845 protein-coding genes, 14 tRNA genes, 3 rRNA genes, 7 pseudogenes and 3 riboswitches (2 of these 872 running past the window's edge) are annotated in these 918,144 nt (G+C 69.7%); of the genes and pseudogenes, 518 read left to right on the top strand and 351 right to left on the bottom strand.

From position 1 onward, the window contains the following. On the top strand, positions 1-863 hold the 3' portion of the coding sequence (locus tag OHA61_RS29105) for a 6-phosphofructokinase (protein ID WP_406305522.1). 166 nt of this gene lie to the left of the window's left edge; 863 of the gene's 1,029 nt are visible here — the last part of the coding sequence; the start codon falls outside the window, past its left edge; its stop codon occupies positions 861-863. Between the two features lie 153 nt (positions 864-1,016). On the opposite strand, the gene OHA61_RS29110 is transcribed toward OHA61_RS29105, so the two are convergent. Together OHA61_RS29110 and OHA61_RS29115 are read right to left on the bottom strand one after the other, a co-directional pair. Further along, positions 1,017-2,891, bottom strand: coding sequence for an anthranilate synthase family protein (locus OHA61_RS29110; protein ID WP_406305523.1), 1,875 nt, complete (start codon positions 2,889-2,891; stop codon positions 1,017-1,019). A 106-nt stretch (positions 2,892-2,997) separates the two neighbouring features. Then, entirely contained in the window at positions 2,998-3,054 is a 57-nt protein-coding gene (locus OHA61_RS29115; RefSeq protein ID WP_071528813.1) for a trp operon leader peptide, read from the bottom strand. A gap of 109 nt (positions 3,055-3,163) precedes the next feature. Here OHA61_RS29115 and OHA61_RS29120 point away from each other — a divergent pair, with 109 nt between their 5' ends. Further along, the gene (locus OHA61_RS29120) at positions 3,164-4,516 is read left to right on the top strand and encodes a class II 3-deoxy-7-phosphoheptulonate synthase (protein ID WP_406305524.1); all 1,353 of its coding nucleotides are present in this window, start codon (positions 3,164-3,166) and stop codon (positions 4,514-4,516) included. 170 nt (positions 4,517-4,686) lie between these two features. After that, positions 4,687-4,944 carry a (2Fe-2S)-binding protein gene (locus OHA61_RS29125; protein ID WP_324990401.1) on the top strand — a complete coding sequence of 86 codons (258 nt, stop codon included), beginning with the start codon at positions 4,687-4,689 and terminating at the stop codon, positions 4,942-4,944. 31 nt (positions 4,945-4,975) lie between these two features. Here the strand turns inward: OHA61_RS29125 and bfr are convergent, their stop codons facing one another. Continuing rightward, complete coding sequence (gene bfr / locus OHA61_RS29130; RefSeq protein WP_142216594.1) at positions 4,976-5,455, bottom strand: bacterioferritin; 480 nt, start codon at positions 5,453-5,455, stop codon at positions 4,976-4,978. 155 nt (positions 5,456-5,610) lie between these two features. On the opposite strand from bfr, the gene OHA61_RS29135 reads away from it, so the two are divergent. Further along, on the top strand, positions 5,611-6,243 hold the full coding sequence (locus tag OHA61_RS29135) for a sulfite oxidase-like oxidoreductase (protein ID WP_406305525.1): 633 nt from the start codon (positions 5,611-5,613) through the stop codon (positions 6,241-6,243). A gap of 103 nt (positions 6,244-6,346) precedes the next feature. Next, positions 6,347-6,922, top strand: coding sequence for an HD domain-containing protein (locus OHA61_RS29140; protein WP_406305526.1), 576 nt, complete (start codon positions 6,347-6,349; stop codon positions 6,920-6,922). Positions 6,923-6,944: 22 nt separating this feature from the next. Here the strand turns inward: OHA61_RS29140 and OHA61_RS29145 are convergent, their stop codons facing one another. The 6 genes from OHA61_RS29145 to thiO all read right to left on the bottom strand — a co-directional run bounded on the left by OHA61_RS29145 (position 6,945) and on the right by thiO (position 12,806). After that, positions 6,945-7,421 (bottom strand): DUF4396 domain-containing protein, encoded by a 477-nt coding sequence (locus OHA61_RS29145; protein ID WP_406305527.1) that lies wholly within the window; start codon positions 7,419-7,421, stop codon positions 6,945-6,947. A gap of 83 nt (positions 7,422-7,504) precedes the next feature. After that, entirely contained in the window at positions 7,505-8,353 is an 849-nt protein-coding gene (locus OHA61_RS29150; RefSeq protein ID WP_406305528.1) for a deoxyribonuclease IV, read from the bottom strand. Between the two features lie 5 nt (positions 8,354-8,358). Next, entirely contained in the window at positions 8,359-10,302 is a 1,944-nt protein-coding gene (pknB, locus tag OHA61_RS29155; RefSeq protein ID WP_406305529.1) for a Stk1 family PASTA domain-containing Ser/Thr kinase, read from the bottom strand. Between the two features lie 316 nt (positions 10,303-10,618). After that, positions 10,619-11,413: a thiazole synthase gene (locus OHA61_RS29160; protein ID WP_406305530.1), complete on the bottom strand. Its 795-nt coding sequence runs from the start codon at positions 11,411-11,413 to the stop codon at positions 10,619-10,621. 5 nt (positions 11,414-11,418) lie between these two features. After that, complete coding sequence (gene thiS / locus OHA61_RS29165) at positions 11,419-11,637, bottom strand: sulfur carrier protein ThiS (protein WP_406305531.1); 219 nt, start codon at positions 11,635-11,637, stop codon at positions 11,419-11,421. Further along, positions 11,634-12,806 carry a glycine oxidase ThiO gene (gene thiO, locus OHA61_RS29170; RefSeq protein WP_406305532.1) on the bottom strand — a complete coding sequence of 391 codons (1,173 nt, stop codon included), beginning with the start codon at positions 12,804-12,806 and terminating at the stop codon, positions 11,634-11,636. Before thiO ends, thiS begins: the two co-directional genes overlap by 4 nt. Next, a riboswitch (TPP riboswitch) is annotated at positions 12,804-12,916 on the bottom strand. (Overlaps the previous gene by 3 nt.) 131 nt (positions 12,917-13,047) lie before the next feature. Between thiO and OHA61_RS29175 the strand changes: the two genes are divergently transcribed. The 5 genes from OHA61_RS29175 to OHA61_RS29195 all read left to right on the top strand — a co-directional run bounded on the left by OHA61_RS29175 (position 13,048) and on the right by OHA61_RS29195 (position 17,381). After that, on the top strand, positions 13,048-14,286 hold the full coding sequence (locus OHA61_RS29175) for an NAD(P)/FAD-dependent oxidoreductase (protein ID WP_406305533.1): 1,239 nt from the start codon (positions 13,048-13,050) through the stop codon (positions 14,284-14,286). 52 nt (positions 14,287-14,338) lie between these two features. After that, complete coding sequence (locus tag OHA61_RS29180) at positions 14,339-14,704, top strand: Rv2175c family DNA-binding protein (protein WP_266477341.1); 366 nt, start codon at positions 14,339-14,341, stop codon at positions 14,702-14,704. 130 nt (positions 14,705-14,834) lie between these two features. Then, complete coding sequence (thiE, locus tag OHA61_RS29185; RefSeq protein WP_406305534.1) at positions 14,835-15,485, top strand: thiamine phosphate synthase; 651 nt, start codon at positions 14,835-14,837, stop codon at positions 15,483-15,485. Positions 15,486-15,560: 75 nt separating this feature from the next. Then, positions 15,561-16,478, top strand: a complete 918-nt coding sequence (gene metF, locus OHA61_RS29190; protein WP_406305535.1) for a methylenetetrahydrofolate reductase [NAD(P)H] — start codon at positions 15,561-15,563, stop codon at positions 16,476-16,478. Positions 16,479-16,529: 51 nt separating this feature from the next. Continuing rightward, positions 16,530-17,381, top strand: coding sequence for a hypothetical protein (locus OHA61_RS29195; protein ID WP_406305536.1), 852 nt, complete (start codon positions 16,530-16,532; stop codon positions 17,379-17,381). A 24-nt stretch (positions 17,382-17,405) separates the two neighbouring features. On the opposite strand, the gene OHA61_RS29200 is transcribed toward OHA61_RS29195, so the two are convergent. The 7 genes from OHA61_RS29200 to OHA61_RS29230 form a co-directional block, all read right to left on the bottom strand. Beyond that, positions 17,406-18,893: a phytoene desaturase family protein gene (locus tag OHA61_RS29200; protein WP_406305537.1), complete on the bottom strand. Its 1,488-nt coding sequence runs from the start codon at positions 18,891-18,893 to the stop codon at positions 17,406-17,408. A 48-nt stretch (positions 18,894-18,941) separates the two neighbouring features. After that, the gene (locus OHA61_RS29205) at positions 18,942-19,559 is read right to left on the bottom strand and encodes a DUF4126 domain-containing protein (protein ID WP_324991008.1); all 618 of its coding nucleotides are present in this window, start codon (positions 19,557-19,559) and stop codon (positions 18,942-18,944) included. 320 nt (positions 19,560-19,879) lie between these two features. Next, positions 19,880-20,509: a TetR/AcrR family transcriptional regulator gene (locus OHA61_RS29210; protein ID WP_266477352.1), complete on the bottom strand. Its 630-nt coding sequence runs from the start codon at positions 20,507-20,509 to the stop codon at positions 19,880-19,882. A gap of 29 nt (positions 20,510-20,538) precedes the next feature. Then, positions 20,539-22,626: a YhgE/Pip family protein gene (locus OHA61_RS29215; protein ID WP_406305538.1), complete on the bottom strand. Its 2,088-nt coding sequence runs from the start codon at positions 22,624-22,626 to the stop codon at positions 20,539-20,541. Next, on the bottom strand, positions 22,598-23,332 hold the full coding sequence (locus OHA61_RS29220) for an ATP-binding cassette domain-containing protein (protein ID WP_406305539.1): 735 nt from the start codon (positions 23,330-23,332) through the stop codon (positions 22,598-22,600). Before OHA61_RS29220 ends, OHA61_RS29215 begins: the two co-directional genes overlap by 29 nt. Positions 23,333-23,410: 78 nt before the next feature. Beyond that, positions 23,411-24,373, bottom strand: coding sequence for an MASE1 domain-containing protein (locus OHA61_RS29225; RefSeq protein WP_406305540.1), 963 nt, complete (start codon positions 24,371-24,373; stop codon positions 23,411-23,413). A 54-nt stretch (positions 24,374-24,427) separates the two neighbouring features. Then, positions 24,428-25,258, bottom strand: coding sequence for a PP2C family protein-serine/threonine phosphatase (locus tag OHA61_RS29230; protein ID WP_406305541.1), 831 nt, complete (start codon positions 25,256-25,258; stop codon positions 24,428-24,430). Positions 25,259-25,422: 164 nt separating this feature from the next. Between OHA61_RS29230 and OHA61_RS29235 the strand changes: the two genes are divergently transcribed. The 3 genes from OHA61_RS29235 to OHA61_RS29245 all read left to right on the top strand — a co-directional run bounded on the left by OHA61_RS29235 (position 25,423) and on the right by OHA61_RS29245 (position 27,484). Continuing rightward, entirely contained in the window at positions 25,423-25,962 is a 540-nt protein-coding gene (locus OHA61_RS29235; protein WP_324977357.1) for an SAV_6107 family HEPN domain-containing protein, read from the top strand. A 105-nt stretch (positions 25,963-26,067) separates the two neighbouring features. Beyond that, entirely contained in the window at positions 26,068-26,826 is a 759-nt protein-coding gene (locus OHA61_RS29240) for a methyltransferase (RefSeq protein WP_361912985.1), read from the top strand. A gap of 250 nt (positions 26,827-27,076) precedes the next feature. Continuing rightward, positions 27,077-27,484 (top strand): DUF3040 domain-containing protein, encoded by a 408-nt coding sequence (locus OHA61_RS29245; protein WP_266477362.1) that lies wholly within the window; start codon positions 27,077-27,079, stop codon positions 27,482-27,484. Positions 27,485-27,686: 202 nt separating this feature from the next. Here the strand turns inward: OHA61_RS29245 and OHA61_RS29250 are convergent, their stop codons facing one another. From OHA61_RS29250 to OHA61_RS29265, 4 genes are all read right to left on the bottom strand, one after another. Further along, complete coding sequence (locus OHA61_RS29250) at positions 27,687-30,209, bottom strand: transglutaminaseTgpA domain-containing protein (RefSeq protein ID WP_406305542.1); 2,523 nt, start codon at positions 30,207-30,209, stop codon at positions 27,687-27,689. Then, positions 30,206-31,561, bottom strand: a complete 1,356-nt coding sequence (locus tag OHA61_RS29255; protein ID WP_324977366.1) for a DUF58 domain-containing protein — start codon at positions 31,559-31,561, stop codon at positions 30,206-30,208. Before OHA61_RS29255 ends, OHA61_RS29250 begins: the two co-directional genes overlap by 4 nt. Next, positions 31,561-32,607: a MoxR family ATPase gene (locus OHA61_RS29260; RefSeq protein WP_324977368.1), complete on the bottom strand. Its 1,047-nt coding sequence runs from the start codon at positions 32,605-32,607 to the stop codon at positions 31,561-31,563. The genes OHA61_RS29255 and OHA61_RS29260 overlap by 1 nt, the downstream gene beginning before the upstream one ends. 199 nt (positions 32,608-32,806) lie before the next feature. Next, positions 32,807-33,349: a carbonic anhydrase gene (locus OHA61_RS29265; protein WP_324977371.1), complete on the bottom strand. Its 543-nt coding sequence runs from the start codon at positions 33,347-33,349 to the stop codon at positions 32,807-32,809. A gap of 332 nt (positions 33,350-33,681) precedes the next feature. Here OHA61_RS29265 and rsmH point away from each other — a divergent pair, with 332 nt between their 5' ends. The 16 genes from rsmH to OHA61_RS29345 all read left to right on the top strand — a co-directional run bounded on the left by rsmH (position 33,682) and on the right by OHA61_RS29345 (position 51,213). Then, positions 33,682-34,635, top strand: coding sequence for a 16S rRNA (cytosine(1402)-N(4))-methyltransferase RsmH (gene rsmH / locus OHA61_RS29270; RefSeq protein WP_361912977.1), 954 nt, complete (start codon positions 33,682-33,684; stop codon positions 34,633-34,635). Further along, entirely contained in the window at positions 34,632-35,168 is a 537-nt protein-coding gene (locus tag OHA61_RS29275) for a cell division protein FtsL (protein WP_406305543.1), read from the top strand. Before rsmH ends, OHA61_RS29275 begins: the two co-directional genes overlap by 4 nt. Positions 35,169-35,172: 4 nt before the next feature. After that, positions 35,173-37,101, top strand: coding sequence for a peptidoglycan D,D-transpeptidase FtsI family protein (locus tag OHA61_RS29280; protein WP_406305544.1), 1,929 nt, complete (start codon positions 35,173-35,175; stop codon positions 37,099-37,101). Between the two features lie 17 nt (positions 37,102-37,118). Further along, positions 37,119-38,810 (top strand): UDP-N-acetylmuramoyl-L-alanyl-D-glutamate--2,6-diaminopimelate ligase, encoded by a 1,692-nt coding sequence (locus tag OHA61_RS29285; RefSeq protein WP_406305545.1) that lies wholly within the window; start codon positions 37,119-37,121, stop codon positions 38,808-38,810. Next, entirely contained in the window at positions 38,807-40,222 is a 1,416-nt protein-coding gene (murF, locus tag OHA61_RS29290; RefSeq protein ID WP_406305546.1) for a UDP-N-acetylmuramoyl-tripeptide--D-alanyl-D-alanine ligase, read from the top strand. The genes OHA61_RS29285 and murF overlap by 4 nt, the downstream gene beginning before the upstream one ends. Continuing rightward, a complete protein-coding gene (mraY, locus tag OHA61_RS29295; protein ID WP_266477373.1) occupies positions 40,219-41,289 on the top strand; it encodes a phospho-N-acetylmuramoyl-pentapeptide-transferase in 1,071 nt (356 codons plus the stop codon). Before murF ends, mraY begins: the two co-directional genes overlap by 4 nt. Next, complete coding sequence (gene murD, locus OHA61_RS29300) at positions 41,286-42,704, top strand: UDP-N-acetylmuramoyl-L-alanine--D-glutamate ligase (RefSeq protein ID WP_406305547.1); 1,419 nt, start codon at positions 41,286-41,288, stop codon at positions 42,702-42,704. Before mraY ends, murD begins: the two co-directional genes overlap by 4 nt. A 45-nt stretch (positions 42,705-42,749) precedes the next feature. Then, entirely contained in the window at positions 42,750-44,135 is a 1,386-nt protein-coding gene (ftsW, locus tag OHA61_RS29305) for a putative lipid II flippase FtsW (protein WP_406305548.1), read from the top strand. Between the two features lie 6 nt (positions 44,136-44,141). Continuing rightward, positions 44,142-45,236, top strand: a complete 1,095-nt coding sequence (murG, locus tag OHA61_RS29310; protein ID WP_266477378.1) for an undecaprenyldiphospho-muramoylpentapeptide beta-N-acetylglucosaminyltransferase — start codon at positions 44,142-44,144, stop codon at positions 45,234-45,236. Positions 45,237-45,251: 15 nt separating this feature from the next. Continuing rightward, entirely contained in the window at positions 45,252-46,049 is a 798-nt protein-coding gene (locus tag OHA61_RS29315) for a cell division protein FtsQ/DivIB (protein WP_406305549.1), read from the top strand. A gap of 275 nt (positions 46,050-46,324) precedes the next feature. After that, positions 46,325-47,527 (top strand): cell division protein FtsZ, encoded by a 1,203-nt coding sequence (gene ftsZ, locus OHA61_RS29320; protein WP_266477380.1) that lies wholly within the window; start codon positions 46,325-46,327, stop codon positions 47,525-47,527. Continuing rightward, complete coding sequence (gene pgeF, locus OHA61_RS29325; RefSeq protein WP_406305550.1) at positions 47,524-48,261, top strand: peptidoglycan editing factor PgeF; 738 nt, start codon at positions 47,524-47,526, stop codon at positions 48,259-48,261. Before ftsZ ends, pgeF begins: the two co-directional genes overlap by 4 nt. After that, entirely contained in the window at positions 48,258-48,977 is a 720-nt protein-coding gene (locus OHA61_RS29330) for a YggS family pyridoxal phosphate-dependent enzyme (RefSeq protein ID WP_406305551.1), read from the top strand. The genes pgeF and OHA61_RS29330 overlap by 4 nt, the downstream gene beginning before the upstream one ends. A gap of 125 nt (positions 48,978-49,102) precedes the next feature. Beyond that, positions 49,103-49,708: a cell division protein SepF gene (locus tag OHA61_RS29335; protein WP_266477384.1), complete on the top strand. Its 606-nt coding sequence runs from the start codon at positions 49,103-49,105 to the stop codon at positions 49,706-49,708. A 71-nt stretch (positions 49,709-49,779) separates the two neighbouring features. Continuing rightward, positions 49,780-50,070 carry a YggT family protein gene (locus OHA61_RS29340; RefSeq protein WP_266477386.1) on the top strand — a complete coding sequence of 97 codons (291 nt, stop codon included), beginning with the start codon at positions 49,780-49,782 and terminating at the stop codon, positions 50,068-50,070. A 54-nt stretch (positions 50,071-50,124) separates the two neighbouring features. Continuing rightward, the gene (locus OHA61_RS29345; RefSeq protein ID WP_324971601.1) at positions 50,125-51,213 is read left to right on the top strand and encodes a DivIVA domain-containing protein; all 1,089 of its coding nucleotides are present in this window, start codon (positions 50,125-50,127) and stop codon (positions 51,211-51,213) included. A gap of 363 nt (positions 51,214-51,576) precedes the next feature. Here OHA61_RS29345 and ileS read toward each other — a convergent pair whose 3' ends face one another. Then, positions 51,577-54,714, bottom strand: coding sequence for an isoleucine--tRNA ligase (gene ileS / locus OHA61_RS29350; RefSeq protein WP_406305552.1), 3,138 nt, complete (start codon positions 54,712-54,714; stop codon positions 51,577-51,579). A 570-nt stretch (positions 54,715-55,284) separates the two neighbouring features. Here ileS and OHA61_RS29355 point away from each other — a divergent pair. From OHA61_RS29355 to OHA61_RS29370, 4 genes are all read left to right on the top strand, one after another. Then, a complete protein-coding gene (locus OHA61_RS29355; protein WP_406305553.1) occupies positions 55,285-56,430 on the top strand; it encodes a TraR/DksA family transcriptional regulator in 1,146 nt (381 codons plus the stop codon). 175 nt (positions 56,431-56,605) lie between these two features. Then, positions 56,606-57,166, top strand: a complete 561-nt coding sequence (lspA, locus tag OHA61_RS29360; protein ID WP_406305554.1) for a signal peptidase II — start codon at positions 56,606-56,608, stop codon at positions 57,164-57,166. Between the two features lie 17 nt (positions 57,167-57,183). Beyond that, entirely contained in the window at positions 57,184-58,125 is a 942-nt protein-coding gene (locus tag OHA61_RS29365) for an RluA family pseudouridine synthase (protein WP_361912122.1), read from the top strand. Then, positions 58,122-58,595 carry a GNAT family N-acetyltransferase gene (locus OHA61_RS29370; RefSeq protein ID WP_406305555.1) on the top strand — a complete coding sequence of 158 codons (474 nt, stop codon included), beginning with the start codon at positions 58,122-58,124 and terminating at the stop codon, positions 58,593-58,595. Before OHA61_RS29365 ends, OHA61_RS29370 begins: the two co-directional genes overlap by 4 nt. A 122-nt stretch (positions 58,596-58,717) precedes the next feature. Here OHA61_RS29370 and OHA61_RS29375 read toward each other — a convergent pair whose 3' ends face one another. Continuing rightward, entirely contained in the window at positions 58,718-59,854 is a 1,137-nt protein-coding gene (locus OHA61_RS29375) for a mechanosensitive ion channel family protein (RefSeq protein WP_406305556.1), read from the bottom strand. 36 nt (positions 59,855-59,890) lie between these two features. On the opposite strand from OHA61_RS29375, the gene OHA61_RS29380 reads away from it, so the two are divergent. Continuing rightward, a complete protein-coding gene (locus OHA61_RS29380) occupies positions 59,891-60,469 on the top strand; it encodes a dienelactone hydrolase family protein (protein ID WP_406305557.1) in 579 nt (192 codons plus the stop codon). Between the two features lie 54 nt (positions 60,470-60,523). On the opposite strand, the gene OHA61_RS29385 is transcribed toward OHA61_RS29380, so the two are convergent. From OHA61_RS29385 to OHA61_RS29405, 5 genes are all read right to left on the bottom strand, one after another. Next, complete coding sequence (locus tag OHA61_RS29385; RefSeq protein WP_406305558.1) at positions 60,524-61,507, bottom strand: zinc metalloprotease; 984 nt, start codon at positions 61,505-61,507, stop codon at positions 60,524-60,526. Between the two features lie 285 nt (positions 61,508-61,792). Further along, on the bottom strand, positions 61,793-63,445 hold the full coding sequence (locus OHA61_RS29390; RefSeq protein WP_406305559.1) for an alkaline phosphatase D family protein: 1,653 nt from the start codon (positions 63,443-63,445) through the stop codon (positions 61,793-61,795). 425 nt (positions 63,446-63,870) lie between these two features. Beyond that, positions 63,871-64,686 (bottom strand): DsbA family protein, encoded by an 816-nt coding sequence (locus tag OHA61_RS29395; RefSeq protein WP_406305560.1) that lies wholly within the window; start codon positions 64,684-64,686, stop codon positions 63,871-63,873. A gap of 62 nt (positions 64,687-64,748) precedes the next feature. Further along, positions 64,749-65,438: a hypothetical protein gene (locus tag OHA61_RS29400; RefSeq protein WP_406305561.1), complete on the bottom strand. Its 690-nt coding sequence runs from the start codon at positions 65,436-65,438 to the stop codon at positions 64,749-64,751. An 81-nt stretch (positions 65,439-65,519) separates the two neighbouring features. Further along, positions 65,520-66,854, bottom strand: coding sequence for a DUF2252 domain-containing protein (locus tag OHA61_RS29405; protein WP_406305562.1), 1,335 nt, complete (start codon positions 66,852-66,854; stop codon positions 65,520-65,522). A gap of 170 nt (positions 66,855-67,024) precedes the next feature. Between OHA61_RS29405 and dnaE the strand changes: the two genes are divergently transcribed. After that, positions 67,025-70,564 (top strand): DNA polymerase III subunit alpha, encoded by a 3,540-nt coding sequence (gene dnaE, locus OHA61_RS29410; protein ID WP_406305563.1) that lies wholly within the window; start codon positions 67,025-67,027, stop codon positions 70,562-70,564. An 80-nt stretch (positions 70,565-70,644) separates the two neighbouring features. Here the strand turns inward: dnaE and OHA61_RS29415 are convergent, their stop codons facing one another. Next, positions 70,645-70,824, bottom strand: a complete 180-nt coding sequence (locus OHA61_RS29415) for a hypothetical protein (RefSeq protein WP_266477406.1) — start codon at positions 70,822-70,824, stop codon at positions 70,645-70,647. Positions 70,825-71,067: 243 nt separating this feature from the next. Between OHA61_RS29415 and OHA61_RS29420 the strand changes: the two genes are divergently transcribed. Genes OHA61_RS29420 through OHA61_RS29435 form a run of 4 tightly spaced genes read left to right on the top strand, consistent with a single transcriptional unit; the run spans position 71,068 to position 74,869 of the window. Next, positions 71,068-72,306 carry an NYN domain-containing protein gene (locus OHA61_RS29420; protein ID WP_406305564.1) on the top strand — a complete coding sequence of 413 codons (1,239 nt, stop codon included), beginning with the start codon at positions 71,068-71,070 and terminating at the stop codon, positions 72,304-72,306. 37 nt (positions 72,307-72,343) lie between these two features. Next, positions 72,344-73,318, top strand: coding sequence for an ABC transporter ATP-binding protein (locus OHA61_RS29425; RefSeq protein WP_324989595.1), 975 nt, complete (start codon positions 72,344-72,346; stop codon positions 73,316-73,318). Then, a complete protein-coding gene (locus OHA61_RS29430) occupies positions 73,315-74,157 on the top strand; it encodes an ABC transporter permease (protein WP_406305565.1) in 843 nt (280 codons plus the stop codon). The genes OHA61_RS29425 and OHA61_RS29430 overlap by 4 nt, the downstream gene beginning before the upstream one ends. A gap of 34 nt (positions 74,158-74,191) precedes the next feature. Next, entirely contained in the window at positions 74,192-74,869 is a 678-nt protein-coding gene (locus OHA61_RS29435; protein WP_406305566.1) for an ABC transporter permease, read from the top strand. Between the two features lie 364 nt (positions 74,870-75,233). Here the strand turns inward: OHA61_RS29435 and ybaK are convergent, their stop codons facing one another. The 4 genes from ybaK to OHA61_RS29455 form a co-directional block, all read right to left on the bottom strand. Further along, the gene (ybaK, locus tag OHA61_RS29440) at positions 75,234-75,737 is read right to left on the bottom strand and encodes a Cys-tRNA(Pro) deacylase (protein ID WP_406305567.1); all 504 of its coding nucleotides are present in this window, start codon (positions 75,735-75,737) and stop codon (positions 75,234-75,236) included. 14 nt (positions 75,738-75,751) lie between these two features. After that, entirely contained in the window at positions 75,752-76,492 is a 741-nt protein-coding gene (locus OHA61_RS29445) for an LON peptidase substrate-binding domain-containing protein (protein WP_266477410.1), read from the bottom strand. Between the two features lie 21 nt (positions 76,493-76,513). Continuing rightward, on the bottom strand, positions 76,514-77,527 hold the full coding sequence (locus OHA61_RS29450; RefSeq protein WP_406305568.1) for a hypothetical protein: 1,014 nt from the start codon (positions 77,525-77,527) through the stop codon (positions 76,514-76,516). Positions 77,528-77,630: 103 nt separating this feature from the next. After that, positions 77,631-79,232, bottom strand: coding sequence for an oxidoreductase (locus tag OHA61_RS29455; RefSeq protein ID WP_406305569.1), 1,602 nt, complete (start codon positions 79,230-79,232; stop codon positions 77,631-77,633). Between the two features lie 194 nt (positions 79,233-79,426). Between OHA61_RS29455 and hisD the strand changes: the two genes are divergently transcribed. From hisD to hisF, 8 genes are read left to right on the top strand one after another with little or no spacing between them, the layout of a single operon-like run. Beyond that, a complete protein-coding gene (hisD, locus tag OHA61_RS29460) occupies positions 79,427-80,749 on the top strand; it encodes a histidinol dehydrogenase (protein ID WP_406305570.1) in 1,323 nt (440 codons plus the stop codon). Beyond that, positions 80,746-81,852 (top strand): histidinol-phosphate transaminase, encoded by a 1,107-nt coding sequence (locus OHA61_RS29465; protein ID WP_406305571.1) that lies wholly within the window; start codon positions 80,746-80,748, stop codon positions 81,850-81,852. The genes hisD and OHA61_RS29465 overlap by 4 nt, the downstream gene beginning before the upstream one ends. Next, positions 81,849-82,442 carry an imidazoleglycerol-phosphate dehydratase HisB gene (gene hisB / locus OHA61_RS29470; RefSeq protein ID WP_142216534.1) on the top strand — a complete coding sequence of 198 codons (594 nt, stop codon included), beginning with the start codon at positions 81,849-81,851 and terminating at the stop codon, positions 82,440-82,442. Before OHA61_RS29465 ends, hisB begins: the two co-directional genes overlap by 4 nt. A 4-nt stretch (positions 82,443-82,446) precedes the next feature. After that, positions 82,447-82,614 carry a hypothetical protein gene (locus OHA61_RS29475; protein WP_175258652.1) on the top strand — a complete coding sequence of 56 codons (168 nt, stop codon included), beginning with the start codon at positions 82,447-82,449 and terminating at the stop codon, positions 82,612-82,614. Then, a complete protein-coding gene (gene hisH / locus OHA61_RS29480; protein ID WP_406305572.1) occupies positions 82,611-83,252 on the top strand; it encodes an imidazole glycerol phosphate synthase subunit HisH in 642 nt (213 codons plus the stop codon). The genes OHA61_RS29475 and hisH overlap by 4 nt, the downstream gene beginning before the upstream one ends. Continuing rightward, positions 83,252-83,977 carry a bifunctional 1-(5-phosphoribosyl)-5-((5-phosphoribosylamino)methylideneamino)imidazole-4-carboxamide isomerase/phosphoribosylanthranilate isomerase PriA gene (gene priA, locus OHA61_RS29485; protein ID WP_266477418.1) on the top strand — a complete coding sequence of 242 codons (726 nt, stop codon included), beginning with the start codon at positions 83,252-83,254 and terminating at the stop codon, positions 83,975-83,977. Before hisH ends, priA begins: the two co-directional genes overlap by 1 nt. Continuing rightward, positions 83,974-84,372: a RidA family protein gene (locus OHA61_RS29490; RefSeq protein ID WP_324976433.1), complete on the top strand. Its 399-nt coding sequence runs from the start codon at positions 83,974-83,976 to the stop codon at positions 84,370-84,372. Before priA ends, OHA61_RS29490 begins: the two co-directional genes overlap by 4 nt. Then, a complete protein-coding gene (gene hisF / locus OHA61_RS29495) occupies positions 84,369-85,124 on the top strand; it encodes an imidazole glycerol phosphate synthase subunit HisF (RefSeq protein ID WP_406305573.1) in 756 nt (251 codons plus the stop codon). Before OHA61_RS29490 ends, hisF begins: the two co-directional genes overlap by 4 nt. 7 nt (positions 85,125-85,131) lie before the next feature. Here the strand turns inward: hisF and OHA61_RS29500 are convergent, their stop codons facing one another. Continuing rightward, positions 85,132-85,767 carry a TIGR03085 family metal-binding protein gene (locus OHA61_RS29500; RefSeq protein WP_361918055.1) on the bottom strand — a complete coding sequence of 212 codons (636 nt, stop codon included), beginning with the start codon at positions 85,765-85,767 and terminating at the stop codon, positions 85,132-85,134. 84 nt (positions 85,768-85,851) lie between these two features. Here OHA61_RS29500 and hisI point away from each other — a divergent pair, with 84 nt between their 5' ends. The 11 genes from hisI (at position 85,852) to lgt (ending at position 94,974) form a co-directional block, all read left to right on the top strand. After that, complete coding sequence (hisI, locus tag OHA61_RS29505) at positions 85,852-86,214, top strand: phosphoribosyl-AMP cyclohydrolase (RefSeq protein ID WP_406305574.1); 363 nt, start codon at positions 85,852-85,854, stop codon at positions 86,212-86,214. 11 nt (positions 86,215-86,225) lie between these two features. Next, positions 86,226-87,710: an anthranilate synthase component I gene (locus tag OHA61_RS29510; protein WP_406305575.1), complete on the top strand. Its 1,485-nt coding sequence runs from the start codon at positions 86,226-86,228 to the stop codon at positions 87,708-87,710. A gap of 17 nt (positions 87,711-87,727) precedes the next feature. Next, positions 87,728-88,369: a TIGR02234 family membrane protein gene (locus OHA61_RS29515; RefSeq protein WP_406305576.1), complete on the top strand. Its 642-nt coding sequence runs from the start codon at positions 87,728-87,730 to the stop codon at positions 88,367-88,369. A gap of 305 nt (positions 88,370-88,674) precedes the next feature. Further along, complete coding sequence (locus OHA61_RS29520) at positions 88,675-88,953, top strand: HGxxPAAW family protein (RefSeq protein ID WP_406305577.1); 279 nt, start codon at positions 88,675-88,677, stop codon at positions 88,951-88,953. A 94-nt stretch (positions 88,954-89,047) separates the two neighbouring features. Then, a complete protein-coding gene (locus tag OHA61_RS29525; RefSeq protein WP_406307520.1) occupies positions 89,048-89,488 on the top strand; it encodes a DUF2752 domain-containing protein in 441 nt (146 codons plus the stop codon). A 126-nt stretch (positions 89,489-89,614) separates the two neighbouring features. Beyond that, the gene (trpC, locus tag OHA61_RS29530; protein ID WP_266477427.1) at positions 89,615-90,424 is read left to right on the top strand and encodes an indole-3-glycerol phosphate synthase TrpC; all 810 of its coding nucleotides are present in this window, start codon (positions 89,615-89,617) and stop codon (positions 90,422-90,424) included. Positions 90,425-90,431: 7 nt separating this feature from the next. Then, on the top strand, positions 90,432-90,665 hold the full coding sequence (trpM, locus tag OHA61_RS29535) for a tryptophan biosynthesis modulator TrpM (RefSeq protein ID WP_328678848.1): 234 nt from the start codon (positions 90,432-90,434) through the stop codon (positions 90,663-90,665). Between the two features lie 255 nt (positions 90,666-90,920). Then, a complete protein-coding gene (gene trpB, locus OHA61_RS29540; RefSeq protein ID WP_361911647.1) occupies positions 90,921-92,162 on the top strand; it encodes a tryptophan synthase subunit beta in 1,242 nt (413 codons plus the stop codon). Beyond that, complete coding sequence (gene trpA, locus OHA61_RS29545) at positions 92,159-92,974, top strand: tryptophan synthase subunit alpha (protein ID WP_324985671.1); 816 nt, start codon at positions 92,159-92,161, stop codon at positions 92,972-92,974. The genes trpB and trpA overlap by 4 nt, the downstream gene beginning before the upstream one ends. A 62-nt stretch (positions 92,975-93,036) precedes the next feature. Continuing rightward, positions 93,037-93,873, top strand: coding sequence for a DsbA family protein (locus OHA61_RS29550; protein ID WP_406305578.1), 837 nt, complete (start codon positions 93,037-93,039; stop codon positions 93,871-93,873). Positions 93,874-93,981: 108 nt separating this feature from the next. After that, positions 93,982-94,974, top strand: a complete 993-nt coding sequence (lgt, locus tag OHA61_RS29555; RefSeq protein WP_406305579.1) for a prolipoprotein diacylglyceryl transferase — start codon at positions 93,982-93,984, stop codon at positions 94,972-94,974. Between the two features lie 61 nt (positions 94,975-95,035). Here lgt and OHA61_RS29560 read toward each other — a convergent pair. The 7 genes and pseudogenes from OHA61_RS29560 to OHA61_RS29590 all read right to left on the bottom strand — a co-directional run bounded on the left by OHA61_RS29560 (position 95,036) and on the right by OHA61_RS29590 (position 103,297). Next, positions 95,036-95,852, bottom strand: a pseudogene (locus tag OHA61_RS29560) (HpcH/HpaI aldolase/citrate lyase family protein). Next, positions 95,849-97,060: a CaiB/BaiF CoA transferase family protein gene (locus OHA61_RS29565; RefSeq protein ID WP_406305580.1), complete on the bottom strand. Its 1,212-nt coding sequence runs from the start codon at positions 97,058-97,060 to the stop codon at positions 95,849-95,851. Before OHA61_RS29565 ends, OHA61_RS29560 begins: the two are co-directional and overlap by 4 nt. After that, complete coding sequence (rbsK, locus tag OHA61_RS29570) at positions 97,057-97,941, bottom strand: ribokinase (protein WP_406305581.1); 885 nt, start codon at positions 97,939-97,941, stop codon at positions 97,057-97,059. Before rbsK ends, OHA61_RS29565 begins: the two co-directional genes overlap by 4 nt. After that, positions 97,938-99,308, bottom strand: coding sequence for an ADP-ribosylglycohydrolase family protein (locus OHA61_RS29575; protein WP_406305582.1), 1,371 nt, complete (start codon positions 99,306-99,308; stop codon positions 97,938-97,940). The genes rbsK and OHA61_RS29575 overlap by 4 nt, the downstream gene beginning before the upstream one ends. Beyond that, positions 99,305-100,468: an ADP-ribosylglycohydrolase family protein gene (locus OHA61_RS29580; RefSeq protein ID WP_406305583.1), complete on the bottom strand. Its 1,164-nt coding sequence runs from the start codon at positions 100,466-100,468 to the stop codon at positions 99,305-99,307. Before OHA61_RS29580 ends, OHA61_RS29575 begins: the two co-directional genes overlap by 4 nt. Then, positions 100,434-101,627: an ADP-ribosylglycohydrolase family protein gene (locus tag OHA61_RS29585; RefSeq protein WP_406305584.1), complete on the bottom strand. Its 1,194-nt coding sequence runs from the start codon at positions 101,625-101,627 to the stop codon at positions 100,434-100,436. The genes OHA61_RS29580 and OHA61_RS29585 overlap by 35 nt, the downstream gene beginning before the upstream one ends. Before the next feature lie 635 nt (positions 101,628-102,262). Further along, the gene (locus OHA61_RS29590) at positions 102,263-103,297 is read right to left on the bottom strand and encodes an ADP-ribosylglycohydrolase family protein (protein ID WP_406305585.1); all 1,035 of its coding nucleotides are present in this window, start codon (positions 103,295-103,297) and stop codon (positions 102,263-102,265) included. A 222-nt stretch (positions 103,298-103,519) separates the two neighbouring features. Between OHA61_RS29590 and OHA61_RS29595 the strand changes: the two genes are divergently transcribed. The 10 genes from OHA61_RS29595 to OHA61_RS29640 all read left to right on the top strand — a co-directional run bounded on the left by OHA61_RS29595 (position 103,520) and on the right by OHA61_RS29640 (position 118,660). Then, positions 103,520-104,248, top strand: a complete 729-nt coding sequence (locus tag OHA61_RS29595) for a VIT1/CCC1 transporter family protein (protein ID WP_406305586.1) — start codon at positions 103,520-103,522, stop codon at positions 104,246-104,248. Between the two features lie 408 nt (positions 104,249-104,656). Further along, positions 104,657-109,219, top strand: coding sequence for a glutamate synthase large subunit (gene gltB / locus OHA61_RS29600; RefSeq protein WP_406305587.1), 4,563 nt, complete (start codon positions 104,657-104,659; stop codon positions 109,217-109,219). Next, positions 109,212-110,672, top strand: coding sequence for a glutamate synthase subunit beta (locus tag OHA61_RS29605; protein WP_406305588.1), 1,461 nt, complete (start codon positions 109,212-109,214; stop codon positions 110,670-110,672). Before gltB ends, OHA61_RS29605 begins: the two co-directional genes overlap by 8 nt. Before the next feature lie 181 nt (positions 110,673-110,853). Beyond that, complete coding sequence (locus OHA61_RS29610) at positions 110,854-111,873, top strand: LacI family DNA-binding transcriptional regulator (protein ID WP_324977931.1); 1,020 nt, start codon at positions 110,854-110,856, stop codon at positions 111,871-111,873. 415 nt (positions 111,874-112,288) lie between these two features. Further along, the gene (locus OHA61_RS29615; protein WP_406305589.1) at positions 112,289-113,587 is read left to right on the top strand and encodes an ABC transporter substrate-binding protein; all 1,299 of its coding nucleotides are present in this window, start codon (positions 112,289-112,291) and stop codon (positions 113,585-113,587) included. Positions 113,588-113,673: 86 nt separating this feature from the next. After that, entirely contained in the window at positions 113,674-114,696 is a 1,023-nt protein-coding gene (locus OHA61_RS29620; RefSeq protein WP_406305591.1) for a carbohydrate ABC transporter permease, read from the top strand. After that, the gene (locus OHA61_RS29625) at positions 114,693-115,562 is read left to right on the top strand and encodes a carbohydrate ABC transporter permease (protein WP_406305592.1); all 870 of its coding nucleotides are present in this window, start codon (positions 114,693-114,695) and stop codon (positions 115,560-115,562) included. Before OHA61_RS29620 ends, OHA61_RS29625 begins: the two co-directional genes overlap by 4 nt. A 46-nt stretch (positions 115,563-115,608) precedes the next feature. Beyond that, positions 115,609-117,270, top strand: a complete 1,662-nt coding sequence (locus OHA61_RS29630; protein WP_406305593.1) for a glycoside hydrolase family 13 protein — start codon at positions 115,609-115,611, stop codon at positions 117,268-117,270. Positions 117,271-117,380: 110 nt separating this feature from the next. Next, entirely contained in the window at positions 117,381-118,100 is a 720-nt protein-coding gene (locus OHA61_RS29635) for a vWA domain-containing protein (RefSeq protein ID WP_406305594.1), read from the top strand. After that, complete coding sequence (locus OHA61_RS29640) at positions 118,097-118,660, top strand: HutD family protein (RefSeq protein WP_406305595.1); 564 nt, start codon at positions 118,097-118,099, stop codon at positions 118,658-118,660. The genes OHA61_RS29635 and OHA61_RS29640 overlap by 4 nt, the downstream gene beginning before the upstream one ends. A gap of 6 nt (positions 118,661-118,666) precedes the next feature. Here the strand turns inward: OHA61_RS29640 and OHA61_RS29645 are convergent, their stop codons facing one another. Continuing rightward, positions 118,667-118,954 (bottom strand): hypothetical protein, encoded by a 288-nt coding sequence (locus OHA61_RS29645; protein ID WP_389369832.1) that lies wholly within the window; start codon positions 118,952-118,954, stop codon positions 118,667-118,669. Positions 118,955-119,088: 134 nt separating this feature from the next. On the opposite strand from OHA61_RS29645, the gene OHA61_RS29650 reads away from it, so the two are divergent. Beyond that, the gene (locus tag OHA61_RS29650; protein ID WP_406305596.1) at positions 119,089-119,562 is read left to right on the top strand and encodes a pyridoxamine 5'-phosphate oxidase family protein; all 474 of its coding nucleotides are present in this window, start codon (positions 119,089-119,091) and stop codon (positions 119,560-119,562) included. 15 nt (positions 119,563-119,577) lie between these two features. Here OHA61_RS29650 and OHA61_RS29655 read toward each other — a convergent pair whose 3' ends face one another. Both OHA61_RS29655 and OHA61_RS29660 read right to left on the bottom strand, forming a co-directional pair. Next, positions 119,578-120,588, bottom strand: coding sequence for an acyl-CoA dehydrogenase family protein (locus OHA61_RS29655; protein WP_406305597.1), 1,011 nt, complete (start codon positions 120,586-120,588; stop codon positions 119,578-119,580). Then, positions 120,588-121,733, bottom strand: a complete 1,146-nt coding sequence (locus OHA61_RS29660; RefSeq protein WP_406305598.1) for an acyl-CoA dehydrogenase family protein — start codon at positions 121,731-121,733, stop codon at positions 120,588-120,590. Before OHA61_RS29660 ends, OHA61_RS29655 begins: the two co-directional genes overlap by 1 nt. A 46-nt stretch (positions 121,734-121,779) precedes the next feature. Here OHA61_RS29660 and OHA61_RS29665 point away from each other — a divergent pair, with 46 nt between their 5' ends. The 5 genes from OHA61_RS29665 (at position 121,780) to OHA61_RS29685 (ending at position 126,456) form a co-directional block, all read left to right on the top strand. After that, positions 121,780-122,568 (top strand): SDR family oxidoreductase, encoded by a 789-nt coding sequence (locus OHA61_RS29665; RefSeq protein WP_406305599.1) that lies wholly within the window; start codon positions 121,780-121,782, stop codon positions 122,566-122,568. 15 nt (positions 122,569-122,583) lie between these two features. Further along, the gene (locus OHA61_RS29670) at positions 122,584-123,201 is read left to right on the top strand and encodes a TetR/AcrR family transcriptional regulator (protein ID WP_406305600.1); all 618 of its coding nucleotides are present in this window, start codon (positions 122,584-122,586) and stop codon (positions 123,199-123,201) included. 16 nt (positions 123,202-123,217) lie between these two features. After that, positions 123,218-124,375: an acetyl-CoA C-acetyltransferase gene (locus tag OHA61_RS29675; protein WP_406305601.1), complete on the top strand. Its 1,158-nt coding sequence runs from the start codon at positions 123,218-123,220 to the stop codon at positions 124,373-124,375. Positions 124,376-124,573: 198 nt separating this feature from the next. After that, entirely contained in the window at positions 124,574-124,777 is a 204-nt protein-coding gene (locus OHA61_RS29680) for a cold-shock protein (protein WP_003969786.1), read from the top strand. 95 nt (positions 124,778-124,872) lie between these two features. Then, positions 124,873-126,456, top strand: coding sequence for a DEAD/DEAH box helicase (locus tag OHA61_RS29685; RefSeq protein ID WP_406305602.1), 1,584 nt, complete (start codon positions 124,873-124,875; stop codon positions 126,454-126,456). 160 nt (positions 126,457-126,616) lie between these two features. Here OHA61_RS29685 and OHA61_RS29690 read toward each other — a convergent pair whose 3' ends face one another. From OHA61_RS29690 to OHA61_RS29705, 4 genes are read right to left on the bottom strand one after another with little or no spacing between them, the layout of a single operon-like run. Beyond that, positions 126,617-127,687, bottom strand: coding sequence for an NAD(P)H-dependent flavin oxidoreductase (locus tag OHA61_RS29690; protein WP_406305603.1), 1,071 nt, complete (start codon positions 127,685-127,687; stop codon positions 126,617-126,619). Next, complete coding sequence (locus OHA61_RS29695) at positions 127,687-128,400, bottom strand: CoA-transferase subunit beta (RefSeq protein ID WP_406305604.1); 714 nt, start codon at positions 128,398-128,400, stop codon at positions 127,687-127,689. Before OHA61_RS29695 ends, OHA61_RS29690 begins: the two co-directional genes overlap by 1 nt. Then, positions 128,397-129,248, bottom strand: coding sequence for a CoA transferase subunit A (locus OHA61_RS29700; protein WP_406305605.1), 852 nt, complete (start codon positions 129,246-129,248; stop codon positions 128,397-128,399). The genes OHA61_RS29695 and OHA61_RS29700 overlap by 4 nt, the downstream gene beginning before the upstream one ends. Beyond that, positions 129,245-130,006, bottom strand: a complete 762-nt coding sequence (locus OHA61_RS29705) for an enoyl-CoA hydratase family protein (RefSeq protein ID WP_406305606.1) — start codon at positions 130,004-130,006, stop codon at positions 129,245-129,247. Before OHA61_RS29705 ends, OHA61_RS29700 begins: the two co-directional genes overlap by 4 nt. Before the next feature lie 56 nt (positions 130,007-130,062). Between OHA61_RS29705 and OHA61_RS29710 the strand changes: the two genes are divergently transcribed. The 4 genes from OHA61_RS29710 to OHA61_RS29725 all read left to right on the top strand — a co-directional run bounded on the left by OHA61_RS29710 (position 130,063) and on the right by OHA61_RS29725 (position 132,668). Further along, a complete protein-coding gene (locus OHA61_RS29710) occupies positions 130,063-130,815 on the top strand; it encodes an SDR family oxidoreductase (protein WP_406305607.1) in 753 nt (250 codons plus the stop codon). Position 130,816: 1 nt separating this feature from the next. Next, positions 130,817-131,740: an SDR family oxidoreductase gene (locus OHA61_RS29715; RefSeq protein ID WP_406305608.1), complete on the top strand. Its 924-nt coding sequence runs from the start codon at positions 130,817-130,819 to the stop codon at positions 131,738-131,740. Between the two features lie 115 nt (positions 131,741-131,855). Then, positions 131,856-132,263, top strand: coding sequence for a ribonuclease domain-containing protein (locus tag OHA61_RS29720; protein ID WP_324990410.1), 408 nt, complete (start codon positions 131,856-131,858; stop codon positions 132,261-132,263). Between the two features lie 18 nt (positions 132,264-132,281). After that, positions 132,282-132,668 carry a barstar family protein gene (locus OHA61_RS29725; protein WP_406305609.1) on the top strand — a complete coding sequence of 129 codons (387 nt, stop codon included), beginning with the start codon at positions 132,282-132,284 and terminating at the stop codon, positions 132,666-132,668. Between the two features lie 18 nt (positions 132,669-132,686). Here OHA61_RS29725 and OHA61_RS29730 read toward each other — a convergent pair whose 3' ends face one another. Beyond that, positions 132,687-134,195: an ankyrin repeat domain-containing protein gene (locus tag OHA61_RS29730; RefSeq protein WP_406305610.1), complete on the bottom strand. Its 1,509-nt coding sequence runs from the start codon at positions 134,193-134,195 to the stop codon at positions 132,687-132,689. 23 nt (positions 134,196-134,218) lie between these two features. After that, positions 134,219-135,127, bottom strand: a complete 909-nt coding sequence (locus OHA61_RS29735) for a hypothetical protein (RefSeq protein WP_406307522.1) — start codon at positions 135,125-135,127, stop codon at positions 134,219-134,221. Between the two features lie 223 nt (positions 135,128-135,350). On the opposite strand from OHA61_RS29735, the gene OHA61_RS29740 reads away from it, so the two are divergent. Next, entirely contained in the window at positions 135,351-136,124 is a 774-nt protein-coding gene (locus OHA61_RS29740) for a S1 family peptidase (protein WP_406305612.1), read from the top strand. 103 nt (positions 136,125-136,227) lie between these two features. Here OHA61_RS29740 and OHA61_RS29745 read toward each other — a convergent pair whose 3' ends face one another. Beyond that, a complete protein-coding gene (locus OHA61_RS29745) occupies positions 136,228-137,967 on the bottom strand; it encodes a glycoside hydrolase family 35 protein (protein ID WP_406305613.1) in 1,740 nt (579 codons plus the stop codon). A 167-nt stretch (positions 137,968-138,134) separates the two neighbouring features. Here OHA61_RS29745 and OHA61_RS29750 point away from each other — a divergent pair, with 167 nt between their 5' ends. From OHA61_RS29750 to OHA61_RS29770, 5 genes are all read left to right on the top strand, one after another. Continuing rightward, positions 138,135-139,013 carry a helix-turn-helix domain-containing protein gene (locus tag OHA61_RS29750; protein WP_406305614.1) on the top strand — a complete coding sequence of 293 codons (879 nt, stop codon included), beginning with the start codon at positions 138,135-138,137 and terminating at the stop codon, positions 139,011-139,013. A gap of 66 nt (positions 139,014-139,079) precedes the next feature. Next, the gene (locus tag OHA61_RS29755; RefSeq protein ID WP_324975600.1) at positions 139,080-139,406 is read left to right on the top strand and encodes a chorismate mutase; all 327 of its coding nucleotides are present in this window, start codon (positions 139,080-139,082) and stop codon (positions 139,404-139,406) included. Positions 139,407-139,485: 79 nt separating this feature from the next. Further along, positions 139,486-141,975, top strand: a complete 2,490-nt coding sequence (gene pepN, locus OHA61_RS29760; RefSeq protein ID WP_406305615.1) for an aminopeptidase N — start codon at positions 139,486-139,488, stop codon at positions 141,973-141,975. A gap of 245 nt (positions 141,976-142,220) precedes the next feature. Next, the gene (locus OHA61_RS29765; RefSeq protein ID WP_406305616.1) at positions 142,221-143,621 is read left to right on the top strand and encodes a pyridoxal phosphate-dependent decarboxylase family protein; all 1,401 of its coding nucleotides are present in this window, start codon (positions 142,221-142,223) and stop codon (positions 143,619-143,621) included. Next, positions 143,618-145,027 carry a lysine N(6)-hydroxylase/L-ornithine N(5)-oxygenase family protein gene (locus OHA61_RS29770; protein ID WP_406305617.1) on the top strand — a complete coding sequence of 470 codons (1,410 nt, stop codon included), beginning with the start codon at positions 143,618-143,620 and terminating at the stop codon, positions 145,025-145,027. Before OHA61_RS29765 ends, OHA61_RS29770 begins: the two co-directional genes overlap by 4 nt. On the opposite strand, the gene OHA61_RS29775 is transcribed toward OHA61_RS29770, so the two are convergent. After that, positions 145,028-146,821 (bottom strand): bifunctional metallophosphatase/5'-nucleotidase, encoded by a 1,794-nt coding sequence (locus OHA61_RS29775; RefSeq protein WP_406305619.1) that lies wholly within the window; start codon positions 146,819-146,821, stop codon positions 145,028-145,030. Positions 146,822-146,975: 154 nt separating this feature from the next. Between OHA61_RS29775 and OHA61_RS29780 the strand changes: the two genes are divergently transcribed. Further along, the gene (locus OHA61_RS29780; RefSeq protein WP_328679030.1) at positions 146,976-147,689 is read left to right on the top strand and encodes an SIMPL domain-containing protein; all 714 of its coding nucleotides are present in this window, start codon (positions 146,976-146,978) and stop codon (positions 147,687-147,689) included. 169 nt (positions 147,690-147,858) lie between these two features. Then, the gene (pyk, locus tag OHA61_RS29785; RefSeq protein ID WP_406305620.1) at positions 147,859-149,292 is read left to right on the top strand and encodes a pyruvate kinase; all 1,434 of its coding nucleotides are present in this window, start codon (positions 147,859-147,861) and stop codon (positions 149,290-149,292) included. A gap of 34 nt (positions 149,293-149,326) precedes the next feature. Here pyk and OHA61_RS29790 read toward each other — a convergent pair whose 3' ends face one another. Next, positions 149,327-150,091 (bottom strand): transcriptional regulator, encoded by a 765-nt coding sequence (locus tag OHA61_RS29790; RefSeq protein WP_406305622.1) that lies wholly within the window; start codon positions 150,089-150,091, stop codon positions 149,327-149,329. Positions 150,092-150,200: 109 nt separating this feature from the next. After that, positions 150,201-150,275: transfer RNA gene (locus tag OHA61_RS29795), tRNA-Leu, on the bottom strand. Between the two features lie 100 nt (positions 150,276-150,375). Here OHA61_RS29795 and OHA61_RS29800 point away from each other — a divergent pair. Further along, positions 150,376-151,026 (top strand): ANTAR domain-containing response regulator, encoded by a 651-nt coding sequence (locus OHA61_RS29800; protein WP_406305623.1) that lies wholly within the window; start codon positions 150,376-150,378, stop codon positions 151,024-151,026. A gap of 133 nt (positions 151,027-151,159) precedes the next feature. Here OHA61_RS29800 and OHA61_RS29805 read toward each other — a convergent pair whose 3' ends face one another. From OHA61_RS29805 to OHA61_RS29840, 8 genes are all read right to left on the bottom strand, one after another. Beyond that, positions 151,160-151,876: an ABC transporter ATP-binding protein gene (locus OHA61_RS29805; protein ID WP_142216481.1), complete on the bottom strand. Its 717-nt coding sequence runs from the start codon at positions 151,874-151,876 to the stop codon at positions 151,160-151,162. Continuing rightward, positions 151,876-152,769: an ABC transporter ATP-binding protein gene (locus OHA61_RS29810; protein WP_389369856.1), complete on the bottom strand. Its 894-nt coding sequence runs from the start codon at positions 152,767-152,769 to the stop codon at positions 151,876-151,878. The genes OHA61_RS29805 and OHA61_RS29810 overlap by 1 nt, the downstream gene beginning before the upstream one ends. 3 nt (positions 152,770-152,772) lie before the next feature. Further along, positions 152,773-154,599 (bottom strand): branched-chain amino acid ABC transporter permease, encoded by a 1,827-nt coding sequence (locus OHA61_RS29815; RefSeq protein ID WP_406305624.1) that lies wholly within the window; start codon positions 154,597-154,599, stop codon positions 152,773-152,775. A 5-nt stretch (positions 154,600-154,604) separates the two neighbouring features. Next, positions 154,605-155,534: a branched-chain amino acid ABC transporter permease gene (locus OHA61_RS29820; protein WP_361917247.1), complete on the bottom strand. Its 930-nt coding sequence runs from the start codon at positions 155,532-155,534 to the stop codon at positions 154,605-154,607. A gap of 95 nt (positions 155,535-155,629) precedes the next feature. Next, positions 155,630-156,862 carry a branched-chain amino acid ABC transporter substrate-binding protein gene (locus tag OHA61_RS29825; RefSeq protein WP_406305625.1) on the bottom strand — a complete coding sequence of 411 codons (1,233 nt, stop codon included), beginning with the start codon at positions 156,860-156,862 and terminating at the stop codon, positions 155,630-155,632. Between the two features lie 874 nt (positions 156,863-157,736). Then, complete coding sequence (locus OHA61_RS29830; protein WP_406305626.1) at positions 157,737-158,132, bottom strand: hypothetical protein; 396 nt, start codon at positions 158,130-158,132, stop codon at positions 157,737-157,739. Between the two features lie 48 nt (positions 158,133-158,180). Next, positions 158,181-158,651: a PaaI family thioesterase gene (locus tag OHA61_RS29835; RefSeq protein WP_389369858.1), complete on the bottom strand. Its 471-nt coding sequence runs from the start codon at positions 158,649-158,651 to the stop codon at positions 158,181-158,183. A gap of 123 nt (positions 158,652-158,774) precedes the next feature. Continuing rightward, the gene (locus tag OHA61_RS29840) at positions 158,775-161,048 is read right to left on the bottom strand and encodes an FdhF/YdeP family oxidoreductase (RefSeq protein ID WP_406305627.1); all 2,274 of its coding nucleotides are present in this window, start codon (positions 161,046-161,048) and stop codon (positions 158,775-158,777) included. Between the two features lie 100 nt (positions 161,049-161,148). Here OHA61_RS29840 and polA point away from each other — a divergent pair, with 100 nt between their 5' ends. Next, positions 161,149-163,860, top strand: a complete 2,712-nt coding sequence (polA, locus tag OHA61_RS29845) for a DNA polymerase I (protein WP_406305628.1) — start codon at positions 161,149-161,151, stop codon at positions 163,858-163,860. A gap of 260 nt (positions 163,861-164,120) precedes the next feature. On the opposite strand, the gene OHA61_RS29850 is transcribed toward polA, so the two are convergent. Then, positions 164,121-164,939, bottom strand: coding sequence for a DUF4184 family protein (locus tag OHA61_RS29850; RefSeq protein ID WP_406305629.1), 819 nt, complete (start codon positions 164,937-164,939; stop codon positions 164,121-164,123). Between the two features lie 240 nt (positions 164,940-165,179). Here OHA61_RS29850 and OHA61_RS29855 point away from each other — a divergent pair, with 240 nt between their 5' ends. The 3 genes from OHA61_RS29855 (at position 165,180) to OHA61_RS29865 (ending at position 168,125) form a co-directional block, all read left to right on the top strand. Beyond that, on the top strand, positions 165,180-166,838 hold the full coding sequence (locus OHA61_RS29855; protein WP_406305630.1) for a lytic murein transglycosylase: 1,659 nt from the start codon (positions 165,180-165,182) through the stop codon (positions 166,836-166,838). Positions 166,839-166,985: 147 nt separating this feature from the next. Beyond that, positions 166,986-167,123: an SPW_0924 family protein gene (locus OHA61_RS29860; protein WP_324977293.1), complete on the top strand. Its 138-nt coding sequence runs from the start codon at positions 166,986-166,988 to the stop codon at positions 167,121-167,123. Positions 167,124-167,135: 12 nt separating this feature from the next. Next, positions 167,136-168,125: a DUF3068 domain-containing protein gene (locus OHA61_RS29865; RefSeq protein ID WP_406305631.1), complete on the top strand. Its 990-nt coding sequence runs from the start codon at positions 167,136-167,138 to the stop codon at positions 168,123-168,125. Positions 168,126-168,129: 4 nt separating this feature from the next. Here the strand turns inward: OHA61_RS29865 and hrpB are convergent, their stop codons facing one another. Together hrpB and OHA61_RS29875 are read right to left on the bottom strand one after the other, a co-directional pair. After that, positions 168,130-170,664 carry an ATP-dependent helicase HrpB gene (hrpB, locus tag OHA61_RS29870; protein WP_406305632.1) on the bottom strand — a complete coding sequence of 845 codons (2,535 nt, stop codon included), beginning with the start codon at positions 170,662-170,664 and terminating at the stop codon, positions 168,130-168,132. Positions 170,665-170,675: 11 nt separating this feature from the next. Continuing rightward, the gene (locus OHA61_RS29875) at positions 170,676-171,479 is read right to left on the bottom strand and encodes a class I SAM-dependent methyltransferase (protein WP_324977303.1); all 804 of its coding nucleotides are present in this window, start codon (positions 171,477-171,479) and stop codon (positions 170,676-170,678) included. A gap of 365 nt (positions 171,480-171,844) precedes the next feature. Between OHA61_RS29875 and rpsA the strand changes: the two genes are divergently transcribed. The 4 genes from rpsA to OHA61_RS29895 all read left to right on the top strand — a co-directional run bounded on the left by rpsA (position 171,845) and on the right by OHA61_RS29895 (position 175,599). Further along, on the top strand, positions 171,845-173,356 hold the full coding sequence (rpsA, locus tag OHA61_RS29880) for a 30S ribosomal protein S1 (protein WP_361917014.1): 1,512 nt from the start codon (positions 171,845-171,847) through the stop codon (positions 173,354-173,356). Positions 173,357-173,557: 201 nt separating this feature from the next. Continuing rightward, positions 173,558-174,496, top strand: coding sequence for a PAC2 family protein (locus OHA61_RS29885; RefSeq protein WP_406305633.1), 939 nt, complete (start codon positions 173,558-173,560; stop codon positions 174,494-174,496). A 23-nt stretch (positions 174,497-174,519) separates the two neighbouring features. After that, the gene (coaE, locus tag OHA61_RS29890) at positions 174,520-175,137 is read left to right on the top strand and encodes a dephospho-CoA kinase (RefSeq protein WP_324979085.1); all 618 of its coding nucleotides are present in this window, start codon (positions 174,520-174,522) and stop codon (positions 175,135-175,137) included. Positions 175,138-175,230: 93 nt separating this feature from the next. Beyond that, complete coding sequence (locus tag OHA61_RS29895; RefSeq protein WP_361917008.1) at positions 175,231-175,599, top strand: tetratricopeptide repeat protein; 369 nt, start codon at positions 175,231-175,233, stop codon at positions 175,597-175,599. Positions 175,600-175,624: 25 nt separating this feature from the next. Here the strand turns inward: OHA61_RS29895 and OHA61_RS29900 are convergent, their stop codons facing one another. Then, positions 175,625-175,909: a DUF6343 family protein gene (locus OHA61_RS29900; RefSeq protein WP_406307524.1), complete on the bottom strand. Its 285-nt coding sequence runs from the start codon at positions 175,907-175,909 to the stop codon at positions 175,625-175,627. A gap of 95 nt (positions 175,910-176,004) precedes the next feature. On the opposite strand from OHA61_RS29900, the gene OHA61_RS29905 reads away from it, so the two are divergent. The 8 genes from OHA61_RS29905 (at position 176,005) to OHA61_RS29940 (ending at position 186,366) form a co-directional block, all read left to right on the top strand. Next, positions 176,005-176,922: an acyltransferase domain-containing protein gene (locus OHA61_RS29905; RefSeq protein ID WP_406305634.1), complete on the top strand. Its 918-nt coding sequence runs from the start codon at positions 176,005-176,007 to the stop codon at positions 176,920-176,922. Between the two features lie 152 nt (positions 176,923-177,074). Continuing rightward, positions 177,075-177,524 (top strand): DoxX family protein, encoded by a 450-nt coding sequence (locus tag OHA61_RS29910; RefSeq protein ID WP_406305635.1) that lies wholly within the window; start codon positions 177,075-177,077, stop codon positions 177,522-177,524. A gap of 166 nt (positions 177,525-177,690) precedes the next feature. Next, complete coding sequence (locus OHA61_RS29915; protein ID WP_406305636.1) at positions 177,691-178,701, top strand: slipin family protein; 1,011 nt, start codon at positions 177,691-177,693, stop codon at positions 178,699-178,701. Positions 178,702-178,822: 121 nt separating this feature from the next. Beyond that, a complete protein-coding gene (locus OHA61_RS29920) occupies positions 178,823-181,690 on the top strand; it encodes a DEAD/DEAH box helicase (protein WP_406305637.1) in 2,868 nt (955 codons plus the stop codon). Continuing rightward, positions 181,687-182,949: an SWIM zinc finger family protein gene (locus tag OHA61_RS29925; protein ID WP_406305638.1), complete on the top strand. Its 1,263-nt coding sequence runs from the start codon at positions 181,687-181,689 to the stop codon at positions 182,947-182,949. The genes OHA61_RS29920 and OHA61_RS29925 overlap by 4 nt, the downstream gene beginning before the upstream one ends. 280 nt (positions 182,950-183,229) lie before the next feature. After that, positions 183,230-183,604: a hypothetical protein gene (locus OHA61_RS29930; RefSeq protein WP_406305639.1), complete on the top strand. Its 375-nt coding sequence runs from the start codon at positions 183,230-183,232 to the stop codon at positions 183,602-183,604. Between the two features lie 332 nt (positions 183,605-183,936). Next, entirely contained in the window at positions 183,937-185,355 is a 1,419-nt protein-coding gene (locus OHA61_RS29935) for a selenium-binding protein SBP56-related protein (protein ID WP_406305640.1), read from the top strand. A 243-nt stretch (positions 185,356-185,598) separates the two neighbouring features. Further along, positions 185,599-186,366, top strand: a complete 768-nt coding sequence (locus OHA61_RS29940; protein WP_406305641.1) for a hypothetical protein — start codon at positions 185,599-185,601, stop codon at positions 186,364-186,366. 105 nt (positions 186,367-186,471) lie between these two features. Here OHA61_RS29940 and OHA61_RS29945 read toward each other — a convergent pair whose 3' ends face one another. Together OHA61_RS29945 and OHA61_RS29950 are read right to left on the bottom strand one after the other, a co-directional pair. Then, positions 186,472-186,678, bottom strand: coding sequence for a DUF397 domain-containing protein (locus tag OHA61_RS29945; protein WP_406305642.1), 207 nt, complete (start codon positions 186,676-186,678; stop codon positions 186,472-186,474). After that, complete coding sequence (locus OHA61_RS29950; RefSeq protein WP_406305643.1) at positions 186,675-187,535, bottom strand: helix-turn-helix domain-containing protein; 861 nt, start codon at positions 187,533-187,535, stop codon at positions 186,675-186,677. The genes OHA61_RS29945 and OHA61_RS29950 overlap by 4 nt, the downstream gene beginning before the upstream one ends. Positions 187,536-187,688: 153 nt before the next feature. On the opposite strand from OHA61_RS29950, the gene OHA61_RS29955 reads away from it, so the two are divergent. After that, the gene (locus OHA61_RS29955; RefSeq protein ID WP_406305644.1) at positions 187,689-188,183 is read left to right on the top strand and encodes an ATP-binding protein; all 495 of its coding nucleotides are present in this window, start codon (positions 187,689-187,691) and stop codon (positions 188,181-188,183) included. Here OHA61_RS29955 and OHA61_RS29960 read toward each other — a convergent pair. Further along, positions 188,161-188,694 carry a hypothetical protein gene (locus OHA61_RS29960; RefSeq protein ID WP_406305645.1) on the bottom strand — a complete coding sequence of 178 codons (534 nt, stop codon included), beginning with the start codon at positions 188,692-188,694 and terminating at the stop codon, positions 188,161-188,163. The two genes, OHA61_RS29955 and OHA61_RS29960, sit on opposite strands and share 23 nt — an antisense overlap. 82 nt (positions 188,695-188,776) lie before the next feature. On the opposite strand from OHA61_RS29960, the gene OHA61_RS29965 reads away from it, so the two are divergent. Then, positions 188,777-189,964 (top strand): cytochrome P450, encoded by a 1,188-nt coding sequence (locus OHA61_RS29965; protein ID WP_406305646.1) that lies wholly within the window; start codon positions 188,777-188,779, stop codon positions 189,962-189,964. 218 nt (positions 189,965-190,182) lie between these two features. On the opposite strand, the gene OHA61_RS29970 is transcribed toward OHA61_RS29965, so the two are convergent. Then, on the bottom strand, positions 190,183-190,635 hold the full coding sequence (locus OHA61_RS29970; protein WP_406305647.1) for a peptidoglycan-binding protein: 453 nt from the start codon (positions 190,633-190,635) through the stop codon (positions 190,183-190,185). A gap of 240 nt (positions 190,636-190,875) precedes the next feature. Here OHA61_RS29970 and OHA61_RS29975 point away from each other — a divergent pair, with 240 nt between their 5' ends. Continuing rightward, positions 190,876-192,237: an amidohydrolase gene (locus tag OHA61_RS29975; RefSeq protein ID WP_406305648.1), complete on the top strand. Its 1,362-nt coding sequence runs from the start codon at positions 190,876-190,878 to the stop codon at positions 192,235-192,237. Between the two features lie 139 nt (positions 192,238-192,376). Then, the gene (locus OHA61_RS29980; protein ID WP_406305649.1) at positions 192,377-192,826 is read left to right on the top strand and encodes a chaplin; all 450 of its coding nucleotides are present in this window, start codon (positions 192,377-192,379) and stop codon (positions 192,824-192,826) included. Here OHA61_RS29980 and OHA61_RS29985 read toward each other — a convergent pair. Continuing rightward, positions 192,823-193,479, bottom strand: a complete 657-nt coding sequence (locus tag OHA61_RS29985; protein WP_406305650.1) for a DUF2293 domain-containing protein — start codon at positions 193,477-193,479, stop codon at positions 192,823-192,825. The two genes, OHA61_RS29980 and OHA61_RS29985, sit on opposite strands and share 4 nt — an antisense overlap. A 15-nt stretch (positions 193,480-193,494) precedes the next feature. Here OHA61_RS29985 and OHA61_RS29990 point away from each other — a divergent pair, with 15 nt between their 5' ends. Further along, positions 193,495-194,478 carry a D-2-hydroxyacid dehydrogenase family protein gene (locus OHA61_RS29990; protein WP_406305651.1) on the top strand — a complete coding sequence of 328 codons (984 nt, stop codon included), beginning with the start codon at positions 193,495-193,497 and terminating at the stop codon, positions 194,476-194,478. Here OHA61_RS29990 and OHA61_RS29995 read toward each other — a convergent pair. After that, positions 194,447-194,905: a hypothetical protein gene (locus tag OHA61_RS29995; RefSeq protein ID WP_406305653.1), complete on the bottom strand. Its 459-nt coding sequence runs from the start codon at positions 194,903-194,905 to the stop codon at positions 194,447-194,449. The two genes, OHA61_RS29990 and OHA61_RS29995, sit on opposite strands and share 32 nt — an antisense overlap. A 94-nt stretch (positions 194,906-194,999) precedes the next feature. On the opposite strand from OHA61_RS29995, the gene OHA61_RS30000 reads away from it, so the two are divergent. The 3 genes from OHA61_RS30000 to OHA61_RS30010 all read left to right on the top strand — a co-directional run bounded on the left by OHA61_RS30000 (position 195,000) and on the right by OHA61_RS30010 (position 197,294). Continuing rightward, positions 195,000-195,731 carry a hypothetical protein gene (locus tag OHA61_RS30000; protein ID WP_406305654.1) on the top strand — a complete coding sequence of 244 codons (732 nt, stop codon included), beginning with the start codon at positions 195,000-195,002 and terminating at the stop codon, positions 195,729-195,731. A gap of 456 nt (positions 195,732-196,187) precedes the next feature. After that, positions 196,188-196,652, top strand: coding sequence for a cupin domain-containing protein (locus OHA61_RS30005; protein ID WP_406305655.1), 465 nt, complete (start codon positions 196,188-196,190; stop codon positions 196,650-196,652). Positions 196,653-196,655: 3 nt separating this feature from the next. Next, positions 196,656-197,294 carry a uridine kinase gene (locus OHA61_RS30010; RefSeq protein ID WP_406305656.1) on the top strand — a complete coding sequence of 213 codons (639 nt, stop codon included), beginning with the start codon at positions 196,656-196,658 and terminating at the stop codon, positions 197,292-197,294. Here the strand turns inward: OHA61_RS30010 and OHA61_RS30015 are convergent. From OHA61_RS30015 to OHA61_RS30030, 4 genes are all read right to left on the bottom strand, one after another. After that, a complete protein-coding gene (locus OHA61_RS30015) occupies positions 197,267-198,199 on the bottom strand; it encodes a PfkB family carbohydrate kinase (protein WP_324979145.1) in 933 nt (310 codons plus the stop codon). The two genes, OHA61_RS30010 and OHA61_RS30015, sit on opposite strands and share 28 nt — an antisense overlap. After that, positions 198,196-199,098, bottom strand: a complete 903-nt coding sequence (locus tag OHA61_RS30020; RefSeq protein WP_406305657.1) for a pseudouridine-5'-phosphate glycosidase — start codon at positions 199,096-199,098, stop codon at positions 198,196-198,198. The genes OHA61_RS30015 and OHA61_RS30020 overlap by 4 nt, the downstream gene beginning before the upstream one ends. A gap of 118 nt (positions 199,099-199,216) precedes the next feature. Beyond that, positions 199,217-200,476, bottom strand: coding sequence for an MFS transporter (locus OHA61_RS30025; protein ID WP_406305658.1), 1,260 nt, complete (start codon positions 200,474-200,476; stop codon positions 199,217-199,219). Between the two features lie 191 nt (positions 200,477-200,667). Next, positions 200,668-201,198, bottom strand: coding sequence for a methylated-DNA--[protein]-cysteine S-methyltransferase (locus OHA61_RS30030; RefSeq protein ID WP_406305659.1), 531 nt, complete (start codon positions 201,196-201,198; stop codon positions 200,668-200,670). Positions 201,199-201,424: 226 nt separating this feature from the next. Between OHA61_RS30030 and OHA61_RS30035 the strand changes: the two genes are divergently transcribed. From OHA61_RS30035 to OHA61_RS30055, 5 genes are all read left to right on the top strand, one after another. Beyond that, on the top strand, positions 201,425-202,318 hold the full coding sequence (locus OHA61_RS30035; protein ID WP_406305660.1) for an MHYT domain-containing protein: 894 nt from the start codon (positions 201,425-201,427) through the stop codon (positions 202,316-202,318). Positions 202,319-202,374: 56 nt separating this feature from the next. Further along, positions 202,375-204,495 (top strand): excinuclease ABC subunit UvrB, encoded by a 2,121-nt coding sequence (uvrB, locus tag OHA61_RS30040; protein WP_406305661.1) that lies wholly within the window; start codon positions 202,375-202,377, stop codon positions 204,493-204,495. A gap of 132 nt (positions 204,496-204,627) precedes the next feature. Next, on the top strand, positions 204,628-205,206 hold the full coding sequence (locus tag OHA61_RS30045) for a TerD family protein (protein WP_026237542.1): 579 nt from the start codon (positions 204,628-204,630) through the stop codon (positions 205,204-205,206). Positions 205,207-205,326: 120 nt separating this feature from the next. Then, positions 205,327-207,300: a TerD family protein gene (locus tag OHA61_RS30050; protein WP_406305662.1), complete on the top strand. Its 1,974-nt coding sequence runs from the start codon at positions 205,327-205,329 to the stop codon at positions 207,298-207,300. Positions 207,301-207,521: 221 nt separating this feature from the next. Continuing rightward, positions 207,522-208,529, top strand: a complete 1,008-nt coding sequence (locus OHA61_RS30055) for a TerC family protein (RefSeq protein WP_406305663.1) — start codon at positions 207,522-207,524, stop codon at positions 208,527-208,529. Between the two features lie 91 nt (positions 208,530-208,620). On the opposite strand, the gene OHA61_RS30060 is transcribed toward OHA61_RS30055, so the two are convergent. Continuing rightward, positions 208,621-209,667 carry a S66 peptidase family protein gene (locus OHA61_RS30060; RefSeq protein ID WP_406305664.1) on the bottom strand — a complete coding sequence of 349 codons (1,047 nt, stop codon included), beginning with the start codon at positions 209,665-209,667 and terminating at the stop codon, positions 208,621-208,623. Between the two features lie 69 nt (positions 209,668-209,736). Between OHA61_RS30060 and OHA61_RS30065 the strand changes: the two genes are divergently transcribed. After that, on the top strand, positions 209,737-210,429 hold the full coding sequence (locus tag OHA61_RS30065; RefSeq protein WP_406305665.1) for an alpha/beta hydrolase: 693 nt from the start codon (positions 209,737-209,739) through the stop codon (positions 210,427-210,429). A gap of 11 nt (positions 210,430-210,440) precedes the next feature. Here the strand turns inward: OHA61_RS30065 and OHA61_RS30070 are convergent, their stop codons facing one another. After that, a complete protein-coding gene (locus OHA61_RS30070; RefSeq protein ID WP_406305666.1) occupies positions 210,441-211,097 on the bottom strand; it encodes an MBL fold metallo-hydrolase in 657 nt (218 codons plus the stop codon). A 9-nt stretch (positions 211,098-211,106) separates the two neighbouring features. Further along, complete coding sequence (locus OHA61_RS30075; protein WP_406305667.1) at positions 211,107-211,814, bottom strand: maleylpyruvate isomerase family mycothiol-dependent enzyme; 708 nt, start codon at positions 211,812-211,814, stop codon at positions 211,107-211,109. Positions 211,815-212,016: 202 nt separating this feature from the next. On the opposite strand from OHA61_RS30075, the gene uvrA reads away from it, so the two are divergent. Next, a complete protein-coding gene (gene uvrA, locus OHA61_RS30080) occupies positions 212,017-215,031 on the top strand; it encodes an excinuclease ABC subunit UvrA (RefSeq protein WP_406305668.1) in 3,015 nt (1,004 codons plus the stop codon). A gap of 228 nt (positions 215,032-215,259) precedes the next feature. On the opposite strand, the gene OHA61_RS30085 is transcribed toward uvrA, so the two are convergent. Together OHA61_RS30085 and OHA61_RS30090 are read right to left on the bottom strand one after the other, a co-directional pair. Beyond that, positions 215,260-216,252 (bottom strand): IS481 family transposase, encoded by a 993-nt coding sequence (locus tag OHA61_RS30085; protein ID WP_406302827.1) that lies wholly within the window; start codon positions 216,250-216,252, stop codon positions 215,260-215,262. 124 nt (positions 216,253-216,376) lie between these two features. Further along, a complete protein-coding gene (locus OHA61_RS30090; protein ID WP_406305669.1) occupies positions 216,377-217,270 on the bottom strand; it encodes a carbohydrate kinase in 894 nt (297 codons plus the stop codon). Between the two features lie 123 nt (positions 217,271-217,393). Between OHA61_RS30090 and OHA61_RS30095 the strand changes: the two genes are divergently transcribed. Continuing rightward, a complete protein-coding gene (locus OHA61_RS30095; RefSeq protein WP_266477571.1) occupies positions 217,394-217,822 on the top strand; it encodes a Rieske (2Fe-2S) protein in 429 nt (142 codons plus the stop codon). A 6-nt stretch (positions 217,823-217,828) separates the two neighbouring features. Here OHA61_RS30095 and OHA61_RS30100 read toward each other — a convergent pair whose 3' ends face one another. Continuing rightward, positions 217,829-218,761, bottom strand: a complete 933-nt coding sequence (locus OHA61_RS30100) for a hypothetical protein (protein WP_406305670.1) — start codon at positions 218,759-218,761, stop codon at positions 217,829-217,831. A 302-nt stretch (positions 218,762-219,063) separates the two neighbouring features. Here OHA61_RS30100 and uvrC point away from each other — a divergent pair, with 302 nt between their 5' ends. From uvrC to OHA61_RS30165, 13 genes are all read left to right on the top strand, one after another. Next, positions 219,064-221,046 carry an excinuclease ABC subunit UvrC gene (gene uvrC / locus OHA61_RS30105; RefSeq protein ID WP_406305671.1) on the top strand — a complete coding sequence of 661 codons (1,983 nt, stop codon included), beginning with the start codon at positions 219,064-219,066 and terminating at the stop codon, positions 221,044-221,046. After that, positions 221,043-221,981, top strand: coding sequence for an RNase adapter RapZ (gene rapZ / locus OHA61_RS30110; RefSeq protein ID WP_406305672.1), 939 nt, complete (start codon positions 221,043-221,045; stop codon positions 221,979-221,981). Before uvrC ends, rapZ begins: the two co-directional genes overlap by 4 nt. Then, on the top strand, positions 221,978-223,012 hold the full coding sequence (gene yvcK / locus OHA61_RS30115; RefSeq protein ID WP_406305673.1) for a uridine diphosphate-N-acetylglucosamine-binding protein YvcK: 1,035 nt from the start codon (positions 221,978-221,980) through the stop codon (positions 223,010-223,012). The genes rapZ and yvcK overlap by 4 nt, the downstream gene beginning before the upstream one ends. Then, entirely contained in the window at positions 223,003-223,992 is a 990-nt protein-coding gene (whiA, locus tag OHA61_RS30120; protein WP_215093490.1) for a DNA-binding protein WhiA, read from the top strand. Before yvcK ends, whiA begins: the two co-directional genes overlap by 10 nt. A 166-nt stretch (positions 223,993-224,158) precedes the next feature. Beyond that, the gene (locus tag OHA61_RS30125; protein WP_406305674.1) at positions 224,159-227,104 is read left to right on the top strand and encodes a M14 family zinc carboxypeptidase; all 2,946 of its coding nucleotides are present in this window, start codon (positions 224,159-224,161) and stop codon (positions 227,102-227,104) included. 191 nt (positions 227,105-227,295) lie between these two features. Further along, a complete protein-coding gene (gap, locus tag OHA61_RS30130) occupies positions 227,296-228,306 on the top strand; it encodes a type I glyceraldehyde-3-phosphate dehydrogenase (protein WP_266477587.1) in 1,011 nt (336 codons plus the stop codon). A 117-nt stretch (positions 228,307-228,423) separates the two neighbouring features. Next, complete coding sequence (locus OHA61_RS30135) at positions 228,424-229,635, top strand: phosphoglycerate kinase (RefSeq protein ID WP_361914345.1); 1,212 nt, start codon at positions 228,424-228,426, stop codon at positions 229,633-229,635. A 5-nt stretch (positions 229,636-229,640) separates the two neighbouring features. After that, entirely contained in the window at positions 229,641-230,417 is a 777-nt protein-coding gene (gene tpiA, locus OHA61_RS30140) for a triose-phosphate isomerase (protein WP_406305675.1), read from the top strand. 108 nt (positions 230,418-230,525) lie between these two features. Continuing rightward, positions 230,526-230,762, top strand: coding sequence for a preprotein translocase subunit SecG (gene secG, locus OHA61_RS30145; protein ID WP_186357070.1), 237 nt, complete (start codon positions 230,526-230,528; stop codon positions 230,760-230,762). 134 nt (positions 230,763-230,896) lie between these two features. Continuing rightward, the gene (locus OHA61_RS30150; protein WP_003957010.1) at positions 230,897-231,232 is read left to right on the top strand and encodes an RNA polymerase-binding protein RbpA; all 336 of its coding nucleotides are present in this window, start codon (positions 230,897-230,899) and stop codon (positions 231,230-231,232) included. Positions 231,233-231,421: 189 nt separating this feature from the next. Then, entirely contained in the window at positions 231,422-233,074 is a 1,653-nt protein-coding gene (pgi, locus tag OHA61_RS30155; RefSeq protein WP_406307526.1) for a glucose-6-phosphate isomerase, read from the top strand. Between the two features lie 4 nt (positions 233,075-233,078). After that, positions 233,079-233,579 (top strand): PH domain-containing protein, encoded by a 501-nt coding sequence (locus tag OHA61_RS30160; RefSeq protein ID WP_406305676.1) that lies wholly within the window; start codon positions 233,079-233,081, stop codon positions 233,577-233,579. Then, positions 233,576-235,129: a PH domain-containing protein gene (locus OHA61_RS30165; protein ID WP_406305677.1), complete on the top strand. Its 1,554-nt coding sequence runs from the start codon at positions 233,576-233,578 to the stop codon at positions 235,127-235,129. Before OHA61_RS30160 ends, OHA61_RS30165 begins: the two co-directional genes overlap by 4 nt. A 253-nt stretch (positions 235,130-235,382) precedes the next feature. Here the strand turns inward: OHA61_RS30165 and pgl are convergent, their stop codons facing one another. Genes pgl through tkt form a run of 5 tightly spaced genes read right to left on the bottom strand, consistent with a single transcriptional unit; the run spans position 235,383 to position 241,962 of the window. Next, positions 235,383-236,165, bottom strand: coding sequence for a 6-phosphogluconolactonase (gene pgl / locus OHA61_RS30170; RefSeq protein WP_389369905.1), 783 nt, complete (start codon positions 236,163-236,165; stop codon positions 235,383-235,385). Then, on the bottom strand, positions 236,162-237,187 hold the full coding sequence (gene opcA, locus OHA61_RS30175; RefSeq protein WP_406305678.1) for a glucose-6-phosphate dehydrogenase assembly protein OpcA: 1,026 nt from the start codon (positions 237,185-237,187) through the stop codon (positions 236,162-236,164). The genes pgl and opcA overlap by 4 nt, the downstream gene beginning before the upstream one ends. Continuing rightward, positions 237,184-238,716, bottom strand: a complete 1,533-nt coding sequence (gene zwf / locus OHA61_RS30180; RefSeq protein ID WP_406305679.1) for a glucose-6-phosphate dehydrogenase — start codon at positions 238,714-238,716, stop codon at positions 237,184-237,186. The genes opcA and zwf overlap by 4 nt, the downstream gene beginning before the upstream one ends. A gap of 5 nt (positions 238,717-238,721) precedes the next feature. Then, complete coding sequence (gene tal / locus OHA61_RS30185) at positions 238,722-239,840, bottom strand: transaldolase (RefSeq protein WP_324986841.1); 1,119 nt, start codon at positions 239,838-239,840, stop codon at positions 238,722-238,724. Positions 239,841-239,874: 34 nt separating this feature from the next. Continuing rightward, entirely contained in the window at positions 239,875-241,962 is a 2,088-nt protein-coding gene (gene tkt, locus OHA61_RS30190) for a transketolase (RefSeq protein WP_406305680.1), read from the bottom strand. 347 nt (positions 241,963-242,309) lie between these two features. Here tkt and OHA61_RS30195 point away from each other — a divergent pair, with 347 nt between their 5' ends. From OHA61_RS30195 to OHA61_RS30205, 3 genes are all read left to right on the top strand, one after another. Beyond that, the gene (locus OHA61_RS30195) at positions 242,310-243,257 is read left to right on the top strand and encodes a heme o synthase (protein ID WP_406305681.1); all 948 of its coding nucleotides are present in this window, start codon (positions 242,310-242,312) and stop codon (positions 243,255-243,257) included. A 45-nt stretch (positions 243,258-243,302) separates the two neighbouring features. Beyond that, positions 243,303-243,632: a hypothetical protein gene (locus tag OHA61_RS30200; protein WP_266477634.1), complete on the top strand. Its 330-nt coding sequence runs from the start codon at positions 243,303-243,305 to the stop codon at positions 243,630-243,632. A gap of 65 nt (positions 243,633-243,697) precedes the next feature. Next, positions 243,698-244,801 (top strand): amidohydrolase family protein, encoded by a 1,104-nt coding sequence (locus tag OHA61_RS30205; RefSeq protein WP_406305683.1) that lies wholly within the window; start codon positions 243,698-243,700, stop codon positions 244,799-244,801. Here the strand turns inward: OHA61_RS30205 and OHA61_RS30210 are convergent. The 4 genes from OHA61_RS30210 to OHA61_RS30225 all read right to left on the bottom strand — a co-directional run bounded on the left by OHA61_RS30210 (position 244,787) and on the right by OHA61_RS30225 (position 248,718). Beyond that, complete coding sequence (locus OHA61_RS30210) at positions 244,787-245,779, bottom strand: COX15/CtaA family protein (protein ID WP_406305684.1); 993 nt, start codon at positions 245,777-245,779, stop codon at positions 244,787-244,789. The genes OHA61_RS30205 and OHA61_RS30210 overlap by 15 nt on opposite strands. Positions 245,780-245,815: 36 nt before the next feature. Further along, positions 245,816-246,934 carry a hypothetical protein gene (locus OHA61_RS30215; protein WP_406305685.1) on the bottom strand — a complete coding sequence of 373 codons (1,119 nt, stop codon included), beginning with the start codon at positions 246,932-246,934 and terminating at the stop codon, positions 245,816-245,818. Positions 246,935-247,027: 93 nt separating this feature from the next. Beyond that, positions 247,028-247,795 carry an ABC transporter permease gene (locus tag OHA61_RS30220; protein WP_406305686.1) on the bottom strand — a complete coding sequence of 256 codons (768 nt, stop codon included), beginning with the start codon at positions 247,793-247,795 and terminating at the stop codon, positions 247,028-247,030. After that, positions 247,795-248,718, bottom strand: a complete 924-nt coding sequence (locus OHA61_RS30225) for an ABC transporter ATP-binding protein (protein WP_406305687.1) — start codon at positions 248,716-248,718, stop codon at positions 247,795-247,797. Before OHA61_RS30225 ends, OHA61_RS30220 begins: the two co-directional genes overlap by 1 nt. A gap of 432 nt (positions 248,719-249,150) precedes the next feature. Here OHA61_RS30225 and OHA61_RS30230 point away from each other — a divergent pair, with 432 nt between their 5' ends. The 9 genes from OHA61_RS30230 (at position 249,151) to OHA61_RS30270 (ending at position 256,133) form a co-directional block, all read left to right on the top strand. After that, complete coding sequence (locus OHA61_RS30230; protein WP_406305688.1) at positions 249,151-249,891, top strand: helix-turn-helix transcriptional regulator; 741 nt, start codon at positions 249,151-249,153, stop codon at positions 249,889-249,891. Continuing rightward, positions 249,888-251,309 (top strand): Fe-S cluster assembly protein SufB, encoded by a 1,422-nt coding sequence (gene sufB / locus OHA61_RS30235; protein ID WP_406305689.1) that lies wholly within the window; start codon positions 249,888-249,890, stop codon positions 251,307-251,309. The genes OHA61_RS30230 and sufB overlap by 4 nt, the downstream gene beginning before the upstream one ends. A gap of 69 nt (positions 251,310-251,378) precedes the next feature. After that, positions 251,379-252,560 (top strand): Fe-S cluster assembly protein SufD, encoded by a 1,182-nt coding sequence (gene sufD, locus OHA61_RS30240; RefSeq protein WP_361906907.1) that lies wholly within the window; start codon positions 251,379-251,381, stop codon positions 252,558-252,560. Next, entirely contained in the window at positions 252,560-252,880 is a 321-nt protein-coding gene (locus OHA61_RS30245; RefSeq protein ID WP_266477649.1) for a non-heme iron oxygenase ferredoxin subunit, read from the top strand. Before sufD ends, OHA61_RS30245 begins: the two co-directional genes overlap by 1 nt. Before the next feature lie 7 nt (positions 252,881-252,887). After that, the gene (sufC, locus tag OHA61_RS30250; protein ID WP_406305690.1) at positions 252,888-253,652 is read left to right on the top strand and encodes a Fe-S cluster assembly ATPase SufC; all 765 of its coding nucleotides are present in this window, start codon (positions 252,888-252,890) and stop codon (positions 253,650-253,652) included. Beyond that, positions 253,649-254,905 carry a cysteine desulfurase gene (locus tag OHA61_RS30255; protein WP_361906911.1) on the top strand — a complete coding sequence of 419 codons (1,257 nt, stop codon included), beginning with the start codon at positions 253,649-253,651 and terminating at the stop codon, positions 254,903-254,905. The genes sufC and OHA61_RS30255 overlap by 4 nt, the downstream gene beginning before the upstream one ends. Before the next feature lie 11 nt (positions 254,906-254,916). Beyond that, positions 254,917-255,372 carry a Fe-S cluster assembly sulfur transfer protein SufU gene (sufU, locus tag OHA61_RS30260; protein ID WP_324990233.1) on the top strand — a complete coding sequence of 152 codons (456 nt, stop codon included), beginning with the start codon at positions 254,917-254,919 and terminating at the stop codon, positions 255,370-255,372. After that, entirely contained in the window at positions 255,369-255,707 is a 339-nt protein-coding gene (locus OHA61_RS30265) for a metal-sulfur cluster assembly factor (protein ID WP_266477654.1), read from the top strand. The genes sufU and OHA61_RS30265 overlap by 4 nt, the downstream gene beginning before the upstream one ends. 60 nt (positions 255,708-255,767) lie before the next feature. Further along, entirely contained in the window at positions 255,768-256,133 is a 366-nt protein-coding gene (locus OHA61_RS30270; protein WP_406305691.1) for a VOC family protein, read from the top strand. A gap of 173 nt (positions 256,134-256,306) precedes the next feature. On the opposite strand, the gene OHA61_RS30275 is transcribed toward OHA61_RS30270, so the two are convergent. The 3 genes from OHA61_RS30275 to OHA61_RS30285 all read right to left on the bottom strand — a co-directional run bounded on the left by OHA61_RS30275 (position 256,307) and on the right by OHA61_RS30285 (position 259,077). Then, on the bottom strand, positions 256,307-257,389 hold the full coding sequence (locus OHA61_RS30275) for an IS630 family transposase (RefSeq protein WP_406307235.1): 1,083 nt from the start codon (positions 257,387-257,389) through the stop codon (positions 256,307-256,309). Positions 257,390-257,453: 64 nt separating this feature from the next. Further along, positions 257,454-258,464: an oxidoreductase gene (locus tag OHA61_RS30280; RefSeq protein ID WP_406305692.1), complete on the bottom strand. Its 1,011-nt coding sequence runs from the start codon at positions 258,462-258,464 to the stop codon at positions 257,454-257,456. A 151-nt stretch (positions 258,465-258,615) separates the two neighbouring features. Continuing rightward, a complete protein-coding gene (locus OHA61_RS30285) occupies positions 258,616-259,077 on the bottom strand; it encodes a MarR family winged helix-turn-helix transcriptional regulator (protein WP_406305693.1) in 462 nt (153 codons plus the stop codon). 113 nt (positions 259,078-259,190) lie between these two features. Here OHA61_RS30285 and OHA61_RS30290 point away from each other — a divergent pair, with 113 nt between their 5' ends. The 3 genes from OHA61_RS30290 (at position 259,191) to dapD (ending at position 261,117) form a co-directional block, all read left to right on the top strand. Continuing rightward, positions 259,191-259,511, top strand: coding sequence for a DMT family transporter (locus OHA61_RS30290; RefSeq protein ID WP_406305694.1), 321 nt, complete (start codon positions 259,191-259,193; stop codon positions 259,509-259,511). Continuing rightward, on the top strand, positions 259,511-260,059 hold the full coding sequence (locus OHA61_RS30295; RefSeq protein WP_361906922.1) for a TetR family transcriptional regulator: 549 nt from the start codon (positions 259,511-259,513) through the stop codon (positions 260,057-260,059). Before OHA61_RS30290 ends, OHA61_RS30295 begins: the two co-directional genes overlap by 1 nt. Positions 260,060-260,127: 68 nt before the next feature. After that, complete coding sequence (gene dapD, locus OHA61_RS30300; RefSeq protein ID WP_406305695.1) at positions 260,128-261,117, top strand: 2,3,4,5-tetrahydropyridine-2,6-dicarboxylate N-succinyltransferase; 990 nt, start codon at positions 260,128-260,130, stop codon at positions 261,115-261,117. A 49-nt stretch (positions 261,118-261,166) separates the two neighbouring features. Here dapD and dapA read toward each other — a convergent pair whose 3' ends face one another. Beyond that, on the bottom strand, positions 261,167-262,054 hold the full coding sequence (gene dapA, locus OHA61_RS30305) for a 4-hydroxy-tetrahydrodipicolinate synthase (protein WP_406305696.1): 888 nt from the start codon (positions 262,052-262,054) through the stop codon (positions 261,167-261,169). A gap of 189 nt (positions 262,055-262,243) precedes the next feature. Here dapA and OHA61_RS30310 point away from each other — a divergent pair, with 189 nt between their 5' ends. Further along, positions 262,244-262,870, top strand: a complete 627-nt coding sequence (locus OHA61_RS30310; protein WP_406305697.1) for a DUF4232 domain-containing protein — start codon at positions 262,244-262,246, stop codon at positions 262,868-262,870. A gap of 60 nt (positions 262,871-262,930) precedes the next feature. On the opposite strand, the gene OHA61_RS30315 is transcribed toward OHA61_RS30310, so the two are convergent. Beyond that, the gene (locus tag OHA61_RS30315) at positions 262,931-264,766 is read right to left on the bottom strand and encodes an endonuclease/exonuclease/phosphatase family protein (protein WP_406305698.1); all 1,836 of its coding nucleotides are present in this window, start codon (positions 264,764-264,766) and stop codon (positions 262,931-262,933) included. A gap of 270 nt (positions 264,767-265,036) precedes the next feature. On the opposite strand from OHA61_RS30315, the gene OHA61_RS30320 reads away from it, so the two are divergent. Beyond that, the gene (locus tag OHA61_RS30320; RefSeq protein ID WP_406305699.1) at positions 265,037-266,488 is read left to right on the top strand and encodes a hypothetical protein; all 1,452 of its coding nucleotides are present in this window, start codon (positions 265,037-265,039) and stop codon (positions 266,486-266,488) included. Positions 266,489-267,054: 566 nt separating this feature from the next. On the opposite strand, the gene OHA61_RS30325 is transcribed toward OHA61_RS30320, so the two are convergent. Genes OHA61_RS30325 through OHA61_RS30335 form a run of 3 tightly spaced genes read right to left on the bottom strand, consistent with a single transcriptional unit; the run spans position 267,055 to position 268,959 of the window. Further along, positions 267,055-267,507, bottom strand: coding sequence for a hypothetical protein (locus tag OHA61_RS30325; RefSeq protein ID WP_266477670.1), 453 nt, complete (start codon positions 267,505-267,507; stop codon positions 267,055-267,057). A 14-nt stretch (positions 267,508-267,521) separates the two neighbouring features. After that, complete coding sequence (locus OHA61_RS30330) at positions 267,522-268,661, bottom strand: hypothetical protein (RefSeq protein WP_406307528.1); 1,140 nt, start codon at positions 268,659-268,661, stop codon at positions 267,522-267,524. 58 nt (positions 268,662-268,719) lie between these two features. Continuing rightward, positions 268,720-268,959, bottom strand: coding sequence for a hypothetical protein (locus OHA61_RS30335; protein ID WP_406305700.1), 240 nt, complete (start codon positions 268,957-268,959; stop codon positions 268,720-268,722). Between the two features lie 318 nt (positions 268,960-269,277). Between OHA61_RS30335 and OHA61_RS30340 the strand changes: the two genes are divergently transcribed. The 4 genes and pseudogenes from OHA61_RS30340 to OHA61_RS30355 all read left to right on the top strand — a co-directional run bounded on the left by OHA61_RS30340 (position 269,278) and on the right by OHA61_RS30355 (position 273,285). After that, complete coding sequence (locus OHA61_RS30340) at positions 269,278-270,732, top strand: alkaline phosphatase PhoX (protein WP_406307530.1); 1,455 nt, start codon at positions 269,278-269,280, stop codon at positions 270,730-270,732. 441 nt (positions 270,733-271,173) lie between these two features. Next, complete coding sequence (locus OHA61_RS30345; RefSeq protein WP_406305701.1) at positions 271,174-272,751, top strand: TROVE domain-containing protein; 1,578 nt, start codon at positions 271,174-271,176, stop codon at positions 272,749-272,751. Positions 272,752-272,767: 16 nt separating this feature from the next. Further along, positions 272,768-273,012 (top strand): annotated as a pseudogene (locus OHA61_RS30350) (hypothetical protein); the annotation flags it as partial. 42 nt (positions 273,013-273,054) lie between these two features. Then, positions 273,055-273,285, top strand: a complete 231-nt coding sequence (locus OHA61_RS30355) for a hypothetical protein (RefSeq protein WP_215093417.1) — start codon at positions 273,055-273,057, stop codon at positions 273,283-273,285. Between the two features lie 79 nt (positions 273,286-273,364). Here OHA61_RS30355 and OHA61_RS30360 read toward each other — a convergent pair whose 3' ends face one another. The 3 genes from OHA61_RS30360 to OHA61_RS30370 all read right to left on the bottom strand — a co-directional run bounded on the left by OHA61_RS30360 (position 273,365) and on the right by OHA61_RS30370 (position 275,772). After that, complete coding sequence (locus tag OHA61_RS30360; protein WP_406305702.1) at positions 273,365-274,582, bottom strand: TerD family protein; 1,218 nt, start codon at positions 274,580-274,582, stop codon at positions 273,365-273,367. A 71-nt stretch (positions 274,583-274,653) separates the two neighbouring features. Next, entirely contained in the window at positions 274,654-274,872 is a 219-nt protein-coding gene (locus OHA61_RS30365; RefSeq protein ID WP_324990203.1) for a hypothetical protein, read from the bottom strand. A 90-nt stretch (positions 274,873-274,962) separates the two neighbouring features. Beyond that, positions 274,963-275,772, bottom strand: a complete 810-nt coding sequence (locus tag OHA61_RS30370) for an NAD-dependent epimerase/dehydratase family protein (RefSeq protein WP_406305703.1) — start codon at positions 275,770-275,772, stop codon at positions 274,963-274,965. A 238-nt stretch (positions 275,773-276,010) separates the two neighbouring features. On the opposite strand from OHA61_RS30370, the gene OHA61_RS30375 reads away from it, so the two are divergent. The 4 genes from OHA61_RS30375 to araD all read left to right on the top strand — a co-directional run bounded on the left by OHA61_RS30375 (position 276,011) and on the right by araD (position 280,833). Then, positions 276,011-276,955 (top strand): 5-dehydro-4-deoxyglucarate dehydratase, encoded by a 945-nt coding sequence (locus OHA61_RS30375; protein WP_406305704.1) that lies wholly within the window; start codon positions 276,011-276,013, stop codon positions 276,953-276,955. Beyond that, positions 276,952-278,115 carry a hypothetical protein gene (locus tag OHA61_RS30380; RefSeq protein WP_406305705.1) on the top strand — a complete coding sequence of 388 codons (1,164 nt, stop codon included), beginning with the start codon at positions 276,952-276,954 and terminating at the stop codon, positions 278,113-278,115. Before OHA61_RS30375 ends, OHA61_RS30380 begins: the two co-directional genes overlap by 4 nt. A 70-nt stretch (positions 278,116-278,185) precedes the next feature. Further along, complete coding sequence (locus tag OHA61_RS30385) at positions 278,186-279,097, top strand: dihydrodipicolinate synthase family protein (RefSeq protein ID WP_406305706.1); 912 nt, start codon at positions 278,186-278,188, stop codon at positions 279,095-279,097. Continuing rightward, positions 279,094-280,833 (top strand): L-arabinonate dehydratase, encoded by a 1,740-nt coding sequence (gene araD / locus OHA61_RS30390; protein WP_406305707.1) that lies wholly within the window; start codon positions 279,094-279,096, stop codon positions 280,831-280,833. Before OHA61_RS30385 ends, araD begins: the two co-directional genes overlap by 4 nt. A gap of 51 nt (positions 280,834-280,884) precedes the next feature. Here araD and OHA61_RS30395 read toward each other — a convergent pair whose 3' ends face one another. The 6 genes from OHA61_RS30395 to OHA61_RS30420 form a co-directional block, all read right to left on the bottom strand. Next, the gene (locus tag OHA61_RS30395) at positions 280,885-282,336 is read right to left on the bottom strand and encodes a peptidoglycan D,D-transpeptidase FtsI family protein (protein ID WP_406305708.1); all 1,452 of its coding nucleotides are present in this window, start codon (positions 282,334-282,336) and stop codon (positions 280,885-280,887) included. A gap of 80 nt (positions 282,337-282,416) precedes the next feature. Then, positions 282,417-283,034, bottom strand: coding sequence for a response regulator (locus OHA61_RS30400; protein ID WP_406307532.1), 618 nt, complete (start codon positions 283,032-283,034; stop codon positions 282,417-282,419). 35 nt (positions 283,035-283,069) lie between these two features. Next, the gene (locus OHA61_RS30405) at positions 283,070-284,320 is read right to left on the bottom strand and encodes a sensor histidine kinase (protein ID WP_406305709.1); all 1,251 of its coding nucleotides are present in this window, start codon (positions 284,318-284,320) and stop codon (positions 283,070-283,072) included. Then, positions 284,317-285,306: a hypothetical protein gene (locus OHA61_RS30410; RefSeq protein ID WP_406305710.1), complete on the bottom strand. Its 990-nt coding sequence runs from the start codon at positions 285,304-285,306 to the stop codon at positions 284,317-284,319. Before OHA61_RS30410 ends, OHA61_RS30405 begins: the two co-directional genes overlap by 4 nt. A 79-nt stretch (positions 285,307-285,385) precedes the next feature. After that, complete coding sequence (locus OHA61_RS30415) at positions 285,386-285,862, bottom strand: GNAT family N-acetyltransferase (RefSeq protein WP_406305711.1); 477 nt, start codon at positions 285,860-285,862, stop codon at positions 285,386-285,388. Next, the gene (locus OHA61_RS30420; protein ID WP_406305712.1) at positions 285,863-286,633 is read right to left on the bottom strand and encodes an IclR family transcriptional regulator; all 771 of its coding nucleotides are present in this window, start codon (positions 286,631-286,633) and stop codon (positions 285,863-285,865) included. A gap of 131 nt (positions 286,634-286,764) precedes the next feature. Between OHA61_RS30420 and OHA61_RS30425 the strand changes: the two genes are divergently transcribed. The 4 genes from OHA61_RS30425 to OHA61_RS30440 all read left to right on the top strand — a co-directional run bounded on the left by OHA61_RS30425 (position 286,765) and on the right by OHA61_RS30440 (position 290,887). Then, on the top strand, positions 286,765-288,303 hold the full coding sequence (locus OHA61_RS30425) for an aldehyde dehydrogenase (NADP(+)) (protein ID WP_406305713.1): 1,539 nt from the start codon (positions 286,765-286,767) through the stop codon (positions 288,301-288,303). A gap of 5 nt (positions 288,304-288,308) precedes the next feature. Then, positions 288,309-288,923, top strand: a complete 615-nt coding sequence (locus OHA61_RS30430) for a DUF1349 domain-containing protein (RefSeq protein WP_406305715.1) — start codon at positions 288,309-288,311, stop codon at positions 288,921-288,923. A gap of 128 nt (positions 288,924-289,051) precedes the next feature. Then, positions 289,052-289,771 (top strand): DsbA family oxidoreductase, encoded by a 720-nt coding sequence (locus tag OHA61_RS30435; protein WP_406305717.1) that lies wholly within the window; start codon positions 289,052-289,054, stop codon positions 289,769-289,771. 69 nt (positions 289,772-289,840) lie between these two features. After that, positions 289,841-290,887, top strand: coding sequence for an aminotransferase class V-fold PLP-dependent enzyme (locus tag OHA61_RS30440; protein WP_406305718.1), 1,047 nt, complete (start codon positions 289,841-289,843; stop codon positions 290,885-290,887). On the opposite strand, the gene OHA61_RS30445 is transcribed toward OHA61_RS30440, so the two are convergent. Further along, on the bottom strand, positions 290,836-291,420 hold the full coding sequence (locus OHA61_RS30445) for a MarR family winged helix-turn-helix transcriptional regulator (protein WP_406305719.1): 585 nt from the start codon (positions 291,418-291,420) through the stop codon (positions 290,836-290,838). The genes OHA61_RS30440 and OHA61_RS30445 overlap by 52 nt on opposite strands. A gap of 136 nt (positions 291,421-291,556) precedes the next feature. On the opposite strand from OHA61_RS30445, the gene OHA61_RS30450 reads away from it, so the two are divergent. After that, complete coding sequence (locus tag OHA61_RS30450; protein ID WP_406305720.1) at positions 291,557-292,636, top strand: alkene reductase; 1,080 nt, start codon at positions 291,557-291,559, stop codon at positions 292,634-292,636. An 87-nt stretch (positions 292,637-292,723) separates the two neighbouring features. On the opposite strand, the gene thpD is transcribed toward OHA61_RS30450, so the two are convergent. From thpD to ectA, 4 genes are read right to left on the bottom strand one after another with little or no spacing between them, the layout of a single operon-like run. Continuing rightward, positions 292,724-293,620 carry an ectoine hydroxylase gene (gene thpD / locus OHA61_RS30455; protein ID WP_406305721.1) on the bottom strand — a complete coding sequence of 299 codons (897 nt, stop codon included), beginning with the start codon at positions 293,618-293,620 and terminating at the stop codon, positions 292,724-292,726. A gap of 3 nt (positions 293,621-293,623) precedes the next feature. Then, positions 293,624-294,028 carry an ectoine synthase gene (locus OHA61_RS30460; RefSeq protein WP_406305722.1) on the bottom strand — a complete coding sequence of 135 codons (405 nt, stop codon included), beginning with the start codon at positions 294,026-294,028 and terminating at the stop codon, positions 293,624-293,626. Between the two features lie 30 nt (positions 294,029-294,058). Next, positions 294,059-295,327, bottom strand: a complete 1,269-nt coding sequence (gene ectB, locus OHA61_RS30465; RefSeq protein ID WP_324990167.1) for a diaminobutyrate--2-oxoglutarate transaminase — start codon at positions 295,325-295,327, stop codon at positions 294,059-294,061. Positions 295,328-295,353: 26 nt separating this feature from the next. Then, positions 295,354-295,890 carry a diaminobutyrate acetyltransferase gene (gene ectA, locus OHA61_RS30470; RefSeq protein WP_324990165.1) on the bottom strand — a complete coding sequence of 179 codons (537 nt, stop codon included), beginning with the start codon at positions 295,888-295,890 and terminating at the stop codon, positions 295,354-295,356. 396 nt (positions 295,891-296,286) lie between these two features. Here ectA and OHA61_RS30475 point away from each other — a divergent pair, with 396 nt between their 5' ends. Continuing rightward, entirely contained in the window at positions 296,287-297,372 is a 1,086-nt protein-coding gene (locus OHA61_RS30475) for an amidohydrolase family protein (RefSeq protein ID WP_406305723.1), read from the top strand. Positions 297,373-297,815: 443 nt separating this feature from the next. Here OHA61_RS30475 and cobC read toward each other — a convergent pair whose 3' ends face one another. The 4 genes from cobC to cobM form a co-directional block, all read right to left on the bottom strand. Beyond that, positions 297,816-298,871, bottom strand: coding sequence for an Rv2231c family pyridoxal phosphate-dependent protein CobC (cobC, locus tag OHA61_RS30480; RefSeq protein WP_406305725.1), 1,056 nt, complete (start codon positions 298,869-298,871; stop codon positions 297,816-297,818). Next, positions 298,855-299,781: a sirohydrochlorin chelatase gene (locus OHA61_RS30485; RefSeq protein WP_406305726.1), complete on the bottom strand. Its 927-nt coding sequence runs from the start codon at positions 299,779-299,781 to the stop codon at positions 298,855-298,857. Before OHA61_RS30485 ends, cobC begins: the two co-directional genes overlap by 17 nt. Positions 299,782-299,923: 142 nt before the next feature. After that, positions 299,924-301,609, bottom strand: coding sequence for a precorrin-3B C(17)-methyltransferase (gene cobJ / locus OHA61_RS30490; protein WP_406305727.1), 1,686 nt, complete (start codon positions 301,607-301,609; stop codon positions 299,924-299,926). Continuing rightward, positions 301,606-302,427 carry a precorrin-4 C(11)-methyltransferase gene (gene cobM / locus OHA61_RS30495; protein WP_406305728.1) on the bottom strand — a complete coding sequence of 274 codons (822 nt, stop codon included), beginning with the start codon at positions 302,425-302,427 and terminating at the stop codon, positions 301,606-301,608. The genes cobJ and cobM overlap by 4 nt, the downstream gene beginning before the upstream one ends. Positions 302,428-302,511: 84 nt before the next feature. Here cobM and OHA61_RS30500 point away from each other — a divergent pair. Next, a pseudogene (locus tag OHA61_RS30500) lies at positions 302,512-303,178 on the top strand (ZIP family metal transporter). 5 nt (positions 303,179-303,183) lie between these two features. Here the strand turns inward: OHA61_RS30500 and cobI are convergent. The 9 genes from cobI to OHA61_RS30545 form a co-directional block, all read right to left on the bottom strand. Beyond that, positions 303,184-303,912, bottom strand: coding sequence for a precorrin-2 C(20)-methyltransferase (cobI, locus tag OHA61_RS30505; protein WP_406305729.1), 729 nt, complete (start codon positions 303,910-303,912; stop codon positions 303,184-303,186). Next, positions 303,909-305,306, bottom strand: a complete 1,398-nt coding sequence (locus tag OHA61_RS30510) for a cobyrinate a,c-diamide synthase (RefSeq protein ID WP_406305730.1) — start codon at positions 305,304-305,306, stop codon at positions 303,909-303,911. The genes cobI and OHA61_RS30510 overlap by 4 nt, the downstream gene beginning before the upstream one ends. Next, entirely contained in the window at positions 305,300-305,908 is a 609-nt protein-coding gene (gene cobO, locus OHA61_RS30515) for a cob(I)yrinic acid a,c-diamide adenosyltransferase (RefSeq protein ID WP_406305731.1), read from the bottom strand. The genes OHA61_RS30510 and cobO overlap by 7 nt, the downstream gene beginning before the upstream one ends. Continuing rightward, a complete protein-coding gene (locus OHA61_RS30520) occupies positions 305,908-307,914 on the bottom strand; it encodes a putative cobaltochelatase (RefSeq protein ID WP_406305732.1) in 2,007 nt (668 codons plus the stop codon). Before OHA61_RS30520 ends, cobO begins: the two co-directional genes overlap by 1 nt. Before the next feature lie 77 nt (positions 307,915-307,991). Beyond that, a complete protein-coding gene (gene cobN / locus OHA61_RS30525) occupies positions 307,992-311,657 on the bottom strand; it encodes a cobaltochelatase subunit CobN (protein ID WP_406305733.1) in 3,666 nt (1,221 codons plus the stop codon). Beyond that, positions 311,654-313,234: a cobyric acid synthase gene (locus OHA61_RS30530; RefSeq protein WP_406305734.1), complete on the bottom strand. Its 1,581-nt coding sequence runs from the start codon at positions 313,232-313,234 to the stop codon at positions 311,654-311,656. The genes cobN and OHA61_RS30530 overlap by 4 nt, the downstream gene beginning before the upstream one ends. Further along, entirely contained in the window at positions 313,231-314,196 is a 966-nt protein-coding gene (locus tag OHA61_RS30535) for a cobalamin biosynthesis protein (RefSeq protein WP_406305735.1), read from the bottom strand. Before OHA61_RS30535 ends, OHA61_RS30530 begins: the two co-directional genes overlap by 4 nt. Before the next feature lie 105 nt (positions 314,197-314,301). Further along, positions 314,302-314,444: riboswitch (cobalamin riboswitch) on the bottom strand. A 108-nt stretch (positions 314,445-314,552) separates the two neighbouring features. Further along, positions 314,553-314,774: a hypothetical protein gene (locus tag OHA61_RS30540; RefSeq protein WP_266477759.1), complete on the bottom strand. Its 222-nt coding sequence runs from the start codon at positions 314,772-314,774 to the stop codon at positions 314,553-314,555. A gap of 12 nt (positions 314,775-314,786) precedes the next feature. Beyond that, on the bottom strand, positions 314,787-316,031 hold the full coding sequence (locus OHA61_RS30545) for an anion permease (protein ID WP_406305736.1): 1,245 nt from the start codon (positions 316,029-316,031) through the stop codon (positions 314,787-314,789). A gap of 225 nt (positions 316,032-316,256) precedes the next feature. Here OHA61_RS30545 and OHA61_RS30550 point away from each other — a divergent pair, with 225 nt between their 5' ends. From OHA61_RS30550 to OHA61_RS30560, 3 genes are all read left to right on the top strand, one after another. Continuing rightward, on the top strand, positions 316,257-316,925 hold the full coding sequence (locus tag OHA61_RS30550; RefSeq protein WP_406305737.1) for a class II aldolase/adducin family protein: 669 nt from the start codon (positions 316,257-316,259) through the stop codon (positions 316,923-316,925). A gap of 54 nt (positions 316,926-316,979) precedes the next feature. After that, the gene (locus OHA61_RS30555) at positions 316,980-318,107 is read left to right on the top strand and encodes an alpha/beta hydrolase (RefSeq protein WP_406305738.1); all 1,128 of its coding nucleotides are present in this window, start codon (positions 316,980-316,982) and stop codon (positions 318,105-318,107) included. Positions 318,108-318,229: 122 nt separating this feature from the next. Next, positions 318,230-319,693, top strand: coding sequence for a hypothetical protein (locus OHA61_RS30560; RefSeq protein ID WP_406305739.1), 1,464 nt, complete (start codon positions 318,230-318,232; stop codon positions 319,691-319,693). A gap of 19 nt (positions 319,694-319,712) precedes the next feature. On the opposite strand, the gene OHA61_RS30565 is transcribed toward OHA61_RS30560, so the two are convergent. Next, positions 319,713-320,117 (bottom strand): VOC family protein, encoded by a 405-nt coding sequence (locus OHA61_RS30565; protein ID WP_406305740.1) that lies wholly within the window; start codon positions 320,115-320,117, stop codon positions 319,713-319,715. A gap of 284 nt (positions 320,118-320,401) precedes the next feature. Between OHA61_RS30565 and OHA61_RS30570 the strand changes: the two genes are divergently transcribed. The 3 genes from OHA61_RS30570 (at position 320,402) to OHA61_RS30580 (ending at position 323,522) form a co-directional block, all read left to right on the top strand. Then, positions 320,402-322,000, top strand: a complete 1,599-nt coding sequence (locus OHA61_RS30570) for an ABC-F family ATP-binding cassette domain-containing protein (RefSeq protein ID WP_406305741.1) — start codon at positions 320,402-320,404, stop codon at positions 321,998-322,000. Positions 322,001-322,383: 383 nt separating this feature from the next. Beyond that, positions 322,384-322,602 (top strand): helix-turn-helix domain-containing protein, encoded by a 219-nt coding sequence (locus tag OHA61_RS30575; protein WP_019060653.1) that lies wholly within the window; start codon positions 322,384-322,386, stop codon positions 322,600-322,602. Between the two features lie 128 nt (positions 322,603-322,730). After that, positions 322,731-323,522, top strand: a complete 792-nt coding sequence (locus tag OHA61_RS30580) for an enoyl-CoA hydratase/isomerase family protein (protein ID WP_406305742.1) — start codon at positions 322,731-322,733, stop codon at positions 323,520-323,522. Between the two features lie 50 nt (positions 323,523-323,572). On the opposite strand, the gene OHA61_RS30585 is transcribed toward OHA61_RS30580, so the two are convergent. Then, positions 323,573-324,238 carry a hypothetical protein gene (locus tag OHA61_RS30585; protein ID WP_406305743.1) on the bottom strand — a complete coding sequence of 222 codons (666 nt, stop codon included), beginning with the start codon at positions 324,236-324,238 and terminating at the stop codon, positions 323,573-323,575. Between the two features lie 92 nt (positions 324,239-324,330). Here OHA61_RS30585 and OHA61_RS30590 point away from each other — a divergent pair, with 92 nt between their 5' ends. From OHA61_RS30590 to amaP, 5 genes are read left to right on the top strand one after another with little or no spacing between them, the layout of a single operon-like run. Then, positions 324,331-324,825 (top strand): Asp23/Gls24 family envelope stress response protein, encoded by a 495-nt coding sequence (locus OHA61_RS30590; RefSeq protein WP_406305744.1) that lies wholly within the window; start codon positions 324,331-324,333, stop codon positions 324,823-324,825. 11 nt (positions 324,826-324,836) lie between these two features. Further along, positions 324,837-325,028 (top strand): hypothetical protein, encoded by a 192-nt coding sequence (locus OHA61_RS30595; RefSeq protein WP_266477809.1) that lies wholly within the window; start codon positions 324,837-324,839, stop codon positions 325,026-325,028. 6 nt (positions 325,029-325,034) lie between these two features. Further along, complete coding sequence (locus OHA61_RS30600; protein WP_266477811.1) at positions 325,035-325,382, top strand: hypothetical protein; 348 nt, start codon at positions 325,035-325,037, stop codon at positions 325,380-325,382. Beyond that, positions 325,379-326,017 (top strand): DUF6286 domain-containing protein, encoded by a 639-nt coding sequence (locus OHA61_RS30605; protein WP_406305745.1) that lies wholly within the window; start codon positions 325,379-325,381, stop codon positions 326,015-326,017. Before OHA61_RS30600 ends, OHA61_RS30605 begins: the two co-directional genes overlap by 4 nt. A 6-nt stretch (positions 326,018-326,023) precedes the next feature. Further along, a complete protein-coding gene (amaP, locus tag OHA61_RS30610) occupies positions 326,024-326,602 on the top strand; it encodes an alkaline shock response membrane anchor protein AmaP (protein ID WP_361914007.1) in 579 nt (192 codons plus the stop codon). Positions 326,603-326,650: 48 nt separating this feature from the next. On the opposite strand, the gene OHA61_RS30615 is transcribed toward amaP, so the two are convergent. The 6 genes from OHA61_RS30615 to OHA61_RS30640 form a co-directional block, all read right to left on the bottom strand. Then, on the bottom strand, positions 326,651-327,406 hold the full coding sequence (locus OHA61_RS30615; RefSeq protein WP_406305746.1) for an SDR family oxidoreductase: 756 nt from the start codon (positions 327,404-327,406) through the stop codon (positions 326,651-326,653). 4 nt (positions 327,407-327,410) lie between these two features. Continuing rightward, positions 327,411-329,195 carry a glycoside hydrolase family 15 protein gene (locus OHA61_RS30620; RefSeq protein WP_406305747.1) on the bottom strand — a complete coding sequence of 595 codons (1,785 nt, stop codon included), beginning with the start codon at positions 329,193-329,195 and terminating at the stop codon, positions 327,411-327,413. A gap of 63 nt (positions 329,196-329,258) precedes the next feature. Then, the gene (locus OHA61_RS30625; protein WP_406305749.1) at positions 329,259-330,047 is read right to left on the bottom strand and encodes an SURF1 family protein; all 789 of its coding nucleotides are present in this window, start codon (positions 330,045-330,047) and stop codon (positions 329,259-329,261) included. A gap of 132 nt (positions 330,048-330,179) precedes the next feature. Further along, the gene (locus tag OHA61_RS30630) at positions 330,180-330,401 is read right to left on the bottom strand and encodes a hypothetical protein (protein ID WP_406307534.1); all 222 of its coding nucleotides are present in this window, start codon (positions 330,399-330,401) and stop codon (positions 330,180-330,182) included. 919 nt (positions 330,402-331,320) lie between these two features. Then, positions 331,321-331,527: a DUF397 domain-containing protein gene (locus OHA61_RS30635; protein WP_406305750.1), complete on the bottom strand. Its 207-nt coding sequence runs from the start codon at positions 331,525-331,527 to the stop codon at positions 331,321-331,323. Continuing rightward, positions 331,524-332,333: a Scr1 family TA system antitoxin-like transcriptional regulator gene (locus OHA61_RS30640; RefSeq protein WP_406305751.1), complete on the bottom strand. Its 810-nt coding sequence runs from the start codon at positions 332,331-332,333 to the stop codon at positions 331,524-331,526. The genes OHA61_RS30635 and OHA61_RS30640 overlap by 4 nt, the downstream gene beginning before the upstream one ends. 963 nt (positions 332,334-333,296) lie before the next feature. Here OHA61_RS30640 and OHA61_RS30645 point away from each other — a divergent pair. The 12 genes from OHA61_RS30645 (at position 333,297) to OHA61_RS30700 (ending at position 348,560) form a co-directional block, all read left to right on the top strand. Beyond that, positions 333,297-334,217 carry a radical SAM protein gene (locus OHA61_RS30645; RefSeq protein WP_406305753.1) on the top strand — a complete coding sequence of 307 codons (921 nt, stop codon included), beginning with the start codon at positions 333,297-333,299 and terminating at the stop codon, positions 334,215-334,217. A gap of 12 nt (positions 334,218-334,229) precedes the next feature. After that, positions 334,230-335,360, top strand: coding sequence for a protein-L-isoaspartate(D-aspartate) O-methyltransferase (locus OHA61_RS30650; protein ID WP_406305754.1), 1,131 nt, complete (start codon positions 334,230-334,232; stop codon positions 335,358-335,360). 525 nt (positions 335,361-335,885) lie between these two features. Continuing rightward, positions 335,886-336,818, top strand: coding sequence for an HNH endonuclease (locus tag OHA61_RS30655; RefSeq protein WP_406305755.1), 933 nt, complete (start codon positions 335,886-335,888; stop codon positions 336,816-336,818). 2,368 nt (positions 336,819-339,186) lie between these two features. Beyond that, complete coding sequence (locus OHA61_RS30660) at positions 339,187-339,708, top strand: hypothetical protein (protein ID WP_406305756.1); 522 nt, start codon at positions 339,187-339,189, stop codon at positions 339,706-339,708. 358 nt (positions 339,709-340,066) lie between these two features. After that, positions 340,067-340,477, top strand: coding sequence for a hypothetical protein (locus OHA61_RS30665; protein ID WP_406305758.1), 411 nt, complete (start codon positions 340,067-340,069; stop codon positions 340,475-340,477). 859 nt (positions 340,478-341,336) lie between these two features. Next, on the top strand, positions 341,337-342,101 hold the full coding sequence (locus OHA61_RS30670) for a hypothetical protein (protein WP_406305759.1): 765 nt from the start codon (positions 341,337-341,339) through the stop codon (positions 342,099-342,101). Positions 342,102-343,686: 1,585 nt separating this feature from the next. After that, a complete protein-coding gene (locus OHA61_RS30675) occupies positions 343,687-344,253 on the top strand; it encodes a hypothetical protein (protein ID WP_406305760.1) in 567 nt (188 codons plus the stop codon). Between the two features lie 10 nt (positions 344,254-344,263). Continuing rightward, positions 344,264-344,575: a hypothetical protein gene (locus OHA61_RS30680; protein WP_406305761.1), complete on the top strand. Its 312-nt coding sequence runs from the start codon at positions 344,264-344,266 to the stop codon at positions 344,573-344,575. Between the two features lie 103 nt (positions 344,576-344,678). Beyond that, a complete protein-coding gene (locus tag OHA61_RS30685; protein WP_406305762.1) occupies positions 344,679-346,142 on the top strand; it encodes a DUF3987 domain-containing protein in 1,464 nt (487 codons plus the stop codon). A gap of 21 nt (positions 346,143-346,163) precedes the next feature. Next, complete coding sequence (locus OHA61_RS30690) at positions 346,164-346,859, top strand: hypothetical protein (RefSeq protein ID WP_406305763.1); 696 nt, start codon at positions 346,164-346,166, stop codon at positions 346,857-346,859. A 296-nt stretch (positions 346,860-347,155) separates the two neighbouring features. Then, positions 347,156-347,497, top strand: coding sequence for an Lsr2 family protein (locus tag OHA61_RS30695; protein ID WP_406305764.1), 342 nt, complete (start codon positions 347,156-347,158; stop codon positions 347,495-347,497). 490 nt (positions 347,498-347,987) lie between these two features. Beyond that, positions 347,988-348,560 carry a hypothetical protein gene (locus OHA61_RS30700; protein WP_406305765.1) on the top strand — a complete coding sequence of 191 codons (573 nt, stop codon included), beginning with the start codon at positions 347,988-347,990 and terminating at the stop codon, positions 348,558-348,560. Between the two features lie 98 nt (positions 348,561-348,658). Here the strand turns inward: OHA61_RS30700 and OHA61_RS30705 are convergent, their stop codons facing one another. The 16 genes from OHA61_RS30705 to OHA61_RS30780 all read right to left on the bottom strand — a co-directional run bounded on the left by OHA61_RS30705 (position 348,659) and on the right by OHA61_RS30780 (position 363,353). Beyond that, a complete protein-coding gene (locus OHA61_RS30705; RefSeq protein WP_406305766.1) occupies positions 348,659-348,787 on the bottom strand; it encodes a hypothetical protein in 129 nt (42 codons plus the stop codon). Positions 348,788-348,921: 134 nt separating this feature from the next. Beyond that, the gene (locus tag OHA61_RS30710; protein WP_406305767.1) at positions 348,922-349,128 is read right to left on the bottom strand and encodes a hypothetical protein; all 207 of its coding nucleotides are present in this window, start codon (positions 349,126-349,128) and stop codon (positions 348,922-348,924) included. 8 nt (positions 349,129-349,136) lie between these two features. Further along, entirely contained in the window at positions 349,137-349,982 is an 846-nt protein-coding gene (locus tag OHA61_RS30715) for a peptidoglycan-binding protein (protein ID WP_406305768.1), read from the bottom strand. Next, positions 349,982-350,266, bottom strand: a complete 285-nt coding sequence (locus tag OHA61_RS30720; protein ID WP_406305769.1) for a hypothetical protein — start codon at positions 350,264-350,266, stop codon at positions 349,982-349,984. Before OHA61_RS30720 ends, OHA61_RS30715 begins: the two co-directional genes overlap by 1 nt. A gap of 68 nt (positions 350,267-350,334) precedes the next feature. Continuing rightward, the gene (locus OHA61_RS30725) at positions 350,335-351,762 is read right to left on the bottom strand and encodes a glycosyl hydrolase family 28-related protein (protein WP_406305770.1); all 1,428 of its coding nucleotides are present in this window, start codon (positions 351,760-351,762) and stop codon (positions 350,335-350,337) included. 155 nt (positions 351,763-351,917) lie between these two features. Beyond that, positions 351,918-352,991 carry a hypothetical protein gene (locus tag OHA61_RS30730; protein WP_406305771.1) on the bottom strand — a complete coding sequence of 358 codons (1,074 nt, stop codon included), beginning with the start codon at positions 352,989-352,991 and terminating at the stop codon, positions 351,918-351,920. Positions 352,992-352,995: 4 nt separating this feature from the next. Then, on the bottom strand, positions 352,996-354,213 hold the full coding sequence (locus OHA61_RS30735; RefSeq protein WP_406305772.1) for a siphovirus ReqiPepy6 Gp37-like family protein: 1,218 nt from the start codon (positions 354,211-354,213) through the stop codon (positions 352,996-352,998). A gap of 26 nt (positions 354,214-354,239) precedes the next feature. Beyond that, the gene (locus OHA61_RS30740) at positions 354,240-355,238 is read right to left on the bottom strand and encodes a phage tail domain-containing protein (protein WP_406305773.1); all 999 of its coding nucleotides are present in this window, start codon (positions 355,236-355,238) and stop codon (positions 354,240-354,242) included. A 9-nt stretch (positions 355,239-355,247) separates the two neighbouring features. Then, on the bottom strand, positions 355,248-359,774 hold the full coding sequence (locus OHA61_RS30745; protein WP_406305774.1) for a transglycosylase SLT domain-containing protein: 4,527 nt from the start codon (positions 359,772-359,774) through the stop codon (positions 355,248-355,250). 10 nt (positions 359,775-359,784) lie between these two features. After that, the gene (locus OHA61_RS30750; RefSeq protein ID WP_406305775.1) at positions 359,785-360,198 is read right to left on the bottom strand and encodes a hypothetical protein; all 414 of its coding nucleotides are present in this window, start codon (positions 360,196-360,198) and stop codon (positions 359,785-359,787) included. Continuing rightward, positions 360,198-360,503 carry a hypothetical protein gene (locus OHA61_RS30755; protein WP_406305776.1) on the bottom strand — a complete coding sequence of 102 codons (306 nt, stop codon included), beginning with the start codon at positions 360,501-360,503 and terminating at the stop codon, positions 360,198-360,200. Before OHA61_RS30755 ends, OHA61_RS30750 begins: the two co-directional genes overlap by 1 nt. 557 nt (positions 360,504-361,060) lie before the next feature. Next, positions 361,061-361,648 (bottom strand): hypothetical protein, encoded by a 588-nt coding sequence (locus tag OHA61_RS30760; protein WP_406305777.1) that lies wholly within the window; start codon positions 361,646-361,648, stop codon positions 361,061-361,063. Positions 361,649-361,725: 77 nt separating this feature from the next. Continuing rightward, entirely contained in the window at positions 361,726-362,112 is a 387-nt protein-coding gene (locus OHA61_RS30765) for a hypothetical protein (protein WP_406305778.1), read from the bottom strand. Beyond that, on the bottom strand, positions 362,109-362,471 hold the full coding sequence (locus tag OHA61_RS30770; protein ID WP_406305779.1) for a hypothetical protein: 363 nt from the start codon (positions 362,469-362,471) through the stop codon (positions 362,109-362,111). The genes OHA61_RS30765 and OHA61_RS30770 overlap by 4 nt, the downstream gene beginning before the upstream one ends. Further along, positions 362,468-362,776: a hypothetical protein gene (locus tag OHA61_RS30775; RefSeq protein WP_406305780.1), complete on the bottom strand. Its 309-nt coding sequence runs from the start codon at positions 362,774-362,776 to the stop codon at positions 362,468-362,470. Before OHA61_RS30775 ends, OHA61_RS30770 begins: the two co-directional genes overlap by 4 nt. A 4-nt stretch (positions 362,777-362,780) precedes the next feature. After that, positions 362,781-363,353, bottom strand: coding sequence for a phage gp6-like head-tail connector protein (locus tag OHA61_RS30780; protein ID WP_406305781.1), 573 nt, complete (start codon positions 363,351-363,353; stop codon positions 362,781-362,783). 650 nt (positions 363,354-364,003) lie between these two features. Between OHA61_RS30780 and OHA61_RS30785 the strand changes: the two genes are divergently transcribed. Continuing rightward, on the top strand, positions 364,004-364,450 hold the full coding sequence (locus OHA61_RS30785) for an RICIN domain-containing protein (protein ID WP_406307536.1): 447 nt from the start codon (positions 364,004-364,006) through the stop codon (positions 364,448-364,450). Between the two features lie 6 nt (positions 364,451-364,456). Here OHA61_RS30785 and OHA61_RS30790 read toward each other — a convergent pair whose 3' ends face one another. The 6 genes from OHA61_RS30790 to OHA61_RS30815 all read right to left on the bottom strand — a co-directional run bounded on the left by OHA61_RS30790 (position 364,457) and on the right by OHA61_RS30815 (position 369,925). Beyond that, the gene (locus tag OHA61_RS30790) at positions 364,457-365,542 is read right to left on the bottom strand and encodes a hypothetical protein (RefSeq protein ID WP_406305782.1); all 1,086 of its coding nucleotides are present in this window, start codon (positions 365,540-365,542) and stop codon (positions 364,457-364,459) included. A gap of 68 nt (positions 365,543-365,610) precedes the next feature. After that, a complete protein-coding gene (locus OHA61_RS30795; RefSeq protein ID WP_406305783.1) occupies positions 365,611-366,162 on the bottom strand; it encodes a hypothetical protein in 552 nt (183 codons plus the stop codon). 40 nt (positions 366,163-366,202) lie between these two features. Then, the gene (locus tag OHA61_RS30800) at positions 366,203-367,627 is read right to left on the bottom strand and encodes a phage portal protein (RefSeq protein ID WP_406305784.1); all 1,425 of its coding nucleotides are present in this window, start codon (positions 367,625-367,627) and stop codon (positions 366,203-366,205) included. 10 nt (positions 367,628-367,637) lie between these two features. Then, positions 367,638-369,200: a hypothetical protein gene (locus OHA61_RS30805; RefSeq protein ID WP_406305785.1), complete on the bottom strand. Its 1,563-nt coding sequence runs from the start codon at positions 369,198-369,200 to the stop codon at positions 367,638-367,640. A 13-nt stretch (positions 369,201-369,213) separates the two neighbouring features. Then, complete coding sequence (locus tag OHA61_RS30810; RefSeq protein WP_406305786.1) at positions 369,214-369,639, bottom strand: hypothetical protein; 426 nt, start codon at positions 369,637-369,639, stop codon at positions 369,214-369,216. 210 nt (positions 369,640-369,849) lie between these two features. Then, positions 369,850-369,925 (bottom strand) — tRNA-Pro (locus OHA61_RS30815). Positions 369,926-369,944: 19 nt separating this feature from the next. Between OHA61_RS30815 and OHA61_RS30820 the strand changes: the two genes are divergently transcribed. Beyond that, positions 369,945-370,325 (top strand): GntR family transcriptional regulator, encoded by a 381-nt coding sequence (locus OHA61_RS30820; RefSeq protein ID WP_406305787.1) that lies wholly within the window; start codon positions 369,945-369,947, stop codon positions 370,323-370,325. A 155-nt stretch (positions 370,326-370,480) separates the two neighbouring features. On the opposite strand, the gene OHA61_RS30825 is transcribed toward OHA61_RS30820, so the two are convergent. The 8 genes from OHA61_RS30825 to OHA61_RS30860 all read right to left on the bottom strand — a co-directional run bounded on the left by OHA61_RS30825 (position 370,481) and on the right by OHA61_RS30860 (position 373,160). Continuing rightward, entirely contained in the window at positions 370,481-371,026 is a 546-nt protein-coding gene (locus tag OHA61_RS30825) for a hypothetical protein (protein ID WP_406305788.1), read from the bottom strand. Positions 371,027-371,049: 23 nt separating this feature from the next. Beyond that, a tRNA-Trp gene (locus tag OHA61_RS30830) sits at positions 371,050-371,115 on the bottom strand. Beyond that, the gene (locus OHA61_RS30835; protein ID WP_406305789.1) at positions 371,111-371,893 is read right to left on the bottom strand and encodes a hypothetical protein; all 783 of its coding nucleotides are present in this window, start codon (positions 371,891-371,893) and stop codon (positions 371,111-371,113) included. Before OHA61_RS30835 ends, OHA61_RS30830 begins: the two co-directional genes overlap by 5 nt. Beyond that, the gene (locus OHA61_RS30840) at positions 371,890-372,291 is read right to left on the bottom strand and encodes a hypothetical protein (protein ID WP_406305790.1); all 402 of its coding nucleotides are present in this window, start codon (positions 372,289-372,291) and stop codon (positions 371,890-371,892) included. The genes OHA61_RS30835 and OHA61_RS30840 overlap by 4 nt, the downstream gene beginning before the upstream one ends. 154 nt (positions 372,292-372,445) lie before the next feature. Next, a tRNA-Leu gene (locus OHA61_RS30845) sits at positions 372,446-372,516 on the bottom strand. Between the two features lie 56 nt (positions 372,517-372,572). Beyond that, positions 372,573-372,650: transfer RNA gene (locus OHA61_RS30850), tRNA-Ile, on the bottom strand. Between the two features lie 77 nt (positions 372,651-372,727). After that, positions 372,728-372,805 (bottom strand) — tRNA-Phe (locus OHA61_RS30855). Positions 372,806-372,827: 22 nt separating this feature from the next. After that, the gene (locus tag OHA61_RS30860; RefSeq protein WP_406305791.1) at positions 372,828-373,160 is read right to left on the bottom strand and encodes an HNH endonuclease; all 333 of its coding nucleotides are present in this window, start codon (positions 373,158-373,160) and stop codon (positions 372,828-372,830) included. A gap of 502 nt (positions 373,161-373,662) precedes the next feature. Between OHA61_RS30860 and OHA61_RS30865 the strand changes: the two genes are divergently transcribed. Beyond that, a complete protein-coding gene (locus OHA61_RS30865) occupies positions 373,663-374,139 on the top strand; it encodes a hypothetical protein (protein WP_406305792.1) in 477 nt (158 codons plus the stop codon). Positions 374,140-374,196: 57 nt separating this feature from the next. Here the strand turns inward: OHA61_RS30865 and OHA61_RS30870 are convergent, their stop codons facing one another. Continuing rightward, positions 374,197-374,916 carry a hypothetical protein gene (locus OHA61_RS30870; protein WP_406305793.1) on the bottom strand — a complete coding sequence of 240 codons (720 nt, stop codon included), beginning with the start codon at positions 374,914-374,916 and terminating at the stop codon, positions 374,197-374,199. 532 nt (positions 374,917-375,448) lie between these two features. Between OHA61_RS30870 and OHA61_RS30875 the strand changes: the two genes are divergently transcribed. The 16 genes from OHA61_RS30875 (at position 375,449) to OHA61_RS30950 (ending at position 386,343) form a co-directional block, all read left to right on the top strand. Continuing rightward, entirely contained in the window at positions 375,449-375,652 is a 204-nt protein-coding gene (locus OHA61_RS30875; protein WP_406305794.1) for a hypothetical protein, read from the top strand. A gap of 548 nt (positions 375,653-376,200) precedes the next feature. Continuing rightward, positions 376,201-376,965, top strand: coding sequence for a RecB family exonuclease (locus OHA61_RS30880; RefSeq protein WP_406305795.1), 765 nt, complete (start codon positions 376,201-376,203; stop codon positions 376,963-376,965). Positions 376,966-377,071: 106 nt separating this feature from the next. Continuing rightward, entirely contained in the window at positions 377,072-377,929 is an 858-nt protein-coding gene (locus tag OHA61_RS30885) for an AAA family ATPase (RefSeq protein WP_406305796.1), read from the top strand. Between the two features lie 54 nt (positions 377,930-377,983). Further along, positions 377,984-378,316, top strand: a complete 333-nt coding sequence (locus OHA61_RS30890; protein WP_406305797.1) for a hypothetical protein — start codon at positions 377,984-377,986, stop codon at positions 378,314-378,316. Next, on the top strand, positions 378,316-378,753 hold the full coding sequence (locus OHA61_RS30895; RefSeq protein ID WP_406305798.1) for an endonuclease VII domain-containing protein: 438 nt from the start codon (positions 378,316-378,318) through the stop codon (positions 378,751-378,753). The genes OHA61_RS30890 and OHA61_RS30895 overlap by 1 nt, the downstream gene beginning before the upstream one ends. Positions 378,754-378,958: 205 nt before the next feature. Further along, complete coding sequence (locus tag OHA61_RS30900) at positions 378,959-379,288, top strand: CHC2 zinc finger domain-containing protein (RefSeq protein ID WP_406307538.1); 330 nt, start codon at positions 378,959-378,961, stop codon at positions 379,286-379,288. After that, the gene (locus tag OHA61_RS30905) at positions 379,215-379,814 is read left to right on the top strand and encodes a topoisomerase (RefSeq protein ID WP_406305799.1); all 600 of its coding nucleotides are present in this window, start codon (positions 379,215-379,217) and stop codon (positions 379,812-379,814) included. Before OHA61_RS30900 ends, OHA61_RS30905 begins: the two co-directional genes overlap by 74 nt. Next, positions 379,811-380,260 carry a DUF3310 domain-containing protein gene (locus OHA61_RS30910; protein ID WP_406305800.1) on the top strand — a complete coding sequence of 150 codons (450 nt, stop codon included), beginning with the start codon at positions 379,811-379,813 and terminating at the stop codon, positions 380,258-380,260. The genes OHA61_RS30905 and OHA61_RS30910 overlap by 4 nt, the downstream gene beginning before the upstream one ends. Before the next feature lie 51 nt (positions 380,261-380,311). Beyond that, complete coding sequence (locus OHA61_RS30915) at positions 380,312-381,121, top strand: metallophosphoesterase (protein ID WP_406305801.1); 810 nt, start codon at positions 380,312-380,314, stop codon at positions 381,119-381,121. Next, positions 381,118-381,672, top strand: coding sequence for a hypothetical protein (locus OHA61_RS30920; RefSeq protein ID WP_406305802.1), 555 nt, complete (start codon positions 381,118-381,120; stop codon positions 381,670-381,672). Before OHA61_RS30915 ends, OHA61_RS30920 begins: the two co-directional genes overlap by 4 nt. Further along, a complete protein-coding gene (locus tag OHA61_RS30925) occupies positions 381,669-382,184 on the top strand; it encodes a hypothetical protein (protein ID WP_406305803.1) in 516 nt (171 codons plus the stop codon). Before OHA61_RS30920 ends, OHA61_RS30925 begins: the two co-directional genes overlap by 4 nt. A 397-nt stretch (positions 382,185-382,581) precedes the next feature. Beyond that, positions 382,582-382,989, top strand: coding sequence for a hypothetical protein (locus tag OHA61_RS30930; protein WP_406305804.1), 408 nt, complete (start codon positions 382,582-382,584; stop codon positions 382,987-382,989). Positions 382,990-383,003: 14 nt separating this feature from the next. Then, the gene (locus OHA61_RS30935; protein WP_406305805.1) at positions 383,004-384,812 is read left to right on the top strand and encodes a DNA polymerase; all 1,809 of its coding nucleotides are present in this window, start codon (positions 383,004-383,006) and stop codon (positions 384,810-384,812) included. A 6-nt stretch (positions 384,813-384,818) separates the two neighbouring features. Then, positions 384,819-385,100, top strand: a complete 282-nt coding sequence (locus OHA61_RS30940) for a hypothetical protein (protein WP_406305806.1) — start codon at positions 384,819-384,821, stop codon at positions 385,098-385,100. Continuing rightward, entirely contained in the window at positions 385,040-385,471 is a 432-nt protein-coding gene (locus OHA61_RS30945; protein WP_406305807.1) for an SLOG family protein, read from the top strand. The genes OHA61_RS30940 and OHA61_RS30945 overlap by 61 nt, the downstream gene beginning before the upstream one ends. Positions 385,472-386,091: 620 nt before the next feature. Further along, positions 386,092-386,343 (top strand): hypothetical protein, encoded by a 252-nt coding sequence (locus OHA61_RS30950; RefSeq protein ID WP_406305808.1) that lies wholly within the window; start codon positions 386,092-386,094, stop codon positions 386,341-386,343. Positions 386,344-386,393: 50 nt separating this feature from the next. Here the strand turns inward: OHA61_RS30950 and OHA61_RS30955 are convergent, their stop codons facing one another. The 3 genes from OHA61_RS30955 to OHA61_RS30965 form a co-directional block, all read right to left on the bottom strand. Further along, entirely contained in the window at positions 386,394-387,878 is a 1,485-nt protein-coding gene (locus OHA61_RS30955) for a recombinase family protein (protein ID WP_406305809.1), read from the bottom strand. Between the two features lie 212 nt (positions 387,879-388,090). Beyond that, positions 388,091-389,083: a DEDDh family exonuclease gene (locus tag OHA61_RS30960; RefSeq protein WP_406305810.1), complete on the bottom strand. Its 993-nt coding sequence runs from the start codon at positions 389,081-389,083 to the stop codon at positions 388,091-388,093. A gap of 358 nt (positions 389,084-389,441) precedes the next feature. Beyond that, positions 389,442-390,062 carry a TetR/AcrR family transcriptional regulator gene (locus OHA61_RS30965; RefSeq protein ID WP_406305811.1) on the bottom strand — a complete coding sequence of 207 codons (621 nt, stop codon included), beginning with the start codon at positions 390,060-390,062 and terminating at the stop codon, positions 389,442-389,444. A gap of 93 nt (positions 390,063-390,155) precedes the next feature. Here OHA61_RS30965 and OHA61_RS30970 point away from each other — a divergent pair, with 93 nt between their 5' ends. The 8 genes from OHA61_RS30970 to OHA61_RS31005 all read left to right on the top strand — a co-directional run bounded on the left by OHA61_RS30970 (position 390,156) and on the right by OHA61_RS31005 (position 397,865). Continuing rightward, the gene (locus tag OHA61_RS30970) at positions 390,156-390,953 is read left to right on the top strand and encodes an acetoacetate decarboxylase family protein (protein ID WP_406305812.1); all 798 of its coding nucleotides are present in this window, start codon (positions 390,156-390,158) and stop codon (positions 390,951-390,953) included. Next, a complete protein-coding gene (locus OHA61_RS30975) occupies positions 390,953-391,837 on the top strand; it encodes an SDR family NAD(P)-dependent oxidoreductase (RefSeq protein ID WP_406305813.1) in 885 nt (294 codons plus the stop codon). Before OHA61_RS30970 ends, OHA61_RS30975 begins: the two co-directional genes overlap by 1 nt. A gap of 10 nt (positions 391,838-391,847) precedes the next feature. Then, entirely contained in the window at positions 391,848-393,137 is a 1,290-nt protein-coding gene (locus tag OHA61_RS30980) for an amidohydrolase family protein (protein ID WP_406305814.1), read from the top strand. Then, positions 393,134-394,369, top strand: a complete 1,236-nt coding sequence (locus tag OHA61_RS30985; RefSeq protein WP_406305815.1) for an amidohydrolase family protein — start codon at positions 393,134-393,136, stop codon at positions 394,367-394,369. The genes OHA61_RS30980 and OHA61_RS30985 overlap by 4 nt, the downstream gene beginning before the upstream one ends. Positions 394,370-394,393: 24 nt before the next feature. Then, positions 394,394-395,104 carry a VIT family protein gene (locus OHA61_RS30990; RefSeq protein WP_406305816.1) on the top strand — a complete coding sequence of 237 codons (711 nt, stop codon included), beginning with the start codon at positions 394,394-394,396 and terminating at the stop codon, positions 395,102-395,104. Between the two features lie 104 nt (positions 395,105-395,208). Continuing rightward, entirely contained in the window at positions 395,209-396,093 is an 885-nt protein-coding gene (locus OHA61_RS30995) for a sterol desaturase family protein (RefSeq protein WP_406305817.1), read from the top strand. An 89-nt stretch (positions 396,094-396,182) separates the two neighbouring features. Then, on the top strand, positions 396,183-396,788 hold the full coding sequence (locus OHA61_RS31000; protein WP_406307540.1) for a lysoplasmalogenase: 606 nt from the start codon (positions 396,183-396,185) through the stop codon (positions 396,786-396,788). An 18-nt stretch (positions 396,789-396,806) separates the two neighbouring features. Continuing rightward, a complete protein-coding gene (locus OHA61_RS31005) occupies positions 396,807-397,865 on the top strand; it encodes a zinc-dependent alcohol dehydrogenase family protein (protein ID WP_406305818.1) in 1,059 nt (352 codons plus the stop codon). Positions 397,866-397,922: 57 nt separating this feature from the next. Here OHA61_RS31005 and OHA61_RS31010 read toward each other — a convergent pair whose 3' ends face one another. Continuing rightward, the gene (locus OHA61_RS31010) at positions 397,923-399,455 is read right to left on the bottom strand and encodes a S8 family peptidase (RefSeq protein ID WP_406305819.1); all 1,533 of its coding nucleotides are present in this window, start codon (positions 399,453-399,455) and stop codon (positions 397,923-397,925) included. Between the two features lie 253 nt (positions 399,456-399,708). On the opposite strand from OHA61_RS31010, the gene OHA61_RS31015 reads away from it, so the two are divergent. The 3 genes from OHA61_RS31015 (at position 399,709) to moaA (ending at position 402,864) form a co-directional block, all read left to right on the top strand. Further along, positions 399,709-400,074, top strand: a complete 366-nt coding sequence (locus OHA61_RS31015) for a DUF485 domain-containing protein (RefSeq protein WP_266477849.1) — start codon at positions 399,709-399,711, stop codon at positions 400,072-400,074. Further along, entirely contained in the window at positions 400,071-401,711 is a 1,641-nt protein-coding gene (locus OHA61_RS31020; protein ID WP_406305820.1) for a cation acetate symporter, read from the top strand. Before OHA61_RS31015 ends, OHA61_RS31020 begins: the two co-directional genes overlap by 4 nt. Positions 401,712-401,874: 163 nt before the next feature. Next, on the top strand, positions 401,875-402,864 hold the full coding sequence (gene moaA / locus OHA61_RS31025) for a GTP 3',8-cyclase MoaA (protein WP_406305821.1): 990 nt from the start codon (positions 401,875-401,877) through the stop codon (positions 402,862-402,864). 22 nt (positions 402,865-402,886) lie between these two features. Here moaA and OHA61_RS31030 read toward each other — a convergent pair whose 3' ends face one another. Both OHA61_RS31030 and OHA61_RS31035 read right to left on the bottom strand, forming a co-directional pair. After that, a complete protein-coding gene (locus OHA61_RS31030; protein ID WP_406305822.1) occupies positions 402,887-403,123 on the bottom strand; it encodes a hypothetical protein in 237 nt (78 codons plus the stop codon). Positions 403,124-403,303: 180 nt separating this feature from the next. After that, the gene (locus OHA61_RS31035; RefSeq protein WP_406307542.1) at positions 403,304-403,678 is read right to left on the bottom strand and encodes a DUF3099 domain-containing protein; all 375 of its coding nucleotides are present in this window, start codon (positions 403,676-403,678) and stop codon (positions 403,304-403,306) included. A gap of 216 nt (positions 403,679-403,894) precedes the next feature. On the opposite strand from OHA61_RS31035, the gene OHA61_RS31040 reads away from it, so the two are divergent. Then, positions 403,895-404,170 (top strand): GlsB/YeaQ/YmgE family stress response membrane protein, encoded by a 276-nt coding sequence (locus OHA61_RS31040; protein WP_406305823.1) that lies wholly within the window; start codon positions 403,895-403,897, stop codon positions 404,168-404,170. A gap of 67 nt (positions 404,171-404,237) precedes the next feature. On the opposite strand, the gene tyrS is transcribed toward OHA61_RS31040, so the two are convergent. The 3 genes from tyrS to OHA61_RS31055 are packed head-to-tail and all read right to left on the bottom strand — an operon-like array spanning position 404,238 to position 408,473. After that, positions 404,238-405,506: a tyrosine--tRNA ligase gene (gene tyrS, locus OHA61_RS31045; RefSeq protein ID WP_406305824.1), complete on the bottom strand. Its 1,269-nt coding sequence runs from the start codon at positions 405,504-405,506 to the stop codon at positions 404,238-404,240. 55 nt (positions 405,507-405,561) lie between these two features. Then, on the bottom strand, positions 405,562-406,953 hold the full coding sequence (locus OHA61_RS31050) for a metallopeptidase TldD-related protein (protein ID WP_406305825.1): 1,392 nt from the start codon (positions 406,951-406,953) through the stop codon (positions 405,562-405,564). After that, positions 406,950-408,473, bottom strand: a complete 1,524-nt coding sequence (locus OHA61_RS31055) for a TldD/PmbA family protein (RefSeq protein WP_406305826.1) — start codon at positions 408,471-408,473, stop codon at positions 406,950-406,952. Before OHA61_RS31055 ends, OHA61_RS31050 begins: the two co-directional genes overlap by 4 nt. Before the next feature lie 183 nt (positions 408,474-408,656). Between OHA61_RS31055 and fabG the strand changes: the two genes are divergently transcribed. The 3 genes from fabG (at position 408,657) to OHA61_RS31070 (ending at position 410,702) form a co-directional block, all read left to right on the top strand. Beyond that, positions 408,657-409,361, top strand: a complete 705-nt coding sequence (fabG, locus tag OHA61_RS31060; RefSeq protein ID WP_324973265.1) for a 3-oxoacyl-[acyl-carrier-protein] reductase — start codon at positions 408,657-408,659, stop codon at positions 409,359-409,361. 4 nt (positions 409,362-409,365) lie between these two features. Next, entirely contained in the window at positions 409,366-410,133 is a 768-nt protein-coding gene (fabI, locus tag OHA61_RS31065) for an enoyl-ACP reductase FabI (RefSeq protein WP_324973262.1), read from the top strand. 200 nt (positions 410,134-410,333) lie between these two features. Continuing rightward, complete coding sequence (locus tag OHA61_RS31070; RefSeq protein ID WP_406305827.1) at positions 410,334-410,702, top strand: hypothetical protein; 369 nt, start codon at positions 410,334-410,336, stop codon at positions 410,700-410,702. Here OHA61_RS31070 and OHA61_RS31075 read toward each other — a convergent pair. Beyond that, complete coding sequence (locus tag OHA61_RS31075) at positions 410,665-411,351, bottom strand: FadR/GntR family transcriptional regulator (RefSeq protein WP_406305828.1); 687 nt, start codon at positions 411,349-411,351, stop codon at positions 410,665-410,667. The two genes, OHA61_RS31070 and OHA61_RS31075, sit on opposite strands and share 38 nt — an antisense overlap. Before the next feature lie 69 nt (positions 411,352-411,420). Here OHA61_RS31075 and OHA61_RS31080 point away from each other — a divergent pair, with 69 nt between their 5' ends. The 4 genes from OHA61_RS31080 (at position 411,421) to OHA61_RS31095 (ending at position 413,861) form a co-directional block, all read left to right on the top strand. Next, complete coding sequence (locus OHA61_RS31080) at positions 411,421-412,707, top strand: CynX/NimT family MFS transporter (protein WP_406305829.1); 1,287 nt, start codon at positions 411,421-411,423, stop codon at positions 412,705-412,707. A gap of 17 nt (positions 412,708-412,724) precedes the next feature. Next, on the top strand, positions 412,725-412,841 hold the full coding sequence (locus tag OHA61_RS31085) for an SGM_5486 family transporter-associated protein (RefSeq protein ID WP_266477891.1): 117 nt from the start codon (positions 412,725-412,727) through the stop codon (positions 412,839-412,841). Positions 412,842-413,029: 188 nt separating this feature from the next. Further along, a complete protein-coding gene (locus tag OHA61_RS31090) occupies positions 413,030-413,236 on the top strand; it encodes a hypothetical protein (RefSeq protein ID WP_406305830.1) in 207 nt (68 codons plus the stop codon). A 73-nt stretch (positions 413,237-413,309) separates the two neighbouring features. After that, positions 413,310-413,861 carry a SixA phosphatase family protein gene (locus OHA61_RS31095; RefSeq protein WP_406305831.1) on the top strand — a complete coding sequence of 184 codons (552 nt, stop codon included), beginning with the start codon at positions 413,310-413,312 and terminating at the stop codon, positions 413,859-413,861. Positions 413,862-413,924: 63 nt separating this feature from the next. Here OHA61_RS31095 and serB read toward each other — a convergent pair whose 3' ends face one another. Further along, complete coding sequence (gene serB / locus OHA61_RS31100; RefSeq protein ID WP_406305832.1) at positions 413,925-415,142, bottom strand: phosphoserine phosphatase SerB; 1,218 nt, start codon at positions 415,140-415,142, stop codon at positions 413,925-413,927. A 516-nt stretch (positions 415,143-415,658) separates the two neighbouring features. Continuing rightward, a complete protein-coding gene (locus OHA61_RS31105; RefSeq protein ID WP_406305833.1) occupies positions 415,659-417,272 on the bottom strand; it encodes a streptophobe family protein in 1,614 nt (537 codons plus the stop codon). Between the two features lie 233 nt (positions 417,273-417,505). Here OHA61_RS31105 and OHA61_RS31110 point away from each other — a divergent pair, with 233 nt between their 5' ends. After that, positions 417,506-420,046, top strand: coding sequence for an FHA domain-containing protein (locus OHA61_RS31110; protein ID WP_406305834.1), 2,541 nt, complete (start codon positions 417,506-417,508; stop codon positions 420,044-420,046). 98 nt (positions 420,047-420,144) lie between these two features. Here OHA61_RS31110 and OHA61_RS31115 read toward each other — a convergent pair whose 3' ends face one another. From OHA61_RS31115 to OHA61_RS31125, 3 genes are all read right to left on the bottom strand, one after another. After that, a complete protein-coding gene (locus OHA61_RS31115; RefSeq protein WP_406305835.1) occupies positions 420,145-420,876 on the bottom strand; it encodes a transglycosylase SLT domain-containing protein in 732 nt (243 codons plus the stop codon). 286 nt (positions 420,877-421,162) lie between these two features. Next, positions 421,163-422,248 (bottom strand): S-adenosylmethionine:tRNA ribosyltransferase-isomerase, encoded by a 1,086-nt coding sequence (locus OHA61_RS31120; protein ID WP_406305836.1) that lies wholly within the window; start codon positions 422,246-422,248, stop codon positions 421,163-421,165. Next, the gene (locus OHA61_RS31125) at positions 422,245-422,946 is read right to left on the bottom strand and encodes an SDR family NAD(P)-dependent oxidoreductase (RefSeq protein WP_406305837.1); all 702 of its coding nucleotides are present in this window, start codon (positions 422,944-422,946) and stop codon (positions 422,245-422,247) included. Before OHA61_RS31125 ends, OHA61_RS31120 begins: the two co-directional genes overlap by 4 nt. A gap of 189 nt (positions 422,947-423,135) precedes the next feature. On the opposite strand from OHA61_RS31125, the gene OHA61_RS31130 reads away from it, so the two are divergent. The 3 genes from OHA61_RS31130 to OHA61_RS31140 all read left to right on the top strand — a co-directional run bounded on the left by OHA61_RS31130 (position 423,136) and on the right by OHA61_RS31140 (position 425,302). After that, the gene (locus tag OHA61_RS31130) at positions 423,136-424,281 is read left to right on the top strand and encodes a GAF domain-containing sensor histidine kinase (RefSeq protein ID WP_406305838.1); all 1,146 of its coding nucleotides are present in this window, start codon (positions 423,136-423,138) and stop codon (positions 424,279-424,281) included. Continuing rightward, positions 424,274-424,918 (top strand): response regulator, encoded by a 645-nt coding sequence (locus OHA61_RS31135; RefSeq protein ID WP_389369993.1) that lies wholly within the window; start codon positions 424,274-424,276, stop codon positions 424,916-424,918. Before OHA61_RS31130 ends, OHA61_RS31135 begins: the two co-directional genes overlap by 8 nt. Positions 424,919-425,056: 138 nt before the next feature. After that, positions 425,057-425,302, top strand: coding sequence for a chaplin family protein (locus tag OHA61_RS31140; protein ID WP_324971992.1), 246 nt, complete (start codon positions 425,057-425,059; stop codon positions 425,300-425,302). 199 nt (positions 425,303-425,501) lie between these two features. On the opposite strand, the gene OHA61_RS31145 is transcribed toward OHA61_RS31140, so the two are convergent. Beyond that, positions 425,502-426,290, bottom strand: coding sequence for a hypothetical protein (locus OHA61_RS31145; protein ID WP_406305839.1), 789 nt, complete (start codon positions 426,288-426,290; stop codon positions 425,502-425,504). A gap of 135 nt (positions 426,291-426,425) precedes the next feature. Between OHA61_RS31145 and OHA61_RS31150 the strand changes: the two genes are divergently transcribed. The 4 genes from OHA61_RS31150 to OHA61_RS31165 all read left to right on the top strand — a co-directional run bounded on the left by OHA61_RS31150 (position 426,426) and on the right by OHA61_RS31165 (position 429,610). After that, positions 426,426-427,217, top strand: a complete 792-nt coding sequence (locus tag OHA61_RS31150; RefSeq protein ID WP_406305840.1) for an ABC transporter ATP-binding protein — start codon at positions 426,426-426,428, stop codon at positions 427,215-427,217. Between the two features lie 88 nt (positions 427,218-427,305). Then, complete coding sequence (locus OHA61_RS31155) at positions 427,306-427,734, top strand: NfeD family protein (protein ID WP_406305841.1); 429 nt, start codon at positions 427,306-427,308, stop codon at positions 427,732-427,734. Between the two features lie 91 nt (positions 427,735-427,825). Beyond that, positions 427,826-428,785: an SPFH domain-containing protein gene (locus tag OHA61_RS31160; protein WP_406305842.1), complete on the top strand. Its 960-nt coding sequence runs from the start codon at positions 427,826-427,828 to the stop codon at positions 428,783-428,785. A gap of 57 nt (positions 428,786-428,842) precedes the next feature. Beyond that, positions 428,843-429,610, top strand: coding sequence for a sulfite exporter TauE/SafE family protein (locus OHA61_RS31165; RefSeq protein WP_406305843.1), 768 nt, complete (start codon positions 428,843-428,845; stop codon positions 429,608-429,610). A gap of 49 nt (positions 429,611-429,659) precedes the next feature. Here OHA61_RS31165 and OHA61_RS31170 read toward each other — a convergent pair whose 3' ends face one another. The 3 genes from OHA61_RS31170 to OHA61_RS31180 form a co-directional block, all read right to left on the bottom strand. Then, a complete protein-coding gene (locus OHA61_RS31170; protein ID WP_324971977.1) occupies positions 429,660-430,166 on the bottom strand; it encodes an HNH endonuclease in 507 nt (168 codons plus the stop codon). A 149-nt stretch (positions 430,167-430,315) separates the two neighbouring features. Then, positions 430,316-430,852: a YbhB/YbcL family Raf kinase inhibitor-like protein gene (locus OHA61_RS31175; RefSeq protein WP_406305844.1), complete on the bottom strand. Its 537-nt coding sequence runs from the start codon at positions 430,850-430,852 to the stop codon at positions 430,316-430,318. 57 nt (positions 430,853-430,909) lie between these two features. Next, a complete protein-coding gene (locus tag OHA61_RS31180) occupies positions 430,910-431,692 on the bottom strand; it encodes a sporulation protein (RefSeq protein ID WP_405596335.1) in 783 nt (260 codons plus the stop codon). 74 nt (positions 431,693-431,766) lie between these two features. Between OHA61_RS31180 and OHA61_RS31185 the strand changes: the two genes are divergently transcribed. The 6 genes from OHA61_RS31185 (at position 431,767) to OHA61_RS31210 (ending at position 440,354) form a co-directional block, all read left to right on the top strand. Then, positions 431,767-432,408 (top strand): DNA-3-methyladenine glycosylase, encoded by a 642-nt coding sequence (locus tag OHA61_RS31185; RefSeq protein ID WP_324971966.1) that lies wholly within the window; start codon positions 431,767-431,769, stop codon positions 432,406-432,408. Positions 432,409-432,947: 539 nt separating this feature from the next. Further along, positions 432,948-434,472: ribosomal RNA gene (locus OHA61_RS31190) — 16S ribosomal RNA — on the top strand. Positions 434,473-434,785: 313 nt separating this feature from the next. After that, positions 434,786-437,909 (top strand): 23S ribosomal RNA (locus OHA61_RS31195). A 118-nt stretch (positions 437,910-438,027) separates the two neighbouring features. Then, a 5S ribosomal RNA gene (gene rrf, locus OHA61_RS31200) occupies positions 438,028-438,144 on the top strand. The 16S, 23S and 5S rRNA genes sit together here, the layout of an rRNA operon. 246 nt (positions 438,145-438,390) lie before the next feature. Next, positions 438,391-439,686 (top strand): hypothetical protein, encoded by a 1,296-nt coding sequence (locus OHA61_RS31205; protein ID WP_406305845.1) that lies wholly within the window; start codon positions 438,391-438,393, stop codon positions 439,684-439,686. After that, the gene (locus OHA61_RS31210) at positions 439,671-440,354 is read left to right on the top strand and encodes a hypothetical protein (RefSeq protein ID WP_406305846.1); all 684 of its coding nucleotides are present in this window, start codon (positions 439,671-439,673) and stop codon (positions 440,352-440,354) included. The genes OHA61_RS31205 and OHA61_RS31210 overlap by 16 nt, the downstream gene beginning before the upstream one ends. 53 nt (positions 440,355-440,407) lie before the next feature. Here OHA61_RS31210 and OHA61_RS31215 read toward each other — a convergent pair whose 3' ends face one another. Continuing rightward, a complete protein-coding gene (locus OHA61_RS31215; protein WP_406305847.1) occupies positions 440,408-441,688 on the bottom strand; it encodes a DUF1015 domain-containing protein in 1,281 nt (426 codons plus the stop codon). Between the two features lie 72 nt (positions 441,689-441,760). Between OHA61_RS31215 and OHA61_RS31220 the strand changes: the two genes are divergently transcribed. From OHA61_RS31220 to OHA61_RS31235, 4 genes are all read left to right on the top strand, one after another. Beyond that, positions 441,761-442,789, top strand: a complete 1,029-nt coding sequence (locus OHA61_RS31220; protein WP_406305848.1) for an HAD-IIA family hydrolase — start codon at positions 441,761-441,763, stop codon at positions 442,787-442,789. 167 nt (positions 442,790-442,956) lie between these two features. Further along, complete coding sequence (locus tag OHA61_RS31225) at positions 442,957-443,937, top strand: FecCD family ABC transporter permease (protein ID WP_406307544.1); 981 nt, start codon at positions 442,957-442,959, stop codon at positions 443,935-443,937. Beyond that, positions 443,934-444,971 carry a FecCD family ABC transporter permease gene (locus OHA61_RS31230; RefSeq protein ID WP_406305849.1) on the top strand — a complete coding sequence of 346 codons (1,038 nt, stop codon included), beginning with the start codon at positions 443,934-443,936 and terminating at the stop codon, positions 444,969-444,971. The genes OHA61_RS31225 and OHA61_RS31230 overlap by 4 nt, the downstream gene beginning before the upstream one ends. A 35-nt stretch (positions 444,972-445,006) precedes the next feature. After that, positions 445,007-445,807, top strand: coding sequence for an ABC transporter ATP-binding protein (locus tag OHA61_RS31235; protein WP_406305850.1), 801 nt, complete (start codon positions 445,007-445,009; stop codon positions 445,805-445,807). A gap of 18 nt (positions 445,808-445,825) precedes the next feature. Here OHA61_RS31235 and OHA61_RS31240 read toward each other — a convergent pair whose 3' ends face one another. Then, positions 445,826-446,173 carry an SCP2 sterol-binding domain-containing protein gene (locus tag OHA61_RS31240; RefSeq protein ID WP_324990544.1) on the bottom strand — a complete coding sequence of 116 codons (348 nt, stop codon included), beginning with the start codon at positions 446,171-446,173 and terminating at the stop codon, positions 445,826-445,828. Positions 446,174-446,215: 42 nt separating this feature from the next. On the opposite strand from OHA61_RS31240, the gene OHA61_RS31245 reads away from it, so the two are divergent. The 6 genes from OHA61_RS31245 to OHA61_RS31270 all read left to right on the top strand — a co-directional run bounded on the left by OHA61_RS31245 (position 446,216) and on the right by OHA61_RS31270 (position 452,127). Then, positions 446,216-446,572, top strand: a complete 357-nt coding sequence (locus OHA61_RS31245; RefSeq protein ID WP_406305851.1) for a hypothetical protein — start codon at positions 446,216-446,218, stop codon at positions 446,570-446,572. A 7-nt stretch (positions 446,573-446,579) separates the two neighbouring features. Continuing rightward, positions 446,580-447,395 carry a TlyA family RNA methyltransferase gene (locus tag OHA61_RS31250; protein ID WP_406305852.1) on the top strand — a complete coding sequence of 272 codons (816 nt, stop codon included), beginning with the start codon at positions 446,580-446,582 and terminating at the stop codon, positions 447,393-447,395. Further along, a complete protein-coding gene (locus OHA61_RS31255) occupies positions 447,392-448,309 on the top strand; it encodes an NAD kinase (RefSeq protein WP_266477930.1) in 918 nt (305 codons plus the stop codon). Before OHA61_RS31250 ends, OHA61_RS31255 begins: the two co-directional genes overlap by 4 nt. 177 nt (positions 448,310-448,486) lie before the next feature. Next, entirely contained in the window at positions 448,487-450,217 is a 1,731-nt protein-coding gene (recN, locus tag OHA61_RS31260) for a DNA repair protein RecN (protein ID WP_406307546.1), read from the top strand. Continuing rightward, a complete protein-coding gene (locus OHA61_RS31265) occupies positions 450,214-450,957 on the top strand; it encodes a hypothetical protein (protein ID WP_406305853.1) in 744 nt (247 codons plus the stop codon). The genes recN and OHA61_RS31265 overlap by 4 nt, the downstream gene beginning before the upstream one ends. Before the next feature lie 90 nt (positions 450,958-451,047). After that, a complete protein-coding gene (locus tag OHA61_RS31270) occupies positions 451,048-452,127 on the top strand; it encodes a glycosyltransferase family 4 protein (protein WP_406305854.1) in 1,080 nt (359 codons plus the stop codon). Between the two features lie 448 nt (positions 452,128-452,575). On the opposite strand, the gene OHA61_RS31275 is transcribed toward OHA61_RS31270, so the two are convergent. From OHA61_RS31275 to OHA61_RS31285, 3 genes are all read right to left on the bottom strand, one after another. Further along, entirely contained in the window at positions 452,576-454,201 is a 1,626-nt protein-coding gene (locus OHA61_RS31275; protein WP_324976259.1) for a PucR family transcriptional regulator, read from the bottom strand. A 99-nt stretch (positions 454,202-454,300) separates the two neighbouring features. Beyond that, on the bottom strand, positions 454,301-455,698 hold the full coding sequence (locus OHA61_RS31280; RefSeq protein ID WP_406305855.1) for an FAD-binding oxidoreductase: 1,398 nt from the start codon (positions 455,696-455,698) through the stop codon (positions 454,301-454,303). 141 nt (positions 455,699-455,839) lie between these two features. Then, positions 455,840-457,642 (bottom strand): glycoside hydrolase family 15 protein, encoded by a 1,803-nt coding sequence (locus tag OHA61_RS31285; RefSeq protein ID WP_406307548.1) that lies wholly within the window; start codon positions 457,640-457,642, stop codon positions 455,840-455,842. Between the two features lie 466 nt (positions 457,643-458,108). Here OHA61_RS31285 and OHA61_RS31290 point away from each other — a divergent pair, with 466 nt between their 5' ends. The 14 genes from OHA61_RS31290 (at position 458,109) to OHA61_RS31355 (ending at position 472,994) form a co-directional block, all read left to right on the top strand. Next, positions 458,109-459,758, top strand: a complete 1,650-nt coding sequence (locus OHA61_RS31290; protein WP_406305857.1) for a CTP synthase — start codon at positions 458,109-458,111, stop codon at positions 459,756-459,758. 116 nt (positions 459,759-459,874) lie between these two features. Continuing rightward, entirely contained in the window at positions 459,875-460,501 is a 627-nt protein-coding gene (locus OHA61_RS31295) for an NUDIX domain-containing protein (protein ID WP_406305858.1), read from the top strand. Between the two features lie 164 nt (positions 460,502-460,665). Continuing rightward, complete coding sequence (locus OHA61_RS31300) at positions 460,666-462,711, top strand: tetratricopeptide repeat protein (RefSeq protein WP_406305859.1); 2,046 nt, start codon at positions 460,666-460,668, stop codon at positions 462,709-462,711. A 142-nt stretch (positions 462,712-462,853) separates the two neighbouring features. Beyond that, complete coding sequence (gene ald, locus OHA61_RS31305) at positions 462,854-463,969, top strand: alanine dehydrogenase (protein ID WP_324976278.1); 1,116 nt, start codon at positions 462,854-462,856, stop codon at positions 463,967-463,969. A gap of 379 nt (positions 463,970-464,348) precedes the next feature. Then, the gene (locus OHA61_RS31310; RefSeq protein WP_324976271.1) at positions 464,349-465,503 is read left to right on the top strand and encodes a ParA family protein; all 1,155 of its coding nucleotides are present in this window, start codon (positions 464,349-464,351) and stop codon (positions 465,501-465,503) included. Continuing rightward, positions 465,500-466,066 (top strand): hypothetical protein, encoded by a 567-nt coding sequence (locus tag OHA61_RS31315; RefSeq protein WP_406307550.1) that lies wholly within the window; start codon positions 465,500-465,502, stop codon positions 466,064-466,066. Before OHA61_RS31310 ends, OHA61_RS31315 begins: the two co-directional genes overlap by 4 nt. Before the next feature lie 48 nt (positions 466,067-466,114). After that, the gene (locus OHA61_RS31320) at positions 466,115-467,530 is read left to right on the top strand and encodes a segregation/condensation protein A (RefSeq protein WP_406305860.1); all 1,416 of its coding nucleotides are present in this window, start codon (positions 466,115-466,117) and stop codon (positions 467,528-467,530) included. A 32-nt stretch (positions 467,531-467,562) separates the two neighbouring features. After that, the gene (scpB, locus tag OHA61_RS31325; protein ID WP_360881515.1) at positions 467,563-468,129 is read left to right on the top strand and encodes an SMC-Scp complex subunit ScpB; all 567 of its coding nucleotides are present in this window, start codon (positions 467,563-467,565) and stop codon (positions 468,127-468,129) included. Beyond that, on the top strand, positions 468,129-469,229 hold the full coding sequence (locus OHA61_RS31330) for a pseudouridine synthase (RefSeq protein WP_361907993.1): 1,101 nt from the start codon (positions 468,129-468,131) through the stop codon (positions 469,227-469,229). Before scpB ends, OHA61_RS31330 begins: the two co-directional genes overlap by 1 nt. A 136-nt stretch (positions 469,230-469,365) precedes the next feature. Beyond that, a complete protein-coding gene (gene pnuC, locus OHA61_RS31335; RefSeq protein WP_406305861.1) occupies positions 469,366-470,019 on the top strand; it encodes a nicotinamide riboside transporter PnuC in 654 nt (217 codons plus the stop codon). Continuing rightward, a complete protein-coding gene (locus OHA61_RS31340) occupies positions 470,016-471,104 on the top strand; it encodes an AAA family ATPase (RefSeq protein WP_406305862.1) in 1,089 nt (362 codons plus the stop codon). Before pnuC ends, OHA61_RS31340 begins: the two co-directional genes overlap by 4 nt. A gap of 13 nt (positions 471,105-471,117) precedes the next feature. Further along, the gene (locus OHA61_RS31345) at positions 471,118-471,837 is read left to right on the top strand and encodes an NUDIX hydrolase (protein ID WP_406305863.1); all 720 of its coding nucleotides are present in this window, start codon (positions 471,118-471,120) and stop codon (positions 471,835-471,837) included. After that, complete coding sequence (locus OHA61_RS31350; protein ID WP_406305864.1) at positions 471,834-472,865, top strand: ADP-ribosylglycohydrolase family protein; 1,032 nt, start codon at positions 471,834-471,836, stop codon at positions 472,863-472,865. Before OHA61_RS31345 ends, OHA61_RS31350 begins: the two co-directional genes overlap by 4 nt. A 3-nt stretch (positions 472,866-472,868) precedes the next feature. Further along, the gene (locus OHA61_RS31355) at positions 472,869-472,994 is read left to right on the top strand and encodes a hypothetical protein (protein ID WP_406305865.1); all 126 of its coding nucleotides are present in this window, start codon (positions 472,869-472,871) and stop codon (positions 472,992-472,994) included. Here the strand turns inward: OHA61_RS31355 and OHA61_RS31360 are convergent. From OHA61_RS31360 to OHA61_RS31380, 5 genes are all read right to left on the bottom strand, one after another. Continuing rightward, positions 472,983-473,663, bottom strand: a complete 681-nt coding sequence (locus OHA61_RS31360) for a DNA polymerase beta superfamily protein (RefSeq protein WP_406305866.1) — start codon at positions 473,661-473,663, stop codon at positions 472,983-472,985. The two genes, OHA61_RS31355 and OHA61_RS31360, sit on opposite strands and share 12 nt — an antisense overlap. A gap of 23 nt (positions 473,664-473,686) precedes the next feature. Beyond that, positions 473,687-474,154 (bottom strand): Rieske (2Fe-2S) protein, encoded by a 468-nt coding sequence (locus tag OHA61_RS31365; protein ID WP_406305867.1) that lies wholly within the window; start codon positions 474,152-474,154, stop codon positions 473,687-473,689. Between the two features lie 12 nt (positions 474,155-474,166). Beyond that, positions 474,167-474,772: a DUF6529 family protein gene (locus OHA61_RS31370; RefSeq protein ID WP_406305868.1), complete on the bottom strand. Its 606-nt coding sequence runs from the start codon at positions 474,770-474,772 to the stop codon at positions 474,167-474,169. Between the two features lie 21 nt (positions 474,773-474,793). After that, positions 474,794-475,441: a hypothetical protein gene (locus OHA61_RS31375; protein WP_406305869.1), complete on the bottom strand. Its 648-nt coding sequence runs from the start codon at positions 475,439-475,441 to the stop codon at positions 474,794-474,796. Positions 475,442-475,523: 82 nt separating this feature from the next. After that, complete coding sequence (locus OHA61_RS31380) at positions 475,524-475,856, bottom strand: DUF952 domain-containing protein (RefSeq protein WP_389370831.1); 333 nt, start codon at positions 475,854-475,856, stop codon at positions 475,524-475,526. Between the two features lie 133 nt (positions 475,857-475,989). Between OHA61_RS31380 and aroH the strand changes: the two genes are divergently transcribed. The 5 genes from aroH to der all read left to right on the top strand — a co-directional run bounded on the left by aroH (position 475,990) and on the right by der (position 480,434). Then, positions 475,990-476,352 carry a chorismate mutase gene (gene aroH / locus OHA61_RS31385; RefSeq protein WP_142216291.1) on the top strand — a complete coding sequence of 121 codons (363 nt, stop codon included), beginning with the start codon at positions 475,990-475,992 and terminating at the stop codon, positions 476,350-476,352. Next, a complete protein-coding gene (locus OHA61_RS31390) occupies positions 476,349-477,434 on the top strand; it encodes a prephenate dehydrogenase (protein ID WP_406305870.1) in 1,086 nt (361 codons plus the stop codon). Before aroH ends, OHA61_RS31390 begins: the two co-directional genes overlap by 4 nt. Positions 477,435-477,554: 120 nt before the next feature. Continuing rightward, positions 477,555-478,238 (top strand): (d)CMP kinase, encoded by a 684-nt coding sequence (cmk, locus tag OHA61_RS31395; RefSeq protein ID WP_361908026.1) that lies wholly within the window; start codon positions 477,555-477,557, stop codon positions 478,236-478,238. Continuing rightward, on the top strand, positions 478,196-478,897 hold the full coding sequence (locus OHA61_RS31400) for a lysophospholipid acyltransferase family protein (protein WP_406305871.1): 702 nt from the start codon (positions 478,196-478,198) through the stop codon (positions 478,895-478,897). Before cmk ends, OHA61_RS31400 begins: the two co-directional genes overlap by 43 nt. Before the next feature lie 70 nt (positions 478,898-478,967). Next, positions 478,968-480,434 (top strand): ribosome biogenesis GTPase Der, encoded by a 1,467-nt coding sequence (gene der / locus OHA61_RS31405; protein WP_406305872.1) that lies wholly within the window; start codon positions 478,968-478,970, stop codon positions 480,432-480,434. Positions 480,435-480,531: 97 nt separating this feature from the next. Here der and OHA61_RS31410 read toward each other — a convergent pair whose 3' ends face one another. Both OHA61_RS31410 and OHA61_RS31415 read right to left on the bottom strand, forming a co-directional pair. Beyond that, positions 480,532-480,831: a hypothetical protein gene (locus OHA61_RS31410; protein WP_361908035.1), complete on the bottom strand. Its 300-nt coding sequence runs from the start codon at positions 480,829-480,831 to the stop codon at positions 480,532-480,534. Between the two features lie 184 nt (positions 480,832-481,015). Next, on the bottom strand, positions 481,016-481,813 hold the full coding sequence (locus OHA61_RS31415) for a hypothetical protein (protein WP_406305873.1): 798 nt from the start codon (positions 481,811-481,813) through the stop codon (positions 481,016-481,018). Between the two features lie 523 nt (positions 481,814-482,336). Here OHA61_RS31415 and OHA61_RS31420 point away from each other — a divergent pair. Both OHA61_RS31420 and OHA61_RS31425 read left to right on the top strand, forming a co-directional pair. Then, the gene (locus tag OHA61_RS31420) at positions 482,337-482,990 is read left to right on the top strand and encodes a transglycosylase family protein (protein ID WP_406305874.1); all 654 of its coding nucleotides are present in this window, start codon (positions 482,337-482,339) and stop codon (positions 482,988-482,990) included. Between the two features lie 101 nt (positions 482,991-483,091). After that, a complete protein-coding gene (locus OHA61_RS31425; RefSeq protein WP_406305875.1) occupies positions 483,092-483,598 on the top strand; it encodes a transglycosylase family protein in 507 nt (168 codons plus the stop codon). Here OHA61_RS31425 and OHA61_RS31430 read toward each other — a convergent pair. The 3 genes from OHA61_RS31430 to OHA61_RS31440 are packed head-to-tail and all read right to left on the bottom strand — an operon-like array spanning position 483,585 to position 487,301. Continuing rightward, complete coding sequence (locus OHA61_RS31430) at positions 483,585-484,244, bottom strand: ATP-binding cassette domain-containing protein (protein ID WP_406305876.1); 660 nt, start codon at positions 484,242-484,244, stop codon at positions 483,585-483,587. The genes OHA61_RS31425 and OHA61_RS31430 overlap by 14 nt on opposite strands. Next, the gene (locus OHA61_RS31435; protein WP_406305877.1) at positions 484,241-486,877 is read right to left on the bottom strand and encodes an ABC transporter permease subunit; all 2,637 of its coding nucleotides are present in this window, start codon (positions 486,875-486,877) and stop codon (positions 484,241-484,243) included. Before OHA61_RS31435 ends, OHA61_RS31430 begins: the two co-directional genes overlap by 4 nt. Before the next feature lie 4 nt (positions 486,878-486,881). Continuing rightward, positions 486,882-487,301 carry a hypothetical protein gene (locus OHA61_RS31440; protein ID WP_406305878.1) on the bottom strand — a complete coding sequence of 140 codons (420 nt, stop codon included), beginning with the start codon at positions 487,299-487,301 and terminating at the stop codon, positions 486,882-486,884. Positions 487,302-487,406: 105 nt separating this feature from the next. On the opposite strand from OHA61_RS31440, the gene OHA61_RS31445 reads away from it, so the two are divergent. The 5 genes from OHA61_RS31445 to OHA61_RS31465 all read left to right on the top strand — a co-directional run bounded on the left by OHA61_RS31445 (position 487,407) and on the right by OHA61_RS31465 (position 492,513). Next, positions 487,407-487,934 (top strand): hypothetical protein, encoded by a 528-nt coding sequence (locus OHA61_RS31445; RefSeq protein WP_361908055.1) that lies wholly within the window; start codon positions 487,407-487,409, stop codon positions 487,932-487,934. Then, on the top strand, positions 487,912-489,192 hold the full coding sequence (locus OHA61_RS31450; RefSeq protein WP_406305879.1) for an ABC transporter substrate-binding protein: 1,281 nt from the start codon (positions 487,912-487,914) through the stop codon (positions 489,190-489,192). The genes OHA61_RS31445 and OHA61_RS31450 overlap by 23 nt, the downstream gene beginning before the upstream one ends. Positions 489,193-489,246: 54 nt before the next feature. Next, the gene (locus OHA61_RS31455) at positions 489,247-490,530 is read left to right on the top strand and encodes a glycosyltransferase family 4 protein (RefSeq protein ID WP_406305880.1); all 1,284 of its coding nucleotides are present in this window, start codon (positions 489,247-489,249) and stop codon (positions 490,528-490,530) included. Beyond that, entirely contained in the window at positions 490,530-491,321 is a 792-nt protein-coding gene (locus OHA61_RS31460; RefSeq protein WP_406305881.1) for a hypothetical protein, read from the top strand. Before OHA61_RS31455 ends, OHA61_RS31460 begins: the two co-directional genes overlap by 1 nt. Before the next feature lie 235 nt (positions 491,322-491,556). Next, the gene (locus OHA61_RS31465) at positions 491,557-492,513 is read left to right on the top strand and encodes a helix-turn-helix transcriptional regulator (RefSeq protein ID WP_406305882.1); all 957 of its coding nucleotides are present in this window, start codon (positions 491,557-491,559) and stop codon (positions 492,511-492,513) included. On the opposite strand, the gene ctaD is transcribed toward OHA61_RS31465, so the two are convergent. Then, positions 492,473-494,182, bottom strand: coding sequence for a cytochrome c oxidase subunit I (gene ctaD, locus OHA61_RS31470; protein ID WP_406305883.1), 1,710 nt, complete (start codon positions 494,180-494,182; stop codon positions 492,473-492,475). The genes OHA61_RS31465 and ctaD overlap by 41 nt on opposite strands. Positions 494,183-494,600: 418 nt before the next feature. On the opposite strand from ctaD, the gene OHA61_RS31475 reads away from it, so the two are divergent. After that, entirely contained in the window at positions 494,601-494,816 is a 216-nt protein-coding gene (locus tag OHA61_RS31475) for an I78 family peptidase inhibitor (protein WP_324987470.1), read from the top strand. Between the two features lie 88 nt (positions 494,817-494,904). Here the strand turns inward: OHA61_RS31475 and OHA61_RS31480 are convergent, their stop codons facing one another. Continuing rightward, a complete protein-coding gene (locus OHA61_RS31480) occupies positions 494,905-495,882 on the bottom strand; it encodes a phosphatase PAP2 family protein (RefSeq protein ID WP_361915358.1) in 978 nt (325 codons plus the stop codon). Between the two features lie 432 nt (positions 495,883-496,314). Between OHA61_RS31480 and OHA61_RS31485 the strand changes: the two genes are divergently transcribed. Then, on the top strand, positions 496,315-497,952 hold the full coding sequence (locus OHA61_RS31485; protein ID WP_406305885.1) for an MFS transporter: 1,638 nt from the start codon (positions 496,315-496,317) through the stop codon (positions 497,950-497,952). Positions 497,953-498,032: 80 nt separating this feature from the next. Next, positions 498,033-499,223, top strand: a complete 1,191-nt coding sequence (locus OHA61_RS31490; RefSeq protein WP_389370850.1) for an acyl-CoA dehydrogenase family protein — start codon at positions 498,033-498,035, stop codon at positions 499,221-499,223. A 27-nt stretch (positions 499,224-499,250) separates the two neighbouring features. On the opposite strand, the gene OHA61_RS31495 is transcribed toward OHA61_RS31490, so the two are convergent. Continuing rightward, positions 499,251-499,685: a cell division protein SepF gene (locus OHA61_RS31495; protein WP_324987457.1), complete on the bottom strand. Its 435-nt coding sequence runs from the start codon at positions 499,683-499,685 to the stop codon at positions 499,251-499,253. A gap of 249 nt (positions 499,686-499,934) precedes the next feature. Between OHA61_RS31495 and OHA61_RS31500 the strand changes: the two genes are divergently transcribed. The 3 genes from OHA61_RS31500 to OHA61_RS31510 all read left to right on the top strand — a co-directional run bounded on the left by OHA61_RS31500 (position 499,935) and on the right by OHA61_RS31510 (position 503,161). After that, positions 499,935-501,194 carry a DUF5685 family protein gene (locus OHA61_RS31500; RefSeq protein ID WP_406305886.1) on the top strand — a complete coding sequence of 420 codons (1,260 nt, stop codon included), beginning with the start codon at positions 499,935-499,937 and terminating at the stop codon, positions 501,192-501,194. Positions 501,195-501,652: 458 nt separating this feature from the next. Beyond that, positions 501,653-502,555: a S1 family peptidase gene (locus tag OHA61_RS31505; protein WP_406305887.1), complete on the top strand. Its 903-nt coding sequence runs from the start codon at positions 501,653-501,655 to the stop codon at positions 502,553-502,555. Positions 502,556-502,681: 126 nt separating this feature from the next. Next, positions 502,682-503,161 carry a hypothetical protein gene (locus OHA61_RS31510; protein ID WP_324987446.1) on the top strand — a complete coding sequence of 160 codons (480 nt, stop codon included), beginning with the start codon at positions 502,682-502,684 and terminating at the stop codon, positions 503,159-503,161. A gap of 13 nt (positions 503,162-503,174) precedes the next feature. Here the strand turns inward: OHA61_RS31510 and OHA61_RS31515 are convergent, their stop codons facing one another. Continuing rightward, on the bottom strand, positions 503,175-504,077 hold the full coding sequence (locus tag OHA61_RS31515) for a DUF4231 domain-containing protein (protein ID WP_324987443.1): 903 nt from the start codon (positions 504,075-504,077) through the stop codon (positions 503,175-503,177). 231 nt (positions 504,078-504,308) lie between these two features. Between OHA61_RS31515 and fxsA (OHA61_RS31520) the strand changes: the two genes are divergently transcribed. The 5 genes from fxsA (OHA61_RS31520) to fxsT all read left to right on the top strand — a co-directional run bounded on the left by fxsA (OHA61_RS31520) (position 504,309) and on the right by fxsT (position 512,942). Beyond that, positions 504,309-504,473: an FxSxx-COOH cyclophane-containing RiPP peptide gene (gene fxsA, locus OHA61_RS31520; protein WP_266478029.1), complete on the top strand. Its 165-nt coding sequence runs from the start codon at positions 504,309-504,311 to the stop codon at positions 504,471-504,473. 9 nt (positions 504,474-504,482) lie between these two features. Continuing rightward, the gene (gene fxsBH, locus OHA61_RS31525) at positions 504,483-506,690 is read left to right on the top strand and encodes a radical SAM/SPASM protein FxsBH, inactivated beta-hydroxylase extension form (protein WP_406305888.1); all 2,208 of its coding nucleotides are present in this window, start codon (positions 504,483-504,485) and stop codon (positions 506,688-506,690) included. A 163-nt stretch (positions 506,691-506,853) separates the two neighbouring features. Then, a complete protein-coding gene (locus OHA61_RS31530) occupies positions 506,854-507,564 on the top strand; it encodes an aminoglycoside N(3)-acetyltransferase (RefSeq protein ID WP_406305889.1) in 711 nt (236 codons plus the stop codon). A 112-nt stretch (positions 507,565-507,676) separates the two neighbouring features. After that, the gene (locus OHA61_RS31535; protein WP_406305890.1) at positions 507,677-509,017 is read left to right on the top strand and encodes a TIR-like protein FxsC; all 1,341 of its coding nucleotides are present in this window, start codon (positions 507,677-507,679) and stop codon (positions 509,015-509,017) included. Then, positions 509,001-512,942, top strand: a complete 3,942-nt coding sequence (gene fxsT, locus OHA61_RS31540; protein WP_406305891.1) for an FxSxx-COOH system tetratricopeptide repeat protein — start codon at positions 509,001-509,003, stop codon at positions 512,940-512,942. The genes OHA61_RS31535 and fxsT overlap by 17 nt, the downstream gene beginning before the upstream one ends. 193 nt (positions 512,943-513,135) lie before the next feature. Here the strand turns inward: fxsT and OHA61_RS31545 are convergent, their stop codons facing one another. After that, positions 513,136-514,002, bottom strand: a complete 867-nt coding sequence (locus OHA61_RS31545; protein WP_406307552.1) for an alpha/beta fold hydrolase — start codon at positions 514,000-514,002, stop codon at positions 513,136-513,138. A gap of 198 nt (positions 514,003-514,200) precedes the next feature. On the opposite strand from OHA61_RS31545, the gene OHA61_RS31550 reads away from it, so the two are divergent. After that, positions 514,201-515,052, top strand: coding sequence for a slipin family protein (locus OHA61_RS31550; RefSeq protein WP_406305892.1), 852 nt, complete (start codon positions 514,201-514,203; stop codon positions 515,050-515,052). A gap of 222 nt (positions 515,053-515,274) precedes the next feature. Beyond that, positions 515,275-516,360, top strand: a complete 1,086-nt coding sequence (locus OHA61_RS31555; RefSeq protein WP_406307554.1) for a S1 family peptidase — start codon at positions 515,275-515,277, stop codon at positions 516,358-516,360. A 76-nt stretch (positions 516,361-516,436) separates the two neighbouring features. On the opposite strand, the gene OHA61_RS31560 is transcribed toward OHA61_RS31555, so the two are convergent. Next, the gene (locus OHA61_RS31560) at positions 516,437-517,471 is read right to left on the bottom strand and encodes a DUF3533 domain-containing protein (protein WP_406305893.1); all 1,035 of its coding nucleotides are present in this window, start codon (positions 517,469-517,471) and stop codon (positions 516,437-516,439) included. Positions 517,472-517,625: 154 nt separating this feature from the next. Between OHA61_RS31560 and OHA61_RS31565 the strand changes: the two genes are divergently transcribed. From OHA61_RS31565 to OHA61_RS31575, 3 genes are all read left to right on the top strand, one after another. Next, entirely contained in the window at positions 517,626-521,069 is a 3,444-nt protein-coding gene (locus OHA61_RS31565; RefSeq protein WP_406305894.1) for a DNA polymerase III subunit alpha, read from the top strand. After that, on the top strand, positions 521,066-522,046 hold the full coding sequence (locus OHA61_RS31570; RefSeq protein ID WP_406305895.1) for a DNA polymerase thumb domain-containing protein: 981 nt from the start codon (positions 521,066-521,068) through the stop codon (positions 522,044-522,046). Before OHA61_RS31565 ends, OHA61_RS31570 begins: the two co-directional genes overlap by 4 nt. Positions 522,047-522,220: 174 nt before the next feature. Next, positions 522,221-523,087, top strand: coding sequence for an esterase/lipase family protein (locus OHA61_RS31575; protein ID WP_406305896.1), 867 nt, complete (start codon positions 522,221-522,223; stop codon positions 523,085-523,087). A gap of 66 nt (positions 523,088-523,153) precedes the next feature. On the opposite strand, the gene OHA61_RS31580 is transcribed toward OHA61_RS31575, so the two are convergent. Next, on the bottom strand, positions 523,154-524,116 hold the full coding sequence (locus OHA61_RS31580) for a lytic polysaccharide monooxygenase (protein WP_406305897.1): 963 nt from the start codon (positions 524,114-524,116) through the stop codon (positions 523,154-523,156). Between the two features lie 404 nt (positions 524,117-524,520). On the opposite strand from OHA61_RS31580, the gene OHA61_RS31585 reads away from it, so the two are divergent. Further along, entirely contained in the window at positions 524,521-525,048 is a 528-nt protein-coding gene (locus OHA61_RS31585) for a hypothetical protein (protein ID WP_406305898.1), read from the top strand. Positions 525,049-525,159: 111 nt separating this feature from the next. Here the strand turns inward: OHA61_RS31585 and OHA61_RS31590 are convergent, their stop codons facing one another. Then, positions 525,160-527,028 carry a TerD family protein gene (locus OHA61_RS31590; protein WP_406305899.1) on the bottom strand — a complete coding sequence of 623 codons (1,869 nt, stop codon included), beginning with the start codon at positions 527,026-527,028 and terminating at the stop codon, positions 525,160-525,162. Positions 527,029-527,270: 242 nt separating this feature from the next. Beyond that, the gene (locus tag OHA61_RS31595) at positions 527,271-527,645 is read right to left on the bottom strand and encodes a hypothetical protein (RefSeq protein ID WP_406305900.1); all 375 of its coding nucleotides are present in this window, start codon (positions 527,643-527,645) and stop codon (positions 527,271-527,273) included. A gap of 139 nt (positions 527,646-527,784) precedes the next feature. Between OHA61_RS31595 and OHA61_RS31600 the strand changes: the two genes are divergently transcribed. Beyond that, positions 527,785-528,528 carry an aquaporin gene (locus OHA61_RS31600; RefSeq protein WP_406305901.1) on the top strand — a complete coding sequence of 248 codons (744 nt, stop codon included), beginning with the start codon at positions 527,785-527,787 and terminating at the stop codon, positions 528,526-528,528. Positions 528,529-528,593: 65 nt separating this feature from the next. Here OHA61_RS31600 and OHA61_RS31605 read toward each other — a convergent pair whose 3' ends face one another. Genes OHA61_RS31605 through OHA61_RS31615 form a run of 3 tightly spaced genes read right to left on the bottom strand, consistent with a single transcriptional unit; the run spans position 528,594 to position 530,608 of the window. Continuing rightward, entirely contained in the window at positions 528,594-529,136 is a 543-nt protein-coding gene (locus OHA61_RS31605) for an NUDIX hydrolase (RefSeq protein WP_406305902.1), read from the bottom strand. 8 nt (positions 529,137-529,144) lie between these two features. Beyond that, the gene (locus OHA61_RS31610; protein WP_406305903.1) at positions 529,145-530,269 is read right to left on the bottom strand and encodes an adenosylhomocysteinase; all 1,125 of its coding nucleotides are present in this window, start codon (positions 530,267-530,269) and stop codon (positions 529,145-529,147) included. Next, entirely contained in the window at positions 530,270-530,608 is a 339-nt protein-coding gene (locus OHA61_RS31615) for an ATP-binding protein (protein WP_406305904.1), read from the bottom strand. It lies immediately after the preceding gene. A gap of 219 nt (positions 530,609-530,827) precedes the next feature. Between OHA61_RS31615 and OHA61_RS31620 the strand changes: the two genes are divergently transcribed. After that, positions 530,828-531,361 (top strand): GntR family transcriptional regulator, encoded by a 534-nt coding sequence (locus tag OHA61_RS31620; protein ID WP_406305905.1) that lies wholly within the window; start codon positions 530,828-530,830, stop codon positions 531,359-531,361. Further along, positions 531,358-532,137, top strand: coding sequence for a GntR family transcriptional regulator (locus tag OHA61_RS31625; RefSeq protein WP_406305906.1), 780 nt, complete (start codon positions 531,358-531,360; stop codon positions 532,135-532,137). The genes OHA61_RS31620 and OHA61_RS31625 overlap by 4 nt, the downstream gene beginning before the upstream one ends. 74 nt (positions 532,138-532,211) lie before the next feature. On the opposite strand, the gene OHA61_RS31630 is transcribed toward OHA61_RS31625, so the two are convergent. Beyond that, positions 532,212-532,790, bottom strand: a complete 579-nt coding sequence (locus tag OHA61_RS31630) for a dihydrofolate reductase family protein (protein ID WP_406305907.1) — start codon at positions 532,788-532,790, stop codon at positions 532,212-532,214. On the opposite strand from OHA61_RS31630, the gene OHA61_RS31635 reads away from it, so the two are divergent. Beyond that, entirely contained in the window at positions 532,777-533,412 is a 636-nt protein-coding gene (locus tag OHA61_RS31635; RefSeq protein WP_406305908.1) for a hypothetical protein, read from the top strand. The two genes, OHA61_RS31630 and OHA61_RS31635, sit on opposite strands and share 14 nt — an antisense overlap. 47 nt (positions 533,413-533,459) lie before the next feature. Here the strand turns inward: OHA61_RS31635 and OHA61_RS31640 are convergent, their stop codons facing one another. Both OHA61_RS31640 and OHA61_RS31645 read right to left on the bottom strand, forming a co-directional pair. Then, positions 533,460-534,476: an alpha/beta fold hydrolase gene (locus tag OHA61_RS31640; protein WP_406305909.1), complete on the bottom strand. Its 1,017-nt coding sequence runs from the start codon at positions 534,474-534,476 to the stop codon at positions 533,460-533,462. Between the two features lie 112 nt (positions 534,477-534,588). Further along, positions 534,589-535,185, bottom strand: coding sequence for a DUF2867 domain-containing protein (locus OHA61_RS31645; protein WP_406305910.1), 597 nt, complete (start codon positions 535,183-535,185; stop codon positions 534,589-534,591). A gap of 97 nt (positions 535,186-535,282) precedes the next feature. On the opposite strand from OHA61_RS31645, the gene OHA61_RS31650 reads away from it, so the two are divergent. Further along, a complete protein-coding gene (locus tag OHA61_RS31650; RefSeq protein ID WP_406305911.1) occupies positions 535,283-535,843 on the top strand; it encodes a TetR/AcrR family transcriptional regulator in 561 nt (186 codons plus the stop codon). Positions 535,844-535,886: 43 nt separating this feature from the next. Here OHA61_RS31650 and OHA61_RS31655 read toward each other — a convergent pair whose 3' ends face one another. The 5 genes from OHA61_RS31655 to OHA61_RS31675 form a co-directional block, all read right to left on the bottom strand. Then, complete coding sequence (locus OHA61_RS31655; protein ID WP_406305912.1) at positions 535,887-537,023, bottom strand: DUF475 domain-containing protein; 1,137 nt, start codon at positions 537,021-537,023, stop codon at positions 535,887-535,889. Between the two features lie 95 nt (positions 537,024-537,118). Beyond that, positions 537,119-537,514 (bottom strand): universal stress protein, encoded by a 396-nt coding sequence (locus OHA61_RS31660; protein WP_406305913.1) that lies wholly within the window; start codon positions 537,512-537,514, stop codon positions 537,119-537,121. 13 nt (positions 537,515-537,527) lie between these two features. Then, entirely contained in the window at positions 537,528-539,027 is a 1,500-nt protein-coding gene (locus tag OHA61_RS31665) for a tripartite tricarboxylate transporter permease (protein WP_406305914.1), read from the bottom strand. After that, positions 539,027-539,560: a tripartite tricarboxylate transporter TctB family protein gene (locus OHA61_RS31670; RefSeq protein ID WP_406305915.1), complete on the bottom strand. Its 534-nt coding sequence runs from the start codon at positions 539,558-539,560 to the stop codon at positions 539,027-539,029. Before OHA61_RS31670 ends, OHA61_RS31665 begins: the two co-directional genes overlap by 1 nt. Continuing rightward, on the bottom strand, positions 539,557-540,558 hold the full coding sequence (locus OHA61_RS31675; RefSeq protein WP_406305916.1) for a Bug family tripartite tricarboxylate transporter substrate binding protein: 1,002 nt from the start codon (positions 540,556-540,558) through the stop codon (positions 539,557-539,559). The genes OHA61_RS31670 and OHA61_RS31675 overlap by 4 nt, the downstream gene beginning before the upstream one ends. Before the next feature lie 97 nt (positions 540,559-540,655). On the opposite strand from OHA61_RS31675, the gene OHA61_RS31680 reads away from it, so the two are divergent. Further along, positions 540,656-542,302 carry an ATP-binding protein gene (locus OHA61_RS31680; RefSeq protein ID WP_406305917.1) on the top strand — a complete coding sequence of 549 codons (1,647 nt, stop codon included), beginning with the start codon at positions 540,656-540,658 and terminating at the stop codon, positions 542,300-542,302. Next, positions 542,302-542,976 carry a response regulator gene (locus OHA61_RS31685; RefSeq protein ID WP_328679635.1) on the top strand — a complete coding sequence of 225 codons (675 nt, stop codon included), beginning with the start codon at positions 542,302-542,304 and terminating at the stop codon, positions 542,974-542,976. The genes OHA61_RS31680 and OHA61_RS31685 overlap by 1 nt, the downstream gene beginning before the upstream one ends. Before the next feature lie 52 nt (positions 542,977-543,028). Here the strand turns inward: OHA61_RS31685 and OHA61_RS31690 are convergent, their stop codons facing one another. Further along, entirely contained in the window at positions 543,029-543,523 is a 495-nt protein-coding gene (locus OHA61_RS31690) for a DUF402 domain-containing protein (protein WP_406305918.1), read from the bottom strand. Next, entirely contained in the window at positions 543,504-544,424 is a 921-nt protein-coding gene (locus OHA61_RS31695) for a GNAT family N-acetyltransferase (protein WP_406305919.1), read from the bottom strand. Before OHA61_RS31695 ends, OHA61_RS31690 begins: the two co-directional genes overlap by 20 nt. 70 nt (positions 544,425-544,494) lie before the next feature. On the opposite strand from OHA61_RS31695, the gene OHA61_RS31700 reads away from it, so the two are divergent. Continuing rightward, complete coding sequence (locus tag OHA61_RS31700; RefSeq protein ID WP_406305921.1) at positions 544,495-544,869, top strand: GntR family transcriptional regulator; 375 nt, start codon at positions 544,495-544,497, stop codon at positions 544,867-544,869. Between the two features lie 33 nt (positions 544,870-544,902). Here OHA61_RS31700 and OHA61_RS31705 read toward each other — a convergent pair whose 3' ends face one another. Together OHA61_RS31705 and OHA61_RS31710 are read right to left on the bottom strand one after the other, a co-directional pair. Beyond that, the gene (locus tag OHA61_RS31705; protein ID WP_406305922.1) at positions 544,903-545,997 is read right to left on the bottom strand and encodes a DUF5925 domain-containing protein; all 1,095 of its coding nucleotides are present in this window, start codon (positions 545,995-545,997) and stop codon (positions 544,903-544,905) included. A 78-nt stretch (positions 545,998-546,075) separates the two neighbouring features. Then, positions 546,076-546,543, bottom strand: a pseudogene (locus OHA61_RS31710) (polysaccharide deacetylase family protein); the annotation flags it as partial. Positions 546,544-546,724: 181 nt separating this feature from the next. On the opposite strand from OHA61_RS31710, the gene OHA61_RS31715 reads away from it, so the two are divergent. Continuing rightward, positions 546,725-547,534, top strand: a complete 810-nt coding sequence (locus tag OHA61_RS31715) for an SGNH/GDSL hydrolase family protein (RefSeq protein WP_406305923.1) — start codon at positions 546,725-546,727, stop codon at positions 547,532-547,534. On the opposite strand, the gene OHA61_RS31720 is transcribed toward OHA61_RS31715, so the two are convergent. The 4 genes from OHA61_RS31720 to OHA61_RS31735 are packed head-to-tail and all read right to left on the bottom strand — an operon-like array spanning position 547,518 to position 553,748. After that, a complete protein-coding gene (locus OHA61_RS31720; RefSeq protein ID WP_406305924.1) occupies positions 547,518-549,173 on the bottom strand; it encodes a protein kinase domain-containing protein in 1,656 nt (551 codons plus the stop codon). The two genes, OHA61_RS31715 and OHA61_RS31720, sit on opposite strands and share 17 nt — an antisense overlap. Positions 549,174-549,215: 42 nt before the next feature. After that, the gene (locus OHA61_RS31725) at positions 549,216-550,775 is read right to left on the bottom strand and encodes a sulfite exporter TauE/SafE family protein (protein WP_406305925.1); all 1,560 of its coding nucleotides are present in this window, start codon (positions 550,773-550,775) and stop codon (positions 549,216-549,218) included. Then, positions 550,772-552,178, bottom strand: a complete 1,407-nt coding sequence (locus OHA61_RS31730) for a tetratricopeptide repeat protein (protein ID WP_406305926.1) — start codon at positions 552,176-552,178, stop codon at positions 550,772-550,774. Before OHA61_RS31730 ends, OHA61_RS31725 begins: the two co-directional genes overlap by 4 nt. A 37-nt stretch (positions 552,179-552,215) precedes the next feature. Next, entirely contained in the window at positions 552,216-553,748 is a 1,533-nt protein-coding gene (locus tag OHA61_RS31735; RefSeq protein ID WP_324974662.1) for a DUF4331 domain-containing protein, read from the bottom strand. A gap of 258 nt (positions 553,749-554,006) precedes the next feature. Between OHA61_RS31735 and OHA61_RS31740 the strand changes: the two genes are divergently transcribed. Beyond that, a complete protein-coding gene (locus OHA61_RS31740) occupies positions 554,007-554,270 on the top strand; it encodes a hypothetical protein (RefSeq protein ID WP_266478115.1) in 264 nt (87 codons plus the stop codon). Positions 554,271-554,342: 72 nt separating this feature from the next. Here OHA61_RS31740 and OHA61_RS31745 read toward each other — a convergent pair whose 3' ends face one another. The 4 genes from OHA61_RS31745 to hmgA are packed head-to-tail and all read right to left on the bottom strand — an operon-like array spanning position 554,343 to position 558,877. After that, the gene (locus OHA61_RS31745; protein ID WP_406305927.1) at positions 554,343-555,539 is read right to left on the bottom strand and encodes a CaiB/BaiF CoA transferase family protein; all 1,197 of its coding nucleotides are present in this window, start codon (positions 555,537-555,539) and stop codon (positions 554,343-554,345) included. Between the two features lie 59 nt (positions 555,540-555,598). Continuing rightward, on the bottom strand, positions 555,599-556,762 hold the full coding sequence (locus tag OHA61_RS31750) for a type ISP restriction/modification enzyme (protein ID WP_406305928.1): 1,164 nt from the start codon (positions 556,760-556,762) through the stop codon (positions 555,599-555,601). A gap of 32 nt (positions 556,763-556,794) precedes the next feature. After that, the gene (locus OHA61_RS31755) at positions 556,795-557,544 is read right to left on the bottom strand and encodes a GntR family transcriptional regulator (RefSeq protein ID WP_406305929.1); all 750 of its coding nucleotides are present in this window, start codon (positions 557,542-557,544) and stop codon (positions 556,795-556,797) included. A 13-nt stretch (positions 557,545-557,557) separates the two neighbouring features. Beyond that, positions 557,558-558,877: a homogentisate 1,2-dioxygenase gene (hmgA, locus tag OHA61_RS31760; RefSeq protein WP_406305930.1), complete on the bottom strand. Its 1,320-nt coding sequence runs from the start codon at positions 558,875-558,877 to the stop codon at positions 557,558-557,560. A gap of 82 nt (positions 558,878-558,959) precedes the next feature. On the opposite strand from hmgA, the gene OHA61_RS31765 reads away from it, so the two are divergent. The 6 genes from OHA61_RS31765 (at position 558,960) to OHA61_RS31790 (ending at position 567,652) form a co-directional block, all read left to right on the top strand. Next, positions 558,960-559,577 carry a TetR/AcrR family transcriptional regulator gene (locus OHA61_RS31765; RefSeq protein WP_406307556.1) on the top strand — a complete coding sequence of 206 codons (618 nt, stop codon included), beginning with the start codon at positions 558,960-558,962 and terminating at the stop codon, positions 559,575-559,577. 287 nt (positions 559,578-559,864) lie between these two features. Beyond that, positions 559,865-562,048, top strand: coding sequence for a molybdopterin oxidoreductase family protein (locus OHA61_RS31770; RefSeq protein ID WP_406305931.1), 2,184 nt, complete (start codon positions 559,865-559,867; stop codon positions 562,046-562,048). A gap of 119 nt (positions 562,049-562,167) precedes the next feature. After that, a complete protein-coding gene (locus OHA61_RS31775) occupies positions 562,168-563,556 on the top strand; it encodes a CitMHS family transporter (RefSeq protein WP_406305932.1) in 1,389 nt (462 codons plus the stop codon). 162 nt (positions 563,557-563,718) lie between these two features. Beyond that, a complete protein-coding gene (locus tag OHA61_RS31780; RefSeq protein WP_406305933.1) occupies positions 563,719-565,062 on the top strand; it encodes an ABC transporter ATP-binding protein in 1,344 nt (447 codons plus the stop codon). A 96-nt stretch (positions 565,063-565,158) separates the two neighbouring features. Next, positions 565,159-566,553 (top strand): aldehyde dehydrogenase family protein, encoded by a 1,395-nt coding sequence (locus OHA61_RS31785; protein ID WP_406305934.1) that lies wholly within the window; start codon positions 565,159-565,161, stop codon positions 566,551-566,553. Between the two features lie 19 nt (positions 566,554-566,572). Next, the gene (locus tag OHA61_RS31790) at positions 566,573-567,652 is read left to right on the top strand and encodes a Zn-dependent alcohol dehydrogenase (protein ID WP_406305935.1); all 1,080 of its coding nucleotides are present in this window, start codon (positions 566,573-566,575) and stop codon (positions 567,650-567,652) included. Between the two features lie 334 nt (positions 567,653-567,986). Here OHA61_RS31790 and OHA61_RS31795 read toward each other — a convergent pair whose 3' ends face one another. Genes OHA61_RS31795 through OHA61_RS31805 form a run of 3 tightly spaced genes read right to left on the bottom strand, consistent with a single transcriptional unit; the run spans position 567,987 to position 570,389 of the window. Further along, positions 567,987-568,967: a DMT family transporter gene (locus OHA61_RS31795; protein ID WP_406305936.1), complete on the bottom strand. Its 981-nt coding sequence runs from the start codon at positions 568,965-568,967 to the stop codon at positions 567,987-567,989. 32 nt (positions 568,968-568,999) lie between these two features. Continuing rightward, positions 569,000-569,695, bottom strand: coding sequence for an ArsR/SmtB family transcription factor (locus tag OHA61_RS31800; RefSeq protein ID WP_406305937.1), 696 nt, complete (start codon positions 569,693-569,695; stop codon positions 569,000-569,002). Positions 569,696-569,744: 49 nt separating this feature from the next. Then, the gene (locus tag OHA61_RS31805) at positions 569,745-570,389 is read right to left on the bottom strand and encodes a TetR/AcrR family transcriptional regulator C-terminal domain-containing protein (protein ID WP_361918443.1); all 645 of its coding nucleotides are present in this window, start codon (positions 570,387-570,389) and stop codon (positions 569,745-569,747) included. A gap of 162 nt (positions 570,390-570,551) precedes the next feature. On the opposite strand from OHA61_RS31805, the gene OHA61_RS31810 reads away from it, so the two are divergent. Continuing rightward, the gene (locus tag OHA61_RS31810; protein WP_406305938.1) at positions 570,552-570,848 is read left to right on the top strand and encodes a YiaA/YiaB family inner membrane protein; all 297 of its coding nucleotides are present in this window, start codon (positions 570,552-570,554) and stop codon (positions 570,846-570,848) included. A gap of 56 nt (positions 570,849-570,904) precedes the next feature. Further along, positions 570,905-571,540 (top strand): TetR/AcrR family transcriptional regulator, encoded by a 636-nt coding sequence (locus OHA61_RS31815; RefSeq protein WP_406305939.1) that lies wholly within the window; start codon positions 570,905-570,907, stop codon positions 571,538-571,540. Positions 571,541-571,553: 13 nt separating this feature from the next. Here OHA61_RS31815 and OHA61_RS31820 read toward each other — a convergent pair whose 3' ends face one another. Continuing rightward, the gene (locus OHA61_RS31820; RefSeq protein ID WP_324989827.1) at positions 571,554-572,015 is read right to left on the bottom strand and encodes a MaoC family dehydratase; all 462 of its coding nucleotides are present in this window, start codon (positions 572,013-572,015) and stop codon (positions 571,554-571,556) included. A 109-nt stretch (positions 572,016-572,124) separates the two neighbouring features. Between OHA61_RS31820 and soxR the strand changes: the two genes are divergently transcribed. Beyond that, complete coding sequence (gene soxR, locus OHA61_RS31825; protein ID WP_266478147.1) at positions 572,125-572,604, top strand: redox-sensitive transcriptional activator SoxR; 480 nt, start codon at positions 572,125-572,127, stop codon at positions 572,602-572,604. 69 nt (positions 572,605-572,673) lie between these two features. Here the strand turns inward: soxR and OHA61_RS31830 are convergent. Both OHA61_RS31830 and OHA61_RS31835 read right to left on the bottom strand, forming a co-directional pair. After that, positions 572,674-573,258 (bottom strand): annotated as a pseudogene (locus OHA61_RS31830) (RNA ligase (ATP)); the annotation flags it as partial. 260 nt (positions 573,259-573,518) lie between these two features. After that, positions 573,519-574,130 carry a hypothetical protein gene (locus OHA61_RS31835; RefSeq protein ID WP_406305940.1) on the bottom strand — a complete coding sequence of 204 codons (612 nt, stop codon included), beginning with the start codon at positions 574,128-574,130 and terminating at the stop codon, positions 573,519-573,521. A 272-nt stretch (positions 574,131-574,402) separates the two neighbouring features. Here OHA61_RS31835 and OHA61_RS31840 point away from each other — a divergent pair, with 272 nt between their 5' ends. Further along, entirely contained in the window at positions 574,403-577,201 is a 2,799-nt protein-coding gene (locus tag OHA61_RS31840; RefSeq protein WP_406305941.1) for a penicillin acylase family protein, read from the top strand. 37 nt (positions 577,202-577,238) lie between these two features. Here the strand turns inward: OHA61_RS31840 and OHA61_RS31845 are convergent, their stop codons facing one another. The 3 genes from OHA61_RS31845 to OHA61_RS31855 all read right to left on the bottom strand — a co-directional run bounded on the left by OHA61_RS31845 (position 577,239) and on the right by OHA61_RS31855 (position 580,081). After that, positions 577,239-578,543: a serine-threonine protein kinase gene (locus tag OHA61_RS31845; protein ID WP_406305942.1), complete on the bottom strand. Its 1,305-nt coding sequence runs from the start codon at positions 578,541-578,543 to the stop codon at positions 577,239-577,241. A 117-nt stretch (positions 578,544-578,660) separates the two neighbouring features. Beyond that, positions 578,661-578,801, bottom strand: a complete 141-nt coding sequence (locus tag OHA61_RS31850; RefSeq protein WP_406305943.1) for a hypothetical protein — start codon at positions 578,799-578,801, stop codon at positions 578,661-578,663. Between the two features lie 41 nt (positions 578,802-578,842). Then, positions 578,843-580,081: an exo-beta-N-acetylmuramidase NamZ domain-containing protein gene (locus OHA61_RS31855; protein ID WP_406305944.1), complete on the bottom strand. Its 1,239-nt coding sequence runs from the start codon at positions 580,079-580,081 to the stop codon at positions 578,843-578,845. A gap of 183 nt (positions 580,082-580,264) precedes the next feature. On the opposite strand from OHA61_RS31855, the gene OHA61_RS31860 reads away from it, so the two are divergent. The 3 genes from OHA61_RS31860 to OHA61_RS31870 are packed head-to-tail and all read left to right on the top strand — an operon-like array spanning position 580,265 to position 583,322. Continuing rightward, a complete protein-coding gene (locus tag OHA61_RS31860; RefSeq protein ID WP_406305945.1) occupies positions 580,265-581,029 on the top strand; it encodes an SDR family oxidoreductase in 765 nt (254 codons plus the stop codon). Next, on the top strand, positions 581,026-582,678 hold the full coding sequence (locus tag OHA61_RS31865; RefSeq protein ID WP_406305947.1) for an AMP-binding protein: 1,653 nt from the start codon (positions 581,026-581,028) through the stop codon (positions 582,676-582,678). Before OHA61_RS31860 ends, OHA61_RS31865 begins: the two co-directional genes overlap by 4 nt. 50 nt (positions 582,679-582,728) lie before the next feature. Further along, positions 582,729-583,322: a TetR/AcrR family transcriptional regulator gene (locus OHA61_RS31870; protein ID WP_324987416.1), complete on the top strand. Its 594-nt coding sequence runs from the start codon at positions 582,729-582,731 to the stop codon at positions 583,320-583,322. A gap of 162 nt (positions 583,323-583,484) precedes the next feature. On the opposite strand, the gene OHA61_RS31875 is transcribed toward OHA61_RS31870, so the two are convergent. The 4 genes from OHA61_RS31875 to OHA61_RS31890 form a co-directional block, all read right to left on the bottom strand. Then, positions 583,485-584,699, bottom strand: coding sequence for an acyl-CoA dehydrogenase family protein (locus OHA61_RS31875; RefSeq protein ID WP_389370910.1), 1,215 nt, complete (start codon positions 584,697-584,699; stop codon positions 583,485-583,487). A 6-nt stretch (positions 584,700-584,705) separates the two neighbouring features. Beyond that, positions 584,706-585,728 (bottom strand): phosphotransferase family protein, encoded by a 1,023-nt coding sequence (locus tag OHA61_RS31880; RefSeq protein ID WP_406305948.1) that lies wholly within the window; start codon positions 585,726-585,728, stop codon positions 584,706-584,708. A gap of 168 nt (positions 585,729-585,896) precedes the next feature. Then, positions 585,897-586,811, bottom strand: coding sequence for an MBL fold metallo-hydrolase (locus OHA61_RS31885; protein ID WP_406305949.1), 915 nt, complete (start codon positions 586,809-586,811; stop codon positions 585,897-585,899). Positions 586,812-586,893: 82 nt separating this feature from the next. Continuing rightward, entirely contained in the window at positions 586,894-587,190 is a 297-nt protein-coding gene (locus tag OHA61_RS31890) for a hypothetical protein (protein ID WP_324987406.1), read from the bottom strand. Positions 587,191-587,359: 169 nt separating this feature from the next. Between OHA61_RS31890 and OHA61_RS31895 the strand changes: the two genes are divergently transcribed. Continuing rightward, a complete protein-coding gene (locus OHA61_RS31895) occupies positions 587,360-588,295 on the top strand; it encodes an NADP-dependent oxidoreductase (RefSeq protein ID WP_406305950.1) in 936 nt (311 codons plus the stop codon). 8 nt (positions 588,296-588,303) lie between these two features. On the opposite strand, the gene OHA61_RS31900 is transcribed toward OHA61_RS31895, so the two are convergent. Genes OHA61_RS31900 through OHA61_RS31910 form a run of 3 tightly spaced genes read right to left on the bottom strand, consistent with a single transcriptional unit; the run spans position 588,304 to position 589,533 of the window. Then, positions 588,304-588,621 carry a DUF202 domain-containing protein gene (locus tag OHA61_RS31900; protein WP_361915942.1) on the bottom strand — a complete coding sequence of 106 codons (318 nt, stop codon included), beginning with the start codon at positions 588,619-588,621 and terminating at the stop codon, positions 588,304-588,306. After that, positions 588,618-589,016 (bottom strand): DUF202 domain-containing protein, encoded by a 399-nt coding sequence (locus OHA61_RS31905; RefSeq protein WP_324987397.1) that lies wholly within the window; start codon positions 589,014-589,016, stop codon positions 588,618-588,620. The genes OHA61_RS31900 and OHA61_RS31905 overlap by 4 nt, the downstream gene beginning before the upstream one ends. A 10-nt stretch (positions 589,017-589,026) precedes the next feature. Next, positions 589,027-589,533 carry an NUDIX hydrolase gene (locus OHA61_RS31910; protein ID WP_406305951.1) on the bottom strand — a complete coding sequence of 169 codons (507 nt, stop codon included), beginning with the start codon at positions 589,531-589,533 and terminating at the stop codon, positions 589,027-589,029. 96 nt (positions 589,534-589,629) lie between these two features. Between OHA61_RS31910 and OHA61_RS31915 the strand changes: the two genes are divergently transcribed. The 4 genes from OHA61_RS31915 (at position 589,630) to OHA61_RS31930 (ending at position 594,596) form a co-directional block, all read left to right on the top strand. Continuing rightward, positions 589,630-591,285 carry an FAD-binding dehydrogenase gene (locus OHA61_RS31915; protein WP_406305952.1) on the top strand — a complete coding sequence of 552 codons (1,656 nt, stop codon included), beginning with the start codon at positions 589,630-589,632 and terminating at the stop codon, positions 591,283-591,285. 356 nt (positions 591,286-591,641) lie between these two features. Further along, the gene (locus OHA61_RS31920) at positions 591,642-592,307 is read left to right on the top strand and encodes a molybdopterin-dependent oxidoreductase (protein ID WP_406307558.1); all 666 of its coding nucleotides are present in this window, start codon (positions 591,642-591,644) and stop codon (positions 592,305-592,307) included. Further along, on the top strand, positions 592,279-592,911 hold the full coding sequence (locus tag OHA61_RS31925; protein WP_361918825.1) for a cytochrome b/b6 domain-containing protein: 633 nt from the start codon (positions 592,279-592,281) through the stop codon (positions 592,909-592,911). The genes OHA61_RS31920 and OHA61_RS31925 overlap by 29 nt, the downstream gene beginning before the upstream one ends. Positions 592,912-593,135: 224 nt before the next feature. Beyond that, positions 593,136-594,596 carry an amino acid permease gene (locus OHA61_RS31930; protein ID WP_406305953.1) on the top strand — a complete coding sequence of 487 codons (1,461 nt, stop codon included), beginning with the start codon at positions 593,136-593,138 and terminating at the stop codon, positions 594,594-594,596. Here OHA61_RS31930 and OHA61_RS31935 read toward each other — a convergent pair. Further along, complete coding sequence (locus OHA61_RS31935) at positions 594,593-595,552, bottom strand: pseudouridine synthase (protein WP_406305954.1); 960 nt, start codon at positions 595,550-595,552, stop codon at positions 594,593-594,595. The two genes, OHA61_RS31930 and OHA61_RS31935, sit on opposite strands and share 4 nt — an antisense overlap. A gap of 89 nt (positions 595,553-595,641) precedes the next feature. Further along, positions 595,642-595,729, bottom strand: a tRNA-Leu gene (locus tag OHA61_RS31940). Positions 595,730-595,913: 184 nt separating this feature from the next. Between OHA61_RS31940 and OHA61_RS31945 the strand changes: the two genes are divergently transcribed. From OHA61_RS31945 to OHA61_RS31955, 3 genes are all read left to right on the top strand, one after another. After that, a complete protein-coding gene (locus OHA61_RS31945; RefSeq protein ID WP_389370918.1) occupies positions 595,914-597,239 on the top strand; it encodes a M20/M25/M40 family metallo-hydrolase in 1,326 nt (441 codons plus the stop codon). A gap of 166 nt (positions 597,240-597,405) precedes the next feature. Next, the gene (locus OHA61_RS31950) at positions 597,406-597,639 is read left to right on the top strand and encodes a chaplin (RefSeq protein WP_266478203.1); all 234 of its coding nucleotides are present in this window, start codon (positions 597,406-597,408) and stop codon (positions 597,637-597,639) included. Between the two features lie 141 nt (positions 597,640-597,780). Continuing rightward, positions 597,781-598,530: a chaplin family protein gene (locus tag OHA61_RS31955; protein WP_406305955.1), complete on the top strand. Its 750-nt coding sequence runs from the start codon at positions 597,781-597,783 to the stop codon at positions 598,528-598,530. A 102-nt stretch (positions 598,531-598,632) separates the two neighbouring features. Here the strand turns inward: OHA61_RS31955 and OHA61_RS31960 are convergent, their stop codons facing one another. Then, positions 598,633-598,821, bottom strand: a complete 189-nt coding sequence (locus OHA61_RS31960; RefSeq protein WP_005319466.1) for a DUF5703 family protein — start codon at positions 598,819-598,821, stop codon at positions 598,633-598,635. 47 nt (positions 598,822-598,868) lie between these two features. Here OHA61_RS31960 and OHA61_RS31965 point away from each other — a divergent pair, with 47 nt between their 5' ends. Next, positions 598,869-599,528 (top strand): hypothetical protein, encoded by a 660-nt coding sequence (locus OHA61_RS31965; protein WP_406305956.1) that lies wholly within the window; start codon positions 598,869-598,871, stop codon positions 599,526-599,528. A gap of 97 nt (positions 599,529-599,625) precedes the next feature. Here the strand turns inward: OHA61_RS31965 and OHA61_RS31970 are convergent, their stop codons facing one another. Together OHA61_RS31970 and OHA61_RS31975 are read right to left on the bottom strand one after the other, a co-directional pair. Beyond that, complete coding sequence (locus OHA61_RS31970) at positions 599,626-601,758, bottom strand: helix-hairpin-helix domain-containing protein (protein WP_406305957.1); 2,133 nt, start codon at positions 601,756-601,758, stop codon at positions 599,626-599,628. Next, positions 601,755-602,738 carry an aldo/keto reductase gene (locus tag OHA61_RS31975; RefSeq protein WP_361917217.1) on the bottom strand — a complete coding sequence of 328 codons (984 nt, stop codon included), beginning with the start codon at positions 602,736-602,738 and terminating at the stop codon, positions 601,755-601,757. Before OHA61_RS31975 ends, OHA61_RS31970 begins: the two co-directional genes overlap by 4 nt. Before the next feature lie 129 nt (positions 602,739-602,867). Between OHA61_RS31975 and OHA61_RS31980 the strand changes: the two genes are divergently transcribed. Both OHA61_RS31980 and OHA61_RS31985 read left to right on the top strand, forming a co-directional pair. Beyond that, complete coding sequence (locus OHA61_RS31980) at positions 602,868-603,917, top strand: LLM class F420-dependent oxidoreductase (RefSeq protein WP_361917214.1); 1,050 nt, start codon at positions 602,868-602,870, stop codon at positions 603,915-603,917. Between the two features lie 437 nt (positions 603,918-604,354). Further along, the gene (locus OHA61_RS31985) at positions 604,355-605,140 is read left to right on the top strand and encodes a ferritin-like domain-containing protein (RefSeq protein WP_406305958.1); all 786 of its coding nucleotides are present in this window, start codon (positions 604,355-604,357) and stop codon (positions 605,138-605,140) included. Between the two features lie 23 nt (positions 605,141-605,163). On the opposite strand, the gene corA is transcribed toward OHA61_RS31985, so the two are convergent. Continuing rightward, positions 605,164-606,147, bottom strand: coding sequence for a magnesium/cobalt transporter CorA (gene corA / locus OHA61_RS31990; protein ID WP_361917209.1), 984 nt, complete (start codon positions 606,145-606,147; stop codon positions 605,164-605,166). A gap of 67 nt (positions 606,148-606,214) precedes the next feature. Between corA and OHA61_RS31995 the strand changes: the two genes are divergently transcribed. From OHA61_RS31995 to OHA61_RS32015, 5 genes are all read left to right on the top strand, one after another. Then, entirely contained in the window at positions 606,215-606,901 is a 687-nt protein-coding gene (locus tag OHA61_RS31995) for a histidine phosphatase family protein (protein WP_406305959.1), read from the top strand. A 94-nt stretch (positions 606,902-606,995) separates the two neighbouring features. Continuing rightward, a complete protein-coding gene (locus OHA61_RS32000) occupies positions 606,996-607,586 on the top strand; it encodes a DUF3090 domain-containing protein (protein ID WP_266478233.1) in 591 nt (196 codons plus the stop codon). Beyond that, on the top strand, positions 607,550-608,368 hold the full coding sequence (locus OHA61_RS32005) for an SCO1664 family protein (RefSeq protein ID WP_406305960.1): 819 nt from the start codon (positions 607,550-607,552) through the stop codon (positions 608,366-608,368). Before OHA61_RS32000 ends, OHA61_RS32005 begins: the two co-directional genes overlap by 37 nt. Positions 608,369-608,910: 542 nt before the next feature. Continuing rightward, the gene (gene mshC / locus OHA61_RS32010) at positions 608,911-610,140 is read left to right on the top strand and encodes a cysteine--1-D-myo-inosityl 2-amino-2-deoxy-alpha-D-glucopyranoside ligase (protein WP_389370925.1); all 1,230 of its coding nucleotides are present in this window, start codon (positions 608,911-608,913) and stop codon (positions 610,138-610,140) included. Between the two features lie 93 nt (positions 610,141-610,233). Further along, positions 610,234-613,278 (top strand): NPCBM/NEW2 domain-containing protein, encoded by a 3,045-nt coding sequence (locus tag OHA61_RS32015; protein WP_406305961.1) that lies wholly within the window; start codon positions 610,234-610,236, stop codon positions 613,276-613,278. Positions 613,279-613,351: 73 nt separating this feature from the next. Here the strand turns inward: OHA61_RS32015 and OHA61_RS32020 are convergent, their stop codons facing one another. After that, on the bottom strand, positions 613,352-613,831 hold the full coding sequence (locus tag OHA61_RS32020) for a hypothetical protein (protein ID WP_406305962.1): 480 nt from the start codon (positions 613,829-613,831) through the stop codon (positions 613,352-613,354). Between the two features lie 61 nt (positions 613,832-613,892). Beyond that, positions 613,893-615,674, bottom strand: a complete 1,782-nt coding sequence (locus OHA61_RS32025; protein ID WP_406305963.1) for a S8 family peptidase — start codon at positions 615,672-615,674, stop codon at positions 613,893-613,895. A gap of 272 nt (positions 615,675-615,946) precedes the next feature. Between OHA61_RS32025 and OHA61_RS32030 the strand changes: the two genes are divergently transcribed. Further along, a complete protein-coding gene (locus tag OHA61_RS32030; RefSeq protein ID WP_406307560.1) occupies positions 615,947-616,912 on the top strand; it encodes a superoxide dismutase in 966 nt (321 codons plus the stop codon). 71 nt (positions 616,913-616,983) lie between these two features. Here OHA61_RS32030 and OHA61_RS32035 read toward each other — a convergent pair whose 3' ends face one another. Next, the gene (locus tag OHA61_RS32035; protein WP_324972115.1) at positions 616,984-617,976 is read right to left on the bottom strand and encodes a PAC2 family protein; all 993 of its coding nucleotides are present in this window, start codon (positions 617,974-617,976) and stop codon (positions 616,984-616,986) included. 255 nt (positions 617,977-618,231) lie between these two features. Here OHA61_RS32035 and OHA61_RS32040 point away from each other — a divergent pair, with 255 nt between their 5' ends. Together OHA61_RS32040 and OHA61_RS32045 are read left to right on the top strand one after the other, a co-directional pair. Beyond that, positions 618,232-619,551 (top strand): enolase C-terminal domain-like protein, encoded by a 1,320-nt coding sequence (locus tag OHA61_RS32040; RefSeq protein WP_406305964.1) that lies wholly within the window; start codon positions 618,232-618,234, stop codon positions 619,549-619,551. Next, a complete protein-coding gene (locus OHA61_RS32045) occupies positions 619,548-620,345 on the top strand; it encodes an SDR family NAD(P)-dependent oxidoreductase (protein ID WP_406305966.1) in 798 nt (265 codons plus the stop codon). Before OHA61_RS32040 ends, OHA61_RS32045 begins: the two co-directional genes overlap by 4 nt. 160 nt (positions 620,346-620,505) lie before the next feature. Here the strand turns inward: OHA61_RS32045 and OHA61_RS32050 are convergent, their stop codons facing one another. The 5 genes from OHA61_RS32050 to OHA61_RS32070 all read right to left on the bottom strand — a co-directional run bounded on the left by OHA61_RS32050 (position 620,506) and on the right by OHA61_RS32070 (position 626,232). Next, positions 620,506-621,177, bottom strand: a complete 672-nt coding sequence (locus OHA61_RS32050; protein ID WP_324972122.1) for a FadR/GntR family transcriptional regulator — start codon at positions 621,175-621,177, stop codon at positions 620,506-620,508. Between the two features lie 101 nt (positions 621,178-621,278). Continuing rightward, a complete protein-coding gene (locus tag OHA61_RS32055) occupies positions 621,279-622,880 on the bottom strand; it encodes a glycerol-3-phosphate dehydrogenase/oxidase (RefSeq protein ID WP_324972125.1) in 1,602 nt (533 codons plus the stop codon). 6 nt (positions 622,881-622,886) lie between these two features. Next, complete coding sequence (glpK, locus tag OHA61_RS32060; protein ID WP_328679782.1) at positions 622,887-624,422, bottom strand: glycerol kinase GlpK; 1,536 nt, start codon at positions 624,420-624,422, stop codon at positions 622,887-622,889. A 30-nt stretch (positions 624,423-624,452) separates the two neighbouring features. Next, positions 624,453-625,241 carry an MIP/aquaporin family protein gene (locus tag OHA61_RS32065; protein WP_406305967.1) on the bottom strand — a complete coding sequence of 263 codons (789 nt, stop codon included), beginning with the start codon at positions 625,239-625,241 and terminating at the stop codon, positions 624,453-624,455. A 226-nt stretch (positions 625,242-625,467) separates the two neighbouring features. Further along, entirely contained in the window at positions 625,468-626,232 is a 765-nt protein-coding gene (locus tag OHA61_RS32070) for an IclR family transcriptional regulator (protein WP_324972135.1), read from the bottom strand. 240 nt (positions 626,233-626,472) lie between these two features. Here OHA61_RS32070 and metH point away from each other — a divergent pair, with 240 nt between their 5' ends. From metH to OHA61_RS32085, 3 genes are all read left to right on the top strand, one after another. Continuing rightward, positions 626,473-629,985 (top strand): methionine synthase, encoded by a 3,513-nt coding sequence (gene metH, locus OHA61_RS32075; RefSeq protein ID WP_406305968.1) that lies wholly within the window; start codon positions 626,473-626,475, stop codon positions 629,983-629,985. A 96-nt stretch (positions 629,986-630,081) separates the two neighbouring features. Next, positions 630,082-630,783, top strand: a complete 702-nt coding sequence (locus tag OHA61_RS32080; protein ID WP_406305969.1) for an HAD family hydrolase — start codon at positions 630,082-630,084, stop codon at positions 630,781-630,783. Between the two features lie 504 nt (positions 630,784-631,287). Then, the gene (locus tag OHA61_RS32085; RefSeq protein ID WP_406305970.1) at positions 631,288-632,883 is read left to right on the top strand and encodes an ABC transporter substrate-binding protein; all 1,596 of its coding nucleotides are present in this window, start codon (positions 631,288-631,290) and stop codon (positions 632,881-632,883) included. A gap of 86 nt (positions 632,884-632,969) precedes the next feature. Here OHA61_RS32085 and OHA61_RS32090 read toward each other — a convergent pair whose 3' ends face one another. Further along, on the bottom strand, positions 632,970-633,641 hold the full coding sequence (locus OHA61_RS32090) for a response regulator transcription factor (protein ID WP_142216181.1): 672 nt from the start codon (positions 633,639-633,641) through the stop codon (positions 632,970-632,972). A gap of 13 nt (positions 633,642-633,654) precedes the next feature. Further along, positions 633,655-634,515 carry a RecB family exonuclease gene (locus OHA61_RS32095; protein ID WP_406305971.1) on the bottom strand — a complete coding sequence of 287 codons (861 nt, stop codon included), beginning with the start codon at positions 634,513-634,515 and terminating at the stop codon, positions 633,655-633,657. Positions 634,516-634,635: 120 nt separating this feature from the next. On the opposite strand from OHA61_RS32095, the gene OHA61_RS32100 reads away from it, so the two are divergent. The 3 genes from OHA61_RS32100 to OHA61_RS32110 all read left to right on the top strand — a co-directional run bounded on the left by OHA61_RS32100 (position 634,636) and on the right by OHA61_RS32110 (position 637,659). Beyond that, the gene (locus OHA61_RS32100) at positions 634,636-635,886 is read left to right on the top strand and encodes a site-2 protease family protein (protein ID WP_361918703.1); all 1,251 of its coding nucleotides are present in this window, start codon (positions 634,636-634,638) and stop codon (positions 635,884-635,886) included. 83 nt (positions 635,887-635,969) lie between these two features. After that, positions 635,970-636,857, top strand: a complete 888-nt coding sequence (locus OHA61_RS32105; protein ID WP_324972158.1) for a tRNA (adenine-N1)-methyltransferase — start codon at positions 635,970-635,972, stop codon at positions 636,855-636,857. A 226-nt stretch (positions 636,858-637,083) separates the two neighbouring features. Then, the gene (locus OHA61_RS32110) at positions 637,084-637,659 is read left to right on the top strand and encodes a hypothetical protein (RefSeq protein WP_389373105.1); all 576 of its coding nucleotides are present in this window, start codon (positions 637,084-637,086) and stop codon (positions 637,657-637,659) included. Positions 637,660-637,663: 4 nt separating this feature from the next. Here the strand turns inward: OHA61_RS32110 and OHA61_RS32115 are convergent, their stop codons facing one another. Continuing rightward, entirely contained in the window at positions 637,664-637,975 is a 312-nt protein-coding gene (locus tag OHA61_RS32115) for a ferredoxin (protein WP_361911027.1), read from the bottom strand. 253 nt (positions 637,976-638,228) lie between these two features. Between OHA61_RS32115 and arc the strand changes: the two genes are divergently transcribed. The 5 genes from arc (at position 638,229) to prcA (ending at position 643,940) form a co-directional block, all read left to right on the top strand. Further along, positions 638,229-639,995, top strand: coding sequence for a proteasome ATPase (arc, locus tag OHA61_RS32120; RefSeq protein WP_361911030.1), 1,767 nt, complete (start codon positions 638,229-638,231; stop codon positions 639,993-639,995). A 236-nt stretch (positions 639,996-640,231) separates the two neighbouring features. After that, the gene (gene dop, locus OHA61_RS32125) at positions 640,232-641,743 is read left to right on the top strand and encodes a depupylase/deamidase Dop (protein WP_324972170.1); all 1,512 of its coding nucleotides are present in this window, start codon (positions 640,232-640,234) and stop codon (positions 641,741-641,743) included. A 137-nt stretch (positions 641,744-641,880) separates the two neighbouring features. Beyond that, a complete protein-coding gene (locus OHA61_RS32130) occupies positions 641,881-642,099 on the top strand; it encodes a ubiquitin-like protein Pup (protein ID WP_011027899.1) in 219 nt (72 codons plus the stop codon). A gap of 171 nt (positions 642,100-642,270) precedes the next feature. Then, on the top strand, positions 642,271-643,116 hold the full coding sequence (gene prcB, locus OHA61_RS32135; protein ID WP_324972176.1) for a proteasome subunit beta: 846 nt from the start codon (positions 642,271-642,273) through the stop codon (positions 643,114-643,116). Positions 643,117-643,166: 50 nt separating this feature from the next. Continuing rightward, a complete protein-coding gene (prcA, locus tag OHA61_RS32140; RefSeq protein WP_406305973.1) occupies positions 643,167-643,940 on the top strand; it encodes a proteasome subunit alpha in 774 nt (257 codons plus the stop codon). Positions 643,941-644,028: 88 nt separating this feature from the next. Here prcA and OHA61_RS32145 read toward each other — a convergent pair whose 3' ends face one another. Together OHA61_RS32145 and OHA61_RS32150 are read right to left on the bottom strand one after the other, a co-directional pair. Continuing rightward, positions 644,029-645,084, bottom strand: a complete 1,056-nt coding sequence (locus tag OHA61_RS32145; RefSeq protein ID WP_406305974.1) for a hypothetical protein — start codon at positions 645,082-645,084, stop codon at positions 644,029-644,031. A gap of 90 nt (positions 645,085-645,174) precedes the next feature. Continuing rightward, complete coding sequence (locus tag OHA61_RS32150; protein ID WP_406305975.1) at positions 645,175-646,206, bottom strand: LacI family DNA-binding transcriptional regulator; 1,032 nt, start codon at positions 646,204-646,206, stop codon at positions 645,175-645,177. Positions 646,207-646,347: 141 nt separating this feature from the next. Here OHA61_RS32150 and OHA61_RS32155 point away from each other — a divergent pair, with 141 nt between their 5' ends. The 11 genes from OHA61_RS32155 to OHA61_RS32205 all read left to right on the top strand — a co-directional run bounded on the left by OHA61_RS32155 (position 646,348) and on the right by OHA61_RS32205 (position 657,675). Then, on the top strand, positions 646,348-647,628 hold the full coding sequence (locus OHA61_RS32155; RefSeq protein WP_406305977.1) for an MFS transporter: 1,281 nt from the start codon (positions 646,348-646,350) through the stop codon (positions 647,626-647,628). A 9-nt stretch (positions 647,629-647,637) separates the two neighbouring features. Further along, positions 647,638-648,999 (top strand): Pup--protein ligase, encoded by a 1,362-nt coding sequence (gene pafA, locus OHA61_RS32160; RefSeq protein ID WP_266478305.1) that lies wholly within the window; start codon positions 647,638-647,640, stop codon positions 648,997-648,999. Positions 649,000-649,164: 165 nt separating this feature from the next. Continuing rightward, positions 649,165-650,103, top strand: a complete 939-nt coding sequence (locus OHA61_RS32165; protein WP_324972192.1) for an FKBP-type peptidyl-prolyl cis-trans isomerase — start codon at positions 649,165-649,167, stop codon at positions 650,101-650,103. A gap of 57 nt (positions 650,104-650,160) precedes the next feature. Then, positions 650,161-650,535: an FKBP-type peptidyl-prolyl cis-trans isomerase gene (locus tag OHA61_RS32170; RefSeq protein ID WP_266478309.1), complete on the top strand. Its 375-nt coding sequence runs from the start codon at positions 650,161-650,163 to the stop codon at positions 650,533-650,535. A gap of 112 nt (positions 650,536-650,647) precedes the next feature. Further along, on the top strand, positions 650,648-651,604 hold the full coding sequence (locus OHA61_RS32175; RefSeq protein WP_406305978.1) for a helix-turn-helix transcriptional regulator: 957 nt from the start codon (positions 650,648-650,650) through the stop codon (positions 651,602-651,604). 17 nt (positions 651,605-651,621) lie between these two features. Continuing rightward, the gene (locus OHA61_RS32180) at positions 651,622-652,578 is read left to right on the top strand and encodes a helix-turn-helix transcriptional regulator (RefSeq protein WP_389373111.1); all 957 of its coding nucleotides are present in this window, start codon (positions 651,622-651,624) and stop codon (positions 652,576-652,578) included. 24 nt (positions 652,579-652,602) lie between these two features. Then, positions 652,603-652,848, top strand: coding sequence for a hypothetical protein (locus OHA61_RS32185; RefSeq protein WP_406307561.1), 246 nt, complete (start codon positions 652,603-652,605; stop codon positions 652,846-652,848). A gap of 19 nt (positions 652,849-652,867) precedes the next feature. After that, positions 652,868-653,065, top strand: a complete 198-nt coding sequence (locus OHA61_RS32190) for a hypothetical protein (protein ID WP_406305979.1) — start codon at positions 652,868-652,870, stop codon at positions 653,063-653,065. 263 nt (positions 653,066-653,328) lie between these two features. Then, a complete protein-coding gene (gene tatA, locus OHA61_RS32195) occupies positions 653,329-653,622 on the top strand; it encodes a Sec-independent protein translocase subunit TatA (protein ID WP_324972209.1) in 294 nt (97 codons plus the stop codon). 98 nt (positions 653,623-653,720) lie between these two features. Continuing rightward, positions 653,721-654,611: a twin-arginine translocase subunit TatC gene (gene tatC / locus OHA61_RS32200; protein WP_324972236.1), complete on the top strand. Its 891-nt coding sequence runs from the start codon at positions 653,721-653,723 to the stop codon at positions 654,609-654,611. 235 nt (positions 654,612-654,846) lie between these two features. Further along, on the top strand, positions 654,847-657,675 hold the full coding sequence (locus OHA61_RS32205) for a DEAD/DEAH box helicase (RefSeq protein ID WP_406307562.1): 2,829 nt from the start codon (positions 654,847-654,849) through the stop codon (positions 657,673-657,675). A 96-nt stretch (positions 657,676-657,771) separates the two neighbouring features. Here OHA61_RS32205 and OHA61_RS32210 read toward each other — a convergent pair whose 3' ends face one another. Both OHA61_RS32210 and OHA61_RS32215 read right to left on the bottom strand, forming a co-directional pair. After that, on the bottom strand, positions 657,772-658,170 hold the full coding sequence (locus OHA61_RS32210) for a nuclear transport factor 2 family protein (RefSeq protein WP_406305980.1): 399 nt from the start codon (positions 658,168-658,170) through the stop codon (positions 657,772-657,774). Positions 658,171-658,422: 252 nt separating this feature from the next. Then, positions 658,423-659,346, bottom strand: coding sequence for an ADP-ribosylglycohydrolase family protein (locus OHA61_RS32215; protein WP_406305982.1), 924 nt, complete (start codon positions 659,344-659,346; stop codon positions 658,423-658,425). Positions 659,347-659,522: 176 nt separating this feature from the next. Here OHA61_RS32215 and OHA61_RS32220 point away from each other — a divergent pair, with 176 nt between their 5' ends. Further along, positions 659,523-660,752, top strand: coding sequence for a class I SAM-dependent methyltransferase (locus tag OHA61_RS32220; RefSeq protein ID WP_406305983.1), 1,230 nt, complete (start codon positions 659,523-659,525; stop codon positions 660,750-660,752). Between the two features lie 6 nt (positions 660,753-660,758). Here the strand turns inward: OHA61_RS32220 and OHA61_RS32225 are convergent, their stop codons facing one another. The 3 genes from OHA61_RS32225 to OHA61_RS32235 form a co-directional block, all read right to left on the bottom strand. Then, positions 660,759-662,129, bottom strand: a complete 1,371-nt coding sequence (locus OHA61_RS32225) for a cryptochrome/photolyase family protein (RefSeq protein ID WP_406305984.1) — start codon at positions 662,127-662,129, stop codon at positions 660,759-660,761. Positions 662,130-662,190: 61 nt separating this feature from the next. Further along, the gene (locus OHA61_RS32230; protein WP_406305985.1) at positions 662,191-662,940 is read right to left on the bottom strand and encodes an anti-sigma factor domain-containing protein; all 750 of its coding nucleotides are present in this window, start codon (positions 662,938-662,940) and stop codon (positions 662,191-662,193) included. After that, entirely contained in the window at positions 662,937-663,521 is a 585-nt protein-coding gene (locus tag OHA61_RS32235) for a sigma-70 family RNA polymerase sigma factor (RefSeq protein ID WP_361911084.1), read from the bottom strand. Before OHA61_RS32235 ends, OHA61_RS32230 begins: the two co-directional genes overlap by 4 nt. 206 nt (positions 663,522-663,727) lie before the next feature. Here OHA61_RS32235 and OHA61_RS32240 point away from each other — a divergent pair, with 206 nt between their 5' ends. The 3 genes from OHA61_RS32240 (at position 663,728) to OHA61_RS32250 (ending at position 666,373) form a co-directional block, all read left to right on the top strand. Further along, positions 663,728-664,387: a PadR family transcriptional regulator gene (locus OHA61_RS32240; protein WP_361911087.1), complete on the top strand. Its 660-nt coding sequence runs from the start codon at positions 663,728-663,730 to the stop codon at positions 664,385-664,387. Positions 664,388-664,571: 184 nt separating this feature from the next. After that, the gene (locus OHA61_RS32245) at positions 664,572-665,597 is read left to right on the top strand and encodes an ATP-binding cassette domain-containing protein (RefSeq protein WP_406305986.1); all 1,026 of its coding nucleotides are present in this window, start codon (positions 664,572-664,574) and stop codon (positions 665,595-665,597) included. Beyond that, a complete protein-coding gene (locus tag OHA61_RS32250; RefSeq protein ID WP_406305987.1) occupies positions 665,594-666,373 on the top strand; it encodes an ABC transporter permease in 780 nt (259 codons plus the stop codon). The genes OHA61_RS32245 and OHA61_RS32250 overlap by 4 nt, the downstream gene beginning before the upstream one ends. Positions 666,374-666,408: 35 nt before the next feature. Here the strand turns inward: OHA61_RS32250 and OHA61_RS32255 are convergent, their stop codons facing one another. Then, positions 666,409-666,870: an ABA4-like family protein gene (locus tag OHA61_RS32255; RefSeq protein ID WP_328679870.1), complete on the bottom strand. Its 462-nt coding sequence runs from the start codon at positions 666,868-666,870 to the stop codon at positions 666,409-666,411. Beyond that, the gene (locus OHA61_RS32260) at positions 666,867-667,823 is read right to left on the bottom strand and encodes a hypothetical protein (RefSeq protein ID WP_406305988.1); all 957 of its coding nucleotides are present in this window, start codon (positions 667,821-667,823) and stop codon (positions 666,867-666,869) included. Before OHA61_RS32260 ends, OHA61_RS32255 begins: the two co-directional genes overlap by 4 nt. A gap of 108 nt (positions 667,824-667,931) precedes the next feature. Between OHA61_RS32260 and OHA61_RS32265 the strand changes: the two genes are divergently transcribed. Beyond that, the gene (locus OHA61_RS32265) at positions 667,932-668,735 is read left to right on the top strand and encodes a MerR family transcriptional regulator (RefSeq protein ID WP_406305989.1); all 804 of its coding nucleotides are present in this window, start codon (positions 667,932-667,934) and stop codon (positions 668,733-668,735) included. Positions 668,736-668,765: 30 nt separating this feature from the next. On the opposite strand, the gene OHA61_RS32270 is transcribed toward OHA61_RS32265, so the two are convergent. Together OHA61_RS32270 and OHA61_RS32275 are read right to left on the bottom strand one after the other, a co-directional pair. Beyond that, positions 668,766-669,608: a siderophore-interacting protein gene (locus tag OHA61_RS32270; RefSeq protein ID WP_406305990.1), complete on the bottom strand. Its 843-nt coding sequence runs from the start codon at positions 669,606-669,608 to the stop codon at positions 668,766-668,768. A 49-nt stretch (positions 669,609-669,657) separates the two neighbouring features. Beyond that, on the bottom strand, positions 669,658-670,563 hold the full coding sequence (locus tag OHA61_RS32275) for a 5'-3' exonuclease H3TH domain-containing protein (RefSeq protein ID WP_406307563.1): 906 nt from the start codon (positions 670,561-670,563) through the stop codon (positions 669,658-669,660). Positions 670,564-670,896: 333 nt separating this feature from the next. Here OHA61_RS32275 and OHA61_RS32280 point away from each other — a divergent pair, with 333 nt between their 5' ends. From OHA61_RS32280 to OHA61_RS32290, 3 genes are all read left to right on the top strand, one after another. Further along, positions 670,897-671,475: a helix-turn-helix domain-containing protein gene (locus tag OHA61_RS32280; protein ID WP_406305992.1), complete on the top strand. Its 579-nt coding sequence runs from the start codon at positions 670,897-670,899 to the stop codon at positions 671,473-671,475. Between the two features lie 9 nt (positions 671,476-671,484). Next, the gene (locus OHA61_RS32285) at positions 671,485-672,204 is read left to right on the top strand and encodes a helical backbone metal receptor (RefSeq protein WP_406305993.1); all 720 of its coding nucleotides are present in this window, start codon (positions 671,485-671,487) and stop codon (positions 672,202-672,204) included. A gap of 130 nt (positions 672,205-672,334) precedes the next feature. Next, positions 672,335-672,616, top strand: coding sequence for a hypothetical protein (locus OHA61_RS32290; protein WP_406305994.1), 282 nt, complete (start codon positions 672,335-672,337; stop codon positions 672,614-672,616). Here the strand turns inward: OHA61_RS32290 and OHA61_RS32295 are convergent, their stop codons facing one another. Continuing rightward, on the bottom strand, positions 672,617-673,747 hold the full coding sequence (locus tag OHA61_RS32295; RefSeq protein ID WP_406305995.1) for a TDT family transporter: 1,131 nt from the start codon (positions 673,745-673,747) through the stop codon (positions 672,617-672,619). A 70-nt stretch (positions 673,748-673,817) separates the two neighbouring features. Between OHA61_RS32295 and OHA61_RS32300 the strand changes: the two genes are divergently transcribed. Beyond that, positions 673,818-674,744 (top strand): LysR family transcriptional regulator, encoded by a 927-nt coding sequence (locus tag OHA61_RS32300; protein WP_406305996.1) that lies wholly within the window; start codon positions 673,818-673,820, stop codon positions 674,742-674,744. 506 nt (positions 674,745-675,250) lie between these two features. Here the strand turns inward: OHA61_RS32300 and OHA61_RS32305 are convergent. The 3 genes from OHA61_RS32305 to OHA61_RS32315 all read right to left on the bottom strand — a co-directional run bounded on the left by OHA61_RS32305 (position 675,251) and on the right by OHA61_RS32315 (position 678,248). After that, entirely contained in the window at positions 675,251-675,928 is a 678-nt protein-coding gene (locus OHA61_RS32305; RefSeq protein WP_406305997.1) for a gamma-glutamyl-gamma-aminobutyrate hydrolase family protein, read from the bottom strand. Between the two features lie 28 nt (positions 675,929-675,956). Further along, a complete protein-coding gene (gene eat, locus OHA61_RS32310) occupies positions 675,957-677,402 on the bottom strand; it encodes an ethanolamine permease (protein ID WP_406305998.1) in 1,446 nt (481 codons plus the stop codon). A gap of 117 nt (positions 677,403-677,519) precedes the next feature. Beyond that, a complete protein-coding gene (locus OHA61_RS32315; RefSeq protein WP_406305999.1) occupies positions 677,520-678,248 on the bottom strand; it encodes a FadR/GntR family transcriptional regulator in 729 nt (242 codons plus the stop codon). A 78-nt stretch (positions 678,249-678,326) separates the two neighbouring features. Between OHA61_RS32315 and OHA61_RS32320 the strand changes: the two genes are divergently transcribed. The 4 genes from OHA61_RS32320 to OHA61_RS32335 are packed head-to-tail and all read left to right on the top strand — an operon-like array spanning position 678,327 to position 682,851. Next, complete coding sequence (locus OHA61_RS32320) at positions 678,327-679,691, top strand: glutamine synthetase family protein (RefSeq protein WP_406306000.1); 1,365 nt, start codon at positions 678,327-678,329, stop codon at positions 679,689-679,691. An 8-nt stretch (positions 679,692-679,699) separates the two neighbouring features. Then, the gene (locus tag OHA61_RS32325; RefSeq protein WP_406306001.1) at positions 679,700-681,064 is read left to right on the top strand and encodes an aldehyde dehydrogenase family protein; all 1,365 of its coding nucleotides are present in this window, start codon (positions 679,700-679,702) and stop codon (positions 681,062-681,064) included. Positions 681,065-681,070: 6 nt separating this feature from the next. Next, positions 681,071-681,856: a 3-oxoacyl-ACP reductase gene (locus OHA61_RS32330; protein ID WP_406306002.1), complete on the top strand. Its 786-nt coding sequence runs from the start codon at positions 681,071-681,073 to the stop codon at positions 681,854-681,856. Between the two features lie 41 nt (positions 681,857-681,897). Next, positions 681,898-682,851, top strand: coding sequence for a DUF2510 domain-containing protein (locus OHA61_RS32335; protein WP_406306003.1), 954 nt, complete (start codon positions 681,898-681,900; stop codon positions 682,849-682,851). A 216-nt stretch (positions 682,852-683,067) separates the two neighbouring features. On the opposite strand, the gene OHA61_RS32340 is transcribed toward OHA61_RS32335, so the two are convergent. Beyond that, complete coding sequence (locus tag OHA61_RS32340) at positions 683,068-684,270, bottom strand: amino acid deaminase/aldolase (protein WP_406306004.1); 1,203 nt, start codon at positions 684,268-684,270, stop codon at positions 683,068-683,070. 814 nt (positions 684,271-685,084) lie between these two features. Between OHA61_RS32340 and OHA61_RS32345 the strand changes: the two genes are divergently transcribed. Beyond that, entirely contained in the window at positions 685,085-686,113 is a 1,029-nt protein-coding gene (locus tag OHA61_RS32345) for a hypothetical protein (RefSeq protein ID WP_406306005.1), read from the top strand. Then, on the top strand, positions 686,110-687,282 hold the full coding sequence (gene mycP / locus OHA61_RS32350; RefSeq protein WP_406306006.1) for a type VII secretion-associated serine protease mycosin: 1,173 nt from the start codon (positions 686,110-686,112) through the stop codon (positions 687,280-687,282). Before OHA61_RS32345 ends, mycP begins: the two co-directional genes overlap by 4 nt. Here the strand turns inward: mycP and OHA61_RS32355 are convergent. Beyond that, the gene (locus OHA61_RS32355) at positions 687,269-688,162 is read right to left on the bottom strand and encodes a serine hydrolase (protein ID WP_406306007.1); all 894 of its coding nucleotides are present in this window, start codon (positions 688,160-688,162) and stop codon (positions 687,269-687,271) included. The two genes, mycP and OHA61_RS32355, sit on opposite strands and share 14 nt — an antisense overlap. Before the next feature lie 95 nt (positions 688,163-688,257). On the opposite strand from OHA61_RS32355, the gene OHA61_RS32360 reads away from it, so the two are divergent. Continuing rightward, positions 688,258-688,989 (top strand): SseB family protein, encoded by a 732-nt coding sequence (locus OHA61_RS32360; protein ID WP_406306008.1) that lies wholly within the window; start codon positions 688,258-688,260, stop codon positions 688,987-688,989. Positions 688,990-689,007: 18 nt separating this feature from the next. Here the strand turns inward: OHA61_RS32360 and OHA61_RS32365 are convergent, their stop codons facing one another. After that, a complete protein-coding gene (locus tag OHA61_RS32365) occupies positions 689,008-689,370 on the bottom strand; it encodes a DUF1844 domain-containing protein (RefSeq protein ID WP_266478368.1) in 363 nt (120 codons plus the stop codon). 350 nt (positions 689,371-689,720) lie between these two features. Between OHA61_RS32365 and infC the strand changes: the two genes are divergently transcribed. The 10 genes from infC (at position 689,721) to OHA61_RS32415 (ending at position 700,943) form a co-directional block, all read left to right on the top strand. Then, entirely contained in the window at positions 689,721-690,392 is a 672-nt protein-coding gene (gene infC / locus OHA61_RS32370) for a translation initiation factor IF-3 (protein ID WP_361907558.1), read from the top strand. Positions 690,393-690,510: 118 nt separating this feature from the next. Then, the gene (gene rpmI / locus OHA61_RS32375) at positions 690,511-690,705 is read left to right on the top strand and encodes a 50S ribosomal protein L35 (RefSeq protein ID WP_142216133.1); all 195 of its coding nucleotides are present in this window, start codon (positions 690,511-690,513) and stop codon (positions 690,703-690,705) included. A gap of 101 nt (positions 690,706-690,806) precedes the next feature. Further along, on the top strand, positions 690,807-691,199 hold the full coding sequence (gene rplT / locus OHA61_RS32380; RefSeq protein ID WP_266478373.1) for a 50S ribosomal protein L20: 393 nt from the start codon (positions 690,807-690,809) through the stop codon (positions 691,197-691,199). Between the two features lie 415 nt (positions 691,200-691,614). Then, positions 691,615-692,454 (top strand): RNA methyltransferase, encoded by an 840-nt coding sequence (locus OHA61_RS32385; RefSeq protein WP_361907561.1) that lies wholly within the window; start codon positions 691,615-691,617, stop codon positions 692,452-692,454. 98 nt (positions 692,455-692,552) lie between these two features. Continuing rightward, positions 692,553-693,674, top strand: coding sequence for an ATP-binding protein (locus OHA61_RS32390; protein ID WP_406306009.1), 1,122 nt, complete (start codon positions 692,553-692,555; stop codon positions 693,672-693,674). 125 nt (positions 693,675-693,799) lie between these two features. Continuing rightward, a complete protein-coding gene (pheS, locus tag OHA61_RS32395) occupies positions 693,800-694,927 on the top strand; it encodes a phenylalanine--tRNA ligase subunit alpha (protein ID WP_406306010.1) in 1,128 nt (375 codons plus the stop codon). Further along, positions 694,927-697,440 carry a phenylalanine--tRNA ligase subunit beta gene (pheT, locus tag OHA61_RS32400; protein ID WP_406306011.1) on the top strand — a complete coding sequence of 838 codons (2,514 nt, stop codon included), beginning with the start codon at positions 694,927-694,929 and terminating at the stop codon, positions 697,438-697,440. Before pheS ends, pheT begins: the two co-directional genes overlap by 1 nt. Before the next feature lie 178 nt (positions 697,441-697,618). Next, positions 697,619-698,725 carry a PP2C family protein-serine/threonine phosphatase gene (locus OHA61_RS32405; protein WP_406306012.1) on the top strand — a complete coding sequence of 369 codons (1,107 nt, stop codon included), beginning with the start codon at positions 697,619-697,621 and terminating at the stop codon, positions 698,723-698,725. Between the two features lie 295 nt (positions 698,726-699,020). After that, positions 699,021-700,361 carry a transcriptional regulator gene (locus OHA61_RS32410; RefSeq protein ID WP_361907568.1) on the top strand — a complete coding sequence of 447 codons (1,341 nt, stop codon included), beginning with the start codon at positions 699,021-699,023 and terminating at the stop codon, positions 700,359-700,361. Positions 700,362-700,412: 51 nt separating this feature from the next. Continuing rightward, positions 700,413-700,943: an NUDIX domain-containing protein gene (locus OHA61_RS32415; protein WP_324982600.1), complete on the top strand. Its 531-nt coding sequence runs from the start codon at positions 700,413-700,415 to the stop codon at positions 700,941-700,943. 26 nt (positions 700,944-700,969) lie between these two features. On the opposite strand, the gene OHA61_RS32420 is transcribed toward OHA61_RS32415, so the two are convergent. Together OHA61_RS32420 and OHA61_RS32425 are read right to left on the bottom strand one after the other, a co-directional pair. After that, positions 700,970-701,227 (bottom strand): hypothetical protein, encoded by a 258-nt coding sequence (locus OHA61_RS32420; RefSeq protein ID WP_324982598.1) that lies wholly within the window; start codon positions 701,225-701,227, stop codon positions 700,970-700,972. Between the two features lie 132 nt (positions 701,228-701,359). Next, complete coding sequence (locus tag OHA61_RS32425; RefSeq protein ID WP_406306013.1) at positions 701,360-702,220, bottom strand: 3-hydroxybutyryl-CoA dehydrogenase; 861 nt, start codon at positions 702,218-702,220, stop codon at positions 701,360-701,362. Positions 702,221-702,403: 183 nt separating this feature from the next. Between OHA61_RS32425 and OHA61_RS32430 the strand changes: the two genes are divergently transcribed. Continuing rightward, complete coding sequence (locus OHA61_RS32430; protein WP_406306014.1) at positions 702,404-703,666, top strand: glycoside hydrolase family 10 protein; 1,263 nt, start codon at positions 702,404-702,406, stop codon at positions 703,664-703,666. Between the two features lies 1 nt (position 703,667). Here the strand turns inward: OHA61_RS32430 and OHA61_RS32435 are convergent, their stop codons facing one another. Then, positions 703,668-703,859, bottom strand: coding sequence for a DUF1918 domain-containing protein (locus OHA61_RS32435; protein WP_307664545.1), 192 nt, complete (start codon positions 703,857-703,859; stop codon positions 703,668-703,670). A 101-nt stretch (positions 703,860-703,960) separates the two neighbouring features. After that, positions 703,961-704,932, bottom strand: a complete 972-nt coding sequence (locus tag OHA61_RS32440) for a DMT family transporter (protein ID WP_406306015.1) — start codon at positions 704,930-704,932, stop codon at positions 703,961-703,963. On the opposite strand from OHA61_RS32440, the gene OHA61_RS32445 reads away from it, so the two are divergent. Together OHA61_RS32445 and OHA61_RS32450 are read left to right on the top strand one after the other, a co-directional pair. Continuing rightward, entirely contained in the window at positions 704,931-706,430 is a 1,500-nt protein-coding gene (locus OHA61_RS32445; RefSeq protein WP_406306016.1) for a PLP-dependent aminotransferase family protein, read from the top strand. The two genes, OHA61_RS32440 and OHA61_RS32445, sit on opposite strands and share 2 nt — an antisense overlap. Before the next feature lie 94 nt (positions 706,431-706,524). Next, on the top strand, positions 706,525-707,100 hold the full coding sequence (locus tag OHA61_RS32450; protein WP_406306017.1) for a histidine phosphatase family protein: 576 nt from the start codon (positions 706,525-706,527) through the stop codon (positions 707,098-707,100). A gap of 52 nt (positions 707,101-707,152) precedes the next feature. On the opposite strand, the gene OHA61_RS32455 is transcribed toward OHA61_RS32450, so the two are convergent. The 5 genes and pseudogenes from OHA61_RS32455 to OHA61_RS32475 form a co-directional block, all read right to left on the bottom strand. After that, a complete protein-coding gene (locus OHA61_RS32455) occupies positions 707,153-707,563 on the bottom strand; it encodes a PPOX class F420-dependent oxidoreductase (RefSeq protein ID WP_406307564.1) in 411 nt (136 codons plus the stop codon). A gap of 12 nt (positions 707,564-707,575) precedes the next feature. Continuing rightward, a pseudogene (locus OHA61_RS32460) lies at positions 707,576-708,772 on the bottom strand (RNA polymerase sigma factor); the annotation flags it as partial. 8 nt (positions 708,773-708,780) lie between these two features. Beyond that, positions 708,781-709,134, bottom strand: a complete 354-nt coding sequence (locus OHA61_RS32465; protein WP_406306018.1) for a YciI family protein — start codon at positions 709,132-709,134, stop codon at positions 708,781-708,783. 144 nt (positions 709,135-709,278) lie between these two features. Further along, entirely contained in the window at positions 709,279-710,922 is a 1,644-nt protein-coding gene (locus tag OHA61_RS32470; RefSeq protein ID WP_406306019.1) for an FAD-dependent monooxygenase, read from the bottom strand. A 111-nt stretch (positions 710,923-711,033) separates the two neighbouring features. Then, positions 711,034-712,152 carry an FAD-dependent oxidoreductase gene (locus OHA61_RS32475; RefSeq protein WP_406306020.1) on the bottom strand — a complete coding sequence of 373 codons (1,119 nt, stop codon included), beginning with the start codon at positions 712,150-712,152 and terminating at the stop codon, positions 711,034-711,036. Positions 712,153-712,280: 128 nt separating this feature from the next. Here OHA61_RS32475 and OHA61_RS32480 point away from each other — a divergent pair, with 128 nt between their 5' ends. The 6 genes from OHA61_RS32480 to OHA61_RS32505 all read left to right on the top strand — a co-directional run bounded on the left by OHA61_RS32480 (position 712,281) and on the right by OHA61_RS32505 (position 717,790). Beyond that, entirely contained in the window at positions 712,281-712,862 is a 582-nt protein-coding gene (locus tag OHA61_RS32480) for a TetR/AcrR family transcriptional regulator (protein WP_406306021.1), read from the top strand. A gap of 94 nt (positions 712,863-712,956) precedes the next feature. Beyond that, positions 712,957-713,985 (top strand): N-acetyl-gamma-glutamyl-phosphate reductase, encoded by a 1,029-nt coding sequence (argC, locus tag OHA61_RS32485; RefSeq protein ID WP_406306022.1) that lies wholly within the window; start codon positions 712,957-712,959, stop codon positions 713,983-713,985. Next, on the top strand, positions 713,982-715,151 hold the full coding sequence (gene argJ, locus OHA61_RS32490; RefSeq protein WP_406306023.1) for a bifunctional glutamate N-acetyltransferase/amino-acid acetyltransferase ArgJ: 1,170 nt from the start codon (positions 713,982-713,984) through the stop codon (positions 715,149-715,151). Before argC ends, argJ begins: the two co-directional genes overlap by 4 nt. Continuing rightward, positions 715,148-716,053, top strand: coding sequence for an acetylglutamate kinase (argB, locus tag OHA61_RS32495; protein ID WP_406306024.1), 906 nt, complete (start codon positions 715,148-715,150; stop codon positions 716,051-716,053). Before argJ ends, argB begins: the two co-directional genes overlap by 4 nt. After that, positions 716,050-717,246 (top strand): acetylornithine transaminase, encoded by a 1,197-nt coding sequence (locus OHA61_RS32500; protein WP_406306025.1) that lies wholly within the window; start codon positions 716,050-716,052, stop codon positions 717,244-717,246. Before argB ends, OHA61_RS32500 begins: the two co-directional genes overlap by 4 nt. A 7-nt stretch (positions 717,247-717,253) precedes the next feature. Next, positions 717,254-717,790 carry an arginine repressor gene (locus OHA61_RS32505; RefSeq protein WP_406306026.1) on the top strand — a complete coding sequence of 179 codons (537 nt, stop codon included), beginning with the start codon at positions 717,254-717,256 and terminating at the stop codon, positions 717,788-717,790. Positions 717,791-717,809: 19 nt separating this feature from the next. Here the strand turns inward: OHA61_RS32505 and OHA61_RS32510 are convergent, their stop codons facing one another. The 8 genes from OHA61_RS32510 to OHA61_RS32545 all read right to left on the bottom strand — a co-directional run bounded on the left by OHA61_RS32510 (position 717,810) and on the right by OHA61_RS32545 (position 725,063). Further along, a complete protein-coding gene (locus OHA61_RS32510) occupies positions 717,810-718,586 on the bottom strand; it encodes an FAD:protein FMN transferase (RefSeq protein WP_406306027.1) in 777 nt (258 codons plus the stop codon). Beyond that, a complete protein-coding gene (locus OHA61_RS32515) occupies positions 718,586-719,431 on the bottom strand; it encodes an FMN-binding protein (protein WP_406306028.1) in 846 nt (281 codons plus the stop codon). The genes OHA61_RS32510 and OHA61_RS32515 overlap by 1 nt, the downstream gene beginning before the upstream one ends. 38 nt (positions 719,432-719,469) lie before the next feature. Then, the gene (locus tag OHA61_RS32520) at positions 719,470-720,801 is read right to left on the bottom strand and encodes a ferric reductase-like transmembrane domain-containing protein (RefSeq protein WP_406306029.1); all 1,332 of its coding nucleotides are present in this window, start codon (positions 720,799-720,801) and stop codon (positions 719,470-719,472) included. 147 nt (positions 720,802-720,948) lie between these two features. Next, a complete protein-coding gene (locus OHA61_RS32525; protein WP_406306030.1) occupies positions 720,949-721,701 on the bottom strand; it encodes a L,D-transpeptidase in 753 nt (250 codons plus the stop codon). Positions 721,702-721,756: 55 nt separating this feature from the next. After that, positions 721,757-722,341 carry a pyridoxamine 5'-phosphate oxidase family protein gene (locus OHA61_RS32530; protein WP_406306031.1) on the bottom strand — a complete coding sequence of 195 codons (585 nt, stop codon included), beginning with the start codon at positions 722,339-722,341 and terminating at the stop codon, positions 721,757-721,759. Positions 722,342-722,348: 7 nt separating this feature from the next. Next, on the bottom strand, positions 722,349-723,074 hold the full coding sequence (locus OHA61_RS32535; protein ID WP_406307565.1) for an FAD:protein FMN transferase: 726 nt from the start codon (positions 723,072-723,074) through the stop codon (positions 722,349-722,351). A 25-nt stretch (positions 723,075-723,099) separates the two neighbouring features. Continuing rightward, a complete protein-coding gene (locus tag OHA61_RS32540; protein ID WP_406306032.1) occupies positions 723,100-723,693 on the bottom strand; it encodes an FMN-binding protein in 594 nt (197 codons plus the stop codon). Then, positions 723,690-725,063, bottom strand: a complete 1,374-nt coding sequence (locus OHA61_RS32545; RefSeq protein WP_406306033.1) for a ferric reductase-like transmembrane domain-containing protein — start codon at positions 725,061-725,063, stop codon at positions 723,690-723,692. Before OHA61_RS32545 ends, OHA61_RS32540 begins: the two co-directional genes overlap by 4 nt. Before the next feature lie 316 nt (positions 725,064-725,379). On the opposite strand from OHA61_RS32545, the gene OHA61_RS32550 reads away from it, so the two are divergent. Beyond that, positions 725,380-726,573, top strand: a complete 1,194-nt coding sequence (locus OHA61_RS32550; RefSeq protein WP_324982517.1) for an argininosuccinate synthase — start codon at positions 725,380-725,382, stop codon at positions 726,571-726,573. An 82-nt stretch (positions 726,574-726,655) separates the two neighbouring features. After that, the gene (argH, locus tag OHA61_RS32555) at positions 726,656-728,083 is read left to right on the top strand and encodes an argininosuccinate lyase (RefSeq protein ID WP_406306034.1); all 1,428 of its coding nucleotides are present in this window, start codon (positions 726,656-726,658) and stop codon (positions 728,081-728,083) included. A 23-nt stretch (positions 728,084-728,106) separates the two neighbouring features. Here the strand turns inward: argH and OHA61_RS32560 are convergent, their stop codons facing one another. After that, on the bottom strand, positions 728,107-728,610 hold the full coding sequence (locus OHA61_RS32560) for an HAD domain-containing protein (protein ID WP_406306035.1): 504 nt from the start codon (positions 728,608-728,610) through the stop codon (positions 728,107-728,109). An 85-nt stretch (positions 728,611-728,695) separates the two neighbouring features. On the opposite strand from OHA61_RS32560, the gene OHA61_RS32565 reads away from it, so the two are divergent. Next, on the top strand, positions 728,696-729,247 hold the full coding sequence (locus OHA61_RS32565) for a helix-turn-helix domain-containing protein (protein ID WP_361907613.1): 552 nt from the start codon (positions 728,696-728,698) through the stop codon (positions 729,245-729,247). Continuing rightward, positions 729,244-730,791 (top strand): MFS transporter, encoded by a 1,548-nt coding sequence (locus OHA61_RS32570; protein WP_406306036.1) that lies wholly within the window; start codon positions 729,244-729,246, stop codon positions 730,789-730,791. Before OHA61_RS32565 ends, OHA61_RS32570 begins: the two co-directional genes overlap by 4 nt. Positions 730,792-730,852: 61 nt before the next feature. Here the strand turns inward: OHA61_RS32570 and OHA61_RS32575 are convergent, their stop codons facing one another. Further along, positions 730,853-731,515: a lysophospholipid acyltransferase family protein gene (locus OHA61_RS32575; RefSeq protein WP_361907617.1), complete on the bottom strand. Its 663-nt coding sequence runs from the start codon at positions 731,513-731,515 to the stop codon at positions 730,853-730,855. Between the two features lie 249 nt (positions 731,516-731,764). On the opposite strand from OHA61_RS32575, the gene OHA61_RS32580 reads away from it, so the two are divergent. The 3 genes from OHA61_RS32580 to OHA61_RS32590 all read left to right on the top strand — a co-directional run bounded on the left by OHA61_RS32580 (position 731,765) and on the right by OHA61_RS32590 (position 734,076). Continuing rightward, a complete protein-coding gene (locus OHA61_RS32580) occupies positions 731,765-732,931 on the top strand; it encodes a glycerophosphodiester phosphodiesterase (protein ID WP_406306037.1) in 1,167 nt (388 codons plus the stop codon). A 95-nt stretch (positions 732,932-733,026) separates the two neighbouring features. Continuing rightward, complete coding sequence (locus OHA61_RS32585) at positions 733,027-733,536, top strand: sigma-70 family RNA polymerase sigma factor (protein WP_406306038.1); 510 nt, start codon at positions 733,027-733,029, stop codon at positions 733,534-733,536. A gap of 36 nt (positions 733,537-733,572) precedes the next feature. After that, a complete protein-coding gene (locus OHA61_RS32590; RefSeq protein WP_406306039.1) occupies positions 733,573-734,076 on the top strand; it encodes a GNAT family N-acetyltransferase in 504 nt (167 codons plus the stop codon). Positions 734,077-734,082: 6 nt separating this feature from the next. Here the strand turns inward: OHA61_RS32590 and OHA61_RS32595 are convergent, their stop codons facing one another. Continuing rightward, positions 734,083-734,514 carry a hypothetical protein gene (locus OHA61_RS32595; RefSeq protein WP_361916602.1) on the bottom strand — a complete coding sequence of 144 codons (432 nt, stop codon included), beginning with the start codon at positions 734,512-734,514 and terminating at the stop codon, positions 734,083-734,085. Between the two features lie 2 nt (positions 734,515-734,516). Then, positions 734,517-734,876 (bottom strand): hypothetical protein, encoded by a 360-nt coding sequence (locus tag OHA61_RS32600; protein WP_324982489.1) that lies wholly within the window; start codon positions 734,874-734,876, stop codon positions 734,517-734,519. Positions 734,877-734,947: 71 nt separating this feature from the next. Here OHA61_RS32600 and OHA61_RS32605 point away from each other — a divergent pair. The 9 genes and pseudogenes from OHA61_RS32605 to OHA61_RS32645 all read left to right on the top strand — a co-directional run. Next, positions 734,948-735,165 (top strand): annotated as a pseudogene (locus OHA61_RS32605) (HAD family hydrolase); the annotation flags it as partial. 392 nt (positions 735,166-735,557) lie between these two features. Further along, on the top strand, positions 735,558-736,631 hold the full coding sequence (locus OHA61_RS32610) for a methionine ABC transporter ATP-binding protein (protein WP_406306040.1): 1,074 nt from the start codon (positions 735,558-735,560) through the stop codon (positions 736,629-736,631). Continuing rightward, positions 736,628-737,299, top strand: coding sequence for a methionine ABC transporter permease (locus tag OHA61_RS32615; RefSeq protein WP_406306041.1), 672 nt, complete (start codon positions 736,628-736,630; stop codon positions 737,297-737,299). The genes OHA61_RS32610 and OHA61_RS32615 overlap by 4 nt, the downstream gene beginning before the upstream one ends. 77 nt (positions 737,300-737,376) lie before the next feature. Next, positions 737,377-738,237: a MetQ/NlpA family ABC transporter substrate-binding protein gene (locus OHA61_RS32620; RefSeq protein WP_406306042.1), complete on the top strand. Its 861-nt coding sequence runs from the start codon at positions 737,377-737,379 to the stop codon at positions 738,235-738,237. A gap of 104 nt (positions 738,238-738,341) precedes the next feature. Continuing rightward, complete coding sequence (locus OHA61_RS32625) at positions 738,342-739,034, top strand: GNAT family N-acetyltransferase (protein ID WP_324982630.1); 693 nt, start codon at positions 738,342-738,344, stop codon at positions 739,032-739,034. Between the two features lie 101 nt (positions 739,035-739,135). Then, positions 739,136-740,368 (top strand): precorrin-6y C5,15-methyltransferase (decarboxylating) subunit CbiE, encoded by a 1,233-nt coding sequence (cbiE, locus tag OHA61_RS32630; protein WP_406307566.1) that lies wholly within the window; start codon positions 739,136-739,138, stop codon positions 740,366-740,368. Between the two features lie 334 nt (positions 740,369-740,702). Continuing rightward, on the top strand, positions 740,703-744,086 hold the full coding sequence (cobT, locus tag OHA61_RS32635) for a nicotinate-nucleotide--dimethylbenzimidazole phosphoribosyltransferase (RefSeq protein WP_406306043.1): 3,384 nt from the start codon (positions 740,703-740,705) through the stop codon (positions 744,084-744,086). Positions 744,087-744,622: 536 nt separating this feature from the next. Beyond that, positions 744,623-745,885, top strand: coding sequence for a uroporphyrinogen-III C-methyltransferase (cobA, locus tag OHA61_RS32640; RefSeq protein ID WP_406306044.1), 1,263 nt, complete (start codon positions 744,623-744,625; stop codon positions 745,883-745,885). A gap of 81 nt (positions 745,886-745,966) precedes the next feature. Further along, positions 745,967-746,842 carry a TrmH family RNA methyltransferase gene (locus OHA61_RS32645; protein WP_406306045.1) on the top strand — a complete coding sequence of 292 codons (876 nt, stop codon included), beginning with the start codon at positions 745,967-745,969 and terminating at the stop codon, positions 746,840-746,842. Positions 746,843-746,988: 146 nt separating this feature from the next. Here OHA61_RS32645 and OHA61_RS32650 read toward each other — a convergent pair whose 3' ends face one another. Beyond that, positions 746,989-748,182 carry a serine/threonine-protein kinase gene (locus tag OHA61_RS32650; protein WP_406306046.1) on the bottom strand — a complete coding sequence of 398 codons (1,194 nt, stop codon included), beginning with the start codon at positions 748,180-748,182 and terminating at the stop codon, positions 746,989-746,991. 232 nt (positions 748,183-748,414) lie between these two features. Between OHA61_RS32650 and OHA61_RS32655 the strand changes: the two genes are divergently transcribed. The 4 genes from OHA61_RS32655 (at position 748,415) to OHA61_RS32670 (ending at position 751,178) form a co-directional block, all read left to right on the top strand. Then, positions 748,415-748,672 carry a hypothetical protein gene (locus OHA61_RS32655; protein ID WP_266478540.1) on the top strand — a complete coding sequence of 86 codons (258 nt, stop codon included), beginning with the start codon at positions 748,415-748,417 and terminating at the stop codon, positions 748,670-748,672. A 189-nt stretch (positions 748,673-748,861) separates the two neighbouring features. Beyond that, positions 748,862-749,068, top strand: a complete 207-nt coding sequence (locus tag OHA61_RS32660; protein WP_406306047.1) for a hypothetical protein — start codon at positions 748,862-748,864, stop codon at positions 749,066-749,068. A gap of 797 nt (positions 749,069-749,865) precedes the next feature. Next, positions 749,866-750,831, top strand: a complete 966-nt coding sequence (locus OHA61_RS32665) for a phosphotransferase family protein (protein WP_406306048.1) — start codon at positions 749,866-749,868, stop codon at positions 750,829-750,831. A gap of 68 nt (positions 750,832-750,899) precedes the next feature. After that, on the top strand, positions 750,900-751,178 hold the full coding sequence (locus OHA61_RS32670; RefSeq protein WP_328680020.1) for a zf-TFIIB domain-containing protein: 279 nt from the start codon (positions 750,900-750,902) through the stop codon (positions 751,176-751,178). A 54-nt stretch (positions 751,179-751,232) separates the two neighbouring features. On the opposite strand, the gene OHA61_RS32675 is transcribed toward OHA61_RS32670, so the two are convergent. From OHA61_RS32675 to OHA61_RS32695, 5 genes are all read right to left on the bottom strand, one after another. Further along, a tRNA-Val gene (locus tag OHA61_RS32675) sits at positions 751,233-751,307 on the bottom strand. Between the two features lie 42 nt (positions 751,308-751,349). Beyond that, positions 751,350-751,421, bottom strand: a tRNA-Val gene (locus OHA61_RS32680). Between the two features lie 20 nt (positions 751,422-751,441). Beyond that, positions 751,442-751,513: transfer RNA gene (locus tag OHA61_RS32685), tRNA-Val, on the bottom strand. A 1-nt stretch (position 751,514) separates the two neighbouring features. Continuing rightward, a tRNA-Cys gene (locus OHA61_RS32690) sits at positions 751,515-751,588 on the bottom strand. 40 nt (positions 751,589-751,628) lie between these two features. Beyond that, a tRNA-Gly gene (locus OHA61_RS32695) sits at positions 751,629-751,701 on the bottom strand. A 145-nt stretch (positions 751,702-751,846) separates the two neighbouring features. Between OHA61_RS32695 and OHA61_RS32700 the strand changes: the two genes are divergently transcribed. From OHA61_RS32700 to OHA61_RS32710, 3 genes are read left to right on the top strand one after another with little or no spacing between them, the layout of a single operon-like run. Beyond that, on the top strand, positions 751,847-752,905 hold the full coding sequence (locus OHA61_RS32700) for a chorismate-binding protein (RefSeq protein ID WP_406306049.1): 1,059 nt from the start codon (positions 751,847-751,849) through the stop codon (positions 752,903-752,905). After that, entirely contained in the window at positions 752,902-753,732 is an 831-nt protein-coding gene (locus tag OHA61_RS32705) for an aminotransferase class IV (protein WP_406306050.1), read from the top strand. Before OHA61_RS32700 ends, OHA61_RS32705 begins: the two co-directional genes overlap by 4 nt. 42 nt (positions 753,733-753,774) lie before the next feature. Next, positions 753,775-754,614, top strand: coding sequence for a GNAT family N-acetyltransferase (locus OHA61_RS32710; protein WP_406306051.1), 840 nt, complete (start codon positions 753,775-753,777; stop codon positions 754,612-754,614). A 6-nt stretch (positions 754,615-754,620) separates the two neighbouring features. Here OHA61_RS32710 and OHA61_RS32715 read toward each other — a convergent pair whose 3' ends face one another. Continuing rightward, entirely contained in the window at positions 754,621-755,127 is a 507-nt protein-coding gene (locus tag OHA61_RS32715) for a DsbA family protein (protein ID WP_406306052.1), read from the bottom strand. Positions 755,128-755,293: 166 nt separating this feature from the next. On the opposite strand from OHA61_RS32715, the gene OHA61_RS32720 reads away from it, so the two are divergent. Together OHA61_RS32720 and OHA61_RS32725 are read left to right on the top strand one after the other, a co-directional pair. Further along, the gene (locus OHA61_RS32720) at positions 755,294-755,740 is read left to right on the top strand and encodes a hypothetical protein (protein WP_324973400.1); all 447 of its coding nucleotides are present in this window, start codon (positions 755,294-755,296) and stop codon (positions 755,738-755,740) included. A gap of 103 nt (positions 755,741-755,843) precedes the next feature. Next, positions 755,844-755,996 (top strand): hypothetical protein, encoded by a 153-nt coding sequence (locus tag OHA61_RS32725; RefSeq protein ID WP_186357054.1) that lies wholly within the window; start codon positions 755,844-755,846, stop codon positions 755,994-755,996. Between the two features lie 15 nt (positions 755,997-756,011). Here the strand turns inward: OHA61_RS32725 and OHA61_RS32730 are convergent, their stop codons facing one another. After that, complete coding sequence (locus OHA61_RS32730; protein WP_361918136.1) at positions 756,012-756,569, bottom strand: CGNR zinc finger domain-containing protein; 558 nt, start codon at positions 756,567-756,569, stop codon at positions 756,012-756,014. A gap of 243 nt (positions 756,570-756,812) precedes the next feature. Further along, complete coding sequence (locus tag OHA61_RS32735; RefSeq protein WP_003959770.1) at positions 756,813-757,226, bottom strand: SsgA family sporulation/cell division regulator; 414 nt, start codon at positions 757,224-757,226, stop codon at positions 756,813-756,815. A gap of 190 nt (positions 757,227-757,416) precedes the next feature. Here OHA61_RS32735 and OHA61_RS32740 point away from each other — a divergent pair, with 190 nt between their 5' ends. After that, a complete protein-coding gene (locus tag OHA61_RS32740; protein ID WP_406306053.1) occupies positions 757,417-757,875 on the top strand; it encodes a TIGR02611 family protein in 459 nt (152 codons plus the stop codon). Positions 757,876-757,929: 54 nt separating this feature from the next. Continuing rightward, a tRNA-Val gene (locus OHA61_RS32745) sits at positions 757,930-758,001 on the top strand. 65 nt (positions 758,002-758,066) lie between these two features. Here OHA61_RS32745 and OHA61_RS32750 read toward each other — a convergent pair. Continuing rightward, positions 758,067-760,709: an SCO7613 C-terminal domain-containing membrane protein gene (locus OHA61_RS32750; protein WP_406306054.1), complete on the bottom strand. Its 2,643-nt coding sequence runs from the start codon at positions 760,707-760,709 to the stop codon at positions 758,067-758,069. A 103-nt stretch (positions 760,710-760,812) separates the two neighbouring features. Here OHA61_RS32750 and OHA61_RS32755 point away from each other — a divergent pair, with 103 nt between their 5' ends. From OHA61_RS32755 to OHA61_RS32765, 3 genes are all read left to right on the top strand, one after another. Beyond that, complete coding sequence (locus tag OHA61_RS32755) at positions 760,813-761,259, top strand: SRPBCC family protein (RefSeq protein ID WP_361918823.1); 447 nt, start codon at positions 760,813-760,815, stop codon at positions 761,257-761,259. Positions 761,260-761,298: 39 nt separating this feature from the next. Further along, positions 761,299-761,370: transfer RNA gene (locus OHA61_RS32760), tRNA-Val, on the top strand. 205 nt (positions 761,371-761,575) lie between these two features. Further along, complete coding sequence (locus OHA61_RS32765) at positions 761,576-763,246, top strand: carbohydrate binding domain-containing protein (protein ID WP_406306055.1); 1,671 nt, start codon at positions 761,576-761,578, stop codon at positions 763,244-763,246. A gap of 65 nt (positions 763,247-763,311) precedes the next feature. Here OHA61_RS32765 and OHA61_RS32770 read toward each other — a convergent pair whose 3' ends face one another. Beyond that, a complete protein-coding gene (locus OHA61_RS32770; RefSeq protein WP_406306056.1) occupies positions 763,312-764,037 on the bottom strand; it encodes a 3'-5' exonuclease in 726 nt (241 codons plus the stop codon). 172 nt (positions 764,038-764,209) lie between these two features. Between OHA61_RS32770 and OHA61_RS32775 the strand changes: the two genes are divergently transcribed. The 4 genes from OHA61_RS32775 (at position 764,210) to OHA61_RS32790 (ending at position 768,970) form a co-directional block, all read left to right on the top strand. After that, positions 764,210-764,806 (top strand): DUF4365 domain-containing protein, encoded by a 597-nt coding sequence (locus OHA61_RS32775; RefSeq protein WP_406306057.1) that lies wholly within the window; start codon positions 764,210-764,212, stop codon positions 764,804-764,806. Beyond that, positions 764,806-766,026 (top strand): hypothetical protein, encoded by a 1,221-nt coding sequence (locus tag OHA61_RS32780; protein ID WP_406306058.1) that lies wholly within the window; start codon positions 764,806-764,808, stop codon positions 766,024-766,026. The genes OHA61_RS32775 and OHA61_RS32780 overlap by 1 nt, the downstream gene beginning before the upstream one ends. 304 nt (positions 766,027-766,330) lie before the next feature. Beyond that, positions 766,331-768,307, top strand: a complete 1,977-nt coding sequence (thrS, locus tag OHA61_RS32785) for a threonine--tRNA ligase (protein ID WP_324978465.1) — start codon at positions 766,331-766,333, stop codon at positions 768,305-768,307. 102 nt (positions 768,308-768,409) lie between these two features. Continuing rightward, entirely contained in the window at positions 768,410-768,970 is a 561-nt protein-coding gene (locus OHA61_RS32790; protein WP_406306059.1) for an HIT family protein, read from the top strand. Positions 768,971-769,007: 37 nt separating this feature from the next. Here the strand turns inward: OHA61_RS32790 and OHA61_RS32795 are convergent, their stop codons facing one another. Continuing rightward, positions 769,008-770,663 carry a hypothetical protein gene (locus OHA61_RS32795; RefSeq protein WP_406306060.1) on the bottom strand — a complete coding sequence of 552 codons (1,656 nt, stop codon included), beginning with the start codon at positions 770,661-770,663 and terminating at the stop codon, positions 769,008-769,010. A gap of 164 nt (positions 770,664-770,827) precedes the next feature. Then, positions 770,828-773,032 carry an elongation factor G-like protein EF-G2 gene (locus tag OHA61_RS32800; protein ID WP_406306061.1) on the bottom strand — a complete coding sequence of 735 codons (2,205 nt, stop codon included), beginning with the start codon at positions 773,030-773,032 and terminating at the stop codon, positions 770,828-770,830. A 266-nt stretch (positions 773,033-773,298) separates the two neighbouring features. Here OHA61_RS32800 and pgsA point away from each other — a divergent pair, with 266 nt between their 5' ends. The 15 genes from pgsA to OHA61_RS32875 all read left to right on the top strand — a co-directional run bounded on the left by pgsA (position 773,299) and on the right by OHA61_RS32875 (position 788,734). Beyond that, positions 773,299-773,964 (top strand): phosphatidylinositol phosphate synthase, encoded by a 666-nt coding sequence (gene pgsA / locus OHA61_RS32805; protein WP_324978456.1) that lies wholly within the window; start codon positions 773,299-773,301, stop codon positions 773,962-773,964. Further along, entirely contained in the window at positions 773,964-774,860 is an 897-nt protein-coding gene (locus OHA61_RS32810; RefSeq protein WP_406306062.1) for a phosphatidylinositol mannoside acyltransferase, read from the top strand. The genes pgsA and OHA61_RS32810 overlap by 1 nt, the downstream gene beginning before the upstream one ends. Further along, entirely contained in the window at positions 774,857-776,017 is a 1,161-nt protein-coding gene (locus tag OHA61_RS32815) for a glycosyltransferase family 4 protein (RefSeq protein ID WP_324978453.1), read from the top strand. Before OHA61_RS32810 ends, OHA61_RS32815 begins: the two co-directional genes overlap by 4 nt. A gap of 241 nt (positions 776,018-776,258) precedes the next feature. Further along, the gene (locus tag OHA61_RS32820) at positions 776,259-776,804 is read left to right on the top strand and encodes a hypothetical protein (protein ID WP_324978451.1); all 546 of its coding nucleotides are present in this window, start codon (positions 776,259-776,261) and stop codon (positions 776,802-776,804) included. Between the two features lie 147 nt (positions 776,805-776,951). Continuing rightward, the gene (pdxS, locus tag OHA61_RS32825) at positions 776,952-777,866 is read left to right on the top strand and encodes a pyridoxal 5'-phosphate synthase lyase subunit PdxS (protein WP_406306063.1); all 915 of its coding nucleotides are present in this window, start codon (positions 776,952-776,954) and stop codon (positions 777,864-777,866) included. Beyond that, positions 777,866-778,465, top strand: coding sequence for a pyridoxal 5'-phosphate synthase glutaminase subunit PdxT (gene pdxT / locus OHA61_RS32830; protein ID WP_324978448.1), 600 nt, complete (start codon positions 777,866-777,868; stop codon positions 778,463-778,465). The genes pdxS and pdxT overlap by 1 nt, the downstream gene beginning before the upstream one ends. A gap of 63 nt (positions 778,466-778,528) precedes the next feature. Then, a complete protein-coding gene (locus tag OHA61_RS32835; RefSeq protein ID WP_406306064.1) occupies positions 778,529-779,281 on the top strand; it encodes a YebC/PmpR family DNA-binding transcriptional regulator in 753 nt (250 codons plus the stop codon). Positions 779,282-779,445: 164 nt separating this feature from the next. Continuing rightward, the gene (ruvC, locus tag OHA61_RS32840; RefSeq protein WP_324978444.1) at positions 779,446-779,988 is read left to right on the top strand and encodes a crossover junction endodeoxyribonuclease RuvC; all 543 of its coding nucleotides are present in this window, start codon (positions 779,446-779,448) and stop codon (positions 779,986-779,988) included. Then, positions 779,985-780,605, top strand: a complete 621-nt coding sequence (gene ruvA, locus OHA61_RS32845) for a Holliday junction branch migration protein RuvA (protein ID WP_406306065.1) — start codon at positions 779,985-779,987, stop codon at positions 780,603-780,605. The genes ruvC and ruvA overlap by 4 nt, the downstream gene beginning before the upstream one ends. A 31-nt stretch (positions 780,606-780,636) precedes the next feature. Beyond that, on the top strand, positions 780,637-781,716 hold the full coding sequence (ruvB, locus tag OHA61_RS32850) for a Holliday junction branch migration DNA helicase RuvB (protein WP_406306066.1): 1,080 nt from the start codon (positions 780,637-780,639) through the stop codon (positions 781,714-781,716). A 164-nt stretch (positions 781,717-781,880) separates the two neighbouring features. Next, a complete protein-coding gene (gene yajC / locus OHA61_RS32855; protein WP_406306067.1) occupies positions 781,881-782,393 on the top strand; it encodes a preprotein translocase subunit YajC in 513 nt (170 codons plus the stop codon). 146 nt (positions 782,394-782,539) lie between these two features. Next, positions 782,540-784,297, top strand: coding sequence for a protein translocase subunit SecD (gene secD, locus OHA61_RS32860; protein ID WP_406306068.1), 1,758 nt, complete (start codon positions 782,540-782,542; stop codon positions 784,295-784,297). Between the two features lies 1 nt (position 784,298). Continuing rightward, positions 784,299-785,399, top strand: coding sequence for a protein translocase subunit SecF (gene secF / locus OHA61_RS32865; protein WP_406306069.1), 1,101 nt, complete (start codon positions 784,299-784,301; stop codon positions 785,397-785,399). Continuing rightward, a complete protein-coding gene (locus OHA61_RS32870; RefSeq protein ID WP_406306071.1) occupies positions 785,396-785,938 on the top strand; it encodes an adenine phosphoribosyltransferase in 543 nt (180 codons plus the stop codon). The genes secF and OHA61_RS32870 overlap by 4 nt, the downstream gene beginning before the upstream one ends. A 225-nt stretch (positions 785,939-786,163) precedes the next feature. Then, positions 786,164-788,734 (top strand): RelA/SpoT family protein, encoded by a 2,571-nt coding sequence (locus OHA61_RS32875; protein WP_406306072.1) that lies wholly within the window; start codon positions 786,164-786,166, stop codon positions 788,732-788,734. Positions 788,735-788,801: 67 nt separating this feature from the next. Here OHA61_RS32875 and OHA61_RS32880 read toward each other — a convergent pair whose 3' ends face one another. Beyond that, a complete protein-coding gene (locus tag OHA61_RS32880) occupies positions 788,802-790,031 on the bottom strand; it encodes a DUF349 domain-containing protein (RefSeq protein WP_406306073.1) in 1,230 nt (409 codons plus the stop codon). A gap of 177 nt (positions 790,032-790,208) precedes the next feature. After that, positions 790,209-791,000, bottom strand: a complete 792-nt coding sequence (locus OHA61_RS32885) for a peptidylprolyl isomerase (protein WP_406306074.1) — start codon at positions 790,998-791,000, stop codon at positions 790,209-790,211. A 133-nt stretch (positions 791,001-791,133) separates the two neighbouring features. Here OHA61_RS32885 and OHA61_RS32890 point away from each other — a divergent pair, with 133 nt between their 5' ends. Beyond that, entirely contained in the window at positions 791,134-791,841 is a 708-nt protein-coding gene (locus OHA61_RS32890) for an MBL fold metallo-hydrolase (RefSeq protein ID WP_406306075.1), read from the top strand. An 11-nt stretch (positions 791,842-791,852) separates the two neighbouring features. Further along, a complete protein-coding gene (hisS, locus tag OHA61_RS32895) occupies positions 791,853-793,115 on the top strand; it encodes a histidine--tRNA ligase (RefSeq protein WP_406306076.1) in 1,263 nt (420 codons plus the stop codon). 144 nt (positions 793,116-793,259) lie between these two features. Here the strand turns inward: hisS and OHA61_RS32900 are convergent, their stop codons facing one another. Genes OHA61_RS32900 through OHA61_RS32915 form a run of 4 tightly spaced genes read right to left on the bottom strand, consistent with a single transcriptional unit; the run spans position 793,260 to position 796,775 of the window. Beyond that, entirely contained in the window at positions 793,260-793,880 is a 621-nt protein-coding gene (locus OHA61_RS32900) for a response regulator transcription factor (protein ID WP_266489332.1), read from the bottom strand. Continuing rightward, positions 793,877-795,118 carry an ATP-binding protein gene (locus tag OHA61_RS32905; protein ID WP_406306077.1) on the bottom strand — a complete coding sequence of 414 codons (1,242 nt, stop codon included), beginning with the start codon at positions 795,116-795,118 and terminating at the stop codon, positions 793,877-793,879. Before OHA61_RS32905 ends, OHA61_RS32900 begins: the two co-directional genes overlap by 4 nt. Then, complete coding sequence (locus OHA61_RS32910; RefSeq protein ID WP_406306078.1) at positions 795,076-795,924, bottom strand: ABC transporter permease; 849 nt, start codon at positions 795,922-795,924, stop codon at positions 795,076-795,078. Before OHA61_RS32910 ends, OHA61_RS32905 begins: the two co-directional genes overlap by 43 nt. Next, positions 795,921-796,775: an ABC transporter ATP-binding protein gene (locus OHA61_RS32915; RefSeq protein ID WP_406306079.1), complete on the bottom strand. Its 855-nt coding sequence runs from the start codon at positions 796,773-796,775 to the stop codon at positions 795,921-795,923. The genes OHA61_RS32910 and OHA61_RS32915 overlap by 4 nt, the downstream gene beginning before the upstream one ends. 136 nt (positions 796,776-796,911) lie before the next feature. On the opposite strand from OHA61_RS32915, the gene OHA61_RS32920 reads away from it, so the two are divergent. Both OHA61_RS32920 and OHA61_RS32925 read left to right on the top strand, forming a co-directional pair. After that, a complete protein-coding gene (locus OHA61_RS32920) occupies positions 796,912-797,541 on the top strand; it encodes a vitamin K epoxide reductase family protein (protein ID WP_406306080.1) in 630 nt (209 codons plus the stop codon). Positions 797,542-797,585: 44 nt separating this feature from the next. After that, positions 797,586-798,935: a replication-associated recombination protein A gene (locus tag OHA61_RS32925; protein WP_405596082.1), complete on the top strand. Its 1,350-nt coding sequence runs from the start codon at positions 797,586-797,588 to the stop codon at positions 798,933-798,935. A 32-nt stretch (positions 798,936-798,967) separates the two neighbouring features. Here the strand turns inward: OHA61_RS32925 and OHA61_RS32930 are convergent, their stop codons facing one another. Further along, complete coding sequence (locus OHA61_RS32930; protein ID WP_406307567.1) at positions 798,968-799,651, bottom strand: DUF2470 domain-containing protein; 684 nt, start codon at positions 799,649-799,651, stop codon at positions 798,968-798,970. 188 nt (positions 799,652-799,839) lie between these two features. Between OHA61_RS32930 and rpsD the strand changes: the two genes are divergently transcribed. From rpsD to nusB, 15 genes are all read left to right on the top strand, one after another. Next, the gene (gene rpsD, locus OHA61_RS32935; RefSeq protein WP_266489341.1) at positions 799,840-800,454 is read left to right on the top strand and encodes a 30S ribosomal protein S4; all 615 of its coding nucleotides are present in this window, start codon (positions 799,840-799,842) and stop codon (positions 800,452-800,454) included. Positions 800,455-800,649: 195 nt separating this feature from the next. Next, entirely contained in the window at positions 800,650-801,078 is a 429-nt protein-coding gene (locus OHA61_RS32940; RefSeq protein WP_324977906.1) for a DUF948 domain-containing protein, read from the top strand. 6 nt (positions 801,079-801,084) lie between these two features. After that, positions 801,085-801,420, top strand: a complete 336-nt coding sequence (locus tag OHA61_RS32945; protein ID WP_406306081.1) for a DUF6167 family protein — start codon at positions 801,085-801,087, stop codon at positions 801,418-801,420. Further along, positions 801,420-804,089 carry an alanine--tRNA ligase gene (alaS, locus tag OHA61_RS32950; RefSeq protein ID WP_406306082.1) on the top strand — a complete coding sequence of 890 codons (2,670 nt, stop codon included), beginning with the start codon at positions 801,420-801,422 and terminating at the stop codon, positions 804,087-804,089. Before OHA61_RS32945 ends, alaS begins: the two co-directional genes overlap by 1 nt. Next, positions 804,089-804,553, top strand: coding sequence for a Holliday junction resolvase RuvX (gene ruvX / locus OHA61_RS32955; RefSeq protein ID WP_266489347.1), 465 nt, complete (start codon positions 804,089-804,091; stop codon positions 804,551-804,553). The genes alaS and ruvX overlap by 1 nt, the downstream gene beginning before the upstream one ends. A 104-nt stretch (positions 804,554-804,657) precedes the next feature. Beyond that, the gene (gene mltG / locus OHA61_RS32960; RefSeq protein WP_406306083.1) at positions 804,658-806,316 is read left to right on the top strand and encodes an endolytic transglycosylase MltG; all 1,659 of its coding nucleotides are present in this window, start codon (positions 804,658-804,660) and stop codon (positions 806,314-806,316) included. After that, positions 806,313-807,152: a shikimate dehydrogenase gene (locus OHA61_RS32965; RefSeq protein ID WP_406306084.1), complete on the top strand. Its 840-nt coding sequence runs from the start codon at positions 806,313-806,315 to the stop codon at positions 807,150-807,152. Before mltG ends, OHA61_RS32965 begins: the two co-directional genes overlap by 4 nt. A gap of 138 nt (positions 807,153-807,290) precedes the next feature. Continuing rightward, positions 807,291-808,475, top strand: a complete 1,185-nt coding sequence (gene aroC, locus OHA61_RS32970) for a chorismate synthase (RefSeq protein ID WP_389373823.1) — start codon at positions 807,291-807,293, stop codon at positions 808,473-808,475. Further along, on the top strand, positions 808,472-808,987 hold the full coding sequence (locus OHA61_RS32975) for a shikimate kinase (protein ID WP_389373822.1): 516 nt from the start codon (positions 808,472-808,474) through the stop codon (positions 808,985-808,987). The genes aroC and OHA61_RS32975 overlap by 4 nt, the downstream gene beginning before the upstream one ends. Beyond that, positions 808,984-810,075, top strand: a complete 1,092-nt coding sequence (aroB, locus tag OHA61_RS32980; RefSeq protein ID WP_406306085.1) for a 3-dehydroquinate synthase — start codon at positions 808,984-808,986, stop codon at positions 810,073-810,075. Before OHA61_RS32975 ends, aroB begins: the two co-directional genes overlap by 4 nt. After that, positions 810,072-810,512 carry a type II 3-dehydroquinate dehydratase gene (aroQ, locus tag OHA61_RS32985; protein WP_266489356.1) on the top strand — a complete coding sequence of 147 codons (441 nt, stop codon included), beginning with the start codon at positions 810,072-810,074 and terminating at the stop codon, positions 810,510-810,512. The genes aroB and aroQ overlap by 4 nt, the downstream gene beginning before the upstream one ends. Positions 810,513-810,635: 123 nt before the next feature. Beyond that, positions 810,636-811,715 (top strand): AAA family ATPase, encoded by a 1,080-nt coding sequence (locus OHA61_RS32990; RefSeq protein ID WP_406306086.1) that lies wholly within the window; start codon positions 810,636-810,638, stop codon positions 811,713-811,715. A 78-nt stretch (positions 811,716-811,793) separates the two neighbouring features. Further along, positions 811,794-812,900, top strand: a complete 1,107-nt coding sequence (locus tag OHA61_RS32995; RefSeq protein ID WP_406306087.1) for an aminopeptidase P family protein — start codon at positions 811,794-811,796, stop codon at positions 812,898-812,900. Between the two features lie 62 nt (positions 812,901-812,962). Then, positions 812,963-813,529 (top strand): elongation factor P, encoded by a 567-nt coding sequence (gene efp / locus OHA61_RS33000; protein WP_406306088.1) that lies wholly within the window; start codon positions 812,963-812,965, stop codon positions 813,527-813,529. 2 nt (positions 813,530-813,531) lie between these two features. Next, positions 813,532-813,960: a transcription antitermination factor NusB gene (gene nusB, locus OHA61_RS33005; protein ID WP_142216033.1), complete on the top strand. Its 429-nt coding sequence runs from the start codon at positions 813,532-813,534 to the stop codon at positions 813,958-813,960. A 173-nt stretch (positions 813,961-814,133) separates the two neighbouring features. Here the strand turns inward: nusB and bldD are convergent, their stop codons facing one another. Continuing rightward, entirely contained in the window at positions 814,134-814,634 is a 501-nt protein-coding gene (gene bldD, locus OHA61_RS33010) for a transcriptional regulator BldD (protein ID WP_266489365.1), read from the bottom strand. A 222-nt stretch (positions 814,635-814,856) separates the two neighbouring features. Here bldD and pyrR point away from each other — a divergent pair, with 222 nt between their 5' ends. From pyrR to OHA61_RS33080, 14 genes are all read left to right on the top strand, one after another. Then, positions 814,857-815,435, top strand: a complete 579-nt coding sequence (gene pyrR / locus OHA61_RS33015; protein ID WP_324982327.1) for a bifunctional pyr operon transcriptional regulator/uracil phosphoribosyltransferase PyrR — start codon at positions 814,857-814,859, stop codon at positions 815,433-815,435. Between the two features lie 142 nt (positions 815,436-815,577). Further along, positions 815,578-816,564 (top strand): aspartate carbamoyltransferase catalytic subunit, encoded by a 987-nt coding sequence (locus OHA61_RS33020; protein ID WP_406306089.1) that lies wholly within the window; start codon positions 815,578-815,580, stop codon positions 816,562-816,564. A gap of 2 nt (positions 816,565-816,566) precedes the next feature. Next, entirely contained in the window at positions 816,567-817,853 is a 1,287-nt protein-coding gene (locus OHA61_RS33025) for a dihydroorotase (RefSeq protein ID WP_324982332.1), read from the top strand. Continuing rightward, positions 817,850-818,416 carry a hypothetical protein gene (locus OHA61_RS33030; protein WP_406306090.1) on the top strand — a complete coding sequence of 189 codons (567 nt, stop codon included), beginning with the start codon at positions 817,850-817,852 and terminating at the stop codon, positions 818,414-818,416. Before OHA61_RS33025 ends, OHA61_RS33030 begins: the two co-directional genes overlap by 4 nt. Beyond that, positions 818,413-819,549 (top strand): glutamine-hydrolyzing carbamoyl-phosphate synthase small subunit, encoded by a 1,137-nt coding sequence (gene carA, locus OHA61_RS33035; RefSeq protein WP_361910627.1) that lies wholly within the window; start codon positions 818,413-818,415, stop codon positions 819,547-819,549. The genes OHA61_RS33030 and carA overlap by 4 nt, the downstream gene beginning before the upstream one ends. Then, a complete protein-coding gene (gene carB, locus OHA61_RS33040) occupies positions 819,542-822,850 on the top strand; it encodes a carbamoyl-phosphate synthase large subunit (protein ID WP_406306091.1) in 3,309 nt (1,102 codons plus the stop codon). The genes carA and carB overlap by 8 nt, the downstream gene beginning before the upstream one ends. Before the next feature lie 55 nt (positions 822,851-822,905). After that, on the top strand, positions 822,906-824,015 hold the full coding sequence (locus tag OHA61_RS33045; protein ID WP_406306092.1) for a quinone-dependent dihydroorotate dehydrogenase: 1,110 nt from the start codon (positions 822,906-822,908) through the stop codon (positions 824,013-824,015). Beyond that, the gene (gene pyrF / locus OHA61_RS33050; protein WP_406306093.1) at positions 824,012-824,851 is read left to right on the top strand and encodes an orotidine-5'-phosphate decarboxylase; all 840 of its coding nucleotides are present in this window, start codon (positions 824,012-824,014) and stop codon (positions 824,849-824,851) included. The genes OHA61_RS33045 and pyrF overlap by 4 nt, the downstream gene beginning before the upstream one ends. 276 nt (positions 824,852-825,127) lie before the next feature. Further along, on the top strand, positions 825,128-825,451 hold the full coding sequence (locus OHA61_RS33055) for an integration host factor (RefSeq protein WP_005319887.1): 324 nt from the start codon (positions 825,128-825,130) through the stop codon (positions 825,449-825,451). A gap of 38 nt (positions 825,452-825,489) precedes the next feature. Next, positions 825,490-826,053 (top strand): guanylate kinase, encoded by a 564-nt coding sequence (gene gmk / locus OHA61_RS33060; RefSeq protein WP_324989557.1) that lies wholly within the window; start codon positions 825,490-825,492, stop codon positions 826,051-826,053. Between the two features lie 44 nt (positions 826,054-826,097). Next, the gene (gene rpoZ / locus OHA61_RS33065) at positions 826,098-826,370 is read left to right on the top strand and encodes a DNA-directed RNA polymerase subunit omega (RefSeq protein WP_005319902.1); all 273 of its coding nucleotides are present in this window, start codon (positions 826,098-826,100) and stop codon (positions 826,368-826,370) included. 134 nt (positions 826,371-826,504) lie between these two features. Then, positions 826,505-827,707: a bifunctional phosphopantothenoylcysteine decarboxylase/phosphopantothenate--cysteine ligase CoaBC gene (coaBC, locus tag OHA61_RS33070; protein ID WP_361910660.1), complete on the top strand. Its 1,203-nt coding sequence runs from the start codon at positions 826,505-826,507 to the stop codon at positions 827,705-827,707. Positions 827,708-827,949: 242 nt separating this feature from the next. Then, complete coding sequence (gene metK, locus OHA61_RS33075; RefSeq protein ID WP_406306095.1) at positions 827,950-829,158, top strand: methionine adenosyltransferase; 1,209 nt, start codon at positions 827,950-827,952, stop codon at positions 829,156-829,158. A gap of 112 nt (positions 829,159-829,270) precedes the next feature. After that, positions 829,271-831,415: a primosomal protein N' gene (locus OHA61_RS33080; protein ID WP_406306096.1), complete on the top strand. Its 2,145-nt coding sequence runs from the start codon at positions 829,271-829,273 to the stop codon at positions 831,413-831,415. Positions 831,416-831,482: 67 nt separating this feature from the next. Here the strand turns inward: OHA61_RS33080 and OHA61_RS33085 are convergent, their stop codons facing one another. Next, positions 831,483-832,019 carry a hypothetical protein gene (locus OHA61_RS33085; RefSeq protein WP_406306097.1) on the bottom strand — a complete coding sequence of 179 codons (537 nt, stop codon included), beginning with the start codon at positions 832,017-832,019 and terminating at the stop codon, positions 831,483-831,485. Positions 832,020-832,270: 251 nt separating this feature from the next. Here OHA61_RS33085 and fmt point away from each other — a divergent pair, with 251 nt between their 5' ends. Together fmt and OHA61_RS33095 are read left to right on the top strand one after the other, a co-directional pair. Further along, positions 832,271-833,203, top strand: a complete 933-nt coding sequence (gene fmt, locus OHA61_RS33090) for a methionyl-tRNA formyltransferase (protein WP_406306098.1) — start codon at positions 832,271-832,273, stop codon at positions 833,201-833,203. Positions 833,204-833,273: 70 nt separating this feature from the next. Further along, complete coding sequence (locus OHA61_RS33095) at positions 833,274-834,707, top strand: transcription antitermination factor NusB (RefSeq protein WP_361910649.1); 1,434 nt, start codon at positions 833,274-833,276, stop codon at positions 834,705-834,707. A 504-nt stretch (positions 834,708-835,211) separates the two neighbouring features. Here OHA61_RS33095 and OHA61_RS33100 read toward each other — a convergent pair. The 6 genes from OHA61_RS33100 to OHA61_RS33125 form a co-directional block, all read right to left on the bottom strand. Beyond that, complete coding sequence (locus OHA61_RS33100) at positions 835,212-837,485, bottom strand: tetratricopeptide repeat protein (RefSeq protein WP_406306099.1); 2,274 nt, start codon at positions 837,483-837,485, stop codon at positions 835,212-835,214. A 1,140-nt stretch (positions 837,486-838,625) separates the two neighbouring features. Continuing rightward, positions 838,626-841,646 carry an NACHT domain-containing protein gene (locus OHA61_RS33105; protein ID WP_406306100.1) on the bottom strand — a complete coding sequence of 1,007 codons (3,021 nt, stop codon included), beginning with the start codon at positions 841,644-841,646 and terminating at the stop codon, positions 838,626-838,628. A gap of 557 nt (positions 841,647-842,203) precedes the next feature. Next, complete coding sequence (locus tag OHA61_RS33110; protein ID WP_406306101.1) at positions 842,204-842,743, bottom strand: hypothetical protein; 540 nt, start codon at positions 842,741-842,743, stop codon at positions 842,204-842,206. Positions 842,744-843,088: 345 nt separating this feature from the next. After that, positions 843,089-844,315: a branched-chain amino acid ABC transporter substrate-binding protein gene (locus OHA61_RS33115; RefSeq protein ID WP_406306103.1), complete on the bottom strand. Its 1,227-nt coding sequence runs from the start codon at positions 844,313-844,315 to the stop codon at positions 843,089-843,091. A 236-nt stretch (positions 844,316-844,551) separates the two neighbouring features. After that, complete coding sequence (locus tag OHA61_RS33120; protein ID WP_406306104.1) at positions 844,552-845,667, bottom strand: CapA family protein; 1,116 nt, start codon at positions 845,665-845,667, stop codon at positions 844,552-844,554. A 9-nt stretch (positions 845,668-845,676) separates the two neighbouring features. Then, positions 845,677-847,875: an MMPL family transporter gene (locus OHA61_RS33125; RefSeq protein WP_406306105.1), complete on the bottom strand. Its 2,199-nt coding sequence runs from the start codon at positions 847,873-847,875 to the stop codon at positions 845,677-845,679. Between the two features lie 157 nt (positions 847,876-848,032). On the opposite strand from OHA61_RS33125, the gene rpe reads away from it, so the two are divergent. The 4 genes from rpe to OHA61_RS33145 all read left to right on the top strand — a co-directional run bounded on the left by rpe (position 848,033) and on the right by OHA61_RS33145 (position 852,490). After that, positions 848,033-848,719, top strand: a complete 687-nt coding sequence (gene rpe / locus OHA61_RS33130) for a ribulose-phosphate 3-epimerase (protein ID WP_361911569.1) — start codon at positions 848,033-848,035, stop codon at positions 848,717-848,719. Positions 848,720-848,794: 75 nt separating this feature from the next. Further along, on the top strand, positions 848,795-849,829 hold the full coding sequence (locus OHA61_RS33135) for a sugar-binding transcriptional regulator (protein WP_406306106.1): 1,035 nt from the start codon (positions 848,795-848,797) through the stop codon (positions 849,827-849,829). Positions 849,830-849,996: 167 nt separating this feature from the next. Further along, complete coding sequence (locus OHA61_RS33140) at positions 849,997-851,439, top strand: GuaB1 family IMP dehydrogenase-related protein (protein WP_406306107.1); 1,443 nt, start codon at positions 849,997-849,999, stop codon at positions 851,437-851,439. Positions 851,440-851,614: 175 nt separating this feature from the next. Next, the gene (locus tag OHA61_RS33145; protein WP_406306108.1) at positions 851,615-852,490 is read left to right on the top strand and encodes an RNA polymerase sigma factor SigF; all 876 of its coding nucleotides are present in this window, start codon (positions 851,615-851,617) and stop codon (positions 852,488-852,490) included. A gap of 81 nt (positions 852,491-852,571) precedes the next feature. Here the strand turns inward: OHA61_RS33145 and OHA61_RS33150 are convergent, their stop codons facing one another. Continuing rightward, complete coding sequence (locus tag OHA61_RS33150; RefSeq protein WP_406306109.1) at positions 852,572-852,955, bottom strand: ATP-binding protein; 384 nt, start codon at positions 852,953-852,955, stop codon at positions 852,572-852,574. A 33-nt stretch (positions 852,956-852,988) separates the two neighbouring features. Continuing rightward, positions 852,989-853,990: a GDSL-type esterase/lipase family protein gene (locus OHA61_RS33155; protein WP_406306110.1), complete on the bottom strand. Its 1,002-nt coding sequence runs from the start codon at positions 853,988-853,990 to the stop codon at positions 852,989-852,991. Between the two features lie 173 nt (positions 853,991-854,163). On the opposite strand from OHA61_RS33155, the gene OHA61_RS33160 reads away from it, so the two are divergent. From OHA61_RS33160 to OHA61_RS33190, 7 genes are all read left to right on the top strand, one after another. Continuing rightward, the gene (locus tag OHA61_RS33160; protein ID WP_406306111.1) at positions 854,164-856,428 is read left to right on the top strand and encodes a nitrate- and nitrite sensing domain-containing protein; all 2,265 of its coding nucleotides are present in this window, start codon (positions 854,164-854,166) and stop codon (positions 856,426-856,428) included. Continuing rightward, the gene (locus tag OHA61_RS33165; protein WP_266489433.1) at positions 856,421-856,843 is read left to right on the top strand and encodes a roadblock/LC7 domain-containing protein; all 423 of its coding nucleotides are present in this window, start codon (positions 856,421-856,423) and stop codon (positions 856,841-856,843) included. Before OHA61_RS33160 ends, OHA61_RS33165 begins: the two co-directional genes overlap by 8 nt. 3 nt (positions 856,844-856,846) lie before the next feature. After that, positions 856,847-857,215, top strand: a complete 369-nt coding sequence (locus tag OHA61_RS33170) for a DUF742 domain-containing protein (protein ID WP_406306112.1) — start codon at positions 856,847-856,849, stop codon at positions 857,213-857,215. A 244-nt stretch (positions 857,216-857,459) separates the two neighbouring features. Continuing rightward, positions 857,460-858,926 (top strand): amino acid permease, encoded by a 1,467-nt coding sequence (locus OHA61_RS33175; RefSeq protein WP_406306113.1) that lies wholly within the window; start codon positions 857,460-857,462, stop codon positions 858,924-858,926. Between the two features lie 10 nt (positions 858,927-858,936). Then, positions 858,937-859,392, top strand: coding sequence for an Lrp/AsnC family transcriptional regulator (locus OHA61_RS33180; RefSeq protein ID WP_324985777.1), 456 nt, complete (start codon positions 858,937-858,939; stop codon positions 859,390-859,392). Positions 859,393-859,601: 209 nt separating this feature from the next. After that, positions 859,602-860,399 (top strand): carbon-nitrogen hydrolase family protein, encoded by a 798-nt coding sequence (locus OHA61_RS33185; protein ID WP_406306114.1) that lies wholly within the window; start codon positions 859,602-859,604, stop codon positions 860,397-860,399. 50 nt (positions 860,400-860,449) lie between these two features. Then, entirely contained in the window at positions 860,450-862,147 is a 1,698-nt protein-coding gene (locus OHA61_RS33190) for a flavin monoamine oxidase family protein (RefSeq protein ID WP_406306115.1), read from the top strand. A gap of 83 nt (positions 862,148-862,230) precedes the next feature. Here the strand turns inward: OHA61_RS33190 and OHA61_RS33195 are convergent, their stop codons facing one another. After that, entirely contained in the window at positions 862,231-862,935 is a 705-nt protein-coding gene (locus tag OHA61_RS33195; RefSeq protein ID WP_406306116.1) for a DUF5995 family protein, read from the bottom strand. Positions 862,936-863,160: 225 nt separating this feature from the next. Between OHA61_RS33195 and OHA61_RS33200 the strand changes: the two genes are divergently transcribed. Beyond that, entirely contained in the window at positions 863,161-864,447 is a 1,287-nt protein-coding gene (locus OHA61_RS33200) for an alginate lyase family protein (protein WP_406306117.1), read from the top strand. A gap of 37 nt (positions 864,448-864,484) precedes the next feature. On the opposite strand, the gene OHA61_RS33205 is transcribed toward OHA61_RS33200, so the two are convergent. After that, positions 864,485-865,696, bottom strand: coding sequence for an MFS transporter (locus OHA61_RS33205; protein WP_406306118.1), 1,212 nt, complete (start codon positions 865,694-865,696; stop codon positions 864,485-864,487). 90 nt (positions 865,697-865,786) lie between these two features. On the opposite strand from OHA61_RS33205, the gene OHA61_RS33210 reads away from it, so the two are divergent. After that, positions 865,787-866,956 carry an ROK family transcriptional regulator gene (locus tag OHA61_RS33210; RefSeq protein ID WP_406306119.1) on the top strand — a complete coding sequence of 390 codons (1,170 nt, stop codon included), beginning with the start codon at positions 865,787-865,789 and terminating at the stop codon, positions 866,954-866,956. A 19-nt stretch (positions 866,957-866,975) separates the two neighbouring features. Here OHA61_RS33210 and OHA61_RS33215 read toward each other — a convergent pair whose 3' ends face one another. Continuing rightward, complete coding sequence (locus OHA61_RS33215) at positions 866,976-867,713, bottom strand: SDR family oxidoreductase (RefSeq protein WP_406306120.1); 738 nt, start codon at positions 867,711-867,713, stop codon at positions 866,976-866,978. A 229-nt stretch (positions 867,714-867,942) separates the two neighbouring features. Then, positions 867,943-868,073: riboswitch (FMN riboswitch) on the top strand. A gap of 154 nt (positions 868,074-868,227) precedes the next feature. Between OHA61_RS33215 and ribD the strand changes: the two genes are divergently transcribed. The 10 genes from ribD to OHA61_RS33265 all read left to right on the top strand — a co-directional run bounded on the left by ribD (position 868,228) and on the right by OHA61_RS33265 (position 876,719). Then, positions 868,228-869,322: a bifunctional diaminohydroxyphosphoribosylaminopyrimidine deaminase/5-amino-6-(5-phosphoribosylamino)uracil reductase RibD gene (ribD, locus tag OHA61_RS33220; RefSeq protein ID WP_406306121.1), complete on the top strand. Its 1,095-nt coding sequence runs from the start codon at positions 868,228-868,230 to the stop codon at positions 869,320-869,322. Between the two features lie 2 nt (positions 869,323-869,324). Then, complete coding sequence (locus tag OHA61_RS33225; RefSeq protein ID WP_406306122.1) at positions 869,325-869,951, top strand: riboflavin synthase; 627 nt, start codon at positions 869,325-869,327, stop codon at positions 869,949-869,951. Continuing rightward, positions 869,948-870,601, top strand: coding sequence for a nicotinamide riboside transporter PnuC (locus OHA61_RS33230; RefSeq protein ID WP_406306123.1), 654 nt, complete (start codon positions 869,948-869,950; stop codon positions 870,599-870,601). The genes OHA61_RS33225 and OHA61_RS33230 overlap by 4 nt, the downstream gene beginning before the upstream one ends. Continuing rightward, a complete protein-coding gene (locus tag OHA61_RS33235) occupies positions 870,598-871,887 on the top strand; it encodes a bifunctional 3,4-dihydroxy-2-butanone-4-phosphate synthase/GTP cyclohydrolase II (RefSeq protein ID WP_406306124.1) in 1,290 nt (429 codons plus the stop codon). The genes OHA61_RS33230 and OHA61_RS33235 overlap by 4 nt, the downstream gene beginning before the upstream one ends. Before the next feature lie 41 nt (positions 871,888-871,928). Beyond that, a complete protein-coding gene (ribH, locus tag OHA61_RS33240) occupies positions 871,929-872,414 on the top strand; it encodes a 6,7-dimethyl-8-ribityllumazine synthase (RefSeq protein ID WP_406306125.1) in 486 nt (161 codons plus the stop codon). A 34-nt stretch (positions 872,415-872,448) separates the two neighbouring features. Continuing rightward, positions 872,449-872,721, top strand: coding sequence for a phosphoribosyl-ATP diphosphatase (locus OHA61_RS33245; protein ID WP_142215995.1), 273 nt, complete (start codon positions 872,449-872,451; stop codon positions 872,719-872,721). Between the two features lie 44 nt (positions 872,722-872,765). After that, positions 872,766-873,614 carry an ATP phosphoribosyltransferase gene (gene hisG / locus OHA61_RS33250; protein WP_361911626.1) on the top strand — a complete coding sequence of 283 codons (849 nt, stop codon included), beginning with the start codon at positions 872,766-872,768 and terminating at the stop codon, positions 873,612-873,614. Positions 873,615-873,628: 14 nt separating this feature from the next. Further along, the gene (locus tag OHA61_RS33255; RefSeq protein ID WP_389373843.1) at positions 873,629-874,087 is read left to right on the top strand and encodes a PH domain-containing protein; all 459 of its coding nucleotides are present in this window, start codon (positions 873,629-873,631) and stop codon (positions 874,085-874,087) included. Positions 874,088-874,299: 212 nt separating this feature from the next. Continuing rightward, entirely contained in the window at positions 874,300-875,640 is a 1,341-nt protein-coding gene (locus tag OHA61_RS33260) for a hemolysin family protein (protein ID WP_406306126.1), read from the top strand. After that, positions 875,637-876,719, top strand: a complete 1,083-nt coding sequence (locus tag OHA61_RS33265; protein ID WP_406306127.1) for a hemolysin family protein — start codon at positions 875,637-875,639, stop codon at positions 876,717-876,719. The genes OHA61_RS33260 and OHA61_RS33265 overlap by 4 nt, the downstream gene beginning before the upstream one ends. Positions 876,720-876,896: 177 nt before the next feature. Here OHA61_RS33265 and OHA61_RS33270 read toward each other — a convergent pair whose 3' ends face one another. After that, positions 876,897-878,792 carry an AAA family ATPase gene (locus tag OHA61_RS33270; RefSeq protein ID WP_324985829.1) on the bottom strand — a complete coding sequence of 632 codons (1,896 nt, stop codon included), beginning with the start codon at positions 878,790-878,792 and terminating at the stop codon, positions 876,897-876,899. Positions 878,793-879,177: 385 nt separating this feature from the next. Beyond that, a complete protein-coding gene (locus OHA61_RS33275; RefSeq protein ID WP_406306128.1) occupies positions 879,178-879,777 on the bottom strand; it encodes a uridine kinase in 600 nt (199 codons plus the stop codon). Positions 879,778-879,955: 178 nt separating this feature from the next. On the opposite strand from OHA61_RS33275, the gene OHA61_RS33280 reads away from it, so the two are divergent. Both OHA61_RS33280 and OHA61_RS33285 read left to right on the top strand, forming a co-directional pair. Continuing rightward, positions 879,956-881,323 carry a peptidase C39 family protein gene (locus tag OHA61_RS33280; RefSeq protein ID WP_406306129.1) on the top strand — a complete coding sequence of 456 codons (1,368 nt, stop codon included), beginning with the start codon at positions 879,956-879,958 and terminating at the stop codon, positions 881,321-881,323. Positions 881,324-881,431: 108 nt separating this feature from the next. Beyond that, positions 881,432-882,112: a TetR/AcrR family transcriptional regulator gene (locus tag OHA61_RS33285; RefSeq protein ID WP_406306130.1), complete on the top strand. Its 681-nt coding sequence runs from the start codon at positions 881,432-881,434 to the stop codon at positions 882,110-882,112. Positions 882,113-882,163: 51 nt separating this feature from the next. On the opposite strand, the gene OHA61_RS33290 is transcribed toward OHA61_RS33285, so the two are convergent. Next, positions 882,164-883,417 carry a glycoside hydrolase family 18 protein gene (locus tag OHA61_RS33290; RefSeq protein ID WP_406306131.1) on the bottom strand — a complete coding sequence of 418 codons (1,254 nt, stop codon included), beginning with the start codon at positions 883,415-883,417 and terminating at the stop codon, positions 882,164-882,166. A 339-nt stretch (positions 883,418-883,756) separates the two neighbouring features. Here OHA61_RS33290 and OHA61_RS33295 point away from each other — a divergent pair, with 339 nt between their 5' ends. Further along, complete coding sequence (locus OHA61_RS33295; RefSeq protein WP_406306133.1) at positions 883,757-884,929, top strand: acyl-CoA dehydrogenase family protein; 1,173 nt, start codon at positions 883,757-883,759, stop codon at positions 884,927-884,929. A gap of 224 nt (positions 884,930-885,153) precedes the next feature. Here OHA61_RS33295 and OHA61_RS33300 read toward each other — a convergent pair whose 3' ends face one another. Beyond that, the gene (locus tag OHA61_RS33300; RefSeq protein WP_406306134.1) at positions 885,154-885,450 is read right to left on the bottom strand and encodes a hypothetical protein; all 297 of its coding nucleotides are present in this window, start codon (positions 885,448-885,450) and stop codon (positions 885,154-885,156) included. Positions 885,451-885,596: 146 nt separating this feature from the next. Between OHA61_RS33300 and OHA61_RS33305 the strand changes: the two genes are divergently transcribed. Both OHA61_RS33305 and OHA61_RS33310 read left to right on the top strand, forming a co-directional pair. Continuing rightward, a complete protein-coding gene (locus OHA61_RS33305; RefSeq protein WP_406306135.1) occupies positions 885,597-886,721 on the top strand; it encodes a hypothetical protein in 1,125 nt (374 codons plus the stop codon). 34 nt (positions 886,722-886,755) lie between these two features. Next, the gene (locus OHA61_RS33310; RefSeq protein WP_406306136.1) at positions 886,756-887,829 is read left to right on the top strand and encodes a phosphotransferase family protein; all 1,074 of its coding nucleotides are present in this window, start codon (positions 886,756-886,758) and stop codon (positions 887,827-887,829) included. Positions 887,830-887,833: 4 nt separating this feature from the next. On the opposite strand, the gene OHA61_RS33315 is transcribed toward OHA61_RS33310, so the two are convergent. Continuing rightward, on the bottom strand, positions 887,834-888,241 hold the full coding sequence (locus tag OHA61_RS33315) for a hypothetical protein (RefSeq protein WP_266489496.1): 408 nt from the start codon (positions 888,239-888,241) through the stop codon (positions 887,834-887,836). Between the two features lie 204 nt (positions 888,242-888,445). Between OHA61_RS33315 and OHA61_RS33320 the strand changes: the two genes are divergently transcribed. The 4 genes from OHA61_RS33320 (at position 888,446) to fxsA (OHA61_RS33335) (ending at position 892,541) form a co-directional block, all read left to right on the top strand. Next, entirely contained in the window at positions 888,446-888,886 is a 441-nt protein-coding gene (locus OHA61_RS33320) for an Lrp/AsnC family transcriptional regulator (protein ID WP_142215982.1), read from the top strand. 26 nt (positions 888,887-888,912) lie between these two features. Then, the gene (locus tag OHA61_RS33325; RefSeq protein ID WP_406306137.1) at positions 888,913-890,553 is read left to right on the top strand and encodes an amidohydrolase; all 1,641 of its coding nucleotides are present in this window, start codon (positions 888,913-888,915) and stop codon (positions 890,551-890,553) included. 547 nt (positions 890,554-891,100) lie between these two features. Next, positions 891,101-891,868: a polyprenol monophosphomannose synthase gene (locus OHA61_RS33330; RefSeq protein ID WP_406306138.1), complete on the top strand. Its 768-nt coding sequence runs from the start codon at positions 891,101-891,103 to the stop codon at positions 891,866-891,868. A gap of 76 nt (positions 891,869-891,944) precedes the next feature. Beyond that, positions 891,945-892,541, top strand: coding sequence for an FxsA family membrane protein (fxsA, locus tag OHA61_RS33335; protein ID WP_406306140.1), 597 nt, complete (start codon positions 891,945-891,947; stop codon positions 892,539-892,541). Between the two features lie 90 nt (positions 892,542-892,631). Here the strand turns inward: fxsA (OHA61_RS33335) and OHA61_RS33340 are convergent, their stop codons facing one another. From OHA61_RS33340 to OHA61_RS33355, 4 genes are all read right to left on the bottom strand, one after another. Next, the gene (locus OHA61_RS33340; RefSeq protein ID WP_142215978.1) at positions 892,632-893,006 is read right to left on the bottom strand and encodes an RNA polymerase-binding protein RbpA; all 375 of its coding nucleotides are present in this window, start codon (positions 893,004-893,006) and stop codon (positions 892,632-892,634) included. 255 nt (positions 893,007-893,261) lie between these two features. Next, positions 893,262-894,608, bottom strand: a complete 1,347-nt coding sequence (locus OHA61_RS33345) for an MFS transporter (protein ID WP_406306141.1) — start codon at positions 894,606-894,608, stop codon at positions 893,262-893,264. 42 nt (positions 894,609-894,650) lie between these two features. Then, positions 894,651-895,415: a glycerophosphodiester phosphodiesterase gene (locus OHA61_RS33350; RefSeq protein WP_406306142.1), complete on the bottom strand. Its 765-nt coding sequence runs from the start codon at positions 895,413-895,415 to the stop codon at positions 894,651-894,653. Further along, a complete protein-coding gene (locus OHA61_RS33355; RefSeq protein WP_406306143.1) occupies positions 895,412-896,104 on the bottom strand; it encodes a YitT family protein in 693 nt (230 codons plus the stop codon). The genes OHA61_RS33350 and OHA61_RS33355 overlap by 4 nt, the downstream gene beginning before the upstream one ends. Before the next feature lie 64 nt (positions 896,105-896,168). On the opposite strand from OHA61_RS33355, the gene OHA61_RS33360 reads away from it, so the two are divergent. Next, entirely contained in the window at positions 896,169-897,668 is a 1,500-nt protein-coding gene (locus tag OHA61_RS33360; RefSeq protein ID WP_406306144.1) for a PLP-dependent aminotransferase family protein, read from the top strand. Between the two features lie 9 nt (positions 897,669-897,677). Here the strand turns inward: OHA61_RS33360 and OHA61_RS33365 are convergent, their stop codons facing one another. Further along, positions 897,678-899,267 carry a hypothetical protein gene (locus tag OHA61_RS33365; RefSeq protein ID WP_406306145.1) on the bottom strand — a complete coding sequence of 530 codons (1,590 nt, stop codon included), beginning with the start codon at positions 899,265-899,267 and terminating at the stop codon, positions 897,678-897,680. 55 nt (positions 899,268-899,322) lie between these two features. Further along, positions 899,323-899,517, bottom strand: a complete 195-nt coding sequence (locus OHA61_RS33370; protein ID WP_142215972.1) for a hypothetical protein — start codon at positions 899,515-899,517, stop codon at positions 899,323-899,325. A 299-nt stretch (positions 899,518-899,816) separates the two neighbouring features. On the opposite strand from OHA61_RS33370, the gene OHA61_RS33375 reads away from it, so the two are divergent. From OHA61_RS33375 to OHA61_RS33400, 6 genes are all read left to right on the top strand, one after another. Beyond that, the gene (locus tag OHA61_RS33375) at positions 899,817-900,209 is read left to right on the top strand and encodes an ankyrin repeat domain-containing protein (protein ID WP_406306146.1); all 393 of its coding nucleotides are present in this window, start codon (positions 899,817-899,819) and stop codon (positions 900,207-900,209) included. 278 nt (positions 900,210-900,487) lie between these two features. Next, positions 900,488-901,906: a HEAT repeat domain-containing protein gene (locus tag OHA61_RS33380; protein ID WP_406306147.1), complete on the top strand. Its 1,419-nt coding sequence runs from the start codon at positions 900,488-900,490 to the stop codon at positions 901,904-901,906. Between the two features lie 105 nt (positions 901,907-902,011). Next, positions 902,012-903,136 carry a glycosyltransferase family 4 protein gene (locus OHA61_RS33385; protein ID WP_406306148.1) on the top strand — a complete coding sequence of 375 codons (1,125 nt, stop codon included), beginning with the start codon at positions 902,012-902,014 and terminating at the stop codon, positions 903,134-903,136. Beyond that, complete coding sequence (locus OHA61_RS33390) at positions 903,133-904,293, top strand: glycosyltransferase (protein ID WP_406306149.1); 1,161 nt, start codon at positions 903,133-903,135, stop codon at positions 904,291-904,293. Before OHA61_RS33385 ends, OHA61_RS33390 begins: the two co-directional genes overlap by 4 nt. Next, positions 904,290-905,438, top strand: a complete 1,149-nt coding sequence (locus tag OHA61_RS33395; protein WP_406306150.1) for an SGNH/GDSL hydrolase family protein — start codon at positions 904,290-904,292, stop codon at positions 905,436-905,438. The genes OHA61_RS33390 and OHA61_RS33395 overlap by 4 nt, the downstream gene beginning before the upstream one ends. After that, positions 905,435-909,031, top strand: a complete 3,597-nt coding sequence (locus OHA61_RS33400) for a hydantoinase B/oxoprolinase family protein (protein WP_406306151.1) — start codon at positions 905,435-905,437, stop codon at positions 909,029-909,031. Before OHA61_RS33395 ends, OHA61_RS33400 begins: the two co-directional genes overlap by 4 nt. Here the strand turns inward: OHA61_RS33400 and OHA61_RS33405 are convergent, their stop codons facing one another. Genes OHA61_RS33405 through OHA61_RS33425 form a run of 5 tightly spaced genes read right to left on the bottom strand, consistent with a single transcriptional unit; the run spans position 909,032 to position 913,414 of the window. Next, positions 909,032-909,895: a biotin-dependent carboxyltransferase family protein gene (locus tag OHA61_RS33405; protein WP_406306152.1), complete on the bottom strand. Its 864-nt coding sequence runs from the start codon at positions 909,893-909,895 to the stop codon at positions 909,032-909,034. It lies immediately after the preceding gene. Beyond that, positions 909,892-910,509, bottom strand: coding sequence for a 5-oxoprolinase subunit PxpB (gene pxpB, locus OHA61_RS33410; protein WP_406306153.1), 618 nt, complete (start codon positions 910,507-910,509; stop codon positions 909,892-909,894). Before pxpB ends, OHA61_RS33405 begins: the two co-directional genes overlap by 4 nt. Continuing rightward, a complete protein-coding gene (locus OHA61_RS33415; RefSeq protein WP_406306154.1) occupies positions 910,506-911,270 on the bottom strand; it encodes a LamB/YcsF family protein in 765 nt (254 codons plus the stop codon). Before OHA61_RS33415 ends, pxpB begins: the two co-directional genes overlap by 4 nt. Positions 911,271-911,294: 24 nt before the next feature. Next, positions 911,295-912,107, bottom strand: coding sequence for a putative hydro-lyase (locus tag OHA61_RS33420; protein WP_406307568.1), 813 nt, complete (start codon positions 912,105-912,107; stop codon positions 911,295-911,297). A 29-nt stretch (positions 912,108-912,136) separates the two neighbouring features. Further along, complete coding sequence (locus tag OHA61_RS33425) at positions 912,137-913,414, bottom strand: MFS transporter (protein WP_406306155.1); 1,278 nt, start codon at positions 913,412-913,414, stop codon at positions 912,137-912,139. Positions 913,415-913,574: 160 nt separating this feature from the next. Here OHA61_RS33425 and OHA61_RS33430 point away from each other — a divergent pair, with 160 nt between their 5' ends. From OHA61_RS33430 to OHA61_RS33445, 4 genes are all read left to right on the top strand, one after another. After that, positions 913,575-914,327 carry a GntR family transcriptional regulator gene (locus OHA61_RS33430; RefSeq protein WP_406306157.1) on the top strand — a complete coding sequence of 251 codons (753 nt, stop codon included), beginning with the start codon at positions 913,575-913,577 and terminating at the stop codon, positions 914,325-914,327. A gap of 61 nt (positions 914,328-914,388) precedes the next feature. Further along, positions 914,389-915,924: a hypothetical protein gene (locus OHA61_RS33435; protein WP_406306158.1), complete on the top strand. Its 1,536-nt coding sequence runs from the start codon at positions 914,389-914,391 to the stop codon at positions 915,922-915,924. Between the two features lie 168 nt (positions 915,925-916,092). Further along, entirely contained in the window at positions 916,093-917,025 is a 933-nt protein-coding gene (locus OHA61_RS33440; protein WP_406306159.1) for a hypothetical protein, read from the top strand. Between the two features lie 33 nt (positions 917,026-917,058). Next, positions 917,059-918,144: the beginning of a hypothetical protein gene (locus OHA61_RS33445; RefSeq protein ID WP_406306160.1), read on the top strand. Its footprint extends 3,678 nt past the window's final position; the window shows 1,086 of its 4,764 coding nt (coding positions 1-1,086); the start codon lies at positions 917,059-917,061; its stop codon lies beyond the right edge, outside the window.

The following is a 918,144-nucleotide window of genomic DNA, read 5'->3' on the forward strand; positions in this document are numbered from 1 at the left end:
CCGTACGCGGCATTCTGCCCCGCGGCGGCACCATCCTCGGCTCTTCACGCACCAACCCCCTCAAGGCGGAGAACGGCATCCGCCGTATCAAGGACAACCTTGCCAAGAACGAGGTGGACGCGCTGATCGCGATCGGCGGCGAGGACACCCTCGGTGTGGCCGCGCGGCTCTACGACGAGTACGGCATCAACTGCGTCGGCGTGCCCAAGACCATCGACAACGACCTGTCCGCCACGGACTACACCTTCGGCTTCAACACCGCGGTCGGCATCGCGACCGAGGCGATCGACCGGCTCCACACCACCGCCGAATCCCATATGCGCGTCCTGGTGGTGGAGGTGATGGGGCGGCACGCGGGCTGGATCGCCCTGCACTCCGGTCTCGCCGGTGGCGCCAACGTCATCCTCATCCCCGAGCAGCGCTTCGACGTCGACCAGGTCTGCGCCTGGGTGACCTCGCGTTTCAAGGCCAGCTACGCACCGATCGTGGTGGTCGCCGAGGGAGCCATGCCCAAGGACGGCGAGGCGGTGCTCAAGGACGGCTCGCTCGACTCGTTCGGTCATGTCCGGCTCTCCGGAGTCGGTGAGTGGCTGGCCAAGGAGATCGAGAGGCGCACGGGCAAGGAGGCCCGCACCACGGTCCTCGGCCATGTCCAGCGCGGCGGCACCCCGAGCGCGTTCGACCGCTGGCTGGCCACGCGCTTCGGGCTGCACGCGATTGACGCGGTGCGGGAGGGGGACTTCGGGAAGATGGTGGCGCTGCAGGGCACGGACATTGTGCGGGTGCCGATTGCCGAGGCCACGGCGAGGCTGAAGACGGTGGACCCGAAGCTGTACGAGGAGGTCGGGGTCTTCTTCGGCTGAGGCTTGCCGCCGGGGCTCCGCCCCGGACCCCGCGCCTCAAACGCCGGCGGGGCTGAGTTTTTCAGCCCGTCCGGCGTTTGAGGACACGCGCGAAGCCCGTACGGGGGTCTGGGGGCTTGCCCCCAGTTCGGGAAGGGGCGGGGTGGGGAAAAATCAGCCCCGCCCCACACCCGTCATCGACGCGACCAGCCCCCGCACCACCTCCGGCCCCCGCAGCGTCAGCACCGACTCCGGGTGGAACTGGATCCCCGCAACACCCGCCCCCCGCACCGCGTGCACCTCCGCCGACACCGCATCGCGCGCGACCTCGACCCCCCGCGCCCCCAGCTCCACCGCCACCGCGTCATCGCATCGGGCCGTAAAGCTGTTGTAGAACCCCACCGTCTCCTCGCGCCCGAAGAAGTCGATACGCTCCTGCGTCCCCTGGTACGGCGTGTCCTTCCGGACGATCTCCAGGCCCAGCTCCGCGGCCATCAGCTCATGGCCGAGGCAGACACCGAGCAGCCCGTGCCGGTGATCGCGCATCAGCTCCCCGGCGAGCGCGCGCAGGAAGCGCATCTTCGGGTCGGCGGCGTCGCCGGGATCGCCCGGCCCCGGACCCAGCACCACCGGCCCCTGGTGCGCGAGCGCCCTCTCGCGCAGGCCCGGCTCGTCGTACCGGCGTACGGTCACCTCCAGGCCCGTGGATCGCAGCAGATGCGCCAGCATCGCGGTGAAGGTGTCCTCGCCGTCCACGACCAGGGCGTGGCCCGACAGCTGCGCGGACCGCTCCTGCATCCGCAGCCAGAAGGGCGCGAGGTCGGCGCGGCGGGCGTCGAGTGCGGCCCGCACCCTGGGGTCGTCGGCGAGCCCCGGCCGCCCGTCGTCCTCGCGGGGCTGCCCCGGGCGAACCCCCAGCGCGGCCAGCACCCCCGCCGCCTTGGCATGTGTCTCGGCGACCTCGCCCGCCGGGTCGGAGTGCCGCACCAGCGTGGCCCCGACCGGCACCCGCAGAGACCCGTCGGCGTCGATGTCGGCGGTACGGATCAGGATCGGGGAGTCGAGGGTCTGCGCCCCGCCCGCGTCCCTGCCGATCAGCGCGAGCGCACCCGCGTAGTAGCCGCGCCCGCCCACCTCGTGGCGTTCGATGACGCGGCAGGCGTTCTGCACGGGCGAGCCGGTGACCGTCGCCGCGAACATGGTCTCCCGCAGCACGTCCCGTACGTCGAGGGAGCTCCTGCCCCTCAACTCGTACTCCGTGTGCGCGAGATGAGCCATCTCCTTGAGCCGGGGCCCGACGACGACACCGCCCATGTCGCCGACCGTGCACATCATCTTCAGCTCCTCGTCGACGACCATCGAGAGCTCGTCGCGCTCCTTGCGGTCCTCCAGGAAGCGGAGGAGTGCCTCCGGGGTGGGGCCCTCGGGCGGATAGCGGAAGGTGCCGCTGATGGGGTTCATCACGACGGTGCCTCCGCTCATCCGGACATGGACCTCGGGGCTGGCCCCGACGAGGGTGCGCTCGCCGGTGTGCACGACGAAGGTCCAGTACGCACCGCGCTCGCCGTCGAGCAGCCGCCGGAACAGGGCGAGCGCGTCGGCTCGCCCGAAGCCGGGGATGCGGCCGGTGTAGGTGCGGCGGATGACGAAGTTCGCGCCCTCGCCCCGGCCGATCTCGTCCTCGATGACGCGCCGGACGATGCCCGCGTACTCCTCGTCGCCGACGTCGAAGGCCCCGCCATCGACCCGTACGTCATGGGCGGGAAGCTGCGACAGGGCCTCGGCGAGGGGGAGTTCGTACGATTCCTCGGCCACGAGCACGGACAGCGGCGTCCCGTCGTCGCGTACGTCGAAGCCCCGCTCCCTGATCTGGCGGAACGGGACCAGGGCGAGCGAGGGACGGTCGGCGGCGGGGATGTCGGCGAGCCGCTCCGCCTGGTGCACCGCGCCGGTCAGGACCTCGACGGTGTCGTGGTCGCGGCCGGGAGTGCGCCTGCGCAGCAGGGCGAAGGGAGGGCAGTCGTCGTCGAGCAGTCGGCTGATGGGCATCCGGTGTGTTCCTTCCGGGTGGGAGGAACGGCCGCTGTCCCCGGACCCGGGAAACACTGAAGGCCGCCCCTCGGGCGGCCTTCGCGATCCTGTTGCGCGCGATCAGTCAGTGGGCCGCCGGATGTGCGGTCCACCACCAGTTCTGAGTCGAATGCGCGAACATGCGCCGAACCCTACCCGATGCCGTTTCCCCGACTGTGCGGCCGGACGCGTTCGTCTCATTTACTGAGCAGCGGAATGGACGGCCGACACGACCCCGTAATGTGGTCAGGGTGACCGTGAACGCTAAGACCACCGCTGTCGGTGGCAACACCTGGCGAGACCTGCCCGCGGCGCAGCAGCCCGAGTACCCCGATGCCGAGGCTCTGCGCGATGTCGTCGCGGACCTCGAGTCGTATCCGCCGCTCGTCTTCGCGGGCGAGTGCGACCAGCTGCGCGCCCGGATGGGAGCCGTCGCCCAGGGCGAGGCGTTCCTGCTCCAGGGCGGCGACTGCGCCGAGGCCTTCGACGCCGTGTCCGCCGACCACATCCGCAACAAGCTCAAGACCCTGCTGCAGATGGGCGCGGTGCTCACCTATGCCGCGTCCGTGCCCGTGGTCAAGGTCGGCCGTATCGCCGGCCAGTACTCCAAGCCGCGCTCCAAGCCGACCGAGACCCGCGACGGCGTGACGCTGCCCACCTACCGGGGCGACTCCGTCAACGGCTTCGACTTCACCGAGGCCGCACGGATCCCGGACCCCGAGCGCCTCAAGCGGATGTACAACGCATCCGCGGCGACGCTCAATCTGGTGCGCGCCTTCACCACCGGCGGCTACGCCGACCTGCGCCAGGTGCACGCCTGGAACCAGGACTTCGTGAAGTCGTCCCCCTCCGGGCAGCGCTACGAGCAGCTCGCGCGGGAGATCGACAACGCGCTGAACTTCATGAAGGCGTGCGGCACCGACCCGGCGGAGTTCCGCACGGTCGAGTTCTACTCCTCCCACGAGGCGCTGCTGCTCGACTACGAGGGCTCGCTGACCCGCACCGACTCGCGGACCGGCCAGCTGTACAACACCTCCGGCCACATGGTCTGGATCGGTGAGCGCACCCGCCAGCTCGACGGCGCGCACATCGAGTTCGCCTCGCGGATCCGCAACCCGATCGGTGTGAAGCTCGGCCCGACGACCACGGTCGACGAGGCGCTGCAGTACATCGAGAAGCTCGACCCCGACCGCGAGCCGGGCCGGCTGACCTTCGTCGTCCGTATGGGCGCCGACAAGGTCCGCGACAAGCTCCCCGAGCTGGTCGAGAAGGTCACGGCCTCCGGTGCCACGGTGGCCTGGGTGACCGACCCGATGCACGGCAACACCTTCGAGGCGGCATCCGGTCACAAGACCCGCCGCTTCGACGACGTGCTCGACGAGGTCAAGGGCTTCTTCGAGGTCCACAAGGCCCTCGGCACTCACCCGGGCGGCATCCATGTCGAGCTCACCGGTGACGATGTCACCGAGTGCGTGGGAGGCGGCGACGAGATCTTCGTCGACGATCTGCACCAGCGCTACGAGACGGCCTGCGACCCTCGGCTGAACCGCAGCCAGTCCCTGGACCTGGCCTTCCTGGTGGCGGAGATGTACCGCGACCAGTAGGCGGACCCGTAGTGACGGATCAACGACGGTGGGGCGCGGATCGATGTGATCCGCGCCCCATCGGCATATCCGGGGCTTTTGCGGACCCGCCCGGCCGGGTAAGGTTAGGTTAGCCTCACCGATCATCGGGAAAGGCGCCACCCATAGATCCCGCCCGGGAGGTGAACCGCGTGTACGTCTGCTCATGCTTCGGCATCACCGAGAAGCAGGTGAAGGAACACGCGGATGCCGGTGCCTGCACTCCCCGCCAGATCGCGTCGGTCTCCAAGGCCGGTACCGACTGCGGATCGTGCGTGCGCCGTATTCAGGGGATCCTGGGCCGTGCAGCCTGCCCCCGCCGGGAACTGCTCGAGCAGGGCAATGGCGCGACCGTACTGGCCGCCGACACCCAGCCGGCCCCTCGGCCCGAGCTCAGCGAAGCCGCGTAGCTCCGGCTCGGCTCACTCCTGACTGCCCGGCCTAGCTCTCCGGCTGCTCGATCAGCTGCGCGATGTACAGCGCCTCACCGAGCTTCTCCACCAGCTCCAGCTGCGTGTCGAGGTAGTCGATGTGGTGCTCCTCGTCCTCCAGGATCGACTCGAAGATGTTCGCGGACGTGATGTCGCCCTTGGCCCGCATCACCTCGATGCCGCGCTTGAGGCGGTCGATCGCCTCCACCTCGACCTGTCGGTCGGCCTGGAACATCTCGGTCACCGTCTGACCGACGCGCACATGGAAGAGCCGCTGGTAGTTCGGCAGGCCGTCGAGGAAGAGGATGCGGTCGGTCAGTACCTCCGCGTGCTTCATCTCGTCGAAGGACTCGGCCCGGGTGTACTTCGCGAGCTTCGTCCAGCCGAAGTTCTCCTGCATTTTCGCGTGCAGGAAATACTGGTTGATCGCGGTCAGCTCGGCAGTCAGCTGCTCATTGAGGAACTCGATGACCTCGGGGTCGCCCTGCATCGCAGAGGCTCCTTCCGCGCGTGTGACTGGGGCAGGTGCGCGCATCCTCGCACCGAGGCACGGGGCAGTCCAGTAAGTACATGCTTAGTAGGAGTTGCCCGAATCCGGCCAGACCTGGTCATGACCACCCCTCCAGGTCTGTCACCATTGAAGGCATGGGTCAGCCGGAGAGCCGGGAATACCGCGCATCAGAGGAGTCCGAGCTTCCGCCGGGGCAGCGACTGCAGCGTGGCTGGCCGGTGACTCACTACGGGCCCGTACCCAAATTCAAGCCGGACCGCTGGGAGTTCAGGGTTTTCGGCGCCACGGCGGACGGCGACAAACGCTGCTGGACGCATGAGGAGTTCTCTGCGCTGCCCTTCTCCACGGTCGTCGCCGACCTGCACTGCGTGACGAAGTTCAGCATGCTGGGGGCCGAATGGGGTGGTGTGCCCGCCCGTACGATCGTGGAGCTCGCCCCGCCGGCGGCGAACGTCACCCATGTCATGGTCTGGGCCGAGTACGGATTCAGCGCCAATTTGCGCCTCTCCGACTTCGTCGCGGACCGCACGATCTTCGCGACGCACAAGGACGGTGAGCTGCTCACCGCGGAGCACGGCTTTCCGCTGCGTCTTGTGGTGCCGCATCTGTACGCCTGGAAGGGGCCCAAATGGGTCCGGGGCGTGGAGTACATGACGGCCGACCGCCGTGGCTTCTGGGAGGAGCGCGGCTATCACAATCTCGGCGACCCGTGGCGCGAGCAGCGCTACTCCTACCAGGAGGAGCCCGGGGACGGCCCCGAGATCTAGGGCCACCGCGTGGATGCCTGGCGTTCACACCGTGGACAGGCGTGTGCGGCAGATTCCGGTCCCGGTGAGAAGCAGTCGCATGTGTCATGACGAGGAAGTGACGATGAACCGGGACCGAGCGCTGTCCGTGGACGGGCTGGTGGCCATGCTGGCCGATTGTGAGGACGTCTGGGACACCCCGGACCGTTCGGGCGACCCGGTGGACATCCTCGACCACGGTCTGCAGGCCGCCGCCGTCCTGGCGGATCGTCACCCGCACGACGAGGAACTGCAGGTCGCAGGCCTTGTGCACGACATCGGACACTACCTGGTGCCCGGCGACGAGGCGGAGCACGGCGAGCACGCCGCCGCGGCGGTCCGTGGCCTGCTGGGAGCGAGAGTCGCTCGGCTGGTCGCGTTCCACATCCCCGCCAAGCGGTATCTGGCGGCCGCCGATCAGGAGCACGCGGCAGGACTGTCCCCGGAGAGCGCGCGCACGCTCACGCTCCAGGGCGGGCCGATGACGCCCGAGGAGCAGGCCGCGTTCGAGGCGCATCCCGACATCACCGCGGCCCTCGCGCTGCGCCGCGCCGACGACGCGGGGAAGGTCGTGGGCCTGCGGGTGGCGGGCCTGGAGCACTGGCGGCCCCGGGTGGAGCGAGTGGCCGCCATTCACGCGGGGACGTCCGCATCGTCCTGAGGGCGCGTCGCGGCTGTGCGCTTCAGTGGTGGTACTGGTGGACCACCGCGTGGCCCTTGCCGCGGCCGATCATCCACCTGTTCACGGGTGTGGTCACCACGAAGGCGATGACGAGCGAGGCGCCGAGAGCGACCCAGAACAGCAGGTCCGAGAGCTCCGCGTCCATGGCGTTCGGCCAGAGGACGATCACGCCGTTGTCGATCAGCTCCATCACGGCGATGGAGAGGGTGTCGGCGGCGAGGGCGACCCGGAAAGCGGTCCTGAAGTCGACTCCGGCCTTGAGGACGCCACGCAGGGTGAATGAGTAGCCGAAAACGAAGGCCAGGGCGATCGCGAGGACCATCGTCGGCACGTTTCCCCAGCCCAGCGACGTGCCGATGACCATGCCGAGCACCTCGCCGATGGCACAGCCGGTGAGGCAGTGCAGCGTCGCCTGGGCGGCCGTCGACCAGCTGACGGTGCCGTGACTCGCGTGTTCGGTGTGGGTGTCGTGCTGCATGCGAAGCCCCCAACGTCAGGTAGCGGTTCCTGCCGACAGCAGAAACCGTATACCCCCCCGGGGTATTCCTCAATCAAGCTCTCTCAGCGGAGTTTCTTCAGCCGCGCCACATCCGCCGAGTGCCCCTCCTTGCCGCCGGGAGTCTCGATGATCAGCGGTACGCCCTCGGTCGCCGGATGCCGCATCAGCTCCCGGAACGGCTCCTCGCCTATATGACCTGCGCCGATGTTCTCGTGACGGTCCTTGTGGGCGCCCGCCACATCCTTGGAGTCATTGGCGTGAATCAGCTTGAGCCGCCCCTCGCCGACCGTCCCCACCAGCAGATCCAGCGTCTTGGTCATCCCGTCCGGGCCCGCCAGGTCGTGTCCTGCCGCGAAGATGTGGCAGGTGTCCAGGCAGACGCCCAGCCTGGGATGCTCGTCGAGCGCCTCGAAGTACGGGCCGAAGTCCCAGGTGCGCGAGCAGAGCGAGAAGCCCTGGCCCGCCGTCGACTCCAGCAGCAGGAACGGGTCGTCGTCGTGGGTCAGTTCGTCGAGCAGCGGCAGCATCCGCTCCCGTACCTGCGCCAGCGCCACCTCACGGGCCCGGCCGCCGGTCGCCGAGCCGGTGTGCACGACCACACCCTTCGCGCCGATCTCGCGCCCCCGGCGCAGCGAGTGCCGCAGCGACTCCACCGACTTGTCCGCGGTCGCCTCGGTGTGCGAGCCGAAGTTGATCAGATACGGGGCATGGACGTACGCCGAGATCCCCTCGGCGGCGCACTGGGCGCGGAACAGCTCGTCCTGCGCCGGATTTCCGGCGGGCGTCGCCCAGCCGCGCGGATTGGCGACGAAGACCTGGACGGTCTCCGCCGCCAGCTCACGGGCGTACGCGAGACCGGTGGTGGCGAGGCCGCCGGCCACGGGGACATGGCTGCCGACGGGGTTGCGCATGAGAACTACAGTCCCTTGGTCTTGATGGTGATCGTGCTGCCCTCGGGCGCCTGCTGGTCCGCCGCGACGGACTGGCTCTCCACCGTGTCGCCGAGGAAGGGGAAGCTCTTGTCGACCTTGACCTCGAAGCCCGCCGACTCCAGCTTGCTCGTGGCCTCGTCGACCTTCAGGCCGACGACATCGGGAACGTCGAGCATGCGGGGGCCCTTGGAGACCGTCAGCGTCACGGTGTCGCCGCGGGCCAGCTGGGTGCCCTCGGCAGCGGACTGCTCGGCGACGGAGCCCGCCTCCTCGGGGGAGTTGATCTGCTCGGAGGCGATCTTGACCTTGAAGCCCGCACCCGTCAGCTGACTCGTGGCGTTGTCCACCGACTCACCGGTCACATTCGGGACGTCGATCGGCGCGCCCCTGCTGACGACGACGGCAACCGCGGAATCGGGGCTGCGGCGGGTCCCGGAGGCCGGGTCCGTGCTGATCACCGCCCCCTGCTCGATCTCCTCGCTGAACTCCTTGGTGACCACGCCCGGCGCGAGACCGGCCTTCTCCAGTTCGCTCTCGGCCTGGGCGAGCGGCTTGCCCTTGACGTCGGGGACCCGGACGATCTCGGGGCCGCGCGAGACGAAGACGGTCACCGAGCCATTGCCGCGGATGCGCTCGTTCGTCCCGGGGTCGGTCTTGATGACCGTGCCGCGCTGGACCGTTTCGCTGAAGTCGTACCGGACCGACTTCACATCGAGTCCGGCGCTCTTCAGCTCCTGCCTGGCGTCCTTCTCGGTCTTGCCGATCAGGGCCGGGACCCGGGTGAACTGCCCGGAATTGATGTACCAGACGCCCGCGCCCACGCCGAGCACGAGCAGCACCGCGACCAGGGCGGCGAGCAGGCCGCGCCGGGGTACGGCGCCGCCTCCCGTCGGCCGGGGCGGCTCCGGCGGCTCCGGAGGCGGCATCGTCAGCCGGGCGGTGTGGTTGACCCCGGGCTCCACGCGGGGGAGTACGCGGGGGATCACGCTGGTGGCGTCCTCCGAGGCGGGCGAGGGCTCTGCGGCGGCGGGCTCGGCCGCATCGGCTGCCAGTGCCTGCGGCGGCACCAGGTCCAGCTGCTCGTCGCTGAGCGGTGCCCTGGCCGCGCGCGCCTGTGCCAGCAGCGCGACAGCGTCGTAAGGGCGCACCTCCGGATTGCGTGCGGTGGCGCTCGCAACGAGCTCGTCGAGCTCGACGGCGAGCCCCGGCACCAGGGCGGAGGGCGACGGCATGTCCTCGTTCATGTGCTGGAACAGGACCTGGGCGGGAGTGTCACCGGAGTGCGGCTTGGAGCCGGTCAGCATCTCGTAGAGGACGACCCCGCACGCGTACACGTCGGCCCGGGTGTCGGACGTGCCGTACTCGATCTGCTCGGGAGCGAGATACGAGACCGTGCCCAGCACCGTGCCGGTGGTGTTGGTGACCGAGCCGACCGCGCGCACGAGACCGAAGTCGGCGACCTTGACCCGGCCGTCGTCCCCTATCAGCACGTTCTCCGGCTTCATGTCCCGGTGGACGAAGCCGGCCCGGTGGGCCGCGCCGAGCGCCGCCAGCACGGGCTCCAGGATGTCGAGCGCCGCCCGCGGCTGGAGCGCCCCGCGCTCGCGCAGTACGTCGCGGAGTGTGCAGCCGGCGACGTACTCCATGGCTAGGTAGACGTACGCACCCTCGGCGCCCTGGTCGAAGACCGCGACCACATTGGGGTGGGCGAGGCGCGCCACGGACTTGGCCTCGCGGATGAAGCGCTCCACGAAGGAGGCGTCGGTGGCGAGGGCGGGGTGCATCACCTTGAGCGCGAGCACCCGGTCGAGCCGGGTGTCGACGGCCCGGTAGACCGTGGCCATACCGCCGACTGCGATGCGCGCGTCGACGCGGTAGCGGCCGTCGAGCACCTGCCCGACGAGGGGGTCCTTGAGGGTCGTATCCACGCGGGAGATTCTACGAGTCATGGCTGACGGGGCGGATGCGGTGGGGTGGGACCGGAGCGGTACTGCAGCCGAGCTGTGACGCGGGGCTCGTTCTTCGGGGCGGCTGCCCCCGAACCCCGTGCGCCTGCGGCGGGCTTTCCCCTACCCGCCCCTTCCCGAACTGGGGGCAGGCCCCCAGACCCCCGGTACGCGCTTCGCGCGTGTCCTCAAACGCCGGACGGGCTGAATTTCAGCCCCGCCGGCGTTTGAGGAGCGGGGTCTGGGGCGGAGCCCCAGTTCGGGAAGGGGCGGGGTGGGGAACAAGCCCGCGCAGCGGTCAGAACGCCGGGCGTTCCGGGTCCAGGGCCGCCCGGCCCTCGACCGGCGACGACGCCTCCGCGAAGTGCCGCCGCGGAATCCGCCCCGCCCGCCGCGCCAGCCGCCCCGCCTCCACCGCGTGCCGCATCGCCTCCGCCATCAGCACCGGCTCCTGCGCCCGGGTGACCGCCGATGCCAGCATCACCGCCGCGCAGCCCAGTTCCATCGCGAGCGCGGCGTCGGACGCCGTACCGGCCCCGGCGTCCAGAATCACCGGCACGCGCGCGTGCTCGACGATCAGCTGGAAGTTGTGCGGGTTGCGGATGCCCAGGCCGGAGCCGATCGGTGAGCCCAGAGGCATGATCGCCGCGCAGCCCACATCCTGGAGCTTCCGGGCCAGCACCGGGTCGTCGTTGGTGTACGGCAGCACCGTGAAGCCGTCGTCGACCAGGGTCTCCGCGGCCTCCAGCAGCTCGATCGGATCCGGCAGCAGCGTGCGCTCGTCCGCGACGACCTCCAGCTTGATCCAGTCCGTGCCGAGCGCCTCACGCGCGAGACGCGCGGTCAGGACGGCCTCGCCCGCGGTGAAGCAGCCCGCCGTATTGGGCAGGACCCGGATGTTCAGCTTCTCCAGGACGGACAGGACGGAGCCCTGGACGGTCGGATCGAGGCGCCGCATCGCGACGGTGGTGAGTTCTGTGCCGCTCGCGGCGAGGGAGCGTTCGAGTTTGTCGAGGCTGGGTGCCCCGCCCGTACCCATGATCAGCCGGGAGTTGAACGAGGTGTCGCCGATGGTCAGACGGTCGTCGGCCACCCTGCTCAGCCTCCCTGCACGGCGGTGAGAACCTCGACGCGATCGCCGTCGCCGAGCAGCGTGCCCGACCACTGGCCGCGCGGGACGACCGCCTCGTTGACGGCTGCGGCGACCCCGGACGGCGCGGCCGTGAGTGCCCCGACCAGGGTGTCCAGGGTGGTTCCGGCGGCGAGCTCGCGGGCCTCGCCGTTGACGGAGACGGAGATGGACACGGAGACGTTCATGCGGGCTGCTCCAGACGCACGGGAGAGAAACGCAGCGGCGTGAAGGCACGCGCCTCGTCCGGCAGCACGCCGGTCGCCAGCAGCTCGGCCAGCACATCGCCGGTGACGGGGGTCAGGAGCACCCCGTTGCGGTAGTGGCCGGTGGCCAGATGGAGACCGGGCAGGGCGCTCGGGCCGAGCAGCGGCGCATTGTCGGGGGAGGCGGGCCGCAGCCCTGCGCGGGTCTCGGTGAGCGGCAGCTCGGTGATGCCGGGCACCAGTTCGTGCGCGTCGCGCAGCAGCTCGTAGACCCCGCCGGCGGTGACCGTCCTGTCCCAGCCGAGTTCCTCGCTCGTCGCGCCGATCACCAGCTCGCCGTTCTCGCGCGGCACCAGATAGACATCGCTGCCGCGCACGACGGCCCGCACGGTCCGGGACAGGAAGGGGGCGTGCGTCCTGGGCACGGTCAGCCGCAGGACCTGGCCCTTTACCGGCCGTACGGGGGGAAGCACCTCTGCCGGTACGCCGCCCAGCAGGCCGCTGAGGCTGCCGCCCGCCAGGACGACCTGGTCCGCGGTGAGCTCCTCGCCTTCAGTCAGTACGGCTCCGGCCGCCCGGTCCCGTACCACCGAAAGCCGTTCGGCCCAGCCCCGGTGGAAGATCACCCCGGCGCGCTCGCAGGCCGTCACGAGCGCCCCTGCCAGCCGTCGCGGATCGACCTGATGGTCGCCGTCCACCCGCAGGCCCCCGCGTACGCCGGGCGCGAGCATCGGTTCGAGGCGACGGCACTCGCGCCCGCTCAGCCATTCAGACTCCAGGCCGGACCGGTGCTGGAGGGCGTGCAGTTCACGCAGATGCGCCCGGTCGTCGGCGTCGAGTGCGACGGCGAGCGTGCCGCATGCGCGGTAGCCGACCGACTGCCCGCTCGCCTCCTCCAGCTCGGCAACGAAGGCCGGATAGCGGCGCCCCGATTCGAGATTCAGGCCGAGCAGGGTCTGCTCTCCGTAGTGAAGCTCGGTGACGGCGGCCAGCATGCCCGCGGCGACCTGTGCGGCCCCGCCGCCCGGCTCGGGATCGGCGAGCGCAACCCGCAGTCCGCGCTGTGCGGCTCGCCAGGCCGTGACCAGACCGATGATTCCGCCCCCGATGACGAGGACGTCTGAAGTGCGCGTTTCGGAAATACGCGACATGGGCGTCCAGCCCCTCCCTTCGCCGGCATGACCCGGATCAGGTTCGTACGGTCGGAGGCCGCCCAGCCTCCCTCTCAGCCCGGTGCGTCCGGGCTCCCGCGAGTGCCTTACGGTGGCCACCCTAACCCCAGCCCTCAACTCGCAGTAAGGGAGCAGGCGCTGTGACGGTCGCCGGCGTGCGGCGGCGCGGGCGTCGCCGAACACGCTTCCTGACGGACAGTCAGATGCGTAAGGTTGCAGGGTGAGCGAGCAGCAGCAGACAGCACAGGCAGCGCGGCGCGTGGTCGTCGTCGGCGCGGGAATGGCCGGGGTCCAGACCGCCGTGGCCCTGCGCGAACAGGGCTTCACCGGACCCGTCATCCTGATCGGCGCCGAGCCCCACCAGCCGTACGACAGGCCGCCCCTCTCCAAGGCGATCCTGCTCGGCAAGGCCGAGGGCTCGGCCTTCGAGGTCGACTTCGAGGCACTCGGCATCGAGCTGCGGCTGGGCTGCGAGGTGCACGGCGTACGCCCGGACGATCATGAACTGGACACCGAGGCGGGAGCCGCCCCGTACGACGTCCTGGTCATCGCCAGCGGCGCGGAGCCGATCACGCTGCCGGGCGCCGAGGGCGTTGCCGGGGTTCATCTGCTGCGCACCCTCGACGATGCCGCACGGCTGCGCCCCGTCCTTGCCGAGCAGAACGACATAGTGGTCGTCGGCGCGGGCTGGATCGGCGCGGAATTCGCCACGGCCGCCCGCGAGGCCGGCTGCACCGTCACCGTCGTCGAGGCGGCCGACCGGCCGCTCGCGGGCGCCCTGCCCGCAGAGGTCGCCGCCCCGATGACCGACTGGTACGCGCAGTACGGCGTCGAACTCATCACCCACGCGCGCGTGGCCGGCATCGAGCCCGGAACGGTGATCCTCGCGGACGGCCGTGAGCTCGCGGCCGGAGCCGTGGTCGTCGGCATCGGCGCGCGCCCCGCCACCGGCTGGCTCGCGGGCTCCGGCATCGCGCTCGGCCCGGACGGCGCAATCACCGCGGACGAGCATCTGCGCACCTCGCTGCCCGATGTGTACGCGGTCGGCGACTGTGCCTCCTTCCCGTCCGGCCGCTACGGCGAACGGCTGCTCGTGCACCACTGGGACAACGCCCTGCAGGGGCCGCGCACGGTGGCCGCCAACGTCATCGCGAGCGCTCGCCGGGAGCCGGAGCAGATCTACGACCCGGTGCCGTACTTCTGGTCCGAACAGTTCGGCCGTTTCGTGCAGTACGCGGGCCACCACGCCACCGCCGACACGATGGTGTGGCGCGGCGATCCGGCGGACGCCGCCTGGACCGTGCTGTGGCTGCGCGAGGGCGCCCTGGTCGCACTCCTCGCCGTCGGCAGGGCCCGCGATCTGGCGCAGGGACGCAAGCTCATCCTGGCCGGCGCGCGGCTGGACCCGGACCTCGCGACCGATCCGTCCGTCCCTCTGAAGACAGCGGCACGGACGTAGTCCGGGCAGGGTCCGGGTACCGACTGTCAGTCCGGGATGGCACGCTTGTCCTGTGACCGAGATTGACGCAAAGATCGATGCTCTCGTCCCCGCCTGGCTCCACCTTCCCGACATCGCGGAAATGCTCGATGTCGAGGTGACACGCGTACGGCAGCTGGTCAAGGAAGGCCAGCTGATCGCCGTGCGCCGTGGTGAGAACCGGGCGCTTCAGGTGCCTGCCGCCTTCATCGACGGCAACAAGGTGGTCAAGGGTCTCGCCGGGACCCTGACTCTCCTGAGGGACGACGGCTTCACCGACGAAGAGATGCTGGAGTGGCTCTTCACTCCCGACCCGAGCCTGCCGGGCACGCCTGCGCAGGCGCTCAGCGAGAATCGCGGCACGGAGGTGAAGCGCCGGGCCCAGGCGCTCGCCGTCTGACCTGCCTTCCGGAGTGCTGAGCGTCCGGTTCAGGGCGTCCCGGACGCCGGAACGACAACACCAAGCGGTGTGCGGGCAAAGGCCGAGCGGCCCCCGCCCGCACACCGCCGACCCAACGGGGGGAACACCCATGTCCACGGCTCGTGAGCTGCTAACCGACGCGCGGCTCTATCTGTGCACGGACGCCCGGAAGAAGCAGGGCGACCTCGCCGGCTTTCTCGACGCCGTGCTCTCCTCGGGGGTCGACATCGTGCAGCTGCGCGACAAGGGCATGGAGGCGGCCGAGGAGCTCGAACACCTCCAGGTCTTCGCCGACGCCTGCCGCAGGCACGGCAAGCTGCTCGCGGTGAACGACCGCGCGGACGTAGCCCACGCCATCGGCTCCGACGTGCTGCATCTCGGCCAGGGCGACATCCCCGTCCCGGCCGCCCGCGCCATCCTGGGCGAGGACGTCGTGATGGGCCGCTCCACACATGCCGAGTCCGAGGTCGACGCGGCCGCGATCGAGCCCGGCGTGGACTACTTCTGTACCGGACCCTGCTGGCCCACCCCCACCAAGCCCGGGCGGTACGCCCCCGGACTCGGCCTCGTGCGCTATGCGGCGGCGCTGGGGACCGACCGGCCCTGGTTCGCGATCGGCGGCATCGACGCGGGCAACCTGGACGAGGTGCTCGACGCGGGCGCCCGCAGGATCGTCGTCGTACGCGCGATCACCGAGGCCGACGATCCGGCAGCCGCTGCCGCAGATCTCACCAAGCGGATACGGGCCCACGGCCAGTAGGCCGTTCAATAAATTTCGGTGTCCGATGGGTGGACTCGGGTTGGGTGACCCCCAGGCCCTGGATAACCTGCGAGTATGGCCCTCGGTACAGCTTCTACCAGGACGGATCGCGCACGGACTGTGCGCGACCTGCTCGCGACCGGTAAGACGTCCTACTCTTTCGAGTTCTGGGCACCCAAGACCGAGAAGGGCGAGCGGAACCTCTGGAACGCGCTGCGCAGGGTCGAGGCAGTCGCCCCGAACTTCGTATCCGTGACCTATGGCGCCGGCGGATCCACCCGCGCGGGCACCGTCAAGGCCACCGAGCAGATCGCCGCCGACACCACGCTGACGCCGGTCGCGCACCTCACGGCGGTCAACCACTCCATCGCCGAGCTGCGCAACATGATCGGCCAGTACGCCGACGCGGGGATCCGCAACATCCTCGCCGTCCGGGGCGACCCGCCCGGCGACCCGATGGGCGAGTGGGTCAAGCACCCCGAGGGCGTGCAGTACGCCGCCGAGCTCGTCCGGCTGATCAAGGAGTCCGGCGACTTCTGCGTCGGCGTCGCGGCCTTCCCCGAGATGCATCCGCGCTCGCAGGACTGGGACACCGACATCCGCCACTTCGTCGACAAGTGCCGCGCCGGGGCCGACTACGCGATCACGCAGATGTTCTTCCAGCCCGAGGACTATCTGCGGCTGCGTGACCGGGTCGCGGCCGCGGGCTGCCGCACGCCGATCATTCCGGAGATCATGCCGGTCACCAGCGTCAGGCAGCTGGAGCGGTTTGCGCAGCTCAGCAATGCCACGTTCCCGACGGACCTGAAAGAGAGGATCCTCACCGTCAAGGAGGATCCGGCCGCTGTACGCTCCATTGGGATCGAGTACGCAACGGAGTTCTGTGCACGGCTGCTCTCCGAGGAAGTCCCCGGACTGCACTTCATTACGCTCAACAACTCCACGGCGACGCTCGAAATCTACGAGAATCTCGGACTGCACGAGCAGTCGTGATCGGTCGTACCCGACCCGACCCGGGGCGGCGGCCGAAGGAGAGGGGCGGGCATGGGCTGGACGGTCCTCTATATCGCGTTCGGTGTCGTCGCGCTGTGGCTGCTCGGTGAGGTGCTGCTGCAGTACAAGGCGCGGCTGCGCTGGCGGCTGCTCGCCTTCGCCGGATTCCTCACTGTGGTCTTCGGTGTATTGCTGCCCTCCGTCGTGGTGATCGCGGTCGGCGCCATAGCCTTCGCGGTCGGCCAGATGTATGTCACCCTCTCCTTCCGCCGCGGCTTCTCCACCGGCTGGGCGCTCGGCGGCAGCCCGGGCGAGAGCCGCCGCCGCAAGTCCGGTCCCAGATCGGACGCGCCGCCGCGCGAGCCCACGCTGGAGGTCTCCGACCTCGCGTACGAGGCCGCGGACCCGGATCCGGAGCCGGTCTACGAGCCGCAGCCGCTCCCGGAGGACACCGGGCAGTACGGCGTCTATAGCGAAGCGGCCTACGCGGCCCAGCAGCAGCAGCAGCAACAACAACAGCAGCAGCAGGATCACAGCTACGCCCAGTACGGCGGCATGTACGACAGCTACTACTCCGGCTATGACCAGCAGCAGCCGACGGGCCAGGAGGCGTATGCCGGGCAGTACGACTACGGGACCGGGCAGCAGCAGTACGCCGCGTACTCCGACCCGTATGCCGGCAGCCAGCAGTACAACGGCTACGAGAGCTACGACAGCTACGGCGGCCAGCAGCAGTACGCCGACCCGTACGCGCAGCCGCAGCACGGCGAGACGCCGCCCGGTGGGGTGTGGGTCCCGCAGCAGCGCGACGGCGAGCAGGTGCCGCCGATGCCGCAGGAGCAGCCCTCGCCGTACGGCTATGACACCGGGACCGGGTACAACGAACAGCAGTACCGCTACTGACGTCCCTTCGGTCCGAGTGAGTCGTCACTGAGAGCCGCGGAAGCCCGCGCCCTCCACGATCAGACCGGCGACAAGCGCTCCCGACATTCCCGCGTGCGCGAGTCCGCCGCCGGGGTGCGCGTGGCCACCCACCAGATACAGGCCCGGCAGCCGGGTGCTGTTCGCCGGGCGCAGATACCGCCCACCGGCGCCCGCCAGCGCGGGCGCGTGCAGCGCTCCCGTCTCGGCGGGCGTGAGGATCCGGTGCCACAGCACCCGGTCCCGTATCTCCGGAAGGGCCCCGCGGGCGGCCTCGATCAGCGCCTCGGCGTACCGCTCGCGCAGCGCCGGGTCCGTCCAGTCGACCGGGCCGCCGTGTCCGGTGACCGTGGCCGTGAGGGTGACCGCCTCGTGCTCGTCGTCGGGAGTGGTCCGTGGATCGCCGGGCCGCAGCACGGTGACGGTGGGCCGCGCCTCGGTCCGCCCGCCGAAGACCGCCGCCGCTTCCGCCCCCGCGCCGGGGGAGTGCACCACCGTGCGGTGGACAGCCGACGTGGGGCGCGCCCCGCGCAGGGCGAGCAGCACCGTGAACCGGCCGGGCAACGGCCCGTCCCAAGTTCCCTTTTGGGGTCTTATGTCCCTGTCCCGCCACAGCTCAGGACCGACAAGCCCCGCCGTATCGACCCCGGCCACCACATGATCGGCCCCGGCGAACGCACCACCGGCCAGCTCGACGCCGACCGCCCGGCCGTCCTTCTCCATGACCCGCGTCACCTCGGACCCGAAGACGAACTCCACCTTCCGGGCCACACACCGCTCGTACACGGCTCGGGCCAGCTCACGCATCCCGCCCTCGACATACCAGCTGCCGAAGGTCTGCTCCATGTACGGCAGGAGGGCGGCGCTCGCCGGGGCATGGCGTGGATCCAGGCCGTACGCGAGCGCGCAGGCGTCGAGCAGGGCCGCCAGCCGCGGGTCGGCCAGCTCCCAGGCGCCGATCTCCGCGACCGTGGACGCCTGCCGGGCGCGCAGCAGTCTGCGCTGCCGGAGCGCCGGATAGGGGTCGCGTCCCAGCACCTGCCAGTCGGCGCGCAGAGGCTCCTCCAGGAGCGGCCGCCTCGTGCGCTCCCAGGCGTCCCGCGCCCGGCCCAGGAACTCGCCCCACCGCTCGCCCGCGCCCGAGCCCAGCGCCTCGTCCAGCGCGGAGACGACCCCGGCCCGTGAGGCGTTCGGCAGGGACACCGCCGCGCCGTCCGCGAAGATGTGACGGCTCGACGGGTCCACCTGGACCAGCCCCACGCACTGCTCCAGCGGCTCTTTGCCGGTCTTGATGAACAAGTCCCGCCAGACGGCGGGCAGATGGAGCAGACCCGGACCGGTGTCGAAGACGAAGCCCTCGCGCTCGTACCGGCCCACGGCGCCGCCGTACGTCTGAGAGCGCTCGTACACCGTCACCCGGTGGCCTGCCACGGCCAGCCGGGCAGCAGCCGCCATGGCGCCCATCCCGGCGCCGATCACCGCAATCCGTCCCATGTCGGCGACCCTATCGGCCGCCACTGACAGCCGGTCCGGGCGGCCCGGTCACCACGGCGGTCTGTCGACCCCTGCCGCCGCCGGCCGTCTCTCCACCCGCCGCTGCGCCCGGCGCCGCCAGAACCGGCGGATCCGCGAGGCCAGGAAGACCACGGTGACCACGCCGAGCGCGAGCAGTGTCCCGGCGATGACCGCTGCCGCCACCGGATGGAATATCGCGAAGGTGATGATCCCGGCGACGCCCAGATCCTCCGCCGTGCTCACCGCGATATTGCTGAACGGCTCGGGCGAGGTGTTGATCGCCATCCGGCTGCCTGCCTTGACCAGATGGCTCATCAGCGCGGTCGAGCCGCCGACCGCGCCCGCCGCGAGCTCCGGCAGCGAGCCGCTCTCCCCGGCCAGCAGCGCGGCCACGACCGCTCCCGCGACCGGCCGGACCACGGTGTGCACGGAGTCCCATATCGAGTCGACGTACGGGATCTTGTCCGCCACCGCCTCGCAGAGAAAGAGCACCCCGGCGACGATCAGGACATCCGTGCGCTGAAGCGATGCGGGCACCTCGTCGGTGAGCCCGGTCGCGCCGAAGACGCCCAACAGGAGGACCACCGCATAGGAGTTGATCCCGCTGGCCCAGCCGCTGGTGAAGACGAGAGGGAGTACAGACACGGACGCGATCGTAACCAGTCGCCGGGCGCCGCGGGTGGGGATGAGTGCGCAGGGCTGAGTATCCGTACCTAGTAGGTGAGATGAGTACGCGCGCGGATGGGTCCCACCTGCGCAGACGGAAGAGTGGGGACCACGGAGGGGGCGCGGCGCCGGCACCGCCGACACGGGGCGGCGGAACGGCGCGGCTCCCCTGACGGATCGGGGGAGTACGGGGGAGAACGGGGACATGGGGGAACACCGCCGGTCCGGCGGGGCTCGGGGGGATCGAGCCTCGCCGGACCGGCGCTTTTGTCTCTCTGCGCTCGGGCTCGGGCCGGGCCTCAGCGACCGCTGACGCGGCCGTGCAGCAGCCGCGACAGGGCGGAGTGCACATCGTCTATCGACCGCTCGGGCTGGAACGCCTGCCAGTCGAGCGCTGCCACCAGCACCATCCCGACCAGCGCCGCCGCCGTCAGCGGAATGTCGATCTCTTCGCTCAACTCGCCGTTCTCGACGGCCTCCCGCAGCACCGTCTCGACGACGGCGACCGCCTGCTGGCGTACGACGAGAAGTGTCGACTGCCAGGCTCGGTTGGTGCGCCACAGTTCGGCGACGTACAGCTGGGTGAAGGCCGGATAGCGGTCTATGAAGACCAGACCGGCCCTGATCATCGCGTCCAGCGCCTCGACCTTGGTGCCGCCGCGTTCCGCGGTCTCGTCGGCGGCGGACTGGAGCGAGGCGGTGAGCAGGCCGACGCCGTACCGCAGCAGCTCCTCGAAGAGCTCGGTCTTGCTTTTGAAGTTGTAGTAGACCGTGCCCTTGGCGACCCCGGCGCGTTCGGCGATCTCGTCCACCGTGGTGGCGGAGAAGCCCTGCTCGGCGATGAGCGTCACCGCTGCCTCGTAGAGTTTTGCCCGGGTCGCCCGGCGTCTTGTGCTGGTGCTGTCCTTGGCGTCCATGGCGTCGTCCATGGAATCGATTCTCACAGGTCCGCGCGCCCTCACAGGCTCAGCTCGGGGTGCAGCCGGTCGAGCGTCCACACCTGCTTGCGCCGGGCGGAGACCGCGGTCAGCGCCAGCGCACCAGCGGTGAAGGCGATCAGCACCGCGCAGGCCTGCCAGACCGGGCCGAGACCGCCGCCGGTGATGAGCCTGCGCAGCGCATCGACGACGTAACTCATCGGGAGGAAGGGGTGGATGGCGTTGAAGAACCCCGGGCTGGTCTGGACGGGGTAGGTGCCGCCCGCCGAGGTCAGCTGGAGCATGAGCACCGCCAGGACGAGGATGCGGCCCGCGGCCCCGAAGCGTGCGTTCAGCCACTGGATGATCGCGGCGAAGCAGCAGGTGACGAGGGCGAGGAAGCCGATGGTCCCGGCCGCGTACGCCATCTTCAGGCCAAGACCCCAGTGCAGTACGGACATCAGTGCCGCCACCTGCGCCAGGCCGATCGCGGCCACGGGCAGCCAGCCGGCCACCGCGATCCGCCAGGCGGAGGCGCCCGCGGCGAGGGCCCGCCGGTTCAGCGGCTGGATGATCATGTACGCGACCATCGCGCCCACCCAGAGGGAGAGCGGGATGAAGTACGGGGCGAAGCCGGTGCCGTAGTTGGGCGCCTTGTGCAGCGACTGGCTGGCCAGCTTCACCGGGTCGGCCATCACCTCGGTGCGGCGGTCGCGGTCGTTCTTGCCGTAGTCGGGGATCTTGCCCACGCCGTCGTTGAGCCCGCCGGCCAGCTCGGTCGAACCGTCGGCGAGCTTGAACATGCCGCCGTCGAGCTTGCCCGCGCCCGTCTTGAGCCTGCCGACACCGGTGTCGAGATCGGTGGAGCCGGACTTGGCGCTGCCCAGTCCGGTGTGCAGCCTGTCCGCGCCCTGAGCGACCTTCTTCGCACCCGAGTTGAGGTCGTTGATCTTGCCGACGGCCGACTCCAGGTCCTCGTCGAGCCGCGGTGAGCGCTTGGCGAGATCGTTCGCCTTCTTCTGCAGATCGGCGAGTTGGCTGTCGAGCTTCTTCAGATCGCCGCTGTTGCCCTTCACCAGCGCGTTGACATCGTCGGCGATCTTGGCGACATCGGCCGCGGTGACCTTGGCCCGCTTGAGGGCGGGGCAGAAGGTGGGGTCGGGGAGGAGGGCGTCCTCGCAGTGAGCCTGGTAGATGGCGTTCAGCTCGTCGGCCGACTTGTGGGCCAGGGCCGCGGCGCCGGGGGCCGTCCTCACGAGGATGTCGAGGTTGTGGCGTATCGCCTGGGAGGAGTCGGCGACCAGGCGGGCCGCGTCCCCGATCGCCTTGCCGTTGTCCTTGAGGTACGGGCGCACGTCGGCGGCCACCCCGTTGACCTTGTCGGCGAGCGCCTGGGTGCCGTCGGAGACCTGCTGGGAGCCGGTCTCGAGATCGCTCGCGCCCTTGTTCAGCTTGGCCAGGCCGCCGGCCAGCCTGCCGCTGCCGTTCTTGGCGTCCTTCAGCCCGTCAGCGAGATCCTTGGAGCCCTTCTTCGCTTTGCCGATCCCGCCCTTGAGCTGGTCGGCGCCCTTCGCCGCCTTCTCGGTGGCGTCGTGGATGCCGGAGAAGGAGATGAAGATCCGGTCGAGGAAGGTGCGGGAGGCGTTGACGGAGGCGGCGGTGCGGACCTCGGAGAAGACCGTCCGTGAGATCTGTCCGACGATGTAGTTGTTGGCGTCGTTCGTACGGACCTGAAGGGCACCGGTCTCGGGGGAGTCGCCGGAGCTGGAGGCGATGCGCGCGCTGAAGTCCTCGGGCATGGTCAGCGAGAGGTAGTACGCGCCGTCCTCGACGCCCTTGCGGGCCTCGGCCTCGCTCACCTCGTGCCACTCGAAGACCTTGCTCGCGCGCAGTCCCTTGGTGATCTCGTCGCCCGCGGCGATCTTCTTGCCGGAGGCGGTGGCACCCCTGTCGTCGTTGACGAGCGCGACGGGGATCTTGTCGAGCTGTCCGTACGGATCCCAGAAGGACCACAGGTACAGCGCGCCGTACAGCAACGGCAGCAGCAGGACCGCGACGAGCGCGGCGCGCGGCAGCTTCCCCCTGCCGAACCGCTTCAGCTCAAGCGCGGCCAGTTTCGGCGAGCGCATCGGCCGCCCCCTCCTCGTTCGTACGGATGATGGTCGTGTCCTCGGGCGCCTGGCTGCACACGGCGAGGACCGTCGTGCCCGAGCCGGCGACGGAGCGCAGCAGCTTCCAGGCTTCGGCCCGGTCGGTGTCGGAGAGCTTGAGGTCGGTGTCGTCCACGGCGAGCAGCCGCGGCCGGCCGATCAGCGCGAGGGCGACGGACAGGCGCAGTGCCTCCAGCCGCTCCAGATCGCGTACGGCGGTGCGCTCCTGCTTCGGGAGCGTTGCCAGGTCGAGCCCGGCCGCCTCCAGCGCCTCGTCGACACGGCTGCGGGCCGCGGCCAGACGCTCGGCCCGCGGTCGCAGCAGGGCGCGCAGCGAGACGTCGAAACGGCGCTGCAGCAAGGCCCGTTCGCGCAGATGCTCGGCGACGGTGAGCGCCGGATCGAGCTCACTGACCCCCGGCACGTGGCCGAGCGCGCTGATGCGGCGTACGGCAGCCATCTTGCGCGGCAGCGCCAGGCCGGCGACCTGGGCATGGCCCTCGGCGGGGCGCATCCGTCCGGTGAGCGCGAGCAGCAGGCAGGTGCGGCCCGAGCCGGACGGGCCCTCGATCGCGATCAGCGAGCCGGGTTCCGCGTCGATGTTCACCGAGCGGAATGCCCAGCCGCGCGGGCCCTTGAGCCCGAAGTCCTCGGCGGTGACGGCCGCCCCGTGCGGGCTGTCCACGTACCCTCCCCCATTTTTGAACTGACTAGTCAGTTCAAAAACTACCTCCGATCCCCGACCGAAGCAAAACCAGGTGGGTCACCGACCGGTCTGCGGCCCCTCACGGGGATCCATATGAGCCACCATCTCGGTGAGCTGTACGCAGAGCCGCTTGATCTCCTCATGGGTCTTGTTCCGCTCGGTGATGACCGCCGCGAGGAGCAGGGCGGTCAGTGCCGTTGCGCCGTTGAAGGCCTGCAGCGTGACCATGTTCTCGAGCAGGTCGTGATGGGCGAACGGGCCGGACTCGCGGGCCGCGGCGAGGATCGCCAGCGTCATCACCATCAGCGCGCACGGCGCCGCACCGGTCAGCTGGAAGCGGAACGCCGCCCAGATCAGGAACGGGAAGACGAGAAAGAGCAGGGACGAACTGTTCGTACCCGTCGCCAGAATCGTCACGCAGAGCGTGCCAAGGACCAGGGCCGCCGCCTCGATCCAGCGGCCGATCCCGGCGTCGCCCGGCCACCGGGCCCGGCGCAGGGCTAGCAGGAACGGAGTGACGGCAAGCACCCCCATCGCGTCACCGGTCCACCACACCGACCACGTCGGCCAGAAGTCGCCCGCATCCAGCGCCCCGGAGAGCACCAGCACCCCGCTGCCCACTGTCGAGCTGATCAGCATCCCGGCCAGGGCGCCCAGGAAGATCAGCGCCAGCCCGTCACGCAGCCGGTCCAGCTCGGTGCGGAAGTCCGCCCGCCGCAGCATCGCGTACGCGCCGAGGGGGGCCAGCGTGTTGCCGGCGACGATGCCCAGGACCGCGAGCGGGGTGGGGCCGATGGTCACATTGACCAGGAAGGCACCGAGCGCGATGCCCGGCCAGATCCGCGGACCCAGGAGGAGCAGTCCGGCGAGGGCCACGCCGGTCGGCGGCCACAGTGGCGTGACCTGACCGCGTACCAGCTGCTGCAGAAGCCCGAGCCGGGCGGACCCGTAGTAGACGGCGGCGACAGCGAGGATCCGCAGCGCAGGAGGTCCATAGCGGCCGATCTCCGCAGTGCGCACCACAGCAGTCTGCGCTCCGCCAGGGGCTGTGGCGAGTCAGACGGGACAGACCGGTCACCCGGGCCCCGGCGGGCCGTCGTAGCGGACGACGAGCACGGCGGCGTCGTCGCTGTGACCGGTCTGGTCGGCCACCTTGATGACGGAGGCGGCCAGCACATCGGGGTCGGCGTCGAAGCCCACCTTGACCAGCCGGGCCACCTCGGCCAGTCCGGACTCCATCGGATAGGTCGGTCCTTCGACGACCCCGTCGGTGAGCAGGACGAGGACTCCCGGCTCGGTGAGCCGTCGGTGGGTCACCGGATAGAGCTCGCCCTGCAGGACACCCAGAGGCGGGCCTCCCCGGTCGAGGGCGATGCCCGAGCGGCCGCTCTCCGTGGCCCAGATCATCGGGACATGGCCCGCCCTGGACACCGTCAGGTCGCGGCAGACCGGGTCGAAACGAAGGAAGCAGCAGGTCGCGAACAAGCCGCAGCCCATGGAGATCAGCAGGTTGTTGGCGCGGCCGAGCACCTCGCGCGGATCGCTCGTCGTCTCCGCGATGGCACGCAGGCTGGTGCGGACCTGCCCCATGAACGCGATGGCTTCGACGTCGTGGCCCTGCACATCTCCGATCGCGAGGCCTAGTGACCCGTCCATCATCACGAAGGCGTCGTACCAGTCGCCGCCCACGTCGAGACCGTCCCGCGAGGGCGCGTACCGGGCGGCGATGCGCAGGCCGGGAAGGACCGGAAGCGCGGGCGGGAGCATATGGCGCTGCAGCGCAACGGCCAGCTCCACCCGGGCCTGCTGCAGCTTGATCTGCGCCAGGGCCTGGTCGACGAGCCGGCCGAGGGTGATCAGCAGTTGCTGTCCATCGTCGGGCGGGACGGCGCGATGTCCGCGCATGGTTGCTCCGGGGGCTGGCCGCAGAACTCCTGATTTCACCTTAGCCTTCAGCCCCGCCCCCCGTCTCCCAAGAGAACAAGCAGGTCAGAGCCGATTGTCAGTGGTCCCCCTCACGATGGACACATACGGCCACAGTGCCGTCACACGACGACAGGAGGCTCGTCATGGCCAGCTCCTACGCAGCAGCCGCACACCGGCGCCGCGCCACCGGCCCTGCCCCCTCACTGACCGGACCGGCGAACGACGTGCATCCCGTCCTGCGGCGGGCATCGGCACCGCCCGCCGCCCTCGACCTGCTCGCCCAGGCCCGTACGGGACTGGACGAGGCCACCACTCTCCCAACGCCGAACGAGCGGTACGCCACGGCCCATCTGGCCGCCCTGCGCACCGCGGCCGCGGTCCTCGCCGCCCGCGGCCGGCCCGAGACCAGCACCCGCCGGCGGCAGCGGATCCGAAGCGCCTGGGAAGTCCTGCCCGAGATAGCGCCTGAACTGACCGAGTGGAGCGCCCTGTTCGCCTCGGGCGCCCGGCGCAGGGCGCGAGCGGAGGCGGGGATACAGGGCGCGGCCAGCGCCCGCGACGCCGACGACCTGCTCCGTGACGCGGCGATGTTTCTGCGCCTGGTCGAGCGGATGCTCGTGCTCCAGCCCGTGCTGCCCCAGCCTCGGATCGAGCAGCCGGGGACGGGGGACGCCGCAGGGTGAGACAACGGGCCGGCAGAGGCCGGGGGCGGTCGGTGAAGGCAATAGGGTGGTCTGCGTCTTCACCGTGGAACCGCCCGAGTACAACCGCCCGAGGAGTCAACTGCCGTGTCGGACCCGATGCGCCCCCGCGCCTCCCTCCGTACCGCCGTGGTCTGGGACGTCCTCAAGGACGCCCTCGACCGCCGGGCCAAGGCGAGGGGCACGGATGCCCTGGACGTCCTCGACACCGGCGGCGGCAGTGGCTACTTCGCGGTGCCCGTGGCCCAGCTCGGGCACCGCGTCACCGTGGTCGACCCCAGCCCCAACGCGCTCTTCGCACTGGAGCGCCGCGCGGCCGAGGCCGGTGTGGCCGACCGGGTCCGCGGCGTCCAGGGCGATATCCACGGCCTGTTCGACGTCGTCGAGCGCGGCGGCTACGACGTGGTGCTGTGCCACGGAGTCCTGGAGTACGTGGACGACCCGGCCGAGGGCGTACGCAACGCGGTGGACGCGCTCCGGGCCTCCGGCGCCATCAGCCTGCTGGCCGCCGGAATGGGCGGCGCAGTCCTGGCCAGGGCACTCGCCGGGCACTTCACGGAGGCACGCCAGGCGCTCTCCGACCCCGCCGGACGCTGGGGCGCCGGTGACCCGGTGCCGAGGCGCTTCACGGCCGAGCAGCTCGCCGAACTCGTCGCGGAGGCGGGCGTCGAGGTCGGCGCCGTGCACGGCGTCAGGGTCTTCGCCGACCTCGTCCCGGGCGTCCTGGTCGACACCGAGCCCGGAGCACTCGACGCGCTGCTCAAGCTGGAGGCGGCCGCGGCCGAACTGCCCGCCTTCCACGCCGTCGCCACCCAGCTGCACGTACTGGGCGAGAAGCAGGGCTGATCAGCGGCGCAACCGCACATGGAGTACGCCACACACCACCCGATCGTGGCCTTCGCCCCGTATGATCGGGGGACACCATCCGGCATGACGGATCGGAGGTTGGGGAATCTACGCCTCAGCGCCTGAGCCGCCATGGCGGCCCGGACTGGCGAATTGGGTTAGAGGGCGGGTTTCACGGGGGCGATTCCCTGCCTATCCTGAAAGGGCCGCATACCGGTCGCCCCCCGCGGCCGACGACTAGGAGGACTCCGTGCCGCTCTCGGAGCACGAGCAGCGAATGCTCGAGCAGATGGAGCGAGCGCTGTACGCCGAAGATCCCAAGTTCGCTACAGCGCTTGAGGGAAGCGGGCTGCGTACGTACACCCGACGACGGGTCTACCAAGCAGTCGCGGGCTTCCTGGTGGGTATCGCGCTCCTCATGGCCGGAATGGTCGCGCAGCAGATCTGGATCAGCGTGGTGGGTTTTCTCGTCATGCTGGGCTGTGCGGTTCTCGCGGTCACCGGATGGCGCAAGGCGCCCAAACCGGGTGAGCAGCAGACCCTGGGGGACACGGCAGCCACGGCTCGCCGTCGGCCCCGTCAGCGCAGGTCGATGATGCACCGGATCGAGGAGCGGTGGCAGCGCCGCCGCGACGAACAGGGTGGCCAGGGCCGCTGAGCCGATCGGCGGCAGCAAGCGGAACACACGACATACGGCTGAGGGGCGACGCGAGAACGCGTCGCCCCTCAGCCGTATGTCGGCTCACTCGCCTCAGCCCTGTGCCCGCTCACTCGCCCCGGCTCACCGGTGCAAGGGCCCGGGCCATGTGGCCGGGCCTGCGCCGACCCCATGACTCGACGGCCCGTTCGGGCCGAAGCCGTCAGCCCCGCTGCCGGGACGGCCGGCGCAGGATGCCCGGCCACTTGTCCAGCAGCCCCCACCTGCTCGCCGTCGCGCGAACGCCCCAGCGGTCCGTGAACGCCGTCCAGCGCGCCGAGAGAGCCCAGACCACCCGGACGGACGAGCGGGGCGCCAGGAGGGCCCGCAGACGGGTTCCTCGGCTCGCCGCTGCCCGTAGCCCGGCACGGACCTGCTGGACATCGTCCCCGAGCCCCGTAACCGGACGGGGCTCCGGGGCGTAGAGCACCTGCTCCACCGCCCGGGCCACCCGGTGCACCGCGGCCGCCGGCTCGTCCTCCAGCCTGCCCAGCCGGACGATGCGGGCAGCCGCCTTCCGCGGCGTCTGCGACTCGTCCGGCAGGATGCCGTGGTCCCATGCCAGGTCGGAGATCTCCTGCCAGGTCGCCAGCGTCCTGGCCGACTCCTCCGCGAGCGCGCGCCCGGCGTCGGCCACCGGCCCGTCGGCGCCGGTCTTCTGCAGCGAGACCAGCGCCGGATCCGCGGCGCCCGCAGGCGCCCCGCTGCCGGAGCGCAGCCGCCGTGCCCGCGTCCTGATGCGCCACAGCATCGGCAGCAGCGGCACCAGCACCAGCGCCACGACGCCCAGTCCCAGGCCCACCCAGGTACTCGCGGGCGTTCCCGGGTCGGTGGGCGGAGCGACCTCTTGCGGCGCGGCAGCACCGCAGTCACCGATACGGCGCGCCTGCGGCGGGCAGTTGTCCGTCTCGGAGGGCGCGGTCGAGGGCTCCGCGGAGGCACTTCCCTCGGGCTCCGCCGGGGTGCTCGGGCCGCCGCTCGGCGACTGGGGCCGTGTGTAGTCGGGCGGGGTGCCCCGGCTGGGGGTCGGCTCGAACCGCGTCCACCCCACGCCCTCGAAGTACAGCTCGGGCCAGGCGTGGGCCTCCTGCAGACCGACGGACATGCTGCCGTCCGAGAGCGGGGACCCGGGGGTGAACCCCACCGCGACCCGCGCGGGTATGCCGAGCGTCCTGGCCATCGCGGCCATCGAGAAGGAGAAGTGGATGCAGAAGCCCTCCTTCTTCTTCAGGAAGCGGCTTATCGCGCCGGCGCCCGTCCCGGACTCCACCTTGGTGTCGTACCGGAAGCCGCCCGTGACGGCGAACCAGTCCTGGAGTTTGACGGCACGCGCGTAGTCGTTCGTGGCGCCCTTGGTCACCGTCTTCGCGATGTTCCTGACGTCGCCCGGCAGCGCGTCGGGGACCTTGGTGTACTCACTCAGCAGCTTGGCGGGGGCGCGCGGCGCCGAAGACAGCTGCTCCGCCGTCGGCTTCACCATCAGGCTGGTGACGGAGTACTGCGCGCCTCGGGTGTCCTGACCGCGGTCGCCGACCAGCGTCCGGCCCTCGGGCTCGAAACGCCAGCGTCCGTTGATCGCCACCTTGGTCGCCGGGTAGGGGAGCGGCAGCCAGCTCTGTTTGTACGAGCCCGCCGCCGAGACGTTCGTCCTGATCTCGGTGACGGCGACGGACGGGCTCAGGCCGGGTGCCTGGGGAAGCTGATTCGGCACATCTCTGATGTCGCGCTGCGAGGTCTTCCACGCGGTCCCGTCGAACTGGTCCAGCGCGACGATCCGCAGATAGAGGTCCTTGGTCTGCGTCGTGTTGGTGTTGTACCGGATGACCTCGCGGTCCTCGGGCTGGTTGAGGCTGTCCTGCAGCGAGACCAGCGGGTTCACCGCGGAGATCGTGCCGCCGCCCTGGCCGGGGCCGTTCCCGTTGCCCCCGCTGTTCAGCAGCCCGCCGTCCAGTGCGGGCAGCGCCGCCGGGACCACGAGCGCGACGCCCAGCGCGAGCGCGCCGATCCGGCGGCCCGTGCGGACCGGTGCCAGCGCCTGGCCGCCTCCTGGGGGGATGTATCTGCCCGTCGTGGGGCTCTGCGCGGTCGCGGCACCGCCGAAGACCCGGCCCCACTGCGAGAGCCGGTCGCGGCCCTCGGCCAGCAGGAGCACGAGATATCCGGTGGCCGCGAGCAGGAACCACAGCCAGCTTGCGCCGCCACCGGACAGGCCGGCGGCGACCGAGTACAGCGCGAGCAGCGGCAGTCCGGCCGGGGCCGCGCTGCGGAAGGTCACCGCGAGGGCGTCGACCGCGAGGCCGATCACCAGCACTCCGCCGAGCACCATCAGCCTGATGCCGTCGGTCGCCGGTGCCGGGATGGCGTACCGCCCGACGTCCTCGCCGCCCGCGTTCAGCAGCTCGCCGAATCGCTGGAAGGCATCGGGACCCGGCAGCACGCCGAGAATCGCCTGGCCCCGGGCGAAGAGGATGGTGAGCAGCAACAGCAGGACGAGCGCCTGCACCGTCACCGTCAGCGGCCGGGCCAGCGGCACGCGCCGGGCCAGCGCCCCCACACCGCTCACGATGGCCAGCAGGAACACCGCCTGCAGCATCCAGCTTGCCGGTTCGATCAGCGGCAGCATCGCTCCCGCCGCCATCAGCGTGGCGGCGTAGGCGCACAGGGCCAGCCTTCCGCGACCGCTCATGACCAACCCCCAGAGAAACCGTTCGTACCGCTGCCGGAGGACTCGGTGCGCTCCCGGCCCGCCTGGCGCCACAGATCGGAGAGGTGCGCCCCGGGCGGCACGGCCAGCGCCGTCCAGCCGGCCTCGCGCAGCAGCCGCAGCCGGTCCTCGACGGCACCCTCGATCGCGCCGCCCGTGACCCACGACCCGCTGTCCAGGACGAAGGCGACGGCGGCCCCGCTGCGCCGGCGCATGCGCGCGGCCAGGGTCGCCTGCTCCTCGTCGAGATCGCCGAAGAACGCGAGCAGCAGTCCTTCGTTCCCGCCGCGCAGCACGTCGTACGAGCGCGAGAGCCCGGCTCCGTCGGAGTGGTCGACGACGGCGAGCGTGTCCATCATCAGACCCGCGGAATCCGCGGACTCCTGGGTCGAGCCGGCGAAGCCGTCGGCGCCCTCGGCAGGCACCGAGCTTCCGGTGTCCGTCAACAGCCGCACCGAGAAGCCCCGTTCCAGCATGTGCACCAGCGCGGAGGCCGCACCGGACACCGCCCACTCGAAGGCGGAGTCGGGACCCGCGCCCTCATAGGCGATGCGCCGGGTGTCGAGCAGCACCGTGCATCTGGCCCGCTGCGGCTGCTCCTCGCGGCGCACCATCAGCTCGCCGTAGCGCGCGGTGGAGCGCCAGTGGACCCGGCGCAGATCGTCGCCGTAGCGGTAGTTGCGCGGGATCACGTCGTCGTCACCCGCCAGCGCGAGCGAGCGGTGGCGGCCGTCGCCGTAACCCGAGGACTCGCCTGCGAGCCGCACGGCGGGCAGCGCCTCGGTCCGCGGGATGACGGTCAGCGTGTCGAAAGCGCTGAAGGAACGGGTCAGCTCGCACATCCCGAACGGGTCGCTCAGCCGCAGCTGGAGCGGGCCGAGCGGATAGCGCCCGCGCAGATCCGAGCGGACCCGGTACGACACCTCACGCCGCCCGCCCGCCTCCACCCGGTCCAGTACGAACCGGGGCCGGGGCCCCAGCACGTACGGCACATGGTCCTGGAGCATCAGCAGCCCGGTGGGCAGCCGCGAGACGTTGTCCATCCGCAGATGCACACGCGCCTCGGAGCCGGCGGGCACGCGCGCGGGCGAGAGCCGCCGGCTGCCCGCCACCCGGTAGCGGGTGCGGTACAGCACGGCGACGCAGACCAGCGGCAGCACCGCGAGCAGCAGTCCGACGCGCAGCAGATCACCCTGCCCGAGGACATACGCGCACACCGCGGCGGCTACCCCCGCCGCGAGGAAGGAACGGCCGCGCGTCGTCAGTCCGCCCAGGGCCGCCCGCAGTCCGCCCGTGTCCTTGCCTTCCGTGGCGGCGGGGCCCCCGGCCGACATCACAGCCGCCGGGCGCCGGGCTGCTGGCCGTAGAGCGGCGGCTGGGCCTGCCGGCCCGGGACATAGGAGGTCTCGGCGCCGCCGGACGTGGGCACGGGGATGCGCTGCATGATCTCCAGTACGACCTGCTCGGCCGTACGCCGGTTCAACTGGGCCTGAGCGGTGGGCAGCAGGCGGTGGGCCAGCACCTGGACCGCCAGCGCCTGGATGTCGTCCGGCAGGGCGTAGTCACGGCCGCTGAGCGCGGCCGATGCCTTCGCCGCCCGCAGCAGATGAAGCGTGGCGCGCGGCGAGGCGCCGAGTCTGAGATCCGGGTGGCTGCGGGTGGCCGCCACCAGCTCCACCGCGTACCGCCGCACGGAGTCGGCGACATGGACGGTGCGCACCGCGTCGATGAGCTTCACGATGTCGTGGGCGTGTGCCACCGGCTGCAGATCGTCGAGCGGCGAGACGCCGCCGTGCACATCGAGCATCTGGAGCTCGGCGTCCGCGCTGGGGTACCCGATCGACACGCGCGCCATGAAGCGGTCGCGCTGCGCCTCCGGCAGCGGGTAGGTGCCCTCCATCTCCACCGGGTTCTGGGTGGCCACCACCATGAAGGGGCTGGGCAGTTCGTAGGTCTTGCCGTCGATGGTGACCTGGCGCTCCTCCATCGACTCCAGCAGCGCCGACTGCGTCTTGGGCGACGCGCGGTTGATCTCGTCGCCGATCACGATCTGGGCGAAGATCGCGCCCGGCTTGAACTCGAAGTCACGCCGCTGCTGGTCGAAGATCGACACACCGGTGATGTCGGACGGCAGCAGGTCCGGCGTGAACTGGATGCGCCGCACCGAACAGTCGATGGACCGCGCCAGAGCCTTGGCCAGCATCGTCTTGCCCACGCCCGGCACATCCTCGATGAGCAGATGCCCCTCGGCGAGCAGCACGGTCAGCGAAAGCCGTACGACCTCAGGCTTGCCCTCGATCACACCCTCCACCGACCGGCGCACCCGCTCCGCTGTGGTGGTCAGATCTGTGAGGCTCGCTCGATCGTCATAGGTCGTCACCCGGCCCTCCTCGGCCCGTTCTACGGGCCGGCGCCTTTCAGACGGCCCGGCCCACCCCGAATCACGGACACCAGCTCCGGAAGGTTCCGGAAGGTGTCACACCCGCATTCTTGTTGCCGTTACCGCGTCGTGTCACTCGCCTGTGGATAAAGGAGTGGGAATTGTCGGAGTTGCCGCATTTCTCCGGGTGTCCTGCTGGTCACACAGCGGGGTCGATCTCCCTCAGCAGCCCGCTCGTCACGTCGAAGACGAAGCCGCGGACGTCGTCGGTGTTCGGCAGGAAAGGCGAGGTGCGCACCCGCTGCATCGACTGACGTACGTCCTGGTCGACATCCCGGAAGGCCTCCACCGCCCACGGCGGACGCTGCCCCACCTCGTCCTCCAGCTCGTGGCGGAAGTCCTCCGTCAGGCTTTCCAGGCCACAGTTCGTGTGGTGGATGAGTATGACGCTGCGGGTGCCGAGCGCCCGCTGGCTGATGGTCAGCGAGCGGATCACATCGTCCGTGACCACGCCGCCGGCGTTGCGGATCGTATGACAGTCGCCCAGCTCCAGGCCGAGCGCGTCGTGCAGGTCGAGCCGGGCGTCCATACAGGCGACGACGGCCACGCGCAGTACGGGGCGCGCGTCCATCCCGGGGTCCTCGAAACCGGCGGCGTAGCGCAGGTTCGCCTCGACGAGGCGGTCGGTGACCGTGCCACGGGGAGGGGCTGCTTCTGCGGGGTGGTGCGCGGAAGTCGACATGAGGACGACGGTAATGCGCACAGACGGCCGAAGCCCGCTGTGAGGGGGGACAAAGAACATCAATGAGCCTTGTTGTGAGCTAACCCACAGGTGTGAAGCCGACGCGCCCGTACGGGTGAAGTGTCCGCATCCGCGACGTGTCTCCAGGTGCCGCGCGCCACGCGCCATCCGGTTGATTGACCGGGAGGACGCGTGGACTAAAGTGACGCGCAGTTCACGGACCCATCCTGCACATTTCCATTTTCTCCCCGCGTGTGCGGCGTACGTACGGCCCTTCTGAGCGGGCGGGGACCCGGCAGTACGTACACCCCGCGCCGGACCTGAGAGGGCGCATGAGTCAGACCCGACACGTCCCGGTGATGCTCCAGCGGTGCCTGGACCTGTTGGCCCCGGCCCTGCAGATGCCGGGCGCGGTGGTGGTCGACTGCACCCTGGGGCTCGGCGGACACAGCGAGGCTCTGCTCACGCAGTTCCCCGAGGCACGCCTGGTCGCGCTCGACCGCGACACCGAAGCGCTGCGGCTGTCGGCCGAGCGGCTCGCCCCCTTCGGTGACCGGGCCACCCTGGTGCATGCCGTCTACGACGAGCTGCCGCAGGTCCTTGAGCGGCTGGGGATCCCCCGCGTCCAGGGCATCCTGTTCGACCTCGGCGTCTCCTCCATGCAGCTCGACGAGGCCGACCGCGGATTCGCCTACGCCCAGGACGCCCCGCTCGACATGCGCATGGACCAGACGACCGGCGTCAGCGCGGCCGAGGTCCTCAACACCTACCCGCCCGGTGAGCTGGTGCGGATCCTGCGCATGTACGGCGAGGAGAAGCAGGCCAAGCGGATCGTCTCGGCAGTCGTACGCGAACGCGAGAAGGAGCCCTTCACCAACAGCGCCCGGCTCGTCGAGCTGATCCGCGACGCGCTGCCGCAGGCCGCCAAGCGCACCGGCGGCAACCCCGCCAAGCGCACCTTCCAGGCCCTGCGCATCGAGGTGAACGGCGAGCTGACCGTCCTGGAGCACGCGATCCCGGCGGCCGTCAAAGCACTCGCCGTCGGCGGCCGTATCGCCGTCCTGTCCTACCACTCGCTGGAGGACCGGCTGGTCAAGCAGGTCTTCGCGGCCGGCGCGGCCAACACGGCGCCACCCGGACTGCCGGTCGTCCCCGAGGAGTACCAGCCCCGGCTCAAGCTGCTGACCCGCGGTGCGGAGCTCCCCACCGAGCAGGAGGTCGCCGAGAACCGCCGTGCGGCGCCCGCGCGGTTCAGGGGAGCGCAGCGCATCCGGGAGGACGTGTGAACTCAGCGGCCAAGCAGCTGAAGGGGCGGGCCGCGCGGCTCGCCAGGCTGATGCCGTCGGGGCCGAGCACCGCCGCCCGTACTCCCTTCGTCCTGCTGGTCGTCGTGCTCCTCGGCGGCGGCCTGATCACGCTGCTGCTGCTGAACTCCGCTCTCAACCAAGGCTCGTTCAAGCTGAGCGAGCTCAAGCGGAAGACCACCGAACTCACCGACGAGCAGCAGGCGCTGCAGCGGGACGTGGACGACCGCTCCGCCCCCGGCGCACTGGAGCGCAGGGCCCGCGAGCTGGGCATGGTGCCGGGCGGCAGTCCGGCCTTCCTCGATCCGGACGGCACGGTACGCGGCGTTCCGGGCGAGGCCACCGCGCTGCCGTCGCCCGGCCCGTCGCCGATGGAGATCCGCAAGCCGACGCTCCCGTCTCCCTCGCCCACGGCGTCCCCGGCCACGGCCCCTGTGCCCGCGCCCACCACAGGCCCGACGACCAAGCCGTCGCCCCCGTCCGCGAAGCCGACCCCGACGACCCCCGGCAGGTGACGCAGTGCCCAAGGAACCACCGCGCCGCCGGGTGCCAGGACCCGCCAGGCGACCGTCCGTCCGGCCCGCGCCCCGCCGCCCCAGGCCGGCCCCGCGCGCCATCCGGCTCGGCAGTCCCCGCCCTCGCCTGCGCCTGGTCAGCCTCGGCCTGACGCTGGTGATGCTGGCCTTCGTCGTACGCCTGCTCCAGGTACAGGCCGTCGACGCGAGCGCGTACGCCGCCAAGGCGGAGAAGAACCGCTACCTCAGCCACAAGCTCACGGCCGAGCGCGGCGAGATCACCGACCGGGCCGGAATCGCCCTGGCCACCAGCGTCGACGCGTACGACATCATCGCCGACCCGAAGATGTTCACGCCGAAGGACAGCAAGGCCCCCGACGCGCCGGAACAGGCCGCCGCGCTGCTCGCCCCGATCCTCGGCAAGGACGCGGCCGAACTCACCAAGAAGCTCAAGGCCCCCAAGTCCCGCTACACGGTGCTCGCCCGCCGCCAGACCCCCCAGGTCTGGAACCAGATCAAGGACCTCAAGTCCGTCTTCGCCGAGAAGGCCAGGACGGACAGGGCCAAGGGGGGCCCCGGCGCCAATGTGATCGGCGGTGTCTTCCAGGAGCCGAGCAGCAAGCGCATCTACCCCAACGGCGACCTCGCCGCCGGGATACTGGGTTACGTCAACGCCGAGGGCCGCGGAGGCGGCGGCGTGGAGTCCATGCTCGACAAGGCGCTGGCCGGCAAGGACGGCGAGATCACCTACGCCCAGTCCGGCGGCCGGCGCGTCCCCACCGCGGGCTCCCGCGAAGTCCCCGCCGTCCCCGGCTCCGACATCGAGCTGACCATCGACCGCGACATCCAGTGGGCGGCTCAGAAGGCCATCAGCGAGCAGGTGACGAAGTCCAGGGCCGACCGCGGCTACGTGATAGTGCAGAACACCCAGACCGGCGAGGTGCTCGCCATGGCCAATGCACCGGGCTTCGACCCCAACGACCTCACGCAGGCCAACTCGGCCGCCATGGGCAACGCCGCGCTCCAGGACGCCTACGAACCGGGCTCGACCGCCAAGGTCATGTCCATGGCCGCCGTGCTGGAGGAGAAGGCCGCGACCCCCGCCACCCATGTCGTCGTCCCCAACCGGCTGCACCGCGGCGACCGGCTCTTCAAGGACGACATCGACCACCCCACCTGGAACCTCACGCTCAACGGCGTACTGGCCAAGTCCAGCAACATCGGCACCATCCTGGCGGCCGGCCAGCTCGGCAAGACCCAGCCCGCCGCCAACCAGGTCCTCTACTCGTATCTGCGCAAATTCGGCATCGGCAGCCCCAGCGGGCTCGGCTATCCGGGCGAGACGCCCGGCATCCTCGCCACGCCGCAGAAGTGGTCCACCTCGCAGCAGTACACGATCCCCTTCGGCCAGGGACTCTCGCTCAATGCCATGCAGGCGGCCTCCGTCTACTCGACGATCGCCAACGGCGGCGTACGCATCGAGCCCACCCTGATCCGCGGCACCAAGGGGCCCGACGGACGCTTCACCCCGGCGCCCGCTCCCGGCAGGACCCGCGTCGTCAGCGAGCAGACGGCCAGAACGCTGGCCACCATGCTGGAGTCGGTCGTCGGCGACGAGGAGGGCACCGGCACCAAGGCCCGTATCCCCGGCTACCGCGTCGCGGGCAAGACCGGAACGGCCAACCGGGTCGATCCGGAACTGGGCCGCTACAAGGGCTACACCGCCTCATTCGCGGGCTTCGCGCCCTCCGACAAACCCCGTATCACCGTTTACTGCGCCATCCAGAACCCGACCAAGGGCAGCTACTTCGGCGGCCAGATCTGCGGCCCGATCTACCAGAAGGTCATGGAGTTCGCGCTCAAGACCCTCCAGGTCGCACCGACCGGCGCCGCCCCCGCCCGGCTGCCCGTCACCTTCCAGGCCGGCGAGTGACCCCGGAGGAACCACCAGTGACAACCATCACCTCCGATTCCGGGAACCCGCCGGACCCGTCCGTGCGCGAGGCCCCCTCATTTAGCCGCGGGCCGGGTGCGCCCGGTACGCTCACCGCCGTGTCGCACGCTGATCAGTACCGAACCGCCCAGCAGGACGCCCCCGCCAAACAGCCGGGAGCGCCCCGTCCGGACCGGCCCCGCCCGACATCCCTGGGGGAGCTGGCCGCCGAGCTGGGTGTGAAGAGCCCCGGCCCCGGTGAGGTCACCGGCATCACCCACGACTCCCGGGCGGTACGCCCCGGCGATGTGTACGCGGCCCTGCCCGGTGCCCGCTTCCACGGCGCCGACTTCGCCGCCCAGGCGGCGGACCTGGGGGCGGCCGCGGTGCTCACCGACCCGGCGGGCGCCGAGCGCGCCGCCGCGACCGGCCTGCCGGTCCTGGTCACCGACGACCCGCGCGGCCGCATGGGCGCCCTCGCCGCCGAGATCTACGGGCATCCCGGCGACGGCCTGCTGCAGATCGGCATCACCGGCACCTCCGGCAAGACCACCTCGGCATACCTCGTCGAGGGCGGGCTCAGAGCGGCCGGCCACAGCACGGGTCTGATCGGTACGGTCGAGATGCGGATCGGCGGCGAGCGCATCAAGTCCGAGCGCACCACCCCGGAAGCAACCGACCTCCAGGCCCTGTTCGCCGTCATGCGCGAACGCGGCGTCCAGTCGGTCGCCATGGAGGTCTCCAGCCACGCCCTCGTACTCGGCCGGGTCGACGGCTGCGTCTTCGACGTCGCCGTCTTCAACAACCTCAGCCCCGAGCACATGGAATTCCACTCCGGCATGGAGGACTACTTCCAGGCGAAGGCGCAGCTGTTCACGCCGAAGCGCAGCAGGCTCGGGGTCGTGAACTTCGACGACGAGTACGGCCGCAGGCTCCTCAAGGAGGCGTCCGTACCGGTCACCAGCTTCTCCGCCGAGGGTCACCCGGACGCCGACTGGCGGGCCGAGGACGTCGAAGTCAGCGCGGTAGGCTCCGCGTTCACGGCGGTCGGCCCGGCGGGCGAGCGGATCCGTGCACAGGCCCCGCTGCCCGGGCCGTTCAACGTCGCCAACACCCTGGCCGCCGTGGTCACCCTCGCCGTCGCCGGGATCGACCCGCAGACCGCCGCCGACGGCATCGCCGCCGTCCCCGGCGTACCGGGCCGCCTCGAGCGTGTGGACGCGGGCCAGCCGTATCTCGCCGTCGTCGACTACGCCCACAAGACGGACGCCGTCGAATCGGTCCTGCGCTCCCTGCGCAAGGTCACCGAGGGCAAGGTGCACATCGTCCTCGGCTGCGGCGGCGACCGGGACCGGACCAAGCGCGGCCCGATGGGCGCCGCCGCCGCACGCCTCGCCGACACCGCCGTACTGACCTCCGACAACCCACGCTCCGAGGATCCCCTCGCGATCCTGGCCGCGATGCTCGCCGGGGCGGCCGAGGTTCCGATCCACGAACGCGGGGACGTCCTGGTCGAGGCCGACCGGGCCGCCGCCATCGCCGCGGCCGTTGCCCGTGCACAGCCCGGCGACACCGTGCTGGTCGCCGGCAAGGGCCATGAACAGGGCCAGGACATCGCCGGAGTGGTCCGCCCCTTCGACGACCGCCAGGTCCTGCGCGCGGCCATCGAGAACGCCGCAAGCTCTTCGAACAGTGGGATGAAGCAGTGATCGCCCTCTCCCTCGCCGAGATCGCCGAAATCGTCGGCGGGCAGTCGTACGACATACCGGATCCGGACCTGCGGGTCACCGGTCCCGTCGTCATCGACTCCCGCGCGGTGCAGCCCGGCGCCCTTTTCGCCGCCTTCGCAGGTGAGAAGGTCGACGGCCACGACTACGCCGAGCGGGCCGCGGCGGCAGGCGCGGTCGCCGTGCTGGCCACCCGCCCCGTCGGCGTACCCGCGATCGTCGTGCCCGACGTGACCGCCGCGCTCGGCGCCCTCGCGCGCTCCGTCGTCGAACGCCTCGGCGCCACGACCGTCGCGCTCACCGGTTCCTCAGGCAAGACCAGCACCAAGGACCTCATCGCCCAGGTCCTTCAGCGCAAGGGCCCCACGGTCTACCCGGCGGGCAATCTGAACAACGAGATCGGTCTGCCGCTGACCGCGCTGCGGGCCGCCGAGGACACCGAGCATCTCGTCCTCGAGATGGGCGCCCGCTACATCGGCGACATCCGCTATCTCACCGGCCTGGTCCCGCCGAAGGTCTCTCTCGTACTGAACGTCGGCACCGCCCACATCGGCGAGTTCGGCGGCCGCGAGCAGATCGCCGAGGCCAAGGGCGAGATCGTCGAGAGCCTGCCCCCGGCCGATGCGGGCGGCGTGGCCGTCCTCAACGCCGACGACCCCCTCGTACGCGCCATGGCGTCCCGCACCAAGGCCCGCGTGATCCTCTTCGGAGAAGCCGCGGACGCGGACGTACGTGCCGAGAATGTCCGGCTCACCCGGCAAGGACAGCCTGCCTTCACACTCCACACCCCCACCGGGTGCAGTGACGTGACCATGCGGCTGTACGGTGAGCACCACGTGTCGAACGCGCTCGCCGCGGCCGCCGTCGCCCATGAGCTGGGCATGTCCGTCGACGAGATCGCCCTGGCGCTCTCCGAGGCCGGCACCCTCTCGCGGTGGCGCATGGAGGTCACCGAGCGTCCGGACGGCGTGACGGTCGTCAACGACGCCTACAACGCGAACCCCGAGTCCATGAGAGCCGCGCTGCGTGCGCTCGCGGCCATGGGCCAGGGGCGGCGGACGTGGGCGGTGCTCGGTCAGATGGCCGAGCTCGGTGGCGAAGCGCTCGCCGAGCACGACGCGGTCGGGCGGCTCGCCGTCCGGCTCAACGTCAGCAAGCTTGTCGCAGTCGGGGGCAGGGAAGCGTCCTGGCTTCAACTGGGCGCATATAACGAGGGTTCGTGGGGTGAGGAGTCGGTGCACGTGTCCGACGCGCAGGCGGCGGTCGACCTGTTGCGCAGTGAACTGCGTCCGGGAGACGTCGTGCTGGTGAAGGCTTCCAGGTCGGTCGGGCTCGAGCGGGTCGCCCAGGCGCTGCTCGAGACCACGACCGAGGGCGAGGTCACCGGCCGATGAGGCAGATCCTCTTCGCGGGAGCCATCGGGCTCTTTCTGACCCTGGTCGGTACCCCGCTGCTGATCAAACTCCTGGCCCGCAAGGGGTACGGGCAGTTCATCCGGGACGACGGCCCGCGCAGCCACGGCAGCAAGAAGGGGACGCCCACCATGGGCGGCATCTCCTTCATCCTCGCCACACTGATCGCGTACGCGCTGTCCAAGGTGATCACCGGCGAGGACCCGAGGTTCTCGGGCGTGCTGGTGCTCTTCCTGATGGCGGGCATGGGCCTGGTCGGCTTCCTGGACGACTACATCAAGATCGTCAAGCAGCGCTCGCTCGGTCTGCGGGCCAAGGCGAAGATGGCCGGACAGCTGATCGTCGGCATCGCCTTCGCCGTGCTGTCACTGCAGTTCGCCGACGCCCGCAACCAGACCCCCGCATCCACCAAGCTGTCGTTCATCACGGACTTCGGCTGGTCGATCGGCCCGGTGATCTTCGTGGTCTGGGCGCTGTTCATGATTCTCGCGATGTCCAACGGCGTGAATCTCACCGACGGTCTGGACGGCCTGGCCACGGGCGCCTCGGTGATGGTCTTCGGCGCGTACACCTTCATCGGGCTCTGGCAGTTCCAGGAGTCCTGCGCCAACGCGGTGACACTCACCAACCCCAACGCCTGCTTCGAAGTGCGGGATCCGCTCGATCTCGCCGTCGTCGCCTCCGCCCTGATGGGCTCCTGCTTCGGCTTCCTGTGGTGGAACACCTCGCCCGCCAAGATCTTCATGGGCGACACCGGCTCGCTCGCCCTCGGCGGTGCGCTCGCGGGCCTGGCGATCTGCTCCCGTACGGAGTTGCTGCTCGCCCTGCTCGGCGGGCTGTTCGTCCTGATCACCATGTCCGTGGTCATCCAGGTCGGTTCCTTCAAGATGACCGGTAAGCGGGTCTTCAGGATGGCACCGCTCCAGCACCACTTCGAACTCAAGGGGTGGTCCGAAGTCCTTGTGGTGGTCCGCTTCTGGATCATCCAGGGCATGTGCGTCATCGTGGGTCTGGGGCTCTTCTACGCGGGCTGGGCGGCCGACAAGTGAGTGCGCAGGACTGGCAGGGCAAGCGGGTCACCGTCGCGGGTCTCGGAGTCTCCGGGATCCCGGCCGCCCGCGTGCTCCACGGTCTGGGCGCCGTCGTCACCGTCGTCAACGACGGGGACGACGAGCGCTCGCGCGCCCAGGCCGCCGAACTGGAGGCGGAGTCGATCACCGTCCGCCTCGGCGACGGGGCGACCCTGCCCGAGGGCACCGAGCTCATCGTCACCACCCCCGGCTGGAAGCCGGACAAGCCGCTCTTCCTGGCCGCGGCCGAGGCGGACGTACCCGTCTGGGGCGATGTCGAACTGGCCTGGCGGCTGCGCGGTCCCGACGCCGCGCCCTGGCTCGCGGTCACCGGCACCAACGGCAAGACCACGACCGTGCGGATGCTCGCCTCGATCCTCGAAGCAGCGGGTCTGCGCACCGCGGCCGTCGGCAACATCGGCGTCTCGCTCCTTGACGCGGTTCTCGGCGACACGACGTACGACGTCCTCGCCGTCGAACTCTCCAGCTACCAGCTGCACTGGGCGCCTTCGCTGCGCGCCCACTCCGCCGTCGTGCTCAACCTGGCGCCGGACCACCTCGACTGGCACGGCTCGATGGAGGCGTACGCCGCCGACAAGGGCCGCATCTACGAGGGCAACACGGTCGCCTGCGTCTACAACGCCGCCGACAAGGCGACCGAGGACCTGGTGCGCGAGGCCGACGTCGAGGAGGGCTGCCGGGCCATCGGCTTCACTCTCGGCACGCCCGGACCCTCCCAACTCGGCGTCGTGGACGGGATCCTGGTCGACCGCGCCTTCGTCGACAACCGGCACAAGCAGGCCCAGGAGCTCGCCGAGGTCGGGGACGTCAGCCCGCCCGCCCCGCACAACATCGCCAACGCCCTTGCGGCGGCGGCGCTGGCCCGTGCGTACGGTGTCGCACCCGCGGCCGTACGCGACGGACTGCGCAGCTTCCGGCCCGACCCGCACCGCATCGAGAAGGTCGCGGACGTCGCTGGTGTCGCGTACATCGACGACTCCAAGGCCACCAACACCCATGCCGCGGAAGCCTCCCTGGCCGCCTACGACCCGATCGTGTGGATCGCGGGCGGACTGGCCAAGGGGGCGACCTTCGACGAGCTCGTCACGAAGTCGGCACAGCGGCTGCGCGGCGTCGTCCTGATCGGGGCGGACCGCGCCCTGATCCGCGAAGCCCTCGCGCGACACGCCCCCGAGGTCCCGGTCGTCGACCTCGACCGGACAGACACTGGGGCGATGTCGGCGGCGGTCCGGGAAGCGGCGCGGCTGGCCCGTCCCGGGGACACGGTTCTGCTGGCCCCGGCCTGTGCGTCGATGGACATGTTCGCCAACTACAACAAGCGAGGCGAGGCGTTCGCGGACGCGGTCCGTGAACTCCCCGCCGAGCGCGCCTGACCGGCCACACCCCCGCGCCAGGCACGACTGGAGGGGACAGCGACCATGCCGGCCGATGACACCGACGCCGCCCCCTCCGGGCGAGTCCGGAGCCGCCGGACGGGCTCCAAGGGAGCCTCTGAGGCGATCGAGGCGAGGCGCCCGGGGCGGAGCCCCGCCCTCACTCGCAGGCCGAGCGTCTCCCGCCCGCCCAGCAGCAGGGGCGCCCGAAGGCTGTACGAGCAGGCACGCCGCGCCTGGGATCGCCCGCTGACCGCGTACTACCTGATCCTCGGCAGCAGCCTGCTGATCACCGTGCTCGGCCTGGTGATGGTCTACTCCGCCTCGATGATCAAGGCGCTGGAGCTGTCGCTCCCGGCCTCGTACTTCTTCCGCAAGCAGTTCCTCGCCGCGGCCATCGGCACCGGTCTGCTGCTGGTCGCGTCCCGGATGCCCGCCAAGCTCCACCGGGCCCTGTCCTACCCGCTGCTCATGGGCGCCGTCTTCCTGATGGTGCTCGTCCAGATCCCCGGGATAGGGCACGCGGTCAACGGCAACCAGAACTGGATCTATCTGGGCGGCCCCTTCCAGCTCCAGCCCAGCGAGTTCGGCAAGCTGGCGCTGATCCTGTGGGGCGCCGACCTGCTGGCCCGCAAGCAGGACAAGCGGCTGCTCACCCAGTGGAAGCACATGCTGGTCCCGCTCGTCCCGGTCGCCTTCCTGCTGCTCGGCCTGATCATGCTCGGCGGCGACATGGGTACGGCGATCATCCTCACCGCTATCCTCTTCGGTCTGCTGTGGCTGGCGGGAGCGCCGACCCGGCTGTTCGCGGGCGTGCTCGGCATCGCCGCCCTCGTCGGTCTGATGCTCATCAAGACAAATGCGAACCGGATGTCCCGGCTCTCCTGCATCGGCGCGATCGACCTCGGCCCCCAAGGCGAGTGCTGGCAGGCTGTGCACGGCATCTATGCTCTTGCGTCTGGCGGATGGTTCGGTTCCGGACTCGGTGCAAGTGTGGAAAAATGGGGTCAACTCCCCGAACCTCACACCGATTTCATCTTCGCCATCGCCGGGGAGGAACTCGGTCTGGCGGGGACGCTGTCGGTGCTCGCCCTGTTCGCGGCTCTAGGCTATGCGGGTATCCGCGTGGCCGGACGCACGGAGGACCCCTTCGTGAGGTACGCCGCGGGAGGTGTGACCACCTGGATCACGGCCCAGGCCGTGGTCAACATCGGTGCGGTGCTCGGCCTGCTGCCGATCGCCGGTGTCCCGCTCCCGCTGTTCTCCTACGGAGGGTCGGCTCTGCTGCCGACCATGTTCGCTGTGGGGCTGCTGATCGCCTTCGCGCGAGAGGACCCGGCCGCGAAGGCGGCTCTGGCCGTGCGGAGGCCCGGGGTGAGATGGAAAACGATGAGGCGGCGCGTCAAGATGCGTCCGTCCGGAGAGCGGTGAATTTCGGTGCATGTCGTACTCGCCGGTGGGGGGACCGCCGGCCACATCGAGCCCGCGCTCGCCCTCGCGGACGCCCTGCGCAGGCAGGACCCGACCGTGGGTATCACGGCCCTGGGCACGGAGAAGGGGCTCGAGACCAGGCTCGTGCCCGAGCGGGGCTACGAGCTGGCGCTCATTCCCGCCGTTCCGCTGCCGCGCAAGCCCACCCCTGAGCTGATCACCGTCCCCGGGCGGCTGCGCGGCACGATCAAGGCCGCCGAGCAGATCCTGGAGCGTACGAAGGCGGACTGTGTCGTCGGCTTCGGCGGCTATGTCGCGCTGCCCGGCTATCTGGCGGCCAAGCGCCTCGGCGTGCCGATCGTGGTCCACGAGGCCAACGCCCGGCCCGGCCTGGCCAACAAGATCGGCTCGCGGTACGCCGCGGGGGTGGCCGTCGCCACGCCCGACAGCAAGCTGCGCAACTCCCGCTACATCGGCATCCCGCTGCGCCACACCATCGCCACCCTGGACCGCGCCCGGGTCCGCCCCGAGGCACGCGCCGCCTTCGGCCTCGACCCCAACCTGCCGACGCTGCTGGTCTCCGGCGGCTCGCAGGGCGCCCGCCGCCTCAACGAGGTCATCCAGCAGATCGCTCCGGTGCTCCAGCGCTCGGGCATCCAGATCCTGCACGCGGTCGGCCCGAAGAACGAACTGCCACGCGTGGACAACATGCCCGGAATGCCGCCCTACATCCCGGTACCTTACGTGGACCGGATGGATCTCGCGTACGCCGCGGCCGACATGATGCTCTGCCGCGCGGGCGCGATGACCGTCGCCGAACTCTCCGCCGTCGGGCTGCCCGCCGCGTACGTACCGCTGCCGATCGGCAACGGCGAACAGCGGCTGAATGCCCAGCCGGTGGTCAAGGCCGGCGGCGGACTGCTCGTCGACGACGCGGAACTCACCCCCGCGTGGGTCCAGGGCAATGTCCTTCCGGTGCTCGCCGATCCGCACCGGTTGTACGAGATGTCCCGTGCCGCCGCCGAGTTCGGCCGCAGGGACGCCGACGATCTGCTCGTCGGCATGGTGTACGAGGCGATCGCTGCACGCCGCAAGGCGTAAGAAGGGCAGGGGAGCGTGGCCGGTCCGACCACCGCCGAACGCGGTGCGCGGGGGCCTTCGGAGGGGTCGGTCCGCCCGCCCCGCCAGGGCTCCCCGCTGCGCCGGCTCCGCTTCCCCGGCCGTCGCTCCCTGCTGATCGCCACGGCCGCGGTTGTTCTCCTCGCCACCGGAATCTGGGTGCTCTACGGCTCCCAGTGGGTGCGCCTGGAGCAGGTGAAGACCTCCGGAACCGAGGTTCTGACACCGGACGAGGTCACGGCGGCGGCGGCCCTCCCGATCGGTTCGCCGCTGATTTCCGTCGATACGGACGCCATTGAGGCCCGGCTTCGGCATAAGCTGCCCCGTATCGACTCGGTGGATGTCGTACGGTCGTGGCCGGACGGGATCGATCTCAAAGTGACCGAGCGAAAGCCTGTCCTGCTTATGGAGAAGGGCGCACGGTTCATCGAAGTGGACGCGGAAGGCGTCCGGTTCGCCACGGTGGACAAGGCTCCCAAGGCCCTTCCGCTGCTCGAATTGACCGTGGGCCAGTCCCCGAGTCTGCGCCGTTTCGGACCTGATCGGCTCGTTGTCGAGGCGGTTCGTGTGTGGGGCGAACTTCCCGGAAAAGTCGCCACGGACACAAGAGTTGTGACAGTCCGCTCATACGACTACATCACCCTGAAGTTGAGCCGGGACCGTACGGTGGTCTGGGGCAGCGCAGAGGAGGGCGAGGCGAAGGCGCGCGCTCTCACGGCGCTGATGAAAGCCGCGCCCAAGGCGCGGCACTTCGACGTGAGCGCGCCAACCGCCCCTGCCGCATCAGGTAGTTGACGCGCATCTGTGCTGGCCAGCACCCTGGTTGGTCATCGCTATGGGTGATCACATAGGGTGAAAAGAAAAACGGGAGGTTCGGCGTGTTCGTTGAACGTGCGCCGCTTGTCGACTTAGTGTCCTGTTCGGAGAGTCCAAGAAGCAGACACACTGGTAACCCTAAACTTCAGCGTTAGGGTTTGGGTCGGCGTTCCGGACCGTCCCATCGGCATCCGTCGGCGCCGCGCGACAACCGCGCAGCGACGACACGTAACTCGAGGCGAGAGGCCTTCGACGTGGCAGCACCGCAGAACTACCTCGCAGTCATCAAGGTCATCGGTGTCGGCGGCGGTGGTGTCAATGCCATCAACCGAATGATCGAGGTCGGTCTCAAGGGCGTCGAGTTCATCGCGATCAACACTGATGCGCAAGCCCTGTTGATGAGCGACGCCGACGTCAAGCTCGACGTCGGTCGTGAACTCACCCGCGGCCTGGGGGCCGGAGCCAATCCCGCAGTCGGTCGCAAGGCGGCAGAAGACCACCGTGAGGAGATCGAGGAGGTCCTCAAGGGGGCCGACATGGTCTTCGTCACCGCAGGCGAAGGTGGCGGTACCGGCACCGGTGGCGCACCCGTCGTCGCCAATATCGCGCGTACGCTCGGCGCCCTGACGATCGGCGTGGTCACCCGCCCGTTCACCTTCGAGGGCCGCCGCCGCGCGAACCAGGCGGAGGACGGCATCGCCGAACTCCGCGAGGAGGTCGACACCCTCATCGTGATCCCGAACGACCGGCTGCTGTCCATCTCGGACCGCCAGGTGAGCGTTCTGGACGCGTTCAAGTCCGCGGACCAGGTGCTGCTGTCGGGTGTCCAGGGCATCACCGACCTCATCACCACGCCCGGTCTGATCAACCTCGACTTCGCCGACGTCAAGTCCGTGATGTCCGAGGCGGGCTCGGCGCTCATGGGCATCGGCTCGGCCCGCGGCGACGACCGCGCGGTGGCCGCCGCCGAGATGGCGATCTCCTCGCCGCTGCTCGAGGCCTCCATCGACGGCGCCCGCGGGGTGCTGCTCTCCATCTCCGGTGGCTCGGACCTCGGGCTCTTCGAGATCAACGAGGCGGCCCAGCTGGTCAGCGAGGCGGCTCACCCCGAGGCCAACATCATCTTCGGCGCGGTCATCGACGACGCGCTGGGCGACGAGGTACGGGTCACGGTCATCGCGGCTGGCTTCGACGGCGGACAGCCGCCGACCCGCCGCGAAAACGTCCTCGGGTCCGCCGCGAACAAGCGGGACGAGCCGCCGGCCACCCCGTCGCGCGGCACGGAGACCTCGCGGGCGTCCGGTCTCGGCACCCTGCCGGCCCGCGAGGAGCCGGTTCCGGCCGAGCCCGCTCCGGTCGCCGGCGATCTGAACTCCGGGCCCGCGCAGGTCCCGCCGGCCCGTCCGTACCAGGACAGCCAGGCCGAAGAGCTGGACGTACCGGACTTCTTGAAGTGATAGACCAGCACGTCATCGTGAGCGGCGCGCACTTCGCCTTCACCGACAGGTGGGGCGGGGTGAGCGCCGTTCCGTACGAGGAGCTCAACCTCGGCGGAGCGGTGGGCGACGACCCCGCGGCGGTCCTCGCCAACCGGGCGATCGCCGCGAAGGAACTGGGGCTCGACCCGGACCTGGTCGTCTGGATGAACCAGGTTCACGGCAAGGACGTCGCCGAGGTCGACGGGCCGTGGGGCGAGGCTCCCGTTCCCTCGGTGGACGCCGTGGTCACCGCGCGGCGCGGGCTCGCCCTCGCCGTACTGACCGCGGACTGCACTCCCGTACTGCTCGCCGACCCGGTCGCGGGCATCGTGGCCGCCGCGCACGCGGGACGCCCCGGGATGATCGCGGGAGTCGTGCCCGCGGCCGTCGACGCGATGACGTCGCTCGGCGCGGACCCGGAACGGATCATCGCCCGCACCGGACCGGCCGTCTGCGGTCGCTGCTACGAAGTTCCCGAGCAGATGCGGGCGGATGTGGCCGCGGTCGAACCGGCCGCCTGGTCCGAGACCAGCTGGGGCACCCCGGCCGTAGACGTCACTGCCGCAGTCCATGCCCAGCTCGACGCGCTCGGGGTCAGGGACCGGCAGCGGTCGGCGGTGTGCACACTGGAATCGGGTGACCACTTCTCGTACCGCCGCGACCGCACCACCGGGCGGCTCGCCGGATACGTCTGGCTGGACGGACAGGAATGACGGACCGAAAGACCGAACTCGCGGGCACTCTCGCGGCCGTGGAGGAACGTATCGCCTCGGCCTGCGCGGCCGCCGGCCGCAAGCGGGAGGAGGTGACCCTCATCGTGGTCACCAAGACCTACCCGGCGAGCGATGTGCGGCTGCTCCATGAGCTGGGTGTGCGGCATGTGGCCGAGAACCGTGACCAGGACGCGGCACCGAAGGCCGCCACCTGCTCGGATCTTGACCTCAGCTGGCACTTCGTCGGGCAGTTGCAGACCAATAAGGTCCGTTCCGTGGCGAGTTATGCCGATGTCGTGCAGTCTGTCGACCGGCTCAGGCTCGTCACCTCGCTGTCCGCCGCCGCGGTCCACGCGGAGCGCGAGATCGGGTGTCTGATCCAGGTCGCGCTCGATGCCGAGTCGGGCGAACGCGGGGAGCGGGGAGGCGTGGCGCCGGGCGGCATCGAGGAGTTGGCGGCCGCCGTGGACGGCGCACCAGGACTGCGGCTCGACGGACTGATGACCGTCGCGCCGCTCACCGGCCCGTATGCGGGACGGCAACAGGCGGCGTTCGAGCGGCTGATGGAATTCTCATCCAGCCTGCGCGCCGGGCATCCGGCTGCGAACATGGTGTCAGCAGGGATGAGTACGGACCTCGAACAAGCAGTGGCGGCCGGAGCGACACATGTGCGCGTCGGCACTGCGGTACTCGGAGTCCGACCCCGGCTCGGGTAACGTCGCGAAGCAAGTCGGACCACAGCAGAAAATATGGTCATTCCCGCCACAATGCGGGCAGACCGAGTGGATCGCTGGCACTTGGTGACGAATGCCGATCCACCACAGAGCGGAGGACTCAGAGAATGGCCGGCGCGATGCGCAAGATGGCGGTCTACCTCGGCCTCGTGGAGGACGATGGGTACGACGGCCGGGGTTTCGATCCCGATGACGACTTCGAACCCGAGCCGGAGCCCGAGCGGGACCACCGGCGCCACCAGCCCCCGCACCAGGTCGAGAGGGATGAACCGGTGCGGGTGGTCCAGCCGCCCGCGCAGCGCGATCCGGTTCCGCTTCCCGCTGAAAGTGGACGTCCGGCGCGAATTGCCCCCGTGGCATCCATCACACCTGAACGACCGAGCCTGGAGAAGAACGCACCGGTGATCATGCCCAAGGTCGTGTCCGAGCGGGAGCCCTACCGCATCACCACACTGCACCCGCGGACCTACAACGAGGCCCGTACCATCGGGGAACACTTCCGCGAGGGCACCCCGGTGATCATGAACCTCACGGAGATGGACGACACCGACGCAAAGCGACTTGTCGACTTTGCCGCGGGACTCGTGTTCGGTCTGCATGGCAGCATTGAGCGGGTTACGCAGAAGGTGTTCCTGTTGTCTCCTGCTAACGTCGATGTCACGGCGGAGGACAAGGCCCGCATTGCTGAGGGCGGGTTCTTCAACCAGAGCTAGGAACCGACACCGGGAACGACCCGGCCGCGAGGCCGGTAGACACGAGAGCCAGGGGAGAGGGAAGCGCGGAGATGAGCGTCGCACTGGATGTGGTCTACATCGCGCTGGTGTGCTTTCTCGTCGTGCTGATCTTCCGGCTGGTCATGGACTACGTCTTCCAGTTCGCGCGCTCATGGGCACCCGGGAAGGCGATGGTGGTCGTTCTCGAGGCCACCTACACTGTCACCGATCCACCGCTCAAGCTTCTGCGGCGGTTCATTCCGCCGCTGCGTCTCGGGGGCGTGGCACTCGACCTGTCCTTCTTCGTTCTGATGATCATCGTCTACATTCTGATCTCCGTCGTGAACGGCGTGGGGAACTGATGTGAGCGATACGGTCTTGCCGACTGCCGACGACTACGTAGAGGTGAAGTAGAGATGCCGCTGACTCCCGAGGACGTGCGGAACAAGCAGTTCACGACTGTCCGCCTCCGAGAAGGCTACGACGAGGACGAGGTCGATGCCTTCCTCGACGAGGTCGAGTCCGAGCTGACCCGCCTGCTCCGCGAGAACGAGGACCTGCGCGCCAAGCTGGCCGCTGCGACTCGTGCGGCCGCGCAGAACCAGCAGCAGGGCATGCGCAAACCGCCGGAGCCGCAGGACGGCCGCGGTCCGGGCGCACCTGTGCCCGCCGCCATATCCGGTCCGCCCGTCCAGCAGCAGCCCCCGCAGATGGGTCCGCCCCAGCTGCCCGGTGGTGCTCCGCAGCTGCCCCCGGGCCCCGGCGGTCACGGTCCGCAGGGCCCGCACGGCCCCGGCCCGATGCAGGGCGGTCCCATGGGTGGCCCGATGGGCGGCCCCATGGGCGGACACGGTCCGCAGATGCCGCAGCAGGGTCCCGGCGGCGACAGTGCCGCGCGCGTGCTCTCACTGGCCCAGCAGACCGCCGACCAGGCGATCGCCGAGGCCCGTTCCGAGGCCAACAAGATCGTCGGCGAGGCCCGCAGCCGCGCCGAGGGTCTGGAGCGCGACGCCCGCGCCAAGGCGGACGCGCTGGAGCGGGACGCCCAGGAGAAGCACCGCGTCGCGATGGGCTCCCTGGAGTCCGCGCGGGCCACGCTGGAGCGCAAGGTCGAGGACCTGCGAGGCTTCGAGCGTGAGTACCGCACGCGGTTGAAGTCCTACCTGGAGTCGCAGCTGCGTCAGCTGGAGACCCAGGCCGACGACTCGCTGGCCCCGCCGCGGGCGCCCGCGGCCGCTTCGCTGCCGCCGTCGCCCTCGATGGCTCCGGCCGGTGCGGGTGCGATGGGTCACACCATGGGCGGCAACCCGTCGATGGGTCAGTCCATGGGCCAGTCCATGGGCGGCAACCAGTCCATGGGTGGTGGACCGTCGTACGGCGGCCAGCAGCAGATGTCCCCGGCGATGACCCAGCCGATGGCACCGGTGAGGCCGCAGGCGCCGCAGCCGATGCAGCAGGCGCCGTCGCCGATGCGCGGGTTTCTGATCGACGAGGACGACAACTGACGGCGGGTCGCGCGAATCGCGCGTAGCCGTCGGCAGGCTGAGGGCCGGGCCCGGGACTTCTGTCCCGGGCCCGGCCCTTTTGTGTACGCGGGTGGGGTGCGGGTCGGTCGCCTGCGGCGGGACTGTTCCCCACCCCGCCCCTTCCCGAACTGGGGGCAAGCCCCCAGACCCCCGTACGCGCTTCGCGCGTGTCCTCAAACGCCGGACGGGCTGAATGTGCGGCCCAGCCGCACGCTCCAGCCCCGCCGGCGTTTGAGGCGCGGGGAGGTTGGGGGTCCCCCCGGACGGAGTCTGGGGGAGGGCGGGGTGGGGGCAAAGCAAAGAGGCCCGAGCCATCGCCCGGGCCCCTTCGCCATGAAGCGGCTACGCCTTGCGGAGGCGGAACGTCAGGGACAGGCCCTCGTCCGTGAAGGGGACGCCGAAGGTGTCGTCCGCCGGGGTCGTCGTGAACGTCGGCGCCAGGACCTCGTCCGCGATCAGCCCCGCGTGCTCCGTCAGGGCCTGCGTCGTGGACGGGTCCGTCGACGACCAGCTCACCGCGATACGGTCCGCGACGTCCAGGCCGCTGTTCTTGCGGGCCTCCTGGATCAGCCGGATCGCGTCACGCGCCAGGCCCGCGAGCCGCAGCTCCGGAGTGATCTCCAGGTCCAGCGCGACCGTCGCGCCCGAGTCGGACGCCACCGACCAGCCCTCGCGCGGGGTCTCGGTGATGATGACCTCCTCCGGGGAGAGGGTCACCTCCTCGCCGTTCACGGAGACGGTCGCGGTGCCAGAGCGCAACGCCAGGGACAGGGCAGCCGCATCGGCGGCGGCCACCGCCTTGGCCACGTCCTGGACGCCCTTGCCGAACCGCTTGCCCAGTGCCCGGAAGTTCGCCTTGGCCGTCGTGTCGACCAGCGAGCCGCCGACCTCGGAGAGCGAGGCCAGGGAGGAGACGTTGAGCTCCTCGGTGATCTGGGCGTGGAGTTCGGGGGAGAGGGACTCGAAGCCCGCTGAGGCGACCAGCGCCCGCGAGAGCGGCTGGCGCGTCTTGACCCCGGACTCCGCGCGGGTGGCGCGGCCCAGCTCCACCAGGCGGCGTACCAGCGCCATCTGGGAGGACAGTGTGGGGTCGATGGCGTCCAGGTCGGCCGCCGGCCAGGTCGACAGATGGACCGACTCGGGGGCGTCCGGCGTCACCGGCACGACCAGGTCCTGCCAGACCCGCTCCGTGATGAAGGGGGTCAGCGGGGCCATCAGCCGGGTCACCGTCTCGACGACGTCGTGCAGCGTACGCAGCGCGGCCGGGTCGCCCTGCCAGAAGCGGCGGCGCGAGCGGCGCACGTACCAGTTGGACAGGTCGTCGACGAACGAGGACAGAAGCTTTCCGGCGCGCTGGGTGTCGTACGCCTCCAAGGCCGAAGTGACCTGGTCCACCAGCGCGTTGAGCTCGCTCAGCAGCCAGCGGTCCAGCACCGTGCGCTCGGCCGGGGCCGGATCGGCCGCGGACGGTGCCCAGTTGGACGTGCGCGCGTACAGGGCCTGGAAGGCCACCGTGTTCCAGTACGTGAGGAGCGTCTTGCGCACGACCTCCTGGATCGTGCCGTGGCCCACACGCCGCGCCGCCCACGGCGAGCCGCCGGCCGCCATGAACCAGCGCACCGCGTCGGCGCCGTGCTGGTCCATCAGCGGGATCGGCTGGAGGATGTTCCCCAGGTGCTTGGACATCTTGCGGCCGTCCTCGGCGAGGATGTGGCCGAGGCAGACCACGTTCTCGTACGACGACTTGTCGAAGACGAGCGTGCCGACGGCCATCAGCGTGTAGAACCATCCACGCGTCTGGTCGATGGCCTCCGAGATGAACTGCGCGGGGTAGCGCTTCTCGAAGAGCTCCTTGTTCTTGTACGGGTAGCCCCACTGCGCGAACGGCATCGAACCCGAGTCGTACCAGGCGTCGATGACCTCGGGGACGCGCGTCGCCGTCTTGTGGCAGGTCGGGCAGGCGAAGGTCACCTCGTCGATGAACGGCCGGTGCGGGTCCAGCGAGGACTGGTCCGTGCCCGTCAGCTCGCCGAGTTCGGCGCGCGAGCCGACGCAGGTGAGGTGGTTGTCCTCGCAGCGCCAGATCGGCAGCGGCGTGCCCCAGTAGCGGTTACGGGACAGGGCCCAGTCGATGTTGTTGTTCAGCCAGTCGCCGTACCGGCCCTGCTTGACCGAGTCCGGGATCCAGTTGGTGTTCTCGTTCTCCTCGAGGAGACGGTCCTTGATGGCGGTGGTGCGGATGTACCAGGACGGCTGCGCGTAGTAGAGCAGCGCGGTGTGGCAGCGCCAGCAGTGCGGGTAGCTGTGCTCGTAGGGGACGTGCCTGAAGAGCAGGCCGCGGGACTCCAGGTCGGGCACGAGCGTCTCGTCGGCCTTCTTGAAGAAGACGCCGCCGACCAGCGGGACGTCCTCCTCGAAGGTGCCGTCGGGGCGGACCGGGTTCACGACCGGCAGGCCGTACGCGCGGCAGACCTTGAGGTCGTCCTCACCGAAGGCGGGGGACTGGTGGACCAGACCCGTACCGTCCTCGGTCGTCACGTAGTCCGCGTTGACGACGTAGTGGGCCGGGGCAGGGAACTCCACGAGCTCGAAGGGGCGCTGATACGTCCAGCGCTCCATCTGCGCGCCCGTGAAGGACTGGCCGGTGGCCTCCCAGCTCTCGCCGAGCGCCTTTTCCAGCAGCGGCTCGGCGACGACGAGCTTCTCCTCGCCGTTCGTCGCGACGACGTAGGTGACGTCGGGGTGCGCGGCGACGGCGGTGTTCGAGACCAGGGTCCAAGGGGTCGTCGTCCAGACCAGCAGCGCGGCCTCGCCCGCGAGCGGGCCGGAGGTCAGAGGGAAACGGACGAAGACGGACGGGTCCACGACCGTCTCGTAACCCTGAGCAAGCTCGTGGTCCGAGAGGCCGGTGCCGCAGCGCGGGCACCAGGGGGCCACGCGGTGGTCCTGGACCAGCAGGCCCTTGTTGAAGATCTCCTTCAGCGACCACCAGACCGACTCGATGTACGAGGGGTCCATGGTGCGGTACGCGTCGTCGAGGTCGACCCAGTAGCCCATGCGGTCCGTCAGCTCGGCGAACGCGTCCGTGTGCCGGGTCACCGACTCACGGCACTTCGCGTTGAATTCCGCGATGCCGTACGCCTCGATGTCCTTCTTGCCGGAGAAGCCGAGCTCCTTCTCGACGGCGAGCTCGACCGGCAGGCCGTGGCAGTCCCAGCCGGCCTTGCGGGCGACGTGGTAGCCGCGCATCGTGCGGAAGCGCGGGAAGACGTCCTTGAAGACGCGTGCCTCGATGTGGTGGGCGCCCGGCATGCCGTTGGCGGTGGGCGGGCCCTCGTAGAAGACCCACTCGGGGCGGCCCTCGGACTGCTCAAGGCTCTTCTGGAAGACCTTGGCCTCGCGCCAGAAGTCGAGCACCGCATGCTCGAGCGCGGGCAGATCGACCTGGGCGGGTACCTGACGGTACTGCGGCGGTGTCATCGACGAACTCCTCCAACGGACAAAGTCTGTGCCGTCGGAGGGACGAGAGCCTGTGCTCCCGCGGTACCACCCTCCTTGGCCCGCCGGCGGTGGCCGGTGAGCCCCCTCATTGGGGTCGCGATGCCGGGTCTAGTCACCCCCCGAACGCTCCGAGGGCTTTCTTCCGGCGGCTCAGGGGTGATGCTTCACCTCGCGCTCGCCCCCGGGCTCTCACCGTCCCCGGGTCGCTCATGGCTGCGTACGACGCTACTCGTCCCCATCCACGCCTTTCGCTTCGCCCAGTGTACGGGCCACTGCGTGCGGCGGCCGACCGGTTTTCACCGGGCTGTCCGGCGGGCCGTTCGCCGGCTGCGCGGTTGACCCGAATGGCCACACGTGGACCCGCGGAGTCCGGCTGCCTCTTCGCGGCGGTTACGGGGCGGGGAGCTGGGCACAACGGATGCAGGTTCGCCTTGTCAGGCCGGGGTGGGCCGCAGCGGCGGCGTGGCCCGTTTGCCGCGGGGCCTGGGTCGATTTATCGTCCCAGCACGATTCGCGAGCAAGATCACAATATGTGAAGGGGCCGCGGCCATGGTGGCGAAGAAGATCGCCGAGAAGACGGCGTCCGCAAGATCCACCGCCGCTGGAGCGGCGGCCAGGGATACGAGCGGGAAGAAGAGCACCGTGGCGAAGAAGGCCGCGGCAGGCAGTGGGAAGCAGGCGGCGAGGCCGACGACGGCGAAGGCGGCAAAGAAGGCATTGCCTGCCACGGCGACGGTGAAGAAGGTGTCGGTGGTCCTCGAGCCGGCACCCGCCAGGAAGGTGGCTGCGGCCAAGGCCACCAAGAAGGGCACTGCGACGAAGAAGGCGACCCCGGTGAAGTCGACGGCCGCCAAGAAGTCCACTGCGAGGGCCACGACCAAGAAGGTCACGGCGAACAAGGCCGCGGCCGAGAAGAAGGCCAAGAAGAAGGCCGCGAAGACGACGGCGAAGACGGCCGCCAGGACGACTGCCAGGGCGAGCGCCAAAAAGGCGCCCGCGAAGAAGACGAGCGCGAAGAAGGCGACGGCCGTGGACGAGACGACGACCGCAGCAACGGCCGGGACGCCGACGGCGAAGAGGGCGCCTGCGAAGAAGGCCGTGGCCAAGAAGGCCGTGGCCAAAAAGGCCGCGAAGAAGGCCACGAAGAAGGCCGCGCCCGCGGCCAAGGGGGCGGCCAAGGCCGCGAAGCAGACAGGAGCCAGGACGGTGGGAGCGAAGAAGACCGCGGGTGGGGCATCGGCCGCGGGCAAGAGCGCGACAGCGCTGCCCACGGCCCGTACAGCGGCCGCGACACCGCCGGGAGAGCTCGCGGTACGACCCGGCGAGGACCCGTGGACCCCCGAGGAGGTCGCCGAGGCGCGCGCCGAGCTGGCGGGCGAGGCGATCCGGCTGAGCAACGAGATCAGCACCTCGGAGGAGGCGCTGGTCGGGATGATGCGGGACTCCGGGGACGGCGCGGGCGACGACGACGCCGACACCGGGACGAAGAACATCACGCGCGAGCACGAGCTGGCGCTCGCCGCGAACGCGCGCGAGATGCTGGAGCAGACCGAGCGTGCGCTGCTGCGCCTGGATGCGGGGACGTACGGCCTCTGCGAGATCTGCGGGAAGCCCATCGGCAAGGCGCGGATGCAGGCGTTCCCGCGCGCGACGCTCTGCGTCGAGGACAAGCAGATGCAGGAACGACGCGGCTGACAGGAACGACGCGGCTGTCCGGTCGATCGGGCCGGGTCAGGGAGCGGGTCCGGCACGCGCGCGCCGGGGCACGCGAGCCGGGCAAGGCCGGCCGGACAGGGCCTGGGGCCCTCTGGCTCCGTACGTGTGTGCCGTACCCTCGTGCTCAGTCAGGCACCTAGGTTGAGGGACTCACGTGGCAGAGGCGGAGCGCATCATCGGTACGCCAGATGTGGACGGCGAGGCTGCGGCGCCCGCCGAGCGGCCCAAGGGCAGGCGCAAGATCGCCGTGCTCTTCGGTGTGGCGATCGTGGCCTACCTGATCGACCTCGTCAGCAAGATGATCGTGGTGGCCAAACTGGAGCACCACGAGCCGATCGAGGTCGTCGGCGATCTGCTGAAGTTCGAGGCGGTACGCAACCCCGGCGCCGCCTTCGGCATGGGCGAGGCCTTCACGGTGATCTTCACCTGCATCGCGGCGACCGTGATCGTCGTGATCGCCCGGCTGGCGCGCAAGCTCTACAGCCTGCCGTGGGCGATCGCGCTCGGACTGCTGCTCGGGGGTGCGCTCGGCAATCTCACCGACCGGATCTTCCGTTCGCCCGGTGTCTTCGAGGGCGCGGTCGTCGACTTCATCGCGCCCGCGCATTTCGCCGTCTTCAATCTCGCCGACTCCGCGATCGTCTGCGGCGGATTCCTCATCGTGATCCTGTCCTTCAGGGGCCTGGACCCCGACGGGACCGTCCACAAGGACTGACAAGGCATACTCGACGGGTGAGTACAGTTCCCGAGATCCGCACCCTGCCCGTACCCGATGGCCTTGAGGGCGAGCGCGTCGACGCCGCCATCTCCCGGATGTTCGGGTTCTCCCGTACGAAAGCGGCCGACCTGGCAGCCGCCGGAAAGGTGCAGGTCGACGGCTCGGTGGTAGGAAAGTCCGAGCGGGTGCACGGCGGGGCGTGGCTCGAGGTCGAGATGCCGCAGGCGCCCGCGCCGGTGCAGATCGTCGCCGAGCCGGTCGAGGGCATGGAGATCGTGCACGACGACGACGACATCGTCGTGATCGTGAAGCCGGTCGGCGTGGCCGCGCACCCGAGCCCCGGCTGGACCGGGACCACGGTCATCGGCGGTCTCGCGGCCGCGGGCTACCGGATCTCGACATCGGGCGCGGCCGAGCGGCAGGGGATCGTGCACCGCCTCGACGTCGGTACGTCCGGGCTGATGGTCGTCGCCAAGTCGGAGCGGGCGTACACCCTGCTCAAAGCGCAGTTCCGCGACCGCGTCGTCGACAAGCGGTACCACGCTCTGGTCCAGGGGCACCCGGACCCGCTGAGCGGGACGATCGACGCGCCCATCGGCCGGCACCCCAACCACGACTACAAGTGGGCCGTCACGGCGGACGGCAAGGCCTCCGTCACGCACTACGACCTCATCGAGGCCTTCCGTGCGGCCTCGCTGCTGGACATCAAGCTGGAGACCGGTCGTACGCACCAGATCCGGGTGCACATGTCGGCGCACAAGCACCCCTGTGTGGGCGATCTGACCTACGGCGCGGACCCGACGCTCGGGAAGCGGCTGGGGCTGACCAGGCAGTGGCTGCACGCGGTCCGCCTCGGCTTCGAGCACCCGTCGGACGGGCGGTGGGTCGAGTTCGAGAGCTCGTACCCGCAGGACCTGCAGTCGGCGCTGGACAAGATCACGGCGGAGAGTGAATGACCGGGTTCCAGGTGCGGGTGGCGGTCGGCCCGGCCGACCGTGAGGCCGCTTTCGCGGTCCGCAAGGACGTCTTCGTCGTCGAGCAGCGAGTGCCGGCGGAGATCGAGTACGACGCCTTCGACGCCGAGGACGCGGACACGGTGCATGTGCTGGCCGTCGGCGAGGACGGGGTGCCGCTCGGCACGGGACGTCTGCTGTACGGACCGGCCGCCGCGGACAAGACCGGCGGCGAGGCCACGGTGGGATCGCTCGGACGGCTCGCGGTGACCAAGGCGGCGCGCGGGCTGGGCGTCGGTGTGGCGCTGGTACGGGCGATCGAGGACGCGGCGCGGGAGCGGGGGCTGGCGGCGGTGGATCTGCACGCGCAGACGCATGCGCTGGGGTTCTACGAGCGGCTGGGGTACGCCGCGTACGGGGCGGAGTTCCTGGACGCGGGGATCGGGCACCGGGCGATGCGGCGCGGGCTGTAGCGGAGCCTCCCGGACTCCGGGCGCGCGTCCTGCGTACTGATCACGGCCGTTGCACCGCGCGGGAGTCGGACAGCCGCGTCAGACCGTGACAGCGCGCCGAACCCGCCGTCCCGAACTCGGTGTCAACCGCGGCCCCTGCGCGGCCGGTTGGCGTCGCCCTCCTGCGACTCGTCCGGCTCGTGCGGCTCCTCGGGCGGCGGCGCCTGCGACGTGGATGCGGCGTCACGCGCGGCGGGCGAGGTCGCGACGCGCGGGAGCGCGTACGGATGCTTCTCCCACAGCCAGGCGATCATCTGCTCCCGAACCACGCAGCGCGCCGTCCAGAGCTTGTCCGCGTCCTTCGCCGTGACCACCGCGCGCACCTGGATCGTGGTCGGTGTGGTGTCGGTGACGGCGAGGCTCCAGTCCCGGCCGTCCCATGCCGCGCAGTCGTCCAGGATCTCCCGCAGCTTCTCGCGCATCAGCCCCACCGGCGCCGAGTGGTCGAGATGGAAGAAGACCGTCCCGGTTATCTGGGCCCCGCCGCGCGACCAGTTCTCGAACGGCTTGCCGGTGAAGTACGACACCGGCATCGTTATCCGCCGCTCGTCCCAGGTCCGTACGGCGAGGAAGGTGAGCGTGACCTCCTCGACCACACCCCACTCCCCGTCCACCACCACGGTGTCGCCGATCCGCACCATGTCGCCGAACGCGATCTGGAAGCCGGCGAAGAGATTGCCGAGTGTGGACTGCGCCGCGACACCGGCGACGATGCCGATGATGCCCGCGGAAGCCAGCATCGAGGCGCCGAGCTTCTCCATACCGGGGAAGGTCAGGAGCATCGCGGCGAACGCCACCACGGCGACGATCGCGGTCACGATCCGCATGATCAGCGTGACTTGCGTACGCACCCGCCGTACCCGGGCGGGATCGCGGGTGGAGGTGGCGTAGCGGGCGTACGTGGACTCCACGACGGCGGAGACGATGCGGGTCACCAGCCAGGCTCCGGCGCCGATCAGCACCAGCGACAGGACATGACCGATGCCCTTTTCGTGGTCCTCGATGAGCTGCCACTCGGTCTGCCGGAAGCTCCCTCTCAGTATCGCGGTGAGCAGCACGACTTGGAGCGGCAGCCCGCAACGGCGCAGCAGACCCCACAGCGGCGTCTCGGGGTGGCGGCGGTCAACCCGGCGCAGCAGCAGGTCGCAAGCCCAGCCGAGCAGCAGCGTGAGCACGACCGAACCACCGAGGACGGTCAACGGGCGCAGTGCGTTCTCCATGACTCCGACGCTAACGGCAACTGGCAGGATGTCCGAATGAACATCATGCTCTTCCATTCGGTCTACGGTCTGCGCCCGGCCGTTCTCGCCGCGGCCGACAGGCTGCGCGAAGCCGGGCACCAGGTTCACGTGCCCGACCTCTACGACGGGCAAACCGTCGACACCGTGGAGGAGGGCAGGGACCTCAAGGACAAGATCGGCACGGAGGAGTTGCTGCGCCGCGCGATCGCGGCCTCCGCGCCGTATTCGGACCGGGGTCTGGTGTACGCGGGCTTCTCGCTCGGCGGATCGATCGCGCAGAACCTCGCGACGGGCGACGAGAAGGCGCGCGGGCTGCTGCTTCTGCACGGCACGTCCGACATCGCCGAGGGCGTGAGCGTGGACGAGCTGCCCGTACAGCTGCATGTCGCGGACCCCGACCCCTTCGAGACGCACGACTGGCTGAGCGCCTGGTATCTGCAGATGCAGCGGGCGGGCGCCGATGTGGAGATCTACCGCTACCCGGGCGCCGGGCATCTGTACACCGACCCCGAACTGCCCGACTACGACGAGGCGTCGGCGGAGCAGACCTGGCGGGTGGCGCTGGGCTTCCTGGAGTCGCTCCACGAGGACTGACGGATGCTGCCCGCCGCGGGACGCGGCGGGCAGCCAGGGTGTGTCCGAGAAGCCTCAGCCCGCCCGGTAGGCGGTCCAGCTGTCCTTCATCCGCTGCACCTGGCCCGCGGAGAACTGGTACATGCAGGAGTCGTACGTGTAGTCCATGAAGTTGTGGATCGGGTCGACGCCCGTCTTGTTGACGCAGGAGTCGCGGCCGGTCGGGCACTGGTACGCGGCGCTCTTCTCGGACGGGGTGTCGGAGACGTAGTCGCCGTTGCCGTTACAGCCGCCCTGGAAGGTGTGGTACAGCCCCATCCAGTGGCCGACCTCGTGGGTCGCGGTGTCGCCCTCGTCGTAGTTGGTGGCGGAGCCACCGGGCAGTGAGGTGTCGAGGATGACCACGCCGTCCATGCCCGGGCTCGAGTTGTACGAGCTCGGGAAGGTCGCCCAGCCGAGCAGGCCGCCGCTGAGGTTGGCGGTGTAGATGTTGAGGGCGCCCGCGCCGCCCTTGCGCAGCGCGGTCTTCATCGCCTTCTCGTTGGTCGAGCCGGAGGCCAGGTTGTACCAGGAGGCGTTGTCCGTGTAGTCCGTGGCGGCCAGCGAGAACTGGAAGGTGGAGTCGGTGTTCCCGGTGCCCTGGCCGGCGTAAGCGGCGTTGAGGACCGCCATCTGGTTGCTGACGTCGGTCGCGCTGAGCTTGCCGGTCGTTCCGCTGTGGACGACATGGAAGTAGACCGGGATGGTGGTCGCCGCGGCCGTGGTGAACGCTCTGCCGGTGGCGCGGGCCCTGTCGAGTCTCTTGTGCATGTCCGCGTCCATGGCCTTGGCCTGAGTGGCGGTCACTTCGTTGGGCTCGTCCGCGTGCCGGCTTCCGGGCTTGGCCGCACGGGCGTTGGCGGAAACGCTCGCGGTGTCGGCGCACTCCTGCGCGGGGGTCTTGGCGGCGGCGATCCCGGCGGGGGCGGAGAGCGGGGAGAGCACGAGAGTTCCGGCCATGACCGCCGTACCGATGAATCGGTTGCGCAGACGGGGAGATATTCGGGCAAGCGTGGGCACGTTGACTCCTAGCGGGGGGTGGGCGGAGGTGACTTCCTCGCCACTGCCGGGAGGTTATGTGCGCATGACAGATCTCGATGAGAATCGATCAAGCCCAATCAATCCATAGGTCAATTGGGACATCGGGGCGAAATCTTTCAGCCAGGTCCAGGCTTTGAGATGGACTGGTAACACGTGGGGTTACCAAGGCGGGTGGTGTGTCCGGATTCGGATGGCGAATTAACACCACCCGCCTGATGGCGTGATCTGTGCGTAACGGAGCGCCGAGTGGCTGGAATTCGACGGTCAGCGCACCGGCCGGTCGACCCGCTCGACGTGCTGCGTGCCGGACAGGGTCCGGTAGGAGCGGGCCCACTTGGTGGTCGCGCCCTGCTGGGTCTTGTCGGAGATGACGTAGTAGTCCATCTGGGAGCGCTCGGCGGTGACGTCGAGGACGCCGTAGCCGTGGTTGTCCATGTCGATCCACTTCACGTGGCGGTTGGCCGCCTTGACCGCCGCGGAGGCGATCAGCGAGACCGTGCCGGGTGCGACATGGAGGATGTCGTCGAGGTTGTCGGAGGTCACCGACGTCACGACGAACTCGGTCGCGGCAGACTGCGACAGCGGATACGTCGCCGCCTTGACCGGCACGTCGTTCGCCCACGCCATGTGGATGTCGCCGGTGAGGAAGACCGTGTTCTTGATGCCGCGCTGGGTCAGGTGCGCGAGCAGCTCCTTGCGGTCGTCCGTGTAGCCGTCCCACTGGTCGACGTTGACGGCGAGGCCCTCCTTGGGCAGGCCCAGCAGCTCCGCGATCGGCTCCAGGAGATAGGCCGGTACGGAGCCGAAGGCCACCGGCGAGATCATCACCGAGGTTCCGACCAGCTTCCAGGAGGCGTCGGAAGCGGCCAGGCCGGACTTCAGCCAGTCCAGCTGGGCGCGGCCGGTGATGGAGCGGTCCGGGTCGTCCACGCCGCCGTTGCCGACCGTCGACTGCTGCGAGCGGAAGGAGCGCAGGTCCAGCAGGTGCAGATCGGCGAGCTTGCCGAAGCGCAGGCGGCGGTAGACCGTTCCCTCGGTCGACGCGCGCACGGGCATCCACTCGAAGTACGCCTGGCGCGCGGCCGCGGCGCGTGCCGCCCAGTCGCCCTCGGTGCCCGGCGTGTGGTTCGCCGCGCCGCCCGACCAGGCGTCGTTGGCGAACTCGTGGTCGTCCCAGATCGCGATCACCGGGTGCGCGGCGTGCAGCGTCTGCAGGTCGGCGTCCGTCTTGTACGTCGCGTGCCGGGTGCGGTAGTCGGCGAGCGTGATGATCTCGTTCTTCGGTGAGTGCTGGCGTACGACGTACTTCGGCTCGGGGTAGCCGCCGGTCGCGTACTCGTAGATGTAGTCGCCGAGATGGAGGATCGCGTCGAGGTCGGTACGGGCGGCGAGGTGGCGGTACGCCGAGAAGTAGCCGGCCTCCCAGTTGGCGCACGAGACCACACCGAAGCGGACGCCGGGGGTCGAGGCGTCGGTGGCGGGGGTGGTGCGGGTGCGGCCGACGGGGGAGACGCTGCCTCCGGCCGTGAAGCGGAAGTAATAGGCGGTGGCCTGGCGCAGGCCCCTTACGTCGACCTTGACCGTGTGGTCGGAGGCGGCCTTCGAGGTCGTGGCGCCACTGGCGACGATCTTCGTGAAGGCCTTGTCCTCCGCGACCTCCCAACTCACCGCGGTGTCGGGCCCCTTGCCGGAACCGGGCACGGCGTCGGGAGTGGGAGTGATACGCGTCCACAGCAGCACACCGTCGGGCAGCGGGTCCCCGGAGGCGATGCCGTGCAGGAAGGCCGGGGCTTCGGCGGCGGAGGCCGAAGCGGCGGAGGTGGCGACCGCGAGAGCGGGCGCGGCGACGACAGCGGTGGCGGCGGCGGCCTTGACGACCGTGCGGCGGCTGGGAGTTGAGGAGAGTCTACTGGTCACGGCCGATCAGACTACTGATCGGTAGCTCGAATGGAAGAGCGAATGCGAGGGGGAATGGGGAATGTTCGCCGGGTGGTGGGCGAGGGGTAACTGCGGCGTTGCCTGAAGGGTTGCCGTAGTCGGGCGAAGCGGTGTTTTTCCCCCACCCCGCCCCTTCCCGTAACCAAGGCGCTTCGCCCCCTGGACCCCCGGTACGACCTTCGGCCGCATGTCCTCAAACGCCGGACGGGCTGAATAGTTCAGCCCCGCCGGCGTTTGAGGCGCGGGGGTCCGGGGGCAGCGCCCCCGGTACGGGAAGGGGCGGGGTGGGGTGAAGCCCGCCGCAGGCGTACCCGCCCGCCAGTCCTTGCGGGGCCGCGAACCCCCGTTCCGTAGCGGGGCGTTCAGCGGGGAGGGCCGACCGGCGCCCCGCCCGGCCCCTTCGCTCAGCCCTGCAGCGCCTTCGCGATCGCCGCGTTGTACTGCTCCACCGTCATCGGCGGGTTGTCCGTTCCCTCCGCCGTGACCTTCTTGCCGTTCATCTTCAGCGTCGGCGTTCCCTCGACCCCGCTCTTGCCGAACGCGTCCGACATCCTCATGGCCCAGGCGTCGAAGGTGCCGTTCTCCACGTTCTTCTTGAACTCGGCATTGCTCTTGAGCGCCGGGATCGTGTCGGCCACCTCAAGGAGGTACGAGTCCTTGGCGAACTTGTCGTCGGTCTCCTTGGGGTGCCACTTCGCCGAGTAGAGCGCGGCCTTGTACTCGGTGAAGGCCTCCGGGCTGACGTCGAGCGCCGCGCCCAGCGCGCTCAGCGCGTTCTTGGAGCCTTCGCCCGAGTCGGCGTTGTCGATGAACGTCGCGCCGATGTACTTCAGCTTGTACTTGCCCGCGTCGACGTCCTTCTTCACCGTCGGGCCGACCGCCTGCTCGAAGTTCGCACAGATGGGACAGCGCGAGTCCTCGTACAGCTCCAGCGTCTTCTTCGCGGACGCCTTGCCGATGACGACGGTCGTGCCGTTCTCGCCCGAGGTGTTCTTCGGCGCGGTGACGTTCTTCTCGTCCTTCGCCGACTCCCAGTGCGACGGCTTGTTGGCCTGCATGACCGCGTAGCCGACACCGCCCGCGATCGCCAGGACCACGATCGTCGAACCGATGACGACGAGCTGGCGGCGCGTCTTTTCCTTCTTGGCCTGGCGCTCTCGCTCCTGGCGCAGCCGCTCGCGGGCGGCCGCCTTGCTGGCCTGGCTGTTACGTGCACTCATGCTGATTCACTCCGTGTGAGGTCGTACCCGTAAGAGGGATACGGAAGGGGGGGACTGCGGGCTCAGGCGAAGACTGCGGCCGAGCGCGGCGGTCCCCGTCGTCCGACGGAGTGCACCAGCAGGCGGGTGCGGGAGCTGCCGGGGCGGCTGAGCGCGGGGCGCACCGCGCGGCCGACGGACCGGTGTGCCGTGACCACCACCGCGGCCGCCAGCATCAGCGGCCGGAACGTGAAAGCGCCCACCGCCCGTACGAGCCCGGCCAGCGCCGACTCGCCGCGCCGCAGCCAGGCCGCGGCCAGCAGCCCGAGCGACAGATGCGCGGCGAGCAGCAGCCAGGGCATGGCCGGGTTGGCGGAGTGCAGCAGGGCCGCCGCCGTGCCGTGGTCGGGGCCGCCGACACCGGGCAGCGCCGTGCCGACCGTGCCGCCGCACAGCACGTCGAAGCCCACCGAGCGCAGCGACCCGGCGACCGGGCCCCCGCCGGGGCCGTAACAGACGTCCTGACCGGTGGTGAAGGCGGTGTCCGCGGCCAGTTCCAGCGGGACGAGCAGGCTCGCGATCCGCCAGTAGCCGCGCTCCCGGCCACAGAGGGCGTACGCGACGGCGAAGACGCCCGCCGAAAGACCGGCGACGGTGGTCAGCGGCAGCGGCACCCGGGAGAGCAGCACATGGGACGCCGCGGACAGCGTCACGACCAGTGCCGTGAAGATCGCCGCCCGCAGCGCCCTGAGCTGCATCCCTGATACGTCCATCACCGGGAGTGTCCCATGCGTCCCTGTAAGGGACTCTTAAAGGATCCGGCCGAACGGATCCGGCCGACCTGAGGGCGTCCCCTACAGTCCCGGAATACGACCGTTGCGGAACAGGTCCACGAAGATCTGGTGGTCGGCCCGCGCCCGCGCTCCGTAGCTGTGCGCGAACTCGACCAGCAGCTCCGCAAAGCCCTCCTCGTCCGCCGCGATCGCCGCGTCGATGGCCCGCTCCGTGGAGAACGGCACCAGCGAGTGGCCGCTCTCGTCGTCCGCCGCGCCGTGCATCGTCGCCGTCGCCCGGCCGAGGTCGGCGACGACGGCCGCGATCTCCTCGGGGTCGTCGATGTCCGACCAGTCCAGGTCCACCGCGTACGGGGACACCTCGGCCACCAGCTGGCCTGCGCCGTCCAACTCGGTCCAGCCCAGCCACGGGTCGGCGTGGTCCTGGAGCGCGCGCTGCGAGATCACCGTGCGGTGGCCCTCGTGCTGGAAGTACTCCCGCGCGGTCGGGTCGGTGATGTGGCGGGAGACCGCGGGAGTCTGCGCCTGCTTCATATAGATCACGACGTCGTTCTCGAGGGCGTCGCTGTTGCCCTCCAGCAGGATGTTGTACGAGGGCAGGCCCGCGGATCCGATGCCGATACCGCGCCGGCCCACGACATCCTTGACGCGGTACGAGTCGGGCCGGGTCAGACTGGACTCGGGCAGTGTCTCCAGATAGCCGTCGAAGGCCGCGAGCACCTTGTAGCGGGTGGCCGCGTCGAGCTCGATCGAGCCGCCGCCGGGCGCGAACCGGCGCTCGAAGTCACGGATCTCGGTCATCGAGTCGAGCAGCGAGAAGCGGGTCAGCGAGCGGGCGTCGCGCAGGGCGTCCAGCAGCGGGCCCTCGGCGGTGTCCAGCGTGAAGGGCGGCACCTCGTCGTTCTTGGCGCCGGTGGCCAGGGCGTGGATGCGCTCGCGGTACGCGGCGGCGTAGACCCGCACCAGCTCGGTGATCTGCTCGTCGCTGAGCGCCTTCGTGTAGCCGATCAGTGCCAGCGACGCGGCCAGCCGCTTGAGGTCCCAGGTGAAGGGGCCGATGTACGCCTCGTCGAAGTCGTTGACGTTGAAGATCAGCCGGCCGTTGGCGTCCATGTACGTGCCGAAGTTCTCGGCGTGCAGATCGCCGTGGATCCACACCCGGCCAGTGCGGTCGTCGAGGAACGGGCCGCCGTGCTGCTCCCGTTCCAGGTCGTTGTAGAAGAGGCAGGCGGTGCCCCGGTAGAACGCGAACGCCGACGCGGCCATCTTCCGGAACTTGACCCGGAAGGCAGCGGGATCGGCCGCCAGCAGCTGGCCGAAGGCTGTCTCGAAGACGGCGAGAATCTGCTCGCCGCGCTCTTCAGCGGTGACCTCGGCGGATCGCGGTACCGACATCGCTTGGTGCCTCCTGGTGCATGACAAAAGGGACGGGGGTTCCGTCTCCTCCAACGCATGACCGTACTCGGGAGTGCCCGCCGACTGTCAGTGCCAGGACGTAGACTTCCACGCTGTTCCCCCAGACTGTCTGCAACCTGTCGCCCACCGTTATCCGGAGGCATTCCGCCGTGACCAAGCCGCCTTTCACGCACCTTCACGTCCACACCCAGTACTCGCTGCTGGACGGTGCCGCGCGGCTCAAGGACATGTTCGACGCCTGCAACGAGATGGGCATGACGCACATCGCCATGACCGACCATGGCAACCTCCACGGGGCGTACGACTTCTTCCACTCGGCGAAGAAGGCGGGCGTCACGCCCATCATCGGCATCGAGGCGTATGTCGCCCCCGAGTCCCGGCGCAACAAGCGCAAGATCCAGTGGGGCCAGCCCCACCAGAAGCGGGACGACGTCTCCGGTTCGGGTGGTTACACCCACAAGACGATCTGGGCGGCCAGCAAGACCGGTCTGCACAATCTGTTCCGGCTCTCCTCGGACGCGTATGCCGAGGGCTGGCTGCAGAAGTGGCCGCGTATGGACAAGGAGACCATCGCCCAGTGGTCCGAGGGGCTCATCGCCTCCACCGGCTGCCCCTCCGGCGAGCTCCAGACCCGGCTGCGCCTCGGGCAGTTCGACGAGGCACTCAAGGCCGCGTCCGAGTACCAGGACATCTTCGGCAAGGACCGGTACTTCCTGGAGCTGATGGACCACGGCATCGAGATCGAGCGCCGGGTCCGCGACGGCCTGCTGGAGATCGGCAAGAAGCTCGGCATCCCGCCGATCGTCACCAACGACTCGCACTACACCTACGCCCACGAGGCCGGTGCCCACGACGCGCTGCTGTGCATCCAGACCGGCAAGAACCTCTCGGACCCGGACCGCTTCCGCTTCGACGGCACCGGCTACTACCTGAAGTCCACCGACGAGATGTACGCCGTGGACTCCTCGGACGCCTGGCAGGAGGGCTGCGCCAACACCCTGCTCGTGGCGCAGCAGATCGACACCGAGGGCTGGTTCGAAGAGCGCAACCTGATGCCGAAGTTCGAGGTCCCCGAGGGCTACACCGAGGTGACCTGGTTCCGCGAGGAGACCATGCGCGGCATGGCCCGGCGCTACCCCGGCGGCATCCCGGACGACCGGCTCAAGCAGGTCGAGTACGAGATGGGCATCATCATCGACATGGGCTTCCCGGGGTACTTCCTCGTGGTCGCCGACTTCATCATGTGGGCCAAGAACAACGGCATCGCGGTGGGCCCCGGCCGAGGCTCCGCGGCCGGCTCGATCGTCGCGTACGCCATGGGCATCACCGACCTCGACCCGATCGAGCACGGACTGATCTTCGAGCGGTTCCTCAACCCCGAGCGCATCTCCATGCCCGATGTCGACATCGACTTCGACGAGCGCCGGCGCGGTGAGGTCATCCGGTACGTCACGGAGAAGTACGGCGCCGACAAGGTCGCCATGATCGGCACGTACGGCAAGATCAAGGCGAAGAACGCCATCAAGGACTCCGCCCGGGTGCTCGGCTATCCGTACGCCATGGGCGACCGGCTCACCAAGGCGATGCCCGCCGACGTCCTCGGCAAGGGCATCGACCTCAACGGCATCACCGACCCCAAGCACCCGCGCTACAGCGAGGCGGGCGAGATCCGGGGGATGTACGAGAACGAGCCGGACGTGAAGAAGGTCATCGACACCGCCAAGGGCGTCGAGGGCCTGGTCCGCCAGATGGGTGTGCACGCCGCCGGCGTGATCATGTCCAGCGAGACCATCACCGACCATGTCCCGGTCTGGGTCAGGCACACCGACGGCGTCACCATCACCCAGTGGGACTACCCGAGCTGCGAGTCGCTCGGCCTGCTGAAGATGGACTTCCTGGGCCTGCGGAACCTCACCATCATGGACGACGCCGTCAAGATGGTGAAGGCGAACAAGGGCGTCGAGCTCGACCTGCTCGCTCTCCCGCTGGATGACGCCACGACGTACGAACTGCTCTGCCGCGGTGACACGCTCGGCGTCTTCCAGTTCGACGGCGGCCCGATGCGTTCGCTGCTGCGGCTGATGAAGCCCGACAACTTCGAGGACATTTCCGCCGTCTCGGCCCTGTACCGGCCGGGCCCGATGGGCATGAACTCCCACACGAACTACGCGCTGCGCAAGAACGGCCAGCAGGAGATCACGCCGATCCACCCGGAGCTGGAGGAGCCGCTCAAGGAGGTTCTCGGCCTCACCTACGGCCTGATCGTCTATCAGGAGCAGGTGCAGAAGGCCGCCCAGATCATCGCGGGGTACTCCCTCGGCGAGGCCGACATCCTCCGCCGCGTGATGGGCAAGAAGAAGGCCGACGAGCTGGCGAAGAACTTCGTCCTCTTCCAGGCCGGCGCCAAGAAGAACGGCTTCAGCGACCAGGCCATCCAGGCGCTGTGGGACGTGCTGGTCCCCTTCGCCGGCTACGCCTTCAACAAGGCGCACTCCTCCGCGTACGGCCTGGTCACCTACTGGACCGCGTATCTCAAGGCGAACTACCCGGCCGAGTACATGGCCGCGCTGCTCACCTCGGTGAAGGACGACAAGGACAAGTCGGCGGTCTATCTGAACGAGTGCCGCCGCATGGGCATCAAGGTGCTGCCGCCCAATGTGAACGAGTCTCAGTCGAACTTCGCCGCCCAGGGCGACGACGTGATCCTCTTCGGCCTCTCCGCCGTGCGCAACGTCGGCACGAACGTGGTGGACTCGATCATCCGCTGCCGCAAGTCCAAGGGGAAGTACGCCTCCTTCCCCGACTTCCTCGACAAGGTCGAGGCCGTCGTCTGCAACAAGCGGACCGTCGAATCACTCATCAAGGCCGGTGCCTTCGACGAGATGGGCCATACCCGCAAGGGCCTGGTCGCCCACCACGAACCCATGATCGACAATGTGGTCGCGGTCAAGCGCAAGGAGGCCGAGGGGCAGTTCGACCTGTTCGGCGGGATGGGCGATGAGGCCACCGACGAGCCGGGCTTCGGGCTCGACGTCGAGTTCTCCGACATCGAGTGGGACAAGTCGTATCTGCTCGCGCAGGAGCGCGAGATGCTCGGCCTCTATGTCTCCGACCATCCGCTCTTCGGCATCGAGCACGTCCTGAGCGACAAGACGGACGCCGCGATCTCCCAGCTCACCGGCGGTGAGCACGCGGACGGCGCCGTGGTCACCATCGGGGGCATCATCTCCGGCCTGCAGCGCAAGATGACCAAGCAGGGGAATGCCTGGGCGATCGCCACGGTCGAGGATCTGGCGGGCTCCATCGAGTGCATGTTCTTCCCGGCGACGTATCAGCTGGTGTCGACCCAGCTCGTCGAGGACACCGTGGTCTTCGTCAAGGGGCGGCTCGACAAGCGCGAGGACATCCCGCGGCTCGTCGCCATGGAGCTGATGGTCCCCGACCTCTCCTCGGCCGGGACCAACGCCCCCGTGGTGGTCACCATCCCGACGGTGAAGGTCACCCCGCCGATGGTCAGCAGGCTCGGCGAGATCCTCAGCCACCACAAGGGCAACACCGAGGTGCGGATCAAGCTTCAGGGCCCCCGCAAGACGACCGTGCTCCGGCTCGACCGGCACCGCGTCCAGCCGGACCCGGCGCTCTTCGGCGATCTCAAGGTGCTGCTCGGCCCGTCCTGCCTGGCCGGCTGAGGCTTTCCGCCTACCGCGCACGCTCACGCAAAGGGGCGCGCCCGTCGTCACGGGCGCGCCCCTTGTGGCTTTACGGCCTGTCAGTTGTGGCCGAAGCGCCGCTGGTGCTTACGCGCAACATCCGCAGGACTGCCCTGTGCCTGCGACTGGGGCTGCACATGCGACTCGTACGCGGTCGACTTGGCCTTCTCGCCGCCACGCTCTGCGGCCGAAGCGCGGTCCTGTTGACCGCCTTGCTTGCGATTCTTGTTCTTGGCCATGGTGATACCTCCTGTGGGGGATCTCGGGGCCAGGGCCGCGACCAGATTCACATACCAGCCTAACCGTCGCATTTTGGATCACTACGGTGCGTAAAGGGCGCTTGGACCACCACAGGTTCGGGTTCCGCCACGCCGATGATCGAGTTCCGGCCGTTAACCCTCCCGTGGTCGGGCAGACTCGAAGGAAACCCGGAACAATCCCCGATCCGGACCCTTCCCCGATCCCGAAGTTCCCGAAAGAGGGTGGAACGCGTGGACCGCTGCGTTGTCCTGGTGGACGCCGGATATCTGCTGGGCGCCGCCGCGAGCCTGCTCGCCGGGGAACCGGCGCGTTCCAGAATCACCGTCGATCACGCGGCCCTCATCCAGGGCCTGCGCGAACTCGCCGAGGCCGATACGGAACGCCCGCTGCTGCGCATCTACTGGTTCGACGGCGCCCCCGACCGCGTACCGCAGCCCGAGCACCGGCGACTGCGCGTGATGCCGAGGGTGACGGTCCGGCTGGGCGCACTGACCCGCAGCGACGGCCGCTGGGCGCAGAAGGGCGTCGATGCGGCCATGCACGCCGAACTCACCGAACTGGCCAGAAACCGCGCCTGCTCCGATGTGGTCCTGGTGACCGGGGACGGGGATCTGCTGCCCGGGCTGATGTCCGCCAAGGAGCACGGCGTCGCCGTCCACCTCTGGGCGGTGCAGGCCGCCGACGGCGACTACAACCAGTCGGAGGACCTGGTCGCCGAGGCCGACGAGCGCCGCGTGCTCGACCGCGCCTGGATCACCCGGGCGGTTCGGGCCAAGGAGCTCACCGGCATCTGCGCCCCCTCGCCCGCGCCCCGCCCCGAGATCGCGGCGATCCTCTCCGCGCCGCTGCCCGAGTCGGCGCTCGCGGCCTCGCAGGAGCGCGCCGCCGATGCCGAGCGCAACGGCTCAGGGCCCAGCCCCTCGGACAACGGCGCCGAGCCCGGCCCGGCCCCCGCCGCCAAGGGCGTCCCCACCCCCAAGGACCTGGCGAGCCTGCGCGCCCCCGGCCAGAACTCCGCCCCCCACCCCGCGAACGCAACGCTGCGCTGGTCCTCCGACAAGGGCTGGGTCGAGCGGCCGGGGGCCGGCACCCTGGGCGAGCCGCCCGAGACCGCTTCGCTGCCGACGCTGGCCCAGCTCACCAGCGCCGAGCAGCGCTGGGCCGACCGCGAGGAGGACATCACCACGGTCGGCGGTGACCCCTTCGAGGTCGGACAGGTCTTCGCCCGGCGCTGGATGGAACGGCTGCCGGAGAGCGGCCATGTGCAGAAGCTGTCCACCATGTACCCCCGGATCCCGCACCGTATCGACGGTGAACTGCTGCGGTACGCGGCACGTTTCGGGCTTCTCGCGCACAAGGACGACCAGATCGACGAGCACGACCGCTATGCGATCCGAGCCGGATTCTGGCGCGAGATCGACGTGCGGGCGGCCGCGGAACACGCCCCCGCGGGGGAATAGCCCCGCCGACCCCGTAGGCTCGTCCCTTGTGAGTACGGTGTGCGCGGTGCGGGATCTGGTCAAGACGTACCCCGCCGCGCGCGCTCGCCGAGGCACCCCCGGGACACCCGAGGTGCGTGCCACGGACGGGATTTCGCTTCAGGTGCGGCGCGGCGAGATCTTCGGGCTGCTCGGACCCAACGGCGCCGGCAAGTCCACTCTCGTACGACAGCTCACCGGTCTGATGCGGCCGGACAGCGGCAGCGTCGACGTGCTGGGCCACGATCTCGTACGCCACCCCGAACGGGCATCCCGGCTCATCGGCTATCTCGGGCAGGAATCCACCGCCCTCGACGAACTGACCGTCGCACTCGCCGCCGAGACGACCGGCCGGCTGCGCGGACTGCACGCACGGCAGGCACGCGCCGAGCGGGACGCCGTCCTGGAGGAGCTCGGGCTGACCGAGCTCGCCTCCCGCCCCCTGAAGAGACTCTCCGGCGGACAGCGGCGGCTGGCCTGCTTCGCGGCAACGCTGGTGGGCGAGCGGCCGGTCCTGGTACTGGACGAGCCGACCACCGGCATGGACCCCGTCGCGCGGCGCGCGGTCTGGGCAGCCGTCGACCGGCGCCGGGCCGAGAACGGCGCGACCGTGCTGCTCGTCACCCACAACGTCATCGAGGCCGAGACCGTCCTCGACCGGGTCGCCGTGCTGGAACGCGGCCGGGTCATCGCCTGCGACACACCGACGGGGCTCAAGGAACGGATCGCGGGCGAGGTGCGCGTCGAGCTGGTGTGGCGCGAGCGGGCGCCGCTGGACGTGCCCGAAGTCGCCGCGCTGCGCGCGTCCGCGCAGGAGTCCGGGCGCCGGTGGGTGCTCAGACTCGCCCCGGACGAGGCACGTGCCGCGGTCGCCGCGGTGACCGGCGGCGCGGCGTTCGCGGCGCTCGACGACTTCACACTGGCCGCGCCCAGCCTGGAGGACGTGTACCTGGCGCTCGGCGGGAACGCGACGAAGGGGCTGGTCAAGGCGTGAGCACCGTGCCCGCGGAGGCGGTGTCCGGACATCCCGAACAGGCCCGGCAGGTCAGCGCCACGAGCGTGGCCCCGGTCGCGCTCGCAGCGCCCCTCGCGCCGCGGGCGCGGCTGCTGCCCGCGCTCGGCGCCGTATACCGCGCGCAGCTGTCACGGGCGCGGGTGGCCCGGATCCCGCTGCTCTTCGTGGCGACCTTCCAGTCGATCGGGATCATGGTCCTCATGCGGGGGGTCGTCGACGGGGGTGCGGAGGCGCGGGCCGTGGTCGCCGGATCGAGCGTCCTGGTCGTCGCGTTCGTCGCGCTCAACCTTCTCGCCCAGTACTTCGGACAGCTGCGGGCCGGCGGCGGCCTCGACCACTACGCCACGCTGCCGGTCCCGCCCGCGGCGGTGGTGCTCGGCGCGGCCGGTGCGTACGCCTCCTTCACCGTGCCCGGCACGGTCGTCACGGCGGTCACCGGCAGCATCCTCTTCCAGCTGCCCCTGACCCATCTCTGGGTGCTCGCCGCGGTCGTCCCGCTCGCCGGTGCGGCCCTCGCGGGCCTCGGCGCGGCGCTCGGACTGCTCGCACCGCGCCAGGAACTGGCCACGCTGCTGGGGCAGTTGGGCATGTCCGCGGCGCTGCTCCTCGGTGTGCTGCCGGCCGGCCGGCTGCCCGGGCCGATCTCGTACGCCCGTGATCTGCTGCCGTCGACCTACGGCGTCGAGGCACTCGCCCGTACCTTCGAGGCGCGCCCGGACTGGGCTGTCGTCGGACTGGATCTCGCCGTCTGCGCGGCCGTGGGTGTCGTCTCGCTGACGGTCGCCACATGGGCGTACCGGCGGGCGGCAGTCCGGTGAGGCGCTGTCCCGGGACGCCTGGCACGATGGCGGTGTGACCGCACCTCTGACTCCGCCGCACCAGCCCTCGCCCCACAACGACCCGTGGCAGAAGCCGCCCGCCGGGCCCCGCTTCCACGAGCCCGAGACGAGGGATGCCGCGGACCTGAAGAGGGACGCGCGGGACGCGATCCTCGTCGTGGTCGCCCTGACGGTCCTGGGCGTCGCTCTCGGTCTGCTGTGGCTGTGGCTGGCCCCGCGCGTCCCGCTGATCTCCAGCGACAAGGCGGTCTTCCTCAAGGACACGGAGGGCGAGGAGGCGGTGGGCGCGGACGGGACGTTCGCGCTGCTGGCCCTCGGCTTCGGCGCGGTCAGCGCGGCCGCGGTCTTTTTCTTCCGCAGGCGCGGAGGCATCGCACTGGTGGTGGCTCTGGCTCTGGGCGGGCTGTTCGGCTCGCTGCTGGCGTGGGGGATAGGCGAGTGGTTCGGCCCGACGGACGATGTGGTCGCGCATGCGCGGGCGGTGGGGGAGGGCGTGACGTTCGACGCGCCGCTGGAGCTGAAGGCGCGGGGGGCGTTGCTGGCGTGGCCGGTGGCGGCGATGGTGGTTCACCTGGCGCTGACGGCCCTGTTCGGGCCGCGGGACCCGGAGCCGGAGTGGCCGCCGTTTCCGTACGCGCCGGGTCCGGGGCCCGGTCCGGGCGCGGGCGCGGGGCAGGGCGGCGCGGGCTGACGCCTGCGGCGGGCCTGTTCCCCTACCCGCCCCTTCCCGAACTGGGGCTCCGCCCCGGACCCCGCGCCTCAAACGCCGGCGGGGCTGGATTGTGCGGCTGGGCCGCACATGTCAGCCCGTCCGGCGTTTGAGGACACGCGCGAAGCGCGTACCGGGGTCTGGGGGCTTGCCCCCAGTTCGGGAAGGGGCGGGGTGGGGAAAACGCCCGCCGCAGGCGAACCGTCAAGCCGGCCGGCGGCCGTGGTTCGCGTGGTGCTTGCGGGTGCGCCACTTCCTCTTGCGGGTGCGTTTGGACATGCTGTGTCCTCATTCCCGTAGGGGCGTCCCTACGGTCGTAGCCGAGGATCGGCCCCCCGTCGACCCCCTACGCCCGCCCGATCGGCGCCAGCACCGCCCCCGTCAGCGACGCCAGGTCCGACGGCGAGAGTTCGACCTCCAGGCCCCGGCGCCCCGCTGAGACGCAGATCGTGGCGTGGTCCGACGCCGACGCGTCGAGGACCGTGCGCAGGCGTTTGCGCTGGCCCAGGGGGGAGATGCCGCCGCGGACATAGCCCGTCGTGCGTTCCGCCGCCGCCGGGTCGGCCATCGTCGCCCGCTTCGCGCCCACCGCCGCCGCCAGCGCCTTGAGGTCGAGCTGGCCCGCCACCGGGACGATCGCCACCGTCAGTTCGCCGTCGACGTCCGCGACCAGGGTCTTGAAGACCCGGTCGGGACGGATGCCGAGCGCCTCGGCCGCCTCGTCGCCGTACGAAGCCGACGCGGGGTCGTGGTCGTACGCGTGCACCGTGAAGGCCGTGCCCGCCGCGGCCAGGGCCACCGTGGCGGGCGTGCCGCCGGATGTGGCCGCCTTCTTGGGCTTCTTCGCCACGCGGGAGGCTCCTGTCAGTTGGGACTCGTCGGCGCCCGGGTCAGGTCGACCGCGGGCAGCGACGGCAGATGGCGGATCACCGCGGTCTCCGAGCGCAGCAGCGTCAGTTCCTCCCGCAGCCGAGTCGCCGTGTCGGGCGCTTGCAGCAGGCGCTGCTTCGCCGGGGTGTCCAGTACGGCCGCGGCGGCCACCAGATACGACACCACCGAGGGCTCGTCCGGCAGGTCCGCCCCCGTGGACAGCGAGCGCTCGCGTGCGCCGGCCAGCCGCTTCTGGTAGCTGCGGAAGGCGCGCAGCACACCTTCGGCGAGGGCCCCCGCGCCGTCCCCGGACTCCTCCGGGATTTCCTCCAGTTCGGCCGTCAGATACGGGCCGCTCGCGTCGACCGAGAGAAGCTTGACCCGGGTCGTTCCGGTGGCCAGCACCTCGAAGCTGCCGTCGTCGCGCTCGCGGATCGTCGCCGCGTCGGCGATGCAGCCGACCCGGTGGAAGGCCTGGATCGGGTCGTCGCCGAAGCCCGCCGCGGGACCGCGCTGGGGCAGCGCGGTCGGGTCGGGCATGCCGGGCGCGGTCGGCGCGACCTCGCGGCCGTCGCGAATGGCGACCACCGCGAAGCGGCGCGGCTCGGACTCGTCCGTCTTCGACAGCTCGCGCATCATGGCGCGATATCGCTCCTCGAACACGTTCAAGGGCAGGACGAGGCCCGGGAACAGTACCGAGTTCAGCGGGAAGAGGGGGAGACGTGCGGTGGTCACAGCGCTTAAGACTAATGGCCCTCAGACCTGCTTCGTCCGGGCCCTGGGACGCAGAGGGGTCATCGAGGCGATCTGGATCCGTACGCCGTCCCGTGTGTGAAGGAACTGGCCGAGCGGGTCATCGGTCACCGAGGTCCAGGGGAAGGACGTCGCATACGGCCCGATCAGCCGGAACTGCTCCAGTGCCTGTGCCCACCGGCCCCGTCCCACCAGCACGTACGCCAGCAGATTGCGCACCTCGGCCGGCCAGGGATCCCCGGCCGCGTAGTCCGCGGAGAGCGTGATCGCCAGATCGGCCGCCGCGTCGATGCGGTCTTCCTGCACGGAGGTGGTGTCCCCGACAAGCAGCTGGGCGAAGGCCGCCCGTACCGGCAGCGCCCGGACCAGCGAGCCCGGCAGCGCGTCAGCCGCCGCCTGTTCGGCGAAGTCGAAGCACTCGCGGTGCGAGCCGTACCACTGCGCGGACAGATACTGCAGGGCCGCGACATGACAGCCGTAGTGGTGCGAGGAACGGCGGATCGCCTGCTCCCACAGCGACTCGAAGGCCGTGTGGGTGGCATGGGTGCCACGCGCGTGGTCGAGCGAGATCCGCCATGGCACGGGGTCGTTCGGATCGCCCTCGGCCGCCGCGTCGATCAGGGGTCCGACCTCACGCAGCCGTTCGGTGCTCGCGGGTGACTCCCAGGCCCTGCGGACCGCGAGCTCGGCCTTGACGACGAGCGCGTCGGGGTCGCGCGGCGCGGCGGCGAGCCATGTCGTGAGCCACTCCTCGCGGTTGTACGCGAACGCCGCGAGCCGTATCACGTACCGGTCGCGGTTCTCCCACTCGGCTGATTCGCGCGTGGTCGCCAGCAGCTTGGCGGCCGGCTCGTACTCCCCGAGCGCCGCCGCGACGAGTGCCGGGCTCAGCCGCTCGTCGGGGGCGTCGAGCAGCACCGTCTCGTCGGGCGCCAGGCCGTCGGCGAGCTGCGGCGTATGACGGATCATGCGCGCGGTGCGAATCAGGGCACGGAGCAATGACATGGTGCGGACCATTGAAAACTGCAGGTCAACAGGCGCGCCAGAGTCCAGCTGTGAAGAGTTCGTAGGGGCCGAATGGTTGTCCTGGCGAAAGCCAAGAGAGCGTAAAGAAAGTGCCTCAGCCGCGACGTAGAAGGCGGGATGCACCGGCCGCGACCGTCGTCGCCAGAATCCAGCCGAGCAGGATCAGCGCCGTTGACGTCCATTGCCAGGCGCCGTCAAGCCTCCAGTAGCTCTCCTGGCCGAGATCGATCACCGGCAGCAGCAGATCCAGAGCATAGAGCGCCGCGTTCCACTGCGGATGCTCGTCCGCCTTCAGCGGCGCCGGATCCACCTGCGCGAAGGCCACCGCTCCCGCCGCCCACAGCACCGCCATCCACAGGGCCGCCCGGCCTGGGCGGTAGCCGTAGGCCACGGTCCAGTCCTGGAGGTAGCCCCAGAGTTTCGCGGCCAGCGGCAGCGTCTCGCGCCGACGGCGCTGTTTGGCGAGCAGCACCTCGCGGGCGTCCGCGTCCTCGCCGCTGTTGCGCAGCACGGTCGCGAGACGTTCGTACGGCTCCGGCGAGTACTCCGGGGTCGCCGAGGCCACCCACTCCAGACGGCGGCTGAGCGGGAACTCCTCGTAGGGGACGAGGTTCTCGTAGACGAATCCGCCCATCGCGAGGCCGCCGGGGCCCGGCCAGCTCGCCGCCAGGTCGATCAGCGTCACGATCTTCGCGCCGTTCAGCACGACGCGTCCCTCCTCCGGGCGCTCCGCGTTGAAGCGCAGCTCCGGGGTGACGATCCGGCGCAGCGACAGTTCCTCGCGCGCGTTCAGTACGAAACGGGCGCGGTGCAGATCGACTGCGTCGCCGAAGCGCCCGTCATCCAGCCGCACCCCGCCGTGGCACCGGAAAGGCTGCAGCCGGGTGCCGCGTGCCGGTGTTCCGGCGCTGCCGATGCCGAAGGGGGGAGTGGCGCCCTGGTTGCCCGTGGACTCGCTCACCCACGCGCCGGTCAGATAGAGGGTCCGCTCCACGCTCAGCTGCGGGGCGTTGAGTGCGCGCCGCTCCCCGGCCGCGCGCAGCCGGCTGCCCCGCAGACTCAGCGAGACCCCGACCTTCGCACCGCGCAGACTGAACTCGCCGTACGTCTCGATCAGTTCGGCCTGTAAGTCCTGTGCGACCGACATGCCGTCCGCGGTGATCGCCCGGCCCCTGCGGTCCGGCCGCACATGGATCTGGTTGATCAGCAGATCCGTGCCGATCTGCGCGTCGGTCAGCCGTATGCCGTGCTCGACCCGGCAGCGCGGCAGATGCAGATCGCCTTCCGTGCGCAGCCGGGCCGCCTCGATCCGGGGGATCGCGCAGCCGACCATGCGGACGGTGGTGAAGTGCGCCTCGGGCATCAGGACTTCGCTGTCGAAGCGACAGCCGTTCAGCTCGACATACGGTGCGATGCTGCCGCCCGCGAGCTTGAGCGTGCCGGTGATCTGGACCCCGCGGAGCTTGAGCGCGGCGACCCGGCCGGGCAGCGCGGGCGGACCGCTGAGCAGCAGCCGGGCGACGATGGACGCGCGAACGCTGCGTTCGGGGCCCCAGGGGCGGGGTGAGAAGGGATCGTTCAGCAGGGGGTTGGGATCGCTCAGGTCGTGCGTACTCCCGTTTCTGAAAGCGTTCCACATGTCCACTTCGGTCCGGCTCAGTCCGTCCGGAGGCCCGTCGTCCAGCGGCTCGGTCAATGCCGCTCCTTCGCTTGCTTGGTTCGTACAGCTGTTCTTCCCGCTGAGTGACGGACTGAACGCTAGTGGTCATGAACAACATCGCAAACCAGAGGGGTGGCGCGAAGTGCCTCCTTGAGCGGTGACGCGTGGGCCCATATCAGCCAGTGATACGGGCGATCACCTGCCGAATCCGGTCTGAGAGAATTGGTTCCGTGATCTCACGAATCGATCTGCGCGGCGACGCCCTCCCCGAGGGGGCCGCTCTGCGTGACCTGCTGCCCCGTGCCGAGTTCGACGTGGAAGCCGCCCTGGAGAAGGTGCGGCCCATCTGCGAGGCCGTGCATCATCGGGGCACGTCGGCGCTGATCGACTACGCGGAGAAGTTCGACGGCGTGCAGCTGGAGCGGGTGCGGGTGCCCGAGGCCGCGCTGGCCGATGCCCTGGAGCGGCTGGATCCCGAGGTCAGGGCCGCCCTGGAGGAGTCGATCAGGCGCGTCAGGATCGTGCACCGCGCGCAGCGGCGGGACGCGCACACCACCCAGGTGGTCCCGGGCGGCACGGTGACCGAGAAGTGGGTCCCGGTCGAGCGCGTCGGCCTTTACGCGCCCGGCGGCCGCTCGGTCTACCCCTCCTCCGTGATCATGAACGCCGTACCGGCACAGGAGGCCGGCGTCGAGTCGATCGCGCTCGCCTCCCCGCCGCAGAAAGAGTTCGGTGGGCTTCCGCACCCGACGATCCTCGCCGCCTGCGCGCTGCTCGGCGTCGACGAGGTGTACGCCGCGGGCGGCGCCCAGGCCGTCGCGATGTTCGCGTACGGGACCGAGGAGTGCGCCCCCGCGAACATGGTCACCGGCCCCGGCAATATCTGGGTCGCCGCCGCAAAGCGGTACTTCACCGGACGTATTGGCATCGATGCCGAGGCCGGACCGACCGAGATCGCGATCCTCGCCGACGAGAGCGCCGACCCGGTGCATGTCGCCGCGGACCTGATCAGCCAGGCCGAGCACGACCCGATGGCCGCCGCCGTGCTGGTCACCGACTCCACCGAGCTCGCGGACGCGGTCGAGAAGGAGCTGGAGCCGCAGATCGCGGCCACCAAGCACATCGAGGACCGGATCGTCCCCGCGCTGAGCGGCAGGCAGTCCGCGATCGTCCTGGTCGACGGAGTCGAGGAGGGCCTGCGGGTCGTCAACGCGTACGGCGCCGAGCACCTGGAGATCCAGACCGCGGACGCCGCCGCGGTCGCGGCGAGGGTCCGCAACGCCGGCGCGATCTTCGTCGGCCCCTGGGCGCCGGTCTCGCTCGGCGACTACTGCGCCGGCTCCAACCATGTCCTGCCCACCGGCGGCTGCGCCTGCCACTCCTCCGGTCTCTCCGTCCAGTCCTTCCTGCGCGGTATCCACATCGTGGACTACACGCGAGACGCGCTCGCCGAGGTCACCCACCACGTCGTGACGCTCGCCGAGGCCGAGGACCTGCCCGCGCACGGCGCGGCCATGAAGGCACGGTTCGGATGGAAGGTGCCGAAGGAATGACCGGCATCGACGATCTGCCCATCAGGGACGAACTGCGCGGCAAGTCCCCCTACGGCGCACCGCAGTTGGACGTGCCAGTACAGCTGAACACCAACGAGAACCCGTACCCGCTGCCCGAGTCGCTGGTCCGGCGTATCGCCGAGCGCGTCACCGAGGCCGCCCGCGGGCTCAACCGCTACCCCGACCGGGACGCGGTGGAGCTGCGCACCGAGCTCGCCGCGTATCTGACACGGACCGGGGGGCACCGTGTCGGCATCGAGAACGTCTGGGCGGCCAACGGCTCCAACGAGGTCATCCAGCAACTGCTGCAGACCTTCGGCGGCCCCGGCCGTACCGCGATCGGTTTCGAGCCCTCGTACTCCATGCACGGGCTGATCTCACGCGGCACCGGCACCGGCTGGATCTCGGGACCGCGCAACGACGACTTCACGATCGACCTCACGGCCGCCGGGAAGGCGATCGCCGAGAACCGGCCCGACGTCGTCTTCATCACCTCGCCCAACAACCCCACCGGCACGGCGGTCGAGGCCGATACGGTGCTCGCGCTGTACGAGGCCGCCCAGGCGGCCAAGCCCTCGCTCGTCGTCATCGACGAGGCGTACGTCGAATTCAGCCACCGCCCCTCGCTGCTCCCGCTGATCGAGGGCAGGCCGAATCTCGTCGTCTCGCGCACCATGTCCAAGGCCTTCGGCGCGGCCGGTCTGCGCCTGGGCTATCTGGCCGCACACCCCGCGGTCGTCGACGCCGTCCAGCTGGTGCGCCTGCCGTACCACCTGTCCGCCGTCACCCAGGCCACCGCGCTCGCCGCGCTGGAGCACACCGATACGCTGCTCGGGTATGTCGAGCAGCTGAAGACCGAGCGGGACCGCCTGGTGGGCGAGCTGCGGGCGATCGGCTGGGAGGTCACCGAATCGGACGCCAACTTCGTCCAGTTCGGCCGCTTCGACGACGCGCACGCTGCCTGGCGGAAGATCCTCGACCGGGGTGTCCTGGTCCGTGACAACTCGGTGCCCGGGTGGCTGCGCGTCACCGCCGGTACCCCTGACGAGAACGACGCGTTCCTCGACGCGGTTCGTGAGCTGAAGAAGGAGTACGACGCATGAGCCGGGTTGGCCGTGTCGAACGCACCACCAAGGAGACGTCCGTCGTCGTCGAGATCGATCTCGACGGCCACGGCAAGGTCGATGTGTCGACCGGGGTCGGCTTCTACGACCACATGCTCGACCAGCTCGGCCGCCACGGCCTGTTCGACCTCACCGTGAAGACCGAGGGCGATCTGCACATCGACTCGCACCACACCATCGAGGACACCGCCCTCGCGCTGGGTGCCGCCTTCAAGCAGGCGCTCGGCGACAAGGTGGGGATTTATCGATTCGGCAACTGCACGGTGCCGCTGGACGAGTCCCTCGCCCAGGTCACCGTGGACCTGTCGGGCCGCCCGTACCTCGTGCACACCGAGCCCGAGAACATGGCGCCCATGATCGGCTCCTACGACACCACGATGACCCGGCACATCCTGGAGTCCTTCGTGGCGCAGGCGCAGATCGCCCTGCACGTCCACGTCCCGTACGGACGCAACGCGCACCACATCGTGGAGTGCCAGTTCAAGGCGCTGGCCCGAGCTCTGCGGTACGCCAGTGAGCGCGACCCGCGCGCCGCCGGCATTCTCCCCTCCACGAAGGGCGCGCTCTAACCCCATGACCGGCCTCTCCACCATCCTCATCGTCGTCGGGCTCTTCCTCGCCGGCGGTGTGTACTCCTTCTCCAAGCAGAAGATGCCCATGGGCCTGATCGTGCTCCTCGGCATCGGCTCGGTGATGTGTCTCGTCGCCGGTGTCCTGCGGATTCAGGGGATCTGGGAATGACAGCGAGCAAGAAGGTCGTCGTCTTCGACTACGGATTCGGCAACGTCCGCTCCGCCGAGCGGGCACTGGCCCGCGTCGGCGCGGACGTCGAGATCACCCGTGATTTCGACAGGGCAATGAACGCCGACGGGCTCCTCGTGCCCGGCGTCGGCGCCTTCTCCGCCTGCATGGAGGGCCTGAAGAAGGCCCGCGGCGAGTGGATCGTCGGCCGCAGGCTCGCCGGCGGCCGGCCCGTCATGGGCATCTGCGTCGGAATGCAGATCCTCTTCGCGCGCGGCATCGAGCACGGAGTCGAGACCGAGGGCCTGGACGAGTGGCCCGGCACGGTCGGCCCGCTCAAGGCCCCGATCGTGCCCCACATGGGGTGGAACACAGTCGAGGCGGCCCCAGACAGCCTGCTCTTCGCCGGAGTCGACCCCGAGGCCCGGTTCTACTTCGTGCACTCCTACGCCGTGCACGAGTGGGAGCTGGAAGTCACCAACCCCGCCATCCGCGCGCCCCAGATCACCTGGGCGACCCACGGCGAGCGCTTCGTCGCCGCCGTGGAGAACAGCGCGCTGTGGGCGACGCAGTTCCACCCCGAGAAGTCCGGCGACGCCGGCGCCCAGCTGCTGACCAACTGGATCGAGACGCTGTAATGCCGAAGCTTGAACTCCTTCCCGCAGTCGACGTCCGCGACGGCCAGGCCGTCCGCCTCGTCCATGGCGAGTCCGGTTCGGAGACCTCCTACGGCTCTCCCCTCGAAGCCGCCCTCGCCTGGCAGCGCGCGGGCGCCGAGTGGCTGCATCTCGTCGACCTGGACGCCGCCTTCGGTACCGGCGACAACCGCTCGCTGATCGCCGAGGTCGCCGGAGCGATGGACATCAAGGTCGAGCTGTCCGGTGGCATCCGCGACGACGCCTCGCTCGCGGCCGCGCTGGCCACCGGCTGCACCCGGGTCAACCTGGGCACGGCCGCGCTGGAGACCCCCGAGTGGGTCGCCAAGGTCATCGCCGAGCACGGCGACAAGATCGCGGTCGGCCTGGACGTGCGCGGCACGACGCTGCGCGGCCGCGGCTGGACCCGCGACGGCGGCGATCTGTACGAGACGCTCGCCCGGCTCGACTCCGAGGGCTGCGCCCGCTACGTCGTCACCGACATCGCCAAGGACGGCACCCTCCAGGGCCCCAACCTGGAGCTGCTGCGCAATGTCTGCGCGGTCACCGACAAGCCGGTCGTCGCATCCGGCGGCGTCTCCTCGCTCGACGACCTGCGCGCGATCGCGGGTCTCGTTCCCGAGGGCGTCGAGGGCGCGATCGTCGGAAAGGCGCTGTACGCCAAGGCGTTCACCCTCGAAGAAGCCCTCGCGGCGGTGGCGGAATGACCGGCGTCGTACGCCGTGTCGCATCCGACGGCCCGTGGGAGGAAGCCTTCGGCTACTCCCGGGCAGTGGAGCTGCCGAACGGCCTTGTCCTGGTGTCCGGTTGCACCTCCGTGGTCGACGGCGTGGTCCTCGACGGCTCTCCCTACGACCAGGCGATCACCGCTTTCGGTGTGGCCGTGGGCGCGCTGAGGGACCTCGGTCTCGACCGTGAGGACGTGGTGCGCACGCGGATGTACATCTCCCACGCCCGGGACGTGGAGGAGATCGGCCGCGCCCACAGGGAGCTGTTCGGCTCCGTCCGCCCCGCAGCGTCGATGCTCATCGTCTCCGGCTTCGTCGACCCCCGGCTGGTCGTCGAGGTCGAGGTCGAGGCGTACCGAGGAGGTGCCGCATGACACTCGCGGTCCGAGTCATTCCCTGCCTGGACGTGGACAACGGCCGGGTCGTCAAGGGAGTCAACTTCCAGAACCTGCGCGACGCGGGCGACCCCGTCGAGATGGCCAGGCTGTACGACGCCGAGGGCGCCGACGAACTGACCTTCCTCGACATCACCGCCTCCTCCGGCAATCGTGAGACGACGTACGACGTGGTGCGCCGCACCGCCGAGCAGGTCTTCATCCCGCTGACCGTGGGCGGCGGGGTGCGCAGCGCCGACGACGTGGACAAGCTGCTGCGCGCGGGCGCCGACAAGGTGGGCGTGAACACCGCGGCGATCGCCCGCCCCGAGCTGATCCGCGAGATCGCCGAGCGCTTCGGCCGCCAGGTCCTGGTGCTGTCGGTCGACGCGCGGCGCACGCCCGAGGGCAGCTTCGAGGTCACCACGCACGGCGGCCGCCAGGGCACCGGCATCGACGCCGTCGAATGGGCGCACCGGGCCGCCGAGTTGGGGGCGGGCGAGATCCTGCTCAACTCGATGGACGCCGACGGCACCAAGGACGGCTACGACACGGAGATGATCGCGGCGGTGCGGGCGCACGTCACGGTCCCGGTCATCGCGAGCGGCGGCGCGGGCAGGCTGGCCGACTTCCCGCCGGCGATCGCGGCGGGGGCGGACGCGGTCCTCGCGGCCTCGGTCTTCCACTTCGGCGATCTGCGGATATCCCAGGTCAAGGACACCCTGCGACAGGCCGGTCACCCCGTCCGCTGAGCGGTGCCTACATCCCGAACGGCTTGATCTCGTGCAGCCGCGCGATCGCGTCCTTGTCGCCCTCCAGCTCCACCCGCGCCACGTCCTGGCGCCCGAAGGCGAACAGCGTCAGCTCGCTGGGTTCCCCGGTCACCGTCACCACCGGGGTGCCCCGCTGGGCGACCGCCGTCTGCCCGTCCGCCCGGCGCAGCACCAGGCCGACCGGCGACCTGCGGCCCAGCAGCCGGGCCCCCTTCTCCAGCCGGGACCACAGGGCGTTCTCGAACACCTGGTCCAGCTGGCGCGGCGTCCAGTCGTCCTGCGCCCGCCGCACATCCTCGGTGTGGACGAAGAACTCGACGGTGTTCGCCGCCTCGTCCAGCTGCTTGATGCCGTACGGGGACATCCGCGGCGGTCCCGTACGGATGAGCTGGATCAGCTCCTCGTACGGCTTCGCGGCGAATTCCGCCTGTACCCGTTCGAGGCGCGGCTTGAGCGCGCCGATCAGGATCCCGCCCGCGGCGTCCGCCCGCCGCTCACGCACCACCACATGTGCGGCCAGATCCCTGGCCGTCCAGCCCTCGCACAGGGTAGGGGCCTCGGGGCCCGCCGATTCCAACAGGTCGGCGAGCAGAAGTCGTTCACGCTTCGCATGGGTCGACATGTCCGCCAGCGTACGGCGGCGGTGATGGGTCCGCCCAGTGGACGCACCGCCCGTCGTACCCGCGCGGCACGGCACAATGGCCTTATGACCAGCAGTGTCCCCGCAAGCTCCCTCGATCCCGCCGTCGCCGCCCGCCTCAAGCGCACCGCCGACGGCCTGGTTCCGGCCATCGCCCAGCAGTACGACACCGGTGAGGTGCTGATGCTCGGCTGGATGGACGACGAGGCGCTGCATCGCACCCTGACCACCGGCCGCTGCACCTACTTCTCCCGCAGCCGCCAGGAGTACTGGGTCAAGGGCGACACCTCCGGCCATGTCCAGCACGTCAAGTCCGTCGCGCTCGACTGCGACGCCGACACGATCCTCGTCAAGGTCGACCAGGTGGGCGCCGCCTGCCACACCGGGGACCGTACGTGCTTCGACGCCGACGTTCTCCTGGACAAGTAGGGTCGGGCGCCATGGATCTCGAGACCTTCCGCAAGCTGGCCGCCGACCGCCGTGTCATCCCCGTCAGCCGCCGCCTCCTCGCGGACGGCGACACTCCGGTCGGGCTCTACCGCAAGCTCGCCGCCGAGCGGCCCGGGACCTTCCTCCTCGAATCCGCCGAGAACGGCCGCTCCTGGTCGCGCTACTCCTTCATCGGCGTACGCTCCGCCGCGACCCTCACCGAACGCGAAGGCTCGACCCACTGGCTCGGCACCCCGCCGGTCGGCGTCCCCGTCGACGGCGACCCGCTGCGGGCCCTGCGCACCACCGTCGAGACGCTGCACACCCCGCGCGACCTCGCGTCCGGCATGCCGCCCTTCACCGGCGGCATGGTCGGCTATCTCGGATACGACGTCGTCCGCAGGCTGGAGAAGATCGGCCCCGGCGAGCGCGACGACCTGAGGCTCCCCGAGCTGACCATGCTGCTCACCTCGGATCTCGCCGTACTCGACCACTGGGACGGCACCGTCCTGTTGATCGCCAACGCGATCAACCACAACGACCTCGACACCGGCGTCGACGAGGCCTACGCGGACGCCGTCGCCCGCCTCGACGCCATGGAGGACGACCTCGCCCGGCCGCTCGCCTCCGCTCCCGCCGCGCTGCCCCCCTCCGAACTGCCCGAGTTCACCGTGCCGTGGGGCGGCAAGGACTACCAGGACGCCGTCGAGGACATCAAGGAGCGCATCCGGGCCGGCGAGGCCTTCCAGGTCGTGCCCTCCCAGCGCTTCGAAACCCCGTGCAGCGCAAGCGCGCTGGACGTCTACCGGGTCCTGCGGGCCACCAATCCCAGCCCGTACATGTACCTCTTCCGCTTCGACGGCTTCGACGTCGTCGGCTCCAGCCCCGAGGCCCTGGTCAAGGTCGAGGACGGGCACGCCATGGTCCACCCGATCGCCGGGACCCGGCCGCGCGGCACGACCCCGCAGGAGGACCAGGCACTGGCCGATGAGCTCATGGCCGACCCGAAGGAGCGCGCCGAGCACCTGATGCTCGTCGACCTCGGCCGCAACGACCTGGGCCGGGTCTGCGAGCCCGGCAGCGTCGAGGTCGTCGACTTCATGACGATCGAGCGGTACTCCCACGTCATGCACATCGTCTCCACCGTGACGGGCCGGGTCGCCGAAGGCCGTACCGCCTTCGACGTGCTCACCGCCTGCTTCCCCGCGGGCACGCTCTCCGGCGCCCCCAAGCCCCGTGCGATGCAGATCATCGACGAGCTGGAGCCCTCGCGCCGCGGACTGTACGGCGGCTGCGTCGGCTATCTCGACTTCGCGGGCGACTCCGACACCGCGATCGCCATCCGCACCGCGCTGCTGCGTGACGGCACGGCATTCGTGCAGGCCGGAGCCGGTGTCGTGGCCGATTCGGATCCGGTGGGCGAGGACACCGAGTGCCGCAACAAGGCGGCCGCGGTGCTTCGGGCCGTCCATACAGCGAACCGCCTCACCAGGTGAACGGGCGGTAAGGGATAGTGGGGTATGTGAGTGCTGTACCCGTACCCCAGCCCCGCGCCGCAGCCGCATCCGCCGCCGACAGCAGCCGGCGCAGCCTCGCCGTGGCCCTGCTCCTCGGCGCCGTCGGCGCCACCGTCGTGCTGCTCTCCTCCGGCCGGATCTGGGCCGAGGGCCGGGCCGCAGTCGGCGGCGGCACCCTGCCGCTCAACGCCGAAGGCAGCGATGTCACCGGCGTCCCGACGGCCCTCGCCATCGTCGGCCTGGCCGCCCTCGTGGCCGTCTTCGCGGTCCGCCGCGCCGGCCGGCTGCTGGTCGCCGCCCTGCTCGCCCTCAGCGGCGCGGGCGCGGCGCTCGCCTCCTTCCTCGGGGCCTCCGACAGCGCGGCCCTCGACGAGAAGGCGGCGAGGACGACCGGCGACACGGCTGCCACGGTCGACGCCCTCACCCACACCGCCTGGCCCTATGTGGCCGTGGCAGGCAGCCTGCTGATCCTGCTCGCGGGCCTGCTCGCGCTGCGGTACGGCAAGCAGTGGCCGGCCATGTCGGGCCGCTACGAGCGCGACGGCACCCCCCGGCCCCGCAAGGCCGCGGTCGTGGACCCGGACCGTCCCGAGGACCTGTGGAAGGCCCTGGACCGTGGCGAGGACCCGACCCGCTAGGCTGTCCGGTCGATCAGGCCGGATCAGTGAGCGGGGTCTGGTGCGGTGCATCGCAAGGCGGAGGATGGAGCCCACGCGGAGCGTAGGCGACTGACGACAACGCAGCGTGGGGGTACCTCCCGTGTCCGAAGGGCTACGCGGGAGTGCCGTGCCAGGGCACGCGAGCCCGGCAAGATCGCCCGGACAGAGCCTCAGCGTGAGACACCCCACGTCATCGCATGCCGTGGCGTACGGGACAATGAGAGACGAGCTTCGGCTCACCACAGCGCAACCACCCCAGAGCATCAGCGACGAGGAGCAAACTCATGGCGGGCAGCAGCCACGGACACACCCCGGCCGCCTGGACCGGTGTCACCATCGCCTTCATCGGTTTCTGCATCGCAGGCGTCTTCATGGTGGCGGCCAACCCGGTCGGCTTCTGGGGCGGCATCGCCGTCGTCTTCCTCGGCGGCATCGTCGGTGCCGCCATGAAGGCCGCGGGCCTGGGCATGCCGAAGGAGACCGAGGCGCAGGTGCGGGCCAGGACGCAGCCGGCCACGGCCACGGCCACCGCGCAGCCCGCCACCGTGCAGACCTCCGCCTGAGACCGGCACACCACAGCTGAACGAGGAAGGCGCAGCCCGGCACAGCCGGGCTGCGCCTTCCCGTACGAACGGGCAGAATCACGGGGTGGACGCCATGCCTTCCTCGCCCTTCTCCGCCGGACCCGCACCCGGCCCGGCACCGCTCGCGCGGCGCCTGGCCACGCCCCTGGCGACCCTCGCCGGGGTCGCCGCGGCCTTCGCGTACGTCGGCACGGTCGATCCCAACGAGCCGGGCCACTATCCGGTCTGCCCGCTGCTGCGCCTCACCGGCATCTACTGCCCCGGCTGCGGCGGGCTCCGCAGCGCGCACGCTTTCATCCACGGCGATCTGAGCGGCGCGCTCGGCTCCAACGCCATGGCCGTCGCGGGCTACGGAATCTTCGCCGTGGTGTGGGTGATCTGGCTGATTCGCGCCGTACGCGGCAAACCCATGCGGATCGCCGTCTCTCCCGTCTGGTGGTGGACGTTCGGCGGTGTGCTGCTGATCTTCAGCGTGGTCCGGAACCTTCCATTCGGCTCCGCCCTCGCTCCCTGATCGCTCACCGAAGTCCCAGGTAGTGGGACAGACGTCAACCGGATGCGAGCCCGGAGCCGTGCTGCGGATACCATCGAGATGGCTGATCCTGAACCATCATCACCGTCCCGGAAGGGGGCCGCTCGCGTGAGTGTGCTCGACGAGATCATCGAAGGCGTGCGCGCGGACCTCGCAGAGCGGCAGGCGCGCGTGAGCCTCGACGAGCTCAAGGAGCGCGCCGCCAAGGCTCCTGCGGCCAAGGACGGCGTCGCCGCGCTGCGCGGCGAGGGCGTCCATGTGATCTGCGAGGTCAAGCGCTCCAGCCCGTCGAAGGGCGCGCTCGCCGCGATCGCCGACCCGGCCGGACTCGCCGCCGACTACGAGGCGGGCGGCGCGGCCATCATCTCCGTACTGACCGAGCAGCGCCGCTTCGGAGGATCCCTCGCCGACCTCGAAGCAGTCCGCGCCAAGGTCGACATCCCCTTGCTGCGCAAGGACTTCATCGTCACGGCGTACCAGCTGTGGGAGGCCAGGGCGTACGGCGCCGACCTCGTGCTGCTGATCGTCGCCGCGCTCGAGCAGGAGGCCCTGGTCTCGCTGATCGAGCGCGCGGAGTCCATCGGGCTCACCCCGCTGGTCGAGGTCCACGACGAGGACGAGGTCGAGCGCGCGGTCGAGGCCGGAGCGAAGATCATCGGTGTCAACGCCCGCGATCTGAAGACGCTCCAGGTCGACCGCTCCACCTTCGAGCGGGTCGCCCCCGAGATCCCGGCGCACATCGTCAAGATCGCCGAGTCCGGTGTGCGCGGTCCGCACGACCTGATCGCCTACGCCAACGCCGGTGCCGACGCCGTTCTCGTCGGTGAGTCCCTGGTCACCGGCCGTGACCCCAAGTCGGCGGTCGCCGACCTGGTCGCCGCCGGAGCCCACCCCGCCCTGCGGCACGGGCGGAGCTGAGCCGAGGATGACCGTCCGCCGCGCCTGCCGACCGACCACACCGGGCCGCCGCCCGGGGCTGGCCGGTGCGCGCGCCGGACTGCCCGCACGCGACCCGCATGCGCCGCTCGCCCGGGGCTGCAAGCCGCGCGGCTGCCGGGCCCCGGCTCGCCGGGTGCACGGCCGCCGGGTGCGGTACGTGATCGGCTCGGAGCCGGGCCAGGTCAACGGCATGCGATGGCGCGGGGCCTGCGCGCGCTAGGCGGTGCCGCTGCGCGGGGCTCGTTCCCCGACCCGCCCCTTCCCGAACTGGGGCTCCGCCCCAGACCCCGTACGCGCTTCGCGCGTGTCCTCAAACGCCGGACGGGCTGAAGAATTCAGCCCCGCCGGCGATTGAGGCGCGGGGGCCGGGGCGGAGCCCCGGTTACGGCAAGGGGTCACCCCGGACGCGCGCGCATACCGTGTCCCTGCACACCAGACTTCTGGGGCATCAGCCCTGACAAGGAGCATGTCGCACATGTCCAGCGACTTCTTCATCCCGGACCCGGAGGGTCACGTCCCCAGCCCCCAGGGCTACTTCGGTGCCTTCGGCGGCAAGTTCATCCCCGAGGCCCTCGTCGCCGCCGTCGACGAGGTCTCCGTCGAGTACGACAAAGCCAAGGCCGACCCCGCCTTCGCCGCCGAGCTCAATGACCTGATGGTCAACTACACGGGCCGCCCCAGCGCGCTGACCGAGGTGCCCCGGTTCGCCGAGCACGCCGGTGGCGCGCGGGTCTTCCTCAAGCGGGAGGACCTCAACCACACCGGCTCGCACAAGATCAACAACGTGCTGGGCCAGGCGCTGCTCACCAAGCGGATGGGCAAGACCCGTGTCATCGCCGAGACCGGCGCGGGCCAGCACGGCGTCGCCACCGCGACCGCCTGCGCGCTCTTCGGCCTCGAGTGCACGATCTACATGGGCGAGATCGACACCCAGCGCCAGGCCCTGAACGTGGCCCGGATGCGGATGCTCGGAGCCGAGGTCATCCCCGTGACCTCGGGCAGCAGGACCCTGAAGGACGCCATCAACGAGGCGTTCCGCGACTGGGTCGCCAATGTGGACCGTACGCACTACCTCTTCGGCACGGTCGCAGGACCGCACCCCTTCCCCGCGATGGTCCGGGACTTCCACCGCGTCATCGGTGTGGAGGCCCGCCGCCAGATCCTTCAGCGGGCGGGACGCCTGCCGGACGCGGCCGTCGCCTGTGTCGGCGGCGGATCGAACGCGATCGGCCTGTTCCACGCCTTCCTCCCCGACGCGGATGTCCGTCTCGTCGGCTGCGAGCCCGCAGGCCACGGCATCGAGTCGGGGGAGCACGCGGCCACCCTGACCGCGGGCGAGCCGGGCATCCTGCACGGCTCGAGGTCGTACGTCCTGCAGGACGAGGAGGGCCAGATCACCGAGCCGTACTCGATCTCGGCCGGACTCGACTACCCGGGCATCGGCCCCGAGCACTCCTACCTCAAGGACAGCGGGCGCGCCGAGTATCGCGCGGTGACCGACGACGAGGCCATGCAGTCACTGCGGCTGCTGTCGCGCACCGAGGGCATCATCCCGGCGATCGAGTCGGCGCACGCGCTGGCCGGAGCGCTGGAACTCGGCAAGGAGCTGGGCAGGGACGGGCTGATCCTGGTCAACCTGTCCGGGCGCGGCGACAAGGACATGGACACCGCCGCCCGCTACTTCGGGCTGTACGACGGCGAGGGGGACGCGAAGTGAGCGGCAACATTGAGCTGTTGAACGACACCCTGGCGCAGGCCAGGAACGAGAACCGGGCCGCGCTCATCGCGTACCTCCCGGCCGGCTTCCCGACCGTCGACGGCGGGATCGCGGCGGTCAAGGCAGCCCTCGACGGCGGCGCGGATGTCGTCGAGGTCGGGCTGCCGCACAGCGACCCCGTCCTCGACGGCCCCGTCATCCAGACCGCCGACGACATCGCCCTGCGCGGCGGAGTCAAGATCGCCGATGTGATGCGTACGGTCCGCGAGGCGCACGAGGCCACCGGGAAGCCGGTCCTCGTCATGACGTACTGGAATCCGATCGACCGGTACGGCATCGAGCGATTCACCACCGAGCTCGCCGAGGCGGGCGGCGCAGGCTGCATCCTGCCCGACCTGCCCGTCGAGGAGTCCGGTGTGTGGCGGGAGCACGCCGAGAAGCACGGCCTCGCCACGGTCTTCGTCGTCGCGCCCAGCAGCCAGGACGCCCGGCTCGCGAAGATCACGGCGGCCGGTTCCGGCTTTGTGTACGCGGCCTCGCTGATGGGCGTCACCGGCACCCGGGAGTCCGTGGGCGCACAGGCCCAGGACCTGGTGCGGCGCACCCGCGCAACCACCGAGCTGCCGGTCTGCGTGGGCCTCGGGGTCTCCAACCCCGAGCAGGCCGCCGAGGTCGCCTCCTTCGCCGACGGCGTCATCGTCGGGTCCGCTTTCGTCAAGCGGCTCCTCGACGCACCGGACGACGCCGAGGGCCTGGTCGCGGTACGGGAACTGGCTGCCGAGCTCGCCAAGGGCGTGCGCAGGGGCGCGTAGCTCGTACGAGTGGATCTGGGACCGGGGAGGCGTGCAGCGCCTCCCCGGTTCGTTTGTGGGATGTGAGCGAGAAGAACCAGGAACGGAAGCGGACCGCGCGAGAGCGGATCCAGCAGGAACGCGAGCAGGAGAAGGCGCGTGAGAAGCGCCGGCGGCTGCTGATCGTCTCGGCCGCGGTGGTGGGCGTCCTCGGCCTCGCCGCCGTGATCGGGGTGATCGCGGCCAATTCCGGGAAGAACGACGGCGGCTCCGACGCCGGTCCGGCGCAGGCGCCCGCGGGCGCGCAGGGCAAGGACCAGCTCGCCATCCCGGTGGGCGCGAGCGACGCCCCCTCGACGCTCACGGTGTGGGAGGACTTCCGCTGCCCGGTCTGCGCCCAGTTCGAGAACGCCTTCCGGGACACCATCCACGACCTGGAGGCGACAGGCCAGGTCAAGGTCCAGTACCACCTCGCCACCATCATCGACGGGAACCTGGGCGGCAGTGGCTCGCTGCGCGCGGCGAACGCCGCGGCCTGCGCGCAGGACGTCGGCAAGTTCGATGCGTACCACGATGTCCTCTACCAGAACCAGCCGCCCGAGACGCAGGACGGCTTCGGCGAGAACAGCAGGCTGATCGAGCTCGCCGGCAAGGTCGAGGGCCTCGACACCCCCGCCTTCCGCTCCTGCGTGGAGGACGGCACACACGACACCTGGGTTCAGAAGTCGGCCACCGCGTTCAGCAACAGCGGCTTCACCGGCACGCCGACCGTGCTGCTCAACGGGGAGAAGGTCTTCCCGGACAAGGGCGGCGAGCAGATCTCCCAGGCCAACCTGAAGAAGTGGGTCGCCGAGGCGAACAAGGGCAAGAAGCCGGGCACCCAGCGGTCCACACCGGCGCCGAGCGCTCCCGCTTCCTGACCGGTCGCGGCCCCCGGGATCTGCCGCGACACGGGCGGGGCTCGTTATCCAGACGTTGCCGGGTGGGTTGCCGTACGTCCCACCCGGCAGGGTAGCGTCGGTCCTGCCATGGAACTTGCCTACATTCCCAGCCCGTCGACCGGAGTGATCCATCTCGGACCGCTCCCGCTGCGCGGCTACGCGTTCTGCATCATCATCGGCGTCTTCGTGGCCGTCTGGTACGGCAACAAGCGCTGGATCGCCCGGGGCGGCAAAGCCGGCACCGTGGCCGACATCGCCGTCTGGGCGGTGCCCTTCGGCCTCGTCGGAGGCCGGCTCTACCACGTGATCACCGACTACCAGCTGTACTTCAGCGAGGGTGAGAACTGGGTCGACGCCTTCAAGATCTGGGAGGGCGGCCTCGGCATCTGGGGCGCGATCGCCCTGGGCGCGGTCGGTGCCTGGATCGGCTGCCGCCGCCGCGGGATCCCTCTGCCGGCCTGGGCGGACGCTCTCGCACCCGCCATCGCGTTCGCGCAGGCGATCGGCCGCTGGGGCAACTGGTTCAACCAGGAGCTGTACGGCAAGAAGACCGACCTGCCCTGGGCCCTCAAGATCACCGAGGGTACGAACCGCGAGGCGGGCCTGTACCACCCGACCTTCCTGTACGAGTCGCTGTGGTGCATCGGCGTCGCGCTGCTGGTCATCTGGGCCGACCGCCGCTTCAAGCTGGGACACGGCCGGGCGTTCGCGCTGTATGTCGCGTCGTACTGCGTGGGCCGGGCCTGGATCGAGTACATGCGCGTCGACGAGGCACACCACGTGCTGGGACTGCGCCTGAATGTGTGGACATCGATCGTTGTCTTCGTGCTGGCGGTGACCTACATCGTGATCTCGGCGAGGGTGCGGCCGGGGCGCGAGGAGGTCGTCGAGCCGGAGAGGCCCGCGAAGAACGCTCCTGTCGCCGCTGATGAGGCTCCGAGCGACGACGACGCTCCCGCCGATGACGATGCGGACGGCGACGCCGGGGACCGCGACCCCGCGGACGGTGACGAGAAGGCTGAGGCGGACGCGGACGCCGACGCGGCTTCCGCCGACGCGGAGTCGGCCAAGAAGGGCTGACAGCGGGGAAAGCGCGCGACGAGGCCGCCGGGACCGAAAGGTTCCGGCGGCCTCGTCGCTTTCAGGAACTCCATGTCCATGAACCCTCGCGGCGGGCGAGAGCCAGTGTCCGCTGCGCCGCGGCCACGATCGCCGCGTCGACGAAGCGGCCGTCGGGCAGGGCGAGCGCGCCTCCTTCCGTCGCGGCCGCCTTGACGATCTCCTCCGCCGCCTCGATCTCCTCGGGCGTCGGGCGGAACGCCCGCTCGATGACGGGGAGTTGGCGGGGGTGGATGGCTGCCCGGCCCAGGAAGCCGAGGGCGCGGCCGTGGGTGCAGGAGGCGTAGAGGGCGTCGAGGTCGCGGATGTCGGGGAAGACGGACTGGGCCGGGGGCGCGAGACCGGCCGCGCGGGCGGCGACCACGATGCGGGTGCGCGGCCAGTCCAGGGAGGTGCCGTCCCGCACCCCGAGGTCCGCGCGGAGGTCGGCCTCGCCGATGGCGATGCCGTGGACGGCCGGATGGGCGGTGGCGATCGCGTACGCGTGCTCGATGGCGAGAGCCGATTCGAGCAGCGGATACAGGGGGACGCCCGGTGCGCGGGCCGCGATCCGCCGGATGTCAGTGGCGTGTGCGACCTTGGGAATACGCAGAGCACAGAGGCCCGGAAGCGCGATAAGGGCCTCGATGTCATGGGGGGTGTTGATGCGGACATGGACAGGAAGCCTCTGGGGGGGAAGCGAGAAGTTCGGCGGTGGCGGCCAGCGCGTATTCCTTGCGGTCGGGGGCCACGGCGTCCTCGAGGTCGACGATCACCACGTCGGCGCCGGAGGCGAGTGCCTTGTGCACGACTTCGGGGCGGTCTCCGGGTGCGTACAGATAGGTGAGCGGGGTGGTCATAGGGCGCCCTGGGTGCGGAGTGCGGCGATATCGGCCCGGGACAGGCCGAGTTCGGTGAGGACGGCATCCGTGTCGGCGCCGTGCGGGCGGCCCGCCCAGCGGATGGCGCCGGGGGTCTCGGAGAGCCGGAAGAGGACGTTCTGCATACGGAGCGGGCCGAGCTCGGGGTCGGGGACCTCCGTGATGGTGTCCAGCGCCTGGTACTGGGGGTCTTCCATGACGTCCCGGACGTCGTAGATCGGGGCGATAGCGGCTTCGGCCTTCTCGAAGGCGGCCATGGCCTCGGCGCGGCTGCGCCGGGCGATCCAGCCGCCGACCGCCTCGTCGAGTACGTCGCCGTGCTCGGCGCGTCCGCTGCCGGTGCCGAACCACGGCTCGTCGATCAGATCCGGGCGGCCGACGAGATGCATGACGCGTTCGGCGATGGACTGCGCGGAGGTGGACACGGCCAGCCAGGAGCCGTCGGCGGTGCGGTAGGTGTTGCGGGGGGCGTTGTTGCGGGAGCGGTTGCCGGTGCGGGTCTGTACATAACCGAGCTGGTCGAACCAGAGCGGCTGCGGGCCGAGGACCGTCAGGATCGGCTCGATGATCGCCATGTCGACGACCTGGCCACGGCCCGTGGCGGTGCGGGCGGCGAGTGCGGTCATGACGGCGTACGAGGTGGCGAGCGCGGCGATCGAGTCGGCGAGGCCGAACGGAGGAAGGGTGGGCGGACCGTCGGGCTCGCCCGTGATGGAGGCGAAGCCGCTCATCGCCTCGGCGAGGGTGCCGAAGCCGGGGCGGTGGGAGTAGGGGCCGAACTGCCCGAAGCCGGTGACGCGGGTCAGGACGACACGGGGGTTGGCACTGCTCAGCTCGTCCCAGCCGAGCTGCCATTTCTCCAGGGTGCCGGGGCGGAAGTTCTCGATGATGACATCGGCGGTGGTCGCGAGGCGAAGGAGGGTCGTGCGGCCGCCGGGGGTGGACAGATCGAGGGTGACGGTGCGCTTGTTGCGGCCGAGCAGCTTCCACCACAGGCCGACGCCGTCCTTGTCGGGGCCATGGCCCCGGGAGGGGTCGGGCCGGGTGGGGTGCTCGACCTTGATGACCTCCGCGCCGAAGTCGCCGAGCATGGTGGCGGCGAGCGGGCCCGCGAAGAGAGTGGCCAGGTCGAGGACGCGCAGCCCCTGAAGGGGGGAGGGAGCCGGCGGCTTCGGCTGGGCGGTCATGAGGCGTCGATCTCGGGGCGGTACGGCATGGAGGTGGAGGCTCCGGGGCGCTGGACGCACAGGGCGGCGGCCGCGGACGCCCAGGCGAGGGCGTGATCCACGGGTTTGCCCTCGCCGAGCGCGACGGCGAGCGCGCCGACGAAGGTGTCACCGGCGCCGGTGGTGTCGACGGCGGTGACCTTGGGGGCGGGGACGGTGAAGGGCGCCGTTCCCCGGCTCGCGTACAGGCAGCCCGCCGAGCCGAGGGTGATCACCACCTCGGGGACCTGGCGCAGCAGGGCCTCGGCCGCGGCGTGCGGGTCGGCGACACCGGTGAGCGTGGCCGCCTCGTGCTCGTTGGGCACCAACAGGTCGGTGGCGGCGAGCAGTTCGGGAGGCAGGGGCTGGGCGGGGGAAGGGGTGAGCACGGTCCGTACACCGTGGCGGCGTGCGGCTTCGGCGCCGTCGAGCACGGCACTGAGGGGGAGTTCGAGCTGGAGGAGCAGCGTGTCGGCGGTGGCGATGAGGGCCTCGTCGCCGGGGGCGAGGGAGGTGACGGTGCCGTTCGCGCCGGGGATCACGACGATCGAATTGCCGCCCTCGTCGTCGACGACGATATGGGCGGTGCCGGAGGGGCCCTCGGCGGTGCGCAGGAGATCGGTGTCGACGCCGGAGGAGACGAGGGTGTGCCGCAGGCGCCCGCCGAACTCGTCCGAGCCGACCGCGCCGATCATGGCGACTTCGCCGCCTGCGCGGGCGGCGGCCACGGCCTGGTTGGCGCCCTTGCCGCCGGGGATCGTGCGGAACTCCCGTCCCGTGACGGTCTCCCCGCGCTTGGGTGCGTTGGCGACGTAGGCCACGAGGTCCATGTTGGTGCTGCCGAGCACCGCGATGACGGTCATGGGCGGAGTACCTCCTGGTGAGTGAGGTGGGCGAGGGTGTCGAAGCCGATGCCGTCGAAACCGGCGACGGAGGTGGCGAGACGGTTCTTGAGCGGGGCGGTCCAGCGGCCGGGGATCGCGTCGGGGCTGCCGGTGAGCAGGCCCGCGAGGGACCCGGCGGTCGCGCCGTTGGAGTCGGTGTCCCATCCGCCGGAGACAGCACGGCAGATGGAGCCGCTGAAGTCGCCGTCTGCGTGGGTGAGGGCGGCCGCGAGGAGGGCGGCGTTGGGGACGGCGTGGACCCAGTGGTAGTGGCCGAGCGCGGCGTGGAGATGGTCCACGACGGTGTCGAAGTCCGGTTCGGCGCGGGCGGTGTCGATGCCGAACCGGACGGCCCGTGACAGGCGGGAGCGCGGGGGAACGACGGTGAGCCCGGCCGCGAGGGCGTCGTGCACACCGGCTGTGCCCCCGGCCGCGGTGGCCAGGGCGGCGGCGATGAACATCGCACCGTAGACGCCGTTCGCGGTGTGGGTGAGGCAGGCGTCGCGGTGGGCCTGCGCGGCGGCGGCCGCGGGGTCGCCGGGGTGCGTCCAGCCGTGGATGTCGGCACGGATGGCGGCGCCGATCCACTCCCGGAAGGGGTTGCGGCGGGCGCCGGTGAGCGGGGGTTCGACGCCGGAGAGGAGATTGCGGTACGCGATGCGCTCGGCGGTGAAGGTACGGCCGGCCGGGAGTTCGTCGAGCCACAGCTGTGCGAGCTCGGCGGTGGTGAACGCTTTTCCGTGGCGCTGGAGGAGAAGGAGGTTCAGCAGGGGGTAGTTGAGGTCGTCGTCCTCGGGCATGCCGTCGATGTTCTCGGCGAGCGAGGTGGCGGCGGACCGGCGGTTCCAGGGGTGGGCGGCGGCGAGTTCAGGGGGGAGGCCCTTGGCGGTGAACCAGGTGGTGAGGGGCCAGTTGCCGGTGGCGCGGGCGAGGGCACGGATGCCGTCGAGCGGGAGCTTTTCGACGGGCTTGCCGAGCAGACAGCCGACGGCGCGGCCGAGCCAGGCGGCGTGGAGTGCGTCCGGGCCGCTGGGGGTGGGACGGTTCGCGGGCGGGGCGGGCCAGGCGGGGCAGGCAGCGGTGATCAGCGTCAGGGGTGTGGGCTCGTACTCCGTCAACGGAGAAGGAAGCAGGGCCAGTTCGTCCAGGAGCTCGTGCGCCAGGGCGCGCAGGTGCGGGGGCGCGGGGGTGGGGGACGCTCCGGCGCGGGGCGGGGCCAGGGGGCCGCCCGCCCGGAGCCAGCGGCTGCGGATGTCCCGCGCATCACGGCCGTCCTCCTCCGCCTGGCGCAGTTCGTGGCCGACCAGGTCCTCCGGCTGGACCCAGGTGAGGCGCAGGCCCGTCATGGCAGGTCCGTCAGGCGGACGAACGCCGACTCGTGGGCGCGGCGGCGCTCGCGGTCACGGGTGAAGATCTCCCGGGCGACCGCGGCCAGCTCCCGCGCCGGGGCGTGCAGGTCGATACGGCTGGCTTCGGCCACCGTCTTCGCCCAGTGGCTCGGCACCGCGGACTCCCCGTGGAGCGCGCCCGCGATCGCACCGGCCATGGAGGCGATCGAGTCGCAGTCGCGCCCGTAGTTGACGGCGCCGAGGACCGTATGGCGGTAGTCGCCGCCGACGGCCAGCAGCATGCCCAGGGCGATGGGCAGTTCCTCGATGGAGTGCAGCCGCGAGGGGCGGCGGGCGGCGAGGGAGGGGGAGCGGTAGTCCGGGCCGACCGTGTCGAAGGGGGCGACGGCGGCGCGCAGCGGAGCCAGTGCCGACTCGAAGTCCGAGTGCTGGGCGGCGACTTCGGCGACCGCCTCGATCGCCGCCTGCGTACCGTCCTTGGCGAGGGCGAGCGCGGTGTCGATCACCGTGGTGGGGGTGGCGTCCGGGAGGCAGGCCGCCGCGACCGCCGCGGCGAAGACGCCCGCCGCCTCGCGGCCGTAGGAGGACTGGTGGGCGCCGGCGATGTCGACGGCCTCGGCGTAGGCAGCCGTCGGATGGGCCGCGTTGACCAGGCCCACCGGAGCCATGTACATCGCTGCGCCGCAGTTGACGATGTTGCCGACGCCTGCCTCGCGCGGGTCGTTGTGGCCGTAGTGCAGGCGGGTCACCATCCACTTCTCGGCCAGGAACACGCGGTGCAGGGGCAGTGCCTCCGCCTCCAGCTCAGGGATCCAGCGGGGGGTCGAGATCAGATCGGGGACCAGCTGGTCGGCGACTGCGTACGCGTCGAGGTGGTCGCGGACGGTCGCGTAGACACGGACCAGTGCGTGCGTCATGAGGGTGTCGTCGGTGATGTGCCCGTCGCCCTTGTGGTACGGCGCGATGGGGCGGGCGGTGCGCCATTCGTCGCCGTGCCACGGGCCGACGATGCCATGGACGCGGCCGCCGTGCCGCTCCACGATCTGCTCGGGGGAGTAGCCCTCGACCGGGCCGCCGAGCGCGTCACCGACCGCCGCGCCGATCAGGCTGCCCGTGATCCGGTCATCGAGTGTGAGCGTCTCGAGTGTCGTCGTCATGTCGGAATTGTCCCCCCGGGGCGGTCAGTTCCGTGTGTGCGAGCAGCCCGGCGAGTTCGACGAGATCCGTCCCGGCGAGGCGGGGGAGGGCGCAGCCGGCGAGGGTCCGGCAGGCGTCGCGCCAGGTGGCGGGGACAGAGTCACCGCCGCCGAGCGCGCCGGTCAGCGCGCCGACGAGAGCGGGGGCGGAGTCGGCCACGCGCGACAGACAGGCGGCGGCGGGCACGGCCTCGGCAACGCGGCCGCGGGCGGCGACGGCCAGGGCGAGGGAGACGGGGACGGTCTCGGCGGCGGCGATGCCGTAGCTGTAGACGTGGTCGACGATCTGGTGCTCCAGAAGGGGCACGAGTTCGAAGGCGCCCGTCGAGTCGCGGGCGAGCTTGACGGCGTGGTGGGCGTTGCGGCCGATCTCGGTGGCGTCGGGGAGCTCGGCGAGTGCGGCGTCGACGGCGGCGTCGACGCTCGCCCCGCCGAGCGCGGCGGCGACGGCCGCGGCCATGGCGCGGGCGCCGTGCACTCCGTCGCCGTCCTGGCTGTAGCGCGCGTCGAACTCGGCGAGTTCGGCGGCTGCGGCCGGGTCCCCGGGGTGGACGACGGCGAGGACCGCGGCGCGTACGCAGGCGGCGTCGTCGAAGTAGTGCGGGTTGTCGTGGCCGGTGGCGGGCGGACGCAGTCCCGTTGCGAGATTGCCGAGTCCCGCGCGTACGGAGATACGGGCGCGGAGGGGGAGCACGGCGGACTCGACCTCGGGGGCGCGGTCGGCGGCCGCGGCGACCTCGCTGGCGAGCGAGTTCCAGGCGAGATCGACGGCGGCCCGCATCCGGCGCCCGGGGGCGAGCCCGGCGAAGAGGTCCCCGGCGGCGGTGAGCACGGTCTCGGCGGCGAAGGCGGCCCATTCGGCGTCGTCGGAGGGGCCGAGGCGGAGGGGTTCGGGAGGCTGGTTGAGGGCGATGGGTACGGGGAGGGTGGTGGTGGCGTTCTGCTCGGCGAAGGTGTCGAGCTCACGGGTGAGCCGCCGGGTCCACTCAGGCATCCGCGCGGCCCGGTGCCGGGCGGCGGGCCACCCGGCGGCGTCCCCGGCGGCCAGCCCGAGGATCAGCCCTTCGATGGGCCGTGCCGGGGGCCTTTCCCTCACCCTGCCCCTTCCCGGCTGCGACATCTGCGCCTCCGCCGCGCGGGCCGGCAGGCCCCCAGCCCCCCGACGGGTGCTCGCCGCTCCGTGCGAGGGGGCCGGGGCGTCGCCCGGTGCTTCGCGCAGGGCCTGCAGACCTGCCGGGCCCGCCGGTTCGCTGCTCGCCGATTCGGGCGAACGGACTGCGGTGTCCGCGGGCGCGGGCGATGCGGCGACCGAGCGGAGAGCTTCCAGGGCTGCCGGTGCCCGGCCGGAGGCGCTGCCAGGCGCTTCGCGCGAGCGGAGTGGGCTGATCCCGCCTGTGCCCGAGTCTGGGGGCGGGCCCCCAGGCCCGCTGTTGGTGCTCGGCGCTCCCCCCGCGTGGGCCGGGGTGGTGGCGCTCTGCCCGCTGCGCGGGCGGGCGGGGTCGTCCACGGTGGGCGCTGTGGCCGCGCTGTGCGGACCTGCAAGGGCCGACGTACCGCCGGAGCCGCCCCGCCCGGCCGCGGCGTCGCATCGCGCTTCACCTGGGCCCGGCGGACCGGCCGGGGCCGTCGTACCGCCGGAGCCGCCGGGCCCGGCTCCCGCAGTCGGACCGCAGGAGCCGCCAGGCCCGGCCGCCGGAGTCGGGCCGCAGCCCGTGCCGCCCAGGTCGCCCGCGGCCGGTGGCCCTCCCTCCGCGGTCATCGCGTCACCTGGGTGTCGTCGTCCGGCGTCAGGAGTTCCGCGATGTCCAGGACGTGGTAGCCCCTCATCGACGGGAGGCAGCTCCCGCGGACCGGGCCGATCGCCGAGGACCACGCCGGGGGGATCGCCGAGGCTCCCGACAGGGCGCCGGCCAGGGCGCCCGCCACCGCTGCCGTTGTGTCCGCGTCGCGGCCCATGTTGACCGCGGTCAGGACCGACGTACGGAAGTCTCCGCGGGCCGCCGCGAACGCGCCGAAGGCCAGCCCCACCGCCTCCGGGGCCAGGTCCGTCCACGGGTAGCCGCCGATCACCACCGCCGAGCGGACGGAGCGTTCCATCGACAGGGTGTCCGCGTGGGTGCGCTGGGCCGCCACCACCGCGCGGCGCAGAGAGCGGGCCGTCCAGGAGTCCATGGGGACGACGGACAGCGCGGCGCCGATCACCGAGGCCGGACCGCCGCCCGCCATCGCGGCCGCCACACCCGCCGCCACCGCCTGGCCGCCGTAGATGCCCTCGCCGTCGTGGCTGACGCAGCCGTCGATCGCGACGAGTCGCGCCGCCTCCGCCGGGTGGCCCGCCGCGAAGACCCCGAACGGCGCCGCCCGCATCGCCAGGCCGTCGCTCCATGCGTGCCGGTGCTGGGCCGAGATGGGGGCGGCGAGTCCGCGCCTGAGATTCTCCAGGGTGCCGCGTTCACTGAAACCCGCACCCCGGAACGGGCCTTCGTCCAGATCCGCGATCCAGTGGTGCCACGCGTTCTCGACATGCGCGACGGTCAGCGCCGAGCCGTGCCGCGCCAGCAGCAGGCCCGAGAAGATCGCGTACTCCGTGTCGTCCGTGCCCGCCGGGTCATCGCTCACGAAGCCCTCGATACGCCCCCATCTGCGGCGGATCTCGGACGGCCGCATGTTCTCGGCGGGTGCACCGAGCGCATCGCCCACCGCGAGGCCCAGCAGTGCACCACAGGCCCGATCCCGCAGAAGCGAGGCCTTACCGGCCGGATCAACGGGATTGCATGCAATCAACTCCATGGGGCGGGCCCCTTTCGCGCGCACCGAGCCTGTTCCTGCATCTGTGCCACGCGCGGCGCGCGACGAGTCTGAGAAACATCCCTGTCACCCGCTCGATGTCACCCGCCGGCGTCCAGGTAAGTACGGCCTGCCTTGCTGGCGCAGCCCTTACATCGTGCGTATTTTCGAGGGTGTCGGAGGGGGCACGGACCATCAAGTCCGCTGCCGGAAAAGGGGAGAACTGTGTCCATCATCGAAACCGAGGCGACGCTTCACGCGGCGCACCGCGACAACCACACCCACCGTGACGTCAACGGCGGCTGGCTGCGACCCGCGGTCTTCGGCGCGATGGACGGACTCGTGTCCAACCTCGCCCTCATGACCGGTGTGGCCGGCAGTGCCGTGTCCCAGCAGACCATCGTCATCACCGGTCTCGCGGGTCTCGCCGCCGGCGCGTTCTCCATGGCGGCCGGCGAGTACACCTCCGTCGCCTCGCAGCGCGAGCTCGTGGAGGCCGAACTCGACGTCGAGCGGCGGGAGTTGCTGGGGCACCCCGTCGACGAGATGGAGGAGCTCGCCGCCCTCTACGTCGCCCGTGGCGTCGAGCCCGCACTCGCCCGCGAGGTGGCGATGCAGCTCTCCAGGGACCCCGAGCAGGCGCTGGAGATCCACGCCCGCGAGGAGCTCGGCATCGACCCGGACGACCTCCCGTCGCCGACCGTCGCCGCGGTCTCGTCCTTCGGCTCGTTCGCCCTGGGCGCGCTGCTGCCCGTGCTGCCCTACCTGCTCGGAGCCAGTGCCCTGTGGCCCGCGCTGCTGCTCGCGCTCGTCGGGCTCTTCGCCTGCGGCGCCCTCGTGGCCCGCGTCACCGCGCGCAACTGGTGGTACAGCGGACTGCGCCAGCTGGTCCTGGGCGGAGCGGCCGCCGCCGTCACCTACGGACTCGGCGCGCTCCTCGGCGCGGCAATCTGACGCGCCCAGCTCCTCGGCCCCCACCCGCTCCTCCGCCACCACCCGGCCCGCGTGCGCCACCGCGCTCGCGGGCCGAAAGTTTGTGACGTACGCCCTCTACGAAAACCGCCGCAGGTGCGACACTATGCATGGCGCTACATAAGTTGCCGTTACTCCGCGGTTTCGAGTCCTTAACCACCGGGCATGAGCCGTAGGCGCTGCGGGCAATGAAGCCTGCTCTGCGACGGGTCCACTGACACCGATCTGTCCGTGTGTGACCCACCTCCACCGCCTTGGGCGGTGTCCGCATGTTGGAATGACCTATCCACTTTCCGAGAAGCACTCCATCATGTAACCTGCACGAAATTTCGCAGAGGGCCAACGTCGTCCCTCGGCAGTGAACATGCCACGACGACGACGGGAGAGCCGATGCGTTCCGACGCCTGGTCGCCCATGGACGGTCGCCCCGCCCCTCAGGGGATGTACGACCCCCGTAACGAACACGACGCATGCGGCGTCGGGTTCGTGGCCACCCTCACCGGTGTTGCCAGCCATGAGCTGGTAGAACAGGCGCTGACCGTCCTGCGGAATCTTGAGCACCGCGGCGCCACCGGCTCCGAGCCCGACTCCGGCGACGGCGCGGGCATCCTGCTCCAGGTCCCGGACGCCTTCCTTCGCGAGGCCACCGACTTCGAGCTCCCCGAGGCCGGCTCCTACGCCGTCGGCATCGCCTTCCTGCCCGCGCTGGACAGCGACGACGCTGTCTCACGGATTGAGACGATCGCCGCAGAAGAAGACCTGAACGTCCTCGGCTGGCGCGAGGTCCCCGTCACCCCGGACCTCCTCGGCAGCGGCGCCCGCGCCACCATGCCCGCCTTCCGCCAGCTCTTCGTGGCCGACGGCTCAAGCAAGGGCATCGAGCTCGACCGCAAGGCCTTCGTGCTGCGCAAGCGCGCCGAGCGCGAGGCCGGGGTCTACTTCCCCTCGCTCTCCGCCCGGACGATCGTCTACAAGGGCATGCTCACGACCGGGCAGCTGGAGCCCTTCTTCCCGGACCTCTCCGACCGGCGCTGCGCCACGGCCGTCGCGCTCGTCCACTCGCGCTTCTCGACGAACACCTTCCCGAGCTGGCCGCTGGCCCACCCGTACCGCTTCGTCGCGCACAACGGCGAGATCAACACGGTCAAGGGCAACCGCAACTGGATGCGCGCCCGCGAGTCGCAGCTCGTCTCCGACCTCTTCGGCGCTCAGAAGCTGGAGCGGATCTTCCCGGTCTGTACGCCGGACGCCTCCGACTCCGCCTCCTTCGACGAGGTGCTGGAGCTCCTCCACCTCGGTGGCCGCTCCCTGCCCCACTCGGTGCTGATGATGGTCCCCGAGGCGTGGGAGAACCACGACTCCATGGACCCGGCCCGCCGCGCCTTCTACCAGTACCACTCCACGATGATGGAGCCCTGGGACGGCCCGGCCTGTGTCACCTTCACCGACGGCACCCAGGTCGGCGCTGTCCTGGACCGCAACGGACTGCGCCCCGGCCGCTACTGGGTCACCGACGACGGACTCGTGGTCCTGTCCTCCGAGGTCGGCGTCCTGGACATCGACCCGGCCAAGGTCGTCCGCAAGGGCCGCCTCCAGCCCGGCAAGATGTTCCTCGTCGACACCGCCGAGCACCGCATCATCGAGGACGACGAGATCAAGTCCTCGCTCGCCGCCGAGAAGCCGTACCGCGAGTGGCTGGAGGCCGGTGAGATCGAGCTCGAGGACCTGCCCGAGCGCGAGCACATCGTCCACACCCACGCCTCGGTCACCCGCCGCCAGCAGACCTTCGGCTACACCGAGGAGGAGCTGCGCGTCATCCTCGCGCCCATGGCCAGAAGCGGCGGCGAGCCGCTCGGCTCCATGGGTACGGACTCGCCGATCGCGGCGCTGTCCGAGCGCCCCCGGCTGCTCTTCGACTACTTCACCCAGCTGTTCGCGCAGGTCACCAACCCGCCGCTGGACGCCATCCGCGAGGAGCTCGTCACCTCGCTGCACTCCTCGCTGGGCCCGCAGGGCAATCTCCTGGAGCCGACCGCGGCCTCCTGCCGCAGCGTCACCCTGCCCTTCCCGGTGATCGACAACGACGAGCTGGCCAAGCTCATCCACATCAACGCCGACGGCGACATGCCCGGCATGACCGCCGCGACGCTCTCGGGCCTCTACCGCGTGAGCGGCGGCGGCGACGCCCTCGCGGCCCGTATCGAGGCGATCTGCGCCGAGGCCGACGCGGCCATCGAGGACGGCGCCCGGCTGATCGTCCTGTCCGACCGGCACTCCGACGCCGAGCACGCGCCGATCCCTTCGCTGCTGCTCACCTCGGCCGTGCACCACCACCTCATCCGCACCAAGCAGCGCACTCAGGTGGGCCTGCTGGTCGAGGCCGGTGACGTGCGTGAGGTGCACCATGTCGCGCTCCTCATCGGCTACGGCGCTGCCGCCGTCAACCCGTACCTCGCGATGGAGTCGGTCGAGGACCTGGTCCGCGCCGGCACCTTCATCGAGGGCCTGGAGCCCGAGCAGGCCATCCGCAACCTGATCTACGCGCTGGGCAAGGGCGTTCTGAAGGTCATGTCCAAGATGGGCATCTCGACCGTCGCCTCCTACCGCGGCGCGCAGGTCTTCGAGGCCGTCGGCCTCGACGAGGCCTTCGTCGAGAAGTACTTCAACGGCACCGCCACGAAGATCGGCGGCGCCGGTCTCGATGTCGTCGCCAAGGAGGTCGCGGCCAGGCACGCCAAGGCCTACCCCGCCTCCGGCATCGCCGCCTCGCACCGCGCGCTGGACATCGGCGGCGAGTACCAGTGGCGCCGTGAGGGCGAGCCGCACCTGTTCGACCCGGAGACGGTCTTCCGGCTGCAGCACGCCACGCGCACCAAGCGGTACGACATCTTCAAGAAGTACACGGACCGGGTGAACGAGCAGTCCGAGCGGCTGATGACGCTGCGCGGCCTCTTCGGCTTCAAGTCCGAGACCCGGCAGCCGATCTCCATCGACGAGGTCGAGCCGGTCGGCGACATCGTCAAGCGCTTCTCCACCGGCGCGATGAGCTACGGATCCATCTCCCGCGAGGCCCACGAGACCCTCGCCATCGCCATGAACCAGCTGGGCGGCAAGTCCAACACCGGTGAGGGCGGCGAGGACGCGGACCGTCTGTACGACCCGGAGCGCCGCTCCGCCATCAAGCAGGTCGCCTCCGGCCGCTTCGGTGTGACCTCCGAGTACCTGGTCAACGCGGACGACATCCAGATCAAGATGGCGCAGGGCGCCAAGCCCGGCGAGGGCGGCCAGCTGCCCGGCCACAAGGTCTACCCGTGGGTCGCCAAGACCCGGCACTCCACCCCGGGCGTCGGCCTCATCTCCCCGCCGCCGCACCACGACATCTACTCCATCGAGGACCTGGCTCAGCTGATCCACGACCTCAAGAACGCCAACCCGCTCGCGCGTATCCACGTGAAGCTGGTGTCGGAGGTCGGTGTCGGCACGGTCGCCGCGGGTGTCTCCAAGGCGCACGCGGACGTCGTCCTCATCTCCGGCCACGACGGCGGCACGGGCGCATCCCCGCTCACGTCGCTGAAGCACGCGGGCGGTCCCTGGGAGCTCGGGCTCGCCGAGACCCAGCAGACCCTGCTGCTCAACGGCCTGCGCGACCGCATCGTCGTGCAGACCGACGGCCAGCTCAAGACGGGCCGCGACGTCGTCATCGCCGCGCTGCTCGGCGCCGAGGAGTTCGGTTTCGCGACCGCGCCGCTCGTCGTCTCCGGCTGCGTCATGATGCGCGTCTGCCACCTGGACACCTGCCCGGTCGGTATCGCCACCCAGAACCCGGTGCTGCGCGACCGCTTCTCCGGCAAGGCCGAGTACGTCGTCAACTTCTTCGAGTTCATCGCCCAGGAGGTCCGCGAGCTCCTCGCCGAGCTGGGCTTCCGTACGATCGAGGAGGCTGTCGGCCACGCCGAACTGCTCGTCACGGACCGGGCCGTGGACCACTGGAAGGCGCAGGGACTCGACCTCGAGCCCCTCTTCTACGTCCCCGAACTGCCGGACGGCGCCGTGCGCCACCAGCTGATCGAGCAGGACCACGGTCTGGAGAAGGCCCTCGACAAGGAGCTGATCGAGCTCGCCGCCGAGGCGCTGAACGCGGTCTCCGCCGAGGCCGCCCAGCCGGTCCGCGCGCAGATCGCGATCCGCAACATCAACCGGACCGTCGGCACGATGCTCGGTTACGAGGTGACGCGGAAGTTCGGCGGTGCGGGCCTGCCCGACGACACCATCGACATCACCTTCACCGGCTCGGCCGGCCAGTCCTTCGGAGCGTTCCTCCCGAGCGGTGTGACGCTGCGGCTGGAGGGCGATGCCAACGACTACGTCGGCAAGGGCCTCTCCGGCGGCCGCGTCGTCGTCCGCCCGGACCGGGGCGCCGACCATCTCGCCGAGTACTCCACCATCGCGGGCAACACCATCGCGTACGGCGCGACCGGCGGCGAGCTGTTCCTGCGCGGCCGCACCGGCGAGCGCTTCTGCGTCCGTAACTCCGGTGCCACGGTCGTCTCGGAGGGCGTGGGCGACCACGGCTGCGAGTACATGACCGGCGGTCACGCGGTGGTCCTCGGCGAGACGGGACGTAACTTCGCGGCCGGCATGTCCGGCGGTGTCGCCTACGTCATCGACCTCGACCGGGACAACGTCAACTCCGGGAACCTGCAGGCGATCGAGTCGCTCAACGAGTCCGACAGGCAGTGGCTGCACGATGTCGTGCGCCGCCACGAGGAGGAGACGGGCTCGACCGTCGCGTCGAAGCTGCTGGCCGAGTGGTCCGTCGCGGTGGACCGCTTCAGCAAGATCATCCCGACCACGTACAAGGCAGTGCTCGCCGCCAAGGACGCCGCTGAGCTCGCCGGTCTCTCCGAGCAGGAGACCACCGAGAAGATGATGGAGGCGGCGACCAATGGCTGACCCCAAGGGCTTCCTGACCACCGGCCGTGAGGTCGCCAAGACCCGTCCGGTGGGCGAGCGGCTGAAGGACTGGAACGAGGTCTACGTTCCGGGCTCGCTGCTGCCGATCATCAGCAAGCAGGCCGGACGCTGCATGGACTGCGGCATTCCGTTCTGCCACAACGGCTGTCCGCTCGGGAACCTGATCCCCGAGTGGAACGACTACGCCTACCGCGAGGACTGGCAGGCGGCGTCCGAGCGGCTGCACGCCACGAACAACTTCCCGGAGTTCACCGGCCGTCTGTGCCCCGCTCCGTGCGAATCGGCCTGCGTCCTCGGCATCAACCAGCCCGCCGTCACCATCAAGAACGTCGAAGTCTCCATCATCGACAAGGCCTGGGACACGGGCGACGTCAGGCCGCAGGCGCCGGACCGTCTCTCCGGCAAGACGGTCGCCGTCATCGGCTCGGGCCCGGCGGGCCTGGCCGCCGCCCAGCAGCTGACCCGGGCGGGTCACACCGTCGCCGTGTACGAGCGCGCGGACCGCATCGGCGGACTGCTGCGGTACGGCATCCCCGAGTTCAAGATGGAGAAGGTGCACATCAACCGCCGCATCGAGCAGATGCGCGCGGAGGGCACCAAGTTCCGTACCGAGGTCGAGATCGGCCGCGACATCGACGCGGCGAAGCTGCGGCGGCGCTACGACGCGGTGGTCATCGCCGCCGGTGCGACCGTCTCACGCGACCTGCCCGTGCCGGGCCGTGAGCTGAACGGCATCCACTTCGCGATGGAGTACCTGCCGCTCGCCAACAAGGTGCAGGAGGGCGACTTCGTGGCCCCGCCGATCACCGCGGAGGGCAAGCACGTCGTCGTCATCGGCGGCGGCGACACGGGCGCGGACTGCGTGGGCACGGCCCACCGCCAGGGCGCGGCCTCCGTCACCCAGCTGGAGATCATGCCGCGGCCGGGCGACGAGCGTGCGGCGGGCCAGCCGTGGCCGACCTTCCCGATGCTCTACAAGGTCACCTCGGCGCACGAGGAGGGCGGCGAGCGGGTCTACTCCGTCTCGACGACGCACTTCGAGGGCGACGAGGACGGCAACGTCCAGTACCTGCACCTCATCGAGGTGGAGTTCGTCGACGGCAAGCTGGCCCAGAAGCCGGGCACCGAGCGCAGGATCCCGGCGCAGCTGGTCACCCTGGCGATGGGCTTCACGGGCACGGACCAGGCGAACGGCCTGGTCGAGCAGTTCGGCCTGGAGCTCGACGAGCGGGGCAACGTCGCGCGGGACGCGGACTTCGCGACGAACGTCAACGGCGTGTTCGTCGCGGGCGACGCGGGCCGTGGCCAGTCGCTGATCGTGTGGGCGATCGCCGAGGGCCGCTCGGCGGCGCGCGGTGTGGACCGCTTCCTGACGGGGACGAGTGAGCTTCCGGCTCCGATCCGTCCGACGGACCGTGCGCTGACGGTCTGAGCCCGGCCCCAACAGTCGTCCCGTACAAAGGCGTACGGAACTGATCGTGGCGTCCGCCCTGTCCCCGACCGGACAATGGCGGGCGCCGCGGTGCGTCTGCATGACGGGGAGCGGGCCCGGAGGGCTCCCGCCCTCAGGGACTCATGTAAACGAATGCAAGTCTTGCAGTAGCCTTGCGGTCATGGCGAAACGACTGGTCGAGGTGGCGGAATACGCCGGGGTGAGTGAGGCGACGGTCAGCCGCGTCCTCAACGGCAAGCCGGGGGTCGCGGAGTCGACCCGGGCCGCGGTGCTGAGCGCGTGCGACGTCCTCGGGTACGAGCGGCCCCGGCAGCTGAGGGAACGGGGCAATCGCCTGGTCGGGCTGGTGGCCCCGGATCTGACCAACCCCGTGTTCCCGGCGTTCTCCGAGGTCATCGGCTCCACGCTGGCGCAGCGGGGGTTCACGCCCGTGCTGTGCACCCGCACCTTCGGGGGTGTGTCCGAGAGCGACTATGTGGACCTGCTGCTGGAGCACCAGATCTCCGGCGCGGTTTTCGTCTGCGGCCTCCACTCGCACATCAAGGCGGACCACAGCCATTACGAACGGCTGCTGGAGCGCGGACTGCCCGTCGTCGGGGTGAACGGGATGGCGGAGGGGCTGAGTTTCCCGTCCGTGTCGACCGACGACGCGATGGCGGCCGAGCTGGCGGTACGTCATCTGGCCTCCCTGGGGCACCGGCGCATCGGGCTGGCGCTGGGGGAGTACGACGATCATGTGCCCGCCGTCCGCAAGAAGACGGCGTTCATCACGGCGATGCGCGAGCTCTGCGGCGTGCGGGACCCCGAGCCGTTCGTCACGCACACGATGTACTCGCTGGAGGGCGGTGCCGCGGCCGCGCAAAGACTCATATCGCAGGGCGTCACCGCCGTGGTGTCCGGCAGCGACCTCATGGCCCTCGGTGCCGTCCGGGCGTTCCAGCGCATGGGACTCGACGTGCCGGGCGACGTCTCCGTCGTGGGCTTCGACGACTCGACGTTCATGCCGCTGGCCAACCCCCCGCTGACCACGCTGCGCCAGCCGGTGGAGTCGATGGGCAGGGCTGCGGTGTCACTGCTGGCGAGCCGGATCGCCGGCAAGAGCAGCAGCAACAGCAACGAGGAGCTCCTGTTCGAGCCCGAACTGGTGGTGCGGAGCAGCACCGCGGTCGCGCGCGGCTAGGGCGTGTTTTAGAAGTCCCTCCCCCAGAGCTTCGCCTGGGAGGTACCCCCACCCCGCGACGCCTGGCACGCGCACTCGCGATGTTGTCGGAGTCGCCCAAGTACGTCCAGTACGAGGGCGATCCTCCGCCTTGCGACTGCACGCACCAGACGCCGCGGGGCCCGCCCTTCGGGCGGACGGCGCTACTTCTCAAACACGCCCTAGCAGAGCCAGTGGTGGGAGCACCCCACCGGAAGAGAAGGCGGCGTCCTCCGGGACGCCGCCTTTTGCGTGGGGGTCATGACAAATGACGGCTGCTTGCATAGGAAATGTTAAGTGACTTGCGAGTATCTGTAGACTCCCTTGCGCCTCGCTGTTTAGTCTCACTGCACCTTGGCGGAGGACGACCGCCGGGAGCCGCACAAAGGAGATCAACATGAGGCACCTGCTGCTCAGAGCCTGCGTGGTGAGCACAGCTGCGGCCGTCCTGGCCGCATGCGGGAGCGGGGGGACCCAGGAGCAAAGCGCGGGCGGAAACAGCACGGACAGCTTCAAGGGCCGCGGACCCATCACCCTGGCGGGCGGCAAGGACAACACCGGTGTCCTCGCCAAGATGCTCGACAAGTGGAACAAGAGCCACCGCAAGGAGCAGGTGCGTTTCATCGAACTGCCCGACAACGCCGACGACCAGCGCCAGCGGATGATCCAGAACGCCGAGCTGAAGTCCGGCGAGTTCTCCGTACTGAGCCTCGACGTCGTGTGGACGGCCGAGTTCGCCGCCAACCGCTGGGTGGCCGAGCTGCCCAAGGACAGGTTCGAGGCCGGCAAGTACCTGGGGCCCACGCTGGAAGGCGCCTCGTACCTCGGCCGTCTCTATGCCGCCCCGTGGACCTCCGACGGCGGGTTGCTGTACTACCGCTCCGACCTGCTGAAGCAGGTGGGCGCCCAGCCCCCGCGCACCTGGGCGGAGATGGAGCAGACCTGCCAGAAGGTCCTGGCCCTTCCGCAGGGCAGGGGCATGTCCTGCTACGCGGGCCAGTTCGACAAGTACGAGGGCCTGACGGTCAACTTCTCCGAGATGATCGACGGCGCGGGTGGCTCCGTCGTCGACAAGGACGGCAAGCCGACCGTCGACTCACCCGAGGCGCTCAAGGGCCTCAGCTTCTTCACGGACGCCTACAAGAGCGGCCTGATACCGAAGAAGGCCATCACCTTCAAGGAGGAGGAGGGCCGTCAGGCGTTCCAGCAGAGCCGGCTCGTCTTCCACCGGCAGTGGCCCTACCAGTGGTCCCTGGCCAACGCCAAGGACGGCTCCTCCAAGGTCGCGGGGAAGTTCGGGGTCGCCCCGCTGCCGGGCCTGAACGGACCGGGCGTCTCCAGCCTGGGTGGACACAACCTGGCGGTCAGCAGGTTCGCCGAGAACAAGGCCACGGCTCTCGACTTCATCACCTTCATCACCAGCGAGCAGTCGCAGCGCGAGAATCTGCTGCTCAGCTCCAACGCGCCGACCATCGCTTCCTTGTACGACGACCCGGCGATGATCGAGAAGTACCCGTACCTACCGGTGCTCAAGAGCTCGATCCTGAGCGCGGCACCCCGGCCGCGCGTGGTGCGCTACGGAGACGCGACGGCGGCGATCCAGGGCGCGGCGTACCAGGCACTGCAAGGCGGCACACCGCCGGCGGCGGCACTGAAGGAGCTCCAGGAACGCCTGGAGAAGATCGCGAGGCCGTGACTCCGCTCCGCGCGGAGCCGCCCCTGACACGGCTCCGCGCGGTTCCTTCGCCCGCCCTTTCCCCGCCCCGCTGAAGGTGACCTCCGATGTCCAGCCTGACGGCACCGCAACGCCCTGCCACCCTGGCGCCCAAGGCGCCCCCCACCCCCGGCCCGTCCCGAAAACGCGGCACAGGCCGGCTTGCCGCACTGCTTGTGTCCCCAACACTCCTGGTTCTCGCACTGGTTGCCGGATACCCGGTGCTGTCGGCCTTCCGCGAGTCCCTGTTCAGTGAGAAGTCGGGCCTGGACAGCTCCGGATTCGTGACGGAGGGCGAGCAGTTCACCGGCCTGACGCACTACACGGAGATCTTCGGTGGGGAGGCGGGCAAACAGTTCTGGAACGCCTTCTCCAACACCACGTTCTTCACCGTCACGACCGTGCTCATCGAGACCGTGCTCGGCGTGGCGATGGCGCTCGTGATGAACCACGCGATACGCGGCAGAGCCCTGGTCCGGGCCGGGGTGCTGGTGCCCTGGGCCATCCCCACCGTGGTCTCCGCCCTGCTGTGGCAGTGGATCTTCCAGGCCGACGGTGCGGCAAACGCCCTGCTGGGGCAGGAGATCCTGTGGACCACGGACGGGATCCAGGCGGCCGTTGCGGTGATCGTGGCGGACACCTGGAAAACCGCCCCGTTCGTGGGGCTGCTGGTACTGGCCGGTCTCCAGCTGATCCCGAGAGAGGTGTACGAGGCGGCGCGTGTGGACGGCGCGAACCGCCTGCAGGAGTTCCTCCGCATCACGCTTCCCATGATCAGGCCGGTACTGCTGGTGGCCGTGCTGTTCCGGCTGCTGGACGCGCTGCGCATGTTCGACCTGCCGTACGTCCTCGTCGGCGCGCACAAGGAGTCGGTTCAGACGCTGTCGATGCTGGCGTTCGACGAGGCGGCCAACACCCGTTACGGGCCTGCCTCCGCCTACGCGGTGATCCTCTTCCTCTATGTCGCCGTGGTCGCCTTCGTCTTCGTCAGACTCCTGGGCGCCGATGTGTTCTCCGAGCAGAGGGCCACGAAGCGCGACCGCCGCGACCGCCGCGCCCGGCGGGCAACGAAGAAGGGAGCGACGGCATGAGCGCCACCTCGACCACCGTACGGATTCGGCCCCGGCGACGACTCACCACACCGGCCGTGCTCGCCTTCACCGGCGTCGCCGCGATCATGACCTACTGTCTGGCGCCGTTCTACTGGATGGTCGTCTCCAGCCTGCGGCGCAGCTCCGATCTGTTCGACAAGTCCCCGATCCCCTCGCCGTGGTCGCTGGAGAACTACCGAGCGGTGCTGAGGCCGGGGACGGGCTTCGGGCGGGCGCTGCTCAACAGCCTGCTCGTGGCCGGCATCACCACGGTGCTCACCCTGCTGATCGCGGTGTTCACCGCCTACGCCCTGGCCAGGCTGGAGTTCCGCTTCAAGAACGCGGTGCTGGCCGTGATCATCGCGACCTCCATGTTCCCGGGGATCGCCCTGGTAGTGCCGATGCTGAAGCTGTTCTCCACCACGCTGCACTGGGTCAACACCTACCAGGCGATGATCGTGCCGTCGATGTCGTTCGCACTGCCGCTGGCGGTGTGGAACCTGACCGCGTTCTTCAAGCAGCTTCCGCGCGAACTGGAACACGCCGCGATGGTGGACGGTTGTACTCCAGGACAGGCGTTCCGCAAGGTCATCATGCCGCTGACTGCACCGGGCGTGTTCACCACCGCGATCCTCACGTTCATCGCCGCGTGGAACGAGTTCATCATCGCCGTCTCGATGGTGAACAAGAACTCGATGCAGACCGCCACCGTCGCGATCTCCCGCTTCGGAGGGTCGACCGGGTTCGACATCCCCTACGGCACCAAGATGGCGGCCGGTGTCGTCGTCACGGTGCCGCTGGTGATCCTCGTACTGATCTTCCAGCGAAGGATCATCGCGGGACTCACCGCGGGCGCCGTCAAGTAACCGGCCCCGCCCGCCCCTCACCTACGTTCTTTCGAGGAGAAACACCGTGGCTCCTGCCCGGACCCCCGCCAACTGGTGGCGCGACGCCGTCATCTACGAGGTGTACATCCGCAGCTTCGCCGACGGCAACGGCGACGGTATCGGTGACATCGCCGGCCTGCGCCGGCGCCTTCCCCGCCTCGCCCGGCTCGGCGTGGACGCGCTCTGGCTCAGCCCCTGGTACCCGTCCCCCATGGCCGACGGAGGCTACGACGTCGCCGACTACCGGGACATCGACCCGGCCTTCGGCACCCTCGACGACGCACGGGCCCTGGTGGAAGAGGCGCACGAGCACGGGCTGCGCGTCCTCATCGACCTCGTGCCGAACCACACGTCGTCCGAGCACGCGTGGTTCCGCGAGGCACTGGCCGGCGGCCCCGCGTCGCCGGCGAGAGACCGCTACATCGTCCGGCCCGGCCGAGGCCCCCGAGGCGACCTGCCGCCCAACGACTGGAGCAGCGTGTTCGGCGGCCCCGCCTGGACACGGATCACCGAGCCCGACGGCTCACCAGGGCCGTGGTACCTGCACCTCTTCGCACCCGAGCAGCCGGACCTCGACTGGGACAATGCCGAGGTGCGCGCCGAGTTCGAGTCGATCCTGCGCTTCTGGTTCGACCGGGGCATCGACGGGGTGCGCATCGATGTGGCGCACGGCCTGGTCAAAGCACCGGGGCTGCCGGACCTCGGCTCGCTCGACGTCAAGCTCCTCGACTCAGTGGGCGTCGGTGACCACCCGCACTGGGACCGCGACGAAGTCCACGAGATCTTCCAGGGGTGGCGGGCAGTCGCCGACGCGTACGGCGAGCCCCGTGCCTTCGTTGCGGAGGCATGGGCGGGCACTCCGGAGCGGCTGGCCCGCTATGTCCGCCCGGACGAGCTCCACACCGCGTTCAACTTCGACTATCTGATGGCTCCCTGGCGGGCAGGCCACCTGCGCCGGGTGATCGACGAGTCGCTCACCGCGCTCGGCGCGGTGGGTGCGCCCGCCACCTGGGTGCTGTCCAACCACGATGTCGCCCGTCATGTCTCCCGCTACGCCCGGCCGCAGCCCGAGGGGCAGCAGCGCTCGCTGTCCCAACTGGACCGGTCGGCCGACCTGGAGCTCGGCACCCGCCGGGCCCGCGCCGCCGCCCTGCTCACGCTGGCCCTGCCGGGGGGTGCCTATCTGTACCAGGGCGAGGAGCTGGGCCTGTGGGAGGTCGAGGATCTGCCGGACGACGTGCTCCAGGACCCCACGTGGGAGCGCTCCGGCCACACCGACCGAGGGCGTGACGGCTGCCGCGTCCCGCTGCCGTGGAGCGGTGACTGCCCGCCGTTCGGCTTCAGCCCCGACGCCGTCACCGCGGCCCCGTGGCTGCCTCAGCCGGAGGCGTGGAAGTCCCTGACCCCGGAGGTTCAGGACGCCGACCCCGCCTCCATGCTGAACCTCTACCGGTCGGCGCTCAGCACGCGCCGGAGCAACCCCGCCCTCGGCGACGGCACGCTGACCTGGGAGAGCGCCCCGGACAGCGACGTTCTCTCGTTCCGCCGTGAGCCCGGCTTCCGGTGCGTGGTGAACTTCTCCGACGAGCCGGTGGCCCTGCCCGCCCACAGCCGGGTACTGCTGGCCAGCGGGACGCTGGACGGTGACCGGCTGCCGAGCGACACCGCGGTGTGGCTGGCGCTCTGAGGAGACGGGCAGGCCGGGCCGGATTCTCCGTCCTGACGGGGGACCGGCCCGGTCGAGTTCGGGTGACGTAGCCTCAACTCTCCCGACCCCTCGCACGAACGGAGCCCCGCATGGCGGCCATCAGCCTCGCCAAGGTCGAGGAGAAGGCGCCGGCGCTCGTCAGCCTCTACAAGAGCGCGGGCGTATCGCTGCAGAAGCACGGGCTGAGCGGGCAGCGCGCCGCCGTCTATCTGGTGCTCGACTACTCGGGTTCCATGAAGGACTACTACAAGGACGGCAGTGTCCAGGCGCTCGCCGACCAGGTGCTCGGTCTTGCGGCCAACCTGGACGACGACGGCTCCGTGCCGGTCGTCTTCTTCTCCACGGACATCGACGCGGTCACGGACATCGCTCTCGACAACCACCGCGGCCGGGTCGACGAGATAGTGGCGGGCCTCGGCCATATGGGCAAGACCAGCTACCACCTGGCCATGGACGCGGTCATCGACCACTACATCGAGAGCGGCTCGACCGCCCCCGCGCTCGTCGTCTTCCAGACGGACGGCGGCCCGATCAGCAAGCACGCCGCGGAACGCTATCTGTGCAAGGCGGCGAAGCTGCCGCTGTTCTGGCAGTTCATCGGCTTCGGCAACAAACGCAGCTCGCAGTTCGACTTCCTGCACAAGCTCGACGAACTCGCCGTCCCCGCCAAGCGCGTCGTAGACAACGCGGGCTTCTTCCACGCCGGACCCGACCCGCGCCAGGTCCCCGACTCCGAGCTGTACGACCGGCTGGTCTCCGAATTCCCGCTGTGGCTGGCCGCCGCCCGGGCCCAGGGCATCGTGCGATGACGGTACGGGTGCTGCGCGCCGCCGACCGCCGGGCCGTGCCGTGGAAGAACGGCGGCGGCGTCACCCGCGAGATCGCCGTGTCGCCCGAGGGCGCCGGGACGGACGACTTCGACTGGCGGATCAGCCTCGCGGACGTCGGCGTGGACGGGCCGTTCTCCGTCTTCCCCGGCGTGGAACGGATCCTGACCGTCGTCGAGGGCGCGGGCATGGACCTCGCGGTCGGCGGACAGCACACCGTGGCCGACGAGCGTTACCGGCCCTACCGCTTCCCCGGCGATGTGGAGACCGACGGCCGCCTCGTCGACGGGCGGCCCGTCGTCAATTTCAACGTCATGCACCGCAGGGGCCGTACGGCCTGCCTGACCTCGGTGGTGCGCGGAGAACTGCTGGTCGTGGTGCCGTCACGCTCGACGGTCGTGATCGTCGCGCTGGACGGGCCCACGGTCCTCAAGGAGGCGCACGTGACACTCGGTCCGTACGACGCGGCGGTGCTGGACGAGGCGCCGGGATCACTGCACACCCAGGGGCACGCGGCGGTCGTCACCCTGCGCACCGGCTGAGCCGCGTCAGCTGCCGGGGGTCCACCAGTTGTGCACCTGCTGGGCCTTCGGAGGTTCGCCGGTCGTGGGGAAACCCAGCTTCTCGGCCACCGGCATCATCACCGTGCCGAACTTGTCCATCGCCTCCTGGGACTCCCACAGGTCGAAGATCTCCAGGCCGGAGTCGGTCGCCACGCAGGTGTGCGACAGGCACCCCGCGAAGGTGTCGCCGGGCAGGGCCTGCAACTGGGCATTGAGGGCGTCGTACTGGTCGGTCGTGACGCCCGGCAGGGCGGCATGCATGAAGATCGCCATGGGACTCTCCTCGGGTGGAATGGCAGGTTTTGGCCAGTACCAGAACAGCACGTACGCCCCGGTAGGGCATCCGAGCCGGTGCGCGCAGGTGAATCCCGACAGGCGGTGTCGGGTTTCCGCGGTTCCATGGAGTCATGACCTTTTCGACGTGGGCAGATTTCCGGACGGCGGAACCGGACTTCGCCGAGACCGTGCAGAAGCGGTTCCAGCGGTACAAGCACCATGTGCTGGCCACGGTGCGCAAGGACGGGTCGCCACGGGTGACCGGCCTCGAAGTCGACTTCCGCTTCGGTGAGTTGTGGCTCGGCATGATGCAGGGCTCACGCAAGGCCCAGGACCTGCTGCGCGATCCGCGCTTCGCGATCCATGCGAACCCCGGGCCGGACGACTCCATGGAAGGCGGTGACGTCAAGATCTCCGGGCGCGCGGTGGAGGTGACCGATTCCGAGGTGCTGGACCGCTTTGTGGCGGAGGCGGGGCCGCCGGAGCCGTTCCATCTCTTCCGCGTCGAGGTCGGTGACGTGGTGCAGACGTCGGTCGACGGCGATGAGCTGGTGGTACGGGCCTGGCGGCCGGGCGGCCCGGTCCGTACCCACCGGCGCCGCTGAGCCTCGGACCCAGGGTCAGCCCGCGAGCACCGTCGCCCGGCAGAGCGAGGGGGTGCCCCAGGCGTCCCGCAGCGGACGGGCCTTGCGCAGCCAGAGGGAGAGGTCGAGCTCTTCGGTGTAGCCGATCGCGCCGTGCAGCTGTAGTGCGGTACGGGCGGCGGCGTACGCGGCCTCGCCTGCGGTGACCTTCGCGGCGGCGATGTCGGCGGGAGCCATGGACAGGGCCGCCCCGTACAGCAGCGGCCGGGCGAATTCGAGCCCGATCAGGGTGTCCGCCAGCCGGTGCTTGACCGCCTGGAAGGAGCCGATGACGGCGCCGAACTGGGCGCGCAGTCTGACGTATGCGACGGTCCGCTCCAGGAGCGCGCGCCCGACACCCAGTGCCTGCGCCGCGGTGAGCAGGCGCGCGACATCCCCGGCGTACGCGGCCGCCCGGGCCACCTGGCGCCCTTCGGCGATGACCTCGCCCCCTGCCGCGGGCACGGCCAACCGCCGGGCGGGGTCGGCGGATACGCGCACGGGGCCGTACCCGTCGGCGATACGGAGACAGGCGCTGCGGTCCGCGCCGGGCCCGGGGCCGGCGTCCTCCTCCGAAACCACCAGCGTCACACCCGCCGCATCCGCGTCCAGTGCGTAGCCGCCCCGGCCCGCCAGCGTGGCGGTCGACTCGCCCGTGACCAGCCCCGGCAGCAGACGTTTCGCCGGGCCCGCCTCCCCCGACTCCGCCAGCCGGGTCAGCAGCGCCGCCGCCGCGACCGTCTCCACCACCGGGCCGGGCACCGCATGGCGGCCCAACGCGGTGAAAGCCACGGCCAGTTCGACCGGCAGCGGCCCCACCCCCTCGTACGCCGGCGGCGCGGCGAGCGCGAACACCCCCGCCTCGGCGAGTCGCGACCACAACGCCAGCCCGGGAGCGGGGTCCCCCGCCGCCCAGGCCCGTGCGGCGGCCGGAGTGTCCGCCGACGTGAGCATCGCGTCCAGCGAGTCGCCGAACGCACGCTGTTCATCGGTGAGCAGGAATCGCATCAGCGGCGGCCCTTCGGAAGGCCGAGCAGCCGCTCGGCGATGATGTCGCGCTGGATCTCGTTCGTACCGGCGTAGATGGGGCCCGCCAGCGAGAAGACATACCCCTCGGCCCACTCGCCGTCCGCCAGCTCCCCGTCCGCGCCCAGCAGATCCAGCGCGGTCTCATGCAGTGCGATGTCGTACTGGGACCAGAAGACCTTGTTCAGGCTGGACTCCGCGCCGATGCTCGCGCCCGCGGCGAAACGCGAGGCGTTGGCACACGTGAAGAGCTGATACGCCCGCGCGCCGATCACCGCGTCCGCCACCCGGTCGCGCAGCGCCGTGTCGGCCTGATCGCCCGACGTGCGCCACTGCCGCAGCAGACGGTCCGCCGCTGCGAGGAAACGGCCGGGGGAGCGCAGCGTCAGGCCCCGTTCGTTGCCCGTCGTGGACATCGCGATCCGCCAGCCCTGCCCCGGCTCGCCGATCACGTCCTCGTCGGGAACGAAGACGCCGTCGAGGAAGAGCTCGGCGAAGGCGGGCTTGCCGTCGATGCGGCCGATGGGCCGCATGCTCACCCCCGGCGCCGCAAGGTCGAACATCAGATACGTCAGGCCCTGATGCGGCTTCGGTGCGTCGGGGTCGTTGCGGAAGATGCCGTAGGCCCGGTCGGCGAACGCCGCTCGCGACGACCAGGTCTTCTGACCGCTGAGCAGCCAGCCGCCGTCCGTCCGCACCGCACGCGAGGTCAGCGAGGCGAGATCGGAACCGGACTCCGGCTCCGACCAGGCCTGCGCCCAGATGACCTCGCCGCTCGCCATCGTGGGCAGCACGTGGGCGCGCTGCTCCTCGGTGGCGTGGTCGAAGAGCGTGGGGGCGAGGAGGTTGATGCCGTTCTGTGAGACCCGTCCGGGCGCGCCCGCCGCGTAGTACTCCTCCTCGAAGAGGAGCCAGTGGAAGATGTCGACGCCCCGGCCGCCGTACCGCTCGGGCCAGGAGACGACCGACCAGCGGTCCGCCGACAGCCGCGCCTCCCATGCGCGGTGCGCCGCGAAGCCCTCCTTGGTCTCCAGGGAGGGCAGCGGCTCGGCGGGCACGTTCGCGGCGAGCCAGGCGCGGGCCTCGGCCCGGAAGGCTTCCTCGCCGGCGGAGTGGTTCAGGTCCATTCGCGCATCCTTCCCTAACAAGTGTTTGGTAGGTTAACGTGCTGGCGTGACGGACAACAGGGCGCAGTACGTACCGGGTCATGGCCTGCTGAAGGGCCGTACCGCCGTGATCACCGCTGCCGCAGGCGCCGGAATCGGCGGCGCCACCGCCCGCAGGTTCCTGGAGGAGGGCGCGCGCGTTCTGATCAGCGACGCGCACACCCGCAGGCTGAAGGAGAGCGAAGAGGCGCTGGCCGGAGAGTTCGGCGCCGACGCGGTGGCCTCACTGCCCTGCGACGTCACGGACGAGACCCAGGTCCAGGCGCTCTTCGGCCAGACCGTACGAGAGCACGGCGGCCTGGACATCGTCGTCAACAACGCCGGCCTCGGCGGCACCGCCGCCCTCGTCGACATGAGCGACGAGCAATGGGGCACGGTCCTCGACGTCACCCTGAACGGCACCTTCCGCTGCACCCGCGCCGCCCTGCGCTCCTTCCGCGACACCGGCCACGGGGGCGTGATCGTGAACAACTCCTCCGTGGTCGGCTGGCGCGCCCAGGCAGGCCAGGCCCACTACGCGGCCGCCAAGGCCGGGGTCATGGCGCTCACCCGCTGCGCGGCGATCGAGGCGGCGGAGTACGGCGTACGCGTCAACGCCGTGGCTCCCAGCCTCGCCATGCACCCGCACCTGGTGAAGGTCACCTCGGCCCAACTGCTGGAAGAGCTGACCGCCAAGGAGGCCTTCGGGCGGTACGCCGAGCCGTGGGAGATCGCCAACACCATCGTCTTCCTGGCCAGCGGCTACTCCTCGTACCTGACCGGCGAGGTCATCTCCGTCAGCAGCCAGCATGCGTAGAGCCACAATGAGCAGGTGCCGACTGACAGCAAGAAGAAGACCCAGGTGACCGCCTCGCCCGAGCGCCGCCGCGAGCTCCTCGACACCGCCGCCGAGGTGTTCGCCGCGCAGGGATACAACGCCACCACCGTCCGCAAGATCGCGGACCAGGCGGGGATGCTCGCCGGCAGCCTCTACTACCACTTCGATTCCAAGGAATCGATGCTCGACGAGATCCTCTCCACCTTCCTGGATGAGCTGTGGCAGGGATACGACGCCGTGCTCGCCGCCGGGCTCGGGCCCAGGGAGACCATCGAGGCCCTCGTCACCGAGTCCTTCCGGGAGATCGACCGGCACCGCGCCGCCGTCGCGATCTACCAGAAGGAGTCCCGGCACCTCGCCGCCCAGCCCCGCTTCCACTACCTCACCGACTCGCAGCAGAAGTTCGAGAAGGCATGGCTCGGGACCCTGGAGCGAGGGGTCGCGGACCAGGTCTTCCGTGCCGACCTGGACGTCCGGCTCACCTACCGGTTCGTGCGCGACACCGTCTGGGTCGCGGCGTCCTGGTACCGGCCGGGCGGACAGCACAGCCCGGAGGAGATCGCCCGCCAGTATCTGTCGATGGTGCTGGACGGTATCGCCGTACGCAGATGAACCGAGGGGAGCAGTCATGGCCGAGGCCTACATAGTCGAAGCGGTACGCACACCGGTGGGCAGGCGCAAGGGCGGACTGTCCGGTGTCCACCCGGCGGATCTGGGTGCGCATGTGCTGCGGGCCCTGGTCGAACGCTCCGGAGTCGATCCCTCCGCCGTCGAGGACGTCGTCTTCGGCTGCCTGGACACGGTGGGCCCGCAGGCCGGTGACATCGCCCGTACGGCATGGCTGGCGGCGGGACTGCCCGAGGAGGTGCCGGGCGTGACGATCGACCGCCAGTGCGGCTCGTCCCAGCAGGCCGTGCACTTCGCGGCGCAGGGCGTGCTCTCCGGCACCCAGGACCTGGTCGTCGCGGGCGGCGTCCAGAACATGACACAGATCCCGATCGCCTTCGCCTCCCGGCAGGCCGCCGAGCCGCTCGGACTGACCGAGGGCCCCTTCGCCGGCAGCGAGGGCTGGCGGGCCCGGTACGGGGACCGGCCCGTCAACCAGTTCCACGGCGCGCAGCTGATCGCCGAGAAGTGGGAGATCTCGCGCCGTGACATGGAGCAGTTCGCGCTCACCTCCCATCAGCGGGCGATCCGGGCAATCGACGAGGGCCGTTTCGAGCGGGAGCTCGTGGCGTACGGCGAGGTCACCGTCGACGAGGGCCCGCGCCGCGACACCACCCTGGAGAAGATGGCGGCACTGGGGCCCGTCCTGGAGGGCGGCACCATCACGGCCGCGTGCTCCTCCCAGGTCTCGGACGGCGCGGCGGCCCTGCTGATCGCGAGCGAGCGGGCCGTCGCCGAGCACGGACTGCGGCCGCGGGCCCGTATCCACCATCTCTCCGTACGGGGCGAGGACCCCATCCGGATGCTCTCGGCCCCCATCCCGGCCACGGCGTACGCGCTGAAGAAGACCGGCATGTCGATCGACGACATCGACCTCGTCGAGATCAACGAGGCCTTCGCGCCCGTGGTCCTCGCCTGGCTGAAGGAGACCGGAGCCGACCCCGGCAAGGTCAACGTCAACGGCGGGGCCATCGCGCTCGGCCATCCGCTGGGCGCCACGGGCGTGAAGCTGATGACCACGCTGCTGCATGAACTGGAGCGCACGGGAGGGCGGTACGGACTGCAAACGATGTGTGAAGGGGGAGGGCAGGCCAACGTCACGATCATCGAACGGCTGTGAACACGAGCCTTTCGGGGCCGGACATGCTACGGTGAAGTCGTTGCAGTTTTGGTACCCATGAACTTTGTGTGCGCCTGACGGGAATGCTTCCTCAGGCGCACATTATTGTTTCCGGCTTCTCCGGATGGGGGTCAATGCTAGCGACGGGAAATTCACGAGGTGTGAGTTTCCGGCTTGCCCCTGTTTTAGGAGAATGACATGGCTACTGGAACCGTGAAGTGGTTCAACTCGGAAAAGGGCTTCGGCTTCATCGAGCAGGACGGCGGCGGCGCCGACGTCTTCGCCCACTACTCGAACATCGCCACCTCTGGCTTCCGTGAGCTGCAGGAGGGCCAGAAGGTCTCCTTCGACGTCACGCAGGGCCAGAAGGGCCCGCAGGCGGAGAACATCGTCCCGGCCTAATCGCCTGACGCGTATCTCGCAGCCGGGGCCCGCACCGTCAAGGTGCGGGCCCCGGCTTGTGTGCTGTCTCACATGCCCAGGAGGGCAATATCCGCATGACTCGCTCCGAACGCCCGGCCCGTCCCACGACGCGACAGCGCCCGGTCAATTCCCGTGCCAAGGGCCCCGCGAAGGGCTCCGGCAAGGCTCCCGCCCGCAAGGCGGCGCCCCCGCAGGAATTCACGCTGCCGGAAACCATCACCCCCGCGCTGCCCGCCGTCGAGGCGTTCGACGAGCTGGACATGCCGGCCGCCCTGCTGAAGACCCTCGTGGCCCAGGGCGTGACCGAGCCCTTCCCCATCCAGGCCGCGACCCTGCCGAACTCCCTGGCGGGACGCGACATCCTCGGCCGCGGGCGCACCGGCTCCGGCAAGACCCTCGCCTTCGGGCTCGCGCTGCTCGCCCGTACCGCGGGCCGGCGCGCCGAGTCGAAGGCACCGCTCGCGCTCGTCCTCGTACCCACGCGTGAGCTCGCACAGCAGGTAACCGACGCCCTGGCCCCCTACGCGACCTCCGTGCAGCTGCGGATCGCCACCGTCGTCGGCGGGCTGTCGATCACCAAGCAGTCGGGCGCGCTGCGGCGCGGCGCCGAGGTGCTGGTGGCCACCCCGGGGCGGCTCAAGGACCTCATAGAACGCGGCGACTGCGTACTCGACCAGGTGTCGATCACCGTCCTGGACGAGGCCGACCAGATGGCCGACATGGGCTTCATGCCGCAGGTCACGGCGCTGCTCAAGCAGGTCGAGGCGGGCGGCCAGCGGATGCTGTTCTCGGCCACGCTGGACAAGAACATCGACCGGCTCGTACGGATGTTCCTCACCGATCCCGTCGTGCACTCCGTCGACCCGTCCGCTGGCGCGGTCACCACGATGGAGCACCATGTGCTGCACGTCGCGGACGAGACCGACAAGAAGGCCGTCGCCGTGCGCATCGCCGCCCGTGACGGCCGGGTGATCCTCTTCGTCGACACCAAGCGCTCCGCCGACCGCTTCGCCAAGCGGCTCCTCGCCAGTGGCGTACGGGCCGCGGCGCTGCACGGCGGCCGCTCGCAGCCGCAGCGCAACCGCACGCTCGACCAGTTCAAGAACGGGCAGGTCACCGCACTGGTCGCGACCAATGTCGCCGCCCGTGGCATCCACGTCGACGACCTCGACCTCGTGGTGAACGTCGACCCGCCCGTCGACCACAAGGACTACCTCCACCGCGGCGGCCGTACCGCTCGGGCGGGCGAGTCCGGCAGCGTCGTCACGCTGGTGCTGCCCGAGCAGCGGCGCGAGATGACCCGTCTGATGGCGGACGCGGGCATCAACCCGCGCTCGGCCCGGGTCAAGTCCAGCGACGAGGAGCTCAGCCGCATCACGGGCGCGCGCGAGCCGTCCGGGGTCGCGGTCACCATCGAGGTGCCGCAGCCGGTCGTGCAGCAGCAGCGACCGCAGCGGCGGCGGGCGCAGGTGCCGGGGCAGGGTGCGTCGCAGGGCGGTGGTGGCGGTGGCCGCGGCCGTGGGCGGCGCGGTGGGGGCGGCGGCCAGGGTGCCGGTGCCGGCGGCGGTCAGGGTGGCCAGCCTCGCCAGGGTGGCCAGGCCCGCCAGGGGGGTCGCCCGGCGGGCGGCGCGAGGGGCGGCCGGCGCACGGCGGCGTAGTCGCCTGCGGCGGGCTTCACCCCCACCCCGCCCCTTCCCGTAACCAAGGGGCTTCGCCCCCTGGACCCCCGTATGCGACCTTCGGCCGCATGTCCTCAAACGCCGGACGGGCTGAATTTCCGCCGGCGTTTGAGGCGCGGGGTCTGGGGCGGAGCCCCAGTTACGGGAAGGGGCGGGTAGGGGAACAAGCCCGCGGCAGCGCACCCAGCACCTGCCCCGCCTCCGACATCACCCGGCCCACCAGCTCCTCACAGCTCGGCAAGTCCTCGATCAGCCCCGCCACCTGCCCCGATGCCATCACGCCCAGATCCGTGCGGCCCTCCACCATCGAGGCCCTCAGCAGCATCGGGGTGTTCGCGGCGAGGAGGACCTGGCTCCAGGTCAGGTCCTTGCCGTGCTTCATGGCCAGGCCGTCGCGGATCAACCGGGACCAGGACAGGCCCGAGATCTTCTTGAAGCCCGCCGCCCGGCGCACCGCCTGCGTCAGCGCTCGCGTACGGCCCGCACGCTCGAGCGAGTCGACCAGCTCGCTCCGCAGCATCCGGTGCGGCAGACCGTCGACCGCCGTGGTGACGGTGACGTCCTTGACCGTCGCGGCCAGGTACTTCGCCTTGACCGCGTCCGGCACCGTCGAGTCCGACGTGAGCAGGAAGCGCGTGCCCATCGCGATGCCCGCCGCCCCGTAGGCCAGCGCCGCGACCAGGCCGCGTCCGTCGTGGAAGCCGCCCGCGGCGATGACCGGGATGTCGACGGCGTCCACAACCTGCGGGAGCAGGACGGTCGTTGCCACGTCACCGGTGTGGCCCCCGCCCTCGCCGCCTTGGACGATCACCGCGTCCGCGCCCCACGCCGCCACCTTCTCGGCATGCCGCCGCGCGCCGACCGAGGGGATCACGATGACCCCCGCGTCCTTCAGCTCGGCGATCAGTTCGCGGGACGGCGCGAGGGCGAAGGAGGCGACCCGGACCCCTTCGTCGATGATGATCCGTACGCGATCGCGCGCATCGCCCGCGTCCGCCCGCAGATTGACGCCGAAGGGCGCGTCCGTCCGGGAGGCGACCTCGCGGACGGCCCGGCGCAGCTCGTCGAGGGTCATCGTCGCCGAGGCGAGGATGCCGAGCGCACCCGCACGGGCGGTCGCGGAGACCAGGCGGGGTCCCGCCACCCACCCCATGCCCGTCTGGACGACGGGGTGCCGTACGCCGGTGAGTTTCGTGAGGGCCGTCTCCATCAGACCCTGACCTCGCGCTCGCGCAGGCCCTTCGGGTCGATCACCGCACGGATCAGCCGCAGTTCGGCGGCGGTCGGCTCACGCGTGTGCGGGACACCGTCGGGGATCGTGAGCGCGAAGCCGGTGGCCTGACGGATCTGTTCGACCGTGACACCCGGGTGCACGGACGCGAGCCGCATCGAGCGGTCCTCGGTCTCGAAGTCGAAGACGCCGAGGTCGCTGACCACCCGCGGGATGCGGTGGTGGCGCGCACCGGCGGCACGGTCGTAGCCGACTCCGCACACCATGTCGACCCGTTCGACGAAGACCCGGAGGGAATGCCTGGGCACCCAGTAACTCACCGGATTGTTCAGGGTGTTGACGGGCGCCCCGCGTACGCCGAGGAGCTGGCGGGTGGGCCGCTCCCACGCTCCGATGCAGGAGATGTTCTGGTTTCCGTAGCGGTCGATCTGGCTCGCGCCCATCATCACGTGCCGTTTGCCGCCGGTGACCAGTGCGAGGTGCTGGCGGTACGGCAGCCAGCCCTCCGTCGTCCCGTCCGGGCCGACGAGCATCGCCTCGCCGTCCGTCATGAGGAGGTCGGGGGAGAAGGTCGCTCTGGCCAGCCGGGCGCCGACGGACGGGATCAGCCCCATGGGGCTGGCCAGCACTTCGCCGTTGCCCCGCCATGCCTCGGCGCAGGCGATCACGCAGTACTCGGAACGACTGATCACTGCTGCTCCTCTTGCCAGGCCTGGACCGCCGACTGGTAGTCGTGCTCGCTCGTGCCGGACAGGAAGCGCCGCGCGAACTCGGGCCAGGGGGTGGTCGCGTACAGCCTCTGGAAGGACTCGTCGCGGCCGTGGTCGGGGGCGCACGAGGTGAAGTGCGCGCCGTTCGGCGTCTCGACGACTCCGGTGACCGAGTGCCGTTTGACCAGCAGGGTCTGCGGGGCGGCGCCCTTGGTCAGCTCGGCGGTCTCGACCAGCTGCTCGCAGGAGACGTACGCGGTGTCGGCGGCCTCGCAGAACAGATCGTCGAAGTAGGGATCGGGACCCAGATACTGGCCGTTGCCGAGCCGGTCGGCACGGTTGAGGTGGACGAGCGCTGCGTCCATCCGCAGGGCGGGTACTGCCACGAACTCCTCGCCGTCCTCGTACGGCGAAGTGACCGTGCGCAGCTCGGGGTTGACCCGCATCACGTCCGAGCCGAGGCCCGCGCGGACGGGGAGGAAGGGCATCCGGTTGGCGGCGGCGGTCAGTCCCCACATGAACATGGCCTCGTCGATCTCGGTGAGGGCGAAGTCGCCCCGCTCGCGGGCGGCGCGGTAGTGCGGTTCGAGCGGGATCGAGTCGAGGGTGACGAAGGCCGTGACGAGTCTGCGGATGCGGCCGGCGGCGGCGAGGAGGCCGATGTCGGGGCCGCCGTAGGAGACGACGGTGAGATCAGTGATCTCAGTACGGAGCAGTGCTCGCACCAGGGCCATGGGTTTACGGCGCGAGCCCCAGCCGCCGATGCCGATCGTCATCCCGCTGCGCAGGCGGGAGGCGACGTCGTCGGGCGTCATCGTCTTGTCGGTCACGCTCGGTCCTCCTTCTTGCCTTCGGTGCCGAAGGTGTCGCGGACGCGGCCGGCGACCCCGCTGAGGTTGGCCTCGAAGGTGAAGCCCTGCTCGAAGCGGTAGCTGCGGCGTACGTCGACGGGGTCGATGCCGTTGATGGCGGCCTTGGCCAGCCGGATGAGCAGGCCGTCCTTCTGTGCGATCTCCCGCGCCAACTCCAGTGAGGCGTCAGCCAGTTCGTCGCGCCGGACGACCTTCCAGACCGAGCCGTGGGCATGCAGCTCCCGCGCGGTGGCGGTACGGGAGGTGTAGTACAGCGCGCGCATCAGATGCTGGGGGACGAGCCGGGCGAGATGGGTGGCAGCGCCGAGTGCGCCGCGGTCCAGTTCGGGCAGTCCGAAGACGGCGTCGTCACTGGCGACGATCGCGTCCGCGTTGCCGACGAGGCCGATACCGCCGCCCAGGCAGTAGCCGTTCACGGCCGCGACGACGGGGACCTCGCACTCGTAGACCGCGGCGAAGGCCTCGTAGCAGCCGCGGTTGGCGCCGATGAGGGCGGAGTGTCCGCTGTCGCGCTGCATCTCCTTGATGTCGACGCCCGCGTTGAAGCCGCGGCCAACGGCGGCCAGGACGACGCAGCGGACCTCGGGGTCCCGGCCGGCCGCGCGCAGTGCGTCGGCGAGGTCGTACCAGCCCTGTACGGGAAGGGCGTTGACGGGTGGGAAGTCGACCGTGACGGTGCAGATACCCCTCTCGGGGCTTGCGGTGGAGACACCCATGGGCGGATCAGCTACCTTTCCACCAAACATTTGTTAGGTGAGGAAGGTAGCAGCCGATGGAGCTGGGCGGGAGGGTGGCCGTCGTCACCGGCGGCACGCGGGGCGTGGGCGCGGGAATCGCCCGCGCGTTCGTTCGGGCGGGCGCCAAGGTGGTGATCTGCGCGCGGAGGCCGCCCGAAGTGCCCGTCGCCGGGGCGGAGTTCGTCACCCTCGACCTGCGTGATCCGGCGGCGGTGGGCGAGTTCTTCGACGGGGTCGTGGCCCGGCACGGCCGGCTGGACACCCTCGTCAACAACGCGGGCGGCACGCCGTACCGTCTGCTCGGGGAAGCGGACGCGGCGCGCCACGCCCGCGTGATCGAGCTCAACCTCACCGCGCCCCTGACCTCCTCGCTCGCGGCCCACGGGCATCTCAGAACCGCCCGCGGTTCGGTCGTGATGATCGGCAGCGTCAGCGGCGGCCGCCCCTCGCCCGGCACGGCCGCGTACGGGGCGGCGAAGGCCGGACTGGAGAGTCTGGCGCGCTCGATGGCCGTGGAGTGGGCACCCGAGGTGCGGGTGAACACCCTGGTCCTTGGCATGGTCCGCACCGAACTGTCCCCTCTGCACTACGGGGACGAGGAGGGCATCGCCGCGGTGGGCCGCACGGTCCCGCTGGGACGGCTGGCCGAGCCTTCCGAGATCGGTGACGCGGCCGTGTTCCTCGCCTCCCCGCGGGCGGCGTACATCAGCGGCGCCTCGCTGCTCGTGCACGGCGGCGGGGAGCGCCCCGCCTTCCTCGATGCCGCAACTGTCAACAAGGAGACCTGAGATGACCGGCAGTGCCGTCCCGGGGAACAGCCCCCGTACCCCCGGCAAGAACATGTGCGACGGGCGAGTGGTGATCGTGACGGGCGCGGGGCGCGGACTCGGCCGGGCCCACGCGCTCGCCTTCGCCGCCGAAGGCGCCAAGGTCGTCGTCAACGACCTGGGCGTCGGCCTCGACGGGGAAGGCGGATCGAGCGGACCCGCCCGGCAGGTCGTCGAGGAGATCGAATCGCTCGGCGGCCGCGCCGTGGCGCACGGCGGTGACATCGCGACGAGCGAGGGCGCGGCCTCTCTCGTCAGCGCCGCGCTGGAGGCTTACGGACGGCTCGACACCCTGGTCAACAACGCGGGCTTCCTGCGCGACCGGATGCTCGTCAACCTCGACGAGGACGACTGGGACGCCGTGATGCGCGTCCATCTGAAGGGCCACTTCCTTCCGCTCAAGCACGCCGCAGCGCACTGGCGCTCCGAGGCCAAGGCGGGGCGGACGGTTGCGGCACGCGTCGTCAACACCACGTCCGGGGCAGGGCTGTTGGGCAGCGTCGGCCAGGGCAACTACGCGGCGGCCAAGGCCGGAATCATCGGCCTGACCCTTGTCGCGGCGGCCGAGATGGGCCGCTACGGCGTCCAGGTCAACGCCATCGCGCCGGCGGCCCGCACCCGGATGACCGAGGAGACCTTCGCCGGTCTTTCCGCCCTGCCCGAGGATGTGTCGCCGCTCGTCGTCTGGCTGGGCTCGGCGGCCAGTTCGGGCGTGAGCGGCCGTGTCTTCGAGGCCGAGGCGGGCCGTATCACCGTCATGGAGGGCTGGCGTCCCGGCCCCACGGCCGACAGGGGAGCGCGCTGGAGTCCTGCCGAAGCGGGCGAAGCCACGCTCAAGCTGCTGGCCGAGGCCGAGCCTCCGGGACCTGTGTACGGCGTGCGGTAGCTGTGCGGAAAGAACGTGAAGGCAGGAGTCCGCCGGTTCTTTCCCCGGTTAACTCCCGGGAAATTAAGCCCAGTTGGCGTTGACGCGTCAAGGTCTACGCGCATCAATGGTGCGTATGCGAATCCCCCCACGAATCGCCACCCTCGGTGGCATCGCTGTCCTCGCCTCCACCCTCCTCATCGGCGGACAGGCAACAGCCGCCCCCTCGGCCACGGTCACCCCCACGACCGCCGCCGACGTCGGTCACATCTGCTACTCCGACCTCCCCTCCCAGGCGCATGACACCCTCGACCTGATCGACCAGGGCGGGCCCTTCCCGTACAAGCAGGACGGAACCGTCTTCTCGAACCGCGAAGACGTCCTGCCGTCGCACTCCTCCGGCTACTACCACGAGTACACGGTCATCACCCCGGGCTCCCCGAACCGCGGCGCCCGCCGCATCGTCACGGGCAGCGCGGCCCAGGAGGACTACTACACCGCCGACCACTACGCCTCGTTCGACCTCGTCGACCACCGCTGCTGAGCCGGTATCCTCCGCCCCGTGACCAGGACCTATGTGATCGACGGGGCGGAGGTCACCGACCTCGACGCCTTCTGGCGGGTGATCGGCGAAGCCGTGAACGGGCCCGGCGGCTACTTCGGCCGCAATCTCGACGCCTTCGCCGACTGCCTCAGCGGCGGCATGGGGACACCGGACGACGGCGACTTCGTCATCGAGTGGCACGACCATGAGCGCTCCCGTACGGCGCTGGGCCGGGACGAGACCGTACGACAGCTTCAGCTGCGCCTCGCGCGGTGCCGTCCGGCGAACAGGGCGTTTGTCCAGCAGCAGTTGGAGCAGGCGAGGGTCGGCATCGGCTCGACCGTCTTCGACTGGCTGGTGGAGATCATGGAGGAGCGGGCGCCCGGCGCGCTCCGTCTGATGTGAGCACTGCGACGAGCACGATCAGCGGTAGCGCGGCGCGGTCTGCTCCAACCGCCGCCTGAGCCTCTCGTCGTGTATGTGCCGCACGGCTTCCGCGGCCGCCTCGCGCGCGTACCCGTCCGGGTCCGCGTCCGCGAGAATCCGCGCCAAGGTCGCTTCCGCACGCGGATCCTGACGGATCGCCAGCCCCCGGGCCGCCTCGGCCGCCGTGTCCACGTCGCTGTCGGTGAGCCGCGCCGCCAGCGCCTCCCGGATCTCCGTCGTATCGGCTTCCACGTCCGCGAGCGCCGTGGTCGCCCAGTCCCTGACATGGGGGTCCACGTCCCGGCTCAGCGTGATCAGCGTCCCGATGCCCTCGGCGTGATCGCCCGGGACGAGCCCGAACAGTGAGAGCGCCACCTGATTGCGCACCTCCGCGTCCGGATGCCCGGCATGGCGCAGGATCTCGGGGAGGGCGGCCGGATCCCCGTGGTGCCCGAGCCCGAGGACGACGGCCTGGATCAGCTCCGGCTCCCGTGCCTCCCGGGACAGTTCGCGCAGCAGTGGCAGCGCGCGGGCCGCGAACGGGCGCAAGTCCTCCTCCCCGAAGCCCAGTTGAGCCAGCACGTCCGCCGCGAACGCCTGGCGCAGCTGATCGTCGCTCGCACACCAGGCGGCCGCCGCCTGGAAGGTCTCCTCGCCGCCGCGGCTCCACAGAGCCATCACCGACTCGACCCAGTCGTCCTGTCCGGGATCACCGCAGCGCAGGGCCCGCTCGGCCAGGTCCTCGTACGGGGTCCGGATCCCCAGCTGCCCCTCGAGCAGCGTCACGATCGCCGCGTGGCCGGTCTGCTGCTCACTGCCCGCCCTCGGTGCGCCGTCCTGGAGCAGCTCGACGACGACCGTCACCCCGCCGTCCTCCTCGATCCGGCGCGCCACCGTCTCGTACTCCTGGCCCTTTCCGTACGCGCTGAGCAGCCCCTCGCGCAGCTCGCTCTCCACATCCCGCGTGAGCCACTGCCGGGCCTCCGCGAGCGCCGCCTCCTTCGCTTTGGCGCCGTGCCGCAGCAGGGCCCGCACGGTCGAGGGGGAGCCGCGGCGGGCGGCGAGCACCAGTGGCCGCTCGCCGCCGGGGCCCTCCAGATCGGGGTCGGCGCCGTACTCCAGCAGGGCCTCGGCCGTCGCGGCGTGCCCCAGCGTCACCGCCCAGCGCAGTGCCGTGAAGCCGTACGCCTCCGGCTGGTCCGGCCGGGCGCCCGCGGCCAGCAGCGCCCGTACCACTTCGGTGTGCCCGCCGATCGCGGCCCCGCACAGCGGCAGATCCCCGCCCTCGGGGCCCGAGCCGCGCCCCGGGTCGGCGCCCGCCGCCAGCAGCAGCCGCACGATGCCCGCTTCGTCGCTCACCGCCGCCCGGTAGAGCGGAGTCTGCCCCTCCGTGTCGGTCAGGTCAGCGGGGACCTTGGCCCGCAGCAGAGCCACGACGGCGTCCTGCGCGCCGCTGTATACCGCTTCGAACATCTCGCGGGCGCCCGCCGTCGGCTCTTTCGTCATATTTCGAGCCTACGGAAGGTCGGTCAGGTGTCGCATTCGAGAATCGTGCGGCACAGCCCGCAGCGGGCCCGTACCCGCCCGCGCACGGGAACACGGATGCGCTGGTGGCAGGTGGGGCAGGGGAAGGAGACGCGCAGCCCGTCCGGCCCGTGCTCGAAGGCATACGCGGACGACTCGGCCTCGGGGGAGTGTGCGCCGGCCCCTGCCGGGTGCTCCCGGGCGAGGCGGCGCTCCTTGGCATAGCGGTGGCGTCCCGTCCACCCGGCCGTGGTCAGCGGCGGCTGCTGGGCGTCGCGCAGGGCCATGGCGCGGCCCTTGGTGTACGCGGTGTAGCCCTGCGGGCTGGTGAACCAGGGCGAGGGGTCCTCGCCGAAGGCGATCGCCCGCTTGGCCAGGACATACCCGAACTCCTCGGGCGTGAGATAGCCCAGCTTCTGGCTGGTGACACCGTCCTCCCGGAAGGCGTCGAGCAGCAGCCAGCCCGCGCCGAGATAGGTGGTCGCGGTGTCCGTGAGGATCTCGTTGTCGCGGGTGCCGGGGAAGGCCAGGTCGAGCCGGTGCAGCAGCACATGCATGATCTCGTGGGCGAGAGCCGCCCCGATGTCTCTGCGATGCGTGCGGAAGCGGTCGTTCAGCTCGATGAAGTACTCCGGGCCCCCGACGAGTTCGACGCTCGCGGCATGGTGCATCTCGCGAAAGCTCACCACCATCCGGGCGTCCGGCAGCCGCAGATGCTGGACCAGCGCGTGGGCGACGCGCTGGGCGCCGAGATGGAGATCGTCCTGGTCGGCGAAGGCGACGTCGGCGGGCAGCACGCTCGGCGCGTAGGAGTGCACACCGTCGGGCGAGATCCGCTTGTACAGAGCGGTGATCGCCGCCCGCACGGTGTCGAGGTGCGGATAGCCGTGTACGACCTCGCTGTCCTTCGCCACCACGTCCCGTACCCCCCATGCATGACGGTCGGCCGCTTTCAACTCTACGGGCAGGGAGAGGCGAATCCCCGCTGGTGAAGCTGGCCGAAAAGTGGTCCTTGTGACCCGGGAGATCCACTCTCCATAATCCGGTTCACGCTTTGTCGGGCCCATGTCAGCGTGCCGCAACGCTGCCTGGATCCGTGCGGGGCGTACATCTCAACCCCCCACGAAAGGCAGTCAGTTGAAGAAGAACCTCGTTCGCGCGCTCCAGAGATGCGCCGCCGCAGGCGCCGTCGTCCTCGCCGCGATCAGCCTCCAGCCCACCTCGTCCTCGGCCGCCACCCCGCCCGTCGTCGGCGGCACCCGCGCCGCCCAGGGCGAGTTCCCGTTCATGGTCCGGCTCTCCATGGGCTGTGGCGGCGCGCTCTACACCAAGCAGATCGTGCTCACCGCCGCGCACTGTGTGAGCGGCTCCGGCAACAACACCAGCATCACCGCGACCGCGGGCGTCGTCGACCTGCAGAGCTCCAGCGCCATCAAGGTCAAGTCGACCAAGGTCCTGCAGGCCCCCGGCTACAACGGCACCGGCAAGGACTGGGCGCTGATCAAGCTCGCCAAGCCGATCGACCTGCCCACCCTCAAGATCGCCGACACCAAGGCCTTCGACAACGGCACCTTCACCGTCGCCGGCTGGGGTGCGGCCCGCGAGGGCGGCGGCCAGCAGCGCTACCTCCTCAAGGCCCAGGTGCCCTTCGTCTCCGACGCCAGCTGCAAGCAGGCCTACCCCGAACTCGTGGCCGGCGAGGAGATCTGCGCCGGGTTCCAGCAGGGCGGCGTCGACACCTGCCAGGGTGACTCCGGCGGCCCGATGTTCCGCAAGGACAACAACAACGCGTGGATCCAGGTCGGCATCGTCAGCTGGGGCGAGGGCTGCGCACGGCCCGACTACCCGGGTGTCTACACCGAGGTGTCCACCTTCGCCTCGGCCATCAAGTCCGCGGCGGCCAGGCTCTAGCAGCGAGGTCTCCAGGCGTATTGACCCCGCCTGGCCAGTACGTGAGAGGTGAGGGGCAGGTGCTGGGCGCGTCGGTCCAGCACCTGGCCCTTGGGGGCGGGATTCACCCCAGCCACAACGAACCCCCCGCCCCCTCCAGCTCCAGCACCCACACCTCGTTCGCGCCCTCGCGCAGCACCGGCCCCGGCACGAACAGTGACCGCTGCGGCCCCACCGCCCAGTACCGCCCCACGCAGAAGCCGTTCACCCACACGAACCCCCGCGTCCAGCCGGGCAGTTCGAGCCTCGCATCCCCCGCCGCAGCCGCATCGAACGAGCCCCGGTAGAGGCCCGCCGCACCCCCCTCGGGCGCCCGGAAGGGCACCTTCTCCACCGCCGCCGGTTCGAACGCGGCCAGCCGCAGCCCCCGCGCCCGTACGCCGTGCAGATACTGCCGCTCGTGCAGCACCCCGCCCGTGATGCCCTTCGACTCGCCCGTGCGCGGCCCGTAGTTGACGCGACCGAGCGACTCCACCCACAGCTCGACCGACGCGGGGCCGGCCACCGGCTCCGCCAGGGCCTCGTACTCGCCGCTCAGCACACCCGCCGCGACCCCGTCCACGTACACGACGGCCCGGTCCCGCAGGCCCGCGACGCTCAGCGGAAACGGCCGGCGCGGGCCCGGCACAGCCACCTGGTAGCGGACCAGACCGCGGTCCACGCCCAGTTCCTCGAAGGTGGGCGGCACGGGAGCCTCCACCTCGTCGTCGCCGAGCGCCTCCAGCACATCGTCGAGCGGCGCCCACGCCCGCAGGTCCACCCGCAGCCGCGCACCCAGGACGGCGGGCTCGGGCGGCAGTTCGGGCAGCGGCCCGTCGTGATGGCGCGCCAGGACCTCACGGAGGCTGAAGAACTTCTCGGTGGGACGCCCGGCCTCGTCGATCGGCGCGTCGTAGTCGTAGGAGGTGACAGTCGGCTCCAGTTCGAGATCCTGGAGATCGCCCGTGCGGTTCGCCCCGGCCCAGCCCGCGAAATTCGTTCCGCCGTGCGCCATGTACACATTCACCGACGCGCCCGCGTCGAGGATCTCCCGCAGCGCGGCCGCCGCATCCGCCGGCCGGCGCTCCACATGGTCGTCGCCCCAGTGATCGAACCAGCCGCACCAGAACTCCATGCACATCAGCGGTCCGGCGGGCCGGTGGCGGCGCAGCGTGGCGAAGGCCTCCCGGGCCCCGGACCCGAAGTTCACCGTCGCGAGCACACCCGGCACCGAGCCGCCGGTGAGCATATGGTCCTCGGGCCCGTCGGAGGTGACCAGCGGGACGCTCACCCCGCAGCCCCTGAGCAGGTCCACGAGATGGCGCAGATAGTTCTGGTCGGAGCCGTAACTGCCGTACTCGTTCTCGGCCTGCACCATGATCACCGGGCCGCCGAGCGTGATCTGCCGCTCCACGACCTGCGGCAGGAGCCGGGTGAACCAGCGCTCCACATGCCCCAGATACTCGGCGTCCTCCGTGCGCACCCGCCGCCCGAGCCGCCCGGTCAGCCAGTGCGGCAGCCCACCGTTCTCCCACTCGGCGCAGATGTACGGACCCGGCCGCACGATCGCCCACAGTCCCGCCCTGCCCGCGGCGTCCAGGAAACGGCCCACCGCATCCGCGTCGGCGTACCGGCCGGGCTCCGGCTCGTGAAGGTTCCAGGGGACATACGTCTCGACGCAGTTGAGGCCCATTGCCCGCAGCATCGCCAGCCGGTGGTCCCACTGCTCCTCGTGCACCCGGAAGTAGTGCAGCGCGCCCGACAACAGCTGTACGGGCCGCCCGTCCATCAGGAAGTCCGTATCACCCACCGTGAACTCAGCCACGTATCGCCCCTCACCTAGGCCCTGTCCGGCCGATCAGGCCGGACAGGGCCTGGTCACGTACCGCGACCAACCATCGCCCCCTGGCGGCGAGCCGGTCCATGGACAAAGATCGGCGCTGTTTGGACGCAACTCACGCACCCGGAGCCCGGGGAAGGGGAGAGAAGCGGATGTACCACACCTGGATGCGCTATTTCACCCCGAGCCCCGTCCATCACCGCCTCGGCCTGGCCTGCCTCGGCGTCGGCCTCCAGCACGGCGTCCTGCCCACCGTCGGACCCCGCACCCTGGACCACCATGTCGCCGTCGTGATCAGCGCGGGCAGCGGCTGGTTCCGCGCTCCCGACGGGCGCCGCACCACCGTCACGGCACCCGCGCTGATCTGGCTCACTCCCGGCGTGCCGCACCACTACGGCCCCGACCCGGCCGGCGGCTGGGACGAGAGCTTCGTCGACTTCACCGGACCCGCGACCGCCACCTACACCGAATTGGGCTACATAGAGCCCGAGCGGCCCGTCGTCCCCCTCTCCGACGCCGCGGGCGCCCGCGCCGCAGTCGGCCGCATCGCACGGGCCGCGCGCCGCGGCAACCCGCTCCTGGAGGTCGAGACCGGCGCCGCCGTCCACGAGCTGCTCGTCGCCCTGCGCCGCGCCCGCGCCGACACCAACGCCGAGGGCGACCCCGTGCTTACCGCGCTGGCCCGCGACGCCTTCCGGCCGCTCTCCGTCACCGAGCACGCCGCCCGGCACGGCATGACCCCCGCCGAACTGCGCACCGCCGTGCGCCGCGGCGCGGGCTGCAGCCCCAAGGACTACCTCCTCGGCATCCGCCTCGGCCGGGCCAAGGAACTGCTCGCCGCCACCGAACTGCCCGTCGCCGCGGTCGCCCGGCGGGTCGGCTACGAGGACCCGGCGTACTTCTCCCGCCTCTTCACCCGCCGCGTCGGCACCGCGCCCATCCGCTTCCGCGAGCAGCAGGGCCGCAGCGTCCCCGGCGGCTGGAGCAACCAGATCCCGGACCCCGACCACCCGCCGACGATCACCACCTGATCACCGGTGACCACCAGGTGATCGCCATGTGATCCGCACGCCCCCGGCCACGTAAGCTCGATGACCATGACCACGAGGGACATCGACGAGGGCGTACGCGCCGAACTGAACCGTCTGCGCGAGAGCATCGACAACATCGACGCGGCGGTCGTCCATATGCTCGCGGAGCGCTTCAAATGCACCCAGCAGGTCGGCCATCTCAAGGCCGAGCACCATCTGCCGCCCGCCGACCCGGACCGTGAGTCGCGCCAGATCGAGCGGCTGAGGCAGCTGGCCGAGAGCGCGAAACTGGACCCCGCCTTCGCGGAGAAACTGCTCAACTTCATTATCGCCGAAGTGATCCGGCACCACGAGACGATCGCGGCCGGCCCGCCCCCCTCGTCCGACTCCTGAGTCCCCCCGGGGTCCCGTGCGCTGACGGCGAAACCGATACCCCGTGTGCGGGGCAGGTCCCATCAGGCAGCATGGCCCCATGCCCGTATTGACGCGCGACGAAGCGCAGACCCGAGCCCAGCTCCTCGACGTCCACCGCTACACGGTCGAACTCGATCTCACCGGCGGGGAAGAGACCTTCGACTCCCGGACCGTCATCCACTTCACGGCCCGCGCCGCCGGGGACACCTTCGTCGAGCTCAAGCCGGCCGTCCTGCGCTCCGTCACCCTCGACGGACAGCCCATAGACCCAGAGTCACTCGCCGAGAACCGGCTCGCGCTCACCGGCCTGAGCGCAGGAGACCACGAGCTGCACGTCGATGCCCAGATGCGCTACTCCCGCACCGGCGAGGGCATGCACCGCTTCACCGACCCCACCGACGGTGAGGTCTACGTCTACACCCAGATGTTCATGGAGGACGTCCAGCGCGTCTTCGCCGCCTTCGACCAGCCCGACCTCAAGGCCGTCTTCGAGCTCTCCGTAACCGCCCCCCAGGGCTGGACGGTCCTCGGCAACGGCGTCGCCACGCACCAGGGCGACGGCAGGTGGACCTGCGCCCCCACCCCGCCGCTCGCCACCTACCTCGCGGCCGTGGCCGCCGGCCCCTGGCACTCCGTACGCACCGAGCACGCCGGACTGCCCTTCGGCCTCCACTGCCGCCGCTCGCTCGCCCCGTACCTGGACGCCGACGCCGACGAGATCCTCGAGATCACCCGCCAGTGCTACGACCGGTACCACGAGAAGTTCGAGGAGCCCTACCCCTTCGACTCCTACGACCAGGCCTTCGTGCCCGAGTTCAACGCCGGCGCGATGGAGAACCCGGGCCTGGTCACCTTCCGCGACGAATTCATCTACCGCTCAGCCGTCACCGACACCGAGCGGCAGACCCGCGCCATGGTCATCGCCCACGAGATGGCCCACATGTGGTTCGGCGATCTCGTCACGCTCAGGTGGTGGGACGACATCTGGCTGAACGAGTCCTTCGCCGAATACATGGGCTACCAGACCCTCACCGAAGCCACCCGCTTCACCGACACCTGGGTCGACTTCGGCATCGGCCGCAAGGCCTGGGGCTACGACGCCGACCAGCGGCCCTCCACCCACCCCGTCGCCCCCGACCCGGACGCCGTCCCCGACACCGCGTCCGCGATGCTCAACTTCGACGGCATCTCCTACGCCAAGGGCGCCTCCGCCCTGCGCCAACTGGTCATCTGGCTGGGCGAGAAGGACTTCCTGGCCGGCATCAACACCCACTTCGCCCGCCACAAGTTCTCCAATGCCACCCTCGCCGACTTCATCGACTCGCTGGCGGGCGCCACGGACCGCGACGTGCCCGGCTGGGCCGAGGCCTGGCTGCGTACGACCGGCGTCGACACCCTCACCCCGACCGTCTCCGAGTCCGAGGGCACCTGGTCGCTCAAGGTCGCCCGCGACGGCAGCCGCCCGCACCGCATCGCCGTCGGCGCGTACGACAACGACCCCGTGCACACCGGCCGGCTCGTGCTGCGCGACCGCCTCGAACTGGACATCCCGCAGAACGGCAGCGGCCCCCACCCCGGCCGCCGCCCGGCCCTCGTCCTCCTCAACGACGGCGACGCAAGCTACGCCAAGGTCCGACTCGACGCCACCTCCTGGGACACCGCCGTACGCTCCCTCTCCGGCATCCCGGACCCGCTGACCCGCACCGTCGTCTGGAACGCCGCCCGCGACATGGTCCGCGACGGCGAACTCGTCCCCGCCGCCTACCTGGAGGCCGCCCGCGCCCACCTCCCGCGCGAAACGGACCTCGCCGTCGTCCAGGGCGTCCTCGCCTTCGCCGCGACCCAGCTCGCCGACCGCTACCTCCCCGCCGACGAGCGGCCCGCCGCGCTCGGCGCGATCCGGGGCATCTGCCGCGATCTGCTGCGCCGCACCGAGGACGGCAGCGAGCCCGGCCTGCGGCTGACCGCCGTACGCCACTTCATCGACGCGGCCGCGCAGCCGGAGACGCTCCAGGAGTGGATCGGCGACGGCAGCGTCCCCGGCGGTCCCGAGCTCGACCCCGAGCTGCGCTGGCGGATCCTGTACCGGCTCGCCGTCCTCGGCGCGAGCGACGAAGCGGCGATCGCGGCCGAACTGCACCGTGACCCGAGCGCCACCGGCCAGGAGGGCGCGGCCCGTTGCCGTGCAGCGCTGCCCACGGCGGAGGCGAAGACGGCGGCCTGGCAGCGGCTGTTCACCGACAACTTGCTGTCCAACTACCTGTTCAGCGCCACGGCGCAGGGCTTCTGGCAGCCCGAACAGGCCGATCTGGTACGGGAGTACGTCGCCCGCTACTACCCGGACTCGGTGGCCCTCGCCGCCCGCCGCGGCCCGGCCATCGCGGAGGCCGCGGGCCGTTACGCCTTTCCGCTCCACGCGGTGGACGAGGAGTCGCTGACCCTGGGCGAGGAGTGCCTGCGCAACACGGACATGATCCCGGCCCTGCGCCGCAAGCTGGTCGACCAACTGGACGACCTGCGCCGCGCACTGTCGGTGCGAGCGGGCTAGCACGCCTCAAGCGCCGGGGGCTGGATGTGCGGCTCGGCCGCACATCTCAGCCCCTCCGGCGTTTGAGGAGCGGGGTATGGGGCGGAGCCCCAGTTCGGGAAGGGGCGGGTAGGGGACAAGGCCCGCCGCAGGCGCCACCCGCCCCCACCCCGCCCCCACCCCACCCCCACCCCCCAATACCCCTTTCGCGTCCGGATCGTTGAGCAATGCGCGCACCCCGCCCCCGCGCTCAACGAAGGACCCGCATGAGTACGCCGCCGCCCGGCCTCCCCGCCCTCGCCGGAGGTACCGCAGGCCCCGACGCCCTGCGGCCCCTGCTCGCCGTCGTGCTCGACGCGCTCCGCGACGGCGCGGCGGACCGCGGCGGCCCGCTGCCGAGCGGCGGCCCGGACGCCGTAGCCGCCAGGGTGCGCGAGGCCGTCGAGCCCGTGCTCCCCGACCACGGCACCGGCGCCGACGAGGCACTGCGCACCCTCGTCCGCACTTTCGCGCACGGCGCCGCCGACCCCGCCGACCCCCTGTGCGCAGCCCACCTCCACACCTCCCCCCTCGCGCTCGCCGTCGCCGCCGATCTCGCCGCGTCCGCGCTCAACCCGTCCCTGGACTCCTGGGACCAGGCCCCGGCCGCGTCCGCGCTGGAGGCCCTGGTGAGCAGGGCACTGGCGAAGGAGGTCTACCCGCACGCCCAGGACCCTGACGCCCTGGTCACCACCGGCGGTACCGAGTCCAATCTGCTCGGCCTGCTCCTCGCCCGCGAACGCCACGGCGCGGTCCAGGTGATCTGCGGGTCCGCCGCCCACCACTCACTGCACCGCGCCGCCTGGCTGCTCGGTCTGCCCGAGCCGGTGACCGTACCCTCGCCCGCGGGCATCATGGATCTGGCCGCGCTCGACGAGGCCCTCACCGATCTGCCGGGCCCGCGCCTCGTCGCGGCGAGCGCCGGGACCACCGACACCGGGCAGATCGACCCGCTGCCCGAGATCGCCGGCCTGTGCGACCGCCACGGCGCGGAGCTCCACGTCGACGCCGCGTACGGCGGACCGCTCCTGTTCAGCGAACAGCACCGAAGCAAGCTGAACGGCCTCGAACGCGCCCACTCCGTCACCCTCGACCTGCACAAACTGGGCTGGCAGCCGGTCGCCGCCGGCCTGCTCGCCGTCCCGGACCGGACACTCCTCGCGCCCCTCGCCGTCCGCGCCGACTATCTCAACGCCGACGACGACACCGAAGCGGGCCTGCCCGATCTGCTCGGCCGCTCCCTGCGGACCACCCGCCGCCCCGACATCCTCAAAGTCGCCGTCACCCTCCGGGCGCTCGGCCGCACCGGCCTGGCCGCGCTCGTCGACCGCACCTGCGCCGCCGCCGGACAGCTCGCGGACCTGATCGAGCAGCAGCCGCAACTTCAGCTGTACGAACGCCCCACCCTCACCACCGTCCTGTTCCGGCCCGCGGCGGCCACCGACGAACAGACCGCGGCCATCCGCCGCACCCTTCTCACCGCGGGTCGCGCCGTGCTCGGCCGTGCCCGCGCTGACGGCCGCCTCTGGCTCAAGGCCACCCTCCTCAACCCCCACGCCACCCCCGGCGACCTGACCGCTCTGATCCAAGAAGTCCTGATCGAACTCGTGGAAGGCACCCCCCGATGACCGGCACGCCCGCACCAGAACAGGACCAGCCCCACGACCTCGTGGGCATCGGCATCGGCCCCTTCAACCTCTCCCTGGCCGCCCTCGCCCACGGCGTCCCCGGCGGGCTCGCCGCGACCTTCTACGAGCAGCGGCCCACATTCACCTGGCACCCCGGTGTGCTGATCGAGGGCGCCACGCTCCAAGTCCCGTTCCTCGCCGACCTGGTGACCCTCGCCGATCCGGCCAGCCCCTGGTCGTTCCTGAACTATCTGCGCTCCCGGGACCGGCTCTTCCCCTTCTACTTCGCCGAACGGTTCCACATCCAGCGCGCCGAGTACGACGCGTACTGCCGCTGGGTCAGCGACAGTCTGCCCGGGCTGCACTTCGGCCATCAGGTCGACGCCGTCCGCTGGAACCCTGAACGGGACCTCTTCGAAGTGGACTTCACCCAGCTCGACACCGAGGGCGAGGCGCAGGCCCTGGGCCGCGCCTACGCGCGAAACCTCGTGCTCGGCGTCGGCACCGAGCCGTACGTCCCCGGGCCGCTGCGGCCCCTCGCCGAGGCCCCCGCCGTCCCCGTGATCCACTCCTCGGACTATCTCGGCAACCGCGAACGCCTCCTGGCCGCCGAGCACATCACGGTCATCGGCTCCGGCCAGTCCGGCGCGGAGGTCTTCCTCGACCTGCTGCGCGCCCGGCCGGCCGGGGCCGAGAAGATCCACTGGCTGGCCCGTACGGAAGCCTTCGCGCCGATGGAGTACTCCAAGCTCGGCCTGGAGCACTTCACCCCCGACTACACCCGCTACTTCCACGCACTGCCCGAGCAGACCCGCGACGCTCTCGTCCCGCGCCAGTGGCAGCTCCACAAGGGCATCGACGCCGACACCATCGCCGCCATCCACGAAGAGCTCTACCGCCGCACCCTGCACGGCGGCTGGCCCGACGCCGTCCTCACCCCCGGCGTCACCGTGCGCACCGCGGGCCGCGTCGGAACCACCAAGGTCGAGCTGCATCTGGAACACGCCCAGCAGGGCACCCGCTCCCAGCTCACCACCAACGCCGTGGTGCTGGCCACCGGCTACCGCGAGCGGTCACTCGACCGGATGCTGGCCGGCCTCGACCCGCACATGCGCCGCGACGCCTCCGGCCGCCCCCGCGTCGACGCCCGGTTCCGACTGCTCCTGGACCCCCCGGTGACCGGCGCGGTCTACGTACAGAACGCCGAGCGCCACACACACGGCGTCGGCGCCCCCGACCTCGGCCTCGCCGCCTGGCGCAGCGCCGGCATCCTCAACTCCCTCACCGGCGAGGAGCACTACCCGCTGCCGCGCCGCACCGCCTTCACCAGCTTCGGCCTGCAACGCGAACAGGCCCGCCCGGCGCATGCGCCGGCGAGCCTGCTCCCGCTGGTGGACCACGCCTGATCAGAAGACCGGCGTACCCTCACGAGTCAGCTTCCAGCCCACCGTGGCGAACTGCGCCGGGTCGACCGTGCCCTTCGCCTTCACCCAGTTGATGATCGTGTTGCGGATCTCCTCCGAATTCGCCCACAGCTGCTGGGAGCGCGCGACATGCGGGAAGTTCCCGCCGCCGCTGGCCCGGTAGTTGTTGACGGCCAGCACGAACTGCGCGGCAGGATCGATCGGCTTGCCGTCGAAGGACAGCTTCGCGATCCGCGAACCGGCCGGCTTGGCGATGTCGATCTCGTACGTGACACCCGAGAGCGCGTCGTAGTTGTAGTCCGGGGTGTTGTCCGCGTTGGTCAGCTTGGCGGTGTCGACCGGAGCGCCCGCCGGTGTCTGCACGAAGTAGCGCGCCGAGAACTCCAGATAGTCCTTGATCTGCGCTCCGGTCAGCAGCCGGGCCTCAAGGGTGTTCTCGAAGACATAGAGTCCCGCCGCGTCCCTGATGGTCACCTGGCCCGCCGGGATCGCGGCCGTACGCGAGAAGCAGGAAGCCTGCGAGAGGACGGGCAGCGCGGCGTACTGGCCGCCGGCAAGCGCACCCTTCACCGTCTCCGCCTGGACATGGTTGATCAGGTCGATGATCGGCTCGTCCTTCCACGGCGCGTCGGCCGTGGTCATGCCGGCCGTGGAGGTGCCGATGACCTGGTTGACGTAGGCCACGACCTTCTTGTGCTCGTCGCCGAGCAGGCAGGTGATCTTGGGGTCCTCGTCGGCCGTGTTGGAGTTGAGGACCTGCGCGCCGACCTTCTCGACCGTCCAGCAGTCCTTCTCCCACACGAGGTCGAAGTCGAACAGGGTGAGGCGCTGGCCCCACTTGAGCGGCTCGGAGAGCACGACCTTCTGGCCGGTCTCCTTGTTGGCGACGAAGTACTCGGCGATCTCGGTGTGCGCGTGGCCGACGAGTATCGCGTCGATGCCGGGCACCTGCTCGGCCACCAGACCCGCGGCGTTCTCGATGTAGGGCAGCTGGTCGCCGTAGGAGGACGTGCCGCTGGAACCCGAGTGCGCCGAGACGATCACGACGTCCGCACCCATGGAGCGCAGCTTCGGCACCCACTTCGCGGCCTGCTCCTCAAGGCCCGGGAAGACCATCTTGCCCTGGACGTTGGCCTTGTCCCAGATGGCGATGCCGGGGTTGGTCAGGCCCAGTACCGCGACCTTGACGTCACGGCCGTGCGGGGTGCACAGGCGGTGGATGCTGTACGGCGGGAAGGCCGGGCGGAGCGTCTTGGCGTCCAGCGCGTTCGCACCGAGCAGCGGGAAGTCGCACTGCTCCTCGAACTTGCGCAGCACGGGGATGCCGTAGTTGAACTCGTGGTTGCCGAGCGCCGCGGCGTCGTACCCGATCGCGTTCATGGCCTGCGCCATCGGGTGCACGGGACCGCGCCGGGCCGTGATCGGGTCGACCTTGGCGTAGTAGTACGAGAGCTGGGTGCCCTGGATGGTGTCACCGGCGTCGATGAGGAGCGTGTTGCGGCGGCCCTTCTCCTCGCGGATCCTGTTCACCAGCGTGGAGATCTTCGCCAGGCCCACGTCGTTGTGGGTCTTGTCGTCGAACTCCTTGTCCGTGAAGTAGTCCCAGTTGAAGACATTGCCGTGCAGGTCAGTGGTGCCCATGACGGTGAAGGAGTACCGCTTCGGCGGACGTGTGCGGCCCGTCGCCGCGGCGGGGGTGGCAGTGGCTCCGGCAAGCGCGACACCGGCGCCGGTAGCGGCGGACGTACCCAGGAACGTCCTTCGATCGAGCGGCATTTCGTCTCCCTCTTGAGATGGCACAACGCGCGTAGATTCTGGCGCAGGAACCACGTCCCGCAACACCCCCTGGGGGTTTCCATCTGGTGACCACCCGTTGTCGGACCCGGATGGGAGAGTGGTTGTGACGACCGCGACACGAGGGAGCCCGCCCGTGACCACCGACGCACCCACCACCGCCGCTCCGTACGGCACCCCGGAGACGCCACGGGTCGCCGTCCGCGGCGAGGCGCGGCTGGAGTTCGACCCGGAGATCGCCAGGATCGGCGTCACGGTCAGCGCGCGCGGCACGGACCGGCGCAGCGCCCTGGAGGACCTCACCCGGCGCAACTCCACAGTCCTGGACCTGATCAAGTCGTACGGCGAATCGGTGGAGAAGCTGGAGACCGGCGCCTTCTCCATCACGCCCGAACTGACCCGGCACGGCCGGGGCGAACGCGTCCGCGCGTACTACGGCCGGGTCCACATCACCGCGGAACTCAGCGACTTCACGGCGCTCGGCGAACTCACCACCCGGCTCGCGGACCTTGAGCTGACCCGCGTCGACGGCCCCTGGTGGGCCCTGCGCCCGGACTCCCCGGCCCACGGCGAGGCCCGCCGCCAGGCCGTGAAGGAGGCCGTTCAGCGGGCCCGTGAATACGCCGAGGCGCTGGGTGCGCGGCTGGCCGCCCTGGTCGAGCTCGCCGACCTGGGCGCGGAGAACGCCGTGCCGTACCAAATGCCGCAAGCCCCCGGTGCCATGCGCATGGCCGCGTACGGCGGCACCGAATCCGCCGAAATCGCGCCCGCTCTGGACCTGGAGCCACAGCGTCAGACCGTCTACGCGCAGGTCAATGCCCGCTTTACGATGACGCCGCCACAGCTGTGACGGAGTGTGATCAGAGGGTCAACTGAGGGGTGGGTTCCGGTGGCCCGGAATGCTCATCGGAGCACCCCCGCGCACAATTAAACACTTGTCAATAACCCTTCACGTAAAGGTTGTTGAGTGGTCATGCGAGGCCAATTCTCTACCGGCCGGTAAGCCCTAGGCTCGACATATGCGCCGAGCAAAGATCGTCTGCACTCTTGGACCCGCCACCGACTCGTACGACCAGATCAAGGCACTGGTCGAGGCCGGAATGGACGTCGCCCGCTTCAACCTCAGCCACGGCACCTACGTCGAGCACGAGGAGCGCTATCAGCGCGTTCGCAAAGCGTCCGACGAGTCGGGCCGCAGCGTCGGCGTCCTGGCCGACCTTCAAGGTCCGAAGATCCGCCTGGGGCGCTTCCGTGAAGGTCCCGTACTGCTTGAACGCGGAGACGAGTTCACCATCACCGTCGAGGAGACCGAGGGCGACCGCCACATGTGCGGTACCACCTACGCGGGCCTCGCCTCAGACGTCACCATCGGTGAGCGCATCCTCGTCGACGACGGCAAGGTCGCCCTGGAAGTGACCGCGGTGGACGGCCCCAGGGTCCGCACCACCGTCGTAGAAGGCGGCATGATCTCCGACCACAAGGGCCTCAACCTTCCTGGCGTCGCCGTCTCCGTCCCCGCCCTGTCCGAGAAGGACATCGAAGACCTCCGCTGGGCGCTGCGCATCGGCGCCGACATCATCGCGCTCTCCTTCGTACGCAACGGACGCGACATCGAGGACGTCCACCGCGTCATGGACGAGGAGGGCCGCCGGCTCCCCGTCATCGCGAAGGTCGAGAAGCCGCAGGCCGTCGAGAACATCGACGACATCGTGGCCGCCTTCGACGGCATCATGGTCGCCCGCGGCGACCTCGGCGTCGAAATGCCCCTGGAGCAGGTGCCGATCGTCCAGAAGCGCGCCATCAAGCTCGCCAAGCGCAACGCCAAGCCGGTCATCGTGGCGACCCAGATGCTCGACTCGATGATCGACAACTCCCGCCCCACGCGCGCCGAGGCATCCGATGTCGCCAACGCCGTCATCGACGGCACCGACGCGGTGATGCTTTCGGGCGAGACGAGCGTCGGGAAGTACCCCGTCGAGACGGTGAAGACGATGAGCCGCATCGTGGAGGCGGCCGAGGAGGACGTGCTCGCCAAGGGCCTGCCGCCGCTGACCGAGCGCAACAAGCCCCGCACCCAGGGCGGCGCGGTGGCCCGTGCGGCCGCGGAGATGGGCGACTTCCTGGGCGCGAAGTTCCTGGTCGCCTTCACCCAGTCCGGCGACACGGTCAAGCGGCTGTCCCGCTACCGCTCCCCGATCCCGCTGCTGGCCTTCACACCGGACGCGGCCACGCGCTCCCAGCTCAACCTCACATGGGGAGTGGAGACCTTCCTCGGCCCGCATGTCGACTCGACGGACGCGATGGTCGCCCAGGTCGACGAGGAACTGCTGAAGATCGGCCGCTGCCAGAAGGGCGACATCGTGGTGATCACGGCCGGCTCCCCGCCCGGAGTCCCGGGCTCCACGAACCTGGTACGGGTGCACCACATCGGCGAGGACGACAGCCCCGCGTAGGCGGCTGGTTGGGTCTGTCGGGTGGGGGGTGTGGTTAGTACTTCGGCCCGACGTGCAGGTCCATGAGCGCGACGGAAGCGCGCTTGGCGACGGAGATGTTCTTCGTGTTGGCCTGCTTCCACTCGACGCCAACGTTGTCGAGCGCACCAACGTAGAGCTGCCGGATGTCGTCCGAGACGTTGGTGAAGAAGTACCGCGGATACTCGTAGCGTTTCTGCTCGCCGTTGACGAGGCGGCTGGTCCAGTTCGTGATCCGACAGCCGTCGGAGTGGACCAGGCCGCGGATGAATTCCCAAGGCTGCGCGTCGACGATCTCGTGTTGCCACGGTTCGAGCGCGATCTTCCGCTCGTGCTTCTTGCCCGGCCCATGCTGGGGGAAGAGACACGGCCAGTGCCTGCCATAGCTCGTGACCATGACGTAGCCCTGCTTCTGCAAAATGCAGCAACTGCCCTCCGGGCGCACGGCCAAGATGGCGGACCGGCAGCTGTCGATAAGCCCGGGCCACGCGTCGGCGCACGCGATTCGCAGGTGGTATCCGCCGCGTGGGTGGGCGCTGATGCAGCCATCGCCAAGGTAGAGGCCCAGGAGATAGGAGTACGCGGCGGCATCGTCAGGGACTCCGCGATCGGGCAGGCATCTGGGGCACGGTGGGGCTTGCATGCGCGGCAGGGGTTCGATCCGCGTCCGCCACTCGCGGATTGCGGCGCGCGATATGCCAACCTGCTTGCTTACCGAGTTCAGGCTGCACCCTTGGGCGATGAGTGACAGGGCTCGCTTGCGAGTATCAACGTCGTACATGCGGCCGAGCCTGGCCGGATTTTCAGGGCCTAGGAGCGGAACGGCGACACGATCACACGTTCACGTGAACCTCGACTATTTCAACGTGACCTTGGAACCGAAGGAAAGGTGCCCCGGGTCGGACTCGAACCGACACTGTATGGGTTTTGAATCCATTGCCTGCTGCCAATTGGGCTACCGGGGCTCACAGAATCAAAGGTTTCCCCTGACCTGCCGCAGCAACACCTTACCGCAGCTGGGTAGGCTCATGGAGAGCTGTACATGCCCTGAACGAGGAGCCCAGCGTGACCGCCCCCGACTCGCCCCAGCCCGCCGACGACGACAAGTCGCATGTCCCTCCGCTGACGACCCGCGTCGTGATCGCCGAGGACGAGGCCCTCATTCGCCTCGACCTCAAAGAGATGCTGGAGGAAGAGGGCTACGCGGTCGTCGGCGAGGCCGGAGACGGTCAGCGGGCCGTCGAGCTCGCCCGGGAGCACCGGCCGGACCTCGTCATCCTGGATGTGAAGATGCCCGTCCTGGACGGGATCTCCGCGGCCGAGGAGATCGCCGAGGAGTCCATCGCCCCGGTCCTGATGCTGACCGCGTTCTCGCAGCGCGACCTCGTCGAGCGGGCCCGGGACGCCGGTGCGATGGCGTATCTGGTCAAGCCGTTCAGCAAGAGCGACGTGGTCCCGGCCATCGAGATGGCCGTCTCCCGCTTCACGGAGCTCAAGGCGCTGGAGCAGGAGGTCGCGGACCTCTCGCAGCGGCTGGAGACACGCAAGCTCGTCGACCGCGCGAAGAGCATTCTGCAGACGCAGTACGGGCTCACCGAGCCGGCCGCGTTCCGCTGGATCCAGAAGACGTCGATGGACCGGCGGCTGTCGATGCAGCAGGTCGCGGAGGCGGTCATCGAGGACGCGGAGGAGAAGAAGGCCGCGCAGGGCCAGTAGGGCAGACGGAAGGGCCCGCACCCCCTGACCGGGGTGCGGGCCCTTCCGCTTGTCCGTACCGGGCAACTCGCCCCCGGACCGGGTCCGCCCTTCGGGCGGACGGGGGTCCGGGGGCGGAGCCCCCGGTTACGGCTCAGTCCTCGCCGAGGTACGTCTTGCGGACGGACTCGTCGTGGAGCAGCTCCCGGCCGGGGCCGGAGAGCTTGATGCTGCCGATCTCCATGACGTGAGCCTGGTCGGCCAGGGAGAGCGCGGCCTGGGCGTTCTGCTCGACGAGCAGAATGGTGGTGCCCTGGGCCTTGAGCTCGACGATCGTCGCCATGATCTTCTGCATCATGATCGGGGACAGGCCCATGGAGGGCTCGTCGAGCATGAGCAGCTTCGGCTGGGACATCAGCGCCCGGCCCATGGCGAGCATCTGCTGCTCGCCGCCGGAGAGCGTGCCCGCTGCCTGCTTCCTGCGCTCTCCCAGAATCGGGAAGAGGTCGTAGGCGCGCTGCATGTCCTTCTCGATGCCCGCCTTGTCGTTGCGGAGGAAGGCGCCGAGCCGCAGATTGTCCTCGATGGACATGCGCGGGAAGATGTGCCGCCCCTCGGGGGAGTGTGCGAGCCCGAGGGAGACGATCTGGTGGGCCGGCACCTTCTTGAGGGACTTGCCGTTGAACTTGATCTGGCCGCCGACGGGCTTCAGAAGGCCCGAGAGGGTGCGCAGCGTGGTGGTCTTACCGGCGCCGTTGGTGCCGATGAGGGTGACGACCTCGCCGGCCTCGACGCTGAACGAGATGCCTTTGACGGCCTCGATCTTGCCGTAGGCGACGCGCAGGTCCTCGACTTCGAGAAGTGCGGTCATCAGTCGTTCTCCTTGCCTGCGGATCCGGTGGTCCCGGTTTCAGCCGCTTCCACTTCCGCTGCTTCTTCCTCGCCCGGGGCGCCCTCGAAGGGCTCTCCGAGGTAGGCGGCGACAACGCGTTCGTCTCCCTGGACGGTCTCGCTGTCGCCCTCGACGAGCTTCTCGCCCTGGACGAGTACCGCGACGCGGTCGCACAGGTTGAAGATGAAGCGCATGTCGTGCTCGATGACGAGGACGGCGATGCCCATGTCCCGGATGGCGAAGACCAGTTCTTCGGTCGCCCGGGTCTCCTGCGGGTTCATGCCGGCGGTCGGCTCGTCGAGGAGGAGCAGACCGGGGTCGCTGGCCAGGGCCCGCGCGATCTCGAGCTTGCGCTGCTCGCCGTAGGGGAGGTTGCGCGCGAGGTGCTCGGCCTTCTCGGCGAGGCCGATGAACTCGAGGAGTTCCATGGCCCGTGCCTTGGACTTGGCCTCGGCCTTGTGGAAGCCGGGGCCGCGCAGGAGCGCGGACCAGAGGCCTTCCTTGGTACGGGTGTGGCGGCCGACGAGCACGTTCTCCAGGACGGTCATGTTGCCGAAGAGGCGGATGTTCTGGAAGGTGCGCGCGACGCCCGCCGCCGTGACCTTGAAGGACTTGGCCGGCAGGACGGTGCCCTTATAGCGGACTTCGCCCTCGGTGGGGATGTAGAGACCGGTGAGGCAGTTGAAGAAGGTGGTCTTTCCCGCACCGTTGGGTCCGATGAGGCCGACGATCTCACCGCTGTTGACGGTGAGGTCGACGGAGCGCACGGCGGTGAGGCCGCCGAACCGCATGGTGACGCCGCGGGCGTCGAGGACCGTCTCGCCGGGCGCGGTGGCCGGGGCGGTGCCCTTCGTGGTGGTGTCCGTGGTCATGGATCAGACCCCTGTCTTGCTGAGGACTGCGGGCGCTTCCGCGGACTCGTGGAACTCGAGCTGGCGGCGCCGGTTGGGGATGAGTCCCTCGGGCCTGAAGCGCATCAGGAGTACGAGCGCGAGGCCGAAGGCGAGGAGCTGGTAGTCGCCGAGGAACTGCAGCTTGGCGGGGATCAGGTAGAGCAGCGCGGCGCCGACGAGCGGTCCGCTGATCGTGCCCATGCCGCCGAGGACGACCGCGGCCAGCAGGAAGGCCGAGTTCGGCGGGACGACGTGGGCGAACTGGTACTGCTCGGGCGTCACGGTGTAGGTGACGTGTGCCTGGACCGTACCGGCGAGGCCGGCGAGGGTCGCACCGAGAGCGAACGCGATGAGCTTGACCCGGAAGCCGTTGATGCCCATGGCGAGCGCCGCGGTCTCGTCCTCGCGGATCGCGATCCAGGCGCGGCCGATGCGGGAGTCACCGCTGCGGCGGAAGACCACCACGACGATCAGGGTGATCAGCAGCATCAGGAAGAAGTAGTTCGCGAACCGGCCGATGGTGACGCCGAAGATGCTGTGTTCGATTCCGAAGTCGAAGCCGAACATCTCCAGGTTCGGGATCGACGAGATGCCGTTGGACCCGTTGGTGATGTCGGGGCCGGAGGTGCCGTCGAGGTTGTTGACGGTGATCCGGAAGATCTCACCGAAGCCGAGCGTCACGATCGCGAGGTAGTCGCCGCGCAGTCGCAGGGTCGGGGCGCCGATGAGGACGCCGAAGACCATGGACGCGGTGGCGCCGACGAGGACCGCTCCCCAGAAGGGGAAGTGGACGTCGAACGGAGAGGACGGCGATCCGGAGACCATGGCCGCGGCGTACGCGCCGACGCCGAGGAAGGCGACGTAACCGAGGTCGAGGAGTCCGGCGAGGCCGACGACGATGTTCAGACCGAGGGCGACGGTGGCGAAGATCAGGATGTAGACGCCGATGGTCGCGTACTGGTCGTCGGACTGCGTGAAGGGGAACGCTGCGGCCGTGGCGAAGGCGCCTGCCATCGTCACCGTGCGGTGCCGTGCGGTGAGCACGGACAGCTGGCTGACGAGGCCGGCCTTGAAGAGGGAGGCGAAGCCGAAACCGGCGGTGATGAGGAAGCCGATGAACAGCTCGTCGTACTCGGTGCCGATGCCGTACGTGAAGACGACCAGGCCGAGGCTGAGTGCCGCGACGATGAACAGGATCTCGACGTAGGAGGACATCTTGCGGGGGGCCGGTGCGGTGCCGCTCGCGAAGGCCGCCTTGAAGGTGGCGAAGGAGGTGCGGGCGTTGTGCCGGAACTGGTCCCAGCCGGCGTCGTCGGGGTCTGCCGGGTCGGGCGCCGGGCGCTCGAAGGGCAGCGCGAGGGCGCCGATGAGGGTGGCCAGGGTGGCGATTCCCGCGATGAAGCCGCCGGGCTCAAGGTTGGCGAGGCCGCCGAGCTGGTAGCTGATGGCGATCAGCGTGAACCAGGTGGTGGAGAAGGCGGCGAGCGCGGCGAGCCTGATGGAGCTGTCGGCACCCGCGGGAGTGAGCCACTTCAGGCCCTTGACCCCGTACGAGGAGAGTCCGAACAGGGTGGTCAGGGCGCCCGCGACGAGGACGAGCCACTGGAGTCCGCCCGGGTATCCGTAGACGGTGAGGTCGCCGGGGAAGGCAGCGGTCCAGGTCCAGGCGAGGAACGCGGAGATGACGGTGAGAGCGCCGCCGCCGGTTGCCATCGCTCGCGCGATGGTCGGAGGGAGGGCGATGAGGCCCGTCTCTGCGCTGTCGGCCGGGGTACGCGGAGTGTCCGCGGTCGTGGTCTGTGTCGTCATCGGTGTCACGCCCTGTCCGCGACGCGCTCGCCGAGGAGGCCCTGTGGCCTGACGAGGAGCACGACGATGAGAAGTACGAAGGCCCAGACGTCGGCCCAGGACTGGCCGCCGAGCTGCTGCATGCCGGGGATTTCATTGATGTACGCCGTGGCCATGGTCTCGGCGACGCCCAGGGCGAGACCGCCCAGCATGGCGCCGTAGATGTTGCCGATACCGCCGAGGACGGCTGCGGTGAACGCCTTGAGGCCGAGGATGAAGCCCATGCGGAAGTTCACTTCGCCGTACTTGAGGCCGTACGCGACGGCTCCGACGGCGGCGAACGCCGCACCGAGGGCGAACGCGACCACGATGATGCGGTCGGTGTTGATGCCCATGAGCTTGGCCGTGTCCGGATCCTGGGCGGTGGCCTGCATACCGCGTCCGGTGCGGGTCTTCATGACGAAGAAGGCGAGGATCGCCATGCAGATGGGGGCAGCTATCAGCAGGAAGACGTCACCGGTCTGGATGGTGATGCTGCCGAAGTGGAACGGGCCGCCGGGGATTTCGGGGAAGGTACGGGAGGACTTCGCCTCGGGGTACCAGGCCCACACCGCCTGCTGAAGGGCCAGGGAGAGGCCGATGGCGGTGATGAGCGGGGCGAGGCGGGGTGCGGTGCGAAGTGGACGGTAGGCGAAGCGTTCCGCGCCGACGGCGATGGTGGTGGCGACGATGATCGCTCCGACCAGCATGAGCGGCAGAGCCAGCCACATGGTGGTGCCGGTGGGAAGGATGAGCCAGACCGTGAGGGCCCCGAACCCTCCGGTCATGAAGATCTCGCCATGGGCGAAGTTGATGAGCTGGACAATGCCATAAACCATCGTGTAGCCGATGGCGACGAGCCCGTACATGGATCCCAGTAGCAGGCCGTTGACCAGCTGTTGCGGCAGTTCGTGCACCGCAGGTCCTCCGAGTCTTTCGACGGATGTGACACCGCGCGGGGCGCTTGTCTTGCGGCGCCCCGCGCGGCATATGAGGTGTTACGGACTGACGGTCAGCCGGCGAACGTGCCGGACTTGACGGCCTTCCAGGCAGTGCCCTCGTACTTGTAGACCGTGAGCTGCTTGTTGGTGGCGTCACCGAACTCGTCGAAGGCGACCTTGCCGGTCACACCGTCGAAGGAGACACCCTGCAGGGCCTCGATGACCTTGGCGCGGGCGTCCGAGGGAAGCTTGCCGTCATTGCCCTCGACGACCTTCTTCACGGCCTCGATGATCGACCAGGCGGAGTCGTACGAGTAGCCGCCGTAGGCCTCGTAGGCCTCCTTGTAGCCGGCCGCCTTGTAGTTGGCCACGAAGTCCTTGGCCGAGGGAAGCTCCTCGACCGGCGCGCCGACGGAGGTGGCGAGGTCGCCCACGCCCTCCTTGCCGGAGAGCTTGATGAAGTCGGCACTGTAGATGCCGTCGCCGCCGGCGAGCGGGATCGCGGCACCCGACTTCTTGATCTGCTTGCTGAGCGGGCCGGCGACCGGGTACTCGCCGCCGTAGTAGACGACGTCCGCGCCGGAGCTCTTGATCTTGGTGACGACCGCGGCGAAGTCCTTGGTGTCCGGGTTCACGTGCTCTTCACCGGCGACCGCGCCGCCGAGCTTGGTGAACTCGGCCTTGAAGGTGGCGGCCAGACCGGCGCCGTAGGTCTTCTTGTCGTCGATGACGAAGACCTTCTTCTTCTTGGCGTCGTTGAAGAGGTACTGCGCTGCGAACGGACCCTGGATCGCGTCCGTGGTCGCGGTGCGGAAGTACGACTTGTACGGGCGAGCCTTCTCGCCGCCGTTCCACTTCGGCCCCTGGGTCAGGGCCGGGTTGGTGTTGGCGGGCGAGACCTGGGCGAGCTTCGCGTCGTCGAAGACCTTCTGCATGGACTCGGCCACGGAGGAGTTCAGCGGGCCGACAACACCGAGGACGTCCTTGTTGGCGACGAACTTGGTGGCGTTCTGCTGTCCGGAGGACGGCTGAGCCTGGTCGTCGAAGGCCTCCACCTTGAAGGTGATGCCGTTGACGTACTTCTTGGCGTTGGCCTGCTTGGCCGCGAGATCGACAGAGTTCTTGATGCCGAGACCCAGAGCGGAGAGCTCACCGGTCAGCGGGGCATCGATGCCGATGACGACCGTGGTACCACCGCCGCCCTCGGCCCCACTGTTTTTGTCGTCGCGCGAGCCACAGGCGGTGAGCGACAAGGCTCCCGCGGTGAGCGCAGCCGTGATGGCCATTAGCGAACGTTGACGCACGATCAGTCCTTTCACCTGGCACGGCCGCCCCCCATGGGACGTACCGAGTCGAGCGCTTGAACCGAACTGAAGGTAATCCGGTGGCGCGGTGACTGGCCGTGACTCTAAGCGCGGTATTGGGGGAGGTGGAGTGGTCTGGGCAATGATGTGACGCTCTTGTTATGCCGCGACGTAATGGATAGCGGATTTTCGAGGGTGGAACGGGGGAATTCAGGCCGGTTCGTCTTGTCCGGATGCTGAGAACGTGCAGGACCGTTCGCGGGTTTGAGTCCTGACATCTGGCCTTGATGGCACGCAGTGCCAACCGCTCTGGCCAGGTCTCGGGCGTACCGATCGCCCGGAATGTAACTGTGCTCTTGCATTGCGCGGGCATTACGCAGTGTTACGTCAAGGAAAGGAAGCCCGGCATTCCGTGCCACTGTTCGGCAATCCGACACGTGAACCGTAACGAGTACTTTGCGTGGCTTTCCGGAACTCACGGTGAACGGTGTCGCAGGATTGCTCGACACCCACAGACCGGCCGAGGTCTGGGTAATCCGTTCCACCGTGACCGGGGGACCTGTGGTCGTACTGAACGTGACGGTGAAGTCGAACGAGTCGTTTGCCGCGACCGGCCGGGCGGGTGCCCCGTAAGCCAGCGCGACCGCCTGCGCCGGCCAGGGCGTGGGCGGCGGCGGGGGAGGCGTCGGCCGGGTCACGTAGAGGTACGACGCTCCCGCGGCGAGGATCCCCGCCAGAGCGGCCGCCAGGAGCGCGGGGCGATGTCGCGCCGCGAAGTCGGCCGCCCGGCCGTTCGCGAGCAGAACCGGGGAGGGAGTGAAGTCGTCGTCCGGCGCGTACGTGCCATCGCCCGGCTCCACCGGGCCGACTCCGCTCATTGCCAGGGACCTGACGTCGGCATCCCGCCACGGTAGCGCTCGGTGCACCGGGCTGCGGCCTGACTGTCAATCAACTTCCGTGCGGCAGCCTGCCCTTGGCGCCTCTGCTCGGCGCGGGCGGCGGCCGTCACGTCCAGCAGGATCCGGTTCTGCCCGTCGGACAGACCCATGGCCTGATAGTCCAGGTTGGACTGCTTCCCGCCGTCGAGCACGACCCGTGCCCAATGGGATATCAGCTGCTCGCACAGCTCTTGGGGGGACGTCGTCCGAGGCGAGGGAGATGAACGGCCCTCGCCGCGCGAGCCGCCCCCGCAGCCGGCGAGGGCGGCGATCGCGAACGCCAGCGCGCACACGAGCAACAGCCCGCCCCGGGACGGTGGTCCTGGCCTCATACGAGGAACGCTAGACGCCGGCCCGGGGCACGACAATGGCCGGGACGCTCAGCCCCCGGCCGGACCCGCGGCATCGCGCAGCAGACAGGTCAGCCGGGCTGTGCAGACCCGCTTGTCCTGCTCGTCGGAGATGACGATCTCGTATGTCGCCGTGGAGCGGCCGCGGTGCACGGGTGTCGCCACGCCCGTGACCAGACCGGACCGGACGCCACGGTGATGCGTGCAGTTGAGGTCGACGCCGACGGCGATCTTGGTGGTCCCGCCGTGGAGCATCGAGCCGATCGACCCGAGAGTCTCCGCGAGGACGGCTGAGGCGCCGCCGTGCAGCAGTCCGTACGGCTGGGTGTTGCCCTCGACCGGCATCGTGCCCACGACCCGCTCCGCCGAGGCCTCGACGATCTGGACGCCCATGCGATTGCCCAGATCCCCGGCGGAGAAGAGCGCGGGCAGGTCGACCCCGAGCGCTGCGTATTCGTCAATGACCTCTTGCGGGAACTTCACGGTTGTCTGCTCGCCCATGGGGGTCCGGCTCCGATCTCAGTACGTTGCGTGCTGTGTGCACCGTCTTATCAGATGCCTGAGCGAACGCTTAGGTGGGAGGTGCCATTCCCGCGAGCGTGCCTCGCACGCGCGCGTGGTTCGTCACTGTGCGCGCTCGAAGCGGATCAGCACGGACTTGCTGGCCGGGGTGTTGCTGGTGTCGGCCGTGGAGTCCAGAGGGATGAGCACATTGGTCTCCGGGTAGTACGCGGCCGCGCAGCCCCTGGCAGTGGGGTAGTGCACCACCCGGAAACCGGTGGCTCTGCGCTCCACGCCGTCCTTCCACTCGCTGACCAGATCGGTGTACGAACCGTCCTCGAGGCCCAGCTCCTGAGCGTCCTCCGGGCTCACCAGGACGACCCGGCGGCCGCCCTTGATGCCCCGGTAGCGGTCGTCGAGACCGTAGATCGTGGTGTTGTACTGATCGTGCGAGCGCAGTGTCTGCAGCAGCAGCCGGCCGGCGGGCACCTCGGGGAACTCGACCGGCGCCGCCGTGAAGTTGGCCTTCCCCGTGGCGGTGGGGAAGCGGCGCTCGTCACGCGGGGCGTGCGGGAGCGTGAAGCCGCCGGGGCGGGCGATCCTGGCGTTGAAGTCCTCGAAACCGGGCACCACGCGCGCGATGCGGTCGCGGATCGTCCCGTAGTCCTTCTCGAAGTCCTCCCAGGGCGTCGTGGAGGAGGGGCCGAGGACCGTGCGCGCCAGCCTGCTCACGATCGCCGGTTCGGAGAGCAGAAGGGGGCTCGCCGGGGTGAGGTTGCCGCGCGAGGCGTGCACCATGCCCATCGAGTCCTCGACGGTCACCACCTGCCGGCCGCCGGCCTGGATGTCCTTGTCGGTACGGCCGAGGGTGGGCAGGATCAGCGCCCGGGTGCCCGTCACGGTGTGCGAACGGTTCAGTTTGGTCGACACATGGACGGTCAGGCGGGCCCGCCGCATCGCCGCCTCGGTGACCTCGGTGTCGGGAGTCGCCGCCACGAAGTTGCCGCCCATGGCGAAGAAGACCTTCGCCTCGCCGTCACGCAGCGCCTGGATGGACCGTACGACGTCGAAGCCGTGGTGGCGCGGCGGGGCGAAGCCGAACTCCTTCTCCAGGGCGTCCAGGAAGGCGGGCGCCGGCCGCTCGAAGATGCCCATCGTGCGGTCGCCCTGGACGTTGGAGTGCCCGCGCACCGGGCAGACGCCCGCGCCCGGGCGGCCGATGTTGCCGCGCAGCAGCAGGAAGTTGACCACCTCACGGATGGTCACCACGGCGTGCTTGTGCTGGGTCAGGCCCATCGCCCAGCACACGATGGTGCGCCTGGACGAGAGGACCATGGCGAGGGCACGCTCGATCTCGGCCCGCCGAAGGCCGGTCGCGGCCAGCGTCTCGTCCCAGTCGGCGGCAGCGGCGGCCGCGGTGAACTCCTCGTACCCATGGGTGTGTTCGCGCACGAACTCCTCGTCGACCGCGCCCTCGGTCTCAAGGATCAGCTTGTTCAGCAGCCGGAACAGAGCCTGGTCGCCGCCGATGCGGATCTGCAGGAAGAGATCGTTGAGAGCGGTCCCCTTGAGCATGCCCTGCGGCGTCTGCGGATTCTTGAACCGCTCCATACCGGCCTCGGGAAGCGGGTTCACCGAAATGATCTTCGCGCCCGCGTTCTTGGCCTTCTCCAGGGCGCTGAGCATCCGGGGATGGTTGGTGCCCGGGTTCTGCCCGGCCACGATGATCAGATCCGCCTGGTGGAGATCCTCCAGCGAGACGCTGCCCTTGCCGATGCCGATCGTCTCGGTCAGGGCCGAGCCCGAGGACTCGTGGCACATGTTGGAGCAGTCGGGGAGATTGTTGGTGCCGAACTCGCGGGCGAAGAGCTGGAACAGGAAGGCGGCCTCGTTGCTGGTTCGGCCGGAGGTGTAGAAGAGCGCCTCGTCGGGCGAGTCCAGCGCGGTGAGCTCCTCGGCGATGATCGCGAAGGCCCGCTCCCAGCTGACCGGTTCGTACTGGTCCGCGCCCTCGGGCAGGTACATCGGCTGGGTGATACGGCCCTGCTGCCCCAGCCAGTACCCGCTGCGCGATGCGAGGTCCGCGAGGCTGTGCGCGGCGAAGAACTCCGGGGTCACCCGCCGCAGCGTCGCCTCCTCGGCGACCGCCTTCGCTCCGTTCTCGCAGAACTCCGCCGTGTGCCGCTTGTCGCCCTCCGGCCATGCGCAGCCCGGACAGTCGAAGCCGTCCTTCTGGTTGACCTTGAGGAGGGTCTGCGCACTGCGGCGCACCCCCATCTGCTGCTGAGCCATGCGCAGCGTGTGCCCGATGGCGGGGAGGCCCGCGGCCGCGTGCTGCGGGGCCGCGACCTGTGGCGCGTCCTGGACCGGATCCCCTGCGGGCGGCTTGCTGGCCATCGCGCTCTCCCTCGAGCCTGCGTGTGCTGTGTACGTCCTCGATCCTGTCACGCTCTTCCCACGGTCGGGAATGTCAGTGGTACGTGGCAGGATCGTGGACGTGGCTGAGACAGCATCGAAGAAGACCGCAGACAACCGACCGCGCCTGCTCCTCATGGACGGGCATTCCCTGGCGTACCGGGCGTTCTTCGCGCTGCCCGCGGAGAATTTCACGACCGCGACCGGCCAGCCGACCAACGCCATCTACGGCTTCGCGTCCATGCTGGCGAACACGTTGCGCGACGAGTCGCCCACGCATTTCGCGGTGGCGTTCGACGTCTCCCGCAAGACGTGGCGCTCGCAGGACTTCCCCGAGTACAAGGCGAACCGCTCCAAGACCCCCGACGAGTTCAAGGGCCAGGTCGAGCTGATCGGCGAGCTTCTCGACACCATGAACGCCGTACGGTTCGCGGTGGACGGCTTCGAGGCCGACGACATCATCGCCACCCTCGCCACCCAGGCCGAGGCCGCCGGCTTCGACGTGCTGATCGTCACCGGCGACCGGGACTCCTTCCAGCTGGTCAGCGAGCACACCACCGTGCTCTACCCCACCAAGGGCGTCTCCGAGCTGACCCGCTTCACCCCGGAGAAGGTCCTGGAGAAGTACGGACTGACCCCCCAGCAGTACCCGGACTTCGCCGCCCTGCGCGGCGACCCGTCGGACAACCTGCCCGGAATCCCCGGCGTCGGTGAGAAGACCGCCACGAAGTGGATCAGTCAGTTCGGTTCGTTCGCCGAGCTGGTGGAGCGTGCCGACGAGGTCAAGGGCAAGGTCGGCCAGGCGCTGCGCGACCACCTGGAATCGGTCAAGCTCAACCGCCACCTCACTGAGCTGGTACGGGACGTGGAGCTGCCGAAGTCCGTCGCGGACCTGGAGCGCGCGCCGTACGACAGGACCGCGCTGAAGGGGTTCCTGGAAGTACTGGAGATCCGGAACCCGAGCCTTCGCGAGCGGCTCCTGGCCGTCGACCCGGGCGCGCAGGAGGACGAGGCTCCGGCTCCCGCCGCGGGCGTCGAGCTGGACGGCACGGTCCTGGGCACCGGCGAGCTCGCCGCCTGGCTCCAGGAGCACGGCACCCAGCCGCTCGGCGTGGCCACCGTCGACACCTGGGCGCTGGGCACCGGCAGTGTCACCGAGATCGCGCTCGCCTCCGCCGCGGGCCCGGCCGCCTGGTTCGACACCACCCAGCTCGACGAAACCGACGAGCGCGCCTTCGCCGAGTGGATCGCGGACGCGGACCGGCCGAAGGTCATGCACAACGCCAAGAACGCGATGCGGGTCTTCCCCGAGCACGGCTGGAGCATCGACGGCGTCACCATGGACACCGCGCTGGCCGCCTATCTGGTCAAGCCGGGCCGCCGCTCCTTCGCGCTGGACGCGCTCTCCGTGGAGTATCTGGGCCGCGAGCTCGCCCCCGCGGCGGCCGACGGCCAGCTCGCCTTCGGCTCGGAGGACGAGCAGGCCGAGGCCGACGCCCTGATGTCCCAGGCCCGCGCGGTCCTCGACCTCGGTGACGCCTTCACCGAGCGCCTGGCCGAGGTCGGCGCGGCCGAGCTGCTGCACGACGTCGAACTGCCCACCTCCGCCCTGCTCGCCCGCATGGAGCGGCACGGCATCGCCGCCGACCGGCCCCATCTGGAGGCCATGGAGCAGCAGTTCGCGGGTGCCGTGCAGCAGGCCGTGAAGGAGGCGCACGCCTCCGTCGGGCACGAGTTCAACCTCGGCTCGCCCAAGCAGCTCCAGGAAGTCCTCTTCGGCGAGCTGAATCTCCCCAAGACCAAGAAGACCAAGACCGGTTACACCACGGACGCGGACGCGCTGGCCTGGCTGGCCACCCAGACCGAGCACGAGCTGCCGGTCCTCATGCTGCGCCACCGCGAGCAGGCGAAGCTGCGGGTCACCGTCGAAGGCCTGGTCAAGACGATCGCGGCGGACGGCCGGGTCCACACCAGCTTCAGCCAGATCGTCGCCGCGACCGGCCGCCTGTCCTCCACCGACCCGAACCTGCAGAACGTGCCGGTGCGCACCGACGAGGGCCGCGCGATCCGCCGTGGCTTCGTGGTCGGCGAGGGCTTCGAGTCCCTGATGACCGCGGACTACAGCCAGATCGAGCTGCGCGTGATGGCGCACCTGTCGGAGGACGAGGGCCTGCTGGAGGCGTTCGCCTCCGGCGAGGACCTGCACACCACCGTCGCCTCACAGGTGTTCAGCGTGGACAAGTCCGCCGTCGACGCCGAGATGCGCCGCAAGATCAAGGCGATGTCGTACGGACTGGCCTACGGACTCTCGGCGTTCGGCCTCGCCCAGCAGCTGAACATCGAGCCGGCCGAGGCACGCGGCCTGATGGACACCTACTTCGAGCGCTTCGGCGGCGTACGCGACTATCTGCACCGCGTCGTCGTGGAAGCGCGGGTGACCGGCTACACCGAGACGATGCTCGGCCGCCGCCGCTACCTGCCCGACCTGAACAGCGACAACCGCCAGCGCCGCGAGGCGGCCGAGCGGATGGCCCTCAACGCTCCGATCCAGGGCACCGCGGCGGACATCGTCAAGGTCGCGATGCTGAACGTCGACCGGGCGCTGAGGGAGGCGAAGCTCTCCTCCCGGCTGCTGCTCCAGGTCCACGACGAAATCGTGCTGGAGATCTCGCCGGGCGAGCGCGAGAGGGTTGAGGAGCTGGTCCGCAAGGAGATGTCCGCGGCGGTGTCGCTGAGCGCGCGGCTGGACGTGTCGGTGGGAGTGGGCCCGGACTGGGAGTCGGCGGCGCACTGACGTCGGGGCCGCGCGGGCCTTCCACCGGGGCTCCGCCCCGGACCCCGCGCCTCAAACGCCGGCGGGGCTGAGATGTGCGGCAGGGCCGCACATTCAGCCCGTCCGGCGTTTGAGGACATGCGGCCGAAGGTCGCATACGGGGTCTGGGGGCCTGCCCCCAGTTCGGGAAGGGGCGGGGTGGGGACAAGGCCCGCCGCAGGCGCCGCCCGCCCGCCCGACTCCCGCGCCGCCCGCCCGACCCGCGCCGCAGCCCGAGCCCCTCAGACCCGCTCCACCGCGCGCCCGCGCCACCGCATCCCCGCCCCGTACACCACAAGCCCCACCGCCAGCCCCGCCCCCGCCCCGAAGCACGCCGTCGGGATGATGTCCAGGGGCGAGTCGGCGTGCCCGTAGTACGCGTACCAGCGCGCGCACCGCTGGATCACACCGAGCAGCACGCACCCTGCCAGCAGCGTCGACGCGAGCCTCCGCCCCCGTGCGTCGAGCAGCCGCACCGACGGGGGCGCCGTGACCGGGGGCTGCCGACGCAGCGCGGACGCCGCGAACCACACCAGCGCCACCAGACCCAGCACCGAACTGCCGTACTGCGCATACGAGTAGAGGGGCAGCCCGGCCACCGACTCGTTCAGGACCGGCAGCAGACGTGTGCCCCACTCGCCGTGATGGGTGAAGGCGTCCCACAGGACATGCGTGCTCGCACCCAGCACCGCCGAGACATAGAACCGCAGCGCCATGCCCACGGGCCGCCGGTCCGTGCGGGGCTGTGCACCCCCGCGTACAAACGCGTGAACACGCCCCTGCCAGGCGGCCGGCAGCAGTGCCAGCAGTGGCTCACGCACCATTACCCACACCGCCACCAGCGCCGCCGTGATCGCCACGTCCACGGTCAGCACCCCGAGCGGGGCGTGGGTGAACGTCCCGAACTCCATCCCGCCCGGGACGGCGGTGGCCGCGAAGTACGTCATGTCGGGGGCGAACGAGCCCATCACGAGCGCCGAGGCGAGCAGCGGTCCGCGCGCGGCCCCGTCCTTGCGGATGCCCGGCAGTACCGCCGCGGCATGGCTCAGCGTGAACGGCATGGTCGTGCCCCCTGGAACCCTTTGGACCCTTGTCGACCCTTATCGATCAACGACGCCAGTATGCGTGATGCTCGAACTCCGGAGTCGAACTCCGGGTTCGAACGCACTGCGGGCGACCGGCAGGTGGCGAGCTGGTGAAAACCGGTCAGGGGCCGGTGCCCTGGGGTGTCTAGTTGCCGTAGGGTCACCTGAGTCCGGCGCTGGGGAGCGCGGACGCCGCGACGGGGAGGGAACAGACGTATGGCAGCGCAATTCGGCCGCCGACTGCGCAGGGGAGCCACCACCACAGCCGTGGCAGCGGCCGCTGTGGCCGCACTCTCCGCCTCAGGGGCACCCGGCATCACGCATGCCACCACGGGCGACAGCCAGGGGGCTTCCGACGCCACCCCGCCGCCCGGCACCCCGGTCACCGGCAACTCCCCGTACTACACGGACCTTCCGCCGCTGAACACCGCCGACAAACCGGGCACTTCCGGGGATCTTCCCGTGACCGGTCCGGCGGAATCGGGCATCCCGGCCACCGTCCTCGCCGCGTACAAGCAGGCCGAGCGGACCATAGCCGGCTCCGATCCCGGCTGCCATGTGCCGTGGCAACTGCTCGCCGCGATCGGCAAGGTGGAGTCGGGCCAGGCGCGCGGCGGCAATGTCGATGCCAACGGCACCACCCTCTCGCCGATCCTCGGGCCGGTCCTCAACGGCGTCGGCTTCGCGAACATCTCGGACACCGACAACGGCGTGTACGACGGCGACGCGACGCACGACCGCGCGGTCGGCCCGATGCAGTTCATCCCCTCCACCTGGGAGAGGTGGGGCCAGGACGCCAACGCCGACGGCCGCCGCGACCCCAACAACATCTACGACGCCGCGCTCGCCGCCGGGCGCTATCTGTGCGCCGACGGCCGGGACCTGGCGGTCAAGTCCGAACTCGACCGGGCGATCCTGGGCTACAACCACTCGCAGGAGTATCTGCGTACGGTCCTGTCCTGGTTCGAGTACTACAAGCACGGCACCCACGAGGTCCCGGACGGCACCGGCGTGCTGCCGATCTCCAACGGCCCCGGCAGCGACCCGGAGACCACGCCCGGCACCACCCCCACGCCCAGCGGCACCCCGACGCCGACGCCCACGCCGCCGAAGCCCGGCACCACCCCCAAGCCGACCCCGACCCCGACCCCGACCCCTACGCCGACACCCACGCCGACCCCGTCGCCGGTGGCCCGTATCGAGGACGCGGGCACCGGTGAGCTGAGTGCCATGGCCGGCCACGAATTCACCGAGCGGCCCACGGTGCGGGTGAAGAACACCGCGGGCAAGGCCGTCCCCTTCCAGGCCGTCCGATTCGAGATCGTCGGCGACACCGACACCCGCTTCACCGGCGGGAAAGCGGCTGTGATCCTCTCCACCGGCGCCGACGGCACGGTCACATCGCCCACCCTGTACGCGGGCGAGAAGACCGGCTACTTCACCGTCCGCGCGACGGTCGAGGGGGGCAGGGTGCTGCCGCCTGCCGACTTCACCGCGACCGTCACCGTCCGGGCGGCGGACGCCATCGTGAGGACCGACGACAAGGTCCTCACGGCCGCCCCCGGCACGGAGTTCGCGGACACCTGCGAGGTCAAGGCCACCTACAAGGGCGCCATCGCCGCAGGCGTCGCGGTCACCGCCACCATGATCACCGCCGCGGACAATCCGGCCGTGAACGACAAGGGCCCGTACTTCAAGGACGCCGAGGGCAAGGTGATCCGTACCCTCACGGACCTGACGACCGACGCCAACGGTGTCCTGAAGCTCCCGAAGATCTTCGCGGACGACCAGACGGGCACCTTCCTGCTCCGCCTCACCACAGCGGGCGGCGCAAGCGTGACCATCGAGCTCAAGGTCGCCGCGCCGGCGGCCTGACCCAGCAGCACTCCCGCACCGCCCCTGTGCCGCCCGTCGGCACAGGGGCGGTGCAACGTGTTCTCATCTCGCGGCTCGATTGCTACGGTGCCCCCGCCCTGACGCCGTATCAGATCCGTCCGGATCCGAGCCCCCGGGAGGCCGAGCATGCGCGCCCTCGTCGCCGCCGCCATCGGGCTTGCCGCCGCCCTCGTCCTGGTCGTCGCCATCTCGGCGATCGGTGCGCCGCCCGGCGAGACCTCTCCGAAGCCGCTGCTGACCAGCGTCCCCGGCCCCAAGAAGTAGGGGGAGGGGACCATGCGCCGCAGAGCGAGCCTCGTACTCCTGGCCTTCGCCGTCTTCTTCACCGCGCTGTCACCGCTGCTGCGCTGGTACGCCTTCCCGCGGTTGGTGAAGATCCCGCCCAGCCAGTACCAGGAGATGGTGCTGGAGGCGAAGCCCGCGACCCTCCTCGACTACGGCACCCTCCAGGCGAAACAGGTCGCCAAGGTCACCATCGTGCAGACCCTCAAGGGCAATGTGGAGGAGTCCGAGAAGATCGAGCGCAGCGCGGGCCGCGATGTCGTCGTCTGGGACTCCCTCTCCTATGTGGTGGGACCCGACGGCAAGATGGTCTCCCAGATTCCCGAGCGCTACATCTTCGATGCCCACAGCCAGGCGCCCGTGCACGCCACCGGGGAAATGGTCGACGGGGACGCGGTGCGGCGCGAGGGCATCGAGTTCAAGTGGCCCTTCCTCACCGAGAAGCGGGACTACGAGTACTTCGACGCCCAGGCCCGTACGTCCGCGCCCATCCACTACAAAGGGACGCGTACGTTCCGCGGGCTCGAGGTCTACTACTTCGAGCAGACCATCCCCTGGACCAAGGTGCCCTACCCGAAGAAGATGCCCATCCCCGGCGTCGACGCGACCACACTGGAGAAGCAGACCGGGACCACCCGCTGGTACACGACGAAGCGGATGTTCTGGGTCGACCCGGTCACCGGCGGTCCCGTCAACGGCGAGGAGATCCACCAGGAGGAACTGCGCGGCGGCACCCTGCTGGGCGGGCGGGACAAGGTCACCGCGTTCGCCGGGCATGTGAAGATACGCCCCGACTATGTGGACTACACGGTCGACCTGATCAAGTCGAACCGCCGGATGGTGCTGCTGATGACCTCGTATCTGCCCTGGGGCTTCGTGATGCTCGGCACCGGGCTGCTGGCGCTCGCCCTGCTCCTGGAGGCCCGCAGCCGCCGGCCCCGGGCCCCCGCGGCGGACCTCGATCCGGAGCCGGTCCCCGCCTGACGCCTCAGCTCTCCCGGTTGAGGCGGGCCTTGGTGTACCGGGTCGGCTCGGCCGTCGAAGGATCCTCCGGCCAGGGGTGCTTGGGGTAGCGGCCGCGCAACTCGGCCCGTACGGAGCGGTATCCGCCCCTCCAGAACGAGGCCAGGTCCGCGGTGACGGCCGCGGGCCGTCCGGCGGGCGAGAGCAGATGCACCAGCACCGGCACGCCCGAGACCGTGGGCGTCTCGCGCAGGCCGAACAGCTCCTGCAGCTTGACCGCCAGGACCGGCTGCTCCCCGCCGTACTCGACCCGGATCCGCGATCCGCTCGGCACCTCGATCCGCTCGGGCGCCAGCTCGTCGAGGCGCGCCGCGTCCCCGCTCGCCCACGGCAACAGCCGCTGGAGTGCCTGTGCCGCGTGGATACGCCCGAGATCGGCCCGCCGCCGGGCTCTCGACAGTTCCGGTTCCAGCCACTCCTCGGTACGGTCCAGCAGCGCGGCGTCCGACACGTCCGGCCAGGGTGTGCCCAGAGCCCGGTGCAGAAAGGCGAGCCGCTCGCGCAGGCCCTCCGCATCGCGCGTCCAGCGCAGCAGTCCGAGCCCCTCGCGCCGCAGCCCGTCGAGCAGCGCCGCGCGTACGAGAGCGGGGTCCGGATCCTTCAGAGCGCGAAGGGAGAGCTGGACGGCGCCCAGCCGTTCCACCTCGCGTGCGACGACGTCGCCGTTCTCCCAGTGGACCTCCTCGCCCGCGACGAGCAGATGCGCGGCGGCACTGCGGGCGGTGTCCTCGTCGATGACGGCGGCGAGCCGCACCCGCGCCGACGCGGCATGCGCGGGCCGGTCCGCGACGGCGACGGCCAGCCAGGGCGCACTGCGCAGCGCCGACCCGCCGCCGAGCTCGGCCCCGGTCCCGGAAGCCATGAGGAAGGTGCCTTCGCCCTGGGCGCGCGCGACGCGCTCGGGAAAGGCGAGTGCGCCGACGAGCCCGGCGACGATGTCGTCGGTGTGCCCAATCGCCGGACGGGTCTGCTGTGTTGTGCCCTCGAACGCCGGGCCGGCTCCCTCGAGCCCCGACGCCAGGCGGCCCGCCTCCGCCCGCCACCGCGCCGCATACGCGTCGCCGCCCCTGCGCGCCGTGCGCCACACCGCCGCCAGATCGTCGCCGTACTCCCTCGGCGGCTCCTCACTCAGCAGCGCCACCACCTCGGCGGCCCGGCGTACGCCCACCTCCCGAGCGCCGTCGAGCAGCGCACGCGCCAGCCGGGGATGCAGGCCCAGCCGGGCCATCCGGACGCCTCGTTCGGTCGCGCGGCCCGTCGCGTCCACCGCGCCGATCGCCGTCAGCACGGACCGTGCCGCGGCCATCGCACCGGCCGGGGGCGGGTCGAGAAGCGCCAGGCCCTCGGCCGACGGGTCGCCCCAGCAGGCGGCCTGAAGGGCGAACGCCGTCAGGTCCGCCACCTTGATCTCAGGAGAGGGGAAGCGCGTGAGCCGGGCGTCCTCGGCCTCGGACCAGCAGCGGTACACGGCGCCGGGAGCCTCGCGCCCGGCCCGTCCCGCGCGCTGGCGGGCCGCCGCCTGTGAGGCCCGTACCGTCGTCAGCGCGCTCAGCCCGCGTGCGTGATCGGTGCGCGGCTCCCTGGCCAGACCGGAGTCGACCACGATCCGTACACCCGGCACGGTCAGCGACGATTCGGCCACCGAAGTCGCGAGCACGACCCGGCGCCCGGAGCCGCCGGACAGCACCGCGTCCTGCACCGTGGCGGGGGCCCGGCCGTGGACCTGGAGCACCTCGGCGCCGACACCGTTCAACTGGCCCGCCACCCGGCCGATTTCGCCGACGCCGGGAAGGAAGCAGAGCACATCGCCCGTACGCTCGGCCAGCGCTCGCCGCACCACGGAAGCCACATGCGTCAGCAGCGCGGGGTCGACCCGCATCCCGTGCGGCGGCCGCACGGGCCGGCCAGGAGGCGCCCACACCACGTCCACCGGATGCGCGACGCCCTCGGCCTCCACCACCGGCGCATCGCCCAGCAGCCGTGCCCAGCCCTGCGCGTCCGTCGTCGCCGAGGCCGCCACCAGCCGCAGTTCCGGCCGCAGAGCGGCTCGTACATCCAGCAGAAAGGCGGCCACCGTGTCCGCGTCCAGATGACGCTCATGGCATTCGTCGAGGACCACCGCGTCGACCCCGGCGAGCTCCTGGTCGCGCTGCAGCCGCTGGAGCAGCACACCGGTGGTCACCACCTCGACGACCGTCCCGCGCCCCACCACGCGCTCCCCGCGCACGGTGAAGCCGACCTTGCCGCCCACCCGCTCGCCCAGCAGCCACGCCATCCGGCGCGCGGCCGCGCGGGCCGCGATCCGCCGCGGCTCGGCCACCAGGACGCGCCGCCCGGGGCCGCCGCCGACGAGACCCGAGAGCACCAGCGGTACGAGGGTGGTCTTACCGGTCCCCGGCGGCGCACACAGCACCGCGCACCCGTGCGTGTCGAGCGCATGCGTGAGCGCGGGCACGGCGCTGTGTACGGGAAGGCTCGCGAGGGCGTCGTCGCGGATCACCGGGACACCCCTCAGTCACGCTCGCAGACGAAGATCGCGGTGCCGGGGATCAGATTCCCGCGCAGCGGGGACCAGCCGCCCCACTCCTGGCTGTTCCAGGCGGGCCACTCCGGCTCGACCAGATCCAGCAGCCGAAAGCCCCCCGCCACCACGTCCCGCACCCGGTCGCCGATCGTCCGGTGGTGCTCCACATATACCGCGCGCCCCTGCTCGTCCTGCTCGACGTACGGGGTGCGGTCGAAGTACGAGGCGGCCACCGAAAGACCCTCGGGACCCGGCTCGTCGGGAAACGCCCAGCGGATCGGGTGCGTGACCGAGAAGACCCAGCGCCCGCCCGGCCGCAGCACACGCCGTACCTCTTGGAAGACCTTGACCGGGTCGGCGACGAAGGGCACCGCCCCGTAGGCCGAGCATGCGAGGTCGAAGGAGCCGTCCCGGAAGGGCAGGGCACCCGCGTCCGCCTCGACCAGCGCGATGTCGTCGCCGATCCGCAGCGCGTGCTGGAGCTGGCGGTGGGAGAGGTCCAGGGCCACCGGGCGCGCGCCCTGGGCGGCCAGCCAGCGCGAGCACTGTGCCGCGCCCGCCCCGATCTCCAGGATGTCGAGCCCCTTCAGCGACCCGGCGGGACCCAGCAGTCCGGCGTCCGCCTCGTCGAGCCCTTCGGGGCCCCATACAAAGCGGTCGTCTCCCAGGAACGCCCCGTGCTCGGTCTGGTACTCATCGGCGTTGCGGTCCCACCAGCCGCGGCTCGCGCGGCTGCTCTCCGCGTCGCCGGCGATACGGCGAGTCGCTTCCGGCTCAAAATCTTGGAACATCGTCACCGTCGTTGTAGTTTGCGTTCAGCGCGGCAAGTGGCGGCCGGTGTGGCCTTGGCACTGAACCGAACGCGGCCCTGCCGCGTGGTCAGTTGTGCCGGTTATGCGGCATTCCGCACCGGGTGTGCGCCTTCGCGCATTGACCGTGTCCGGCTGCCCCCGTATGCTACAAGTTGCGCTGCGGGCCTGCGCGCCTCAGACAGAGCAGGCCGCGCTCGCATCTGTATGTATGTCCCCTCGGTTCACGAGGCGCCCCTCTTATCCGGAGAGGCGCTTCCCAGGCTGTCCGGCTTCTGCAGCTGCGATACGGGCTCTCGGCGTAGCAGTACCTACGACTCACTGTCCGTACCGGAGCCCTTTCCCACATGACGAGCAGCACCGAGACCACCGCCACCACTCCGCAGGTAGCGGTCAACGACATCGGTAACGAGGAAGCTTTCCTCGCCGCGATCGACGAGACGATCAAGTACTTCAACGACGGCGACATCGTCGACGGCGTCATCGTGAAGGTCGACCGGGACGAGGTCCTGCTCGACATCGGTTACAAGACCGAAGGTGTCATCCCGAGCCGCGAGCTCTCGATCAAGCACGACGTCGACCCGAACGAGGTCGTCAAGGTCGGCGACGAGATCGAGGCCCTTGTTCTCCAGAAGGAGGACAAGGAAGGCCGCCTGATCCTCTCGAAGAAGCGTGCCCAGTACGAGCGCGCCTGGGGCACCATCGAGAAGATCAAGGAAGAGGACGGCATCGTCACCGGCACCGTCATCGAGGTCGTCAAGGGTGGTCTCATCCTCGACATCGGCCTCCGTGGCTTCCTGCCGGCATCTCTCGTCGAGATGCGCCGTGTCCGCGACCTCCAGCCCTACGTGGGCAAGGAGCTCGAGGCGAAGATCATCGAGCTGGACAAGAACCGCAACAACGTGGTCCTGTCCCGCCGCGCCTGGCTCGAGCAGACCCAGTCCGAGGTTCGCCAGACGTTCCTCACCACCCTGCAGAAGGGTCAGGTCCGCTCCGGCGTCGTGTCCTCGATCGTCAACTTCGGTGCCTTCGTGGACCTGGGTGGCGTCGACGGTCTCGTCCACGTCTCCGAGCTCTCCTGGAAGCACATCGACCACCCCTCCGAGGTTGTCGAGGTCGGCCAGGAAGTCACCGTCGAGGTTCTCGACGTCGACATGGACCGCGAGCGCGTCTCCCTGTCGCTCAAGGCGACGCAGGAAGACCCGTGGCAGCAGTTCGCCCGGACGCACCAGATCGGTCAGGTCGTCCCGGGTAAGGTCACGAAGCTCGTTCCGTTCGGTGCGTTCGTGCGCGTCGACGAGGGCATCGAGGGCCTGGTCCACATCTCCGAGCTGGCCGAGCGCCACGTGGAGATCCCGGAGCAGGTCGTCCAGGTCAACGACGAGATCTTCGTCAAGGTCATCGACATCGACCTCGAGCGCCGTCGCATCAGCCTCTCGCTGAAGCAGGCCAACGAGTCCTTCGGTGCCGACCCGGCCTCGGTCGAGTTCGACCCGACGCTGTACGGCATGGCCGCGTCGTACGACGACCAGGGGAACTACATCTACCCCGAGGGCTTCGACCCGGAGACCAACGACTGGCTCGACGGCTTCGAGACCCAGCGCGAGGCGTGGGAGACCCAGTACGCCGAGGCGCAGCAGCGCTTCGAGCAGCACCAGGCTCAGGTCATCAAGTCCCGCGAGGCCGACGAGGCCGCTGCTGCCGAGGGTGCCGCTGCCCCGGCCGCCGGTGCGGGTGGCGCCAGTGCGGGTGTCACGGGCGGTTCGTACTCCTCGGAGTCGGACGACAACTCCGGCGCCCTGGCGTCGGACGAGGCCCTGGCTGCCCTGCGCGAGAAGCTGGCCGGTGGTCAGAGCTGACGCTCTGCCCCAGCTGGTGACTAGCTGAAAGTAAGGCCCGCTCCCCTTGGGGAGCGGGCCTTACTGCTTTATGGCGTGACCCCCTGGGGCGGAACTGCGTCTCCCCGGCGATGTGTTCGGCGATGTGTTCATCGCGTGAGGCGGGAATGCCCGTGCGTCACCGGGCGTTCTTCTCTACGAACACGAGGAGGAGCGGTAATCGTGCTTGATCCGCAGGGTTTGTACGAGTGGGAGCCGAAGGGCCTCGCCGTCGTCGACATGGCGCTGGCGCAGGAGTCCGCGGGGCTGGTCATGCTGTACCACTTCGAGGGATACATCGACGCGGGAGAGACCGGCGAGCAGATCGTCGACAACCTCCTGGACACACTGCCGCACCAGGTGGTGGCCCGCTTCGACCACGACAGGCTGGTGGACTACCGGGCCCGCCGCCCGCTGCTGACGTTCCGGCGGGACCGCTGGAGTGCGTACGAGACCCCGAGCCTGGAGGTCAGGCTCGTCCAGGACGCCACGGGCGCACCGTTCCTGCTGCTGTCCGGCCCCGAGCCGGACATCGAGTGGGAGCGCTTCGCCGCGGCCGTCGGACAGATCGTCGAGCGGCTCGGAGTGCGGCTCGCGGTCAACTTCCACGGCATCCCGATGGGCGTCCCGCACACCCGCCCCGTCGGCCTCACGCCGCACGGCAACCGCACCGACCTCATGCCGGGCCACCGCAGCCCCTTCGACGAGGCCCAGGTGCCGGGCAGCGCGGAGTCGCTCGTCGAGTACCGCCTGATGGAGTCCGGCCACGACGTCCTCGGTGTGGCGGCCCATGTGCCGCACTATGTCGCCCGCTCCTCCTACCCGGACGCCGCCCTGACCGCACTGGAGGCGATCACGGCCGCCACGGGTCTCGTCCTGCCGGGCGTCGCGCATTCGCTGCGTACGGAAGCGCAACGCACCCAGACCGAGATCGAGCGCCAGATCGGTGAGGGCGACGAGGAGCTGGTGGCCCTGGTCCAGGGCCTTGAGCACCAGTACGACGCGATGGCGGGCGGGGAGACCAGGGGCAATCTGGTCGCGGAGCCCGTGGACCTGCCGTCCGCCGACGAGATCGGCCGCGAATTCGAACGCTTCCTCGCCGAGCGGGAGGGCGACGCGTAAACGGCTCGCGTAGGCTGCGGGCCATGCTGAAGGTGGGCCTGACGGGCGGAATCGGTGCCGGCAAGAGCGAAGTCTCACGTCTCCTCGAGTCGTACGGAGCCGTGCTGATCGACGCCGACAAGATCGCTCGCGAGGTGGTGGAGCCCGGGACGCCCGGGCTCGCGGCCGTCGTCGAGGCCTTCGGCCCGGAGATTCTCGACCCCGAGGGCGCGCTGGACCGGCCGAAGCTCGGCTCGATCGTCTTCGCCGACGCCGACCGCCTGGCGACGCTCAACGCGATCGTCCACCCGCTGGTCGGCGCCCGCTCGATGGAGCTGGAGGCGGCGGCCGCGCCGGACGCGGTCGTGATCCACGACGTACCGCTGCTCGCCGAGAACAAGCTGTCGCCGCTCTACGACCTGGTGGTCGTGGTCGATGCCGCCCCCGGGACACAGCTGGACCGGCTGGTGCGGCTGCGGGCAATGGCGGAGTCCGAGGCGCGTGCGCGGATGGCCGCGCAGGCCACGCGCGAGCAGCGCCTGGCAATCGCCGATCTGGTCATCGACAACGACGGGCCGCTGGAGCAGTTGGAACCGCAGGTGCGAAAGGTCTGGGCGGAGCTGACGGAGCGGGCTGCCGCCCCCGGGCGCGACTCCCGCTAGGCGTCCTCCATCAGGGCGCGGGGAAGGCATTTGATCGGAATACCGCTCCCGGAGGCGGTGTTGGAACCGTGCAGTGAGGGGAAGGATGCGACCGTGCCCAAGAGCAATCCGGAGACGCACGTCATCGACTACCGCGCGGCAGAGCAGTTGCTCGCCGCGAGGGATCCGCGCGGCGCCGTGAAGTTGCTGGACTCGGTGATCGCGGCCCACCCCGAGAACACGGCGGCCCGGCTGCTGCGTGCCCGCGCCTTCTTCGCCGCCGCCCAACTGCGTCCGGCCGAGCTTGAGTTCGAGCTGGTCCTGGAGCGCGAGCCGGACAACGCGTTCGCCCACTTCGCCCTGGCCCGCACCTACGAGCGAGCAGGCCGTCCGGAGCAGGCCATGCGCCACTTCCGGCTGGCGGCCGCGCTCGACCCGAAGCCGGAGTATCTGAAGGCGGCACGCTTCGACGGCGAGGCGTGAGACGACAGGGCTCCGAAGGACACCTCTAATGTCCGTGTCGCGGGCGGCGGGGGTTGCCGTGGTCCGGTTCGTAGGGCGGAATGTCGCGGCCCGGCTGCCAGTGCGGGCCCTGGCGGATGTGGTGCAGGACCACGGACAGGTCGACCACGGCGATCAGCAGCACTACGCCGCAGGCCGCCGCCCAGCCCGGGTGGTCCGTGAGGGTGAAGAGCGCGGTGCCCGCCGCGGCCCAGATCAGACCCCATACACTCAGCCCTAGTCGCAGCCGCAGGGGACTGCGCGCAGTCGTCGGTTCACTCCCAGTGCGCATGGCCATCGCATCTCCCACCTCCTAGGATGCACCCGCCCCGGGTCCCGTCCTGGGCGCATTTTCCGCACAGCCGACCCGGAGGGGAGACGGCACAGGTGACAAGCGGACACGTGGGGCTGCCGGAATCGGACGAGCTGGCCGACGTGCTGCTCGATCTTGCGGTGCCGCACGAGGACATCAACGAACTCCTCGCGCTGCGGGGCCGGATGACGACGGACCCCGGGCTGCGCAGACTCCTCGAGACTGGCGTCCACAAGCTGGTCCAGGACATGGGCAGGCCCGGCGGTGGCGGGGGGTCGCCACGGATTCCCGAGGGCTCGGGCGCGCCGGCCCGTTTCTTCCCGGTGTACGTGCTGGTCGCGGCGCTGCCGTACGTACGGGCGTACCACCGCGGGCGCTACGTCCCGGACGACATCTCCCGGCGCACGCTCGCCGATCTCGGCCGGCACATGGCCGTCCACCGCAGACGCCACGGAGTGGGCGGACTGTCGATCCCGGGCTGGCTTGCCCTGCACTTCCGCGGCGAGATCTACCAGTTGGGGCGGCTGCAGTTCCAGCGCTCCCGGCTCGGCAGCCGCACCGGCGAGGCCGTGCGGGCGGCCGGACTGCCGCTCGGGCCCGACGACGTTGCCCTGGATGTGCATGTCCCCGGCTTTCTCGGGCCGATCACCCCCGGGGCCTGCGACCGTTCCCTCGCGCTCGCCAGGGAGTTCTTCGCCCGCCACTTCCCCGAGGAGCCGTACCGCATCGCCATGTGCCACTCCTGGCTGCTCGACCCGCAGCTCGCCGAGTATCTGCCGGAGGACTCCAACATCATCGCCTTCCAGAACCGCTTCCGTACGACGCAGAAGATCAAGGAGGCCGACGACGGCGATCCGGTCGGCTTCGTGTTCGGCGACCCGAAGCTGCCGCTGGACAAGCTGCCGCGCCGCACGACGCTGGAGCGGGCGATCGGCGACCATCTGCGGGCGGGCCGCCACTGGTACCAGGGGCACGGCTGGTTCGAGATCTGAGCCGGGACGCGAGCCGTCCAGGGCCCCAAGGAGGCTGCGGGGACCCGGAGTTGAAGATTTTCACGTTGGGGCCCGGGGGAGCGATGAATCCTGGGGCCCTTCGCCGTCTACCTCTCGAAAGCACCTCGGAACGCTTACCGGAGGAGACCATCATGTCCGTCACAGCCGCCGCCGCCAGCTCGAACACCGCCGCTGCCACCACATCCGGAACCACGCTGAGCCGCCGGTCGCACCTCGCGGTGCGCACGCTGCAGATCGTGCTCGCGCTGTTCATGGCCGTCCCGAGCGCCGCGCCCAAGCTCATCGGCCACTCCTCCGCGGCAGAGTCCTTCGACAAGATCGGTTTCGGCGACTGGTTCATGTATCTGACGGGCGGTCTGGAGCTGGCGGGCGCGATCGCGCTGGTCATCCCGATCCTCTCCGGTCTTTCCGCGCTCGCCTTCATGGGCCTGATGATCGGCGCCTTCATCACCCAGGTGACCGTCTTCGACGGTCAGTACGCGATCACACCCGTCATCCTCTTCGTCATCTTCGGCGGGATCGCCTGGGTGCGCCGCAATCACACGGCGGAGCTCGTCGCCCTCGTCCGCAAGCGCCTCTGAGCCCGATCAGGATCGGGCCCTGCGCAGGAAGGGCCGCACCCCGTCAGGGTGCGGCCCTTCCTGCATTGCCGGGGCACCTGTCTGTCGAGGGCTAGAGCTCGACTCGGGGGGTATACCAGACATACCGTAGTAATAGGACCCGGCTCGGACGCTAGGGGGTGCCCTGATGGTCGAAGAGCTGGTGGTTGCGGGCGTAGCCGTCGCGTCCGGAGCCGCGGTGTACGCGATCGCGGCCGCCAAGGTGATCAAGCAGTACGAACGGGGTGTCGTCCTTCGCCTCGGCCGGCTGCGAAGCCAGGTGCGCGCCCCGGGATTCACCATGATCGTTCCGATCGTGGACCGGCTTCACAAGGTCAATATGCAGATCGTGACGATGCCGGTGCCCGCGCAGGACGGCATCACCAGGGACAACGTGACGGTGCGCGTCGACGCGGTGATCTATTTCAAGGTCGTGGACGCCGCGGACGCGGTGGTCCAGGTGGAGGACTACCGGTTCGCCGTCTCGCAGATGGCGCAGACCTCGCTGCGGTCGATCATCGGCAAGAGCGATCTGGACGATCTGCTGTCGAACCGCGAAAAGCTCAACCAGGGCCTGGAATTGATGATCGACAGCCCCGCCATGGGGTGGGGCGTGCAGATCGACCGGGTCGAGATCAAGGACGTGTCCCTGCCCGAGGCCATGAAGCGCTCGATGGCGCGGCAGGCCGAGGCGGACCGTGAGCGGCGGGCGAGGGTCATCAACGCCGACGCGGAGCTGCAGGCGTCCAAGAAGCTGGCAGAGGCGGCCGGAGTGATGTCCGCGCAGCCGGCAGCGCTCCAACTCCGGCTGCTGCAGACCGTGGTGGCGGTCGCTGCGGAGAAGAACTCCACGCTGGTGCTGCCGTTCCCGGTGGAGCTGCTGCGCTTCCTCGAGCGCGCCCAGCAGCCCGGGCAACAGCAGCCCGGGCAGCAACAGCCTGCGGCCGAGCAGCCCGCCCAGGTCACCAAGGGGGAGCAGGAGGAGCCGCCTGCAGTCGAGGCGGGGCCCGGCGAGCCCTCGTCCGGTGAGATCGAGGCGGGGTCGGCCGAGCCGCCGGCCGTGGAGTCGGGAGCCGAGAGGGTGCCCGAGGCGGAGACGGAGCCCGGAACCGCCGCGGATCCGGGGCCCGTCGAGCTGCCGCTGCCGCCTGCGGCATGACCGGGGCGGGTTCGGGTCAGGAGTCGTCGGAGTCCGTTGTCAGACCCCCGCCGTAAGGTCGTAGATCAGTGCTTCGGTACGTCGCTGCCGTCGCTGACGACCTGCGGGAGGGAGGTGACCCATGACGTCCGGCATGCCGGATCCGCATCCGTATCGCCCGGAGACGCTGCGCACCTGCGCCGTGCTCTTCATCCCTGCGGCCCTGCCGCGCGAGGGCAGGGTCGCCTTCTGGGACCCGGAGAGCGACCGGCTCCAGGATGCGACCGACGAGCTCACCGTCGTACGCCGCGACGGCACGGACATCCGCAGCGCTCCCGTCCCCGCCGTGCTGCTGCCCGTCGCCGAGGCCCTGCCGCTGCTCACCCGCGCCCGCCACGATCCGGCCGCACACCCCGCCGCCGCCTGCTGGGGCGCAGCCGCTCTGCACGCTCTCCATCTGGCGGCGCGCGGCAGGCTGCTGCCCGGGCTGACCGCGACCGATCATGACGCGTGGCGCGCGGGGCCCTTGGACGCGGACGACATCGCCCAGCTGCGGGCGATCGCCGCCGCCATGCCGTACGAAGCGCATGCGGCCCCCGTCGCCGGGCCGACTCCGCCGCGGCTGCACGAGCCCGAAGCGCTGGTGCGGTTCTTCTTCGACGCGGTGGCCGACATCCTGCCGCGTACCCCGGCCGCCGCGTACGCCGCGGGGGCGCCGTTCGCGGCGGCGGCTCCGCAGCATCTGCCCCGGGCGCGGGAGTGGGCCGCGGAAGCCGCCGCGGGCATGGACGCGGGCGTGCGGGTATCGCTTCGCCTCGACCTGTCCGCGTACGACCTCTTCGACACGGCGGACCCGCCGGTCACGACACACGGGTCGGACGACGAATCGGAGGACGCCGCGGCGGAGGACGGCGCCCGGCGCAACGCGGGTGCGGCCCTTGTCCAGGTGCACAGCCTCGCCGACCCGACGCTCGTCATCGACGCGGCCCGGCTGTGGGCGGGCGACGGGGACGAGAACTTCGGGCCGCGCGCCCGGATCGACGCGGTGCTGGCGCTGCGCCGCGCCGCCCGGGTCTGGCCGCCGCTCGCCCGCCTGCTGGAGCGGGCAGTGCCCGACGTGCTGCCGCTGACCGAGGACGAGCTGTACGAACTGCTCGGACCGGGGGCGGCGCGGCTGGCCGCTGCCGGGGTCGCTGTGCACTGGCCCAAGGAGCTGGCGCGTACGCTCTCGGCCGCCGCGGTGGTGCGCCCGGCGCCCGGCTCGGCGACCGACGGCACACCGTTCTTCGACAGCGAGGAACTTCTCAAGTTCAACTGGCAGCTGGCGCTCGACGGCGATCCGCTGACCGAGCGTGAGATGGACGCACTGGCCGAGTCGCACCGCCCGATCGTGCGGCTGCGGGACCAGTGGGTCGTGGTCGACCCCGATCTCGTACGCAAGGCGCGCAAGCGGGAGCTCGGGCTGCTGCAGCCCGTCGACGCGCTGGCCGTGGCACTGACCGGCACCGCCGAAGTGGACGGCGAAACGGTGGAGGCGGTGCCGACGGGGGCGCTGGCGAGCCTGCGCGACCGGCTCGTCGCGGCCTCGACCCCCGTCGCGGCCCCCGCCGGCCTCGCCGCCACCCTGCGCGACTACCAGCTGCGCGGTCTGGCCTGGCTGGACCTGATGACCTCGCTCGGGCTCGGCGGCTGTCTCGCGGACGACATGGGTCTGGGCAAAACGGTCACGCTGATCGCCCTCCACCTTCACCGCGACCGCGAGGCACCCACGCTGGTGGTCTGCCCGGCCTCGCTGCTCGGCAACTGGCAGCGGGAGATCGAGCGCTTCGCCCCCGGTGTGCCGGTGCACCGCTTCCACGGCGCCGACCGCACCCTGCCCGGCCACGACGGCGGCTTCGTCCTCACCACGTACGGCACGATGCGTACGAGCGCGGAGCAACTGGCCGCGCACACCTGGGGGATGGTCGTCGCCGACGAGGCGCAGCACGTCAAGAACCCGTTCTCCGCGACCGCCAAGGCGCTGCGCACGATCCCGGCCCCCGCCAGGGTCGCCCTCACCGGCACGCCCGTGGAGAACAACCTCTCCGAGCTGTGGGCCCTGCTGGACTGGACGACCCCGGGGCTGCTGGGCCCGCTCAAGGCCTTCCGCTCGCGCCACGCACGCCTGGTGGAGAACGGCGAGGACGAGGGCGCGGTCGAGCGGCTGTCCCGGCTGGTCCGCCCCTTCCTCCTGCGCCGCAAGAAATCCGACCCGGGCATCGTGCCCGAACTGCCACCGAAGACCGAGTCGGATCATCCTGTCGCGCTCACCCGCGAGCAGGCTTCCCTGTACGAGGCGGTGGTACGGGAGGCGATGGCGGCGATCGAGGGCGCGGAGGGCATCGCCCGGCGCGGCCTGGTGATGAAGCTGCTCACCGGGCTCAAGCAGATCTGCAACCATCCGGCGCAGTTCCTGAAAGAGGACACGGCGAGGCTGTCGGGCCGCTCCGGCAAGCTGTCCCTCCTCGACGAGCTCGTGGAGACGATCATGTCCGAGGACGGCTCGGTCCTGGTCTTCACCCAGTACGTCTCGATGGCCCGCATCCTGTCGGCGCACCTGACCTCCCGGGCCATCCCGTCCCAACTCCTGCACGGCGGCACGCCGGTAGCCGAGCGTGAGCGCATGGTGGACCGCTTCCAGTCCGGCGAGGTTCCGGTCTTCCTTCTGTCCCTCAAGGCGGCGGGCACCGGACTGAACTTGACCCGGGCGGGCCATGTCATCCACTTCGACCGCTGGTGGAACCCGGCCGTCGAGGAACAGGCGACGGACCGGGCGTACCGCATCGGCCAGACGCAGCCCGTGCAGGTCCACAGGCTGATCGCCGAGGGCACCGTGGAGGACCGCATCGCCGAAATGCTCGCGTCCAAGCGGGCCTTGGCCGACGCGGTCCTGGGCTCCGGGGAGGCGGCGCTGACCGAGCTGACCGACCGTGAGCTGGCCGACCTCGTCTCGCTGCGGAGGCAGTCATGACACCGCGCACGCCGGCCCGGTTCGCCGACTCCCGCCACGAGGACCGCCGGCGGACGTTTCCCGCCCTTCAACCCCTCGAAGGCGAGGATTTCGCGTCCAGTTGGTGGGGCAACGCCTGGGTGGAGGCGCTGGAGGACACGGCCCTGGACCGCGCCCGCCTCACCCGCGGCCGTGCGTATGCGCGCCGTGGCCATGTCGACGCGATCACGGTCACGCCGGGCCGGGTCATGGCGTATGTCCACGGCACCAGACCGCGCCCGTACCGCACGGAGATCCGCCTGCGCACGCTCACCGACGGGGACTGGGACGACTTCCTGGCGACAGCGGCGGCCCGGCCCGACCACATCGCCGCGCTGCTCGACAAGGATGTGCCGCACGCCCTGGCGAGCGTGGCGGACCTGCTGCCCACGCCCGGCGACCTGATTCCCGACTGCTCCTGCCCGGACGACGGTTACCCCTGCAAGCACGCGGCCGCGCTCTGCTACCAGACGGCGAGGCTGCTCGACGAGGACCCGTTCGTGCTCTTCCTGATGCGGGGCCGCGGCGAACGCGAAATCCTCGCCGACCTCTCCCATCGCAACGCCACCCGGTCCGCGGCCGAACGGACCGGAGCCGCCTCCGGCACCCCCGTGCCGACGGTCCCGGCGAGCGAGGCCCTTGCCGCCCGACCGCTCCCGCCCCTGCCGCCGCCGTTCGCCCCGCCGGCCCACCCGGGCCGCCCCCCGGCCTACCCGCAGACACCGGGCGCGCCCGACCCCCTGGCCCTGGACCTCCTCGCCACCGAGGCGGCCGCCCGCGCCCACACCCTCCTCACCACCGGCACCGACCCTCTCGCCCAGCTCACCCAGTGGCAGGACGCGGTCCGCCTGGCTGCCGCCCACCCCGGCTCCGGCCTGACCGCGTCGACCCGCGCCCTCTACCGGGACCTGGCGGTGGCCACCGCCCACACCCCCACCGATCTTGCCCGCGCGGTGGCCGCCTGGCGGCAGGGCGGCCAGGCGGCCCTCGCCGTACTCGAAGAGCCCTGGGACCCACCGGCGGGCCCCTTCGACCGCGCCCGCCCCGCCCTGATCGCGGCGGACTTCCCGCACTTCCGCCCCTGGCGCAACCACCTCTCCACCCGGTCACTCCAGCTCCGCTTCGGCCGCGACGGCCTCTGGTACGGCTACGAGTCCGACCCGGACCGCCAGGACTGGTGGCCGCGCGGCACGCCGGACGCCGACCCGGTGGGAGCGCTCACCGCACTGCTCGGCAGGTGACTCGGCTTCCCGACCGGAACCGCAACCGGCAGAATGGCGCTCCCGCATGCGCCGCACCCTCCAGGCGGACCCCCGAGGCGGCGACCGAATTGCGAGCCCCGCTCGACGGGTTGGCGCCACCGCCCGCGCAGCAACCGGGCCATTCGTAATCCGTTCGACGATGCCGGCTCCTGCCTGACAGGCTTCACGTCATGCGTACCAAGCGACGGGGACGCTTCACGGCGGCCGACTTCTAGATCGGCCACGCCGGAAGTACCGGCGGGCCGGCCGAGGTCTGCCCATGTCCTGCACTGTCCATCACGTCCCCCTCAAACATCGCGCCACGAGCTGGTCCACCCGCCCCGGCCCGTGGACGGCGCACGCCATCACGGAACTCCGCTACTCTCACGCCGAGTTGGACGCGTCCCGCCGCCTCGGCCGCCGCCCCATGCCGCGCCGTGTCGTCCGCGGCTTCGCGTCGTACGAGTACCCGCGCGCCATCGGTGTGCCGGTCTCGGGCCGCGCCTATCCGGAGGCCGCCGCCCGCGCAGCGAAGCGCGATTTCTGTACGTCGGCGGTCAAGCGCCTCCGTGCCGCCAACGATCTGCTCGAAACCGCGGAAGACCTCGACCACCCGCCGACCCGCCATCGCCACGGCTGTATCTGGGACGGCTAATGCCGGCTCCGGCTTGTCACTGCCGGGCCCGCCAGATCCTGTCCGGTCGATCAGGCCGTCAACGAGCGGCGTCTGACACGGTCAACTGGCAAGGCTGTCGGAAGGCCCGGTGTCCGCTCGCCGCCGCCTCTCTCGGGCGTGCCGGAGACGAGCCGCACACTGAGGCGGTCCGCGCCCCCGCGCCCCCGCCTTGGCAAGGCTCCGGGGCTGTGAAACGCTCGTTTTATGGCATATCCGTCCCGCGTCTGCACATCGATCTCGAACGGGTGATCCCGGCTGCCTGCCGGGGGTCCCCCCGGATCCACGCTCCCGTTCGGGAGTAAGGAACAGCCATGAGCACGACCGAGCACGCTCACCACAGTGACCCCACCCTGTACCGCACTCCGGCGGACGCCGTCGCCGCGCCCCCGGAGAAGCTCGCCTATCTCGTCGGTTTCGACCCGAGCGCACAGCGCGCGGACGCGTTGTTCACCGTCGGCACCGACCCCGAATCCCCCGTATACGGCCGCGTGACCTCCCACGCCGAGCTGCCAGGCGTGGGCAACGAACTGCACCACTTCGGCTGGAACGCCTGCTCGAGCGCGCTGGCGCACGCCGGTCATCAGCACGCTGCGCGGCGCTACCTCATCATCCCGGGACTGCGCTCCTCCCGGCTGCACGTCTTCGACACCAGCCCCGATCCCGCCCGCCCGCGACTGGTCAAGGTGGTCGAGCCCGAGGAGTTGGCCGCCAAGGCCGGATATTCGCGTCCGCACACACTCCACTGTGGCCCCGACGGAGTGTTCCTGTCCTGCCTGGGCGGCGCGGGCGGTGCGGACGGGCCTGGCGGCGTCGCGCTGCTGGACCACGAAAGCTTCGAAGTGCTGCGAGCCTGGGAGAGCGACCGCGGACCGCAGTGGTTCGCCTACGACCTCTGGTGGCATCTGGGCCAGAACATCGCCGTGACCAGCGAGTGGGGGACCCCCTCGATGTTCGAGGACGGCCTTGTCCCCGATCTTCTGCTGGGTCGCCAGTACGGCCATTCGCTGCATTTCTGGGAGCTGGACTCCGGTCGGCACCTGCAGCGGGTCGATCTGGGGGATGAGAACCAGATGGTGCTGGAGCTGCGTCCCGCGCACGACCCCGAGGCAACGTGGGGGTTCGCACACGCCGTGGTCAACGTGGAGGACCTGTCGGCGTCGGTGTGGCTGTGGAACCGGGAGGGCGAGGACTTCGTGGTCCACAAGGTGATCACCATCCCTGCCGAGCCCGCGCAAACGGAGGACCTACCTCCGGCGCTCCAGCCGTTCGGCGCCGTGCCCCCATTGATCACCGACATCGACCTGTCGGTGGACGACCAGTGGCTGTACGTATCCGCATGGGGAACCGGCGATCTGCACCAGTACGACGTGAGCGACCCGTTCCACCCGAGGCAGACCGCGTCCGTGCGTCTTGGCGGCATCGTCAGCCGACAGCCGCATCCCGCCGAGCCGGACATTCCGCTGACCGGCGGAGCGCAGATGGTCGAGCTCAGCCGCGACGGGCGGCGCGTGTACCTGACGAACTCCTTGTACGGCACCTGGGACGCGCAGTTCTATCCCGCGGGCATCGAGCCGTGGATGGTCAAACTCGACGCCGACACCTCGCACGGCGGGCTCTCCGTCGACAGCCGCTTCTTCCCGCACGGCCCGGACTTCCTGGGCTTGCGCGTGCACCAGACGCGCCTGCAAGGCGGCGACGCCTCGTCGGATTCGTACTGCTACCGCCGCTGACCGCTTGTGCGCGGCGGTTGCCGCCGCGGTGGCGGGGCCACTGCCAGTCATGTGCCGGCGCCTGGGCGTTCCGGGCGGCGGACGGCATGGCAGGAGCCCTGGATGCCACGCCGGTTTCGACGTCGGCTGGGCAAAGGCCGCGACGGGGCCTCGCCGAAACGGCTCCTCATTCCGTAGTGGAAGTACGGAGCCGGTTCGCCCGGGCACTGCACACGTAAGCCCGCCCTCTCGGAGGGAGGGGACATGCTCTCCGTGCTCTACGCAGCAGGCTCGCACACTGACGACGGGACCGAGTGGCAGCTGCCCTCCACCGAAACGCTGGTGGCCGTGGTCCTGGTGGCTGTGGCCACTGTGGTGGGCGCCTGGCTGGCGCGGCGCGGATCCGGCCGGTCAGCGCTTCTGCTGGCCGCCGCGTCAGGGATTTTGCTGATCATTGCCGTCCTCGATCTTCTGCCCGACGCGTGGGACGAGGCCCATGCGGCTGGCGTGCCGCTGTGGGCGGTGCCGGTCACCGCGCTCGCCTCGTACGGGCTGATGGGCGCCGTGGTCCGTATCGGCTGCCGGAGCGAGCCGGGTGGTGCGGGCGGCATCGGCGCGGCATCAGGGCTCGCTCTGCACCGCTTCCTGGAGGGGGCGACTTTGGCGCTGACCGCCTCGGTCGCCGTGCTGGCGGCGCTCCTCGTGCACGCGGTCGGCGAAGGCCTGGCGCTGGCCGCTCTGCTGGGGGTGCAACCGAGGCGGCGCGTGGCTCCGTGGATCGGGCTGGCCTGCTTGAGCCCGGTCGCGGGAGCCTTCGTGACGAGCGCTTTGCCCATTCCGGACGGCATCATGCCGCTGCTGCTCGCCTTCGTTGGCGGCGTACTCGCGCAGGCGGCGTGGGTGGCGGTCAGACTCGCCCATCAGCAGCGGCCCGCGGACCGGCGAGTCCTCGGGATCCCGGCTGCGACGGCGATGACTCTCGCGGCCGTCCTCACCGCACTCGTCGTCCTTGTCGGGGCAGCCAACCGCTGAACGCGAGCGGTCGCACGCAACCCCCAGCACAGTTCGTAGCGGGCAGGTGCGGAACGCGGAAGGTTCGAGGCAAGCAAATGCCCTAGGACATACGGTAGTTGGGCGCTAGCGGGAGGCCGCGAACGGAACGAACGCTGCCCATGAGCCGTCTGTGAAGGCGAGTTGCGCGCCTGCCTTGTCCTTGGAGTCCCGGACGTGGACGGTGCCGGGGGCGGAGGCGACCTCGACGCACTCGGGGCCGTCGCTGGTGCTGTAGCTGCTCTTGAACCACGCCAGCTCGGCGACACTCTCGACAGAAGGCTTGCTGATCATGCCTCTCCCAGCACTTTCTCGATGAATGCCAGTGACTCCCGTGGCGTGAGAGCCTGCGCTCGGATGATCCCATACCGCGCCTCAAGGACACGGACCTCTTTACGTTCGGCGGTCACGCGGTTGAACAATGCTGCCTCCGAGTGCGCCACTTTGTGGCCGTTCCGGGGGTCCAGTAGGAGGAACGAACCGCCGCCCAGGCCCGCGTGGTCATCACGGTCCGTCGGCATCACTTGGACTTCGACGTTCCGTAACTGCCCCACATGCAACAGTCGTTCGAGCTGCCCGCGCATCACCATCCTGCCACCGACCGGGCGGCGCAGCGTCACCTCTTCCTGGACAAAACTCAAGAACGGCGCGGGCCGCCGCTCGAAGATCTCCTGCCGGGCCATACGCGCGGCCACATTCCGCTCGATGGCGTCCTCGTCCAGCATCGGCCGGTGCATGCGGTACAGCGCCTGAGCGTACTTCTCGGTCTGAAGGAGCCCGTGAACAACGGCGCTCGCATACGCGCCCAACTCGGCCGCGTCCGCTTCCAATCGCGCAAGATCCCGCACCTTCTTCGGGTACCGGGCCTGTGCCACCTCCTCCTTGAACGCCGCCAGGATCCCGCCCGCCCCCAGCGCCTCGTCCGCCCTGTCGAGGAACTCCGGTTTCGCGATGCGGCGTCCGCGCTCGACCGCCGACACCTGGTGCTCCGTGTAACCGATCGCCTTGCCGAGCTCGGCCTGCGTCAGGTGCGCCCGTTCCCGCCACAGCCTGACCTGTTTGCCGACGGTCTTGAGGAGTTCCGCCGTCCCCTCGTCCCAGTCCGGCTGCTCTTCCGCTTCGTCGTTCATCGACCCTGTCGCATCCGCCATGTCGTCCCACCTCCGACGTGCCCATGCCCAACGCCGCCCTGCGCGCCGCGTCACGCCCGACAACCGGACAGCACGCCTCCGAGCTTGGACAATCACGCTGCGTACCGACAACGCTCCTGTTCAGGTTATGCACGCTCGGCCACGCTGAGTGACGTGAATCACCAAACCGTCAGCACTGAACTCGCCATCCCCACACACCGCTTCACGGTCCGGCTGAGCGCGACCCGCCGTGGCGCCCGTCTCGCCCGGCGTCTCGCCACTCAGCAACTCGACGCCTGGGGATGGCCGTACGACTCCGATTCCTCCCGGACGGCTGCTCTCCTCGTGGCTGAACTCGCCGCGAATGCCATCACGCACGGTCGTGTCCCTGGCCGGGATTTCCGGCTGGGGCTCACTGTCGTCCCTCCTGGCGTGCTGCATGTGGAGGTCAGCGATGCCCGCCGCGACTGCGTGCTGCCCGCGCCGGGTGACCTCGTGTCCGTACCTCTCGACTCCGAGGGTGGTCGCGGCCTGCTTCTCGTCGATGCCCTCGCTGCCGACTGGGGCACCGACCCCAGCGATCCCGTCTTGAAGACCGTCTGGTGCTCGATCGCCCTGGGCCCGAGTGTCACCGGGACCCCGCGGGTCACAGGCCCTTCGCCCACCTGACCAGCGCCGCGAAGTCCTCCTCCCGCAGACCCCGCCTCGGATGGATTCGCAACAGCAGCGCCGGCGCGTCGTGGTGGGCCGCGACGTGCGCCGTGTCCAGGTCCGTGATCATGTCGTCCACCCAGGCGAACGGGCGGCCGGCCGCCCAGTCCAGCAGCGGCCGGGTCTTCCAGTACAGGCCGTCCGGGTCCTCGGCGAAGAGTTCCGGCCACTCGATCACCGGGAGATCGGCGGGAAGGCCGACGCCCGGGGCGATCATGGTGTTCGCCTCGTGCATCCAGGTTGTCGCCCAGGCCAGTTCGAAGGGGAGGCCGGTCAACCGTGGCCCGTGGGCGGGGTTCAGATGGATGCGCAGGCCACGGCGGTGGCTGCGGGAGCCCGGGGGCTGGTGGGAGAGCCAGTACGAGGGGTGCAGGCGGTGCGTCGTATAGCCGCGCAGGCGGGGGAGGCGCGCAGCGTACGGGTTGAGGGGGCCGTCGACGTCGAGAAGGAGCAGCGGGCGATCCGTCATGGGGGAGAACTGCCCTGTGCAGAGGCCGATTACGACAGGTGGCCCATGCAGCTCCACAACGCCGCTTGTCTAGGGTGGAGCCATGGCATTCCATGATCCGACGAGCGAGCTGATGGCCGACCCCTACGGCGTGTACGCGCGGCTTCGCGAGGCCGGGCCCGTCCATCGCATCGCCGGGACTGACGGGCTGCCGGCCTGGTTGGTCACCCGCTACGACGACGTACGCCAGGCACTAGCCGATCCCCGGCTCTCCCTGGACAAGCGCAACGCGGCACCCGGCGGCTACCGGGGGCTCGCGCTGCCGCCGGCGCTGGACGCGAACCTGCTCAACATGGATCCGCCGGACCACACCCGCATCCGGCGTCTCGTGTCCCGGGCGTTCACCCCGCGCCGCATCGCGCAGTTGCGCGAGCCGATCCGGAAAACAGCCGACCAACTGCTGGACGCCATCGGCCCGCACGGCCGCGCCGATCTGATCGTCTCCTACGCCGCGCCCTTGCCGATCAACGTCATCTGCGACCTGCTCGGCGTGGCCCCGGAGGACCGACCAGATTTCCGGGCATGGACCGACGCTCTGGTCGCCCCGGACCCTGCAGAGCCTTCCCGGGCGAAAGAAGCGGTCGGCGGCCTGCTGGCGTTCTTCACCCAACTCATCGCCCGTAAGCGCGCGGAGCCGGCCGACGACCTGCTCTCCGCCCTGATCGCCGTGCGCGACGAGAAGGACCGGCTGAGCGAGGACGAGCTGATGTCCCTGGCCTTCCTCATACTGTTCGCCGGATACGAGAACACCGTCCACCTCATAGGCAACGCCACCCTGGCCCTGCTCAGTCATCCCGACCAGATGGCCGCTCTGCGCGCCGAGCCTGGCCGACTGGGCGGCGCCGTCGAGGAGTTGGCCCGCTACGACGGACCCGTACCGCTGGCCATCCGCCGCTTCCCCACTGAGGACATCGCCATCGGCGGCGTCACGATCCCGGCGGGTGAGACGGTCCTGCTCTCGCTCGCGGCTGCCCATCGTGACCCGCACCGTTTCACCGACCCCGACCCCGACCGCCTCGACATCGACCGCGACGCCACCGGTCACCTCGCGCTCGGCCATGGCATCCACTACTGCCTGGGTGCTCCCCTGGCCCGGATGGAGACCGAGATCGCTCTCGCCGCGCTCCTGGAGCGCTTCCCCGGCCTCACACTCGACACCCCGCCGGGCGGACTGCGGTGGCGGCCCTCGATGCGTTCCCGAGGGCTGATCTCCCTGCCCGTGCGCTACTGAATCTCAGAAGGCGCTACTGAGTCTCAGGGCCTCCGGTCTCACGAGTTGGCTTCAACAACCCTCGTGCTGCACCAGAGGCCCTGGCTTCATGCAAGCCCCAGGCCGAGATCACCTGACCCGGCACCAAGTTCGATCAGAACCGTCCTCATGATCGAAAGGAGACCACGGGACTGAAGAACGCCTACGCGGTGCAGATCGTCGTCCGTCGCGACGGGTGGTCAGCACCAGCCTCCGCCGAGGTAGGAGAACGCCTTCCAGGCGGCCCTGGTCTTGGTTCCGGCGATGCCGTCGATGCCGCCGGTGTCGTAGCCGATGTAGGTGAGGAAGCGCTGGAGGCCGCGGATGGTATTGGGGCCGACGACGCCGTCGACGGTTCCGGCATTGAATCCGCGGTCGTTGAGGAAACGCTGCCAGGCTTTCCAGCTGTTGGAGCCGAGCTGGCCGTCGATCGCACCGGGGCTGAATCCGGCGTCGCGGACGTAGCACTGAACGCTCTTGGCTTCGGTGGTGGTGAGGCCGAGGTTGTTGACGGCCTGGATGGTGACGGTCTGCGTGGGGACCTGCTGGGCGGGTGCGGCGGTGGCTGTGGTTGCGCCGGCGAGGGTGCCGATGCTGAGGGCGGCGGCTGTAAGGGTCCCTAACAGCGCTTTCGTGAGCGTGTTCGATGTCATGTGCGTTTTCCCCCAATACGAGAGTGACTGGGACGTCGACGACGCTACCGTCGGCCGTTTGTGAACCAGTGGTGCCGGTTGTGAGGGTTTCGATGGGTCTGGTCAAGCGGGCAACCAAACAGTGCGCCGAGACGCGTAATTCGTCCGGAAACAACCCGCGCGAGCGCATTCCTCGACCCGTACGCGGGCAGAGCCCGATCAAACGACTGGGAGCCCCCAGGACGTCAGAGGGAGGACCGGATGGTTACCGCGGACGCCGGCCGGCCCGCCGATCTTGTGATCGAGGGGTGCATCGCCCTCGTACACGGCGAGCAGGGCGAGATCTACTTCGTAGAGGACGCGGCCGTCGTCGTCCGGGGCCCGGTCATCGGGGCCGTCACCTCCGCGCGGGCCGCCGCCGAAGTCCCGGCCGTCGAGCGCATCGACGGCCGTGGACAGCTCGCCATGCCGGGGCTGATCAACTGCCACACCCACTCGCCGATGGTCGCCCTGCGCGGAATTGCCGAGGACATGCCGGTGGAGGAGTGGTTCAACGACTGGATCTGGCCCATCGAGTCCAACCTCACCGACCGGGTCGTCGAGCTGGGGGCGCGGCTCGCCTGCGCCGAGATGATCAGGGGCGGGGTGACGACTTTCGCCGACCACTACTTCTCGATGGACAAGGTCGCCGCCGCGGTGCAGGACAGTGGGCTGCGGGCCAGTCTCGGCTGGGCGTACTTCACCAGCCAGGGTGCCGAGGGGCGCGAGCGGTCGCTCGACTTCGCGCTGCGGATGCGGGGTGCGGCCGACGGGCGGATCACCACAGCACTGGCTCCCCATGCCCCGTACACCGTCGACGACGACGATCTCGGGGCCACCGCCGCGCTCGCGCGAGAGCACGGGCTGCTGGTGCACATCCACGCCGCCGAGAACAGGGCGCAGACCGACAACAGCCTTGCGCGGTGCGGGCGTACGCCCGTCGAGGTGCTGGAACGGGCCGGCCTGCTGGATGTGGATGTGCTCATCGCACACGGAACCGGGATCACCGAGAAGGACCTGCCCGTGCTGCGGCGGGCCGGTGGGCGGATCGCGGTCGCCAGCGCGCCCAAGGGGTATCTCAAGTTCGCCTGGGACACGACGCCGATCCGTGCGCTCGCGTCCGCCGGGATTCCCGTCGGGCTCGCCACGGACGGGGCTGCGTCGAACAACACCCTCGATGTGTGGGAGAGCATGGCGCTCACGGCGCTGGTGCAGAAATCCGTCGAGGGTGACCCGGGCTGGCTGACCGCCCGGCAGGCGCTCTATCACGCCACCACGCAGAGCGCGCGGGCCATCGGGCTCGGAGAACAGATCGGCGCGCTCGCGCCCGGGCGGCGGGCGGATCTGATCCTGGTGGATCTCAGCGGGCCGCACACGCAGCCGCTTCACGACATCGCGGCGACTCTGGTACACAGCGCACGCTCCGCGGATGTACGCACCACAGTCGTCGACGGGCGGGTGCTGATGCGGGACCGGCGGCTGCTGACGGTCGACGTGCCCGCCGTCGCGGCCGAACTCGCCGAGCGGCTGCCTGCGTTGACCGAACGCCGCAAGTGCTGGCGTGTCCAGGACTACAACGGGTAGTCCGCGCCACGCGGGAAAGTTCGATAAGCCGTCCACTCGATTGAGTGAAAGAATGATGTGCCATAACCCGAATGGCCTCATGGGCGTTGGTTCGGGTGCGGGCGAGTGCCCGCGAACTTCTCCTGAAGGCAGAAAACCCATGAGGCAGGTTCACCGAAGGGCTCTGGCCACCGTAATGCTCACGGGTGGCGCGCTCGCCGTGGCCGGGTATGCGCACGCCGACTCCAACGCGGACGGCGGTGCGGCTCGTTCGCCCGGGCTGCTGACCGGCAACACGGTGCGGCTTCCGGTGAATGTCCCGGTCAACGTCTGCGGGAACACCGTCAATGTCGTCGGAGCGCTCAACCCGGCCGCCGGGAACTCCTGCGCCAACACCCCCGGCAAGCCGCCAGTCCGCCCGCGGCCCGCCACCCCGCCGAAGCCCGCCGCGCCCCGCACCTCTACACCACCCCAGACGCCTGAACCCCCGGTGCGCCTCGCAGACACCGGCGCCGGACCGGGGGTCGCGCTCGTCGCGCCCGCGGGTGCCGCCCTGCTGCTCGGCGGCATCGTCCTCTACCGCCGCGCCCGATCCGCCGACACCCGCTAAGGCTCAGGCCGGGACCAGGACGCGAGTACCCCCTCGATCACCGCCGCCACCCGCGCCCGCGCCTCGTGGCGGGCGACACCAGACATCAGCAGGGCGTCGTACTCCGTGTCGAGATGCCGTACGGATGCCCGCACCGCGGCCGTGAGCGCCCCCTCCTCCAGGGAACGGCCCGCCGCGGTGCGGCCCACCCTCCCGCTGCCGCGTGCCGAAGCGTGCGCCGCGACATCCTGGGCCCGCGCGGGCGGACAGCCCGGGAACAGCCGCAGGATCTCCGCCGCGAACGAGGCCGTGAACCGCACATCCTCGGCAGCCCGGCGCACCGCGTCCCGCTCCCGGCGCCGCGCCCGGGCGTCCGCGTCGGCCAGGCACGCCGACTCGGCGCGGGCCAGCGCCGCCTCCTCGACGAGCAGCCCCTGGCGTTCGTACCGCTTGCGGCGGCGGCTGAAGCGGACCACGACCGCGCACAGCGAACTCGCCTCGCGGGCACGCCGGGTGAGTGCCGCGCTGCCCCGCGGCAGGAATACGAGATGAGCGAGGTCGGCGCAGTCCAGGCAGATGGGCGCGTTGAACTCCAGCAGATGCATGGGCAGCGGCCCCTCACGGCACTCCGCGCAGTGCCGCCCTTTCAGCGGCTGGATCACGACCAGGTCCATGTACGCTCCGCTCCCATGACGCTCCGCTGTGCCGTACTCGACGACTACCAGGATGTCGCGCTCTCCATGGCCGACTGGGCCGCCCTCGCCCCCGCTGTCGAAGTCCGGTCACTGCAAAGCCACTTCACCTCCGAGGACGAGCTGGCCGAAGCCGTCGGCGACTGCGAGATCCTGGTCGCGATGCGCGAGCGGACCCCCTTCCCCGAGTCGCTGTTCGCCCGCCTGCCGCGCCTTGAGCTGCTGATCACCTCCGGCATGCGCAATGCGTCGATCGACCTCGACGCCGCCGCCCGGCACGGTGTCACCGTGTGCGGCACCGCCAGCAGCTCCGAACCGCCCGCCGAGCTGACCTGGGCGCTGATTCTCGGTCTTGCGCGCCATGTGGTGGAAGAGGGCTCGGCCCTCCGTCAGGGCGGCACCTGGCAGTCCACGATCGGCACCGATCTGCACGGCCGCCGCCTCGCGCTCCTCGGCCTCGGAAAGATCGGCGCGAAAGTCGCCCGCGTCGGACAGGCCTTCGGCATGGACGTCATGGCCTGGAGCCAGAACCTCAGCCAGGAGCGGGCCGCCGAGACCGGAGTCGTACGCGCCCGTTCCCTGGACGAGTTGCTCGAAGCCGGTGACGTCGTCTCCGTACACCTGCAGCTCAGCGACCGCACCCGCGGGCTGATCGGCGCGAGCGAGCTCAAGCGGATGCGGCGTACGGCCCTTCTCGTCAACACCTCGCGGGCCGCCATCGTCGACCAGACGGCGCTCGTCCGCGCGCTGCACGACGGCTGGATCGCCGGAGCGGGATCGGACGTCTTCGAGCACGAGCCGCTGCCCGCCGACGATCCGCTGCGCACCGCGCCGAACTTCCTCGGGCTGCCGCACCTCGGCTACGTCACCCGGCGCAACTACGAGGGGTACTTCCGGGGGGCCGTCGAGGACATCGCGGCCCATCTCGCAGGCCGGCCCGTCCGGATGCTCAGCGCACGCCCGGCGCCGCCGCACCGATGAACTCGGACAGCGTCTCGCGGGCCTGCTCCGAACGCTGCGAGCGGTCCGCCTCGTCCGGTGCCTCGTGCATGCAGTTCGTCACCTCGAAGGCGGACGCGGCCAGTTCGAGCGCCTGGGCGTCGTCGCAGACCAACTGGACGCGGATCAGCGCCTGATGGGCGGTGGAGCGCAGCCGGTAGGAGTCGATGCGCGCCCCCTCGGCCACCGCGCTTCCCGGTGACTCTTGGGCCCGGTGCCAGCGGTCGTTCTGGCCGCGCCGGTAGTCGACGAGCGCACCGGCGAAGGCGCTGTAGGCGGAGATCCGCTCCTGGCGCAGCTGTTCGGCGCGGCTGAGGGCGGCGGTGCGCTCGGCCGTGTGGCGCTGGAAGAAGTGCGTGGCCACCGAGCCGAGCAGCGTGCCGATGACTGCGATGACGGCTGTCTCCATGGTGCGTACTCCCCGAGGGATCTGAGCCGGTGACGAAGGTGAGGGATGAATAATCGTTCGAGTGGGCGTGAGCCGTCTTGGTACCTTGATCGACGTGGCGAAACTCAATCAGATCATCGCAGTCGAGAAAGGCGTCAAGTCCAAGGCGCACCAGGACCTGACGGCCGCCCACCACGGGCTCCAGAAGCCCGCGCTGCTGGCCGGAATCTCGCGTACGTACCAGGCCAAGGACGAGGAGGGCGAGCAACTGCCGCCCGAGTCCACGCGAGTCCAGGTCAAGGCCGAGGACGTGCTGCGCGAGACCGCGAAGACGCTGACCCGGCTGTTCGACGTGACCGCCACGAAGGACTGGGCCAACTGCGCGGCGCGTGCCGATGTGACCGTGGACGGACGCGTTCTGGTGAGTGATGTGCCGGTCGCGTATCTCCTCTTCCTGGAGAAGCAGCTCACGGACATCAACACCTTTGTGCGCAAGCTCCCGGTGCTCGACGCCTCGGAGTCGTGGACGCAGGACCCGTCGACGGACGCCTGGAAGACCGAGGCGGTGCGCACGCTCCGCACGAAGAAGGTGCCGCGCAACCACGTGAAGGCCGAGGCGACGGAGAAGCACCCGGCGCAGGTCGAGGTGTACTACGAGGACATACCGGTCGGTTACTGGACGACGGTGAAGTTCTCCGGAGCGCTGCCGGCCCGGCGGACCAACGAGTTGCTGGAGCGGGTGGAGAAGCTCCAGCAGGCCGTGAAGTTCGCCCGCGAGGAGGCCAACGGCGCGGAGGTCACCGACCAGCGGGTGGGTGACGCCGTGTTCGGCTACCTGTTCGGGTAGCCTCAATGACTCCCCGTCCGCCTGTGTGCGGGCGGGGTGCGCGAGGAGCGCAAGCTGAAACTGAAGCTTGTCGTGACTGAGCGGTTCCAGTGGAGGTTCGAGTCCTCCCCGCGGCATTTTCCGTAACGACGGGCCGCGGTAGCCCAACTCGGCAGAGGCAGACCGCGATCAATCTCAGACTATTGCTCCAGACTCAGCATTCGCCGCCGATCGCCGGATCGACCGGGCCCAGGCCCCGGTGCGTCGAAATGCCGGTTCAAGTCCGGCCCGCGCAGCTCGATGTGCGGTGGTCCAAAGGCAGGACGCGGCGACATGATGACTGACCTGGGTTCTCAAGCGTGCCGGCGTGCGACATGGGCGGCATCACAGGGCTCGGGGGCCGGCTACGCCCCCGGGCCCGCTCCTGTTTCCGGTACGTTGGGCCCGTTTTGGCGACGTGGCTGACTGGAGGATTCCATGGGCTTCAAGGACAGAACGCGCACGGCGATGGTCCTGGTCGGGTGCCTCGCGGCGATCGCGACCGTGCCGTCCGCGGCGAACGCCACGCCCGGCAGCGGCGTTTCGGGCACGATCCTCGCCCAGGGCGTCTCGGACGGGACCCTCAAGCTGAAGGCCAAAGGGAAGACGGATGTGGTCGTACGGACGATCACGATCGCCCCGGGCGGCTCCACCGGCTGGCACTCGCACGCCGGGCAGGTTCTCGCCGTCGTCAAGTCCGGGACGCTTACCCGGACTCTGGACGACTGCTCCGTCGAGGTCACGACTGCCGGCAAGGCCTTCGTCGAGCCGTCCGGGCCGCGGCACCGGCACATCGGGCGCAATCTGGGCAGCGAGCCGCTGGTGCTGTATGTGACCTATCTGCTGCCCAAGGGCAGCCCGTTGTCGAACGACGCGGACGCGCCGCCGTGCGCCGGTAAGTAGGCCATGAGATTCGAGGCGATCACCTGGGAACGGCTGGACGGGGCCATCGCCGACAAGGCGATGGAGGCCAAGGCCGAGGACGGTGGTTCCCGGCTGCGGATCGGCATCGACGGAGCGCCCGCCGCGCACACCGGGGAGCTTGCCGGACGGATCGGGGAGGCGCTGCGCGTGCGCGGGCGCAGCGTCCTCGTCGTCGGGACCGAAGGGTTCCTGCGGCCCGCCTCGCTGCGGTTCGAGTACGGGCGCGAGGACCCCGAGACGTACTACAGCGGCTGGTACGACACCGGGGCGCTGTGGCGGGAGGTCTTCGGGCCGCTGGAGGCGGGCGGCAGCGGGCGGGTGCTGCCCGATCTGTGGGACCCGGTGAGCGACCGGGCCACCCGCAGCGCGCACATCGAACTCCCGCCCGGCGGGGTGCTGTTGCTGCACGGTCCTTTCCTGCTCGGGCACTGGTTCCCGTTCGATCTGAGCGTGCATCTGCGGCTGTCGCCCGCGGCGCTGCGGCGGCGTACGCAGGAGAGCGAGCGCTGGACACTGCCCGCCTTCGAGCGGTACGAGGACGAGGTGGGACCCGGGGACGTGGCCGATGTGCTCGTACGGGCCGATGATCCGCGTCACCCCGCATGGGGCGGCCTGCGCTGATCCGGCCTGCCGCCGGTCAGCGTCACCGCATCCGCGCCGGCCCGGCAGCCCTCGGCCGCGGCCGTCGCCGCGTCCGCACCCGCGAGCCGGGCGGCGAGGAACGCGCCCGTGAAGGCGTCGCCCGCGCCCGTCGAGTCCACCGCTTCGGCAGGGACGGACGGGACATGGGCCGTGACGGTGCCCGACTCCGCGATCAGGGCACCGCCGGCACCCAGTGTCACGACGGTGAGCGGGACATGGCGGCTCAGCTTCGCGGCGGCGTCCGCCGGGTCCGGCAGGCCGGTCAGCAGGCGGGCCTCGTCGGCGTTGGGAACGAGGATGTCCGCACCGGAGAGAGCCGCCAGCATCCGGTCCACGCCCAGCACGGAGATGAAGCCCGCCGATGCCGGGTCGACGCTCACCGGGATGCCGAGCGCCCGCGCCGACTCCAGGGCGAGCAGGGCCAGTCGGCGGCTGGTGTCGGCGAAGAGCAGATAGCCGGACAGATGCAGATGACCGACCCCGCCGAGCAGCGACGGCGACCAGTCGGCGGGGGACAGGCGCAGCACTGCGCCGCTGTCGGTGAGGAAGGTCCGCTCGGCGCTCTCGTCGACGAGGGCGATGACCGTGGCCGTCGGGGCCTCGGCGTCCGGGACGAGGAGCGGCCCTACGCCGGCGGCCCGCAGCCGCGCGTCGTGCCAGCCGGCCTCCTCCTGGCCGACCCGCGCCAGCAGCCGTACGTCCCGGCAGCCCCAACGCGCCGCCCAGCAGGCGACGTTGGCTCCCGCACCGCCCGGCAGGATACGGATCGCGGCCGCCGTGTCCGTCCCCTTGGCGAGCGGCGTCCGATGCCGGGCCACCACGTCGGTGACCACATCTCCGATGACGAGCAGGGCATCGGCGCCCGCGGCCCCTGGCACCGTCACAGCGCCGCCGCGATCCGCGCCGCCAGCCGCACATTCCCGCGCACTGCCGCCACATTCGCCTCCAGCGAGGCCCCCTCCGTGCGCCGCATCAGATAGTCGAGCAGGAAGGGCGTCACGGCCTGGCCCCCGATGCCCCGCTCCCGGCACTCGTCGAGCGCCTCGGCCAACACCCGGTCGTGCAGCACCGGATCCAGCTGCTCCGTCTCCGGGACGGGATTCGCGACGATCAGCGCGGCGTCCGGCCCGCCGAGCGCGTCCGAGGCACGGATCACGTCGGCCACCTCCTGCGGTGTGCCGACGGTCCAGTCGACCGGCTGTCCGGAGGAGGTCAGATAGAAGCCGGGGAACTCCCGCGTGCCATATCCGAGAATCCCGACGCCCAGGGTCTCCAGCCGCTGCAGCGTCGCCGGAACGTCAAGCACCGACTTCACGCCCGCGCACACCACCGCGATCCGGGTCTGTGCGAGCAGCCGCAGATCCGCCGACTCGTCCTGCGTCTCGGTCCACTCGCGGTGCACGCCGCCCAGGCCGCCGGTCGCGAAGACCCGGATCCCGGCCCGCGCCGCGAGGAACGCCGTCGCCGAGACGGTCGTCGCCCCGCTCACCCCCGCAGCCAGCGCCGGCGCAAGATCCCGGTGCCCCAGCTTGCGTACGTCCTCGTCTCCCGCGACCCGCTCCAACTGTCCTTTGTCCAGGCCGATATGGACAGTGCCGTCGAGCACGGCGACCGTCGCGGGGACGGCGCCCTCGGAGCGTACGAGCCCCTCAAGCTCCTCGGCGACGGCCAGATTGCGCGGGTGCGGCAGCCCGTGCGCGATGATCGTCGACTCCAGGGCCACGACGGGCCGGTGCGCGGCGAGCGCTTCCTGTACTTCCTCGGTCACTTCGGTCAGCAGCATGTCCCCATCCCTGGCACAGGAGTGCGGCGTCCAAACCCGTGGCCGGGAGGCTTGCTGTGGGAAGTTCCCTGTCAGCTGTGAGCCCCGGCTGCCGGTGCCCGCGCCTCGTGGCCCTGGGTCAGCTGAGCGCCCTGCGTACGGCCAGGGCCGCCATCGGCAGCAGCAGGCAGGCGCCGACCACGTTCAGCCAGCCGTAGCTCGCCTGGGCGACGATCAGCCCGGCCGCGGCGCCGCCGATGCCCGCCGAGGTGTTCATGGTCAGGTCGGACAGGCCCTGTACGGCGGCGCGGGCGGGCTGCGGCACCGAATCGGTGAGCAGCGTGGAGCCGGAGACCAGGCCCGCGGACCAGCCGAGACCGAGAACGAAGAGCCCGGCGGCGGTCTGGCCGTGGCTCGCCCCGGCCGTGCCGGCGAGCAGTGCGGCCAAGGAGAGCAGCCCGGCCGCCAGACCGATCACGGCGAGCCTGCCGATACGGTCCGCCAGCCAGCCCATCACCGGTGAGAACGCGTACATGCCCGCGATATGGGCGCTGATCACCAGGCCGATCAACTCGATGCCCGCGCCGTGGTGGCTGAGCGCCACCGGGGTCATCGACATGATCGACACCATCGCGGTGTGCGAGGCGGCGACGGTGACCAGCGCGAGCCGTGCCATCGGCGACTCGCGGACCGCCCGCATCCCCGCCCGCAGGGAACGCCCCTCGGGGGAGCGGTCGGCCGGGGACAGCGCCCGCGCCGTCAGCAGCGGATCGGGGCGCAGCAGGACGAGCACCAGAACCGCGGAGACGAGGAACACCCCGGCCGCCCAGACGAAGGGGCCCGCGGCCGCCGGTATGCCGAGCCCCGAGACGCTGCGGCCCGCGGGCGCGGCGATATTGGGGCCGAGTACCGCGCCGATCGTGGTCGCCCAGACGACATTGGAGATGGCCCGGGCCCGCCGCTCGGGCTCGGCCAGGTCGGCGGCGGCGAAGCGCGCCTGAAGATTCGCCGACGAACCGGCGCCGAAGGCGGCCATGCCGAGCAGCAGCAGCGGAAAGTTGTCGACGACGGCGGCCAGCACGACCACGACCGCGCCCAACGCGCCCAGCAGATACGCCAGTACGAGCCCGGGCCGTCGCCCGCGGGCAGTCATCAGCGCGGCCAGCGGCATGGACAGCACCGCGGTCCCGGTCACGGTCGCGGTCGGCGCGAGACCGGACAGCGCCTCGGTGCCGCTCACCTGCTGCGCCAGCACGGTGGCCAGCGCGATGCCGGTCGCGACGCCGAGCCCGCCCAGTATCTGGCTGGCTATGAGCACGGCGGTGATACGCCGCCGCAGCGCGGGCAGCTCGTCCGCCGTCACCGGTGCGAGCGGGGCGGCCTTGTCGAGCGCCGTCACCGCGTACGTCCAGGCTGGGGAGCGTGAGCGAAGACGTCCGGTGTTTCGGATATGTCGGGTGCGTCAGGGCTGGTGGTCACTGGCGCAGTGTGTCAGCCCGTACGCACGTCCGAAACCGTGTTCTGCTCGGGTCCGCCTCGGCCGCCGGAGGGCGAGGCGGGCGGCGGCCGGGGCGGGCCGTGCCCGCCGGCTCAGAACAGCGGCTCGGGCAGTACGCCCTCCAGGGCCAGCAGCCTCCGCTTGGTCTCCAGGCCGCCCCCGAAGCCTCCGAGCCCCCCTCCCGTCTCCACCACCCGGTGGCACGGCACCACGACCGGCAGCGGATTGGACCCCATCGCCGCGCCCACCGCCTGCGCCGCGCCCGGCTCGCCCACCCGGGACGCCAGGTCGCCGTACCCGACGACCGCGCCGTACGGCACGCTCTTGGCCAGCTCCCGCAGCACCTGCCGGTTGAAGCCGCCGGACAGCGACCAGTCCAGCGGCAGATCGAACTCCCGCAGCCCGCCCGTGAAATACGCCTCCAGCTGACGTATCGGCTCGGCCAGCAGGCCTGTCGCGTCCTCGACCGGCTCGGCGGCCAGTCGCCCCGCCAGCCGTGCGAGCGCTCTGTCCCGTACCGCGGGGTCCGCATGGAAGACCACGCTCACCAGACCCTCGTCGGTCGCGGCGAGCAGCAGCGGTCCGATGTCCGTGTCCACGACGGTCCACTCGAAGCTCTTCATGCCGACCACCGTACGACCGGCCACTGACAACGCCGGTTCGGTCCAGCGCGTCCACACCCGCCGTGAGAACCTGAACGGATCCACCCAGAACGCATCAGGTGACGGTTTCCGAGTCGACAAATCTCTGTTCAAATGTTTGCTAACCATTGCGGGAGCCCTACTCTCGCCCCCACCGGACGTTCCGTCAGGGATCGCGGGGATCACAAGGAGCGAAGGGCGTAACCGGATGCAGGGGACTGTCGACGGATTCAGCTATGGCTTCGTCACGCCCGTGGCGGCCTACCTCATGGCATGCCTCGGCGGTGCCCTCGGCCTGCGCTGCACCACCAGATCCGTCCGCAACCGGCGCTCCTTCAAGCCGGGCTGGCTCGCCCTGGGCGCCACCGCGATCGGCTCGGGCATCTGGACCATGCACTTCGTCGCGATGATGGGCTTCACCGTCGCCGAGGCCCCCATCAGTTACGACAGAACGACGACATTCGCCAGCCTCGCCGTCGCGATCGTCATGGTGGGCATCGGGATCTTCATCGTGGGCTACCGCGGCGCGACCCCGATGGCGCTGGTCACCGGCGGCACGATCACCGGCCTCGGGGTGGCAACCATGCACTACCTCGGCATGGCCGGTATGCGCCTGGACGGGCAGCTCGAGTACGACACCCTGACCGTCGCCCTCTCCGTGGTGATCGCCGTCGTCGCCGCCACCTCCGCCCTCTGGGCGGCCGTGTCGGTCCATGGCTTCCCGGCGAGCCTCGGCGCCAGCCTCGTGATGGGCATCGCGGTGAGCGGCATGCACTACACGGGGATGGCGGCGGTCAGTGTCCACCTGCACACCGCGGCCGGCTCCGCGGGAGGCGACGAGCCCGCCACGCTGCTCGCGCCCATGCTCGTCGGCCCGGTCGTCTTCCTGCTCCTCGCCGGAGTCGTGGTGATGTTCGACCCGCTGCTGGTGATGGGCGAGCCGGACTGGAGGCCCCTCGACCCCGCCGCCATGCGCCCGGGAGTGCCCGCCCAGCGCACCAGGACGGCGAACGGGCAGTCCACGGCCTGGGCCGCCGACCGTTCCCCGCGCCGCGAGCCCTCGCGCTCCCGCCAGGGCTCCCGCGACCGATGGCCCCGGTGACCCGCTGAGCGCCTGATCCGCTCCCGGCTGTCAGTGGTGGGTCGTACGGTGGTTCCATGCGGCCCGTTTCCCAGATCGAACGCACGGTGGCGCCCTTCGAGGTCGTCAGTTCCTACCAGCCCAGCGGTGACCAGCCGACGGCCATCGACGACCTGGAGCGGCGTATCCGCGCAGGTGAGAAGGATGTCGTCCTGCTCGGCGCGACCGGCACCGGAAAGTCGGCGACCACCGCCTGGATGATCGAGAGGCTTCAGCGCCCCACTCTGGTGATGGCGCCGAACAAGACGCTTGCCGCCCAGTTGGCGAACGAGTTCCGCGAGCTCCTGCCCAACAATGCGGTGGAGTACTTCGTCTCGTACTACGACTACTACCAGCCCGAGGCGTACGTCCCGCAGTCGGACACCTACATCGAGAAGGACTCCTCGATCAACGAGGAGGTCGAGCGGCTGCGCCACTCCGCGACGAACTCCCTGCTCACCCGGCGCGACGTGATCGTGGTCGCCTCCGTCTCCTGCATCTACGGCCTCGGCACCCCGCAGGAGTACGTCGACCGGATGGTGTCCCTCAAGGTCGGCGACGAGATCGACCGCGACCAGCTGCTGCGCCGCTTCGTCGACATCCAGTACACGCGCAACGACGTGGCGTTCGCGCGCGGCACCTTCCGGGTCCGCGGCGACACCATCGAGATCTTCCCGGTCTACGAGGAGCTCGCCGTCCGCATCGAGATGTTCGGCGACGAGATCGAGGCGCTGTCCACCCTCCACCCGCTCACCGGCGAGATCATCAGCGAGGACCAGACGCTGTATGTCTTCCCCGCCAGCCACTACGTGGCGGGCCCGGAGCGCATGGAGAAGGCCGTCAACGGCATCGAGAAGGAACTCGAGGAGCGCCTCGCCGAGCTGGACAAGCAGGGCAAGCTGCTGGAGTCCCAGCGGTTGCGGATGCGTACCACCTACGACATCGAGATGCTGCGCCAGATCGGCTCCTGCTCCGGAGTCGAGAACTACTCGATGCACTTCGACGACCGCGAGCCCGGCACCGCGCCCAACACCCTCATCGACTACTTCCCCGAGGACTTCCTGCTGGTCATCGACGAGTCGCATGTGACCGTGCCCCAGATCGGCGCGATGTACGAGGGCGACGCCTCCCGCAAGCGCACGCTCGTCGACCACGGCTTCAGGCTTCCCTCCGCGCTCGACAACCGCCCGCTGAAGTGGGAGGAGTTCCAGCAGCGGATCGGCCAGACCGTCTATCTCTCGGCCACCCCCGGCAAGTACGAACTCTCGCGCGGCGACGGCTTCGTGGAGCAGATCATCCGCCCCACGGGCCTGATCGACCCGGAGGTGGTCGTCAAGCCCACCGAGGGACAGATCGACGACCTGGTGCACGAGATCCGCGAGCGCACCGAGAAGGACGAGCGCGTCCTGGTGACCACCCTCACCAAGAAGATGGCCGAGGACCTCACCGACTACTTCCTCGAACTGGGCATCCAGGTCAGATACCTGCACAGCGACGTCGACACCCTGCGCCGCGTCGAGTTGCTGCGCGAACTGCGCTCCGGTGAGTACGACGTCCTGGTCGGCATCAACCTGCTGCGTGAGGGCCTCGACCTCCCCGAGGTCTCCCTGGTGGCCATCCTCGACGCCGACAAGCAGGGATTCCTGCGCTCTGGCACCTCGCTGATCCAGACCATCGGCCGCGCGGCGCGCAATGTCTCCGGCCAGGTCCACATGTACGCGGACACCGTCACCCCGGCGATGGCGCAGGCGATCGACGAGACCAACCGCCGCCGGGAGAAGCAGGTCGCCTACAACACCGAGCGCGGCATCGACCCGCAGCCGCTCCGTAAGAAGATCAACGACATCGTCGCGACCATCGCGCGCGAGGAGATCGACACCGAGGAGCTGCTCGGCACCGGCTACCGGCAGGCGAAGGCAGAGAAGCCCGGCAAGGGCGCCAAGGCCCCCGTCCCGGCGCTCGGCAAGAGCGCGGGCCGGAAGGGCGAGGTGCTCACCGACCGCCCCGCTGCCGAACTGGCCGGGATCATCGAGGAGATGACCGACCGGATGCGGGCGGCGGCCGCCGACCTGCAGTTCGAGATCGCCGCGCGGCTGCGCGACGAGGTGGGCGAGCTGAAGAAGGAGCTGCGCCAGATGAAGGAGGCGGGCCTTGTCTGACCTCCGCACCCGGTGTGTGTTTCAAGAGCGACACAAAAACGAGCCAATTGTGATGCGCCAGTGGCGCCCTTGCGTAGGGTGCTCAACAACCGCACATATGGGCGGCAGCTATTCGGGAGAAGGGGACAGCGCGTGACGGTCAACATGACCAAGGGTCAGGCCATCAGCCTGCAGAAGAGCGACGGGGGCACCCTCACCGCGGTGCGGATGGGGCTCGGCTGGCAGGCGGCGCCGCGCCGCGGTCTGTTCGGCTCGCGCACGCGCGAGATCGACCTGGACGCGTCGGCGGTGCTGTTCGCCGACAAGCAGCCGGTGGACGTGGTCTTCTTCCGCCACCTCGTCAGCGACGACGGTTCGGTCAAGCACACCGGCGACAACCTGGTCGGCGGCGCGGGCTCGGGCGGCGACGACGAGGCGATCCTCGTCGACCTGCAGCGGGTGCCGGTCCACATCGACCAGATCGTCTTCACGGTGAACTCCTTCACCGGCCAGACGTTCCAGGAGGTGCAGAACGCCTTCTGCCGCATCGTCGACGAGACCAACGGCCAGGAGCTCGCCCGCTACACGCTCGACGGCGGCGGCCAGTACACCGCGCAGATCATGGCGAAGGTGCACCGGGCCGGCGGCGGCTGGCAGATGACGGCTCTGGGCAACCCGGCCAACGGCCGTACCTTCCAGGACCTGATGCCGTCGATCCTGCCGCACCTGTAGGCACGGCTCGTACGGAAGTCGTACGGAAGGCGCGTACGGAAGACTCGCAGCTCCCGGAGGCAACAGGCCGCCGGGAGCTGCACACTTACCACCACCGCACAGCACTGAGGGGACAGAGCGATGACGGCCGAGCTGGTCCGGGGGCAGAACCACCCCTTGCCCGACACCCGCCTGCAGATCCGGGTGTCGGCCGGCCACCCGGTCGTCGCCTGCGCCACCTGCTCGGACGCGCAGGGGACCGTACGCGACGAATGGATAGCGCACCCCGGCGTACCCACCGTGCCCGGGGTCGAGGTGCCCCGAAGTGCCACCGAGGCGCCGCGGTTCACCGTCGACCTGGACGCGGTGCCCGAGGCGGTGCACCAGGTCAATGTGCTGCTCGCGCTCCCCGAAGGGGCAGGCGGCCCGGCCCACTTCGGCGCCACCGCGGCTCCCTTCCTGGCTGTCACCGGCCGGGACGACGCCGAGCTGGCCAGCTTCACCATCACCGGTCTGGACATCGAGACCGCGCTCGTCGCCGTCGAGTTGTACCGGCGCCAGGGCGCCTGGAAGGTCCGCGCGGTGGGCCAGGGATACGTCGGTGGGCTCGCGCAGCTGCTGGCCGACCAGGGGCTGGCCAAGGCCACTGAGACGGCCGCGGACATCCAGGGGGCGGCGGGCGCACAGCGCGCGCCTCGGGCCGAACCCGCGCAGTTGCGGACGAGCGCCGCCGACGGCGCGTATCTCAGGCCCGACCTGGCGCGGCCCGACCAGACGCCCGCGCCCGGCCCCGACGCCACGCGCCCCGACGGCCTCACGACCCCCGGCCGGCAGCCGGCCTCCACGGGCCCCCAGCAGACGCCCACGCCCGATGCCCCGCAGACACCGGGCGGGCCCGTCAACTACGCGCACCCGCGCCGCCAGTCGGTCGCGCCCCCGCCGCCGCCCCCGGCTGCCCCGCCCGCCCGGCCCGGGCAGCCCGCCGCGCCCGTCGCGGGCGATGCCACCGGCTGGTCCATGGAGGAGCGGCTCTACAACCAGATCTGGGGCATGTTCGAGGACATGGCCCGCAGCGTCGCCGCGTATCGCAGCGCCGTCGACTTCGCCGAGACCCGGATGGACCAGGAGCTCGACCAGGCGCTTTCCGACCCGCGCAGCCGTATCGGGAGCGCCGGGGACGCGGCCCGCGAGGCGGCCCGCGTCAAGTGCGAGCAGCTGACCGACCAGGCCCGCCAGGCCCTCGACCGCGACCTGGCCCAGCTCAGCGCCGAGTCCGATGTCGTCGAGCCCGCGCTGCCGCCCGCCTTCGCCCGCTGGGACAACCCCGCCTGGCACGCGTACCGCGTCCCGATGGAGGTCCCGATGGCGCTGCGCCTCGGCGATCTCCGTCTGCCCGAAAGCCCGGAGTTGCAGATTCCGCTCCTGGTGCGGCTGCCGCTGGAGCGCGGGCTGTGGGTGGACAGCGGACGCACCGGTTCCGAGGCCGCGATGACGCTGGACGAGGGGCAACTGCGCAGGCTCGCCATGGACAGCGCGGTCGCGCACGCGGCCCGGCTGCTCGCGGTCTATCCGCCCGGCGACTTCACGGTCCATGTCATCGACCCGGCGGGCGCGGCGACCGCCTCGCTCGCCCCGCTGGTCGACACCGGGGTCCTCGCCGGGCCGCCCGCAGCCGGCGCCCAGGGCGTGAGCGCCACGCTGGCCACGCTCACCCAGCGGGTGGACCTGGTGACCATGGCGGTCCGCGGCGGCGCGGCCGACGCGCTCCCGCCCGACCTGGACACGGCGGAGCAGCTGCTGATCGTCAACGACTTCCCGCACGGCTTCGACGACCGCGCGGTCACCCAGCTCCGCTATCTCGCCGACGAGGGCCCGGCCGTCGGCGTCCATCTCCTGATGGTCGCGGACCGCGAGGACGCGAGTGCGTACGGCCCGGTCCTCGACCCGCTCTGGCGCTCCCTGCTGCGCATCACCCCGGTCCCGGACGACCACCTGGCCGATCCGTGGGTCCGCCACGCCTGGACCTATGAGCCGCTGACGGTCCCGCCGGGCAGCGACGTGCTGACTCAGGTGCTGGGCAAAGTGTCCGCCGCCCGCCGCGAATGGGGCCGCTGACCTGCGTACTTGAAGCCCGCTTTACCGAGCCCTTTACCTTCCCTTGGGTATTCCTGTACTCTTCTTTGGGCGGAGGGGAGTACTCCCGGATGCGGCGTTCCCGTCAGTACGGACCGGTATCGGTCCCGGGGCGCCGGCCCGCGGCGGGAGAGACCGCCCGGGCGGAGGAGACCTCCGGCAGCGACGACGCTGATCAGTAGCCGTACGACGCCGGAGGCGCAGTGGACGTTTCATGGAACCTGTGGGTGCTGACCATTCTTGGTCTGAGCGCCCTGATCGCAATCGACTTCTTCATCGGGCGCAAGCCGCATGACGTGTCGATCAAGGAAGCCGGGATCTGGACCGTCGTCTGGATCGTCCTGGCCGCCCTCTTCGGCCTTGGCCTGCTGGTGTTCGGCGGGAGTCAGGCGTCGGGCGAGTTCTTCGCGGGCTTCATCACCGAGAAGTCGCTCAGCGTCGACAATCTCTTCGTCTTCGTCCTGATCATGGCGAAGTTCTCGGTGCCCTCCCACCTCCAGCAGCGCGTACTGCTCGTCGGTGTACTGATCGCCCTCGTCCTGCGTGCCATCTTCATCGCTGCGGGCGCCGCGATCATCGCCAGCTTCGCGTGGGTCTTCTACATCTTCGGCGCGTTCCTGATCTACACGGCCTGGAAGCTCATCCAGGAGGCGCGCTCGGACGACGGCGAGGAGGAGTTCGAGGAGAACCGCCTGCTGAAGTCCATCGAGAACCGCTTCGGGGTGGCCGACAAGTACCACGGCACCAAGCTCTTCATCCGCAACAACGGCAAGCGGGTGCTGACCCCCCTGATGGTGGTCATGCTCGCCATCGGCACCACCGACGTGCTGTTCGCGCTGGACTCCATACCGGCGATCTTCGGCCTGACGCAGGACCCGTACATCGTCTTCACGGCGAACGCCTTCGCGTTGATGGGTCTGCGCCAGCTGTACTTCCTCATCGGCGGACTGCTCCGGAAGCTGGTCCACCTCAGCTACGGCCTGTCGGTGATCCTCGGCTTCATCGGAGTCAAGCTGGTGCTCCATGCCCTGCACGAAAGCGGGGTGCATGTCCCCGAGATCTCGATTCCGTTCTCGCTGGCGGTCATCTGCGGCGTGCTGATCGTCACCACGATCACGAGCCTGATCGCCTCCAAGAGGCAGGCGGCACGGGACGCGGCGGACTCGGCCCAGGGGGCCGAGGCGGAGCAGAAGGACAGCGTCGAGGCCTGACGCCTCTCGCCGGGTGACGTTCGCCCGGAGGCTCTCGCCCGGCGGGTGCGGACTGCCAACGCCGTTGCGCACCCGCCGGGTTCGCCGGCTCTCAGTACGTCACGGTGATCCGGCGGGCGGGACCGTCCACGCGGACCAGCCCACCGTAGGGGATGACGAGCTGCGGGTCCGTGTGCCCGAGGTCCACATCGAAAACGGCCATTGTCCGCGGGGCGTACGCGGCCAGCGCCCGCAGTACCGCCTCGCGCTGCCCGGAGGCGTAACGCGCCGCCGAGGCAGGGTTGTTCGGCAGTGCGAACGACCAGGTCTTGGGACGGCCCATCAGCAGCGCGGGGAACTGTCGCAGCAGGCCGCGCTCGCCCATGTTCCGCAGAATCCAGAACACCTCCTCGGCGCGCGGCAGTTCCTCCGATGTCTCCAGAAACAGCACGCAGCCCTCGTAGGCGGCGGGGTCGGGCAGGATCTCCCGGTCCGCCATCAGCAGCCAGGAAAGAATCTCCAGATTGCCGCCCCAGCTACGGCCTTCCACCACCTGCCGCGGCCCGTGCCAGCTCCAGCCGCTCCCGGGCCGGGTCTCCGGCTCCGCGGTGAACGTCGCCGGATCGGCCCAGTCGCGATCCACATCGCCGAACCGCTCGGCGGGGCGCAGCTCGTAGGGCCCCGAAGTGAACAGCGCGGCCCGCAGTGACTCGGTTGTCAGCTCAGCCATCGCTCCGGGCCGGCCCAGCTCCGTCATCACGCTCGCGCCGTGGTAGCCGACGATCCCGGTGTTCCACAGCCAGACCAGCAGATTCGTGTTGTCGCTGAAGCCGAAGAAGGGTTTGGGGTTGTCGCGGATCAACTCCCGGTCCAGCAGCGGCAGCACGGTGATCTGGTCGTCTCCGCCGATGGACGCCATCACCGCGCGGATGGACGAGTCCCTGAAGGCGGCGTGGATGTCGTCGGCCCGTTCCTGCGGTGTCGCCCCCATCTTCCGGGTCGCCGGGAACTCCACCGGTATGAGCCCGAAGTCCTTCTCCAGCCGCTCGAGTCCGAGCTCGTACGGAAGGGGCAGCAGCCCGGGCAGACCGCTGGACGGCGAGATCACGGCGATACGGTCGCCGGGACGGGGTTTCGGGGGACAGGCGGGCTCCGTCATGATCGGGAGGGTAATCGGGCGGAGACGCCCCAGGACATCGGTTTACGGACCGCGACCGGCGAGGATCATGTGAGACCCAGAAGTACACGGCCCGAGCGGTCGCCCGCGCCCGCGCTGCGGCTCGACCGGGCCGCGGAGCCGCCGCGGGCTGCCGTACTGCTGCTGCACGGCGGCCGGGCCGACGGCCTGGAGCCGCCCCCGGTATGGAATCCGCCCGGTGCCCGGATGCGCCCCTTCGCCCGGGCGATCGCGCGTGCCACTGACGGCCACGATGTCGTGCTCGGACAGGTCCGCTACCGCCACCGCGGCTGGAACGGAACGCGCGCCGACGCCGGGCATGACGCACTGCGCGCCCTGGACGAACTGGCTTTCCTGACCGGTCCCGTGCCCGTCGTCCTCGTCGGCCACTCGATGGGCGGGCGGGCGGCCCTGCATGCCGCGGGCCATCCCCTGGTCGAGGCCGTGGTCGGGCTCGCTCCGTGGTGCCCGGAGGGAGAACCGGTGGAGCACCTGGCCGGGAAACGCGTCGTCCTGGTGCACGGGGACCGCGATCGCGTGACGAACCCGCGCGACTCCTGGCAACTCGCGGACAGGGCGCGCGCCGCCGGAGCCGAGTCCTGCGCACTGCGGATGCCCGGCGGCGACCACGCCATGCTCCGCGGAGCCCGCACCTGGCACACGCTCGCCGCGCGTCTGGTCACCGGGCTGCTGCGTCTCGAGCCACTGCCGCCGACGGTCGCGGACAGCTTCGCCACCCCGTAGGGGGTGGCCGGCTACCAGCCGCGCTCGCGCCACTGAGGCAGCTGCGGCCGCTCGTCGCCCAGTGTCGTGTCCTTGCCGTGGCCCGGGTAGACCCAGGTCTCGTCCGGCAGTTGGTCGAAGAGCTTGGTCTGGACGTCGTTGATCAGGCTGGCGAAGGCCTCGGGGTTCTGGTGGGTGTTGCCGACGCCACCGGGGAAGAGACAGTCGCCGGTGAACAGGTGCGGGGGACCGTGCGGGTCGTCGTAGATCAGGGCGATGGAGCCCGGGGTGTGGCCGACGAGACGGCGGGCCGTCAGCTCGACGCGGCCGACCCTGATCGTGTCCCCGTCCTCGACCGGTACGTCGGTCGGGACGGGGATGCCCTCCGCGTCGTACCGTCCGGCATAGGTGCGGGCGCCGGTCGCTTCGACGACCTGGGCCAGCGCCTGCCAGTGGTCGGCATGGCGGTGGGTGGTGACGACGGACGCGATGGAGTCGTCACCGATCAGATGGAGCAGGGTCTCGGGCTCGTTGGCCGCGTCGATCAGCAGCTGCTCGCCGGTGGTCCGGCAGCGCAGCAGATAGCTGTTGTTGTCCATCGGGCCGACCGCGACCTTGGAGATCATCAGGTCCGTCAACTCGTGCACGTCAGCCCGGCCGCCGACCTTCACCACTCCGCTGTACGTCATGGAATCAGCCTATAGCGGGGGCAGCTTCGGCAGCAGGGCTCCGGCTGTGTCCAGGCCCGTCCCCTCGCGCCGTCCGGCGAGCCAGCCGAGCAGGGCGGCGGCGGGGCCGGTGACGGTGACGGGAGCACCTTCCGTTCCGCCCGTGTGCCACTCGCCGGCGTCCTTGGCGCCCGGTTCCCTGTCGCTCGCGACGATCCGGGTCGGCGGGACGTCCGGGCGGCCGGAGAAGCGCTCGCTGAGGAAGGAGATCTCCCGGTCGGTGAAGTCCGGGGGCAGATCCTCCAGCTCGTAGCCGATGCCCAGATCGACATGGTGGAGCTCGACCTCGACGAGGCGGCGGAAGGGGACGCGAGCCGCGGCATCGGTGATGCCGTTGCGCAGCTCGACGGTTCGGCTCCAGTCGGCGGGGACCTCACCGGCGGCCTGGAAGGCGGCGGCGGTGTCGCGTACGTCCGCGAGCTGTGCGGCGGGCGGGCGGGGCGCGTCGCGCTCGATGTCCGCCTCACGTGCCTCGCCGCTGACATACATCGGGCGGCCCGCGAGAACATTTACGAGCGCTTCGGCGTTACGGGACAGGTGGGCCAGTACGTGGCCGCGGCTCCAGCCCGGGAGCCGGGACGGTCCGGCCACGGCCGCGTCGTCGAGAGCGGCGGCTGCGGTGAGGAGCCGATCGGTGGCTTCGCGTACAGAGGCCAGGTCGCGCAAGGGATCGATCATGGGGCCGACGATAGCCCGGCCACTCGATCGGGTGAAGTCGTCAGAGCGTGGCCGTAAATCGAATGCGCGTGCTATAGGCTCAGTGGAGGCATCCTGGTTGGTGCAGTCATTTCACAGCTTGGAATCCAAACGTTCCGGCGGCCCCCATAGTCTGGCGACGGGGGCTGTGCCCCCGCTTCTCTCAAGAAAGGTGCGGACCGGCGTGGCCGACCGTCTCATCGTCCGTGGCGCTCGCGAGCACAATCTCAAGAACGTCTCGCTCGACCTCCCGCGTGACTCACTCATCGTTTTCACCGGGCTCTCGGGGTCGGGCAAGTCGTCTCTCGCGTTCGACACGATCTTCGCCGAGGGGCAGCGCCGGTACGTCGAATCGCTCTCCTCGTACGCCCGGCAGTTCCTCGGTCAGATGGACAAGCCGGACGTCGACTTCATCGAGGGCCTGTCCCCGGCCGTCTCGATCGACCAGAAGTCGACCTCGCGCAACCCTCGCTCGACGGTCGGCACCATCACCGAGGTGTACGACTACCTCCGCCTCCTCTTCGCCCGTATCGGCAAGCCCCACTGCCCCGAGTGCGGCCGTCCCATCTCGCGTCAGTCGCCGCAGGCCATCGTCGACAGGGTGCTGGAGCTGCCCGAGGGCAGCCGCTTCCAGGTCCTCTCTCCCCTCGTGCGCGAGCGCAAGGGAGAGTTCGTCGACCTGTTCGCCGACCTCCAGACCAAGGGGTACAGCCGGGCGCGGGTGGACGGACAGACGATCCAGCTCGCCGAGCCTCCGACCCTGAAGAAGCAGGAGAAGCACACCATCGAGGTGGTCGTCGACCGCCTCACCGTCAAGGAAGGCGCCAAGCGCCGGCTCACCGACTCGGTCGAGACCGCGCTCGGGCTCTCCGGCGGCATGATCGTGCTCGACTTCGTCGACCTCCCGGAGGACGACCCCGAGCGCGAGCGGATGTACTCCGAGCATCTGTACTGCCCCTACGACGACCTGTCCTTCGAGGAGCTGGAGCCCCGCTCCTTCTCCTTCAACTCGCCCTTCGGCGCCTGCCCCGACTGCACCGGCATCGGCACGCGCATGGAGGTGGACCCCGAGCTGATCGTCCCGGACGAGGAGAAGTCCCTCGACGAGGGCGCGATCCACCCCTGGTCCCACGGCCACACCAAGGAGTACTTCGGGCGGCTGATCGGCGGGCTCGCCCAGGCGCTCGGCTTCTCCACCGACATGCCCTGGGCCGGGCTGCCTCAGCGCGCCAAGAAGGCCCTGCTGTTCGGCCACAAGACCCAGGTCGAGGTCCGCTACCGCAACCGTTACGGCCGGGAGCGGGCGTACACCACCCCCGCGTTCGAGGGAGCCGTGCAGTTCGTCAAGCGGCGGCACACCGAGGCCGAGAGCGACTCCAGCAGGGAGCGCTTCGAGGGCTATATGCGCGAAGTGCCCTGCCCGACCTGTGAGGGCACCCGGCTCAAGCCGATCGTCCTCGCGGTCACGGTGATGGAGAAGTCCATCGCCGAGGTCTCCGCCATGTCCATCAGCGAATGCGCCGACTTCCTCGGCCGGCTGACGCTGAACGCGCGGGACAAGAAGATCGCCGAGCGGGTCCTCAAGGAGGTCAACGAACGACTGAGGTTCCTCGTCGACGTCGGCCTCGACTACCTCTCGCTGAACCGTGCGGCCGGCACGCTCTCCGGCGGCGAGGCCCAGCGCATCCGGCTCGCCACCCAGATCGGCTCCGGCCTGGTCGGCGTGCTGTACGTCCTGGACGAGCCGTCGATCGGACTGCACCAGCGCGACAACCACCGGCTCATCGAGACCCTCGTACGGCTCCGCGACATGGGCAACACCCTCATCGTCGTCGAGCACGACGAGGACACCATCAAGGTGGCGGACTGGGTCGTCGACATCGGCCCCGGCGCCGGTGAGCACGGCGGCAAGGTCGTGCACTCCGGCTCGCTGAAGGACCTGCTGGCCAACAAGGCCTCGATCACCGGTCAGTACCTCGCCAAGAAGCGGTCCATCCCTACGCCCGACATCCGCAGGCCCATGGATCCGGGACGGCTGCTCACCGTTCACGGCGCCCGCGAGAACAACCTGCGCGACATCGACGTCTCCTTCCCGCTCGGCGTGTTCACGGCGGTCACCGGAGTCTCCGGCTCCGGCAAGTCGACGCTGGTCAACGACATCCTCTACACCCACCTCGCCCGCGAGCTGAACGGCGCGAAGTCGGTGCCGGGCCGCCACACCCGGGTCGACGGCGACGACCTCGTCGACAAGGTGGTGCATGTCGACCAGTCGCCCATCGGCCGTACTCCGCGCTCCAACCCGGCGACGTACACCGGTGTCTTCGACCATGTCCGCAAGCTCTTCGCGGAGACGATGGAGGCCAAGGTCCGCGGCTACCTCCCCGGCCGCTTCTCCTTCAACGTCAAGGGCGGCCGCTGTGAGAACTGCTCGGGCGACGGCACCATCAAGATCGAGATGAACTTCCTTCCCGACGTGTACGTCCCGTGCGAGGTCTGCCACGGAGCGCGCTACAACCGGGAGACCCTGGAGGTCCACTACAAGGGCAAGTCCATCGCCGAGGTGCTGGACATGCCGATCGAGGAGGCGCTGGACTTCTTCGAGGCCGTCCCCACGATCTCGCGCCATCTGAGGACGCTCAACGAGGTGGGCCTCGGCTATGTCCGCCTCGGCCAGTCGGCGCCGACGCTCTCCGGCGGTGAGGCACAGCGCGTCAAGCTGGCGAGCGAGCTCCAGAAGCGCTCCACCGGGCGCACGGTCTACGTCCTGGACGAGCCGACGACCGGTCTGCACTTCGAGGACATCAGCAAGCTGATCAAGGTGCTGTCCAACCTGGTCGACAAGGGCAACACGGTCATCGTCATCGAGCACAATCTGGACGTCATCAAGACCGCGGACTGGGTTGTCGACATGGGCCCCGAGGGCGGCAGCGGCGGCGGCCTGGTCATCGCCGAGGGCAGCCCGGAGCAGGTCGCGGGAGTGCCGACCAGCCACACCGGCAAGTTCCTGCGGGACATCCTGGACGGGGAGCGGATCAGCGACGCGGTAGTGCCGGCGGCGCGCAAGGCTCCCAAGACGGCGGCGAAGAAGACCGTCGCGGGGAAGAACGCGGTCGCCGCGAAGAAGAACGCGGTGGCGGCGAAGTCGGCGCCGGTGAAGAAGACGGCGACGGCACGGACGGCGAGGGCGCGCAAGGCCTGACCGCGGAGTGCGCGGGTCGCCTGCGGCGGGCTTGTTCCCCGCCCCGCCCCTTCCCGAACTGGGGGCAAGCCCCCAGACCCCCGTATGCGACCTTCGGCCGCATGTCCTCAAACGCCGGACGGGCTGAAATTTCCGCCGGTCGGCCTGAGCATTCAGGCCGACCGGCGGAAATTACAGCCCCGCCGGCGATTGAGGCGCGGGGGTCCGGGGGCAGTGCCCCGGGTGGGGCTAGATGTACTGCCCAGGGACGTTGGTCAACCTGGTGATGGGTGGTTTGCCGCTGGTTGCGGTGTGGGGGCGGTGGTGATTGTAGTGATGGAGCCAGGCCGGCAGGGCTTTGCGGCGGGCTGATTCGCTGGAGTAGAAGCGGCCAAGAGCCCAGCCGTCGGCCAGGGTGCGGTGGAAGCGTTCGACCTTGCCATTGGTCTGTGGCCGGTAGGGCCGGGTCTTCTTCGGCGTGATTCCCAGCTCGGTGCAGGCCTGTGTCCAGTGCCGGGAGCGGTAGGCCGAGCCGTTGTCGGTGAGCACCCGCTCGACCCTCACGCCGCGGGCGGCGAACCAGTCGACCGCGCGTCGCAGGACACCGACCGCCGTGGCGGCTTTCTCGTCGTCGCAGATCTCGGCGTAGGCGACCCGGGAATGATCGTCGACGACGGTGTGGACGAACGCGGTGCCCAGCAGCGGTCCGCGGTACTTGTTGCGGGGCCTGTCCGGGGTCGCGGCGCGGTTCCTGCGGCCCTGGACGCGTCCGACGTAGCGCCAGCCGCCGCCGTCGGGAACGTTCCCGAGCTTCTTCACGTCGATGTGGAGCATCGCGCCGGGATGGTCGTGTTCGTAGCGGCGGACCGGCTCGCCGGTGGCGCGGTCGATGTGCGAGAGCCGGTTGATCCGGCACCGGGTCAGGACCGCGTGCACGGTGGAGGCAGGCATGCCGAGCCGTCCGGCGATCTGGACCGGGCCCAGACGCTGCTTCCAGCGCAGGTGCACGATCTTGCGGACCTGCGGCTGCGTGGTTCGGGCAGGACTGCGGTGCGGCCGTGAGGACCGGTCGCCCATGGCCTGGGCACCGGACTCGGCGTAACGGACGGCCCACCGCTTCGCGGTCGGCCAGGACACGTCATAACGCTCGGCCGCACGAGCGACCGGCCACCCGTCATCAACAATCAGACGCGCCAGGCGAAGACGGGCACGAGGAGTCAAAGCAGCGTTAGCGTGAGACACGAAGGCCTCCAGGTTGGCGGAGCGGTTCCTAGACAGCTCCACTCCACAACCGGAGGCCTTCGCCATCTCACAGATTCAGACCGTGTCGTCGCACAAACTCAACCAACCTGCCCGGGCAGTACAGCTAGAACAGCTCCGACGCATACGGCGGCTCCGCCCCCGTGCGGGAGCAGGTCACCGCTGACGCCCGGGCCGCGAAGTGCAGGACCTCGTGCCAGCCGTCCGCGTCCAGCGCCGCCATCGCGTCCGCGGTGAGGGCGTCCCGGGCCGCGAGGCCGTGCAGCAGCGCGGCGTTCACCGTGTCGCCCGCGCCGATGGTGTCCGCGACCGCCACCGGGACGGCCGGGACCGAGACCTCCAGGCCGGACCTCGTCCGGACCGTCAGACCCTCCGAGCCCGCCGTCAGCACCACCGCCCCGGGCCCCTGCGGCACACCGCCGAGCCACTCGGCGTCGTCCTCCGACAGCTTCAGCAGCGACACGGACGGCAGCCACCCGGCGAACCGCGCCCGGTAGGCATCCGCATCCGGAATCAGACCGGCCCTGATATTCGGGTCGAGCAGGGTGAAGACCCCGCGCCCCGCCTCCCGCCGCAGCAGCGCCTCGTACGCACTGGCGCCGGGCTCAAGCACCAGCGAGCAGGCCCCGAATGCCACGGCCCGTACCGAATCGGGCAGCTGAGGCGGCAGCTCGAAGAGCCGGTCGGCGCTGCCCTGCGTATAGAAGCCGTAGTGGGCGGAGCCGTCCGCGCCTATGGTCGCGACGGCCAGCGTCGTCGGCTCGGGGCCACGCTGTACGAGGGAGGTGCTGACCCCCGCCGCATGCAGCCCGTCCAGCAGCGCATCGCCGAAGCCGTCCGTCGAGACCCGCGAGCAGAAGCCGACCGATGTGCCCAGCCGCCCGAGCGCGACAGCCGTGTTGTACGGCCCGCCGCCGAGCCGGGGCAGCAGCGCGGGCAGGGGGACGCCGTCCCCCTGCGGGACCAGATCGATCAAGGACTCTCCGGCGACGACGATCACGGGCCGAACGTAACCCATCGCCTCCCGGGGTGACAGGGAGCCCACCGGCAGGGCCGCCGATCTCCGTCGGTATCGTCGGGTCTGTCACCGACGCCCCGATCGACCGATGCCTGTGGAGTTTCCATGTCCGGCCAGTCCGCCGCCCGCCGTACGGTGCTGAAAGGCGCCGCCCTCGCCGGCGCAGCCGGGCTGGGGGTCGCGGCCTGCTCCACCGAGTCGAAGCTCGGGCACGCCGAAAACCCCACGCCGACCGCGCCCGTCGAGCTCGGCGCGGCCGATGCCGTCCCGGTCGGCGGTGCCAAGCTCTATCGCGAGCAGCGGCTCGTCGTCAGCTGCCCGGCCAAGGGCCAGTACAAGGCCTTCAGCGCGCAGTGCACGCACGCGGGCTGCGTCCTGGACAAGGTGGAGGGCACCGAGGGCAACTGTCCCTGTCACGGCAGCCGTTTCGATGTGACGACCGGCAAGGCTGTTCAGGGCCCGGCGACCGTGCCGCTTCCCGAGGTCCCGATCAGGGCCGAGGGCGGCAAGCTCGTCGCCGGTCCGGGCGCGTGAGCGCTCTCACTCCCAGTCCCAGTCGATCCCCAGGATTCCGGGCCGTACGCCCTGCTCCACCAGATGCACCGTGCGATGGCGCCCGCTCAGGGTGAGCTCCGTCCGTGCCCCGCGGGGGGCACCCGTCGTGGCCTGCGCGAATCTGCGGCAGCGCACCGGCAGCGCGCCCTCGTCGAAATGCACCTGCAGTACGTACTGCCCGCCCGCGAAGCTGAAGCCCCGCACATACTCGCCGCTCGGCCCGCCGGTCCCGTCCTTGAAGCCGTAGCCGAAGAGGTACGTCTCACCAGCGCGCAGCCGGGCGTCGAAGAGCAGCTCCGCGACGAGCACCCCGGTCTCGCGGTGCCACCGCACCCTTCCCGTGCGGCAGTTTTCCAGCGCGCTGACCTCCACCCGCTCCGGATCGCAGCCGGGGTCGCCGTGGTGGATGGCCAGATAGCGGTCGGTCCCGTCGCGGTGGGCGCGTACGACATGCGCCGAGTCGCGCCCCAGCAGCTCGCGCCCCGCCCCGATCCGCACCCGCTCGTGGTGGCCCACCGTGTGCAGCCCGCCGTCGGCGGGTGAATCCAGATCGGCGAGCAGCTGCTCGACGGCGCCGGAAGCCTCCACCAGCGAGCGGTAGGAGCGCGCGGCGGGGCGCTCGACGTCCGTGCGCGCGCCGCCCTCGTCGGCATCGAGCAGCCTGATCAGCGAGTTCCCGGGCAGTTCGAGCACGTCCTCCAGGGCGCGTACGGCGCGCAGTGACTCGGGCCGCTGCGGACGCCGCGCGCCCTGCTGCCAGTAACTCAGACTGGTCACACCGACCTTGATGCCGCGGTGCGCGAGATGGTGCTGGACGCGCTGGAGCGGCAGCCCGCGCACCGCGAGCGCGGCGCGCAGCGCCAGATGGAAGGGGCCGGTGTGCAGCACCTGTGCCAGATCGGCCTCGGTGTGCCCCATGGTTCCTCCAGCGGCCTTCGGGAAGCGAGTGAAATGTTCACGGTGGAGTGAGCCGCTGAGGGTGGGCGGCGACGGGCGTCCAGGTGGAACGGGACGGAAGGTGTTCACATCCCGGCCGTGGCATTCACAGCGCCGTGTCACCCCGCATTGAAGCGCGTTGACCTGCCCTCGACAAGGACTGATGCCGAACCGCAGCTTCCGGACACGCTCCTCCATCCCCACTCCGGCGTGGGGTTCCAGGGCGGGGTCCCGGCACACACCAGGGGCCCGCACTGTCACCCCCCGCCAGTAGGGTGGAGCGCATGGCAGACCCCTCCAGCTACCGCCCCAAGCCGGGACAGATCCCCGACTCGCCGGGGGTCTACAAGTTCCGCGACGAGCACCGCCGGGTGATCTACGTCGGGAAGGCGAAAAGCCTGCGCCAGCGCCTCGCCAACTACTTCCAGGACCTGGCGAGTCTGCACCCGCGCACCCGCACCATGGTCACCACGGCCGCCTCCGTCGAGTGGACCGTCGTCTCCACCGAGGTCGAGGCGCTCCAGCTGGAGTACTCCTGGATCAAGGAATTCGACCCCAGGTTCAACGTCAAGTACCGGGACGACAAGAGCTATCCGTATCTCGCGGTCACCCTCAATGAGGAGTTTCCGCGGGTCCAGGTGATGCGCGGCGCCAAGAAGAAGGGCGTGCGCTACTTCGGTCCGTACGGCCATGCCTGGGCGATCCGCGAGACCGTCGACCTGATGCTGCGCGTCTTTCCCGTCCGTACGTGCTCCGCGGGGGTCCTGAGGAACCACCAGCAGAAGGGACGCCCCTGTCTGCTCGGCTACATCGGCAAGTGTTCCGCACCCTGTGTAGGCCGGGTCACCCCCGAGGAACACCGCGAACTGGCCGAGGAGTTCTGCGACTTCATGGCGGGCCGCACCGGCACCTACATCCGCCGCCTCGAGAAGCAGATGACGGCGGCCGCCGAGGAGATGGAGTACGAGAAGGCGGCCAGGCTGCGCGACGACATAGGTGCGCTCAAGCGGGCTCTGGAGAAGAACGCGGTCGTGCTCGCGGACGCCACCGACGCCGATCTGATCGCCGTCGCCGAGGACGAGCTGGAAGCCGCCGTGCAGATCTTCCATGTCCGCGGCGGACGCGTCCGCGGCCAGCGCGGCTGGGTCACCGACAAGGTCGAGGCCGTCGACACCGCGGGCCTCGTCGAGCACGCGCTGCAGCAGCTGTACGGCGAGGAGAAGGGCGACGCGGTCCCCAAGGAAGTCCTCGTCCCGGCGCTGCCCGAGGACACCGGCGCGGTCAGCCAGTGGCTGAGCGAGCGCCGCGGCTCGAACGTCTCGCTGCGCATCCCCCAGCGCGGCGACAAGAAGGACCTGATGGAGACGGTCCAGCGCAATGCCCAGCAGGCCCTCGCACTGCACAAGACCAAGCGCGCCAGCGACCTGACGACCCGCTCGCGCGCCCTGGAGGAGATCGCCGAGGCCCTCGGCCTCGACTCGGCGCCGCTGCGGATCGAGTGCTTCGACATCTCCCACCTCCAGGGCGAGGACGTCGTGGCGTCCATGGTGGTCTTCGAGGACGGCCTGGCCCGCAAGAGCGAGTACCGCCGCTTCCAGATCAAGGGCTTCGAGGGTCAGGACGACGTCCGGTCCATGCACGAGGTCATCAGCCGCCGCTTCAAGCGCTATCTGGCCGAGAAGGACAGGACGGGGGAGTGGATCGGCGAGGACGCCCCCGAAGACGCCCCGGAGGACGACCGCAAACGCAAGCGTTTCGCGTATCCGCCGCAGCTTGTCGTGGTCGACGGCGGACAGCCCCAGGTGGCCGCCGCCCAGCGTGCACTCGACGAGCTCGGCATCGACGATGTCGCCGTCTGCGGACTGGCCAAGCGCCTGGAGGAGGTCTGGCTGCCGCACGACGACGACCCGGTGGTCCTGCCGCGCTCCAGCGAGGGGCTGTATCTCCTGCAGCGGGTCCGTGACACAGCTCACGACTTCGCCATCCGCTACCAGCGCTCGAAGCGGACCAAGCGCATCCGGATCAGCCCGCTCGACGCCGTGCCCGGTCTCGGCGAGACCCGTAAGCAGGCGCTGATCAAGCATTTCGGCTCGGTGAAGCGGCTGAAGCAGGCGACAATCGAGCAGATCTGCGAGGTTCCCGGCATGGGTCGCAAGACCGCGGAGTCCGTGGTCGTGGCCCTTGCCCGGGCGGCCCCGGCCGCCCCTGCCGTGAATACGGCAACAGGAGAGATCATTGAAGAGAACGACGGGGGAAGCACGACATGACTGAGCACGACGGAGACGGAGCAGCAGACGTGAGTACGGGCACCACGATCGAGCCCGGCGGAGCCGCGGAGGCGGCCATCCCCGAGCTGGTCATCATCTCCGGTATGTCGGGTGCCGGGCGCAGCACGGCCGCGAAGTGTCTGGAAGACCTCGGCTGGTTCGTCGTCGACAACCTGCCGCCCGCGCTGATCCCCACGATGGTGGAGCTCGGCGCCCGCTCGCAGGGCAACGTCGCCCGGATCGCCGTCGTCGTGGACGTACGCGGCAGGCGGTTCTTCGACAACCTTCGTGAATCCCTCGCCGACCTGGACTCCAAGCAGGTCACGCGGCGGATCGTTTTCCTCGAGTCCTCCGACGAGGCCCTGGTCCGGCGTTTCGAGTCGGTCCGCCGTCCGCACCCGCTGCAGGGCGACGGCCGGATCGTCGACGGCATCGCCGCCGAGCGTGATCTGCTGCGCGAGCTGCGCGGCGACGCCGACCTGGTGATCGACACCTCCAGCCTCAACGTGCACGAGCTGCGCGCCAAGATGGACGCCCAGTTCGCGGGCGACGAGAAGCCGGAGCTGCGCGCCACGGTGATGTCGTTCGGGTTCAAGTACGGACTGCCCGTCGACGCGGATCTCGTCGTCGACATGCGCTTCCTGCCGAACCCGCACTGGGTCCCCGAGCTGCGCCCCTTCACCGGCCTGAACGAAGAGGTGTCGAACTACGTCTTCAATCAGCCCGGCGCCAAGGAGTTCCTCGACCGCTACACCGAGCTGCTCCAGCTGATCGCCGCCGGTTACCGCCGTGAGGGCAAGCGGTACGTCACCATCGCCGTCGGCTGCACCGGTGGCAAGCACCGCTCCGTCGCCACGTCCGAGAGGCTGGCCGCCCGGCTCTCCTCCGCCGGGATCGAGACCGTCGTCGTCCACCGGGACATGGGGCGCGAGTGACCGGACGCAACCTTCGTCTGAGGCGGCTGCGCAGGGCCACGCACGCGCCGACGGGACGGAAACGCGGCGCGCAGCCCAAGGTCGTCGCGCTCGGCGGCGGCATGGGCCTGTCCGCGTCGCTCACGGCCCTGCGCCGGATCACCGGCGACCTCACCGCGGTCGTCACCGTCGCCGACGACGGCGGCTCCAGCGGACGGCTCCGCGACGAGCTGGGCGTGCTGCCCCCCGGCGACCTGCGCAAGGCCCTGGCGGCACTGTGCGGCGACGACGATTGGGGCCAGACCTGGGCCCGCGTCATCCAGCACCGCTTCCAGTCCCAGGGCGACCTGCACGAACACGCGGTGGGCAATCTGCTGATCGTCGCCCTGTGGGAGCAGCTGGGCGACCATGTCCTGGCGCTGGACCTGGTCGGCAAGCTGCTGGGCGCGCACGGCCGGGTGCTGCCCATGTCCGCCGTGCCGCTGGAGCTCCAGGCGCTGGTACGGGGCCACGACCCCGCCCGCCCGGACGAGGTGGACACGGTCCGTGGCCAGGCCACCGTCGCGCTCACCCCGGGCGAGGTGCAGTCCGTGCACCTCGTCCCGCACGACCCGCCCGCCGTCCCGGAGGCCGTCGAAGCGGTCCTGGACGCCGACTGGGTGGTCCTCGGCCCCGGTTCCTGGTTCTCCTCGGTGATCCCGCATCTGCTGGTGCCCGAACTGTTGGACGCGCTGGTCGAGACCAGGGCCCGCCGGGTCCTCTCGCTCAACCTCGCGCCTCAGCCCGGCGAAACAGATGGCTTCTCACCGCAGCGTCATTTGGAGGTTTTGGGACGACACGCGCCTAAACTCGCCCTGGACGTGGTGCTGGCCGACGAGGCCGCTGTGCCCGACCGCGAGTCCCTCGCCGACGCCGCAAAGCGGTTCGGCGCCGCGGTCGAGCTGGCGCCCGTGGCCTCGCCCAATGGTGTTCCGAAGCATGATCCGGAGCTGTTGGCCGCCGCGTACGACCGTATTTTTCGGATGCATGGAAGGATCGGCCCATGGCGATGACGGCAGCGGTGAAGGACGAAATCTCCCGGCTTCCCGTCACCCGGACCTGCTGCAGAAAGGCGGAGGTCTCGGCGATCCTTCGGTTCGCGGGCGGGCTGCATCTGGTCAGCGGCCGCATTGTGATCGAGGCGGAGCTGGACACCGGCATCGCGGCACGCCGGCTGAAGCGGGACATCCTGGAGATCTTCGGCCACAGCTCCGAGCTCATGGTGATGGCGCCCGGGGGACTGCGCCGCGGCTCGCGCTATGTCGTACGGGTGGTGGCGGGCGGCGACCAGCTGGCCCGCCAGACCGGTCTGGTCGACGGCAGGGGCCGCCCGATCCGGGGACTGCCGCCGCAGGTCGTCTCGGGCGCCACGTGTGACGCGGAGGCCGCCTGGCGCGGCGCGTTCCTGGCACACGGTTCGCTCACCGAGCCGGGCCGCTCCTCCTCGCTGGAGGTCACCTGCCCGGGCCCGGAGGCCGCTCTCGCGCTGGTCGGCGCCGCCCGTCGGCTCTCCATCGCCGCCAAGGCGCGCGAGGTGCGCGGTGTGGACCGCGTCGTCGTGCGCGACGGGGACGCGATCGGCGCGCTGCTGACCCGCCTCGGCGCCCACGAGTCCGTGCTCGCCTGGGAGGAGCGGCGGATGCGGCGCGAGGTGCGCGCCACCGCCAACCGCCTCGCCAACTTCGACGACGCCAATCTGCGCCGCTCGGCGCGCGCCGCGGTCGCCGCGGGCGCCCGCGTCCAGCGCGCGCTGGAGATCCTCGGCGAGGAGGTGCCCGAGCACCTCGCGGCGGCCGGACGGCTGCGCATGGAGCACAAGCAGGCATCCCTGGAGGAGCTGGGCGCGCTCGCCGACCCGCCGCTGACGAAGGACGCCGTCGCGGGCCGTATCCGCCGACTGCTTGCGATGGCGGACAAGCGGGCCCAGGATCTCGGCATTCCGGGCACGGAGTCCAACCTCACCGAGGAGATGGCGGACGGCCTCGTGGGCTGATCCACCCTCACCACTCGTTCCACCGGCCGCTGTCGGCATTCACCCGAACGCCGACAGCGGTTTTGTGTGCACTCTTTCGGACGGCGTGGCTGTCTTGACATGGCCATGGGGTGTGATGAGTCTGGCGTCTGTTCACTTTCCTGGCAGACACCAGCAAGGGGGGCCAATGAGACGAAGAGCGAGATCGATCCTCGCCGCCGTATCACTCCTGACAGCCGGACTCGCGGCCGCGCCGCTCGCCCAGGCACAACCCGCGGGCGGCGGCGACGGACTGTCCGTATGGCGCGCCCAAGTCACCAAGACCCAGGTCCCGCTGATCCTCGCGGCGGGCGCCGACGGCCACGAACTGACCGAGCAGGTGCCCGACAAGGGCGCCGCCACCGTGGAGCTCTACCTCACCGACAGGCAGGCCGCCGCTCTGCGCAAGCAGGGCATCGAGGTCACCGAGCACACCGTCTCGTCCTCCGCCGAGAAGCGGGTGGCGGCAGCGGGCGACGGCGTCTTCCGCCCGTACGGCGGGGACAACGGACTAAAGCGCGAGATCCTCGCCACCGCGCAGGCCAATCCCGCCCTCACCAAGGTCGTCAGCATCGGCAAGACCGTCAAGGGCCAGGACATCCTCGCCCTCAAGGTCAGCAAGGGCGCCAAGAAGTACCGGGACGGCTCCAAGCCCTCCACGCTGTATCTGTCCAACCAGCACGCGCGTGAGTGGATCACCCCGGAGATGACCCGGCGGCTGATGCACTACTACCTGGAGAACTACGGTAAGGACCCGCGGATCACGAAGATCGTCGACTCCACCGAACTGTGGTTCGTCATCTCCGCCAACCCCGACGGCTACGACTACACGTTCACCGGCACCGACGAGCGCCAGTGGCGCAAGAACCTCCACGACAACAACGGCGACGGCAAGATCACCCCGGGCGACGGCGTCGACCTCAACCGGAACTTCGCCTACAAGTGGGGCTACGACAACGAGGGTTCGTCCCCCGACCCGGCATCCGAGACCTACCGCGGCACCGGCCCGGCCTCCGAGCCCGAGACCAGGGCGCTCGACGCCTTCGAGAGGCGCATCGGCTTCGAGTACGGCATCAACTACCACTCCGCGGCCCAGCTGCTCCTGTACGGAGTCGGCTGGCAGGTCGCCACCCCGACCCCGGACGACGTGCTCTACCAGTCCCTCGCCGGTACGCCGCAGAACTCCGCGATCCCCGGCTACCGCCCCCAGGTCTCCTCCGAGCTCTACACGACCAACGGCGAGGCCGACGGCCACGCGGCCAACGTCAACGGGATGATGATGTACACCCCGGAGATGTCGACCTGCGGGACCGCCTCGCGCATCGACCCCAACGACCCCTGGAACCCGGCCGACTGCGCGTCGGTGTTCACCTTCCCCGACGACGAGAAGCTGATCCAGCAGGAGTTCGCCAAGAACATCCCGTTCGCGCTCTCCGTCGCCGAGACCGCCGCCCATCCCGATCAGCCCTCCTCCTCGCTCGGTCTGAAGGCCGCGGACTTCACCCCCGACGCCTTCACCACCTCCTACGCGCGCGGTGGCGACCAGGAAGTCTCCGTCGTCGCCCGTAAGTCCGTACGCGACAAGGAGTTCAAGTACCGCGTCAACGGCGGCCGTACGCACGACCAGACACTCAGGCGCTGGAAGGGCGGCGAGACGTACGGCGGCGACGACAACATCCGCTTCGACGAGTACCGCGCCAAGGTCCGGGACGGTGACGTCGGCGACACGGTCGAGGTCTGGTTCACCGGCGAGACCCGGGCCGGAGAGCCCACCGCCAGCGAGCACTTCACCTACACGATCGCGCAGCGGCCGCGCGCCGACACACTGGTGATCGCCGAAGAGGGCGGCACCACCCCGGCGAAGAACACCGCCGCGTACACCAGGGCCCTCGCGGACAACGGCCGCCGTGCCGCGGTCTGGGACGTCGCGACGCAGGGCGTCCCGAGCGCGCTGGGCGTGCTCGACCACTTCAAGACCGTCGTCTGGTACACCGGCGCGGGCCAGCCCTCCGCGGCGACCACCGGCGTCGTACGGGACTACCTCAACGAGGGCGGCAAGCTGATCAACGCCGGTGAGCAGGCCGGCGGCACCATCGACCTGGGCGGCGCGGACTCCAACGACTTCGCCCAGTACTACCTCGGCGCCTACAACCGCGTCGGGCTCAAGTCCCCGCCCTCCTTCGCCGGTTCCGGGACGCTCGCGGGCGCGACGGCGGCGCTCGGCGACGCGAGCGGCAATCCGCTCGACCTGGCCGGGGCGTACACCATCACGTCGGACACCCTCAAGCCCGACCGGTTCCCGCAGTTCGAGAGCGCGTCGGCGGGCACCTATCCGGGGACGCGCACGCCCTTCGAGCCCGCCGCGGGCGACTGGTTCGCCGCGGCGAAGCACCAGGACGACGCGTACATGCGCCTGGCGCGCACGGTGGATCTGTCCGGCACGGCGGCCACCGCGAAGCCGAGCCTGCAGTTCCAGCTCAGCTACGACACCGAGCGCGGTTTCGACAATGTCGTCGTCGAGGCGCACACGGTGGGCCAGGACGACTGGACGACCCTGCCGGACGCCAACGGCGGCACCACCAGCGAGGTGCCCGTCCAGTGCGAGGAGGGCTACTACGTCAACGGCCACCCGTTCCTCGCCCACTACCTGACGGTCGCGGCCGCCGGCTGCACGGCGACCGGCACCAGCGGCGCGTGGAACCGCTTCACGGGCTCCTCCAACGGCTGGCAGCAGGTCTCGGTGGACCTCAGCGCCTACGCCGGAAAGCAGGTCGAGCTGTCGATCTCGTACGTCTCCGACCCGGGCACCGGCGGGATCGGCGCCTTCGTCGACGACACCAGGCTCGTCGTCTCCGGCACCCCGCAGGGTCCCGAGGGCTTCGAGACCGCGCTCGGCCCGTGGGCCGTGCCAGGACCGCCGGCCGGCAGCCCGGGGAACACGGTCGACTGGGCGCGGGCCCAGGCGCTCTTCCACTCCCAGGCCGCCGTCACCACCGAGGACACCGTGCTCATCGGCTTCGGCCTCGAGCACGTGCCCGCTCCGGGCGACCGCAAGAACGTCATCCGGAAGGCGCTGAGGGCCCTCGGCAGCTGACACCGGGAGGCACGCCAAGGCGGCTCCTGCCCCTGCCAGAACCCTACTGAGGGGTAGGAGTCGCCGTGGCGCGCACAGGCCCTCTCGATGTCACTCACAGGCCGCCAGGGGGGTAGGGTCGTAGGCGGTCGGGGACATCCCATACAGCTCGCCGGCGTCGAAACCCGGCGTACCAACGAGGAGATCGGTTCGTGACGATCCGCGTAGGCATCAACGGCTTTGGCCGCATCGGTCGTAACTACTTCCGCGCGCTGCTGGAGCAGGGTGCTGACATCGAGATCGTGGCTGTCAACGACCTTGGTGACACTGCGACCACCGCCCACCTTCTGAAGTACGACACCATCCTGGGCCGCCTCAAGGCCGAGGTGACCCACACCGCCGACACGATCACCGTCGACGGCCGCACCATCAAGGTGCTGTCCGAGCGCAACCCCGCCGATATTCCGTGGGGCGAGCTGGGCGTCGACATCGTCATCGAGTCCACCGGCATCTTCACGAAGAAGGCCGACGCCGCGAAGCACATCGCCGGCGGCGCCAAGAAGGTCCTCATCTCGGCTCCGGCCAAGGACGAGGACATCACCATCGTGATGGGCGTCAACCAGGACAAGTACGACGCGGCCAACCACCACGTCATCTCCAACGCCTCCTGCACCACCAACTGTGTGGCGCCGATGGCCAAGGTTCTCGACGAGAACTTCGGCATCGTCAAGGGGCTGATGACCACGGTCCACGCGTACACGAACGACCAGCGCATCCTTGACTTCCCGCACTCGGACCTGCGCCGCGCCCGCGCCGCCGCCGAGAACATCATCCCGACCACCACCGGTGCCGCGAAGGCCACCGCTCTGGTCCTTCCGCAGCTCAAGGGCAAGCTCGACGGCATCGCGATGCGCGTTCCGGTCCCGACCGGTTCGGCCACCGACCTTGTGGTGGAGCTGCAGCGCGAGGTCACCAAGGACGAGGTCAACGCCGCGTTCAAGAAGGCCGCCGACTCCGGCGACCTGCAGGGCGTTCTCTTCTACACCGAGGACCCGATCGTCTCCTCGGACATCGTCGGCGACCCGGCCTCCTGCACCTTCGACTCCTCCCTGACCATGGTCCAGGAGGGCAAGTCGGTGAAGATCCTCGGCTGGTACGACAACGAGTGGGGCTACTCCAACCGCCTCGTGGACCTCACGGTCTTCGTCGGCGGCCAGCTCTGATCTGCAAGCTGATCTGCAAAGAGAGCACCACGATGTGAGCGACAGGGCTTGGGCCGCGCAACGAAGCGCCGCCCAGGCCCTGTCGCACGTACCAGCCGCAGGAGGAGCCGCATTCTCATGAAGACGATCGACCAACTTCTCGACCAAGGGGTCGCGGGCAAGCGGGTATTCGTCCGCGCCGACCTCAATGTGCCGCTCGACGGCACCACGATCACCGACGACGGCCGCATCCGCGCGGTCCAGCCGACCGTCGCCAAGCTCGCCGAGGCGGGCGCGCGCGTCGTCGTCGCCTCGCACCTGGGCCGCCCCAAGGGCGCCCCGGACCCGGCCTTCTCGCTCGCCCCGGCCGCACGGCGCCTCGGTGAGCTGCTCGGCGCCGATGTCGCGTTCGCGACCGACACCGTCGGTGAATCGGCCAAGGCCGTCGTCGCGGGCCTCGCCGACGGCCAGGTCGCCGTCATCGAGAACCTCCGCTTCAATGCCGGCGAGACGAGCAAGGACGACGCCGAGCGCGGCGCGTTCGCGGACCAGCTGGCCGCGCTCGCCGATGTGTACGTCGGCGACGGCTTCGGGGCCGTCCACCGCAAGCACGCCTCGGTGTACGACCTCCCGGCCCGGCTGCCGCACGCCGCCGGCTACCTCATCGCCACCGAGGTCGGCGTCCTGAAGAAGCTCACCGAGGAGGTGCAGCGCCCGTACGTCGTGATCCTCGGCGGCGCCAAGGTCTCCGACAAGCTCGGCGTCATCGACGAGCTGCTCGGCAAGGCCGACCGCATCCTCATCGGCGGCGGCATGGCCTACACCTTCCTCAAGGCCAAGGGCCACGAGGTCGGCATCTCCCTCCTCCAGGAGGACCAGATCCCGACCGTCACCGAGTACATGGAGCGCGCCGAGAAGAACGGCGTCGAGATCGTTCTGCCGGTCGACATCCTCGCCTCGGGCGAGTTCCCCGACCTGAAGACCAAGGCCCCGGCCGACTTCATCACCGTCGACGCCGACAAGATCCCCGCCGACAAGGAGGGTCTGGACATCGGCCCGAAGTCGCGCGAGCTGTTCGCGTCGAAGATCGCCGACGCCGAGACCGTCTTCTGGAACGGCCCGGTGGGCGTCTTCGAGCACCCCGACTACGCCCAAGGCACCAAGGCCGTCGCCGAGGCGCTGCTCGGCAGCAAGGGCTTCACCGTTGTCGGCGGCGGCGACTCGGCAGCCGCCGTGCGCACGCTCGGTTTCGACGAGAACGCATTCGGCCACATTTCCACCGGCGGTGGCGCCAGCCTCGAATACCTCGAGGGCAAGACGCTCCCCGGCCTCGCCGCACTGGAGGACTGAAAACCGTGAGTGACCGTATCCCGCTGATGGCGGGCAACTGGAAGATGAACCTCAACCACCTCGAGGCCATCGCGCACGTCCAGAAGCTCGCCTTCGCCCTGGCGGACAAGGACTACGAGGCCGTCGAGGTCGCCGTCCTGCCGCCCTTCACCGACCTGCGGTCCGTACAGACCCTGGTCGACGGCGACAAGCTCAAGATCAAGTACGGCGCCCAGGACATCTCGGCGCACGACTCCGGCGCGTACACCGGCGAGATCTCGGGCCCGATGCTGGCCAAGCTGAAGTGCACCTACGTCACCGTGGGCCACTCCGAGCGCCGCCAGTACCACGCCGAGACGGACGAGCTCTGCAACGCCAAGGTCAAGGCCGCCTTCAAGCACGGCCTGACCCCGATCCTCTGCGTCGGAGAGGGCCTGGACATCCGCAAGGCGGGCAACCAGGTCGAGTACACGCTCGCGCAGCTCGACGGCGGCCTCAGCGACGTCCCGGCCGAGCAGGCCGAGTCGATCGTGATCGCGTACGAGCCGGTGTGGGCCATCGGCACCGGCGAGGTCGCGACCCCCGAGGACGCGCAGGAGGTCTGCGGTGCGATCCGCGGGCGTCTGGCGGAGCTGTACTCCGAGGAGCTGGCCGCCAAGGTCCGCATCCAGTACGGCGGCTCGGTGAAGGCCGGGAACGTCGCCGCGATCATGGCGCAGCCCGATGTGGACGGTGCCCTGGTGGGCGGTGCGGCGCTGGACGCCGAGGAGTTCGTCAAGATCGTCCGGTTCCGCGACCAGTGAGTATGCGGTAGCGCGGATCCGTCGTACCCTTGCGGGGGCCGAGTAGGCAGCATGGAAATGCCACCCGGCCCCCGTCCTCCATTTGAGTCCTAGGAAGTTGGTCCAGCCGTGATTGTCGGGTTCTCGATTGCCCTGATCATCTTCAGTGGCTTGCTGCTGCTGCTGGTGCTGATGCACAAGGGGAAGGGCGGCGGCCTCTCCGACATGTTCGGTGGCGGAATGCAGTCCTCGGTGGGTGGCTCCTCGGTCGCCGAGCGTAACCTCGACCGCATCACCGTGGTAATCGGTCTGCTGTGGTTTGCCTGCATTGTCGTACTTGGTCTGCTGATCAAGTTGGACAGCTGACCCAGGCCATCCACGTCCCGGGGTGGGGTGTAACTCCAATCACTGGACGAGCGTTGGGCCTTACGTAGACTGGGGCACCGCGGCGCAGCCGCTGTGAGACGCTGTGCAGCACCATCACGCAGGGAGTTACGACCGTGGCAAGTGGCAACGCGATCCGGGGAAGCCGGGTCGGAGCGGGGCCGATGGGTGAGGCCGAGCGGGGCGAGTCCGCGCCGCGCCTGCGCATCTCCTTCTGGTGCTCCAACGGGCACGAGACGCAGCCGAGCTTCGCCAGCGACGCACAGGTCCCCGATACGTGGGACTGCCCGCGCTGCGGCTTCCCGGCCGGTCAGGATCGGGACAATCCACCGGACCCGCCGCGTACGGAGCCGTACAAGACGCACCTCGCCTATGTGCGCGAGCGGCGCAGCGACGCGGACGGTGAGGCGATTCTCGCCGAAGCGCTGGCCAAACTGCGGGGCGAGATCTAGAGATTGCGGTCCGGCCGGACACCCGAGGGTGCCCGGCCGGACTTTCTTTTTGACGCGTCCTCCGCTTCTTCGGCGCGTCTTTCGCGCTGCGTCTCTTCGACGTACGCCGTGGTACCCCGCTGATCAATTAGGTTGGAGACGCAGCGGGGCACGCAGGCAGGTACGAGAAGAAGTGGGCTGATGTCCAAGATGAGCGCAGAAGGCCGTACGAGGCTCAACCAGACGCCCGAATGGGCCGCTCTCGGCAAGCACCGCGAGCAGCTGGGACAGACACATCTGCGGGAGCTGTTCGCGGCCGACGAGGCACGCGGCAGCGGCTACACCCTCCAGGTCGGGGACCTTCACCTCGACTACTCCAAGCACCTGGTGACCGACGAGACGCTGGCGCTGCTGCGCGAGCTGGCCGCGGCCACCGGTGTCGGCGCCCTGCGGGACGCGATGTTCCGCGGCGAGAAGATCAACACCACGGAGAACCGGGCCGTTCTGCACACGGCCCTGCGCGCCCCGCGCGAGGCGGTGATCGAGGTGGACGGCGAGAACGTGGTGCCCGCCGTGCACGCGGTGCTCGACACGATGGCAGCCTTCTCGGAGCGGATCCGCTCCGGCGAGTGGACCGGCCACACCGGCAGGCCCATCAAGAACATCGTCAACATCGGCATCGGCGGCTCCGATCTGGGCCCCGCCATGGCGTACGAGGTACTGCGCTCCTTCACCGCGCGCGACCTGACGTTCCACTTCGTCTCGAACGTCGACGGAGCCGATCTGCACGAGGCCGTACGGGACCTGGACGCGGCCGAGACGCTGTTCATCATCGCCTCCAAGACCTTCACCACCATCGAGACCATCACCAACGCCACGTCCGCCCGCGACTGGCTGCTCACCGAGCTGAACGCCGGTCAGGAGGCCGTCGCCAAGCACTTCGTCGCACTGTCGACCAATGCGGAGAAGGTCGGCGACTTCGGTATCGACACGGCCAACATGTTCGAGTTCTGGGACTGGGTCGGCGGGCGCTACTCCTACGACTCCGCCATCGGGCTCTCGCTGATGATCGCGATCGGCCCGGACCGCTTCCGGGAGATGCTCGACGGCTTCCACCTCGTCGACGAGCACTTCCGCACGGCACCGCCTGAGACCAACGCGCCGCTGCTGCTCGGCCTGCTGGGCGTCTGGTATGGCGCGTTCTTCGACGCGCAGTCGCACGCGGTGCTGCCGTACTCCCACTACCTGTCCAAGTTCACCGCGTATCTGCAGCAGCTCGACATGGAGTCCAACGGCAAGTCCGTGGACCGCGAGGGCAACCGCGTGGACTGGCAGACCGGACCTGTCGTCTGGGGCACGCCGGGCACCAACGGGCAGCACGCGTACTACCAGTTGATCCACCAGGGCACCAAGGTCATCCCGGCGGACTTCATCGGCTTCGCCAGGCCCGTCACGGATCTGTCGCCGCGTCTGGTGGCCCAGCACGACCTGCTGATGGCCAACTTCTTCGCGCAGACCCAGGCGCTCGCCTTCGGCAAGACGCCGGACGAGGTACGTGCCGAGGGCGTGCCCGAGGAACTGGTGGCGCACAAGACGTTCCGGGGCAACCACCCCACGACGACGATCCTCGCGGACGAGCTCACGCCGTCCGTCCTCGGGCAGCTCATCGCCCTTTACGAGCACAAGGTGTTCGTCCAGGGCGCCATCTGGAACATCGACTCCTTCGACCAGTGGGGCGTCGAACTCGGCAAGGTCCTCGCCAAGAAGATCGAGCCGGTACTGACCGCGGGGACGGGCGGCGAGCAGCTGGACAGCTCGACCGCGACGCTCGTGGCCAAGTACCGCACGCTGCGCGGTCGCTGAGCCGATGACGGGGGAGGGCGCGGTGCGGCTGAGGCCGCCGAACAACACGCTCGACGAGCGGGTGGTCGGCTGGTGGCGGGTCCAGTGGCTGCTGGCAACGGCGGTCCCGGTGCTGGTACTGGCCGTGCTGGGCGTGCTCATCGCGCCCGCGCGGCCACCGCTGCTGACGGTCGCCGCGGTGGTGGCGGTGCTGGGTCTGGCCGGCGCCGCCTCCTTCCCCGCCTGGTGGTTCCGGGTACACCGCTGGGAGGTCACGGACGAGGCCGTCTACGTCCGTACGGGAGCGCTCTGGCAGGAGTGGCGGATCGCGCCCATGTCCCGGATCCAGACCGTCGACACGGTGCGCGGCCCGCTGGAACAGGCCTTCCGGCTCGCCACGGTCGTCGTCACGACCGCGTCCTCCAAAGGCGCGATCAAGATCGAGGGGCTCGACCATGAGCTCGCCTCCCGGCTCGCCGAACAGCTGACCCGGATCACCCAGGCCACACCCGGGGACGCGACATGAGCTCCCCGGACGGGGACTGGCAACGGCTCGAGCGGCGCACGGTCCTGGTCGCCGCGTTCGTCATGGCGGGCGTGGCCGCGGGCGCCGGGCTGCCCACCGCACTCGGACTCGCGGGCGACATGCCGCTGTGGCAGGCGTTCGCCTGGGTACTGGCCGGGGCGGTGCCGATGATCGCGGCGGGCGCGGGCGCGGACTATGTACGGTGGCGCCGCACCCGCTACCGCATAGGTCCCGAGCGCGCCGAACTCCACACCGGACTGCTGCTGGTCAGACGCCGCTCGCTGGCCCGCGAACGCATCCGCAGCGTCGATCTGGCCGCCAATCCGCTGCTGCGCGTCCTCGGTCTGGTCAAGGTGCGCATCGGCACCGGCGAACACAGCGGCGGCGAGTCCACGCTGGAGCTCGACGCTGTGGACAAGGCCGAGGGAGAGCGGCTGCGCAGGGAACTGCTGGCCCGGGCGGCGCCGGAACCCGGCATACGCGAGGGCGAACTCGCCGCACTCGACCCGGCCTGGCTCCGCTACGCCCCGGTCTCCTTCGTCGCCCCGCTGCTCGGCGGCGCGGCCGCCGGCGGTGTGATGCAGGTCAGCGAATGGTTCGGGGCGCAGGGCAAGGTCATCGACTGGGTGGGGGAGCGTTTCCGGGACACCTCCGTCCTCTGGACGGTCCTGGTTCTTGCCGGCGCGGTCCTGGTCGCGGGGATCGTCGGCGCGCTCGGCCTCTGGATCGAGATGTGGTGGAACTACCGCCTGGAGCGGGAGCCCGGCGGCACACTGCGGGTGCGCAGGGGCCTGTTCACCGCCCGCTCGATCTCCATAGAGGAGCGCAGGCTGCGCGGTGTGGAACTGGTCGAGCCGCTCGGCGTCAGGCTGCTCGGCGCGGCCCGTGTCGACGCGATCGCCACGGGGCTCGTCGACGACGAGCAGGACAAACACGGTGACCTGAAGGTGCTGCTGCCTCCGGCGCCGCGGGCGGTGGCGGACGAGGTGGCAGCGCGGGTGCTGCGCGAATCCGTCGCCCCGACGAGCGCGGCCCCGCTGACCGCGCACCCTCGGGCCGCGCGTACCCGCAGGCTGAGATGGGCGCTGACGGCGGCGCTGCTGCCCCCGCTGGTGCTGACGGTCCTCGGTGCCTGGCTCACGCCCGTCCTGCTGTACCTCGCGGCGGCGGGCGCGGTGGTGGGGCTGCCGGTCGCAGTGGTCCTCGCGCTGGACGCGTACCGCGCTCTGGGGCACGGCATCAGCGGCGCGTATCTGGTGGCCCGCTCCGGCACCGTCCGCCGCGCGACGGTCGCGCTGCAGCGGGGCGGGGTCATCGGCTGGTCCGTGAAGCAGTCGGTCTTCCAGCGCCGGGCCGGAGTGCTGACGCTGACGGCGACGACGGCCGCGGGGTCGGGTGCGTATTCCGTCTACGACGCGGCGGAGGACGAGGGCCTGGCGTTCGCCGCGGAGGCGGTGCCGGGGGTGCTTGAGCCGTTTCTCGTCGCCGTACGGGAGGACGGGGCGGCGGGGTGCGGTGCGGCCGAGGGCGGCGCGACCATTCCCGTATGACCGCGGGTCTGCCCGAAGGGGCGGGTGGCGCCTGCGGCGGGCTGTTCCCCACCCCGCCCCTTCCCGAACTGGGGGCAAGCCCCCAGACCCCTGCGCCCGCTTCGCGGCGCGAACCGGGGGCTCCGCCCCCGACCCCGAATGCGACCTTCGGCCGCATGTCCTCAAACGCCGGACGGGCTGAATGTGCGGCCCAGCCGCACATTTCAGCCCCGCCGGCGTTTGAGGCGCGGGGGTCCGGGGGCAGCGCCCCCGGTTACGGCGACGCCGGCGGGTACAGCCCCCGCGGCAGCCCCGACGCCGCCGCCGCGTCCAGCAGCCACAGTGTCCGGCTGCGGCCGTGCGCCCCCGCGGCCGGTGCCTGGACCTCGCCCGCTCCCGAGAGGGCTATCGTCACCGCCTTCGCCTTGTCCTCGCCCGCCGCCAGCAGCCAGACCTCGCGTGCCGCCCGGATCGCCGGGAGCGTGAGCGAGATACGCGTGGGCGGGGGTTTGGGCGCGCCGTGGACGCCGACCACCGTGCGGGAGGACTCGCGGACCCCGGGCAGCTCGGGGAAGAGCGACGCCACATGCGTGTCGGGTCCGACGCCCAGCATCAGGACGTCGAACGTCGGCACCGGACCGTGGTCCTCCGGGCCCGCCGCCGCAGCGAGTTCGGCGGCGTACGCGGCGGCCGCGGCATCCGCGTCGCTGCCGTACGGGCCGTTTGACGCGGGCATCGCGTGCACCCGCGCCGGATCCACCGGCACGCTGTCGAGCAGGGCCTCACGGGCCTGTGTGACATTGCGCTCCGGGTCGCCCTCCGGGAGGAACCGCTCGTCTCCCCACCACAGGTCCAGCCGTGGCCAGTCGATCGCGTCCCGGGCCGAGGAGGCTCCGAGCGCGGCCAGCAGGGCGTTGCCGTTGCGGCCGCCCGTCAGGACCACCGACGCCGAGCCGCGTGCGGCCTGCGCGTCCACGATCCTGGTGATCAGGCGCGCCGCCGCGGCCTGTGCCATCAGCTCCTTGTCACGGTGGACGACGAGCTGCGGTGCACTCACTTCGAGGCCGCCTTCTTGGCCGTGGCGGCCTTCTTCGCGGGTGCGGACTTCTCGGCGGACTTGGCCGACTTGGGTGCGTCGGCCGCGTCGTCCTCCCCGTCGGCCAGCCTGTGTACGCCGAACCGCAGTGCCGAGGCGTAGGTGTCGTCCGGGTCGAGCCGCCGCAGTTCCTCCGCGATCAGCTCGGCCGTGTCGCGCCGCTTGAGCGCCACCGCCCGGTCCGGCTGCCCCTGGATGGACAGCGTCGCGAGCGAGCCGTCCGCCCTGTCCAGCACGATCTGCCCGGTGCTGGTCTCCATCCGTACGGCCGTGAGGCCCGGTCCGGAGGACTGCGACCGCTTCACCGGTACGTGCAGCCGGTCGGCCAGCCACATGGCGAGCAGCTCGCAGCTCGGGTTGAACTCCTCGCCCTCCACCTCGACCGATGTGACCTCGCACATCACCTGGTCCAGGGCGGCCGCGAGCATGGAGCGCCACGGCGTGATCCTGGTCCAGGACAGATCGGTGTCGCCCGGGGTGTAGGCCTCGGCGCGGGCCGTCAGTTCGTGCACCGGCTGTTCGGAGGCGTACGTGTCCGTGACCCGGCGCTGCGCCAGCGTGCCCAGCGGGTCGTTGGCCGGATCGCTCGGCGAGTTCACCGGCCACCAGGCCACGACCGGTGCGTCGGGCAGCAGCAGCGGCAGGACCACCGACTGGGCGTGGTCGACCACCTCGCCGTACAGCCGCAGCACCACCGTCTCGCCGGTGCCCGCGTCCGCGCCGACGCGCACCTCGGCGTCCAGGCGTGCCTTGGCCCGGTCGCGCGGAGAGCGCGAGACGCGCTTGATGACGACGAGGGTGCGCGAAGGGTGTTCGCGCGAGGCCTCGTTGGCGGCCTTCAGCGCGTCGTAGGCGTTCTCCTCGTCGGTGACGATGACCAGGGTGAGCACCATGCCGACGGCCGGGGTGCCGATCGCCCGGCGCCCCTGCACCAGAGCCTTGTTGATCTTGCTGGAGGTGGTGTCCGTAAGGTCGATCTTCATGGCCGACGCCAGCTCCGTCCGTCTCGTGCGAGCATTTCGTCCGCCTCGACCGGGCCCCATGTACCGGCCTGGTACTGCGCGGGCTTGCCGTGCCTGTCCCAGAACTGCTCGATCGGGTCGAGGATCTTCCAGGAGAGCTCGACCTCGGCCAGCCTCGGGAAGAGGTTGGAGTCGCCGAGCAGGACGTCGAGGATGAGGCGCTCGTACGCCTCGGGGCTTGATTCGGTGAAGGACTCGCCGTACGCGAAGTCCATCGAGACGTCCCGGACCTCCATCGAGGTGCCCGGCACCTTCGAGCCGAACCGCATCGTCACACCCTCGTCCGGCTGGACCCGGATCACCAGGGCGTTCTGCCCCAGCTCCTCGGTGGCCGTGTGGTCGAAGGGGGAGTGCGGGGCGCGCTGGAAGATCACCGCGATCTCGGTCACCCGGCGGCCGAGCCGCTTGCCCGTACGGAGATAGAACGGGACGCCCGCCCAGCGGCGGTTGTCGATCTCCAGCTTGATGGCCGCGTAGGTGTCGGTCTTCGACTTGGGGTCGATGCCGTCTTCCTGGAGATAGCCGACGGCCTTCTCGCCGCCCTGCCAGCCCGCGGCGTACTGCGCGCGCACCGTGCCGGTGGCCAGGTCCTTGGGCAGCTTCACCGCGCCGAGCACCTTGGTCTTCTCGGCCGCCAGCGCATCCGCGTCGAAGGAGGCGGGCTCCTCCATCGCGGTCAGCGCGAGCAGTTGGAGCAGGTGGTTCTGGATGACGTCACGGGCGGCGCCGATGCCGTCGTAGTAGCCGGCACGGCCGCCGATGCCGATGTCCTCGGCCATGGTGATCTGGACATGGTCGACGTAGGAGCGGTTCCAGATCGGCTCGAAGAGCGTGTTGGCGAAGCGCAGCGCCAGGATGTTCTGGACCGTCTCCTTGCCGAGGTAATGGTCGATCCGGAAGACCTCGTTGGCCGGGAAGACCTCGTGTACCACCTGGTTGAGCTCCATGGCGGAGACCAGGTCGTGGCCGAAGGGCTTCTCGATCACCGCGCGGCGCCAGGAGCCGTCCGTCTGGTCGGCCAGCCCGTGCTTCTTGAGCTGCTGGACGACCTTGGGGAAGAACTTCGGCGGCACGGAGAGGTAGAAGGCGAAATTGCCGCCGGTGCCCTGAACCTTGTCGAGGTCCTCGATGGTGGACTTCAGCGTCTCGAAGGCGTCGTCGTCGTCGAAGTCGCCCTGGACGAAGCGCATCCCCTGGATGAGCTGCTGCCAGACCTCCTCGCGGAACGGCGTACGGGCATGTGCCTTGACGGCGTCGTGGACCTCCTGGGCGAAGTCCTCGTGCTGCCACTCGCGGCGAGCGAAGCCGACGAGTGAGAAGCCCGGCGGCAGCAGGCCGCGATTGGCCAGGTCATAGATGGCAGGCATCAACTTTTTACGTGACAAATCGCCCGTAACGCCAAAGATGACCAGGCCCGACGGCCCCGCGATACGCGGGAGCCGTCGGTCTGCGGCGTCACGGAGCGGGTTGGCTCCGCCAGTACCGGACAAGGTGGTCAGCCCTCCGAAGGAGCGAGGCGCTTGAGCTCGGCCTCGGTCGACTTGAGCAGGTCGTTCCAGGACACGGCGAACTTGTCGACACCCTCGTCCTCGAGGACCTGGACGACATCGTCGTAGGAGATCCCGAGCTTCGCGACCGCGTCGAGGTCGGCACGCGCCTGGTCGTAGGTGCCGCGCACGGTGTCACCGGTGATCTCGCCGTGGTCGGCGGTGGCGTCGAGGGTGGCCTCCGGCATGGTGTTCACCGTGCCGGGCGCGACCAGGTCGTCGACGTACAGCGTGTCCTTGTACGCCGGGTCCTTGACGCCGGTCGAGGCCCACAGCGGACGCTGCTTGTTGGCCTGAGCCTTGTCGAGCGCGGCCCAGCGGTCGGACGAGAAGACCTCCTCGTACGCCTCGTACGCCAGACGGGCGTTGGCGACGGCCGCCTTTCCGCGGGCCTCCTTCGCCTCGGGCGTGCCCAGGGCGTCCAGACGCTTGTCGATCTCGGTGTCCACGCGGGACACGAAGAAGGAGGCGACGGACTGGATCTTGGACAGGTCCAGGCCGGCGGCCTTGGCCTTCTCCAGACCGGCCAGGTAGGCGTCCATGACCTCGCGGTAGCGCTCCAGCGAGAAGATCAGCGTGACATTGACGCTGATGCCCTTGCCGATGACCTCGGTGATCGCCGGCAGACCGGCCTTCGTCGCCGGGATCTTGATGAGGGTGTTGGGACGGTCCACCAGCCAGGCGAGCTGCTTGGCCTCGGCGATGGTCGCGGGGGTGTTGTGCGCCAGGCGCGGGTCGACCTCGATGGAGACCCGGCCGTCTTGGCCGCCGGTGGCGTCGAAGACCGGGCGCAGGATGTCGGCGGCGTCGCGGACGTCCGCCGTCGTGATCATGCGTACGGCTTCCTCGACGGTCACCTTGCGCACGGCGAGGTCGGTGAGCTGCTGCTCGTAACCGTCACCGTGCGAGATCGCCTTCTGGAAGATCGACGGGTTGGTGGTGACGCCCACGACGTGCTGCTGGTCGATCAGTTCGGCGAGATTGCCGGACGTGATCCGCTTGCGGGACAGGTCGTCGAGCCAGATCGCGACGCCTTCGTCGGAGAGGCGCTTGAGTGCGTCTGTCATGAGAGTTGCATCTCCTACTTGTCGTATACGGGCGTCAGCGCGCCGCGGCCTCAAGAGATTCCCGCGCGGCGGCGGCCACCGCGTCGCCAGTGAAGCCGAACTCACGGAAGAGAACCTTGCCGTCCGCCGAAGCGCCGAAGTGCTCCAGCGAAACGATGCGACCGGCGTCACCGACGAAACGGTGCCAGGTCAGACCGATGCCCGCCTCGACCGCCACGCGCGCCTTCACGGCCGGCGGCAGCACCGAGTCGCGGTACTGCTGGTCCTGCTGCTCGAACCACTCGACGCACGGCATCGAGACGACCCGGGTCGGGATGCCCGCGGCCTGCAGCTGCTCGCGCGCCTCGACGGCGAGCTGCACCTCGGAGCCGGTACCGATGAGGACCACCTCGGGCTTGCCGCCCTCGGCGTCGAACATCACGTAACCGCCCTTGGCGGCTTCCTCGTTGCGCTCGTACGTCGGCACACCCTGGCGGGTCAGCGCGAGGCCGTGCGGGGCGCCCACGCCGAACTCCTTGGTGTAGCGCCTGAGGATCTCGCGCCAGGCGATCGCGGTCTCGTTCGCGTCGGCCGGGCGGACGACGTTCAGGCCCGGGATGGCGCGCAGCGAGGCCAGGTGCTCGATGGGCTGGTGGGTCGGGCCGTCCTCGCCGAGGCCGATCGAGTCGTGCGTCCACACATGCGTCACGGGCAGGTGCATCAGCGCGGCGAGCCGTACGGCATTGCGCATGTAGTCGGAGAACACCAGGAAAGTGCCGCCGTAGATACGGGTGTTGCCGTGCAGCGCGATGCCGTTCATGGTCGCGGCCATGGCGTGCTCGCGGATGCCGTAGTGGATCGTGCGGCCGTACTTGTCCGCGCCCGGCAGCGGGTTGCCGTCGGGCAGGAACGAGGACGTCTTGTCGATCGTCGTGTTGTTCGAGCCCGCCAGGTCGGCGGAGCCGCCCCACAGCTCGGGGATGACCGCGCCCAGCGCCTGCAGGATCTTGCCGGAGGCGGCGCGGGTGGCGACACCCTTGCCGGTCTCGAACTCCGGCAGCTTCTCCTCCCAGCCCGCCGGCAGCTCGCCCGCGCGGATCCGGTCGAACTCGGCGGCGCGCTGGGGGTTGGCGGTACGCCACGCGGCGAAGGTCTTCTCCCACTCGCCCCGCGCCTCACGGCCGCGGTCGAGCGCCTCACGGGTGTGCGCGAGGACGGCTTCGGAGACCTCGAAGCTCTTGTCCGGGTCGAAGCCCAGGACGCGCTTGGTGGCCGCGACCTCCTCGTCGCCGAGCGCCGAGCCGTGCGCGGCCTCGGTGTTCTGCGCGTGCGGGGCGGGCCAGGCGATGATCGAGCGGGCCGCGATGAAGGAGGGGCGCTCCGTCTCGGCCTGCGCCGCCTTCAGGGCACGGTAGAGACCTGCCGGGTCGAGGTCGCCGCTCGGCAGCTGCTCGACGCGCTGGACGTGCCAGCCGTACGCCTCGTACCGCTTGAGGGTGTCCTCGGAGACGGCCGTCTCCGTGTCGCCCTCGATGGAGATGTGGTTGTCGTCCCACAGCAGGACCAGGTTGCCCAGCTTCTGGTGCCCGGCCAGCGAGGACGCCTCCGCGGAGATGCCCTCCTGGAGGCAGCCGTCACCGGCGACGGCCCAGATGGTGTGGTCGAACGGCGAGGTGCCCGCGGCGGCGTCCGGGTCGAACAGGCCGCGCTCGTAGCGGGAGGCCATGGCCATGCCCACCGCGTTGGCGACACCCTGGCCGAGCGGGCCGGTCGTCGTCTCGACGCCCGTCGTGTGCCCGTACTCAGGGTGGCCCGGGGTCTTGGAGCCCCAGGTCCTGAAGGCCTTGAGGTCGTCGAGCTCCAGGCCGTACCCGGCCAGGTAGAGCTGGATGTAGAGCGTCAGCGACGAGTGCCCGGCGGACAGCACGAAGCGGTCGCGGCCGGTCCAGTCCGCGTCGGCGGGGTCGTGCCGCATCAGCTTCTGGAACAGCACGTACGCGGCGGGCGCGAGGCTCATGGCCGTACCGGGGTGGCCGTTGCCGACCTTCTGTACGGAATCCATGGCCAGGACGCGGACGGTATCGACGGCCCGCTGGTCCAGATCGGTCCACTCGAGGTCTGTGGTGGTCGGCTTGGTGCTCACCCTGGGTCAGGGCTCCTCTCCACATGTTCGTATCCCGGCGACGACGGAATCACCGGGCTTGCGGCCACCCGGTCTCAGGACCCGCGGCGGTGTCGAGCCTACCCCCGGAGGAACGCGCAGCTTTTCGAGTGCCCGCCATTCAAAACGCCGGACACAGCCAGGGTGCCGCGACAGCCGGGTCCCCGCCTGTCGGCGATGTATACGCGCGCCGCCGGCCCGCCGCTCAACACGAGGCCACCCCCGCGAAGATCGGTGTCTGGGCAACGTCTAGAGTGGCGTGGTACGCGCAAGTCTTTACCGGTCTTCACTCCGGGAGCTTGCTGGGATTTTCTCTGTCAGGGGTGTGCGTGACGGCCGTCGAGTCCCGACCCGCAGGGGTCGTCTTGACTCCCAGCCCGGGGGGCCATCGGCCGTTCGGGGCCCGCGTCAAGGCATTCGTGGCGCTGACCAAGCCGCGGATCATCGAACTGCTGCTGATCACCACCGTTCCGGTGATGTTCCTGGCTGCGCAGGATGTGCCCGACCTCTGGCTCGTGCTCACGACCTGCATCGGCGGCTACCTGTCCGCGGGTGGCGCCAACGCGCTGAACATGTACATCGACCGCGACATCGACGCGCTGATGGACCGTACGAACCAGCGCCCGCTGGTCACCGGAATGGTGTCGCCCCGCGAGGGCCTGATCTTCGGCCTCGTACTCGCCGTCGTCTCCACGCTCTGGTTCGGGCTGCTGGTCAACTGGCTGTCCGCCGCCCTGTCGCTCGGCGCGCTGCTCTTCTACGTCATCGTCTACACGATGATCCTCAAGCGCCGCACCGCACAGAACATCGTCTGGGGCGGCATCGCGGGCTGTATGCCGGTCCTGATCGGCTGGTCCGCCGTCACCAACTCGATGTCGTGGGCCGCGGTCATCCTCTTCCTCGTCATCTTCTTCTGGACACCGCCGCACTACTGGCCGCTGTCGATGAAGGTCAAGGAGGACTACGCGCGCGTGGGCGTTCCGATGCTCCCCGTCGTCGCCTCCAACCGGGTCGTCGCCCGCCAGATCGTCTTCTACAGCTGGGTGATGGTCGCGGTCTCGCTGCTGCTCACGCCGCTCGGCTACACCGGCTGGTTCTACACCGCGGTGGCGCTGGCGGCGGGCGGCTGGTGGCTGTGGGAGGCGCACTCCCTGCAGAACCGCGCCAAGGCGGGCGAGACGGGCGGCAAGCTCAAGGAGATGCGGCTCTTCCACTGGTCCATCACCTATGTGTCGCTGCTCTTCGTCGCCGTCGCGATCGACCCCTTCCTGAGCTGATTCCGGCGCTGGCACATCCGCCCTACCGCCGAGTAGCATCGCGGCATGGCAGACACCAAGCAGGCGAAGCAGGCAGAGCGTAGGGCGGCCAGGCTCGCCAAGCAGATCGGCGCGTTCTCCAAGGCGCACGGCGGGGCCGAGGGGCAGCTCGCGTACATGGGCCAGATGGGCACCCGCATCGTGCTCGTCGGTGAGGACGGCGGCTGGGGCGACCTCGTCGCGCCGAACCACTCCGTCGCCGAGGCCGCGGCCGAGAAGGCCGGGATCACGCTGCACGAGTCGTTCGACGGCGAATTCGCCGCGAAGGTCCGCACCGGTCCGTACGAGTGGAGCCGCATGGCAGGCATCCAGCTCGGCGGTCCGTCCAACGGCTGAGCAACACCTCGTCGGGGTGTCACCCGTTAGGACTGTGGAAACACGGTCCACGACTGGGAGCCCGGATGATCGACACCCCGACCCTCGTGGACCAGTACTGCCACGGCGTGCTCCGTACCGAGCTGGGTCTCGGCACCTTCGAGGCGCACCTGGGCAGGACCGCCGGGCCGCCCGCGCCCGGCACCACGTTCTTCGACACCCAGACCGGCTTCGCGGTACGGCGCTGGTGCCCGCCACTGCTCGGTCTTGAGCCGCACTGCCCGCCCGCCCACTATCTCGCCCGCCGCCGCGAGCTGGGGGTGCTGGAGGCGGGCAGACGGCTGCTGAGGGGCAGCGGGATCTCCACTTATCTGGTGGACACCGGACTGCCCGGGGATCTCACCGGGCCCCCCGAGATCGCCGCCGCGGGCGCGGCCGAGGCACGGGAGATCGTCCGCCTCGAACTGCTCGCCGAACAGGTCGCCGACACCTCCGGCACCGTCGACAGCTTCCTCGCGAACCTCGCCGAGGCCGTGCACGGCGCGGCAGCCTCCGCCGTCGCCTTCACCTCGGTCGCGGCCGTCGGGCACGGGCTCGCTCTGGCCCCGGAACCGCCTGGCCCGGGGGAGGTGCGCGGGGCCGCAGGGCGCTGGCTGGCCGCTCGGCAGGTCGGCGGCAGACTCACCGATCCGGTGCTGGTGCGGCATCTGCTGTGGATCGCGGTCGCCTCGGGACTGCCGCTCCAGCTGCACGTCGGCGTGGAGGACCCGATGCTGATGACCGGCTTCGCGGCAGCCTCGGCGGGGCTCGGCACCGATCTGGTGCTGCTGCACGGCTATCCGTACCACCGTCACGCCGCACATCTGGCGAGCGTGTTCCCGCACGTGTACGCCGATCTGGGGCCCGCCCTCGTGCATACGGGGGCGCGGGCGGCGGCCGTGCTCGCGGAGATTCTGGAGCTCGCGCCGTTCGGGAAGCTGCTGTTCTCCAGCGGTGCGCGCGGGCTGCCCGAACTGCATGTGGTGGGCGCGCGGATCTTCAAGGAGGCGCTGGCGCGGGTGCTCGACGGCTGGGTCGGCGACGGCGCCTGGTCCCGTACAGACGCGGACCGGGTCGCCGGGATGATCGCGGCGGGCAATGCCCGCCGCGTCTACGGACTGCCGGACAACGCGCCGTCAGGCATGCGATAGCGCGGAGTCGGCCTGGACCGGGAGCTGCGTTGCAGTCGTCTCCGGACGCTCGCGCAGGCTCAGCGCGAGCCGCACCACCGCGATCCACATCAGCGCGGAGCCGAGCATATGGGCGGCGACCAGGGCCTCGGGGACATGCGTGAAGTACTGGACGTAACCGATCACCCCCTGCGCGAGCAGCACGATGAGCAGATCGCGGGCGCGTGCCCGGGTGTCGTCGGGGGCGTCGACCACGCGCAGCACCAGCCACATCGCGACGGCCAGCGCACAGACGACCCAGGCGGCGATCGCGTGGACGTGCGCGGCGTCCGCCCAGTCCCAGGGCATACGCGGAACATCGCTGCTGTCGCCCGCGTGCTTGCCGGAGCCGGTCACCGAGGTGCCGAGCGCGATCAGCAGCGCGGAGGTGACGACGATCGCCCAGGACAGCTTGCGCACTGGGCGCGGGACGCGCGGGCGGGCTGCGCCGTCACCCTCGCCGGCCCGCTGCCAGGTGACCGTGGCGACCGTGAGGAGCCCGGTGGCGAGCAGGAAGTGCCCCGCCACGGTCCACGGGTTGAGGCCCGCCCACACGGTGATGCCGCCGAGGACGGCATTGCCCATGACGATCCAGAACTGCGACCAGGCCAGCCGGGACAGCCCGCGGCGCACCGGCTTCGCCGCGCTCGCCGCGACGATCGCCCAGCCGACGGCGGCCGACAGGACGTACGTCAGCATCCGGTTGCCGAACTCGATCGCGCCGTGGAGACCCTGCTCGGGCGTGGCGAAGAGGCTGTCGTCCGTGCACTTGGGCCAGGTGTCGCAGCCGAGGCCGGAGCCGGTCAGCCGGACCGCGCCGCCGGTGACGATGATGACCACGCTCATCACGACGGCACTGAGCGCGGCACGCCGGACGGTCTGCGGGGTGGGCGTCCAGCGCTGGGCGATATAGGCGAGGGGGGTTTGCACGGGCCCTATCGTAGGCCGGGCCTTGTGCATGCCGGGGGTCCGGGGGTGTCCCCCGGGAAAGCACAGTCACGAGGGGGGTGCCGGTGTGTGCGTCCGGCGGTAGCGGGAGCCGTCGAGGCGGTCCTCCTCCTCCCACCACACCGCGATCCGCCATGGCACCGACGGCGGCGGACGATCGGGCGAGTGCAAGAACGCATCCGTCAGCTCCGCCGCGACCGCCTCGGCGCTGCGGTCCGTCACCGCGTCCGTGCCGCGCCAGGGGTGCCGCATCGGGGTCCAGGACCCGTCGGCTCCGTCGCAGACGTCGAACCGCCACACCGCTCGCCAGGACCGCGCCCGCAGGATCCGCCGTACCTCCGTGCCGTCCAGCTGGAGACCCTCGGCGATCGCGTCCGGCTCGATGCCCTCGATACGCGCCGCCACCACCGCGAGGGGCAGCAGCCGCTGCGGAAGCAGCCCCTCCGAGCGCAGCCGCGTCAGCCCGCCCTCGAAGGGGCAGCGCCGCAGCCTGCGCTCCAACTGGTCGCTCAGATGCTCCAGCGCGGCCGCATGCGTCGGCTCGCCCGCGTCGGGGGCCGACCACAGGGCATGGAACTCACGCTCCGCCCGCACCGTCCAGGCCGCCGCGTCGGCCGGCTGCCCCAGCTCCTCGAGACGGTCGCCGAGGAAGACATGGGCCTGGGCCAGGCCCTCGCGGTTCCGCGGGTCGGTCCGGTCGAGGCGCTCCCAGACCTCGATGGCACGCAGCGTGGCGGCGAGAGCGGCGTGGCCGTCCGCGTGGTCTTCGGGGGAAGGCTGCTCGCCGTCCGGGTGGAAGGCGTACCGCGGCATGCCCAGCTCGTCGCTCAGCGGCTCGGCGAGATAGACGGCCTGGCTGATCAGTGCCCTGGCATACCAGCGGGCGTGCTCGTCGTCGTGCCCGGCGGGCTCCTCGCAGCGCCGGACCGCTTCGCGGATGGCCTTCACGGCCTCGGCGCGGCGGCCCGTGTCGAAGTGATGCCGGGCGAGATCGCCGTATCGCAGGCTGAGCCGCGCGGTGAGCGAGAGGTCGTCCTCGGCGTGCGGGGCGAGCGCCGCGATCAGATCCGTCAGCATGCGCTCACGTTCGCGGCGTGAGACGCCCGCCCTGCGGGACCTGACCTTGGTCCATTCCGCGTCCAGTCGCAGTGCGGCAGTCCGCTCCATCGACGCCTCCCACCGTGCGGATCTTGGCAGGCTCATACTGGCGCGTGAGTCAGTCCCGGCGGAAGACGCGTGAGTCGGCGGATGCCGCGTGAGCTACTCCCAGCGGAACAGCCGGGCGGCCGCCCCGAGTCCGAGCACCGCCCAGAGGGCGAGGATGCCCAGATCGCCCCACGGCACTCCCGCGCCGTGCTGGAGCACATCGCGCAGTCCGTCCGAGAGCGCCGAGATCGGCAGCAGCGCGAGCACCGACGCGACCGCGTCCGGGAACCTGTCCAGCGGCACGATCACCCCGCCGCCCACCAGGAGCAGCAGAAAGACCAGGTTGGCCGCGGCGAGCGTCGCCTCTGCCTTGAGCGTTCCTGCCATCAGCAGACCGAGGCCGGAGAAGGCGGCGGTACCGAGGACGAGGAGCAGCAGTACGGCGGAGGGGTTTCCGTGCGGCGACCAGCCGAGCCCGAAGGCGATGACCGTCAGCAGGACGATCTGCAGCACCTCGGTGACCAGTACGGAGAGGGTCTTCGCAGCCATCAAAGCCCAGCGGGGAAGCGGCGACGCTCCGAGCCTCTTGAGAACTCCGTACCGCCGCTCGAAGCCGGTCGCGATGGCCTGGCCGGTGAAGGCGGTGGACATCACGGCCAGCGCGAGGACCCCCGGTGCCAGGAAGTCGACGGGCTCGCCGCTGCCTGTGTCGACGACATCGACCGTCGAGAAGAGGACGAGCAGCAGCGACGGGATGATCACGGTGAGCAGCAGCTGCTCGCCGTTGCGCAGCAGCATCTTCGTCTCGAACGCGGCCTGCGCCGCGATCATCCGCCCGACCGGAGCGGCGCCGGGCCTTGGTGCGTACGTACCGGCGCTCATCAGCGCAGCTCCTTGCCGGTCAGTTCCAGGAAGACGTCTTCCAGGGTGTGGCGCTCGACCGAGATGCCGTCGGGCATCACGCCGTGCTGCGCGCACCAGGAGGTCACGGTCGCCAGCAGCTGCGGGTCGACCTGGCCGGTGATGCGGTACGCGCCCGGGGTGAGCTCGACCGCCTCCGTGCCGTCGGGCAGTGCCTTGAGCAGCGAGCCGACGTCGAGGCCGGGCCGCCCGGTGAAGCGCAGGGTGTTCTCGGCGCCGCCCCGGCAGAGCTGTTCCGGGCTGCCCTGGGCGATGACCTTGCCCGCGTCGATGATTGCGACATCGTCGGCGAGCTCTTCGGCCTCGTCCATGAAGTGCGTGGTCAGGACGGTGGATACGCCGTCCTGACGCAGTTCGCGCACGAGCTCCCAGGTGGAGCGCCGGGCCTGCGGGTCGAGCCCGGCGGTCGGCTCGTCGAGGAAGACCAGCTCGGGGCGGCCGACGACGGCCATGGCCAGGGCCAGGCGCTGCTGCTGGCCGCCGGAGAGGCGCCGGTAGGTGGTGCGGCCGCAGCTGCCGAGGCCGAGGCGCTCGATGAGCGCGTCCACGTCCAGCGGGTGGGCGTGGAGTTTCGCCATGTGGCGCAGCATCTCCTCCGCACGGGCGCCCGAGTACACGCCGCCGGACTGAAGCATCACGCCGATCCTCGGGCGCAGCTTCGCGGCGTCGGCGACAGGGTCGAGGCCGAGGACGCGCACTGTGCCCGCGTCGGCGCGGCGGTAGCCCTCGCAGGTCTCGACCGTGGTGGTCTTACCGGCTCCGTTGGGGCCGAGGACGGCGGTCACGGAGCCCCGGGGGACCTCGAGGTCGAGGCCGTTCACGGCCGTCTTGGATCCGTACCGCTTCACCAGGCCCCGGATCTGGACGACGGACTCGCTTCGCATGCGGAGGAGTCTAGGCGGGGGTGGAGGACCCCCGGGAGCGGGGGCCGAGACCCATGGGACGGCTGTGACGTGAATGGCCTGAACCGGCGCCGGCGCGTACGGATGTCCGGGCAGCGCCAGTGAACTGTCCACCACTTGGAGCATCGCGGGCGCGGCGGATCCCAGGCTGTGCCCGACCGCCCGGCAGGGCAGGTACGACGGCCGGCTCTACCTCGGATTCGTGGCAATTTCCGGCAAGACCCCGGTGAATTCGATCAAGGTCACCGATCGTTTCGATCTTGCAGGCTGAATTCGCGGGAATTGCCTGGTCAGAGACTGTCCGGCAGGAGCCGGGCGGGCTCTGTTCTTAGGTGACCCTTAGTGATGAAGCGCACCGGCTCACGCCTTGGACGGCAGTTGTCACGCTCAGAGGAATTACGCAACAATGGCGTTGTGAAAAACGTTGGCGAGGCTCCGCAGGAGGAACTCGCGACCGGTGAGCGCTCCACGCGCAACCGGGTCGCGCGCTCCATCCTGGATCACGGCCCGTCCACCGTGGCCGACCTCGCGGGACGCCTGGGCCTCACCCAGGCCGCCGTCCGCCGCCATCTCGACTCGCTCGTCCACGAGAACGTCATCGAAGCCCGTGAACAGCGCGTCTACGGCGCACGCACTCGCGGGCGGCCCGCGAAGGTGTTCGCCCTGACCGACTGCGGTCGGGACGCCTTCGACCAGTCGTACGACACGCTGGCCGTCGACGCGCTCCGCTGGATCGAGCGGACCGCAGGTGGAGGGGCAGCCGGCGAGGCGGCCGTGGCCGCCTTCGCCCGCGACCGGCTCGAAGCCCAGGCCGAGGCCTATCGCACGGCGGTCGACGCCGCTCCCCCCGAGGAGCGCACCGAAGCCCTGGCCAAGGCCTTGAGCGTCGACGGGTACGCTGCTACGGCGCGTAGCGCACCGGTCGGCGAACAGCTCTGCCAGCACCACTGCCCGGTCGCCCATGTCGCCGAGCAGTACCCCCAGCTGTGCGAGGCGGAGACCGAGGTCTTCTCCCGCCTCTTGGGAACCCATGTGCAGCGTCTGGCCACCATCGCCCACGGCGACGGCGTCTGCACCACGTTCATCCCGCACAGCGCCCCACAGACCACCACAGAATCAGCATCCACAAGCACGGCCGGGAGGAACCCCGCATGACTCTCCCCACGGAGACTGCCCACCCCGAACTCGAGGGCCTGGGCACGTACGAATTCGGCTGGGCCGACTCCGACGCGGCGGGTGCCGCTGCCAAGCGCGGCCTCTCCGAGGCAGTCGTCCGCGACATCTCGGCGAAGAAGAACGAGCCGGAGTGGATGCTGAAGCTGCGCCTGAAGGGCCTGCGGCTGTTCGGCAAGAAGCCCATGCCGAGCTGGGGCTCGGACCTGTCGGGCATCGACTTCGACAACATCAAGTACTTCGTGCGGTCCACGGAGAAGCAGGCGGAGTCCTGGGAGGACCTGCCCGAGGACATCAAGAACACCTACGACAAGCTCGGCATCCCGGAGGCGGAGAAGCAGCGCCTGGTCGCCGGCGTCGCCGCCCAGTACGAGTCCGAGGTCGTCTACCACCAGATCCGTGAGGACCTGGAGGAGCAGGGCGTCATCTTCCTCGACACGGACACCGCGCTGAAGCAGCACCCGGAGCTCTTCCAGGAGTACTTCGGCACCGTCATCCCGGTCGGCGACAACAAGTTCGCCTCGCTGAACTCCGCCGTCTGGTCCGGCGGCTCGTTCATCTACGTGCCGAAGGGTGTGCACGTCGACATCCCGCTGCAGGCCTACTTCCGTATCAACACGGAGAACATGGGCCAGTTCGAGCGGACGCTGATCATCGTCGACGAGGACGCCTACGTCCACTACGTCGAGGGCTGCACCGCCCCGATCTACTCCTCGGACTCGCTGCACAGCGCCGTCGTCGAGATCATCGTCAAGAAGGGCGGCCGCTGCCGCTACACGACGATCCAGAACTGGTCGAACAACGTCTACAACCTGGTCACCAAGCGCGCCGTGGCGTACGAGGGCGCGACCATGGAGTGGGTCGACGGCAACATCGGCTCCAAGGTCACCATGAAGTACCCGGCTGTCTACCTGATGGGCGAGCACGCCAAGGGCGAGACCCTGTCCATCGCCTTCGCGGGCGAGGGCCAGCACCAGGACGCCGGCGCCAAGATGGTCCACATGGCCCCGAACACCTCCTCCAACATCGTCTCCAAGTCGGTGGCGCGAGGCGGTGGCCGTACCTCCTACCGCGGTCTGATCGAGATCGGCGAGGGCGCGCCGGGCGCGAAGTCCAACGTGCTCTGTGACGCGCTGCTGGTCGACACGATCTCCCGCTCCGACACGTACCCCTACGTGGACGTGCGCGAGGACGACGTGTCCATGGGCCACGAGGCGACCGTCTCCAAGGTCTCCGAGGACCAGCTCTTCTACCTGATGAGCCGCGGCATGACGGAGTTCGAGGCGATGGCGATGATCGTGCGCGGCTTCGTCGAGCCGATCGCCAAGGAACTCCCCATGGAGTACGCGCTGGAGCTCAACCGGCTGATCGAGCTGCAGATGGAGGGGTCGGTCGGCTAGGTCCCGCCCGCCCTCCCCAGCAGCGACTGATTTCTTACGCAGAGGCAGAGAGAGAGCACGACGACAGCCATGGCTGAGGCTCAGAACATTCCGGCGGGGTCCACCACTGCCGGCTCGATCGCGGTGGCCGCCGAGTCGACCGTCGCCACCCGCATGAGTGCGCCGCCGTCCTTCGACGTGGCGGACTTCCCGGTCCCGCACGGCCGCGAGGAGGAGTGGCGTTTCACTCCGCTGGAGCGGCTGGCCGGTCTGCACGACGGCACCGCCGTCGCGAACGGCACCGGCGTCAAGGTCGACATCGACGCGCCCGAGGGCGTCGTCGTCGAGACCGTGGGCCGGGACGACGCGCGGCTCGGCAGGGCCGGCACCCCGGTGGACCGCGTGGCCGCCCAGGCGTACTCCTCCTTCGAGAAGGCCTCGGTCGTCACCGTGCCCAAGGAGACCGTGCTCACCGAGCCGGTCCGGATCGCCGTGCACGGCGAGGGCGGCACCGCCTTCGCCCACCAGGTCATCGAGCTCGGCGCCTTCGCCGAGGCCGTCGTGGTCATCGACCACACCGGCGACGCGGTCCTCGCCGCCAATGTCGACTACCTGCTCGGCGACGGCGCGAAGCTCACCGTCGTCTCCGTCCAGGACTGGGACGACAAAGCCGTCCACGTCTCCCAGCACAATGCGCTGGTCGGCCGGGACGCCTCGTTCAAGTCGATCGTGGTCACCTTCGGCGGCGATCTCGTACGGCTGCACCCGCGGGTCTCCTACGCGGGCACCGGCGGCGAGGCCGAGCTCCTCGGCCTCTACTTCACCGACGCCGGGCAGCACCAGGAGCACCGGCTCCTGGTCGACCACAACGCCCCGCACTGCCGCTCCAACGCCGCATACAAGGGCGCGCTGCAGGGCCAGGACGCTCACGCGGTGTGGATCGGCGACGTCCTCATCGAGGCGAAGGCCGAGGGCACGGACACCTACGAGATGAACCGCAACCTCGTCCTCACCGACGGCGCGCGCGTCGACTCCGTACCGAACCTGGAGATCGAGACCGGCGAGATCGTCGGCGCCGGTCACGCCTCCGCCACCGGCCGCTTCGACGACGAGCAGCTCTTCTACCTGCAGTCCCGTGGCATCCCCGCCGACGAGGCCCGCCGCCTCGTGGTCCGCGGCTTCTTCGCCGAGCTGGTCCAGAAGATCGGCCTGCCCGACGTCGAGGAGCGCCTGCTCGCCAAGATCGACGCGGAGCTGGAGGCGTCCGTCTGATGGCCGCCTTCGTCCGAGCCTGTGGGCTGAGCGAGCTGGAGGAGGACACCCCGAAGCGGGTGGAACTCGACGGCACGCCGATCTCGGTCGTCCGGACGGACGGCGAGGTCTTCGCCATCCACGACGTCTGCTCGCACGCGAATGTCTCGCTGTCCGAGGGCGAGGTGGAGGACTGCCAGATCGAGTGCTGGCTGCACGGCTCCAGCTTCGACCTCCGCACCGGCAAGCCGTCCGGCCTCCCCGCGACGCGCCCCGTCCCCGTATACCCCGTCAAGATCGAAGGGGACGATGTGCTCGTCTCCGTCACCCAGGAGTCCTGAGTCACCCATGGCAACGCTTGAAATCCGCGACCTGCACGTTTCCGTCGAGGCCGAGAACGGCCCCCGGGAGATCCTCAAGGGCGTCGACCTGATTGTGAAGCAGGGCGAGACCCACGCCATCATGGGCCCCAACGGCTCCGGCAAGTCGACCCTCGCCTACTCCATCGCGGGCCACCCCAAGTACACGATCACCAGTGGCACCGTGACCCTGGACGGCGAGGACGTCCTTGAGATGACCGTCGACGAGCGCGCCCGCGCCGGCATGTTCCTGGCCATGCAGTACCCGGTCGAGGTCCCCGGTGTCTCGGTCTCCAACTTCCTGCGTACGTCGGCGACGGCGATCCGCGGCGAGGCCCCCAAGCTGCGTACCTGGGTGAAGGAGGTCAAGTCCGCCATGGAGACGCTCCAGATGGACCCGGCCTTCGCCGAGCGCAATGTGAACGAGGGCTTCTCCGGCGGTGAGAAGAAGCGCCACGAGATCCTTCAGCTGGAGCTGCTCAAGCCGAAGATCGCCATCCTCGACGAGACCGACTCCGGTCTGGACGTCGACGCGCTGCGCCAGGTCTCCGAGGGCGTCAACCGCGTCCACGCGAGCGGTGAGGTCGGCACCCTGCTGATCACCCACTACACGCGCATCCTGCGCTACATCAAGCCCGACTTCGTGCACGTGTTCGCGAACGGTCGCATCGCCGAGTCCGGCGGCGCCGAGCTCGCCGACAAGCTCGAGGCCGAGGGCTACGAGGCATACACGAAGGGTGGCGTATCCGCGTGACACAGCTGCCGGGCCTCCTCGACACCGAGGCGATCCGCAAGGACTTCCCGATCCTGGACCGCTTGATCCACGACGGGAAGAAGCTCGTGTACCTGGACAACGCGGCGACGTCCCAGACGCCGCGCCAGGTGCTCGATGTGCTGAGCGAGTACTACGAACAGCACAATGCCAACGTCCACCGCGGTATCCACGTGCTCGCCGAGGAGGCCACGGCGCTGTACGAGGGTGCCCGCGACAAGGTCGCCGCCTTCATCAACGCGCCGAGCCGCGACGAGGTGATCTTCACCAAGAACGCCTCCGAGTCGCTCAATCTCGTGGCCAACATGCTCGGCTGGGCGGACGAGCCCTACCGCGTGGACCACGAGACCGAGATCGTCATCACGGAGATGGAGCACCACTCCAACATCGTCCCGTGGCAGCTGCTCGCGCAGCGCACCGGCGCGAAGCTGAAGTGGTTCGGCCTCACCGACGACGGCCGTCTCGACCTGTCCAACATCGACGAGATCATCACCGAGAAGACGAAGATCGTCTCCTTCACGCTGGTCTCCAACATCATGGGCACGGTCAACCCGGTCGAGGCGCTCGTGCGCCGAGCGCAGGACGTGGGCGCGCTGGTCCTGGTCGACGCCTCGCAGGCCGCGCCGCACATGCCGCTGGACGTACAGGCACTCGGCGCCGACTTCGTGGCCTTCACCGGTCACAAGATGTGCGGCCCGACGGGTATCGGCGTGCTGTGGGGCCGCCAGGAGCTGCTGGAGGACCTTCCGCCGTTCCTCGGCGGCGGCGAGATGATCGAGACCGTCTCGATGCACTCCTCCACCTACGCTCCCGCGCCGCACAAGTTCGAGGCCGGTACGCCCCCGATCGCCCAGGCCGTCGGCCTCGGCGCGGCCGTGGACTACCTCACCGCGATCGGCATGGACAAGATCGCCCAGCATGAGCACGCCCTCACCGAGTACGCGGTCAAGCGTCTCCTGGAGGTCCCCGACCTGCGGATCATCGGCCCCACCACGGCCGAGGAGCGCGGCGCGGCGATTTCCTTCACCCTGGGAGACATCCACCCGCACGACGTGGGCCAGGTTCTCGACGAGCAGGGCATCGCGGTCCGGGTCGGCCACCACTGCGCGCGGCCGGTCTGCCTGCGGTACGGAATTCCTGCGACCACGCGGGCGTCGTTCTATCTGTACTCCACGCCGGGCGAGGTCGATGCCTTGATCGACGGCTTGGAGCACGTCCGTAACTTCTTCGGATGAGGGACTGACGCGTGAAGCTGGATTCGATGTACCAGGAAGTCATCCTGGACCACTACAAGCACCCCCACGGGCGTGGTCTGCGCGATGGCGACGCCGAGGTGCACCACGTCAATCCGACGTGCGGTGACGAGATCACGCTCCGCGTGAAGTACGACGGGACTCGGATCGAGGACGTGTCGTACGAGGGCCAGGGCTGCTCGATCAGCCAGGCCTCCGCCTCCGTACTGAACGAGCTGCTGGTCGGCAAGGAGCTGGCCGAGGCGCAGAAGATCCAGGCGACCTTCCTGGAGCTGATGCAGTCCAAGGGCCAGATCGAGCCCGACGACGCGATGGAGGAGGTGCTGGAGGACGCGGTCGCGTTCGCCGGCGTCTCGAAGTACCCCGCCCGGGTGAAGTGTGCTCTGCTGAGCTGGATGGCGTGGAAGGACGCGACGGCGCAGGCGCTGTCCGAAGGGAAGACGGCATGACTGACAACGAGACCGCCACGATGAAGCCGGCTTCCGAGGAGGAGGTCCGCGAGGCGCTGTACGACGTCGTCGACCCCGAGCTGGGCATCGACGTCGTCAACCTCGGCCTGATCTACGGCATCCACATCGACGAGTCCAACATCGCCACCCTGGACATGACGCTGACGTCCGCGGCCTGCCCGCTGACCGATGTGATCGAGGACCAGGCGAAGGCGGCGACGGACGGCATCGTCAACGAGCTGAAGATCAACTGGGTCTGGATGCCGCCGTGGGGCCCGGACAAGATTACGGACGACGGGCGTGAGCAGCTGCGCGCGCTGGGCTTCAACGTCTGAGCCGGACTCTCCCGAGACAGATCCTCGAAACGGCCATGCCCGCCAGGCACACTGGCAGGCATGGCCGTTTCGCTGTACACCGTCGTCATCGACGCCCACGATCTGCCGGCGCTCGCCCGCTTCTGGAGCCAGGTCCTGGACTGGAAAGTGGTCTTCGAGGCCGAGGACGAGATCACCATCGGCGCCGACGAGTTCTCCCTGCCGGGGATCACCTTCGTGCCCGTCCCCGAGGGCAAGACCGTCAAGAACAGGCTGCACATCGACCTCACGCCCGACGACCAGGCCGCCGAGGTCGAGCGGATCATCGGGCTCGGGGCACGGCGGGCCGATGTCGGGCAGGGGCCGGAGGCGACCTGGGTGGTGCTCGCCGACCCCGAGGGCAATGAGTTCTGCGTACTGCGCCCGAAGAAGACCCTGCTCGACTAGGCCGTGTTTTAGAACTCCCGCCTGGCCCGCGACGCCTGGCACGCACACTCGCTGCGTTGTCGGAGTCATCCAAGTACGTCCAGTACGAGGATGATCCTCCGCCTTGCGATTGCACGCACCAGACGCCGCGAGCCCCGCCCTACGGGCGGACGGCGCTAGTTCTAAAACACGGCCTAGTCTTCTGAGTCGGGAATTCTGTTCAGATATGAGGCGAGGCGTTCGAGGATCTCGTCTGCGGTCTTCGTCCAGACGTAGGGCTTCGGGTCGGTGTTCCAGGCGGCGATCCAGTTGCGGATGTCCTTCTCCAGGGCCGGGACGGACTTGTGGACGCCTCGCCGTATCTGCTTGTTGGTGAGTTCGGCGAACCACCGCTCGACGAGGTTCAGCCAGGACGATCCTGTGGGTGTGAAGTGCAGGTGGAAGCGGGGGTGGGCCAGCAGCCATTTCTTGATGGCGGGCGTCTTGTGGGTGGCGTAGTTGTCGCAGACGAGGTGGACGTCCAGGCCGGCTGGCACCTCTTTGTCGAGCTTGGTCAGGAACTTCCTGAACTCCTCGGCCCGGTGCCGGCGGTGCAGGGAGCCGATTACCTTGCCGGTGGCGACCTCGAGAGCGGCAAAGAGTGTGGTGGTACCGGCGCGGACGTAGTCGTGGGTGGCCCGCTCGGGAACCCCGGGCATCATCGGCAGCACGGGCTGGGACCGGTCCAGGGCCTGGATCTGCGACTTCTCGTCCACGCAGAACACCAGAGCCCGTTCGGGCGGGTCCAGGTAGAGACCGACGACATCGTGGACCTTGTCGACGAAGTACGGATCGGTCGACAGCTTGAAGGTCTCCGACCGGTGCGGCTGCAGGCCGAAGGCCCGCCAGATCCGGGACACCGACGACTGCGAAAGGCCCATCTCTTTCGCCATGGCCCGTGTCGACCAGTGCGTCGCGTTCTTCGGAGTGGATTCCAGCGTCTTGGTGACCACCGCGGCCACCTGCTCGTCGGTCACCGTCCTGGGACCACCCGGACGTGGCATGTCACCCAGACCGGCGATCCGGTACTGCACGAACCGGGCACGCCACCGCCCCACCGCATGAGGCGTGGAACCGAGTTGGGCCGCCACGTCCTTGTTCGAGGCACCCGCGGCGCAGGCCAGAATGATCCGACACCGCAGTGCCCACGCCTGCGGCGTGGAACGACGCCGCACCCACCCCTCCAGCGCGGCCCGTTCCTCATCCGACAGCATCAACTCGGCCTTCGGCCGCCCCATCCCCGCCATAGAGCAAGCCTACACATCTGAACAGAATTCCTGACTCAGAAGACTAGGCGACGGCCTAGTACGCGGACGGCACGGCGGCGGCCTCGGCGAGGGTCGGGGCCAGGTTCTCCGTGCGGATGCGGCGGTCGATGTAGAGCAGGCTCGCGATCAGCTGCGGGAACGCGGCGACCACCACCTGCCCGATCAGCTGGCTCACCAGACTCAGCACGAGAGCTCCGCCGAGGTAGACCATGACCTGTGATCCGGTCGGGTCGGGGCCGAGGTCCGAGCCGATCGCGCCGGGGAGCATCTGGACGAGGCTGAGCGGCAGTTGGATGACATAGGCCGCGATACCCGCCATCACGCCGGTGAGCAGCGTGATGCCGAAGATCCGCCACCAGTCGCCGCGGACCAGCTTCGACGAGCGGCGCATCGCCGCGAGTGCGCCCTGGCCCTCGAAGACGGCGGCTGCCGGGGCGAGGGAGAACTTGACCCACAGCCAGACGGCTAGCGGCGCGGTCGCCATGGCGCCGACGAACGCCAGCGGGGGCACGATCAGCGGCCCCGTGCCCGAGGCCAGGAGCGCGATCATCAGGCCGACGAAAGCCGTGAGGAACAGGGCGAGCGGGATCACGGACACGAGGGCGATGAGGAACACCGTGCCGATCACGGCCGGTACGCGGGCCGCCGCCCGCCGCCAGACGACGCCGAACGTGGTCGGCCTGCCGAGCACCGCGTCCTGGAGGATCGCCGGAACGGAGGCGTACACCATCGCGGTGGCCAGCAGGAAGGTGATCGCGCCGATGCCCCAGACGGCGAGGAAGGCGAAGAGCAGCGGACGGATGTCGTCCCATACGGGAGGCTCGTCGCGCGTCGCGTCGTAGATCGCGCGCAGATGGTCGCCGACGATCGCGTACATGATCGCCAGTGCGACGCCGACGGCGACCGCCGCGGCGCCGTAGACGGTCGCGGCTATGCCGAACAGCTGCTTCCAGTAGCGACCGATCGTGCTGAAGGCGCCGCCGAGGATGTCGCCGAGACCGAGCGGGGCCAGCGGGATCACCCCGGGCCTGGGCGGCGGGGGCATCCAGCCGCCCCACCCCGGAGGCGGTCCGGGCGGAGGTGTGTTTCCGTATGCCACTGAGGTGTCTCCCGCGCGTCGTCGGCCCGGGCGCTGTGGGCCCCGGTGTGTTCTGCCTGGTCGGACGGGACACCGTAGCGGGGTGGGGCGGGCCGGGTCACCGTGCCCCCCGCTTCGCCTTTCTCGTCTCGGCGCTCGCCTCGCGCAGCGCTGGCGCCGCCTGCTCGAAGTAGCGGACCAGGACGCGCAGTTCGTCGGGGCTGAAGCCCGCGAAGACCTCGGCCATCCGGCGGCGGGCGGCGCCGAACGCCGCCTCGTCCTGTTCCGGGGTGAGGGGCACGGACTCGACCACGACCCGGCGGCGGTCGTTGGCGTCCGGGCCGCGGCGGACCCGGCCGGCCCGCTCCAGCCGGTCGACGAGCCGGGTGGTGGCGCTCTGCGAGAGGCCGATGCGCTCGGCGAGCCCGCCGGTGGTCAGGGGGCCCGCGAGCTCCAGTGTGCTGAGGGCGTACACGTCGGTGGGGTTCTGGCCGAGGGTCTCGGCGGCGGCCTGGCCGTTCAGGACGACGGCGGTCAGATAGGAGCGGTGGATGCGTGCGAGCTCGTCCTGGTCGGACATCGTCCGCCGCCTTTCGTCGGGTCTCGCCCTGCCGGTTGCTTGCGCCCGTACATATATATTGCCCGATCCGCCGATGTGTACGAGCGTACGCAACGATGTGTACCCTCGTACACATGGGATACGGACTGCTGGCCGCGGCGATCGCGGCGGAGGTGGCCGGGACGACGGCCATGAAGTACAGCGACGGCTTCACCAGGCTGTGGCCCTCGCTGCTCACGGTCGCGGGCTATCTGCTCGCCTTCACCCTGCTCGCGCAGACGCTCAAGAGCTTGTCGGTGGGCACCGCGTACGCGATCTGGGCAGGCGTCGGCACGGCCGCCGTCGCCGCGATCGGCATGCTCTTCCTGGGCGAGTCGACCAGCCTCGCCAAGCTCACCGGGATCGCCCTGGTGATCGTCGGGGTCGTGGTGCTCACCCTGGGAGGTGCGCACTGATGGCGCGGCGGTACGACCCCGAGCGGCGCGGACGCATCATCGACGCGGCGATCCGGGTGGTCGCCACGAACGGCATCGGGGGACTCAGCCACCGCACGGTCGCGGCCGAGGCGGATGTTCCGCTCGGCTCGACGACCTACCACTTCGCCTCCCTGGACGAGCTGATGGTCGCCGCGCTGCGCCGGACCAACGAGGGATTCGGGGCGGCGGTGCGGGACAGCGGCGCGCTCGCCGACCCCGGCGCCGATGTCGCCGAGGAACTCGCCCGGCTGATGGGGGAGTGGCTCGCCGGCGAGCGCACCGGTGTGGAGCTGGAGTACGAGCTCTATCTGGCGGCCCTGCGGCGGCCCGCGCTGCGGCCGGTCGCGGCGGAATGGTGCGAGGGCCTCGCCGAGATCCTGGCCCGGCGGACCGATCCGGTCACGGCGCGGGCGCTGGTGGCGCTGATGGACGGCATCTGTCTGCAGGTCCTGCTGACGGACACGCCGTACGAGGCCGAGTACGCGCGGGAGATGCTGGCAAGGATCATCGGGGCGCGGAGTGCCTGACGGCGGGCCCCCGACCGGGACGTGAGACCGGTTCGCACCCGCCCGCCCTCGCCGGTTAGGTTCTCCTCATGACCGACACCACTGCTCCTCGCACCACCGGCGCCGTCGCCGCCGGGCTCGCCACCCTCACCACCGACGGCACCGTACTCGACACCTGGTTCCCCGCCCCCGAGCTGTCGGCCGAGCCCGGCCCGGCCGGGACCGAGCGGCTGACCGCCGAGCGTGCCGTCGAGCTGCTCGGCGAGGGCGCTGCCAAGGCCATCGGCCCGGACGCCCGCCGTGGCGTCGAGGTCGTCGCCGTCCGTACGGTCATCGCCTCGCTCGAGGACAAGCCGCTGGACGCCCATGACGCATATCTGCGCCTGCACCTGCTGAGCCACCGGCTCGTCCAGCCGCACGGCCAGAACCTGGACGGCGTCTTCGGGCTGCTCGCCAACGTCGCCTGGACCTCGCTCGGCCCGGTCGCCGTCGACCAGGTCGAGGCCGTGCGTCTCAACGCCCGCGCCGAGGGCCTGCACCTCGCCGTGACCAGCTTCGACAAGTTTCCGCGGATGACGGACTACGTCGCGCCCAAGGGCGTGCGCATCGCCGACGCCGACCGCGTCCGCCTCGGCGCGCATCTCGCCGAGGGCACGACCGTCATGCACGAGGGCTTCGTGAACTTCAACGCTGGCACGCTCGGCACGTCGATGGTCGAGGGCCGCATCTCCGCGGGCGTCGTCGTCGGCGACGGCTCCGACATCGGCGGCGGCGCGTCCACCATGGGCACGCTCTCCGGCGGCGGCAACGTCCGGATCGTCATCGGCGAGCGCTGCCTGATCGGCGCCGAGGCGGGCGTCGGGATCGCACTCGGTGACGAGTGTGTGGTCGAGGCGGGGCTGTACGTCACGGCAGGGACCCGGGTCACGATGCCCGACGGCCAGATCGTCAAGGCACGCGAGCTCTCCGGCGCGAGCAACATCCTCTTCCGCCGGAACTCGGTCACCGGGTCGGTGGAGGCGCGTCCGAACAACGCGGTGTGGGGCGGGCTCAACGAGGTCCTGCACAGCCACAACTAGCCAGGGGCTCTGTCCGGGGGCTCCGGCCCCCGGACCTCCGGCTCCTTGGTCAAACGCCGGAGGAGCCGGTTTCCAGCTCCTCGTACGCCGCACGCAGCTTGTCGAGCGCCTCGCGCGCCGGGGGCCGCAGCGGTTCGCGGACCGGGCCCGCGTCCAGGAGGGCCTTCGCGGTCACCGTGCCCGGCAGGCCCGAGGCCATCATCAGTTCGGCCAGCGGGAGCGTGCGGCCGTTGAGGCGGGCGGCCTCGGCTGTGTCGCCCTTGTCGTACGCGTCGAGCACCGCGCGCATCCGGCGCGGTGCGACGTTCGCGACCGTGCTGACATAGCCGGCGGCGCCCACCGCGTACAGCGGCAGGTTCAGCTCCTCGCAGCCCGAGTAGTACGCCAGCGAGGTGCGGGTGATCACCTTGGCCGAGCCGAGCAGGTCGTACGCGCAGTCCTTGACGGCGACGATCCGCGGATGGCTCGCCAGCCGCAGCATCGTGTCGACCTCGATACGGGTGCCGGTGCGCCCGGGGATGTCGTACAGCATCACGGGGAGTTTCGTCGCGTCCGCGACCGTGCGGAAGTGCGCCTCGATCGCGTCCTGGGGCGGGCGGCTGTAGTACGGCGTGACCACCAACAGGCCGTCCGCGCCCGCCTGTTCGGCCGCGCGTGCCAGCTCGACCGTGTGCCGCGTGGACGCGCTGCCGACGCCCGCCACGACGGACGCGGTGTCACCGACCGCCTCGCGAACCGCGCGTACCAGCGCCGTCTTCTCGGCATCGGTCGTGGTCGGGGACTCGCCGGTGCTGCCGTTCAGGACCAGTCCGTCGCAGCCCTCGGCCACCAGATGGACCGCGTGGCGGGCGGCCGTCTCCAGGTCCAGCTCTCCGCTGGCGGTGAAGGGCGTGATCATCGCGCACAGCGCGCGGCCGAAAGGGCGTGAAAGGGTCATGTTCCGCAGTGTCGGCCCGCTGGATGGTGAAGGTCCACTTAGATCTGCTTGGGGTGAGGGGCAAGCAGAGCTGAAGAGTTGGCACTCGGCGGTCCGCCCGCACCACCTGAATGAGCAAGCACGGCACGGGCGTTCACCTCTGACATGATCGGGTGCCTGGTGAGGCAGACCGACATGGGGGCATGTGCTGTGAGACGGACCGGAGTGGCGGCGGCGGTTGCGATGGCGGCTGTGGTGCTGGGCGGCTGTACGAGTGAGAAGGAGCCGCCGAGGGGCCCGGCGGACCCCAGCTGGGAGTGGCGGGTGAAGGCCGACTCGCTGTCCGCGTCCCCCGGCCCCCAGTACGGTGCGCTGCCAGGGGCTCCGAGGCCCGGTGCGACGCCCACGCCGACGGCGTGCCCCGCCTCGGGTGTGGTGATCACCAGTGGTGAGGTGAACGCCGCGATGGGGCGCCGGGCCACCGTGATCACGTTGAGGAACTGCGGGCGAAGTGCGTATCACGTCAACGGCTATCCGCAGGTCGGAGCCCTGGACAAGGACCGCGAACCGCTCACACTGAAGATCACGCACGGGGAGGCGGACGCGGGCAGGGTCCGGGGCCCGGAGCCGATCACGCTCGCGCCCGGGAAGAGTGCGGTGTCCGTGCTGAACTGGACGAACCGCGTCACCTCCCTCGACCCGCCGAAGCCCGGCGCGTATCTGGTGATCGCGCCGTCCGCGGACGAGGAGAAGCAGACGCTGGCCTTCACGCTCGACATGGGCACCGCGGCCGAACTGGACGTCACGGCCTGGGCCGTTGACCCCGGCCAGGGCTGATGGCTGACCGGTCGCACGCCCGCGCCGGACTTCCGCGCGGGCGTGTGACCGGCCTACTGCCTACGGGCGGAAGCGCAGGACCTGCGGGTCGTGGTCGCTGTTCTGGTCCGCGAACTCGGCGTTGATGTGCACGCTGTCGTAACTGAAGTCGCCGATCGCCGGGCTGGTCAGGATCTGGTCCAGAGCCTGGCTGTTGCCCTGGAAGACGTACGAGTAACGCTGCGAGCGCGGCAGGGACTTGACCGCCGGGTACAGCGCTCCGCCGTCGGTCAGCGCCTTCGTCGTCGCCGAGAACTCGAAGTCGTTGATGTCGCCCAGGACCAGGACATCGGCGCGGCAGTCGGTCTTGATGATGTCCTTGACGAAGGTGTTCACGGCCTGCGCCTGCTGCAGGCGCTTGGCCTCGGAGGACCGGTTCGGCGGCTGGTGGTGCGAGACCAGGCTCTCGTCGCCGCCCTTCGAACCGAAGTGGTTGGCGATCACGAAGACCGTGCGGCCACGGAAGGTGAACTCACCGGCCAGCGGCTTGCGGCTGTTCTCCCAGGCGGTGTTCGCCGGGTCGATCCTGCCGGGGGAGAGCGTCAGGGCCGCGCGGCCCTTCTCCCCCTCGACGACGGCGGTCGCGGTCTTCGCGTCGCCGCCGGCACGGTCCGTGAAGGAGACCCGCTCGGGGTTGAAGAGGAAGACCTGGCGGATGTTGCCGCCGGGCTCGCCGCCGTCCTTGTTGTTCTCGGGGTCGATGCTGCGCCACTCGTACGCCGGGCCGCCGGCCGCCGAGATCGCCGCCGTGAACTTCTTCAGAGTCTCGCCCGCCGTGACGACGCCGGTGTTCTTGGCGCCGTTGTCGTCCTGGATCTCCTCCAGAGCGAGGATGTCGGGCGAGGCGAGGTTGTCGACCACGGCCGCCGCGAGCGCGTCGAACTTCTCCTGCGGGTCGCTCGGGTCGAGGTTCTCCACGTTGTACGTGGCGACCGCGAGCTCGCCGCGGCTCTGCTTGCGCGTCGACTCACGCTTCAGGCCCTGGTCGGTGACCGTGCCGAGCGTGCGCGCGGTGATGGTGTAGCCGCCGAACTGGTTGAAGTCCAGGGGGCCTTCGGTCGTGCCGGAGAGCACATCGCCGACGTTCGCCTTGGGGAAGGGCTTCTCGGCGAGCGGCGCCAGCTGCTGGATCTGGAGCCGGCCGGTGTTCTGCGCGGTGTACGAGCCGTAGAGCGTGCCGCCGCGGGGGGTGCGGTGCTCGGACGGCTTCACCGTCACCCACAGCTCGGCGTACGGGTCGGTGGCGCCGACCACGCGGGAGGTGCCGATGCGGACGTCGGTGCCCTCCAGGGACTCGTAGTAGTCCAGGGCGTACGTGTCGGGGTCGAGCGGGAGCGCGTTGATGCTGTTGCCCGCGGCGGCGTCGCCGGCGGGGGCGTACGCCGAGGGCACCGTCCGGGCGGAGACCGTGACCGGCGCGGGCAGCGCGTTGCCGGAGGAGACCACGGTGACCGCGGGCTTGGCGATCTGGGTGAGCGACTGGTTGCCGGAGTTCGTGCCACCGGGGATGTACTCGCCGACCGTGCCGGAGACGAGCACGCTGTCGCCGACCGCGACGGTCGGGGCGGAGCCCGTGTAGACGAAGACGCCCTCGCTGGTGGCCGGGTTGTCGTCGGCCTGCGGGTCCTGGAACCAGAAGCCCTTGGAGCCGTAGGTCCGCACGCCCGTGACGATTCCGGGGACCTCGGTCACCTGCTGGCCGGCCAGCGGGGATATCCGGGTGGCGCCCTGGATGTCATGGATCCGGACCCCGGCGGCGGCGGAAGCGGCGGAGGAGCCTGCGAGCAGGCCGGCGGCCAGCGCGACGGAGACGACGGCCGCGACGGCGGCGGTTCTCGGTACGACGGAGGAAGGCATCAAAGGTTCTCCGGATGTGAGGGATGAGGGGTGGTGCCAAAGTTCTACGCGCGTCAATCTCTTTGCTGAGCGGGGGAGTTGTCAAGAGTCGCCGGGTGTACGGGAGGGGACGGAACAGTGAACCCGGGCGCGGGCGGGTGGCGTCGGGGCCGGCCGCCCCGGGTCTTGGCCGCTGTCCCGCGCGCAGTGTCCGGGCGCGGCGAAACCCGGTGAAATACGTCTACGCTGGGTGCCGCCCGGACCCCGTATGCCCGCGAGGAGAAGCACCAGATGCCCGAAGACCGCCCCACCCTCCCGCCGGTTCGGCTGCACTCGGAAGCTGAGCTGGCGCGGGACGCGCTGGCCACGCCGCTGCTGACCAGGGCCGTTCGGCTCGCCCGCTGGACGGGGCCGGACACGCGGGTCGGCGCGGGTGGCGAACTCGTCGACGAGCAGTTGGCCGCGGCCGCAGAAGAGCTTGGCCTCGGGGCCGAGGACGACGGCCCCGCGTATGCCAGTGAGGCATGGCGGGCAGCCGTCGACACCGGGCTCGTCGAGGTCCAGGACCCCGCCGACGACGACGCCGAGCACGGCACGGCGACGGCGGGCGAGAACCTCGCGGTGATCACCTCGGGCTCGCCTCAGGACATCCTCGCGATCTGGCTGGACGCGCTGGAGGCCGTGCACGCCGATGCCGTCGCGCCGCTCCTCGACGACCTGGCCGACGCGATCCGCGAGGACGGCGAGATCGACTACGAGGCGCTGGACTGGGACCCGGACGCGGAGGCCGAATTCCTCGACGGGGTCCTCGGGAACCTGTATCTGCTGACCGTCACGGAGCACGGCGCGGGGGACGAGCCGGTGCCGCTGCCCGCGCTCGCCGCGTCGATGATCGTGCCCGACGACATGGGCGAGCCGACCGACGACGTCCTGGAGCAGGTGTCGGTGGCGATGATGCGTCTGGACGACCAGTTCCGGCTGTTCGAGCCGGTCGGCCTGGTCGAATACCGGCCCGTGGACGAGGCGTTGATGGCGGAGGAGGGCGAGGAGCCCGCACCGCCCGTGGACGACGAGGACGTCTCCCGGTACGGGCTGGTCAAGCTCACGCCGCTCGGGCTCTACGGCATCAGGGCGCGGATGCTGGAGGCGGGGATCGACGCGCCGGCGGTCGGGGAGCTGGCGGGCAAGGGCGCGGACGTGCTGCTCGACGGGCTCGCGCGCTACCCCGAACTGGCGGCGCGGGCCGAGACGGAGCAGTGGCTCGCCCGGCGTGAGCCCGCCGACTCGGCGCGCGATCTGCTGGCGGCGGCACGGGGCGCGGACGCGGGCGCCCCGCTGCGGCGGCTGCACTGCCAGCAGGCGCTGACCCTGGTCGGCCCGCAGGCCGAACCGGCGGTCCGGGCGGTCCTCGACGACGTGGAACTTGGCGGCCTGGCCCGGGTCTGGCTGGCGGAACGCGGCGCTTCGGGCGTGCCGGCGCCGCCGGAGTCGATGATCTTCTGGCTGGCCATCGACACGATCGCGGCGCAACTGGACGCGGCGGACGGGGACCTGGAGGAGCTCCAGGGCCTGGTCGAGGGCCTGGTGGGTCAGCACAGCGGCTTCTTCGACGCGGCGTGGCGGGTGGAGCACCCGGGGACGGCGGATGTGCTGGAGGCGATGGGGAGGCTGCACCCGGACAAGCGGGTGGCGAAGGAGGCACGCAAGGCGGCGTTCAAGGCGCGGTCGCGGTCGGGGGGTTGAGCTTTCCCCACCCCGCCCCTTCCCGTAACTGGGGGGCAAGCCCCCAGACTCCCGGGGGAGGGGACAGGGGGCTGACGCCCCCGGGCCCCGGTGGCGCGCACGCTTCGCGGCGCGATGCCAGGCCTTCGGGTGCCCGTACGGCCTTCGGCGTGCGCTACCCCCAACGTCCCGGTACGGCGTGCGATGGGGCAAGCTCTGAGCCCCGCGCCCCGGGGGGCGCGCTTCGCGGCGCGGTGGGGCTCCGCCCCAGACCCCCCGCATGCGACCTTCGGTGGGCGTGGCGCGGTGGGGCAAGCCCCGAGCCCGCGGGAGGCGCACGCTTCGCGGCGCGATGGGCGCAGGCCTCCAGGTCCCCGTGCGGCGCGTCGGGCGTGCGCCGTGTGCCCCCACGTCCCCGTACGGCTTCGGGCGTGCCCGGTGCCATGGGTGAGCCCGGAGCCACCGCGCCCCGAGGGCGTGCGGCGCGCGGTGGGGCTCCGGCCCGGACCCGTGGGCGATCACCGGCCGATCGCGGCGCGGGGTCCGGGGCGGAGCCCCGGTTCAGGCGGCGAACCGCCGGGGGAGCGTCAGCACTCGTACCGGGTCGTGTGCTTGAACGACGACGTCGCGCCCTCGAAGCCGTACGTACCCCGGTACGCCGGCGGGTTCTGGTACTCACCCACGATCGTGATCGTGTTCGCGCACGAGCCCTGGCCCGCCCGCTCCGCGTCCAGCCGGAGCTGGTCGCCGATCGTGCCCCCCGTGATGTTCCACGGGGCGCCGCAGATGCCGGAGGTGATCTGGCCGCCCGTCACCACGTGCGGGTAGGTGTTCGGGTTGTACTTCAGCTCGATCGCGAACGTCACCTGGCCGTTGTGCAGTTCCAGCTTCGCCGTCGCCTGGAGCGCCTCCGCGGAGACCTCCAGCGGCCTGGCGAACGCCTCGTCGCGCGTCTTGACCTCCGCGCCCTGCGGGTTGAGATAGCGGTGCTCGGCGTGAGCCTGCGCGCCGCCCTTCTGCTTGCGTGCCTGCGTGGTCATGGTGCCCCCTCCCGTCAGGCCAGCTGCTCGGCGATTTCGACGCGCAGCAGCGCGCGGACGTTCTCGATGTGGTTCGCCACGGTCACGACCGACGAACCCGCGAACAGCAGACCGACCGCGACATTGTCGAAGGAGGTCACCAGCGAGCCGGAGTCGCCGCCCGCCGAGATGTTCGTCGTGAGGATCTGGTCCTTGAAGCGGGCCGTTCCCGCTGTGCCGTAGTTGACGTCGATCGTCGCGTCGACCGCCACGATCCGGCCGAAGCTGACGTTCGTCGTGCGCCCGGTCTTCTTGACCAGGTCGCCGACCGCCACATTCGCCCTGCGCCGCCAGGCCCGCGGCGCCGCGCCGAAGTACTGCTCGCGCGTCGCGTCCTCGAATTCGACCTTGCCGAGCGCCGCGTCGACGACGTTGTTGTGCCGGTCCAGCGGGATCTGAGGTGCGAACTGGATGGTGATGAACCGGTCCAGCGTCGCGATCCGGTCCGCCGGGTCCTGACCTCCGTCGAACACACCGGGCTGCACGATCGGGCTGCCCAGCTGCGCGCGGTTGGAGTCGGCGAGCACGTGGTTGTTGCTGAGGATGTAGAACTTCCCCGGCACGCCGAGCCCCGGCCCCGGCGGATCCGTCGTGGCCCCGGGCAGGAAGTCGTACACCACGCTGCCGAGCGTTCCGGCCGTCACCCGTACATTGCCCACCGAGATCCCGGAGGGCGCGGGCCGCAGCCGGCGCCGCAGGAGCTGGGGCTCCAGGGTGCCCATCTCGCGGAGCTCTTCGAGCAGCGGCTGCGACAACTGTGAGAGCTGGTCGGCGGCACTGCCGTCGGGCCGGTACGCAGCCTCCGGCTCCACTCCGCGACGCGGCTGCTGCCGTTGCAGGCGCTGCGCGGAGACATGACCGACCGCGATCACATCGGTCGGCGTTCCGTCGTCCATCTGCCGTGGGACGACATCCCGTTCGGGCAGCATCGACTCCGGGACCTTCTGGGTCACGAAGACGAGCACGGCCTCTTGGCCCGTCGCGCGTCCGTCACTCCATTTCACGCCGTGGCCGAAGCCGACGACGTTGGCGAGCGGCGCCTGCGGTCGCAGGAAGTCGCTCATCGCCTGCTGCCGCGAGCTGTCACTGACCTGCCCGCCGGTCGGTCCTCGCATCATTTCGGGCTGGCTCGTCACGCCAGTCCACCTCTTCCCCTGGTCCGAAGGGGTTCCCTCAGCGCTCCTGGTCGTGAGCGGTCACATCACCGATGGCGAGCACGCGCACCGGTACGCCCTCGAGCTGTGCGGGAACCACGTCTTCTGCCCGGAGCCGGTCACGGGGCACTTTGCGGGTGACGAAGACGACGATCACGTCCACGCCCGAGTGCTCGTCCCTCCCGGTGCCGACACCGGTCACATTGGCCAGCCGCATGAGCCGGCTCTCATGGAGTTCGCGAGCCCGTTTCACGTCCATCCGGGATGGCTCGCCTCCCCCCGCAGGTGGTGCAGGTGCACGGCATGTCTATTGCCAGGGCACTCGGGGGTCAAGGAGTACCGCACTAAATCATGGGTTTGGTTATGATCCGTTCCTGATGACCTTCTTTACGAAGATTATTCGGACGAGTCGTCAAGTACGCGCATACGAAGCCGAGTTGAGGTCGCCCGCCGTCCCGCGGGCATTCATGGACGGCGTGGACTCCCGATGTCGGCCGGAGTTAAATCGCCGTTCAGGCACGCGCGGAAGTGTGTGCCCGTCATCAGCCAGCCGGATGTGTTCCTTCAGGAGTACTCGATGCCGCTCACCCGCAGGGAATTCACCAAACAGTCCGCGCTCACCGGCGCCGGCGTCGCCCTCACCGGCGTCGTCGGCTCGCTCGCCACCGCGCCCGGCGCGCTCGCCGCGGAGGACACCGCCGAGACCGCCGAGACTGCCGGTCACGGCCACCACGAGCCCGGCTACGGGCCGCTGATCCCCGACCCGAAGAAGATCCTCGCGCTGCCCGCCGGATTCAGCTACGAGATCATCACGCACAGCGGCGTCACCAAGCTGGACTCGGGTGAGTTCACCCCCTCCAACCACGACGGCACGGCCACCTTCGACGGGCCGCGCGGGGTGACTCTCCTCGTCACCAACCACGAGCTCAAGGGCCCCCGCTCCGGCTGGAAGTACCCGGTGCCGCTCGCCGAGGGTCTGGTCTACGACCCGGCCGCGTCCGGCGGCTGCTCGGTCGTCGAGGTCCACCGCAGCGGCGAGGTCGCCCAGTGGGTCGGCATCGCGGGCACCTCCACCAACTGCGCCGGCGGCCGCACCCCGTGGGGCACCTGGCTCACCTGCGAGGAGACCGAGGACCTCGCCGGCAAGAACGGCATGACCAAGGACCACGGCTACGTCTTCGAGGTCGACCCCTACGACCGGCGCGTCAACCGTGACCCGAAGCCCGTCAAGGCCTTCGGACGGTACGCCCACGAGGCCGTCGTCATCGACCCCAAGCGCGGCCACGCCTATCTGACCGAGGACGCCTCCGGCCCGAACGGCCTGCTCTACCGCTGGGTCCCGCCGGAGGGTTTCCGGCACGGCCGCGGACACCTCCGGCACCTCGCCGACGACGCGGGCGTACTCCAGGCGACCAAGTGCTACGACTCCGGCGGCCGTTTCGTCGACGACCTGTCCCGCGCCACGAAGATCGGCACGGTCTACGGCGTCGACTGGGTCGACGTGCCCGACCGCGACGGCCGCACGATGCCCGTACGCAAGCAGTTCGCGGACAAGGACATCACCCGCGCCCGCAAGCTCGAAGGCATGTGGTGGGGCGACGGCGGCGTGTACATCGTCTCCTCCTACGCCCGCGCGGAGAGCCCCGGCACGGCGCACGACGGCCAGGTCTGGTTCTACGACCCCAAGCGCCGCACCCTCACCCTGAGGGTGCTGCTCGGCGTCAACCCCGACCCCTCCAAGGACGGCGCGCTCGACGGCCCCGACAACATCACCGTCTCCCCGTACGGCGGCCTGGTCATCGCCGAGGACGGCGAGGGCGTCCAGCATCTGTTCGGCGCGACCGAGCGCGGGCGCACCTATCCGATCGCCCGCAACGAACTGAACATCGGCACCGAGGAGGAGCCGGAGTTCAGCGAGTTCACGGGGGTCGTCTTCTCGTGCGACGGACGGACGCTCTACGCCAACATCCAGACCCCGGGCATCATGCTCGCGATCACGGGGCCCTGGAAGCGCCACGCGCAGCGCGACTAGAAACAGGCGTCACACGACGCCGTGGTACGCCCCTACCGTCTTCGCGGTGCGGGCGTACCAGCCCGCCGCGTCATCCCGCCCGCGGCCGTAAAAGCCTTGGCGCACCCGAAGGTTGCCCTCCTAGAGTGATCCATGTCCGAGGGGGAAGGCAGAGCCTTTCCAGGACATCACAAACTCATGCACCTCCCGGTGCGCAGGCTGCGGCTACTTCCTCCAACGAAATCACGCCGCCGCCATCTTTGAACTCGGGAGGCTCAGCATTCGGGATGCCCGGTGCGCAGGCAACGGTTACTTCTCGGACCGGGAGGATGCGGGTTCGAATCCCGCCCAGCCACGGTTGGTGGAGCAATCAGGAAGCTCGCCCGGCTACAGTCCGTCGCCGACCCCTGATCTCGGGCACCCCTTTTGCTGCGCTTCCCCCAAGAATTCGGGGGAATTCACATGGCACGCTTCAATACCCGCACCGCGAAGGCGGGAGCGACCTCGCCCGTCCGCTCGACCGGCCGCACCCTGCGTACCCACCAGGGCGGCACCGGCTCCGAGCGCGATGCACGCTCCGAGCTCTTTCTGCTCGCCGTCGCCAACTTCGTTTCGCAGCAGACCTTTTACGAGTCCGCCGGCAGCCGCGACGACCGATTCACCCGTCTTGTGCGCAAGCTCGCCGTCGAGGACCCCGCGTGGACCGCGGGACTGCTCGGCTGGCTGCGCGGCGAGGGCAATATGCGAACCGCCTCCATCGTCGGTGCCGCCGAATACGTCAAGGCGCGCCTCGACGCATCCGCGACCGCGGGCCCGACGAACCGTCAGGTCGTCGATTCCGTACTGCGCCGCGCCGACGAGCCCGGCGAACTGCTCGGCTACTGGACCTCGCAGTACGGCCGCAATGTGCCCAAGCCCCTCAAGCGCGGCATCGCGGATGCCGTGGCGCGCCTTTACAGCGGGAAGTCGCTGCTGAAGTACGACACCGCGTCCAAGGGCTATCGCTTCGGCGACATCCTCAATCTGGTGCACGCGGCGCCCGATCCCGCGAAGCCGTGGCAGGGCGCGCTGTTCCAGTACGCCCTCGACCGCCGGCACAACCCGGACAGCGCCGAGCCGCCCGCCTCGATCCGTACCCTCACCGCCCACCGGGCGCTGATGGCCCTGCCGGTCGCCGAGCGGCGCGCGGTGATCACCGCGCCCGGCGCCGCCGAGCGGCTCGCCGAGGCGGGGATGACCTGGGAGGCGCTGGCGGGCTGGCTACAGGGACCGATGGACGCGGCGGCCTGGGAGGCCGTCGTCCCGTCCATGGGCGCGATGGCACTGCTGCGCAATCTGCGGAACTTCGACCAGGCCGGGGTCTCGGACAAGGTCGCGGCGCAGATCGCAGCGCAGATCTCGGACCCCGAAGTCGTCGCGGCATCCCGGCAGTTCCCGTTCCGCTATCTCGCGGCGTACCAGCACGCCCCGTCGCTGCGCTGGGCCTACGCACTGGAGAAGGCGCTCGGCCACTCGCTGGCCAATGTGCCCGCGCTGCCCGGCCGGACGCTGATCCTTGTCGACCGCTCGGGCTCCATGTGGTCGCGTCTTTCGGACCGCTCCGAGCTCAACCGGGCGGACGCCGCCGCGGTGTTCGGCGCGGCGGTGGCCATGCGGGCCCAGAGCGCGGACCTCGTCGAGTTCGGCACGGACAGCGCGCGGGTGAAGTTCCGCTCGGGGGAGTCCGTACTGAAGGTCCTCGGGCGCTTCGGCGGGCTCGGCGGCACCAACACCACCGAGGCCGTCCGCAAGCACTACAAGAACCACGACCGGGTGCTGATCGTCACCGACGAGCAGGCGGCGTACAGCTACTACGGCGACCCGACCGAGCAGGTCCCGGCGCACATCCCGGTCTACACCTGGAACCTGGCCGGGTACCAGGCGGGCCACGCGCCCTCGGGCAAGCAGAACCGGCATACCTTCGGTGGCCTCACGGACGCGGCTTTCCGGATGGTGCCCCTCCTTGAGCGGGGCCGGGAGGCCGACTGGCCCTGGGCCTGAGTGCGGCAGGCTGCCGGGTGTGTTCTTCGACACCGTGGTGGTGTGCTCGGTGACCGGCGGTACGCAGGCCGGGCTCGTCGAGGAATTCGGGGCTCTCGAACACCGCCTCACTCATCGGAGTGGAGCGCGCACCGAGAGGCACGGACATCGAGCCGGAGCCCGAACGACCTGGTCAAACGCGGGGAAATCGGCGCCGGACCGGGGGTGTTTCCTGCCCGTCTCGGCGGCCGGCCGGCGCTCAACGCCGACAGCGCGCGGTTCCGACGTGGCGTGGCGGGCCCCCGAGGGCCCATACTCCAGGTAATGACAAAGTCAGCCGGATCCCGCCGCTATTTGCCCTCCAGTCCCTTCAACAAACCGGCCGCGGCCGCCCCGCCGATTGAGCAGTACGAAGTGGGCGACCGGGTCTCGCACGACCAGTTCGGGCTCGGAAGAGTCATCGCAGTCGAAGGAGACAACGCCGCCGTGCTTGTCGACTTCTCGGGGCGCCAGGGAAGAATCCTGAGCCCATACTCCAAGCTGGCCAAACTCTGAAGACCGTGGCCGCCGGGCCCGCCATCACCTGAGAATCGGTGGCGGACCCGGCGGTGGCGGTTGCAAGGGGCTGTCTTGGTCACAGCGCCTGGGCGGCGGGCTTGACCATGCCCCGCACCGTGCGGGACTTCACGAAGTCGCCCATCGCGGTCATCTCCCACTCGCCGGAGAACTGCTTGATCAGCTTGGCCATCATCACGCCGGTCTGCGGCTCCGCGCCCGTCAGATCGAAGCGGACCAGCTCCTCGCCCGACGCCGCGTCGATCAGCCGGCAGTAGGCCTTGGCGACCTCGGTGAACTTCTGTCCCGAGAAGGAATTGACGGTGAAGACCAGACCCGTCGCATCGGCCGGGAGACGGCCCAGATCCACGACGATCACCTCGTCGTCACCCGCACCCTCACCGGTCAGATTGTCGCCGGAGTGCTTGATCGCGCCGTTGAGGATCGACAGCTTGCCGAAGTAGCAGCTGTCGATGTGGTTGCGGTTCGGGCCATAGGCGATGACGGAGGCGTCGAGGTCGATGTCCTTGCCGCGGAAGGCGGGCTCCCAGCCGAGGCCCATCTTGACCTGGGAGAGCAGCGGGCGGCCGCCCTTGACCAGCGAGACCGTCTGGTTCTTCTGCAGGCTGACCCGGCCCTTGTCCAGGTTGATCTTCCCGGCGCCGGGGGCCGGAGCCGCGGGGGGAGCGGCCGGCGGGGGCGGCATGGGCGCGGCGAGACGCGGATCGACGGACGGGGCGGCTGCGACGGGTGCCGGGGCGGCGGGAGTGGGGGCCGAGGGGGCGGCCGCGGGCTCCTCGTCGACGGAGACACCGAAGTCCGTGGCGATGCCCGCCAGCCCGTTCGCATAGCCCTGGCCGACCGCACGGGCCTTCCAGACGCCGTTGCGCCGGTAGATCTCCACGACGACCAGCGCGGTCTCGGTGCCGAGCTGCGGCGGGGTGAAGGTGGCCAGCGCGCTGCCGTCGTCGGCATTGCGGATGGTGGCGGTGGGCTCGATGCCCTGGAAGGTCTGGCCGGCGGCGTCGGGGCTCGCCGTGACGACGACCTTCTCGATTCCGGGCGGGACTGCGGAGGTGTCCACCACGATCGCGTCGGGGGCGGTGCCCCCGCCGGAGCGGTAGCTGACGCCGGGGCCCGCCGGCTGGTTGTAGAAGATGAAGTCGTCGTCGGAGCGCACCTTGCCGTCGGCGGTGAGCAGCAGGCCCGATACGTCGAGCCGCACCGGGGCGGCGACGTCCACCGCCACGCGGGCGGCGGAGAGGGGGATGTTCGAGCCGGGGGTCATAGCTGTCATGCCAGATGTAACGAGCGAGGGCGCTTTACCGTTCCCTTACCTTTGGGCCGACTCTCGATTGATCTCGCGCGCTATCGGTTGCGCGGATGGTTGCGGGCCGTCCGTTCGTTGCCGAATTTGTACGCCCCGGTCCAGCGGGCCATCACCAGTTGGGGGTCGCCCGAGCCCACCTCGGCCAGGAACTTCTCGGCGCGAGCGCCGCGCAGCGTCCCGGCCGCGCGGCCGCGGTGTGTGATGACAACGCTGCCGTCGCCGTGCTGTGCGTAACTGAATCCGAAGGGCTTGGCCATGGCCGACATCCTGGCCGGGGCGCGGACCCTCGGCACCTGAATTTTCTTCCCCGCGTGTCTTCTTCCCCGCGTGGTGCCGGGCGCGCCCGGTCAGTACGGCCACCGGGGCGGGTTGGTGGTGAAGTGGCCGCCCAGATGCGCGTGGTCCGGGTTGTCCGGGTCGAGTTCGCCCTGTTCGGCGAGGAGTTTGTCTGCGTACTGCTCCGAGTCGTCCTGCGGCTCGTAGCCCAGCGAGCGCGCCGTCGACAGGTCCCACCACAGGCGGGTGTTGGCGGACGAGCCGTAGACGACGGTGTGGCCGACACTCTCGGCGGTGAGCGCCGCGTGGAAGAGGCGGGCGCAGTCGCCGGGGCTCAGCCAGACCGACAGCATCCGCACCGACGTGGGCTCCATGAAGCAGGAGCCGATGCGGACTGAGACGGTCTGAAGGCCGTGCAGGTCCCAGTACAGCTGGGCCAGGTCCTCGCCGAAGCACTTCGACAGACCGTAGAAGGTGTCCGGGCGGCGCGGGGTGTCGACGGGGATCAGGGGGTCGTCCCCCTGGGGGCGCGGGGTGAAGCCGACCGCGTGGTTGCTGGAGGCGAAGACGATGCGCTTCACGCCCTCTTCGCGGGCCGCCTCGTAGAGGTTGTACGTCCCTTCGATGTTGGCGCGGAGGATCTTCTCGAACGGGGCTTCCAGGGAAATGCCGGCGAGGTGGATGATCGCGTCGACGCCCCGCACCGCCTCGCGCAGCGCCTCTTTGTCGGCGAGGTCCGCGGTGATCGCGTCCGGCACGCCCTCTATGAGGGTGGCGTCGAAGAGCCGGAGCTCGTAGCCGTACGCGGGCAGGAGTCCCCGCATCAGCGTGCCGAGGCCGCCGGCGGCGCCGGTGAGCAGGACGGTGCGTGCAGCGGGCATGGATGGTTCTCCTCGAAACGCTTAGGTCCCTGGATGACATTCACATCCATGGACACGCTAGGGAGTGGTCCGAACACCGTCAAGTGTGGCGCGGACGGGTCAACTCCGCCTCTGAGTTGCGACTTTTCGTCTTGACCCGCCCTTCGCGGCTGCCTTAGCGTGAACTCGTTCAGGAATATGGACATCGATCAGAATTGTGCACGGGTCGCAGGCTCGGTGCACAGCCCAGGGAGCGCCCGTGACCTCAGCCCCGCTCGCCGCCCGGCTCACCCGGGTCCAAGGACCGCTGTTCTTCCCCGTCACCGCGTACGGACCGGACGGCGCCCTGGACCTCGATGTCTTCCGCACCCATGTCCGGCGGGGCATCGACGCCGGTGCGGCCGCGGTCTTCGCGTGCTGCGGCACGGGCGAGTTCCACGCCCTGACCCCCGAGGAGTTCGGCGCATGCGTCGCCGCGGCCGTCGCCGAGACCGCGGGCGCGGTGCCGGTCGTCGCCGGCACGGGCTACGGCACCGCGCTCGCCGTCCGCTTCGCGGAGATCGCCGAAGCCGCGGGCGCGGACGGACTGCTCGCGATGCCGCCCTATCTCGTCGTCGCCGACCAGCCCGGACTGCTGCGGCATTACACCGCGCTCGCCGGAGCAACCTCCCTCGACGTCATCGTCTACCAGCGCGACAACGCCGTCTTCACCCCCGAGACCGTCGTCGAACTCGCCCGGGCCGACGGCATCATCGGCCTCAAGGACGGCTACGGCGACCTCGACCTGATGCAGCGCATCGTCGGCGCCGTCCGCCGCGACCTGCCCGACGAGGACTTCCTCTACTTCAACGGGCTGCCCACCGCCGAACTCACCGGCCTCGCCTACCGCGGCATCGGCATCACCCTGTACTCCTCGGCCGTCTTCGCCTTCGCGCCCGACATCGCCCTCGCCTTCTACCGCGCGCTGATCACTGGTGACGACAAGACCGTGGGCCGGCTGCTCGACGGCTTCTACGGGCCACTGGTCGACCTGCGCAATCTCGGCCGCGGCTATGCCGTCTCCCTCGTCAAGGCGGGCGTACGGCTCGAAGGACTCGACGTCGGTGACGTACGGCCGCCGCTGAGCGAACCCCTCCCCGCGCACGTCACCGCCCTCGCCGACCTCATCGAGCGGGGCCGCGCGCTGCTGGAGGACGGCGCGTGAAGACCGCCGCCTTCCTCTACCCCTGGGACGTCGTCGGCGACCCCGACGCCGCGGCCCGCGTCGCCGACCTCGGCGTCCAGCAGGTCACCCTCGCCGCCGCCTACCACTCCACGCGCGCCCTGACCCCGCGTCACCCCCGGCACCGGATCGTCACCGCGCAGCACGCCGCCGTGCTCTACGAGCCGGACGAGGAGCGCTGGGCGGGCCGCGAGCTGCACCCGTACGCCGCGGGGGACTGGGCGCTCGGTGACGCGTACGGGGAAGCGGCAGCGGCCCTCGCGGACGCCGGGCTCGAGGTCCACACCTGGGTGGTCCTCGCCCACAACTCCCGCCTGGGCGCAGACCATCCGGACACCTCTGTCGTCAACGCCTACGGCGACCGCTACCCCTGGGCGCCGTGCATCGCCCAGCCCGCTGTCCGTGCACTGCTTGTGGACCTCGCGGCCGAGGCGGCGACCCGGCCGGGTGCCCGCGGCACCGAGCTGGAGTCCTGCGGCTGGTACGGCCTCGCGCATCTGCACGCCCACGACAAGACGGCGGGCGTCGCGCTCGGTGAAGCGGCGCAGTATCTGATGTCCCTGTGCTTCTGCGGCTCTTGCCGGGGCGGTTACGCAGAGCTGGGCCTTGAGGCCGAGCTGCTGGCCGCGGCCGTACGCGACGCGCTCGAGCCCGTATGGGCGGGTGCGGCGCCGGCCGACGCCGGGATCGAGAAGCTGGTAGGCCGCGAACCGGCCGCGGCGACACTGGAGTTCAGGGCACGGACTGCCCGCACGCTCCAGGAGGCCGCCGTCACCGCGGTGCGGGCGGCGGCCCCCGACGGCTTCCAGGTCCTGCTGCACGCCGACCCGGTCGCCCACCACTGCGGCGCCAACGCGGGCGTCGACCCGGCACACATCCTGTCCGTCGCGGACGGCGTGGTCGTGCCGTGCACGGGCGGGCCTGCGCTGCTCACGCCCTTCGCGGAACAGGAGGCGCCCGGGGCGGTGCTCGCGGCGAACCTCACGGTCGTGAGCGGGCTGGGCGGCAGCCCGGGGACGCTGGGGGAGGACGCGGCGCGGGCGGCGGCTCTGGGAGCGAACGAACTGCGGCTGTACCACGCCGGATTGGCATCGGACGCGGACCTGGCGGCGGTGGGGGCGGCGCTGTCGCGGCTGGGCTGAAGAGGGCTTCTTTCCTCACCCCCCTTCCCGAACTGGGGCAAGCCCCCGACCCGTACGAGGAGGACGCAGCATGACCGAGCCCCGACTCCCCGCCCTGCGCACGGCGCTCGCCGATGTCGTGGCCATCCCGGTGACGCCGTTCGCCGTGGACGGCAGCGTCGACGAGAAGGCCCAGCGAGCGGTGCTGCGGCGGCTGCTCGACGCCGGGGTCACCACCCTCACGCCGAACGGCAACACCGGGGAGTTCTACGCCCTCACCCCCGACGAGCGCCGGCGCGCCGTCGAGCTGACCGCCGAGGAGGCCGCGGGAGCCGCGACGATCGTCGCCGGGGTCGGCCACGAGGTGCCCACGGCCGTCGCCGCCGCGCTGCACGCGCGCGACGCGGGCGCGCAGCTGGTGATGGTGCACCAGCCCGTGCACCCGTACGTCTCGCAGGACGGCTGGGTCGACTATCACCGGGCGATCGCCGACGCCGTTCCCGGACTCGGCGTCGTCCCGTACATCCGCAATCCCCTCCTCGCGGGACAGGCGCTGGCCGAGCTCGGTGACCACTGCCCCAATGTCGTCGGCGTCAAATACGCGGTCCCCGACGCGGCCCGGTTCGCCGCCTTCGCGCGCGACGCCGGCCTGGACCGCTTCGTCTGGGTGGCCGGACTCGCCGAGCTGTACGCGCCCTCCTACTGGTCCGCCGGGGCAACCGGCTTCACCTCGGGGCTCGTCAATGTCGCCCCCACCGTCTCGCTCGCCATGCGCGACGCGCTGCGCGACGGACGCTACGCGGACGCCATGACCGTCTGGGAGCGGATCAGGCCCTTCGAGGAACTGCGCGCGGCCCACCAGTCCGCCCACAACGTGACCGTCGTCAAGGAGGCTCTCGCCTCGCTCGGCCTGTGCCGCCGCGAGGTGCGCCCGCCCGGCCATACCCTGCCCGCACAACAGCGTGCCGAGGTCGCCGCCCTGGTCGCGGGATGGGACGCATGACCGCCGAGCGCCCCGAGGAACCGAGCCCCGAACAGCTGCGCAGCCACCAGTGGTACGGCACGGACGGGCTGCGCTCGTTCAGCCATCGCGCCCGCACCCGCCAGCTCGGCTACCTCCCCGAGGAACACCTCGGCAAGCCGGTCGTCGCCGTCCTCAACACCTGGTCCGACATCAACCCCTGCCATGTCCATCTGCGTGAGAGGGCCCAGGCCGTCAAGCGCGGCGTGTGGCAGGCGGGCGGCTTCCCCCTCGAATTCCCGGTCTCCACGCTCTCCGAGACCTTCCAGAAGCCGACCCCGATGCTCTACCGCAACATGCTGGCGATGGAGACGGAAGAGCTCCTGCGCTCCTATCCGGTCGACGGCGCGGTACTGATGGGCGGCTGCGACAAGTCCACGCCCGCGCTGCTGATGGGAGCCGCCAGCGCAGACCTGCCCGCCGTCTTCGTACCGGCGGGGCCGATGCTGCCGGGCCACTGGCGGGGTGAAGTGCTCGGCTCCGGCACGGACATGTGGAAGTACTGGGACGACAAGCGGGCCGGACTGATCGGGGACGCCGAGCTGGCCGGGCTGGAGAACGGCCTGGCCCGCTCGCCGGGCACCTGTATGTCCATGGGCACCGCGTCCACCCTGACCGCCGCCGCAGAAGCGCTCGGTGTCACCCTCCCCGGCGCGTCCTCGATCCCCGCCGTCGACTCCGGGCACGAGCGGATGGCGGCCGCGTCCGGCCGCCGGATCGTCGAGCTGGTGCGGCAGGACCTGAAGCTGTCGAGGATCCTCACGCGGGAGGCGTACGAGGACGCGGTGGCCACCGTCCTCGCCCTCGGCGGCTCGACGAACGCCGTGATCCACCTGATCGCCATGGCGGGACGCTCGGGGGTGCGGCTCACGCTCGACGACTTCGACCGCATCGCCCGTACGGTGCCGGTGCTCGCCGACCTACGGCCCGGTGGCCGGTATCTGATGGAGGACTTCCACTTCGCTGGCGGACTCCCGGCGTTTCTGGGGCAGTTGACCGACGTACTGCATCTGGACCGGCCCACCGTCGCGCATCCGACCCTGCGCGAGCAGCTCGCGGGTGCCCGCGTCCACAACCCCGACGTCATCCGCCCGCGCGACAACCCCCTCGCCCAGGAGGGCGGTGTGGCGGTGCTGCGCGGCAACCTCTGTCCCGACGGCGCGGTCATCAAGCACATCGCCGCCGAGCCCCGGCTCCTGAGGCACACGGGCCCCGCGGTGGTCTTCCCCGACTACCGGACCCTGCAGCGGACCATCAACGACCCGGGACTCGGCATCACCGCCGACCATGTACTGGTGCTCCAGGGCGCGGGCCCCAAGGGCGGCCCCGGCATGCCCGAGTACGGGATGCTGCCGCTGCCCGACCATCTCCTCAGACAGGGCGTACGGGACATGGTGCGGATCTCGGACGCCAGGATGAGCGGCACGAGTTACGGCACCTGTGTGCTGCACATCGCGCCCGAGTCGTACGTCGGCGGACCGCTGGCGCTGGTCGAGACCGGCGACCTGATCACCCTGGACGTCGCGGCGCGCACGCTGCGGCTGGAGATCACGGACGAGGAGCTGGCGGGGCGCAGGGCCGCCTGGACGCCGCCGCCCGAGCGGTACGAGCGGGGGTACGGCGCGCTCCACAGCGAGCAGATCACCCAGGCGGACACCGGCTGCGACTTCGCATTCCTTGCGAAACCGGGCAAGAACCCCGATCCGTACGCGGGTTGACCCCGCCGGGAACAAGGCGGTGCCGGGCAAGGCCCGTGCCGCCGCGGGAGGTCAGGACTTCAGGGCCGCGGCCATCATCTTCTGCGCGATGGGCGCGGCCAGCCCGTTGCCGCTGACCTCGGAGCGGGCCGCGCCCGAGTCCTCGATCAGGACGGCGACCGCGACCTCCTTGCCGCTGCCGGAGTCCTTGGCGTACGAGGTGAACCAGGCGTACGGCGTCTTGCTGTTGTTCTCGCCGTGCTGGGCGGTGCCGGTCTTGCCGCCCACCTCGGCGCCGTCGACCTTGGCATTGGTTCCGGTGCCGTCCTCCACCACGGTCACCATCGCGCTGCGCAGCTGCGCGGCGGTGGACGAGGAGACGATCCGCTGCGATGCCGCGTCCTCGTACGACTGAAGCGTGTTGCCGTCCGCGTCCACGACCTTGGAGACCATGTGCGGCGCCCGCATGACGCCGTCGTTGGCGATCGCCGCGGAGACCATGGCCAGCTGCATCGGGGTCGCGGTCACATCGAACTGGCCGATGCCGCTGTAGGCGGTCGAGGGCTTGTCCATCCCGGTCGGATACACACTGGGCAGGGCCCGCACGGGGGAGTCCTGCTTCTTGTCGTTGAAGCCGAACTTCTCCGCCATCGCCCGGACCTTGTCCTGGCCGAGGTCGACGGCCAGCTTCCCGAAGACGTTGTTGCAGGAGTACTGGAGCGCGGTGCGCAGGTTCGCGTTCTCGCAGGGTGCGGACTTGTTCTCGTTCACCAGGACCCTGGTCGTGCCGGGCGGGGTGTACGGATCGGGGCTGTCCGTCTTCGTGTCCACCGAATCGTAGAGACCGTCCTCCAGGGCCGCCGCCGCGACCACCAGCTTGAAGGTCGAACCGGGCGGCAGCGGCTGCCGCAGCGCGCGGTTGACCAGCGGCTTGTCCTTGTCGGCCAGCAGCTTCTTCCAGGCGTCGCCGTCCGTCGTCCCGCTGATCTTCGAGGGGTCGTACGAGGGCGTGCTGACCATGCCCAGGATCTTGCCGGTCTTCGGGTCGATGGCGACGGCCGCGCCCTTGGTGTCGCCGAGTGCCTCGTAGCCCGCCTTCTGCACTGCGGGGTCGATGGTGGTGAGCACGTCGCCGGGCTCCTGCTGCTTGCCGGTGAGCGCGTCGACGGGGTTCTTCAGCCGGCTGTCAGTGCCGTCCAGGACATGGCTGTAGATGCCTTCCAGCTGGGTCGCGCCGTATGCCTGCGAGCTGTAACCGGTGACCGCCGCGTAGAGCGAGCCGTCGGTGTAGGTGCGCTTGTGGGCGAGGTCGCTGCCCTCCGTCCTCTTCGAGCCGGTGATCGGTGACCCGGCCACGATGATGTCGCCCAGCGGCTGCGCGTACTGCGCGATGATCTTCCGCCGGTTGTGTTCGTCGTCCGCGAGGGCCCGGGCTTCGTACGCCTGCACCCAGGTCGCCCGTATCAGCAGGGCGAGCACCAGCAGCAGCGAGAAGACCGCGGCGTTCCTGATCGTCTTGTTCATCCCACAGGGGAGACGCCCGGGCGGGACGTGCCGTTCCTGCTGGCCGGGCTTCTCAGGGAATCCTCATCCGCCGGCCGGCCTCAGCCCGGTGAGATGAACCCCGACTCGTACGCCGCGATCACTGCCTGGGTACGGTCCCTGGCGCCGGTCTTCGCCAGGACCGAGGCCACATGCGTCTTGGCCGTCGCGGGACCCACGCCCATCCGCCCGGCGATCTCCGCGTTCGTCAGCCCGGTCGCCATCAGCCGCAGCACCTCGGCCTCGCGCTCGGTCAGCCGCGCCGCCCACGGCGGGAGTGCGGCGGTGCGGCGGCCGCCGTATTCGGCGGCCAGCGAACGCACGGCCGCGGGGAAGAGCAGCGAGTCGCTGCGGGCCACCAGACGGACCGCCTGGACGAGCTCCTCGGCCGCCGCCCGCTTGAGCAGAAAGCCCGCGGCCCCGGCGCGCAGCGCGTCGTACACATAGGAGTCGTTCTCGAAGGTCGTCACCACGAGGATCCGCGGCGGATCGTCCAGCGTCGCCAGGATCTGCTCGGTGGCCCGGATGCCGTCGATCTCCGGCATCCGTACATCCATCAGGACCACGTCGGGCCGCAGCTCACGGACCACCGGCACCGCCTCCGCGCCGGTCGACGCCTCGCCGATCACCTCCAGGTCGGGCTCGGCGTCCAGGATGACGCGCAGCGCCGTACGGACCATGCGCTCGTCGTCGGCGAGGACGACCCGGATCACGCTCACCGGTCACCGCCCAGCGGCAGCCGCGCGGACAGCAGCCACACCGTGCCCCGCGCTTCCGCCTGCGCCCGTCCGCCCAGCAGCGCGGCCCGCTCGGCCATGCCGCGTACTCCGCGGCCGCCTCCCGGGCGGGCCACCGGCGCCCTGTCGGGCAGCGGATTCTCCATCGTGATCTCCAACTCCTCGCCGCACAGGGCGATCCACAGGTTCACCGGGGACGCCCCGGCATGGCGCAGGGCGTTGCTCAGCCCCTCCTGGACGATGCGGTACGCCTCGCGCGATACGGGCGCGGGGACGGCGGCCAGGTCGCCATCGGCGCTGAGCGACACCGGGACGCCACTGCGCGCGAGCAGTCCGTCCAGGGTGTCCAGGGTCGGTCCGTCGAGCTGGGTGAGCTTGTCGTCGTCCTGGCGCAACAGGCCAAGTACGGAGTCGAGTTCGCCCACCGTGCGCCGGGTGGTCTCCTCGATCGCGGCCAGTGCCTCCCGTACGAACTCCGGGTCGCTGTCCAGGACCCGGCGGGCCGCACCCGCCTGCAGGGTGACGGCGCTCAGGGCGTGGCCCACCGAGTCGTGCAGCTCGCGGGCGAGCCGGTTGCGCTCGGCCAGTTCGGTGGCCCGGCGCTCCGCGGCGGCCAGCCGGTCCGCGGGTGTGGGGCCGAGCAGGACCGGCGCCTGGCGGGCCAGCAGAGCCCCGGCAGCCGCCGCACAGGCCGCGAGCGCGATCAGCATGGCCATCCCGGCGAACGGGAACAGGACCAGCTGCCAGGCAGGGTAGAGGGGCAACTCGAGCCGGCCCCGCAGCGCGGGGAAGAACGGAAGCACCATCAGGCTCACGGCGAACGGCGGCAGCGCGAGTGAGGCGCCGCTGATCAGCGCGCCGATTCCCGCATGCAGCGTGAACCAGCCCGAAGCCCGCAGCCGCGCGTCCCGCGAGCGTGCCAACCCTTCCGCGAACCGCTCGGCGGGCACCCCGCACAGGGCCTTCGCCAGGGCGACCGCCAGCGGTCTGGTGAGCGGGAAGAACAGCGCGGTCACCGCGGCCATCGGCAGCGCGATGCCGTACGCGCCGAACTGGAGGGCGAGGGAGTCGGTGAACATGTCCTTGGCACCGACGAGCGGGCCGACGATCACCGTGCCCACCAGCCAGTACGGCATCAACAGGGCGCCGCCCAGGATCAGATGGAGCCAGCGGAGACTGGCCCGCGTCCCGAACAGCGCCCGGGCGGACGCCCCCAGCACTCTCCTCACGCGCCGCGCCGCCGCACGAACGAGGCCGTCCCGATGATGACGAGCAGACCGACGATCATGCCCACAGCGTAGGTCAGGGCCATCAACCCCGATGCCCGCTCGCCTTCTTCGGCGCCCGGCAGCACCGCGGCGATCAGCAGCCAGATGCCCCAGCAGCCCACCGCGCCCGAGCCGAGCCAGGCCATGGCCAGCGGAGTCCTCACCCGCAGTGCGGGGACCGGGCGGAAGGCGAGCAGCAGCGCTCCGGCCAAGGCTGCGGCCACGAAGAGGGCGTTTACTCCTTCAAGCACGTAGAAGTCGGCGGTGCGCTGCTCGATCCGCGTCGCGGAGAGGCCGGCCGTCGAGCCGCAGGCCCACAGCAGGTGCATCGTGGCGGGGAAGAGCGCGAGCACGGCGGCGGCCATTGCGGTCACCTTCAGCGTCCGCCCGGTGGCGGCCTCGGGCAGGTCCCAGACCACCCCGCGCCACACATGGCCCCAGCGCTCGCGGGCGTACAGCACGAAGAGAGTTCCCAGAGCCAGGCCCTGGACGATGAAGCCCGGGTAGACGACCCCGAAGACCCAGTCGTCGAGGAAGGGCTTGTCCCCGGTCCGCTGCGGCTGGGCTCCGGTGACGGCGTGGGTCAGCAGCTGAACCGGGAAGCCGACCATGATCGGGAGGAGCAGACCGCCGGCGATCCACACGGGTGTGGCAAGCAGCCAGGCGGGGACACGGCGCCCCCACGCCTGGGTGAGCAGCAGCGCCAGGACGATCACGGCGCCGTCCATCAGGACGGTGACGCTGTTGGCGACGGCCATCAGGGCGCGGTGCTCCAGCAGCACACTTCCGTCGGGGATGCCGATCCTGCTGCCGGAGATCCACGCGATCTTGAGCGAGAGATACGGGACGCAGGAGGCGACGGTGAGGGTGCGCAGCACCCTGTGCGCACGCGGGACGCGAAGCGGGACGTGGGCCCCGGAGACGGGAGCGAGCGTTGTCCGTGTCATGGCGACCACGCTCCCGGCAGGGCCCTGCCGGCGCCTCCTGCGCTGCGACGATTCGCCTCCGCCGTACGGCGGAGATGGCTCAGCCCGCCAGGGTGAGAAGCAGCTCGTCGGTCTGTTCTCCTCTGGCGTGCGCGAAGCCCCGGTCCTTGCCGGTGACGGTGAATCCGCACTTCTCAAGGACCCGGATCGAGCCCGCGTTGTCGGCGGCCGCGCGGGCGTGCAGCGGACGCGTAGGTACGAGTTCGAGCAGCGCGCGCAGTGCGGCGGTGGCGACGCCACGGCCCCAGTAAGCGCGGTCGATGAAATACGTGACCTCGCGCTCCTCGGGCGGTCCGTACACGGCGGTGTGGCCGACGACCGCACCGTCGGCCAGCACGGTTCTTATGACCGCGTCCGAGGCGCGGATCCGTGCCCAGTGCGCGTCGAAAGCGGCACGGTCGGTGGGGTCTTCACAGGTGAAGGCCGCGATCCGGTTCGACTCGGGATCGCTCATGTGCCGGAAGAAGTGCGGCAGATCGCTGTCGAGCACCTCGCGCAGGGCGACGGACAGGGTCATTCACAGCCTCCGGGTGGCGAGCGTGAGCCGGTCGCGGGCGTCGAAGAGCGCGTCCTTGATCATCTGCTCGTGGCCGGGGGTGAGCCGGGCCACCGGCACCGAGCAGCTGATCGCGTCGCGGGCCGGGGTGCGGTAGGGAATCGCGATGCCGAAGCAGCGCAGCCCGAGGGTGTTCTCCTCGCGGTCCACCGCATAGCCCTGCTCGCGGATCAGATGCAGCTCCTCGATGAGCTTCTCGCGGTCGGTGATGGTGTGCTCGGTCAGCGAGGCCAGGGTCTCGGGCAGCATCTTGCGCACCTGCTCGTCGCTGTGGGTGGCGAGCAGCGCCTTGCCCAGCGAGGTGGAGTGGGCGGGCAGCCGGCGGCCGACGCGGGTGAAGGGGCGCAGATAGTGCTGCGACTGCCGGGTGGCGAGATAGACGACATTGGTGCCGTCGAGCCGGGCGAGGTGGATCGTCTCCGTGGTGTCGTCGGAGAGCCGGTCCAGGGTGGGCCGGGCGGCGGAAACGACCTCGTCGCCGTCGATGTAGGAGGTGCCCACAAGCAGTGCCCGTACGCCGATGCCGTAGCGCGTACCCGTCGCGTCCGTCTCCACCCAGCCGAGCTCCACCAAGGTGCGCAGCAGCATGTAGAGGCTGGACTTGGGGTAGCCGACGGCCTCCTGGACGGCGGCGAGGGAGTGCATGCCGGGGCGCCCGGCGAAATACTCGAGCAATTCCACCGTCCGCACCGCGGACTTGACCTGTGCCCCACCGGAATCGGCAGTTGTCATTGCTCCTCGCCCCTTCTTGACCGCGCAGAACGCCCGGAAATAGAGTCCCCACAGATTCATCATCAGGAACTTTGTTCAGAATACCGAACAAAAGCCCTGATGGGTGGCAGTAGAGCGGGAAGGAAGCCGCGGTGGCAGCAGCACCAGTCTGGAGTGTCGACCCCCGAACCGGGAACCCGCGTGAGCAGGTTGCGGTGGAGTCCACGACCGAGGAGATCGACCGCGCGGTCCGCGCCGCACACGCCGCCCGCCCAGCGCTCGCCGACCGGAGTGTACGCGCGCACCTGCTGCGCACCGCCGCCGACCTCCTCGACGAGGCGCGGGGGCACGTCATCGAGGCCGCCGACGCCGAGACCGCGCTCGGCCCGACCCGCCTCACCGGCGAACTCGCCCGCACCACCGCCCAGTTGCGTGCCTTCGCCGACATCGTCGACGAGGGCGCCTATCTCGACATCCACATCGACCACGCGGACGGCAGCCGCACGCCGCCCTGGCCGGACCTGCGCCGCTACAAGATCCCCCTCGGCGTCGTCGCCGTCTACGCCGCGAGCAACTTCCCGCTCGCCTTCTCCGTGCCCGGCGGTGACACCGCCAGCGCGCTGGCGGCCGGCTGCCCCGTCGTCGTCAAGGCACACCCCGACCACCCCGGCACCTCCGAACTCTGCGCGTCCGTCCTGCGCAGGGCCGCTCAGCACGTCGGCCTGCCCGAGGACGTCGTGGCCCTGGTGCACGGCTTCGAAGCGGGCGTCGAGCTGGTGCGCCACCCGCTGATCACGGCGGCCGGCTTCACCGGGTCCGTACGTGGCGGACGCGCGCTCTTCGACGCCGCGGCCGCCCGGCCCGCGCCCATCCCCTTCCACGGTGAACTCGGCTCCCTCAACCCCGTCGTGGTCACCGAGGCGGCGGCCGGGGAGCAGGCAGAACAGCTCGGCGCCGGGCTGGCGGGCTCGATGACCCTGGGGGAGGGCCAGTTCTGCACCAAGCCCGGCTTCGTCCTGGCCCCCGCCGGTGACGCGGGCGACCGGCTGCTGAAGTCCCTGACGGACGCCGTCAGCGAGACCGAGCCCGGCGTCATGCTCGACCACCGGATGCGCGCGGCCTTCGTCGACGGCGTACGGGAGCGGGCGGCACTGCCTCAGGTCGAGGCCCCCATCACCCCGGGAGCGGGCGGCGAGCACACCGTCAGCGCGGGCTTCCTCTCCGTACCGGCCCGGCTGCTGGCCACCGAAGGTCCGCACGACCTGCTGCTCGAAGAGTGCTTCGGGCCGGTCACCGTCGTCGCGCGCTACGAGTCCGACGCCGAGATCACCGCGGTCCTCGGCCGCCTCCCCGGCAACCTCACCGCCACCCTCCACCTCTCCGACGGTGAGGCCGCGGGCGAGGGCCGGGGAGCCGAGCTGCTCGCCGAACTCACCCCGCTCGCGGGCCGCGTCCTGGTCGGCGGCTGGCCCACCGGCGTCGCCGTCGCCCCCGCCCAGCACCACGGCGGCCCCTACCCGGCCACCACCTCCACCTCCACCTCGGTCGGCGCGACCGCGATCGAGCGCTGGCTGCGCCCGGTGACGTACCAGACGACGCCTCAGGCACTGCTTCCGCAGGAGCTGCGCGACGACAACCCGCTCGGTCTGCCGCGTCGGGTGGACGGCCGCCAGGAGACTCCGCGAAGCTGAGCGCTGTGAGCGACCAGATCGAACTGCCCGAACTCCCCTTCCCTCTGCGCCCGTACGGCCCCGACGCCAACTGGTCGTACGAGAAGGGCGTGCTGACCGGCTGGGCCGGAGCCCGGCAGGACCGTTTCGTCCCGCCCGCGGGCGATGCGCTGGAACCGGCATCCGACGCGCCGCGCCTGCTCGGCGCACCGGAGGGCGACTTCCAGCTCATTGCCCGCGTCACGGTCGGCTTCGCGGGGGCCTTCGACGCCGGCGTGCTCTATCTGCATGTCGGCGAGCGGGAGTGGGCCAAGCTCTGCCTGGAACTCTCCCCGGACAAGCCCACCATCTGCACGGTCGTCACCCGCGGCCACTCCGACGACGCCAACTCCTTCGTGGTCGACGGGGACAGCGCGTGGCTGAGGATCAGCCGCACGGGCAAGGCCTTCGCCTTCCACGCGTCGACGGACGGCGAGCGCTGGACCTTCGTACGGATCTTCGCGCTGGGCGCCGAGGAGCAGGCCGGGGCCGCGCTCGTCGGCTTTCTGGCGCAGTCCCCGGTGGGCGAGGGCTGTGTGGTGACCTTCGACAGGATCGAGTTCCGCGAGGGCTGGCCCGACGGGCTGCGCGACGGCAGCTGAGGAGCAGCGGCCTCGGCCTGTCGCCGGGACACCGGGGAATGAGCCGGTCACGCACTGCGTTGACTCCGCAGCGGAGGATGCCTCCGTACAGCCCTGCCCCCCCCGCCCGACCCTGGAGTGAATGAAGCATGCGCGTCGAGATCTGGAGCGACATCGCCTGTCCCTGGTGCTACATAGGCAAGGCCCGTTTCGAGAAGGGGCTCGCGGCCTTCGCCCACCGTGACGAGGTCGAGGTCGTGCACCGCTCCTTCGAGCTCGACCCGGGCCGGGCCAAGGGCGACACCGCCCCGGTCATCGACATGCTCGCGCTGAAGTACGGACGGACCCGCGAAGAGGCCCGGTCGATGGAGGAGCAGGTCGCCGCCAACGCGCGCTCCGAAGGGCTCGGCTACCGCACCGAGGGCCGTGACCACGGCAACACCTTCGACATCCACCGGCTGCTGCACCTGGCCAGGGCCCGCGGCCGTCAGGACGAGCTGCTCGACCTCGCCTACCGGGCGAACTTCGCCGAGGAGCGGTCCGTCTTCGACCCCGAGATCCTGGTGGACCTCGCGGTCGAGGCGGGTCTGGACGCGGACGAGGCCCGGGCGGTCCTCGCCGACGAGGACGCGTACGCCGACGACGTACGGGCCGACGAGCGCGAGGCCGCCGAGCTGGGCGCGACCGGGGTGCCGTTCTTCGTGCTGGACCGGCGCTACGGGGTCTCGGGCGGCCAGCCGGCCGAGCTCTTCACCAAGGCGCTGGAGCAGGCGTGGCAGGGCAGGGCCATCACCCCGATCGGCGCGGACGCGGCGGCCTGCGACGCCGACGGTTCGTGTGAGGTTCCGCAGGCCGGAGCCCATACTTAAGCGCTGCTGAGGGGTGTGTCTCAACGATTCGCGATTGACCTGGCGTTGAGGGCGCCGCAGGGTGATCTCATGGAGACCTTGGGTGGCGCCGAGTTCGCGCCGCAGACGACGTATCTGAACACCTCCACCGGCGGGCTGCTGCCGCGCCGGACCGTCGAGGCGGTGAAGCTGCTCGCCGACGAGCTCGCGGCAGGGCGTCCGGGCGGCGCCGGTGAATGGTCGGAGGTGACCGCCGCCAGGCAGTCCTTCGCCCGGCTGAGCGGTGTGGACGAGGGGCGCGTCGCCGTCGGAGGTTCGGTCTCGGTGCATGTCGGGCTGATCGCGTCCTCACTCCACCCCGGCGCTGAAGTCCTCTTCCCGGAGGGGGAGTACGCCTCGGTCATCACGCCCTTCACCGTGCGCGGCGATCTCAAGGTGCGCTACGCCCCGCTGGAGCAGCTGGCCGACGCGGTGGGTCCTGGCACCTCGATGGTGGCGTTCTCCTCGGTACAGTCCTCGGACGGCAGGGTCGCCGACATGCCCGCCATCCGTGCCGCCGCGGCCGCGCACGGGGCCCGTACGCTCGTCGACGCCAGCCAGTCGGCGGGCTGGCTGCCGCTGGACGCGGCCGCCTGGGACTTCACGGTCACCGGCGCCTTCAAGTTTCTGCTCTGCCCGCGCGGTGTCTCGTTCCTGACCGTGACCGAGGAGGCCCAGGAGACCCTGGTGCCGATCCACGCCGGGACCTTCGCCGCCGAGGATCTGTGGGCCACCACCTACGGGCCGATCGAGGAACTGGCCCACTCGGCCCGCCGGTTCGACGAACCGCCCGCATTCCTCTCGTACCACGGCGCCAAGGAGTCCCTCGCGCTGCTCGAAGAGACCGGCATCGACGCCGTACACGCGTATGACACGGCGCTCGCCCGGCGGTTCAGGGACGGCCTGACGGAGCTCGGGCACCGGCCGGTGCCCGGCGATTCGGCGATCGTGGCCGTGCCGGGGATCGGCGACCGGGTCCCCGGTCTTGCTGAAGCGGGAGTGATCGTCTCGGAGCGGGCGGGCAATCTGCGCGCCGCCTTCCATCTCTACAACACGGCCGCCGACGTCGACTGGGCGCTGGACGTGCTGTCCGGCTGAGACCGGCCGGGGCAGTCCGCGGTCTCCGTGCAGAGATTCCCCTCGACCTTCCCGAGGAGCCGGGTCAGCTCACGGCGCTCGTCGGGGTCGAGCCCGGCGAGGGTGTGCTCCTCCAGGTTCGCCCAGGCCGCCTGGACCGCGGAGTGCAGGCCGCAGCTGTCCTGGGTCGCCTCGACGAGCACCGCGCGCCGGTCGCAGGGGTCGGGGCGGCGGCGGACGTGTCCGGCCTGTTCCAGTCGCTGGAGCATCTTGGTCACGGTGGACGGGTCGAGCTCGACGGCCTTGATCAGCTCCGACTGGCGCACGGCGCCGGCGTCCCACAGATGCATCATGACCAGTTCCTGCCCCGGGTAGAGCCCGGCTCCCCGTAGCAGCTTGCCCGCCGCCATGCGGTGCAGCCGGGCGACCCGGGAGACGGCGAGGCTGACGGGCCCGCCGAGCGCGACGGTCGGCAGCGACCCGGTGCAGACGTCATCGGCCGCGGTCTCGGGCGACTCGGTACAGACGGGATCGGCCGCGGTCTCGGGCGTCATCGGGGCCTCCTCGGCAAGGGTGCGACTGTCACATGGACAGTGTCTCCGAGAATTTTACCTTGGTCGGCCAATTAATGGTCTACAGTGGCATCCGGCGACAATACTTGGCCGACCATATAACTCTCTGGGAGTACCCATGACCACCGCGTTCGACCCCGTAGAACTGTCCGGCACGCAGCTCGCGAACCGCATCGCCATGGCGCCGATGACCCGCAGCCGCGCGTACGGCGACGGCCTCACGGTCACTGAGTCCACCGTCGAGTACTACAGCCAGCGCGCATCGGCCGGGCTGATCGTCACCGAGGGCATCCAGCCCTCCGTACTCGGCCAGGGGTACCCGAATACTCCCGGTCTGCACACCGACGAGCAGGTCGCCGCCTGGCGCAAGGTCACCGACGCCGTGCACGCCAAGGGCGGCAAGATCTTCGCCCAGATCATGCACGCCGGACGCATCGGCCACCCGGTGCTCTGGCCGGACCAGGAACTGGTCAGTGTGGCGCCCTCGGCCGTCGCCCCCGCCGGGCAGCTGTACACGCACGAGGGACCCAAGGACTTCATCGCCCCGCGCGAGCTGGGCGCCGACGAAATCCCGGCCATCATCGAGGAGTTCGTCGAGGCGGCCCGTAACGCCGTCGCCGCCGGCTTCGACGGTGTCGAGCTGCACGGCGCCAATGGTTATCTCATCCACCAGTTCCTGGCCCCCAACACCAATCTGCGCACCGACGAGTGGGGCGGCTCCGTCGAGAACCGCATCCGCTTCGCCGTCGAGGTGACCAAGGCCGTGGCCGAGGCGATCGGCCCGGAGCGGACCGGACTGCGCGTCTCTCCCGGCAACGCGTACAACGACATCGCCGAGACCGACACCGAGGCCGTGTACCCCGCCCTGATCAACAAGATCGAGCCGCTGGGCATCGGCTATCTGCACATCGTCGAGATGGTCCCCGGATACCGGGAGATCACGCTGGAGCTGCGCGAGAAGTTCAGCGGCACCCTGATCCTCAACCCGGCGACCGAGGGCCCGACCGACCACGCGGCGCTCGGGCTGATCGAGGACGGGACCGCGGACATCCTCGCCTTCGGCGCGCTGTTCCTGGCCAACCCCGACCTGCCGGTCAGGCTCAAGTCCGAGGGCCCGTACAACACCCCGGACACCGCCTCCTTCTTCGGCGGCGACGACAAGGGCTACATCGACTACCCGGCGCTGAGCGCGAACTAAAACCCGGCACGGCACGAGGGCGGGGCCGGTCCCATCGGACCGGCCCCGCCCTCGTGCCGTGCCGAGATCAGCGCACGGGTCGTACGGTCAGCGCACCGGTGTGAAGTCGCGCGCACCGATGAAGGAGGGCCGCGGCACCGGCGCCGCGAAGGGCTCCTGAGCCGCGTTCTCCACGCTGTTGAAGACGATGAAGACATTGCTGCGCGGATACGGGGTGATGTTGTCCCCGGAGCCGTGCATGCAGTTGCAGTCGAACCAGGTCGCGGACCCGGCCCGGCCGGTGAACAGCCGGATGCCGTGCCGGTCGGCGAAGCGGGTCAGCGCCGCGTGCGACGGGGTGCCCGCGTCCTGCATCTGCAGCGACTTCTTGTAGTTGTCCTTCGGCGTCTCGCCCGCGCAGCCCAGGAACGACTTGTGCGAGCCGGGCATGATCATCAGCCCGCCGTTGGTGTCACGGTTCTCGGTCAGGGCGATCGAGACCGAGACGGTGCGCATGTTCGGCAGTCCGTCCTCGGCGTGCCAGGTCTCGAAGTCCGAGTGCCAGTAGAAGCCCGAGGCGCCGAAGCCCGGCTTCACGTTGATCCGGGACTGGTGGACATACACGTCGGAACCGAGGATCTGCCGGGCCCTGCCCACCACCCGCTCGTCGCGCACCAGCGAGGCGAAGAGCTCGCTGAGCCGGTGCACCTCGAAGACCGAGCGTACGTCCCTCGACTTCGGCTCGATGATCGAGCGCTCATCCGCCCGTACGGCGGGATCGGCGATCAGCCGGTCCAACTCGCCGCGGTACAGGACGACTTCGTCCTGCGAGATCAGCTCGTCGACCGTCAGGAAGCCGTCCCGCTCGAAGCCCATCAGCTCGGACGGGACGATCGGCCCCGGCGCGCCGGGTGCGGACCAGACGACCGGGTCCTGGCGCGGGGTCATCACCTCGCCCACGCCACGGGTCGGGTACAGGTCGGCGCGTACAGCGGCGGTGGTCATTTCTCAGCCCTCCTCGGACTCGGTCAGCAGCGGATAGACGCCGTTCTCGTCGTGGTCCTCCCGTCCGGTGACGGGCGGGTTGAAGACGCAGACACAGCGGAAATCGGTCTTGGGACGCATGGTGTGGCGCTCATGGCCGTCCAGCAGATACATCGTGCCGGGCTCGATCCAGTGGGTCTCGCCCGTCTCGTCGTTGGTGAGCTCGGCCTCGCCCTCGACACAGAGCACGGCCTCGATGTGGTTCGCGTACCACATCGACGTCTCCGTACCCGCGTAGAGCGTGGTCTCGTGGAGCGAGAAGCCGACCCTCTCCTTGGCGAGCACGATGCGCTTGCTCTCCCAGGTGCCGGAAGCGGCCTTCACATGGCGATCGGTGTTCTCGATGTCCTTGAACGATCGGACGATCACGGTGAGTCGTTGCCTCTCTCGTACGGGGTGTCAGGCGGTCTCGCGCACGGACCGGGCCAGGATGCGAAGGCCCTCGTCGAGCTCATCGGGCGAGACCGTGAGCGCGGGCAGGAGTTTGACCACTTCGCCCTCCGGGCCCGAGGTCTCCAGCAGCAGTCCCAGCTCGAAGGCGCGGGCGCAGATCGCGGTGGCGCGCGACTTGTCCGCGAACTCCAGGCCCCACACCAGACCGCGGCCCCTGAAGCTCACCCCGTCCTCGGGGCTCTCGGCGAGGATGGCCAGCAGTGCCTGCTCGACCTGCTCGCCGCGGGCGAGGGTCTGCTTCTCCATCTGGCCGTCGGCCCAGTAGGTCTCCAGCGCGGCGGCCGCGGTGACGAATGCGGGGTTGTTGCCGCGGAAGGTGCCGTTGTGCTCGCCCGGCTCCCAGATGTCCAGCTCCGGCTTGAACAGGCAGAGGGCCATGGGCAGTCCGTAGCCGCTGATGGACTTCGACAGGGTGACGATGTCCGGCGTGATGCCCGCCTCCTCGAAGGAGAAGAAACCACCGGTGCGGCCGCAGCCCATCTGGATGTCGTCGACGATCAGGAGCATGTCCTGGCGGTGGCACAGCTCCTGGAGCGCGCGCAGCCACTCGGGCCGGGCGACATTGATGCCGCCCTCGCCCTGCACGGTCTCGACGATGACGGCGGCGGGCTTGTTGAGGCCGGAGCCCTGGTCCTCCAGCAGACGCTCGAACCAGAGGAAGTCCGGGACCTGGCCGTCGAAGTAGTTGTCGAAGGGCATGGGCGTGCCGTGCACCAGCGGGATGCCTGCGCCGGCCCGCTTGAAGGCGTTGCCGGTGACGGCGAGCGAGCCGAGCGACATGCCGTGGAAGGCGTTGGTGAAGGAGACGACGGACTCGCGTCCCTTCACCTTGCGGGCCAGCTTGAGCGCCGACTCGACGGCGTTGGTGCCGGTCGGGCCGGGGAACATGACCTTGTACGGCAGGTCGCGCGGCCGCAGGACCACGTTCTGGAACGACTCCAGGAAGGCGCGCTTGGCCGCCGTGGCCATGTCCAGGCCGTGGGTGATGCCGTCGCGCTCGATGTAGTCGATCAGCGCGCGTTTCAGCACCGGGTTGTTGTGGCCGTAGTTGAGTGATCCGGCGCCGGCGAAGAAGTCGAGGTAGGTGTGGCCGTCCTCGTCGTGGAGGTAGCTGCCCTGCGCACGGTCGAACACGGCGGGCCAGCCGCGGCAGTAGCTGCGCACCTCGGACTCCAGGGTCTCGAAGACACTCAGGGCGGGCGGGGTGATGGTCACAGCAAGTCTCCAGGTGTGGGGGGGTGTCAGGCGGAGAAGGGGCCGATGCGGTACAGGACTTCCGGCTGGTGCGTTCCCTCGGGAAACAGCCCGCCGTCGAAGAGGACTTCGCGGGCAAGGGGCGCGTCGTGGCGCTTCGCGTACGAGGTGAACAGCCGGTCGGACGCGGTGTTGTCGGGCGTGACGGTCGTCTCGACCTCCCGCACCCCGCGCCCTGCGGTCACTCTCGCGGTCAGCGCGTCGAGCAGCACACCGGCCAGTCCCCGGCCCCGGTGCGCGTGGTCGACGGCGACCTGCCAGACGACCAGAGCCTCGGGGCGGTCGGGGCGTACATAACCGGTGACGAAGGCGATGGGCTCGCCGTCGGCGCCGCGCGCCACCAGGGAGGTGGCCGCGAAGTCGCGACACCACAGCAGATAGCTGTACGAGGAGTTGAGGTCCAGGACCTCGGAATCGCGGGCGATGCGCCAGATCGCGGCTCCGTCCTCCACTCGTGGGGTGTCGATCTCCGTGAATTCGCTCTGGGGGTTGGCTCGTACAAGGTCTTCTTGTGCGGCGGTCATGTCGAGGAAATTTACCCAGCTAATTTCGAAAATGCATTGAGGTAAGGGGTTGGGTGAAGCGCTCGGCTGTGTTATCGCGCGGGCGCGGACACCGCGGTCGCCCGGTGGACTTTTCGGACGATTTGTTCGGCAAATAAGGGGCGAATCGGGTGGGCTTGTGGAGTCGGTCACATATCCGTAACCACCGTGAGACCCGTCCGAATTACGGCCTTCGACCCTGACGAAATCTTGGTGTTTAGTCTCGGGAAACGGGGGCAGACGAATACGGGAAGCTGCCCGTAATAAAGCAGCTTCCGGAATTTCGAATTAACGCCGACTTTGCTGTCCGGGGAAATGTCGTTCACCGCTGTCCCCACTGCCGGGCCACGCGGCGCGTGAGCCTCGTACAGTGCTCGTATGAGCGATCAGACGGTGCTGCATGTGAAGGGGCGGGTGCTCGTCGGACCCGAGGAGGTGAAGGACGAGCTCTGGGTGGTCGACGGCCGTATCTCGTACGAACGGCCGCGCGCCGAGGCCGTCACCGTGCGCGGCTGGGCGCTGCCCGGGCTGGTCGACGCGCACTGCCATGTCGGGCTCGACCACCATGGCGCAGTGGACGAGGCGACCAGCGAGAAACAGGCGCTCACCGACCGGGACGCGGGCACGCTGCTCATCCGCGACGCCGGATCCCCGGCCGACACCCGCTGGATCGACGACCGCGAGGACCTGCCGAAGATCATCCGGGCCGGCCGTCACATCGCACGCACCCGGCGCTACATCCGTAACTTCGCCCACGAGATCGAGCCGGACGACCTGGTCGCCTACGTCGCCCAGGAGGCCCGTCGCGGCGACGGCTGGGTCAAGCTCGTCGGCGACTGGATCGACCGGGACGCCGGCGATCTGACCGCCTGCTGGCCGCGGGAGGCCGTCGAGGCGGCGATCGCCGAGGCGCACCGGCTCGGCGCCCGGGTGACCGCGCACTGCTTCGCCGAGGACTCGCTGAGGGACCTCGTCGAGGCGGGCATCGACTGCATCGAGCACGCCACCGGGCTGACCGAGGACACGATCCCGCTGTTCGCCGAGCGGGGCGTCGCGATCGTGCCGACCCTCGTCAACATCGCCACGTTCCCGGCGCTCGCGGCGGGCGGCGAGTCCAGGTTCCCGAAGTGGTCCGCCCATATGCGGCGGCTGCACGAGAACCGTTACGACACCGTGCGCGCGGCCTACGACGCCGGCATCCCGGTCTTCGTCGGCACGGACGCGGGCGGCTCGCTGGCCCACGGTCTGGTCGCGGCGGAGGTTGCCGAACTGGTGAAGGCGGGCATCCCGCCGATCCAGGCGCTGTCGGCGACGACCTGGGGCGCGCGCGAGTGGCTGGGCCGCCCGGTGCTGGAGGAGGGCGCACCGGCGGACCTGGTGGTGTACGAGGAGGACCCGCGGGCGGATGTGAGGGTGCTGGCGGGGCCGCGGCGGGTGGTGCTGAACGGGAGGGTGATCGGCTGAGGGGGTCCGCCTGCGGCGGGGCTTGTTCCCCGACCCGCCCTCCCCCTACGGCCTGGCGGCCGTGGGAGGTACCCCCATCCCGAACTGGGGGCAGGCCCCCAGCCCCCCGACGGGGCTTCGCCCCGAACCCCGTGCGGGGGCTCCGCCCCCGGACCCCCGCGCCTCAAACGCCGGCGGGGCTGAGTTTCGCGTCCGAGACCACGCCTCAAACGCCGGCGAGGCTGGATGTGCCGCTCGGCCGCACATCCAGCCCGTCCGGCGATTGAGAACATGCGGCCGAAGGTCGCATACGGGGTCTGGGGCTTGCCCCAAGTTCGCGCCGCGAAGCGGGTGCGGGGGTTCGGGGGCGGAGCCCCCGCAAGGGGTCTGGGGCGGAGCCCCAGTTCGGGAAGGGCGGGGTGGGGAACAGGCCCGCCGCAGGCGCCCTCGCACCCCGCACCCCCCTACCCCCCCACCACCGTCAACGCCTGGTCCAGCGCCTGCAGGAAGCGGTTCGTCGTCGCCCGGTCGCGGACCGCCAGCCGCAGCCAGCCGGGGCCCAGGCCCGGGAACGTGTCGCCGCGGCGGGCCGCGAAGCCCAGGGCGCGCAGGCGTACGCGGACCTCGGCGCCGCGGCGGACGTGGGCCAGGACGAACGGGCCCTGAGCCGACGCCACCACCCGTACCTCGTCGAACTCCGCGAGCCCCGCCAGCAGATGCGCCCGCTCCGTCGCAAGCAACTGCGCCGCCTGCTCCGCCTCCTTGAGAGCGGCGGGCTCCATGCACGCCTCGGCCGCCGCCAGCGCGGGCGTCGACACCGGCCACAGCGGCTGCGCACGCTCCAGCGCTGCGATCGTGTCGGCATCCGCCAGCACGTACCCGATGCGCAAGCCCGCGAGCCCCCAGGTCTTGGTGAGGCTGCGCAGCACCACAAGCCCCGGGATGTCGGTCCGGCCCGCCAGCGCCTCGGGCTCGTCCGGCACCGCGTCCATGAAGGCCTCGTCCACCACCAGCAGCCGCCCGGGGCGGGCGAGTTCGGCGATGTCGTCGGCCGGGTGCAGTACGGACGTGGGGTTGGTGGGATTGCCGATGATCACCAGGTCCGCCGTCTCGGGCACGGCCGCCGGATCGAGCCGGAAGCCGTCCTCCTCGCGCAGCAGCAGCCGCGCCACCTCGTGCCCCGCGTCCCGCAGCGCCGCTTCCGGCTCCGTGAACTGCGGGTGCACGACCAACGGGTGACGTACCTTCAGGGCGCGCGCGAGCAGAACGAACGCCTCTGCCGCCCCCGCCGTCAGCAGCACCCGCTCCACCGGCAGCCCGTGGCGCCGCGCGACCGCCGCCCGTGCCGCCCGTCCGTCCGGATACGCGGCGAGTCCGGTCAGCGAGTCCGCGATGCGCGCGCGGAGCCAGTCCGGGGGAGTCCCGGTGCGGACATTGACCGCGAGGTCGATGAGACCGGCGTCCCGTACCTCCGCGTCACCGTGGTGGCGCAGGTCGTGTGCGTCAGTGTGCGTGTGCATGGCTGCCGTGTTGGTCGTGACGTGGGCCGTGGCCGTGGCCGTCGTCGGAGGGGTGGAAGTGCGGCCGCTGCGGAGCACCGACCTTGTCCTCGAAGCCCGGCATCGCGATCCGGTAGACGCACGAGTCGCAGTTCATCCGGATGTCGCCTTCGACGGCCTCGCGGTAGCGGTCGAGCACCAGGTCGAGCAACTCCTCGGTCGGGCCGATCACATCGGCCGAGACGACCTCCACGCCGGGGTGCGCCTCCGCCCAGCCCTGCGTCTGCTGACGCACCCGGTCCGGCAGAATCCCGGTGAACAGGAAGTACGGCAGCACCACGATCCGCCGGGCGCCCAGCTTCACGCACCGGTCCAGACCGCTGGGAACATCGGGCGCGGCGAGCGAGACGAACGCGGTCTCCACGCCCGCGTACCCGCGCCCCTCCCACAGCAGCCTGGCCGCCTTGTGCACCTCGGCGTTGGCGTCCGGATCGGTCGAACCGCGGCCCACCAGCAGCACCGTCACATCCGCGCGGTCCCCGGGCCTGCGGGTCGCGGAGCCCAGCGCCTCGTCCAGCCGCCGCTCCAGGACGCGCAGCAGCGAGGGGTGCGGGCCCAGCGGACGGCCGTAGGTGTACGAGATCTGGGGGTGGCGCTCCCGCTCGCGGGCCAGCGCGGCCGGGATGTCGCCCTTGGCATGCCCCGCGGACACCAGCATCAGCGGCACCGCGGCGAAGCGGGTCACTCCCCGCTCGACCAGTTCGGCGACGGCCTCGCCGAGGGGCGGCGGGGACAGCTCGATGAAGCCGCCCCCGACGGGGAGTTCGGGCCGGCGCCGCCCCAGCTCCCGTACGAAGTCACGGAAGGCCTCGGCCCCGGCTTCGTCACGGGTGCCGTGACCGGCGATGAGCAGTGCGGGCGGGGTGGTCACGCAATCTCCTTGGAATGGGGGTGGTACGGCAGAGCATTCCGCGTGGCGACGGTTGCGGCGAGGGTACGGCGGGGACCCGTCCTCGGAACATGCGATTTCATGGCGTGCGCGATCGTGACGTGCTTGGTCGTGACGTGCGTGATCATGACTGCCAGCGGTAGCCCCGCGGGGTCACCATGCGGCCCGCGACCTCTCGCGTCGCCGTGTTGCCGACCGTCACGACCGTCATCATGTCCACCGTCGCCGGATCCAGTCCCGCCAGTGTGGTGACGCGGCTGGATTCGTCCGGCCGGGACGCGTTGCGTACGACACCTGTGGGTGTGCCCGGATCGCGGTGCTCCGAGAGGATCGACAGCGCCTTGGGAAGCTGCCAGTCACGCCCGCGGCTACGGGGGTTGTAGAAGGTCACGACGATGTCCGCCTGTGCCGCAGCCCGCACCCGGCGCTCGATGACCTCCCACGGCGTGTGCAGATCCGAGAGGCTGATCGAGACATGGTCGTGCCCGAGCGGCGCGCCCAGGATCGCGGCGGCGGCCAGCGCCGCGGTCACCCCCGGCACGCCCACCACGTCGATGTCGCCGGACGCCTCGGCGAGCGCCGGTGAGGCCATCGCGTACACGCCCGCGTCACCGCTGCCGATCAGAGCGACCGCATGACCGGCGCGGGCCTCGGCGACGGCCGTACGGGCCCGCTCCTCCTCGGCGCCCAGGCCGGATTCGACGATCCGGGTGCCGGGCCTGAGCAGATCGCGGATCTGGTCGACGTACTGATCGAGCCCGACCAGGACGGAGGCGCGGCGCAGCTCCTGCGTGGCGCGCGGGGTGAGCAGATCGCGGGCGCCGGGACCGAGTCCGACCACGGCGAGGCGGCCACGCGGCGCCCGGCGCACCACGGCGCAGGTCGCCATCGCGGCCCGGCCCGCGGGGCTCGACTTCCGCTTCGCGACGAGGAGTTCACCGCCCTCCGCGAGCGCCGCGGCCTCGGCGACGGACGGGGTGCCCACGGCGGCGAGCGGCGCGCCGGACGGGTTCGGCACGGCGATCGACGCGAGCTTTTCGGGCGCGTACGTCACCAGTGGCACGCCAAGATGCTCCGCCGCCCCGACGATCCCCGGCTCCTGTGCCTTCGCGTCGACCGTCGTCAGCGCGGCGACACTACGCGCCGAGAGTCCCGCATCGCGCAGGGTCTCCTCGACCAGGCCGAGGACCTCGTCGAGGGGTGCGTCCTTGGAGGCCCCGACCCCGACGACGAGCGACGGCGGCCGCAACACGGCCTCCCGCGAGCCCGGTTCGACGACCCGGTCCGTCACCCGCAGAACCACCTCGCCGTCCCCGCCCACATGTCCCGGCAGCGGCGGCAGTGGCCACACCGCGTCGGCCCGCAGGGCCACCGGTTCGCCGTCCAGCACCGCCCGGGTCACCGACGCGACCGCGCCCTCCACCGGCCATCCCAGAGTGTCCAGACCGGGAACGTCGGCCGCGTCCGTCGCCGTCGTCACCACCGGGGCGCAGCCGAGAACATCCGCGACCTGCGCCGCCAGCTCGTTCGCGCCGCCGCCGTGGCCACCGAGCAGGGACACGGCGTACCGCTGCCCCTCGTCCACGCACACCACGCCGGGGTCGGCGGACTTGCCCGCGAGCAGCGGGGCGATCAGCCGCACGACCGCGCCCGTGGCAAGGAAACACACCAGCTGATCGCACTCGGCGAACGCCACCTCCACCGACCGGCCCACCGGACCCTCGTACACCCGGGTGCGTCCGGGCCAGGCAGCGGCCAGCCGGTCGCGGGCGGCGGCACCCGCCGCCGTCGCGGAGATCAGGCCGATCACTGAGCCGCTCCCTGTGCGCGAAGTGCCTTGCGGGCGGCCGGATCCGCCTTCCGGAAACCATGGAAGTGACCCGGGTGGTAGAGATGCGAACGCGTCCCCGCGGCCGCCAGCGCGGGCCCGACCAGGAACAGGGTGTGCTTCCAGAGCTTGTGCTCCTTGACGGTCTCCTCCAGCGTGCCGATCGTGCAGCGCAGGATCAGCTCCTCGGGCCACGTCGCCTGATACGCGACGACCACCGGCGTACTCGTCGGATAGCCGCCCTCCAGCAGCTCCTGCGTCAACTGGCCGGATCTCGCCGCCGACAGGAACAGCGCCATCGTCGTGCCGTGCCGCGCGAACTCGCGTACCTCCTCGCCCGGCGGCATCGGCGTCTTGCCGCCGCCGAGCCGGGTCAGGACCACCGACTGCGCGACCTCCGGGATCGTCAGCTCGCGCTGCGCGATCGCGGCGACCGCCGAGAACGACGAGACACCGGGCACGATCTCGACCGCGAGACCCAGCTCCACGCAGCGGTCGAGCTGCTCCTGCGTACCGCCCCACAGCGCCGGGTCGCCGGAGTGGATACGGGCGACCCTCAAGTCCCCCTCGTACGCCCGCTCGTACACCGCGACGACGTCCTCCAGCGACATCGCCGCCGAGTCGAGGATCTCGACCCCCTCGCGCGCGTGGTCGAGGACGTCCGCCTGCACCAGGCTCGCCGCCCAGATGACGATGTCGGCGTCGGCGATGGCGCGCGCGGCCCGGAACGTCAGCAGATCGGCGGCGCCCGGGCCGGCGCCGACGAAGGTCACCTTCCCGCGGGTGTCGGCTTCGGCCATGAGCGGCTGTCCTCTCGTGTCATTCGGGTGGATCCGGTGGTCCTTGATGTGCCAGGGAGCAGGTCAATCCGCTAGCAAGGGCGCATGGCGGTGTTCGTCGCGCTCGGCGCGTTCCTCATGACGCTGTTCGGCGGCTGGACGGCCGGACGCGTGACCGACCGCCGCCATCTTGTGCTCGGCCTGGCGGGCGGGCTGATGCTCGGCGTGGTCGGCCTCGACCTGCTGCCGGAGGCGCTGGAGGCGGCCGGGAACGAGGTGTTCGGGGTGCCGCAGGCGCTGCTGCTGTTCGTCGGCGGCTTCCTCGCGGCGCACCTGGTGGAACGGCTGCTGGCGGTGCGCCGGGCGGCACACGGCATCGACGACAGAGCGCCGCAGGTGGGCCTGACGGCGGCAGCGGCGATGGTCGGCCACAGCCTGATGGACGGCATCGCGATGGGCGCGGCCTTCCAGGTGGGCGGTGGCATGGGGGCGCACGATCACCAGCCTGTACGGGAACACCCGCAAAAAGGCGCTCGCGATGCTCGTCGCCGACGCGCTCGCCCCCGTCGCGGGCGCCGCCTCCACACTGCTCTTCACGCTTCCGCAGGAACTCCTCGGCAGCTACCTGGGGTTCTTCGGCGGCGCTCTGCTCTACCTCGCCGCGGCCGAAATCCTGCCCGAGGCGCACCACGCCCACCCCGCGCGCTCCACCCTGCTGTGCACGGCCGGGGGAGTCGGCTTCGTCTGGCTGGTGGTCGGCCTGTCCGAGTGACGGGTTCACAGCTTGCCCCCACGGCCGCCGTCCCGCGGCGCCGGCGCGATCAGCGTCGACAGATACGGCAAGGGGCCCTCGGCAAGCTCGGCGGCGGGCCGGATCGACTCCTCCGGCAGCCCGAGCGCCGAGCCCCACACCGCGCCCTCGGTACGTCCCGTCTCCCGCAGGGCGGTCGCCACCTCGGCGGCCAGCCGCCCGAACTTGTACGCCACCACCGTCCCGGGCCCCTCCAGGGCACCCTTCAGAACGGCCGCGCCGGCCGTCACCGGCACCAGGGTCAGCGGCTCGGTGCCCTCGGTCAGGACCGCGCCGCTGCGGGCCGCCAGATCCTGCATCGCGGTGATGCCGGGCACGGTCCGAACGGCCGTCCCCGGGACCAGTTCGCCGATCGTTTGCGCGAGATAGGTGAACGTGGAGTACACGTTCGGGTCGCCGATCGTCGCGAAGGAGACGACGTCATGAGCGCGCAGGAGTTCGGCGACGCGCTCGCCTGCGGCGTCCCAGGCGGCCTCACGACGGGCCCGGTCGGTGCGCTCGTTGAGCGCGAAGACGACCCGCACGACCTTCTCGGCGCCGACGTAGTGCAGGACGGTCGCCTCGGCGCGGCCCCGCTCCAGCGTGTCCATCACCGGTACGACGACGACATCGGCCTCCTGAAGCGCGCGCACGCCCTTCACGGTCACCAACTCCGGGTCGCCCGGCCCCACTCCGACCCCGATCAGCCTGCTCATCGCGCACACCCCTCAACGAATCGGCGGGCGACACCGGGCGCGGAGGCCCAGTGCGTATGCAGATAGCTCGCATGCACGCCCCGCTGGACGAACCCCTCGACGCGGCGCTCAGGCCGGTGCATGCCCCAGGCGGGGTCGGGTCCCGCGGCGGGCTCGATGACGGTCCGGTGGAACTCGTGCCCGCGCATCCGTGTCCCGGCCGCGGCGAGGACGCTGTCGCTGACGGCGACGGCCTCGCGGTAGCCGAGGGTCAGCCGCTCACTCATCCGCGCCTCGGCGTCCAGCACGCCGCACATCGGCTGCCCGTCCAGCGAGCGGGCGAGATACAGCAGCCCGGCACACTCGGCGGCGAGGGGCGCGCCGGAGTACGCGAGGTCGGCGACCGCTTTGCGGAGGGGTTCGTTGGCGGACAGTTCGGGGGCGTACACCTCGGGGAATCCACCGCCGATGACGAGTCCGGCGGTGTTGGTGGGCAGCTGCTCGTCCCGCAGGGGGTCGAAGGGGACGACGTCGGCGCCGGCGGCGGTGAGGAGTTCGGCGTGCTCGGTGTACGAGAACGTGAAGGCGGGCCCGGCGGCGACGGCGACGACGGGCCGCCTGCTTTTCAGCCCCTCCGGCGTTTGAGAAGCGGGGAGGGTGGGGGTCCCCCCGGACGGAGTCCGGGGGACGGCGGCACCCGCGTCCCACGCCGCCGCACCCAGCCGCGGAGCCGACCGCGCCAACCCCAGCAACCCCTCCAAGTCGCAGCCACGCCGAACCTGTTCGGCCATCGCGGCAACCGCGTCCACCGCCTCCGCCCGCCGCTCGGCCACCGGCACAAGACCGAGGTGCCGCGACGGCGAGGCAACCTGAGTCACCCGCCGCAGCACCCCCAGCACCGGTACCCCCGACTCCTCCAGCGCATCCCGCAGCAGCTCCTCGTGCCGGTCCGACGCGACCTTGTTGAGGATCACGCCACCGATCCGCACCTGCGGGTCCCACGACGCGAAACCGTGCACCAGCGCCGCCACCGACCGCGACTGCGAGGACGCGTCGACCACCAGCACCACCGGTGCCCGCAGCAGCTTCGCCACCTGGGCCGTGGAGGCCAGTTCACCCGCGCCCGCCGCGCCGTCGTAGAGCCCCATCACGCCCTCGACGACGGCCACGTCGCACCCCGCGGCGCCGTGCGCGAACAGCGGTTCCATCAGTTCCGTACCGCACATGTACGCGTCGAGATTGCGTCCCGGGCGTCCCGTCGCGAGCGAGTGGTAGCCCGGGTCTATGTAGTCCGGGCCGACCTTGTGCGGGGACACGGTCAGGCCCGCCGCGACGAAGGCCGCCATCAGGCCCGTCGCGACGGTGGTCTTGCCGCTGCCCGACGACGGCGCGGCGATGACGAGACGTGCTACCACTCGATGCCCCGCTGCCCCTTCTGACCCGCGTCCATCGGGTGCTTGACCTTGGACATGTCGGTGACGAGGTCGGCGAAGTCGAGGAGTTCGGCGGGCGCGTTGCGGCCGGTGATCACGACATGCTGGGTGCCGGCGCGGTCGCGCAGCACCTCGATCACCTCGGCGGGGTCCACCCAGCCCCAGTGCATCGGATACGCGAACTCGTCCAGGACGTAGAACTTGTACGACTCGGCGGCCAGGTCGCGCTTGACCTGTTCCCAGCCCTCGCGCGCCTTCTCCTCGTTCGACAGCTCGCCGTCCGCGGGGGCGCGCTGGATCCAGGACCAGCCCTCGCCCATCTTGTGCCAGTCGACCTTGCCGCCCTCGCCGCTCGCGCCGAGGACCTTCAGGGCGTTCTCCTCGCCGACCTTCCACTTCGCGGACTTGACGAACTGGAACACCCCGACCGGCCAGCCCTGGTTCCAGGCGCGCAGCGCCATCCCGAAGGCGGCCGTCGACTTCCCCTTGCCGACGCCGGTGTGCACCATCACCAGCGGCCGGTTGCGGCGCTGGCGGGTGGTGAGCCCGTCCTGGGGAACGACGGTCGGCTGTCCCTGCGGCATTAAGCGGCCCTCCTGGTTGCGGTGACGTCCCTGACGAGTCCGGCGATGCTGTCGGCGCGCAGCTCGTCCAGGGTGACGGCGGTGCCGCCGAGATCACGGGCGAGTTCCCCGGCGAGCCCGAGGCGCACCGGCCCCGACTCGCAGTCCACGACGACGGAGGCCGTGCCCTCGGCGGCGTGCAGCCGCGCGGACCGCGAGGCGAGCGCCACCGGATCGACGCCGCCCGTCGCGCGGCCGTCCGTGACCACGACGAGCAGCGGCCGGCGCGCCGGATCGCGCAGACGCTCCACGCGCAGGACGTCGTGCGCCCGCAGCAGCCCGGCCGCCAGCGGCGTCCGGCCACCCGTGGGCAGCAGTTCGAGCCGGGCCGCGGCCGCGTCCACCGACGAGGTCGGCGGCAGCGCCACCTCCGCGTCCTTGCCGCGGAAGGTGATCAGCCCGACCTTGTCGCGCCGCTGATACGCGTCGAGCAGCAGCGACAGCACCGCGCCCTTGACCGCGCTCATCCGCTGCCGCGCCGCCATCGAACCCGAGGCGTCCACCAGGAACAGCACGAGGTTCCCCTCACGCCCCTCCCGGGTGGCCTGCCGCAGGTCGTCACGCCGGACCACCAGACCGCGGCCGCTGCGCCCGCGCGCCCGCTGGTGCGGGGCGGCCGCCTGCACGGTCGCCGCCAAGTGCAGCTTGGTGAGCGCCCCTCGGGGCCGCCGGGCTCCCGTCGTCCGCCCGTGCTCGGTCCGCGCCCGGGACCTGCGTCCCGCCGCGCCCTCGCCGAGCCCGGGCACGCTGAGCACCTTCGTACGGAACGGCTCCGTGGCTCGTACGGCCTGCTGCTCACCGCTGCCCGCGGCCTGCGGCTGATTCCCCTCGGCCTCCTGCGCCTCGGCGGGAGTGTCACCCTGGCCCGCGTCGCCCTGCGGCGGTGTGCCGGGACCGTCCTGCGGCGGCTGCCCGCCACCCCCGCCCGGCCCGTCCGGATCGGTGTCGGGATCGTCGTCGCCGAACTCCTCCAGCGTCTCGTCGAGCTTGTCCTCGTCGAGACCGGGCGCGTCGAAGGGATTGCGCCGCCGCCGGTGGGGGAGGGCCAGCAGCGCGGCCTGGCGCACGTCCTCGGCCAGTACGTCGCTCCGCCCCGCCCACGCGGCCAGCGCCGTGGCTGTGCGCGCCATCACGATGTCCGCGCGCATGCCGTCGACCTCGAAGGCCGCGCAGGTCGCGGCGATCTGCCGCAGCGCTCCGTCGCCGAGCCGCACCTCGGGCAGCAGCGCCCGCGCGGCCACGATCCGCGCCCGCAGTGCCGTCTCGTCGTCCGCCCAGCGCCCGGCGAAGCCGCCGGGATCGTCGTCGTACGCGAGGCGGCGGCGCACCACCTCGACCCGCTGGTCGGGCTCGCGGGAGGCCGCGACCTCGACGGTGAGCCCGAACCGGTCCAGCAACTGCGGCCGCAGTTCGCCCTCTTCGGGGTTCATCGTCCCGACCAGCAGGAACCGAGCCGCATGCCGTACCGAAACGCCTTCACGCTCGACGTACGAGGCGCCCATGGCGGCCGCGTCGAGCAGCAGGTCCACCAAGTGGTCGTGGAGCAGGTTCACTTCGTCGACGTAGAGGATCCCGCGGTGCGCGTCGGCGAGCAGCCCCGGCTCGAAGGCCTTCACGCCCTCGGCGAGCGCCCGCTCGATGTCGAGCGCGCCGACGAGCCGGTCCTCGGAGGCCCCGACGGGCAGCTCGACCATCCGCGCGGGGCGCGCCACGGCGCCGCCCGCCTCGTGAGGCCCGTCGGGACACGCCGGGTCGGGGGAGGCGGGGTCGCAGGAGAACCGGCATCCGGGGACGACGGGGACCTGCGGTATCAGCGCGGAAAGGGCGCGTACGGCGGTCGACTTGGCGGTCCCCTTCTCACCGCGCACGAGCACACCGCCGACGGCCGGCGAGACGGCGTTCAGCAACAGCGCGAGCCGCAGGTCGTCCTGCCCGACGATGGCGGTGAAGGGGTAGGGGGTGCTCATGCGGTGCTCTCCTCGATGGTGTTCGGGCGGTGGGCTTGATTGGGGGGAAGCGGCGGGGCCGGGGGCGGGAAAGACCTTCACGCGTCCCCCTCCAGCTCGCCCTCGAGCTCCAGGTACGTCGCCCGCAGCCGCTCCAGCGTCCCCTCGTCCGGTTCCGCCCACAGCCCCCGGTCCGCCGCCTCCAGCAGCCTTTCCGTGATCCCCCGCAGCGCCCAGGGATTGGACTTCTGCATGAACTCCCGGTTCTCCGGATCGAAGACGTACTCCGCCGACAACTTCTCGTACATCCAGTCGTCGACGACACCCGCCGTCGCGTCGTACCCGAACAGATAGTCCACCGTCGCGGCCATCTCGAACGCGCCCTTGTAGCCGTGCCGCCGCATCGCCGCCATCCAGCGCGGGTTGACCACCCGCGCCCGGAACACGCGGTGCGTCTCCTCGCCCAGGGTGCGCGTCCTGATCTGGTCCGGGACCGCCGAGTCGCCCACGTACGCCTCGGGCGACTCACCCGTCAGATGGCGCACCATCGCGACCATCCCGCCGTGGTACTGGAAGTAGTCGTCCGCGTCGACGAGGTCGTGCTCCCGCGTGTCCACGTTCTTCGCGGCGACCGCGATCCTGCGGAACGCCGTCTCCATGTCCCCGCGCGCCGCACGCCCGTTCAGCCCGCGCCCGTACGCGTATCCGCCCCACACCGCGTACACCTCCGCGAGGTCCGCGTCGGAGCGCCAGTTGCGTGCGTCGATCAGTGGCAGCAGACCTGCTCCGTACGCCCCGGGCTTGGAGCCGAAGATCCGCGCGGTGGCCCGCCGCCGGTCCCCGTGCAGGGCAGTGTCCTCGTCCGCGTGCGCCCGTACGTAGTTGGAGTCGGCCGGTTCGTCCAGCTCGGCCACCGCCCGTACGGCGTCGTCGAGCAGCCCCACCACATGAGGGAAGGCGTCCCGGAAGAAGCCGGAGATGCGCACCGTCACATCGATGCGCGGCCGCGCGAGCTCCTGCAGCGGCACCACCTCGAAGCCCGTCACACGCCGGGACGCGTCGTCCCAGACCGGGCGGCAGCCGAGCAGCGCCAGGATCTCGGCGATGTCGTCGCCCTGGGTGCGCATCGCCGAGGTGCCCCACACCGTCAGGCCCACCGACTTGGGGTAGGCGCCGGTGTCCGTCAGGTAGCGCGCCACCAGTGAGTCGGCGAGCGCCTGGCCGACCTCCCAGGACAGCCGGGACGGGATCGCCTTGGGGTCGACGGAGTAGAAGTTGCGCCCGGTCGGCAGGACGTTGACGAGGCCGCGCGTCGGCGAGCCGGAGGGGCCCGCGGGCACATAGCCGCCGTTCAGGGCCCGCAGGATGTTGCCGATCTCGTCGGTCGTACGGGCGAGGCGCGGCACGACCTCCTCGCAGGCGAAGCCCAGTACGGCGACGGCGGCGGGAAGTTCGGTGCCGAGCGTGTCGTGCACCAGAGCCGCGCAGTCGTCGGTGCACCAGGCGCGCTCCTCCATGCCCTCGGCGAGCCGCCGGCACAGCTGCTCCAGCAGATCGATCGCGTCGGCGCCGGTCCGGGCCGGACCCCCGACCAGCGCGGTCAGCTCCACCGGGACCTTGACCGGCGCGCCCGGCTCGGCGAGCAGATCCTTCTCGACGAGCCCGAAGTGCTCGGCGAGCGCGGCCCGCAGCCCCGGCAGGGCGCCCGCCTGCCCGCCCCACACCTGCGAGGCGCGCAGCACGGCCAGGACGAGATTGACCCGGGCCTGAGACTCCGGTCCGCCGCCCAGGATGTGCAGGCCGTCCCTGATCTGGACGTCCTTGATCTCGCAGAGGTAGCCGTCGATGTGCATGACGAACTCGTCGAAGTCGCCGTCGTCCGGCTGTTCGTCGACATGCAGGTCGTGGTGGAGCTCGGCGGCCTTCACGAGCGTCCAGATCTGTGCCCGTACGGCGGGGGCCTTCGCCGGATCGAGATCGGACACGAGCGCGTACTCGTCGAGGAGCTGTTCGAGCTTCGCCAGATCGCCGTAGGTGTCCGCGCGCGCCATCGGCGGCACGAGATGGTCCACGACGGTGGCGTGGCCGCGGCGCTTGGCCTGGGTGCCCTCGCCCGGGTCGTTGACGATGAAGGGGTAGATCAGCGGCAGTTCGCCGAGCACGGCGTCCGGGCCGCAGCCCGCCGACAGGCCGAGGCCCTTGCCCGGCAGCCATTCCAGGGTGCCGTGCTTGCCCATGTGCACGATCGCGTCCGCGCCGAAGCCCCCCTCCGATGCCGCGGCCTCCAGCCAGCGGTACGCCGCCAGGTAGTGGTGCGAGGGCGGCATGTCCGGGTCGTGGTAGATCGCGATCGGGTTCTCGCCGAAGCCGCGCGGCGGCTGGATCATGACCACGACGTTCCCGAACCGGAGCGAGGCCAGCACGATGTCGTCGCCGTCGACATAGAGCGAGCCCGGCGGCTCGCCCCAGTGCTCCAGCATCGCCTCGCGCAGCCCGGGATCCACGGTGTCGAACCAGGCCCGGTAGTCGGCGAGCGGCACGCGCGCGGGGGCGGCGGCCAACTGCTCCTCGGTCAGCCACTCGACGTCGTGGCCACCGGCGTTGATGAGCCGGTGGATCAGCTCGTCGCCGTTGTCCGGGTGGCCTTCGACGGAGTAGCCGGCATCGCGCAGGGCGTCCAGGACCCGCACCGCCGAGGCCGGGGTGTCCAGGCCCACCGCGTTGCCGACGCGTGAGTGCTTGGTCGGGTAGGCGGTGAACACCAGCGCAAGCCGCTTCTGCGCGTTCGGCTTGTGCTTCAACTCCGCGTGGCGCACGGCGATTCCGGCGACCCTCCCGGCCCGCTCCGGGTCGGCGACGTACACCGGCACATCGTCGGGCCCCTGTTCCTTGAAAGAGAACGGGACCGTGATCAGCCGCCCGTCGAACTCCGGGATCGCCACCTGCATCGCCGCGTCCATCGGGGACAGCGCCGCGTCCGACGCCTCCCAGAGCGCCCGCGAGGACGTCAGGCACAGACCCTGGAGCACAGGGATGTCGAGCTCGGCGAGCGCCCCGATGTCCCAGGCCTCGTCGTCGCCGCCCGCACTGGCGTCGCTCGCGCGCGTGCCGCCGGCGGCGAGCACGGTGGCGATCAGCGTGTCGGCCCTGCCGAGCAGCTCGTACAGACCGGGGTCGGCGCCGCGCAGCGAACCGCAGTACACGGGCAGGGCGTTGGCGCCCCGAGCCTCGATGCGGTCGCAGAGCGTGTCGACGAAGGCGGTGTTCCCCGAGAGCTGGTGGGCCCGGTAGAAGAGCACGCCCACGGTCGGCCGGCTCTCGATGTACGCGCGCGTGCCGTGCACGCCCCACTCGGGCATCTTCTGCGGCTCGGCGAAGCCATGGCCCGTCAGCAGCACGGTGTCGGACAGGAAGCGGGCCAGTTCGACGAGGTTGTCCGGACCGCCCTCGACCAGATAGCGCAGCGCCTCGGCCACCACACCCGCGGGCACCGACGACTCGGCCATCAACTCCGCGTCCGGCACCGTCTCGCCGCCGAGCAGCACCGTCGCAATCCGGGCCGCCTTCAGCGCGGCGAGACCGTCCTCCCAGGCCCGCTTCCCGCCGAGAAGACGTACTACGGCGATGTCGGCGCCCTCGATCAGCGCGGGCAGTTCCTCGGTCACGTCGACACGGGTGGGGTTGCCGATCCGGTAAGGCGCCCCGGAGGCCCGGGCCGCCAGCAGATCGGTGTCGGCGGTGGACAGCAACAGCACGGTGCTCATGGCGCTCCCGGTGGAATGAAGGGCAGTCCCGACGGAGCGCCCGACTCGATGAGCCTCAACAGCGCGTCCGTGTCCGCGTGTTCTTCGATCAGATCGCCGAGGCGTTCCAGCTGCTCCTCGCGCAGCGCGCCGAAGCTGGTGTCCGGCGCCGGTACGAAACGCCGTCCCGAGGCTGCTGCCACCTCCCGCAGAAAGGCGCGCCTGAAGCGGTCGCTCTCCAGCGAGCCGTGCCAGTGCGTGCCCCACACCGACCCGACCCGGCAGCCGTCCAGGCTGTGTCCACTGTCATCAGAGATGAACGCCTCTCCGCCCAGCACTTCGGCGACCCCGTGATGGATCTCGTACCCCTCGACGCTCTCGCCGAGCGCCGTGCCCACGGGCCGCGCGAGGGTCTTGTCCCGGGCGAACCGCACCCGTACCGGCAGCAGCCCGAGCCCGTCTACGGCGCCCGCGCGCGACTCCACCTCGTCCTCGATGTGCTCGCCCAGGAGCTGGAAGCCGCCGCAGATGCCGAGCACCGGCCGCCCCTCGGCGGCCCGGCGCGCCAGAGCGTCCGCGAGCCCGCGCTCGCGCAGCCACGCAAGCGCCTTGATCGTGCCCCTCGTGCCCGGCACGACCACCAGATCGGCGTCGACGAGCTCCTCGGCCCGGTCCACGAAGCGCACGACGACGCCGGGTTCGGCGGCGAGCGCGTCCACGTCCGTGAAGTTCGACATCAGCGGTACGGCGCACACGGCCACGCGCAGCACGTCCTCGCCGACGGGCGGCGCGACCATCGACTCCCGTACCGCGCCGCGCAGCGAGACCCGCAGCCCGTCCTCCTCGTCGATGCCGAGACCGTGCGCGAAGGGCAGCACGCCATAGGTGTGCCGCCCGGTCAGTCCGTACAGCATCTCCAGGCCGGGTTCGAGGAGCGTCACATCGCCCCGGAACTTATTGACCAGATAGCCCGCGATCAGTGCCTGGTCCTCGGGGGCGAGCAGTGCGGTCGTACCGAAGAAAGAGGCGAAGACGCCGCCGCGGTCGATGTCTCCGACCACGAGCACCGGCAGGCGCGCGGCCCGTGCGATGCCCATGTTCACGATGTCCGTACGCCGCAGATTGATCTCGGCCGGACTGCCCGCCCCCTCGCAGATCACGGCTTCATACGTGCCCCGCAGCTCCTCCAGGCACTCCACGACGGTCCCGAACAGGGACTCCTGCCGCCCGCCGTACAGCGTTTTCCCGGGGGACGACCCCCCAGCCCCCCCGAAGAACCCGCGGGCGCTGAGTTCACCCACCGGCCTGCCCATCAGCACGACCTGACTGGAACGGTCGCTGCCGGGCTTGAGCAGCACCGGGTTCATCAGCGCGCTCGGCTCCACACGGGCCGCCTGCGCCTGCATGGCCTGCGCCCGTCCGATCTCCGCGCCCTCGCGCGTCACGAACGAGTTGAGCGACATGTTCTGCCCTTTGAAGGGCGCGACCTTCACCCCCTGCCGCACCAGCCAGCGGCAGATCCCTGCCGTCACGACGCTCTTGCCCGCGTCGGACGTGGTTCCCGCGACCAGCAGTCCGCCGCCCCTGTGCCCGATCATCCCCGCCCCTTTCCCGCGCGCCGTGCACGCAGCGCATGCCCCGCGAGGCGCCCTGCCGCGCAGGTCGCGAGTGTCAGCCAGCCGACGCGGCGCGAGAGCCGCACGGCACGTTCGATGTCGCCGAACTGGACAGGGCGGCCGTCACCGTTGAGTACGGGACGGTGCTCGACGCGTCCGGCGTAGGAGAGCGTTCCGCCGAGCCGTACGCCGAGCGCACCGGCGAAAGCCGCCTCCACCGGGCCCGCGTTGGGGCTCGGATGTTTCTTCGCGTCGTCCCGCCAGGCCCGGGCGGCTCCGCGCGCGTCCCCGCCCGCGAGCACCGCCAGCGCCGCGGTGAGCCGGGCGCCCGGCCAGCCCGCGACGTCGTCGAGCCGGGCCGAGGCCCAGCCGAACCGCCGGTAGCGGGGCGACTTGTGGCCGACCATCGCGTCCAGGGTGTTGACCGCCCGGAAGCCGACCAGCCCCGGCACACCGGCGAGCGCCCCCCAGACCAGCGCGCCCACCACGGCGTCCGAGGTGTTCTCGGCGACGGATTCGACGACCGCTCGCGCGATCTGCTGCTCGTCCAGGGCCTGCGGATCGCGCCCGCACAGATGCGGCAGCCGTTCCCTGGCCACCTCCACGTCCCCGGCGGCCAGCGCGCCACCGATGGCGCGTGCCTCCCGGCCCAGCGAGGTGCCGCCGACGACGGCCCAGGTGGCGGCTGCGGTCAGTGTGAAGGACGCGGCCGAGCGGCCCCGTACTCCATGGCTCAGCAGTGCGGCGGCAGCGGCGGCGCCTCCGGCGCACACCGCGGTGTGCAGCGCGCCCCACCCCCGGTGATCACGCCACAGCACACGCTCGACACCACCCGCGGCCCGCCCGAACGCGGCGACCGGATGCCCTCGGCGGGGATCGCCCAGAAGCAGGTCACCGGCCAGGCCGGCGGTGGCGCCGTACACGAATCGGCGGTCGGCACGCATGGAATCAGGCCGTCGTTCCGCCTCGTTGGAACCTCGTACTCACCGCAGGAACCGAACCGCAGCCGCGCATGGCGATATGTCCTCACTCAGGGTGTCCGCGCCCTGGTTCGACGTGACCGGCGGTGAGAGTTCCTGGCTTCCGGGGGAGTGTTCCCCCGTGACAGTGGCGGGACCGCGCCGGATTCGCACCGGCTTCCTCTTCTGCCGCCGTAGATGGCCCCGGCAGTCCACCACGCTGCGAGAACGGGCGTCAACTGGCCTTTGACCTGCACGGGAAGAGTGTGTTGGGGCACACACGCGAGCCGGGTCACCCGATGGGGTGACCCGGCCCGGACCCGACGTATCCGAAACGGCTGTCAGGTGACGATCAGATAGATCCCGTACGCCACGGCAGCCGCGCAGAGCGCGAAGCACGCGTACGCCCCGGTGCGCGCCAGAACCGCGGAGCCGCCGCTCGTGGCCGCCGACTCCTGCTTGGTCAGGCCCACCACGCCCAGGGTGAACAGACCCACCAGGGCGACGGTGGCGACGAGGCTCACGCCGAAGACGGAGCCGAGTGCTGCCCAGTCGATTTTCATGCTGATCTGTCCTTACACCGTGGCCGGACGCGTCGGCTCTGAGCCGCTCGCGGGGGCCGGAGCCGGGATGGTCGACTTGATGTCCTGCGCGGGCGTGCCCGCCGGCGGCGGGGTGACGGCCGCGATGGCGGCGGTCACGACGCCCGCGGGTTCGGCGTCCGTGTCATTGACGTTGGTGTGGTCGACCACCTGGCGGCGGGAGACGAACCAGATCGCGGCGCAGGCGCCGATCAGGAAGGCCGCGACGACCGCGACGCCCCAGTCGCCCTGCTTGGTCACGAACTCCGAGCCCGCGGCGACCAGAGCGGCGGCGGGCAGCGTCAGGCCCCAGGCGACGAACATCCGGGTGGCGGTGGACCAGCGGACCACGCCGCCCTTGCGGCCCAGGCCCGCGCCCATCACGGCGCCGGAGCAGGAGTGCGTCGTCGACAGCGAGAAGCCGAGGTTGGAGGAGGCGAGGATGACGCTGGCGGCACTGGTCTGGGCGGCGAAGCCCTGCTGCGGCTGAAGGTCCGTCAGGCCCTTGCCCATGGTGCGGATGATGCGCCAGCCGCCGAGGTAGGTGCCCATCGCGATCGCGAGACCGGCGGAGAGGATGACCCACATCGGGGGGTTGGAGCCGGGCGAGAGCACGCCGCCGGCGATGAGCGCCAGCGTGATGATGCCCATCGTCTTCTGGGCGTCGTTGGTGCCGTGGGCCAGCGAGACGAGGCCCGCCGAGGTGATCTGGCCGGCGCGGTAGCCCTTCGCGGTGGCCTTCCCGTCGGCGTTCTTGCCGATCTTGTACGTCAGCCGGGAGGCCAGGAAGGCGGCGATGCCGGCCACCAGGGGGGCGGCGATCGCGGGGATCAGGACCTTGGTGACGACGGTGCCGCCGTTGACGCCGCCGATGCCGACCGAGGCGACCGTGGCGCCGATCAGTCCGCCCATCAGGGCGTGCGAGGAGCTGGACGGCAGACCGATCAGCCAGGTCATCAGGTTCCACAGGATGGCGCCGACGAGCGCCGCGAAGATCACTTCCGGAGTGATGCCGGACTCGGTGACGATGCCGCTGGAGATCGTCTTGGCGACCTCGACCGACAGGAACGCACCGGCAAGATTGAGCACGGCGGACATGGCCACCGCCGTCTTGGGCTTCAGGGCGCCGGTCGAGATGGTCGTCGCCATCGCGTTGGCGGTGTCGTGGAAACCGTTTGTGAAATCGAACACGAGAGCTGTCGCGATCACGATCGCTAGCAGCAGCGTGATGTGTTCCATTTACCCAGGCAATCTCTTGACGTCAGTGGCGCGGTGAACGTATTTAACCTGGATGAACGGAAGATGAACTAGGGGGGGCGTCGTGGTGTTCTGAAGTGAGGATTTGTCACTCTGCTTGTCGGGGTGGCGGCAGCGCCGCTGAAATACGGCTTTCAAGACGATTTGCGTGATCTCCGTCACCCGTCCGTCCCTGTGGCATCCGGCCCCGCCTGACAGGATCGCCGCATGACCGACCAGGTACGGCAGGACGCGATCGAGCGGGCGTGGCAGGACCTCGTGGCCACGGCCCGCCGTACGGCTGCGGAGGGCCTCGTGGTGGGCACGTCGGGCAATGTCTCGGTACGGGTCGGGTCGCTCGTCCTGGTCACCCCGAGCGGAGTCCCCTACGACCGGCTCACCCGCGAGGACGCCGTCGCCGTCGACCTCGACGGCAATCAGGTCCTCGGCGACCTCGCCCCCACCAGCGAGCTGCCCCTGCACCTGGAGCTCTACCGCAACACATCCGCCGGCGCCGTGGTCCACACCCATGCCGTACACGCCACCGCCGTCTCCACCCTCGTCCCCGAACTCCCGCTCATCCACTACATGGCCGGGGCCATGGGCGGGCCCGTCCGTGTCGCGGAGTACGCCCTGTACGGAACCGAGGAACTGGCCCGGAACATGCTCCGAGCCCTGCACGAACGCACCGCCTGCCTCCTGCAGAACCACGGAACCGTCGCCTACGCGGACTCCCTCGACCAGGCCTACGACCGCACCGCCCAGCTGGAGTGGATGTGCCGCCTCTGGCTGACCGCCGCGTCTGTGCCCGGACACGCGCCCACCCTCCTGACGAGCTCCCAGCTGAGTGAGGCCTCCGAGAAGCTCCGCAGTTACGGGCAACCGGACACCCCCTGACACCGACGGCTCCCTCCGCTGGCAGGGCGGCACGCGGGTGCCGACACTGGAACGGTGCGCCCGCTTACCGCGACGGCAGCAGCCGTCACCACACTGATCGGCGTCGGCGCGGCCGTGATAGCGGCCGGCCGCTACGCAAGCGACGCCGCGCTCAAGACAACGCCGGGACGCCCGCTGCCCGGCGACCCGCGGCTCACCGTGCACTCCACGGCCGCCGGTCATGTGACGCTCACCCGCAGCCTCGCCACCCAGCGCCCCGGCCGGTACGGAATCGAGGGCGAGGACGTCCACGCCGTCATCGGGGCCGTACTCGACGAGGTGCCGCGCCGCGCCGACACCGTCGTACGCCGGCTGGAGCGGGTCAGCCACGGCAGCCTCGAGCCCGGCACCAAGGTCCGGCTCACCCCGCGGGTCTACGACGGCGACCCGGCCGGCGCACTCGGGCTCGACCACAAGGACGTCGACATACCCGGCGAACTCGGCACGCTGCCCGCCTGGTTCGTGCCGGGTCCCCGCGAGACCTGGGTCATCACGGTGCACGGCCTGGGCGCGACCCGGGAACATCCGCTGAACCTCCTGCCGTTCCTGCACACCCTGCGTTTCCCGGTGCTCAACCTCGGCTACCGCGGAGACCCCGGCGCACCCCCGCCGCCCGACGGGCTCGGGCACCTCGGCGACTCCGAGTGGCGCGACCTGGACGCGGCCATCCGCTACGCCGTGAGCCAGGGCGCCGAGCGCGTCATCGTGCACGGCTGGTCCACCGGCGCGTCCATGGCCCTGCACGCCGCCGCCAACTCGGCCCTGCGCGACCGGATCAGGGGCCTCGTCCTGGACTCCCCGGTCCTCGACTGGGAAGCCACGCTGCGCAGCCTGGCCGCCGCCCGCGGCACACCCGCGCCCCTGCTGCCGCTCGCCGTCAGGGCGGCCCAGGGCAGGACGGGACTGCACGGCGACCGGCTGCTCGAAGCCGCCGATCCCCAGGCCATGCGGGTGCCGACCCTGATCTTCCACGGCCCCGACGACGCCCTCGCCTCCTGGCAGCTCTCCCGCGAACTCGCCGCACGCCGCCCCGAACTGGTCAGCCTGCACACCGTGCGGAACGCGCCGCACGCCGCCATGTGGAATGCGGACCCGGAACGCTACGAAGAGGCCCTGCGCCGTTTCCTCACCCCCCTGATGTAGCGCCCTGCCGTCCCTCGGAGGTGTCCGGCGGCCCCTTGAGACGACCCTGCCGGGAGGGCCGCTCAACGAACCGAAGAGGTTCCGTTTGGGCTTTCGGGCTGTCAGCGGGAAGACTGCTCCCCGTGACGTCCCGAAAGCCTGAAGAGCAATTGGCGCGCAACTCCAGACTCCGTCTTGTCCGCCCGCGATCGCTGGCCACCGCACGGCGGGCCGTGACGACCCGGGGTACCAGGCCGGCACCCCGGCCTCCCGAGGGCACCCCTGTCCCCTCGGAACTGGCCCGACAGGCCAGGACAGTCCTCGCCGACGCCGTCCGCATCGCCCGCTGGGCGGCGGTCGAGAGGGACCCCAGCACCGCCCAGCTCACCGGGCGGACCCAGGAACGGGCCGCCGTCGCACTGGAGTTGACCCCGCTCCAGGTGCGCGCCGGCTGGGACCGTGCCCGACTGGCCGGACTCGTCGAGCTGCACGGCGACACGGCCCGCCCCGGCTGGCGGCTGCACGCCTGGGACCGCGACGACATGGCCGTACTGCGCGGCTGGGTCGCACTCTTCGACGCCTGGTCGCTGGTCCACCCGGCGCCCGAGGACGTCGCCCCCACGGCGGTGGCCGAGGTCGTCGAGGCCGTGCCCCAGGTCCTTTCCCTCCTCCAGCTGTCGGCCGGCCCCGTGCTCGTAGGGGTGCTGCTCGATCTGCTTCAGCAGCGGGTCGCCGAACTGCGCGAGGAGCGCTGCGAAGTCCCCTACGGCCCGCAGCCCGAGCACTCCGGCGCCGACGCCGACCGCGGGTCGGACTCCGAACCCTTCCCTGAACCCGTCCCCGAGCCCGATTCCGAGCCCGACTCCGACGCCGGTTCTCCCGTACCCGTCTCCCTCCTGCTCGACTGGGCCCTGGAAGGGCTGTCGGCCGTCGGCGCGCTCACGCTCGACACGGGCCGCTCGGCCACCCTGACCCCGCTCGGCAACTGGGCGGTCTGGGTCAAGCTGGAGCAGATCTGCGTCGCCGCCCAGAGTCCGGCGGGCAATATCGAACAGTCCGCCGGGGACATGCTGCGCGGCTGCGCCCGCCTCACCCCCGGCCCTGCCCGCGCCGAGTACCGCGCCTGGCTCGCCGCCCGCACCGTCTCCAGCGCCGTCACCGAACTCCTGGGCGTCGCACGCGGAGAGGACGCCCTGCTGCGCGGCCTGGCCTTCGAGGCGCTGCGTGTCGTCGGCGCCCCCGCCGAGGCCGAGGTCCGCGCCGCCGCCGACGAGCCCTCGCTGCGCCCCTACGTCCTGCTCTGGCTCGCCGAGCACGAGGGCGCGGACCCCGAGGACGCCGCCGACGTCCTCACCCGCGAGGAAGCGACCTGGCTCTGGGTGGACACCGCGGCGGCCGTCGCCGACCACGGCGAGCCCCAGCTGCTGCTGCGCCATCTCGACTCCGCGGTCCAGGGCACGGTCCCCTCGCTGCTCGACGAGGTCCGGGCCGGGGGCCACCCCCGCACGGTGCAGGTCCTGGTCGCCCTGGCCGCCGCGCACCCCGATCCGGCCCTCGCGAAGGCCGTACGCCGGGCGGCGTTCCAGGTCCACACCGGCGGCGCGTAGCCGTGCGTCGGGGGCGGGGCTATGCCCCCTCCGCCCCCGGCGCGTACGTCCCGAAGCTCCACACATTGCCCTCGATGTCCCGCGCCATGTAGTCCCGCGCCCCGTAGTCCTGGTCGGTCGGCGGCATCACGACGTCCGCGCCGTGCTCCACGGCCCGGCTGTGGTGCGCGTCGACGTCGTCGACATGGACGAACACCCCCATCGGCCCGCCGCCCTCCATCAGCTTGTCGAACTCGCTGCCGGTGCCCTTGCTGCCCAGCATCACCATGCCGTTGCCGAAGGTCAGTTCGGCATGCACCACGGCGCCCGCCTCGTCCTCGTACACCGCGTGCTCGGTGAAGCCGAAGGCCTCGGTGAGCTGTTTGATCGCGGCCTTCGCGTCGGCGTACCTCAACGTCGGACAGATACTTGGTGACTGAGTCATCTCGATCACTCCTCAGGCTCGACGGTGGAAATGTGATCTGCATCTCAGTCTTGCAGTCGCCACTGACAGTCGGCCGCAGGCGTTGCACCGGGCCATGTCGCCGTTGGCGAAGCCGTCGCAGTCCGCCCCTTCTGTCTCTGGGGCCGCAGCGGCGAAAGCCGGCGCAAAACCACTTGCAGGGCCCCGGTAGACTGGCCCGTATGGCAATTCTCCTTGCGCATTAGGCGGCGTCGAAGCTCGCGCGCCCGTCCCTTCCGCCGTCCATACCGCCCTGGAGTCTTTCCGTGATCACCGCTTCCGGCATCGAGCTGCGCGCCGGCGCACGCGTTCTCATCGAGTCCGCTTCCTTCCGTATCGCCAAAGGTGATCGCATCGGCCTGGTAGGCCGCAACGGAGCGGGCAAGACCACCCTCACCAAATGCCTTGCGGGCGAAGGCATCCCCGCGGCCGGCGCCATCGCCCGCTCCGGCGAGGTCGGCTATCTCCCGCAGGACCCGCGCACCGGCGACCTCGACACCCTCGCCAGCGACCGCATCCTCTCGGCCCGTGACCTCGACTCCGTACTGAAGAAGATGCGCGAGAACGAGGACCGGATGGCGAACGGCAAGGGCGCCACCCGCGAGAAGGCGATGAAGAAGTACGAGCGCTTGGAGACGGAGTTCCTCACCAAGGGCGGTTACGCCGCCGAGGCCGAGGCCGCCACCATCGCCGCCGCGCTCGGCCTGCCCGACCGGGTCCTCGGCCAGCCGCTCCATACGCTCTCCGGTGGTCAGCGCCGCCGCGTCGAGCTCGCGCGCATCCTCTTCTCGGACGCCGACACCCTGTTGCTCGACGAGCCCACCAACCACCTCGACGCCGACTCGATCGTCTGGCTGCGCGACTACCTCAAGACCTACCGCGGCGGCTTCATCGTCATCTCCCACGATGTCGACCTCGTCGAGACGGTCGTCAACAAGGTCTTCTACCTGGACGCCAACCGATCCACGATCGACGTCTACAACATGGGCTGGAAGCTTTACCAGCAGCAGCGCGAGGCCGACGAGAAGCGCCGCAAGCGTGAGCGGCAGAACGCCGAGAAGAAGGCGGCGGCCCTCAACTCCCAGGCCGACAAGATGCGCGCCAAGGCCACCAAGACGGTTGCCGCGCAGAACATGGCCAAGAGGGCCGAGCGGTTGCTCGCGGGGCTCGACGAGGTCCGCGTCTCCGACAAGGTCGCCAAGCTGCGCTTCCCGGAGCCCGCACCCTGTGGCAAGACCCCGCTGACCGCCGAGGGCCTGTCCAAGTCGTACGGCTCCCTCGAGATCTTCACCGATGTGGACCTCGCGATCGACAAGGGCTCCCGGGTCGTCATCCTCGGCCTCAACGGCGCGGGCAAGACGACGCTGCTGCGGCTGCTCGCGGGCGTGGAGACCCCGGACACCGGAGCGGTCACCCCCGGCCACGGCCTCAAGCTCGGCTACTACGCCCAGGAGCACGAGACGCTGGACCCGGAGCGCACGGTTCTGGAGAACATGCGCTCCTCCGCGCCGGACCTCGATCTGGTCCAGGTGCGCAAGACGCTGGGCTCGTTCCTGTTCTCCGGCGACGACGTCGACAAGCCGGCCGGTGTGCTCTCCGGCGGTGAGAAGACCCGTCTGGCGCTGGCCACCCTGGTCGTATCGTCCGCGAACGTCCTGCTCCTGGACGAGCCGACCAACAACCTCGACCCGGCCAGCCGCGAGGAGATCCTCGGCGCGCTGCGCACCTACAAGGGCGCGGTCATCCTCGTCACGCACGACGAGGGAGCGGTCGAGGCGCTGGAGCCCGAGCGCATCATCCTGCTGCCGGACGGCGTCGAGGACCTCTGGGGCGCGGACTACGCGGACCTGGTGGCGCTGGCCTGACCGGTCCCGGACCGGTGCCTCAGGCGCGCCGGACCGGCCTTTTGCGGTCCGGCCGGCTCTGATCCACTCCGTATGGATCATTCGGCCTACGCGTGATCCATCATCTGAGTGAGAACGTCTCGTACCCCGGCGTGGCACCGAGCGGATCAGCACCGTCCGGTGCTCTTCCCCGCCCGTCCCGCTTGCGCGGCGCTGACCTGCGACTTCTGCGGGGAATCCGTGCGGACGTGCGGACAGCCGCACGCGGAATTGGGGATTCCGCTCGTGTCGGCCGCTTACCTGACACCAAAGCTTGTCGTACGGACCTTGCCGAATGGGTGGCCAGGAAGGCCCCGAGGGGTGATCATGAGAGTCCAGAGCGCACTTCCCATGAGGAGGCACGGGTGGCCGAGACTCTGAAGAAGGGCAGCCGGGTAACCGGCGCCGCGCGCGACAAGCTCGCGGCAGACCTGAAGAAGAAGTACGACTCCGGTGCGAGCATCCGGGCGTTGGCCGAAGAGACCGGCCGCTCCTACGGATTCGTCCACCGGATGCTCAGTGAGTCCGGAGTCACGCTGCGGGGACGCGGCGGAGCGACGCGAGGCAAGAAAGCTTCGGCCTGACCGTCGAGGCTCCTCCGGTCCACCGGTTTCCACGGTGGCCACCCGGTCGGTCGCAGGGTCGGCCGGGTGGTTACTGTGCAGTCACTTAACTTCGTATGCAGTGACTGCACCCGAACCGGAGGCGCCCCATGACTTCGCTCGACTCTGTGCTCGACAAGGACGGCGTACGGCTCACCGTCGAGGACGCGGTTGCCACGGTGACCCTGACCAACCCGGACAAGCGCAACGCCCAATCTCCCGCTCTGTGGCGGGCGTTGGCGCAGGCGGGTCGGTCATTGCCGGGCGACGTGCGGGTCGTGGTGCTGCGCGGCGAGGGCAAGTCCTTCTCCGCGGGGCTCGACCGGCAGGCGTTCACGCCCGAGGGCTTCGACGGCGAGCCGTCCTTCCTCGACCTCGCACGCGGCTCCGACGCGGAGCTCGACGCGGTCATCGCCGAGTACCAGGAGGCGTTCACCTGGTGGCGCCGCAGTGACATCGTCACCATTGCGGCCGTCCAGGGTCATGCGATCGGTGCCGGATTCCAGCTCGCCCTCGCCTGCGACCTCCGGGTCGTCGCGCAGGACGTGCAGTTCGCCATGCGCGAGACCAGCCTCGGGCTCGTCCCCGACCTCACGGGCACGCACCCGCTCGTCTCGCTCGTCGGCTATGCCCGCGCGCTGGAGATCTGCGCCACCGGCCGCTTCGTCCACGCCGACGAAGCCGAGCGCACCGGCCTGGCCAACCTTGTCGTGCCCGGTGACGAGCTCGACAGCGCGGTCGGCGACCTGGCGGCGGCACTGGTCGCCGCGCCTCGGGATGCGGTGATCGAGACCAAGGCACTGCTGCAGGGTGTGAGCGGCCGCTCCTACGCGGAACAGCGCACCGCCGAGCGGGCGGCGCAGGCGCGCCGGCTGCGCGATCTGGCCGGCATCGGCGACTGATCCGCCGGTCCGCCCGGCCCGCTCACGGTCCGCCGTGGGCGCGGCCCCGGTCACGCCTCCACGGCCGTGACCAGCACCGACACCGGGCGGCCGTCCGTGAGCGCGGCCGTCACCACCTCGCGGACCGCCCGGACCACCTCCAGCGGGCGGTGACCCCTCGCCGTCGCCACCTCGACACGGACATGGTCCGGGGCGAGATGCACAGCCGTACCCAGGGTCGCCGTCAGATGGGCCACTCCCGGGACCCCGGACGTGGCCCAACCCGCCGGATCCTTCGGGGCGGCGGGCTGTACCCCGGGTGGGGGAGCGGCCTGCGGGGGTTCCGGAGCGGCGTCCAGTACGTCCGTCACCCGCAGATCCACTTCCGCGACCCTCAGATCCAGCAGGTCCGCCGCGGCAGTGAACAGCGCCGCACGCAGCAGGGACGCCGTCACCGGGAGCGGCTCCCAGGCCACCGCCGCGAAATCCGCCTCGATACGCAGCGGCCCCGGCGGCAGCGCGCTCGGCGGCGGCGGTACGGAGGGCAGGCCCGCCGCGTCGGGATCCGCGAGCGCCAGTCTCAGCCTGCCCGGAACCACCCCGGGCACCTCGGCCGCGGCGCGCCGGAGCACCGCGTCGGCCGCCTGTTCCGCCAGCCATGCCCCGTCCGCGGCCCCGCCCAGCGGAAGCAGCCTGCCGAGCCCGAGCCGTCGCCGTACTGCATCAGCGGTGGTCATTGCTCCAGCGTGCCGCATCCCCGGCGCGAGAGTGGGCAAGCGCACTTAATGTGGACAACGGAGTCCAACCCGCCCGGAAAGGATGCACGGCGATGACCGACACCGCTCAGCGGAACCGGCCCGAGAACCCCAACGAACCGTCGGGCTCGGGCGACGAAGCCAGGAGAACGTCCACGACCAAGCGCGGCGGCGGCGATCCCGCGTCCCGTGGTCGTACCACCATCGCCGACGGCGTCGTCGAGAAGATCGCCGGACTCGCCGCCCGCGATGTCCTCGGAGTCCATGCGATGGGCAGCGGCATCTCCCGCACCTTCGGCGCTGTCCGCGACCGGGTTCCCGGCACCAGCAAGTCCAGCGCCACCCGCGGTGTGAAGGCCGAGGTCGGCGAGGTGCAGACGGCCCTCGACCTGGAGATCGTCGTCGACTACGGCGTCTCCATCACCGAAGTCGCCCGCGCGGTCCGCGAGAACGTCATCGCCGCGGTGGAACGCATGACGGGACTCGAGGTCGTCGAGGTCAATATCGCGGTCAGCGATGTGAAGCTGCCCGATGAGGAAGAGGAAGAGCCGGAGCAGCGTCTCCAGTAGAGGAGCCCACGATGAGCATGGCTGTGGCCGGCATGATTGCCGGCATGGCACTCGGCTTCGCCGGATACTTCGGCGGGTTCGGTGCCTTTCTGCTGGTGGCCGCACTGGGGGCGGTCGGCTTCGTGGCAGGCCGGTTCCTGGACGGCGACCTCGAACCCGGCGACTTCTTCCGCGGTCGCGAGCGCGGCGACCGGCGGCGGTGAGTCGCGGTGGCCGCCGACCGCGTCGAAGCCGCGGAGCGCGGGGCGACCGCGATCGCCGACCGGGTCGTCGCGAAGATCGCCGCGCAGGCGGCGCGGGAAGCGCTCGACGTCGTACCGGAGGGCAGCACGGCGCCCCGGGCCACGGTCACCGTGCACCATGACATGGCCCGGGTCCGGGTCAGTCTGGAGCTCGGCTATCCCTCCGACATCGGCGGTCAGTGCGGGGCCGTGCGTCACCGAGTCGTACAGCGGGTAAAGGCGTTGGCGGGGATGGATGTGCCCGAGGTCGCGGTGCTGGTCGAGCGGCTGCACTCGGTGCACTCGCGCAGGGCGGCACAGGGGAGGATCCGATGAGCGAGCCCGCAAGGCCCGTACTCGAACTGGACCAGTCGGCGTCGGCTGCGGCCTATCACTCCTCCGGGCAGGCCGAGGGCGACGGAGGCAGGGCAAGGCGCTTCTGGTCCGAGCGCAGGATTCCGGCCGGACTCGTGGCCCTCGTGGTGCTCGGTGGCGCGGGACTGCTGCTGTACGACATCGCGGCGGTACGGGCCGACCGGCCCGCCATGCACTGGCGCCGGGTATTCGCGGCGGACCTCGGGAAATGGCGGCTGGACGAGCTGGGGGTGCTGGCCGTCGCGGTGGCCGCGATGGTCCTCGGCCTCTGCCTCATCGTCATCGCCGTCACGCCCGGACTGCGGGCGCTGCTGCCGATGCGGCGCGACGCCGCCTCCGTACGGGCGGGGCTCGACCGGGACGCCGCGGCGCTGGTACTGCGGGACCGGGCGATGGAGATCTCCGGGGTGCAGTCCGTACGGGTCCGGATGCGGCGCACCAAGGTTTCCGTGCGGGCCCTTTCGCACTTCCGTGAGCTCGACGACGTACGGGCGGATCTGGACCTGGCGCTGGCCGGCGGCATCAAGGAACTCGGCCTCGCCCGGCCGCCGGCTCTGACCGTGCATGTCGCCCGGCCGTCGGCGAAGAAGAGGTGAGGACGGATGCTCGGGGTCGTCAATCGCGTACTGCTCGCTCTGGCGGGTCTGGTGCTGCTGTGCGTGGGCGGCGGGGTGCTTGCGGCGGGGGCCGGTTGGGCGGTGCCGTCCTGGTGGCCCTGGGACGGGCCGAACGACGTACTGCTGAGCAGAGCGGACCGCTACCGCTGGCGTGACGAGGGCTGGTGGTGGCCCGCGGTCATCGCCGCGCTCGCGGTGCTCGTGCTGCTCGCCCTGTGGTGGCTGATCGCCCAACTGCGGCGCGCCCGGCTGGCGGAGGTGCTCGTGGACAGCGGCGACGGGGAGGGCGCGCTGCTGCGGGGGCGGGCGCTTGAGGGCGTCCTGGAGAGCGAGGCGGAGTCCCTGGAGGGCGTGTCCCGCGCCCACGTCACCCTGACGGGCCGCCGCAGCACACCGTCGGCGCGGGTCGCGCTGCTGCTGGAGCCGCACGCGTCCCCCGGAGAGTCGCTGCAGCGGCTGACGGAGGAGGCGGTGGGGCACGCGAGGGACTCGGCGGGGCTGGAGGTGCTGCCGGCGGAAGTACGGCTGAGGGCGGCGAAGCACGGTGCGGAGCGGGTGAGCTGACGCGGGCCCTCCCGCCCGGAGCGCGGGGCACCGCCCGCCCGCGGACCGTCAGAAGCCGCGCCGCGCGCCGCCGTCCACTGGGAGCATGACGCCCGTCAGGTACGACGCCGCCGGTGACAGCAGGAACGCCGCCGTGTTGCCGAACTCCTCCGGCGTGCCGTAGCGGCGCAGCGGGATGCGGGACTCGTTCGACGTGCGGGCCGCCTCCGCGTCGCCCGACAAGGCGTCGAGTTCGCGGACGCGGTCCGTGTCGATGCGTGAGGGGAGCAGGCCGACGACCCGGATGCCCTGGGGGCCCAGTTCGTCCGCCAGGGACTTCGCGAAGCCCGCGAGGCCCGGGCGGAGGCCGTTGGAAATCGTCAGGCCGGGGATCGGTTCGTGGACGGAGGCGGACAGGACGAAGCCGATCACGCCGCCCTCGTCCAGCGCCGCGGCCGCCGTGCGGGCCAGCCGTACCGCGCCCAGGAACACCGCCTCGAACGCCGTGAGCCACTGCTCGTCCGTGTTGTCCGCGGCGAAGCCCGGTGCCGGGCCGCCCACGCTGATCAGGATGCCGTCGAAGCGCCCGAAGTGTGCCCGGGCCGCGGCGAGAAGGCGTTCCGCGCCCGCCGGGTCGGCATTGTCCGCGGCGATGCCGATGGCGTTCGGGCCCAGCTCGGCCGCCGCGTCCGCGACCGACTGCTTGTCGCGGCCGGTGATGACGACCTTCGCGCCGTCGGCCACGAGCGCCCGCGCCGACGCGTTCCCCAGCCCCCGCGACGCACCGGTGACGACATAGACGCGGTCCTTCAGTCCAAGATCCATGGGCCTATCCTGCCGTGTCCTCCCCGGCCAGCGCGAGGGCCGAGACGACCAGCCCGATATGGCTGAATGCCTGCGGGAAGTTCCCGACCTGCCGGCCGGCCACGGGGTCGTACTCCTCGGCCAGCAGCCCGACGTCGTTGCGCAGCGCGAGCAGTCGCTCGAACAGCTCCCGCGCCTCCTTCACCCGCCCCGTCAGCCGCAACGCGTCGACCAGCCAGAACGAGCAGGCCAGAAACGCTCCTTCGCCCCCGGGCAGCCCGTCCACCGTCCGGCTGTCGGTGCTGTAGCGGCGTACGAGACCGCCCGTCCCGAGCTCCTCGCGCACCGCGTCCACGGTCCCGATCACTCTCGGATCGTCCGGCGGCAGAAAGCCGACCCGCGGAATCAGCAGCGCCGCCGCGTCGAGTTCGACGGAGCCGTAGGACTGCGTGAAGGTGTTCCGTACCGGGTCGAACCCCTTCTCGCACACCTGCCGGTGCACCTCGTCGCGCATCGCGCGCCACCGGTCCGCGTCGCCGTGCAGCGAGCGATGCCTCTCCAGCGTGCGCACGGCACGGTCCGCCGCCACCCACGCCATCACCTTGGAGTGCACGAAGTGGCGCCGGGGGCCCCGTACTTCCCACAGCCCCTCGTCCGGCTCGCGCCACTTGGACTCCAGGAAGCCGAGCAGGCTGAGCTGCAGCTCCCAGGCGTGCTGCTCCGCGGGCAGACCCGCCTCCCGGGCCACGAAGAGGGCGTCGAGCACTTCTCCGTACACATCGAGCTGCAGCTGCTTGACCGCCTCGTTGCCCGTGCGGACCGGCGCGGAGCCCGCGTAGCCGCTCAGCCACTCCAGCTCCGTCTCGGGCAGCCGGCGCTCTCCTGACAGCCCGTACATGATCTGCAGATCCGCCGGGTCTCCGGCCACCGCCCGCAGCAGCCAGTCGCGCCAGGCCCCGGCTTCCTCCTGGTAGCCCGCCATCACCAGCGCGCCCAGCGTGAGGGTGGCATCCCGCAGCCAGCAGTAGCGGTAGTCCCAGTTGCGTACGCCGCCGAGCTCCTCCGGCAGGGAGGTGGTGGGCGCGGCGACGATCCCGCCGGTCGGGGCGTAGGTCAGCGCCCGCAGCGTGATGAGCGAGCGGATCACGGCCTCGCGGTACTGACCTCCGGTGCGGCAGCGCCGGGACCATTCGGCCCAGTCGTCCAGGGTGCTGCCCAGCGCGTCGTACGGATCGACGAGCGTCGGCCGCGGCTCGTTCGAGGGATGCCAGGTCATGACGAACGCCACCGACTCACCCTCGCCGACCGTGAACGACGTGCGGGTGCTGAACTCCTGCCCCCAGGTCTTGACGTCCGGCTCGCTGCGCACCCAGACGGAGTCGGGGCCCGCGACCGCCAGATGGTGACCGTCCGTCCGCCGCATCCACGGCACCACGGAGCCGTAGTCGAAGCGCAGCCGCAGCGTGCCGCTCATCTCGACGGAGCCGCTGACGCCCTCGACGATGCGGACGACATCGGGAGACGTGTCGCGCTGCGGCATGAAGTCGATGACCTTGACCGTGCCGGTCCGTGTCTCCCACACCGACTCCAGGACGAGCGATTCCCCGATGTAGCTGCGGCGGGTGCAGGGACCCGCGCCCTTGGGCGCGAGCGTCCAGTGGCCGTTGTCCTTGTTCCCGAGCAGCGCGGCGAACGCGGCCCCGGAGTCGAAGCGGGGCAGGCAGAGCCAGTCGATGGAGCCGTTGTTGCCCACCAGCGCGGCGGTCTGGAGATCGCCGATGAGGGCGTAGTCCTCGATGCGTAGCGTCACGCATTCGCGTGTTCCCGCCCAGCGCGGTGATTAAGCAGGCGCGCAGCCGGGCCGGGGCCGCGGTCAGGCGTTCGCGGGGGCCGGCTCCGGTGCGGTTTGTGCCGCGGCGGCCTCGCGGTCGCGCTTCTCGCGGCGTACGAGAATCACCCAGCCGACGGGTATCGACGCGGTGAACAGCCACCACTGGACGGCGTACGCCATGTGCGAGCCGATGGAGTCGTGGTCGGGGTCCGGGATCAGTTCCGGGCTGCTGCCCGCGGGCTCGGGCGCGGTCTGCTCCAGATAGCCGCCGAGCACGGTGCGGCCCAGCGCCTTCGCCTGCTGCGCGCTGCTGATCAGCATGATCTGGCGGGGCGGCAGACCGGCGAGGTCCTTGATGCCGCTGGCCTTCGTCGTCTCGTCGGCCTTGAGCCGGCCGGTCACGGTCACCGTCCCCTTGGGGGCGGGCGGCACGGAGGGGAAGGCCTTCTGGTCGGCCGCGGTCGGGATCCAGCCGCGGTTGATCAGGACCGCCCGGCCGTCGGCGAGGACCAGCGGGGTCAGGATATGGAAGCCGATGCGTTCGTCGGCGGAGGTGCGGCGGCGTACGACGACTTCGTGCGCGGTGTCGAAGGTGCCGGTGGCGGTGACCCGGCGCCAGTAGTCGGCGCTCGGGACCCTGTGTCCGGGGGAGGTGAGCTCGGTCACGGGGACGGGCTTTGCCCGGAGGTTCTTCGCGATGAGTGTGTTCTGCGCGACCCGGTGCTGATGCCGGTGGAGCTGCCAGAAGCCCAGCTCGATCATCGTGGGGATGAGTACGAGGCCGATGAGGGTGAGGATCACCCACTGGCGGGACAACAGGAAGCGGTACACGGCTTCGACCGTACCCGCTGCGGCGCCGGGGCCCGGAGCGGGGGTCCCGCCCGGGCCCGCGAACGCCGCCGTCGCGGGGACCGGAGCACGTCGAGCCGCGGCAGGGTGCTCAGCGACCGGGGCGCAGCCGGGTCAGACCTTGTCGACGATGCCCGCCCTCCCCTCCGCGCGGGCGCAGTGCCCGCCGCAGTACCAGTGGCCCTCGACCTCGACGCCCTGCCCGATGATCTGGACCCGGCAGTGCTCACAGATGGGCGCCATGCGGTGAATGGCGCAGGAGAAGCAGTCGAAGACGTGCACTCTCCTCTGTGAAGAAACTGGTACCTCATCGTGGGGCGGTTGACCTGCAACTATGACAAACAGTGAATGGCTTGAGTACTGGCTTTCACGGGCTCCGATGCTGTCAGAGGAAGCTCTGGACGACATCCACCACATCCTTGCGACGGCGGAAGGCGAGGAAGACTGATGAGCTCAGTGCCCACCGATCGAACTCCCCAGGATGCACGGACCAAGGGTGTGCCCAAGGTGCTGTCTGTACGAACCGACACCGGAACCCTGGCCGATGATCTAGCCACCCTGCTTGAGACGGGCCGCACAACATCTGAGGCGACCCGATGGGCACTTGGCTGGGCAGCGCACTGCTTGCGACACGCCTGGGATCAGGGGGTGACCCCGCGTGGCACGATCCCCGACATGCGGGCCCGGTACCGGGCGCCACGCAAGCCTGTATGACAACGGTATGACGCAGGTCAGAGGGCGTGCACACCACAGAGCTTGCGAAGCGCCAACACCAGGGCCAAGAGGCCCCGCCGATACGACGACGGCCCTCCCTTGGGATACAAGGGAGGGCCGTCGGGCTGCACTTGCTCAGTGACGAACGGGCGCCGAGCGGCTGCCGTGTGACACCCGTAGGCCCGGCTGCGGCCACTGGTACAGCCGAGACGTCACCGAGGTGTCCCCGCTCAGGTCCACGGACACTCGATAGAAGACCCTGCCGTCAGACCAGTCCTGTCGGGCCTCCACCACCGCGTACCGCCACCGCCCGTGTGACCACACGCTGAGCGCTGGACGGTCGCCCTTCGGCCACACCGTGATCTTTGGCTCCGGCCCGTCCTGAGGGCGCCACGGGTGCGCCTCCGTCGGCTCAGGGATCGTCTCGTCGCTCACACTCCGAGCGTAGACACAGACCTCCGCATTGCTGCGCCCGGCAGACACGACGACGGCCCTCCTCAAGGGGTACATGAGGAGGGCCGCCAATTGCCAGTGTAGGGGCTCAGACGATCTGCCCCTTGGCGAAGGTGACGAAGTGAGTCCACTCATCGGCGGGGAAGGTGAGGGCCGGGCCCTCGGGGTTCTTGCTGTCACGGACGGGCACCAGACCCGAGGCGGCAGCGACGGAGGGAGCCCACTCAAGGCAGTTGCCTCCTTCAGGACTGCTGTATGAGGACTTCACCCACTGAAGGGGCGGGATCGTGTTCACAGTGTCTCCATCTGGTCTCTGATGAGGTCCGCGCTATCCCGTGCTGATAGTGCCTCGCCCGTGAGGTCATCGTAGGCTCGCGCTGCCTTACGAACGTGCTCCGGATCCTCAATGATCGAGGCCGTACGGTATGCCTCAACACAGACCATCGTCACGTGATTTGGTCCGGTCAGGAAAGACGTGGGGCCATCAATGAGTAGGTGGGCCTCCGCATCTAGCGGAAGGACCTGAATCCGGGTCGTACGGCCCTCGCCGTACGCCAGGAGCGCGGCTAACTGATCCCGCATCACGTCGGCTGGTGCAATCCGGCGCTTGATCACCGACTCACAGAGGACGGCCCTAACATCGGGAGGAGCCGACCCCCTGAGGATGTCCTGACGGGCGAGACGCGCCCCCACCTGTGCCGCGATCTCCTGTTCGCTGGCCCGAGGATCGCCAGCCCGCAGAAGGGTGCGCGCGTAGCCCCCTGTCTGAAGCAGGCCCGGCACGATGGTGGGGGACCACTCCCACACCGAAACGGCTGCCCGCTCAAACGCCATCCGACGCCGGTACAGCTCAGGGAAGGACTGGGCGGCCGTCTCCTCATACAGCCGCTTGAACCGGCCATCCGTCTTAAAGATCTGATCGAAAAGTGCTGGTAGTTCGGGCGGGATTGGACCCGCAGTGTTCTCAAGGCGGCTGATTGTGCTCTTGGAGGTCCGAGCTTTCCTGGCTAGCTCAGTCTGGCTTAGGGGCCCGCCGAGACCACTTACATAGAGCTGTCTGGCGCTCTTTAGCTCGTCGGCGAAGAGCTGACGCGGACTCATGGAGTCCTCGGAGTTGTGTTCTAAGAGCATTAGATCCCCCCTGACCATGTCTCTGGTCGCCCACGACTGGCACCGCATCCCCACTGGTCAGAAGTCTTGGCATATGACGGGCTGACCAAACAGCAGGTCGGGACGCAAACCACTGGTCAGGTTACTCGCGTTGGGTCCACGGTGGGACACACACGGTGACAGAGACCGAAGGACAGCATCATGAGCCGGACTGAGGACGAACGGCCGCTCCTGCCGAAGCGGAAGCGCCCTGCCCCGACGGGCCAACATGGCCGGGGCTGGCCTCCATGCTCCTGTGGGCAAGCCGTTTGTCCGGAGGTGAAGGCCCGTCAGGGAGCCAAGGTGAAGCCCTCTGAGCTGTTCCGGGCTGACCTCAATCCCCACTTGGACTGACTCATGGAAGAACACGCAACACGCTGGAATTGCATCTACTGCAATCACAAGAATCAACAGCTAGAGGCGGCCGTGAAAAGTGGCAACGAGGTCTTGATTGCGGACCTTAGTGCCTCCCTCCAAGCCCACCTAGGTCGGAGTCACGTTCCTGAGGCTATCGAGCAGTGATCCCCTTACCAGCAGCCCTCACGGCTGATCCCCCTACGACCGACGACAGGAATCACTGGGTCGCCGGCATGTGTTGGCTGTACTGCCGACGCTCCGGAATCCAAGTCCTCTGGATAGGCCCGGCTCACGCGCCGGGCGGCACGGCTCCCATGTTCGCTTGTGTGGACTGCATCTACGAACTAGCCCGCATGGTCGAGCAGCACAACGCTCAGCGTTACGGATGCTGAGCACCCCTTAGACGGCAGCCCCCTACTGGACGGCACCCATCCAGAGGTTCCCCCACCTCTCCCGGTAGGGGGCTGCTCTCCAGACTCCCACCCCGGTGGATCTCACACCCTTGGACCGGTCGAGTGCGCCGGGGTGGGGCACTAACAACCAGGAGGACAGCACTTCATGACCGCCTTACTGGAAACACCGACCAAGACCGCGCCTAGCGGCGTCACCTTCCTTGAGCTGGAGATCACCCAACGGTGTCAGCTCACATGCTCGTCGCACTGCTACGCCAAGGCCGGGCCCACCAAGGGGCACGGCAGCATGACCGGCGCCGACTGGCGGCGGGTCATCGACGAGGGAGCAGCCATCGGCGTAGAGAAGGTGCAGTTCATCGGTGGAGAACCCACCATGCACCCCGAGTTCGCCGACCTCGTCCGGCACGCCCTAGACGCCGGGCTCTCCGTCCAGGTCTACAGCAACCTCTACCGGGTCCAGCTCGAACACTGGGCCCTATTCGAGCTCCCGCGCGTGAGCCTCGCCACCTCGTACTACAGCGACGAGGCCGCCGACCACGACCGCGTGACCGACCGGAAGGGCTCCCACGCCGCGACCCGCGCGAACATCATCGAGGCCCTACGCCGGAGCATCCACGTGCAGGTGGGCATCGTGGACGTGCACGATGGTCAGCGGGTCGACCAAGCGCGCGCCGACCTCGAAGCGCTCGGCGTGACCGACATCAACACCGACCGAGTTCGCGGCGTCGGCAACGCCGCGAAGGTCATGATTCCGTCCACGTCGGAGCTGTGCGGGAACTGCGCCCGCGGCCGGGCCGCGATCATGCCGGACGGGCAGGTCACCCCGTGCGTACTGGGGCGGTTCCTCCCTGCCGGTAACGTGAAGACTCAGGGCCTCGCGGGCGTGTTCACGTCTCAGCGGTGGGCAGAGATCGCGGCAGCGATCCCCCCGCGCCGGGGGGCCGGATGCACGCCCGATGAGGACTCGTGCATGCCCTCACCGGGCGCGACGGGGGCGTGTACTCCGGCGGACTCGAACGACTGCGACCCGTCCCGCACCCCGGCTTGTAATCCCAAGTACAACTAGGAGGAGCCGCCCATGGATTGGGAGACGCACGCGCGACGTTTGGCGGCGGATACCGTCAGGCCCGAATCCCGTTGGTGCGAGCCGCTGGCCACCACCCCAAGGCACGTGTTCGTGCCCCGCTGGTGGGAGAACAAGGGCGGCCGGTGGCATCTGCGGATCGGCGCGGACGACCCGGAGGCGTGGATGCAAGCGGCCTACGCCAACGACACGTTGGTGACACGGGTCGGGCCGCTGCACGCCGACCACGCCGAGCCGGGCACCGTGACCGAGGGGCACCCCACGTCGTCCTCAACGCTGCCAGTTCTGGTCGTGGACATGTACCGGCACGCGATGATCTCGGACGGCTCGGACTTGTTGGTGACGACCGGTTCCGCGTACGGAACCGCGCTTGCTTGCCGGCGGCTCGGGGACAGGCAGGTGACGAGCGTCGATGTGGACCAGCACCTTGTAGAGGCCGGGGGTGAACGGATGGAGTCCATCGGACTTCACCCGCAGACGGCCGTCTGTGACATCACCGGCCCCCTGCCTGGGGAGTTCGACCGGATCGTGTCGACGGTGTCTGTGCGGCCCATGCCGGCGTCGTGGCTGGCCGCTCTGCGTCCCGGCGGGCGCCTGGTGACCACGCTCGCGGGGACGGGGCTGATCGTCACAGCCGACAAGACCGAGGACGGCGGCGCGATCGGCCAGACCTCACAGAACCGGGCGGGCTTCATGCGCACCCGCCACGGCGGGGACTACGCGCCACGTCGCACGGATGAGCTGTGGGAGAAGGTAAAGCGGGCAGACGGTGAGGAGGTGACGACGAGCCGGTATCCACTGCTGTACGTGCCGGACGCGTGGGACATCATGTCGATGCTCGAACTCACGGCGCCGGGCATCGACCACCGCACCGCCACCGATGGGGACACGCGCACAGTGTGGATGCTGCACCCTGACGGCTCGTGGGCCCGCGCCACGGCGACCGGCTTCCTGGATTCGCCGACTGTGCACCAGGGAGGCCCTCGGCGGCTATGGGAGGAGTTGGAGAGCATCCGGCACCGCCTCAACCGCGAGGGCGGATTGCCTGTGTACGGGGCGCGGGTTCGGATCGACCCGGACGGCGCGCTCACTCTCTCGCGCGGCGGATGGACGGCAACCCTGTGACCTGACCGCCAAAACCAATCATCTGCTCCCCGCGGCTGGGTCCACAACTCCCATTCCCGGAATGCGACCTGGGACAGAGCGAACACACCTTTGGCTCGCGGAACAACTCACAGCCGGTGCAATCAAGCACGACGAATTCCGGAGCGTCATCCTGCCAGCACAAATCCATTGGAAAAGAGCTAGCGGAGCAGTTAACGGAGACCCGGAAGGCTCTGATTCGGTATTTGGAAGGGGTAGACCTGGAAAAGGCGGCCTCTCCCATCCGCGAGGCCGCTCTCACAGAGCTGGAGTACACGATCTAATGCCCTGAGTCAGACGTTCTTCGTTGACCGCTCGTACCTCCGACCGAAGGAGGTACGAGCGGTCAGTCACCCGTTCGGCATGTTCCGCGTGCGGTCTGCGCAGTCACGAGGTTGTCTTGTAGAGCGCATCCATCCGCCGTGAGGGAACCCTGCGGTCTTAGCGAATTGCCGCACCAACGAAACACAACACGCGGCCGACTCCCAGCAGAGGCGTACTGCAAGCATGAATAAGCGAGAACTCAAAGAACTCTGGTTCCGTGAGGGAGCACCACTGTTCCGCCGGGCGCTTGAGCAAATTGAACTTGCGGACAAGCTTCCAAGCGAAAATGATTATTACGCGTGCCCTAGTTGCCTAATCGCCCTCCCATTCGGCGCGATTGCAGCAAACGCGCTCACTCTTGAACATGTTCCGCCCGAGAGCCTGGGCGGAAAGGAAATGCTCCTGACTTGCGAGCCCTGCAACAGTAAGTCAGGGGCTAATTTCGATTCCCAAGCGAAAAAGCGTGCTGCGACGCAAGACCTACTCATGGGGTCGTATGAGACAGGACCTATGGGCGCCACATTTACGGTTGGGGGCACCTCCGTGAGGGGGGAGGTATCGCGGGTTGGGAATAGCTGGTTGCTGCAAGGCGTTCCCAAGCAGAACAATCCAGCAGCAATTGATGCCCTCAAAGACAAGCTCGACACGGCATCGGAGCGGGGAGAAGGCCCCTCCATTTCGTTCGCTCTTAGAGATCGATTCTCGCCGTCTCGCGCTAACGTGTCGTACTTTCGGTCAGCCTACTTCGCAGCATTTGCCGCTCTGGGATGGCGTTACATCCTCCGTCCGGCACTGGCACCAATCAGAGAACAGTTCCAAAACTTTGATGAGCAAACCTTCCCAAAGCTCATTGGCGACGATCCGAACTCTGATGACAACACCAGAAAAATCATGGTGGTTGAGAGCCCAGAAGATCTATGTAGCGTGGTCGTCGTAATTGGCCGCTACTCAGTATTTCTGCCCGACCCTTGGGGCACACTGACCTGTGATCAGCTAGAGGAATCAATTACGCGACTGCGCGACGAGAATGGTTGGATAAGAGGGCTAGATCTCAGGGGGCAAAGTGCACCCTGGCCGCGCAAGCCAATGTACCTGTTGGATAAGGCAATCAAGTGACGTGGTGGTCCAGGGGGCGGCATGCCGCAAGGTGTGCCGGCCCCACCATGTACTAAATGACGGGCGGGTTGACCGGGTTACCGGCAGCGTCGCGCAGAGTCATATCGACTAGCACAGGCTCACCGGTCGCCCTATTGCGCTGACGCTTGATGCCATCTCCCCGGCAGTCGAGTCGAACCAGCGAAGAACCTCTGACCCAGGACACTAGAGCCGAGAAGGCCGAGTCAGCGAGGGCACCCCTCCGTGGGGGTGCCTTCTGCTGTGTCAAGTGACTTTCGACGGGGGGCATAACCAACCCCGTCACAAATAACGTACGCGTCCTCTGAGCCACATCAGGACACAGCGGGTCGGAAGTGTGAGCCAGCCGACAATAATGTTGTTACCTCACCCAAGTGATGCATCAATAGGCGTCCGGTTCGACCCTCTTGAAGGGGCTTGGAGTGTCCGCGGTGAGGTCTGCCGGCCACTGGAGGGCCGTGAAACGGGTCGAGGGCGACTAGGGCTTGTGCCCTTGTGAAAGATGTCAAACCCGTACACGATTGAAGGAAGGCGCCCCTGCGGTCCTCGTGACAGCATTTTCGTTATATTACCCCCGTATTCATGCATCACATGGGGTGCGGTAACAATAATTACTTGTGCGCTTGTGAATGATAATGATGCATCACGTAATCGGTGCATAAATGCGAGCGCCAATTGAGCATCAGGTGACGTTGCGTCAGGTAAGTAGGTACGCGACTGCTTGGTGAGTCGCTATGTCCCTCGGTGCCCGAATTGCAGACCGCCGGAAGCGGTTATGCAGCCCCTTTGCGCGGTCAAGGGGGAGTCGAGGAATGCGCCGAGTATGTCTCTTATGCGGCTTATAAAGATAAAGCCCAGGCAAAGACTTGCGTTGCTGGGATGCGGGTATTGTGTCCAGTTATGTCCCACGACTCTTGGGCTCGTAAGCGCTTGACCCCTCCTTATGTCTTTACGCGCACTCATGCCAAGCCACTTGCCATGCTGGGACAGCGACTTGCGTTGCTGGGATAAACGTGAAACAAACGGATCAGTTCAACCGGTCGCACCACAGCAGAGCGGCCCCGGAGTACCAGCCCTAAGGGCAGGCGGAAACGGGGATCACGCACAGACGCTGAATCGGTGCCCGAGGGCGAGTGAATGCAAGTGACATGAGCGGCAGTGCTCCGGATGCGAATGCAACGGGTGATGCCGGAACAACGTTCCTTGATAACTGGATAGCGAGTCTGAGAGACAGTCTGCGGACTAGTCACCTCTTGAGCGCGAGTATGTAACGCGCTCTCTGAACGGGCCTGTAGGTCTCGTGAGCCAACCGGCGCACCGTAGGTGCGTGTCAGGCACTCACCGGAAACCACAAGCCTTCTGAGAGCGTCTGACGGGGTCTTGCCTGCCGTGGCAAGGGCTAGCGAAAGCGCAGTGATGGGGGCGGCTTAGAAAGCGGCTGAAACCAGGCTCGGTGTCCTCTCACTCTCCGAGTGAGCACCCATAGGGCGGGCCTGCCAAGCCCAGACCCATAACCGGGATTGGTCTTCCGGGATGAATAGACCTACATGCCTAGCGAACGTGGCGCGAGCCAAGCTGTGAAAGCCGTTGTGCGGTACCTACGGAAACCAACCAACACAAGCGGAAACAGTGCGACTCACAAAGCGGGAGTGAAGCGCGTATGCACAACTGAGATTGCCTACGGTTCGCACGTTCAACACGACGTATCCGGCGCACGGATGAACGGGCACAGTGACTGATACTCACTGGCCCGTCAGAGTGCGCTTTAAGCGTCTGAGAGCGAGTGAGCCTAGGGGAGTGTCGGTTATGCAGTCTCGACACTTGCAAGGGCCCGTAACGGGCCGTACTGCGATCCCTAAGGGGAATCAATGCCAGTAGCCATAGAGGCGCCACCCAGAGTGCGCGAAAGGGGCGCCGTTCCCGAAAAGTTCTCATTCCATCGGGAGTACGTGAACCATGACCGCTTCCTTATCCGGGTAACGGATGAGCGGGGCACGGATTCTTTCGAGGTCCGGGCATGGGGAAACATGATCGATGCGGTAAAGACCTTCACGCACTGCCTTTCGGTGCATCGGGTCTCCGTGCGGCAGGTATCTGACGTTTACCGCACGGGCTATGCCCTGGTGAACGGTCAGAACGTCCGTGTAATTCCGATTCCGTGAGGCGGTGAAAACGTATGTGGAAGCCGTTCGTGGCGCTCTTTCTGGTGGCGCTGACAGTGTTAGCGCTGGTCATAACCCTGGCCTAGCCCTTTCGTAGGGGAGTCGGGTGCACGGCGGATTAGGGGTACTTCTCCGTGCACCCTCTCACCCATTACGAGAGACGTAATGGAGCAAGGGGAGGAACCTAAATGAAGGTTATTCCGGGCATGTACGCGGACGGATCGGGCGTGTCGTATCAGCTCATCCTGTCCGGACACAGGCAGTACAACGTCAAGTGGATGTACGAGGCGGATCACGTAATCGTTGACATCTGCGACAAGCACGAGAACCCGAATGCGAAGTTCACTGAGCACAAGCGCGTGAGCATTCCGGGGGACTACAAGGGTAAGCCGTGGCGTGAGATTGCCGTAGGCATGCACGAGCATCTGAAGGTTGTTTGCAGCGGCCTCACTCGCGATTGGGAAGGGTTCGCGGGCATGGACGAATTCCGGGAGGAATGGGCCATGCATACCTTCTGGGAGCGTCAGAAGGTGAGTTACAAGAGCGTCCGGGGCGGAATCGTGCTGGGTGTTGTCAAGGGCACTGAGCGGCGCGGGACGGGCCGTGTGGTCCTGGTCCGAGTCACCTCCCGTACCAATTCTCTGTATCGGTGCGGTGAGGTTATGGAGATCTCCCCCACTAGCCCGTGGCTCAAGTCTCGGGAGGTCTGACCATGCCTGAGTACACGCGCTTTTTTTGGTATGAGCCCGCCGATTTGGTGGCGTGTGAGGACCACATGACAGACGCGCTTGTCGGTTGGTTTCCCGAGACTGCCGACAAGGTTGGGTGTGCCCTCTGGGGCGTGTACGAGATAGACGAACTAATTCCCGCACTGCTGGAGAGCGGGGAAGTGTTGGACACGCAATTGAAGCGTCTGGGGGTCCGTATGGGCCCGGTAGGGCACAACTGCATGTCTTTGCACTGACGTAGTGGGCAGTCACGAAGGCACGGTGGATTAGGGGTACTCTCCCGTGCCTTCCTCTGTCTACTGCGCCGCTAGGGCGCGGTAGTTGAGTGATGGGAACATGCATGACTGCGTGGATTGAAGCGGGCCGCAAGGCTCAGCGCTACTTGGGTACGTCGGTCCTCCCGCAGTACCTCAAGCGGGGGGACATCATCACGGGCTTTCACCTGGAGCCCGTAGAGGTCGTGGAGGGTCCGGCTGAGCCGCACCCGACGCATGAGGGCTGGTGGACCGTGCAGAAGTCCACGCCCTACGGCGTGGGTTGGTACGTCATGACCGAGGGGGCAACTGCCAGCGTGGGGCGTATTCCGCTGGCCAACAGTGACCGTGGCCCACAGTCGGCCCTACTCGGGAACTGGACAACTCCTTGTGGCTGCGTGGTCAACAAGGGTGAGCACTGCGAGGAGTGCGGCCCTTACAACGGCGCTAGCCCGTTGTGCATGAACACATGGAAGTACACGCAGCGTTCGCGCTGAATCGGACAGGCGCACTTCGTTTACAGAGGTAGTGCGTGCGCCGGCAACGCGTAACCGCACCAGCATGTCAGTTGGGCACGGAGGTCTAGGGGTACGTCTCCGTGCCTTTCGCATGTCCGCTCACAGGAGCGGAGGACGGGAGACAAGCAATGCAGACGTACGTCAAGCGCCATGCCTGGGGACAGGCCGAGACTCGGCCGATCGGTGAGCCGATCACGCACAAGGGGGAGTCTCCGGAATCCCTTGTGGGTCGTCGGGTGAACGTCCGGCCGTACTACCACGCACCTACAGGCCGCGGTTCTCTTGCCCCCACGCGTTCGCCATTCGTGTTTGAGGCTTACGTGACCGAGGCGCAATCGGAAATGGTCAAGGTTCGGTATGCGTGGGCGACGGACACCGCTCCGTGGTCGCGTGAGGCCGTTTTCTACCCGCACGAATTGCACAACGTGCACGAGTGCGAGTGTGCGGGATGCAAGGGCGAAGGAATCCAGGAACTGAGGGGCGCGTGAGCCACAGCTAGCGACCCAATATCGGGGGCAGAGAAGTGCAGCCGCTTACGCAGGGCCATTGCCACTCCGTCCCCGGTATCGGGCCTCTAGAGACACACTCAGAGGCTTAGGGGAAGGTTCACGAATGGCAGGACGAGCGATGCTCACACTCGAAACGATCCGGGCAGCACACAGGGGGCTGTATGAACTCCAGTCCCTTTCCATCGCGTTCCTTGACGGGGACGTGATTCTCACGGGACGAGTGGTTGGCATCGGCAGACGGATTTCTGCACGCACGGACATGCGGTTGCACGAGGACATTCACGCAAACCGCGTGCTGTCCATGGAAGTTGTCTAGGAAGGGGGAACCCATGCCCGAATGGCAGCAGGGTGGTTACGACGGCGTTTTCTACCTGGGTAAGGAGGGGACGGAGGAGTACGGCGGTTACGTCGTCAAGGTGGACAGTGCGCCGAACCCTGAGCAGTGGTTCGCGTACGAGTACGACACCGAGAAGCGCACAACGGTATGGGTCGGTTGGGCGCCAACTCGTGAGGACGCGCAGACGGCTGTTAAGGCTGAGTTCCTGTGCGAGATATACCGCAACAAGGAAGGCGGGCATTGCCCGTATCCGGGGGTGATCGTCCGCACCATCCTTTACAAGGGTGAGCGACTGCGCACGGTCCTTTGTGGGGAACACGCGCACGTCTTGAACAACTGGGAGTCGTTCCGATTGGAGGACTACCGAGCCCGGTACGGGGTCATCCCCAATGACCCGATCATCGGGGGGCGCATCACTCCTCCGCTCGACCTCCCGTCCATTCGTGAGGCTGTGATGAAGGCGGCCACGATCACGGAACGGAACATGTGGATTGCGCTTAACCGCGTGGTCGGTCCACTGGCCGAACTGCATTACTGGCGGGGGCACTTCGCGCGGTACTCGCTCGACCTGAACAAGAGGTCATGCATCGATGCGCGGGGACAGTGGAAGCGGGCACAAGAGCACGCACAGGGCATGTACGCGGTCTACATGCGGGAGGACCACGGACAGGAAGACGCCACGCTCACGAATGAGCTGCTGCGGCTCATCGAGCGTGAGGCCGTCGAATACCTCAAGAGCAAGAAGGGCGGCAAGTGATGCGCCGTTCGTCTCAGACGATCCCAATGAATCTCCGGTTCTACTTGTACGCCAGTGAGCCGGGGGCGTTCTACAACACCTATCCGAACGGCTCGGATTCGCGCCCGGTGCCTGTGGAATACACACTGGGCGCGCGGGAGGAAAACACCCGTAAGCGGGATGCCGCTTTCGCGGAATGGCAGGAGGTTGACCCGGAGGGTTACCGCCTGTGGCACCTGGCCACCGTTGCCATGCAGGGGGGCGATTCCTCCGAACTGGCCGACGGCTGGTCACTCATGATGGTCCAGCGTCACAGTGCGTTGATCGTGGACCCGTGTAAGTACTGCCGTCAATGCAGAGGACGCAACTCCGCTCGATAGCGGCGCAGTTTGGGGCACGGACGGATTAGGGGTACTCCGCCGTGCCCTTTGCTTCGTCTCTAGCGAAGGGAAAGCCCATGGTGCAAATGACATGCGGTGCGTGTGATGGCTTGGTCCTAGTCACCGTGAAGCAGTGGAGGCAGGAGAACACCGTTCCCTGTCCGGCCTGCCCGGACGGGGGCGTTGACCTCGTTCACGCACGCCGCCACGCAGACGACATCTAATCGAGCGAAAGGAATACGCAATGACCGAGCAGACTCCTGCAATTTCCCCCGTGCTCAAGCAGGGGGACAACAAGCGGAATAGGGACGCAGCTGGAAAGGCCGTGGCGGTCGGCCACTACAACGGATGGACGCTCGTAGGTCCGTACAACGGAAGTGACACCCGGTCGCACTGGCGGTGTGAGCTGGGGGGCTCAAAGTGTGTGGTCATCGAGAAGTTTTACAGCCACATTCGGGGACGCAAGGACAAGGACGGCAACTGGAGGCCGAGCCCGCGTCACAAGGACTGCCTTCCGACGGCGGAGCGTGGGGCCGCTCTGACGGCTTGGCGTAAGCGCAACGCCCTTACCAAGGAATGGCTGGAGCGCCACACCGCCTCCTCCTAGTAGTCGGTGAGCTTGGGGCATGGCGGGTAGGGGTACGCCTCCATGCCCTTTGCTCATCGCCTAGCGGAAAGGACGGTAATGACTCACTCGCACATTGCGGTTGGCCTGGATTCCATCGGTGCCGTACGCGTGGACATCCTTTGGACGCCTGGAAAGGAGGGCGTAGAGCTGCGGGTTAAGGACCCGTTGACGCTTGATGAGTACGGCACTTGGGAGGCGCCGAGACTGGCAATCATGCCGTACACCCCGGAAGCCGGAACGCTGCACTCTGCGGCTCGGTGCATGCTCGGGGCGCTCCAAGCGCCCCCGTTCTGGGTGGAGTTCGCTTACCGATTGGCATGCCGGAACGGGCTCAAGTGGGTCCCGGAAAAGTTGGCGTAAGCCGGAAAGGGAGAGAGATGAGAAAGCCTGAGTTCATGGTTGGTGATCGGGTCTCGCACTTCCGCGAGCCCGGCAACGTGGGCAAGGTCATCAGTGTTGAGAAGCGGGGACTTTGGCCTTTCCGACGCTGGGTCTACTGGGTCCGGTGGCGGCATGGTGTCGGGCCTGTGCCGCTGTCTTACGGGCTCTGGCCCGTGTACGTGACCGACGCTCAGCAGCTCGGGCACGGTGAGGCCGCGTGAGTGGCGTCAAGGCTTGGGCCCTGGACGTACAGGAGGCCAAGGAGCGCGCGAGGGCTGCCGCCGGCACCGCGGATTTGTGTGCGCGCATGGACGCCTTCCGGGACCTCTGCGGCGAGCTGGGCGAGACGGCCAACGCGTATGCCTGCCCGCTTCTGGCCGCTCGCGCTCTGGTGGGCGAGGCCGCCCGCGCATTCGTGGCCGAACAGAGAAAGGGAAAGCGAGTGAGCACGGAAACGCTGTTTCTCGACACGTCGGAACTCAGAGCGGGGGACGTCGTGTGTACGCATGGAATACGGGCCCTGCTGGAAGGTGAACCGAACACGTTCACGTCGGGAAACTCCGGGACCATTCGCGCGGTCTACGCGTGGCAGGCACGCGTAATCAACTTGGACGACGTGAAGCGGGATGGACTCGTTCCCCTCGGGTGGCTGTACCCGGACGTATGGGGCAAGGGCGAAAGGGGCGGGTGGGGAAAGGACTGGAACGCCGTCCCCACATGGACCATTCAAGGAAATGACCTCGCTCGGTGGAGTGTCGAGCGTGAGTCGGAAGGGGCTGAGTGACGTGATTCAGATGGACGCCGGAATGCAGGAAGAGGCCGCCCGCTATCACGCGGTGCTGAGCGAACACGAAACCATCCTCCGGACCGCGCTTCAGGTCTATGTGGAACGGATGGAAGAGGCCGCCAAGGAAGCTCAGGCGGCTTACGAGGCCGGGCAGGCGGATCCGGAAGTGAAGGCCCAGCAGGACGAGTCATTCGTGACGAACTTCGGATACAAGCACTCGGCGCAGATGTTCCGCGAGAGTGCCATGTCCGCGCGCAAGGCGTCGGACGACATTCTCAACGCCGTACTCGGTCCCGACGAGGACGACGAGCAGGGCTGAGCCTCTTTGGTGAGGGCTGGGACAGGGGTACGTCCAGCCCAATCCATGGACGCTCACACGCTCAGTGTGGACGTGCCAACACAACAGAACAGGGAAGGATGGGATGGACGAGAAAGCGAGATATGAGCCGATGGCATACGGGCCCATCGGCGCGGCCGTGAAGGCCGCTATGCCCCACACTGAGGCCGACCCCATCGGCGTGCACGCGGCTGTACTTGCGCTGTACTCCGCTGCCGTCAACGGGAAGCTCACACAGCCGGACGGGCGCCCGGTAGTGGTCTGGACGGCCCTTGCCGGACGCTCGATGGTCGGTCGTAAGGGTTTCGCCCTGGCAACGGCTGAGACCATTCTCAACGACGCTATCGGAGAATGGCTTGCCCTCCGCCGGCAGGGCGGTATTTCCTCGGGCCCGTCGCTCGTGCAGACCCTTTACGAGACGGAACAGGACTCCCTTACCTCTGAGGGTGGGTTGGACGGCCGGACGCTCGTCATTGACGAGGAATGGCCGACCACGCTTCAACTCACGAAGCGTTGCCCGAAGTACAGCGGCGTACTCCGTACGTCCTGGGACGGAAAGCGTGTCTCCAACGTCACCAAGAAGGACGGTAAGCGCGTAGAGATCACCGTGAACGAGCCTTCGCTTGGCTTCCATGTTCACATTCAGCCCGCGCTCTGGGCTAAGTTCATCAGCGCGACTGAGGCACAGGGAGGCTCGTACAACCGGATTCTCCCGGTCATGGTCGAGCGCTCCAAGCGTCTCCGTCGACGGGACTTCAAGGGCAGCCCGCTCGATGAGATCAGGGTCAGTGGCTCGCTTCGCTTGGCCTATGAGTGGGTGCAGAAGGAGCCCCGACAGATGGAGTTGAGCGACGTGGCAGCGGACCGGTTTGACGACATCAGCGCAGAGTACGAGGACGCTCTTGAAGAGCTGCCCGAGGACGTATCTTGCTACATCGAGCGTTCCGGGGAACAGGTCATGCGCGTTGCCTGTGTCCTCACCGCGTCCGAGCGAAAGACCGCGATCACGGTCAAGGCGCTGGACGCTGCAAAGGCGTTCGTGGACTACTCCATAGCCTCGGTGAAACAGCTCATCTCACAGAGCAACGTCACCAAGTCCCGGACGATCCAGCCCCTTGACGCCAAGATCCGACAGAAGCTCGAAATGTACGGCGGGGAGATGACGAGCACGCAGCTCTACCGAGCGCTCTCCTCTCGGTATTCGGCTGCTCAGATCCTCAACACGGTTGAGGACATGGCAGACGTTCAGGTTGTTGAGCAGCGGCAAAACCGTCCGGGTGCGAACCCGGTGATCTTCCGGTTAGTGCCAGTCCTGCCGGAACCGGTGGCCGAACCTGAGCCTGAGCCCGTGAAGGTCCCGGTCAAACGTCGTCCGCCTGCCCGCAAGGCGCAAGCGAGGAAGGCCGCACCGAGTGTGGCCAAGAAGGCCGCGGCTCCTGCGAAGAAGGCCACCGCGGCTTCCCCGCCGGCACGTCCCAAGGCTGCCAAGAGGACCGCAGCCAAGAGGGCAGCACCCGCGAAGAAGACCCCTCAGCCTGTCTCGGGCTGAGTCGAGAAGGAGGAAGAAGACATGACCACAGACCTCAAGGACACCCTTGCAGGGCTGAAAGTGGGCGACTACGTGACCGCTATCGGCGTGGACACGCGCGGCCACTCCGTGACGCGTACGGGAACCCTGCTGAGTCCGCCGAAGGAGGTCACCGCTACGCGGAACGGCAAGAGGGCGAAGGGAGTTCGGGTGTGTGTCGGGGCCGCTGGCGTGGACCCCTCACGGTCCACCTGGACCACCCTGTTCCCGGACTCGGGCACGGTCGACCTGGCCAGGGAGCCGAAGGCAGACGAATGGTCGAACACCGAGCTGCGGATGGTCCCCGGCATCCGGGCGGCCAACCTAAATGCACGGATCTACTTCGGGGGAAAGGGCGGGAAGCGTTCAACCGAGCCCCGTGAGCCCGTCGTCCTGGCTGAGGTGACCTACACCGGTGAGGGCAAGTACGAGATCTGCGACGCTGACTCTGGAGACGTGCTGCATACCTGCACCCTTCAGTCTCAGATCTGGTGGTTGCCTGCCCCCGTGGGTAAGGAGCCGCAGGCGGTCGGGACTGAGGACCAGGAGCACAACGGGCACCAGGAGCAGGGGCAGGACGTGACCGAGTACGGGCAGCCCGTCTATCACGTCGAGACCCGGAAAATCGTCGGATACCTCAGGCCGGATAGGTTCACGCCCATTGAGGACGTGCGGGCTCAAGACGAGCCCGAGTCATGAGCGCCACTGGGACAAGGGGACGAAGGACTGTGTCACCCGCCTACATGCCCAACGCTCGCCGCGTAACTTCCCGTGCGGTACAGGGCCGTTACGTTCCCCTCACTCGGAAGTGGTCAGAAGGGAAGTGGAGGGAGTGAAACGAGCTTGAGAGGGAGAGATGAGTATGACAACCTCCCGTAACGGATGAGCGCTCCAAGGCGCTGAAGAGATAGAGGGCTCGGTTTCCGTGTAGGGGTACGACGGAAAACAGCCCAACCCGTCAGACCGAAACAGACTCAAAGTGGAAGGCACAGAAGATGGCTCAGAAGGTTCAGGTCCTCCTTGTTGACGACATCGACCAAAGCGAGGCCCACGAGACCTTGACGTTCGGGCTGGACGGCAAGACGTATGAGATCGACCTCAACGACACCCACGCGGCCGAACTGCGTGAGGTTCTGGCGAAGTTCGTGACGGCTGGTCGTCGGCCGGGTGGTCGAGCTGCTGGCGGAGCGAAGGGCCGGGGGGCTGGGAAGGCTGCCCAGGACGGCCCGACTGCTGACGAGATGCGCAAGTGGGCAGCGGCCAATGGGCACGAGGTCAGCACTCGTGGCCGTGTTCCGCAGTCCGTCCGCGAGGCGTATGCAGCCGCTCACGCTTAAGCGCCCCAAGTCCTCATGAGGCTCAGTCTCGACTTGCAGTAGAACGAAAAAGGCCCCCTCCCGTTTCGGGAGGGGGCCTTTTTCGTGTTTCTCTCTACCCTAGGGCCCTCCACCGCGCCGACGGCTGAGGGTTGAGCTACGGCGAACCGTCCGGACTCTTTGGCGGCACAGCTGCGCGGGGCCGTCATGACTGGCCGATGAATGGTGGAGCCCCGCAGAGTGGCCAAGCCGTCCTATGGGCAGCTTGGCCAGTACGGGACTACCGGATGCGATCACCAGCAGTGCGAGGTACCCATTGGGTGTGGGGACCCCCAGAGCCGATCCGAAGGAGGAACGGCGGATGGGAAGCAGTAAGAGCCGACGGGCGGGAATTGCCGCAGCGACCAGAGCAGCTCAGAAACGGGTCCAGAAATGGTCACACGAGAGGCCGTGGCGTCGTCGCATTCCGTGGAAGACCATCGGCACAGCAGTCGGCCTTATCGCGGTAGTCTTGACTCTGCTGTTCACCGGTGTCACGACCTACTACCAGGCGCGCGTCTCAGCTAACCAGCTAGGCCAGGCTGAGGAGAATGCTGCGCGGGCAACGCGCGAGCAGGCATCTCGCGTCACTTTCTGGACTGACGAATCAGGGGATGGATCGGAGCGCCTTCATCTCAAGAACCGCTCATTGGAGCCCGTCTCTGATGTTTTCATGGCCTTCTATGTCGAAAGTGTGCTGGCCGTCGAAAGTCTTTTTTTCGTCGATTTCAGCATAAGTTTGCCAGCGCTGCCCCCCTGCACCGAGGTGGTGATCAGCAAGGAGCAGCTCCGATCTGTCGGACCTAACGGGCGCGGCCCGGTCCCAAGCGATTCAAGTTTGATCGGCCTCGGCGTGAAGTTCTACGACAGGGACGGCAAAGGGTGGCTCCGCACTTCGGGCAAGCTGGAGCATGCCCCTGCTGATGGGAGCATCGACTGGGCGGATCCTCCGAGCTATGAGTCGAACGAGTATGTGTTGACCAAGTACGCGAGCGGGCAGGTCAAGCGGCCCCTAACGGTGAAGAATGCCTCTCCGTGCGGCTGAGGCCACTCCCGGGTGGAGTGCCAGCGGTTTGTGAGATGAACTTGTGCCGTCCGGACCTGCTCTGACGGGCTACCGCCGACTCGAGTTAGTGTGTCGGGCTACTCACCCGACTCGCCGCGAAGCTCAGCGGCAAAGGGGGAGTCCTCATAAAGGGCTCGCAGGGTCTTGATGTCCTCGTACCGCTGGGCCACTTCGCCGGCACCGAGGAGGCCGACCGTGGACGCCACCAGGGCTTCCCACGGGAGGCTAGGCCAAATCACCTTGAGTAGCGGAACGAGAGCCGCCGATACCGCGAGGAGCCTGACTGCATGTCTCGAAAGAATAACGTTGATACCGCATCACTCCCTGTGCATAGAGGCGGTCAGCCGCCGATGATGTGTGGAAGGAACCACAGATAGAGGGCCGTGAGGGCGACCGTGAACACGACCTTCCCGGTACGTGTGTCAGTCGAGAACCATTCCCGGATGCGCTCAGAGAGGGTGTAGCCCTCCTTGTGCCGGAGGAGGGCCCATGCCTCAACGGCCGTGAGGGACGCCAGAAGCGCCCCCCACAACACGTCAGAATTCATGCAACCTCCTAGCTGAACAGTCGCTTCCAGGTCTCAGGCCCGGGGTAGCCGTCAGCATCCGATCCGGACCAGCCCTGAGCCAGCTGGAAAGCCCTGACCGCCGCACGGTCCACGGCCGTCCAAGTCGGGCCTGCCCCAACCTGGTAGAAGCGGCCGTAGCCCTTCTTGATGAGCCGCTTGCCAAGCTGAGTGACATACGCGTTCTTCGCGCCAGTGCGGAAGTAAGCCGCACCAGGGAAAGGCGGAATCGAGGGCTTCGGCTTGCTCGGCGTGGTCGGCTTAGAGCCGACCGGAGCCGCCTTGAAGATGGCCGCGGGGGAGATTGCACCCGGGTCCCAGTGGTCATTCCCTGGAACATTGCAGTGACCGTAGTGACCGCCGACAGTCAGCCACTTGGCCCGATCGCGCTTGCTAGCGTCTCCGTACTCGGTAGCCAGAGCCATAACGAACTTGTCCGGGACGCCCCACGAACGGATAGCTGCCATGAGCTTTCGGAAGTTCGGGCCCGGCTTCCAGTAGCCAGTGAACGGCTTGCCGGCCCGAGCCAGTACCTCAATCTGAATGCACGCCTTGCCCACACGGTTAGTCCGTGTGGTGCCGTCGTTCTTGAGTGCTCGCGCGCTCTCGTTGAGGGGACCGAACTGGCCGATCCGGTCAGTCGTTGGGTCATAGAGAAAGTGAGGCTCGGCACCAATCTTGATCAGGTAATCGGCAACGCTCTTGAAAGAGGCGTCACCATCGCCGGACTCGGTGGTGTGCCAGACAACACGTGCCGGGGCATCCGGCTTGTCCATGACTCCGCCAATGGAGCCGTCTCCAAGGCGCTCAGCGCCAGTAATCCAGTTGGTTGGCATTAGTCCTCCGTAGGGGTATCCGCCAGCCGGACAACGGCAAGGCGGGCAGGGTCGAGAGAGGTGAGGATCTGAATCAGGCGGGCGTTCTCGGCTTCAATTCGAGAGAGGCGGTTCTTAATCTCGGTAAGATCGCCCGCGAGACGGTCAGCCCTTTCCTTCTGGGCTTCGGCCTCTTCGCGCCACACCTTCGCCGCGCTGGTCTTGTAAGCGGCGAGGACAACCACAGCAGCCGCCACAACTGACGCCAGGGTTCCCGCCATTGGGAAGAGCTGAGAAAGGGTCATCGGGCCTCCTGGGGGCAACACAAAGGCGGCCACGGACAACAGTCCGGAGCCGCCCTGTGTTGGTGGGGTTAGACCTGTACGCGGTCCTCGGAATAGTTGGTGCCGGCGACCGTGGTGAGGCCGGTCAGCCTGATGCGCTCGTTCGTGCCTTCCTGGAACACACCTGCCGTGGCTCCGTGGAGGTAGGCCGCGGTGACATTCACGTCTCGTGCGTCAGCGATCCTGAGACCGTACTGAGGACTCGTGTTGGCCGTACCGCCGTCGTCGGTGCCTACGTAGCAGGAGAGCCCCGTAACGACCACTGGCGCCCTGTTGAGCAGGGTCAGCCCCGCGTATTTGCCTCCGCCTGGTCCACCGTTGCGGCCGTCCCGTCGCACCATCAGAGAGTTGATAAGAAAGCCACCGTTACCGGTCGCGTCCACACGTACTCCGTCATGGCCGCATCGGTCGGTCGAGCAACCAGTCATGAGCATGGGCCCAGAGCCAGGCCAGTTGCCCCAGTTCCCCGTGATGTGGAATCCGTGAGATCCGGTCCACTCGGCTCGGCACCCCATGACGATCGTGTTGGCAGCGTTGACCAGCTTGAACCCGACTGCCCAGCAGCCAATGACCTGACAATCAATTAGGGAGAGGTCAGTGTTCCTCTCCATCACAATGCCGTTGGCGTGGCAATTGTCGACCATCACCGAGTGCAGACGCCAGGAGTACGGCCATTCATTGGCGGCATTCGAGCCAGTGATGATGCCGTTGTTCGGCATCTTCCGGATGCATACATCGCGCATCACGACGTTCTGAACGTTGCCCTTGGCGTAGATGCCGTCAAGGGTGCCGGTGGGGACCTTGGATCCGTCGAGCATCAGATTGAAGATGCGCTGTTCCCCATTGATCGCGGGGTGAGTGCCGTCAGCTTCGCCGATGACCTGGATCACGGCACCAGTGGTGAAGGACGGAAGGGCCTGGATGTAGCAAGGAAAGTCCTCGTCTGCCATGCCAGGGCCGACCATGAGGTTGGAGTGAGACCCCATGAGGGTGACCCCGCGGGGGAGGTCGAGCGGCGCCGACGTGCGGTACACGCCCTTGGGGAAGTAGACGACACCACCGATGCCGGCGGCGTTGATAGCGGCCTGAATGGCCGCAGTGTCGTTCGCGGCTCCGTCTCCCCGGGCCCCGAACTCCGGCGACTGGACGTTGAGCCAGTCGAGAAGGTCAGGTGGTGTGAGAACAGGGATTTGCGACGCTGGCACCCTTCCCGTGGGGTCAAGCGTGGCCAAGCCGCCAGCACTGCCCCGAAGGGTGTCCAGCTCCGCCATGACAGCAGCTCGTGAGCCGTGGGGGTCATCAGCAGTCACGTGGGCGGATAGTCGCTCGCCCACATCCACGGCCTCAAGCGAAACCCTGCCGCCCCCGAGGTCGAGCCACAGACGCTCCGCACCATCAGGGCCGTAGAAGGCTGGGACCATGCCGTTGCCGTCTGCCACGAGCTGACTGATTGGCACGCCCGTAGTGTCGGTCAGATCGGTTACTTGGCTGGCACCCCCAGTAGGGCCATCCCACACGGTTCCACTAGCGCCGGGTACGCGGGCGCCCGCAGAGTCCTCAGCGACATCGGCAGCCGAACCACCAAATAGATTGCGTGCCATGAGGGCCCCCCTTATTCGTTGAAGGCGTTCGCCTCATACACGCCTGAGAAATTGATCGCGGCCTTTGCTGGGAAGGTCCGGAAGTTGTCGAGCCCCTGACCGGGGTTGCTCGGGCTGGGGATGTAGACCGCGAAGGACGCACGAGTAGCAGATGGAGCTACACGGCCGAGGAGGCTTGTGAACGTGGGATAGCCACCACCCCGGGACGGGTTGGTGAGGCACCCGGTGATTGCTTGTCCCGTCTTGCCGATGGCAGGGACAGGAAGCGCCACAGCGTAAGCAACTGCGTTGTCCGAACTCATGTTGACGGCAAGGTTGTTGGTGATCAACGCTGAGAACCAAACAGTGTTTGGCGCGATCCAGCGCCAACGGCCCGAGTAGCTGATTCCAGATGCAGGCAAATTCGCGTCAAAGTAAAGACTGGGCTTGTAGGTCTGCGCCTTGCCGAGATCGCGAGCAACGACGTAGCCCTCTCGTCCTCGAAAGCCCTCCTGCTGCCGCTCGCCTCCGTCGCTGTCCAGGTCGAGTGACAGAGAGCCCATGGGCAAGAACCGGGCAGAGGAGGCAGCGTTCCAGGGGAAGCTAGCCCGCGGGGCAGGGTTGAACGGAGCCCGGAGAGAGAACGAGACTGACGCGTTGTTCGCTGCGGCATCCACCTCGTACAGCACCATTTCCCAGATGCCGCCAGTTTGGCGCCGGGGAGTGGGCGCAATAGGAGTTGCGGCGGGCGTACCCTGCACCACCGCTAGATTCACAGCCGACTTTGCCATGTCCGCTTGAATGACGATGATGTCCTTGCGGGCGAGGGCGGTTGCGTTGGAAGCAATGGTCACAGCCTTGGTGGCTGTGAGGCTGTAGTAGAAGCCGCCCACCCAAGCCTTGCCAGGGTCTATCTCCACGCTTCGGCCGTTGACAATACGAGCGTTGAAGGGCAGGGCTGTAGCGCTGTAGCTGTTGCCCGTGAGTTGGAAGTCCACGCGGTCTCCGCCCCATAGAGCGGCCATGGCTTGCCACTGCGTCTGAGACACAACGGAGGTTCCGCCATCGGGGCTGTCCGCGTTGAACGGGTAACTGATCTCTGCCACGGCGTCACATCCTTGATTCGAGTCGGCGAAGCTTCTTCTGCATTTCGTAGACGGTCCGGTACAGGTTCAGAGGCTCACCGGAACCCTGCTGGCCGATCTTCGGATTCACGTCCTGGGCATTGCCGCCGTCATCCACGCTGATAGCGACCTCTCGCACGACGTCTGAATACTCGGTGCCGTCCACGGCCACAGTCACCTTGTCGCCAACGAAGTAATCCCTTCCGAACTGGCAGTCGGTAGTGTCGATGGGGTAGATCTGGAAGTTGCCGGACATGACGCCCTCTTCGAGGGCGGTCGTTGCAGCTTCTTCAACCGCCTTCTTGGCTGCGTTGAAGTCGGCGGTGGTCATGGTGGGGTCTGCCTTCATGGGAAGGCCGGTTGTCTTGTCTACCTTCAGCGCGATGTCCCGCCGGTCTATGAACTGCTCGACCTGTATTCCCCATTCGGCCTCGGCCGCAGTGTCAACCTTTTGGTGGTAATAGCGATCCAGTTTTTCCCCAGCGCAACCAACAATGGCTCGTGTGACCTTGGGGGCGTTGAGGGTCCAGATGTACTCACGCAAGTTGCCGAGTTCCGGACTGAAGCGAACCCTCTTGGAGAGGTCCCGCGGCTCGAAAATCTCAAGGTCGAGCTTCTGTGTATCGGCGTTGTAGATGAACCGGTAGGCAACACCGCGGTTCTTGTACCACTCTTCGAGCTTGGCGCCGATGATGTCGAACCTCATCGAATCTGCCATAGCGATACCGAGCGTGGACGCAGTGAGGTTCAGCCCCGCAATCCGCCGGTCAGTAAGAGCACCAGGGCCAAGGGCCCGGTTCAACTCGGTATAGATCATGTTGCCCATAGAGCCGCCGTCCGGCCACTGCCGGGCGGGCAAGGCTGCCTGATACTGCTGACCGACAGGCTTGCTTGGGTCGGGAAAGGCAAGACGACGGTAGGCAAGACTGTTGTGACACTTGCCCGCGATGTAGAGCGAGCCGGGCCCCGTGTGCTGGACCTTGGTCCAGTACTTTTGGTACGTGTCCACCTGACCGGAGAGCAGGGGCTTAGAAACGCCGTCCTGCCAAATGGCAATGCCCCCTCCCTTCTCAATCAGGGCGGCCTGGGGCGTGTCGTCCTTGATCAGGAGTTGCCAGATGCCCTCCTGAGCCAGCCGTACCGTGAAGTCCAGTGAGATCCATTCATCGATCTCGCCTATCCGCTTCAGACTCTTGTCGAACACCTCAACTCGGTAGCCCAAGAGTCCTCCTATACATAACTTGCGTACCGGGGGCGGAAGCTCAGGACCACCGCGGCCATTCCTGCACCGGTTACCACAGATACTGACGCGTTGGTGTCGCCCGGTTCCACGGGCCAAAACTGAGGGGCCGTGTCGAGCTTGTCCCAGTAGTTCAGGCCCTGGTCATCCATGACGGTCTTTTTTCCGGGGCGCGTATCGATCGTCAGGACGCGACCAGGGGCGACGAGATCAGCTCCGCCGGCAGGCGGGGACGCCTTCACCATCTGACCCGTAGGGCTGGTCAGAGTGAAGCTCCTTACAGGGCCGCGCAGTTCCCATACGGGCCAAGCCTCAATGTCTCCGGGGTTTCTGATCAGAAGGGCTTCGCCAGGGCCGCCCATGACACCGCTGCTGATGTTCATGGGGAAGAAGGCCGTGGTTGTGCTGAGTAGTGGGCTACCGGTTCCAAAGTTCCATTGAGCTGTCTGACTTCGGTCCGGGTACCACCACGGATCCATAGCCGTGAAATTCAGGCCGTACTTAGCCCAGGTGAAGCCCGCTGTGTCCGTGGACTCAGCGCCTTCCATGCCGCCCTTGTAGTAGGCATTGAGCATGCGGGTTTCGTTGTCGCCCTCGGTGAACCGCAGCACGCAGTAACCGCGCTTGGGGTTGAGGGCCTGGAAGAGCTTCCGCTTCAGTCCGTTCACCGTGCTGCGGTCGATGCCGTGCAAGTAGACAGGGATCATGACCTCGCGTGCCGCAGCCCGAGAGGACCGGAATATGGAGCCGTCGAGATTCGGAGCGTCATCCGAGAAGAGGCCGAATGGCGGCATGTCGAGCCCCGTTGCTCCGGGCTGCATGATGATGGAGGGCCACGAGGGGCGGTCGAACACGGTCAGGGGGATCTCCTCCCCCTGACCGTTGTTCCCAACGATTGTCACGCTGGTGTGGCCCCATTCGACCGGTACCGGTGCCACTGGTGGATTGACCACTGGTGGAGCTGGTACCACCTTCACCGGAATTGGCATGGGGCCTCCTTACAAGGTGGTGTAAAGGGCCTCCGCTGTCTGAAGGGCCCTCATCACTGCCTGAGGCGTCGGCTCGTTGCGAGCCTCGTGAACGTGAATTTCGTACTTCTTTCCGTTGAGAAGGGCTTCCGTCTCGGCGTTGTTGAAGACGCGTTCACCGCCACCAAAGGCAACCAGCTCACGCCCCCTCTCTCCGACCATTGCGAGGCCAGGAGAAGCGGACATGGTTCCTGTCGCATAGCCGGTATTACCGGCAAGGACGGACTGCCAACGGGCCCCATAGCGGTTCTTCGCGTAGTTGAGCCCCGCGTAAATGTTGGCCAGGGGGTTGACGGAAGTGCCGTACAGGAATGGTCCTGTGCCCTTGAACATCCCGGCGTACGCCCTGTACGTGGGGCCAATGACCTGCATAAGGCCGACCGAGGGGTGTCCAGCCTGCCAATTGGAGTCCCAGCGGTTAACGATGTTCGGGTCTCCGCCGGACTCCATGTTGATTCGATGCAGGACCGTACTCAGTGAGGACCCAGGAAGGCCGAGCATTTGCAGTGCCTGAGCGGCCACGAGACGCCACTTATCTGCACCGTTCCCCTGGGGGAGAGATGCCGTCGTGGCGTCGAAGTCCGGGACGTCGGCACTGACCTTGGCCCCCTTCTTGAAGTCAAAGAGGCCCTTAGTGTTTGGCATGGACTCCTTGGCGTTATCCACGAAGCCGTTGAAGACTCGTCCGGCATAGCCCATCGGGCTATCCTTGATCTCCTTTACGGTATCGACCATCCCGATCAGGTTGTTGTAGGAACCCGAGACGATGTCACCGATATCCCCGAACACATTGCTGAACGCGTCGATTGGGTTTGTGACCGTTTCCCAGATGGCCCCCAGGGAGTCACCGAGCCCGGAATGCAGGTTGTCCCAAACCTTGCTCAGGGTTTCCATGCTGAACAGGTGGCCGAGATAGGTCTTACCTCGGTCGACAATGTTTCCATTGCCCTTCCATACGTCATTCCAGAAGTAGTCAGCTTGGACCGGAGCCAAGGCGCCGCCGAGAATACCGGCAGCCTGACCGACAAGGGTTGGGACCTTCTTGAGGACAGTGAAGACATCCTCAGTCATCCAGTCGTACATACCCCGGAACTTGGCCGCACCCACAGAACCGCCGATGCCGGCGGAGTGGTCGCCAGTGCGGAGAATGCCACCCTGAACACTTCCGCCGAGTCGGTCAGAAGTGCCGTCGAGCTTCATGGTCTTGAGCATGGCCGTGCCCACCGGATAAATGTTCTGAAGGTCAATCAGTTCCTTGGCAGCGTCAAGGTCGAACTTCCCTCCGCCACCACTAGTACCGCGAGCATGACGTGAGATCCTGCCTCGAACCGCAAGGGAGTTCCAAGCGTTGATCTTCTCCTCGCCAATGGCGTTGGCAACCTCGGGACGAAGAACCGCCTCACCTGGAGTGAGCAGAGTCGGAATCTTGTCTGCCCATGGCTGGTAGCCCGGCATGACCCCTGCGTATGACACGTCCGATGGACGCATCACGCCGCCCCGGGCCCTCTTCTTTTTCTTCGAGCCGCCGGAACCGCCTCCACCAGGAGACTTCTTGCCGATCCGGTCGAGAGCCCCGTCAAGGCCGTCACCCTCGTCACGGGCCTTCTTCAGGGCCTTTTCGAGAGCCTTTACGGCATCCGTGATCTTCTTGAGAGACCTGCCGTTGAGGAGCCCGACACGGCCCGCAAGCGAGCCCGCACCGGTGCCCTGACCGATCTTGTCGTAAGCCTTGTCCGCAGCACCCGTGAGCTTGTTGAACTCCTGGATGATGTCCGTCAGTCGACGCCGGTTGAGGTTCGCGGTACGGCCCGATGTGGACGACGACATGGCGCCGTCACCGATCTGGTTCGCCGCTTCCTTCGCAGCGTCCCTCAGTCCATTGACGGAGCCAGTGACACCCTTGACGTCCTTGCCGTTGAGGTTGCCAACCCGAGTGTTGTCACTCGTGATCTCCCTTCCGGCGTCTTCAGCAGCAGACTTGAGCTGACCGAACTCCGCGGTGACCGCATTGAGGTTCTGGCCGTCGAGAGTGGTGACCGCGTTCTTGACCTTGCCCAGTTCCGAGGCAACGTCCTGAGCAGACTTCCTGACGCTCTCTAGCTCCTGGTGGAGCTGGTTGAGGCTCGTGTTGTTGGCTTGCCGCGCCTGTGTCTGGAGCTGGCCCACCGAGTTCTGAGCCGCGTTCGCGGCACCCTGCACGGAGTTCTGACCGTTGCCGGCCAGCGCCGCAGTGATCTGCCGCATGGACTCCCGGTTAGCGTCGCGCAGCTCGTCACGGAGCCTCGCAGCCTCGTCCCGAGCTTCACGGATCTGGTCCTCAAGGGCCCGGATCTGCCTCTGTCCGTCGTTCCCACGGGAGTCACGTCCCATGACGCCGTCCAGGAGCCGCGTGCGAGTAGAACGGTCGTCGCCCTGGCGGTTGGCCGTCCGCTGCTGGCGGTACGCCGCTCGGCCTGCCTGGCGGGCGTCGCGGCGGGAAGAGCCAGAGGCGCGCGCCTCCTCCCGGGCGGTACGAGCTGCGGCACGCTGGCTACGGACATCCCGCCCGCCCTCGTGCGCGCGGACACCAGCTCGTGTCACGGCAGCAGCAGGAGCGAAGAGACGACCTGCCAGGCCCACGGCCTTACCAATCACCTTGGACAGGAGACCCACAGCGAGGATCAGAGGACCCCACTGAACGAGGAACTTTCCGACAGAGGCGGCGAGTTCGCCTAGCCCAGATTCTTTGATCCAGGTTGCTGCCTTGTCGACCATGTCGATGAACTTCTTGAGCGAGTCCAGGAAGAGGCCCAAGAACTTCTCTACGTCGGGGGCGTACTTCTTTGCCATCCCCTGAACTTGGTCAAGTATTCCGTCCTTACCAGCGAGCTTGTTTCCAAGGTCCGTGTACTGGTACTGACCGCCCTTGCCTTCCTCCACGAAGAGGTTTCCAAGCTCAAAGGTTGCCCGCTCCTTCATCTGCTGAAGGCGACCGGTAATGGTCTGGCTGGTCATCTTAGCCGCGTAGCCCTGAGAGCCCTCGCCCGTCTGAGAACCCTTGTACTTCTCTGGGTTCCAGTAGTTGAGCATGGCATTCATGATCTGAGTACCAGAAACACCACCGCCCTTGGCGGCTGGTGTACCGATGACCTTCCACATCTTCTGGGCATTGTCAAAGCCGAGAAGCTGAGCAAGCTCCGACGCAGGCATACCGGATGCGGCAGCGAGCTGCTTCACGTTCTTCGTGGGCGCCCGGTCCATATCCATGATCATGTCCATCGCGTACATGGCACGCTGGAATTGCTGTGGACTAAGATTTCCGGCTCGCGCCATCGAGTCACCGATAGCCATAATCAGGTCAGTGGTCTTGCCAGCAGCCTTGTTGGCTGCACCCGTTCGCGTCCCCGCATCCTTGCTGTACCAGCTCTTATCGCTACCAGCTACAGACCGGATGAGCTTCATCTGATACTCGTGCATCACGTCGATGCTGAATGGAGTATTGATGGCGTAATTCTGGATGGCGGACATCTGGGCCGCAGAGACGGACTTGGAGACTCCCGCAGAGCTGAGGCCAAGCTGACCCAGGAGACGCTTATCAGCGTTCTGGACACCGATAGCCGTCAGCGCGGCACCAGCGGTAGCCAGGGGAGCCAGGAAGCGCGTCGAGAGGATGTTTGCAGCCTCATTGATGGACTGTCCGACCTGATCGAACCAAGTGCCCATCCGCTTCAGGCTGGTGCCCGTCCGGGTGAAGTAGCTCTGAGTCGTGGTGTTGGTCGTATTGATGTTCCGGTTGATGTCCCGGATCTGGTCACGGAGCTGCACCATGCGCCGCTGCTGGTGAGCGATGCCGTCCTGAAGGATGGCCCGCTGAGCGGCAGCCTGCTCCCGGATGGCGGCAATCTGCTGACGAGCTGCTTCACGCTGAGCGGCTATCTGCTGTCTCAGGGCCTCGCGCTGGGCCTGGAGGGCAAGCCGGGCCTGGCGGTCTGACTCCTGGCGCTTCTCCCGCTCTATGCGGTCATGCTCGCGCTGACTCTGAACCTGGAGCTTCCTGCGCTCCCGCTCCAAGCGCTCAGCGGCGGTCTGCCGCTCGCGGGCGGCCCGCTCCTCCTGGCGCACAGTCTCACGGAGAGCCGTACGAGTCTGGGCAGAAGTCTCCTCCAAGAGCTTCTGCTTCTTCTCCTCGGTCTTCCGGTACTCACGGAACCGCCTCCCGGCCTCCTCGCCGAACTCCTTGGTGATCTGCCGTTCGATCTTCCGCAGAGTCTTTGCCGAGTCGACCGCTTCCTTCTCAACGGCTTCCTTGGCCTTCTTCGCCTGCTTCTGCGTTTCCTTCGGCAGGCCGGCAAGACCTTCCTTGACCGCCTTCGAGACTTCCCGTGAGGCTGTAGCACCGAGCTTCGCCATCTCGCCAGAGACCTTGCGGCGAAGCTCCTCCACGTCCTTCTGAAGGACCTTAGGAATGATCTCAATATAGCCAGTACCGACCTTGATAGGTCCGCGTCCTTCAGCCATGGAACCCCCCTTAGAGGCTGTTCAGCCGCCCAAAGAAGGCCGTGAGTTCCTGCGCATCGCTGAACTCTGGGTCTGACCTGGGCTGCGGCTCCGGTTCCCCGGGCCGCGGAATCGGTGCAGGAAACTCAAGGTCGCGAGTGTCCTCATCGGGGACATTCGCCTTGAGGAAGAGGAAGTTGGAAAGCTCAAGCGCGTCCGAGATACGCGCGAGGAAGTAATCTCGCTCAGCCCACTTAGCGCGCTCATCCATGGCCATCAGGAGAGTTGAGCGGCCAGGCTTGCTCAGCAAGGATCGGATGAGAACGCCCACACGACGCAGGGAAAGCCGTCCACGCCACAAGTCCAGGAGGTCAACGCCGAAGAACTCAAGGAAGTCCGCTTCCAGTTCATCAGGGTAGGTCTGGACGACGTAGACGACTGCCATCAGTTTCCCGAGTCTTCGTCCCGTCCCTGAGCCTCAGACATCTTGCGGGCGAACTCGCCGAAGTCCTCAATGTCCGGATGGGTCGCAAGGTACGCGGCCCACTGATCCTCACCAAGGATGAGCTGAGTAGCAACCAACTCGTCATCCGTCATCAGAACCTCAAGAGGGAAGTTCTTCGGGTGGGGCAGCTTGAAGGTGAGCCCGCGGTGCTCGAAGGTGGCAAATGCCTTAGTTGCCTCGGCCTTAGCCGCGGCAACCTTCTTCGAAGGGCTCTTCTTCGCGGCAGTCTTCTTCGTAGTGGTCATGGGGTCTCCTGGGCAACGCGAAAAGCCCCAATGGGGCCGGGTTTTGGGTGAGAGTGCCGGGGATTTTCGCCCTCCCCGGCAGAGGCGGGACATGTTGCAGCTACGTCAGCCGAGAGCGACACTGTTCACAGAGCGCAAGATCGAGTATGAGGTGCCGTCTCGGACAAAGATGGAGGGAGACAGAAATGGCCGAGTCTAACTATCCCGAGTACTGGGAAGATCGCGCTCGACGGCTCCGAAAGGAGCTGGAGGAGCTACAGGAGGAAAAGTGGGAAAAGCGCTCACAGGGAGCGGAATTGAGCTCTTGGAAGAAAGGCAGAATCCACGAATGCCTGCGTGAAGCCGAACAAGCCGAGCAGATAGCGCGAAACATGCGCCACGGGGGACGCCGCCCGGAGAGTGACAGCCAAAGTTCTGCGGCTAATCAAGCCCGCAGGGTAGCGGATGAAATCAACCAGGCGAGTCGCGACATCAAGCGAGGCCAGAGGTACTGAGAGGAGTCGTAAAGCCCCCTCAAGCCGAGGGCTCAGCCGCTAGTGTTCGCGCCTCACGTTTCCTTAGGCGTTCACGATGTCGTCGTTGGTCAGCACGTAACCGAGCTTGCCGGCGGAGTCCAGAGCCTCAATCGTCAGCTCGTACTTGCCGTTCTCGGTACGGGAAAGCTGGACCGCCCCACGGTCCGAAATCATTGCGCGAGGGATCACACAACGGCTCCGAACGGCGCCCTGATTCCAGTCCACGACCAGAGAAAGTTCCTTCAGGTCCGGTGTGGACGCGAGGTCAAGCCGGAAGACGCCAGTGCCAACAGGGGTCGGGTCAGTGGACATGATCTCGACCCACTCAGCGCCCCAGAACAGCTCAGTCGTAACCTCGTTGGTCTCCTGGAGCGTGGCCTTCACGCTGAAACTCGCAGAGGTCACGTTGTAGAGAACCGGGACAGCGGACTGCCAGGCATTCACCGGCTGAGTCTCGATGGCCGGTGTAAGGGTTACGCCCCCCTCATCGACATAACCAAGTGCCTTGTAGCCAGTTGGAGCCGTCATGCCGTCGCCCAACACGACAGGAGGCACGAGGCTGCCACCAGCGGGGGCTACGTAAATCGTGCCGTTCGGAGCGAACCGAATCTTTTTTGCGTCATTCGCCATATGGGATCTCCTCGGGGAAACAAAAAAGCCCCCAGAGAGGGGCTTCAATCCGAGTCCTCTAAGGCTCGGAGGGGTTGTCAGGCTGCGGTGTAGAAGATCGCCACTTGCCCGCAATAGACGTGCTCACGTGAGGAGTCGTCGGGGTCGTACTTCAGAGACTCGATCTCCTCAATGTCCAGGACGAGAGCACCACCAACCGCAGTGTCCGGAAGATCCTCCAACAGCTTCTCTCTCACGAGAAGCGCGAGATCGACGGCTTCCTTACGGTCCATCGAGTAAGCGGCGTACTCAACGTCAATCCGGTCCATCCGGTCCCGGACAACGCGGAAACCGCCCATGTGCTCTAAGTAGATGGCCGTCTGACCAGTGACATGGTTAGTAAGGTCGCCCAGCACCGATCCATCAGAGATTTCCGGGATGGAGTCGAGATATGTGACCAGGAACTCAATTGGGTCAAGCTTCATCGCACCCTCATTTTCAGAAGGGCGCCCTTGAGGTACCTACGGCCCTTGACCCTTCGGCCTCGGGGACTGGTGAAGCCACGCTCTTGCAGCATGGCGTGACGAACCTGGGGGTCGTCCTCGATCACGACGTTGCCGAACCATCCGTCATGGTCGAGCCGTACATACCCCTCGATGCTCTTCTTGATGGCGTTCCAGGGAAGGGACTTGTGGCCCCTACGCGGCGCGTCAGTGATGGCCCTGTGCAGCAGCTCGCCTGTGCGCTTGGCAACCAGCTCCCGGACGCCAGGGAGGGCCAGGGCCTCACGTTGCCAGCCCTGGTGAAGCGTCAGCTTGGTACGGGCTCTCTTGGAGTCGGTCATCGAAGAGCCCTCCATATGGCGAGCTTCAGGTGCCGGCGGGACGTGTGGTCCCACCGTTCGGGCTCCCCGTCGACCTCGTACATGTGGCCGCGGAGCCTCAGCCTGTCGCCCGAGACGACTACGGCCGTGTATGGCAGGAAGACCGTGAGCCGTTCCTGAGAGACGTCACGGGCCGGGCTGGCGGACTCATACGCCTTGTCCGGCTGGACGCTGGCTGAGCCCTCCCAGACCTTGAGGGCCTGGTCCCAGTCCGGACGCGTCGTGTATGCGTTCTTGATCTGTGTGGGAGCCCGCCAGATTTCCACGGAGTCAGTAGCCGAATACACGCGGGCCCTTCCTCTGGAGGGTCATCACGCCAACACCGCGGCGCCTGTAGGGCTTCAGCGCGGCCGTAGAGGTGGCGGAGAGGGACTGACCCGAGGAAGACGCTGCAAAGCTCACTTCGACCTCGCCGACGCGCTCTGACTCGATTCCTGGTGACATAGCCATCCAGCGGATGACCTCAGAGCAGGCAACGGCTCTCAAAGAGGCTGGGGGAGTCTGATAGCCCCAGGAGCCAGTGAGGGTGACTGGGCCAGTCGGCCAGCCGTCCGCGTACACGAGTAGCTGCCCGTTGAACGTCCAGCCAGTGAGGGCCTGGCCGTCGACCTGTACGGCGGAGACGGTAAGGAACGTGAGGTACCGACCGGGGACAGACAGGAGACACCCGCCCTCTGCGTGCAGGGTCAAGCTCTCGTCCTGGCGCCGGTGCAGCTCCCTGCCGCAGTAGTCCTCAATCAGGCCGGTTACGTCCTCAAGGAACGCGGCAATACGGGGGCGCTCGTCATCGGAGACGTGCCGCCCAATGCGGGCGGCCACATCCTCAACTGTTGCCAATGGCATGAGACCTCCCTACGGCCTGTCCCGCTACCGCGACGGTAAGTTGCTAAGAACGGGACCAAGTGTTGAACTGGAACTGATCGGCTGAGACACGTTAGAGTCCGCGCCATTTGGTCAGCGCATCGTGCAGCTGCCGGGCACTGTGAACGTAGCGGAGATCTCCCATGCAGAGCGAAAGCAGAGCCTCCCGTCGAATATTGCGGAAACGGTCATCTGTAGTTGCGGCATCAGCGCTTATAGCTGCGGCGCTCAGCGATTTCACCGGCTCAACTCCAGCATCGGCAGCTGGTATTGATCCGGACACTTGTGTGCAGAGTTACGTCTGGCGGGAAGCGACCCCCGACGACCACGTATGCGTCAAGCCAGAGATTCGCGACTGGATGATGCAGCTGACAGAAGACGGTGAGAAGTTCCGGGCCGGCGGGGGCGCCCATGGGGCGGATACTTGCAGGGAGGGATTTGTGTGGCGCGAGGCGACGCCAGACGACCACGTTTGCGTCGCTCCGGTGGTCCGTGACCGCGTGAGCAAGGACACGTGGTTTGCCTCAAACCACTGGGAAGCTACAGCTGATGGGCCCAACGACAATTCGACCGTCGGATTCCCATTCGTCCTCTACCCTGATCGCGACAACGTTTGGATCAACATACAAAGCATGGCTGGCTCACGCGACAGCCTAGTTGTAGATGCTGACACCGGTCCCGTCATCCGTGGCCTGCCTCGCAGCGGTCCACAGCCTGTAAGGGTTCAGGCCCAAAGAGGCAGGGACAGTCAGTACTTCGTGGTTCTCCGTCGCGGGGACGGCAATGCATTTCAGAACCAATTCCAGTTGATGGATAGACCATCGGGACAGTGCCTGACTGTCGTGCGCAACCAAGATGTGAATGGGTCCGTTGTGTCCAAAGCTCCCTGCAAGTGGGCAGCCAACCAGGTTTGGTCCTTTGAGGGGCGGAAGGGTACCGCCGCTTATAACCTGCGTCTCCTGAGTAGCGGTAAGTGCTTGGACGCGCATACCCCTCCGCCCATGACGGAACCCGCTGCGGGTACTTGGCTGCAGCAGTGGGACTGTAACGGCAGAAAGAATCAAGCTTGGGCCGTCTAAGGGAGATCAGGGGGTTGCCGTCTCCGTAATCGAAATCTTCAGACCGCGAACGAACTTTTCACCGATGGTTGCACCGCGGACGCTGTAGTCCGGGTCTTCCTTGACGGTCGCCATGCCGTACATGGTGTCGAGGCCGATGGTGTCCATCTTCTTGTTGTAGTCGTAATCGACCAGCATTCGGGTGGCGATCCCGTTTACGTTCTGAATGGAGCCGGTAACGGCACCCATCGGCAGGGCCGGGCAAGCCGACGCAATGAGCATCGCGCTCTTGTGGAAGAGGTACATCTCCAGCCCGAAAGCGTTGTGAACGACGATGTCAAAGCCGTAGATACGGCCAACAGTCGCCCGACGCAGAGCGTTGGTGTCGCCCGAGTAGTCGACAGCCACGAACTCGGGGTCCTTCAGGAGGATTGCCTCAACCTCAGGACCGGCAATGAGGAATCGTTCAGAAGCCGGCACCAGCGCAAGGTTCAGGTTCATGCGCGCATCGACCAGCGCAGTACGAATGCCAAGCGCGCGCTGAGTCAGGTTCGCCGCGGTGCCGTTGGCCGCAGGAATCGACACGGTGAGGTCTCCGCCAACTGCGTTCTTCTGCCCAGCGGTTAGGCTCGACCGGTTGATGTTCGCCTTGATGAACGCCGCAACGGTGTCGTCAAAGTACTCAGCGAAGCCGCGAGTCAGCTTGGAAAGAACCTGAGTGCCGAACTGCCTGAGGTCAAGCGCCACGGTTTCCATACCCAGCGCAGTAGCGTTCTGGGCAAGCGTGGTCAGCTGGACCGGGAAACGCGTCTCGTTGATGAATCCGTTAGGCGCCCGGCGGTCCGCGGTCGGAAGAGGGCGGTCTGACGCAGCGGCAAAGACGTTCTTGTCACCTGTGATTGGGTTGGTGACTGGGGACGAGATACCGCCCGCCTGAACCGGAATACCGCGACTCTCGCGGTTGACGTTGATCACGTCACCGACGCCACCAGTGAAGTTCAGCTCAGAGTACCGAGCCGGAATGCCACCGAGGGTGAGCTGACGGTCGAGAATCCCCAGAGCAGCAATGGTGACCTGCTTGGGGTCAAGATTGAAGTGATGCGTGGTAGCCATTCAGCCTCCAAGAGGGCATAACAAAAGCCCCCCAGGGTGGAGGGCTGTGCGAGATAGGGAGAGGCGGCTTAGAGGAAGCCACCGCCGGAAATGAAGTCAGCCAGTTCGTTAGGGTCGAGACTGGAAAACTTGTCGGTGCCACCTCTGTTGTGACCGGCGCCCGCAAGGTGCGGGAACTCCGATCCGGAAGACTTAGGCAGAGACTCAATGAACGACTTAACGGCGTCCGAGTCGGGGCGCTCGTTCTCGCCCTTGAACAGGGCAAGATCAAGGAACTTCAGGTCAGGAAGTTCCGTGCCAACCGTCGCGGCCTGGAGACGAAGCTCAGCGGTGACAAGCTCCTGGGAGACCTCCCCGAGTGCGGACGTCCGGCCCTCGGTGCGGGCGGTCTCAATGGCCGCCTGCTGGGTTGCCTGGAGCTGCTGAAGCTCAGTGCGAGTGCTGTTGAAGTTGCTCTCATTCTGGCGAGACAGGGCCTTCCACTTGTCGCGGTCGGCAATGGCCTCTTCCAGCGTTGGGCCAGCGGGAGGAGTCGGCGGGGTCGCCGCGGGAGTCACAGGAGGATTTCCCTCAGTGGAACCGCTACCAGGCTGGCCGGAGTTGTCGTTCTGAGTCGTCATGTGGGATTCCATTTCGGAAGGGACTCGCCATTTCGGCGGGTCAGTTCTGAGCCTCATGAATCTTGCGGTTTGCGTTGCCGGAATTACCCTGCGGAGGCTTGGTGGCAGGGGAGTTCTGGGGTTCAGGCTGCGGCATGAGCTTCTGAACTTCGGCAGCTGCCTTAGCGTCTTCCTTACGCATTTCACGGAAGGAGTCGATCTGAGCGGCGGAGAAGCCAGCCTCAGCCCACAAGATTTCCTCAGGCACATTGAGGTGCTTAAGCTTGAGCAGTGCATCAATGTGCTGAGCTTCGGTGCGGTACTCGGGGTCACGCCAACGCGTTTCCATCTCGAAAGCGTCCTTACGCTTGTCCCGCTTCACAGCGAAACAGAGGCGAATGACCCTCTCCCATGCCTCACCGAAATGAAGCATGCGTTCCCGCACCTTGGCGACCAATCCCGCTTCCGCCGAGATGATGGCCTCACCCGAAGGGGTGTTGGACGAGTTCACCAAGAAGTAGTGACTTGGCACTCGGGATACGCTCGCAAGATGCTGGACCAGCATGTCAACAAGCGTCACGTAATTCTTGAGATCTGCCGCCTCGAAAGAGCCGAACTTGGCTGCCGGGTCCTCTGCCTGAAGAAGCTTGTCAGCGCCAACGTTGAACGGCTCAATGGGATTGCCGTTGCTGTCTTCCTGTATCTCAAGACCGGTAACGAAACGCTGAGGAAAGGCAGCGAACTCGGACGCCGTGAGCGCGTCCATGACGGTCTTGTTGATCGCATCCTGAATGGGAATGACGTTGGCGAGATCAGAGAAGGGCGTGCCGAGAAGACGAGAGCGGTTCTCGAAACCCACTACAGGGACGACGCCGAGGGGGTTGGGCTTGCGCTCGCCCTGGTCCCACTCAGTGGTGCCGTAGGCCACTTCGTACACGTAGGACTCGGTCCACAAGGTGACCTGCTGCCGTCCCCATGGGTCCAGCTCGAACCGTGCTGCGGCCTCCAGCTCGTTGAGGCTGCCTGGCTTGTAGCAGACAGCCATGCGTTCACAGGAGACCGGTGTAATCGTGGGCTCGCCCTGGCCGTCCGCCCACACCACCACGTACGAGGTGCCCTGAATCAGAGCCTCAAGGTGCACAGCGTTCGAGTAGGCATCCATGCTGGATCGCTGCCAGAAGGCCCGAGCGTCCCTATCCGTGCCCGTCTCTGGGAGACGGAAGGAGTCGATACTCAGACGCTCGTTCGTGGCGTCCACGATCATCCCGCAAAAGTTGTCGCGCCACTGCTGAAAGACGTCAGCAAAAGCGTGCTTGTAACGCATCTGCGAGAACGCAAGCTTCTGTTGCTCGCCCTCGTAATACTGGCTATAGAGCCGAGAGGGAGCACCAGGGCCAGGGAGCTTGCCATAGAGGTACATGAGCCACTGGTCCGGTGATTCCGGCTTGCCTATGAAGGCTGTATGACTTCCTGGGGGAACAATCAATGGGCCTCCTTCAGAAGCCCACTACGCGTGACCTTCTTACTTTCAGTCGTCCATCTGCGATCGCATCGGCTCTGGCCTCCAGGGCGAGAACGCCACAAACTGCAAGGTCGATCTTCCGCTTCGAGCGCGGACTGTCCTTAGTGATGAGAAGTCCCTGAGGAACCTCACGAGTAACGGCATTCAGGACGTGCCGAGTTAGACGGTGGTCCCCGTCGTGCTTTAGATCGCCCACCATGGCCGCAGTGCGGAAGCGCTCAACTGCCTGGACCATGCGAGTCGGCTTGTTCGTCCAGAACTCAAACACGATGTCGTCTCCGTGCTCGATCGCCCAACGGCCGATGTTCTCTTGCCAGTAAGGCGGGTCGGCGTAGAACCACTCAACGCGGTAGGTCTTGAAGGCCGTATTCACGGCTGCCTCTACCGCGAGAACGTCAACTTCCCAGTCATCAGAAGCGCGTTCAGGACGCTCCCAGACACCGAGGACGAACAACTTGGCGTCACGCAAACGCACTCCGACAAGCCCCGTAGCGTCACCGCGGATCGAACCGTCAAAGCCGATGGCTATCTGATCGCCCGGCGTGATCGGGTCATCCTCGCAATAACGGGCGTCCCACTCGGTCTTACTCATCCAGCCGTCAGAGGACTCAGCGATTTGGTTGAAGAAGAAGCGGCAGTAAGTAGAGTCCGGAGTCGTCCTGTCGTAGAGGATGGTTCGCGTCAGGCCGTCGACGTCGGCCCATGTTGCGTCTCCGTACGCCTCTATGAGGGACGCACGAACCGAGGCTTCATCTCGGATGTCTTCAACATCGATCGAGCCCTCAAGGCAGTCGTATAGCCAATAGCTCTGCGCGACCATCTCACTCTCGTGGATGATCTGCGCTACGGAATCCTCGTTGGGGTTATACGCATTGGTGGTGCAGACCCATCGGGAACCGGCCTTGGTCGTCTTCTCGATGTTCCGCTTGATGGTCTGGTAGAAGTCCGGGCCCCCATTGGAACTCACCCAGTGGTGGACCTCATCCATGAGAGCAAACGTCGGGCGGTTACCCTCGTTCGTCCTGCCGGCAGTGGCCTTAGGCTTGATGGAACCCGGTTTGCCACTCTTGAACTGGACGATCGACTTACCGATGTCCAGTCCGTATTCAGCCTCAGCAGGAGACTCCGAGAGCATGCCTCGGATCATGTCTAGGGTCTGGTCGGTCTGATCGAGCGCGGTAGCGCCGATCTGCACAACGGGCAGAGGGACGGTCTTACCAACAGGCAGGCCAAACGCGTCAAAGTGGTTGAACCGACACGGACCTAGGAACTCAACAATGGCCAGAGCGGCAAGGAGCGGGGTCTTCCCCCAGCCCTTCGCGCGACGAAGCGTTGCCGCCGAATACTTCCACGAGCCATCAGGGTTGATGGAGTAGAACCAGAGGACGAAACGAAGTTGCTCAGCCGTAAACGTCCAGGACTCACCGGCCCTGTCTCCGTCTGGCTGGACGATGTACTTCTGAGCCCACCGAATGATCTGGTAGCCCAGCGTCTCATTTGGCCTCGGGACCCCCGCGGGCAGGTTACCTGTCTGCAAGGATCACCGCCTTTTAGGAGCCGTTCAGCAGCCTGTAAAGCTCCTCGTCCAAGTCGACCTCCGGAGGGGCATCAGAAGGCGCCTCGGGTCCGGTCTCATCGGTCTTCTCAAAAGTCATTCGAAGTCGGGCGCGGTCTTCCACCGTGGCGCCCCACTTGGCAACCCGCTGCCGGATCTCACCGGCTAGCTTGAGGTCCCCAAGGAAAAGGCCGTCAACGAGCTTTGTCGTCAGCTCCAGTTCGGCCCAGTCGGTTGCTGTCCATGCCGTTGTCTGCGGGGCCTGGCTCCAGGTCTTCCAAAAGCGTTTGGCCCCGCCGGTCGTGATACCGAGGGCCTTCGGCAGCTCGCGGCCCGGCTGGGTGCCGGCGGGAAGCTGCTGCGCGTGCGGGTGAGCGTTGCGGCGTACGGCGTTGTCCCTGGGGGCTGGGCCTCGCGTCATCGGATCCTCACCCCCGATGCATCAATGCCGTACAGGTCGCCCAGCTCCTCAAGCTCAAAGAGCGCGTCCTGACGCCAACCCCGGGTCCGTTCAGCACGGTTGGGCTCGTCGGCCGCCCTCAGGCGTGGTCCCTCGGGCTCGTCTTGGTGCATCGCTGCATCACTTCCTTGAGGTAACAACAACAAAGGCCCCTCACGGGGGGCCTGGTGGTGGTCTGATCAGCAGGGCTCGAACCTGCGGCCTTCCGGTCCCAAACCGGACGCTCTTCCAACTGAGCTATGACCAGGTGGCGGTACCTTGATCCTGTGGAGGGACCCAAGTACCTGAAGATTGCCGACGACCTTGCCGAGGAGATCCGCACTGGGGCTCTGGGTCCGGGTGAGCTCGTGCCCAGCGAGACGGCCCTCATGGAGCGGTACGGCGTGTCCTCTGGCACCGTGCGCCGCGCCATGGCTGAGCTGCGGACCCGCGGCACCATCGAGACCCGTCACGGTGCAGGCTCGTTCGTCAGGTCAGCCCTGCTAGAGGGCAGCGTGCCCCTGTCGCCGGATCTCTTGAACCAGCTCAGGGAGAAGCACGGCCTGACGCGGGAGGGATTCAAGCGCGCCATGCAGTCAGCGGAACTTTCGATCACAGAGGCGGACTCGGGCGAGTACGCATTGACGTACCGCATCCCTCTTAGCTGACTCGTACGTCCGGCTTCACTCAGCTTCCCTCCGGACAGGGGTAGCGCTGGCGCCCCTTGCGGGGGCGGTACGAGAACGCTGAGCCGACAGGTCTCGAACCTGCGGCTTGACAAGGCTGGTTTGGCGTTGGGCCCCCCTGGGCCGGAGTGGGGCAGCTACCTTCCGCTGTCCGACGTCCCGTCAAGGCCTTCGCGGGCCACCATGAGGAACCTGTCCCGGGCGGCATCGGCAAGATCTCTCGTCAGGAGCAGATCCACACTCGCCAACCTTTCAAGCTCGGGGATCCTGAATGGCCGTTCCCCGTTCTGAACCTCCCACAGATGGACTGCGCCCCCCCAGTCGGCGAAGAGGTCACGGACCGCCTCAGCCTGAGCTGCAACCTCGGCCGGGCCTTCCAACTGCACCGTGTGACAAGCCTTGGCTAGCGCGGCCATTAGTTCCGCAGGCACGTGCGTGGCGTACATGATGCTGTGGTGAACTATCGCCAGAGACCGCGGCTCTAGCTCCAGGTACAGCCCATGTGCCGCGTTGATGAGTGTCGTATAGGCATCCCGTCTGACTTGACGGCGCCAATGAGCATGCTGGGAGCGCTCCTGGCTGCGGCCAGCGACCACCGCGGAAACGATGGCGCCAGCAGCGCCAACAGCCGCACCCAGCAAGCCCGCCGCAGCGCCGACGATAGCCACAACTCCCGTATCCACAGTGGGTATTGTGCCCGGTGAGCTGACCGACAGGACTCGAACCAGCATCTTCCGGTTTTGGAGACCGGTGCTCTACCAGTTGAGCTACGTTCCATATTTGTCCAAGGGCGGTGCCTCGGTATCGGAAACTTCGGGCTTTGCCTCCGGCTGGGCTTCAGCTGCTGCGGTGGGCTCGACCTCCGCTGCTTCGGGCTCGGGCTCTGACTCGACCGTGGGCGCTTGCACTGCATTGTGTTTCCGGCAATGAGCGCAGGTTGCAAAGTCATGGCGAAGGAGTTGCGTTCTAATCGTCGTGCATTGGTCCCATACGTGGAATCCGCTACTTACCACGACCGCCGCAGCGAAGAACAGAGCCAAATAATCTAGAGCCGTGCCAGCCAGATCAATTGTTATAGAGAAGAGAGCGAATACTAGGCTTGTGAATCCCACGTATATCGCCGAATCGTAAATCATTGCACTGAAATACGGTTCACGTTTTCTGGTCAATAGCGGCCCAGCAAGTAGGACGATCACGCCAGCCAATAGAAGATAGAGGCTCAAGTTCGATAGAGCGAAACTGCTGCCGGTCGAAGTGCTTCCCACGTATAGGGCGCTCCATGCCGTCGTGCCCACGGCTCCGCCTAGCAAACACGTGTCAAATTGACGATTGCGCTCCACGACAGAGGACTGCATCTCCAGGGTGATCGCGTCAGATTCGTCAGGATAGACCAGCGTCCCGACGGAATCCGTCAATGCGCCTTTCCATTCGCCCTTGCAGCGACGAAACCGTCCAAAATAGAACAGCGCCCATGCAGCATGGAACACGAAAATTACGCACAAGAACGCTACGATTACCCAGGACATGACTTCGCCGTCCACCGAGTTCACCGCCGCCGTTCACCTGGGCATGGCGTTGCCGGGCACTTCCCTGCTATCAGCGTGGGCTCATCGTGCCGACAGTAATACAGAATATTCCCAGCATCTTCCGGAGTTGGCCATTTGGCAACCCCGATCTCGCCCCGTGATTTAGCGGACCAGGTCGCATTGCGTAGGCTCGACATCCGCGACTGAAGCCTGATTGAAAGCAGCGAGTCCGGGTCGGGGAGCCGAGCGGCAACCTTTTCCGTCCACGCTTCTACATCTTTGGCTCTGCTGAGAACGAAGTCGAGTTCCCCCGTATCTTCATCGCCTTTCCTTCGCACCTTAAGGATTTCGTTGCGCGTGGCATCGATCTCTCCGATGGCGAAGCGCGCCAATTCTTCAAAGGGATCAGAGGAGTTGGCCATGACTTTCCTCCTGCTGCAACGCAGCGCGGCCGACCAATCACTCTATGCTAAGCCTACGTGGGTCCATCTGCATCCTGAGATCTCTTGCTCCGCCCGGCTTGGGTGGTGTATCCCGGGCCGCAGTCTTTCGTGCTTCGCCGCACCGGCACCTGCGTGTGTGCAGCCGGATTCGAACCGACGTTGCCCCCTCTCCGGGGGAGTCCTGAGCCGCTAGACGATGCACACCGCGCCTCCGTCCCCTGATCAGGGGGAGTTTCAGCGCACTGCGGGAGCTACCCGCATGGTTGACTCACCTGGATTCGAACCAGGGACTACCGCCTTATCAGGGCGATGCTCTAACCGGACTGAGCTATGAGCCACAGAGCTGACGACACGGGACCTGCCCCCGTCTGTATCGACCGGCCAGCCGATACCGGCTCTTGTTCGCTACCGTCATTGGTCGGCCCTGCTGGAGTCGAACCAGCGACCTCCGGGGTTTCAATCCGGTGCTCTGCGCGCTCTGAGCTAAGGGCCGATTCCCCTGCACAACAAGGGCATTAAGGCTTGGTTCTGTCCCTCTGCGTCTTGGCAGAGTGGCAGGGCCGGCAAAGGGTCTGGGCATTGTCCAGAGTCCATGTACCGCCCTTGGCGATAGGAGTGATGTGGTCCACCTCCAGGCCCTCACGGGCCCCGCAGCGGACACAGGCGAAGCCGTCGCGAGCGAGGGCCCTTGGCCGAACACGCCTCTCCCACGCGCTGTCTCGCAGCTGGTTCCTGGCGCTGGGTCTTGCCCAGGCGCGCTCAGGCGGAGCGTGAACACCGCAGCGGCCCGAGCGGACCGTGCGAGAGGTACAACCCTGGACGTAGCAGATCGAAGCAGCACGAGGCATCGCCCCCACCTCCCGCTTCTTGATCAGGTCGTTACCGCAACTTAGGATCGCCTTAGGTCTTGCTGGCGTAGTAAAGGGTGGCCCCGGTGGTTGCTGATCTGGCACCGGGGCCACCGCCCCTCTGGCGCTCTACCTGGAGTGAAGTCGACAGGGAGCCTCCACCAGAGGGCGGCATGGTTTTAGACATCGTCTAAAGGGCTGGGTTTGGAGTTGGTCATTCCTCTTATGTCATACGGTTTGTGTCAGTAACTCTTGGTTACTAGACTTCCTATACGTTGTTTGCTGTAAGTAGTGTTCTTGCTTGTGCTCTCACTAGGTATGTACGTGTCCTGAGGCCCGAGAGGGGACAGCGGTAGCGGTGACTGAGACCTAGATCACACCGACAGATGCGCAGATGAGTCAGTAGTTCCGAGCCGAGTACGCTTCGGCTGCCCCTGTGCGCGGTCCGATGGGATTGCTTAAATTGTTAATACCTCAACCCAGCCTCTGAAGGAATCACGTGATGGTTCTCCCTGACAACCTGACCCTGTTGAAGCTAGAGGCGGCGGGTAAGACACACGACCAGATCGCGGAAGAATACAAGGTCACGCGACAGGCCGTCACCTACCGGTTCAATCAGCTTGAACGCTACAAGAAGGGGCCCAAAGCCCTTCTGCTGTCCATCCTGCCCTGGGACATTTCTGAACGGCCCGATAAGAAACGTCTCTCGAATCAGGTTGGCTTTGAAGGGCTTCGGAACTTCCTGAAGAAGCGCACGGGTCAGGATCTGTCACCGCGAGGACAAGAGTCTCTGAGGGCATTCCTTGGGCACATGGAAGCTGGAGAAGTTCTGACACTTGACGAAGAACTGGGCTTCGTCTACGTGGAACGCGTCAGCGACGACGGCAACCTTGTGATCCGATGGCCCGAAGGCGAAGAGCGCGAAAAGCCGTCACCCAAGGTTGTGGAGATGCTTACTTGGAGACAAGACGAAAAGTAGATGCAGAAACGACGCAACGCCCCTCGTGAACATCGCGAGGGGCGTTTCTGTTTGGAACTAGTCGAGCTTGCGCTCATCTGAACAGCTCCACCATGCTCCGAGCATGAACAGACTGGTGCATCCTGTAGCGGCATACAGCTCTGCCATGTCTTTGTTAATGGTGCTCAACGAATATCCCGTGTCGCTCGCTACTTGTTTCAGATTGCGGCCGCTCTCCAACTTACGCAGAATCGCGCGAGACCGCTGAGTGGTAACGGTGCCCTCGGCTATACGCGCTCGTTCACCCATCCACGGACTTGCTCGCTCCCATTGGTGGTCAAACACGGTTGCCAGCAAGGCGAGCATCCCGGGATGAGTGACTTTGAAACCAATCTGCGCGTTCGGAGGGTCGTCGCGGTAGTCGGAGATGACAGCAATCGTGCCGTCGACAAGAACGATGCGGATGAACTCACCTGCAAGCGTCCTCACTTGAGCGCCATGGGCGCTGACAGCTTTGGCGTACTCCTGCTCAGGTTGCCGGAAGCGAGCAGTCTCGTGATAGATGGTGCGCTGTGTGACTCCGCGTTTTAGGTTCTCGATATCCCGTTCACTGCTGATCTTAAGGTTGCTCACCGGTCGAGGAATAGGCTGGGCTGTGAAGACATGGGAAGTGGCTGATGCCAGGGACTGAGCGAAAATTGCGTTGGCTGCATCAGCGTTGGGAAGAAACTCGATACCGCCGGCATCGAGGACTGCTGTGCTCTCCATGGAGGCAAACGCTGTGTCAAGTTGCGCCATCCGCTCAAGGTGGTGGGCGACGGCTGCGCGTTCCGCTGCGTGATGTGTACGCCGGGCATGAGCCGGGTCGCCCAGCACGTATCGGCCGCTGTACGACTCAAGGACAGCGACGTCGAGTCTCACCAACTCGGTTAGGCCAGGCTGCCCTTCAGGGAACGTCTCTCTCTGAAGCAGGCGAGGAATCAGCAACTCCGCTTCTGGGGACAGCGTGAAAGCGGGGTACGCATGGGAAGCTTTGTCTGGTTCATGCACGTTTGCTCCCACATCTTTCTGTAGTGCACATGAGTGCACGCGCTATCGCTTGCCTCTAAGGGGCCTCTCGTGTCCTGATCTAGACACAGGGGGCTGACATCTAGCCTACAGACCGTGAGGAACGCGCTCGCTCGAACGTTCGAATCACGGGTACAGTCGGAGGCTGAGAGGTTTCAGCCGCAGGCTGAGCCCCCTAACGGGGGCCACGCATGCGGAGAGGACAGTTCCCAGTCTTTCACGCTGCGTCAACTTGATTCGGATGACAGGGAGTTGCACGCAAATGAACAAGCTACTTAGCCGGAAGCGATTCGCCGCCCTTGTCCTGGGGGTGGTGGCGCTGGGAACGGTCTGGGCGGGGCAGCTGGGCGGGACCGAGGCCGTTCGGGCAGATCCGAACTGGGGTGTCGTGGCGGCCTCGGAGTCCACCGGAGACGGACCAGGTGAGGTAACGCCCGCGGTGGCTCAGGACCCGACATGGGGATGACGGGTCAGCAGTAGCGAAGAGCGCTCATTGGGTGACGGGCTGCGGCTTGCTCGAATCACCCTATGGGGTTGGTGCATCGAGTTCGAAGAGACACAGGCGGCGGGGGCGTTCTCGTGCTCGCCGCCTTGTTTTTCTCTTTTTTGGGGGAGGGCTAGGGAGTCACATGCACAGGGGTGGGGGAACCATAAACCGGCGCAGTCGCGGGGATTTGCTGAACTCGATCCGAAACGCGCCGAGCAGAGTGCAGGAGATCTACCGCTCAGATTTTGCACTCATCAAACGGGTTGCGGTCAGATCAGGCGGGTGCTACTTCATTGTTGTCGAGAGTGACATCACCACGTCCGAGGATGAGATGGCGTTGAGCCAACTGACTTGCACTCTCGGGGGTGCGTGGCGGGATCGAATCCTGGAGACGGATCACTTTGAGTACAAGCACCCGGAGTTCCTGTGGTCTTCCTCTTTCTCCATCCACGTAGTGCACCCTGAATGCCCATCAGATGGATCTAGGAGGAGACCCATTGACTGATCGACTAGCCCGCGTTGCCCAGATGACCCGCTCTGTGAGTCAAGCCGAGCAGTACCTAGACAAGTGCGCGTACGCCTACTTCCTCCGCCGGGTTGAGGGGGTCTCCCCCCGCCCGGCGGCCTGGTCCCACCAGGGGACCGCTTTCCATTCGGCCTGCGAGGCTTTCGAGCTAAGCGGCCGGCAGATGACGGCCGAGGATGCCGTAGAGCTGTTCAGTACCGAGTACAGCGATGCGGTGAACAAGTCGCTCGACAAGGAGCCGGACACCGACAGGTGGATGACGGCAGGCCCTGACGGAGTGTCGGACATCGAGGCCCGGTACGTCTTGGGGCGGCAGCAGACGGCCGCCTATGTGACCTGGGCCAAGGACAACGGTCCACAGCTCTGGAAGGCCCCTGATGGGGTGCCAGGGATCGAATTGCACTTGACGGCATCGATCGGGGGCATCAGAGTCCAGGGCTACATAGACCAGCTCGTTGCCGAGCCGGACGGTTCCGTGAGGATCAGGGACCTGAAGACCGGCAGCACTAAGAGCCGGTTCCAGCTTCAGACCTACGCGGTTCTGGTGCGGAAGGCGCTGGGCCTGGAGGTCAACGCTGGGGACTGGTATCAGGCTAGGAAGGGCGGACTGACCCGCCCTGTGGACCTCTCCGGGGTCACTGAGGATGAAGTGGGAGAGAGGTACGCAGAGATGGATCAGGCAGTCAAGCGCGCGGAGTTCCCCGCACGTCCGGGCTTCAACTGCCGGTTTTGCGACGTATCGCATGCGTGCTCTTTGCGTCGCTGAAAACTTGCTTTGCTGGGATCGTGTCCCCGGTATAGGCTCGCAGGTAGTCCCACCGCCCATCCTGGGCTTTTTTAAAGCCAGGCAACTTGCTTTGCTGGGATCGGCGGTGGGTTTCAAGGAGGGGGCAGCATTGTTTTCATTGGCGCAGTCGGTAGGCATTCGGGGCGCAGCTGGCGAGCCCATCCCCAACGCTTTCAAGTCCCTGAAGCGGCTAGAGGTCGAGTTCCGGCGGGCGGAGTTGTCACTAGTAGTGGCGGGGCCCGGCACGGGTAAGAGTCTCTTTGCGCTTTTCCTGGCCACGATGGCTAACGTGCCAGTCCTGTACTTCTCCGCAGACTCCAGCGCGGCAACTCAGGTGACCAGGGCCACAGCCATGATTACCGGCGATGACTCCAGAGTCATCAAAGAGGCGCTGATAGAGGGGAAGTTCTCGGAGTATGAAGACGCTCTGGGGAAGCGCTGGTGGACTCGATTCAACTTCTCTGCGCGGCCCACTCAGCGTGAGATGGAGACCTACCTCCTGTGCTATCTGGAGGTCTACGGGTGCACCCCTCATCTGTTGGTGGTGGACAACGTTACGAACGTTGACACCGGCGTTGTGGGAGACGCTGAGAGCTATACATTCGGGCTTGAGGGCCTGTGTGAATACCTCTCCGAAATGGCGAGGGAAACGAATGCTCACGTCCTCGGTCTGCACCACGTGACGGGTGAGCACTCGGACGGACTCAAGCCGATTCCGTTGAGTGGCGTCAAGGGCAAGGTGCATCGCGTGCCGTCTCTTATTCTCACCATGCACAAAGAGGTTGACGGCATGAATAGCCGCATCCTTCACGTGTCTCCAGTGAAGAACCGAGAAGGGTTTGAAGACTCGTCCGGGGGCACGTTCGCTAGCTTCCGGCTCAACCGGTCGAATCTGCGACTGGAGGAGCTTGACGAGGAGCTTCCGACATCTCTTGCTGCCTAAGAACTTGCGTTACTGGGATTGGGGGGTCGTAGGTTGAAGACGGAAGGTAAGGAAATGCAACAGGGGCTCAGGGGCGGGTTTCGGGCAGAGCGAGAGTTCGCGTTCCGGCTGGCCGAGAGGTTCCCTGAACTGGACACGTCCGAAGTGGACACCGAGGGTGTGGCAATCGTGGTTGAGATTGACACCCCGAGACGTCTCAACCTCTACCAGCTATCTAGGGTGCTCATCGGTGCAGCCAACGGCGGTGTCAAGACGGCCGTCATCGACTTGAAATCCAGGAACATCACGATAGCCATCCCGCTGTTCAATCTGTTCGCCCTGGTGGACGAGAACGCGCGCCTTAAGGACCTTCGCAAGCTGGAGGCTGTCATCAGGACGGGGGGCTGATGACAGCACTCCGCAAGGGTCTAAGGGAGTGCACCAAGTGCGGGAGGAACAGATCTGAGAGGTTCTACACCTCCTCTCGGGGGAGGGTCTGTTCCTCCTGCCGGAAGGCCGGTCGTCGGCAGGCAGCCCGTAACGCGCGAATCCAGGCAACCTATGGGCTGTCTGCTGAGGACTATCAGCGCCTTTTCGAGGCGCAAAGCGGCAAGTGCGCGATCTGTCATGAGACACGCAAGACCAATTTGGCCGTGGACCACTGTCACAAGACGGAGGCGATTCGCGGCCTTCTTTGTGCCCGCTGCAACAGCCAGCTTCTAGCACGGGGGGCTAGGGACCGGCCGGAGATTCTACGTCGCGCAGCGGATTACCTAGAGAACTATCCGGCTTGGAAGATTCTCGGACCTCGCTACACATACGACAAGGGGAGCGGCAATGGATGAGGTCAAGAGGAATACGGGCATCTGATGGCGTCCGAGGAGGGCGGCCAGGGGCCGTCATGGTCGCGTAATTGGGTTGGGCACCACCACACATGGATGGGCGCCTACCGCAAGTACGACTTTCCGGTAACCGTGAGGCGTATCGGTGAAGACAAGCCCGCAGAAACCGCCAATCGCTGAGGTACTGGCGCACTACTACGGGCTAGACGTGAAGGTATCAAGGGGACGACAGAAAGTCTGTTGTCCCCTTCATGCTGATGACAATCCGTCAGCCTCTGTCGATGTGGACGGCAACCGCTGGAATTGCTTCGTCTGCAACCTCAGCGAGGACAGCTATGCAGTGATCATGAGGGAGAGGAGTTGTGGCTTCATTGAAGCCCAAGAATTCGCATGTGCCGAATTCGGTGGAGATAGCCAGGGCCTATCACAAGACGTACAGCGGCAGCCCAGCCGAGCAGTACCTAATGGCTCGGGGTCTGGGGGAGGCCGCCGGCAGGTTCGGCCTGGGCTACGTCCGTTCGGCTCAACCTGGTCATGAGCGGTATGCGGGGAGCCTCTGCATTCCGTACCTCCGCCCGGCTGGTGGAGCCGACGGCGTTGCAACAAACCGCTTTCGATGCATTGCGGACGAGTGCGTAAAGGACTCTGACGGCTCGTATTTCTTCCACAAGGACATGAAGGAGAGGCACGACCACAAGGGCGGGAAGTACATGAGCCTTCCCGGAGACCCGCCGAGACTGTTCAACACCGGTGCGCTTATCCAGACAAGCCCGGCGCTGGTTGTGGTTGAAGGCGAGTTCGACACGATGTCTTGGGAGTTGGCCGGCATCCCCGGTGTAGGGGCGCCTGGTACCGGCACATGGCGCGATTACTGGACGCCTGCACTCCTGGGCTACGAGTCCGTTTTTCTCATCGCAGAGGACGGGCCTGGAGAGACGTTCATGGATGAACTTGCGGGCCAACTGCCCAATGGCAAGGTCATTCGGATGACCGATGACCGGGACTCGAATTGGGTCTATCACAACTTCGGGCCCGAGGCCCTGAAAGAACGGATCGGACTGTGAAGTACAAGGCTGGCGACAAGGTGATGGTTGCACGTCCGACTCAGCCGACTGCTCGAACAGACGAGTATCAGGGATTCCGGGGCGTCATCTACTCCGTGAACTCGCATATCACGGCCCCTTACCCGTATGGCGTGAAGCTGCACGTAAACGGCCGGGCCAAGTTTCTGAACATGGCAGAGGACGAGTTGATGTTTGCCGCTGGCTCGATAGCTGACAGCGGCAGCTCCACCGTGGACCATCCTGCCCATTACACGTGGCTTCCGAATGGAATTGAAGTCATCGATATCGCGGAGCACTTGAACTTTAACCGGGGCAATGCCGTCAAGTACATCAGCCGGGCAGGCCGCAAGGCCACCTCCGCGGAACTGGAAGACCTGAGGAAGGCCCGTTGGTATGTCGAGCGGGAGATTCAGCGAGTGGAGAAGCGTGACGGCACGTCCAGCTAATTATGTCCCCTCACAAGGTGGGGTGGGCATTACAAGAACGGGGGTGGGCGCGTGAAGCGAGTTGTGGTCATCTCTGACCTGCAAGTCCCGTACCACGATCCCAAGGCACTGAATAACCTAGTCACCTTCATCGGGGACTATCAGCCCGATGAGGTGTACCAGATCGGTGACCTGAACGACTACGAGACTCCTAGCCGCTGGAACGAGGGAACGCGGTACGAGTATCGGCAGCAGGTCAAGAGCGATTCTGAGACCACGAAGCGCAAGGTTCTTGAGCCGATTCGAAAGGTCTACGCGGGACTCTTCGGGATCCTCGAAGGCAACCACGATCTACGGCCGCGGACATACCTCAGCGCCAAGGCGCCGGCACTGGCCGAGTACGCCGACGAATTCCACTTCTCCAAGCTGTTGGATTTCGACGGCTTCGGCATCGACCTGACTCCGCCGTTCCACCGGGTGGGGCCGGATACCGGGCTCATCCATGGGCACGAGATCAAGGGCCTTTCCAGTATCGCCGGAACGACGGCTTACGCGCATGCCAGCAAGGCCGTGATGAACCTGGTGATGGGGCACACTCACCGGCTTGGCGTGCGACGTCAGGGCCCAAGCCATCTCGGGGGAATGCGCTGGGGCTTTGAAGTCGGGCACATCATGGACCCGCGTAAGGCTCAATACCTTGGTCCTGGCGCGGTCGCGAACTGGCAATCGGGCTTCGGAATTCTATACGTCGGAGACCACGACGTATCGCCGTATCCAGTCGATATCCGACGAGACGGGTCCTTCGTAGTTGAGGGAACAAGGTACGGAGAGATCACGCGGGGCGCTGGGGGGCGCTTCGCAAAGCGGGGGGATGCAGCATGACCGAAATTGACTGGGAAAACATGGCGAAGGTGGCGGATAAGGTTGCCGCTTCCGTTGCCCGCTCGTGGAGCGTGGTGGAGAAGGACGACGTAAAGCAAGCAATTCTCTTGCACGCCTACGAGCGCCGGCCGATGCTCGAAAAGCACTACGAGAACGAAGCCTTCATCTGGCAGTTCTGCCGCAAGGTCGGAACTCAGTTCGCCTCTGCCGAGCGAGATGCCAGGGACGTGCAGGACGGCCGTTACTACTACACGCCTAATGAAGCAAAAATGGCCCTCTCCACCTTCGTCTACTCCGATGAAGAAATGGGGGGAATGGTCGGCCGAGAGGATGACCTTCTTGCCTGCCGAATCACTGACAGCCTGATGTCGGCCCGCCTCGATGCCTCTATAGCCCTCAACCGGCTTCCTCAGCAGACACGAGCCGTTCTGATGAAGCGGTACGTATACGGCCTTCCTCCGGAGAACGATACGGAGCGAAAGGCCAGCAACCGAGGGCTTGATGTCCTCGCACGTCAGATGAACCGGGATCTCCGAAAGGTGACTGCATGAGCTTCCCGAATCCGTTCGATGGCGCCTCCCCGTGGGGCGAGCCGGAAACTCCAAAGGAGAACAAGCCTATGACCAATGCCGTTGCCGCTGGTACCCCAAACCCATTCAAGATCGGCATTACCCTCAAGGCAGCCGCGGGCTATGACGCGGAATGGCTCACGCCTGTGGTGTTCGGCGCCACGGCGGACGAGACCGCTAAGCGCGTTCGGGAGCTGGTGCAGGCGCTTGCCGACAACGGCGTCATTGAGCTGGTATCCAGCGCTGCCGTGAAGATGCGGGACACCCACCAGCCTCCGGCCGGCAGGGGTGGCAACTCCGCTCCGAAGACCTTCCAGGGCGGCAAGGTCCAGTCGGCCGCTCCTGCGGCCCCTGCGGGGGACAACTGCCCGCACGGCCGGACTCTGCGTGAGGGCCAGGGGGCGAAGGGAGCGTGGGCGGCCCTGTTCTGCAATGCCCCGAAGGGCAGCAACTGCGATCCGCTGTGGCGACAGAAGGACGGGTCTTTCTCCTAAGAGAGCCAACCGCTTTTACGTAGGCACCTGACAGGGGGCCGGGGTTTTCCTCGGCCCCCTTTCCTTTTGGGGTCCTACGTAAACCTTTCGAGCCTGTACTTCTGGCTCGGCTTCTGTTGAGCCATAGCTCTATGGATTCTTTGGCGGTTCGCCGTCGCTAACGGGGGGCGGGGGGATTCTCAGACTACTTGACCTTTACTGCTGCCAGGGGGGAGCGGGAAAGGGATACAACAACGCGGGGTTTGAAGTCGTGGGCGTGGACATCTTTCCTCAGCCTCGATACCCATTTGAGTTCGTACGAGCCGAGGCAATTCAGTTCCTCCTCACGTACGGGCATCGTTTCGACTTCATACATGCTTCGCCGCCATGTCAGCTCTATAGCAAGACTCAGCGCATCATGCAGAACGAGCACCGGGACCTATTGGGGCCGACCCGTACAGCTCTAGAGGCTGTCGGAGTCCCGTGGGTGATTGAGAACGTCATGGGTGCAGTGGACGAAATGAGAGACCCTGTGCTTTTGTGTGGCGCCTACTTCGGGCTCAACACCTACCGGCATCGGCTCTTTGAAACGGGGGGTTGGGACTTGCCGCAGCCTGAACACCCCGCCCACACAAGACGGCAAACAAAGATGGGCCGCAGACGGAAGCCCGACGAGATGGGCTATTACGTCGGCAACTTCATCGGCGTTGATGACGCCAAGGAAGACCTTGACGTTCCTTGGATGTCCCGCGAGGGAATTCGTGAGTGCATCCCGCCTGCCTACGCGGAGTACGTAGGAAAGGCATTCATTGAGCAACTGGACTAGACGGGGGAGGTCTCTTGAAGCAGCTCGCTTATCGGCTGAAGGGTCAGCCGATCTCCATTCGGGTTGTCGAGACAGAGAGGGACCTCCCCGGGTTCGAGGAGTTCATCTCTCGGCATCGCATCCTCGGATTCGATACAGAGACGACGGGGCTCGACTGGTGGGCTTCTGACTTCCGGTGCCGGCTGGCGCAGTTCGGGACGGGAGCAGATTCCTGGGTCATCCCCGTGGAGAAGGGCTCTGCTTTCGCTGAAGCGGTCCGTAGGGCCCTCCTCAGCCTTGAATGGCTGGTTGCCCACAACGGGACCTATGACCTTCACGTCGTGGAATCCACGCTAGGAATCCCCATGGAGGAGCTTGCTCCGAAGATGTGGGATACCAAACTCTTGGCTCACCTTGTTGACCCGAGGGCCGTGAAGGAAAAGGGCCCTGGTCTGAAGCTGGAAGAACTGACAAAGTTCTACGTCTGCGAGAAGACCGCCGAAGAGGTCAAGGGCTCTATTACCGCTCTGGCCAAGAAGTACAAGACCACGAAGGAGAAGATTTGGAAGCTGGTCGAGTTGTTCGATCCGGACTTCTTGCTGTACTCGGGAATGGACCCGGCTCTTGCATACCGACTCTTCCAGATCCTCTATCGGCTGGTTCCGGCTCGATCTAAGGCACAAGGACTCATTGGCTGGGAGCACCGGCTTGCTCATGTGACTGCCAAGATGGAGCGAACCGGCTATCTCCTGGATGTCGAGTACGCCGAAATGCGGTGCGGGGAACTCACGGCGGAGCAGGAGAGATGGGAAGCTGTTGCTAAGACGTTTGAGGTCGAGAACGTCAACAGCAATCAGCAGTTGATCGAAGCCTTCACGCGTTTCGGTGTGAAGCTCACCAAGAGGACTAAGCCCAGTAAGAATCATCCCAATGGCCAACTGGCCATGGATGACGACGTACTCACTGGACTGAAGCATCCTTTGGCGGATGCGGTGGTGCAGGCAAAGAAGGCGGGCAAGTGGCGGAAAACGTGGTTTGAGAGGGCGCTCAAGGGTCGGGACGCCAACAACCGCGTACACGCCTCCATCAATTCACTACAGGCCCGTACCTCTCGGATGAGCATTTCAGGGAGCATTCCGGCGCAGACATTCCCCTCGGGGGACGGCTACGTACGGCATATGTTCCTCGCCGATGAGGGGCACGTCTCGTGCTCCATCGACTTCGGCAACATGGAATTGCGTTACCTGGCTGCGTTCTCTCGTGACCCAACGATGTTGAACGCATTCCTTAACGGCCTGGATCTGCACCAGATCACCGCTGATGCTGCCGAGGTCGCTCGGAAAATCGGCAAGATGGCGAACTTCCTCACGGTCTATGGGGGTGGCTGGGCTGCCCTCATGGAGCAGGCCCACGTCGATGAGGAGACGGCTCGGAAGGTTCTGGACGCCTTTGCCAGGACGTATCCGGGGGTCGGTGCGTTCGGTAAGCGTCTGGCGGACGAAGCCCGTAGAACCGGCTTTGTCTATACAGCCACGGGAAGGCGCCTGCCGGTTGACCCCGGTAAGTGGTTCCGGGCCCTCAACTATTTCGTGCAGGGCGGCTCTAGGGATGTAACCGCTAGGGCCCTGCTGGAGCTTGATAAGGCCGGATTCACGCCGTACATGCGGCTGCCTATCCATGACGAGATCGTTTTCAGCTTCCCGGAGAAGGAAGCCGTGGAGATGTCTCGTGAGGCAGCAAAGCACATGCAGTTCCCAGTACAGGGGCTCCTGATTCCGGCTGATGCGGAGATCGGTGGGCGCTCTTGGGGGAGCGTCCTGGAACTTGAAGACAGCAAGCACTGAGGAGACATGATGGGCGATAGCGAGCAGAGCGAGAACGGACAGGTCTCCGAAGCCGCGGGGACCTTGGAGGACCTGATTTCCGGCATCGAGACCCAGATGAACGCGGCCCGGCTGCAAAAGCAGGGTGCCTTTGCCGTCACAGCGGCCCGCATCTCGGGGACAGTCCTCGTTGAGGCGATGGCGGCCGGGGTCCCTCACGAGCTTGCTAAGGAGATGGCGGCCGACACGTGGAATTCCATCATGGGCTTTCAACCGCCCATCGTGGAGGACACAGAGGCGCAGGGCTGATCCGTCTACTCGTTACTGGCTCGCGCACGTGGACTGACGCCGACCTCCTACAAGGGGTCATTGGGGAAGTGCTCTGGCTCAGGAGGCTCAGGCCCCGTGATCTTCTGCTGATTCACGGGGCCTGCCCTCGGGGGGCCGATGCGATGGCCGACCAGTTCGCGCGAGACATCGGGATGAGCGTCCGCCGGCACCCGGCTGACTGGGACAACTACGGCAAGCGAGCCGGGTTTCTGCGGAACGCCAAGATGGTTCGAGCTGGAGCCGACTTGTGCTTTGCCTTCATCAGGGGTGGCAGTGCGGGGGCTTCCATGACTGCCGACCTAGCCATGAAGGCAGGAATACCAACTGAAGTCTTCAAACAGGGGGATTGATGTCTGCCGAGATGGGAAAACGCTGCGAGCCTTGGCAAAGGGATCTGGGGGGCCTGCCCTACGTTTCCATCGTTCCGGACCGAACTCCGGCTCTCAAGTATCACGTTGGTCTTGCCCGAGCCAAAGCCGCTGTGGCTTGGGAGCGGCCTTCTCGGTACAACCGCGATACCCGGCGGTTTGAGTACCGAGGCGTTCGCGGTGGCGAGATCTACGAACGGGATGGGCACTCCTGGAAGCTCCTTCACCGAGTGGAAGCGGGGACCATTCCGGAAGACCTGCCTTGGAGGAACGGCGGGGGTGGGCTGTGCGACGAAACGGAGATGGATTGTGAGTGATCTGGCCAGCCTTCCCCGCTTCCTCCCGAGCCCTCTGCTACAGGTGCCTACTCCGCCTAGAGGCGGCTGGTGTCCATGACATGTGAAGAGTGGCTAGACAAGTGGCTAGCCCGGGCCCCGATCCTGACTGAGGACCAGGTCGACGAGATCCTTGAACTAATGAATCTGAAGGACAGAGGTGAAGTCGGGCTGAGCTTCATGGCCGCTACGCTGACTGGGTAGACCCCCGGCTGGCAGAGCGCCGTCAGCTTGCCAGCGCCCTCCCTGCCCTCAACGATGCCGCGTATGACACGTTGCGAAGTGTGTGGGAACGACTACGAGCTTGCGTTCACCGTTGAGACCCAGGACGGTGCGCGGCACGTTTTCGATTCGTTCGCCTGCGCCATTCACCGCATGGCGCCCATCTGTGAGCACTGCCGGGTCCAGATCATCGGACAGGGCGTCGAGGTCGAGGGCCACTGGTACTGCGGGGCGCACTGCGCCCGCGCAGAAGGGAAGACGGGCATCGTGGACAAGGTAGGCAGCGTGACCGGATAGACCAGGCAACAGAAGGGCCCCTCCCGCGTGGGAGGGGCCCTCAGTGTTTGTCAAGCCGCGAGGAAGACGGGCTCCACTCGTGCGGGGTCGAATCGACCACCGCGGCTCTTGGCCGGGTGGATGAGCACGGCCCGCAGGACCTTCCGAACGATGATCCGCTGACGCTCGATGGACAGGTTCTCCCAGCCGTTCGTCAGCAGTTCTTCCGTGATGGAACGCGTGCCGACCGGGACCGAGTGGTACGCCCTGTCCGCCAGCAGCTCGTTCTTCCGGGCGTTCAGATCATCGAGTGCCGTGACGTACGAGGCGGCACGGACCTTCTTGGCCTTCCAGAGGTCCTGGAGTTCCGCGATCTCCTCCTCCACGTCCCTGAGCGCAGCCTCACCCGTCCACGGCTCGGCCGTCTCCGGGACCTGCTTCCGCTTGCTTGCCCTGAGCACCTGTGCCCAGACGAGTTCCTGAATCAGGGAGTCGAGCCTCGGGCCGTCGATCGCGAGCGCGCCGCAATGCTCGGGGCGCTGCTTGTTGCAGTTGTAGTTGTAGCCGGGCGTCCGCTCGCCCTTCTTCCACTTCGGGTGACCTTTGAGGCCGCCCCCGCACCTGCCGCATCGGGCGATGGCGGTCAGCAGGTAGCTGACGTTTGACTCGCTGGGGGTCGGCGTGGAGCCGGATGCCTTGATCGCCTGCACCAGGTGCCAGGTGTCGAGGGTGGGGAACAGCGGCTCCCAGTCACCCATGACGATTTCGTTGTCATCGTCGTAGATGATCTCTTCGTTGTAAGTGCGTACACCCCAGTTTCGCGGAGCAAGGATCATCGCTTTGGTGCCACCCCAGGTGAAGTGCTTCCCCGTGGCGCTGTTGATCACGTTCTCCTCCGCGAGCCACTTCATGACCGTGGCCACGCGATCCCCGGCGATGTACTTCTCCACGGCCTTGCGGCGGATCGGTGCGGCCTTGGGGTCAAGCTTGCTCGGGTCGCTCTCCAGCCAGCCGAATGTCAGTCCCATCGCGTGAGACTTCCCCTTCCGGGCCTTGGCGACGTTGGCGCGGACCACTCGTCGGCGCGTGTCCTCGGAGGACTTGTTCGCGATGTTCACGAACAGGCGGGCCGAGAATCGACCGTCCGAGGTGGTGAGGTCGAAGTTCTGTCCCGAGAGCGTCTTGAAGGCCAGGGGTTCCTTCGAGGTCTCGTAGATGTCGATGACCCGCTCAAGATCCCGCGGCTGCCGGTACACGCGGTCGATGTCGTAGGCGAGGATTCCGGAGATCCGACCGGCCTTGAGGTCCCTGACCATCTGCTCGAAGTCGGGGCGCTTGACGTTGCGCTTGAAGGCGCTGAGGTTGTTGTCCTCGTACCACTTGATCGGCGCACCACCGGAGAGGCTTTCGATGTCCTCGCGCTGGCGTAGGACGCCCCTGCGCTCCTCCTCAGCTGCTTGCTCGGGTGTGAGGAGCCCCGCCTTCACTGCTCTGCGGATCTCGGCAAGATCCGCATCGGAGATGCGGCAGTACCCCCCAACAGGCTTGGTCAGCACTGAGTCCCCTCCCGCTAGCGTGCGACGCTTGATGCTGAGGAGACTCTAGAGTCGAGTAGTCAACTGGGTCAAACAGGAGTACCGCGCCCTGCGCGTGCACCTCGAAGGACATGCCGTAGTCGTTTCCGCAAACCTCGCAACGTGCCATGCGCCACAGGGTGGGACGCGAGGCGGCCGTGGTGCGAGCGGGCAGCGGGCGAGTCGCCTCCGGTTCACTCCGATGCGGGTGCCGGGGCCACGTCCCGCAACAGCTGGGTGAAAGCCACCTCGTCGATGACCGGTGTGCCGTACGCCTTCGCCTTGACCGTCTTCGACGTCGAGGCCCCGGGATCGTTGGTCACCAGAAGGCTCGTCAGCCGGGACACGCTGGTGGCGACATGCAGGCCCGCCTCGATCGCCCGGTCCTCCAGCAGTTCGCGGTCGACGGAGGTGTCGCCGGAGAAGGCCACCCGCATGCCCTGCACGAGCGCCCCGCCCACCTCGTACCGCCCCGGGTTGGGGTAGGGACAGGCGGGGCGCTTTCGCGAGGGCCGCCAGCTGCTGTGCCCGTACGCGCTCTGGCCGTACGAAGCCTGGTAGCCGATCCGCGGAGCCGCGGGCGAGTCCGACCACTCGGTCAGCGGACGGCATTCGAGCAGCGGCAGCCGCACCCCGTCACGCGCCGCGGTGTGCAGACTCGGCCGGAACGCCTCGGCCAGCACGCGTGCGTCGTCCAGGGCGTGGTGCGCCCGCTGCTGTACGACGCCGAAGTGCGCGGCGAGCGACTCCAGCTTGTGATTGGGCAGCGGCAGCCGCAGCTCCTTGGAGAGCGCGATGGTGCACAGCCGCTGCCGCGTGGGGGCGGTGGCACTCGCGCGCGCGTACTCCCGGGAGATCATCGACCAGTCGAAGATGGCGTTGTGCGCGACGAGGACCCGGCCGTCGAGCCGCTCGGAGAACTCTTCGGCGATATCACCGAAAAGCGGTGCGCCTTCCAGCACATCGCTCGTCAGACCGTGGATCCACACCGGACCCGGATCCCGTTCCGGATTGACGAGGGTGTACCAGTGGTCCTCGACATTGCCCCGGGCGTCGAGACGGTACACAGCAGCGGAGATTATCCGGTCGTCGCGAGCGAGTCCGGTGGTCTCCACGTCGACGACCGCGTATCCCTGGGGATACGCGGCCGGCCACGCTGTAGCTGCGGTTGTACGGTCGTCGAGCATGGTCACAGAGAATACGGGCCCGCACTGACAACTTCGGATGGGCCCGGTCCGCCGGCCGGCCGGTCCGGCGCGGCGGCGAGGTGCCCGGCAGTGCGCTGTTCCAGGCCACCCCCGTCAACGGGCCCCGGCGGCAGGCGAGATACGGTCCCGGCCGCCCGACGGGGTGTCACCTGACCGTGTGTCGCGCGGGGGCCAGGCCGTGTCTGACAAATAGCGCCGTCCGCCCGCAGGGCGGGGTGCGCGGCGTCCGGTGCGTGCAATCGCAAGGCGGAGGATCGTCCTCGTACCGGACGTACTTGGATGACTCCGACAACGCAGCGAGTGTGCGTGCCGGGCGTCGCGCACCAGGCGAGATTTGTCAGACACGGCCTAGCAGCGCGCTCACCAGTGCCCTCGCGGAGGCGGTGAACAGCTTCTCTGGGTCGGCGGGCCTCGCCAGCGCGCGGGCCAGCGCCGGGTCGTGCTCCGCCGTCCGCGCGTCCCACAGCTCCTGCTCCCCGGGCGACTGGACGGGCGAGCGTTCCCGGTTGCGCTCGACGAGTACGAAGCCGACGACCTGGAACTGGACGGCGCGCACCGCCTCGGCCGCGCGCGCCCCGCGCAGTCCCGCGGCGTGCACCTCGTGGACGAGCGCCTGCTGCGCGGGCAGGAACATCCGTTCCGTGAGCCCCCGTTCATGGACCATCGCGATCAGATGGGGGCGTTCGCGCAGCTCACGGCGCAGCCGCCGGGCGACCGAGACGATGCGCTGAGCGGGCGTACGGCCGGCGGGCCGGATCGCGCCCATCTCCTGAACCGTCCGCTCCACCAGTGCGTCGAGCAGCGACTCGCGATTGCCGACGTGCCAGTAGATCGAGGTGACCGCCGTGCCCAGCTCGGCGGCGAGCTTGCGCATGGTGAGGGCCCCCGGGCCGTGCTGCCTGACGAGCGAGGCGGCGGCTTCGAGCACCTCTTCGCGGGTCAGCGCGGTTCTCGGCATGGTGCCCCCAACTCCGGTACGTGCACGGCTCTTTACCCTTCATCGACCTCGGTGTAACTGTGTTACAGGCCGACTGACGAAGGGCGGTACGACATGGCACGCGTACGGTACGGCGCGCGCACCGAGGCGGAGATCGCCGCGGCCCGCGCATCCAGCTCCCGGCTTCCCGACATCTGGTCCACCGGCGTCGTGGCGGTCTGGGAGAGCGACCCCGACGCGGTGGCGGCCGTACTTCCGCCGCCGCTCAAACCCACCGAACGGCCCCTGGTGCGGGCCAGTATCAGCAAGGTCGACCTGTCCGGCCATCCGCTCGGCGCCGGCTCCGTGGCCGTCGCGGCGCTCCACGACGGACGCGAGGGCTGGTACCCGCTCGTCATGCCGATGACCCACGAGCGCGCACTGGTCGGCGGACGGGAAGTCTTCGGCGAGCCGAAGAAGCTGGGCGAGGTCGGTGTCGAGCGCGACGGCCTGGTCGTACGGGCCGTGCTCGCCCGGCACGGTATCGCCTTCGTCGAGGTGCGCGGAGCGGTGGACGGCCCGCTGCCACTGCCCGAAACGGCTGAAAAGCTCGACTTCTACTTCAAGTTCCTGCCCGCGGTCGACGGACAGGGCTTCGACGCCGACCCCGTCCTCGTGCACTGCACGCGCAACGAGAAGTTCCGCAAGCTGGAGAAGCTCACCGGCGATGTGGTGCTGCGCGAGTCGATGTACGACCCCGTCGCGGACCTGCCCGTACGCCGTGTCGTCGAGCTCACCATCGGCGAGAAGACCACCGACCAGAAGGGCCGCGTCGCCGAGCGGGTGAGCGCCCAGGCGCTGCTGCCCTACATCCACCAGCGCTACGACGACCCGCAGCAGATCCTCGACGCTCCCCCTGCGGGGAGCGCCTGATGCGGCTGAGACAGGGACAGGTCGCCGTCGTCACGGGCGCGGCGAGCGGTGTCGGGCTCGCCATGGCGCGGCGGTTCGCGGCCGAGGGCCTGGGGGTCGTTCTCGCGGACGTCGAGGAGCAGGCCCTGCACAAGGCGGCGGACGAACTCACCGCGGACGGGGCGCGGGTGCTCGCCCACACCGTCGACGTGGCGGACCGAGCCTCCGTCTTCCAGCTTGCCGACGCCGCGTACGAGACCTTCGGCGCCGTTCATGTGCTGTGCAACAACGCGGGGGTCGGCTCCGGCGCCGAGGGCCGGATGTGGGAGCACGAGCCCAATGACTGGAAATGGGCCTTCGCCGTCAACGTCTGGGGTGTCTTCCACGGCATCCAGGCCTTCGTGCCGCGCATGATCGCGAGCGGTGAGCCGGGCCATGTCGTCAACACCTCGTCCGGCGACGGCGGGATCGCGCCCCTGCCCACCGCGTCCGTGTACGCGGTCACCAAGTCGGCGGTGGTGACGATGACGGAGTCGCTGTATGCGCATCTGAAGGCGGAGCACGCGCGCGTGGGCGCCTCCGTCCTCTTCCCGGGCCCGCACATGCTGCGGACCGGACTGTGGGAGTCGCACCGCAACAGGCCCGAGCGGTACGCGAAGGAGCGCCCGCGCAAGACGCCCTACCGCAGCCTGGACCAGTGGGAGAAGGCGATGAAGGACGCCGGCCACGAGGTGAGGTTCACCCCGGTCGAGGAGGTCGCCGACTTCGTCGTGGACTCGATCCGCGCGGACCGTTTCTGGATGCTGCCCGCGAGCGAGCACAGCGACCGGCAGATCCGCGCCAGGTCGCAGTCGATGCTCGACCGCGCGGACCCGTCGTACCTGGAAAGCTTCATTCTCGACTGAGGGACACCTGATGTCAGAGTCAAGGTCAGACCCCTACCTCATCATTTCCTCCGACTGCCACGCCGGGCTGCCGACCGAGCGGTACCGGCCCTATCTGGAGTCCCGCCACCATCGGGACTTCGACGCATTCCTCGCCGGGCAGGGCCGTCGCCGTGAGGAGATGACCCGGCTCGGCGTACGCAACGAGGCCTTCGCCGACAAGTGGTTCAGCGACAACGAGGAAGGTCTCAAGGGCGGTTGGGACACCGCCCAGCGGCTCAAGGAACTCGACGGCGACGGAGTGGCGGCCGAGGTCGTCTTCCCGGACGCGGACGCCGTCGACAGCCAGACCGCCGCGCCCTTCGGAGTGGGGCTCGGCCTGAGCGGCGACCAGGACCCCGAACTCGGCATGGCGGGTGCGCGGGCGCACAACCGCTGGCTGGCCGAATTCGTCGGCCAGAACCCGGAGCGTCACTGCGGGGTCGCCCTGCTGCCCATCACGGCGGAGCCCGCGAAGGTCGTCGCCGAGATCCACCGGGCCAAGGAGTCCGGGCTCGGCGCGCTGATGATCCCCTCGATGTGGGTCGACAAGGAGCCGTACCACGACCGGCGTTACGACCCGGTGTGGGCGGCCGCAGCGGAGAGCGGGATGCCGGTGGTCACCCACTCCGGCGCGGCGCCCCGCCACGAGTACGGCGACCACCTCGGCATCTATGTCTCCGAGGTCACCTGGTGGCCCGCGCGGCCGCTGTGGTTCCTGCTCTGGTCCGGCGTCTTCGAGCGCCACCCGGGCCTGAAGTTCGGCGTCGCGGAGTCCGGCTGCTGGTGGCTTCCCAACCAGCTGTGGTTCATGGACCGGCTCTATCTCGGCGCGCACGGCGGCAAGAAGCTCTCGCCCTTCGCCGAGCTGAAGCGGCCGCCGAGCGAGTATCTCGACCGGCAGATCTTCATCTGCGCCACCAACACCAAGCGGCGCGAACTCGCCCAGCGCTATGAGATCGGCGTCGACAACATCCTCTGGGGCAGCGACTTCCCGCACCCCGAGGGCACCTGGCCGGCCACGCGCGCGTGGCTCGCGAAAACCTTCCACGACATTCCCGTCGCCGAGACCCGCCGCATGCTGGGCCTGGCCGCCGCGGACGTCTTCGGCTTCGACACCGGAAAACTCGCCCCGATCGCCCGGCGCATCGGCCCGACCCCGGCCGAACTGGGCCAGTGCGAGGACCAGTCGGCCGTCGAGGCATCCTGGGCGAGGTCACGGGAGGTGGGCCGCCACTGGCTGACCGAGCACGACTTCCCTGTCCTGGGGGCCTCGTCATGAGAGACGGAGCCGACCGCTACACCGTCATCTCGGCCGACTGTCACGCCGGGGCCGATCTCCTCGACTACAAGCCGTATCTGGACAAGAGGTACCACGACGACTTCGACGCCTGGGCGGCCGCCTACGTCAATCCGTACGAGGATCTGCTCGCCGACACCGCCGACCGCAACTGGAATTCGCAGCGCCGCCTCAGTGAGCTGGAGGCCGACGGCATCGTCGCCGAGGTCGTCTTCCCCAACACCATCCCGCCGTTCTTCCCCAGCGCCTCGCTGATGGCCCCGGCGCCCACGCGGGAGGAGTACGAACAGCGCTGGGCCGGGCTGCGTGCCCACAACCGCTGGCTCGCCGACTTCTGCGCGGCGGCGCCCGGGCGGCGGGCGGGCGTGGCACAGATCCTTCTCAACGACGTCGAGGAGGCGGTCCGCGAGATCCGCCGCACCAGCCGGGCGGGCCTCACCGGCGGAATCCTGCTGCCGGGCACACCACCCGGCTCGGGCCTTCCCGAGCTGTACTCGCAGACCTACGACCCGATCTGGGCGGTCTGCGACGAGCTCGGCGTACCCGTCAACCACCACGGCGGCTCGGCGTCCCCGCCGCTGGGTGAAGAACCGGCGGCCCGCGCGGTGTTCATGGTGGAGACGACCTGGTTCTCGCACCGGGCCCTGTGGCATCTGATCTTCGGCGGAGCCTTCCGCCGTCACCCGCAGCTGAAGCTGGTCCTCACCGAACAGGGCTCGGGCTGGATCCCGGGCGTGCTCGACATGCTGGACTACTACCACGCGCGCCTGGTGGCCGCGGCGACGAGGGCCGCCACCGCGGAGTCCAAGTTCGGCGCGGGGCTTGCCGCTTCGATGGGCAGGGGCCCGAGTGAGGTCTGGCGCGAGAACTGCTTCGTCGGCGCGAGCTTCATGCGCCCGCACGAAGTGCCGCTGCGCGACCGGATCGGCCTCGACAAGATCATGTGGGGCTGCGACTATCCGCACGACGAAGGCACCACCCCCTACTCCCGCGAAGGCCTCCGCATCGCCTACGCGGGGCTGGAGAGGAACGAGGTCGCGGCGATGGCCGGCGGCAACGCCGCCCGGGTCTACGGCTTCGACCTCGGCGTCCTCGACCCCATCGCGGCCAAGGTCGGCCCGACGGTCGAGGAGATCGCCGAGCCCCTGACCGAGATCCCGGCGGCGGCGACCAGCCCCGCGTTCGCCCGGGGCGGGTCGGTGCGCGTCTGGTGAGAGGTGGGGTGAGACCCTCCCGTGGTGACCGACACACCGCACGACGAAGCCCACGGCGGGGCTCTCGGCGCGCGCCTCAACTGGCTGCGTGCCGCGGTCCTCGGCGCCAACGACGGCGTCGTGTCCACCGCGGGCCTCGTCGTCGGCGTGGCAGGCGCCACCGACTCGCGCGCCGCCCTCCTCACGGCCGGCCTCACGGGACTGCTCGCCGGATCGATGTCCATGGCGGCCGGCGAGTACGTCTCCGTCTCCACCCAGCGCGACTCCGAGAAGGCGGCCCTGGCCGTGGAACGGCGCGAGCTGCGGGAGCAGCCGGAGGAGGAACTGGAGGAGCTGACGGGCCTGTTGGTGGCCCGCGGCCTCTCGCAGGTCGTGGCCCGCGAGGCCGCCGAGCAGCTCACCGAACGCGACGCCCTGCGCGCCCACGCGCGCGTGGAGCTCGGCATCGACCCGGACGAGCTGGCCAACCCGTGGCACGCGGCCGGAGCGAGCTTCCTGGCGTTCACCGTGGGGGCGCTGCTGCCCCTGCTGGCAATTGTGCTTCCGCCCTCGTGGCTGCGCCTGCCGCTCACGGTCCTCTCGGTCCTCGCGGCCCTGACCCTCACGGGCTGGTGGAGCGCCCGCCTGGGCGCGGCATCGGCGGGGCCCGCGGTGCTGCGGAACGTGGGCGGCGGAGCGCTGGCCATGGCGGTCACGTATGGCGCAGGATCGGTGCTCGGCGCGGTGGGGGTTTGAGCGGCGCCTTGGCAGAAGTCACCAACCACAGCTGACAGGTGGTCTCACATACTTGTCGGTAACACCATCTAGCCGTAGCCCCGCCCCGCCTCTACGGTGCTCGCATGTCGAACCTGCCCGATGTCGTGCTGTGGTCGATACCCGCCTTCGTGCTGCTCACCGTCCTGGAGATCGTGAGCTACCGGATCCATCCCGACGGGGACGCCGCAGGCTACGAGACCAAGGACGCCGCCACCAGCATCGGTATGGGGCTCGGCAGTCTCGGCTTCGACTTCCTCTGGAAGATCCCCATCGTCGCGATCTACACGGCGGTGTACGAGCTCACCCCGGCCCGCGTCCCCCTCCTGTGGTGGACCGTTCCGCTGATGCTGCTCGCGCAGGACTTCTTCTACTACTGGTCCCACCGGGGCCACCACGTCATCCGGATCCTGTGGGCCTGCCATGTCGTCCACCACTCCAGCCGGAAGTTCAACCTCAGCACCGCGCTGCGCCAGCCCTGGACGAGCCTGACCGTCTGGCCGTTCTATCTGCCGCTCATCGCGTGCGGAGTGCATCCCGCCGCGCTCGCCTTCTGCTCATCGGCCAACCTCGTCTACCAGTTCTGGGTGCACACCGAGCGGATCGACAAGCTGCCGCGGCCCTTCGAGTACGTACTGAACACGCCCTCCCACCACCGGGTGCACCACGCCTCCCAAGGCGGTTACCTGGACCGGAACTTCGGCGGGATCCTCATCCTGTGGGACCGGCTGTTCGGGTCCTTCGCGCCGGAGACCGAGCGGCCCGTCTTCGGGCTCACCAAGAACATCGAGACGTACAACCCGCTGCGGGTCGCGACACACGAGTACGCGGCCATCGCGAGGGACGTACGGGCCGCGAGCACCTGGGGTGAGCGGGCCGGGCGCGTCTTCCGCGGGCCGGGCTGGCAGCCCGCCGCCACGCGGCCGGCTGGCGCACCGTTGGCGGAGACGGCCGCGGAGCCTGCCGCGTGAGCGCACCGGAAGGCGTCGGCGCCCGCGAGCCGGTCCGACGGCAGGCGGCCGCGGAATCCCACTCGGGCCGCGAGGCGCTCGCCCGTGTCCTGCTCATCGCCTTCGGCCTCGCCGTCGCCGTCGACCTCGGGTCCCTCCTCGCAGGCGCCGAAGCCGGTCACCAGATCGCCAAGCCCCTGCTCATGCCGCTGCTCGCGGGCCATGTGTACGCACGGGGCGGGCGGCGGATGCTGGTCGCCGCGCTGCTCTGCGGCTGGGGCGGGGATGTGTTCCTGCTGGCGTCGGCCGACATCGCCTTCCTTCTCGGTATGGGGTGCTTCGCGGCCGGGCACGTCTGCTACCTGCTGCTCTTCGGGTGGGGACGTACACACCCCGCGCTGGGCATCGGCTACGGCATCGCACTGGTCGTGGCCGTTGCCGTGCTCTGGCCGGACCTTCCGGCCGATCTGCGCATTCCGGTCGCCGGATACAGCGTGCTGCTCACCGCCATGGCCTACCGCTCGTCGCGGCTCGGGCTCCTGGTCGGGCTCGGCGGGGCGCTCTTCCTGCTCTCCGACATGCTCATCGCCACCGGTGTCGCCGACTGGCCGCAGCTGCCGCGCCCCGACTTCTGGATCATGCTGACGTATCTCGGCGCACAGGTGCTGCTCGCACAGGCGTACCGTGAAAGCCCCGTTGTCCGTTCCACTGTCTGATCAGCAAGGACCTGCCCCATGCGCGCCACCGTCATCCACGCCCCGCACGACATCCGCGTGGAGGAGGTGCCCGACCCCGCGATCCAGCAGCCGACCGATGTGGTGCTGCGCGTCCTGCGCGCCTGTATATGCGGCAGCGACCTGTGGGCGTACCGCGGTGAGGCGGCCCGGCAGCCGGGGCAGCGGATCGGCCATGAGTTCCTGGGCGTCGTCGAGGAGGCCGGTTCCGCGGTCACCGGCTTCGAGCCCGGCGATCTGGTCGTCGCTCCGTTCGTCTGGTCCGACGGCAGCTGCGAGTACTGCGCCGAAGGTCTGCAGACCTCCTGCCCGCAGGGCGGCTTCTGGGGCTCGATAGGCGCCGGGGGCCAGGCCTCCGACGGTGGCCAGGGCGAGGCCGTGCGCGTTCCCTTCGCCGACGGCACCCTCGTCAAGCTCCCCGCGGACGCCGCGTCCGACGACCGGCTGCTGACCGCGCTGCTCGCGCTCTCCGACGTCATGGGCACCGGGCACCACGCGGCGATCGGCGCGGGAGTCACCAAGGGTTCCACCGTCGCGGTGGTAGGCGACGGCGCGGTCGGCCTGTGCGGAGTGCTGGCCGCCAAGCGGCTCGGCGCCGAGCGGATCATCGCGCTCGGCCGCCACGAGGCGCGTACCGACATCGCCAGGACCTTCGGCGCCACCGATGTCGTCGCCGAGCGCGGCGACGCGGCCGTCGCAGCCGTCCGCGAACTGACCGGCGGACAGGGCGCGCAGGCCGTGATCGAGGCCGTCGGCACCGAGCAGTCGATGCGTACGGCCGTCGGGATCGCCCGCGACGGCGGCGCGATCGGCTATGTCGGCGTGCCCCACGGCAGCGGCACCGGCCTGGACCTGGGCGTCATGTTCGACCGGAACATCGCCCTGCGCGGCGGTGTCGCGCCCGTGCGCGCGTACATTCCCGAGCTGCTGCCCGACATCCTGGACGGCACGATCGACCCGTCGCCGGTCTTCGACCTGTCGGTCGGCCTCGACGGTGTTCCCGCGGGCTACCGGGCGATGGACGAGCGCACCGCGCTGAAGGTCCTCATCAAGCCGTGACACAGCGCGGAGGGCCGGACGCGACCCGCGCGTCCGGCCCCCCGAACTCCTCGGCCGTCAGCGGCGAACCGCGTCCAGCGCGTCCGCGACACCGGTGCCGTAGAAGCTGTTCTTGCGGGTGCCGCCCTCGCACACCGCGTCGATGGTGCCGTCCCCGTTGATGTCGTACGGGTTCGTGCAGGCCGTGTCGTCCGCCTCCGCGTACAGCAGGGCCTTCACCGCGGCCGCCGACGCGTGCGGGTGCTGCGACTTGATGAGCGCGACGACGCCCGCGACATGCGGCGAGGCCATCGACGTACCGGCCTTGTAGCCGTACTTGCCGCCCGGCAGCGTGGACAGGATCCGGCCGTCGACGGCCGGCGCGTCCGGCTTCTGGAAGGCGGTCGAGTCACCGCCGGGGGCGGAGATGTCGATGACGCCGAGACCGTAGTTGGAGTACGAGGACTTCAGGTTCTTCGCACCCAGCGCCGAGACGGTGACGACCCCGGGAATCTGGGTCGGAATGTCCAGGCACTCACGGGGGTTGATGACCCGCGTGCCCGGGGTGGTGTCGTTCGGGCTCGTCGTGTCGGTGAGCTCGTCGGCGGCGAGGTCCATCTTCGAGTTGCCGGCCGCGGCGACGTTCACCACGCCCTTGTGCTCCGCGTAGCCGATGGCCCGGCGGTGCGCCTCGACCAGAGCCCCCTGGTCGAGGTCGTTCTTGCAGTTGAACAGCCACGGGTCGGTGTAGTAGCTGTTGTTGGTCACATCGACGCCGTGCTCGGCGGCCCACACGAAGCCGCAGACGACGGCCTCGGTGTAGAAGAAGCCGTCCGTGGTCGCCACCTTGATGCCCGAGACCTTGACGCCCGGGGCGACACCCGTGATGCCGACGCCGTTCTTGGCCGCGGCTATCGTGCCCGCGACATGCGTGCCGTGGTCGCTCTCGTTGGCGGCCGGCCGCCAGGAGCCGGGAGTCGTGTCGGGCTTGCCGCTCACACAGTTGGCGGATGCCGCGACGTCGAAGTTCGGCGCGAGATCGGGGTGGGTGTCGTCGACACCGGTGTCGACGACCGCGACCGTGACCTTCTTGCTGCCCAGCGTCTTCTCGTGTGCCTTGTCCGCCTTGATGGCGGGCAGGTCCCACTGGAGGGGCTCGAGCGGGTCCTGACCGGCGTCCGCCTGCGCGGCCGCGGTCTTCGCCTCGTCGGCGGTCAGCGGGCGCTCGGAGTCGATCGCCGTGTCGCTCGCGGGGGCGATCGGCGCGGTGCGCGTCGCGCCCGCCGAGGCCACGCCCCGGACCTGACGGATCGTCTTGGCGAAGTCGGGGTTCTGCGAGTGGACGACGATGACGCCTATCTGGTCGTAGGCGATCACCACCGTGCCGCCGGCCTTGGCTATCGCCTTCTTCACCGATGTGGCGGCGTGGTGCCCGCCCTTGACGTTCACGACGTACGACAGCTTCGGGCCGTCGGTCACGACCGCGGCGGGTACCTCGTCCGCCTGAGCCGCCGACGCGGCCCCCGCGGGAAGGAAACCGAGCGAGGCCGTGAGCGCCAGACCTGCAGGCAGAGCGAGTGCGCGCCGCCGTCTGGATCCCAGATGAGCCATGGGTTCTCCACATCATCCGTGTCAACCGCCCAGACCCCTGTGAATGGGCGGGTACATGACCAGCGAAGCTATCGCCGATCATGGGCCGCCATCAATGAGTTCCTGGAAGAAATCGGTAAGAAAAAGGCCGATGTTGAACCGGCCCGGCGTGCTCTCCGTGCCGTTGTCAGGGGGTGGAGCAACATCAAAACCACCCCCGACCAGTGAGGTCCCCATGTCCAACCCCACCGCACCCGCGTCGCGAGGAGATTCCGTGGCCACCGATGCACCGCCGCCCCAGGGCGGTACGGACACCAGCCCCGTTCAGCCCACGACAGAGTCGTTCGTCGAGGTGCAGGAGAGTGCGGAATTCGGCGAACTGCGCCGCACATACCGCTCCTTCGCCTTTCCCCTGACCGTCGCCTTCATCGCCTGGTACCTGCTCTACGTTCTGCTGTCCAACTACGCCGGCGGCTTTATGGGCACCAAGCTCTTCGGCAACATCAATGTCGCCCTCGTCTTCGGACTCGCCCAGTTCGCCACCACGTTCCTCATCGCCTGGCTCTACTCGCGTCACGCAGCCGAGAAGCTCGACCCCAAGGCCGAGGCGATCAAGTCCCGTATGGAGGACGACGCATGAGCGCCGCGTACGCCGCGTATCCCACGGTCCAGCTCGCCGCCGAAGAAGCGAGCGAACACCGGCCGCTGATCATCACGCTCTTCGCGTGCTTCGTCGTCGCCACCCTGTTCATCACCGTGTGGGCCGGACGCCAGACCAAGAACGCCGCCGACTTCTACGCGGGCGGCCGCCAGTTCACCGGTTTCCAGAACGGTCTCGCGGTCTCCGGCGACTACATGTCGGCCGCCTCCTTCCTCGGTATCGCGGGCGCCATCGCCCTCTTCGGCTACGACGGATTCCTCTACTCGATCGGCTTCCTGGTCGCCTGGCTGGTCGCGCTGCTGCTGGTCGCCGAACCGCTGCGCAACTCCGGCCGCTACACGATGGGCGACGTCCTCGCCTACCGCATGCGCCAGCGCCCGGTCCGTACCGCCGCAGGCACCTCCACCATCGTCGTCTCGATCTTCTATCTGCTGGCGCAGATGGCGGGCGCGGGCGTGCTGGTCTCGCTGCTGCTCGGCATCACCAGCGACGCGGGCAAGATCGCGATCGTCGCCCTGGTCGGCGTACTGATGATCGTGTACGTGACCATCGGCGGCATGAAGGGCACCACCTGGGTGCAGATGGTCAAGGCCGTGCTGCTCATCGCGGGCACCGTGCTCATCACCTTCCTGATCCTGCTGAAGTTCAACTTCAACCTCTCCGACCTGCTCGGCAAGGCGGCCGAGAACAGCGGAAAGGGAGCGTCCTTCCTGGAGCCGGGGCTCAAGTACGGCAAGACCGGCACATCGAAGCTGGACTTCATCTCGCTCGGCATCGCGCTCGTGCTCGGCACCGCGGGACTGCCGCACATCCTGATCCGCTTCTACACCGTGCCCACCGCCAAGGCCGCGCGTAAGTCGGTCAACTGGGCGATCGGCATCATCGGCGCCTTCTATCTGATGACCATCGTGCTGGGCTTCGGCGCGGCTGCCCTGCTCAAGCCGGGCGACATCATCGCCTCCAACAAGGCGGGCAATACGGCGGCGCCACTGGCGGCCCTGGAGATCGGCGGCGGCTCGGGCTCCACGGGAGGTTCCGTCCTGCTGGCGGTGATCTCCGCGGTCGCCTTCGCCACCATCCTCGCGGTGGTCGCGGGCCTGACCCTGGCCTCCTCGTCCTCCTTCGCGCACGACATCTACGCGAACGTCATCCGCAAGGGCAAGGCGACCGACAAGGAAGAGGTCCGGGCGGCACGCTGGGCGACGGTCGCCATCGGCATCGTCTCGATCGCGCTCGGCGCGATGGCACGCGATCTGAACGTCGCCGGTCTGGTCGCCCTCGCCTTCGCGGTCGCCGCGTCCGCGAACCTGCCGACGATCCTCTACAGCCTGTTCTGGAAGAGGTTCACCACGCAGGGCGCCCTGTGGTCCATCTACGGCGGTCTGACCTCGGCCGTCGTGCTGGTGCTCTTCTCGCCGGTCGTCTCCGGCAAGCCCACCTCCATGTTCAAGGAGGCGGACTTCTACTGGTTCCCGCTGGAGAACCCTGGCATCGTCTCGATCCCGCTGGGCTTCCTGCTCGGCTGGCTCGGCACCCTGCTGTCCAAGGAGGAGCCCGACAAGGGCAAGTACGCGGAGCTCGAGGTCAAGTCCCTCACCGGCACCGGAGCCCACTGAGCCTCAGCAGGACGGCATCGTACGAGTCCGTGCCGCGGCCGCGTCGTAGAGTCCTACGACGCGGCCGCACCGCTCCTCGTGACAATCGGGCCCCGTCTGTTGTCGGTGCCCTGGCGTAGGCTCGGTAGCAATAAGATCCGCTGAACCGGGGAGGGGGCCCACTGTGCTCATCGACACCTATGGCCGTGTGGCCACTGACCTGCGTGTTTCACTCACAGACCGCTGCAATCTGCGGTGCACGTACTGCATGCCGGAAGAAGGCCTGCAGTGGCTCGCCAAGCCCGATCTGCTCAGTGACGACGAGATCGTCCGGCTGATCCGTATCGCCGTCACGGATCTCGGCATCACCGAGGTCCGCTTCACCGGTGGGGAGCCGTTGCTGCGGCCCGGCGTGGTCGGGATCGTGGAGCGCTGCGCCGCTCTCGCACCCCGCCCCAAGATGTCCCTGACCACCAATGGCATAGGCCTCAAGCGCACCGCGGCCGCCCTCAAGACCGCGGGCCTGGACCGGGTCAATGTCTCGCTGGACACCCTGCGTCCCGAGGTCTTCAAGACCCTCACCCGCCGGGACCGCCACCACGACGTGCTGGACGGCCTGGAGGCCGCCCGCGAAGCGGGCCTCACCCCGGTCAAGGTCAACACGGTCCTGATGCCGGGCCTCAATGACGACGAGGCCCCCGAGCTGCTGGCCTGGGCCGTGGCCCATGACTACGAGCTGCGCTTCATCGAGCAGATGCCGCTGGACGCCCAGCACGGCTGGAAGCGCGACGGCATGATCACCGCGGGTGACATCCTCGAGTCGCTGCGTACGCGCTTCACCCTCACCGCCGAGGGCGAGCAGGAGCGCGGCTCCGCGCCCGCCGAGCGCTGGATCGTGGACGGCGGGCCGCACCGCGTCGGGGTCATCGCCTCCGTCACCCGCCCCTTCTGCTCCGCCTGCGACCGCACCAGGCTCACCGCCGACGGCCAGGTGCGCAACTGTCTGTTCGCCCGTGAGGAGACGGACCTGCGGTCCGCCCTGCGCTCGGACGCGCCGGACGAGGAGATCGCCCGCATATGGAAGCTGGCGATGTGGGGCAAGAAGGCGGGCTCGGGCCTCGACGACCCGTCGTTCCTGCAGCCCGACCGCCCGATGTCAGCGATCGGCGGTTAGGGCCTGTCGTTCGGATCAGGCCCTAGCCTCCGGCGCCCGGATTGCGCTCCCACTCCTCCAGCGTCACGACATCCTTGAGAAAGCCGCGCAGGCCAAGGAAGTTGGACAGGTGCTCGCGGTGCTCGTCACAGGCGAGCCAGGTCTTGCGGCGCTCCGGAGTGTGCAGCTTCGGGTTGTTCCACGCGAGCACCCAGACGGCCTCGGCGCGGCAGCCCTTCGCGGAGCAGATCGGGGTCTCGTCACTCACTCTTACGTCCATACCGAAATGGCCACCACATGGCGACGCCGAGCAGCCACGGGGGGAGCTGCCCGGCGTCGGTCCGTCGCTCCGACGGGGGATGCGGAGCGCCTACGAAGTATGTCACGGGGAGTGGGGTGAGGTGCACCGGAACTTCATGATTGATCTGAGCTTTTCCTGAGCTTCGGGAGCCCCCTGGAATCAGCTCTGCTCCCGCCCCTGGGCCTCTTGCCGGGCTCCGTCGGCTTCCGGCTCTCCTTCCGCGGCGGTGGGCGGGGAGACCGGCGCGATCACCGGCCGGGACGGTGCGGGGACGAAGGTGGCGGGTGCTGAAGGGGCGTTCTCCCGGCCCGCGTTGGCGATCACCACGGAGATGTACGGGAGAATCCCGCCGAGCACGAGTGCCACGATCGCCACAGGGCGTTCCACATTCCACAGGACCGCGGCAAGGATCACCGCCACGGTCCGTACCGACATCGAGATCACATAGCGGCGCTGCCGTCCGCGCACATCGTCCGCGAGGCCCTGGCGCGCTCCGGTGATCCGGAAGACCTCCGTGCTGCCGTGCTTCCGCATCACGTTCCACCACCCGATTTCCGCGTCGGACACTCCCCGGTCCTGACGCCTTCCACCGTACGCCGCGCATCGGACACCTACGAGACCGGGGCGGGCCCCACCTGCGTGGTCGCGACTGCGCCGTGATGCGTACGGCTGTGCCCGACATGCGCCGTACGGCGGGCGGGCCGAGACTGAGGCGTACCCGCTCACGCAGAGTTGTACGAGGAGGCAGCCATGGGCTGGTTGTGGGCGATCATCGTGGGATTCGTGCTCGGTCTGATCGCCAAGGCGATCATCCCGGGCAAGCAGCACAGTCCGCTCTGGCTGACCACCATCTGCGGCATCGTAGGCGCCCTGATCGGCAATGCGCTGGCGCGTGGGTTCGGCATCGACGAGACCAGTGGCATCGACTGGGGGCGTCACGTACTCCAGCTCGCGGCGGCCGTGGTGATCGTGCTCCTGGGTGACATGGCCTACACCGCCGTACGGGGCAACAGGCAAAGAGCCTGAGCGCCGGCAAGGGCTCCGCCCCGAACCCCGCAGCGGGAGTTCGGGGCGGAGCCATCGGCGCAGCCGGTCAGCCGGCGGTGACCTCGACCGCGGCAAGGTTCTTCTTGCCCCGGCGCAGCACCAGCCAGCGCCCGTGCAGCAGATCCTCGCGCGCCGGCACCGCGTCCTCGGCGGCGACCTTGACGTTGTTCACGTAGGCACCGCCCTCCTTCACGGTGCGGCGGGCGGCCGACTTGCTGGCCACGAGCCCCACCTCCGCGAACAGGTCCACGACCGGTGCCAGCTCGGCGACCTGGGCATGCGGCAGCTCGGAGAGCGCCGCCCGCAGCGTCGGCTCGTCGAGCCCGGTCAGCTCGCCCTGCCCGAACAGCGCCTTCGAGGCATTGACGACGGCCGCGCACTCGTCCGCGCCGTGCACGAGCGTCGTCAGCTCCTCCGCCAGCGCCCGCTGCGCGGCACGCGCCTGCGGCCGCTCCGCGGTCAGGGTCTCCAGCTCCTCGATCTCCTCACGGGACCTGAAGCTGAAGATCCGCAGGAACTTGGAGACGTCCCGGTCGTCCGCGTTCAGCCAGAACTGGTAGAAGGCGTACGGAGTCGTGCGCTCCGGGTCGAGCCAGACCGTGCCGGTCTCCGTCTTGCCGAACTTCGTACCGTCCGCCTTGGTGATCAGCGGAGTGGCCAGCGCGTGCACCTCGGCCTCCGGCTCGACCCGGTGGATCAGGTCGGTGCCCGCGGTCAGATTGCCCCACTGGTCGCTGCCGCCGGTCTGCAGCGTGCAGCCGTAGCGCCGGTTCAGCTCCAGGAAGTCCATGCCCTGCAGGATCTGGTAGCTGAACTCGGTGTAGCTGATGCCCGCGTCGGAGTTCAGCCGCCGGGCGACCGCCTCCTTGGCGATCATCTTGTTGACCCGGAAGTACTTGCCGACGTCCCGCAGGAAGTCGATCGCCGACAGGCCCGCCGTCCAGTCCAGGTTGTTGACCATGGTCGCGGCGTGGGCGCCCTCGAAGTCGAGGAAGCGCTCGATCTGCCCGCGCAGCCGCTCCACCCAGCCCGCGACGACCTCCGGCGCGTTGAGCGTGCGCTCGGAGTTCGGCTTCGGGTCACCGATCAGACCGGTGGCGCCGCCGACCAGACCCAGCGGGCGGTTCCCCGCCAGCTGGATCCGGCGCATGGTGAGGATCTGGACCAGATTGCCCAGGTGCAGGCTGGGCGCGGTCGGGTCGAAGCCGCAATAGAAGGTGACGGGACCGTCCGCGAACGCCTTGCGCAATGCGTCCTCGTCAGTGGAGAGGGCGATCAGCCCACGCCACTGCAGTTCGTCGACGATGTCCGTCACGTCTCTCGCGTCTCCTTCGATGTGCCATTCGGTGTGTCCAGGGACGAGTACGAGGTTATACGCCCTGGCTGACCGAACTCATATTGAAATCCGGGATGCGCAGCGCGGGCATCGCGGCCCGGGTGAACCAGTCGCCCCACTCACGCGGAAGCGTCTTCTCGCTGCGTCCCGCCTCGGTGGTCCGCGAGAGCAGATCGACGGGCGACTCGTTGAAGCGGAAGTTGTTCACCTCGCCGACCACCTCGCCGTTTTCCACGAGGTAGACGCCGTCCCTGGTCAGCCCGGTCAGCAGCAGCGTCGCCGGGTCGACCTCGCGGATGTACCAGAGACAGGTCAGCAGCAGCCCGCGGCCGGTCGCCGAGACCATCTCGTCCAGCGAGCGCTCGCCGCCGCCGTCCAGGATCAGATTGCCCGCTCCGGGCGCGACGGGCAGGCCGGTCAGGCCGGCACTGTGCCGGGTGGTGACCAGGTGCTCCAGCTTTCCGTCGCGTACCCAGTCCGTCTTCGACAGCGGCAGACCGTTGTCGAAGACCGACGCGTCGTCGCCCGACGAGTGCGCGATCACGAACGGTGCGGATTCCAGACCCGGTTCGTTCGGGTTGCTGCGCAGGGTCAGCGGCAGCGGCGAGAGCGTCTCGCCGATACGGGTGCCGCCCCCCGGCTTGGAGAAGACCGTACGGCCCTCGGCCGCGTCCCGGGCCGTCGACGACCACAGCTGGTAGATCAACAGATCGGCCACCGCGGTGGGCGGCAGCAGCGTCTCGTACCGGCCCGCGGGCAGATCGATCCGGCGCTCGGCCCAGCCGAGCCGGCCTGCGAGCTCCGTGTCGAGCAGCGCGGGGTCGACGTCCTTGAAGTCCCGCGTCGAGCGGCCCGCCCAGGCGGAACGGGAACGGTCGGGGGACTTGGCGTTGAGCTCCAGCGTGCCGTTGGGCTGGTCGTGGCGCAGCCGCAGCCCCGTCGACGTACCGAGGTAGGTGGAGGTGAGCTCGTGGTTGGCGAAGCCGTACAGCTCACGCCCGCCGGCCCGGGCGCGGGCGAACGCCTCGCCCAGCGCGGGCGCGAAGTCCGCGAAGACGGCGGAGGAGGTTTCGTCGGGCGCGTCGGTGAAGTCGGGGGACGCGGGGCGTCCTTCGACGAGGGGCTGAGCGTCCTCGGCGGGGGCCGCCCCGCGCGCGGCGGCCTCGGCGGCACGTACGAGCGGCTCCAGGTCGTCCGCGGTGACGGCGGAGCGCGACACGACACCGGACGCGGTGCCCTCGGAGCCGTCGACGGTGGCGACGACCGTGAGGGTGCGGCCGCGGGTGACGCCGTTGGTGGTCAGGGCATTGCCCGCCCAGCGCAGATTGGCGGAGGAGTGCTCGTCGGCGATGACGACGCAACTGTCGGCGGTGGACAGTTCGAGGGCCCGCTCGACGATCTCGTGCGGCTTGCTGGTGCGGCTCATCGACCGGCCTCCTGAGTCGTGTTCAGAATGTTCACGCCGCGGAACAGCGCGGACGGGCAGCCGTGGGAGACCGCAGCGACCTGGCCCGGCTGAGCCTTGCCGCAGTTGAAGGCGCCGCCCAGGACATAGGTCTGCGGGCCGCCCACCTTCTCCATCGAGCCCCAGAAGTCCGTCGTCGTCGCCTGGTACGCGACATCGCGCAGCTGACCCGCCAGCTTGCCGTTCTCGATACGGAAGAAGCGCTGCCCGGTGAACTGGAAGTTGTAGCGCTGCATGTCGATCGACCACGACCGGTCGCCGACCACATAGATCCCGCGCTCCACCCCGCCGATCAGATCCTCCGTGGAGAGCCCGCCAGGATCCGGCTGCAGCGACACGTTCGCCATCCGCTGCACCGGCACATGACCGGGGGAGTCCGCGAACGCGCAGCCGTTGGAACGGCCGAGGCCCGTCAGCTTCGCGATCCGCCGGTCGAGCTGGTAGCCCACCAGCGTCCCGTCCTTGACCAGGTCCCACGACTGCGCCTCGACGCCCTCGTCGTCGTAGCCGATGGTCGCGAGCCCGTGCTCGGCGGTCCGGTCACCGGTCACATTCATCACCGACGAGCCGTACGCCAGCTTCCCCAGCTTGTCGAAGGTGGCGAAGGACGTCCCCGCGTAGGCCGCCTCGTACCCCAGCGCCCGGTCCAGCTCGGTGGCGTGGCCGATCGACTCATGGATGGTCAGCCAGAGATTCGACGGGTCGACGACCAGGTCGTAGCGCCCGGCCTCGACGCTCTGCGCGCGCATCTTCTCCGCCAGCAGCCCCGGGATCTGCTCCAGCTCGGCGTCCCAGTCCCAGCCTGTGCCGGTCAGATACTCCCAGCCGCGGCCCACCGGCGGGGCGATCGTGCGCATCGAGTCGAACTCGCCCGTCGACTCGTCGACCGCGACGGCCGTGAGCGCCGGATGCAGCCTCACCCGCTGCTGGGTGGTGACGGTGCCGGCCGTGTCCGCGTAGAACTTGTTCTCCTGCACGGTGAGCAGCGACGCGTCCACATGCGCCACGCCCTCCGCCCGCAGCAGCCGGGTGCTCCACTCCGCGAGCAGCGCCGTCTTGTCCTCGTCGGGTACCTCGAACGGGTTGATCTCGTACGAGGAGATCCAGATGCGGTCCGCGTGCACCGGCTCCTCGGCCAGCTCCACCCGCTCGTCGGAGCCGGCCGCGGCGATCACCTTCGCCGAGAGCTTGGCCATCGCGACCGCCTGGCCTGCGACCCTGGCGGCCGCGTCCATGGTCATGTCGACCCCTGAGGCGAACCCCCAGGCGCCGCCGTGCACCACCCGCACCGCGTACCCGATGTCGGTGGTGTCGGACGATCCGGCGGGTTTGGCGTCGCGCAGCCGCCAGGCCGCACTGCGTACGCGCTCGAAGCGGAAGTCGGCGTGCTCGGCGCCGAGCGCACGCGCCCGGGCGAGTGCCGCGTCGGCGAGGGCCCGCAGCGGCAGCGCTGTGAAGGCTTCGTCGAGGGAATGAGGCACGGATGTCTCCTGTCGTTGAGACGGTCGTTCCGATCATGTCGCGCCGGAGGGGCCCTTGCCCAGCGCCATTCTGTAGGGACCCGACAGTGACTGGATGAAGGCGCTGTCAGGGCCCGATTCTCCGCGGGGGGTGCGGGACCGATAGGTTTTCGAGTACCAGACCGCTATCGAAAGGGTGATCCGTTGAGCCGCTCGGTTCTCGTCACCGGAGGAAACCGGGGCATCGGCCTCGCCATCGCCAGCGCGTTCGCCGAGGCCGGCGACAAGGTCGCGATCACCTACCGCTCGGGCGAGCCGCCGGCCGGCTTCCTGGCCGTCAAGTGCGACATCACCGACTCCGAGCAGGTGGAGCAGGCCTACAAGGAGATCGAGGAGAAGCACGGTCCCGTCGAGGTGCTGGTGGCCAACGCCGGTGTCACCAAGGACCAGCTGCTGATGCGGATGTCCGAGGAGGACTTCACCTCCGTCCTCGACACCAACCTCACCGGCACCTTCCGGGTCGTCAAGCGCGCCAACCGCGGCATGCTGCGTGCCAAGAAGGGCCGTGTCGTGCTGATCTCCTCCGTGGTCGGGCTGCTGGGCTCGGCGGGACAGGCCAACTACGCCGCCTCCAAGGCGGGTCTCGTCGGCTTCGCCCGCTCGCTGGCCCGCGAACTCGGTTCGCGGAACATCACCTTCAACGTCGTCGCGCCCGGTTTTGTCGACACCGACATGACCAAGGTGCTCAACGACGAGCAGCGCGCGGGCATCGTCTCGCAGGTGCCGCTCGGCCGTTACGCGCAGCCGGAGGAGATCGCCGCCGCGGTGCGCTTCCTCGCCTCCGACGACGCCTCGTACATCACTGGAGCCGTCATCCCCGTTGACGGCGGATTGGGCATGGGTCACTGATCACATGAGTGGAATCCTCGCCGGCAAGCGCATCTTGATCACCGGTGTGCTGATGGAGTCCTCCATCGCCTTCCACACCGCGAAGCTGGCACAGGAGCAGGGCGCCGAGGTCATCCTCACCGCCTTTCCCCGGCCCACGCTGACCGAGCGAATCGCCAAGAAGCTGCCCAAGCCCGCCAAGGTCATCGAGCTGGATGTGACCAACAGCGAGCACCTGGACCGGCTCGCCGACCTGGTCCGTGAGGAGCTCGGCAGCCTCGACGGTGTCGTCCACTCCATCGGCTTCGCGCCGCAGGACGCCCTCGGCGGCAACTTCCTCAACACCCCGTTCGAGTCCGTCTCGACCGCGATGCATGTCTCGGCGTTTTCCCTGAAGTCGCTGACGATGGCCTGCCTGCCGCTGATGCAGGAGGGCGGTTCGGTCGTCGGCCTCACCTTCGACGCACAGTTCGCCTGGCCGCAGTACGACTGGATGGGCCCGGCGAAGGCGGCGCTGGAGGCCACCTCCCGCTACCTCGCCCGTGACCTGGGCAAGCAGAACATCCGCTGCAACCTGATCTCGGCCGGACCCATCGGCTCCATGGCCGCCAAGTCCATCCCGGGCTTCTCGGAGCTCGCGGACGTGTGGAACCACCGCTCCCCGCTGGAGTGGAACATGGCGGACCCGGAGCCGACCGGCCGCGGTGTCGTCGCCCTGCTCTCGGACTGGTTCCCGAAGACCACCGGCGAGATCGTCCACGTGGACGGCGGCGTGCACATGATGGGCGCCTAGCCTCTCGTACGACCCCTTCGTACAGCCCTTCCGTACGGCATCGACGCCCCGTCCCCCGCAGCGCGCGGGGGACGGGGCGTCGCCCGTTCGGCCCCCGAAGCCGCGCGGTACCGCGCCCCGGCGGTGAGGCTTGAGGGGCAATCCCCCTTGTGGTGCAGCCGCGGCCACCCTGCCGCAGTACGGCCGAGGAGGTCTCGATTGTGGTGACGACCTGGCGCTCCGCGTTCGTACCGGCCACGGTGACCGTCCTCGTGTGGGCGGCGCCGGCCGCCGTCTGTCAGCCCCACCGCCAAGAGCCGGAGCCCCCGCCCCGGCCGCAGAGGTACGAAGCCGACTGCCGCACCGTCATAGAGGGCTCCCGGGCCACCGCCTACTGCCACAATCCGTACCCCTCCATCGACCGGGTCCGGCTGCATGTCGAGTGCGAGCGCTGGTGGGACATCGACGCGGACAGCGCGCCCGTCGTGGTGGGCCCCGCCGGCTACGCGGAACTCGGCGACCGCTGCTGGAAGGAGATCGGCGCCGTCTGGGTCAGCCATCAGCTCCTGCGGGAGTCCGCGGGCACATGAACGGATAGCCCGCCGCCTCGGTCGCCGCCGTCTCGCCGTCGCCCTCGCGGATCGCCTCGACCATCCGCGCGTGATCCATGTGGTGCTCGGGGCGCAGCTCGTGGCCCACGTCGTCGCGGAGCCAGTCGCGCAGCAGATCGCCCAGGTCCGCGTAGAGCTCGCTGAGCACCTCGTTGTGCGAGGCCGCGACCACCGCGAGATGGAAGGTCGCATCGGCGGCGACGAACCGCTCCGCGTCTCCCGAGGCCCAGGCCTCCTCGCGCCGGACCAGAAGTGTCTCCAGTTGCTTCAGGTCCTTGGCCGTACGCCGCTGCGCGGCCAGTCTGGCGGCCGAGGACTCCAGCGTGGAGCGCAGCTCGGCGATGTGCCGCGGGTCGGCGTCGGCGAAGCGGCGGTGCATGACGCCGGCCAGCTCGCTCGTCGCCACGACATACGTGCCTGAGCCCTGGCGGATGTCCAGAAGGCCGTTGTGGGCGAGCGCGCGGACCGCCTCGCGGACGGTGTTGCGGGCCACGCCCAGCTGCTCGACCAGTTCCGGTTCGGTGGGGATGCGCGAGCCCACCGGCCACTCGCCCGAGGTGATCTGGTTCCGCAGCTGGGCGATCACCTGGTCGGAGAGCGCGGAACGCCGGGGAGAGGTCAGCGCCATGGTGCTCCTTGCGTACGAAAGTGGTGAAGGATTGGACAACCAATCATCCCATGATTCTATGATGGCCTCATGCAGGACGAGACCCCGAGCCAGACCCTGACCGAGCCCCGGGCCCAAAGCCCCGCCCTCACCGACCGTACCGCCGTGGCCGCTCCGGACCGGCGGCCCGCGGTCTGGCTCACCCGCCTCGTGGTCGTCGGGATCGTCCTCGCGGCTCTCAATCTCCGCCCCGCCATCACCAGCCTCGGCGCACTCCTCGCAGAGGCCAGAGTCGGACTGCACATGAGCGGCAGTGTGGCCGGCGTCCTGACCTCCGTGCCGCCGCTCTGCTTCGCGGTCTTCGGGATCGCGGCACCCCGGCTCGCCCGTCGCTTCGGCCCGGGCGCCGTCGTCTGCGCGGGCATGGCGGCCATCGCCACCGGCCTGCTGATCAGGCCCTTCGCCGGCGGTACGGCGGGCTTCCTGGCCGCCAGCGCGCTCGCCCTGATGGGCATCGCCGTCAGCAACGTCCTGATGCCGGTGATCGTCAAGCGGTACTTCCCCGACCGCGTCGGCTCCATGACCGGGCTCTACTCGATGGCACTGGCGCTCGGCACTTCCGCCGCCGCTGCCGCGACCGTGCCCATGACCGAGGCGCTGGGCGGCAGTTGGCGCGTCGGCCTCGGGATCTGGGCCGTCCTTGCCGTCCTCGCCGTACTGCCCTGGATCGGCCTCGCCCGCGACGGGGGCGCGGCCGATCGGAGCACGCTCGCCGCACAGGCCCACGACTCCCCGGCGCCCCGGATCACCCGCAGCCCCACCGCCTGGGCGCTGGCCTGCTTCTTCGGCCTCCAGGCCACCGGCGCGTACATCACCATGGGCTGGATGCCGCAGATCTTCCGCGACGCCGGGGTCCCGGCGGGCACGGCCGGGGTGCTGCTCGCCGTGACCATGGTGATGGGCGTACCGCTCGCCTTCGTCATCCCGCGGCTCGCCACCCGGATGAGGACCCAGGGCCCGATCGTCGTCGCCCTCGGCCTGTGCGGGCTGACCGGCTACATGGGTCTGCTCTTCGCACCCGCCGCCGGAGCCTGGGCGTGGGCGCTGCTGCTCGGCATCTCCAACTGCGCCTTCCCGCTCGCCCTCACCATGATCGGCTTGCGCTCGCGCACCGGCGCCGGGGTGGGGCGCCTGTCGGCCTTCGCGCAGTCCACCGGCTATCTGATCTCCATCCCCGGCCCGCTGCTGGTGGGCGTGCTCTACCAGCACAGCGGCGGCTGGGACCTGCCGATCGCGCTGATGGCGGGGCTGATCGTGCCGCAGATGGCGGTCGGCGTCCTTGCCGGGCGGGACCGGACGATCGAGGACAAATGCTGAGGTGCGAGACTGGTTCCATGCCTGTGCTCGACCCGAACCCCCAAGACGGCCAGAAGAAGCTCCTCTACGTCTTCGGAGCCATGATCGCCATTACCGTCGTGATCGCGATCATCGCCTCCATCGCCTCGCCCTGACCCGGGAGTTGGCCGCTGCCCGGCGAGAGCTCCGGAGGCGAACCGAGCCAGAAGAGGGGGCTAGCACCACCATCCCCTAGGGGGTCAGGCTCAGGGTGAAGTGGGTGGGTCACCGGATGGGCCGAGGACCCCATGATCCGTAGGTTTGAAGCATCGAACCGCAGACCTACGGCGTCACGGAGGCGGCCATGTCGGCCCACACGCACACCCGGCCCCACCCCAAGGCCACCGGCGGCGTCGACATCCGGCTGCCGTGGTGGGCCCTCGCCCTGCCGATGCTCGCCTTCGCCGTACTGCTTCTGCTGATCGCCGACCCCGCCCAGGCGCAGGCCGCGGGCGGCGAGCCCGCGGTCGGCCAGATCCTGGAGCGTATCCAGCAGACCCTGTCCCGGTGACGTATTCACCCATGACGGGGGAGCACGCCAACACCCTGCGCCCGCTGGCTCATTTCATGCGAAGCTGGGGAGCATGAGCGACGCCGTGTCTTCCGGGGGGACAGCCCCCGGATCTCCCGAATCCCGCAGGATCGTCCTCCTTAGGCATGCGAAGGCGGACTGGCCGCAGGTGTCCGACCACGACCGCCCGCTCGCCGAGCGCGGCCGTCAGGAAGCGGCGGTGGCCGGCCGCAAGCTGGCCGATACAGGTATCGCCTTCGACCTGGCCCTGTGCTCGACCGCGAGCAGAACCCGCGAGACCTGGAAGCTGGCGGTCCACGAGCTGCCGCATCGCCCGAAAACGGTGTACGAGGAGCGGCTGTACGACGCCTCCCTCGGCGAACTTCTCGCGCTGCTGAACGAGACCCCCGACGAGGTGAACGAGCTGCTCGTCATCGGCCACAACCCCGGGATGCACGCCCTCGCGGACGCGCTCGCGGGCAAGGCCGAGGGCGAAGCACCGGCCCGGATGACCAAGACCGGCTTCCCGACCGGGGCGTTCGCGGTGGTCGGCTTCACCGGCTCCTGGAAGTCGGTGGAGCACGGTGTGGGCACGCTGCTCGACTACTGGGCGCCTCACGAGTAACAGCCCCGATCCGACAAACGGCCCCGGCGCGAGTCCTCGCACCGGGGCCTTCCGCGTGACGAGTCAGTGCTCCGCGCCCGGGTCGTCCGCGGCCTCGACCTCTTCGCGGGTGATGCCCAGCAGATACAGCACGGTGTCCAGGAACGGCACATTGACCGCGGTGTGGGCGGCGCGGCGGACCACGGGCTTGGCGTTGAAGGCCACGCCCAGACCGGCCGCGTTCAGCATGTCCAGATCATTCGCGCCGTCGCCGATCGCGACGGTCTGCGCGAGCGGCACACCCGCCTCCGCGGCGAACCGCCGCAGCAGCCGCGCCTTGCCCGCACGGTCCACGATCTCGCCGGTCACCCGGCCCGTGAGCTTCCCGTCCACGATCTCCAGCGTGTTCGCCGAGGCGAAATCGAGCCCGAGGCGCTCCTTGAGGTCGTCCGTGACCTGCGTGAACCCGCCGGACACGACGCCCACTTGGAAGCCGAGCCGCTTGAGCGTACGGATCAGGGTGCGGGCGCCAGGAGTCATCCGCACCTCCGCGCGCACCTTGTCCACCACCGAGGCGTCGAGCCCGGTGAGCAGCGCCACGCGCGCGTGCAGCGACTGCTCGAAGTCCAGCTCCCCGCGCATCGCGGCGGCCGTGACCTCGGCGACCTTGTCCTCACAGCCCGCGTGCGCCGCGAACAGCTCGATGACCTCGTCCTGGATGAGCGTCGAGTCCACATCCATCACGACCAGCCGCTGCGCACGACGGTGCAGCCCCGCCGAGACGACGGCGACATCGACCCCGATCCCGGCGGCCTCGGTCGCCAGCACGGTCCGCAGCGCCTCGGTCTCCGCACCGGACACCGCGAACTCCACCGCGGTGACCGGATACTTGGCCAGCCGGAAGATCCGGTCGATGTTCCCGCCGGTGGCGGTGATCATCGCCGCTATGGCGGCGGTCGACTCGGCGGTCAGCGGGTGCCCGAGGACGGTGACATGCGAACGTCCGCTGCCACGGGGGCGGTTGTCGCCGGTGCCCGAGATGATCTCGGCCTGCAGCTTCAGCGACTCGGCCCAGCTGTGGACGGTGGCCCGGAGCTCCCCCTCGGTGGCGACACCGTCGGTCGGCGCGGTGACGAGGGCGCACAGCACGATGCGGCCCCGGGTGACGACCTGCTCGATGTCGACGACATCGACGGAGTAGGCGGCGAGGGTGTCGAAGAGCCCGGCGGTGATCCCGGGACGGTCCTTCCCGAAGATCTTGACGAGGAGGGTGCGTACGTCGGAGGTCTGCGATGCGCTCATGGTGCTTCCACCGTATCGGGCGCGGGCGCGGACGAGACGGGCCGTCCCGCCTGCCGGACGCGGCGGGGGTCCGGGAGCGGGCTGGGCCGCGAACCCCCAGGGCGCCGGTTTCGGGGCGCGGGAGTTTGTTCCCCCACCCCGCCCCTCCCCGAACCGGGGCTGCGCCCCGGACCCCTGGGGTTACGTGGGGGCTGACGCCCCCAAACCCCCGAAGCGCCAGCTTCGCGGCGCGGGCGACCAAGCGGCCACCCGGCAAGGGGGCCGTGGAGCGGGTGGAGTCGGGACGTAGAGCGTGATTTGTGGCGCGTGGACGCCCGCACCGCACAGCACGCCAGAAACGCGCCGTAAATCGTGCAGTCCCGGCTCTACCCCGGAGCGGACCCCAAACGGCGCGCCCACGGCACCGGGGAACCCCGCGACCCGTACCGCCGGACGGCTCCCCGCGGCGCGGGGCGGCCCCCAAACGGTCACCGACACCGCTCCGGGCACCCCCGCGACCCGCACCCCGGTGCGACCTCAGCGGCCCCCCGCCGGTGGGCGCGGAGGGGGTGGGCCGTCCTCCGGGGGCACCGGTGGACGGGGGCGCGGGCGTGGTGGAGGCGGGGGAGGGGGCGGGAAAGGGCCCGCCATCGTCGGCGCGCCGTGGATCTCCGGCGGAGGACGGAGATACGGGTTCGTGTCGTCGTTCGACGGCCGGTACGGCGGCGCCGGACGGTACGGCCCCGGCACATCCGCCGCCGGCGCCGAACGCCCCGGCGCCGCCATCTCCGCCACGCCGCCACCCCGCGTCACGTACACCAGCACCGCCCCCAGCCCACCGGCCCCGGCCCCCCACACCGCCCCCAGCAGCAGAGCCATCCCCAGCGCCCCGTGCAGCTCGATGCCCGCGCCGAACGCGTCGAAGCCGAGCACCGACAGCGACGCGTCCGCCGAGACATCGGTCAGCCACACCAGCAGAGGCAGGGCCAGGGCCGTGACCAGGCCCAGCCGCACCGCGCACCGTCCCGCAAACTCAAAAACGCCGCCGCCCCCAGGCGTACGGGCCGCCGCCAGCACCCCCGCGTACAGCATCATCACCGCAGCCGCCACGGCCAGCAGCCACACCCGCCCGTCCAGCTCGGCCAGCCTGCCGACGGTCACGGGCTCGTCCGCGGACACCCTCAGCAGTTCGTCGAGGGGATCCGGCAGCAGTTTCGCGAGCTCGCCCGTCGCCTTGCCGTCCCACGGCACGAACAGCCCCAGCGGCACACCGAGCCAGACCCCGTTCGGCGCCCCGAGCAGCGCGGCGCCCGCGATCCTTTTCGGGTGGTCGTCGCCGATCGCCGCGTACCCCGCAGCCGCGTACCCCGCGAGGACCGCGACCAGCAGCACCGACACCAGCGCGGACGCCGCCGGGCGTACGTTCCGCCGCACCGCCGCGGCCAGAGCCCCGCCCGGCAGCGGCGAACGGCGCGAGGCGAGCAGCGCGACGACAAGCACCCCGAGCACCCAGAACAGCGCGCCCGCCAGCGAATCCGCGGTGTTCACGCTGTACCCCACCGCCGCCTTCGCGTCCACCAAGTCCCCGAGCCGGTCCGGCAGCAGCCCTCCGATGTCACCGATGTCGCCGAGCCCCGGCACCTCGATGCCGCCGTCGCCCCCGCCCCCGCCGCCCGGCAGATCGGCAAGACCCAGCTCCGCTCCGTCGATCGTGATGACGTCGTGACCTGCCCACGCCAAGCCGCCGACCGTCGCGACGAAGAGGATCACCACCCCGCCCGCCCGCGCGGCGAGTTCACTCCCCGAGATGCAGGGCCCCGCCCGCCGCAGCGAACGTAGAAAGAGGTACGCAAGGAACAGTGCCCCGACGAGACCGATCCCAAGTGGCGTGATCTCGACGGCCGTCCGCGCCTGCGCGCCTTCCAGCCCGAACGCGGACACATCGCCTGTGGGAGTGACCGATCCGCCCACCGCGAGCACCACCACCGCCGCGGTCATCGGCCCGAGCGACCCCGCCGAATCCGCTCCCAGCAGATGCAGTCCGAGCGCGGCCGCGCCCGCCATTGCCACGAGCGCCCAGCTCACCGCGGCAATCGACGCCAGCAGCACATCGACCCATGGCACCCTCTCGCCACCGCCGCCTGCGTCCATCGGACCCCCCGATCCTTGCTGGGTTTGCCCCAGTTACCCCCATTCGCGCATGATCCGTACGCACTCATGGGCGCTTACCATGCTCCGTGCGCGTTTCTCCTCCGTCAACGGTCATCCCGGACACGGTCTTCACGCAGCCCGGCTTTCGGATGCGGGACGACGCCTGAAATAGTTCCTCACGATGTTCGCCATCCCTAGACTCCCAGTGATGGGGGTAACTCGGGGGACAACTAGTGGGGCATGGAGTGCCGGAACTCGTACTGGAATTGAACGGAAGGACCTGGACTCTCGATCCGTCCAGGTCATACACCCTCGGACGTGATCCGCAGGGCGACCTGGTGATCGACGACGCAAGGGTCTCGTGGCGGCACGCCAGCATCAGCTGGGGCGGCCGCAGTTGGGTGATCGAGGACCACGGCAGCACCAACGGCACGTACCTGCAGGGCCAGCGGATCCATCAGATGGAGATCGGCCCCGGCTCGGCCGTGCACCTGGGCAATGCCACCGACGGCCCCAGGCTGAACCTCTCGGCCGCGGCGGCCGGCGCCTACAGCGCCCAGGGTGCCGCGCCCCAGCAGACACCGCAGCAGCAGCAGGCCCCGGCCCACCAGGCCCCGGCCCAGCCGCAACAGGCCTGGCAGCAGCAGCCGCAGGCCGCTGCCCAACAGCCGCAACAAGCCTGGCCGCAGCCCAAGGCGCAGGTCCCGCACCAGCAAGGACCCGGCGGTGCCGGCGGTGTCGCGGGGGCCCCGCCGGTGTACGGGGACCGCAGCCCGACCACCTTCCACCAGCTGTCGCTGGGCCGCGTGATGCGTATCGGTCGTGCGCTCGAGAACGAACTGGTCGTCTCCGACCTCCAGGTCTCGCGCCACCACGCCGAGTTCGTGGCCACGCCCGACGGCCGCTTCGAGATCCGGGACCTTGGATCCCACAACGGCACGTACGTCAACGGTCAGCCGATAGCCAAGTCCGGCACGGTGCTCATCGGCCCCAACGACATCGTCGGCGTCGGCCACTCGACGTTCCGTCTCGTCGGTGACCGGCTCGAGGAGTTCGTCGACACCGGTGAGGTCTCCTTCTCCGCCCGCCACCTCACGGTGACGGTCGACGGCGGCAAGCAGATCCTGCGGGACGTCTCCTTCGGCGTACCGGAGAAGTCGCTCATCGGCGTCATCGGTCCCTCGGGCTCCGGCAAGTCCACCCTGCTCAAGGCGCTCACCGGCTACCGGCCCGCCAACCAGGGCGACGTCCTCTACGACAACCGCAGCCTCTACAAGCAGTTCGCCGAACTGCGCCAGCGCATCGGTCTGGTCCCGCAGGACGACATCCTGCACAAGGAACTCACCGTCCGTAAGGCGCTCAAGTACGCGGCCAAGCTCCGCTTCCCCGGCGACACCGCCGAGGCCGAGCGCGAGGCCCGTATCGACGAGGTGCTGCGCGAGCTCAAGCTCGACATCCACAAGGAAAAGAAGGTCACTTCGCTCTCCGGCGGCCAGCGCAAGCGCGTCTCCGTCGCCCTGGAGCTGCTGACCAAGCCGTCGCTGATATTCCTGGACGAGCCGACCTCCGGCCTCGACCCGGGCATGGACCGCGATGTCATGCAGCTGCTGCGCGGCCTCGCCGACGACGGCCGTACGGTCCTGGTGGTCACCCACTCCGTGGCCGAGCTGGCGCTGTGCGACAAGCTCCTCGTCATGGCCCCCGGCGGCGCGGTGGCGTACTTCGGTCCGCCGGAGGAAGCGCTCAACTTCTTCGGCTACAGCACTTGGGCCGATGTCTTCTCGGCGTTCGAGAACTACCGCGACTACGACTGGGCGGGCCGCTGGCGCGGCTCGCAGCACTACCAGATGTACGCGGCCGACATCGACGCCGTCGCCGCGCAGTCGGTGCACATGCCGCCGCCGCAGCAGATGCGCCCGCCGAAGCCGCAGAGCTGGGGCTCCCAGCTGTGGACGCTGATCCGCCGCTACTCCTCGGTCATCGCGTCCGACAAGGGCTTCATGGGCCTGATGGTCATCCTGCCCGCGGTCCTCGGCCTGGTCAGCGTGGTCATACCGGCGAAGTTCGGCCTCGCGCCGCCCACACCGCCGAGCAAGTTCAACGGCGACGCGGGCACCATCATGCTGATTCTCGCGGTCGGCATGTGCTTCTCGGGCGCGGCCAACTCCGTACGAGAACTGATCAAGGAACGGGTCATCTACGAACGGGAACGGGCCACCGGCCTGGCCCGCTCGGCGTACCTGATGTCCAAGGTGATCGTCCTCGGCGTGATCACGGCCATTCAGGGTGTCATCATCTGCGCCATCGGCTTCGCCACCCGCGAGCTGCCCGCAGAGGGCCTGATCATGCCGCCGGCCGTCGAGATCTGCCTCGTTGTCATCGCGCTGGGCTTCACCTCGATGATGTTCGGCCTGGTCATCTCCTCGCTGGTGAAGACCGCCGAGAAGACCATGCCGCTGCTGGTCATGTTCGCCATCGTCCAGGTCGTCTTCACCGGCATCCTCTTCCAGGTCTACGGTTCGCCCGGCCTGGAGCAGTTCGCCTGGCTGATGCCGTCCCGCTGGGCGATCGCCGGTGCGGGCGCGACGCTCGACCTCTCGCACCTGATGCCGCCGTGGGACCCGAACAAGCCCAACGACCTGGACCCCCTGTGGGAGCACTCGGCAGGCCAGTGGGGCATGAACATCACCATCCTGCTGGTGATCGCGGTCATCTGCGGTGTCGCGGTCGGGCGGCTGCTGCGCCGCCACGAGCCGGAGGTCATGCGCAAGTAAGCGCCATCCGCCAGAGCGCCATCAGCGATACGCCGAAGGGCGGCACCCCGCACTGGGTGCCGCCCTCCGGCGTCTGCTGAGCTTCGCGTCAGGTCGGCTCAGTAGGCGCTGTTGACGTTGTCGATCGAGCCGTAACGGTCGGCGGCGTAGTTGGCCGCGGCGACGATGTTGGCGACCGGGTCGTACTGGCTGTGCTTGGTGCCGGCGACGTGGTACGCGTCGAACGTCGGCTTGATGACCTGCAGCAGGCCGATCGACGGGACGCCGTTGATCGCGTTGATGTCCCAGTTGTTGATGGCGTTCGGGTTGCCGCTGGACTCACGCATGATGTTGCGGTGCAGCCCGTTGTACGTGCCCGGGATGCCGTGCTTCTTCATGATGGACAGCGACTCCTTGATCCAGCCGTCAAGGTTGTTGGCGAAGATCGGCTTGCGAGCGGCGGCACGGCTGGCGGCCTGCTGCTTCGCGCGCTTCTTCGCTGCGGCCTTCGCTGCGGCCTTGGCGGCGGCCTTCTTCTTGGCCGCGGCTTCGGCCTTCTTCTTCGCGGCAGCGGCCTTGGCCTTGGCGGCAGCGGCGGCCTTGGCCTTCGCGGCGGCCTCAGCCTTGGCCTTGGCGGCAGCGGCGTCAGCCTTGGCCTTGGCAGCGAGGGCCGTCTGCTGCTTGGCGACGCTCGTCTGGGCGACGGGGGTGGAGGTCAGGGCCTCGGTCTCCGTGCCGGCGGATGCGTTGCCCGGAACGAGGGAGAACGTGACGGCTGCAACGGCGGCGGCGGCGATGCCGGCGATCGAGACCTTGTGAGTCTTGGTCAGGCGGGTGCTGGACGCGGACATACAGTCGTACCTCTTCGAATAGCGGAAGTCGCATCAGGCCGGGGCGGCGCTGCGCTCCTCGGCGGGCGACGGCTGCAATTCTTAGCGCCAGCAAAATGCTGTGGCAAAGGTGTGACGTACTATCCGCAATAGTGGATCAGGGTGTCCGAATGGTGCCGTTCCTCCTGCATAGTTCCCGCTCACGCGTCCTTTATATATCCACTAGAGACGTTCGTAAGTGATCTGCGTCCTATGTGCGGGCTCACATTGGGCGGATAACGGTTTCACCAGGTGTTGCTTCAGCAATTCAAAGCGTGAGGAGTGTCGTTGGAAGAATGAGGTGGATGTCGCCGAACTCGTGCCAGAGATAGAGACTCCGGAGCGCCTCGGTGTACGAACGGCCCAGCGCCTCGCGCCCGGCGATCGCCTCCAGCATCAGCAGATGCGAGGCCTCCGGCTCGTGCAGCCCGGTCAGCAGCCCGTCCACGGCACGCACCCCGCGCCCCGGCGTGATGACCAGGTCCGTCCAGCCCGCGACCGCCCGCACCACGCCGCCCTCGTCCACGGCCGACTCCAGGGCGCGTACGACCGTCGTGCCGACCGCGAGGACCCTCCCTCCGCCCGCCCGCGCGGCGTTCACCAGACCCGCCGTCGTCGCCGGCACCTCGAAGCGCTCCGGATACGGCGGCTCGTGCGCCTCCGCCGAGGCCACCCCCGTATGCAGGGTGAGCGGAGCGAACTGCACACCACGGCTCACCAGCTCCGCCACCAGCCCTGCCGTGAAGGGCCGCGCCGCGCTCGGCATCTCCGCCGAACCCTCGCCGCCGTGGGAGGGGAGCGCGAAGACCGTCTGATACGCGGACAGGGGCTGATCCTGTGCCGTGTACCGGTAGCGGATGGGGCGGCCGTACCGGTACAGCAGTCCCGGTACGGCCGCGGACACCTTCGCCCACCACAGCCGGTCCGCGCCGGGGACCAGAGGCGCGTCCAGTACGAGGTGCTCGCCCCCGGGAAGACGGACGACGGCCCCCACAGGGCCCCCGGCACGCCTCACGGTGCTGCCCGAGCCGTCGGGGCTGCGCAGCTCCACCGCCCAGCGCCCGTCGTCACCGCGGGTCGAGAAGTGCACGACGACCGCCTCGCCGCCGACCCTCCCGTTGACGGCGGCGGGCAGTGTGGTGGACGTGTTGACCACCAGGACGTCACCGGCCCGCAGCTGCCCGGGCAGGTCCCGGAAGGCGTGGTGGGACACCTCCGTCCCGCGCGAGACCATCAGCCGCACGTCGTCCCGCCCGGAGCCGCGCACCTCCGGGGGCACGCGGGCCGAGAGCTCGTCGGGCACCACCAGGGCCTCCAGCACGGCGGCGCCTCCCGTTGTCGGCCCGGCTTTCATCGAGCCACCTGGAGCAGCGCGGGGGCGGTGTAGCGGCCGCTCACCGGCCGTTCGTCCAGCAGGCGCAGGAAGCCCGGTACCACCGAGTCGGGCGAGGGGCGCGGATCGTCGTCGCCGGGCACGGCCGCGGCGTAGAGGTCCGTCTGCATGTCACCCGGGTCGACCGTCCACACCCGCAGCTCCGGCTCCTCGACCGCGAGGACCGCCGCGAGATGGTCGAGCGCCGCCTTTGACGCCCCGTAGCCGCCCCATGTCTCGTACGCCTCCGCCGCGGCGTCCGAGCTGACCGCGATCACCGTGCCCGCCTCGGCCGCGCGCAGCAGCGGCAGTGCCTCCTGTACGAGGCCGAGCGCCGCCACCACATTCGTCTCCAGGGCCGCCCGCAGTCCGTCCAGCGGCAGCGCCTCCAGCCGCACCAGCGGCTCGGCGCCCAGCGCGCTCGCGTTGCTCACCAGCAGATCGAGCCCGCCGAGCCCGCGGGCCGCGGCCACCAGCTCCGTACGGTGCCCGGCATCGGTGACATCCCCCGCCACCGCCACCACCCGCGTCCCGTACGCCGTACCGATGTGACGCGCGCTCTCCTGAAGGACACGCGCGGTCCTGGCCCCCAGCACCACGTCCCAGCCGCGCTCGGCCAGGGCCTCCGCGAGAGCGCGCCCCAGTCCCTTGGAAGCTCCAGTGATCACCGCTACCGGCATGATGTCCATCCCCTTGTCCGGCTCGTGCGCCGTTCCGCTTCGATGTCCCCAACGTAGGAACGCGGCCTGGCCCGCCGCCTCGTGCGCGGGGCCCCACCGGACAAGGCACTTCGACCTACGACCTCAGTCCTGAGCGGCCCCGTCCCCGGGCCGATACGCACTGTCACACCCCGCCGGTACGGTGAGGTCATGAGCCATCGACCCAGCTCGGGCCTGGCAGCCGTGAGCACCGCCCTCCTCGCGATGAGCAGGCATCTCGAGGTGCGTGACGTCCTGAAGACGATCGTGGCGTCCGCGCGCGAGCTCCTCGACGCCGAGTACGCGGCGCTGGGCGTGCCCGACGACCACGGAGGCTTCGCGCAGTTCGTGGTCGACGGCGTCACCGACGCGCAGTGGAAGGCGATCGGCCCGCTCCCGCGCCAGCACGGCATCCTCGCCGCGATGCTGCGCGACGCGAAGACCGAGCGGCTCGCGGACGTCCGCACAGACCCCCGCTTCGAGGGCTGGCCGGCCGCACACCCGGACATGTCCGACTTCCTCGGCCTGCCCGTCAAGGACGGCGAGGAGACGATCGGCGCGCTGTTCCTCGCGAACAAGAGGTGCCCGAAGCCGCAAGGCAGCTGCGGCTTCACGGAAGAGGACGAGGAACTCCTCTCGATCCTCGCCCAGCACGCGGCGATAGCCCTGACCAACGCCCGGCTCTACGAGCGCAGCCGCGAGCTCACGATCGCCGAGGAGCGCTCCCGCCTCGCCCACGAGCTGCACGACGCGGTGAGCCAGAAGCTCTTCTCACTCCGCCTCACCGCACAGGCCGCGGCCTCCCTGGTGGACCGCGATCCGGCTCGCGCCAAGGGGGAACTGCAGCAGGTGGCCGTGCTCGCCGCCGAGGCCGCGGACGAACTGCGCGCCGCGGTGGTGGAGTTGCGCCCCGCCGCCCTCGACGAGGACGGCCTGGTCAACACCCTCCGTACGCATATCCAGGTCCTGGACCGCGCGCACAGCGCCAAGGTCACCTTCGACAGCCGCGGCATCCGCGCCCTGCCGGCCGCCCAGGAGGAGGCTCTGCTCCGGGTCGCCCAGGAGGCGCTGCACAATGCCCTGCGGCACTCCGGCGCGGGCGAGGTCGATGTGGCGCTGGTCCGCCGGGGCCAGGGCACGGTCCTCAGCGTCACCGACAACGGCAGGGGCTTCGAGCCGACGGCCGTCCGCCGCGCGGGCCGCCATCTGGGACTCGTCTCGATGCGGGACCGGGCGAGCGGCGTCGGCGGAGTGCTCACCGTTCAATCAGCGCCCGGAAAGGGCACGACGATCGAGATGGAGGTCCCCGGTGGCTGACAAGACGATTCACGTCCTCCTGGTCGACGACCACCAGGTGGTCCGCCGCGGCCTGCGCACCTTCCTCGAGGTCCAGGACGACATCGAGGTCGTCGGCGAAGCGGCGGACGGGGCTGAAGGTGTCGCCCGCGCCGAGGAGTTGAAGCCGGACGTCGTCCTGATGGACGTCAAGATGCCCGGCATGGACGGCATCGACGCGCTCCGCAAAATGCGTGAACTGGCCAACCCCGCCAAGGTGTTGATCGTCACGAGCTTCACCGAACAGCGCACGGTCGTCCCCGCGTTGCGCGCGGGCGCTTCGGGCTACGTGTACAAGGACGTCGACCCCGAGGCGCTGGCCGGCGCCATCCGCTCGGTCCACGCGGGCCATGTGCTGCTCCAGCCGGAGGTCGCGGGCGCTCTTCTGTCCCAGGACGACCAGGGCAGCGGGACGGGCCGCAGCACCACCCTCACCGAACGCGAGCGCGAGGTCCTGGGCCTGATCGCCGACGGCCGCTCCAACCGGGAGATCGCCCGCGCGCTCGTCCTGTCGGAGAAGACCGTCAAGACGCACGTCTCGAACATCCTGATGAAGCTGGACCTGGCGGATCGCACGCAGGCGGCGTTGTGGGCGGTCAGACATGGTCTGACGGACTAACCGGACCGTCTGACTCCGATCCGAGATTCATACTGTCGGGTGTATGTCACCCGTCCGGCGCATCCTGATCGACTCGGCGGCGTTCTCCATGGCGTGCTGCGGCGGCCGGCCGCAGCGAATGCTCAGGAGGATTTCGAAGTGAAGAACGTCAAGAAGGCCGCTGCCCTCACCATGATCGCCGGCAGCCTGCTCGCCGCGGGCGCGGGTGTCGCCTCCGCCACGGACGGCGCGTACGCCGACGCCTACGCAGTGAACTCCCCGGGTGTCCTCTCGGGCAACGTGGTCCAGGTCCCCGTCCACGTCCCGGTGAACGTGGTCGGCAACACGGTCAACGTGATCGGCGCGCTGAACCCGGCGTTCGGCAACGAGGGCTACAACGGCTGACGGTCCGGTACCCCCGCGCCTCAAACGCCGGACGGGCTGGAATGTGCGGCTCGGCCGCACATTTCAGCCCGTCCGGCGTTTGAGGACACGCGCGAAGCGCGTACGGGGGTCTGGGGGCTTGCCCCCAGTTCGGGAAGGGGCGGGGTGGGGAACAAGCCCGCCGCAGGCGACCCGCACCCATCCCCCCACCGCGAGGCCCTCAGCGCTCCCGCTCCCGCTCCTCCACATACGCGTTGTACGCCGCCACCTGCGCCCGCCTCGCCACCCGCTCCACCGGCCGCAGCGCCTCCCCCCGCGCCGCCATCTCCGACGCGCTCACCGCTCCGCCGTGCCCGTTCTCGTACGCCACCGAGATCAGCAGCCCGATCCGCTGGGCCAGCTCCAGCACGCGTACCGCCCGCGGCGGATATCCGGGGGCCAGCGTCTCGCCGACGCCCCGCGACGCCCGCGCCCGGTACGCGTCGATCGCCGCCTCCGCCACCGGACCCGACGCCGCCACGTCGAGGCGCGACAGCACCTCCGTCGCATCCCGCAGGGCCTCCGCGAGCTCCCGTTCCGCCTCCCCGAGCGAGGGCACGTCCGCCGGTGGCGCCTCCCGTACCGGCAGGCAGTGCCAGACGACCTCGACGTGCACATCCCCCGCGGGCCCGGCCTCGTACACCTCGGGCACAAGCCCGTACGCCGCGCCCGAGGCGACCACGGCCTCCTCCGCGTCGAACGCCCGCGCGTTGAAGTCGGGTGGTCCACTGAGCCCCAGCGGATGCCCCGGCGCGGGCAGCGCGACCCGGTACCCGGTCACTCCGAGCGCCCGCATCCGCCCCAGCGCGAGGGTGAGCCCGACGGGGCCCGTCTCGCCCGGCAGACCTTCGACCCGGTGCACCGCGTCGTCGCCGACGATCGCGAGCGCCGCGTCGTCGGGTGATACAAATCCGGCCAACAGGGCGTTTCCCCATGCGGCCAGCCGTCCTGAGCGTGGTTCGGAAAGCATGGACCCAGCCTAGGTACCGGACCGGGGGGCAGGGCTACTCGGCCGGTGGCGTAGGTTTTCCCTGGGAGCTGTGCCCACAGGTGCATAAACCGCCCCCAATACCTCAAGACGATTGCATGGGGAGACAACGCGCTCATGAGCGATGTACTGGAGCTGGTGGACGTATCCGTGGTCCGCGACGGACGCGCTCTGGTGGACGACGTCTCCTGGTCGGTCAAGGAGGGCGAGCGCTGGGTCATCCTCGGCCCGAACGGCGCCGGCAAGACCACGCTCCTCAACATCGCGTCCAGCTACCTCTTCCCGACCACCGGAACGGCGACGATCCTGGGCGAGCGCCTCGGCGCCGTCGACGTCTTCGAGCTCCGCCCGCGCATCGGCATGGCCGGCATCGCCATGGCCGAGAAGCTGCCCAAGCGCCAGAGCGTGCTCCAGACCGTCCTCACGGCCGCCTACGGAATGACCGCCACCTGGCACGAGGACTACGACGCCGTCGACGAGGAGCGCGCCCGCGCCTTCCTCGACCGCCTCGGCATGACCGAGTACCTGGACCGCAAGTTCGGCACGCTCTCCGAAGGCGAGCGCAAGCGCACCCTGATCGCCCGCGCCATGATGACCGACCCCGAACTGCTGCTCCTCGACGAGCCTGCCGCCGGTCTCGACCTCGGCGGCCGCGAGGACCTGGTGCGGCGGCTCGGCCGCCTGGCCCGCGACGAGTTCGCCCCCTCCATGGTGATGGTGACGCACCATGTCGAGGAGATCGCCCCGGGCTTCACCCACGTCCTGATGATCCGTCAGGGCAAGGTGCTGGCCGCCGGTCCGATGGAGACCGAGCTCACCTCGCGCAACCTCTCGCTCTGCTTCGGCCTCCCGCTGCTCGTCGAGCGCAACGGTGAGCGCTGGAGTGCCCAGGGCCTCCCGCTCGGCTGACCGGGCGTCCGGCAGGAGAGGTTGACCCGATCCCGCCCCCGCTGTCGCCCCCTGTCCCGACCACGACCGCCGGACCTACCATGACCATGTGGAAATCGACGCATGGGTGTGGTGGCTGATCGGCGCGGTCGGACTGGGCATTCCGCTTGTCCTGACGGCGATGCCGGAATTCGGAATGCTGTCCGCCGGAGCGGTGGCCGGGGCCATCGTCGCGGCGCTCGGCGGCGGCACGGTCGCCCAAGTCCTCGTGTTCGCCGTGGTTTCCGTCGCACTCATCGCCGTCGTACGGCCCATCGCGACCCGGCACCGCGCCCAACAGCCCCAGTTCGCCAGCGGAGTTGACGCGCTCAAGGGCCGCCAGGCCGTCGTGCTCGAACGAGTCGACAGCGGCGGAGGCCGTATCAAACTCGCCGGTGAGATCTGGTCCGCGCGCGCACTCGACGCGGGGATGTCCTTCGAGGTGGGCCAGCAGGTCGACGTCGTGGAGATCGACGGAGCCACCGCCGTGGTCATGTGACAAATGAATGCCGAACGCCCCCCATACCAGCCCGTGTTCTGGGAAACTCGATCATCAGAATTATCCGGCAGCGAAGGGCACAGGGAACGCGATGCAACCGATCATCATCGTCCTGATCATTCTGGTGGTGCTGGTCTTCATCGCCCTGATCAAGACGATCCAGGTCATCCCGCAGGCCAGCGCCGCCATCGTCGAGCGCTTCGGGCGCTACACCCGCACCCTCAACGCGGGCCTGAACATCGTCGTCCCGTTCATCGACTCGATCCGCAACCGCATCGATCTGCGTGAACAGGTCGTCCCGTTCCCGCCCCAGCCGGTGATCACGCAGGACAACCTGGTCGTCAACATCGACACCGTCATCTACTACCAGGTGACCGACGCCCGCGCCGCGACCTACGAAGTCGCCAGCTACATCCAGGCGATCGAGCAGCTCACCGTCACCACCCTGCGCAACATCATCGGTGGCATGGACCTGGAGCGGACCCTCACCTCCCGCGAGGAGATCAACGCGGCCCTGCGCGGCGTCCTCGACGAAGCCACCGGCAAGTGGGGCATCCGCGTCAACCGCGTCGAGCTCAAGGCGATCGAACCGCCCACCTCCATCCAGGACTCGATGGAGAAGCAGATGCGCGCCGACCGTGACAAGCGCGCCGCGATCCTCACCGCGGAAGGCATCAGGCAGTCCGCGATCCTCACCGCCGAGGGCGAGAAGCAGTCCGCGATCCTGCGCGCCGAAGGTGAGGCCAAGGCGGCCGCCCTGCGCGCCGAGGGCGAGGCTCAGGCGATCCGTACGGTCTTCGAGTCCATCCACGCCGGAGACGCGGACCAGAAGCTCCTTGCCTACCAGTACCTCCAGATGCTCCCGAAGATCGCCGAGGGCGACGCCAACAAGCTCTGGATCGTGCCCAGCGAGATCGGCGACGCCCTCAAGGGCCTCTCCGGCGCCATGGGCAGCTTCAACCCGATGGCCGGAATGGGCGGCGGCTCCGGCTCCGGCAAGTCCGGCGGCGGCAACGGCACGGAGCGCCGCGAACAACCCCCCATCGACTGACCCCGACGCCCTCAGGCATGATCGGTGCACCCGGCACCGATCATCGAGGGGCACAGCGTGACCATTTGGGAGATGCTCGCCGTCTTCGCCGCGGGCATCAGCGCCGGCACCATCAACACCATCGTCGGCTCGGGGACACTGATCACCTTCCCGGTGCTCCTCGCCACCGGCCTGCCCCCGGTAACCGCCACCGTCTCCAACGCGCTCGGCCTGATCCCCGGCTCGATCAGCGGGGCCATCGGCTACCGCGCCGAACTCACCGGCCAGCGCAGCCGCGTCCTGCGCCTGAGCATCGCCGCAGCGATCGGCGGCCTCAGCGGAGCCGTACTGCTCCTGATGCTCCCTTCCACGGCCTTCGAGACGATCGTCCCCGTCCTGGTCGCGCTCGCCCTGGTCCTGGTGATCCTCCAGCCGCGCATCACCAAGGCCGTCCAGCGCCGCCGCGACCGCAAGGGCACACCCACCAACCCCGACGGCGGCCCGCTGCTCTTCGTCGGACTCATGCTCGCCAGCGTCTACGGCGGCTACTTCACCGCGGCCCAAGGGATCATCTACCTCGCCCTCATGGGCATGCTGCTCGACGACACCCTCCAGCGCCTCAACGCCACCAAGAACGTCCTCGCCGCCGTCGTCAACAGCATCGCCGCGCTCTTCTTCCTCTTCGTCGCGGACTTCGACTGGACGGCGGTCGTACTGATCGCGGTCGGCTCCGCCATCGGCGGCCAGCTCGGCGCCAAGATCGGCCGCCGTCTGCCGCCGACGGCGCTGCGCGCGCTGATCGTCGTGGTCGGCACCTTCGCGATCATCCAGCTCCTGCTGCGCTGACGCGCGAAAACCCGCCCCCGACAGGGAGCGGGCTTTCGTACGTCACCACTTACGCGGCGGGCTGCGCCAGCCACTCAGGCAGCGCCGACCGCTCACCGGCCCGCAGCCCCAGCAGCATCGCGTCCGCCGGAGACGGTACGAACGGCTCGTGCAGCAGCGGCATCCCCGCCTGCTCCGGCGTACGGTCGGCCTTGCGGTGGTTGTCCTCGGCGCACGAGGCCACCGTATTCAGCCAGCTGTCCTGACCACCGTGCGACCGCGGCACTACATGGTCCACGGTCGTGGCGCGCCTTCCGCAGTACGCGCACCGGTGCTGGTCCCGTACCAGCACACCCCGCCTGGACCACGGCGCCTGTCTTCGGAACGGCACCCGGACATACCGGCAGAGCCTGATCACCCGAGGCACCGGAAGATCAACGGCGGCCGCACGCACACGGAGTCCGGGGTGGGCCTGCTCGACGACGGCCTTGTCCTGCAGCACCAGAACCACCGCGCGGTTGAGTGTCACCGTCGACAGCGGCTCGAAGCTCGCATTCAGTACCAGCGTGTCCCGCATCTCGCCCACCTCCCGTTCGCCGGCCCAACCCGTTGCGGGCCTTGGGCTTGGATCAACTCTGGCCGGGCGCGCCGAGATGGACAACGCAATAAAAGATGCCCTGCCCTGATCTCTCCAAGACCAGGGCAGGGCAAACAACAAACGAACGATCAGCTCTTCGAAGGACCTTCGTACTCCGCCAGCAGCTGCGCACGCGCAATCGTGTGGAAGCGGAGATTGAAGCCCACGGCCGCCGGCGAGACATCCGCACCGGGGCCGAGCTTCGCCTTGTCCACCGCGTACACCGTGAACACATAGCGGTGGTTCTCGCCCGCCGGGGGAGCCGCGCCGCCGAAATCCTTCGACCCGTAGTCGTTACGGACCTGAACGGCGCCCTCGGGCAGCCCCTCGAACTTCCCGCTGCCCGCACCGGCCGGCAGCTCGGTGACCGATGCCGGGATGTCGAAGAGCACCCAGTGCCAGAACCCGCTGCCCGTGGGCGCGTCCGGATCGAAGCACGTCACGGCGAAGCTCTTGGTCTGTGCCGGGAAGCCCTCCCACCGCAGGTGCGGCGAGGTGTTGCCCGCCGCGTAGACCTGGGCGTCCTTCAGCACCGACCCCGGCGCGATGTCATCGCTTACCACCGTGAACGACGGCACCGCAGGATGGAAGTCGTGCGGAAGGGGCGCCCTCTTGAGCTCGGTCACGTCTGAACCTCCGATTCGGCTGTTCTGTCTGCTCTGCGTGCTCTGCCGAATCCGAGCCTAGAGCCAGTTACGGCGCCCGCCGACATCCGCCAGCCACTGGTTGAGGAATCCGGCCCAGTCGGTCGACTGGAAGTCGTGGTGCCCCACCTTGAAGGCCTTGTACGAGTCGCTGCCCTCGCTGAACAGGCCCGGCTTCTTGTCCATTTCGACGATGACGTCCATCTCGCGGTCGTCCGCGACGAAGGTCAGCTCGACCTGGTTCAGCCCGCGGTACTGCTGCGGCGGGAAGAACTCGATCTCCTGGTAGAACGGCAGCCGCTGCCGCGTCCCACGGATGTGCCCGCGCTCCATGTCCGCGCTCTTGAAGCGGAAGCCCAGCTGGATGAACGCGTCCAGGATGGCCTGCTGCGACGGCAGAGGGTGCACGTTGATCGGGTCCAGGTCGCCCGAGTCCACGGCCCGCGCGATCTCCAGCTCCGTCGTCACACCGATGTTCATCCCGCGCAGCTGCTGCCCCGCGATGCTGGTGACCGGGGTCTCCCACGGAATCTCAAGACCGAACGGCACCACATGCACCGCTCCGGCCTTCACCTCGAACGCGCCACCGAGCCGCTGCTTGGTGAACTCGATGTCCTGCTTGACCTCCTGGTCACCACCCTCGACCTCGACCCGCGCCTGCAGACCGACGGAGAGCCCCTCGATCTGCTGGTCCACCGAGCCGCCCTGGATACGGACCTCGCCCTGGACGACACCGCCCGGTACGACGTTCGCCTCGGTGAGCACCGTCTCGACGGACGCGCCACCGGCGCCCAGGCTCGCGAGCAGCTTCTTGAACCCCATGTCCACTCCTTCTTCGTCCTGACCACTACATACGCGCGACGACCGTAACCGGTTCCCCGGTACCCTCGGACGCCATGATCGAGAGCCCCGACCGTACGCCGCTGCCCCGGGAGTTCTTCGACCGCCCTGTGCTGGAGGTCGCGCCCGAACTCCTTGGCTGCACCCTGGCACGCCTCACCGACGACGGACCCATCGAGGTACGGCTCACCGAAGTGGAGGCGTACGCGGGAGAGCTCGACCCGGGGTCCCACGCGTACCGCGGACGCACCGCGCGAAACCAGGTGATGTTCGGCCCGCCGGGTCATGCGTACGTCTACTTCACCTACGGCATGTGGCACTGCCTCAATGTGGTGTGCGGCCCGGAGGGCAGAGCGAGCGGGATCCTGCTGCGCGCCGGCGAGATCCTTGTGGGCGCCGACCACGCCCGCAAACGTCGGTTCTCGGCCCGTCATGACAAGGAACTCGCCAAAGGCCCCGCACGCCTGGCCACGGCCCTCGATGTCGACCGCGCCCTGAACGGCACCGACCTCTGCGCCGGAGGCGACGCCCCGCTGTCCCTGCTACGGGGTACCTCGCCCGACCCTGACCTGGTGCGCAGCGGCCCCCGCACGGGGGTGGGCGGCGACGGGGCACACCACCCCTGGCGCTTCTGGATCGAGGACGACCCCACGGTCAGTCCTTACCGGGCCCATATGCGGCGGCGCAGGGCAACTTGACTCTGGTTGGCGCGACGCCTAACGTAGCCCGAGCCGCTTGAAACGGGCCCTGCTGTTCAGCAACCCGGAGCGGCCATCCACTCCTTGACGACGAACCCCAACCGGGTGCGATTTCGGCATGCCGAAATTCAAGCCCAGTGACTCAATTATGAGTCGCCAGGGGAATCGGCTAAAGTAGTGAACACGCCGAAAGGCAAAGGCCTTCCAACGGCCACTGGAATCGAATTCCTCACCGGAAACGGAACGGAAAAAGAGTCTGGTAGGGTTGGAAACGCAAGACCGAAGGGAAGCGCCCGGAGGAAAGCCCGTGAGGGTGAGTACGAAGGAAGCGTCCGTTCCTTGAGAACTCAACAGCGTGCCAAAAGTCAACGCCAGATTGACAACCCCGGCCCATTTCGGTGGGTTGAGGTTCCTTTGAAAGTCCTGTCGGCCCTTTTGTGGCGGGCAGGCAATGACACAGCGAGGACGCTGTGGATGACCGGTCTTATTCCGACCGGTTGTCCCGCTCTTGTGGTGTTCGACCCGATTACGGGTAAACATTCATGGAGAGTTTGATCCTGGCTCAGGACGAACGCTGGCGGCGTGCTTAACACATGCAAGTCGAACGATGAAGCCCTTCGGGGTGGATTAGTGGCGAACGGGTGAGTAACACGTGGGCAATCTGCCCTTCACTCTGGGACAAGCCCTGGAAACGGGGTCTAATACCGGATACCACCTCCCGAGGCATCTTGGGGGGTTGAAAGCTCCGGCGGTGAAGGATGAGCCCGCGGCCTATCAGCTTGTTGGTGGGGTGATGGCCTACCAAGGCGACGACGGGTAGCCGGCCTGAGAGGGCGACCGGCCACACTGGGACTGAGACACGGCCCAGACTCCTACGGGAGGCAGCAGTGGGGAATATTGCACAATGGGCGAAAGCCTGATGCAGCGACGCCGCGTGAGGGATGACGGCCTTCGGGTTGTAAACCTCTTTCAGCAGGGAAGAAGCGCAAGTGACGGTACCTGCAGAAGAAGCGCCGGCTAACTACGTGCCAGCAGCCGCGGTAATACGTAGGGCGCAAGCGTTGTCCGGAATTATTGGGCGTAAAGAGCTCGTAGGCGGCTTGTCACGTCGGATGTGAAAGCCCGGGGCTTAACCCCGGGTCTGCATTCGATACGGGCTAGCTAGAGTGTGGTAGGGGAGATCGGAATTCCTGGTGTAGCGGTGAAATGCGCAGATATCAGGAGGAACACCGGTGGCGAAGGCGGATCTCTGGGCCATTACTGACGCTGAGGAGCGAAAGCGTGGGGAGCGAACAGGATTAGATACCCTGGTAGTCCACGCCGTAAACGTTGGGAACTAGGTGTTGGCGACATTCCACGTCGTCGGTGCCGCAGCTAACGCATTAAGTTCCCCGCCTGGGGAGTACGGCCGCAAGGCTAAAACTCAAAGGAATTGACGGGGGCCCGCACAAGCAGCGGAGCATGTGGCTTAATTCGACGCAACGCGAAGAACCTTACCAAGGCTTGACATATACCGGAAAGCATCAGAGATGGTGCCCCCTTGTGGTCGGTATACAGGTGGTGCATGGCTGTCGTCAGCTCGTGTCGTGAGATGTTGGGTTAAGTCCCGCAACGAGCGCAACCCTTGTTCTGTGTTGCCAGCATGCCCTTCGGGGTGATGGGGACTCACAGGAGACTGCCGGGGTCAACTCGGAGGAAGGTGGGGACGACGTCAAGTCATCATGCCCCTTATGTCTTGGGCTGCACACGTGCTACAATGGCCGGTACAAAGAGCTGCGATGCCGCGAGGCGGAGCGAATCTCAAAAAGCCGGTCTCAGTTCGGATTGGGGTCTGCAACTCGACCCCATGAAGTCGGAGTTGCTAGTAATCGCAGATCAGCATTGCTGCGGTGAATACGTTCCCGGGCCTTGTACACACCGCCCGTCACGTCACGAAAGTCGGTAACACCCGAAGCCGGTGGCCCAACCCCTTGTGGGAGGGAGCTGTCGAAGGTGGGACTGGCGATTGGGACGAAGTCGTAACAAGGTAGCCGTACCGGAAGGTGCGGCTGGATCACCTCCTTTCTAAGGAGCACTTCTAGGCCGGCTCTGCCGGTCCAGAGGCCAGTACATCGGCGTACGTCCGATGCTGGTTGCTCATGGGTGGAACGTTGACTATTCGGCAGGTCTGACCAACTCGGTCTTCCAGTACTGCTCTTCGGAGCGTGGAACGGAGCCCGGGGCGGGAGACCTGCCGGGCGCGCTGTTGGGTGTCTGAGGGTACGGACTGAAACGTCTGGACCTTCGCGATGCCGGCCCCGGTGAACTCGCCCTGTTGGGTGGGGTGGTGGGTGGCTGGTCGTTGCTTGAGAACTGCACAGTGGACGCGAGCATCTGTGGCCAAGTTTTTAAGGGCGCACGGTGGATGCCTTGGCACCAGGAACCGATGAAGGACGTGGGAGGCCACGATAGTCCCCGGGGAGCCGTCAACCAGGCTTTGATCCGGGGGTTTCCGAATGGGGAAACCCGGCAGTCGTCATGGGCTGTCACCCGCTGCTGAACACATAGGCAGTGTGGAGGGAACGAGGGGAAGTGAAACATCTCAGTACCCTCAGGAAGAGAAAACAACCGTGATTCCGGGAGTAGTGGCGAGCGAAACCGGATGAGGCCAAACCGTATGCGTGTGATACCCGGCAGGGGTTGCGCATGCGGGGTTGTGGGATCTCTTTGTCATCGTCTGCCGGCGATGAGACGAGTCAGAAACCGTTGATGTAGGCGAAGGACATGCGAAAGGTCCGGCGTAGAGGGTAAGACCCCCGTAGCTGAAACATCAGCGGCTCGTTTAAGAGACACCCAAGTAGCACGGGGCCCGAGAAATCCCGTGTGAATCTGGCGGGACCACCCGTTAAGCCTAAATATTCCCTGGTGACCGATAGCGGATAGTACCGTGAGGGAATGGTGAAAAGTACCGCGGGAGCGGAGTGAAATAGTACCTGAAACCGTGTGCCTACAAGCCGTGGGAGCGTCGCGCGCAGAGTTTACTCTGTGCGTCGTGACTGCGTGCCTTTTGAAGAATGAGCCTGCGAGTTTGCGGTGTGTTGCGAGGTTAACCCGTGTGGGGAAGCCGTAGCGAAAGCGAGTCCGAACAGGGCGGTTTAGTAGCGCGCTCAAGACCCGAAGCGGAGTGATCTAGCCATGGGCAGGTTGAAGCGGAGGTAAGACTTCGTGGAGGACCGAACCCACCAGGGTTGAAAACCTGGGGGATGACCTGTGGTTAGGGGTGAAAGGCCAATCAAACTCCGTGATAGCTGGTTCTCCCCGAAATGCATTTAGGTGCAGCGTCGTGTGTTTCTTGCCGGAGGTAGAGCACTGGATAGGCGATGGGCCCTACCGGGTTACTGACCTTAGCCAAACTCCGAATGCCGGTAAGTGAGAGCGCGGCAGTGAGACTGTGGGGGATAAGCTCCATGGTCGAGAGGGAAACAGCCCAGAGCATCGACTAAGGCCCCTAAGCGTACGCTAAGTGGGAAAGGATGTGGAGTCGCAGAGACAACCAGGAGGTTGGCTTAGAAGCAGCCACCCTTGAAAGAGTGCGTAATAGCTCACTGGTCAAGTGATTCCGCGCCGACAATGTAGCGGGGCTCAAGCGTACCGCCGAAGTCGTGTCATTCCAGCATGAGGGCCAACGCCCGCTGGGATGGGTAGGGGAGCGTCGTGTGCCGGGTGAAGCCGCCGCGTAAGCGAGTGGTGGACGGTACACGAGTGAGAATGCAGGCATGAGTAGCGATACACACGTGAGAAACGTGTGCGCCGATTGACTAAGGGTTCCTGGGTCAAGCTGATCTGCCCAGGGTAAGTCGGGACCTAAGGCGAGGCCGACAGGCGTAGTCGATGGACAACCGGTTGATATTCCGGTACCCGCTTTGAAACGCCCAGTATCGAGCCCATTAATGCTAAGGCCGTGAAGCCGTCCTGGAGCCTTCGGGCGAAGGGGAGTGGTGGAGCCGCCGGCCCAAGGTGGTAGTAGGTAAGCGATGGGGTGACGCAGGAAGGTAGTCCAGCCCGGGCGGTGGTTGTCCCGGGGTAAGGGTGTAGGCCGTGTGATAGGCAAATCCGTCACACATTAAGGCTGAGACCTGATGCCGAGCCGATTGTGGTGAAGTGGATGATCCTATGCTGTCGAGAAAAGCCTCTAGCGAGTTTCATGGCGGCCCGTACCCTAAACCGACTCAGGTGGTCAGGTAGAGAATACCGAGGCGTTCGGGTGAACTATGGTTAAGGAACTCGGCAAAATGCCCCCGTAACTTCGGGAGAAGGGGGGCCATCACTGGTGAGAGGACTTGCTCCTTGAGCTGGGGGTGGCCGCAGAGACCAGCGAGAAGCGACTGTTTACTAAAAACACAGGTCCGTGCGAAGCCGTAAGGCGATGTATACGGACTGACGCCTGCCCGGTGCTGGAACGTTAAGGGGACCGGTTAGTCACATTTCGGTGTGGCGAAGCTGAGAACTTAAGCGCCAGTAAACGGCGGTGGTAACTATAACCATCCTAAGGTAGCGAAATTCCTTGTCGGGTAAGTTCCGACCTGCACGAATGGCGTAACGACTTCTCGACTGTCTCAACCATAGGCCCGGTGAAATTGCACTACGAGTAAAGATGCTCGTTTCGCGCAGCAGGACGGAAAGACCCCGGGACCTTTACTACAGTTTGATATTGGTGTTCGGTTCGGCTTGTGTAGGATAGGTGGGAGACTTTGAAGCAGCCACGCCAGTGGTTGTGGAGTCGCCGTTGAAATACCACTCTGGTCGTGCTGGATGTCTAACCTGGGTCCGTGATCCGGATCAGGGACAGTGTCTGATGGGTAGTTTAACTGGGGCGGTTGCCTCCCAAAGGGTAACGGAGGCGCCCAAAGGTTCCCTCAGCCTGGTTGGCAATCAGGTGTTGAGTGTAAGTGCACAAGGGAGCTTGACTGTGAGACCGACGGGTCGAGCAGGGACGAAAGTCGGGACTAGTGATCCGGCGGTGGCTTGTGGAAGCGCCGTCGCTCAACGGATAAAAGGTACCCCGGGGATAACAGGCTGATCTTCCCCAAGAGTCCATATCGACGGGATGGTTTGGCACCTCGATGTCGGCTCGTCGCATCCTGGGGCTGGAGTCGGTCCCAAGGGTTGGGCTGTTCGCCCATTAAAGCGGTACGCGAGCTGGGTTTAGAACGTCGTGAGACAGTTCGGTCCCTATCCGCTGTGCGCGTAGGAGTCTTGAGAAGGGCTGTCCCTAGTACGAGAGGACCGGGACGGACGAACCTCTGGTGTGCCAGTTGTCCTGCCAAGGGCATGGCTGGTTGGCTACGTTCGGAAAGGATAACCGCTGAAAGCATCTAAGCGGGAAGCCTGCTTCGAGATGAGGACTCCCACCCCCTTTGAGGGGTTAAGGCTCCCAGTAGACGACTGGGTTGATAGGCCAGATGTGGAAGCCCCGCAAGGGGTGGAGCTGACTGGTACTAATAGGCCGAGGGCTTGTCCTCAGTTGCTCGCGTCCACTGTGTGGTTCCCGGGTTGCGAACAGTCGCACCGGTTGAACCAGTTTCACTAATTAATTTACTTAATTGAAAAGTGTGCTTGTTCGCTAGAGCCCGATAGGGTTTCGGTGGTCATTGCGTTAGGGAAACGCCCGGTTACATTCCGAACCCGGAAGCTAAGCCTTTCAGCGCCGATGGTACTGCAGGGGGGACCCTGTGGGAGAGTAGGACGCCGCCGAACAATCTTTCAAGGACCCGTGGTCCAGCGTTCACGCTGGACCACGGGTCCTTTTTGTTTTGCCCGCTTTTTCGTAGCGCGTCCGATGGCCGGCTGCGCGAGAATGACTGCAGTACCCGAAGACAGGAGTTACGCCGATGTCCACCAACTCTCCCGACGACCGTCCGGAGCGCGAGCCGCGTCGTAGGGACGGTGGTGACCGGGGCGGCTTCCGCGGCGGCCGTGACGACCGGGACCGTGGGCCGCGGCGTGACAACGACCGTGGTGGCTACCGCGGTCCGCGCGACGACCGTCGTGATGACCGCCCGCGCGATGACCGTCGTGACGAGCGTCCGAGTGGGCCGCGTCGTGATGACAGGCGTGATGAGCGTCCGTCGTTCCGTCGTGATGATGACCGTGACCGTGGTGGTTACCGGGGTGGGCAGCGCGACGACCGTGGTGGCTCGCGTCCGAGCAGCGGTGGTGGTGGCGGCGGTTTCCGGCGTGACGACCGTTCCGGTGGCGGCGGTGGCTATGGGCGTCGTGATGACCGGCCGAGCGGGCCGCGTCGCGACGACGACCGTGGTGGGCGTCCCAGTGGAGGTGGCGGTTACGGACGTCGTGACGAGCGTCCGAGTGGGCCGCGTCGTGATGACAGGCGTGATGAGCGTCCGTCGTTCCGTCGTGATGATGACCGTGACCGTGGTGGGTACCGCGGTGGGCAGCGCGACGACCGTGGTGGTTCGCGTCCGAGCAGCGGTGGTGGTGGCGGCGGTTTCCGGCGTGACGACCGTTCCGGTGGTGGATACCGAGGACCGCGCGACGACCGTCGTGACGAGCGTCCGGGCGGGTTCCGCCGTGACGAGCGTCCGAGCGGGCCGCGTCGCGACGACGACCGTGGTGGGCGTCCCAGTGGTGGTGGCGGTTACGGACGTCGTGACGAGCGCCCCAGTGGTGGTGGCGGTTACGGGCGTCGTGACGAGCGCCCCAGTGGTGGCGGTGGCTACGGACGCCGTGACGAGCGCCCCCGCGATGACCGTCGGGACGAGCGGCCGAGTGGGCCGCGTCGTGATGACAAGCGTGATGAGCGTCCGTCGTTCCGTCGTGATGATGACCGTGACCGTGGTGGCTACCGCGGTGGGCAGCGCGACGACCGTGGCGGCTCCCGCCCCAGCGGCGCCGGCTATGGGCGTCGGGACGAGCGGCCGAGCGGCCCGCGTCGCGATGACGACCGCGGTGGACGTCCCGGCGGGCGCCCCAGCGGCGGTGGCGGCTACGGACGCCGTGACGAGCGTCCGAGCGGCCCGCGTCGTGACGACCGGCGCGATGACCGGCGCGACGACCGCGGTGGGTACCGCGGCGGACAGCGTGACGACCGTGGTGGCTACGGACGCCGTGACGAGCGCGACCGTGACCGCCCCGACCGCGAGCCGATCAAGCGGCTGCCGATTCCCGACGACGTCACGGGCGACGAGATCGACAAGGACGTACGGCAGGAGCTCCAGAGCCTGCCGAAGGGCCTTGCCGAGGACGTCGCGAGGAACCTCGTCATGGTCGCCAATCTGATCGACGAGGACCCCGAGCAGGCGTACGCCTACTCCAAGGTGGCGTTGCGGCTCGCCTCGCGTGTGGCTGCCGTGCGCGAGGCCGCGGGCTTCGCCGCGTACGCGAACCAGAAGTACGCGGAGGCGCTGGCCGAGTTCCGGGCGGCCAAGCGGATGACCGGCAGCGTCGAGCTGTGGCCCGTCATGGCGGACTGCGAGCGCGGACTCGGGCGGCCCGAGCGGGCGATGGCGATGGCCGGTGAGCCCGAGGTGCAGAAGCTCGACAAGGCGGGTCAGGTCGAGATGCGGCTGGTCGCGGCCGGTGCGCGCAGGGACATGGGGCAGATCGAGGCCGCCATCGTGACCCTGCAGAGCCCGGAGCTGGCGTCCAGTTCCGTACAGCCCTGGACCGCGCGGCTGCGCTACGCCTATGCCGACGCTCTGCTGGCGGCCGGGCGTGAGGGCGAGGCGCGTGAGTGGTTCGCCAAGGCGCTCGAGGCCGACAAGGACGGGGCGACCGACGCGTCGGACCGGCTGGCCGAGCTGGACGGTGTCGAGTTCGTTGACGCCATCGACGAGGGTGACGCGGACGCCGAGCCGGAAGCCGATGCCGATGACGAGTCCGATGAGGAGTCCGACGTCGACTCCGATGAGGAGCCGGGCGACGTCGAGGGCGACAAGTCCGAGTAGCAGGATGTAACGAGAAAGGGCGGCACCCCAGCGGGTGCCGCCCTTTCTTCGTTTCAGTCCAGCGTCAGGCTCCGCAGGACCAGCCCCGTCGCCGGCTTCGGGCCGAAGGACGTGGACTTCCGGGGCATCGTGACGCCTTCGCGGGCGAGGTCCCGTACGACGTCCTCCGGTACCGGATGCATCAACACCGCGGTCCCGCCCCGGCGTTCGGCCTGGGTGACGGCCGCCTCGGTGTCGTGGATGTACGCGATGTACTCCGGGGTGTCCGGGATCCGCCAGATGTGGTCCAGGAGCGTGGAGTGCAGGACGGTCGCATCGAGCGTGCGCCAGGCTTCGGGGCGGTCGGCGCGCACCGTGCGGGAGAGCAGCTCCGGGTCCGGGCGGTCCAGGAGGTGGAAGGCGCCGTCGCCCGCGAGCAGGAAGGCGTTCCCCTCCGCAGCAGCCTCCCCGAGCGTCTCCAGCGCCTGCGGGAGCGGTACGTCCAGGCGCCGGGCGCGGAAGGAGCCGCCCACGGCCGCCAGTGCTTCGGAGACCGGGAGGCGGTGCAGCACCCGGTGGATGGCGCGTACCCGCAGCGGGTAGCGGGCCGTGTCGATCAGCAGGACGAGACCGTAGTTCCAGGGGCCGGGCGTGGGGTGTTCGGCGCGCAGCCGCAGATAGGTCGCCCAGCGGTGGTGGCCGTCGGCGATCAGGGCCTGGCGTTCGGACAGGTCGGAGCGGATCTCGGCCAGATCGGCGGGGTCCGTCACCGACCACAGACGGTGGCTGAAGCCGTCCTCGGTGGTGGTCTCCAGGAGTGGGGAGCGCAGGACGGTGCGTTCGATGACGGCGGTCGCGCCGGTCGGGCTGCCCACGCTGCGATACGTCAGCAGCAGCGGCTCCAGGTTGGCGGCGGTCGTACGCATCAGGGCCGCGCGGTCCGCGACGATGTCCGGCATCACGTCCTCGTGGGGGAGAACGACGCCCTCGGACGGTTCGGACAGGGCGAGCGCGCCGATGACGCCTCGCTGCAGGAGCTCGCCCTGGCGCTGCTCGTACACGTACAGCGCGGGCTCCGGGTCCGCGGCCAGGATGCCCTCGGTCAGCCAGCGTGCGAGGGTGTCGGCGGCCTTCTGGTTGCGGTCGCCGGTGGAGTTCGCCTGCGGGAGGATCAGCCGGACGATGTTGTGGGGGTCCGCCGACTCCAGGTGGTGCAGGCCGTCGGGCCTGACGACGACGTCGTACGGCGGCGAGGTCACGGCGGCGAGGCTGCCGACCCGCTCGGGGACATAGCGCAGCCCACGGAACGGGATCAGGTGCAGACCGTCGTTGGCCGCGGGACCTTCGGTGTTCATTTGTGCATCGTATGTGGGCTCCGGGGATGAGCGATGATCGGGTCAGTGGCCCCGAACGAGGAGCGTATGCGAATGAGTCAGCAGCACAGGACCCGGCCGAGCGGGAGTGGGACGGCGCTGAGCGAGGCGTACGACACGGCGCTGCTGGATCTCGACGGCGTGGTCTACGCGGGCGGTGAGGCGATCGCACACGCCGTGGACTCGCTGCTGACGGCGCGCGAGGGCGGGATGCACCTCGCGTATGTGACGAACAACGCGCTGCGGCCGCCCGAGGCTGTGGCCGAGCACATCACCGAGCTGGGTGTCCCGACCGATGCGGCGGATGTCATCAACTCCGCGCAGGCGGTCGCCCGGCTGATCTCCGAGCAGGTGCCGGCCGGGTCCCGGGTGCTGGTGATCGGCGGGGAAGGGCTGCGGGTCGCGCTGCGCGAGCGGGGTCTCGAGCCGGTGGAGTCCGCCGACGACGATCCGGCGGCTGTGGTGCAGGGGTACGGCGGGCCGGATCTGACATGGGGGCGCTTCGCGGAGGCGTGCTACGCGATCGCGCGAGGTGTGCCGTGGTTCGCGTCCAACACGGATCTGACGATTCCCAGCGCCCGGGGCATCGCGCCCGGAAACGGCGCGGCCGTGGAGGTCGTACGGATAGCGACGGGCGCGGAGCCGCAGGTGGCCGGGAAGCCGCTGCCGCCGATGCACAAGGAGACGATCCTGCGGACGGGCGCGCGCAGGCCGCTGGTCGTGGGCGACCGGCTGGACACGGACATCGAGGGCGCGTTCAACGGAGGCGTCGACTCCTTGCTCGTACTGACCGGGGTGACCGACGGTGCGCAGCTGCTCGCCGCGCCGCCCGAGCACCGGCCGACCTATGTGGACGCCGATCTGCGCGGGATGCTGACCGGGCAGCCCGAAGTGGCCGAGACGGATGGTGGATTCGTGTGCGGAGGGTGGACCGCGTCCGTACGGGACGGTGCGCTCGCGCTCGACGGGCAGGGTGAGCCGCTGGATGGGCTGAGGGCGCTGTGTGCGGCGGCCTGGACGCAGGCCGGGGACGGGGTGTGCACGCTGGACGCGGGCAAGGCGCTGTCCAGGCTGGGGATGTAGGAACGTCGGCGCGGGAATCGGGGGTGCCCGCCCGGGGGTTGAGCTGTCTGCGGCTTCGCGCCTGTCGCGATGGGAGGGTAGGCTAACCTAACCTCGTGTTGGTCGACAATCCCCCCGAACAGAGCGCGGAGCCGATATCCGCGACCGAGCCCCGCAAGCGCCATGCCCTGCGCGCCGCCGGGTTGCTCGTGTCTCTCGGCGTCCTGCTGCTTGTCTGCGTCGCGAGCATCGCCGTCGGTGCCAAGTCGATTCCGCTCTCCGAGGTGTGGCACGGGCTGTTCCACAACGCGGGCGTCGGCAACGACGTGATCATTCACGATGTCCGGGTGCCGCGGACCCTGCTCGGACTGATCGTCGGCGCGGCCCTCGGGCTCTCGGGCGCGGTGATGCAGGCTCTGACACGTAACCCGCTGGCGGAGCCCGGCCTGCTGGGCGTGAACGCGGGGGCGTCGGCCGCGGTGGTCTCCGCCGTCAGCTTCCTCGGCGTCACCTCGCTGAGCGGATATGTCTGGTTCGCGTTCATCGGTGCTGCCGTCGTCTCCGTACTCGTGTACGTCCTCGGCGGCAGCCGCGGCGCGACTCCGGTACGACTCGCCCTCGCCGGAACCGCGGCCACCGCCGCGCTCTACGGCTACGTCAACGCCGTAGAGCTGCTGGACTCGGCCGCGCTCGAACGGCTCCGGTTCTGGACGGTCGGCTCGCTCGCATCGGCCGACATGGAGACCATCCGCAAGATCGCGCCCTTCATCGGCATCGGCGTGGTGCTCGCTTTGCTGCTCGCGCGGCCGCTCAACGCGATGGAGATGGGCGACGACACCGCCCGCGCGCTCGGCGCCCATCTGAACCGGACGCGCGCACTGGCGATGCTCACCGTCACCCTGCTGTGCGGGGCCGCGACCGCCGCCTGCGGGCCGATCGTGTTCATCGGGCTGATGATCCCGCATCTCGTGCGCTCCCTCACGGGGCCCGACATGCGGTGGATCCTGCCGTACGCCACGATCCTGTCGCCGGTCCTGCTGCTGGGCGCCGATGTCATCGGCCGGGTCGTCACCCGCCCCGCCGAGCTGCAGGTCGGCGTCGTCACCGCGCTGATCGGCGGGCCCGTCTTCATTCACCTTGTACGCCGCAAGAGGATGGCCCAGCTGTGAAAGCCGTGAAAGCGATACGCACCCCCGGCGGGCTCTCCCTGCGGTTCGATCCGCGGTCGGTTGTCGTATCCCTGCTGCTGGCCGCGGTCACCGTGGCAGCCGGAGTCGTACTCATCGGCAGCGGCGACTTCCCCATCTCGCCCGGCGAGGTCGTAGCCACACTGCTCGGGAACGGCACCCAGGCCCAGGAGTTCATCGTCCAGGACCTGCGGCTGCCGCGTGTGCTGGTCGGGCTGCTCGTCGGCGCCTCGCTCGCCCTCAGCGGCGCGATCTTCCAGTCCATCTCCCGCAATCCGCTGGGCAGTCCGGATGTGATCGGCTTCGGGCAGGGCGCCACCGTCGGCGCGCTCTCCGTGATCGTCCTCTTCGACGGCGGAGCGCTCGCGGTGGCGGGCGGCGCGGTCGTCGGCGGAGTGGTGACCGGTGTCGGGGTCTACGTCCTCGCGTGGAAGCGCGGTGTGCACGGCTATCGCCTCGTCCTCGTCGGCATCGGCATCGCCGCCATGCTCACCGCGGTCAACCACTATCTGGTCACCAAGGCCAGCCTGGTCGAGGCCACCCAGGCCACGCTGTGGATGACCGGCTCGCTCGACGGCCGCGACTGGGCGCAGGTCTGGCCGCTGCTCGGCGTGTTCGCCGCGGTCGTCCCGCTGATACTCATGCACGGGCGGCCGCTGCGGATGCTGGAGATGGGCGACGACGCCGCGTACGCCCTGGGAGTGCCCGTCGAGCGCACCCGCCTGGTGCTCATGGGCTCGGGCGTCCTGCTCATCGCGGTCGCGACGGCGGCCGCCGGGCCGATCGCCTTCGTGGCCCTGAGCGCCCCGCAGCTCGCCCGCCGGCTGACCCGCTCGCCGGGGCCGAACCTGGCAGCCGCCTCCGTGATGGGCGCCGCGCTGCTGCTGATCGCCGACTGGGCCGCCACCACCGGCTTCGGCGACCGCCAGCTGCCGGTCGGCGTGGTCACCGGGGTGCTGGGCGGCTGCTATCTGCTCTGGCTGCTGGTCACCGAACGCAAGGCGGGCCGCATATGAACCCCGTGAACCACGAATCCAGGAGTACGCCCGCCATGCAGCGCCTCACCGCGGAATCGGTCACCCTCGGCTACGACCAGCGCGTCATCGCCGAGAACCTCTCGGTGGAGATCCCCGACAACTCCTTCACCGTGATCGTCGGCCCGAACGCCTGCGGAAAGTCGACACTGCTGCGCGCCCTGTCCCGGATGCTCAAGCCGTCCCACGGCCGCGTCCTGCTCGACGGACACTCCATCCACTCCCTGCCCGCCAAGAAGGTCGCCAGAACGCTCGGCCTGCTGCCGCAGTCGTCGATCGCGCCGGACGGGATCACCGTCGCCGACCTGGTCGCGCGCGGCCGCTATCCGCACCAAGGGCTGCTGCGCCAGTGGTCGGCGCAGGACGAGCGGATTGTCGAGGAGTCGATGGGCGCGACCGGAGTCGGTGAACTGGCAGAGCGCTATGTCGACGAATTGTCCGGCGGCCAGCGCCAGCGCGTATGGATCGCGATGGCGCTCGCCCAGCAGACGCCGCTGCTCCTGCTCGACGAGCCCACGACCTTCCTCGACATCCAGCATCAGCTGGAGGTGCTCGACCTGTGCGCCGAGCTGCACGAGACGCAGGGGCGCACACTCGTCGCCGTACTCCACGACCTCAACCAGGCCGCCCGCTACGCGACGCACCTCATCGCCCTGCGCGAGGGGACGGTCGTCGCCGAGGGCGCGCCCGCAGACGTGGTCACCGCCGAGCTCGTGGAACGCGTCTTCGGGGTGAAGAGCCAGGTCATCGACGACCCGGAGTCCGGAACGCCGCTGGTGGTGCCGGCGGCACGGAGGCGCGTCACCACCGCGTCGTAGCGGCTGCCCTCGTAATGGCTACAGCAGCGTCCGCAGACGCAACAGATCGCGGAAGCCCGCTTCGAGCCTGACCCGGCCCGAGGCCCAGGCCTTCGCGAAGTTCAGCTCGCCGTTCACCATCGCCACCAGGTCGTCGCCGCTCATCGCGAGGCGGATCTGCGCCTTCTCGAGCGGTGGCCCCTGGATGGTGTCCTTCACCTCGATCCGGCCGTCGTCGAGACGGCCGGTGAAGGTGATGTCCAGGTCCTTGATGTGGCAGCTGAGGGAACGGTCGAGCGCGGCCGCGCCCCGCACATCGCCGTCCGCCTGTGCCAGGTTGTCCGAGAGTTTGTCGAGTGCGCTGCGGCACTCCTGCGTCGTCGCCATCGTGATCGACCGTACCGCAGGGCTTCGCGGTAGCGTCTGGGCATGAGCGACTCGATGCCCAGGCCGCAGGTCGAAGGGCAGGGGATCCACGCGGAATCCACTGCCCCTCAGACGGATGAGCCCGCCGCGCCCCAGGCGTACGAATCTGCTGCGCCCCAGCCGTACGAGCCCGCCGCGCCGGCGCCCCTGGGCGTCCAGCGCGTGCCCACCGGCAACGCAGGGGTGGACGCCCAGCTGGAGCGGCTGGCCGACGCCGACCACCTCCCTGCGGACGGACATCTCGAGGTGTACGAGGATGTACACCGGGGGCTGCGGGACGCGCTGACCGCGCTCGACGCACGCCCGGCGCCCGCACCCGCGGGGCCCTTGCCCTCGCCTTCGTACAACCACAGGAGCTGAACGGAACGTGGCAGGAGTGGCCCGCCGCCGTCTCGACGCCGAGCTGGTACGCCGCAACCTCGCGCGCTCGCGCGAGCACGCGACCCAGCTGATCGCCGCGGGGCGGGTGACCGTCGGCGGCAACACCGCGACGAAGTCCGCCACCCAGGTCGAGACCAGCGCGGCCATCGTCGTCGCCTCCGACGACAGCGACCCCGACTACGTCTCGCGCGGCGGCCACAAGCTCGCCGGCGCGCTCGCCGCGTTCATGCCGCTCGGGCTCAAGATCGAGGGACGGCGGGCGCTGGACGCGGGTGCGTCGACAGGCGGCTTCACGGACGTACTGCTGCGATCGGGAGCCGGACACGTCGTGGCGGTCGACGTCGGCTACGGGCAACTCGCGTGGTCTCTTCAGAGTGATGAACGCGTGAGCGTCAAAGACCGTACCAACGTGCGTGAACTGACATTGGAGTCGATCGACGGAGTGCCGGTGGACCTTGTGGTGGGCGATCTGTCGTTCATTCCGCTCGGTCTTGTGCTGCCCGCGCTCGCGCGCTGTGCCGCGCCCGACGCGGACCTGGTGCTGATGGTCAAGCCGCAGTTCGAGGTGGGCAAGGACCGCCTCGGCAGCGGCGGGGTCGTCCGCAGCCCCGAGCTGCGCGCGGACGCGGTCAAGGCCGTGGCGCGCAAGGCCGCCGGGCTCGGTCTCGGCGTGCAGGGCGTCACGGCCAGTCCGCTGCCGGGACCCTCCGGAAACGTCGAGTACTTTCTGTGGCTCCGGGCCGGAGCGCCCCAGCTCGATCCGGCGGATGTCGACCGTGCAGTGGCGGAGGGACCTCGTTGACAACCACATCAGCAGCGACACCAGCGCGCACCGTTTTCCTGCTCGCGCACACCGGGCGCCCGGCGGCGATCCGCAGCGCGGAACTCGTCGTCCAGGGGCTGCTGCGCAGCGGTCTCGGCGTACGCGTACTGGCGGCGGAGGCGGCCGATCTGCCGCTGCCGCCGTCAGTCGAGACGGTGAACGAGGCGACCCCGGAAGTGCTCGACGGCTGTGAGCTGCTGATCGTCCTCGGCGGGGACGGAACGCTGCTGCGCGGCGCCGAGTTCGCCCGTGCGTCCGGGGTGCCGATGCTCGGAGTCAATCTGGGGCGGGTCGGCTTTCTCGCGGAGGCCGAGCGCGACGACCTCGACAAGGTCGTCGACCGGGTCGTCACGCGCGCGTACGAGGTCGAGGAGCGCATGACCATCGATGTCGTCGTGCACACCAACGGCGATGTCGTGCACCGGGACTGGGCGCTGAACGAGGCGGCCGTGCAGAAGGTCTCGCCCGACCGGATGCTGGAGGTCGTGCTCGAGATCGACGGGCGGCCGGTGACCGGCTTCGGCTGCGACGGCATCGTCTGCGCGACACCGACCGGCTCGACGGCGTACGCGTTCTCGGCGGGCGGGCCGGTGGTCTGGCCGGAGGTGGAGGCGCTGCTGATGGTGCCGATCAGCGCGCACGCGCTGTTCGCCAAGCCGCTGGTGACGTCTCCGACGTCGGTGCTCGCGGTCGAGGTGCAGCGGAACACTCCGCACGGGGTGCTGTGGTGCGACGGGCGCCGGACCATCGAACTGCCGCCCGCGGCACGGGTGGAGGTGCGCCGGGGGGCGGTTCCCGTGCGGCTGGCCCGGCTTCATCACGCGTCGTTCACGGACCGGCTCGTGGCGAAGTTCGCGCTGCCGGTGTCGGGGTGGCGCGGCAAGCCGCACTAGACACCAGGCATGGGCGGGGCACGCGGTTCTTCCCGGTCGAGTGCTGTGTCCTTCCGGGGGGCAACCCCCGAACCCCCGGCGATTTACGTGGTCTCGGCCCGGGAGAGTGAATCGGGACCCGGGGTCCGTCGCACGGCGGGCCCCGGACCTCGTAAGGTCGTGTCCGTGTTGGAGGAGATGCGGATACGGTCGCTCGGGGTCATCGACGACGCTGTCGTCGAGCTTTCGCCCGGTTTCACCGCGGTGACCGGCGAGACGGGCGCGGGCAAGACCATGGTCGTCACCAGCCTGGGGCTGCTGCTCGGCGGGCGCGCCGACCCCGCGCTGGTGCGGATCGGCGCCAAGTCGGCGGTGGTGGAGGGGCGGATCAGCGTGTCCCCCGGTGCCGCCGCCGCGCTGCGGGCCGAGGAGGCCGGGGCGGAACTCGACGACGGCACCTTGCTGATCAGCAGAACCGTCTCGGCGGAGGGGCGCTCGCGCGCCCACATCGGCGGACGGTCCGTGCCGGTGGGCATGCTGTCCGAGCTGGCCGACGAGCTCGTGGCCGTACACGGCCAGACCGACCAGCAGGGGCTGCTGCGACCGGCGCGGCAGCGGGAGGCACTCGACCGGTACGCGGGCGACGCGGTCACCGGGCCGCATGCCAAGTACGCGGCCGCGTACCGGCGGCTGCGGGCCGTCTCCGTGGAGCTGGACGAGCTGACCACGCGCGCGCGTGAGCGGGCACAGGAAGCCGATCTGCTGCGCTTCGGTCTCAGCGAGATCGAGGGCGTCGAGCCGCGCGCGGGCGAGGACGTCGAACTCGCCGCCGAAGCCGAACGGCTCGGGCACGCCGAGGCTCTCGCCTCCGCCGCGTCCGTCGCCCACGCCGCGCTGGCGGGCAATCCCGAGGATCCGGAGGGCGTCGACGCCACGACGCTCGTCGCGGGCGCGGGACGGGCACTGGACGCCGTGCGCTCCCACGACCCGGCGCTCGCCGCGCTCGCCGACCGGATGGGCGAGATCTCCATCCTGCTCGGCGATGTGGCCGGAGAGCTCGCCGGGTACGCGGACAATCTGGACGCCGATCCGCTGCGCCTCGCCGCGGTGGAGGAACGGCGGGCGGCGCTGACCGCGCTGACGCGCAAGTACGGCGGGCACGGTGAAGGCATTGCCGCCGTACTCGCATGGTCCGAACAGAGCGCCGAACGCCTCACCGAGCTGGACGGCGACGACGACCGGATCGGGGAGCTGGCGGCCGAGCGCGACGCTCTGCGCAGCGAACTGTCGGGCCTGGCACAGGCGTTGACCGACGCACGTACGGAGGCGGCGGCGCGGTTCGCCGAAGCGGTCACCGAGGAGCTGGCCTCGCTCGCGATGCCGCACGCGCGCGTGTCGTTCGAGATCCGCCAGAGTGAGGACCCGGAGGGCGTCGAGGTCGGGGGCCGTACCGTGGCGTACGGCCCCTCCGGCGTCGACGAGGTCGAACTGCTGCTGGCCCCGCACCCGGGCGCGCCGCCGCGGCCGATCGCCAAGGGGGCTTCGGGCGGTGAGCTCTCGCGCGTGATGCTCGCGGTCGAGGTTGTCTTCGCCGGAACCGACCCGGTGCCGACGTATCTCTTCGACGAGGTCGACGCGGGCGTGGGCGGAAAGGCGGCGGTCGAGATCGGACGCCGTCTGGCGAAGCTCGCGAAGACGGCGCAGGTGGTGGTCGTGACACATCTGCCGCAGGTGGCGGCGTTCGCCGACCGGCAGCTGCTGGTCGAGAAGACCAACGACGGGTCGGTGACCCGGTCCGGAGTCACGGTCCTCGAAGGGGAGGACAGGGTGCGCGAGCTGTCGCGGATGCTGGCGGGCCAGGAGGACTCCCAGACGGCTCGGGCGCATGCCGAGGAACTGCTCGCCACGGCGCGGGCGGACGGTCGATGAGGCGCGCGGCCGCTTTCGCCACCGCCTTCGGGGCGACCCGGTCCGTGTACGAGGTGCTGCGCAGACGGGCGCCCGGGGACCCCGCGCAGTGGCAGCGCAAGAACTACGCGGGCCGCACGGTCGACCTCTACGCCGGGCCGGCCGCCGCGGTCGGGGCCGCGGTCGGGGCCGCGTCGGCGGCTTCGGGGCCGACCGCTGTCGCGGTGGTCGCGGCGGGGGCGTGCGGGGCGTACGACGACCTGAAGGGGGACCACCGACGCGGCTTCAGGGCGCACCTGAGCGCGCTGGGGCACGGCGAGGTGACAAGCGGGGCCGTGAAGCTCTTCGGCATCGGGGCGGCGGGGCTCGCCGCGGGGGCGCTGCTCAAGGAGCGGCCCGTCGACAAGCTCCTCGCCGGGATCGTGATTGCAGGCACCGCCCACCTGGTCAACCTCGTGGACGTCGCGCCGGGACGGGCCGCCGTCGCCGTGCTCGGGATCGGCGCGCCCGGCCTGCTGCGTCGCGGCACCGCCGGTGCGCTCGCCGCGGCGCCCATGGGAGCCGCCGCCGCGATCGTCGCCGAGGACCTGGGCGAGCGGACCATGCTCGGCGACAGCGGGGCGCACGCCCTGGGCGCGGCACTCGGCGCCGCGATCGTCGCGGGCAACGGCCGCGCCGGGCTTGTCGTTCACGCGGCGGGCCTGATCGCTGCGGCCGTGTACGGGGACGAGGTCAGCAGGCTCGCGGGATCACCCATGTGAGTGACACCGCGCCCCGCGCCGCCCGGCCGGGACACGTCAACGACACCCCGACAGTGCCGGAACGTGCGTGCGGGCTGGCATCCTTGGCGCGTGACACAGCTGCGTACGGTCCAGGTGCTGGGCGGCGGCAGTGCGGGCAGCAGCGCGCATGTCAGGTCGCTGGCCGCGGGGCTGGTGGCGCGGGGCGTGCGGGTGACGGTGTGCGCCCCCGCCGAACTGAAGCACCTCTACGACTTCCCCGGCGCCGGGGCGCACTTCGCCGCCGTACCGCGGCGGAGCGATCCGGCGGCGATCGGGGCGTTGCGCGCGGCCTGCGCGAAGGCGGATGTCGTGCACGCGCACGGGCTGCACGCCGCCGTACGCGCCACGCTGGCGCTCAGCGGGCAGCGCGTGCCGCTCGTCGTCACCTGGCACACCCGCTCGCACGCCGAGGGCGCGCGCGGTCAGGTGCTGCGGCTGCTGGAGCGAAGGGCTGCTCGGGCGGCGGCGGTTGTGTTCGGCACCTGCTCCGAACTGGTCGACCGGGCCCGCCGGCGCGGCGCGCGCGACGCCCGCCTCGCACCGGTCGCGGCGCCCGCCCCGCGGGGGCGTCCGGACCGCGGCGCGGACAAGTCGCGGGCCGAACTGGGCGCGGTGGACCGGCCGTTGCTGATGGCGGTGGGCAGCCTCGTGCCGCACCGGGGGTACGGGACGCTGCTGGACGCGGCAGGGCTGTGGCGCGGCCTCGACCCGATGCCGCTGGTGGTGATCGCGGGGGAGGGGCGGGAGCGGGGTGCGCTCCAGCGCCGCATCGAGACGGAGGGCCTTCCGGTACGGCTGGTGGGCCGCAGGGACGACATCGGCGACCTCCTCCCGGCGGCGGACGTCGCCCTCCTCCCGAGCCGCTGGGAGGCCCGCTCCCTGCTCGCCCAGGAGGCCCTGCGCCTGGGCGTCCCCCTGGTCGCGACGGCGGTCGGCGGCATCCCGGAACTCGTGGGCGACGCGGCGGAACTGGTCCCGTACGGGGACGCGGCCACGCTGGCCGACGCGGTGGCACGACTGCTGGCGGACGAGGGGCGACGGGGGGAACTGGCGGCGGCGGGGCGGGTGCAGGCGGGGACGTGGCCGACGGAGGACGAGACGATCGCGCAGGTTCTGAGCGTGTACGACGAGGTGGTGGCGGGGCGCTGAATTCTCCCCACCCCGCCCTCCCCCTACGGCCTGGCGGCCGTGGGAGGTACCCCCATCCCGAACCGGGGCTCCGCCCCGGACCCCTGGGGTTACGTGGGGGCTGGCGCCCCCACACCCCCGAAGCGCCCGCTTCGCGGCGCGGACCCCAGGTCCCCAGGGGGGAACTTGGGGGTTGGCGCCGCCACACCCCCGAAGCGCCCGCTTCGCGGCGCGAGCCAACCACCTTCCGGCGCGTCGGCTCGGTGCCGCCACATCCCGAAGCGCCCGCTTCGCGGCGCGAGCTGACGGCCTCCGGCCGCAGGGGGAAGCGGGACGCGGGGGCTACGCCCCCACGCTCCCCATGCGCCCGCTTCGCGGCGCGGACAGGCCGCCTCCCGGCGGGCGGGCCTCGCGGCGTATCCAGCCCCGACGGCCACCCCGCGGCACCGGGCGCCCAGCACCCCGTGCCTCACCCCACGTGCCGTCTCGCCCTCAGCGCCAGGCTCAAGGCCAGTACCGTCTGCGGGTCGTCCAGGTCCGTGCCCAGGAGTTCCGAGATGCGGGCAAGGCGGTTGTACAGCGTCTGGCGGTTCAGATGGAGCTCGCGGGCCGTTTCCGCCTTGCGGCCCGCGTGGGCCAAGTACGTCTGCAGCGTCGGGAGGAGCGGCGGGCGCGAGGACGCGTCGTGGTCGCGCAGGGGGCCGATCGCGCGCTCCACGAAAGCCGACAGGTCCGGGTGGTCCCGCAGGCGCCAGAGCAGGAGGTCGATGTCCAGGCGGCGGGCGTCGTACCAGGGACGGTCCGAGAGGCCCTGCGCCGCCGTCGCCGTTTCCGAGGCGTGGCGCAGGCCGGCCGATGCCGCCGCCCAGCCGCCCGCCATGCCGACGACCACGACCGGCGGGTGCGCGCCCGCGCGTTCCAGGCCGGCTCGTTCGACGCCCGCCCGCAGCGCCGCGGCGACCCGGTCGGCGACGGCCGTGCGTTCGGACTCGGAGCGCAGGCCGAGCAGGAGCGGAACCCGGCCCTCCACGGGGCGTACGCCCAGCAGCACCGGTACGCCGACCGCCGACAGCTCCTCCAGCACCGCGCGGGCGAGCAACGCCCAGTTCCCGGACGGCGAGAGCTCCGCGGCCAGGCGCATGACGACCGGCAGCAGCGGTCCCTCGCCCGGCTTGAAGCCAAGGACCTTCGCCTGGGCCGGCGCGTCCTCCGCCGTGATGCGGCCCTCCGCCAGGTCCGTCAGGAAGTCGCCGCGGCCGCGCGCAGCCAGCTCCTCCTCCTGGCGGGCCTGCATCAGGACGACCGCCAGCAGCCCGGCCGCCCGCTCCGCCGCCATCCGGTGCACCGTCAGCAGCGGGGAGCCGACGGCCAGCAGGACGAGCCGCGCGCGTACCGACGCGGCGCCCTGACCGCCGCCGGGGACGTCGACCAGGACCGTCCCGGCCGGCGGCGACTCCCGTGCCGCACGCTGGCTCCGCAGCCTGTCCCAGACCTGGAGCGGATCCGCCCCGGCCCGTCCCGAATCGGATCCGGCCGCAAACAGGAGCTGTCCGTCCGCCGTCTCCAGGAAGACGGGGTTCGCGGTGAAGTCGGCGAGGATACGCAGCACTTGGGGCACCCCGCCCCCTTCGAGCAGCACCTCCGTGCAACGCCGGTGCACTTCCTCGGCCTGCCGCAGCAGTGCGTAGTGCCCGTTGACGATCTCGGTGTGGACCTCCTCGGTCACCGAGACGAAGGGGACCTCCCGGTGCAGCTGCACGAGCGGCAGTCCGACCGCCCGCGCGGTCTCCACGATCACCGAGGGCAGCCGGCTGAAGCGCGGCCCCAGCTCCACCACGAGCGCGGCGATGCCGCGGTCCGCGAGCCGGCGTACGGAGGCCCGCTGTTCGGCGGGCCGGGTGCCGAGCCCCATGCCCGTGGTGAGCAGGAGCTCGCCACCCTTGAGCAGGGAGGCGATGTTGGGCGCCTCACCGGCATGCACCCAGCGCACCGTCCGCTGCAGCCGGTCCGCGCCGGCGACGACCTCCGGAAGTCCGGCGCGCAGTCCGGGCAGTTCCAGTGCCTGCTGCACCGTGATGCCACCTTGGGTCTCCACTGACTGTCGCCTCGCGCTTTCACTCGGGCCGGACCGGCGACGCGGACGCTACCGGGGCCGGTGCGTCCGCGCACATAACCAGGGCCCCGCGGGCAGTCGTCATGCCCCGTTCGGTGACGCTGGTTTGATGTTGTGGTTGAGCCGGAACACGTTCTCGGGGTCGTACTCCGCCTTGACCGCGGCCAGGCGCTTGTAGTTGTCCTCGCCGTAAGCCGCGACCACCCGCTCCTGTCCCTCCTGCCCGATGAAGTTCAGATACGTCGCGCTCAGCGACCAGGGCTTCACATCGGCGCGTACGTCCCGCACCCACTGCTTTGCCCGCTCGTCGTCGTCGGGGCTCTCCCAGACTCCGAAGGGATGCACGGCCCACGGCGCCTCGCGCCAGGGCACCGGATAGTCGGCAGGACCCCTGGCCACCGCGCCGCCCATCGGGAACAGAACGTGCTGTGTGCCGGTGGGTACGGGCATGTCGGCCGCGCGGGAGCAGTAGACGTCGACGGCCTCGTCCGGGAAACCCGCCATGAACTCCGCGGACCAGTAGTTACGCATGAGCGGCGGGTCGTCGAGCATGCACTGCAGGTCCGCGTACGGCAGTTCGGCGATGACTTCGGCCTCGTGGCCGAGACCGAGCATCGGCTCGCTCACATCACGGGCCTCTTCCTCCCAGCCCGCGTACGTCACCAGCACGGCGAGCACGAGCCTGCCCACCATGTGCTCGGGAACGAACGGCTCGGGCGGCCCGGTGAGATAGAGACAGCCGCCGCCGACCTCGTCCGGCGCGGACTCGATGAAGTCACGGTAGGCGCGCACGACTTCGGGTCCGGCCTCGGGCTGGAACAGCAGCATGACCATCGACATCGCCGGGAGCGCATGCAGTTGCAGGGTGATGGCCGTGGCCACGCCGAAGTTGCCGCCCCCGCCGTGCAGCGCCCAGAACAGCTCCTGGTTCTCGTCCGCACTGGCGTGGACGGTGTCGCCGTCGGCGGTCACCAGCTCCACGGCGATGAGATTGTCGCAGGCCAGGCCCCACTTGCGCTCCAGCCAGCCCGATCCGCCGCCCAGCGTGAAGCCACCGACCCCGGTGGTGGACGCTCGCCCGCCGGTGGTCGCCAGAGCGTGGGGCTGGGTCGCCCGGTCGAGATGGCTCATGGTGGCGCCGCCGCCGATCCGTGCGGCCCGGGACTGGGGATCGACGACCACGGTGTGGATGCGGCGCAGGTCGACGACGATTCCGCCGTCGGTCACCGCCATGCCCGCGACGCTGTGGCCGCCGCCGCGGACGGCGATCTCCAGATCGTTGTCGCGGCCGAAGCGGACCGCCCTGGCGACATCCGGTCCCGTCTCGCACTGGGCGATGACGGCGGGACGCCGGTCGATCATGCCGTTGAAGATGGTGCGAGCGTCGTCGTACCCCGCATCACCGGGGGTGTACGCATCGCCGGTCAGTTCCCTGCGGAGACCGGCCAGCGCGGCCTCCGTGATGTCATGGGGCGCCATAGTGGCCCCCTTCCGAGGGCGCGACAGGACATTTTCATCGTAGTCCCGACAAGGAGGACATGATCGGTCGAGCCGCCCTGCCGCGCTCCTGGTCCTGCCGCGCTCTTCGTCGTGCCGCGTTCGTGCCGCGCTCCTCGCGCTCTATCCTCCGTACGCGCCAGAGGCCGTCAGCCGCAGCGCCGTGTCGATCAGCGGGACATGGCTGAACGCCTGCGGGAAGTTCCCCACCTGCCGCTGCAGCTTCGCGTCCCACTCCTCGGCAAGCAGCCCCAGGTCGTTGCGGAGCGAGAGCAGCTTCTCGAAGAGCCGCCGCGCCTCGTCCACCCGGCCGATCATCGCCAGGTCGTCCGCGAGCCAGAACGAGCAGGCCAGGAACGCTCCCTCGTCGCCCTCCAGACCGTCCACACCGGCGTCCTCGCCCGCGGTCGGGTAGCGCAGGACGAAACCGTCCTCCGTGCCCAGCTCCCGCTGGATCGCCTCGATCGTGCCGATGACGCGCTTGTCGTCCGGCGGCAGAAAGCCCATCTGCGGAATCAGCAGCAGGGAGGCGTCCAGCTCCTTGGAGCCGTACGACTGCGTGAACGTGTTGCGCTCCGGGTCGTACCCCTTCTCGCAGACATCGCGGTGGATGTCGTCACGCATCTCGCGCCACCGCTCGATGGGACCGTCCGCGTCGCCGGACTCGATCAGCTTGATCGTCCGGTCGACCGCGACCCACGCCATCACCTTCGAGTGCACGAAGTGCCTGCGCGGCCCGCGCACCTCCCAGATGCCCTCGTCGGGCTGGTCCCAGTGCTTCTCCAGGTAGCGGATCAGCTTGAGCTGGAGCAGCGAGGCGTAGTCGTTGCGCGCCAGGCCGGTCATGTGCGCCAGATGCAGAGCCTCGGTGACCTCGCCGTACACATCCAGCTGGAGCTGGTGCGCCGCGCCGTTGCCGACGCGTACCGGAGCGGAGTTCTCATAGCCGGGCAGCCAGTCCAACTCGGCCTCGCCCAGCTCCCGTTCGCCCGCGATCCCGTACATGATCTGCAGGTTCTCCGGGTCGCCCGCCACCGAGCGCAGCAGCCACTCGCGCCAGGCGCGGGCCTCCTCGCGGTAGCCGGTGCGCAGCAGTGAGGAGAGGGTGATCGCGGCGTCGCGCAGCCAGGTGTAGCGGTAGTCCCAGTTGCGTACGCCGCCGATCTCCTCCGGCAGCGAGGTCGTCGGCGCGGCCACGATCCCGCCCGTGGGCGCGTAGGTCAGCGCCTTCAGCGTGATCAGCGAGCGGACCACGGCCTCGCGGTAGGGCCCGTGGTACGTGCAGTGCTCGACCCACTCCCGCCAGAAGTCCTCGGTCGCCTCCAGCGAGCCCTCCGGGTCCGGCAGCGCCGGCGGCTGGTGGTGCGAGGGCTGCCAGCTGATCGTGAACGCGATCCGCTCGCCGGGGGCGACGGTGAAGTCGGAGTACGTGGTGAGGTTCTTGCCGTACGTCTCCGTGGAGGTGTCCAGCCAGACCGAGTCCGGTCCGGCGACGGCGACTGTGCGCCCGTCGACCTTGTGGACCCAGGGCACCACACGCCCGTAGCTGAAGCGCATGCGCAGTGTGGAGCGCATCGGCACGCGCCCGCTCACGCCCTCCACGATCCGGATGAGCTGGGGCGCGCCGTCACGCGGCGGCATGAAGTCCGTCACGCGGACCGTGCCGCGGGGCGTGTCCCACTCCGATTCGAGGATCAGCGAGTCACCGCGGTAGCGACGCCGGTCGGCGGCCGGAGGCCCCGCCTCCGCGGAGTGCGCGGGACCGAGCCGCCAGAAACCGTGCTCCTCGGTACCGAGGAGGCCCGCGAAAATGGCATGCGAGTCGAAGCGGGGTAGGCACAGCCAGTCCGCTGTTCCGTCCCTGCAGACCAGTGCTGCGGTCTGCATGTCTCCGATAAGTGCGTAATCCTCGATGCGCCCGGCCACGTGCATCTCCAGTCGAACGGCCACGTCCGCCCCGCGGGGCGCTTACTGCTGTCAAGGGTCGTCGACGAGCGCGGTGTTCCGGTCGACGGATGATGGTGTCATGTGACGTCCCACCCGTCGCCCTCCACCACCCTGCTCGATGCGCTTCGCGCGCCCCTCTGCATCGCTCGGCGAGCGAGTGTCCGAGCAGGATACGACGCACAGTAATGATCTGCGCGCCCGTCTCGGCAACACAACTCAGCCGAACGAGTGAGCCAAGGGTGAGTCCTGGTGAGCGGGGTACGCAAGTGGCGACGCGTGGCCGGAAGCAGTCTCCCGTCGGCGCTGATACCCTGGTACCCCGTGGACCGGTGGCCGTCCTGTGCGAATCAGGGGCCCCGAAACCGCAGCGACGGCACCCTCCGGACGACCGGAAGGCACGCCGGTACGCACCTCACCTCGCGACCACGGGAGCCCCCTCTTGGCGATGCCGCCCAAATCCATGACGACCAAGCACATCTTCGTCACCGGGGGTGTCGCCTCCTCCCTCGGCAAGGGCCTCACGGCCTCCAGCCTGGGCGCGCTGCTCAAGGCGCGGGGCCTGCGAGTCACCATGCAGAAGCTCGACCCGTATCTGAACGTCGACCCGGGCACGATGAACCCCTTCCAGCACGGTGAGGTGTTCGTCACCAACGACGGTGCCGAGACCGACCTGGACATCGGCCACTACGAGCGCTTCCTCGACGTCGACCTCGACGGCTCGGCCAACGTCACCACGGGGCAGGTCTACTCCCAGGTCATCGCCAAGGAGCGGCGCGGGGAGTACCTGGGCGACACCGTCCAGGTCATCCCGCACATCACCAACGAGATCAAGCACCGCATCCGGCGCATGGCGACCGACGACGTCGATGTCGTCATCACCGAGGTCGGCGGCACCGTCGGCGACATCGAGTCACTGCCGTTCCTGGAGACCGTCCGCCAGGTCCGCCACGAGGTCGGCCGGGACAACGTCTTCGTCGTGCACATCTCGCTGCTGCCCTACATCGGCCCCTCCGGCGAGCTCAAGACCAAGCCGACCCAGCACTCCGTGGCCGCCCTTCGGAACATCGGTATTCAGCCAGACGCGATCGTGCTGCGGGCGGACCGCGATGTTCCGATCGCGATCAAGCGCAAGATCTCGCTGATGTGCGACGTGGACGAGGCGGCCGTGGTCGCGGCCATCGACGCCAAGTCGATCTACGACATCCCCAAGGTGCTGCACACCGAGGGCCTGGACGCCTATGTCGTACGCAAGCTCGACCTGCCGTTCCGCGATGTCGACTGGACCACGTGGGACGACCTGCTGGACCGGGTGCACAACCCCGACCACGAGGTCACGGTCGCGCTGGTCGGCAAGTACATCGATCTCCCCGACGCCTATCTCTCGGTGATCGAGGCGCTGCGCGCCGGTGGCTTCGCCAACAAGGCCCGTGTCACGGTCAAGTGGGTCACCTCCGACGACTGCAAGACCGCGGCCGGCGCCGCCAAGCAGCTCGGTGACGTCGACGCGGTCCTCATCCCCGGCGGCTTCGGCGACCGCGGTGTGAACGGCAAGGTCGGCGCGATCACCTACGCCCGCGAGAACAAGATCCCGCTGCTCGGCCTGTGCCTGGGCCTGCAGTGCATCGTGATCGAGGCCGCGCGAAACCTGGCCGAGATCCCCGAGGCCAACTCCACCGAGTTCGACGCCGCCACCGCCCACCCGGTGATCTCCACCATGGAGGAGCAGCTGGCCTATGTGGAGGGCGCGGGCGACCTCGGCGGAACGATGCGCCTCGGCCTCTACCCGGCGAAGCTCGCCGAGGGCTCGATCGTCCGCGAGGTCTACGGCGACCAGCCCTATGTCGAGGAGCGCCACCGCCACCGCTACGAGGTGAACAACGCCTACCGCGCGGAGCTGGAGAAGAAGGCGGGCCTCCTCTTCTCGGGCACGTCCCCCGACAACAGGCTCGTCGAGTACGTCGAGTACCCGCGCGAGGTTCACCCCTACCTGGTCGCCACCCAGGCGCACCCGGAGCTGCGGTCGCGCCCGACGCGTCCGCACCCGCTCTTCGCCGGTCTGGTGAAGGCCGCGGTGGAGCGCAAGACGGCCAAGTAGCGCACAGGCGTTACGGTTGACCGGGGCCCGGGCCTCGGGGTCTGGGGGCATCCCCGCACAAGGCCCCGCGGGCGCGTGCCCCGGTTCTGCATGTACGTGGCGGGAGGACGTTTTTCATGACCATCAAGGACACGCCCGAGCAGTGGCAGGTCGTCGCGACCGCGACGCCTTTCCGGGGCAACAAGACCAGTGTCCGCACCGACGACGTGGTCATGCCCGACGGCACGGTGGCACGGCGCGACTACCAGGTCCACCCCGGTTCGGTGGCGGTGCTCGCCCTCGACGACGCGGGCCGTGTGCTCGTACTGCGTCAGTACCGTCACCCCGTGCGCCACAAGCTCTGGGAGATCCCGGCCGGCCTCCTGGACGTGCCCGGGGAGAACCCGCTGCACGCCGCACAGCGCGAGCTGTACGAGGAGGCGCACGTCAAGGCCGAGGAATGGCGGGTGCTGGCCGACGTCTACCCCACGCCGGGCGGCTGCGACGAAGCCGTACGGATCTTCCTCGCCCGAGATCTGTCGGAGGCCGAGGGGGAGCGCTTCGAGGTCTCCGAGGAGGAGGCCGACATGGAGCTCGCGCGGGTACCGCTCCAGGAGCTCGTGCGCGGTGCACTCGCGGGCGATCTGCACAACAACTGCCTGATCGTGGGCGTCCTCTCGCTGACCGCCGTACTGAATGGCGAGGGCTTCGACTCGCTGCGCCCGGCCGAGGCTCCCTGGCCGGCCCGCCCCTTCGAGGCCTGAACCACCCCCGGCATCCGCTCCGGTCCGACGATCTGCTGATCCGATCGGGCGACGCCCCCGCCATGCTCCGCACGGTTCGTAGCAGAGCGTGAACTACGCTCGGAACGCCCGTGCGGAGTCCCTGCGGGCTCGGCTCGTGCGCGGACTGGACGGGAGCGTGGCCCGTGGCGGATCAGGCGGTGGACGTGGGCGGCCAGGCCGGTGCGTCGGGCAGCCAATTCTTCGGTCGCCAGCGGGAGTTGAAGGCCCTGCGGGCCGACATCGAACGGGCCGGCCTGGACACCATCTCCGGCCGCAAGGCTCCGCGTGCCCGGGTGCTCCTCATCGCCGGGCGGCCGGGATCGGGCCGGACCGCACTCGCCGATGAACTGGCGCGCAGACTCGCCGACGACTACCCCGACGGGGTACTGCGCACCCGGCTGACCGAGCCGGGCGGACGACGGGTCCCGATGGAACAGGCGGCCCGCGCACTGCTCGACTCCCTCTCCATCGCATCGCCGCCCGGCGCGGACGAGGACGAGCTGACCGAGATGGTCCGCGAGGCGCTCGCCGTACGCCGCACGCTGCTGTTCCTCGACGACGCCGGGGACGCCGAACAGGTCGACCCGCTGCTGCCCGACAACTCCGACTGCCTGGTTGTCGCCGTGGCCCAGGGCCCGCTCACCGGCATTCCCGATGTAAGGCCGTGCACCCTCGGCGGCATGGACGCCAAGTCCGCGATCGAACTGCTCGGCACCTTCACCGGCTCGGTGCGGATCACCGTGGATCCGCAGGCCGCCGAGTCCATCGCCGAGGAGTGCGGCGGGCTGCCCGCCGCGCTGGTCCTGATCGGCGGCTGGCTTGCCGCCCGGCCGCGGGCGTCGGTCGCCGATGTGGCCAAGCGGCTGCGCGGCCTGCCGGACGCGGGGGAGCAGCCCACGAGTGCCCGTCCGCTCGCCCGCGCCTTCAGGCTCGTCTACGAATCGCTGCCGCCGTCGGCCGCCGGGATGCTGCGACTGCTTGCCCTCGCACCGGGCGGGACGGCAGACGCCCACACCGCGTCCGCACTGGCCGGCTGCTCGGTACAGACCGCCGGCACGACGCTGCACGAACTCGCGGCCCACGGTTTTCTGCACACACTCGCGGGGCCCTCGTCGGCGCCGGGGGACGTTCAGTACGAGGTGCCGGGCGCCCTCGCGCCGCTGCTGCGCGCGCTGATGGAGGCGCAGGACCGGCCGGCCGAGGTGCAGCTGGCCCGCGCCCGGATGCTGGAGCGCACCGTACGACAGCTGCAGGCCTGCCGTGCCGTCACCGAGCCGGACGGCTCCCCTGCCGTCAAGAAGCTGGCCGGGATGCCGCGCGCGCTGCGCTTCGCCAATGCGGCCGCCGCGGCGCAGTGGCTTCGGCTGCGACAGCCCGCGCTGCTGGCCGCGGCGCGCATGGCGGTCGAGGACGGCGATCTGGACACGCTGGCGCGACGGCTGGTCGCCGCCCTGGTCCGGGCACTGGCCGCACACCGCGGCACCGAGGCGGCGGCGCCGGAGCTCTACGGTCTGCACCAGCTGGTGCTCTCGGTCGCACAGCGCCGCGGACTGCACCGGGAAGAGGCCGCGGCCCTGCTCAATCTCGCCGATCTGGATGCGCAGACCGGCCGTACCAAGGACGCACTGGTCCGCTACCGGGCCGCTCTGGACGCCGGACGGGCGGCACATGACCCGTACGCGACCGGCCGCGCGATGGAATCCGTAGGCGCCGCCCACCAGGACCTCGGGGACTGGCAGCGGGCCGCCGACTGGTACGGGAGGGCGCTGGCCCAGCGCCAGACGCGCGGCGAGCGGGCGGACGAGGCAAGGCTCTACGGGAGGCTCGGCACCGCGCACACCTATGCGGGCCGGTACGGCGAGGCCCTGCGCAGCTGGCGGGCCGCCGCCGCCGGATACCGCAGGCTCGGCGATCTCCCGTCTCAGGCGCGGGCGTTGAGCGAGGTGGCCCGCGTACAGGAATACGCCGGCAGGCCGGAGGAATCCCTGCACACCTGCCGCGAGGCGGTCGAGTGGGCGCGGCAGGCCGGGGACGCCCGGCTGCAGGCAGCGCTGCAGCTCAGGCTGGCCGACACCCTCGACCGGCTGGGCGACCCGGCGGCGGCCCGGCTGCACCGTGCGACTGCGGGAAGACTGCTCGGAGAGGAAGGTTCCGCCTACGAAATCCGCAGCACTTCAGCCAAAGATTGATGTTTTGTAAGGCTAGACAGCTAGAAATCCTTCATTAGACTGGCTCCGCCACATGTTCTCGTGGTGTCCTCCGGTGCGCCGTGCGTATCCGGGTATGTATGGCATTGCCCCCGTATCCCCTGAGCCAAGGACCGTGATCGACGTGAAGGTCGGCATCCCCCGCGAGGTCAAGAACAACGAGTTCCGGGTGGCCATCACCCCCGCTGGTGTGCACGAGCTGGTGCGCCACGGCCACCAGGTCTTCATCGAGCAGGACGCCGGTGTCGGCTCCTCGATCACGGATGGCGAGTTCGTCGCCGCGGGTGCGCAGATCCTGCCCACCGCCGACGAGGTCTGGGCGACGGCCGACCTGCTTCTGAAGGTCAAGGAGCCCATCGCCGAGGAGTACCACCGCCTCCGCAAGGACCAGACGCTCTTCACCTACCTGCACCTCGCCGCCTCCCGTGAGTGCACGGACGCCCTGCTGGAGTCCGGCACCACCGCCATCGCGTACGAGACGGTCGAGACCGCGAACCGCGCGCTGCCGCTGCTCGCCCCGATGTCCGAGGTCGCGGGCCGGCTGGCCCCGCAGGTCGGCGCGTACCACCTGATGCGTTCGGTCGGCGGCCGCGGTGTGCTGCCGGGCGGTGTCCCGGGCACGGCGGCCGGCGAGGCTGTCGTCATCGGCGGCGGTGTCTCCGGCTGGAACGCCACGCAGATCGCCGTCGGCATGGGCTTCCATGTGACCCTGCTCGACCGTGACATCAACAAGCTGCGTGAGGCCGACAAGGTCTTCGGTACCAAGGTGAAGACGATCGTCTCCAACGCCTACGAGCTCGAGAAGGCCGTCGTCGAGGCCGACCTCGTCATCGGCGCGGTTCTCATCCCCGGCGCCAAGGCGCCGAAGCTGGTCACCAACGAGCTCGTCGCCAAGATGAAGCCCGGAAGTGTACTTGTCGACATTGCAATCGATCAGGGTGGCTGCTTCGAGGACTCGCGTCCGACCACCCATGCCGAGCCGACCTTCGCGGTCCACGACTCGGTCTTCTACTGCGTCGCCAACATGCCGGGCGCGGTGCCGAACACCTCCACGTACGCGCTCACCAACGCGACGCTTCCCTACATCGTGGAGCTCGCCAACCGCGGCTGGGTCGAGGCGCTGCGCCGCGACCCGGCGCTCGCCAAGGGGCTCAACACCCATGACGGCCAGGTCGTTTACGGCCCGGTCGCCGAGGCCCACGGCCTGCAGAGCGTCGAACTGAGCGCACTTCTCGGCTGACAGTCAACTCGCGCCGTCAACATCATGCCAACGGCCGGACCTTGCCGAGCAAGGTCCGGCCGGACGTGTATACGAGCACTTTGCGACGCTCGTTCAACTCGCCTCGAACGTAACCCTTTAACCGTTTCGCGCACCCACGAAACCTGACGCCCAGGTCACGCCGTGAGTCCTGAGCACCCTTGACAGAAGGGTGTTCGGTTGCCGACACATCGGGCCGGGTCCGGCGGATTGTGTTGCTGCGGACCGGTGACACGCCATAGAGTCGCAAACCGTCGGCATGGTGCCACGCTGACCTATCGATAAAGTCCTGGTCACGTCCAAGGAGGTAAGACGACTTGTGAATGAGTCGACATTTACTCCCGGGGGTGGTCAACCAGGGATGCCTGCGAGGGGCCGGGTCCCGTCAACAGAGCAGCCCGGGCCCGAGGCTGTCGGCTCCGTCGCTGTCCGAACCTTCGAGACGCATCAGCACACGACGCACCCGACGCACATGACGACAGCCCACACGATGAAGATGATGGACGGCCAACACGTGAACGCCATGGCCGGCAACGAGAGTGGCCGAGAGTCCACCCACTTCGCCGCCTACGAGGAAGTCCCCGAGGGGCACTTCTACGACCCCGACGCCGAGTACGAGCCCGATCCCGAGTACGCGGCCACCCTCGCCCCTGACGCCGCGCGTCAGCGCCGCGAGCGGATCGGCCCCACCGGGCGGCCGCTGCCGTACTTCCCGATCCCGGGTCCGCTGACCTCCCACGGTCCCGCGAAGATCATCGCGATGTGCAACCAGAAGGGCGGCGTCGGCAAGACGACGTCGACGATCAACCTGGGCGCCGCGCTCGCGGAGTACGGACGGCGAGTGCTGCTCGTCGACTTCGACCCGCAGGGAGCCCTGTCGGTCGGCCTCGGTGTCAATCCGATGGAGCTGGACCTCACCGTCTACAACCTGCTCATGGAGCGGGGCATGTCGGCGGACGAGGTACTGCTGAAGACCGCGGTCCCCAACATGGACCTGCTGCCGAGCAATATCGATCTCTCGGCCGCGGAAGTGCAGTTGGTGAGCGAGGTCGCGCGCGAGTCGACGCTGCAGCGTGCGCTGAAGCCGCTGATGTCCGACTACGACTACATCGTGATCGACTGTCAGCCCTCGCTCGGCCTGCTCACCGTGAACGCGCTGACCGCGGCGCACAAGGTGATCGTGCCGCTCGAGTGCGAGTTCTTCGCGCTGCGCGGTGTGGCTCTGCTGACCGAGACGATCGAGAAGGTCCAGGAGCGGCTCAACCCCGACCTGGAGCTCGACGGCATCCTCGCCACGATGTACGACTCCCGTACGGTGCACAGCCGTGAGGTCCTGGCGCGGGTCGTCGAGGCCTTCGATGATCACGTCTACCACACGGTGATCGGCCGGACGGTGCGCTTCCCCGAGACGACGGTCGCCGGTGAGCCCATCACCACGTACGCATCGAACTCCGTGGGCGCCGCCGCGTACCGTCAGCTCGCCAGGGAGGTGCTCGCCCGGTGTCACGCCGAGTGAGTCTGCCCGGGGCGGACGAGCTGTTCCGTACGACCGGGGGCATGGCCCTCCAGTCCTCGTCCCCGCGCAGGCAGGCCAACGGCGAGCCGAGGGTGCCGGCGCCGGCGGGGGAGAGCGATCCGGTCGGGGACGGTGCGGCCGAGCCGTCCGCCTCGGCGTCCGCGTCCGCTTCCTCGGAGGAGCACTCCGCGGCCGAGGCGGACTCCGCAGCGGAAGGGCGCAGCCGGACGGCGGAGGCCGAGCCTTCCGGCGGGGCGCCGCGGCGCCCGCAGGAGGCGTCCGCCGCTGCAGCAGCTCCGGCCGGGCAGGCGCGGCGCCGCGGCGGTGGCCGTGGCGCGAACCGCCGCCCCAGCGGGCGCGAACGGCACGACGAGAAGATCACGGTCTATGTCTCGGCCGAGGAACTGATGGACCTCGAACACGCGCGGCTGGTGCTGCGCGGCGAGCATGGGCTCGCCGTCGACCGGGGGCGTATCGTCCGCGAGGCGGTGGCCGTGGTGCTGGCGGATCTTGAGCAGCGCGGCGACGCGAGCATTCTCGTACGACGCCTGCGCGGGCGCTGACGGTAGCCTGCGCGCTGCCCCGCCTGCTCCTTTTGCCCCTGGACCACGATGCCCACGACCGACGACTCCGCCCCGCCGCCGCCCCGCCGCTCGCTGGGCCGCGGCCCTGGCGCGGACCGGGGCGGGGGGCGTGCGCCGGGGGAGGCGACGGTGGTTTCCCCCACCACGCCCCTTCCCGAACCCGGGGGCGAGCCCCCGGCCCCGGTCCGCCCGCGTCGCGTCGACACCCGCCCCGACCGCCCGGAGCCGGCCGGCGAGGCTCCTGCCGAGCCCAGTGCGTCGCCGCTGGAGGCTTTCGCGGAGGCCGCGAGCGGGGCTGAAGCCCCAGCCGATCCCGGTCGCCTGCTTCGCGGCGACGGCGGCCCTGCCGAGGCCGATCTGGACGCGGGCGAGCCCGCGGATGGCGGCCGTCCGGTCGAGGCGGAGCCTGCGCCCGGTTCCGGCGGTGCCGAGGCAGGGGAGGCCGGTCCCGTCGGCGCGCCGGAGGCGGTTGGCGAGGCCCCGGCTGAGCCCCGTGCGCCGCTTCCCACTGAGGTCGAGCCCGTCGCTGCGCAGGACGCTCCCGGTTCCCGCGGGAACTCGGCCGCGCAGGCCCGGCCCGCTGGTGAGCCGGAGGCCGCAGAGGGCGGCGCCTCCGATGCGCCCGTCGTCGACGACGGGCGGTTCAAGGTGCGGCTGGCGAACTTCGAGGGGCCCTTCGATCTGCTGCTGCAGCTCATCTCCAAGCACAAGATGGACGTGACCGAGGTCGCCCTCTCCAAGGTCACCGACGAGTTCATGGTGCACATCCGCGCCATGGGCAAGGACTGGGATCTCGATCAGACCACCGAGTTCCTCGTCGTCGCCGCCACCCTGCTCGACCTCAAGGCAGCCCGGCTGCTCCCCTCCGCCGAGGTGGAGGACGAGGCCGATCTCGCGCTGCTCGAAGCGCGTGACCTGCTCTTCGCCCGGCTGTTGCAGTACCGCGCGTACAAGCAGATCGCCGAGATCTTCAGCGGGCGGCTGGAGGACGAGAGCAGGCGGTATCCGCGTACCGTCGGGCTCGAACCCCATCACGCCGAGCTGCTGCCCGAGGTCGTCATCAGCATCGGCGCCGAGGGCTTCGCCAAACTCGCCGTCAAGGCCATGCAGCCCCGGCCCAAGCCGCAGGTGTACGTCGACCACATCCACGCTCCCCTCGTGTCCGTGCGCGAGCAGGCCGAACTGGTCGTCGCGCGGCTGCGGGAGGCCGGGCAGGTGAGTTTCCGGGAACTCGCCGCCGACGCTCCCGACACCCTCACCGTCGTAGCCCGCTTCCTCGCCCTGCTGGAGCTCTACCGGGAGAAGGCCGTCGTCCTGGAGCAGGAGGACGCCCTCGGGGAGCTCATGGTGCGCTGGACCGGCGGTGAGGGCGCCGATCTGCCCACCGTGACCGACGAATTCGATTCTGAGGTTCGCGAGAACCAGGAGGAGGAGAACGCGTGAGTGATCTCAAGCCCGCGCTCGAAGCGGTCCTCATGGTCGTCGACGAGCCGGCCACCGAGGAGCACCTCGCCAAGGTGCTGGAGCAGCCGCGCCGGGCCGTCGCCGACGCGCTGCGCGAGCTCGCGGACGAGTACACGGTCCAGGGCCGCGGATTCGAGCTGCGGCTCGTCGCGGGCGGCTGGCGGTTCTACTCCCGCGCCGAGCACGCCGACGCCGTCGAGCGCTTCGTCCTCGACGGCCAGCAGGCCCGGCTCACACAGGCTGCTCTCGAGACCCTCGCGGTCGTCGCGTACCGTCAGCCGGTCAGCCGTTCTCGCGTCTCGGCCGTACGCGGAGTGAACTGCGACGGCGTCATGCGCACCCTCCTTCAGCGCGGTCTGGTCGAGGAGGCGGGCGCGGAACCTGAAACAGGTGCGATCCTGTACAGGACGACGAACTACTTTCTGGAGCGGATGGGCCTGCGAGGCCTGGACGAGCTCCCGGAGCTCGCGCCCTTCCTCCCCGAGGCGGAAGCGATCGAGGCCGAGACACAAGAGGGTGTGCCGTCGTTCGATCCGGACGCACCGGACACCGACGCAGACGACAAGACGGAATTTTGATGCGAAGCAGCGGCAGGAACAGCGGAAGCGGCAACCGGGACTCCCGGGGCGCAGGCGGGAACCGGGACTCCCGGGGCGCCGGCGCCACGGGGCGCGACGACAAGCAGGGGCAGCGCCCCCGCCGCCCCCGGCCCGAGGAGCGCCGCTACGACGTGGGTGGTTCCGCCGAGGAAGCCGGCCCCCGCAAGGGCCGTGGCGCGGCCGCGCGCGGCGGCGCCAAGGGCGGCCCGAAGCCCGCGCAGAAGCCCCAGGGCACCCGGCGCGGCAGCGCCCCGTCCCGCCCCCGTGAGCTCGACGCCAAGATCGAGCAGCGCAACCGGGACAGGTACGCCGACAAGCCGCAGGTCAAGACCCCGAAGACCTTCCCCGGTGCCGAGCAGGAGGGCGAGCGGCTGCAGAAGGTTCTCGCCCGCGCCGGCATGGGCTCGCGCCGCGCCTGCGAGGAGCTGATCGACCAGGCCCGCGTCGAGGTCAACGGCAAGATCGTCGTCGAGCAGGGCATGCGCGTGGACCCCGACAAGGACGAGATCAAGGTCGACGGGCTGACCGTCGCCACCCAGTCGCACCTCTTCTTCGCGCTGAACAAGCCCGCCGGTGTCGTCTCGACGATGGAGGACCCGGACGGCCGCCAGTGCCTCGGTGACTACGTCACCAACCGTGAGACGCGTCTCTTTCACGTCGGCCGGCTCGACACCGAGACCGAGGGCATCATCCTGCTCACCAACCACGGCGAGCTGGCCCACCGGCTGACCCACCCCAAGTACGGCGTGAAGAAGACCTATCTCGCCGCGATCCAGGGCCCGCTCCCGCGCGAGCTGGGCAAGCGGCTCAAGGACGGCATCCAGCTCGAGGACGGCTACGCCCGCGCGGACCACTTCCGGGTCGTCGAGAACACCGGCAAGAACTACCTGGTCGAGGTCACGCTCCACGAGGGCCGCAAGCACATCGTCCGCCGCATGCTCTCCGAGGCCGGTTTCCCGGTCGACCGGCTCGTACGGACGGCCTTCGGGCCCATCGGCCTCGGCGACCAGAAGTCCGGCTGGCTGCGCCGCCTGACCAACACCGAGGTCGGCATGCTGATGAAGGAAGTCGGCCTGTAGTCGCAGCAGTTCTCGCTGTCGTTCTCGCACCACTTCTCGCACGAAGCCCGCGGTCATCTCAGGCCGCGGGCTTCTCGCGTCTTGTGGGACGGGCCAGTTGGCCTTTATAGTCAACATGACTATAAAGGAGGCGGGCGTGAGTCTCGCGGACATCCTCGAACCCCTGCAGCAGCCGCTGTTCACCGTGCTCGACACCCCGGTGAGCTGGACCGAGGTCCTCGGCTTCGGCAGCGGCGCGCTCTGCGTGTGGCTCGTCGCCCGCCAGCACATCGCCAACTGGCCGATCGGCATCGCCAACAACCTCTTCTTCATCCTGCTGTTCACCCAGGCCGGCCTGTACGCCGACGCGGGCCTGCAAATCGTCTTCATCACCCTCGCCGTGTACGGCTGGTGGACCTGGACCCACGGGGGTGGACCAGGTCCCGACGGCCTCCCGGTACGGCGCACCAGCCGCACCGAGTGGACCTGGCTGCTCGTGGCGGGGGTGGTGGGGACCCTCGGTCTGACGCTCCTTCTCGACCGGGCCACGGACTCGGGCGTCCCCTTCTGGGACGCGCTCACCACCGCGCTGTCGCTGATGGCGACGTACGGGCAGTGCCGAAAGCGTCTGGAGTCCTGGTGGCTGTGGATCGCTGCCGACGTGGTCTACATCCCGCTCTACGCGTACAAGGAGCTCTACCTCACCTCGCTGCTGTACGCCGGATTCATGACCCTCTGCGTCATCGGTCTGCGCAAGTGGTCGCGTGATCTTCCGACCGGGCAGCCGGACCTGGCGGTGGTACGGGCATGAAGCGCTACCGGCACGGGCTGGTCCTCGGCAAGTTCTATCCGCCGCACGCGGGGCACCACCATCTCGTACGCACGGCCAAGGACCGCTGCGAGCGGCTGACCGTCCTCGTGTGCGCCGCCTCGGTGGAGTCGATCCCGCTGCAGAGCCGCGTCGGCTGGATGGAGGAGATCCACCAGGACGTGTGGGTCGTCGGGGCCGTGGACGACATCCCGGTGGACCTCACGGACCCGGCTGTCTGGGACGCCCACATGGCGATCTTCAAGGAGGCCGTTTCGGACTGGGGCGACGCCGTGGACGCCGTCTTCACCTCGGAGTCGTACGGGGACGAACTCGCCCGGCGCTTCGGCGCCGAGCATGTCTGCGTCGACGCGGACCGCTCGCTGTTCCCCGTCTCCGGGACCGCCGTCCGCAAGGACCCCGTCGGCTGCTGGGACTACCTGGAGCAGCCGGTACGGGCCTGGCTCGCCCGCCGCGTCGTCGTGCTCGGGGCGGAGTCCACCGGCACCACCACCATGGCCCGCGCGCTCGCCGAGCACTACCGGCGGCGCGGCGGAGTCTGGTCGAGCACGCGGTGGGTGCCCGAATGCGGCCGCGACTACAGCGAGGAGAAGCTGGCCGCGCTGCGTGAGAAGTGGCCGGAAAGCCAGTGGGAGGACGTGGAGTTCACCTCCGAGGAGTTCCCGGTGATCGCCGAGCGGCAGAACCGCAGGGAGAACCGGCTCGCCCGCAACGGCTCGCCCGTGCTCTTCTGCGACACCGACTCCTTCGCCACCGCCGTCTGGCACGAGCGGTACGTCGGCGGGCGCAATCCCCTCGTCGAGGAGATCGCCGGCCGCGTCACCCACCACCTCTGGCTGCTCACCGACCACGAAGGCGTGGCCTTCGAGGACGACGGGCTGCGCGACGGCGAGGAGCTGCGCCCCTGGATGACCGGGCGCTTCAGGGACGAACTCACCCGAACCGGACGCCCGTTCATCACGCTGAGCGGACCGCACGAGGAACGCCTGGCCACCGCCGTCGCCGCCGTGGACGCGCTGATCGACGAGGGCTGGGACCTCGCCTCCCCGCTCCCGGAGAAGCGATGACGAGGAGCAGCTGATGGAGGGCTACGACCCGGGCGCCTTCCCGCCCTTCGCGGTCACCGTCGACCTCGCCGTCTTCACGGTCCGCGAGGGACGGCTGCATGTCCTGCTCGTCCAGCGCGGAGAGGACCCGTACAAGGGCGCCTGGGCGCTCCCCGGCGGCTTCGTACGCCCCAGGGAGTCGGCCGGGCAGGCAGCGCGCCGTGAACTCGCGGAGGAGACCAGCCTGTCGCACGAGACAGTCGCCGACCTTCATCTGGAACAGCTGCGGACCTACAGCGACCCCGACCGCGACCCCCGGATGCGGGTCGTGTCCGTCGCGTACACCGCGCTCGTACCGGACCTGCCCGAGCCGCGCGGCGGCGGAGACGCGGCCCACGCCCAGTGGGTGGACCTGCCGGCCGCCGAGCGCCTCGCCTTCGACCACGACCGGATCCTCGCCGATGCGCACGAACGCATCGGCGCCAAGCTCGAATACACCTGCCTCGCCACCAGCTTCTGCCCGCGCGAGTTCACGCTCGGCGAGCTTCAGCAGGTGTACGAGACGGTCTGGGGCGTCGAACTCGACCGCCCCAACTTCCGGCGGAAAGTCCTCACCACGCCCGGCTTCGTCGAGCAGGTCGAGGGCCCGCCGCGCCGCACCGGCGGCCGCGGAAAACCGGCCGCTCTGTACCGGGCGGGTGCCGCATCGGCACTGCACCCACCACTCCTGCGACCGGAAGGACGGCAGGCATGACCGCCATCAGGACCACGAGGACCATCACCAAACAAGCGGCCACCGGCACGCTGATCGGGCTCGCGCTCGGGGATGCGCTGGGCTTCCCGACCGAGTTCAACGATGTGCCGCAGATCCTCGCGAAGTGCGGACCGTGGCGGGAGATGGAGCTCGTCAGGCCCGCGATCGTCTCTGACGACACCCAGATGACGCTCGCCCTGGCGCGCGGCATCCGCACGGCGATGGACCGCGGGCTGCTCGTGGCGCCGCGGCTGATCCGGCCGGTGCGCGAGGAGTTCGTCGACTGGTACCACTCCCCGGAGAACAACCGGGCGCCGGGCCGCACCTGCATGGTCGCCTGCCAGAAGCTCGACAGCGACCGGCCCTGGCAGGAGGCCAGCCAGATCGGCTCCAAGGGCTGCGGCGCGAACATGCGGGTCGCGCCGGTGGGACTCGTACCGGGGCTGAGCGGGGAACAGCGGGCGGGAGCGGCGCAGTTGCAGTCCGCACTCACCCACGGCCACCCCACGGCGCTCGCGGCGAGCGACCTCACGGCACGCGCGGTGTTCCTGCTGGCGCAGGGGGCGGAGCCGATGGGGCTGGTGGGCCAGCTGCGCTCGTACGCGTACGAGATGCGCGGCCACTACTACCACCAGTGGCTCGGCAATCTGTGGACCTACTCCCACGACCCCACTCCCGAGGCGTTCATCGCCCGCGGCTGGGACGAGTGCGTTCAGGTCCTGGAACGGCTCGCGATCGCGGTGCGCACGGCGAATCCGGAGACGGATCCGTGCCTGGCCACGGGCGACGGCTGGATCGCGGAGGAGGCACTGGCCACGGCCCTGCTGTGCTTCCTGCTCTTCCCGGAACAGCCGGTGATGGCGCTGCGCCGCGCGGCGTGCACGAGAGGCGACTCGGACTCGATCGCGTGCCTGGCGGGGGCGTTCGCGGGGGCACATCTGGGGGCGAGGGCATGGCCCAAGGAGTGGTCGGAGCGGATCGAGTACCGGAGCGATCTGATGTCGCTGGGGGCGCTCTGGGATGCATGACGCATGGGTGCCATCCACGTCGTGGCCGCTCTTCGGCTGGGGCAGGCGGTCGGGTGGTTCGTCAACCACGACAAGCGGCAGGCGGAGTGCGCCGGCCGGGCAGGGCTGAACGTGGCCTCACCGAGCTGACGCCCTGCGCGTGCGGACGAGGAAGTTCTCCACCTGCGCCCGGTCCGGCCCCGGTGGGAGCGGGGACGTCGGGACCGCCGCCGCGGCCTCGTCCGCGAGGCGCGTCATCCAGGACTCGACCTGAGGCCACGCCACCTCGCCCCGCTTGACCGCGAGCAGGCTCTCCCGCTCGTCGCCCACGTCGATCACCAGCTCGCCCGTACGCAGAAGATCGCGACAGGAGCCGAGCAGCCGCAGCAGGTGCATCGCGTGCTTCCAGCGCGGCGCGCCGTGTTGCCGGACATCTGCCTCCAGCTTCTTCCGCCGGCCGATCGCATAGCGCATGAAGGTCTGGTGAGCCTGGCGCGACAGGAACGCCCCGCGCAGGGCGAGCAGTTCGCGCCCGGTGTCGTCGATGTGCTCGACGAGCGGGGAGTGCAGGCACTCCAGCACATTGGGGTTGACGCGCAGAGCCAGTTCGCAGAACCGCTCCAGCTCCCAGCCGAACTGCTCCTCGGCCGGGCCCTCCACATGCGTCGGCGGCTTGTCGAAACGCCAGAAGAGCGGCGTGGGGGCGAGGAAGACGCCGCGGCGGTCGGTGTCGCTGTCTTCCGTCGCGAGCCCGAAGGCGCGGGAGCCCATGACGCAGGAGTAGATCGTGTGGTCGCGCACCAGGTCCTCCGGGGTCATGCGCGAGAGAGTACGTGAGCCCTTCAGGTCAGCCGGATGGTGTCCCCCGCGACGGTGATCTGCTTCGGCGGCAGCGGCCTGGGCGCCGGGCCGCCGACGACCGCGGCGTCCGCGATGGCGTATTTGCTGCCGTGGCAGGGGCAGTCGATGGTGCCGTCGGCGACCTTGTTGACCGTGCAGCCCGCGTGCGTGCAGATCGCGGAGAAGGCTTTGAAGTCGCCCGCCGCCGGCTGGGTCACCACCACCTTCTGCTCGGCGAAGACCTTGCCGCCGCCCACCGGGATCTCGGAGGTCTTGGCGAGCTCCTCGCCCGCCGGAGTACCTGAGCTCTCCGGCGGACCGCTCGTGCTCGTGCCCGTGCCCGGCGCGGTCGGCGTCGGCTGTTCGGACGCCGGGGTACCGCCGTCGTCCCCGTACTCACTGCAGCCCGCCACCAGCGCGGCCGCGCCGGCCGCCCCCGCTGCCAGTACCGTCCTTCGTCGCGCTTCCATGGCCGTGTCTCCCTATGCCGTGACCCCGACCGTGCGGAAGAACCACAGCGCCGAGGTCAGCCAGATCACCGTGAGGGCCGTGAAGACCGCTCCGCCGACGATCGGCAGCAGCCAGCCGGGCAGCCGTTCCGCTCGCAACAGGAGCATCTTGGCGGTGAACGCACCGAAGAAGAAGCAACCGAGCAGCGAGTGCCACATCGCGCGCGTGCTGTACGTCTGATAGCCCAATGCGTACAGGCAGTGGACGGCGACGGGCACGGCCAGCAGGAACGCGATCCGCCCCGACCAGCGGTGCAGTGCGGGCGTCCAGGAGGCCGCCCGGACGCCCGGCAGCCGTCCGTACATCGCGAGCGCCGAGACGATCTGTGCGAGGGCGAATGCAAAGGCCGCCGTACCGAGCCAGGACTTCACGGCCCCGGTGCTGCTGAAGCCGGCGAGATTGAACGCCGTGCCCGCCGGGTCGTGCACCTTTCCGTACGCCCCGAGCCCGACCGCGACCGCGGCGGCCCCGAGCGCAGGAACGATGAAGCGGGCGGCGCCGGGGCCGGCGTGGCCGCTCGGGCCCGCGGGGAAGGAGGTGGTGCGGGCGGTGGGATCGACGGGGGGACCGAAGCTCATGACGCACCTCAGTTGTCGGGCTCAGGGGACGACGGGGCGGGCGGTGAGCCGGGTGCCGTCCACCGTGACGGCGCCGGACGCGGGGTCGATCCGGGGTGCGGCGGCGGGCTTGCCGTCCCGGTTGAGGATGCCGACCTGGCGGCCGTTCTGGAGGACGATCCAGCCGCCGACGATCTTCGCGCCGCGCACCTCGGCGGTGGCGCGGTACAGGCCGGACGGCTTGACGGCCGGGGCGGCGGTGAACTGCCGGGTCCGGTCGCCGACCGTCACCTTGCCGTCGATCTTCCCGGCCCGCAGGACACCGTCGAGCCGGGCGCCGTCCGTGCCGCTCAGCGCCATGCTGCCGTCCTCCTCGACATCACCCTTCAGCCAGGACTCCCGGCTGCGGCCGTCGCAGAAGTATCCGATCGCCTTTCCGTCGCGTACGGATACGGCGACGGACGCGGTGTCGTCGGCGGTACGGCCCGCATAGTCGGCATCGGCGGGCAGGGTCGCGGTGGGGGAGGGGGACGTGGGCGGTGCCGTACTCGGCGCGGCCGGGGTCGGCGTCGCCGTGACATCGTTGGACGAGGATGTGGGGCGCGTCCCGGTTGTGGCGTTGAGCGACAGCATGAAAATGCCCAGCAACAGCCCGGCCAGCAAGGTGAACAGTGGTCCTGAGGGCTTCACGGACGGCCTCCCCAAAGTGGTGGGGCGTGCGCAGACCCCCATGCAACTGCACCCGCGGCGCCGCGTCCAGCGTTACGCTCCCTCACGCCCAGGGAGTGAGCTCCCGTGCGTGCCCGTCCGCATCCCGGCACACGGTGAACACGGCGGTGACGGCCGCCCGTTCGATGGGCCCGTACACATGCGGGAAGAGCATGTCCTCGGAGCCCTCCCAGCGGACTTCGGCGCTCAGCCCGGCCTCGTCGATCTGGAGGACGAGCAGGTCGGGCACGTCGCGGTAGAGGCCGTCGGCGATGGCGAGGGCGGCGGGCCCGTCCGGCGAGCAGTGCACGAAGCCTTCGCCGGCGAGAGAGGCAGGGGCGTAAGGACGGTCCATGTCCGCCGTCCATTCGTCCACGGGCACGACGTGAAAGAGCATGCCGCCAGTTGTAGCGCACGGCCGGGCCGCGCAGGGCCGCCCCGGTGCATCGTCTCGGAGGGCGGTCGAGGCGGCCCTGTCCCCGCGCGCCTGACTACGCTGAATGAAGCACTCGCACAGTAAGGAGCACGATGTGGCGGTACGAGCGGTCCGTGGAGCCGTCCAGCTGGAACGGGACGACGCCGGACACATGGACGAGCAGGTCAGCGATCTGCTCACCGCCGTGCTCGAGCGGAACGGACTCGTCGCGGACGACCTGATCAGCGTCTGGTTCACGGCCACGCCCGATCTGCACAGCGACTTCCCGGCGGCCGCCGCGCGCAAGCTCGGCATCGTCGACGTACCGCTGATCTGCGCGCAGGAGCTGGACATCGTCGGGGCCATGCCCCGTGTCGTACGGATACTCGCGCATGTCGAGTCCGACCTGCCCAAATCGGAGATCGCGCACGTCTACCTCGGTGCCGCGGCCGCCCTGCGCAAGGACATCGCCCAGTGAGAACCGCCGTCGTCATCGGAACCGGCCTGATCGGCACGTCGGCGGCCCAGGCCCTGGCGGGCCGCGGCGTCGCCGTCCACCTCGTGGACCACGACCCGGAGCGGGCCCGTACAGCGGCCGCGCTCGGCGCGGGGACCGACGAGCCACCGGAGGGGCGGGTGGACCTCGCGATCGTCGCCGTACCGCCGGCGCATGTCGCCACCGCGCTCGCCGAAGCGATGGGCGCCGGGGTCGCGCGCGGCTACCTCGACGTGGCGAGCGTCAAGGGCGGCCCGCGCCGCGAGCTGGAGGCCCTGGGCCTCGACCTCAGCGCCTACATCGGCACGCATCCGATGTCGGGCAAGGAACGGTCCGGTCCGCTCGCCGCCACCGCGGACCTCTTCGAGGGCCGCCCCTGGGTGCTCACGCCCACCCGCGACACGGACACCGAGGTCCTCAACCTCGCCCTCGAACTGGTCGCGCTGTGCCGCGCGGTCCCCGTGGTCATGGACGCCGACGCCCACGACCGGGCCGTCGCCCTCGTCTCGCACACCCCGCAGCTGATCTCGTCGATGGTCGCGGCGCGGCTGGAGGATGCGGACGACACGGCGGTACGGCTCTGTGGCCAGGGCATCCGCGACGTCACCCGGATCGCGGCGTCCGACCCCCGCATGTGGGTCGAGATCCTCTCCGCGAACCCGGGCCCGGTGGCCGACGTACTCGCCGGTGTCGCGGCCGACCTGGACGAGACGGTCCAGGCGCTGCGGGCCCTGCAGTCCTCGGACGAGTCCAAGCGCCAGGGCGGCGCCGAGGGCATCGAGGACGTCCTGCGCCGCGGCAACGCGGGCCGCGTCCGGGTCCCGGGCAAGCACGGCCAGGCTCCGGCGTCGTACGAGATCGTGGCGGTCCTGATCAGCGACCAGCCCGGGGAACTGGCCCGGATCTTCGCGGACGCGGGCCGCGCGGGTGTGAACATCGAGGACGTCCGGATCGAGCATGCGACGGGCCAGCAGGCCGGCCTGGTGCAACTGATGGTGGAACCGGCGGCGGCGACGGTCCTGAAGACGGCACTGCGGGAACGGGGCTGGTCGATCCGGCAGTAGCCCGGAGCGGGCTGGATTCTCCGGTGCCGCCATACGTGTGTAAAGGCGGGCCTCAAGTACTCGGTAACCTTGTTCAGGGCCCACCGGCAATTCCGCCTGCCCTCTCCGCGTACCAGGAAGGTGTCCGACACCGTGGAATCCGTGATCGTCGCCATTGACGGCCCCTCCGGCACGGGCAAGTCGAGCACCTCCAAGGCTGTCGCCGCCGCCCTGGGGCTCAGCTACCTGGACACCGGAGCCCAGTACCGGGCGATCACCTGGTGGATGATCAGCAACGGCGTCGACACCCAGGACCCCACGGCGATCGCGACCGCCGCCGGCAAGCCCGCCATCGTCTCCGGCACCGACCCGGCCGTCCCCACCATCACGGTCGACGGCGAGGACGCCTCGGGGCCGATCCGTACCCAGGACGTGACCTCCAAGGTGAGCGCGGTCAGTGCCGTGCCCGAGGTGCGCGCCAGGATCACCGAGCTGCAGCGTTCCATCGCCGCGGCCGCCGAGAAGGGCATCGTCGTCGAGGGGCGCGACATCGGCACCACCGTCCTGCCCGACGCGGACCTGAAGATCTTCCTGACCGCCTCGCCCGAGGCCCGCGCGGCACGCCGCAGCGGGGAGCTCAAGGGCTCCGACGTCGCAGCCACCAGGGACGCCCTGATCAAGCGGGACGCGGCCGACTCCAGCCGTAAGACCTCCCCGCTCGCCAAGGCGGACGACGCGGTCGAGGTGGACACCACCGACCTGACCCTGCAGCAGGTCATCGAGTGCGTCGTCACCCTTGTCGAGGAGAAGCGGGCCGCACGGTGACCGAATCGTCCGCCAAGGGCGTACCGTCCGAGAGGGGCGCGGCAGTCGGGCGTGGCATGGGCATCGGGCTCATGTACGGGCTGTGGCGGCCGCGCGTGCTCGGTGCCTGGCGGGTCCCGGCGAGCGGCCCGGTGATCCTGGCCGTGAACCACTCGCACATGATCGACGGGCCGATGCTGATGGGCACCGCGCCCCGGCCCGTGCACTTCCTGATCAAGAAGGAGGCGTTCGTCGGCCCCCTGGACCCGTTCCTGCTGGGAATCGGTCAGCTGAAGGTGGACCGTACGAGCGCCGACCGGACCGCCATCACCAACGCGCTCGGCGTGCTGACGGGCGGCGGCGTCCTCGGGATATTTCCCGAGGGCACCCGGGGCGAGGGAGACTTCGCCTCGCTGCGCGCGGGGCTCGCCTACTTCGCCGTGCGCTCCGGCGCCCCGATCGTCCCGGTCGCGGTGCTGGGAAGCACCGAGCGCCGCGGACGGTTGATACGGGCACTGCCTCCGCTGCGCAGCCGGGTCGACGTCGTCTTCGGCGACGCCTTCGCGGCGGGCGACGGCAGCGGCCGCCGTACGCGCAGGGCGATGGACGAGGCGACCGTACGCATCCAGGAGCGGCTGACCGCCCACCTGGAAAACGCCAAGTGTCTCACCGGGCGCTAGGTAAGACTTGAGTAGTGGATCGCGCGACAAGCGGTCCATCGATGATGCAACGTAACGAGGTAAGCACTTCATGAACGACCAGATCCACTCCGGCGACGAGCACGAGCACGGAGCGCTTGGCGACGCCGAGTACGCGGAGTTCATGGAGCTCGCCGCGGAAGAGGGCTTCGACGTCGAGGACGTCGAGGACGCGATCGGCGAGGCCGGTCACGGCCCGCTTCCCGTCCTCGCCGTCGTCGGCCGCCCCAATGTCGGCAAGTCGACCCTGGTGAACCGCATCATCGGCCGCCGCGAGGCAGTCGTCGAGGACAAGCCCGGCGTCACCCGCGACCGTGTCACCTACGAGGCCGAGTGGGCGGGCCGCCGCTTCAAGCTCGTCGACACCGGCGGCTGGGAGCAGGACGTGCTGGGCATCGACGCCTCCGTCGCCGCCCAGGCCGAGTACGCCATCGAGGCGGCCGACGCGGTCGTCTTCGTCGTCGACTCCACGGTCGGCGCGACCGACACCGACGAGGCCGTCGTCAAGCTGCTCCGCCGGGCCGGGAAGCCCGTCGTGCTCTGCGCCAACAAGGTCGACGGACCCAGCGGCGAGGCGGACGCCACCGCCCTGTGGTCGCTGGGCCTGGGCCAGCCGCACCCCGTCTCCTCGCTGCACGGCCGCGGTACGGGCGACATGCTCGACGCCGTCCTGGAGGCGCTGCCCGAGGCCCCGGCCCAGACCTTCGGCAACGCTGTCGGCGGCCCGCGCCGTATCGCCCTGATCGGCCGCCCGAACGTCGGCAAGTCCTCCCTCCTGAACAAGGTCGCCAACGAGGACCGCGTCGTCGTCAACGAGATCGCCGGCACCACCCGCGACCCGGTCGACGAACTCATCGAACTCGGCGGCATCACCTGGAAGTTCATCGACACGGCCGGTATCCGCCGCCGCGTCCACCTCCAGGAGGGCGCGGACTACTACGCCTCGCTGCGCACCGCGGCCGCCGTCGAGAAGGCGGAGGTCGCCGTCGTCCTGATCGACGCCAGCGAGTCCATCAGCGTCCAGGACCAGCGGATCATCACGATGGCCGTCGAGGCGGGCCGCGCCCTGGTCATCGCGTACAACAAGTGGGACACCCTCGACGAGGAGCGCCGCTACTACCTCGAGCGCGAGATCGAGACCGAACTCGCGCAGATCTCCTGGGCGCCCCGGGTCAATGTCTCGGCCATCACCGGCCGCCACATGGAGAAGCTGGTCCCGGCGATCGAGACGGCGATCGACGGCTGGGAGACGCGTATCCCGACGGGCCGGCTGAACGCCTTCCTCGGCGAGATCGTGGCCTCCCACCCGCACCCGATCCGCGGCGGCAAGCAGCCCCGCATCCTCTTCGGCACCCAGGCGGGCACCAAGCCGCCGAGGTTCGTGCTCTTCGCCTCCGGCTTCCTGGAGCACGGATACCGGCGCTTCGTCGAGCGCCGACTGCGCGAGGAGTTCGGCTTCGAGGGGACCCCGATCCACATCTCGGTGCGGGTGCGCGAGAAGCGCGGCCGCAAGAAGTGACGTACGAGAAGTGACGTACGAGAAGTGACATGAACGAAGGCGCTGCCCCGGACCGGGTGAACGGTCCGGGGCAGCGCCTTCGCGTACGGCTTGTGCGTCACGTTCCTTGGCGGGGGCCCGGCGGCAGGGCGGCCGGCACATGCGTCCCGTGGTGCGCACGGCTTGACTGGTACGGCTGCCAGCTGCCCAGATGTGTCTGGTGCACCGGGTGGCTCTGATGGCTGCCGGGCCCGCCACGGCTGCTGTGCAGTCCGGCGCCGAAGGCCTTGAAGTCGAGATCCTCCTCCCCGCTCCGGTCGCCCGGCAGGGCCTTGAAGGCCCTGCGGTACTCGGAGTACAACGCGTCGTAGATCGGCGTCGACGAGTGGCCGGACGTCGCGTCGTACGAGGGGCGCATGGCGGGGATCTGACTCTGATACGGCTGGCGGGAGGCGTCGTATGAGGAGTGCACGTACCTGCAACGACCCGGCCGTCGGACGGATGCGGGCTGCGTGGAGCTGCATTCTTCCGGGGGAGGCGCAACGTGCGCCGGGGGGTGCGTTTCCGCACCCCCCGGTCTTCATGCCCTCGTCAAACGTCTGTCAGGTGCCCGCGAGCGGCATCGTCGCCGCCACCAGACGGCCGCCCGCCGCAGCCCTCTCCAGCGCGTCGCGCAGCAGATCCTCGCGCGGCTGCTGGCCGATCGAGCCGACCGGTGCGGCGAACACCAGCACCGTGTGCGACTTGTTGGCGGCCGCACGCCAGCCGTCGGTCACCTGGAGGGGCTGATGGGCCTGCCACCAGGCGACCGGGCTGCCGCCGCCGGTGCCGGGCTGGAGCACGGCGTGCAGCTGGCCCATGGCGACCAGGATGGACCAGCCGTGCAGCTGAGTGGTCGGCCGGTGGCTGACCTCGGAGATCGGCACGAAGCCCTGCTCGATGAGCAGCGGGAGGAAGTCGTCACCGCCGTTGCCGGTCGTGCCGGGCCGGGCGATCGGAGCGGTCGGTTCGACGACCAGGGCGGGGTGCAGTTCGCCGTCGATCAGTACGAGACCGCTGGTGATCCCGAGCACGGCCTGCTCCGGCCGACCGGCCGGCCGGGGGGCGCCGGGGTGCGGTGGCTCCTCGCCGGTGATGGACCTGACGGCACCCTGCAGCTGGTCCTCGGCGACCTGGACGACCTGTGAGGGGATGCAGGTGGCGTGGGCGAAGGCCAGAACGGCGGTCTCCTCGCCGACGAACAGGACGGTGCTCGTGCGTTCCTGCTCGGAGTCGCCGGGGGTGCGGCAGGAGGTGCAGTCGTAGCTGCCCGGGGCGTTCTCGCCGACGAGCAACCGGTCGGCTTCTTCGTCGCCGATCTCGGCGCGGACGTCCTGGCTGACGTCGAGCATGCGCGGCACGGGTGACTCCTCGGACTTGATCGGTGTGTGCCGGGCGGGTCCCGGCTCATAAAGAACTCAACGGGCGATCTGTGGCCGGAGTCACGCACGGAGAGGAATGGAATCGAACCATCCGACGCAAGCGGTGAGACAGCGGGCGGAATCGACTACTCACCGTCAACGGATGCTGTGTGCACGGAAGTTGGGCCCGTGAAGCGGCTCACACATAGGCTCGCCGGCAGGTCGACAAATCATGAAATCAGCGAATCAAGTGGGTGGCCTGATTTCGCCGCTACTTCAGGTAACGGGCAACTGGCCTGGAATGACAGGGGATTGGTTGATACCGGAGTGCTGCGCTGCCTAGATTCCTCCGCCGTGTGCACAGAGCACCGCCCGGGACAGCCCGCCCGGCCGCACAGCCAGTGCGGCCACGACAGCACCAGGCACCACCACCTCAGGCGGGCTGGGCGGAGCGGACACAGGCGCCGGATGCGCCGAGGGCCGCACCGCCCGGAGGGACCCCGGGTCCTTCGAGAGGAATTTGATGTTCACGAGTTCCCGTTCCCTACGCAGGCGTGACACGGCGGCGCTGGTCGGCGCCGCACTGGTGGCACCCCTGGCACTGTTCGCCGCGACCACGGGCGAGGCCCGGGCGGCGGACACCGGAGTATGGGACCGCATCGCAGCGTGCGAGAGCGGCGGAAACTGGCACATCAACACGGGCAACGGCTACTACGGCGGGCTGCAGTTCTCCGCCGGGACCTGGCGTGCCTACGGCGGTGGGGCGTACGCGTCCACCGCGGACCGGGCGAGCAAGGGCCGGCAGATCGCGGTGGCGGCGAAGGTCCAGCGGGCGCAGGGGTGGGGCGCGTGGCCCACCTGCGCCGCGCGGGCGGGGGCGTACGGGAAGGCGCCGGCGGCGCCCGAGTCCGCCTCGCACACGTCTTCGACCCCGAAGTCCTCGACCCCCAGGTCCTCGGCCGGTAAGCCGTCCGTTGCGGCAAAGGCGCCGCAGCGGGCATCGGGCCACACCGACCGCGGCAGCTCCCGCGGCGACTACACCGTCCGGCGCGGCGACACCCTCAGCGGGATCGCGGCGTCGCACGGCACGGACTGGCGCTCCCTGTACGCCGCCAACAAGGCTGTCATCGGCGGCGACCCGAACCTCATCGTGCCCGGGCAGAAGCTCGCGCTCTGAGGTGTGCTCCGGCAGCCCCGCCCGGGTCCGACCGGGTGGGGCTGCCCGCAGCCCGGGCGCGGCACCGCTCCTCGCCCGGCCGCGCTGCCTAGCGTGGCCCGATGTCGAAGATCAGATTGTGGCCGGCGGCGCTGGTGGCCGTACTTCTGGCCCTCGTACCACACAGCGGTGCCTACGCCGCGACGACCGGCTGTGCCTCGTCCGGATGGCCCTGGAGCTGTGTCGCCGAGTGCGAGAGCAGCGGCCGGTGGGACGCCAACACGGGCAACGGCTACTACGGCGGGCTGCAGTTCTGGCAGCCGACCTGGATCGAGTACGGCGGACTCGTGTACGCGCCGCGCGCCGACCTCGCGACCCGGCGGCAGCAGATCACGGTCGCGGAGGATGTGCTGCGTACACAGGGTTGGGGAGCCTGGCCCGTCTGCTCCGCGAGATACGGCCTCCACGGCCGCGTCCACACCGTCCAGCCGGGCGACACGCTCTCCTCGATCGCGGTGCGCTTCAGGGTCAAGGGCGGCTGGCCGGCTCTCTACGCGGCCAACAAGGCCGTCGTCGGGAGCTCGCCGGACCGGCTGCAGGTGGGCATGATGCTGGCTATCGGGGGGTGAGTTCGGCGGGCTCTCCGCTGAACGCGAGCGTGCCGCGGCGCAGTTCATGGACGAGGACCGGCCTCCCGCCGTCGCCGATTCCGGGCGGCAGGCGCTGTTCCGCGACGACGACGGCCGCGTCGAGGGCGCGCAGCAGTTCGTACGTACGCGCCGCGACGGGCGGTGACATGCCCTGGGCGGGCTCGTCGAGGAGGACGACGCGGGCGGGCATCAGCAGGGCGCGCGAGACGGCGAGCATGCGCTGCTCCCCGCCGGAGAGTGTGCCCGCGCGGTGGGCGAGGAGAGGTCGCAGGGCGGGATAGCCGTCGACAGCACGGGCGAAGTCCCCGTCCGGCGCGGCGAGTTCGAGGTTCTCGGCGACGCTGAGGGTGTCGTACACGGCACGCAGATCCGGTACGAAGCACAGCCCGCGGCGAGCCCGTTCGTGGGGGTGCAGGCCGCTCACGTCGGTGCCGCGCCACACCACCCGCCCGGCGGACAGCGGCACCGTCCCCGCCAGGGCGCGCAGCGCGGTGGTACGGCCCGAGCCGTTGCGCCCGATCAGGACGGTGAGGGCGGCCGCGGGCACGGGGAGGTTGACGCCGTGCAGAGCCTCCAGGGGGCCGTAGCGTACGCGGGCGGCGCGCAGCTCGATCTCGACGGTCATCGCACGATCCGCCCCGCCTCCATGACATGCACGGTCTGCGCGATGCGTGCGACGAGATCGAGATCGTGCTCGACAACGAGCACGGCCATCCCGTCCGCGGCGAGCGCGCCGAGAATCCGCGCGAGGGCCTCCCCCTCGACGGCGTCGAGCCCGGCGGCAGGCTCGTCGAGCAGCAGCGTGTGCGGCCCCCCGGCGAGCGCACGCCCCAACTCGACCCGCCGCAGGGCCCCGGTGGACAGCCCGGCGGCGGGCAGATCCCGCACCGGCCCGTCGAGCCCGAGCAGCCGCAGGACCGGCCCGACGGCGGAGGGGTCTTGCCGGTGCCCCTGCTCGGCGCCGATGCGTACGTTCTCCTCGACGGTCAGCGAAGCAAAGACGGCGAGTTGCTGAAAGGTCCGGGCAATCCCGAGCCGCGTTCGCGCGTGCGCGGCCAGCCGGGTGATGTCGACCCCGTCGAGCTCGACCCTCCCGCGATCGGGCCGCAGCGTTCCGCAGAGACAGTTGAACAGGGTGGTCTTTCCGGCGCCGTTGGCCCCGACGAGGGCGGTGACCTGGCCGGAGGGAAGGACGAGATCGACGCCGTCGAGGGCGGTGAAGTCGCGGTACCGCAGCCGCACTCCGCGGGCGGCGAGGGTGTGCGCGGGGGGTGGACGCGTGGCTCCACCACGGGCCGGGCGGCCGGGCTTTCCGTCGCCGCTGCCGCGCTCTGGGCTCCCGGCTTCGCCGCCGGGCAGGGCTTCGCCGGAGCCTTCGGGCTGTGCGGCCGGGCCACGTCCCCTGTGGCCGGTCGACGAGGCTCCCGTCCGGGCAACCAGCGTCGTCGCATGCGCCTGGCCGTGGCGGGAGGCCGTCAGGCCCAGGCGTCCGAAGGTCCGGTTCGGGGCGTCCGGGAAGCGGCCGATCAGGACGGCAAGGATGCCGATGACCGCCGCTGCCACACCGCCGCGGGCGCCCGCGTCCAGGCCCACCAGGAGTGCTGCCGCCACCAGCGGGCCCACGAGGTTGTCCGCGCCCAGGACCACCACCGCGGCGAACCAGAGCAGTCCGCGTACCGGGTCGTACGCCTCGGGGTCGAAGGCACGCACGCCCATGCCCAGCAGGCCCCCGCCCAGGGCCGCGAGAGCCGCACCGAGGACGAAGGCCAGGAGTTTGAGGGACGCGACGCGCACACCCGCCGCCGACGCGCCCGGTTCGTGGTCGCGCAGCGCCGCCAGTGCGCGGCCCGTGCGGCCCCGCCGCAGTGCCGCGACGGCGAGCAGCGCGCAGGCGAGGACGGCCAGTTCGACCACGTAGTACGCACGGTCGGACATCAGGCCGGTCGGGCGGGACAGCGAGAGTCCCGCCGTCGCGTACGGCTGCGCGAAGACGAAGCGGCTCACCCCCACGCCCACCGCCAGCGTCGCGAGCGCCAGCGCCAGGCCGTGGCGGCCGATCGCGGGCCACCCCGTCAGCAGTCCCAGGGGCGCGACCAGCAGGACCGCGACGACCAGCGCGAGCAGTTCGGGCATCGCGGGCAGACCCGGGAAGCGTCCGGCCGCCAGCAGCGCCGTGAAGAGCGCACCGAGGCCCGCGTACGCCGCCTGGCCCAGTGAGATCTGTCCGCCCCGCCCCGTCACGACCACCAGCGACAGCAGAATGACCGCCAGCGCCGGGACCTGGATCGAGGTGTGCAGGTCGGTGCCCGCGAAACCGAGTGGGAGCAGGAACAGGATCCCTGCCACCAGCCAGACGACGCCGGGGACGCGTACCGCGGGCGCCGCGGCCCGCGCTACCGTGCTCTGCGCCCCCACCCCCGGCAGCATCAGCGCCGCGATCAGCAGTGCCACCACGAAGAGGTTCGCCCCCACCGCCTGGAGCAGCGGCTCGCCCCACCCCGAGGGATGCAGCCGCGTCAGCTGGGCCTGCGCCACGCCGATCGCGAGGGCCGCCGCCACGGCCACCGCGAGACTCCGCATCCGGGCCACCACCGCGACCGCGATCACCTCGACGACCAGCAGCGGCAGCCCGTAGGGATCGAGGCGTACGTACGGCGCGAGCAGCACACCCGTAAGACCAGCCGTGAACGAGCCGAACGCCCAGCCCACCGCCGACACCCGGTCGGCGTCGATCCCGCCGAGCGCCGCGAGCGGGCGGTTGTCGACGACCGCGCGCAGCTCACGGCCGAATCGGGTCCACCGGGTGACCGCCGTGACCAGCACGGAGAGCAGCAGCACGGCACCGAGCTGCACCCACGGATCGTCCGGCAGCAGCTCGGGCACATCCGACCGCGCCCCGTTGCCCCACAGCAGTGCCGCGCCCCCGACAAGCAGGACGAACACACCGATGGACGCCACCAGAGCGCGCGCCGGGTCCACGTCCAGAACCGCGATCGGGCGGAAGACGAGCCGGTCCAGGACAAGTCCGATCCCCGGAGCGACGACCAGCAGTGTCACCGCCGCGGCGAGCGGCAGCGGCCAGCCCCACTCCACCGCGAACTCCCGCAGCACATACGCGCAGACCATCGCGATCGCGCCCTGCGCCAGATTCAGCACACCTGTGGCCCGGTAGGTGACGATCAGCCCGATTCCCGTGAGCGCGGCCGCACTGCCGACCGCGAGCCCCGCGAGGGTGAGGTCGTACGTCAGCGAGCTCATGTGTTCAGACCTGGGGCTCGCACACGGGGCACGGGTCCAGAACTCTGTCGCCGACCGGCTCCGCCTCCGGCTTGCCCGCGACCAGCGGGCAGTCGGGCCGGTGCGCCAGTGTCCCACCCGGTACGCACACCACCGGCCCGTCCGACGAAGGGGGTTCGAAGGGCGGCACGTCCGGGGACGGTACGGCCACCGCCGGAGCCCCGGTCTCCTCCCGGCGCGTCCCGGCCATGCGCCCCGCCGCCGCGAGCAGCACCGCCCCGGCCACCAGCAGGGCCGCACCCGGCACCGTGCAGGAGGCCAGATAGGGGATCTGCCGCTCGGCGAAGCGCTCACCCGACACCCCGTACCAGCCGATCACGGACAGCACGGCTCCTACGGCGGCCGCCGCGAGCCCGCCCCACCACAGCAGTCGGGACGTCGGCATCGCGTGGCCCTCCCGGTCTGGTGATGGTCTGGTGATGTACGGCGATTCCTTGCACTATGCCCTGAACCGACAGACGCTGGAAGCCGACAACCGGTGGTGAGCCAGATGGTCCATGTCAGGCACCCGAGAACCGCGGCATGGGCGGCCGCCGCGGTCCTGATACTCGTACCGGCCGCGGCAGGATGCTCGGACGACAACGGCGGCGGGTCCAAGGCCACGCCGACCCCGTCCGCGACGGCCCTGCCCTCCAGCAGTGCACCGGCCGCCAACGGCCCGGCCGACCCCGCGGCCGCGAAGGCGGAGATCGAGAAGAACTGGACGACTTTCTTCGACCCCAAGGCGGCCACGGACGCCAAGGTCAAGGTGCTGGAGAACGGTGCGCTGCTGCGTCCGCTGCTCGCCGCGTTCAGCGGCGACAAGAACGCCGCGCAGACCTCGGTGAAGGTCACGGACGTGCAGTTCACCTCGCCCACCGACGCCACGGTCACCTATGACCTGCTGGTCGCCGGTACGCCGGCCCTGCCAGGCTCCAAGGGCGTAGCCGTCTACCAGGACCAGACCTGGAAGGTCTCCGTGAAGACCCTGTGCGCCCTGGTCAAGCTCAGCGGCAATGCTGCCGCGCCGGGCTGCTGAAGGCCTGCTGCTCGCGGCTCTCCTGACCGGGAGCGCCGCCTGCGGCAGCCGCTTGCCCGAGAGCGCCTTCGAGAGCCCGTCGCCACCCGTACGCAGTAGCGCTGCCCAGCCGATCCGGATCGGCATCATCAGCAGCGCCACCAGCCCGGTCGGCGGCGCCGCCTTCTCCGGCCCGGGGGAAGGGGCCAAGGCCTACTTCGACAGGCTCAATGCCAAGGGCGGCATCGACGGCCGCCGTATCGAGGTGATCACCTGCGACGACGGCGGCAGCGGCGTCGGCAACAACGAATGCGTGCACAAGCTGGTCGACGAGAAGAACGTCTTCGCGCTCGTCGCGACGACCGCGCTCGACTACGCGGGCGCACCCCTCGTCGCCAAGGCGGGCGTCCCCGACATCGGCGGCCAGCCGATCGGTCCCGCGTACGACACCTATCCGCATCTGTACGGGATCTACGGCAGCCTCGCCCCGCGCACCGGCGACGCCCCCGGCTGGAACGGCACGCTGTACGGCGGCACCGAGGTCTACCGCTACTTCAAGAACACCCAGGGCGCCCGTACCGCAGCCGTCGTCTCCTACAACCAGGCCTCTTCCGCCGCGTACGCCCGGCTGATCACTCAGGGGCTGAAGGCCGAGGGCTATCGCGTCGTCACCGAACAGGTCGACTTCGCGCTGCCGAACTTCCGCGCCGTGGCCGCAGACCTCCAACAGCAGGGCGCCGACCTGGTCTTCGACGCGATGGACACCCACGGCAACGCCCAGCTGTGCGAGGCGATGGACGCCGTCGGCGTGCAGGTCACCGCCAAGGTCACCAACGTGCAGAACTGGGACTCCTCGGTACCGAAGGACTACAAAAACGCGCCGAACTGCCGAAACGCCCTGTGGGTGACCGGATCGAGCCGCAACTACGAGGACGCCGATCAGCCCGCAGTACGTGAATTCCGCGAGGCGATGAAGGGCCGTCAGCTCTCCCAGTGGCAACTGGAGGGCTGGGCCGCCGCCATGTGGTTCACCGACGCGGCCCGCTCCTGCGCGGCGGATCTCACCCGCGACTGCGTCGAACGCTTCGTCAACCGGCCCGAGCCGTACACCGCGCGCGGCCTGCTGCTGCCCGTGGTCTTCGAGAAACTGGCCGAGCCGCCGAAGACCCGCCACACCTGTCTGTCCGTCGCACGCTGGCAGGACGGCAAGGGCTGGGTCACCGAGGGCGACATGACCAAGAACTGCTTCACCGTGCCCCAGCTCCCCTATCGGCCCTAGCGGACGAGTACAGTCCGTAACTGCACAGACGAATAACGGGGGTCGCTACGGCGTATGCACATCTCTTTCCTGCTCCACAACGCGTACGGCATCGGCGGCACGATCCGCACGACGTTCAACCTCGCCCGGGTCCTGGCCGAGCGTCATGACGTCGAGATCGTCTCCGTGTTCCGTCACCGCGACGACCCCATGATGGGCGCGCCCGCCGGCGTCACCATGAAGCACCTCGTGGATCTGCGCGCGAAGAGCCCCGGCTACGACGGCGAGCACCCGGACTACAAACGACCCGCCCGCGTCTTCCCGCGCGGCGAGGGCCGCTACAAGCAGTACAGCCGCCTCACCGACGCCCGCATCGCCGCCCATCTCGGCTCCCTGCGGGCCGATGTCGTCGTCGGCACGCGCCCCGGGCTCAATGTGCACATCGCCCGCCAGACCCGCCGCGGCCCGGTCCGCATCGCCCAGGAACATCTCACGCTGGACAGCCACGGCCACCGGCTGCGCCGCGAGATCCGGCACCGCTACCCGCTCCTGGACGCGGTCACCACCGTCACCGAGGCGGACGCGCGGGCCTATCGCGCCCAGCTGAAGCTGCCCGGCACGCGGATCGTTTCCGTGCCCAACAGCGTGCCCGCACCTACCGTCGCGCCCGCGGACCACGAAAGCAAGTGGATCGTCGCGGCCGGCCGGCTGACCAAGGTCAAGCGGTACGACGTGCTGGTCAAGGCCTTCTCGAAGGTGGTCGCCGCGCACCCCGACTGGCGGCTGCGGATCTACGGGGGCCCGGACGCGACGGGCAACGAGAAAAACGCGCTGCTTGCCCTCGTCGAAGAGCGCCAACTGCACAACCACGTCTACCTGATGGGGCCCGCCAACCCGCTGGAACCGGAGTGGGTCAAGGGCTCGATCGCCGCCGTCACCTCCAGCCTGGAGTCCTTCGGCATGACCATCGTCGAGGCGATGCGCTGCGGCGTCCCCGTCGTCTCGACCGACTGCCCGCACGGGCCCGGCGAGATCATCGAGGACGGCGTCGACGGCCGTCTCGTGCCGGTCGGCGACGTGGACGCGATCGCCGACGCCCTCATCGCGCTGATCGAGGACGGCGAACTGCGCCGCCGCACCGGACAGGCGGCGCTCACCGCCTCCGCCCGCTTCGACCCGGCGCCGGTCGCCGAGCGCCACGAGGTCCTGTTCACCGAGCTCGTCGGACAGGGAGGGCGCGGATTCTGGCGCGGCGCGGTACGCGACACGCTGCGCCGCGGCAGGAGTGCGCTGTACGACGGCATCTACTCCGCGCGCTACCGGGCGGCCGACGCGATCCGTAAGGGGAAGAAGTCCTGATGACCACGGACACCGAGCGGCGAACTCCGCGCGCCGACTGTCTCGCCGACGCGGCGGGCGCCATCACCTTCGCCCTGGCGGGCGGCATCACGACCGACTCCGAACTCGTGTTGAAGCGGCGAGGCGGCGAGGGGGAGCAGGACGAGACGCGCCTGCCGCTCACGCCGTCGGGTGACGGGACGTCGCGTGCCGTACTGCCCGGGACGGTCGAGTTGGCCGAAGGCCACTGGGACGCGTATGCCGGGGACCGGCCTGTCGAGTCCGGCATCCGGGAGGTCCGGGCACTTCTCGACCGCACGCCGGACACCGGCCGGATCGCCGCACGCGTCCCGTATCCCACGGCGGGAGGCAGCCTCGCCCTGCGCTGCTGGGTGCGCGCGCCGCACGCCGAGGCCGGGGACATCGGCCTGGTGCCGGAGCACTGCGCGATGACGGTCGAGGGCCGGCTGTACGGAGCCGAAGTGGGCGGGGGAGCCGCCGCCGAGGCCCGCCTGCGCGGCGGCGATCTGGTGCACCGGGTCCCGGCGACGGGCGAGGACGCGACCTTCGGCTTCACACTGCCGTTCGCCCCGCTGGCCGAGGCGTCGGGCGGCAAGGACCAGTGGTGGGACCTGTGGCTGGTCCCGGCGGCCGGGGCCGCGGCGGTGCGGGTGTCCCGTGTCCTCGACGACGTCTGGGACAGGAGGAATGTCTTCGTGTACCCGAAGCAGCGGACGGAGACGGGGCAGTTCGCGGAGCCGTGCTACACGATCGACAACGACTTGTGCGTGCGCCTCACTGCGGCGCGCTGAGCTGGTCCGCTGCGCGGGGCTTGTTCCCCACCCCGCCCATTCCCGTAACCGGGGGCGCTGCCCCCGGACCCCCGCGCCTCAAACGCCGGCGGGGCTGAGTTTCGCGTACGGGGTCTGGGGCTTGCCCCAGTTCGGGAAGGGGCGGGGAGGGGACAAGGCCCGCCGCAGGCGCCACCCACCACCGCCCCCACCTCGCGGACAGAAACCGTCCGCAACCCCTGCCACACTCGACCCCATGCTGGAGACCTCCGCAAGACTCCTCCGCCTGCTCTCCCTCCTCCAGGCCCACCGCGAATGGTCTGGCGCCGATCTCGCCGACCGGCTCGGCGTCACCCCGCGCACCGTGCGGCGCGACGTCGACCGGCTGCGCGAGCTCGGCTATCCGGTGAACGCCAGCCCCGGCACCGGCGGCGGCTATCAGCTCGGCGCGGGGGCCGAGTTGCCGCCGCTGCTGCTCGACGACGAGGAAGCGGTGGCCGTCGCCGTCGGCCTGCGTACCGCCGCCGGCCAGGGCATCGAGGGCATCGGCGAGACCTCCGTACGCGCCCTGGCCAAGCTGGAGCAGGTGCTGCCGAACCGGCTGCGCCGCCGCGTGGGCGCGCTCAACGCGTTCACCGTGCCGATGATGCGGGCCCCGCAGGCGCAGGTCGACCCCTCCGTCCTCACCGAGCTGGCCAACGCCTGCCGCGACAGCGAGCGGCTGCGCTTCGAGTACCGCGACCACGGCGGCTCCGCCACCCGCCGCAGCGTCGAGCCGCACCGTCTGGTGTGCACCGAGCGCCGCTGGTATCTGGTCGCCTGGGACCTGGACCGCGCTGACTGGCGGACGTTCCGGGCGGACCGGATCACCCCGAAGCCACCGCACGGCCCGCGCTTCGCCCCGCGCACCCCGCCGGCCGAGGATCTGGCCGCGTATGTCTCGAAGGGTGTCTCCACGCACGCCTACGCCGCCCAGGCGGTCATCCGGCTGTACACCTCTGCCGAACTGGCCGCCCAGGTCGTCGGACCGTCCGCCGGTGTCCTGGAGGCGGTCGACGAGAAGACCTGTCTGCTGCGCACGGGGGCCGCGAGCCTGGACGTGCTGGTGATCCATGTGATGCTCATGGGCTTCGACTTCGAGGTGGTCGAGCCCGAGGAGCTGACCGAGCACATCAGGACGGTCCGGGACCGCCTGTCCCGGGCTCTCGACTGATCTCTCCCGCCTCCGCCACATCGCGCTCGATGGCCGCGAACTCCGGGTGGTGCAGATCGAAGGCGGGCGACTCGGTGCGGATACGGGGGATGGTGATGAAGTTGTGCCGGGGCGGCGGACAGGACGTCGCCCATTCCAGCGAGCGGCCGAATCCCCACGGGTCGTCCATCTCGATCTTCTTGCCGTACTTCGTGGTCTTCCAGACGTTGTAGAGGAACGGCAGCGTCGAGAGGCCGAGCAGGAACGAGCCGATGGTCGAGATGGTGTTGAGGACCGTGAAGCCGTCGGCGGCCAGATAGTCGGCGTACCGCCGGGGCATGCCCTCGGCGCCCAGCCAGTGCATCACGAGGAAGGTGGTGTGGAAGCCGACGAACAGCGTCCAGAAATGGATCTTGCCGAGCCGTTCGTCGAGCATCTTGCCGGTGAACTTGGGCCACCAGAAGTGGAAGCCGGCGAAGGTCGCGAAGGCGACGGTGCCGAAGACCACGTAGTGGAAGTGCGCGACGACGAAGTACGAGTCCGTGACCTGGAAGTCCATCGGCGGCGACGCCAGGATGACGCCGGTGAGACCGCCGAAGAGGAAGGTCACCAGGAAGCCGACCGCCCAGAGCATCGGCGTCTCGAAGGACAGCGAGCCCTTGAGCATCGTGCCCGTCCAGTTGAAGAACTTCACCCCGGTCGGGATCGCGATCAGGAAGGACAGCAGTGAGAAGAAGGGCAGCAGCACCGCTCCGGTGACGAACATGTGGTGCGCCCACACCACCACCGAGAGTCCGGTGATCGTCATGGTCGCGCCGATCAGGGTGATGTAACCGAAGATCGGCTTGCGCGAGAAGACCGGGATGATCTCCGTGATGATGCCGAAGAACGGCAGCGCGATGATGTAGACCTCGGGATGGCCGAAGAACCAGAACAGGTGCTGCCACAGCAGCGCCCCGCCGTTCTCCGCGTCGAAGACCACCGATCCGAAGCGCCGGTCCGACTCGAGTACCAGCAGCGCAGCGGCCAGTACGGGGAAGGCCATCAGCACCAGGATCGTGGTGAACAGGATGTTCCAGGTGAAGATCGGCATCCGGAACATCGTCATGCCGGGCGCGCGCATCCCGACGATGGTGGCCAGGAAGTTCACCGAGGTCAGGATCGTGCCGAAGCCGGAGAGGGCAAGGCCCATGATCCACAGGTCGGCGCCGATGCCGGGGGACCGCTCCAGGCCGTTGAGCGGCGCGTAGGCGGTCCAGCCGAAGGCCGGGGGACCGCTGGGCACCAGCAGGGAGCCGACCACCATCAGCCCGCCGAAGAGGAACAGCCAGTACGAGAACATGTTCAGCCGCGGGAAGGCGACATCGGGCGCGCCGATCTGCAGCGGCACGATCTCGTTGGCGAAACCCGCGAAGGTCGGGGTCGCGAAGAGCAGCAGCATGATCGTGCCGTGCAGCGTGAAGGCCTGGTTGAACTCCTGGTTGCTCATCAGCTGCAGCCCGGGACGGGCCAGCTCGGCGCGCATCATCATGGCCATCAGGCCGGCGATGAGGAAGAAGACGAACGAGGTGATCAGGTACAGGTGCCCGATCTTCTTGTGGTCGGTGGTGGTCAGCCAGTCCACCACCACCCGGCCCGGATGCCGTTCCCGCGCCGGCTCGGCCTTTGCCTCGGCGGTCTGCGTACCCATCCCTGCCCCCTCGCTGTCCGCGGCTCGGGCTTCGTGTCTTCGGTATCGGGCTGGGGCCATGATGCTCGCCGCCCTGTCCACTCCAACAGGGTGTGTCCCCGGCGGGATGTGTCCACAGCGGCGAGACCGTTCGAACACGAGGGTGGATTCTGCAAGGAACCGGTGAATTCTCCACAGTTCGTCAATTCACCCTCGGGTGCCTGCCCCGGGCAATTCCAGAGCGGAATTTAGCATGATCGACAAGGCGTGTGGAATTACCGCGCGGGTGGCGTGGAACTGCTCGTTCGAGTGACAGAGTTTGAGCTGAACGCGTGTCGGGATCCTGTGACAGAAGCGTGACCGGTGGCGTACACGAGGCTGCTGAAGCACGCCTTGTCCCGGCTTCCGTCACCGTCCGCTCCCGCCTACGGTGGGTGTCATGGCACCGATACCGACCCCTCCCGAACAGCCCGACGACGCCCCCTCGTCGTATGTCGGCCTCGAAGCCGAGAGCGCCGGGCAGTTGGCCCGCGAGCGCGGCTGGACCACCGTCAGAGCACTGCCGCCGGGCGCGATCATCACCATGGAGTATCTGGCGGGACGGCTCAATTTCGAGGTGGAGGGCGGCACGGTCATCCGCTGCTGGCCGGGCTGACACGACCGCGATACCGACGACCGCATGCGAAGAAGGCCCCGACCGTCATGGTCGGGGCCTTCGCCGTACGCAGCCGAGCGGCCGGGCTTCAGCCGCCCGTGACGGGGCGTGACGTGGGCGGGCGGCGGCTGCCCGAGGGCGTGACCGGCATCCGCTCGGAACGCACCGTGTGCGGTCTCTGACGGTCGAGTTGGGTGGCCGTGCGCGCGGTGGGGCGGCCGCCGACGGCGACCACCGGCTCGCGGGCCGGCTCCTGCTCTCCCGAGGGCCCACGCTGCGGGAATATCCCCGGCGTCAGGCCGCCGGCGGCGACCGGCAGCGAGGGAGCGAGCCGGCGGCGCGCACGCCACTGCTCGCGCAGCGAGAGGATCCAGGCTTCGGCCGTGCCGATCAGGGTCTCGCACCAGGGCAGTGCGAGCAGGATCAGCAGCCCGGCCGCCCAGCCGAGCAGCACATCGCTCAGCCAGTGCGTACCGAGGTACACAGTGGTCAGGCCGACACCCAGGGAGACCACTGCCGAGAGCGCCGACAGATAGCGCCGAGCACGCGGAGTGGTGGCCAGATACGCCAGGATTCCCCAGGTCACGACCGCGTTCGCGGTGTGCCCGGAGGGAAATATATCGCCGCCGGCGAAGAGCTCGGCGGAACCGATCTGCGTCGCGTAGTGGGGGCCGAGGCGGCCGAGACCGATCTTGACGGCGCCCACCGTCGCGTTGAGCAGGAGCAGGGCGGCGCCGAGCGCGAGGAGGGGGCGCAGCGTGTGCTGACGCCAGGAGCGCCAGCCCAGCCAGGCCGCGACCATCACGGCTGTGGGCCCGCGCTGGCCGAGCACCACGAAGTAGTCGAGAAAGGCGTGGAGTTCCGGCCACTGCTGGTAGGGCCGGAAGAGCATGACCTTCCAGTCCAGGGTCACCAGCCAGGTCGGGGCGAGCACCGCCACGACGATGGCGAGATAGAACGCCAACGTCCCGCCGAAGAGCGTGAGACGGGTGCGGCTCATCCGCGGGATCTCTATCTTCGGCGGTTCCGGCTCTCGGTCCAGGCGGGCAAAGATGTCGGTACGCACCCAATCGACGTTACAGCGAGTGAGTGTGCGGCTAGGCCGAACCAGCGGCTTTGTGATGACGATGTGATGTGGACTATCTCTCAGCTCGGGATTTATTCCGGGCCAATTCGGAAATCCCGCAAGCCGCCCGTCATATTGCTCAGGAGCGGGTCACGCCGGGGTCTTTCGGCCCCGCAAATAATAGTTCACCGCCGCCCCGTGCGGAATTTTCCCCCCGTTCGGACCATCCAAGATTCACTTCCGTGCCGGGCGTGGCGTGGCGCACGCCACACGTCCGTGTTCACAGAGGTGAGAGCTTGACCACGCGCCGGGCGCCCGAACTCGCGTACTCTGACGGCTCACTCGCCCGTCGATGCCGGACCGCCCTGTGGGACAGCAGCACCGTCCCGGGCTGGCCCGCCGAGCGCGAGGGACTCATTGGGAGGTACGTACATGTCCGGGACGACCACGGCCGGAGCACGGCTGCGTGCCGCCGGCGGCGGTGCCAACCGCTGGGTCGTTCTTGTCGTCCTCTGTATCAGCCTGCTGCTGGTCGCGCTCGACGCGACCGTGCTGCATGTCGCCGTCCCCGCCGTCACGGAGGATCTGCGCCCCACCGGGGTCGAGCTCCTGTGGATCGTGGACGCGTATCCCCTCATCTGCGCCTCGCTGCTGATCCTTTTCGGCACGCTCGGTGACCGCTTCGGCCGTCGCCGTGTGCTGTTGATCGGTTACGGGATCTTCGGCCTCGCGTCGGCGGTCGCCGCACTCGCGACCACCCCGGAAGTGCTGATCGGTGCGCGAGCCCTGCTCGGCGTCGGCGGCGCGATGATCATGCCCGCGACGCTCTCGATCCTCCGCGCGGTCTTTCCCGACCGGCGCGAGCGTGCCATGGCGATCGGCATATGGACCGCCGTCGCCGCGGTCGGCGCCGCCACCGGCCCAGTCCTCGGCGGCTTTCTCGTCGAGAACTTCTGGTGGGGCTCGGTCTTCCTGATCAACATCCCGCTGATGGCGCTGATACTGCCCGTCGGACGCTGGCTGCTGCCCGAATCCCGCGGAGGCGCCGACGGGCCCTGGGACGTGCTCGGTGCGCTGATGGCCGCGGGCGGCGTGCTCGGCGCGGTCCTCGGCGTCAAGCGCCTGGGCGCCGGTGACAGCGTCCTCGATGTCAAGGCCGTGGGGCCGCTGCTGCTGGGCGGTGTGCTGCTCGCCCTGTTCGTACGCCGCCAGAAGCGCCGCGAACACCCACTGATCGACATGCGGATGTTCGCCAGGGCCACGTTCTCGACCTCGGTCGGCTGCATCATCCTCGCGATGCTCGCGCTGGTCGGCCTGGAGCTGATCGCCGTCCAGTACCTCCAGCTGGTGCTCGGACTCAGCCCGCTGGAGACCGGCCTGCGGCTGCTGCCGCTCACCTTCGCCGCGATGGCCGCCGGAGCCACCGGCTCCCACACCCTGCACCGGGTCGGCCCGCGCCGGATGGTCGCCTGGGGCTTCGTCCTGACCGCGGCGGCCGTCCTGCTGCTCACCCTTATGGGGCAGCACGACCGGCCCTGGTTGTTGACCACCGGGTTCGTCCTGCTCGGCTTCGGACTGCAGACGACGCTCTTCGGGGCGTACGAGTCGATGCTCAGCGAGGCCCCGCCGGACCAGGCGGGCGGGGCCGCCGCGATTGGCGAGACCTCCTACCAGCTCGGCGCCGGGATGGGCATCGCTCTGCTCGGCAGCGTCATGAACGCCGCGTACGCGCCCGCGCTGACCTCTCTGAGCGGCGTCCCCGGCTCGGCGGGCTCGGCCGCGTCGAACTCCCTGGGCGAGGCCTATCAGGTGGCCGACCGCCTCGGCGGTTCGAGCGGCGAGATGCTGCGCTCCACGGCCCGCCACTCCTTCGTCACCGGTCTCCATGTCACGCTGCTGGTCAGCGCCGGTCTGCTGCTGCTCGGCGCGCTCGCCGCGCTGCGGCTGCCGAGGGTCATGGAGTGCGCGGCCGCGGCCGAGAAGTGCCCGGCGCCGAGGCGCCCGGAGGTCTCGCTCCCGGCGAGCCGTGAGCCCGCCGAAGCGACCGGGTCTGGACGCGCGGCACACTGAGTCGTAACGTCGGGCGGAGCCCGTAACTAACACTGCTAGTTTTCGTGTTCCGCTGTGTGAGCGCCGTCGGAGGCCATGTCATGTCCGCACCCTCGAAGCCCGCGCCCTTCGATCCGAGCGACCCCCTCGGCATCGACGATCTGCTCGACCCCGAGGACCTGGCGATCCGCGACACCGTCCGCAGCTGGGCCGCCGACCGCGTCCTGCCGCACATCGCCGACTGGTACGAGCGCGGCGAGCTCCCCGGCATCCGCGAACTCGCCCGCGAACTCGGCTCGATCGGCGCCCTCGGCATGTCGCTCAAGGGCTACGGCTGCGCGGGCGCCACCGCCGTCCAGTACGGCCTCGCCTGTCTTGAGCTGGAAGCCGCCGACTCCGGCATCCGCTCGCTGGTCTCCGTCCAGGGCTCGCTGGCCATGTACGCGATCCACCGCTTCGGTTCCGAGGAGCAGAAGCAGCGCTGGCTGCCCGGCATGGCGGCGGGCGAGATCATCGGCTGCTTCGGCCTCACCGAGCCCGACCACGGCTCCGACCCGGCGGGGATGCGCACCTTCGCCAAACGCGACGGTTCCGACTGGGTGCTGACGGGCCGCAAGATGTGGATCACCAATGGTTCGGTGGCCGGTGTCGCCGTGGTCTGGGCGCAGACCGACGAGGGCATTCGCGGCTTCGCCGTGCCGACCGACACCCCCGGCTTCTCCGCACCCGAGATCAAGCACAAGTGGTCGCTGCGCGCGAGCGTCACCAGCGAACTGGTCATGGACGAGGTGCGGCTGCCCGCCGACGCCGTACTGCCGGAGGTCACCGGCCTCAAGGGGCCGCTGGGCTGTCTCACGCACGCCCGCTACGGAATCGTCTGGGGCTCCATGGGGGCCGCCCGGTCGAGTTTCGAGTCGGCCCTGGAGTACTCGAAGACGCGCGAGCAGTTCGGCAGGCCGATCGGCGGCTTCCAGCTCACCCAGGCCAAACTCGCGGACATGGCCGTCGAACTGCACAAGGGCATCCTGCTCGCCCACCATCTGGGCCGCCGCATGGACGCCGGCAAGCTCCGGCCCGAGCAGGTCAGTTTCGGGAAGCTCAACAATGTGCGCGAGGCGATCGAGATCTGCCGCACCGCGCGCACGATCCTCGGTGCGAACGGAATCTCGCTGGAGTACCCCGTGATGCGTCATGCGACGAACCTCGAATCGGTGCTCACCTACGAGGGCACCGTCGAGATGCACCAGCTGGTGCTGGGCAAGGCGCTCACCGGCCTCGACGCCTTCCGGTGACCGGGCAGCGGCCGACGGACGCCTTGCTCAGCTCTGGTTGAAGAAACCGTCCTGCCCGCGACCCGCGGCTTCCCCGCTGACCACCTGGGTGTCCACAGGGCTCAGCAGGAAGACCCGGGTCGCGACGCGGTCGATGGAGCCGCGCAGCCCGAAGGTCAGCCCGGCGGCGAAGTCCACGACGCGCTTGGCGTCGGAGGGCTCCATGGCCGTGAGGTTCACGATGACCGGGACGCCGTCGCGGAACAGCTCACCGATACCGCGGGCGTCCCGGAAGCTGGAGGGCGACACCGTGGCGATCCGCCGGCCCTCTTCCTGGGCGGCCTCGGAGGCAACGCGCACCCGCGGGTCGGTGACCCACGCTTCACCCGACTCCGCACCCTCGGCGTACTCGTCGTCGTAGTAACGCTCGTCGCTGTCCTCGACGAGTCCCAGCCAGGCGCTCGCCTTGCGCACAGATCCCATGGACGCCTCCTTTCACTGCGGTCCGCTCACTGCGGTCTTCTTCCGTTCCGCGTCCCTATCGTCGTCCATAATGCGGATCGCGCGCCAAGTAGATAGTCGCCGCGCAGGGGATTCGTGACGGTACTGGTGCAGAACATGTGGCGGTTCGTCAAGATTCCTGCTGCGTACGGGGCGTGGCGAGCCCAAAATATGAAAGTCGGGCCAGACGGGTGATCGTGGGGCGTACGGGTGAACGGATTGCTCGGTACGATGCGCACCGCACTGTCGAACGACTCCCGGGGGACCGTCGTGTTCGGAATCGTCAGGCCATGCACACACCGGCTCAGCGAGGGGCTGAAGACCGAGTGGATGGCCCATCTCTGCGGGCTCTGCCTGGCACTTCGTGCCGATCACGGCCAGTTCGCGCGGGTCGTGACCAACTACGACGGCCTGATCGTCTCGGTTCTGACGGAGGCTCAGACCGAGCGCACCCCCGCCTCCCGGCGCACCGCAGGCCCCTGCCCGCTGCGCGCCATGCGCACCGCGCCCGTCGCCCTGGGCGAGGGAGCACGGCTGGCGGCCGCCGTCTCGCTGGTGCTGGCGTCGGCGAAGATACGCGACCACGTCGTGGACCGGGACGGGGTGTTGGCCCGCAGGCCCGTGGCCGCCACCGCCCGCAGGATCGCCGCCGGCTGGGACCGCGCGGGCGCCCGCACCGGCGCGGAGCTCGGCTTCGACACGGCGGTGCTGCTCGACGCGGTCGACCGCCAGAGCGGTATCGAGGCGCTGGCCGGTCCCGGTACCCCGCTGCTCACGGTCACCGAGCCGACGGAGACGGCGACCGCGGCCGCCTTCGCGCACACCGCCGTACTGGCCGGGCGGCCGGAGAACATCGCGCCGCTGGCCGAGGCCGGAAAGCTCTTCGGGCGGCTCGCGCATCTGCTGGATGCCGTCGAGGACAGGGAAGCTGACGCGGCGTCGGGTGCCTGGAACCCGCTCACGGCGACCGGCACCTCGCTCGCCGAGGCCCGCAGGCTCGCCGACGACGCGGTGCACGGGGTGCGCCTCGCACTGCGCGACGCGCGATTCGTGGACGACACGCTGGTGCATGTACTGCTCGCCCACGAGCTGCGGACCTCCGTGAACCGCGCCTTCCGCACCACGACCTGCTCGCACCAGGGGTACGGGCCGCCGCAGGACCCGCACAACCCCTACCAGGGCGGCGGCCACGGGCCGCACGGCCAGGGACCGTACGGCTCGAACAACCCCTACGGCGGGGGCAACCCGGGAGCGCCTGGTGGACCCGGCGGCCCCGGCGGGCTGCCTCCGCAGTTCGGCAGTGAACCGCCGGTGCCCAAGCGGCGCGGCTTCTGGGCGGGCTGCGCGGTCTTCACCGGGCTGTTCTGCACCTGCCAGATCTGCTGCGCCAAGGAGTACGAGGGCCCCTGGTCCCGCAAGAAGCGCGAGGGCTGCTGCCGGGACTGCGACTGCGACGGCTGTGACTGCTGCTGCCCCTGCGACGGCTGCTGACCAGGCGGCGGAAGGGCGAATTCCGGCCGCCCCCGCGAGTGGCGCGAGGGTGGCGGCAAGGTGCGGCGACTGCTCCCCACAAGGACGGTCCCGGCGTCGATGGCAAGTCGCTCACCGGCCGAATCCGTCTCGGCGTCAGCCGACGTAACCGTCCTGGGAATCGGTGCGACCTCGTACGACGGTGAACGGAACCTTCTCGGCGGCTGACCCGTCTTACGGGCGGACACGTACGGCACAGCCCCGGCAGCCACCGAGCTGCCGGGGCCGTCCGTCGTGCGTGAGGGAGCGGCCGAAAGATGCCCTTGCGCGGGATGTTGGCGCACCGAATACTCCCGAACAGCGCTTGTCAGGAACACGTCGTGTCCGGAAGCCGAACACGTCCCCCGTGTTTCATGACTGCGCCTCACGGGCCCCGAACCCCACAACGGGCCCCCGATTCCCCTCTGGAGGAACGACAAGTGAGGAACAAGCGCACCACCCCACGCAGTGGCATGGCGAGACGTTTGCGTCTGCTCGCCGTCACCACTGGCCTGATCACCGCCGCCGCGCTGGCCGTCCCCGCCGCCAACGCCACCCAGGCGCAGACCTTCAGCGCCAACCAGCTCAGCGCCGCGAGCGACGCCGTACTCGACGCGGATGTGGCAGGCACCGCCTGGCTCATCGACAAGACGACCAACACCCTGGTCGTCACGGCCGACAGCACCGTCTCCCAGGCCCAGATCGCCAAGATCAAAAAGGAAGCCGGGGCCAATGCCGGTGCGATACGCATCGAGCGCACCGCCGGCAAGTTCTCCAAGCTCATCTCGGGCGGCGACGCCATTTATGCCACCAGCTGGCGCTGCTCCCTGGGCTTCAACGTCCGCAGCAGCAGCGGCACCTACTACTTCCTGACCGCCGGTCACTGCACCGACGGCAACCCGCCCTGGTACACCAACTCCTCGCGCACCACGAGCATCGGCCCCACGGCCGGATCCAGCTTCCCGGGCAACGACTACGGCATCGTGAGGTACTCCAACACCTCGCTCTCCCACCCGGGCATGGTCGGCAGCCAGGACATCACCAGCGCGGCCAACGCGACCGTCGGCATGTCCGTCTGCCGCCGCGGCTCCACCACCGGCATCCACTGCGGCTCCGTCACCGGGCTGAACGCCACCGTCAACTACGGCGGCGGTGACATCGTCTACGGCATGATCCGCACCAACGTCTGCGCCGAACCGGGCGACAGCGGCGGCTCGCTCTACTCCGGCAGCCGGGCCATCGGCCTGACGTCCGGCGGCAGCGGCAACTGCTCCTCCGGTGGCACGACGTTCTTCCAGCCGGTGACCGAAGCGCTCAGCGCCTATGGGGTCAGCGTCTACTGACGCACCACTTGTGCAGTTGGCAGCAGTCGAGCCCTCGTCCGTATAACAGGACGGGGGCTCGACGTCGCGCCCCCATTTGAGAGGATGTGAGGGCGGTCGGGCGTGGAGGGACGGGGGTTGCGGTCAGTGAAACGCATCGGAGTGACCGGCCACAGAGGAATCCCTCCCGAAGCGTACGGCCATATCCGCGCCGGAATGCGCGCCGTTCTGTGCGGCCATCAGGGTTCGATGGAAGCCCTCTCCAGCCTTGCGGCGGGCGCCGACCAGCTGTTCGCCGACGTAGCGCTGGACTGCGGGGCCGAGTTGACCGTGGTGATTCCCAGCGGGGACTACGAGGACGGCTTCACCGTCCCCGGGGAGCTGGCCCGCTTCCAGCACCTCAGAGGCCTTGCCAGCCGGGAGATCCAGCTGGCCTTTCCGTATTCCACCGACGAGGCCTATTACGCGGCGGGCGCCTATATCGCCGACAACTGCGACCGGCTGCTGGCGGTCTGGGACGGCCACCCCGCCCGCGGCCTCGGCGGCACGGGCGACATCGTCCGTTACGCACGAGACCGGGGCAAGCCCGTCACGGTCATCTGGCGTGACGGTCTGGAGCGCCTGTGACTGGAGTGGCCCCTCAACTCCGGTGTCTGACCAGCCAGTCCGTGTGCTGTGGGGATACGATGCGCTCGGTCTCGTAGACCGCTGACGGCCACTCCACCTCACTCACAGACGTCTCCATCGCCGTGTGCATCGTCGCCAAGTCCTGTTCGACCAACGAGTGTGCGGCGATGAGTGGTTGATGGCGACGGATCTCGCTCCACGCCAGACACGCGGCCGCCGCTGCCGACAACAGGCCCGCCAGATCGACCGATTCGGCGAGCGAGAAGGTCCTCAGCAGGGCGAGGAAGAGCGCGAGCATCGTGAGCAGTCCGATGGACGCGGACCACAGAAGGGTGGCGCGGCGGGATATCTCCGTGCGCCGGTGGTACCAATTGCGCTGTTCAATCAGGCGGTCCCTCACAAAGGTCTCCTTGCGCACACTGAATGACTTGGCCCTCAACTGCCGCATAGGTGTGGTGATCAGCTCCCCGGCGGCCACCTTGGGCACGCTGGTGCGGGGGTCCTCCCAGCCGACCTTGGTCAGCTCCCGCAGTCCCTCCTCCAGCCTCACGGTGAACAACGCGTCGGCGTCGGTGGAGTGCGAGTCGAACGGCGCTCCATGGACGGAGTACCGCCAGCACAGGGACTTGATGAACTCCGCTGCGGAGCGGTTGAGTTGCCAATGCGACTTTGCTCTGCGGCGCGATGAGCGATAGCTGAAGATCAGCACTCCGGCGTATGCCAACGCGCTGAGTGCGCCGGGGAGTTGGAAGCTGGAGCCCAGCTTGAGCGACGACGGCAGCGCGGCCAGAGCGGCACCCGCCACCAGCAACAGCAGCTGGTAGCGCGTGGCGCCCACGGCCTCACGCTGGCGCGCGATCGCGATGGAGTCGGTGTGGTGGTAGAGAACCGGCAGATCAGTGTTACGGAAGACCATGCTTTGCAGTGGGCCGGAAAAACCGGTCATGTGCACCCCCGTCTGCAGTTTTGTCTTCACCCTTTAGGCGGAATGGCTTGTTCCGTGCCGTCCTGCGAGAATGCGCCGCAACTCTTTTGTTGCGTATCCACGTGCTGAGTTGCTGCGAGTGGCCATGAGAGTAAAGTCGTGCCGCCGGCATCGCAACGGTGCATGGTATCTGTGCTGGACACAACATCAAGGACGGCCCCCATGACGTTTCAGACCTCTGCCTCCTTCGCCGCTGCGAAGAAGAACCGTGTTCCACTGGCACAGATTGATGTGCGTGGCACCGATGCCGCGAGCAAGCTGGCCCGGGTCCTCCCGGCCGCCACCGACCGCTCTCTGCGTGCATCCACCTTCAACTCGGCGCTCTAGACTGGCGGAATGACAGGACCCCTGGTCCCATTCCGCGAGATCGTTTTGAAGGTCCACAGCAGATGTGATCTTGCATGTGACCATTGCTATATCTACGAACACGCTGATCAGAGCTGGCGTACCCGCCCGAAGGCAATCTCTGACGAAGCGATTTCCTGGACAGCTCTGCGACTGGCCGAGCATGCCAAGAGCCATGCCCTGCCCTCCGTGTCAGTGATCCTGCACGGAGGGGAGCCTCTTCTGGCGGGGCCCGCGCGACTGCGACGCGTCTGTGAGGAGCTCACGAGAGCACTCGACCCCGTCGCCGGACTCGACCTTCGTATCCATACGAACGGCCTACAGCTGACCCGCTCGTACCTCGACCTCTTCAGCGAGTTCAACGTCAGGGTCGGGATCTCCCTCGACGGCGACAAGGCCGCGAACGACCGCCATCGCCGCTTCGCCGACGGCCGCACCAGCCACCCCCTGGTCCTCAGAGCCGTCGACCTGCTCAGGCAGGACCGCTACCGCCATCTCTACCTCGGTCTTCTCTGCACGATCGACGTGGCCAACGACCCGATCGCCGTGTACGACGCGCTCACCGAGCTGGAACCACCGCGGATCGACTTCCTCCTGCCGCACAGCACCTGGGACGACCCGCCCGCCCGCCCCGACGGCTCACCCACCGCGTATGCCGACTGGATCCTGGCGATCTTCGACCGCTGGAACCAGCAGGGCAGGAACGTGCCGGTACGGCTCTTCGAGTCCGTGCTCTCCACCCTCAGCGGCGGCCCCAGCCTCACCGAATCCCTCGGCCTTGCCCCCACCGACCTCGTCGTCGTGGAAACCGACGGCACCCTGGAGCAGGTCGACTCCCTCAAGAGCGCCTACGAAGGCGCGGCAGCGACCGGATTCGATGTCTTCACCCACCCCTTCGACGCTGTCGCGGCCCACCCCGGTGTCAGGGCGCGCCAACTGGGGCTCGCGGGGGTCAGCGCGACCTGTCGGCAGTGTCCCGTCGTACGGTCCTGCGGCGGCGGGCTCTACACCCACCGCTACAGCTCCCGCAACGACTTCGACAATACCTCCGTGTACTGCACCGACCTCGAAGCGCTGATCCGGGGCATCGAGCAGCGCACGGCCGCGTCGACGGTCTCCCTCACGGTCACGGACCCCGGCGTACTCATGGCCGAGCACCAGGACCTGACGCGCGTGCTGCTCGCGGACGTCCATGCGGAACTCGACGGGCGCGGCGGCGAAGCCTGGGACGAGGCCTGGGAGCTGGCGTCCGCTCTGGAAGGGCGCTTTGACGCGCTCGACGCGGTCTACGGCCATCCCTACACCTACACCTGGCTGCAGGCCTGCCTGGCCGCCCTGCGTGACGGGCTGCCCGAGGCGCCCGCCCTCGCTCTCCGGCTGCCCGAGTACCTCGCCGCAGCAGTGGTACGGGGCGGGCTCGACGTCCTCGTCCGAGTGCCCTACGAGGGCGGCACGCTCCGGCTGCCCACGCTCGGCGAACTGCGGCTGACGGGCCTGGACCGGCGGGGCTGGGCCGAGGTACGGCCGGCCGGCGACGGGCTCCGGGTACGCGTGGACGGGCGCGAGCCGCGCCACGTGGACACCACCGGGGAGAGCGCCGACTGGCGGCCCGTCCGCACACTCACCGCCGAAGGCCAGCCCGCGCTGCGGCTCGACGACCTCGACCCGTACCGCGACTGCTTCGGCGTCCCGGTACGCGAGCGCCTCGGCTCGCCGGAGGCGGCCCTGTGGGGCGCGCGGCTGGCCGAGGCATGGACCCTGCTGCGGCGGGCCGCACCGGAGCAGGCGACCGACGCCGCGGACTGTCTGACCACCCTGACCCCGCTGGCCGCGGGCGAGCCGACGGTGCGCCTGCACGGCTTCGGGGCACTCGGTATCGCCCTGCCCGCCACGCCCGAAGAGCTCGCTCCCGCGCTGCTTCGCGGATTCCGGCGGGCCCGGCTGCACGCGCTGCTCGACGTCACGGATCTGTACGCGCAGGACGGCTGGTGGCGCCACCCCGCGCCCTGGCAGGACGAACCGGTGGTGGTGTCCGAACTGCTGGCGGGGGCGTACGAGCGCGTGGGGCTCGCGGCCTTCGAGCCGGACCTGGCCGAGGAGGCCAAGCGCGCGCTGGAGACCCTGGGGCGGGCGGCGGAGCTGACCGTCGGCGGGCAGCGCCTGCTGGACGAACTCTGGAAAGAGGCCGGCCGTGGGTGAGGGCGGGCTAGGGGGTGTCTTTCGGATCAGGCCGGATCAGCGAGCGTGCGTGCCAGGGCACGCGAGCCCGGCAAGATCCGAAAGACACCCCCTGAAAGGGGCACTGGCGCCGTCCCTGCGGGGACTGACGCGGTCCTTACGGGAGCTGGGCGTACAGGACGGCATGACGCTGCTCGTCCACGCCTCCCTGCGCGCCACCGGACTTCAGGCGGAACCTCTCCGTGACGCGCTCCTCGAAGTAGTCGGCGAGGACGGCACGCTCGTCGTGCCCGCCTTCACCGCGGACAACTCCGACACCTCGCCCTCGTACCGGGCCCGCGTGCGCGGCATGACACCCGAGCAGTCGGCGGCCTTCCGGGCGGAAATGCCGGCCTTCGACGCCGCGACGACGCCCAGTCAGGGCATGGGCCGGTTGGCCGAGTCCGTGCGGACCGCCGAAGGGGCCGTGCGCAGCGCTCATCCGCAGACCTCCTTCGCCGCGCTGGGACGTCGGGCCGCCGAATTCCTCGCCGTACATCCGCTCACCTCGCATCTCGGCGAGGACTCGCCGCTGGGAGCCCTGTACCGGGCGCGGGCCCAGGTGTTGATGATCAATGTGGATTTCGATGTCTGCACCGCATTCCATCTCGCCGAATACAAGACCCGTGCTCCCGCCCGGACCTACCGTTGTGTGGTGCAGCGACCTGGTGGGGGTAAGGAATGGACTGAGTACGAAGACATCGAACTTGACGACAGCGATTTCGGTGCGATCGGCGCGGCCTTCGCGTGGGGTATGGAGCAGAAGGGACAACTGGGGGGAAGACCGGCAAGGTTCTTCTCGATCAAGGAAGCGGTCGACCATGCGGAGCGCTGGATGACCGAAAAGCGGTGTTGATTGACTGAACGTCGGGGGGATGGAGTGTGTCGGGCTCCGGAATGATTAATTCGCTCGCATCTCTCATCGATGCTGGGTGTGAGGTCGGGCGTTCAGGCAGGACGGGGGTCGTGTGTCGGATTCAGCGCAACGGGCGGCGGATCATAGGCCGTACTTCTTCTTGAGTTATGCGCATACGCCGAGGTACGGGGCTGGGGGCCCGGACCCGGACATGTGGGTGGAGCGGCTCTTTCGAGATCTGTGCGGCCATGTGATGGCCATGACCGATCTGCCGGCCGGCGCGCCGGCCGGGTTCATGGACCGCGAGATCCGCTCCGGCGAGGGCTGGTCGGAGCGGCTGGGTGAAGTTCTGGCCACCTGCCGGGTGTTCGTCCCGCTCTTCTCGCCGCGGTACTTCGCCAGCGAGATGTGCGGCAAGGAGTGGTACGCCTTCGCCCAGCGGGCGATCTACCACCAGGCGAAGAGCAACAGACCCGCCGAGGCGATAGTGCCCGCCCTGTGGGTGCCCATGCCGCCGGAGCACCTGCCGGGCCCCGCAGAGCGGTTGCAGTTCAACCACCGTGCCTTCGGCGACCGCTATGTCACCGACGGGCTGTACGGACTGATCAAACTCCGGATATTCGCAGAGGAGTACGAGGCTGCCGTCTATGAACTTGCCAAACGCATCGTCAGCGTCGCCGACACTACGCGCGTCGGCTCCGGCAGCCCGGTGGACTACCGGCAGGCGCCCAGCGCCTTCGGCAAGCCCACCGGCGGCCCCCGTCCGATGCATGTGACGGTTGCCGCGCCGACCAGCCACGACCTGCCCGAAGGCCGGGCTCCCGACTACTACGGCAAACAGTCCCAGGACTGGAATCCCTACCACCCCGACTCCGCGAGGCCGTTGGCCTATGTCGCCCAGGACCTGGTGCGCTCGCTCAACTACCAGGCGACGGTCTCCTCGTTCGACCACGAGTCGCCGCCCGACGCCGGCCAGCCGCCCACCCGGCCCGAGATACTTCTCGTCGACCGCTGGGCTCTGGAGGACGAGGACCGCCGTCAGCGCCTCGCCGCCTTCGACGCGGAGCCGCGGCCCTGGGTGAGCGTGATCGTCCCCTGGAACCGTGACGACCCGCAGAGCCGGGCCGCCGAGGCCGAGTTGGCCGAGAAACTGGAGCGGACCATGCCGCATCAGCTGCGCCACGGCAGGGCGGCAAGCCGGGCCGCCGCCAGAGGAGTGCTCAGCATGGAGGCTTTCGGCCAGATCCTGCCCCAGGTGGTGGAGTCGGCCGCCCAGGAGTATCTGCGGCACGCCGAGGTCTTCCCGCCCGCGGCGCCGCCGCCCCCCGGAGCCCGTTCGTCCGAGCGGCCCCGGCTGCGCGGTCCGATGGCCGAGTACGGCACCACTCACTACGTCCCGAACACGCGTGGAATCGCCCCCGATGCGGAGGACACGGATGACAGCCAGTCGTGACGGGCGCATCGTCACCTTCTATTCGTACAAGGGAGGTACGGGCCGCACGATGGCCCTGGCCAACGTGGCCTGGATCCTCGCCGCGAACGGCAAGCGGGTCCTGGCGGTCGACTGGGATCTCGAAGCCCCCGGCCTGCACCGCTTCTTCCATCCCTTTCTCGACCCCTCCACGCTCGGTGCCACCACCGGGGTCATCGATCTGATCACCGAGTACGCCTGGGCGGCGACCAGCCCCGAGCCGCGTCGCGACGACTGGCACCGTGACTACGCGCGCATCCAGCCGCACGCCGTCTCGCTCACCCCCGAGAGCCTGGGCTGGGAGTTCCCCGACGGAGGCACGCTCGACTTCGTCTCCGCGGGCAAGCAGAACCGCGAGTACTCCGCGACCGTCTCCACCTTCGACTGGGACAACTTCTACGACCGTCTCGGCGGCGGCCACTTCTTCGACGCGCTGCGCGAGGACATGAAGGCCAACTACGACTACGTCCTCATCGACAGCCGTACCGGCCTCAGCGACATCGCCGACATCTGCACCGTCCATCTGCCTGACGTGCTCGTGGACTGCTTCACCCTCAGCGACCAGTCCATCGACGGCGCCGCCGCGGTGGCCCGGCAGATCGACGAGCGCTACGGCGGCCGCGGCATCAAGATCTACCCGGTCCCGATGCGGATCGACGAGGGCGAGAAGGAGAAGGCGGACGCCGGACGGGCCCTGGCCCGGCTGAAGTTCGACCGGTTTCCAGGCGGTCTCGCGGGCGAGGACCTCACCGCCTACTGGGGCGCGGTGGAGATTCCGTACCGCCCCTTCTACGCCTACGAGGAGACCCTCGCCACCTTCGGCGACGAAGCGGGTCTGACCAACTCCCTGCTCTCCGCCTTCGAACGGCTCACTTCGGTCGTCACCGAACAGCGGATCACCTCGATGCCCGCGGTCGGCGAAGAGGTCAGACTTCGCATCAGAGACGCCTTCACGCGCCGCCGCCCCGCCCTGCCCGCCGACCTCTACCTCAGCTACGTGGCAGAGAACCGCATGTGGGCCGACTGGGTCGAGTACCAGCTCACCCGGGCCGGGTTCCGGGTCGTGCCGCGCGATGTCTCGGCCGAGCGGGATCCGGCCGACGCGGCCGAAATCGCCGCCGAGAACGCCGCGCGCACTGTCGTACTGCTGTCCAGCGCCTATCTCAAGTCCTCCCGGGCGGTGGAGGTCTGGTCGCGCGCCGCGGCCGAGGACCCCGGCGGCGGCCGGCACCATCTGCTGCCGATCCGGGTCGGGGACGTGCGACTCACCACCCCCTACATCGACCGCAACCCGGTCGATCTCTTCCGGCTCGACGAGGTGCACGCCACCACCGCGCTGCTGCGCGCACTCGACCGCCCGGTCCAGCTGCCCGACAGCGCATCGCCGGGACCGCGATTCCCCGGCACGGTGCCCAAGATCTGGAACGCGCCGCCCCGCAACCCCGGATTCACGGGGCGCTCGGTGGTGCTGGAGCGGATGCGCGACCAGCTCGGCGGCGGCATGGCGGTGGCCGCGGTACTGCCCCAGCCGCAGACGCTGTACGGGCTCGGCGGCGTCGGCAAGACGCAGGTCGCCCTGGAGTACGTCCACCGCTTCATGGCGGACTACGACCTGGTGTGGTGGATCTCCTCCGAGCAGCCCGACGACGTGGTCGCGGGTCTCGCCGAACTCGCCGTACGCCTGGGCGCCCAGGGCGGCGAGGACATGGCGGCCGCGTCCCAGGAAGCCATCGATCTGCTGCGGCGCGGAGTTCCGTCCTCGCGCTGGCTGCTGGTCTTCGACAACGCCGACGACCCCGAGCAGCTGAAGAGGTTCTTCCCGCCCCAGGGACCCGGGCACATCCTCGTCACCTCCAGGAACCAGACCTGGTCGCAGTACGGGGACGCCCTGCCCGTCGACGTGTTCCTGCGCGAGGAGTCCATCGAGCACCTTCAGCGGCGCGCCCGCGGGCTGAGCATCGAGGACGCGGACCAGGTCGCCACCGCCGTCGGCGATCTGCCGCTCGCCGTCGAGCAGGCCGCAGCCTGGATCGCGGAGACCGCCACACCGGTCGCCGAGTATCTGGAACAGCTCAAGGACCAGGCAGCGAGCGTCCTCGCGCTCAACCAGCCCGCCGGTTACCCCGAGCCGGTCGCCGCGACCTGGAACGTCTCCATCGAGCGGCTCAAGGAACGCTCACCGGCCGCGGTGCGCCTGCTCCAGCTCTGCGCCTTCTTCGCGCCCGAGCCGATCTCCGCGAACCTCCTCTACAGCAAGGAGATGATCGACGCGCTCAAGCCGTACGACGCCTCCCTGCAGGAGAAGCTTGTACTCGGCCGGGTCATCCGCGAGATCGGCCGGTTCGCGCTGGCCAAGGTCGACCAGGTCTCCAACTCCATCCAGGTGCACCGGCTCGTGCAGGCGGTCATCCGGGCCCAGCTGACCGAGCAGGAGCAGCAGGACGCACGGCACGCCGTCCACCGCGTCCTCGCCGGCGCCCGGCCCGACGACGACGAGCCGATCGACAACCCCGAGACATGGCCGCGGTTCGCCACCATCTGGCCGCATCTCGGCACCTCCGAGGCCCGGTTCTGCAAGGAGCCGGAGACCCGGCGGCTGCTGATCGACCGGGTGCGCTACCTGTGGAAGCGCGGCGACCTGAACACCGCGTACACGCTCGCCGAAGAACTGCGCGAGAGCTGGCGCGAGATGCTGGGCAACGACGATCTCCAGTATCTGTATCTTCGCTTCCACCTCTCCAACATCCTTCGCTCGCAAGGGCGTTACGTGGAGGCCAAGGAGCTGGACGAGGTAACCCTGGAGCGCCAGCAGGCGGTTCTGGGCCAGTCCCATCCGCACACGTACATGACCACCAGCGGTCTCGCGATGGACCTGGGCACGCTCGGCCAGTACGGCAGGGCGATGGAACTGGCCACCGAGGCACACGAGGGATTCAGCCAGATCTTCCACGAGTCCCATCCGCGTACGCTCGCCGCCGCCAACAACCTGGCGCTGAATCTGCGCATGGTCGGCCAGTACGCCAGGGCGCGCGAGATCGACCAGGAGGTCTTCGACCGGCGCACCGAAGTCCTCGGCCCGGAGCATCCGTACACCCTGTCCTCGGCGATGAACCTGGCGCGCGACCTGCGTGAGGTCGGACGGTACGAGGACTCGGTCTCGCTGCTCAGCCGGACGTACGAGCTCTACAAGGAGCAGCTGGGCCGGACCTTCCCCGGCACGCTGGCCGCGGCCAAGAGCCTCGCCGTCTCGCTGCGCAGGGCAGGCAGGCTGGAGGACGCGCGCCGGCTGACCACCGCCACGCGCAACCGCTATCGCGCCAAGTACACCTCGGCCAACCCGGACTCGCTGGCCTGCGATCTGAACCTCGCGGCCGACCTGTTCGCGGCCGGGGAGCCGGTGGCCGCGCGGGACCTGGCGCAGGAGGTCGTCGACCAGTACCGCAAGGTGCCTGGCGAACGGCATCCGTACACCCTCGCCGCGAGCAACAACCTCGGCATCTTCCTGTGGGGCTGCGGCGATGCGGAGGCCGCGGAGGCGGTGCTGCTGAAGGTGTCCAGGACGATGCGGGAGGTCCTGGGCGAAAGCCATCCGCACGCCCTGTACGGCACGATCAACCTGGCCAACGCCCTTGCCGACCTGGGCGGTCTGGAGGAGGCGCTGGAGATCGAACAGCGGACGGTGACCCGGCTGCGGGAGGTGCTGGGGCAGCACCATCCGGAGGTGCTGGGCATCGCGTCGAACATGTCGGTCACGCTCGGTCTGCTCGGCCGCAAGGACGAGTCGGCGCAGCTGAGGGCGGAGACGGTGGAGGAGCTGCAGCGGCTGCTGGGCGAGGACCACGCACTGACGCGAATCGCCCGCGACGAACGCCGCGTCCACCGCGACCTGGAGCCCCTGGCAGTCTGACCGGGCTCCGCCCCCGGACCCCCGCGCCTCAAACGCCGGCGGGGCTGAGTTGTTCAGCCCGTCCGGCGTTTGAGGACATGCGGCCGAAGTCGCATACCGGGGTCTGGGGCGGAGCCCAGTTTCGTGCCGCGAAACGGCGCGGGAGTCTGGGGGCGCAGCCCTCAGTTACGGGAAAGGGCGGGGTGGGGAAAGGTCACCCCTCCAGCAACCACGTCAGCACCCGCGGCAACGCATGCAACGCATCAAAATGCGCCGCCGCCGGTTCGAGCACCGCCGTCGCCCCCGGAATCCGCTGCGCCAGCCACCTCGAGTGCCCCACCGGCGAGAACACGTCCTTCTCGCCGTGCCACAGCATCACCGGCCCCTTGATGTCCGCCGGGTCGAACCCCCAAGGGCTGCAGAACGCGAGCGCATCGTCGATCCACCCGTACGCCGAAGTGCGCAGCGCCTCCTGGTAGTTGCGAAGCAGCATCGACCTGACGCCCGCATCCGCCACCACCATCCGGTCGGAGTCCGTCAGTTCTCGGCGCAGATCGTTGAGGAGCCGTATCGGGTCCTTTCTGATCTCCGCGGACCGCAGGATGAACCGCTGGATCAGCCCCGCCGGATCGTCGGACGCCGTGGTGTATTCCAGGACATTCGACGCGGCCATGCCCTCGAACCAGTCCAGCCCGTCCGCGTCCCTGGGCGCGAGCGTCACCAGCGCGGCGGTGCGGGTGATCCGTTCCGGAATCAGGGCCGCGCAGGCCAGCGCGTGCGGCGCCCCGCCGGAGCGGCCCACCACGGCGAACCGGTCCAGGCCGAGCTCGTCGGCGATCGCCTGTACGTCCTGGGCCACATCGGCGACGCTGCGGCCCGCGAGCCGGTCCGAACCGCCGTAGCCGGGGCGGTCGTACGCGATCAACTGGGTGCCGCGCTGGTACAGGACCATGCCGCGCGGCGCAGGGCCGAGCCGGCTGCCCGGGGTTCCGTGCAGCAGGAAGACGGGTCTGCCGCGCGGATCCCCCAGCCGCTGAACCATCAGATGCCGCCCGTCCGTCGCGCGCACCCGACGTCGCAGCACTCCCGCGCCCCCCTCCGTAGTACGTGCCGGTCCACGCCAGTACGTGCCCTGTGCAGACAGGCTGAGCCAGGCATTCCCTGCCCATTCGATGATTACCCATCAGGGTCCTGACCGGGACTCCCTTTGACGTCATTTGGGGGTTACCGTCGAAGAGAAACGTGCATGCGCGTACACATCGCACCCCAGGGGGCCGTGATGGTAGAGGCACTGGTGGCGGCCGCAGCGACCGTCGCGTCCGCGGGCGTCGTCTATGTCATGGCGGCGGCCCGGGTCGTGAAGCAGTACGAACGAGGTGTGGTCTTCCGGCTCGGAAGGGTCCGATCTTCCGTACGCGGCCCGGGTTTCACGCTGATAGTCCCCTTCGTGGACCGGCTCCGTAAAGTCAATATGCAGATCGTGACGATGCCGGTGCCCGCGCAGGACGGCATCACCCGGGACAACGTGACGGTGCGCGTGGACGCGGTGATCTACTTCAAGGTCGTGGACGCCAGCGAGGCCATCGTGCAGGTGGAGGACTACCGCTTCGCGGTCTCGCAGATGGCGCAGACCTCGCTGCGGTCGATCATCGGCAAGAGCGATCTGGACGATCTGCTGTCGAACCGCGAAAAGCTCAACCAAGGCCTGGAGTTGATGATCGACAGTCCCGCCATGGGGTGGGGCGTGCAGATCGACCGGGTGGAGATCAAGGACGTGTCCCTGCCGGAGACGATGAAGCGCTCGATGGCGCGGCAGGCGGAGGCGGACCGTGAGCGGCGGGCGAGGGTCATCAACGCCGACGCGGAGCTGCAGGCGTCCAAGAAGCTGGCAGAGGCGGCCGGAGTGATGTCGGACCAGCCGGCGGCGCTCCAACTCCGGCTGCTGCAGACCGTGGTGGCCGTCGCTGCGGAGAAGAACTCCACGCTGGTGCTGCCGTTCCCGGTGGAGCTGCTGCGCTTCCTCGAGCGCGCCCAGCAGCCACAGCAGTCGCCACAGCAGTCACAGTCGCCCCAGCAGCCACTGCCGTCGCGGGATTCCGGCCCTGCGCAGTCGGGAACAGGACAGGACTAGTCCTCACGCCCCGCCCATGAGCCGATTGCATGCGGTGTTCGCACATCGGAACCGCCCAGTGTTGACGCCTCCTGTGAAGGCACTGTGAACGCACCTGTGTTGTCGTGTGCCCGTCCTGAAGTCGACCTTGTGTCCTACCAGTCGGTATCGGAATAGTGGGCGCCCCATCCTCCGTGTCCAGGTACCCCACTTGCCCGGATGCGGCCCCACAGGAGGTCGATGTTGAAGCACCGACGGATACCCAAGAGAAAAGCGGCGATTGCCGGCGGCGCGGTTGCCGCCCTGGTGGCCGCGGGCGTCACCTTCCAGAGTGCGAACGCCAGTGACGACACTGAGAAGTTCGCCGTCAAGCCGCTGTCTGCGGTTGCGGCCGGAAATCTTGCCTCCACCCTGAGCAAGACCCTGGGCGGCGACGCCGCAGGCACGTACTACGACGCCGACACCAAGGCGCTCGTCGTGAACGTCCTCGACGAGAAGGCGGCCGAGTCCGTACGCGAGGCGGGCGGCAAGGCCCGGATCGTGGAGAACACTCTCACCGAGCTGAAGTCCGCCCAGCAGACTCTCACCGCCAAGGCCACCATCCCCGGCACCTCGTGGGCCGTCGACCCGGTCACCAACAGGGTTGTCGTCACCGCCGACCGTACGGTCAAGGGTCCCCAGTGGAACAGGCTCAGCGAGGTCGTCAAGGCTCTGGGCGGCAAGGCCGAACTGAAGAAGTCCGCGGGGGAGTTCAAGCCCCTGATCGCGGGCGGTGACGCCATCCACTCGGGCGGCGGACGCTGCTCGCTCGGCTTCAACGTGGTCAAGGACGGCGAGCCGCACTTCATCACCGCGGGACACTGCGGGAAGGCCGGCAGCGAGTGGTCCGACTCGGCGGGCGGTGCCCCGATCGGCTCGATGGTCGATTCGCAGTTCCCCGAGAACGACTTCGCGCTCGTCAAGTACAGCGGCAGCAGCGAGCACCCGAGCGAGGTGAACCTCTACAACGGCAGCGCGCAGGCGATCACCAAGGCGGGTGAGGCGACCGTCGGCATGAAGGTGCAGCGCAGCGGCTCGACCACCCAGGTGCACGACGGCGAGGTGACCGGGCTCGACGCCACCGTGAACTACGGCAACGGTGACATCGTCAACGGCCTCATCCAGACCACGGTCTGCGCCGAGCCGGGCGACAGCGGCGGCTCGCTCTTCGCGGGCGACACCGCGATCGGGCTGACCTCCGGCGGCAGCGGCGACTGCTCATCGGGCGGTGAGACCTTCTTCCAGCCGGTGACGGAGGCGCTGTCCACGTTCGGCGCCGAGATCGGCTGACGCGACAGAGTGTCCGCAGGGCTTCGCCCCGGACCCCTTGCCGATCGAGGCGCGGGGTCCGGGGCGAAGCCCCGCTTCACGTCGTCGGCCTGCGGCTCCGCAGCAGCGCCAGCCCCGTCGTGACCAGTGCCCCTCCCGCCGCCCATGCGGCGAGGACCCACATCGGGCCCGTCATGCCGCTGCCCTTGAAGTACGCGATCGAGCGCGCCGAGAAGGTGCCCGCGCCCGGCGGCAGCGCCGGTCCGATGGCCCGCCAGAACGGCGGCAGCAGCGGATAGGCATACGCCCCGCCCGCGCTCGGATTGCCGAAGACGACCACCAGCAGGATCGCCAGACCGATACCGACGATGCCCGCGAGGCCCTGGAAGGCCAGCGTGATCGCCCCGACCGCGAAGACCAGCAGCGTGCCGAGCCCCCACAGGGCCATGATGCTGCCGGGCAGGGCGTCCAGGACCGGGCCCGCGATTACCGTACCCAGCAGGCCGGCGGCGATCGAGTACAAGAGCAGCGCACCCAGTCTGATCAGGGCACGTGCCGTATTGGCTGGCCGCGCGCCATGGCTGATCGCGAGGATCGCGGCGCACAGATAGCCGCCCACGCACCAGCCGATGGCCAGGTAGAACGAGGAGAGCCCGCGGGCGTCGCCGCCGGCGTTGGGGACCACGTCCACGACGGCCACCGTCCGCCGCTGCGCTCTTTCCGTCGTGGCGATGACCTCGGTGAGAGCCTGTGAGAGCGAGGCGCCCGCCGCGCCGGCGACCAGGAGTCTGTCAGCGGCGCCCTGCGGGTCGACGATCAGCGCCCCGTCGACGTCGCGGTTCTGGATCTGCCGCACCGCCGTCGCCTCGTCCTCGACTGCCCGCGGGTCGAGCGGATCGCCGGGCAGCGCGGAGAGCCGCTGTACGGCCTGGTCGGTGATCTGCGCCGCGGGCGTGACGACGGCGAGTGGGATCTCGTGCGGCTTCGGATGGTGGAAGGCGCCGATGTACGACGTGATGAAGGCGAGCTGGAGCGCCAGCACCCCGATGACCAGGACCGCCGCCCGCACACTCACCGCGTCCTTGAGCTCGTCGACGAAGCCGGTGCGCGGGCCGTCAGATGTCCGGTTCATGGGCCCCACGCTCCGTGTCGCCCGGTGTTTTCGCAGGTGGGACGAGGCCGAATGGCTGAGGTGGCGGGCGCGTGACACGTGTCGTACGAATGTTCGAAACTTGGTCTATGGTGGGAGGTGGGGGAGGTGAGACGGACTGATCCAGGAGGTGCAGGTGCCCGGGTTCACGCATCTGCACACCGTTTCCGGGTTCTCCCTGCGGTACGGGGCCTCGCACCCGGAGCGGCTTGCGGAGCGCGCCGCCGAGCGGGGTATGGACGCCCTCGCGCTGACCGACCGCGACACCGTCGCGGGCGCGGTCCGCTTTGCCAAGGCCTGCGCGAAAGAGGGCGTGGGAGTGCGGCCGCTCTTCGGTGTCGATCTCGCGGTGGGGGAGCGGGCGCACAAGGAGGGGCCCTCCGAGCGGCGGCGCACCCCGGTGCGCGGCGGCGCGTTCGTCGACGAGTCCGCACCCCGTACGGTCTATCTCGCCCGGTCCCGCGAGGGCTGGGCCGAACTGTGCCGGCTGGTGACCGCCGCCCACGCTGCCGGCGACGGCAGCCCGCTGCTGCCCTGGGCCGACAACCACGGCGACGACCTGACCGTGCTGCTCGGACCGGCCTCCGAGATCGGCCGTGCGCTGACCGCGGGACGCCCCGACCGGGCGGCCAAGCTGCTCGTGCCCTGGCGGGAGTGCTACGGCGACAGCCTGCGTCTGGAGGTCGTGCACCACGGCCTCAAGGGCACCGGGCCGGGCTCGCTGCGCCAGGCCGCCCGCACGCTCGGCTTCGCCGCCGAACAGGGCGTACGGGCCGTGCTCACCAATGCCGTCCGGTACGCCGACCAGGGACAGGGCCCGGTCGCCGACGTCCTCGACTCGGCCCGCCGCCTGGTCCCGATCGACCCGCACAAGGGCCTCGACAGCGGTGAGCGCTGGCTCAAGGAACCGGCTGCGATGGCCCGTATCGCCGAGCGCGTCGCCGAGGCCGCCGGCTTCCGCCGCGACACCGCGCACCGGCTGCTCGCCATGACGGAGGAGGCGGCGGCCGCGTGTCTGGTCGACCCCGAGGACGATCTGGGGCTCGGTTCCGTCCACTTCCCCGAGCCGCATCTGGTCGGCGCCGGGCGCCGTACCCCGCAGCGGGTGCTGGCCTCCCGGGCTGCCGCCGGAATGGTGCTGCGCGGCTATGACGGCCGTCGTGAGTACTGGGAGCGGATGCACCACGAGCTGGACATCATCGCGCACTGGGGCTACGCCTCATACTTCCTGACGGTGGCTCAAGTCGTCGACGACGTAAAGAGGATGGGGATCCGGGTCGCGGCGCGTGGCTCCGGCGCCGGGTCGCTCGTCAACCATCTCCTCGGCATCGCGCACGCCGACCCCGTCGAGCAGGGGCTGCTGATGGAGCGCTTCCTGTCCAAGCGGCGTTCCGTACTGCCCGACATCGACATCGATGTGGAGTCCGCCCGCCGGCTCGAGGTCTACCGCGCGATCATCGGCCGTTTCGGCGAGGAGCGGGTCGCGACCGTCGCCATGCCCGAGACCTACCGGGTGCGCCATGCGGTACGGGACGTGGGCGCCGCGCTCTCCATGGACCCGGCCGAGATCGACAAGATCGCCAAGTCCTTCCCGCACATCCGCGCCCGCGACGCCCGCGCTGCCATGGAGGAACTGCCCGAACTCCGGGCGCTGGCAGGGGAGAAGGACAGATACGGACGGCTGTGGGAGCTGGTCGAGGCGCTGGACGCGCTGCCGCGCGGGATCGCCATGCACCCGTGCGGGGTGCTGCTCTCGGACGCCGCCCTCCTCACCCGTACGCCGGTGATGCCCACCAGCGGCGAGGGCTTTCCCATGTCGCAGTTCGACAAGGAGGACGTGGAGGACCTCGGGCTGCTCAAGCTCGATGTCCTGGGGGTGCGGATGCAGTCGGCGATGGCGCACGCGGTCGCGGAGCTGCGGCGCACGACGGGTCAGGTGCTCGACCTCGACGACCCGGAGCAGGTGCCGCCGGGCGACCCGGCCACGTATCGGCTCATCCAGTCCACCGAGACCCTGGGCTGCTTCCAGATCGAGTCGCCGGGCCAGCGGGATCTGGTCGGCAGGCTGCAGCCGTCGGACTTCCACGATCTGGTCGTCGACATCTCGCTCTTCAGGCCGGGGCCGGTCGCCGCCGACATGGTGCGGCCGTTCATCGAGGCCCGGCACGGCCGGGCGCCCGTCCGCTATCCGCATCCGGACCTGAAGGGGCCGCTGGAGGAGACGTACGGAGTGGTCGTCTTCCACGAGCAGATCATCGAGATGGTGAACATCATGACCGGCTGCGGTCGCGACGAGGCCGACCGGGTACGGCGCGGGCTGTCCCACCCCGAGTCGCAGGGGAAGATCAAGGTCTGGTTCGCCCAGCACGCGGAGGCGAAGAGGTACGCGCCCGAAGTGATCGCCCGCGCCTGGGAGATCATCGAGGCCTTCGGCTCGTACGGCTTCTGCAAGGCGCACGCTGTGGCCTTCGCCGTACCGACCTATCAGTCGGCCTGGCTCAAGGCGCACCATCCGGCGGCCTTCTACGCCGGGCTGCTCACGCACGACCCCGGGATGTATCCGAAGCGGCTGCTGCTGGCGGACGCGAGACGGCGCGGGGTTCCGGTGCTGCCGCTGGATGTGAACCAGTCGGCGGCCGCTCATCGAATCGAACTGGTGTCTGGTTCTCCTGATCGGTGGGGCCTGCGGCTCGCACTCTCGGACGTCCATGGCATCAGCGAGGCCGAGGCGGCACGGATCGAGGCCGGGCAGCCCTACTCCTCACTGCTGGACTTCTGGCAGCGGGCCCGACCGGGCCGACCGGTCGCCGAACGGCTCGCGCAGGTCGGCGCGTTGGACGCCTTCGGCGCGAACCGCCGCGATCTGCTGCTGCATCTCGCCGAACTCCACCGCGGACAGCGGGGTTCGGGCAGGTACGGCAGTCAGCTCCCCCTGGGCGACGGGCAGAAGACCGCCCCCGTCGGGCTCCCCGACCTGGGCGACGCGGAACGCCTCAGCGCCGAGCTCGGCGTCCTCGGCATGGACGCCTCCCGCCATCTGATGGCGGATCACCATGCCTTCCTGAAGGAGCTGGGAGTGGTCTCGGCACACCGGCTGCGCTCGGCGGAGCACGGGCAGACGGTGCTGGTCGCGGGTGCGAAGGCGGCCACCCAGACCCCGCCGATCCGGTCCGGCAAGCGGGTCATCTTCACCACGCTCGACGACGGCACGGGCCTGGTCGACCTCGCCTTCTTCGACGACAGCCATGCCGCGTGCGCGCACACCGTCTTCCACTCCTGGCTGCTGCTGGTACGCGGAGTGGTGCAGCGGCGCGGACCGCGCAGCCTCAGCGTGGTCGGCGCGGCGGCCTGGAATCTGGCGGAACTGGTGGAGCTGCGGCGTACGGGCGGGCTCGACGCGGTCGCGGCACGGCTGGCGGAGCCCGTGCCCGCGGAGGATGAGGCTGAGACGGACAGCGGCCGCCGTATCCAGATGTCGACGGGTTATGAGATGAACCCCTGGGCGGACCTCCAGCCGCCGGGCGAAGGGACCCCCACCGGGCGGAAGTTGTGGCACCAGAGTCCGGGGAGCGCGGGATGATCCTCTACGTACGCTTCCGGCCCGCCCCGGCGCTCGGCACCGGCGGGGTCGAGGCGGCCCTGCCGTCCCTGCTCGGCCTGGCCGAGGACATCAGCCCCGTCGTACAGGCGCTCCCGCCCGACGCCGCGCTCATCGATGTGCGCGGCGCCGAACGGTACTTCGGTCAGGACGCGCTCCAGCTCGCCTCGCTGCTGCGGGTGCGGGCGCTCGCACACTGCGGGGTGGACTGCGCGATCGGAGCGGGCCCCGGCCCGATGCTGGCCAGGATGGCGGCACGGGAGGCCACGCCCGGGACGACCCTGGTGGTGACGGACGCCGGGACGGCCGGGTTCCTGGCCGGCAAACCGGTCGCCGCGCTGGACGGCGTGGGGACGGCGACGGCCCGCACCCTGTGTGCGTACGGCCTCGACTCCGTCGGCAAGGTCGCCGATGCGCCGCTCGCCGTGCTCCAGCGGATCGTCGGCGCGCGGGCCGGCCGCGAGCTGTGGGAGCGGGCACGCGGCATCGACCGTACGACGGTCGTCCCGAACGCCGCCGCGCGCTCGGTCGCGGCCGAACGGGCCTTCTCGCGCGACGAGCTGGACCCCGTACGTCACCGCAGGGCGCTGCTCTCGATCGCCGAGGAGCTGGGGCTGAGGATGCGCGGCGAGGGCCAGGTGTGCCGCGCGCTGAGCCTGACCGTGCGGTACGCCGACCGGTCCACGACCACCCGGGCGCGCACCCTGCGCGAGCCGACCGCCCACTCCGCGGCGCTCACCGATGCCGCGTACCGGATCCATGAGTCGCTCGGCCTGCAGCGGGCCCGGGTCCGGAGCCTCACCCTGCGGGCCGAGGACCTGACACCCCTCGAACGGGCCGCGCGACAGCTGACGTTCGACCCCGCGGACGAACGGGCGCGGCGGATCGAGGCGGTGGCTGACCGGGCGCGGGCGAGGTTCGGGCCGCGGGCGGTCGTGCCGGGCTCACTCGCAGCGTGACGCACAAGCCGCGTAACGCGTGTACAGAACGCGGCTTATTGACACGGATTCAGTTTTTACTCGCGCGTAACTTCCATTCTTGGGTTACCCGTGCGTAATTTGACCTGAGCGAGCCGCAAATCCAGCCATCGCACCAGCCATCGCTACTCCCTTGAGCCGCAAGGAGACTGCCCGATGCTGCCCTGGAAACGTGCCTTCAGACCGGTCGCCGCCTTACTTCTGGCCGTGTCTGTCGCCCTCACCCCCGCCGTCGCTGCCGCCGATTCAGCCGAATCGGCTCCCCACAGCGGCTGGAACAACTACTCCTGCAAGCCCTCCGCCACCCACCCCCGCCCCGTCGTTCTCGTCCACGGCACCCTCGGGAACTCCGTGGACAACTGGCTCGGCCTCGCTCCGTACCTGGTGAACCGCGGTTACTGCGTCTTCAGCCTGGACTACGGGCAGCTCCCCGGCGTGCCCTTCTTCCACGGCCTCGGCCCGATCGACAAGTCGGCCGAGCAACTCGACACGTACGTCGACAACGTGCTCGCCGCGACCGGCGCGTCGAAAGCGGACCTCGTCGGCCACTCCCAGGGCGGCATGATGCCGCGCCACTACCTCAAGTTCCTGGGCGGGGCGGACAAGGTGAACGCGCTGATCGGCCTCGCGCCCGACAACCACGGGACGACACTGGGCGGGCTGGCCAAGCTGCTGCCGTACTTCCCGGGCGCGGAGGACCTGCTCAACGCGGCCACCCCGGGGCTGGCGGACCAGATGGCGGGCTCCGCCTTCCTCACCAAGCTCAACGCGGGCGGCGACACCGTGCCCGGCGTGCGCTACACGGTCATCGCGACCCGGTACGACCAGGTGGTGACTCCGTACCGCTCGCAGTACCTGGACGGAGCGAACGTACACAATGTCCTGCTGCAGGACCTGTGTGCGGTCGACCTGTCGGAGCATGTGGCGATCGGGCTGCTCGACCGGATCGCGTTCCACGAGGTGGCGAACGCGCTGGACCCGGCGCATGCGTCGCGGACGAACTGCACGTCCGTCTTCTCCTAAGAGCACGTAACTGCGGTCCGTCCCCTTTCATGGGGGCGGACCGCAGTCATGTCCCGTCTCTATGCCCTAGCGGGAGTGACGGCTACGGCGGACGGAGCCGAACATCGCGGCGGCACCGAGGGCGAGGGCGGCGGCACCGCCGATGGCGATGTACGGGGTGCTGCTCTCGCCGCCGGTCGCGGCGAGGTTCTCGGACCCGGCGGAGCCGTTGGCTTCGGGAGTGTTGTCGGCGGGAGTGGCCGGAGCCGTCGTGGTCTCCGGAGCCGTCGAACTCTCCGCGTGATCGCCCCCGTGACCGCCGTGGTCGACCGTGGACTTGTCGGCCTCGTCCGCGATCTCCTCGTCGGACGGAGCGGACGCGGTCGGCGCGGGCGCAGGGCCGGTGCTGGCGTTGTCCTGCCCGAACACCACGTCGGAGCAGGTGTAGAAGGCCTCGGGAGAGTCCGAGCGCTGCCAGATGGAGTAGATCAGGTGCCGCCCGGACTTGTTGGGGACGATGCCGTCGAAGACGTACTCACCGTTGACCAGCTTGGGGTCGGTGACCTTCGCGAAGGGCTTGGTCTCCAGGTCCGACCACTTGAGGGGCTTGCCCGGGTCGTACCCGTCCTTCGTGAGGTACAGCTCGAAGGACCCCTTGTGCGGGGCGGTCGCCTTGTAGTGGAAGGTGTGATTGCCCGAGGCGAACGTCGAGGCCGGCCAGTCGGCGCGCGGCAGGTCGAGCCCCTTGTACTTGTCACGGCCCGCGCTGCACAGCTTGCCGTCCGGTATCAACTGCTGGTGATTGCCGGCGGCGTTGGCGATGTTGACTTCGTTCCAGTCGTAGAAGGCCTGCGTCCCGCTGGCGGCGACCGCGGCCTTGCACGCCGCGGACTTCGGACTCTCGGGCCCCTCGGCGAAACAGGCGGACACCCGGCTGACCGGGTCGGTCATCGACCCGTGCGCGAAGGCCGGCCCCGCAGCCACCCCGGCAAGCGCGAGGGGCGCGAACCCGAGGGCGGCGAGGGAGATGGCCTTACGGCGAGCGGTCATGGTGACGTACTCCTTCAACAGCGGCATATGGGGGGACCCGCGGCGGGCCCGACCGGGCGGCGCGGCCCCCCGAAGGACATCTGCACCGACCGCTCGAACCGGCCCCGACGACGAGCAAGCTAGCTGCTCGGAAGGGGGAAATCGCCTGCTGGGAGGGGGTGATGGCGATACTTATGGTGGCTTTAAGGGGGTGCTAAGTGGGGGCTCAGGAAGGGGGGTGTTGAGGGGGCCCGTCCCCCTCGTGAAGGCCGGTCATCGTCCGTGGCCGTCCGGGGAGGGCCGCCTCGCCCGTCCCCCGCCTCCGCTTTTGCCTCTGAGGCGCCTCAAATAGCTTTGCGCTGGTCAGATCGTATGATCCCCTGCGCAGAGAACAACAAAGGGGAGGGGCTGCGATGAGGCGAAGCATGCTCGCTGCGGGGGCCGTCATGGTGGTGGCGGGACTGGGAATCGGTGCGTCCGGGGCCGAGGCGGCGGGACAGGCGCTGGCCGGCGGCGGCGAAGGGGCGGCCTATTCGCTCGGCTTCCGGCAGGTAACCGTGGGCAAGGGTTACTGGTTCACCTGCCCCACCTTGGAGAACACGTCGTCCGCACCCATCGAGGTGATCGACGTGGAGCTGATCGGCCCGCCGGCCGTATGGAAGACCGGCCCTGTCCGGGCCGTCAGCCTGACTGACGTCGGTGTCCTGGGGCTGGGCGCCTACGACGAAACGTTCGCCAAAGAGCCCGGCATGAACAAGGACTACTCCACCAAGCCCGTGCGCATCGCCCCCGGTGAACTGAGCCCCATCCACTACTACCTTCGGGCCGAGCCGACGACGGCTCCGGGCACCGGGCGCGCCGAAGGATGCCGATTCACCTACCGCTCGGGACAGCGTGTGTATGTCGAGGACCTCGAAGCTGACTTCTCCCTCGACCCCAAGGACGCGTCTTAGCAGGCGCTCCGCATGGCCCACCACGTATGAGGGGGTGGAGGACCAGTCGTCCAACAGCACTGGCTGTACGGCTCCATGGGGGTCCCGCCCACCCTGGTGCCCGAAATATCGTCAGCCTTCGACGTCTACTCCGTAGCTGCGTGCGAGGGCGTCGAGGCCGTGGTCGAAGCCCTGACCGACTGCGCGGAAGCGCCAGACCGGGCCACGGCGATAGATCTCCGCGAGCAGCATGGTGCGCTCCGTCGTAGCAGCGTCCAGGGCGGCCTGGGCGAGAGGCGCGGCACTGTTTCCAGGTCCTGTCGTGATCTGGATCGGGCCGATGTCGCCGAATGTCACCGTGCCGTCGATGGCGGCGGCGATCACGACTCTACGAACCGCCGACGGCAGTGCGGCGAGGTCGGTGGTGATGGTCTGCTCTGTCGGCCCGTCGGTGAGGAGTCGCAAGGTCCCATCGGGGCTTTCCGGTGCCGCGTAGAAGACGAAGTTCTCATCGCACGAGACCTGATCGTCATCGTCGACCATGAACGCGACGAGGTCGATCTCGCACGTCGTCTGCTGGCCCCAAGCGGCGGTGACGTTCCATCGGGATGCCCGAAACTCGCCCGGAAGATCGACGACGCCCCCTCTCGGAAGTACATGTGGAGCCTGCCGCCGTTCGGCCGGGAGGAAGGACTCGGCGGTGGGTGCGTCGAGCCAGTTGGCGTCATAGGTGGGGATTTCGAGCGCGGCGATCCGCGGCATACGGCGGTCGGTGTCACCGCCGAGAAGGAGCACTACGTCGGTGACACTGGCAGACAGATTGATCGCTGCGGCTCCGCCCAATTCGACGACTCGGACGCGGGCCGCTGCCGCGTTCGGGTGCGTTCCGCCCAGCACGAGTACACGTCGCCCCGCAAGCGGTCCTCCCGCTTTCATCCTCGCTGGTGCCGGGCTTGGGGCGCGACCATCGTCTTCTGGCCCGCGGGCGGTTGGAACGTGCGCCGTCTTCTCTGGCGGCGCCGGAGCGGCGGTCTGTGCCGGAGCCGGCTCAGTCGACGGAGTGCCGGCGTGCTGTTGCTCGTGGGGTGTTCCTGAACGTACGTTGCCCAGCAGTCGGAGGAAGGTGTGTTCATCGATGACGGGCACGCCTTCCGAACAGGCGCGCCGTGCCTTGGCGGATCCGGATGCCTGGTCGTTGGTCACGAGGACGCTGGTGTGCCGACTGACGGAGGACATCACGTTCATCCCGGCTGCGACCGAGCGGGCAATCAGCTCGGCTCGGGACGTGGCGGTGTCCCCAGTAATAGCGATCTTCATGCCCTGTTTCAGTGGGCCGCCGGGAGAAAGCCGTCCCGGATTGCGGAAGGCGCACGGTGTTTTGGGTGGCTTCGGCATGAACTGTGAGTCCTGCCGCGGCGGACAAGTCACGAGAGGTAACGGCAGATCGAGCCGGGCTGCCTCCCGGAGAGATGCGCGCAGCACGCCGGCAAGAACGCGTGTGTCGTCCAGCGCATCGTGTGCGTGGAGCTGCGTGACACCGTAATGGGCAGCCAGTGTGCCAAGGCGCAGGTCGTCGGTCGGTGGATCCACTCTCCGGTTCAGCGCCAGGGTGCACAGCCGCTGGGAGACCGGCAGCCACATCCGCGCTCGGGCGAATTCGTGAGCAAGGAAGTCGTAGTCGAACTGCGCGTTGTGGGCGACCAGTACGCGGTCCTGAAGCATGGCCCCGACCTGTCCGGCGATCTGCTCGAAGGTCGGGGCGCCCTGCAGTCGCTCGGCGGTCAGCCCATGTACATGCACCGGCCCGGGGTCGCAGCCGGGGTTCAACAGGGTTGAGAACTCTCCGGTTTGCTCGCCGTCCGGGCCGATTGTCACGACCGCGAGGGACAACACGCGATGCTGGCGCGGCACGAGGCCCGAGGTCTCGACGTCTACCAGCGCCCAGTCGAATGCATAGTCACGCAAGTTGGGCACATGGCTGGGGATGTGAGCGAGACTCATAGTGGCAAGGATCGTGTGATATTCACCCCTCCTTCAACCCGCATGACCATTTGTCCGCATTCTTAACCTCGATTCTTCAGCGGCCGTGATCGTTTGATCGGGCCGTCCGATCGCCCCGTTTGTCCCGCGTGATAGCGGGTGGGGCCTTCGCGTGTCGCTGCGGCTGCGCCGGGGTTCCACGGCCCCCGGAGTGGTGCGGGTGTACTCCTTCCCATGTCTCGCCGAGGGTGGTGGGCCGGTCGTCAGGTGACGGCGCGCGGCGCGGCCAGTCGTTGCCAGCAGATGGTGAACGCCTCCGCCCAGGGCCAGGTGGGGTCGATCCGCAGCCAGCGGCGGCGGGCGTGGTCGGCGAGTCGGGCGGGCAGGTGGTAGAGGCGGAAACGCATGGTGTCCGGCTCAGCGTCGGCCAGGTCGTCGATGTCGTGCAGGGCCAGCAGCCGCAGCCACGCGTCGAGATCGGCGGCGATGTGGCGCGTGGCCGAGCGAACCCGCCGCGCCCATGCGGCCGTGCCTGTACCACCTTGCGGCGCCAGGGGATCAGCTGACGAGGGTCCTTGGCCAGGGCCTGAATCAGGCTGTGCTCGGTCGGCGTCACCTCCCGTGCCTGCCCGTCGCACTCTCTGACCGGCCTGGAACGAGCCTCACTCTACGCAATTATTCGATGACTCCATGTATAGAGTAGAGATTCTGGCTCAGCCCGGGACTTCGCAGACCGAGATACTCGCCGGGCGCCCATCCGTCCGGGAAGGGAACAACATGATCCGTAAGCTGGCTGCGGAACTGCTGGGAACAGGACTGCTCGTATATTTCGCCGTCGGGGTGGCAACCCTATCGTTCGGCTTCGGGACTGCGGGGAGCAGTTACGCCGCTGGTGTGGTCGCTACCGCGCTCGCGTTCGGTCTCGTCCTATTGGCACTGGCGTACGTGCTCGGGCCTGTCTCCGGCTGTCATGTCAACCCGGCCGTCACCATCGGAGCCCTGTTGACGGGTCGAATTCCGCTGGTCCAGGCGGTCGGTTACTGGGTTGCGCAGTTCATCGGCGGCATCCTCGGGGCTTTGCTCCTGTGGGCCACGTTCGCCGGTTCACCCAGGTACAGCCGTTCGGTCACCGGCCTTGGGGCCGACGGCTGGGGTGCCGCCAGCGCTATCCACATCAATGGAGGCGGCGCCTTCCTGACCGAGGTGGTGCTGACCGCTCTCTTTGTCTTCGTCGCCCTCGGCGCGACCGATGAGGCCGCGAATGCCACCGTGGCAGGGCTGACAATCGGGCTGGCGCTCGCCGTGTGCCACCTCATCGGGATTCCGATCACTGGAACGTCGGTGAACCCGGCCCGCAGTCTCGGTCCTGCCCTCATCGTCGGCGGGACGGCCCTTTCCCAGGTCTGGCTCTTCATCGTCGCCCCCCTCGCGGGTGGCATCCTGGCGGCCGGCCTTTACCGGCTGATCTTCCCGAAGTCCGAACCCGTCCCGCATGAAACCTTGGCTAGCGGCGTTGAATAAAAGGGCGATGCCCGCCGCCACGGAGTCAATCAACGCTGGTTGTGCAAGTGGAGGTAAAGGCCGGCTCACCGAAGCGCATCGAGGATGCGGTTGCGCAGGGGGTCCTTCTCGATGGTGTCTGCGTGGTGCCAGGCGGCGGCAGTGACTTCTTCGGTTTGAAGCTGGATGACGTCGGCCGAGGTGCGGAAGTGGAATCGGAAGTCGAAGTGCTGGTGGTCGAGCTCGCCCTTGGCGGGGTTGGCGGGGATGTGGTGGGCGTCGATGTCTAGGGGGCGGTGTCCGGCCGGGAGGACGACGGATGCGGGGATGCCGGTTTCCTCGGTCAGTTCGCGCTGTGCGGCGGCGAGGAGGCTGGTGTCGTCGGGTTCGAGGTGGCCGCCGGGCAGGAGCCAGCGGTTGAGGGCGCGGTGTTTGATGTGAAGTACGCGGCCGGTGGGGTCGGTGAGGATCGCTCCGGCGGTGACGTGGCCGCGGAACTCCTTGCGGCAGGCGAGGTCGGCTGCGGCGTCGAGGAGTTCGGCGATGATTGCGAGTTGCCACTTCTCGTCGGGGTGGGCGTCCAGATAGTCGTCGAGGGTTTCGCGAATGTGGTCGGGCGTGATGGGCACGGGTGTCCTTACCGGTTGAAGTAGTCGAGCCAGGTGGCCGCGATGGCGGCGCGGTCGGTGGGGCTGATCTCGTGCATGCCGGGGGCGAGTCCGCCTCGGGCGAGTGTGGTGGAGGCGGCGAGTATCTCGGCCTGGACGAGGAAGATGAACGGGCCCACGCTGGCGCCGTGCAGGAAGTTGACGGCGTTGCCGCCGTTGAGCAGGTAGAAGTAGTGGCCGGTCGTCAGGTAGCGGGTGACGTGTTCACCGATGTGGGCGCGCTCGTACACGTCTGGAAGGCCTTCGAGTTCGAGTTCGTCCTCGCTGCTGGTCACGGTGGCGACGTAGGCGCCGTTGCGCAGTCGGGGGAAGTCCTCGCCGCGGAGGGAGAGCGCCCCGGTCGCGCACAACACGAGCCCGGCGTCGGTCAGTCCGGCGTCGCGGTCGCGGGCCACGGTGAAGCCCTGGGAGAGTGCCTGGGTTCGGCGCACGGGATCGATGTCGTACACCGTGACCCGTACGCCCTTGGCGTGCAGCAGGCGGGCGATGCTGGAGCCGAGCTTGCCGAAGCCGATCACGAGCGCGGTTCGGCCGTGCAGGATGTCGCCCCGGCTGCGCATGAGTGCCTCGGTCGAGAACACGACCGACTGGCCGACGAGGAAGTTTTCGGGGTCCTTGAGCGGGGAGCGGGCGACCGAGACGACCGGGCAGGGCAGCTTGTCGAGGTCGGCGTAGCGGCGATGGCCGTTCTCGGTGTCCTCGACCACGCCGAGGATCTGCCCCGAGAAGCGGTCGCACAGCGCATCGAGCGACGGGGCGAAATAGCCGCCCACGTCGAGGAGGACGACCGAGCGGCCTGCGCCTCGCGCCTCGATGTACCGCACGGCGCGATGGGGGTCGGCGAACAGCTCACGCGACAGCGTGTCGCAGGCGTGCCCATCCGCCTCGATCTGGCGCAGCGCCTCGGCGTGCACGGACTTCGGTTTGGGTAACACCGCACGCAGCTCGGTCACACCCGCCACGCCCCGCACGAACGCCGGACGTTCCGGCAGCAGGTGCGTGATCAGAAACGCGGCAGGCCGCTCGGATGGGGCAAAACGCGCTGCGATCCGGTCGAAGTAGGCATCCAGGCGGGCGCGTTCGAAGGCTTCCATTCAGCGGGCTCCTTCTAGCGCGGGCGGCAGTTTGAATGCGAGCCATACGGTCTTGCCGACGGTGTGCTCGACGACTCCGTAGTCGTCGGCCAGTTCCTTGACCACGCGAAGCCCGCGCCCGGTGGTCTCGTGAACGCACGGGGAACGGACCTCGGGGTGCCCGTCACCGCTGTCCCGTACCTCGATCCGTAAGAGGTCACCGTCCGTTGTCAGCTTCACGCAGAACTCCCGGCCCGGTGGTACTCCGTGAAGCAGGGCGTTCGTGGCCAGTTCGGAGACACACAGCCGTATGTCGTCCTGCCGATCGGCGACGCCCCACTGTGGCGGTGCCGATAACAAAGGCGCGCGCAGCGCCGACGGAGATGCGGGATCGGGGGAATCTCTGCTGCCGTGAGAGGGGCACGGTGAACACCACCTTGATCCGGGGCTGTAGGCTCCCGAGAACCGTACTGCTATTCACGAAAAGTGGCAAGCTTGGCCAAAGTGGATACGGTGGGTGATGCGCTTACTGTGTAAAGCAGCAAGGTCGGGAGATCGTCACCTGTGCAGGAGGACGCCGTGGGCACCAGCGACTGGGTCAGCACCTCGATGCCGTATCTCACGCCACGGGGAAAGGGGCAGCCCGATGCCTGGGGGGCCGAGGCAGGCAAGAGAGGCAGTCAGCGCATCCTTCACGCGGGCGAGGTGGCTGCGCCGGCCGAGGTGGCGGAGGCGCTGGGGGTCGCCGAAGGGGATGCGGTCGTCGTGCGTCGGCGCATGATGTTCTTCGACGGCCAGCCGTGCGAACTGACGGACACCTACTACCCCTTGGACATCGCCGGGGGGACCCGTCTTGCCGGGACGGCCAAGATCCCAGGGGGTGCGGTCACGCTCCTCGCCGAGCTCGGGCACGTTGGCGTACGCGTCCGTGAGGACGTGATCGCTCGGATGCCCCATGCAGAAGAACGGGAGGCCTTGCAGACCGAGCCGGACACCCCTGTCCTGCAGCTGACTCGGACCACACTGGACAGCGACGACCAGGCGATTCAAGTGGACATGATGACCATGCCCGCCGACCGTCAGCGGCTGCGATACGAGCTCAGAATCGGATGACAGTGCCCACGACCGAAGCGAACACGTTCGACCACCGCTCCCTGCACGAGCGGATCGCCGCCGACCTGCGCGACGAAATCATGAGCGGCGACCTCGGCCCCGGGGCCAAGCTGCCATCCACAGTGCAGCTCAAAGCCAGGTTCGACGCCTCGAACGCCACCGTGCAGAAGGCATTGCAGCTCCTCAAGGACGAGGGCCTGGTCATCGGACGGGCAGGCGCGGCCGTCACGGTCCGCGAACACCGGCAGCGGACCATGCGGCCCGCGTCGTACATGGCTCCGGCGGAGCCAGGTGCGCCGTACCGCTGGCTCACCGAGGCCGCGAAGCACGGCGCGCCTGCGCGGAGCCGACTGCTCGACGTCGGGGAAGCCGTGCCCCCTGCGGACGTCTGCGCCGCCCTGAACCTTCCGGAGGGCGGCACAGCCCTGATGCGTCGCCAGGTGCTCCTGCTCGGCGACGAGCCGGCTGAACTGGTCACGTCCTACTACCCCGTGGAAATTGCCCGGGGTACCGCGTTGATGGAGCGCCGCAAGATCAAGGGCGGTACGCCAACTCTCATTGCTGAGCTCGGATACCCGCCGAGGCAGAGCGTGGACAGGATCTCCGCGCGCGTTCCCACGCAGGAGCAGTACACGGCACTTCGACTGCCCAGCGATCTTCCCGTCCTCCGGACCCTGCGCGTGGTGTACAGCGACCACGACCGCCCCATCGAAGCCACGGTCATGGTCAAGGCAGGACATCTCTACGAGCTGCAGTACGAGTTCACCCCGGAGTGACAGGCCAGCGGGCACCTTGAACTCCTGCGAGCATCTCGGCACAGGCCGGGGCATCCCTGCGATCGAGGCAGAGACTAACCAGGCGAGGGAGCCCCAGCGCGCTCGTACCGCAGGAGCACAACCCCGTTACCGAACGCCCGCGTCTCCGCGAGCCGGAGCGTCGTCCTCGCGTCCGACGTCGGGAACAGGGGCCTGCCCCGGCCGATGAGGACCGGGTGGATGTAGACGCGGTTCTCGTCGATCAGGTCGCGCTCCATGAAGGTCGCCGCGAGGTCCGCCCCGCCGAGGGCCAGGTCGCCGCCCGGCTGGGACTTGAGGGCCATGACCTCGTCCACGACGACGTCCCGCACGATCGTCGTGTTCCAGTCGGCCCGCTTCAGGGTGCGGGAGTACACGATCTTCGGCATCTCCCGCCAGATTCCGGCAAACTCCGCCATGGGAGCGGTAATTGACGGGTCGGCGTCGGCCGTGGGCCAGAACTCCGCCATGAGTTCGTAGGTGAAGCGGCCGTGCAGGAAGGCGCCCATCGTCCTGAGCTGGTCGTTGAAGTGGCGGTGCAGCTCGTCGTCGACGAGGTGCCAGTCGATCTGGCGGTCCGGGCCCTCGAAGAAGCCGTCGAGGGACACCGACATCATCAGGATGATCTTTCGCATCGCGGTCCTCACCGGAGTCGTCAGCGGCCGGTCCACCGGCTTCCACCGCTGGTCACGGCCGGGACGATACGCCTCCGGGCTCATGGTGGGACGTATTGAACGAGTGCGGCGGATGACGTTCGGGGGCAACGTGCGGCCGCCGGGGCGCGTCCTTCTGGGCGTGATCGAACTCCTGACCCCCTCCAGCCCTGACAATGACGAAGAAGCCCTGCTGTCCGGACCGCTGTGGCGCCACGCCCTGTGGGTGGCGGGCATCACCGTGCTCGGAGTGGGCCTGGGCTGGGCAGGCGCCTTGTTCCATATCGGCCCCGAGGAGTACGGGCTGCCGCCCGCCGCTCCGGGGCCCAAATGGCCGTATCTGGTCGCCTGGACCGTGACCGGCCTGGCGGCGGCAGCCGTACTGCGGGCTGCCGCCGCCAGGGTGCCGGTCTACTCCCCGGGTGGGATCGCGGTCGTGCTCACCATGCTGGGCACCCGGCTTTCGCTGGGCTGGCGGCCGGAGGCACCGGTGCTGGGTGCGATGGCCGGGGCCGCACTGACGGCGGCGGCCATATGGTGCGCGCTTGCGCTGCGCCCCGGATCTCGTCGCAACCTCGGCGGGGGAGTTACGTCCGGCGGGTGAGGACGGAAGTCGCCTTCCGGACAGGTGTCCGGGCTTCGCGTCAGGCTTCAGACGGGCAGGGCGGCGAGCCAGTCGGTCAGGATCCGGTTGACTTCGGTGGGCTGCTCCTGCTGGATCCAGTGGCCGCAGCCGTCGAGGATGTGGGAGGCGGTCAGGCCGGGCAGCGTAACGGGGTACGCCTTGATCGCGTCGGCCAGCCAGGTGGTGGAGGCGTCCTGGCTGCCGCCGATGAACAGGGACGGCTGGGTGATGGAGGCGCCGTCGAAGTCGGCGAGGTCTTCCCAGTCGCGGTCCATGTTCCGGTAGCGGTTGAGCGCCCCGCTCAAGCCGGTCCGCTCGAACTCCCCGGCGTAGACGTCGAGGTCGCTATCACTGAGCCAGGCGGGCAGCCGGCCGACGGGGAACCGGTCCCTCAGCGTCCCGCCCCGGCTGACGAAGTGCGGGCCGGGCGCGCCGGGTGCGGGCATGGTGTCGGCGGACAGGGCGGCGTAGAAGCCCGCGAGCCAGCCGCGCACGTCGGGCTCGATCTCGGCCTCGGCACGACCGGGCTCCTGGAAGTAGGAGACGTAGAACTCCTCTTCGCCGCCCATCCGGTGGAAGAGCTCGCTGGGCCTCGGTCCGCCGCGCGGGGCGTAGGGAATACTCAGCAGCCCCACCGCGCGGAAGACGTCCGGCCTGATCAGGGCGGAGTTGGCGGCGATGGCCGCTCCCCAGTCGTGGCCGACGATCACCGCGGACTGTTCGCCCAGGGCGTGCACGACCGCCGCGTTGTCCGCCACCAGATCAAGCATCCGGTACACGTCCGTGCCACCGGGCTTGGAGGAACGGCCGTAGCCGCGGACGTCGATGGCGACCGCGCGGTACCCGGCCGCGGCCAGCACCGGCAGCTGGTGGCGCCAGGAGTACCAGGACTCGGGGAAGCCGTGCACGAGGAGCACCAGCGGCCCGGTGCCCTGCTCCACCAGGTGGATCCGGCCCGTGGGCGAGGGGACCAGCCGGTGAGTGACCTCCGTGGCCTGCCAAGTGGCCTGCTGCGCTGACAACCGCGTCGACTGCTGCGACATGAATCCTCCGGGACTCTCGATCCGCCGTCTGCCAAGATCCTGTTCCCGATCATGCGGGGTTCGTCGCGGTCGTCGCGAGTCTTGTTGCCGCTTCGGCAAACGCATCGGATCGTCAGCCCGCGCTCTTCTCCCCGGTCCTCGCCTCCCACTCGCGTCCGATCCCTCGAAGCAGCGCCGGATACACCCCCAGGTACCGGAAGGGCTTGATACCCAGCATGTATATGGCGCCGAACACCCCGTTCGGTTTCACCAGGACGGCCATCTGGCCGCGGTAGCCACCGGCCCCGTCCGGGACCCAGCCGATGTGCATCACCCCATGCATGGTCCGGTTGGCTGTCTCGGCCGCCCACTCGTCATGTGTCTGGTAGACGGAGGCGAACGGAAGTGCGTTGAGGTCCGGCCCGCGGGGGCCCTCGCGGAGGTCCACCGGCAGCCGGTCGCGCAGCGTCGGCACCCGGCCGCCGAGGCCGTCGGCGGGCTTGTCCCAGCCGAGCAGGGCCCCGAGCTTCCAGCGGAGTGCGAAGAGTATGCGTCCCACGGGAGAGGGGACGGGATCCCCCTTGCCGCCGGCGAACTGGTCCACGAGCCGTGCGAGGTCGTCGGGGCCGCCTGGTGTCGGCAGTGCCCACACGTCCTCAATGCGGAAGTCACCGGCGATCTCGTGGATCCGCCAGGCACGGGAGGTGTGGGCGGTTTTCGGGAGTCTCATGAGCAAGCCCCTATCTATACGATGCCGTATAGAAGAAGGCTAGCACTCATCTATACGGCACCGTATAGATGAGGGGAGACGGGAGCGGAGACACATCATGGGCACGACCCGCACGCCTCGCGGCAAGTGGATCGAGGAGGGGCTGCGGGCGCTCGCCGCAGGCGGCCCGGAGGCCGTCCGGATCGAGTCGCTGGCGCAGGCGCTCGGCGTCAGCAAGGGCGGCTTCTACGGGTACTTCCGCAACCGGGGCGCGCTGCTCACCGAGATGCTCGACACGTGGGAGCGCGAGGTCACCGAGGCGGTGATCGAGCGGGTCGAGAGCGGCGGCGGAGAGGCCAGGGCCAGGCTGGACCGGCTGTTCACGATCGTCGCCTCGTACGGCGACGGCCCGACGACGGGCGTGGCGGCCGACCTCGCGATCCGCGACTGGGCCCGGCGCGACGAGGCCGTCGCCGAGCGGCTGCGGCGCGCCGACAACCGGCGCATGGACTACCTGCGTTCGCTGTTCGGCGAGTTCTGTCCCGACGAGGACGACGTCGAGGTCCGCTGCATGCTCACCTTCTCGGTGCGGATCGGCAGCTATGTCATCGCCGCCGACCACGGCGGCCACAGCCGCGCGGAGGTCATGGCCCTGACCAGGAACTGGCTCCTGCGGTAGTCGTCTTCGCGACGACGGCCTGCATCCCTCCCGACAGGCATCGTCAGGCAGCGGCTCCGTCAGCCTGCGAAGTTGCACAGAGATCTGCGGTCGCCAGCGCCTTGTTGCGGCGCACCGAGGACCAGAAGGACCAGGCGATCAGCACGACGCCGACGAGACCGGTGATGACCTCGTTGATCTCGTACTGGATGGTGACGAGGAGGATCACGGCGAGGGCGCCGATCGCGTAGTGCGCGCCGTGCTCCAGGTAGACGTAGTCGTCCAGGGTGCCCTGGCGGACCAGGTAGACCGTGAGCGACCGGACGTACATGGCTCCGATGCCGAGGCCGAGCGCGATGACCACCGGGTCGTTGCTGACCGCGAAGGCGCCGATGACGCCGTCGAAGGAGAACGACGCGTCGAGGACCTCGAGGTACAGGAACATGAAGAAGGCCGCCCTGCCGACGAGTTTGACGGCCGAGACCGGCTTGCCGGCCTTCCTGGCCTCCTCCTCGGCCTCGTGCTCGCGCTCCTCCTCTTCCTCGAGCTTGTTCTCGAAGTAGCCGGAGAGACCACTGACGACCATGTACGTGATGAGGCCGGCGATACCCGCGGTGAGCACCGTCCCCGACTTGTCGACGTGCTCCCCGCCGTACTGGTGGGCGTGGACCGCGAAGGTCGCCGCGGTGGCCAGCAGGACGATCAGCGCGATGCACGCCGAGAGCATGTCGACCTTGCCGAGCTTGGCGAGCGGCCGCTCGAGCCAGCCGAGCCACTTGATGTCCCGGTCCTCGAAGATGAAGTCGAGGAAGATCATCAGCAGGAAGATGCCACCGAAGGCGGCGATCGCCGGGTGGGCGTCGGTGACCAGCTGCTCGTACATGTCGTGGTCGTTCAATGCGAGGTCGACGGCCTTGATGGGCCCGATCTTCGCGGTGACCGCGACGATCACGACCGGGAAGATCAGCCGCATGCCGAAGACGGCGATCAGGACACCAATGGTGAGGAAGATCTTCTGCCAGAACTCGCTCATCTTCTTCAGCACGCCGGCGTTGACCACCGCGTTGTCGAAGGACAGCGAGATCTCGAGAATCGAGAGGATGGCGACGAGCCCGAAGGCCGCCCATCCTCCGTACAACACCGCAGCGACCAGGCCGAGCGCAGTGACTGCGAACGACCAGCCGAAGGTTTTCAGTACCACTGGCTACCCAATCGTTGTGTACGGGTCCCCGTTCGCACGGGCTTCCCCGGGGCCGCACGCGGCTATGTCCCGGGGAACTACCCGAGGCCGGGACGTCAGGAATCGGCTTTCACCGCGAGAACCGGGCACAGCGCGCCCAGGAGGATCCGCTGCGCCGCGGAGCCCATGATGAGTTTGCCGACCGGGCTGCGGTGCCTCAGCCCGATCACTATCAGGGAGGCTTCGGACGACACCGCCACGTCGAGGATCTCTTCGTCGGCGTCGCGCCCGCCGACCACCTGGCGAATCTCGAAGTCGACACCCAGCTCGGTCAGTTCCCGCCGGACGTGGTCGAGGTCCTTCTGCTCCGCGAAGGCGCGGTCGGCATATGCATCGCCTCGCGTTGTGTTCACCACCAGCAGGGTCTCGCCCTTGGTGCGGGCCTCGTCGATTCCCGCCCGCAGGGCGGCCTCGCCTTCCGGCGTCGGTACATATCCGACCAGTACGGTCATGGCTGGCTCCTTCTCAGGCACGTCGCTCGAGGGCCGGACGCACGATGTACCGGCGGACCAGCGGCCAGGCCAGCAAGAGCACGATCACCGTGTAGATCACGTAGGAGACCGGCCCGCCCAGCAGACCGGACAGGTCACCGCCCGACAGCTGGAGCGAGCGCCGGCCCTGCAGTTCTGCGCGCGGGCCGAGGATGACGCCCACGATCAGCGGCAGCACCGGCAGCCCGAATCTCCGCATGGCGAAACCGAGGAGGCCCAGCAGCAGCAGGAGGAACAAGTCCAGGGGCTGTGCGTTGACCGCGTAGGCGCCCATCGATGCGAAGAACACGATTCCCGCATACAGGTAGGGGCGGGGGATGCGCAGCAGCCTGGCCCAGGCAGGCGCAAGTGGAAGGTTCAGCAGGAGCAGCAACAGGTTGCCGATGAAAAGGCTGGCGATCAGCGCCCAGACAAGGGTCGACTCACGCTCGAACAGCAGCGGGCCAGGCTGGATGCCGTACGACTGGAACGCCGCGAGCATCACCGCGGCGGTCGCGTTCGTCGGCAGCCCGATGGCGAGCATCGGCACCAGGGTGCCCGCCGCGGAAGCGTTGTTGGCGGCTTCGGGGCCCGCCACACCCTCGATCGCCCCCTTGCCGAACTCCTCGGGGTGCTTGGTGAGTTTCTTCTCCGTGGCGTACGACAGAAACGTCGGGATCTCCGCGCCGCCGGCCGGCATGGCCCCGAGCGGAAAACCGTACGCCGTGCCGCGCAACCACGGCTTCCATGACCGTTTCCAGTCCTGTCGGCCCATCCACGGCACGCCGACCGGGATGACCCCCGCGGGCTTGCGCCGCAGATGCGCGGCCACCCACAGGGCCTCGCCGACGGCGAAGATGCCGACGGCGACCACCACCACATCGATGCCGTCGGCGAGTTGGGGGATGCCGAAGGTGAGTCGCTGCTGTCCGGACACCGAGTCGATTCCGACGATGCCGATCACCAGTCCGATGAGCAGCGAGGCGAATCCGCGGACGCGGGACGCGCCGAGCACCGCGGTGACCGCGATGAAGGACAGCAGCATGATCGCGAAGTAGTCCGGTGCGCCGAGGCTGACAGCGAACTGCACCACCAGCGGCGCGACCAGTACCAGCAGCAGGGTGCCGATCGTTCCGGCGACGAAGGATCCGATCGCCGCTGTGGCGAGCGCCTGCGCCGCCCGGCCGGCCTTGGCCATCTTGTTGCCCTCGATGGCGGTGACGACCGAGGACGATTCGCCGGGGGTGTTCAGCAGGATCGAGGTGGTCGACCCGCCGTACATGCCTCCGTAGAAGATGCCGGCGAACATGATGAATGCCCGCGTGGGCTCCATTCCGTAGGTCACGGGCAGCAGCAGAGCCACAGTCATGGCCGGGCCTATACCGGGGAGGACTCCGACGGCCGTGCCGATGGTGACGCCGATCAGCGCCAGCAGGAGGTTCATCGGGGTGACGACGTGCGCGAACCCCTCGAGCAGATGATTCAGGTTGTCCATCACAGGATTCCTTGCAGCACGCCGGCCGGGAGATTGACGCCGAGCCCGATCGCGAAGGCGTAGAAGGTGATCAGCGACAGCGCGACCGAGATCGCGAGGTTGCGCACGTAGTGCCGGTTGCCCAGGGCGAAGGCCGTTCCCCAGAAGAGGACGGACCCGCTGATCACCCAGCCGAGGGGTTCGATCAGCACCGCATTGACGGCGAAGGCGCCCATCATCAGCAGCACCGTGCGCCAGTCGATGGGGGTCGTCAGGTCGACGTCCTCGCCGGCCTCCGGTTCGCCGCGACCGCCTCGCGCGACGTCGATGACGTACACCAGCGCGACCACGAGAAGAAGAACGCCGAGGATCACCGGCAGCGTGCGCGGGCCGAGCGGATCGGTGCTGCTTGTCGCGTTTCCGGTCCGGACGGCGTCGACGATGACGAGCACCCCCACCAGGGCGAGGAACGCGCACACTCCGTACTGTGCGCGGTCCCCGCCCGGTGACGGGCGGTGACTCGTTTCGTCCCGCTCGTTGACGTGCAGGCTCATGCCAGGCCGAGTTCGGTGAGGATGGCGGCGACGGCCTTGTCCTGTTCCGTCAGGTAGGTGGCGAACTTGTCGCCTGCCATGAACGCGTCGGTCCAGCCGTGCTTGGTCAGCTCGTCCTTCCACTCCTTGGAGTCGTGCATCGCGGTCAGCGAGTCGATCCAGACCTGCTTGTCGGCGTCGCTGATGCCCGGCGGGGCGACGATTCCGCGCCAGTTGGTGAAGACGAGGTCGATACCCTCAGACTTCAGCGTCGGGACATACCCAAGGGCTTCGACCCCCTTCTCGCTGGTCACCGCGAGCACCCGCACCTGACCCGCCTCGATCTGGTCGAGGAACTCACCGAAACCGCTGGCACCGAAGGCGATCTTGTTGCCGAGGATGGCCGGGAGCAGCTCGCCGCCGCCGTCGTAACCGATGTAGTTGACCTTCTTCGGGTCGATACCGACCGTCTTGGCGAGCTGCATAGGCAGAAGATGGTCCGGCCCGCCGGGCGACGAGCCGCCGCCGACAGCGATGCCCTTGGGGTTCTTCTTCCACGCGGCGACGAGATCGCCGATCGTCTTGTAGGGCGAGTCCTTGGGCACGACAATCGCGCCCGCCTCCTCCATCAGCTTGGCGATCGGTGTGGTCTGCGAGAGCGTCGCCTTCGACTTCGCGGCGTACGACGCGCCGACGACTCCCAGCCCCATCTGCATGGCCAGCTTGCCATTGCCCTTTTCGTTCACCGTGCGCTGCAGGCCGACCGTGCCGCCTGCGCCCGGAAGGTTGAAGACCTGGATACCGGACGCGATCTTGGTGTCCTCCATCACCTTGGCCGCGGTCCGCGCCGTGGTGTCGTACCCGCCGCCCGGGGTGTTGGGGACCATGATCCGCAGGCCGGTGACGGGCCCGTCGCTCTTGCCCTTCTCCTGCTTCTGCCCAGTGGCGCCGCAGGCACTGACAGTGAGAATCGACACGGCGGTCAGGGCACCGACGAGGGCGGCTCTTCTTGCTCTCATGGCTGGTCTCTTTCGCTTCGGGCACTCGGACGCCATGATTGTGCGACTCGGCAGACACCCCGTCTGCGTTGTGTCAGCATTGAAGGTTGAGTTCATTGTGGTCGTGAAGTTTCGCCGCCATACACTCGCCGGCGAGCTGCTGGTGCTGCAGCTCGCCATCATCGTGGCGGTGCTGGTGGCGGTCGCCGCGATCTCACTGGCTCAGTCCGAAGCGACCTTCGAACGGGTGGAAGGACGCCGGGTCACCGCGCTGGCAGAACAGATGGCCGGGAACCCCTTGGTGCGCAGCCAGCTCGACCGGCCGGCACCGGGAGAGGTACTCGCCCCCCTGGTGCAGACCACCCTGACCCAGTCCGGCGTTACGTCCGTGGCCGTCGCCGACGGCAGCGGCAAGATCGTCAGCTCCACGAATCCCACGACGGTCGGTGACCGGATGTCACTCGGTCCCGGCGTCGCCGAGGCCCGCGGCTGGTCCGGCGAAGTGACGCTGGACGGCTCCAGCCACATGGCGGCCCAGGTCCCGGTGATCGGTGCGGCTCAGCACAACCTCGGCCGCCACCTGGGGACGGTGATGGTCAGCGAGGCGTCACCGACGGCCTGGCAGCGGCTGAGCAACGCGTCGTCGTATCTGCTCGCCTACCTCGGCATCGCGAGCGGCATCGGCCTGATCGGATCGTGGCTGCTGGCCCGGCGTACCAAGCGCCAGACCCTCGGACTTGAGCCCCGCGAGATCGCCGGGCTGGCCGAGCACCGCGAGGCGATGCTGTACGGGATTGCCGAAGGCGTGATCGCCCTCGACCCGCAGTTGCGGCTCACCTTGGTGAACGCGGTCGGCAGGCGGTTGCTCGATCTGCCCGAGAACTGTGTGGGGATGAGTCTGGCCGACCTCGGGATCGAGGGCCGACTGCACGACGTGCTGGCCGGTTCCCCCAGTGACACAGCCGGACGACGCGACGAGGTCGTCATACGCCGGGGCCGGGTGCTGGTGATGAACCGGATGACGGTCACCAAGGACGGCCGCCGGCTCGGCTCGGTCACGACCCTGCGGGACCGTACCGAACTGGCCCAGCTGGAACGCGAGATCGGATCGTTCCGCAGTTCCGCCGAGCTCTTGCGCGCGCAGGGCCATGAGTTCGCCAATCAGCTGCACACGATCTCCGGACTGATCCAGATAGGCAAGCACGACGATGTGGTGCGGTACGTCCGCGCGCTGAGCAGGCACCGCCAGTCGCTGGACATGACCGTGAACAGGCGAATCCGCGACATGCCAGTCGGCGCTCTGTTGATGGCGAAGTCGTCACTTGCGGCGGAACGCAAGGTCGCGCTGCGTGTCTCGGAGCGTACGTCGCTCGACCGGCTGGCGCCGGAGGACTCCGCGGACGTGGCGACGGTACTCGGCAACCTCGTCGACAATGCCGTCGATGCCGCCGGGGCGGGCGACGACCACGGCCACGAGGCCTGGGTGGAGGTCGAACTGCGGCAGGACGCGTCCAGCGTGGAGATCGTGGTGCGCGACTCCGGCCCCGGAGTAGCGCCCGAACTCGCCCACGAAGTGTTCTCACACGGGTTCACCACGAAGGCCGCCCAGGAGGGGGAGCGTGGCATCGGACTGGCGCTCACCCGGCTCGTCTGCAAGCGCCGCGGCGGCGAGGTCGCGGTGGCCAACACGCCCGACGGTGCCATGTTCACCGCTCGGATGTCCGTCGGCCACCTGGCCGACGCGGTACCGGAAGGAGCCTCCTGATGATCGACGTGCTGGTTGTCGACGACGACTTCATGGTGGCGAAAGTCCACCGGGCCTTCGTCGACCGCGTCGAGCCGTTCCGGGTCGTCGGCACGGCGAACACCGGCGAACAGGCGGTCACAGCCGTCGGCGAGCTGCGCCCCGACCTGGTCCTGCTCGACCTGTATCTTCCGGACATGTTCGGACTGGATGTCATTCCACGTCTCCGGACCGCCGGCCATGACTGTGACGTCATGGTGATCACTGCCGCGCGCGAGGCAGCCGCGGTCCGCCGCTCCGTCCGCCAGGGCGTGGTCAACTACCTCTTGAAACCGTTCGAGTTCGAAGACCTGCGTCCGCGCCTCGAACGATACGCCGCCCAGCGCAGCAGCCTGCTCGCCTCAGTCGTCAGGGACCAGACCGACGTGGACCGGGTGCTGGCCGGGACCGCCCTGCCCTCATCGAGCCCTGCGCTGCCGAAGGGCATGAGCGTAGAGACCGCGGGACTCGTCGAGCGGACGCTGCGCGGTATCGACGGATCGCTGTCCGCCGCCGAGTGCGCGGCCCGGGCCGGCATTTCCCGCGTCAGCGCCCGCCGTTACCTCGAACACTTCCAGTGCACGGGCCACGCTGAGGTGTCCTTGCGGTACGGAGCCGCGGGCAGACCCGAGCGCCGCTACAGCTGGCGCTTCTGAGGGCCCCGCGTGGGCGGGCCGTACGACCCGTCCGCTACCGCAAGCAGCTCGCCTAACGACCGGTCCGATCGAGGAGGTCGGTCAACTTGCCCCGGTGGGCGAGGACTTCGAGCTCGTCGAGGGCGTCCACCGCACGCTCGGCGGCGGCCGGGTCGCGGGCGGCGAGGCCGCTCTCCTCGAACTCGTCCTCGTCCAGCCGCAGCACCTGGGCCCCGTCCGCCGACACCCACAGATCGAGGTCCAGGTCCTCGACGACCAGCTCGTCGCCGTCCAGGACGGCTGGGCGGGTGATGTCGCAGTACCAGCCCTTCAGCGCGCCGTCGCCCGAGCTGACCTCCTTCACCGAGTACCAGCGGTCCCGCCAGTAGTGCTCGGTGAACACATCGCCCGCCTCGAAGCGTACGAAGCCGAAGTCACGAGCCTGTTCGCCCGCCCACGGCGCGCGCACCGTCACATGGGTACCGTCGTCCGCGAGCAGCTCCGCGGCGTAACGGATCTTGGTCCGGCCCGCCTTGACCAGGACCACCTCAACCGAGCGTGCGGACATGCCGTACCTCCGTCGCGCAGATCTCGTAACCGAACCACTTGTTGATCGCCAGCATGGGGCCATTGTCGGCGTCATTACTGGTGAACGCTTCTGTGTAGCCCGCCGCGCGGGCGCGGCGCAGGGAGTCGGTCTTTGCGAGCTTCGCGAAACCCCGCCCGCGATGAGCGCGCAGCGTGCCCGTCATGCCGGACATATAGCGGGTGCCGCCGTCCGACTGGGCCGCTGTGAAGGCAGCGACCTCGCCGTCCACCAGCACGACCGAGCTCAGCCCACGGTCGAGCAGCGGGTTGTTCCAGGTGTGGCTGATCCAGTCGTCGTAGTCGTCGAAGTCCGCGCCGATGTCGCTGGGCTCGTCCGACGTGGCCTCGGCATCGGCCCTGAACATCGGCCGCGGGTCCGCCTCGAAGTCTGCGGCGGTACGCAGCTCGACGCCCGCGGGCAGCTCAGGCAGCGGCGGCAGCGTTCCGTTCGCGAGGTCAAGACGCTGGAAGTGGGCCGGACGGGTCGGCCGGTAGCCGTGTTTCTCCGCGAAGGCGCGGGACTCCGGCTCGTCGATCACCCAGGCGTAGACGGTCCTCGCGCCTTCGGCCGCCAGATGCTCCTCGGCGGTGCGCAGAATCAGCGCCCCTGCTCCCTGGCCACGGTGCTCCGGGTGGACGTGCGGAGTGACGAACGACTGACCCGGCTCACTGGACTCGTACGCGATGCCGGCATGGGCCGTGCCGATGATCTCCCCGTCCTTCTCGGCGATCAACAGCCTGTACTTCTTGGCCGGGTTGGCGGACTCCACACCGAAGGCCACGGCTTCGGGCGTCGTCACCATGTACGGGAGGGCGGCATGCCGGACGCGGGACACCGACGCGGCGTCATCGGGGCGGAAATCACGGACGATCAAGGTCATGGGGAGGGACGGTACGTGCCCGCCGGGTGGCCTCGCCTCTCAATTTCCGGCGGTGAGGGAGAATCAGCTGGTGACCTTGAAGATCGCCATTGATGCCGATGCGGACCTCGCTCCGTACGAACAGGTGCGTACCCAGATCTCCGAGCAGGCGCGGTCCGGCGCACTGCCGGTTGGATACAAACTGCCGACCGTGCGCGGGCTCGCCGAGGAGCTCGGGCTCGCCGCCAACACCGTCGCCAAGGCGTACCGCGCGCTGGAGACCGACGGAGTGATCGAGACCCGAGGCCGCAACGGCACGTTCATCGCGGCAGCGGGCGATGCGGCCGAGCGCCGGGCGGCCGCGGCCGCGGCCGCCTTTGCCGAGCAGGTGCATCGCCTCGGCCTGACGCAGGAGGCGGCTCTGTCGGCGGCGCGGGACGCGCTGCGGGCGGCGTACGGCGGCTGACCGCGTGCCGCTGGGGCTCCGATTCCGGGTCTCTCAGAGGTACAAGCCCGCGTCCGCGCCGTCGTGCTGGAGGGGGACCGACGTGGGGCTGTGGCCGCGGCGCAGGGCGTACAGCTCGGCCAGCGTCGCGCCCTCGCGGCCGACTCCCTCCTCCGTGCCCAGCCAGCTCACCGACTCCTTGCGGGTCAGCGCCCCCACCTCGATCCGGGCCAGACAGCGGCCCGGTCGGACCACCGCCGGGTGGAGCCGTTCCAGATCCTCGTTGGTCGTCACGCCCACGAGGACATTGCGGCCCTGGCCCAGCAGACCGTCCGTGAGATTGAGCAGCCGGGACAGCGCCTGGCCCGCGGTGTGCTTCGCCTCGCCGCGGATCAGCTCGTCGCAGTCCTCCAGGAGCAGCAGTCGCCAGCGGCCCTTCGAGGTGCCTTCGTCCTCGCCGATCGCGATGTCCATCAGGTAGCCGACGTCGTTGAAGAGCCGCTCGGGGTCGAGTACGCAGTCGACCTGGCACCAGTCCCGCCAGGAGCGGGCCAGCGTGCGCAGCGCGGAGGTCTTGCCCGTGCCGGGCGGGCCGTGGAGCAGGAGCAGCCGTCCTGCGATGTCGTCCGGCGTGACCTTCATCAGCCGGTCCATCGCATCGGCCACCGGCGCCGTGTAGTTGGGCCGGACCTCGTCCCAGGTACCGGCGGCGATCTGGCGGGTGGTGCGGTGCGGGCCGCGACGCGGCGAGACGTACCAGAATCCCATGGTCACGTTCTCCGGCTGCGGCTCCGGTTCGTCGGCCGCGCCGTCCGTGGCCTGCCCCAGGACCTTCTCGGCGAGCTCGGAGGTGACCGCTGTGACGGTGACGTCCGCGCCGCGGTTCCAGCGGGAGATGAGCAGAGTCCAGCCCTCGCCCTCGGCGAGCGTGGCGCTGCGGTCGTCGTCCCGCGCGGAGCGCAGTACGGATGCTGCCGGAGGCAGCAGGGTGGCGCCGGGCCTGACACGGTCGATGGTGGAGCTGTGGGAGTACGGCTGCTCGCCCGTCGCGAAGCGGCCGAGGAACAGCGCGTCGACGACGTCCGAAGGTGAATCGCTGTCGTCGACGGTGAGCCGGATCGGCAGTGCGTCCTGAGGCTTTGCAGACATGCGCCCATGATCCGGCACGGGACCGCCGCGCGCACGGTGTTTTGACCGGTGGCGCGGCCCGGGCAGCGGGCTCCGGCATCAGCCGGGGGTCCCGCGGATCAGCCCGACGGCCCGGCGTGTGCGGCGCACTACGGCGTACCCCTTGGTGAGGGCACGGTGCTTGGCGAGGTTCCGGGCGATCGACCTCCCCTCGACGAGCTGCTCGAACTCCTCGATGCCGGTGGAGCGCCGTACGGTCACCCGCTGGATGGCGTACGACCCCTGCCGGGGCAGGGCGAGCGCGTTGCCCACGGCGAGCGATTGCGCGGAGCCCGCCGCCCGGACCGCTCTGCGCACCCGGCGGTTGGAGTAGCCGTACGGGTAGGCGAAGGACGCCGGAGCGGTGCCCAGTTCGTCCGCGACGATGTCCCGGCAGCGGGCCGTCTCGTCGTGCAGCCGGTCGTCGTCGAGCTGGTCCATCTGCGATGGGCGTCGGCCGCCGATCTCCCCGCCCGCGGCGGCCGGTTCGCGCCCCTGGTCCCCGTCGAGCATGGCGTCGATCGCGCCGCGCCCGGGCCGACCTTGCCCCCCGAGGCGTCGGATGCATCGGTTGCCGACCCTCCGTGCTGCGCAGCTCGTACGTAACCGTCAAGAAGCCCTCACGCAACATTCTTGGCATGGACACTTCCGGTGAAGTATGCCCGCTGCTACGAAAGTTGAGGCAGAGATCCTGCTAAAGGGAGGTTCCATGAAACTGTCCCGAATCGCGGCATTCTCATCCTCACTCCTCCTCGGCGCCGTCCTCGCTCTCACCGGAGCAGGACAGGCACAGGCCTCGGACAACGCCCTCGCCCTTGACTACGTGGCCCTGGGCGACTCCTACTCCTCAGGCGTCGGCGCCGGCAGCTACGACAGTGCGAGCGGCTCCTGCAAGCGCAGCACCAAGGCCTACCCCAAGCTCTGGGCGGCCGCGCATTCACCCTCGTCGTTCGCGTTCACCGCTTGCTCGGGCGCTCGTACGGGTGATGTCCTGGCCGGTCAGCTCGGCCCCCTCAGCTCCGCCACCGACCTCGTCTCGATCACCATCGGCGGCAATGACGCGGGCTTCTCCGACGTCATGACCACCTGCGTCCTGCAGTCCGAGTCCAGCTGCATCAACCGCATCAACCAGGCCAAGGCCTACGTCGACACAACCCTGCCCGGCAAGCTCGACTCCGTTTACTCGGCCATCAGTTCCAAGGCACCGGCTGCCCGCGTCGTCGTCCTCGGTTACCCCCGCTTCTACAAGCTCGGCGGAAGCTGTATCGCAGGACTCAGCGAGAACGAACGGGCGGCGATCAACGGCGCCGCGGACTATCTCAACGCCGCCACCGCGAAGCGAGCGGCCGACCACGGCTACTCCTTCGGTGATCTCACCCCTGCCTTCTCCGGACACGAGATCTGCTCCGGGTCGGCCTGGCTGCACAGCCTGAACTGGCTCAACATCGGCGAGTCGTACCACCCCACCGCCTCCGGACAGTCCGGCGGCTACCTGCCCGTTTTCAACTCACGCGCCTGAGAACGGCGTTCGTGGCGCCGGCGGTGTAGGAGTCCTCGTCCGTCGGGCTCTCCTGCTCGCAGGTGACCGAGAAATCGATCCAGTTGGAGCGTGCCTCGACCGGACTCCGGACTTCCACCCGGATCCGGTCGTGGTGCGTCTCGCCCTGTTTGTACGTCAGCTCGACGTGATTGACCTGTTTCTGCTTCGAACCCCCGGCCTCGAAGTCGAGCGTCTTCCACTCCGGGTCGGAGCTCTCGCCGCTCTTCGTCGCCCAGCGGTAGTCGACGGAGGCGGGGGTGCGGCCCACGGTGATCGTCGCCCGGAAGGCCGGAGCCTGTGCCTCGGGCGGCGGACAGGTGCCCGAGTAACTGCCGTGCACCGTCTCGGCGTAGACCTTGACGGTCTGCGGCGGGGTGTACGTACCGCCGTTGCCGCCCGAGTTGTTGCCATTGTTTCCGCTGTTGCCGGTGGTGTCATCGTCCGTCCCGCCGCCTCCGGGGGCGGTGGCCGTATTGCCGGGGCTCGCGCTCGAACTCCCTGTCGCGGGACTCACGCTGCCGTTGTTGTCACCTCCGCCCTGGTTTCCCTTGCCGTTGTTGACCAGCGCCCAGGCCAGACCACCGACGGCCAGGAGGAGCGCCGCCACCCCGGCGACCAGCACCACCGTCGCACGCCGCGCACGATCGGGCGGCACACCGGTCGTGGCCGTGGTGACCGGACCGGGCACGGGTGTGGGCGGCTGGGGGAGCGGATGCGCGACAGGTGTCGGGGACGTCGACGAGACGGTGGGGCTGTACGGCCCCGGCGCCACCGGAGCCGTGGACGCCGTGCCTCCGGCACCCACCACCCGCAGCAGGCGCTCGGCCTCCCCGGCCGAGAGGCGCTGCGCCGGATCCTTGCGCAACAGCCCCGCTATCACCGGCGCGAGGGCCCCGGCCCTGCGCGGCGGCGGCAGTTCCTCGTCGACGACGGCACGCAGGGTGCTCAGCGGGGTGTTCTGGCGGAACGGGGAGTTGCCCTCGACCGCCGCGTACAGCAGCACGCCGAGCGACCACAGGTCCGACTCGGGCCCCGGCGTACGTCCCAGCGCCCGCTCGGGCGCGAGGAACTCGGGGGAGCCGATCAACTCGCCCGTCATCGTCAGATTGGAGGTCCCCTCCACCATCGCGATACCGAAGTCGGAGAGCACCACACGGCCGTCGTTGCCGATCAGCACGTTCCCGGGCTTCACGTCACGGTGCAGTACACCCGCCTCGTGCGCGGCGCGCAGAGCGGCGAGGATCTCCGCGCCGATGTGCGCGGCGCGCTGCGGGGCGAGAGGGCCCTCCGCGTCCAGTACGTCGGACAGGGCGAGCCCGCGCACGAGTTCCATCACGATCCAGGGACGGCCGTCCTCGGTCGCCACGTCGTAGACGGTCACCACATTGCGGTGCGAGATCCGGCCCGCGGCCCAGGCCTCCCGCTCGAGACGGGCGTACAGCCGCTGCTCGTCCGCGGCGGCGAGCCCGGCCGGGGCCCGGACCTCCTTGACGGCCACCTCGCGGTTCAGCACTTCGTCGCGGGCGCGCCACACCACGCCCATCCCGCCCTCGCCCAGGGGGCTCAGCAGGCGGTAGCGCCCTGCCACCAGCCGCGAATCGCCCGGCACTTCGCTCACAGCGAGCCCCCATCGGTAGCAGAGGAACTACCCCAAATTACCTCACGCAAGGGCTGTTGCCGCCCCCCTGAGAGCCAATCCGCATCCGATGGCGAGCACGATGCAGGCCGTGCCGAGGGGGAGCGCGCGCTGGGCGGTGGTCAGCAGCCGCCCCTTGCGGCGGCTGCGGTCGGCGAGCAGGCGGGTGGCGCGTTCGCCGAGCCGCACCGCCGCGAAGCCCGCGGCGGCGAGGGTGAGGGCGAGCCCGGCGCCGTACGCGAGGACGAGCAGGAGCCCGAACCAGGCCCGCCCGAGGGCGGCGGCGCCCACGAGCACGACGACGGCGGAGGGACTGGGGACGAGCCCGCCGGCGAAGCCGAGCAGGATGGTGGAGCGGAGACCGAGGGAGCGGTGCTCATGGGTGTGGGAGTGGCCGTGCCCGTGCGCATGGCTGTGCCCGTGGTCATCGTCATGGCCGTGCCCGTGCCCGTGGTCGTGAGCGTGGCCACTGTCATGCCCGTGCCCGTGGTCATGACTGTGTCCGTGCGAGTGGCCGTGCGCGTGCGCGGCTCCCCGCGTCCTCCACGCCCTGCGGACGAGCACCGCACCCGCCACCGCCACCAGTGCCCCGCTCGCGACGCCCAGCCAGGCGACCACCGACGGCGCTGCAGCCGAGCCCACCGCTATCAGACCGCCGAGCGCGAACACCCCGAGCGTGTGCGTGATCGTCACCGATGCGCCCAGAGACAGGACGTCGCGCAGGGAGTTGCGCCCGCCCGCCGCCGCCGCGGCCGCCATGACCGTCTTGCCGTGGCCCGGCGCGAGCGCGTGCATCGCGCCGAGCAGCAGCGCGGTCGCCAGTGCCAGGGCGGCGAATCCCGCGGTCAGGTCGCGGTGGGACACCAGACCGGTCAGCGCCTGCGTCCAGCGGTCCGCGCCGCGCGGCAGTACGGACGTGGGGGCCGCCGCCTCCTGCCGGTCCGCCGCCGCGGGCGCGCCGCCCGGCGTGACCGAGACCGACGCGGCCTTGCGGTCGGGCGCAGAGGACAGCTCCCCCTCGGGGTACTTCGTCAGCCGCCCCGACTCCGAGGTCTGCGGTACGTCGGAGGAGGTGAGCGTCATCCGGTCGCCGCGGGCCGTGACCTCCCGCCAGCCCGGTCCCTCGGTCCCGCCCGCCGCCCGGAAGCCGATCGTCTGCCGCCCGCCGGGCAGTTCGGCCGTGAGCCTGCACTCGACGCGCAGCGTCGGCAGTCCGGCCTGCCCGGGGCGCACCTCGGCGCGGCTCGCGCCGGGGGTGAGGGCGACGGTGCGCCGTTCGACCGTGACGCGGCTGTCCCGCGCCGCGTCCCGGCAGCGCGTCCCCGCCCACGAGGACAGCTCCGCGGGGGACATCTCCCGGTCGCCGTCGCGGTCGATCTTCGTACGGGCCTGGGCCGCGGGTATCTCCGCCAGATCCTCTACGTGGTCGACGCCGAGCCGCCCGGGCGCGACGAGGAGTCCGTCGTAGCGGTTGACCGTGAAGTTCCCGAGGGGATGCGCGGCAGCCGTCCCCGCGGGCAGTACGGCGAGCGCGGCACCGGCGACGAGGACCGCCGCGCCGACAGCGGTCGTACGCCTCTTCATGACGCCTCCAGAGCCTTCAGCGCGGCCCTGGCCGCACGTGAACCGGTGGGGGAGAAGCCGGGGTTGATCTTCAGGGCGGCGGCGAGCGACGCACGGGCGGCGTCCGTCCTGCCTGCGGAGCGCTCGATCATGCCGCGGTGGTACAGGAACATCGCGTTGCGGCAGCCGGCCGGTGCCGATGTGGCGAGATACGGAAGTGCTTCGGCGGAACGGCCGTTGACGTGGAGCGCCCAGGCCAGCGCGTCCGCCGTGTGCACGGTCCGCCGCTTGCCCCACTCGGCGCGCGCGGCCTTGAGCGCCTCGGCCCTGTCGCCGTGGTCGGCCAGCGCCAGGGCGGTGTCCAGATCGGTGTCGACGCCGTTGGCGCGTGCCAGCTCGGTCCAGGTGCGGATGAGTTCGTACTGGGCCCGGGCATCGGCCTTCCGGCCCCCCGCCTCGTACAGCTCACCCAGCGCCACCAGCTGCCCCGGCAGCGGCAGCCGGTCCACCACCGCTTCGAGCCCCGGCACCGCGCCCTTGGCGTCGCCGCGCGCGGCCTGAGTACGGGCCCGGCCCTCAAGGGCGGGAAGATACCCCGGGTCCGCGTCGAGCGCCGTCGTGAAGTACCGCTGCGCCGGGGCGTACGCCCCCTGGCTCCACTCCAACTGGCCGAGAGCGGTCGCGACATAGGCCGTGTCGCCGGGGGACGAGGCCGACTTCAGCGCGCCGCCCAGCACCCTCCGGGCGCCCGCGATGTCGCCGCGCAGCTCCAGGACGTACGCGTAGCGCGTGAAGACAGGGATGCCGGGGCGGCGGCCGTCGGCCTGCTCGGCCGCCGCCAGCGCCTTGGAGTAGCTGCCCAATTCGACGAGGGCGTCGATCCGGGACGCCAGTGCGCGTTCGCTGTACGGGTTGACCTTCAGCGCCGCCTCCGACGCGCGCAGCGCCCCGCGGAAGTCGTGCCGCGCCGCCGCGAGCGCGGCACGACCCGCGAGTGCCGTGTCGTTGTCCTGAGGCTGGAGCGCCAGGGAACGGGCAAGCGCCTTGTCGGCCTGCGGATACCGGGTCGGATCACCGCTGGTCCTTGCCTGCTCGACATAGGCGGCACCCAGAGCCGCCCACCCCCGCGCGTCCTTGGGCTGCGCCCGCAGATGCGCCTGGAGGCCGGTGACCCCGCGGGCGAGGTCACCGGTGCCGATCCGTTCGAACGGCGCGTCCGCGACGGGCGCGGCGGTCCGGGCCGCCGGGGGCTCGTCGCCCGCGCCGCCGGACACGACGATGCCCACGGTCAGGGCCACGGCCAGCATCCCGGCCGGCAGCAGCAACCCGGCCACACGTCCCGCCCCCAACCGGGAGCCGGTTTCCCGGCCCCCCGGGTCGCGGCCGTCGGCCGCTGTCGTTCCTGGCGCCCTTCGCAGGGACATCGCTCTGCCCTTTCCTTTCGTCGTTGCGTCGGGCCGGTCAGTAGCTGTTGCGGCGCCGCATGCGCCACCAGCTCAGACCCAGCGCGACCAGCAGCACGCCTACACCCGCTGCGACCCCGGAGGCGATCAGCGTGTTGTCGGTGAACGCGTTGCTGGAGGAGGCGGACGATGCGCCCCCGCTGAGCAGATTGCCCTGAGCGTCCTTGGCCGCGCCCTCCTTGGCGAGCGGGCCGCGCGAGCCCTCCGTCGGCAGCGCGAGATACGGGAAGGCGCCACCGAACTTCTGGTCGTTCTCGTTGACCGCGTCACCCAAGTCGTTCTTCGAGCCGACCAGTTCGCCCTCGACGACCTGCAGCGCGATGTCCAGGACGTCGTCGCTCAGACGTCGGCCGTTGGGGAATCCGGCGTTGTCGCCGTCCAGCACACCCAGCCTCTTGGGCTCGGCGGTCGGCGCGATGGAGGTGTTGAGACGCAGGGCCTCCGCGGGCCGGACGTGCGGCGGCTTGTTGAGCTTGTCCACGCCCGTCAGGAACACCGAGACCAGGTCGTTGCGCGGCTCTGCCGGGGCCTTGATCTTGTAGATGCCCTCGATCAGCTTCGGCAGCTCGGGCTGGGTGACGAACTGGAGGAAGTCACCGTCGTTCCACGGGTGGGACGCGTTGAACTTGTCCTTGTCCTTCACGGGTATGACGACCTCGTTGACCAGCGGCATACCGAGCCGCGACACCTGCGCCCAGTGACCGTTCGCGCTCTTGCGCTGGGTGGTGGACCAGATGCCGACGATCGGCTGCTTCTCCGACTGCCGGATGTACGCGGTCGGCACCTGCAGGGCCACGGAGTTGACGCTGTAGCCCTTGAGCGTGTCGTTGCCGACCTCGGAGAGGTTCCCGCCGTAGAGCAGGTCGAAGACGCGCAGGTCGGCGAAGAAGGGGTCGTCCGCCTGACCCGCGAACGCCGTTGATCCGCCCGCGAGTTTCTGCACGGCCTGGTCGCGCAGGGCCTGGTAGTCGGGCATGGACGCCTTGCCCACGTTCGACGGTGCCACCGGCAGATCGTCGGCGATCTTCGTGGAGTGCATCACATGCTGGTTCTTCAGCCTCAGCAGTTCGATGTCGTACGTCTGCGTGATGTTGAGGTCCGGGTCGTCGATGGTGGTGACAGGACCGGTGTTGTACAGGAAGGTGTTGCCGTTCTTGACGTGGTTCTTGAAGGTCCACCGGTAGATCAGGTCGCCCTGGGCGTCACCGTCACTGTCGATGTGGATGTCGTACTGGGCGTCGTCGGCGAACTTGTAGAAGTTCGGCCCGCCGCCCGGTTCCTCGAACGGCAGCACGTTGGCGACGATCGTGGTGGTGTCGGGCTTGTCCGGGCTGACGAACGCGTACAGGTCCGTGTTGTCGTACTGCGGCTGCCCGGAGATCAGCGGTGCCTCCCGGTGGCTGGAAGCCTTGGCCGTGCCCGGCTCGACCCCGGTCACGCCGGAGGCCACGAGTGCCCCGGCACCCAGCGCCACGCAGGTAAGAGCGGCGAGCCTCCTGGGCCCCCGCCCGCTGCTGCTCATTGCGGTCATCGAATCCGTCCTTCGCGAGTGCTGGTTCTGCTCCGATGCCAGCCATTCGGTGCCGAGGGCAGAACGGATTGGTCGCCAGTCCGAGAAGTTTTGTCGATCTGCTGTCCCAAGTCGCCCTGGAATCACATGGATTCGGTGAGTAGTCGTCAACTCACGTACGGGTGTGGTGAATCCTGCAGGCGGGATACACGAGTGTGTCGGCGGGGCGATAGGGTTAACCTGCCCGGGCCGGGTGCCCTCGTACGGGTGGGGAGTGACATGGAACAGATAGCAATGCGCAGCAGGGCGCGTGTCCCTGCGATCACGTGTGGGAGCGGTGCGACCAGCACGCGTCTCGACCGACATCTCTCGGTGCTGGGCGGTCCCGCCGTCCCGCAGGGCGAGGCGGCCGAGGCGACATCGCTGATGCTCGAGCTCACCTCGCGTGATGTCGCGCACACCCGCAAGAGCAAGAGTGAGCGGGTATCGCTCTTCGCGCCGCTCAAGCGGCTGCGTCGCTCACTCTTCGGCAGCCGCCGCTAGGGGGCGTCTTTCGGATCTTGCCGGGCGCGTCCGCGCCCCCTCCCTCCGCTTCACCCGTGTACGCGAACGCGCTCAGGCGATCACACCGTCCCGGCGCAGCGCCGCTGTCCCGGCATCCGTCATCCCCAGGGCCCTCAGCAGCGCGTCGGTGTGCTCGCCGAGCGCGGGAACCGCACCCATCCGGGCCTCGTCCCCGCCCGGCAGGACAATAGGCGGCAGCAGTGCCCTCAGCGGCCCCGCCGGTGAGTCCACCTCCCGCCACCGGTCGCGCGCCGCGAGCTGCGGATGCGCGGCCAGGTCGCTCACGCTGTTGAGCCGCGCGCACGCGATGCCCGCCGCCTCCAGCCCGTCGATCGCCTCGTCGCGGCTCAGCGACGACAGTCCCTCGGCCACCACCGCATCGGTCTCCGCCCTGTTCGCCGTGCGGGCCCTGTTGGTCGCGAAGACCGGATCGTCCGCCAGCTCGGGCCGGCCGAGTACCTGCTCGGCCAGCCGCCGCCACTCCCGGTCGTTCTGTACGGACAGCAGAACCTGGCCGCCGTCCGCCGTCGCATAGGCGTCGTACGGAGCAATGACGGCGTGCGCGACCCCCGTGCGCGCCGGGGCCTCGCCCCCATGCATCTCGTGGTGCAGCGGGTGCCCCATCCACTCGGCCAGCGAGTCCAGCATCGAGATCTCCACCGGCCCGCCGAGCCCCGTGGTCCCCCGTCGCAGCAGAGCCGCCAGCACCCCCGAGAAGGCGTACATCGCTGCGGCGATGTCGGCGGCCGGAATGCCCGCCTTGACGGGCTGGTCGGCGGTCCCGGTCACGGAGACCAGGCCCGCCTCGCACTGCACGAGCATGTCGTACGCGCGCTTGTGCGCATACGGCCCCTCCGCGCCGTATCCGGAGATGTCCACGGCGACCAGCCGCGGGTGCGCGGCGCACAGGGTGGCCGCGTCCAGACCGAGCCGGGCAGCCGCTCCCTGGGCGAGGTTCTGCACGAACACATCGGCATCCGCGAGGAGCTGGCGCACGATGTCCAGACCGCGGGGGTCCTTGAGGTCGAGGGCGATGGACTCCTTGCCGCGGTTGCACCAGACGAAATGCGAGGCGAGCCCCCGGGCCGCGGTGTCGTAGCCGCGGGCGAAGTCGCCGCCGTCGGGCCGCTCGATCTTGATGACGCGGGCACCGAGATCGGCGAGCTGGCGCGTGGCGAACGGCGCCGAGACGGCCTGTTCGACGGCGACGACCGTGATCCCGTCGAGGGGAAGGGGCTGATGGTTCATAACAGCCGTGCCTACCGTGTACGTGCCACCTTTGTCACCCCGGGCGCGCGTCACCCCCCTCATACCAGGGCGAACTGACCCTCCGGGCCCTCTTCGTGGTGGTCGAGCACGGAGGCCGGCCGCCGGGCCGCGGCGGGCGGCGGAAACACGCCCGGCAGCTCGGTGATCTCCTCCTCCACCTTCAACTCGTCCTGCCTGCCGCGGAGTTCGTCCAGCAGGGCCAGTACGGTGATCAGCTCCAGGAGGTCGGAGGTCCACTCCTGCGGCCAGACGGCGGGCCGTATCGCCTCCAGCGTCCCGGGCTCGGCCGCGGCGGTGCGGCGCTCGAACCAGAGCTCCAGCACGCGAACGCCGGCGACATGGAAGTCCCAGGCCTCGGCGGGCACGGGGGAGATGCGGCCGTCGCCCAGGCTGAGCACCTCCTCCTCGGCGTCGTACGTGATCGCGTCCGGCCGCACGGGCACGGCGGCCCGCACATACGGCCGCCGTCCGCCGGGCAGCCGGGGCCGCTCGCCGCCCCGGGCACCGCGCAGCTGGATGCGCGTCATCTCCCGCCCCAACTCCACGCCGGACCGCCACACATCGGGGTCGGCGGGCAGCGGCACCACACAACCGGCGGCCGACGGCTCGGCGGCCGCGACGATCCAGGCCACCATCTCGTCCACCTCAACCTCGTGTCCGTAACGGCTGCCGAGTGCGGACAGCAGACCCGGCGCGAGATTCGGCTCCACACCACCGGGCCGCCGGTAGAGCGGCCGGATCCGGCCGGGCCGTCCGGCGGGGGAGCGCCCGTCGGGCAGCAGCGCGCAGACGCTGACGGCGGGGCCCGCGGACTGAGCCACCCAGCCCTGCTCCACGACGAACAGCTGCCGCTCGTCGGCCACCCGCCACAGCTCGGGCCTGGCGACATCGATGAGCCGGTGGTCGGGGATCAGCCACTGCTCGTCGAAGGCCCCGTGGCAGACCCGCACCGGCGCCGGGCAGGGCCCGTGCTCCCGCACGAACCTGGCTGTCCCGCTGCTCTGCCCGGGCAGCTGACTGACGGCACTGCGCGGCGTACGCGCCCGGGTGCATCCGAACAGCGCGTCCTGCTCGACGCCCTGCGCCCGTACGACGGCATCCCAGCGCGCCTTCAGGGAGGCGGCATCCGGAGCCATCACCCAGGGCCGCCCCAGCCGCAGGGGTGCTGTGCCCCACGGCATGAGCTCGTCCAGCATCGGCATGCGGAAATGCTAACCGCGGGCCCTGACAGCGCTCACTCCGCGTCGACGGTGACCGAGAAGGAGAAGCGGTCCCCCCGGTACCGGATCCGGGCCACGTCCATCACGCAGCCCTTCTCGTCGTACGTCACGCCTGTGTAGTGCAGGATCGGGCTCAGCAGCGGCACCTTCAGCAGGTCCGCCGTCTGCGGGTCCGCGAGCCGCGCCTCCACCGTGTCCGTGATGCGGCTGATCCGCACGCCCACCCCGTCGCGCAGCACCTTCGTCATCGGCCAGCGCTCCAGGTCCGCGAGGTCCAGCCGCGCCGCGATGTCCGGACGGACCGCGTTCTCCGCCCAGTTGGTCGGCTCACCGCTCTCGCCGTCGCAGCGCAGCCGCCGGTACGTCACGACCTCGGCGTCGTCGGGGAAGTGTTCCGCGAGTTCGCCGGGCACCGGCTCGGGGCCGTGCCCCAGGATCGTTGTGCGCTCGCCCGACTGCTGGGCCACGATCGCGTCGATCGAGCCCAGCAGCCGCCTCGGCGCTCCCCGCCGCGCCCCCGGTTCGATGAACGTGCCGCGCCGCCGGTGCCTGCTGATCAAGCCCTCCTCCTCAAGCTCCTTGAGGGCCTGGCGCATCGTGAGCACGCTGACGCCGTAGTGCGCGGCGAGCTGCTCCTCGGTGGGCAGCCGCAGCGACGCCTCGGGCGATCGGCCCAGTATCGAGGCGCGCAGCGACTGCGAGACCTGGTACCACAGCGGCAGCTTGCGGTTCAGGACCAGCGAATCGGGGGCGAAGGCGGTCACGGCGTACTCCGTACTACGACCGGAAGTGGCGTTCAAGACCCTGCCACACGTCGTCGTACCCCTTCTGCAGATGGCCGGCGTTCGCCGCCTGCCCGGTCGCCGTCACCGGCCAGCGCGTCTCGAACATGAAGGCAAGCCCGTCGTCGATCTTCTGCGGCTTCAGCTCGGCGGCGCTGGCGCGGTCGAAGGTCTCCCGGTCGGGCCCGTGCGCGGACATCATGTTGTGCAGCGAGCCGCCGCCCGGGACGAAGCCCTCCGCCTTGGCGTCGTACGCGCCCTCGATCAGGCCCATGTACTCGCTCATCACATTCCGGTGGAAGTACGGCGGCCGGAAGGTGTTCTCGCCGACCAGCCAGCGCGGCGCGAACACGACGAAGTCGACGCCCGCCAGGCCCGGGGTGTCGCTCGGCGAGGTCAGCACGGTGAAGATCGACGGGTCCGGGTGGTCGTAGGAGATCGTCCCGATCACATTGAAGCGGTGCAGGTCGTAGACGTACGGGACATGGTTGCCGTGCCAGGCGACGACATCCAGCGGCGAGTGGTCGTAGGTCGCGGCCCAGAGGTTCCCGCAGAATTTGTTGACGACCTCGACCGGGCGCTCCACGTCCTCGTACGCCGCCACCGGCGCGAGGAAGTCGCGGGCGTTGGCCAGGCCGTTCGCGCCGATCGGGCCGAGGTCGGGCAGCTGGAACGGCTGACCGTAGTTCTCGCAGACATAGCCGCGGGCGCTCTCGTCGAGCAGCTCCACGCGGAAACGGATGCCACGGGGAATCAGCGCGATCTCGCCGGGGCGGGCCGCCAGCAGCCCGAGCTCCGTGCGCAGCAGCAGACCGCCCCGCTCGGGCACGATCAGCAGCTCGCCGTCCGCGTCGCTGAACACCCGGTCCGTCATGGAGGAGTTGGCGTGGTACAGGTGCACGGCCATGCCGGTGCGCTGGGTCGCGTCGCCGTTTCCGCCGAGCGTCCACAGACCGGCCAGCCAGTCCGTCCCGGGCGCGGGATCCGGCAGCGGGTTCCAGCGCAGCCGGTTGGGGTCGGGGACGGTCTCGGTGAAGGGCGCGCTGCGCACGCCGCCGTTGTCGATACGGACGAACGGAGGATGCGCGGCCGACGGGCGGATCCGGTACAGCCACGAGCGGTGGTTGTGGGCCCGCGGCTCGGTGAACGCGCTGCCGCTCAGCTGCTCGGCATACAGCCCCAGCGGGGCGCGCTGCGGTGAGTTTCGCCCGTGCGGAAGCGCGCCAGGCACGGCCTCCGAGCTGTGTTCATTGCCGAAGCCGGCCAGCTGCCCAAGGCTCTCGGCCGTCTTCCGCGCCTGCTCGATGCCGCTCATCGTCCGCTCCCGGTGCTGAAGGAATCCTATGGACAACCGTAGGATTGCGGGACCGCCCCGTCAACGGGAACAGGGCGGCATGATGAACCGCGTGTCCCACGCCCACCTCCGACGTACGCCCGTGCAGCAGCGCAGCACCGAGCGGCTCGCCCGGATACTGGACGCCTGCGCCGAACTCCTCGACGAGACCGGATACGAAGACCTGTCCACCCGGGCGGTGGCCGCCAGGGCCGGGGTTCCGATCGGTTCCGTCTACCGCTTCTTCGGCAACAAGCGTGCTCTGGCCGATGCTCTGGCCCATCGGAATCTGGACAGTTACACCGAACGGATCAGCGGACGTCTCGCCGGGCTCGGGGAGGGGGACTGGAGGGGCGCGCTCGATGCCGTACTGGACGAATACCTGGCGATGAAGCGGACCGTTCCCGGCTTCGCCCTGATCGACTTCGGCTACCAGATCCCGGTGGGCGCCCCCGCCTCCGGCGCGAACCACCAGGTCGCCGACCGCCTCACCGAACTGCTCGCGGCCCATCTGGACCGCCCGGCGGATGCGGGGCTGCGCAGGGCGATCCTGGTCTCGGTCGAGGCGGCGGATGCGTTGCTGCAGCTGGCGTTCAGGGTGGAGGCGTCGGGGGACGAGGGGATCGTGGGGGAGACGAGGGAGCTGCTGCGGGCGTATCTGGCGCGGGTGCTGGACCGGTAACCGGGGGCGCTGCCCCCGGACCCCCGCGCCTCAAACTCCCCCAGACTTCGTCCGGGGGGACCCCCACGGGGCTGGATCGTGCGGCTGGGCCGCACCTCCAGCCCGTCCGGCGTTTGAGGACACGCGCGAAGCGCGTACGGGGAGGTTGGGGGTCCCCCGGACGGAGTCTGGGGGAGGGCGGGTAGGGGAACAGCGCCGCAGGCAACCCGAACCGCACCGACCCCTCCCCTCCGTCCATACCGGTCGGTATGCTCGGGTGGACACCGCCGTCGCCCCAGGGAGGGCCCATGCCCCGCACAGCCCCCACCCGTACCGCCCTGCGGATCTGTCCCCTCTGCGAGGCCACCTGCGGGCTGACCCTCACCATCGAGGGCACCCGCGTCACCGGCGCCCGAGGCGATCGTGAGGATGTCTTCAGCAAGGGCTTCATCTGTCCCAAGGGCGCCTCCTTCGGTGAGCTCGACGCCGATCCCGACCGGCTGCGCACCCCCCTCGTGCGCGAGAACGGGGAACTGCGTGAGGCCACCTGGGACGAGGCCTTCGACCTGGTCGCGGCCCGGATCCGGCCGCTGATCGAGGAGCACGGGCCCAACGCCGTCGGCGTCATCCTCGGCAATCCGAACGTCCACACCATGGCCGGCGCCCTCTACCCGCCCGTACTGCTCACCCTGCTGCGCACCCGCAATCTCTTCACCGCCAGCACCCTCGACCAGATGCCCAAGCACGTCTCCAGCGGGCTCCTCTTCGGCAGCGCCGTCGCCATCCCGGTCCCCGACCTGGACCGCACGGACCATCTGCTGCTGCTCGGCGCCAACCCCCTGGACTCCAACGGCAGTCTGTGCACCGCCGCCGACTTCCCCGGCAAGCTCAAGGCGCTGCGCAAGCGCGGCGGCACGCTGACCGTCGTCGACCCGCGCCGCACGCGCACCGCGCAGCTGGCCGACCGGCACGTCGCCATCCGGCCCGGGACCGACGCGCTGCTGCTCGCCGCCGTCGCCGCCGTCCTCTTCGAGGAGAAGCTCACCGACCTCGGCGCGCTCGAAGCGCATGTCGAGCAGGTGGCCGAAGTCCAGGAAGCGGTACGGGAGTTCACCCCCGAGGCGGTCGCCGCCGCCTGTGACATGGACGCCGAGGAGATCCGTACGATCGCCCGCGAGCTCGCCGCCGCGCCCACCGCCGCCGTCTACGGCAGGGTCGGCAGCTCCACCGTCGAGTACGGCACCCTCACCAACTGGCTGGTGGATGTGCTCAATGTGATCACCGGCAATCTCGATCGCCCCGGCGGCGCGCTCTTCCCGCTCTCCGCCACCGACCGCGCGCCTCGCCCCGCCGCACCCGGCAAGGGCTTCGCGCTCGGCCGCTGGGCGAGCAGGGTCAGCGGACACCCCGAGGCCAAGGGCGAACTGCCCATGGCCGCGCTGGCCGAGGAGATCGACACCCCGGGCGACGGCCGCATCCGAGCGGTCATCTCCATCGCCGCCAATCCGGTGCTCTCCGCCCCCGACGGCGACCGCCTCGACCGCGCGCTGGCCGGGCTCGACTTCATGGTCAGCGTCGATCCGTATCTCAACGAGACGTCCCGGCACGCGGATGTGGTCCTGCCTCCCCCTCCGCCGTCCCAGAGCTCCCACTTCGACTTCGCGTTCAACGCCTTCGCCGTCCGCAACCAGGCCCGCTACACCCCGGCGGTTCTCCCCCTGGAGGAGGGGCGGATGGGCGAGTGCGAGATCCAGGCCCGTCTGGTGCTCGCCGTGGGCGGGATGCACGGCGCGGAGCCGAGCGCCGTCGACGACATGGTCATCGAGAACACCCTCACCAAGGCGGGAGCTCCCAAGGAACTGGCCGAGCAGCTCACCGGTCGCACCGGGCCGGAGCGGCGGCTCGACATGATGCTGCGCCTCGGCCCGTACGACCTCACCCTCGACAAGCTGCTTGAGAACCCGCACGGCGTCGACCTCGGCCCGCTCCAGCCGCGCATCGCGCAGATCCTCAAGACCCGCAGCGGACGCATCGAGCTGCTGCCCGGCCCGATCGCCGCGGATCTGCCCCGGCTGCGGCGCGCGCTGGCCGAGCGGCCCACCGCCCTCGTGCTCGTCGGCCGCCGCCATCTGCGCTCCAACAACAGCTGGATGCACAACGTCGCCACGCTCAACGGCGGCTCCAACCGCTGCACCCTGCAGATCCACCCCGCCGACGCGGCCCGGCTGGGACTCGATGACGGCGCCCCCGCCCGTATCACCGCCGAGGGCGGCCAGGTCGAAGCGCCGGTGGAGATCACGGACGCGGTACGGACCGGAGTGGTGAGCCTGCCGCACGGCTGGGGTCACGACCGGCCCGGCACCCGGATGTCGGTGGCGGCGGCGCGCCCCGGAGTCAATGTCAATCAGCTGCTCGACGGCTCACGGCTCGACCCGCTGTCCGGCACCGCTGTGCTCAACGGATTCCCCGTCGACGTTTCACCGGTGCGATGACCTGGGGTTTTGCTCGTATTGCTCACGCGTCAACATCTTGTTAACGGCTCTTGGCGACACCTAACGTCATCCGAACCGCCCCTCCGGTGGGAGTTCAAGGATGAACGTTAGGTGTCCCCATGCTGACAATCCTCGGCTTCGCCATGATTGCGACCTTCCTGGTCCTGATCATGATGAAGAAGATGTCGCCCATCGCGGCGCTGGTCCTCATCCCCGCACTGTTCTGCGTATTCGTCGGGAAGGGCGCGCACCTCGGTGACTACGTCATCGAAGGCGTCGGGAACCTCGCCCCCACCGCGGCGATGCTGATGTTCGCGATCGTCTACTTCGGCGTGATGATCGACGTCGGTCTCTTCGACCCGATCGTGCGCGGCATTCTGCGCTTCTGCAAGGCGGATCCGCTGCGCGTCGTGGTCGGTACGGCGGTGCTCGCCGCGATCGTCTCGCTCGACGGCGACGGCTCCACCACCTTCATGATCACCGTCTCGGCGATGTACCCGCTCTACAAGCGCCTCAAGATGAGCCTCGTCGTGATGACGGGCGTCGCCGCCATGGCCAACGGCGTGATGAACACCCTCCCCTGGGGCGGCCCCACCGCCCGTGCGGCGACCGCGCTGAAGGTGGACGCCGGCGACATCTTCGTCCCGATGATCCCGGCGCTCGGCGTCGGACTGCTCTTCGTCTTCGTCCTCTCCTATGTGCTGGGCCGGCGCGAGCGCAAGCGCCTGGGTGTCCTCACCCTCGACGAGGTGCTGGAGCCGGAGACCGAGACGGTCCTGGTCAAGGCGGGCGGCGGCGGGCAGGCCGCGTCCACAAGTGCCGGTACCGGTGCGGGGGTTCCCCAGCAGGACGACAGCGACGAGGGCTTTCAGGGCCTCGACCCCAACCGCGCGACCCTGCGGCCCAGGCTGTACTGGTTTAACGCGGCGCTCACCGTTGGCCTCCTCACCGCAATGATCATGGAATGGCTGCCGATCCCGGTACTGTTCCTGCTCGGCGCCGCGCTCGCCCTGACGGTCAACTACCCCAAGATGACCGACCAGAGGGCGCGGATCGCCGCCCACGCCGAGAATGTCCTGAACGTCGCAGGCATGGTCTTCGCCGCCGCCGTCTTCACCGGAGTCCTCACCGGCACCGGGATGGTCAAGCACATGGCCGACTGGCTCGTCGGCGCCATCCCCGAGGGGATGGGCCCGCACATGGCACTCGTCACCGGCGTTCTGAGCATCCCGCTCACCTACTTCATGTCGAACGACGGTTTCTACTTCGGTGTCCTGCCCGTCCTCGCCGAGGCCGGCTCCGCACACGGCGTCTCCTCGCTGGAGATCGCCCGCGCCTCGCTCACCGGCCAGGTCCTGCACATGTCGAGCCCGCTCGTCCCCGCCGTGTACGTCCTCGTCGGCATGGCCAAGGTCGAATTCGGTGACCACACGCGGTTCGTCGTCAAGTGGGCCGCCCTGACGTCGCTGATCGTGCTCGGCGCGGGAATTCTCTTCGGCATCATCTGATGCCTTCCAGCGGCTGACCCGCCCCGACACCGCCTCCTTCGCTTCGCGCGGGAGGCGGTGTCGGTTTCGCGGACCCAACCTTCGCGCGACTCATTCCCTGACCGGGAGTAGTCGGCTAGTTTCAGGCGTCTCAGTCGCTCCCCTCTTCCTCCGGCGGAACTTATGAGTCGCGCCATATCCCTGCGCAGTGTCAGCAAGAGGTACGAACGCTCCAACCGCGCCGTCGACCGTTTCTCCCTCGACATCGAGCCGGGAGAGTTCGTGGTGCTGCTCGGCCCGTCGGGCTGCGGAAAGTCGACCGTCCTGCGCATGATCGCGGGCCTCGAGGACATCACCGAGGGGGAGTTGCTGCTGGACGGTGAGTACGCCAACCACATCCCGCCCCGCGAGCGCGCCATGGCGATGGTCTTCCAGAACTTCGCGCTCTACCCGACCATGACGAACCGCGAGAACATCGGCTTCCCGCTGCGGCTGGAGAACCCGCGTGCGGACAGCGGCCCGCAGATCGAGGCCACCGCCCGCATGCTCGGCATCGAGGACGTCCTGGACCGCTACCCCAGCCAGCTCTCCGGCGGCGAACGCCAGCGGGTCGCGATGGGCCGGGCCATCTCCCGACGGCCCTCCGTCTTTCTGATGGACGAGCCGCTGTCCAACCTCGATGCGAAGCTGCGCAACCATCTGCGCGCCGAAATCTCCCAGCTCACCTCCGAGTTGGGGGTGACGACCGTGTACGTCACGCACGACCAGGCCGAGGCGATGTCGCTCGGCGACCGGGTCGCGGTGATGCGCGGCGGCGTACTCCAGCAGGTGAGCACTCCGCGCGAGACCTATGCCCTGCCCGCGAACGTCTTCGTCGCCGCGTTCATCGGCACGCCGCGGATCAATCTGCTGCAGGCGGTGGTCTACGCTCCGCTGGACGGCCGGATGTCGATCGATCTCGGCAAACAGCGGCTTCCGCTGCCCGAACCGCTGAGCACCGACCACCAGTTGCTCCGCATCCAGCAGGGCCGGCAGATCATCGTCGGCCTGCGCTCGGAGGCCACGCGGATAGCCCCGCCGAGCCAGGCCCGCCCCGGCGAGGTCGCGCTGACCGGGATCGTCGAGCACATGGAGTACCAGGGCCATGAGGCGCTCGTGCACTTCAACACCGGCTCACAGGCCGCCGTGGTCGCCGACCTCGAGTCGCCCAGGCCGCAGGGCACCGTCCGCAGGCGCCGGACCCGCAGCGGCCCGAGCGTGCTGACCCGTCTCAAGAAGCGCGCGGTCGCCCATGTCTCGGGGCCCGTGGTGGCCCTGGACGACCCGGAGCCGCGGCCGGGGACCATGACCGCCGAGCGCCCGTCCGTGGCGGCGAGCGATCTGGTGGTGCGGACCGGGCCCGATGTGCGGCTGCGCACCGGCGCGCAGGTGCCGCTGCTCGTCGATCTCGCGCACCTCTATGTCTTCGACCATCACGGCCGCAGGATCTGCCCTGCTCCGACGGACCTCCCGGGCCTGGACGCCTGAGAGGCCCCCGCTACGCTCCAGGTGCCCTGGCGTCCAAAAACTAACACCGCTAGTTTGTGGGTGCGGACGACTGACGGCAGCTTCTGGAGGAGTGCGATGAAGGCTCACGACGGGATGTACATCGGCGGCCAGTGGCGGCCCGCCCGGGGTCCGGACACGATCGCGGTGGTGAACCCGGCGGACGAGCAGGTCATCGCCCATGTCCCGGCCGGTACGGCGGACGACGTCGACGACGCCGTGCGCGCGGCCCGCGGGGCGCTCCCCGGCTGGGCCGCCACCCCGCCCGCCGAACGCGCCGCCCGGATCGCGGCCCTGCGCGATGTGCTCGTGGCCCGCGCGGACGAGATCGCCGAGACCGTCACCGCCGAGCTCGGCTCGCCGCTCCAGCTCTCGCAGACGGTCCACGCGGGCGTGCCGGTCCTGGTCGCCGGTTCGTACGCGGAGCTGGCCGCCTCGTACTCCTTCGAGGAGAAGGCCGGGAACTCCACCGTGCTGCTGGAGCCGGTCGGCGTGGTCGGTGCGATCACGCCCTGGAACTACCCGCTGCACCAGGTCGTCGCCAAGGTCGCCCCGGCGCTCGCGGCGGGCTGCACCGTCGTGCTCAAGCCCGCCGAGGACACCCCGCTGACCGCGCAGCTCTTCGCCGAGGCCGTCGACGAGGCCGGGCTGCCCGCAGGCGTGTTCAACCTGGTGACGGGTCTCGGCCCGGTCGCCGGGCAGGCACTCGCCGCCCACGAGGACGTCGACCTGGTCTCCTTCACCGGCTCGACCGCAATCGGCAGGCAGATCGGCGCGACCGCGGGCGGCGCGGTCAAGCGGGTCGCCCTGGAGCTCGGCGGCAAGTCCGCCAATGTCATCCTGCCGAGCGCCGACCTGGCCAAGGCCGTCAAAGTCGGCATCGCCAACGTCATGTCCAACTCCGGCCAGACGTGCAGCGCATGGACCCGGATGCTGGTCCACAAGGACCAGTACGACGAGGCGGTGGCGCTCGCGAGGGCCGCGGTCGCCAAGTACGTACCGGGCGAGCGGATCGGCCCGCTGGTCAGCGCCAAGCAGCAGCAGCGCGTACGCGGCTACATCGAGAGGGGCGTCGCCGAGGGCGCCCGCCTGGTCGCCGGCGGCCCCGAAGCCCCGCGTGAGACGGGCTACTACGTCAGCCCCACCGTCTTCGCCGATGTCACCCCGGAGATGACCATCGCGCAGGAGGAGATCTTCGGCCCGGTCGTCTCGCTGCTCAAGTACGAGGACGAGGACGACGCCCTCCGTATCGCCAACGGCACCGTGTACGGGCTCGCGGGCGCGGTCTGGGCCGCCGACGAGGCCGAAGCCGCCGCCTTCGCCCGGCGGATGGACACCGGGCAGGTCGACATCAACGGCGGCCGCTTCAACCCCCTCGCACCCTTCGGCGGTTACAAGCAGTCGGGCGTCGGCCGGGAGCTGGGCGCGCACGGTCTGTCCGAGTACCTCCAGACCAAGTCCCTCCAGTTCTGAGCCGGGAGTCCTACGCATCATGGTCCGCGCCGCCGTACTGCCCGCCGTCGGCTCTCCGCTGGAGATCACCGGCATCCACCTGCCCGAACCCGGCCCGGGTCAGGTGCGGGTCCGTCTCGCCGCAGCCGGGGTCTGCCACTCCGACCTGTCCCTGTCCAACGGCACCATGCGGGTGCCGACGCCGTGCGTCCTCGGTCATGAGGGCGCGGGCACCGTCGTCTCCGTCGGCGAGGGGGTCACGAATATCGGCCCGGGCGACGGCGTCGTCCTCAACTGGGCGCCGTCCTGCGGCAGTTGCCACCACTGCTCGATCGGCGAGGTGTGGCTGTGCGCCAATGCCCTCGCGGGCGCGGCGAACGTCTACGCCCGTACCGGCGACGGCGCGGAACTGTACCCCGGCCTGAACGTCGCGGCCTTCGCCGAAGAGACCGTCGTCGCCGCGAACTGCGTCCTGCCCGTCCCCGACGGCGTCCCGCTCACCGACGCCGCCCTGCTCGGCTGCGCGGTCCTCACCGGGTACGGCGCGGTCCACCACTCCGCCCGTGTCCGCGAGGGCGAGTCGGTCGTGGTCTACGGCGTCGGCGGGGTCGGCCTCGCCACGCTCCAGTCCGCCCGGATCGCGGGCGCGTCGACGATCATCGCGGTCGACGTGTCCGAGGAGAAGGAGTCCCTGGCGCGGGGGGCGGGTGCGACCGAGTACGTCCTCGCCTCCGACACCACCGCGAAGGAGATCCGCACGCTCACGGGCGGCCAGGGCGCGGATGTGGCGATCGAGTGCGTCGGGCGGGCCGCGACGATCCGCACCGCCTGGGAGTCCACCCGCCGGGGCGGCCGCACGACGGTCGTCGGCATCGGCGGCAAGGACCAGCAGGTCACGTTCAACGCGCTGGAACTCTTCCACTGGGGCCGCACGCTGTCGGGCTGCGTCTACGGCAACAGCAACCCGGCGGTCGACCTGCCGGTTCTGGCGGAGCATGTGCGCGCGGGCCGGCTGGACCTGGCGGCCCTGGTGACGGACCGGATCGGCCTGGACGGGATCGCGGATGCGTTCGCCAACATGCTGGCGGGCCGGGGCGGGCGTGCGCTGGTGGTCTTTTAGGGGTTCTCGCCCCACCCCGCCCCTTCCCGAACTGGGGGCAGGTCCCCAGCCCCCGGACGGGGCTTCGCCCCGGACCCCGTATGCGACCTTCGGCCGCATGTCCTCAAACGCTGGACGGGCTGGATTGTGCGGCCCTGCCCCACATCTCAGCCTCGCCGGCGTTTGAGGCGTGGTCCCGGACGCGAAATTCAGCCCCGCCGGCGTTTGAGGCGCGGGGGTCCGGGGGCGGAGCCCCGGCAAGGGGGTCTGGGGGCTTGCCCCCAGTTTCGGGAAGGGGCGGGGTGGGGGAAAACCCACCGCCTGTCAGGCCGGCCCAGCTGCGGGAGGCGGCGGATCAGTCCTGACGGCCGCCGGCCTCGGACACCCCGGCATCCCGCGCGCACGTCGCCGTGTCCGCCGGCGCAACCGGCGCGTCCGCTGAGCCCGACCTCCGGGCCCGGGAGCGCGAGACGGCCACTCCCGCCAGGCACAGCGCCCCGCCCGCCAGGGTGAGCGCGGCCGGCACCTCGTCCAGCGCCAGCCACGACATCAGCACGACCAGCGCCGGCACGGCATAGGTCGTCGCGCCCATCCGCCCCGCGGTCGTACGGGCCAGCGCGTAGGCCCAGGTCGTGAACGCCAGCGCGGTCGGGAAGACGCCCAGGTAGACCATGTTGAGGGTGGCCGACAGCGGAGCCCGTTCCGCCTGGGAGACCAGCTGTCCGACGAACGGCAGACAGGCCACCGCCCCTACCAGGCAACCGAACGTCGTCACCTGCAGTGCGCTCGCGTGCGCCAGCGCGGGCTTCTGGCTCACCACCCCGCCCGCGTACCCCACCGCCGCCAGCAGGCACAGCAGTACGCCCAGCGTTGAGGCGCTGCCCTCGCCCGACATCGAGAGGCCGACGGTCACCGCCCCCGCGAACGACACCGCCATCCCGGCCAGCAGCCTCGGCGGCAGCGCCTCACCGAGCAGCCGGGCGCCGAGCAGCGCGATGAGAATCGGGCCGATGTTCACGACCATCGCGGCCGTGCCCGCGTCGACCTCCTGCTCGCCCCAGTTGAGCACCACCATGTAGACGCCGAACCACAGCAGCCCGGATATGGCGATCCCCGGCCAGGCGGCCCGCGGCGGCAGCCCCTCGCGCCGGACCAGCAGGACGCAGCCGAGGGCGAGAGACGCGGCGAGGAGCCGCCCGAGGGCGAGCGCGCCGGGGGAGTACACATCACCGGCGCTGCGGATCGACACGAAGGCGGAGGCCCACAGGACGACGGTGACGCCCGCGGCGGCAAGAGCGGGCCACTGCGCACGAGCGGGGCGTGGGGAGTGCGTCATGCACCGACCGTACGGCGTCGACTGTTCGGCGTTCACCGCAATGTCCCTGGCTCGATGCCGAGCAGCTCGGCCAGCGCCCGCTCGCCGTCCGCGGTCACCTTCACCGCGCGCTCGGACCCGATCCGTACGCACCAGCCCGCATCCAGGGCGTGTCGGCACAGCTCCGCTCCCGCGAGCCCCGCGAGATGGGGTTTGCGCTCGGTCCAGTCCAGGCACGACCGTACGAGCGGACGCCGCCCCTTCCGCTCCAGCGTGAGCCCCAACTCGCCGAACCAGGCGATGCCTTGGGCAGTCAGCGCGAAGCCGTTGTCCTGGTGCAGCAGCCCGCGTGCGGTCATGGCCTGGGTGATCGCGATGCCGAGCCGTCCGGCGAGATGGTCGTAACAGGTGCGTCCGCGGGCCATGGCGCTGCGGGTACTCGCCGCCCGCAGCGAGGCGGGCGGCGAGTCGGGGGCGGGTGGGGTGTGCGCGGCCAGCTCCTCGACGAGACGGGCGACGCTCTCGCCCGCGAGCCGCACATACCGGTGGCGCCCCTGGCGCTCCTCGGCGAGCAGTCCGCCGGCGACGAGCTTGCCCAGATGCTCGCTGGCGGTCGACGGCGCCACGCGCGCGTGCCGGGCGAGTTCGCCCGAGGTCCAGGCACGGCCGTCCAGCAGCGCGAGACAGAAGGAGGCCCGGGTCTCGTCGGCGAGGAGCGCGGCCAGTGCGGCAAGGTCTCTGGACTGCATGTGTCCAGGATGGCCCCATCACTGTTCGGCGGCCGCCGAACAGTGTCCGTCAGGCGCGCACCAGGGCCTCGTACTGCACGGACAGACCGTCGATGAGCGCCCGCAGGCCCGTCTCGAACGCGCCCTCGTCCACCTTCTGCTGCCTCTCGGCGAGCAGATGTGCCTGCCCGAGATGCGGATAGTCGGCCGGGTCGTACGCGGACTCGTCGTCGACGAAGCCGCGGGCGAACGAACCGAGCGCCGAGCCGGTGATGAAGTACCGCATCAGGGCGCCGATATGGGTCGCCTGGGCCGGTGGCCAGCCCGCGCGGACCATCGCGCCGAAGACGGCGTCGGCCACCTTGAGCGCCGCCGGGCGGCGGCCCGGGCCGCGGGCGAGTACCGGCACGGTGTTGGGGTGGTCGGTCAGGGCCGCGCGGTAGGAGACGGCCCAGTCGTGCAGCGCGGTGCGCCAGTCGCGCTTGTCGCCCTCGTCGAACATCGACAGGTCGACCTGGGCGCTGACCGCGTCGGCGACGGCGTCGAGGATCTCGTCCTTGTTGCGGAAGTGGTTGTAGAGGGAGGGGCCGCTGACTCCGAGTTCCGCGGCGAGCCTGCGGGTGGAGACGGCGTCGAGGCCCTCGGCGTCCACGAGCGCGCTCGCCGTCTCGACGATGCGCTCTCGGCTGAGCAGGGGCTTGCGCGGGCGGGCCATGCGGCACATGGTAGGGCCTGCCAACGGGAAACTAGCAATGATAGTTAAAATGGGAACGCCGCCGAGTGGGGCCGTGCCGAGAGCGTCGACGAGTAGGTCTGAGTACGCGTGTAAGTACGGGAGCGGATGTGGCACGGCCCACGCCGACCGATGCTGACGCCTATGAGTGAGACACAGGTCAAGCAGCAGAACACCGCGGCCTTCTACGGACAGTCCGTCGCCTCCTTCGCCGTCGCGCTCGGCGCCGTCGGCCTCGGCATCCTTTATCTCGACGCCGACGTCTGGGTGCGGGGCTTCCTCGCCATCGCCGTCCTCTACCTCACGACCTCGGCGTTCACCCTGGCCAAGGTGATCCGGGACCGGCAGGAAGCCGGGCAGATCGTCAGCCGGGTCGACCAGGCCAGGCTCGAGAAGCTGCTCGCCGAGCACGACCCCTTCCAGAAGAGCTCTAAGCTCTAAGCGCTTGCTCACCCTCGGGGTATGGTGTGCCTTCTGATGAACGGAAGGGGCGAGCGATGAGTACGGCGGAGGACACGGCCGACGAGGACATGCCGTGGGGCGAGGTCACGCCCGAGGCGGCGAGAAAGCTGCTCGTCGCCGCCGTCGAGGCCTTCGCCGAGCGGGGCTATCACGCGACGACGACCCGGGACATCGCGGGCCGCGCCGGAATGAGCCCCGCCGCGCTCTATATCCACTACAAGACCAAGGAAGAGCTGCTCCACCGGATCAGCCGGATCGGGCACGACAAGGCCCTGGAGGTCCTGTCGACGGCGGCCGACACCGCCGGTACGCCCTCCGAGCGGCTCGCCGCGGCCGTGAGTTCCTTCGTCCGCTGGCACGCCGGACGGCACGACACCGCACGCGTGGTGCAGTACGAGCTCGACGCGCTCTCCGGCGAACACCGCGACGAGATCGTCGCGCTGCGCCGCCGCAGCGACGCCGTCGTCCGCGGAATTCTGCACGAGGGCGTCGAGTCGGGGGAGTTCGACGTCCCGGACGTGCCCGGCACCACGGTCGCCGTGCTGTCGCTCTGCATCGACGTGGCGCGCTGGTTCAACACGCGCGGCCGCAGGACGCCCGACGAGGTCGGCGAGCTGTACGCCGACCTCGTCCTGCGCATGGTCTCCGCCCGCAAGAGCCAGGACTCGTAGGAGCCGGCAGGTCTCAGAAGAAGTAGCGGGACACCGACTCGGCCACGCACACCGGCTTGTCGCCGCCCTCGCGCTCCACCGTGACGAGGGCGGTCACCTGCACACCGCCGCCCGCCTCCTCCACGCTCTGCAGCACCGCCGTCGCGCGCAGCCGCGAGCCCACGGGTACGGGGGAGGGGAAACGGACCTTGTTCGCTCCGTAGTTGATGCCCATCTTCATGCCCTCGACGCGCAGGACCTGCGGGACGAGCGCCGGGAGCAGCGACAGCGTGAGATAGCCGTGCGCGATCGTCGTGCCGAAGGGGCCGGTCGCCGCCCGCTCCGGGTCCACGTGGATCCACTGGTGGTCACCGGTCGCCTCGGCGAAGAGATCGATCCGCTTCTGCTCGACCTCCAGCCAGTCGCTGTGCCCCAGCTGCTCGCCGACCCCGGCGCGCAGCTCCTCGGCGGACGTGAAGATCCTCGGCTCGGCCATGTCCCTGCTCCCTGCGTCTCGTCTCTGCGGAACATCAATGTCTAAGCGCTTGCTCAGCATGGTTGGGCGGACAGCTCCTGTCAACGACGGGCCCAGTAGGCTTCGAGGAGTGCCACAGATTCCCGAGAAGATTCACGAGCTCACGGTCGGCCAGCTATCCGCGCGCAGCGGCGCCGCCGTGTCAGCCCTGCACTTCTACGAGTCCAAAGGGCTGATCAGCAGCCGCCGGACCAGCGGTAACCAGCGCCGCTACAGCAGGGACGCGCTGCGCCGCGTCGCCTTCGTACGCGCCGCGCAGCGGGTGGGTATTCCGCTCGCCACGATCAGGGACGCACTGGCCGAACTGCCCGAGGAGCGCACACCGGACCGCGAGGACTGGGCGCGGCTCTCCGAGGCGTGGCGGGCGGAGCTCGACGAGCGCATCAGACAGCTCGGCCGGCTCCGCGACCATCTCACCGACTGCATCGGCTGCGGCTGCCTCTCCCTGCAGACCTGTGTCCTGTCCAACCCGGACGACATCTTCGGCGAGCGGCTGACGGGCTCCCGGCTGCTGCCGGAGCGCGGCCGGCCCGCGAAGGACCGTGCCTGAGCATGAGGCAAAGGCGGGCCCGCACCCCCGTGACGGGCCCGCCTCTTCCCCAGGGGGTGTCCGGCGGGACTACTCGTACTCCGTGCCGCCCTTGCGCGTCAGATACGCCGGGCTGACCGCCTTGGCGATCGCCCGGCCGCCCAGCACCGGGCTGTAGCGCTCGGTAGCGGGACGGATCACGACGCCTTCGCGCAGATGCAGTTCGCGCCCGGACACGGTCTCCCGGCCGCTCGCCAGTTCCAGCACCGTGTCGATGTCGAACGGACCTGCGAACAGCCGTGGCACCAGCGGCAGTTCGCCCTCCAGCAGCCCAGCCGTCTCCAGCCAGCGGACCTGGCCGTCGATCTCGGCCGACACGTCGAAGACGGCGTAACCGAGCGCTTCGGAGCGGGCGTTGGCCCCGTAGGCGAGGTCCTGCACCCCGGCGCCGTACACCTCGCCGAAGATCCCGACCCGGCTCGCCCCCAGCTTCTCGGCAAGGCGTGCCGCGACCGCCGGGACGTCATGGCCGAGCACCGCGCGCCAGTACAGATTGCGCGGATCCTCCGTGAGGGCAAGGCCCTTGGCGCCGAAGCCCTTCGACGAGACCTGAACACGCCCCTGCCCGTCGCCCGTCACGCTGTACGTCAGCAGACAGGCCGAGCCGTGCAGCTTTGCGGGGGCTCCGCCCCCGCACCCCCGCGCCTCAAACGCCGGCGGGGCTGAGTTTCGCGTCCGGGACGACGCCTCAAGCGCCGGCGGGGCTGGATTTGTGCGGCTGGGCCGCACATTCAGCCTGTCCGGCGTTTGAGGACATGCGGCCGGAGGTCGCATACGGGCCCGGGGGCGAAGCCCCGCCAGGGGTCTGGGGGCTTGCCCCCAGTTCGGGAAGGGGCGGGTAGGGGAAAAGGCCCCGCAGGGCCCGGCCCGACCGTTCAGGCCACCGACGCCAGTTCCCTGCGCCCCGCCCGCTTCGCCGCCGCCACCGCATCGGACGTCAGTACGGGCTGCGGCACGACAATCCCGCAGCCCGTGCAGACCGGCCCGACCCAGGGCTCGTTCGCCAGATCCTGCCGCCACACGATGTGCGTCCCCCCGCACACCGGGCAGCCGTTTCCGGGTTCGGTCTCCAGCGCGGATATCAGCCGGCGCAGGACCTCGTCGAGCGGTGCCGACGGATGGGCGGCCGGGCTGTCGCAGCGGGCGACCCCGTTCCCGCCCCAGGTCCGCCGGTGCCAGTCGTCGATCGACGCCGGCCGTCGCAGTCCGTCGTGCTTCTCGCGCTTGCGGCGGTCCGCGAAACTCTCCTCGTACGCGAGCCAGACGGCCCGCGCCTGTTCCAACTCGTCCAGCGCGGCCACCAGCCGCACCGGATCGGGGGCCCGGTCCTCGGGCTCGATGCTGTGCCTGGCGCACAGATGAGCCCAGGTTGCCCGATGCCCGTAAGGGGCAAATCGCTCCAGGCACTTGCGCAGCGAATAGCGTCGTAGCGCCAGATCACACCGCGCATCGCGCACCTGTCTCGCAAGACTGCGGAAACCTGCCATCGCACTGCCACCTCCGTCGCTGGTACTTCGGCGTTGAGGAATGGACGTACGAGTACCCGATCCGGCTCCATCGAAAATTCGATGGGTGTCATCACTGTCCGGTGGTGGTGATCACGCCGGTTCGTCCGGATCGCCCCGGCGGGCGGCCCGCGATGCCGTTGGCCAACTGCCCCACTCCGCACGGCGATTCGCAGAAGGTGACGCATGTTCACCTTACTTGCGCGTCTTACCGCCAGTAACCTCCGGCGCATCGGCCTCCCCGAGGAGCACCCATGCGACGACGCATCGGAAGACTCGCACCTGCCACCGCCGCCGCGGTGTTCGCGCTCGCCGCCGGTCTGCTGGCCCCCCTGCCACAGGCCGCGGCCGTCGCCACCGCAGCCCCCACCGCAACCGCAGCCGACGGCGATCTCTGCCAGGGCCGGTGCGCCGACATCCTGCCTCCCGGGCAGAACGGCAACGCCACCCTCGCCGACATCCTGGTCCACAAGGTCCTCGGCACCCGCCCCGCCCACAGCTCCGACCAACTCGGCCGCTACGACTCCCTGGTGGGCGGCTACGGCGGTCTCACCGACGCCAAGCTCAACGACTTCTTCAACGACTCCTCCTTCGGCGTGCCGGACGGTCAGGCCGAGTCCGTCACCACCCCCCGCCCCGACGTCACCATCACCCGGGACAAGAAGACCGGCGTCCCCCACATCAAGGGCACCACCCGCTACGGAACCGAGTTCGGCGCCGGATTCGCCGCGGGCCAGGACCGCCTGTGGATGATGGACCTGTTCCGGCACATCGGCCGCGGCGAACTGACCCCGTTCGCCGGCGGCGCGCTCGCCAACCAGGGCCTGGAGCAGCAGTTCTGGCCCTCTGCCCCCTACACCGAGGCCGACTACCAGGCTCAGATCGACCAGATCCGGGCCACCGAGGGCGCCCGCGGCGAGCAGGCCATGGCCGATGCCCAGGCGTATGTCGACGGCATCAACGCCTATCGCGTGCAGTCGAAGAACGGGCGCTACTTCCCCGGTGAGTACGTCCTCACCGGGCACATCGACGCGATCACCAACGTCGGGGAGATCCAGCCCTTCAAGGTCACCGATCTGATCTCCATCGCCTCAGTGGTCGGCGGCCAGTTCGGCGGCGGAGGCGGTGGCGAGGTGCAGGCCGCGCTCTCCCTGCTGGCTGCCCAGAAGAAGTACGGCGTGGTGGAGGGCACCAGGGTCTGGGAGTCCTTCCGGCAGCGCGAAGACCCCGAGGCCGTGCTCACCGTCCATGACGGCACCAGTTTCCCGTACGCCCAAAAGCCCGCGAACCCGCGTGGCACGGCACTGCCCGACGCCGGTTCGGTCGTCCCCGAGCAGCTCGTATACGACAGAACCGGCTCTGCGGGGACGGGAGTCAAGTCCCCGCTGCGGGCGCCCGCGGCGCTGAAGCCCGCGCAGGGCATGCACGACGACGGAGTGATCGAACCCGGCTCGCTCGGCGGCAGGCGCGGTATGTCCAATGCGCTCCTCGTCTCCGGCAGGGCCACCGCGAGCGGCCACCCCATCGCCGTATTCGGTCCGCAAACCGGCTACTTCGCGCCACAGCTGATGATGCTCCAGGAGCTGCAGGGGCCCGGCATCTCCGCGCGCGGTGTCTCCTTCGCGGGCGTCGGCATGTACGTCCAGATGGGCCGCGGCAAGGACTACGCCTGGTCCGCCACCTCCGCCGCCCAGGACATCACCGACACGTACGCCGTCGAGGTCTGCCAGGACGACACCCACTACCTCTTCCGGGGCGTCTGCACCCCGATGGAGAAGCTGGAGAAGACCAACTCCTGGAAGCCGTCCGTCGCCGACTCGAACGCCGCGGGCTCCTACCGGCTGCAGGTCTTCCGTACCCGGTACGGGATCGTCACCCATCGCGCCACGGTGGGCGGCAAGCGCGTCGCGTACACCTCGCTGCGCACCACCTACCGCCACGAGGCCGACTCGATCATCGGCTTCCAGATGCTCAACGACCCCTCGTTCGTCACGGACCCCGCGTCCTTCCAGCAGGCCGTCCACAACGTCGACTACGCCTTCAACTGGTTCTACGCCGACTCCCGCACCGCCGCGTACTACAACAGCGGCATGAACCCCGTTCGGGCCGCCGGCGTCGACCCAGCGCTGCCCGTCGCGGCGGAGCGGGCATACGAGTGGCAGGGCTACGACCCGGTCGCCAACACCGCCGCGTACACGCCCTTCGCCCAGCATCCGCAGTCCGTCGGCCAGGACTACTACATCTCCTGGAACAACCGGCAGGCCAAGGGATACGCCAGCGCGGCCTTCGGCTTCGGCGCCGTGCACCGCGGCGATCTGCTGGACGACCGGGTGGCAGAACTCGCCGCGGACGGCGGGGTGACCCGCGCCTCGCTCACCCGGGCGATGGCAGAGGCGGCGCTCACCGACCTGCGCGGGGAGCAGCTGCTGCCCGAGCTGCTCGCGGTGCTGCGCTCGGGGCCAGTGACCGATCCCCAGCTGAACGCGGCGGTACAGCGGTTGGAGGCTTGGCGGGCCGCGGGCTCACAGCGCAGGGAGACCGCGCCCGGTTCGCACACCTATACCCATGCCGACGCCGTCCGCATCATGGACGCCTGGTGGCCGCTGCTGATCGAGGCCGAGTTCAAACCGGGTCTCGGCGCCGACCTGTACACCGCGCTGACCGGGAGCCTGCCGACCGACGAGTCCCCGGCGGCGGCCCATGGCGCGACCGGCGCGCACAGCGGCTCCTCCTTCCAGTACGGCTGGTGGGCCTTCGCCGACAAGGATCTGCGCCAGGTGCTGGGCCGGCCGGTCCAGGGCCCGCTGGCCACGACGTACTGCGGCGGCGGGGACCTCGCCGCCTGCCGTGACGCGCTGCTCGCCACGCTGAAGCAGGCCACGGCGAAGCCCGCGACCGAGGTCTATCCCGGCGACGGAAGCTGCAAGGCCGGGGAACAGTGGTGCACGGACGCGATCATCCACCGGGCGCTGGGTGGCATCACCCACCCGGCGATCAGCTGGCAGAACCGGCCGACCTATCAGCAGGTCGTGGAGTTCCCGTCCCATCGCTAGACGCAACAGCCGCGGGTCGCACGGACGTTGAGAACGCTCAGCGTCCGATGCGGCCCGCGGCCAGGATCACCCGCGCCAGCTCCTCGTGACAGATGTCGCTGTGCGCACCGGCGGGAGGCCCGCCGCGACGCACCACCGAGGCCGTGTCCACGCTGACGCAGCCCGAGCCGGGGATCCCCTGCCGAAGCGCCTCCTCCAGCGTCAGCCTGACCAGCGGCTGCACGGCCTGGATGCCGTCGTGCCCCATCGCCCACCACCTCTTGTCGAGCCCGACCACGTTCGCGTCGTCCCCGGCCAGGCTGGAAGCCAGCGGATAGATCACGCCGAGCGCGCTGTCGTGCCGCGAATAGCAGGCCACCACCGGCCCGTCGACCCGGTGCTCCATACCGCGCAGGGTGCCGCCGCTGTGTGCCGCGTGCGGCAGGCTCTGCGCGAACGCATAGTGCGAGAAGGCTCCCTGGAGGAGCGTCAGCGACTTCACGTTGTTCGCTCCGTGGGGCAGCCCGCGCAGGGCGTAGGAGACCAGCCGCGCCCCCTGGCTGTGCCCCACCAGATGCACCCGCACCGCGGGGGACGACCGGGCGAGCTGCCCCAGCAGCGGGCCGAGACCCAGCTCGCCGACCCTCCCGGCGCGCCGCTTCATCGCGTAGTACGTCGTCTGCCGCAGCAGTTCCTTCGCGCCCTTCCACACCTTCTTGAGCCCGCCTCCGATGGCGAAGGACTCGACGGCGGGCTCCTTCTCCGTCACCTCCACGCTCTCCTCCAGCGCGAGCGCGAACCTCCGGCACATCGTCAGGGAATCCTCGAACAAGACGGCGGGCGGGCCCTGTTCGTCGTGGGGCAGATCGTCCGTGAAACAGCTGCCGCCGACTCCGCCGACCGGTGCCTCGGCCAACTGCCGCGCCAGTGAGCCGAACTCGGCGAAGGCGGCTTCCGACTCGGGCTGCGCGTGGAGCAGTTGAGCGAGCCGTCGCACCGTCCCGTCGTGCCCGGGAAACAGCTCGACCAGGGCGTCCTGCGTCGCCTTGTCCAGTGCGGAGTCCAGTGGGGGAGCCGTGGCGGACGGCCGGAAGTCCGGAATCGGCTCGTCCGTGAACTTCATGGACGGCCACACCACACCCACGTATCCGAGCCGTACCCCCTCGCCCGTCAGCCCCGGGAAGGGCGCGAAGAAGGCCGAGTACAACTGGTTGGCGACGGACGGCGAGTTGTTCCACCCGTGGGCGAACATCACCAGATCGGTGACGTCCATTTCAGCCAGACTGTCGCGCTGCGCGGCGTTCACGTCGCCGTCCTCGTCGAAGGTGACTTCCCGGTACGGCTCCACGCTCATTTCCGGCATGACCGGCCCTCCCCGTTTTTGTCCGCCGATGCCCCAGCATCCTGCGCGAAGGGAGGAACGGCCATACCTACGACCGTGCTCGATCGCGCCTGGTCCCCGTCGGTCACAGGCGGTCGGTCAGAGGCGGTGGGCCGTGCGTACTTGGTGGAGATGGATCAGTGCGTCGCACGTGGTGCCCAGCCGTACCGGCTCGCCGATGGTCCGGGTCTGGCGTACCACATTCAGCCAATCCCGCGCGAGCGGTGGTGCGTTACGCATGTCGACGTAGTAGTCGCCGCCTCTCTTCGGTGGGGCTTGCCTCAGTACCGCAGGTACGTCCTCCGTACGGCCCTGAACGCGGCGAGATCGCCCTGCCACGCCGCCACCACCTCGTCCGCCCCCGCACCCGCGTCGATCATCGTCCGCACCCTTGCCGACCCCGTCAGCTTGTCGATCCAGTTGTCGGGCCGCCAGGCGAAGCCGTTCCACACCCGCTTCGCCGTCACCAGCAGGCCGATCCCGGTGCGCACGGGGTCGTACGACGTGCGGTCGTGGACATGCAGCTGGACCCCGCCGACCGTCTTTCCCTGGAACTTGGAGAACGTCGGAGTGAAGTACGCCTCGCGGAAGCGGACACCGGGCAGCGCGAGCGCATTGGCGGCCGCCGCCCAGGCGTGGTTGATGCCTTCCGCACCCAGGAGTTCGAAAGGACGTGTCGTGCCGCGGCCCTCCGACAGATTGGTGCCCTCGAACAGGCAGGTGCCCGAGTAGACCAGCGCGGTGTCCGGCGTCGGCATGTTCGGGCTCGGCGGGACCCAGGGAAGACCCGTCTCGTCGAAGAAGTCCGAGCGCCGCCAGCCCGCCATCCGCACCGTCTCCAGCTCCACCGGACGGGTCAGGAACTCGCCGTTGAACAGCAGCGCCAGCTCGGTGACCGTCATCCCGTGTGCCTGCGCGATGGGCTCGCGGCCCACGAAGGTCGCGAAGGCCTTGTCCAGGACGGGCCCCAGCGCGGCACGGCCCGTCACCGGATTCGGCCGGTCCAGGACCACGAAGCGCTTGCCCGCGAGCGCCGCCGCCTCCATGCAGTCGTAGAGGGTCCAGATGTAGGTGTAGAAGCGTGCGCCGGCGTCCTGGATGTCGAAGACGATCGTGTCCACGCCGGACGTGGTGAAGATGTCGGCGAGGGCCTGCCCGCTCTTGGTGTACGTGTCGTAGACGGGCAGCCCGGTCGCCGGATCGTCGTAGCGGCCCTCGGAGCCGCCTGCCTGGGCGGTGCCGCGGAAGCCGTGCTCCGGGCCGAAGACGGCGAGTAGGTTCACCCGGTCGTCGGCGTGCATGACATCCACGATGTGCTGTGCGTCCCGGGTGATCCCGGTCGGGTTGGTGACCACACCGACCCGCTGTCCGGCCAGGGGCGTGTAGCCGTCGGCGGCCAGCCGCTCGAAGCCGGTGCGGACCCGGCGGCGGCCTGCGTGGGCCGCGGCGGGCGAAGAGGCCGCGGCCAGCGCGCCCACCGCGCCACCGGCGGCCAGCAGACCCCGTCTGGACAGGCTCATCGGGTTACCTCCGTGGTCGCTGTCTGTCATGGCCACGCACGCTAGCGTGCACGGCGGACGTGCGGAACGATTGCGGCAGCGCGGTTCGGCCCCTTGTGCCCGTGGCCGCACGCCCCCTTCCCCCACGACATACCGACTGGTTAGTCTGCTCGCACGGGACGGTACGTGGAGAGGCGGAGCTTGATGAGTGCGGTACAGGGCGCTGGGGTTGTGGTCACGGGCGCGGGCGGCGGCATCGGAGCCGCCCTGGCCCGCCGGTTCGCGGCGGAGGGCGCCCGCGTCGTCGTCAACGACATCGACCCGGCCAGGACCAAGGCCGTGGCCGACGAGATCGGCGCGACCGCGGTGCCGGGCGACGCCTCCGAGATAGTGGAAGAGGCCCGCGACGCACTGGACGGAACCGTCGACGTCTACTGCGCCAACGCCGGACTCGCCTCGCCCGGCGACGTCTTCGCCGACGAGCAGGTGTGGGCAGCCGCCTGGGACGTCAATGTGATGGCGCACGTCCGCGCGGCCCGCATCCTGCTGCCCGACTGGCTGGAGCGCGGCAGCGGCCGCTTCGTCTCCACCGTCTCCGCCGCCGGCCTGCTCACCATGGTGGGCGCTGCCCCCTACAGCGTCTCCAAACACGGCGCGTACGCCTTCGCCGAGTGGCTCCAGCTCACCTACGCCCACCGGGGCCTGAAGGTGCACGCCATCTGCCCGCAGGGGGTGCGTACGGACATGCTCACCGCGGCAGGATCGGCGGGCGAGCTCGTCCTCGCCCCCACCGCGATCGAGCCCGAGGACGTCGCCGACGCGCTGTTCGAGGGTATCGAGGCCGACCGCTTCCTGATCCTGCCGCACCCCGAGGTCGCCGAGTTCTACCAGGCACGCGCCGCGACGCCCGAGCGCTGGCTGGCCGGCATGAACCACATCCAGCAGAAGTGGGAAGGAGCGCAGAGGTGACATCCGTCTACGCGGCAAGGCCATGGCTGGCCCAGCTCACCGAGGCCCAGCGGGCTCCGATCACCCCGCCCGCGAGCGTCGTGCACTCCTTCCGCGCCGCCGTGGCCCGCGCCCCCGAGCACACCGCGCTCGCCTACTTCGACGGGCGCCTGAGCTACCGCGAGACCGACGAACTCTCCGACTCCGTCGCGGGCCATCTCGGTTCCCGCGGAGTCGGGCGCGGCGACCGCGTGGCGATCATGCTGCAGAACACCCCGCACTTCGTGATCGCGCTGCTCGGCGCCTGGAAAGCCGGGGCGACCGTCGTCCCGCTCAACCCGATGTACAAGTCGGCCGAGGTCGGGCATGTCCTGAGCGACGCCGAGGCCACCGTGCTGATCTGCTCGGACCGCGCCTGGGAGTCGTATCTGCGCGACAGCGCCGCCCACTCGCCCGTACGCCTCGCCCTCACCGCCTGCGAACTGGACCTGCAGAGCCGCGACGACGAACGAGTCCTGGGCTTCGAGCGGCAGCCGGCCCCGGTGGACACCCACGACCTGCTGGCCGTGGCCCGGCTTGGACTGAACGCGCCGGAAGGCCGCGAACTCACCCCCGCCGACGTGGCGTTGATCAGCTACACCTCCGGCACCAGCGGCACCCCCAAGGGCGCCATGAACCTCCACGGCGGCATCGTCCACAACGCCGAACGTCAGCGCACCGGCCACCCCGTGCCCGAGGGCTCCTGCTACTTCGCGCTCGCGCCGCTGTTCCACATCACCGGCATGGTGTGCGAGCTCGCCGCCTGTATCGCCAACGCCGGCACCCTCGCCCTCACCTACCGCTTCGAGCCGGGCGTCGTCCTCGACGCCTTCGCCGAGCACCGGCCCGCGTACACAGTCGGCCCCTCCACGGCCTTCATGGCGCTGGCCGCGCATCCCGCTGCCACCCGCGAGCACTTCGCCTCCTTCCGGGTGATCTGCTCCGGCGGCGCCCCGGTGCCTCCCGCGCTGGTCGAGAAGTTCCGCACGGGCTTCGGCCCCTACCTGTACAACGGCTACGGCCTCACCGAGTGCACCGCCCCCTGCGCCTCCGTACCGCCCGAGAAGCAGGCCCCGGTCGACCCGGCGTCCGGCACCCTCTCCGTCGGCGTGCCCGGTCCCGACACGATCGTGCGGATCGTCGACGAGAAGGGCCAGGACGTCCCCCTCGGCGAGCAGGGCGAGATCGCGGTGAGCGGCCCCCAGGTGGTGCCCGGATACTGGCGGCTGCCCGAGGCCACGGCCGAGGCCTTCCCGGACGGTGAACTGCGCACCGGCGACATCGGCTTCATGGACACCGACGGCTGGCTCTATGTCGTCGACCGCAAGAAGGACATGATCAACGCCTCGGGCTTCAAGGTCTGGCCGCGCGAGGTGGAGGACGTCCTCTACACGCACCCGGCGGTTCGGGAGGCGGCCGTCGTCGGGGTACCCGACGACTACCGCGGAGAGACCGTCAAGGCCTACATCAGCTTGCGCCCCGGGGCGAGCGTGGAACCGGCAGAAATCTCCGCGTACTGTGCGGAGCGCCTGGCCGCGTACAAGTACCCGCGCGAGGTGGAGATCCTGCCGGAGCTCCCGAAGACGACAAGTGGGAAGATCCTCAGGCGGGAACTGCGTTTCCCCGGGTAAGTCAAGACACGAGTGAACCGAGTGAACTGAGTGAAAGGCAGGTGGCGGCAATGGCCAGGACGACGGACGGGGACGGCACCCCCGTCCCGCAGAGGCTGCTGGCCGCCGCCACCCGGCTCTTCGCCGAACGCGGCTACGACCGCACCTCCGTCCAGGAGATCGTCGAGGCGGCCGGCGTCACCAAGGGAGCGCTCTACCACTACTTCGGCTCCAAGGAAGACCTGCTCCAGGAGGTCTACGCCCGGGTGCTGCGGCTCCAGCAGGAACGCCTCGACGCCTTCGCCGACGCGGACGAGCCGGTTCAGACGCGGCTGCGCGGCGCGGCGGCGGACGTCGTGGTGACGACCATCGACAACCTCGACGACGCGGCGATCTTCTTCCGCTCCATGCACCATCTGAGCCCGGAGAAGCACAAGCAGGTGCGGGCCGAGCGCCGCCGCTACCACGAGCGTTTCCGGGCGCTGGTCGAAGAGGGCCAGCAGAGCGGGGTCTTCTCCTCGGCCACGCCCGCGGACCTGGTGGTGGACTACCACTTCGGCTCGGTCCACCACCTGTCGACGTGGTACCGCCCGGACGGCCCGCTGACCCCTCAGCAGGTGGCGGACCACCTGGCAGACCTCCTGCTGCGAGCGCTGCGCCCGTGATTTAGAGGGGGCTGGATCTGCGGCTCGGCCGCATATCCAGCCCGTCCGGCGTTTGAGGACATGCGGCCGAAGGTCGCATACGGGGAGGTTGGGGGTCCCCCCGGACGGAGTCTGGGGGAGGGCGGGTCGGGGAACAGCCCGCCGCAGGCGCCCCCCGCCCACCTACACGTACCGCTTCAACTCCCGCCGCGCCAGCGACCGCTGGTGCACCTCGTCCGGCCCGTCCGCCAGCTTCAGCGTCCGCGCCGCCGCCCACAGCTCCGCCAGCGGGAAGTCCTGGCTCACCCCGCCCGCGCCATGGACCTGCACCGCCTTGTCGAGGATGTCCACGACCGCCCGCGGCGTCGCGATCTTGATCGCCTGGATCTCGGTGTGCGCCCCGCGGTTGCCCACCGTGTCCATCAGCCAGGCCGTCTTCAGCACGAGCAGCCGCAGCTGCTCGACCGAGACCCTGGCGTCGGCGATCCAATTCTGTACGACGCCCTGCTGGGCGATCGCCTTGCCGAAGGCCTGACGGGACACGGCCCGCCTGCACATGAGCTCGATCGCCCGCTCGGCCATGCCGATCAGCCGCATGCAGTGGTGGATACGGCCCGGGCCGAGCCGCGCCTGGGCGATGGCGAAGCCGCCGCCCTCCTCGCCGATCAGGTTCGACGCGGGTACCCGTACATCGGTGAAGACCACCTCGGCGTGGCCGCCGTGGGAGTGGTCCTCGTAGCCGTACACCTGCATGGCGCGCCGGACCTCCAGGCCCGGGGTGTCGCGCGGCACCAGGATCATCGACTGCTGGAGGCGGATGTCCTCGCCGTCCGGGTCGGTCTTGCCCATCACGATGAAGATCTTGCAGTCGGGGTTCATCGCCCCGGAGATGTACCACTTACGGCCGTTGATGACGTAGTCGTCGCCGTCGCGCTCGATCCGCGTCTGGATGTTCGTCGCGTCGGAGGAGGCGACCTCGGGCTCGGTCATCGCGAAGGCGGACCGGATCTCCCCGGCGAGCAGCGGCTCCAGCCACTGCTTCTTCTGCTCGTCGGTGGCGAACTGCGCGAGGACCTCCATGTTCCCGGTGTCGGGAGCGGCGCAGTTCAGCGCGGTCGGTGCCAGGTGCGGGCTGCGGCCGGTGATCTCGGCGAGCGGCGCGTACTGCAGATTGGTCAGGCCCGCCCCGTGCTCCGCGTCGGGGAGGAAGAGATTCCACAGTCCCTGCTTGCGTGCCTCAGCCTTGAGCTCCTCCACGATCGCCGGAGTGTCCCACGGCGAGGCCAGCTCGGCGCGCTGCTCGTGCTCGACGGCCTCTGCCGGGTAGACGTGCTCGTCCATGAAGGCGAGCAGCTTGGCCCGCAGCTCCTCGGTTCGCGCGTCGAATGCGAAGTCCATGTGTACTCAGCCTTCCTGGAGGGTGGTGAGGCCGTGCTCGATGAAGAGGGGCACCAGCGCGCCGATCCGGTCGAAGCCGGGGCCGACGGTCTGGCCGAGGGTGTAGCGGTAGTGGATGCCCTCGAGGATCACGGCGAGCTTGAACCAGGCGAAGGCCGTGTACCAGGAGATGGCGGAGGTGTCGCGCCCGGAGCGGGCGGCGTACCGCTCGATCAGCTCGGCCACGTCCGGATGGCCCGCCGCGCCCGCAGTGGTGCTCACGGGGGATTCGGGCAGCTCCAGCTTGACGCTGTACATCACCAGCAGACCGAGGTCGGTCAGCGGATCGCCCAGCGTCGACATCTCCCAGTCGAGGATCGCCTTGATCCGGTCGTCCGGGCCGACCAGGACGTTGTCCAGCCGGTAGTCGCCGTGGATGACGGCGGGGGCGGGGGAGTCGGGCAGCGCGCGGCCGAGGGCGGCGTGCAGCTCGTCGATGCCGGCCAGTTCGCGGTTGCGTGAAGCATCGAGCTGCTTGCCCCAGCGGCGCAGCTGCCGGTCGAGGAAGCCCTCGGGGCGGCCGAAGTCCGACAGACCCACCGACTCGGGGTCCACGGCGTGCAGTTCGACCAGCGTGTCGACCAGGCCGAGGATGGCGTTGCGGGTGCGCTCGGCCCCGAGCGGGGCCAGTTCCTCGGCCGTGCGGTACGGAGTGCCGTCCACGAACTCCATGACGTAGAACGGCGATCCGATCACCGACTCGTCCTCGCACAGCAGCACCGGCTCGGGCACCGGCACCGCGGTCGGGTAGAGGGCGCTGATCACCCGGTGTTCGCGCTTCATGTCGTGCGCGGTGGCCAGTACGTGCCCGAGCGGGGGCCGGCGGACGACCCAGCGGCCGGTGCCGTCGGTGACGGAGTAGGTGAGGTTGGAGCGGCCGCCCTGGATCAGCCGGACACTGAGCGGTCCGCTCACCAGACCCGGACGCTCGCGGTCGAGATAGCCGCGCAACTGCTCGGGATCGAGGCCTGGCGGGGGGACTGAGCTCATCGGTGGCACCTCCGAAGGGCGGTAGAGCGGGTCCCGCTCATGATGACCGACCAGTCGGTATGTCGTCCAGTGCGCGCGCTGAACCGGGGTCTGGATCACATGCTCCAGACCCACATCCATCCATGCCGGCCATATATGAGAACGGCGGTCGCGTGTCCGCCGGGCGGTTCAGGCGTGGCAGGCCACCGGAACGCCGCCGTTCATCGCCGCCATGTCACCGAAGACGGCGACGGGATCCAGCGGAGAGCCCTCCGGCAGGCCGTCCAGCTCCGCGTACGCCCGGTGCAGGTTCGCCACCAGCCGTTCGGCTTCCCTCAGCTCGGCGAAGACCCCGAGATCGGCCTGCTGGGCGGTCTCCAGTGGCGTGAGCCCCTTGGCGCGCCCCTGCCCGGCCAGCTCGGCGACGTAGCGCAGATAGCGCTCTGTGGCGTCGTATGCCGAAGGGTCGGTGATCGGGCCGTGCCCCGGCACCACGGTCGTCGCGTCCAGCGATCGCAGCACGTCCAGCGCCCGCAGTGACCCGCTCAGCGAGCCCATCGGGATGAAGGGTGTGCCGCCCTCGAAGATCAGGTCCCCGGTGAAGACCACCCGCTGCCGCGGCAGATGCACGATCGTGTCCCCGGGGGTGTGCGCGACGCCGCCGGGGTGGATGAGCCGAACCTCGATGTCCCCGACATGGACCGTGAGCCGGTCGTTGTACGTCACGGTCGGGGCGATGATCGAAATGTCGCCGAAGTCGGTGCCCGGCCACATGAGATGGAGCTGATGCCCGGCCGCCAGCTGCTCGCTGCGGCAGGAGTCGTGGCCGATCACCACGGCCTCGGGCAGGAAGACCCCGTTGCCGTAGGTGTGGTCGCCGTGGTGGTGCGTGTTGACGAGGGTCCGCGGAAGCGGGACCCCGGTCGCGACGAGCGCCTCACGCAGCGCGCGTGCGCGCCGCTCGGTGGCGGCGGTGTCGACGAGGAGAGTGGACTCCCCGTCGCTGACGAACCCCGCGTTGTTCAGGCACCAGCCGCCGTCCGGCTGGATGTAGGCGTGCACTTCTGGTGCGAGCTGGACGGTGTACGGATCGCTGACGGACAACTGAACTCCCCCGAATCGAGGCTCAACCGGTCAGCAGGAGCCTGCCAGTCGGCCCCGGCGCGGGGGAAGCCGGGGGGTGCGTTCAGTGGTCGTCCCAGTGCCCTTCGTGCTCGGCGTGTCGGTGTCCGTCATGGACGTAGTCGACATGGTCACCGTGCTCCACGGCCGGGTGCCCGCAGCCGGGACCGTGCTCGTGCGCGTGGCCACTGTGCGAGACATGCTCGCCGGGCTCGCACTCGTCCCAGTGGCCGGAGTGGGAGCGGTGGAGGTGTCCGTCGTGGGCGTAGTCGACGTGGTCGCCGTGCGGGACCTCGGCGTGTCCGCAGGCCGGACCGTGGACGTGCTCGTGCGCGGGGTGCTCATGGTGGAGGACGGTCATCAAGCTCACCTTTGATCGGATATGCGGCGTTCTGTCATGGTTCAGGCTAGCTCTGAAAGCCCGGCTCGTCCGGGTCCCGGCAACGTGCCGCACCCGGGAAAACCGGGGCCCGCACCCCCTGTGCCCCAGCCCGCTTGCGCGGGTGCCGCACCCGGCCGAGGGTCGGATCATGAAGGCGATCAGCTACAACCGGTACGGCGGGCCCGAGGTCCTTGAGTACGGGGAGCGTCCCGAGCCCAAGGTCGGACCGGACTCCGTGCTGGTCAAGGTGCGCGCGGCGGCCGTCAACCCGGTCGACTGGAAGGCTCGCGAGGGCTACATCGACACCCTCTTCGAACCGGTGTTCCCGGTGATCCCCGGCTGGGACGTCTCGGGCGTGGTGGTCCAACCGGGTATCGCCGTCACGGAGTTCGCGGTCGGCGACGAGGTGATGGGATACGTACGCGAGGACTTCGTCAGCCGCGGCACCTTCGCCGAATACGTCGCGGCCCCCGTCCGCACGCTGGCCCGCAAACCCCTGAACCTGAGCTTCGAGCAGGCCGCGGGGCTGCCGCTGGCCGGGCTCACCGCGTACCAGGTGCTGCGCGGCGCGCTCAAGGTGAACAGCGGGGACACGGTCCTGGTGCACGCCGCCGCCGGCGGGGTCGGGTCACTCGCCGTGCAGCTCGCCAGGCACGCGGGGGCACGCGTGATCGGCACGGCGAGCGAACGCAACCACGACCATGTGCGCGAGCTCGGCGCGGAGGCGGTGACGTACGGGGACGGGCTCGCCGAGCGGGTCCGCGCGCTGGCTCCCGACGGTGTCGACGCGGCGTTCGACACGATCGGCGGGGACGCGCTCAAGTCCGCGGCCGAGGCACTCGCGCCCGAGGGCCGGCTCGCCTCGATCGCGGACCGCGAAGTCCTGAGCCTCGGCGGCAACTACTGCTGGGTGCGGCCCGACGCGGCGGAGCTGGCGGCGCTGGGGGAGCTCGCCGAGCAGGGCGTGATCTCCGTCCATGTGGACCGGACCTTCCCCCTGGAGCAGACGGCCGAGGCGCAGGCCGTGAACGCCGAGGGCCGCACCCGCGGAAAGATCGTCGTCACCGTCGACTGGGAAACCTAGGACTGACCTCAGACCACCATCGCCACCGCGAACCCGGCCAGAGCGATGGTGCACGCCACCGCGGCCAGCGCCGCCCGGTCCGACAGCACCTGCGGCCTCGGCCCTGCGCCCAGGGCGCGCACCCGCCAGTGGGCCACCCGCAGAAAGGCCAGCCACACCAGCGCACTGAGCGCCACCGCCACGAGCCCGGCCGTACTCAGATCGCCGCCCGCCACCTGCCGGGCCGCGAGCACGGCCGCCACGGTGAATGCCAGCGTGGTCCTGCGCCACGCCAGCCTCGTCCGCTCCGGCTGCAGCCCCGGATCCCGTTCGGGCGCGGCCGTCAACGCCCGCCCTCCCAGCCGAAGAGCACGACCACCACCATCGCCACCGCGACGGCGGCGACCGCCAGGCTCAGCACCGTCGGGAACCGCGAAACGGGCAGATCCTCGCCCCGCCGCATCGCCCGCTCACAGCGCACCCAGTGATTCACGGCCCGCAGCGCACACAACACCCCGGCTCCCAGCAGCCCGAGCGCCATCCCGGTCCGCAGCCACCGGGCCAGGTCCGGCAGAAACTGATCGACCGCGAACCCGCCGCCGATCAGGGCCAGCGCCGTCCGCAGCCAGGCGAGAAAGGTCCGCTCATTGGCGAGCGAGAACCGGTAGTCGGGAGTCTCGCCCTCCTCGCTCACCCGCTGGGGCGCGAACCACAGCCGCAGACTCCGTCCGAAATCGCTCACGCGTCGCACCCTACGTGCCCGACTCCCGCAGCCGTTCGTACGCCGCGAGACCGTCCGGCACCCACTCCCACTCCCCGAGCCGCCGCTCCAACTCCCGCTCGGGCAGGAAGCCGTGCCAGGCGACCTCCTCGGCCTGCGGGTTCACCGGCAGCTCGCAGCGGACCTCGTACACGGCCGACCACCAGGTCTGATCGCCGCGCTCGTAGAGGAACTTGAACAGCGGCACGGGCGCGGGGAGTCCGCAGACCCCCAGCTCCTCCTCGGCCTCGCGCAGCGCCGCCGCGTCATAGCTCTCACCCGCGCCGACGACACCGCCCACGAACATGTCGTACAGGGAGGGGAAGACCAGCTTGGTCGCCGTCCGGCGGTGAACGAAGATCCGGTCCTGCGCGTCCCTCGCCAGAACGAAGACGGCGCGGTGGCGCATGCCGCGCGCGTACGCCTCGCCGCGCGGGGCCTGGCCGATGACCTCGTCGTTCTCGTCGACGATGTCCAGGATTTCGTCAGCGGGATTCATATCCCCATCCAAGCACCGGCCGAACTGTTGACGAGTTACTGCCGCGTACCGAAGATCGGAGCCATCGCACTCCGGCCCCCGACAAGGATGGAACCCATGGCGTACGACGCTGATGTGATCGTGATCGGGGCAGGACTCGCAGGCCTGGTGGCCACCGCGGAGCTCGTCGACGCCGGACGAAAGGTCATCCTGCTCGACCAGGAGCCCGAACAGTCGATCGGCGGACAGGCACACTGGTCTTTCGGCGGACTCTTCTTCGTCGACTCGCCCGAACAGCGCCGGATGCGGATCAGGGACAGCCGGGAGCTGGCCCTCCAGGACTGGCTCGGCACGGCGGGCTTCGACCGCGAGGAGGACCGCTGGCCGCGCCAATGGGCACAGGCCTACGTCGACTTCGCGTCCGGCGAGAAGCGCGCCTGGCTGCACGCCCAGGGGATGCGGTTCTTCCCGGTCGTGGGCTGGGCCGAACGCGGCGGCTACGACGCCACCGGGCACGGCAACTCCGTACCCCGCTTCCACATCACCTGGGGCACGGGCCCCGGAGTCGTCGCCCCCTTCGAGCGGCGCGTCAGAGCGGGCGTCGCCCGTGGACTGGTCCAGCTGAAGTTCCGCCACCGGGTCACCGGGTTGAGCAGCAGCGGCGGCACGCTCGACACGGTCGGCGGCGAAGTCCTCGAGCCCTCCGGCGCCGAGCGCGGCACCGCGAGCAGCCGCGAGGTCGCCGGGGCCTTCGAGTTCCGCGCACAGGCCGTGATCGTCACCTCCGGCGGCATCGGCGGCAACCACGACCTCGTACGCGCACAGTGGCCCGAGCGGCTCGGCACCCCGCCCGAGAAGATGCTCTCCGGCGTCCCCGCCCATGTCGACGGGCTGATGATCGGCATCGCGGAACGCGCGGGCGCGAGCCACATCAACAGCGACCGGATGTGGCACTACACCGAGGGCATCGAGAACTGGAACCCGATCTGGGCCAAGCACGGAATCCGCATCCTGCCCGGGCCCTCCTCGCTCTGGCTCGACGCGCGCGGCAAGCGGCTGCCCGTCCCGCTCTTCCCCGGCTTCGACACGCTCGGCACGCTCGAACACATCATGAAGTCCGGTTACGACCACACCTGGTTCGTGCTCGACGAGAAGATCATCGGCAAGGAGTTCGCGCTCTCGGGCTCCGAGCAGAACCCGGATCTGACCGGGAAGTCGATCCGCGACGTGATCCGGCGCGCGACGGCGGATGTGCCGGGGCCGGTGAAGGCGTTCATGGACAACGGCGTCGACTTCGTCGTCGAGAAGGATCTCTCCGCGCTCGTACGCGGCATGAACGCGCTCACCAAGGAGCCGCTCATCGACGAGGCGAGGCTGCGGCTGGAGATCACCGCGCGGGACCGGGAGATCACGAACCCCTTTACCAAGGACCTCCAGGTCACGGCGATCCGCGGAGCCCGCAAATACCTGGGCGACAAGCTCATCCGCACGGCGGCGCCGCACCGCATCCTCGACCCGAAGGCCGGTCCGCTGATCGCCGTCCGGCTGAACATCCTCACCCGCAAGTCGCTCGGCGGCCTGGAGACGGACCTGTCCTCGCGGGTGCTCAGCGATGACGGCGAGCCGCTGGCGGGTCTGTACGCGGCGGGGGAGGCGGCGGGATTCGGCGGGGGTGGGGTGCACGGCTACCGCTCGCTGGAGGGCACGTTCCTCGGCGGCTGCATCTTCTCGGGCCGCGCGGCGGGCCGGGCGGCGGCGCGGGCGGTGGGGTAGGAGGCGGTGCGCCTGCGGCGGGAACGCCGGACGGGCTGGATGTGCGGCCAGCCGCACATTTCAGCCTCGTGGGGGTCCCCCAGGGACGAAGTCTGGGGGAGTTTGAGGCGCGGGGGTCCGGGGGCAGCGCCCCCGCCACGCGGCGGAGCCGCAAAGTGTCACAGCGGGAAGGGGCGGGGTGGGGAACAGCCCCGCAGGGCACCAGCCGGTCGCGCCGGGCACGCCGAGTGTGACGGAAGTCTGACGTGCGGCCCGATCCCCTGGCATCTCCCGGCCCCGAGTGTTCGAATCGAACCGTGACCACACACCACCCCGACGCCGAGGGCGCCCCCGTCGGCCGCCGCCTGGTGCTCGGCATGATCGGGCTCGGCGGGGCCGCACTCGCGGCCGCGCCGTATCTCCAGCGAGGGCTCGAGTCCTTTCTGGGCGCGGCCTCGGACAACGACCCGACCGGCCTGACCGGACTGCTTCCCAACGGCGGCGGCTTCCGCTATTACTCGGTCGCCTCCTCCGTGCCGCACAAGAGCGAGCAGAACTACCGCCTCACCGTCGACGGCCTCGTCGACCGCCCCGCGATGTACACGCTCGACGAACTGCGCAAGCTGCCGCAGACCCGGGCCGTGCGCGACGTCCAGTGCGTCACCGGCTGGCGGGTCCCCGACACCCCCTTCTCGGGTGTGAAGCTGTCCCTCCTGCTCGACGCCGCGGGTGTACGCCCCGAGGCCAAGGCCATCCGTTTCACCTGCTTCGACGGCACGTACAGCGAGAGCCTCACCCTCCCGCAGGCCCGCCGCGACGATGTTCTGGTCTGCCTGAAGATGCAGGACAAGCCGGTCAGCCACTCGCACGGTGGCCCGGTCCGGCTGTATGTGGCGCCGATGTACTTCTACAAGTCCGCGAAATGGCTCTCCGGGATCACCGTCACCTCCCGCGTCCGGCCCGGCTACTGGGAGGAGCGGGGTTATGACGTCGACGCCTGGGTCGGCCGGTCCAATGGCCGCAGTGACACCCCCACCGTCTGAACGGCCCGCCCGCGTCAAGCGGTTCAGCCGGGCCGAGCGCTGGGTGCACCGTACGACCGCCGGGCTGATGCTGCTGTGCGTGGCGACCGCGGCGGCCCTGTACGTACCGCAGATCGCCGAGCTCGTGGGGCGCCGCTACCTGGTGGTCACCGTCCATGAGTGGTCCGGGATCCTGCTGCCCGTGCCCTTCCTGCTGGGCCTTGCCTCGCCCGCCTTCAGAGCCGATCTGCGCAGGCTGAACCGCTTCGGGCCGCACGATCGGACCTGGCTGCGCGCTGCCCGGCGGCGTGATCGCAGGCCCTCGTCGCGTCCGGCGGGCAAGTTCAACGCCGGGCAGAAGGTGTACGCGGCGTGGATCGCGGGCGCGGTGCTCGTGATGCTGGCGACCGGGCTGCTGATGTGGTTCACGCATCTGACGCCGCTGGTGTGGCGTACGAGTGCGACGTTCGTGCACGACTGGCTGTCGCTGGCCGTCGGCATCGTGCTGGCCGGACACATCGGAATGGCGCTCGCCGACCCGGAGGCACGCAGGGGTATGCGTACGGGGTCGGTCGAGCGCCCGTGGGCGAAGCGGGAGCACCCGCTGTGGCGCGAGGACGAGTAGAAGCCACCCGCAGGTGTGACGCCTGCTTGGCGCGCGTCCCTCGATGACCTTGCTTTACTGCGCCGTAACCTCTGAAACACCTCAGATCTATATCTGCGTGACCTTGGCCACTGCCAAAATCCCAGGGTTGCCTTGAATATGTGCCGTCGGGTCATGGCACGGTGACGCCCCCCACCGGCCACGGCCGGGACCGCCCATATCCCCTCACGAAGGCGAACCCCTCCATGAGTGACCGCACCACTGCGGCCGAAACGCTCGCCGCCGGGGCACCGGCGAAGAGCACCCCCCACGTCGACGCAGGAGACGCCGGCTACAGCAAGGACCTCAAGTCCCGCCACATCAACATGATCGCGATCGGCGGAGCGATAGGCACCGGCCTGTTCCTCGGAGCCGGCGGCCGGATGGCCAGTGCGGGCCCCTCCCTCGCCATCGCCTACGCGGTCTGCGGCGTCTTCGCCTTCTTCGTCGTCCGCGCGCTCGGCGAGCTGGTCCTCTACCGCCCGTCCTCCGGTGCCTTCGTCTCCTACGCCCGTGAGTTCATGGGCGAGAAAGGCGCCTTCGCGGCAGGCTGGCTCTACTTCCTCAACTGGTCGACCACCGCGGTCGCCGACATCACCGCGGCCGCCACCTACGCCCACTTCTGGGCCATGTTCAGCGACATCCCGCAGTGGGTTCTCGCGCTGATCGCGCTCGCCGTCGTCCTGACCGCCAACCTCATCTCGGTGAAGTACTTCGGCGAGATGGAGTTCTGGTTCGCGATCATCAAGGTCGCCGCGCTCGTCGCCTTCATGCTGGTCGGCATCTTCCTGGTGGTCACCCAGCACCCGGTCGACGGCCACACCCCCGGCTTCTCCACCGTCACCGACAACGGCGGCATCTTCCCGACGGGCATGCTGCCGATGCTGCTGGTCATCCAGGGCGTTGTCTTCGCGTACGCATCCGTCGAGCTGTGTGGCGTCGCGGCCGGCGAGACCGAGAGCCCCGAGAAGATCATGCCCAAGGCGATCAACTCGATCATGTGGCGCGTGGGGCTGTTCTACGTCGGCTCGGTGGTGCTGCTCGCGCTGCTCCTCCCGTACACGGCGTACTCCGGTGACCAGAGCCCGTTCGTCACCGTCACGGAAAAGCTCGGTGTCCCCGGCACAGCCCACGTGATGAACCTCGTGGTGCTGACCGCCGCCCTGTCCAGCCTGAACTCCGGGCTGTACTCCACCGGCCGCATCCTGCGCTCCATGGCGCTGTCGGGCTCCGCGCCCAGGTTCACCGGCCGGATGAACAAGGGCCAGGTGCCCTACGGCGGCATCCTGCTGACCGCGGGCTTCGGTGTGCTGGGCGTCGCGCTCAACTACAAGGTGCCCGACGAGGCCTTCGAGATCGTTCTGAACCTCGCCTCGATCGGCATCCTCGGCACCTGGGGCATGATCATGCTCTGCTCGCTGCTGTTCTGGAACCGCGCCCAGGACGGCCGGGTCACCCGCCCCTCCTACCGGCTGCCCTGGGCCCCCTACACCCAGATCGTCACGCTGTTCTTCCTGGCCGGCGTGGCCTTCCTGATGTGGTGGGGCGGCGGCGTCGGCCGTACGACCGTCATGCTGCTGCCGCTGATCGCGGCGGCGCTGGTAGGCGGCTGGTTCGTCGTCCGCGGCCGGGTGCGCGCGATCGCCGCGGAGCGCCAGGACGCCTAACGCCCGGCGCTTGGCGGCTCTGCTGCGGGGACGGGCCACTGCGTCAGCCGCAGGCGGCTCTCGAAGCGGTACGGCTCTCCCGTCACCGGATCGGTGAACTCCAGCGCCTTCGAGAGGAGTTGCAACGGCCGGGAGTAGTCGTCGGGCCCCGGCTCCTGGACGACCGGATAGACCGGGTCGTTCAGGAGCGGGAGCCCGAGGCTGTTCATGTGGACCCGCAGCTGATGGGTGCGGCCGGTGGCCGGCAGCAGCCGGTACCGGCCGAGCCCGCCCCGGTGATCCAGCAGCTCGATCCGGCTCTCGCTGTTCGGCTCGCCGGGCTCCTCGCGTGCCGCCATGACCCCGCGCTCCTTCACGATCCTGCTGCGTACGGTCACGGGCAGGGCGAGCGCCGGGTCGTACGGCGCGATCGCCTCGTACTCCTTGCGCACCCTCCGGTCCCGGAACAGCGTCTGGTACGCGCCGCGGTCCCCGGGCCGTACGACGAAGAGCGCGAGCCCCGCGGTCAGCCGGTCGAGCCGGTGCGCGGGCTGCAGTTCGGGCAGAGAGAGATCGCGTCGCAGCCGCGCGAGCGCCGTCTCGGTGATGTGCCGGCCGCGCGGGGTGGTGGCCAGGAAGTGCGGCTTGTCGGCGATCACCAGACGCTCGTCGCGGTGGACGATCCCGACCTCGAAGGGCACGCGCTCCTCGGGCGTGAACTCGCGGTGGAACCAGAGATAGCGCCCGGCGGTGTACGGCTCGTCGGCGGCGACCGGACCGTCCGTGGAGACGATGCGCCCCTCCCGGAACAGGGCGTCGACCCTGTCCGCCCCGATGGCATCGGCGTACCGGGCGAGGAGATGGTCCTGCACCGTCTTCCACGCGCCGTCGGGATCGGCGGGCAGCCGCAGCCGTACCGGATCGATGCCGTCGCGCTGGGGGAGCGGCGCGCGCGGGGCCTTGTGTCTGCGTCTCACCAAGACGACTGTATGCGCACCCCGTAGGCGCACCGTCTCGCGAACAGGCAGAACGCGAAGATCCCCACGGGATTCCGTGGGGATCTTGGTGGTGTCCGAGGGGGGACTTGAACCCCCACGCCCGATAAAGGGCACTAGCACCTCAAGCTAGCGCGTCTGCCATTCCGCCACCCGGACAAGGTGTCTGTCTCGCGGCTCTTGGCCGTTCCGACGTGGAAAACCATAGCAAACATTCGGACGTGCCCGATCACGCGCCGGTCCTTGTGAAGAGCGCATGACGGCGGACCGCCGCCTTGGGGTCCGGGCCCGCGCGCGGGAGGATGAGGAGGAACCACCAGCAGCGACAGTGGGAGGAATCAGCGTGAGCGAGTCGAACACGGCCCGTACCGTCTCGGGCGAGGACGAGGTCGTGGACCTCTGTCGTGAGCTGATCCGCATCGACACCAGCAACTACGGCGACCACTCGGGGCCGGGGGAGCGGGGCGCGGCCGAGTACGTCGCGGAGAAGCTCGCCGAGGTCGGACTCGAACCCAGGATCATCGAGTCCCACAAGGGGCGCGCCTCCACGGTCGCCCGGATCGAGGGCGAAGACCCGTCGCGGCCCGCGCTGCTCATCCACGGTCACCTCGACGTCGTACCGGCGAACGCCCACGACTGGACCCACGACCCCTTCTCCGGCGAGATCGCCGACGACTGCGTCTGGGGCCGCGGGGCGGTCGACATGAAGGACATGGACGCGATGACCCTCGCGGTCGTACGGGACAGGCTGCGCAGCGGCCGCAAGCCCCCGCGCGACGTGGTGCTGGCCTTCCTCGCGGACGAGGAGGCGGGCGGCACATACGGCGCGCGGTATCTCGTCGACAAGCACCCGGACCTCTTCGAGGGAGTCACCGAGGCCATCGGCGAGGTCGGTGGCTTCTCCTTCACCGTGAACGAGAATCTGCGGCTCTACCTCGTCGAGACGGCCCAGAAGGGCATGCACTGGATGCGCCTCACCGTCGAGGGCACCGCGGGGCACGGCTCGATGACCAACAACGACAACGCCATCACCGAGCTCTGCGAGGCCGTCGGCCGGCTCGGGCGCCACAAGTGGCCGGTCAGGATGACCAAGACCGTACGGTCCTTCCTGGACGAGCTCTCCGACGCGCTCGGCACGCCGCTCGACCCGGAGGACATGGACGCGACGCTCGCCAAGCTCGGCGGCATCGCGAAGATGATCGGCGCGACGCTGCGCAACTCCGCGGCGCCCACCATGCTGGGCGCGGGCTACAAGGTGAATGTCATCCCCGGGCAGGCGACCGCACACGTCGACGGGCGCTTCCTGCCGGGCTACGAGGAGGAGTTCCTGGCCGACCTCGACCGGCTGCTCGGCCCGCGCGTCAAGCGGGAGGACGTGCACGGCGACAAGGCGCTGGAGACCAGCTTCGACGGGGACCTCGTGGACGCGATGCAGATCGCGCTCAAGGCCGAGGACCCCATCGCCCGCGCCGTTCCGTACATGCTCTCCGGCGGCACCGACGCCAAGTCCTTCGACGATCTCGGTATCCGCTGCTTCGGCTTCGCGCCCCTCAAGCTGCCTCCGGAGCTGGACTTCGCGGGAATGTTCCACGGGGTCGACGAGCGGGTGCCGGTCGACGGTCTGAAGTTCGGTGTGCGGGTGCTTGACCGATTCCTGGACGGGTGCTGAGTCGCTGCGGGTGAAATCCGCTGAAAAGAAACTCCAATAATCGTCAATGTGTGCGCACTTGACTGAAAAGAGTGAAAGGAGTCAGGGGCTCGTAGCCCACCCCTCTCCTCCTCGTTACAGGTGATGCGGTCCGCGGCTGGGATCGCATTGCCAACAAGGAGGAATAATGATCAAGAAGGTCGTCGCTGCTGCGGCTGCCACTGGCGGTCTGGTGCTCGCTGGTGCGGGTGTGGCCATGGCCGACGCGGGTGCCCAGGGTGCCGCCGTGAACTCCCCCGGCGTGCTCTCCGGAAACGTCGTGCAGGCACCCGTCCACGTGCCGGTGAACCTGTGCGGCAACGCGGTCTCCGTGATCGGGCTGCTGAACCCCACCTTCGGCAACACCTGCGTCAACGACTGACGTTGTGACTCGGCCCACCAGGGCCTGGGTTTGAACTCGGGCGGTCCCGGAGTGCGTGCCATGCACTCCGGGGCCGTCGGGCATTCCAGCCCCGGGCACGACGTCCGGGACTTCCTGAAGCGGAAAGCAGGGAACAACCTCATGCGACAACTCTCTCGCAAGGGTCTGATCACCGTCGCGGCTGCGGGCGGAGTACTCGCCCTCGGCGGCGGTTATGCGCAGGCGGATGCCGGCGCATACGGGAGCGCATCGAATTCTCCGGGCGTGGCGTCCGGGAATGCGGTCCAGGTCCCGGTTCACGTGCCCGTCAATGTGTGCGGGAACACGGTCAATGTCATCGCGCTGCTGAACCCCACGTTCGGCAACGGCTGCGCGAGCGACAGTGGCGACGGGTCCGGCGACGTCTCGACCGGCGGAGCCCACACCGAGGGGGCGACCACCAACTCGCCCGGTGTCGCCTCGGGCAACACCGTCCAGGTCCCGCTCGATGTCCCCGTGAACGTCTGCGGGAACACGGTCGACGCAGGCGCGGTGCTCAACCCGGCGTTCGGCAACGAATGCGGCAACGGCGGCGGCGACGAGGCCAACACGCCGCCCTCCGTCCCCAACGAGCCGGGGAGCCCGCAGGAGCCGGGAAGCCCCGAGGAGCCGGCAACCCCCGGTGAGCCCACCACCCCGGCTGTCCCGGCTGTGCCCGCGACGCCCACCACTCCGCAGCCGGTCACTCCGGCCGTGCCGAACACCCCCGGCACGCGGAACGTCGACCAGGGCGACACCCCCGGCCAGCTCGCGCAGACCGGATCCAGTGCGCTCGGCCTGCTGGCCCCGGCGGGTGCGGGTCTGCTGCTGGCGGGAACGGTGCTCTACCGTCGCGCCCGCGCCTCCGCGTAACCACGCAATCACCGTGAGGTTCAGCGGTACGAAGCTGTACGAAGGTGCATGAAACGGAGCGGGTCCCGCGATCGCGAGGCCCGCTCCGCTGCACTCACTCGCTCACCAGGTGGCGCGCACCTGACGGATGATGCGCCGGCGCAGCCGCACCCTGCGGCTGCCGTCCCGGTGCAGACTCAGTCGGTCCAACTCCCAGTGCCCGTACTCGGCGTGGTCGGTCAGCAGACGGGTCGCTTCCTTGCGGGAGACCCCGCGCGGCACGTACACGTCGACAAATTCGTATTCCGGCATCGCATCTATTGTGCGGGCAGAGCCCCAGTACGGATAGCGTCTGCACTATGTCTGATGCTGCGCAGCCCACCGCTGCCGAGGTACGTGCCGCCGCCGAGGCGGTCAAAGCCGCACTGGACCGTCACCTCGCGGCGGTCGAGAACCGCTCGGGTGAGGACGACCCGGCCGTTTACGACGCGTTCAACATCCTTGCCGCGGCGGCGGAGGCGTACGACGAACGCCTCTACGACCGCTATGACGAGGTGACGCCCTTCGAGATCCCGGGCGCGGACGACTCGCTTCCGCCGTACGCGGGCCCCGAGGAGCCGAACGCGCTCAGCGTGCTGATCCGCCGGGACTACGCGGTGGTCGAGCCGCAGCGGCTGCTCGCACAGGCACAGCGCATCGCCGATCTGGACCCCGAGGAGGACCGCTCGGAGGATGCGCCGGTGGTCGGCACGAGCGTGCACGCGGCGCTCGGTGTGCTCTTCGGGGAGTACGAACCGGATGAAATCGCTTCCCGGCACAAGGAATTCGGCCTGGAGGAGGGCGACTCCACGCTGTGGGTGTCGGCCGCGGACGATCTTCCGGAGCCGGGGGAGTGGCTGAGCACGCCCTTCGACCAGGCGGACCCGCAGCGGGTCGTGTGCCGCTTCGACGTCAGCTCGGTCTTCGACGAGGACGAGCTGGGCGAGGGGATGGACGATCTCGACGAGTCGGAGTCCTGACCGGAGCCGGCCGGTTTGATCTTCAACGCGGCCCCCGTCGCATCCCGGCGACGGGGGTCTCGCGCCTTTCTGCCTGTGGCTTCGGTGCCGGATGTGCCTACGGATTCGGTTCCGGGGCGAGCAGACCTTCGAGCAGCGGCCGCAGCCGGGTCGTACGGCCCTGGGACGGGATCTCTGCCACCGCACGAGGCAGCGCCTGGTCCACGCCGTGCACCACCGACAGATGACGCTCGCCACGGCTGAACGCGGTGTAGACCCACGGCCGGCTCAGCCCCTGCGCCGCATCGCCCGGCAGCACCACCACCGCCGCGGGCCAGCGCATCCCGGCTGCCTGGTGCGCGGTGAGCGCCCAGCCGTGGCGCACGCCCGACTCGACCCGCTCCTTCGGTACGACGACGGGCGTGCCCTCGCAGTCCAGGTGCAGGCCGTCCGCGTCCGCCGAGTCGACGGTGCCGGCAAGCGTCCGGCCGAGCGCCGGGGCGTAGGCCACTCGGTCGCCCGGGTCGAAGCCGCCGAACCGGCCCGGACCGGGGTTCAGCCGCTCCTTGAGGGCCGCGTTGAGCGCGCGGGTGCCCGCGGAGCCGCCGTGCCCGACGGTGATGACCTGGGTCTGCTCGGTCGGCACCCCGATGGCCCGCGGCACCGAGTCGGCGACGAGCTGGACCGTACGGTGGACCGCCTCGCCCGCGTCGCGCACCGGGACGATGACGACCTCCTTGCCGGGCGCCTCCACCTGGTTCAGCTCGCCGATCCCGATGCCCGAGACCAGCTCCCCGATCGGGCCCGGATCCGGCGTGCGCGAGGCGATCTGCGGACACACCCCGGCCGCCAGTACATCGGCGAACACCCGGCCCGCGCCCGCCGACCACAGCACACCGGGATCGCCGCTCAGCACCAGACGGCTCCCGTCCGGCATCGACTCCACCAGCATCGCGGCGCTCTCCACATCGAGCTGCGGCGCGTCCAGCACCACCAGCAGGTCGAGTGCGAAGGCCCCGTCCGTGTCCCTGCCCGGTCCCTGAGAACCCGAGATCAGCCCGGCGAAGGTGACCGCGTCGCGCTCGCTGCCCAGCCGCCTGCTGCCGTTCTCGCTGTGGACCGCGATCACCGCGCGCAGCCCCAGCTCCGCGGCTGCCTCGGCCAGCGCGACCGGCTCGGCGCGCGCCGCCTCACCTCCGGTGTGTACGACCAGACCGCTCGCCGCGACCGCGCGGATCAAGTCGGTCGGCTCCGCCGCCTCCCATCGGGCGTCGGCGCCGGTCTTCGCCAGCCGCGCCAGGCCGTCCGCGAGGCTCTCCTCGGCGAGCGCGTAACGGTCGAGGCCCAACAGCACCGGGACGGCGGGCTGTTCGGACTCCGACTCCTCCCCGGTCTGCTCGATCTCCTCGACGCCGTCCTGGAAGACCAGCACAGCGCCTTCCGCGATGGCCTGCTGCAAGGCCTCGTCCGGATCCGGCACCGAGCGCTCGGCCAGCGCAGCGCGCACGGCCGACGACTCCAGCGCGGTGTGACCCTGCAGCGCCGCCCGCTCCAACTGCCAGCCGACCAGGGCCGTCGTGCGGCGCTCGTCCCCCGGTCCGCATTCGGCGCCGAGCAGCGCCCGGGCGAAACCGTCGACCTGCTCCGGCCGCACCCCGGGCACCGACAGCAGCCGCCACGGATCCTCGCGCAGGATCTCCGCGGCCTGCTCCCCGAGCGCCTGCGCGACCTGCGCGGCCAGTGCCTCGGGCGCACCGCCCTCGACGAGCACGGACCGCACGCCGTCGACGGTCTCCGGCGCGGTCGGCCGGGGCGCCCCGGCCGGCTCGGGAACCCGTGGCCGCACCGGCTCGGCCGCCGCAGGGGCGGGTCGCCTCGGCGCTGGTGCCGGGGAGTCGAAGAAAGCGGTGCCGGACTTCTCGCCGCTCTCCACGGCCCGTACCGCAGCGAGCAGATCGGCGGCCGTCCCGCTCAGCTTGGTGCCGGCCTCGATGGGAGCCGCCTTCTCGGCCTTGCGCTGCTCGATCCTGGCCCTCAACTCCCGCTGCGCGGCGAGCTCGGCCTCGGCCTCGGACAGCTCGGCGGCCTTCCCGGCGCCAGGGGCGGCGGTGTCCGCCGCGCCTTCCTCGGGCGAGGCGGCCTCAGCGGTCTCGTCGGCGGCGGCGTCCGGAGCCTCGATGGCGTCAGCGGCCTCCGTGGCGTCAGCAGCCTCAGTGGCGTCCGCGGCCTCGGGCGCGTCCGGCTCGGTCACAGCGTGCTCCAGTCCTGGTCGGGATATCGGTGCACGGGCGCGGACACATCGTCGAGCGCCTGGCAGATCTCGTCAGGAAGACTAAGCGCCTCCACTGACAACGCGGCCGTGAGCTGCTGTGCATTGCGCGCGCCGACGATCGGGGCCACCACTCCCGGCCGGTCCCGCACCCATGCCAGCGCCACCTGGAGTGTCGTCGCCGCAAGCCCGTCCGCCGCCGTCGCCACCGCGTCCACGATGCTGCTCGCAGCCTCGTCGAGATAGGGCTCCACGAACGGCGCCAACTGCTCCGAAGCGCCCCGCGAGTCCGCCGGAGTCGCATGCCGGTACTTCCCCGTCAGTACCCCGCGGCCGAGCGGCGACGACGGCAGCAGGCCGACCCCCAGGTCCAGCGCCGCGGGCAGCACCTCCCGCTCGACGCCCCGTTGCAGCAGGGAGTACTCCATCTGCGTACTCGCAAGTCGCGTGCGCACCCCAGGCGACGCAAGCTGCCACGTCGCCGCCTTCGCCAGCTGCCAGCCACAGAAGTTGGACACGCCCGCATAGCGCGCACGCCCGCTGCTCACCGCGATGTCCAGCGCCTGGAGCGTCTCCTCCAGCGGGGTTTCCGGATCGAAGGCGTGGACCTGCCACAGATCCACATAGTCCGTACCGAGGCGCTCCAGCGAGGCGTCCAGAGCGGCGAGGAGATGCCCGCGCGAGCCGTCGAAGCGACGGTCCGGATCCGGCACGCTGCCCGCCTTGGTCGCGATGACCAGATCGCGCCTCGGCACGAGCCGTTCGACGAGCTGCCCCAGCAGATACTCGGCATCCCCGCCGCCGTACACATCTGCCGTGTCGACCAGCGTGCCGCCCGCCTCCCAGAACGCCTTCAACTGGTCGGCAGCGTCATGCTCGTCGGTGTCACGCCCCCAAGTCAGGGTGCCGAGCCCGATCCGGGACACGCGCAGGCCGGTACGGCCGAGATGCCTCTGCTCCATGGGCGCGAGATTACTGGCCATCGGCCCACCCTGAGAGAGCCTGTGGACAACGTCCCTCTGCCGGATCGCCCGAACCCGCGCTAGAGTCCCCGGAACAGGGACGTTACTGATCAGTAAGAGGGAGCGGTTATGCGGCTCGGCATCAACCTCGGCTACTGGGGCGCGGGGATGGACAGCGACAATCTCGCCGTCGCCAAGGAGGCCGACCAGCTCGGCTACGACGTCTGCTGGGCCGCCGAGGCCTACGGCTCCGACGCCCCCACCGTGCTCGCCTGGGTCGCCGCGCAGACCGAGCGCATCGACGTCGGCTCGGCCATCCTGCAGATCCCGGCCCGCCAGCCCGCCATGACCGCGATGACCGCCGCCACCCTCGACTCCCTCTCCGGCGGCCGCTTCCGCCTGGGCCTCGGCGTCTCGGGTCCGCAGGTCTCCGAGGGCTGGTACGGCATCAAGTTCGACAAGCCCCTCTCCCGCACCCGTGAGTACGTCGAGATCGTCCGCAGGGCGATGTCCCGCGAGCGCCTGTCGTACGAGGGTGAGCACTGGACGCTTCCGCTGCCGGGCGGACCGGGCAAGCCGATCAAGCTCACCGTGCACCCGGAGCGTGAGCACATCCCGCTCTACATCGCCGCGATCGGTCCCAAGAACCTGGAGCAGACCGGCGAGATCGCGGACGGCGCGCTGCTGATCTTCCCTTCCGCGGACCATCTCGAGGACACCGCGATCAAGTACCTTCGGGCGGGCCGCGAGAAGGCCGGGCTGACGATGGAGGGCTTCGACGTCTGCCCGACGCTGCCGCTCGCGGTCGGCGACGACGTGGGCGGTCTGGCCGACATGTTCCGTCCGTACACCGCGCTGTACGTGGGCGGCATGGGCAGCCGCAAGCAGAATTTCTACAACCAGCTTGCGCAGCGCATGGGTTACGAGAAGGAAGCGGCCGAGATCCAGGACAAGTACCTGTCCGGCGACAAGGCGGGCGCGGCCACGGCGGTCCCGCACCAGCTGATCGACCAGACGACGCTGCTGGGTCCGGTGGAGCGGATCGCCGAGCGGATGCAGGCATACGCGGCGGCCGGAGTCACGACGCTGACGCTCGCGCCGGCCGGCTTCACACTCGACGAGCGCCTGACCGCCCTGCGGGCGGGTACGGAAGCGCTGGAGCGCGCGGGCCTGGCGTAACCCGGTCGGCCCCCTGGAGCCGACAAGCCGGGCAATGCGAGCGTCGCCGCCCGGGTGACCATGCGGGCCGCCCGGGCCCGGGGAAAGCCGAAAACAAGTCCGCGGCCGTGGTGCCTGGGTGACCGTATGGGCCGCCCGGGCCCGGGGAAAGCCGAAAACAAGTCCGCGGCCGTGGTGCCCGGGTGACCATTGGGCCGCCCGGGCCCCGGGGAGAGCCGAAAACAAGCCTGCGGCCGTGGTGGGGGCTCGGGGGTCTTCCCCGCCACGGCCGTCATGCAGCACAACGCCCGACAGGCCTTCAGGGTTACTCCCCGAAGCCCCCTTCGTGTCGCGTACCGCTGTCGTCCGTTCGGCGGAGTTGTACGACTTACCTGTTGCCTCGCCTCCTGTACCGCATTTGACTCTTTATTTGCGGACATCTTCTCGGAGGTGCAGTGATGCTTTCGGCCCGAAGTCTTTTCCAAGAAATCGTCGACAGCGACGACGCATTCCAGCTCTTCTGCTCGATCGCCGCCAGCGGCGAGACGCAGGGCGGCTGGGAGAACGGCCGTATCGCCGCCCTCGTCCCCGAGAGCATGCGTGCCCTCGCACCCAAGATCGCCCGGCACGGCGCCGACGAGGACAAGCACGGCAGACTCTTCAACGCCCTGCTCAAGAAGCGGACTCTTCAGCCTGTGCCCGTCCCGCCCGAGACCGACTACACGATGCTGCTCGAGCAGCGGGGCATCGGACTCACCCACGAGAAGCTGCGCCGCGACCAGCCACTGACCGAGCAGGACATCGTCGTCTACCTCTCGCACAGCCGGGTCACCGAACAGCGGGCCGCGGACCAGATGGACATGCTGGTGAAGTACTTCGGCGACCACCCCGAGCTGGGCAAGGCCATAACCATGATCTGCAACGACGAGGACAACCATCTGGCGTACTGCCACGAGGAGTTGCTGCGTCTGGCCGCCGCGGGTCACGGCCGCACCATCCAGCGGGTCCTGCGCGAGAGCGCCCTCGCCGAGATCCAGGTCTACCGCGATGTCAGCCTCGCGGTGATGGATCACATGGGACGCCTGCTGCACTGGCCCAGAGCCAAGTCCCTTGCGCTGAGCGCGGGCATCCACGCGATGTACGGCTACGAACGCTTCGGCGGCTGGCACCGGATGGTCAGCCTGCGGATGCCGGTCCGCCGGGGCGCGCTCGACGGCCCGCCGACGGCCGCCCCCGCCTTCTGACGGCCTGCGCGACCGGACAGGACCTACAGCCAGCCCCGGCGCTTGAACTGCCGGAACAGGCCGTACACCGCACCGGCCATCAGCACGACGACCACCGGATACGCCCACACCCACCGCAGCTCGGGCATGTGGTCGAAGTTCATGCCGTAGATCCCCGCGACCATCGTGGGGACCGCGACCATGGCCGCCCACGCCGAGATCTTGCGCATATCGTCGTTCTGCCGCACGCCCATCTGCGCGAGATGGGCGGACAGGACGTCCGACAGAAGCCGGTCCAGCCCCTCCACCTGCTCGTTCGCCCGCGTCAGATGGTCGTTGACGTCCCGGAAGAACGGCTGGGAGTGCTGGTGGACGAACGGCACGCCCGCGCTCGCGAGACGAGCCATCGGAGCCGCCAGCGGCCCGGCGGCTCGGCGGAACTCCAGCACCTGCCGCTTGAAGGTGTAGATCCGCACCGCGCTGTTGCGCGCACCGCCGCCGACCGGTGCGAAGACCTCGGTCTCCAGTTCCTCCAGGTCCACCTGGAGCTCGCCGACGACATCGATGTAGTGGTCGACGATCGCGTCGCTGATCGCGTACAGCACCGCCGTCGGGCCGTGCTTGAGAACCTCCGGCTCGGCCTCCAGGCGCAGCCGTACGGCATGCAACGGCGAGCTCTCGCCGTGCCGCACGGTCACCACGAACGAGTCACCGATGAAGACCATCAGCTCGTCCGTCGTGACGGCGCCGCTCTCCGGCGCGTACACGACCGGCTTGAGGACCACGAACAGTGAATCGTCGTACACCTCGAGCTTGGGCCGCTGGTGGGCGTCGAGTGCGTCCTCCACCGCCAGCGGATGCAGCCCGAACTCCGCCGAGACGTGGTCGAACTCCTTCTCCGTCGGCTCGTACAGACCGATCCAGAGGAAGGCGTCGCCCGTGGCCCGCGCCTCGGCCAGGGCATCGGAGAAGTCGGCAGGGCCCGGCGTTCGGCGCCCCTTGCGATAGATGGCGCAGTCCACGATCACGAAGGCATTCTTCCCCGCTCACGGCCCGGGCGCACCCCTGGGCTCAGGTCGGCCTAGGCTGACGGGCATGGCCACGCTGATCCTCGTACGCCACGGACGCTCCACCGCCAACACCGCGGGGGTGCTCGCCGGCTGGACCCCCGGTGTCTTTCTCGACCAGCGCGGCGCCGCGCAGGCCGCCGGGCTGCCCGGACGCCTCGCCGATGTGCCGCTCGCCGCGGCCGTCAGCAGCCCGCTGGAGCGCTGTGTGCAGACGCTGCAGCCCCTCCTCGACGCCCGGCCCGGACTGGAGCTGCAGACCGACGAGCGGATCGGCGAGTGCCACTACGGCGACTGGTCCGGCCGCAAGCTCGCCGAGCTCGCCGACGAGCCGCTGATGGAGGTCGTCCAGCAGCATCCCTCGGCGGCGCAGTTTCCCGGCGGCGAGTCGATGCGGGCGATGCAGGCGCGGGCCGTCGATGCCGTACGCGACTGGAACGCGCGCGTGGAGGCCGCGCACGGCGAGGACGCGGTGTATGTGATGTGCTCGCACGGCGACCTCATCAAGTCCCTGGTGGCGGACGCGCTGGGCATGCACCTCGACCTGTTCCAGCGGATTCATGTGGAGCCGTGTTCCGTCTCCGCGATCCGGTACACACGCACCCGCCCGTTTCTCCTGCGCCTCGGTGACACCGGGGACTTCGGCTCGCTGGTGCCGCGTGGGAACGGCGGTGGCGGGGCCGGAGTCGTCGGAGGCGGCGCGGGCGCCCCGTGATCGCTCCGCGCAGTAGGGTGGACGGGCCGAAAACCCGTATGCCCGCTCGATAACCTTCCGCAACTTTCCGCAATCGTCCCGAGGGAGACAGAACGTGTCCCGTCAGGTGTTCCTCTACGACCCGCCGGACCGGTTCGTGGCCGGTACGGTCGGGCTGCCTGGACGCCGTACGTTCTTCCTGCAGGCTTCGGCCGCAGGGCGCGTCACCAGCGTGGCCCTGGAGAAGACCCAGGTGGCCGCGCTCGCCGAGCGGATCGACGAGTTGCTGGACGAGGTGGTACGCCGCACGGGGGGCAATGCGCCGGTGCCGGCCGTGGCGCCCGCCGACGTCTCGGACACGGCGCCGCTGGACGCTCCGGTCGAGGAGGAGTTCCGGGTAGGCACGATGGCGCTGGCCTGGGACGGCGAGGAACAGCGCATGATCGTCGAGGCGCAGGCGCTCGTCGAACTGGACGCGGACTCCGAGGAGGATCTCGCCGAGGCCGAGGAGCGGCTCCTCCAGGACGAGGAGAACGGCCCGCCGATGCTGCGCGTCCGGCTGAGCGGTGCGCAGGCCAGGGCGTTTGCCAAACGCGCGCTGGACGTGGTCAACGCCGGTCGGCCGCCGTGCCCGCTGTGCAGCCTGCCGCTCGATCCGGAAGGACACGTATGCCCGCGCCAGAACGGATACCGCCGCGGAGTCTGACGGCAATCGATCTCCTCACCAAGGGGGAGCTCAAGGTGCGCGGACGGGTCCGCGAGGCGTCCAACGCGGTGCTTTACTGCTCCGTCTCGTACGAGGGCGAAGAGGCCCACTGCGTGTACAAACCGGTCGCCGGGGAGCGGCCGCTCTGGGACTTCCCGGACGGGACACTCGCGCAGCGCGAGGTCGCGGCGTACGAGGTCTCCGAGGCGACGGGGTGGGGCCTGGTCCCGCCGACGGTCCTGCGGGACGGGCCGTACGGCGAGGGCATGGTCCAGCTCTGGATCGAGGCCGACCCCGAACAGTCCCTCCTCGCCCTGGTCGAGGAGGAGGAGCCGGGCGAGGGCTGGAAGGCGGTCGGCTTCGCGGAGGTGGGCGAGGGCCGTACGGCGCTGCTGGTCCACGCGGACGACGTGAGGCTTCGGCGGCTGGCCGTGCTGGACGCGGTGATCAACAACGGCGACCGCAAGGGCGGGCATCTGCTGCCGACGGCTGACGGTCATCTGTACGCGATCGACCACGGGGTCACGTTCAACGTGGACGACAAGCTGCGGACGCTGCTGTGGGGGTGGGCGGGGGATCCGCTCCCGGCGGACGCTCTGTCGTCACTGGCGGCCCTGGCGGACTCCCTGTCGGCGGACGGGCTGCTGGCCACCCGTCTGGCGCAACTGCTGACGGCGGCGGAGGTCGAGGCGCTGAGGGGGCGGGTGGAGGCGTTGAGGGGGGCGGGGAGGCATCCGGTGCCGTCGGGGGAGTGGCCGGCGATTCCGTGGCCGCCGGTGTGAGGCGGGGTTTGTTCCCCCACCCCGCCCTCCCCCTACGGCCTGGCGGCCGTGGGAGGTACCCCCATCCCGAAACTGGGGGCAAGCCCCCAGCCCCCCGACCGGGGATTAGGGGGGAACGTGGGGGCTGACGCCCCCACAGCCCCGAAGCGCCCGCTTCGCGGCGCGAGCTGAACGCCTCCCGGCGCCTGCGTGCGGGGCGACGAGGCTCGCCTCGCGGCGCGCGACTTCGCGGCGCGAGCCCTACCCCTCCCGCCTCGCGGCGAGGGGGGACCAAGGCGTCTCCCTGCAAGGGGGCCGTGGAGCGGGTGGAGTCGGGACGTAGAGCGTGATTTGTGGCGCACGTACGCCCGCGCCCCGCGGCAGACCAGAGACGCGCCGTAAATCATGCAGTCCCGGCTGCACCCCGGAGCGGACCCCGAACGGCGCGCCCACGGCACCGGGTAACCCCGCGACCCGCGCCGCCGGACGGCACCCCGCGCCGCCGGGTAATCCGAACCGACTCCGGGTCGTATGTGGAAGCGGCGTCCGGTTAGGCTCGTGTCATGCATGCCTGGCCCGCTTCTGAGGTCCCCGCCCTGCCTGGCAAGGGCCGCGACCTCCGGATCCACGACACCGCGACCGGTGGTCCTGTGACCCTCGACCCCGGTCCCGTCGCCCGTATCTACGTCTGCGGCATCACTCCGTACGACGCGACCCACATGGGTCACGCGGCGACCTACAACGCGTTCGACCTCGTTCAGCGCGTGTGGCTCGACAACAAGCGGCAGGTTCAGTACGTCCAGAACGTGACGGACGTCGACGACCCGCTCCTTGAGCGCGCCATCCGTGACGGGCACGACTGGACCGAGCTCGCCGAGCGCGAGACCGCGCTCTTCCGCGAGGACATGACCGCCCTGCGGATGCTTCCGCCCCAGCACTACATCGGCGCCGTCGAGGCCATACCCGGCATCGTGCCGCTCGTCGAGCGACTTCGGGACGCCGGCGCCGCGTACGAGCTCGAAGGCGACGTGTACTTCTCGGTCGAGTCCGACCCGCACTTCGGTGGGGTGTCCCACTACGACGCCGACGTCATGAAGGCGCTGTCCGCCGAGCGCGGCGGCGACCCCGAGCGCCCCGGCAAGAAGAACCCGCTCGACCCGATGCTCTGGATGGCCGCCCGCGAGGGCGAGCCGAGTTGGGACGGCGGCAGCCTCGGCCGCGGACGGCCCGGCTGGCACATCGAGTGCGTGGCCATCGCCCTCGACCACCTCGGCATGGGCTTCGACGTGCAGGGCGGCGGATCCGATCTCGCCTTCCCGCACCACGAGATGGGCGCGTCGCACGCCCAGGCGCTCACCGGCGAGTACCCCTTCGCCAAGTCGTACGTCCACGCGGGCATGGTCGCCCTGAACGGCGAGAAGATGTCGAAGTCCAAGGGCAACCTGGTCTTCGTCTCCAAGCTGCGCCGCGACGGCGTGGACCCCGCCGCGATACGCCTCGCGCTCCTCTCGCACCACTACCGGGCAGACTGGGAGTGGACCGACGACGTGCTGCGGGACGCCGTGGAGCGGCTCGGCCGCTGGCGTGCGGCCGTCTCCCGGCCCGACGGGCCGTCCGCCGACGCGCTCGTCGAGGAGATCCGCGACGCCCTCGCGAACGACCTCGACGCCCCCGCCGCGCTCGCCGCAGTCGACCGCTGGGCCGCGCTCCAGCAGTCCGAAGGCGGCATGGACGAGGGCGCGCCCGGCCTCGTCTCGCGCGGTGTCGACGCCCTGCTGGGCGTAGCCCTGTAGACCGCTCCGGCCGCTCCCGGGCTTCGATAAGTCCAGGAGCGGCCGGACACAAGTCCATGGTCATGTACGCGGCAACGCGTTACACACAGCGCCATGAGATCCCCAAAACGCTTCAGATCAGCGGTCGTTGCCGCGCTCCTCGGTCTGTTCGCCGCCCTTGTGCCGCAGGTCACGGGCGCACAGGCCGAACCGGCCGACACGACGGTCGGTGACGTCACCGGGTTCGCTCACGACGGAGCCGTCTTCCGGCTGACCGCCGGCCGCTCCACCGCCCGCGTCAGCTTCGTCTCCGCCGAGACCTTCCGTATCGAACTCGCCCCGGACGGCACGTTCACCGACCCCACCGGCACGGACATCGTCCTGCCCCAGGGCGCCCCGCCCGCGACCACCTGGCGCGACAGAGGCGACCGGTACGAACTGGGCACCTCCAAGGTCACGCTGCGCGCGTACAAGTCGCCGCTCCGCTTCGCCCTCCACCGGGCCGACGGCACCCTGCTCTGGGCCGAGACCAAGGGCCTGACCTGGAATCAGGACAGGACCACCCAGACCCTGGCCCGCGGCGCCGACGAGCAGTACTACGGCGCCGGAATGCAGAACGGCCGCGGCAACACCTCCCATCGCGGCAAGACCGTCGAGGTCGGCGTCGACTACAACTGGAACGACGGCGGGCATCCCAACTCCGTGCCGTTCTACCTCTCTTCGGCCGGCTACGGCGTCTACCGCAACACGTACGCGCCCAATACGTACGTCTTCGACGAACCGGTGACGGCCACCGCCAAGGAACAGCGTTTCGACGCCTACTACTTCGCGGGCCCGAGCGCCAAGGACGTCATCGGCCAGTACACGAGGCTGACCGGCAAGCCCTTCATGCCGCCCGTCTACGGCCTCGAAATCGGCGACGCCGACTGCTACTTGCACAACGCCAACCGCGGCGAGCGCCACACCCTCGACGCACTCAAGGTCGCCGACGGCTACGTCCAGAACGACATGCCAGGCGGCTGGATGCTCGTCAACGACGGCTACGGGTGCGGCTACGAGAACCTGGCGGAGACCGGCCAGGGCCTTGGGGACCGCAAGATGCAGATGGGCCTGTGGACCGAGGACGGCATCGGCAAGCTCGCCGAGCAGGTCAGGGCGGGCCAGCGCGTCGCCAAACTCGATGTCGCCTGGGTCGGCGAGGGCTACAAGTTCGCGCTCGACGGCTGCAAGGACGCGCACAAGGGGATCGAGGACAACAGCGACGCCCGCGGCTTCACCTGGGCGCCGGAGAGCTGGTCGGGCGCGCAGCGCTGCGGAGTGCAGTGGTCAGGCGACCAGTCGGGCAACTGGGAGTACATCCGCTGGCAGATCCCGACCTACGCGGGCGCGAGCATGTCCGGTCTCGCGTACACCACGGGCGACGTGGACGGGATCTTCGGCGGCAGCCCCAAGACGTACACCCGCGATCTGCAGTGGAAGATGTTCCTGCCGGTCACGATGACCATGGACGGCTGGGCGCCTCACGACAAGCAGCCCTTCCGGTACGGAGAGCCGTACACCTCCGTCAACCGCGGCTATCTCAAGCTGCACGAGTCCCTGCTCCCGTACATCTACTCCTACGCGCACGAGGCGACGAGCACGGGCGTGGGACTGGCCAGGCCGCTCGCCCTGGAGTACCCGGACGACCCCAAGGCGGCCACGGACGCGGCCAAGTACGAGTTCCTGAGCGGTGAGGACTTCCTGGTCGCGCCCGTCTACCAGGACGCCGTCAAGCGGGACGGGGTCTATCTGCCCAAGGGCACCTGGATCGACTACTGGAGCGGACGGACCTACGAGGGGCCGGTCACCGTCGACGGCTACAGCGCTCCGCTCGACACGCTGCCGCTCTTCGTGAAGGCCGGGGCTGCCGTCCCGATGTGGCCGGGCATCCGCTCGTACGCGGACCGCACGGCCGATTCCCCGCTCGCCTGGGACATCTACCCGCAGGGGCGCTCGTCCTTCACGATGTACGAGGACGACGGCGTCACGCGCGAGCACCGCGCGGGGAAGTACGCCACCCAGCGCGCCGACGTGGCCGCGCCGAGCGGTGGAGCCGGCGATGTGACCGTCCGGATCGGGGCGAGCCAGGGGCAGTTCACGGGCAAGCAGGCCACACGCCCGTACCGCTTCAGCGTGCACACCGGCGACGCGCCGAGCAGGGTCGCACTCGACGGCCGCGCGCTGCCGAGACTGAGCTCGAAGGCGGAGTACGAGAAGGCCGCGCAGGGCTGGTGGTACGACCGGGACGACCGCGGCGGAGTGGTGATCGTCAAGACGCCGTCCCTGCGCACCGACCGGAGCTTCGGCCTTGAGCTGAAGGACACCAGCGCCGTCGGCGGCACGGTGGCCACAGCCGCCGCCACCCTCGCCGTCCCGGCCGGTCAGGAGCTCGGCGCGGGCGTCGCGGGCACGGTCGCCGTCGACGTCACGGCGGGCACCCGGGACGCCACCGCGGTCCAGGTCTCGCTGAACACCCCGGCCGGCTGGCAGGTGAGCCCGGCCCAGACCGTGGACCGTATCCCGGCAGGGACCACGCGGCGCGTCGAGGTGGCCGTCACTCCGGCCAAGGACGCCACACCCGGCGAGGCGACGCTGACCGCGCTCGCTCGGCACCGGGCGGCGGGCGTCGACCGTACGTCACTCCAGCGGTTCGCGGTCGGGGTGATGCCGCAGCCGCCGGTCGCGGACGCGTGGGCGAGCGATCTTCTCTGGCTCACCGCGGCCAACGGCTACGGTCCCGCCGAACGCGACCGCAGCAACGGCGAGTCGGGCGCGGCGGACGGGCACGTACTGACCCTGGCGGGCAAGACGTACGAGAAGGGAATCGGCGCCCATGCCGACTCCGACATCGAGGTCTATCTCGGCGGACGCTGCACCGCGCTGACCGCCGACGTCGGCATCGACGACGAGATCAACGGCTATGGGGAGGTGGCCTTCTCGGTCGAGGCGGACGGCAAGGTGCTGTGGACCTCGCCCAAGGTGACGGGCGCGTCGGCGACCGTACCGGTCGATGTGCCGCTCGTCGGGGCGCGGCATGTGCGGCTGAAGGTCACCGACACGAACGGCTCGAAGTCGGGCGACCACGGCGACTGGGCGGCAGCCCGCTTCAGCTGCGCGTAGGTACGTGGCCGGAGCATGATCGGGCGCCGGGTGGTCCCTTGCCCACCCGGCGCCCTCTGTGCGGGAGTTGGCGCTACTGCTTGTTCACGATGACGGCCTGGATGACGTCGTTCGTCGACTCGTAGATCCCGATGACCTGCTGCCCGAAGGCGAAGGCTTCCTGGACCTCGTCATGCGTCACCGCGTTGGGGTTGACCAGCCGGCGCCAGCCGTTGTTGATGAACAGGTAGAGGATGGACGGCTGGCCGGGCAGCGGGGTCACGACGTCCCAGAACTTCGTCGCGATACCGCTCGTGATGGCCTGGCTGTCGACCGCGCCCGGCAGCACCAGCGGCTGCTGCTGCTGGTGTTGCTGCCCGGCCAACTGCTGGAGCAGGTGCTGGTAGGGCTGCTGCTGGCTGAGCTGCTGCATCTCCTGTGCGAGCGGGATGTGGCTCTGCTGGCTCTGGAGGCCCATCTGGGGCGGTGCCGTGCTCGCGCCCTGCTGCGCGTACTGCTGCTGTCCGTACTGCTGGCTCATGGTGCTGGGGTTCATCTGCGGGGTGGTGCTCATGCGATGTTCACCTTCCCTTTCGATTTCCTCCGGCGGTTGATCCGGCGGTTGATCCGGCGGTTCATCCAGCGACGACCAGGCCCACGACCTCGTCGTCCGAGTACCAGACGCGAACGTCCGGCCGTCCCCCCGCGAAGGCGGCATGGACCGCCTGGCGGATGTCGGGGGCGGGGTGGTTGAGGTTGCGCCACGCGCCGGCCACGAACAGCCTCATGCGCGGCGGAAGTTCACGGGGATACGGCAGCAGCTCGTCCCAGTACCGCTCCGCCCGGCCCGAGCCGACCGAGGCCGGGATCAGGTGGGTGACGGCGGCCTTGATGTCGGGGCGGTTGCCGATCCGCTGCGAGGCGGGCCGTCCCGGGGCGTCCTGCTGCGGCGAACCGGTCCTGCGCAGGACGTCGCGCGCCTGCTCGGGGCTCATCGCGGCGAGCTGTGCCGCCCTGAGGATGCCCTGCAGGCAGGCCAGCGCGCCGACCACGACCGGCGAGGCGGACGAGGTGCCCGAGAAGGTGTCGGTGTACCAGGCGATCTCCTCGGCGCCGCCCTGGAGATCACCCGCCCGGTCCCAGAAACCGCCGGTCGTGGTGACCTCGCGGCCCCAGCCCTGGGCGTCGATACGCGCCCCGTAATTGGAGAACGCCAGCCGCGAGCGGTCGGGACCGTGGTCGCGGCCGTGCGTCCCGGGCGGGGGAGCGCCCGCTCCGACGAGGATCGCCCCGGACGACTGGTTCGACGGGTTGAAGGGGTTGCGCCACCACTCGGGGAACTCGTCGGGCCTGCGCTCGTACAGCGCGTCGTCCAGACTCTCGGCGCCGTTGCCCGCCGCCTCCACGACCAGGACGCCCTTCTCGCTCGCCCAGCGGATCGCCGCGCAGTCGTCCGGCCACCACTCCAGCGCGATGTAACCGCGCTGGTCGTCGCGCTCCTCGAAGTCGAACCGCGGTCCCGGCCGGTGGAGTTCGACGAGGAGGATGTCGCCGGGGGAGAGCCGTTCGGCCGCCGCGTGGATGGCCGCGGCCGAGCCGGTGCCCTGGAACGAGGCGGCCGCGGTCACCGCCTCCGGAGCGATCCCGGTGATGCCCTTCTCGTCGCGGTCGCCGCCGATCACGCCGAGGACCGCCGTGCCGTGGTTGCGCCAGGCGACGTCCTGGACCGGATTGCCGACGACGATGCCCGCGAGCCTGTCCGCCAGGTCCTCGTGGCCCAGCTGCCAGGCGCCCTCGACATCGACGACGGTGACACCCTGTCCGGAGCCGCCGGGACGCTGCCAGGACCAGTACGCGTCCACTCCTTCGGGCGCGGACCGCAGATAGCCCTGGCGGCCGGTGTAGTCGGGGGTCGCGGGCGCGCCCTCCTTGAGCCGCTTGGCCTCTTCCGTCAGGGCGGGCGGCGCCGGCGGGCCCTGTGGTGCCGTCCGTGCGGGCACGGCGCCGGGCTTGACGTACGCCGTCTCGATCTCGGGGAGGGCCGCAAGCCGGGCGGTCAGCTCCAGGGCCCGGTCGGCCCGGTCGCCCCCGCCCCGTACGCGATAGAAGAGCGAGAGGTCCGGCATGGCGCCCCGTCCGGCCGGCCCGGCGGGCGGCGAGGGCAGGGCGGACCGGGTCCGCTCCTCGTTGCCGAACAGCGGCTCCAGGGCGAGCTGTTCGTCGCTGAGGAACATGTTGAGGGCGGAGAGGTCCGCCCCGGAGGCCGACCGTACGCGATCCGTGCCGGCGCGCAGCCGGGCCTCGGCCCGTGCGACGACGATCAGCTCCGGCTCGGCTCCTTGATAGGTGAATCCAGCTCCGTCGGGTCCAGGGCCCGTCGTTCCGGGGCCCTGACCTGGGAGTGCCTGATCGGTCATCGCGGTGACCGCTCCCTTCGGGTGCGTGCTCCGTGTCTGTGCCGGGTGCGTGCTCCGTGGCTGTGCTCCGTGCTGCCGGTGGCCACCCTGCTACCGACACCGCGGTACGTCCACCCCGCTGCGCGAAATACGTTTGAATTCAAGCTGGTTGGGCAGCCCGTGCATTTCGGCTTGAAGGCGATGTCACGCCGCAATTCGGCCAAACACTGCAGAGTCGTGTGGTGTGTGCTGAGGTGAGAGCGTCTGTGGAACGTGTGTCGGAAGGACGCTCAATGAACGGTCCCTTAGCACGTCGAAGAGTTCTCGGGGCCCTCGCCGCACTCGGCGGCGCGGCTCTGCTCGCCCCTCTCGAAGGGGTGGCGCGCGCGGCCGAATCCACCGGGGCGCGATGGCCCACCCAAATCCCGTTGCCGAATGGCTTTCAGCCCGAGGGCATCACCATTGGAAAGAGTCCCTGCGCCTATTTCGGATCGATAGCGAATGGCGACATCTACCGAGCGAACCTGGCCACGGGCCGTGGACGCGTCATCAGCCAGGGCGGCGGCGCCGCTCACCCCGTCATCGGACTGAAAATCGACCGGCGCGAGCGCCTGCTGTTCCTCAGCGGCGGCCCGAGCCGGGAGATCCGCGTCGCCGATGTCCGGTCGGGGAAGCTGCTGAAGACCTTTACCGTCGGCTCGGCCTCCACCTTCGTCAACGACGTGATCCTCACGCCGGGCGCCGCCTGGTTCACGGATTCGTTCGCACCACAGATCTACCGGCTCCCACTGGACCGGCACGGCGACCCTGGTGACGCGGTGACCACCGTCCCGCTGACCGGCGACTGGCAGCAGGGCCCGAGCTTCACGGCCAACGGCATCGAGCGCACACCGGACGGCAGCGGGCTGCTGTTGGTCAACGCCTTTGCCGGCGGCGGAGGTCTGATGCGCGTCGAACCGCGCACAGGAGTTGCCCGCAGCGTCGACATCGGCGGCACCAAACTCCCCAACGGAGATGGCCTGTTGCTGCTCGGCCGCACGCTCTACGTCGTACAGCAGCAGCAGAACGCCATCGACGTGCTGCTGCTCAACCAGTCCGGCACCCGCGGCACGGCGATCGCGCGTATCACCGACCCGCGCTTCAAGATCCCCACCACGGCTGCCGCCTGGGGCGAGCGGATCTATCTGCCCAACGCCCGCTTCGATGTGGAGCCCACACCCGCTACGACCTACGACGCCGTAGCGGTGGATCAGGTCTGAGCACCTGACGGGAGCGGGGCGGCACCGATGAGGTGCCGCCCCGCTCTCATGTCCCGGCCTCAGTGCCGCACTCAGTCCTCCGACGAATCGTCCTCGTCGCCGGTATCGCCGTCCGCGTCGGCCTCGGGCTCCGCACGGGGCGGCATTGGCGGCCGGGTGCGCCCGCTGGAGGTGTCGCGCAGATAGGAACCGCCCTCGCCGCCGTCGGTCGCATGCCCCGGACCGCCGTCGCGCCGCCGCAGATACCGTTCGAATTCGCGGGCGATCGCCTCGCCCGTGGCCTCGGGAAGCTCCGCGGTGTCCCGCGCCTCCTCCAGCGTCTGGACGTACTCCGCCACTTCGCTGTCCTCGGCGGCCAGTTGGTCCACGCCGAGCTGCCACGCCCGGGCGTCCTCGGCCAGTTCACCCAGCGGGATCCGCAGACCGATCAGGTCCTCCAGGCGGTTGAGCAGCGCCAGCGTCGCCTTGGGATTGGGCGGCTGCGACACATAGTGCGGCACCGCGGCCCACAGGCTCACCGCCGGAACACCCGCGTGGGTGCAGGCCTCCTGGAGAATGCCGACGATCCCGGTCGGACCCTCGTATCTGGTCTCCTCCAGATCCATGGTCCTGGCCAGGTCCGGGTCCGAGGTGATCCCGCTGACCGGCACCGGCCGGGTGTGCGGGGTGTCGCCGAGCAGCGCGCCCAGAATCACCACCATCTCGACGCCCAGCTCATGGGCGAAGCCCAGAATCTCGTTGCAGAACGAGCGCCAGCGCATGGATGGCTCGATGCCGCGTACGAGCACCAGGTCGCGTGGCTTGTCGCCGCCGATGCGGACCACGGAGAGCCGGGTGGTGGGCCAGGTGATCTTCCGTACCCCGCCGTCCAGCCACACCGTGGGTCGGTTGACCTGGAAGTCGTAGTAGTCCTCGGCGTCGAGCGCCGCGAACACCTCGCCCTTCCACTCCCGGTCCAGGTGTGCGACCGCGGTGGAGGCGGCGTCGCCGGCGTCGTTCCAGCCCTCGAACGCGGCCACCATGACCGGGTCGATCAGCTCGGGTACCCCCTCGAGCTCGATCACCCAGTGCCTCCTTCCGAAGTTCCCTTGTCTACGCCCCAACCTTACGGCTTACCTGGTGCCCGGCCGCAGCCCCCGTGCACGGCAGGGTGAACTTCCGCTCTATAGGGCATACGTCGGAGAACCCCCGTACTCACCCCTCGATTCATCCGAGCTGTGCACGAGAATACGGTCCTGGGCCTGGACGGTGGCCCGTGAGCGGCGCTATACATCGGATGACCGGCAGAGGTCCGATGTTCTACCCGCGGGGGTGCGTGTATGAGCCAGACCGTCACCCAGTTCGAGGTTCACGACATCCGCTTCCCCACCTCGCAACAGCTCGACGGCTCCGATGCCATGAACCCCGACCCCGACTATTCCGCCGCCTATGTGGTGATCCGTGCGACCGACGGGGCGGAGGGACACGGCTTCTGCTTCACCATCGGGCGCGGAAACGATGTCACCGCCGCCGCCATCGAGGCGCTTCGCCCCTATGTCGTCGGACGCCCGGCCCCTCGGACCGCAGCCGACCTCGCCGCGCTCCACATCGAGCTGACCCATGACTCGCAGCTGCGCTGGCTCGGCCCGGAGAAGGGCGTGATGCACATGGCGGCCGGCGCGGTCGTCAACGCCGCCTGGGACCTGGCGGCCAAGCGCGCGGGACAGCCCGTCTGGGAGTTCCTCGCCTCGATGAGCCCCGAAGAGCTGGTCTCGCTCGTCGACTTCCGCTATCTCACCGATGTCCTCACCCGCGACGAAGCCCTGGCCATCCTCCGGGCGGCCGAGCCGGGCAGGGCCGAACGGGCCGCGCGGCTGCGCGAACGGGGCTACCCCGCGTACACCACGTCGCCGGGCTGGCTCGGCCACTCCGACGAAAAACTCGTGCGACTCGCCAAGGAGGCCGTCGCCGACGGATTCGGCCAGATCAAGCTGAAGGTCGGCGGGGACATCGACGACGACATCCGGCGTATGAAGCTCGCCCGCGCCGCCGTCGGACCGTCCATACGCATCGCCGTGGACGCCAACCAGTGCTGGGACGTCGGCGATGCGGTGCGCTGGATGACCGCGCTCGCGCCGTACGAACCCCACTGGATCGAGGAACCGACCAGCCCCGACGACATCCTCGGCCATGCCGCCGTACGCGCTGGCCAGCCCGTCAAGGTCGCCACCGGCGAACACGCCGCCAACCGGGTCGTGTTCAAACAGCTGCTCCAGGCAGGGGCCGTCGACTTCGTTCAGATCGACGCCGCCCGCGTCGCCGGCGTCAACGAGAACCTCGCCGTCCTGCTGCTCGCCGCCAAGTACCAGGTCCCCGTCTGCCCGCACGCCGGCGGCGTAGGACTGTGCGAACTCGTCCAGCATCTGGCCATGTTCGACTACGTCGCCGTCTCCGCCAGCTGGGAGGACCGCGTCATCGAGTACGTCGACCACCTGCACGAGCACTTCACCGACCCCGCCGTGATCGACTCCGGACGCTATGTCGCCCCGCGCGCCCCGGGCTTCTCCGCCCGCATGTTCCCCGAGTCGATCGCCGCCCACAGCTATCCGCACGGGCCCCTCTGGCAGGCCCGGCGCGCCACGGAGGAGGTCAACTCATGACGCAGCCGAGGGACTTCGAGTCACTGGCCGCAGTGGTGACCGGCGGTGCATCGGGCATCGGGGCCGCCGTGGCGAGGCTGCTCCTCAGCCGCGGGGCGCGGGTCGCCGTACTCGACCGGGAGATCGCGGGAGTGCCCGGCGGTGTCCTCGCCCTCCAGGCCGACGTGACCGACGACGAGGCCGTACGCCGCGCGGTCGACCGGGCGGCCACGGAGTTCGGCGCGCTGCACACCCTCGTCTCCAACGCCGGTGTCGGCGCCGTCGGAACCGTCGCCGACAACGACGACGAGGAATGGCAGCGCGTCCTCGACATCAATGTCCTCGGCATGGTGCGCGTCGCCCGGCACGCCCTGCCGCATCTGCGCCGCGCGGCCGCCGAGCGCCCGGGCCATGTCTCGATCACCCACACCTGCTCCGTCGCCGCCACCGCCGGGCTGCCCCAGCGTGCCCTCTACAGCGCCGGCAAGGGCGCCGTCCTCTCCCTCACACTCGCCATGGCCGCCGACCATGTGCGCGAGGGAATCCGCGTCAACTGCGTCAACCCCGGCACCACCGACACCCCATGGATCGGCCGCCTGCTCGACCGGGCCGACGACCCCGCCGCCGAACGCGCCGCCCTGGAAGCCCGCCAGCCCACCGGACGCCTGGTCGCGGCGGACGAGGTCGCCGCGGCCATCGTGTATCTCGCCAGCCCTGCCGCGGCCGCCGTCACGGGCACGGCCCTCGCGGTCGACGGCGGACTGCAGGGCCTGCGCCTGCGGCGGGCGTTTCCCCCACCCCGCCCCTTCCCGTAACCGGGGCTCCGCCCCGGACCCCGCTCCTCAAACGCCGGACGGGCTGAATTATTCAGCCCGTCCGGCGTTTGAGGACACGCGCGAAGCGCGTTCGGGGGTCTGGGGGCTTGCCCCCAGTTCGGGAAGGGGCGGGGTGGGGGCAAAGCCCGCCGCAGGCGACCTACAGCGTGGACCTCAGCCACTGCTCCACGCTGGCGATATGCACCGTCGCCCACGACCTCGCCGCCTCCCCGTCCCCCTCCCGCAGCGCCGAAAGAATCGCCCGGTGCTCGTGGAGCGTGCGGCCGACCGCGTCCTCCTGGGTCAGGCCGCGCCACACGCGGGCCCGGGTTGTCGGACCTGAGAGAGAGTCCAGCAGGGAGCACAGCACCGAATTGCCCGACGACCGGACGATTCCGCGGTGGAATTCGAGGTCGGCGGCGACCAGCTCCTCCACCGATGGCTGCGGCCCCAGCGCGTCCAACTGCGCGCTCAGTACGTCCAGTTCGCGCTCGCTGATCCGCGTCGCGGCCATCGCCGTGGCGGCGGGCTCCAGGATGCGGCGTACGGCCAGGAACTCCAGCACGGTGTCGTCCCGGTGGAAGTCCACGACGAAGCTCAGCGCCTCGAGCAGCAACTGCGGGTCCAGGCTGGTGACATACGTGCCGTCGCCCTGCCGCACATCGAGGATGCGGATCAGGGACAGCGCGCGCACCGCCTCACGCAGTGAGTTGCGGGACAGGCCCAGCTCGGCGGCGAGTTCGCTCTCCTTGGGGAGGCGGTCGCCGGGGCGCAGCGCACCCGAGACGATCATTCCCTTGATCTTCTCGATGGCCTCGTCGGTTACGGCCATGGGCCACCTCCATACATCCGATGTATCGGCCTCATTATGCGTCGCCCAGGGAGCATGCGTAAGGGGCGGCCGCCCAAGCGACCGCCCCTTACCAACCTGCGCTACTTGCCGAGCAGATCCTCGACCTTGCTCCGGATCTCGTCCGTCGCGAGACCCCGGATCGTCAGCGTCGTACGACGGCGCAGCACATCGTCGGCCGTCTCGGCCCACTCGTGGTCACGCGCGTACACGACCTGCGCCCAGATCTCCGGAGCGTCCGGGTGGATGCGCTCGGCCAGCGCCGGGTCGTCGTTGGCGAGCCGGGCGATGTCGAAGGAGAGCGAGCCGTAGTGCGTGGCGAGGTGGCGCGCCGTGTCCGCGGCCATCCGCGGGCCCGGCGTACCGCCGTCGACCAGCAGCCGGTGCGCCACCGCGTTCGGGTTGGCGATACCGGGCAGCGGGACCTTCTTCGGCAGCCGCGAGATCGGCTCCATGTCGTCGGCCAGCGGCTGCCCGGGCAGGGCGGCCAGCTTGTTCATCACGGTGCGGCCGATGTGGCGGAAGGTCGTCCACTTGCCGCCGGCCACCGACAGCATGCCGCCGCGGCCCTCGGTGACGACCGTCTCGCGCTTGGCCTTCGAGGTGTTGCCGGGACCGCCGGGGAGCACCCGCAGACCCGCGAAGGAGTACGTGATCAGATCGCGGGACAGCTGCTGGTCGCGGATGGAGAACGCGGCCTCGTCCAGGATCTGCGTGACGTCCTTGTCGTTGACCGCGACGTCCGCCGGATCGCCCTCGTACTCCTCGTCCGTCGTGCCGAGCAGCAGCATGTCCTCCCAAGGGAGGGCGAAGGTGATGCGGTACTTGTCTATCGGGGTCGCGAGCGCGGCCTTCCAGGGCGAGGTGCGCTTGAGCACGAGGTGCGCGCCCTTGGACAGCCGGATGGACGGGGCCGCGTTCGGGTCCTCCATTGTGCGCAGGTGATCGACCCAGGGCCCGGTGGCGTTGAGTACGAGACGCGCGCTGACGCCGAACTCTGTGCCGTCCATGCGGTCCTTGAGCTCCGCGCCCGTGACCCGGCCCCTGGTGAAGCGCAGGCCGGTGACCTCGGCGTGGTTGAGCACGGTGGCGCCTGAGGCGACGGCCGCGCGGACGGTCATCAGCGCCATCCGGGAGTCGTTCATCTGGTCGTCGCCGTACACGGCAACGGCCTTCAGGTTCTCCGTACGCAGTTCGGGAACGTCGCGCTGCGCCTTGGACGCGCTGATGACATGGCCGACGCCGTCACCGAACGCGGAGAGCGCGGAGTAGGCGAAGACGCCCGCGCCGAGCTTCGCCGCGCCGTGCGGTCCGCCCTTGTAGACGGGCAGATAGAAGGTGAGCGGGTTCGCCAGGTGGGGGGCCACCTGGCGGGAGACCGCGCGCCGTTCGAAGTGGTTCTCCGCGACCAGCTTCACCGCGCCGGTCTGCAGATAGCGCAGACCGCCGTGGAGGAGCTTGGAGGAGGCGGATGAGGTGGCGCCGGCGAAGTCGCCGGCGTCCACCAGAGCCACCCGCAGCCCGGACTGCGCCGCATGCCAGGCGGTGGAGATGCCCAGGATGCCGCCGCCGATCACCAGGAGGTCGTATGTCGCCTTGGAAAGGTGCTCCCGAGTCTCGGCGCGGCTCGGAAGGGAGCCGGCCGGGTGCGTCCCCAGGGCAGGGACGCTCTGCAGGGTGGTCATCTCGAATTACTCCTCGTCAGCGTCGTCTTCGAGCCAGCCCATGGTCCGCTCGACGGCCTTGAGCCAGCTCTTGTACTCGCGGTCCCGTTGGGCCGCTTCCATGTGGGGGGTCCACTCGGCGGCCCGGCGCCAGTTGGCGCGCAGCGCGTCGGTGTCCGGCCAGTAGCCGACGGCGAGGCCGGCGGCGTAGGCAGCGCCGAGGCAGGTCGTCTCGGCGACCATCGGGCGCACCACCGGTGCGTCCAGGAAGTCCGAGAGGGTCTGCATCAGCAGGTTGTTGGAGGTCATGCCGCCGTCGACCTTGAGCGCGGTCAGCTCGACGCCGGAGTCCTTGGTCATGGCGTCACTGATCTCGCGGGTCTGCCAGGCGGTGGCCTCGAGCACGGCACGCGCGATGTGCGCCTTGGTGACATAGCGGGTCAGGCCGGCGATCACCCCGCGGGCGTCGTCGCGCCAGTACGGGGCGAACAGTCCGGAGAAGGCCGGTACGAAGTAGGCGCCGCCGTTGTCCTCGACACTCAGCGCGAGAGTCTCGATCTCCGCGGCAGTGCTGATCAGGCCCATCTGGTCGCGCATCCACTGCACCAGCGAACCGGTGACGGCGATGGAACCCTCCAGCGCGTACACGGGGGGCTGGTCGCCGATCCGGTAGCCGACGGTCGTCAGCAGGCCGTTGTACGAGTTGACGGGCTCGTGACCGGTGTTCATCAGCATGAAGGTGCCGGTGCCGTACGTGGACTTGGCCTCGCCCTCGGAGAAACAGGTCTGGCCGAAGAGCGCCGCCTGCTGGTCACCGAGCGCCGAGGCGACCGGCACACCGGCGAGGGCGCCGCCCTTGGCGACTCCGTACACCTCGGCGGAGGAGCGGATCTCCGGCAGCACCGCGGCCGGCACGTCCATCGACTGGAGGATCTTCTCGTCCCAGTCGAGGGTGTGCAGGTTCATCAGCATGGTGCGCGAGGCGTTGGTGACGTCGGTGACGTGGTGGCCGCCGTCGACGCCGCCGGTCAGGTTCCAGATGACCCAGGAGTCCATGGTGCCGAAGAGGATCTCGCCGCGCTCGGCGCGCTCCCGCAGGCCCTCGACGTTGTCGAGCAGCCAGCGGATCTTCGGTCCGGCGAAGTACGAGGCGAGGGGAAGGCCCGTCTCGCGCCGGAAGCGGTCCTGGCCCACGTTGCGGCCGAGCTCCTTGCAGAGCGCGTCGGTACGGGTGTCCTGCCAGACGAGAGCGTTGTGCACCGGCTCGCCGGTGTTCTTGTCCCACAGGACGGTGGTCTCGCGCTGGTTGGTGATGCCGATGGCCTTGACGTCGGCGGAGGTGATGCCCGCCTTCGCGACGGCGCTGTCGACAACCTCCTGGACGTTGGTCCAGATCTCGGCGGCGTTGTGCTCCACCCAGCCCGGCTTCGGGAAGATCTGCTCGTGCTCCTTCTGGTCGACGGAGACGATACGGCCGTCGGTGTCGAAGACGATGCAGCGGCTGGAGGTGGTGCCCTGGTCGATGGCCGCGATGAACGGGCCGGTGGTGTGTGCGTCGGTCACGGGGTGCTCCTGCGAGATCGAAGGGAGGGCTTAGGCGAACGCGAGGTTGTAGATACCCGCCGCGAGGGCTCCGCCGGCCAGCGGTCCGACGACGGGGATCCAGGCGTAGCCCCAGTCCGAGCCGCCCTTGTTGGGCAGCGGAAGCAGGGCGTGCACGATACGCGGGCCCAGGTCGCGGGCGGGGTTGATTGCGTAGCCCGTCGGGCCGCCGAGCGAGAGGCCGATGCCGACCACGGTGAGCGCGACGATCAGTCCGCCGATGACGCCCAGACCCTTGCCGCTGTCGTTGAGGCCCTGTGTGAGTACCGCGAGGACGAGCACCGTGGTGCCGATGATCTCGGTGGCCAGGTTCTGCCACACCACGCGGACCTCCGGTCCGGTGGAGAAGACACCGAGCACCGGGCCGGCCTTCGGCGCGGCCTCTTCGCTGACGAGACCTTCCTCGTGCGGAGGCGCGGAGATGATCTCCGGGTCCGTGAGGTGAGCCTGGAACTGTCCGTAGTACGTGATCCAGACCAGGGCGGCACCGAGCATGGCGCCGACCATCTGTCCGGCGATGTAGACCGGAACATTGCTCCAGTCACTGTCCTTGATCGCGATGCCGACGGTGACAGCCGGGTTCAGGTGGGCGCCGGACAGTGTGCCCGTCATGTAGACCGCGATCAGAACCGCGAAGCCCCACCCGAAGGTGATGGCCAGCCAGCCGGCGTTCTGCGCCTTCGAGCGCTTGAGTACGACTGCGGCGACCACGCCGCCGCCGAGCAGGATGAGAACGGCGGTACCAATGATCTCGCCGATGAAGATGTCGGAGTTGGACACCCGCGACTCCTTTGTCCTTCGGGGGAAGGCGAACCCCGGGTCCCTCCGGTGGTCCGCGCCCTCAGGTGAGGGCGTTCTCGGCTTGGCGTTGCCACACTCTAGCGTGTATTGCCGGTAGGTGTTCGGCAATGCCGACCGATGCACGGCAGTTTTGCCCCAGGGTTAACACGACGTCAAGGGTTGTGTGGCCGAAAATCGGATCGTTATCGATGATGCGACAGAACGGTCAGAATCGCCCTGCGCCGAGATCGCGCGAAACCGAGCGTGCGCAGTCCCGTACTGCCGCGACCAGCTCCGACCGCAACTCGCCCGCGCTGCATACCCGTTCGACCGCACCTGTGATGGCGACAGCCCCGACAGGCATCCGGCGCCGGTCGTGGATGGGGGCGGCGACCGCGGCCACGCCCTCCCAGGTCTCTTCCACATCCGCCGCCCAGCCCCGGGCCCGGGTGTGGTCGAGCACCAGCTCGAACTCCTCCACGCCGGTCACCGTCCGCGGGGTGAAGCTCTTGCGCTCCACCTCCATGACCTCGGTGTGGGCCACCGGGTCGAACGCCGAGAGCACCTTGCCCAGCGCGGTGGAGTGCAGCGGCTGCATGGCCCCCACCTCCAGCACCTGGCGGCTGTCGTCGGGCCTGAAAACGTGGTGCACGATGAGCACGCCGTGCTGGTGCAGCACCCCGAGATGGACGCTCTCGCCGCTGGAACGCGCCAGGTCGTCCGTCCAGACCAGAGCGCGGGCACGCAGCTCGTGGACGTCCAGATAGCTGTTGCCGAGCCTGAGCAGCTCGGCCCCCAGCTGGTAGCGGCCGGATGCCGCGTCCTGTTCGACGAAGCCCTCGGCCTGCAGCGTGCGCAGAATGCCATGGGCGGTGCCCTTGGCAAGATCGAGCGAGGAAGCGATGTCCGACAGGCCCAGTCGGCGTTCCCCGCCCGCGAGCAGTCGCAGCATCGCCGCCGCCCGCTCGAGTGACTGGATGTTTTTCGCCATCGCTCGGCCCTTCTCACTGCGGTTCGACAATGCTGAACACTATCGGTCGATGCCGACCTTGGTCACCACAGAGTGAATCCTTCGCGGCCGAAAGGCCATTTTGGTGCGGCGAGGACATGATGCTGTCCCGTCCCGTGGGACGGCCACGCCCTGTTTCGGCAGGCACGGCTAGGCTGGCTCCGTGCGCCTTCCACCGGAGGGCGCAAAGCCGACAGCCGTCGCATCCCAGGGAGCACATCCATGGCCTCGCTGCCGACCCCTTCCGCTGACAGCCGGACCCGAATCGACGCCCTTCGCGAAGCGCTCGCCACCCGAGTGGTCGTAGCCGACGGGGCGATGGGCACGATGCTCCAGGCCCAGGACCCGACACTCGAGGACTTCGAGAACCTCGAAGGCTGCAACGAAATCCTGAATGTGACCCGCCCGGACATCGTCCGGTCCGTCCATTCGGCCTATTTCGAGGTCGGCGTCGACTGCGTCGAGACGAACACCTTCGGTGCGAACCTCGCGGCCCTCGGCGAGTACGACATCCCCGAGCGGGTCTTCGAGCTCTCCGAGTCCGGCGCGCGGATCGCACGCGAGGCCGCCGACGAGTTCACGGCGTCCACCGGGCAGCAGCGCTGGGTGCTGGGCTCGATGGGACCGGGCACCAAGCTGCCGACCCTGGGACACGCCCCGTACGTGAAGCTGCGCGACGCCTACCAGCAGAACGCCGAAGGCATGATCGCGGGCGGCGCCGACGCCCTCCTGGTGGAGACCACCCAGGACCTGCTCCAGACCAAGGCCGCCGTCCTGGGCGCCCGCCGCGCCCTGGAGGCGACCGGCACCAACCTCCCCCTCATCTGCTCCGTGACCGTCGAGACGACCGGCACGATGCTGCTTGGCTCGGAGATCGGCGCGGCGCTGACGGCGCTGGAGCCGCTGGGCATCGACATGATCGGCCTGAACTGCGCCACCGGCCCGGCCGAGATGAGCGAGCACCTGCGCTACCTCGCCCGGCACTCCCGCATCCCGCTGTCCTGCATGCCGAACGCGGGCCTGCCGGTGCTCGGCAAGAACGGCGCGCACTACCCCCTGTCGGCGGGCGAGCTGGCCGACGCGCAGGAGACCTTCGTACGCGAATACGGCCTCTCCCTGGTTGGCGGCTGCTGCGGTACGACCCCGGAGCATCTGCGTCAGGTCGTCGAGCGCGTACGCGATCTCGCGCCCACCGAGCGCGAGCCGCACCCCGAGCCGGGCGCCGCGTCCCTCTACCAGACCGTGCCGTTCCGCCAGGACACCTCCTTCATGGCCATCGGCGAGCGGACGAACGCCAACGGGTCCAAGAAGTTCCGCGAGGCCATGCTGGACGGCCGCTGGGACGACTGCGTGGAGATGGCCAGGGACCAGATCCGCGAGGGCGCGCACATGCTCGACCTCTGCGTCGACTACGTGGGCCGGGACGGCGTCGCCGACATGGAGGAACTGGCCGGCCGTTTCGCCACCGCGTCCACGCTCCCCATCGTGCTCGACTCCACCGAAGTCGACGTCCTTCGGGCCGGGTTGGAGAAGCTGGGCGGCCGCGCGGTCCTCAACTCCGTCAACTACGAGGACGGGGACGGGCCCGAGTCGCGGTTCGCGAAGGTCACCGGGCTCGCGGCCGAGCACGGCGCCGCGCTCATCGCGCTCACCATCGACGAAGAGGGCCAGGCCCGTACGGTCGAGAACAAGGTCGCCATCGCCGAGCGGCTCATCGACGACCTGACCGGCAACTGGGGCGTGCACGAGTGCGACATCCTCATCGACACGCTGACCTTCACGATCTGCACCGGCCAGGAGGAGTCCCGCAAGGACGGCATCGCCACCATCGAGGCGATCCGTGAGCTCAAGCGTCGCCGCCCCGATGTGCAGACCACGCTGGGTCTGTCGAACATCTCCTTCGGCCTGAACCCGGCCGCCCGGGTCGTCCTCAACTCCGTGTTCCTCGACGAGTGCGTCAAGGCAGGCCTCGACTCGGCCATCGTGCACGCATCTAAGATCCTTCCCATCGCGCGTCTCGAGGAGGAGCAGGTCAAGGTCGCCCTGGACCTGATCTACGACCGCCGCAGCGAGGGCTACGACCCCCTGCAGAAGCTCATGGAGCTCTTCGAGGGCGTCAACATGAAGTCGATGAAGGCGGGCAAGGCCGAGGAGCTCCTCGCCCTGCCGCTGGACGAGCGCCTGGCACGCCGCATCATCGACGGCGAGAAGAACGGCCTGGAGGCCGACCTCGACGAGGCGCTCCAGACCCGCCCCGCCCTCGACATCGTCAACGAGACGCTGCTGGACGGCATGAAGGTCGTCGGTGAGCTCTTCGGCTCCGGCCAGATGCAGCTGCCGTTCGTCCTGCAGTCCGCCGAGGTCATGAAGAACGCGGTCGCCTACCTCGAACCGCACATGGAGAAGTCCGACGCGGAGGGCAAGGGCACCATCGTCCTCGCGACCGTCCGCGGCGACGTCCACGACATCGGCAAGAACCTCGTCGACATCATCCTCTCCAACAACGGCTACAACGTCGTCAACCTGGGCATCAAGCAGCCGGTCTCGGCGATCCTGGAGGCGGCCGAAGAGCACCGCGCCGATGTGATCGGCATGTCCGGCCTGCTGGTGAAGTCCACGGTGATCATGAAGGAGAACCTGGAGGAGCTCAACCAGCGCAAGATGGCCGCCGACTACCCGGTCATCCTCGGCGGAGCGGCGCTGACCAGGGCGTATGTCGAGCAGGACCTGCATGAGATCTACGAGGGCGAGGTTCGCTACGCGCGCGACGCCTTCGAGGGGCTGCGTCTGATGGACGCGCTGATCGCGGTCAAGCGCGGCGTCCCCGGGGCGGCCCTGCCCGAGCTCAAGCAGCGCCGCGTGCGCGCCACGACGAACGCCGTGGTCGAGGAGCGCCCGGAAGAGGGCGCCGTGCGCTCCGACGTCGCCATCGACAACCCGGTCCCCGAGCCGCCGTTCTGGGGCACCCGGGTGATCAAGGGCATCCAGCTCAAGGAGTACGCGTCCTGGCTGGACGAGGGCGCGCTGTTCAAGGGCCAGTGGGGCCTCAAGCAGGCCCGCGCCGGCGACGGACCGACCTACGAGGAGCTCGTCGAGACCGAGGGACGGCCGCGGCTGCGTGGCTGGCTGGACCAGCTGCACACCCGGAACCTGCTGGAGGCGGCCGTCGTCTACGGCTACTTTCCGTGCGTGTCCAAGGGCGACGACCTGATCCTGCTGAACGAGGACGGCTCCGAGCGCACCCGCTTCTCCTTCCCCCGCCAGCGTCGCGGCCGCCGCCTGTGCCTCGCCGACTTCTTCCGGCCCGAGGAGTCCGGCGAGCGGGACGTCGTGGGGCTTCAGGTCGTCACCGTCGGCTCGAAGATCGGTGAAGCCACGGCAGAGCTCTTCGAGTCGGACTCGTACCGCGACTACCTCGAACTGCACGGCCTGTCCGTCCAGTTGGCGGAGGCGCTGGCCGAGTACTGGCACGCCCGGGTGCGTGCCGAGCTCGGCTTCGGCGGCGAGGACCCGGCCGATGTGGAGGACATGTTCGCCCTGAAGTACCGGGGTGCGCGCTTCTCGCTCGGTTACGGAGCGTGCCCGGACCTGGAGGACCGGGCGAAGATCGCCGAGCTGCTGGAGCCCGAGCGGATCGGCGTCCAGCTCTCGGAGGAGTTCCAGCTCCACCCCGAGCAGTCCACCGACGCGATCGTGATCCACCACCCCGAGGCGAAGTACTTCAACGCACGTTAGCCGCCCGAGACGTAGACTTGTCGGTCCAGTGCAGGCCGGTTGCCTTCCCCACTTGGGAGGCGGCCGGCCTTCTCGTCCCTAGTGGAGGTGTGCCGGATGACCAGTACGGTCCCCGCGTCCCTGACCCGTTCGGCGGAAGGCTCTGCCCTTCAGGCCGTGTTTCTCGACATGGACGGCACCCTTGTGGACACCGAAGGCTTCTGGTGGGACGCGGAGGTGGACGTCTTCGCCGACCTCGGCCACGATCTCGACGAGGCATGGCGGGATGTGGTGGTCGGCGGCCCCATGACGCGCAGTGCCGCGTACCTCATCGAGGCGACCGGCGCGGTCATCACGCTCGCCGAGCTGACTGTGCTGCTCAACGATCGCTTCGAGGACCGGATCGGGCGCGGCGTGCCCATGATGCCGGGCGCCGAACGGCTGCTGGCCGAGCTGGCCAGGCACAATGTGCCCACCGCGCTGGTCTCCGCCTCCCACCGCCGCATCATCGACCGCGTCCTCGCCTCACTCGGCCCGCACAACTTCGCACTGTCGGTAGCGGGCGACGAGGTGCCGCGCACGAAGCCGCACCCCGACCCCTATCTGCTGGCCGCGCGCGGACTGCGGGCCGTGCCCGCGAGATGCGCGGTCATCGAGGACACAGCCACCGGTGTCGCCTCCGCCGAGGCCGCGGGCTGCCGGGTGGTGGCCGTGCCGTCCGTGCACCCGATCGCGCCTGCCGACGGGCGTCTGGTCGTACGGTCGCTCGAAGAAGTGGACCTTGGATTTCTGCGCACGCTCATCACCACGATGAACTGATGCATGTACTGTCCGTGTTTCTCGAATGCAGTGGAAACTCTGGGCAGCCGAGCATGCCTTTTCCGTGACGAGGGCGGACGGTTATCCGGTGCCGTTGGTGCAGAATTCACGGCGTGACGTTCGTCACTGTGAGTGGCCTGGGTGATGTTGGTCCGGACCACTCCATACCCCTTCCGCGGGTGCGGGACGCGCCATTGTGTCCGCATTGGTGGAGATGTATACGAATCGTTCCACCGTGGGGGCATCCACTCACAGGCATAACCGATCACTGAGCGAATACGCCCCCAACTCGGGCCCGGTCACGCTTTCCTGGCGTTGCCGACTAATCTCGTCGCGAGAACTTCGTCGCATCATCGATGTGTCTCGGCGCCACCCAGTCATGGGGAACTCAGTGCCGATCGCTCTGTTTCCCCGACCCGGTCGCACCGCTCCGAACGGGTGGCCGCGACCAAGGCTCCCGAAGACATCGCTGTATCCCAGTGCCGGATGAGGAGAACGTCCAGGATGAACCGTAAGACTTTGGTGCTGCCGGCCTTGGTCGGCCTGCTCGCGCCAGTGCTTGTCGCCTGCGGCGGGGCGAAAGGCGGGTCCGGCGGGGGTGACGCCATCGTCGTGGGCACCACGGACCAGTTCATCGCCACCAAGGACGCGCCCGCGCCGCTCGACCCGGCCTACGCCTACGACACCGGTTCGTGGAGCGTGCTGCGGCAGACCGTCCAGACGCTGATGCACGCCCCGCGCGGCGGCGGCGCGCCGGTGCCCGAAGCGGCCCAGTCGTGCGACTTCACGGACAAGGTCAGCGAGAGCTACCGCTGCAAGCTGCGCAGCGGGCTGAAGTTCGCCGACGGCAGTGCCATCACCGCCGAGGACGTGAAGTTCTCCATCCAGCGTGTCCTGGACATCAACGCCGACAGTGGAGTGGCCTCCCTCCTCGCGAATATCGACACGATCGAAGCCAACGGCGACGAGGTGGTCTTCCACCTCGCCACGCCGGACGCGACCTTCCCGTACAAGCTGTCGACGCCCGTTGCCGCCATCGTCAGCAAGGAGAAGTACGAGGGCAAGAAGCTCCGCGAGGGCTTCCAGCTCGACGGCTCCGGCCCGTACACCATGAAGGCCGAGACCAAGGACGGCCACGTCGCCAAGGTCACCTTCAACAAGAACCCCAACTACACGGGTGACATCAAGCTCCGCAACGACAAGGTTGAGCTGCGGTCCTTCGCCGACTCCGACGCGATGGGCAAGGCGCTCGAGTCCGGCGACATCGACATGATGACCAGGGCGATGTCGCCCGAGCAGATCAAGAGCATGTCCGAGAGCCCGAAGGAAGGCATCGAGCTCACCGAGATGCCGGGCCTGGAGATCCGCTACCTGGCCTTCAACACCAACGACCCGTCGGTGAAGGAGAAGGCCGTCCGGCAGGCCATGGCCGCTGTCGTCGACCGTGGCCACATCGCGGGCAAGGTGTACGGCTCCACCGCCGAGCCGCTCTACTCGCTCATCCCGGCGAGCATCGGGGCGCACACCAACTCCTTCTACAACAAGTACGGCGAGCCGAGCCAGAAGAAGGCCGCGGAGCTGCTGCGCAAGGCCGACATCACCACCCCGGTGAAGCTGAAGCTCCACTACACGACCGACCACTACGGCGCCGGTACGGCCAAGGAGTTCGAGGCGCTCAAGCAGCAGCTGAACGCCACCAAGCTCTTCGACGTCACCGTCGAGGGCACCGAGTGGTCGAAGTTCGTCCCCGCCCAGAAGCGCGGTGAGTACGCGGTCTACGGAATGGGCTGGTTCCCCGACTTCCCGGACCCGGACAGCTTCATCGCGCCGTTCCTGGACAAGGGCAACTTCCTCAACACCCCGTACGTGAGCACCGAGGCGCGGGAACTCATCCCGCAGTCGCGGAAGGCCGCCGACCGCACCTCCGCGTCCCAGGCCTTCACGCAGATACAGGAGATCGTCGCCAACGACGTGCCTTTCCTGCCGCTGTGGCAGGGCAAGCAGTACGTGGCGGCCCGCACCGGCGTCACCGGCGTCGAGCGCGTGGTCAACTCCAGCTCGGACCTGCAGCTGTGGGAGCTGGGCCGCGGCACCGGGTGACCGTTCCTGAACAACCGGGCGGCGGCGGGCTGATGCCCGCCGCCGCTCGCTGTGTTGCGTAGAGATACCGCGATACCGCGCGAGAACTACTGCGCGCCGGGGCGCACCAGACCGCTCTCGTACGCGTACACCGCGGCCTGTACCCGGTCCCGCAGGCCCAGCTTCGTCAGCACATGGCCGACATGCGTCTTGACGGTCGTCTCACTGACGAAAAGATCCGCCGCGATCTCGGCATTGGACAGCCCCCGCGCGACCAGCTTGAGCACCTCCACCTCGCGCTCGGTCAGGGTGTGCAGCGTGTCCGGGACCGGCTCCTCGCCCGAGGGCAGATGGTCCGCGTACTTGTCGAGAAGCCTGCGGGTGATGCTCGGCGCGAGCATCGCCTCGCCCGCCGCGACCACCCGGATCGCCTGGACCAGCTCATTGGCGGGCGCGTCCTTCAGCAGGAAGCCGCTCGCCCCCGCCCGCAGCGCCTCCACCACGTACTCATCGAGGTCGAAGGTGGTCAGCACCAGCACCTTCGCCGGGCCGTCCCGTCCGGGGCCGGTGATCTGACGGGTCGCCTCGACACCGTCCATGCGGGGCATCCGGATGTCCATCAGCACCACATCGGGCTGCAGCGCACGCACCTGGTCGAGGGCCTGCAGACCGTCCCCGGCCTCGCCGACCACCGCGATGTCCTGCTCCGCCTCCAGGATCATCCGGAAGCCGGTGCGCAGCAGCGGTTGGTCGTCGACCAGTAGGACGCGGATAGCCACGGGTACTCCTTAGTTAGACCGGGCCCATTCTGCCCTGACCATCCTCTGCCGAAGCGGTCGGGGAGATGCTCAGCGGATATACCGGGGGAGTGCCGCCGAATTCCGGACAGACCGCCTGGTGGTCGCACCAGCCGCACAGCTTCGTCGGCCGCGGCCGCCAGTCGCCCGTCTCGGTGGCCAGCCTGATCGCGTCCCAGAGCGCAAGCAGCTTGCGCTCCACGCGCTCCAGGTCCGCCGGGGCCGGGTCGTACGTCAGCACCTCTCCGCTGCCCAGATAGACGAGCTGGAGGCGGCGGGGCACCACGTTCTTCAGCCGCCAGATCACCAGGGCGTAGAACTTCATCTGGAACAGCGCGCCCTCGCTGTACTCGGGACGCGGGGCCTTGCCCGTCTTGTAGTCGACGATCCGGACCTCGCCAGTGGGAGCCACATCGACCCGGTCGATGACACCGCGCAGCCGCAGCCCCGACTCCAGCTCCGTCTCGACGAACAGCTCCCGCTCCGCCGGCTCCAGACGGGTCGGGTCCTCCAGCGAGAACCACCGCTCCACCAACTGCTCCGCCTCGGCGAGCCAGCCGGCCAGCCGCTCGCCCTCGGAGTCCTGAGCGAACAGCTCGGCCAGCTCCGGCTTTGTCTCCAGCAGCCGGTCCCACTGACCCGGGATCAGGGCCTTGGCACGCGGAGCCGTCCGCTCCGCGGCCGGCGCGTCGAAGAGCCGCTCCAGCACCGCATGCACCAGCGTCCCGCGGGTAGCCGCCTCGCTGGGCTTCTCCGGCAGCTTGTCGATCACCCGGAACCGGTACAGCAGGGGACACTGCATGAAGTCGCTCGCACGCGAGGGCGACAGCGATGTGGGCTGCTGACTCGTACTCATGACGCAGACCCTACGGCCCGCCACTGACAGCGAGCGGAATACCATCGACGTCAGACCCTCGAAACTGCATGATCGAACGAGCGAAGCATTCGCGGCACATTCGCGACAAAAAGGGGACCCGTGGACGAGGACGACACGAGCGGCGAGCGTGAGCGGGCGCAGTCCGGTGCGGGAGGAACGGACCCCGAGGGCAGCAAGCCGCGGCGTTCGGACGGCCCCGGTGGTGGCATTCTCATGGGCCGTCCCTTCGGTGTGCCCGTCTATGTCGCCCCGAGCTGGTTCATCGTCGCCGCGCTCATCACCTGGGTCTTCGGTGGTCAGCTCGACCGTGTGCTCCCCGAGCTCGGCGGCACGCGCTATCTCGTCTCGCTGTTCTTCGCGGTCGCCTTCTACGCCTCCGTACTGGTCCACGAACTCGCCCACACCGTCGCAGCGCTGCGCTTCAAACTGCCGGTACGCCGTATCCAGCTGCAGTTCTTCGGCGGTGTGTCCGAAATCGAGAAGGAGTCCGAGACGCCGGGCCGCGAGTTCGTCCTGGCCTTCGTCGGACCGCTGCTCTCCCTCGTCCTGGCCGGTCTCTTCTACCTCGGGATGCAGGCTGTCGAGCCCGGTACGGTCCCCGGCGTGCTGCTCGCCGGGCTGATGATCTCCAACCTGATCGTCGCCGCGTTCAATCTGCTGCCCGGTCTGCCGCTCGACGGCGGCCGTATGCTGCGCGCCGTCGTATGGAAGATCACCGGCAAGCCGATGTCGGGCACCGTCGCCGCGGCCTGGGTGGGCCGGGCGCTCGCCGTCGCGGTCCTCATCGGCCTGCCGCTCCTCACGCACACCGGCGCCCTCGGCAATGCCACCGAGGACATCGGCGGCATGGAGACGGTCACTGACGCGCTGCTCGCCGCGATCCTCGCCGCGATCATCTGGACCGGGGCGGGCAACAGCCTGCGCATGGCCCGGCTGCGCGAACACCTCCCCGAACTCGAAGCCCGGACACTCACCAGGCGCGCCGTCCCGGTCGAGTCCGACACCCCGCTCTCCGAGGCCCTGCGCCGCGCCAACGAGGCGGGCGCCCGCGCGCTGGTCGTCGTCGACGGCCACGGTGACCCGACGGCCCTGGTCCGTGAGACGGCCATCGTCGGCGTCCCGGAACACCGCCGCCCCTGGGTCGCGGTCAGCGGCCTCGCCCAGGAGCTCACCGACGGCATGAAGGTCTCGGCGGAGCTGGCCGGCGAGGCGCTCCTGGACAAGCTCCGGGCCTCTCCGGCGACGGAGTACCTGGTGGTCGAGGAGTCGGGCGAGATCTACGGCGTCCTGTCCACGGCGGACGTCGAGCGCGCCTTCGTCGCCGCGATGGCCCGGCCCGCGTCTTCCTAAGGGCTCGGTTCGCCTCCGGGGCGCCGGGCCCGCCGGGTCTCGCCGTGGTGAACGGGTCCGTTCCGGGCCGGTAGGCTGGTCACATGTCCGAACCGACCGGTGCCGCCCGCCGACGCGGGCCCTTCAAGGTCGGGGACCAGGTCCAGCTCACCGACCCCAAGGGACGCCACTACACGTTCACGCTCGAGGCCGGGAAGAATTTCCACACCCACAAGGGTTCCTTCCCCCACGACGAGCTGATCGGAGCTCCCGAGGGCAGTGTTGTCCGTACCACGGGAAACGTCGCCTACCTCGCGCTGCGCCCCCTGCTCCCCGACTATGTCCTGTCCATGCCCCGCGGCGCCGCCGTGGTCTACCCCAAGGACGCGGGGCAGATCCTGGCCTTCGCCGACATCTTCGCCGGCGCCCGCGTCGTCGAGGCGGGCGTGGGCTCCGGCTCGCTCAGCGCCTTCCTGCTGCGAGCCATCGGCGACCACGGCATGCTGCACTCCTACGAGCGCCGCCAGGACTTCGCCGAGATCGCCCAGCAGAATGTGGAGCGCTACTTCGGCGGCCCGCACCCCGCCTGGCAGCTCACCGTGGGCGATCTTCAGGACAACCTGACCGACGCCGACGTCGACCGCGTGATCCTGGACATGCTCGCCCCGTGGGAGTGCCTGGAGGCCGTCTCCAAGGCCCTCGTCCCCGGCGGCATCCTTTGCTGCTACGTCGCGACCACCACCCAGCTCGCGCGCACCGTCGAGTCCATCCGCGAAATCGGCTGCTTCGCCGAGCCTCAGCCCTGGGAGTCGATGATCCGCAACTGGCATGTCGAAGGCCTGGCCGTCCGCCCGGACCACCGGATGATCGGCCACACCGGATTCCTCGTCACGGCCCGCCGTCTCGCGGACGGTGTGGAGCCCCCGATGCGACGCCGCCGCCCCGCCAAGGGCGCGTACGGCGACGACTACGAAGGCCCCAACAAGGGCTGACGGAACGCCCCAAAACGGGCTGACGCCCGCACAACGTACTGACGCCGCCGCCGAGTTCCCCAGGAATCCTGGGGAACTCGGCGGCGGCGTCTTCGTGTTGACCGCTTTCCCGACCTACACACTTTCTTGACCTACACACTCGGACCCCGCTGTTCCGCACCCGCTGTGACGTATGGCACGATGCAGGCCATCCCCGCCGGTTCCGCCTTCTCAGGAGACATCCCGCGTGCAGACCTCCGCCGTCCCGGACCTCGCGCACACGCACGCCCGCCCGGTGCACTGGCTCGCCACCGCGACCGCGATGGCCGGGGTCGTGGCCGCCGCCGGACTGCTGCAGCCCACGGCCCAGGCCGCTCCCCAGGCAGGCCCGCAGAACACCGGAACGGCCGCTGCGCCGGCCCCCGCGCCCGATCCGGCCGGAGTGCGGCTCCCGCTGGAGTGCGGCGGCGCGAAAAGCGTGGTGACCAAGAAAGCCTCGGGCGACCTGGACGGCGACGGCAGCCTCGAAACCGTGGCGGTGGCCCGCTGCGACGCGGGCTCCGGCACCCCGCCGAGCGGCGTCTACGTACTGACCCAGGGCAGGGGTACGGGCCCGCGCGTCGTCGCGACCCTCGTGGAGCCCGCACAGAAGCTCAGCGTCAAGGACTTCGCCGTACGTGACGGTGCGATTACAGCCACCTTGCTCGGCTACTCCTCGCCGGACGTGCCGAGCTGCTGCCCCGACCAGCTCGAGAAGGTCAAGTGGCAGTGGCAGGGCGGGAAGTTCGTCCGTACCGCCCAGCCCGAAGCACGCAGTATGTGATCCGTCACTCTGCGTCGGGCCCGAAGACCTCGACCCTGTCCGAAACGCGGCGGACATGGATGCAATCGCCCGGGCACTCCTTGGCGGAGTCCACGACATCGCTCAGCAGCGGCAGCGGCACGGGCGTTGTGGCGCCCGGGTTCTGGAGCAGTTCGTCGTCGGTGCTCTTCACGTAGGCGAGCCCGTCGATGTCCAGCTCGAAGACCTCGGGGGCGTACTGCACGCAGATCCCGTCTCCGGTACAGAGGTCCTGGTCGATCCAGACCTCAAGGGCCTCGCCGACGGCTTCCGTGGGGACCTCGTGCTGCACGGTCATCTCTCCTGCCGTTTCCTTCGCCGGGTGTAGCAAAATGAAGCAAGTCGCGCCAGCCCTGACGGGTGTTGAACACTTCGACGATACCTCCGCCCGCTTTCCGATGTTGATGGGTGGGTATTCACCTGGCGTGAGGGAGAGCGCAAGGGTGAAGATCGGACACACCTCTACCGTCTTTGTGATCTAGGGGTTTCAATCACCACCCACCCAGGTAGGGTCAGGAAGCGTCCAGCTCCCCTTGGAGGAGGTGAGGACCGTGGCAGCCCACGACGACGACATCAACCGCGGCATCCGGCCGGGGCGGGGGTCTGAAGACCCCGCCGGTCAGGTTGCCTATCTCGAGCAGGAAATCGCCGTCCTGCGCCGCAAGCTCGCCGACTCTCCGCGTCATACGAGGATTCTCGAAGAGCGGATCGTCGAGCTACAGACAAACCTGGCCGGCGTCTCCGCACAGAACGAGCGGCTCGCCAACACGCTCCGTGAGGCCCGCGACCAGATCGTGGCCCTCAAGGAGGAGGTCGACCGGCTCGCACAGCCGCCGGCCGGCTTCGGTGTCTTCCTGCAGGCCAACGAGGACGGCACATGCGACATCTTCACCGGGGGCCGCAAGCTCCGGGTGAACGTCAGCCCCAGCGTCGAGCTCGAAGAGCTCCGGCGCGGCCAGGAAGTCATGCTCAACGAGGCGCTCAACGTGGTCGAGGCCATGGAGTTCGAGCGCGCCGGGGACATCGTCACCCTCAAGGAGATCCTCGAGGACGGCGAGCGCGCCCTGGTGATCGGGCACACCGACGAGGAAAGGGTGGTGAGGCTCGCGGACACGCTGCTGGACACCACCATCCGCCCCGGCGACGCCCTGCTGCTCGAGCCCCGCTCCGGCTACGTCTACGAAGTGATCCCCAAGAGCGAGGTCGAAGAGCTCGTCCTCGAAGAGGTCCCGGACGTCGACTACACCAAGATCGGCGGTCTGGGCAGCCAGATCGAGATGATCCGCGACGCGGTCGAGCTTCCGTACCTCTACCCGGACCTCTTCAAGGAGCACGAACTGCGGCCGCCGAAGGGCATCCTGCTCTACGGCCCGCCCGGATGCGGCAAGACGCTGATCGCCAAGGCCGTCGCCAACTCCCTTGCCAAGAAGGTCGCCGAGGTGACCGGCCAGCCCGCGGGGAAGAGCTACTTCCTCAACATCAAGGGCCCCGAGCTCCTCAACAAGTACGTCGGTGAGACCGAGCGGCACATCCGCCTCGTCTTCCAGCGTGCCCGGGAGAAGGCGAGCGAGGGCACCCCCGTCATCGTCTTCTTCGACGAGATGGAATCCCTCTTCCGCACCCGTGGTTCCGGCGTCAGCTCGGACGTGGAGAACACCATCGTCCCGCAGCTGCTCGCCGAGATCGACGGTGTGGAGGGCCTGGAGAACGTCATCGTCATCGGCGCCTCCAACCGCGAGGACATGATCGACCCCGCGATCCTGCGCCCCGGCCGGCTCGATGTGAAGATCAAGATCGAGCGTCCGGACGCGGAGGCCGCGAAGGACATCTTCGCCAAGTACCTGACGTCCTCGCTGCCGCTGCACGCCGACGACCTCGCCGAGCACAGCGGCTCCAAGGACGCCGCCGCCCACGCGATGATCCAGTCCGTCGTCGAGCAGATGTACGCCGAGTCCGAGGAAAACCGCTTCCTCGAGGTCACGTACGCCAATGGCGACAAGGAAGTCCTGTACTTCAAGGACTTCAACTCCGGCGCGATGATTCAGAACATCGTCGACCGGGCCAAGAAGATGGCCATCAAGGCCTTCCTCGACCACAACCAGAAGGGCCTTCGGGTCTCCCATCTCCTCCAGGCATGCGTGGACGAGTTCAAGGAGAACGAGGACCTGCCCAACACCACCAACCCGGACGACTGGGCCCGGATCTCCGGAAAGAAGGGCGAGCGGATCGTCTTCATCCGCACCCTCGTCACCGGAAAACAGGGCGCGGACACCGGACGTTCCATCGACACGGTGGCGAACACCGGTCAGTACCTGTAGAACGCAGACCGGCTGCGGATGCCCGGCCGGGCATCCGCAGCCGAATGCTTTTCCGACAGGTCCAGCCATACCGGAGCAATGACGAAATTGATCTCCCCACCAGCGCAGAGGCGTTCTAGGCTCGTCGGTACCGCCGAGTCGCGCAGTGCGGGGACGGGCACCGCACACGCACCGGAGCTACAGCGGTACTTGAGCGCCGTTCCCGGAGGGGAGCGCCGCCGGGCAAGGAGGGCCGCATGACCGTACGGCGAGTAATGGGCATCGAGACGGAGTACGGCATCTCCGTCCCTGGCCACCCGAACGCCAATGCCATGCTCACCTCGTCCCAGATCGTCAACGCCTACGCGGCGGCGATGCACAGGGCGCGGCGCGCCCGCTGGGACTTCGAGGAGGAGAATCCGCTGCGGGACGCCCGCGGCTTCGACCTCGCCCGCGAGGCCGCCGACTCCAGTCAGCTCACCGACGAGGACATCGGCCTGGCCAATGTGATCCTCACCAATGGTGCCCGGCTGTACGTCGACCATGCGCACCCGGAGTACAGCTCGCCCGAGGTCACCAACCCGCGCGACGCCGTGCTGTGGGACAAGGCCGGCGAGCGGATCATGGCGGAGGCCGCCGAGCGCGCGGCCCAGCTCCCCGGTGCCCAGCCGATCCACCTGTACAAGAACAACACCGACAACAAGGGCGCGTCCTACGGCACGCACGAGAACTACCTGATGAAGCGGGAGACCGCCTTCTCGGACATCGTGCGCCACCTGACGCCGTTCTTCGTCTCCCGCCAGGTCGTCACCGGCGCCGGACGGGTCGGAATCGGCCAGGACGGCCATGAACACGGCTTCCAGATCAGCCAGCGTGCCGACTATTTCGAGGTCGAGGTCGGGCTCGAGACCACGCTGAAGCGGCCCATCATCAACACCCGCGACGAGCCCCACTCCGACGCCGAGAAGTACCGCAGGCTCCATGTGATCATCGGCGACGCGAACCTGTCGGAGATCTCCACGTACCTGAAGCTGGGCACCACGGCCCTGGTGCTCTCGATGATCGAGGACGGCTTCATTGCGGTGGACCTGGCGGTCGAGCAGCCGGTGCGCACCCTGCACCAGGTCTCGCACGACCCGACCCTCAAGCGGCTGGTCACGCTGCGCAGCGGCCGGACACTCACCGCAGTGCAGCTTCAAATGGAGTACTTCGAGCTGGCCCGCAAGTACGTCGAGGAGCGCTTCGGCGCAGACGCCGACGAGCAGACCAAGGACGTCCTGATCCGCTGGGAGGACACCCTCAACCGGCTCGAGAACGACCCGATGAGCCTCGCCGGGGAACTGGACTGGATCGCCAAGAAGGAGCTCATGGAGGGCTACCGCAGGCGAGACGGCCTGGAGTGGGACGCGGCGCGGCTGCACCTGGTGGACCTCCAGTACGCCGACGTACGCCCCGAGAAGGGCCTGTACAACCGGCTGGCGGCCCGCGGGAAGATGAAGCGGCTCCTGGACGAGCAGGATGTCGTACGCGCCGGGACGAAGCCCCCCGAGGACACCAGGGCGTATTTCCGCGGCCGCTGTCTGGAGCAGTACGCGGACGACGTCGCCGCGGCCTCCTGGGACTCGGTGATCTTCGATCTGCCCGGCCGTGACTCGCTGCAGCGGGTGCCAACCCTCGAACCGCTACGCGGAACGCGTAATCACGTCAAGGAGCTCCTTGACCGGTGCCGGACCGCGGAAGACCTGGTCCGGGTGCTGTCCGGCGGCTGAAATGGCTCAGGTCCGGGAATCATCGAGGTGGTCCCCGGACGTTGAGGAAAGTGCGGGGCCGATGTCGGACCCTGCTTGTAGGGTCTGATCTTGACCGAACGAACTCACGTCAGGGCAAACCGAGCGGGGTGAGGGATATGGCGACCAAGGACACCGGCGGCGGACAGCAGAAGGCGACGCGTTCCACGGAGGAGGTCGAGGAGCAGGCGCAGGACGCGCAGGCCTCCGAGGACCTCAAGGAGCGCCAGGAGAAGCTGTCGGACGACGTCGACTCCGTACTGGACGAGATCGACGACGTACTCGAGGAGAACGCAGAGGATTTCGTGCGTTCCTTCGTCCAAAAGGGCGGAGAGTAGGTCCCCCAACTGCACAGGGGGGTACCCCCTGTTGTCCGTCCTCGGGCTGTCGGCGAAAGCCGGTGGCACCGGGGCGGATGACCGGCGACGGCGCGGGTAATGTCCGTGCACAGTTCGAAAGATCGGCCCGCGCCCGACGTGGCGGGCCGCCGCCAATCCGGAAGGAAACGCGTGGAAGCCAACCCTCGTACCACCGGGCGTCTGCCGGCAGCCTTCCTGACGCCCGGCTCGTCCTCGTTCATGGACTTCCTCGGTCAGCACTCCCCGGAGATGCTGCCCGGAAGGCGGGTCCTGCCGCCCGTGCAGGGTGCCATCGAGGCACCGCACGGCACGACCATCGTCGCGACGACGTTCCCCGGCGGTGTGGTGCTCGCCGGTGACCGGCGGGCGACCATGGGCAATATGATCGCCCAGCGCGACATCGAAAAGGTCTTCCCGGCAGACGAGTACTCGGCCGTGGGCATCGCCGGCACCGCCGGCCTCGCGGTGGAGATGGTCAAGCTGTTCCAACTGGAGCTGGAGCACTTCGAGAAGGTGGAAGGCGCCCAACTCTCCCTGGAGGGCAAGGCGAACCGGCTCTCCACCATGATCCGCAGCAACCTGGGCATGGCCTTGCAGGGCCTGGCCGTGGTGCCGCTCTTCGCCGGATACGACGTCGACCGCGAGAAGGGCCGTATCTTCTCGTACGACGTCACGGGCGGCCGCTCCGAGGAGCACGGATTCGCGGCCACCGGCTCCGGCTCGATCTTCGCCCGGGGCGCCATGAAGAAGCTCTACCGCGAGGACCTGACGGAGCAGCAGGCCACCACCCTGGTCATCCAGGCGCTGTACGACGCGGCCGACGACGACTCGGCGACCGGCGGACCCGATGTGGCCCGGCGGATCTATCCGATCGTCACGGTCATCACAGACGAGGGCTTCCGCAGGCTCACCGAGGCCGAGTCCTCCGAGATCGCCCGCTCGATCCTGGAGCGCCGTCTCGAACAGCCCGACGGCCCCCGCGCCGCGCTGCTCTGATGACCCCCTCTTCTGAACACATGCCACTGACAGAAAGGGACGGATAACCGGTGTCGACGCCGTTCTACGTCTCACCCCAGCAGGCCATGGCCGACCGGGCGGAATACGCCCGCAAGGGCATCGCCCGTGGTCGCAGCCTCGTTGTGCTGCAGTACTCCGACGGCATCGTGTTCGTCGGCGAGAACCCGTCCCGTGCACTGCACAAATTCAGTGAGATCTACGACCGGATCGGCTTCGCCGCGGCCGGTAAGTACAACGAGTACGAGAACCTGCGGATCGGCGGGGTGCGCTATGCCGATCTGCGCGGATACACCTACGACCGTGACGATGTGACGGCCCGTGGGCTCGCCAATGTCTATGCCCAGACGCTGGGCACCATCTTCTCCAGTGCGGCCGAGAAGCCGTACGAGGTGGAGCTGGTCGTCGCGGAGGTCGGCGCGACTCCCGAGGGCGACCAGATCTACCGCCTGCCGCACGACGGATCGATCGTGGACGAGCACGGCTCGGTCGCGGTCGGCGGCAATGCCGAACAGATCAGCACCTATCTCGATCAGCGGCACCGCGACGGGATGTCGCTGGCGGAGGCGTTGAAACTGGCCGTACAGGCCCTGTCCAACCAGTCCAACGGCAGCGAGCGGGAGATCCCCGCGGATCGCCTGGAAGTCGCGGTCCTGGACCGGACGCGACCGCAGCAGCGGAAGTTCAAGCGCATCGTCGGACGACAGCTGGCCCGGCTGCTGGAGGCGGACGGTGCCGCATCGACCCCGACGGACGCGCCGTCGGACACGGAGGAGACCGAGGACGGCGGGGAGAGCGAGGAGTAGCCCTGCCGGAGCCTCGGCGACACGCGCGACTGCGCCCCGGACCGCCCGTGCGGGCCGGGGCGCAGCCGTCTGCCCGGCTCCTGCCCGCTCAGGGGAGCGCCCAGTGGTGGAGGCGTTCGCGGTCCCGGGTGAGCCAGCTTCCGTCGCCCAGCGGGGTCACATCGCCCCCGACCGCCACCGGATACCGCAGCCGTCCCAGGGGGCGGAGCGTCGCGGTGTCGCACAGCCAGTGACGGATCGAGACCGGCCGCCCGGGCAGATAGATCCGGCCGGTGACCAGGACATGATCCGCGTCGATCAGGAACGCGCCGGCGACCTCGTCGTTGTCGCGGTCGGCCGCAAGCTCCCCGAGATCGAAGAGACCGGCCGGGTCGTCGGCGGCCACATCGTGCGAGGCGAGTTCGTCGCGGTCGTCGTTGTGCGCGATGCCCTCGGCGCGCCGCAGGGTGAGGACTCGGCCCTGGTCCGGCAGGAAGTCGATCACCTCGCGCATCGTGGTGCCGCCGCGGATGTGCAGCCCGTCCTGGCGGGGCTCGATCCACCACGTCGACCAGCTGTACCAGGCCGTCCAGCAGGAGAGGGCGAGCAGTGAGCCGTCCGGATGCCATCGCTGTGTCACGTCCGAGGAGACCGCCCCGATGGGGCGCCGGGCCCGGATGTCGCCGGTCGCTGCGTCGAGCAGGAGCAGCGTGTCCCGCCCGTAGCGCTGCCGTGGCGGCTTGTCGCAGATCAGCATGGCCGCCCGGTTGCCCATGGCCGGCGTGGGCACGAGGACGCTGACGAGGGCCCCGTCCGGGCTCACGGCGGGCCTGCCGGGCGGGCGGGGGTCGCGGTGTGCGCCGTGCCAGCGGGCGTGCGACAGCTCCCAGCGGGTGGCTCCGTCGGGACCCAGTGCGCGGATCCTGCTGCCCTCGGCGACGACTGCGGCGCCTCCGGGCAGCGGGGCCGCGGCGCAGTACGGCGGGAGGCGCAGGCTCCGGGTGGGCGCGCGGGTGCCCGAGAGGAAGGTGTCCGCGTCGTGTATCTCCAGCCCTTCGTCCGTTCTGACGGAAAGCCGCCCGTCCGATAGCGGTGTCACGGAGCCCGCAGCGGGGGCCGTCCCGATCAGCGTCGCGTCGATCGGGCTCTCCGCCGTACTCATCATGATCGTGATCGTTCCACGGCGGACGTCGCGGTCTCAAGGCCGCTGGGTGAGGACCATACGTACGGGTTCGCACGGCCCAGACGTTCGGGTTCACACGATCCGGGCGGGGGCCGAGGAGCCGCGTACGACCAGGCGGACCGGGAGGTCGCCCTCCTCGGGGCGGCGGCCCTCGAGAACGGCGAGCAGGGCCGCCATGCCCCGCTCGCCCACGCGTTCCGCGGGCAGGCTGAGCGTGGTGAGCTCGGGCTCCACGGCGGTGGCGAGCGCGAGGTCGTCGAAGCCGGTGACGGACACGTCCTCGGGTACCCGCAGGCCCACGCGTCGTACGGCCTTGCAGGCCCCGGCGGCCATGATGTCGTCGTCGCAGATGATCGCGGTGGGCCGGGGTCCGGGGGCGGCCAGCGCCTGCTCGGCAGCTTCACGCGCGCCGTTGACTTCCAGGGGTGCGGAGACGGTTTGCACCACCGCGCCGGGGAAGGTGCGCAGCGCCTCGTGGAGTGCCCGGGCCCGTACGTCGAAGGTCCAGGAGCTGATGGCCGACGCGAGATGGATGAAGCGGCGATGGCCCAGCGAGAGCAGATGGTCCGTCATCTGCCGCATGCCGTCGGCGATGTCGAGGTTGACGTGAGCGGCCGCGCCGGGATCCGCCGGGTCGCTGTCGAGCATCACGAGCGGGAGATCCGTGCCGCGGATGGCGGTCAGCGCCTCGGCGGCCATCGAGGAGGCGATCACGCCGTCGAGGGCGGCCCGCGCCGAGGCGAAGGGGTCCTTGGCGGGTCCGACGCCCTCGGGGGACGGGTAGAGCACCACGCCGAAGCCGTGCTCGGCGGCGACGGTCGCGGCGCCGGTGTAGACGCGGGCGAAGAACTCATTGGTGAGCGCGGGCACCACGAGCAGCGCTGTCCTGGTCCGCCCGAGCCGCAGGTTCCGCGCGGCGAGATTGGGCCGGTAGCCGAGCTCGCGGGCGGCGTCCCGCACCATCCCCGCGGTCCGCTCGGAGACGCGCCCGCGCCATTTCTCACCGAGGACGAGGGAAACGGTGGCCTGCGAAACCCCGGCAGCCCTGGCGACATCCCGGCTGGTGGGGCGCACGCCCCCGGGCTGGGTGGACCCGTGTGCCATCGATGCCGTCCCTCAGCCCTCGCCGCTCGCCGTGCCTCCGCGGTGGACCCGCGGACTGCCGACATGGTACGTATGACGGAACACGTTATACGTAAAACCTCGGGTCGCACCCGTGGAAAGCCGGGGGAAGAGGAGCAGAGAATGGCCGAGGGAACCGCCGGCTACCGGGACATCCTCAAGGCGCCGCACGCCGCGCGGCTGCTCACCGGCACGCTCGTCGGGCGGCTGCCCAACGCCACCGCGCCCGTGGCGATCGTCCTGTTCACCCGCGCCGAGGGCGGCAGCTACAGCCTCGCCGGCGGGCTCGCCGCCGTGTACGGCATAGCCACCGCGATAGGCCAGCCCCTCCTCGGCCGGGCGGTCGACCTGCACGGGCAGCCCCGCGTCCAGTTCCCCGCCGCCGTCGTCTCGGCCCTCGGCATGGTGCTGCTGGCCGCCGTCGGGATCGGCGCGCTGCCGCTCGCGTACGCGGCCGTCGCCGTCGCGGGCGTGTTCACACCGCCACTCGAAGGCGGCCTGCGGGCCCTGTGGCCCGGCGTCCTCGGCCGCGAGGACCGGGTGCACCGGGCCTACGCCATGGACGCGGTCGCCCAGGAAGTGATGTTCACCGTCGGCCCCCTGCTGGTGACGCTGCTCGTCTCGCTCTGGTCGGCCGCAGCCGCGCTCCTCGTCATCAACGTGATCGGCGTCATCGGCGCGCTCTCCGTGGTCCTCTCGGAGCCCTCCCGAGGCTGGCGCTCCGCACCCCGCGAGGCCCACTGGCTGGGCGCCCTGCGCTCGCCCGGGCTCCTCGCGCTCCTCGGGGCCCTCTTCTTCGTCGGCCTCGCGCTCGGCTCGATCACCGTGGCCGCAATCGCGTACGCGGACGACCACGGTCAGGAGTCGGTGTACGGCTGGCTGATGGCGGCGCTGGGCCTCGGGGCCCTCATCGGCGGCACTGCGTACGGCGCGCGGCAGTGGGCCGGAGCCCCCGAGCGCCGGCTGCGTGCCATCGTCGCCCTGCTCGCCCTCGGCTATCTGCCGCTCGCGCTCACGCCCGGTGTCGTCGCCATGACGGCGCTGGCCGCGCTCTCCGGTGTCTTCCTCGCACCCGCGATCGCCTGCGCCTTCATCGTCGTCGACCGGCACGCCCCGAGAGGCACGGTCACCGAGTCCTTCTCCTGGCTCGTCACCACCTTCGGCGTCGGCGCGGCGGTCGGAACGGCCGTCGCGGGCCCGGCCGTCGAGCTCGGCGGAACCTCCTGGAGCTTCGCCGTCGCGGGAGCCGGAGGCATTGCCGCATTCCTGGTTCTGATGACCACTCAGCGGGTCCTGGCAGTTCCCGCTCGCAGCAAGGGCATCGCGGTCGCAATCCCGGGCTCATCGGAAAATGATCGAAACGGTGCTGCCGAACCCGGTTTCAGCTCAGGCCGTGAGGCGTAATGTTCAGACATGGACCGCCGCATTTTCGGGCTGGAGAACGAGTACGGCGTCACGTGCACGTTCAGGGGACAGCGCCGACTGTCACCTGACGAAGTGGCGCGCTACCTCTTCCGCCGTGTTGTCTCATGGGGCCGCAGCAGCAATGTCTTCCTGCGGAACGGCGCCCGCCTCTACCTCGACGTGGGTTCGCATCCGGAATACGCAACTCCCGAATGCGACAACGTGACCGAGCTGGTCACCCACGACAAGGCCGGCGAGCGCATTCTCGAAGGCCTGCTCGTCGACGCCGAACGCCGCCTGCACGAGGAGGGAATCGCGGGCGACGTCTATCTCTTCAAGAACAACACCGACTCGGCGGGAAACTCCTACGGCTGCCACGAGAACTATCTCGTCGCCCGCCACGGAGAGTTCTCCCGGCTCGCGGACATCCTCATCCCGTTCCTGGTGACCCGTCAGCTGCTGTGCGGCGCGGGCAAGGTGCTGCAGACCCCGCGCGGCGCGGTCTACTGCGTCAGCCAGCGCGCCGAGCACATCTGGGAGGGTGTCAGCTCCGCCACCACCCGCTCACGCCCGATCATCAACACCCGCGACGAGCCGCACGCAGACGCCGAGCGCTACCGCCGCCTGCATGTCATCGTCGGCGACTCGAACATGTCCGAGACGACCATGCTGCTGAAGGTCGGAGCGACCGATCTCGTCCTGCGCATGATCGAGGCGGGCACCGTGATGCGTGACCTGACCCTGGAGAACCCGATCCGGGCGATCCGCGAGGTCAGCCACGACATCACGGGCCAGCGCAAGGTGCGCCTGGCCAGCGGCCGTGAGGCCTCCGCCCTGGAGGTCCAGCGCGAGTACTTCGAGAAGGCCGTGGACTTCGTCGAGCGGCGCGGGATCCGCACCGGCATCGTCGAGCAGGTCCTGGAGCTCTGGGGCCGCACGCTGGACGCGATCGAGGCCGAGGACCTCGACCGGATCGGCACCGAGATCGACTGGGTCATGAAGTACAAGCTGATCGAGCGCTACCGCGCCAAGCACAACATGACCATGTCGCATCCGCGAGTCGCCCAGATAGACCTCGCCTACCACGACATCCACCGCCGCCGGGGGCTCTACTACCTGCTGGAACGCAAGGGCCAGGCCGCTCGCATCTGCAACGACCTGAAGATCTTCGAGGGCAAGTCGGTGCCCCCGCAGACCACCAGGGCGCGGCTGCGCGGCGACTTCATCCGCCGGGCGCAGGAGCAGCGGCGGGACTTCACGGTCGACTGGGTGCACCTCAAGCTCAACGATCAGGCGCAGCGCACCGTGTTGTGCAAGGACCCGTTCCGGTCGGTCGACGACCGGGTGGAGAAACTGATCGCAGGGATGTAACGACACGTTGAGTGGAACGCCACTCGGGCCCCGTACGTTCTCGTACGGGGCCCGTTGCATGCCCCTGGGGGGTGCTCGGCCGATCCTGCCCGGCTCCGACAGGATCGGCCGAGCACCCCCTAGAGTGTCCGGGACCTACTGTGCCGTCTGAGATCTGAGGAACACGTGCGCCGACTAGCCGGCCTTCTCGTCATCCCCTTGCTGCTGCTGTCGGCAGTGGCGTGCGGCAGCGACGACAAGGACTCCGACTCCACCTCGTCCAGCGGGCTGCCCGCCATCACCGCAGGCGCCAAGTTCGGCGAGAAGCCGACTCTGGCCAAGGGTGAGGGTGATCCGCCCAAGGATCTGAAGGTCGTCGTGATCAGCGAGGGCAAGGGCGCGAAGCTGAAGAAGGGCGACCAGGCCCAGGTCAACTACCTCGGCCAGATGTGGGACTCCGACAAGCCCTTCGACAACAGCTTCGACCGGGGCCAGCCCTTCGACGTGACGATCGGCGGCGGCGGTGTCATCGAGGGCTGGCAGAAGGCCCTCGACGGCCAGAAGGTCGGCAGCCGTCTCGAGGTGTCGATCCCGCCGGCGCTCGGCTACGGCAAGCAGGGTCAGGGCGACATCAAGCCCAACGCCACGCTCGTGTTCGTCATGGACATCGTCAAGGCCACCGTCATTCCCGTCTCCGCCAAGGGCACCGAGGTCGCGCAGGACAACATCGATCTGCCGAAGGTGGGCACCAACACCGACGGCAAGGCCCCCTCGGTGACCTTCCCCAAGAAGGCCGACCCGCCGAAGAAGCTCGTCTCGAACTACGTGATCGAGGGCACGGGTCCGGTGCTCACGGCGAAGGACACCATCGTCGTGAAGTACGAGGCCTTCCTCTGGGCCGGCGGCAAGAAGTTCGACAGCACCTACGCCGCGGGCAAGACCCAGACCTTCCCGCTGGCGCAGGTCACGCTCAAGGGCCTCAAGGACGGCATCATCGGCAAGAAGGTCGGCAGCCGTGTGCTGCTGGTCATCCCGCCGGACCAGGCCTTCGGCGCCAAGGAGCAGCAGGGCATCCCGAAGAACTCGACGCTTGTCTTCGCCATGGACCTTCTGACGAAGCCGTAAGGGCAAAGATGTAAGACTGTCCTGGTTGCCCCGTTCATCATTAAGAGGAGCAGTTCAGTGAGCATCGAGAAGCCCGAGATCGACTTCCCGGGTGGCGAGCCGCCGGCCGACCTGGAGATCAAGGACATCTGGGAGGGCGACGGCCCGGTGGCCAAGGCGGGCGACACCGTCTCCGTCCACTACGTGGGCGTGGCCTTCTCCACCGGCGAGGAGTTCGACGCTTCCTGGAACCGCGGCACCCCGCTGCAGTTCCAGCTCGGTGTCGGCCAGGTCATCTCCGGCTGGGACCAGGGCGTGCAGGGCATGAAGGTCGGCGGCCGCCGCCAGCTGATCATCCCCGCGCATCTCGCGTACGGCGACCGCGGCGCCGGTGGCGGAGCCATCGCCCCCGGCGAGACGCTGATCTTCGTCTGCGATCTGGTCGCCGTCTGATCACGTACGGACAGTAAGAGGGCCCATGCCGGTCGGCATGGGCCCTCGGCTTTGCCGCGACACCCCGGGGCGGTACGGTCGACGATCAGAAGCACCGTGAGGAAGGGCGTCGATGGCCATTGCCAAGGCCGAGCGGCTGATGAATCTGGCGCTGTGTCTGCTGGGCACCCGCCGCCCGCTCAGCAAGCGCGAACTGCGCGGGTCCATCGAGGCCTACCTGGAGGCCGGTTCCGACGACTCCTTCAATCGGATGTTCGAGCGCGACAAGGACGACTTGCGCGAACTCGGCCTGGTCATCGCGACGGTGGAGAATCTCGAGGGTGAGACCGGTTATCTCGCGCGCCGCGACTCCAACAGGCTGCCCGCCATCACACTCGACGCGGAGGAGGCGGCCGCACTCGGCCTCGCGGCCAAGGTCTGGCAGCAAGCGCGCCTCGCCGGAGCCGCAAGCGGCGCTCTGCAGAAGCTGCGTGCGGCCGGTATGCCCGAGGCAGAGGACTCCTACGAGGCGCACCACAGCGCTCTCGAACCCCGAATTCCCGTGCACGAGGCGGCCTTTGAGCCGCTGATGCTCGCCTGCCGCGACCGCCGCCCCGTCGTCTTCGACTACCGCAAGGCCAACGCCGCACGCCCCGGGCAGCGTCATGTCGAACCATGGACTCTCGAATGCTGGCGCGGGCACTGGTATCTGGCGGGCTGGGACCGCGACCGCAGGGCCGAACGGGTCTTCCGGCTTTCGCGTATCACCGGTCGGGTCCGCTCGCGCGCCGGCTCGTTCACCGCGCCCGTTCCCGATGTCGTCACCGTCCGGGAGACCGTCGAGACCTGGGCCGGGGAGACCGCCACCCGCTCCGCGCGGATCCGGCTGCGCACCGGCTGTGGCTACCCGCTGCGTTCCAGGGCGCAGTCCATACGGGAACTGGGGGAGGGCTGGGACGAGTTGGAGATTCCGTACGGACACGGGCTCGACGCCTGGCTCGTGGAGTTCGGCCCGGACGTCGTCGTACTGGAGCCCGCGGATCTGCGGGCCGATGTGGTCGAGCGGCTGCGCGCCGTGGCCAAGGGCTGAGGGGGACTCGGACAACCATGGCCGCCAATGCCATCGACCAGACCCGGCGGATGCTCTCGCTGGTGACCTATCTGCGCGAGCGCCCCGGCGCGCGCGTCGGTGATGTCGCCCGCGCCTTCGGCATCACCGAGGACGAGCTGATCTCCGACCTCGACGTCCTGCCGATGTGCGGGACGAGCTTCCGCGGTGGCGATCTGCTCGACATCGACACAGACGGTGACCGCATCTGGTGGCACAACCCCGACGATGTCGCCGAGCCGCTGCGGCTCGCGGCCGACGAGGCGACGGCGCTGCTGGTCGCCGCGCGCGCCGTGGCCACACTGCCGGGCCTGCGCGAGAGCGACCGGCAGGCGCTGCTGCGCGCCACCGCCAAGCTGGAGACCGCCGCGGGGGAGGTGGCAGGGGCCAGCTCGCGGCTGTCGGTCACCTTCGAGTCCGAGGGCGGCGTCTTCGCCGAGGTCGACCGGGCGATCTCGGAACGGCGCCGGCTGTGGCTCAAGTACTACTCGCCCGCGCGCGACGAGCTCACCGAGCGGGAGGTCGACCCGATCAGGCTCTTCGCCGTGGGACACACGTATATGGAGGCCTGGTGCCGTCTCTCCGAGGCACGCCGGACCTTCCGTCTCGACCGGGTGGCGGAGATCAAGTTGCTCGATGCACCCGCGGCGCCGCCCGAGATCGAACTGCGTGATCTTTCGGAGGGGCTGGTCCAGCCGTCCGCCGACGATCCCGAGGTCGTGGTCGAGGTCGGCCCCGGCGGGCGCTGGGTCGCGGAGTACTACCCGCACGACAGCGCGGAGGAGCTGCCCGACGGCGGGCTGCGCATCACGCTGCGTACGCCTGCTCCCGCCTCGCTGCGACGGCTCGCCCTGCGGCTGGGACAGGACGGCCGGATCGTCTCGCCGCAGGACCTGGCGGACAGCGCCCGGCTCGCGGCGCGCGAAGCGCTCGAGGCCTATGACGGTCAGGAATAAGGAGATCTGCGCCGGATGTCTCTGATGTCTTCCATCCCTGGCCACGTGGGCCCGGTTCTCTTCAAGGCGGCGTGCCCCGAGTGCCGGGCCCGCTTGGAGCTGTCGGCGGGGGCGCTGCGACTGGCCATCGGCGCCAGCCGTCGCACCACCTTCTACTCCTTCACCTGTCCCGAGTGCGAGAGCGCCGTCCGCAAGCCGGCCGGTGAGCGCATCATCGAACTCCTCACCGGGGGTGGAGTGCGGACGCTGCGCCTGCACTCCACCGTCTAGAACGGTCTAGGCTCTGCGCATGTTCTGGCCCATGCTCGCCATCGCCCTCGGTTTCCTCGGGATCGCCGTGCTCGGCATCCTCGGTGTCCGGGTCTTCGTCGAGGCCCAGCGCCTGGGCCGTGAGGTGGCCCGCACCACCGAGCGGATCAACCGCGCGGCGGAGGATCTGGAGCACGCGGCGACCGATCTGGCCCATACCGGCGAGGCCCTGCGCTAGGGCCTGTCGTTCGGATCCGGCCGGACAGGGCCTGGAAGATCCGCCGGCACGGGTGCACCCTCATGCGGGGGTGACGCGGGCGGTAGGCTGATACATGGCGGCAACAGGCAATGAGGCGCCGGCCGCAAACGGGAGTATGCAGAGGGATTGCCCTGCGTTTACCCGTGAGAGTTACGATCGCAGCCAGTCGCGCCTCGGACACCAGTCCACCGCGATCAGCAGCTCAGCCCCATGCCGCCTCGGTGAGAAGGTAGACACCAATTATGTTCCGACAGATCGGCCCCACCGAGATCATTCTCATCCTCGTCGTCGTGGTCTTGCTCTTCGGAGCCAAGAAGCTTCCCGAGATGGCCCGCTCGCTGGGCAAGTCGGCCCGGATCCTCAAGAGCGAGGCCAAGGCCATGAAGTCCGAGGGTCAGCCGGCTGCCACTCCTGCCGACCCGCCGCAGGACCCGGCCCAGGGTCAGGCCGCTCCTCGGACGATCCAGGCATCCCCCGGCGATGTGACGAGCGCTCGCCCGGTGACCGAGCCGACCGACACCACCCCCCAGCGCTGACCCCAAGGCCGCTCACAGCGGCCTGCCGCACGAGATGAGGACGTGGGTTGCTCAAGCCTGCCCGCTCTAAACAGAAGGAGAAGGACCCCGAGGGGCGGATGCCGCTCGCGGACCATCTGCGTGAGCTCCGCAACCGGCTTGCGAAGGCGATGCTTGCGGTCACGATCGCGTCTGTCGCGGCCGCGTTCTACAGCCAGGAGCTGATGCATCTCCTGGCCTCGCCGGTCACCGCCTGTGAAAAGGGCGTGCTCGAGACCGGCGGCAAGTGCGCCACGATCGTGTACACGGACCTGCTGTCGCCGTTCACCACCACCGTGAAGGTGGTCATGATGGCGGGCATCATCGCGTCCTGCCCGGTCTGGTTCTACCAGCTGTGGGCCTTTGTGGCCCCGGGTCTGCACAGGAACGAGAAGAAGTACACGTACTACTTCATCGCCGCGGCCGTTCCCCTCTTCGCGGCCGGTGCCTATCTCGCCTTCGTGGTCATGCCGCTCAGCATGAAGGTGCTGCTGAGCATCACTCCGGACACCGCCGCGAACTTCCTCGAGGTGGACAAGATCCTCGATTTCGCCGTCCGGATGGTGCTGATCTTCGGCTTCTCCTTCGAGCTGCCGCTCCTGCTGATCATGCTCAACGCGGCCGGCATCGTCACCGGACGCCGGATGGCCGGCTGGTGGCGGGGTGTGGTCATGGGGATCTTCGTCTTCGGAGCCGTTGCCACGCCGTCGACCGACCCGCTGGGCATGGTCGCGCTGGCAGGGCCGATCATCGTGCTCTACTTCCTGGCGGTCGGTTTCTCGATCCTCAACGACAAGCGGCGCGCTCGGAACAACCCCGACGCCGAACTCGACGACGACGAGGCGTCCGACCTCGACCTCACCCCCGGGGACATCGGCGAGATCGAGTCCGTACCGGCCAGCCGTGTCCTGCCCGAGCAGGCGGACGGCAGCCGCTCGGAGCGGCTCAACGGTTACGACGACATCACCTGAGACGCGGACTTCGCGAGGGGCCGGATGGGAATCCATCCGGCCCTTGCTCATGGCCGTTGGAATATCCTCGCGCGGTCCCCGAGGTGAGCACCCACCGCGTCCGGACGATCACGCTCCAGGCCGACGGGGTCATGTACCGCGTGCCCGGTGCGGTGCGGGTGCTCTGGCCGGTGCTTGCCCCGGTCAATTAAAGATCGCCTGACTGTCAGTGGTGGCGGGTAGGCTCGTGAGCAAGATGACCGAGGACCTCTCTCCCGCCGAGCGCTACGCCGCCGCCCGCATCCGCGCTGTTGAGGAGGCCACTGCGCTGGCCCCCTTCCGCGCGATGTACGAATTCGAGCTGGACCCCTTCCAGATCGAAGCCTGTCGGAGCCTGGAGGCGGGCAAGGGTGTGCTCGTCGCCGCGCCCACCGGCTCCGGCAAGACCATCGTCGGCGAATTCGCCGTCCATCTGGCCCTTCAGCAGGGCCGCAAGTGCTTCTACACCACGCCCATCAAGGCCCTTTCCAACCAGAAGTACACCGACCTGGCCAAGCGCTACGGCCCGGAGAAGGTCGGCCTGCTCACCGGCGACAACAGCGTCAACTCCGAAGCCCCCGTGGTCGTGATGACCACCGAGGTGCTGCGCAACATGCTGTACGCGGGCTCGCAGTCGCTGCTCGGACTCGGCTATGTGGTCATGGACGAGGTGCACTACCTCTCCGACCGCTTCCGCGGGGCCGTGTGGGAGGAAGTGATCATTCACCTCCCCGAGTCGGTGACTCTGGTGTCCCTGTCGGCGACCGTGTCCAATGCCGAGGAGTTCGGCGACTGGCTCGACACCGTCCGCGGAGACACCGACGTCATCGTCTCCGAGGAGCGGCCCGTGCCGCTGTGGCAGCACGTCATGGCCGGCCGCCGGATGTACGACCTCTTCGAGGAGGAGACCGACCACGGCGGTCGCGGCCCCGGCCGGCGCGAGGTCAATCCCGAACTCGCCCGTCTGGCACGGATGGAGAACCAGCGCACGTACAACCCCAAGGACCGCCGCCGCGGGAAGATGGTGCGCGAGGCCGACCGGGAGCGCGAGCGGCGCCAGCGCACCCGGATCTGGACACCGGGACGGCCGGAGGTCATTGAGCGGCTGGACGCGGAAGGGCTGCTGCCCGCGATCACCTTCATCTTCAGCCGCGCCGCGTGCGAGGCCGCCGTACAGCAGTGCATGTACGCGGGACTGCGGCTGAACAACGACGAGGCGCGTGCGAGGGTGCGCGAAATCGTCGAGGAGCGGACCTCTGCCATTCCGTCCGAGGACCTTCATGTCCTTGGCTATTACGAGTGGTTGGAAGGACTTGAGCGGGGCATCGCCGCGCACCACGCGGGCATGCTGCCGACCTTCAAGGAGGTCGTCGAGGAGCTCTTCGTCCGTGGTCTGGTGAAGGCCGTCTTCGCCACCGAGACCCTGGCGCTCGGCATCAACATGCCCGCCCGCTCAGTGGTGTTGGAGAAGCTCGTCAAGTGGAACGGCGAGCAGCATGCCGACATCACCCCCGGTGAGTACACCCAGCTCACCGGACGGGCAGGGCGGCGCGGTATCGACGTCGAGGGCCATGCGGTCGTGCTGTGGCAGCGCGGCATGGATCCCGTCGGTCTCGCCGGACTCGCGGGCACGCGCACCTACCCCCTGCGCTCCAGCTTCAAGCCCTCGTACAACATGGCCGTCAATCTTGTGCAGCAGTTCGGGCGGCACCGCTCGCGCGAGCTGCTCGAGACGTCGTTCGCGCAGTTCCAGGCGGACAAGTCCGTTGTCGGCATCTCCCGCCAGGTGCAGAAGAACGAGGAGGGACTTGAGGGCTACCGCGAGGGAATGACCTGCCACCTGGGGGACTTCGAGGAGTACGCGCGGCTGCGCCGCGACCTCAAGGACCGCGAGACGGAACTGGCCAAGCAGGGCGCGCTCCAGCGCCGGGCGGCTGCTGCCACGTCGCTGGAAAAGCTGAAGCCGGGCGATGTCATCCATGTCCCCTCGGGCAAGTTCGCGGGGCTCGCGCTCGTCCTGGACCCGGGGATCCCGGCGGGACGGAGCAACGGCCACCGCGGATTCGAGCACCACGACGGCCCCCGTCCGCTGGTGCTGACGGCCGAACGGCAGGTCAAGCGGCTGGCGTCGATGGACTTCCCTGTGCCGGTGGAGCCGCTGGAGCGGATGCGGATCCCGAAGTCCTTCAACCCGCGCTCGCCGCAGTCGCGCCGCGACCTGGCCTCCGCGCTGCGGACGAAGGCCGGGCACATCGAGCCCGAGCGGCACCGCAGGCACCGGGCGGCCGCGGCCGACGACCGCGAGATCGCGCGGCTGCGCACGGAGTTGCGGGCGCACCCGTGCCACGGCTGCGACGAGCGCGAGGACCATGCGCGCTGGGCCGAGCGTTACCACCGGCTGCAGCGTGACACCCACCAGCTGGAGCGCCGTATCGAGGGCCGGACGAACACCATCGCCCGCACCTTCGACCGGATCGTGGCGCTGCTGACCGAGCTGGACTATCTGCGCGCCGACGAGGTCACCGAGCACGGCAAGCGGCTCGCCCGGCTGTACGGGGAGCTGGATCTGCTGGCGAGCGAGTGCCTGCGCGACGGCGTGTGGGAGGGGCTCAGCCCGGCCGAACTGGCCGCGTGTGTCTCGGCGTTGGTGTACGAGGCGCGTCAGTCGGACGACGCCGTCGCCCCCAAGGTCCCGGCGGGGAAGGCGAAGGCCGCGCTCGGCGAGATGGTCCACATCTGGGGTCGGCTCGACGCGCTGGAGGAAGAGTTCAAGATCAACCAGGCGGAGGGTGTCGGGCAGCGGGAGCCGGATCTCGGCTTCGCCTGGGCCGCGCACCAGTGGGCGTCTGACCGGACACTGGACGAGGTGCTGCGCGAGGCGGAGATGCCCGCGGGTGACTTCGTACGGTGGACGAAGCAGGTCATCGACGTGCTCGGGCAGATCGCGGCCGCGGCGCCGCGCGAGGGCAGCACGGTCGCGAAGAACGCGCGCAGGGCGGTCGACGCGCTGCTGCGGGGCGTCGTGGCGTACAGCTCCGTCGGCTGAGCAGGACGACGCGCGACGGCCCCGTGCACCGCTCTTCGGCGGCGAACGGGGCCGTCGCGCGTCTCCGGCGAGGCAACGGGTGCCGTAGGCGCCCTCTCAGGCCGCCCAGAACGCGTCCTCCTCGTCGATGTCCTCGCTGCACTCGTCAATGTCGGTGATCTTGCCGCCGACGATCGTGAAGAAGAGCCCCTGGCGGATCTCGATGCCGCGGTCGCCCCGGTCGGCCCGGGTCAGATGGAGTGACATGGCGTGCCCGCGCCCGTCGGCGAGCACCGCTTCGAGTTCGACCTGCATGGAGCCGTTGGTCTCCTCGCCCAGGCGGCGGTACAACGTGAGAACCGCGTCCCGGCCCTTGTGGTGCCCGGAGAGGATGTTGTTCCCGGGCACGTGGTGGACGACGTCCGCCGTCATCAGAGAGCCGAGTGTCTCCATGTCACCCGCTCCGAACGCTGCGTAACCCCGGCGTACCAGGGCACTGTCCGGGTGCTCAGCCATGCGAATCACGCCTTCCGTCCCGATAACTTCCCCTTTGTTCCATGTTCCGCCGGGCGTGGAGGGCTGTCCACGCAGGCCGGGCGGTCTCGGGCCTGGCGGGGGCGATGGCGGACGCGGCACTGCGGATAGTGGGGGCGTCGCGGGACTGAGACGGGGCGGGTCCGTCGCGGGTGCGGTGCGGGGGTCCGGTGCGCGGGCTCGTCAGTCCCCACCGCTCCCGTCAGGCCCTTCGGGAAGGGGCGGCCCGCATCGTCACTCCGCCAGCGCCTCCGCCAACCCCACCAGTTCCCCGACCCTCAGCACCCGGTCCCCGAACCCCGGCAGCGGCACGTGCAGCGCTTCCACCCACGGCTCCGGGATCGCCCCGAAGCCGTACACCGCTCCCGCCAGCATTCCCGTCACCGCTGCCACCGTGTCCGTGTCGCCGCCGAGGTCGATCGCCGTCGCCAGGGACTCTTCGTACGAGGACGTCGTACGCAACGCCCAGAGCGCCGAGCCGAGGCACGGCCACACCGCGCCATTGAACTCCGTTGCCGCGGACGGGTGCCAGTCCGGGGCGAGGACCGTCGCCCAGCGGGTGCGGTGGGCGAGGGCGATGTGGGCGAGTGCGGAGGGGACCGCGGCCAACGGGTCCCGGCCGTCCAGGGCGATGCGTATCAGCTCGTGCAGGATGGCCGTGCCGGCCCAGGCCGCCCCATCGCCGTGAGTGAGCGCCGCGATGCGGCCGGCCGCCGTCATCGTGGCTTCGCGGCCCGCGGCAGCGAAGCGCACAGCCGAGGTGGAGGCGCGCATCAGAGAGCCGTTACCTGCAGAGCGGCCGGTGGTCTGGAAGTGGAGCGCGGCCGCGAGGTCCCACGCTTCGCCGCTTGTGAGGACGTCCTCCGTCTGGAGGCCGATGTCCTTCGGCTCGGCCGCCGCCCAGCGCTGGAACCGCCCGAAGATGTCGGGCAGGTCCAGGCCGCCGCGTTCGAGTAGCGACTCCCCGACCAGCACTGCCATCTGCGTGTCGTCGGTGGCCTCGCCGGGGTCCCAGCCGCCGCCACCGCACATCTCGCCTATGCCGTCGGGGAATTGGGCGGTGAAGACGCCCGGCTCACGGAACTCGAAGGGGGCCCCAAGAGCGTCCCCGACGGCCGAGCCGACGACCGTGCCGACAACCCGCTCCATCCGCTGCATCGGGACAGTTTAGGGGGATCAGAAACGAGCATCCCGCCGACCGGAGGCGTACCGAGCGTTCGCAGAAAGATCCCGCCGCGGTACCAATCCGCGGCCGCCCCCGCGCCGAATGCCCACTGAGGACGGCGCCACCGTCGCCATGTCCAGTGGAGTCCGGCTCCCCAGGAGGGTGTGAATTGAGCGTGTCCCTGTCCCCGGCATCCTGGTCCCAGGCCCGGCCAACCGCGCCCGTCGCCGCACGCCGTTGGCCCGATGTGGCAAGCCTGCCCCCGTCCTCCCGGCTGCGGACGGCCGCGGCCGGACGGCGTGTTCGGCATGCGCTCGGCGCGCTGCCGCTACGGGTGCGCTTCGGCGGCGACGCGGTCGGCCGGGGCGGACCCCTCATGGAGGTGCGCGATCCGGCCGCCTTCTTCCGCAGGATCGGCGCCGGTGGTCTCGTCGGCTTGGGTGAGTCGTACATGGCGGGTGAGTGGGACGCGGGCGATCTCGTCCGTGTGCTGACCGTGCTCGCCGAGCACGGGGCCGCCCTCGTTCCCAGGCCGCTCCAGCGGACGCACGGAGCCCAGAAGCCCGACGGCCGCCCGCGCCCGTACCCCTCCGGCGAGCTGTTCGCGCTCTTCCTCGACGAGACGCTGACGTACTCCTCCGCGCTCTTCCGCGGCTTCCCGGCCGAGCAGCATCTCCTCGCGGCGGCGCAGCACCGCAAGACCGACCGGCTGCTCGACCTCGCGCAGGTACACAGCGGCACCCAGCTCCTCGAACTCGGCACCGGATCGGGTGAGTTGGCGATCAGGGCGGCGCAGCGCGGCGCGCGGGTGCTGACCGTCGCCCAGACGTCTGAGCAGCAGGAACTGGCACAGCGGCGCATCCGGGACGCGGGCTTCGAGAGCCGCGTGAGTGTCCTGCTGCGCGATTTCAGCAGGGTGCTCGGCCGTTTCGACGCCGTCGTCAGCGTGGAGATGATCGAGGCCGTCGGCGAGGAGGGCTGGGCGCAGTACTTCATGACGCTCGACCGCGTGCTCGCGCCCGGCGGACGGGTCGCCCTGCAGACGAGCACCATGCCGCACGACCGGCTGCTCGCCTCGCGCGGCACCCGCACCTGGACCCAGAAGTACATCGTTCCCGGCGGGTTGGTGCCGTCGGCCGAGGCGATCGAACGCTTCGTCACCCGGCGCACCGGGCTGAGCCTGGCCGGACGGGACAGCTTCGGCCCGCACTACGCCGAGACGCTGCGGCTGTGGCGCGAACGCTTCACGCACAACGCCGCGCACGCCGACGCCCTCGGCTTCGACGAGATCTTCTGCCGGATGTGGACCTTCCACCTTGCCCAAAGGGAGGCGGGCTTCCGGTCCGGGACGCTGGATGTGCAGCAATTGCTGCTCACGAAGGAGGAGTTGGCGGACTAAGGGGGATCAGCCGAGGCCGCGGGCCCGCTGGAACCGGGCCCGCCCCTCCGCGTGGTCCACCAGCGGATCCGGGTAGTCCAGCCGGGCCCGCTGGAGCATGTCCAGCTTCCACGGCTCATGGACGGCGGGCCCGGCCAGCTCCGCGAGCTCCGGCACCCAGCGCCGGACGTAGTCGCCGTTCGGGTCGCAGCGCATGGCCTGCGCCGCCGGATTGAGGACACGATGGGGGCGGGTGTCGGTCCCGGTGCCCGCCGCCCATTGCCAGTTGAGCTGGTTGTTGGCGATGTCCCCGTCCACCAGCAGCTCCAGGAAGTGACGGGCGCCGACGCGCCAGTCCACGTACAGCGTCTTGGTGAGGTAGCTCGCCGTCAGCAGCCGCGCCCGGTTGTGCATCCAGCCCTCGTGCAGCAGCTGGCGCATCGCGGCGTCCACGATCGGGCAGCCGGTGCGGCCCTCCTTCCACGCGGCGATCTCCTTCTCGTCGCCGCGCCAGTGGTCGTCGCGGCCGCGGTAGTCGGCGTGGGACGCGTCGGGCCGGGCGGCGAGCACCTGATGGTTGAAGTCCCGCCAGGCCAGCTGCCGTACGAACGCGTCGGCGCCCGGGCCGCCCTTGGCGCGTGCCCGCTGGACGACCTCGGTCGCCGACAGCGTGCCGAAGTGGAGGTGCGGGGACAGCCGGGACGTGGCATCGCCCGGCAGATCGTTCTGCCGCCCGTCGTACGCCGCGATGCCGTGGCTTTCGTCGGCGAGCCACGTCCGCAGCCGCCGTCTGGCCTCCGTCTCCCCGCCCAGGGCCAGCCCCGGCGACACCCCGCCGACCGCGGTGCGCCGGGGCATGGGATGACCGGCGAGTTCCGGAACCGGCACGGCGCGCGGAGCGGGCAGCGCCTCGCGCGGCGCGGTCTCCTTCCACCGGCGGAAGTACGGCGTGAACACAGCGAAGTGGTCGCGGCCGTCCGGTGTCACCCGCCCCGGCGGCAGCGCGGTCACCACCCCGTCGTGGACGTACAGGGCGCAGCGGAGCGCGCTCAGCGCCTCCCTCAGCCGCTCCTCCCTGCGCAGCGCGTACGCGCTGACGCCACCCGCGACATGCACCGAACGGGCGCCGCTCTCGGTGATCACCCGGCAGACCTGCTCGGTGACATCGCCCGTACGGACCACGAGCCGGCCGCCGCGCTCGCGCAGCCCGGCGTCCAGCGCGTGCAGAGCGTCGGCCAGAAACGCCCGCCGGTTGGGCGCGTCGAAGCCCGCCTTCCGTATGCCCCTGTCCAGCACGAACAACGGCACGATCTCGTCGGCCTCGCGCAGTGCGGCACTCAGCGCCGGCTGGTCGTGGAGTCGCAGATCGGAGGTGAAGAGCATGACCGCAACGCTCATGCGGCGTCCTTCCTCGGACGGGGCGTCGGACAGGCAGCGGACAGGCGTCGGACCCGGCCGGTCACGTCGCGAACCGCACCAGGGCCAGCGGATCGGTCGTCGGCTGTGCGGAGCCGCCGGCCGGTTCGACCGTGATCCCCATGCCCGACGCGGCGTCCAGCGGACCGTCCATCAGTACGGCGTTGTTGGTGACGACCGGGTCCATCAGACCGGCCGAGCGGAACTTCCCCCCGTCGGAGAACCAGAGTTGGTAGACCTTGCCCTGCGGCGGCCTGGGCAGCCCCGAGGTCAGGAAGGCAGCCTTGTTCTCGCTCCGCGAGACCACGACCGTGCCGCGCGCACCGTCCGGCAGCTTCGCGATGCTCACCCGGGCGTCGGGCGCGGCGAGCACCGAGGCCAGCTCCTCGGTCCGCTGCTGTGCGCGCTGCGCCTCCTGGCGCGCGTCCTGGGCCTCCTGGTGCTGCCAGAACGAGACACCGCCGAACGCGGCGGCAGCGGCCAGACAGGCGGCCAGGACGAAGCGCGACATTCTCCGGCTGCGGTGGGCGCCACCGGAGCGGCCCTGTCGTGCGACCCGGGGCGGATCCTGTCGTTCCGCGGCGATCCGCCGCAGCACCTGCTGCTTCAGCGCGGGCGGCGGCGTCACAGCCACCGCGAGGCCCAGCTTCCCGACGGTGGCGGCCAGTTCACGCACTTCCTGGGCGCACGCAGAACACACCAGCAGATGCCGCTCGAACTCGGCACGCTCGTCCGGAGCAAGCGCGTGCAGCACATAGGCGCCGGTCAGCGTGTGCAGATCAGCGGTGGTCATGCGCTCACCCCCAGGCAGTCGCGCAGCCGGATGAGCCCGTCGCGCAGTCGTGTCTTGACCGTGCCGAGTGGCACGGCGAGCAGTTCGGCCACTTCGCGGTAGGCCAGCCCGCGGTAGTACGCGAGCGTCACCGACTGCCGTTGCAGCTCGGTGAGGGTGCGCAGGCAGCGTCGTACCTGTTCGCGCTCAAGTCGGGCCTCGACCTGTTCGGTGACCTCGTCGTAGGCGGGCGTCTGTTCCAGCAGCGCCGCCCTGCGCTCCCGGTCGGTGGCGGCCTGGGCCGAGCGGACCCGGTCCACGGCCCGCCGGTGCGCGAGCGTCAGGATCCAGGTCATCGCAGATCCGCGGGACGGCTGGAAGCGCGCCGCGCTGCGCCAGACCTCGATGAGCACTTCCTGGGTCACCTCCTCGGATTGGGCCGGATCGCGCAACACGGCGCGCACCAGCCCCAGGACCGGACCGCAAACAGCGTCGTACAGGCGGGAGAAGGCCTCCTGGTCCCCGCGGGCGACCAGTCCGAGCAGCTGTTGCAGATCGGGTCCCGCCGAGGCGGGGCCGCCGATGTGTACGGCTTCTTTCACGCGGCTTTCCTCCACTGTGCGGGCATGTAGTCCGGACAGGATTTCACCAGGCATTCGGAGCCAGCGAGGCGGTGGATTGGTAGTGATGCGCAGATGGTTGCACGCGAGTCTCCGGAAGCCTCACAGATTCGCGATATGTCGTGGTTGACGAGGTGCCCGTCTCGCGATATGTTCGGTCACGAGTATTCGGGAGCGAGGTGATCGGAATGGCCACCAAGAGGCGCAGGCTCAGCAACCCGCTGGCACTCGTGGTGATGGTGCTGCTCTCCGAGCGGGCCATGCATCCCTACGAGATCGCGCAGACGATCCGCCAGCGCGGCAAGGAGAACAGCGTCAAGGTCAACTTCGGCTCCCTCTACACCGTCGTGCAGAACCTCGAGAAGCACGGCCTGGTCGAGGTCACCGATGTGCAGCGCCAGGGCAACCGGCCCGAGCGCACGCTCTACGGCATCACCGACGCCGGACGCGCGGAGATGGCGGAGTGGCTGTCCGATCTGCTCGCGGTACCCGCCCGTGAGTACCCGCTCTTCGAGACCGCGCTCTCACTCATGGCCGTCCTGCCGCCCGACGAGGTCATCCCGCTGCTCGCGGACCGGCTCGCCGCCCTGGAGGTCCAGATCGCCTCCGCGCGTGGCGCGCTGCAGATGCTCTACGGCACGCTGCCCCGGATCTTCGTCGTGGAGAACGAGTACCAGCTCCACATGCTCGAGGCCGAGGCGGAGTGGGTCCGCGGCTTCCTCAAGGAGGTCGAGCACGGCACCTACCAGGGTGTCGCGGAGTGGCGGACCTTCCACGAGACCGGTGAACTGCCCCCGGAATTCAAGGAACTTCAGCAGAGAGCCGAGGGCCGCTCCACGGACACGTAACCAGAAAAGACCCCGGCGGAGGCTGTTGGAGCAGCTCCCGCCAGGGTCTCGAACCCCGGACCGGACCCGCCGAGAAGGCAGACCGGGCGATCGAGGTGCGGCACACCCAGGATAGCCCGATGCTCTTCACGCGGTTCGGCCCGGCATACCCGAGAAGCCGACGAACCCCGAGGAGAGCTCCGTCATGAGCACCCCTGTGCCCGCCGTCGCGGCGAGGCAACTGATCAAGACCTACCCCGGTGATGTCACCGCCCTGCGCGGCATGGATCTCACCGTCGAGACCGGCACCGTCTTCGGACTGCTCGGTCCCAACGGCGCCGGCAAGTCCACCACCGTCAAGATCCTCACGACGCTGGCCAGGCCCGACAGCGGCAGCGCCGTCGTGGCGGGCCACGATGTGCTGCGCCACCCCGACCGGGTGCGCCGCTCGATCGGCGTCGTCGCCCAGAAGTCCGGCGCCGACCCGGTCGCCACCGGCCGTGAGAACCTTCTGCTCCAGGGCAGGCTGTACGGGCTCGGAGGCGCCGCGCTCGGCCGGCGCGTCGATGAGCTGCTCGTCCGCTTCGACCTTACCGGCGCCGCGAAGCGCCAGGTCAGGGGATACTCCGGCGGTATGCAGCGGCGCCTGGACGTGGCGCTGGGACTGGTGCACCGCCCCGAGGTGCTCTTTCTGGACGAGCCGACGACGGGCCTCGACCCCGAATCCCGTACCGCCATGTGGGAGGAGATCTCCCGCCTCGCCGGTGACGACGGCCTGACCATCGTCCTCACCACCCACTATCTGGAGGAGGCCGACCGGCTGGCCGAGCGGATCGCGATCGTCGACCGCGGCAGGGTCGTCGTCGAGGGCACCCCCGAAGGGCTCAAGGGCGAACTGCGCGGCGACGCCGTGCACCTGGAACTGCGGACGGACGGGGACCGGACGCAACTCACAGGAGCCCTCGCCCCGCTGCCGGGCATCCACGAGGTCCTCGTCGACGGCCGCCGCGTCAGCGTCCGCGCCGACGACGGCGCCGCCGCCGTGCCCGTACTGCTCGGCGCGCTGGAGCGGGCGGGAGCCGCCGTCGCCGCGGCGACCGTCGCCCGGCCCTCGCTCGACGACGTCTATCTGCGGTACGCGGGACGCCGGTTCGCCGAAGCCGAGTCGGCACCGGATCCGATCGACACCCGGGACGAGCCCGCACTCGCCACCGCGGGAGGCACCCGATGAGCACCGACGCAGTGACGCAGACCTGGTACATGACGCAGCGCCAGCTGGTGGCCGTCGCACGCCAGCCCGCCTATCTGGTGATGATGCTGATCCAGCCCGTGATCTGGCTGTTCCTCTTCGGCAATCTCTTCAAGAAGATCGTGGAGCTGGGCGGCTTCGGCACCACGACCTATCTCGACTACCTGATCCCCGGCATCGTGGTGATGAGCGCGCTCAACTCCAGCATGTGGGCCGGGATGGGCACGCTGGAGGAGATCGAGCGCGGCACGCTCAACCGCTTCCTGACCACGCCCGTGAGCCGCAGCGCGCTGATGAACGCCAATGTCGTGCAGAACGGCATCAGTACCGCCCTGCAGTCCGTGATCATCGTGCTGCTCGGACTGGCCGGGGGAGCGCAGTACCCCGGCGGCGCGGCCGGGATCGCGGTCCTCGTCCTCGCCTCGGTGCTGCTGGGCGCGGTCTTCGGCGCGTTCTCGAACGCGGTGGGCATGCTGGTCCGCCAGCGTGAGTCGATCATCGGCTTCAACACCTTCCTGCTGCTCCCTCTGACCTTCCTCTCCTCGGCCTTCATGGCCCCGAGCCAGATGCCGTCCTGGATGGCCCGGATCGCGGACTTCAACCCGGTCAACTGGGCGATGGTGGCGGGCCGTTCGGCGCTGGCCACCGAGCCGGACTGGGGCGATGTGCTCGGGCGCGGGGGAGCGCTCGCGGGCCTCGCGGTGGCCGCGGTGTGGCTGTCGACCCGCGCCCTTCGCTCGTACCAGAAGTCGGTCTAGCCACAACGGGGGCCACAACGCGGGCTGAAACGAGGCTAGTACGACGAGGGTTGTACGGCCCGGTCCTCGACTCCGGTCGCGGACCGGGCCTTCGCCGCGCGCAGCGCCAGGAAGATCAGCAGCCCGATCGGCGAGAGCAGGATCGTGAGCACCAGCAGCGGCCCCATCACCAGCGGATGGATCCCCAGCCGGCGCGACTGGAGGAACATCCACTGGCCCAGCAGCAGATCCCAGGCGATGACCTGCGCCCAGACGGCTCCCGCGCCGTTCGCGAGGGCTGCCAGATCCCGGAATCCGTCGAGGGACGGGCTGCTCACGGCCGCCCACAGCTCGGGGAAGACGGGAATCGCCATGGTCAGATAGACCGCCAGGATCGGGATGACCGTCAGCGGCGAGGCGGCGATCCTGGCTGTGGGACGCCAGTTGGGGGCGAAGATCATCAGCAGCCATATGGGGCTTGCCAGGTAGAAGGACAGGTCGAAGAGAAATTCGGTCATGTCACGAGCTCCTTGTGGGTGTCGTCTGCCGTACGGGACGGGGGAGTTGTCCGCAGTGCGAGGAGTGATCCGGCCGCCGCGGCGACGAGGATCGCGGCCGCGGCGGTGAGCGTCGCGCCGTCGGGGTGGATCAGGGCCTGGCCCCGCAGCGCCTGCCAGGTGACCAGGGCGACCACGGCGGCGTACACCCCGCAGGCCACGAGCACGAGCCGCAGGCGTACGCCCTCGTCACGCAGCCGGGCGAAGCGCGGCGCCAGAGCGAGGAGGGCGAGCAGGAAGAGGGGGATGAGCTGAAGGGCGTGCATCCCGACGAAGTGCGGGATGCGCAGATCACCGCCGGTCGTCGACCAGCCCGTGATCGGCAGGGAGGGGCCGCCCTCCGCAACGCCGACGTTGTGGGAACCGATGACCTTGGCGAGCTCGCCTTCCGCCCGCTGCTCGGAGGTGGGGCGCGTCATCAGGTTGCCGAGTCCCGCGCCCACCAGGGCGATGGCCGCGCCGAGCCGCATGGCCCAGGCGGCGGCGCGGTCGGCGAGCTGTGAGCGGAAGAGCAGGAACGCGATCAAGATCGAGCTCACCCAGAGCGTGATGATGGTGGCGCCCATGATGTTGAACAGCAGGGTGTCGAAGGCGGTTGCGTAGTTGAAATGGCTGCGCTTGCCGCGGATCACCTGTCCCACGATGATCAGCATCTCGATTGCCCCGGCGAGGGCTACGACCGTGCCTGCCCACCAGCCCACCCGTCGGCCGCCGGTGGCCATCGACAGCATCCAGGCCAGCGTCGAGGCGTACATCATCAGCGAGATCGAGAACTTGAAGGGTTTGAACCAGATCGGTGAGCCGACCAGAACGCGGTCGTCGGCGATCATGCCGATGCCCGACACCACCGTCAGTACGGCCATCGACGCGGCGAAGATCATGAGCGGCCGGTGCCAGGAACGCCATGAAGGCATGCGGAACTCCCTCCCGAGTAGAATGGATAGTGACACCATCTGCTATCCGGTAGTGAAACTATCTATGCTGGGGTGTGGCGTTGGCAAGGGCGGAAGGATGAACGGGCAGTGCGCATTGGCGAGTTGAGTCGCAGAACCGGTGTTCCGGTACCGACGATCAAGTACTACATACGGGAAGGTCTGCTCCCCGCCGGGCAGCTGACCAGCCCCAATCAGGCGAGCTACGACGAAGCGCACGAGCGCAGGCTTCGGCTGATCCGCGCGCTCCTCGACGTAGGAGGGCTGAAAGTAGCGGCCATCGCGGAGGTCCTCACGGCGGTGGACGAGCCCGGCACATCGGTCCACAAGGTGCTGGGCGTGGCGACGGAACTGATCGTCCCGACCTTTGCGGACGTCGAGCCCGACGCCGCGCTGGACGCGGCCCGCAAGGAGGTCCGGGACCTCATCGCCCGGCGTGGCTGGCTGACGGACGACGACTCTCCCGCCGGCGAGGCGCTCGCCATGGCGCTGGCCGCGCTGAACAGAGCCGGACACGGTGCATTCGCAGAGGTACTGGACGCCTACGCGGACGCGGCGGAGCAGATCGCACGCGCCGACCTCGCCTATGTGGCCCGGCTCGCGGGGCTGGACGACCTGGTGGAGAGCGCGGTCGTCGGCACCGTGCTCGGGGACAGCCTGATCGCCTCGCTGCGCAGGCTCGCCCAGGCCGACGGCTCGGCCCGTGTGTACGAGAACGACGAGGCGGGGGCGGACGACGAGACGCCCGGCGACGATGCTCGGGCTGACGACGAGGCGGGGGCGGACGTCAAGGCGCCGCCCCGCGACAAGGCCCGGGCGGACGGCAAGGCCCGAGGCGGCCTCAAGACCCGTGCGGGGCGCGGGACTTCCGCCGACGACAAGACCCCCGGCTGAGGCAGCCGGGGGTCCGTGGGGCAGCGGGCGTCAGGCCACGCGTTCCTGCTCGCGCTCCACCTGCTCGTTCCACTCGCGCTTGACCGCGCGCCAAGCCTCGTCGCTCTGGCCGAGCCGCCAGTAGCCCGAGATCGACAGCTGCTCGCGCGGAATCTGCCGGTCCAGGCGCAGATGGCGGCGCAGCTCCTTCACGAACGCCGCCTCGCCGTGGACGAACGCGCAGACGGCGCCCTCGGGGAAGTCCAGCGTCTTCACCGCCGCGACCAGCGACTCGCCCGCCGGGAGGGTCCCGCGGTGCAGCCAGGTGATCTCGACGCCGTCCGGCGTGACGACCTTCTGCTCCTCCTCCGGGCCCGCGACCTCGACGAAGGCGTGGACGACCGCGCCCGGAGGCATCCGCTCCAGGGCCGCGGCGATCGCGGGCAGGGCGCTCTCGTCGCCCACCAGCAGATGCCAGTCGGCCTCCGGCGCCGGGGCGTAACCACCGCCGGGGCCGTTGATGCGCATGATGTCGCCCACCTGCGCCCGCGCCGCCCAGGGACCGGCCAGCCCCTCGTCGCCGTGCACCACGAAGTCGACCGCGAGTTCGCCGAGGACCGGGTCCCAGCTCCGTACCGTGTAGGTGCGGTTGGCGGGCCACTGCTCGCGCGGGAACTCCTCACGGATCCGCTCGATGTCGAATGGTTCGGGATAGCTCACGCCCTCGGGCGCGAACAGGAGCTTGATGTAGTGATCGGTGTACGCGCCGAGGGTGAAACCGGTCAGCCCCTCACCGCCCAGGACGACGCGCACCATGTGCGGGGTGATCTGCTCGGTGCGAACCACCCGCGCCTCGTACGGCTTGGGTGCCTTGCGGGCGGGTCGTTCTGCCACGGCGTTCTCCCTGGGCTCGTGCGTGCTTAGGCTTGCCTAAGTTAACACCTCAGCCCTGAAGTGTGGACAGCAGCCGCTGGAGCGCTCCGCCCAGTCCCCAGCGGGACGCCAGTTCATCCAGGGTCGCCGGATCGCGCGGCTCGGCGGGCAGGGCCGGATCGAAGTCGGGCAACCGCACGTCCGAGGCGACCCGCACCACCTTGGGGGCGACCGCGACATAGTCCCTGGCCTCGTCCAGCCGCTTGCGCTGCGCGGGTGTCAGCTTGGCGCGCGGATCGTCGACCGCGGCCATGATCCCGGCCAGATCGCCGAAGGTGTCCAGCAGTTTGGCCGCGGTCTTCTCGCCGATCCCGGGCACACCCGGCAGCCCGTCGCTCGGGTCGCCCCGCAGCAGCGCCAGATCGACATAGCCCGGCCCGTCCACGCCGTACCTCTCGCGCAGCCACGCCTCGTCCGTCACCTGGAGCGTCCCGACGCCCTTCAGCGGATACAGCACCCGCCGGCCGCGGGCGTCGTCCACCAACTGGAAGAGGTCCCGGTCCCCGGTGACGATGTCGACGGGGCCGGTGGCCCGCCCGGTGAGGGTGCCGATGATGTCGTCCGCCTCATAGCCGTCGGCTCCTACACGGGCGATGCCCAGCGCGTCGAGGACATCCTCGATCACCGGGACCTGAGGGGAGAGGGTGTCGGGGATCTCCTCCGCGTCGGGTCCTGTCTCCGTCTCGACGGCGACGCGATGCGCCTTGTACGAGGGGATCAGCTCCACCCGCCAGTGCGGCCGCCAGTCGTTGTCCCAGCAGGCCACCAGGTCGTCGGGGCGGTGGTCCTGGACCAGCCGTGCGATGAAATCCAGCAGTCCGCGCACGGCGTTGACCGGGGTGCCGTCGGGGGCACGGACCGAGTCGGGGACGCCGAAGTAGGCGCGGAAGTACAAGGAAGCTGTGTCGAGGAGCATCAGGCGTCGCGTCACAACCCTGATGATGCCGCACGGCACTGACAGTCACCGTCCTTGCCGACCCTGGACCTCGTTGGTCCTGGAGGAGCCGCGGCTGCCGGCTCGAGGATTTCACGAGCCGTGGTGGAGCGTTCGGGCACGGACGAGATCGCTCCGCAGTAGCCTGCAGTACGCACAAGGGGTGGTCCTCGCCGGTGGCGGGGCCACCCCTTCGGGCTGCCCCACCGGTAGTGGACCCGTGCTGCACCCGGGTGCGGTGGCCTGCGCGGGAAACCGGAGCCGGAAGCTGCGTAAGGTGAGACAGGACCAGGGAAGGGGAGGGGAGCCCGCCAGATGGACGCGAAGGACGCGAAGGACCCGAAGGAGACCGAACCCCTTCGGGTGGGCGCCGCTGTCCGCAGACGCCGCCGCGCCCTGGACCTCACGCTCGCCGCGGTGGCGGAGCGCAGCGGCCTCTCCGTGCCCTTCCTCAGCCAGATCGAGAACGAGCGGGCCCGCCCCAGCACCCGCTCGCTCCAGCGGGTCGCCGACGCCCTGGAAACCACGACCGCACGGCTGCTCGCCGCCTCCGACGCGGCCCGCACCATCAAGGTCGTACGTGCCCCGCACGGCGGTGAGCTGCCGGCCGCTGCGATGACCCGTCGGCTCGTACGGGGGCAGCACCAGCTGCAGGCCCTCGAATTCACCGGGGAGCAGGACGCGGGGCGCGAGTTCGAGCACCGCAACGACGAGCTGATGTACGTCGCCGACGGCGCGGCGGAGGTCGAGGCGGAAGGCCGCGCCTACCGCCTGGCACGGGGCGACACCCTCTTCCTCTCCGGAGGCGTACGGCACCGCTGGCGCGCGACCGCGCCGGACACGCGGATCATCGTCGTCACGGTCTCCGACCACATCGAGACGCCGGAGCCGTAGGAAGCCGTCATGCGCGTCGTCTCCCTGGTGCCCTCGCTGACCGAGGCCGTGGCCGTCAGCGCGCCCGGGCTGCTGGTGGGGGCCACGGACTGGTGCAGCCATCCCGCCGGACTCGATGTCGTACGGATCGGGGGCACCAAGAACCCGGACGTGGCAGCCGTGATCCGGATGCGGCCCGATCTGGTGATCGCGAACGAGGAGGAGAACCGGGCGCCCGACCTGGCCGCGCTCAGGGCGGCGGGCATCCAGGTGCTCGAAACGGAGATCCGCGACCTCGACCAGGCCTTCCGCGAGCTGGAGCGGGTCCTGGTGGGCGGGTGCGGCCTGACGCGGCCCCGCTGGCTGGACGAGGCGCAGGCGGCGTGGGCCGGGCTCGCGCCGCTGGGGGAGGTGCGGGCGGTCGTGCCCATCTGGCGGCGGCCGTGGATGGTGCTCGGGCGCGACACCTTCGCCGGTGATCTGCTGGCCCGGCTCGGCGTCGGCAATGTGTACGCGGGGCACGCCGAGCGTTATCCCCGTATCCCGCTGGAGGAACTGCGGGACTGCGGCGCCCGGTTGGCGGTCCTTCCGGACGAGCCGTACCGCTTCACGGCGGACGACGGGCCCGAAGCCTTTCCTTCGCTGCCGGCCGCGCTGGTCAGCGGCCGGCATCTCACCTGGTACGGGCCGTCACTGGCCGAGGCGCCGGCGGTTCTCGGCGCTGCGCTGCGACGAGGACTCGGCCTGTAGCTGCCTGATACCTGCGTTCCTTCCGGATTCCGTCGGACGGCGCAGGGGCGTCTCCCACCACTCGCTGTAACCGAGGTGTGGACATAGCGTGGCAGGCAAGCTGATTTCGGACGTGAATCGAGGAGCTGAGATGGCAGTTCTGGTGCAGAACTACGGCGCGGGCTGGAACGAGGAGTTGTACCAGGCGACCTTCGACCGGGCGATCCCGGACCGTGCGAAGCCGCCCGCTGGGCTCGTCGCCCACATTGCGGCGCCCGGGGAGAACGGTGGCTGGCAGGTCGTCGACGTATGGGAGTCGGAAGCCGAGTTCCGGCAGTTCGTGGAAGGGACGCTCATGCCGGTCGCACAGGAGCTGGGAGCGCCGCCCTTCGACACGTCCGTGGTCGAGCTGTACAACTCTCTGATCCCGTAGTCACGTCTGCCGGGGCGCTGCGAGCAGCGCTCCGCCGATCAGGCCGCGCAGCGTACGGAAACCGGTCACCGCCCAGGCGGTGACCAGGAGGGCGTACAAGCCGACGGCGAGCCATTCGAGGGCAACAAGGCCGGTGTGGTGGGCGAGGCCCTCCGCGCCGGTCACACACGTGCCGACCGGGAACGTGAAGGCCCACCAGCTCATCGTGAAAGGCATGCCCCTCTTCAGGGCCCGCACCACCATCGCGGTGGCGAGGACCAGCCACAGCAGGGCGAAGCCCAGCACCGGTACGCCGTAGATCACGGCGAACGCGGCGAAGCCCTGCGCGTACTGGGCGTCGATCGCGCCCGGGGCCGCGTCCGCGAGCTTGTTGACCGCGGTCGTGGACTGGCCCAGCGGGCCGAGTACCAGGAAGAGGGAGGGGGTGAGCGCGAGGGGCAGGGCGCCGTGGTGGATCAGCCGGGAGAAGACCACCGGCAGGATGATGAGCGTCGCGAGCAGGCTGATCCCGAACATGGCGTAGCTCGCGAGGAGCAGCGCCTCGCGCCACTGTCCGGCGGGCAGATGCGGCACCAGCAGGGGGCCGAGCGACGCGGAGACCATCGGCGGGACGACCGGAAGCAGCCATACGGGTGAGGCGGTGGCGGGCCCGACGCGCCGTCGTACGACCATCAGGTACGGGACGACGACGGCGGCGGCGAGGCCGATGAGCGTGCCGGCGCCGAACAGCCCCGCCGCCGTCGCCACCGCGGCTCTGTGGCCGATCACGTCCTGGCCCATGGTCAGGGTGCCGGCGCCGACGGCCAGCAGTGCCATCGCCAGACAGCCGTAGAACGGCGCGATCGCGGGGTCAATGAGATGGTCGCGGGCCTGGTCGCGGTGGCCGACCCAATGGGCGGCGCGGGCGGTCAGAACGACGGCGAGCATCGCGGCCGACAGTGCCCACACCGCGGTACAGGCGGTCCGCAGGCCGGGCATATCGACCGGGAGGCCGGCGCCGGCGGTCGCGACGATGGCCGTGCCCATGACTGTCGCGTACCACTGGGGTCCGAAATGGCGGAGCGACGGCAGCCGGACGGTGGTGAGAGCTGACGCGGTCGTGTGGGTGCGGGGCTGCACGGCTGTGACCATTTCCCCACTGTCACGCCCGGCCCGGCTCCCCACCACGGACCGCTGCCCTATGGCCCCATAAGCTGGGTTTATGAGCGATGGGGATGAAGAGCGGATTCCGCTCGCACACCGGGTGCCGGATCTGGGTGCGCTGGAGCTGCTGCTGGCCGTCGCGCGGCACGGCAGCCTCGGGCGCGCGGCGCGTGAGCTCGGGATCACCCAGCCCGCCGCGAGCAGCCGGATCCGCTCGATGGAGCGCCAACTGGGAGTGGCGCTCGTCGACCGTTCCCCACGCGGCTCCCGGCTCACGGATGCGGGGGCGCTCGTCACCGACTGGGCGCGGCGGGTCGTGGAGGCGGCCGAGGCGTTCGACGCGGGGGCGCAGGCGCTGCGGGGGCGACGGGACTCGCGGCTGCGGGTGGCGGCCTCGATGACGATCGCGGAGTATCTGCTCCCGGGCTGGCTGATCGCGCTCCGTGCGGCACGGCCCGGCACGGCCGTCTCGCTGTCGGCCGGAAACTCCGCGGCGGTCGCTCAGCGGCTGCTCGCGGGCGAGGCTGACCTGGGGTTCGTCGAGGGCCTGTCCGTGCCGGAGGGTCTGGACGGGGCCGTGATCGGCCACGACCGGCTCGTGGTGGTGGCGGCGCCGAGCCATGCGTGGGCGAGGCGCCGTATGCCGCTCTCGGCCCCCGAACTGGCGGCGGCCCCGCTGATCCTGCGGGAGCGGGGGTCGGGGACGCGTCAGGTCCTCGACTCGGCGCTGAGCGGGTGCGGGGGGCTGTCGGAGCCGCTGCTTGAACTCGCCTCGACGACGGCGGTCAAGGCGGCGGCGGTGAGCGGGGCGGGGCCGGCGGTGATGAGCGAACTGGCCGTCACGGAGGAACTGGCGTCGCGCCGCCTGACGCGCATCCCGCTGGAGGGGGTCGACCTGCGCCGGGCCCTGCGCGCGGTCTGGCCGACCTCGCACCGCCCGACGGGCCCGGCGAGGGATTTGCTCACGCTCACGAGGTCGGGATGAGCGGTCCGCGGTGCGGGTCGCGGGCGTGCCCGGTGCCTTTTCGGTGCGGGCCGCGGGGTTGCCCGGTGCCGCGGGGTGGCCGTCCGGCGGTGCGGGCCGCGGGGTTGCCCGGTGCCGCGGGGCGCCGTTTGGGGTCCGCTCCGGGGTAGAGCCGGGACTGCATGATTTACGGCGCGTCTCTGGTCTGCCGTGGGTGCGGGGGTCCCCGCGCCACAAATCACGCTCTACGTCCCGACTCCACCCGCTCCACGGCCCCTGCCGGGTGACGCCTGTCGATTCCCCCTCGCCGCGAGGCGGGAGGGGGCGGGTTTCGCGCCGCGAAGTCGGGCGCCGTGAGGCGGGGCGGGAGGCGTTAAGTTCGCGCCGCGAAGCGGGCGCGTCGGGGGTGTGGGGGCGTCAGCCCCCTGGGGGCTGGGGGCTTGCCCCCAGTTTCGGGGAGGGGCGGGGTGGGGGAACAAACCGCCCGCGCCCCGAAACCGGCGCCCCCGGAACGGCACGCTGGAAACTCACCCCGCCGCCCCCACCAGCGCCGACATCACCCGCACGTCCTCCCCCGCCTCGGGATGCCACTGCACCCCCAGTACCCACCCCGCCCCCTCCAGCTCCGCCGCCTCAACCGTCCCGTCCTCCGCGTGGGCGCCGGCCGTGAGCGCGGTGGCGAGGCGGTCCACCGACTGGTGGTGGTAGGTCGGGACGGACGTCGCCTCCGGCACGATCGAGGCGTACCGCGTCCCCGGAACCGGCTTGACCGTGTGGCGGCCGAAGACGCCGACACCCCCGACGTGCCCGTCCAGGTGCTGGACCAGCGTCCCGCCGAGCGCCACGTTCAGCAGTTGCAGGCCGCGGCAGATCCCGAGCAGGGGGGTTCCGGCCGCCAACGCCGCCCGGATCAGGGCGAGTTCCCAGGCGTCCCGGTCCCGCGCCGGTGGGCCCGTGCGCGGGTCGGGCTCGGCTCCGTACCGTACGGGCTCGACGTCCGCGCCGCCCGCGACGACCAGGCCGTCCAGCCGGGCCACGACCGACTCGGCCGAGGCCGGGTCGTCCGGCGGGAGCAGTGCGGCGAGGCCGCCCGCCGCCTGGACGAGGCGGGGATATCCGGCGGGCAGTACAGCCGCGGGCATCTTCCACACGCCCCACGCGGCCGTTTCCAGGTAGGTGGTGACACCGATGAGCGGCTTGGACACAGCGACTCCCGTTCCGTTCCGGTCCTGTTCAGTTGCGTTCGAGTTCGGCCTCCGCCGCCGCCAGCGCCGCGAACTCCTCCTCCGGCGCGCGAGCGACCAGATGATGCCGACTGTAGATCGCGAAGTAGGCGAGGGCGACGGCGTAGACGCCGAGCGCGATGAACGCCGCGTCCTTGTCCACCAGAAACGTCGCCACCAGCGCGGAGAGTGCCAGTACGAACGCCACCGAGGAGGTCAGCACACCTCCCGGCGTGCGGTAGGGGCGCTCGAGGTCCGGCTCGCGGCGGCGCAGGACGATGTGTGAGAGGGCCATCAGCGCGTACGAGATCGTCGCGCCGAAGACCGCGATGTTGAGCATCCGCGCGCCGTTCCCGGTACCCGCCGCCAGCGCGAAACCGATCGCCCCGGGGATCAGCAGCCCGAGGTACGGCGACTTGCGGCGGCTGGTGAGGGAGAGGAAACGGGGGAGATAGCCGGCGCGGGAGAGCGCGAAGAGCTGGCGCGAGCCCGCGTAGATGAGCGAGAAGAAGGACGCGACCAGGCCGGCCAGGCCCGCGTAGTTGACGAAGCGGCTGAGCGGGGTCGGGTCCCCGTTGCCCTGGAGGGCGACCACGAGCGGGTTGCCGGCTTCCTGGATGGCCGCCGAGCCCCGCGCGCCGGTCGACGCGAAGAAGGTCACCACGGCCAGCAGCACCAGGATCGCCATCGAGATGGCGAGTGCCCGCGGCATCGAGCGCACCGGGTCCTTCGCCTCCTCCGCCGCCAGCGGTACGCCCTCGACGCCCAGGAAGAACCACATGCCGAAGGGGAACGCCGCCCAGATGCCCAGCAGCCCGAACGGCAGCCAGGAACCCGAGCCGAGGGCGTCCTTGTCGACGGGGATGTCGTTCAGATTGCCCGTACTGAAGTCCGTGAACGCGCCGACCGCGAAGATCAGCAGTGCCGCGACCGCGATCGCCGTCACGATGAGGCTGAAGCGCAGCGCCTCGCCGACGCCCCACAGATGGATTCCGATGAAGACCGCGAAGCAGGCGAGATAGACGGGCCAGCCGGACTCCAGGCCGAACAGGCCGAGCGATTCGACGTAGTCGCCGATGAAGATGGAGATCGCGGCGGGGGCGAGGATGTACTCGATGAGAATCGCGGTGCCGGTCAGGAACCCGCCCCAGGTGCCGAGCGCCCGCCGGGCGAAGCCGTAGCCGCCGCCCGCGGTGGGAAGGATCGCCGACAGCTCGGCGAGTGCGAAGACGAGACAGGCGTACATCACGCCCATCAGGAGGGTCGCGATCGCGAGCCCGCCGAAGCCGCCCTTGGCAAGGCCGATGTTCCAGCCGGAGAAGTCCCCGGAGACGACGTACGCGACGCCGAGGCCGGTGAGCAGCAGCCAGCCGGCGCTGCCGCGGCGCAGCGTGCGGGCCTTCAGATAGGCGTCGTCGGCTGGGGAGGATTCGCGCGTGGTGGTGCCCTGGGCCATGAGTCGCTCCTGGCAGGCAGAGGTTCAAAGGTTTGTGCGGACACCATTGCGGCAGCCGTCGGGAATGCGCAAGCCCCGTGCGTAAATCTGTGGTTACGGCTGGGCCGACGACGGGTGTCAGGACAGGAAGCCGCGCAGCAGCGCCGCGGTGCCCTCGCAGTGCTCCCGCATCACCTCGCGCGCCGCGTCCGCGTCCCCGTCCAGAACCGCCTCGACCAGGGCCGTGTGCTGATGCTGGGAGTGCTCCAGATTGCGTACGAGCAGCGGAATGCAGTCCAGCAGATCGTTCAGCGTCGCCCGCACGGCGGCGTACTGCGCGGTCAGGGTGGGGGAGCCGGAGAGCTCGGCGAGGGTCAGGTGCAGCAGGGTGTCCTGGCGCCGGTACTCGGTCAGCGGCGCGTCGTGCGTCGCCGAAAGCGCCGTACGCAGCCGGTCCGCGCCCTCGTCGGTCAGACCGTGGGCCGCGCACAGTCCGGCGGCCCCCACCTCCAGGACCTCGCGGAAGCGCAGGGTGTCCTCGACGTCCACCCCCGCGACGCGCCTGCGCAGCTCGTCCTCGCCATGGGCGCCCGGGCGGTGCAGCACGAAGGTGCCGCCGTACCGGCCGCGCCTGCTCTCCACGAGCCCCTGGTCGGTCAGCACCTTCAGCACCTCGCGCAGCGTGACCCGGCTGATCCCCATCCGCTCGGCGAGCTCACGTTCCGCGGGCAGCCGCTCGCCGCCCGGGACCAGGCCGAGGCGCAGCAGCTGAAGAATCTGTTCCAGCGCCTCTTCGAAGCCGTTGCCCGCGCGTACGGTGCGCAGTACGGGTGTCAGCCGGTCGCCCGCATCGTTCTTCTTCACCACGTCGCCGTTTCCTCTTCCCAGGCAATGGTCTTGGGTAATACCTTATGGCTTCCGGCTGACCCAAGGAGGCGTAATCCCGTGGCAGACCGCAAACCCCCGCTCGGGGTCGAGGAGCTTCGCGCTCTCGTAGCGAGCGGTGAGATCGACACAGTCGTCCTGGCCTTCCCCGACATGCAAGGGCGGCTCCAGGGCAAGCGGTTCGCCGCACCCTTCTTCCTGGACGAGGTCCTGGAACACGGCACCGAGGGCTGCAACTACCTCCTCGCCGTCGACACCGAGATGAACACCGTCGACGGCTACGAGATGTCCTCGTGGGACCGCGGCTACGGCGACTTCGCCATGCACCCCGACCTCACCACACTGCGCCGGGTGCCCTGGAACCAGGGCACCGCTCTGCTCGTCGCCGACCTCGCCTGGAACGACGGCTCACCCGTCGTCGCCGCACCCCGCCAGGTCCTGCGCCGGCAGCTGGAGCGCCTCGCCGAACACGGCTTCACCGCGCATGTGGGCACGGAGCTTGAGTTCATCGTCTTCAAGGACACCTACGAGCAGGCCTGGGACCGCAACTACCGCGATCTCACCCCGGCCAACCAGTACAACATCGACTACTCCGTCCTCGGCACCGGCCGTATCGAGCCGCTGCTGCGCCGGATCCGCAACGAGATGGCCGCGGCCGGCCTCACCGTCGAGTCCGCCAAGGGCGAGTGCAACCCCGGCCAGCACGAGATCGCGTTCAAGTACGACGAGGCTCTGGTCACCTGCGACCAGCACGCCGTCTACAAGACCGGCTCGAAGGAGATCGCCGCCCAGGAGGGCGTCTCGCTCACCTTCATGGCCAAGTACAACGAGCGCGAGGGCAACTCCTGTCACATCCACCTCTCGCTCCAGGACGCCGACGGCCGCAATGTGATGGCGGGCGAGGGACCCGGCGGAATGTCGCGGGTCATGCGGCACTTCCTGGCCGGACAGCTGGCCGCGCTGCGTGACTTCTCGCTGCTGTACGCGCCCAACATCAACTCCTACAAGCGCTTCCAGCCCGGCTCCTTCGCGCCCACCGCCGTCGCCTGGGGCTACGACAACCGCACCTGCGCGCTGCGCGTCGTCGGCCACGGCCGCTCCATGCGCTTCGAGAACCGGCTGCCGGGCGGCGACGTCAACCCGCACCTGGCCGTCGCCGGACTCGTCGCCGCCGGTCTGTACGGCATTGAGCAGCAGCTGGAACTCCCGGACGAGTGCACCGGAAACGCCTACACCGCCGGGTACGAACAGGTCCCCACCACGCTGCGCGAAGCCGCCGAACTGTGGGAGAACAGCCCCATCGCCAAGGCCGCGTTCGGCGACGAGGTCGTCGCGCACTACCGCAACATGGCGCGGGTCGAACTCCAGGCCTTCGACGCCGCGGTGACCGACTGGGAGCTGCGCCGCTCCTTCGAACGTCTGTGAGGAACCAGTTGTCGTACGAGCTCCAGGTACTGAACCCGGCGACCGAAGAAGTCGTCGCGAGCGTCCCCGCGACGACGGCCGCCGAGGTCGATGCCGCCGTCGCCCGGGCCGCGAAGGCACAGCAGGGCTGGGCGGCGGCCGCACCCGCCGACCGGGCCAGGCTGCTGCGCCGCTTCGCCGTCGTCGTCGACGAACACCTCGAAGAACTGGCCCGGCTGGAGGTCCGGGAGGCCGGACACACCATCGGCAACGCCCGCTGGGAAGCGGGCAATGTACGCGATCTCCTCGACTTCGCGGCCGGGGGAGTGGAGCGCCTCAGCGGCCGCCAGATCCCCGTCGCGGGCGGCCTCGACATCACCATCCTCGAACCGCTCGGGGTCATCGGTGTGATCGCGCCCTGGAACTTCCCCATGCCGATCGCCGCCTGGGGCACGGCCCCCGCCCTGGCGGCCGGCAACGCCGTCCTGCTCAAGCCCGCGGAGACGACCCCGCTGACCGCACTGCGGCTGGCCGAACTCGCCCTGGAGGCAGGCCTTCCGCAGGATCTGTTCCAGGTACTGCCCGGCGCGGGCGACGTGGCGGGCAGCGCGCTGGTCGAGCACCCCGGCGTCGCGAAGATCGTGTTCACCGGATCGACCCGGGTCGGCAAGAGCATCATGGCCAGGTGCGCCGAGCGTGTGAAGCGCGTGACACTCGAACTCGGCGGCAAGAGCCCCAACATCGTCTTCGCCGACTCCGACATCGAGGCCGCGGTCGCCGCGACCCCCATGTCCTTCCTCGACAACAGCGGCCAGGACTGCTGCGCGCGCACGCGCATCCTGGTGCAGCGCTCGGTGTACGACCGATTCCTTCAGCTCCTCGCTCCGGCGATCGAGTCCGTCGTCGTCGGCGACCCGGGCGACGAGAAGACGCAGATGGGCCCGCTGATCTCCCGGGTCCAGCTGGACCGGGTGCGTTCGTACGTCACCGACGAGCTGCAGGGGATCCGCGGCACCGCCCCCGAGGGCCCCGGCTTCTGGTTCCCGCCGACCGTTCTCACCGGCCTGGCTCCGGACGCCCCCGCGGCCTGCGAGGAGGTCTTCGGCCCGGTCGCCGTCGTTCTCCCCTTCGAGGACGAAGCCGACGCCATCCGGCTCGCCAACTCCACCGAGTACGGCCTGTCGGGGTCGATCTGGACCCGCGACATCGGCCGCGCGATCCGCGTCTCGCGTGCCGTCACGGCCGGCAACCTGTCGGTCAACTCCCACTCCAGCGTCCGCTACTGGACGCCGTTCGGCGGCTACAAGCAGTCCGGCCTCGGCCGTGAACTGGGCCCCGACGCCCTGACCGCTTTCACCGAAACCAAGAACGTCTTCATCAGCACGGAGGCCTGAACCATCATGACCGTTGAGACCCCCATCTGCCGCCGCCTCGTGGGCCGTACCGCAGTCGTCACCGGCGCAGGCAGCGGCATCGGGCTGGCCACCGCGCGCCGCCTCGCCTCCGAGGGCGCGAACGTCGTGTGCGCCGACATCGACGAGAGTGCGGGCAAGGCCGCGGCCGACGAGGTCGGCGGCACGTTCGTACGCGTCGACGTCACCGACCCCGAGCAGGTCGAGGCGCTGTTCAAGACGGCGTACGACACCTACGGCAGCGTCGACATCGCCTTCAACAACGCGGGCATCTCGCCCCCCGACGACGACTCCATCCTCACCACGGGCCTGGATGCCTGGAAGCGCGTGCAGGAGGTCAACCTCACCTCCGTCTATCTGTGCTGCAAGGCCGCCATCCCCTACATGCGCCGCCAGCGCCGCGGCTCCATCATCAACACCGCGTCCTTCGTGGCCCGGATGGGCGCGGCGACCTCGCAGATCTCGTACACCGCATCCAAGGGCGGCGTGCTCGCCATGTCGCGCGAGCTCGGCGTGCAGTTCGCGCGCGACGGGATCCGCGTCAACGCGCTGTGCCCGGGGCCGGTCAACACCCCGCTCCTGCAGGAGCTGTTCGCCAAGGACCCGGAGCGTGCCGCGCGCCGCCTGGTGCACATCCCGGCCGGACGCTTCGCGGAGGCGGACGAGATCGCCGCCGCCGTCGCCTTCCTCGCCAGCGACGACTCCTCCTTCATCAACGCGACGGACTTCCTCGTCGACGGCGGTATCGCGGGCGCGTACGTCACTCCCGCATGACGCCTGTGGAATGGGCTCGTTCGGCACCCTAGGGTGGCCGGATGAGCATGACGTCCCCGGCAGGCTGGTTCCCGGACCCGAACACGCCCGGCACCGAACGCTGGTGGGACGGGACCGCCTGGACCGCGCACACCCGCCCGGTCCAGGCGCAGGTCCCGCTCCCGCCGCCCCTTGCGGCCGGGCCCGCGGGTTTCGGGCCGCCGACCGTGCCGATGGCGCAGGCGGCGTCCGGAAGCGGCGTCCGGGGGCGGCTGTTGGCGCTCGCCGCCGCGGGTGTCGTCCTCGTGGGCGCTGTCGCCGTCGGTGCGGTACTGCTCGGGAAGGGGGACGACTCGGACCCCGGCGCCGCGCCGAACGTCTCGGAGCCGGCCGAGACCACGGCGGACCCGAAGAACAGCCAGTCCGCGACTCCGCCCGCGACGGACGACTCCGGGTCACTGACCGACCAGCTCAACGGGATCACCCTCCCGATCCCCGAGGGCTGGGAGAAATCGGACAGCTCGCTCGACGAGGGCGCGACGATGGTCACGGACGAGACCTACGACTGCCCGGCCGGCGGCTCGCCGCTCTGCCGACGAGGCCGGGTGTCCTCGATTGCCGCATCGCGTGCGGACGGGAAATCGCCCGCGGCGCTGGCCGAGCAGGACATCGTGACGGCGGCGGACAAGGCGTACGAGGAAGACGCCGTAGGCACCCGCATCTACGGCGGCATCAGGTCTCACACCGTGCTCAAGTCCCAGTCCGTCGCGGTCGCCGGGCGGGCCGGCCATCTGGTCCGCTGGCGGGTCGTCACCGGAGCGGGCCCCGGCGGGTACGTACAGTCGCTGGTCTTCCCCTCGTCGGTGGGGAGCGAGTCGATGGTGATCGTCCGCTTCGCCTTCGACGCGAGCCCCGAGGCGCCGAAGCTCGCGGACATGGACAAGATCGCCGCGAGCATCCGGCCGATCGGCGACGCGACGAGCGGCGGGGTGGGCAGCAGCATCGGCCCGGGCTAGGACTGCTCGCCTCTTACCCGGGCTAGGCCGTGTCTGACAAATCTCGCCTGGCGCGCAACGCCCGGCACGCACACTCGCTGCGTTGTCGGAGTCATCCAAGTACGTCCAGTACGAGGATGATCCTCCGCCTTGCGATTGCTCGCACCGGACGCCGCGCACCCCGCCCTGCGGGCGGACGGCGCTATTTGTCAGACACGGCATAGGACTGCTCGCCTCTTACAGGAAGGTCTGGCCCTCGCCCCGATAGGTGGGCGCCGTTCCCGTCACGCGTTCGCCCTCGATCAGATGCAGCGTGTCGAAGCGCTCGCACAACTCCCCGGCCTTGGCGTGCCGGAACCACACCTTGTCGCCGATCAGCAGATCGTCCGCAGGTGAGCCGAGCAGCGGGGTCTGTACCTCGCCCGGGCCCTCCTGCGGGTCGTAACGCAGTCCTTCCGGGAGATACGGCACCGGCAGCCGGTCCGCGCCCGCGGCACCCGAGGCGGGATACCCGCCGCCGAGCACGGTCACCACGCCCACGCCCGGCCTGCGCACCACGGGCAGCGCGAACAGGGCGGCCGGACGACCCGTGAACGACGTGTAGTTGTCGAACAGCCTCGGGACATACAGCCCCGAGCCCGCGGCGATCTCGGTCACCGCGTCCTCGGCCGCCGTGTGCTGGACGCTGCCGGTGCCGCCGCCGTTCACGAACTCCAGGTCCGGTGTCACCGCCCGCACCGCACGCACGACGGCGGCCCGCCGCTCGGCCAGCTCCCTGCGGGCGGCTGCCTGCATGAGCCTGATCGCCCGCGAGCGCAGCGGACGGCCCGCGAGCGAGTCGCCGACACCGGCGACATGCCCCTCGTACGCCATCAGCCCCACCAGCCGGAAGCCCGGGCGGCGCGCGATCGAACGGGCCAGCTCGGCCAGCTGGGCGGGCTCACGCAGCGGCGAACGGCGTGCCCCGATCCGTACCCGGCCGCCCAGCAGTCGCAGCGCGGTGTCGAGTTCCAGACAGACCCGGATCTCCTCCTTGCCACCGGAGCGCGAGCGGTCGATGAGTTCCAGCTGAGCCGCGTCGTCGACCATCACGGTCACGGCGGGAGCGAACTTCGGATCAGCCGCGAGCTCGGCGAAACCGGACCGGTCCGCGGACGGATAGGCCAGCAGTACGTCGTCGAACCCGGCCCGTGCCAGCCACAGCGACTCGTCCAGCGTGAACGACATGATCCCCGCGAATCCGTCCCGCGCCAGGACCCGCTCCAGCAGCGCACGGCAGCGTACGGACTTGCTCGCCACCCGGATCGGCTTGCCGCCCGCTCTGCGCACCAGGTCGTCGGCGTTGGCGTCGAACGCGTCGAGATCGACGACCGCGAGCGGCGCGTCGAGATGGGCGGTGGCCCTGTCGTAGCGGGCCCGGTCAGCGGCGAGGGGCGTCATGGCCCGAGCTTGCCAGACCGGATTACCGCAGGGTAGGGGGATGTTCTGGGCAGATCCGCCCGGACCCCCGGTCTCGTTGCCGCCGGGTGCGTTCGAGCCCGTAGAGTGACACACACGCGGTGACGAACGGGCCTGCCCCGAAAGGCGATCCGTCGGTATACGTGGACGAGGAACAGGGGGCGGGATGAGCACGGAGGCACAGCGCCCTTCCGGCTCCGGCTCGTCCCAGTCCGACGACGGGGGGACGACGCCCGGCGCGTCGCGCATCACGGATGCGCTGGTCCCGCTGGAGACAGCCCCGAAGGAACGGCGCATCTCGGGCATCGCGAAGCTGCTGCCCCCGGACCCGAGCGACGACGCCCGCGCCGGAGCCCCGGCGCCCGCGGCGGGTCGCCCCGACGTCGGCGGGCCCCGCCGCCCCGCGCCAGCACCTGCGGCCGGTCGCCCTGAGGCCGACGCTTCTCGTGGTCCCGCGCCTTCGACGCCGGTCCCGGCTCCTGACGGGCCTCCCGGTCCAGCTGGTGGAGCAGGTCGACCGGCGCCCGCGGCCGGTCGCTCCGAAGCCGACGGACCTCGTCGCCCGTCCGCCCCCGCCCCGTCGCCGAGCACGCCCTCCACCGGGGCCCGTCCGCCCGCCGCCGCGCGGACGGAAGCGCCCTCGCGCGCGCCTCGGCCCGCACCCGGCTCCGCCCCGTCGCCGAGCGTGCCCGCGCACCGGCCTCCGACCGGTACACCCCCGCGTCCCGAGCCCACCCCGAGCGCCCCCGCGTCCCAGCCGCCGGCCGCCATACCCCCGCGTCCCGACGCACCGCCCGTGCGGCCGTCCGCCGGCGCGGAGCCGCCCGTCGCACCCGTCGAGACCACCGCCAGGCTGCGGCCCATCGCCGCCCCCCGCTCCGCACCCCTGCCGCCCGAGGCCCCGCCGCGGCCCGTCGTCGCCCCCGCCCGCCGCAGGCCCGTCGGTTCCGTCGACCTCACGCCTCCCGCACCCGGCACACGCCCCGCGCACCCGGGACCCGCCGCCTACTCCTGGGCGCCGCCGGAGACCCCGGCCGAGATGACCACCCGGCTCCGCCCCGTACGGACCCGGCGCCCCGCACGGACCGTCGGCGCCCTCGCCTGCGTCGTACTCGGCCTCGGACTGATCGGCGGCGCCGCCACCGGCAGCTGGCTGACCGGCGACTCGAGTGCCGACCCCACCGCCCGCACCGGGTACACCGAGACCCGGACGCTGTGGCACAGCGTTCCCGTGAACACGCTCTTCCCCCGCACCCTCAAGGGCGAGGGTGCGGGACCCGGCGGCGCGGACCGCCTCTGGACGCGGATCGCCGTCGCGCCGGACGGCGCCTGCGCACCCGCACTCGACCCGCTGCTGCTCAAGACGCTCCAGCCGGTCGGCTGCGTCCGGGTGCTGCGCGCCACCTATACCGACGCCACCGCGAGCAGCGTCACCACGGTCGGAATGATCTTCACCGAGGCCGACGCGGAAGCGATGGGCACACTGAACTCCCGTTTCACCGAGCAGGGTCTGGACGAGCGCCGCGATCTGATGCCCCGCACCCTGCCCGCCAAGGGCACCGCCGCCGCGGGCTTCGGCGACCGGCAGCGCGCGAGCTGGACGGTCAGCGTCCTGACCGAGATGCCCGTCGTCGTCTACGCCGTGTCCGGCTTCGCCGACGGACGCACCGTCACCGACCCGCTGCCCGCCGCCGAGGCCAAGGCGGACGGCGCGACGTCCGCGCCGGCGCAGGCGGGCCTCGGCCATGAGGCGACGGGCATCGCGGACCGGATCGAGGGCGGTCTGCGCAAGTCCGTCAGCACGGCCACGGAGAAGCCCGAATGAACCGCCGCCACCGCCACCGCGTCGCCGCAACCCTCGCGGCGGCCGCTCTCGCCCTGCTCCCGGCGACGCCCGCGCACGCGGACGGCATCCGGGCCCAGCAGTGGGGCCTCGACGCCCTGCACACCGACCAGGCCTGGAACACCACCAAGGGCAAGGGCGTCACCGTCGCGGTACTCGACACGGGAGTCGACGACAGCCACCCCGACCTGGCGGGCTCGGTCCTGCCCGGCAAGGACTTGATCGGCTTCGGCGCCGAGCAGGGCGACCGCTCCTGGGCCCGGCACGGCACCGCGATGGCGGGCATCATCGCCGCCCACGGCCACGGCCTCGACGACGAGGACGGTGTCATCGGCATCGCTCCCGAGGCCAAGATCCTCCCCGTCCGCGTCATCCTCGAAGGCACCGACACGGCCCGCGAGAAGGCCCGTAAGACCCGCGGCACCGCCCTCGCCCAGGGCATCCGCTGGGCCGCCGACCACGGCGCGGACGTCATCAACCTCTCGCTCGGCGACGACAGCGAGTCCGCGCACCCGGAGGCCGGTGAGGACGCCGCCGTGCAGTACGCGCTCGCCAAGGGCTGCGTCGTCGTCGCCTCGGCCGGCAACGGCGGTGAGAAGGGCGACCACATCTCGTATCCCGCCGCCTACCCCGGTGTGATCGCCGTGACGGCCGTCGACCGGTTCGGCACCCACGCCGCCTTCTCCACCCGCCGCTGGTACGCCACTGTCAGCGCCCCCGGCGTCGACATCGTCATCGCCGACCCCGACCGGAAGTACTACCAGGGCTGGGGCACCAGCGCCGCGTCCGCCTTCGTCTCCGGCGCGGTCGCCCTGGTGCGCGCGGCCCATCCCGGTCTCACCCCGGCCCAGATCAAGAAGCTCCTCGCCGACACCGCCCGCAACGGCCCCAAGGGGGGACGCGACGATGCCAAGGGCTACGGCAGCGTCGACCCGGCCGCCGCAATCAAGGCGGGCGCGAAGCTGCGCCCCGCGGATCTGAAGGCCGCATCCGCGGGCTACGGCAAGCCGTACTTCGGCCCGGGCCCCGCCCGCGCGGACAAGGACTCGGAACCGGCCGCCTGGCTCGCCCCGCTCGCGGGCGGCATGGGCGTCCTGGTGCTGCTGGGCGCGGCAGCCCTCTGGCGCGGCGGCCCGGTCAGAGGGAACTGACCGCTTTTCGCGCGGCCGCCTCGACGAGCGCGATGCCCGCCTCCTTCGTCGCGTGCCCGTCCGAGAGGACCGCCACCAGGCAGACCCGGCCGTCCACCGAGACCCGGCCGATGCTGTTGACGTCCCACAGCCCGGTGGCGGTCCGCGGCATCCAGCCGTTCTTGAGCGCCCAGCCACTACCGGCCGCCGACACCCCCCAGTCCTGGTCCGTCGAGATCTGCTCCATCAGCCCCTGCAGATACGTACGGGATGCCTCGCCCAGCACCGAGTCCGTACCGAACACGGCCTGAAGCAGGGCGAGTTGATCGCGTGAGGTGGTCTGCGTCAGCCCCCAGGCACCGGCCCCGGCCGTCTCGGTGAGACCGAGCCGCTCATTGGCCGCGTCGAGCCCCTTCGCCCCGCCGATCGTCTGCCACAGCGCCGTGGCCGCCGTGTTGTCGCTGAGCCGGATCATTGCGGCTGCCTGCGTCTTCTCCTGTGCGGTGAGCGAACGGCCCGCGTCCTGCGCCGCCAGCAGCAGAGCCGCGAGAATGTCGACCTTGACGATGCTCGCGGTGTCGTGCGTCCTCTCGCCGAACACCGCGCTCTCCCCGCTCCCGGTGTCGAGCACCGCGACCGACAGCGACGCGCCGGACCGGGCGACGACCGGCTCGACCGCGGCGGCGAGCACGGTATCGAGATCCACGGTGACCTCCGCTGCTTCGGGAGTCCGCGACGGGGACTCGGACGGCGGGGCTGACGATACGGCGCGGGGCGCGGCGTCCTGCGAGCGCCCGAGGGAGTACGCCCCCGCCGCGACCGAACCCGTCACCAGCGCCGCCGCCGCGACCGCCGCGCAGGCAACGGATCTGCGAGCACGGGCTCTGTGGCGAGAAGGCATGTCCCGGACGCTGGGATCCGCGCCTGGGAGCGGCCTGTGTCCAGCCTTCGGGTCCGGTGAGAAAACGCCGGCGCGGGGGCGGCTAGGCTCGTCGCGTGGCGCTCAAGAACATCCCTGACCCCGGTTTCTCCGACGACGACGGCACCGCCGATCCCCGGCTGACCGCGGCCCTCGCCGCGTGGTCCGCCGACCGCACGGCCGAGGGGTCAGTGCTCGAAGCCCTCAAGGGGGCCCGGCTGCTCGTCCCCGTCGTCGCCGTCCTCGGCGAGGTCGAGGAGGACGAGAACGGCCTGCGCCGTGAGAAGACCAGCGACATGGCCGTGCCCACCCTGACGGCGGGCGACCGCCGCGCGCTGCCCGCCTTCACCTCGATCGCCTCACTCGCCCGCTGGGACCCCGAGGCGCGCCCCGTCGCCGTGCCGCTCCATCAGGCACTCCAGGCGGCCGCGCACGAGAAGGCCGACACGCTCGTACTCGACCTGGCCGGGCCCGTCACTTACCAGCTGACCGGCCGCGCGCTGCTCGCCCTCGCCGAGGGGCGCACCAGTACGGACCCGCTGCACGACCCGGCCGTCACGACGGCTGTACGGGACGCGGTGGCGGCCGAGCCCGGGGTGCTCCGCGCCCATCTGGGCCCGGGCGGCGCGGACGGCACCCTCGCCCTGGTTCTCGCCGCGGACGCCGACCCGGCCCGGTCGGCCCGCCGCGTCGCCGAGGCGCTGGCAGCCGACGACGTACTGAGGGCCCGCCTGGTGCGGGGCCTCGACCTGGCGCTGCTGCCGGCCGAGGCGTCGCTTCCGGGCGAGCCCCTGTTCGTACGTGAGTAGCGGTTGCCGTCGTAGCGGCTAGCCGTAGACCGGACCGGTGTACTTCTCGCCCGGACCCTGGCCCGGCTCGTCCGGGACCAGCGAGGCCTCGCGGAAGGCCAGCTGCAGCGACTTGAGCCCGTCCCGCAGCGGTGCCGCGTGGAAGGAGCTGATCTCCGTCGCGCTGGCGTCCATCAGGCCGGCCAGCGCATGGACCAGCTTCCGGGCCTCGTCCAGGTCCTTGTGGTCGGCGCCGTCCTCGGTCAGGCCGAGCTTCACGGCCGCCGCGCTCATCAGGTTCACCGCGACCGTGACGATCACCTCGACGGCGGGGACCTCGGCGATGTCGCGGGTCATGTCGTCGAAGCCGGGGGACTCATTGGGTGTGGTCGCGTCACTCATGACGCACACGATATGCCCCGCCGCCCGGCGGCCGGTCCCGGCCACCGGTTAGCCCGTTCCGGCCAGAGCTGCTAACCTTGTGTAACGACCGGCCGGACACGTGTGTGCCCGGCCCACAAGTGGAGGCTCCGATCTCCCACCTGACTGTCCTCCGGGACGGCGGGTCACCGGTCAGGCGGCGCCCATCGTTCCGTACGGACGATGGAGCCACCCGATAAGCCCCGCGGTTGTACGCGGCGGTGTTCCGGTATTCCAGGAGCTCCCGCCTGTGTCCCGTCCGGGGCATTTTTGATGTTCCGGTGCGGTTGGTCCAACAAAACAGACGTTACGCGGCTGCCTGCCAGCCAGCCGTGTGGTGCTACCGAGGAGGATCCATCAGCGCCGAGCCCCGCATCAACGACCGGATTCGCGTTCCCGAAGTGCGACTTGTCGGTCCCAGCGGCGAGCAGGTCGGGATTGTTCCGCTTGCCAAGGCCCTTGAGCTTGCTCAGGAGTACGACCTCGACCTCGTCGAGGTGGCGGCGAACGCCCGCCCGCCCGTGTGCAAGCTCATGGACTACGGGAAGTTCAAGTACGAGTCGGCCATGAAGGCCCGTGAGGCGCGCAAGAACCAGGCGCACACGGTCATCAAGGAGATGAAGCTCCGGCCGAAGATCGACCCGCACGACTATGACACCAAGAAGGGTCACGTCGTCCGGTTCCTCAAGCAGGGTGACAAGGTCAAGATCACGATCATGTTCCGTGGTCGTGAGCAGTCCCGCCCCGAGCTTGGCTTCCGCCTGCTGCAGCGTCTCGCTTCCGACGTCGAGGACCTCGGATTCATCGAGTCGAACCCCAAGCAGGACGGCCGGAACATGATCATGGTTCTCGGCCCGCACAAGAAGAAGACCGAGGCCATGGCCGAGGCACGTGAGGCTCAGGCCGCTCGCAAGGCGGAGCGCCAGGGCTACGCGAACGAGGAGACCTCGGACGAGGCTGCTGAGGCTCCGGCCGAAGCACCCGCCGAGACTTCCGAGGCGTGACCTGAGGGGCGGCCATCCAGGCGCCCCGGGTCCCGCCCGGAACCACAAACCAAGATCTGACGCTCCTGTTGTCCGGTGTCCGCACCGGGGAGCGCCACTGACGAGGAGATACGGCGCGATGCCGAAGAACAAGACGCACAGCGGTGCCAAGAAGCGCTTCAAGATCACCGGCTCCGGCAAGGTGCTCCGTGAGCGTGCCGGCAAGCGCCACCTGCTCGAGCACAAGTCGTCCAAGCTGACGCGTCGCCTCACCGGCAACGCCGAGATGGCCCCGGGTGACTCGAAGACCATCAAGAAGCTTCTCGGCAAGTGACGTTCGTGTCCCCGGTCACCGGGGACACGCGCCGAGACCGGGACCAATTCGTTTCCGGGCCGTGTGAGTCCAACCACGGCCCCGCTACAAGGAGTTAACAAGTGGCACGCGTCAAGCGGGCAGTCAACGCCCACAAGAAGCGCCGGGCAATTCTCGAGGCCGCCAGCGGTTACCGCGGTCAGCGTTCGCGCCTGTACCGCAAGGCCAAGGAGCAGGTCACCCACTCCCTGGTCTACAACTACAACGACCGTAAGAAGCGCAAGGGCGACTTCCGTCAGCTGTGGATCCAGCGCATCAACGCCGCTGCCCGCCAGAACGGCATGACGTACAACCGCCTCATCCAGGGTCTGAAGGCCGCCAACATCGAGGTGGACCGCAAGATCCTGGCCGAGCTCGCGGTCAACGACGCCAACGCGTTCGCCGCGCTGGTCGAGGTTGCGCAGAAGGCGCTGCCGAGCGACGTCAACGCGCCGAAGGCCGCGTCGGCGGCCTGACGGCCGCGCCGACCCGACCGGACCCGCAGGCCTTCGGCCTGCGGGTCCGGTGCGTTTGGCCTTGCTTCGGGCCCCCGCCCCGGTCGGCCTGCGGGCCGCCCAAGCAAGGGACCGGTCGGCTCGGGCCCGGACGCCCCGGCCCCGGTCGGGGACCTGCACGTGGCTCGTACGGGACTGCAGCCTGCTCCGGCGGGTGCGTTCCGGCAGGTGTCGCCCCCGGGGGGCGAGCCGAGCCTGCCGGTACGGGCCCGGGCTTGTGCCTGGCCCGTACGGGATTTCCGGACGCTGGCCCCGGACATGTGCGCGACCCCGTCCCGTGTCCGGGATGGCCCGCACCCCACCGGTGCCGCCACCCACCACACCCGCAGGCGCGTCCGGGACACCCCCCGGACCCGAGTCAGAGAGCCTCAGGCACATGCCTACTCCCGAGCTGATCTCCCCGCGATCCCCGCGCGTCACCGCCGCACGGCGGCTGGCCAGGCGTGCCTTCCGGAGCAAGGAGCGCCTGTTCATCGCCGAGGGGCCGCAGGCCGTGCGCGAGGCCGTCGCGCACCGTGGGCCCGGCGGTGAGCCCACCCTCGTGGAGCTGTTCACCACCGTCGAGGCAGCCGAGCGGTACGCGGACATCGTGGATGCCGCCCGGGACGCCGGAGCCCGGGTGCACTACGCGTCCGACGCCGTCCTCGCCGAGGTCTCGCAGACCGTCACCCCGCAGGGTCTCGTCGGCGTGTGCCGTTTCCTCGATTCGCCCTTCGGGGAGATCCTCGCGGCCCGGCCGAAGCTCGTCGCCGTGCTCGCGCACGTACGCGACCCCGGCAACGCGGGCACGGTGCTGCGCTGTGCGGACGCCGCAGGCGCCGACGCCGTCGTCCTCACCGACGCCTCCGTGGACCTGTACAACCCCAAGTCCGTACGCGCCTCGGTCGGTTCGCACTTCCATCTGCCGGTCGCCGTGGGCGTCCCGGTCGAACAGGCGGTGCAGGGACTGCGCGACGCCGGAGTGCGCGTACTGGCCGCCGACGGCGCGGGCGAGGACGACCTCGACGACGAGCTGGACGCGGGCACCATGGGCGGACCCACCGCGTGGATCTTCGGCAACGAGGCCTGGGGGCTCCCCGAGGAGACCCGCGCCCTCGCCGACGCCGTCGTACGCGTCCCCATCCACGGAAAGGCCGAAAGTCTGAACCTCGCGACCGCCGCAGCCGTATGCCTGTATGCCTCGGCGCGCGCCCAGCGCGCAGGCAGTGCTCGCTGAGCTCGAGTACTCGCTCAGGGGGTCCGCTCCGTCACTTCAAGCTAGTAGGGTGACGGGCTCGGGGGCCCACTGCGCCGGCGGAGAGGTGGGGTACGGGGATGGCTGTCGGGACGAGCAGGCCCGCGGAGACACACGGGGCACTGCTGTGCCGTTCCGGCGCCCCCGAGGTGTTCGGCATCGACCCCGACGACCTCCCCGACGGACTCGTCGTCGCCGACGAGAGGGGCCGGGTGATCTGCTTCAACGACGCGGCCGTCAGGATCACCGCCGTCGCCAAGGCCGATGCGCTCGGACACCCGCTGGAGACGGCGCTGCCGCTGGAGGACCTCAAGGGCCGCCGCTGGTGGACGCTGACTGATCCGTACGGCGGACTCGCCACCCGCGTCGGCCAGCCCGAGCGCAATCTGCTGCTGCCCGGCGGCCGCGAAGTCCTCGTCTCCGCGCGCTATGTGCGCGAGCGCCCCACCGGGCCGATACGCCGCCTGGTCATCTGCCTGCGCGGCACCGAGGCCCGGCGCCGCACCGAACGCAGCCACGCCGAGCTGATCGCCACCGTCGCCCATGAGCTGCGTTCGCCGCTCACCTCCGTCAAGGGCTTCACGGCGACGCTTCTGGCCAAGTGGGAACGCTTCACCGACGACCAGAAGCGGCTCATGCTGGAGACCGTCGACGCCGACGCCAACCGCGTCACCCGGCTCATCGCCGAACTGCTCGACATCTCCCGTATCGACTCCGGCCGGCTCGAAGTACGCCGCCAGCCCATCGACATCGCCGCCGCCGTCGGACGCCACATCCAGGCGCACATAGCCAGCGGCCAGTCCCCCGACCGCTTCTTCGTCCGCATCCAGCGCCGGCTGCCCGATCTGTGGGCCGACCCCGACAAGATCGACCAGGTGCTCGGCAACCTGCTGGAAAATGCGGTGCGCCACGGCGCCGGAACGGTCACCATCGAGGTGGCGCCGGCAGCGGCGAAGGACGACGAGAAGGGTACGGCCGTCACCGTGAGCGACGAAGGCCCCGGCATCCCCGAGGAGTCGATGGGCCGCGTCTTCACCCGCTTCTGGCGGGGGAGCAAGCGCGGCGGCACGGGCCTTGGCCTCTACATCGTCAAGGGCATCGTCGAGGCGCACGGCGGGACGATCACCGTCGGCCGCGGACCCGGCGGCGGCGCCGAGTTCCGATTTATTCTGCCCGTCGGCGCCCCTGCGTATCTCGCTTAGCGGCCCACGGGCTCATTCGCCACTCCACACCCCGTTAGACTCGGCCTTTGGCACCTTTACGTCCTCGGTCCGTCCCAGGTCGACGAGCGGGGGCCCCAGCCAGCCCATCGGAAGTACGGGAAGAGATGTCCGCACCCAATAAGTCGTACGACCCTGTTGAGGTCGAGGCACTGAAACCGGAAGCGATCGAGCGCATGCGGGACGAGGCGCTCGCCGCCTTCGCCGCAGCGGGCGACCTCGAAGAGCTCGCTCACGCGAAGGTCGCGCACACCGGCGGTGCCTCGCCGCTCGCGCTCGCCAACCGGGAGATCGGCGCGCTGCCGCCGCAGGCCAAGGCCGAGGCCGGCAAGCGCGTGGGCCAGGCCCGCGGCGCCGTGAGCAAGGCGCTGGCCACCCGCCAGGCCGAGCTCGAGGCCGAGCGCGACGCCCGGGTGCTCGTCGAGGAGGCGGTCGATGTCACGCTGCCCCACGACCGCATCCCGGCCGGCGCCCGCCACCCGCTGACCACGCTCATGGAGCGGCTCGAGGACATCTTCGTATCCATGGGATACGAGGTCGCCGAGGGCCCCGAGGTCGAGGCGGAGTGGTTCAACTTCGACGCCCTGAACTTCGTGCCCGACCACCCGGCCCGGCAGATGCAGGACACCTTCTTCGTCCAGGGCCCCAAGGGCACCGTCGACGACGAGTCCGGCATCGTGCTGCGAACGCACACCTCCCCGGTGCAGGCCCGCACGCTGCTCGACCGCGAGCCGCCGGTCTATGTCGTCGTACCGGGCCGTGTGTACCGCACCGACGAGCTGGACGCGACGCACACCCCGGTCTTCCACCAGATCGAGCTGCTTGCCGTCGACGAGGGCCTGACCATGGCCGACCTCAAGGGCACCCTGGACCACATGGTCCAGGCGCTCTTCGGCCGGGACATGAAGACGCGGCTGCGCCCGAACTTCTTCCCCTTCACCGAGCCGTCCGCCGAGATGGACATGGTCTGCTACGTGTGCCGCGGCGAGTCCGTCGGCAACCCGGACCGGCCCTGCCGCACCTGCGGCAGCGAGGGCTGGATCGAGCTCGGCGGCTGCGGCATGGTCAACCCGAAGGTGCTCATCGCCTGCGGCGTCGACCCCCAGAAGTACAGCGGATTCGCCTTCGGGTTCGGCATCGAGCGGATGCTGATGTTCCGCCACAACGTCGAAGACATGCGAGACATGGTCGAGGGTGACGTCCGGTTCACCCGGCCGTTCGGGATGGAGATCTGATGCGGGTCCCGCTTTCTTGGCTGCGGGAGTACGTCGACCTGCCGGCGACGGAGACCGGCCGTGACGTCCAGGCCAAGCTCGTTGCCGCCGGCCTCGAGGTCGAGACCGTCGAGCAGCTCGGCGCCGGGCTCAAGGGCCCCCTCGTCGTCGGCAAGGTCCTCACCATCGAGGAACTGACGGAGTTCAAGAAGCCCATCCGCTTCTGCACCGTCGACGTCGGCCAGGCCAACGGCACCGGTGAGCCGCAGGAGATCGTCTGCGGCGCGCGCAACTTCACCGTCGGCGACAAGGTCGTCGTGGTCCTGCCGGGCGCCGTGCTGCCCGGCGGCTTCGCGATCGCCGCGCGCAAGACGTACGGCAAGACCTCGCACGGCATGATCTGCTCCACCGACGAGCTCGGCATGGGCGACGACGGCAGCGGCGGCATCATCGTGCTGCCGCCCGAGTACGAGGTCGGCACCGACGCCATCGAGCTGCTCGAGCTGGTCGACGAGGTCCTCGACATCGCGGTCACGCCCGACCGCGGCTACTGCCTCTCGATGCGCGGAGTCGCCCGCGAGACGGCCATCGCCTACGGCCTGCCGCTGCGCGACCCGGCGCTCCTCGACGTCCCCGCCCCGAACTCGTACGGCTATGTGGTGAAGGTCGCAGACCCCATCGGCTGCGACCGCTTCACCGCGCGTACCGTCGTCGGCCTGGAGCCCGAGGCACGCTCCCCGATCTGGCTGCAGCGCAGGCTGCAGAAGGCCGGAATGCGCCCGATCTCGCTCGCCGTCGACGTCACCAACTACGTGATGCTCGAGCTCGGCCAGCCGCTGCACGCCTACGACCGCGCCCGTCTCGACGGGCCGATCGGGGTGCGCCGCGCCGAGCCCGGCGAGAAGCTCACCACCCTCGACGGCGCCCAGCGGGTGCTGGACGCCGAAGACCTGGTGATCACCGACAACCGCGGGCCGATCGGTCTCGCGGGCGTCATGGGCGGCGCCAACACCGAGATCGCCGACCACGAAGACGAAGCCGGTGCCACCACCGGGGTCGTCATCGAGGCCGCGCACTTCGACGCGATTTCCATCGCCCGTACCGCGCGTCGCCACAAGCTGGCCTCCGAGGCGTCCAAGCGCTTCGAGCGCGGCGTCGACCCGCAGGCCGCGGCCGCCGCAGCCCAGCGGACCGTCGACCTGCTGGTGCTGCTCGCGGGCGCCACCGCCGAGGCCGGGGTCACCGAGATCGCCGCCCCGTCCGCGCCCCGCACGATCACCATGCCGGCGGACCACCCCGACCGTGTCGCGGGTGTCGGCTACGGCCGCGAGACCGTCGTACGCCGCCTCCAGGAAGTCGGCTGCGACGTCTACGGACAGGACGAGCTGGTCGTCACCGTCCCGTCCTGGCGTCCCGACCTCGTCGAGCCGAACGACCTCGCCGAGGAAGTCATCCGTCTCGAGGGGTACGAGAACCTCCCCTCGACGCTGCCCAAGCCCCCCCCGGGTCGCGGGCTCACCGAACGGCAGCGGCTCTACCGCCGCGTCGGCCGGGCGCTGGCCGGTGCCGGTTATGTCGAGGCGCTGAACTACCCGTTCATCGGCGAGCCGGTCCTCGACCAGCTCGACATCCCGGCGGACGACGAGAGCCGCCGGCTGGTCAAGCTGGTCAACCCGCTCTCCGACGAGGAGCCCGCGCTGCGCACGACGCTGCTGCCCGGGCTGCTCGGCGCGCTGCGCCGCAACGACGGGCGCGGCAGCCACGACCTGGCGCTCTTCGAGACCGGCCTGGTCTTCCGGGCTCCCGAGGAGGAGGGCATCGCGGTCCGGCTGCCGGTCCACCGCCGTCCGACCGACGAGGAGATCGCCGGTCTGAGCGGAGTGCTGCCCGTGCAGCCGCGGCATGTCGCGGTCGTGCTCGCCGGTGCCCGCGAGCAGGCCGGCTGGTGGGGCAAGGGCCGCCCGGCCGACTGGGCCGACGCGGTCGAGTCCGCCCGCGCCGTCGCCCGCGAGGCCAAGGCCGAACTGATCGTCCGCCAGGGCCAGTACGGTCCGTGGCACCCGGGCCGCTGTGCCGAGCTGGCCGTGGTGATCGACGGAGTGGAGCAGACCGTCGGTTACGCCGGTGAGCTTCACCCGCGCGTGGTCAAGGCGCTGCATCTGCCCGCGCGCAGCTGCGCGATGGAGCTGAACCTGGACCTGCTGGAGCGCTCCTCCCAGGGCGCCCTCCAGGCACCGCGGATCTCCACCTTCCCGGTGGCGACCCAGGACGTCGCGCTGGTCGTGGACCACAAGGTTACGGCCGCCGAGGTCGAGGCTGCGCTGCGTCAGGGCGCGGGTGAACTGCTGGAATCCATCCGGCTTTTCGATGTGTTTGCCGGGTCGCAGATCGGCGAGGGCAAGAAGTCGCTGGCGTACGCGCTGCGGTTCCGTGCCGCGGACCGGACGCTCACGGTCGAGGAGGCATCGGCCGCCCGTGACGCCGCCGTGGCGCTGGCCGCGGAGCGCACCGGGGCGGTCCTGCGCGGAGCCTGACCGCGTGTGATCCGCCGTACCGCCTGATGAGGGGCTCACCCGGACCACCGGGTGAGCCCCTCACTCATTCGGGTGAGAACACGGGGCGACGTTCCCGCGGGGCTCGATTGATCGACAGAATCGACGCGGCCGCGGGGGCCTGCCTGCGTGCCGGAGGGCCTACGAGGGGACCATCCGCATGATCCGTTTCAGGTCTTGGGATCCCTCGGGGACCCTGGCGAGGGCAGCGCACGCCGGCGGCTCACGGATCAGACGACTGCTGCCTCTGCTGCTTCCCGCCGCGTGGGGCGTCGCGGCCGTGATCTGGAGGGTCGTCTGGCCGCCGGACCAGCCGGAGAGCCTGGTCCGGCGGATCGTCACCGCCGTTGTCTTCTTCGCCATGGGCACCGGTTTTGTGCTGGGCATCCGGCGGGAGCTGAGCCGCGAGCTCAGACGGGTGCGCGAAGTCGCCCATGCCGCACAGCGGGTGCTGCTGCGACCGCTGCCACCGCGTCTGGACGGTCTGGCGCTCGCCGCCGGGCAGCTTTCGGTGAGCCGCGGCGCCGCGGTCGGCGGTGATCTGTACGAGGCGGTGGCCACCGAGTACGGCGTACGGATCGTCATCGGCGATGTCCGCGGTCATGGCCTGGCCGCGATAGGGGCGGTCGCCGCGGTGCTCGGCAGCTTCCGGGAGGCCGCCCATGACGAGCCCGAACTGGGCGGTGTGCTCGGCCGGTTGGACCGGGCGGTCCAGCGGCACCTGCGGGAGCGTGGCAGGGACGAGCATCCGTCCGCCCGCGGAAGTGAGCCCGACTGCCCGTCGGCGGAGGAGTTCGTCACCGTACTGCTGCTGGAGATCGCTCCCGACGGCAGCCTGGTGGCTCTCAACTGCGGTCACCCCTGGCCCTACCGGCTCGGCTGCCACGGGGTCTCGCCGCTCGCCTGTGTGGATCCGCTGCCACCGGTCGGCCTGTTTCCGCTGCCCGCCGAGCTGCCCCTGCACCGGTGTGCGCGGCTGCTTCCCGGTGAGGCGCTGTTCCTGCACACGGACGGGGCGGCGGACGCCCGTGACGCGTCGGGGAAGTTCTTCGCTCTGGAAGCCGTGCTCGCCGAGGCGGCGCTCGGCTCGCCGGTCTCGCCCGCCGCCGTGATCACCACCGTTCACTCGCAGTTGCTGCGGCACACGCGTGGGCGGCTCGCCGACGATGTGGCGCTGCTGGTGCTGCGCAATGACCGCTCCCGGGTGCCGGCGCAGTGCGGGGACGCCACACTGCGCCGTACCCGGCCGGAACCCTCCAATCGATAGCCGTCACCTGCAGCCATGTGCAGCTTCGGCAACCAAGGGATTGCCGTGCGGCCGGCGCCGCCCGCCCTGCCGCGGAGTGTCGGGCAGATCAGCAGGGCAGACGACGCGATCGAGGGCCGCCGCACTGTACGAGGGGGAGCCGGCGGCCCGGCCGCCTCTGTGAGAGGCATTTCAGTCAACCGGGGTGTGCGGTAGGGCGGCAGAGCGCGCGAGGCACAGATCGGGGCACTTGGTTCACACCCCGTGCGAATCCTCCTCCACTACGCTGAGGCCACCGAGCCACCGGAGTTGCCCCATGCAGCCCAACACCCTGCTCGACGCCCTGCTCGACGAGGCGGGTATCTCCAACGCGGGCCTCGCCGCCCGCGTCAACCAGGCGGGCCGGGCACGAGGCCTGTCGCTGCGCTACGAACACACGGCCGTGGCACGCTGGTTGAAGGGCCAGCGTCCCCGCGGCCAGGTGCCCGACCTGATCTGTGAGGTCCTCGCGGGCCGGCTGCGCCGGGCCATAACACTCGGCGACATCGGTCTCGGCGGGCCCGGCGAGCTCGACACACCGCCCGGCTCGCCGCTCTGCGGCTTCGTGGAGCGCGCCACCGCACTGTGGCGCTGCGACGAACAGCAGCGGCCGCACATCATCGAGGCGCCCGCCGTCACCGGCACCCCCGCCGTGATGCCCGTATGGGAGTGGGAGAACCCGCCGGAGGACTCCGACGTCTCGCGCTCCGGGCAGACCCGCGTCAGCATGGCCGACATCAAGATGCTGCGGGCCGCACGGGCACACTACGAGCTGATGTACCGCAAGGCGGGCGGCATCGCGACCCGCGCCCGCATCGTCGGCTTCCTCAACGCCGAGACCGCGCCGCTGCTGCGGGGCGGCTACAGCGACGCGCTGGGCCGCCAGCTGCACCGGGCGACGGGCGGTCTGGTGGCGGTGGCCGGTATCTGCGCGTACGACTCCGACGCGCACGGTCTCGCCCAGCGCTACTTCCACCAGGCGCTGCGGCTTGCAAAAGCCAGCGGGGACAGGGGACTTGGCGCGTATGTCATCGCGCTGCTGGTCAACCAGTCGCTGTTCATGGCCGAGCACCGGCAGGCGGTGGCCTTCGCGGAGGCGGCCCTGCGGGCGGCCGGGCAGCAGATCACCCCCGCGCTGGCCGCGGATCTGTACGCGATGCAGGCCAAGGCGTACGCGCATCTCGGCGACGGCAGCAGCGCGCTGCGGTGCATCCGGCGGGCCGAGCTGGAGGCGGAACGGATCCGTCCGGGGTACGAGCCGGACGAGACGGGTTATGTCCAGCCGGGCCTGGTGAACGTCCAGGTCGCGGAGGCCCTGCTGAGTCTCGGTGATCTCCCGGCCGCGCGCGAGCACGCCACGGCCGCCGTCGACACCCCCGCGCACGACCGCGGCCGGGTCCACCGGCTCGCCATGCTCAGCCAGATCGAGCTGCGCCAGGGCGAGGTGGACCGGGCGGCGAGCACGGCCGCGGAGATGGTGGAGCGGGCGAGGGGGATGGAGTCGCAGCGTCTGAGGGACCGGCTGCGCGCGGTGCGGGAGCATCTCGTGGCGAGCGGTTGCACCAACGCGGACGAGGCGGCCGAACTCATCGACGGGGCGCTGCGCGTTCCCCTCTGACCTAGCTCCTGCTGCGATATTGCCATCTACTTGTCGGAAGGTGGCAGAAAAGTGCAGTGGACGAACTTAAGCGAACAAACTGTGTATGAAAACCGCTGGTTCAGGGTCAACCTGGCAGACGTCGTACTCCCCGACGGCCGGCACCTGGACCACTTCCTCATACGGCTCCGCCCGGTCGCCGTCGCGACCGCGGTCAACCGGGCCAACGAGGTGCTGATGCTCTGGCGGCACCGCTTCATCACCGACAGCTGGGGCTGGGAGCTCGCCGCGGGGGTCGTCGAGGACGGCGAGGACATCGAGGCCGCGGCCGCCCGGGAGATGGAGGAGGAGACGGGCTGGCGCCCGGGCCCCCTCCAGCACCTGATGACCGTCGAGCCGTCCAACGGCCTCACCGACGCCCGGCACCATCTCTACTGGTCCGAGGACGCGACGTACATCGGGCACCCCGAGGACGACTTCGAGTCCTCGCGCCGCGAGTGGATACCGCTCAAGCTGGTCCCGGACATGATCGCCCGGGGTGAGGTCCCGGCCGCCAACATGGCGGCCGGGCTGCTGATGCTTCACCATCTGCGGCTGGGCTGACCTCAACAGCCAGGCCCTGTCCGGTCCTAGTGTCCGAGCGCCTGCCAGACCGCCACCGCCAGCGCTCCGAGCGCGGTCAGCGCGGCCACGGCGGGCAGCGGCCACCTGGCGTGCTCGAGTGCCCCGACGCGCGCGGCCAGATCGGTGAGATCGCGGTCGATCTGGTCGTTGCGCTGTGCGAGCAGTGCCAGATGCCCGTCGATACGGGCGAGGCCGACGTCGAGGCAGCGGCGTAACTCGGCGAACTCCTCGACGACCACTAAATGATCAGGGTCGGTGGTCACGGATTCAACTCCTCTTCGGAAGGTTGTACAGCGGACCCTTGGCTGAGCGGAACCGAGTCAACTCTCCCTGGCAGGAGGGCGGGAGCGTGTGCGCACGGCATATGCGGGCACGCCCCGCACACTCCGTGTGAATCAGGAGTACGGATAGAACCCGGAGCCCGTCTTGCGGCCGAGGCGACCCGCGTCCACCATCCGCTGCAGCAGCGGGGGAGCGGCGTACAGGGGCTCCTTGAACTCCGCGTACATCGAGTCGGCGACCGAGGCCACGGTGTCCAGGCCGATCAGGTCGGAGAGCTTGAGCGGACCCATCGGGTGGGCGCAGCCCAGCTCCATGCCGTTGTCGATGTCCTCGCGGCTGGCGATGCCCGACTCGAACATCCGGATCGCGGACAGCAGATACGGGATGAGCAGGGCGTTCACCACGAAGCCTGAGCGGTCCTGGGCGCGGATCGGGTGCTTGTCGAGCACCTGCTGCACCATGGCCTCGGAGCGCTTGATCGTCTCCTCGGAGGTGGTGAGCGCGGGGATCAGCTCGACGAGCTTCTGGACCGGGGCCGGGTTGAAGAAGTGGATGCCGATGACCTGGTCGGGGCGGGAGGTCGCGACGGCCAGCTTCACCAGCGGGATGGAGGAGGTGTTGGAGGCGAGGATCGCGTCCTGCCGGGTCACCACCTGGTCGAGCACCTGGAAGATCTCGGTCTTGACCTGCTCGTTCTCCACGACGGCCTCGATGACGAGATCGCGGTCGGCGAACTCCCCGAGGTCGGTGGTGAAGCTGAGGCGCTCCAGGGTCGCGTCGCGCTCCTCCTCAGTGATCTTGCCGCGTTCGGCGGCCTTAGAGAGGGAGTTGTAGAGGCGGGTGCGACCGATCTCCAGGGCCTCGCCCGTGGTCTCGGCGACCTTCACCTCGAGGCCGCTGCGGGCGCACACCTCCGCGATGCCTGCGCCCATCTGGCCGCAGCCGACCACTCCGACGCGTGCAATGTCGGCCATTGAGTCCGTCACCTCGTGCCTTTCGCTGATTCGTGCGGCGAGTCCCCCGTGTGATTCCGGCGCCCGCCTCGACCCCCCGACGTTACTCCGGATGTGCGCGGCCACGACGGCTAGGGGGTGCCCTTCGGGGCGGGCATGCTGTGTGGATACGACGGTCGGCAGCGAGGGAGCTGAGGGCGCCATATGGGGCGGATCGGGAGAAGAGGGTTCGTGATGACGGCGGCCGGAGCCATGGCCGCACTGGCGGCGGCCGGGGACGCGACTCCTGGGGACGCGGCGGCGCAGTCAGCGGCACAAGCGTCGCGACGGTATGCGAGAGCCCGGGAGTTCCGCGGCATGTGGATCGCGACCGTCGCCAACCGTGACTGGCCCTCCGCGCCCGGCCTCACCCCGGACCGGCAGCGCGCCGAACTCTGCGCCCATCTCGACACCGCGGTCGCCCGGAAGCTGAACGTCGTCGTCCTCCAGGTCAGGCCCACGGCGGATGCGTTGTGGCCGTCACCGTACGAGCCCTGGACGCAGTACCTCACCGGATCACAGGGGCGAGACCCCGGCTGGGACCCGCTCGGTACAGCCGTGGCCGAGGCCCACCGGCGCGATCTTCGGCTGCACGCCTGGTTCAATCCCTACCGCGTCGCCGTGCACACCGATCCGTCCCGGCTGGTCGCGAGCCACCCGGCCCGGGTGCACCCGGACTGGGTCCTTCCGTACGGCGGGAAGCTGTACTACAACCCCGGCATTCCCGAGGTCCGCGGCTTCGTCCAGGACGCGATGATGGACGCCGTCCGCCGCTACGACATCGACGGCGTGCACTTCGACGACTACTTCTACCCCTATCCGGTCGCGGGCCAGGTCTTCGACGACGACGCGACCTACGCACGCTACGGCGCGGGCTTTCCCGACAAGGCCGCATGGCGGCGCGACAACACCGACCGGCTGGTGCGCGAGATGGCCGACCGGATCAAGAAGTCGAGAAAGAGAATCCCCTTCGGGATCAGTCCCTTCGGCGTGTGGCGCAATGCCGCCACCGATCCGCTCGGCTCGGACACCGCGGCGGGCGTCCAGACCTACGACGATCTGCACGCCGACACCCGCAAGTGGGTCAAGAAGGGCTGGATCGACTACGTCGTACCGCAGATCTACTGGAACATCGGGTTCCTGGTGGCCGATTACGCCCGGCTGCTCCCCTGGTGGAACGACGTCGTACGAGACACGGACGTCGATCTCTACGCCGGTGAAGCCCTCTACAAGGCGGGTGACCCCGCCCAGCCCGCGCCCTGGCAGGACCCCGCCGAGCTCTCACGCCATCTCACGCTGGCCCGCGGGTACGAAGGAGTACGCGGGCACTGCTTCTTCGCGGCGAAGGAGGTCAGGACGGACCGGATCGGGGCGATGGCCAGGGTGGTGGCCGATCACTATCCGACCAGAGTGCGTCCGCCGGACTGAGTCAGGTCTGCTCGTGGTGGCGTACGACGGTGTCGGGGCCCGGAGACAGCAGAGCCTCGTGGCCGTCGTCGAAGCGCACCCGGTACGGGGGGTTGCCTTTCTGCCCCAGTACCTCGACGACTTCGGCGGTCTTGTCGTGCTGTCCCACGGTCCTGCCGTGGACCAGCAGTGTGTCGCCCACGTTCGCTTGCATCGGGAGTGACCTCCTCGAAGGCGGTGGTCCGTGTTTCGAGTCTAAGGCCGGGGCCGGGAGTTGCACCCCCGAGGCTCTCGGTCGTTCCCGGCGCCCGGTCGTCAGCTGCGGGCCCGCTGGGTGACCGCGATGCACACCAGGACCGCGACGGCCGCGACCGGTGCGGCGGGGGAGAGCCGCTCGCCCAGCAGGGACACCGACCAGACCAGGGTGAGCAGCGGCTGCGCGAGCTGGAGCTGGCTGGCCTTGGCGATGCCGATCGAGGCCATGCCCCGGTACCAGACGTACAGACCGAAAAAGGTTGAACCTGCCGCGACCCAGGCGAGTCCGATCACCCCGTGCGCGGTGAGCCGGACCGGCTCGACGGACAGGGCGAGAGCCGAGCCGGCAAGGCTCAGCGGGAGGCAGAGGATGAGCGCCCAGCCCACCACGTGCCAGCCCGGCATCCGGCCCGCCAGCCTGCCGCCCTCGGTGTAGCCGGCCGCGCAGACCAGCAGCGCGGCGAAGAGATACAGATCGCCTCTCTGCAACGCCCCGCCGCTCTGCTGCACGGTGAAGGCGATGACCACCGCCGCGCCGGCCAGCGCCGCCAGCCAGAAGGTGCGCGAGGGGCGGCGGCCGGTGCGCAGCGCGGCGAAGGCGGCGGTCGTCAGGGGCAGCAGTCCCACGACCACGGCGGCGTGCGAGGTGGTGGAGGTCTGCAGGGCCAGCGTGGTGAGCAGCGGAAAGCCGATGACCACACCGCCCGCCACCACGGCAAGGCCCGCCCAGTGGCGCGACTCGGGCGGCGGGACGCGCAGCGCCAGCAGAAAGCCGCCCGCGACGACGGCCGCCAGGACGCTGCGTACGCCGACGAGCGACCAGGGGCCGAAGCTCTCCAGGCCCCAGACGGTGGACGGGAAGGTGAGCGAGAACGCGACGACGCCCAGTGCGGCGAGGAGGGTGCCGCTGCGTCCCGCGGCGGGCCTTCGGTGCTGAGACGCGAGAGTGTCGGCGCGGTCGGTCGTGGTGCCGTGCGCCGGGCCGGCGACCGCTATCGAGGTGCGTGCAGTAGCGCTATCCTTTGCCTTCATGTATGAGCGTAGCAGTGTCGCGGAACTGGCGAACTCCCTGAAGCGTGAGCTTGACCGCTACTCACCGGGTGAGAAGCTGCCGTCGAGTCGGGCGCTGGTCGAGCGATACCGCGTCTCCCCGGTGACCGTCTCGCGCGCGATCGGCCAGCTCGCCGCCGAGGGTCTGGTCGTCACCCGCCCCGGCGCGGGAGCCTTCCGGGCGCAGCCCCGTACCGGCACCGGTCCCGCGCCCGGGGACACCTCCTGGCAGGAGGTCACCCTCAGCGCGGACGCGGCGACCGAGCTGGTGCCGCGTGCCGTGGACGCCTCCGGAGTCCTCGCGACGCTCGCCGCTCCGGCGCCGGGCGTCGTGGAGTTCAACGGCGGCTATCTGCACCACTCCCTCCAGCCGGAACGGGCCATGGCCGCCGCACTGGCCCGGGCCGGACGGCGGCCCGGCGCCTGGGGCCGGCCGCCCACCGACGGGCTGCCCGAGCTGCGCGAATGGTTCGCCCGCAGCCTCGGCGAAAACAGCGGTGCGGCCGATGTGCTGATCACGGCCGGCGGCCAGTCGGCGCTGACCACCGCCCTGCGCGCGCTCGCCCCGCCCGGCGCCCCCGTCCTTGTCGAGTCACCCACCTACCCGGGCATGCTGGCGATCGCCCGCGCCGCCGGGCTGCGGCCGGTGCCCGTCCCGGTGGACGCCGAGGGGGTGCGTACGGACCTGCTCGCCGCCGCCTTCAAGGCCACCGGCGCCCGCGTCTTCGTCTGCCAGCCGCTCTTCCAGAATCCGACCGGTGCGGTGCTCGCGCCCGAGCGCCGCGGCGACGTGCTGCGCATCGCCCGCGAGGCCGGTGCGTTCGTCGTCGAGGACGACTTCGCCCGCCGACTGGTCCACGAGGACGCGGGCCCGCTGCCGGGTCCGCTGGCCGCGGACGATCACGACGGAGTCGTCGTCCATGTCAGCTCCCTCACCAAGGCGACCTCGCCCAGCCTGCGGGTGGGCATGCTGGCGGCCCGCGGTCCGGTCCTGGAGCGGCTGCGTGCCATCCATGTCGTCGACACCTTCTTCGTGCCCCGCCCGCTCCAGGAAGCAGCTCTGGAGCTGGTCGGCTCACCGGCGTGGAATCGCCATCTACGCTCCGTGGCCGCCGAGTTGAAGGCCCGACGTGACGCCATGTCAGCCGCCCTGAGCCTCGGCATGCCCGAACTCGCCCTCCCGCACATCCCGTCCGGCGGCTACCACCTCTGGCTGCGACTCCCCGACGGCACGGACGAGGCGGCCCTGCTCTCCGCCGCCTTGCGCGCAGGCGTCGCCATCGCCACCGGCCGCCCCTACTTCTGCGCCGAACCCCCGGCCGGTCATGTGCGGTTGAGCTTCGCGGGTGTGGCGGGCCCGGCCGAGATCGCCGAGGGTGTCCGAAGGCTGCGCGCCGCCTGCGACGAAGTGCTCGGCCGACGGGCCGTCAGTGGCGACCCCGGCGGAGCAGCCGCACCCCCACAAACCCGGCGGTCCTGAACCGGCCGGGCCCCCGCCAGGGCCGCTGATCGCCCGGAGTGCGACCCTCCGGTTGCCTCTTGACCTGCGGGGCATTGGGAACCACGATCACGCCATGACTGTCCGGATCACGTTGGTCGCCGCGGCCCGCAGCTCCGCCGTGCTCGCGGAGCGCTTCGACGACGACCGGCCGCTCGACTACGCGGGCTGGCACGAGGTGCAGCTCGCCGCGTACGCCCTGGTGCCGCTCAACACCGCTGAGCTGCGGTACTGCTCGCCGACCGCCCGCAGCCGGGCGACCGGCGAGGCCCTCGGCTTCGCGCCGATCGCGCAGCCCGCCCTGCGCGACTGCGACATGGGCCGCTGGCGCGGCTACACCCTGGCCGAGGTCGCGGCCCGCGAGCCCGCCGCCGTCGATGCCTGGCTCGCCGACCCGCGCTCGGCGCCGCACGGCGGTGAGCCACTGCTCGCGTTCATCTCGCGCATAGGAAGCTGGCTGGACACCAGGCCCGCCGAGGACGGCGGCTCCATGGTCGCCGTCGCCGAACCGGCGGTCGTCAGGGCAGCCCTCGTCTACGCGCTGAAGGCACCGCCCTCGTCGTACTGGAACGTGGACGTGCGCCCCCTGTCGACCGTGACGCTGGCAGGCCGGGCGGGCCGCTGGAGCCTGCGCCTGGGGACGACCGTCTGACGCGCCTCCCGCCAGGGCCTGTCGTTCGGATCAGGCCCTGGGCCGGCAGGTGTCACCCGGCGGCGCTGCCCACCACCCGCTCGGGCGTGATCCGGATGACGATGCGTACGACCTCCGGCGGCAGTTCCAGATACTCCTCGCCCGCGCCCGGCCCCTCGTACTCCTCGGCCAGCGACACGGCGAGCTTTCTCCCGGCGTCCTCGCTCACGGTGGCCGTGCCGCGCACCTCGATGTACTGGAGCGGGTCGTTCCGGTCGTACACGCTGAGGCTGACCCGCGGCTCGCGCCGGATGTTCTTGTCCTTGCGGCGTCCGGCTTCGGTGGAGATGAGTAGTTCGTCCCCGTCACGGGCCACCCAGACGACCGAAGTCTGCGGGCTTCCGTCCGGGTTGACGGTCGCCAGGACCGCGGGGTTCGGCTCGTCGAGCAGTCTGAGTGCGTCTTTGCCGAATGTGATGGACATGCCCAGGAGGGTACGCCGCAGGAAGGCGCGCTCGGCCGAATTTCCGGTGCGCTCGATCGCGGCCTCGTAGGCTCGGGCAGCCTGGGTCTTGTGCCCCAGGCGACGCAGCAGATCCGCGCGGATCGCGTGGAAGAGGTGGTGCTCGTCGAGATCGAGATCGTCGACCAGGGCGAGCGCCGCCGCCGGGCCCTCGACCTCGGCCACCGCGACCGCGCGGTGGAGAGACGCGACCGGATGCGGACCGAGGGCGAGCAGCTGGTCGTACAGCTGGAGGATCTGCCGCCAGTCGGTCGTGGCCGGGACCGGTGCGTCGCTGTGGACCGCGTTGATCGCCGCCTGGATCTGGTACGGGCCGGGCTGATCGCGCCTCAGACACTGCCGGACGAGATCCTGGCCCTCGGTGATGAGACCGCGGTCCCAGAGCTCGCGGTCCTGGTCGGCCAGCCGTACGAGATCGCCGTCCGGCGTGGTGCGGGCGGCCCGGCGCGACTCGGTGAGCAGCATCAGCGCCAGCAGCCCCTTGACCTCCGGTTCGTCGGGCATCAGCTCTGCCAGCAGCCGGCCGAGGCGGATCGCCTCCGCGCAGAGGTCCTCACGGACGAGCCGCTCGCCCGAACTCGCGGTGTAGCCCTCGTTGAAGATGAGGTAGACGACGGCGAGCACGGCCCGCAGACGGTCCGGCAGATCGGCGTCGCGCGGGACCCGGTAGGGGATTCCCGCATCACGGATCTTTCCCTTGGCGCGGACCAGCCGCTGTGCCATGGTCGGCTCGGCGACCAGGAAGGCCGACGCGATCTCGGCCGTGGTGAGCCCGCCCAGCAGGCGCAGCGTCAGCGCGACCCGGGCGGCGGGTGCCAGCGCCGGGTGGCAGCAGGTGAAGATCAGACGCAGCCGGTCGTCGCGCACGGGGCCCTCCTCGAACGGTTCGCCGTCGGCGGACAGCAGGGCGGCCTGCGCGTGCCGGTCCGCGCGTGACGCCTCCCTGCGGAGCCGGTCGATCGCCCGGTTGCGGGCGGTGGTGATGATCCAGCCGGCCGGACTGGGCGGCAGCCCGGCGGACGGCCACCGTTCCAGAGCCGTGGTGAACGCGTCCTGGACCGCCTCCTCGGCGATGTCGATGTCACCGAAGACGCGGACCAGGACGGCGACCGCGCGACCGTACTCCTCGCGGAACACCCGCTCCATCACCGACGCGGTCACCTCCGGCATGCCGGAACTCACTCGCCGGACACGTGCTGCAGCGGCCTCACTTCGATCGGGAGGGTGATTGCCCGGGCGAGCTTGCGGCCCCATTCGAGGGCGGCGTCGAGATCGGCCGCCCGGATGACCGTGAACCCGCCGATGTGCTCCTTGCCCTCGACGTAAGGACCGTCGGTCATGAGCGCCTCGTCGTGCTTCACCCGTACGACGGTGGCCGTGCTCGGCGGGTGCAGACCCCCGGAGAACACCCAGGCACCGGCCGCCTTGATCTCGGCGTTCACCGCTTCGAGATCCCGCATGATCGGATCCAGGACCTCGGGCGGCGGCGGGCCCCCGTCGGGCTGGTAGATGCTGAGCAGATAGTGCTGCATGGCGTCCCTCCTCGGTGCGGTGGCCGGTGCCGGGTGGCCGGCCTCTCACCCCCTATACGAATGGCCCGGGGCCGGATCGACATCACACCCCGGCCAGGCCGGTCTGCAGCCGACGGGAACGGGCGCGGGGCGGCATCGGGTCAGTCAGCCCGTCCGGAACACGCCCGCGAGGTGGGCGGCCAGCTCCTGGGTGGTCGGCGGGCAGAGCCGGGCTCCCAGGTAGCCGTCCGGGCGCACGACGAATGCCGTCGGCTCCTGTGCCTGGTAGATCCGCCCGAACTCGCCGCGGCTGTCGCGGTACACCGGCAGCCGCGTTCCGTCGGCCGACCCGCGATCGGCGAGCACCGCGCATGCCTCCACCCGCCCCTGTGACAACTCCCTTGCAGCGGCGGCGAGTTCGTCGAACCGGTTGCCCGCCGGGTCGTGCCCGTACAGCAGCAGCACATGCCCGCGGTCCCGCAGTACGTCGTACAGCCGCGACGGGTACGCGGCGATCTCACCCGCGAGGCCCCCGCAGTCCGGGGCCCGGTCGCCGGGCTGGGGGCCCTTCCCGTTGCTGCCCGGGTCCGGCCGTCCCACGATCGGGCTGTCTCGGTAGGCGACGAGCAGCTGCGCTTCGCGCAGCATCAGGGTCGCCGGGTCCGTCGGGTCGGCCTGGATGCCCTCGGCGGCGTGCCGTACGGTGCGGCCGACGACCTCCTCGCCGACCGGCCGGCGCTCGGCGTCGTAACTACCGAGCAGCCGGGGATCTGCGGCACCCTCCGCCGCGAGGGCGAGCTTCCAGGCCAGGTTGTACGCGTCCTGGATACCGGTGTTCATGCCCTGCGCCCCCGTCGGCGGATGGATGTGCGCCGCATCCCCGGCGACGAAGACCCGGCCCTCGGCGTACCGGTCGACCATCCGGTGGCTGATCCGGAACACCGAGGACCAGCGCATGGCGGACGCGGTGGTCGGCTGCGGCGCCAGCCGGTCCAGGACCGCCTGGATGTGGGGGAGTGAGGGTGCCCGGCCGCCCTCCAGACCATGCTCCACCCGGCTTCGGTCGGCTCCCTCGGTCTGCCGGGCGGTCGAGAGCTCGGGCGGCGCCGGCATCGACATCCGGTACCGGCCCCGGCCGGGCAGCGGAATGCACACCAGCAGGTCGTCGACGACGCCGTCGGCACCGCGATGCATTGCGCGTACGCCGTACCCGTGCGGCAGGTCCCAGTCGGCTTCCACGTCGGCGAGCATGTACTCCTGGGGGAAGGCGCCCCCTTCGAAGGAGAGCCCGAGTGCCTTGCGGACAACGCTGTGCGCGCCGTCGCAGCCCACCAGGAACCGGGAGCGGACCTCCTCCTCCGCCCCGGAGGAGGTGACCAGCCGGCTGGTCACACCGTCGGCGTCCTGGGTGAACGACACGAGTTCGGTGCCGCGTTCGATCCTGGTCCCGAAGCGGGCCAGGAACTCGTCGAGGATTCGCTCGGTCTCGTACTGCGGCAGCGCGGCGAATCCGTACGGCACCTCGGGCGGCAGGGCGAGATCGATCCGGGCCTGTTCCGTGCCGTTGACGTAGGTCAGCTGCCCGCGCATCGGGACGGCCGCGTCCAGCGCGTCCCGTACCAGGCCCATTCGGTCCCAGATCTCCAGGGTGCGCGGCTGGATGCCCACGGCCTTCGCGAACGGCAGCCTGGCCGGCAGCCGGTCGACGATGCGGCAGGCGACCGACCGCCGCCGAAGCTCGGCGGCCGCGGTCAGCCCGACAGGGCCGGCGCCCGCGACCAGTACGTCCGTAACGTCGGTGTGCACCACTGGCGTCTCCCGGCGAGAGGCCCCCTTATGGGCGGATCCACCTCAATGGTCGCCCGCCGGGTGGTGCCCAGCCACCGCTGGCCGCCGGGCGGAAGACGTGACGAAGCGTGCTCAGCAGTCCGTCGCGGGCAGGAGGTGGCCGAGTCCCTCCGCGCAGCCCTTCGCGGCCTCGGCCGAGCGCGGCAGCATGACGCTCTCGTAGGCACGGACGCCGTCGTCGAGGGTCGGTTCGGTGACGAGGGCGTGGGCGAGGTCGGTGCCATCGAGCATGGCGAGGTTGGCGCCCAGCCCCAGAGGGGGCATCAGGTGCGCGGCGTCGCCCAGCAGGGTGACGCCGGGGGTGTGCTCCCAGATGTGCGGGACGGGCAGCGCGTACAGGGGGCGATTGACGAAGCCGCTGTCGCTGTACCGCAGGAGATGGAGCAGGCTCTCGTGCCAGCCGTCGAAGATCTTCAGCAGGTGCGTGCGCACGGCCGTCGCGTCATCGAGGTCCAGGCCGGCGGCCACGTGCCAGTTCTCAGGGGCGCGGAACGCGATGTAGGCGCGGATGTGGCCGTTGCTGTTGCGCTGGGCGAACAGGGCCTTGCCGCCGGCCTTCGCGAGCATGGTGCCGTCGCCGACCATCCGCGCGAGCCCTGCATGGCGGCTGTCGCAATCGTCGAAGCCGGCCTCCACGAAGGTGACACCGGTGTAGCCGGGCGTGGCGTCCGACAGGGCAGGGCGGACCCGGGACCAGGCGCCGTCGGCGCCGACGACCAGGTCGAAGTCCTCGGCGGTGCTGTCACTGAAGAGCAGGCGGCAGGTGCCGTCCCCGAGCGGGGTGACCCCGCTGACGGCGCGCCCCCACCGCACGGTGCCCGTTGTGAGGGACTCCAGGAGCAGGCCGCGCAGTTGGCCTCGGTCGATTTCCGGCCTGTCGTCGGCGCCCTCGTCGTCCGCAGGCCCCTGATCAGGCAGGAGGGCGGCCGTGGCGGTGTCGAGCAGGCGCCACTCCTGGCCTTCGGGACGGGAGAGGGTGCGGAACGGGTCGAGCAGGCCCGCCGCGCGCAGGGCGATCTGCCCGGTGTCGGCGTGCATGTCGAGAGTGCCGCCCTGGGGGCGGGCGTCGACGGACGCCTCGCCTTCGAAGACGGTTACGGAGCGTCCGTGGAGTTGCAGGACGCGGGCGCAGGCAAGGCCGCCGAGGCCGGCGCCGACGACCGCGATGCGGGAGTCATGGGCGGAGTGCATGGGGCTGTCCCCTCGGAAGGTGGGTGTTCGCCGGGAGGTCCGCGGCGCATCACCAAGAAAGCACATTCGCTAAATAAGTGCAATGACTAAACTTTCGTAGTGAGTGAGGCTTGAGATACGGTGTGCCCGTGACCGAACCGACCGGGCGCCGTGAGCGCAAGAAGGCCCAAACCCGCAGGTCCCTGGCCGACGCCGCGCTCGAGCTCTTCCTCGACCGCGGATACGACCAGGTCGGCGTCAAGGACGTCGCCGAGGCCGCCGACGTGTCGGTGACCACCCTTTTCAAGCACTTCCCCAGCAAGGAAGCGCTGGTCTTCGACCAGGACGACGACGTCGAGGCGGCGCTCGTCGCCGCGGTGCGTGAACGCGCTCCAGGGCAGTCGATCCCGCGTGCCCTGTGCGAGCACGCCCTGCGGGCGCAGGCTCCCACCGCGGACCCGCGGTTCGGCGAGTTCATGCGCATGGTGGAGGAGACTCCTGCGCTGCGTGACCACGCCCACCGCATGTGGATGCGCCACGAATCGGCGGTGGCCCGGGCCATCGCCGAGGAGGTCGGCGCCCCCGAAGGCGATGTCACCTGCGCCGCCCTGGCCCGTTTCGCATTGGAGGCCCGGGATCTCGTGGGGCGGCATCCCGACCCGGCGCGGGCCGCCGGAGAGGTCTTCGCCCTGCTCGAACACGGCTGGGCGGCCGCCCAGCCCGACGGCTGATCACCGAACACGACTGCCCCCTCGGGTCGACTTGGTCTGATTGCATAAACGTGCGTCACTGCGTATAGTCATGCCATCACTGATGGAGGGTTCGATGGCAGTACGAGCAGCAGTCGCAGGAGCGAGCGGATACGCGGGCGGGGAACTGCTCCGACTGCTCCTGGCCCACCCCGGGACCGAGATCGGCGCCCTCACCGGCAACTCCAACGCAGGCCAGAAGCTCGGTGGCCTGCAGCGGCATCTGCTGCCGCTCGCCGACCGGGTGCTCGAACCGACCACCCCCGAAGTGCTCGCCGGGCACGACGTCGTCTTTCTCGCCCTCCCGCACGGGCAGTCCGCCGCCGTCGCCGAGCAGCTCGGCGACGATGTGCTCGTCATCGACATGGGCGCCGACTTCCGGCTCAAGGACGCCGCCGACTGGGAGACGTTCTACGGTTCCCCGCACGCCGGGACCTGGCCCTACGGCCTGCCCGAACTGCCGGGCGCCCGCGCCGCGCTGGAGGGGTCCAAGCGCATCGCGGTGCCCGGCTGCTTCCCGACCGCCGTGCTGCTCGCGCTCTTCCCCGCATACGTGGCCTCCCTCGCCGAGCCCGAGGCCGTGATCACCGCGGCGTCCGGTACCTCCGGCGCGGGCAAGACGCCCAAGCCGCATCTGCTCGGCTCCGAGGTGATGGGGTCCATGACCCCGTACGGCGTCGGCGGCGGCCACCGCCACACGCCCGAGATGATCCAGAACCTCAGCGCGGCGGCGGGGGAGCGGGTCACCGTCTCCTTCACGCCGACCCTCGCGCCGATGCCCCGCGGCATCCTCGCCACGTGCAGTGCGAAGGCCAGGCCGGGCACGACCGCGGCCGATGTGCGGACCGCCTACGAGAAGGCGTACGCGGACGAGCCGTTCGTCCACCTGCTCCCCGAGGGGCAGTGGCCCTCGACCTCGTCCGTCTACGGTTCCAACGCCGTTCAGGTCCAGGTCGCGTACGACGGAGCCGCGGGCCGCATCATCGCGATCAGCGCCATCGACAACCTCACCAAGGGCACCGCCGGCGGCGCGGTGCAGAGCATGAACATCGCCCTCGGGCTCCCCGAGGACACAGGACTTTCCACGATCGGAGTGGCACCGTGAGCGTCACGGCAGCAAAGGGATTCACGGCGGCCGGTATCGCCGCCGGGATCAAGGAGAACGGCGGTCCGGACCTGGCCCTCGTGGTCAACAACGGGCCGCGCCGCGCCGCCGCGGGCGTCTTCACCTCCAACCGCGTCAAGGCCGCCCCGGTCCTGTGGTCCGAGCAGGTCCTGCGCGGCGGCGAGGTCAGTGCCGTTGTCCTCAACTCCGGCGGTGCCAACGCCTGTACGGGCCCCAAGGGCTTCCAGGACACCCACGCCACCGCCGAAAAGGTCGCCGAGGCTCTCGAAGGTCACGGTGCCTCCGAGGTCTCCGCAGGAGAGGTCGCCGTCGCGTCCACCGGCCTCATCGGCCTGCTGCTGCCCATGGACAAGCTGCTGCCGGGCATCGACAGGGCCGCGGCCGAACTCAGCGAGCACGGCGGCGAGAAGGCCGCCATCGCCATCAAGACCACCGACACCGTCCACAAGACCTCCGTGGCCTCCAAGGACGGCTGGACCGTCGGGGGCATGGCCAAGGGCGCGGGCATGCTCGCCCCGGGCCTCGCCACCATGCTCGTCGTCCTCACCACCGACGCCGACCTCGAAGCCGCGACCCTCGACAAGGCACTGCGCGAGTCGACCCGCCTGACCTTCGACCGGATCGACTCCGACGGCTGCATGTCGACCAATGACACCGTGCTGCTGCTGGCGTCCGGAGCGAGCGGGATCACGCCCCGGTACGAGGACTTCGCCGAGGCCGTGAAGAGCGTCTGCGACGACCTCGCCCGTCAGCTCATCGGTGACGCCGAGGGCGCCAGCAAGGACATCCGTATCGAAGTTGTCAACGCCGCGACCGAGGACGACGCCGTCGAGGTGGGCCGCTCGATCGCCCGTAACAACCTCCTCAAGTGCGCCATCCACGGCGAGGACCCCAACTGGGGCCGGGTCCTGTCGGCCATCGGCACCACGAAGGCCGCGTTCGAGCCGGACCGGCTCAATGTCGCCATCAACGACGTGTGGGTCTGCAAGAACGGCAGCGTCGGCGAGGACCGCGACCTCGTCGACATGCGCTACCGCGAGGTGAAGATCACCGCCGACCTCGCCGCCGGGTCCGAGTCCGCCGTCATCTGGGCCAACGACCTCACCGCGGACTACGTCCACGAGAACAGCGCGTACAGCTCATGACCAACACCACGCGCAAGCACACCGCACTGCCCAAGGCCCAGATCCTCATCGAGGCGCTGCCCTGGCTGACCCGGCACAACGGCAAGACCGTCGTCATCAAGTTCGGCGGCAACGCCATGATCGACGAAGATCTCAAGGCAGCCTTCGCCCAGGACGTCGTCTTCCTGCGCCAGGCCGGGCTCAAGCCGGTCGTCGTGCACGGCGGCGGCCCGCAGATCAACGCGCAGCTGGACCGGCACGGCCTGGTCAGCGAGTTCAAGGCGGGCCTTCGGGTCACCACGCCCGAAGCCATGGACGTCGTACGCATGGTGCTCGCCGGGCAGGTCCAGCGCGAGCTCGTCGGGCTGCTCAACCAGCACGGGCCGCTCGCCGTCGGCATGACCGGCGAGGACGCCCACACCATGACCGCGACCAAGCACCAGCCGCAGATCGACGGAGAGCTCGTCGACATCGGCCGGGTCGGCGAGATCACCGAGATCGACACGGGCGCCATCCAGGCGCTCCTCGACGACGGACGCATCCCGGTCATCTCCTCCATCGCGCGCTCCGCCGACGACCACCACGTCTACAACGTCAACGCTGACACCGCCGCGGCCGCGCTGGCCGCGGCGCTGGGTGCCGAGACGCTGATGGTTCTCACCGACGTCGAGGGTTTGTACGAGGACTGGCCGCAGAGCGACGAGGTGATCAGCAGGCTCACCGCGAGCGAGCTGGAGAAGCTGCTGCCGGACCTCTCCAGCGGCATGGTCCCCAAGATGGAGGGCTGTCTCTTCGCCGTACGCAACGGAGTGAACACCGCCCGCGTGATCGACGGCCGCGTACCGCACTCGATCCTGCTGGAGATCTTCACCGACGAGGGTATCGGCACGATGGTCCTGCCCGACGGACTGGGGGAATCATGAGCAACCAGGAGTTCACGCAGCGGTGGAAGGGCGTGATGGCGGACAACTACGGCACGCCGAAGCTGTCGCTGGTCCGCGGAGAGGGTGCCACCGTCTGGGACGCGGACGGCCTGCAGTACACCGACTTCGTCGGCGGTATCGCCGTCAACGCGCTCGGCCATGCCCATCCCGCCGTCGTCGAGGCCGTCTCGCGCCAGATCGCCTCCCTGGGCCATGTCTCCAACCTGTACGTCGCCGAGCCGCCCGTCGCGCTCGCCGAGCGGCTGGTCCAGCTCTTCGGTCGCCCCGGACGCGTTTTCTTCTGCAATTCCGGCGCGGAGGCCAACGAAGCCGCCTTCAAGATCGGCCGGCTCACCGGCCGCCGGCATATGGTCGCCACCGTCGGCGGCTTCCACGGCCGCACGATGGGCGCCCTCGCGCTCACCGGACAGCCGGGAAAGCAGGAGCCGTTCCTGCCGCTGCCCCCAGATGTCAGCCACGTGCCGTACGGGGACGCCGAGGCGCTGCGGGCCCAGGTCACCGAGGAGACCGCGCTCGTGATCATCGAGCCGATCCAGGGCGAGAACGGCGTGGTCGTCCCGCCCAAGGGCTATCTGGAGGCCGCCCGGGAGATCACCCGGGCCACCGGAACGCTTCTCGTGCTCGACGAGGTCCAGACGGGCATCGGACGGACCGGCCACTGGTTCGAGCACCAGGCCCACCAGGGCATCGAGCCCGATATCGTCACGCTCGCAAAGGGGTTGGGCGGCGGACTCCCCCTTGGCGCGACGATCGCGTTCGGCGAGGCGGCCGAGCTGCTGAAGCCGGGGCAGCACGGCACCACCTTCGGCGGGAACCCGGTCGCCTGCGCCGCCGGACTCGCCGTACTCGACACCCTCGCGGCCGACGGAATCCTCGACGAGGTCAAGCGACTCGGCGAGAAGATCAGGGACGGAATCGAATCCCTGGGCCATCCGCTGGTCTCTCATGTCCGTGGCGCGGGCCTGTTGCTGGGTATCGTGCTCAACGAGCCCCTCGCGCCCCAGGTGCAGCAGGCGGCTCAGAGCGCCGGCTTCCTGGTGAACGCCCCCGCCCCCGATGTCGTACGGCTGATGCCGCCGCTGATCATCGGCGAGGCGGACGTGGACGGATTCCTCAGGGCCCTGCCGGGCGTTCTCGACGCAGCCAACGGGGATGGACGAGCCGGAGAATGAGACGACGATGACCGAGGCGCAGGACACCGAGCACGGCGGGCCCGCCGTACCCCAAACGCGTATGGCCCGCCACCGCCGGATCGTGGACATCCTCAACCGGCAGCCGGTGCGCTCGCAGAGCCAACTGGCCAAGCTCCTCGCGGACAACGGACTGAGCGTCACCCAGGCGACGCTCTCCCGGGACCTCGACGAACTGGGCGCGGTGAAGATCCGCAACACCGGCGGCGAGCTGATCTACGCGGTGCCCAGCGAGGGCGGCTTCCGCACCCCACAGGCGCCGCTCGGTGAGTCGGCGAAAGAGGAGCGGATGCGGCGCCTGTCCGCGGAACTCCTCATCTCCGCGGAGGCCTCTGCCAACCTCGTGGTCCTGCGTACGCCGCCGGGCGCCGCGCAGTTCCTTGCCTCGGCCATCGACCAGGCCGAACTGCACGACATCCTCGGCACCATCGCGGGCGACGACACCCTGATGCTCATCAGCCGGGACCCGGCGGGCGGCCAGGCGCTCGCCGACCACCTGCTGCGGCTGGCTCAGAACCACCGCTGAGGCCGCCGGCGTCCGGCCGTCAGACAGCCAACTTCGCCGTGTGGCGGACGAATCCGCTGGTCCGCCAGGTGCTGCCGTCGGCATTGACCGCAAAGCCCTCGGTGTCGGGCAGCTCCTCGAGCCAGTCCCGGGCCCGCCCGCCCATGGCGTACGCGGCGGTCGCCCGGGCGTCCGCGTGGGTCAGCCCCGGGCAGACGACGGTCATCGACGCCATGGGCTCGGCGGGTGGCCGACCGGTGTGCGGGTCGAGAATGTGGCAGCCGCGCTCGGCCGGACCCGAGGTGGCGACGGCGAGGCCCTCGTCGGCTTCGATCACTGTGAGGAGCCCGCCCGGGTGCAGTGGGTCGCTGACGCCCACCCGCCAGGGGCCGCCGTACAGCTGGATGTCGCCGCCTCCGTTGAGGCAGACCGAATCCGCACCGGAGGAGGCGAGCATGCGGACGGCGCACTCCACCGCCCAGCCCTTGACCAGGCCGGTCGGATCCAGCTCACCGGCGTAGCGGGCGGTGAACCAGCCTTCGCTCTCCCGCTCGGCGGCTGCGCACAGATCGAGCACTTCGGCGACCTCGGTGACGCAGTCTCCGAGCAAGAGATCGCCGCGGGCGAGCCGGCTGAGCTGGCTGTCCGGACGGTAGGTCGAGAAGGTTTCGTCCACACGGTGCAGCCCGGCGACGGCGGCGGCAAGTCCGGCGCGCACCCTGGGTGAGGCGCCGGCGTCGGCGATACGGATGTCGAACGAGAAGGCCGTGCCCATGGAGTGCTCGACATGGCGCAGACGCTCCCGGCCGCCGGGCATCACAGACCCGCCTTGTCGAGCGCGCTCTGCAGGGACTTGATGTAGCCGGCGCTGGTGTAACTGGCCCCGGAGACGGCGTCGATCTGTGCGCTCTGCGCCGTGATTGCTGCCTGGTTGAGCTTGGGCACGGCGTTGGCGGCGATCCGCCGGCTGTTGGCGTCGGAGTCGGGTGCCTTGACGGCGTCGGCCGCGGTGATCTTGCCGCCGCTGACCGTGATCCGGACCTGCACCGGGCCGTACTGCGTGTCGGCCACGTTGCCGAGGACCGTCTTCGCTGCCGGGGCGCCACCTGAGCCGGAGCCGGAACCCGAGCCGTCGGCATCCGCGGAACCCGAACTCCCTCCGGGCTGCGTCCCCGGTCCTGGTTGTGTCCCGGCCTGTGCGCCGGACCCGTCACTGCCGGAATCCGCGGCACCCGAGCCCACCGCCCCCGCCTTGTCGAGCGCGCTCTGCAGGGACTTGATGTAGCCCTCGCTCGTGTAACTGGCCCCGGAGACGGCATCGATCTGCGCGCTCTGCGCCTTCAGCACGGCCTGGTTGAGCCGGGGGATCGCGGCGGCGGCGATCTCTCGGCTCTTGGCCTCGGCGCTGGGCGCCTTCACCGCCTGCGCCCCGGTGATTCTGCCGCCGCTGAGGGTGAGCTGGACCTGGACCTCGCCGTACTGCGTGCCGGCGCTGTCACCGAGCACCGTCTGTCCCGCGCCCGCCCCGTTTCCGGCGGACGCCGAGCCGGCGGGCGGCACCTGCGAGCCGGTCTGCGACGACGCCTCCGCCACGCTGGTGCCGGGCTGCTTCAGTGCGAGCAGAAGGACGACGCCGGATGCGGTGGCGGCGGCGCCGATCATGATCCGGCGAAGTGGATGTTTCCTCTTCAAGGACGGCCTCACATCTCGAAGGACTCGTGGTGGATCCGGCGGGTCGGCACTCCCGCTTCGCGCAGTGCCTGGTACGACTCCTCGGCGAGGCCTGGCGGCCCGCAGAGATAGACGTCGTGCTCGTCGATGTCGGGCAGCACTTCCTTCAGCCGCCCGGCGGTGATCTCGGGCCGGGCTCCGTCCGGACCGTTCACCGCGTACATCAGCTGTGCGTCCCTGCGCTCGGCGATCTGCTGGAGCTCGCTCCAGAGCGCCAGGTCCTGCTTCTTGCTGGCCCGGTAGAGCAGCGTCAGGTCGCCCGGGCCGCCGGGCAGCGTCTCGAACAGTGCCCGCAACGGGGTGATTCCGGCGCCGCCCGCGATCAGCAGCACCTTGTTGCGGCTCCGTCGGCCGGCGGTCATGGCTCCGTACGGGCCCTCGGCCCAGATCCGCGTTCCCGGCTCCAGCCGGGACAGGGCCGTGCTGTGCTTGCCGACCGCCTTGACGGTGATACGCATCAGAGTGGGGCGGGGCGCGGCGGAGAGTGAGTACGGATTGGCGCTCCAGCGCAGCCCCTTGGTGAGGAACCGCCAGCGGAAGAACTGACCGGCCTCGGCGCCCAGCCGGTGCAGCCGTCGCCCGGTGATCAGTACGGAGACCACACCGGGTGCCTCGTCCACGGTCGACTCGACCCGCATCCGGTGCCAGAAATTGAGCCGGACGGGCGCGAGGACGCGGTACCAGACCAGCAGCGCGCCGACCGCTGCGTACAGCACGTACCAGACGGTGCGCACCGTCGGGTTCGCCACGAACTCGGAACCTGTCGCCAGCTGGTGCCAGAAGGTCAGATACACCGCGACATAGGTGAGAAGGTGCAGGTAGTACCACGTCTCGTACGACATCCGCCGGCGCACCGCACCTGCCGAGACGAAGCCGATGAGCAGCAGGAGCCCGGTGCCGATCGCCGCCTTGATCATTTCGGGGAAGTCGACGACGACGGTGACGGTCTGCTCCACGAGGCCGGTACGGGCCTGGACGGCGTACCCCCAGACGGTCAGCACGACATGCGTGACGATCAGACTGATCGCGTAGCGTCCGCTCATCGCGTGCCAGCGGGTCACCCGGTCGGAACCCACCCGCCGTTCCAGAGCCGGGACGCGTGCCATCAGCAGCACCACCAGCGCGATCACGTATCCGCCCAGCAGGCCGGTGATCCTGCCGGCACCGATCAGCCACTCGGCGGTGGTCATGTGCACCACCGCCGTGTTCTGCCACCACAGGGAAAGGACGGCCACCGCCCCTGCCCAGGTGACGGCCAGCAGCGCCACCGCCGGGTCACGCCGCGGGCGGATCGCACGCATGGTCTGACGCCTTGCGGCTCGACCGCTCTGCAACATCACCACGGCTGCTCCTCGCCTGTACCACCTTCGCGTACGGGGATACGCATACGAGGCGCCTGGAGTTCAACTGGAGGGGCGCTTGTGCAATCTGTGGTTCGGCCGCCCCGGTCAGTAGCGCGTGAGGGCCGTGCGTCCGGAAGCGGTGCCGATGGCGATGTGCGGGTTGTGCCGCGGATCGGCCCAGGCCAGGATCCGGCTCATGGCAGCCTCGGGCACCGAGACACAACCGGCCGTCGCGCCACGCCCGTTGACGTGCAGAAAGATCCCCGCGCCGCGGCCGCGCACCGGACGGTCGTAATTGAAGCCGATGACCATCGCGTGGGCGTACTGGGGGCGGTAGGCAGTCAGATGCTCGGACTCGGCGGCCCGGCAGTCGGCGGGCAGTGACTCCACCCAGCGGTTGTACGCGCGGGACGCGGTGTCCTGGCACCACCAGGATGTCTTCGTCACGCGGCGATAGGTGTATTCGGTCCCGGCGGGCGCCGCCTCGATCCCGAAGGCGTACGGCAGCCGGTACAGCCCGGTCGGCGTGGTGCTGGTGCCCTGCTTTCGGCCGGCGCCCTCGACCAGTCCCTTCGCGCCGAACCGCGCCACGGCCGATCCCGCGACCACCCACCGCCCGTCACTGAGGCGGTCCCACCAGGTCACCGTGCCCGTGGTGGAGCCGGGTCGCGCGGCCTCGGCGGTGATCAGCTGGGACCCGCCGCCGGTGTCGGCCATCCGCGCGGGCAAGGGCGGCACCTGAACCTGCGCGCGCACAGGCGCGTGAACCGGCGCCGCGCCCGCCGATGCGGACAGCACGAAAGCGATCACGAAGGAGACGGCGAACAGAACAGGACCGAGGACAGAAGCCTTGCGCATAGGGGCGACCGTATGCGTTCCCGGCCACGGCGGCAGCTCCGTTGGTCCGTACGGCTCAGGGTGTCGGCGGCAGCGGCAGCGGGAGCCCCGGAAGCCCGTCCATGCTGCTGGCGATGTCCGGCTTCTTCTCGAAGTACGCACTGAGCGACGCGTCGTCCTCGCGCGAGAACCGCCGGCCGTGCGTCTCGCGGTCCCCGTCGTACGTCATGTACGGCACCGCGAATCCGCAGCTGTCCCTGACGACTTCGGCCCGTACGACGATGATGGCGCGCAGCCCGTGCGGGGTGGTGTCGATGTCCGGAAAGTGAGCCAGCAGGTCCTTCCAGCGTGGATCGTCCCGGAAGACGGGCTCGCCGTGGCCGTGCACCCGCACGATGTTCGGCGGCCCCTGGAAGGCGCACCACATCAGGGTGATGCGGCCGTTCTCGCGGAGGTGGGCGATGGTCTCGTTGTGGCTCCCGGCGAAGTCGAGGTAGGCCACGGTCCGGTCGTCGATGACGGCGAAGGAGCCCGTCAGACCCTTGGGGGACAGATTGACCGTCCCGTCGCCGGACAGCGGCGCGGTCGCCGTGAAGAAGAGGGGCTGTTCCTCGATGAAGGTGCGCAGTCTGCCGTCTATCCGTTCGTAGAGCTTTCCCATGCCCCGATTATCCGTGCCGACGCCAGCCGTTGGTGCTCCAGGTCGTGCCCCCGGCCGTAACGGCGTACGCCTCGGCCCCCGGCAGCGCCTCCAGCCAGTCGCGGGCCTCGGTTCCCATGGCGTATGCGGCCGTCGCCCAGGCGTCCGCGTCGGTCAGCCCCTCGCAGACCACGGTCACCGAGGCGAGTGCGTCCGCCGGGGTCTCGCCGGTACGGGGGTCGACGATGTGGCAGCCGCGTTCCGCGGGGCCGGACGTCGCCACCGCGCACATGCCGCTGCCCTCCACGACGGTCGCAAGTCCCCCGGGGGCCAGCGGATCCGTCACGCCGATCCGCCAGGGGCGATCCGGTGCGGGAGCGCCGTACAGCTGCACATCACCGCCGCCGTTGACGCATACGGCAGTGGCGCCCGCCTCGGCGATCAGCCGCGCGGCCCGTTCCACCGCCCAGCCCTTCACCAGTCCGGTGGGGTCCCAGGAACCGGCGTACGAGGCGGTGAAACTCCCGCCGCTGAGCAGCTCGGCGCGCTCGCACAGCCGCCACACCTCTGTGACCTCCGGGTCGCACTGAGGCAGGGTCAGTTCGTCCCTGGCCAGCCTGCTGACCTGGCTCTGCGGGCGGTAGGTGGAGAACACCTGGTCCACTTGGTGCAGCGATCGCACGGCCGACGCGAGGGCAGCGGGAACCCCCTCATCGTCGGCGCCTCGTATGTCGAAGGAGAACACCGTGCCCATCGCCTCCTCGACATGGCGCAGACGCTCAGACACCGGCCTTGTCCAGAGCGCTCTGCAGCGAGTCGACATAGCCCTCGCTGGTGTAGCTGGCGCCGGAGACGGCGTCGATGTCCGCGCTCTGGGCGGACAGGGTCCGCTGGTTGAGCGTGGGGATCGCCGTCGACGAGATGTCGCGGGAGCGCGGCGTCTCCGACGGCGACTGCACGGCGGAGGCTGCCGTGATCCGGTCGCCGGACAGAGTGATCCTCACCTGCACCGGGCCGTACTTGGTCTGCACCGTGCTGCCCGTCACGGAGCGGGTGGTGACGGTCTGCTTGGCGGGTGCGGACGGCGGCTTCGATGCGCTGCGCGTCGCCGTGGGCGCCTTGGTCCGCGGGCCCTTCGAGGCGGACGCAGCGGCCGACTTCGACGCGGAGGGCGAGGGCCGGACACTCGCCGAGGCCGTCGCCGTGGGGGTTCTTGACGGCGCGGGAGCCACAGACCGGGTGGGATCAGCCGCCTGTACGGAGGTGCCGGGCACGGTGTGCGGCTTGAGCGCGAGCATGAGTACGACGCCCGAGACGGTTACCACGGAGCTCAGTACGACCCGGCGCAACGCGCCCTTTCTCGTGGTGCTCACAGTTCGAAGATCTCCTGGTGGATGTGACCGGCCCGGACCCCGGCCTCGGCCAGCGCCTCCCGGGCGGCCTCGGTCATCGCGGGGGGACCGCACAGATAGACGTCGTGCTGGGTGATGTCGGGAACCACCTTCTGCAGGGTGGACGCGGTGAGGCGGGCTCCCCGCCGGCCGTGCACGCTGTCGACCGAGTAGTACAGCCGTGCGCGGCGGGCGTCGGCGATCGCCTCAAGCTCGCCGCGCAGTGCCAGGTCCCGCTCGGTGTGGGCCCAGTAGAGGAGTGTCAGATCGCCGGGTCCGGCCGGCAGCGCTTCGAACAGAGCCCGCAGCGGGGTGATCCCCACCCCGCCGGCGACCAGGAGCACCTTGCGGTGCCTGCGCCGGGCTGCGGTGAGCGCGCCGTACGGCCCCTCGGCCCACACCCGGGTCCCCGGGCGGACCGTGGCGAGGGCGGCGCTGTGCCCGCCGGCGGCCTTGACGGTGATCCTCATCAGATCCGGCCGGGGCAGGGCGGACAGCGAGTACGGATTGGCGGACCAGCGCAGCCCCCTGGCCATGAAGCGCCAGCGGAAGAACTGGCCGGGCTCGGCGCGCAGCTTGTGCAGCCGCTTGCCCCGGATCAGCACGGACAGCACGCCGGGCGCCTCGGCGACGACGGCCTCGACGCGCATGCGATGACGGAGGTTGAGACGTACAGGAACGAGGATCCGGTACCACAGGACCAGCAGTGCCACCCCGCCGTACAGCACGTACCAGGCGGCGCAGGCGGCCTTGTTGCCGAGGAATTGAGAGCCGTTCGTCAGCTGGTGCCAGAAGGTCAGATAGAGCGCGGCATAGGTGGTGAGGTGCAGGTAGTACCAGGTCTCGTAGCTGACCCGGCGGCGTACCGCACCGGCCGAGACCAGGCCGACGACGACGAACAGCGCCGTGCCGACGGCCGCCGTGATCATGTCCGGGTAGTCCAGGACCAGGGTGACCGTCTGTACCACCATGCCGGTGGCCCCCTCCTTCGCGTACCCCCAGACGATCAGGAAGAGATGGGCGAGAACGAGGCTGAGGGTGTACCGGCCGCCCATCGCGTGCCAACGGGCGATGCGGTCGCTGCCGACCCGGCGCTCAAGACCGGGGACCCGGGCCATCAGACCGACGAGGACGGCACAGCCGTAGCCGGCGAGGAGACCGGTGATACGGCCCGCGCCGATGATCCACTCCGAGTCGCCGACGACAGCGGGGGTGCTGCTCCACCACAGGGCCAGCACGGCGGCGGCGCCGCCCCAGACGAGGAGCAGGACAGGAACGGCGGGAGAGCGCCGTTTGCCGTGCAGAGATGCGGCATACCGGCGGGCGGTGCGTGCGCCGTAGGCCGTGGACATGGGGAGCTCCCAGTACGTGCTGCCTGCCGCCGGGTGCCGCAGAGCATGAGTGCGCGGAAGCCCGCACCCGGGACATTCCGAACAGGGCGGGTTCCGCCAATTGGACGCTGGGGGACGCCGTGCGGAGGCGTGACCGCCGGGCGATCGTAGGCGCGCCTGCCGGGTCGGACAACCGCGTGCGCCCGGTGTGCCACGGAAAGCGGAATATGCCGCACCGTTTTGTGGGTGTGGCGCGGATCGCGGGGACCGCGTTGACGAAACATACGGAGTAGTGCATAGTTATGCCTGTCGTTGAATGCACCGTAAGGAGAAACCCGTGACCGAGCGCGTCGTACTCGCCTACTCGGGCGGCCTGGACACCTCCGTCGCCATCGGCTGGATCGCCGAGGAGACGGGCGCCGAGGTCATCGCCGTCGCCGTGGACGTCGGCCAGGGCGGCGAGGACCTGGACGTCATCCGCAAGCGCGCGCTCGCCTGCGGTGCGGTGGAGGCCGAGGTCGCCGACGCCAAGGACGAGTTCGCGGACGAGTACTGCCTTCCGGCGATCAAGGCCAACGCCCTCTACATGGACCGCTACCCGCTGGTCTCCGCCCTCTCCCGGCCGACGATCGTCAAGCACCTCGTCGCCGCCGCCAAGAAGCACGGCGCCGGCATCGTGGCCCACGGCTGCACCGGCAAGGGCAACGACCAGGTGCGGTTCGAGGCCGGTATCTCCGCCCTCGGTCCCGACCTCAAGTGCATCGCCCCGGTCCGGGACTACGCGATGACCCGGGACAAGGCGATCGCCTTCTGCGAGGAGAAGCAGCTCCCGATCGCGACCACCAAGAAGTCGCCGTACTCCATCGACCAGAACGTCTTCGGGCGCGCAGTCGAGACCGGCTTCCTGGAGGACATCTGGAACGGGCCGATCGAGGACATCTACGAGTACACCTCGAACCCCGCGGTGCAGCGGGAGGCCGACGAGGTCGTCATCTCCTTCAAGGAAGGCGTCCCGGTCGCCATCGACGGCAAGCCCGTCTCCGTCCTGCAGGCCATCCAGCAGCTCAACGAGCGGGCCGGCGCGCACGGCATCGGCCGGATCGACATGGTCGAGGACCGGCTCGTCGGCATCAAGTCCCGTGAGGTGTACGAGGCGCCGGGCGCGATCGCGCTGATCACCGCCCACCAGGAGCTGGAGAACGTCACGGTCGAGCGCGAGCTCGCGCGGTACAAGCGGCAGGTCGAGCAGCGCTGGGGCGAGATGGTCTACGACGGCCTGTGGTTCTCCCCGCTCAAGCGGGCCCTGGACGGCTTCATCAACGAGGCCAACCAGCACGTCACCGGCGACATCCGGATGACCCTCCAGGGCGGCCGCGCCGTCGTCACCGGCCGGAGGTCGGAGGAGTCGCTGTACGACTTCAACCTCGCTACCTACGACTCGGGCGACACGTTCGACCAGTCCAAGGCGCAGGGCTTCATCGAGATCTTCGGCCTGTCGTCGAAGATCGCCGCGAAGCGCGACCTCGCCTGATTCCATACTCGTACCAGGCCGCCTCCCCGTTGCTCCGCGGCGGGGAGGCGCTGCACATCCACCCTCATGAGGAGCTTCAGCTGTGAGCAGCAACAACGGTGACGTCCGGCTCTGGGGCGGCCGGTTCGCCGACGGTCCTGCCGAGGCGCTGGCCAAGCTGTCCGCGTCGGTCCACTTCGACTGGCGTCTCGCGCCGTACGACATCGCCGGTTCGCGGGCGCACGCGCGCGTGCTGCGCACGGCGGGCCTGCTCACGGACGACGAGCTCCAGCGCATGCTGGCCGGGCTCGACCAGCTCGAAGCGGATGTCGCCGACGGGTCCTTCGTGGGCACGATCGCCGACGAGGACGTGCACACCGCCCTCGAGCGGGGCCTGCTGGAGCGCCTCGGCCCCGACCTCGGTGGCAAACTGCGGGCCGGGCGGTCGCGGAACGACCAGGTGGCCACCCTCTTCCGGATGTATCTGCGGGACCACGCCCGCATCATCGGCGGTCTGATCGCCGAGCTCCAGGACGCGCTGGTGGGTCTGGCCGAGGCGCATCCGGACGTCGCGATGCCCGGCCGTACGCATCTTCAGCACGCACAGCCGGTGCTCTTCGCCCACCACGTCCTGGCACATGTCCAGTCGCTGTCCCGCGACGCGGAGCGGCTGCGGCAGTGGGACGAGCGGACCGCGGTCTCCCCCTACGGCTCGGGCGCGCTCGCCGGCTCCTCGCTCGGCCTCGACCCGGAGGCGGTCGCCGCGGACCTGGGCTTCGAACACGGCTCGGTGGGCAACTCCATCGACGGGACGGCTTCGCGGGACTTCGTCGCGGAGTTCGCCTTCATCACCGCGATGATCAGTGTCAATCTGTCGCGGATCGCGGAGGAGATCATCATCTGGAACACGAAGGAGTTCTCCTTCGTGACCTTGCACGACGCGTTCTCGACCGGGTCGTCGATCATGCCGCAGAAGAAGAACCCGGACATCGCGGAGCTGGCGCGCGGCAAGTCGGGCCGTCTGATCGGCAATCTGACGGGCCTGATGGCCACGCTGAAGGCCCTGCCGCTCGCGTACAACCGCGATCTGCAGGAGGACAAGGAGCCGGTCTTCGACTCCTGCGACCAGCTGGAGGTCCTGCTCCCGGCCTTCACCGGGATGATGGCGACGCTGACGGTCAACCGCGAGCGGATGGAGGAGCTGGCCCCGGCAAGTTTCTCGCTCGCGACGGACATCGCGGAGTGGCTGGTCAAGCAGGGCGTGCCGTTCCGGGTGGCGCACGAGGTGGCGGGGGAGTGCGTCAAGGAGTGCGAGGCGCTCGGCGTCGAACTCGACCAGCTCACGGACGCGCAGTTCGCGAAGATCTCGCCCCATCTGACCCCGGAGGTCCGCACGGTCCTGAACGTCCCCGGCGCCCTGGCCTCGCGAAATGGCAGGGGCGGCACGGCACCGTCGGCGGTTGCGGTGCAACTGGCCGAGCTGAAGGCGGACTTGACGGTCCAGCACGCGTGGGCCACTGAAAAGGAGTAGGAGCCTACGCCGCCGCGTAGCGCCTATGCCGCCGCCCAGTCCGCGAGCGCGTCGAAGTCCGGCCGGGTCAGCCCGATGCCCTCATTGATGCGCAGCAGTAGGGCGGCGGCGAGGTGGTGTTGGTCCACCCATTCGCGGTCCAGGTCGGTGATGTCGTCGTCGACCCAGGCGAACGGCCGCCCCGCCGCGTACTCCAGGATGTACTGCGTCTTCCAGAAGGTCCCGCGAGGGGCCTTTCCGTGCATCTGGGGCCAGTCGATGAACGGCAGTTCGGGCAGGCCGAGATGGGGACCTATCCACTCGTTCGCCTCGCCCTTCCAGGTGGTCGCCCAGACGAGCTCGTACGCGTCGGCCAGCGCCAGCAGCTCCACCCCGTGCTCCGGGTTGAGCCAGACGCGCAACGGCTTGCCGTCCGTCCAGCCGGACGGCCGCATCCGGTGGGTGCGGTATCCCTCCGGTCTGCGCTGTGCCCGCGCCGCGTACGGATTGAGCGGGCCGTCGATGTCGATCAGTAGCAACGGCTTCATGCGCACATGCTCCCTTTTCCGCGTCGGATGAGGCGACGCAATATCGCGTGAGACATTCATGTCTCACATGGGCTATGGTTGTCTCATGACTCTCGACCGGGACCAGGTGCTTCGCGCCGCCGCCGCCCTCCTCTCCCGCAAGTCCACCGCCACCATGGACGAGGTCGCCCGCGCCGCCGGTATCGGGCGGGCCACCCTTCATCGGCACTTCGCGGGGCGGGACGCGCTGGTCAAGGCCCTGGAAGCGCTCGGCATACAGGAATTCGAGGCCGCGCTCGACCGGGCGCGGCTGGAAGAGGGCGGGGCGGGGGACGGGCTGCGGCGGCTCATCGCCGAGATGGAGCCCGCCGCCGACCTGCTCGCGTTTCTCGTCACCGAGAACCAGCTCTTCGAGGGCGAACAGGTCCACGAGGGCTGGGCACGGCTCGACGCCCGGGTGTCCGCGCACTTCAAGCGCGGACAGGAAGAGGGCGAGTTCCGGATCGACCTGACGCCCGCCTGGCTGACCGAGGCTCTCTACGGCCTGATCGGGGCCTGTGCCTGGTCCGTCATGGACGGTCGCGTCGCCAAGAAGGACTTTCAATACATGATCGCCGAGCTGCTGCTCGGCGGAGCACGACGGAGTGTGGAGAAATGAGCATCACCGTCCAGCGCCCGAGCCGGACGGACGAGACCCTGTACCGCCCCGGGCGCTGGCTCGCGCTCGCGGTCCTGGTGCTGGCCGTCCTGCTGGTGGCCGTGGACGCCACCGTCCTCGGCCTCGCCACCCCGTTCCTCAGCGAGGACCTCAAGCCCTCCGGCACGCAGCTGTTGTGGATCGGCGACGTCTACTCGTTCGTCATCGCGGGCCTGCTCGTCTCCATGGGCAGCCTCGGTGACCGGATCGGCCGCAAGAAGCTTCTGCTGGTCGGTGCGGTCGCGTTCGGCGCCGTCTCCGTCCTCAACGCGTACGCCACCACCCCCGAGATGATGATTCTCGCTCGCGCTCTCCTCGGCGTCGCGGGCGCGACCCTCATGCCGTCGACCCTCGCGCTGATCCGGAACATCTTCCACGACCCGAAGGAGCGCAGCCTCGCCATCGGGATCTGGGGCGCGATGGCCTCCGCCGGTGCGGCGGTCGGGCCGGTCGTCGGCGGCTTCCTGCTGGAGCACTTCTGGTGGGGCTCGGTCTTTCTGATCAACCTGCCCGTGATGGCCGTACTGGTGCTCGTCGGTATCAAGCTGCTGCCGGAGTCGAAGAGTCCCGTGTCCGGGCCCTGGGACCTGATCAGTGTCGCACTGTCCCTCGTCGGCATAGTCGGCGTCGTATACGGCATCAAGGAGGCGGCGACCCACGGACTGACCTGGGAGGCCTGTGCCGCGGCCCTCATCGGGCTCGGCGCGCTGTACGGCTTCGTCCGCAGGCAGTTGACGCTGCCGGCGCCGCTGCTCGACATGAGGCTGTTTCGCCACCGGGGCTTCTCCGGCGCGGTTCTGGCCGACCTGCTGACCATCCTCGGGCTCTCCGGCCTGGTGTTCTTCCTGTCGCAGTTCCTGCAGCTGGTCCAGGGCAGGGAGCCGTTCGAGGCCGGACTTGCCGAACTGCCCGCCGCGATCGGCGCGGTGGCGACCGGTCTGATAGCGGGCACCGTCGCACGGCGGTTCTCCGTACGGTCCGTGGTGGCCGGCGGGCTCGCCGCGGTGGGTCTCGCCCTGGCCGCGATGACGATGATCAGCCAGTCCACCGGCTATCCGCTGCTCGGAGCGGCGCTGCTCTTCGTCGGTGTCGGCGCGGGATTCTCCTTCACCGTCACCGCCGACGTCATCCTGTCCAGCGTGCCCAAGGAGCAGGCCGGCTCAGCGTCCGCCGTGTCCGAGACGGCCTACGAACTCGGGGCGGCCCTCGGTATCGCACTGCTGGGCTCCGTCGTCACCGGTGTCTACCGTGAGTTCGCGACCCCGGCCGGCGTCCCGTCCCAGGCGGCATCCGCTGCCCATGAGTCGCTCGGCGGGGCCGTCGATGCGGCGGGCGCACTGCCGCAGCACCAGGGTGCGGCCCTGGTCGGCGCCGCCCAGGAGGCGTTCGTCGACGGCCTGCGGTTCGCGACGGGTGTGGGCGCGGCGGTGCTGCTCGCCACCGCGGTTGCCGCATGGTTCCTGCTGCGCGGCCAGAAGCTCGAGGACGGCCTCGAACACCCCTAGCCGGAAGGGCCGGACCCCACGCCGGGTCCGGCCCATCTCACGCCAAGAGGCCGTCAGGCCCTCACGCCGCCTTCGCCTTCGTTGCGTACATGTCCACGTACTCCTGACCGGACAGCTCCATGACCTCCGTCATCACCGAGTCCGTCACCGCACGCAGCACATAGCGGTCGCGGTCCATCCCGTCGTAGCGCGAGAACTCCATCGGCTTGCCGAACCGGATCGTCACCCGGCCCGGCCGCGGCAGACCCGCGCCGCCCGGCTGCAGCTTGTCCGTGCCGATCACCGCGAACGGGACCACAGGCGCGCCCGTCATCAGGGTGAGCCGGGCGATGCCCGTACGCCCCCGGTACAGGCGGCCGTCGGGGGAGCGGGTGCCCTCCGGGTAGATGCCGAAGATCTTGCCTTCCTCCAGCACCCGACGGCCCGTCATCAGCGCGGCCACACCGCCGTTCGCACCGTCGCGGTCCACCGGGATCATGCCGCAGCCGGTGAAGAACCAGGCCATCATCCGGCCCTTGACGCCCTTGCCCGTGACGTACTCGTCCTTGCCGATGAAGTAGACCGGACGGGCGCACACGAGCGGGAGGATCATCGAGTCGATGAACGTCAGATGGTTGCCGGCGAGGATGACGGGTCCGGTCCCCGGGATGTTCTCGGCGCCTTCCACGCGCGGGCGGAACATCAGGCGCAGGATCGGTCCTAGCACGGCCTTGATGAGCGACAAGCGGGACAACGGGTCCTCCGGTGTCATACGGCGGTGGCGTGGGGGCGGACGGTAACGGCGGCGAAGTCTGTGCAGGTGAGGACCATACTCGCGGGTCGCACCTGATCGCACATCGGGTTCACGGAGCGGATACGCAGTGTTGACGTGAGTTTTCGCTGCGTTCGTCCACGGTCTGCCGCAGGTAAGGCGCGGCTGCCTACCATCAGGCGGTCGCTTGGCAGGTGCGGGACATCACACGGAGGAATGTCGATGACACAGGGTGCGGACAGAAGTCCCGGACGTCGTACGGTCCTGGGCGCGGCGGTAATCGGTACGGCAGCTCTCGGTGTCGGCGGCCTCACCGCCACAACTGCCGAGGCGGACGAGCGCCGAGTGAGCCATGACGGACACGGTTCGTCGTACAGGGATCTGCCCTCCCCCACCATCATCGGCCACCGCGGCGCCAGCGGCTACCGGCCCGAGCACACTCTCGGCTCCTATCAGCTCGCACTGGACCTCGGCGCCCATGTCATCGAGCAGGACCTGGTGCCCACCAAGGACGGCCATCTCGTCTGCCGTCACGAGAACGACATCACGGGTACGACGGATGTCGCCGCCCACCCGGAGTTCGCCTCCCGCAAGACCACCAAGTCCGTCGACGGCGTCAGCCTGACGGGCTGGTTCACCGAGGACTTCACGCTCGCCGAGCTCAAGACGCTGCGCGCCAAGGAGCGGATCCCGGCCAACCGTCAGGAGAACACCCTCTACGACGGCCGCTGGACGATCCCCACCTTCGAGGAGGTGCTGCGCTGGGCCGAGAAGGAGGGCCGCCGGCGCGGCCGTCCCGTATGGCTCCATGTCGAGACCAAGCACCCCACGTACTTCCGGGGGCTCGGCCTCGGTCTCGAGGAGCCGCTCGCCCGGCTGCTGCGCCGGTACGGCCGCGACCGCCGCAACTCGCCCGTCTTCCTTCAGTCGTTCGAGCCGAGCAGCATCCAGCGACTGGCGAAGCTCGTGTCCTCGCCGCGCGTCGTGCTGCTGTCCGGGGCGAGCAGCCGCCCGTGGGACTTCGTCGTGGCGGGCGACCCGCGTACGGTCGCCGACCTCGTCAAGCCCGAGGGTCTGCAGTGGATCGCGTCCTACGCGCAGGGCATCGGTCCCACCCTCGACCTGATCATCCCGAAGGACGCGACCGGCAAGCTGGGCACGCCGACGACGCTGGTGGCCGACGCGCACGCCGAAGGCCTGATCCTGCACTCGTACACGATGCGCAACGAGAACGCCTTCCTGCCCGCCGACTTCCGGCGCGGCACCGACCCGAACGCCTACGGCGACGCGTTCGGAGCGTTCAAGATCTACTTCGCGACCGGCATCGACGGCATCTTCACCGACAACGCCGACACCGGACTGCTGGCGGCCGCCGACTTCAACGGCTGACCCCCGGCCGACAGCAGATAAGGCCCGGCAGCCCGTACGGGTGACTGTGCCGTCGCACGGCAACCGCCGCCGTGCGACGGCACGTCCCGCCGGTCATGACGCTCCTCGAAGAACTTCGCCCGCTCGTGAGCGCCGAGGCGACGGCCGAGGCCCCCGCCGCCGCGATGGAGGCCCGCGATCTCGAACAGGCCGTCTGGGTGCGGCTGCTCGAACGCCTCGACGGAGCCGGTCCGCCGCCGGACGCCGCCCGCTGGGTCAGGTCGGCCGTACGCGCGGAAGCGCGCCGCGCCCGGCGCACCGCGGCCCGGGAACGGCCCTACGGTCCCGAGCCGTCGGCGGACCCGGCGGGCGGCCCGGAACGGGCCGCGCTGTGGTCCGAGCGCCGCCGTGCCCTGCGCGCCGCGATCGCCCGCACCCCGGGAAACTGCCCGCGGCTGCTGAATGCGATGCTGTCGCCCGACGACCCGACCTACCGCGAAATCGCAGGGGAGTTGGGAATCTCACAAGGCAGTCTGGGGCCGATGCGTTCCCGTTGCCTGGGATGCCTGCGCAGAATGCTGACGGCAGAGGTTGCGGCTCCTGAACCTGGGGGAAAGGAGCGGTAGACAACCGGCGGACAGGTGAGCGGGAGGCATGCGCACATGGGCATGAGCGTGACCATCTCAGCGGCAGGAGCACAGGACGCGGAGCAGATCCTCAAGCTGCAGTATCTGTGTTACCAGAGCGAGGCCGAGCTGTACGGCGACTACGGAATCGAGCCCCTCACCCAGTCCCTGGACGACCTGAGGGCCGAAATAGCCCAGGGGCACGCGCTGGTGGCCAGGCTCGGCGACGAGGTGGTCGCCTCCGTGCGCGGCAGCGTCGACGAGGGCGGCACGGCCCGGATCGCCAAGCTGATAGTGCACCCCCGGATGCAGCGCCACGGTCTGGGCGGCCGGCTGCTCGACGCGATCGAGAAGCGTCTTTCGGGCGAGGACGCAGCAAAGCGCTTCCAGCTCTTCACCGGCCACCGCAGCGAGAGCAATCTGCGACTGTACCGCAGCCGCGGCTATCTGCAGGTCTCCAGCGAACAGGTCGGCCCGCGGCTGACGCTGCTCACGCTGGAGAAGGAGGCCGTGGCGCGCGACTTCGCCGCGAGCGCGTAGCGGCGATCAGGCGGCGGGCTGCGCCACGTCCGTACGGGAGCGGCGCAGCCAGAGCATTCCGGTGACCGGCAGCAGCACCGGGATGAAGATGTAGCCCATGCCGTACGCCGACCAGACCGTCGAGTCCGGGAAGGCGGAAGGCTCCACCACCGTCCAGGTGCCCACGATCAGGACGCCCGCGAGCTCGGCGGCGCAGCACACCAGCGCCGCCCTGCGGGCCCGTTCCCCGCCACGCACCAGCGTGTACGTGATGAACGCGTACACGACGGCCGCGACGGCGGAGAGTGTGTGGGCCAGCGGCGCCGAGTCGTAGTCGGTGGCGATCTGGTAAACGGAGCGCGAGACGGCGCCCACCGACATCACTCCGTACACCCAGACCAGCAGCAGTCCCGGGCCCTGGACCAGCCGGGTCTTCTTGCTTTCCGCGGTCTCGGTCATGGTCAGCCGTTCCAGATGTCGTAGAGCCGCACTTCGAGCACGGCCAGGACGATCGCGCCCGCCGCGACCGTCACGGAGCCCCAGCGGGTGCGCTCCGTCAGCGAGAGGAAACCCGCCGCCGGAACCGCCGCGAACGCCCCGATCAGATACGCGACGAAGATCACCGAACCCTCGTCGGCCTTCTCGCCACGTGCCAGCTGCACGATCCCGACCAGCAGTTGCGCCAGCGCCAGCACCGACACCACGGCCATGCCGATGAAGTGCCAGTCCTTGGTGGGCTGGTCGCGAAGGGCGGCGTAACCGCACCAGGCGGCGAGGGCGAGCGCGGTCACGGCGACCGCGACCGTCAGGGCGTCAAGCATGGCCCCGAGCGTATTACGGGCCAAAAGGCCCGATGCGCGCGGCCCCGGCCGCCGCGTGGGGTCGACCACCGCTCGGGGCCGTGCGCCCCGGCGCCGGCCCGGCGCGCTGCGTGGTCTTCGAGGACGCCCCGGCGGGCTGACCGCGGGCCGCGCGGCGGGTATGCGGACCGTGGCCTTGGCCACAACGCACGAGCGTTCCGAGCTGTTCGCCGATGTCGTCGTTCACGACCTCTCGGCCGCGTCCGCGCAGGCCACGCACGGGGGAGTGGAGATCACTGCCGCCGGCTGAACCCGTCACATAGTGTCCGAATGCTGAGGCAGAACGTTCCGTTATTCGGACAGCGCTGATCGCTTCGTACCCCTGTCTGCTTTACTTGCCGACATGACCACGACGAGCAGCCGCATCCTTGCGACCGAGGCGATCACGACGCCCGGTGCTCGTTGTATGTGTCGAATGTGCGCCAGCTGAGGGCCCCTGCCTGAGCCTCGCGCCCCGAAGCGAGACCGACAGCCGAGCCGACTCCGGTGCTCCGCCAGGACGCATCGGTGCGAGCCTGCCGCGCGCCCGCGTTGCCCCCGGCCAAGGCCGAATCAGCCGTGCGGCGCCCGACTGTCCTGAACCCGAATGCCCCGTGCCCGGCGGACACTTCGCCGTGCACTCGAATGTGACGGAAACCTCCTGTGATCACCACTACGGGCCTTACCAAGGTCTACGCCTCACGAGGCCGCGAGGTCACCGCCCTGGACGGCGTCGATCTGCATGTCCGTGAGGGCGAGGTCTTCGGCGTCATCGGCCAGAGCGGCGCCGGAAAGTCCTCGCTCATCCGCTGCGTCAACCTGCTCGAGCGCCCCACCGCCGGCACCGTGACCGTGGCCGGCCAGGACCTCACCGCGCTCGCCGGCCGCGGCCGCCGCGCCTCCAGGGAACTGCGCGAGGCACGCAGCCGTATCGGCATGGTCTTCCAGCACTTCAACCTGCTGTCCTCGCGCACCGTCAAGGACAACATCGAGCTGCCGCTGGAGATCCTCGGTGTCTCCGGCGCCGAGCGCTCGCGCAAGGCACTCGAACTGCTCGACCTGGTGGGCCTCGCCGACAAGGCGAAGGCGTATCCCGGCCAGCTCTCCGGCGGCCAGAAGCAGCGCGTCGGCATCGCCCGGGCGCTCGCCGGCGACCCCAAGGTGCTGCTCTCCGACGAGGCGACCAGCGCCCTCGACCCCGAGACCACCCGCTCGATCCTGCAACTGCTGCGCGACCTCAACCGGCAGCTCGGACTGACCGTCCTGCTCATCACGCACGAGATGGACGTCGTCAAGACCATCTGCGACTCGGCAGCACTGATGAAGAAGGGGAAGATCATCGAATCCGGCACCGTGAGCGAACTGCTCGCGACCCCCGGCTCCGAGCTGGCTCAGGAGCTGTTCCCGGTCGGCGGCGAGGCCTCCGGCCCCGAAAGCACCGTCGTCGACGTCACCTTCCACGGTGAGTCCGCGACCCAGCCGGTCATCTCCCAGCTCTCGCGCACGTACAACGTCGACATCTCGATCCTCGGCGCCGCGATGGACACCGTCGGCGGCAAGCAGATCGGCCGGATGCGCATCGAGCTGCCCGGACGGTACGAGGAGAACGTCGTCCCGGTCGGCTTCCTGCGCGAGCAGGGCCTGCAGGTCGAGGTCGTCGACTCCGGAGCCCCCGCCGAGCAGTTCGCCCTCCACGCGCACAGCACCGCCGCGCTGGTCGAGGGGGTCGCCAAGTGACCTGGTGGGAGATGCAGCCGCTGCTCAGCCAGGGCACCGTGGACACCCTCTACATGGTGATGTGGTCGACCCTCGTCACCGTCGCGGGCGGACTGCCGCTCGGTGTGCTCCTGGTCCTCACCGACAAGGGCGGACTGCTGCAGAACACCCCGGTGAACAAGGTCGTCGGCGTGATCGTGAACATCGGCCGCTCGCTGCCGTTCATCATCCTGCTGATCGCGCTGATCCCCTTCACCACGCTGGTCGTCGGCACCTTCATCGGCCCCACCGCGATGATCGTGCCGCTCGCCGTCGGCGCGATTCCGTTCTTCGCCCGGCTCGTCGAGACGGCGATCCGTGAGGTCGACCACGGTCTGGTCGAGGCCGTCCAGTCGATGGGCGGCTCGATCCCCACGATCGTCCGCAAGGTGCTGCTGCCGCAGGCGCTGCCCTCGCTCGTCTCCGCCGTCACGACCACCGTGATCGTGCTCGTCGGCTACTCGGCGATGGCAGGCGCGGTCGGCGGCGAAGGGCTCGGATCCAAGGCCGTCACCTACGGATTCCAGCGCTTCGAGACCCAGTTCATGCTGATCACGGTCGTCGTCCTGATCGCCGTCGTCACCGCCGTCCAGCTCATCGGCGACGGAGTCGTACGACTCCTTGCTCGCCGGGGCCGCACCGCTTCCTGACCCCCAGACCTTTCCCCTGCACAGCCCGCACTCCTTGTCCGGGCGCCGTTCCGCTCCACCAGAAAGAGGCACTTTTCGTGCGCAAGAACAGCAAGCTCACCGTGTCCGCCGCCGCTCTCGGGGCCCTCGCCCTCGGCCTCACCGCCTGCGGCACCGCGTCCGACCCGGCCGCCAGGGCCGACTCCGGCGCCAAGGCCGACAAGTCCACGGCGCTGGTCGTCGCCGCGTCCCCGACGCCGCACGCCGACATCCTCAACTACGTCAAGGACAACCTGGCGAAGAAGGCCGGACTGAACCTCGAGGTCAAGGAGTTCACGGACTACGTCCTGCCGAACACCGCCACCGAGAGCGGCCAGGTCGACGCCAACTTCTTCCAGCACAAGCCCTACCTCGACGACTTCAACAAGAAGAACAACACCCACATCGTCCCGGTCGTCAACATCCACCTGGAGCCGCTCGGCCTCTACTCCAAGAAGGTCAAGGACCTCAAGGACCTCAAGCCCGGCCAGAGCGTGGCCGTGCCGAACGACACCACCAACGAGGGCCGTGCGCTGGGGCTGCTGGCCGACAACGGCCTGATCACCCTCAAGGACGGCGCGGGCACCGGCGCCAAGCTCTCCGACATCAAGGACAGCAAGGGCCTGAAGTTCAAGGAGATCGAGGCCGCCACGCTGCCCCGCGCCCTGAACGACGTCGACGCCGCGGTCATCAACGGCAACTACGCCATCGAGGCCGACCTCAAGCCCGCGACGGACGCCCTGGCGCTGGAGAAGGCCGAGGGCAACCCGTACGCCAACTTCCTCGCCGTCAAGCAGGGCAACGAGAAGGACGCGCGCGTGCAGAAGCTCGCGCAGCTCCTCAACTCCCCCGAGGTGAAGAAGTTCATCGAGGACAAGTACGCCGGCTCGGTCGTCCCGGCCTTCGGCGCCGTCAAGTAGCCCTTGGGGCAAGCCCCTTGAGCGAGGCCCGGCGCACCGCGGCAGGTGCGCCGGGCCTCGCCCAACTCGCCACCCGGCCATACGCATCCGTCACCGGATGCTGCATGCTGTGCCTTTACGGCTACGACCCTTCTCACACGGTCTTCGGCATGGAGCTGCGCATGACTACCACCTTCCCGGACGTGTCCATCAGCACGGAGCGGTTGGTGCTGCGCCCCTTCGAAGAGGCCGACATCCCGGCGTACACCGAGATGATGAACGACGAGATGGTCACCGCCTGGACCTCGGTGCCGCACCCGTACACCGCCGCACACTCAGATGCGTGGATCCGCAGGATCGCTCCTGCAGAGCGCACCGAAGGCCGCGGAATCGTTCTGGCGGTCACCGAGTTCCTCACCCAGCGGCTCGTCGGCATCGTCCACCTCAAGAACACCGACTGGCGCACCCTCGCCACCGAGGTCGCGTACGTCACCGCCCCCTGGGCGCGCGGCGAGGGTTACGCCACCGAATCGGTGCTCGCCGTCGCCCAGTGGCTGTTCCGCGTCCAGAAGTTCGAGCGACTGGAACTGCGTACCGCCGCCGACAACACCGCCTCCCAGCAGGTGGCGCAGAAGATCGGCTGCATCAGCGAGGGCGTCCTGCGCAACGCATGGATAGCGCGTACCCAGACCGAGGACGGTGGCTGGGCCGACATCCGTACCGATCTGATCGTCTGGAGCCTGCTCCCCGAGGACCTCGAAGGCGTCTCGGGTCAGATGGCGGACGCGGGCTACGCCTCCTTCACCGACTGGAACTGAGGCCACCCGGCCACGACCGACCGCGGCCCGCTCCAGGTACTCTCGCCATGCCCGCACCTGCGGGCTGCCCGACCTGCGACGACACCAGGAGACTGACGACGATGGCCGACCGCGTCACGGTGATCGGCTGGGACGGTTCGCCACTCACCGCAGCGGCCAGGTCCGCCCTCTCCGCCGCCACGCTGGTGGCCGGAGCCGCGCACCATCTGGCGCTGCCCGAGGTACCGGTCGGTGCCGAGCGCATCCGGCTCGGCAGCGTGGGCCTCGCCGCCCGGCGGATCGCCGGGCACCGCGGCAGCGCCGTCGTCCTCGCCGACGGCGACCCGGGCTTCTTCGGTGTCGTACGCACCCTGCGCGCGCCGGAGCACGGCCTGGAGGTCGAGGTCGTGCCCGCCGTCTCGTCCGTCGCCACGGCCTTCGCCCGGGCCGGGATGCCCTGGGACGACGCCCAGATCGTCGTCGCACACCGCCGTACGCTGCGCCGCGCCGTCAACGTGTGCCGGGCGCACTCCAAAGTCGCCGTTCTCACCTCCCCGGGCGCCGGGCCCGCCGAGCTCGCCCTCCTGCTCGAAGGCGTGCACCGCACCTTCGTCATCTGCGAGGAACTGGGCACGGACCGCGAACAGGTCACCGTCCTGACCTCCGACAAGGCCGCCGACCACGCCTGGCGCGACCCCAACGTCGTCATCGTCATCGGGGGAGCGGGGACTGCGGCCGTCCAGGGCGGCGGCTGGATCGCCGGCCACGAGCCCGGCTACCCGCCGCCGGTACGGGGCTGGGCGCTGCCTTCGCAGGCGTACGGACACGCGTACGCAGAAGGACTCGGCGAGGGCGAATCGGTGCAGCTGCGCGCCGCCCAACTGGCCCGCCTCGGGCCGCGCATCGGCGACCTCGTCTGGGACATCGGCTCGGGCAGCGGCGCACTCGCGGCGGAGGCGGCCCGCTTCGGCGCCGCGGTCATCGCCGTCGACGCGGACCCGGACGCCTGCGCCCGCACCGACGCCACGGCCCGGCACGCGGGCGCCCAGCTCCAGGTCGTCCAGGGGCGCGCGCCGCATGTGCTGGAGCGGCTGCCGGAGCCCGATGTCGTACGGATCGGGGGCGGGGGAGTGCCGGTGGTGACCGCGTGCGCCGACCGGCGGCCGCAGTGCATCGTCACGCATGCCTCGACCCGCGACGAGGCGGAGGCGATCGGCGCGGCCCTCGCGGCCGGCGGCTACGAGGTGGAGTGCGCGCTGCTGCAGTGCGTCGACATGGACACGACGGCTTGGGCAGAGCGGGAGCGTTCCGTCGTCTTCCTGCTCTCCGGCCGGCGGGTGGAGAGCGCCCCATGACCCTGCCGCCGGACGGCGCGCGGTAGGCTGGCCGATCGTTGTACCGCACCCGGACGTTCGTCGCTTCGTTCGTCAATGTCCGGAAAATGGGGCCGCTTTGGTTCCGATATGTGGTACGTCAGAACCGGGGGAAGCGCAACGTGGCGCAGCCCACAACGGGCCGTGGCAGATCTCATGGCCGCGGCGCCGAACGGCCGCGAGAATGCTTGGAGACCGTGGGGGCATCGTGCCGCGCGGCGCACACGCTCGTTCTTGTTGACGGGCGTCAGGTGTGCCGCGATCGGGCGTCCCGGGCGACGGGCGAAGGAACACAAGCGATGGGCGAGGGGTACGCATGACTGACACCGGCCAGATCCCGGGCGAGGGGCTGCCGGAGAACGCAGGCATGGTGGAGCAGCCGGGCATCCCCGCTCCTGGCGCGTACACCTACCTCGACCCCTCCGAGAACGGCTCCGAAGAGGACGATCTGCTGTTGATGCCGGGCGCGCAGGGGGCGTGGAGCGATCCGCAGCCGCTGCAGCCCGTGCAGTCGGTGCAGCCTGTCCAGGCGATGCAGTCCGTGCAGTCCGTCCCCATGCAGCCCGTCTCCGTGCAGCCCGTCTCCGTACAGGCCGTGCAGCAGGGCCCGGTGGCTCAGGCGCCGGCCGGTCACGGGTCCGCGGGATCCATGGAATCCGTGGGACAGGCTCCGGTGGCCGTGCCGCCGCCCGCGCCGACGGCTGAGACCTCCGCTCCCGAGCATCTCGTCTCCGAGCACCATGGCGCCGAGTCCTTTGTGTCCGAGGTTCATGCCGAGGCGTTCGTGGAAGTGCAGCCGCCCGCCGGACCGGAGTACGCGGCGCCGGAGTACGCGGCTGGCGAGTTCGCCGCTCCCGCGCCGGTTGCGGCCGAGTTCGGAGAGGAGCAGCCCGCCTCGGAGCCTGTCGCCGAACCGGCTCTGGCGGCCGAGGCGGTGGCACCCGCCCCGCCTGTCTTCGACGCTCACGAGTCGGGCGCTCACGAGGCCGGTGGCCGGGACTCCGGTTCCGTCGACCTCAATGGCGTACGCATTCCGCCCACATCGGGCATGCCGACGCCTCCGCCCCCGCGACGCCCGCTGCACATGGGCCCGCCGCTGCCCGACACCTCGGGCGGAGTGGTGCGCTCGCTCGCCGACCGCGGTCCGGCGGGCGCGCGCCCGCCCGCGATGGCGGTCGCCAACCCCGGGCCGCCCACTGCGGGTCCGGAGTACCTCGACATCCCGCGTGAGGGGCCGGCAGCCGTGTTGCCCGGACCGCAGCTGGGCGAGATTCCGCCGCAGGGCGGGGCTCCCTGGAATCCGCAGCCGCCGCAGTCCCATACGCCTCCTCCGGCGCCGGCAGAAGCCTTCGTCCCGGAGCCCGCTCCTGTCACACCGGTCCCTCCGGTTCTCGCTGAGGCTCCTCTCGCGGCCGCCGAGCCCGAGCCGCATGCGCAGTCGGAAGCGGAATTGGAGCCCGAGCAGCCGTCGGCCGGGCAGTTCGTCCCGGTCAACGGGTCGCTGCCGACCACACCTCACCTCGCGCCGACACCGGTCCCCACGGTGGTGCAGGCCGAGCCCGAACCGGCGCCCGAGCCGGTGGAGGAGGTCGAGGCCGAGTCCGTGGCAGCGGTCACTGAGCCGCAGGCGGAGCCGCAGTTCGTGCCGGAGCCGGCTGCTCAGGCCGAGCCGATCCTCGTGCCCGCGCCGCGCGAAGGCGACCCGGAACCGCTCGCCGAGGCGGCCGGCGAGCCAGCCGCGGTACCTGCTGACCTGCCTGTCGTCGAGGCGGCCCTCGAGCCCGCCGCCGAGCCCGCCGCCGAGCCCGCCGCCGAGCCCGCCGCCGTTCCTGTCGCCGAGGCCGGGCAGATCGTGGCTCCCGAGGAGATCGTCGTGGCCGAAGAATCCGTGCCCGAGCCCGCGTTCGAGCCCGAACCGGAGCCGGAGCCCGCCGCCGTCCCCGCGCCCGAGCCGGTTGCAGCCGGTCGAGCGGCCGCGCCCGGCTACGACGACGCCGAGCGCGAAGCCGTACTGCGCGTCATGCGCGAACGCCGGGACATCCGTAACGGCTTCCGCAGCGACCCCATCCCGCACGAAGTGCTGCTGCGCGTCCTGGAAGCCGCCCACACGGCGCCCAGCGTCGGCCACTCCCAGCCCTGGGACTTCGTCGTCATCCGCTCCGCCGAGACCCGGCGGACGATGCACGAACTCGCCCAGCGGCAGCGCGAGGCCTACGCGAAGTCCCTGCCGAAGGGCAGAGCCAAGCAGTTCAAGGAACTGAAGATCGAGGCGATCCTCGACACCCCTGTGAACATCGTGGTCACCGCCGACCCGACGCGCGGCGGCCGCCACACCCTGGGCCGTCACACCCAGCCGCAGATGGCCCCGTACTCCTCCGCCCTCGCCGTCGAGAACCTCTGGCTCGCCGCCCGCGCGGAAGGCCTCGGGGTCGGCTGGGTCAGCTTCTTCGACGAGCGCGAGATGGTGCGTGCGCTGGGGCTGCCGGAGCACTTGGAGGTCGTGGCGTACCTGTGTGTCGGTTACGTCGACGAGTTCCCCGAGGAGCCCGAGCTGATGCAGGCGGGCTGGTCCAAGCGCCGTCCGCTGTCGTGGGTCGTCCACGAGGAGACGTACGGGCGTCGCGCCCTGCCGGGTGAGGAGCCCCACGACCTCCTCAAGGAGACCGTCTCCAACATCCGTCCGCTGGACGCGAAGGCGCTCGGCGAGGCGTGGGAGCGCCAGAAGCGGATGACCAAGCCCGCGGGGGCGCTCGGGATGCTGGAGATCATCTCCGCGCAGCTGAGCGGACTGTCACGGATGTGCCCGCCGCCGATCCCGGAGCCCGCGGCCGTCGCGATCTTCGCGGGCGACCACGGTGTGCACGCGCAGGGCGTCACGGCCTGGCCCCAGGAAGTCACCGCCCAGATGGTGGCCAACTTCCTCGGCGGCGGCGCGGTCTGCAACGCGTTCGCCAACCAGGTGGGCGCCGAGGTCTGCGTCATCGACGTCGGCGTGGCCGGGGACCTGCCCGCCACGCCCGGACTGCTCCCGCGCAAGGTCCGGCCCGGCACGGCCGACTTCACGACCGGGCCCGCGCTGAGCCGCGAGGAGGTCCACTCCGCCGTCGAGGTCGGCATCGAGACGGCGCGGGATCTGGTGGCGGCGGGCAACAAGGCGCTGCTCACCGGTGAGATGGGCATCGCGAACACGACGGTCTCGGCCGCGCTCATCGCCGTCTACACGGGCATCGACCCGGGCGAGATCACCGGCCGCGGTACGGGCATCAACGACGAGATGCACGCGCGCAAGGTCGACGTGGTGCGCCGCGCGCTCGAACTGCACGCGCCGGACCCGGCCGACCCGATCGGCGTCCTGTCGGCGGTCGGCGGCCTGGAGCACGCCGCGCTGGTCGGCTTCATCCTCGGCGGCGCGTCACTGCGTACGCCCGTGGTGCTGGACGGCGTCTCGGCGGGCGCGGCCGCGCTGGTCGCCCGGGCGATCGCGCCCGAGGCCCTGGCGGCGTGCATCGCGGGCCACCGCAGCGCGGAGCCGGGCCACGTGGCGGCCCTCAACAAGCTGGGCCTGCGGCCGCTGGTCGACCTGGACCTGCGGCTGGGGGAGGGCACGGGCGCGCTGCTGGCGCTGCCGGTCGTGCAGAGTGCTGCGCGGGCGATGCACGAGGTGGCGACGTTCGACTCGGCGGGCGTCACGGAGAAGTAGCCGGCGGCGGGCCCTTCGGCCGAGTGGTGGGTACGCCCGCCGCACGCCCGTTCCGGGCGACCCGCTGGCTCGCCGCCGTCGGTGACTGCCGCCGGGTGGTGGGTGCGCCCGCGTTCGGCGGGCTGTTGTCCCACCCGCCCGCCCGTTTCAGGTCGACCGGTTGCCGGCGGCCTCTGGTGGGTGGCCGCGCGCCGTCGGCGGCTTCCGCCCTGTGGTCGGCAGGCTCGCCGCCCGTTCAGCCCGTTCCGGGCGACCGGTCGGTAGACGCCTCCGGCGACCGATACACCGGCCACCCGCCCCCGGGGCCGAGGTCCGCGGCGCGAAGCTGCCGCCGCGGGCCGTGGGGGCGTCAGCCCCCACGTAGCCCTCCCCCCACGGGGTCTGGGGCACCGCCCCAGTTTCGGGAAGGGGCGGGGCAGGGGAGAAACCCCCCACCCCCTTAAGGTATTCGCAGGGCCCCACCCCACCCCACCAGCCGCTTCACCGCCGCAGCGGTCCCGTACAAGCACCGCCCCGCACGAGGAGCCACGACCGCCATGGCCGAGCACGCAGAGCCCGCTGAGCAAGCCGCGCACGCTGAGCAAGCCGAGCACCCCGCCTACCCCGTCGGACTCCGCCTCACCGGGCGCCGCGTCGTCGTCCTCGGCGGTGGCCAGGTCGCCCAGCGGCGCCTGCCCGCGCTCATCGCGGCCGGTGCCGACATCGTCCTCGTGTCCCCGGAGGCGACGCCCTCCGTCGAGGCAATGGCCGCGGCCGGCGAGATCGGATGGGAGCGGCGCCCGTACGCCGAGGGCGACCTCGCGGACGCCTGGTACGCCCTCATCGCGACCTCCGACGCAGAGGCGAACGAGCGCGCGTCCGCCGAGGGCGAGCGCACCCGCACCTGGTGCGTACGCTCCGACGACGCCGGCGCCGCCACCGCCTGGACCCCGGCCACCGGCCGGTCCGAAGGCGTGACCGTCGCCGTGCTGACGGGACGCGACCCGCGCCGTTCGGCAGCCGTGCGGGACGCGATCGTCGAGGGCCTGCGCGACGGCTCCCTCGCGGCGCCCCACCACCGCACCCGTACCCCCGGCGTCGCCCTCGTCGGCGGCGGTCCCGGCGACCCGGATCTGATCACCGTCCGCGGCCGCCGGCTCCTCGCCGAGGCGGACGTCGTCATCGCAGACCGCCTCGGCCCGCGGGACCTGCTGGACGAACTCCCGCCCCACGTCGAGGTGATCGACGCCGCGAAGATCCCGTACGGCCGCTTCATGGCCCAGGAGGCCATCAACAACGCCCTGATCGAGCACGCGAAGGCGGGCAAGGCGGTCGTGCGCCTCAAGGGCGGCGACCCCTTCGTCTTCGGCCGCGGCATGGAGGAGGCCGAAGCCCTCGCCGAGGCGGGCATCCCGTGCACCGTCGTCCCCGGCATCTCCAGCTCCATCAGCGTCCCCGGCGCCGTCGGCATCCCCGTGACCCATCGCGGGGTGGCCCATGAGTTCACCGTGGTCAGCGGCCATGTCGCCCCCGACGACGAGCGTTCGCTCGTCGACTGGGAGTCGCTCGCCAAGCTCCGCGGCACGCTCGTCGTCCTGATGGGCGTGGACAAGATCGGCGCGATCGCGCAGACCCTCGTCGCCTACGGCAAGAGCCCCGACACCCCCGTGGCCCTGGTCCAGGAGGGCACGACCGCGTCCCAGCGCCGCGTCGACGCCACCCTGGCGACCGTCGCCGAGAGGGTCCGCGCCGAGGACGTACGCCCGCCCGCGGTCATCGTCATCGGCGAGGTCGTCACCGTCGGCCCGCGCAAGGCATAAGCGTTCCGCGCCGCGTAACCGCCAGTAACCGACCTGCGCCCAGCCGTTGGCACCACACCCAGGAGAAGGCAGTATCACCCTGTGGCTGATCTCATCACTGTCGAGGACCCCGACGACCCGCGTCTGCGCGATTACACGGGTCTGACCGACGTCGAGCTGCGGCGCAAGCGCGAACCCGCGGAGGGCCTGTTCATCGCCGAGGGCGAGAAGGTCATCCGGCGCGCCAAGGACGCCGGTTACGAGATGCGGTCGATGCTGCTCTCCGCCAAGTGGGTCGACGTCATGCGGGACGTCATCGACGAGCTCCCGGCACCCGTGTACGCGGTGAGCCCCGAGCTCGCCGAACGGGTCACCGGCTACCACGTGCACCGCGGCGCGCTCGCCTCCATGCAGCGCAAGCCCCTGCCCACGGCCGACGAACTGCTGCTGACCGCCCGCCGGGTGGTCGTCATGGAGTCGGTCAACGACCACACCATGGGTCTCCAAGATTCCGCAGGTCAGCGCATCGCAGTCTTCGAGGGATTCGTCGATCACGCCAATCTCGGGGCTGCCTTCCGCAGTGCCGCCGCCCTCGGGATCAAGGCCATCCTGCTGTCCCCGGACTGCGCAGACCCTCTCTATAGGCGAGCGATCAAGGTCTCAATGGGTGCCACCTTCACCCTCCCGTACGCCCGACTCGAAGACTGGCCGGGCGGGCTCGATACCGTCCGCGAAGCGGGGTACAACATCCTCGCCATGACCCCGGACGAGAAGGCGACGCCGCTCGACGAGCTGGACCCCGGCCGCTTCGAGAGGTGCGCCATCATGCTCGGGTCCGAGGGCCACGGGCTCTCCACGTACGCCCTTCGAGCGGCGGATGAGTGGGCACGAATCCCCATGGCCGCGGGAATCGACTCGCTCAACGTGGCGGCAGCCTCAGCCGTCGCGTTCTACGCGACCCGACCTCGGCCCGCCTGAGCGTCAGTCGGGACCAGGGAAGCATCGGCGCTTCAGGCGATCGCGGCACACCCTGACGATGTGGGTCGCTACCGGCTCCCGCACGGGAGCCCCAGATCTGGGGGCCTCGCGCGACCCACAGCCGCGCACAGCTGCATACAGCTCTTCTAGAGCTGCTGGGCCGCCGCGATTCCGAGCGCCACGATCAGCGTCACCACGACGAAGACGATGATGCGCTGGCGCAGCAGCCGCGGATTCGCGGGCCGCCGCCCGGGCGAGGTCGGGCGCACACCGGGCTTGGTGCCCTGACGCCCGTTCGTGCGGGAAGTGTTGCGCGGCGCCTGAGGGCGCGTGCCGCCCGTGCGTGACGGCTGCGCCGCGCGCGGCATGGACGTGCCCGCCGTCCTCCGCTCGAGGCGTTCTGTCCGCTCCATCCTCCCGGAGCGCTCCACGCGCTGCGTCCGCTGCGGATAGCGCGAGGTCGGCCGGTCCTGTTCGATCCGTTCGCGCTGGGCGGGCGGACGGGCCTCCGACAGCCCCTGGGCCTCCCTGGCCGCGATCTCCTTGAGCCGCATCGACAGCTGCAGCGTGCTGGGCCGCTCCTCGGGGTCCTTCGCCAGGCAGGCCCGTACGAGCGGAGCAAGCGCGTCCGGAACCCCGTACAGCTGCGGCTCCTCATGCACCACCCGGTACAGCATGACTTCCGAACTGCCGTGTCCGAAGGGTGAGTCGGCGGTCGCCGCGTACGCGAGCGTGGCGCCCAGCGCGAAGACGTCCGTCGCCGGGGTGACCGCGGCGCCGCGCACCTGCTCGGGCGCGAGGAAACCGGGGGAGCCGACCGCCGTGCCGACGTGCGTGAGGGTGCTCGCGCCCGTCGCCCAGGCGATGCCGAAGTCGATGATCCGCGGGCCCTTCGGCGACAGCAGGATGTTCGACGGCTTCAGATCCCGGTGGACGACTCCGGCCTCGTGCACCGCAACCAGGCCCTCCGACAGGGCGGCCCCGATCGCGGCCACCTCGGCGGCCCGGAGCGTGCCGTCCTCGGCCACCTTGTCGTGCAGGGAGGGACCGGGGACGTACTGGGTGGCGAACCACGGGCGCTCCGCCTCCAGATCGGCGGCCACCAGCCGTGCCGTACAGCCGCCGCGGATCCGCCGCGCGGCCGAGACCTCGCGCGCGAAGCGCGATCTGAACTCCTGGTCCTCCGCGAGGTCCGGCCGGATCACCTTCAGAGCCACGCGCTGCCCCCGCCGGTCGGACCCGAGGTACACAACCCCCATGCCACCCGCGCCGAGCCGCCGGTGCAGCCTGAACGAGCCGACGACACGCGGGTCCTCGCGCCGGAGCCGCATCATCGCCATGTCCGTCCCCTACCTACGGTGGGGAGACCCCACCCCCGCTGCCACGGTCGTCCGTTTGACGTGGCACAGCTTACGTACCCCTGCCCCGGTGTGCTCATAGGCCGCGCCCTCGCGGCCCGATCGATTGTCAGTGCCGGGTGGGAAACTTGAAGAGTGGTCAGGGGGCCGCGGATCGGGCCCCCGTGGGCCGTGCGAGATCTCAAAGGTCCGTCGCAGAAGGGGGATTGGATCGATGAAGGGTGACCGCGTGGAGATAGTCGTGGACGCGGGAGACACGACTCGTACGTACGAAGTGGTGGCAAGCCGGGCAGGTCGCAGGGTCGAGACGGCGGTACGCAGAGGGGTGGTGGAAGTGAGCGAAGTCACCCGCACGGGGACGGTGGTGCGGACGGCGCGCTTCATGGCCACGAGGGTGCTGGCACTGGTCGAGCAGCCCGTGCCGCGGGAGGACTCCTCGGAGCGTCCCCTCGGGGAAGACCCCAAGTCCTAGGAGCTCGTCTCCACCCAGGGGAGTACGTCACCGGGGCGCTGCTCATCCTCCGGGAGGCCCGGCAATCGGTACGAGGGCATGACGCCTGGGACCCCCCGGGTCCCTAATGTTGAGGTCAAGCGGCGGGTGCAGCACTCGTCCCCCGAGGTCAGACACCCGCCGCTGCCACATACGAACGGGAGAGGGACCATGGCCGACACGGCAACGCGGACGATGATCCGCACGCAGGGACGCAGGGCATTCACCGCGTTCGGCGGCCGCACGTCGGGCCGACGCCATCCGCTGGTGGCGACGGCGATGGTGCTCCCTCTCGCGGCCCTGCTCGTGGTCGCCTTCGGCGGCTGGGAAGCAGTGGTCACACAAGCGTCGTCCGTGGGCGTGATGCTGGGGCGCTGAGCGGCGCCCCGGGCCCGGAAGAGCGGTCCGGGTCGGGGACATCCGGCCAACAACCCCGTGGGGACGGGGGTGCGGCGGACGGCAGCGTTTGGCCGGTCAGCTGGGGAGCTGACCGGCCATCGCGCTGCCCGCCCCCTTTTCTGCACGCGCCCTCGCACCGCACGGCCCTGACGGGCCTTACCGCTGCGCCGGACTCCGTCCGTCGTGAAGCAGAGGTTCGCTGCCGCTGTGCGGACCACGAAGCCCCCTGAGCCGCACGCCTGGTCGGCTCCGCGTGCGCGTCCACCGCGCCGCGCAGCTGGTCCTCTGCGGTGCCAACACCGCGCTGCGAAGCCCGGGTCCCGGGGTCCGGGTGCCCAGCGCCGCGAAGCCCCAGCTTCGCGAGGGCACGGTCTGCCGCCGTGAAGCGGGCGCTCCACGGCGGTGCGGGCCGTCGCGCCGCGAAGCCTGAGGGTCCTCTGGGGCACGTGCCCTGCGCCGCGGTGGCCGGTTCGCGGGGGTTGCGTGGCCCGCGCCGCGAGGGCGGTGCTCCACGGCGGTACGGGCCTCGCGCCCAGAACCCGGCGCGTGGCGTTACCCGCCTCGCGCTGCGAAAGCCGACGGCGGGGCTACGGGCCGCGCCTCGCGCAGGCCCACGCTTCACACGGGGGTACAAGGCTCGCGCCGCGAACCAGGCGCCCGGGTGTGTGGGGGCGTCAGCCCCACGTTCCCCCCTCCTCGCGGGGTGGGGGAAAGCCGCCGCCCGCACCCCCGCCGCGTAGGCTCCCGCCAGGGAAACCGCACCCCGGGGGGAGACCGTGACCGCAGACGTCGTCCGCACGCTCGCCGATGTCGCCCGCGACGCCGCCCACCTCGTCACGCCGCGCCGGTCCTGCCCCGCCTGCGGGCGCGACGAGTCCGTACTCGCCGAGCGGGACGACGGCGCCGTCGTACGGCACGGCGAAGCCGTCGCCAAGGCGCACGCCCCCGGCACCGACCCCGGCGCGCACCACGCCCGCCTCGCCGTCGCCGCCCACCCCCGCCTCACCGGCATCCTCCTGGCCCCCGTCCCGCTCCCCGCCGGTGACGTCAACGGCCGGCCCGTCACCGCCTGGCCCTACGGCCGGCCCGTGGACCCCGCGGATCCCGACGCCGCCCCCTGGGAGGAAGCCGCCGTTCTGCTGGCCCGGCTCCACCGGGTCGAGCCCGCCGGGCTCCCCGGCCCCCTCCCGCCCATGCGCGGCCCTGCCAAGGCCGCCGCGGCCCTGGTACGGATGCGTGCGGCTGCGGGCGACCACCCCGCGGCCGCCACCGTGGAGCGGGCCTGGGCGCGCCTGCCCGCCTGGGCCTGCGACGAAGAGCCCCCGCCCCGCGCCGACATGCTCTGCCACGGCGACCTCCACCTCGGCCAGCTCGTCCGCCATCCCGCCCCCGCCGGCCCTTGGCTGCTCATCGACGTGGACGATCTCGGTCTCGGCGACCCGGCCTGGGACCTGGCCCGGCCCGCCGCCTGGTACGCGGCCGGTCTGCTGCCCCCGGAGATCTGGGGGCGTTTCCTCGGGGCTTACACGGCCGCACAGGGGCCCGCGGTCAGCGTTGACGGCGACCCCTGGCCCCAACTCGACGCGCCCGCCCGCGCGCTGACCGTCCAGACCGCCGCCCTCGCCCTCGCGAAATCCGCCGCAGAACACCGCGAACCGGACGAGGTCGAGCAAGCCATGATCGACTCCTGTGCCCGAATTGCCGCCCTCCCGCCCGAGTTGGAGTTCGAGCCTCCGTCGTAGGCTGAACCACCTGTCACCGGGCATGCATCCCGGCGACGTCGACCGAACGGCGAGGAGCTGAGCAGATCATGCAGTGTCCCAAGTGCCATGCAGCGATGCACACGTACAACCGCAATGGCGTTCAGATCGAGCAGTGCAGCGGCTGCCGGGGGATATTCCTCGACTACGGCGAGCTGGAGTCCCTGACCCGCCTGGAGTCGCAGTGGACGCAGGCCCCGCCCGCGCCGCCGGCCCCGCAGGCCTACCCCGCACCCGCCGCGCCCGCCTGGGGCGCCCCGCACCACGGCGGACACCACGGCGGCCACTACCGCCAGAAGAGCTTCGGCCGGATGCTCTTCTCCTCCTGAGCCGCCCCACGGACGACAGAACCCCCGGCCGTCGAGGCGGCCGGGGGTTCTGGCTGGTGCGCGATACTGGGATTGAACCAGTGACCTCTTCCGTGTCAGGGAAGCGCTCTCCCGCTGAGCTAATCGCGCGGGACGATCTTGAGTTGTGCTGCGGTCCTGCGTGGTACTGCGTGCGCGATACTGGGATTGAACCAGTGACCTCTTCCGTGTCAGGGAAGCGCTCTCCCGCTGAGCTAATCGCGCGGGAATCCTTGCGGATCCAGTGGACGATACTGGGATTGAACCAGTGACCTCTTCCGTGTCAGGGAAGCGCTCTCCCGCTGAGCTAATCGTCCTTGGAGGTGGAGACGGGATTTGAACCCGTGTAGACGGCTTTGCAGGCCGTTGCCTCGCCTCTCGGCCACTCCACCCGGAGTGCAGGGGTTCGGGAAGATCCCCCACTTTCCTGCGAGCGGACGACCAGGTTCGAACTGGCGACCTCAACCTTGGCAAGGTTGCGCTCTACCAACTGAGCTACGTCCGCTTGTCGTTTCCGGCCCGCTTGCGCGACCCGGCGACGTGTTGAACTCTAGCGGATTCCTGGTCCAGCACAAAAACGCGTTTCCGCAGCGTGCTGAGGTGTGTTCACGCCGCAGCAGCCCGTCGGCGCCCGCCATACACTCACAGACGTGCACGACCTTGCTCCTCTGGCCCGCTTCGGCCACGTCCTCGCCACGGACCTCCGTGATGTCACCAGCGACCCGGAAGCACTCGGCTCGGCCGGCTTCTGGGCGGTCGCCGCGGACTTCGAGGGCGCTCTGACCTGCGCCCGCTTCGACAATGTGCGTACGCAGCCGGTACCCGAGCCCGTGCCGGGGCGCTGGCGCGGACCGGCCGCCGGCGACTGGACCTCCTCGCTGGACCGGCAGGCGTACACGGCCGGTGTACACCGCATCCGCGAACACATCGCGGCGGGCGAGGTCTACCAGGCGAACCTCTGCCGAATTCTCTCGGCGCCCCTGCCCGACCCCGATGCGGCCGACGTCGACGCACTGACCGCCCTGCTGGCGCGCGGCAATCCCGCTCCGTATGCCGGAACGATTCGGCTGCCCGCCCACGGCGTCGAGATCGCCACCGCGTCCCCCGAGCTCTATCTCAGGCGCGACGGGCAGATCGTCGAGTCCGGGCCGATCAAGGGCACCGGACGCACCGCCGCGGACCTGCAGGAGAAGGACCGCGCGGAGAACGTGATGATCGTGGACCTGGTCCGCAACGACCTGGGGCGGGTGTGCGCCACGGGCACGGTCACCGTCCCCGCCCTGTGCGCCGTCGAGGCCCACCCCGGTCTGGTGCACCTCGTCTCGACCGTCCGCGGCGAGCTGGGGCCCAAGGCGGGCTGGCCGGAGCTGCTGGCGGCCACCTTCCCGCCCGGCTCGGTGACCGGCGCGCCCAAGTCCAGCGCGCTGAAGATCATCGACGCGCTGGAGACGGCACCCCGGGGCCCGTACTGCGGAGGCATCGGCTGGGTCGACGCCGACCGCCGCACCGGCGAGCTCGCCGTCGGCATACGCACGTTCTGGATCGACCGCGACCAGCCCCGGGGGCCGGTACTGCGCTTCGGCACAGGCGCCGGGATCACCTGGGGCTCCGACCCCGAGCGCGAGTGGGACGAGACCGAGCTGAAGGCGTCCCGGCTGCTCGCGGTAGCGTCGGGGGTGTACGCGGCAAGCGGAAGGACAGCTGGATGAAGCTCTGGGTCAATGGCGGCCTCACGGACGCCGAGAACGCCCGGGTATCCGTGTTCGATCACGGTCTGACCGTGGGCGACGGCATCTTCGAGACGGTCAAGGCGGTGCACGGACGGCCCTTCGCCCTCACCAGGCACCTCGACCGGCTGACCCGCTCGGCCCGCGGCCTCGGCCTGCCCGACCCCGACCTGGACGAGGTGCGGCGCGCCTGCGCGGCCGTACTGGAAGCCAACCCCATGGAGCTCGGGCGGCTGCGTATCACCTACACCGGCGGCCCCTCGCCGCTCGGCTCCGACCGCGGCACCGAGGGGCCCACACTGGTCGTGGCGCTCGGCGAGAGCCGGCGCCGCCCCGACGCCACCGCGGTGATCACCGTCCCGTGGACCCGCAACGAGCGCGGCGCCCTGACGGGGCTCAAGACGACGTCGTACGGCGAGAACGTCGTCGCGCTCGCCAGGGCGAGCGAGCAGGGCGCGTCCGAGGCGCTGTTCGCCAACACCGTCGGACAGCTCTGCGAGGGCACCGGTTCCAACGTCTTCGTGGTCGTCGACGGCGAGCTGCACACCCCGCCCGTCTCCTCCGGCTGTCTGGCGGGCATCACCCGCGCCCTGACCGTGGAGTGGACCGGGGCCAAGGAGACCGACCTGCCCTACGACGTGCTGGAGCGGGCCGAGGAGATCTTCCTGACCTCGACGCTGCGCGACGTACAGGCGGTCCGGCGCGTCGACGACCGCGCGCTCACGGAGGCGCCGGGACCGGTCACCGCCAAGGCCATGCGGATCTTCGAGGAGCGCTCGGCCGCCGACGTGGATCCGAAGGCCCTGTAAAACCCCGTGACGAGCGGCCGCAGGGCAGGTAGAACACCCCTGATGACCACCACCCTGCGGCCGACCGGGCCGCTTCAACACGAGGCGGACGGCGCGCAGTCACGCCTCTACGAGGTCTGTGTCAACAGCCGTCCCGTCGGCCGGATCGAGATCGCCACCTTCCCCGCTCTCAGCGCCACCGCGGGCACCATCCGCTCGCTGGGCATCGACGAGCGGGACCGGCGGCGCGGGCGGGGGACCGTCGCCGCGCTCGCCGCCGAGGAGGTGCTGCGCGGCTGGGGCTGTACCCAGGTGCAGGTCGCCGTTCCGCCTGAGGCGACCGCAGCAGCGCGGCTCGCGACCGCACTCGGCTATGTCGAGCGCGGCCGCAACATGCTCAAGGAGCTGCCCGTCGGACCGCCCGCCCTGCCGCCGGACGTCGAGAGCCGCCCCATGAGCGAGGCGGAGTTCGCGCAGTGGCGTGCCACGGCCGTCGAGAGCTACGCACGGAACTGGATCGACAGGGGAGTCCCCGCGGCCGAGGCGCGCGCCAAGTCCGAGTTCCAGCACGGCGCGCTCCTGCCCGACGGGCTCGACAGCCCCGGCATCCGGCTCCACGTCCTGGAGTGGGAGGGCGCCGTCGTGGGCCATGTCCTCGTCGGCCGCCGCGAGGTGCGTCGCGGTGAGACGGGGGCGTACGTGTACGACGTCGAGGTCGCCGAGGGACAGCGCGGCCGCGGCCACGGCCGGTCCCTGATGCTGCTCGCCGAGCGCGTCGCGCTGGACGCCGGGCTGCCGCTGCTCGGACTGCACGTCTTCGCGGACAACACCCCGGCGCTCGGGCTGTACGAGTCACTCGGCTACGAGACGACCCACATCAACAGCTTCAAGCAGCTCATCTAGCCGGCGCTAGCCGAGCAGGCGGTCCGCAATCTCCTCGATGCGCTCCCGCAGCCCCTCTTGGCTCCTGCCGCCGTCGAGACGCTCGCCGTCGATGACGTACGTCGGCGTGCCCGTCACGCCGATCGCCTTGCCCTCGGCCTGGTCGGCGTCGACGATCAGGATGTGCCGGCCGTCGATCAGGGCGGTGTCGAACTCCTCGGCGTCCAAGCCCAGTTCACGCGCGACGTCGAGCAGGAGCGGCTCGCCCTTCGCGGCGAGTTCGTCGACGCGTCCGAGCACCGCCTCGACGTACGGCCAGCCCTTGCCCTGCTCTGCGGCCTCCTCCGCGGCCTGCGCCGCTGTGAAGGCGTGCTTGTGCTTGTCGAGGGGGAAGTGCCGCAGCCGCAGGTCGAGCCGGTCGCCGTAGCGCTCGCGCAGAGCCCGCAGATCCTTCAGGGCGCTGCGGCAGTCGGGGCACTGGAGCTCGCACCAGACGTCGAGCACGACGGGGCGGGCGGTGGTGGAGTCGCTCATGGGCCCAGTGTCCCAGCCCGTGGCCACCCGGACCGACCGGGACCTGGGGAGGAGACCGCCCCCGAGATCTCCCTGAGGTCCTGCGGGACCGTGGCCGCAATGCGGCCCGACGGTGCACGATGGAAGGGACGTACCCCCTCATGCCCGTCTGAGCCTGGAGGACCGGATGCTTGCCGAGACCATTTGTTCCGCGGTGTCCGCGGCGGGCCTGGGCATCGCCGCCGTCACGGCGTACCGCAAGCGTTTCCTCGCGGCGGCACGCATAGCCGCCTACTCGCTGATCCCCATCGGCCTGGTGCTGACCGGCGCGGTCGAATGGGCGGTGGACACGGCCTTCAGCCCGTCCGCCTGGTTCGGCTTCGCCCTGCTCGGCGGCGCCTGGCTGCTCTTCATGACCACCCGGGCCATCGAGCGGCGGGGCGGCGGGACCCGCAAGGAACGCAAGGCTGCCGCCAGGGCGGCGGAGCAGGGGGTTGTGGCCCCGGCAGCGTCGGCGCCCTCTCTCGGGCCGGGCAGCCGTCCCGCGACCCAGCCCAAGGCGAAGCCGAAGGCCGCCGGCTCCGGCGAGGACTTCAGCGACATCGAGGCGATCCTCAAGAAGCACGGCATCTGACGTATCACGTCATGGCCACAAACACGGGATCTGGTGAACTCCCGCAGTCGAGGGGCGTGTTGATCGATCACGGCAGGCTGCTCTGCGCCATCATCACCCCGAGATGCTCGATACCTCACGGGGCGAGGCCCCCGCACCGACCGAAGAGCCGCGTGGCTGCCTCTTCGCACTCTCCCAGCCGCCCCTGATGATCTTTCTCGCGGTGATCGGCTTTCTGCTGCTCATGGCCGCGGTACACGATCTCTTCCTGCTGTGAGGGGATCGGGGCCCCTCAGCCGGCCGCTTCCTTGCGGCGCGCGCGGTACGCGGCGACATGCAGGCGGTTGCCGCAGGTGCGGCTGTCGCAGTAGCGGCGTGAGCGGTTGCGGGAGAGGTCGACGAAGGCGCGACCGCAGTCCGGCGCCTCGCAGCGCCGCAGGCGCTCCTGTTCGCCCGCGACGACGATGAAGGCCAGCGCCATCCCGCAGTCCGCCGCGAGATGGTCGGCGACGGATGCACCCGGCGCGAAGTAGTGCACGTGCCAGTCGTAGCCGTCGTGGTCGGTGAGCTGCGGGGTGGTGCCCGCGGCCGCCACCAGTTCGTTGACCAGCTCGGCCGCGGTGCGGCTGTCGGGCGCCGCGAAGATCTCCGCGAACTGCGTCCGCACGCCCTGCACGGCCTTCAGGTCCCGCTGGCTCAGCTCGCCCACGCCGCTGACACTGTGGCTTCGTACGAAGTCGTACAGCGAGGCGACGTCGCCCAGCACGTCGTCCTGCCCGCTCTCCGGGGCGGTGTTCACCAGATCGACGACGGTGTCGAGGGCGATGCGGGTGTCGTGGGGGATCAGCACGATTCGCTCCCTGCCTGCTGCGGGCCGGTGCCCGCCGAATTGCGCTGACTCTAGCGGTTCGTGCCCAGGTCCTGTCCGGCCGATCTTGCCGGGCTCGCGCCTGATCGACCGGACAGGACCTGGAGCGCACCGGCGCCGTCACTGCGGTGGAATCCGCGGTGACGGCGCCGGTGTCTGACGTGTGTGGTTTCCGCGCGGCGCCGTCGCCCCGAGTCGGACGGCGCCGTGCAGCTTCGGCCTGGCTCAGCTCTCGGCGAGGATGTGCGAGAGCTCCGTGTCGAGATCGAAGTGACGATGCTCGGTGCCGGGTGGCACCGCGGCGTCGGTCCGCTTCAGGAACGACTCCAGGGCCCGCGCCGGGGCCTCGAGCAGGGCTTCGCCCTCCGGGGAGCTCAGCGCGATGCAGACGACGCCCTGGCCATGACTCCGTGACGGCCAGACTCTGACGTCGCCCGTGCCGGTGGGCCGGTGCAGACCCTCGGCGAGAAGATCGCGGGCGAAGACCCACTCGACCGTCTCTTCGGCTCCGGTGTGGAAGGTGGCGTGCACGGCGTAGGGATCGGCCGTGTCATACCGCAGGCCCGCGGGTACAGGCAGTGAAGACTCGCTCGATACAACGAGGCGCAGGTGCAGCTCGCAGCTGACCGTGGTGTTCATAAGCGCCAGGGCCTTTCGCTCAGTGTGCGCTCGGGGATTCGCACGTCGGCGAAATCGACATGCCACCTACGGTGCCGTTGTAAACCCCTCTGACCGTTTTGTGATCCTTCATGTCGCTCGTATAGCGGTGCATCACTTTGTGTTATAGGGCCATTCCGGTGACCACGCCGAATCCGGTACGTTTGGCTTCATGAATGCGGAGAGTGACGAGCGGGGCGAGGTCGTCGAAAAGACGACCGAGGTTCCCGCCACGGGGGACGTGACGGCGGCGACGGAGCCGGAGCTGGGCTCGAGGGCGCCCCACTTCATCAAGCGGTCCAGGCCGCTGCATCTGAGCTGGCAGGTCGGCGTTTTCGTGGTCGGCCTCGCGGTGGTCGGCGCCGGCATCGTGATGCTGCCGCTGCCCGGACCCGGCTGGCTGGTGATCTTCGGCGGCATGGCGATCTGGGCGACGGAGTTCGTCTGGGCGCAGCTGGTGCTGCGCTGGACCAAGCGGAAGGTGACCGAGGCGGCGCAGCGCGCGCTCGACCCGAGGGTCCGCCGGCGCAACATCATCCTGACCACGATCGGCCTGGTGATCATCGCGGTGCTGGTCGGGATCTACGTCTGGAAGTTCGGCATCGTGATGCCGTGGAAGATCAAGGAGTGACCTGAAAATGGTCTGGGGGACACTCTGACATGGGGTAATCTTTGCGGAGTGCCCGGGCGATTAGCTCAGTGGGAGAGCGCTTCGTTCACACCGAAGAGGTCACTGGTTCGAACCCAGTATCGCCCACCCGGACCGAAGGCCCGGAGACGTCAAGTCTCCGGGCCTTCGGCGTTCGTGCGTCCGGGGCCGGGTCAGCGCATCCGGCCCAGGGTGTCCCGCAGCCTGCGGGCGTCGCGCAGGCGCTGCTCGTAGGTCGCGCCGACGGCGAGGAGCAGGAGTCCGGCGAGCGCGGGCGGCAGCCAGCGGGGGAGTGCGCCCACGACCTGGACGACGTACGGCGCGAGCTCGTGCAGCGCGTCGAGGGCGAGCACCGTGCCGCCGAGCACCAGCAGCGCCTGAAGGCGCAGCCGGGCGCCGGTGAGCGTGAGGGCCAGGGCCGCGAGGCCGAGCAGCAGTGGGCGCAGCCAGTGGTCGTCGCCCCATGCCGCGACGAGGCTCGGCAGCAGTGTCGCGGCGAGACCGGGTCCGTACGCCGTCCAGGACGAGGAGCCCGGGTCGCGGCGGCGCCGCAGCACGCCGACGGCGAGCGCGGGGAGGGTCGCAGGCAGGGTGTACGCCTCCGGGGTGGTGATGTCGGATGCGTACAGCCGTACCCAGGTGGCGAGCACGAACAGCACCGCGGCGAGATGTCCGGCGGCGGGGCGGCGCTCGGCCCGTACCGCGGTGCCCGCGGCGATCACGCCGCCGAGCGCCAGCACCAGGGCGAGGGTCGGCCTGTCCCCGGCGGCGAGGACGACCGCGACAAGGCCCGCGGCCGCGCCGGTGAGTTCCATGGGGAGAGCCACGGGGTGTCGGCCCAGCCGGGCCCCGAGCAGTGCCACGGCGGTGGGGACGGCGAGGATCAGCAACGCGGCCCGGTGGGGCGGGAGTTCGGCGGCCGCGGCGACGGCGCCGAGCAGCGCGGTCGCGAAGCCGGTGGCGGTGCAGGCGAGGACTGCCTGCACGGCGCGCGGGCCGCGGGCGGCGAGCGCGGCCGCGGCGAGGGCGGCGGTCAGGGTGCCGAGCACGGTGAACGTCGCGGGCCGCGTGGCCAGGGACAGTACGGCGACGCTCCCGGCGCCCGCGAGAGAGCAGGTGAGGGCAACGGGGACGGCGGCCGGGGCAAGCCGGGCGGTCCACGCGGGACGCGCGGCCAGCGCCAGGGCGGCGGCGGTGAGGAGCATGTGCAGTGTCAGGGTCGCGACGTAGTCGAGATCGAGCGCGGGCGGCACGACGAACAGCCCGGCCCATGCGAGGGCGAGGGCCCCGGTGCCCGCCGCGGCACGGCGGTCGGGTCGGGCTGCCGGGCCCGAGGGAGCGCCGGTGGTCGGGCCCCAGGCGGGCCAGGCGGCGGCGGTGGGCGACGGGCCCGCGGAGGGTTCTGCCGGTCCGGCCGGGGGCGGCGTACCCGGCGTGCCGGGCTCCGGGGCGGGGTGCCCCGCCGGGGTCGGTGCTTCCGGCGCGCCCGCACGGTCGTGCTGTGTGGTCTCGTCCGGGGCGTCCCCGGGAGCGGCCGTCCGCGTCGCCGTCGGCGACAGCCACCAGCGCGACGCCGTCGCCAGCGTCGCCGCCACGATCAGCAGGACGAGCGGGGACGCCGTCAGGCCCGACTCCGGGAGCGGTACGCCCAGTGCGCCGCGGGCGGTCGGCCCGGTGGCCGACGACCAGACGGTGTCCGTCGTCGACAGCGGGCCCGCCAGGGTGAGCGCCACCAGGGGGAGCATCAGCAGGGCCGCGAGCGCGTGGACCGCGCCCGCCGCGGCCGTCAGACCCGGACGCAGTCGCCGCGGCGAGAGTGTCCGTACGAGAATCAACAGGCCGACCGCGCACAGCAGATACCCCAGCACCGACCATCCCTCGGGGACGCCGGCGCGGGCCACTGCGCCGAGCGCCGCGATCGTCGCGAGACCGGCCACGGCGGAGCAGGGCACCGCGGCCGACGGCGAGCGCCAGGCCGCGAAGAGCGCCACGCCGGCCGCCGCGAGGAGCAGCCCGGCCGGGGCGAGCGCGTCGAGCGGCGTGTCCGCGGTCACCGACTGCGCGCCGCCGATGAGCAGCGCCCAGCCACCCGTCACCGCGGCGCCGGTGGCTGCGAGGGGCCGGAGTCCCGGCTTAGTGGGTGTCCACAGCGCGACCGCGACATCGAGCGAGGCGGTCGCCAGCAGGGCCCACTCCATCGGCGGCGCACCCGGGCCGGCGGTCAGCGACCAGAGCGGCAGCGGGAGTTGCGCGGTCAGCACGGCCGCCGGCAGCGGAACCCGCAGCCGCTCCAGCGACAGTCCGTACGCCGACCAGAGCGCCGCGAGAACGGCCGAGGCGACGGCCGCGAAGGCGAGCGGGCCGGTCTCCGCCAGCGCGACCCGGTGCAGGGCGTAGGCGTCCAGCACCATCAGCACCAGGCCGAGACCTGCCAGGGACTCCGCCGTGGCGGTGAGCGTGCGCCGCAGCAGCGCGACCGGTGCGGCCAGCGCCGCGACGGTCACGGCGCCGAGAACCGCCGAGCGCCCGCCGATGCCCAAGTGACCCCAGCTGACCAGCGTGAACGCGATCGCGGCGATGGCCAGCAGAATGCCGCCGAGGGTGAGCAGCAGGTTCTGCACACTGCGCGGCGCGGCGTCAGGCGGGGGAGCGGCGAAGGGGCGCGCCGCCGGAGGCGGCGGCGGCGCCACATGCTGCTGTACGACGGTGAGCAGCCAGGCTCTGCGGGCCAGCAACTGGGCCCGGCGGGCGTCCAGTCGGACGAGCTCGCGGTCGAGGATCGCCAGTTCCTCGGCGGGTGGCGGAACGTTCTCCATAGTGCGGAGTGTGGCCACCGCCACATCCCAGGGCATGGGCGCGCATACTCAGTTCGCGTGTGAGTACTCCCGCCGTACACCTTCCCGGGCGCAGACTTGGGCCATGAACTGGTGCCGATACCGCTTCCGCAGCATCTGGGACCTGACCGCCCGGCCCACCGCCGTGTTCGCGGTGCTCGAGCGGGCCGAGGACTACCCGCGCTGGTGGCCGCAGGTGCGAGAGGTGACCCCGCTCGACGAGTTGACCGGGACGGCCCGCTTCCGCTCGTTCCTCCCGTACGAACTGCTCGTCACCGCCCGCGCCCACCGGCGTGACCCGGCGGCAGGCGTGCTCGAAGTGGGGATGGAGGGGGACCTCGAGGGCTGGGCGCGGTGGACGCTGTCGGCGCGCGGCACCGGCACCCGGGCGCTGTACGAACAGGAGGTGGAGGTGTGCAAGCCGCTGATGAGGCGGCTGGCGGTGCCGTGCCGCCCGGCCTTCCGGGCCAACCACGCGGTGATGATGCGCGGCGGCAGGCGGGGACTTGCCGCCTACCTGGACGGAGTTTGAACCAAGCCCGCCGGGGCCTGTATGGTTCAGTGCGTTCCCGGGCGATTAGCTCAGTGGGAGAGCGCTTCGTTCACACCGAAGAGGTCACTGGTTCGAACCCAGTATCGCCCACCGGGAGAGGCCGGTCCGTCAGTCGACGGACCGGCCTCACTGTGTTTTCCGGGCTTCAACTCCCGGGTTGGCGGCGACCGTTGTCCCGCGTCCGCTCTTGACGTGAGCGCGCCACTCCGCTCTAATCCGCCTCGCAGGTCCAGACCAATCGTGGCGCCGCGTCCGGTCCGAACGACCCGCCCCCACCCCTTCACCGGGAGGTCATGTGCGTATCCGAAATCGCCTACTGGCCGGACTCGGTGCGGCGCTGCTCGCCGCAGCCGCATCGCTCGCCGTGCCCGGCACGGCCCAGGCCGCCAACCTGCTCAGCAACCCCGGCTTCGAAACCGGCTCCCTGTCCGGCTGGTCCTGCACCGGCGGACTCGGCTCGGTGGTGAGCAGCCCCGTGCACAGCGGTACGAAGGCGCTCGCCGGTGCCGCGAGCGCGAGCGACAACGCCAAGTGCACCCAGACCGTCGCCGTGCAGCCCAACACCGCGTACACACTCTCGGGCTGGGTGCGCGGCAGCTATGTCTTCCTCGGCGTGACCGGCGGGACGTCCACCTGGACCCCGTCCGCGACCGGGTACACCCAGCTGTCCGTCTCGTTCACGACCGGCGCAGCACAGACCACCGCCGAGATCTACGTCAACGGCTGGTACGCGCAGGGCACTTACTACGCCGACGACATCAGCCTCGACGGTCCCGGCGGCGGAGGCGGCGGCGACACCCAGGCGCCCACCACGCCCACGAATCCGCGCTCCACCGGCAAGACCTCGTCCAGCGTCTCACTGGCCTGGAACGCGTCGACCGACAATGTCGGCGTCACCGGCTACGACGTCTACCAGGGCTCGACGAGAGCCACCACGGTGACCGGCACCAGCGCGACCGTCAGTGGCCTGGCGGCCAGCACCGCGTACAGCTTCACGGTCCGTGCCCGCGACGCGGCAGGCAATCTCTCACCGGCCTCGACTGCCGTCTCTGTGACGACCGACGCGGGCGGCGGGGGTGGCACCGGCTTCAAGCAGGCGGCCCCGTACCTCTACTTGGGCTGGGGAGACCCACCCAGTGCCACCTCGGTGATGAGCGCGACCGGCATCAAGTGGTTCACCATGGCCTTCATCCTCTCCTCCGGCGGCTGCAACCCCGCCTGGGACGGAAACCGCCCGCTCACCGGTGGCACCGACCAGTCCACCATCAACGCGATCCGTGGCGCGGGCGGCGACATCGTCCCGTCCATCGGCGGCTGGAGCGGCAACAAGCTCGGCCCGAACTGCTCGACCCCCGAGGCGCTGGCCGGCGCCTACCAGCAGGTGATCAGCGCCTATGGGCTGAAGGCCATCGACGTAGACATCGAGAACAGTGACGAGTTCGAGAACGAGGTCGTCCAGGACCGGATCCTCGGCGCGCTGAAGATCGTCAAGCAGAACAACCCCGGCCTGAAGACGATCCTCACCTTCGGCACCAGCACCACCGGCCCGACCTGGTGGGGCAGTCGGCTCATCGAGCGCGCGAACGCACTCCAGGCCGACATCGACGTCTTCACGATCATGCCGTTCGACTTCGGCGGCGGCGCCGACATGTACGGCAACACCGTCAACGCCACCGAGGGGCTCAAGACCAAGCTCAAGAGCACCTTCGGCTGGTCGGACGACACCGCCTACGCCCATATCGGCATCTCGGGCATGAACGGCCTCAGCGACCAGCAGGAACTCACCAGCCCGGCGACCTGGACCCAGATCAAGGACTGGGCCAACTCCCACCACATCGCACGGCTCGCGTACTGGTCGGTCAACCGTGACCGTCCCTGCCCCGGCGGCGGCGTGGTGAGCAACTGCTCCGGCATCAGCCAGAGCAACTGGCAATTCACCTCCATCACCGCGGGATTCACCGGCTGACGTCATCGGCCGACCAGATCGGCCGACGCGACCGGGTGGCGCCCAGATCGGGGCGCCACCCGGACTCAGGCCGCGGCGGGAAGGTCCGTACGCAGCGGCCAGTGCGGGTCCACCTCCTCCGGCGCACCACTGCGGGCGAACCACGCCTGCAGCCCGCGCGCCTGCGCCGCATGCCACACCGCCTGCAGCGTATGCAGTTCCGAGGGGGCAAGACGCTCCAGCCGAGAGGCGAAACGGCGCCCCACCGCCCGGGTGACCTCGAGCGCCGCCATCGCGTCCGCGGCCGCGTCATGGGCGCCGTCCAGCACCACCTCGTACTGGTCGCACAGGTCCGAGAGAGTACGGCGGCCCTTGCGGTAGCGGTCCAGATGCTTGTCCAGGACCCTCGGATCCAGCACGCACAGCGGGACGTTCTCCAGATACTGGGCCAGCGACGCCGTGCGATGGCGCCGCAACTCCCGGTCGAGGATGGTCAGATCGAAGGGAGCGTTCATCACCACGAGCGGGCGGGCCGCGGCGCACTGCTCGGCAAGCAGCCTTGCTATCTCCTCCACCACGGGCGCCGGCCAGCGGCCGTTGCGCTGAAGGTGATCGTCCGTCAGCCCGTGCACCTCGGTGGCTCCCGGGGGCACGGGCACCCCGGGATTGACCAGCCAGCGTGTGACGCGCGGGCGGCCGCCCGTCATGTCCTGGACGACGACCGCAGCCGAAACGATGCGGTCCTCCTCGACGTCGACTCCGGTTGTCTCAGTGTCAAATGCGGCCAGGGGGCCGTCATACCAGCGCGTCATCCCCGAACTCCTCGCACATGCGTGGCAGATGGCGTGATCCCCCTGCCCGAATCGGTGATACCCGGGCTGTTTGCGCCGTACGCCGGGCGGTGACAACACAGATGACGGGTACGCGAGTTGACGTCCCGTCCAGGGGACATCGATCGGCACAGCCCGGAAGGCACGAGGAGCCATGGCGCTCACGCAGCCTGAGTCTGGGGGTACCTCCCAGGCCGAAGGTCGAGGGGGAGGGCTGCTGCACCAGCGGACCGTACCGCTGCGCGGAGCACTCGCCACCACCGCCTGCATGGAGACGCTCCAGGTGGGCTATCTGCACGCCGTTGCCGCAGCGGCGGGCTGCTCCCTGTCGCAGCCCTTTCCGGACAACGGCATCGACTGGCATGTCAGCCACAGCTCGGCCGGTCACACCGTCGACGACGAGGTGACCATCAAGGTGCAGCTCAAGTGCACGTACCAGATCCCACCGCACCCACCGGGACCCGCGTTCTCCTTCACCCTCGACAACGACCATCTGGTGAAGCTGGCCCGCACCCCGGTGTCCGTGCACAAGATCCTCGTCGTGATGCTCGTCCCCCGGACCCAGGGCGAGTGGCTGCGCGCCAGTCACGACCGGCTCGATCTGCGGCACTGCTGCTACTGGACCAACCTGGCAGGCCACCCGGTGACGGGCAGGAGCAGGACCACTGTGCGGATCCCGACCTCGCGGATCTTCGACGACCGGGCGCTCTGCGAGATCATGACCAGGGTTGGGGCGGGAGGGAGACCTTGATGCAGCGGCCTTTCGACGAGTCGGTACGGCCCCAACCGGCGGGCGACCTGAAGGGCGCCTGGTACGGGAGCGGCGAACCGGACCCCGCCCAGGTCGACCCCGTCGTCCTCGGGGCGCTCCTGGACCGGCACGGCTGGCGGCGGCGCGGCGGAGCGGCCGGGCGCTATGCGCGCTGGACGCCGCCGGGACCCGGGGCGGGCGGTACGAGTCTGCTGGTGCCCGAGAGCAGGTCGTTCCCGGACTGCGAGGACCTGCTGGGCGAGGCGCTGACCGCGCTCGCGCGCAGCGCCGCGCCCTCGGCCCGTGAGGTGCTCGTCGGGCTGAGCGTGCCGAGCGACGAGATCCGGTGGTGGCGTGATGTGCCCCCGGGTCCTTCGGGCGCGGCTTCGTGGACCGTACAGGAGCAACTGCGGGGAGCCGCACGGCAGATGCTGATGGCCGGAGCGCTCGCGGCGCGCGGCCGCGCGGGGTACTACGGCGCGCGGCACCGGCGGCAGGCGCAGGCCTCGCTGGACGGGGTCCTGGTGGGACCGGCGCCCGGCGGGCGCAGCCTGACCGCGTTCGTGCCGGTGCAGAGCGGGCGTGCGGTCGTGGTGCGGCTGTACCACGCCTTGCAGGCGGCGCGGGAGGCGGCGGACTACCAGCGCGCGACGGGCGGGATGGAGGCGTTCGACGCCGCCGTCGAGGCGGGAGTCAGCCGCGAGCTGACGGAAGCGATCATCGCGCTGGTGCGGGGGTCCGAAGGGGCGCGGGTGGCGCTGGAGTGGTCACCCGCGGCGGGAGTCCCGGCAGGCTGCGCGCCGCGGAACGAAGCGGTCGAGTTCTCGCCGGGCGACCTGCCCGCGCTGCGCGAGGCCGGCGCCCGCTATCTCCAGGACGAGCCGTCCGTGCCGGTCCGCGTCACCGGCACGGTGGTCCGGATGCGCCGCTCCGGGCCGCGGGGGGCGGGGACGGTACGGCTGCGCGTACTGGCGGGAGTGGAGGTGCCGCACGTCCGGGTGGCACTGGACGAGGACTCCTACCGCACGGCGGGCCATGCGCACCTGGTCGGCCTGCCGATCCGGGTCGTGGGGCGCCTGGAGAGCCGAGGGGGGTTCCGGCGGCTGACGGATGCGTCGAATGTGGTTCCGGTGCAGGTGGATGAGGCGGAGCGGGACCGGCTGATGAAGTCGCTCCAGGAGAACCTGGACTTCTTCGAGGAGGCGTGTCAGGGGGAGTGAGGGGGCGGTGGTGCCGGTGCGCCTGCGGCGGGGCTGTTCCCCTGCCCGCCCTCCCCCTACGGCCTGGCGGCCGTGGGAGGTACCCCCATCCCGAACTGGGGGCAAGCCCCCAGACCTCCGTACGCGCTTCGCGCGTGTCCTCAAACGCCGGACGGGCTGAACTTCAGCCCCTCCGGCGTTTGAGGAGCGGGGGTCCGGGGGCGGAGCCCCCGGCTAACCGTTTCGCGACGGACCCCACCGGCTCGGTACGATTCGTAGCGCGCCCACTACCAACGCGGCGTCCCCCTTCAGTCAGGAGAGACCGGTGTCAGACGTCCGTGTGATCATCCAACGCGATTCCGAGCGGGAAGAGCGCGTGGTGACCACGGGCACCACGGCAGCCGACCTCTTCCCCGGCGAGCGCACTGTCATCGCCGCCCGCGTCGCCGGTGAGCTGAAGGACCTCTCGTACGAGGTCAAGGACGGCGAGGAGGTCGAGCCCGTCGAGATCTCCTCCGAGGATGGCCTGGGCATCCTGCGGCACTCCACCGCGCACGTCATGGCGCAGGCCGTGCAGGAGCTCTTCCCCGAGGCCAAGCTCGGCATCGGCCCGCCGGTCAAGGACGGCTTCTATTACGACTTCGACGTCGAGAAGCCCTTCCACCCCGATGACCTCAAGGCCATCGAGAAGAAGATGCAGGAGATCCAGAAGCGCGGCCAGCGCTTCTCGCGGCGCGTGGTCACCGATGAGGCCGCCCGCGAGGAGCTCGCCGGCGAGCCGTACAAGCTGGAGCTGATCGGGCTCAAGGGCTCCGCCTCCTCCGACGACGGTGCGAACGTCGAGGTCGGCGCCGGTGAGCTGACGATCTACGACAACCTCGACGCCAAGACCGGCGAGCTGTGCTGGAAGGACCTGTGCCGCGGTCCGCACCTGCCCAGCACCCGTAACATCCCGGCGTTCAAGCTGATGCGCAACGCCGCCGCGTACTGGCGCGGCAGCGAGAAGAACCCGATGCTGCAGCGCATCTACGGCACCGCCTGGCCCTCCAAGGAAGAGCTCAAGGCTCACCTGGAGTTCCTCGCCGAGGCGGAGAAGCGCGACCACCGCAAGCTGGGCAACGAGCTGGACCTGTTCTCCATCCCGGACCAGATCGGTTCCGGTCTCGCGGTCTTCCACCCCAAGGGCGGTGTCGTACGCCGGGTCATGGAGGACTACTCCCGCAAGCGGCACGAGGAGGAGGGGTACGAGTTCGTCTACACCCCCCACGCCACCAAGGGGAAGCTCTTCGAGACCTCGGGTCACCTGGACTGGTACGCCGAGGGCATGTACCCGCCCATGCAGCTCGACGAGGGCACGGACTACTACCTCAAGCCCATGAACTGCCCGATGCACAACCTGATCTTCGATGCGCGCGGCCGCTCCTACCGTGAACTGCCGCTGCGTCTCTTCGAGTTCGGGACCGTGTACCGCTACGAGAAGTCGGGCGTCGTGCACGGCCTGACCCGGGCCCGCGGCTTCACCCAGGACGACGCGCACATCTACTGCACCAAGGAGCAGATGGCGGACGAGCTCGACTCGACGCTGACCTTCGTGCTGAACCTGCTGCGCGACTACGGCCTCACCGACTTCTATCTTGAGCTGTCCACCAAGGACCCGGAGAAGTTCGTCGGCTCCGACGAGATCTGGGAGGAGGCGACCGAGACGCTGCGCAAGGTCGCCGAGAAGCAGGGCCTCCCGCTGGTCCCCGACCCGGGCGGCGCCGCGTTCTACGGGCCGAAGATCTCCGTGCAGGCCAAGGACGCCATCGGCCGTACCTGGCAGATGTCCACCGTCCAGCTCGACTTCAACCTGCCGGAGCGCTTCGACCTGGAGTACACCGGTCCCGACGGCACCAAGCAGCGCCCGGTCATGATCCACCGCGCACTGTTCGGCTCGATCGAGCGGTTCTTCGCGGTGCTGCTGGAGCACTACGCGGGCGCGTTCCCGGCCTGGCTCGCGCCGGTCCAGGCGCTCGGCATTCCGATCGGCGACGCGCACATCCCCTACCTGCAGGAGTTCGCCGCCAAGGCGAAGACCAAGGGGCTGCGGGTCGAGGTGGACGCCTCCTCGGACCGCATGCAGAAGAAGATCCGCAACGCGCAGAAGCAGAAGGTGCCCTTCATGGTCATCGCGGGCGACGAGGACATGGCGGCCGGCGCGGTCTCCTTCCGCTACCGCGACGGCTCGCAGGAGAACGGCATCCCGGTCGACGAGGCCATCGCGAAGATCGCGAAGGTCGTCGAGGAGCGCGTCCAGCTCTGATGTCCGCCGCCCGCGCGGCAGTGGGCACGCACACCGTACGAGACCCCCGCAGCGCGATCGGCGCTGCGGGGGTCTCCCGTCTGCGCGGCCGGGCGAAGTCATATGCTGCACAGCATGACGCTTGAGCCGGAGCAGCAGATCGGAGTCGGGACGCAGGATGCGTTCCAGCGCCTGTGGACACCCCACCGCATGGCGTACATCCAGGGAGAGAACAAGCCGACCGGTCCGGGGGCCGACGACGGCTGTCCCTTCTGCGTGATCCCCTCCACGTCGGACGAGGACGGGCTCGTCATCGCCCGCGGCTCGCACGTCTACGCGGTGCTCAACCTCTACCCGTACAACGGCGGGCATCTGATGGTCGTGCCCTACCGTCATGTCGCCGACTACACCGAACTGGACGACGCGGAGACCGCCGAGCTCGCGCTGTTCACCAAGCACGCGATGACCGCGCTGCGCAAGGCGTCGGGCGCGCACGGCTTCAACATCGGAATGAACCAGGGCACGGTCGCGGGCGCCGGGATCGCCGCGCATCTGCACCAGCACGTCGTGCCGCGATGGGGCGGGGACACCAACTTCATGCCGGTCGTCGGGCACACGAAGGTGCTGCCGCAGCTGCTCGCCGACACCCGCAAGATGTTGGCGGAGGCCTGGCCCGCCTCCTGAAGGGGCGGGCCGCTCCCACGCGTCGTACGGGCCGCTCCTACGCGTCGTAGAGGTCGGCCTTGCGGGGCGAGGGGTCCTGGACGAAGCCGCTCACGATCATGGAGCGGTTGCCGAAGCGCTCGGTGTCCACGCCGTTCTCCTCGAGCACCTTCATCGCCGCCGCGTGCGTCACGCGCAGGACGGGCGTCGCCGCACGCATCGCGTCGTCCGCCATGAAGCGGTGCCGCCAGGGCTTCTCGGCCCAGGCGTGGCGCAGCCCGAAGGGCTCGGGGAGCACCAGCTTGCCGCCGAGGAAGTCGAGCAGCGGCGGATACCAGGTGAAGGGCGCCCGCACCGCGAGCCGCACCACCTCGGGCGTCTCCACCAGCGGCAGCGCCCGGTCGACGGTCTCCCAGAAGCGGACCGTCTTGGCGACCGTGACGGTCTTGGGTGCGGGCTTGGTGGTGAACAGCGAGTGCACCGGGCCGAGCGCGTGCCCGGTCACCTCGACGCGCAGCGTCTCGTGGAGCACGGTCACGGTGATCATCATGGTGATCACCAACTGGCCGTCCCAGAGCGTGAACTGCACGCCCAGATAGTGGCGGTTCCCGCCGCCGAACTGCTGGTGATTGCAGATCCGCTGTATCTCGTGGCCCTTGACCTGGAAGGTCTCCACGTCCTGGCCTTCCGGCCGGGACACCTCTCCGGCGTTCTCACCGACCGGCGCCACGATCCAGTGCTTGACCGAGGGAGTGGGGAAGCCGCCGGAGTTCAGCGGGCCGCGCTCCAGCATCTTCAGCTTGTCGTGGACCGCTCGTATCACGTCCCAGCTGCGGAACTGGTTGATGTCCTTGCCGGCCTCCTTCGAGACCAGCTCCTCGGCCATCTGCCAGCTCCCCCAGCGGGTGCCCATGCCGAGTATGCCCTTGGGGCCCGCGTAGAAGACCGCGTTGGACTGCTGCTCGGCGGTGAGCTTCTCAAGTCCCTGGCGCAGTTGCTCGCGCGCGGTCTCATTGGGGTGACCGGGGACCGCCTCGGGGACCTTGGCGCCGAGACCGCCGCCCGACAGCAGGCTGTCCCAGCGGGCGCGCAGATCCTTGGCCGTGGACTCGCAGATCCGCTTGGCCAGTACCCAGCCGATGACCGGCGCCACGATCATGCCGCGGATGTAGTAGCCGAGCAGCCCGCCGAACGGCAGCTTGATCAGGAAGATCACGGCCAGGCCGCCGATGCCGACGAGCAGCAGGGTGCCGAGGGCCCCCGCCCGCTTGTTGGATGCCCCCGCGATCGTCCGCCGGAGCTGGAACACGACCAGCCAGAGCAGCAGTCCGGGCAGGAAGAGCAGCCCGAAGACAGCCATCACACCGGTGAGTCTGGCGTCGCGCTCCTTGCGGATCCGGGTGGCGGCCAGGCAGTGCTCGACCACCGCCTGCGGCTCCGTGCCGAAGGACTGGATCAGCGCCTTGCGTGCGCCGCCGAGCATCCGCAGCTGCACCGCCCGCGAGAACGCCTCGCCCAGATTCGGCTCGAACAGCGAGAACTTCCCCGGCTTCACCTCCGACTTGTGCCACTCGCTGTTGGCCTTGAGCAGGTCCTTGACCGGGCTGTCGCGGTACGCGGCGGAGGCGAGCGCATGCGTCGCCGCCGTCTGTCCGGCCGAGCCCAGGAGCGGGACCTGTGCCCCGGGAGTGAAATCGAAAGCGTCGTTTGCCACTACCGCCCCCATCGCCGCAAGCATCCGCACTGCGGCCTGTTCCCAACTACCGCGCCCCGCACACCTTCTGAGCTGGGGCACTACAGCGTATCGGGGGCGCACGGCCCACGTCACAGGTTTGAAGTGCCGCCCGCCCCACAGCGGTCGGCGGGCGGCACCCTCAACTATGCGCCGTGCTCGGCCTGTTCGCGGATCTTGTCGGCCAGCTGCGGCGGCATGGCCTCATGCCGGGCGTAGGAGCGGCTGAACTGCCCGGTGCCGTGCGAGATCGACCGCAGGTCCACCGCGTACCGCCCGATCTCGATCTCCGGCACCTCGGCCCGTACGAGCGTGCGCCCCCCGCCCGCCTGCTCGGTGCCCACCACCCGGCCGCGCCGCCCCGACAGATCGCTCATCACCGGACCCACGTACTCGTCCGAGACCAGCACCCGCACCTCGGCCACCGGCTCCAGCAGATGGATGCGCGCATCGCCCGCCGCCTCCCGCAGCGCGAGCGCGCCCGCCGTCTGGAAGGCCGCGTCGGAGGAGTCCACCGAGTGCGCCTTGCCGTCCAGCAGCGTGATCCGTACGTCGACGAGCGGATATCCGGCCGCGACCCCGCGCGCCGCCTGCGCGCGTGCGCCCTTCTCGACGGACGGGATGAACTGCCGCGGCACCGCGCCGCCCACCACCTTGTCGACGAACTCGATCCCGGAGCCCGCCGGCAGCGGATCCACCTCGATCTCGCAGATCGCGTACTGGCCGTGCCCGCCGGACTGTTTCACATGCCGCCCGCGTCCCGCCGACCGCTCGCCGAAGGTCTCCCGCAGCGACACCTTGTGCGGTACGACGTCGACCTGGACGCCGTAGCGGTTGCGCAGCCGCTCCAGCGCGACATCCGCGTGGGCCTCACCGAGGCACCACAGCACCACCTGGTGGGTCGCCTGGTTCTGTTCGAGACGCATCGTCGGATCCTCGGCGACCAGTCGCGAAAGCCCCTGGGAGAGCTTGTCCTCGTCCGGCTTGCTGTGCGCCTGGATGGCCAGCGGCAGCAGCGGATCGGGCATCGTCCACGGCTCCATCAGCAGTGGGTCGTCCTTCGCCGAGAGCGTGTCCCCGGTCTCCGCCCTGACCAGCTTGGCCACACAGGCGAGATCTCCGGCGATGACGTGGCCGAGCGGGCGCTGCTGCTTGCCGAAGGGCGCGGAGAGCGCGCCGACGCGCTCGTCGACGTCATGGTCCTCATGTCCGCGGTCGGACAGACCGTGCCCGGACACATGGACGGTCTCGTCGGGGCGCAGGGTGCCGGAGAAGACCCGTACGAGCGAGATCCGGCCGACATAGGGGTCGGACGCGGTCTTGACCACCTCGGCCACCAGCGGACCGTCCGGGTCGCAGCTCACCTGCGGGCGCGGCGCGCCCTGCGGGGTGGTCACGGAGGGGGCGGTGGTCTCCAGCGGGGTCGGGAAGCCGCCGGTGATGAGTTCGAGAAGCTCGACCGTGCCGAGCCCCTGCTTGGCACCCTCGGGGGCGGGGGCCGCGGCCAGCACCGGGTGGAAGATGCCGCGCGCCACGGCCTTCTCCAGGTCCCCGATCAGCGTCTTGAGGTCGATCTCGCCGCCGCCGAGGTAGTGGTCCATGAGGGTCTCGTCCTCGCTCTCGGCGATGATCCCTTCGATCAGCCGGTTGCGGGCCTCCTCGATCAGCGGTGTCTGTGCCGGATCGGGCTCGGTCTCCTTCCGTTCGCCGGAGGAGTAGTCGAAGATCTTCTGGGACAGCAGTCCGACGAGGCCGGTGACCGGGGCGTGCCCGTCGGGATTCTGCGCCCCGTACTGCGGCAGATACAGCGGCAGTACGGCGTCGGGGTCGTCTCCGCCGAAGATGTTCCCGCAGACCCGGGTCAGCTCCTCGAAGTCGGTCCGCGCTGTCTCCAGATGCGTGACGACGATCGCGCGCGGCATTCCGACCGCCGCGCACTCCTCCCACACCATCCGGGTCGCGCCGGCGATCGCGTCGGCCTCCTGCGCGGCCGAGACAACGAAAAGGGCCGCGTCCGCGGCTCGCAGACCGGCCCTGAGCTCCCCGACGAAGTCGGCATATCCGGGAGTGTCCAGGAGATTGATTTTGTACCCGCCCCATTCGAGGGGGACCAGGGACAGCTGGACGGAACGTTGCTGCCGGTGCTCGATCTCGTCGTAGTCCGAGACCGTCCCGCCGTCCTCGACCCGGCCCGCGCGGTTGACCGCTCCCGCGGTCAGCGCCAGGGCCTCGATCAATGTTGTTTTTCCCGATCCGCTGTGGCCGACCAGCACCACGTTCCGTACGGATGAGGGCTGGTCGGCCGTAGCTGCCCTGCCGGCGGCTCCGGGGTGTGCGTTCTTGTCGCCCATGATCTTGCCTCCCGATCGATTGCCCGGTGAGGAGAGTGGGGCCGCGGGCGCGGGGAGCCATGAGGGAGGTCCCGGACGGCGTCCGGGGGCAGCTCCGGCGATGCCCGCGGTCGTCTTTCGAGCTTTCCACTCCCGTCAGGTTGCGTCCATACGTCGTACGCGACGGCGGGAGGCGGGTGTGCCTCGGTGGAGCACGCGGGGCCTGGCTACGATGGGCCAGCCGGTGGCCATTGGGGCCACTCGGCCCACCGACCCTCGGGAAGGCCATGCTGAACAAGTACGCGCGTGCATTTTTTACGCGTGTCCTCACACCGTTCGCCGCGTTTCTGCTCCGCCGAGGGGTGAGCCCCGACGCGGTCACCCTCATCGGCACGGCCGGAGTGATGGCGGGTGCGCTGGTCTTCTTCCCCAGGGGAGAGTTCTTCTGGGGCACGATCGTCATCACCTCCTTCGTCTTCTCCGACCTCGTCGACGGCAACATGGCGCGGCAGGCGGGGGTTTCGAGCCGGTGGGGAGCCTTCCTGGACTCGACGCTCGACCGGGTCGCGGACAGCGCGATCTTCGGCGGATTCGCGCTCTGGTACGCGGGCACGGGGGACGACAATGTGATGTGTGCCGTCGCCATCTTCTGTCTGGCGAGCGGCCAGGTCGTCTCGTACACCAAGGCGCGCGGGGAATCGATCGGTCTTCCGGTCGCCGTCAACGGGCTGATCGAGCGGGCCGAGCGACTGGTGATCTCATTGGTCGCCGCCGGGCTCGCGGGTCTGCACACCTTCGGGGTGCCGGGGATCGAGGTACTGCTGCCGATCGCGCTGTGGATCGTGGCCGTCGGCAGCCTGGTCACGCTCGGGCAGCGGGTCGTGACGGTACGGCGGGAGTCCGCGGAGGCCGACGCCGCCGCGGCGCAGGGGAACGAGGCTGAGGCGACGTGATGCGGGAGCGGCTGACCGACGGGCTGTACGGCCTGGGCTGGAGCACGGTCAAGAAGCTGCCCGAGCCGGCGGCCGCCGCGCTCGGCCGCACCATCGCGGACATCGCGTGGAAGCGGCGCGGCAAGAGCGTGCTGCGGCTGGAGTCCAACCTCGCCCGCGTCGTGCCCGACGCGGGCCCCGAGCGCCTCGCCGAGCTGTCGAAGGCCGGTATGCGCTCGTACATGCGGTACTGGATGGAGTCCTTCCGGCTGCCCACCTGGAGCGCCGAGCGCGTCACCGACAACGTCCAGATCAAGGACTCCCATTATCTGACGGACGGCCTCGCCTCGGGCCGAGGAGTGATCCTCGCGCTGCCGCACCTGGCGAACTGGGACCTCGCGGGCGTGTGGGTGACCAGAAGCCTGGGCGTTCCCTTCACCACGGTCGCCGAGCGGCTCAAGCCCGAGACGCTGTACGACCGGTTCGTCGCCTACCGCGAGAGCCTCGGCATGGAGGTGCTGCCGCACACGGGCGGCTCCGCCTTCGGCACGCTGGCCCGGCGGCTGCGTTCCGGCGGCCTGGTCTGCCTGGTCGCCGACCGTGATCTGTCGGCATCGGGTGTCGAGGTGAAGTACTTCGGCGAGAGCGCCCGGATGCCGGCCGGGCCGGCGATGCTGGCCCAGCAGACCGGCGCGCTGCTGCTGCCGGTGACGCTGTGGTACGACGAAGCGCCGCTTATGCGGGGGCAGATCCACCCGCCTGTGGAGGTGCCCGAGACAGGTACCAAGGACGAGAAGACGTCGCTGATGACACAGGCGCTGGCCGACGCCTACGCCACGGGAATCGCCGAGCACCCGGAGGACTGGCACATGCTGCAGCGGCTGTGGCTCGCGGACCTCGAGGAGCGGCCGCTGTGAAGATCGGCATCGTCTGCCCGTACTCCTGGGACGTACCGGGTGGCGTCCAATTCCACATCAGAGACCTGGCGGAACATCTGATCCGGCTCGGCCACGACGTGTCGGTGCTGGCACCGGCGGACGACGAGACACCTCTGCCGTCGTACGTGGTCTCGGCGGGGCGGGCCGTTCCGGTCCCGTACAACGGCTCGGTGGCCAGGCTCAACTTCGGCTTTCTGTCCGCCGCGCGGGTACGGCGCTGGCTGCACGACGGCACCTTCGACGTCATCCACATCCACGAGCCGACGTCGCCGTCACTGGGCCTGCTCAGCTGCTGGGCCGCGCAGGGCCCGATCGTGGCCACCTTCCACACCTCGAACCCGCGCTCCCGCGCCATGATCGCGGCGTATCCGATCCTGCAGCCCGCACTGGAGAAGATCAGCGCCCGGATCGCGGTCAGCGAGTACGCCCGGCGGACCCTGGTCGAGCACCTGGGCGGCGACGCGGTCGTCATCCCGAACGGCGTCGACGTCGGCTTCTTCGACAAGGCCGAGCCGAAGGCCGAGTGGCAGGGCGACACGATCGGCTTCATAGGGCGCATCGACGAGCCCCGCAAGGGCCTGCCGGTGCTGATGAAGGCCCTGCCCAAGATCCTCGCGGAGCGGCCGGCGACCAGACTGCTGGTGGCCGGGCGGGGCGACGAGGAGGAAGCCGTCGCGTCACTGCCCGTCGACATGCGGCGGCAGGTGGAGTTCCTCGGCATGGTCAGCGACGAGGACAAGGCACGGCTGCTGCGGAGCGTCGACGTGTACGTGGCGCCCAACACCGGCGGGGAGAGCTTCGGCATCATCCTCGTCGAGGCGATGTCGGCGGGCGCGCCGGTGCTCGCCTCGGACCTGGACGCCTTCGCCCAGGTCCTGGACCAGGGCGCGGCCGGCGAACTCTTCGCCAACGAGGACGCGGACGCCCTGGCCACGGCGGCGATCGGCCTCCTGGGCGACCCGGTCCGCCGGGAGGAACTGCGCGCCCGGGGCAGCGCGCACGTACGCCGCTTCGACTGGTCGACGGTCGGGGCGGACATCCTGGCGGTCTACGAGACGGTGACGGACGGGGCGGCGTCGGTGGCGGCGGACGAGAGGTCGGGGTTCCGGGCGAGGTTCGGGCTGGCGCGGGACTGAGTTTTCCCCGACCCGCCCCTTCCCGAACTGGGGGCAAGCCCCCAGACCCCGCCGGGGCTTCGCCCCGGACCCCGTATGCGACCTTCGGCCGCATGTCCTCAAACGCCGGACGGGCTGAATGTGCGGCCCTGCCGCACATCTCAGCCCCGCCGGCGTTTGAGGCGCGGGGGTCCGGGGGCAGCGCCCCCGGTTGAACAGCCCCGCCGCAGGCGACACGCCGCCACCGGTAGCCTTGCCGCCCGTGACCGTAACCCTCATCTGGATCGTCGTCGCCCTCGTCGCGATCGGCCTGTATCTGAGCTGGACCGCCGGACGGCTCGACCGGCTGCACTCCCGTATCGACGCCGCCCGCGCCGCGCTCGACGCCCAGTTGTTGCGCCGCGCCTCGGTCACCCAGGAGCTCGCCACCTCCGGCGTGCTCGATCCGGCCGCGTCGATCGTGCTGTACGAGGCCGCGCACGCCGCCCGCCAGGCGGAGGAGGAGCAGCGCGAGGTCGCCGAGAGCGAGCTCAGTGCCGCGCTGCGGGCCGTCTTCGGCGAGGCCGCGCAGGTCGAGGCCGTACGCGCGGTCCCGGGCGGCGAGGATGCCGCGGGCGAGCTTGCCCAGGCCGTACGCCGCGTCCCGATGGCGCGCCGCTTCCACAACGACGCCGTACGCGCGGCCCGCGCCCTGCGCCGGCACCGCAAGGTCCGCTGGTTCCGGCTGGCCGGCCACGCGCCGTTCCCGCTGGCCTTCGAGATGGACGACGAGCCCCCGGTCGCCCTGGCGGACCGCCCCGGCACATGACCGGCACCTGAGCGACCCGCACCTGAGCGACCCGCACCTGACCTTCGAAAACGATCCACCGGCTGTTCATTGGCCCTTGCAGTGGACTGGTCCACGCATGTTCCATCGGTGAGGCACTACAACGTCGTCTCCGAGTGAGGTCCATCCGTGTCCAGCACGCTTCCCACCATCCCGCAGGCCCCCGAGACCGGCACCGCGCGCGTCAAGCGCGGCATGGCCGAGCAGCTCAAGGGCGGTGTGATCATGGATGTGGTCAACGCCGAGCAGGCGAAGATAGCCGAGGACGCGGGCGCCGTGGCCGTCATGGCCCTGGAGCGGGTCCCCGCCGACATCCGCAAGGACGGCGGCGTGGCCCGGATGTCCGACCCCAACATGATCGAAGAGATCATCGAGGCCGTCTCCATCCCGGTCATGGCCAAGTCCCGGATCGGCCACTTCGTCGAGGCCCAGGTGCTGCAGTCCCTCGGCGTCGACTACATCGACGAGTCCGAGGTGCTGACCCCGGCCGACGAGGTCAACCACTCCGACAAGTGGGCCTTCACCACCCCCTTCGTGTGTGGCGCCACCAACCTGGGCGAGGCCCTGCGCCGCATCGCCGAGGGCGCGGCCATGATCCGCTCCAAGGGCGAGGCCGGCACCGGCAACGTCGTCGAGGCCGTCCGCCACCTGCGCCAGATCAAGAACGAGATCGCCAAGCTGCGCGGCTTCGACAACAACGAGCTGTACGCCGCCGCCAAGGAGCTCCGCGCCCCGTACGAGCTGGTCAAGGAGGTCTCCGAGCTGGGCAAGCTGCCGGTGGTCCTCTTCTCCGCCGGTGGCGTCGCCACCCCCGCCGACGCCGCGCTGATGCGCCAGCTCGGCGCCGAGGGCGTCTTCGTCGGCTCCGGCATCTTCAAGTCGGGCGACCCTGCCAAGCGCGCCGCGGCCATCGTGAAGGCCACCACCTTCTACGACGACCCCAAGATCATCGCGGACGCCTCCCGCAACCTCGGTGAGGCCATGGTCGGCATCAACTGCGACACCCTGCCGGAGACCGAGCGCTACGCGAACCGAGGCTGGTAATGACCACTCCCGGCTCCCCTGTGATCGGAGTTCTGGCTCTGCAGGGCGACGTACGGGAGCACCTGATCGCCCTGGCCGCGGCTGACGCCGTGGCCAGGCCGGTGAGGCGCCCCGAGGAGCTCGCCGAGGTCGACGGCCTTGTCATCCCCGGCGGCGAGTCCACCACCATGTCCAAGCTTGCGGTTCTCTTCGGCATGATGGAGCCGCTGCGCGAGCGGATCGCCACCGGCATGCCCGTCTACGGCACCTGCGCCGGTCTGATCATGGTCGCCGACAAGATCCTCGACCCGCGTTCGGGCCAGGAGACGCTCGGCGGCATCGACATGATCGTCCGCCGCAACGCCTTCGGCCGGCAGAACGAGTCCTTCGAGGCGGCCGTCGAGGTCGCGGGTGTGGACGGTGGACCGGTCGAGGGTGTCTTCATCCGCGCCCCCTGGGTGGAGTCGGTCGGCGCCCAGGCCGAGGTTCTCGCCGAGCACGGCGGCCACATCGTCGCCGTACGGCAGGGCAATGTCCTGGCCACTTCGTTCCACCCTGAACTCACCGGCGATCACCGGGTGCACGGTCTGTTTGTGGACATGGTGCGCGCCGCCCAGTGACGTCGTCCCGGTAGGATCTCTGCCGAACGCAGCAGGAATGGGTTACGCGAAGGAGACAGGCAGATGTCCGGCCACTCTAAATGGGCTACGACGAAGCACAAGAAGGCCGTGATCGATGCCAAGCGCGGCAAGCTCTTCGCGAAGCTGATCAAGAACATCGAGGTCGCGGCCCGCACCGGCGGCGCCGATGTCGAGGGCAACCCGACCCTCTTCGACGCCATCCAGAAGGCGAAGAAGAGCTCGGTCCCGAACAAGAACATCGACTCCGCCGTCAAGCGCGGCGCCGGTCTCGAGGCCGGTGGCGCCGACTACGAGACGATCATGTACGAGGGCTACGGCCCCAACGGCGTCGCGGTGCTCATCGAGTGCCTCACGGACAACCGCAACCGCGCGGCCTCCGACGTCCGCGTCGCGATGACCCGCAACGGCGGCTCGATGGCCGACCCCGGCTCGGTCTCGTACCTCTTCAACCGCAAGGGCGTTGTCCTCGTCCCCAAGGGTGAGCTCGCCGAGGACGACGTGCTCGGTGCCGTCCTCGACGCGGGCGCCGAAGAGGTCAACGACCTCGGTGAGTCCTTCGAGGTGCTCAGCGAGGCCACCGACCTGGTCGCGGTGCGCACCGCGCTCCAGGAGGCCGGCATCGACTACGACTCGGCCGAGGCCAACTTCGTCCCGACCATGCAGGTCGAGCTGGAGGAAGAGGGCGCACGAAAGATCTTCAAGCTGATCGACGCGCTCGAGGACAGCGACGACGTGCAGAACGTCTTCGCCAACTTCGATGTCTCGGACGAGATCATGGAGAAGGTCGACGCCTGACAGGCAGTCAAACGGCGGGCCGACGGGACACACCCCGTCGGCCCGCCGCTTTGTCAGTGGCTCCGGTTAGCCTGACGACCGCAACCATCAAATTGAGAAGGCACGACGGCGAGTGACCACCTCCGCGAGAGCGGCGGCGGTTTAGCCGCAAGGAGGGGGGCGGGGTGCGGGTACTCGGTGTGGACCCGGGGTTGACGCGTTGCGGTGTCGGCGTGGTCGAGGGCGTCGCGGGCCGTCCCCTGACCATGCTCGGCGTCGGTGTCGTACGAACCCCGGCGGACGCCGAGTTGGGCCTGAGGCTGGTCGCCATCGAGCAGGGCATCGAGCGGTGGCTGGACGAGCACCGGCCCGAATGCGTCGCGGTGGAGCGGGTGTTCAGCCAGCACAACGTGCGCACGGTCATGGGCACCGCACAGGCCAGCGCGATCGCTATGCTCTGCGCGTCCCGCCGCGGTATCCCGGTCGCCCTGCACACGCCCAGCGAGGTCAAGGCCGCCGTCACCGGCAGCGGCCGGGCCGACAAGGCGCAGGTCGGCGCGATGGTGACCCGGCTGCTGCGGCTCGACGCTCCGCCCAAGCCCGCCGACGCGGCGGACGCTCTCGCGCTCGCCATCTGTCACATCTGGCGGGCGCCCGCGCACAATCGCCTCCAGCAAGCCGTCGCCGCACATCGCACCGTGCACGCACCGAAAGGCCGTACCGCATGATCGCCTTTGTGAGCGGCCCGGTCGCCGCCCTCGCCCCCACCACCGCGGTCATCGAGGTCGGCGGGGTCGGCATGGCCGTCCAGTGCACCCCGAACACCCTCTCCGAGCTCCGTATCGGCAAGGAGGCCAAGCTCGCCACCTCCCTCGTCGTACGGGAGGACTCGCTGACGCTGTACGGCTTCGCGGACGACGACGAGCGCCAGGTCTTCGAGCTGCTGCAGACCGCGAGCGGCGTCGGACCGCGCCTCGCCCAGGCGATGCTCGCCGTGCACACCCCGGACGCGCTGCGCGTCGCCGTGGCCACCGGTGACGAGAGGGCGCTGACCGCGGTGCCGGGCATCGGCAAGAAGGGTGCGCAGAAGCTGCTGCTCGAACTGAAGGACCGGCTCGGCGAGCCGGTCGGCGCCCACATCGGCAGGCAGGGCATCGCCGCCGCGGCGGCCCCCATGGCGTGGCGCGACCAGCTGCACGCCGCGCTGATCGGCCTCGGCTATGCCACCCGCGAGGCGGACGAGGCTGTCGCCGCTGTCTCCCCGCAGGCCGAGGCCGCCGAGGGAGCGCCTTCGGTGGGCTCGCTCCTCAAGGCCGCCCTGCAGACCCTGAACCGCACCCGCTGACTCCAGCCATCGACGCGCGAGGCAATCCACTGTGAACTGGGACGACACCGCACCGACGACCGACGACATCGCCGCTGAGCGGCTCGTCGGCGCGTCCGCCGACGGCGAGGACCAGGCTGTCGAGGCGGCACTGCGGCCGAAGTCGCTGGACGAGTTCGTCGGCCAGGAACGGGTCCGGGAGCAGTTGGACCTCGTCCTGAAGGCGGCTCTCGCCCGTGGCGCCACCGCCGACCATGTCCTGCTCTCCGGCGCCCCCGGCCTCGGCAAGACCACCCTGTCCATGATCATCGCGGCGGAGATGAACGCCCCGATCCGGATCACCTCGGGCCCGGCCATCCAGCACGCCGGTGATCTGGCCGCGATCCTGTCCTCGCTCCAGGAGGGTGAGGTTCTCTTCCTCGACGAGATCCACCGGATGTCGCGGCCCGCCGAGGAGATGCTCTACATGGCCATGGAGGACTTCCGGGTCGACGTGATCGTCGGCAAGGGCCCGGGAGCCACCGCCATTCCGCTGGAGCTGCCTCCGTTCACGCTGGTAGGGGCCACCACCCGGGCAGGGCTGCTGCCGCCCCCACTGCGCGACCGCTTCGGCTTCACCGCGCACATGGAGTTCTACGAGCCCGCGGAGCTGGAGCGCGTGATCCACCGCTCCGCACAGCTTCTCGACCTCGACATAGAGGCCGACGGCGCCGCAGAGATCGCCGGACGCTCCCGCGGCACGCCCCGCATCGCCAACCGGCTGCTGCGCCGCGTCCGGGACTATGCCCAGGTCAAGGTGGACGGCCTGATCACCCGCGAGGTGGCAGCCGCAGCCCTGAAGGTGTACGAGGTCGACGCCCGCGGACTCGACCGCCTCGACCGTGCCGTCCTTACGGCGCTGCTGAAGCTCTTCGGCGGGGGCCCGGTGGGGCTGTCGACGCTCGCGGTGGCCGTGGGGGAGGAGCGCGAGACGGTCGAGGAGGTGGCCGAGCCCTTCCTGGTACGGGAGGGACTGCTGGCCCGCACGCCGCGCGGCCGGGTCGCCACCCCTGCCGCATGGGCCCACCTGGGCCTCGTACCGCCTCAGCAGGCCCCCGGCACAGGCGGACAACAGGGTCTGTTCGGGACGTGACGGCGCGGATACTCGCCGGGCCAGGAACCAGGGTGGGATGCTGGGCGTTGTTCCAATGATGCGGACTCGCTTAGACTCCGCCGATGCCGCCCTTAAAGGTCGGCGTGCCCACCCCCGTAGATCAGGCCGTTCATCCGCGCGGTCGTGCGAAGGAATTCCGCCCCGTGAATATCTTGACCCTCCTCCCCTTTATCGTGCTCATCGGGGCCATGTTCCTGATGACCCGCTCCGCCAAGAGGAAGCAGCAGCAGGCCGCGCAGATGCGTGACCAGATGCAGCCCGGTACCGGCGTGCGGACCATCGGCGGCTTGTACGCCACCGTCAAGGAGGTCAACCACGACACGGTTCTCCTCGAGGCGGCCCCCGGCGTGCACCTGGTGTTCGCCAAGAACTCGATCGGGGCGGTCCTCGACGACGAGGAGTACAACCGCATCGTGCACGGCGACGGCGACCTCAAGTCCGACAGCCCCATCGTTCCGGACGACGCTTCCTCGCTGACCGAGGCCACCGACTCCGACTCCTCGGACGACGCCAAGATCGACCTCGGCAAGAAGCCCGAGGCCGCCGACGCCGAGGCCGCCGACGCCGAGGCCGACGACACCGAGGTCGCGGACGCCGAGCCCGAGGACGCCGAGACCAAGAACGGCAAGGCCGACGGCGAGACCGACGCGAAGTAGCCATGGTCGGGGACCGCGCGAGCGCCTACCGGTGCCCGGCGGTCCCACGGTCGTGTTGAATTCTGCGGGGGCAGGTCCCCACAACACTTCGTGGCCGCCCCGGCGCACACCCGGCGCGGGGCGGTTGGACAGGGAGAAACGAGAAGGTGGCAGCACCGAATAGGGGCCGAAGGCCCGCGGGGGCTCAGGGCAAGCCGGGGCGCGCCCTGGCTCTGATCCTGATCGCCATGGTCGCGCTCACTGGCGGGATGTTCTTGGCGGGACAGCTCACGCCGCGTCTGGGTATCGACCTGGCGGGCGGTACGTCCATCACGCTCGAGGCGAAGAACGAACCCGGTAAGCCGGACGCGATCAACGAGACCAACATGAACACCGCGGTCGGCATCATCGAGCGCCGTGTGAATGGTCTCGGCGTCTCCGAGGCCGAGGTTCAGACTCAGGGCGAACGCAACATCATCGTCAACATCCCCAAGGGGACCAACTCCCAGCAGGCCCGTGAGCAGGTCGGCACCACCGCCCAGCTCTACTTCCGGCCGGTGCTGACGGTCGCCGCGGGCACCCCCACCGCTCCCCAGCCCACCCCGAGCGCCTCGCCGTCCGGCAAGGCCAAGGACGGTAAGGCCAAGGAGACGGGCAAGCCGACGGCCAACGCGCCGTCCGGCACCCCCTCGGCCACACCGACCACCCAGGGCCGCGCGGTGACCGACGCCCTCAAGGCGCCGAAGCCGACCCCGACCCCCGCCGGTTCGGGCAAGCCCTCCGGGACGCCGAAGCCGCCCCCCTCCGGGGACACAGCGGGCGCCGACAAGCTGCAGAAGCAGTTCCTGGCTCTCGACTGCACGAACAAGGAGGCCCGCGTCGCGGCCGGTGTCGGCGTCAAGCCCAGCGACCCGCTCGTCGCCTGCGGCAAGAACTCCGACGGGCAGTGGGAGAAGTACGTTCTCGGCCCCGCCGAGGTCAATGGCAAGGACGTCGACGACGCCAAGGCCACGATCGACCAGCGGACCGGTCAGTGGATCGTGCAGATGGACTTCACCGACGGTGGCTCGAAGAAGTTCCAGAAGATCACGAGCAAGCTGTCGCAGCAGCAGCCTCCGATGAACCAGTTCGCGATCGTCCTTGACGGTGAGGTCGTCTCCGCGCCTTCGGTGCGCACGACCTTGAGCGCGAACGCCGAGATCTCCGGCAGTTTCACTCAGCAGTCCGCCCAGGACCTGGGCAACATCCTGTCGTACGGTGCGCTTCCGCTCTCCTTCCAGGAGCAGAGCGTCCAGACCGTCACGGCCGCCCTCGGCGGCGAGCAGCTGCACGCGGGCCTCATCGCCGGTGCGATCGGTCTCGCGCTGGTCATCATCTACCTGGTGGCGTACTACCGCGGCCTGGCTCTGATCGCGATCCTCAGCCTCGTCGTCTCCGCGATCCTGACGTACACGATCATGGCTCTGCTCGGCCCCGGTATCGGCTTCGCCCTGAACCTGCCCGCGGTGTGTGGTGCGATCGTTGCGATCGGTATCACCGCGGACTCGTTCATCGTGTACTTCGAGAGAATCCGCGACGAGATCCGCGAGGGCCGTACGCTGCGGCCCGCCGTCGAGCGTGCCTGGCCGCGCGCCCGGCGCACGATCCTGGTCTCCGACTTCGTGTCCTTCCTCGCCGCCGCGGTGCTATTCATCGTCACCGTCGGCAAGGTCCAGGGCTTCGCGTTCACTCTCGGCCTGACCACCGTGCTCGACGTGGTCGTGGTGTTCCTCTTCACCAAGCCGATCATGACCCTGCTCGCCCGCAAGAAGTTCTTCGCGGACGGTCACCCGTGGTCCGGCCTCGACCCGAAGCGGCTCGGTGCCAAGCCCCCGCTGCGCCGCTCCCGTCGCGCCTCCGCCCCCATCGACCCGAAGGAGGCGTGAGATGTCGCGACTTGGCACTCTCGGCGCCCGTCTCTACCGCGGCGAGGTCGGCTACGACTTCGTCGCCAAGCGGAAGATCTGGTACGGGGTTTCGATCCTGATCACCATCACGGCCATCCTCGGCCTGGCGGTGCAGGGTCTCAACCTGGGTATCGAGTTCAAGGGCGGCGCCGTCTTCACCACCCCGAAGACGAGCGTCTCCGTCAGCCAGGCACGGACGTACGCCATTGACGCCTCGGGCCATGAGGCGATCGTCCAGAAGCTCGGCAACGGCGGTCTGCGGATCCAGGTCAGCGAGCTCGACCAGGCCCAGGCCAACAAGGTCAACGAGACGCTGTCCGACAAGCTCGACATCCCGGTGAACAAGATCAACGCCGAGATCGTCGGCCCCAGCTGGGGTGAGCAGATCGCCAACAAGGCATGGACCGGTCTCGCGGTCTTCATGCTCCTGGTGGTCATCTACCTCGCGATCGCCTTCGAGTGGCGCATGGCCATCGCCGCCCTGATCGCGTTGATTCACGACCTCACCATCACCATCGGTGTGTACGCACTCGTGGGCTTCGAGGTCACACCGGGCACCGTGATCGGTCTGCTGACGATCCTCGGTTACTCCCTCTACGACACCGTCGTCGTCTTCGACGGTCTCAAGGAGGGCTCGAAGGACATCACCAAGCAGACCCGCTACACCTACAGCGAGATCGCCAACCGCAGCCTCAACGGCACGCTGGTGCGTTCCATCAACACCACCGTCGTCGCGCTGCTGCCGGTTGCCGGACTGCTCTTCATCGGTGGCGGCGTCCTCGGTGCCGGAATGCTCAACGACATCTCGCTGTCGCTGTTCGTCGGCCTCGCGGCCGGTGCGTACTCCTCGATCTTCATCGCCACGCCGCTCGTCGCCGACCTCAAGGAGCGCGAGCCGCAGATGAAGGCCCTGAAGAAGCGGGTGCTCGCCAAGCGCGCCAAGGCAGCCGCCGAGGGCGCGTCGGCGGAGGACTCCGAGGAACCACAGGACGACGTGTCGGGCGACGTGGCACCGGCCGGCGCCGTCGTGGGTCCGCGCGGCAACCGGGGCCGTGGCCGTCCCTCGGGCAAGCGCCGATGACCGCCGCCGCCTCGGAGCTGCTGCTCAGCCGCATCCGTGACGTCCCGGACTATCCGAAGCCGGGCGTGATGTTCAAGGACATCACGCCCCTGCTCGCGGACCCGGAGGCCTTCACGGTTCTGACCGACGTGCTCGCCGAGCTGTCCACGCGTTACGAGGCCACGAAGATCGTCGGTCTGGAGGCGCGCGGTTTCATCCTGGGCGCACCGGTCGCCATCCGGGCCGGGCTCGGCTTCATTCCCGTACGCAAGGCGGGCAAGCTCCCCGGAGCGACGCTCTCCCAGGCGTACGAGCTGGAGTACGGCACCGCCGAGATCGAGGTGCACGCCGAGGACCTGCGCGCGGGCGACCGCATCATGGTCATCGACGACGTCCTCGCCACCGGCGGCACCGCCGAGGCCTCGCTGGAGCTCATCCGGCGGGCCGGAGCCGATGTCGCGGGCGTCGCGGTGCTGATGGAGCTCGGCTTCCTCGGCGGCCGCACCCGTCTGGAGCCTGCGCTGCGCGGGGCTCCGCTGGAGGCGCTGATCACGCTCTGACCCGATGGGTCGATCGAGGAACGGGCGCCCGGGATCTTCCCGGGCGCCCGTTCTTTGTGCGCCGTCCCCCGGCGGCGCGCAGTGACGAGAGGACACCCGAAGCGATGGGGGTGCCCTCTCCTGTCATGTCCGGACCTGCGGCCTCCTGAGCACCAGAACTCCGAGGTCGATACCATGGCTTCTCCGGGCCTGACCGGGGGACCCGGAACCGCACGAGGAGCGCTCTTGCCAGACGAGGCCCAGCACGCCGCCGCGCAGCCCGACCAGCAGGCCGAAAAGGCCGCGGCAGCCCCTGTCACGCCCGAGAACAAGCCGGCCGAGAAGCCGGAGCCGGGAGTGTCCGAGCGGAGCGAGATGGGGATCCCGCCGGCCGAAGTCCCCCAGCTGCCGCTGGGAGGTGCTTCCCAGGGAAGTGCGAACGGTGCGGCCCCTGTCCCCGCGCCCCTGCCCACGACCACCCCCAGGCCCACGCCCGCGGCCGTCCCCCGGACGGGCGGCTCCTCGAACCGGGTGCGCGCCCGTCTGGCCCGTCTGGGCGTCCAGCGTTCGTCGCCGTACAACCCCGTCCTGGAGCCGCTGCTGCGGATAGTGCGCAGCAACGACCCCAAGATCGAGACCTCCACGCTGCGTCAGGTCGAGCGTGCCTACCAGGTCGCCGAGCGCTGGCACCGCGGCCAGAAGCGCAAGAGCGGCGACCCGTACATCACGCATCCGCTCGCCGTCACGACGATCCTCGCCGAGCTCGGCATGGACCCGGCGACGCTGATGGCGGGGCTGCTGCACGACACCGTCGAGGACACCGAGTACGGCCTGGACACGCTGCGCCGCGACTTCGGCGACCAGGTGGCCCTGCTCGTCGACGGCGTCACCAAGCTCGACAAGGTCAAGTTCGGCGAGGCCGCGCAGGCCGAGACCGTACGCAAGATGGTCGTCGCCATGGCCAAGGACCCGCGTGTCCTGGTCATCAAGCTCGCCGACCGGCTGCACAACATGCGCACGATGCGCTATCTCAAGCGGGAGAAGCAGGAGAAGAAGGCCCGCGAGACCCTTGAGATCTACGCGCCGCTTGCTCACCGGCTGGGCATGAACACCATCAAGTGGGAGCTGGAGGACCTCGCCTTCGCGATCCTCTACCCCAAGATGTACGACGAGATCGTGCGGCTCGTGGCCGAGCGGGCGCCCAAGCGCGACGAGTACCTCGCCATAGTGACCGACGAGGTCCAGTCCGATCTGCGCGCCGCCCGTATCAAGGCCACCGTCACCGGGCGGCCGAAGCACTACTACAGCGTCTACCAGAAGATGATCGTCCGCGGCCGTGACTTCGCGGAGATCTACGACCTGGTGGGCATCCGTGTCCTCGTCGACACCGTCCGGGACTGCTACGCGGCGCTCGGCACGGTCCATGCGCGATGGAACCCGGTCCCCGGCCGGTTCAAGGACTACATCGCGATGCCCAAGTTCAACATGTACCAGTCGCTGCACACCACTGTGATCGGTCCCAACGGCAAGCCCGTCGAGCTGCAGATCCGCACCTTCGACATGCACCGCCGTGCCGAGTACGGCATCGCCGCGCACTGGAAGTACAAGCAGGAGACCGTCGCCGGCACCTCCAAGGTCCGTACCGACGTGCCCAAGGCGGGCAAGGGCACCGCCGGCCAGGACACCGTCAACGACATGGCGTGGCTGCGCCAGCTCCTGGACTGGCAGAAGGAGACCGAGGACCCCAGCGAGTTCCTGGAGTCCCTGCGCTTCGACCTCTCCCGCAACGAGGTCTTCGTCTTCACGCCGAAGGGCGACGTCATAGCGCTTCCGGCGGGTGCCACTCCCGTCGACTTCGCCTACGCCGTCCATACCGAGGTGGGCCACCGGACCATAGGAGCGCGGGTCAACGGGCGGCTCGTACCGCTCGAATCGACCCTCGACAACGGCGACCTGGTCGAGGTCTTCACCTCCAAGGCCGAAGGCGCCGGCCCCTCGCGAGACTGGCTCGGCTTCGTCAAGTCGCCGCGGGCACGCAACAAGATCCGCGCCTGGTTCTCCAAGGAGCGCCGCGAGGAGGCGATCGAACACGGCAAGGACGCCATCGCGCGGGCCATGCGCAAGCAGAACCTGCCGATCCAGCGCATCCTCACCGGCGACTCGCTCGTCACGCTGGCGCACGAGATGCGCTACCCCGACATCTCGTCCCTGTACGCGGCGATCGGCGAGGGCCATGTGGCCGCGCAGGGCGTCGTACAGAAGCTGGTGCAGGCCCTGGGCGGCGAAGAGGCCGCCAACGAGGACATCGCCGAGAGCACACCGCCCTCGCGCAGCCGCTCCAAGCGCCGGGCCAACGCCGACCCCGGTGTGGTCGTCAAGGGTGTCGAGGACGTCTGGGTCAAACTGGCCCGCTGCTGTACGCCGGTCCCCGGTGACCCCATCATCGGCTTCGTCACGCGCGGCAGTGGCGTATCGGTTCACCGGGCGGACTGCGTCAACGTCGACTCGCTCTCGCAGCAGCCGGAGCGCATCCTCGACGTCGAATGGGCCCCGACCCAGTCCTCCGTCTTCCTGGTCGCCATCCAGGTCGAGGCGCTGGACCGGTCCAGGCTGCTCTCGGACGTCACGAGGGTCCTCTCCGACCAGCACGTCAACATCCTGTCTGCGGCCGTCCAGACCTCCCGCGACCGGGTGGCCACCTCGCGCTTCACCTTCGAGATGGGCGACCCGAAGCACCTCGGGCACGTACTGAAGGCGGTACGGGGCGTGGAGGGCGTCTACGACGTCTACCGCGTGACCTCGGCGCGCAGGCCTTAGCGCAGAGCAGAGGAAGGGCCCCCTGTACGCGACGCGCGACGTACAGGGGGCCCTTCCATGCAGCCTTTCAGCCGCCGAACTCCTCCAGGCCCTTCAGCGCCTGGTCCAGCAGCGCCTGCCGGCCCTCGAGCTCCTTGGCGAGCTTGTCGGCCTTGGCGTTGTTGCCCGCGGCGCGCGCCGCGTCGATCTGACCGCGCAGCTTGTCCACGGCCGCCTGCAGCTGACCGGTCAGACCCTCGGCACGCGCACGCGCCTCCGGGTTCGTCCGGCGCCACTCGGTCTCCTCGGACTCCTGCAGTGCCCGCTCCACGGCGTGCATCCGGCCCTCGACCTTGGGACGGGCGTCCCGCGGCACATGGCCGATGGCCTCCCAGCGCTCGTTGATGGCCCGGAAGGCGGCTCGCGCGGCCTTCAGATCCGTGACCGGCACCAGCTTCTCGGCCTCGGCGGCGAGCTCCTCCTTGAGCTTGAGGTTCTCGCCCTGCTCGGCGTCCCGCTCGGCGAATACCTCGCTTCGGGCAGCGAAGAAGACGTCCTGGGCGCCGCGGAAACGGTTCCACAGATCGTCCTCGGCCTCGCGCTGGGCGCGACCAGCGGCCTTCCACTCCGTCATCAGATCGCGGTAGCGGGCGGCCGTCGTGCCCCAGTCCGTGGAGCCGGACAGCGACTCGGCCTCGGTGACCAGCTTCTCCTTGGTCTTACGGGCCTCCTCGCGCTGAGCGTCCAGCGAGGCGAAGTGCGCCTTGCGGCGCTTGGAGAACGCCGAGCGGGCGTGCGAGAAGCGGTGCCACAGCTCGTCGTCGGACTTCCGGTCGAGCCGGGGAAGGCCCTTCCAGGTGTCCACCAGCGCCCGCAGCCGCTCACCGGCGGCCCGCCACTGCTCGCTCTGCGCCAGCTCCTCGGCCTCGGTGACCAGGGCCTCCTTGGCGTGGCGCGCCTCGTCGTTCTGCTTCGCCTTCTGGACCTTGCGCTCCTCGCGGCGCTTGTCGACCGTCGCGACGAGCCCGTCGAGGCGCTTCCTCAGTGCGTCGAGGTCGCCGACGGCGTGATGCTCGTCCACCTGCTGACGCAGATGGTCGATGGCGGTCTGGGCGTCCTTGGCCGAGAGATCGGTGGTCTTCACCCGCCGCTCGAGGAGGCCGATCTCGACCACCAAGCCCTCGTACTTGCGCTCGAAGTAGGCCAGAGCCTCCTCGGGAGTCCCTGCCTGCCACGATCCGACGACCTTCTCGCCATCGGCAGTACGCACGTACACGGTGCCCGTCTCATCGACACGGCCCCACGGGTCGCTGCTCACAGCGCCTCCTCCACCTGATGCCTGCGAGGGGGTTCGCCCCCGGGCATCGTCCACAGTTTCCTGGACGGGCCGCGCCCGCCCTCCACAACGCAACAATCCGGGCCGCGCTGCACACCGCCCAATCTAGGCGACCGGCCGCCCGGCTGTCCGCACTCAGCGCGGCCGAAATTCCCCGGCTCACGCCTTCGGGACGACCGCCTTCTCAATGGTGACAGCCTTCTTGGGCGCCCCGTCCTTGGCTCCGCCCGCGACTCCGTCCTTCGCCACGGCCTGTACGGCCTTGAGGCTCGCGGCGTCCATCGTTCCGAACGGCGTGTAGCTCGGCGGCAGCTTGGAGTCCTTGTAGACGAGGAAGAACTGGCTGCCTCCTGAGCGCGGCTGGCCGGTATTGGCCATCGCCACGGTCCCGGCCGGATAGGTCACCGTGCCGTCCGCGCCCGCCTTGCCCAGCGCGGTCAGATTCTCGTCCGGGATCGTGTACCCCGGCCCGCCCGTGCCGTCGCCCTTCGGGTCTCCGCACTGCAGCACGAAGATCCCCTCCGTGGTCAGCCGGTGGCACTTCGTACCGTTGAAATAGCCCTTGTCCGCCAGAGCCTTGAACGAGTTCACGGTGTGCGGGGTCTTGGCCGCGTCCATCGCGAACTTGACGGCGCCCTGATTCGTGGCGAGCTCCATCGAGTACTTCGCCTTCTTGTCGATCGACATGGCGGGCTCGGGGGAGGCGCTCTCGCTCTGGGAAGGGGCGGCGCTGGGGGACTGGCTGTCGCCCGCCGAGCCGTCGGCCTTGGTGTCCCCGTCGGACAGCCCGATCGAGGCATAGGCGGCGGCGCCCGCGGCGAGCACCACGGCGAGCACCGCCGCGACGATCGTGTACCGCTGCTTCTTCTTGCGGGACTGGGCCCGACGCTGCTGCTGGCGCTCGAACTTCTCCCTGGCGAGCTGCCGCCGCCGCTGATCGCTGGTGACCACCGGGTGTTCTCCTTGTACGTCGCGTGATGCCGACCGGTCGAGTGTGCCCCGTACCGTATACGGGTTGGCTGTGGGACGAGCAGCGCCGGTAGGCTCTGATCTGCTGCTCTCCACCACCACACCGAGGACGATCGTGCTTATTGCCGGGTTCCCCGCCGGGGCCTGGGGGACCAACTGTTACCTGGTCGCCCCCGCCGCGGGTGAGGAGTGCGTGATCATCGACCCAGGTCACCAGGCCACCGAAGGCGTCGAGGAAGCACTCAAGAAGCATCGGCTCAAGCCCGTCGCCGTCGTCCTCACCCATGGCCACATCGACCATGTCGCCTCCGTCGTCCCCGTGTGCGGGGCCCATGACGTACCCGCGTGGATCCACCCCGCGGACCGGTACATGATGAGCGACCCGGAAAAGGCCCTGGGCATGTCGATCGGCATGCCGCTCATGGGCGAGCTGACCGTGGGGGAGCCGGACGACGTCAAGGAACTGGCCGACGGCGCGCAGCTGCGCCTCGCCGGACTCGACTTCTCGGTCGCGCATGCGCCCGGCCATACCAAGGGGTCGGTGACCTTCCGGATGCCCGAGGCCGATGACATCCCGTCGGTCTTCTTCTCGGGCGATCTGCTGTTCGCCGGCTCCATCGGACGCACGGACCTGCCCGGCGGCGACCACGCCGAGATCCTCGAGTCGCTGGCGCGTGTGTGCCTGCCGCTCGACGACTCGACCGTGGTGCTGTCCGGCCACGGCCCCCAGACGACCATCGGCCGCGAGCGTGCCGCCAACCCGTACCTTCGGGAAGTGGCCGCCGGCCTGGGAGCGGAACCCGCTCCTCGACGAGGAATGTGACGAGAGTTTCCGTGAGCACCTTTCAGGCCCCCAAGGGCACGTACGACCTGATCCCGCCGGAGTCGGCGAAGTACCTCGCGGTACGTGAGGCCATCGCCGCGCCGCTGAAGAACTCCGGCTACGGCTACATCGAGACGCCCGGCTTCGAGAACGTCGAGCTGTTCTCGCGCGGCGTCGGCGAGTCGACCGACATCGTCTCCAAGGAGATGTACGCCTTCGAGACCAAGGGCGGCGACAAGCTGGCGCTGCGCCCCGAAGGCACCGCATCCGTGCTGCGCGCGGCGCTGGAGGCCAACCTGCACAAGCTCGGCAATCTGCCGGTCAAGCTCTGGTACTCCGGCTCGTACTACCGCTACGAGCGCCCGCAGAAGGGCCGCTACAGGCACTTCTCGCAGGTCGGTGCCGAGGCGATCGGGGCCGAGGACCCGGCGCTCGACGCCGAGCTGATCATCCTGGCCGACCAGGCGTACCGCTCGCTCGGCCTGAGCCAGTTCCGCATCCTGCTCAACTCCCTTGGAGACAAGGAGTGCCGGCCCGTCTACCGCGACGCGCTGCAGGGCTTCCTGCGCGGGCTGGAGCTCGACGAGGACACCCGGCGCCGGGTTGAGATCAACCCGCTGCGGGTCCTCGACGACAAGCGGGCCGTGGTCCAGCAGCAGCTGGTGGGCGTGCCGTTGCTGCGTGACTTCCTGTGCGACGCGTGCAAGGCGTACCACGAGGAGGTGCGCGAGCTGCTGACCGCGGCGGGTGTCGCCTACCAGGACGACGAGAAGCTGGTGCGCGGCCTCGACTACTACACGCGCACGACTTTCGAGTTCGTCCACGACGGTCTCGGCTCGCAGTCCGCGGTGGGCGGCGGCGGCCGCTACGACGGCCTCTCCGAGATGATCGGCGGCCCGGCGCTCCCGTCGGTCGGCTGGGCGCTCGGCGTGGACCGTACGGTCCTGGCGCTGGAGGCGGAGGGCATCGAGCTCGAACTGCCCCCCACCACCAGTGTGTTCGCGGTCCCGCTCGGCGAGGAGGCGCGGCGCGTGCTGTTCGGTCTCGTCACCGAGCTGCGCAGGGCGGGTGTCGCGACGGACTTCTCGTACGGCGCGAAGGGGCTCAAGGGCGCGATGAAGAGCGCGAACCGGTCGGGGGCGCGGTATGCGTTGGTCGCCGGTGAGCGGGACCTCGCGGAAGGGGTCGTCCAGCTCAAGGACATGCAGTCCGGCGAGCAGTCCCCGGTGGCCTGGGACGCGGTCCTGGACGCGGTTCGCGAACGCCTGGCCTGACGGGGGGATTCTTTCCCCACCCCGCCCTTTCCCGAACCGGGGCAAGCCCCGGACCCCGTATGCGACCTTCGGCCGCATGTCCTCAAACGCCGGCAGGGCTGAACTTTCAGCCCTGCCGGCGTTTGAGGCGTGGGCCCGACCCGTTCACAGCAACCCGTTCCGCATCGCGCTCGTCACCGCCGCCGTGCGGTCGTCCACGCCCAGCTTCCCGAAGATCCGCAGCAGATGCGTCTTCACCGTCGACTCCCCGATGTACAGCCGACGCCCGATCTCCGCGTTCGTGCACCCCTCCGCCACCAGCCGCAGCACCGCCGTCTCGCGTTCCGACAGCCGCGGCCGCTCCGGCTGCCGGCGCAGCTGGTCGACCAGGCGCGCGGCCACCGAGGGGGCCAGTACCGTCTCGCCGCGGGCCGCCGCCCGTACCGCGTCGGCCAGTTCGCCGCGGGCCAGGTCCTTGAGCAGATAGCCCGCCGCCCCCGCCTCCACGGCACGCAGGATGTCCGTGTCGGTCTCGTACGTCGTCAGCACGATCACCCGGCAGGGCAGTCCGGCCGCCCGCATCCGGTTGATCGACTCGACGCCCCCGCCGCCCGGCATCCGCAGGTCCATCAGCACGATGTCCGGCTGGAGTTCGGCGCTCAGCGCCTCCGCCTGCGGTCCGCTCGACGCCTCGCCGACCACCGTCAGATCGGGCTCGGCGCCGAGCATCCCGCGCAGGCCCTCCCGTACGACGGGATGGTCGTCGGCGAGCAGAATGCGGATCACGTACCGCTCCTATCGGGTAGTGGCAGTCGTACGGTGACAGTCGTGCCCCGGCCCGGCGCGCTGCGTACGTCGGCGCGGCCGCCGACCTCGGCGGCCCGGGCCCGCAGCCCGTTCAGCCCGTAGCCCCGCAGCGGCACCGAGTCGTCGAAGCCGCAGCCCGTGTCGCGTACGGACACGGACAGGGCGGCATCGGAGTACGCGAGGGCGATGGCCACCGTCGTCCCGGGCCCCGCGTGCTTGGCGGCGTTGGCCAGGGCCTCCTGGCAGGTGCGCAGCGCCACCACCTCCAGTGCCGGGGCCAACGGCCGTGCGCTGCCCGTCACTTCGACGGACGCGGCCGTGTCCTGGCGCGCGGCGAGCCTGCGCAGCGCGTCCGGCAGCGAGTTGTCGTCCAGATCGGCCGGGGCCCCACCGGCCACCAGGGCGCGCGCCTCGGCGAGGTTCTGCCGTGCCGTGTCCGCCATCAGTTCCAGATGGCGGCGCGCTTGCGGCAGATCGCGCTCCAGTTCCGAGTCCACCGCCTGCAGCAGCATCAGCACACTGGTGAACCCCTGGGCGAGCGTGTCATGGATCTCGCGGGACATCCGTTCCCGCTCGGCCAGGGCCCCGCGGTCCGCCGAGAGGCGAGCGATCTCCTCCCGGCCGGCCTCCAGCTCGGCGATCAGCGCTGCCCGTTCCCTGCTCTGGTCGATGATCCGGATGATCCAGCTGCCGAGTACCGCCGAGAAGGCCAGACTGACGAGCGCGAACAGGGACTGGAAGAAGACGGTCTGGGCGTCGGGCCGCCACAGGACGGCCCACCCGACCACCGGGGCGATGTTGATGACCGCCACGGCGATCAGGGCGAGCCGCATCCGCAGCAGCATGAAGCACTGCGGGACGAGCGCGAAGGCGGCGATGCGCGTCTCGCCCACCAGAATCGCGGGAGCCAGGAACAGCAGCACCGACCCGGCGACATAGCGCACCGGGTACCGCTCGGCCCCGGCCCGGGCCATCAGCTCGGCCCGTCCGACCCACACGTACCAGGGAGCGAGCAGCACGAACAGCGCGGCCGCGACCAGACGGACCGGCCAGCCGGGGCTCGGGGTGGCGAGCGTGAAGATCAGCGTCGCCGTCCACACGACCGCGAAGTACATGTCCCAGGGCAGGAAGCTGCGGTCCCAGACGTCGGAGTCGCGCGCCCCGGCCGGCCCGCTCAGCCGTCGCGCCGGCTCTTCCAGCGGAAGGTCAGCAGACACAGCACCAGTCCTCCGATGCACCAGGCGCCCAGTACCAGGGCGATACGGCCGTACTCCCAGCTGCCCGCCTGTTCCAGCACGGAGGCCGACTCCGGCAGGAACACTCCGCGCAGGCCCTGGCACATCCATTTCAGCGGGAAGATCGCGCCGATGTTCAGCATCCAGTCCGGGATGGTGTTGATCGCGATGTACACCCCGGAGATGAACTGCAGTACCAGGAAGGGGAGTACGACCACGGAGGTGGCGCTCTGCCCCGACTTCGGCACACTGCTGATGGCGATACCGAGCAGCGCGCACCCGGTCAGGCCGAGGACGAATATCCAGCCGAAGGTGAGCCACTTGCCTACGCCGGTGGGCAGATCGACATCGTAGAACACGGTGCCGACAACCAGCAGCGCCGCCGTCTCCAGCAGCCCGGTGACCAGGACCAGCCACACCTTGCCGAGGAAGTACGCGGCCGGCGGCATCGGCGTCCCGCGCAGTCGCCGCAGCTGCTTCTCGTCCCGCTCGATCGCGATGGAGATGCCCAGCGACTGGAAACTGGTCGACATGATGCCTGCCGCGATCATCGCCGGCACATAGAGCTGGGACGCGGTGATGCCCGCGCCCTTCACGTCGTCGCTGAAGATCGACGCGAAGAGGAAGAGGAAGACGATCGGGAAGGCGAAGGTGAAGATGGCCTGTTCGCGCTGGCGGAAGAACGCCAGCACCTCCAGGCGGCCGCGCAGCAGCCCCAGCCGCCAGGCTCCGGGAAGCTGGGGTGATGTGCTGCGTACGCCGCTCTTCAGGTCCGTGACCGTGGTCATCGCGCCGCCTCCTGTCCGGTGAGCCGCAGATAGACGTCTTCGAGGGTCGGCCTGCTGATCAGCAGGCCAGGGATCTCGCCGTCGAACCGGCGCGTGAGCTCGGCGACGGTACGGGTCGGGGTCGCCGTCCGCTCGGAGCGCGGCGCTCCGTCCCGCTCCGTCCACGTGACGGTGGCGTGCGTGCCGTACTCCTCGCGCAGGCCGGCCGGGGTGCCCTCGGCGACCACCTTGCCCGCCGCGATCACGGCGAGCCGGTCGGAGAGGACCTCGGCCTCCTCCAGGTAGTGCGTGGTCAGGACGATGGTGGTGCCCTCGTTCGCCAGCCGCCGGATCAGCTCCCAGAACCGGCGGCGGGCGCCGGGGTCGAAGCCCGTCGTGGGCTCGTCGAGCAGCAGCAGTTCGGGACCGCCGATCACGCCCAGCGCCACATCCAGCCGGCGCCGCTGCCCGCCGGAGAGCGCCTTGATCCGGCTCGATGCCTTCTCCTCGAGACCCACGAGCGAGATGACCTCTTCGGGGTCACGCGGTTTCGGGTAGTAGCGGGCGAAATGGGACACCGTCTCCCGGACCGTCAATTCCGCGGGCGCCGATTCGTCCTGCCAGACGATGCCGATCCTGGACCTCCAGAGGCGGTTTCCGGTCGCAGGATCCGAGCCGAGTACGGTCACCTCGCCCGCGTCCCGGGAGCGATGCCCCTGAAGGATCTCCACCGTGGTGCTCTTTCCCGCGCCGTTGGGGCCGAGAATGCCGAAGACCTCGCCCCGGTCAATGCCCAGGTCCAGGTCGTCCACCGCTGTCACATCGCCGTACCGCTTGCGCAGTCCGCGCACGTTCACCGCGAGTTCTGTCATGGCAATGAGCTTCCCGCCGAAGTGAGCCCCGGGGGACGACCGTCCGTACATCCTTATGTCCATCGAACGGTGGACACAGGTGCGGGTGCGGCAGAATGACCGTGCCCCAGCAGGCCACCGAGCGATGGAACGGGATATGACGACTGCAGCGGTTGACGACGTGTCCTCCGAGCGGGAGAACGGCTCCAAGGGCATCGGCGGCAGTCGTGCCTTCTCCTGGCTTCTGGTGATCACGGGTGCGGCGGGTCTGCTGGCGTCGTGGGTGATCACGATCGACAAGTTCAAGCTGCTGGAGGATCCGGGTTTCACGCCGGGGTGCAGTCTGAATCCGGTGGTGTCCTGCGGGAACATCATGAAGAGCGAGCAGGCCTCGGCGTTCGGGTTCCCGAATCCGATGCTGGGTCTTGTGGCGTACTCGATGGTGATCGCGATCGGTGTGGCGCTGCTGGCGGGGGCGCGCTACCGGCGCTGGTACTGGCTGGGTCTCAACGCCGGGTGCCTGTTCGGGGTGGGGTTCTGTACGTGGCTGCAGTACCAGTCGCTGTACGAGATCAACGCCCTGTGCCTGTGGTGCTCGCTGGCCTGGATCGCCACCATCGTGATGTTCTGCTACGTCACGCTGCACAACATCGAGCACCGGATCATCAGGGTGCCGGAGGGGCTGCGCAAGGGACTGCTGGAGTTCCACTGGCTGCCGCCGGTGCTCTGGATCGGCATCATCGGGATGCTCGTCCTGACCCGCTGGTGGGACTTCTGGACCAGCTGACCGGCCACGGGGGACTGTCGGACCGCTGACATAGGCTGCACAGCGTGGAGCCCGACCTCTTTACCGCCGCAGCCGAAGAACGCCAGGAGAAGGATCCGTCCAGCAGCCCCCTGGCCGTCCGGATGCGCCCGCGTACCCTCGACGAAGTCGTCGGCCAGCAGCACCTGTTGAAGCCCGGATCGCCACTGCGCCGCCTCGTCGGCGAGGGCGGCGGAGGTCCCGCCGGCGCCTCGTCGGTGATCCTCTGGGGACCGCCGGGCATCGGCAAGACGACCCTCGCGTATGTGGTCTCCAAGGCGACCAACAAGCGCTTCGTCGAACTCTCCGCGATCACGGCCGGAGTCAAGGAAGTACGGGCGGTCATCGACGGTGCCCGCCGGGCCGCGGGCGGCTTCGGCAAGGAGACCGTCCTCTTCCTCGACGAGATCCACCGCTTCTCCAAGGCCCAGCAGGACTCCCTGCTGCCCGCCGTGGAGAACCGCTGGGTGACGCTGATCGCCGCCACCACCGAGAATCCGTACTTCTCGATCATCTCGCCCCTGCTCTCCCGCTCCCTGCTGCTCACCCTGGAGTCGCTCACCGACGAGGACCTGAGCGCACTGCTGCGCCGGGCGCTTACGGAGGAGCGGGGCCTGGGCGGAGCCGTCGGCCTTCCCGCGGACGCCGAGGCCCATCTGCTGCGGATCGCCGGCGGCGACGCCCGCCGGGCGCTGACCGCGCTCGAGGCGGCCGCGGGCGCGGCGATCGACAAGAGCGAGAGCGAGATCAGCCTCCAGACGCTGGAGGAGACGGTGGACCGCGCGGCGGTGACGTACGACCGCGACGGCGATCAGCACTACGACGTGGCGAGCGCCCTGATCAAGTCCATCCGGGGCTCCGACGTGGATGCGGCGCTGCACTATCTGGCCCGCATGATCGAGGCGGGGGAGGACCCCCGTTTCATCGCCCGCCGGCTGATGATCTCGGCGAGCGAGGACATCGGCCTCGCCGACCCGACGGCCCTGCCCACCGCCGTCGCCGCGGCCCAGGCGGTGGCGATGATCGGTTTCCCGGAGGCCGCGCTCACCCTCAGCCACGCCACGATCGCGCTGGCACTGGCCCCCAAGTCGAACGCCGCGACGACCGCGATAGGCGCGGCGCTCGCGGACGTGCGCGCCGGTCTGGCGGGAGCTGTCCCGCCGCATCTGCGCGACGGCCACTACAAGGGCGCGGCCAAGCTCGGCCATGCGCAGGGCTATGTGTATCCGCACGACGTCCCGGGCGGGATCGCCGCGCAGCAGTACGCCCCGGACGCGGTGCAGGGCAAGCGCTACTACGAACCGACGCGGTACGGCGCGGAGGCGCGGTACGCCGACGTGGTCGAGAAGGTCCGCGAACGCCTGCGCGGCGAGTAACCGGGGCCCGGCAAGATCGGCCGGACAGGACCTTAACGCGACGCGGCCTCGAAGAGCTTGTACATGGCCCGGCGCAGTTCCGCGACATCGCGCACCGGCGTGGGGAAGTCGAAGCGCGCGTCGAAGCTGCGCCCGCCTACGAACCGCACCCGCAGCCCGAACCGGTCCAGCGACAGCGGCACCGCCCGCTGCCCCTGCGCGCCCATCTCCTCGCCGAGCAGCCCGCACAGCTCCTGCACCTGCTCGCTGTGCGAGGAGTGCAGATGCTGCAGCAGCTCGGTCTCGTGCGCGACGAGCGGATCGACGGACGCCTGCGCGAAGTCCTCCGGCTCGACGCCCGACGCACCCCACAGATCGTCCACCCACGCCTCGCCCGTTTCGAGGCGCAGCATCATGGCGCCGGGCGCGGCCAGGCCGGGGGCGCAGGTGAGCCAGCCGTAGAGCCAGGCCCGGCCGCGGATACGATGGGGCACCGAGACCGGCGCGACATCGGTGATCTCCAGCACAGCGGAGAGCTCGTCGTCCTGCGCGTGCGTGGCGGCGCGCACGGCTGGGGAGTCCGCGGGAAACAGCAGGAACACCTCACCGTCGGTTCCCACGACCCGCGCCTGCGGGGTCAGCTGCTCGGGGCGTGCGGCGTCCACCCCCGGGATGAGCAGCACCGACGAGCATGTACTCTGTACGAGAGTTCGTGTGCGCTCGGCTGCTGACGGCATCCGCGCGATTTCAAGCCCGCTGGGACGCGGCTGACCATGAGCTGATCGGACCTCCGTCGCCTCGACGCCATTGGATGCGTCGACGTTCTTCGTGCTGTCCGTGACGCGCTTGGTGTTCCCAGGGCGAGACATGCGATCTCCTTGAGTAAGGTGAGCCTAACCTAACCTACAACGGAGGTCTGGAGAACGTGCCTAACCAGTCGCGTCCCAAGGTCAAGAAGTCTCGTGCGCTCGGCATCGCGCTGACGCCGAAGGCCGTCAAGTACTTCGAAGCCCGCCCCTACCCGCCGGGCGAGCACGGCCGTGGCCGCAAGCAGAACTCGGACTACAAGGTCCGTCTGCTCGAGAAGCAGCGTCTGCGCGCCCAGTACGACATCAGCGAGCGCCAGATGGCCCGCGCGTACGACCGCGCCAAGAAGGCCGAGGGCAAGACCGGCGAGGCGCTGGTCATCGAGCTCGAGCGCCGCCTCGACGCCCTGGTCCTGCGTTCGGGCATCGCCCGCACCATCTACCAGGCCCGCCAGATGGTCGTCCACGGCCACATCGAGGTCAACGGTGGCAAGGTCGACAAGCCGTCGTTCCGCGTCCGTCCCGACGACGTCGTGATGGTCCGCGAGCGCAGCCGCGAGAAGCCGCTGTTCCAGGTCGCGCGTGAGGGTGGCTTTGCCGCCGACGGTGAGACCCCGCGCTACCTGCAGGTCAACCTGAAGGCCCTGGCGTTCCGCCTGGACCGTGACCCGAACCGCAAGGAAGTTCCGGTCATCTGCGACGAGCAGCTGGTCGTCGAGTACTACGCCCGCTGATCTGATCACGGCGTAGCTCACACAGCTTCAGCCCGCCGCTCCCCCCTTACAGGTGGGGGAGCCGGCGGGCTCTCGCCTTTCCGGAGCCGTTCCCTTTCTCCCCGGCGGGAATGCGGTACGGGGTGCGACCCTGGGCGCGATAGGGTCGGAGGACGATTTCCGAGGTGTCCATCGACGAGCAGAGAGCGGTGCAGCGTGACCGGTGGAGAGGTTGCCGGGATCCTGGTGGCCGTCTTCTGGGCGATCTTGGTCTCCTTCCTCGCCGTGGTGCTGGTGAGGCTGGCCCAGACGCTCAGAGCGACCACCAAGCTGGTGGCGGACGTGACCGAGCAGGCGGTGCCCCTGCTGGCCGACGCCTCCGCCACGGTGCGCTCCGCACAGACCCAGCTCGACCGGGTCGACGCCATCGCGACGGACGTCCAGGAAGTCACATCGAACGCATCGGCGCTCTCCACGACGGTCGCCTCGACCTTCGGCGGGCCGCTGGTCAAGGTCGCAGCCTTCGGCTACGGCGTGCGCCGGGCCATGAGCCGCAAGAGCGACGACGCCCCCGCCGCGCCGTCGCGTCGAACGGTCATCGTCGGCCGTACCGTGCCGTCGCCCCGGCGTAAGCGGAAAGGCTGACGCTCCATGTTCCGCCGCACGTTCTGGTTCACCGCCGGCGCCGCAGCCGGCATCTGGGCCACCACCAAGGTCAATCGCAAGCTCAGGCAGCTGACCCCCGAAAGCCTTGCCGCGCAGGCCGCGAACAAGGCGATCGACGCCGGCCACAAGCTCAAGGACTTCGCACTCGACGTCCGGGCCGGCATGGTCCAGCGCGAAGCCGAACTGGGCGAAGCACTCGGCATCGACGCACCGGTCGACCCCGAACTGCCCGCGCAGCGCAGCTATGCCGCGATCGACCGGCCGGGGCCTTCCCACGACAAGCAGTCCTACAACTCGTACAACCGGAATGAGGACCACTGATGGAGTCGGCTGAAATCCGCCGCCGCTGGCTGAGCTTCTTCGAGGAGCGCGGGCACACCGTCGTGCCTTCGGCGTCGCTCATCGCGGACGATCCGACTCTGCTGCTGGTCCCCGCGGGCATGGTTCCCTTCAAGCCGTACTTCCTGGGTGAGGCCAAGCCGCCCGCCCCGCGCGCCACCAGCGTGCAGAAGTGCGTGCGTACGCCGGACATCGAAGAGGTCGGCAAGACCACCCGGCACGGCACCTTCTTCCAGATGTGCGGCAACTTCTCCTTCGGGGACTACTTCAAGGAAGGCGCCATCAAGTTCGCCTGGGAGCTGCTGACCAGCTCCGTCGCGGACGGTGGCTACGGCCTCGACCCCGAGCGCCTGTGGATCACGGTCTACAAGGAGGACGACGAGGCCGAGCAGATCTGGCGCGACGTGATCGGCGTGCCCGCCGAGCGCATCCAGCGCCTGGGCATGGGCCCCAACTTCTGGTCCATGGGCGTCCCCGGGCCCTGCGGACCCTGCTCCGAGATCAACTACGACCGTGGCCCGGAGTTCGGCGAAGAGGGCGGCCCGGCCGTCAACGACGAGCGCTACGTGGAGATCTGGAACCTGGTCTTCATGCAGTACGAGCGCGGCGCCGGCGAGGGAAAGGAGGACTTCCCGATCCTCGGCGACCTGCCGTCCAAGAACATCGACACCGGCCTCGGCCTCGAGCGCCTCGCGATGATCCTGCAGGGCGTACAGAACATGTACGAGACCGACACCCTGCGCGTCGTCATGGACAAGGCCACCGAGCTGACCGGCGTGCGCTACGGCGCCGAGCACGGCTCGGACGTCTCCCTGCGCGTGGTCGCCGACCACATCCGTACGTCGGTGATGCTCATCGGTGACGGAGTCACCCCCGGCAACGAGGGCCGCGGCTACGTCCTGCGCCGCATCATGCGCCGCGCCATCCGCAACATGCGCCTCATGGGCGCCACCGAGCCCGTCGTCGCCGAGCTGGCCGACGTGGTCATCAACACCATGGGCGAGCAGTACCCGGAGCTGATCACCGACCGCAAGCGGATCGAGGCCGTGGCCCTCGCCGAGGAGGCCGCCTTCCTCAAGACGCTCAGGGCCGGCACCAACATCCTCGACACCGCCATCACCGAGGCCAAGGCCGGCGGCGGCACGGTCCTCGCCGGCGACAAGGCCTTCCTGCTCCATGACACCTGGGGCTTCCCGATCGACCTCACCCTGGAGATGGCCGCCGAGCAGGGCCTTTCCGTGGACGAGGACGGTTTCCGCCGTCTGATGAAGCAGCAGCGGGACCAGGCCAAGGCCGACGCCAAGGCCAAGAAGACCGGCCATGCCGACCTCTCCGCCTATCGCTCGGTCGCCGACACGTCCGGCGCCACGGAGTTCACCGGCTACACCTCCACCGAGGGCGAGTCGACCGTCGTCGGCCTGCTCGTCGACGGAGTCCCCTCGCCCGCCGCCACCGAGGGCGACGAGGTCGAGGTCGTCCTCGACCGCACCCCCTTCTACGCCGAGGGCGGCGGCCAGCTCGCCGACCAGGGCCGCATCAAGCTCGACACGGGCGCCGTCATCGAGGTCCGCGACGTCCAGCAGCCGGTCCCCGGTGTCTCGGTGCACAAGGGCTCGGTGCAGGTCGGCGAGGTGACGGTCGGTGCCTCCGCCTACGCCGCCATCGACACCAGGCGCCGCCGTGCCATCGCCCGCGCCCACAGCGCCACGCACCTGACCCACCAGGCGCTGCGCGATGCCCTCGGCCCGACGGCCGCCCAGGCCGGTTCGGAGAACTCCCCGGGCCGCTTCCGCTTCGACTTCGGCTCGCCCGCGGCCGTCCCCGGCACGGTTCTCACCGACGTCGAGCAGAAGATCAACGAAGTGCTCGCCCGTGAACTCGACGTCCAGGCCGAGGTCATGAGCATCGACGAGGCCAAGAAGCAGGGCGCCATCGCCGAGTTCGGCGAGAAGTACGGCGAGCGGGTCCGCGTCGTCACCATCGGCGACTTCTCGAAGGAACTGTGTGGCGGCACCCACGTGCACAACACCGCCCAGCTGGGCCTGGTGAAGCTGCTCGGCGAGTCCTCGATCGGCTCCGGTGTGCGCCGTATCGAAGCCCTCGTCGGCGTCGACGCCTACAACTTCCTCGCCCGGGAGCACACGGTCGTCGCCCAGCTCCAGGAGCTCGTCAAGGGCCGTCCCGAGGAGCTTCCCGAGAAGATCTCCGGCATGCTCGCCAAGCTCAAGGACGCCGAGAAGGAGATCGAGAAGTTCCGCGCGGAGAAGGTCCTGCAGGCCGCCGCGGGTCTCGCCTCGGGCGCCAAGGACGTACGCGGTGTCGCGGTGGTCACCGGCCAGGTGCCGGACGGCACCGGCGCCGACGACCTGCGCAAGCTGGTCCTCGATGTCCGCGGCCGCATCCAGGGCGACCGCCCGGCCGTCGTGGCCCTGTTCACGATCGCGGGCGGCCGCCCGCTGACGGTCATCGCCACCAACGAGGCCGCCCGCGAGCGCGGGCTCAAGGCCGGTGACCTGGTCCGTACGGCTGCCAAGACCCTCGGCGGCGGCGGCGGCGGCAAGCCGGACGTCGCCCAGGGCGGCGGACAGAACCCGGACGCCATCGGCGACGCCGCGGCCGCAGTCGAGCGCCTCGTCACCGAGACCGCCTGATGCGCAGAGGCCGCCGCCTCGCGCTCGATGTCGGGGACGCCCGCATCGGGGTCGCCTCGTGCGACCCCGACGGGATCCTCGCCACCCCGGTGGAGACCGTGCCGGGACGCGATGTCCCGGCCGCCCACCGGCGACTCAAGCAGCTCGTCGAGGAGTACGAGCCCATCGAGGTCATCGTCGGCCTGCCCCGCTCGCTCAGCGGCGGGGAAGGCCCGGCCGCCGTCAAGATCCGCGGCTTCGCCCAGGAATTCGCCAACGGCATCGCCCCCATTCCGGTCCGACTGGTAGACGAGAGGATGACCACAGTGACGGCCAGTCAGGGACTCCGCGCTTCGGGCGTGAAGTCCAAAAAAGGCCGTTCCGTCATCGACCAGGCTGCCGCTGTGGTGATCCTTCAGAACGCTCTGGAGTCCGAACGGGCGTCCGGGACTGCTCCGGGCGAGGGCGTCGAAGTGGTTGTCTGATCGCGATACGGTAACGTTCCGCGCGATGCGGCGGTGTTCGAACAGCTGCCGCACAGAAAAGAGGCCGGCACGTTCCGCGTCGGCCTCGCGGCCCTAGGGGATCGATGACTGAGTATGGCCGGGGCTCTGGCTCCGAACCGTGGCATCCCGAGGACCCCTTGTACGGGGACCAGGGGTGGGGAGGACAGCAGGCCGCAGCCGGCCAGACTCCGTACGGCGGCCAGCCGCAGCAGCAGTACCCGCAGCAGCCGCAGCAGTACGGCAACCAGCAGCAGGACCCGTACCAGCAGCAACAGCAGTACAACCAGCAGCAACAGCAGCAGTACAACCAGCAACAGCAGTACAACCAGCAGCAGTACAACGCCAGTTGGGACACCGGCCAGCAGCCCGCCATGCCGTACGGAGCGGGCCCGGCCGACACCTACGGCGGCCAGCAGCCCGGCTACGCAAACCCGCAGGAAGCCGACTACTACGCCACTCCCGAGGCCTATCCGCCGCCGCAGCCCCCGGGCCGGCGCCAGGCCCAGCCGCAGCCCGCTCCCGCCGACTGGGACGCCGAGGCGCAGCAGGAGGAGACCCACCCCTTCTTCACCGGCGACGACGACCGTGACGACGACGGCGAGTACGACGACGACCCGGGTGAGTCGCGCCGGGGCGGCGGCCGTGAGCGTCGGGGCAAGACCAAGAAGAAGAGCCGCAACGGCTGCGCGTGCCTGGTCGTCTCGCTGGTGCTCGCGGGCGGCCTCGGCGGTGCCGGCTACTTCGGCTATCAGTTCTGGCAGGACCGGTTCGGCCCGGCCGAGGACTATGCGGGTGCCGGAACGGGGCAGACGCAGGTTGAGATCCCCAAGGGCGCGGGCCTGCTGGAGATCGGCAACATCCTCAAGACGGCCGGTGTCGTCAAGAGCGCGGGCGCCTTCGTCGCCGCCGCCGACGGGAAGGGCATCCAAGCCGGCGTCTACCTGCTCCCCAAGGGCATGTCCGGCAAGAACGCCGTGGCCCGCATGCTCGACCCGGCCAGCCGCAACAACCTGATGGTTATCCCGGGCAAGCGCAACTCCTGGGTCTACGAGCAGATCGACGCGCGCCTCGGCATCAAGGCGGGGACCACCAAGGCCGTCGCCAAGGCGAAGGCGAAGACCCTTGGCCTGCCCGAGTGGGCAAACGACAACAAGAACATCAAGGACCCGCTGGAAGGATTCCTCTACCCCGCGACCTATCCGGTCGCCAAGGGCATGAAGCCGGAGGCCGTCCTGCAGAAGATGGTCGCCCAGGCGAACAAGGAGTTCGACAAGAAGGACCTCAAGGCCGAGGCCGCCAGGCTGGGCCTGAAAACGCCGCTCCAGGTGATCACCGTCGCGAGCCTCGTCCAGGCCGAGGGCAAGTACAAGCACGACTTCGACAAGGTCTCGCGGGTCGTCTACAACCGCCTGAAGCCGAACAACGCCGAGACCGTCGGACGCCTCGAATTCGACTCGACGATCAACTACATCAAGAGCGAGAGCAAGCTCGACACCGGCGCCGTGGACGACCTGCGGCAGATCAAGGATCCGTACAACACGTACGACATAAAGGGCCTGCCGCCAGGACCGATCGGGAATCCGGGTCTGGACGCTTTCGGCTCGGCTCTGAATCCGACCCCCGGTCCCTGGTACTACTTCGTGTCGATCACCGAGGACAAGACGCTCTTCGCGGTCACCAACGCGGAGCACGAGCGCAACCGCAGGAAATACGAAGAGCAGCAGGAGAAGAACGGCCAGTGAGCACGACGAAGCGGCGTGCTGCGGTCCTCGGATCGCCGATCGCCCACTCGCTCTCCCCGGTGCTGCACCGCGCGGCCTACGCCGAACTCGGCCTCGACGACTGGTCGTACGACCGCTTCGAGGTGGACGAGGCCGGGCTGCCGGGCTTCGTGGAGGGACTCGACGACTCCTGGGCCGGTCTTTCGCTGACCATGCCGCTCAAGCGCGCGATCCTGCCGCTGCTCGACGGCATCAGTGACACCGCCGCCTCCGTCGAAGCCGTCAACACTGTGGTCTTCACCGAGGACGGCCGCCGTCTCGGCGACAACACCGACATCCCCGGCATGATCGCCGCACTGCGGGAGCGGGGCGTCGACAAGGTCGCGTCGGCCGCGGTGCTGGGCGCGGGTGCGACGGCGGCGTCCGCGCTCGCCGCGCTCGCCCGGATCTGCACGGGACCCGTCGTCGCCTGCGTACGCAGCCAGGCCCGGGCCGAGGAGATGCGCGGCTGGGGCGAGCGGCTCGGTGTCGATGTCGTCATCGCCGACTGGACCGAGGCCGCGACGGTGCTGGAGGCCCCCCTGGTCATCGCCACCACCCCGGCGGGCGCGACCGACGCGCTGGCGGCCGAGGTGCCCGAGCGGCCGGGAACGCTGTTCGACGTGCTGTACGAGCCGTGGCCCACGGCCCTGGCCGCCGCGTGGTCGGGCCACGGCGGGGACGTGGTCGGCGGCCTCGACCTCCTGGTCCACCAGGCGGTTCTCCAGGTCGAACAGATGACGGGCCGTGCCCCCGCACCGCTGGCCGCCATGCGGGCCGCCGGGGAGCAGGCGCTGAGCGGCGGCACAACGGCGTGAGGCGGCGGGCGCTGGCGTCCGGGTGATGGACCGGAGAAAGGGTCACGGACGCGGACGTGGGAGGATCGGGGGAGGCGGGCCAGGGCCGCGCACCCGGTCGCGCCGTCGCAGTTCCAGGCGCGAGCAGGAGGAGCACCGTTGAGCAGGTTGCGTTGGCTGACGGCGGGGGAGTCGCACGGACCCGCACTGGTGGCGACGCTGGAGGGTCTTCCCGCCGGTGTGCCGATCACGACGGAGATGGTGGCGGACCATCTCGCGCGTCGGCGCCTCGGTTACGGCCGCGGTGCCCGGATGAAGTTCGAGCGCGACGAGGTCACCTTCCTCGGTGGCGTACGGCACGGCCTGACGATGGGCTCGCCCGTCGCGGTCATGGTGGGCAACACCGAGTGGCCGAAGTGGGACAAGGTCATGGCCGCGGACCCGGTCGACCCCGACGAGCTCGCCCAGCTGGCCCGTAACGCCCCTCTGACCCGGCCGCGCCCCGGTCATGCCGACCTGGCGGGTATGCAGAAGTACGCACTCGACGAGGCCCGGCCGATCCTGGAGCGCGCCAGTGCCCGTGAGACGGCCGCGCGGGTCGCGCTGGGCGCGGTGGCCCGCTCGTACCTGAAGGAGACGGCGGGGATCGAGATCGTCTCCCACGTCATCGAACTCGCCTCGGCCAAGGCTCCGTACGGCGTGTACCCGACCCCTGCCGACGTCGACAGGCTCGACGCCGACCCGGTGCGCTGCCTGGACGCCGACGCGTCGAAGGCGATGGTCGCGGAGATCGACCAGGCTCACAAGGACGGCGACACCCTCGGCGGTGTCGTCGAGGTGCTGGCCTACGGGGTGCCGGTCGGTCTCGGGTCGCACGTGCACTGGGACCGGCGGCTCGATGCCCGGCTCGCGGCCGCGCTGATGGGGATCCAGGCCATCAAGGGCGTCGAGGTCGGCGACGGCTTCGAGCTCGCCCGCGTCCCCGGTTCCAAGGCGCACGACGAGATCGTGCCGGGACCGGACGGGATCCGGCGCTCGACCGGCCGTTCCGGCGGCACCGAGGGCGGCATGTCGACGGGCGAGCTGCTGCGCGTACGGGCCGCGATGAAGCCGATCGCGACCGTTCCGCGTGCGCTGGCCACCGTCGATGTCGCCACCGGCGAGGTCGCGGCGGCTCACCACCAGCGTTCCGACGTCTGTGCGGTACCGGCGGCCGGAATCGTCGCCGAGGCGATGGTCGCGCTCGTCCTGGCCGACGCGGTCGCGGAGAAGTTCGGCGGCGACAGCGTCGGCGAGACCCGCCGCAACGTCCAGTCGTACCTCGACAATCTCCACATCCGGTGAGCGTCCCCCTGATCGTCTTGGTCGGGCCCATGGGCTCGGGCAAGTCCACGGTCGGCGGGCTGCTCGCCGAGCGTCTTGGCGTGCCTTACCGGGACACCGACGCCGATATCGTCGCGGCGCAGGGCCGCGAGATCTCGGACATCTTCGTCGACGAGGGCGAGCCGTACTTCCGTGAGCTCGAGCGGCAGGCCGTGCGCGCCGCGCTCGCCGAGCACCCGGGCGTACTCGCCCTCGGCGGCGGAGCGATCCTCGACGACTCGACCCGCGAACTGCTCGCCGGGCTGCCCGTCGTCTATCTGTCGCTGGACGTCGAGGAGGCGGTACGGCGGGTGGGCCTCAACCAGGCGCGCCCCCTGCTCGCCGTCAACCCGCGGCGCCAGTGGCGCGAGTTGATGGACGCACGCCGCCATCTGTACACGGAAGTCGCACGCGTCGTCGTCGCCACCGACGACCGCACCCCCGAAGAGGTCGCCCAGGCGGTCCTCGACGCTTTGGAGCTGAAGGACGTATGACGGACCAGGCAGTGACCCGTATCCAGGTCGGCGGCACGGAAGGCTCCGATCCGTACGAGGTGCTGGTCGGCCGGCAGCTGCTCGCCGAGCTGCCCGGGCTCATCGGCCGGGCACAGCGCGTGGCCGTGCTGCACCCGGAGGCCCTCGCCGAGACGGGTGAGGCGATCCGCGAGGACCTCGCTTCCCAGGGCTTCGAGGCCATCGCGATTCAGCTGCCGAACGCCGAGGAGGCCAAGACCGTCGAGGTCGCGGCGTACTGCTGGAAGGCGCTCGGCCAGACCGGATTCACGCGCTCCGACGTCATCGTCGGCGTGGGCGGCGGCGCCACCACCGATGTCGCCGGGTTCGTCGCGGCGACCTGGCTGCGCGGGGTGCGCTGGATCGCCGTACCCACGACCGTGCTCGGCATGGTCGACGCGGCGGTCGGCGGCAAGACCGGTATCAACACCGCCGAGGGCAAGAACCTCGTCGGGGCCTTCCACCCGCCCGCCGGGGTGCTCTGCGACCTCGCCGCGCTCGACTCGCTGCCCGTCAACGACTACGTCAGCGGCATGGCCGAGATCATCAAGGCCGGGTTCATCGCCGACCCCGCCATCCTCGACCTCGTCGAGTCCGACCCGCAGGGCGCGCGCAGTCCCGCGGGACCGCACACCGCCGAGCTGATCGAGCGCTCCATCCGGGTCAAGGCGGAGGTCGTGTCCAACGACCTCAAGGAGTCGGGCCTGCGGGAGATCCTCAACTACGGCCACACGCTCGCCCACGCCATCGAGAAGAACGAACGCTACAAGTGGCGGCACGGCGCGGCCGTCTCGGTCGGCATGGTCTTCGCCGCCGAACTGGGCCGCCTGGCGGGCCGGTTGGACGACGCGACCGCCGACCGGCATCGCTCGGTCCTTGAGTCCGTCGGGCTGCCGCTGACCTATCGCGGCGACCAGTGGCCCAAGCTCCTCGAGACGATGAAGGTCGACAAGAAGTCCCGGGGCAACCTGCTGCGGTTCATCGTTCTCGACGGCCTCGCCAAGCCGACCGTGCTGGAGGGCCCGGACCCGGCGGTGCTGCTCGCGGCGTACGGAGAGGTGTCCGCATGACGCGTCAGGTGCTGGTACTCAACGGCCCCAACCTCGGACGGCTGGGCTCGCGCGAGCCGGACGTCTACGGCGCGACCTCCTACGCGGGTCTGGTGGAGACCTGCCAGGAGCTCGGCAAGGAGCTCGGCTTCGACGTCGACGTGCGGGAGACGAACGACGAGGGCGAGATGATCCGCTGGTTGCACGAGGCCGCGGACGGCTCAATTCCGGTCGTTCTCAACCCCGGTGCCTTCACGCACTATTCGTACGGGATGCGCGACGCGGCCGCCCAGCGGACCGCCCCGCTGATCGAGGTGCACATCTCGAATCCGTACACCCGTGAGGCATTTCGGCACACTTCGGTGGTCGCGGCGGTCGCCAGCGGCACGATCGCCGGCTTCGGCATCGGCTCGTACCGGCTCGCTCTACGGGCGCTGGCCGAGGAATTGACTGGCTGACAGGGCACTTCGGACGGCTCCCGGCCGTTCCCACTGGGGGCGAACGGGAAGGTACCGTTCGGTAGCAGGGCGGCCTGGAGGGCGCCTGACCAGCGTGAGTCGTACGAGACGGAGTGGCACCGGATGCAGCACGCAGTGGGGGGTCCGCTGCCTCCGCCCCAGGAACCGGGGCAGGGACCGGCCGGATGGACACACAGCGCCCAGCACCCGGGGCCGCCGCCGGGCGTTCCCGCTGGACCCCCGCCGCCGCACGGCCGGCCCTCGGCCGGACCACCTCCCGGCGCACCGGCAGGACCCCCGCCGCCGCATCCTTCGGCGCCGCCGCAGGGCCGGCCGCCTGCCGGGCCTCCGCACCCGCAGAGCCGGCCGCCCGCCGGGCCTCACCCGGGCGCTCCTGCCGGGCCGCCGCCCGGCGCACCGGGCGGCCCACCGCACTCGCAGGGGCAGCAGCCCGCAGGACCGCCCCCCGTGGCCCCCGCGCGGCCCCCGCACACCCACGGCGGGCACCCCGCGCCCGGCTGGACCGGTCCCACCCCGCGGCACGCCTCGGCCCCGCCCTCCCGTGAGACCACGGGTCACATCCAGCTGCCACCCGGCGGACCCGTTCCCATGCCCGCGCCGCCCCCGGCGGACAGCGGCACGGGCACGGCCACGCTCGCCGTACTGCTCATCGGCCCGGCCGGCGCGGGCAAGACGACCGTGGCCAGGCACTGGGCCGCCGCCCGTCGCGTCCCCACCGCGCACATCAGCCTCGACGACGTACGCGAATGGGTCTGCTCCGGCTTCGCCGACCCCCAGTCCGGCTGGAACGACCACTCCGAGGCGCAGTACCGCCTCGCCCGCCGCACCTGCGGATTCGCCGCCCGGAACTTCCTGGCCAACGGCATCTCCTGCATCCTCGACGACGCCGTCTTCCCCGACCGCCCGGTCGTCGGCCTCGGCGGCTGGAAGCGCCATGTCGGTCCCGGGCTGCTGCCCGTGGTCCTGCTCCCGGGCCTCGAGGTCGTGCTGGAGCGCAACGCCGAGCGCAGCGGAAACCGCCGCCTCTCGGACGAGGAAGTGGCCAGCATCCACGGCCGGATGGCCGGCTGGTACGGATCGGGGCTGCCGATCATCGACAACTCCAAGTACGACGTGGAGACCACGGCCCGGGTACTCGACGAGGTGCTGGCCCGGTCCATCGCCAGCCCGCCGAACTGGTGAGCCGCGGCCCGCTCGAACCCACCCCCGGTCGGACGCGCTGACCAGGCCGGACCGCGCAACCGCTCGTAGGCTCGGAACATGTCAGAGGTGTATGGGGTCCGCCGCGGCCGGCTGCGCGACCGGTGCGCGGCCACCGGCAGCGCCGGGGTTCTGGTCTCCCGCCCCGCGAACGTCCGCTACCTCGCGGGCGCCGCACCGCCCGGCGCCGTACTCCTGCTCGCCCCCGGCGAGGACGTCCTGCTCTGCCCCGGCACACCCACCAGTGATCCCGCCGACGGCCGCCCCGACGAACAGCTCCGGCTGACCGTCCTGCCCACCTCGGCCGGTGATCCGGCGGTCGCCGCCGCCGAGCAGGCGCGCACCGCCGGCGTCGAGTCGCTCGCCGTCGAGGAGCACCATCTGACCGTGGCCCGCCACCGCGCCCTGGCCTCGGTCGCGCCGCGGCTGCGCCTCGCCGACCTCGGCCTCGCCGTGGAGCAGCAGCGCCTCGTCAAGGACGAGGAGGAGATCGCCTGCCTGCGGATCGCGGCAGAGATCGCCGACCAGGCCCTCGGTGAACTGCTGGAGTCGATCCTGGTCGGCCGCACCGAGCGGCATCTCGCCCTGGAGCTGGAGCGGCGGCTCGTCGACCACGGCGCCGACGGCCCCGCCTTCCCGACCTCGGTCGCCACCGGACCCAATTCCGGCCGGGGGGGTCACCGCCCCAGCGACCGCCGCGTCGAGGAGGGTGATTTCCTCTCGGTCTGCGTCGGCGCGAACTATCGCGGCTACCGTTGCGAGATCGGCCGTACGTTCGTCATCGGGACGACCCCGGCGGACTGGCAGATCGACCTGTACGACCTCGTATTCGCCGCTCAGCGGGCCGCCCGCGAGTCTCTCGCACCGGGAGCCGGGTACCGCGACGTGGACCACGCTGCCCGCCAGATCCTGGACGCGGCGGGCCATGGGGAGGGCCTCGCACCCCGCACCGGGCACGGCGTCGGGCTCGAAATCGACGAGGACCCGCAGCTCGCCCCTGCAGCCATGGGTAAACTGGACGCTTGTGTGCCGGTCACCGTCGAACCGGGGGTCCACCTCCCGGGCCGGGGCGGTGTCCGGATCGATGACACGCTCGTCGTGCGCCAGGAGGCGGACGGCGGACCCGAGCTACTCACCATCACGACCAAGGAGCTGCTCGCGCTCTAGCTTTTCGCTGCAGCGCGCTTCCTCGGTCGTCCACCAGCGTCAGTCCAGGAGATTCCGCAACCGTGGCTTCCACGAACGACCTCAAGAACGGCATGGTGCTCAAGCTCGACGGAGGCCAGCTCTGGTCCGTCGTCGAGTTCCAGCACGTCAAGCCCGGCAAGGGCCCCGCCTTTGTGCGCACCAAGCTGAAGAACGTGCTCTCCGGCAAGGTCGTCGACAAGACGTTCAACGCCGGCGTGAAGGTCGAGACGGCCACCGTCGACCGCCGAGACATGCAGTTCTCGTACATGGACGGCGACTACTTCGTCTTCATGGACATGCAGACGTACGACCAGCTGCACATCGAACGCAAGGCCGTCGGTGACGCCGCCAACTTCCTGATCGAGGGCTTCACCGCCAGCGTCGCGCAGCACGAGGGCGAGGTGCTCTACGTCGAGCTGCCCGCCGCCGTCGAGCTGACCATCCAGCACACCGACCCGGGCGTCCAGGGCGACCGCTCCACCGGCGGCACCAAGCCCGCGACGCTGGAGACCGGTTTCGAGATCGGTGTCCCGCTCTTCATCACCACCGGTGAGAAGATCAAGGTCGACACGCGCTCCGGTGAGTACCTCGGCCGGGTGAACAGCTAACCGTGGCTGCCCGGAACAAGGCCCGCAAGCGCGCCTTCCAGATCCTCTTCGAGGCCGACCAGCGCGGGGCGTCCGTGCAGACGGTCCTCGCGGACTGGGTCCGGCACTCGCGGTCCGACGACCGGCAGCCGCCGGTCGGCGAGTACACCATGGAGCTCGTCGAGGGGTACGCGCAGCACGCGGACCGGATCGACGATCTCATCGCCACCTACTCGGTCGGCTGGACCCTGGACCGGATGCCGGTCGTCGACCGCAACATCATCCGGCTCGGCGCGTACGAGCTGGTGTGGGTGGACGAGACGCCGGACGCGGTGGTGATCGACGAGGCGGTGCAGCTCGCCAAGGAGTTCTCCACCGACGAGTCGCCGTCGTTCGTCAACGGCATGCTCGGCCGCTTCAAGGACCTCAAGCCGAGTCTGCGTCGCGACTAGCCGAGGGGCTGTCGGGGCTCGTTTCCCACCGCGCACCGAACGCCGACGGGGCTGGATCTTCCAGCCCCGTCGGCGTTTTCGGCTGTTGGCCGCCGCGGCTCGTCAACGCAGCGGAGGGCGAACCCGCACATGACGGGTTCGCCCTCCGACGTGACGTTTCTCCTGAAGTGGCGTCAGCCCTCTTCGTGGGTGACCGCGCGCCGCGCGTCCGCGTCGAGCACGCCCCAGCTGATGAGCTGCTCGGTCAGGACCGACGGCGACTGGTCATAGATCACGGCCAGGGTGCGCAGGTCGTCCTGACGGATCGACAGCACCTTGCCGTTGTAGTCGCCGCGCTGGGACTGGATCGTGGCGGCGTAGCGCTGGAGCGGGCCTGCCTTCTCCTGCGGCACGTGGGCGAGCCGCTCCAGATCAAGGACGAGCTTCGGCGGCGGCTCGGCGGCCCCGCCCGGCGTGGTGCCGGGAAGCAGCTCCTGCACCGGGACGCCGTAGAAGTCCGCAAGCTCGGCAAGTCGCTGTACGGTCACGGCGCGGTCGCCGCGCTCGTACGAGCCGACCACAACGGCCTTCCAGCGGCCCTGGGACTTCTCTTCCACGCCGTGGAGGGAAAGCCCCTGCTGGGTGCGGATGGCGCGGAGCTTGGCCCCGAGCTGTTTTGCGTATTCGCTGGACATATAGCTCCCCGGACGCTGAGACAACGTGCGGCTCCGCCGCGCGGCTGGTAACTCACTGTGAGGTTACGCAGCGTTACTTGGATGCGTCAAGCCGAAAAGGTCCGTCCGGATCTCCCACAGGGGCGGGACCCGGTGCGCGGCACGGCCCTGGTAGCGTGAGGGACGTAATTTCGACGTCCTTTAAGATCCGTCCCGTGAGGCGGAGAAGGAGGTCCGTTTCATATGGACACGCATGGCAGTTCCGATGCGGCACGCCCCGTTCTCGAGGCTCCCGACATCGCGCGGGTACTGACCCGCATCGCCCACGAGATCGTCGAACGCGCCAAGGGCGCCGACGACGTGGTGCTTCTCGGCATCCCGACCCGCGGTGTGTACCTCGCCCGGCGGCTCGCCGACAAGCTCGAAGAGATCACCGGCCGCACGATCCCGGTCGGCTCGCTCGACATCACCATGTACCGCGACGACCTGCGGCTGCGGCCCGCCCGCGCGCTGGCCCGCACCGACATCCCCGGTGACGGCGTCGACGGCCGCCTGGTCGTCCTGGTCGACGACGTGCTCTTCTCCGGCCGCACCATCCGCGCCGCGCTCGACGCGCTCGGCGACATCGGCCGGCCCCGCGCGGTACAGCTCGCGGTCCTCGTCGACCGCGGCCACCGCGAACTCCCGATCCGCGCCGACTACGTCGGCAAGAACCTCCCCACGTCGCTGCGGGAGACGGTCAAGGTCCTGCTCTCCGAGGAGGACGGTCGCGACACCGTGCTGCTCGGTGTGCGAGAGACCGCCCCGGCCGGCGAGCAGTAGCACCCCTCCGTACGCCCACCAGTCCCGTACGGACGTGCCACCTGCGCGCCCGCATGCCGCTGAGCCTGTCCGGGACCGCACCCCACCCGCGGCTCGGCCGCAGGCCCGGACCCACGACCTTCAGACAACGGAGCACACCCAGATGAAGCGCCACCTCATCTCGGCCGCCGACCTCACCCGCGACGACGCCGTGCTGATCCTCGACACCGCCGAGGAGATGGCCCGGGTCGCCGACCGGCCGATCAAGAAGCTGCCCACCCTGCGCGGCCGTACCGTCGTCAACCTCTTCTTCGAGGACTCGACGCGCACCCGGATCTCCTTCGAGGCCGCCGCCAAGCGCCTCTCCGCCGATGTCATCAACTTCTCCGCCAAGGGCTCGTCGGTCTCCAAGGGCGAGTCGCTCAAGGACACCGCGCTGACGCTGGAGGCGATGGGCGCGGACGCCGTCGTCATCCGGCACGGCGCCTCGGGAGCCCCCTACCGCCTGGCCACCTCCGGCTGGATCGACGGCGCCGTCGTGAACGCCGGCGACGGTACTCACGAGCACCCCACCCAGGCGCTGCTCGACGCCTTCACCATGCGCCGCCGACTCGTCGGGGCGGACGCCGGGATCGGGCGGGGCCTCGACGGCCGCCGGATCACGATCGTCGGCGACATCCTGCACAGCCGCGTCGCCCGTTCCAACGTCCTGCTGCTGGGCACCCTCGGCGCCCATGTCACGCTGGTCGCCCCGCCCACCCTGGTCCCCATCGGTGTCGAGAACTGGCCGTGCGAGGTGTCGTACGACCTCGACGAGGTGCTGCCGAAGTCCGACGCGGTGATGATGCTGCGTGTGCAGCGCGAGCGGATGAACGCCGCCTTCTTCCCCACCGAGCGCGAGTACTCGCGCCGCTACGGCCTGGACGGCGACCGCATGGCGCGGATGCCCGAGCACGCCATCGTGATGCACCCCGGACCGATGAACCGCGGTATGGAGATCACCGCTCAGGTCGCCGACTCCGACCGCTGCACGGCCGTCGAGCAGGTCGCCAACGGCGTCTCGACCCGGATGGCCGTCCTGTATCTGCTTCTGGGCGGCAACGAGCCCGCCGTCAGCCCCACCCATGGCCGCACCGAGGAGAACAAGTAACCATGAGCAAGATCCTTATTCGCGGCGCGAAGGTGCTGGGCGGCGAGGCCCAGGACGTCCTGATCGACGGCGAGACCATCGCCGCGGTCGGTACCGGCCTGCCGGCCGAGGGCGCCACGGTGATCGAGGCCGCTGGGCGCATCCTGCTGCCCGGACTCGTCGACCTGCACACCCATCTGCGCGAGCCCGGCCGCGAGGACTCCGAGACGGTCCTCACCGGCACCAAGGCTGCCGCCGTCGGCGGCTTCACCGCCGTCCACGCCATGGCCAACACCTTCCCGGTCGCCGACACGGCCGGTGTGGTCGAGCAGGTCTACCGCCTCGGCAAGGAGTCCGGCTACTGCGACGTGCAGCCCGTCGGCGCCGTCACGGTCGGCCTGGAGGGCAAGAAGCTCGCCGAACTCGGCGCCATGCACGACTCGGCAGCGGGCGTGAAGGTGTTCTCCGACGACGGCAAGTGCGTCGACGACGCCGTGATCATGCGCCGCGCCCTGGAGTACGTGAAGGCCTTCGACGGCGTCGTCGCCCAGCACGCCCAGGAGCCCCGCCTCACCGAGGGCGCCCAGATGAACGAGGGCGTCGTCTCCGCCGAGCTCGGCCTCGGCGGCTGGCCCGCGGTCGCCGAGGAGTCGATCATCGCCCGCGATGTTCTCCTCGCCGCCCACGTCGGCTCCCGCGTCCACATCTGCCACCTCTCCACCGCGGGCTCGGTCGAGATCGTCCGCTGGGCCAAGTCCAAGGGCTGGAACGTCACCGCCGAGGTCACCCCGCACCACCTCCTCCTCACCGACGAGCTGGTGCGCACGTACAACCCCGTCTACAAGGTCAACCCGCCGCTGCGCACCGAGGCCGACGTCCTGGCCCTGCGCGAGGCCCTCGCCGACGGCACCATCGACTGTGTCGCCACCGACCACGCCCCGCACCCGCACGAGGACAAGGACTGCGAGTGGGCTGCGGCCGCCATGGGCATGGTCGGCCTGGAAACCGCCCTGTCCGTCGTCCAGCAGACGATGGTCGACACCGGCCTGATCGACTGGGCGGGCGTCGCCGACCGGATGAGCTTCCGCCCGGCCGCCATCGGCCGGCTGGAGGGTCACGGACGCCCCGTCTCGGCAGGTGAGCCCGCGAACCTCACGCTCGTCGATCCGGCATACCGTGGAGCCGTGAACCCCGCGGGCTTCGCCTCCCGCAGCCGCAACACTCCCTACGAGGGCCGTGAGCTGCCGGGACGCGTGACCCACACCTTCCTGCGGGGCAGGGCCACGGTCGTCGACGGGAAGCTCGCGTGACATCACTCATCGTCCTGGCCGCCGGGGAGAAGTCGGCGGAGGTGACCAACTGGGCCGGACGCATCGGCTGGGTGGCCGGACTGCTGCTCTTCATCGCCCTCGTCTACTGGCTGATGCGCCAGGGGTGGAAGTGGCGCGGCAGCCTCCAGTCGGACCTTCCCGAGCTGCATGTCGCGCCCGAGTCGCCCGGCGAGGCGACACTGAGCATGAGCGGCCGTTACCACGGCTCCACGACCGCGGGGCAGTGGCTGGACCGGATCGTGGCCCATGGTCTGGGCACCCGCAGCCGCGTCGAGCTCACGCTCACCGAGGCGGGACTGGACGTCGTACGCCCCGGGGCGCAGGACTTCTTCGTCCCCACGGCGGCCCTGCGCGAGGCGAGGCTCGACAAGGCCATCGCGGGCAAGGTCCTCGCCGAGGGCGGACTGCTGATCGTCACCTGGGCGCACGGCGACAAGCTGATCGACTCCGGCTTCCGCTCCGACCACGCGGCCGAGCACGCCGCCTGGGTCGAGGCGATCAACAACCTGAACCAGCACAGCACGACGGAAGGCGCACGATGACGACCTCCACCCGGGGAGCCGCCAAGGTTCCCGCCGTACTCGTCCTGGAGGACGGCCGTACCTTCCGCGGCCGTGCCTACGGGGCCGTGGGGGAGACCTTCGGCGAGGCGGTGTTCAACACCGGCATGACCGGTTACCAGGAGACGCTCACCGACCCGTCCTACCACCGCCAGGTCGTCGTGATGACCGCCCCGCACGTCGGCAACACCGGCGTCAACGACGAGGACGACGAGTCCAAGCGGATCTGGGTCGCCGGCTATGTCGTACGCGACCCCGCGCGCGTGCCCTCCAACTGGCGCTCCCGCCGCTCCCTCGACGACGAGCTCGTCGCCCAGGGCGTCGTCGGCATCAGCGGCATCGACACCCGCGCGCTCACCCGCCACCTGCGCGAGCGCGGCGCCATGCGCGTCGGCATCTTCTCCGGCGCTGCGGTGATGGACGACGCCACGCTGCTCGGCAAGGTGCAGGACTCGCCGCAGATGAAGGGCGCCAACCTGTCCGCCGAGGTGGCCACCACCGAGACGTACGTCGTCCCCGCGGCCGGTACCAAGAAGTTCACCGTCGCCGCCATAGACCTCGGCATCAAGGGCATGACCCCGCAGCTGATGGCGGAGCGCGGCATGGAGGTGCACGTCCTGCCCGCCACGGCCACGGTCGAGGACGTGTACGCGGTCAACCCCGACGGCGTGTTCCTGTCCAACGGCCCCGGCGACCCGGCCACCGCCGACCTGACCGTGGTCAAGGCCGTCCTGGAGCGCAAGACGCCCCTGTTCGGCATCTGCTTCGGCAACCAGCTCCTCGGCCGCTCCCTCGGTTTCGGCACGTACAAGCTGAAGTACGGCCACCGCGGCATCAACCAGCCCGTGCAGGACCGCTCGACCGGCAAGGTCGAGGTCACCGCGCACAACCACGGATTCGCCGTCGACGCGCCGCTCGACAAGGTCTCCGACACCCCCTACGGCCGCGCCGAGGTCTCCCACGTCTGCCTCAACGACAACGTGGTCGAAGGCCTCCAGCTGCTCGACCAGCCGGCCTTCAGCGTCCAGTACCACCCCGAAGCGGCCGCGGGCCCGCACGACGCCGCGTACCTGTTCGACCGCTTCGTAACCCTGATGGAGGGCCAGCGTGCCTAAGCGCTCCGATATCCAGTCCGTCCTGGTCATCGGCTCCGGCCCGATCGTCATCGGGCAGGCCGCCGAGTTCGACTACTCCGGCACCCAGGCCTGCCGCGTCCTCAAGTCCGAGGGCCTGCGCGTCATCCTGGTGAACTCCAACCCGGCGACGATCATGACCGACCCGGAGATCGCCGACGCCACCTACGTCGAGCCGATCACGCCCGAGTTCGTCGAGAAGATCATCGCCAAGGAGCGCCCCGACGCGCTGCTGCCCACCCTCGGCGGCCAGACCGCGCTGAACACCGCCATCTCCATGCACGAGCAGGGTGTGCTGGAGAAGTACGGCGTCGAGCTCATCGGCGCCAACGTCGAGGCGATCAACAAGGGCGAGGACCGCGAGCTTTTCAAGGGCGTCGTCGAGGCCGTCAACACCAAGATCGGCCACGGCGAGTCCGCGCGCTCGGTCATCTGCCACTCGATGGACGACGTCCTGGGGGGCGTCGACGAGCTCGGCGGTTACCCGGTTGTCGTGCGCCCCTCCTTCACGATGGGCGGCGCGGGCTCCGGCTTCGCGCACGACGAGGACGAGCTGCGCCGCATCGCGGGACAGGGCCTCACGCTCTCCCCGACCACCGAGGTGCTCCTGGAGGAGTCCATCCTCGGCTGGAAGGAGTACGAGCTGGAGCTGATGCGCGACAAGCACGACAACGTCGTGGTCGTCTGCTCCATCGAGAACTTCGACCCCATGGGCGTGCACACCGGTGACTCGATCACCGTCGCCCCGGCGATGACCCTGACGGACCGTGAGTACCAGCGGCTGCGCGACATCGGTATCGCGATCATCCGCGAGGTCGGCGTGGACACCGGCGGCTGCAACATCCAGTTCGCGGTCAACCCCGACGACGGCCGGATCATCGTCATCGAGATGAACCCGCGCGTCTCGCGCTCCTCGGCGCTGGCGTCGAAGGCGACCGGCTTCCCGATCGCCAAGATCGCCGCCCGTCTCGCCGTCGGCTACACCCTCGACGAGATCCCCAACGACATCACCGAGAAGACCCCGGCGTCCTTCGAGCCCACGCTCGACTACGTCGTGGTCAAGGTGCCGCGGTTCGCCTTCGAGAAGTTCCCGTCCGCCGACGCCACCCTCACCACGACCATGAAGTCGGTGGGCGAGGCCATGGCGATCGGCCGGAACTTCACCGAGGCGCTGAACAAGGCGCTGCGCTCGCTGGAGAAGAAGGGCAGCCAGTTCTCCTTCACCTCGGAGCCCGGTGACAAGGCGGAGCTGCTGGAGACCGCCAAGGTCCCCACAGACGGCCGGATCAACACCGTCATGCAGGCCATCCGCGCGGGGGCCACGCCCGAGGAGGTCTTCGAGGCCACCAAGATCGACCCGTGGTTCGTCGACCAGCTCTTCCTGATCAAGGAGCACGCCGACGAGCTCGCCGCCGCCGAGAAGCTCTACCCCGAGCTGCTCGCGGACGCCAAGCGCCACGGCTTCTCCGACGCCCAGATCGCCGAGATCCGCGGGCTGCGCGAAGACGTCGTACGTGAGGTCCGGCACGCGCTGGGCATCCGTCCGGTCTACAAGACGGTCGACACCTGCGCTGCCGAGTTCGCCGCCAGGACCCCGTACTTCTACTCCTCCTACGACGAGGAGAGCGAGGTCGCGCCGCGCGAGAAGCCCGCCGTGATCATCCTCGGCTCGGGTCCGAACCGGATCGGCCAGGGCATCGAGTTCGACTACTCCTGTGTCCACGCCTCCTTCGCGCTGAGCGACGCGGGCTACGAGACCGTGATGGTCAACTGCAACCCGGAGACCGTCTCCACCGACTACGACACCTCCGACCGGCTGTACTTCGAGCCGCTCACGCTGGAGGACGTCCTGGAGATCGTCCACGCCGAATCGCTGGCCGGGCCCATCGCCGGCGTCATCGTCCAGCTCGGCGGCCAGACCCCGCTGGGCCTCGCGCAGGCGCTCAAGGACAACGGCGTGCCGATCGTCGGCACCTCGCCCGAGGCCATCCACTCCGCCGAGGACCGCGGCGCCTTCGGCCAGGTGCTCGCCGAGGCCGGTCTTCCGGCCCCCAAGCACGGCACCGCGACCACCTTCGCCGGGGCCAAGGCCATCGCCGACGAGATCGGCTATCCCGTCCTCGTACGCCCGTCGTACGTGCTCGGCGGGCGCGGCATGGAGATCGTGTACGACGAGACGCGCCTGGAGGCGTACATCGCCGAGTCCACCGAGATCAGCCCCACCCGTCCCGTCCTGGTCGACCGCTTCCTCGACGACGCGATCGAGATCGATGTCGACGCGCTCTACGACGGCAGCGAGCTCTACCTCGGCGGCGTCATGGAGCACATCGAGGAGGCCGGTATTCACTCCGGAGACTCGGCGTGCGCGCTGCCTCCGATCACGCTCGGCGGCTTCGACATCAAGCGGCTGCGCGCCTCGACCGAGGCGATCGCAAAGGGTGTCGGCGTACGCGGCCTGATCAACATCCAGTTCGCGATGGCCGGGGACATCCTGTACGTCCTCGAAGCCAACCCGCGTGCGTCCCGGACCGTCCCCTTCACCTCGAAGGCGACCGCCGTACCGCTGGCCAAGGCCGCGGCCCGTATCTCGCTGGGCGCGACCATCGCCGAACTGCGCGCCGAGGGCATGCTCCCGGCGAACGGTGACGGCGGCACCCTGCCGATGGACTCACCGATCTCCGTCAAGGAAGCCGTGATGCCGTGGTCGCGCTTCCGCGACATCCACGGTCGCGGTGTCGACACCGTCCTCGGCCCGGAGATGCGCTCCACCGGCGAGGTCATGGGCATCGACTCGGTCTTCGGCACGGCGTACGCCAAGTCGCAGGCGGGCGCGTACGGACCGCTGCCGACCAAGGGCCGCGCGTTCATCTCCGTCGCCAACCGCGACAAGCGCTCGATGATCTTCCCGGCGCGCGAGCTGGTGGCGCACGGCTTCGAGCTGCTCGCCACGTCCGGCACTGCCGAGGTGCTCAAGCGCAACGGCATCAACGCCACGATCGTGCGCAAGCAGAGCGAGGGCCAGGGCCCGGGCGGCGAGCGGACCATCGTCCAGCTCATCCACGACGGAGAAGTCGACCTCATCGTCAACACCCCGTACGGAACGGGCGGCCGTCTCGACGGCTACGAGATCCGTACGGCAGCCGTGGCGCGCTCCGTGCCCTGCCTGACGACGGTCCAGGCGCTCGCCGCGGCCGTCCAGGGCATCGACGCGCTCAACCGCGGTGATGTGGGCGTGCGTTCGCTCCAGGAACACGCGGAACACCTGACCGCGGCCCGCGACTAGCAAACGGCGAGGGGGACACCGGAAACGGTGTCCCCCTCTTCGTGAGGACACCAGCATGTACAAGTTCTTCTTCAACCTCGTCTTCAAGCGGATGGACCCGGAGCAGGCCCACTACCTGGCCTTCCGCTGGATCCGGCTCGCGGTCCGGGTCCCCGTCCTGCGTACATTCGTCACGGCCGTGCTCGCGCCCCGGTACTCGTCGCTGCGCACCGAGGCGTTCGGCCTGCGGATGCACGGCCCCTTCGGCCTCGCCGCCGGCTTCGACAAGAACGCCGTCGCCATCGACGGTATGTCGATGCTCGGCTTCGACCACGTCGAGATCGGCACGGTCACGGGGGAGGCGCAGCCCGGGAACCCCAGGAAGCGCCTCTTCCGCCTCGTTCCTGACCGCGCGCTGATCAACCGCATGGGCTTCAACAACGAGGGCTCCGCCGCCGTCGCCGAGCGGCTGCACGCCCGCACGGCGGTCTTCAAGACCGTCGTGGGCGTCAACATCGGCAAGACCAAGGTGGTCCCGGAGGACGATGCGGCCGCCGACTACGTGAAGTCGACCGAGCGGCTCGCCGCGTACGCCGACTACCTCGTCGTGAACGTCTCCTCGCCGAACACGCCCGGCCTGCGCAACCTCCAGGCCACCGAGTCGCTGCGCCCGCTGCTGACCGCCGTGCGCGAGGCCGCCGACCGCACCGTCACCGACCGCCGCGTCCCCCTCCTGGTCAAGATCGCCCCCGATCTCGCCGACGAGGATGTCGACGCCGTCGCCGACCTCGCCCTCGAACTGGGCCTGGACGGCATCATCGCCACCAACACGACCATCGCGCGCGAGGGCCTCGGCCTGAAGTCCGACCCGGCGCTGATCAAGGAGACCGGCGGCCTGTCCGGAGCACCGGTCAAGAAACGCTCCCTGGAGGTCCTCAGGCGCCTCTACGCGCGCGTGGGCGACCGGATCACCCTCGTGGGCGTCGGCGGCGTCGAGAACGCCGAGGACGCCTGGCAGCGGATCCTGGCGGGCGCCACGCTCGTCCAGGGCTACAGCGCCTTCATCTACGAGGGCCCGTTCTACGCCCGCGCGATCCACAAGGGCCTCGCGGCCCGGCTCGCGGCCTCCCCGTACGCAACCCTCGCCGACGCCGTCGGCGCCGAGACCCGGAAGGCGACCACGTGACCCTCGCACCCTTCGGCGCACGCCTGCGCCACGCCATGGACACCCGCGGCCCTCTCTGCGTCGGGATCGACCCGCACGCGTCCCTGCTGACCGCCTGGGGCCTGAGCGACGACATCGCGGGCCTGGAGCGCTTCACGCGCACGACCGTCGAGGCGCTGGCCGACCGGGTCGCCGTACTCAAGCCGCAGTCGGCGTTCTTCGAGCGCTTCGGCTCACGCGGCATCGCCGTACTGGAGAAGGCGGTCGAGGAGGCACGGGCCGCGGGCGCGCTGGTGCTCATGGACGCCAAGCGGGGCGACATCGGCTCGACGATGGGCGCGTACGCGGCGACCTACCTCGACAAGGACTCGCCGCTCTTCTCGGACGCGGTGACCCTCTCGCCGTATCTGGGCTTCGGCTCGCTGCGTCCGGCGCTGGACGCGGCCGCTGTCTCAGGTGCGGGCGTCTTCGTCCTGGCCCTCACCTCGAATCCGGAGGGCGCGGAGGTGCAGCGCTCCACGGCCGCGGACGGCCGGTCGCTGGCGCAGCTGATGCTCGACCACATGGCGGCTGAGAACGCGGGCGCCGCACCGATGGGGTCCGTGGGTGCGGTGGTCGGCGCGACGCTGGGCGACGCGGGGGTGAATCTCGACATCAACGGGCCGCTCCTGGCACCCGGAATCGGCGCCCAGGGCGCGACTCCCGGGGACCTTCCCGGAGTCTTCGGCCGGGTCGTGGGCAATGTCGTGCCGAGCGTCAGCCGCGGCGTCCTTCGGCACGGTCCGGACCTGGCGGCGCTGAGGGAGTCGGCGACGCGCTTCGCGGACGAGGTACGCGCGGCGGTCTCGAGCGTTTAGCCCCTGGCGGGGGGCCTCGAACACGTCGGCGAAAGTCCCTGCATCGACCACGTTGACGAAAACTTGGCTCAAAACCTGGACGATATGTCGGAAATGTCCTAGTCGGTCGATGCTGACCAGGACTTTTCGTCTGTTCTCGCTGACTGGAGCGGCCTTGGCCGCTAGTCTCCGTCGAAGAGCGAACGTGCACTGGTTGCCCGTTCCTCGCCTGGTGAGGCGCGCCAAGGTTCCTCACCGGTCCGTATCCGACAGTTCGACATCCGAGGTGACGTAGGCGTGGCTCTTCCGCCCCTTACCCCTGAACAGCGCGCAGCCGCGCTCGAAAAGGCCGCCGCGGCTCGCCGGGAGCGGGCCGAGGTCAAGAATCGACTCAAGCACTCCGGCGCCTCGCTCCATGAGGTCATCAAGCAGGGTCAGGAGAACGACGTCATCGGCAAGATGAAGGTCTCCGCTCTCCTTGAGTCCCTGCCTGGCGTGGGCAAGGTCCGCGCCAAGCAGATCATGGAGCGGCTCGGCATCTCCGAGAGCCGTCGTGTGCGCGGTCTCGGCTCGAACCAGATCGCCTCCCTGGAGCGCGAGTTCGGCGGCGGCGCCGCCTGACGTTCCCGGGCACTCCCGGGAACCTGGATAATCGCTGCATGGCAGCAGAGGTACGTCCGCGGCTGACCGTGCTCTCCGGCCCCTCAGGGGTCGGCAAGAGCACGGTCGTCGCCCATATGCGCAAGGTCCACCCCGAGGTATGGCTCTCGGTGTCGGCCACCACAAGAAAGCCACGCCCCGGCGAGCGCCACGGCGTTCAGTATTTCTTCGTCACCGACGAGGAATTCGACAAGCTGATCGCCAATGGCGAGCTGCTGGAATGGGCGGAGTTCGCGGGCAATCGCTACGGCACGCCGCGCCGTGCGGTCCTCGAACGCCTTGAGGCGGGCGAGCCGGTGCTGCTCGAGATCGATCTCCAGGGTGCGCGGCAGGTCAAGGAATCCATGCCGGATTCGCAGCTCGTCTTCCTGGCCCCGCCGAGCTGGGAGGAACTGGTCCGTCGGCTCACCGGCCGCGGAACCGAGTCCGCCGAGGTCATCGAACGCCGGCTGGCGGTCGCGAAGGTGGAGCTGGCCGCCGAGTCGGAGTTCGATGTCACCCTGGTCAATACCTCCGTCGAGGACGTGGCGCGTGAGCTGCTAGCCTTGATGGCAGTTGTTTGATCTTTGTCCGATCATTTTGTGCAAGTTCTTCGGAAGGCTAGAGAGTGTCCTCTTCCATCACTGCGCCCGAGGGCATCATCAACCCGCCGATCGACGAGCTGCTCGAGGCCACCGACTCGAAGTACAGCCTTGTGATCTACGCGGCCAAGCGCGCGCGCCAGATCAACGCGTACTACTCGCAGCTCGGCGAGGGTCTCCTCGAGTACGTCGGTCCGCTGGTGGACACCCACGTCCACGAGAAGCCGCTCTCGATTGCCCTGCGTGAGATCAACGCGGGTCTGCTGACCTCGGAGGCCATTGAGGGCCCGGCTCAGTAGCGTTCAACGCTTTTCACCACAGGCCCGGCGGCGCGTCCGCCGGGCCTGTGGTCTGTTCGGGGTCCCCGGGGGTCGTCCCCCCGGATTGATGCAGCATGGGCATGTACGAATCGTCGGGAGCGGGGAGTTCCGTGGTGGACAGGCCGAAGGTCGTTCTGGGGGTCAGCGGAGGCATCGCCGCGTACAAGGCGTGCGAGCTGCTGCGCAGGCTGACGGAGTCGGGCCACGACGTACGGGTGGTGCCGACCCAGTCGGCGCTGCACTTCGTCGGCGCCGCGACTTGGTCCGCACTCTCCGGCCACCCCGTGTCGACCGAGGTCTGGTCCGATGTCCACGAGGTTCCGCATGTACGGATCGGGCAGGGCGCCGACCTGGTCGTCGTCGCCCCGGCCACGGCCGACATGCTCGCCAAGGCGGCCCACGGCCTCGCCGACGACCTGCTCACCAATACGCTCCTCACGGCCCGCTGTCCGGTGGTCTTCGCGCCCGCCATGCACACCGAGATGTGGGAGCACCCCGCAACCCAGGAGAACGTCGCGACACTGCGCCGCCGGGGCGCCGTCGTCATCGAGCCCGCGGTCGGCCGGCTCACCGGCGTCGACACCGGCAAGGGGCGGCTGCCCGAGCCCGGCGAGATCTTCGAGGTCTGCCGGCGGGTGCTCGCCCGCGGCGTTGCGGCCCCGGATCTCGCGGGCCGCCATGTGGTCGTCAGCGCCGGTGGGACGCGCGAGCCGCTGGACCCGGTGCGCTATCTGGGCAACCGGTCCTCGGGCAAGCAGGGGTACGCCCTGGCCCGTACCGCCGCGGCCCGCGGCGCCCGCGTCACGCTCATCGAGGCCAACACCGGCATCGCCGACCCGGCGGGCGTCGACGTCGTCCACGTCGGCACGGCCGTCCAGCTGCGCGAGGCCGTGCTCAAGGCCGCGGCGGACGCCGACGCCGTGGTGATGGCCGCGGCGGTCGCGGACTTCCGCCCCGCCGCGTACGCGGAGGGCAAGATCAAGAAGAAGGACGGCCAGGAACCCGCGCCCGTCGCGCTGGTCCGCAACCCGGACATCCTCGCCGAGATCTCCGCCGAGCGGGCCCGCCCGGGCCAGGTGGTCGTCGGCTTCGCCGCGGAGACCGACGACGTGCTTGCCAACGGCCGCGAGAAGCTGCGCCGCAAGGGCTGTGACCTGTTGGTGGTCAACGAGGTGGGGGAGCGCAAAACCTTCGGCTCCGAGGAGAACGAGGCCGTGGTGCTCGCCGCGGACGGCGGTGAGACGCCGGTTCCGTACGGACCCAAGGAGTCCTTGGCGGACACGGTCTGGGACCTGGTCGTGCCGCGCCTTGGGTGAATTCTTGGGTTCGCTTCGATGTACGGATGAAATCCCAAGAAGTCCGGCATACTGGCCCAGGAACCCGGTCTGTCGCTCTGCAGCCCCGCGTCGAAACACACGTCACACAGCTCCCACGGAGCGAGACGGGTGGACCACGGTGGGAGAGCGCCGGATAAACTGCTCATGGAACGTCGCGGGGCGCAGCCCCCGGCCGGTCCGCCAATGATCAGCCAGCAGCCGCTGCAACCCCAGGGAGCATTGTGTCCCGTCGTCTGTTCACCTCGGAGTCCGTGACCGAGGGTCACCCCGACAAGATCGCTGACCAGATCAGCGACACGATTCTCGACGCCCTTCTGCGGGAGGACCCGACCTCCCGGGTCGCCGTGGAGACCTTGATCACCACCGGTCTGGTGCATGTCGCCGGCGAGGTGACCACCAAGGCGTACGCCGACATCCCCACGCTGGTGCGCAACAAGATCCTCGAGATCGGTTACGACTCCTCGAAGAAGGGCTTCGACGGCGCGTCCTGCGGCGTCTCGGTCTCCATCGGCGCACAGTCGCCGGACATCGCGCAGGGCGTCGACACCGCGTACGAGAAGCGTGTCGAGGGCGACGAGGACGAGCTCGACAAGCAGGGCGCCGGCGACCAGGGCCTGATGTTCGGCTATGCCTGCGACGAGACCCCCGAGCTGATGCCGCTGCCGATCTACGTGGCACACCGGCTCTCGCGCCGTCTGTCCGAGGTCCGCAAGAACGGGACCATCCCCTACCTGCGCCCCGACGGCAAGACCCAGGTCACCATCGAGTACGACGGCGACAAGGCCGTGCGCCTGGACACCGTGGTCGTCTCCTCGCAGCACGCGTCGGACATCGACCTCGACTCGCTGCTCGCGCCCGACATCCGCGAGTTCGTCGTCGAGCACGTGCTCAAGCAGCTCGTCGAAGACGGCATCAAGCTGGACACCGACGGCTACCGCCTGCTGGTCAACCCGACCGGCCGCTTCGAGATCGGCGGCCCGATGGGCGACGCCGGCCTCACCGGCCGCAAGATCATCATCGACACCTACGGCGGCATGGCCCGCCACGGCGGCGGCGCCTTCTCCGGCAAGGACCCGTCGAAGGTGGACCGCTCGGCGGCGTACGCGATGCGCTGGGTCGCGAAGAACGTCGTGGCCGCCGGCCTCGCGGCGCGCTGCGAGGTCCAGGTCGCGTACGCGATCGGCAAGGCCGAGCCGGTGGGCCTCTTTGTCGAGACCTTCGGCACCGCGGCGGTCGACGTCGACAAGATCGAGCAGGCCATCGGAGAGGTCTTCGACCTGCGTCCGGCGGCGATCATCCGCGACCTGGACCTGCTGCGCCCGATCTACGCGCAGACCGCGGCGTACGGCCACTTCGGCCGTGAGCTGACGGACTTCACGTGGGAGCGCACGGACCGCGTGGACGCGCTGCGCAACGCCGCGGGCCTGTAAGCGAGGAGCATGCCTGACGGCCCCGGACCGTGACGGTCCGGGGCCGTCGTGCGTCCTGGTGGCAGTGCCGGTCCCGGTCGCACTGTCAGTGACGTCTGGTAGGAATTTGGCTGTGAGCAGCGACAACAAGCAGCCCGAAGAGCCCGCCGCCGGTGGGCCGGAGCAGCTTGCGCTCATTCGGGAGACGGTGCGCAAGGCCAAGGTGCCCAAGGCGAAGCCGCGGACCTGGCGAGGGGCCGCGCTCGCCAAGGAATTGCCCGTGGCGCGGGTGATGGTCAACAAGGGCGTGCTGCATCTCGATCAGTACTTCGACTACGCCGTGCCCGAAGAGCTGGACGCGGAAGCGCAGCCCGGGGTGCGGGTGCGTGTGAGGTTCGGGGCCGGGGCGCACCGCGTGCGGGAAGGACGGCGCGAAGGGGGCGGCCTGATCGACGGGTTCCTCATCGAGCGGCGTGCCGAGTCGGACTACGGGGGAGCGCTGGCCGCGCTCGCCTATGTGGTCTCGCCCGAGCCGGTGCTCAGCCCTCAGATGCTCGCCCTGGCGCGTGCGGTCGCCGATCGCTACGCGGGGAGCCTGGCGGATGTGCTGCAGCTCGCCGTTCCGCCGAGGAACGGACGGGCCGAGGCGAAGCCCTCCCCGGAGCCGCTGTCGCCGCCCGGTGCGCCGGAGCCCGGGAGCTGGGTGCGGTACGGCCGGGGGGCGGCGTTTTTGGAGGCGCTCGCGACCGGCGGTGCGCCACGGGCGGTGTGGACCGCCCTGCCCGGACCCCAGTGGCCGGACGAGCTCGCGCGGGCCGTCGCCGCGACGCTCGCCTCGGAGCGGGGCGCGCTGGTCGTCGTGCCCGACGGGAGGCGCGCCGCGAGGGTCGACGCCGCGCTCACCGCGCTGCTGGGGGAGGGGCGCCACGCCCTGCTCACCGCCGAGTCCGGCCCCGAGAAGCGCTACCGGCAGTGGCTCGCCGTGCGACGCGGGTCCGTGCGCGCCGTCGTCGGCACCCGGGCGGCGATGTTCGCCCCCGTACAGAACCTCGGCCTGGTCGCGATCTGGGACGACGGCGACTCCAGCCACAGCGATGAGAACGCGCCGTTCCCGCATGTGCGCGAGGTACTGGAGCTGCGGGCCGCCCACGACAGGTGCGGCTTCCTGCTGGGCAGTACGAGCTGCACGGTGGAGGCGGCCCAGCTCGTGGAGAGCGGCTGGGCGCTGCCGCTGATCGCCGACCGCGAGCAGGTGCGCAGGGCCGCGCCCCTCGTGCGTACGGTCGGGGACGGCGAACTGGCACGCGACGAGGCGGCAAGGGTGGCACGGCTGCCGAGTCTGGCCTGGCAGACCGTGCGGGAGGGGCTGAAGAGCGGACCGGTGCTGGTCCAGGTGCCCAGGCGCGGCTATGTGCCCCGGCTCGCCTGCGAGCGGTGCCGTACGCCCGCCCGCTGCCGTCACTGCGCCGGCCCGCTGGAGGCGCCGGACGAGCGGGATCTGAAGTGCGGCTGGTGCGGGCGCGGAGCGCCCGACTGGCACTGCGTCGAGTGCGGCAGTACGAGACTGCGCGCCCGGATTGTGGGCGCCCGGCGCACGGCGGAGGAGCTGGGCCGCGCCTTCCCCGCCGTCCAGGTGCGCACATCTGGCCGCGACCATGTGCTGGACAGCGTGCCCGATCGGCCCGCGCTCGTGGTGAGCACCCCCGGTGCGGAGCCCGTCGCCGAGGGCGGATACGCGGCGGCGCTGCTGCTCGACGGCTGGGCGATGCTGGGGCGGCCCGATCTGCGGGCGGGTGAGGACGCGCTGCGGCGCTGGACAGACGCGGCCTCGCTGGTACGCGGGCAGAGCGAGGGGGGCACGGTGGTGGTGGTCGCCGAGCCGACGCTGCGTCCCGTACAGGCGCTGGTGCGCTGGGACCCGGTCGGGCACGCACAGCGCGAGCTGGCCGAACGGGCGGAGCTCGGGTTCCCGCCGGTGTCGCGGATGGCGGCGGTGTCGGGCCGGACGGAGGCGGTCGCCGCCTTTGTGGCGAGTGCCGAACTGCCGGGCGACACGGAGGTGTTGGGCCCCGTGCCGATCCGGGTCACGGACCCGGGCAGGCCCCGCAGGCCGGGTGATCCCCCGGTGGGCGAGACATGGGAGCGGGTGCTGCTCAGGGTGCCGCCGGGCAGCGGAGCGGCACTGGCCGCGGCGCTGAAGTCGGCCCAGGCGGCCCGGATGGCCCGCGGGGGCACCGAGCAGGTACGGATCAGGGTCGACCCGCCGGACATCGGCTGAGGGTGCGCCGGTCCGTACGGCAAGCGACTGCCCCCACCCGTCGGGGCAGGGGCAGCCGGGCGGGAGGTCAGCCGTTGCGCGGGCCGGGGAAGGCGCTCGGGCGAGCCTCCTCGCGGTGGGATTGGCTGGGGGCCGCCGGCTGCGGCGGCATCGCGCGGGCTGCCGGGACGGCCGACAGGCTGGGGCCCACCGGCAGCGTGCGGGTTGGGGCCGTCTCCCCGCCGTGGTCCACATCAGCGGCGCCCGCCTGCTGCGGGGCCCGCCGTGCTCCGTACCGGCGGTGCACCGCCTGCTTGGTCACTCCGAGGGCCGAGCCGACCGCGTCCCACGAGAAGCCCAGCGAACGGTCGAAGTCCACCGCCGCGGTCACCAGCGTCTCGACGCTGTCCCGCAGCTCCTGCGCCAGACGGACGGTCGGGGCCGGGGCTCTGCCGTAGACGACGAAGCCCGTGGAGGGGCCTGAGCGGCGCGGGCGGTAGACATTGCCCAGCTGGGCGGTGAGCGTGCGCAAGGCGTCCACCTGCCGGCGGACCCGCTCGATGTCACGCACCAACAGGTGCAGACTTGCCCGGGCTTGGGCGTCGTGGGTTGCGTGGTCGGCCATTGACAAGCCTCTCGAACCGGCGTTGAAAAGGGGCCGGGCCGCATCCGGGGCGGCCCGCTTCGGTCAATCTCTCTTGACCAACGCTCCACCCGGCGATGTGGTCACGGGGCAGGGGCGTATGCGTATGTGCGCGGGGCGCACGGCCGCCCGTACGCCCCCTGCAGCGCTGCCCCATAGACTGGTGTGCTGCTCGTCACCGCACGGACGAGTAGTTGCCAGCACGCATCAGCCTGAGAGGCAGTCAGCCACCGATGAAGCTCGTCTTCGCAGGCACCCCCGAGGTCGCCGTACCCGCCCTGGACGCCCTGATCGCCTCCCACCGGCATGAAGTGGCCGCCGTCGTCACCCGGCCCGACGCACCCGCGGGGCGCGGTCGCCGTCTGGTGGCCAGCCCGGTCGCCCAGCGTGCCGAGGAGGCCGGGATCGAGGTGCTGAAGCCGGCCAGGCCGCGCGACGAGGCGTTCCTCGAGCGGCTGCGCGAGATCGCGCCCGACTGCTGCCCGGTCGTCGCCTACGGCGCGCTGCTGCCCAAGGTGGCCCTCGACGTGCCCGCCCGTGGCTGGGTCAATCTGCACTTCTCGCTGCTGCCCGCCTGGCGCGGAGCCGCACCCGTCCAGCACGCGATCCTCGCGGGGGACGAGATGACCGGCGCTTCGACCTTCCTGATCGAGGAAGGCCTCGACTCCGGGCCGGTCTACGGCGTGATCACCGAGCATGTACGGCCCACCGACACCAGCGGCGACCTGCTCACCCGGCTCGCCTTCGCGGGCGCCGGGCTGCTCGCCGCCACCATGGACGGGATCGAGGACGGCACCCTGCAGGCCGTGCCGCAGCCGGCCGAGGGCATCTCGCTCGCGCCGAAGATCACCGTCGAGAACGCGCATGTGGACTTCAGGGCCCCGGCGCTGCGCGTCGACCGCCTCGTCCGCGGCTGCACCCCGGCGCCCGGCGCGTGGACCCTCTTCCGCGGGGAGCGGCTCAAGCTGATCCACGTGGCACTGGTGCCGGACCACACAGCGCTCAAGCCCGGCGACCTCTCGGCCGGCAAGAACAATGTGTACGTGGGCACTGGATCGCACGCCGTCGAACTGCTCTGGGTCCAGCCCCAGGGCAAGAAGCCGATGCGCGCGGCCGACTGGGCGCGCGGGGTGCGTATCGCCCCGGGAGAAGGAGTCGGCGCGTAGCGCCGGGCGGGAGCGTGGGCGCGGCGGACGTAGGCTGAGGGCGTTCGACCCTTTCGATCGCGGAGCACCTTTGAACGAGCAGGCACATCGCCGTCCCCCGAAGCCGTACCGCCGCCCCAAGAAGGATCCCGTGCGGATCCTCGCCTTCGAGGCGCTCAGGGCCGTTGACGAGAGGGACGCCTACGCCAACCTGGTCCTGCCGCCCCTGCTGAAGAAGGCCCGGGAGAAGGACGACTTCGACGGGCGCGACGCGGCGCTTGCCACCGAGCTCGTGTACGGGACGCTGCGCCGCCAGGGCACGTACGACGCGATCATCTCGGCGTGCATCGACCGGCCGCTGCGCGAGGTCGACCCGCCCGTGCTCGACGTGCTGGCGCTCGGCGCCCACCAGCTGCTCGGGACGCGGATCCCCACGCATGCGGCGGTCTCCGCGAGCGTGGAGCTGGCGCGCGTGGTGCTCGGCGACGGACGGGCCAGGTTCGTCAACGCCGTGCTGCGCAAGATCTCGCAGGACGATCTGGACACCTGGCTCGAACGGGTCGCCCCGCCGTACGAGGACGACGCGGAGGACCACCTGGCCGTGGTGCATTCGCATCCGCGGTGGGTCGTCTCCGCGCTGTGGGACTCGCTGGGCGGCCCCCGCGCCGGGATCGAGGACCTGCTGGAGGCCGACAACGAGCGGCCCGAGGTGACCCTCGTCGCCCGGCCCGGCCGCTCCACCACCGGTGAACTGTTCGATGTGCTGGGCGAGGAGTCCGCTCTGCCGGGGCGCTGGTCGCCGTACGCCGTGCGGCTGGCCGAGGGCGGCGAACCCGGCGCCATCGAGGCCGTACGCGACGGCCGGGCCGGCGTCCAGGACGAGGGCAGCCAGCTCGTCGCGATCGCCCTCGCCAACGCGCCGCTGGACGGACCCGACGCGCGCTGGCTCGACGGCTGCGCGGGACCCGGCGGCAAGGCGGCGCTGCTGGGCGCGCTCGCCGCGCAGCGGGGAGCATCGCTCCTGGCCTCCGAGAAGCAGCCGCACCGCGCCCGTCTGGTCGAGCGGGCGCTCGCCGGAAACCCGGGCCCGTACCAGGTCATCGCCGCGGACGGCACGCGTCCGCCGTGGCGTGAGGGCTCCTTCGACCGTGTACTCGTCGACGTCCCGTGCACCGGCCTCGGCGCGCTGCGCCGCCGTCCCGAGGCCCGCTGGCGTCGCCGTCCCGAAGACCTGGAGGGTTTCGCGCCGCTCCAACGCGGGCTGCTGCGCGAGGCGTTGAAGGCCGTACGGGTCGGGGGAGTGGTCGGATACGCCACCTGCTCGCCGCACCTTGCGGAGACCCGGGTGGTCGTGGACGACGTACTCAAGGGCCGCGGCGGCGAGGCCGTGGAGGCCGAATTGGTGGACGCGAGGCCTCTGATGCCAGGGGTTCCCGCGCTGGGTGACGGGCCCGATGTGCAGCTGTGGCCGCATCTGCACGGCACGGACGCGATGTACCTCGCGCTGTTGCGCCGTACGGCCTGAGACGAGACGGGCCGCCTCCCCGCCGACCGCCGCGCCGCCGAAGCCCAAGGCTGCGTAGACCCTGTGCGAGGAGACTACGGAGGGGCTAGTGATAGCCCCGAGCGGCCGCGGAGCCCGGCTAGGCATCCGCCCGCCGGCCCGCCGCCGTCAGCGCCTCAAATTGAGTGACCAATTTTCATCTTCATTACCCAATGCCTAGCCAATTGGCCATGGTACCGAGACAAAGTGGGGCAGCAACGCTGTTGTGGCCACTGGCCGGTCGGCGTCGCGGTGGTGTCGACAGATCAGCAGGACCTTAAGCCCCGTCTGTCGCAGGTAGAAGCGAAGATCGAGACCCCATGTGGCTTCGTCGGTATCGCATGCGCCTTCATCTGTTTCCGGCAGCTCCGCTGCTGATGTGGGCTCGCAACAGGTTCACCGCCAGGACGGGGGAGCGTTTGCTACCGATAGAGGTGTTTAGAAGACGTCTCACTTGGCCTCGACGCCGTCGGGATGCTGGTGTCGTTATGTGGGACTGGTCTTGCCCGAGCGCCCTTGTCTCCTGCTTGTTCTTCGGGATGGTGGACCCGTAGCGGGATCTTGGGGGGCGGTCGCCACGGGCGGCGGTGACTCCCAAGGCTGCGCGACATCACTCTCTGGGGTCCAGCCGTATCGTCGCAACTGCTCAGCTGAGCCGGTCTGGCCGTCCTCTTTGAGCAGAAGGTGAGCCGTGCCCCACCAGTCGCCCGTCGGGGAGCCCGAGGCGGCCTGCGACCGACACCAGGCCGCTGCTTGGTTGATGAGCCTGTGCTTCCGGAGCAGCGTCAGCGTCTCATCGAGCCACCCAGGTCGGTAACAGTCGCCGCCGACCGTGCGTAACACGCCAAAGGTGCCTCCTTGGTGTCCTGCTTCGCAGAGCTGCAGCAGGGTTCGAAGGATGTCGTCGCCCACCGGAAGTGCGGAGACTTGGGGCCGCGCGTGGGTGCCGCGCTCCACGGCCAACAGCCACGCGGCGTCCGGGGGTGTGTGGTAGAAGCTCACGTCCCGCCAGGCGCAGAGTGCATCCCCCTCCGCAGGCGGCGCCGGATCCCCGAGCTGCTGCGCCTCAAGGAACGCGTACGGGTCCCCCGCCTCCTGAGACCCACGGTGGTACCAGCGAGTGGCCTCGTCGGCGCGCCCCAGCATTGCCAGTGATCTGGCTACTCCTCGATACGCGAAGGCATCTCCTTCCTCCACCGCGCGCTTGTACCAAGTGATGGCGTCCTGGGGGCGTTCGAGCTCCGTCAACAGCCAGCCAGCCTCTCCCATCGCGAAGACATCGCCGGCGTCAGCCCGTTTGAGGAGTAGCTCAAGCGCTTCGTGAACGCGTCCGAGGCGCACCATCATGACCGCCACCCCTCTGAGCGCGGAGCTGTCACCGGCCTCTGCCGCATGCTGGTACCAGACGAGGGCATCCTCGGTACGGCCCTCGACCGCCGCGTGGCTAGCCATCACTCGGGGGTGGACAGCCTCGCCGAGCTCGGCGACCCTCCGATTCCATGCGACGGCCTCGTCTGTACGCCCTAGGCGGGCCAGCAATTGGACCAGTTCGGGCAGGAAACTGATGTCGCCTTCAGACACCTTGTGCTGGTACCAGAAGACCGCTTCGTCAGGGGATCCCAACCAACTGCTCAATCTGTCGCCGATGGTGCGGATGTCCACGCTGTGGCCAGCCTCGGCGGAGTGCTTGTACCAGGCCAGGGCCTCGTCGATGCGCCCCATGGACGACAGGAGCTGCACGAGCGCATCCAGCGCATCCGTGTCGCCGGTGGAGGCCAAGGTGCGATAGAAAGTGTAGGCGATGCGGTGTAGGTCGAATTGCTCGGCGCTCTGGGCCAGCCCGGCGTGCTTCGAGGACGGGGCGTGGTCGATCGACGCCAGCCACAGAGCGGTGGGCGGGTACACATGAGACCGGGTGCGACGCCCGTACTGTTCCAGATAGTCGGCGAGCCGGTAGTGGGGGCGAGCCGGGGATTCCTCGCCGTGGCGTGCGCGTAATCGGGTCAGCGCTCCCTGAGCGCCCCTTACCGGGCGGCAGGCGGAGGCGAGAGCCTCCTCGAACCAGCTCTCCGGAAGTTGACTCCACTGAGCGTCACTGAGGTAGCCCTCCGCGGCCACCTCCAGCAGTGCCTGCGGCAGAGCTGGGCCTAGACCCAGCCGACGGGCATCGATCGCCGCTTTGATGACGGCCCGCGTCGGTGCCGGAGCGGTGTGATATCGCTCCAACAGGGCGGGACCACCAGCCAGGTACTGCGTGATCTGGCCCTCTTCGGCCCGTTCGACGGCGTGAGCGAGGCGTGGGTCTGATAGGGCAGCGACGCGTAGAGCCTTGACGTCGTTCTCGTCGGAGAATGCCGACGGGACTCGTAGTTCGTGGTTTGCCAGTAGTTCCCGAGCCTGGTTGTGCGGATCCGAGCTCTCCAAGTCGTTCGGGTCGGGGACTGCGGTGAGCGTGGCCCAATACTCGGGCCAGATGGTTCCCAGCACGAGAACCGGCTTGCGGTCTGGATCACGGAGCAGCTCGCGCAAGCCTGCAGCCACCCTCTCACCCACACCGGCAGCCGGGGTCAGGAGATAGTGCTGGGCTTCGTTCAGCCAGACGACTGTGCGCGGACCAATGTCCTGCATCTCCGCGAGCGCGGCGTCGGGCCGGCACGGATCGATCGGGTGCCACAGCCGCCAGCCATCGGGGACAAGAGCCAGAGCTTCCCAGCAGGCGCGCGTCTTCCCCGTCGAAGAGCCGCCCACCAGCACCACCACTCGGCTGATGCCGCCAGCGGCCTCCCGCACGACTGAGCCCAGCCGCACATCGTGTGCTCGCGGGACATAGGTGGGGAGTGACGACCGTCCATTCGTTTCCTCCGGCTCAGCGCCGATCGCCCTGTGAACCTCGAGTGCGAAGGGATCCGAAAACAGAGATATCGGGCGGCCTGGAGCGGAACTCGCCGTGCGCTGGATGCGTGCGGACTGGGCCCGCTCCAGCAGTGTGCTCCAGTTTCCCTCGTGCGGCTCCTCGCCCGCTCAGAGGCTCCACAGCCGAACAAGTGCCCACACTTTCTCGCTGCTAGCGGGACTGGGGACTTTGGCCCCTGCCAGGTCGTCCGGGATCCAGTCGCTGATCCTCTGTGCACTCAGCTCAATCCGGAACGGCGCAATCTTCAGGGCCTGCTCTGTCTCGCGTCGCGAGTATGGTTTACCCGCCCGAAGACGAGATGTCTCGGCCCGCTTCTCCAAGGCGCGCAGCTGGTCGTATAGCGCGCGTCCCTGCTCGTTCAACGTGTCCCCCTCAAGAAGCTGCCCGCTGGCCGAACGTCCCGGAGCGGGACCAGCGGGCGCAACCCTGACCGGCAGAGTAAGGCCAATGTGCCCGCTGTGCCCGCTACTTGGGACGGGTGCCTCGCCCCGCTTGCAGGCTCGATCTCACTCCAAGTCGAGACAAGCAATTGAGGGAGCCACCATGAATTGCGATTCCACGGACAGGAACCCGAGTACGAAGCGGAGCGTGCGCCGGCTTGCCCGCACTGCTGTCCTTGGCCTGGTTCGCGGCGGCGCCTCAGCGGCGGGGTCCGCGCTTGTTGCGGGCATCCTGTGGTGGATCCAGCGCTGATGGAGCGCGGACGCTGCGACGGAGTCGGGTGGCCGGTCCTGCTCACCGCTACTCTGCTGCGGTCGCGCTTACGCACACCTGACCTAGAAAGTGATCCACCGCTACCGAGCTCGAGGAGTGCTTGCAGGACACGCGGATGCGACCGGAATCTGCCGTGAATTGAGCGGGGGTGAGAAGTGGCGGGCGCGGGTTATGTGCTGTTGCAGGTAGTCAGCCAGTCGGAGCGTGAGGTTGGAAAAGCCTTCACAGACCATGAGGTTGTGGCCGGTTCCGGTCCGCGCAGCACCGGCCCGCTATCCGCGGAAGCGTCGCAGGAGGCCGGTCCGGCCCTCGGGCCTGGCCCGTCCTTCGTGCCGTACCGAGACCCGGTCGGTGGGGAGGGTATCCAGGCCGTGGACCTTGCCGGCATCCACCAGCGTGACGTTGACCTGTCCGCGCAGCACGTTCCGCAGCAGGGAAAGGTCGACGGCCGCCTGGTAGCTCTGGCAGGTCAGTCGAAGGGACAGGGAGGTGAGCGAGGGGAACGCTTCGGCGAAGTCCGGGACCTGTGAGCCCGTCAGGACGCCGTCCATGTCGAGTGAGGTGACGTGGGAGAGCGGCACCTCGGGGAGCGGGATGCCCTGCGGGGAGGACAGAGTCAGGGACCTCAAGTTAGAGGCCCGGGCAAGGAAGGTGAGGTCCGCCCCGTCCGGCAGCCGACGCAGGGCGAGTTCCTCGGCCGGGCTCTCGCCGAGCGCGGCCAGGTCTGTGATGACGTCGCAGGACTCGACGGCGAGCCGACGTAGCCTGGTCAGCGGCGCCAGTGAGGGCAGAGTGAACGACACCGCGCTGGAGGGTGCGATCGACAGGGAGTGGACCTTCAGCCGGGCCAGGGCGTCGACGAGGTCGGCCGTCAGCATCTGGCCTCTCAGGGAGAGGTGCGGGACCCGGTCGAGCACATCGAGGCAGGCGATCTGCTCCGGGCCAGACAGGTGCAGCGTCAGGTCGTCCACCGGCAGCCCGGCCAGGACCGCCTCGGCGAAGGAGCGGGCGTCGAAGTACGGCCAGGACATGGCGACTTCCTGCCGTACGTCGCGGTCGGGGACGCGCTTGAAGCGGGCCAGCTGGTCCAGTGCGGCCTCCCCGCCGATGCGGGCGATGGTCATCACCGTTGCCCGGGCCTGCTCCGGCGTCAGCTCCTCGGGGCCGGGCAGCAGGTCAAGGACGATGTCGCCGGCGGTGGCCAGCTCTTCCGCGTCCGCCGGGGTGTCGGGGGGAATCAGGGCGGATGCTCTAAGGGACACCGCGGCGCGGGCGGCCGGGTCGAGGGTCGTGGCGTGTTCGAGGGCGGCGGCAGCGAGTAGGTGGTAGCGGCGGCGAAGCCGCGGGTCGACGCTCTGGTCGCCTAGCTCGACCAACTTGCGGAGAAGGTAGGCGCGTTCACCGTCTCGGGCGTGGCCAATGGCGAGTCGGATCACATCCTCCCACTGGTCATCACGGCCGGACTCGGCCAGCAGGTCGAGGTCCTCGGCCTCGACGGCGGCCTTGGCCCCGAGGTAGTCCTGGAATGTGCGGTGGATGAAGTCCACGGTGCCTACCGAAGGCTCCCGCAGCAGTCCGCTGCGCAGCAGCAGGTAGTGGAAGACGTCTTCGGCGCGGTCGGGCGGCGCCATGTGCGGCATGGCCGGGAGCTTCTCGCGGATGATGCGTACCGCGGTGGCCTGGGCCGCCTCGGAGCGTCCGTTGCGGATCAGCCAGTACGCGATCCGCTGGAGCAGCTGGACCTGTGCCTCCTCCGTGGGTGCGAGCCCGTCCGGTACGGGAATCTCGCGCTCCTTATCACGGCGCACGAGCAGCATGGTGAGCGCGGCGGCGTACAGCTCCATGCGGCGCTCGGGGAGATGGGTGAGCCGGTCGCGGTGCAGGGCGCAGATGAGCGCGCACATCAGGGGGTTGGTGGCCAGCCGGTACAGGTCGTGCTTCTGCCTGAGGGTGGTCCGCAGGGCGTCCCGGCACTGTTCGATCGCTTGCCGTTCATCGGGTTCGTCGACCGTGGTCAGGACGGCATCATGCCACCGGCGGACGAACCGGTCGACGTCGTGGCGATTCATCGGGAGCAGATTGAACTCGGCGAAGTCGACCTCCGTCAGCCAGTGAGCGTCCACGGCGGACGGTCGGGAAGTGACGAGGAAGAAGGTTTCCGGGTATAGGTGGACGAGGTCGAGCAACCAGCGTCGGACGACCGGCCGTTCACTCTCGGAGACCTCGTCCACGCCGTCGATCAGCACCATGCCTCGGCCGCTGCCCAGCACCCGGTCGGCCCAGTGCTCGGGCTGTAATCCGTGCAGGATGTTGCCTGCCGCGCCGAGGAACTGCTCGGGGCGCGGCAGCCCCGGGTCCTGGGCGAGCGCGCGCAGCGGGAGCATGAACGGGACGCGGCCGCGCAGGGCCGCCAGCTCGTCGGGGAAGGAGTTCTGCGCGGCGGAGACGGCCAGCCACTGCAGCAGGCTGGTCTTGCCCGATCCCGCAAGGCCGCGCAGCATCGCCCGGTTGCAGCCGGAGAGGGCTTCCTCGACCCGGCGGCGGTTGGCGGACGGCGAGCCGCCGTCGCGCTGCGAGGCCAGTTCCAGGTTCAGGTAAGCGGTGTCCATCGGCCAGCGGGCCCGGCTGGGGTTGCTCAGGTCGAGGCCGAAGATGTTGAGCTTCCCGTACTTGCGTTCGATATATGCCAGATAGCGGGTCTCGAACTCCTCGTCCGCGCTGCCAGGCCGCGGAATCCGGTCCACCAAGGCGTCCACCAGGCGCAGCATCTCGTCAAGCATGCGGGTCTGAGCGACCTGGGCGTTGGCGACGAAGGTCGAGCGTTGGGTGAAGAAGTGCAGGATGTGCAGACAGCTCAGATCCAGCAGGCTGTTGTGGAGGGCGGTGGCGTCGCCGGACAGGTCACGGGTGGCGTCCGGGCGTGCGGCGGTCAGGCGGCGTGACAGCTCCGCGTGGCCAAGACGGACCGCCTGGACGTCGTCCATGTCCAGCTCGCCGAGCGCGCTGAGTGTCGCGGCCAGGGTGTCTGCAAGGGCTTCGCGTTCGTCGGACGCCACCGGGGGTTCGTGCGGGTTCGCCTCGACGGCCGCCTTCACCAGTTCCCTGGCGATCTTCCACATGTCGAGCCCGTTCAGGCTGCGTTTCTCGCCGCCCCACCTCACCAACCGTGACACCCGGACCGGTTCGTCGACGAGCCCCGCGCCGTGGCTCTCCTTGACGAAGAGTCGGGCGATGATTGGTCGCGCCACCGACGAGGCGATTCGGGCGGTCGTACCGATACTGGCCGGATCCATCAGGCCCCCCGAGCCGACACCACGAGGACAACTTCCCCACCCGTAAAGGTCCCTAGATCATAGGGGGTTGAGGCCGCCGAAGGCAGGGGAACGGGTGGGGTCGCGCGATAGTCAGCGCAGCTCCGCCCGGAACGCCACGGGGTATCGTCCCCGTGTGCAGGTGGAAGAACTTCGAGGAGTTCGCCGCGTCGGGGGACTCACCTGCCAATCAGCCAGGTTGGAAAGGGCTCACTGTCCTCGCGTTCCGACAGGCGTGCGTCTTTGCACCGTTCGCGAAGGCCTGCGAGGACTTCTACGACAGCCGCCCAGTGCCTGGGACCTTTAACCGGCATGCTGCCGGTCCGACTCAGTACACCGAGGCTAATGCGCTGACGGCGATCAGCACTGACCGTCAGTCTCGTCCGGGAACTGGAGCGGGGGCGATCTGTCGAGCCAGATTCGCAGCTGAGATAAAGACGCGATCGGGCGCTGGGTTCGGTCCAGGAGCTACGTCCTAGATCGGGGCGTCGAGAGCGAGCCGGTGTACCGCTGGAAACCGGCTCAGAACGGAGGCACGGTCACTTCTCGGCTGCGGCCTGCGCGAGGTTGATCAGTGCCTTCACGGTTTCCAGTGGCACTGCTGCCCGGTGCGCGATCTCGACAGGCTCGGCGGTCGCGAGCCCGAGGGCGGTCAGGCGGGCATTGATGTCGACCCACTCCAGCAGGCGACGATCGAACGCCTGCTTGTCCTCCGCCTCCCGCTCGTGCTTCTCCCACAGGTAGTTGGCGTAGCCGTCCCAGCTGACGATGTTGATCCGCTCGACGGGACGCAGACACAGATATGGACTGTCAGCTCGAGAGCCGTCCAGGGCTCGGTCGCGCTCGTTGAGGAGCGTAGCGGCCCTCCGGGTCCTCGGGAGCGCCTCGAAGTCCCAGTGGGGCAGGGCCTGTCGTTGCTCCTTGGCCGCGGGCTCGTCGATGAAGGACCAGTACAGGCAGGCGGGCCGACGGTCGCCGCGTAGCCGGCGCGCTCCCCAGTATTGATGGACCCGCCAGACGACGCCGCGTAGTTGCCTGTGCGGGGGCGCGGCCCAGCCGACTGTCGAGGAGGCCGGCACGGGCCCTTCGTGATGGTCGAATTCCGCAGCGTACAGCGTTGCGCCTTCCCCGGCCGATGCGGCGCGTCAGGGGTGGAGCATAGAACGCCCAGACCCTGTCTTTTGTCGCACGAGGAGCCACGGATCCTCATGACCAGCCCAGCATCCCGATCCCGAGCGGTTGCTCAAGATTGTGAGACAAAACAGGGACGATCACTACACGAGACAACCACGGACCAGCAGGTCAGGGCTTCGACGGTGGCCATGAAAGATGAGAACCTACAACGGCGAGGCCGGGCTGCTCCCTCCGTGAAGAAGGGAGCAGCCCGGCCCCGTCACGACGCTGCGCTGGATGATCGCGGTCGGTCAGCCTCCGAACGTGCCGGTGGTGACCGCCTTCCAGGTAGCGCCCGCGACCTCGTAGACGGTGAGCTGCTTGTTGGTGGCGTCGCCGTATTCGTCGAAGGAGACCTTGCCCATGACTCCGTCGAAGGAGACCCTCTGCAGGGCCTCGGTGACGCTGGCGCGGGCGTCGGAGGGCAGCTTGCCGTCCTTGGCCACGGCCTTGACCGCCTGGATGATGGCCCAGGCCGAGTCGTAGGAGAAGCCGCCGTAGGCTCCGTACGCCTCTTTGTACCCGGCGGCCTTGTAGTCCTCGATGAACTTCTTGGCGGAGGGCAGGTCCTCGACAGGTGCGCCGACGGAGGTGGCCATGTCGCCTTCGCCGCGGTCGCCGGTGAGCTTGACGTACTCGTCGCTGTAGATCGCGTCGCCACCGATGAGCGGGATCGCGGCACCCGACTTCTTGACCTGCGCGCTGAGCGGGCCGGCCACGGGGTACTCACCGCCGTAGTAGACGACGTCCGCGCCCGAGTTCTTGATCTTGGTGGCCACGGAGCCGAAGTCCTTGGCCTCCGGGTTGACGTGCTCGGTGCCGACGACCTCGCCGCCGAGCTTCTTGAAGTGGGCGGAGAAGGTCGCTGCCAGGCCGGCACCGTAGGTCTTCTTGTCGTCGACGACGTAGACCTTCTTCTTCTTGGCCGTGTTGTACAGGTACTCGGCGGCGAACGGGCCCTGGATGGCGTCCGTGGTCGCGGTCCGGAAGTACGACTTGAACGGCCGGATCTTCTTCCCGGTGTCCCACTTGTCGCCCTGGGTGAGGGCGGGGTTGGTGTTGACCGAGACCTCCACCACCTGGGCTGCGTCGAAGACCTTCTGCATGGACTGGGCCACGGAGGAGTTCAGCGGGCCGACGACGCCGAGGACGCTCTTGTCGGCGACGAGCTTGGTTGCGTTCTGCTGGCCGGAGGAGGGCTGTGCCTGGTCGTCGAGAGCCACGATCTTGAAGGTGACGCCCGGCACCTCCTTGTTCTTGTTGGCCTGCTTGACGGCGAGGTCGACCGAGTTCTTCATGCCGAGGCCGAGAGCGGAGAGCTCCCCGGTCAACGGCGCGTCGAAACCGATGGTGACGACGGTGGAACCGTCGCCGGCGGCGTCGTTGGCCTTGCCTGTGTCACGGGAGCCGCACGCTGTGAGCGAGAGTGCTCCGGCGGCGAGCGCGGCGGTGACAGCTATGAGAGATCGGTTGCGCACGTTCGGTCCTTCCCCTTCGAGGCGCTTGACCGCGCTGTCGGGCCGAAGCTCGGTCCACTGGCACGGCGGCTGGCGTGACTCTAGATGGCGCCCACCGAAGTGAGCAGAGGGGACGAACCGATGTGATTCTCTTGTGATGGCGCTCGGGCGAAGGACTTGCCCTCAGGGGGCCGGTTCCGCGGTCACGGTGCGGCGGTGGAGCGGGTGTGGACCGTCTGTGGCGGATGGCGGGCCGCTCATTCCCGGGACGGCCGGACGACGAGGGTGCCGTCCGGCCCGGACTCGACGCGGGAGCCGAAGCGGTGGCTGATCCGGTCGAGGACGCCGTGCAGCCACCGTGCGTCCTCGGGCGAGGCGTGCCGCAGACGCATCCGCCGGGCCTGCATCGGTGTGATGCGTACGTCGTGGAGCCTGCCGGTCCCGGGGTCCAGCGAGACGAAGTACAGGAGCCGCAGGTCGTCCCGGTACTGCTCGTGGCCGCCGATGCCCTCGTAGTCGTCGATCAGGTCGCCGCAGCCGTAGACGATGAGCTTCCCGCCGTACACCTCCAGCGGCCTGGGGTGGTGCGAGGAGTGCCCGTGCACGACATCCACTCCGCCGTCGACGAGTGCGTGGGCGAAGCGGATCTGGTCGCGCGGGACGTCGTAGCCCCAGTTGGAACCCCAGTGGATCGAGGCGACCGTGATGTCGCCCGGTTGTCTGGCCTGCCGTACCCGTGCGGCCACGTCGGCCGCGGTGGTGAGCGAGGGGGCCGCGAAGTCGATCCCGCTCCGGTCGTCGGTGGCGGCCCAGCTCCGCGGAATGCCGCTCGATGCCATCCCGAAGGAGAAGACCAGGACACGCCGGCCGTGTCCCGCCGGGACGATCGCGGGGCGCCGGGCCTCGCCGGAGCTGCGTCCCGCGCCCGCCGTACGCAGCCCGGCGGCGTTCAGCGCGTCAAGTGTCTCCTCCAGCCCGCGGCGGCCGTAGTCCAGGACGTGGTTGTTGGCCAGTACGCACACGTCAGGACGGGCGGCGGCCAGGCAGGGCAGGTTGGCCGGGTGCATCCGGTAGTGGACTTCCTTGCCGGGTGCGATCTCGTCGTGCTGCGTCACGCTGGTTTCCAGATTGATGATCCGCGCGTCGGGCGCGGCCTCGTCCAGCACCGGCAGGGCGTCGCCCCAGGGCCAGGTGAAGTCTGCGGGCCGTGGAATCGGGCCGTTCGCCGCCTCCGCGAGCTCGACGTAGGCGCGGGCGTCCCGGAGCCAGATCTCCGGCAGCGTCGGGTCACCGGGGTGCGGAAGGATCTGGTCGACACCGCGGCCGAGCATCACGTCGCCGCTGAGAAACAGCGTGGCCGGTTCGCCGCGCACACCCTCAGGCTAGGACCCTTCGGGCTCGTTCGGCGAGGACCCGCCGCCCGACACCCCGCTGCCCGCCACCGCGGGCTCCGGTGTCCGTGGCTCGTCCTCGTGGGCCATTCGGCTCGGCCACCACATCTTCGGCCCCACGTCCAAGAACAGGGCCGTGACCAGCACGGACCGTACGACGAAGGTGTCGAGCAGCACGCCGAGCGCCACCGCGAAGCCGATCTCCGCGAAGGCGACCATCGGGAGCGTGCCCAGCGCCGCGAAGGTGCCCGCCAGGACCAGGCCCGCCGAGGTGATGACCGCGCCGGTCGCCGCCAGGCCGGTCAGCACGCCACGTCTGGTGCCCTGCCGACCCGCCTCTTCGCGGATACGGGTGGTCAGGAAGATGTTGTAGTCGATGCCCAGGGCCACCAGGAAGACGAAGACGAACAGCGGGAAGTCCGTCGACTCACCGGCGTAGTCGAAGATGTAGCGGAACGCGAGCGCGCTCAGGCCCAGCGCCGCCGCGAAGGACAGGACCACCGTCCCGATCAGCAGCAGCGGGGCGATCAGGGCGCGCAGCAGCAGTGTGAGCACCATCAGCACCACGACCAGGACCAGCGGAATGATCACATAGTTGTCCCGTGTGGTGGCGGTCTCCGCGTCCAGCACGGCTGCCGTGCCGCCGCCCACCTGCGCGTCGGCGTCCGGCACCGCGTGCACGGCGTCGCGTACCCGCTCGACCGTGTCCCTGGCGGCCTGGCTGTCGGCGGGATCCGACATGGTCGCCTCGAACAGCACACGGCCGTCGTTGACCGGTTTGGTGCCGGGCGGGATGGTGATCGACCGGGGAACCACGCCAGGGGTCGTGGCGACGGTCTCGCCGACCGTCCGTGACTGTGGCGCATTGGTGATGATCACCAGGGGGTCACCGCTGCCCGCGGGGAAGTACTGGGCCTGGACGGTCTGCCCGACAACCGAATCGGGTTCGCCGGTGAAGGCGTCGGCATTGCTGATGCCCTCGGCTCGCAGCTGGGTCAGCCCCAGGGCGAAGGCCGAGAGAATGACGGCGGTGACGGCCCAGGTCGCGCGCGGCCGGCCGGCGATACGCCGTCCCGTACGGGACCAGAAGCCCCGCTCGGTGGGTTCGGCCGAGCCGAGGTGCGGGATCGCGGGCCAGAACATCCAGCGGCCGAAGATCACCAGCAGGGCGGGGAAGAGCGTCACCATGGCCACCAGGGCGACCGCGACACCGATCGCGGCCACCGGGCCGAGACCGCTGGTGGAGTTCATTTCGGCGAACAGCAGGACCAGCATGCCGAGCACCACGGTCGCGCCGCTGGCCAGCACCGCGGGCCCGGCGCGGTGCATCGCCAGGGCCATCGCCTCGTGCCGGTCCTCGTGGCGGCGCAGCTCCTCCCGGTAGCGGGCGACCAGCAGCAGGGCATAGTCCGTCCCCGCGCCGAAGACGAGGACGGTCAAAATGCCCGCGCTCTGCCCGTTGACGGTCAGATCGGCATGCGTGGCCAGGAGATAGATCAGCGCCTGGGCGGTGGAGAGCGCGACGATCACCGAGATCAGCGGGATCAGCAGCAGCGTCGGACTGCGGAAGGTGATCAGCAGCATCACGATCACGACAGTCATGGCCGCGAAGAGCAGGGTCGAGTCGATGCCCTCGAAGGCTTCGGAGAAGTCGGCGGCCGTGCCGCCGGGGCCGGTGACGTGCACCTGCAGTCCGGTGCTGCTCTTGCCCGTGATGTCGCGGATGGAGTCGACGGCGGGCGCGATCCGGTCCCAGCCCTTCTCGTCCATCGTGATCGGTACGAAGACCTGGGCGGCCCGCGGGTCGACCGGCCGGTCCAGAACGGGACCGCGGGTCTCGTTGCCGCGCACTCCGTGGTCCCGAAGCTGCTTGATCTCCGCGACGTCCTCGTTGATCTGCTGCCGGTCGGCCGGGGTCAGCCCACTGTCGCGCGCGTATATGACCACCGCCGGGATGACCTCGGGCCTGAACCCCTTGGACTCCTCGAGCACCTGGGTCGATTCGGCACTGCCCGGCAGCCAGGACGCGGCGTCGTTGTCCTGGGCGTCGCCGAGCTTCGATGCCAGCGGGAAGGCGAGCACCATCACCGCCAGCCACAGCACCAGGACAACCCATTTGCTGCGCCGCCCGCAGACGAAATGGGCGACACCCTTCTTGGGCCGCTCCTGTCCCTTGATTGCGTCCGGCATGACGCCCCCAATTACCCCTCGCGGCGGGCCGCATGGCCCTCGCTGGTGGGCCGAAACGCCAGGATTGCACGGAGTGTGCTGATCCCGGGAGCCCCTCGTCCGTACCGGGAGTCGTACCGCGGAAGGGAAGCGTCCCGGAACGTGGCAGGCTTGGCCCATGGCCGTACAGATCAGCCCCAGTATCCTCTCCGCCGACTTCTCGCGCCTGGCGGAGGAGGCGAAGGCAGTCGAAGGCGCCGACTGGCTGCATGTCGATGTCATGGACAACCACTTCGTGCCCAATCTGACCCTGGGCGTGCCGGTCGTGGAATCTCTCAGCCGGGCGACGGACACTCCCCTGGACTGCCATCTGATGATCGATGCCCCCGATCGGTGGGCTCCGCAGTACGTCGAAGCGGGGGCCGGATCCGTCACCTTCCATGTCGAGGCGGCGGCCGCGCCGGTACGCCTCGCGCGGGAGATCCGGGCCAAGGGCGCCCGCGCCTCGATGGCCCTCAAGCCCGCGACGCCCATCGAGCCGTACGAGGACCTGCTCCCCGAGCTCGACATGCTGCTGATCATGACGGTGGAGCCCGGCTTCGGTGGTCAGGCCTTTCTCGACATCATGCTGCCGAAGATCCGCCGCACCCGTGAGCTGATCTCCAAGCACGGCCTCGAGCTGTGGCTCCAGGTCGACGGCGGAGTGTCGGACGCGACGATCGAACGGTGTGCCGAAGCCGGCGCGGATGTGTTCGTCGCCGGTTCGGCGGTCTACGGGGCCAAGGACCCGGCGCAGGCGGTGCGCTCGCTGCGCGCCAAGGCCGAGGAGACCATCTCCTCGGCGGCGTGGGCTTGCAACCACTGAGCCACAAGCAAGTGAACTCAACCCAACAGGGCTGATCAAGAACCGCCGGATCTGACAGGATGACGGATCCGGAGTGTGTACAGCAGTGAGGAGATCGCGGTGTCGACGGGCCGGTCAGCCATGCGGATGGGACCCGCTGAGCTGGTGCAGGCGGCGGCCATGGCCCGCCGCTTCTATCTCGAGGGCAAATCCAAGATCCAGATCGCTGAGGAGTTCGGCGTCAGCCGCTTCAAGGTCGCCCGGGTCCTGGAAACCGCACTCGAACGTGATCTCGTAAGGATCGAGATCCGCGTACCCGCAGAGCTGGACGCGGAGCGCTCGGACGCGCTCCGCGCCCGCTACGGACTGCGGCACGCGGTCGTCGTCGAATCCCCGGCGGAGGGCGAGGACGAGTCGCCCGACCCGGAGAACCTCGGCGAAGTGGCCGCCGACCTCCTCGGCGAGCTGGTCAACGAGGGCGATGTGCTCGGGCTGGCCTGGGGCCGGTCCACCATCCACATGGCCGCCGCGCTCGACCGGCTGCCACCGTGCACCGTCGTGCAGCTCACGGGCGTGTACGACGCCGGGACCGCCGAGCGCGGCTCGGTCGAGGCCGTCCGTCGCGCCGCGCAGGTCTCCGGCGGCGAGGCCCACCCCATCTACGCCCCGATGCTGCTGCCGGACCCGGCCACCGCCGCGGCACTGCGCAACCAGACCGGCATCGCCCGTGCCTTCGAGTACTTCGACAAGGTCACCGTCGCCGCCGTCTCCATCGGTTCGTGGGAGCCGGGCATCTCGACCGTGCACGACATGCTCAGCGACGAGGAGCGCGCGCACTACGCCTCGCTCGGCGTCGCTGCCGAGATGTCCGCGCACCTCTTCGACGCGGAGGGCCGCCGCGTCGGCCGTGACCTGGGCGAACGGTGCATCACGGTCGAGGCCGACCGGCTGCGCCGTATCCCCGAGGTGGTGGCGATCGCGGGCGGTCAGCGCAAGGCGGAGGCGATCGCGGCAGTCCTGCGCTCCGGGCTCGTCACCAGCCTGGTGACGGACACCGCTGCCGCGGACCATCTGCTGGCGGCGCCCCCGGGACCGCGGCCCGCGCTGGACCGGGCGGACCCGGACGACTGACACCCGCAGGGACGGGACCGTTTGGAGGATCTGCCGGGGACCATGCCCGTGAGCTGGAGTTTTTGCCCGGGCATCACATGCGCACGGCCATGGGACAATGAAGTACGTGCGATTTCCCCGGCTGAGATGCCCGGGGGCCAACTCCGATCGACTGGGATGTTCTGCACGTGCGTTTCCTCAATGACCTGAAGCCGCCGTACGACCTGACGTACGACGACGTATTCATGGTGCCGAGCCGCTCGGCCGTCGGCTCCCGCCAGGGTGTGGACCTGTCCTCCCCCGACGGCTCCGGCACCACCATCCCGCTGGTCGTCGCGAACATGACCGCCATCGCGGGCCGCCGGATGGCCGAGACGCTCGCCCGCCGCGGCGGCCTCGTCGTCATTCCCCAGGACATTCCGATCGACGTCGTCACCGAGGTCATCACCTGGGTCAAGACGCGCCATCTCGTCCTTGACACCCCGATCGTGCTCGCCCCCGGCCAGACCGTCGCCGACGCGCTGTCCCTGCTGCCGAAGCGTGCCCACGACGCGGGCGTCGTCGTGGACGCCGACCACCGGCCCGTCGGTGTCGTCACCGACGCCGACCTGTCGGGCGTCGACCGCTTCACGCAGCTGTCCGAGGTCATGTCCCGGGACCTGCTGCTGCTCGACGCGGACATCGACTCGCGCGACGCCTTCAACAAGCTCGACCACGCCAACCGCCGCTACGCCCCCGCCGTGGACAAGGACGGCCGGCTCGCCGGCATCCTCACCCGCAAGGGCGCCCTGCGCGCGACCCTCTACACCCCGGCCGTCGATGCCAACGGCAAGCTGCGCATTGCCGCCGCCGTCGGCATCAACGGCGATGTCGCCGGCAAGGCCAAGCAGCTCCTCGACGCCGGTGCGGACACCATCGTGGTGGACACCGCGCACGGCCACCAGGAGTCGATGATCAGCGCGATCAAGGCGGTCCGCGGGCTCGACCCGCAGGTGCCGATCGTCGCGGGCAACATCGTCGCCGCCGAGGGCGTACGCGATCTGATCGAGGCCGGCGCGGACATCATCAAGGTCGGTGTGGGCCCCGGCGCCATGTGCACCACCCGCATGATGACGGGCGTCGGCCGCCCGCAGTTCTCGGCCGTGCTCGAGTGCGCCGCCGAGGCGAAGAAGTACGGAAAGCACGTCTGGGCCGACGGTGGTGTGCGCCACCCGCGCGATGTCGCCATGGCGCTCGCCGCCGGTGCCTCCAACGTCATGATCGGCTCGTGGTTCGCCGGGACCTACGAGTCCCCGGGCGACCTCCAGCAGGCCGCCGACGGGCGCCTGTACAAGGAGTCCTTCGGCATGGCGTCCGCGCGCGCCGTGCGCAACCGTACGAGCGAGGAGTCGGCGTACGACCGCGCCCGCAAGGCGCTGTTCGAGGAGGGCATCTCCACCTCGCGCATGTTCCTGGACCCGACCCGTCCGGGCGTCGAGGACCTGATCGACTCGATCATCGCGGGCGTCCGCTCCTCGTGCACCTACGCCGGTGCGGGCTCGCTGGAGGAGTTCGCCGAGAAGGCGATCGTCGGCATCCAGAGCGCCGCCGGTTACGCCGAGGGCAAGGCGCTGCACGCCAGCTGGAACTAGGCCCTGTCCGGTCGATCAGGCCGGACAGCACCCGGGAGAGACCACACCACGTCCGGCCCTCGCGTAGCTCGCGGCGGCCGGACGCGGCAATTCCTCAACTCCCGATCGCGTAGGCATGCGTGGCGCATGCCTGGGTATACGCGCCCTGCACTGACCACGAGCAGGGGAGGACGAAGTGTCCACGGCGAGCACGGTCACGACCGAACTCACACAGCCTGGCACACAGCGCCCGAACATGGCGGAGCTGGATCTTCCGTCTGTGCCGAATCCTGGAGAGGTAGCCCCCAGAGACGCGCGCGAGATCTCGAAGCTCTTCTTCGTACGGCTGGCCTCGCTGGACGAGGGGACGCATGAGCACCAGTACGTACGGAACACGCTCATCGAGCTGAACCTGGCGCTGGTCAGGTATGCGGCGGGCCGGTTCCGCAACCGGGCCGAGCAGATGGACGACATCGTCCAGGTGGGCACCATCGGCCTGATCAAGGCGATCGACCGGTTCGAGCTGAGCCGCGAGGTGGAGTTCGCGACGTTCGCCGTTCCGTACATCGTCGGAGAGATCAAGCGGTTCTTCCGCGACACCAGCTGGGCCGTCCATGTGCCGCGCAGGCTGCAGGAGTTGCGGATCGATCTGGCGAAGGCGACCGACGAGCTCTCCCAGGAGCTGGACCGGGCGCCGACCACGGCCGAGCTCGCCGGGCACCTCGGGCTCGGCGAGGAGGAGATCATCGAGGGCGTGGTCGCCAGCAACGGCTACACCGCGGGCTCGATCGACATGCCCATGGACGACGCCTCCGACCACGCACCTGTGCCGCTTTCCGACCGGCTGGGCGCGCCGGACGCCGATCTGGAGATCGCGGAGAACGTCCAGGCGCTCAAGCCCCTCATCGAGGAGCTCGACGACCGGGACAAGAGGATCCTGCGCATGCGCTTCGGCGAGGAGATGACCCAGTCGGAGATCGGCGTGGAGCTCGGCGTCTCGCAGATGCATGTGTCGCGGCTGCTGACGCGGATCACCAAGCGGCTGCGTGAGGGCCTGCTCGTCGTGGAGTGATCCACCCGTCGCCCCCGAGGACCCCCCACGGGAGAAAGCGGCGTCCCGGCCGTCCGGGACGCCGCTTTCCCGTGGGTACAGTCAGCGCGCCTGTCGCAGCCAGGTCGCCTGCACCCGCTTTCCGTACGGCAGGGGGCAGACCTCCACCTGCGCGGCGAGACTCAGCACCATGTGCCAGCCGAAACCGCCGCCACCGGCGAAGTCGGGCTCACGTGGCACGGGAGGCAGCGGGCTGGAGTCGTCCATCTCCACCACCAGCGTGTCCTGTCCCGCCCTCAGATGCAGCTGCCACCAGCCGGCGGTGTGCCGTACCGCATTGGCGACCAGTTCGGAAACGACCAGCAGCACCGCGTCCAGGTCGGCCCAGGGGCAGTGCTGCAGCAGAAACTCCGCGGTGGCCCCTCGGGCCCCCGCGCTGTCTCTGTGTGGCGAGTGGTCGATCACCACATGTGATTCCGCGTCCATCTCGGCTCGCCTACCCCACTTGTCGCACTTCTATCAGCCGGTTCCTCGGACAAGTTTCGTGCGCAGGACGCCGGCGACCGCGGCCGCCATCGCGGCATGGCCCTCGTCGTCGGGGTGCACGCCGTCGGCCAGCTGGGAGGCGCCGATCAGGTCCCGTCCCGGCAGAAGGAAGAGCCGCCCGTCGCCGGTGGCCTCCCCGCTGTCCAGGACGGCCCGCTCCATCGCCGTACGCAGCTCGGCGAGCGTCGCGCCCAGCCGGTTGGGGGTCCGCTCGGCCTCGGGCCGGAGCACGGGGGAGAGGACCAGCAGCGGGATCCGCGGATGCCCCTGGCGTACGACCGCGATGAAGGCGCGGGTCGTCTCGTACAGCAGCGGGGCCGAACAGGGAACGCCGGTCCAGCAGTTGGTGCCGAAGGCGAGGGTGATCACATCGGCGGGGAGGGCCGACATCTGCTCCGCGGTGGCCAGTTCGCCGCGTGCCGCACCCGCGTAGCCGAGGTTCACGGTGTCCAGGCCCAGCATCCGGCCGGCGGTGGCGGGCCAGGAGTGGGCGGGGCGGGTGGACCACCAGCCCTCGGTGATGGAGTCGCCGTGGACGAGCCAGCGCGGCTGAGGGGGCGCGGGCGCGATGGTGCCCCCGATGCCGCGCAGACCGAGGATCACAGGGGACTGGGCCTCCGGTGGATGGACCGTGAACCGGCCGCGGGCACCGGGCGGGAGGGCAACGGTGACCACCGTCTCCTCGGCGGGCTCGGCGATCGTCTCGGAAATGAGGCCGCTGTTCTGCCAGAGGGCGAAGCAGTGGGCGACGGTGCGCAGGGCGTCGGTCTGTCCCGGCACCGAGGCGCGGTAGCGGATCTGAACCGCCTGCGCGCCCTCGGCGGTGAACTCCAGCCGCACGCTGATGGGCAGCGCCGCACGCTGCCCGGTGTCCCACGGCAGCCTGCCCAGATCCGAAGGGTCCGCGCGCACCGCGCGCCCCTCCTCCAGCCAGGCCACACCACACAGAAAGGGGCGGGGATCGAGCCAGCTCACCGGGGACCTCCAGGGGTTGGGAGCGGTTACCTCCAGGAACATTGCGTTGTCCCTGTTTCGTCGCGTAGCTTGACTGCCCCTACCGGGGGGTAACCACCGCTGATCAGTTGTCCTATTGCTCTGGGGAGACCATGCGCCGGCGATTGCGCCGCCCCACGATCCGTGGACGGATCGTGACTCTGACGGTCATACCCGTCATCGCACTGATGGCGCTGTGGACCTTCGCCATGGTGTCGGTGACGGGAGACCTGCGGGCCCTGATCCGCGTACAGGGTGTGTACGAGAGTTTCGGCACGCCCGTCGACACCGCCATCGGCCAGATCCAGATCGAACGCCGGATCTCCGCCGAGTATCTGGGAGCCGGGCGCAAGGACAGTTCTGCGGCCGTCGCCGCGCTGACCCAGCAGCAGCGCTCGACCGACCGGGCCGTGCGCGCCATGCGCGAAGCCATCGGCGACGGGGACCGGCGCGAGGATCTGTCCGGACGTCAGCGCCAGTCCCTCGACACGATGGCCCGTTCCGTCGACGGTCTCGAAGACCTGCGGGAGAAGGTGATGGCGCGGACGATCTCCTGGGACGGCGCCGTCGACGCGTACACCGCCATGGTCGAGCCGACCTTCGACGTGCAGTCGACGCTCACCGCCCTGCAGGCCGGTCAGATGGCCCGTGAGAGCCAGGTCGTCGTCGAGCTGGTGCGCGTACGGGAGTTCGTCTCCCGTGAGGACGCGCTCGTGGCCGGGGCGCGGGCCTCGGGCCGCCTCACCGACCAGCAGTACGACGCGCTCACCGCGACCATCGAGGACCGGCGGGTCTTCCACCGTACGTATGTCGCCGATCTCCCCGACGACTCCCGGCAGTTGTTCACCGACTTCGAGAAGGGCGAGGAGTACCGGGCGCTGACCGCGGGCGAGGACGCCCTGCTGCGCGCCGGCGCGTCCGGCGCGGGCAAGGCCATGGCCGCCGAGTCGTGGCGGACCACGACGGACCGCGCGGTCAAGCGGTACATGCTGCTCTGCACCGACTCGGCACTCAACACCGCCGACCGCGGGCGGGCCTTCGCCTACCGCGAGATGGTCAAGGCTGCCGTCGTCGGCGTGCTGGGGCTGGTCGCCGTCGGTCTGTCGATCCGGTTCTCGATGGTCAGCGGGCGGCGCATCTCGCGCCGCCTGGAGGAGCTGCGCGACGCCGCAGATGTGCTGGCCACCCGTCAGCTTCCCGACGTGATGGAGCGGCTCGGCGCGGGCGAGGAGGTGGACGCGGCAGCGGTCGCCCCGCCACTGGACTTCGGCGACGACCACCGGGGCCCGGACGAGATCGGTCAGGTCGGGCAGGCGCTCAACGCCGCACGTCTGGCGGCCGTCGAGGCCGCCGTCAAGCAGGCGACGCTGCGCCGCGGAATCTTCGCCGTACTGCTCAACATCGCCCGCCGCAACCAGGCACTGGTCCACCGTCAGTCGAAGCTGGTCGACACGCTGGAGCGGCGCACCAGCGACCCGGACACGCTGGAGGACCTGTTCCGGATCGACCACCTGACGACCCGGATGCGACGCCATGCGGAAGGGCTCATCATCCTCTCCGGTGCGACGCCGGGACGCCGCTGGCGCCGGCCGGTGCCGGTGGCCGACATCGTGTCCGCGGCGGCCGGTGAGATCGAGGACTACACCCGGGTCGTGGTGCCGCCGATGCCCGCCGTCGGTATCAGCGCGGAGGCCGTGGCCGACGTGGTGCACCTGCTCGCCGAACTCATGGAGAACGCCGCCGCGTTCTCCCCGCCGCACACCCAGGTCACCATGCGGACCTCGGACGCCCGCAACGGCTTCGTGCTCGAGATCGACGACCGCGGGCTCGGCATGGACGCGGCTGAACTGGAGCAGGCACACCGGACACTGTCGCATCCCGGCGACTTCGACCCGGCGCAGGACGAGCGCCTCGGCCTGTACGTCGTCGGGCGGCTCGCCGAGCGGCACGGGATCGGTGTGACCCTCACCAGGTCGCCGTACGGCGGCACAACCGCCGTGGTGCTCCTGCCGCACGCGATCCTCGCGCCCGTCGACGAGCCGGCCGCCACCGAGCCCCGGGACCGGCCCCGGCCCGTGCGGGCCGTGCCCGCTCCCAGGGCGCTGGAGGCCGTGCCCGCGGTGCACGACCGTGCCCCGGAGGAACCCGAGCCCGCGCCACCGGTCGCACCGGGTCCGCCCCTGGGGGGCCTGCCCACCCGGGTCCGCCAGGCCTCGCTCGCCGCCCCGCTGCGCGAGACGCCCCCGGCAGCTGCCGGCGGACCCGAACGTGAGGTGTCCCCGGAAGAGATGCGCTCGATCTTCGGAGCTTTCCAGGCAGGCCTCGACCGTGGCCGCAAGGGCGATAGCGTCGGCCCCGCGTCGCCGAGCGCTGCACGGCGCCCCCGCACGACAGATGAAGGGACGGACGACGATGGCTGAGACAAGCACCGGCGATCAGTCGGGCCTCGGCTGGCTGCTGGACGATTTGCTGGCCAGGACCGACCACGTCCGCCAAGCGGTGCTGCTGACGGCCGACGGTCTGGTCAGCAGCGCGTCCCGCGGCATGGTCAGGAGGGACATCGAGCATCTGTCCGCCGTGTGCGCGGGCTTCCACAGCCTCGCCAAGGAAGCGGGCGACCGCTTCGAGGCCGGGAGCGTCCGCCAGACGATGGTCATGCTCGACAACGCCTTCCTCTTCATCACCCCGGCCGGCGACGGCAGCAGGCTCGCGGTGCTCTCCGACATCGAGACCGACGTCGGGCAGCTCGCCCACGAGATGGCACTGCTGGTCAAGCGGGTGGGCCGGCACATGGCCGTCCCTACGCGCTCGGCCGCCGAGGCCACCGACGCCTGACCCGTGAGCGACCACTGGTACGAGGACGAGACCGGTCCCCTGGTGCGGCCCTACACCGTCACCCAGGGCCGGACCCGTCCCGCCTCCGAGCACGGCATCGATCTGATGTCCCAGGTCACGGCCCTGGATCTCGACGGGTCCGCGCCGCCGCTCGACCATGCCCGCAGCTCGCTGCTCGAACTGGTACGCCGCGGGCCGCGCCCCGTCGCCGAGATTGCCGCCGACGCGGATCTGCCACTGACCGTCGTCCGTGTCCTGCTCGCCGATCTGGTCGAAGCCGGACTCATCAGGGTCACCGCACCGGTTACCCACGAGGGTCTCGACGACCCCGGGCTGCTGCGCGAAATCGTCGACCGTCTTCGGGAGCTGTGAGGCTTTCGTTCACCGGAGCGCAATGTTTCCCCGTGGCGCCCGTCATCGCGCAATGATCGTTCGCGGATGCGCAACAACCCTGCATTACGGGCACGAGCGTGCGGCTCGTAGGCTCACTCTCCGTACCAGGAGTGGCGGTGACCGTCCGCTCGGCGGTTCCCTCCCCTCATGCGCGGGCTTCTTCGCCATGCCCGCGGGCCGCCGGTCACCCGCCGCCGACCCGCAGCCATGAAGGAGCCCCGCAGTGCTTGACGCCGGCGCAGCCCCACCCGCCACCGAGCCGTCCACCGCCCAAAGCCCGGGCCTCGGCGCCCGGCTGATGCGGCGTAAGCCCGTCGAGCAGCTGGTCGCCGAAGGCGGCCAGGGTGAGGGCGGCGCACTGCGCCGCTCGCTCACCATGTGGCAGCTGACCATGATCAGCATCGGTGCGACGCTCGGCACCGGCATCTTCGTCGTGCTCGGCGAGGCCACCCCGCTGGCCGGCCCGGCGGTCGCGATCTCATTCGTCATCGCCGGCCTGACCGCGCTGTTCTCGGCGCTCTCCTACGCGGAGCTGGCCGGATCCATCCCCGTCTCCGGCTCCTCCTACTCGTACTCGTACGCCACCATGGGCGAGATCGTCGCCTGGATCTGCGGCTGGTGTCTGATCCTGGAGTACGGCGTCTCGGTCGCCGCCGTGGCCGTCGGCTGGGGCGAATACCTCAACGAGCTGCTCGACGGCACCATCGGTGTCACCATCCCCGACGCGGTCTCCGCACCGCTGGGCGAGGGCGGCCTCATCAACCTGCCGGCGCTGGTCGTCGTGCTGCTCGCCATGGTCTTCCTGATGGGCGGCGCCAAGGAGAGCGCCCGGATCAACACGATCATGGTCGGCGTGAAGATCGTGACGCTGCTGCTCTTCATCGGCATCGGCTTCATGGGCATCAAGGCCGGCAACTACACCCCGCTCGCCCCGCTCGGCGTCACCGGGATCAGCGCCGCCGCGGCCAGCCTGTTCTTCTCGTACATCGGCTTCGACGCTGCCTCCACCGCCGGTGAGGAGGCCAAGAACCCCAAGCGGGACCTGCCGCGCGCGATCATGCTGTCGCTGCTGATCGTCACCGTGCTGTACTGCCTGGTCGCGCTCGTCGCGGTCGGCGCCATGCCGTGGCAGGACTTCGAGGGCACCGAGGCGGCCCTGGCCCAGATCATGAAGGACGTCACCGGGCAGAGCATCTGGGGCGTCGTACTCGCCGCGGGCGCGGTCGTCGCCATCGCGTCGGTCGTCTTCGCCGTGCTCTACGGCCAGACCCGCATCCTGTTCGCGATGTCCCGCGACGGCCTGGTTCCCAAGCTGTTCGCCAAGGTGAACCCGCGCACCGGTGCCCCGCGCGCCAACACCGTCATCGTCTCGCTCTTCTGCGGTGCCCTCGCGGCCTTCATCCCGCTGGGCGAACTGGCCAACGCCACCAGCATCGGCACGCTCTTCGCCTTCGCGCTGGTCAACGTCGCCGTGGTGATCCTGCGCTACAAGCGCCCCGACATGAACCGCACCTTCACGGTGATGCTCTTCCCCCTCACCCCGATCCTCGGCTTCGCCTTCTGCGCGTATCTGATGTACACGATGCCTGGCACCACCTGGATGGTCTTCGGTGGCTGGATGATCGTCGGCCTCGTGTTCTACTTCGGATACGGCATGCGCCGCTCCCGACTGGCCACGGCAGAGAAGTGATCCACCCGCAGTGCGACTGAACGAACTCGACGAACGCATCGTCCACGCCCTCGCCGAGGACGCCCGCCGCTCCTACGCGGACATCGGCTCCGAGGTCGGTCTCTCCGCGCCCGCCGTCAAGCGGCGGGTCGACAGGCTGCGCGCCGAAGGCGCCATCACCGGGTTCACCGTCCGGGTGGACCCGGCGGCGCTCGGCTGGGAGACCGAGGGCTTCGTCGAGATCTACTGTCGCCACAACACCTCGCCCGACGCCATCCGCCGCGGCATGGAGCGCTACCCCGAGGTCGTGTCCGCCTCCACCATCACCGGTGAGGCGGACGCGATCGTCCAGGTCTTCGCCTCCGACATGCGCCACTTCGAGCGGGTGCTGGAGCGGATCGCGGGCGAGCCGTTCGTCGTCCGCACCAAATCGGTGCTGGTGCTCTCCCCGCTGCTGCGGCGCTTCTCCTCGGGCGCGCCCGCCTGACCGGACGGATCCCGGACTGTTTCCGCGACGGGGCTCGGGTCTGTGTCGCCGCTCCGATCCGGCGGCACGCAACGAATCACCGCCCCGGGCGGGCACGGCGCAATGGATCGGCCATCGACACGCAACGGTCGCGGGTTGTCCCGGCGGGAGTCCGGACCGTACCGTTTTAATGTCTTCTTCACCCCGCATACATCGCCCAGAGGTTGCCGATGCCCCCGCTGCGCACCGCCCTGCTCCAGAGCTCCGGCCGCCCGGGCTCGGTCGCCGAGAACCTCAAGGTGCTCGACGAGGCCGCTGCACGCGCAGCGGCGGCCGGTGCCGGACTGCTGATCGGCCCCGAGATGTTTCTGACGGGGTACGCGATCGGCGACCAGGTTCCCGTGCTGGCCGAGCCCGCCGACGGCCCCGCCGCCCGGTCCGTCGCCGAGATCGCCCGTCGCCACGGCATCGCGGTGATGTACGGCTATCCCGAGCGGGACGGCGAGAAGATCTTCAACTCCGCGCAGCTGATCGGCCCCGACGGCGAGAGCCTCGCGAACTACCGCAAGACCCATCTCTTCGGCTGCTTCGAGCAGCAGTGGTTCACCCCGGGCGAGCAGCCGGTTGTCCAGGCCGAGCTCGGCGGGATCCGGATCGGCATGCTGATCTGCTACGACGTGGAGTTCCCGGAGAACGTCCGGGCGCACGCGCTCGCCGGCACCGATCTGCTGCTGGTGCCCACCGCCCAGATGCACCCCTTCCAGTTCGTGGCCGAGTCGGTCGTCCCGGTGCGGGCCTTCGAGAGCCAGATGTACATCGCGTACGTCAACAGGACAGGCCCGGAAGGGGAGTTCGAGTTCGTCGGACTCAGCTGCCTGGCGAGCCCCGACGGCACGACCCGCGTCCGCGCCGGGCGGGGCGAGGAACTGGTGGTCGGCGAGGTCGATCCGGCCCTGCTGAGCGCCTCCCGCGAGGCCAATCCCTATCTGCGCGACCGCCGCCCGGGCCTCTATGGCTCCCTGATCTGAACCTCTCCCCGCTCGCCGCACACGCTTTCCCCGCAAGGAGTCCGTACCCCATGACGTCCACGGTGCCCACCACTGCTGTCCAGCACACCGACGAGCAGCCGCCGATCACCATGTTCGGTCCGGACTTTCCTTACGCCTACGACGATTTCCTTGCCCACCCGGCGGGCCTGGGCCAGATACCCGCGACCGAGCACGGCACCGAGGTCGCCGTCATCGGCGGCGGGCTCTCCGGCATCGTCGCCGCGTACGAGCTGATGAAGATGGGCCTCAAGCCGGTTGTGTACGAGGCGGACAAGATCGGCGGCCGGCTGCGTACCGTCGGCTTCGAGGGCACGGGCACCGACGAGTTGTCCGCCGAGATGGGCGCGATGCGCTTCCCGCCCTCCTCCACCGCGCTGCAGCACTACATCGACCTGGTCGGTCTGACCACGCAGCCGTTCCCCAACCCCCTGGCCCCCAGCACCCCCTCGACCGTCGTCGACCTCAAGGGCGAGTCGCACTACGCGGAGACCATCGACGACCTGCCGCAGGTCTACCGCGATGTGATGGACGCCTGGAACGCCTGTCTGGAGGAGGGCGCCGACTTCTCCGACATGAACCGCGCCATGCGCGAGCGCGATGTGCCGCGCATCCGCGAGATCTGGGCGAAACTGGTCGAGAAGCTCGACAACCAGACCTTCTACGGCTTCCTCTGCGAGTCCGAGGCCTTCAAGTCCTTCCGGCACCGCGAGATCTTCGGCCAGGTCGGCTTCGGCACCGGCGGCTGGGACACCGACTTCCCCAACTCCATCCTGGAGATCCTGCGCGTCGTCTACTCCGAGGCCGACGACCACCACCGCGGCATCGTCGAGGGCAGCCAGCAGCTGCCGCTGCGGCTCTGGGACCGCGAGCCCGCCAAGATTACCTACTGGGCGCCCGGTACCTCGCTGGCCTTGCTGCACGAGGGCGACCCGAAGCCGGCCGTGACCCGGATGAACCGCACCGCGGGCAACCGGATCACCGTCACCGACGCTTCCGGCGACATCCGTACGTACAAGGCGGCCATCTTCACCGCGCAGTCCTGGATGCTGCTCTCGAAGATCGCCTGCGACGACTCGCTGTTCCCCATCGACCACTGGACGGCGATGGAGCGCACCCACTACATGGAGTCGTCCAAGCTGTTCGTCCCCGTCGACCGGCCGTTCTGGCTGGACAAGGACGAGGTGACGGGCCGTGACGTCATGTCGATGACGCTCACCGACCGGATGACCCGCGGCACGTACCTGCTCGACAACGGGCCCGACAAGCCGGCCGTCATCTGCCTCTCGTACACCTGGTGCGACGACAGCCTCAAGTGGCTGCCGCTGCCCGCGAACGAGCGGATGGAGGTCATGCTCAAGTCGCTGGGCGAGATCTACCCGAACGTCGACATCCGCAGCCACATCATCGGCAACCCGGTCACCGTGTCCTGGGAGAACGAGCCGTACTTCATGGGCGCGTTCAAGGCGAACCTGCCGGGCCACTACCGCTACCAGCGCCGACTGTTCACGCACTTCATGCAGGACGGGCTGCCCGAGGACAAGCGCGGCATCTTCCTCGCGGGCGACGACATCTCCTGGACGGCGGGCTGGGCCGAGGGCGCCGTGCAGACCGCGCTGAACGCGGTGTGGGGCGTGATGCACCAGCTCGGCGGGGCGACGGACCCGAGCAACCCGGGCCCCGGTGACCTGTACGACGAGATCGCTCCGGTCGAACTGCCGGAGGACTGAAAACGACCGTCCGGGGCCGGCCGCGATCCGGCCCGCCCCGGACGGTGTTCAACTGCTCAGGCGACTGCCGCCCGGACGCTCTGTCAGCGCCAGGGCGTGAGCAGACAGCGCCCTACGAGACCGACACCCGTGTCGAGTCGCTCGGTGAACTCCTCGGCCAGGCCGGGGAGTTCTCGCAGTCCCCACAACAGTCGCGCCGCCGACCAGGCGCCCTCGCGGGCCCGGTCGAGGCTCCAGGAGCCGACCAGGTGGGTGAGCGGATCGGCGATCTCCAGCAGATCGGGGCCCGGCATCAGATCCTCGCGGATGCGCTCCTCCAGGAGCGTGAGGATGTCGCCGACGCGGTCGAACTCGGCCTCGAGACCGGCGGGTTCGCAGTCGAGCGCCCGGCAGGCGTCGACCACGGCGAGTGCCAGATCGTGCCCGATGTGCGCGTTGATGCCTGCGAGCGCGAACTGCAGCGGCCGTACGCCGGGATGGCGCCGGTACTGGAAGAGCGGCCGCCAGCAGGCCGGCGGACGACGTCCTTCCGCCGCCGCGTCCACGGCGTCCAGATAGCGGCGGGCGAAGAGCACGTCCAGCGTGACGGCGGCCCGCCGGTTGGGGAGGCCGCCGCCGTCGATGTGCCGGTCGATCTCCTGCGTGACGGCCAGATAGACCCGGTTGAAGACGGAGACGCCGTCCGTGGCGGGCCAGTCGTCGCGCAGCGCGTGCATCCGTTCCACCACTGAGTCGACCGGTGAGGGGTGACGGTCGGCCCGGGCCACGACATGTTCCATCTGCGCCATGGAGGCAGCGTCCCAGCCGGCGGCGAAATGGCGCGGTGACGGGCCGGGGCTTCCCCGGAACGGAGGACGCGCTCCTGGGCGTCGTGTGCCGGGGTTCACGGGGACCGCCCGCGCGCCGGCCCCATCCGTGAATCGTGCGCACGGCGTTGTCACCCGTACCTGGCGGCTCTACGCTCACACGGTCCCGTTCATGAATTCCGTTCACATACTTGATGGGGGCATGTGATGACCGGAAGACCCCGACGGCGCCTGGGAGTTGTGCTCACCGCCGTCGCCGCCTGTGCCACCGTGCTCGTGCCGACCGCGTCGTCCCGGGCCGCAGCCACGTCCGGCTCGCATCCGGCACCGAAGACGGTGGTGATCGACGGCAAGCGGCTCACAGAGGCCAAGTCGCGGCTCGACCACGGCGATCCGGCACTGCGCAAGGCGGCCCAGGACCTTGTCGTACGCGCCGACGGCTGGCTCGGACAAGGGCCCTGGACCGTCGTCGACAAGCCCAAGCCGGCACCGAGCGGCGATGTCCACGACTATCTGAGCCAGGCGCCCTACTGGTGGCCCTCGCAGCCCAAGACGCCGGAGAATCCCTGGGGTTGCCCGTACGTCCAGCGTGACGGCGAACGCAATCCGGAGGTCGACACCGGCACCGACCGCCCCGACATCGGCAAGGTCGTGAACTCGGTCACCACGCTGAGCCTCGCCTGGTACTACACGGGCGGGAAGCAGTACGCCGAGCACGCGTCGCGAATCCTGCGCACCTGGTTCCTGGACCCGGCGACCCGGATGAACCCGCATCTGAACCACGGGCAGTTCATCCCCTGCAAGTACGACGGGCGGGCGATCGGCATCATCGACTTCTCGCAGCAGTACACCAGCGTCCTGGACGCCGTCGCGATCCTTCAGAGCGGGGCGCCCGGCTGGTCGAAGAGCGACCGGACCGCCATGCGGGCCTGGAACGCGTCCTTCCTGGACTGGCTGGTGAACTCGCGCTTCGGCAAGGAGGAGTCGGCGGCCAAGAACAACCACGGCACGTTCCACGACATGCAGGTGGCGGCCCTGGCGCTCTCCACCGGCGACAGGGACCTCGCACGCAAGGTCGTCCTCGACGCGCGCGGCAAGCGGATCGACCCGCAGATAGCCGCCGACGGCAGCCAGCCGCAGGAGCTCGCGCGGACCCGCAGCTGGCACTACTCGACCTTCGACCTCGTCGCGTACACCCGGCTCGCCGACATCGGCAGGCAGGTCGGCGTGGACCTGTGGGCGTACCGGGGCCCGCAGGGACAGAGCCTGTTCAAGGCGGTCGACTATCTGCTGCCCGCGGCGACGGGCGCGTCGGCGTGGCCGCATCCCGAGCTCGAGTTCTACCGGTACGCGGCGAGCGACGTGGTGCATGCGGCGGCGGACGCGGGTGACCCCACGGCGAGGGCGGCGGTGCCGCGGCTTCAGACACCGCCCGGCGGTGACCTGTGGGCGCTGCGGCCCGCGGCGGAACAGCTGGACTCGATCGCCGGCTGAGCGCCTCGGCCGAGGGCGTACACAACACGCCCTCGCGTCAGGGCAGCCGCTCGACCACCGCGTCCGCGACGCCGGACCTCACGCTGTCCCGCCCTGCCGACCGCAGTACCCCCGCGCCCACGACCAGCCCGAACGCAAGCGCCGTCACCAGGCCGAAGGAGACCACCAGACTCGTCGCGTCGGCCACCGCCCCGATCGCCGAGGGCGCGATCAGCCCCGAGGTGTACGTGATCGTGGCGACGCCCGCGATCGCCTGGCTCGGGTTCGGCCCGCTGCGCCCCGCCGCCGCGAAGGCCAGCGGTACGACTACGGCGACCCCGAGCCCGATGAACGCGAAGCCGGTCATCGCCACGGCCGGATGCGACGCGAAGACCACAAGAAGCCCGCCCGCCGTCGCCAGCACGCCTCCCACCCGCACGGTGCGCACCGGCCCGAAGCGGTCCACGATCCTGTCGCCGGCCAGCCGCGCCACCGCCATGGTCAGCGCGAACGCGGTGGTGGACGCGGCGGCGAGACCCGCGGATGAGTCCATCTCGTCCCGCAGATACACCGCCGACCAGTCCAGGCTCGCGCCCTCCGCGAACACCGCGCAGAACCCGATCCCGCCGATGACCAGCGCCGACCTGTGCGGCAGCGCGAACCGCGGCGGCGGTGCCTCGTCGGGAGCGCTGCGCAGGTCCAGTACGCCCTGACAGGCGGCGAGCCCGAGCAGGGTCAGCGTCAGGGCGGCGAGCGCGTGGTGCACCCGGGCGTCGCTGGCCAGGTGCGCCGCGAGCGTGCCGCCCGCCGAGCCGATCAGCGCGCCCACGCTCCACATCCCGTGCAGCCCGGACATGATCGACCGGTCGAGCCGGTTCTCGGTCTCGACGCCGAGGGCGTTCATGGCCACGTCGGACATCCCGGCCGCCGCCCCGAACACGAAGAGCGCCGCGCACAGCGTGAGCAGATTGGGGGCCAAGGACGGCAGAGCCAGCGAGAGGGTCCACAGGACGATCAGCCCCCGCAGTGCGTTGCGCGCGCCGAAGCGGTGGCTGACCGCCCCGGCCAGCGGCATGGCCACGGACGCGCCGAGCGCGGGGAAGGCCAGCGCCAGACCGAGCTGCCCGGCGCCGACCGATGCGTGGTCCTGGATCCAGGGGATCCGGGTGGCGAAACTGCCGGTGACCGCCCCGTGCACGCAGAAGACGGCGGCGACGGCATAGTGCGCCCGCCTCAATCTCTGCCGACCGAAGACCACTTCGTTCGCCATGCCCTTGCCCCTCCCCGTCATCGTGCCGCGTAAACTATCAGGAACCCTGCCTGATAAATAGTGAGGGCGGGGATCTGGAAGGATTCCGGCATGCCCGCATCACCGAGCACCGCCCGTGCCATCAATGACCGGCACGCCCTGCAACTGCTGCAGCAGGAAGGGCCGTTGACGGCAGGGCAGCTGAAGACCAGGACCGGACTCTCCAGGCCCACCGTCGCCGATCTGGTGGAGCGCCTGCAGGGCTCCGGCCTGATCCAGGTCGTCGGCGAGGCGGGCGCGGAGCGCCGTGGCCCCAATGCCAGGGTGTACGGGATCGTCGCCGACCGCGCGCATCTGGCCGCTCTCGACGTACGGACCCAGAGCGTGACCGTCGTCGTCGCGGATCTGCTCGGTGCCACCCTGGCCGAGGCCTTGCTCCCTATCGGCAGCGACACCGGCACCGAGCCGGCGGTCGAGCAGGCGGTCGCGCTGCTGGAACGGACCGCACGCGAGGCGGGCGCGCCCCGGCTGCACAGCGTCGGCATCGGTGCGCCCGGCCTGATCGACCCGGTCACCGGCGAACTGCGCGACACCTCCGGCCTGCCCGCCTGGCACCGCCGTCTGGTCGCCGCCCTCCAGGAGAGGCTGCCTGCCAGGGTGCTCGTCGAGAACGAGACCAATCTGGCGGCCGTGGCGGAACAGCGCCTCGGCGCGGCCCGCGACCGCGACACCTTTGTCTTTCTGTGGCTCGGACATGGCGTCGGGGCGGCCCTCTTCCTCGATGGCAGGCTCCGCAAGGGTGCCTCCGGAGGCGCGGGGGAGATCGGCTTCCTGCCGGTGCCCGGCACTGCGGGCACACCTTCCGCGGTCGACTGCGCCGGCGGCTTCCATTCACTGGCCGGATCCGCCGCGATCTGCGAGCTGGCCGCCGAGTACGGCATCGGGGCCGACCGGCGCGGGGAGCCCCCGGCCGCGGCGCTGGTTCAGTCGGCGGTGGCGGACGGACGGGGCGACTTCCTCGACGCCCTCGCCCACCGGCTGTCCCTCGGCGTGGCCGCGGTCGCCGCCGTACTCGACCCGGGCTGTGTGGTCCTCGGTGGCGAGGTCGGCCACGCCGGCGGCACGGAGCTGGCGGCCCGGGTCGAGTCCCGGCTGGCCGGGCTCTCCCCGCTGCGTACGGTGGTGCGTGCCGGGGAGCTGGGCGGCTCGGCGGTGCTGAGCGGCGCGCTGCTCACGGCGCGCGAGGCGGCACAGGACGAGCTCTTCGCTCCACGGGGGTGAACCGCACGCGAGGTGCCCCTCAGCCGAGTCGTCGCGTCAGGAACTCCTCGAACGTGACCTTCCCGACGGCCCGTTCGGGCGTCAGATGCGATCCCTCGCGGAAGCCCGCGTACGCCTTCCCGGCCAGCCGCACCGGCAGGATCGGGCGGCGCTTGCCTGTCGTGCGGAGATAGGTGCGGGCCAGATCCGCGAGCGGGCGGACCTCCGGGCCGCCCATGTCCGCGACCCGGCCCGCCGGAGCGTCCAGCGCCAACTCGGCCAGCCGGTCGGCGACTTCACCCGTGTCGATCGGCTGCACGCTCACCCCAGAAGGCAGCGCAAGCACCGGCAGCCGTGCCGCGCCCGCGACCAGGCGGAACACCAGATCGTGGAACTGAGTGGTCCGCAGCACCGTCCAGCCGGAACCCGACTCCTCGATCATCCGCTCGACCTTGTGCTTGACGCCGTAGTAGCCGAGCGGCACTCGGTCCACGCCGACGATCGAGACGTACACGAGATGCGGCACCGCGGCCCCGCGTGCGGCCGCGAGCAGCTGCCCGGCCGCCCTGTCGTCATCGCCGCGCGGACTGGTCGCGCAGTGCACGATCGCGTCCACGCCCTCGACTGCCGCGTCCAGGCCCGTACCCTCGCGCAGATCGACGGCGTACGGCTTCGCATGGCGGCTGAGCACCCGGATGTCGTGTCCCCGCCCGCGCAGCCGCTCGCACAGCAGGCTGCCCAGCGTTCCCGTACCGCCCGTCACCAGGATCGTTGCCATGGCATCAGCCTGTCAGAGGCCGAAGACCCGGCGGCGGCAAGGGCCGGTTCTCCGCCGCCGGGCGGTCGACACTCCACGGACAGCGGAGGTGGGGCCGAGATTAAAAGGACTAGACCAGGGCGGTCAATAGGTGAGAACCGGCCGACCGGACGGAACCTTGTGAGCCAGTCCACAGTTGGTCACTCGTACAGCCCATGCGTGGCATGGCACACTGGCCCTGTATCAGCAGCAGCGCACTCCGGGGTCGGTGTAATTCCGAACCGGCGGTTATAGTCCGCGACCCGTCCGCATCCAGCGGCCGGTTGACCAGGTGAAATTCCTGGACCGACGGTGAAAGTCCGGATGGGAGGCAGTGCGCGGCGGGCGACCTTTCCGGTACGCCGGCCGTAGTGGCTGATCGCCGTTCTGCGGCGGTCGGTGTGCTCGGCCTCGGCGACTGCCGTGAAATGTTGTTCCGCTCTCTGTCGTCATCGACAGGCCCCGGAGTCCGTGCCCGAAGAGGCAGGAGGACCCGGTGGCCACCGCAGCCGACGTGGACGCCATGCGCCGAGCCATCACGCTCGCCGCCCGCGGACTCGGCTCCACCAGCCCCAACCCGGTCGTCGGGTGCGTCATCCTCGACGCCTCCGGCGAGCCCGCGGGCGCGGGTCACCACCAGCGCGCCGGCGGCCCGCACGCCGAGGTCAACGCCCTGCGCGACGCGGGCGATCGGGCCCGCGGCGGCACCGCGTACGTCACCCTCGAACCCTGCAACCACACCGGCCGCACCGGCCCCTGCGCCCAGGCGCTCATCGAGGCCGGGATCAGCCGGGTCGTCTACGCGGTCGGCGACCCCAACCCGCAGGCCACCGGCGGCGGCGACACCCTGCGCGCCGCCGGAGTCCGGGTCGAGTCGGGCCTGCTCGCCGACGAGGCCGAAGCGGGCAACATCGCCTGGCTCACCTCCGTGCGCCTCGGCCGCCCCTTCGTCCTGTGGAAGTACGCGGCCACACTCGACGGCCGCATCGCGGCCAAGGACCGCAGCAGCCGCTGGATCACCTCGCCCGAGTCGCGCGCCGACGTCCACCGGCTGCGCGCCGAGGCCGACGCCGTGGTCGTCGGGTCCGGGACCGCCCGCGCCGACGACCCGCATCTCGCGGTGCGCGGCATCGAAGGCGCCGTCCAGCCCCTGCGGGTGGTTCTCGACTCCGAGGCCACCGCGGTCGGGCCCGGTGCCCGTGTCCTCGACGACGCCGCGCCCACGCTGATCGCCGTCGCCGAGGACGCCGAGCCCCAACTGCCCGACGCCGCAGAGGTCGTGAGGCTGCCTCGCGCCGGGCGCGGCCTGTCCGTGGCGGCCCTGCTGCAAGCCCTCCACCGGCGTGGCGTCCGCTCCGTCCTTCTCGAAGGCGGCCCGACGCTCGCCGGAGCCTTCGTCGCCGCGGGCGCCGTCGACAAGGTCGTCGGCTATCTCGCCCCCGTACTCCTCGGCGCGGGCCCCGCCGCCCTCGCCGACGCAGGAATCTCCACGATCACCGAAGCGTTGCGGCTCGAGCTGACCGAGACCGTACGCATCGGCCCCGATCTGCGCATCACTGCCGTACCCCAAACCGCCCCGAAGGAGCGCTGAGCGTGTTCACCGGAATCGTTGAAGAACTGGGTGAGGTCACCGCCGTCGAGAACCTCGGCGACTCCTCCCGCTTCCGACTGCGCGGCCCCGTCGTCACCGAAGGTGCCAAGCACGGCGACTCCATCGCCGTCAACGGTGTCTGCCTCACCGTCGTCGACTTCGGTGACGGCGAGTTCACCGCCGATGTGATGGCCGAGACGCTGAGCCGCTCCAGCCTCGGCGCGCTCCAGGAAGGCTCCAGGGTCAATCTGGAGCGGCCCATGGCAGTAGGTGGCAGGCTCGGCGGGCACATCGTCCAGGGTCATGTCGACGGCACGGGCACCGTCGTCGAGCGGAAGCCCTCCGAGAACTGGGAGATCGTGAAGATCTCCCTCCCCGCCGACCTCACCCGCTATGTCGTCGAGAAGGGCTCCATCACCGTCGACGGCGTCAGCCTCACGGTCGTCGACGCCGGACCCGACTACTTCACCATCAGCCTCATTCCCACCACCCTCGCGCTGACCACGCTCGGCATCAAGCAGCCCGGCGACCCGGTCAACCTCGAGGTCGACGTCATCGCCAAGTACGTCGAGCGGCTGCTCGGCGCGCGGTCGGCGGACGCCGCGGACGCCGAGGAGCGCGCGAAGTGAGTGCCGTCGACTGGCTGAACAGCGAGGCCTTCACGGCCTTCGGCCAGCACATCAAGTGGGCCGACATGATCGGCAACATGGTCGGCCTGACCGCCCTCGCGCTCGGCTGGCGGCGCTCGATCTGGACCTGGCCCGCGCAGTTCGCCTCCGGTCTCATCCTGCTCGTCGCGTTCGCCTCCGCGCATCTCACCGGCAGTGCGGGCAAGCAGGTCGTGGTCATGGTCGTCGCGGCCTGGGGCTGGTCGCAGTGGACCCGCGGCCGGCAACAGGCGCAGGACGGCTCGATCGCCGTCCGCTTCGCCACCTGGCGCGAGCGAGGAGTCCTCGCCGCGGCCGCGGCCGTCGGCACGCTTGCCGTCGGCGGCCTGTTCACCCTCTACCCGTCGCTGTCCTGGGACGCCTGGCCCGACGCGTACATCTTCGTCGGCACGCTGGTCGCCATGTACGCCCAGGCCCGCGGCATGGTCGAGTTCTGGTTCGCCTGGCTGCTCGTCGACCTCGTCGGCGTGCCGCTCAACTTCGCCAACGGCTTCGCCTTCTCCGGTTTCGTCTACGTCATTTACGGCGCGCTCGTCCTGTGGGGCATGCGCGACTGGTGGCTGCGCTCCCGTACGAGCGCCCAGCCCTCCCTGGAAGGAGCGGCAGCATGACTGCTCAGCCCACCTGGTACTCCACCGACAACGTCGAGGACTTCGCCCTCGACCCGGTCGAGCACGCCATCCGAGACATCGCGGCGGGACGGCCCGTCGTGGTCGTCGACGACGAGGACCGCGAGAACGAGGGCGACCTCGTCGTCGCCGCCGAGAAGGCCACACCCGAGATCGTCGCCTTCATGATGAGCGAGTGCCGCGGCCTGATCTGCGCCCCCATGGAGGGCGAGGAACTGGAGCGGCTCGACCTGCCGCAGATGGTCGAGCACAACACCGAGTCGATGCGGACGGCCTTCACCGTCTCCGTCGACGCGGGTCCGGCCTTCGGCGTCACCACCGGTATCTCCGCCGCCGACCGCGCCACCACCCTCCAGCTGCTGGCCGGCGGCAAGGCCGAGGCCTCCGACTTCGTACGCCCCGGGCATGTCTTCCCGCTGCGGGCCAAGCCCGGCGGGGTCCTGGTGCGCAACGGCCACACCGAGGCCGCCGTCGACCTCGCCCGGCTCGCGGGCCTGCGCCCGGCCGGTGCGATCGTGGAGATCGCCGGCGAGGACGGGGTCATGCTGCGGCTGCCCGAGCTGATTCCCTTCGCCCGCAAGCACGGCCTGACGATCATCTCCATCGAGGACCTGATCGCCTACCGCCGCTCGTCCGAACCGACCGTCAAGAGGGAGGCCGAGGTCAATCTGCCCACGTCCTTCGGTCAGTTCACCGCCTACGGCTACCGCTCCACCGTCGACGGCATAGAGCATGTCGCCCTCGTCCACGGGGAGATCGGCGACGGCGAGGACGTCCTCGTCCGTGTGCACTCCGAGTGCCTGACCGGCGACATCTTCCACTCGCTGCGCTGCGACTGCGGCCCCCAGCTCCAGGCCTCCATGGAGCACATCACCGAGACCGGCCGCGGTGTCGTCGTCTATCTGCGCGGTCACGAGGGCCGCGGCATCGGCCTGCTGTCCAAGCTGCGCGCGTACGAACTCCAGGAACGCGGCCGCGACACCCTCGACGCCAATCTCGAACTCGGCCTGCCGGCCGACGCCCGCGACTACGCGGCGGGCGCCCAGATCCTCGAGGACCTCGGCGTACGCAGCCTCCGGCTGATGACCAACAACCCCGACAAGATCACCGCGCTCGTCCGGCACGGACTCACGGTCCACGGCCGCGAGCCGATGCCCGTCCAGGCGGGCGAGCACAACCTCCGGTATCTGCGCACCAAGCGGGACCGGATGGGACACGACCTGCCCTGGCTCGACGCCTCCACCGCGTCCGCCTGCGGCAACCAGTAACCAGCACGAGAAGCACGACAGAAAAGCGTCAAGGGAGAAAAATGAGCGGCAAGGGTGCACCCGAACTGTCCGTACGCAACTGCGGCGACCTCCGGGTGGCGGTGATCGCGGCCCAGTGGCACGAGAAGGTCATGGACGGCCTCGTCGACGGCGCCCTGCGCGCCCTGCACGAGGTGGGCATCGATGAGCCGACGCTGCTGCGTGTCCCCGGCAGCTTCGAGCTCCCGGTGGTCGCCAAGGTGCTGGCCGGCCGCGGTTACGACGCGATCGTCGCGCTCGGTGTCGTCATCCGTGGCGGCACCCCGCACTTCGAGTACGTGTGCCAGGGCGTCACCCAGGGCCTCACCCAGGTCTCCATCGACACCGGCGTCCCCGTCGGCTTCGGTGTGCTGACGTGCGACACGGAGGAGCAGGCGCTGGACCGGGCCGGTCTTGAGGAGTCGAACGAGGACAAGGGCCACGAGGCGGTCACCGCCGCACTCTCCACCGCGACCATCCTGCGTTCAGTATCTGAACCCTGGCGCTGAGGAGAAGGCCCTTCGTCGTAGGGTGGGGACCATCATGGCGAACAAAACCTTCGAAGAGCTCTTCGCCGAGCTGCAGCTCAAGGCGAAGAACGGCGACCCTGCCACCTCCCGCACCGCCGAACTGGTGGACAAGGGTGTGCATGCCATCGGCAAGAAGGTCGTCGAGGAGGCCGCCGAGGTGTGGATGGCCGCCGAGTACGAGGGCAAGGAAGCCGCCGCCGAGGAGATCTCCCAGCTGCTGTACCACGTCCAGGTGATGATGGTCGCCCGCGGGATCTCCCTTGACGACGTCTACGCCCACCTCTGAGCACCGCCCCCTTCACATACGCACGAACAAAGGAAGCCCGTCTCATGCTGCGCATCGCCGTCCCCAACAAGGGTTCACTGTCCGGACCTGCGTCGGCGATGCTCCATGAGGCCGGCTACCAGCAGCGCAAGGAGTCCAAGGAGCTCGTTCTCGTCGACCCCGAGAACGACGTCGAGTTCTTCTATCTGCGCCCGCGCGACATCGCTATCTATGTCAGCTCCGGCAAGCTCGACATCGGCATCACCGGCCGCGATCTGCTGCTGGACTCCGGGGCCAACGCCGAGGAGATCCTCCAGCTCGGCTTCGCCCGCTCCACCTTCCGTTACGCCACCGAGCCCGGCACCGCCAAGGATGTCGGCGACTTCGGCGGAATGACCATCGCCACCTCCTACGAGGGCATCGTCGCCAAGCACCTGGCCGACGAGGGCATCGACGCCTCCGTCGTCCACCTCGACGGCGCCGTCGAGACGGCGATCCAGCTCGGCGTCGCGCAGATCATCGCGGATGTCGTGGAGACCGGCACCAGCCTGCGCAACGCGGGCCTGGAGGTCATCGGCGAGCCGATCATGAAGTCCGAGGCGGTCGTCATCCGCCGCACCGGCGCGGAGGCCGATGACCCCAAGGTGCAGCAGTTCCTGCGCCGCCTCCAGGGCGTCCTGGTCGCCCGCAGCTACGTGATGATGGACTACGACTGCCGCGCCGAGCACCTGGAGCAGGCCGTCGCCCTCACCCCGGGCCTCGAGTCCCCGACCATCTCTCCGCTGCACAACGAAGGCTGGGTCGCGGTCCGCGCCATGGTCCCCGCCAAGGAGGCGCAGCGGATCATGGACGACCTGTACGAGCTCGGCGCGCGGGCGATCCTCACCACGGCCATCCACGCCTGCAGGCTCTGAGAATGCCGGAGACCATGTCCGCCGACGCGCCCCAAGTCCCCGCGCTTCCGGTCACGTTCAGGCCCACCCGAACCCGGGTCGTCCTGCTGACCGTGGGCGCGGTGATGTTCGCCGTGATCACCGCGGTCGCCCTGCTGCTCGAAAAGCTCAGCGCGGGGGAGCGGAGCAGCTTCATCTTCACCGCACTGCTCTTCTTCGGCGTACTGGCCCTGCTGAGCAGGCCCAAGGTCGTCGCCGACGAGAACGGCGTCACCGTCGTCAACCTCACCCGTACGCGCCGTCTCGAGTGGGCCGAGATTGTGCGGGTGAATCTGCGGCCCGGTGACCCGTGGGTCTTCCTCGATCTCAGCGACGGCACCAGCCTGCCGGTGCTCGGCATCCAGCCCGGCATCGCCAGGGCACACGCCATCCGTGACGCCCGCGCGCTGCGGGCCCTCGCGGAGAGCCGTGGCACCCGCCCGGACAACGACTGAGACGAGGACCACGGCGAGCCGCGCGGTGATGCCCCTGCCGCGTCCGCGCCTGTCGTGCTTACTCTGATGACGGTGGCGCCAAGTGCGCCACCTCCCGCACCACCCGGCCGGCCCCGGCCCGCGGGACACCTGCGACCCGAGGAGTGACTCCCTCCAGCAATGGACGGATCGTCCGGTAGTACCTGCGCCGCCCCCTCCCTGGAGGCGGCGGCATGATCATCGCCCTGTTGCTGCTCGCCGCGGCATTCCTCCTGATCCTCGCCAACGGCTTCTTCGTGGCGGCCGAGTTCGGCCTCGTCACGGTGGAGCGGCCCGACGCCGAACGCGCGGCCGCCGACGGCGACCGCCGTGCCCGCCGCGTCGTCACGGCGCTGAGTGAGCTGTCCTTCCAGCTCTCCGGCACCCAGCTCGGCATCACCATCACCTCGCTCGTCGTCGGCATGCTCGCCGAACCCGCGATGGCCCGGCTGCTCCACTGGCCGCTGACCGCGACCGGGCTGCCCGAAGGGGCAGTCCCCGGCATCGCGGTGGTGATCGGGATGCTGCTCGCCTCCGCCGTCCAGATGGTGATCGGAGAGCTCGTCCCCAAGAACTGGGCGGTCTCCCGGCCGCTGCAGGTCGCGCGCTTCGTCGCCGGACCGCAGCATCTCTTCTCGACCGCCTTCCGCCCCGTCATCACCCTGCTCAACACCGTCGCCAACCGTCTCGTACGGCTGCTCGGCGTCGAACCGGCCGACGAGCTGGCGTCCGCCCGTACCCCCGGCGAGCTGGTCTCGCTCGCGCGCCACTCGGCGCGGGCGGGCGCGCTGGAGCAGGACACGGCCGATCTGTTCGTACGGACCCTGTCCCTCGGGCATCTCACCGCGCAGCATGTGATGACCCCGCGGGTGAAGATGAGCGCCCTGCAGTCCGACGCCACCGCGGCGGACGTCCTCAACCTCACCCGGGCGACCGGCCTTTCGCGCTTTCCCGTCTACCGGGAGCGCATCGACGAGATCGTCGGCATGGTGCATCTCAAGGACGCCCTCGCGGTGCCCGTCGAGGAGCGGCTGCGCACCCGGGTGGACCGGGTGGCGCTCGCTCCGCTGCTGGTGCCCGAGACGCTGCCCGTGCAGCAGCTCCTGGAGCGGCTGCGCAGCGAGCAGCCCATAGCCGTGGTGGTCGACGAGTACGGCGGCACCGCCGGGGTGGTCACCCTTGAGGACATCATCGAGGAGCTTGTCGGCGAGGTCCGCGACGAGCACGACGCCGAGGCCGACGCCCGGCCCGAACTCGCTCCGGCGGCGGCCGAGGACGGCCATCCCGCCTGGGATGCCGACGGCAGCTGCCGCGTCCTCACCCTGCGCCGGATAGGCCTCGATGTGCCGGACGGTCCGTACGAGACCGTGGCCGGCCTCGTCGCCGATCTGCTGGGGCGCATCCCCGCCCCCGGCGACCGGGCCGAACTGCCCGGCTGGCGGCTCTCCGTGCGCCAGGTGGACCGCTATCGCGCCGAGCGGGTACGCCTGGTGCGCACCGCCGACGTTCCGGCCCTGACGGAGGCCCCGCGATGAGCCTCCTGCAACTGCTGTTCGCACTGCTGCTGGTGCTGGCGAACGGATTCTTCGTCGGAGCCGAGTTCGCCCTCGTCTCCGTACGCCGCAGCCAGATCGAACCGCGTGCCGCCGAGGGCTCCTCGCGAGCCCGGCAGGTGCTGCACGGACTGGAGAACCTGCCGCAGATGATGGCGGCCGCGCAGTTCGGCATCACCATCTGCTCGCTGACCCTCGGCGCGGTGGCCGAGCCGACCGTGGCCCATCTGCTGGAACCGGTCTTCCACGCCGCCCATGTGCCCGAGGGGCTGATCCATCCGCTGGGCTATGTCATCGCCCTGGCCGTGGTCGTCTTCCTGCATCTCGTCATCGGCGAGATGGTCCCGAAGAACCTCGCGATGGCCGCGCCCGAGAAGACCGCGATCTGGCTGGGCCCGGGCCTGGTCGGTTTCGCCCGGCTGTGCCGCCCGGTCACGGTGGGCCTCGGCGCCTGTGCCCGGCTGGTGCTGCGGGCCTTCCGGGTCGAGCCCAAGGACGAGGTGGAGGCGGTCTTCACCAGCGAGCAGCTCAACCGGCTGGTCGAGGACTCGGGCCAGGCGGGGCTGCTTGAGCCCGCCGAGCAGGAACGTCTCGAGGACGCGCTGGAGCTGGGCAGCCGCCCGGTGACGGATGTGCTCATCGACCGCTCCACCCTGGTGACGGTTCCGCCGTCGGTGACCCCGCGCCAGATCGAGGAGCTGACGGTACGCACCGGCTACTCCCGCTTCCCCGTCTGCGCCGAGGGCACGGGACCCTTCATGGGCTACCTCCACGTCAAGGACGTACTCGACCTGGAGGACGGCGAACGGGCCGTGCCCCAGCAGATCTGGCGCCCCATGGCGACCCTGCGGGCCGAGCTCCCCCTGGACGATGCCCTCACCGTGATGCGCCGCGCGGCCACCCACCTCGCCCAGGTCGCCGACGCGTCCGGGCGGGTGCTGGGTCTGGTCGCGCTGGAGGACGTCCTGGAGATGCTGGTCGGCGAGGTCCGTGACCCCTCCCACCGGGTCACGGTGCCAAGGACGCCCCAGCCGTCCCTGGACAGCGCCCTGGTGGGCTGAGTCCCAGGGGGGTGTCTTTTGGATCAGGCCGGATCAGGGAGCGGGGTCTGGTGCGTGCAGCTGCAAGGCGGAGGAAGGAGCCCACGCGGAGCGTAGGCGACTGACGACAACGCAGCAGATGTGCGTGCCAGGGCACGCGAGCCCGGCAAGATCCGAAAGACACCCCCTAGGGGCTGGTCAGACAGGTGGAGGATCCTGCGGGCCGCGGTCCACCGGACCGCGGCCCGACAGGACCTCGCCGTACGCCTGCATCAGATCGGGCAGCCGCAGCGTCGAGAGGTCCTCGCGGGTCGGCGTGCCCGGGTATCCGGACAGCCGCAGATCGCGGTAGGCACAGCTCTTCTCGTACAGGGTGCGCAGAAAGCGGCCGTTGCCGAGCTCGTCGATCCAGCCCTGGTCGACCACATGCCCGCTGATGGAGCGCAGCTCGTCGCGGGCCTCGTCGTCCCACAGATCGCCGTTCTCGGCGGCCAGCACCTCACCGATCGCGGTCAGTTCGAGCGGGCGGTACGAGGGGAAGTCGACGCGGGTGGTGAAGCGGGAGGACAGGCCGGGGTTGGTGGCGAGGAGGCGGTCCATTCCCTCGGGGTAGCCGGCCAGGATGACCACCAGATGGTCGCGGTTGTCCTCGGCGCGCTTGAGGAGGACCTGAAGGGCCTCGTCGCCGTATGCGTCGCCCTTGGAGTAGCCGGAGTTGGAGAGGCTGTACGCCTCGTCCACGAACAGCACGCCGCCGAGCGCCGAGTCGATCAGCTCATTGGCCTTCACCGCCGTCTGGCCAAGGAACTCGCCCACCAGATCCGAGCGCTGGGCCTCCACGAGATGGTCGCCGCCGAGCAGCCCGAGGGCGTAGAAGACCCGGCCGAGGATACGCGCGACGGTGGTCTTGCCGGTGCCGGAGGGGCCCGAGAAGACGAAATGACGCTTCGGTGGCTGGACCGGAAGGCCCTGGCCAGCTCGCAGCCGGGCCATCTTCAGCTGTGCCGACAAGGCTTTGACCTGCCGCTTGACCGGCTCAAGGCCCACCATCCGCTCCAGCTCGGCGAGCGCCTCGGCGAGCAGTACCGGATCGGTGGGGCCCGCCGGGAACGTCGGCGGCGAGGGCTGTACGGGAACCACCGCCTTGCGCCGTACCCCCTCGGGCGGGACGCTCGGCACCGAGCCGGGGAGCTGGGTCTGCGGATCGGGGCCGCTCCGCGGCTCCGCAGCCAGGGGCCCGTCCCCCTCGGCCTGCGCGTCGGCGACGTCCTGGCCGACACCGGCGATGGACACCGCCGCGAGCCCTGCCGAGTCGTCGTATCCGTCGATGCCGTCGTACTCCGCGATCGCGGCGAGGCGCGCCGAGGTGTCCATGAAGGCCGGATCGATCCGGTGCACCGCCCGGTACAGCGGCAGGGCGGCGGCACTGCGGCCGGTGCCCTCGTGCGCCCGCGCCAGCCAGTACCGCAGTTCCTTGCGCTGTGGCTGCTCGCTGCGACAGCGCATCAGGGCGGAGGAGAGCAGCGGCTCCGCCTGCCCGTACATCTCCAGGCGCACGCGGGCCATGCCGCCGAAGAGGCCGGCCTCGATGCCCAGCAGCGGATCGCTGACCAGCGGCTCGGTGTGGCGTACGAGCTGTTCCCAGTCCTTGACCAGATAGGCCCGGCAGGCGTGCAGAAAGCGCACCTGCGGGTCGGCGTCCACCGGAGGCAGCCCGGCGAGCGCCCGGTCCAGCTCCGGCACATGGCGGCCGTCGAGCCAGTGGGAGGCGTGTGCCAGTAAGAGATCGCGCGGGCTCTCGAGGACCGGCTGGACCCACCAGCCCAGCCAGTACCAGGAGTTGAGGGTGCGGCGGTGGCGGGCGCGCTGCTCGCCGAAGCGTTCGCGTGCGCGGTACATGCGCAGCAGCGCGGTGGTCGTGTCGACGCGCAGCGCGTGCAGTCCGAGCCAGCCGTCGGCCATACCGGGATCGAGCCGCACGGCGGTACGGAACTCCTCCTCCGCCTGCGGATAGGCGCCCATCGTGTAGGCGTCCACGCCGCGCACCCAGGCGAGGTCGGCGGGGGCCGGTGCGCCCTGCGTGCCGATGTCCATCAGGTCCCCCACAAACGTGCACGTGTGCTGAGCCGACGCACTGAACCGCCTTGCCGTGGACGGGAATTGACCCCACCGACGTGCATCGTACCTGCGCAAAGGGGTTGCCACTAAGGGCGCACAAGGGAACCGGTGGCCGTGACCCTGGGTAAGCGGACTTCGCTCGCCATGCCGGTGAAGTGGGGAGGGGGCAGAACGAAGCCCCCGATCACGGGGGAACAACCGGGGGCTTCGCGTCTGCGGCGGCTCCGAAAAGCCGCACATTGAGAACGTAAGACCTGTACGCCCCGTCGGTCAAGAAGAGTTCGAGCCCTCTTGCCGTGTCATTTCCGACTGCTCAGTATGCGGGGGAATGCCGGTCACCCTGTGTGATGGATCGGTTCGGTCATGCTGTCGCAGCAGGTCCCGGGTGCCACTCGTATCCCTCGCGGCACTCCCGTATCAGGGCATCCGCGAACGGACGGGAAGGGTCCGTCGTGAAATGGCGTGTCTCCGCCACCGTCCAGTCGTCCCAGAAGGCGGAGAGTTCGCTTCCGTCGCGTTGACGGCCCCGCTGCCAGGACTCTTCGGCCTCTCTCTCCATCCACAGCAGTCCCGCCAGATACGGGCGCAACACCCGTCTCCCGGCACCGACCCCCTCGATCAGTACGACGGGAGCCGCTTCCAGCGCGTGTGGGGACCCGAAGCGGCGCAGATTCCAGTCGTACGGGTGAAAGTGTGCGGTTCTGCCGTTCGAGAGCGGTTCGATCACCTCGGCCAGCATCCGGTCCGTCCAGCTGAAGAGCTCCTCATGGCTGGCCAGATCGTCGAGATGCAGCACCGGTACGCCAGTGCCATCAATGGTGCCGCTGACGGCCGCGGCGAGCCGGGCAGCGAAGGTGCTCTTCCCCGAGCCCGCGTGGCCGTCGACCGCGATCAGCCGCACCGGTCCGCAGGAGGGCGGCAGCGCGCGCAGCGCACGGGCCCGCCGATCGAGGTCGCTCATCCGGCCAGCCTACGAGGCGCGTGCGACCCGCCCCGGCTCAGCCGGTGGACCAGACCCACATCGGTGGGCCGGGTCGCTCCACCGATATTGGTGGAGCGACTCGGCTCCGGATGCTGGCAGAGGGCCACCGTGACCCGCGATAGTTGCCCCACTGTCGCGTACCTGACTTGGGGGTCCCATGTCCAGACCTGCTTCGCGCAGAACCGTGCTGAGCGCAGCGATCGCCGCGGCGGCGGGCGCGGGCACACTCTTATCGTCCGCCGCAGCCGCGCCTGCCGCCCCCGCCTCGAAGCCGACGGGACTCGGCCTGCCGCTGCCGCCGGTGAACAACCACTTCTGGACCTCGTACACCGACTGGCGCAGTGGCGCCGCCACAGGAACCCAGGCCGTCGCGGGCCCCCGCCCCGGCCTGGTCATCGGCGCCGCCGCGGGCCGCCGTGTCTATATCGACCCGCACACCGGGAAGAGCGCCACCTGGGAGTACGCCACCTGGACCTCGCCCGTCCATGTCTCCCCGGTGCCCGCGACCGAGGTCATCGCCTCCTGGAACGCCCATACCCCGGCCGGGACCTGGCTTCAGGTCGACATGCGCGGCCGTTACTCCGACGGCACCGCGACGCCCTGGTTCGTGATGGGCCGCTGGGCGGCGGGTGACGCTGACATCCGCCGTACCTCGCTCGACGACCAGACGGACGGCAAGGCCACCATCTGGACCGACACCTTCTCGATCGACGATGCGGCGAGTGGCCTGCGGCTGAACTCCTACCAGCTTCGCCTCACGCTCTACCGCAGGCCGGGAACGAGCCTCACGCCCACGGTCTGGCGGCTCGGCGCGATGGCCTCCGACATCCCGGACCGCTTCACGGTGCCGGCGTCGACACCGGGGCTCACGCGTGAGCTGGGGGTGCCGCGCTACTCGCAGAACACGCACGTCGGCCAGTACCCGGAGTACGACAACGGCGGTGAGGCCTGGTGCAGCCCCACCTCCTCGCAGATGATCATCGAGTACTGGGGGCGCAGGCCCAGCGCCGCCGACCTGGCCTGGGTCAATCCCGCCTTCGCCGACCCCCAGGTATGCCACGCGGCCCGCTTCACCTTCGACTACCAGTACAGCGGCTGCGGGAACTGGCCCTTCAACGCCGCCTACGCGGCGAGCTACCCGGACATGAGCGCTGTCGTCACCCGGCTGTCCTCGCTCACCGACCTGGAGACGCTGATCCGGGCCGGGATCCCGGCCATAACGTCCCAGTCCTTCCTCAAGGAGGAGCTGACCGGCGCGGGCTACGGCACATCCGGCCATCTGATGACCGTGATCGGCTTCACCGCCGGGGGCGATGTGATCGCCAACGACCCCGCGTCGCCCAGCAACGCCGCCGTGCGGCGCGTCTACAAGCGTGCCGAGTGGGAGAAGATCTGGCTCCGCACCAAGCGCTACAACGCGAGCGGCAGTGTGGTCTCGGGCACAGGCGGCGTCTGCTACCTGTACTGGCCGGCGCGCCCGACGGCCGCGCAGCGCCTGGCTCTGGCGAGCTTCGGCATCCGCTGAAGTCCGAGCCGATACCGGGGGACGCCCGCGCCCGGCGCGTAAGGGGAGCGCATGCACAGGTCTGCCATACTGCGGAGATCCTGTGGCAGTTGGAGACTAGGGCTCAATTTGAATAATAGTCAACAGCGCGGCGCGACCGAACGATCGCAGGTGCGCCGCGGTGAACTCATCGCAACCGGGCGGAAGTTGTTCGCCGACACTTCCTATGACGCGCTGTCGATGGATGACATCGCGAAACACGCCGGAGTCGCCAAGGGCCTGATCTACTACTACTTCAAGAGCAAACGCGGCTACTACCTGGCCATCATCGAGGACTCGGTCGCCGACCTCGTCTCGCGCGCGGCGGGCGAGACCGAGTTGCCGCGCGCCGAGCGCGTGTACCGCACGGTGGACGGCTATCTGCGCTACGCCCACCATCACCAGGCGGCGTTCCGCACCATCGTCACCGGCGGAGTCGGCTTCGACACCCAGGTGCAGTCGATACGTGACGCGGTGCGCGAGGAGCTGATCGCGACCATCGCCGAGGGCGCGTACGGCAGGCGCGACCTCCCCGTGCTCGCCCGCCTCGCACTGCTGGGCTGGCTCAGCAGCGTGGAGGGAATCACTCTCGACTGGCTGGGCCGCCGCGAGCTCCCGCGGGAGACCGTGTGCGCGCTGCTGATGCGGATGCTGCGCGGCACGCTCCATACGATCGCCGAGTTCGAGCCGGAGTGCCCGGAACCGCCCAGGGAGCCCTGGCCCGCCGCGCTCACCGGCGCCGGTTCCGTGCCCACACCGGTCGAGGCGTGAGTCGAGGGCGGGCCGCCGGGCGGCCCGCCCTCGACTCGTCTCACCCGCACGTCAGTTGATGGCCTTGATCAGCTCTCCGTTCGAGGTGTCACCGCTGAGCTCCCAGAAGAAGGTGCCGCCCAGGTTCTGCTGGTTCTTGTAGGTCATCTTCCCGGCGATGGTGGAGGGAGTGTCGTAGCTCCACCACTGATTGCCGCAGTGGGCGTACGCGGTCCCGGCGACGGTTCCGTTGGCCGGGCACTTGGACTTCAGCACCTTGTAGTCGTCGATTCCCTGCTCGTACTTGCCCGGCGCGGGCCCGGTCGCCGTGCCACCGGGTGCCTTCTGGGTCACGCCGGTCCAGCCGCGTCCGTAGAAGCCGATTCCGAGCAGCAGCTTCGAGGAGGGGATGCCGAGGCTCTTGAGCTTCTTGATCGCGGCGTCGGTGTTGAAGCCCTGCTGCGGAATACCGGTGTAGGAGGTGAGCGGGGAGTGCGGGGCCGTGGGGCCCTGTGCCGCCCAGGCGCCGAAGAAGTCGTACGTCATCGGGTTGTACCAGTCGACGTACTGGGCGGCGCCCGCGTAGTTCGCCTTCTCGATCTTGCCGCCGGACGAGGCGTCCGCCGTGATCGCCGCCGTCACCAGGCTGGAGCTGCCGAACTTCGAACGCAGCGCGGACATCAGGTTCTTGAAGGACTCCCGGCCGCTGGTGTCGCAGCTCAGACCGCAGGCGTTGGGGTACTCCCAATCGATGTCGATGCCGTCGAAGACATCCTTCCAGCGGGGGTCCTCGACCAGGTTGTAGCAGGACTGGGCGAAGGCGGCCGGGTTGGCCGCGGCCTGGCCGAAGCCGCCCGACCAGGTCCAGCCGCCGAAGGACCACAGGACCTTGAGGCCCGGGTGCAGCTTCTTCAGCTTGCGCAGCTGGTTGAAGCTGCCGCGCAGCGGCTGGTCCCAGGTGTCGGCGACGCCGTCGACGCTCTGCGCGGCGGTGTAGGTCTTCTCGTAGTCGGCGAAGGAGTCGCCGACCGTGCACTTGCCGCCGGAGACATTGCCGAAGGCGTAGTTGATGTGGGTCAGCTTGTTCGCCGACCCGGACGTCTGGATGTTCTTGACGTGGTAGTTGCGGTCGTAGACGCCCCATTCGGTGAAGTAGCCGATCACCTTGCTCCCGGCCTTCGGGGCGGCGGCGGCCTTGGCGGCGGGGGCCGATTCGCCGGCGGAGGCGAAGTGGGCGCCGGTGAAGAGGGTCGCGCCGAGGGCTGCGGTACAGGCGGCGGCTACGAGCGCCCGGAAGCGGGCGCGGGGACGGTGTGATCCGGGCATCAGGTCTCCTCGTGGGGAGGGAGATCGGGTGGGGGATGTGCGGTCGGCCGTCGGGCTTCTTTGGCATGAACGCGGTCATGCGCTGGGGGGAAACGGTAGAAGGACTAGACCATTTGGTCAATGGTTCGGACCAATCTCGCCCACGGCGCCGGGGTGTGGAGCCGGAATTGCCGCCCCGTGACGGAACTGAGCTGATCAGGCATACTCGACGCGCCAACAGCCGCCGTCTGCCACTTCCGTGATCCGGAAGGGCAGCATCGGCCTGGCAGGAAGACCGGCGGCGCGCCCACACCCTTCGCGCGCGACGCCGCAGCGCCCGACAGGGAGGAGAGCGCCGCAATGCCCGACCGCGCCCCGCAGCCGGTGGAACGTCAGCTGCCCACCGAGGAGTCCAGGGATCTGATCACCCTGGTACGCGACATCGTCCAGCGGGAGATCGCCCCCAGGGCGGCCGAGGAGGAGGATGCGGGGCACTTCCCGCGCGAGGTCTTCTCGCTCCTTTCCGAGTCCGGGCTGCTCGGCCTCCCGTACGACTCCGAGTACGGCGGAGGAGACCAGCCGTACGAGGTCTACCTGCAGGTTCTTGAAGAGCTCGCCGCCGCCCGCCTTACCGTCGGCCTCGGCGTCAGCGTCCACTCCCTGTCCTGTCACGCGCTGGCCGGCTACGGCACCAAGGAGCAGCAGGCCGAGCATCTGCCCGCGATGCTCGGTGGCGGCCTGCTCGGTGCGTACTGCCTGTCCGAGCCCGCCTCGGGATCGGACGCCGCGTCCCTGCGTACCAAGGCGGTGCGCGACGGGGACAGCTGGGTGATCACCGGTACCAAGTCCTGGATCACGCACGGCGGCATCGCCGACTTCTACACGGTCATGGCCCGCAGCGGCGGCGAGGGTGCCCGCGGCATCACGGCCTACCTCGTCCCCGGCGACGCCCCCGGCCTGAACGCCGCCGCGCCCGAGAAGAAGATGGGCATGAAGGGCTCGCCCACCGCCCAGCTGAACTTCGACGGTGTACGCGTCCCCGACTCCGGTCGGATCGGCGAAGAGGGCCAGGGCTTCGCGATCGCGCTCTCCGCCCTCGACTCCGGCCGGCTCGGCATCGCGGCCTGTGCCATCGGGGTGGCCCAGGCGGCCCTGGACGAGGCGGTCTCGTACGCGACCGGGCGGCAGCAGTTCGGCCGGCCCATCGCCGACTTCCAGGGGCTGCGCTTCATGCTCGCCGACATGGCGACCCGGATCGAGGCGGGCCGCGCGCTCTATCTCGCCGCCGCGCGGCTGCGCGACGCGGGACGGCCGTTCTCCCGGCAGGCGGCGATGGCGAAGCTGTTCTGCACGGACACGGCGATGAGCGTCACGACCGACGCGGTCCAGGTACTCGGCGGCTACGGCTACACGCTGGACTTCCCGGTCGAGCGCTATATGCGCGAGGCGAAGGTGCTGCAGATCGTCGAGGGCACCAATCAGATCCAGCGCATGGTCATCGCCCGCCACCTGGCCGGGCCTGAGACGCGCTGATCTGCAGGGCCTGTCCGGCTGGGCAGGCCCTAGGGCCTGTCGTTCGGATCTTGCCGGGTTCGCGTGCCCTGGCACGCACTCCCCCGTAGCCCTTCGGGCACGGGAGGTGCCCCCACGCCGCGTTGTCGTCAGTCGCCGACGCTCCGCGTCGGCTCCTTCCTCCGCCTTGCGATCGCACGCACCAGACCCCGCTCACTGGTCCGGCCTGATCCAAACGACAGGCCCTAGGTCCGGTCCGGGTTCGTGGGCGGCGTGGGCCAGGGCGGGCTGATCGTCGCCGTCCGGTAGGTGGTCTCGGCGGCTCGCACCCGAGTGGCCCGCGCCGACGCGAAAGCCGGCGGCGCCGCGAGCCTGCTCCATTCCGGGTCGCGGCGCCCCGGCAAGGTTCTTCCTCTGCTCGCCCAGAGCTGGAGCAGCTCCCGGTAGATCGGCGGATCGGCCGGGTGCGGAACCGATTCTTCGGGTGCCGGTGTCGCGAGGCGGCGGCGGTCGTGGGCCGGCTTCGAGTACAGCAGGGTCATGCCTGGCCAACGCCCCCGGTCCGGGACGGGTTACCACCCGGGCAAATCGGCCCCCTGTTCGCGGGGCACCCCGTGGGCGCCCGCATCTGGTCTTCGGCAGGGTTTCTGACGTACCGTCAATTCCCCTGCCGCCCAGGAGGTCAGCCGTGTCCGACGACCGCCCGATCGCCCTCGACGAGTACCCCGTCCACCAGGCCCCCCTGTCGATGAAGCACCTGGTCACCAGCGACCGCAACGCGTATGACCGGTGCATCTTCCAGGTCTTCGACCACGAGGGCCGCGCCCTGCTCATCGCCGGTCTCGGGGTCTACCCCAACACCGGGGTCATCGACGCCTACGCCACCCTGCGCCTCGGCGACCGGCTGCATGCCGTACGCGCGTCCGACGCCCTGACCGACGACCGGATGAACCTCGCCGTCGGACCCCTGCGCATCACCGTCGACGAGCCGCTGCGCCGCCTCACCCTGCACTGCGACGCCGACCCGGACGACCCCGGCTCGCTCTCGTACGACCTCACCTGGAGTTCGGACTTCCCCGCCGTGTGGGAGCCGCACCACATCCAGCGCCGCGGCGACCGGCTGATGCTCGAAGGCCGCCGCTTCGTCCAGGCAGGCAGCTGCACCGGCGTGATCCGGGTCGCCGGGGAGGAGATAGCGGTGACAGCGGGGGAGTGGACGGGTACCCGCGACCGCAGCTGGGGCGTGCGGCCCATCCCGGGTGAGGAGGGCGGCCGCGCCGCCGAAGAGCTGCGGCCCGAGGGCTTCCACTGGCTCTGGATCCCCGTCCGCTTCGAGGACCGCTTCCTGATGGTGATCGTCCAGGAGGACGCCGACGGCCACCGCAGCCTGAACGAGGCGGTGCTCGTACGCGACGGTGAGCACGACATCCAGCTCGGCTGGCCCCGTACCGACATCACCTACCGGGCCGGAACCCGCGATCCGCGCAGCGCCGTCGTGCATCTCACGGACCAGGCTCGCAAACCCCTCGAACTCGGCGTCGAGATCCTCGCCTCCTCGCCGCTGGCCGTCGGCGCAGGCTATCCGCCCGCTGCCGACTGGCAGCACGGCACCTGGCAGGGCCGCGGCTGGACCGACCGGCACATCTATGACATCTCCGATCCCGCCGCCCATCCCATGGCCGCCTACGGCGTCACCGACCACTCCGCCCGCTTCACCCTGGACGGCCGGACCGGGCACGGGATCTTCGAGCACGGCAGCTTCGGCCGGCACGACCCGAGCGGCTTCACCGGATACGAATCGGTCGCCCCCTGACCTCCCGAGAGGACCTTCCGAGAGGAACCGGCAGATGGCAACGGCACCCCGCCCCCGCACCACCACCCGCGACCCCGAGGAGCTGGCCCGTCGTCTGACCGCCTGGCTGGATGCCCGGCTGCCCGGCGCGAAGGCCGGCGGCATCCGGGTCCCCGAGTCCAACGGCATGTCCAGCGAGACGCTCCTCTTCGACATAGAGCACCCCGAACCGCCCGTCAGGGCCTGCGCGTTGCGGCTCGCCGCCGACCCCGACGCGTACACGATCTTCCCCGTGTACGACATGGCGCTGCAGTACCGCACCATGCGGGACGTCGCCGAGCACACCGACCTCCCCGTCCCGCGCGTGCTGTGGCTGGAGGAGGACCCCGCAGCCCTGGGTGCGCCCTTCTTCGTGATGGAGCGCGTGGAGGGCCGGGTGCCGCCCGACGTCATGCCCTATACGTACGAGGGCAATTGGCTGCACGCCGCGAGCGACGCCGAGCGCGCCCACCTCGAAGCCGCCACGATTTCGCTGCTTGCCCGGCTGCACGACCAGTACCCCGTCGAAGCCGCCGACGGCAGCGCGCTGCGCCGTCATGTCGATGCCCAACGGGCGTACTACGCCTGGGTGGTGAACGGGCTGCCGCGTTCACCGCTCATCGAGTCCGGCTTCGACCGGCTTGACGCCCGCTCGCCGGCCGACGAGGGCGCACCCGTCCAGAACTGGGGCGATGCCCGCATCGGCAACATCATCTACGACGGCTTCGAGCCCGCGGCCGTACTCGACTGGGAGATGGCGGCACATGCCCCGCGCGAGGTGGACCTCGGCTGGACGGTCTATCTCCACCGCTTCTTCCAGGACCTGACCGTGAGCTTCGGCCAGCCGGGCCTGCCCGACTTCCTGCGCCGCGACGCCATCGAGCGGCGCTATGCCGAACTCACCGGTCACACACCGCGCGACATGGACTTCTACACGCTGTACGCGGCGCTGCGGCACGCGATCGTCATGCTGCGCGTCGCCTACCGCCAGGTCCACTTCGGCGAGGCCCGGATCCCCGAGGACCCGGACAGTCTGATCCTGCACCACGGCACTCTCGCGGCCATGGTGCAGGGAAGCTACTGGACGTAGGAGGTCAGGCCGCGTCGCGCCGCATGTGCGGCACGCGCAGGGGACGCGAGCCCGGACCGCCGACGTGCGAGAAGGGCTGCGTCCGCCAGTCGAGACCCTGAGGGAGCGTCAACAGGAGTGCGGTGTCCTGCTCCTGGACCTCCAGGCTCTCGTCAGCGGGACGCGCCTGCGAGGCGGAGCGGCCGGTCCCGGCGCACACGGTGAGCCCGAAGGGATTCCAGGGCGTGGGGCACAGCGCGTGCTCCGGCAGGACGTCCTCGTCCGCCAGCAGCGCGATCGGCTGTGCGCAGTCCGGGCAGATGACCCGGTACATCTCAAAGGTGTCGTACGCGTCGAGCTCGTCGATCTCGGCCGGTTCGGCCGAATCGACGGGCTCCGGTTCGGTACGTCCGCTGTTCTTGACACTCTGCATGGTGAATCTCCCCCTCGGGTGGGCCGACCAGCCACGTGCGGCCTCGACCACAGCAAGCAATTCCCCACCGGCTCGGGAGGTAACCGTGCGGTCACGAGGGAGCGGCCCGCGAACCTGTGGCATTCGTCACATGCCCGCCGCAGGTGCCTCCGGGTGCCTCCGCCGACTGTGCCGGAAGCTGCCCGGGGCAATAGGTTGATCCGCATGGAGGAGCTGGACAGACAGATCGTGGAATTGCTCGTCAAGGACGGACGGATGAGCTACACCGATCTGGGCAAGGCCACTGGCCTGTCCACATCGGCGGTTCACCAGCGCGTCCGCCGCCTGGAGCAGCGTGGCGTCATCCGCGGCTACGCGGCGGTCGTCGACCCGGAGGCGGTCGGGCTGCCGCTCACCGCGTTCATCTCGGTCAAGCCCTTCGACCCGAGCGCGCCGGACGACATCGCGGAACGTCTCGCCGACGTGCCCGAGATCGAGGCCTGCCACAGCGTCGCGGGCGACGAGAACTACATCCTCAAGGTGCGCGTCCCGACCCCGCTGGAGCTGGAGCACCTGCTCACCCGCATCCGCTCGCTGTCCGGGGTCTCCACGCGTACGACCGTCGTGCTCTCCACCCCGTACGAGGCACGCCCGCCGCGTATCTAGGCCGGCCACGAATCTAGGCTGGTCCCATGACCGAGAGCACCGCCCCCCAGAGCGAACACCGCACCGTGCTGCTGCGCGGTGGAGAAGTCCACAGCCCCGCCGACCCCTTCGCCACCGCGATGGTCGTCGAACGAGGACATGTCGCCTGGGTGGGCTCCGAGGGCGCGGCCGACGCCTTCGCCGCAGGCGTCGACGAAGTGATCGACCTCGAAGGGGCACTGGTCACCCCGGCATTCACCGACGCACATGTGCACACCACGGCGACGGGCCTCGCCCTCACCGGGCTCGACCTGTCCCGGGCGGACAGCCTGACCGACGCGCTTCGTCTCGTACGGGAGCACAGCGCCGCACACCGGGACGACAAGGTGCTCCTCGGCCACGGCTGGGACGCCACACGCTGGCCCGAGCAGCGACCGCCGTCCCGCGCCGAACTGGACGAGGCGACCGGCGGGCGCCCCCTCTATCTGCCCCGGATCGACGTCCACTCCGCCGTCGTCACCACAGCCCTGCTCGACCTGGTCCCCGGTGTCACAGGCCGCACCGGCTACCACCCGGACGCGCCGCTCACCGCGTCCGCCCATCACGCCGTGCGCGCGGCGGCCCATGGCGCGATCACCCCTCAGCAGCGCGCCGCGGCCCAGCGGGCCGCACTCGACCGGGCCGCGTCCCTGGGCATCGGAAGCGTCCATGAATGCGCCGGACCCGACATCTCCGACGAGGACGACTTCATGTCCCTGCTGGCGCTGGCCGAGGCGGAAGCCGGGCCCAGGGTCGTCGGGTACTGGGCCGAACGGGTCGCGAATGCGAAGGACGCCCGGCGCATCCGCGAACTCGGCGCGATCGGCGCGGCCGGGGACCTCTTCGTCGACGGCTCCCTCGGCTCGCACACCGCCTGCCTGCACACCCCGTACGCCGATGCCGCGCACACCGGCACCGCGCACCTGGACGCCGCCGACGTGGCCGCCCATGTCACCGCCTGCACCGAGGCCGGGCTGCAGGCCGGCTTCCACGCCATCGGCGACGCCGCGCTGACCGCGGTCACCGAAGGCATCAGGGCCGCGGCCGACTCACTCGGCCTCGCCCGCGTCCGGGCCGCCCGCCACCGTGTCGAGCACGCCGAGATGCTCACCCCCGAAACCATCGCCGCCTTCGCCGAGTTCGGCCTCACCGCCTCCGTCCAGCCCGCCTTCGACGCGGCCTGGGGCGGCGATACGGGCATGTACGCCCAGCGTCTGGGCGTCGACCGGGCCCGCACGCTCAACCCGTACGCCGCACTCCTGCGCGCCGGAGTCCCGCTCGCCTTCGGCTCCGACAGCCCGGTGACGCCACTGGATCCCTGGGGGACCGTCAGGGCGGCCGCCTTCCACCGCACTCCTGAGCACCGGGTCTCCGTCCGCGCGGCCTTCACCGCTCATACGCGCGGCGGCTGGCGGGCCGTCGGACGTGACGACGCAGGTGTTCTGGTCCCCGGCGCGCCCGCGGACTACGCCCTGTGGCGCACCGGGGAACTGGTCGTCCAGGCCCCCGACGACCGGGTCGCCCGCTGGTCCACCGACCCGCGTTCCGGCACCCCGGGCCTGCCCGATCTCACCCCCGGCGCCGAACTCCCGGTCTGCCTGCGGACAGTGGTCTTCGGACGTACCGTCTTCGAGCGGCCGAACGAGTGACGTGCGGAAATTTCGTACCGCCGATCGAAGTTCCGGGCGCTCGGCCGCGACCTGCGGATCTTCGGCGCTGACCTGGTGATTTGGGCAAAGCTCGCAGATCAGACGACTGTTGACATGGAGCGCCCACCGGCGGGTAGGTTCGGCCGAGTCCACCACGGGACGTCCTACCGGCAACTTCCACGCAGTCTTCGAACGCCGCTGGGTCATGGGGCAGCGTGCCGCACCGGCGCACTGCCACTGGGAGCCAGGTTCAGCGCCCGCGCCTCGGGGGCGAGGGAAGGTTTCAGCCGGTTGGCAGGTGTGACCCGGGTGGGGTCCGGCGTTCAGTAGACAACGGCTCTCGGTCGACCCGCAGCCAGCGGGTCCCAGGTCGGCCCGAAGGACGCCGGGCCCCGATCCGCAGGCTGCCCACCCCCCTCCGGCCGCTATCCGCGTGCCTTCGCGCAGGCTCCGCCGGGCCCCCTCACCCCCCAGGTCCGTGCCGCCGCAGCCGCGCTCCGAGGGCTCGCTATGGTGGGGCTCTGTGCACGGACTTTAAGGGGCAGCAGTGAACGACGGCGGTCAGCGGCGGTACGGCCCGCTCGGCAGAGCCTTGGTGATCATCCCGACCTACAACGAGGTCGAGAACATCAAGCCGATCGTCTCCCGGGTGCGCACAGCCGTGCCCGAGGCGGACATCCTGATCGCCGACGACAACAGCCCCGACGGAACGGGCAAGGTCGCAGACGAACTCGTGGCCCAGGACGACAAGGTGCACGTCCTGCACCGCAAGGGCAAGGAAGGCCTCGGCGCGGCCTATCTCGCGGGCTTCGCCTGGGGCATCGAGCACGGCTTCGGCGTACTCGTCGAAATGGACGCCGACGGCTCCCACCAGCCCGAGGAGCTTCCGCGGCTGCTGACCGCCCTCAAGGGCGCCGATCTGGTCCTCGGCTCGCGCTGGGTCCCCGGCGGGCGCGTGGTGAACTGGCCCAGGCATCGCCAGTTCCTCTCCCGCGGCGGCAGCACCTACTCCCGCCTGCTGCTCGGCGTCCCCATCCGGGATGTCACCGGCGGCTTCCGCGCCTTTCGCGCCGAGACCCTCCAGGGCCTCGGGCTGACCGAAGTCGCCTCCCAGGGCTACTGCTTCCAGGTCGACCTGGCCCGCCGGGCCGTCGCCGCCGGTTATCACGTCGTGGAAGTGCCGATCACCTTCGTCGAGCGCGAGCTGGGCGACTCCAAGATGAGCCGGGACATCGTCGTCGAGGCGCTGTGGCGGGTCACCGCATGGGGAGTCGGCGACCGGGCGAACCGCCTCCTCGGCCGCAAGCCCTCCTGACCGGCCCCTTACTGACCGCCCTCCTGCTGACCGGCCCCTTACGCCGCTCGGGCGGACGCCCAGGCACACTGGGAGCATGACGACCGGTTCACCCACCCCGACGGCCCCCAAGCGCTCACGCGCCCGCACCTTCGTCCCGCTCGGCATCGCCGCCTGGGTGGTCCTGGAGGTCTGGCTGCTGACTCTCGTCGCTTCGGCGGCGGGCGGGCTGACCGTGCTGGCTCTGCTCGTCGGCGGCGCCGTGCTCGGCGCCGTCGTCATCAAGCGCGCCGGCCGGCGGGCCTTCCGCAGTCTCACCGAGACCCTGCAGCAACAGCAGCAGGGTCAGAGCCCCGCGGCGAGCAACGGCGACGGCACGGGCACCGGCACCACGGGCAACGGCTTCCTCATGCTCGGCGGTCTGCTGCTGATGCTGCCCGGCCTGATCTCCGACGTCGTGGGTCTGGCGCTGCTGGTGCCGCCGGTCCGCACCGCGCTCGGCCGGTACGCGGAGCGGTCGCTGGAGCGCCGGGTGCGCGCCGCATCGCCCGGCAGCCTGGGAGACGCTTTCCAGCAGGCCAGAATTCACCGGCCGGACGGGAAAGTCGTGCAGGGTGAGGTCATCCGGCCGGACACGACGCAGCCTTCGCGCGGTTACGAGGACGAGGGGCCCCGGCCCCCGCTGAACCCTTGAGATCACAACAGCCGCGGGCCGTCTCACAGTGATGTGAGACGGCCCGCGGCTGTTGTGTATTGATGACGCTGTTCGTGCGGTGTTACGCGGTCAGGCGGACTTCCGGCTGTCCCGCGGATGCACGGCGATGTTCATGGCGCCGGAACGAAGGACCGCCAGCCTCTCGGCCAGCACCTCCTCGAGCTCCTCGCGAGTGCGCCGCTCCATGAGCATGTCCCAGTGCGTCCGCGCCGGCTTGCCCTTCTTCTCTTCGGGGCCATCCCCGTCAACCAGGAGTGCCTGGGTCCCGCAGACCTTGCACTCCCACTCCGGCGGAATTTCCGCCTCAACCGAGAAGGGCATCTCAAAGCGATGGCCCTTCTCGCATGCGTACTCCACCGCCTGGCGCGGGGCCAGATCGATGCCGCGGTCCGTCTCGTAGCTGGTCACCACGAGTCGCGTACCGCGGAGAGCTCGCTCACTCATGAATCGTGCCTCCCGGGCTTGTCGCCCACAGGACAGGTGTCGCTGTCGTCGTCATCCGGTCAACGTCCGGTCGGCGGTAAAGATTCCCGTTCCGGGTCATGCGTCGCCCGTCGTGCCGCCCCTTGTTGTACCCACCAGTGCCCGGTTTGTCACATCTGATAGAAAGTGTCACCCAGTGAATTCACTTCTTCAGCGCGCAGTAACGGTCCGCCTGGCAAGCCAAAGGCGTACACTACCGGCCTTTCACTTCAACGTCTAAATTCGCTCCGGCACCGGGTTGCCCGCAGCGGCCACCGCCTGCTTGATCGGTACCCGCGTGAGCAGTACGGAACCGAGCACGAAGAAGACCACCAGAGAGATGATCGCGTCCCGATAACTGCCGGTCAGCTGGTACGCGAGGCCGAACACCAGCGGTCCTAGCCAGCTCAGCCCCCGGTCGCTCATCTCGTACGCGGAGAAGTACTCGGCCTCCTTGCCGCGCGGCACCAGATGTGAGAACAGCGACCTCGACAGCGCCTGGCTGCCGCCCAGCACCAGACCGATCGCCCCGGCCAGAGCGAAGAACCAGACCGGCGCCCCGGCCGGCAGGAAGTATCCCGCCGCCAGAATCAGTGTCCAGACAGCGAGCGAGGCGAGAATCGTCCGCTTGGCCCCGTGGGTCCGCGCGAGCCGCCCCATGCCCAGCGCGCCCACGACCGCGAGCACCTGGACCAGAAGCACCGCGGTGATCAAGGTCGTCTGATCGAGGCCCAGCTCCTCGGAGCCGTAGACCGACGCCTGCGAGATCACCGTCTGGACCCCGTCGTTGTAGATCAGATACGCCAGCAGGAACGACAGCGTCAGCGGATGACGGCGCATGTCCCGCAGCGTTGCCAGCAGCTGCCGCCAGCCGGACCCGACCGCGCCCTCGCCGCTCGGCGCCACCCGCCGGTCCCTCAGGCGCCGCAGCGGTACGAGAGTGAAGGCGCCCCACCACAGTCCTGCCGACGCCAGGCAGATCCGTACCGCCGCCGACTCCGAGAGTCCGAAGGAATCGTGGCCCGAGTACAGGACCAGATTCAGTACCAGCACCAGCGCCCCGGACGTGTAGCCGAAGGCCCAGCCGCGCGAGGAGACCGCATCTCGTTCCTCCGGCTCCGCGATCTGCGGCAGATACGCGTTGTAGAGGACCATCGACACCGACAGCGAGGCGTTCGCGACGATCAGCAGGAACGCGCCGAGCAGATACCGCTCGCCCTCCAGGAAGAACATTCCCGTCGTCGCCGCCGCCCCCACGTAGGCCGCCACCGCCAGCATCGGCTTCTTGCGCCCGGTACGGTCCGCGGCCGCGCCCGCCAGCGGCATCACCAGTACGGCGACGACGACCGAGACCGAGACCGCGTACGGGAAGACCGAGCCCGCGCGCACCGGGATGCCCAGCGGATGCACAAACCCGTCGGCGTCCGCGGCGGCCTTCGCCACCGCGGTCAGATAGGGCCCGAGGAAGACGGTCAGCACGCTCGTCGAATAGACGGAGCACGCGAAGTCGTAGAAGTACCAGCCGCGTTGCTCGCGTCTGCGCTCATTCGTCCCGGTGGTCCGGTCCGCGGTGTCGGTCGTCACGCCGCGCCCCCTCGCTCGTCCCGTTGTGCAGACGTACGAGGTTCAGACCCAGACTCCCCGGTCGGTCAGTACCGTGCGCAACGTCTCCAGATGATCGGTCATGATGCCATCCACGCCGAGGTCCAGGAGCGCTGCCATCCGATCCGGGTCGTTCACGGTCCAGACATGGACCTGCAGACCGCGCTCGTGTGCCGCCCGCACGAAGCGCCGGTCCACCACCCGGATGCCGTTCTGCGACTCGGGGACCTGTGCGCACACCGCGCCCATCCGCAGGGCGGCGGGAATGCCGTACGAGCGCAGCCGCAGGCCCAGCACACCCCGCACGCCGTACGACGTCGCGAGGCGCGGACCTGCCAGCCGCATGGCGCGCGCCACCCGGCCCTCGGAGAACGAGCCGATGCACACCCGCTCCCAGGCGCCCGCCCGGCGAATCAGATCGACCAGAGGGACCAGCGCGGGTTCGGCCTTGATGTCGACGTTCCAGCGGGCGTCCGGGAACTCCTCCAGCAGCTCCTCGAACAGCGCCAGCGGTTCCCTGCCGCCCACCCTGGCCTGCTGCACCTCGCTCCAGGGCAGCGCGGCGATCTTGCCCCTCGCGTCCGTCACCCGGTCCAGCGTCGTGTCGTGGAAGGCGACCAGCCTGCCGTCCGCGGTCGTGTGGACATCGGTCTCGAAGTAGCGGTAACCAAGATCGGCGGCTCGCCGGAAGGCGGCCGCTGTGTTCTCGATCCCGTCGGCCGCACCGCCGCGATGGGCGAAGGCGAGCGTGGAGGGATGGTCCAGATAGGGGTGGAGTACGCGCGTCACTTTGGCAGTATCGCCTGCTCCGGTGTCCCCGCGGCGACGACCGTGCTGACAGTGCCCTGATCGGAGATGGCGAAGACGCGCAGGAACAACTGCGCCAGGGGACCGATCGCCAGCGCGTAGGCGACCGTGCCGACGCCGACCGTGCCGCCGAGCACGAAACCGGTCGCCACCACGGCCACCTCGATGGCCGTACGGACCAGCCGGATCGAGCGGCCCGTGACCCGGTGCAGACCCGTCATCAGGCCGTCACGCGGCCCGGGGCCGAAGCGCGCCGCGATATACAGGCCCGTCGCCACGCCGTTGAGCACGATGCCGCCGATCAGTACCGGAATCTGCACCGCCAGTCCGCGCGCGTCCGGCACCAGGGCGAGCGTGCCGTCCATCGCGATACCGATCACGAAGACATTGGAGACCGTGCCGAGCCCGGGCCGCTGTCTGATCGGGATCCACAGCAGCAGCACAGCCGCGCCGACAATGATCGAAACGACTCCGATCGTCAGCCCCGTCCGCTCGGCCAGACCCTGATGCAGCACCCCCCAGGGTTCGAGCCCGAGACCGCCGCGCACCAGGAGCGCCGAGCTCACTCCGTAGAGGGCCAGACCGATGTAGAGCTGCAGCAGCCTGCGGGTGAGAGGAGTGGACACTGCGGTCACTTGACGCCCCCTGGTGGCGGGTGTGGACTGGCTCATGACACTCTGTGGCTACGGAACAGATACCAACCATGGCCAATTCGAGGAAGGTGGACTGACTTCCATGACGCAGTGGACCTCTGCGGTGGGGGCGGCGCAGCTCGCCCGGCAGCTCACCTCCCAGCAGCCCCGCCCGGCCGGGCCCGGCGCCCGCAAGCCGCCCGCCTACCGCGCACTGGCAGACGGCATCCGGCTGCTCGTCCTCGAAGGCCGCGTCCCCGTCGCCGCCCGGCTGCCCGCCGAACGTGAGCTCGCGCTGTCGCTGTCGGTCAGCCGCACGACCGTCGCCGCCGCCTACGAGGCACTGCGCGCCGAGGGCTTCCTCGAATCCCGCAGGGGAGCGGGCAGCTGGACGGCCGTGCCCGCCGGGAACCCGCTGCCCGCACGCGGCCTGGAACCCCTGCCGCCCGAGTCGCTCGGCTCGATGATCGACCTCGGCTGCGCGGCCCTGCCCGCCCCCGAACCCTGGCTCACCCGCAGTGTCCAGGGCGCACTCGAAGAGCTGCCCCCGTACGCCCACACTCATGGCGACTATCCGGCAGGGCTGCCCGCGCTGCGGCAGATGCTCGCCGACCGCTACAGCGAGCGCGGCATCCCGACCATGCCCGAGCAGATCATGGTCACCACGGGCGCGATGGGCGCGATCGACGCGATCTGCCATCTCTTCGCCGGACGCGGTGAGCGCATCGCCGTCGAGTCCCCCTCCTACGCCAACATCCTTCAGCTGATGCGGGAAGCGGGCGCCCGGCTCGTGCCGGTCGCCATGGCCGAAGGGCTGACGGGCTGGGACATCCCGCGCTGGCGTCAGGTGCTGCGGGACGCCGCACCCCGTCTCGCCTATGTGGTGGCCGACTTCCACAATCCGACCGGCGCCCTGGCCGACGAGGACCAGCGCCGCCGCCTCGTCGACGCGGCACGCTCCGCCGGCACGGTACTCGTCGTCGACGAGACCATGTCCGAGCTCCATCTGGACGAGGGCATCGGCATGCCCCGGCCCGTCTGCGCCTTCGACCCGGCGGGCAGCACGGTCCTCACGGTCGGCTCGGCCAGCAAGGCCTTCTGGGCGGGGATGCGCATCGGCTGGGTGCGCGCGGCTCCGGATGTGATCCGCTCGCTGGTCTCGGCCCGTGCGTATGCCGACCTGGGCACGCCCGTCCTGGAACAGCTCGCGGTCAACTGGCTGATGCAGACCGGCGGTTGGGAGGAAGCGGTCGCCATCCGCCGCGGCCAGGCGCGGGAGAACCGCGACGCTCTGGTCGGGGCGCTGCGCAGGGAGCTGCCCGACTGGGAGTACGACGTGCCGAGCGGCGGGCTCACGCTCTGGGTGCGCACCGGCGGTCTTTCCGGCTCCCGGCTCGCCGAGGTCGGCGAACGGGTGGGTGTGCGGGTGCCCTCGGGGCCCCGCTTCGGAGTCGACGGGGCCTTCGAGGGCTATGTCCGGCTGCCGTTCACGGTCGGCGGACGGGTCGCGGACGAGGCGGCAGCGCGGCTGGCAGCCGCGGCCCGGCTGGTCGAGACGGGCGCGACGACAGGGACGGAAGCGCCGAGGACGTTCGTCGCCTGACGGGACGCGTCAGCTCTCGGCCGGTACGGGAGCCGCCACGGGTTTTGCCAAGGGATCCGCGACCGGATCGGGTACGGCTCCGGTCTCCGCCTGGTCCTGCCGCTCCGGCAGCAGCGCCAGCACAGCACGGCGCTGTGCCTCGCTCGTCGCCTCGTCGTACGGGTCCGGCGTCGCCGGCACCTGGATCCTGAGCACCGGACCCGTACCGAGCCGTGCGTAGCCGCGACCCGGCGGGACCTCGGGCGTAGGCGTGGTGTGCGGCCGGGTTCCGAGGACGGACTCGACCTGCTCGAAGGCGGCCGGGCCCAGCACGATCCGCGCGCGGGTGTGCGTCCGCAGGGTCTCGGTGAGCGAGTCCAGGCTGTCGAACTGCTCGGCCACCACCACCGTGACCTGTGCGGCCCGGCCGTGACGCAGCGGCACCTGCAGCAGCTGCTGCGGATCGGTGTCCCCGTCGGCCGCCGCCAGATGACCGAAGATGCTCGGCCTGTCCAGCAGGATCCACAGCGGGCGCCTGGTGTCGTCGGGCGCAGGATGCCCGGCCTGCCGGGCACGGTTGGCGGCGATCAGCCGCCGCTCGGTCTCGTGCGCCGCCCACTCCAGGCTCGCCAGCGCACCGGCGAGAGAGCACTCGACGGCCAGCACGCCCGCCCGCCCCGTGAGACAGGCGTACTCCCCGGTGCCGCTGCCTTCCACGATCAGTACGTCGCCGTGCTGCAGGGCCTGGAGCGCGATGGATCGCAGCAGGGTCGTGGTGCCGCTGCCGGGCCCGCCGACCGCCAGCAGATGCGGCTCCGTCGAGCGCGGTCCGGTGCGCCAGAGGACCGGAGGGACGTCATGGGTCTCCGCGCCCTCCGACACCGGCACGGTGCGCCGCACGGCGTCGGCATCGGTGAAGCCCAGCACGGTCTCGCCGGGGACGGTGACGAAACGCTGGGCGGCGATGGCGGTGGACAGGGCCGGCAGCACGCTCATCACGAGCCGGTTGCCCTCCTCGTCCCAGGTGAAGAGATACTCGCGGCCGCGCCCGGACTTGGCGTGCAGCAGCTGCTCGATGCGGGCCCGGGACTCGGCCTCGCCGTCGGTGAAGTAGGCGGGATAGGCCACCCGGAGCCGGGTGAGGCGCCCATTGCCGTCGAACTCGTAGTCGCTGAAGGCCTTGCTCCAGTCGCCGCCGTGGGCGAACAGCGGAGCCGGGTCCTCGGCGACGGAGAAGTGCGGCACGAGCGCCTCGTAGAGGGCTCGCAGCCGGCCGGCCTCCGCCTCGTCCGGGCCGTTCTTCACCGGCGTACGCACCCGGCCCTTCCAGGCGGCCGCGGCCATCACCGAGATCAGGGCGACCAGCGGCCCGTACGGGATGAGCGCGACCACCAGGACGCAGGACGCGACCAGGAACAGCGTGGGACCACGCCTTTCCTTGGGTGTGGCGGCCCATCTGTGCCGGGCCATGACGGCCAGCTGCCGCAGGCCGCGGGTGATGGTGATCAGCGGATGGAGGACGTCTGTGGCGCTGTCGGCGGCCGTGCGCGCGATCTCCCGGCTCCGGGCGATCTGTGCGCTGCCGCTGCTGAGAATGCGGGGGAGTGGTCGCCGGGCCACATCGGTCTCCTGAAGGTGCTGGGGGTGCACATGGTGTCGGCCGGTACTGCGGGAGTCAGAACTTGATCCCGCCCAGGAGGCTGGCGAGACTCGCGCTGCCGGCCTTGATGCTCGGCGCGATGGCCGTGCCCGAGATGAAGAAGCCGAAGAGCGAGCAGACGAACGCGTGCGAGCCCTTGAGCCCGTCCTTCCTGAAGAAGAGGAAGACGATGATGCCGAGCAGCACGACGCCTGAGATGGAGAGGATCATGAGTGGTTCTCCTGGTTGAGGGGACAGTCACCATGAGTACTTCCATGCTCACAGGAAGCATCTATGTGATAAAAGGTGCAAATGGGTGAAATTCCCCTGATTTCACTCGACTGGCGGACGCCGGACTTCCGGCCGGGGGGCACACTGCGCGGTTGCGCTGCACAGTGCCTTCCCCGTGGTGATCCTCTGCCGCGGCCGGGCCGCCTCTTGTCGCAGTGCGGGCAGTACCCTGTCGATTCACTCGTACGGCTGCTCCTGCCGTGCGCCCCAGGTCAACGCAGTGAAAGGCGGTCCCTCCGATGAGCGAAGCCCCGGATCCCGAGGTGATCGAGCTCGCCACCAAGGTCTTCGACCTGGCGCGCCAGGGAGAGACCGAGGCGCTCGCCGCGTACATCGACGCCGGGGTGCCCGCCAACCTCACCAATGACCGTGGCGACACCCTCGTGATGCTGGCCGCCTACCACGGGCACGCCCCGGCCGTGAAAGCGCTTCTCGCCCGCGGCGCCGAGCCGGATCGGGCCAACGACCGCGGCCAGACGCCGCTCGCTGGTGCCGTTTTCAAGAGCGAGGACGCCGTCATCCGCGTACTGCTGGCCGGCGGAGCCGACCCGAAGGCAGGGACGCCGTCCGCCGTGGATACAGCGCGGATGTTTGGGAAGACAGACCTCCTGGAGCTGTTCGGCGACCAATGAGCGGTCGCTGTAAGGCCGTTGACGGATTGTTGAGCGGTCGCCGACAGGTCGCCGGGAGGGACGCCGTAAATGTGGTCGCGGTGGCGATATGGGTGGGTCATCATGACGTCGGGCCCTGCCCCGGACTTCATCCGGGAGTTCCCCTGGGGCCACCGACGAGAGGCAGAGGAAGATGGTCTACACCAAGCGGAAGACAACGGGCGGCCCGACATGTTGCTGCGCGGCCTAGGCATCTCCACTCCCCGGTTGCGTCGACAGCTTGATGTGAGGCTTTTCCCATGTTCGATCCAGTCATAGCGCCGAGCGGCACGCTGCTCGGCCTGCTGCAGAGGGGCCGCGGTGACGGCACGCTGCACGCGCTGGCAGCGCCGCGCGCCGAAGCGCTCGCCGCACTCAACCACTGCGTACTGAACGACCCCCGCCACGACTGGCAGGTCGAGAACCGCTCCCTGTACTACGCGCGCCTCTACCTGGATCTCCACGGCAGTCTCGAGGAGATCGAGCGCCACCTGTGCGACACCGACGACCACCTCGACACCGACGAGGCCAGGACGGGCCTCGCGCTCGCGGTGCTCGGGCATCTCGCCTCGTACGGAAGGGGCGACGCCCTTTCACTGCTGCGGCGCTATGCCGCGAACGGGGCCAACTGGGCCTGGGCGCTCGACGAGCTCGCCCTGCGCGACAACGACTCCGGCCTGCGGGCGCTGGCCCCCTCCGTACTCGCCCGTTTCCCGGCCACCCCACAGGGCGAGGCCGAACTGGCCGTCGCCGTACGCGACGCCTTCGAACCGCGGCCGTGGCGGCTGTGGGCCGAGGACCGGCGTGAGGCGATCGGCGCCCGGGTACGCGCCGCCCAGGAGGCGGGCTCCTTCGACCGCTGGCAGCGCCAGATGCGGCCCAGCGGGCCCCGCCCCGGCTGGAGCGTCCAGGCGGTCTTCGACTGGGCCGACCAGGGCCTGGAGCGCGGCAGCGCCCTCCATGTGCCCGCAGCCCGCTGTCTGTCCGCGGTCGCAGGGCCCGAGGACCGGCCCGCCATCGTCGAAGCCGCACGCGCGGGATCCGACGGTGCGCGCTGCGCCGCACTGCACTATCTCGCCGAGTCACGCGACACCGTCGTGCTCGACCTCATCGAGGCCGCCGTGTCCGGCGGCTCCCACACCGTCGCCGAGGCAGCGGTCTCCGCCTTCGAGCGAATGTGCGGCGACGAAGCCGTCGACCGGGCCCGCGGCTGGGTCCACCGGCCCGACGCCCTCGGCGCATCGGCGGCGGGCGTGCTCGCCTGCCGGGGCACGGCGGGCGACGCCCCGCTGGTGCTCGGCGCGCTGCGCGAGACCGTACGGGCCGACGGGCCCGACGCCACCCTGCTGTGGACCCTCGTCGACGGAGCCGGACGGCTCGGCATCGCCTGCGCCGCACCCGTACTGCGCCATGTCTACCGCGAGACCGCGTCCTCGCAGTTGCGCGGCCGCGCGGCCCGCGCGCTCGCCGCGACCGACCCCTCCTTCCCCACCGGATTCGCCGTCGAATGCCTGTGGGACTGCGAGGAGACCACCCGGGAAGTCGCGGCCCTGCATGCCGAGACCGGCGATGTGCGCGTGGCCGAGCGTTTGCGCCGCCTGGCCGCGGATCCGGCCGAAGAGGCAGAGGTGCAAACCGCCGTACGCAGCAGAATTGGCCCGGACATGCCTGCGGTGTGACATTCCGGGCGCGAAACGGCGTCGGCCACAAACGCTCATGGGACGTTTCCCGAGCGGAAAGATCCACGTTGGGTCAGCCACCCCGGGTGCGACGACAACACGGGTATGCGAGTCGTCATCGTCACCGAATCCTTTCCGCCAGACGTCAATGGTGTGGCGCACTGCGCCCTGCAGACCGCCCGGCACCTCGCCGCGCGCGGTCATGACCCGCTCGTCATAGCCCCGGCAGTCGCCGGGGCCGACGACTCCGACCGAACCGCACCCTGCCCCGTGGTGCGCGTCCCCTCCCTGCCCCTTCCCGGATATCCCCAAGTACGGGTGGCACTCCCCAGCCGCCGCGTCGCGGCGGCCATCGCCGCCCACCGGGCCGACCTCGTCCACCTGGCCAGCCCGTTCGTCCTCGGCGTGCGGGGCATGGCGGCCGCGGCACGGCTCGGCCTGCCGGCCGTCGCCGTCTATCAGACCGACCTCGCCGGATACGCGCGCACCTATGTGGGCGCCGGCGAGGGCGCCGCGTGGCGGCGCATCCGTACGGTCCACAGCGCCGCGGACCGCACGCTCGCCCCTTCCAGCGCAGCCCTGCGCGATCTGGAGGAGCACGGTGTCGAACGGGTGCGGCTGTGGCCGCGCGGCGTGGACACCGCACGTTTTCGGCCGGAACTGCGGGACGGGGAACTCCGTCGCGAGCTCGCACCGAACGGCGAGCTGATCGTCGGCTACGTCGGCCGCCTCGCACCCGAGAAGCACGTGGAGCTGCTCGCCGGGGCCTGCGCGATGCCCGGCGTACGCGTCGTGGTGGTCGGCGACGGGCCGAGCGAGACCACCCTGCGCGGAGCGCTGCCGGGGGCCGTCTTCCTCGGCCGCAGGACGGGCGACGACCTCGCCCGGATCTTCGCCTCGCTGGACGTCTTCGCCCACACCGGTCCGTACGAGACCTTCTGCCAGACCGTGCAGGAGGCCATGGCCAGCGGTGTTCCGGTCATCGCCCCCGCAGCGGGCGGGCCGCTCGACCTCGTCGACCACGGGCGTACGGGCATGCTGGTCGAGCCGAGGGACGTGGACGCGGTGTCCATGGCCGTCGCCACGCTGGCGGCCGACCCGGGGCTGAGGGCCGCCTACGGGCTGGCGGGACGCGCCGCCGTCGAGGGCAGGACCTGGGCCGTGATCGGGGATCTGCTCCTCGACCACTACGCCGAGGTGCTCGGAGCACGCACGGCGGTGGCTGCATGAGCGCGCTGCGGATCGTACGGCTCGCGAACTTCGTCACCCCCGCCTCCGGCGGTCTGCGTACCGCGCTGCGCGAGCTCGGCAAGGGCTACGCCGCCGCGGGCCACGAGCCCGTGCTGATCGTGCCCGGTGACGTGGAGAGCGACCGGATGACGCCACAAGGGCGCGTCATCACCCTGCCGGGCCCCGAGCTGCCCGGCACCGGCGGATACCGCGTGCTGGCCGCCCGGCGGCGGCTGCGGGACGTCCTGGAGCTCCTGGAGCCCGACCGGATCGAGGTCTCCGACCGCACCACCCTGCGCTGGACGGGCGAGTGGGCGCGGCGTCACCGCATCCCCTCGGTGATGGTCTCCCACGAGACGGCCGACGGGGTGCTGCGCACCTGGGGTCTTTCCGAGTCCGTCGCCGCCCGGACCGCGGACCGGCTCAACCGCCGCACCGCCTGGGCGTATTCGCGGATCGTGTGCACCACGGAATGGGCGGAGCGGGAGTTCATCCGCATCGGGGCGCGCAATGTCGTACGAGCGCCCCTCGGCGTCGACCTGCGCCGCTGCCGACCGGGGCGGCGCAGCACGGTGCTGCGCGCGAAGCACGCCGCAGGCGCCGAGGTGCTGCTGCTGCTCTGCTCCCGGCTGTCGGTGGAGAAGCGCCCGGGCATGGCCCTGGACGCGCTCGCCGAGCTTCGCGAGCGGGGCGTACGTGCCTCCCTCGTCGTCGCGGGCGACGGTCCGCTGCGGGCCGTGCTGATCCGCAGGGCCCGCGCCGAGCGGCTGCCCGCGCAGTTCCTCGGCTATGTGGGCGACCGCGAGGCGGTGGCCGATCTGCAGGCGGCGGCGGACATCTGCCTGGCGCCGGGGCCCGCCGAGACCTTCGGGCTCTCGGCACTCGAAGCGCTCGCCTGTGGCACCCCGGTCGTCGCGAGTGCCTCGTCCGCCCTGCCCGAGGTGATCGGGGACGCGGGAGCGGCCGCGCTCGACACACCGACGGACTTCGCCGACGCGGTGCAGAAGCTGCTGGACCGTCCCGAGGGCGAACGCCGCGAGGCGGCCAGGGCCCGGGCCGAACTCTTCGACTGGCAGCGGTCGGTGGACGCCTTCCTCACCGCGCACGACGCTCCCCGGCTGCGCGAGCGGGCACACGGAGAGGGAGTGGCGGCATGACGTCCGCACCCGCACCCGCGACCGCGCTCGCGGACGAGTCGGAGTCGCAGGGCGGGGCCTGTGGCGCCCGCGATGCCCCGGCAGTCGTGGTGGCCACCGCCACCACGCTGCCCGTACCGCGCGCTTCGGAGGCCGGCATCGTGCGCCTGGGCGGCCACGGCGGCGTACTGGAGCGGGGCCTCGCCCAGCCCGCCGAGGAGCACGGGATGGCCGAGGTCACCGAATGCGGCGGCAGCGACCACACCACAGGTGTCGGCGCGGGCGAGCCCGCTCCCGTACCCGCGACGAGGCCTCTGCGCTTCGTCGCACTCGGGGACTCCCTCACCGAGGGCGTGGGGGACCGGGTCGCCGACGAGTGGCGCGGGTGGGCCGCCCTGCTCGCCGACGGGCTCGGCTGCCTCCAGGAGCCCGCGGAGTTCCGCAAGCTCGCCGTCAGTGGCGCCCTCACCCGGGACGTCGCCGAACGGCAGACCCCTGAGGCACTGGCGTTCGCACCGGACATCGCGTCCGTGCTCGTCGGCGTCAACGACACCCTGCGCCGCACCTTCGACATCGAGGACATGGCCAGGCAGCTCGACTCCGTGTGCGCCCGGCTCACCGCGCGCGGCACCGTGCTGCTGACCGCCTGCCTGCCCGACCCCGGCAGCATGCTCGGGCTGCCCTTGCCGCTCGCCCGCCCGCTCGCGAGACGTCAGCGGGCGGTCAACACGGTCGTCCACGCCCTGTCCGACCGCTACGGCGCCATACATCTGCATGCCGCGGAGGCGTCCTGGGTCGCCGACCGGACCATGTGGAGCGCCGACCGGCTGCATCCGGGCGAGCGCGGGCACCGGATGATCGCGCGGCGTTTCCACGAGCTGCTGACCGAGCGCGGTCTCGCCCACGGGACCGCGCCCGGCAGCGACCCCGAGCAGGCCCCGCCGAGCCGTGCCGCGGCCGTGCTGTGGCTCGCCACGGCCGGGACCGCCTGGGTGGCGCGCCGCTGCACCGATCTGCTGCCGCAGCTGATGCGGCTGGCGGGTGCGGAGGTACGCCACTGGGCGCGCGGCACCAGCGAACGCCTGGATCGCAGCGCCGAGCACGCGTTGTCGGCGGCGCTTGCTGCCGTGTCCCTGGACGTTCCGCTTGCCAGAATGGGGGAATGAGCGGGCTCTGGGAATTCTGGATCGACCGTGGCGGCACCTTCACCGACATCGTGGGCAGACGACCCGACGGACGGCTGGTGTCCCGGAAGCTGCTCTCGCACAACCCCGAGCGCTACCGGGACGCGGCCGTCGCCGGGATCCGGCTGCTCCTGGGTGTGGGCCCCGACGACCCCGTTCCCGCCGACCGGGTCGCCGGTGTCAAGATGGGCACCACCGTCGCCACCAACGCCCTTCTGGAACGGCGCGGCGAGCCGACCGTCCTGGTCATCACCGAAGGCTTCAGGGACGCGCTGCGCATCGCGTACCAGAACCGCCCCCGCCTCTTCGACCGCCGGATCGTGCTGCCCGAGGCGGTGTACGAGCGCGTCATCGAAGTCCCCGAACGCGTCGACGCGCGCGGCGAGACAGTACGGCCCCTCGATCTCGACGCTGTCACCGAGCAGTTGAAGGCCGCCCACGCCGACGGCATCCACAGCGCCGCGGTCGTCCTCATGCACGGCTACCGCCATCCCGGCCACGAGAAGCGCGTCGCCGAAGCCGCCCGCGCGCTCGGCTACACCCAGGTCAGCTGCTCCCACGAGGTCAGCCCGCTGATCAAACTCGTACCGCGTGGCGACACCACCGTCGTCGACGCCTATCTCTCGCCCATCCTGCGGCGGTACGTGGACGAGGTCGCCGCCGAACTCGACGGCATCCGGCTGATGTTCATGCAGTCCAACGGCGGGCTGCGCGAAGCGGCCCACTTCCGCGGCAAGGACGCCGTGCTCTCCGGCCCTGCGGGCGGCGTCGTCGGTATGGCCCGTACCGCCGAACAGGCCGGATTCGGCCGGGTCATCGGCTTCGACATGGGCGGCACCTCCACCGATGTGTCGCACTTTGCGGGCGAGTTCGAGCGTGAGCTCGGCACCCAGGTCGCCGGTGTACGGATGCGCGCACCCATGATGAACATCCACACAGTCGCCGCCGGCGGCGGCTCCGTCCTGCACTTCGACGGCCGCCGCTACCGCGTGGGCCCCGACTCCGCGGGCGCCGTGCCCGGACCGGCCTGCTACCGCCGCGGCGGTCCGCTCACCGTCACCGACGCCAATGTGATGCTCGGCCGGATCCAGCCCGACCACTTTCCTGCGGTCTTCGGGCCCGGGGGCGACAAGCCCCTGGACGCCGACACGGTGCGCGAGCGCTTCACCGTGCTCGCCGGTGACGTGCACAAGGCGAGCGGCACCCGGCGCACACCCGAGGAGGTCGCGGCCGGATTCCTGGAGATCGCCGTCCTCAACATGGCGAACGCGGTCAAGAAGATCTCCGTACAGCGCGGCCACGACATCACCCGCTACGCGCTGGCCTCCTTCGGCGGCGCGGGCGGCCAGCACGCCTGCGCGGTTGCCGACGCACTCGGCGTCAACACCGTGATCGTGCCGCCGCTGGCCGGGGTTCTGTCCGCCTACGGCATCGGGCTGGCCGACGCCACCGCCATGCGCGAGCAGTCCGTGGAGGCGGAGCTGGACGAGGCCGCCCTCGGGCGCGTACGCATTCTCTGCGACGAACTCGCCGCGCGCACCCGCGCCGAACTGCGCGCCGACGCCGTCCCCGACGCCGCGATCACCACGCACGCGCGCGTGCTGCTGCGTTACGCCGGAACGGACGCCGCCCTGCCCCTGCCGCTGGACACCGTGGCCGCGATGAAGGAAGCCTTCGAAACGACCCACCGTTCGCGCTACGCGTTCACCATGGACAAGCCGCTCGTCGTGGAGGCCGTCTCCGTCGAGGCCGTGGGCGCGGCGGGGGAGCACGGCGCGTACGTCGTCGATGAGATCGCGGGCGACGGGGAGTTCGCCCCGCGCGCGGTGGTCCGCATGTTCGTGGACGGCGAGCGGCGCAGAACACCCTTGTACCACCGAGCGGATCTGCGCCCCGGAGATGCGGTCGAAGGACCGGCGATCATCGCCGAGGCCGACGCCACGACCGTCGTCGACCCGGGCTGGCGCGCGGCCGCGGACGAGGGCGGGCACCTTCTGCTGACGCGCGTACGCCCCCGCCCGGGCAGGGTCGCCGTGGGCACCGACGTCGACCCGGTGCTCCTGGAGGTCTTCAACAACCTCTTCATGGCGATTGCCGAGCAGATGGGCGTACGCCTGGAGAACACGGCCCACTCCGTCAACATCAAGGAACGGCTCGACTTCTCCTGCGCCCTCTTCGACGACGAGGGCAATCTGATCGCCAACGCACCCCACATCCCCGTCCATCTCGGCTCGATGGGCGAGTCGATCAAGGAGGTGCTGCGCCGCAACGAGGGCGCGATGAAGCCGGGCGATGTGTACGCGATCAACGACCCGTACCACGGCGGCACACATCTGCCCGATGTGACAGTCGTGACGCCCGTGTTCGAGGGGGACGAGCTGCGCTTTCTGGTGGCTTCGCGCGGTCACCACGCCGAGATCGGCGGCATCACCCCCGGCTCCATGCCCGCCTTCAGCCGCACCGTGGAGGAGGAGGGCGTGCTCTTCGACAACTGGCTGCTCGTGCGCGACGGGCGGCTGCGCGAGGCCGAGACCCGGGAGCTGCTGACCACGGCCCGCTACCCGTCGCGCGCCCCCGACACCAACCTGGCTGACCTCAGGGCCCAGATCGCCGCGAACGAGAAGGGGATCGCCGAACTGCGGCGGATGGTCGACCAGTTCGGGCTCGACGTCGTGCACGCCTATATGCGCCATGTGCGGGACAACGCCGCGGAGTCGGTGCGCCGCATCGTCGCCGGGCTGAACGACGGCGCGTACCGCTACCGGACCGACGGCGGGGCGGTCATCCAGGTGGCCCTCACCGTGGACCGCGAGGCGCGCGGCGCCGTGATCGACTTCACGGGCACCTCGCCGCAGCAGCCGGGAAACTTCAACGCACCCAAGTCCGTGGTCATGGCGGCGGTTCTGTATGTGTTCCGGACGCTGGTCGCCGACGACATCCCACTCAACAGCGGCTGTCTGGAGCCGCTGGAGGTGCGCGTGCCAGACGGCTCCATGCTCGCGCCGTCCCACCCGGCCGCCACGGTCGCGGGCAATGTGGAGACCTCGCAGGCCGTCACCGGCGCGCTGTACGCGGCGCTCGGCGTCCAGGCCGAGGGCTCGGGCACCATGAACAACCTGACCTTCGGCAACGACCGCGTGCAGTACTACGAGACGGTGGCCAGCGGCTCGGGCGCGGGAGAGGGCTTCGACGGGGCGGATGCCGTCCAGACCCATATGACCAACTCGCGCCTGACCGACCCCGAAGTGCTGGAGTGGCGCTACCCGGTGCGCGTGGACGCCTTCGCCGTACGGGAGGGCAGCGGCGGGCGCGGACGCTGGAACGGCGGCCGCGGAGTGGTCCGCAGGATCCGCTTCCTGGAGCCGATGACGGTGGCTCTGCTCACCGGGCACCGCCGCGTCCCGCCGTACGGCATGGCGGGCGGCGGGACGGGCGCGCTCGGCAAGAACCTGGTGGAGCGGGCCGACGGCAGCATCACGCAGCTCCAGGGCGTCGATTCCGTGGATGTCGGCCCCGGGGACGTGCTCGTGATGAACACCCCGGGCGGCGGGGGATACGGCACCCCCGAACCGTAGTCAGCGAACCGGGACGAAGCGGATGGGTATCCCCGGCGCGGCCTGTGCGGCCGCCGCGAGATCCCGCTCGTCGACGACCGCGATCACCGGATAGCCGCCGGTGGTCGGGTGATCGGCGAGAAAGACCACAGGGCAGCCGTCCGGCGGCACCTGAACGGCTCCAAGGACCATGCCCTCGCTGGGAAGTTCGCCGTTGGACGCGCGCTCCAAGCACGGGCCTTCGGTGCGCAGACCGATGCGGTTGCTCGCGGACGAGACCCGGTAGGCGCCACGGGCGAGCGTGCTCAGCGCCGCATCCGTGAACCAGTCATGGCGTGGCCCGAACCGTACCCGCAGCACCAGCTCGGCGGGCGGGGCCGGATGCGGGACGGCGTCCACGCGCGCGTGCCCCGCGGGCGCGCCGCCCAGGGGGAGCACGGCTCCGTCCGCGAGCGGCGAGGGACCGAGGCCCGAGAGGAGGTCCGTGGACCGGCTGCCCAGCACAGGCTCCACGGCCACCCCACCGCCGAAGGCGACGTAGCTGCGGACGCCGAAGGCCGCGGGCCCGATGTCCAGCAGCGCTCCCGCGGGCACCCGCACCGGCGCGCCCCACGCCGCCGGCCGCCCGTCCACGGTCACGGGACAGGGCGCCCCCGCGACAGCGACTGACACCTCGCAACGCGGCCGTACGGCACAGCCGTTGAGGGTGGTCTCCAGGACCGCGGCCTCCGGCAGGTTGCCCACGAGCCGGTTGACCAGCCGGGCGGCCGGCGGATCCAGCGCTCCCGAGCGCGGCACCCCGAGATGGGCATGCCCGGGCCGCCCCAGATCCTGCACGGTGGTCAGCGCCCCGGCCCGTACGACGGCGAAGGCTCGGTCCGTCATCGGCGCTCCGGAACGAAACGCACCCGGGTCCCCGGCGACAGCAGTGCGGCGGGCTCCCGCGCCGGATCCCACAGCACGGCGTCCGTCGTCCCGATCAGCTGCCAGCCGCCGGGCGAGGAGCGCGGATACACCCCGGTGTAGGGGCCCGCCAGCGCCAGCGCCCCCGCCGGAACCGAGGTGCGCGGGGTGGCCCTGCGAGGCACCGCGTACTGCTGCGGCAGCCCGGTCAGATAGCCGAAGCCGGGCGCAAACCCGCAGAAGGCGACACGGAATTCGGCCGCCGAATGGATCCGTACGACCTCCTCCTCCGTCTCCTGCCACAGTGCCGCGACATCCGCCAGATCGGGCCCGTCGTAGCGGACGGGTACCTCGATGGCGTCCTGCACGCGCGCGTGGAGTGCCGGAATCTCCCACTCCATGAGCTCACGTGCGAAGTGCCCGGGCCTGTCGAGTCCGTCGAGCAGCACGGTACGGGCGGCGGGCACGATCTCCCGGATCGGGGGCAGCGAACCCGAGGCGCGGCGGCGCAGCAGTTCGGCATGGAGTGCCCCAGCCTCGTCGCCGTCGGCCAGTTCGACGAGCAGCGCCCGGTCACCGACCGGCAGGGCTCTCATACGAAAGCCTCCACACGGACTCCCACGGTCTCCAGTTGCCGCCGCACCCGGCGGGCAAGGGTGACCGCCCCCTCGGTGTCGCCGTGCAGACAGAGCGAGCGGGCCCGCACCGGGACCGACTGTCCGCAGCGCGAGGTGAGCACCCCGAACCGCGCCATGCTGACGGACCGTTCGACAACGGCGGCCGGGTCGCTGAGCACCGCGCCGTCCTGTCCGCGCGGCACGAGCGTGCCCTCCGCGGTGTAGGCGCGATCCGCGAACGCCTCGGTGACGGCGGGCAGTCCGGCCTTCTCGGCCATGGTGTGCAGCTTCGACCCAGGCAGCCCGAGCAGCGGCAGCCGTTCGCCGGACAGCAGTACGCCGTCGACGACGGCCGCCGCCTGCTCCTCGTCGTGGACGACCCGGTTGTAGAGAGCGCCGTGCGGTTTGACGTACGAGACACGGGCCCCGGCCGCCCGGGCGAAGATCTCCAACGCCCCTATCTGATAGGCGATCTCGGCGGACAGTTCGTCCGGCGGGACGTCCATGGAGCGCCGTCCGAACCCGGCCAGATCGCGGTAGGAGACCTGGGCGCCGATCCGCACCCCGCGCTCCGCCGCCAGTTGGCAGACGCGCCGCATGGTGGACGCGTCCCCGGCGTGGAAGCCACAGGCGACATTGGCGCTGGTGACGACGGACAGCAGCTGTTCGTCGTCGGTCAGCCGCCAGCGGCCGAAGCCCTCGCCGAGGTCGGCGTTGAGATCGATGGACGCCCAGGTCATGTGCTCCCCATTCCTTGTCTCTCGTCAGACCACGCGGTACTGCTCGTCGCGGACGTCGGTGATGAACATCTGCCCCGGCGCGTGTGTGATCGCGAACGGCGGCCGCGAAGCCGTCACCGCGGCCTGCGGTGTGACCCCGCAGGCCCAGAACACCGGGATGTCGCCCGGCTCCAGGTCCACCGGATCGCCGAAGTCGGGGCGGCCGAGATCCTCGATACCGAGCGCGGCCGGGTCGCCGCTGTGCACCGGGCCGCCGTGCACCGCGGGCATCAGGGCGCTCTCCCGTATCGCCGTGGCGAGTAGCTCGGGCGGCACGGGGCGCATCGACACCACCATGGGCCCGTGCAGCCGCCCAGCGGGGCGGCAGAGCCGGTCGGTCACATACATCGGGACATTGCGGCCCTGCTCGACATGGCGCATCGGAACCCCGGCCTCGGCCAGCACCCACTCGAAGGTGAAGCTGCAGCCGATGAGGAACGACACCAGATCACCCCGCCAGTGCGCCACCACATCCGCGGGCTCGTCGACGAGTTCGCCGTGCTCCCACACGCGGTAGCGCGGCAGATCGGTACGCAGATCCGCGCCCGGCGCAAGAGGCGTCGAGTAGGCACCGGCGTCGGTGACGTCCAGCACAGGACAGGGCTTCGGGTTGCGCTGACAGAACAGCAGCATGTCGTACGCCCAGTCTGCGGGGACCGAGATCAGGTTCGCCTGCGCGCGGCCGGGAACCATGCCCGCGGTCGGGCGGCCGACCCCGGACCGGAACTGCGCGCGGGCCTCGGCCGCAGCCAGCTCCGGGACGCTCCGGTCCTCGACGCTCCGGTCCTCGACACCCAGGCCATCGACACTCACGCCCTGGACCGTGGTCACAGCAGCTCCTTCCCGCGGGTCTCGGGCAGCCCGAGCAGCGCCAGCACGGCGATCCCGTAGCCCACCGCGCCGAGGACCAGAGCGCCGCCCACGCCCCAGCTGTCGGACAGGTAGCCCACCAGAGTGGGCAGGAACGCGCCCACGCCGCGGCCGCAGTTGTACGTGAACCCCTGGCCGGTGCCGCGCACGGCCGTCGGATACAGCTCGCTCAGGAAGGAACCGAAACCGCTGAAGATCGCGGACATGCAGAACCCGAGCGGGAAGCCGAGGAGCAGCAACAGGCCGTTCGCCCCGGACGGGATGTTCGTGTAGGCGAGGATCCCGAAGGCGGAGAGCACGGCGAAGAGGACGATGTTCTTCTTCCGGCCGATCCGGTCGGTGAGATAACCGCCGGTCAGATAGCCGATGAAGGCGCCGGATATCAGGAAGGCCAGATAGCCGCCGGTGCCGACGACGGTGAGTCCCCGCTCGGTCTTCAGATATGTCGGCACCCAGGTGGCGAGCGTGTAGTAGCCGCCCTGGACGCCGGTGGACAGCAGGGTCGCGAAGAGCGTGGTGCGCAGCAGGTCCTTCCTGAAGATTGCGAGGAAGGAGCCGCGTTCGGTGCTGGCGGCGCGCCGCGCGGCCGCCTCGGGGGCGTCGCTGACACTCCGCCGTACGTAGATCACCAGAAGGGCGGGCAGCGCACCGGTCCAGAACATCACGCGCCAGGCGGTGTCGGCGTCGAGGAACTGGAAGACCAGGGTGTAGACGATGACGGCGAGCGCCCAGCCCGCCGCCCACGCGCTCTGGACGGCGCCGAGAGTGCGGCCACGGTGCTTGGCGCTCGCGTACTCCGCGACCAGGATCGCGCCGACGGCCCACTCGCCGCCGAAGCCGAGTCCCTGCAGGGCGCGGAAGACCAGCAGCGTCTCGTAGTTGGGGGCGAATCCGCACAGAACGGTGAATACCGCATAGGTGATCACCGTGAGCATCAGCGCCTTGACCCGGCCCACGCGGTCGGCGAGTACGCCGGCCAGGGCGCCTCCCACCGCGGAGACGACCAGGGTGACGGTGGTGAGAAGTCCGGTCTGTCCGTTGTCGAGACCGAAGTACGCCGCGATCGCGACCATGCTCAGCGGCAGCGTGAAGTAGTCGTAGGAGTCGAGGGCGTACCCGCCGAACGCGCCACCGAATGCGCGGCGGCCGCGTGGGCCGAGAGCCTTCAGCCAGGCGAACGCGCCGGTGTCCTCGGGGAGTTCGCCCTGCTTCGGCTGTGTCCGGATCGTACTCATCTGCACCTCGCAGAGGGGGAGGAGGGTGCTGTCGAGACTGTGCGGTGAAGCCAAGGTAGGGGATTGTTGAACGATCCGACAAGAGTCCTGCAGGGTGGTTCTTGCTTCTACGATGGACTTCGCACGTCGGCGGGAGCGGCCGGCGAGGAGAGAGGGCGTTGTGGGGACGACGGAGCCCGGGATCGGCGGACTGGCGGACGACCGCCCGCTGTTGGGTCGCACCAGCACGGCGGAGAGGGTCGCGGACATCCTGCGTACCCGCATCGCGGAGGGCTATTTCCCGCCGGGAGAACGCCTTTCGGAGGAGAGCATCGGCAAGGCGCTCGGCGTCTCGCGCAACACACTTCGCGAGGCTTTCCGGCTGCTGACCCATGAGCGGCTGCTTGTCCACGAGCTCAACCGGGGGGTATTCGTCCGCATGCTGGCCGTGCAGGACGTCGTGGACATCTACCGCACCCGACAGCTGGTCGAATGCGCCGTCGTCCACGGGCTCGGAGAGCCGCCGTACGCGCTGGACGAGCTCGAAACGGCCGTGGCGGGCGGTGAGCGCTCGGAGCGCGAGCGCGACTGGAAGGGCGTCTCGACCGCCAACATCCACTTCCACCGCGAACTCGTCGCGCTCGCCGGAAGCGCGCGCACCGACGAGCTGATGCGCAGTGTGCTGGCCGAGTTGCGGCTCGCCTTCCATGTGGTGGACAACCCGCGGCGGCTTCACCAGCCCTATCTCGTACGCAACCGGGCGATCCTCGAAGCGCTCCGGGCGGGCGACCGGTCGGCGGCCGAGCGGCTGCTGGCCGACTACCTGGACGACTCACGGACGCAGATGGTGGAGACATACGCGCATCTCGTCGCCGACGAGGACCGCGACGAGGGCGAGGGCGAGGACATGGACGGGCGCGCGGACGGAGCGTAGCCGGACGGTCGCTTCTGCGCCGTTTCGACCGTTGTCAGTGCGAGGACCTAATCTGTTCAGCGTGACTTCGCCTGCCTCGACTGCCTCGACGGAATTCGTTCCGCCCCAGCTCAGCGCGGGGCCGCGGCCCGCGCAGGGCCCGGCCGCCGACGAAGGGCTGGCGCGGCGGCTTCGCGCGCTCGCGTGCACCGCACCGCTGCATGACCTCGACACCCGCAAGGCGAATCTCGCGGGGGAGTACACGGTGTACGCGATGGCGGAGGTCGCCCTCGCGGCCATCGACCTCGTCACGCTCAACATGGACTTCGACACCGGCGCCGACCACGACCAGATAGTGGCGAGGCTCCTGCCGCGCGTCGCGGCCCAGGCCCCGCGGCGCCCGGCCGCCGAACACGAGCGGGTCGCCCGCTGGGTGCTGGAGAACTTGATCAACGTGGGCAGCGTGGACCGTGGCTTCCGCGCGGTCTACGGCACCTTCGGCCCCGACGGCGTCTACACCCGCCGTGACTACGACTTCAAGCTCATCGAGGAAGTGCCGGGATACGGCGGCAGCGTCTATCTCCGTACGACCGACGAAGCGGTCAACGTCCTGGTCGGCGCGCTCGACACGGATGTCACCAGCGCGCAGATCGCCGCCGAGGTGAAGCTGGAGGTCCTGATCAGCCGGGGCAGGCTCGCCGACGCCCAGCTCGCGGCCGAGCAGGCCAGATACCGGACCGTGCAGTACGCCGAGACGCTGCGCAGGACCTTGGAGGCCACCCGGCGCAATGTGCGCGCCGTCGACTGGCTCAACGCCGTGCCCGACATGATCGCCGAGGCGCTCGACCATGTCGCCGACCGCTACCGCCACGAGAACGCGATCCTGACGAACATCCGCAAGGCGCGCGACGAGGCCGAGGACCCCGAGCACAAGCGCCGCGCCGCCGAACTCGTCGACATAGTCAAGGACTGCATCCGCCGCCACACCCAGCTGCAGTCCCGGCTCCTGGAGGCGGGCCCGCTGTTCCGCGCCGAACAGGACCGCCAGGCCTTTGCCCGCCCCACCGCGCGGAGCGGTCTCGATCTGTACGGACAGCTTCTCGCCCCGCTGCTGCCGCTGCCCGTCGAGGCGGCGATCCGTGTCACGGACGCGTTCTTCGCCCGTGGGACAGGGCTGCGCACGCCGTCGTCCGTACGGGTCGGCGATCTGGTCGACATGCTGCTCACGCCGCCGGCGGAGCGCGAACACCTGGGCGCGGAGATGCCCGAGCCCGACCTGATCGCCACGCCCGACGACAGTCGCTTCAGCGAGGAGCAGCTGGCGAGCGCGATGGAACTGCTCGACCTGGAACACGACGCGCCGCGCCGCCTCTCCGGCCTGCTCGCCGAGGCGCGCCGTCGCGACCCCGAACTGCCGTACCTGGTCGCGCTCCTGGCCATCCACGCCGCAAGCCCCCCGGTCGGCACGGCCTACCGTCAGGGCGAGGAACGGCTCCTGTTCGCCGTCGACGACGGCACCGAACTGGACGACCCCGAATTCGGCGGCGCGGACCTGGTCGTGGGCACGGCCCTGCTGGACGCGGCGGGCATGACGGCGGCCCGCACGGAGGCGGCGTGAATACGACATGGGGGGCCGCACATTCAGCCCGTCCGGCGTTTGAGGACATGCGGCCGAAGGTCGCATACGGGGTCTGGGGCGAAGCCCCAGTTTGCGGCTCCGCCGCGTGGGCCTGCCGCAGGCAACCCGAACCGCACACCAGCAGTCCGCAGCAAGGAGCACCCTCCAGTGAGTGACGACCACGCACCGACCACCGCGTGGAGCGACCGCGACCGCGACCGCGATCCGACCGGCTCGGCCGAGACCGCCGCATCGCCTGCACCGGCCACCGCCACCGCCGCCGTCACCCCCGCAGACGCCGCCGACGCCGCCCGCCTCGTCTCCTTCGGGCTGCAGCCCAAACTGCTGCCCGCCCGCGACGCCGAGTACGCCGAACTCCTGCGCCGCTACCGCGAAGACCCCGCCTTCGCCCGGCTCGCCGACGCCGTCGCCACCGGCCTCGGCCTTGTCGTCCTCGAAGTCTCCCCGCGCGCGGGGATGGCGGTGGCTGCCGGTGAGGACTCCGTCTTCGCCGTCCGCATGGGCGACTACGCTCGCCGCGCCTCCGCCGACTCCGCGGACCGTTTCCTGCACGGGCTGGCCCATCTCGCCGTCGCCGCCATGGCGTTTCCCCGCCCCGAGGATCTCGCCGACGACGCCTACATCGGCCGCCTCACGGTCAACGGCGTCGATGCCTTCGTACGCCAGGCCTGCCGCCGCCTGGAGGAGCGCGCCGACGCACAGGGCGAGAACACCGACCCGGCCACCGGCGCACCCGGCCTGGAGGCGGCCTGGCGGATCTACGCCCGGCGCAGCGCCACCGGCGCCACCAAGGACGCCCGCCGCCTCGCCGGATCCACCACCGGCATCGTCGGCAAGGCGGTCGCGTTCCTCACCGACTCCGGCTTCCTCCAGCGGACCGGTGACGACGCCGGAGGCGCGTACCGCACCACCGCCCGCTACCAGTTGCAGGTGCGCGACATGGCGGGCAGCGCGGCCATGGCCGAACTGCTCGAACTCGGCGTCGTACCGGTCGGCGACGGCAGCGCCACGCTCCTGCCGCCGCCCGACGCGGACGACCTGGAGCTGGCCGCCGACGCGGGCCTGCCCTTCCACGCCTGATCCCCCACCTGCCACTTACGAGAGTCCGCCGCCATGTACGAGCTGTCCCGGGTACGCCTCTACTCCATCGGGCCCGCCGGTGCGCGCTATGCCGACACCGTGCTGGACCTGCGCGGCGTGGGTGAGCCCGTGCCCCATCCCGCCCCCGCACAGGCGGAGTTCTTCGAGGACGAACCGGTCGGTCCGCCGCGCCGCCCCGCCCCCGCGGGCGTGCTCTTCCTGGAGAACGGCGGCGGCAAGTCTGTACTCCTCAAGCTGATCTTCTCGGTGATGCTGCCCGGCCACCGCAACACCCTCGGCGGTGCCAGCTCCGGCGTGCTGCGCAAGTTCCTCCTCGCCGACGACTGCGGACACGTCGCCCTGGAGTGGCAGCACACGCTCACCGGCGAGCTCATCGTGGTCGGCAAGGTCAGCGAGTGGCGCGGCCGTCAGGTCTCCAACGACCCGCGGAAGTTCGCGGAAGCCTGGTATTCGTTCCGCCCGGGGCCCGGGCTCAGCCTCGACTCGCTGCCCGTCGCCGAGTCCACCGCCGTCCGCCGGCCCGTCGAGGGCTCGTCCGGCGCGCAGGGCCGCCGCCGCACGATGAAGGGTTTCAGGGACGCCATCACCGAGGCGGGCAAGGCGTATCCGCACCTCGACGTCTACTGGGAGGAGATCCACGACCGCTGGAACGAGCACCTCGGCGATGTGGGACTCGACCCCGAACTGTTCCGCTACCAGCGGGAGATGAACGCCGACGAGGGCGAGGCCGCCGGTCTCTTCGCCGTCAAGAAGGACTCCGACTTCACCGATCTGCTGCTGCGCGCCGTCACCGACACACGTGACACGGACGGACTCGCCGACCTCGTCAGCAGTTTCGGCAACAAGCTCGGCCGTCGCGCCGAACTGACCGCGGAACGCGACTTCACCGCCGGTTCGGCCGACCTGCTCGGCCGGATCGTCGAGGCGGCCGAAGCGCGGACCAGGGCGCGGGACATCCACGCGGGCGCCGAGCGCCGTACGCGTACGCTCGTCCGCCGGCTCTCCGCGCGCGCGGCAGGGGAACGGGGGCGTACGGCCGAGCTCGCCCAGCAGGTCACCTCGGCCGCCCACACCGTCACCGAGGCCGAGCAGGCGCGC

Origin of the sequence: Streptomyces sp. NBC_00885 (assembly GCF_045207475.1) — a bacterium.
Lineage (GTDB): Bacteria > Actinomycetota > Actinomycetes > Streptomycetales > Streptomycetaceae > Streptomyces.

Bases quoted from the DNA above. Each gene is read 5' to 3' on its own strand.
- OHA61_RS29910 (WP_406305635.1), top strand. From the start codon at position 177,075: ATGTCCGTCACAGCCGCCGCCGCCAGCTCGAACACCGCCGCTGCCACC.
- OHA61_RS30385 (WP_406305706.1), top strand. From the start codon at position 278,186: ATGACCGAGCCCCGACTCCCCGCCCTGCGCACGGCGCTCGCCGATGTC.
- OHA61_RS31340 (WP_406305862.1), top strand. From the start codon at position 470,016: ATGAAGCGCTACCGGCACGGGCTGGTCCTCGGCAAGTTCTATCCGCCG.
- OHA61_RS33280 (WP_406306129.1), top strand. From the start codon at position 879,956: ATGTCCAGACCTGCTTCGCGCAGAACCGTGCTGAGCGCAGCGATCGCC.
- OHA61_RS31630 (WP_406305907.1), bottom strand. From the start codon at position 532,790: ATGCGAAAGATCATCCTGATGATGTCGGTGTCCCTCGACGGCTTCTTC.
- OHA61_RS31810 (WP_406305938.1), top strand. From the start codon at position 570,552: ATGAGTGAGACACAGGTCAAGCAGCAGAACACCGCGGCCTTCTACGGA.
- OHA61_RS30970 (WP_406305812.1), top strand. From the start codon at position 390,156: ATGGCACGCGTACGGTACGGCGCGCGCACCGAGGCGGAGATCGCCGCG.
- OHA61_RS31870 (WP_324987416.1), top strand. From the start codon at position 582,729: ATGGCCAGGACGACGGACGGGGACGGCACCCCCGTCCCGCAGAGGCTG.
- OHA61_RS30865 (WP_406305792.1), top strand. From the start codon at position 373,663: ATGGTTCTCCCTGACAACCTGACCCTGTTGAAGCTAGAGGCGGCGGGT.
- OHA61_RS30785 (WP_406307536.1), top strand. From the start codon at position 364,004: ATGGCTGGCTCACGCGACAGCCTAGTTGTAGATGCTGACACCGGTCCC.
- OHA61_RS32275 (WP_406307563.1), bottom strand. From the start codon at position 670,563: ATGCTCCTCGACACAGCTTCCTTGTACTTCCGCGCCTACTTCGGCGTC.
- mraY (WP_266477373.1), top strand. From the start codon at position 40,219: ATGAGGCAGATCCTCTTCGCGGGAGCCATCGGGCTCTTTCTGACCCTG.
- pheS (WP_406306010.1), top strand. From the start codon at position 693,800: ATGTCCGCACCCAATAAGTCGTACGACCCTGTTGAGGTCGAGGCACTG.
- OHA61_RS31495 (WP_324987457.1), bottom strand. From the start codon at position 499,685: ATGGGATCTGTGCGCAAGGCGAGCGCCTGGCTGGGACTCGTCGAGGAC.
- OHA61_RS33320 (WP_142215982.1), top strand. From the start codon at position 888,446: ATGGAGGAGCTGGACAGACAGATCGTGGAATTGCTCGTCAAGGACGGA.
- OHA61_RS29255 (WP_324977366.1), bottom strand. From the start codon at position 31,561: ATGTCGGCCGGGGGCCCCGCCGCCACGGAAGGCAAGGACACGGGCGGA.
- OHA61_RS29465 (WP_406305571.1), top strand. From the start codon at position 80,746: ATGACCGGCATCGACGATCTGCCCATCAGGGACGAACTGCGCGGCAAG.
- OHA61_RS29990 (WP_406305651.1), top strand. From the start codon at position 193,495: ATGACGCTCCGCTGTGCCGTACTCGACGACTACCAGGATGTCGCGCTC.
- OHA61_RS32475 (WP_406306020.1), bottom strand. From the start codon at position 712,152: ATGCACTCCGCCCATGACTCCCGCATCGCGGTCGTCGGCGCCGGCCTC.
- OHA61_RS30760 (WP_406305777.1), bottom strand. From the start codon at position 361,648: ATGGCGAATGACGCAAAAAAGATTCGGTTCGCTCCGAACGGCACGATT.
- OHA61_RS31790 (WP_406305935.1), top strand. From the start codon at position 566,573: ATGGTCCGCGCCGCCGTACTGCCCGCCGTCGGCTCTCCGCTGGAGATC.
- der (WP_406305872.1), top strand. From the start codon at position 478,968: ATGAACGACCAGATCCACTCCGGCGACGAGCACGAGCACGGAGCGCTT.
- OHA61_RS31845 (WP_406305942.1), bottom strand. From the start codon at position 578,543: ATGCCGGAAATGAGCGTGGAGCCGTACCGGGAAGTCACCTTCGACGAG.
- OHA61_RS30585 (WP_406305743.1), bottom strand. From the start codon at position 324,238: ATGACCACCGCTGATGCAGTACGGCGACGGCTCGGGCTCGGCAGGCTG.
- OHA61_RS29770 (WP_406305617.1), top strand. From the start codon at position 143,618: ATGACCGGCACGCCCGCACCAGAACAGGACCAGCCCCACGACCTCGTG.
- OHA61_RS30200 (WP_266477634.1), top strand. From the start codon at position 243,303: ATGGCAGACACCAAGCAGGCGAAGCAGGCAGAGCGTAGGGCGGCCAGG.
- OHA61_RS30995 (WP_406305817.1), top strand. From the start codon at position 395,209: ATGTCGAACCTGCCCGATGTCGTGCTGTGGTCGATACCCGCCTTCGTG.
- OHA61_RS32255 (WP_328679870.1), bottom strand. From the start codon at position 666,870: ATGACCGAATTTCTCTTCGACCTGTCCTTCTACCTGGCAAGCCCCATA.
- OHA61_RS31995 (WP_406305959.1), top strand. From the start codon at position 606,215: ATGGCCACGCTGATCCTCGTACGCCACGGACGCTCCACCGCCAACACC.
- OHA61_RS32130 (WP_011027899.1), top strand. From the start codon at position 641,881: ATGGCGACCAAGGACACCGGCGGCGGACAGCAGAAGGCGACGCGTTCC.
- OHA61_RS32365 (WP_266478368.1), bottom strand. From the start codon at position 689,370: ATGAGTGACGCGACCACACCCAATGAGTCCCCCGGCTTCGACGACATG.
- OHA61_RS30395 (WP_406305708.1), bottom strand. From the start codon at position 282,336: ATGAACAAGACGATCAGGAACGCCGCGGTCTTCTCGCTGCTGCTGGTG.
- OHA61_RS31240 (WP_324990544.1), bottom strand. From the start codon at position 446,173: ATGGCGACGACGCAGGAGTGCCGCAGCGCACTCGACAAACTCTCGGAC.
- OHA61_RS30205 (WP_406305683.1), top strand. From the start codon at position 243,698: ATGATCGACACCCCGACCCTCGTGGACCAGTACTGCCACGGCGTGCTC.
- OHA61_RS29375 (WP_406305556.1), bottom strand. From the start codon at position 59,854: ATGGAGAACGCACTGCGCCCGTTGACCGTCCTCGGTGGTTCGGTCGTG.
- OHA61_RS31350 (WP_406305864.1), top strand. From the start codon at position 471,834: ATGACCGCCATCAGGACCACGAGGACCATCACCAAACAAGCGGCCACC.
- OHA61_RS31635 (WP_406305908.1), top strand. From the start codon at position 532,777: ATGATCTTTCGCATCGCGGTCCTCACCGGAGTCGTCAGCGGCCGGTCC.
- OHA61_RS31030 (WP_406305822.1), bottom strand. From the start codon at position 403,123: ATGGACGTAAGAGTGAGTGACGAGACCCCGATCTGCTCCGCGAAGGGC.
- OHA61_RS29525 (WP_406307520.1), top strand. From the start codon at position 89,048: ATGCCTTCCTCGCCCTTCTCCGCCGGACCCGCACCCGGCCCGGCACCG.
- amaP (WP_361914007.1), top strand. From the start codon at position 326,024: ATGCTCGGGGTCGTCAATCGCGTACTGCTCGCTCTGGCGGGTCTGGTG.
- OHA61_RS30005 (WP_406305655.1), top strand. From the start codon at position 196,188: ATGGGCTTCAAGGACAGAACGCGCACGGCGATGGTCCTGGTCGGGTGC.
- OHA61_RS30280 (WP_406305692.1), bottom strand. From the start codon at position 258,464: ATGCCCCCGCCGCCCAGGCCCGGGGTGATCCCGCTGGCCCCGCTCGGT.
- OHA61_RS29660 (WP_406305598.1), bottom strand. From the start codon at position 121,733: ATGGACCTGAACCACTCCGCCGGCGAGGAAGCCTTCCGGGCCGAGGCC.
- OHA61_RS29235 (WP_324977357.1), top strand. From the start codon at position 25,423: ATGGCCAGCTCCTACGCAGCAGCCGCACACCGGCGCCGCGCCACCGGC.
- pgsA (WP_324978456.1), top strand. From the start codon at position 773,299: ATGCTGAACAAGTACGCGCGTGCATTTTTTACGCGTGTCCTCACACCG.
- OHA61_RS29265 (WP_324977371.1), bottom strand. From the start codon at position 33,349: ATGTCGACTTCCGCGCACCACCCCGCAGAAGCAGCCCCTCCCCGTGGC.
- OHA61_RS32025 (WP_406305963.1), bottom strand. From the start codon at position 615,674: ATGACCGATCAGGCACTCCCAGGTCAGGGCCCCGGAACGACGGGCCCT.
- OHA61_RS30215 (WP_406305685.1), bottom strand. From the start codon at position 246,934: ATGGAGCGGACTGCCGCACTGCGACTGGACGCGGAATGGACCAAGGTC.
- OHA61_RS33395 (WP_406306150.1), top strand. From the start codon at position 904,290: ATGACGTCCGCACCCGCACCCGCGACCGCGCTCGCGGACGAGTCGGAG.
- OHA61_RS30535 (WP_406305735.1), bottom strand. From the start codon at position 314,196: ATGCGTGCCGACCGCCGATTCGTGTACGGCGCCACCGCCGGCCTGGCC.
- OHA61_RS32340 (WP_406306004.1), bottom strand. From the start codon at position 684,270: ATGACGCCCCTCGCCGCTGACCGGGCCCGCTACGACAGGGCCACCGCC.
- OHA61_RS31445 (WP_361908055.1), top strand. From the start codon at position 487,407: ATGGTCCATGTCAGGCACCCGAGAACCGCGGCATGGGCGGCCGCCGCG.
- OHA61_RS32240 (WP_361911087.1), top strand. From the start codon at position 663,728: ATGGCCACCAAGAGGCGCAGGCTCAGCAACCCGCTGGCACTCGTGGTG.
- OHA61_RS31880 (WP_406305948.1), bottom strand. From the start codon at position 585,728: ATGAGCTCAGTCCCCCCGCCAGGCCTCGATCCCGAGCAGTTGCGCGGC.
- gmk (WP_324989557.1), top strand. From the start codon at position 825,490: ATGGCAGCAGAGGTACGTCCGCGGCTGACCGTGCTCTCCGGCCCCTCA.
- argC (WP_406306022.1), top strand. From the start codon at position 712,957: ATGGCAGTACGAGCAGCAGTCGCAGGAGCGAGCGGATACGCGGGCGGG.
- OHA61_RS33245 (WP_142215995.1), top strand. From the start codon at position 872,449: ATGGCGAACAAAACCTTCGAAGAGCTCTTCGCCGAGCTGCAGCTCAAG.
- cobT (WP_406306043.1), top strand. From the start codon at position 740,703: ATGACTGACACCGGCCAGATCCCGGGCGAGGGGCTGCCGGAGAACGCA.
- OHA61_RS31530 (WP_406305889.1), top strand. From the start codon at position 506,854: ATGACGCTGCTCGTCCACGCCTCCCTGCGCGCCACCGGACTTCAGGCG.
- OHA61_RS29865 (WP_406305631.1), top strand. From the start codon at position 167,136: ATGCGCCGCAGAGCGAGCCTCGTACTCCTGGCCTTCGCCGTCTTCTTC.
- OHA61_RS32510 (WP_406306027.1), bottom strand. From the start codon at position 718,586: ATGCCCGGCGGCCGGGAGCGTCTGCGCCATGTCGAGCACTCCATGGGC.
- OHA61_RS30870 (WP_406305793.1), bottom strand. From the start codon at position 374,916: ATGGCGCAACTTGACACAGCGTTTGCCTCCATGGAGAGCACAGCAGTC.
- OHA61_RS30370 (WP_406305703.1), bottom strand. From the start codon at position 275,772: ATGCCCGCTGCACGCACCGTCCTGCTCACCGGCGCCGCCGGCGGCCTC.
- OHA61_RS32030 (WP_406307560.1), top strand. From the start codon at position 615,947: ATGAACGGTCCCTTAGCACGTCGAAGAGTTCTCGGGGCCCTCGCCGCA.
- OHA61_RS32990 (WP_406306086.1), top strand. From the start codon at position 810,636: ATGCAGCACGCAGTGGGGGGTCCGCTGCCTCCGCCCCAGGAACCGGGG.
- rpe (WP_361911569.1), top strand. From the start codon at position 848,033: ATGGCCGTACAGATCAGCCCCAGTATCCTCTCCGCCGACTTCTCGCGC.
- OHA61_RS32245 (WP_406305986.1), top strand. From the start codon at position 664,572: ATGAGCACCCCTGTGCCCGCCGTCGCGGCGAGGCAACTGATCAAGACC.
- OHA61_RS30275 (WP_406307235.1), bottom strand. From the start codon at position 257,389: ATGGGGCGGCCGAAGGCCGAGTTGATGCTGTCGGATGAGGAACGGGCC.
- OHA61_RS32515 (WP_406306028.1), bottom strand. From the start codon at position 719,431: ATGATCGGCGCCGCCGCCACCGCATCCGGCGTCGTCCTTCTGCTCGCA.
- pdxT (WP_324978448.1), top strand. From the start codon at position 777,866: ATGACCACTCCCGGCTCCCCTGTGATCGGAGTTCTGGCTCTGCAGGGC.
- OHA61_RS32055 (WP_324972125.1), bottom strand. From the start codon at position 622,880: ATGACCACCCTGCAGAGCGTCCCTGCCCTGGGGACGCACCCGGCCGGC.
- OHA61_RS29215 (WP_406305538.1), bottom strand. From the start codon at position 22,626: ATGCGCTCGCCGAAACTGGCCGCGCTTGAGCTGAAGCGGTTCGGCAGG.
- OHA61_RS33020 (WP_406306089.1), top strand. From the start codon at position 815,578: ATGAAGCGCCACCTCATCTCGGCCGCCGACCTCACCCGCGACGACGCC.
- OHA61_RS31215 (WP_406305847.1), bottom strand. From the start codon at position 441,688: ATGAACACCGAAGGTCCCGCGGCCAACGACGGTCTGCACCTGATCCCG.
- OHA61_RS32180 (WP_389373111.1), top strand. From the start codon at position 651,622: ATGGCCGCCAATGCCATCGACCAGACCCGGCGGATGCTCTCGCTGGTG.
- OHA61_RS31890 (WP_324987406.1), bottom strand. From the start codon at position 587,190: ATGACCGTCCTCCACCATGAGCACCCCGCGCACGAGCACGTCCACGGT.
- OHA61_RS30035 (WP_406305660.1), top strand. From the start codon at position 201,425: ATGCAGGGGACTGTCGACGGATTCAGCTATGGCTTCGTCACGCCCGTG.
- OHA61_RS32565 (WP_361907613.1), top strand. From the start codon at position 728,696: ATGACTCTCGACCGGGACCAGGTGCTTCGCGCCGCCGCCGCCCTCCTC.
- OHA61_RS29450 (WP_406305568.1), bottom strand. From the start codon at position 77,527: ATGGTCCGCACCATGTCATTGCTCCGTGCCCTGATTCGCACCGCGCGC.
- OHA61_RS32770 (WP_406306056.1), bottom strand. From the start codon at position 764,037: ATGACGCGCTGGTATGACGGCCCCCTGGCCGCATTTGACACTGAGACA.
- OHA61_RS31835 (WP_406305940.1), bottom strand. From the start codon at position 574,130: ATGGCAGGTTTCCGCAGTCTTGCGAGACAGGTGCGCGATGCGCGGTGT.
- OHA61_RS31080 (WP_406305829.1), top strand. From the start codon at position 411,421: ATGCAGGACGAGACCCCGAGCCAGACCCTGACCGAGCCCCGGGCCCAA.
- recN (WP_406307546.1), top strand. From the start codon at position 448,487: ATGCGGATACGGTCGCTCGGGGTCATCGACGACGCTGTCGTCGAGCTT.
- OHA61_RS32225 (WP_406305984.1), bottom strand. From the start codon at position 662,129: ATGAGCGTTGCGGTCATGCTCTTCACCTCCGATCTGCGACTCCACGAC.
- OHA61_RS29765 (WP_406305616.1), top strand. From the start codon at position 142,221: ATGAGTACGCCGCCGCCCGGCCTCCCCGCCCTCGCCGGAGGTACCGCA.
- alaS (WP_406306082.1), top strand. From the start codon at position 801,420: ATGGAGTCGGCTGAAATCCGCCGCCGCTGGCTGAGCTTCTTCGAGGAG.
- OHA61_RS29950 (WP_406305643.1), bottom strand. From the start codon at position 187,535: ATGGCGGATGCGACAGGGTCGATGAACGACGAAGCGGAAGAGCAGCCG.
- scpB (WP_360881515.1), top strand. From the start codon at position 467,563: ATGGTCGTCGACGAGCCGGCCACCGAGGAGCACCTCGCCAAGGTGCTG.
- OHA61_RS30975 (WP_406305813.1), top strand. From the start codon at position 390,953: ATGCGGCTGAGACAGGGACAGGTCGCCGTCGTCACGGGCGCGGCGAGC.
- OHA61_RS31765 (WP_406307556.1), top strand. From the start codon at position 558,960: ATGAACCGCGTGTCCCACGCCCACCTCCGACGTACGCCCGTGCAGCAG.
- cobA (WP_406306044.1), top strand. From the start codon at position 744,623: ATGGCCGAGCACGCAGAGCCCGCTGAGCAAGCCGCGCACGCTGAGCAA.
- OHA61_RS30330 (WP_406307528.1), bottom strand. From the start codon at position 268,661: ATGCGAGGACCGACCGGCGGGCAGGTCAGTGACAGCTCGCGGCAGCAG.
- OHA61_RS31930 (WP_406305953.1), top strand. From the start codon at position 593,136: ATGAGTGACCGCACCACTGCGGCCGAAACGCTCGCCGCCGGGGCACCG.
- OHA61_RS32545 (WP_406306033.1), bottom strand. From the start codon at position 725,063: ATGTCCACGGCCTACGGCGCACGCACCGCCCGCCGGTATGCCGCATCT.
- OHA61_RS33190 (WP_406306115.1), top strand. From the start codon at position 860,450: ATGACGTCCACGGTGCCCACCACTGCTGTCCAGCACACCGACGAGCAG.
- OHA61_RS30545 (WP_406305736.1), bottom strand. From the start codon at position 316,031: ATGGAACACATCACGCTGCTGCTAGCGATCGTGATCGCGACAGCTCTC.
- OHA61_RS32585 (WP_406306038.1), top strand. From the start codon at position 733,027: ATGACGCTCCTCGAAGAACTTCGCCCGCTCGTGAGCGCCGAGGCGACG.
- OHA61_RS31265 (WP_406305853.1), top strand. From the start codon at position 450,214: ATGAGGCGCGCGGCCGCTTTCGCCACCGCCTTCGGGGCGACCCGGTCC.
- OHA61_RS33105 (WP_406306100.1), bottom strand. From the start codon at position 841,646: ATGGATCCGGCCAGTATCGGTACGACCGCCCGAATCGCCTCGTCGGTG.
- OHA61_RS31290 (WP_406305857.1), top strand. From the start codon at position 458,109: ATGCCGCCCAAATCCATGACGACCAAGCACATCTTCGTCACCGGGGGT.
- OHA61_RS29875 (WP_324977303.1), bottom strand. From the start codon at position 171,479: ATGTTCCAAGATTTTGAGCCGGAAGCGACTCGCCGTATCGCCGGCGAC.
- OHA61_RS32800 (WP_406306061.1), bottom strand. From the start codon at position 773,032: ATGGGCGACAAGAACGCACACCCCGGAGCCGCCGGCAGGGCAGCTACG.
- uvrC (WP_406305671.1), top strand. From the start codon at position 219,064: ATGGCAGACCCCTCCAGCTACCGCCCCAAGCCGGGACAGATCCCCGAC.
- OHA61_RS32425 (WP_406306013.1), bottom strand. From the start codon at position 702,220: ATGGCCGACATTGCACGCGTCGGAGTGGTCGGCTGCGGCCAGATGGGC.
- OHA61_RS31715 (WP_406305923.1), top strand. From the start codon at position 546,725: ATGAAACTGTCCCGAATCGCGGCATTCTCATCCTCACTCCTCCTCGGC.
- OHA61_RS29575 (WP_406305582.1), bottom strand. From the start codon at position 99,308: ATGACGGGCCTGCGCCTCACCTGGGTCCAGCCGGAGGACCTGGTCGGC.
- OHA61_RS30210 (WP_406305684.1), bottom strand. From the start codon at position 245,779: ATGCACAAGGCCCGGCCTACGATAGGGCCCGTGCAAACCCCCCTCGCC.
- OHA61_RS32330 (WP_406306002.1), top strand. From the start codon at position 681,071: ATGACCGTTGAGACCCCCATCTGCCGCCGCCTCGTGGGCCGTACCGCA.
- OHA61_RS31490 (WP_389370850.1), top strand. From the start codon at position 498,033: ATGTCCGCACCCTCGAAGCCCGCGCCCTTCGATCCGAGCGACCCCCTC.
- fxsA (WP_266478029.1), top strand. From the start codon at position 504,309: ATGACGTTTCAGACCTCTGCCTCCTTCGCCGCTGCGAAGAAGAACCGT.
- OHA61_RS30125 (WP_406305674.1), top strand. From the start codon at position 224,159: ATGAGACGAAGAGCGAGATCGATCCTCGCCGCCGTATCACTCCTGACA.
- OHA61_RS31485 (WP_406305885.1), top strand. From the start codon at position 496,315: ATGTCCGGGACGACCACGGCCGGAGCACGGCTGCGTGCCGCCGGCGGC.
- eat (WP_406305998.1), bottom strand. From the start codon at position 677,402: ATGGCCCAGGGCACCACCACGCGCGAATCCTCCCCAGCCGACGACGCC.
- OHA61_RS32560 (WP_406306035.1), bottom strand. From the start codon at position 728,610: ATGAAGCCGTTGCTACTGATCGACATCGACGGCCCGCTCAATCCGTAC.
- OHA61_RS29705 (WP_406305606.1), bottom strand. From the start codon at position 130,006: ATGGGTGTCTCCACCGCAAGCCCCGAGAGGGGTATCTGCACCGTCACG.
- OHA61_RS30295 (WP_361906922.1), top strand. From the start codon at position 259,511: ATGGCGCGGCGGTACGACCCCGAGCGGCGCGGACGCATCATCGACGCG.
- OHA61_RS32670 (WP_328680020.1), top strand. From the start codon at position 750,900: ATGCAGTGTCCCAAGTGCCATGCAGCGATGCACACGTACAACCGCAAT.
- OHA61_RS30440 (WP_406305718.1), top strand. From the start codon at position 289,841: ATGGAGACCTTGGGTGGCGCCGAGTTCGCGCCGCAGACGACGTATCTG.
- OHA61_RS30715 (WP_406305768.1), bottom strand. From the start codon at position 349,982: ATGCCAACCAACTGGATTACTGGCGCTGAGCGCCTTGGAGACGGCTCC.
- OHA61_RS31330 (WP_361907993.1), top strand. From the start codon at position 468,129: ATGCGAAGCAGCGGCAGGAACAGCGGAAGCGGCAACCGGGACTCCCGG.
- OHA61_RS32285 (WP_406305993.1), top strand. From the start codon at position 671,485: ATGCGCGTCGTCTCCCTGGTGCCCTCGCTGACCGAGGCCGTGGCCGTC.
- OHA61_RS31785 (WP_406305934.1), top strand. From the start codon at position 565,159: ATGAAGGCTCACGACGGGATGTACATCGGCGGCCAGTGGCGGCCCGCC.
- OHA61_RS30285 (WP_406305693.1), bottom strand. From the start codon at position 259,077: ATGTCCGACCAGGACGAGCTCGCACGCATCCACCGCTCCTATCTGACC.
- OHA61_RS32355 (WP_406306007.1), bottom strand. From the start codon at position 688,162: ATGCCTTCTCGCCACAGAGCCCGTGCTCGCAGATCCGTTGCCTGCGCG.
- OHA61_RS32175 (WP_406305978.1), top strand. From the start codon at position 650,648: ATGGCCATTGCCAAGGCCGAGCGGCTGATGAATCTGGCGCTGTGTCTG.
- fmt (WP_406306098.1), top strand. From the start codon at position 832,271: ATGAAGCTCGTCTTCGCAGGCACCCCCGAGGTCGCCGTACCCGCCCTG.
- OHA61_RS29980 (WP_406305649.1), top strand. From the start codon at position 192,377: ATGAGGCAGGTTCACCGAAGGGCTCTGGCCACCGTAATGCTCACGGGT.
- OHA61_RS30960 (WP_406305810.1), bottom strand. From the start codon at position 389,083: ATGCTCGACGACCGTACAACCGCAGCTACAGCGTGGCCGGCCGCGTAT.
- OHA61_RS30755 (WP_406305776.1), bottom strand. From the start codon at position 360,503: ATGACCACTACGAAGAAGACTGCCGCGAAGAAGAGCCCTTCGAAGAAG.
- uvrB (WP_406305661.1), top strand. From the start codon at position 202,375: ATGCGGCCCGTTTCCCAGATCGAACGCACGGTGGCGCCCTTCGAGGTC.
- OHA61_RS31370 (WP_406305868.1), bottom strand. From the start codon at position 474,772: ATGAGCTTCGGTCCCCCCGTCGATCCCACCGCCCGCACCACCTCCTTC.
- fxsBH (WP_406305888.1), top strand. From the start codon at position 504,483: ATGACAGGACCCCTGGTCCCATTCCGCGAGATCGTTTTGAAGGTCCAC.
- OHA61_RS29520 (WP_406305577.1), top strand. From the start codon at position 88,675: ATGGCGGGCAGCAGCCACGGACACACCCCGGCCGCCTGGACCGGTGTC.
- OHA61_RS32775 (WP_406306057.1), top strand. From the start codon at position 764,210: ATGGCGCTCACGCAGCCTGAGTCTGGGGGTACCTCCCAGGCCGAAGGT.
- OHA61_RS31010 (WP_406305819.1), bottom strand. From the start codon at position 399,455: ATGGCTCATCTGGGATCCAGACGGCGGCGCGCACTCGCTCTGCCTGCA.
- trpM (WP_328678848.1), top strand. From the start codon at position 90,432: ATGACCGTCCGCCGCGCCTGCCGACCGACCACACCGGGCCGCCGCCCG.
- OHA61_RS32190 (WP_406305979.1), top strand. From the start codon at position 652,868: ATGTTCTGGCCCATGCTCGCCATCGCCCTCGGTTTCCTCGGGATCGCC.
- OHA61_RS31450 (WP_406305879.1), top strand. From the start codon at position 487,912: ATGCTGCCGCGCCGGGCTGCTGAAGGCCTGCTGCTCGCGGCTCTCCTG.
- OHA61_RS31355 (WP_406305865.1), top strand. From the start codon at position 472,869: ATGGGTGCCATCCACGTCGTGGCCGCTCTTCGGCTGGGGCAGGCGGTC.
- OHA61_RS29640 (WP_406305595.1), top strand. From the start codon at position 118,097: ATGACGGTACGGGTGCTGCGCGCCGCCGACCGCCGGGCCGTGCCGTGG.
- OHA61_RS30695 (WP_406305764.1), top strand. From the start codon at position 347,156: ATGGCTCAGAAGGTTCAGGTCCTCCTTGTTGACGACATCGACCAAAGC.
- OHA61_RS31280 (WP_406305855.1), bottom strand. From the start codon at position 455,698: ATGGCGCCCCATGACATCACGGAGGCCGCGCTGGCCGGTCTCCGCAGG.
- OHA61_RS32710 (WP_406306051.1), top strand. From the start codon at position 753,775: ATGACCACCACCCTGCGGCCGACCGGGCCGCTTCAACACGAGGCGGAC.
- ileS (WP_406305552.1), bottom strand. From the start codon at position 54,714: ATGACACCGCCGCAGTACCGTCAGGTACCCGCCCAGGTCGATCTGCCC.
- OHA61_RS29355 (WP_406305553.1), top strand. From the start codon at position 55,285: ATGGTGGCGAAGAAGATCGCCGAGAAGACGGCGTCCGCAAGATCCACC.
- OHA61_RS30595 (WP_266477809.1), top strand. From the start codon at position 324,837: ATGAGCATGGCTGTGGCCGGCATGATTGCCGGCATGGCACTCGGCTTC.
- OHA61_RS31685 (WP_328679635.1), top strand. From the start codon at position 542,302: ATGATCGACGTGCTGGTTGTCGACGACGACTTCATGGTGGCGAAAGTC.
- hisG (WP_361911626.1), top strand. From the start codon at position 872,766: ATGCTGCGCATCGCCGTCCCCAACAAGGGTTCACTGTCCGGACCTGCG.
- OHA61_RS33390 (WP_406306149.1), top strand. From the start codon at position 903,133: ATGAGCGCGCTGCGGATCGTACGGCTCGCGAACTTCGTCACCCCCGCC.
- OHA61_RS30160 (WP_406305676.1), top strand. From the start codon at position 233,079: ATGACGGGGGAGGGCGCGGTGCGGCTGAGGCCGCCGAACAACACGCTC.
- araD (WP_406305707.1), top strand. From the start codon at position 279,094: ATGACCGCCGAGCGCCCCGAGGAACCGAGCCCCGAACAGCTGCGCAGC.
- ctaD (WP_406305883.1), bottom strand. From the start codon at position 494,182: ATGGGTACGCAGACCGCCGAGGCAAAGGCCGAGCCGGCGCGGGAACGG.
- OHA61_RS31085 (WP_266477891.1), top strand. From the start codon at position 412,725: ATGCCTGTGCTCGACCCGAACCCCCAAGACGGCCAGAAGAAGCTCCTC.
- OHA61_RS31550 (WP_406305892.1), top strand. From the start codon at position 514,201: ATGGTAGAGGCACTGGTGGCGGCCGCAGCGACCGTCGCGTCCGCGGGC.
- OHA61_RS32720 (WP_324973400.1), top strand. From the start codon at position 755,294: ATGCTTGCCGAGACCATTTGTTCCGCGGTGTCCGCGGCGGGCCTGGGC.
- OHA61_RS32300 (WP_406305996.1), top strand. From the start codon at position 673,818: ATGAGCGATGGGGATGAAGAGCGGATTCCGCTCGCACACCGGGTGCCG.
- OHA61_RS29855 (WP_406305630.1), top strand. From the start codon at position 165,180: ATGGCAGCGCAATTCGGCCGCCGACTGCGCAGGGGAGCCACCACCACA.
- rpmI (WP_142216133.1), top strand. From the start codon at position 690,511: ATGCCGAAGAACAAGACGCACAGCGGTGCCAAGAAGCGCTTCAAGATC.
- OHA61_RS32910 (WP_406306078.1), bottom strand. From the start codon at position 795,924: ATGACCACGGTCACGGACCTGAAGAGCGGCGTACGCAGCACATCACCC.
- thiO (WP_406305532.1), bottom strand. From the start codon at position 12,806: ATGTCGCGTATTTCCGAAACGCGCACTTCAGACGTCCTCGTCATCGGG.
- OHA61_RS30590 (WP_406305744.1), top strand. From the start codon at position 324,331: ATGACCGACACCGCTCAGCGGAACCGGCCCGAGAACCCCAACGAACCG.
- OHA61_RS30710 (WP_406305767.1), bottom strand. From the start codon at position 349,128: ATGAATTCTGACGTGTTGTGGGGGGCGCTTCTGGCGTCCCTCACGGCC.
- OHA61_RS29860 (WP_324977293.1), top strand. From the start codon at position 166,986: ATGCGCGCCCTCGTCGCCGCCGCCATCGGGCTTGCCGCCGCCCTCGTC.
- OHA61_RS30680 (WP_406305761.1), top strand. From the start codon at position 344,264: ATGGACGCCGGAATGCAGGAAGAGGCCGCCCGCTATCACGCGGTGCTG.
- OHA61_RS29610 (WP_324977931.1), top strand. From the start codon at position 110,854: ATGGCGAAACGACTGGTCGAGGTGGCGGAATACGCCGGGGTGAGTGAG.
- OHA61_RS29150 (WP_406305528.1), bottom strand. From the start codon at position 8,353: ATGCGCAACCCCGTCGGCAGCCATGTCCCCGTGGCCGGCGGCCTCGCC.
- OHA61_RS29250 (WP_406305542.1), bottom strand. From the start codon at position 30,209: ATGAGCGGTCGCGGAAGGCTGGCCCTGTGCGCCTACGCCGCCACGCTG.
- OHA61_RS29835 (WP_389369858.1), bottom strand. From the start codon at position 158,651: ATGGGCGAGCAGACAACCGTGAAGTTCCCGCAAGAGGTCATTGACGAA.
- OHA61_RS29840 (WP_406305627.1), bottom strand. From the start codon at position 161,048: ATGGCCAGCAAGCCGCCCGCAGGGGATCCGGTCCAGGACGCGCCACAG.
- OHA61_RS29830 (WP_406305626.1), bottom strand. From the start codon at position 158,132: ATGAGGCCAGGACCACCGTCCCGGGGCGGGCTGTTGCTCGTGTGCGCG.
- OHA61_RS32930 (WP_406307567.1), bottom strand. From the start codon at position 799,651: ATGCCGTCAGCAGCCGAGCGCACACGAACTCTCGTACAGAGTACATGC.
- OHA61_RS32155 (WP_406305977.1), top strand. From the start codon at position 646,348: ATGGCCGAGGGAACCGCCGGCTACCGGGACATCCTCAAGGCGCCGCAC.
- OHA61_RS30245 (WP_266477649.1), top strand. From the start codon at position 252,560: ATGGCCGCCTTCGTCCGAGCCTGTGGGCTGAGCGAGCTGGAGGAGGAC.
- OHA61_RS30665 (WP_406305758.1), top strand. From the start codon at position 340,067: ATGACTGCGTGGATTGAAGCGGGCCGCAAGGCTCAGCGCTACTTGGGT.
- cbiE (WP_406307566.1), top strand. From the start codon at position 739,136: ATGGCCGACCGCGTCACGGTGATCGGCTGGGACGGTTCGCCACTCACC.
- OHA61_RS31735 (WP_324974662.1), bottom strand. From the start codon at position 553,748: ATGACCGCAATGAGCAGCAGCGGGCGGGGGCCCAGGAGGCTCGCCGCT.
- OHA61_RS32020 (WP_406305962.1), bottom strand. From the start codon at position 613,831: ATGAGCACCACCCCGCAGATGAACCCCAGCACCATGAGCCAGCAGTAC.
- hisF (WP_406305573.1), top strand. From the start codon at position 84,369: ATGACACTCGCGGTCCGAGTCATTCCCTGCCTGGACGTGGACAACGGC.
- OHA61_RS30615 (WP_406305746.1), bottom strand. From the start codon at position 327,406: ATGGATCTTGGACTGAAGGACCGCGTCTATGTCGTCACCGGTGCGTCG.
- pepN (WP_406305615.1), top strand. From the start codon at position 139,486: ATGCCCGTATTGACGCGCGACGAAGCGCAGACCCGAGCCCAGCTCCTC.
- OHA61_RS31460 (WP_406305881.1), top strand. From the start codon at position 490,530: ATGACCACGGACACCGAGCGGCGAACTCCGCGCGCCGACTGTCTCGCC.
- OHA61_RS31650 (WP_406305911.1), top strand. From the start codon at position 535,283: ATGGGCACGACCCGCACGCCTCGCGGCAAGTGGATCGAGGAGGGGCTG.
- bfr (WP_142216594.1), bottom strand. From the start codon at position 5,455: ATGCAGGGCGACCCCGAGGTCATCGAGTTCCTCAATGAGCAGCTGACT.
- OHA61_RS33310 (WP_406306136.1), top strand. From the start codon at position 886,756: ATGGCAACGGCACCCCGCCCCCGCACCACCACCCGCGACCCCGAGGAG.
- OHA61_RS30745 (WP_406305774.1), bottom strand. From the start codon at position 359,774: ATGGCTGAAGGACGCGGACCTATCAAGGTCGGTACTGGCTATATTGAG.
- OHA61_RS29200 (WP_406305537.1), bottom strand. From the start codon at position 18,893: ATGGGACGGATTGCGGTGATCGGCGCCGGGATGGGCGCCATGGCGGCT.
- OHA61_RS32995 (WP_406306087.1), top strand. From the start codon at position 811,794: ATGTCAGAGGTGTATGGGGTCCGCCGCGGCCGGCTGCGCGACCGGTGC.
- OHA61_RS30450 (WP_406305720.1), top strand. From the start codon at position 291,557: ATGACCACCGCGTTCGACCCCGTAGAACTGTCCGGCACGCAGCTCGCG.
- OHA61_RS32445 (WP_406306016.1), top strand. From the start codon at position 704,931: ATGTATGAGCGTAGCAGTGTCGCGGAACTGGCGAACTCCCTGAAGCGT.
- OHA61_RS30920 (WP_406305802.1), top strand. From the start codon at position 381,118: ATGACCGAAATTGACTGGGAAAACATGGCGAAGGTGGCGGATAAGGTT.
- cobM (WP_406305728.1), bottom strand. From the start codon at position 302,427: ATGGCCGAAGCCGACACCCGCGGGAAGGTGACCTTCGTCGGCGCCGGC.
- OHA61_RS32740 (WP_406306053.1), top strand. From the start codon at position 757,417: ATGAATGCGGAGAGTGACGAGCGGGGCGAGGTCGTCGAAAAGACGACC.
- OHA61_RS30740 (WP_406305773.1), bottom strand. From the start codon at position 355,238: ATGCCAATTCCGGTGAAGGTGGTACCAGCTCCACCAGTGGTCAATCCA.
- OHA61_RS32435 (WP_307664545.1), bottom strand. From the start codon at position 703,859: ATGCAAGCGAACGTGGGCGACACACTGCTGGTCCACGGCAGGACCGTG.
- OHA61_RS32590 (WP_406306039.1), top strand. From the start codon at position 733,573: ATGGGCATGAGCGTGACCATCTCAGCGGCAGGAGCACAGGACGCGGAG.
- OHA61_RS29970 (WP_406305647.1), bottom strand. From the start codon at position 190,635: ATGACATCGAACACGCTCACGAAAGCGCTGTTAGGGACCCTTACAGCC.
- hisI (WP_406305574.1), top strand. From the start codon at position 85,852: ATGACCAGCAGTGTCCCCGCAAGCTCCCTCGATCCCGCCGTCGCCGCC.
- cobC (WP_406305725.1), bottom strand. From the start codon at position 298,871: ATGCACACGCACACTGACGCACACGACCTGCGCCACCACGGTGACGCG.
- OHA61_RS31170 (WP_324971977.1), bottom strand. From the start codon at position 430,166: ATGCGGGACACGCTGGTACTGAATGCGAGCTTCGAGCCGCTGTCGACG.
- rapZ (WP_406305672.1), top strand. From the start codon at position 221,043: ATGACTGAGCACGACGGAGACGGAGCAGCAGACGTGAGTACGGGCACC.
- OHA61_RS32150 (WP_406305975.1), bottom strand. From the start codon at position 646,206: ATGGCACACGGGTCCACCCAGCCCGGGGGCGTGCGCCCCACCAGCCGG.
- OHA61_RS33325 (WP_406306137.1), top strand. From the start codon at position 888,913: ATGACCGAGAGCACCGCCCCCCAGAGCGAACACCGCACCGTGCTGCTG.
- OHA61_RS32725 (WP_186357054.1), top strand. From the start codon at position 755,844: ATGCTCGATACCTCACGGGGCGAGGCCCCCGCACCGACCGAAGAGCCG.
- dapA (WP_406305696.1), bottom strand. From the start codon at position 262,054: ATGACCCTTTCACGCCCTTTCGGCCGCGCGCTGTGCGCGATGATCACG.
- OHA61_RS31040 (WP_406305823.1), top strand. From the start codon at position 403,895: ATGGGCTGGTTGTGGGCGATCATCGTGGGATTCGTGCTCGGTCTGATC.
- OHA61_RS32455 (WP_406307564.1), bottom strand. From the start codon at position 707,563: ATGTCCATCACATTCGGCAAAGACGCACTCAGACTGCTCGACGAGCCG.
- OHA61_RS32810 (WP_406306062.1), top strand. From the start codon at position 773,964: ATGCGGGAGCGGCTGACCGACGGGCTGTACGGCCTGGGCTGGAGCACG.
- OHA61_RS29415 (WP_266477406.1), bottom strand. From the start codon at position 70,824: ATGGCCAAGAACAAGAATCGCAAGCAAGGCGGTCAACAGGACCGCGCT.
- OHA61_RS30655 (WP_406305755.1), top strand. From the start codon at position 335,886: ATGAATAAGCGAGAACTCAAAGAACTCTGGTTCCGTGAGGGAGCACCA.
- secF (WP_406306069.1), top strand. From the start codon at position 784,299: ATGTCGCGACTTGGCACTCTCGGCGCCCGTCTCTACCGCGGCGAGGTC.
- OHA61_RS32870 (WP_406306071.1), top strand. From the start codon at position 785,396: ATGACCGCCGCCGCCTCGGAGCTGCTGCTCAGCCGCATCCGTGACGTC.
- OHA61_RS30530 (WP_406305734.1), bottom strand. From the start codon at position 313,234: ATGATCGGGCACAGGGGCGGCGGACTGCTGGTCGCGGGAACCACGTCC.
- OHA61_RS30420 (WP_406305712.1), bottom strand. From the start codon at position 286,633: ATGACAACTGCCGATTCCGGTGGGGCACAGGTCAAGTCCGCGGTGCGG.
- ectA (WP_324990165.1), bottom strand. From the start codon at position 295,890: ATGACCGCCGCACAAGAAGACCTTGTACGAGCCAACCCCCAGAGCGAA.
- OHA61_RS29810 (WP_389369856.1), bottom strand. From the start codon at position 152,769: ATGACCACGGACACCACCACGAAGGGCACCGCCCCGGCCACCGCGCCC.
- OHA61_RS31950 (WP_266478203.1), top strand. From the start codon at position 597,406: ATGATCAAGAAGGTCGTCGCTGCTGCGGCTGCCACTGGCGGTCTGGTG.
- OHA61_RS31425 (WP_406305875.1), top strand. From the start codon at position 483,092: ATGTCGAAGATCAGATTGTGGCCGGCGGCGCTGGTGGCCGTACTTCTG.
- OHA61_RS32050 (WP_324972122.1), bottom strand. From the start codon at position 621,177: ATGGCCGTAACCGACGAGGCCATCGAGAAGATCAAGGGAATGATCGTC.
- OHA61_RS30750 (WP_406305775.1), bottom strand. From the start codon at position 360,198: ATGGCAGTCGTCTACGTCGTCCAGACCTACCCTGATGAACTGGAAGCG.
- sufB (WP_406305689.1), top strand. From the start codon at position 249,888: ATGACTCTCCCCACGGAGACTGCCCACCCCGAACTCGAGGGCCTGGGC.
- OHA61_RS29805 (WP_142216481.1), bottom strand. From the start codon at position 151,876: ATGACCGCACTTCTCGAAGTCGAGGACCTGCGCGTCGCCTACGGCAAG.
- sufD (WP_361906907.1), top strand. From the start codon at position 251,379: ATGGCTGAGGCTCAGAACATTCCGGCGGGGTCCACCACTGCCGGCTCG.
- OHA61_RS30580 (WP_406305742.1), top strand. From the start codon at position 322,731: ATGACTTCGCTCGACTCTGTGCTCGACAAGGACGGCGTACGGCTCACC.
- OHA61_RS32600 (WP_324982489.1), bottom strand. From the start codon at position 734,876: ATGCTTGACGCCCTGACGGTCGCGGTCGCCGTGACCGCGCTCGCCCTC.
- OHA61_RS31855 (WP_406305944.1), bottom strand. From the start codon at position 580,081: ATGAGCCTGTCCAGACGGGGTCTGCTGGCCGCCGGTGGCGCGGTGGGC.
- OHA61_RS29945 (WP_406305642.1), bottom strand. From the start codon at position 186,678: ATGATCAGCAAGCCTTCTGTCGAGAGTGTCGCCGAGCTGGCGTGGTTC.
- OHA61_RS31125 (WP_406305837.1), bottom strand. From the start codon at position 422,946: ATGCCGGTAGCGGTGATCACTGGAGCTTCCAAGGGACTGGGGCGCGCT.
- OHA61_RS29620 (WP_406305591.1), top strand. From the start codon at position 113,674: ATGTCCAGCCTGACGGCACCGCAACGCCCTGCCACCCTGGCGCCCAAG.
- OHA61_RS29965 (WP_406305646.1), top strand. From the start codon at position 188,777: ATGGCATTCCATGATCCGACGAGCGAGCTGATGGCCGACCCCTACGGC.
- OHA61_RS33290 (WP_406306131.1), bottom strand. From the start codon at position 883,417: ATGCCCGGATCACACCGTCCCCGCGCCCGCTTCCGGGCGCTCGTAGCC.
- OHA61_RS29590 (WP_406305585.1), bottom strand. From the start codon at position 103,297: ATGGAGTTGATTGCATGCAATCCCGTTGATCCGGCCGGTAAGGCCTCG.
- OHA61_RS31980 (WP_361917214.1), top strand. From the start codon at position 602,868: ATGCGGCTCGGCATCAACCTCGGCTACTGGGGCGCGGGGATGGACAGC.
- OHA61_RS30220 (WP_406305686.1), bottom strand. From the start codon at position 247,795: ATGAGCGCCGGTACGTACGCACCAAGGCCCGGCGCCGCTCCGGTCGGG.
- OHA61_RS31850 (WP_406305943.1), bottom strand. From the start codon at position 578,801: ATGCGTAACGCACCACCGCTCGCGCGGGATTGGCTGAATGTGGTACGC.
- OHA61_RS29985 (WP_406305650.1), bottom strand. From the start codon at position 193,479: ATGGACCTGGTCGTGATCCAGCCGCTGAAAGGGCGGCACTGCGCGGAG.
- OHA61_RS33295 (WP_406306133.1), top strand. From the start codon at position 883,757: ATGCCCGACCGCGCCCCGCAGCCGGTGGAACGTCAGCTGCCCACCGAG.
- OHA61_RS29960 (WP_406305645.1), bottom strand. From the start codon at position 188,694: ATGACGGATCGCCCGCTGCTCCTTCTCGACGTCGACGGCCCCCTCAAC.
- OHA61_RS31985 (WP_406305958.1), top strand. From the start codon at position 604,355: ATGCTTTCGGCCCGAAGTCTTTTCCAAGAAATCGTCGACAGCGACGAC.
- OHA61_RS31695 (WP_406305919.1), bottom strand. From the start codon at position 544,424: ATGACCTTGATCGTCCGTGATTTCCGCCCCGATGACGCCGCGTCGGTG.
- cobN (WP_406305733.1), bottom strand. From the start codon at position 311,657: ATGAGCACCGTGCTGTTGCTGTCCACCGCCGACACCGATCTGCTGGCG.
- OHA61_RS29925 (WP_406305638.1), top strand. From the start codon at position 181,687: ATGACACCGCGCACGCCGGCCCGGTTCGCCGACTCCCGCCACGAGGAC.
- OHA61_RS29710 (WP_406305607.1), top strand. From the start codon at position 130,063: ATGGAGCTGGGCGGGAGGGTGGCCGTCGTCACCGGCGGCACGCGGGGC.
- OHA61_RS33150 (WP_406306109.1), bottom strand. From the start codon at position 852,955: ATGGACGCGGAATCACATGTGGTGATCGACCACTCGCCACACAGAGAC.
- OHA61_RS31820 (WP_324989827.1), bottom strand. From the start codon at position 572,015: ATGGCCGAGCCGAGGATCTTCACGTCCGCCGAGGAGCTGCGCGCCGGG.
- OHA61_RS31440 (WP_406305878.1), bottom strand. From the start codon at position 487,301: ATGCCGACGTCCCGACTGCTGTGGTGGGGCGGGCTCGCGGCGGCCGCC.
- OHA61_RS32750 (WP_406306054.1), bottom strand. From the start codon at position 760,709: ATGGAGAACGTTCCGCCACCCGCCGAGGAACTGGCGATCCTCGACCGC.
- OHA61_RS30340 (WP_406307530.1), top strand. From the start codon at position 269,278: ATGCCGCTCACCCGCAGGGAATTCACCAAACAGTCCGCGCTCACCGGC.
- OHA61_RS29615 (WP_406305589.1), top strand. From the start codon at position 112,289: ATGAGGCACCTGCTGCTCAGAGCCTGCGTGGTGAGCACAGCTGCGGCC.
- dop (WP_324972170.1), top strand. From the start codon at position 640,232: ATGACCGTACGGCGAGTAATGGGCATCGAGACGGAGTACGGCATCTCC.
- OHA61_RS30270 (WP_406305691.1), top strand. From the start codon at position 255,768: ATGGCCGTTTCGCTGTACACCGTCGTCATCGACGCCCACGATCTGCCG.
- OHA61_RS32205 (WP_406307562.1), top strand. From the start codon at position 654,847: ATGACCGAGGACCTCTCTCCCGCCGAGCGCTACGCCGCCGCCCGCATC.
- OHA61_RS29995 (WP_406305653.1), bottom strand. From the start codon at position 194,905: ATGGAGACAGCCGTCATCGCAGTCATCGGCACGCTGCTCGGCTCGGTG.
- OHA61_RS30770 (WP_406305779.1), bottom strand. From the start codon at position 362,471: ATGACCGACTCCAAGAGAGCCCGTACCAAGCTGACGCTTCACCAGGGC.
- OHA61_RS33275 (WP_406306128.1), bottom strand. From the start codon at position 879,777: ATGAGCGACCTCGATCGGCGGGCCCGTGCGCTGCGCGCGCTGCCGCCC.
- OHA61_RS32705 (WP_406306050.1), top strand. From the start codon at position 752,902: ATGAAGCTCTGGGTCAATGGCGGCCTCACGGACGCCGAGAACGCCCGG.
- OHA61_RS30980 (WP_406305814.1), top strand. From the start codon at position 391,848: ATGTCAGAGTCAAGGTCAGACCCCTACCTCATCATTTCCTCCGACTGC.
- OHA61_RS30165 (WP_406305677.1), top strand. From the start codon at position 233,576: ATGAGCTCCCCGGACGGGGACTGGCAACGGCTCGAGCGGCGCACGGTC.
- cobO (WP_406305731.1), bottom strand. From the start codon at position 305,908: ATGCCGCAGGGACAGCCGACCGTCGTTCCCCAGGACGGGCTCACCACC.
- OHA61_RS31730 (WP_406305926.1), bottom strand. From the start codon at position 552,178: ATGTCCCTGCGAAGGGCGCCAGGAACGACAGCGGCCGACGGCCGCGAC.
- OHA61_RS30720 (WP_406305769.1), bottom strand. From the start codon at position 350,266: ATGACCCTTTCTCAGCTCTTCCCAATGGCGGGAACCCTGGCGTCAGTT.
- bldD (WP_266489365.1), bottom strand. From the start codon at position 814,634: ATGTCCAGCGAATACGCAAAACAGCTCGGGGCCAAGCTCCGCGCCATC.
- OHA61_RS29340 (WP_266477386.1), top strand. From the start codon at position 49,780: ATGAGCGTCGCACTGGATGTGGTCTACATCGCGCTGGTGTGCTTTCTC.
- OHA61_RS29585 (WP_406305584.1), bottom strand. From the start codon at position 101,627: ATGTCGCAGCCGGGAAGGGGCAGGGTGAGGGAAAGGCCCCCGGCACGG.
- OHA61_RS30010 (WP_406305656.1), top strand. From the start codon at position 196,656: ATGAGATTCGAGGCGATCACCTGGGAACGGCTGGACGGGGCCATCGCC.
- OHA61_RS29500 (WP_361918055.1), bottom strand. From the start codon at position 85,767: ATGTCGACCCATGCGAAGCGTGAACGACTTCTGCTCGCCGACCTGTTG.
- OHA61_RS31895 (WP_406305950.1), top strand. From the start codon at position 587,360: ATGAAGGCGATCAGCTACAACCGGTACGGCGGGCCCGAGGTCCTTGAG.
- OHA61_RS29755 (WP_324975600.1), top strand. From the start codon at position 139,080: ATGACCACGAGGGACATCGACGAGGGCGTACGCGCCGAACTGAACCGT.
- dapD (WP_406305695.1), top strand. From the start codon at position 260,128: ATGACCGACACCACTGCTCCTCGCACCACCGGCGCCGTCGCCGCCGGG.
- OHA61_RS33385 (WP_406306148.1), top strand. From the start codon at position 902,012: ATGCGAGTCGTCATCGTCACCGAATCCTTTCCGCCAGACGTCAATGGT.
- OHA61_RS33255 (WP_389373843.1), top strand. From the start codon at position 873,629: ATGTCCGCCGACGCGCCCCAAGTCCCCGCGCTTCCGGTCACGTTCAGG.
- OHA61_RS30925 (WP_406305803.1), top strand. From the start codon at position 381,669: ATGAGCTTCCCGAATCCGTTCGATGGCGCCTCCCCGTGGGGCGAGCCG.
- OHA61_RS32660 (WP_406306047.1), top strand. From the start codon at position 748,862: ATGGCCGACACGGCAACGCGGACGATGATCCGCACGCAGGGACGCAGG.
- OHA61_RS31625 (WP_406305906.1), top strand. From the start codon at position 531,358: ATGACAGTGCCCACGACCGAAGCGAACACGTTCGACCACCGCTCCCTG.
- OHA61_RS33025 (WP_324982332.1), top strand. From the start codon at position 816,567: ATGAGCAAGATCCTTATTCGCGGCGCGAAGGTGCTGGGCGGCGAGGCC.
- OHA61_RS29635 (WP_406305594.1), top strand. From the start codon at position 117,381: ATGGCGGCCATCAGCCTCGCCAAGGTCGAGGAGAAGGCGCCGGCGCTC.
- OHA61_RS32230 (WP_406305985.1), bottom strand. From the start codon at position 662,940: ATGACCACCGCTGATCTGCACACGCTGACCGGCGCCTATGTGCTGCAC.
- OHA61_RS29405 (WP_406305562.1), bottom strand. From the start codon at position 66,854: ATGTCGGTACCGCGATCCGCCGAGGTCACCGCTGAAGAGCGCGGCGAG.
- mycP (WP_406306006.1), top strand. From the start codon at position 686,110: ATGAACCGCCGCCACCGCCACCGCGTCGCCGCAACCCTCGCGGCGGCC.
- OHA61_RS33315 (WP_266489496.1), bottom strand. From the start codon at position 888,241: ATGCAGAGTGTCAAGAACAGCGGACGTACCGAACCGGAGCCCGTCGAT.
- OHA61_RS32570 (WP_406306036.1), top strand. From the start codon at position 729,244: ATGAGCATCACCGTCCAGCGCCCGAGCCGGACGGACGAGACCCTGTAC.
- OHA61_RS29790 (WP_406305622.1), bottom strand. From the start codon at position 150,091: ATGTACGACGTTGATACTCGCAAGCGAGCCCTGTCACTCATCGCCCAA.
- metH (WP_406305968.1), top strand. From the start codon at position 626,473: ATGGCCTCGCTGCCGACCCCTTCCGCTGACAGCCGGACCCGAATCGAC.
- OHA61_RS33235 (WP_406306124.1), top strand. From the start codon at position 870,598: ATGACTGCTCAGCCCACCTGGTACTCCACCGACAACGTCGAGGACTTC.
- OHA61_RS30930 (WP_406305804.1), top strand. From the start codon at position 382,582: ATGCAGAACGAGCACCGGGACCTATTGGGGCCGACCCGTACAGCTCTA.
- OHA61_RS31235 (WP_406305850.1), top strand. From the start codon at position 445,007: ATGCAGCGCCTCACCGCGGAATCGGTCACCCTCGGCTACGACCAGCGC.
- OHA61_RS32115 (WP_361911027.1), bottom strand. From the start codon at position 637,975: ATGACCGTGCAGCACGAGGTCCCCACGGAAGCCGTCGGCGAGGCCCTT.
- OHA61_RS30325 (WP_266477670.1), bottom strand. From the start codon at position 267,507: ATGACCACGCAGGCACGCAAGCAGAAGGGCGGCGCGCAGGCTCACGCC.
- thiS (WP_406305531.1), bottom strand. From the start codon at position 11,637: ATGAACGTCTCCGTGTCCATCTCCGTCTCCGTCAACGGCGAGGCCCGC.
- OHA61_RS31975 (WP_361917217.1), bottom strand. From the start codon at position 602,738: ATGGAGCAGAGGCATCTCGGCCGTACCGGCCTGCGCGTGTCCCGGATC.
- OHA61_RS30550 (WP_406305737.1), top strand. From the start codon at position 316,257: ATGACCGACCAGGTACGGCAGGACGCGATCGAGCGGGCGTGGCAGGAC.
- fxsT (WP_406305891.1), top strand. From the start codon at position 509,001: ATGACAGCCAGTCGTGACGGGCGCATCGTCACCTTCTATTCGTACAAG.
- OHA61_RS31360 (WP_406305866.1), bottom strand. From the start codon at position 473,663: ATGACCCCGGAGGACCTGGTGCGCGACCACACGATCTACTCCTGCGTC.
- OHA61_RS32215 (WP_406305982.1), bottom strand. From the start codon at position 659,346: ATGCAGCGGATGGAGCGGGTTGTCGGCACGGTCGTCGGCTCGGCCGTC.
- OHA61_RS30520 (WP_406305732.1), bottom strand. From the start codon at position 307,914: ATGAGCACCCCCTACCCCTTCACCGCCATCGTCGGGCAGGACGACCTG.
- OHA61_RS31910 (WP_406305951.1), bottom strand. From the start codon at position 589,533: ATGAATCCCGCTGACGAAATCCTGGACATCGTCGACGAGAACGACGAG.
- OHA61_RS29650 (WP_406305596.1), top strand. From the start codon at position 119,089: ATGACCTTTTCGACGTGGGCAGATTTCCGGACGGCGGAACCGGACTTC.
- OHA61_RS31925 (WP_361918825.1), top strand. From the start codon at position 592,279: ATGGCCGCAGTGACACCCCCACCGTCTGAACGGCCCGCCCGCGTCAAG.
- OHA61_RS30650 (WP_406305754.1), top strand. From the start codon at position 334,230: ATGGATTGGGAGACGCACGCGCGACGTTTGGCGGCGGATACCGTCAGG.
- argB (WP_406306024.1), top strand. From the start codon at position 715,148: ATGACCAACACCACGCGCAAGCACACCGCACTGCCCAAGGCCCAGATC.
- cobI (WP_406305729.1), bottom strand. From the start codon at position 303,912: ATGAGCAGGCTGATCGGGGTCGGAGTGGGGCCGGGCGACCCGGAGTTG.
- ftsW (WP_406305548.1), top strand. From the start codon at position 42,750: ATGCCGGCCGATGACACCGACGCCGCCCCCTCCGGGCGAGTCCGGAGC.
- metF (WP_406305535.1), top strand. From the start codon at position 15,561: ATGGCCCTCGGTACAGCTTCTACCAGGACGGATCGCGCACGGACTGTG.
- OHA61_RS32295 (WP_406305995.1), bottom strand. From the start codon at position 673,747: ATGGTCACAGCCGTGCAGCCCCGCACCCACACGACCGCGTCAGCTCTC.
- OHA61_RS32945 (WP_406306081.1), top strand. From the start codon at position 801,085: ATGTTCCGCCGCACGTTCTGGTTCACCGCCGGCGCCGCAGCCGGCATC.
- OHA61_RS29345 (WP_324971601.1), top strand. From the start codon at position 50,125: ATGCCGCTGACTCCCGAGGACGTGCGGAACAAGCAGTTCACGACTGTC.
- OHA61_RS30880 (WP_406305795.1), top strand. From the start codon at position 376,201: ATGACCCGCTCTGTGAGTCAAGCCGAGCAGTACCTAGACAAGTGCGCG.
- OHA61_RS32715 (WP_406306052.1), bottom strand. From the start codon at position 755,127: ATGAGCGACTCCACCACCGCCCGCCCCGTCGTGCTCGACGTCTGGTGC.
- OHA61_RS29720 (WP_324990410.1), top strand. From the start codon at position 131,856: ATGCGAATCCCCCCACGAATCGCCACCCTCGGTGGCATCGCTGTCCTC.
- OHA61_RS29730 (WP_406305610.1), bottom strand. From the start codon at position 134,195: ATGACGAAAGAGCCGACGGCGGGCGCCCGCGAGATGTTCGAAGCGGTA.
- OHA61_RS32735 (WP_003959770.1), bottom strand. From the start codon at position 757,226: ATGAACACCACGGTCAGCTGCGAGCTGCACCTGCGCCTCGTTGTATCG.
- OHA61_RS30410 (WP_406305710.1), bottom strand. From the start codon at position 285,306: ATGACACGGACAACGCTCGCTCCCGTCTCCGGGGCCCACGTCCCGCTT.
- OHA61_RS31610 (WP_406305903.1), bottom strand. From the start codon at position 530,269: ATGGAAGCCTTCGAACGCGCCCGCCTGGATGCCTACTTCGACCGGATC.
- OHA61_RS29605 (WP_406305588.1), top strand. From the start codon at position 109,212: ATGGCTGACCCCAAGGGCTTCCTGACCACCGGCCGTGAGGTCGCCAAG.
- OHA61_RS32520 (WP_406306029.1), bottom strand. From the start codon at position 720,801: ATGCGTGCGATCCGCCCGCGGCGTGACCCGGCGGTGGCGCTGCTGGCC.
- OHA61_RS32250 (WP_406305987.1), top strand. From the start codon at position 665,594: ATGAGCACCGACGCAGTGACGCAGACCTGGTACATGACGCAGCGCCAG.
- OHA61_RS33375 (WP_406306146.1), top strand. From the start codon at position 899,817: ATGAGCGAAGCCCCGGATCCCGAGGTGATCGAGCTCGCCACCAAGGTC.
- OHA61_RS30860 (WP_406305791.1), bottom strand. From the start codon at position 373,160: ATGCCTCGTGCTGCTTCGATCTGCTACGTCCAGGGTTGTACCTCTCGC.
- pheT (WP_406306011.1), top strand. From the start codon at position 694,927: ATGCGGGTCCCGCTTTCTTGGCTGCGGGAGTACGTCGACCTGCCGGCG.
- OHA61_RS29135 (WP_406305525.1), top strand. From the start codon at position 5,611: ATGGGTCAGCCGGAGAGCCGGGAATACCGCGCATCAGAGGAGTCCGAG.
- OHA61_RS32535 (WP_406307565.1), bottom strand. From the start codon at position 723,074: ATGGGCACGGTGTTCTCCTTCGACATACGAGGCGCCGACGATGAGGGG.
- OHA61_RS31645 (WP_406305910.1), bottom strand. From the start codon at position 535,185: ATGAGACTCCCGAAAACCGCCCACACCTCCCGTGCCTGGCGGATCCAC.
- OHA61_RS33185 (WP_406306114.1), top strand. From the start codon at position 859,602: ATGCCCCCGCTGCGCACCGCCCTGCTCCAGAGCTCCGGCCGCCCGGGC.
- OHA61_RS30265 (WP_266477654.1), top strand. From the start codon at position 255,369: ATGACTGACAACGAGACCGCCACGATGAAGCCGGCTTCCGAGGAGGAG.
- OHA61_RS31570 (WP_406305895.1), top strand. From the start codon at position 521,066: ATGATCCTCTACGTACGCTTCCGGCCCGCCCCGGCGCTCGGCACCGGC.
- OHA61_RS30565 (WP_406305740.1), bottom strand. From the start codon at position 320,117: ATGACTCAGTCACCAAGTATCTGTCCGACGTTGAGGTACGCCGACGCG.
- OHA61_RS31585 (WP_406305898.1), top strand. From the start codon at position 524,521: ATGCTCGCTGCGGGGGCCGTCATGGTGGTGGCGGGACTGGGAATCGGT.
- OHA61_RS30965 (WP_406305811.1), bottom strand. From the start codon at position 390,062: ATGCCGAGAACCGCGCTGACCCGCGAAGAGGTGCTCGAAGCCGCCGCC.
- OHA61_RS30365 (WP_324990203.1), bottom strand. From the start codon at position 274,872: ATGGCCAAGCCCTTCGGATTCAGTTACGCACAGCACGGCGACGGCAGC.
- OHA61_RS32755 (WP_361918823.1), top strand. From the start codon at position 760,813: ATGAACTGGTGCCGATACCGCTTCCGCAGCATCTGGGACCTGACCGCC.
- trpB (WP_361911647.1), top strand. From the start codon at position 90,921: ATGTCCAGCGACTTCTTCATCCCGGACCCGGAGGGTCACGTCCCCAGC.
- OHA61_RS32040 (WP_406305964.1), top strand. From the start codon at position 618,232: ATGAGCCAGACCGTCACCCAGTTCGAGGTTCACGACATCCGCTTCCCC.
- OHA61_RS30840 (WP_406305790.1), bottom strand. From the start codon at position 372,291: ATGGCCAACTCCTCTGATCCCTTTGAAGAATTGGCGCGCTTCGCCATC.
- tal (WP_324986841.1), bottom strand. From the start codon at position 239,840: ATGACAGACGCACTCAAGCGCCTCTCCGACGAAGGCGTCGCGATCTGG.
- OHA61_RS29750 (WP_406305614.1), top strand. From the start codon at position 138,135: ATGTACCACACCTGGATGCGCTATTTCACCCCGAGCCCCGTCCATCAC.
- tatA (WP_324972209.1), top strand. From the start codon at position 653,329: ATGTTCCGACAGATCGGCCCCACCGAGATCATTCTCATCCTCGTCGTC.
- OHA61_RS31515 (WP_324987443.1), bottom strand. From the start codon at position 504,077: ATGGTCTTCCGTAACACTGATCTGCCGGTTCTCTACCACCACACCGAC.
- OHA61_RS31915 (WP_406305952.1), top strand. From the start codon at position 589,630: ATGGCGTACGACGCTGATGTGATCGTGATCGGGGCAGGACTCGCAGGC.
- OHA61_RS29330 (WP_406305551.1), top strand. From the start codon at position 48,258: ATGACGGACCGAAAGACCGAACTCGCGGGCACTCTCGCGGCCGTGGAG.
- OHA61_RS30645 (WP_406305753.1), top strand. From the start codon at position 333,297: ATGACCGCCTTACTGGAAACACCGACCAAGACCGCGCCTAGCGGCGTC.
- OHA61_RS32465 (WP_406306018.1), bottom strand. From the start codon at position 709,134: ATGCAGCACTATCTGCTCAGCATCTACCAGCCCGACGGGGGCCCGCCG.
- OHA61_RS30475 (WP_406305723.1), top strand. From the start codon at position 296,287: ATGAGCGATCAGACGGTGCTGCATGTGAAGGGGCGGGTGCTCGTCGGA.
- OHA61_RS30335 (WP_406305700.1), bottom strand. From the start codon at position 268,959: ATGGACGTGAAACGGGCTCGCGAACTCCATGAGAGCCGGCTCATGCGG.
- OHA61_RS33195 (WP_406306116.1), bottom strand. From the start codon at position 862,935: ATGGCGCAGATGGAACATGTCGTGGCCCGGGCCGACCGTCACCCCTCA.
- OHA61_RS31660 (WP_406305913.1), bottom strand. From the start codon at position 537,514: ATGACCGTACTGGTCGGATATGTACCGACGCCGGAAGGCGAGGCCGCC.
- OHA61_RS31020 (WP_406305820.1), top strand. From the start codon at position 400,071: ATGAGCGCCGCGTACGCCGCGTATCCCACGGTCCAGCTCGCCGCCGAA.
- OHA61_RS33370 (WP_142215972.1), bottom strand. From the start codon at position 899,517: ATGATCCTCTCCATCTCAGGCGTCGTGCTGCTCGGCATCATCGTCTTC.
- aroQ (WP_266489356.1), top strand. From the start codon at position 810,072: ATGACGCGTCAGGTGCTGGTACTCAACGGCCCCAACCTCGGACGGCTG.
- OHA61_RS29395 (WP_406305560.1), bottom strand. From the start codon at position 64,686: ATGAGTGCACGTAACAGCCAGGCCAGCAAGGCGGCCGCCCGCGAGCGG.
- OHA61_RS30790 (WP_406305782.1), bottom strand. From the start codon at position 365,542: ATGGCTACCACGCATCACTTCAATCTTGACCCCAAGCAGGTCACCATT.
- OHA61_RS29815 (WP_406305624.1), bottom strand. From the start codon at position 154,599: ATGACGACACAGACCACGACCGCGGACACTCCGCGTACCCCGGCCGAC.
- OHA61_RS32095 (WP_406305971.1), bottom strand. From the start codon at position 634,515: ATGAGTACGAGTCAGCAGCCCACATCGCTGTCGCCCTCGCGTGCGAGC.
- OHA61_RS31005 (WP_406305818.1), top strand. From the start codon at position 396,807: ATGCGCGCCACCGTCATCCACGCCCCGCACGACATCCGCGTGGAGGAG.
- OHA61_RS31640 (WP_406305909.1), bottom strand. From the start codon at position 534,476: ATGTCGCAGCAGTCGACGCGGTTGTCAGCGCAGCAGGCCACTTGGCAG.
- OHA61_RS31320 (WP_406305860.1), top strand. From the start codon at position 466,115: ATGCCCACGACCGACGACTCCGCCCCGCCGCCGCCCCGCCGCTCGCTG.
- opcA (WP_406305678.1), bottom strand. From the start codon at position 237,187: ATGAAGATCGACCTTACGGACACCACCTCCAGCAAGATCAACAAGGCT.
- OHA61_RS29975 (WP_406305648.1), top strand. From the start codon at position 190,876: ATGGTTACCGCGGACGCCGGCCGGCCCGCCGATCTTGTGATCGAGGGG.
- OHA61_RS29690 (WP_406305603.1), bottom strand. From the start codon at position 127,687: ATGGAGACGGCCCTCACGAAACTCACCGGCGTACGGCACCCCGTCGTC.
- OHA61_RS33415 (WP_406306154.1), bottom strand. From the start codon at position 911,270: ATGACCTGGGCGTCCATCGATCTCAACGCCGACCTCGGCGAGGGCTTC.
- rpsA (WP_361917014.1), top strand. From the start codon at position 171,845: ATGACGAGCAGCACCGAGACCACCGCCACCACTCCGCAGGTAGCGGTC.
- OHA61_RS32440 (WP_406306015.1), bottom strand. From the start codon at position 704,932: ATGAAGGCAAAGGATAGCGCTACTGCACGCACCTCGATAGCGGTCGCC.
- whiA (WP_215093490.1), top strand. From the start codon at position 223,003: ATGGCGATGACGGCAGCGGTGAAGGACGAAATCTCCCGGCTTCCCGTC.
- OHA61_RS30050 (WP_406305662.1), top strand. From the start codon at position 205,327: ATGACGGCCGAGCTGGTCCGGGGGCAGAACCACCCCTTGCCCGACACC.
- OHA61_RS29940 (WP_406305641.1), top strand. From the start codon at position 185,599: ATGCTCTCCGTGCTCTACGCAGCAGGCTCGCACACTGACGACGGGACC.
- OHA61_RS33265 (WP_406306127.1), top strand. From the start codon at position 875,637: ATGAGCCTCCTGCAACTGCTGTTCGCACTGCTGCTGGTGCTGGCGAAC.
- ribH (WP_406306125.1), top strand. From the start codon at position 871,929: ATGAGCGGCAAGGGTGCACCCGAACTGTCCGTACGCAACTGCGGCGAC.
- OHA61_RS29920 (WP_406305637.1), top strand. From the start codon at position 178,823: ATGACGTCCGGCATGCCGGATCCGCATCCGTATCGCCCGGAGACGCTG.
- OHA61_RS30875 (WP_406305794.1), top strand. From the start codon at position 375,449: ATGAACAAGCTACTTAGCCGGAAGCGATTCGCCGCCCTTGTCCTGGGG.
- OHA61_RS32595 (WP_361916602.1), bottom strand. From the start codon at position 734,514: ATGACCGAGACCGCGGAAAGCAAGAAGACCCGGCTGGTCCAGGGCCCG.
- OHA61_RS32625 (WP_324982630.1), top strand. From the start codon at position 738,342: ATGCTGTGCCTTTACGGCTACGACCCTTCTCACACGGTCTTCGGCATG.
- carA (WP_361910627.1), top strand. From the start codon at position 818,413: ATGACGACCTCCACCCGGGGAGCCGCCAAGGTTCCCGCCGTACTCGTC.
- mltG (WP_406306083.1), top strand. From the start codon at position 804,658: ATGACTGAGTATGGCCGGGGCTCTGGCTCCGAACCGTGGCATCCCGAG.
- priA (WP_266477418.1), top strand. From the start codon at position 83,252: ATGCCGAAGCTTGAACTCCTTCCCGCAGTCGACGTCCGCGACGGCCAG.
- OHA61_RS30950 (WP_406305808.1), top strand. From the start codon at position 386,092: ATGACACGTTGCGAAGTGTGTGGGAACGACTACGAGCTTGCGTTCACC.
- rsmH (WP_361912977.1), top strand. From the start codon at position 33,682: ATGAGTCAGACCCGACACGTCCCGGTGATGCTCCAGCGGTGCCTGGAC.
- OHA61_RS32580 (WP_406306037.1), top strand. From the start codon at position 731,765: ATGACACAGGGTGCGGACAGAAGTCCCGGACGTCGTACGGTCCTGGGC.
- OHA61_RS33085 (WP_406306097.1), bottom strand. From the start codon at position 832,019: ATGGCCGACCACGCAACCCACGACGCCCAAGCCCGGGCAAGTCTGCAC.
- OHA61_RS32505 (WP_406306026.1), top strand. From the start codon at position 717,254: ATGACCGAGGCGCAGGACACCGAGCACGGCGGGCCCGCCGTACCCCAA.
- fabI (WP_324973262.1), top strand. From the start codon at position 409,366: ATGAGTGGAATCCTCGCCGGCAAGCGCATCTTGATCACCGGTGTGCTG.
- OHA61_RS31210 (WP_406305846.1), top strand. From the start codon at position 439,671: ATGGTCGCCAATCTGATCGACGAGGACCCCGAGCAGGCGTACGCCTAC.
- OHA61_RS30685 (WP_406305762.1), top strand. From the start codon at position 344,679: ATGGACGAGAAAGCGAGATATGAGCCGATGGCATACGGGCCCATCGGC.
- OHA61_RS33355 (WP_406306143.1), bottom strand. From the start codon at position 896,104: ATGAGCCAGTCCACACCCGCCACCAGGGGGCGTCAAGTGACCGCAGTG.
- OHA61_RS31795 (WP_406305936.1), bottom strand. From the start codon at position 568,967: ATGACGCACTCCCCACGCCCCGCTCGTGCGCAGTGGCCCGCTCTTGCC.
- OHA61_RS32525 (WP_406306030.1), bottom strand. From the start codon at position 721,701: ATGCGCAAGGCTTCTGTCCTCGGTCCTGTTCTGTTCGCCGTCTCCTTC.
- OHA61_RS30320 (WP_406305699.1), top strand. From the start codon at position 265,037: ATGCCCGAAGACCGCCCCACCCTCCCGCCGGTTCGGCTGCACTCGGAA.
- OHA61_RS30640 (WP_406305751.1), bottom strand. From the start codon at position 332,333: ATGAGTCCGCGTCAGCTCTTCGCCGACGAGCTAAAGAGCGCCAGACAG.
- OHA61_RS30670 (WP_406305759.1), top strand. From the start codon at position 341,337: ATGCCCGAATGGCAGCAGGGTGGTTACGACGGCGTTTTCTACCTGGGT.
- OHA61_RS30890 (WP_406305797.1), top strand. From the start codon at position 377,984: ATGCAACAGGGGCTCAGGGGCGGGTTTCGGGCAGAGCGAGAGTTCGCG.
- OHA61_RS33425 (WP_406306155.1), bottom strand. From the start codon at position 913,414: ATGAGTACGATCCGGACACAGCCGAAGCAGGGCGAACTCCCCGAGGAC.
- OHA61_RS29210 (WP_266477352.1), bottom strand. From the start codon at position 20,509: ATGGACGACGCCATGGACGCCAAGGACAGCACCAGCACAAGACGCCGG.
- OHA61_RS31365 (WP_406305867.1), bottom strand. From the start codon at position 474,154: ATGGAAGCGCGACGAAGGACGGTACTGGCAGCGGGGGCGGCCGGCGCG.
- OHA61_RS31560 (WP_406305893.1), bottom strand. From the start codon at position 517,471: ATGAACCGGACATCTGACGGCCCGCGCACCGGCTTCGTCGACGAGCTC.
- OHA61_RS29580 (WP_406305583.1), bottom strand. From the start codon at position 100,468: ATGACGACGACACTCGAGACGCTCACACTCGATGACCGGATCACGGGC.
- OHA61_RS32410 (WP_361907568.1), top strand. From the start codon at position 699,021: ATGCAGCCCAACACCCTGCTCGACGCCCTGCTCGACGAGGCGGGTATC.
- OHA61_RS31465 (WP_406305882.1), top strand. From the start codon at position 491,557: ATGCTGGAGACCTCCGCAAGACTCCTCCGCCTGCTCTCCCTCCTCCAG.
- OHA61_RS29400 (WP_406305561.1), bottom strand. From the start codon at position 65,438: ATGGACGTATCAGGGATGCAGCTCAGGGCGCTGCGGGCGGCGATCTTC.
- OHA61_RS29680 (WP_003969786.1), top strand. From the start codon at position 124,574: ATGGCTACTGGAACCGTGAAGTGGTTCAACTCGGAAAAGGGCTTCGGC.
- OHA61_RS32650 (WP_406306046.1), bottom strand. From the start codon at position 748,182: ATGGCGATGATGCGGCTCCGGCGCGAGGACCCGCGTGTCGTCGGCTCG.
- OHA61_RS31295 (WP_406305858.1), top strand. From the start codon at position 459,875: ATGACCATCAAGGACACGCCCGAGCAGTGGCAGGTCGTCGCGACCGCG.
- OHA61_RS29915 (WP_406305636.1), top strand. From the start codon at position 177,691: ATGGTCGAAGAGCTGGTGGTTGCGGGCGTAGCCGTCGCGTCCGGAGCC.
- OHA61_RS31160 (WP_406305842.1), top strand. From the start codon at position 427,826: ATGCAACCGATCATCATCGTCCTGATCATTCTGGTGGTGCTGGTCTTC.
- OHA61_RS32385 (WP_361907561.1), top strand. From the start codon at position 691,615: ATGCCTACTCCCGAGCTGATCTCCCCGCGATCCCCGCGCGTCACCGCC.
- lgt (WP_406305579.1), top strand. From the start codon at position 93,982: ATGGAACTTGCCTACATTCCCAGCCCGTCGACCGGAGTGATCCATCTC.
- OHA61_RS33340 (WP_142215978.1), bottom strand. From the start codon at position 893,006: ATGAGTGAGCGAGCTCTCCGCGGTACGCGACTCGTGGTGACCAGCTAC.
- OHA61_RS31840 (WP_406305941.1), top strand. From the start codon at position 574,403: ATGCGACGACGCATCGGAAGACTCGCACCTGCCACCGCCGCCGCGGTG.
- OHA61_RS29625 (WP_406305592.1), top strand. From the start codon at position 114,693: ATGAGCGCCACCTCGACCACCGTACGGATTCGGCCCCGGCGACGACTC.
- OHA61_RS33215 (WP_406306120.1), bottom strand. From the start codon at position 867,713: ATGGCAACGATCCTGGTGACGGGCGGTACGGGAACGCTGGGCAGCCTG.
- hisH (WP_406305572.1), top strand. From the start codon at position 82,611: ATGACAGCGAGCAAGAAGGTCGTCGTCTTCGACTACGGATTCGGCAAC.
- OHA61_RS32045 (WP_406305966.1), top strand. From the start codon at position 619,548: ATGACGCAGCCGAGGGACTTCGAGTCACTGGCCGCAGTGGTGACCGGC.
- pyk (WP_406305620.1), top strand. From the start codon at position 147,859: ATGCGCCGAGCAAAGATCGTCTGCACTCTTGGACCCGCCACCGACTCG.
- OHA61_RS31475 (WP_324987470.1), top strand. From the start codon at position 494,601: ATGGCACCGATACCGACCCCTCCCGAACAGCCCGACGACGCCCCCTCG.
- OHA61_RS31965 (WP_406305956.1), top strand. From the start codon at position 598,869: ATGTCTGATGCTGCGCAGCCCACCGCTGCCGAGGTACGTGCCGCCGCC.
- OHA61_RS29370 (WP_406305555.1), top strand. From the start codon at position 58,122: ATGACCGGGTTCCAGGTGCGGGTGGCGGTCGGCCCGGCCGACCGTGAG.
- OHA61_RS30985 (WP_406305815.1), top strand. From the start codon at position 393,134: ATGAGAGACGGAGCCGACCGCTACACCGTCATCTCGGCCGACTGTCAC.
- OHA61_RS30795 (WP_406305783.1), bottom strand. From the start codon at position 366,162: ATGACGACTCAGAACGACAACTCCGGCCAGCCTGGTAGCGGTTCCACT.
- OHA61_RS29685 (WP_406305602.1), top strand. From the start codon at position 124,873: ATGACTCGCTCCGAACGCCCGGCCCGTCCCACGACGCGACAGCGCCCG.
- gltB (WP_406305587.1), top strand. From the start codon at position 104,657: ATGCGTTCCGACGCCTGGTCGCCCATGGACGGTCGCCCCGCCCCTCAG.
- OHA61_RS31145 (WP_406305839.1), bottom strand. From the start codon at position 426,290: ATGCTTTCCGAACCACGCTCAGGACGGCTGGCCGCATGGGGAAACGCC.
- OHA61_RS31130 (WP_406305838.1), top strand. From the start codon at position 423,136: ATGAGCCATCGACCCAGCTCGGGCCTGGCAGCCGTGAGCACCGCCCTC.
- OHA61_RS32920 (WP_406306080.1), top strand. From the start codon at position 796,912: ATGACGACTGCAGCGGTTGACGACGTGTCCTCCGAGCGGGAGAACGGC.
- OHA61_RS29930 (WP_406305639.1), top strand. From the start codon at position 183,230: ATGTCCTGCACTGTCCATCACGTCCCCCTCAAACATCGCGCCACGAGC.
- pxpB (WP_406306153.1), bottom strand. From the start codon at position 910,509: ATGAGAGCCCTGCCGGTCGGTGACCGGGCGCTGCTCGTCGAACTGGCC.
- ruvA (WP_406306065.1), top strand. From the start codon at position 779,985: ATGATCGCCTTTGTGAGCGGCCCGGTCGCCGCCCTCGCCCCCACCACC.
- OHA61_RS32790 (WP_406306059.1), top strand. From the start codon at position 768,410: ATGCTGCACAGCATGACGCTTGAGCCGGAGCAGCAGATCGGAGTCGGG.
- OHA61_RS30810 (WP_406305786.1), bottom strand. From the start codon at position 369,639: ATGACGCGAGGCCCAGCCCCCAGGGACAACGCCGTACGCCGCAACGCT.
- OHA61_RS31665 (WP_406305914.1), bottom strand. From the start codon at position 539,027: ATGGACAACCTGAATCATCTGCTCGAGGGGTTCGCGCACGTCGTCACC.
- OHA61_RS29380 (WP_406305557.1), top strand. From the start codon at position 59,891: ATGAACATCATGCTCTTCCATTCGGTCTACGGTCTGCGCCCGGCCGTT.
- OHA61_RS30445 (WP_406305719.1), bottom strand. From the start codon at position 291,420: ATGACGCCCGAGACCGCGGCCGATCCCGTCTGTACCGAGTCGCCCGAG.
- OHA61_RS29645 (WP_389369832.1), bottom strand. From the start codon at position 118,954: ATGGCGATCTTCATGCATGCCGCCCTGCCGGGCGTCACGACCGACCAG.
- OHA61_RS32280 (WP_406305992.1), top strand. From the start codon at position 670,897: ATGGACGCGAAGGACGCGAAGGACCCGAAGGAGACCGAACCCCTTCGG.
- OHA61_RS30225 (WP_406305687.1), bottom strand. From the start codon at position 248,718: ATGCGAAGCGAGTCCGTCGTCCAGATCCGGGGCCTGGTGAAGCGGTAC.
- OHA61_RS32185 (WP_406307561.1), top strand. From the start codon at position 652,603: ATGTCTTCCATCCCTGGCCACGTGGGCCCGGTTCTCTTCAAGGCGGCG.
- OHA61_RS29935 (WP_406305640.1), top strand. From the start codon at position 183,937: ATGAGCACGACCGAGCACGCTCACCACAGTGACCCCACCCTGTACCGC.
- OHA61_RS30095 (WP_266477571.1), top strand. From the start codon at position 217,394: ATGTCCGGCCAGTCCGCCGCCCGCCGTACGGTGCTGAAAGGCGCCGCC.
- OHA61_RS31455 (WP_406305880.1), top strand. From the start codon at position 489,247: ATGCACATCTCTTTCCTGCTCCACAACGCGTACGGCATCGGCGGCACG.
- OHA61_RS33210 (WP_406306119.1), top strand. From the start codon at position 865,787: ATGCCCGCATCACCGAGCACCGCCCGTGCCATCAATGACCGGCACGCC.
- OHA61_RS31105 (WP_406305833.1), bottom strand. From the start codon at position 417,272: ATGGACGCAGGCGGCGGTGGCGAGAGGGTGCCATGGGTCGATGTGCTG.
- OHA61_RS32655 (WP_266478540.1), top strand. From the start codon at position 748,415: ATGAAGGGTGACCGCGTGGAGATAGTCGTGGACGCGGGAGACACGACT.
- OHA61_RS33045 (WP_406306092.1), top strand. From the start codon at position 822,906: ATGTACAAGTTCTTCTTCAACCTCGTCTTCAAGCGGATGGACCCGGAG.
- OHA61_RS29490 (WP_324976433.1), top strand. From the start codon at position 83,974: ATGACCGGCGTCGTACGCCGTGTCGCATCCGACGGCCCGTGGGAGGAA.
- OHA61_RS31435 (WP_406305877.1), bottom strand. From the start codon at position 486,877: ATGAGCTCGCTGACGTACGACCTCACCCTCGCGGGGCTCGCGGTCGGC.
- OHA61_RS29140 (WP_406305526.1), top strand. From the start codon at position 6,347: ATGAACCGGGACCGAGCGCTGTCCGTGGACGGGCTGGTGGCCATGCTG.
- tatC (WP_324972236.1), top strand. From the start codon at position 653,721: ATGCCGCTCGCGGACCATCTGCGTGAGCTCCGCAACCGGCTTGCGAAG.
- OHA61_RS31750 (WP_406305928.1), bottom strand. From the start codon at position 556,762: ATGCCGATGCTGGACGAGCTCATGCCGTGGGGCACAGCACCCCTGCGG.
- OHA61_RS32450 (WP_406306017.1), top strand. From the start codon at position 706,525: ATGACTGTCCGGATCACGTTGGTCGCCGCGGCCCGCAGCTCCGCCGTG.
- OHA61_RS31095 (WP_406305831.1), top strand. From the start codon at position 413,310: ATGAGCGACGCCGTGTCTTCCGGGGGGACAGCCCCCGGATCTCCCGAA.
- OHA61_RS31575 (WP_406305896.1), top strand. From the start codon at position 522,221: ATGCTGCCCTGGAAACGTGCCTTCAGACCGGTCGCCGCCTTACTTCTG.
- OHA61_RS33260 (WP_406306126.1), top strand. From the start codon at position 874,300: ATGATCATCGCCCTGTTGCTGCTCGCCGCGGCATTCCTCCTGATCCTC.
- OHA61_RS31815 (WP_406305939.1), top strand. From the start codon at position 570,905: ATGAGTACGGCGGAGGACACGGCCGACGAGGACATGCCGTGGGGCGAG.
- OHA61_RS30020 (WP_406305657.1), bottom strand. From the start codon at position 199,098: ATGCTGCTGACCGAAGTGACCGAGGAAGTACAGGAAGCGCTCGCCGCG.
- serB (WP_406305832.1), bottom strand. From the start codon at position 415,142: ATGAGCGCATCGCAGACCTCCGACGTACGCACCCTCCTCGTCAAGATC.
- OHA61_RS29715 (WP_406305608.1), top strand. From the start codon at position 130,817: ATGACCGGCAGTGCCGTCCCGGGGAACAGCCCCCGTACCCCCGGCAAG.
- OHA61_RS30360 (WP_406305702.1), bottom strand. From the start codon at position 274,582: ATGACAGCTATGACCCCCGGCTCGAACATCCCCCTCTCCGCCGCCCGC.
- OHA61_RS32260 (WP_406305988.1), bottom strand. From the start codon at position 667,823: ATGCCTTCATGGCGTTCCTGGCACCGGCCGCTCATGATCTTCGCCGCG.
- OHA61_RS31120 (WP_406305836.1), bottom strand. From the start codon at position 422,248: ATGAAAGCCGGGCCGACAACGGGAGGCGCCGCCGTGCTGGAGGCCCTG.
- OHA61_RS31600 (WP_406305901.1), top strand. From the start codon at position 527,785: ATGATCCGTAAGCTGGCTGCGGAACTGCTGGGAACAGGACTGCTCGTA.
- OHA61_RS29510 (WP_406305575.1), top strand. From the start codon at position 86,226: ATGGATCTCGAGACCTTCCGCAAGCTGGCCGCCGACCGCCGTGTCATC.
- OHA61_RS30435 (WP_406305717.1), top strand. From the start codon at position 289,052: ATGCGCGTCGAGATCTGGAGCGACATCGCCTGTCCCTGGTGCTACATA.
- OHA61_RS31805 (WP_361918443.1), bottom strand. From the start codon at position 570,389: ATGGCCCGCCCGCGCAAGCCCCTGCTCAGCCGAGAGCGCATCGTCGAG.
- thpD (WP_406305721.1), bottom strand. From the start codon at position 293,620: ATGACCACCGCCGCTGTACGCGCCGACCTGTACCCGACCCGTGGCGTG.
- OHA61_RS31430 (WP_406305876.1), bottom strand. From the start codon at position 484,244: ATGACCGTCGAGATCGAGCTGCGCGCCGCCCGCGTACGCTACGGCCCC.
- OHA61_RS31800 (WP_406305937.1), bottom strand. From the start codon at position 569,695: ATGCAGTCCAGAGACCTTGCCGCACTGGCCGCGCTCCTCGCCGACGAG.
- OHA61_RS32390 (WP_406306009.1), top strand. From the start codon at position 692,553: ATGGCTGTCGGGACGAGCAGGCCCGCGGAGACACACGGGGCACTGCTG.
- OHA61_RS30690 (WP_406305763.1), top strand. From the start codon at position 346,164: ATGACCACAGACCTCAAGGACACCCTTGCAGGGCTGAAAGTGGGCGAC.
- OHA61_RS30605 (WP_406305745.1), top strand. From the start codon at position 325,379: ATGAGCGAGCCCGCAAGGCCCGTACTCGAACTGGACCAGTCGGCGTCG.
- OHA61_RS31780 (WP_406305933.1), top strand. From the start codon at position 563,719: ATGAGTCGCGCCATATCCCTGCGCAGTGTCAGCAAGAGGTACGAACGC.
- OHA61_RS30345 (WP_406305701.1), top strand. From the start codon at position 271,174: ATGGCACGCTTCAATACCCGCACCGCGAAGGCGGGAGCGACCTCGCCC.
- OHA61_RS31690 (WP_406305918.1), bottom strand. From the start codon at position 543,523: ATGTCCGCACGCTCGGTTGAGGTGGTCCTGGTCAAGGCGGGCCGGACC.
- sufC (WP_406305690.1), top strand. From the start codon at position 252,888: ATGGCAACGCTTGAAATCCGCGACCTGCACGTTTCCGTCGAGGCCGAG.
- OHA61_RS32005 (WP_406305960.1), top strand. From the start codon at position 607,550: ATGCCCGCGCCAGAACGGATACCGCCGCGGAGTCTGACGGCAATCGAT.
- OHA61_RS31410 (WP_361908035.1), bottom strand. From the start codon at position 480,831: ATGCGCCCCTCGTACGACGCGACGTCCGGCCACTCGTCGACGCCGATC.
- OHA61_RS31580 (WP_406305897.1), bottom strand. From the start codon at position 524,116: ATGACCGCTCGCCGTAAGGCCATCTCCCTCGCCGCCCTCGGGTTCGCG.
- OHA61_RS31670 (WP_406305915.1), bottom strand. From the start codon at position 539,560: ATGAGCCTGCACGTCAACGAGCGGGACGAAACGAGTCACCGCCCGTCA.
- OHA61_RS33205 (WP_406306118.1), bottom strand. From the start codon at position 865,696: ATGGCGAACGAAGTGGTCTTCGGTCGGCAGAGATTGAGGCGGGCGCAC.
- OHA61_RS31675 (WP_406305916.1), bottom strand. From the start codon at position 540,558: ATGAGAGCAAGAAGAGCCGCCCTCGTCGGTGCCCTGACCGCCGTGTCG.
- OHA61_RS33360 (WP_406306144.1), top strand. From the start codon at position 896,169: ATGACGCAGTGGACCTCTGCGGTGGGGGCGGCGCAGCTCGCCCGGCAG.
- OHA61_RS31775 (WP_406305932.1), top strand. From the start codon at position 562,168: ATGCTGACAATCCTCGGCTTCGCCATGATTGCGACCTTCCTGGTCCTG.
- OHA61_RS32145 (WP_406305974.1), bottom strand. From the start codon at position 645,084: ATGATGAGTACGGCGGAGAGCCCGATCGACGCGACGCTGATCGGGACG.
- OHA61_RS32290 (WP_406305994.1), top strand. From the start codon at position 672,335: ATGGCAGTTCTGGTGCAGAACTACGGCGCGGGCTGGAACGAGGAGTTG.
- OHA61_RS31745 (WP_406305927.1), bottom strand. From the start codon at position 555,539: ATGAACCATCAGCCCCTTCCCCTCGACGGGATCACGGTCGTCGCCGTC.
- OHA61_RS31960 (WP_005319466.1), bottom strand. From the start codon at position 598,821: ATGCCGGAATACGAATTTGTCGACGTGTACGTGCCGCGCGGGGTCTCC.
- OHA61_RS31245 (WP_406305851.1), top strand. From the start codon at position 446,216: ATGAGCGACTCGATGCCCAGGCCGCAGGTCGAAGGGCAGGGGATCCAC.
- mshC (WP_389370925.1), top strand. From the start codon at position 608,911: ATGCATGCCTGGCCCGCTTCTGAGGTCCCCGCCCTGCCTGGCAAGGGC.
- OHA61_RS32335 (WP_406306003.1), top strand. From the start codon at position 681,898: ATGAGCATGACGTCCCCGGCAGGCTGGTTCCCGGACCCGAACACGCCC.
- OHA61_RS31310 (WP_324976271.1), top strand. From the start codon at position 464,349: ATGCCTGCGAGGGGCCGGGTCCCGTCAACAGAGCAGCCCGGGCCCGAG.
- OHA61_RS33125 (WP_406306105.1), bottom strand. From the start codon at position 847,875: ATGCCGGACGCAATCAAGGGACAGGAGCGGCCCAAGAAGGGTGTCGCC.
- OHA61_RS30895 (WP_406305798.1), top strand. From the start codon at position 378,316: ATGACAGCACTCCGCAAGGGTCTAAGGGAGTGCACCAAGTGCGGGAGG.
- thiE (WP_406305534.1), top strand. From the start codon at position 14,835: ATGTCCACGGCTCGTGAGCTGCTAACCGACGCGCGGCTCTATCTGTGC.
- OHA61_RS31380 (WP_389370831.1), bottom strand. From the start codon at position 475,856: ATGCTCTTTCACGTCGTGCCCGTGGACGAATGGACGGCGGACATGGAC.
- OHA61_RS32085 (WP_406305970.1), top strand. From the start codon at position 631,288: ATGAACCGTAAGACTTTGGTGCTGCCGGCCTTGGTCGGCCTGCTCGCG.
- OHA61_RS31860 (WP_406305945.1), top strand. From the start codon at position 580,265: ATGAGTGCGGTACAGGGCGCTGGGGTTGTGGTCACGGGCGCGGGCGGC.
- ruvX (WP_266489347.1), top strand. From the start codon at position 804,089: ATGCGCAGAGGCCGCCGCCTCGCGCTCGATGTCGGGGACGCCCGCATC.
- hisB (WP_142216534.1), top strand. From the start codon at position 81,849: ATGAGCCGGGTTGGCCGTGTCGAACGCACCACCAAGGAGACGTCCGTC.
- fxsA (WP_406306140.1), top strand. From the start codon at position 891,945: ATGACGACCGGTTCACCCACCCCGACGGCCCCCAAGCGCTCACGCGCC.
- OHA61_RS31050 (WP_406305825.1), bottom strand. From the start codon at position 406,953: ATGAGCCGCACCAGCAAGCCGCACGAGATCGTCGAGCGGGCCCTCGAA.
- OHA61_RS33270 (WP_324985829.1), bottom strand. From the start codon at position 878,792: ATGGACATCGGCACGCAGGGCGCACCGGCCCCCGCCGACCTCGCCTGG.
- OHA61_RS31115 (WP_406305835.1), bottom strand. From the start codon at position 420,876: ATGTCCGCGTCCAGCACCCGCCTGACCAAGACTCACAAGGTCTCGATC.
- OHA61_RS31180 (WP_405596335.1), bottom strand. From the start codon at position 431,692: ATGGGGTTCAAGAAGCTGCTCGCGAGCCTGGGCGCCGGTGGCGCGTCC.
- OHA61_RS30905 (WP_406305799.1), top strand. From the start codon at position 379,215: ATGGCTCGGGGTCTGGGGGAGGCCGCCGGCAGGTTCGGCCTGGGCTAC.
- OHA61_RS31590 (WP_406305899.1), bottom strand. From the start codon at position 527,028: ATGAGTCTCGCTCACATCCCCAGCCATGTGCCCAACTTGCGTGACTAT.
- OHA61_RS31185 (WP_324971966.1), top strand. From the start codon at position 431,767: ATGATCGAGAGCCCCGACCGTACGCCGCTGCCCCGGGAGTTCTTCGAC.
- hmgA (WP_406305930.1), bottom strand. From the start codon at position 558,877: ATGAGCGGCATCGAGCAGGCGCGGAAGACGGCCGAGAGCCTTGGGCAG.
- OHA61_RS33165 (WP_266489433.1), top strand. From the start codon at position 856,421: ATGGCTGAGACAAGCACCGGCGATCAGTCGGGCCTCGGCTGGCTGCTG.
- OHA61_RS31955 (WP_406305955.1), top strand. From the start codon at position 597,781: ATGCGACAACTCTCTCGCAAGGGTCTGATCACCGTCGCGGCTGCGGGC.
- OHA61_RS32070 (WP_324972135.1), bottom strand. From the start codon at position 626,232: ATGGCGAAAAACATCCAGTCACTCGAGCGGGCGGCGGCGATGCTGCGA.
- OHA61_RS30030 (WP_406305659.1), bottom strand. From the start codon at position 201,198: ATGAAGAGCTTCGAGTGGACCGTCGTGGACACGGACATCGGACCGCTG.
- OHA61_RS33200 (WP_406306117.1), top strand. From the start codon at position 863,161: ATGACCGGAAGACCCCGACGGCGCCTGGGAGTTGTGCTCACCGCCGTC.
- pyrR (WP_324982327.1), top strand. From the start codon at position 814,857: ATGGACACGCATGGCAGTTCCGATGCGGCACGCCCCGTTCTCGAGGCT.
- OHA61_RS30540 (WP_266477759.1), bottom strand. From the start codon at position 314,774: ATGAAAATCGACTGGGCAGCACTCGGCTCCGTCTTCGGCGTGAGCCTC.
- OHA61_RS31500 (WP_406305886.1), top strand. From the start codon at position 499,935: ATGCGCACCGCACTGTCGAACGACTCCCGGGGGACCGTCGTGTTCGGA.
- coaE (WP_324979085.1), top strand. From the start codon at position 174,520: ATGCTGAAGGTGGGCCTGACGGGCGGAATCGGTGCCGGCAAGAGCGAA.
- OHA61_RS30100 (WP_406305670.1), bottom strand. From the start codon at position 218,761: ATGGGGCACACCGAGGCCGATCTGGCACAGGTGCTGCACACCGGCCCC.
- OHA61_RS33300 (WP_406306134.1), bottom strand. From the start codon at position 885,450: ATGACCCTGCTGTACTCGAAGCCGGCCCACGACCGCCGCCGCCTCGCG.
- OHA61_RS31740 (WP_266478115.1), top strand. From the start codon at position 554,007: ATGGAACAGATAGCAATGCGCAGCAGGGCGCGTGTCCCTGCGATCACG.
- OHA61_RS31035 (WP_406307542.1), bottom strand. From the start codon at position 403,678: ATGCGGAAGCACGGCAGCACGGAGGTCTTCCGGATCACCGGAGCGCGC.
- OHA61_RS31725 (WP_406305925.1), bottom strand. From the start codon at position 550,775: ATGAAGAGGCGTACGACCGCTGTCGGCGCGGCGGTCCTCGTCGCCGGT.
- OHA61_RS30075 (WP_406305667.1), bottom strand. From the start codon at position 211,814: ATGATCGATCCCTTGCGCGACCTGGCCTCTGTACGCGAAGCCACCGAT.
- OHA61_RS29145 (WP_406305527.1), bottom strand. From the start codon at position 7,421: ATGCAGCACGACACCCACACCGAACACGCGAGTCACGGCACCGTCAGC.
- OHA61_RS29775 (WP_406305619.1), bottom strand. From the start codon at position 146,821: ATGCCGCTCGATCGAAGGACGTTCCTGGGTACGTCCGCCGCTACCGGC.
- OHA61_RS32835 (WP_406306064.1), top strand. From the start codon at position 778,529: ATGTCCGGCCACTCTAAATGGGCTACGACGAAGCACAAGAAGGCCGTG.
- OHA61_RS29675 (WP_406305601.1), top strand. From the start codon at position 123,218: ATGGCCGAGGCCTACATAGTCGAAGCGGTACGCACACCGGTGGGCAGG.
- OHA61_RS29475 (WP_175258652.1), top strand. From the start codon at position 82,447: ATGACCGGCCTCTCCACCATCCTCATCGTCGTCGGGCTCTTCCTCGCC.
- OHA61_RS32530 (WP_406306031.1), bottom strand. From the start codon at position 722,341: ATGGGAAAGCTCTACGAACGGATAGACGGCAGACTGCGCACCTTCATC.
- OHA61_RS29655 (WP_406305597.1), bottom strand. From the start codon at position 120,588: ATGCGATTCCTGCTCACCGATGAACAGCGTGCGTTCGGCGACTCGCTG.
- OHA61_RS32780 (WP_406306058.1), top strand. From the start codon at position 764,806: ATGCAGCGGCCTTTCGACGAGTCGGTACGGCCCCAACCGGCGGGCGAC.
- OHA61_RS29230 (WP_406305541.1), bottom strand. From the start codon at position 25,258: ATGCGCGGACATCGCGCCGTCCCGCCCGACGATGGACAGCAACTGCTG.
- pafA (WP_266478305.1), top strand. From the start codon at position 647,638: ATGGACCGCCGCATTTTCGGGCTGGAGAACGAGTACGGCGTCACGTGC.
- OHA61_RS29110 (WP_406305523.1), bottom strand. From the start codon at position 2,891: ATGCCCATCAGCCGACTGCTCGACGACGACTGCCCTCCCTTCGCCCTG.
- OHA61_RS32430 (WP_406306014.1), top strand. From the start codon at position 702,404: ATGGGGCGGATCGGGAGAAGAGGGTTCGTGATGACGGCGGCCGGAGCC.
- rbsK (WP_406305581.1), bottom strand. From the start codon at position 97,941: ATGACCGTCATCGCGGTGCTCGGCAGCACCAACATGGACCTCGTGGCC.
- OHA61_RS30070 (WP_406305666.1), bottom strand. From the start codon at position 211,097: ATGACGTACAGCGGAGTGGTGAAGGTCGGCGGCCGGGCTGACGTGCAC.
- OHA61_RS31770 (WP_406305931.1), top strand. From the start codon at position 559,865: ATGCCCCGCACAGCCCCCACCCGTACCGCCCTGCGGATCTGTCCCCTC.
- OHA61_RS32105 (WP_324972158.1), top strand. From the start codon at position 635,970: ATGTCCGAACCGACCGGTGCCGCCCGCCGACGCGGGCCCTTCAAGGTC.
- OHA61_RS29900 (WP_406307524.1), bottom strand. From the start codon at position 175,909: ATGCGCACTGGGAGTGAACCGACGACTGCGCGCAGTCCCCTGCGGCTG.
- OHA61_RS30765 (WP_406305778.1), bottom strand. From the start codon at position 362,112: ATGAAGCTTGACCCAATTGAGTTCCTGGTCACATATCTCGACTCCATC.
- OHA61_RS29850 (WP_406305629.1), bottom strand. From the start codon at position 164,939: ATGCCGTTCACGCTGAGCCATGCCGCGGCGGTACTGCCGGGCATCCGC.
- OHA61_RS30940 (WP_406305806.1), top strand. From the start codon at position 384,819: ATGATGGGCGATAGCGAGCAGAGCGAGAACGGACAGGTCTCCGAAGCC.
- OHA61_RS30060 (WP_406305664.1), bottom strand. From the start codon at position 209,667: ATGACGGAGCCCGCCTGTCCCCCGAAACCCCGTCCCGGCGACCGTATC.
- OHA61_RS31875 (WP_389370910.1), bottom strand. From the start codon at position 584,699: ATGGACTTCGCATTCGACGCGCGAACCGAGGAGCTGCGGGCCAAGCTG.
- OHA61_RS30660 (WP_406305756.1), top strand. From the start codon at position 339,187: ATGAAGGTTATTCCGGGCATGTACGCGGACGGATCGGGCGTGTCGTAT.
- OHA61_RS32015 (WP_406305961.1), top strand. From the start codon at position 610,234: ATGAGATCCCCAAAACGCTTCAGATCAGCGGTCGTTGCCGCGCTCCTC.
- OHA61_RS29195 (WP_406305536.1), top strand. From the start codon at position 16,530: ATGGGCTGGACGGTCCTCTATATCGCGTTCGGTGTCGTCGCGCTGTGG.
- OHA61_RS31345 (WP_406305863.1), top strand. From the start codon at position 471,118: ATGGAGGGCTACGACCCGGGCGCCTTCCCGCCCTTCGCGGTCACCGTC.
- OHA61_RS31220 (WP_406305848.1), top strand. From the start codon at position 441,761: ATGAGTCAGCAGCACAGGACCCGGCCGAGCGGGAGTGGGACGGCGCTG.
- OHA61_RS29335 (WP_266477384.1), top strand. From the start codon at position 49,103: ATGGCCGGCGCGATGCGCAAGATGGCGGTCTACCTCGGCCTCGTGGAG.
- OHA61_RS29565 (WP_406305580.1), bottom strand. From the start codon at position 97,060: ATGACCGCCCAGCCGAAGCCGCCGGCTCCCTCCCCCCTTCAGGGGCTG.
- OHA61_RS31705 (WP_406305922.1), bottom strand. From the start codon at position 545,997: ATGTCTGCAAAGCCTCAGGACGCACTGCCGATCCGGCTCACCGTCGAC.
- OHA61_RS32405 (WP_406306012.1), top strand. From the start codon at position 697,619: ATGATCCGTTTCAGGTCTTGGGATCCCTCGGGGACCCTGGCGAGGGCA.
- OHA61_RS33400 (WP_406306151.1), top strand. From the start codon at position 905,435: ATGAGCGGGCTCTGGGAATTCTGGATCGACCGTGGCGGCACCTTCACC.
- OHA61_RS32500 (WP_406306025.1), top strand. From the start codon at position 716,050: ATGAGCAACCAGGAGTTCACGCAGCGGTGGAAGGGCGTGATGGCGGAC.
- OHA61_RS31920 (WP_406307558.1), top strand. From the start codon at position 591,642: ATGATCGGGCTCGGCGGGGCCGCACTCGCGGCCGCGCCGTATCTCCAG.
- OHA61_RS32080 (WP_406305969.1), top strand. From the start codon at position 630,082: ATGACCAGTACGGTCCCCGCGTCCCTGACCCGTTCGGCGGAAGGCTCT.
- OHA61_RS31090 (WP_406305830.1), top strand. From the start codon at position 413,030: ATGTCGGCCCACACGCACACCCGGCCCCACCCCAAGGCCACCGGCGGC.
- OHA61_RS31420 (WP_406305874.1), top strand. From the start codon at position 482,337: ATGTTCACGAGTTCCCGTTCCCTACGCAGGCGTGACACGGCGGCGCTG.
- pgi (WP_406307526.1), top strand. From the start codon at position 231,422: ATGAGCGCAGAAGGCCGTACGAGGCTCAACCAGACGCCCGAATGGGCC.
- OHA61_RS31075 (WP_406305828.1), bottom strand. From the start codon at position 411,351: ATGGCGCTGACCTCTCCCCGGCGTTCCGCGCTCTCCGACCAGGTGATC.
- OHA61_RS30290 (WP_406305694.1), top strand. From the start codon at position 259,191: ATGGGATACGGACTGCTGGCCGCGGCGATCGCGGCGGAGGTGGCCGGG.
- OHA61_RS30135 (WP_361914345.1), top strand. From the start codon at position 228,424: ATGAAGACGATCGACCAACTTCTCGACCAAGGGGTCGCGGGCAAGCGG.
- OHA61_RS30355 (WP_215093417.1), top strand. From the start codon at position 273,055: ATGACAAAGTCAGCCGGATCCCGCCGCTATTTGCCCTCCAGTCCCTTC.
- OHA61_RS33405 (WP_406306152.1), bottom strand. From the start codon at position 909,895: ATGACGGACCGAGCCTTCGCCGTCGTACGGGCCGGGGCGCTGACCACC.
- OHA61_RS32915 (WP_406306079.1), bottom strand. From the start codon at position 796,775: ATGACAGAACTCGCGGTGAACGTGCGCGGACTGCGCAAGCGGTACGGC.
- OHA61_RS32210 (WP_406305980.1), bottom strand. From the start codon at position 658,170: ATGGCTGAGCACCCGGACAGTGCCCTGGTACGCCGGGGTTACGCAGCG.
- aroB (WP_406306085.1), top strand. From the start codon at position 808,984: ATGACGGACCAGGCAGTGACCCGTATCCAGGTCGGCGGCACGGAAGGC.
- OHA61_RS30315 (WP_406305698.1), bottom strand. From the start codon at position 264,766: ATGCCTTCCTCCGTCGTACCGAGAACCGCCGCCGTCGCGGCCGTCGTC.
- OHA61_RS31150 (WP_406305840.1), top strand. From the start codon at position 426,426: ATGAGCGATGTACTGGAGCTGGTGGACGTATCCGTGGTCCGCGACGGA.
- OHA61_RS30780 (WP_406305781.1), bottom strand. From the start codon at position 363,353: ATGCCATTGGCAACAGTTGAGGATGTGGCCGCCCGCATTGGGCGGCAC.
- OHA61_RS30400 (WP_406307532.1), bottom strand. From the start codon at position 283,034: ATGGTCCGTACGGCGCTGCGCGTCATCCTGGACGCCGAGCCCGACCTG.
- OHA61_RS33380 (WP_406306147.1), top strand. From the start codon at position 900,488: ATGTTCGATCCAGTCATAGCGCCGAGCGGCACGCTGCTCGGCCTGCTG.
- OHA61_RS30415 (WP_406305711.1), bottom strand. From the start codon at position 285,862: ATGACCCTGTCCGTCGCCCTGCGCGAGGTGCTCGACAGCGATCTGCCG.